Consider the following 922,746-nt stretch of genomic DNA (forward strand, 5'->3'; position numbering starts at 1 on the left):
ACGCTCTATGATTTCTGCCTGCAAAGTTTCGTTAATATCAACCAGGGAATCACGAGAGACAGTGGTCAGTTTGAGTTTTTCTGTCATGCCATCAAATGCGCGTGCCAAATCCCCTATCTCGTCCTGGCTGTCAAACCGCAGGGAAAAATCGAGATTGCCTGCGCCGACAATCGCTGTGCCTTCACGCAGTTTTTCCAGAGGCCGGCTGACACTGCGCAGCGTAATATAGATAGTGACAGTCACGACCAATACCACTATGCCACCAAACAGAATCACCGCATTAAAGGCCCGCTGCTGGGCGTTCAGGGCACCGATTCGGCTTTGTTCAGACAAACTCAAGGCATCAGAAATCATGGCCTGGGTTTTATTGGTGATTTGCCCCAATAAACGGGACTCCAATTCCTCCAGTATCTCGGCCTTATCTTTTTCCTTCATCAGCTCTCGATGATTGCCGACCAATAGAGTAAAGAGTTGCGCTATATTTTCGTTACCATCTCTCAATTCGGCTATTGCCTCTTTATCCGCTGACTCGGTAAATTCTTCAGAGCCAGCCAGGCGCTTTCTCAAAGAAGTACTGCGCAATTGCCATTGAGACTTAGTGCGCTCGTCATGGCGCAAGGCATACTCCAACGTCAGATAGCGCAAAGAAGTTACTGCCTGCAATAACTCGCCAGCCGCTTCATTTTTGGCAATTTCCCGCTTCATTTGCAAAGTCGTGGACAACAAAATCACAACAATCATTGCCACGATGGCTAAAGATATTAATTCCGCAAATTTCAGTCGGGTCGAAATTTTCACTTTGGAATCTCAATGAATGATGGTCACTGCCGACGGCTTGACTTTTTCCATACCGTCCAAATATATATAGTCAAGGTAATTTGGCACTTCAGTTTTATTGGTCAGCTTGTTCTTGATTGCCCACCGGGCCTGATCTTCCAGTGCCAGCAATAATCCCTGATCGAGACCAATTTCAAAGCGATAGGTAGCCCATGCTGTTCTTTGTTCTTTGGTATTGGTTTTTTTACCTGCCTCATGCAATATCCGGGCGGCATCAGGCATTTCGTTACAGTAATTACTCCCCTGATCAAGAGCACGCAATACTTTCTTGATCGTTTCAGGCTCAGCAGAAATGTAACTGCGCATGCCAACGACGTTGTACAGGCTTTCATACACATCTTTGCCATAAAAAATCACACCGTTGTCACCAAGTCGCGTCATCATGGTATTCAGGAACGGCTCCCACGTAGCGACAGCGTCGACTTCACCACGCTCTATCGCATCAGCAAATTCTTCCGGCTTGTAATTGATCATGGTCACGTCTTTGACCGACAGTTTCTGGCGGTTCAAAAAAGCGCTGAGGGTGAAATGGCTCGATGAGCTAAGCGTGACGCCAACTCGCTTGCCTTTGAGGTCCGCAGGCTGCAGTATGCCCCGGTCACGGCGTCCGACTATGCCATGGTCTTTGTCAGTTTTAAAAATCGTGGCTATCGCCGCAACCGGTCTTTGGTCCAGCCCGGCAAACATGACTGGAATATCGGCTACGGTCCCGAGGTGTGCCTGCCCCTGAACGACAGCCTCCATAGCGGCTTTGCCACTGGAATGTGACTGTATGAGTACAACGATACCTTCTTTGGCGAAGTAACCCTTCTCACGGGCTGCTGTGATGGAACAGGTGCCTACATATTCAGTATTGGTAGCAATGATGACTTGTTCCAGCGGCACTTTGGACACTGGTGCGCGGATGAGCCAGACATAAATCAAACTCAAGAAAAGAATTGCACCAAGCATACAGGCAAGCCAGATGAGAACTGTCTTGTGAAAAAATTGCCCGAGCTTTATGCCTGCCATGCCGCTTCCCTCTTTTCCGCATTCACTTTACCAACTCATATAGCAATATCCAAAATAAGCGTGAGAGCCGAGCTGAACATTGCAGAGTGATATGAGTATGTGTTTTTAATTGCAACTTGCATCACGTCATGCAATGATGAAACATTGTTTTTTATTCTAGTTCTTCAAGTAAATTTAAGCAAGCAATAGCGGTTTTATTGTCCAGATCCTCTTCTTCATGCCATGCGGAAACAGACACTGCGACCAGCTTGAATTGACGCAATACAGAAAAAAGAGCGCTCATCTGAGCATGCGAGGGGCCTTGCCTGACGTGATATTTAAGAGCAGGTAATTTAGTCCTGTCATCAATCACATCGGTATCAAAATGCAGATATATGTTTTCATGCGGTGACAGGTGCTTGCTTATCTGATCGATGTTGCAAGTGAGTATCTTTGAACTTTCCAGTGACTCTTTTTCACCGGAATCGAGATCGCGGGCATCAGACAGAATGATTTGCTCCTCTGGATAAGGCTTGATACCAACTTCTTTTAAAAAAGTGCCAATGGCATTGCGTTCATTCCTGCGTCTGTCGCGCCGTCCAACCAGCATGGCCAGAGGCATCCCCCCCAGGTATTTGGTAAGCGTGGTTTCCCAGGTGTGAAAATCTCCGTGTGCATCCAGCCACAATATACGGTCTGGTTGCCTGCCCGCTTTTTGAAGTCCCGTCACTACAGCCAAAGTAGAAAAACAGTCGCCAGCTATACAGACTGCCCTGTCGCCGTCTTCAGTGATTTGCTGAACCCTGGTAGCCAGATTTGCATAAATCTGTCCCATTCTGCGCAATTTTTCATTCGCGTCAGCAATGGCGGTTTCTTTGAACTCAGGGATATTCATTATTTCCCAGGGATGTGCGCTGACGTCATTGACGCGGCCAAGACCGTCCCTTCTTTGCCCGGTCAGAAAGGGAATGAGTAAGTGTTTATTCATAGCCAGGTTTCCGGATTCATGGAATAAGCCAAGCTATCCATCATCATTTGCACATCCTTTCTTTTTCCCATGCGTAGCAAATCGGTTTCACGCTTGTGCCAGCGTCGGATTTTGGGTGCCTCAGTCGCCATCGTCACTGGAAAAACAGGTAAACTTCGCATTTCTGGCAAGCCCAGATAAGAAGTAATTTTCTGTATGATTCCAGCGGGGTCTGATAAAAATTCTTCAAATGAGACAGACAAAGAAGTAACCCGGCTATCAATGATGGCCTGGTGTGCAGACAACCATTGATTCAAACAGACTTCTTCCAGATTGGTATTCAAATATTCTTGCCAGTTCGGTGGTAAATCAAATTTCCACCAGCGCTTGCCAAAACTCACGGTATCGGAATATCCCCTGATTGATAAATTGAGTCCTATGCGTTCCAGATCATGTGAAAAAAAAGCAACGGGTGATAACCAGCCATCCATCAAGCCATTCACTGATTGCGCATAACCCCTGGTCAGATGCAGATACCGGATTCTGGCATTTGGAAACAACTGTTCATACATGCCTATCCTGTAAACATCGGGCGGAGTCTTGAATAGCAAGATTTTTTGCTCAACATCGTCGGGCTCTAACTGCCTTCGATGCTGTCTGGGGACTACAAATGGCGGTTCTTCCAGTTTGAAAGGTTCATTGAAACTATGGCTGGCTGCAGGATTTTTTTTCCCGTCGTAATAATCCAGCCGCCAGATTTCGCTCTTGAAAACGCGCGACAATACCAAATCTTGCAGCATGGCTTCACTCTGAATTTTCTTTTCTCCGGCCAAACGAAAAACTGCATCCAGATCATGTATGAGCTGTTCATGAGCTCGATCTTCAGAGAATAAGGCAGGGAATTGCAATAGCAGGCGCTTCCTCCATCTGTCCTTGAGAAATAGATAGTCAGACTCGCCTCCTGCAGGCAAAGTCATGTCATCAAAAATATTATCCAGCAGTACGCCCTGATTATCGATGGACTTGAGCGCGTCGCTGCCTGCATTAAAGGAAAAACCATTTCTCGTCAAAGCAAGAAATGGCTCCATTTCACCATCAAGTGAGGCGATTTCGGGATGCGATGACAGCACGCTTTTAAGCAGGCTGGAGCCTGATCTGGGAGATGTGAGGATAACAGCAACATTCTTGACGCGCGCGGCCAGATCCGTATGCGTCACCCGGCGCAAATCATTGACAGCGTCTATGACGTCCATCATTCACCCGGCTGCTTTGCGCGCCTCATGACAAAGGCATAGAATTTTTTTGTCTCTGCCTTGTCTGCCGCTGCACTCGCCAGTGTTCTGACAGTCAAACCGGCAGCTTTTGCCAATGCCTTGATCTCATCAGTGGCACCAAAATTGGATTGAGAAAAATAAATACGCCCTTCCGGCTTGAGATACTTCCCAACCTCCGCAAAAAATTGTGTATTCGTCTTGAAATCAGTATCCCATTGCGAGCTGGCGACTACGTCATGTGCGGGCTTGTTGCGAAATGGCAGGTTAGCAGTAATGACGTCAAACTGCTCTCCTTCCAGTGCCTGAAACAGGTTGGATTTTTTGACTCTCATGAGTTTGTCAAAACCATGCAGCTTTGCATTGTGTTTGGCACTTTTAATAGCGGCAGGATTAATATCGACAGCTGTCACCTTGCTGGCGCCACCGTAGCAGGCAAAAATAGCAATCACCCCGGAGCCCGTACCTACATCAAGCACGCTTTCACCCGGTTTGATTTTAAAACTCTTCACCAACGGCTGACTATCTGTGAATGGCCAGAAGGTTTCAGGAAAAACCAGGAATTCTTTCCCCAGGTATTTCACCACTTTTCCTTCAGGAGAGATGGTCTTGAATGCCTTTTGTCTGTTCTTTTGCCACCTGTCTATGTGTGCAAGGTTATTTGTTGATGTCTGCTCCATGGCCATCCTTTCTGATGTAAAACACTAAGAAGTGTTCATCAGCATGACGATGCTGATGCTTTAAATCGGGGATTTATTTGCAACGAACTCCAGTGCCTTGTCCACAGCCAATCCAAACTCTTCAATGTTGATGGGTTTGGTAATGTAAGAAAAAAAACCAGCTGCTTTTCCATTTTCAAGATCCGCAGGCATTGCATTTGCTGTCACAGCAATGACCGGGATGTGCGCGGTCCTTGGGTCGCTCTGCAAAAACCGCATGGTTTCTATACCGTCTATACCTGGCAAGTTGATATCCATCAAAATAAGGTCTGGCAAATGCAGGCGTGCCTGCTCTATACCTAGCAAGCCGTCCGTAGCGGTCAATAAAATCAGGTCAGAGCGCAGGCGTATCAATTCGGCGACCAGCCTCAGATTGGTAGGATTATCTTCAACATATAACAGACATTTTTGTGTACTTGATTTTGGGCCCTGCGCAGACTCATAAAACATCATTTTAATATCTGGTTGCCGGTATTGGCTGTCGGCGGCAGAACCGGGGAATCTGACCCAAAATGTACTGCCTGAACCTACCTGGCTATTGATGCCTATGCGACCATTCATCTCCTCGACAAGGTGTTTGACCAGTGACAGACCTATGCCGGTTCCTTCTTCATTGAATACTTCGCGCCCAAGACGGTTAAAGGGCTGGAAAATGGTTTCCAGTTGAACGGTGCTAAGGCCAACGCCAGTGTCGATGACTTGAATACAGACATGCAGATCATCTTCCAGATGTGCTACAACACTGACTGTGCCATTTTGACGGTTATATTTGATGGCATTCGACAACAAATTAATCAATACTTGCTTCAGGCGAATCCGGTCAGCATTCACATGCAGGCACGTGTTTTCTGCAAAACTGACATTAATTCCGCGTTTCTGGGCCAGCGGTTCTATCATTGTTTTGCACTCTGCAAATACCTCATCAAGAGTGATGACTTCTGCAGTCAATTTCATCGCTCCTGACTCTACTTTTGCCAGATCAAGAATTTCATTAATCAGTGCTAACAAATGGCTGCCAGCTTCCTCTATGTGCTTGGCGAATTCTTTTTTCTCATCGAGACTGGTTTGCAGACTATCAGATGCCAGAATCTGTGCAAAACCAAGTATGGCATTCAGGGGTGTGCGCAATTCATGGCTCATGTTCGACAAAAATGTCGATTTTGCACGATTTGCAATTTCTGCCTGCATCCTGGCTTGCTCCAGGTCCTGATTCAAGATTACCAGTTCGGCAGTATGTTCGCGTAGTTGCTGCTCCAGTCTGGCATTCGCCATGCGCAGCTGACGCGTCTCCATGGCACGCACCAGCACGGGCAGGATTGCTGAAATTTTGAATGGTTTGATAATGTAGTCAAGTGCGCCGACCTTCATCGCCCTGACCGCAGAGGTGATACTACCTTCACCCGTCATGACTATACAGGCAAGATCAGCATCAATCTTGCGGGCAGACTCAACCATGGCAATGCCGTCAAGATCAGGCATCATTAAATCTGTCAGCAACAAGTCAAATGTATTGTTGCGAAGATATGCCAGCGCTTCGATGCCATTGGCAAAGCCTGTAGTTTCATAGTTATGGTCACGCAACAAATCACACAATGCCTGCATGTGTGCGGTTTCATCATCGACTATCAAAATGCGGGCTTGCATCTGGGATACTGTCATCTGAACTCCTGGCATTGGCTAAATGCTCATATTGGCGCTGTCCCAGCCGTAGCTATTTCTTGCCAAGAAATTATCTTGCTTGCAAAAACATCATGCCTACGTGCCAGATGGTCTTATTACATGACCTTGTAAGCATATTAGCATTTTTTAAAAAACAATAATGAGAAATAAGCAATACAAGATTCAATGACGAAAGAGATGGTATATCGCCCATGAAGATAGCTGGTCAGTTACCAGGGCATTTAAGGAAGATGCTTGAATTTTGCACTATCGATAAACCCGGATTGATGCAACATGATGATAGCTTCCTGCGTCCGTCCACCGAGAGCGTCTTGTAGTGTGTATTGGTCAAGCTTAGTGTAAAACACCAGCAATGCATCATCAAGTAAAGACTTAAGCTGGCAATTGCCACGCAATGCACATGGCGGGGCGGCGCAGTCTATCAAGGCATCCACACCTTCAAGTTCGCGGATAATGCTGCCTAGCCTATAAGACTTTATGTCTTGCGCCAAGGCCATGCCTCCGCCCTTTCCTCTGGTCGTAATGATCCAGCCCTTTTGCGCCAGAAAATGCACCACCTTGACGAGATGGTTACGGGAGATGGAGAATTTACTGGCAATCTCGCTGATTGTCACAGGCTCTTGTCTGTCTTTGTGACTCAGATACATGAGCACGCGTAGTCCCAGGTCAGTAAAATGGGTTAATTGCATAAATGATTTTCTGATATTTATAAAGCATGGTCATGTTAATACAATGAAGGGATTCTTTTACACATCAATGCGCCCGGCAAAAACAACTCGCTCGCGATAGATTTGTCGCATGCATTGATGTCTGACACTGGCATTTCAATGGATTTCAACATCCGCCTCCGCAATATTTGCCTGCAAGTCATCAAGGCACTTCAGTTGATATGTGTAAAGGGATATGCTGACAATCTCCCAGTTGAAAGCTGGTGGCAGTCAGTCTGCCACCATTAAAACATGCTTACGCTAATTTCCAGACAAACTGCACTTTCGTCCAAATTTGCGCATACTCGCCATTGATTTTGCCTGGTATCGCTTTTTCTTTACAGCTTCTCAACGCAGCTACCACGGCACTGTCCAGCATCCGGTAACCGGAGGAACGATCTACTTTAGTATTCAGTATGTCACCATCTGCCCCAACCAGAACTGACATATATACCGTTCCGGATTCTTTTTTCTCCATGGATTCTTTGGGATACATGGGACGACATTTGGCAAAATCAATGACGGGTCTTTTATCACCTTTCTTGTCATCATCCCGGTAAAGCATTTTTGCAGCACTGGTATCTTTCGCAGTGCCAGTTTCTTTTGCAGCATTTGAAGACGATATATTGGCATGAGCAAACAAGGTCAAGGAACTTGATACCAGGCCAAGAATAAGGAATGCGGCTTTCCAGTTCAGGGTTCTTACTTCAGGTTTGATGAGACGTTTGATACGGGACATAAGATTTCCTCCTTGGGCCGCCTGGGCCAGTTGAGGGGTTATGAATTGGAAATTAGCCAATTCAGAAAGTGCAAGAGCAAGACGCCGCGGTTCGCCTGTAACTCTTGCGGCTAGATCATCCGCAATTTCTTCTCTGTTATTACGAATCTGCCTCGATATCCACCAAACTGCCGGGTGGTAAAACAAGATGATTTCTATCAGCGATTGAATCAAATTCAACGAATAGTCATGCCGTTTGATGTGCGCCATCTCATGCGCCACCAGCATTTCCAGCAAATCAACTGGCATGCCCGTAAGCATTGCGCTGGGCAGGAGTATCATGGGACGGACTATACCGACAGTGACAGGGCCCTTGAGATCATCAACTACCCTGAATATCACCTTGCTGCGGATGAGAAATTTTTCGCTCATTTGATCAATGCGCCACTGCCATAGAGAATTTGATGTGCTGCGATGAGGGTGGGTATAGGCAGAAATCCAGAACAAGCCCATGCACAAGCGTATTGCCAGTGTCGCGACACAGATGAGCCATACGCCCACTATATCGCTCAAATGCATTTCTACCCATGGAAAAAACCCCATCCACGCTGACGAAGCATCAAATCCCAAGTAGGCAGGAACTTCACCCAGCACATTGATTCCTTTACTGACATGAGCCCCATCGATCCTCAGGAAAAACTCCCTGGCAGGAAGGCTAATGCAGGCAAGCAAGGCAATATAGGCAACTGCATAACGTGCTCTTACCTGGTTAGAACCAATAAGATACAAGGACACAGCCAGCAGCAATGCGATCAACAGACCTTGCCAGATAAAATGCAATAAGGCCCAGCCCAAGGCAGTGACAAGGTGTTGAAAAAATGGGCTCATTTTTCATCCTCATTCAGCAATTTCTGAATTTCTTCGCGCTCTTCTTTGCTGACATGGCCGCGCAGGGCTGCCATCACCAGGTCTTTGGCTGAGCCTGAAAAAGCCTTGTGGATCAAATCTTTCAAGAGATTTGTCTGTAGAGAATCTTGTGCCTGGGCCGCAGCATAGACATGGGAGCGCTGAGTTTCATCCCTGCTGAGCAAGCCCTTGGTATGCATGACCTGCATGAGCCGCAATATGGTTGCATAAGACAACTCCGGCCTGTCCTGCACCGCTGCCTGATGTACATCCTTGACAGTTGATGGTCCCAATTGCCACATCAGACGCAACAAATCCAGCTCTGCAGTCGTCGGTTTACGTGAAATGATTTTGCCCATGTCGCGCTCTTGTAGATAATTGATTAAGATGTAGATTATATGGTCTAGATCATTTTGTCTAGACTATTTTATCTACTTCTTTGCAAAATCAAAACAGATGCAAAAAAGATACAAATAAAGGGCTTAATGGAAAAGACAGGGACAGAACTTGACGGCAAACAAGTTAGTGCGCCTGATGCTGATAGCTGGCATAAGCAGTAGCTGCCATGATGATGAAAGCGCCGGTTAATTCCAGCACTCCCGGTGTTTCACGCAAAAATAGAAATGCCAGCAACATGCCATACACTGGTTCCAGAGAAGTCATGATACTGGCGAAACTGGTCGATAAATGACGCAGGCTGAACATGAACAAGCCGTGAGATAAAGCGGTAAACACCACTCCCAGCAATATCAACCCCGACCAGATTTGTGTACTATTGCCTGCAAGGTCACCAGCCAATAATACGAAAGGTAAAAGCAAAAAAGCGGCCACAGCATTTTGCAGAAAGGCCAATTTAAATGGCGGGATATGGCTACCCTGCCAGCGATTTACCATCGCCAGCAAAGCGAAACTGAAACCGGATATTATTCCCAGCCCCAAAGCAAGGAGTGCACCATTACCCCAAGAAGTGCCGCTAACCATCACCACCATGCCCAATACAACGAACAAGGCAGCCCACGCGTCCTGCGCCCTTCTTGGTTCTTTAAAAAACCACGGCTCCAGCAATGCCACAAATAGAGGAAAACTGGCAAAGCCCATCAAGCCAAAAGCAACAGGTGCAAAATTGAGTGAGGCAAAAAAAGTCAGCCAGTGCACCGCTAGTAGAAAACCGCAAAGGACGACGCTCCTTGAAACATCTCGAACATGCAATTGCCGCTGATATGCCAGCACAGGTATCAGGCATAAGGCGGCAAACAAGGTACGTCCAAATACCAGCATTAAAGAACTGACGGCCAGCGACTTGCCAAGCACACCTGCAGCACCGAATAAAAACACGGCAATATGCAGGGCAAATAAAGCAGGCAGTGCAGTTTTTTTCATATTATCTTTATGCTTGGCGAGCATTGAGTATAAAGCCGAAATATAAAGTCGTAGTGCAACATATCAGAGCTGTTGCAGCACTTTTATTTTGGATTAAAGCGCAAATGCATGAATCTATGCATAATGGATGCTTGCTGTTTTCATCAACCCATTGAAGAGGGAAGCAATGATAGACGTTTATTCCTGGCCGACACCAAACGGACACAAAGTACACATCATGCTGGAAGAATGCGGCTTGCCTTACCGCGCCATTCCAGTTGATATTGGCGCTGGCGATCAATTCAAAGCCGATTTCCTGGCAATTTCACCTAACAACAAGATTCCTGCCATCGTTGATGCAGATGGCCCTGACGGCAAACCTATCGCTTTGTTTGAATCTGGCGCGATACTGATTTACCTAGCAGGTAAAACGGGCTTATTCCTTGGGAAAACCGACAGGGAAAAATATGAAGCGCTGCAATGGCTGATGTTCCAGATGGGCAGTGTTGGCCCCATGCTGGGTCAAGCCCATCACTTCCGCATCTATGCGCCTGAAAAAATAGCCTATGCCGTTGACCGCTATACCAACGAAACAAAGCGCATCTACGGTGTTATCGATAAACAGCTGCAGAAAACCACTTATCTGGCAGGAGAGGAATATGGCATCGCTGATATAGCCACCTTCCCGTGGACACGTTCATTCGCGAATCAGGGTATAGACTGGGCAGAATTCCCGAATGCCAAGCGCTGGTTTGATGCCATCAGCCAACGCCCTGCAGTACAACGCGGTGTGCAAGTATTGGCTGACTTGCGCAAACCGCTGGAAAATAATGACAAGGCAAGGGAAGTTTTGTTTGGAAAAACACAGTACGCAAAGAAATAAACTCATTCACCGGGGGCGAGGCAAATTGCCGTTACAATGGGCTTAACCCCCTCTACTCTATTTCAGTATGCGTCGCCCTATAAAAAGAAATCGCCTCAAACTCGCCGCTGAAAGCCAGCGCGTCGCCAATCTTGCGCTCGCAGTTGCACAATCTGCCAGCCGTATTGAAGACCTGGACTGGCAGGCCAAACTGGATGCACTGGTGACCAAGAGCCTCAAGCAACACCATCAGGATATGCTGGAGGCAGCCACTGAACACTTGTTCCAAACTCATCCCAATGGCTATGAGGTCCTGACCGAAACGCTGGAATCTGTGAGCACCTGCGCGCAGTTTGAGAATGATGGACAGTCATATACCAGCTTGCTGATCGCTGCCCCCATATTGGCATGGACGCGTTTTGAAATTGCCTCGGGCAGCATTCCCACAGAAGCGCTGGGTATACTGCACACACAATTGCAGACGCATTTATTGGCTGAAGAAGCACAACTGCGCTTGCTGCCGGGATTGTATTCCATCGATCAATTACCGCGCAGCCACGTAGAAACCTATGCTTTGCTGGAGCGGCATAGTCTGGCCATGTTAAAACATCTGCCTGCACCGGCAGAAGCTGAACGTGCTCATACCATTCCATTTTTGGCAGATATACGGTATGTGCTTGGTGTGCTGCTTGTCAAAAAAGGCGCCCCACTCTTCCAGTGGCAAACTATTGACGCGCCCTATGATTGCGCACAAGCCAAAAGTGATGCTTTAATGGAATGGCAGCAACAAACCGATGCAACCATCAAGCGCCTGTTACCTGGATGCGGCATAGAGCTTTTACTGCCCGAAGCCTATTACACCGCCTGTCGTGAAGCAGATATCAGAATACGTCCGGCGACCATACGCTCTGCCATGTTCTATTTGACGCAAACTCTGAGTAAAGAGGCAGATCAGTTCACCGTCATCATTGCATCTTTTGGTGAGCAGGAAAATCCCGGGCAAATTGATGAATACCGCATCAGTTTTTGCCTGCGTGATGCTCCTGAAGTGATCTATGGCGTAGTCTGGCCGCTTTATCAGGCAGAAGACCAGATCATTGCTGTTAATCTGGATGAAAACGAGCAACTTGCTGGCGAAATCCCCGGCATTTTGCAAGAATGCGGTGTTACCGACATTATTCAGCTGGAAGAAATTTTCGCGATGGAATTCTGTGATGATTGCGGAACACCACTATTTGCAGACAGAGATAGCGATCTGGTTCATACCGAAATGCCGGATGACGCACCAACACCAGGTGCAACCCACTTCCACTAAACGTCGGAATTTGTCTAGTTTGGTGGAATAGATGGCGACAACAGGTAACCCTGCACATAAAAGTGAACAAACCATCTCTGGAATAGACTCTGATTTTCATTTCAGAGATGGTTTGACTACTGACGCACAAGCCATTAGCCAATTAATCTCCAAGTTTGCGCTGGATTTCTGCGTCAATCCGGATGGCAGCGGTGCGGATTTATTTTTACAGTCAGTATCAGAATCTGCCGAACTTTCTTATCTCTCTGATTCACGCTACCACTATATTCTTGCATTGCACGGTGAAACGCTGGCTGGCTTCATCGCCATGCGAGACCTGAGCCATCTGTTCCATCTGTTCGTTCATCCCTCATATCAGGGGCAAAAATTGGCAAGCAAGCTATGGCAGCGTGCCCGCCAATATGCAGTCACACAAGGACATACTGGCAATTTCACTGTCAATTCCTCCCTGAAGGCCGTTCCTATTTATGAGCGCTTTGGCTTCCTGGCTAAAGGCGAGATAGTAGAAATGCATGGCATTGCCTTCTTGCCCATGCAAATGCCTTAAGCCCACCTGTAACAAGTTTTTACTACTCAAATATTGGCTGCCAATTTTGCCTGGCACATTTGTGAAAATCCGTTGTACAATTAGTTTTGAACGGTCGTGCTTTTTTCTGCTTTCTTATTAATTGCTTGCTGCGGCCATCATAAAACAGGAGACAACATGGATTTGAACTATACGGCAGAAGACCTTGCCTTCCGGGATCAGGTGCGCACCTACCTGGAAGCCAATCTTCCACAAGACCTGCAGCAAAAAGTATTGAATCATAAACGTCTGTCCAGGGAAGACTTTGTTCGCTGGCACAAAATATTAGCCAAGCAGGGCTGGGTAGCAACAGGCTGGCCAGCAGAATACGGCGGCACAGGCTGGACAGCCACCCAACGCCATATCTTTGAAGAAGAATGCGCGCGTGCTGGCACGCCCGCCATCCTGCCCTTTGGCGTGAATATGGTAGCCCCTGTCATCATGGCCTTTGGCAACCAGGCACAAAAAGACTACTACCTGCCACGCATATTGAGCTGCGAAGACTGGTGGTGCCAGGGTTACTCAGAACCAGGCTCAGGTTCAGACCTTGCATCCCTGAAAACCCGCGCCGAACGCGATGGTGACCATTACATCGTCAATGGCCAGAAAACCTGGACCACCCTGGCCCAGCACGCCGATATGATCTTCTGCCTGGTGCGCACTGACACTGGTGTACGCAAACAGGAAGGCATCTCATTCCTGCTCATCGATATGAAAACGCCTGGCATTACCGTGCGCCCTATCATCATGCTCGACGAAGAGCATGAAGTAAATGAAGTTTTCTTCGATAATGTCAAAGTTCCGGTAGAGAACCTGATAGGCGAAGAAAACAAGGGCTGGACCTATGCCAAATACCTGCTCGGCCATGAACGCACGAATATCGCAGCCGTAGGCCGTGCCAAACGTGAATTGCAATTCCTCAAGCGCATCGCCGCCAAACATCAAAAGAACGGCCTGCCGCTGATTGATGATGCGGTGTATGCCAGCAAGGTTGCCAGCCTGGAGGTGGAATTGATGGCGCTGGAAATTACTGTGCTGCGTGTCATTTCCCAGGACAGTGGTCGTCCTGGCCCGGAAGCATCGCTGCTCAAGATCAAGGGTACAGAAATCCAGCAAAGACTGACAGAGTTAATGGTAGAAGCGGTTGGCCCTTATGGCCTGCCATTTGACCCGGCTTTCCTCGAAGGCGCGACTGAACATAGCATAGTCGGTGACGATGATGCTGCGCCTTTGGCGCCGTACTACTTCAATTTCCGCAAAACTTCCATTTATGGTGGTTCCAACGAAATTCAAAAAAATATCATCACCCAGATGATCCTGGGCCTGTGAGGAGAGCAAAATGGATTTCAACTTAACACAAGAACAAACACAGTTTGCTGATGCCTTGCGTCGCTGGGTAGAAAAAGACTATGGCTTTGAGCAGCGCAAACAGATTATAGAATCGGCTGAAGGTATATCCGATAAAGCGTGGGGTGGTCTGGCAGAGCTGGGCGCACTGGCCTTGCCTGTGCCAGAAGAGCAAGGCGGCTTCAATGGTTCTGCCATCGACATGCTGGTGATCATGCAGGAACTGGGGCGCGGCATTGTTATCGAGCCCTACTTTGCCACTGTCATGGGTGCAGAGTTTTTGAAAAAATCCGGCAAGCATGCAGATGTGCTGGAGCAAATCGCTGGTGGCGAAGTCAAGCTGGCGAATGCACTGGGTGAAAGACAGTCACGTCACGAACTGTTTGACATTGCCACCACGGCCAGCAAAAATGGTGATGGCTTTGTACTAAATGGCAGCAAGACCGTGGTGCTGCACGGCGCCCAGGCAGACAAACTGATTGTCTCTGCACGCAGCAGCGGAGCACAACGCGATACGAATGGCATCAGCCTGTTTATCGTTGATGCCAATGCAGTAGGCGTCAGCCGTCGCGATTACCGCACCATCGATGGTTATCGTGCTGCTGATATTAGCTTCAGCAACGTACAAGTCGGTGCAGATGCCTTGTTAAGCGCAGTGGATGGTGGTTGGGAATTACTGGATGCGGTGGCTGACTACGGCGTTACCCTGCTGTGCGCAGAGTCCATAGGCATCATGGAAGCAATTACCGCAGCCACGCTGGATTATTTGAAAACCCGTCAACAATTTGGCGTACCTATCGGCAAATTCCAGGTCTTGCAACATCGCATGGCTGAAATGTTCATGGAAATGGAACAGGCACGCTCGATGGCAACACTGGCTGCCGTCAAGATAGCCTCTGATGATGTGGAAGAACGCCGCCGCACGGTATCTGCCGCCAAGGTCAGGATAGGTCAGGCAGCCAAATACATAGGCCAGCAAGCCGTGCAATTGCATGGCGGCATGGGCGTCACCAATGAGCTGCCGGTTGCCCACATGTTCAAACGCCTGACCACGATAGAGCTGACATTGGGTGACACTGATCATCATCTGGCCAGATTTGTCGCACAACCCGGCTTTAAAAGCGCAGCCTGAATGCTGTAGAAAAATCCCGACTGCGTTCGGGATTTTTTTTTGCCTTTTAAGACAATAAGGAAACAACGAGGACACACTATGAGTATCAAAACAGATCGCTGGTATTTTGAAGATTTCATTCCCGGTACCGTCATAGAACTGGGGCAGCGTGTAGTGACAGAAGAAGAAATCATCACTTTCGCCAAACAATTTGATCCACAATCCTTTCATGTCGATAAAGAAGCCGCCAGCCATTCCATCTTTGGCGGCGTCATCGCCAGCGGCTGGCATACTTGCGGAATGATCATGCGCATGGTGGTCGATGGCTTTCTGGCCAATTCATCCAGCATGGGTTCGCCTGGCGTTAATGAGATACGCTGGATACTGCCAGTACGCCCTGGCGACACCCTGACTGTCACAGCAGAGACCACGGGCAGTAAACTCTCTACATCCAAGCCAGACCGCGGCGTCATCAATACTTTATGGAAAGCGCATAACCAGGAAGGCAAACTGGTTTGCACGATTACCGGTATGGGCATGTTTGGTCGCCGCCCAGAGTAAAAAATAAACAATAAGGAGACATGATGAGAGAATTTAATAGCCTTGCTGAATTAAAAGACTTGATAGGACAAGAAGTTGCTCAGTCAGAGTGGGTAGAAATCAGCCAGGAAAGAGTGAACACTTTTGCTGATGCGACTGGCGATCATCAGTGGATACATATCGATGTAGAAAGAGCCAAACTTGAGTCGCCATTTGGTGGGCCGATTGCGCATGGTTTTTTGACTTTGTCCTTGCTGCCCATGCTGGTTGCCAATGCCATCAAGCTCACTTACGTCAAAATGGGAGTCAATTATGGGCTCAATAAAGTACGCTTCCCCTCCCCTGTTCCTGTCGGCAGCAGGGTACGCGCGCGCTTAAAACTGCTGGAAATTGAGGACATCAAGGATGGTGCGCAACTCACATGGGAAGTAACAATAGAACGTGAGGGCCAGGATAAACCAGTGTGCGTGGCAGAATCAATTTCACGCGTCTATTAATCCCGCTAAACCCTATTTCTCAGGGAATGAGCTCATGCCCAGTCAAGACACATTAAAGCGCTTCATCGCCAAAGTTGAAGCGAACGAACATGCTGCAGCATGTGAAGAGTTTTATACCGAAAATTCCAGCATGCAGGAAAACCAGGCCAAGCCCAGAATAGGCCGTGCGGCGCATGTGAACGCTGAACATGCCGTTATGTCACGCGCCAGATCAGTAACATCTACCTGCGTGCATCCGGTATTGGTGAATGGCGATCATGTCGTCATCCGTTGGATTTTCAGATTCGAGTGGTTGGACGGCAGTGTTACACAAATGGAAGAACTTGCCTATCAGCGCTGGGAAGGTGAATGCATAGCGGAAGAAACTTTCTTCTATGATCCGGCACAGCGAATTCCACAAAGACCCAGCGCCTGAAATGCAATAAGGCCAAAGTATATACTCTGGCCTTATTGACTCATGTGGACCAGATTAATAAAATTTAACGGCGTAAATCGGTGGCAGATTAGCTGATATCTGGTACCAGTCATCCCCCTCATTCTCACTTGCCCATAAATTGCCGGTAGTCGAAGCCATCAACAGGTTTTTGCCATTTTCTGAAACAGCCAAGCCATGGCGATAAACCAGGTCATAGCAATCTTGTTGTGGCAAACCATTTCGCAAAGACTCAAAAGTCTTGCCACCATCGCGGGTACGCGTGACACTCATGGCACCATGCAGGGGTACACGCTTTTGATCTGCCACGGCAGGCACAAACCAGGCGACGTCGGGGTTGCGCGGGTGAGCCGCTACAGCAAAACCAAAGTCTGGAATACCTTCAGGTAAATGTAATTGTTGCCAGCTTGCTGCATCATCTTCACTGCGCCAGATACCATTGTGATGCTGGCACCACAAAACATGGCTGGCGAATTTGCTGCGTGTGATCAAGTGCGGGTCCTGGATATTTTGCTTGTCTGCCAAATCAGGTGGCATGTAGGCAGCATGCATACCGGACGCACATAATTTCCAATACTTACCGCCATCTTCAGTTTTCCAGGCGCCACCACAGGAGATACCCAACAAGATATGCTGAGGGTTGCGCGGATTGACGCATATCGAATGTATGCCTGGCGTGTCGTAGCCGCCACCCATCCACTCTTTGCGCTCTTCCTTATCCCATAGACTGCGCACCAATTCCCAACTATTGCCACGATCTGCTGAGCGGAACAAGCCACCCGGCAAGGTTCCGGCCCATAACACGCCAGGCTCGTCACCACCACCGGTTTCCATAGACCAGATGGCCTTGAGCTTCCATTCGACATCGTCTTCAGTCTTGGCATGCTCAGGGTAGGCTGGCACGGCGATCTCTGTCCAGTCATCACGCCCTTCATCGCGCCTGTGCAGCTTTACCCCAAAGTGCCCGAGGTTCAAGGCTGCATACACAGCACCATCGCGCTTGTCATGCAGGCACATGCTCAAAGGCTCGCCAAGAAAACTGATCTGATCCAGCTTCCACTTGCCGCCAATATGGATCAGTTCAAACAAACCCTTGCGGGTCGCTACCATTGCTTTCATCATTAGCCTCCTGAAAGAGCCTGCAAGACATAGACCTGGCTATTTGAACTTAAAGGGTCACGCAAGCCACTGCGCTGCATGACGCGTTTGCCGTCGATAAAAACCACCACATGAAAACGCAGATCGCCCTGTTCATCCAGGATATAGCCGCGTAAAGCAGGATTGACCTGAAATGCTGCTTCCAGCGCATCGCGCAAATTATCAGCCAGGGCTTCCACCTCAGGAACCTCAGTAAAACGACTGAGCTGCTGGGTAAAAATCAGCCTGGCCATGATTATGCCCAGTCCTTGTAGGGGTGCTTGAGCAAATTCGCATTTGCGTAACGCCGGTCGTGACTGACTTCGTCACCCAGCCATGCAGGACGCTCAAATTGCTGATGCTCGGACTCAAGCTCAACCTCAGCCACGATAAGACCATGATTATCACCGATGAACTCATCTACTTCCCAGATCAAATCGGTAAGAGGAATGCGGTAACGTGTTTTTTCTATGAGAGGTTGCTGACAGACTGTGTCCAGCAAAATTTGCGCATCAGCCAGCGGAATGGGGTATTCCCATTCGCCACAGCTAATGCCGGTCGATATACCCTTGATGGTCAGCATCGCACGTTCTGCTTCTATGCGTACCCGTACGATGCGACCCGGATCAGAACAAATATAACCCTGGCGCAGAAATGTGCCCTGCCCCTGTTGCTTGAAATCCTGATTCACAACAAGGAATTTGCGTTCAATCTCTACGCCCATTACTACTCCGATCAATAAATACCGGAATTATGCACTCAATGTCGCCAAAATCGGTTGCAACATTGCTTCACCGAGTTTGATACTGCGTGAACCGTCCCAACCCACTTCTGCGTCCGGCAAATTGGCATTGTCCTTGAATGGCAATTCCAGAGTCAGCGAAACGCATTTGAAGGTATGGCCAATATACTTGGATGCCAGCTTCAACACATCTTCATTGTATTTGGATGCTTCATAACCGTATTTGGTCTGGAAGTCAGGACTGGCATTGCAAAAACTATCGACAAAATGCTGCTGCTCCTGCGCCTGCTTTTCGCTAAAGCCTGCCAGCATTTCACTGCCAGCCACGAAGATATAAGGCAAGGCTTCATCCCCATGGATATCCAGGAACAGGTCGCAGCCAGTTTCATGGATTTTATTCTTGACGTAATACACTTCAGGGCTGGTTTCCAGCGATGGTGTCATCCATTCACGGTTCAGGTTGGCACCGGCTGCATTGGTGCGCAAGTTGCCGCGTACAGAACCATCCGGGTTCATGTTCGGGACGATATACACCACCGCTTTTTCCAGAATGCTGCGTGCGATTGGATTGGACGGGTCCAGCAAGGCATTCAAAGTGCCCTCCACCAGCCATTCAGCCATGGTTTCACCAGGATGCTGACGCGCAATGATCCAGACTTTCTTTTCAGCTGCGGGGTCACCGACAGCGATCACGTTCAGGTCACGGCCATCGACGGTATTGCCCAGGTCTTCAACACGGGCAATAGAAGAATTTTCTACTCCGCCCAGTAAAGCCAGGTGACGCTCCCAGGTGTAAGGCTCAAAATAAGCGTAATACACGCTGTCACGCTCAGGTGTATGGCGTATGGTCATGACCTTGCCATCAAACTCGGTATCCACACGGAACCAGTTGGCCCTGTCATAACTTGCTACCGCGCGATAGCCTTCCCAGCCCTTGGCATAGGTGGCATTACCGGCATTGAGGATGCGCATGACGGTCTCCTGACCGCGCGCACCCTGCAAGCGAAAGTGAAACCACTGCCAGATATCGGCATGTGAATCCTTGCGCAAATTTAAATCGATGGCCCCCGCCTGTTCCGCCTTGACGACTTCGATCGCTCCCGCGTCAAAGTTCTGACTGATTTTAATTGTCATCTTGTATTTATTCAGAAATGTTTTTAAGCACCGTAGCAATACGGCGACCTAGGACTGGTATTTTCACAGTTTTTCCCGAATTATGAAAATATTTCAGTCAAATAATGAATAAAATCGGACAAATATTTTCACCAAGGCAAGCATTTAAGAAGTTTCTGGCCAAACATAGCAAAATTCGCCACGATATACTATAATCTTTCGCTCAGTGTCGGGGCGTAGCGCAGCCTGGTAGCGTACGTGCATGGGGTGCACGGGGTCGGAGGTTCGAATCCTCTCGCCCCGACCAATGAATACAAAAAGGCTTGCAGATATCTTATCCGCAAGCCTTTTTTATTTGATGTGAGTTATTAAAGTTAACTCAATGCGTGCAGCAAGCTTTGCCCCACAATGATGCCATATGAATAATCATGATGGATAATTCATGCTATTTTCCTGGCAACTGTACGCTGCGGTAAGTATCGAGTTGAGCGGCATCAACGAATGGCCATAGTTCTGCGTCCCATTGCATGTCAAGAATTTTCAGTTTTTGCAGATATTTATCAGCGGTCTCGTACGCGTGTAATACCAGATAATCCCTGCCATTGAAATGATAGGCGCTATTGTGTCCCAGCGCCTTCCAGTGCTCAGTGCCATTTAAAAACAGAGAGCCACCACCTTCAAGCATTCCTTTCCCGCTTTTGTCCAGATACGGCCCAGTCAGACTTTTGGAACGTCCGACAACCAGATGATAGGTGCTTTTTTCTCCCTGACAGCATAGGCCCCAGGAAACGAAAAGGTAGTAGTAATCCCCTCTTTTAAAAATATAAGGTGCTTCAATTTCTGCGGGCCCAGCTGATTCATCGGGTGTAAAAGCCGGACGAGCACGCTTTGCAATCGCATGCCATTCCTGTGGCTGTGCCAAACCTGTCCATGCCTCGTTTAATTTCACCAGCTTGATACCAGACCAGAAGGACCCAAATGACATCCAGGCCTGACCTTCGCTATCGGTGACAATATTCGGGTCAATGGCATTCCACAAATCGCGTCCAGGGACAGACTGCAATATCATTCCCTGGTCTTCCCAGCGATAATCCGGCGAGTGAGGATTGAGCGTCTTGTTAACCGTGACACCAATTGCTGAAGTCAGCTTGCCAAATCCAGATATTGAATAATATAAATAGTATTTCCCACTGTGGAACTGTATGTCTGGCGCCCAGATGTGACCATTGAAGTCTGGCACAATATTGCGTGCCCAGACAGGTTCGCCAGCGAACACTCTGCCCTCTGGCTGCCAGTCTTTCATATTGGCGGAGCTATAGAACGTAATACCTGGCCCGGTGCTGAACAGGTAATATGTATCTCCCTCTTTTGCCATCACAGGGTCGTGCGCACTGACTTCTGCAGCGGCAAGTTGACATTGCGGTTGCAAATAAAAAATGCCAACAATTAAGTACAAACAGAGAAATTTCACGCAATTCGCCTTTAAACTGAACTATTTGCCTGATTACATTACGACAGAGGCTCTGCTTCCTACACCAACTTCATCATCGGCATGATTTCAGATAGCTGAACAACAGGTATCTGGCATTTATTCAAGCGCCACCACAACTATCGCCTTGGCTGGGACATTCAATGTCAACCTGCCTGCTTTTACACTGGAATTAAAATTGTCTGGCTGTACTGATTGTGGCCGGATAAAAGTGTTGTGTGCATCCATGGTCTTTGCAGTCAGTACGCGGCCTTTGGCAGCTTCTATTTTTTCGCCTGCAACATCAATATCTATCTCAACACTCTCATTAGGATTAGTGTTCACCAGCGACAAATATACTTTTCCATCAAGCGCACGAGCTGCAGAGGCACTTACTGCAGGGATACTGGTTTTGCCAAAACTGTATTCATGGTTATTGCTAATCGTGAGTGGCAAGCTTGTCGCATTTTGGAATGGCACATACATTTCAAATGCGTGATAAGTTGGCGTTAGTAAAATTTTGTCTTTATCAGTCAATATCATGGCCTGTAAGACATTAACCATCTGGGCAATATTGGTCATACGCACACGCGCTGCATGGGCATGAAAAATATTGAAATTCAAGGCAGCAACCAGAGCATCGCGCAAACTGTTTTGTTGATATAAAAATCCAGGATTCGTACCCGGTTCCACGTCATACCATGTTCCCCACTCATCCACATTGAAAGCAATTTTGCTCTTGGGGTCATTGACCTCCATCTTGGCAACGTTATTCCTGATCAGGCTATCCATGCGCAGTGTATTTTTTAGCGTGGATATCCATTGATCCTCCCCAAAACCAAGCGCCTTGCCTTTCTTTTCCCAAGTGCCGGTTGGTAGAGTGTAATAATGAAAGCTGACACCATCAAAACGCATATTCCATTGTTCGTGGATGTTCCTGGTCAAATACTCTGTCCAGCTGGTGTCATCATCATGACCACCACTGGCAATGATTTTTGGCATATAAGCCTTTGGAGCTTTCAAAAAACTGGCGTATTGATTGAACAGGCTGGTGTAGTGCTCAAGCTTCATATTGCCGCCACAACCCCAGGCCTCATTACCGATACCAAAGAAAGCGACTTTAAATGGCTTGTCGCGGCCATTTTTGCGGCGTAATTCTGCCAAAGTTGACTTGCCGTCACCCGTCATATACTCCAGCCATTCTGCCATTTCCTGCGGCGTGCCAGAACCAAGATTGCCATTCACATAGGCATCTGCACCGAGCAAATCAATCAAGTCAAAAAACTCATGGGTACCAACGGCATTGCGTTCTTCCACATTGCCCCAGTTGGTGTTCATCTTGACTGGACGGTTCTCACGTACGCCTATGCCGTCCCGCCAATGATATTCATCCGCAAAACAACCACCTGGCCAGCGTACCAGTGGAACATGTATCTTTTTTAGCGCAGCGACAACATCATTGCGCCATCCCTTTGTATTTGGAATAGTTGAATCTGGTCCTACCCACATACCTTCATAAACACCCCTGCCCAAATGTTCTGCAAACTGGCCGTAAACATTTTTATTAATGACAGAGCCAGGTTTTTTCGCATCAATGCTGATACTGACTTGATTGCCAGCAAAAACCGGAACGGCAATGGCTACAAATACAAGCACTGCCGAACAAAATATGCCTGCCTTTATGCTGGCTTTCAACACAAACATTTCTCCTCCTGAAATTAAATTACCTCCGGCAAAGCCGGAGGTTTATTGCTGGGGCGCCTCAAAGGCGCTGGTAACCCTTGAACCGCCTAAAGGCGGCTACAGTCCCAATTTCATTTGGTCGTAACGCTCATCTTCCTGCTCTTGATTTCGGATGTAAGCTCGAACCACTTCTTCATCTAGTCCCACCGTTGAGACAAAGTAACCTCTTGCCCAAAATACTTCTCCTGTGAAATTCCTTTGCCTCCCACCAAAGTGTCTGGCTATCGAAATTGCACTCTTGCCTTTCATGAATCCCACAACGTTTGCCACTGAATACTTTGGCGGAACGCTCAAACACATATGAACATGGTCAATCATTAAGTGACCTTCAACTACGCTGCATTCCCTTTGCTTGGCCAACTCCCGAAATATTTCCCCAAGATGCTTTCTCAATGCCCCATAGATCAACTTCTTTCGGCATTTCGGAATGAACACTATATGGTACTTACAATTCCACCTCGTATGACTCAAACTTTGATACTCTTTCATCTTGAAACTCCTTCTTTTGGTAGAGATAGAAGTTTCAAACCGACCGCCGTATAGGTCAAACCTTGAGGAGTCCCCCGGCAGAGCCGGGGGATTACCTTATTTATTTATGAGGCATTGTCGATACCAATTTATTCCAGGCTAGCCTCGAAGATCACTAAATCAAGGCTTATTCATGGTTTATTCATGGCCTCGCTAGTTTGACCTGCAATGAACTATCATTGATTTCAAAGGTATTGGTCTTCATCAGGTTGATGACCTCTGCACCGGCCAGCAATACTGGGCCGTAGCTATGCGCGGCAAATACATTCACCGGGCGATAGTAATAAAACGCCGGGTCAAAGCCCATACCAGTACCGACACAAGTACCTTCCACCTGGCCTTTTTGTGTCACTTTGCTGGCTACCGCATTCCATGCCAGCATGACTACTGGTGCGTAAGCACGTTTATCGATAAAGCCGCGATTGATGGCGTGTGCCATGGCATAGGTGTAGATGGCAGTGGCAGATGTTTCCAGGTAACTGTCATTGCGGTCCAGCAGTTGGTGCCAGAAGCCTGTGCCATGTTGATAGGACGCCAGACCTTTAACATGGGCCTGCAATTGCGCCAATACGTCGGCATATCCAGGATGATCTGGTGGCAGGACATCCAGCAATTCAACCATGGTCATGACGGCCCAGCCATTAGCCCTGGCCCAGTGGAATTGCGGATGCACACCCATATCCTGCACCCAGCCATGCATATACACGCCTTTTTCTTTGTTGAACATGCGGTCAGAGAACAGTTTGACCTGCTTCACAGCATCGTCATAATACTTGCTGTCGCCCGTTAATTTACCCATTTGTGCCAGGGCTGGTACGCTCATGAACAGATCATCCAGCCACAAGGTATTCGGTTGCGGACGGTTGCGGGCCAGGGTACCATCCGGCAGACGGAACTCTTTGGTGCTGACGTAGCTGCTGCAAATATCAATCAGGCTGGACAGTTTATTGGACACACCTTCCCTGGTAGCTTTGATCATGGCGGCACACATGGCACCTGCATCATCCAGTGCATGGGGCTGCAACAATGAACGGATAGGTGAAGGACTTTTCGGATTAGCCTTCAGACGGGCAATGTAATGCGGTGCCAGATCAGCCAGCAATCCAAGGCGTTCACTGGCGTAATTGCTGAAACGTTTATCACCCGTGGCACTGCCGGCCAGCAGCATGCCTGCGTAGGTGACACCCCATTCGTAGCTGGTCAGGCGATAATCGCCCGGGGCCAGTATCGTATCGTCATTGATCTGGGAAAAATCAGTAATCTGCTTTTTTGTTTTGCCATCAATAATTTTGGCAGGCGTAACATTGTCCAGATAGGCATGTACGCGGTACAGCACTTTCTTGACGTCTTCTGCTGTCGGTTGCCCATACGGCGTTGGGTAATCAGGTTGCATCAAATGCAGGGGCGCGGTGACGTCATTGACGGGCTTGGCTGCGTTGTTTGCGCTATTTATTTTACCGGCGGCAGCTACTGTGTTCATGCTGAATGGCAGCATGCAGCTGATGCCTGCGATGGCCAATAATTTGAATGTTGAACGTAGGCCGGATTGGTTTTTCTGTCTCATCTTTATCATCTTTTTTTGCTCTATAAATAAATCTTGTGGGTATTCATTCCAACTGGTAAACCTTGAAGTCACGTATTTGTTGCCGGGATTGTGTCGTGCGGAACCCAAAGTAGCCATCCTTCAGTGCATCTTTGTCCTTGTATGAAAAGAACACTTTGCCATCGACCACAACGCGCGTGCAGCCTTGGTACACCGCAGTTTCTATGAAGTAGTCCCGGTTTGCCTGCAATAAGGTATCGCGTTCATTCAACTCGGTCAGCAGGGTACGTTCACCATTGCCCTGGTATTTGCGAAACCTGGTCGTGGTATTGGTGTTGCCGCCTATGCCTGAGTAATACAGACGTAAATCATTGTATTGTTCAAAAACGCCCTTGCGGATAAAGATGTTTTGATCACGCGGGTCGGTCGCCATCCAGAATTGATTCAGGTCAGACAGCCGGTCATTGCGTCCCTGCTCCATGACGACCCTGCGCGTATACCTGATCAAAATATCGCCAGATAATTTTTGTTTGAACCACACCGTTGCACCTTTCGCTGCATCGATCAAAAGCTGGTGATTGGCAACACTGATATCGGAATTTTTTGTGTCGGCAGACTCTACCTGCCATTGCCTCAGATCGGTATCGAAATCATCCTGGTAAATTAATTTACCAGGCTTGCCCCACTGGCTGCAAGTAGCCTCTAGAGACTGTGCAGCTGCAGGTACAGCCAGGGTCATGACAAAGAGAGTTGAAATAGCCGTGCAAACCGGTCGCAGGTTTGTTCGAACATGAAGCATGAGTATCATTTTATAAATGACTATTTTGGTGATGCAGCAGGCAATTTAAGATCGACTGACTTATCATTCAAATAGTTTTTCAATTGGGCATACTGCAAAGTCTTGATACCCGCCACGACAACACGTGCATTGAATTCTGCACCAGCCAGATTGGTGTGTGTATGTTCATCTGGTGTCACTACAGGGAACATTTTCATCACCTCATCCTTGCCCATGGCATCGTAGGCAGCGGCAATGTTTTCATTCAGATCGATGAAATCCGCTTTTTCCTGTTTCGCCACCTGTTCAGCCCAACCACCATAACTGGCTTTGCTGCGATTGATTTTTCCATTTGCATCCCAGTTCTTGCGGGGTATGGGAGAGCATACGATGGCCTGCACGCCTTTAGCTCGGGCCTCGTCAATAAATTTGCGCAAATACCAGCCGTAGCTATGTACTGTTTCTGGCAATTTGGTCAGCAGATTATCGATACCCTCGACCTCTTCACCTATGCCTTTGATGGTTCCACGCGCACGGCTGGTGTCGTTAAGCGGTCCGTTGTCATTGTGACCGAATTGCATGATGACAAAGTCACCTGGCTTCATCAATGCAAGGCTTCTTTGCCAGTGCCCACCAGTCAGATAAGTACGGCTGCTTAGACCGCCGATGGCACGGTTAACGACATTGATTTTATCCGCCTGAAAATAGGCCTTAATAGGATTACCCCAGCCCCACTGCCCTTCTGCGCCTTTGTTTTGGCCATCATCCCGGCCATTGCGCACGGTTGAATCACCGATAAAAAATACTGAAGGCAATTGCGGATTCGCCGGTTCGGGTAACACAATACGCGCTGCCGCATTGGGGTCGGTATTCACCGCTGGCGGCGGCGTAGTTTGCGCCAGGGCGGAACAAGTCCAGCCCAGCACACTTACACAGATCAGGCGGCGTACCGCAGACATACTGGTATTCATAAATGGATGACAGGAATAATGGTTAAGTATCGTCGGGTAGCGAAAGACTGAAGGTCATCATACACGTGAGTGCATATGGGGAAATCAACAGCCTCGACACATGATTTCATTTTATTCGAGAGCTTGTAACTGACTGCAAGACTTGCTTAAAGAATCAAAAAAATGATCACTATTGATTGTGCAGTGCAAATTATGAAAAAACTGCCTGAAAACCAAGCACAATAGGCGGCACTGATGCCATTCCACTCAAGCGTATTGAGAAAATTCGCATCCGGGATTTAACCGATTACTCTCACACATATCAAAATTCCATGAAGCGCTTATCTGTTCGTATCTTGCCTGCTCGCATGCCCAGTCTTTTTCTGAATCTTTTCCTGTGCCTGTTCTGCCTTTTGTCCACATCAGCCTTTGCGCAAATAGGGCATCGTTTCCCCAGTGAACGCAAAGTGGTCAAAGACCCGGTTACTGGGATCATGCTGACCTTTCTGACCAGCCAGCCGCATGGTGATTCAAAAATCTATCCTACCCATCCACAATGGACTTTCGATGGGCAATGGGTGATCTTTCGCTCAGGTATCGCAAAAGGTGAAGCGATGGCCGTCAATGAACAAACCGGGGATATCGTACAGGTATCTGAAGGCGGCTATACCGGCATGCTGAATGTATCGACCCGTGCCATGAAACTGTATTTCATGCGTAGTAAGGATAAGTCTCCACGCGAAGGAAAATCTGTCCAACCACGCCAGGCTACATCACTTGAACTGGTGGAGGTTGATCTTGCTGCTGTATTTGCAGACAGCAAAGCTGGCAAGATGAAGCCAGCAGAAAGCTACCAGCGCATATGCGGCGTAGTACCTGCTGAAGTCGGACAAGCTGCCGACCTGGCGCTGGATGCTGCCGACGAATGGATATACTTCCGCGAGACACCGCAGGAAGCCGCGAAATACCTTGCTAAAAATACACGCATAGAAAAAAGCTTCGGCCCCAGAAACATGGGTGCCGGCCCTGGCGGCATTGCAAAAATGCATGTAAAGACGGGTGAAATACGCCACGTTGTTTCAGTACCCTTCCAGATCGGTCATATCCAGGCTAACCTGTGGAATCCGGGCGAAATCATTTTTTGCTGGGAGACTGGTGGCAAATCACCTCAGCGCACCTGGGTGGTAATGGCAGACGGCAGTGGCTTGCGCCCGTTGTATCCTGAAGCTGATTATGAATGGGTGACCCACGAAGCCGTCATTTCAAAAGATGAAGTGGCGATGGCGATCATGGGACATCGCAATATAGGCGGAACAAATAATAGTGCCAACAAGGGCACTGCCGTTGAAGGTGCCAATCCGGGGCAAGATACGGGTTGGGGCAATGCCGGCACACGCGAAAAACCCAGTGGCCTTGCCATTGTGAATTTGCGTACACGTGAAATACGTATCGCAGGACAAACACCATCAGGCAGCGGCTTATGGCATGTGCATGGATCAAGCGATGGCCGCTGGGCGGTCGGCGATGATTTCAGCCGCAGCATCTATCTGATAGACCGCTTAAACGGCAAGATGAGTCTGCTCAGCACCGGGCACAAGGATACAGCGGCAGACCACCCTCACCCTACCTTTAGCCCGGATGGGAAAAAGATAGAAATCCAGTCGGCCATGCTGTCTGCAGATAACCGGACACTGAATATCTGTATTATCCCTGTGCCTAATTGATTGATTATCAAGGTCATGTTACCCACATGGCTTGACTTGGTAGCATCAATCGAGTTTTTGAATGCGTACATTGCGCAATTCATACGCGGTGCCTTCAAGCTGAAAACCGATGTGACCAGAATCTGGGTTTGATTTGCTTATTTTGTTTTGCACTACGCCGTTGATCCTGACTTCAACCGCTCCGTCTTTGGCAAGAATGTCGCAGCTATTCCATTCGCCAACGGGTTTTTCGCTATCGGCCTGTTTTGCTTTGATTGGAGGATACGCCCCCTCGGCCGTTGTCAGGGATTCGGCAAAGCTGGCACCGGCCATGGGCAGCAGGTCGCCAACATTTTTGTACTTGGTCTGGATTTGCAGACTCAGTGGCCAGACTTTGTCTTTGGGACCAGAACTGATGTGTATCAACACGCCACCATTACCAGGTGCAGCGGTCCAGCGCCATTCGGCATGCAGCGCAAAATTTTTATAGCTTTCCGTCGTAGCGATGTAACCCGAAGGTTTGCCAGCAGAAGCAATCACACCATCCGCTGTGATACTGAAGGCTTCTTCAATCTTGCTTGCCGGTGTAGTTTGAATTTCCCAACCCTTGAAATCACGACCATTGAACAGTTCATCCGCATTGGCAACAGGAACGGCCATGACAGACAGAATGGATCCAACAGACAATACTGACAATTGGAAAGGCTTCAAAAAACGGGAAAGTTGACGCATGATGTTCTTTCTCAAATGGAATCGATATTTTTTGCATTGATTCAAAACCGCTTTACACAGGATAGCCGGATTTTTTTATAACATACTTCATTTACTGCCATGAAACGACTTTTTTTCACTTTGTTACTGGCCTTGTCGGCCATTTCTTCTCATGCACAATCCAGTGCCATCAGCTTGTGGCCAGAAGGCGTACCGGGCGCGAAAAACATAGGGCCAGAACAAGTGGCTGATGGCCGCACGTCGAATGTCAGCGAACCGAACCTGACTTTTTATCCCGCCGCTGTCGACAGAAAAAATGGCAGCGTCGTGATCATTTGCCCCGGCGGCGGCTATGTACGTCTGTCTACCCTGCGCGAAGGTGAGCAATATGCGCACTGGCTCAGTACCCTGGGTGTCAGCAGCTTTGTGCTGAAATCCCGCCTGGCAGAATTTGGCCATCCGGCTCCCCTGCAAGATGTCTTGCGCGCCATTCGCCTGGTACGTTCCGGCGCTGCGCAATATGGCATAGACCCCAAACGCATAGGTGTCATGGGCAGTTCTGCTGGCGGCCATCTGGCAGCCAGCGCTGGCACCCTGTTCGATCACCCTTTGGGCCGCACTGGTGCCGCACTTGACGGCGTCAATGGACGCCCTGACTTCATGATACTGATGTATCCCGTGATTACCATGCAAGACCCATCGGTACATGCAGGATCCCGCAAAGCCCTTTTGGGTGCATCACCCAGTGCAGAATCCATGCAACTGATGTCGTTGGAAAAACAGGTGAGCGGCACGACACCCCCTACTCTGTTGATCCATACCCAGAATGATAAAACCGTTCCGGTCGAAAACAGCATCCTGTTTTATCAGGCACTGACCAAAGCTGGCGTACCGGCGGAAATGCTCTTGTTTGAACGCGGTACACATGGCATGGCTATGCGGCTTGGTAACGGCAATGCATCCGATTGGCCTCATCGTGCCGAAGAATGGCTAAGGGACAGAAAAATACTGCAAGCCGACAGTCAGTCACAAGGGAAATAAGCAGTAAAATAAACTGAAAAACACATATCAAAATCGCCAGCCCATATCAGATTATGGGCTGGCGATTTTTTATTTACTCGAAATAAAACACAGGTTTCAATGCCAATTGTTTGGGACGGTTATCCGCCTCGACTTCCATCAGGTCTGCCATATAATCCCACCACCGTTGCATGACAGGATGTTTGGGCAAGTCATCGATCTGGTGATCAGGATGCAATTTGAGTACGCCAAACAGATGCAAAGTCTCTTCATCCAGAAAAATGGAATAATCATAGATACCGGCAGCGCGCAATGCATCTGCCAGATCTGACCACAAATTATCGTGGCGGCGGTGATATTCCTCTACATTGCCTGGTTTCAGTTTCATCCGGAAAGCACGCGTTATCATGAATGGCTCTCCTGCTGTTATTTCGCTGGTTTGACTGTGACCATCTTTTTCAATTCGGCAGCGGCCAGCATGAAGCCACCGACACCATAATCAAAGCTGGATGCGGGCCTGTAAAAGGCTGGTTCGGCACCGGTCTGCTGTATGCCGCCCAACCTTCCATCTGCATAGACATGCTTCAGGATACCCTTCCATGCCCTGGCGATTACTGGCTGGTATTCCTTGGGGTCGAGAATGCCGCGATTGATGCCATAAGCCATGCCATATACAAACAGGGCTGAGCCAGAGATTTCAGGCAAGGGGTACGTAGCGGGGTCCAGCAAACCGGCATGCCACAGGCCGTTTTCATCCTGCAACTGCGCTATGCGGGCTGACATTTCACGTAACTGCTGTATGTAGAATGGACGTTGTGGATCATCCTTGGGGATATAGTCCAGTGTCCTGGCTATACCACCCATGACCCAACCTTCGCCGCGTGACCAGAAAATTTTCTTGCCATTGGGTTCAGTCTTGTTGATATAGCTGACGTCACGGGCATACAGGTGCTCTTGTTTGTCGTACAGCAGATCGTAAGTGTTTTTCCATTGGGTATGGACATAATCCAGGTATTTACGCTCACCTGTTGCCACATACATTTTCGCCCATACCGGCGGTGCCATGAACAAGGCATCACACCACCACCATGGCAGACGATCGTCACCTGGTTTAAGAGTCTTCAGATCAATCAGGGTATCGAGGTCGCCTTTGGTTGGGGCGATGAATTCAGGCTGCTTGTTGATGAAATACAAATCCAGATAAGTCTGCGCCACACTCTGGTCATCCGCATTCGGCAAACGTTTCGCCAGTTGCCATTGATGTTGCTGGCTCATGGCCAGCATGGCGTCTTTGTATTTGCTGTCGTTTGTGGCTTCCGACGCTGCCATGAAGCCGGTGTACATCACGCTGGATGTCCAGATACGCCCGAAGTGTGCCTGTGAACGGGCCAACTGCCAATCCGCCACCTTGCGCAAGACTTTTTCTATCACCGCTGGTTCCAGCTCTGCAGACAGATCGGTTGCCAGAGGCCCGCCATCAGCAGGTGCATCACCAAAATGACGTGAAGTATCCTTGTCGATGATCGCTTGCATGGCTGGTGTAGGAAGCGGATAGTTCTGCGTCCAGGCCAGGGCTGGCAACATGCTGCCGACAAAACCCAGGCTGGCAAGCATCAGGTATTTTTTTTGAAATTTCAAAGTGCTCTCCTTCATTTTATTGTTGTTTACTTCATTCTTATTTTGCAGGTCCGAAGCCATTGACGGTCAGCCCGGATACCTCAGAATCTGCGGAAATATTTACCGGTTTGCCATCCTCAAAAACCAGTCTGGAATCCGACATTTCCCAGCGTTTTACGTAACGGATAAAACCACCGGTGTTTGCTTCAATATCGAGTTTACTGAGCTTAAAATCCTCAAGCGGAGCTTGCGCATATCCTTCAATTTCAAAGGCGGTTTTTGCGCCACGTGCCTTGATGCCGGAGATATTGACACGGCGCAGTCTGGATATACCGTCTTTTTCTGGTACCGGCGTGACCAGTACTTTCCAGTAAGCCGGTACATCCTTCACATCATCAGGAATCTTGGCATAGCTGTATTGCGGATTCCAGTTCATGATCACGCGCAATACCACTGGCACGTCATTGAGGACAAAGTCATGAATATTCAGGTCTTCGCCAAAACCACCACGTGTATGTGCCGACTTGAACAATATGCCTACTGGTACATCTTTCATGACCGTGAAGCGATATGCTTCAATACGGCGGAATCCACCTGAAGTCTCACTACCGAAACTTAATCCAGCTACTGCTTCACGCACAATGATGTCGCGTATGATCACATCTTCTGTTGGACGATTGACCCGCAAGCCGTCAGAGTCGCGCCCGGCTTTCAAGACGATTGCATCATCATTGACGGCAATATCTGCATGCTGTACCAGAATGTCTTTGGATGAATCGATGTCTATGCCGTCAGTGGATGGGCCATGTCCGCCTTCGTTATTACGGATGGTGAGATGATCTACAACCACTTTGCTCGAGTAACAGATATGCAAAGTCCAGAAACCTGAGCGACGCAATAGCAAGCCATCGCCCACACGCACGTCGGATGCCTTATAGACTTGCAACAATCGAGGGCGACCAGCATCATAGTCCGATGCCCATCTCAGGCCACGTGGTTCATAGGCCTTGCGCAGGTTCCAGTAACTTTCCCAGAATACCTTGCCGTCACCGTCAATCACACCTTCACCGGTAACGGCAACCTTGGTTTGTTCATACACATTGATCAGCGCTGCTGGCCAGCTCATCTCTATGCCAGCAACCCGGGTAGGCATGACAGGATAATCCCGTATGTTTTGTGAGCCCAGCAAGGTCACGCCCTTATCCAGACGCAGCGTCACACCTGTTTTAAGGAACAGGGCACCGGTCAGGTAGGTGCCCGCCGGAAAAGTCAACGTACCGCCCTCTTTGGCAGCAGCATCAATGGCGCTCTGTATGGCTTGGGTGTTGAGCGTCTTGCCATCACCTTTGGCACCATAGGTTTCGACACTGATCTCTTTCGCAACTGCAGTCAGTGACGACAACATCAACAAGAACATCAATACTGCGGCAACCAACAGATGTAAGAGCGTTGGCAAGACAAATACCATGCTTGTATCGCGCAACCAGCGCCGGGCCAAGGACTTCATTGCAGCTTCGCGCCTATCAATTTGACCGGTCCAAGAATGCCGGCAGGTTGAGCCTGTATCAGATGTGTATCTTGTGGGACGAATCGTTGTCCATACCTGGCAGACAGCAGGCGATAATCTGGCAAGGCATGGCCGGCCAGCGCATTCAATCCCAGGTTGGCGACCTGTATTTCAAGACGGTTATTACCCGCACGCAGCAATTTGCTGATATCCAGTTGATACGGTGGTTTCCATACCGAACCGGCACGCTGACCATTGACGAAAACGACCGCAGCTTCCCGTACCGGGCTGTCAAGCATGGCACGCATGCCGCTGGGCACTTTGGGTGTGACCTCAAGTGGCGTCCCCGGACCGAAATCCAGTGTCAGCCTGCTGTCCTTTAATTGTGCTGCGCTCAATTCCAGGTCTTTGGTATAGCTTGCGATACCAGAAAAATAGCGCGTTGCCTCATCTTCAGTCCATGAACGCAGACTGGACATGTTGACCACCTGTGATTTTTCGCTGAACTGCACTTTCCAGTCACGGCTTAAATCGACAACGGTGGTGGCATCTGCCAGTTTTGGTTCCGGCGCTGCATTCTGCGGTGTATCGGTCAGTACCAGCACCCGTGATTCATAAGGTGCCAGACGCAGAGTCGGCTTGACATCGGCATTGCTGATCTTGCCGTCATACGGATTCCACCAGTAAGCTGTTTTGTACTTGCTGCGGAAGGCGGCATTCGCGGTCACATCACGATTGCTGGTATTGGCGATGAAATAGACATCAGAATCAGTCAGTTGTCGACGGATGAAACCTATGTTTTCTTTTTCAGCACTCAACTCCATGTCTGCGGGAACTGCAGCCTTCAAAGCGGCACCCACGGCACTGTCGCCGCTGACCAGGCTGACCTTGTCCTGATTGGCAAACAGGGCATCTGATGCAGTCTGCACTTCTGCACTGATGCGCGCTGCATTCAGGTAGCCTGGTGCCAGTGATGGTTTGCTGCCAACCGCAATGATTTTGCCACCGGCTCGCACATAATCATTCAATTTGGCAATCACTGCCGGTGACAGCCGGTTCACATGCGGCAAAATCAAAACGGGATAATTGATGCCCAGCTCCATGACGGATTCAGCATCAACGTAATCAATGTTATGCCCGGCATCAAGTACCTGCGCGCTTAACTCCGGCGTCACATATTTGCCCATTTCTGCCGACACAGACACCTTGCCCAAAGGCAGGGTCGCGTAGACGTCATCCACAGGCAGGAATACGGCAACCTGATTTGCCGGTTTCCCCTGGCGCATCAGGTAACTCATTCTTTGCAGATAGCCGTTAATGTCCGGCATGACATTCCACCATGGCAGATGGGTATTGAATACCGCTGCTGCATAGAATGCATAGCCAGGTTCCAGCGTGCCTGGTGGAGTATACGGCCAGCCATGGCCAACGAACTGATTAACGCCTTGCAACAGCATGCGGTCAGCTTCGACTTTCATATCCAGCGGTGTCGCGCTGAATGCAGGTGAATGCAGCCAGGTCCAGGTTTCAGCAGAAATGACGGGACGGTCATACAGATGACCTGCCGAAGTTGCCCAGCGTGTAAATGAAAACTGGCGGAATTGATAGCCCTCGCCTTCAGGCAAATCGACCAGTTTATTACTGGACATGGTCACAGCCGGTTCACCATAGGTTTGGGAGCGGAAACGGGTGCCATGCGCTTTTGCCCATTGATTTACGGGCACCAGATAACGTTCGTTTGCCAGTTCGGTTTGGGTAAATGCCCAGTCACGCCGTATGGCGGCAGCATCTGCACCAATGCCAGATTCGATTTTTGGCAGGTGTGGTTTCAGGTCATAGCCACGACGACGCTGAAATTCGGCCAGGAAATCATCTGTCCAGTCGGTACCATAGGCTTCCAGGCTGTCAGAAAATACGGCGTAAGGCGGATTTTTTCCAAAAGCCTTCAACAGTGGTTCCGCCACGGTTTTCAGGTGATGATCAATGGCATTGCGACTCAGATGGTCAAGTACAAAACCTTCTGCCCCTAAAGCGGCACGTTTAACCTGCTGACCGGTACGGCTGGCGATATAGCACACCACTACGCGGTCAGCGGCTGCAGCCTTGACGCCCGCCCGGCCACTTTTACTTGCCAGTAGCTGTGGTTCAAATAATTGCAATTTGCTGCTATCCAACTGTTTGGGCGTACCATCGGCCACGAAGCTGGCCAATAATTTCTCACCATTCATGATGGCTGGCAAGGCAAAACTCTCATTACCGGCTGGCAGCTCAATCACGGCTACCCGCAAACGACCGGCAGCATCAGCTACAGTGACATGTGGGCCGCCGTATGGCCAGCCGCTGCCCAGCGTAATATCAACTCTGAGTTTGTTGGCACGTGCCTTGTCATTGGCAAAACTTACATGTTCAAGAAATTGCTTCGACAAATACGGATAATTGTATGTACCTTTGGCCGCGTCATCCAGTTCCATGGGGTAAACGGCCTGAATCTCAAAACCACCAAAACCACCTGCCTTCATGTCCAGTATTTCGCGTTCCAGTTGCTTCTTTTCCACGGATGGTCCAAACCACCACCAGCGCACCATGGGACGTGCGTCATCGGGCGGCGTGGCAAAGGCTTTGACGACTTCTTTCACAGATGGGGAATTCCCTGTTGCCCTGGTTTGTGCCATTGTTGGTGCAGCACATAGCATGGCAAGAGAAAGCAGGACACAGGTGCGCAATTTGTTAAGCGCAAATGCAGGCAAGGTAGACTTGGTCATAGAAAATGATAATCCAGACAAATAGAGAACAGGCGTCTATCCTGAATGGACATCAGCTTATTGCTAAGTCTATTCCATCCGGGGACATGGCTATGAAAAAATCCCCCTGAAGCAGATCACCATTACGCAAAAATGCGCAACAGAAAATATGCTTCAGAGGGAGTTGAATCAGACAATACCGCTACCGCTGGCGCCAGCCTTTGGTGGACGGAGTGTAGCCTGTTTTTCACGATAGCCAGTTGCACGATAGCAGGCAACCGGATCAATAGCCGCACCGGAACGGGCGCGTGCCATAGCCAGGATAGGACTGACATCAGTGCGGAACGCCTGTTTCAGTGTTTGTGCTGCCAGCAGCACATCATTGTTTTCCTGATATGCGCTCAATGCCTTGCGGTCTACCAGTGCAGACTGTACAAAAGAACGTTGTACCTCGATAGCACTGGACATCAGACTTTCTATAGGATCGGTCACATTGTGTGACTGATCCAGCATGTAAGATGGTTTGAAGGCGTCACCGTCACGCTGTGCTACATCGGCCAGTTCATTGAAGATCAGGAACAGCTGGAAAGGATTGATACTGCCGGAATCCAGATCGTCATCACCATATTTGCTGTCATTGAAATGGAAACCACCCAGTTTGCCGAATTGCGCGAGGCGGGCAACAATCATTTCTATGTTGGTATTTGGCGCATGGTGACCAAGATCAACCAGGCATTTTGCCTTGGGGCCCAATTCGGTAGCACAGGCGTAACTGGTACCCCAGTCAGCAATCGTGGTGGCATAGAATGCTGGCTCAAACAGTTTGTGCTCGATGTACATCAGCCAGTCTGCTGGCAGTGCCTTGTAGATGTCGCGCATGCTGTCCAGATAACGTTCGAGCGCACCACGCAAATTATGCTGGCCCGGGAAATTGGCGCCATCGCCCACCCATACGGTCAAACCTTTGGAACCCAGTGCACGACCCAATTTTATACATTCGATATTGTGTGCTACCGCTTGCTCGCGCACGGCTTTGGCATTGGCTGTCAGGCTGCCGAATTTATAGGTCTGTTCCTGATTGGCCTGATCCTGGAAAGTGTTTGAATTGACAGTGTCAAATCCCAGGCCATGTTTGCTGGCAAATTCACGCATGGCTGCCGGATCACTGCTTTTATCCCAAGGAAAATGCAGGGACACGGTAGGTGTAGCCTGTGTCAGTTGATGTATGACAGCACAGTCTTCCAGTTTTTCCATAACATCGCGTGGCTCGCCCTTGCCTGGGAAGCGTGCAAAGCGGGTACCACCGGTACCAACACCCCAGCTTGGCAAGGCTACGGCAAAGGTCTGGGCTTTGGCTGTCAGTTGTTCGATATCCTGTCCGCGTCTGGCCAGGATGCTGCCCAGGGCAGCATAGTCGGCATCCAGATTCTGTTGCAGTTTGGCGTTATGTTCTGCCACCTGGCCGTGGTCAATTACTTTATCCATCTTATGTCTCCGTCTCATTGCTGACCTGATCAGATATCTAATTCAGGTCAATCTAATTTTTATATTTTAGCGCGTGAATGCAGCGGCATTGCCCGCATCTACGTTGATGATGTTACCTGTACTCTTGGCAGATTTGTCACTGGCCAGGAAATACACTGCTTCTGCGATATCTTCCGGCAATACGCTGAGTTTTAACATACTGCGCTGACGATAAAATTCTTCGATATCATCTGCATCGATTTTATTCGAGACAGCACGCTCTTCTTTCCATTTGCCATCCCAGATACGGGAACCACGGATCACGGCATCTGGATTGACTACATTGACGCGTATGCCGTGTGCCGCACCTTCAAGGGCGATACAACGTGCCAGGTGGATTTCGGCCGCTTTTGCCGTGCAATACGCAGATGCACCAGCAGAAGCAACCAGGCCGTTCTTACTGGCCACAAACACCATGCTGCCACCGATTTGCTGCTGCTTCATGATACGGAATGCGCTGCGACTGACCAGGAAGTAACCCTTGACCAGGATGTCCTGATTACGCTCCCAGATTTCCAGTGTCGTTTCATCCAGCGGTGCTGAAGATGCAATTCCTGCATTCGAGATCAGCAAATCGATACCACCAAATCGCAGGGAAGTTTCGCTCAGTATGGCTTCGACATCGCTTTCACGGGTGATATTGGCACTGACGATGGCTACGTTGTCTTTACCTGCCACTTTGGACAAGACCTGATGTGCCTGGCTCAATGCCTCGCCATCGATGTCTGTCAACATGACACAAGCGCCCTCCTGCAACAACTGGCGTGCCACTGCCTGACCGATGCCACCAGCAGCACCAGTCACCAGTGCGATGCGACCAGCCAGGCTTTTTGGCTTTGGCATGCGTTGCAGTTTGGCTTCTTCCAGCAACCAGTATTCGATATCAAAGGCTTCCTGCTCTGGCAAACCTACATAGCTGTCAACACCATTCGCACCGCGCATGACATTGATGGCATTCACATAAAATTCGCCAGCGATCCTCGCAGTTGCCTTGTCTTTGGCAAACGACAGCATGCCTATGCCAGGGATCAGGTAAATAATCGGGTTGGCATCACGCACTGCCGGGCTATTTTCGTGCTTGCAACGCTCATAGTAAGCGACATAATCTGCGCGATATTGATTCAGGCCCTCATCCAGGCCGCTCAAAAGTTGATCAAAGTTAGGATTGGAAGGATCAAAGTCAATCACAAACGGGCGAATCTTAGTACGCAGGAAGTGATCAGGGCAAGATGTACCCAGCGCTGCCAATGCCTGCAAGTCTTTGCTGCAGACAAAATCCAGCACAGTTGTGCTGTCATCAAAATGACCAAGCTTGAATTCTGTTTTACTGATTTTACCGCGTAGCACCGGCATCAGGCGGGCAACCAGGCTGGCACGCTCTGCGGCTGGCAGCGCGCTGTATTTGGCACCGCCAAATGCTGGCTTACGGCTATTTTCTTCCAGCCATGATTCGGCACGCTGGATGATTGCCAGCGTGGTTTCATAGCAAGACTTGGCAGTATCACCCCAGGTGAACAGACCATGACCTTCAAGGATGATGCCTTTCAGATTCGGCTGCGCTTGGGAGACCGCTTCCAGTTTCAAGCCCAGATCATAGCCAGGGCGCTGCCATGGCAACCAGCCCAGCTCACCTTCGAATATTTTTTGCGTCAAATCCTTGCTATTGGCACAGGCCGCAATAGCGATGACTGAATCAGGATGCATGTGGTCAACATGCTTGCGATTGATATACGCATGCAGTGGAGTATCAATACTGGCAGCGCGTGGGTTCAGGTTGAAGGTGCAATGTGGCAAATAAGCCACCATTTCATCTTCCAGCGCCAGACCACGATAGCGGCCTTTCAGTGAGTGCAGTTTATCCATGTACAGCGTTGAGAAACCATCCATCTTGATGCTTCCCAGATCACCGCCAGAACCTTTAACCCACAGTACTTCTACCTGCTCGCCAGTCAGGTAATCCGGCATCATCACCTTGGCAGAGGTATTGCCACCACCAAAGTTGGTAATGCGCATATCAGAGCCGAGCAGATTTGAGCGATACAGCAATAATTCTGGCTCAGTCAGGCCAGCTGCGTATGCATCGTCCCAAAGTGAAGTAATAGGCTTCTTCTGCTCGGTTTGCATCGTTGAGGTCATACATTCTCCGTGATTAATTAGTGTTTTTATGACAAATTCTTTAGCCTGAAGCCTTGAGTGATCAAGAGCTGAGCGGATCAATCACATCACTTGCTCATGTGAAGCATTTTGTCCGTTTTGGCAGTGGCAGTCAGTAGAAAACAGCCAGCTTTGAGTGTCAATACAGAAGTAATCAAGAAGCTGATCGAAGTCACAATAGTCAGCATGATGATTGAAATTTTCATAGCCAGATTAATGCATAGGAAAATAATCAGCTATTTGATCAATTTATGATTGACGCGCGATTTTTAAGTGATTAGTCTCGCTATACGCCAGCAAATTACTACGAAATAATGACTGGTAGCATGCCGCAATAAAGATAATAGACGGCAACAGACGGAGACAAAAATGGTAAATCACAAACGCCGTAAGCGTTTGCTGAAGCTGCTCGCCGAGCATAATTCAGCAAGCGTTCAGCAACTGGTAACATGGCTCAGCGCATCCCCCGCTACTGTCAGGCGCGATATCAGTTGGCTTGCAGCCCGTAATCTGCTTACCCGTACGCGTGGTGGCGCAGAAAACCTGCAGCAGGTAAAACGATCAATTGCGCTCACCAGCGAGACCTTCCAGAACAATATCAAATGTTATGCCGACAGAAAACGGGCAATCGCACGCTATGCGGCAAACATGTGCAATGACGGTGAAACCATCATCATCAATGGCGGTACGACGACCTTCATGATGGCTGAGTTCCTGGTCGATAAGAAGCTCAAGATACTGACAAATTCTTTCATGATGGCAGAGCGCCTGCTGGTCTCCAGTGAAAATGAAATCATCGTTCCTGGCGGGCGCGTGTATCGCGAACAGAATGTCATCCTCAGCCCTTTTGACAACGACATCACTCAGCATCATTACGCTGGAAAAATGTTCATGAGTGTTTATGGTTTGTCATTGCTGGGTCTGATGGAAGTAGATCCGCTCTTGATACAGGCTGAAAAACGCTTGATCAGCCAGGCTGAAGAATTGATCGTTCTGGCAGACAGCTCCAAATTCGCCAAAAAAGCTGGTCTCATCCTATGTGGCTTGAATCGCGTATCTTGCCTCATCACTGATCATTACGCGTCTGACTCTGCCGTACAGTTGCTTGAGCAGTCTGGCGTCAAGGTCATTACCGTAGCACCGGAAGAATTGCCAGCAAAAGACATATTAAATAAATTTACAAATGCTTATGACACTGAGTCTGCAAGCATGTTCCAGACGGAGACAGTTTGATGAAAAGAAGAAAAGTGATACTGGCAGCAATTGCATTGAGCATGCTGGGTGCCATGCAGGGTTGCGAACAGAAATCAGACAAAATAAAAATTGCCATCGTGGTTAAAAATCTGGGCAATGGTTTTTTTGACGCTGCACACGAAGGTGCCAAAGAGGCGGCCAAGCAAATTGGTAATGTAGAAATCATTTATACAGGCCCAACCACCCCAAGTGCTGAAGGCCAGATAGAAATCATCAACTCGCTGATCAGTCAAAAGGTCAATGCCATCGCCATCTCAGCAAATGATGCCCATGCGCTGGTTCCTATCACCAAAAAAGCCATGCAACGCGGCATCAAGGTCATCTCTTTCGATAGCGGGATAGCACCAGAAGGCCGGTTGATGCAGCTCAATCCATCCAATGCTGAATTGATAGGGATCAAGCAGTTGGAAATGGCATCCAATGCGACTGGTGGCAAAGGTGAAATCGCCATCCTGTCTGCATCTGCCCAGGCGACCAACCAGAACATCTGGATTAATGTCATGAAAAAAGGCCTGGAAAAACCTGAGTTTGCCGGCCTTAAACTGGTGGCAACTGTGTATGGTGATGACCAGTCCGATAAAAGTTACCGCGAAGCGATAGGCCTGTTGCGCAGCAATCCAAATCTAAAAGTGATTATTTCCCCTTCCACTGTTGGCATCAACGCTGCCAGCAAGGCCGTGGTCGATGAAAAACTGGTCGGCAAGGTATTCGTTACCGGACTGGGCTTGCCATCAGAAATGGCGGGACACGTCAAAAGCGGTGCCGTTAAGGAATTCGCCATCTGGAATCCCATTGACCTTGGTTACGCTGCGACTTATATCGCCAATGAATTTATCAAAGGCAATCCAGATGCCAAGGCAGGTGGCAGCTTTACCATAGGCCGCATGGGTACGATCAAGATTGATGCCAACGGTGATGCAGCAATGGCCCCACCCTTCACTTACAACAAAGAGAACGTAGAACAATTCTCCAAGATATTTTAAGTAAAGACACTTGTTCAGTACCGGCCCGTGATGCACTTCAACGGGCTGTCTGGAAATAGAACCAGTTGCATGTGAAAATTTATGCCAGCAGCACATGCTTGTGCTTGCCAGTTTTTTACGCAGGCAACTGACTTCTTTTCTATTATTGCCTTGCCTTATATTAATGACCTTAATGACGAACGAGCACAACCCGTTTCCCATCGCCCCGGATGGTTCACCTGCGGCACCTATTCTGACATTGACCGGTATTTGCAAACGCTTTCAAGGCATCATTGCATTACACGAAGTTGCACTCAATGTGCGTGCAGGTGAGGTCATGGCGCTGATAGGTGAAAACGGCGCTGGCAAATCCACTTTGGTAAAAACACTGACTGGCATTTATCAGCCGGACAGCGGCAGTATACATATCGCGGGCAAGCAAGTTCGCTTCGCCAATCCACAAGATGCCATGCTGGCAGGTGTTACTGCTGTTCATCAGGAAACCGTCATGTTTGACGAATTGACGGTGGCAGAAAATATTTTCATAGGCCGCCAGCCCATGTGCGGCTTTCCGGCACGGGTAGATTGGGCATTGATGGAAGCTCAGTCTGAAAGACTGTTTGCAAGGCTGGAAGTGTCGCTGCCGGTACGAGCCAAGGTCAAGGACTTGAGTGTGGCACAGCGCCACTTTGTCGAAATTGCCCGCGCCCTGTCGCAAGATGCACGCGTGGTCATCATGGATGAGCCGACCGCATCGCTGTCACAACGGGAAATTCAAGAGCTGTACCGCATCATCAGGCAATTACGCGCTGCTGGTACCGCAGTGATTTTCATCTCACACAAGTTTGATGAAATCTATGCTGTTGCCGATCGATACACCGTCTTACGGGACGGTCATTTTGTTGCTGAAGGTGCACTGGCTGATATCTCTGAACCGGATCTGGTGTCTCTCATGGTAGGTCGCTCCATTCATCAAACCTTCCCCAAGCAAGCTGTGGTCATAGGCGACACCTTGCTTGAGGTAAAAGATTTTTGTCACCCTACCGAGTTTGACAAGGTCAATTTTTCTTTGCGCAAAGGTGAGATTCTGGGGTTTTATGGTCTGGTGGGTGCGGGCCGTTCAGAAGTCATGCAAGCCCTGTTTGGACTCAGCAGTGGCGTCACTGGCAGCGTAAGCCTGGAAGGCAAGGTATTGGCCATTAAATCAGCCAAAGATGCGATATCCCTTGGCATAGCTTATGTTCCGGAAGACCGGCAACATCAAGGTGGCCATCTGACCATGTCGGTGCAGCAAAATATCACCTTGCCTATCCTGGATCGCATAGGCTTCCTGCTCGGCAGGCGACGCAGCGAAGAAGCAGCAATTTCAAGACACTACAGCGAACAACTAGAACTCAAGGCTAGTCATTTGACGCAACTGATCGCCGAGCTATCTGGTGGCAACCAGCAAAAAGTCATCCTGGGCAAGTGGCTGGCAACCAAACCCAAAGTCATCATCCTGGACGAGCCAACCAAGGGTATCGATATCGGTTCCAAGGCTGCGGTGCACCGTTTCATCAGCGAACTGGTTTCAACGGGATTGTCAGTGATACTGGTGTCATCCGAATTACCGGAAGTACTGGGCATGTCTGACCGCGTTATCGTCATGCATCAGGGACATATCAAAAAAATATTTGACAGAGCACATGCCACGCCAGAGAGCGTAGTTGCTGCGGCGTCTGGCAGTGATGCATCAATAGTGGAGATAGCAAGGGAAATGGCAGAGGAAATAGCATGAACCGTTTGAAGTATTTGCAGCAGAGGGAAGTTCTGCTGGGATTGATGATCGCTTCTCTGATAGTCCTTGTTGGGCTACGTGCGCCTGTTTTTCTCAGTGTATCAAGTCTGTCCAACTTGATGACCGACAGCACGCTGTTGATCATGCTGGCGGTGACCCAGATGTTTGTCATCATTACACGTGGCATCGATTTATCAGTGGCATCCAATTTGGCGCTATCAGGCATGATGTCTGCCTTGCTGGCTTCGAAATTTCCTGATCTGCCTCTACTACTGATTATCTTGGTGGCAATCGTCATAGGCCTTGGCCTGGGATTGATCAATGGCTACCTGATCGGTTACTTGGGTCTGCCGCCTATCGTCGTAACGCTGGGCACCATGAGCGTCTATCGCGGCCTGGTGTTTGTATTGTCTGGTGGTGCCTGGGTATCGTCACACCAGATGCCTGCCGCCTTCATCGCCTTTCCACTCAGTCAGTTACTGGGAATTACGCACCTGGTCTGGATTGCCGTCATCGTTATTGCTGTGATGTGGTACCTCGCCCGCTATACGCATTTTGGCAGGGACTTGTATGCCATTGGCAATCAACCAAATGCTGCCAACTATATAGGCATCCCTACCCCGCGCCGCCTGTTCTGGACGTATGGCTTGTCAGGATTGATGGCTGGCTTATGTGGTTACCTGTGGGTGGCACGTTACGCAGTGGCCTATACGGAAATTGCCTATGGCTTTGAATTTACCGTGATTGCAGCCTGCGTCATTGGTGGTATCAATATCGCCGGTGGTGCGGGTACAGTATCTGGTGCAGTACTGGGCTCACTGTTCCTGGCAGTCATCAACAACGCCCTGCCCATCATGAAAATTTCGCCCTTCTGGCAAAGCGCACTGACCGGCGTTGTGATACTTACCGCCGTCATGATCAATGCCCGTAGCAATAAAAAAAGCAGCCGCCAGATTTTGCCTTTGCAACTGCTGCAAAAAAATGCAATCAGGAGCAGTACGTGAACACGACTACCATGACACCCTCAAATAACAGCTCACGCTACACCATACGCGACCGGGAAGATTTTCAGTTAAAAAAAATCTTCTCGCATTGGGAAACTCTGCTGGCCATACTGTTTGTCGCAGCCTTCATTGTCAACAGCCTGGTGTTGCCGAATTTTTTTGATTTGCACAATTTGGCTGATGGCACGTTCAACTTCAGTGAAAAAGCACTGATCGCCTTGCCCATGGCCTTGCTGATCATCTGCCGCGAGATCGATATTTCTGTGTCCGGGATATTGGCATTGTGTTCAGTTGCCATGGGTCTGGCGAATTCACATGGTTTCCCTGCTTACACTTTATTGTTCATCGCCATATTTACCGGTGCTGCCTGCGGCAGTTTGAATGGCTTGCTGGTGACGCGCTTTGCCCTGCCTTCCATCGTCGTGACGATAGGCAGTGTGTCACTGTTTCGCGGTCTGGCCAGCGTGGTTCTTGGCGACCAGGCATTTACTTCTTATCCGCAATTATTAATCGACTGGGGCCAGGGCTATTTCTTTGATCTTATTCCCCGACAATTCATCGTCCTGTTGTTCTTTGTTGTACTGTTCGCGATTCTGCTGCATGCAACCAGTTGGGGACGCCGCATCTATGCGATTGGCAACAACCCTGTTGCGGCCAGATTTTCTGGTGTGGCTGTCGATAAATACCGCTTCATGCTGTTTACACTGACCGGCGCCATGGCTGGCCTCGCAGCGTTTTTCCTGACGGGACGCATCGGCAGTACTCGCCCGAATATTGCTACAGGATGGGAGCTGGAAATCATTACCATGGTGATCTTGGGTGGTGTCAGCATCGCGGGTGGCGCAGGAACCATTATCGGCGTGTTCCTGGCTGTATTGACATTAGGTATCGTCAACTATGGCATGGCATTGGCAAACATCCCCGGCATTATCATGACCATCATCGTCGGCATCCTGCTGCTAGTCACGATTGCCCTGCCCCGTCTGATGAATCTTAAGAAACAAAGAAAATAAAAAGCAAATGAAGCAGAATGCCAGTATCGTCCTTGACATAGGCAAGACCAATGTAAAGCTCAGCCTGCTCGATGCGCAGGCAAATACTTTGGCCGAGCAACGCTGCGCCAATAACATCGTCCAGGACGGCGTCTATCCACATCATGATACCGAGAGGATATGGTCGTGGATGCTGCAGATATTCGGTGAATTTTCCCAGATTGCCAATGTGTCAGCAATCATCCCAGTGACCCATGGTGCGACTGCTGCGCTGGTGAATGACAAAGGTTTGGTGCTACCAGTTCTGGACTATGAGTCAGAATTGCCTGAGCAGGATAATCATCAATATCAGCCGCTACGGCCGCCATACCAGCAAAGCTATTCTCCTGATTTGCCAGCAGGCCTCAATCTGGGTCGTCAACTGGCCTGGCTGCAAAACAACTACCCACAGGAATTTGCCAAAGCCTCACATATACTGATGTATCCACAGTACTGGGCATGGCGCTTGTCCGGTGTTGCAGCAACTGAAGTCAGTTCACTAGGTTGTCATACAGACTTGTGGGACACCGGGCAGCAGAAATACTCTTCTTTGGTGGAGAAAAAGGGATGGGCTTCCCTTTTCCCTCGCATGCAAAAAGCCTGGACCAGGCTGGCAACGATACATCCCACATTAGCAAGGGAAACCGGTTTGCCAGCAGATTGCCAAATAATATGCGGTGTGCATGACAGCAATGCATCTCTGTTACGTCATCTGAAAGATGCGGGTAACAAGCACCGTACAGTTCTATCGACCGGCACCTGGACGATCGCTGCCGCCTTGGGCGCAGATCAGGAAAGGCTGGACGAACATGCGGATATGCTGGCCAATACCAATGTGCTTGGTGAAGCAGTTTCCTGCATGCGCTTTATGGGCGGGCGGGAATTTGCCATTCTGGCAGGCCAGGAGCCAGTGACTTGTACGCCATCCGATATCAGCAAACTAATCAGCCAAAATACCTTTGCCTTGCCCTGCTTTGCCGAATCAGGTGGCCCGTTTTCTGGACAATTGGCCAAAATATCAGGGCAGGCACCAGAAAACATGCAGGAAAGATATGCTCTCGCCACTCTGTATTGCGTACTCATGACAGATTATTGCCTGGAAAAACTGGGGTCAGAAGGCGATATCATTATTGAGGGAAGTTTCACCAACAATCCCTATCTGGCAGCATTGCTGGCTAGCTTACGGCAGCAGCAAAACATCGAGCTGTCAAATGACACCAGTGGTACCACTTACGGGGCCTGGATGTTGCATCACTGGGAAAAATTGCCTGACCTGGATTCACAAGCTGGTGCCGTGAGCAAACTGGAACTGCCCGGATTACTCACTTACAAGGCGAAGTGGCACGAATTGGTGACGTCCAGATAAGTCAGAATCGATCCAGAAATTCATCAATGGGAACCTGTTACCTGGTTCCCATTTTGCGTTCTTCAGCCGCTAATCATTTGATAAACGGACATAAGCAGGTGCATCACGGTCAACCTGCAATCCCTGCTCAGTCAGTAATAACTCAACGACCTGCAAGGAACTGCGTCGCTGTTCCTTGCCATCTTTTTTCTGGTCGGCACCACGTTTTCCAGGATGGGTGAAATAAAATAAAAATGCCCTGTCACCGTTGACGACAACATCGGGATGCCCGCCGATGACGCCATCATCTTCGCCATGCCCTGGTATTTCAAGCAGATTACCACCCACCTGGCGCTTCCAGCTCAGTAAGTCATCTGAACGATATACAGCCAGCCCACGCCACACATCAGTAATCATCCACCATTGCTCTTTCCAGCGAAAAACCTTGGGCCCTTCCCCACTTTGATCGCCAACGGCCTTGCCTTTGTCTATCCATTTTTCAAGATCAACACTGTCAGCATAGTAAATAGATTTTTTGTCCACTTCATTGTTGTACCACATGCGATATCCGCCTTCAGGCAAACGCAGTACCGTAGCATCAATCACCCTGTCAGAAGCAAGCTGCAATACCCTGGCATTGCGCCAGTGACGTAAATCCTGGCTACGCAGATGTACCATGTAGCGAGGATGTTTCCAGTCATTAAAGATACCGGGTACCACCGTCAGGAACATATGATAGCTGCCATCATCAGCCCGGATGATCTCGGGCGCCCAATGAGTAGACTCAAGCCCGCCCATGGATGGCGGCAACTCTATGTCGGCTTCGCCCAAGTAGTGCCAGTTGGCACCATTATCATCTGATTCAGCTATGCCTATACGTGTTCCATGCACCCATGCGACACCAGGGACATCATTAGCATTCGCCCGTCGGTTGGTGTAAAACATCCACCATTTACCCAATGCGGTATTGCGCACCAGCACAGGATCTGCAGCTCCATCCATGATGGGATCTCTGAACAAGGGCCTGGCAGCCAGTTTGCCCTGATTAATCATGGGTGCACCAGGTTGTCCAAAATCTGGTGTTCCGTCAGCGTTCCAGCTGAATGTCTGAGCACAGGTATGTCTGTTCGGGTCATTTAGTGCATTACCCTTGATGTCCCGATAATCACGGGCGTGATAAACCAGTACATCTGTTTTACCATCTGCCGTGGTCGTGAAGGAATTGTGTCCGGGACCATACTGATTACTTGCAGCATTGCTCTTGAATACCGGCTGAGAAGATTTGCTCCATACCTTTGCATCAAGCAAATTTGCGTTTGCCGGTGCCGTCAATAAACCCATACAATAGTTTTCATCGGTGGCGCTGGCTGAATAGGTGATGAATATACGCCCATCTCTGATCAATACTGCCGGCGCTTCATTGACTTCATATTTACGTTTCTCCCATTCATAATCGGGGCGCGACAATAAAGTCGCTGGCCCTGCAATAGACAAAGGCGTATCCATCTTCGCCAGATAGATATTGGTATTCTTTTTATCCGACGCAGGATCACGCTGCGTCCACACCAGGTAACGTTGGCCAGCATGAGAAAACGTGGTTGCGTCCAGTGAAAATGATTCCCAACCGGTCTTGATCTGTCCCCGCTCCAGCCACTCGCCGTCAACAGGATTGGCCGCACTGCTTTCCAGTACATACAGTCGTATATCCCAGATCGCGTCAGCCCTGCCAGCTGTGAAATACACATACCACTTCCCATCAATGAAATGTAATTCCGGAGCCCAGATGTGATGACTCATGGGGCCGCTAGCGTGTTTGCGCCAGATGACTTTGGCATCTGCCATGGCAAGTTCATTGATGCTGCGTGCACGCCTCAATTCGATGCGATCATATTCTGGTGCTGTGGCGGTAAAGTAATAATAGCCATCTGTATGCAAAAATATTTGTGGATCTGCCCGATTCTTGACTAATGGATTATTAAAAACAGGCTGGGCAAACGATAAACCAGGGACAGACATGAATACTGTCCATATCAGGCTAATGAAAACCATCCTGCACTTTGCATGTGAAGTCATGAGAAATAGTTTGAAAATACGAACCTGAAAAAAAACCAGCCATCTGCACTAGCATGGCTGGATCAAATACAGCGATTAACAAAAGTCTTACTGATTAATTCTTGATCGATACACCGATGAAGTAGCGACGGCCAGACCATACCAGTTCATTCGGGCGCGACAGATCACCTGCATCCGTGATATTTGCCTGATCAGTCAGGTTTTTGCCTTCAAAAGAGAAAGTGATAAACTGGTTATAACGATATTGAATTTTGGCGTCCAGATACCCAGTCTTTTCGTTATAAACCGGGTTTTTGGAAACGTCCTCAGTGCCAGTGTAGTAACGATCACGATAATGGTAGGCAAGACGAGCATTGAATCTGTCTTTGTCGTACCACAAGCCAAGGTTGTAGGCATTCTTAGACATCCCAGCATAAGGCAGAATCGAACCATCCAAGGGATTCAAACGCTCAGTACCAGGGGCATAAGTAAAGCCCATACGGGTATAGTTAGCGTCCACGCCAAATCCACTCAGGAAACCCGGCAAGAAAGTCAGTGCTGTTCTGCCTGCAATTTCCACCCCTCGCGTAACTGCACCAGGGAAATTGACGGGCATATTGACGTCCCACAAAGTCCCGTCCTTAAACAAATCCACACTCTTGACATTTGTTTTTACCGCGTTACCAACCGTGATGTTTTTACGGAACAAAGCAAGACTAAGCTGACTATCTGAATTTGGATAGTATTCCAAACTCAAATCTGTATTGGTGGCCTGGAACGGCTTCAGAGAAGGGTTACCTGCCGTGCAATCATCTGTTCCATCACCACCAAATTGCGCTGCACCGCTATTTTTGGTACAAGTAGCATTTGGGACAATATCAGTGATTCTTGGACGAGACATAACCTTGCCCCAACCAATGCGCACCAGAAATTGATTTGGTATCAACCATGCACCTGCGTTAAAGCTTGGCAATACATTCGAATAAGTATTGTCTATGCTGGTAATGGAGTTCGACAAAATGACTGTATTGAAAGTTGTCGAACCAGGTGTTTTCTCGACATTGATCTGTTGTTTGAACAGGCCCTGAGAGACATCGCGCGTTTGTGTATATCTGACACCGATGTTACCGAAGATGTCTTTGCCAAACAATTCAGTATCAAAATCTGCACGTAAATAAACGGATTTGACTTTTTCATCGACAACATAAGCAGGAATCTGCGCATACATTTTACCGTCACTGCCAGGCGCGTTATACAGGTAGTCATGGTTAAAGTGGGTCAGATCAAAATTGGAACCCACATTTGCAAATGAAGGAGCAACCCAGTTTGTGGGTACATTGCTGATACCACTATAGCCCTTGAAGAAGGTGCCAGGCGAAGTCGAGAATACAGATTGCGCCAGCGCAGCCATGGCAGAGCTGTTGACCGACCTGGTCCAAGCATTTGCGTCAGCTAGATTTGTCGGGCCTACTGTTGCACGCACCACATTGGTGGTATTCAATGGGTCGTAACTATAAGTCTGGTTGATGTTTGCTGTTTGCACATACACATCGTCAGCATTACTGTTCAAGTCATTGCCAGCGCTGGCAAGATAACCACCACCGTTATACTGACTGGACTTTGCCTGCTGCGACTGAACACCAAACCAGATGCGGGACAAAAAGTCAGTTTTCAGCTTATATTTGAAATCAAGCTTGAGCTGATCTTCTTTGTTGATCGTTTCTGAAGGGCGGTACTGCAATTGAGCAGAAATATAGGAATTAGGGTTCGAAGGACTATAGCCTGTTGGAAAAGTAAATCGCGGCAACCCTGAAGAATCAAGATTGACCTGCAAACCAGGGGCATTCTGCGTCAATATCAGATTATTCGAATCACTGCTGTACGTGGATTTAGCTGATGATGCCAGGCCTTCTACATCCAGACGTTCGCCCTTATAGGTAAAGCCGGCTGTCGTATATTTGGAATCAATTTTTAAACCAAAATCGCGCAAGGATGTGCTAAAGCCGGCCTGCCCGCCGTTTGGCGAAGCCGCACTACCCGGTACCAGGCAGTTACCCAACACATACTGGGTAACGATATGATTTTCAACGATCATGCCAGCCGGTGTCGTGGTTGTTGAAACCGGCGTGCATGAGCCGCCGGTTGGCACAGCAGTGGCCGCAGCATAGGTTGGCAAAGTACCTGTACTGGACAAGCGGGTGACCGCACTGAAGTCTGTACCGTAGTTGTAATCCCGGAGTTTTTGATTCTGGATATTGGTCTGGTAACTTACCCAGGCGTTCAAACGATCAGTAAATTTGTATTGCGCCGTCAGTTCAGCAGAAGTTCTTTCATGATCACGCTCCCAGATACCATAACGGGCAATCTGTGGTGAATAGTCATTCCATTGCGAGACACAGCTAGCCTGCAATGCGGCGGTAGCAGCAGCTGCCGTCTGCGTTGCATTGGCGGGGCTGCTCAGGTTGGAACAGTCAGCTTTGGAACTTACGCCTGCCAATACCGGATCAATACTGGGAACCGTTTTTTGCGGAGAAAAGTCCCAGTCACGGAAGTAACGCCATGAAGTATTTCGGGAAAAATCACCACGCGTCAAGACCTTGTCGTAGATAACATTCGCCATCAGCCCGAGGCGGTTATCAAAAAATTTGTCGGTGATAAAGAGATTGACACGTGGTTGCACGCCACCACGCTGTGGAGCCTGCTCACCGGCAACACTGCCAACAACAGTCATTTTTTTGAAATCGAGTGGCTTGCGTGTCGAAATTTGTACTGAGCCGCCAATACCCCCCTCAGTCATATTGGCTGTCACACCTTTGATGACATCTATCGAAGAAATCAATTCTGCGGGCAATTCACGCAAATCAGCGCCACGACCGGCGCCCCCGGTAGTGCTCAGTACTGAAACGCCATTGACTTCAATTCGATTCAAATCCGGTTCAACACCGCGAATGGAGACACTAGTGCCTTCGCCAAACGAACGTTCCAGCTGCACACCAGTAACACGCGAAAGTGCTTCGCCGACGTTTTTGTCCGGGAATTGACCGATATCTTCAGCAACAATGGAATCAGCTACTGTGTCCGCACGCAGTTTTCTGTCAATTGCGGAGGCTACTGATTTGCGGGTTCCAGACACAACGACAACATGATCAGCCTGCTCTTTGGTGTCTGCAGGTTTTTTTGCTTCTTGTGCCATGACTGAATTGGCAGCCATGACAGATAGTACAGCCAGGGCTGTACCTTTGAGTTTGGGATTAAAAAATTCTTTTTTACCGCGATTGTTCAACACAATTATCTCCTCCATTTATCGGCCATGTATAGCCTGTGTTATTAGCTGCATCCGACCATTTTGTTTGGTCTGTCATTCAATCCAGCTGATTCAATGAAAAAGATTTTAAGTGATGATGAAATCCAATTACGCACATAAAAAAAAGAATCAAGAAAGTGATTGGTTTTTAAGCAGAAATTTGATCATTTCAGACGAGAAGATGAAAAACTGATCGAAACTGATTATAGATTTTCAAGGCATTTTATGCGATGCAACATTCGACATCAGAGATAAAAACACATCAAAAAGATACTGAAAAAATTTGGATGGGAGTTTGTCATCGCCTCAAGAGCAAGGCCAGACAAGGCATTCGAAATCCCTCATTAAGAAATGCGGGAAATGCATAATTGAAATGTCTTGCTATTTACTTGTCCGTATCTTGCACTGCCAACTCGCGCAAAATATCAAGCATGGCTTGTGCTCCAGGCGACAAACGATGTTGCTTTCTGGTGACAATACCATAGGCATCCATACGCAATCCAAGATCAAATGGCAGCACGGATAGCAGCTCGGCATCGAGATAGGTACGAATCAGGTCTTCCGGCAAAGCAGCCACCATATCAGTGGCCATCAATAAGCTGGCAATCACCGGTAGCGACAAGGTTTCTACCGTTTCTACCGGTTGATCAAGGCCGTGTGACAAGAAAAGAGAGGTGAGGCGATCACGCAAAATACTGCCATTTGGTGGCAGTATCCAGGCCTCTTTCGCAAGATCATTCAGAGTCAGTTTTTTTCGCTGTGCAAGGGCATGCTTGCCGCGTGCAATCAGACTGTGAGGCTCGTCGGTCAAGGGCTCAAAATTCAGTTCTGCGGCAGATTCAGAATCGAGAATGCGGCCTATGACCATGTCCAGTTCTCCGGCACGCAAACGCTGTATCAGTATCTTGCTGGTATCAACCTGTATGGCAACATGCAAGCGCTTATGGCGGGATTTGAGCAGGCTTACTGCTTGCGGGATGAGATTCATCGATGGTGTCATGACTGAACCTATCGAGACAAAACCGCTTAAACCGGACAACAACTCCATGACTTCCTGATGGGCTGCATTCATTTCTGCCAGCGCTGCACCTGCTCTGCGTATCATGATCTCGCCATACCAGGTAGGTGATATGCCGCGTGGCAGGCGTTCAAACAACTGCACACCGAGGGCATACTCAAGTTCTGTCAGCAATTTGGAGGCTGCTGGCTGAGTCAGATGCGCAGCCTCAGCCGCATGAAAAATCGAACCATGGCGTCCCAACTCAACCAATAACACCAGATGGCGTGTTTTCAGGTGTGTGCGTACAAAGCGATCGGGCTTGCTATTGCTCATGCCGTCAGTAGTAAAGACAAAGATCAATCATGATACAACTGCGAGCGCCCTCCATCAATCAGGATATCAGTAGCATTAATGAAACGTGCTTCGTCGCTGGCCAGAAAAACTGCCGTGTAAGCGACTTCTTCTGGCATTCCTATGCGACGGCAAGGCAACAGCGCGGCCTGACGTTGTTGCTCGGCCGCCGGGTCAGGGCAACTGGCAAACCAGGATTGTATGGCTTCGGTCATTATCAGGCCGGGTGATATGGAATTAACCCGTATCCCTCTCGCTGCATATTCTATCCCCAGAGACCTGGTCAGGCCTATCAAAGCATGCTTGGCAACCGGATACGGAAAACATCCCGGTATGATTTTATGTCCATGTACAGAAGCGATATTGATGATACTGCCAGTTGCCTGTTCAAGCATGAACGGCAGCACTGCACGAGTAGTATTCCAGGCACCTTCGAGATCGACAGAAAAACAACGTTGCCATTCTTCATCTGTCATCTGCAAGGGATCTGCGAACACGTTCATGCCAGCATTGTTGACCAGAACATCCACTTTCCCAAATTTTGCTACCGTCTTATCGACCAGGGCCCGCATGGCACCAGCATCGGCAACATCTGCCTGGACAAAAAGACTATGCCCGGAGCCCAATTCAGACGAGATGCACTCAGCAGCAGCGTCGTGAATGTGACTATTGAGTACGACACGTGCGCCTTGCTGTACAAAGAGACGTGCTGTAGCAGCCCCTATGCCCAAGGTGGAGCCAGTGATGATGGCGACCTTACCACGCAATCTTTCGCACATCTGATTATTATTGACTGAGTATGAATCGTTCATGATTTCCTCGCAGACCGGTTTTTTAATTGATCCAACAATACCGCAGCCAGCAAAATAAAACCACGCATCAGGTACTGATAAAAAGCATCTACATCCAGCAAGTTCATGACATTCTCTACCGTCCCCATGATCAGAACACCGACCAGCACTCCGGTGATTCTGGCTTTTCCACCTTGCAGGGACACGCCACCCAGTACGCAGGCAGAGATGACATCCAGTTCAAAACCTTGCGCCGAATTTGGTTGCCCGCTGGTGATGCGGGAGGCGAGTATCAGTCCTGCCAGTGCTGTCACCAATCCTTGCAACAAAAATATCCAGATACGCAGGCGTTCGACGCGGATGCCCGCAAGACGTGCGGCATCTGGATTACCACCAATTGCCAAAGTATTTCTTCCAAACACAGTATGATTGAGCAAAATACCAAATATCAAAAAACAGGCTGCAACAACCAATACTGGAAATGGCAAGCCAAAAATACGACCGTCACCAAAACTGATGAAAGTCTCATTGGAAATCCCCACCGCCTGGCCTTTTGAAACAATGAATGCCAGGCCGCGCACCATCAGCATGGTCGCCAGAGTCGCAATCAGGGCATTTACCCGCAAATAGGCAATCAATACTCCATTACCTGCGCCTATCAGTGCGCCAGCCAGTAAACCACCGCCAACAGCGAGCGTGATGCTGCCGCTACGCTCGAGAATGATCGCACCCAGCACGCCAGTGAAGGCAATGGTCGATCCTATAGATAAATCAAAATCACGTGAAGCAAGACACATCATCATGGTGCAAGCGACCATGCCTATCTGTGCCACAGAGAGCATCAATCCGACAATATTGGTACCTGAGAAAAAATTTTCTACTGAAAAGGACAGCACAATAAAAAGTAAGGCATATGCCAATGGCATACTCTGCTCATGCAACCAGTGCCGGGTCGTCTTCATAATATTCTTACTGTTCATACTATTGTTTTGTCCCGGTTTTTTTTGCTGAACTGTTGATACATCGTCTGTCTGTGCAGGAGTAAGGGAAGACATGAAAGATTCCTGTAATAATTATGCTGCGTGCAAGTCAGGCAGCGCCAATTGCAGGACTGCGGCTTCATTCGCCTGACTGCGCTCAAGTTCACCGCTGATCTGCCCTTCACGCATGACGATGACGCGATCACAAATGCCCAATATTTCAGGTAATTCGCTGGACACCACGATCACACAGCAACCGCGCTCGGCGACTTCATGAATGATGCGATAAATTTCATTTTTTGCGCCCACATCTATGCCACGCGTCGGCTCATCCAGGATGAGTACTTTCATACCCGGTTCTGCCAGCCAGCGTGCCAGAATGACTTTTTGCTGATTGCCACCGGACAGCAAACGAATTTCCTGTTCGCGATTCGGTGTTTTTATTTTTAATCTTTGAATAAAACGATCAGCCAGTTCTGCTTCATGTTTATGTCTTAAAAATAGACCTGCCAGCAGACCATGGCGGCGACAACTGATATTGATGTTTTCTGCGACAGATGCCTCTGCCAGAATGCCTTGCTCTTTGCGATCTTCAGGGCACAAGACTATGCCTGCCTCTATGGCGGCAGCAGGTCCATGATCAGGCACACTAACGCCATCCAGCACGACACTGGAACCCGCAGCTTTTTTGTCCGCACCATATAACAGACGCATTAACTCAGTGCGGCCAGCACCAACCAGGCCAAAAAAGCCTAGCACTTCGCCGCCGCGTACACTGAAATCTTGAGCCACCGTAAGCGTCTCGCCTTTGATCTGTCTGACTACCAGTCTTTCAGCCAGGAGCTGGCGTGGTCGGTAATCGTAAATATCGCTGAGCTCACGTCCCACCATATCATTAATGAGTACATCGCGTGGCACATCGGCCATTACCGGATGGGTGACGATTTTTTGACCATCGCGAAAAATCGTGCAGGTATCGCATAGGGCGTATAACTCTTCCAGCCTGTGAGAAATATAGATGATGGTACGACCCGCAGTACGCAAATCACGTATCAGACGAAACAGAATTTCACTTTCGCGATAAGATAAACTGCTGGTCGGCTCGTCGAAAGCAATGACCTGTGCATCTTGCAGCAGGGCCTTGCATATTTCTGCCATTTGCCTTTGAGCTATCGATAAATCACAAAGCCGGGCACCAGGATCCAGATCAACACCCATTTGTTGCAGGCGCAGGCTTACCTGACGCCGCGCCTCAACCCGGTTCACAAAACCCAGTTTTTGCGGCAAACGCCCTAATAACAAATTTTCTGCGACAGTCAGTTCCGGAACATATTGCAATTCTTGGTGAATGACGGCGATGCCCGCTGCGATGGCATCACCGGCAGACGAGAAATAACACGCGCGTCCATTCAACAACAAGCGCCCGCCATCCGGTTTGTACTGACCACCCAGTATTTTCAATAGCGTTGATTTGCCTGCGCCATTTTCACCAAGCAAGCCATGCACCGTACCTGCATGGGCGTCAAAACTGACGCCATTGAGTGCTTTCACACCAGGGAAATATTTACACACATCTTCAAACTGAAGAGATGGGGGCTGAGATGATGACATGATCGGCTATGTCCTAAAGTCCGAATTCCGCACGTACATCACTCTGATTCCGGCGTGTCATCAAGACCCCTGTAGTCAGTATCAGCGGTGCAGGAGTCTTGTTTTCTGCTATCCATTTATACATGTTCACTGAAGTTTCATAGCCATGACGCTTGGGACTGATCAATACTGTGCCATAAAATCCAGTTGGGCTGGGTTTGGCAAATTCATTCAATGCAGTTTTACTGCCACCTATGCCTATGCCTATGACAGCGTCACTGCGCAAGCCCCTGCCCTCAGCTGCACGCACTGTACCAAGAACAGCTTCATCGTTCATGCCAAATACCAGCCATCGTTTGAATTTTGTTTGTTTGGTCAAAGCAATATTTGCGGCATTGAAGGCACTTTCCGTATCCGTTTTTGCCTGTGCTGCATCAACTATGTTCGCAACAGGAAAACCGCCGGCCTTTAAGGCATCCAGCGCCCCCTGAGTACGTTCACGTGCCGTAGGCAGTTGGTCAAAGGCCATACGCATGGCACCGACTTCAGCCATGTTCCAGCCACGTGACTTCATTTCTTCCATCAGACCCTGTCCAACCTGCTTGCCAATTTCATAGGCCGAGATACCCATGTGCGGGATAGATGCTATCGGTTTGCCACTGCCATCGACAAGCTGATCATCGACCGACATCACTTTCAGATTATTTCTTTTGGCGGCACGTTCAACTGCCATACCCAGTTTGACATCCGGCGCACAAATCACAAAGCCCTGGGCTTTCTGTGCAGCCAGGTTGTCTATGGCAGCCATCATCTTTTCACCATTAGCCACACCTATTTTCACCAGGGAAAATCCTTTTTCCTTAGCTGCCTGTTCTGCATAACGCCATTCATCCTGGAACCAGGGTTCTTCAGCCTGCTTGACCAAAAAACCTATTTTCACTGGATCGGCCGCCTGCGCTGCGGATACAGCTGCAAGACTGAAACAGCCAGCTACCAAAGTGAAGCCAGCGGCATTTAAGAACTGCAAGCATCTATCTCTTATTGTGTTTTTCATCATCATTGTCTCTTTATTGTTTTAGGGGGCAAGGGCAATACTGAGCCTGCATCACTGTCGTCGAACAAGGTATCGGCAACTGCGAGCGGCGCATCCATCTGCGTCACAAACAAACTACCGGCAGCTGGCATGCGGGATAATTCTTCGACACTCATTTCCTGTCGTGCGCTGCTAACCATGAGATAGTCACCATTGACACCGCCAAATGCAGGACAGGTAGGATTTTTTGTTGGTACCGATAATCGCTGCAGGCAACGCCCGTCAGGCGCGTACTGCGCCACGCTGCCAGCGCCCCACTCTGCGTTCCACAGGCATCCATTTCTGTCAATGACAGAGCCATCTGGATAGGCTTCATCGCCCTCCGGTATGGCGAACAAACGGATATTACTGACACTGGCAGTTTCAGCGTCATAATCACACTGCTGTATGCGACGGCTTAATGTGTCGGCAAAGTACATGGTCTTGCCGTCCAGGCTGAAGCAAATGCTGTTGGCAATCGCTACAGCTGGCAAAGCCAGCCTCCGTAAACCGTAAGGTATGGAAAACTGGTAAAAGCTGGCAATAGGACGTTTTTCCGGCGCTTCATTCATAGTGCCAAATACGAAGTAACCGCGCCTGTCGGTACGCCCATCATTCACACGTGTGCGCGGCTCTGCCGGATCAACAGCAACCAGCGACTGTACTGGCAACTGGACTGTCGTAGCCGGACTCGTCGTCAACTGCGCCAATGATGCAGGCACTGCTGCATTTTTTGGCAAGCTGGCAAAACACAGGCGCTTTGCCAATCCAAGCAAAATACGGCCTGAACGACAATGAACAAAAGAACCCAATCTATCTGGCAATCTGTAAGTGACTACAGCCTGACCAGGTTTCCAGTTTTGCAAACTCGCTGCCTCAATATCAGTCCACCACCAGCTTTCTGTATTATCTTGCCAGCTCAAACCCTCACCCAATGTAGCTGTATGCGCCAGAGCCTGTTGCAGATGATTCATTGCAAAACCTCATTTGATTTTTTTACCATACCTGCTCTGAGGGCTTTTATAAAATCAAGTGCCTTGGCTCTTATTTTTACAGCATCCATTCCTGGTTTATACAAAGCTGAGCCGAGACCAAATCCGCTGGCACCTGCACGAAGGTAGTCATCCATATTGTCAGGGGTAATCCCTCCCACTGGCAAGAGACGCAAGCTGACAGGCAAAACAGCCCTCATCGCCCGTACTATAGGCGGCGTGACCAATTCTGCAGGAAAGAGCTTGACTGCATCTGCACCTGCATACATCGCCGCAAATGCCTCTGTCAGTGAGCTTGCCCCTGGTACGCAATACAGGCCCTGTTTTTTTGCTTCCCTGATGACCATTACATCAGCGTGCGGCATGACGATCAAACGTCCACCCGCATCACGTACCTGGCGGACGGCATCCAGCGTCAACACAGTACCTGCACCTGTCAGCGCATCAGATGGCAGACAACGACTTAGCATGCCTATCGATTCGAGCGCAGATGGTGAATTCAGCGGGACTTCAATGATGCGAAAACCGGCTTCATATAAATTTGCAGCGATGGATTCCACTTCTTCAGGATGTATGCCGCGCAAGATGGCAATCAAGGGTAAATCAGCAAATGCCTGATCGAATGTGGCGGGAATGGTTTTCATGAAATTCCTTCGGGTGGTGTTAATGTCCATACTCAGGATCTCAGCATGCCTGCGGTGAACGCCAGATGCCACAAACCCGCCGGTGCGCTATTCAGCAATACAGCATCTGGCTTGAAGCCAAAACGTGACAGCGCCAGGGAATAACGCCCACAAAGAGACGCGTCCCCTATCAATATCAATGGCGCATGTGCCAGACCGTGCTCAGAGCGCCAATGCAAACCAGCCAGTAACTCATTGGCTATCAATAAACCAGATAAGTAATCCGCCAGTCCATCAGGTGGCATATCACCCATCAAGCCCAGGGTGCGCACACTGAACAATTGATGACTCAAGCCTTGCGCCATCATCTTGCGGGCAACATCCAGGCCGGCAACAAAACTGGCATCACTACTCTCCCCCTGCACGGCAGGCATCAAACGGCCAAGAACCGAATGCTGCTTGAGTACGGCGAACAATTCCCCCGTCATGTGTGTGGCAAAAGCCTGTACTTTTCCATCCACAATACTGGCCCATTTCGAATGTGTACCGGGCATGACTATGCATGACCGGCTGGCCCAGTCTGGCTGACCTTGCAGTGCACCTACGATCTGGGTTTCTTCGCCACGCATGACGTCAGGCGCATCGCCGCGATATAACAAGCCCGGCACAATACCCAGGCGTGAAGGCACCGAGCGTAAATTTCCGGCATCTATAGATAGAATATTGATGGCAATATCATGTGCGTCTGCCGGACTTTGCACATAGGGCACCTCTTGCCAGCCATGCTTGCTGCCAACCATGCCGCAAGCCAGCAAAGGAACATCAGGCCAGTTTGTCAGCCAGTCACCGGCCAGTTCCTGCAGTTCCCGCACATAAGCAGCTTGCCCGCCCTGCATGACAGAAATACCGGAAGCTGCTTCCCGGCTATCGATAAGTTGACCATTCTGTCCGATCAAGAAAATCCGCAAGCCTGTACTACCCCAGTCAATACCGATCAGGCTCACATTTTCTTTAGCATTCAAAGGCAAAACTGCTTTGCTTTGTGTGATATTCATTTCTACCATTCCGCAACGCTGCCATCTGGATGCCGCCACAAAGGATTACGCCAGTCAGGAGCGCGCAAGCTGGCCTCTTTCACGCGTTCTTCATCAATTTCCACACCCAGACCTGGTTTCGGCAAGGCAGCTATATAGCCATCCGTAATGCGTAAATCTTCGCGGTTGATGACGTAGTCAAGCAGCTCTGCATCCTTGTTGTAATGGATGCCCATGCTTTGTTCTTGCAAGACTGCATTGTGAGCGACAAAGTCGAGTTGCAAACATGCTGCAAGCGCAATCGGCCCCAAAGGACAATGCGGTGCCAGAGCAATGTCATAGGCTTCTGCCATTGCGGCAATTTTATGGCATTCAGAAATACCACCAGCATGGGACAGATCAGGCTGGACGATGGCAATGCCTCCTTCCTGAAACACCCGTTTGAATTCAAAACGGGAATACATGCGTTCGCCAGCGGCCAATGGTATAGCCGTGCTTTCTGCCAGGCGTGGATAATATTCAGCCTGTTCTGCCAATACAGGTTCTTCTACAAACAAAGGACGATATGGCTCCAGAGCACGCAACAAAACCTTGGCCATGGGCGCAGCCACGCGACCATGAAAATCAATGCCAAATTCGATCTGACTGCCAAACGCTTCACGAATCTCGGCAATACGGCCTACCGCGGCATCAACTGCCGCAGCGCTGTCAATGATGCCGAATTCTTCTGTGCCGTTCATCTTGAAGGTATCAAAGCCCGCTTCGCGCAGACGACGAATATCAGCAATCACGTCAGCAGGTCTATCACCGCCGACCCAGCTATAGGTTTTCATGCGGTCACGCACCAGGCCACCCAGCAATTGATACACCGGCACACCCAGGGCTTTGCCCTTGATATCCCACAGTGCTTGATCAATGCCTGCCATGGCGCTCATGAGTATGGCTCCACCGCGATAAAAACTACCGCGATACATGACTTGCCAGAGATCATTGATGCGGGCCGGGTCTTGCCCTATCAGATAAGGCGCAAATTCCTGCACTGCGGTTTCTACAGTTCGCGCCCGCCCTTCTATGACAGGCTCGCCCCAACCGACGATACCCTCATCGGTTTCTATCTTCAGCAACATCCACCTTGGAGGAACACGGTAAGTAGTCAGTTTTGTTATTTTCATGACGCAATGGCTAAGCAAATGAAGTCATGAGTGTAGATGGGCACACACGATAAGAAATATGAATTAACTGACCGGAAGTATATGAATTTGGCATAGCTGTTGACATGCACAATTCAAGAGACCCATCAATAGAAATGCCGCAGCACACAACTACAGGCTTTCGCGATCCACCTGTTTGCGCTGTATATCTGCCAGACCACTGCAATCTTTAACAGAGAAATCTTTTACGTCCTGCAGACTAAAACCCGGTGTACCAGGTTGAAGAGGAAAGTTCACGTGGTCAAAATAAGCACGGCTCACATCATGCAAAGCAAAGGCTGGCCTGTTGTCTGGCTGCGCACATTTGATATCAACATGATGCAACTCCAGATTATTGACATGACGTGCGAACACCGCATGTGCGGGGCTGAGGCCAAACATGCTGGGTTCGGGATAACTACCAGCATTTTCTGGTGGATTGGCAGCTACTTTGCCAAGCTCACCACCGCCATGATGTAGAACGTGCATATTACTGATACGCACATCTTCTACAGGATAGCCAGGCACGCCACTAATGATGGATGCATAACGTGAATCAGCTCCTGACACCGTGATATTACTGATATTAATGCGCCGGATAGCCCCGGTCACCGCACCTTCCGGTGCGCGCAAACGGCTACCCAGGCGGATGAATATAGGGGGATTGGTCAAATCGCGCATGGTCAGATTGCTGACACTGATGTCCTCAATAATGGCACCATCAACGCTTTCTATGGCCAGCCCGCGGCAACGCTCAAAAATACAATTTGAAATGGCGATATTGCGAAAACCACCATTAGATTCAGTACCCAGCTTGATGCGTCCAGTCACACCCTCCTTATCTGGCGCAAACTCTTGCTTGCGCTGGAAACTACCATCCAGAAAAGTACCAAGATCAAAGCCTGATACCTGGCAATTAGTGATGCTGACATTTTCAGTAAAGCGCTTATAACCCAGTGCAAATGAGCTTTTCAGGCAGATTGCATCGTCATTGGGAGAATTGATACTGCAATTGGATATGTGAACATTGCGGCAGCAATCTATATCAAAGCCATCCCTGTCGGTATCCACTTTCAAATTATCTATCGTCATATTGTCAGCAGCAGTTGCCAGCAAGGCAAAGTGTCCGCCGTTGAAAATACTGATATCACGCAAGATAATGTTTTTACAGTTTTTAAGAGCAATCGCCTTATTGGCTTTGCCCACCATATCAGCGCCGTAAGCCTTGTTACCACTGCGTTCACCGTGCGGATCGCTATTGCCAAGGCTGAGTGGCATATCACCAGGCTTGGCCACGCGACGCGGTCCAGGGCCAGCATGTGTCAGACCCTGGCCATAGATGAGTCCGCTACCCAGAATAGCGATATGTTCAAGATCTTCGCCCCAGATCAGGCTATTGTGCCAGTGGCTGTGCCCAAAATCCTGATAAGCATCCCATTCGTTAGGCTCTGCCTCGTCGTAGCTGCCACCATGCTTTGCCGGGTCTGCAGCAATCAGTGTGGCACCTGCATCCAGATACAGAGTGACATGGCTTTGCAGGCGAATCGAGAAACTCAGGTATTTGCCAGCAGGGAAATATACTGTCCCACCACCTGCCGCAGCAGCAGCTTTGATGGCGCGATTGATCGCATCAGTATCAAGCTTCTTACCATTGCCATTGGCACCAAAACCCCGGACATTAAAATTGCTTGCCGGATTGACTTTTCCAACAATTTTTCCTTGCGCCATTACCGGTAAAGCATGCAAAGGCAACACGGTAGCTACAGCTCCAGTACCAAATATACGCAAAAAGTTTCGTCGCAATGGCGATGATGTCTGCTTACTCAATTTTTTTGTCCCCTACTTATTTTTCTGGATATGTTTTCTTTTTATACATGGCGGTATCGATTGAGATTACCATTAAAAAACCAGGGAACGTCCAGTCAAAATGTTCAACTTGATGATTAATAATGAGCAGATCTCTGAGTATTCCAAAAAAAAGCATCAATTACCGTGAGCTGATTTGGTGAATAACATATAACAAACCGTAAATTGCCTGAAAAAAGCCGAAATAATCTGCTATTGCTCATGAGCGTGATTACATCACTCGCTGCAGTTGACAGGTTTTAACGCGAAATTGATACTCGAAACAATAAGCTGCATCTTTATTTATTAATGTGGCGATAAAAACAGAGGCATCTCACACCAAGCCCAGGCCAATCAAGTACCTGAGCCAGACAGACATAGCGCATCGCCCGGTGTGGGCATACATCTACTCATTCCCAATTCTTTGTTTGACCATGATCAGAAGGAAAATGATGAACTCAGTAGTACGGTCAGGATTGACGACCTTGGTATTGACCTGCAGCGTGTGCCTGGCACATGCGCAAATGCAGAATACTGCACCACCGCAAAATTCGTCTCAAAATCCACCAGTCACTGGTGATGCCCTGATGGATAGTTTCGGGCTGACCAGTACCAACAAGGTCCAGACCAATAGTACGGTTGCCCCACCGAATGCCAACCCCAAAGTGATTCCGCTGAAGGGTGACACCAGCTTCCTGATGTCGGCCTTTCCTTCTACATCACAAAACAAGCTCAGCCTGTTTACTTCTTATGATGGCACCAGCTTTGCACCACTTGCCTCAGAAGCGTATACACCACCACAAGGCCTGCTACGTGATCCATCGATTTTGCATGCAGATGATGGCTATTATTATGTGATTTACACGACCGGCTGGACTGGCGATACCTTTGGTGTCGCCAAAAGTCGCGACCTGCGCCACTGGCAGCATGTACGTGACGTGCGCCTGCAATTGCCGGACGCGAATACCAAAATCAGCAATGTCTGGGCACCCGAATGGTTCACCGACAGCGATGGCACGGTCCACATCGTCGTGTCCGTATCTACACAGGGAACCAAAGGTCCCTTTGGGGCCTATGTGCTGCATGCGCTGGACAAGACATACGCCAATTTCTCGCCAGCCCAGGCCATGGCAGGTCTGCAAAATAATTACATTGATACTTTCCCCGTCAAGGACGGGTCACGCTATGTGGTTTTCACTAAAAATGAAACCAGCAAATACATAGAAATGGCGACAGCCCCTGCCCTTGCTGGCCCTTGGAAAGTGGAAAAAACTGGCGACTGGGCAGGCTGGGGCAAGCCCTCGGAAGGTCAGGCTCTGGTCAAGCTGAAAAATGGCGGCTGGCGCATTTACTTTGACGACTATACGACCAAGCATTACTGGTATTCTGACAGCAAGGACAATTTCAAAACCTGGACAACCAAGCAGGAACTGGGGGGTGTATCGGGCGCGGTGCGCCACTTCACTGTCATCAGCGAACCTACCAAAGTCCTGGAACAGGCCACTGCCGCAAAATCGCCAGCGAGAAAGATCACCTGGGATAAACACTCGCTGATGATAGACGGCAAAAGGGAAATGATCTGGGCAGGTGAATTTCACCCTTTCCGCTTACCCAATCCCTCACTGTGGCGTGATGTCATACAAAAAATGAAAGCCACCGGCCTGAACACTGTAGCCATCTACTTTGACTGGGGTTATCACTCGTCACGCCCGAATCAATATGATTTTTCCAGCATACGCAATGTAGAACTGGCGATAGAAATGGCCGAACAGGAAGGCATGTATGTCATTGCCCGCCCGGGCCCCTATGTGAATGCGGAACTGACACTGGGCGGTTTCCCTGGCTATCTGGCCAGGCAAAAAGCGATTGCCCGTACTGATGCTGCCGAATACATGCAGTCTGCAGATGAATGGCTGACCCAGATTGACGCGATTATCGCGCGCCATCAAATCACCACTGGTGGCGGCACTGTCATTGCCTATCAGCTGGAAAACGAGTTATCAAATACCTCGGATACGCATAAGCGCTACATGCAACACCTGGCAGACAAAGCCAGGGCCGATGGCATCAGCGTACCGCTGTTCCACAATTCTGCAGGTCGTCTGCCGAACTGGACGCCACCCAATTCCAGCGCACCCTATGCGGTGCCAGGCCCCACCGATTTGTACAGTTTTGACGGCTACCCGGGTGGTGGCTGTACCAATACCAAAGAAATTGGCAAACCGAATGTCGTGCCCAACTGGGGCATGTATGGTGAAATTCCCGCCAATACCGGATCCGGGCCGGTCAAGATTGGTGCCCTCGCGTCTCCCAATACGCCAGGCTTTGCGGCAGAAATGGGCGGCGGCTGGTTTGATTTCTGGGGCAGCGTCGGCACCTATGATTGTACCGCGCAACGCACCGGATCGAATTATGTACGCACTTTCTACGGCGCTAATTTGATCAATGGCATTTCCATCCATTCCATTTATATGATGTATGGCGGCACATCATGGGGCTGGCTGCCAGCGCAGGTCGTGTATACTTCTTACGATTACGGTGCTGCCATCGACGAAGGCCGTGGCTTGCGCGAAAAAGCCTTGACACTGAAGCAGATGGGGCACTTTGTGGATGCCGCCAAATCCGTGTTAAGCGCCATGGATAAAGGCGAGGCAATCACTGCATCCAATCCTGCGGTCAAGCTTTATCACAATATCAGTCCTGTCAACGGCGCGCACCTGATTTTCGCCATTCATACCAAGACCGATTCAACCACAGAAGAACTGTTCAGCTTCAAGCTCACTACACGCGATGGCAGCTACCAGATCCCGCAAGCGGGTACTTTGCGTATCAAGGACCAGAACGTCAAACTGCTGTTATCAGACTATGCACTGGAGCGCCAGCATCTGGTCTACACCACATCCGATACCCAGACCCACCTGCGACAGGATGAGCGCGATATCGCCTTGCTGTATGGCCGCAAAGGCGAAGATGGCGAAACCGTATTGCGTTATCAATCACAGCCAAAGGTCGAAGTACTGGAAGGTGCAGCCAATGCAGTGTTTGATCCTAAAAACGGCGATCTGCGGTTGAATTATGTACACAAGGATTTGATACGCGTACGCATCAGTGGTGGTGGCAAAGCAGATTTACTGCTGTTGCTTGCAGACGATGAAACAGGTCGTAACTTCTGGCGTCAGGAAACCGCACACGGCCCTGTCCTTGAGCGTTCTCCAGCACTGGTGCGCCAGGCCAATGTGCAAGGCAACACCCTGCACCTGAGCGGCGATACCCACGAAAGTAGTAAGCTGGACATATGGGCACCAAAAGCCGTCACACAAATCACCTGGAATACTGCCTCCATCACCAGCAACAAAAATGCCGATGGTAGTTTGTCGACTGAGCCCCTGGCTGGCCCTGCTGACATTGTTTTACCAAAACTGATGCAACAGACATGGATGCGTCGCATGGATTCGCCAGAGGCAGCCAAAGTCTTTGACGACAGCAAATGGCGCAAGACTGACCTGACCACCACGGCTGCAACCGTGAAGACCACACCTCCTGCTGGTCAACCCATACTCAGCATGAGTGATTATGGCTTTCACCATGGCGATGTCTGGTACCGTGGCAATTTCAAAGTGCAGGCTGGCAAACCACTGCCTGAACAATTGGAAATAAGCTATGGCGGTGGTGGTGCAGGTTTCATGCAACTGTGGCTGGACGGTGTCTACATCGGTGAAAATGAAATGCCAACCGGAAAACCCAAGCCAGATAACTGGGGCACGGCCAGCTTCAAGCTGTCTGCCGAAGCATTGCATGTGGGCGAACACGTACTGTCGGTCATGGTCAGAAATAATTCCCACAACTGGGATCTGGCAGCGGATGACGAACATAAAGTTGCACGTGGCTTGATCAGTGCGTCACTGACGCATGACATCAAAGAGAAATTTGCCACACCAATTACCTGGAAAATCCAGGGCAATAAAGGCGGTGAAGAAATTGCTGACCTGGTACGTGGTCCCATGAATAACGGCGGCCTCTATGGTGAACGTGCAGGCTGGTATTTGCCGGTCAGCAGTAAGGCTGAGTCCAAACCAGACAACGGCGGCTGGGGAAAAGCCAGTCCAGATGCGGCGCCACCAGCGGCAGGTACTTATTGGTTACGTACCAATTTCACCCTGGATATGCCGACAGGTCATGATGTACAACTGGGTCTGGCCATAGGCGATACCAGCCAGCCACGTTCTGACCGCAGAAACCGTGTCCTGATTTTCGTCAATGGCTGGAATATGGGAAATTTCATTTCTCATATAGGCCCGCAGCGTCTCTTCATCCTGCCACCAGGCATATTGAATCCGAATGGTGAAAATACGCTTACCTTGGCAGTCAGTACAGATGGCAAGGCTGCCAATGCACTGGAGCCGCTGGAATTGGTCAAGATACGCGCCGCCCGTGGCGGCGTACCGCTGGAGCTGGTCCCAAGCCCTTCCAACCTGCAACGCTGATGACAAACGGGAAATCTGCACCTATGAAAATCCATCATGTATTGACCGGCACCCTGGTAGTCGCCAGCCTGGCTGGTGTTTGCAGCAGTCAGGTGCAGGCCGAAGCGACCACTGTCGCTGCTAAAGCGAAAACCATAAGCCCTGCCAGCGCATCGCTGCGTGGCAAGCAGATGGAAAAACTCGATCGCGGGGTTATCGCCATCAACACTGGCAAGGCCAATTTCATCAGTTGGCGCTTGTTGGGAACCGATCCAGAGAATATCAGTTTCAATATTTATCGCGGACAGGAGAAATTAAACCGAGTACCCCAGCAAGTAACCAATTACGCCGATGACACAGGTACACCTGCCAGCAGCTACACCATACGTCCAGTCATTGACGGTGCTGAATTACTCGCAGATGCGCCCAAAAGTACGTGGAGGAATTTGTATAAAACCATACCCGTACAAAAACCGGCCGATGGCATTACCCCTGATGGATCAAGTTACAGCTATGTACTGAATGATGGCTCTGCAGCAGATCTCGACGGTGACGGCGAGTATGAACTCATCGTTAAATGGCAACCCACCAACGCCAAGGATAATTCCCAGGCAGGCTACACCGGCAATACCTACGTGGATGCCTACAAGCTTGATGGAAAACTATTGTGGCGCATTGATCTGGGCAAGAATATACGCGCCGGCGCACATTACACCACCTTCCTGACGTATGACTTTGATGGTGATGGCAAGGCAGAAGTCATGATGAAAACTGCTGATGGCACCATAGATGGCAAGGGTAAAGTCATCGGCAATGCTGCTGTCGATTATCGTAATGATAAAGGCTATATTTTATCTGGACCAGAATACCTGACAGTCTTCAATGGCATGACCGGTGCTGCCATGGCCAGCACCAGCTATATCCCGGCACGCGGCGATGTTGCGGCCTGGGGTGATGTCTATGGCAACCGGGTAGATCGCTTTCTTGGCGCGGTGGCATTTCTGGATGGAGAACGTCCAAGCGCTGTCTTTTCGCGTGGCTACTACACCCGTGCAGTGATTGCGGCCTGGGACTGGCGCGATGGCAAACTCACCAGCCGCTGGACCTTTGACAGCGATATCGAAGGCGGCCCGGTCAATCACCAGGGTGCGCACTGGATGTCGGTGGCCGATGTCGATGGTGACGGCAAGGATGATCTCATCTATGGTGCTGCCACTATAGGCAGCAACGGCAAAATGTTATACAGCACTGGTCTGTGCCATGGTGATGCACTGCATGTAGGCAAGCTTGCCCCCAATCGCCCAGGACAGCAAATTTACATGGTACATGAAACGCCAAGCTGCTATGGCGCACACGGACTGGAAATGCATGATGCCGCTACCGGGAAAATACTCTGGAGCGTAGATGGCAAAGGTGCCGATGTCGGTCGTGGCGTATGTATGGACATAGATCCTGCTTATCCCGGTGAAGAATGCTGGGGATCAGTCGGTGGACTGATGAGCGCCGCAGGCGTGGAAATTTCACCCCAGCATCCACGGCGCGTCAACTTCGCAGTATGGTGGGATGGTGATCTCTTGCGTGAATCGCTGGATGGCACCCTGATAGAAAAATGGAATCCAAAAGCCTTCGTCTTCGAACGTTTACTGAATGGTGCGACTTATAATGCCGCATCCAATAATGGTACCAAAGCAACGCCTGTGCTGTCGGCTGACTTGTTTGGTGACTGGCGTGAAGAAGTCGTATGGAGAAATAATGACAGCACTGCCCTGCTGATATTCAGCACCACCATACCGACAACGCATCGTATCACCAGCCTGATGCACAATCCACAATACAGGATGCAGGTGGCAGGACAAAATGCCGGGTACAACCAACCTCCACACCCCAGTTTCTACCTCGGTGATGGCATGGTCGTGACCAAACCAGAGCTCATACATACACCCTGATTTTCCATGCGCGATCAAGCAACAGGCACAGCTATCTCCAGATTTATAAGTAACGGATAATGTATAAATTAACACGTCGCAGCTTCATCAAAACAACGGCAGCCACAGCGCTTGTCAGTCATTTGCCCACTCTGCAGGCGCAGAATCTGTCTGCGGGTAATACAGGCATGGAAGTAAAGGCAGATGAGTTTATACGCCTGAACTGGCTGGAAGGAAAACCACCGCAAGTATTGACAGGCGCAACAGTAGGCGTGCCATGGCCACGAGGCAAGATAGCCAAAAGCCAGCAGTTTCAATTGATTAATCAGGATGGCAAAGACTTGCCTACTCAAAGCTGGCCTCTGGCATATTGGCCTGATGGCACCTTGAAGTGGACTGCTCATGCCGTAGCCGCAGGTGTCAGCCTGGGTTCGGAATTGCAGGTCAAACCTGTAGCAAAAACTGCCCTATCCCCTGAAAAATTCGTCAGCGTCAGGCAAAGTAAAGATGGGTATCTGATAGATACCGGCGTGATGGTATGTGAAGTAGCCAGTCAGGGTGCACAGTTTATCCGCAGTGTGCAGCGTGATGGCAAAGAAATCATGCGCAATGGCCATCTGGTCGTCATCAGCGATGATCAGCCAAATGGAGAAAGCGGCACCACCCGCCAGCACAATTACATCAGCGATATCAGTCAGGTCAGTCTTGAACAAAATGGCCCGGTACGTGCGGTGCTGAAGGTGGAAGGCATGCACAAGGATGCCAAACGGGCCTGGCTACCTTTCGTGCTCAGGCTGTATTTCTATGCAGGCGCGGACACCATACGTGTCATGCACAGCTTTGTTTATAATGGCGATGAGCAACGCGATTTCTTGCGCGGCATAGGCTTGCGCTTCGACGTCCCCATGCGTGATGCGCTGTATGATAGGCATGTGCGGTTTGCCGGTGAAAATGCCGGCTTATGGGCAGAAGGTGTGCGTAATATGACCGGTCTGCGCCGTGACCCTGGCCCCGCAGTACGCAATGCCCAACTTGCAGGGCTTGCCTGCCCACCACTGACACAGTTCCCTGATGTTATACAGCGCCTGATCCATCTGGTACCGGCATGGGGTGATTACACCCTGTCACAACAATCAGCAGACGGCTTCAAGATACGCAAACGAACTAAATCCGGTTACGGCTGGGTAGAAGCCGCCTGGGGACACAGATCACCCGGCACCGGCTATATAGGTGGTATCAGTGGCGGCGTCGCTTTTGGCTTGCGCGATTTCTGGCAGCGTCACCCTACTCAACTGGATATCCGTCAAGCGCATACCGACACCGCCCAGGTCACCGTCTGGATGTGGTCGCCCGATGCACCGGCTATGGATCTGCGCTTTTATCATGATGGCATGGGTATGGAAACCCATGATCAGGAACGCGAAGGCCTGGAAATCACTTATGAAGATTATGAAAAAGGCTTTGGCAGCCCCATGGGTGTGGCACGCAGTAGCGAAATAACCCTATGGGTATGTGCGGCCACGCCTTCAAGAGAAAAGCTGGTACAATTTGCCGAAGCGGTACAAACACCACCGCAACTGGTGGCAAAGCCCAGCCATTTCCTGGCGACCGGCGTGTTTGGCGGATTGTGGAGTTTGCCTGATCGCTCGCATCCGGTAAAAGCCGCGATTGAAGACCAGCTCGATTTCCGCTTTAATTTCTATAAGGAACAGGTAGAACAACGTCACTGGTATGGCTTCTGGGATTTTGGTGATATCCGCCACAGCTATGATCTGGACCGGCATGAATGGCGTTATGACGTCGGTGGCTTTGCCTGGGATAATTCTGAACTATCCCCAGACCTTTGGCTTTGGTATTCCTTTCTGCGCACCGGACGGGCAGACATCTTCCGTTTTGCCGAAGCCATGGTCAGGCACACCAGCGAAGTCGATACCCATCACCTGGGGCAATTTGCCGGCCTGGGTTCTCGCCACAATGTACAGCACTGGGGCTGTAGCGCAAAGCAGTTGCGCATCAGTGCCGCCGTCTATCGCCGCTTTTATTACTACCTGACAGCAGATGAACGCATAGGCGACATCATGCATTCATTAATAGACGCCGACAAAAAACTGGAGAGCACAGACCCGGCGCGCAAACTAAAGCCCAGGGAAGACATCAGCAATATCAAGGCACATGCCGGTTTCGGTACAGACTGGGGTTCACTCGCTGGTAACTGGCTGACCGAATGGGAACGCAGCGGTGACATCAAATACCGCAACAAGATATTGACCGGCATGCGTGACATTGCCGGCATGCCCCACGGCTTTTTCAATGGTAACAGCTTTGCCTATGACGCTGACACCAGCCATCTGATCAATGTCTTTGGTAAGCGTGCATCGGCCAGCCATTTGAATGCTGTCTTTGGCGCAGTAGAAATTTTTGCCGAACTGGTGACCCTGACTGACGAACCCGGGTTTGTACAGGCATGGTTACAGTATTGTGAACTCTTCAATGCTGGTAAACAGGAGCAGATCAATGCACTGGGCATGCCACATGGTGCGGGCAATGCCTTGCGTAACGGCCATTCCAGACTCACCGCCTACGTCGCCTGGAAAAACAAAAATCCCGCACTGGCACAGCGTGCCTGGCGCGAGTTTTTTGGTAACCGTGGCGTGCCCGGCCCATTGCTGAAAACCACACGCGTTCAGGGTGTCAATAGCCTCAATCCCGTCGATGAAGTGCCATGGATTAGCACCAATGACACTGCCCAATGGGGCCTGGCTGCGATACAAAATCTGGCACTGATCGGTGTGCATATTCCCTCAGTGACGGACCTGAAAAAAATGACTGGTGCAGACCCGGATTGAACAAATGAAGCATCCGTATCTACTGACAACAAACTGATACAAAGCAAGTTGAACAAGGCAGACATTTTTACGTCATAGTGTTGGCAATTTCATCTAATGGCACTCTACTAGACCCAAATCATGACTACACGCCGTAAAAAAATTTGCCCAGAGACAGTAACGCAATTTGTCCGCCATGGTCGCAAGACAACGCGTAACCTGGTAGTGGGTGTGCTGATCACAGAAGCTTTTTGCATGAGTCCAATTGCTTATGCTCAAACCCCGGATAAGCCAGCTGTACCTGCCACACCGGCCAAAGCCGCAACACCAGTCAAGCCTGCAGAACCCAAACCAGAAGAAACAAATAGTAAAACTGGGCCGGTAAGCAAAACAGATAGCAAGCCAGTGACATCTGATGCGCCAGCCAGCAGTAGTGGCGAACCACAATCGGTGACCGTACAAGCAGAACGCCCCAGCAATCGCATTGATCGTCAGGTATATGATGTCAAATCAGATGTCGCCAGTACCAATGGTACAGCTGCTGATGCTCTTAACAATATCCCCTCTGTATCCGTAGATCCAGATGGCACAATCAGTCTGCGCGGCAGCACTAAAGTTCAAATCCTGATCGATGGAAAACCATCCGCCATGATGCAGGGCGACAATCGTGGCGCATCGCTAAATGCCATGCCCTCGCACGACATAGAGTCTATAGAAGTGATCAATAATCCTGGCGCGCAATTTGGCAACGAAGGTGGTGGTGGGCCCATTCTCAATCTGGTCATGCGACGCAATCGTCAGCCTGGCGGCTTCGGCGTCGTCAATGCCAATGCCGGATCAGCGGGTCGCTATAACAGCGCTGCATCTGGCAGTTATCATGAGGGCCTTTTTGGCATACAGGGTGGTGTCAACTTCCGCCACGATGGCAGAAATTCAGTGGGCGAGGCTGTCCGCGACCGGCTTGATCTCGGTCAGCACAGTACTCAGGAATCTGCTTCTGCTGGCTTGAATAATTCTTCCGGTGTCAATGCTGCGATTACGTACAACATCGGCACGAAGGATACCCTCGGGGCCAATTTCTCTTATGCCAGACGCAACAATGACCAAAAATCGACAGACCACTACCTGAACATCGGCCAAATCAATAGTGACTATGTGCGTTCTACCCAGCGCGGTGGCGAAAGCACCAATTACAGTTGGGGCGGTCGCTATGACCGCAAAGGCGACATCAACGGCGAAATAATGCGGCTGGACTTGCGTGTATCAGGTTCGGACAATACCAGCTCCAACGCGTATTCCAACGTATACTCCAACGTGGATGCGAGCAGTCCGATTATTTTTACCGATGTACACAGCAAGCAAAATAATGCCAACAATATCAAGATCGTCGATTTTACCGGTGACTATGAACGCCCCGATGAAAAGGGTCTTTTGAAAATGGGCTACAAGATAGCCAATAACAAAAGTGAATTTGATACCAGCTATTTTAATATTGATCCCATCAGTAACACCGCCATCCTGAATCCGTCACGAACCAATAGCTATAATCTGGATGAAGCCAATATTGCCCTGTACGGCTCGTATCAATTGCGCCTGAATGAAAAATGGGGTGTACTGGCAGGCCTGAGGACGGAGTATACGCATATCGATATCCAACAGCTGACTACACGCATAGAGGCGACCAATCACTACATTAACTATATTCCCAGCTTCTTTGCCAGTTACAAGGCCAGTGACGACACCACCCTGCGTTTCAGTTATGCACATCGCATACGTCGCGCCAATGCCAATGAGCTCAATCCTTTTGTTGTCTATCGTGACGAGTTGAATTACTCCAGCGGCAACCCAAAATTGAAGCCGGCGCAAACAGATTCCTTTGAATTGGCGTATGAAACCAGAGTCATCGGGCTGGATATGAATATCCGTGGCTACTATCGCACAGAAAGCGACAGTATTTTGTCTCGAAAAATCCCGATCAACGACACTGTAGTGCTGACCACACTGGAAAACGGTGGAGGCAATCACTCCAGCGGTGTTGAATTCACGCTCAGCGGCAAGCTAACGCCCAAGCTTTCCATCAATACCAGCGGCAACCTGTTATTCATCGAACAAAAAATCCTGAATACCGCCGGTCAGGAAATTCAGCGTTCAGCATCTTCATTAAGTTTGCGCGGACGCTTTAATTATCAACTCAGCGAGCAAGATCAGCTGCAAATCAGCCTAAATTCCCAGGGGAAAACGCTCTCGGGCGAAGGTTATCGGCAACCCAATTCCACTGCTAATTTCAGCCTGCGCCACACAATTACACCTAGCCTGAATCTGGTTCTGAACGTCACGGATATCTTTAACTCAAACAAAATTGAGACCATCGTCGATACAGACACACTCAAAGAACACAATATCCGGCGTTATGACGGTCGCTTGATATATGTCGGGCTGTCTTATCGCTTTGGCGGCAATACAGCCGGCGGCCAGGGCAATAATCGTCAGGAAATGCGCCGCCCGCCTCCACCTGGCCAATCCTGATGCGGTCTTACCGCAATCCGGCGATCAACGGCCTGTCGAATACTATCGACAGGCCGTTTTTCATCGAATGCCAATCACGACTCTGATTGTTTTTCTGAAAAACGGCCTTTGCCCCATAGCTACCCTAAAATGCATCAATAATTTCCACAGCTTTTATTACTGCAAGAATTTCCTGAGCTGATTCCGATGAAAAAAATACCGACTTTCAAGCTATTGATTTTTATTGGCAGCATCGCCTTTAGTAATATGCTCTACGCCCAAACATATTCATTTGATTTCAGTACAAAGCCTGCAGCGCAGTCCAAAGCGGTGAAAACAGATGCTATCTATTCCGCAGAGACCGGATTTGGCTTTGAGAATGGTGCTCAGATCAGCACTACCAGCAATGGCATCAGCAGCGCTAAACCCTTCCTGTTTTCCGTTGCCGTACCCGAGGGAAATTATCGCGTCAAACTCATGCTGGGTGATGATGACGGCGAATCTGAGACGACCGTCAAAGCAGAAACCCGCCGTCTGATGCTGGAAAAAATCAAAACCAGGAAAGGTGAACGCATAGAAAAAAGCTTCATCGTCAACGTACGCCGCCCTGGTATTGCTGGCGGTGGCGAAGTCAAATTGAAGCAGCGAGAAACAGGAGAAGAACAATTTACCTGGGACGACAAACTGACGCTGGAATTCAATGGCCCGCGCTCCAGCGTAGATGTCATCAGCATAGAGCGCGTAGAAAATGTGCCCACTCTTTATTTGCTGGGTGACTCTACTGTCACCGATCAACCAGGCGAACCTTACGCTAGTTGGGGGCAAATGCTGCCACGCTTTTTCTCAGCAGAGATCAGTGTCGCGAATTATGCGCAGTCAGGCGAATCCCTGGCATCTTCTAAAACGGCACGCAGGCTGGACAAAGTACTCAGCCTGGTCAAGCCTGACGACTATGTGCTGATCCAATTTGGGCACAATGACATGAAGGCGGTGGATGTCGCCACTTACAAAAATAATCTGAAGACCTATACCGCAGCACTGGCTGAGAAACATGTGCAGGTGGTATTGGTCACCCAGGTACAACGCCACACATTTGAAGGTATGACGATCACCAATTCTCACAAGGGCTATCCGGATGCGGTACGTGAAGTCGCCAAAGAAGAAAACCTGCCTCTGATTGATCTGCACGCCATGAGCAAGGTCTTTTATGAAGCACTGGGGCCAGAAAAGTCTTTGCTGGCATTTAAACCGGGGGATGGTACCCATCACAATGCCTACGGCGCTTATGAACTGGCCAGGTGCATTGTGGAAGGTGTGCGGCAAAGCAAATTACCTCTCAAAAAATTCATCCTGGCTCAGCCGGAAAGTTTTGATCCTGCAAAGCCGGACGTGCCAGAGTCATTTTTCATGCCGGCCAGTCCGGCTATCGTCAGTATAAAAAAGCCAGATGGCAGTTGAGTTGTCGTTGAGGCGCGCCTTATAATCAGTTGATTCAATGACTGCCATGACACCGTTTACAGGACTTTTCATGATTATACATAGCGCAATCCCTATCTCGTGGAATAAGGCCTTGCAGGCTTTAATCCTTCTGGCGGTAGTTAGTGTAGCCTCAGCACAGACTGTGAAAGAAGATGACAGACCAGTTGTGGAAGAAAGCAAACAGATCATCAATCAGGCGGCTGACCCTAAATTGCCCTCCTTCTTTATCGTTGGCGACTCCACAGCTCGTAGTGACGCACCCATGCGTGGCTGGGCAGATGAAATAGCACCCTATTTCGACTCAAAAAAAATCAACGTCATCAATCGTGCCATAGGCGGGCGTAGTAGTCGCACCTATATTCAGGAGGGTCGATGGGACAAGGTATTGGGCGAAATGAAAGCTGGTGATTTCTTGCTGGTACAGTTTGGGCATAATGATGTTGGTCCGGTTGATGCCAGAGGCAAATTCAGAGGCACATTGCGCAGCACTGGAGAAGATACCGAAATCATCAACAGACCAGATGGCAGCGTTGAAATCGTGCACAGCTACGGCTGGTATTTGAAAAAATACATACAAGATGCCAGGGCGAAGGGTATTTCCATCATTATCGCAACTCCAGTGCCACACAAGGACTGGACTAATGATTTTGCCGAGCATCGCAAGCTGGCAAGCATAGTCGCCAATGAAACCCAGGTAGCCTTGATTGATGTTACAGCCATAACTGGCAAAACTTACGACGTCCTGGGCAAGGAAAAAGTCGATACCTTGTTTAGCGACCAGCGCACCCATACCAACGTCACCGGCGCGAGGATTAATGCAGAATCCGTCATTGCGGGCATCAAAGGTCTCTCAGGCAATGGATTGAACAACTATCTTTCACTTAAAGCTGGCCTTATATCACCTCAGCCTGAGTGAAATTCTCTGATAACTCACAATCCTATATATTCACCTCATGAAACGCTTGATTTTATCTGCCCTTCTGTTTACTTCTATTTGTCATGCACAAGTAAGTTCGCTACCTGTCAAACAGCCTACTACGATTGCAAGTGATCAGAATTACAGTCCCAAATTGGCTTATCAAATCTACTTTAATGACTATATAACATTAAGGAAAAATCGCCCGTCTGATCTGATTTTCATTGGTGACTCGATTACAGAACAATGGCGATGGGGAGCGGGCTCTTCTGTTTGGAAAAAACACTTTGAAGAGCGCGCGATCGATTTTGGGTTGGGATCGGACAAAACCCAACATACTATCTGGCGCTTGGAAAATATCGACCTGTCAGCCTTTACTCCCCAGGTCGCTATCATCCTGATTGGCACAAACAATGTACAGGATACACCGGAAGAAATTGCAGACGGTGTGAAAGCCGTCATCGCCGCCACTCAAAAGAAATTCAATGGCATCAAGATTGTTTTGTTGAGTATTTTACCTAATGCGCGTGCGACAGAAAAAATGGCTGCAACCAATAAGCTGCTGGCGCCACTGGATGACCAAAGAAACATTTATTATCTCGATCTCGCGGCGCAACTCCCACCTGCCGGTGACAACTGGAAAGGCATCAGTAAAGACAAGTTGCATCTATCCGTTGAAGGATACGAAATTTGGGCAAGCGCCCTGGAGCCTCTGCTTTCTACAATAATGAATCAAAAATAAATTTGTCGTTTTTGGCAAATTCATTTTTTTTGCGGGCACAGCGCTGTGCAAACAAATACTCAGTATTTGTTTTAATTTTCCGCATTCACATCTACGTGGAAATTAAATATTGATCCTCAAATTGCAAGGAAAATAAATTCTTGCAGCAAATGTTTGGGGCAAATCCCTATTGTTGCAATTATTTTGCGCTAACATAATCCTTTCAAGGATTTTGGCCAGAACATCCTCAGTGTCAAAAAAATTTCTGGTTTTCTCTTTCAGTAACTGATAGATAACAGGAGTTATTCCATGAAGACTTTGATGACAAAGACGTACAGCACACCTTTTTTGAGGACAACACTCATTGTCTGCGGTTTATTGGCTACTCCACTGATCGCGACATCACAAACCAAACCAGCCGCCAGTGCACAAGGCAAAGTCGCTGCTACAAAATCTGGCACACAAGTGGTCAAGCCGCCGATTGCATTTGCGTATATCGATCTGGCGACCAATGCCAGTGATATGCCGGGTGGCATGATGGGCGGGGCTATGCAGGGTGCGCAATCTGGTGGCTTCTTTGGTGCCCTGGGTGGCATGGCTCGCGGTGGCACCGGTAACAATGACAGAGGTAATGTTTTCGGAAATACGCATTCCATGGGTTTTGCCAGTGGCAGATTCATGGATGTATCCGTATTCACAAACAAGAATACCTCGCTGACAGATGCCAACCAGATGATCCCTGCTGGCATGAACCTCGGTGATAGTTTGAAGCTGCTAGCGCCAGCCCCAGAAAAACCAGTGCAATACACACCTTCTGAAGAAACACCATCCGAGCCCAGCTATGAAAAACCCAAAGGCAAAATTTCGATTTATTGGGGTTGCGGCGAAACCATAAGGCCGGGGCAGCCGCGTACTCTCGATGCAGCCAAGGCATCGCCAGAAGATTATGCAAAATTCTTTACCATGCGCGGCAAAGTCACCAAGGGTGCGCGTTCACAACCTGGCAACCCGGCATGGCCAAACAAGAGCGATGACAGAAAAGTGCCTGACACTGCTTCACTGGTTGGCCAGCATCATTTTGTCGGTAATGGCATACCTGAGAGCTTCAAACTCAATCTGGCGTCAAACAATGATTTGATGGCAGCGATTGAACTGGTACAAACCAAGAAGGCTGGCGGGGTTGGACTGGAGTGGAAATCAGTGCCAAATGCGCGTGGCTATTTCATCAGTGTCATGGGTGGACAGTCGGGGAGTGGCGATAACCCGAAGTCATAGTCTGGACATCCAGTGAATTGCCAGACTTTGGCTTTGGCCTGGTGGATTATCAAGCCAATGCAGATGTCGATAAGTGGCTTAATGAAAAAGTCATCCTGCCCGCCAGTACGACCAAATGCGATGTTCCAAAAGGTATTTTTGGTGATCAGGGAGCGGGCATGCTGCGCATGATTGCCTACGGCTCAGATGCTTATTTTGCCTACCCTCCTCGTCCGAGCGATCCAAAAATTGCCTGGGAACCAGATTGGCAAACCAAGCTGCGTATGAAATCGACTTATAGCTCCATACTAGGTGGTATGGGCGACATGGGTGGACGCAGGTCCAATAATGCATCACAAGCAGAGCAACAGCAAAGGCCTGAACAAAAAGAAGAACCCAAGGTCAAGGCAACAGATGTCCTGAAAGGTTTGCTGGGTTTCTGATTCAAGCTTGCAGCTTAGAGCGGCGGCTGAGCCATGTTGATCAATGCTTTGATGAATGCATTGATCAATACCTTGGCCGATGAATCAATCAATGCCCTGCAATGGTATGAATGGAAAACGACAGGCATTCATATCATTAAAAGTTCTTCCTTCAATACCCTTTCACTCTATCTACCGTCACAGGCAACTCCCCCGTAGATCTATAACGCCGGATATTATTGGCCACAATCAAAGAAGCCGTTTCTCTGTCTGTGGGTGCGGAGCAATGCGGTAATACTGTCACAGACGGATGCTGCCAGTGCCATGCAATGGCGGGCAAAGGTTCTGTTTCAAATACGTCGAGAATTGCATGACCGATATGCCCGCTATCCAGGGCGATATGCAAATCATGATCATTGATGATAGCCCCTCGTGCGAAATTGATCAGGGATGCATCTCGCGGCAAGGCTTGCAGGATTTGGGCATTGATCAGTCCTTTGGTATCTGATGTCAGTGGTAACAGACAAACGAGGATATCGGTTTTTGCCAGCATGACTGGCAATTCATCTGTACCTGCAAAACATTCTACACCGGCAAATTCTTTACGATTGCGGCTCCAGCCTACGACATTAAAGCCTGCACGCAGCAGGCTGTTCGCCGCCGCCTCACCCAATGCACCGAGGCCCAACAAACCTATGGTTCTTTGTTGAGGGCGCAAATATTCAAGTGGTTGCCAGAGCTGCTGCTTTTGTTGTCGCGCATAAGCTGGCATATCTCTATGCAGGTACAGCGTCCAGGCCAGCACTGCTTCGGACATGGTGGTGGCCAGTTGTGGGTCTATCAAGCGGACGATTTTCAGCTCAGTGTCTGCCAAATCTGAAATCAGTCTTTCTACTCCCGCCCAGACACTATGCACCCATTGCAATTGCGGTAATTGCTTCAACTGCGCAGGATCAGGATTGGCAACGATGGCGACTTTACAAGTAGCTTTGTCCTCATCGCTCATGCTGTCAAAGGCGACAATCTGTTCGTCTGGCAGATTCTTTTGCAGCGCATCTACCCAAGCCTGGGTATGGGAATAAGCAGGCGCTGCCAGGAATGGAATTTTAGTTGAACTCATTTGTCGTAAATACTTTCCAGATTGTTGAAACCTTTGATTTCTATGGGATTTCCTGAGGGATCAAGAAAGAACATGGTCGCTTGCTCACCCGATTGGCCAGCAAAACGAATCGATGGTTCCAATACAAAGTCGAGATCATGACCACGCAGGCGATCGGCCAGCATCGTCCAGTCCTTCATCGCGAGTATTACACCCAGGTGCGGCATGGGCACCAGATGATCCCCTACCCTGCCTGTATTAGTCGTAGCGAACGGCGTGCCCAGATGCAAGGAAATTTGATGACCAAAAAAATCAAAATCTACCCAGGTGGCCGTACTGCGCCCCTCTTTGCAGCCCAATATGCCTGCATAAAATTGCCGTGCCTGATCAAGATCATGCACATGATAGGCAAGATGAAATAAAGCTTTCATGGATATAGTTCCGTATTGCATTATCGCTGCTCAGATGGTGATTCACAATATTGCATGCTAGCGTCATTTTTTCATAAGAGATAGCATATTATTTTTAATCCATTCGAAAGAATTTTTTATGGATAGCCGCTATCTACAAAGCCTGATTGCCACGATAGAACATGGGTCTATTGCCGAAGCCGCAAGAATTGAGAACCTGACCGCAGCAGCGATCAGCCAGAGAATTCAGGCTTTGGAGAGGGGGTTGGGTTTTCCCTTATTGTCGAGACAGACGCATGCGGCAAAACCGACCCAGGCTTGCCTTTATCTGCTGCCACGGGCACGAAATATCGTGCGCGAGATTAGCCTGTTGGCTGGTGACGCCGACCTTGATGGCTTGACAGGCACAATCAAGATAGGCGCCATTTCCACCGCGATGACAGGCATGCTGCCAACCGTCTTAAGGTATTTGACCAGACATGCACCAAAATTGAAGGCTGGCATCGTGCCTGGCACGTCCCGCTCCTTATATCAGTCTGTGCAGGATGAAGAGATAGATGCGGCAATACTGGTTGCTCCTCCATTTGATTTGCCTAAAAGCCTGATAGCGCACCACATAAAAACAGAGCACCTGGTCTTACTTTCCAGACAAGCACCACAAAACGATATCTTGTCCACGCTACAATCAAAGCCCTATTTGCGTTATGACCCGACAGCATGGGGTGGCCGGTATGCTGAGAAATTTCTTCAAGACCAGGGCTTGGCGCTGGAAGCCATGTGCGACCTCGATGCACTGGAAACCATCGCCATGCTGGTCGCAGATGATGTAGGCGTCAGTTTGGTACCGCACTGGTCAGGCTTGGTAAAATTGGCGAGACATTGCGTATTAACGCCCATCCCCAACCCTGCCTATGCACGTAACCTTGTTTTACTTAGCAAAACGCAACATCCGCGACCTGCAATGTTGGGCATGTTGCTGCGATCATTGAAAATCAAGTCTTAATCTGACCGCATCTGAGTAAGTGCATCAGCCAATTGATTTTTGTGCCTGGGCACCCAAGACACACGCAACTGCTCAAATGCAGAGGCCAGTTCCTGTGCTTGCTGACGATACTTCTGTATGCGCAACAAGCTACTCAACTTGATATGGTTAAAGTCATCAATGACCACCTGGCTATCGCCATGCACAAGCAAGTTCACTATCCCGTGTTGTACCGCTTGCTGTAATAGCAGTATCAAACCACTGTATTCAGCGTCACAGCTGTCGCCGTACTCCATGTGAGCTATGTGTTCGAAATTTTGCCCGTCGGGCGCTTTGAGTATGCAAGCAATCCGGCATTTCCCCGGGTTAGGCACAGCCGAGCCATCGAACCAGGCCAGCCAGGTATTTGCAGGCAGCAAAGTTAAATCTCGATCTTTTTTACTCTTTTGCTGTGCAACTTTCTTGACCAATCTTTGAGCAGCATCCGCCACCTTTATGGCTTCCCGCTGTTGTGCCAGCTCTGAGATATCCTGCAAACCTGAATTGTGCGCCGCTGCTTCCAGCAGCTTAAAAAGTGCTTCCACAGCTTGCAGCTTTTCCTGCTTTGTCAATTGACGACTAAGCACGCGCTCTTTGCGCGTAGCAATACTGACTAGTTGTTGATATGTAAAATTGAAATCCATAAAGCTTTGTGATTTAGATTTGGCAGATGTCCGGATATGACCGACTCTGGTCGCTATCTATGCTGGCATATACCATTCAAACTGATATTCTGCTTAATATTCACCCACAACAGAAAGAAAATGTATCATGCTTGAACTCAGACCGAATTGCGAGCGCTGTGACTGTGATTTACCACCGGATTCTGACAAGGCCCGCATTTGTACTTTTGAATGCACCTTTTGCGTTGACTGCGTGGAGGGTCCCTTACAAGGTATATGCCCGAATTGTGGTGGGAATTTCGTCTCAAGGCCAATCAGGCCGCAAAATAAGCTGCTGAATAACCCTGCATCGACCAAACGTGTACATGCAAAACAAATTAAGCCTTAGCCAAGCCATGTCCAAATCTGTCCTTAGCACACGTCACATCCTGATCGCTGCCATCGTCATTTTGTTGTGGGGAATGAATTTTGTGGTAATCAAAATAGGATTGAAAGGCATCCCTCCCTTCTTGATGGGCGCTTTGCGCTTTATGCTGGTGGCGTTTCCCGCTGTCTTGTTTTTGCCACGCCCAAAAGTGTCATTCAAACTGTTATTGGCGTATGCCATGTTCATCAGCCTTGGCCAATTTGCCTTTTTGTTTTCAGCAATGGCAGTCGGTATGCCAGCAGGTTTGGCATCACTGGTTTTGCAGGCACAGGCGTTCTTTACTGTGGGCTTATCTGCCATGGTCTTTGGCGACAAGTTAAGGCCTAGCAATTTATTAGGCATGCTGGTCGCCAGCGCAGGTCTCATATTGCTAGGCAGCGCAAGCATTGCCAGTTCGGCCAGTCAGGTAACGCTTGCTGGCTTTGCCCTCACCTTATGCGCTGCATTCTCATGGGCCAGCGGTAATGTCATTAATAAAAAGATAGGCGTGACCAACGTACTGAGTCTGGTGTCATGGAGTGCCCTGGTACCTATACTGCCGTTTATTTTGTTATCTTATCTGTTTGAAGGTGGCGATGTCATTTTGCACAGTTTAAGCAATATGAGCCTGTCATCTGGTCTGACCATCGTGTACCTGGCCGTCGCAGCTACCCTGATCGGCTATACCTTATGGGGAAAACTACTGGCCAGCTTGCCTACCCATCTCGTTGCGCCACTGACATTGATGGTGCCTGTGATTGGATTGACAGCCGCGTGGCTGATACTTGATGAGGCATTAAGCCATACCCAATTACTGGGGGCAGTTATCGTAATGGCAGGCCTGCTCATTAATGTATTCGGCACAAAACTGGTTCATAACTTGCGCAATATGTTCGCCTGATTCATCATGCCCCGTGTTCAACCAGTTTATTTTCTGTTATTGCAAGACACCTTATTGCTGGACATTGCCGGGCCAGCAGATGCCCTCTTGTTTGCCAATCGCCACCAGGATGAAGTGCGGTTTGAAATGCACTTTATCAGCCCGCAGCAAAGCGTGAATTCTTCCGTGGGCCTGCAACTAGGCCCGCTGCTGCCTTTGCCGGAACAACTGACTCCAGATGCCATCCTGATCTTGCCTGGTCTGATCGGTGGCAATGAAGTCTATGCTTTGCCAGATGCACAGATTGCCATCCGGTGGTTGTCAGAAAAAGTGCAGACAAGCCACAGGGTGGTATGCATTTGTTCTGGCGCGCTGATGGCGGCGCATGCTGGTTTACTGAGCGGGCACAAGGCGACGACACATCATAACCATTGCCACGAGCTGGCAGAAATAGACAGTTCAATCAAAATAGAAGAAAACCGCATTTTTGTTGAAGATGGACGCATCAGTACCAGTGCCGGCGTTACCGCAGGCATAGATCTCGCCTTGCATCTGGTCAGTGAACTTACCAGCCCCTTTGCTGCGAGTGCCGTTGCCCGCAATCTGGTGGTGTACACGCGTCGCTCTGGCAATGACCCACAATTGTCACCTTGGCTGAAATACCGTAATCATCTGCATCCCATTGTTCACAAAGTACAGGATGCCATGGTCAAGGATCCTGCTCACCCGTGGAATTTAACTGAATTATCCAATATCGCCTGCAGCAGTACGCGGCATATTACCCGGCTGTTCAAATTGCACGCTGAAGTGTCAATACAAGCCTATTTGACATCGCTGCGTTTATCGCTGGCGACAAAATTTCTGGCCAATACCGATTGGTCAATAGAACGAATTGCAGAGGCGTCTGGTTTTGGCTCGACAAGGCAATTCAGGCGCATTTGGAATAGTCACTTTTCAGCACCTCCTTCGGCTGAACAGTTTAGATGATTAATTTTCAAATCTCATCCTCGGTAAGCGTCCAGCCGCCCCACCTATAAAAAGAAGTTATAGCTGTGTAGAGTTCGGAAATGGCAGCAGCGAATCGATCTGGTTGTTAGGGCACGTCGGGAGACGTTCCAGGACGCTGGTCAGCCATTGCATCGGATCAAGGCCATTGAGCCTGGCGGTGCCCAGCAAGGTCTGGATGGCGGCAGCACGGCGGCCGGCGCGTTCTGAGCCGGCGAACAGCCAGTTCTTCTTGCCTATGGCAATCGGACGTATCGCGTTTTCGACCGCATTGTTATCAATCGGCAGCGTGCCCGAATCGATATAGCGCACCAGCGCCGGCCAGCGTTTGAGTGCGTGCTCAATGGCCTTGCCCGTGCCGCTGCCTGGTGCGACAGCTTGTTGCATCGTCTGCAGCCAGGCATGCAGTTCAACCAGTACCGGCCTGGCTTGCACTTGCCGTAGTTGCAGGCGCGCTTCGGCCGTCGCGCTCGCGGCCTGTTGCTCGATGGCGTACAGTGTTGCGATGCGGCGTAGTGCCTCGGCCGCCACCGGGCTGCCGTTGGCCGCATGTAGCTCGAAGAACCTGCGCCGCACGTGGGCCAGGCAAGCCAGTTCGGTCACGCCATCGGCGAACAGTGCCTTGTAGCCGGCATAGTCATCCACCATAAGATGGCCGCGCCATGTACCGAGGAAGGTGCGTGCGTGAGCACCGGCACGGCCGCTCTGGTAGTCAAACACGATAATGGGTGGCCCCTGGTCCAGATGGTTGGAGCGATAGGCCCACAAATAGGCGTGTTTGGTCTTGCCCTGGCCGGGATCAAGTTGGCGTACCGGGGTTTCGTCGGCATGCAGGCAAGGCCGCTGCAGCAGCAGCCCGGCTAGTCGCTCGCTTAAGGGTTGCAATACCACGCCGAGCTTACCTATCCAGCCTGCCAACGTAGAACGCGCCAGCGGCACACCCTGGCGGGCGGCGATCTGTTCCAGCCGGTACAGCGGCAAATGATCGGCAAACTTGCTGACCGCAACCCAGGCCAACAAGCCGGGAGCGGCGAGGCCACCATCGATCACCGCTGGCGGGATCGCCGCAGCGGTGACCGTGTCGCAGCCACGGCAGGCATATTGAGGACGAATATGGCGATGCACAAAGAAGCGTGCTGGTTCGACATCAAGTTGTTCGCTGACGTCTTCGCCGATCTTGACCAGGTCGCGCCCGCAGGCTGCACATTGGCAAGAGCTTGGTTCATGGCGGTACTCAATGCGCGGCAGTTCGCTGGGCAGCGGCTGGCGACCGGCACGGCTGCGCGGCTTGGCCGGACGCGGCGCTTGCAGCGCCTCCAGTTCGGCCTCCATCGCCGCCAGGTCGGCATCGCCGGCTTCGTTGAACATATCCAGTTGCTCGCCGCTGTAGGCTTCGCTGGCCTTGCCGAAACGGATGCGCCTGTGATGCGCCAGTTCCAGCGTCAGTGCCTTGATCTTGATGTCCTTGGCGTGCCCAGCGGCACTCAACGCATCCTGCTGTCTCTGCAGGACGTGTAGTTGGGCATCCTTCGCAGCGATCAACTCGTCCTTCTGGGCCAGCATGGCCTGCAACTGCGCAAGGAGCGCAGGGTCGGCGTTGGTATGGGCGAGTTGTTCGAGCAGATCCATGGCGCCATGTTAACAGATTCGCGTCGAAGTTAACAGGGACTTGCTACAGTGCCCAGGCTGCCGGAGCCGGTGCCGACAAGCGCTGCCAATCGACGCCGGCCACCAGCCACTGCCATTGCTCGGCGGTCAATTGCCAACTGAGCTCGCCAGGCTTGGGCCAGACGAATTGACCACGGTGCAGGCGGCGCACGCACATCCACACGCCGTTGCCATCCCAGCACACCACTTTGAGGCGTGTGTGGCGCCGGTTGCTGAAAACGTAGGCAGTACCGTCGCAAGGCATACGCCCCAGTGCTTGCTGGACGTAGGTTGACAGGCGGTCGATCCCGGCGCGGATGTCGACCGGCTGCACCGCCAGCCAGATGGCATCTGCCTGCCATTGCATCACAGGCCACGCAGCAGGTCGGACAGCCAGTCCGCCTTGACCTCGGGTGGCAGACGCAGTTCCCAGCCTTGCGGGCTGCGCAACATCAGCCCTGTGGGAGCAGAAGGAGCAGATGTTACTTGCACGGGTAATAGCGCAATGCCGGGATGCTGCGCTTGGGATGCTGACTTATTCTCAACAGACTGTTCGGCGATGAGTGCGCGCCGCCAATAGTCGAAGGTGGAGAACTTGAGGCCTGCATGCTCGCAAAAGGCGCGCTGACTCAGTGCACTCTGCTGCCACTGGGTGATGTGCTGTTGCCACTGCTGCCGCTTGGCTTGATCTCGTTTCATACTGCTCCTCTTTACTTGTGATGGGAGCGTGAGTCTGGATGAGGTCATCGTTCAATGCTAGATGGGGCGGCTGGACGCTTACGGTGGGGCGGCTGGACGCTTACCGATAATTAGCAAAAATAAAGCATAAAAAAACCCACCGCTGTACAGAGGTGGGTTTTTTATTTTTACACAGCAGGGAGAATCTTCCCTCCCTGCTGCATGGGTAGCAAGCTACCCATTTTCCTGCATAGCTTACTGAATTAAGCGATGAAGTCGCCAGCGACGATGGAACCTGCGCCAGTGATTTTAACGATAAAGTCAGTTGCATCAACTGCACCAGTAGTGCCACCGATGTTTTGGAAGGCGTATGTACCAGCTGCTGTACCTGCGGCTACAGTGATGATGTAAGCCTGAGTGTTCGCTGCCAGAGCCGCGCCAGCACCAGTTGCTGCTGTAGCGATTGCTGCTGCCAGAGTTGCTACGTCAGCGTTAGCGATGTTCAGTGCGTTCAATGTTGTTGCATTAACGCCTGTTTTGAACACGTCAGCGCCAGCAACTTTGAAGTTTGCCACTGTATCGATAGAACCGATGTTGGAACGTGTTCCAGCAGTAGTTGCATCGATAGTTTCAGCACCAGTTGCAGTTGCAGACAGGTTAATTGTATCAACGCCTGTGTTACCGACTACTGATACTGCTGTAGCAGCTGTGCCAGCCAAGTTCAGAGTTTGGCCGCCTGTACCCAGAGCGACTACGTCGGCTACTGCGCCTTTGTTGAAGTTCAGTGTTACACCAGCACCGTTTTCGTTAGTGAAAGTGTAGCCAGTTGCAGCAGAGCCAGTCACGTTCAGAGTTTCAACGCCTGTGACCAGAGCATTGATATTCAAGTTAGCACCGATAGCACCGATGTTCAGTGTATCTGCACCCAAGCCGCCGTCCAGTGTTGTTGCGCTGGCGATTTGTGTTGCTGTGTAGTTGAATGTATCGTTGCCTGTGCCACCAACAACGCTCACTGTGTTAGTACCAGCAGTGAATGTGTTAGTACCGTTAGCCAGTGTGAAGCGTTCCAGCGCTGCGTTAGCAACGATAGTACCAGCTGTAGTCAGAGCGATAGTTTCTGTGTTACCAGCAGAGAATGCACCTGTGAAGCCATTGTACTGAGCTGCTGTCATGGTGTACACGCCAGTTGCTGCCAATGTCAGGTTTTCAAAGCCAGTGATGTTGGAACCAGCAACGTTAGCGCCAGCTGCCAATACCAATGTATCTGTACCTGCACCTGCACTGAAAGTACCAGTGTAAGTGAATGCACCCAATGTCAGTTGGTTAGTACCTGTACCCAGGTTTACATTACCAGCTGCGAAGGATGTACCAGCACCTGTCAGGTCAACAGTATCATTGCCTGTGCCACCGTTCACTGTAGTGATACCAGTGGTAGTTGCACCGAAGTTGAAGCTGTTAGCTGCGTTAGCCAGGTTCAGAGTCTTGATGTTGGTGATAGTACCGCCTGTTGTAGTGTTGCCGATATTAACAGTCAGTGCATCACTCAAAGTGATGACATCTGTATCAGCAGCATTACCGTTGACAGTTGTGCCACTCAAAGTTGCAGACAAACCTGTGAAGTTGTCGTTCACATTCAATGTGCTATTGAATGTTTGACCAGCTACCAGCGCTGTTGGGTTCAATGCTGTACCGCCACCGTTGACTGGGTTAGTACCAACAACACCTGTTGTTACTGTTGCACCGCCAGACAATGTCACTGCATTGGATGTAGTGATGTTGTTGACGCTGCCACCAGTTGCATTGGAGGAAGATGTTGTGTCGATGACCAATGTGCCGCTAGTGACAGAGATCAGGGACAGATCGATGTTGTTCACGCCAGCGATGTCATCAACGATAGTCAGTTGATGTGGAACATTGCCTGTGAATGTGATGACTGGTGTGCTCAGGGACAGAGCAGCACGGGCAGCAACCAGAGCAGCGTATTGGGAAGCAGTGATCACAACAGCAGAGTTTGCTGTGATGTTTTCAATACCGGACAGAGTTGCACCAGCCAGGTTGATCGCACCGTAAGTGACCAGTGTATCGTTACCTGTACCCAGGTTGATCGTGTCTGTCACAACACGTGCCACGGCATTTGCTGTGGATTGTGCGTTCAGGTTCACACCGTTTTCTGTCGTGTTGTAAGTACCGGCAACATAGTTACCCAGCAAGACAACGCGGTCAGCACCAGCACCCAGGCTCAGGAAGTTGGCGCCACGGGCCAGAGTCACGTCCAGAGCAGATTGTGCTGTCAATGCGCCTGCATCGATCGATACACCAACAGTGGCGTTAGCAACGTTGACGTTGTCCAGTGCGCGGATAGTCAGACGTTCTACGTGTGTTGTTGTGTTAGCAGCCTGGTAGCCGTCAACCAGTGCATCAACGATCGTGTCGTTCAACTGGATTTGGGACACTTGGGTGACTGCTGTGTCGTTGGTCAGTTCGATGTTACCGATGTTGCTGATACCGTTGAAGTCACCGATCGCTGCGTTTGTTGCATTGCGCAGTTCGATGACGTCATCATTCTTCTGGCTGTTGTTGGTGGTGTTGTTGTCCACTGCACCGCCGTTGATGGCGTGTGTACCATTGAAGTTGGCATCTGTGAAGATGATACGGTCTGCTGTGCGGCTTGCACCTTCTTCGCCGTTGTAGCTGAAGCGGCTTGTGGCGCTCAGGCTACGGGCGTCGATGACGACTGCGCTTTCAACGGCTGTACCAGCTGTGTCTGCGGCGTTAGCTGCATCATTGGCTGTGTCGTTGTCGTTGACGATAGCCAGAACACCACCGTTGTTGTTGGCAGCGATCAGGGCATCTGTCAATGTCAGACGGTAGTTACCTGCACCGTCAACACCGGCGTTGTTGGAGGTACCAACCAGACGGATTGTTTCGAAACCGGAAACGTTAGTCCATTCAGACGCGCCCAGAGCGATGGTGTCGCCCAGTGCTGCACCTGTCAGGTCGCCGTCGATGACGAGTGTGTCTGTACCAGCACCACCTACGACTGTGTCGGAGATTGTCAGGCCAGCACGTGTGTCTTGCAGGTTATCGAAAGTGACTGTGTCGTTACCAGCACCCATCTTGATGTTTTGCGCGCCGTTAGCTGCACCGCTGGTGGAAACACGAACGATAACGCTGGCTGTTTCTGCGGATGCATCGATGTTAGCGGCGATCAGTTTGATCTGGCCAGCTGTTTTGGACAACTCTTGTACGCCAGCGATGTTGGCTGCGGCGCCGCCTGTTGTGTCGATACGGTACAAACCACCGTTACCAGCGACTGTGGTGTCGAGGTTGAGGAATGTTGTTGTGGAACCAGCACCTGCTGTTGTACCAATCGTGATGGTGCCTGTGTGGGCAGCAACGTTGGCGAGAGCAACTGTGTTGGATTCTGTATCAGCATCGACCAGAGTGATGTTTTCAACAGCGTTGGTGTTCAATACGAAGTTGAAACGTGGGTCAACGTTCAAGCCTTCAGCGATCGTGACAGCAACGGTATCGGATGCACCAGTCGCAGTCGCCAGGTTGGCGTTGATGGTGGATTGGCCGATGGCGTTGGAGCCTGTGTCGCTATGACGGATGGTGATGGCTGCAGCTTGACCAACACTCAGGTTGTTGAGTGTGAACACGTCTGTACCAGCGACTGGTGCGGAGTTCGCAGGAGCTGCGACGTTGGTGTTGGAGACGTTGCGAACCAGTACGCCTGTGACGTCTGGCAGTTTGGCGAAGTCAACTGTGGAAGCGGCGTTGTTCAACAACACTTGCACTGCTTCTACTTTGGTGATGATGGAGGAACCAGCTGCACCGGCTGTGACGTTACCGCCGTTGACGATGACCAGGGTATCTGTACCGTCGCCGCCTGTGATGCTGTCGCCTGTTTCTACTGTGTCTGCCAGGTAGAATGTGTCGTTACCAGAACCGCCAGTGATGGTGACGTTTTGAACGGAACCGGATGTGTCAGCTTTACCAGTGGTGAAGATGCCATTGCCGAGGTTCAGGGTCAGGTTGCCTTTGAATGCGGATGCATCAATGGCGGACAGACGGCCTGCTGCTTGGAGGATACCACCGGAGAAGTTGGTGGATTCAATGGTTGTTACACCATTAACAACATTGGATGTTTGGGCCAGTGTGAGGTCTTTGTCGCCAGTGATGATGACTTTGCCTGCTGTACCTGTGTCCATTGGCAGGTTCAACGTGCCGATGTTGTTGGTGTTGCCTGTGCTGTTGATGGTCAGTGTTTCGTAACCTTGGTTGCCTACGCCTGCGGCGGATGTGCCGGAGGTGTTTTGACCAATGTTGACGGTACCAACTTGGACGTCGGACAGGTTCAGTGTACCTGCATTGGCGCCGAGCAGTGTGCCGTTGCCGAAGGAGAATTCAACGACGCCAGCGTTGTTGGCGTTGGTGCTTGTCAGGGACAGTGTGTCGAGAACGGATTTGATGTTTTCGATACGGGCAACGTTTGTACCTGCTGTGGAGGCGATACGGTTGATACCAACATTCTTCAAGCCAGTGGCATCTTGCAAGTCAACGGCAACAACGGCGTTGTTGTTGACGTTTTGTGCATCAGCAGAGCCAGTGAACGTGAAGTTCGCTGTCTGGATGTTTTTGAGCGTTGGGGTGATGATTGGCGCGCCGTTGTCATTGGAGTTACCCAGTGTGGCTGTCAATTTGTTGTTGGCTGTGGCGGATGTGTTGGAGCCTGTCAGGACGTCTTCGTCTTGCAGGGCGTTGACACGGGAACCACCGTTTGGTGTGTAGACGAGGCCAGCTGTGAAGTTTTCTGCTGTAGCGATGTCTGTGTTGCTGGTCAGTGCGAAGTCTTTAACACCACCACCGTTGACGATGGATGTCAGGACTGCATCTTGAACTGCGATCTGGGATGCTTGTGTGGCGGAATCCAACACTTTGCTCAACCAGTCCTTGGCCAGGGCTGTGTTGGCTGGCAGGGAGTAGGCAACGATTTCTTCGTTGGTGTCGATGGCCGTTGTGAAGGATGTCGCAGCGGCAACTTTGGAGTCAACGGCAACTTTGTCTGCACCAGTAGCACCACCGAGGATGGCCAGAGCGGCTTGACCCAGTGTGACTTTGCCGTTCAACAGTTGACCTGTCCAGTAGTTGAGACCGGCTACGTCAGCTTTGTGGCCGAACAGGTTGTTGTAGATGGTGTTGACGGTGTCTTCTGTTGTTTTACCAGCGAATACGGTGGCGTATTCTGCTTGTTTGGAGAAGCTGTCGGCGATTTGGTTCAGTGTCAAACCTTGGGCCATCCAGTAGGCCAGACCATTTGGGTCTGCTGGGCGGTTAAAATAAGCGATGTAAAGCTTTTGGATGTCTGCTGCTGTGTTTGCCATGTCAAGTTTCCTGTTTATTTAATTATTAATACGAAAAATACAAAATTCTAAATTTCTTTAGAGCTGGACTTTTTTAGCGATTGCAGATTAGCATGTGAGTCTGTTTTTCAATGTGACGCAAGTCACATTAATTAAAAATGTGAAAAATATTTACAGAGTAATTGTACGGATTCGCCGAATTGTTCACTCTTCAACAACTACACTATCATTTCCTTTTTCATTCCCTTTTGGCACACGAATTGATTGCCATTTAAGTACTTGGTGATAATTGATGGTTTTCATTTGATGATTAAAAGCCCCGCCCTCCATCAATAATAAATTTAAACATTCCTTCACCAGAAAAGATACTTACCTTGGAGACTAGCATGTGCTTTAAATTTGCATTATTTGCCAGCATCCTGATAATGGCCAATAACAGTTTGGCGGCTAATACCATACAAGATCTGCAATGGCTGCAAGGCTGTTGGCAGGCAGCAGGTGCAGAAGCAGGCTCGGAAGAATACTGGCTGGCACCGGCAGGTGGCTCCATCCTGGGCATGGGCCGTACAGTGCGCAAATCAAAAACCGTCGCATGGGAATTCATGCGCATACAAGAAAATGCAGATAGCCTGGTTTTTACAGCCCTCCCCTCAGGTAAACCAGAGGCCAGTTTTCAATTGCTGTCGCTGGATAAGCAAAGAGTGGTTTTTGAAAATCCCAGATCTGAATTTCCACAGCGCATCATCTATCAATTGAATGCTGATGGCAGCTTGCTCGGACGCATAGAAGGCAAGATGAAAGATCAGGAAAAGGGAATCGATTTTCCCATGCAAAGGATTAGCTGCACTAAGCAATAATGAATTGTTTTTCCAGTCCCCCAATAAAAAAACCGCATCAAGCGGTTTTTTTATTGGGCATCACAGTCTGAAAAGGTTCATTACAGGCCAGTATTTTTTGCAATATAAGCTTTCATCGCATTCACATCGACAGCCATGACTTCAAATCGCTGTGGCAGCGCTTCTATATTTTCAAAGCCAGCCGGGCGCTCAGCATCACGCCCCAATGCCTCTTTGATGGTTTCATTGAACTTGGCCGGTAAGGCTGTTTCCAGCACAACCATAGGAACACCTTCTTGCAAGTGCTCAAACGCGACTTTAATGCCATCCGCAGTATGCGTATCAATGGTGATGTTAAATTCTTTCTCTACCTGGCGTATGGTTTGCAAGCGGTCTGCATGAACAGATTTGCCTGACGCAAAACCAAACTTGGCAATCTTATTGAACTCATCGCCATCACTGCCTGGTCTACCTGACAAATCAAAGCCACCTTCGGTTTCAACTTTCTTGAACAGAGCCGCAACACGGGTAGCATCCCTATCCAGCAAGTCATAGATAAAACGCTCAAAATTCGACGCCTTGGAGATATCCATCGATGGGCTGGTGGTATGCCAGGTTTCTGCTGATTTGCGCACGCGATAGACGCCGGTGCGGAAAAATTCATCCAACACATCATTTTCATTGGTCGCTACGACCAGCTTATCGATAGGCAAACCCATCATGCGGGCAATATGACCGGCGCAGATATTACCGAAATTACCAGATGGCACTGTGAATGAGACTTTTTGCTCATTGCTGGTCGTCGCACTCAGGTAACCGCGGAAGTAATACACTACCTGGGCAACCACACGTGCCCAGTTAATCGAATTGACCGTACCTATTTTTTGGCGATTTTTGAATTCCAGGTCATTTGACACCGCCTTGACCATGTCCTGGCAATCATCAAACACACCTTCGACAGCGATATTAAAAATATTCGGGTCTTGCAGACTGAACATCTGGGCAGTCTGGAAGGCACTCATTTTCTTATGCGGGGACAGCATGAAAACCCGTATGCCCTTCTTGCCGCGCATTGCATATTCAGCAGCGCTGCCAGTGTCACCAGAAGTGGCTCCAAAGATATTCAGCTCTGCATCATTCTTGGCCAGGGTATATTCAAACAAGTTACCCAGCAATTGCATGGCCATATCCTTGAATGCCAGGGTTGGGCCATTCGACAAGGCTTGCAAAACCAACTTGCGGCCATCCTTGTCCTGCAATATACGCAAGGGTGTAATTTGCGCAGCAGATTCATCACTGCGTGCGTTTTTATAGACATCTGACGTATAAGTTTTGTCTACTAGCGCCCTTAAATCGGCCTCTGGAATATCTGTGGCAAATTTTTTCAAGACTTCAAATGCCAGCCCGGCGTAAGACAGCTTGCGCCATGCGTCTAGCTCTACATCTGTTACCTGAGGGTAAGTTGTAGGCAGATAGAGGCCACCATCGGGAGCAAGGCCACCTAAGAGAATTTCCGAGAAATTTTGTGCTGCGGTATGCCCGCGTGTTGAAGCGTATTGCATAAGTCGACAGGATGAGGGAAATTGATTGGAAGGATAAAACGAATATTCTTCCTATTATAACTTTCTTACAGGCTTAAAACCTCTGTAAATTTGGTGAAAATCCAATTTCGTCCCTGCTTCATTCGGCCAGCAGTCTTTCAGGATGGGTATAGACCACGTAACCATGCTGTCTCACAAAGCCTATCAGGCAAATGCCCGCCTGCTCCGCAAGTTCGATGGCAAGTGCGGTCGGAGCCGATAACGCAGCCAATATGGCAATATTGGCTCGTGCCGCCTTTTGTACCAACTCATAACTAAGCCTGCTACTCATGAGAACGAAACCTTCGGCCGACGATTTAGGTTTTACTTTTGGAGTTGCCAAAGCACCAAGCAATTTATCCAGGGCATTATGCCGACCTACGTCTTCACGCAACACCAGGATTTCCCCTTGCATATCAACCCAGGCCGCAGCATGAACGGCACCGGTATGCAAATTAACGGCTTGCAAGGAACTCAGGCTACCCAGTGCTCTAAGCAAACTAGCGCGTGACAATTGCTGAACGGGCCCGGTCTTGATCGCTGGTAGATGCATTTGCAATGCCTGCAGACTATCTTTGCCACACAAGCCACAACCTGTATTGCCTGCAAGATGACGGCGACGCTCTTTCAATGCAGCAAACCTCGCTGTCGATATCTGCACATGAACTTCTATGCCCTGCACTTCTGGATTTTGCTGGCATTCCATGTCATAGATTTCACTAACATCATCGACTATGGCTTCAGACAAACTGAAACCAAGCGCAAAGTCTTCCATATCCAGGGGGGTTGCCAGCATGACTGCATGTGAAATGCCGTTATAGACCAGCGCAACCGGTACTTCCTGTGCAATCTGGTCCATCAAGTCCTCGGCGACATGATTGGAGAATGCATGCCTTTGCACCTTGCGACTTACAACGCCCGCCAGCGTCGCAGACTCACCATCAGACTTGCCCGTCGTCGCTTCGCAAACCCTTCGCCCCTCTTTAGTCAGACTGACCAAACTACGTTCACCGTCCTGCTGCAGATGAACCCACCCTGCCCCCTTATGCTGGCCGATAGATTCTTCACCAAGATAAGCAATGCAGCGCAGCAAGGTACTTTGCCGCACCCTTAGCCGCTTGCACAGACGTGGCAATGATAAAGCTTCTGTATGCTGAGCGAGTTCAGCCATCAGGGCATGACTGAGTTTATCCTGCGAATAATTAAGCGATTCCATTAAGACCTGCATTAAACCTGCACTTGATGCGCGTGGATGATCACAGGTATAGATTTGGATGTGGGCGTACGTGCATGATCAGCAAAACTTGATAAAGGTACCAGACCATTCGTCTCTGGGAAGTAGGCTGCCAGGCAACCCTGAGGAATATTATAGGCCACCAGCATGAAACGTTTTGCCTGACGCTTTACACCGTCGTCACAAAGGCTTTCCATATCTACCCAGTCACCTGCCTGCATGCCCAGAGCATTGATATCTTCCTGAGCTATGAACAGCACGCGACGTTCACCGAATACGCCACGGTAACGGTCATTCATGCCATAGATAGTCGTATTATATTGATCATGCGAACGCATGGTAGCCAGATTAAAAACAGGCGATTGCCTGTTCCTGCGCGCCTGATGTATAGGCAAATCAACAGGCACAGCATGGGTATTGAAATTAGCTTTATTAGTTGCTGTTAACCATAGTCTTTCAGCGGCGGTATTACGCAGATGGAAGCCGCCCGGCACTTTGACACGCGCATTGAAATCAGCAAAATCATCAAACACGGCCGCGATTTTGTCACGTATGCGACTATAGTCAGCCAGCAACCACGCCCACGGTGTTTTGCTACGGTCTTTCAGAGTAGCCTGCGCCAGACGCGCAACTATCGCCACTTCAGACAGCAAATTTGTAGAAGCTGGTGGATTGATACCAGATGACAGATGTACCATGCTCATGGAATCCTCCACGGTCACCGCCTGCGGCCCAGTTTCCTGGATATCTATTTCAGTACGTCCCAGGCAAGGCAAGATGATGGCTTCATGACCGCAAATCAAATGACTACGGTTGAGCTTGGTAGTCACATGCACGGTCAAAGCGCAATTTTTCAGGGCTTTGTGGGTAACTTCTGTATCTGGCGTTGCTGTGGCAAAATTCCCGCCCATGCCAAAAAACACTTTACCGCCTTCCTTCAACATCGCCTCAATAGCGCCCACGGTATCGTGACCATGTTTTTGGGGCGGCGTAAAATCAAAAACCTGCCCTAAGCGCTCAAGGAATGCCTGCTTTGGTTTTTCTATGATGCCCATGGTGCGGTCGCCTTGCACATTGCTATGGCCCCGCACAGGGCAAGGTCCCGCACCAGGGCGACCGATATTGCCACGCAAAAGCAAGAGATTGACAATCATCTGTATGGTAGCCACAGAATGCTTGTGCTGGGTGATGCCCATGCCCCAACAGGCGATGACCTTACCAGCGCCCATATAAGTATCTGCTGCGCGTTGTATCTGCGCCCGGTCCAGTCCAGATTCTCTGACAATGACATCCCATGATTCTGCCAGCGCCTCAGCAGCAAATTGTTCAAAATTGGCGGTATGTTCAGAGATAAACTCTACATCGATAATTCTGTGCCGCCCTTGGGCTTGCGCCAGTTGATCTGCCTCCAGCACACATTTGATCATGCCTTTGACGGTTGCCAGATCCCCGCCAATTTTCAACTGAAAATAATCAGATGAAATAGTCGAAAACTGGTCTGTCAGCATATCCAGCGCATTTTGCGGGTTCTGGAACTTTTCCAGACCGCGCTCACGCAAGGGATTGAAAGAGACAATGGCAGCGCCACGCTTGGCGGCAGAACGCAACTCCCCCAACATACGCGGGTGATTGGTACCAGGGTTTTGACCAAAAATCAAAATCGCATCGGCAATCTGAAAGTCAGACAACAATACTGTCCCCTTGCCTACACCTATGGCTTCACGCATGGCAAAGCCAGAAGGCTCATGGCACATGTTTGAACAATCAGGGAAATTATTGGTGCCAAATTCACGTACAAATAGCTGGTACAGGAAAGCAGCCTCATTACTGGTACGGCCTGAGGTATAGAAAATGGCATCATCAGGTGTTGGCAAGGCATTCAAGCGAGTTGCGATCAACTCAAAAGCCTGATCCCAACTAATGATTTTATACTTGTCACTGGCGCGATCATATTGCATGGGCTGGGTCAAACGCCCCTGCGCTTCCAACCAGTGATCAGATTTTTCTGCCAGTTCACTCACCGTCAAACTGGCGATCAGTTCTGGTGTGGCGCGGCGTGCTGTCGATTCAGCCGCCACTGCCTTGGCACCATTTTCACAAAATTCAAAAGTCGATGTGTGATCGGCATCTGGCCAGGCGCAACCCGGGCAATCAAAACCATCTGGCTGATTGGCAGACATCAGGGTCAATGCCCCTTTGCCAGGTATGCCTTGCTCTATGATTTGCTGAGCGACACTTTTTAATGCGCCCCAGCCACCTGCTGGCCTGTCATAGACTTTAATTGTTTCGTTCTTACTCATACTGCTTAATCTCCACACTACCAAGGCTTGATTCGACCAACATTATTGCAGCCAAATGGCAAAAATATTATGTGGCGAACAAGTTTTCAATCCAAATGTTACCAGAATCCATGCGTCGGCATAGCTGTTGAGCGTTATCGATGAATCACCACCAGCAAAGCTTTGGCCTCGGTCTTACCCAAATTGCGTATAGCATGATTCTTATCAGCGTTATAACGTGCGGTTGCACCCAGCTTCAACTTTTTACATACACCATCGACTTCCACCTCAACACTGCCATGCAGCAATGTCAGATGCTCGGATGCTCCGGGGTCATGAGAATTCGACACCAGTGCGCCGCCAGGTGCCAGCGTCAGCTCATACCATTCATATTTACCTGCCAGCTCCATAGGGCCAAGTATGCGCAAGATATAGCCTGCGTGTTCGCCCGGTAAGGTAGGCGTTTCATGCGATTCCAGTACTCGTATCGCGTCTGGCTTGGGTGATTCTGATGACAATAGCTCAGCGATACTGACGCCCAGGGCATTTGCCAATCGCCATGCAACGGCTATAGTGGGATTAGCCTTTTCTCTTTCTATTTGGGACAGCATGGACTTTGACACACCAGCGGTACGCGACAAATCCTCTAGGGTCAAACCACGTTCCAGACGCATTTTTTGCAAAGTCGCGCCCACTTCTGGCGGCGTATTGGATAAAACTTTTTTCATAGAGACTCTTGCATCAGTAAAAAAGCTAGCTTAATATTCGATATATCGAAATTTATTTCCATATATTGAATTATTTGATCATTTTAGAAATTTCTAACAATAGTGTAGCAGTGCGATTGATATGCAAGCATGAAATTGCCAGTGATTAAGCAATAATTATCTGAAAACAATCAATCCGCACAGCAACACAACAAACAGTAAACAATAATTAGGGGACGTCATGAGCCAGAACACTTCCAGGACAGACTTCATCAGCAATTTAGCTGGCAATCTGGACAATTTGCGCGAACAAGGTCTGTACAAGCCAGAACGTGTGATTGCCTCCCGTCAGGGTTCTGAGGTCACTTGCGATGATGGCCGCAAGCTCATCAATTTGTGCGCCAACAATTACCTGGGCCTGTCTGGTGACGAATCCATGGTGCAAGCATCCATCGCGGCGACTGAGCAATACGGGTACGGTCTATCCTCTGTACGCTTTATTTGTGGTACACAAACTGTACACAAGCAACTGGAAAAAGCATTGTCGAGTTTTCTTGGCACAGAAGATTGCATCCTGTATGCAGCCGCATTTGATGCCAATGGCGGTGTATTTGAGCCCTTGTTTGATGAAAATGACGCCATCATCTCTGATGCGCTGAATCATGCCTCCATCATTGATGGAATACGCCTGTGCAAGGCTGCACGTTTCCGCTATACCCATAACGACATGGCCGACCTGGAAAAACAATTGATTGCCGCTGCCGACAAGCGCCACCGCATCATCGTAACTGATGGCGTTTTCTCCATGGATGGCACGATCGCCCAGCTCGACAAGATTTGTGACCTGGCCGACAAATATGATGCACTGGTCATGATCGATGAATGTCATGCATCCGGCTTCATGGGCGCAACGGGTCGCGGCACCCATGAGCATCATAATGTACTGGGTCGCATTGATATCATTACAGGTACTTTGGGTAAGGCGCTGGGCGGTGCCATGGGTGGTTTCACGGCAGCACGCAAGGAGGTTATCGACACCCTGCGTCAAAAATCCCGGCCTTACCTGTTCTCGAATACTCTTGCGCCATCCATAGCCGGTGCCTCGCTGTCTGTTCTGGAACGCCTGTCCAGCTCCACCGAGCTGCGTGACCGCCTGCACGCAAATACGGCGCATTTCCGCCGTGAAATTGAAGCACTGGGCTTTACCATCAAGCCTGGCACCCATCCTGTCGTGCCCGCCATGCTGTTTGATGCGCCAGTTGCGCAGAAATTTGCTGCACGCCTGTATGAACTTGGAGTACTGGTAACCGGTTTCTTTTACCCAGTGGTGCCGATGGGACAAGCCCGTGTGCGCGTGCAACTGTCTGCTGCACATACGACTGAACAATTGAATACTGCCCTGGCTGCATTTGCCCAGGCTGGCCGCGAATTAAACATCATTAAGTAAGGGATATCCATGGAACGCATATTAGTGATCGGCGCCAACGGCCAGATAGGCAGTGAGTTGGTAGAAGCACTGGCAAACCAGCATGGCGCAGATAACGTCGTCGCCGCTGACATCAGGCCAGAGAGCCTGTACGGCGCAAAAATCTATGAAGTCATCGACGTATTAAATACAGAAAGACTGGCGCAAGTCGTCGCTCAATACGACATTACCCAGGTCTATCAATTGGCAGCCATGCTGTCGGCTACGGGTGAACAAGCACCATTGAAAGCCTGGACCTTGAACATGGATGGACTGCTCAATATCCTTGAACTGGCGCGTATTCGCAATGAAGCTGGCAATCCCCTGAAAGTATTCTGGCCTTCATCGATTGCTGCATTCGGCCCGAACACGCCCCCAGTCAATACGCCACAATATACCGTGATGGACCCAAGCACCATCTACGGCATCAGCAAACTGGCAGGCGAACGACTGTGCGAATATTACTTTCAGAAATATGGTGTTGATGTCCGCAGCATACGTTACCCGGGTATCATCAGCTACAAATCTCCTCCAGGCGGTGGCACCACGGACTATGCTATTGCCATCTTCCACTCAGCGCTGCGCGGCGAAACCTATGAATGCTTCCTGGAGTCAGAAACCAGTTTGCCCATGATCTACATGCCAGATGCCATACGCGCCACCATTTCATTGATGGATGCGCCAGCGGCCAAACTTTCTATACGTTCTTCTTACAATGTTGCAGGTTTAAGCTTTAATCCACGGGAATTAGCATTTGCAATCAAACAAAATTTGCCTGCATTTGACATACACTACGCGCCTGACAGCCGTCAGGCAATCGCCGCATCCTGGCCACAGAGTCTGGATGACTCAGTGGCGCGAGCAGACTGGGGCTGGCAAGCACAAGTAGGCCTGCAACAACTGGTGGAAGACATGCTAAAGAATATTCGTGTCGATCAAAAGGAGTTGAAGGGGTTGAAGGAGTTGAACCAGGCCGCATAAATAATTATCAGAGACTAGTAAAAAAGAGGTGAATTGATGGACATGCGTGTATTCGAATTATTTAAAATAGGCGTGGGTCCGTCCAGTTCCCATACGGTGGGGCCCATGCTTGCCGCACGCCGTTTTTTACTTGAATCCACCGATCTTTACAAAGCTGTCAAAATACAGGTTGCTTTATATGGTTCTCTTGCCCTGACAGGTCACGGCCACGCGACCGACAAAGCAACCTTGCTGGGTCTGATGGGTGAAACCCCGCAGGACGTGGTACCTGAAAGCGTAGATGAAAAACTCGCCAACCTGGCGACGTCAGGGAAATTGAATTTATTGGGTGAATACCCCGTCAAGTTCGATGTCGCCACCGATATCCTGTGGTTCAAGCAAGAAGTCTTGCCCGGTCATCCAAATGGCATGAAGTTCATACTGACCCGCAATGACGGCAGCAGTTTTGAAAGAGTTTATTACTCTACTGGTGGTGGCTTCATCTATTCAGCAGACGAACTGGCGAATACGAATAAAACTGAAAGCGCCGACAAAAAACCTCTTCCCTATCCTTTTGCGACCATGGCTGAACTATTGGCCCATGGCAAACGTACTGGCTTATCCATCACAGATATGCTGCGCGCCAATGAAAATGTGTATTGCACCGATGAAGAATTGGATGCCGGCCTGGATAAAATCTGGGCAGTCATGAAAGGTTGCATTTCACGCGGCTTGCAAATGTCTGGCGAATTACCAGGTGGTTTACATGTCAAACGCCGTGCCGCTAAACTGTGGCGTGCTGCCAATGAAACTGCCGACGTATTGCCACATGATGGTTTGCACCGTGTCAGCCTCTATGCCATGGCGGTCAATGAAGAAAATGCTGCTGGTGGCCGTGTTGTCACTGCCCCTACCAACGGCGCAGCTGGCATTATCCCGGCGGTGCTGCGCTATTACGCAGAAGACTGCAAACCCAGCCATCCGGAGCAAGGTATTCGCAATTTCATGCTGGCCGCTTCTGCCATAGGCATGCTATGCAAAACCAATGCTTCTATTTCGGGTGCTGAAATTGGTTGTCAGGGCGAAGTCGGCGTAGCATGCGCCATGGCTGCTGCTGGCCTGACCGCTGCATTAGGCGGCACCAATGAGCAAATCGAATCAGCCGCTGAAATTGGCATAGAACATCACCTGGGCATGACTTGCGACCCTATTGGTGGTCTGGTGCAAATCCCCTGCATAGAACGCAATGGCATGGGGGCAGTCAAAGCGATTACTGCCGCTTCGCTGTCATTGCGTAGTGATGGCACACATCATGTCAGCCTGGATGACGTGATAGAAACCATGCGCGCAACAGGCTTTGACATGCAAGCTAAATACAAGGAAACCTCATTAGGCGGCCTCGCAGTGCATGTGGTTACCGTCAATTACGCAGCCTGCTGATATCTCAAAGTTAAATGAAGCACTGCAATAGTGCTTCATTCCTTGGCCTTGGCTCCAAAACTGTAACGCACTCCCAGCCATATCATGCGTGGCGCACTGGGAGTGTAGAAAGTCGTCCCCTTGGTATCAGTATTACTGTAACCGCCATTGGCGGTGATCGCATAAGGGCCAAGCTGTCCAGCCGTGTAATAACGCTGATCAGACAGGTTGCTGATATTGACAGAGAATTTCCATTGCGGGTTTGGCCTGTAGCTCGCGGACAGGTTGACGACTGCATAACCCGGCATATTACCCGACCCAAAATTTGTCAGGCCATCAGGTGCATGGGCATTGTTTTCATTGCCCCGTACAAAACTCTTGCCCACTCCCAACACTTCAATGCTGGCCGAAGTTTGCGCATTGAATTCATAATTTGCATGGGCTTTAAAAATTTGCCGGGGAATCAGCGGTATCAAGTCACCTGGCTTAACGCTGATATTGGCACTGGCATTTGCCTGGCTGTTATTCTGCGAACCCAGGATATCTGCACTCTGGTAGCTTGCTTTCAACCAGGTATAGTTCAATCCATAGCTAAAATTATCCTGACTGTTTGCAATGCCAGCCTCAAAGCCCTGCCGGCTGGTTTGCCCAAAGTTCTTGAAATAACCAGTTGCAGCAGAATTGGCCACGAACAGGATGTCATCTTCGTTTACCCCCCTGAAAACACCTGCGTTCCATACCATCTTGCCAGGCAACTTACCACGCAGACCAGCTTCCCAGGTTTTGGAAATCACCTGCTTTAATGCCGGGTCACCCGCCATGGAATTTGGCAAGCGGCAGCCAAAGTCAGGATCAGCACAGCCCAGTTCTATGGAAGTTGGTGCTCTGCTGCTCTCGCTGTAAAATGCATAGATATTCAAGGCGGGATTTGCTACATAGCTGACACCAACTGCTGGATTAAACCGCCTGAAAACATGATCCCCATCCAGAGAACCACGCTGAGCACCCTTGGTAGTAGCGTTGTTATAGGGGTAGAGTCGGTCAGTATTTTTGAGGCTGGTGTTATTGTAACGGGCGGACAACGTCAAATGCCAGGCATCTGCCAACGTCAGGGTGTCACTGCCAAACAGGCTCCAGGTTCTTGTTTGCCCATCCAGATTGACACGCTGGTCAAAAGCATTTTCAGAATTCTGTGTACCATCTGCATAAGCATTGACGGCAGTGATGCTACGATCAGGGTTCAGGTAGCCAAACTGGCTGGCCTGATTAAAGCTGGTGCGACTGGCATCATAAGCAGCACCGAAGACCATCTGGTTACCATATCCAGGCGCTCTGATTAGTGAACTCAATTGCGCACTGAGGCCATAGTTTTGCTGGCGGGTGCTGGTATTGGTAATAATGCCCGTGCATTTTTCGTTGGGCTCAGTATTCGTACCAGCCTGGGCAATACAGCGCAAACTAGGAAAGGAGAAAGCAGAACTAGTCCGGCTGTTGCTGCTTTCAATCACCGGGTTATAGCCATGCGCCAGCAACCAGTTCTTGTCCGCCGTTTGTCCGGTGTAATACAGGGATTCACCCAGGGCTTCTTCATTCAGGTCACCGTTCGTGGTGGCAGTATGGGTATTGCGGTAGTAGGCATTTCCGAATAACTGAAAAGTGTCACCAAGATTGGTTCTGGCCTCAAGGTTGACAAAACTGGCCCGGTTTTTTGTCACATCAGGCAGCGTGAACACACTGGAATAGCGATTGTCCAGCAACTGCTGCTCCTGCGATCCATTACCTGTCATCTCACTGCTGGCCCATGCATAGCCAAGCTTGAGTTCGCTTTTGCTGTCATGCCAGCCCAGTTTGCCAAAGAATTGCCTGAGCCTGGATGGGGAGGCATCCCGCCAGCCGTCTTCCTGATAATTATTGGCTGTAAAGTACCAGTCCAGGCCTCGCTCATTTGCCCCACCATGCTTAATGCTGACATTGCGACGTGCATAAGAACCTGCGCCTAATTCCAGAGAAGTTCCAGCATCGTGCAGGCCGTCTTTGGTTTGCAGCGATAATGCACCGCCAAGTGTATTGAGGCCGAATAAAGGGTTTGATCCAGACATCAGCGTCACGGAAGAAATAGCAGATTTTGGAATCAAATCCCACATGACTACGTCGCCAAATGGCTGATTCAGGCGCACACCATCCAGATAAACAGATAATCCCTGCGGCGTACCCAATAATGGCGATGCAGTGTAACCACGGTAGTTCACATCATTCATGAAGGGATTGCCCTGCACATCATTGACATGCACGCTGCCCAGATAGCGGTTGAAGAAGTCAGAAATATTCAGCGCCCCACTCTTCTCCATGTCTTTGCTATTGGCAGTCTGCACAGCAGTCGGGATCTGCTCCTTGTTCAAACCTGTGCCAGGCAAGGCGGTGATGCCTATGATTTCTACCGGAGGACTGATGATAGTTTCAGTAGCAGCGCTAGCCTGATCAGCGAGGCTGGAAAGAGATAAGGCAAAAACACAAAACAAGGGTTTGGGGAAAGGCAAAGAATCCATAGCTTCACACATTTGCTATTTTCATAATTTAATTACATATAATACAATAAATGTGAAATATACAAAAAAATATCACCCCAAGTGTGGGCTCATGGTGACATTTGAGAAATATGGACAAACCATAAGTAGCAATTGATGCCAACTCTACATCAGGGCTGCAAGGAAAAGCCCTTTTGCCCTGCCTGCCAAAGCAGGAATGCCCAGTTATCTGCCTGCTCGGCCAAAGCGTCCGCCTTCCAGGCATTCGCGAAATCAGTACGAAATAAAACAGGCCTGGACTTGTTCACAGTTGCAGCCTGCAAGCGTGCGACGAATTTGCTGCTCATCCAAATCGGTGTATCGGCAACACCAAAACGTGCAGAGATCAGGGCAGCGGGATAAGGCTGCCCATCACGCAAGCCCAGGTAGGGGTTGCTACTTGCAAGCCGGGCCTTGTCTGCCGTAGTGAGTTTTTTGGATTTACCAGTGCCTGTTGGCTCAGACTGCAATGCCGTACTTTGTGCCGCAGCAAATAGCTCCGGACGCTGGCTAATGGCTTGCGCCAGCCAGCGCTTACCGGGGTTAGTCTGTTGTGTGACCAGCTTGGCTGAGCTGGTATAAGCCTCGCTCACAAGATAGTCGGCAGCAGCGAGAAATTCATCAAGCCCATCATTAGCGCTTCTTTGTTTGACATTCTCATTTGCAGGAACATAGACTATCGCCATCACGGCATCCTGCTCCAGCCAGGCCAGGCGCAAGGCATCGAACTTCGCCAATTTCGACAAACCCGTACCAGTTTCCATGGTCAGCAATAAAGGATGTTTGCCATCAAGTTCCATGCCTTGCGGATATAAGAGCGTCAGTGCAATTTGCTTGTTACTGCCCGGCTTGGTGATGCTCAGGTTTTTACTGGCAATGCGGTGAAAGCCAACTTGCGGCGAACGGAAAACTTCTACATTCCTGATTTGCCCGCCTGCCAAAGCGCGATAAGACAAGGGTGCGGCATTCGCCGCCTCCAATATAAACAAAGCACCGTCGGTGTCTATATCTGCATTCAATTCACTGATGCGGCCAAAATAAGGCAAAGTCAGCTCTTCTTTTTTGCTGCCATCTAATTCAGTCTTGATGAGCTTACTGTAGCCAGCCTCGGCAGTATGAATATATAGCGCATTTTTTGCGACTACCATATCGAGCAATTCATCGCTACTGGCCGGCACTATTTCCTTGGCTGCACTCAATTGCGGTGTTTTTAAATCCAGCTTCAGGATTGCTCCTGTACTTTTCTTTTTTGTTGAGAGCAGATAAAGCTGCTCACCTGCCAGCCATGCATTTTTGATTTTGTCTGTGGGCGAAACCAGTCTTTGCCAGGCAGTTGCAGCGCCCTTTAGCTGATCTTGCTTGATAAGGTACAAACTGCGATCCTGACTCTGTCCGTGTTGAACCTCGGCCAACAGGTAAGGAGAATTTTGACTACTTTTAATTACTACCGCATCAGTGGCGGTAAACCGCCGGCTTTTGCTGACACCGGAGCCTATGAGAGGCAAATCTGTTTCCAGCTTGCTTCCCAGTACATGTTGCCAGACTGCGCCACGGTCCGCGCCAATTTTGGTGGGTGCCTTGCGATAATAAATCGCAGTCGAGTCAGGTTTCCAGGCTACCTCCTTGCTGTCCGGGGCTATTGCATCCAGATTGTCCTTCAGCATGCTAGCGTCGCCGGTTTTGATAATACGCAGACTATGCCGCTGGCGTCCTGTGTTAACGATATCAACAGCCACATGACTGCCATCGAGAGATGGGGTAAAAAAGCCCAGACTCTGTCCGGGCTCGGTTAGTAATAACAGGCGTTCAGCATTGGTAGCCGCGTTGCGCATGTATAGTTGTTGTCGGTTATCAGCCGTTGTGCGGGCAAAAAACTGCATGCCACGTACCTCGATCAGCCTGCCAGTGCCAAACTCTGTAGCTTGCAAAACTTTGAGCCGCTTCAGCAATGCATCGCGCCCACTGATGCGAGCCAGCACGGTATTACTAAAGTCCGTCTGCTTTTTCATCCAGGAGCGAACTTGCGTGTCACTTAATGACTCGAGGAAACGATAAGGATCAGTCAGTGTTGAGGTTTGCTCTGTCACCACCTGCCTGGGTAGTGCGGGGTAATCACCCCAGGCCTGCAACTGGGCGTGCGCCAGCGCAGGCACAATGCCAAGTACTGCCAATAGTTGTTTCATGTTCTGTTTTGCTGGCATGCTGGTTCCAAATCCTTGTTTCCTGACAGGACTACAGTATCTCTCACACCTGCAGAAAATTGCAAAAATCACCTGATTTTTTTAATGCAGTCTTCACTGCTCATGTTTCAATTCTTGAATTTCATCCCTTACTTTCTGCATTTCATCGCAAACGCATGGCAGACAGGGAGCAGCTTGCTTAAAGTGCTCACATCGCAAGAACAAATGAAAACCAGGGAGAAAAAAATGAATATCATTAAGAAAAGCAATTTAACACTCTTAACCATTTGCGTATTTGCTGCTACCATAGTGCCAGTGGCTACATATATTAATAAACTTGCTGCAAAAACAAGTGTCCCCACAGTCACAATAACAGCGCAAAGACTGACAGAAGAACAAAAGATCGCTTTTGATATCGAACAGACTGGCAATACGATGCAAACCGTCTTCATTGCGGCTAAACGCCTCAGCGCAGAAGAAAAATTCGCTCTTGACCAGCTCGACAGACAGACTCAACAGGCAAAAGTGCGCGTCCACAAGAAACCGCAATTGCTTGTTTAAGCCCTGCTATCCAAAAGATGCACTTTTGCAAAAATTAACATAACGCTCATCAACCACATACTGCATATTCACTATGCTGTTTCGTTTTGTAGTGATGAGTGATATTTGTTTTGACATTCGCAGCACTTCTTAATTTGCAGGCAATCATGTTAAAAAAATCCATCTTCCTGTGTTTGCTGTCTTCCACTTTGCTGGCTGGCATTGCCTTTTCGCAGGATCTTATGTTTGCGCCCTCCATTCCCACTCAGCATGACGAGCAGGACAAGACGACAGAGATCATGCAGGAGGCACAGACACCGGCAGTACCAGCACCTTTGCAACTGGACCGTAGCGGGGTCGATCGCGCATCAGTGCACTTGCAAATACTGCAGCAATCAAACCAGCGTTTTTCTGACAATGCGCAAACAACTCCTGCGCACGCCAAGAAAACGGCTTCCGATGATAAAAAATCGCAAGCCAAGTCAGCAAGCAGTACTTAACCTTTCCTCACAACCCGTATTCCATGATGAAATCCGGGTTTGCCACCCTACATATTCCTAAAGAGCACCGCGATCTATCCTCTTACTCAGTATGATTGAGGTTGAAGTCTGTCTGACACCATCCAGCGCACCTATCTGATCCAGCAATTTATCCAGCGTTTCGGTATTACTACACCGCAAGGTCAGCATGTAGTCAATGGCACCACTAACTGCGCATAGCGTCTCAGTCTCTGGCAATTGTTGCAGATATTTGATCAGCCCCGCAGCATAGCGTGCCTCCACTGACAAGCCTACATACGCACGGACGGCAGGCTGTACCATTTTCTGATTCAACTTCAAACCATAACCGGCAATGACACCGCGCTTCTCCAACGCAGCAATGCGGGCAATCACGGTCGTTCGCGCTATGCCTACCGATTTGGCGATGCTGGTCACAGGCAAACGGGCGTTATCCATCAGCAATGCCAGGATTTTGTCATCTATCTCATCAAGATCAGGTTTCATGTCGTCATTATGTCCAATTATTTAGACATATTATCGCGCAAATACACAATATGACGATAACTTTGACGCTATTAACTGACAAAACTAAGGCCTAGACTTCAGTATCAATCTTATATTTTCAATTGCAACTCACTTACTACACAAACAGATACTGGAGACTGACATGGCAACTAAGTTAATTCTTTTGGGCGCAGGCAAAATTGGCGACGCAATTCTCAATTTGCTGTCCCATACTGGCGATTACGAAATCACAGTGGCTGACCGTGACCCGGAACGTTTGAAATATGTAGAACAAGCAGGTTTTCCCAATACCCGCATTGTCCAGGCTGACCTGGGTGATAAAGCGGCAGTCACCGAATTGATACGCGGCCATAAAGTCACGATGTCTGCCTGTCCTTACTTTTTGACACCCATCATCGCCGGCGCAGCACGCGAAGCCAATTCCCATTATTTTGATTTGACTGAAGACGTGGAAAGCACACGCATCGTCAAACAACTGGCTGAAGGTGCAGATTGTGCCTTCGTTCCACAATGCGGCCTGGCACCAGGCTTTATCTCCATCGTGGCCAATGATGTAGCAAAGCGTTTTGAAACCCTGCGTGATGTCAGCATGCGCGTTGGTGCCCTGCCTACCTTCCCTAACAATGCACTGAAATACAACCTGACCTGGAGCACGGACGGTCTGATCAATGAATATTGCAATCCTTGCGAAGCAATTGTAGATGGTGAATTGCGTGAAACCGCAGCCCTGGAAGAAATCGAGCATTTCTCCCTGGACGGCATCGACTACGAAGCTTTCAATACTTCCGGCGGTCTGGGTACTTTGTGCGAAAGCCTGGAAGGCAAAGTACAAAACCTGAACTACAAAACCGTGCGTTACCCTGGTCACCGCGATATCGTCAAAGTCTTGATACGCGACCTGCAACTGGGCAAGCTGGAACGCCGTCCAATTTTGAAAGAAGTCATGGAAACAGCGATACCCATGACCAAACAGGACGTAGTACTGGTGTTTGTCAGCGTCGTTGGCATGCGCGATGGCCGCCTGGAGCAAGAGTCCTACGCCAAGAAAATCTATGCGCAACAAGTCAATGGCCAATTGCTGTCTGCCATACAACTGACAACTGCATCCGGCATTTGTGCCATGGTTGATCTGGTGGTTACAGGTAAATTGCCACAGCATGGTCTGGTGCGTCAGGAGCAGGCAGTGCTGGCTGATTTCCTCGCAAATCGCTTTGGTCAATATTACGCCGCGTAATCAGAGGTAATGTAGCACTGGGCACAAGATCGCTGCCAGAGCTACAATACAGAGACTGGCATTAAACCCACCCAATAAACTTAAAGGCAGGCTTTCCAAAAGAAAGCCTGCCTTTATAAAACATACCGAGGCAAACAAGATGGAAAACACCACTTTGCAAGCAATCCTGAAAGAACTTGATATCAATTTAAGCGATTATCAGGGTAGCGACATACACAGCATTTCCCCTATTGATGGCAAAAACCTGGCCAGCCTGCGCGCTGATACCGCAGCAGAAGTCAAGCAGCGCGTAGATCGCGCCCATGCTGCATTTTTGCAATGGCGCAATGTACCAGCACCGCGCCGTGGTGAACTGGTGCGCCTGTTTGGTGAAGAGCTGCGCACGCACAAACTGGCACTGGGTCAACTGGTGACGTTGGAAGCAGGCAAAATCCTGCAAGAAGGCCTGGGCGAAGTGCAGGAAATGATCGATATCTGTGATTTCGCAGTTGGTCTGTCACGCCAGTTGTATGGCCTGACTATCGCCTCTGAGCGTCCTGGCCATCGCATGATGGAACAATGGCATCCGATCGGCGTCGTTGGCGTGATCTCCGCCTTCAATTTCCCGGTTGCCGTCTGGGCCTGGAATGCTGCGCTGGCATTCGTTTGCGGCAATAGCGTGACCTGGAAACCATCTGAAAAAACGCCGTTGACAGCCATCGCCACGCACGCCCTGTTCATGAAGGCAGTCGCCCGCTTTGGCAGCGATGCCCCTGCTGGTCTGGCAGAATTGATTATCGGTGGACGAGATACTGGCGCACAAATGGTAGAAGACAAGCGCATCGCCCTGGTCAGCGCCACTGGCAGCACCCGCATGGGCCGTCAGGTTGCTGAAGTCTGCGCCAAGCGTTTGACCCGCACCATCCTTGAGCTCGGCGGCAATAACGCCATGATAGTCGCACCTAGTGCCGACCTGGAAATGGCCGTTCGCGCCATCACTTTCTCTGCAGTTGGCACTGCCGGACAACGCTGCACCACCCTGCGCCGCCTGTTCGTGCATGACAGTATTTATGACACCCTGGTACCGCGCCTGAAGAAAATCTATGCAGGCCTGCCAGTCGGCAATCCTCTGGAAAAGACAACTTTGGTCGGCCCATTGGTCGATGCGGCTTCTTTTGATGCCATGCAAAGTGCTTTGGCAGTTGCCAAATCCGAGCAAGGCCAGGTATTTGGCGGTGAACGCAAAGTAATTACGGGCAATGAAGGCGGCTATTACGTCAGCCCGGCTCTGGTAGAAATGCCAAGCCAGACGGCGTCCATGCATCATGAAACCTTTGCGCCCATCATGTACATCGTGCGTTACAAGGATTTGCAACAAGCCATCAGCCTCAATAACGAAGTTCCGCAAGGCTTGTCGTCTTCTATCTTCACGACAGATATGCGCGAAGCTGAGACCTTTGTCTCTGCTGCTGGCAGTGACTGCGGTATTGCCAATGTCAATATCGGCCCTTCTGGCGCTGAAATTGGCGGCGCATTTGGCGGCGAGAAAGAAACAGGCGGTGGCCGCGAATCTGGTTCTGACGCGTGGAAAGCCTATATGCGTCGTACTACGAATACCTTTAACTACAGCAATTCCTTGCCATTAGCACAAGGCATCAGTTTTGATATTTGATCCAGATCAAATTGATTAGTTTTAAGAAGACCGCCTTTTGGCGGTCTTTGACTTTATAGGAACAGAAATTAGTTTTAATATTTCATCTTCAGCGACCCAAGCAGCCAGAAGAATAAAAAGACTTATGAAAAAAGCACTCACTTGCAAGGACATCAAACAGTTGGAGCAACTGCCAAATGTCGGCAAGGCAACGGTTGCTGACTTGCATCTGCTGGGGATTATCGAGCCAAAGCAACTCAAGGGACGCAATCCCTACCAGATGTATGATGAACTTTGCGCCATGACTAAAGTCAGGCATGACCCCTGCGTCTACGACGTTTTCATTTCCATAGTAAAATTCATGGACGGTGATCCGCCCCTTGCCTGGTGGCACTACACCGCAGAGCGTAAGGCCCATCTTGCATCACCCTCCTCACTCTAAGCCCATTCCTGATAAAATTACTCAAGTTTGTTATACTTGACCAAAATGCTCAACAACTCAGGGCATTCAGCTTTTTCTTGCGTGGAGTATCTCCGGAGTAACATATGCGACTGACCACCAAAGGACGTTTTGCCGTGACGGCCATGATAGACCTGGCTCTGCGTCAGGATAAGGGACCAGTGACCCTGGCGGGCATCAGCCAGCGTCAGGATATTTCCCTTTCCTATCTTGAACAATTGTTTGGAAAACTGCGTCGCCATGAAATTGTTGAATCCGTGCGTGGGCCCGGTGGCGGCTATAATCTTGCCCGCAAGGCACAAAATGTGACTGTTGCCGATATTATCATCGCCGTTGATGAGCCCCTTGATGCAACGCAATGCGGCGGCAAAGGCAATTGCCATGGCAGCGACCATGAAAATGGCCTGCACTGCATGACGCACGACCTGTGGGCGACGCTGAACGCCAAAATGGTCGATTACCTGGACTCTGTTTCACTCCAGGACCTGGTCAATCAGCAAAGACAGAAAGCATCAGAAAACCATGTAGTCGTCATGCACCATACGCATGTCAATCACATTGCCTCTTGAATATTTGGAGTTTTGAATGAACGCCCCTTTGGAAAAAAGCCTGCTCGACACTTTAAAGTCACCGCACTTCCCTATCTACATGGATTATTCGGCGACGACACCGGTCGATCCTCGTGTTGCTGACAAGATGATTCCCTTCCTGCGTGCGCAGTATGGCAATCCTGCGTCACGCAGCCACATGTACGGCTGGGATGCAGAAAAAGCCGTAGAAGATGCACGTGCGCAAGTGGCAGACCTGGTCAATGCGGACCCGCGTGAAATCATCTGGACTTCTGGTGCGACGGAAAGCAATAACCTCGCACTCAAGGGTGCGGCAAATTTTTACAAATCCAAAGGCAAGCACATCATCACAGTAAAGACAGAGCACAAGGCTGTGCTGGATACTGTCCGTGAACTGGAGCGTCAAGGCTTTGAAGCCACTTACCTGCAGCCAGGTGATGATGGCCTCATCACAGTCGAACAACTGAAGGCGGCTATTCGTCCCGACACCATCCTGGTATCCGTGATGTGGGTCAACAATGAAATTGGCGTCATCCAGCCTATCGCTGAAATTGGCGAGCTGTGCCGCGAGAAAGGCATCGTGTTCCATTCCGATGCAGCCCAAGCCACTGGCAAGGTGCATATCGACCTGGAAAATACCAAGGTTGACCTGGTGTCCTTCTCTGCCCATAAAACTTATGGCCCAAAAGGCATAGGTGCACTGTACATCCGCCGCAAACCACGTGTACGCCTGGAAGCGCAGATGCACGGCGGCGGTCATGAGCGCGGCTTTCGCTCCGGCACACTGGCAACACATCAGATTGCCGGCATGGGCGAAGCCTTCCGTATTGCCAAAGAAGAAATGGAAAGCGAACTGGCACATGTGCGCACCATGCGTGACCGTCTGGCCAAAGGCTTGCAAGAAATTGAAGAAACCTATGTCAATGGTGACATGGAACACCGTGTACCACACAACCTGAATGTCAGTTTCAATTATGTTGAAGGTGAATCCCTGATCATGGCGATCAAGGATATCGCGGTCTCCTCCGGCTCTGCCTGTACTTCTGCAAGTCTGGAACCATCTTATGTATTGCGCGCACTGGGTCGCAGTGACGAACTGGCGCACAGCTCTATACGCTTTACCATAGGCCGCTTTACAACTGAAGAAGACATCGACTTTACGATAGACCTGCTGAAAACCAAGGTTGCCAAGTTGCGTGAATTGTCGCCTCTCTGGGATATGTACAAGGACGGCATTGATATCTCCACGATCCAGTGGGCTGCGCATTAATTCAATTTGAATGCGTATTTGAAAAAAACGCATTTGAGAAACGCATGTAAGAAACACATGCAAGAAAAATAAGGAGCATCAAAATGGCTTACTCAGAAAAAGTGTTGGATCACTATGAAAATCCACGTAATGTCGGCGCTTTTGAAAAAGGCGATGACACAGTAGGTACCGGCATGGTCGGAGCACCAGCTTGCGGCGACGTCATGAAATTGCAAATCAAGGTAGGCGCTGATGGCGTTATTCAGGATGCGAAATTCAAGACTTATGGTTGCGGCTCTGCAATTGCCTCCTCTTCCCTGGTAACTGAATGGGTCAAGGGCAAGACTTTGGATCAGGCACTGGAAATCAAGAACACAGCCATTGCTGAAGAACTGGCACTGCCGCCAGTCAAGATTCACTGTTCCATCCTGGCGGAAGATGCAATCAAAGCTGCTGTGCTCGATTACAAAAACAAGCACGGCGCTGAACAAAGCGCCTGAAACTAGTTTCAAGATTCGCGTCAAGAAAACTGGCAACAAAAGTTTAGTAGCAAAAAACTGGAATAAATATGGCTATCACACTCACAGAAAAAGCGGCAAAACATGTGACCCGTTATATGGAACGTCGCGGCAAAGGCATAGGCCTGCGCTTTGGGGTACGTACTACCGGCTGCTCAGGCATGGCTTACAAGCTTGAGTATGTGGATGAAGTCGGTAACGACGACCAGATTTTTGAATCGCATGGTGTCAAGGTATTTGTTGACCCTAAAAGCCTGCCTTATATTGATGGCACAGAGCTTGATTTTGCCCGCGAAGGCTTGAACGAAGGCTTTAAATTCTACAACCCCAACGTCAAGAACGAATGTGGATGTGGCGAAAGTTTTAGGATTTAAGGCTGGCGCAGATGCAGAATCATTTTGAGCTGTTCCAGTTGCCACAGCAGTTTGCACTTGATCAGGGACAACTGGATGCAGCTTACCGTGAGGTGCAGAATCAGGTGCACCCGGATAAGTTTGTGCAGGCCAGCGAAGCTGAAAAACGCGTCGCCATGCAATGGGCAACCAGGGCCAACGAGGCTTATCAAACACTGAAAAAGCCTCTGCAACGCGCACGCTATCTATGTGAATTGCAGGGTGTGGATCTACAAACAGAATCCAATACCTCCATGCCTGGTGCATTTTTGATGCAACAGATGGAGTGGCGCGAATCCTTTGATGACGCACGCCAGGACAATAATGAAGCTGCCTTGCTACGCCTGGAGCGTGAACTGAACAGTGCCCTAAGAACGCAATTGCATGCGGTTGGCAACTCAATAGACCTGGGTAACTTTGAAGAAGCTGCGCTGCAAATCCGCACCTGCATGTTCCTGGAAAAATTCATTGCCGATATCGCTGCACTCGAAGAGTAATTTCGAATAACCCGGCAAATCTGTCATTGCTGATTTGCCTTTTTTGGATGCCAAGCCATCCCACCTCACCATGGCATTACTGCAGATTTCCGAGCCTGGCATGTCCACCGCCCCACACCAGCACAGGCTGGCAGTAGGCATAGACTTGGGCACTACCAACTCACTGGTTGCGACCGTACGCAATAGCATTCCTGAAGTGTTGAACGATGAAGAAGGTCGCCCGCTACTGCCCTCCATCGTCCGTTATTTGCCAAATGGCCATGCCCATATAGGGTTCAAGGCCCAGGCTGAGCAAAGCAATGACCCCAGAAATACCATCGCCTCAGTAAAGCGCTTCATGGGTCGCGGCTTGAAAGACATCGCCTATGCCGAAAATCTGCCGTATGATTTTCATGATGAACCTGGCATGGTACAGATCAAGACCGTGGCTGGCATCAAGAGTCCGGTTGAAGTGTCCGCACAAATTCTGGCCACTTTACGCCAGCAGGCGGAAGACGCACTGGGCGATGACCTGGTTGGTGCCGTCATTACCGTCCCCGCGTATTTTGATGATGCGCAAAGACAGGCAACCAAAGACGCCGCCAAACTGGCTGGACTGAATGTCTTGCGCCTGCTAAATGAGCCTACTGCAGCAGCAATTGCCTATGGTCTGGACAATGCATCTGAAGGCATTTATGCCGTCTATGATCTGGGTGGCGGCACCTTCGACATCTCCATCCTGAAAATGAGCAAGGGTGTCTTTGAAGTCCTGGCTACTGGTGGTGATTCTGCCCTCGGTGGCGATGATTTTGATCACCGCCTGTTTTGTTGGATTTTGCAAGAGTCCAAACTGGCACCACTGTCAGACGAAGACACCAGCGCCCTGATGGTCAAGGCACGCGAAGCCAAGGAAATCCTGTCAACAAAACCCAGCACCTATATCGACGCCAAACTCAATTCTGGTGAGTCTGTCCATTTACAAATCAGTGCAGCAGCATTTGCCGAAATGACGCAAAACCTGGTGGTAAAAACCACGACGCCTTGCCGCAAAGCTTTGCGCGATGCTGGCCTCACTGTAGATGATATCGATGGCGTGGTACTGGTAGGTGGCGCCACGCGCATGCCGCATGTACGCAAGGCTGTTGGTGAATTCTTCCAGACCACGCCACTGGCCAATATTGACCCCGACAAAGTGGTAGCTCTGGGTGCAGCGATACAGGCCAATCTGCTGGCGGGCAATCGCGCTCCTGGCGATGACTGGCTGCTGCTTGACGTCATCCCGCTGTCGCTGGGCGTGGAAACCATGGGTGCTCTGGCTGAAAAAGTCATCCCGCGCAATTCCACCATCCCTTGCGCACGTGCGCAAGAATTTACGACTTTCAAGGATGGACAAACTGCCATGGCGATTCATGTCGTGCAGGGCGAACGCGAGCTAGTGAGCGAATGCCGCTCGCTGGCACGCTTTGAATTGCGCGGCATCCCTCCCATGGCTGCCGGTGCTGCACGCATACGTATCACTTATCAGGTAGATGCCGATGGACTGTTGTCGGTATCTGCACGCGAACTGCGCTCTGGCGTAGAAGCGACTATCACGGTCAAACCATCTTATGGTCTGGCCGACGATGAAATAACGCGCATGCTGCAAGACTCATTCACCTCGGCAGATGCCGATATGCAGGAACGTGCCTTGCGCGAAGAAATCGTCGAAGCTGAACGCATTTTGCTGGCGACCCAGTCAGCCCTGAATGGTGACGCTCAATTACTGAATGATGCAGAGCAAGGACAGATCAGAGAATTGATGAATGAAGTCAGCAAGCTGAAGGATGGCAAAGATCATCAACTACTCCACGCTGCTATCAGTGCACTTGCCGATGGTACAGAAGAATTTGCTGCCCGCCGCATGGATCAAAGCGTGCGCAGTGCATTGGCTGGAAAAAAACTGGATGAGATTGCCTGAGTGATATTGCCTCTTACCGACCCAGACAACATTGATACATATTGAAATAGCCAGATTACGAGAACAACATGCCCCAAATTATTGTCCTGCCCCACCCCCAGCTTTGCCCCGAAGGAACTGTGATTGATGCACCCGAAGGCAAATCTTTATGCGAGGCACTGGTTGAAAGCGATGTAGAAATCGAACATGCTTGTGAAATGTCTTGCGCCTGCACCACTTGTCACGTGGTCATACGCGAAGGTTTTAATTCCCTGAATGAATCTACGGATGATGAAGAGGACTTGCTGGATGCCGCCTGGGGCCTGGAAGCAACTTCGCGCCTGTCCTGCCAGGTTAAACTGGGCAAACAGGATATCACCATAGAAATCCCAAAATACACCATCAACCACGCACGCGAAAATCATTAACACTGATTTTGCATCTGCATGGCATCTACACTAAGTGGAGCGCAACATGAAATGGATAGACACCTCCAGAATCGCCGAAGCACTTTGCGATAAATTTCCTGATATTGATCCCCTCACGGTGCGCTTCACTGACTTGCATAACTGGATTGTCGATCTGGAAGAATTTGACGACGATCATACACGCGGTGGCGAGAAGATACTTGAAGCCATACAAATGGCCTGGATAGACGAAACCAAGTGATCCTGAACATACCCCACTTGCAGACAAGTCAAGCGACTGCTTCAAACAACAATTTGCCCATTTTTGGACATTTGGACACACAGAGTGAGCACTCCAGAATCATAACTTGCTGAAACGCAAAAAACCTTTTAGTATTTTGACTTGTTTGTGCGATCATCAGACACGGATACCCATGTTTGATCTGTATATGAATGTCTGGTGGGAAATTGCATCCGGTTCCGCCTGACTATACCTTCCGGGAAGTGCTGCACAAGGACCTCGCAATGCAGTTTAGACATCTTTTATCTGCACTACGCAGCCGGATCACGCTGAGACTGGCGATTATTCTGGCTGTTGTATTCGGATTAACCGTCCCTGCTGCCATCCTCATCCCCTATCACCTGCACACAATAGAAACGGCGGCCCAGCTCAGAAATGCTGAGGATCATAATCGTCTGGTCGAAATCCTGTCCGTCATACTGAGTGAACCCTTGTGGCAAATCACGCCCGAGATTGCCAATATCTCCAGCGAAGTGGTGTATTCCGACCCCAGGGTAGCAACCATAGAAGTGATCACCCTGCCCGACCGCAAGGAATTCATCAAGAACGATACCAGGAAAAAAAACCAGCGAGGGCCATTCACCAGTATGGTCAGAGAGATCAAGCATGGAGGTCAGGTCATAGGTCAGGTAAGACTTACCCTTGCAGAAGACTTGCTGCAAGAAAGCCTGGCATCTGATTTCCGGCGTTATGTCACTACAGCTGTGCTTTCATTGATACTGGCTATCCTGTTTATTCTTGTGGTATTGCAATGGCGCCTGGTGCAGCCAGTCAGGATACTCATGGGAGAGTCTGACAGACTGGCAAATGGTGAACTGAATGACCCTATCGCCCTGAACCGCGAAGATGAACTGGGCCACCTGGCAACCAGTCTGGAAGCCACCCGCCAGGCTTTGCAAAGATCATTTGGCGAACTGGAGATCAAGAATCAACAATTGCTTGAATACTCAGGCACACTGGAATCCAAAGTCCGTCAGCGTACGCAAGAACTGGAAACCGTAAACCAGAACCTGGAAGCGGCCCTGAATAACGTCAATTCTGCTCAGGCAGAACTGGCAAGGGTAGAACGCATGGCGGCACTGGGCTCTATGGTCGCAGGCGTAGCGCATGAATTAAATACCCCACTTGGTAATTGCCTGCTGGTTGCCAGCACCCTGGAAGAAGAAACCCGCAACCTGGTCAGGATGGTCGAAGAAGGCAAGATGAAGCGCTCTGACCTGACACGTTATGCAACCACGGCAGTAGATTCCACCAAATTGCTATTACGCGGGCTGCAGCAATCTGCCCATCTGGTAGGTGACTTCAAGCAGGTGGCGGTTGATCAGTCAAGTGCCCAGCGCAGGCAATTTGCTCTGCTGGTCATGTTGCAGGAACTCACCGCCCTGCTGCATTCAAGCTTGCGCAAAACCCCATTTACCCTGGAACTCGACATTCCTGGTGAAATCCAGCTTGACAGCTACCCTGGTTTGTTGGGACAGGTCTTCACCAACCTGGTCAATAATGCAGTCGCTCACGGTCTCGAAGGACGTGAAGAAGGTCACATGCGCTGCACCGCCACACAACAGGGCGACCATGTCCTCATTATTTTTGAAGACAATGGCAAAGGTATTTCCGCAGAAATTATTAATAGGATATTCGAACCCTTCTTTACCACCAAGTTTGGCCAGGGCGGCAGCGGCTTGGGGCTGAGCATCACTTTCAACATCATTTCCAATGTACTTGGCGGCAGTATTCATGCGAGCAGTATAGTTGGCCAGGGAACCCGTTTTGAAATCAAATTGCCACTCGTGGCACCGGGCGAACCAGAATCCAGCAACCCCCTGCTGAGCAAACGCTGAGTCAGCGAGACTGAAGCAACAGTAGCTTGCTCTCAGCTGCAGTGGATGAGACTCATTACAATCTCCAAGAGTTTTATCTCTCCCTAAGGTATACTAGCGCCTGAACAAGATAGCAACTCAACATAGCAATTTATTAAGCCCATGCATCAATACCTTGACTTCATGCGCCATGTGAAAGAACACGGCACCCAAAAAACTGACAGAACCGGCACAGGTACAGTGTCAGTCTTTGGCTACCAGATGCGCTTTGACCTGAGCAAGGGCTTTCCATTGGTGACCACCAAAAAGCTGCACCTCAAATCCATCGTGCATGAACTGATCTGGTTCCTGGCAGGCTCGACCAATATCAAATACCTCACGGATAATGGTGTCTCTATCTGGAATGAATGGGCGGATGCCAATGGTGATCTTGGCCCGGTTTATGGTTCGCAATGGCGCAACTGGCCTACACCTTCCGGCGAACACATAGACCAGATTAAACAAGTGATCGAGCAGATACGCAATAACCCTGACTCACGCCGCCTCATCGTCTCTGCCTGGAATGTTGCAGATGTCCCGCAGATGAAGCTGCCACCCTGCCATATGATGTTCCAGTTTTACGTCGCTGACGGCAAATTGTCCTGCCAGTTGTATCAGCGCAGCGCAGATATATTTTTGGGTGTGCCTTTCAATATCGCATCCTATGCCTTGTTGACCCATATGGTGGCGCAACAAACCGATCTGGAAGTTGGTGATTTTATCTGGACGGGTGGTGACTGCCACTTGTATTCCAATCACATGGACCAAGTTAACGAACAATTATCACGTAGCACTTTGCCATTGGGTCAATTGATCATCAAGCGCAAACCTGAATCCATCTTTGATTATCAGTTTGATGATTTTGAGTTTGCAAATTATCAATTCCACCCCGCAATCAAAGCACCTGTTGCTGTTTAAACCCTGGATTCATGAGCATGTCATCTTTAAGTATTATTGTTGCAACCGACTCCAAGCTGGGCATAGGGATAGATAATAAGCTGCCTTGGCATTTGCCTGAGGATCTTGCCCACTTTAAGCGGACCACCACTGGACACGCCATCATCATGGGCAGGAAAACCTTTGAATCCATAGGTCGCCCCTTACCGAACAGGCGCAATATTGTCGTCACGCGGAATCATGAGTGGCAACATGCAGGGGTGGAAGCAGTGGCATCGCTGGATGCAGCGCGGGCGTTGCTGGACCAGAAATTGGCTTTCATCATAGGCGGAGCCGAGATTTACAGCCAAAGCATGGAATTGGCCAATGAACTGGTCGTGACCGAGATACAACAGGAGTTTGCATGTGACGCTTTTTTCCCAGTGATCAATCCGCTAATATGGAAAGAGACGGGAAGAGAAAAACATTTCTCCAAAGAAAAAAATTTACATTTTGCATTTGTCACTTACAAAAAGATTTAGGATTACTATGTCAGGACACGGGTTTCACGTACACGGACCGCATGATCATGAGTTGGAACATGCAGCCCACGGCAATGATGATTTTGCCAGCAAAATTGCAGTAATGACTGCGATCATGGCAACTGTCGGAGCCTTGTTTGGCTATGAAGGCGGCGCAACACAAAATGATGCAGCCATGTTCAAGAATGACTCGGCCATTAAAAAGACCGAAGCATCGAACCAATGGAATTATTACCAGTCGAAGTCGAGCAAGCAAAATCTCGCCGAATTGGCAATGGTGATACCAGGTGCTGATGTTGCAAAATACAAAGCAGACGTTGAACGCTACAAAGTAGAAAAAGAAGATATCAAGAAAAAAGCAGAAGCCCTGGAAAAAGAAAGCCTGGACCGGGAAGAAAAGTCCAAAGAGGCACTGCATCAGCATCATCGCTGGGCTCAGGCCATGACTGCTGTGCAAATTGCCATTTCCCTGGCAGCAATCACCTTGCTGACCAAGAAAAAATGGCTGCAGTATGCTTCTTATGGTGTAGCTGGGGTTGGTGTAGTACTGGCGGGACTTGCTGCCCTCCATATATGACAAAGACGAGAACATAATGAAAAAAATACTCGGTATCACATTATTAGCGATGGCCTGTTCCGCAGGAGCACAGACCTCGCAATTTGTGCAACTGGTTCCCACTACCTACCTGCCCAAGGACGTGAACTTTTCTCTGGGTGCTGTTGCACTCAGCATGCCTAAATACACAGGCTCTGATGAGCGTCGTCTGGCAGCTTATCCCATGTTTGATGCGCAATGGAAAAATGGTGCCTTCTTTAGCGCCGTTAATGGTCTTGGCTATAATTTCTCAAAGAACGCCAGTCTGCAGTACGGCCTGCGCATGTCGCTGGAAGCCGCACGTGATGAGTCGCGCTCCAGCAAATTGCGTGGCTTGGGTGACGTCAACATGGCAGTTGAACCCGGCGCTTTCCTCAACTACAACATAGACCAAAATTTTTCTCTGGCATCGTCTGTACGCTATGGATCAGGTCTGGATCATAACGGTGTACAAGTCAGCTTTGGCGTGCGTGCAACTACTTTACTGAGCCCACAACACAGGCTTTCTGCCAGCATAGGTGCAAACTGGGTTAATTCTGCTTACATGCAGTCATACTTCGGTGTAACTGCCGCACAATCTGCCTCCAGTGGCTACTCACAGTACACACCCTCTTCCGGCATCTCAGATATCAAGCTTGGTGCCAGCTGGCATTGGAATATTGACAACAACTGGTCTTTGACAACCGGTGCCTCAGTTAGTCGTTTGAATGGCGATGCTGGCAGGAGTCCATTTGTATTCCAGAAAACCCCTGTCACCATCTTTTCTGCTGCAAGCTATCGCTTCTGAAGACGCACTTTGCAATGCATGATCAGATAAAAGAGTGTTTGCAGAAACACTCTTTTTTTATTTATGCAGCAGGCTAGGCGAGAGCATAAAGGCGCTGATTTGTTAAATAAAATTTATCGCTACCGCCATTTGACGATGCAAGATATGGTACGACTCCTGATTTGATGACAATCAGATGAAATTTTGCATTTCATGGCTAAAAGCTGAGATTTTTTAACATCAGCACCCACATATCTGAGAGAATTCGCTTCTTTGAATTTTTCGGCGCGCAAGCGGTTGATTTAACTTGCCCAGGCGTCTCCCTTGTAACAAGCTTTTTTGGAGACCTCCATGAAATTCCGCTTCCCCATCGTCATCATCGACGAAGACTTTCGTTCTGAAAACACCTCCGGTCTTGGCATACGCGCACTTGCTGACGCGATAGAAACCGAAGGCATGGAAGTACTGGGTGTAACCAGCTATGGTGACTTGTCCCAGTTCGCCCAGCAACAATCGCGTGCGTCCGCCTTCATCCTCTCGATTGACGATGAAGAATTTGGTGACGGCACCGATGAAGAGACTGATTACGCGTTGAAGTCCTTGCGTGCCTTCGTTGAAGAGATTCGCTACAAGAATGCAGACATCCCGATTTACCTGTACGGTGAAACCCGCACTTCACGCCATATCCCGAATGACATCCTGCGCGAATTGCATGGTTTCATTCACATGTTTGAAGACACGCCAGAATTCGTGGCACGTCATATCATCCGTGAAGCCCGCTCTTACCTGGATGGCCTGGCACCACCGTTTTTCCGCGCCCTGGTACATTACGCCAATGATGGCTCCTACTCCTGGCATTGCCCGGGCCACTCAGGTGGCGTGGCCTTCCTGAAGTCGCCTATCGGCCAGATGTTCCACCAGTTCTTTGGTGAAAACATGCTGCGGGCCGACGTGTGTAATGCGGTAGAAGAACTGGGACAGTTGCTCGATCATACCGGTCCGGTCGCTGCGTCTGAACGCAACGCCGCACGCATTTTCAATGCGGATCACTGCTACTTTGTGACCAATGGCACCTCGACCTCCAACAAGATGGTCTGGCATTCCACTGTTGCACCTGGCGATATCGTCGTGGTAGATCGTAACTGCCATAAGTCCATCCTGCATTCCATCATCATGTGTGGTGCGATACCGGTTTTCCTGATGCCGACACGGAATCACCTTGGCATTATCGGCCCCATCCCGCTGGAAGAATTCAGCTTGGAAAGCATACAGAAGAAGATAGAAGCCAATCCTTTTGCACGCGAAGCCAAGAACAAGAAGCCCCGTATCCTCACCATCACGCAATCGACTTACGACGGCGTGTTGTACAACGTCGAAGTATTGAAGGATTTGCTGGATGGCGAAATCGACACCCTGCACTTTGACGAAGCCTGGTTGCCGCACGCGACCTTCCATGACTTTTATAAAGACATGCATGCCATCGGCAAGGACAGGCCACGCGCCAAGAAATCGATGATTTTCTCGACCCAGTCTACGCACAAACTGCTGGCGGGTATTTCTCAAGCGTCGCAAATCCTGGTGCGTGAATCAGAGTCGCGCAAACTCGACCGTGACAGCTTCAATGAAGCTTACCTGATGCATACCTCGACTTCGCCTCAATATTCGATCATCGCCTCTTGCGATATCGCAGCAGCGATGATGGAAGCGCCAGGCGGTACGGCATTGGTAGAAGAATCCATACTCGAAGCCCTGGACTTCCGCCGCGCCATGCGCAAGGTTGATCAGGAATGGGGCAAGGACTGGTGGTTCCAGGTCTGGGGACCGGAAGAATTTGCAGCAGATGGCATAGGTTCGCGCGATGACTGGATGATACGTGCGGAAGACGACTGGCATGGCTTTGGCAAACTGGCGCCTGGCTTCAACATGCTGGACCCGATCAAGGCCACTATTGTGACACCAGGCTTGTCACTGGAAGGTAAATTTGGCGAAACGGGTATCCCTGCGTCCATCGTCACCAAGTACTTGGCCGAGCACGGCGTTATTGTTGAAAAATGTGGCCTGTACTCATTCTTCATCATGTTCACCATCGGCATTACCAAGGGCCGCTGGAATACTTTGCTGACCGCCTTGCAACAGTTCAAGGATGACTACGACAAGAATCAGCCCATGTGGCGCATCTTGCCAGAGTTTGCAGCAGCCAACCCCCGTTATGAAGGCGTAGGGCTGAAAGACCTGTGCCAGGGTATACATGAAGCCTATAAAGGTCATGATGTGGCGCGCCTGACGACAGAAATGTATTTGTCCGACATGCAACCGGCGATGAAACCATCTGATGCCTTTGCCATGATGGCGCACCGTGAAACTGAGCGGGTATCGATCGATGAACTCGAAGGCCGCGTCACGGCCATCCTGTTGACCCCTTATCCCCCAGGCATCCCGCTGCTTATTCCTGGCGAGCGCTTCAACCAGACTATCGTTGATTACTTGCGCTTCGTGCGTGATTTCAATGAAAAATTCCCAGGCTTCGAAACCGATTGCCATGGTCTGGTCAAAGCAGAAGTCGATGGCAAACGTGGCTATTTTGTAGATTGCGTCAAATCCACAGCAGAAAGCGGTAAATAAGGCGTAGTCAAAAACCTTAGTCTTTCTGCCTGACAGAGCACTTATTGCCATTCCCCGGCAATAAGTGCTTTTTATTATACAAAGGCACAACAAGATGCTTAATTTGCTCCAATTTTCGATATACAATCAGATTGATAATCAAGACTATGGATACAGTAAATGGGTGGTGCAACAGGACTAATGCCGATCAAACATACGGAAATCAACGTAGGTCAGACTGCGCCATGGCCTATCTATGACGAGCAAGGCCATCTGTTGATGGCATCTGGTGTCAAAATTGAAAGTCAGCACCAACTCGACGGCCTGCTTGAACATGGTTACTGCAATCCAGATGCCATGTGGGACACTATCCCCTCAAAACTCACGCCCATTTCCAAAACAGTTTCATCTCAATCTTCAGCAACTGGTTCCAGCCCTGCTCCGCAAGACGCGCACAAAGATACGCTGATGGAGTTGGACAGCGTACGCTGGAACGTAGGCGAAATTCTGTATCTGCAAGTCCATGACCATACGGCTGTGCGTTATACAGTGAAGTTGATCGGATTTGTCAAAAATATGTCCATCATGGTGACCGCACCGTCTATCGATGGCAAAGCCGTCATTATTCGTGACGGACAAACCTTTATAGTCCGGGCGTTCCCAGGTAAAAAAGCGTATGCATTCACCGCATCAGCGATCAAATCCGTATATTCACCCCATCCCTACCTGCATATCTCTTATCCCAAGCAAGTTCGTTGTACCACCATACGCCAGGGCTCGCGTGCCAATGTCAAAATCATTGCGTCCGTCACCATAGGCGACCCAGAGCAAACTGCTGCGGCCACTCTCGGTGATTTGAGTATGGGTGGCGCCTCCGGCGTCATGAAAAAACCTGTTGGAAAAAAAGGTGATGCCGGGGTCATCAAATTCAGAGTCAGCGCTGCCGGGAATGACGAGTATCTGACTCTGAATGTCATCTTGCGCTCACAAGCACAAACTGAAAATGGCCTGGAATACCGGCATGGATTTGAGTTTGTCGATGTTTCAGCCCAATCCAAGTTAATTTTGTCAGCATTTGTGCATCAAACCCTGGCTGAAATGGACTAGCCTGGCAAAGCCAGTGCGCCTATTTTGATCTCATCAAATGCTGTCCAGCATTTGCAAATCCAGCACCAATAGCGGGTGCCGCATTACATTTACTTACCATTCATAGTGGTTTGTGTGGTGCCTAACCCTTTGTTACACTTTATGGTGAATGGCACTATATGCTTGCATTAGAATTGCCTACCAGAATGTAAAATCTGAGTGTGGACAATCAGGAGTCACCATGACCATCATCAAGCTACCCGCAATCAGGCAATGCTTGCTTGTTTTATCTGTTTTCGTATTGAGCTCATGCGGTGGCGACCAAAAGACCAGTCCCACATCGGCAGAACCTGCTGCCAACCCTCCAACGATATTGGAAAGATTGTTTGCGCCAGCACCGGTAGTCACCAGCACGACGATCAGTTTTGGCGGTAATCGCTCAAATTATTCGATTACCCAGACCAGTACAGGCTATTCAGTCAAGGACAATATAGGCACTGATGGCACGACCGATGTCAATTCCAGCATTCAGCAACTGATATTTAAAGATGTCTCGGTCAATCTGCAGATTGCCAGCCTGTCGACCAGCATTGCAGCCAATGACCTGAACAACATCATTGAGTTGTACATCTCTTATTTCAACCGTATTCCTGACGCGAATGGCCTGGCCTACTGGATCACCCAATTCAAAAATGGCATGTCCATAGAAAAAATTGGGGATTCGTTTTACATTGCAGCCATACAGGATGCGGCACTGACTGGTTATGCACCGGACGCCAACAATGTCGATTTCGTCACCAATGTTTACCGCAATGTATTGAGCCGCTCACCACCAGATAAGGCCGGGCTGGATTACTGGACGAGCAGCCTCGCCAATGGCACGGTAACACGTGGAATAGTCGTTCGCTCGATGCTGATTGCCGCCCATGGTTATGCAGGTGATGCAGCCAATGGCTGGGTAAGCACCCTGCTCGACAATAAAATCAATGTCGCCAAGAACTTTGCCATTCAGCAAGGTTTCACTTATATAAGCAAAGCAGACTCCATCACCAAGGGAATGGCGCTGGCCTCTACGGTCACACCAACAGACTCCAGTATTGCCAATGGAATGATACAAGCGCTGGTAGGCTTTCAGTCGAGCAATAATGCCAATGCGCCTACTCCAGCTCAGGCATCCCGCTTCCTGGCACAAGCCAGTTTTGGCGCGAACAATGCTGACATCAATAGTCTGACGAACAGCAGCTATAGTGCATGGATAGACAAGCAGTTGGCCATGCCGCAAAAATTGCACCGCAGTTATATGGATGCCCAGGCTGCTGGCTTCATCAATGGCTTGAGTGATTTAAGCCAGAATAACTTTTTTGAATCATTCTGGCAGCAGGCAATCAAAGGCGATGATCAATTAAGACAGCGCGTTACCTTTGCTCTGTCACAAATATTCGTGGTGTCCTTCCAGGACAGCAATGTTGCCAATTACCCGCGTGGTGTTGCTGGCTATTACGATACGCTGGGAGCCAATGCCTTTGGCAACTTCCGTAACTTGCTGGAATCAGTCAGCCTGCACCCCATGATGGGCACCTACCTGACTTCTTTACGCAATCAAAAAGAATCCGGCACCCAAGTTCCCGACGAGAATTATGCACGCGAAGTCATGCAACTCTTCACTATCGGCTTGTATCAGTTGAATCAGGACGGCACTTATGTCATGAACGGTGGCAAACCAGTAGAGACCTATTCCAGCACAGATATACAGGGTCTTGCCAAGGTATTCACAGGATGGAGCTGGGCAGGCCCGGACAAGAGTGACAACCGCTTCTTTGGTGGCAATGCAGACGCCAACCGTGACTGGTTGCCTATGCAAAGCTACCCAAAATACCATTCTGTCTCGGCCAAGACTTTCCTGGGTGTGACGATTCCGGCACAGTCACCAGCGAACCCTGAAGCGAGTTTGAAAACTGCATTGGATACCTTGTTCAATCATCCAAATGTCGGCCCCTTCATCGGCAAACAATTGATACAGCGCTTGGTCACCAGCAACCCTAGCCCGCAATATATTTCCAGGGTCGCGGCAGCTTTCAACAACAATGGTTCGGGTATCAGGGGTGATATGCGTGCCGTCATAAAAGCAATTTTGCTGGACAATGAAGCGCGCAATGACACTACCCTGGCCTTTGCCAACACTGGCAAACTCAGGGAGCCGGTATTGCGCCTGGCGAACTGGATGCGGGCATTCAATGTAAGTTCCACTTCTGGCCGATTCCTGATGACCAGCATGGATGACCCGCTCAGTGGTCTGTCAGAAACACCAATGCGTTCACCAACGGTATTCAATTTCTATCGCCCCGGTTATGTACCACCAAATTCAGGCATCGCCAGCGCAGGCCTGGTGTCGCCAGAAATGCAAATAACAGGTGAAACCTCAGTCGTTGGCTACCTGAACTTCATGCGCGATGTAATACCCAACGGTACCGGTTCATCGCGTGACGTCAAGGCGGATTACAGCAGCCTCATCAATTTGGCGGCAACGCCGGACCAATTGCTGGATCAACTGAACCTGACCCTGATGTCCAACCAGATGACCAGCAACTTGCGCAGCCAGATTTTGACAGCTGTTAATTCGGTCACGATACCAACCAACAATACAGCCAATGCGGATACAGCGAAGAAGAATCGCGTCTATTTGTCAATTTTCCTGACTATGGCCTCTCCTGAATATCTGGTCCAAAAATGAACGGGATCCAACATGACTAAATTGAACACTTCGCGCCGCGAGTTTTTGCGCTTCTCCACTGCACTTGGTGTTGCCGGTGCTGCAGGCAGCGCCAGTCTGCCCTTTGCCATCAATCTGGCAACCATGGGTTCCGCTGCTGCACAAACCTCTTCCGGCGGCTACAAGGCACTCGTATGCCTGTTCCTGTATGGTGCCAATGATCACGCCAATACCGTACTGGCAACTGACAGCACGTCCTGGAGTCAATACACGACAGTGCGTACCACCAACGAGGCAGGATCAATAGCCCTGCCCGCCGTCGGCAGCAATGGCGGCGTCTTGCCTATCAGCCCGACCACATTACAAGCTGGCCGCAGCTTCGCATTACATCCGCAGTTGGGCCCACTAAAAAGCCTGTTTGACAATGGCCGCGCAGCGATACTCAGCAATGTTGGTCCGTTGATCGTGCCGACCACTCTGGCACAATACAAGGCTGGCAGCGTACCGCTGCCACCGAAACTGTTTTCCCACAATGACCAGCAGTCCCTGTGGCAAGCGTATGCACCTGAAGGAGCAGCTTATGGCTGGGGCGGACGCATGGGTGATATGCTGGCCGCATCGAATGCCTACCCCGTATTTACGGCGATATCAACATCTGGCAACGCTGTTTTTCTTGCAGGGCGCAACATCAATCAATATCAGGTAAGCGCGTCAGGCGCAGTACCTATTGGCGGTCTGACGGGCACCCTGTTTGGCTCCAGTGCTGCTGGCAATCCTTTAAAGAACATCATCGCATCAGACTCTGCCAATCTGTTTCAGAAAGAGCATGCGGCGGTCACCAACCGCTCCATCAACGCACAAAGCTTGCTTAGCCCTGCAATGGCGCCTGCGGGCGCTACTGGCGTTCCCAACCCCACGCAATATACCAACCCCAACAATGGCAATCTGGCCAACAATGGTCTGGCCTCCCAATTGCAAACGATCGCCAGGATCATCGCCGGACGCAGCGCCCTGGGCGCACAAAGACAAGTGTTCTTTGTCAGCCTGGGTGGCTTCGATACGCATGACTTCCAGCGTACGGCGCATGCAGACCTGATGGCCAGGCTGGCTCATGCTATCAGTTATTTTGATGGCGTCATGGGTAACTTGCAGGGCACTGACATGCGCAAGCAGGTGACCCTGTTCACGGCCTCGGATTTTGGCAGGACCTTTACCAGCAATGGTGATGGTACCGATCATGGCTGGGGCTCGCACCACTTCATCGTTGGTGGCGCGGTCAAAGGTAATAATATTTATGGTGATTTCCCGGTAACGGGGCTCAAGCATAGCCTCGATGTGGGTTCCGGCAGCCTGCTGCCACAGATATCGGTTGATCAGTATGGTGCGACACTGGCAAACTGGTTTGGACTGAGCACAAGCCAGATCAATGATATTTTCCCGAATATCACTAATTTTTCAAACCGTAATCTGGGATTCCTGGCTTAGGTTAAGCACCACTGCAAATGCACAATGCTTGCAGTGGTGTCAGTGGTGTATATCGGAAATCAAAAAATGGATCTGGCTGTCAGCGTAGTGAAACGCTCCAGCGCATAAGTACCCGCCAGCGAATTGCCGGTGGCATCCAGCCCCGGCGACCAGACAGCCACTGCAAGTTCACCCGGCACCAGCGCCAGAATACCACCGCCGACACCACTCTTGGCGGGCAATCCCACGCGGTAGGCAAAATCACCAGCAGCATCATAGGTACCGCAGGTCAGCATCAACGCATTCAGGCGCTTGGATGAGCTGGCATCGAGAATTTGCTGCCCACTCCAGGGTATGCTGCCATGATTGGCCAGGAAGCTGCCCGCCTTGGCCAACTCAGCACAAGTCATGGTCAGCGAACATTGGCGGCAATAGCTATCGATGACGGTTTTGACGGGATTATGCAGATTGCCAAAATCTTTCATTAAATGGGCAATTGCATAATTGCGGTGCGCGGTCTGACGTTCAGACTGGGCAACCGCCATATCAAAATCGATGGTAGGTTCGCCAGAAATGGTACGGGCAAACTGCTGAACCGCAATATCAGATTGCACAAAGCGAGCCGACAAAATATCAGCAATGACCAGCGCGCCCGCATTAATGAAGGGATTACGCGGCTTGCCACGTTCGTATTCCAGCTGCACCAGGGAATTGAAAGGACTACCGGAAGGCTCGCGCCCTACCCGCTCCCAGATTGCATCGCCTTCGCGGGAAAATGCCAGCGCCAGCGCAAACAGCTTGGTGACGCTTTGTAAAGAAAATTTTTGCTGGCTATCACCTATGTTGTAAGTGCTGCCATCCAGGCAATACACAGCCATGCCAAAATGCTGGGCTGATACTTTGGATAACTCAGGAATATAGGAAGCCACTTTCCCCTGAGTCAATAAAGGCTGGACTTCAGCAAAAATGGTCTGAAGTATGGCTGCGTAATCAGGCAACATCTATACTAAAAGCTCAAGTCTTTGGAAGAGTAACACCGACCTGGCCCTGATACTTGCCGCCACGATCTTTGTAAGATGTTTCGCAGATTTCATCGCTCTCAAAGAACAGCACCTGGGCGCAACCCTCACCTGCATAAATTTTGGCTGGCAATGGTGTGGTATTTGAGAATTCCAGTGTCACATAACCTTCCCACTCAGGCTCAAACGGCGTGACATTGACAATGATGCCGCAACGCGCATAAGTGGATTTGCCGAGGCAGATGGTCAATACACTGCGCGGAATACGGAAATACTCCATCGTGCGCGCTAGCGCAAATGAATTTGGTGGAATGATACAGACATCGCCCTTGAAATCGACAAAGGATTTTTCATCGAAGTTTTTAGGATCCACAATTGTGCTGTTGATATTCGTGAAAATCTTGAATTCATCGGCACAACGTATATCGTAACCGTAAGAAGACGTGCCATAACTGACGATGCGGTTGCCATCACGCTCACGCACCTGACCTGGTTCAAACGGCTCTATCATGCCGTGTTGTTCTGCCATACGGCGTATCCATTTGTCTGATTTAATACTCATGCGCTTCTCCTGCCAAATTAATATTGGCGCGATTTTACGCGAAAACAGCTATATCTAATATGGAATTAGCAGCAAAAAGGCCAAACAAATTTATAAGGAATTTTGCGCAACTGTAAATATTGCAGGTACGCAGGAAGTTGAACCATTGCTGCGCCAGGAGCCTGATCGTGAATGAAATTAGCAATAAGACCACCTCAACTTCTTGCAAGCTTTTGATTTTTCAGAAGAATTTCCTTGTCGACACACAAAACAAGTAGCTTTCCGGTACAATTCGGCCCATGAACGCTCAGCCTAAAAATTTATTCTCTTTCCCACGTTTTCGTCCTGAAGTCGGCGGGAAAAATACTGCTCCATTCCTCCCCATGTCACGCGCCGAAATGGATGTACTGGGCTGGGATAGTTGTGATGTCATCCTCGTTACTGGCGATGCCTATATTGACCACCCCAGCTTCGGCATGGCCCTGATAGGCCGTCTGCTCGAACATCACGGCTTCCGTGTTGGCATCATCAGCCAGCCGGACTGGCAATCTGCCGATGCCTTCCGTGCGCTGGGTAAGCCAAATCTGTATTTTGGTGTCACGGCGGGCAATATGGATTCCATGGTGAACCGCTATACGGCTGACCGTAAAATACGCTCAGAAGATGCCTATACGCCCGATGGCGACCGCACAAAACGCCCCGACCGTGCCCTGGTGGTGTATGCTCAGCGTGCCCGTGAAGCTTACCCGGATGCCAATGTAGTTGTCGGCAGTATAGAAGCCAGTTTGCGCCGTATTGCGCATTATGATTACTGGTCTGACAAGGTAAGACGCTCGGTTTTGCCCGATTCAAAAGCCGACATCCTGTTGTTTGGCAATGCCGAACGCGCGCTCATAGACCTGACCCACCGCCTGGCAAGTGGCGAAGCCATCAAGGATATCCGCGACCTGCGCGGTACCGCCTTCATGACACCAAAAGGCTGGCTGCCAGATGAAGAATGGACAGAAATCAATTCTGTCAAAATTGATACGCCGGGCAAGATAGAAGCGCATACCGACCCGTATGCGATGGTGCCTGAGAAAGAGGCAAAATGTGCCACCGGCGATGCTCCTGCAGCCACATCCATAGAAGCCAGGCAAGAGGTCAAAACCGAAGCCAAGGCTGACGTCGTCCAATTGCAAGCCATACGTATCATGAGCCGCGAAGAGCGTCAGCTCATGCTGCGCAACAAGCAACACAAATCTGTCATACGCCTGCCTTCCTTTGACGAAGTCAAGGAAGACGCGATCCTGTATGCCCATGCATCACGCGTATTCCATCTCGAAGCCAACCCTGGCAATGCCAAGGCGCTGGTGCAAGGCCATGGCGACCGCGACGTATGGCTGAACCCTCCACCGCTGCCACTGACCATGGACGAAATGGATGGCGTGTATGACCGCGCCTACGCACGAGCGCCCCACCCTGCCTATGGCAAGGCGCGCATACCAGCCTGGGAAATGATACGTTTCTCGGTGAATATCATGCGTGGCTGCTTTGGTGGCTGTACTTTCTGCTCGATTACCGAGCATGAAGGCCGCATCATACAGAGCCGCTCTGAACCTTCAATTTTGCGCGAGATAGAAGAAATCCGCGACAAGGTCAAAGGTTTTACCGGCACCATTTCTGATCTTGGCGGCCCGACAGCCAACATGTATCGCCTGGCCTGCAAGGACAAGAAAATAGAAGAATCCTGCCGTCGCTTGTCTTGCGTCTATCCTGGCATCTGTTCAAACCTGGGCACCGACCACAGCAAGCTGATATCGATTTACCGCAAGGCGCGCGCGCTTCCCGGCATCAAGAAGATACTGGTCAGTTCCGGGTTGCGCTATGACCTGGCCGTGCGCTCGCCAGAGTATGTAAAAGAACTGGTCACCCATCACGTCGGCGGCCTGCTGAAGATTGCGCCTGAGCATACTGAAGCTGATACTTTGTCCAAGATGATGAAGCCCGGCATAGGCAGCTATGACGAGTTCAAGGCCATGTTCCAGAAGTATTCAAAAGAAGCTGGCAAGGAACAATACCTGATCCCTTACTTTATCGCTGCCCATCCCGGCTCTACCGATGAAGACATGGTGAACCTGGCTGTCTGGCTCAAGAAAAATGATTTCAAGCTGGATCAGGTGCAAACCTTCATGCCTACTCCTATGGCGCTGGCAACCACCATGTACCATACCCGCAAGAATCCGCTGAAGAAAGTCACTGCCGATTCTGAGCTGGTGGAGACAGCACGCTCAGGCAAGATCCGCAAATTGCACAAGGCGTTATTGCGTTATCATGCGCCAGAAAACTGGGAAATCATCCATGAAGCTCTGGTACGCATGGGCAGGCGTGATTTGATAGGTAGTGGGCCCAAGCACCTGATCCCGCTGCGCCAGCCGCATATACCGATTACCATCGATGAGAGTGGCGTTGCCAATGGCAAGCGGGTTGCCGCCCCGAGAATTGATACCTTTGGCAAAAAGTCTTATGCACGCGCAGCAGTAAATGCAAAAACAACACCAGGCAAACCTGCTCCGACCAGTTCTGTACGGCCTGCGCTTGCATACAAGTCAGCAAAATCCAAAGCAGCCACGAGCAAGACAGGCAGACGCTAGCAAATTAATAAGCAACAATGTTGTGCAGGAAATGAAAGCTGTGTTGGCCCGCACCGGGCAACACAGCTTTTTTTCAAGCTTGCCCTTTTCATGCTCTGCCACTGATGTAGAATCAAATCATCACTTACCATCAAATCCAGGTCATCAACAACATAGGGAGGAAGTATGAAACACATGAAAACAGTATTGATACTTGAGCATACTGAAGAGGTTTTCGACAAGCTCACCTGTGATGTCTGTGGGGCAGAGTCAAAGTGGGATGAAAACTGGGCAAGCAAAGAGCACGAAAAATCCATTACCACCCTGCAACTGGAAGAGGAAGAGTCTTTCCCTCATGGTGGCCAATCTACCCAGACGCAATACCATATTTGTCCATCCTGCTTCAAAACTCATCTGGCGAAGTGGATGGAAAGCCACAGGGAATCGAAACCCACAATCACTAACTCGGTCTGGTAACAGCACAAACCAGGCATTAAGCCAAATGCACTTTTGTGCAAATGCGCAAAAATGAGCGATAAACCCAGGCAAATCTGTCTGGGCTTAGTCTGAGTTTAATATCATTTAAACATATCAATGTGAGCAAATTACTTCAAGCGCCTTACAGCAAGGTATAATGCAAGGTTTGATTGCATTAGAAAAGTACACCTATCATGGAAGCAGAACGCCTCAATAGCCTGTCCGCCCTGCTCGCCGACCTGACAGTCCGCGAAGCCGAACTCCGGAGGTATCTTTGACTTCGATATCAAGTCAGAGAAACTCGAACAAGTCAACGCCGAACTGGAAGACCCCGCTGTCTGGAATGACCCCAAACGCGCCCAGGAACTAGGCAAAGAAAAAAAATCCCTGGAAGCCGTAGTCAACACCCTCATCAAGGCTGACAGTGGCCTGCGCGATGCCAATGATTTATTCACCATGGCCCGTGAAGAGAATGACGACGATACCCTGGAAGCCATAGAAGCTGATGCACAAGGCTTGCGCGAACTGGTCGAAGGCATGGAATTCCGTCGCATGTTCAACAACCCCATGGACCCGAACAATTGCTTTATCGACATCCAGGCCGGTGCTGGTGGTACGGAAGCACAGGACTGGGCATCGATGTTGCTGCGTCAATACCTGCGTTATTGTGAGCGCAAAGGCTTCAAGGTTGAAATTCTGGAGCAATCCGACGGTGATGTTGCCGGCATCAAGACTGCGACCCTCAAGGTAGAGGGCGAATACGCCTATGGCTTCTTGCGTACGGAAACCGGCGTACATCGCCTGGTACGCAAGTCCCCATTCGACTCCAACAATGGCCGCCACACATCCTTTTCCAGCCTGTTTGTCTATCCTGAGGTAGATGACTCGTTCGAGATTGACATCAATCCAGCAGATGTGCGCACCGATACTTACCGCGCTTCTGGTGCCGGTGGTCAGCATATCAATAAAACTGATTCCGCTGTTCGTTTGACGCATGGCCCTTCGGGCATCGTTGTCCAATGTCAGAATGACCGCAGCCAGCACAGGAACCGTGCTGAAGCATGGGAAATGTTGAAGGCCAAGCTCTTTGAACTTGAATTACGCAAGCGCATGAGTGAAAAGCAGAATCTGGAAGATTCCAAGACCGATGTCGGTTGGGGTCATCAGATCCGCTCTTATGTACTGGATCAATCCCGCATTAAGGATTTACGCACGAATTTTGAATCTGGCAACACCAAGGCAATTTTGGATGGTGATCTGGACGAATTCATTGCGGCATCCTTAAAGCAAGGCGTTTAATACATTGCTTACAGTGCGCAGGCGATCGCCTGCGCAGCCTTAAAGAATCAAAACCTGCAGGCCAGATGCCTGCCCTCCCTTAGGGAAAATTATGTCCAACATCAATAACACAACTCCAAATGGAGATACGCCAGTCGATGAAAGCTCCGTCATGGCAATTCGTCGTGCCAAATTGGACGCGATCCGCGCCAAAGGCATAGCCTTTCCAAATGATTTCCGCCCACTGCATAAAGCCGCTGATCTGCATGAGAAATACGGATCAAAAACTCGTGAAGAGCTGGAAGTAATGAATGTTGAAGTGACGATTGCTGGTCGTATGATGAAACAACGTGAAGCTGGCAAAAAAGCCGCCTTTGCTGAACTTCAAGACGCTTCTGGTATTAAGGCTAACGGTTGCATACAGTTGTATGTCACCACGGACAAAACCGGTGAAACCGAAATGGAAGCCTTCCGTCACTATGACCTGGGCGACATCCTGGGCATAGAAGGCGTACTGTTCAAAACAAAAACTGATGAATTGACAGTCAAGGTCACGACCTTGCGCATGCTGACCAAGTCCCTGCGCCCTTTGCCTGACAAATTCCATGGCCTGGCCAATCAGGAAACCAAATACCGCCAGCGTTATGTCGACCTCATTATGAGCGAAGACACACGCCGTACCTTCAAGGCACGCACGGCAGCCATGAACTCTATCCGCTCCTTCATGAACAGCAATGATTTCATGGAAGTGGAAACACCGATGCTGCACGTGATACCTGGCGGCGCAGCAGCCAAGCCTTTCATCACACACCACAATGCGCTGGACATGCAGATGTATTTGCGCATTGCACCTGAGTTGTATCTGAAACGTCTGGTGGTTGGTGGCTTTGACCGCGTGTTTGAAGTCAACCGCAACTTCCGCAATGAAGGTGTATCGCCACGCCACAATCCGGAATTCACGATGATGGAATTCTATGCTGCCTATGTCGATTACAAATGGCTCATGGACTTTACTGAACAAGTGATCCGCAAGGCGGCTGAAGATGCGCATGGCACAGCGGTATTGACCTATCAAGGTCGCGAACTGGATTTGAGCAAGCCTTTCCAGCGTCTGACCATCGTTGGAGCCATCAATAAATACGCACCAGGCTATACCGACGAACAATTGCATGATGCTGAATTCATCGAAAAAGAATTGCTGAAGTTTGGCGTCAAACCTTTCGCTACCGCTGGTCTGGGCGCATTGCAACTGGCTCTGTTTGAAGAAACGGCAGAAGCGCAATTGTGGGACCCGACTTATATCATCGACTACCCTGTCGAAGTCTCGCCACTGGCGCGTGCCTCTGACACAGTTGCAGGCATCACCGAACGTTTCGAGCTGTTCATGACGGGCCGCGAAATCGCCAACGGCTTCTCGGAATTGAATGACGCAGAAGACCAAGCAGCGCGCTTCCAGGCGCAGGTTGCAGCAAAAGATGCTGGCGATGAAGAAGCCATGTACTACGACGCTGACTACATCCGCGCCCTGGAATATGGCCTGCCACCGACTGGTGGCTGCGGCATAGGCATAGACCGTTTGATGATGTTGATCACTGATTCACCTAACATCCGTGACGTGATTTTGTTCCCGCACCTGCGCCGGGAAGAATAATAATTGACATAGTCAAACATAAATAAGGAAGGGACTGTAGAATTTGCAGTCCCTTTTGTTTTCTGCTCATCTTCTGCCAATTTCTGCCATTAAGTAAATCCTGCCATGCCACCAGTCCATCCACTTAAAAAACTCCTGAATTATGCCAAGGCCTATAGAACAGATTATCGGCTGGCGACCATTTATTCGATATTGAACAAATTCTTTGATGTCCTGCCAGAGGTCTTGATTGGTGTCGCCGTCGATATCGTCATCAATGGCGACAAGAGTTTTTTGGCAAAACGGGTGCTGGGTGGTTTCGGGATCACCGATACCTGGCATCAACTGATGTTCCTTGGCACGGTGAATGCCCTGATCTGGGCCGGTGAATCCTGGTTCGAATATCTGCTTTCGATCAAGTGGCGCAAGCTGGCGCAAAACCTGCAGCATGATTTGCGGCTTGATACCTACGACCATGTGCAAAAACTGGAGATGGCATATTTTGAAAACCAGCGCACTGGCAACCTGATGTCCATCTTGAATGAAGATATCAACCAGATGGAACGTTTCCTCAATGGCGGCGCAAACCAGATCATCCAGGTTATCTGCTCTTCCATCATGGTCAGTGCAGTGTTTTTCACTTTACAGCCGTCCCTCGCTGTCATCTCCTTGTTGCCAGTACCGCTGATATTGATAGGTGCATTCTGGTTTCAAAAACGCCTGGCACCGCGTTATTCTGAAGTACGCGAAGCAGCCGGTGATGTCAGCGCCCGCCTGAATAATAATTTGCTGGGTCTGGCCACCATCAAAGCCTTTGCGACTGAGAGCTTTGAAAAAAATCATATCGCCGAAGCCAGCAACACGTATCGCGAGGCCAACAGCAATGCCATTGCCATCAGCGCCGCCATCACACCGGTCATCCGCATGGCGATTCTGGCTGGTTTTACCGCAACCCTGGTCTACGGTGGCTGGCTGACTTTGCAGGGCGATCTGGCTGTCGGCGCTTATTCTGTATTGGTGTACCTGACGCAACGCCTGCTGTGGCCTATGACAGGCCTGGCTGAAGTCGCAGACATGTATCAGCGTTCAATGTCAGCCATAGACCGTGCCATGGGTTTGCTGGATACCAAAATCAATATTCCCTATGAAGGCAAGCATATTGCAGCTTCACAGATCAAGGGCGAGTTGCAATTTGATCAAGTCGATTTTGCTTATGGTGACCAAAAGACCTTGCAGCAGATCAGCTTAAATATACCTGCAGACAAAACCATTGCCTTTGTTGGCTCGACCGGTTCAGGCAAATCGACCCTGGTGAAATTGCTTTTGCGCTTCTATTCTGCACAAGCAGGAAAAATCAGACTGGATGGCATGGAGATCAATGACATCAACCTGCAAGACCTGCGCCGTTGCATAGGCTATGTTGCGCAAGACAGCTTCCTGACTGACGGTACGATAGCCGACAATATTGCCTATGGCATGCAGGATGCTGATGATGCGGCCATCCGGGATGCGGCGCAGGCAGCAGAAGCCATGGAATTTATTTCAAAATTGCCGCTGGGCTTTGCCACACGCATAGGTGAACGCGGGCAAAAACTCTCTGGCGGCCAGCGCCAGCGCCTGGCATTGGCCAGGGCCATTTTGAAAAACCCACCTATACTAATACTCGATGAAGCCACCAGTGCCGTCGATAATGAAACCGAAGCAGCAATTCAGCGTAGCCTGGATGTCGTCAGCCGCAACCGCACCACCATCGTCATCGCCCATCGTTTATCCACCGTACGCCAGGCAGATTGCATACACTTGCTGGAAGCTGGCAAGATCATAGAAAGTGGCACACATGACGAATTGCTGGCACTGGATGCCGGTTATGCGGCTCTGTGGCGCTTGCAGACCGGTGAACGCGCTCATGTATAATCTGAATCAATAAGTAAATTGCAAAAAGTTAAACAGTTTCATGTTTAACTTTGTTTTTCATACTGGATGGCAGTTTGGTGCTACTCTTACAACATGGGAGAGTATAAAGCATGAAAAAATCACTGACGATAGGCGTAGCTGCCGTTTTGCTGACCTTGCTGGGCGTCACGTCCTATCAGGCTATTGCCTATGTCACGCAGGCGCAGCCGGCAAGTGCTACGGCTGTTAATTTGCCAGTCAAACCTTTTGAGGTTGATCCGTCCTGGATCAAGGAAGGCAAGCCGAATTTTCGTGCGGCTGAATTTTTCAAATCCCATGATGGCGATACCAGTTCAGGCATTTTTGAGTGTGATGGCCCCTCTACTTTTGAATGGCATTACCAGCTTGATGAAAGTATCTATGTGCTGGAAGGCGGCGTGGATATTGAATATGAGGGGAAAAAGTTTTCCCTGAAACCGGGTGATACTGTGCTTTTCCGTGCAGGCACGAAAGCACTCTGGCATGTGCCTAAGGGAATACGCAAGAGCTGGACCCTGCATGATGCTGGCAAACCCGCACGCGGGCTTGCCAAGTTACTCAAATAAGCACAGCAACAAGCCGACAATCAGTCAGGAATTGCCTTTGCCAGTGCCAGCGCACTGAGGAAGGCATTTTCCACTTTGCCTGCCCCTTCAAGACCAGCAGCAAACCAGTCTCCGCAGACACCTATACCCTGCTTGCCATTCCACAAGAAATCAGAAGCCACTGGATTCACTGCCTCGGCATAACGCCAGCGGTGTACGACAGCATGGATGGGCTGTATCCATGAGCCAGTCGCTTCATGAAAGGCCTTGGTCAGTTTTTCTTTGACCCTTTCATCATCATCCTCCAGATGTTCAATACTCCAGGCCTGCGTGGCGTGACAGACCCAGCGTTCGCCAGCCCTGTGCAGGGGCTTGGCATCATCATGCGCTATCCAGCCAAGACGGGAATTATTGATCCAGGCACCGTCATATGGCAAATCCAGTGAAGTCTGGAAGCCCAGCATCAGCGTCCAGCATGGTGCCAGGTGAGCCTGCTTGGCCTGTTTGGCCAGTGCTGGCACCACACTCAACAAGGGTTCAGCCTGGTTAGCAGGAATAGCCAATATCACTGCATCAAACGGCCCCGCGGTTGCGGCAATTGGTACCGTGGCTGATCGGATGGACAACAGCCATTGCTTGCCGTGTGCTTCCAGAGCACTCACCTGCTGCTCTGCACGTACATCCAGGCCATGCGCCAGTTGCTTGCAAAGCGAACTCATGCCAGGCACAGCGATATAACGCGTACCACTGCGCCCTGCTGGCTTGCTACTGCCAGCTTCCAGCGTCGCCAGCTTGGCAGTCCATGGAACGACCCAGCCAAATTTTTTCCAGTCTGCAATTTCTTTTTTAAAGCGTTCGGAGCTGGCAGTGAAATATTGAGCGCCATGATCAAAACCACCCAGCTCCGTATGTCTGGTACTCATTCGGCCACTGACGCCCATGCTCTTTTCATACACGGTGACATGGTGGCCTTGCGTCTGTAATTGCCGCGCAACTGTCAACCCTGCTAATCCGGCTCCAACAACAGCGATATGCATATTATTTTCCTTATCTAGCGTCCAAACAGACAATAAAAAACGCCCGCTATACAAGCTTGCGGGCGTCAATTGGTTTAGTGCATATTGATATCTACTTTAGGAACAGCGTTCTCGCGACCATGCAGACTGGCGCGACGTGCTGTACAGTCAGGAACACTGCCCCTGACCAGGCGCAGCATCCTGGCAGCCCTGCTGTCAAGCACATCGAGCATGACTCTCGCAGAAGGTAGAGGTATCCCAGAGAAACCTGAACTTGCTGCGCCGCTGCTAAGTTTCATGCTAAGTTTCATTCGCGATCCTGAAATAGATATCGACACACCTTGATCTTTGCGCATTGATCTTTATTGATCAATGCGCAAACATTCGTGCTTACTGCTCGTTTTCTTCAACGGGCCAGTCACGGATATAGGCTTTCAACATCTTGTTTTCAAAACTTTGCGCTTCCAGCACGGCTCGGGCTACGTCATAGAATGAAATAACGCCCAGCAGAGTTTTGGCATCCATGACAGGCAGGTAGCGTGAATGCTTTTCCAGCATCATGCGACGCACTTCATTCACTTCGGTTTCTGGTGTCACAGTCAGTGGATGGTCATCCATATACTTGCGCACAGTGCCATTACCAAGGGAGCCCTGGTTTTTATGGATCGCGCGGATAACTTCACGGAAAGTCAGTATGCCAACCAGATCGCCGTATTCCATCACGACCAGAGAACCTATGTCTTTCTCTTCCATGACGCTGACGGCTTCAGTGATGGGGATATCAGGTGTGATCGTGAAAAGGATATTACCTTTCACTTGAAGTATCTCTGAAACTTTCATGATGTCCCTCCTCTTATACATTTTTGTGAGCCTTCATTGCAATGTATCGCAAGCCTTGCAAAAAATCCAGCATGTAAAATATTTTATTCATCATTTCACGCGCTTTGCTCTAAGTTTTTGTCCGCCTTTTGCACCTTAGGCATCAGCGATGGTAGCATTGCTGCCTCACAATATGGAGACTCTCACCAATGAGCGGCCCTAAATATCATGGCTTTGATACCCTATCCCTGCATGCTGGCGCTGCGCCTGATCCAGCCACAGGTGCACGTGCCACCCCTATTTACCTGACATCCTCTTTTGTGTTCAAGGATTCAGATCATGCAGCATCGCTCTTCAATATGGAAAGAGCAGGGCACGTCTATTCGCGCATTTCCAACCCTACCAATGCGGTACTGGAAGAAAGAATTGCTGCACTTGAAGGTGGCGTTGCAGGCATAGCCGTTGCCAGCGGGCAAGCTGCCATGCACTTGGGTCTGACAACCATAGCTGGCGCAGGTTCCCACGTTGTTGCTTCACGTGCCCTCTATGGCGGCTCGCAAAATTTGCTGGCTTACACCATGAAACGTTTTGGCATAGAAACCACCTTTGTTGATCCCCGCGACATGGATGCCTGGCGTACCGCGATACGCCCGAATACCAAGGTGCTGTTTGCTGAAACCCTGGGCAACCCGGGTCTTGATGTGCTGAACATCCCAACAGTGGCAGAAATTGCGCATGAGCATCATTTACCGCTGATGCTGGACTCGACCTTTACCACGCCTTATCTGCTGAAGCCATTTGATCATGGTGCCGACCTGGTGTTCCACTCAGCCACCAAGTTCTTGTGCGGCCATGGCACAGCCATAGGTGGTTTGCTTGTCGATGGAGGTACTTTTGACTGGCAGGCCGCCTACGAAAAAACCGGGCACTTTGCTGAGCTTTGTGAACCTTATGATGGCTTCCACGGTATGGTGTTCAATGAAGAATCGACAGTCGCCGCATTTTCACTCAGAGCCAGACGAGAAGGCTTGCGTGATTTTGGTGCCTGCATGAGCCCGCACAATGCATTCAGCATCCTGCAAGGCATAGAAACCCTGGGCCTGCGCATGGACAGGCATGTGGCAAATACTCGCAAAGTCGTCGAATTCCTGGTGGCTCATCCGGCGGTCGATTCCGTTTCGTATCCAGAACTGGAAAATCACCCTGACTATGAACTGGCAAAGACCTTGCTACCCAAAGGTTGCGGTGCAGTATTCTCATTCAACATCAAAGGTAACCGCGCTGCCGGACAGCGCTTCATTGAATCACTGAATATTTTCTCGCATCTGGCTAATGTCGGCGATGCCAAGTCCCTGGCCATCCATCCAGCTTCAACCACACACTTCCGCGTGCCGGCAGAACAGTTGCTGGCCTCTGGCATTACCGAAGGAACCATGCGTCTGTCGATAGGACTGGAAAATGTCGAAGACCTGATCGAAGACCTGTCCCGTGGCCTCAAAGCTGCACAGAAAGGAGCCTGAGATGTTATTTGAAGTCAATGGCCAGACAGCCTATTGCTATACCGGTGGCAAGGCTTACAACTCTGCCCTGCCCACGCTGGTGTTTATCCATGGCGCACAGAACGATCACTCGGTCTGGGGTTTGCAGACCCGTTACCTGGCACACCACGGTTTTAATGTGCTGGCAGTCGATTTACCCGGCCATGGCCGCAGCAAAGGCCAGGCACTGACCAGCGTAGAACAAATGGCAAACTGGCTGCTTGCTTTGCTGGATGTGGCAGGCATAGCGCAAGCCACGCTGATCGGACATAGCATGGGTTCCCTGATTGCGCTGGAGAGTTGCTTTAAAGCGAACTCACGTGTCAGTAAACTCATCATGGTTGGTACCGCTTATCCCATGAAAGTATCCGATACCTTGCTTAATGCCGCCCGTGATGAAGAGCAGACCGCAATTGATATAGTGAATATCTGGTCGCACACATCCATCGCACACAAGCCTTCCTGCCCCGGCCCTGGCTTTTATGTCATGGGTGTCAGCCAGCGTCTAATGCAGCGTATTTCTGCCATCAATCCTGACAAGGTTTTTTATACCGACTTTGCAGCCTGCAATGCTTATGCCAACGGTGAAGCAGCCGCACAATCAGTCACTTGCCCCAGCCTGTTCATACTCGGTAAAAAAGACATGATGACACCAGCAAAGGCCAGCCTGACCTTGAGCAAAGCCATCACAAATAGCCAACAAAAGATCATAGACAATTGTGGCCATTCATTGATGTCAGAACAGGCCGATCAGGTGCTGACGGCCATTCATGAATTTGTAAAGGCATAAGCAGCGATGGCAATGAATCTGGAAAGCTGGGCCTTGTTTACAGCCACGGAGGCAGCCTTGTCGCTGTCACCCGGCCCTGCAGTCATGATGGTGGTTGCCTATGGCATAGCCAGGGGCTGGCGCACATCCCTGTTTGTCACGCTGGGTATATTGACGGGCAATGCGATTTACTTTGCAGTATCGGCGACAGGCATAGGGTCGCTGATACTGGCATCACCCAAAGTATTCATGGCGATTAAGTACCTGGGTGCGGCTTATCTGGTCTATCTTGGCTTGTCGGCCATTTTTGGCAAGCCATCGCCATTGACCATATCCAAACTGGATGGCGTAGCACTCAGTGGCAGGAAGATATTCAGCAGCGCACTGATGCTGCAGTTGACCAATCCCAAAACCTTGTTGATGTTTGTGGCGATATTGCCGCAATTCATAGACCCCAGGGAACCAGTAGGTGTGCAGATGCTGATACTGGCGGCCTGCTCCATCATTCCTGAGTTTTTTATCCTGCTCGGATATGGAATGCTGGCCAGCAAAGCCAGTCACTGGGCAACCCAGGAAAGGTATGCAGTGATTACAGAAAGAATAGCCGGCACTCTGGTAACAGGTGCCGGCATCATGGTTGCACTGGTGTAGCCTTTAATTTTTATGCGTGTGCAGGCAGGCGCTGGTTCAGGCTTGCCAGGTAATCAGCCCTGAAGCGGCGTAAGACATAGTCTTTGTAATTGTCATGCTTGAGGCTATCCCAGGCTTCTACCCTGCCTTTGCTGGATTTGTCTTTCGCTGCAGCAAGCACTTCCGGGCTCAATTCCAGACTGGCATCGGTCATCATTTCATAGCCATACAATTTCATGAACTCTTTGGTCAGGCTTTCTATGACTTCAATTTCCTGCATGCTCAGTTGCTGCTTGAATTTATCCTTGTTGGCCATGACGGGCGGGAAGCGGTTGGTTGCCCACAATGCCGACATCTGAGATATCTGCTGCGCTTCGCTGGAATGGGTAACATCGAGCATTTCGGGCAAGAACTGTATACCAAAGAAATCGCAAATCGCCCGCAGGACAGTTTCCTGGTTACTCAGGAAATCTTCATAACGTATGGTCAGCACTCTATCGGGATGACGCTGGATAATATCGCGCGATAACTGGTGCGCTTCCAGCCAGGCAAGCGCATTCAGTGTCGAATCATAATCATGAATGATGGCCTTATTCATCGAAGCAACCTGCGCCCTCGGGTCCCTGACCACATTCAAGAACAGCATATTCGGAAACAGCTGCAATAGCTCTTCTGCATAGTGCACACTATCGAGTGACTTATCCATGACGATACTGGCATGGTGATGTTCGCCCGTACGCAACAACAATTCCCACAATATCCTGTGCACACTGCGCTGATCATTCTTGATGGATTCAAACACATCTACCGGATCAAACACCATGTTTTTCCATTTCACCATGCTGGCGGCTTGCAAGCCAACCACATCAACGACCAGCCTGAAATAAGACTCATCATCGCTCAAGTCACCATAGCGCGGCACCAGTGGCATGAAGTCAACGATATGCAGGGGATAAGGCGAATAGAACTCCTTGCTGTTATTCAGGCGCAGACGCAAGGCATGACTGCCACAGCGGCGCAAGGGTATCATCAGGACAGGAGTCGGTCGTTTATTGGAAGTAGTCGTTTTTTCTATACTGCTTGCACTATCTGATTCTGCCATGATGCTCTCCCCATGCTTGAAGGTAGGAATCTGGAAAACCGCTTATGTATCAGTCAGCTTAATTAAGCTCAAGTCAAACTGAGCTGAGGTATTTCCATTTTCTCAAAATAAGCTATAAAAGCTTGCACAAAAGTATTCGTTTCAGATGCCGGCAAATGATTGATGCCGCCCGCGCCGCGCCTGCCGCCACCTGTTGCAAACGCAGAACAAAATTGACCCGCAGGACAATGATCTGCATCGCCTGAACGTATGCTGACGACATAACTTCCATCCGGCTTTGCCGTCAGCACGGCAAATGATTTTCCAGGTTCTTCCTGTGTCAATTGATTTGCCAGAATGCCCGACACTCGCCTGGCCCAGGCCTGGGCAGGCAAGATATAGATGGATGTCAATTCACTTTCTCTGTCAGCACGCAGGCCTTGCATGAATGCTATATCACTGGCATAGGCATTACGCAGCACTGCAAATTGCGCCGCACTATTCAAAAAATCGAAAGGATTAATATAGTCATGCACCGCCTGATACAAAGCAGCAGGATGGAAATGCAAATCATCTACTGATTCGCCATAGGCGTTGTAGTTGAGCAAAGTACCCAGTTCCTGCAACTGCTCGCGTTGCGATTGATTCAGGCCCGCCTCGCCAGCCATCAGAGTTGCGACTGCTGGCAAGTTATCACCATAAGCCGCTACCACGGCCCACTTCCAATAAAGACCGTTTAAATAGCGGTTGACCAGAATGCTGCTGCATACATCGGCCGCCATGTCACAATACAAATGCAGATGCTCATGTTCAAAGGCCTGTGCTGCATTGTGATGATCGAAGTAAGTGACTTCTGCACCTGCCTTGAGATGCTGACGCAGTGCGGCAATATTGCTGTCCAATGAAATATCCAGCACCGTCAACCTATCACCTGATTTGCTGGAGAAACGATTCAGTAAATCAATATCCCGCTTGGCACCTGTAATCAATTCTGCCGTAAGGGGCTCAGCCAGCCTGAGCTGGTGCAATGCGCAGATGCCATCTGCGTCACCATTAAATACGTCATAGGCTGCTACTGATTTATTGATCTCTGTTGACATGGCAGACGTCATCCTCCTGCTATTTGATATAGCATAATCCTATCAGGTGTCTGTAGAGTTTCTCCGCCGCTTCTTCTATAGTGTGTTGCTCGGAATTGATTTCCAGGTCTGGATCAAGGGGAGCCTCGTAAGGCGCTGAAACCCCGGTAAATTCTGGTATTTCTCCCCTGCGCGCTTTGGCATACAGACCTTTGGGGTCCCGCCTCTCGCAAACTATGCCTGGTGTGTTGACATGTACTTCGACAAAGCGCTCCCGACCTATGATCTCTTTCGCCATCGCCCTGTCGTCCCGGAACGGTGAAATAAATGCAGTGATGGCAATCATGCCAGCTTCATTCATGAGGTGTGCAACCTCGGCCGCCCTGCGTATGTTTTCACGTCTGTCCTGCGCCGAAAAACCAAGGTCGCTATTCAAATGATGACGCAGGTTATCGCCATCAACAACGAAGCAGCAATGCCCTCGTTCCAATAATATTTTTTCCAGAGCATAGGCTAAAGTAGATTTTCCAGCGCCACTCAAACCAGTCAGCCACAAGGTAGCCGGACTTTGCCGCATCAGGCGTTCACGTGCATTGGAATTGACGACGCCATAATGCCATTTGATATCCACCCCACTAGTCTGTGGGCTTTGCACAAAACGGCCAAATTGTGTCCTGCGCTCTACCCTGACCGTAGTCTGCTCAACTTGAGGCTTGTCTTCAAGCATGCTCGTATTCGCTTGCATAGATTGCTCCCGGTTTTACCACTGATGCCCAACAATCAATTCAATTCATTAAAACTCTTCCCAATCAGTATTACCGGACTGAGGATTGCTATTCGCATTTGCCACGCGCTTGATCTGCTTTACAGGGGTATTATTTTGGGGCGCAGCTTTTTTAATCAAAGGAACGATTTTTTTGTTTTCCAAGACTGGCTCCTGCCATGCAGGCTGGGCATTTTTTTCTGCTGCCAACTGGAAGGTACTTACCAGTTCAGACAAGTCGTCTGCCTGGTTCTGCAAGGCGGTAGCGGCAGCAGCGGCTTCTTCTACCAGTGCAGCATTTTGTTGGGTGACGTCGTCCATCTGCACGATGGCTTCATTGATCTGTTCTATCCCCGCCGTCTGCTCCTGGCTGGCCAGCATGATTTCGCTCATGATGCCAGTGACACGTTTGATACTGACGACTATCTCATCCATGGTCACACCGGCCTGATCAACCAGTTTGGCACCGACTTCTACCTTCGTGACAGAATCGTCGATCAAATGCTTGATCTCGCGGGCAGCTTCGGCTGAACGTTGTGCCAGGTTCCTGACTTCTGTCGCAACCACGGCAAAGCCGCGGCCTTGCTCACCAGCACGGGCAGCCTCCACAGCAGCATTAAGCGCAAGTATATTGGTCTGAAAAGCAATGCCGTCAATGACACCGATAATATCGACAATTTTGCGGGATGAAGTATTGATCGAACCCATGGTATGCACAACCTCAGATACAACCGTGCCGCCTTTGACTGCGACATCAGAAGCAGATTGCGCAAGAATATTGGCCTGCCTGGCACTGTCGGCATTTTGTTTGACGGTAGAGGTAAGCTCTTCCATCGAGGACGCTGTTTCTTCCAGAGAGCCGGCTTGCGCCTCAGTGCGTGAAGACAAATCCATATTGCCAGAGGCAATTTGCCTGGAGGCAGTGGCGATCGTATCTGTACCAGAACGTACCATGCCTACAATGTCGGCCAGGCCTTTTTGCATTTCATACATGGCATGCATGAGACTGTGTTCATCCTTGTCGGCCAGTCTGATAGGCACGGATAAATCGCCTGCTGCGATCCTCTCGGCAATTTGCACGGCGTAACGAGGTTCGCCGCCCAATTGTTTCAACAAACTCCTGACAATCAGCCAGGCGGCCGCCATGCCCACGAACAGGGCTGCAGCGCCAAACAGATACATGAGTTTTTTTGCACTGTTATAGTCTTGCTCCGCCTGCACTATGGCCGCTGAGTTTTGTTTTTCTTCATCAGAAATAAAATCATTCAGCAAATCCCACCACTTCTTCTGCACAGGACGAAATTCGAAGCGGAGTAATTTATAAGCCTCTTCCCCCTTTTTTTGCACGCCGAGATCGGCGCCTTTGGCAATAAAAGACTCTGACAGCTTGGCCTGGTCCCTGATTTTACCCAACAGGGCAATTTGCTCTGGAGTGGCATTGGGATCGGCATTCAGCATCTGGGTGAGTTTGTCTTCGGCTTCAGTATATTTTTTTGTCTGTGCCGCTATCCTTTTTACTTCAATCTGGATTTCGGCTTCGTCTGACAACAAAATGAGATTTCGCAAAGCCAGTGCCCGCTCAGTCACAGTCAGATACATGGTAGAAGCCAGTTTGGACTGGACATTATTGACGTTGGCGATCTCATCAAGGCGCTGATGCATTTTCGCCATATAAGTTATTCCCAGGAGCAAAACAACCAGAAGCAAGCCCAACACCAGGCCAAAACCTGTGATCAGACGGGTTGAGACTTTCGAATTCTCAATATTCATGATTCCCCCAAAAACGTTGTCAGCGACAAAAATGTTTGACTTGGTCTGTACTATCAGGGCTTGCATAAGTTTGTTCAACAAACTCATATTGCCACACGGAATTTAATGCCACAAGGTAATTATTAAAAATTGTGTCTTTAAAATAAAGCTTTTAACTTCAATCACTTACATCATTAAATATAACTATCAAGGACTTATATCCAGTAGCATAAAACATATATGATTATGCTTAAAGTTTATATCAATGAATATTAGTAGATTTTTTTACAATGTCAATATTGCAATTCACCATTATTTTCGCGATTCAAGTGCGCAATGGAATAAATCATTTAAAGATTTTAAAAATTAAGTGACCGGCACGGCCCTATAACCTACTATGCTTGTAGCAATGCAATGCTGAGTCGAAAGACATGTCGCTAAAGAGGAGACAAAAATGGCAGAGAAATTTACTGATTTTTCGAAGTTTTATGCTTTTTACCTGACCGAGCACAGCAACAAAACTTGCAGGCAATTGCATTTCCTGGGAAGCAGCCTTGTTCTCCTGTGTGTCGCCACATTCATGATCACGGGTCAGACTGGTTATTTGCTGGCGGCACCAGTCTGTGGCTACGGCTTTGCCTGGTTAGGTCATTTTGTTTTTGAAAAGAATCATCCGGCCTCATTCAAACAGCCCTTGTTCTCTTTCATGGGGGATTGGGTCATGTATTGGCAATTACTGAGTGGGGAAATCAGCTTTTCCTCTCAGGAGGATGTGCGCAAAACATGACATAAAACATGGAATCAAGATGCAGCCCTGTCATATCAGGGCCGCTATTGAATTAATCAGGCAAAGTGGTAAATCATACTGACATGAGGAATGCCAGCTTCTTCAAAAATCTCGCCATCGCGGATATAGCCTTCTTTAAGATAGAAGTTCTCTGCTGATTGTTGCGCATTCAGGCGCACAGCTACCTCGCCTCTGGCCTTCGCCTCTTTCATCAGGGTACGCAAAATCTGTGCACCTACACCCAAACCACGCGCCGTTGCCAATACAGCCATGCGACCTATGTGTGCGTCAGGCAACAGGCGACCTGTTCCCACTGCCCGGCCATCCACATCATAAGCAACCGCATGCAGGCATTCTGTATCAGCCGCGTCCCATTCCAGCTCTGCCGGGATTTTTTGCTCTATGACAAACACTTCATAGCGTATGGCCTGCGCATCTTTTTGCAGCGTGGCCCAGTCAGCAATAACCAGGCGGAGGTTTTCAGTATTCATGTTCGGGTATCAGCGGGTGCATGCGTTTCAAAGGATGAAATTATCGCACGCCATGCATCTGTGACGGCAACTGCCTTGCGTTTTTCTGTATCGGCATACACATACACCAGCTCGCCTGATATCAAATGGTTTTCACCAATATAGATTTCGAGGACGAACTGCAGAGAAGACCTGCCTATGCCGGCACAACGCACACCAATATCGAGCTCATCATCAAACCTTGCTGGCGCCATGAATTCGATAGTAGATTTGCGGGCAAACAATTCCTTGCCCTCGGCTGCCTGGGTAATCACATTCGGCAAACCGGTAGCACGCCAGTATTCGGTAAAAGCCACGTCAAAATAATTGAGGTAATTGCCATTAAAGACAATGGCTTGCATATCTACCTCAGACCAGCGCACCCGCAAGCGATGAAAAAAAGCAAAATCAGCTTTGGCCATAATCCCTAACTCTGCAAAAATTGACGAATAAGGCGATTCACACGCTCCGGTTGTTCATGGATAACCCAGTGTGAACCCTCAGCAATACGCTGTATCTGGATATCATCGACAAAACTCTCAATACCATCGAGCAAGGTCTTGGGCAAGGCTTTGTCATTTTCACCCCAGATGACGCGGGTGGGCACCTTGACTTGAAAATCAGCCGGATTCAGATTTAACTGCAAAGGCCCGGGACTTTTTTCTGTCGGTGGGTGTAATGGTGACGCGCGGTAATAATTGACGCCACCAGTCAAACCACGCGCCCAGCAAGCATGGTAAGCCGCCTGGGTCTCTGCATCAAACCAGATAGCTTCACCCTGACCCATGCCATTGAAGAAGCCATCCATGAGAGCAAAATCATCTTTGGCAAGCGCTTCTTCAGACCCTGGATTGCGCAACCAGTTCATGTATTCACTGGAAGTCTTTTGCGCAGGATCAGTCGCCAACGCCTGCATGAACAGGTAAGGATGAGGTGAATTGATGATGATCAGTTTTTCAAACAAAGCTGGTAGGGCAATCGCCATATTCCAGCATACCGCCCCACCCCAGTCATGCGCAACGACCGTAGCTTGCTGATAACCGAGCTGTGCAATCAGCAAACGCAGGTCATCGACAATATGCCTGGCCTTGTAGGCAGCAACATCTGTAGGCATATCAGAAAGATTGAAGCCGCGCAAATCCGGTGCCACGGCAAAATAATCCTGTCCAAACTCAGCCAGTTGCGCCGACCATTCATACCAGAACTCTGGAAAGCCATGCACGAACAAGATCAATGGCCTGCCGCGCTCACCCGCACTGGCAAAATGCAGGCGGGTTCCATTGTCCAGTGTGGCAAACTGATTACTTAGTATCTCTGCTGTCATCTATGCTTCTCCATGATGCTTAAAAGTGATAATCAAGCCTTGAGCTTGGCTCTGAGCATGTCACGGATATGCGGCGCTGCCTTGTAAGGATCACCAGGGTTGCGTTGCAGGACGATGTCTTCCATGCGCTCCTGCACATTACCCAGGGCACCGGGATGAGAGAAGATGTAGAACTGTTCGTCAGCAATTGCCTTGAAGGTGTTTTCAGCCACTTCTTCGGCGGTTACCTTGCCAGAATTCACAGCCTTGTCTGACATGGCCTGTGCCGCTCTCTGGCTGGCGGTCGGTGCAGAACCTGGCACATCTTCAGGGCGGTTTCTATGGGATTGTGAAATGCCGGTAGGCACGAAATAAGGGCACAGTACAGAAGCGCCTATCGGTGCTTCTATCAGTTTCAAATCCTGATACAGGGACTCTGACAAAGACACAACGGCATGTTTGGAGACGTTATATACACCCATGGTCGGTGCATTGAGCAAGCCAGCCATGGATGCCGTGTTGACGATATGCCCTTCAAATTGTGGATCTTTCTTTGCGCATTCCAGCATCAAATTGGTGAAGATGCGCACACCATGAATCACACCCCAGAGATTGACGCCCAATACCCATTCCCAGTCTGCCTGGGTATTTTCCCAAACCAGACCGCCAGAACCGACACCGGCATTATTGAACACCAGATGCACGGCACCAAATTTCTCCATGGTGGCATCAGCCAGGGCCTGCACTTCTTCTGCATGGCGTACATCGCAACGCATGGCCAACACCTGTGCACCTTGCGCTTCCAGCTCTGCTCTGGCTTTATCCAGGGCATCTTGCTGCACATCAGCCAGTACCAGTTTCATACCCAGGCGTGCGCCGATAATCGCAAATTCACGGCCAAAACCGCTGGCACCACCGGTGATTACGGCTACTCTGTCTTTAAATACTTTCATGTTGTCTCCTGTATGTGATTTATTAAATTTATTTGTTTTGGATTAATTTATTTTGCGCGTTTCATCTGGAAGCCTACACGTGGGAAATGCACGACCACGGTTCCAGCCCGTTCATCTTGACGAAGCACGGCCAATTCATTTTCGCTGGCAATGAGCAGTTCCCCCACGACAGGATCCAGCGCATAGTCGGTCGGCATGATGGCAACTTGCTCACCCAACGCTATGCCATGGCTGTCAATAAAATCGCGCCCTGCTGTATCAAAGCCATGCGCATTTTTGGCGATCTCAAGTGCTTCTGCGCTGCTCAGAGCTTCAGACTGGTGATAACCGAAAGCAGCGATACGGTCCATCCACTCCAGAAGCTTTGGATAAGCGTCGAAAACAGGATTGATCGTTGGAGCCAGTCGTATCAGCCACAAAGCCTGATACACAGAGAAATCAGCAATGCTGGCTTGTGTACCCAGCAGAAACGGCGCATCTCCGCTGAGCATATTTTCCAGGCGACTTAAGTATTCTAAAAGCTGCCCTTTTGCTTCACCCATGCTGGTGCGCGGCATATTGCCACGCATGGTGGCACGGTCTGCACTGAAGGCCTGCAATTCTTCAGCGCTGATATTGCCGAATATGGATGGGATAGCCGCGGGCTGAAATGCATAGGGGATTGCTGTCCAGAACAGCGTAGTATCCGCCCATTGTGCCAGATTGCGCGCCAAACCATTGATAGCAGCCGGGTATAGAGCAGGTGCGGGCGATCGTTTTTCCAGCACCTCGGCAATCAAAGACGTATCGCAATAAATATCTCCACCGATTTGCAGTATCGGCGTGCGTCGGTAACCACCTGTCAATGCCGTCACATCCGGCTTGGGCATGATGATGGGTACCGTTACAGATTTCCACTTCAATTGTTTGAAACCGAAAATCAGGCGAATCTTTTCTGAAAATGGAGAAATCGCAAAATTATGGAAAATAAGGTCGGACATGATTGCTCTGTGCTCTTCAGGTTTATACGACTAACTCAAATAAGCTTCACCAATTGCTTGCCGAAGTTCTTACCTTTCAACAGACCAATAAATGCTTCTGGCGCAGCAGCAATGCCTTCTGCAACAGATTCTCGGAATTTCAGTTTGCCAGTCGCAACCAGGCCACCCAATTCTTTCAAACCTTGCGGCCACAAATCCATGTGCTCAGAGACGATGAAGCCACGCATAGTCAAACGCATCGTCAGGAACACGCGAGCATTCTTGATGCTTAATTGCTCGCCGTTGTAACCTGCAATCAAACCACACAGGGCGATACGGCCAAAGGCATTCATGCGCGCCAGGCTGGCATCAAAGATTCCACCACCGACGTTTTCAAAAACGGCATCAATACCATCTGGGGTTGCGGCGGCAAGATCGGTTTCCAGATTGCCTGCCTTGTAATCGATGCAGGCATCAAAGCCCAGTTCATTGACAACGTAAGCACATTTGTCTGCGCCACCGGCTATGCCAACCACGCGGCAACCCAGTTGCTTGCCCAACTGACCGACCACACTGCCCACTGCGCCGCTGGCAGCAGACACCACGATAGTTTCGCCAGCTTTAGGCTGCATGATCTGGGTCAGGCCGTACCAGGCTGTCAGGCCAGGCATGCCGACTGAGCCCAGGTAGGCAGATAAAGGAATATGCGTCGTATCAACTTTACGCAACAGCAAGCCATCAGACACACCCATTTCTGACCAACCCAGCATGCCTATGACTTTGTCACCAACATTGAATTTGGCATTTTTGCTGGCGACCACTTCACCTACCGTGCCGCCTATCATGGTTTCACCTATGACTTGTGGGGCAGCATAGCTTTTTGCATCTTCCATGCGGCCACGCATATAAGGGTCGAGTGACATGTAGTGATTACGCACCAGTAGCTCTCCATCCTTGAGTTCTGGCACAGGCAGGGATTCAAGGCGGAAATTTTCTGGCACAACCTGACCTTTAGGACGAGAGGCCAGCACGATACGTTGGTAAGAAAGTTGAGAATTAGTAGTCATGATTTGCTCATTTCATCAAGTGATTTGCCAAAGCCTGGAAGGCGCGGTAGGTGACAGGGTCAGTCGCACCATTGGCAGCAATGGGATGGGAAGAAAATTTAACGATGACCATTTCAGCCACCGGGTCGATGTAAATACGTTGTCCGTGTATGCCACGGGCTTCAAATGTCTGGTGGCTGTTATGCCCTATCCACCACATATTGCGGTAGGAGTAACCTGGCAAAGTGGCATAGCCCGCCTTGGCAAACTTGGCCGGGTCAGCACCCTTGCGTATATCTTCCACTGCAGCGGCAGGAATGATTTGCTGGCCATTGAATTTGCCATTCAGGCGCATCATTTCACCAAAGCGTGCCATGTCACGTAGCGTCAGATTCAAACCGCCTCCGCCCTGCTCGGTGCCTACGCTATCTACCGAAAAATAGGCATCATTCTCGGCACCAAGTTTTTGCCAGATACGTTCAGACAAGAGATCAGACAGATTTTGCCCGCTAGCGCGTTTGACTATCCAGGCCAGCACTTCAGCACTGACCGTCTTATAGGCAAATGCTTCGTCATGCTTGCCTTCTTTTTTCAATTTCACCAGGAAGTCATAAAAGGTTTTAGGCCCATCATAAGTTGGTGCTGTCGGCAGCAGTCCGCCTGATCTGGCATAATCCCAGACTTCAGCTTTGGGGTCTGCATAATTTTCAGAGTACTGTACACCGATGGTCATATCCATGACCTGGCGCACAGTCGCGTCACCATAGGCTGTGTCTTTGAGTTCAGGAATATATTGCGTAACAGGCGCACTCGGATCGAGCTTGCCTTCCGCAGCCAAAGTCGCTGCCAGCGTACCGACAAAGGACTTGGTGACCGACATCGCGATATGCGGCACATAGTTCTTGGTAATACCAAGGTAACGCTCGTAGACTATTTTTCCCTTGTGCAGTACCAGTATGCTGTCGGTATAAGTGCGGGCTTGCATATCCGCCCAACTTATATCGCTGCCCTTTTCATCGGCAAATCGCAATTTATCGAGATCACGCAAAGCTAACGGCAAAACTGAAACCGGGCCTGCGCCATGCCAGACATTGCTGGTCGGCCCCAGTTCACGCCCATGCGAAAACGACCAGCGGGTACGGGGAAACTGATAGTTGCTGCCATTGGCAAACTTGATGAGCTTGTCAGGCGCCGGAGGAAATCCTTGCATCCAGCCCATTTTTTGCGGATCGCTTGCCTCAGCATCAGGCAAGGCAGTTTGTGCCGTAGACATGCTCATGAAAGGTCCACAAATTAAAGCTGAAAAAAGTAATGCAAAGCGGGTCTGCTGCATGTTGGTCTCCATTTATTTTTATAAGACTTGCAGAAACGACGTCAATTTTTAATCAGTCACTACCATAGAGTTTTTTCATATTCTCGCCAGACTTCAAGCGTCGCAAGTATTTGAAAGTACCCATGGCTTTGGCAATGAGCTTGTCGCCATTCCAGACCTCTCCCTCGCAAAAGCACATGGTGGTGGATTGATGAAAAGCCTTGCCTCGCGCTTCCATGCGGCCACCCGGTACACCGCCTGGCTGCAGGAAGGTGGTTTTCATCTCTACAGTGACGACTCCCTTGAGGTCGCTACTCATGGACCGGCCAGCCATCGCCATCACCACATCAAGCATGGTCATAATCACACCGCCATGGGCAATTTGCCAGCTGTTCATATGTCGTTCGCTCAGGTCAAGCGCCAGTCGTGCATGACCATTTTCCATTTCCAGGAACTCAACGCCTAGGTCGTGCAAGAAAGGATTCAATACCGGCGTTGGTTGCGCAATGGGAAGCGCCGCAGCAGACTTGGCATCTGTCATACAGCAGATACTCCGCCATCCACTGCCAGGGTTTGGCCAGTAATGTGCTTACCAGCGTCACTGGCAAACAGCATGGCCACACCCTTCAAATCTTCATCATCACCTATGCGCTGTAAAGGCGCTTCTTTGGCGAGTTTTTCTTCGCCCAGGTTTTCCAGTATGCCTTTGGTCATCTTGGACGGGAAAAATCCAGGTGCAATTGCATTGACGGTAATGCCATGCACACCCCATTCACCAGCCAGAGTACGGGTGAAGTTGATCACGGCTGCCTTGGACGTGTTGTAGGCAATGGTCTGCATGGTACCTGGCGCATTGCCAGCCAGACCGGCGATAGAGGCGATATTGATGATGCGGCCATACTTGCGCGGTATCATCGAACGCTTACCAACTGCCTGCGAGATCAGGAATATGCTGCGGATATTCAGGTTCATGACTTTGTCCCAGGCATCAACCGGATAATCTTCTGCCGGTGCACCCCAGGTAGCGCCAGCGTTATTGATAAGAATATCGATATGGCCCAGACGGGCCAGTGCTTCATCTACCAATGGTTGTACCGCTGCTTCTTTCGACAAATCAGCAGCGATCGCACTGGCATCAATGCCACGGCTTTTCAGATGGGCAACGGCCTCATCCAGGTCAGATTGTTTGCGTGAAGATAGCACCACTTTGGCACCTTGCTCCCCAAGTGCCTCTGCCATTTGCAGCCCCAATCCACGGGAGCCGCCAGTAATCAGTGCTGTCTTGCCATGCAAGTCAAATAACTGTTGTACGGTGCGAATTGCTTTGTTCATTTTTTGTCTCCGGTATATGCGGCCACCACCTGTCTGCGCGCAGACAGGAAGGGCATCGTTTGTTATGTGTTTTTGATTATTCCAGGGCTATGGTTCAGAACCAGGCATCCTGCATATCGAAAGTCGTCATATCGATATTCGACAGCAAATCCAGTTGAGGATGAACGCGCGGCAATTCCCAGTGGAAGAAGTATTTACAAGCCTGCAGTTTGCCTGCATAGAAATCAGCATCATGGTGAGTTTCTTTATTCAGGCACAAAGTAGCTTGCTCCAGCCACATCCACGCAATCACGGCATGGCCAAATACTTCCAGATAAGCCGAGGCATTTGCCAGGGTTTTGTTGGTATCTCCCACGCCATGCAGTTGCTGGGTAACGCTGGCCAGTCTTTGCAGCACACGTGCCAGTGATTTGGTATAGGCCAGCAATTCAGGATGAGCCGCAGCTCTCGCCAGCGTCTTGTGCATGATTTCGCCCAAAGCCTCGAGCGCTGCACCATCTTGCATGACAACCTTGCGGCCCAATAAATCCAGCCCCTGTATTCCGTGCGTACCTTCATGGATGGGGTTGAGGCGGTTATCGCGGTAAAACTGTTCTACATTGTATTCACGGGTATAGCCATAGCCACCATGCACCTGTATCGCCAGATTATTCGCTTCCAGACACCATTGTGAAGGCCAGGATTTGGCAATCGGTGTCAGTATTTCCAACATCTGCGCAGCATGGGTACGCGCTTCTGGCGACGGCGCGGTGCGCTCTTCATCCACCAGACGGGCGCAGAATAAATTCAAAGCCAGGCCACCTTCGACATAGGCTTTTTGTGCCAGCAACATACGCTTGACATCGGTATGTTCAATGATAGGCACTTGTGGTGCAGCCGGGTCTTTGTTCAGCGGTGCACGTCCCTGTGGACGGTTACGGGCATAATCCAGTGCATGCAAATAACCGGTATAGCCCAACATGACAGCACCCAGGCCTACACCTATACGTGCCTCGTTCATCATGTGGAACATGTTTGCCATGCCACGGTGCAAGGTCCCAACCAGATAACCTATTGCACCAGCCTTGCCTTGCGGCTTGAATTTACCTTCACCAAAATTCAGCATGCAATTGGTGGTGCCGCGATAACCCATCTTGTGATTCAGGCCGGCGAGCACTACGTCATTGCGTTCACCCAGGCTGCCATCTTCGTTCACCAGTTTTTTAGGCACGATGAAAAGCGAAATGCCTTTGACGCCAGGTATCAACTTGCCGTTTGCATCCGGCACTTTGGCCAATACCAGGTGCACGATATTCTCTGCCAGCTCATGCTCCCCTGCCGATATCCACATCTTGTTGCCGGTCAACCGGTAAGTGCCGTCTTCTTGAGGCTCAGCCCTGGTGACAATATCTGACAAACTGGAGCCAGCCTGTGGTTCAGACAAACACATGGTGCCAAAGAAACGACCTTCCAGCATGGGCTTGACGAAGGTTTCTATCTGCTCAGGCGTGCCGCATTTGAGCAAGGTATTGGCATTGCCTATGGTGAGGAAGGGATAAGATGCCGTCCCTACATTCGCCCCTTTGAAATAAGCAAAACCAGCTTTTTCAACCACGCAGGGTAACTGCATGCCGCCGACATCAAAGTCTTGCCCTGCCGCCATCAGGCCAGCTTCGCAAAATGCTTTCAGGGCCGTCTTAACTTCAGGAATCATGTGCACTTCTTCACCATCGAAGTGCGGCTCCTGCTGGTCATTTTTTTTATTGTGGGTAGCGAACAGGTCTGTCGCTATTTGTTCGCAGGTATCAAGGGCGGCATTGAAAGTTTCGCGACTATGATCGGCGAAACGCGGCCTTTGATTCAGTGACTCTACATTCAGCCATTCATACAGCATGAATTCGAGATCACGGCGGGAAAGAATTTTAGATTGCATGGCTTTATCTGGACAAGAGAGATGAGGTACTCATTTTGCCCAAACCGCATGACAACATCATACAGCCTGGGCACCCGACATGCATCCAGCTTAGACTACTTCAAACAAACCTGCAGCGCCCTGGCCGCCGCCAATACACATGGTGACCACTACATATTTTGCGCCACGGCGTTTGCCTTCGATCAGTGCGTGGCCAGTCAGGCGTGCGCCGGAGACACCATAGGGATGGCCCACGGCAATCGCACCACCATTGACATTCAATTTATCCATAGGAATGCCAAGTTTGTCTGCGCAATACAAGACTTGCACGGCAAATGCCTCATTCAATTCCCACAAACCGATGTCCTCAACTTTGAGGCCGGCTTTTTTCAGCAATTTGGGAATCGCAAAGACCGGGCCTATACCCATTTCATCTGGCTCGCATCCTGCAATCGCAAAACCACGGAAAATACCCAATGGTTGCAAGCCCTTTGCTTCAGCCAGTTTGCTGCTCATCAGAATGGCAACAGAAGCACCGTCAGAAAACTGACTGGCGTTACCGGCAGTAATCACACCACCTGGCACTGCGGTACGGATTTTGGAGACGCCTTCGAGCGTGGTATCTGCACGTATGCCTTCATCGGCAGAAATGGTGACCTCTTTGGTGATCAGCATGCCGGTCGTTTTATCAGCGACGCCCATGGTGGTAGTCATAGGCACGATCTCGGCATCAAACAAACCTGCAGCCTGGGCTGCGGCTGCGCGCAACTGGCTTTGTACGCCGTATTCATCCTGGCGTTCGCGTGGAATACCATAACGCTTGGCGACGGTTTCTGCTGTTTGCAGCATAGGCCAGTAAACTTCTGGCTTGTGTTGCTTCAACCAGGTTTCAACGATCATGTGGCTATTGGCTTCGTTTTGTACGCAAGAGATAGACTCGACACCGCCTGCCGCATAGACATCGCCTTCACCGGCAATAATTCTTTGTGCTGCCAGGGCAATGGTCTGCAAGCCAGAAGAGCAAAAACGATTGACCGTCATGCCAGCAGTAGTTACCGGGCAACCTGCACGCAAAGCGATCTGACGAGCAATATTGCTGCCAGTTGCACCTTCTGGTGTGGCACAGCCCATGATGACATCTTCCACCTCACCTGATTCTATCTTTGCCCGGGTAATGGCTGCATTCAATACATGGCCACCCATGGTAGCACCATGCGTCATGTTGAAAGCACCCTTCCAGGATTTTGCAAGGCCAGTGCGGGCGGTGGATACGATAACTGCGTCAGACATGTAGATCTCCTGATTAATATAAGTATGTGTACAGGCTGGAACTGCTGATAACCATCATAAGTAATAATTTGCCCTTTGCAAACCAACATGCAGGAACAAACTTCCATAGCCCTGTTTTGCCTGAACCGAATTGCCTTAATTAAAAGCATATAGACCAAGCTCAAAACCTAGAATATCACATTTTAGTACGACCGTTCGTAAATTAATTTCATGCAATTACAGTGCTCAATATTGCTCTTCTTTACATATTCAGGATAGCGCTTTTGTAAGTTTCTGTAAGTTTCGAGCAAGCAAGCCGTAAGTTTCGACTTGCACACTTTGCTTGCAATAAAAATTATGTCGGAAATGTGATAGTGGGATTCCGGCCATTTTTTAGCATATTTAATATACATAAAACAGGAGACAAGCATGGCGACAGCACCTATCGCAACGTCAGGCGGCATGACAGCAGAAGAACGCAAGGTTATTTTTGCGTCTTCACTGGGAACCGTCTTTGAATGGTACGACTTTTATCTATATGGCTCACTTGCGGCCATCATTGCAAAACAGTTCTTCGCTGGCACTGACCCCAATACTGCGTTCATCTTTGCCTTGCTGGCATTTGCAGCGGGCTTTATCGTGCGCCCCTTCGGCGCATTGGTCTTTGGTCGCCTTGGTGACATGATAGGCCGCAAATATACCTTTCTCGTGACCATCCTGATCATGGGCGGCTCGACGTTCTGCGTTGGCTTACTGCCTAGCTATGCCAGCATAGGTATTGCAGCGCCAGTTATCCTGATCACTCTGCGCATCTTGCAGGGTCTGGCATTGGGTGGTGAATATGGCGGCGCTGCAACATATGTTGCAGAACATGCTCCTCATGGCAAGCGCGGCGCCTACACGGCCTGGATACAGACTACAGCTACATTGGGATTGTTCCTTTCGCTGATGGTGATCCTGGGCACCCGTATGGCCATAGGCGAAGAAGAATTTGGCAACTGGGGCTGGCGTGTTCCCTTCCTGGTATCGGTTTTCCTGCTGGCTATTTCAGTCTGGATACGCTTGTCCATGAATGAATCACCTGCTTTTGCCAAAATGAAAGCTGAAGGCAAAACTTCCAAAGCTCCACTGACAGAATCCTTCGGTCAATGGAAAAACCTGAAGATCGTTATCCTGGCTCTGCTGGGTTTGACAGCGGGTCAGGCTGTGGTCTGGTATACAGGTCAGTTCTATGCACTGTTCTTCCTACAACAAACACTCAAAGTCGATGGCCCGACTGCCAACGTTCTGATCGCTGCATCGTTGGTCATAGGCACGCCCTTCTTTATCGTGTTTGGTACCCTGTCGGACAAAATTGGCCGCAAACCGATTATCCTGGCAGGCTGCCTGATTGCAGCGGCCACCTATTTCCCAATTTTTGGCGCACTCACACATTATGCCAATCCTGCTCTGGAAGCCGCATTGAAAAATGCACCAGTCGTGGTAACGGCGGATCCAAATGACTGCCAATTCCAGTTCAACCCGACAGGCACGAAGAAATTTACCTCTTCATGCGATATCGTCAAGGCAAAATTAGCTGCCGCTTCAGTCAATTACTCAAACGAAATAGCTACACCAGGAACCATTGCATCCGTCAAAGTTGGCGATAAAGTCATTACTTCTTACAATGCAAATGGCTTGCCAAAAGATGAAGCCACCGCAAAAGACAAGGCCTTCTCAAAAGATCTGGGTGAAGCGATCAAAGCTGCAGGCTACCCAGCCAAAGCTGATCCTGCACAAGTCAACAAGCCTATGGTACTGGTCTTGCTGATCATCCTGGTCATCTATGTGACCATGGTGTATGGCCCTATCGCTGCCATGCTGGTGGAAATGTTCCCGACACGCATACGTTACACCTCGATGTCCTTGCCCTATCACATCGGCAATGGCTGGTTCGGTGGCCTGTTGCCAACTACAGCGTTTGCTCTGGTTGCGTTCAAGGGAGATATTTACTTCGGCTTGTGGTATCCGATCATCATTGCCTTGGCCACTTTCGTTATCGGTCTGTTATTTGTCAAAGAAACCAAAGACAATGACATCTATGCTGCCGATTGATCAGTAAGTAAGCAAACCGTCGATTGAAAAAAACGCCCGTCTGTTGACGGGCGTTTTTATTGTGAGCGGCTACAAGTTGTAGTTCATGACCAGGCTGGCCCGTCCAACTTCCACATCCAATTGCGCCTCGCTGCCAACCACGAGGCTGGCACGGGTTGAGATGTGGCCAAAAGGCAAACCGATAATGACAGGCACATCGATCACACTACGAATGTAAGCAAGCATGGCATTGAAGTCATAGCCATTGTCATGAACAGCCAGTTTGTAGGCAGAAAAATTCCCGAGTACGATCGCTTTTTGCTTACTCAACACTCCAGCGAAATGCAGTTGCAGCAGCATGCGCTCTATGCGGTAAGGATGCTCGCCTATGTCTTCCAGGAACAATATTCCGTCTTCAACTTCAGCCCAATACGGTGTACCGACGGCATGGGTCAGCATCGCCAGATTACCGCCCCATAGCTTACCCTCAACATGCAAATCTTGTTCGGTAGCAGTTTCAAATTCAACTGTATGCATGGTATTGCTGACACACACATGAAACTGCTGCAAGGTATATTCAACAGGCTGCTCACGTACGTAATCATCACAAAGCATGGGGCCTGCAATACTGGTGCGGCCACGCGCCAGCATTGCCAGATGCACGAGGGTAAAATCACTATAGCCAACAAAACACTTGCCACTATTTGCCAGCAAATCAAAATCAAGCAAAGGCATCAGCCGTGACATGCCATAACTGCCACGCAAGGCCATGATGATCTGCACATCTGGATTTTGCGCCGCCTCATGGATTTGCCTGGCACGTTCTGCATCCGTCGCTCCAAAGCGTTGAAATTTGGCATCAGCATCATAGTAGCTATGCACCTTAAAACCTTGTCCGGCCAATCGCTGCAAGCCACGCTCAATCAGGCTATCGTCGAGAGGTGCGCCACTGGGGGCAATGATGGCGATTCCGGTTTGCGTGCTTGATCCAGGCATAATGTATTTCAGTCTTGTATAGGAAATGTACTGACATCAGAACTCGCAGCAAGTTTCTTTTGTGCGGCCACGGCACGCCGGTGAGCAAAAAAGTCCTTGAGCATGCTACTGCATTCGTCTGCCAGCACGCCACCCGTCACTTGCGTATGATGATTCAATTGCCCGTGTTCAAACACATTCAGCAAAGAACCGGCCACGCCGGTCTTGGGGTCAGTGGCAGCGTAAATGACGCGTGCCAGACGAGCGTGCATCATTGCCCCCGCACACATCATGCAAGGTTCAAGGGTAACGTAGAGTTCACATCCTGGCAGGCGATAATTGCCAATGAACTCAGCGGCTGCGCGCAAGGCCATGATTTCTGCATGGGCGGTGGGGTCGTGTCTGCCTATAGGACGATTATAGCCTGTAGCAATGATCACACCATCCTTGACGACTACAGCACCTACTGGCACTTCGCCTTCATTTCTGGCTAGCAGGGCTTGCTGGTAGGCTGCTTGCATGAACTGTATATCATGCAGGCTCTGCTGGCTCCGCTCACTTTGCGGTGGCAGATTTTGCGCGTCGGCCATTATCCGTCAATCTCAGCCCAGCAATTTGGTGTTTCATACAGCGTGACTTTGGTCAACTCCAAAGCGCGGCCAAACCTGCCGTGATAAACCACCTTCAGAATATCGAAGGCAATCTTGGCCAGATTTTCTACGGTAGGCACGCGATCAATGACCACCGTCTTGTGTCCTGGCAGTTTCTCCAGGAAATTCTTGATGATGTAATCCTTCTCGTAAACGATGAAGGAATGATCCCACAAATTGACCAGATGCTCGTTAGCGAGCGCCTTGATATCACCAAAATCCATGATCATACCGTTGTCCGACTCGCCATCCTTCTGAACGACCTCACCGGTCAGGGTAATTTGAAGGGTATAGCGGTGACCGTGCAAATTGCGACACTGGCTGCCGTGATCGGGAATGCGATGACCCGCATCGAATTCCAACTTTCTGGTAATCGTTAACATGAAAACTCAAGGAATCTGTAATAGTTTATGGGTTTGCAAACTCAGCTTCCATTGCGGATGCTGTTTGCAGTATTCAATTGCAAGACGCAAATTATCGTCTTTTAAAGGGCCATCCATGGCTTGTACAAAGTAATGTTCAAAATCAAGATTTGCGTATGCAGCCATATCCTGACCAAACTGCGGGATCACCACTTTGAGCTCACTACCTTTTCTGACAACCAGTTCTGATCCCATTTTTGGACTGACGCAAATCCAGTCTACACCATCAGGAACAGGCAAGGTACCATTGGTTTCTATGGCGATCTCAAAACCCACTGCGTGCATTGCTTCAATCAAGGCCGCATCAAGTTGCAACAAGGGTTCTCCACCGGTAAACACCACATACTTGCTTGCAGTATAGGACACTGGCCACAAAGCATTGATCGTCGCAGCCAGCTCGGCGGCCAGCTTGAACTTGCCACCACCCTCGCCGTTTGTACCAACAAAATCAGTATCACAAAACTGACAAACCGCAGTTGACCTGTCTTCTTCGCGCCCCGACCACAAGTTGCAGCCAGAAAAACGACAAAACACTGCCGGGCGCCCGGCATGATTGCCCTCGCCCTGCAAAGTATAAAAAATTTCTTTGACGCTATAAGTCACGTCTTATTCCCGCAAGATGATCAGCAGCGACTTAAAGGCTGCACAGGCAAGGCTTTTTGACAAAGCCGCTCTCTTTTACACGGCATGAAAATGCAGTATATGAAATTCAGTGCGTTTTTGGAACGCAAAAAGGCGTCATGATACCACGGACTGGCATATTGGCCTTCTAACTTGCATGTAGTCCCAGCGTAAGCTAGTCGAGAATTTAATATCAACTATTAAATAAACATCACTATCGAGGCAAAATAAGACCCCAGCAATGACGCAGGCTTCCGGAGTGTTTCGTGCCTTAAGTTGCCTGAGTTGCCAGACCTGAAATCATTCCCACTACTTATTAATTGCTATTGAAACCGTAGCATTGACGTCTAATTCCAAATCATCCATATAGAGAATACCATGTTAACTACAACGATTAGGATCGTGCAGCAAAGACAACAATAGAATTGTTAAACCATATCACATAGACAAAAAAATTGGCCGCCCCATATCAAGGCTAACAACGTAAGCGCGTAGCCAAAATTTCCCGTTATGGACTTGAATGTTGTGACTTGATCAGTATGACGATCTACTTCAGTTGCAAGCTACCGATTAGCCGTGTCACGGCTAATCCGATTGACCAATCAGTTAGATCGGACTTCACGAACATATCGGAGCCCGAAAAATCCCCTGCCGCTCACCAACAAAGCATTTTCGCCAACCTTAAGATGTTTGTATCGTCGATTTTGATCAAGTAGGCTACGGGTTTCAAAAGGCGCCTGATTCATTACGAATGTAAATCTATGACTTCTTTTCCCAACATTTCCAACCAGTTTGATGTCCGACACATTAACGGCAATAACTTCTGGTTCCGAGAAATCCAGAATGTAATTTGCGTATAGGAATACTGGCAGCAGAATCAATCCTAATGAACCGACGGTTGCCATCGTTGCTGCAAATATTTGTAGAGAATAAAAACCATAAGGTAGCTTTGTAGCAAGGTATAAACCCAATGGACATCCAATCAAAAAGAGAACAAACATCCCAATGCCGAAGTTGTCTGCATTCTCGCTATCCCAAAGAACCACGTCAGAGGAAATAGTCCAAAACATGGACAACATTGACATGACCATCACTATTGAGCTAACAATGAGCATTCTTCGTTGGCGATTTTGAAATAAGACATCTGTCTCAACATGCCCCGTCGCACTCTTCGATTCTTTGCGCCATGACTCGTATGGCCGGGCAAACCATGGTTTTTCTTCTTTGGGCATTGGGATCTAACGTGGAAGTGAGGTACAGCCGGAGCGAAGCATGGGGAACCACAAACGAATGCGATAATTTAGCACAAATATGACAAAGTCAAGGAGTAACGTACAAATCCGAACACAAGGGATTAACCGCAAACAACGTCTTCAATAGTCTAGGCGTCAGCTCATGCACCTTGGTTGCAGGATGTTGCCCCACGGGCTGAAATACATTCACGAAGTAATTGTAGGTTTAACGTAGAAGTAATAGATACACGAGAGAGCGCAAAAAAAGTGAACAACCTACTAAAACAGATATTCGCTCACGCGCACATGCGCGGGGAACCTTGTTACCACTAACAACCCTATTATGCCCACGTGGCTATGCCGCCATTCCCGCACCGACCCAACGTGACAGTTCCCTGATAACCGTTGATCGTGTTGTTGTGCCAAAATGAAATAGAACCTGTAGGTGTGACAGCGACATACAACCTGTCACGGTCATTCACTTTATATTTTTTTCTTGCGACTTGAGATTGCGTAGTTTGGTATCGATGAGTATTAGAAAACGTCGTTTTTTGTTAGCAATACCACGATTAAAAACAGTCGGTCTATTTTCATAATTATCAATAAATTCAAAGACTTAGCAAATTAAAATAACATGTCCATCAAAAAAACCATGACATGGCATCAATCGACATCAAGAAAAAGTGTAGTGATAATACCATCAACTATGCCGTTAAAAATAATTGCTTGGCCGTACTTTTCTTTGCCAGACATTGCCAGACCAAAAATGCAAAAAGCCCGCAATGACGCGGGCTTTCGGGGTGTTTCTTGCTTTCAGTTGCCTAATATTGCCTGATCCAAATCATTCCCATTCTATGGTCGCAGGTGGCTTGCCTGAGATGTCATAGACTACGCGGTTGATGCCGCGCACTTCATTGATGATGCGATTCGACACTTTACCCAGCAGTTCATGCGGCAAGTGTGCCCAATGGGCAGTCATGAAGTCCTGAGTTTGTACGGCCCGTAACGCGACCACATATTCGTAAGTGCGGCCATCGCCCATGACGCCGACGGACTTGACCGGCAGGAATACGGCAAAAGCCTGACTTGTTGCGTCGTACCAGCTTTGCGGCTTTTCTGCATGCGGATCGACAAAGGTGCTGCGCAATTCTTCAATGAAGATGGCATCAGCACGGCGCAGCAAATCGGCAAATTCTTTTTTGACTTCACCGAGTATGCGTACACCCAGGCCAGGGCCAGGGAAAGGATGGCGATAGACCATGCTGTGTGGCAGACCCAGGGCTACGCCCAGCTTGCGCACCTCGTCCTTGAACAATTCACGCAGTGGTTCAAGCAATTTCAGGTTCAGGGTATCTGGCAAGCCACCAACATTGTGATGACTCTTGATAGTGTGCGAACCTTTTTTACCTTTACCGGCGCTTTCGATAACGTCTGGGTAAATCGTGCCCTGCGCCAGCCATTTGGCATTGATCAACTTGCCAGATTCAACCTGAAAGACTTCGACAAATTCACGACCTATGATCTTGCGTTTGGCTTCCGGATCTGTCACACCTGCAAGATGTCCCATGAATTGTGCAGTCGCATCAACATGAATGACTTTGACGCCGAGGTTCTTGGCAAACATTTCCATGACCATCTTGCCTTCATCAAGACGCAGCAAGCCGTGGTCTACGAATACACAAGTCAGTTTATCACCTATGGCGCGGTGTATCAGGGCTGCAGCAACACTGCTGTCCACACCGCCAGACAAACCGAGTATAACTTCATCTTCACCAACCTGGGCGCGAATCGCCGCAACAGCTTCGGAGATGTAGTCAGGCATATTCCAGTCAGATTGGCAGCCGCAGATTTCGTGCACAAAACGGCTGATGATGGCTTCACCCTTCAATGTATGCGTGACTTCGGGGTGGAATTGCACGGCATAAAAACGGCGCTCTTCATCCGCCATGGCAGCGATAGGGCAATTGTCGGTAGATGCCATCAGTTTAAAGCCTGGCGGCATTTCATTGACCTTGTCGCCATGACTCATCCATACCTTGAGCATGCCATGACCTTCTGGCGTGACGAAGTCATTGATGTCCTTGAGCAGGGCTGTATGGCCACGGGCACGGACCTCGGCATAACCAAATTCTCGGACCAGGCCATTTTCAACTTTGCCACCAAGTTGCTCAGCCATGGTTTGCATGCCGTAGCAAATGCCCAGCACTGGGACACCGGCTTCAAATACGGCCATAGGTGCACGAGGGGTGTCGCCTTCTGTCACACTGTTTGGGCCACCAGACAAAATAATGCCGGCTGCGCCATAGTTCTTTATGAACTCATCACTGACGTCATAAGGATGAACTTCAGAAAAAACACCAGCATCTCGAACGCGGCGAGCGATCAGTTGCGTGACCTGGGAACCAAAATCGAGGATAAGAATTTTTGAGTGCATAAATCAAATTATCATGTCAGGTTGTGCAGGCGTGGCCTGGACAACACAATTGTTTCCTGCATTTCTGGCGGAAAGCAGGGCTTTTTCTGCGTGGCTAATTAAAGTTTCTGGTTCGGCATCAGGAAAGATGTCAGTTGATGCGGTGCCAGCACTGATCGTCAAAGCTGTATCGACATCATTCATTTTTTCAGGATGCATGAGCACAGAAGCACGTATGCGCTCCCCTACTGCTGTGACCACCAGGTGGGATGCACCCGGCAATACCACCAGCAGCAAGTCAGTGCCAAAACGCCCCAGGGCGTCAAAAGGACGCACGCAAGAGCGAATACGGCTGACAGTCTTGACCAGTATCATGTCTGTGATGGCGATACCATGCAGATCACGCAAATGTTCCATCTGATCCACACTGGCTATCAGCAGGGCCAAAGGTTTCATGGCCTTGGCACAGCGCTCCATCTCCAGCTTCAATGAACGGATGATGGCAGATTTGTTCCAGGTGCCCAGCAAAGGGTCTATCAGTGAATCACGTTTGAGATTGCGGTTTTGTTTGATGACTTCGAGCTGCGTCTGGTAAAGGGCACTGAAAGCCATTTCACGCTCAACCATGGAGGCAAGATCGGCAAATGACTGTCTTTCCTCATCATCCAGGTCACGGGTTTGATAGTCGATCAGGATGACACTGCCAATTAACTGGTTGCCATGATCAAAAACGGGATGAGAAGCAAAGAAACGTATGGATGGCGGACCTGCCACCATAGGATGCTTACCCAGATGCTCATGCAGACGCAGGTCAGGTATGACCAGGATTTCATCAACAGGTGGAACAGAATCGCAAAACTCGGCTTCCATATTGGTAATGGAATGCACCAGATGGTCAAACCTTGGCACCAGCTTGCCAAAACTGACCAGACAGTTAGCCACCCCAAACAACTTGATGCCAAGTCGTTCAAAGCGGCCCAGGCGCAGCTCCATCCGTTCAGAAACCATGCGCTCAAAACCCGAACTGACCGGTGTCGTTGTCGATGGGCCGGAACGATCTAGGTTCGTTGACATTCCACTCTCCAGGCATCCTCAATTCGGGTCATGCTTCTCAAGCGCATTTCAAACATTAGTCAGCACGGTAATTTGGCGCTTCTTTGGTGATTTGCACGTCATGCACATGTGATTCACGCATGCCTGCCGAGGTGATTTCAACAAATTCAGATTTGGTATGCAAATCGTCTATCGTCGCGCAGCCACAATAACCCATGGAAGAACGCACGCCACCCACCAGTTGATACAGGATGGCCAGCACACTGCCTTTATAAGGAACACGCCCTTCGATACCTTCAGGCACCAGTTTGTCGGCATTATTGGCCGCGTCCTGGAAATAACGGTCAGCAGAGCCATCGGCCATCGCACCCAGGCTACCCATGCCGCGGTAAGACTTATAGCTACGGCCCTGGAACAGGATAACCTCACCTGGTGCCTCTTCAGTACCGGCAAACATGCTGCCCATCATGACAGTTGATGCGCCAGCAGCAAGAGCTTTGGAAACATCACCGGAAAAACGCACGCCGCCGTCAGCGATACAAGGTACACCAGTGCCCTTGAGCGCATTGGCTACATTGGCTATTGCAGTAATCTGCGGTACGCCAACACCGGCAACAATACGTGTCGTGCAAATAGAACCTGGGCCTATGCCAACCTTGACTGCATCCGCGCCATGTTCAACCAGTGCCAGGGCTGCTGCTGCAGTAGCGATATTGCCGCCTATGACTTCAATATGCGGATAATTGGTTTTCACCCAACGCACACGGTCCAGCACGCCTTTGGAATGACCATGGGCAGTATCGACAACGACAACATCGACACCGGCTTTTGCCAGCAAGTCTATGCGCTCTTCATTATCGGGACCTACCCCAACAGCTGCGCCTACGCGCAATTTACCTTGTTCATCTTTGGATGCAAAAGGATGCTCGGTTGATTTTTGGATATCTTTGACAGTAATCAGGCCACGTAGCTCAAATGCTTCGTTGACAACCAGCACACGCTCCAGGCGGTGCTTGTTCATCAGGCGCTTGGCTTCTGCCAGATCTGCCGTTTCATTGACACACACGAGTTTTTCACGTGGCGTCATTTTGGCGCGCGCTTCTGCGTCCAGTTCTTCTTCGAAACGCAAATCGCGGTTGGTAATAATACCAACAACCGTTTTGCCTTCTACGACCGGGAAACCGCTGATGCCGTGTTGTTGAGACAGGGCAATGACTTCGCGAATTTTCATGTTCGGCGGGATGGTGATAGGATCACGCAATACACCGGACTCAAAACGCTTGACCTTGGCAACTTCGCGGGCTTGTTCTTTTGCCGTCAGGTTTTTGTGAATAATACCGATGCCCCCCTCCTGAGCCATGGCAATTGCCAGGCGTGCTTCAGTGACCGTATCCATCGCAGCTGATACCAAAGGGATATTCAGATTGATGTTGCGAGTCAATTTGGTCGCAAGTGAGGTATCTTTAGGGAGTATGTTCGAGTATGCAGGGACGAGTAGCACGTCATCGAACGTGAGTGCTTTTTGGAGTAAACGCATAGTATTTCCTATAGGCGCAAAACCGAATTATACAGAAAACTTGCGAAGTCGTCTTGCTCCGTGTAAAACTCTTGCATAATCCCATGTTTTTCTTGAAAGCAAATTATGTCTATCTTACGAGTATCACGATCAGGCGCTGCACTTTTAATGTCGTTAGCATTCTGTGCAGTCGCACATGCGCAATATGTGTGGATTGATGACAAAGGCAATAAGCAGTTTTCGGACTTGCCACCTCCAAAATCCGTGCCCAAGGACAAAATCCTCAAAGCGCCAGGTGGTGCCAAGGCCGTCCAGGCACCAGCAGCAGATGACAAAGCAGCTTCTGCCAGTCAAGCTGCGCCCAAGCTGGAAAAACCCGTAACGTTGGCGACCAAGAACGAAGATTTCAATAAACGCCGTGCCGAGCAAGCTGAAAAAGACAAGAAGGCAGAGCAAGAAAAGGCAGCCGCTGATGATAAGGCAAAAAATTGCGAAAGAGCCCGTAATTATCAACAGTCGCTGAATTCCGGCGCACGCCTGAGCCGTACAGACAAAAATGGCGAACGTAGTTTTTTATCTGATGCTGAGCGTCAACAAGAGCTGGATACAGCAAAAAAAGCCCTGGCTGACTGCAAATAGCAGAAAATCAGGTACCTGCCTGTTTTTTAGCCCTGCGCCTGCGCGCCTCCATGGGGTCCGCGACCAGGGGACGGTAGATTTCTATCCTGTCCCCTGCGTGCAAACGGCTGTCGAGCGCCTTGAGTTTGCCAAAGACACCAACCTTGAGAACACTGACATCAATCTCAGGATGCGCTTGCACAATGCCACTTTGCTGTATCACCTGCAGAATCGTGGCATCCACAGGCGCCTGGACATCCAGTAAACTGGTCCTATCCAGTCCGGCATAACAGACCTGGACAATCATGTTGATTTGCTCAACCATATAATGTCTCGGCACGGGCGCAAAAGGAATCGACAAAACTATTGGCGATCTTGGAGAAAACAGGACCTATCAAATGTTCCAGCAATTTGCTGGAAAATTCATAGTTAAGTTCAAATTCAATTTTGCAGGCATCTGCGCGCAACTCAGTAAACTTCCAGCAACCCGATAATTGCTTGAATGGTCCCTCAACCAGACTCATCTCAATAGAATGCGGGCGTTTATTACTATTACGCGTCGTAAAATGCTGTTTTAAACCATGATAATTAATAGCAAGCGTGGCAACTAGCTCATGATCGGTACGCTCTGCCACCCTTACCTCGCCACACCATGGCAGAAATTGAGGATAATTTTCCACTTGATCAACCAGAGCAAACATCTGCTCAGTGCTGTAAGCTACGAAAACTGTTTTATGTACAACTGCCATCAAGAAGAACCATTTGGTAGAATCACAGGTTCGCATTTTAACCGAGTCATAAGCAGTACCAAAATGCATTCATGCATTTCCGCACTCTAATTTGACCAATTTTCATCCTACATGAGCATCGCTGATAACAAAAAAGCATTCCACGATTATTTTATCGAGGAACAATACGAAGCTGGCATCGTCCTGCAAGGCTGGGAAGTCAAAGCCATACGCGCGGGCCGTGCGCAGTTGAAAGAAGCCTATGTCATCGTCAAGAATGGCGAAATTTTCCTGTTTGGCGCGCATATTGGGGCCTTGCCGACGGCCTCTACCCATATTCACCCTGACTCTGTACGCACACGTAAATTATTGTTAAATGCGGCAGAAATCAGCAAACTGATAGGCAAAGTAGAGCGTTCTGGCTACACCATGGTGCCGCTGAACCTGCATTTCACCAAGGGGCGGATCAAATGTCAGGTCGGCCTCGCCAAGGGTAAAAAGCAGCACGACAAGCGCGATACTGAGAAAGAAAAAGACTGGCAGCGCGAGCAACAGAAAATAATGAAGCAAAACAGGCGCTGATATTTATTGAGAATTTGGGAAGATTTAGCGGGCAGGACGATATAGTTCGTGCCCGACATCCTGAATCTGGCGACGCAGGGCGCGCTTTTCTTCCGGCGTGAGACGACCAGCTTTTTTGCTATCCTCAGCACTGCCACAAGCGCGTTCGCCAATATGGCGAGCGTCATTACAGCGTTCAAGCAAGCTGTTTTTTTCAGCCTGTTTATTAAGTTGCCGCTCGCGCTGTTTTTCTTCTTTGCGCGCTGCATCATTTTTTTGCTGGGCATTGCCGTTATTAAATCGCCCCCATAGTGCCGAACCACCATTACCTTTATTATCCGCCATAGCCCCAGCAGTCACGATCAGCGACAAGAGCAGGACAGAAATTTTTTTGTACGGTATATTCATCGACTTGAAAACGAATGGCCTTGCAAGCAAAACCGGTGAGGCAAGCAAAAAGATATAAATGGATTGCAATTCTAAGTGCAAATGGCCGTGCCTTACCAGCATCAATTTGTATGAATTTAGTTTACGATAGCCACATGAATTGCGCAGTCCCATTCCGTAAAGTGTGTAACAGTTTGTAATCCAGAATATTAATTTTGTTTGCAAGCTCACTCTATGACAGTACTATTAAGCCCATGAACACGACGCCCCCTACCCCAGACTCCACAAATAACAATTCCAGCAACCCCAAGGCCAAGATTCTGGTGGTTGATGATGATCTGCGTTTGCGCGATTTGTTGCGCCGCTATCTGACAGAACAAGGTTTTCAAGTCGTCAGTGCAGAAAATGCCCAGGCCATGAACAAGCTCTGGATACGTGAACGCTACGACATGCTGGTGCTGGATCTCATGTTGCCTGGCGAGGATGGCCTGGCCATCTGCCGTCGGTTGCGCGGCGCCGGCGACAAAACCCCCATCATCATGCTGACCGCCAAAGGCGAAGAAGTCGATCGCATCATCGGCCTCGAAATGGGTGCAGACGATTACCTGCCAAAACCATTCAGCCCGCGCGAGCTGGTTGCCCGCATCAATGCCGTGTTGAGGCGTAAAGCTCCAGACGAATTGCCTGGTGCACCTTCCGACGGTCCACAGACTTTTGCCTTTGGTGACTTTGTCCTTGATCTCGGCACCCGTACGCTGAAAAAAAATGATGACAATATTTCACTGACCACAGGTGAATTTTCTGTATTGAAAGTCTTCGCCCGTCATGCCCGCCAACCACTTTCGAGGGAAAAACTCATGGAACTGGCAAGAGGTCGCGAGTATGAGGTATTTGACCGCAGCCTGGACGTACAAATTTCACGTCTGCGCAAACTGATAGAACCTGATCCCAGCAATCCACTTTACATACAAACAGTATGGGGGCTGGGCTATGTGTTTATTCCTGATGGTCAATCACATTGATATCCAGGCTATTTTTACATCAGATTGTTTTCTTTGCAAAACTTGAATGCGTGATTACCTCAACAGTCTGGACTGGCTAAAAAGCGGACTGTTCTGGCGTACCTTCCTCATGCTGGCCGTGCTTGTCACCGCCAGTATGCTGGCCTGGATGTCCAATTTTCGCACCCTGGAAACAGCACCGCGGGCTCAGCAGATGGCGGCGCAAATTGTCTCCATTGTCACTATCACGCGTGCGGCCCTGACCCACTCTGCCCCAGAGAAACGGCATGAACTCTTGCGCGACCTGGCCAACAAAGAAGGTGTGCAGATCTACCTGCTGGAAGATACTGATCGTGTAGAAGAGCCAGAAGCCACCCCCTTCTTTCTTGAATCCCGGCCCCTGATGTTGCGCGGACTGGGGAATAACACCCGCTTTGCCAGCAAGCTCAACGGTATCAGCGGCTTCTGGATCAGCTTTGATATTGAAGAAGATCATTACTGGTTGAGATTGGAGCAAGACCGCCTGGACCCTCCTATAGGGCAGCAATTATTCAGCTGGGCTATCCTGACTCTCTTTTTGACCTTGCTGGGTGCAGCCATCATCTCCAAGCTCATTAATGACCCATTATCACGTTTGAGCAATGCAGCACGCGCTGTCGCCAAAGGCAAACAACCACCACCTCTGCCACAAAAAGGCCCAAAAGAAATCCGCGAGACCAATGTCAGCTTCAATACCATGATGGAAGACCTGGTCAGGATAGAAACAGACCGCTCCATCATTCTGGCCGGCATTTCGCATGATTTGCGCACCCCTCTGGCACGCATGCAGCTTGAAGTTGAAATGGCCAGCCTCAGTGATGAGGCCCGGACCGGCATGCAATCCGATCTGCAGCAGATGGATGACATCATCAGCCAGTTCCTTGATTACGCCAAGCCCCTGGACAAAGTCGAATTCGAGCGCATCAACATCAGCGAAGTCATGCAGCAAATCATGGATGAGGCTTTTCGCTTTCAAAACCTGCGCCTGCGCACCGCGATCAAACCAAATATCTATGTCAATGGCAATCTGACTGAACTCAGGCGTCTGTTCAACAACATCGTGGAAAATGCCTGTCGCTACGGAAAAACCCCAGGCTCCCCCGTCATCACACTCGACGTGCAATGCTCACGCAAAAACAAGGACAGAAAGCTGGGCATACAAATCAGCTTCCGTGATCATGGGCTGGGTGTGGCAGAACAAGACCTGGTCCGATTGCTGCGACCCTTCACCCGTGGTGATGCTTCGCGCAGCCAGGCCAATGGCTCTGGTCTGGGCCTAGCCATTGTCGATCGCATCATCAAAAGCCATGGCGGCAAATTGCGCATCTACAATCATGCTGAAGGCGGTTTTGTCATCGTGATAGCACTACAGGAAGCAAAAGAAGCCTGATCCCCTACCGACTTCACGGATGGCTTTGATCCGACAACCAGACCGTAATACCGAAACAAATAGCCTGACGCACATCAATAAAACCCTCTGTTACAGAAAAGTTTAAATGTTACAATTGCCGCAATTTTTAGGGCTCTTAAAGACCAATAAACTCATGCGTAACCAAATTTCAGCCCTGCTCGTCACCTGCATTGCAATCAGCTCACCTTCCTTTGCAGAAACCTATCCTCCTTCAGCCTATAAAGACGGCGCTGTAAAGTGCATGCAAGTACGCAGCTATGATTGCGCAGAAAAAAACTGGAACCAATATATCAAAATGCGTCCTACCGACGCAAAAGCCATCGCCAGCCTGGCAATCACCTATCATTGGGCAGACAAACCGGAGGCGAGTATCGTCCAGGCTGAAAAAGCCATCAGTATGGGAGAAGGCGCCTACGACTTGTTCGCTGCTTATTCAGAAAGCCTTGGAAAAACCGGTCGTATAGAAGAAGCCATAGACTGGGGCTATAAAACACTGGCAATAGTTCCCAGTCTGGTGAACGTGCGTGGCGACGTTGCGAAATATCTCGTCATGCGCAAGCGCGAATTTGAAGCTCTGGCCCTGCTCGCCTCATTCGATTCGTCACTGGAAGCACAGGGGCACGGCCATTATTTTGACGGCCAGCGCATCGCCATTGAATCGTCATTGGAACGCCAAGGGCAAACTGCCACCACAACAGTGAAAAGCATGCGCCTGCCAAAGACCAAAGAGCATTTTTACGCTCCCGTAAAACTTGGCAACAACAAAATAGAAGCATTCATGGTCGACACCGGTGCCACCAAAACCACGCTCAGCGACGATATGCTTAACGACTCCAAAGTGTCCTACAAAGTGGTAAAACCTCTCGTTAATATGCAGACTGCGGATGGAAGGATCATACAAGCCCGCGTCGTCACGATCGACAATATCAAAGTTGGCCCATTTGAATTACGCAAAGTCACGGCCGCAGTTTGCAAAACCTGCCAGCCACTGCTGGGCCAGGGATCGCTGTCGCAATTCAATATGGCGTCTTCCAAGACGCAGGGAGTAGAATTTTTGACTTTGGAATTGCGTTAATTGCGTTAATTACCTTCGCACATTAATCGCCCACTACCATGTAATAGTTAAAAAGCCGCGCAAATTGCGCGGCTTTTTTGTCCATACTATACTTCTGATTAGCGACTACCCGCCAAAGCCAGTTGAGTGGTCGTGACCTTACTACCTTCGTCCGCCTTTGAGGGCGCCTGATCAGCAGGAGCAGCCAACTCATAAGTCATGTGCAAGCCACCATTCACTTTCTCGACTGGCGCAAGTTGTTCCAACACGGCCGTTTTTTGCGTCACTGCACGGGAAGCTGTCGCGCCGCTCAACGCAAAATTACTGAAACCGGCAAAACCTGCAATACCAGCACATAACAACAAACCGGCAATAACAGATGGGCGCAGACGGAAGCGTTTTTGTACTTCGTCTTGCTGAGCTGTTGCATCATAAGCCACAGTGATCGGTGCTGCCGCCAGCATTTGCTCAACCTGTTGGCGCCACTCTTCTGATGTTTGCCTGTTACTGAGCAGCTTGCTGATCAGGGCTTGCGCCAGTTGTTCTGCTTCCTGATGCTCAGCTTCCAGTGTTTGTTTTGCCATTTCTGCTTCGGCTTGCAACTCCTCTTTTTGTTGCTGGATCTGCAGTCTGTTTTGTTCCTGCCATTCCCTGGCGGATGCCAAAGCCTGTTCAATAAATTCCTGAGCAGCAGCTTGTTGCTCAGCACGTTGTTGCAACATGGCTTGCAGTTCTGCTTCGTCGGCAGCTTGTTTTTCCAGTTGCGCCTGCAAGGCTTTTTCATCGGCGATACGTTTTGCTGCCGCATCTGCTAATGCCTGTTGCTTTTGCTGAGTTTGAACTTCAACCGCAATCAATTGCTGCTGCAGCTCTTCTTGCAATGCCGCTTCCAATGACAATTGTTCTTCGAGTTTGGCTTGCAGCACACCTTGCTCTTCCATGCGTTTGGCGATAGCAGCATTAAGTGCCTGCTCTTTTTCCAGCCTTTGTGCTTCAGCCGCTTCCAGTTTGGATGCCAGCTCAGCCTGTAATACTGCCTCTACTGCCAGGGCTTGCTCAGCTTGCTTGAGCAAGTCACTCTCTTTCTCTGTACGTGCTGCAAAGCTTGCGGCCAAAGCCTGTTCTTTTTCCAGTCTCTGGGCTTCAGCAGTATGCAGTTTCGATGTGAATTCAGCTTTCAATTCTGCTTCCACAGCCAATGCCTGCTCAGCGTGGGCCAGCAATGTGTTTTCTTCTTCAACACGCGCGGCTATAGCTGCAGCCAGTGCTTGTTCTTTTTCCAGCCTTTGCGCCTCCAGTGTTTCAAGCTGGCTTTCTTCCAATAATTTGGCGCGCAGTTCTGGCAGTGCTTGTTCGTCGGCAGCGATTTGCAGGGCCGTGGCTTCTGCAATTTCACGCTCCAGTGCCAGTTTTTCTTGTTCCAGTGCGTTGGCGATCAACAGTTGTTCTGCGCGTTGCTTGCTTTGTTCTGCCAATTCTGACTCCAGACGTACGCGTTCTTCTGTCGCCGTAATGACCAGACGTTCAGCTTCCATTTTTTCTTCTATGAGGCGCAAGGCATCCTGCGTCATTTGCAGGCTATCCATCTCCATCTGTCTTTGCTGCTGTATGGTGATGATTTCGCGCTGTGCCAGCTCTGCACGTTGTTGTTCTGCTTGCTGCAAGATGAACAATTCTTCAGCACGGGTCTGCGCTGCTTCAGTGGCTTGTTGCTCGGATATTGCCAGTGCATTTGCCAGTTCAGTTGCTTCTTTTTCGCTTTGCAACCTTGCCTGGATGGCGACATTGGCATCTTGCTCTGCATTTGCGCGAATTTCGCACAGGCTCAGGTATTCTTGCTCTGCCAGTTTGCGTTGTTCTGCTTCTTGTGCTGCTTTTTGTTCAACCGCCAATTTTTGCTGCACCAAACTCAGTGCTTCAAGTTCAGTGGCAGCGCGCTGGTTTTCAGTCATGGTCAGGGCTTCAGCTTCGCGCAATCTGGTTTCTGTCGCTTCTGCTGCCAGACGCTGTGCCTCTGCGTGTTCAGCAGAGCGGGCCAGCAATGCTTGTTCAGCATTCGCCAGGCGCAATGTGGCTTCCAGAGCTTCTTGCTCCTTATAGGCACGTTCGCTTGCGGCTTCGGCAAATTCACGTTCTATCGCCAGTTTGGCTTGCAGGGTGATTTCTGCTGATTCTTCCTGTTCCAGTTTGGTTTTCAGCTCAGCACTGATTTGCTGTTCGACAGCGATTTTTTCCTGGCTGGCACGGCTCAATTCCAGCAACAAGGCTGTTTTTTCTTCGAGTACGACGGCTGCCTGGAGTTTGATCAATGCTTCCTGAGCCGCTTGTGCCAACCATTGTTTTTCAGTTTCATTGAATTTTTCTGCCAGTTCGCGTGCTTGGGCTTCAGCAGCCTGGCGCTCAGAGATCAATTTGTGTTGCGCTTGTTCTGCCACCAGACGCGCTTCTGCTTCTGCAGTAGCTGCCAGCTCCGCCTGTTGTTTGGCTGTCAGGCTGTCCAGTACCGCTTGTTCAGCAGCGATACGTTGTTGTTGTGCAGCCAACAATTCCTGCTCTTGTTGCAGACGTTGTGCGAGCAGCTCAGCCATGAGACTTTGTGCATCAGCATGAGCAGCCAGTTCCTGGAACAGGGCTTTTTCTGATGCCAGGGTTGCTTCGGTTGCGGCGCGGATGATTTTTTCTGCACGTGCGCGAGCTTCAGCAAACTGTTGTGCCTCAGCTTCGCTGGACAAACGACTTTGCACGTCTGCGTGCGCTTCTTGTTCTGCCTGCAGTCTGGCTGCTGTGGTGTCCAGCAAGGCCTGATCATCTGCCAGGCGTTGCTGCAAGACAGCGTCAAGTTCAGCAACTTTTTTATTCTTTTCAATGACCAGTTCGTGGGCTTTATGCTGGCTGGCAGCATACGCTTGCGCCTGGATTTGCAGGGCTTGTTCGGCTTGCAATTTGGCCGCTGTCAATTCATTGGCTTCTTGCTCTGCCCTGGCCCTGACTGCTGCAGCCTGTGCATGTTGCTGTTCTGCTTTTGCTCTGACAGCCGCTGCTTCTGCGGCAATTTTTTCTGCGGCCAGTTTTTCTGTTGCAGCTTTTGCTTCCAATTCTGCAGCATCAGCTTTTTGTTTTTCCAGCCTGGCTTGCTCCTCAAGAGCCATCGCTGCCTGCTGCTGCGATTTGGCTTTTTCCTGTTCAAGTTGCGTCAATTGAGTAGCAGCTTTCACCCTTGCTGCAGCGGCAGTTGCCGCTTGTTGTTCAGCCTTGGCTTGTTGATTGTTTTGCTCCAGCAGTTTTTTTTCTTCTGCGACCTTGCTTTCCATCGCAGCACGCAAAGCTTGCTCAGATTGCAGACGGGCCAGGTGCTGGTCACGTTGTTCCTGCTCTACTACTGCCTTGGCTTGCAATTCTGCTGTCAGGCGTTTTTCTGCTTCCAGTTTTTGCTGGACCAGGTTCAGGGCTTTTTGCTCGGACTCTGCACGCAAGCGCAAAGTCTTGCCGAGTTCTTCAGCTTCAACAGCCTTGGTTTGTGCCAGTACCGCAGATTGTTTTTGCAGATCTGCGTGTTCCTGCATTTTTTGCAGGCGTACTTGTTCTGCTGCGATCATGGCCTGACGTACTGCACGGGCTTCTGCCTCTTGTTGCTGGCGTGCGTTCAGGACATTGGCATGCTCACGATCAGCATGAGCGCGGGCAATGACTTGCTCGGCGGCTGTTTTTTCAGCTTCCAGTTTTTCCTTGGCTGCTCTTGCCGCCTGCTTTTCTGCTTCCAGATGCATTTGCTCTGCGCGTGCCATTTCTGTGGCTTGATGGCTAATCAGCAAAGCGACCTTGGCTGCCTTGCATTGAGCATCTTTTTGCAGTTCGGTTTGCTCAAGAGTAGTTTTTTCTGCATCAAGTGTGGCTTCCAGCGCCAGTCTTTCTTCGCGTTCAGCTTGTTCCCTGGCGGCGGCAATTGCCTTGGACTCCTCTTCTGCGCGCAGTCTGGCTTCAGCTTCTTGCTGGGCGGCTTGTTCAAGTTGCAGCTTTTCCTGTGTTGCCTTCAGCACTTGTTGCACTGCATTGGCACGGCGACGTTCTGCCTGTAGTTTTTCTTCCTGAAGTTCCATCGCTTTCACCTCATCATTAGTGCGTTGCTGTTGGACGCGCAGAAGTTCGCTGGCATCTTGATTTTTTCTGGCAGCGGCTGCGGCCATTTTTTGCTGCAATTCCACCTGCTCCATGGTTTTTTCCAGGCTCAGTTTTTCTGCCACACATTCTGATTCCTGAGCGATGCGGCGTGCATGTTCTGCCTGCTCTTGCATGCGCAAGAGTTCTGCGTGAGATTGCTCTGCCTTGGCCAGGGCTTCCGCTTCTTCTGTCATTTTGCGTTCGGCGGCCAATTTTTCCTGCAAGGCGGCTGCAGCTTTTTGTTCTGCTGCAGCGCGCATTTTTTCAGCCATCATCAATTCCTGGGCTTTTTTGGCTTTATCTGCGGCTGCCAGGTTGGCGCGTTTCAGCAATTCAGCCTGGAAGGCACTGGCACTCAGGGCTTGTTGTTCTGAATCGGCTTTTTCACGAGCATCTTGTACCGCCTGTTTTTCGATCTCCAGGCGCTCTTTGGCCAGCTTGGCAGCCCGTTGCTCTTCAGCGACACGCTGGCGGGCATTGTCTGCAGCTTCCTGCTCAGCCAGACGACGTTGGCGGGCTTCTTCTGCCAATGCGGCTTCAGCAGCTTGTCTTGCCCGCGCTTGCAGGTCAGCTTGCTGTTCGTTTTCTATGCGCGTCATGGCAGTTGATTGCAGTTCGCGCTCTGCGCGTATGCGTGACTCGGTCACCATGCGGATTTTGTCCTCTGCTTCACGACGGGCTTGGGCAGTCGCGGCAGCAATCTTTTCTGCCTGTTCGCGTTTGTTGGCAGCAATGCGCAAGTCTTCTTCCGACTGCATGCGCAACTGTATGGCTTCTGCTGCTTTTCTTTCAGACTCCATTCTGGCCTGGGCAATTGCCTCTTGACCTTGCTCCAAGGCAACGCGCGCCAATGCATCTTCACGGGCGCGCAATTCCACTGGGGCGCGGTTGATGGCATATTCCAGCGCCATGGCTTCTGCCTGGTCGCGTTCTTTGCTGATTTGCAGGGATTCGCTGCGGACTTTGGCCAGCATTTCTGCAGTTTCACGGGCTTCGCGGTCGCGTTTTTCACGTTCGCGTGCCAGTTCAGTAATACGGGCATCAGCGCGGGCGCGTTCTTCTGCCTGTTGGCGTGCAGATTGGGATGCGGCAAAGCGTTCTGCAGCCCAGTTGCGGGCATTGGCGGTTTGCGTTGCGAGTTTTTCTGCTTCTGCATGGGCTTGAGAAGCCAGTTCTGACTCAGCTTTGAACTGATGCTCGGCTTTTTCTATGGCTTGTTGTTCGAGTTTGGCACGCTGTTCTGATTGTTCACGGGCCCGTGACTCTATCAGTGCGCGTTCTTGCAGATTCCTGGTTTCTTCGGCGGTGGCAGCTATTCTGGCTTCACTGGCGGCGCGTGACTGGCGTTCTGCCATCAGTTTTGCCTGCGCGCCGGCGATAGCTTCTTGTTCCAATGCCAGTTTGCGCTGAGCCAGTTCGGCGGATTCTGCTTCTGCCTGCGCCCTGGTTTCTGCCAGCGCCCTGGCTTGGGATTCTGCTTTCAGCCTTGTTTCCGCTGCTACGGTGGCCCTGGCTTCTGCCTCTACCCGTGCGATGGCTTCACGAATACCTTTCACATCGATGCGGGTATTGGACTCAATTGCCTCTTCTGGTGGCAAATAATTGTCCTTGCGGTCGCCATGGCGATCGAGGGAGTAATCTCCCAGAGATAATTTATTTAACAACGCCTGATTGCTGTCCATTTCTGCACTCCTGATCTGATAGTCGTTCACCGTCATCGCGGGCCCTGCCATGCCGGAACTTCTTATACTGGATTATCAATCAAGAAAAATTTGACGATGGCTGGAGCAGAAGTGGAAAAACACCTCAATTCCTGATTTATCCGTTTCCCTTAATGCTGGCTGGGACGTAAAATAGCGGTCAACTCAACATTGCCGGAGAATTACCTTGAACGAACTCGTTACCGAAATCAGACACCCACTGGTGCAACACAAACTGACGCTGATGCGCAGCAAAGACACGCCGACGGATAATTTCCGCCGTCTGTTGCGTGAAATCAGCCAGATGCTGGCGTATGAAGTCACCCGTGACCTGCCTATTGAACTGGTCAAGATCGAAACGCCGATTACCACCATTGATGCACCAACCATCAGTGGCAAGAAGTTGTGCGTGATCTCAGTCTTGCGCGCTGGCAATGGTATTTTGGATGGCATGCTGGATTTGCTGCCAAATGCGCGCGTAGGCCATATCGGTCTGTACCGTGACCCAGAAACACTGGAACCGGTCGAGTATTACTTCAAAGTGCCAGAAGATATCGCAGACCGCCTGGTGATCGTGGTTGACCCCATGCTGGCAACTGGCAACTCAGCCGCTGCCGCCATTTCCCGCCTGAAACTGCGTGGCGCGACGACGATCAAGTTCGTGTGCCTGCTGGCTGCCCCGGAAGGTATCAAGGTCATGAATGCGGCCCATCCTGATGTACCTATCGTGACTGCTTCAATTGATGACCATCTCAATGAACATGGTTATATCGTGCCTGGCCTGGGCGATGCCGGGGACCGTTTGTTTGGTACAAAATAATCGTTTTATATCAATCGCTTATAGTTTTTGAAGAGTTTCACTGATGACGACTACTGCCCGCTTCGTACCTGAGTCTAAATTGCCCGAAGTGGGCACCACCATCTTTTCAGTGATGTCTGCCCTGGCAGCAGAGAAAAAAGCGGTCAATCTTGGTCAGGGCTTCCCTGACTTTAGCTGCGACCCTGCTCTGCCTGCCCTGGTAGCACAGGCCATGACGGATAATTACAATCAATATCCGCCCATGCCAGGCATGCCGCAGTTGCGCGAGCAAATAGCCACCAAGATCAAGAACATCTATGGTCATGCTTATGATGTGAATACTGAAATCACCGTCACTGCTGGCGCGACCCAGGGTATTTTGACGATCTTGCTGGCCTGCGTACATGCAGGTGATGAAGTCATTGTCATAGAACCTGCGTATGACAGCTATGTATCCAGTATCAAGCTAGCAGGCGGTGTGCCGGTGTTTGTCAGTATGGAATTGGGGACAAATGGCTATGCCATCCCCTGGGAAAAAGTAAAAGCCAGCATCACTGACAAGACCCGTTTGCTGATGCTGAATTCACCGCATAACCCTACCGGGTCGGTACTAAGTGTGGATGATATCGCCGCTTTGAGCGATATCGTGCGTGATACCAGGGTATTGATTGCATCCGACGAGGTATATGAGCACATGGTGTTTGATGGTCAGCGCCACGAATCGCTGTCGCGCTACCCTGAGCTGGCAGAGCGCAGCTTTATCATTTCCAGCTTTGGTAAGACGTATCATGTGACAGGCTGGAAAGTTGGCTATGTAACGGCACCGGCAGCACTGATGGCAGAGTTCCGCAAGGTCCATCAATACAATGTCTTTACCGTCAATACACCTATGCAGGTGGGATTGGCGCAGTATATGAGCAAGCCTGCCCCGTATCTGGAGCTATCGGACTTTTATCAAGAGAAACGTGACCTGTTCAGGGCTGGCCTGGCCAATTCACGCTTGCGCTTGCTGCCATGTGCTGGCACTTATTTCCAGTCTGTTGATTATTCAGCAGTTTCCGACATGACTGAACTGGAATTTGCCCGCTGGCTGACGACTGAGATTGGTGTGGCAGCCATCCCGGTTTCTGCTTTTTATCAGCAAGGCAAGGAATCTGGCATCGTGCGTTTTTGCTTTGCCAAGCAGGATACTACCCTGCAAGACGCCTTGCAGCGCCTGCAAAGCATTTAATACCTGAGCAAATACTCAGGTCTTTGCCTTATCTTCTGACATATTCTTCAGCAGGGACCATACCATCCCGCCCAATAATAATAAACCAACACCTAATGCCGCCCATAACCAGGGTTTGTGCTCTTTGGCGGGTGTCTTCTCAGCGACTGGTTTGACCACAGGCTGAGGTGCGACATAGTCGGCAATTTCCACACTGGCGATATCGGCCTGCACTGGCTTACTCAAATCCATTTTGGGAATGAGCGTTGTCAAAGGTATTGCAGCCCCCTCTTTGTTCTCCATTCCCCATTCGAGTTGGTAAGGCGGTTTGCCGCGCGCCAGAAAAACCAGCCTGCGCGGTAAGCTGGCGATCTGTATCTCAGGCAGGGTTTTGCGCAACTTGCTGAATGGGCTATCGGTTCGCAAGCGCAAAGTCTTATAACTGGCACCATCCAAGAGCAAATCAGGTGACTTCACTTCACCATTCTGCAGATTGATTTTATAAACCATGCTGTCATTCAACCAGACTTGTTGATCTACTACCTGCACTTCAGCATTACGCTTCTGATTCCTTAAGACATGCAGAGGATATAGCGGACTATGTCTGTGATGATAAGAGGACACCGGCGCAGTTGTCGTCGTCACCTGCGCCAGCACTGTGATATGTAACAGGGTGTTAGGCTCGCTCACCAGCAAACGCAGGCTGTCTATGGGCGTGTTGTCCGGGATGGAATAATCACAATAATTTGCACCACAAGCCCTCACCGGAATTGGCTTACTCCATTGCAAAATCGGTGGTGTATAGACTTCTTGCTGGCTGTCTATGATAACGCTGTCCAGCCAGGGTGCATCTGCAGGATTATTCCAGCGCAGGCGCAAATACTGCGCACTGACATGGTGTAGCCTGATGCCAAGATTCTGCAACATGGAACCCTGATGACGCAATTGCACCAATTGTTCGCTACCCAGCGATTGCCAGTTTTTCAGGTCATCACTGCTTTCCAGCGTGAAGCCAAACATGCCATCTACCTGTTCAGCTATACCGAACCTGGCTTGCAATAACTTGCCCTTGATCTTGCTGACATCAATAATCCAGGCAGGCACAGGATTTTGCCTGGTGATTTTCACTTGCGACAAGGCGCTTAGTGAGCCATCTGCATTTTGCCGGAAGCTGCTGAAGCTGCTGCTTTGTATGTCTTTCAAAGGAAAGGCGCTGACTGTTTTGCTCTCAAGCTTGGCACTCGCCGTTTCTACGTCTGCCCAGGCAAACGACAAGAGATCACCATCAGCATTGCGCACACGTACATCATGCAGATCGGGATGCAGGCTGCCAGGGTAAATACTGGTTGGTATATCCAGTTGAAAATACGGCCCCACTCCCGTGCTGGTGATGACAGCGTGCTTTAGCTGCGGAGTAATCGCCTGTGCTGCAACTACAGCTGAAGCTATCGCACAGGCAGCCAGCAATGACAATTTCATTTTCAGCTTGCTTATACTCATGACGCCTTCTCCTGGTCTTCTGGTGTCTCGTCATCCGTGGATGCTGCAGCTGCCTGCATTTCTTTTGGCTTGACAGGTACATGTGCAAAGTAGCCAACCACCAGCAGCAATATCCCAACGCCAATGAAAGAGACAATACGGTATAAGCCACCACGGTCTGCCAGTTCTATCAGGAACAGTTTCACTACCACGACGCCCAGCAAGGCAGCGCCGGCTATCCAGATGCTGCGTGACATGCGGCGGTTACCAAACAACATGACAGACACGCCGCAAATTGCCCAGGTAATGGAAACGGCAGCCTGACTCAGGCGCGAAGCAAACAAGGCATCTGCATCCCAAGGCACGCCGGCAAAATGGTGGCAACTACGCAAGACTATGCCCGTCAACAACGCCAGGGCTGTAGCGGCTACCAATGCTGTCGCGGCATGCTTGGTGTCTGTTTTGAGTGCCGCCATAGGTAAAGCGCGCCACCAGTGCAATAAGGACGCCAACACCAGCCATTGCCCCAATTCCAACGGATTCAGTAAAGGCAGATAAGGCAAGGGGCTGGCATCGCCCGCGCTGAAGGCATTGGTCAACCAGCACCACGCCAGCAAATACAGGGCAACGGGCGCACATGCCTGCTCTATATAGGCTTTACGGTAAGAATTAAGCGGCCACCTGACTGCCAGCGGTTTGGCACCAATGAACCAGAAGACCAACGCAGGCACCAGCACCCAACCCAGTAATGGCCAGCTTGACCAAGTATCAGCCAGTGGCGCAAGGCGTGCCTGACCTTCGCGGGCTGCCAATAACAGGAAGAACCAGAATCCGGCGATATGCGTCAGACTCAAGAGTGGCGAAGAAGCAGCCATCCAGTTTTGCTGCTTCTTCAGTAGCTGCAAATGCCAGGCCAGTGCGAGGGGCCAGGCCAGCCAGCCCAGGTTTGCAGATGGCAAATAAGACCCATCCGCGCCGACCACGCCTATCAAACCAGCAAAAATCAGCAAAGGCAAAGTAACGATGGTGGCAAAACCCATTTGAGGCCATTGACGCCAGCCTGCCAGTGCCGCCATCAGGGCTGAACTGACCAGACCTATCACGATAGCGACGGTCGAAGAATAATTGCGGTGATCTGTGCGCACCAGGGATTCCAGACTTTCAGGGAACCAGGCACTCAACCACCATGCCAGCCCCCAGACAACTGGCAAACCAAGCGCCAGCTTGCTGTTGCACCAGGGATTGAGCCAAACAGATGGCAATTTTTGCCCTGCAGCATTGATCTCATCCGGTTTTGCAGCATGACCAAATCCACTTAGTTCCAGCAGCACGGCACGCATTCTGGCAGTTTCAGCCCGGATCAGATCAGCACTGAGCCATGCTGACACAGCCAGCGACAAAGGCACCAAAAAGCCTAGATGCGCAAATGCCGTGCCCTGGTATTTGCCAGGCTCCACCAGACACAAACCAGCAGCAATGACTTGCAAAGCAGCAGAGAAACCTGCCAGCGCACCATGCGACATGCGCAAACCTACCCACAACAAGAGACAGGCCGTTAATGGCCAGATCAATGATGCCTGCGTCAGGTTGATGGCAAACAGCATGGCCAGATGCAACAGTGCACTACCACTGACGATGGCAACCTGGTTCCAGATTGACCAGGCTGGCGGCAAGGATTTCGCCTGTGCAGCCCGCTTGGCCGCCACCATGGAGCGCCCTGCACTGAACAATATGCTTCCAGCAATGATGAGAGCTGCCAAGCCACCTTTCCAGCCATCTTCCAGCGCAGCATTACCATTGACGGCAACATGCAGGGTCAACATGAAAGAAGCCAGCGCGGCAGCCTGCAAAGTGGCAGAGATATGTTCAAAAACCTTCAGCGCATAACGACGGGCAATGGCCGATACCAGCAAGGCCACGACTGCCATTGCCGCTGCTGCAAATTGCGGGGCAAGCAACATCCAGGGCAACAAGGCCAGTGAAGCAACGCCTAGCCACGGCAATGCGGCATTTGGCATGGCTTCCCAGCTTGCAATATTCTCTGGCTTAGCTTTTCTATGCAGATTCCAAACCACAAAGCAGCTAATTGCCAGCAATACCGGGCCCAGCAAACCACCCTGCAACAATGGCCCAGTTGCCTCGGGATTGATATAGATACCATGCAAGAGCTTGTACGCAGCTCCTACCATGACGACATAGGCAAAACCGCGCGCATAAGGACGCTGCTGGCGTATGCCCAGCCAGTACATGCCTGCGCCCTCAATGGCCCAGGCAGCACCTGTCCATGCGCCTTCCAATCCCAATGGTATCGCCAGCGTGGCAAAGATGGCAGCCACGATGACATAAGCCTCTGCCAGCAGAGCCAATCCCTGCCTGGCTCTGGAAAACACAAACCTGGCCAGCAACAGGTAAAAGAAGCCAACAGCCAATGCAGAAAAAGCAGCGCCAAACTCGGTATGTTTGACCAGCATGTATTGCATGCCAAAGGCGGTGATGGGATTGCCAAACACCAGCGCGCTATCAACCCGCCCTACCCGCTTCAGGGTATCCAAAGGACCTTCCTGCACTTCCGCTTCTTTCAGGGTGCGGCGGGCAAACAGCAAGCCTATCAGGGCAAACAGGACGAAGAAAAAAATCAGAAAAGGCTGGACTATGCCGTACTGGCTATCGGTATAACTCCGCTCAGCCCAGCCCAATGCCAGGGTAAAAGTACCAACAAAACCGATCAGGTTCAGCACACGCCACGCATTGAACCAGGCGACCACGAAGATACCTATATCCAGCACGGCCATGTATGTGAACAAACCGAGCGGACGGTTTTCACCGGTGGAAATCAAAACAGGGGTGGCAAAACCTTCAATTGCGGCAACAATGGCCAGCACAGGGGCATTTTGCAAGACCGCCAATATGGCACTGAGAACAGACACCAGAAACAGGAAGCCAAAGCCAACATCAGGAGAGATCAGCGCATGCAATTTCATTGCCGACAGTGCGGTCAGGTAAAACACCCCTATCGCCATGCCTTGCAATATCAAGGCATAGTCGCGGCGCTTGCTGCGCAAGAACCAGCCAAGTGCCAGCAAGACCACGCCAGACAGAGCCACACCTGCGTAACGCAGTTCCACTGGCACCGTGACCCGCTCTGCGGTATAGCGCAGCAAAAATGCCAGGCCCAGAAACAAGATCAGGACACCGACTTTGACCAGTGCATTGCCACCAAAAATCAGTTTCGCCAGCGGCGCAGGCAAGCTTTCTCTCAACGTTTTTGGAGGCGGTGGTGGTGGGCGTTTGGCAACCGGCGGTTTTACGATGGCGGGACTTACTATTGGCGATTCAATTGCTGCAGCTTCTACAGTTGCCAAGGGCTCTGTAACTTGAGCCACTGCCATTGGAGTGACTTGCTCTGTAACGACCGCCGGAATTTCTCTGGCAAGAATCGCTTCTTCCAAAGGCTGCATATCCAGGTCCAGCGCTGGTGGCTGCGCATTCTCTTGCGCGCCAGCAGTAACAGCGTCAGCCTGTGATCCAAATGCCGTTGTCAGCGGCACAGCTACGCTAGTGCTGGCGTCGGCTGCTTTTGCAGCAGCAAGAGCAACCTGGGGCTCTGCCATTGCTTTTTCTTCTGCAGCCGGCTGGCTTACCGGTTCTGATTGTGCTGCGGCATCCTTGATGATCAGGCCACCGGCTTTGAGCTCGGCCATTTCACGCTCCAGCGTTTGCAGCCGGTGTTCAAGCGTGAAAATTTTCTGGCGCATCTCTGCCATTGCATCGACAGGTTTGCTTTGCGCAGGCTGGTTTATTGGTTTATTCGCCACCGGCTTGGTATTGGTATTAGTCTTGCGCGAACTGGCGATCAGATATCCAACAAAGCCGCCGGTCAAAGCAAAAAAGAACATGGCAGAACCAGAACCGGTCGCCACGCCCAAAATAAAGCCTATGATTGCGCCCACAAACCACATATATCATTTCCTTGGATTACAGTATGCCAATGCGGCTAACGCCAGACTGTAAGGAAATTTTTAGAGACTTGCAATACTTATATCGCAGCGCGGGATGGGATTCCATATTCAAATCTTGCCGTGGGCAACAGACAGCTATCACTTGTGGGCATTGCGCCAGCAGTGCTATCCCGGTTTCAGTAACCAAAAACCCGGAGGCAGCCTTCAAATGGCGGCATTTGATAAGGAAAAAGACTTACAGCCAGTTACAAATCTCTCAGCGATCAGGGCTTGGCCTGGCGTTGCGCCAGCTCTCTGTCTAGTTGTTCTATACGGAGTTTACGCTGCAAGGCTTTGGCTTCCAGGGAAATTCTCTGCAAGGCAACGATGTATTGACGGCGCTTTTGTTTAACATCACTGAGACAATCATTGACAAAAAATGTATCGTGACAAGCTCGCTCAGACTGTTCGTACCAGCTTTGCAAACGCAGTTGCGCTGCATTACTTTCTTGCAGGGCAAGTTCGGCCTGCTCTGCGCTGCTGATAGTACCTGCAGCATATTTTTGATCCAGACTCGCAGACAGATTGGCAATCTGTGTAAGTTCAGTACTACCAGGAGTAGCCAGCGCATGTGCGGCAAACATTATTTGCGCAAACAATGCGAGGATTACAGGCAATAAACGTTTCATCAGGCAATATTCTCCGCAAGTTGGCGTTGGTCAGCATCCATATATTCTTTTGATTGCATTTCTATGATGCGTGACACTGTTCTGTGAAACTCATTAGACAAGGTACCATTGGTATAAAGTTCCTCGGGAGGCACTTCTGCCGACATAATCAGTTTCACTTTGTTGTCGTAAAACACGTCTATCAGCCAGGTGAAACGCCTGGCCTCGGAAGACATGGCAGCCGACATGCGTGGAATCGACGACAAAACAACAGTATGAAAGCGACTGGCGATTTCGAGATAATCATTTTGCGAGCGTGGTCCGCCACATAAAGTGGCAAAGTCAAACCAGATCACACTGCCAGCACGGCGCAGGGACTTGAGCTTGCGCCCCTCGATATCGACTTGCGGGTCTTCATCACTGGTTTCTGCAACCCGGGCAAAAATATCGCGCAAAGTCTTGTCCGTAGCTGCACTCAATGGTGTCAGGTACGCCTGCACCTGTTCCAGAGCACGCTTGCGATAATCATTGCCGGAATCTACATTCAGGATATCGAGTTTTTCCTTCAGCAAGGCAATCGTTGGCAGCATGCGGTCGCGATGCAAGCCATCTGGATACAAAGTATCAGGCTGGTAATTCGATGTCATGACGAAAGACACGCCATTTTCAAACAGGGCATTGAGCAAGTTATACAGTAACATCGCGTCTGCCACGTCGGACACATGAAATTCATCAAAGCAAATCAGACGATATTTCTTGGCGATCCTGCGTGCCACTTCATCAAGCGGATCTGCCACGCCTTTGAGTTCGTCCAGCTGCCGGTGTACGGCACGCATGAATTCGTGAAAGTGCAAGCGGGTTTTGCGCACCACTGGCACAACCGAATAAAAACTGTCCATCAAAAATGACTTGCCGCGCCCGACTCCGCCCCACATATAAACGCCACGCGGTACTTCAGGACGGGTGATCAGACGGGTAAATTTATTTGCACGCTTGCCCTTGTATTCCACCCATTCTTCATAGGCTGTCTGCAAGCGATCAACTGCGCGATTTTGTGCCTCATCGGCCTGAAAACCGCGCTGACTCAAGGCATCCTGATAATACTCTATGACATTCATGGGCGAGGGATACTATCTTTGCTAGCTTGCCTGCGCATGGCAAGCGGGTAAAAAGCGACGCACCCTACCCCAATCAAACTGAGGGCAGAGTGCGCTGCCAATGTGGGCGCGAGTTTAGGCCCAGATTTCAAACAAGCGACTTGAATCAGAAATTCAATGAACGCTTATCGACTGCCAATGCTGCTTCTTTAGTTGCCTCAGACAGAGATGGATGTGCATGACAAATACGGGCGATGTCTTCTGCGGACGCCTTGAATTCCATCGCCACTACGGCTTCGGAAATCAATTCAGATGCCATAGGACCAACGATGTGCACACCCAGGATTTCATCTGTCGTGGCATCTGCCAGGAACTTGACCATACCTGAAGTATCACCCAGCGCACGGGCACGGCCATTCGCCATGAATGGGAAAGTACCGGCTTTGTAAGCCACGCCATCAGCCTTCAATTGTTGCTCAGTGCGGCCTACCCATGCGATTTCCGGAGATGTGTAGATGACCCATGGGATGGTATTGAAGTTCACATGACCATGCTGACCGGCGATACGTTCAGCCACTGCAACACCCTCTTCTTCTGCCTTGTGTGCCAGCATAGGGCCACGTACCACGTCGCCTACAGCCCAAACATTCGCCAGATTGGTTTTGCAATCACCATCAACCGCGATGAAACCACGTTCATCGAGTTGCAGGCCAACAGCTTCTGCATTCAAACCATTGGTGTTAGGTGTACGGCCAATAGAGATGATCAGTTTGTCGAACACTGCCTTGTGCTCAGCGCCTTTGTCGTCAGTGTAGTTGACAGTCACATCGCTGCCACCATTGACGATTTCGCCTATCTTGACGCCCAGGTTGATGGACAGACCTTGTTTGACAAACAGCTTGTGTGCTTCTTTAGCGATTTGTTCATCCACTGCACCGAGGAAAGTCGGCAATGCTTCCAGTACTGTCACTTCAGCACCGAGACGACGCCAGACGCTGCCCATTTCCAAGCCGATCACACCAGCGCCAATGACGCCGAGTTTTTTCGGCACTTCAGCAATCTTCAATGCGCCGTCATTCGAGAGGATGGTTGTTTCATCAAATGCTGCGCCAGGCAATGCACGTGCATTCGAGCCAGTAGCCACGATGATGTGTTTGCCAGTAATGGTTTCTTCTGTTTTGCCAGCAACCTTGATTTCGTAACCGGCTGCATCGCCTTTCACAAACGAACCATGGCCATGGAAGAAAGTGACTTTGTTCTTTTTAAACAGGAACAGGATACCGTCGTTGTTTTGCTTGACGATAGTGTTCTTGCGACCCAGCATCTTGGATACATCCAGACCCAGGCCTTGTACGTTGATACCGTGATCAGCGAAAGCATGACCAGCATGCTCATAATGCTCGGAAGACTGCAACAGCGCTTTGGATGGGATGCAACCAACGTTGGTGCATGTACCACCTGGAGCCGGGCCACCTTTTTCATTGGTCCATGCATCGATACAGGCGGTAGAAAATCCCAGTTGGGCAGCGCGGATTGCGGCGATGTAGCCACCAGGGCCACCACCGATAACGACGACGTCAAATTGTTTGCTCATGAAAATGTCCTGATTTTGTGTATATGAATTTAGCGCCGAATCCAGTCGTGACGTCCACTCTTCGCCCTGTAGTTTTCAGCTCTCTTCGGGGATGAAAATCCAGGCCAGCAAATAAGCCACTACGCCAGCGCCAAAGTAAAGACTGAAGAAGACAAACATCAAACGCCATATCCAGGAATCCAGGCCAGTAAACTGTCCAAGACCACCACAGATACCACCCAGCCACTGGTCACGTTTTGACCGGCGGAACTGGTTCAAATGATTAAAGCCCTGGCTCTGTTGATTGCCGGATGCGGAAGTGTCACCAGTTGCCAGCAATCTGGCTTTGGCTTGTGCAAATTCTGCATCAGACAGGACTCCTGCCTGATGCAGTTCGTGCAGACGTTTGATTTCGTCAGCGATATTCACGGAATGATTCTCGCTTTGTGGGTTGAACCTGAATTACAGATCAAGCAACAGGCGGGCTGGATCTTCCAGCGCGTCTTTCATTGCCACCAGACCCAGAACTGCTTCACGACCGTCAATGATACGATGGTCATAAGACATAGCCAGGTAATTCATAGGACGGATCACGATCTGGCCATTTTCAACCACGGCACGGTCCTTGGTCGCATGCACGCCCAGAATTGCGGATTGTGGTGGGTTGATAATAGGTGTAGACAACATGGAGCCGAAAGTACCACCATTCGAGATGGAGAAAGTACCGCCAGACAGATCGTCCAGTGTCAGTTTGCCGTCTTTTGCCTTGGCACCGAATTCACCGATTTTCTTCTCGATCTCAGCAATCGTCATTTGATCCGCATTGCGCAGGATAGGTACTACCAGGCCGCGTGGAGAACCGACTGCGATACCGATGTCGAAGTAACCGTGGTAGACGATGTCGTTACCGTCAACAGAGGCGTTGATGATAGGGTATTTTTTCAATGCAGCAACGGCAGCCTTGACGAAGAAGGACATGAAACCCAGTTTCACGCCGTGTTCTTTTTCAAATTTGTCTTTGTACTTGTTACGCAAGTCCATGACAGGTGCCATGTTGACTTCGTTGAAAGTTGTCAAAATAGCGTTGGTCGATTGCGATTGCACCAGACGTTCAGCGATACGGGCACGCAAACGGCTCATCGGTACGCGCTCTTCAGGACGGTCACCCAGGCTGGCGATAGCTGGTGCAGCAACTTGTTGTAGTGCTGGCTTGCCAGCTGCAGGAGCAGCCAGAGGAGCAACTACTGGTGCCGCAGCAGGTTTAGCGGCTACGGCTGCCAGTGCATCACCTTTGGTAACACGGCCATCTTTGCCGGAGCCGTCAACTTGAGCTGCAATCAGATTATTTTCTGACAGGATTTTTGCTGCTGCAGGCATTGCCACGCCAGCAGAAGATTTTGCGTCAGAAGAAGCTGCCGCAACTGCGGCAGGCGCAGCAGCAACTGGTGCCGCTGCTGGAGTTGCAGCAGTACCAGCACTTGCGGCTGTATCCAGGATAGCGATAACTTCGCCAGCAACAACCGTGCTGCCATCACCCTTGATGATTTGTGTGATCACGCCAGCATCTGGGGCTGGCAGCTCCAGTACGACTTTGTCAGTTTCCACGTCGATCAGGTTTTCGTCACGGCCAACTGCTTCGCCAACTTTTTTATGCCAGGACAACAGGGTTGCTTCTGCGACGGACTCAGATAACTGAGGAACTTTTACTTCGATAATTGCCATTTTTTACTCTCCGATTCGGGTAGCCAAATGCGGTACCAGCTTCTGGTACCGCATCGCGTCATTATTTGGTCAGGACAAAGCCTTTGAGTTTGGAAAATGCCGTTTCCAGCAATGCTTTTTGTTGTGCATAGTGCTTGTCATAGTAACCGACAGCAGGCGATGCACTGGCTGGACGACCTGCATAAGCAAGTTTTTGACCTTCTTCCAGGCTTTCAAAAATATTGTGCTGGATCTGGAACCATGGTCCCTGATTTTGCGGCTCGTCTTGTGCCCAGACCAATTCCGCCATGTTCGGGAATTTTTTCAATTCTGCGGCAAAACTCTTATGCGGGAAAGGATACAGTTGTTCAACACGGATAATCGCTGTATCTGTCTGACCACGCTCTTTACGTGCATTGACCAGGTCGAAATACACTTTGCCAGAGCAAGCGACAACACGTTTGACTTTCTTCGCATCAATCTTTTCATCCACTTCACCGATAACGGTGTGGAAGCTACCCTTCGCCAGGTCAGACAAAGGTGAACCTGCATCCTTGTTACGCAACAGGGACTTAGGTGTCATGATAACCAGAGGTTTGCGGAACATGCGTATCATCTGACGACGCAACAGATGGAAAATCTGCGCTGCAGTCGTAGGCTGTACCACTTGCATATTATTGTCAGCACACAGTTGCAGGAAGCGCTCAGGGCGTGCAGATGAATGCTCTGGACCCTGGCCTTCATAACCGTGTGGCAACATCATGACCAGACCGGATGCGCGCCCCCATTTCACTTCACCAGAACTGATGAACTGATCGATAACAACCTGGGCACCATTGGCGAAATCACCGAATTGTGCTTCCCAGATAGTCAGGGTATTTGGCTCTGCTGTGGAGTAACCATATTCAAAGCCCAATACCGCTTCTTCAGACAACACGGAATCAATGACAGTGAATGGTGCCTGCTTGTCAGAAATGTTTTGCAGAGGGATATACGTACCCGCATCCCAGCGCTCACGGTTTTGATCATGCAAAACAGCGTGGCGGTGTACGAAAGTGCCGCGACCTGCATCCTGGCCGGTCAGACGGATGGCATAACCGGAAGAAACCAAGGATGCATAGGCCAGATGTTCGCCCATACCCCAGTCCAGGTTCATGTCACCACGGCCCATGGCTGCACGGTCACCCAATACTTTTTCTACCAGGCTATGCGGCTTGAAGCCTTCAGGTACGACAGTGATACGTTCAGCCAGCCGTTTCAATTCCGTGGATGGCACTGCTGTGTCAGCAGCATCTGTCCATTTACGGTTGAGGAAAGGAATCCAGTCAACAGCGTATTTGTTCTTGAAGTTGGAGATGACAGGATCATGCGTGTGCTTGCCTGCATCCATGGCATCGCGGTAAGCCTTGACCATCTGATCGCCGCCATCCGCAGGGATAGTACCTTGCGCAGACAATTTGTCTGCATACATACGGCGCGTGCCTGGATGCTGACCAATCTTCTTGTACATCAAAGGCTGAGTCAGTGCAGGTGTATCTTGCTCGTTGTGACCCAATTTGCGGTAGCAGATGATATCAACGACAACGTCTTTCTTGAATTCCATACGGTAGTCCAGAGCGATTTGAGTCGCCAGGACAACGGCTTCAGGATCATCTGCATTGACGTGCAATACCGGTGCTTCGATCATTTTGACAACGTCGGAACAATACAGCGTAGAACGTGAATCGCGTGGATCAGAAGTCGTGAAACCGATCTGGTTATTGATGACGATATGCACAGTACCACCTGTACCATAGCCGCGTGTTTGCGCCAGGTTCAGGGTTTCCATGACTACGCCCTGCCCTGCAAACGCGGCGTCACCGTGTACCAGGATAGGCAAGACTTGTGAGCCATCTTTGTCACCGCGACGATCCATACGTGCTTTGACAGAGCCTTCAACCACTGGATTAACGATTTCCAGGTGGGAAGGGTTGAACGCGAGGGACAAGTGAACCGGGCCGCCTGGAGTCGAGATATCAGAGGAGAAGCCTTGATGGTATTTAACGTCACCAGCTGGCAAGTCATCACCATGTTTACCCTCAAACTCAGCAAACAGATCCTGAGGCATTTTGCCCAGGGTATTGACCAGTACGTTCAGACGGCCACGGTGGGCCATGCCGATAACGATTTCTTCTACACCGCGCTCACCGGCGCGCTGGATAGTTTCATCCATGGAGGCGATAAAGCTTTCGCCGCCTTCCAGGGAGAAGCGCTTTTGACCAACGTATTTGGTATGCAGATAACGTTCCAGGCCTTCAGCCGCAGTCAGGCGATCGAGGATGTGCTTTTTCTTTTCAGGAGAGAAAGATGGTGTGGAGCGTATTGCTTCCAGCTTTTGTTGCAACCAACGTTTTTCTGTCGGGTCGCTGATGTACATGAACTCAGCGCCGATGGAGCGGCAATAAGTGTCACGCAGGGCATTCAAAAGGTCGCGCAATGATGCTGTTTCTGGCCCGAAATAGGTATTGCTGATATTGAACTGTATGTCCATATCGGCATCGGTAAAGCCATAGAAGCTTGGTTCCAGTTCTGGAATACTTGGACGTTCCTGGCGTTGCAGCGGGTCCAGATTGGCCCAGTGGCTGCCGAGGAAACGGTAAGCGGCGATCAGTTGCTGGGCAGCGACGCGTTTGCGTCCCATTTCAGCATCAGCAGTCGCATTGACTGTGCGTATCGGACCTTGTTTGGCACGTTCGGCAAACGATGCAATAACAGGTGCGTGGGCGACGTCTGGCTTGGCAGAGCCATCGACAGCAGGCACATTTTGCATGGCGTCGAAATACGCGCGCCAATTATCAGGAACAGAACCGGGATTATTCAGGTACGCCTCATACAGTTCTTCTACATACGGCGCATTGCCGCCGAACAAGTACGAGTTAGCGTTATATTGTTGCATCATCTTGCTCACCTTTCTTCGCGTTTCGCGAGATTAGCGGGTTAATCTAACCTTCCGCGACACGGCCTGACCGGTTAGCGGATTGCACATCAAGTTGTGGGGAAGGGCTTAATTCAATCTATCCTCGTGATTAAATCAAAAAGCATGTCATTTAAATATGTTTTTTGATTAAATCGCGAAAGTTATTCCTAAAAATCACTTTCGTGGCGAAGCATAGCATAATTACTGAAGAAAAAAAAAGCGAGTCGTAAAGACTCGCTTTTTACAACAACATAAAATGACTAAAGATTAACGTTAAATCAAGGTTTTGAATTAATGCTTCGAATTAACGCTTATCTATAGCTGGCACATCACGTTTGGCCGCGCCAACAAACAACTGACGTGGGCGACCGATTTTTTGCTCAGGATCAGAAATCATTTCTTTCCACTGAGCGATCCAGCCTACTGTACGCGCCAAGGCAAAGATACCGGTGAACAATGCAGTTGGGATGCCCAGTGCACGTTGTACGATACCAGAGTAGAAATCGACGTTAGGATACAGTTTGCGGCTGACGAAGTACTCGTCTTCCAGAGCGATTTTTTCCAGTGCCATGGCCAGCTTGAACAGTGGATCATCTTGCAGACCTAGTTCTTGCAGCACTTCATAGCAAGTTTCACGCATCAGTTTGGCACGTGGGTCATAGTTTTTGTAAACACGGTGACCAAAGCCCATCAGCTTGACACCAGAATTTTTGTCTTTGACCTGAGCGATGAACTCAGGAATATTATCGACGCTGCCGATTTCTTCCAGCATGCTCAATGCAGCTTCATTTGCACCGCCGTGGGCAGGGCCCCACAGGCAAGCGATACCAGCAGCGATACAGGCAAATGGATTGGCACCAGAAGAACCTGCCAGACGGACCGTCGATGTAGAAGCATTTTGCTCGTGATCTGCGTGCAGGATCAGGATACGATCCAGAGCGCGCACCAGCACTTCATTGGTTTTGTATGGCTCACATGGTGTAGAGAACATCATGTGCATGAAGTTCGCGCTATAAGACAAGTCATTGCGTGGATACACGAAAGGCTGGCCGATGGAATATTTGTACGCCATAGCAACCAGTGTAGGCATCTTGGCGATCAGGCGGATAGCTGACACTTCGCGGTGATGCGGGTCATTAATATCCAGCGAATCATGGTAGAAGGATGCCAATGCACCTACTGTACCAACCAATACCGACATAGGATGCGCATCACGGCGGAAGCCGCGGAAGAAGAATTGCATCTGCTCGTGCACCATGGTGTGATTGGTGACAGTCGCTACAAATTCTTTCTTCTGGTCTGCATTAGGCAATTCGCCATTCAGCAACAGGTAGCAGGTTTCCAGGAAGTCGCCACCATTGACTGCCAGTTGCTCGATAGGATAGCCGCGGTACAGCAGCTCGCCTTTGTCGCCATCGATGTAAGTAATGGAAGAATTACAGGCTGCCGTGGACATGAAACCTGGATCATAGGTGAACATGCCGGTAGAACCATACAATTTACGGATGTCGATGACATCGGGACCAATAGAGCCCTTGTAAATCGGCATTTCCAGGGCTGGTGAGCCATCGGAGAATGATAGGGTGGCTTTTGTTTCAGAATTTGTCATGGCTCTTCCTTCAGATAAGAGGTGAGTCGTTAATCAAAAAAACACAAGAAATCAAATTGACTTACGCCGTTTGCAGGCGCAGCAATAATGCATGTACATGAGGCAGATCGACTTCGGCTTCCGGTTTTGTCTTGGCCATGATCAGATCCATTAATGTATTGTCCGGCAACTCCATCAGGCGGCTGAAGGCATCCACTTCCTCATCTGTCAGGGATTCTTCATTGGCGTCAAGAAAACGTGTCAAGATCAGATCGTTTTCCAGCAAACCGCGCCTTGCCCGCCACCGCAGCCTTGCCCGCTTTACCGGGTCGCTTTGATGGGATATAGCTTGTGACTCAGACATAATTAATTCTCTTCCATACTGACTATTTCATGCGGCTCTCAGCTCGCCTGGAAAACCGCATGAAATAGCAGCGATACCCCTGAGGAGCATCGCTGACGAACAACAACTTAGACCGCGCGACGGACCATGAGTTCTTTAATCTTACCGATAGCACGGGTAGGATTCAGACCTTTAGGACAGACATCCACGCAATTCATGATCGTGTGGCAACGGAACAAGCGATAAGGATCTTCCAGATTATCAAGACGTTCGCCAGTTGCCTGATCACGTGAATCGGCAATAAAGCGATAAGCCTGCAGCAAACCTGCCGGACCGACGAATTTATCAGGATTCCACCAGAAAGATGGGCATGAAGTCGAGCAGCATGCGCACAGAATGCACTCATACAGACCATCAAGCTCTTCACGTTCGGCAGGAGACTGCAGGCGTTCTTTTTCCGGAGGAATGGAATCATTCATCAGGTAAGGCTTGATCGAATTGTATTGCTTGAAGAATTGCGTCATATCCACGATCAAGTCGCGAATAACAGGCAAGCCTGGCAAAGGGCGCAAGACGATGGGCTCAGTCAATTCATTCAGATTGGTGGTGCAAGCCAGACCATTTTTGCCATTGATGTTCATTGCATCAGAACCACACACACCTTCACGGCATGAGCGGCGCAGCGCAAGAGAATCATCAACATCAGACTTGATGCGTTGCAAGGCATCCAACAACATCTTGTCAGTGTCTTGCAACTCAACGGTCAAGTCCTGCATGTAAGGCTTGGCGTCCTTGTCCGGATCGTAGCGATAGATTTTAAATTTCAGTGTACGTGCCATATCGGTATCTCTTTAGAATGTACGGGCTTTAGGCTTGAAGGTTTCTACAGTCAGTGGTTTGGTCACGACTGGCTTGTAGTCGAGGCGATTGCCTTCGGAATACCACAAGGTATGCTTCATCCAGTTCACGTCGTCGCGCTGTTCGTAATCGCGGTGCGCATGTGCGCCTCGGGATTCTTTACGGGCGGCAGCGGATGTGATCGTTGCCTTGGCTGTTTCGATCAGATTATCCAGTTCCAGTGCTTCTACACGGGCAGTATTGAAGACCTTGGATTTATCCTTGAAAGAAACATGCTTGCGACGCTCATCAAGCTCCATAATTTTCTTGTAGCCGGTTTGCAGCAATTCATCAGTACGGAACACGCCGCAGTACTGCTGCATGGTGCCGCGAATCGCATTGGCAACATCTTGCACGCGCTCGGAACCCGTACTGGTTTCCAGCTTGGACAAACGTGACAGCGCCAGATCAGCTGCATCAGCAGGCAAATCTTTATTGCTGCGAGCCTTGAGGTTACTTGCAACCACATGATTACCCGCTGCACGGCCAAACACCAGCAAATCAAGCAGGGAGTTCGTACCCAGACGGTTTGCACCATGCACAGATACACAGGCACATTCACCAATTGCATACAGGCCATTGACGATTTCGCTGCCACCGTTTTTCGGAGCAACTACCTGACCATAGATATTGGTCGGGATACCGCCCATCTGATAGTGGATCGTAGGAACGACAGGAATCGGTTCCTTGGTTGCATCCACATTGGCAAACTTGTGCGCAATTTCCAGAATCGATGGCAAACGTTTTTGAATGGTGTCAGCACCGATATGACGCAGGTCCAGCATGACGTGATCTTTATTCGGACCACAGCCACGGCCTTCCTTAATTTCCTGATCCATGGAACGGGAAACAAAGTCGCGTGGGGCCAGATCTTTCAGTGTAGGCGCATAACGCTCCATGAAGCGCTCGCCCTGGCTATTCACCAAAATACCGCCCTCACCTCGCACACCCTCAGTAATCAGGACACCAGCACCGGCAACACCGGTCGGGTGGAATTGCCAGAACTCCATATCTTCGAGTGGCAAACCAGCGCGAGCAGCCATACCCATACCGTCACCGGTATTGATAAATGCATTAGTAGAAGCAGCCCAGATACGACCAGCGCCGCCAGTTGCAAATATCGTGGTTTTGGCTTCCAGCATCATGACTTCGCCAGTTTCCATCTCCAGCGCGACAACGCCCAACACATCACCTTCTGCATCACGGATCAGGTCGATTGCCATCCACTCAACAAAGAAATGGGTACGTGCGCGGACGTTACGTTGATATAAAGTATGCAGCAAGGCATGACCGGTACGGTCAGCTGCAGCACAGGCACGCTGCACTGGTTTTTCACCAAAATTGGCAGTGTGGCCACCAAAAGGACGCTGATAAATCGTGCCATCCGCATTACGGTCAAAAGGCATACCGAAATGTTCAAGCTCATACACGACCTTTGGTGCTTCACGGCACATGAATTCGATCGCATCCTGGTCACCCAGGTAATCAGAACCCTTGACCGTGTCAAACATATGCCAGTACCAGTTGTCTTCGGACATATTGCCCAGGGAAGCACCAATACCGCCCTGCGCAGCCACCGTATGAGAACGGGTAGGAAATACTTTAGACAGTACGGCAACATTCAGACCAGCTTCTGCCAATTGCAGCGAAGCGCGCATGCCGGAGCCACCGGCACCAACGATGACCGCATCAAAACGGCGGCTTGGGATTGTGGATTTAATTGCAGCCACTTTTATACTCTCCACAAAATCTGTGCAGCATAGCCAGCACAAGCAATCAGCCACAGAATAGTGGCAACTTGAAATACCAGACGAACAAATACGTTGTGCGTCACATAATCCATCCAGATATCACGCATACCAACCCAGGCGTGATACAGCAGGCAGATGACAACAGAGAAAGTCGCCAGCTTGAACCATTGCATGGCAAATATGCCAGCCCAGGCAGCCTGATTGAAGTTTTTGCCCGTCAAAAACAAACCCAGCAAAATGACGGTGTACGTTGCCATGACGATGGCAGTAACACGCTGCGCCAGCCAGTCACGCAAACCGTAACTTGCTCCCACGACCAGGCGCTTTGGTCCAATATTATTATTTGCCATTTTTAAAATACTCCGAACAGTTTCATGGCTACCAATGCTGCCAGCACAAGACTGATCGCCAACACACTCACCGCTGACTGACGTGCACTGTCCTTGTCGAGACCGTAGTGCAAATCCATCAGCAAGTGGCGGATACCAGCGCAGAAATGGTGCAGATAAGCCCACGACAAAGCCAGGATGATCAGCTTGACGAAAACACCAGATGCCAATGCCTGCAATTCGGCAAATGTTGCTTCTGATGTCAAACTCTTATCGAGCAGATACAAGATGAATGGCAACAACAAGAACATCAGCATTCCACTTGCCCGGTGCAAGATGGAAACAAAGCCTGCCAGCGGCAACCGGTAACCGGTTGCATCTATCAAGCGCATTACACCAAAGCGTGGCTTGGTTCTTACAACTTCAGACATAAATAATCTCCCCATTAACTAGTCTGTACATAAACCTTGCAATTTTCGCTCATTTTGGTGCATTGCACCAACAAAAATCATCACGATTAACAAAATATCGCTATCTTAAACCTAAAGCTGTGTACACGCAGAGCCAGCGAAATTGCAGATCACGAGACTTTTCACATCCAAAAACCACAGCAAATCAAATACCTGATTGATTTAGCTCAATTCATTTCTGTAGTGATGATTCATCGTCAGATATAAACCACGGCGCAACTCAACCGGCTTGTCGCCATAAGTAAAAGAAACACGCTCCACATTGAGCAAAGGCGTGCCAGCATCAACGTTCAGCAAACCGGCTATCGCTGCATCTGCGCAAACTGCCCGGATTTGCTCGGAAGCCCGTATCATGTGCGTGCCAAATTCAGTTTCAAATAAACCGTACATAGGCCCCTTGTATTCATTCAGACGCTCAGCCGTCAGACCTTTGAAGATGGAGCCGGGCAACCACAGGTCATCAAGAATAGTGGGGACACCAGAAAAAGATTGAACACGCCGAATAAAAACGACGGAATCACCAGATTTGATATCGAGCAAACGCGCCACTTCTGCCGGTGCACGCATACGCTTTACTTCAATGATGCGATTCTCCGGATAATGTGGCACACCCTCATCAGGCGCCAAACGCAAGAAGCGAAACTGGGAACGCGCCTCATGGTGGGTGGCGACAAAAGTACCCTTACCCTGCCGACGCACCACCAGGTTTTCAGCCGACAACTCATCAATCGCCTTGCGCACCGTACCCTGACTGACCTTGAAGCGACTGGCCAACTCCATCTCACTGGGGATCAACTCGCCCGGTTTCCATTCGCCAGATTGCAGGCTCTGGGTAATCAGTGCCTTGATCTGTTGATATAATGGACTAAAGGTGGGAGAAGCACTCAAAGACGATGCACCGACGCCAGCACCTGGAGTAACCGGGGTAGCAATCGGATTATTTGCGGTTGGTATGATAGCGTTCATAGACTGCAATTTCACCACAAAACTACCCAGCACGTCCAGAACAAAAACTAAGTGATATGTCTTATATAAGACATAAGATATTGATTGACACTTAGCCCCGCACGACCTACACTCCCGTACAAACAATAGTTGAAGTCTGCATCGGGCCGCCCTCAACTATTAATCTGTCACAAAGCAGTCACACCAAGCAATATAGTTCGAACGCTTTCAATGTAAAGGACGAAAACATGTTTGCAGCGGATTTTGGCTGACTGACAGCGCTTTCAACGGTATCATTAAGTGTTTTACATAGCGTCGGCTTATCAGTCGCTGCAATTGTTTGAACATCGTTTTCACACCACTTCGGAGATGCATCATGGCGAAATCCCCTATGCGCGTAGCTGTCACCGGCGCCGCAGGCCAAATTGGCTATTCCCTTCTGTTCCGTATCGCCAATGGCGACATGCTGGGCAAAGACCAGCCAGTGATTCTGCAATTATTGGAAATTCCTGACGAAAAAGCCCAGAAAGCGCTGAAAGGCGTAATGATGGAAATCGACGACTGCGCATTCCCACTGTTGGCTGGCATGACAGCTCACAGCGATCCAATGACAGCGTTCAAAGATATCGACGTCGCCCTGCTGGTTGGTGCGCGTCCTCGCGGCCCAGGCATGGAACGCAAAGATCTGCTGGAAGCCAACGCGCAGATTTTCACTGTACAAGGCAAGGCACTGGATGCAGTAGCATCCCGCAACGTTAAAGTTCTGGTCGTTGGTAACCCAGCCAATACCAATGCTTACATCGCGATGAAATCGGCACCTTCCCTGCCAGCGAAAAACTTCACAGCAATGCTGCGCCTGGATCACAACCGCGCCTTGTCTCAAGTGGCAGCCAAAGTTGGCAAGCCAGTGGCCGCAGTTGAAAAACTGTGCGTATGGGGCAATCACTCCCCAACCATGTACGCTGACTATCGCTTCGCGACAGTTGACGGCGCATCTGTCAAAGACCTGATCAATGATCAAGTCTGGAACAAGGATGTATTCCTGCCTACAGTTGGCAAACGCGGCGCAGCAATTATCGAAGCACGCGGCCTTTCTTCTGCAGCTTCTGCAGCGAACGCAGCAATCGACCACGTACGTGACTGGTTGCTGGGCACAAATGGTAAATGGACAACAATGGGTATCCCTTCCGATGGCTCTTATGACATCCCTGAAGGCACCATGTTCGGCTTCCCTGTGACAACAGAAAACGGCGAATACACTATCGTTCAAGGTCTGGAAATCGACGAGTTTTCCCGTGAACGCATCAACATCACACTCAAAGAATTGCAAGAAGAGCGTGATGGCGTCAAACACCTGGTAGGTTAATCAGGTAAGGGGGCAGGTTCCGGCACTCGCTGGAATCTGCCTTGATTCACGACGATATATTAAGTAATGCACCCATCTACAGTACTTTTTCAGGATCAAACTCTACCGGTTATATTACCGGTCTGCGACCATTACGCAGGATCTGAAAAATTGATGCGCAAATCGATTGCGCTACAACAGGAACTGGGTGGAGTTTTTGACATCACTCTCGATTGCGAAGACGGCGCGGCCGCTGGCAACGAGATCAACCACGCAAATCTGGTCACCAGTTTGGTGAACAGTACAGATAATCATTATCAGCGCCTGGGCGTGCGGGTGCATGATGTACATCACCCCGCATTTGAGCAAGACCTGGAAATCATCCTCCCTGCATGTGCAGACAAACTCGCTTATCTGGTTCTACCAAAAATCAACAATGTTGCCGAATTGCAGACTGCTCTTCAGCGCATTAATCATGTTGGCAAAAGAACTGATGGCCAACTGGTCCCTGTCCACGTCTTGATAGAAAGCCATGGCGCGCTGGCAGAAGTGCAGCAAATTGCCACCCTGCCCCAGGTAGAATGCCTGTCATTTGGTTTGATGGATTTTGTGTCCGCCCATTTTGGTGCCATACCTGCATCGGCGATGCGCTCACCTGGGCAGTTCAGCCACCCCCTGGTCTTGCGGGCCAAGCTTGAGATTGCTGCAGCCTGTCATCGCTACGGCAAGGTAGCCTCACACAATGTTACCACCGAGATCAAAGACGCCAGCGTCGTGGCGAATGACGCACATCGCGCAGCCAGTGAGTGCGGCTACACACGCATGTGGAGCATACATCCAGATCAGATACGCCCCATCATTGAGGCATTTACGCCTGATGAAAACGACATCCATGATGCCGTAGGCATCCTGAGTCAGGCAAAAAAACAGGACTGGGGGCCCATACAATGGCAAGGACAGTTACATGACAGAGCCAGTTACCGTTATTATTGGACAATTTTAAAACGTGCCCAGTCCGGGTCATTTGTTTTACCAGCAGCAACACAAGAGTTAATCTAGGAGACACCATGAAATTACTTTCTTTTATCAGCCTGGCATTTGCCGCATGCACCATCCTTGTGGCCAATGCCCATGCGGTGGAAGCGCCACGCAGCAAAACCAAATCCACGGCAAAGGCAGCAAAACCTGCAGCCACCCAGGCAACAAAAGAAGATGACGAGCCAGAACCAGACGTGGCATCGCACAAAAATTTCGACTACAAGTGCGAACTCGGCAACTCCCTGACCATGTACACCAATCCAGAAGATGCTGACCACGTGGCCATGCGCTGGAAAAAACGCCTGTACCGCCTGACTAAAGTCGATACCACTACAGGTGCCGTGCGCTTTGAAAACCGCAAGTCTGGATTTGTCTGGATAGGCATTCCCGCCAAAGGTTTATTACTGGATTCTCACAAGGGCCAGCAATTGGCCAATGAATGCAAGACAGAAGCAGCATCACTGGCAGAAGTGAATAGCAGCGCCACCGGTGCAGCGCCAGTCAAGTAAGTTCTAGTGCCATAACACGCAATATTTGCTCAGTATGACCGGATGGAGTTGAGTGGGTATTGAGTGGATATTGCAGTAATTTAATGTAATTATTTTTTGATCGTTGATTTTTGTAAATAAGAGGAAGAGCCATGAGCCAAAATGCGTACAAAGATGCATTCAAAACCCTGAAAGATTTTAAAATTTCAGACACCAAGAAAGGCAAGTTCTTTTCCCTGCCTGCACTGGAAAAAAATCTCGGCGTAAAAATCTCACGCCTGCCAGTCTCCATCCGTATCGTGCTGGAATCGGTACTGCGTAACTGCGACGGCAAAAAAGTCACCGAAGAGCACGTCAAGCAGCTTGCGAACTGGGGTGCAACTGCAGCCCGCACGGACGAAATCCCTTTCGTCGTATCCCGAGTTGTCCTGCAAGATTTTACCGGCGTCCCTTTGCTGGCTGACCTGGCTGCGATGCGCAACGTCGCTGCCAAGCAAGGCAAAAATCCAAAAAATATCGAGCCATTGGTTCCGGTTGATCTGGTCGTCGATCACTCCGTGCAGATCGATCATTTCCGCGAAAAGAAAGCGCTGGACCTGAACATGAAACTGGAATTCCAACGCAATAACGAGCGTTACCAGTTCATGAAATGGGGCATGCAGGCATTTGATACTTTTGGCGTGGTTCCTCCAGGCTTTGGTATCGTCCATCAGGTCAATCTGGAATACCTCGCACGCGGCGTACACAAAATCAAAGATGCCAAGAAAAATGAAGTCTTCTATCCAGACACACTGGTAGGTACGGACTCCCACACCACCATGATCAATGGTATTGGTGTCGTCGGCTGGGGCGTGGGCGGTATTGAAGCCGAAGCCGGCATGCTGGGTCAACCGGTCTATTTCCTGACACCTGACGTGGTTGGCGTGAACCTGACTGGCGCATTGCGCGAAGGTTGTACGGCAACGGATCTGGTACTGACAATTACCGAATTGCTGCGCAAAGCCAAGGTTGTTGGCAAGTTTGTTGAATTCTTTGGCGAAGGCACACGCTCCCTGTCCCTGACAGACCGCGCCACCATCGCCAACATGGCACCAGAATACGGCGCCACCATGGGCTTCTTCCCGGTTGATGAAGCGACTATCGACTACTTCAAAGGCACAGGCCGCACCAAGGCAGAAATAGACGCATTCGAAGGCTATTTCAAAGCCCAGAAAATGTTTGGCATCCCTGCTGCTGGCGACATCGACTACACGACAGAAATCAGCCTTGATCTGTCCACCGTTGCACCATCTCTGGCTGGCCCTAAACGCCCACAAGATCGTATTGAAATCGGTAACGTCAAATCGACTTTTGCAGACCTGTTCTCGAAACCAACTTCTGAAAATGGCTTCAACAAAAAGGCAGAAGATCTGGATGCGGTCTACACCAACACTGATGGCGTAAAAGTCAAAAACGGCGACGTATTGATCGCTGCGATTACATCCTGCACCAACACATCCAATCCTAGCGTCTTGCTGGCAGCTGGTTTGCTGGCCAAGAAAGCCGTTGAAGCCGGCTTGAAAGTGGCCCCACATATCAAAACTTCGCTGGCTCCTGGCTCGCGCGTTGTGACCAAATACCTGGAAGCAGCAGGTTTGTTGCCTTACCTGGAAAAACTCGGCTTCGGCGTCACAGCCTACGGTTGTACAACCTGTATCGGCAATGCCGGTGACCTGACACCTGCAATGAATGAAGCAATTGTTGCCAACGACGTCGTCGCATCTGCAGTTCTGTCCGGCAACCGTAACTTTGAAGCACGTATTCATCCGAATATCCGCTCCAACTTCCTGGCCTCCCCTCCTTTGGTGGTTGCTTACGCCATTGCTGGCAATATGACACGCGACCTGATGACAGAGCCAGTTGGCCGCGTTAAAGGCAAGGACATTTTCCTCGGCGACATCTGGCCTACCAGTGCAGAAATCAACAAGCTGATGAAATTTGCGATGAATTCCAAGACTTTCAAGGAAAACTACGCTGACGTCAAAGGCGCACCAGGCAAGCTGTGGGAAAACATCCAGGGTGTTGCAGAAGGTGAAGTCTATAACTGGCCTACTTCCACCTATATCGCTGAGCCACCATTCTTTGCTGACTTCACGATGGAACCAAAAGCCGCCGCGACAGGTATCACTGGTGCGCGTGCACTGGGCGTATTCGGCGACTCCATCACGACTGACCATATCTCCCCAGCTGGCTCCATCAAGGAATCCAGCCCTGCCGGTAAATGGCTGAAAGAAAACGGCGTCTTGAAAGCCGATTTCAACTCCTACGGCTCACGTCGTGGCAACCATGAAATCATGATGCGCGGCACGTTTGCCAACGTCCGCATCAAAAATCTCATGATCCCGGCAAAAGAAGACGGTTCCCGCGTTGAAGGCGGCGAAACCCTGTTCCAGCCAACCGGCGAACCGATGGCCATTTACGATGCCGCAATGAAGTATGTTGCTGAAGGCACGCCAACCATGATTTTCGGCGGCGAAGAATACGGTACGGGTTCTTCCCGTGACTGGGCTGCAAAAGGGACGCAATTGCTGGGCGTCAAAGCTGTCATCGGCCGTTCTTTTGAACGTATCCACCGCTCCAACCTGGTTGGCATGGGTGTATTGCCACTGCAATTCATCGGCACTGACAGTGTTGATACGTTGGGCATCACTGGCAATGAATCCTTTGATCTCAAAGGTATAGAAGATGAAATCAAGCCACAGCAAGAAGTGACTCTGGTCATCAACCGTGCCAACGGTGAGAAGAAGGAAGTCAAAGTCTTGCTGCGCATCGATACACCTATCGAAGTTGACTACTACAAACATGGCGGCATCTTGCCATTCGTCTTGCGCCAATTGCTGGCAGCCTAAGCTTAGAGCAAACCCATCCCTGCTTGCAGGGATGGATTGAAAAAGAGTGAATTTCCATGGAAATTCACTCTTTTTTATTTGGTTTTTCTTTCATTGCATGAACATGCAAGAATGATGTAAGCAAGCTCCTCTAAGCTTAGTCCATCTTATAAGCTCAACTCTGGAGACAATTATGTGGAAAATTCTCGTCGGCTTTATTATTTTTGCAGCCGCTGCCCTGTTCCTGATTTTTAAAGCGGGTGACAAAGTCGATATGCAAGGTGAAGCAGCCGGCCATAATCCAACCGAGGTTCATTCCGCTTCCGCCAGTGCCACCGCTCCTGCTCCGGCAAGCCTGCCAGTTGCCGCATCTGAAGCGAGCGCAAGTGCCGCGCCAGCATCTGAAGCAGCAGCAAGCAGTGCCAGTAAATAAGTCTTTATTTAGTAAAACGAAGGCTGCCTGAATAACAAACTGGCAGCCATTGTCTTTACTCCAGCGTCATCAAAGCCTGCTCTATATCGGCAATCAGGTCTTGCGTATCTTCCAGGCCTATATTGAAACGTACCAAAGTCCCTGACTCTGTCCAGTTGCTACGCATATACTGCATGCGATAAGGCACGCATAAACTATGCGCCCCACCCCAGCTATAACCCAACTTGAACAGTTTCAGGCTATCGACGAAGCGGTCGGTTTGCTCTTCAGTATACTTCGCATCCAATAGCACCGAAAACAAGCCGCCTGCCCCGGTAAAATCACGCTGCCAGATTTCATGCCCAGGACAATCTGGCAAGGCTGGATGCAAAACCTTGCTGATCTCTGGTCGCCGGGCTAACCACGCAGCAATTTTGCGTGCACTTTGATCGTGTGCATTAAAACGCAGTTGCAGCGTCGGCAAATTGCGCAGTACCAGATAGACGTCGTCCATGCCAATACCAAAGCCCAGACGCATGTGCGCCAGTTGCAACCGGGTATTCAGTGCCTTGTCACGGGTAATGACAGCTCCCATCAAGACATCCGAACCACCACTCTGGTATTTGGTCAGCGCCTGCATGATGATATCCACTCCATGCTCAAGAGCAGAGAACGCAAGCCCTGCCGACCAGGTATTGTCCATCGCCACCAATACCCCGCGCGCATGGGCAGCAATGCATATTGCGGGCACATCCGGTACTTCCATTGACACAGAACCCGGTGCCTCCACCCAGATCAGGCGGGTATTTTCTGCTATCAATGCTGCGATACCAGCACCAATCAAGGGGTCATAATACTGCACACTGATACCGAAACTGCGCGATAACCAATCTGCCAGGTCACGGTTGGGGCCGTAGGCATTGTCCGGTATCAGAACATGATCACCACTCTGCAGGAAAGCCATATCTACCAAGGTGATCGCTGCGAGGCCACTGGGTGCAAGCAGGCAGAAGTTGCCTTTCTCTATCTGCGCCAGCCTGGCTTCCAGGGTAAAACTGGTCGGTGTACCATGCAGACCATAAGTATACGCCGACTTATCCTGCCAGCTACGCTCGCGCATGGCGGCGACATTTTCAAACAAGACAGTAGATGCATGATGTATGCCGACAGGAAAGGCAGCAAAACCTTCTGGTGCAACATATTCATTGTGGATGATGCTGGTATTAAATCCCGGCTCAGGTCGAATATTTTCTGACATGCCAATCCCGTTTCGCTAATAGTTCGAATGTTTGCACATATTAGCGTACAAGCAGTACGCACTCCATCATGAAAAAAGGCGCATCACGCGCCTTTTAGAAGTCTGTCTTGTTAACTATTTTTTTGACAGCTCGTTGATCATTTCACCTTCTGTCAGGCTGATGTTGCTGGCAGACCCATCATCCAGCAGAATTTTTCTGGCGATCAGATCGTTACCAGGAGCCAGAATCGTAAAATGTGAAGCTCCTTTGATCGATAAGAATTTGATATAGGGATTGCGGGATTTACTGCGAAGCGACTCCAGAGATTGGATATTTCCATCCACCCCCTCAATAACAAATAAAGGGCTTGCGACAGATGGCAGCCAGTAATATGGTGCGCGAGCCAGCAAGTCCGCACTACTCATCTTGTCGTAATTAACCGGCATCATTTTCCCGTATTGACGCAACTCAGCGACCGGGCCAAATGAAAAAACTGCCCTGAAGCGTTTGCTAGCCTCAGCCACCATCAATACCAGAGTACCGCCAGTGCTATGGCCACCAAGATAAATACGCGATGGATCTACCCAGGGTTGCTGGGCCAGATAATCTGCCGCTGCCAGCACATCATCAATCTCACCAAAATGCGCCTCATGCTTACCTGGATTGTCATTACCACCGCGCAAAGTCGGGAACATCATCACGATACCCGCTTTGCGGTAAGCCGCAGCAGACTGGTCATTAGTTCTGGGACTAGCCTGGGATAAAGTTGTTCCATCAATCGAATTGCAATCGCCGCCTGTAATCCAGATGATGGCCGGGTGTTTTTTCCCATCCTTGGGGTCGGGAGTCAACATGGCAGCAAGCTGCCCTACTGCTGACTGATACTGCACAGATTTAAATACATTGTCTGGTGAATTACCTACAGGGCTACGATCATTCCCCTCATAAGCCACCTGAGTCTTGAACTGCTTGCGAAAGCTGGCAAAGGATGCAGGATTGGGTGCGTTATCAGCATGTACTGATGAAGAAATTGACACTAGCAACAATGCAAGTGCGCAAATTTTTTTTATTGAAAACATGATCGTCCAGGCCCGAGAAAAAGAGCCTGGATTGTACCATTTGAGATTTGGCTCAAATACACGCTATTTGGGATTACGGGGCAACAGCAAGAACTGCACATCGCATAAAAATATACGCCGGCATGAGCAGCCTTGGATGAAAAGCTCGATCGACTATTTTATTTAGTTAAGACAGCTTTGGTTTTTTTACTTTTTGGAAGTGGCAGCAATTCAAGTACAAATTCTTTACTGACTTTGCCATCATCTGATTGCCAGATACCGCGTATGACATTGTCCTTGAGTTCACCATCCCACTGCCCGGATACATCTATGCCGTCTTCGGATTCTTCCATGCTGAGCTTGTTGCCGCTGACTTCACCGGCCAACAAAATTTTTTTACCTTGATTACGCTTGCCACCTGCCACGACATAAGAACCTTCGACACTGTCCCTGTCTTCGGCCTTTGGTTGCAAATGCATACGTATCTTGTCATCACCGATTTTGCCCTGGAATTCAATTTCCCTCGCAAAAAAAGGGTTCTCCATGGGAGCAAAGCGTGTAGTCTGGATGGAAGCAGGCTCAGCCTTGACCTGAGCCTGGGCCGCAATCCCCGAGAACAGAGTCAGCGGCAATACAGCGAAATACAAAAATCTCATCAGACCGCTTCGCCCCACAAGTCATGGGCATCTGCTGCCGTAATTTTCACTTCGACGAATTCACCGACCTTGAGTTTGCGATGTGGCTCGAAAGGTGGCTTGACATAGACTACGCCATCAATCTCAGGCGCATCCGCAGAGCTACGGCCAACGCCACCACTACGATCCAGGGAATCGATCAAGACACGCATGGTTTTTCCTATCTTGGCCTGCAGGCGTTTCTTGGATATGCCTTCCTGCAATTCCATGACCCGGCGGCGGCGATCTTCACGGACCTCATCTTGCAACTGGTTCTCTATCTCGTTGGCTGTTGCGCCCTCGACCGGTGAATAGGCAAAACAACCGAGTCGATCAATTTCAGCCTCTTTAAGGAAGTCGAGCAGGTATTCAAACTCTTCTTCTGTCTCGCCAGGGAAACCGGCGATGAAGGTGGAACGTATCGTGATCTCCGGGCACATTTCACGCCAGGCCTTGATGCGTTCGATATTTTTCTCACCACTTGCCGGACGCTTCATGCGTTTCAACACGTCAGGGTGAGCATGTTGCAAAGGCACATCCAGATAAGGCAGGACATGACCATTATTCATGAAAGGAATGATCTGATCGACATGCGGATACGGATACACATAGTGCAGGCGCACCCAGGCATCATATTGTTTGGCCAACTCACCCAGCGCCTCCACCAACTGCGTCATATGCGTCTTGACTGGCTTGCCGTTCCAGAAGCCCATGCGGAACTTGATATCCACGCCATAGGCACTGGTGTCCTGAGAGATCACCAGCAATTCCTTGACCCCGGCTTTGAACAGGTTTTCTGCTTCCAGCATGACATCTGCAATCGGGCGTGACACCAGATCACCACGCATGGAGGGAATAATGCAGAAACTGCAGCGGTGGTTACAGCCTTCGGATATTTTGAGGTAAGCAAAATGCTTGGGCGTCAGTTTGACCCCTTGTGCTGGCACCAGATCCATGAAAGGCTCATGGGGTTTAGGCAAATGCTTGTGCACTGCCGCCATGACTTCGCCGACTGCATGTGGGCCAGTCACTTCCAGCACTTTAGGATGGATGGACTGTATCATGTCCTTGCCGTCAGCATCTTTTTTAGCACCCAGGCAACCAGTCACAATGACCTTGCCGTTTTCAGCCAGTGCCTCACCTATCGCATCCAGAGATTCCTGCACAGCGGCATCAATGAAGCCGCAGGTGTTAACGATGACCAGATCGGCACCGTCATAGGATTTGGCAGTGTCGTAACCTTCAGCGCGCAACTGGGTCAGGATTTGTTCGGAATCGACAAGCGCCTTTGGACAACCCAGGGACACAAATCCCACCTTGTGGGTAGCAGGCATTTCTTGACGACGAATTTCAGTGATAGACATAAGGACAATAAATAGCAAAAAGGGTACAAAAGCGAATCCGCTATTGTACCCTTTTTGTCAGCCCAACTTGCCGCATCTGTCATAATTTCCTGAAGAATCAGGGGCTTAAGTCAGAATACGTCCCCGTTCGACTTGAATATCATTTACTTTTTATTCACATCTTCTGGATTGAAGGGGAAGACATTGAACATGTTTTTTGCCTGGCTTTGCATTTGTTCTTGCATTTGCACAAACAAATTCTTGCTCTGCTCTATGTAGTTGCCCATCATGCCCTGCATCATCGGGCCCTGAACATTCATGAACTGAGTCCACATCTCAGGGCTGAAGGGCTTGCCTTCGTAGATACCCTTGGAATTCTCGGCCAGTTTGTTCTGTATATCAATAAAGGCCTGGACATTTTTTTCCAGGTAATTGCCCATCATGCCTTGCATGGCGTGACCATAGTAGCGAATGATTTGCGACAAGACCACACTGGAGAACATGGGCGTACCACCCGCCTCTTCTTCCAGAATGATTTGCAACAGTATGCTGCGCGTCAGGTCTTCGCCAGTTTTTGCATCGACTACGGCGAAATCATCGTTCTCCAATACAAACTGCTTGACATCAACCAGCGTGATATAGCTGCTGGTCTGGGTGTCATACAGACGACGGTTAGGATATTTCTTAATCAGATGCTGTGTTGATTTTTTTGCGCTATTCATTGAGATCTCAGTTAAACACTTCGATATCCTGCCACTTTACGAGGATCACTCGTCAAAGTAACACAGACTATTCACGCAAACATGATTCTTATTCTGGCCCGGCCAAAACAGCTTTCATGTTTGTCCCCTTTTTTTATATCTTGTATTTTGCAGCCTGCAAAAGATATGCCCATCGAAATCTTGCGACTCTGATGGGCATATTTTACCGCACTGCAGAAGAAAGACAGCAATCAGGGAGGCTAAAAAGCCAATTTAAAAAATATATTCTAATTCCTGGCAGTTTCTGATGGTTGGCGGCGATTAGCCCATATGCAAACCACCATTGATGGAGAAATCTGAACCAGTAGCATAACCACCTTCATCAGATGCAATCCAGGCAACAATAGAGGCAATCTCTTCAGGCTCAGCCAGACGTTTGACAGGGATGCCAGCCACAATTTTTTCCAGCACGTCTGGGCGTATGGCCTTGACCATGTCGGTACCGACATAACCTGGGGATACTGTATTGACCGTCACCCCCTTGGTTGCCACCTCCTGCGCCAGAGCCATGGAGAAGCCATGGATACCTGCTTTAGCCGTCGAGTAGTTAGTCTGACCAAACTGGCCTTTTTGACCATTCACAGAAGAAATATTGATGATACGGCCCCACCCACGATCCACCATGCCGTCGATAACTTGTTTCGTGACATTGAATAGTGAGTTCAGGTTGGTGTCCATCACCGCATCCCAATCTGCCTTGCTCATCTTGCGGAACTGACCATCACGGGTAATACCCGCATTATTGACCAGCACATCGACTTCGCCAATTTCTGCCTTGACCTTTTCAAAAGCTGCCTTGGTTGATTCCCAGTCCGAGACATTACCCTCAGAAGCATGAATGTCCAGGCCTTCTGCACGCATATCTGCCAGCCATTTATCCTTACGGGCTGAATTCGGGCCACAACCGGCAACGACTGTATAGCCATCTTTGCACAAACGTCTGCAAATTGGAGTTCCGATACCACCCATACCACCAGTAACATAAGCAACACGTTTTGACATACTTGTTCTCCTCATTGAATTTTAATTACTTAACAACAAACCTTCAATCTGCCCTTACCTTCACATACCGTCCGGGTGCGGCTTCAATTGCAGGAAATTCTGCGCTTCCAGGCTTAGCTGGCACTTTCACCATCTTGCCGCCATGCTCGCCTAAAAAAGCTGACCATTCTGGCCACCAGCTGCCCGGGTGTTCTGTGGCACCAGCAAACCAGCTTTCTGCATCCAGGCCAGCCTGCTCATTAGTCCAATAACTTCTTTTCTTCTTGGCCGGGGGATTCACCACCCCGGCGATATGGCCCGATGCACCCAGCACAAAGCGATTCCTGTCTTTATGGCGGGGATTAAGCAAGGCTGTAGAAGCAAATGCTGCCTGCCAGGGAACAATGTGATCTTCACGTGAGCCATAGACAAAGCAAGGTGCATCGATTTTGCCCAGATCGACCTCGCTGCCAGCGACTGTCAATGCGCCAGGCTGTTTGAGTTTGTTCTCCAGATAGGTATTGCGGAGGTACCAGCAAAACATCGGGCCAGGCAAGTTGGTACTATCGGCATTCCAGTACAAGAGATCGAATGGTGGTGGAGCCTCACCCTTGAGGTAATTAGACTGCACATAATTCCAGACCAGATCATTTGCCCTCAGGCTGGAGAATGTGCTGGCCAGGTCCTTGCCCGGCAAAATGCCACGACGGCCTATGGTCTGCTCACGCATCTTGACTTGCATTTCATCGACAAACACGTCGAGCACACCAGTCTGGGTAAAGTCCAGCAAAGTAGTCAGTAAAGTCAGGCTGCTGGCAGGATGCTCACGGCGCGCCGCCAGTACAGACAAGGCAGTCGAAATGATGGTGCCACCCACGCAAAAGCCAAAGGTGTTGATCTTGTCCTGCTTGCTGATTTTTTGCACGACCTTGATGGCCTGTATCGCGCCATCCTCGATATAGTCATTCCAGCTGACTTCGGCCATGCTTTCATCTGGATTCGCCCAGGACACCAGGAACACTGTATGCCCCTGATCAACGGCATAACGCACGACCGAGTTCTCAGGCTGCAAATCAAGGATATAAAATTTATTGATACAAGGCGGCACCATCAACAAGGGACGCTGATGAACTGTCTTGGTGGTAGGCTGATACTGAATAAGCTGGAACAGATGGTTTTCATACACCACGGTACCAGCTGATGTCGCGACATTTTTGCCGACTTCGAAGGCGGATTCATCTGTCTGGGAAATGCGGCCTTTTTGCATATCGGCCAGCATTTGAGTAATGCCCTTGGCCAGACTCTCGCCTTTACTCTCAATCAGTTTGCTTTGCGCTTCGGGATTAGTGACCAGAAAATTGGCCGGCGACATCGCATCTATCATTTGCTGCACTGCAAAACCGATTTTCTGTTTTGTCTTGATTGGAGCCTGCACAGATTCTGCCATGGCCATCAAAAAACGTGCATTCAACAAATAAGATGCCGCACTATATGAGTGCATGGCATGGTTATGCCAGTCTGGGGCTGAAAAACGCCTGTCTTTCAGATCAGGGATTTTGGATACAGCAAAGTCTTGCCATAGCTTGCCGAACTCTTGCATATACTCCGTTTGCAAGCGCGTCATGGTGGCAGGATCTATCTGCGCCCCCAAGTCCTTCAGCATATCTGCTGCTGGCATGGGGTTCATTGTTGCGGCAGGTTTCATCCACTCCTGCCATTTGTCTTGATTCACTAGCTGTGACATCCACTCGGAGTACATAGCTTGAGGATCGAAAGTCTTCATGCGTGCCTCCTGATTTTCGCGTATCGTTTCGAAATAATTTTAAGCTTTCTTTCCCTGATTAAATAAGCTGCAATACAGTTCCTACCATTGCTTGCCCACATCAAGCATTCACAATAATAAGTAGCAAGGTTTTTATGTATATCGTTGCAATCGCCTGGATTTATGTCGTATTGATGATGTCGATCACAGAACACTCCGTCACCGCAGGCATCATGACTTTCCTCTTGTATTGCGTTTTTCCTTTAACAATAGTTTTATACCTGATGCGTACACCACAGCGCAAGCGTGAACGACTGGAAAAACAAGCTGCACTGCAAAAACAATCTGAAACGCCAACACTTTCAGACGACGATCAACTGCATCAAGCACACCAATCAGTCGAAACGAAAGCGGATTAAATCAAACAGCTTTAATCCGGCGCAATCCAGATCAAGCTGACCATTCTTCCGCTGACACCGTCACGGCGGTATGAATAGAACTCTGTCACTTCGCTCACTGTACAATGGTCTCCGCCAAAAACCTGGTCAATACCGATGTCATTCAGCAATTTTCTTGCCAGCCCGTAAAGATCCGCCAGATATTTTTCTGCACCATCCTGCCGGGCTTGCACGTTGAAATACGCCTGCGCATCAGGAATCTGTGCAGCAAAAGCATCCAGTACATCACGCCCCACTTCAAATTCTTGCGGCCCGATAGCTGGACCAAGCCATGCAATAATTTCTTGCGCGCCCTTACCTCTCATCGCTAACACGGTATTTTGCAACACACCACCAGCCAGCCCACGCCAGCCAGCATGGGCTGCCGCAACGACCTTACCGGCGATATCGGCAAATAAAACCGGCAAACAATCCGCAGTCAGCACGGCGCAGACTTGCCCTGCTTGCGTACTGAGAACCGCATCACCGATATTGGACTTACCAATACCAAGGTCAGCCGTGTTCAGTATTATATTGCCATGCACTTGTGATAAGAATATGACATCCGAAGGCAATTGACGATTTAATTTATCCCGATTCTGTTTTACAGCAAGCGGATCATCATTGACATGGTCACCGAGATTGAAGCCACTGCTGCCGCTTGCGTCTCCATAGGGGCCAAGACTGACCCCGCCATGACGGGTAGTGGTGAACGCCCGCACGTTAGCGGGCGCGTGCTGCCAGTTGGGCAGCACTACCGGGAAAGGAGCAAGAGCAGCCAAGTTCTTGCTGCCTGGTTTCATACTGTCTGTATGCCAGCCTGCTGCAGCAATACTGCAAAATCATCAGCTAATGGGACCTCCCACTCCACATGCTCGCCTGTGGTCGGGTGCGTCAAACCCAGCTTACGTGCCTGCAGCGCCTGGCGATGAAAAAAGCGGGCCAGATGCTGCTTGCCATATAAAGGATCACCTACCAGGGGAAAACCCAGTGACAGCATGTGAACACGTATTTGATGGGTGCGGCCAGTTTCCAGTTGGCAGGCCACCAGGCTGACAGGAAATTTTTCCAGCATGCCAGCCGCCACCCGCTGGAAATGCGTGACAGCAGGCTTGGCAAGCATGCTTTGTGAAACCGCCATCTTGATGCGGTCACGCGGATGTCTGGCCATGGGTGCATCGACTGTGCCTGACAAATTAGGCGTACCCCATACCAGCGCATAATATTCACGCTTGACTGTTCTGTCCTGTAACTGACGCACCAGTTCAGTATGGGCTATCAGGGTTTTGGCGACCACCATCAGGCCAGAAGTATCTTTATCCAGCCTGTGCACGATGCCAGCCCGTGGCACGCCGAGCAAAGCAGGCCAGCGATATAGCAAGCCGTTGAGCAAAGTGCCTGACCAGTTACCCGCTGCCGGGTGCACCACCATATCAGCTGGTTTGTTGATGACCAGGATGTCATCGTCTTCATACACCACGTTCAAAGGGATGTCTTCGGGTGCATAAGCACCTTCGTCGGGCGCTGCCTGTGGCTCAATGATGATTTTTTCATCACCGAGCATGGTCATCTTGCCACGACCTGGCTTGCCATCAACGCTGACAAAACCGTCTTCTATCCACTGCTGGATGCGGCTTCTTGAATATTGTGGAACCAGTTTGGACAAAGTCTTGTCCAAACGCTCACCACAAGCATCCGAAGTAAGCTTTAATTCTATATTTTCTACTACAAGGGCAAAATCTTCGTCCACTTCGGTGGTATCGTTCAGCCCTTCCAATTCAGTGTCCAGGTCGGAATCTGACAAAATCACTGTAGTAGTTTGTTTCACATTTTTTGCCATCGGCTATAATCCGTAAATTGTTTTCATGCTCACGCACAAATTTATGCACATTAAATCTTTGAAATTGCTGGTTCTGGCTGTTGCCGCGTCCTTAAGTTTAAGCGGCTGCGGGGTCTTTGGTGAAAAAGGCGATGAGACCAAAACCTGGTCAGCATCAAAATTATACGCTGAAGCTAAAGACGAAATGTCCAGTGGGGGTTATGAAAAGGCAATTCAATACTTTGAAAAACTGGAATCACGCTTCCCTTTCGGTACTTACGCACAACAAGCGCAGATGGAAACTGCCTACGCTTATTACAAACAAGGTGACCAGGCCCAGGCGCTGGCCGCAGTGGAACGTTTTATCAAGCTGCACCCAAATCATAGCCATGTAGATTACATGTATTATTTGCGCGGCGTGATCAACTTCAACGACCAGGTCGGCTTGCTCAATTTCCTTGCAAACCAGGATATCACCGAACGCGACCCTAAAGCCTCCCGAGATTCTTTCGATGCCTTCAAGCAACTTGCAGTCCAGTTCCCAGACAGCAAGTATACGCCAGACGCGATCCTGCGCATGAAATATCTGGTAAATGCACTCGCGCAATATGACGTACACGTAGCACGCTATTACCTGCGTCGTGGCGCCTACCTGGCTTCAGCCAACCGCGCGCAGTCTGCCATCAAGGAATATCCGGATGCACCATCCATTGAAGAAGCGATGTTCATTTTGATACGATCCTACGATGCGATGGGCATGACAGAGCTGCGGGATGATGCAAACCGCGTCTTCTTGCAGAACTTCCCAAAAAGTGATTACCTGACAGGCAAAGCAGGTAAGCGCGATGCGTGGTGGAAATTCTGGTAAGAATGCAAGCAACCCTGATGTAAAGTCAGGGCGCAAGCATGTGCCCTGACTTCAAGTCAATCTTCTATTTTGCGCCGGAACACCCATTCAGTGCTGGTAGATTCCTCTTCGCAATAAGCATAAGCCTCTTCAGCAAAAGCTTTCAAGTCATTTACCTTGCGTATGCCATGCTGGGCACAGTATCTGGCCATCAAGCCTCTGGAGCGTTTCGCATAAAAAGATATGATTTTGTATTTGCCATTTTTCCAGTCCTGAAAGACGGGAGAAATGATTTTTGCACCCAAAACTGCTGGCCTTACTGCCTTGAAATATTCATCAGATGCCAAATTCACCAGAACTTGTGATTTATGTTGCTTAATAGCATCACTCAACAGCAAACTAATTTTATCTCCCCAGAAACTGTACAGATTTTTACCATGCTGATTGGCTAGCGCAGTTCCCATTTCCAGCCTGTATGCCTGCAAGACATCAAGCGGACGCAATAAACCGTATAAACCAGACAGAATACGCAGATGGTTTTGTAGATATTTCAGTTGCGAAGACGTCAGACTCGCGACATCGAGCCCCTCATACACATCTCCATTAAATGCAAATACTGCCTGTTTACTATGTTGTGCGTTCGGCTGCGGCAACCAGTCAGCAAAGCGTTGCACATTCAATTCAGCAAGCGCAGGAGAGATATCCATCAGCCTGCCCAGTTGATCAGCACTATAGGTTCTGGCTATTTCCACCAGTTGTTCTGCCTCGGCCAGAAAATGGGGCGCAGTTTTCGTCCTGGTTTTTACTGGTGTTTCAAAATCCAGACTTTTGGCTGGAGATAATACAATGAGCATAAATTGAACTTAATAGACAAAAATGACCGACATCATACCTAAGCGCGTAATTCTTGACACCAATGTGTGTCTGGATTTGTTTGTATTCAAAGATCCCAGATGGTCAATCCTGCTTGATGATCTCGGCAATGGCCAGTTAAAGGCCCTGACCCGCACAGATTGTCGGGATGAATGGCTGGCAGTACTCTCCTACCCTCACCTTGCAGAAAGACACGAAAGCGCCGAAGCGGTGACGGCCCTGTTTGATGCCCATATTGAGTGCCTCGCTCCCGCCGATACCGGCCATAGACTCCCTGTCTGCAGTGACAAGGATGATCAGAAATTTCTGGAGATTGCACGCGATGCCCATGCTGAAGTTTTGATCACCAAAGACAAGGCTTTGCTCAAGCTCGCCAGAAAAATGAAGCAGGCCGGCATGTTCAGAATAGAGACGCCAGAACATTTTTTGCGAACTTACGTAAAAGAATGTGACAAAACTGCATCGGGAGTAACAAAAGAATGACAAATTTTATTACTCTGGGTTATTCTTCGGTAATGTCCTGCTACTATGAACGTGAGTAAAAAGCAGTCTTGTTCATGGATAAAAATTACCCCCTGATTCAAGCAAAATAAATCAGGAAAAAAACGGAGTCCATGCAGAAACGTGGTATCTGAACGGCAGTAATACTCAGAACATGTCTGCATACTCCCGCTGACACCCCGTGACATTTGTGAAGCTATACACAATGATCAATGCGATTATGGAGAACCAAGGACTATGACCGATTCAGCAGATGATCTGGACGCATTGTTTGAAGAAATGGCCAATCAGCGCCTGGAAACCAATGTAGAGTCCCCCTCTTCCCCGCCTTCTGGCGGCGAGCCTGACCAGCTTGAGCCAGCACCCGCCAAGTTCAATTTTCACAGCGATGATGCGGATGCTGCAAAGCCTATGTTTGACCGTTTAGGTGGTCTTGTCAGAATGCTGCATGACTCCATGCGCGAGCTCGGCTATGACCGTTCGCTATCCGATGTCGCAGTACAGATTGCCGATGCCCAGGGGCGACTGGAGTACGTCGCCACGCTGACTGAACAGGCGGCCAACAAGGTATTGAACGCGACAGATCTGGGCATGCCTGAGCAAGATGAGCTGGCAAAAAAAGCCAAGTCCATGGATGCGCGCTGGACAGATTTGTTTGATGGAAAACTCAGCGTTGATGAATTCAAAACCCTGGCGACAGATTCCAAGACTTTCGCCAATAATGTGTTGACGGCGACCGATGCAGAAAAAGCGCGCCTGCTCGACATCATGATGGCGCAAGACTTCCAGGATCTGACTGGTCAGTTGATCAAGAAAGTCGTGGCCATCAACAAACGGGTGGAACACGAGCTGGCGCAAATCCTGCTGGATAATGCACCATCTGACTTGAGAGAGAAGGCAGTAGAATTGATGGAAGGCCCTTCCGTCCCGAACGCAGCACTGGAACAGGACGATGTAGATAACCTACTTGATAGTCTGGGTTTCTAATGGATGACATGCTCAAAGAATTTGTCGTCGAAGCGCTCGATCTGGCGACCAATGTAGAAGAACATCTGCTTTCGCTCGAGCGTAATCCCGGCGACATGAATACGCTGAATGCCGTATTCCGATCCTTCCATACCATCAAGGGTGGCGCTGGTTTCATGAACTTGAGCGCCATGGTATCGGCCTGCCATTTAACCGAAAACCTCTTCGACGCCCTGCGCACGGGACAAGTTCCTGTCACGCCAGAGGCGATAGAAGCAGCGCTTGAGGCCAGCGGCTTTGTCGCAGACCAGTTAACCGCGCTCAATAATGGCACTGAGCCAGACAAGCTCTCGACCATGCCCAAGTCGCTGGAAAAAATGCTGACAGACGCCATAGAAATGAAGGGCGTCAGCAAAAAACCGGCGGCGGCCAAAGCCAAACCGGCAGATACGCCCAAGCCCGTAGAAAAGGCTGCCCCACCTGTAGCAAAAAAAGAGAGCGACGGTGAACTTGACTGGGAAGCCTATTTCCGCGCCGTGACACCGCCGGGAACCTTACCCGAGGCCGAATCCGAAGCCGCCGAGGAAGAGGAAGTACATGCTGCAGCACCAACACAGCGGGAAGAAACCGAAGCTGTCAAATCTTCATTATCAGGCGCAGAAATCAAACAGAACGCGCCCGCAAAAGAAGAAAGCATACGCATAGATGCAGTCAAACTGAATGTCTTGCTTGAAGTTGCAGGTGAATCCGTGCAGGCAGCCAACCAGGCCGCCGTATTACTTGAAAAACTGTCGCAATTCAAGTTTGACGGCCAGGCGGCACCGCTGATGTCTGCCCTGACTGAAACCCTGACACGCGCCTCCCGCTATTCAACTGAATTGCAACGCGCTACTTTGGCAACGCGCATGCAGCCTGTTGGACGTTTGTTCCAGAAATTCCCAAGACTGATCAGGGAACTGGCGCGTGACCTTGGCAAAGAAGTCGATCTGAACATTGCCGGTGCCGAGACAGAAGTCGATCGCGTGGTCGTTGACAGCTTGTATGACCCTTTGGTCCACATGTTGCGCAACGCCCTCGATCACGGTATCGAAACTGCTGAGGAACGCATCAATGCCAATAAGGCACCTCGTGCCACGATTTCACTGAAAGCCTGGCAGGAAGCCAGCAGCGTCATGATAGAAGTGACAGATGATGGCAAGGGCATGGATGCACAAAGACTGCGCGATAAAGCCATCTCCAAAGGCTTGATCAATGCGCATGATGCCCGCACCGACGACGAGGCTTTCCAGCTGGTTTTCTTGCCAGGTTTCTCGACCAAAGAAGTTGCCTCCAGCGTATCTGGCCGCGGCGTTGGCATGGACGTGGTAAAAACTGCGGTGGAACGCCATCGTGGCGCTATACGAATCGCCTCTCAACTGGGAACAGGCACTACCTTCCTGATACGTTTGCCTATTGAGTTGTCCATCGTGCCAACCATGCTGGTCCGTACTGATGGTGCTTCGCTGGCATTGCCTATGGCAACCGTACAGCGTGTGGTTGAATTACCAGAAACCTTTGAAAGCGTCGGGGGCCAACCTGTTTTGCGTGATCTGGGCCGGCCTTTGCCAGTCAAGTCTCTGGGCAAGATATTGGGCTACACACCAGCGTCAGAAAGAGTTGGTATCGTCATTGCAGCTCCTAGTCCTTACATCTTGTCTGTTGATGCGGTTGATGGTACCGCCGATCTGGTCATTAAACCGTTGACTTGTATCAGCACACCAGGCATTACGGGAACTGCCCGCTCTGCTGAAGGTGAACTGGTACTGGTGATCAGCCTTTCCTTCCTGATTGATGGTTGCAAGACCAGGGAACGTATTACTGCCTGATCCCGCATCACGAGCAAGCAACTGATAAACGCATTTTGACCAAATCTGTCAAAATGCGTTTATTCTTTTTATCGCCACCTGGCACCTCATGACCACACCCCCACTCTCTCTGCAAGAATTCGTGCTGGAGAATAAGTTTGCAGAACTTCCACCGCATTTTTATACCCAGCTCTCAGCCAGTCCCATAGATAAACCCTATCTAGTCGCGGCCAGCGATGAAGTTGCCACACAATTGAACCTGGATCAGGCAAGTCTTAATTCTCCAGAATTTTTGAATTACTTTTCAGGCAACCAGGTTCTTCCTGGCAGCAAGCCGCTGGCAGCGGTATATTCCGGCCATCAGTTTGGTGTCTGGGCCGGTCAATTGGGTGATGGCCGCGCTTTGCTGCTTGGCGGTATATCGCATGCAGGTCAGCATCTGGAAATCCAGCTCAAAGGTGCAGGCATGACGCCATATTCGCGCATGGGTGATGGGCGTGCGGTATTACGCTCTTCCATACGTGAATTTTTATGCTCTGAAGCGATGGCGGCGTTGAACATACCCACTTCGCGTGCGCTGTGTGTCATCGGCTCAGACCAGATGGTTTTTCGCGAAACCCCAGAAACCAGCGCCGTCGTCGCCCGCGTAGCGCCCAGCTTTGTACGCTTTGGCTCGTTTGAGCATTGGTATTACAACGACATGATGGATGATCTGCGACAACTGGCTGATTATGTCATCCAGCATTCTTACCCTGAACTGCTGACAAAGAACAATCCTTACCAGTCGCTGCTGACCACCGTCACCACCCGCACTGCTGAACTGATGGCACACTGGCAGGCCGTGGGATTTATGCATGGCGTCATGAATACCGACAATATGTCCATCATAGGTCAGACGCTGGACTATGGTCCATTCGGCTTCATGGAAGCTTATGATGAAAAACATATCTGCAACCATACTGACCAGCAAGGCCGTTATTCGTATCGCATGCAACCTGCCATAGGCAACTGGAATTGCCAGGCCTTGGCGCAAGCTTTATCGCCACTCATAGGCAGTGTCGATGACACCAATGCGGCACTGAGCCATTATCCCGCAGTTTATCGACAAAAATGGGCAGAACTCATGCATCAAAAATTTGGCCTGAAAACAGATCAAGAAGGCGATCTCGATTTATTTGCCAGCTTTTTCACTTTATTACAAAGTAATCATGCCGACTTCACCCTGAGTTTCCGTCATTTGAGTAAGCTTTCGAATCAGAAATCGACCAATGACGAGCTGGTGCGTGATTTGTTTCTGGACAGGGATAGTCTGGACACATGGCTGCTGAATTACCGGGCGCGTCTGGCAATGGAACAAAGTGATGAACAGACGCGTCAACCCAGTATGCTTTCAGTCAATCCCAAATATATTTTAAGAAATTATCTTGCGCAGCAGGCTATAGAAAAAGCGCAACAGAAGGATTTTTCAGAAGTCAGGAAATTATTGAGCATCCTGGAAAACCCCTATGACGAACAAGAGGAACACGACGACTACGCAAGCTTGCCGCCAGACTGGGCAAAGCATCTGGAAGTCAGTTGTTCATCCTGATACAAGAAAGAAGTGAGGAGGAAATCATGAGTAAAATCGTTAAGTCAGATGCCGAATGGAAAGCACAGCTGAGCTCCATGGAGTATGAAGTCACAAGGCATGCAGCCACTGAACGCGCTTTTACAGGCAAATTCTGGGATCACCATGAGGCAGGCATCTATACCTGCGTCTGCTGCAACACACCTTTGTTTGCCTCCGATGCCAAATTTGATTCCGGTTGCGGCTGGCCAAGCTACTTCAGGGCATTAAACCCAGCCAATGTACGTGAAAAAGTTGATACATCTCATGGCATGACGCGCACTGAGATTTTGTGTAATATCTGCGACGCCCATCTGGGCCACGTATTTCCTGATGGACCACCACCGACAAGGTTGCGCTATTGCATCAATTCAGCGTCCTTGAAGTTTGATCCTGTAGTTTGATCCTTTAAAACCTGATTGTTTGTAAATGAAATTTCTTTTTGATATGTTCCCGGTGGTTTTGTTTTTTCTCACCCTCAAATGGGGTGAGAAAAATGCAACTGCTGCACAATCCATCGTATCCGACTATTTTTCCGGCGTAGTCTCTGGCGGAGTAACCACCGCTGAACTGGCTCCTATTTTGTTGGCTACAGCGATTACCTTGGTCGCGTCGATATTTCAGATAGGTTATCTGCTGATACGTCGCAAGAAAGTGGATGCCATGCTATGGATTTCATTCATCATTATCATGGTGTTCGGTGGTGCCACCCTGTATTTCCAAAACGAAGCCTTTATCAAGTGGAAGCCAACTGTACTTTACTGGTGCTACTGCGGTGCGTTTGCCTTGGCACAGTTTGTATTCAAGAGTAACTTGATTCAATTGGCGATGGGCGGGCAAATCAAGTTGCCAGAACATATCTGGACACGACTCAGCTATGTATGGATGGCGTATTTCTTGCTAATGGGGTTCATAAACCTCTATGTGGCGTTTAATTTCTCTACGGATACCTGGGCCAATTTCAAACTCCTGGCCGTTGTTGCCATCATGCCGGCATTTATCATTATCCAGAGCCTGTTTCTGGCTAAATACATGGAAGAACCTGCACAATGACGCGCACGGAGAAAATATTAGCCCGTCTGACTGAAACCTTGCAGCCAGTTGACTGTCAATTAACAGATGACTCCGAGGCTCATCAAGGCCATGCTGGCGCGGCTGGTGGTGCAGGTCATTACAGTGTAAGAATAGTTTGTCAGCAATTTGAAGGATTAAACCGCATTTCTCGCCATCGACTAGTGTATGATGCCGTTGGCGTTATGATGCAAACGGAAATTCATGCCCTCAATATTGTGGCATTAAGTCCGTCAGAGATACCGACCTAAGCAGTTTATTTATAATCCGTTTTATTTATTTTGTTATTTAGGAACAGACAATGACTTTTAAACCTGCTCATTTGCTGGTAGTACTTCTTGCAACTGCCCTGCCTGCAATGGCTCAGAACGTAGCTACAGTTAATGGCAAGGCTATCCCTGCCAGCCAACTTGAAGCATTAGTAAAACAAGCGGTAACGCAAGGCCAGCAGCAGGATACGCCTCAGCTGCGCGCGCAGATCAAGCAAGACCTGATCGTCAATGAAGTCTTGATACAAGAGGCTGAAAAGTCAGGCCTGGCAAAAAATGCCGATGTAAAACAAGCTATTGAACAAGCACGCCAAACCATTCTGGTTCGCGCAATGATGTTTGACTACCTGAAAAAGAACCCTGTCACTGACGCTGAAGTCCAGGCAGAATACGACAGGCAAAAAGCTCAGGCAGGCGACAAGGAATATCACCTGTTCAACATCGTTCTGGATACAGAAGATGAAGCAAAAGCCACAATTTCCAAATTGAAAGGCGGCGCCAAATTTGAAGAGCTGGCCAAACAAGTCTCCAAAGATCCTGGCAACGCCTCTAAAGGTGGTGATCTGGACTGGTCCATACCTAGCGGCTGGCCTCCAGCATTCGCCCCTGTGCTGAGCAAACTGCAAAAAGGTCAATTTACAGAAACACCTGTAAAAATGACTGATGCCCAAGGCAAAGACAAGTTCCATATCGTCAAGCTTGATGATACGCGTACAGCGAAATTCCCTACACTTGAAGAAGTGAAACGTGATTTTGTGAACGGCATTTCACAACAACACCTGCAGGCATTCCAGCAATCCCTGTATAAAAAAGCTAAAATCACCCAATAAAGTGGTGAAGTGTTAAGATAAAAGAGGCGCAATGCGCCTCTTTTGTTTTTTCCAGCACGTATTTATCAATATTTACTGGTATTTATTGATAATGTTGTTCAATTCCCTATTTTTCTGCAACTCCATCAGGCCTTTATCGAGCTGATCTATGATTTGTACAGCCTGGGGATGCTCCTTGCTGACACCAAAATGCAGGGGGTATTTTTCAGTCTGCGGCAAGCTCTGTATCTTGTATGTACTCATGTCCAGAGGCAAAAGACTCAGGCGGGCAAAGCCCCATAGCACTTCTTGCATATCCACCACAATATCACAATGCCCCCGCTCTATCTTGCGCATGAGGCTGGTATAGCTGGTTGCGCCACTTTCGATGGCAGAGGGTGGCAGACGAGTATAAAAAGTCGATGAGCCATGTAAAGAGCAGATTTTATATTTCTCCAGATCACTGAGCATTTGCAGTGGGGGCTGCGGGAACTTTTTTGCAGAATATAAATAAGATGGCGTAAGGCTATGGTAACTGCGGGAAAACACATACACCTTTTCACGCTCAGGGTTCCTGAACACCGACATCACAATATCGAAACCCTCACGTGCCTGAACCTCAAACAGGCAACGCGCCCAAGGCCTGAGTTCTATTTTTGGGTCGGGAAAGATGTTACGCAAGATATCCGCCGACAGTCCCTCAACAGGTGTTCCTGCAGACTTGATATAAGACATGGGCGGCCAGTTGCTATCCCCACCACAAGCACGTACGCGCTCCGCCGCACCAGCATGATGCAAGAAAAAGAGCATAGCAAAGAAGAGCAGATATCGCATTTATCTGGAGAAAGTTTCCCTGACGATTCATTATAAGGAAAGCTGTGCCACGTAAAGGTTTTATTCTGTACTGAGAATGTAAATCATCTTCATAAAGTGAGGGGCAAGTAAAAAAGGGGCAATCATTTTCATGATTGCACCCTTCCCTTTTAACTGATATCGCGACAGTCTAGCCCACGAATACCCGTGCATTGCGGAACATACGCATCCAAGGGGAATCTTCACCCCAACCTTCTGGATGCCATGAATGCAATACTGAGCGGAACACACGTTCCGCATGTGGCATCAACACAGTAAAGCGTCCATCTTCATTGGTGACTGAAGTAATGCCCTGTGGTGAACCATTTGGATTATATGGATAAGCTTCTGTTGCCAGGCCAGCATTATTGATAAAACGCATGGCAACCTGTGCTTTGGCAATGTCGCCAGTCGTTGAGAAGTCAGCAAAACCTTCACCATGAGCGATAGCGATAGGTGTTTGCGTACCAGCCATACCCTGGAAGAAGATAGAAGCAGACTCGGCCACCTCCACCATGACAAAACGGCCTTCGAATTGCTCAGACTTGTTCCTCGTAAATTTAGGCCATGCCTGCGCGCCAGGGATGATGGATTTCAAATTACTCATCATCTGGCAACCATTGCAAATGCCCAATCCAAAAGTGTCATCGCGATGGAAGAATTGCGAGAACTGATCAGACATCATGGCATTGAACAAAATCGTTTTAGCCCAGCCCTCGCCGGCCCCCAGCACATCACCATAAGAGAAACCACCAACAGCAATCAGGCCCTTGAAGTCAGCCAGCTTTGCACGACCGGCAATCAGGTCACTCATGTGCACATCGACTGCTTCAAAACCAGATTTGTGCATGACATAAGCAGTTTCTATATGCGAATTCACGCCCTGCTCACGCAAGATAGCAACCTTGGGGCGCACGCCAGTCGCAATGAATGGCGCTGCCACATCTTGCTGCGGGTCGAAACTCAGCTTGGGTTGCATGCCTGGATCATTAGCATCCACAATGCGTGCGTATTCAGCATCGGCACCGGCAGGGTTATCGCGCAGGCGGGCGATTTGCCAGCTGGTTTTGCTCCATAACTGGTGCAATGCAGTTCTTGGCTGATTATAAATTTGCTTGGCATCGCGGGTAAATTCGATGATGCCGCTATTGTTTGGTTTGCCTATGATGTGGCTGCAGGCACCAAGATTGAAGCTACGCAAGACATCCATGACTTCTGAACGCTGTTCAGTACGCACCTGTATCACGGCACCCAACTCTTCATTGAACAAGGCGCGCAAGGTCATGTCATTGCGACGTTCAGACACCTGGCTTGCCCAGTTCTTGGCATCCCCCTGATCTGCTGCATGCTCGCTATCCATGGTCAGGATATCGAGATTGACCGATAAACCAGCACGGCCAGCAAAGGCCATTTCACACAGACTGGCGTACAGGCCGCCGTCTGAGCGGTCATGGTAAGCCAGTAATTTGCCTTCACTATTCAACTGCTGGATAGCGGCAAAGAAGGCCTTCAGGTCTTCTGCGCTTTCGACGTCAGGCGCATCATTGCCGAGTTGCTGCATGACTTGCGCAAAGCAGGAAGCACCCAGGCGATTCTTGCCACGGCCCAGGTCGATCAGGATCAGACTGGTATCACCTTGGTCCAGGCGAATTTGCGGCGTCAGTGACTTGCGTACGTCATACACGGGCGAGAAGGCAGAAATAATCAGTGATACCGGTGAGGTCACGGCCTTGCTTTGCCCTTCATCCTTCCAGGTGGTTCGCATGGACAGGGAATCCTTACCCACCGGGATACTGATACCCAGCGCCGGGCACAATTCCATGCCAACTGCCTTTACCGTATCAAACAGGGCGGCGTCCTGCCCAGGCTGGCCACAGGCTGCCATCCAATTGGCCGACAGTTTGATATCAGAGATATCTTTGATCGGTGCAGCAGCGATATTGGTGATGGCTTCACCAACCGCCATACGGCCAGATGCAGCAGCATCAATCACGGCCAGAGGTGTACGCTCGCCCATGGACATGGCTTCACCCAGGTAGCCTTCCAGGCTCATGGTGGTCACGGCGCAATCAGCTACTGGTACCTGCCATGGGCCAACCATCTGATCACGCACGGATGTAGCACCCACTGTGCGGTCACCAATGGTGATCAGGAAGGATTTATCAGCAACCGTAGGCAGGCTCAATACGCGCTCAGCGGCAACTTGCAGATCGATGCCCGTCAAATCAATTTTAGGGAAGTCATTGCTGACGTGGGTAACATCCCTGTGCATTTTTGGCGGCTTGCCCAGCAAGACATTCATGGGCATATCGACTGGTGAAGTATCGTTCAGCGGATCGATGACGCGCAATTGACGTTCTTCAGTCGCAGTACCAACCACGGCAAACGGGCAACGCTCACGTTCGCAGAAATGGCGGAACAGTTCCAGGCTTTCTGGTGCTATACCCAGGACATAACGCTCCTGCGACTCATTACTCCAGATTTCTTTTGGTGCCATACCGCTTTCTTCCAACGGTACTTTACGCAAATCAAACAGCGCACCACGTTTGGCATCATTGGTGATTTCTGGGAAAGCATTCGACAAACCACCAGCACCAACGTCATGGATGGACAGGATGGGATTATTCTCCCCCAACTGCCAGCAGGAATTGATGACTTCTTGCGCACGGCGTTCCATTTCAGGATTACCACGCTGTACCGAGTCGAAATCCAGATCCGCAGTATTAGTACCAGTTGCCATCGAAGATGCAGCACTGCCACCCATGCCTATGCGCATGCCAGGACCACCCAGCTGTATCAGCAGGCTGCCTACAGGAAGATCATTCTTTTTGGTGAGTTTGTCCGAGATATTGCCTATACCGCCGGCAATCATGATGGGCTTGTGATAGCCATAGACCGTGCCGCCGACATTTTGCTCGAAGGTACGGAAATAACCACCCAGAACAGGACGGCCAAATTCATTATTGAAAGCAGCCCCCCCCAAAGGGCCTTCTATCATGATCTGCAATGGTGAAGCAATGCGGTCTGGCTTGCCGTAGGCATCCACAGTAACTTTTGTAGTCAGGCTGTCACCAGCGTTTTCCCATGCCTGGCGTGCGCCTGGCAACATCAGGTTGGATACGGTAAAGCCAGTCAGGCCCGCTTTTGGACGGGCACCGCGACCTGTGGCGCCTTCGTCACGAATTTCACCGCCAGCGCCAGTAGAAGCGCCTGGAAATGGAGAAATGGCTGTAGGGTGATTATGCGTTTCCACTTTCATCAGGGTATGCGTCAGTTCTTCTGTTACCTGATAGATTTGGTCTTTACCGGATGGGAAGAAACGTTTGACGACTGCACCTTCCATGATGGAAGAATTATCGCTGTAGGCAACGATCGTGCCCTTGGGTTGCAACTCATGCGTGTTCTTGATCATCTGGAACAGGGATTTATCCTGCTTCTGACCATCGATAGTCCAGTCTGCATTGAAAATCTTGTGACGGCAATGTTCGCTGTTCGCCTGCGCAAACATCATCAGTTCTACGTCTGTAGGATTGCGCTTTGCTATAGTGAAAGCATCAACCAAATAATCGATCTCGTCATCAGACAGAGCCAGGCCGAGTTCGCTATTTGCTTGTAACAGCGCCGTCTTGCCGCCTTGCAGTACATCAACATGCTCCAGATCTTTGGCAACCAGTTCAGAGAACAGTGCCTGCGCTTGCTGCGCATCGGCCAGCACCATTTCTGTCATGCGGTCATGCAAGAGTGCAGCCACCTGCTCACGGCTGCCATCGGCGAGTTTTTTAGCACCGCCCAGCAAACCAGTCTTGACTTGCACATAGTAGATAATGCCGCGCTCAAGACGATGGATATGTGTCATGCCGCAATTGTGGACGATGTCTGTGGCCTTGCTGGCCCATGGCGATATCGTGCCGAAACGTGGAATCACGACAAACACATCACCTTCACTGCTGGCGGTAAATGCATCGCCGTATACCAGCAAGGCATTCAGACGGTCAGCGTCTTCTTTGAGCAGTTCAGAGGCAACATCAACGAAATGGACATAGCGACCAGTAACGCCAACAATATTGGCATCAACAGCTTGCAAACGAGAGAGAAGACCGGAGGTACGAAAAGCAGACAGGGCGTTGGAGCCTGGCAATATCAACATGGTGAGCGAGGTAGTTGAGGCAATGTACACAAAACCTGCCGTGCACAAGTGCTGGTTGGATCAGAAAGCGTGATTATACCTTGATGCCCAAGCTGACTCCAGACGCCAGCAGGAAGAAATTGCCTTGACTACCAAACTCAGTTCATAAACAAGGTAGTTCGGCCGATTTTTTTAATTTTTTTGAATTTATACGCATATTTTTTACACATAAAGCACTCTGTCTGGCTGTCTGGTAGTTTTGGGTTTTTATCCAAATCCTCATCAAGAACAAGCAAAACGACGGATTGCTTATCTAACAAAGTATCAAAACTACTATCTGAAAGAACAATATTATTCTTATGAAGTTTATTTCCCCAAAACAAATCACTACTACGGCTATCAACTACTCTTACCGGCTGCTTCAAGTAAAATGGCAATGAAGATTGATGTTCAAACACCTTAAATAAAAATACTTCATGCTTAGCTTCAATTGTTGACAATTCAGCCAACAAGGGCTGAGTAGAAGTCCATTGTGCGGCGGCTTGTAAAAGCCCAATAAACGCCAGCAACATCAATGCTGGCAAAGCGATAAACGGGAAGATTCCAAAGCGCACTTTGCGCCAGACAAGACCCCCAATACCTGCGCTCAACAGACATGCAGCCAGCATGAATTCCCGTAAGAACTGCTTTCCATCCATGCCATACACCACTAGCGAAGACAGCTGATGATTCGTCTGTTTACCTATCCACCAGGCGGCGAGGCCAAATAATGCTGCCAAAAACACACCCACCAATGCCCGGCCCCATGCAGCACCAAAACCTCTATCTTCCAGCGCGATGGCCAGTTGCAATGCAGCCAGCGGCATGACAACGACAAGATAATAATTCGCCTTGGCACTGGATAAAGAAAAAAACAGGACTGGCATGATCCAGGCGCAAGCGAGGAAAAAATGCAGGGTTCTTGGTGTTTGCTGCTTTGCCTTCACAAATAAGAGCACAGGCAAAAAGAAGGACCAGGGGAAGAGGTAGAGCACCATCCTCGGCAGGTAATACCACCAGGCACCAGCATAATAATCATGCGGTTCGCGCTTGCCCAAAAACCGCAGCACATGCTCGTTGATGAAATAAAACCAGGCAAATATAGGCTCAGCCAGAATGGCAGCAATATGCCAGGGCAAGGCTATCAATAAGAAAATCCCTATCGCTTTTATATCAAACCAGGCGATGATTCTTTTTTGAAAATCTCTTAGCGAACTGGAAAACAATATGGTGTAAATAAAACTCACAGCGCCAAATAAAATAATGGCAACAAAGCCCTTGGCCAGCAAGGCAAATGCCAATAAACCCAAACACCAATTGAGCTTCTTCTTTTCTCCTGAGACGCTGTACAGGTAACCAAACATCAGCGCACCTGTCAAAAATACGGTCAGCAGCATATCAAACATCAGAGTGCGTGACATCGCCATGACACCCAAGCCACTGATGAACATCAAGGCAGCCAGACGCGAGGCAGCGATCCGTGCTATCTGCCTGCCAAACCACAAAATCAAAGCCACGCAAGACAGTGCAGACATCGCAGGCACCAGCCGGGCCGCCCATTCATTTTCGCCAAACACTGCAAAAGAAATCGCCGTCAGCCAGTACAGCAGAGGCGGTTTTTCCATATAGGCCAGACCATTCAGATGCGGAATGATCCAATGATGCCAGTTACCAGATGCCAGCATTTCCCTGGGGATTTCTGCGTACAGGCCCTCATTGTTGTCTAATATCGGGTAGCAACCAAGACCGTAAGCCAAAAAGAAGATAGCAAACAACCAGACCAGCCAGGCAGGTATGGCAGGTTGAGGCAGTTCATTTTTGGCTTGTACAACATTCATAGTTGGAACGACTTCTTTCCCACGAGAATGGGACTTGTCTCAATTTAATTTTCAAGTAGCGAACTTTATCTAGTCTTGCCAAATAAAGCAAAAAAAAGACAAGCAAAACTGCTTGTCTTTTTGGTTAAGGCAAAAGCTGATCAGGCTACAGAAGCGACATTTTTTGCCCAAACCAGCGCTGCCATGTGCGCAGCATTTAAATCTGGCGGGGTGATCTTCAGCGTCTCTGCCAGAGAGCCAACCAGCATGCTGTTCAACTCACACGCCTCAGCCAGGGCCAGGAAAGGTCCATAAGTACCGCCACGGGAGATCAAGGCCTCAGTGACTACTTCAGGCAACTGTATCGATGACAGCACCTCTTCCATGGGGATGCCCAACAACCTGTCCAGCAAAGAGAACATACCTGCCACAAACAGGTTTTCGGCCTCGCTCTTAGACATTTTGCTCTGCCCCAGAATTTCAGCCAAGCGGCCACGAACAATGGCAGTTTCCAGCAAGACTGGGGAATAACCGCTGGTACTCGCAGTTGCCAGCAATAGCGTCAGCCAGCGATACAAGGGACTGTAACCCAGCATTTGCACGGCATGCTTCAAGGATTGCACTTCAGTACGCAAACCAAAGCCAGCCGAGTTTATGTAACGCAAAAGTTTATAGGCCAGTGTTGCATCGCGTTTGACAACCGCTTCAAGCTGCTGGATGTCGGCATTTTTTCTAACCATTTCCATCAACTGCAAAATGGTCGTCTGGGATGTATTTAAAGTCTTGGGCGCAGTACTTGGCCTTGGCGTCAGATGCAATTTACCGACAAAGCTGTCAAGACCCAGGGCTGAGCAGGCATCAAAATCCTGCCAGGCATTGACATTGCGGGCGACCATGCGCACCGTCGATTGCTTCAATGTTGCATACACCTTTGCCTGTGAAGCAAAATTAGCCGCATTCAATTTGACTTCAAGATGGGTAATTTGCGCAAAATAAGCGCGCTCCAGCGTAGTCACCTCAGCACCACGCAGGCAGATACCATAACCCAGTTGGCGCAACTCAGTCACTGCTGCCAGCGTATCCGGGTCGGCAAAGTATTTTTTATGGAGTATCAGTACAGTATTTTTAGCAGGCAGTTGCTTTAAGCCTTCTGCATGCAATAACTCTGGAACGGCTTCAAGGAACAGCAGGCTATCGCCAAGCAGGAAGCCCTTGTCATCGTCATGCAATTGTACGGCAACGAATTCAAGCAAGGCGCTCAGGCTTTCTGTGCTTGCTTCTGCATTCTGATCCGGCTGCTGCCAGGAAATTTGAAAACCAATGACTCGCTGTTTAGGATCGAGTAGTGGCTCTCTTACGATGAAGCTTTCTTCTATCATCTTAGTATTATTTATGTTGGATTAATATGATTGAAAAATTCAGACCCCGGGCTGCAGTGAAAATCAACAAAGCCGACTCTGCCTTACAACACCCGGACATTAACTTGAACATAACTTGAAACGCTGTTCAAGACTGCAATCGCAAGCCACCGCCTTACTATCAACGACAACCTCATCATTCATATAATTGCCTGCAGCGCATTGCAGGTAAACACAGGTCAACTTTATTCTCTTTATCACCTTCCGGGCAAAAGCGAGCAAGCAATATGGCTTTTACAGATTTTTGCCTGTCAAATCAGAGCACTGTCGCAAAGTTTTGCCATGTTGCGGCAGCCTGCTCACTTGCACTGGCTTACTTGCACTGGCTTAATCAGGAGATTTAATGCCTGAGTGCCTGAGTTAAAGCACTTACGCAATGTCATCTCCTGGCAAACTGATTGCCCTGTTATTTCCCGAGTTTTTCGAAAATCTTTGTCAGTTTTTCATCTAAAGTAGCTGCAGTAAATGGTTTTACTACATAGCCATTTGCACCAGCCTGCGCAGCAGCAATGATGTTTTCTTTTTTGGCCTCGGCCGTGACCATAAGTACCGGCATTTTTGACAAAGCTGGATCAGCACGGATGTGCTGCAACATCGTCAGCCCATCCATGTTAGGCATGTTCCAGTCAGAAATGACGAAATCGAAATCACCATTCTTCAACTTTGCCAGTCCCATTGCTCCATCTTCGGCTTCATCGACATTGGAATATCCCAATTCTTTCAGCAAATTCCGCACTATGCGACGCATAGTAGAAAAATCGTCGACTACTAAAAATTTGAGATTTTGATCAGCCATGAATTACTCCACTATTTCTTTAAGGACAGTTATTAGCATTATCGGACAAATTGAGATAAAACGGTGGTGAAATTGCTGTAACACATTAAATTCTATCAAAACGTCACACCCTCAGGGCTCTGCTGCCATGCGTGGCAAGGTAATGCAGGACCTTGGTGGGCAATTCATTCAAAGGGCCAACCTCATGTGTCGCGCCAATTGCAATTGCTTCACGCGGCATACCAAATACTACACAACTTGCTTCGTCTTGGGCAAAATTGTATGCACCGGCATTTTTCATTTCCAGCATGCCAGCCGCCCCATCCTTGCCCATGCCAGTCAAGATCACGCCAACAGCATTTTTACCGGCATAAGTCGCAGCTGACCTGAATAGGACATCCACTGAGGGCCGGTGCCGGTTAACTGGCTCACCCTGATCCAGTTGAGTCACATAGTTGGCACCACTACGCCCCAACAACAGATGAGAATGACCGGGGGCAATGTAAGCATGACCTGGCAAGACGCGCTCACCACCGGCGGCCTCGGACACTGAAATCTTGCACAAGCCATCAAGACGTTTGGCAAAAGAACGGGTAAACCCTTCCGGCATGTGCTGGGTGATTAAAATCCCCGGGCAATCGGAAGGCATTTGCACCAGAAAATTCTTGATTGCCTCAGTACCACCAGTCGATGCCCCAATAATAATCAGTTTTTCACTACTGGTCAGAGGATTGCGAACTTGTGGCAATACACCAACATTTGCCTGTCCGGGAGTTGCTATGGGCGCAGTTCTGGGCCTGATCCTGGCTTTGGATGCGATCCGGATCTTGTCCGTGATCAGCTCAGTATATTCAAGCATGCCGCTTTGTATCGACAACTTGGGCTTAGTGACGAAATCAACCGCCCCCAGTTCCAATGCGCGCATGGTAATTTCAGAGCCTCGCTCCGTCAATGACGACACCATGATGACAGGCATGGGACGCAGGCGCATCAGGCGCTCAAGAAAATCCAGGCCATCCATCTTTGGCATTTCCACATCCAGCGTCAGCACGTCAGGATTGGTCTGCTTGATCAGTTCGCGTGCAACCAGAGGATCGGGAGCAACTCCGACCACCTCCATATCGGGCTGACTGCTGATAATCTCGCTCATGACGCTACGGATCAACGCAGAATCATCGACAATCAATACTTTAATCTTCATTCGTAAATACTCCGCGCTCAGTCTCAGCCACCGACTTCACACATACAAAATAACTAGAACAAATCGACTTCACCACCAACTGAAGTCGTCTTGAGCCTGCTGGCATAATCCTGCTCGCGCCTTCTCAAGGTATCGTTATGTTCCACTTTGAGTTTCTTGACCAGTACCTTGCCGGTTCTGGGAAAAAAATAGACTTTGCGCGGGTAAATATCATTGAGATCCTCAGCAATGACGCGCATCCTTTCAGCCCGCAAATAATCGAGTACAAATTTGGCGTTACGCTCCCCCACGTTGATCGCGGTAAAGCCACGTAATACATTGCCGCCGCCAAACACTTTAGCCTCCATGTTTTCTCGCTTGGCACCTGCCTTTAACAATTCATTGATCAGCACTTCCATCGCATAGGTGCCATAGCGCATGGATGCCGACACTGGATTATCTGCGTCCCCGCCACCATCCGGTAACATGAAATGGTTCATGCCACCAACACCGGAAACACGGTCACGAATGCATGCAGAAACACAGGAACCCAGCACCGTAACAATCAGCATGTCCTTGTTGGTAAAATAAAATTCACCTGGCAGTATTTTGGCGGCATCACAATCGAAAGTTCTGTCGTAATAGACATTCGTTGCAAAATGCTCTTCACTTAGCTGGCTCATGGATTACCCTTTTGCAAATTGCGCAATGTCGCTTTGTTGCCTGCCGTCTGGGATTTACCCAGCTCATAGACTGTTTTCCCTCTTAGCTTGAAATCATCTGAGACATACAGGAAATTTTCCGAATGACCGGCGAACAACAGACCGTCTGGCTTCATCAAGGGAACAAACTTCTTCAAGATTTTACCCTGCGTAGGCTTGTCAAAATAAATCATGACATTCCGGCAAAAAATTGCATCGAATTCGCCACTTAAAGGCCAGCCATCTTCCAATAAATTCAACTGTTTAAATGTAATCAGGTCCCGTAATTCCGGCCGGACTCTGACCAGGCCCTCCTGGGCACCCTTGCCTTTCAAGAAGAATTTTCGCGTTCTCTCAGCAGACAATTTTTCTATACGATCAAGGTTGTATACGCCACGGGATGCTGTCTCCAGTACATTGGTGTCTATATCCGTGGCAATGATGTGCGCGGGCGGACGTAGAGTTCCGAATGCTTCGCAAAGCGTAATGGCGATAGAATACGGCTCCTCACCGGTAGAGCTGGCAGAACACCAGATATTAACCGGTTCATGCTTCCTGGCAATGTGTTCAGCGAGTATGGGGAAGTGATGCTCTTCCCGGAAGAATGAAGTCAGGTTAGTCGTCAGGGCATTGGTAAATGCTTCCCATTCAGACTCAATCTGATTACTTTCAAGGCCATCCAGATATTCAGAAAACGAGCTGATACCAGTCGCCCGCAAACGACGTGCAAGCCGGCTATACACCATTTCCTGCTTGCTATCTGCCAAGGAAATGCCAGCACGTTTGTAAATCAGATCCCTGACACGGTCAAAATCCCTGGAGTTAAACGCAAACTCCTTTGAAGTGTCTGATCTGGCTTTATCGATGGATTTCGTCATTCAATGCTTTCCCAAACTTTCCCCATCCTGTTTCAGAGACGAAAGCTGATTTCAAATAAAAATCCAGATAATCAAGATTACGAAGACATTTTGCCAGACTGAAAGATATTTACTGTTAATTAAGTTAAATTACAAGTGTCTTTGATACGTTACGTGACACTTTTTATATGACTAGTGCTTTAAGCGGGACGCCTGCAAACGTGCAGGCATAACCACACTTTAAAATTCTTCCCAGTCGTCTTCAGCAGGTTTGCCCTGCTCTGCGGCTGGCTTGCCGGCCCGCGCACCTGCACCGGCTGATGCAGACGCAGCAGGAGTCGCCGCCCTTGGCAAAGCCTTCACCTGAGACCTGGTATTCGTGACTGGCTTATTTGCGACATTGCTTGCTGCCTTACTGACAACTGGTTTGACTTGCTGACTTAATTGGGCGGCATTTCCGTTGAGTTTGAATACACTGACTGCCTGGGCCAATGCCACTGCCTGTTCTTCCATACTCTCTGCCGCCGCTGCTGCCTGTTCAACCAAGGCCGCATTCTGTTGCGTCATTTCATCCATTTGCGTAATCGCCAGGTTCACCTGTTCTATACCTGAACTTTGCTCCTGGCTGGCCGCCGTGATCTCGCTCATGATGTCGGCCACATGCTGGACACTGGTGACAATCTCATCCATGGTCTTGCCTGCCTCATCGACGAGCTTGCTACCCTGATCAACCTTATCGACCGAGTCACTGATGAGGGATTTGATTTCCTTCGCAGCACTGGCACTGCGCTGTGCAAGATTGCGCACTTCTGCCGCAACCACCGCAAAACCGCGACCTTGCTCACCTGCCCTCGCCGCTTCTACCGCCGCGTTCAAGGCCAGGATATTGGTCTGAAAGGCGATGCCATCAATGACACCAATGATATCGACGATCTTGCGTGAACTCTCTTTGATCGAGCCCATGGTATTGACCACTTGCCCTACGACTTCACCACCCTTGACCGCGACGCTGGAAGCAGAAACCACGAGCTGGTTGGCCTGGCGGGCATTGTCGGCATTTTGCCTGACGGTGCTGGTCAGTTCTTCCATCGAGCTAGCGGTTTCTTCCAGCGAACTGGCCTGTGATTCTGTGCGGCTTGAGAGATCGGCATTACCTGAGGCTATTTCTTGCGAAGCTACGGTAATTGTTTCTGTACCTGTCCTGACCTGTCCGACTGTTGAAGCCAGATTGTCATTCATGTTTTTCAGTGCCTGGAACAATGATGTCACTTCATCATGACCCGATACACTCACCTGGCTGCGCAAATCCCCCTCAGCAACGGTCTCTGCCAGGCTAAGGGCTTCTTGCAAGGGTTGGGTAATACTGCGTGTGATAGTCCAGGCAAACAATGCACCCAAAGCGGCTGCAGATGAAAGTATGGCATACAGCCAGATAGTCAGTTTTGCACCAGCCGCTGCGAAATTTTCAAACACTTGCTTGGAGGCGACATCCTGCAGATCAACGAGCTTATTCATTTCCAAAATGGATTTGGAGCTAAGCGGATCAATCACAGAGGCAATAATTTTTGCGGCACCTTCGGCATTAAACGCCAGGGCCTGACCGACTGCATCTTTTAATGGTTTTTCTATTTCCTTATCGATTCTTGCGATATCACCGAGAATTTTCTTTTCTTCCTCGTTCAGGCCAAGGGACGCAATCTTTTCTTTAGCATCTTCATACTTTTTCCTTTGCGTCTTAACCTTGGTTTCTTCTTTTTGCATTTCACCTACATCGGACTGTATGCCGATATTGCGCATGGCTATGCCGCTTTCAAACAAGGCGCTTTTCATGTTGTTGGCCAGCACCTGCTTTTGTGCAGCCAGGTTCAAGCCTTCTATCATGGCCTTGCGATTGTTGCCACTCAATGCATTGACGAATAAGATAACGGCGATCAGACTCACCAAAATAAGTCCAAAGCCAACACCCAAACGGGTACCAATTTTAAAATTTCTCAGATTCATAGCGTCTCCTATTTATTTTTTAGTCAGTTCTATGTCTACATTTTTTTTCAGTAGCCACTCAGAGAGAAACTAGATCATCATGCTGCTGCATCAACAAGTCCCATTTCTGGACTCGACATCAATTTGTCTATATCAACAAGTATCAACATACGGTCATCCAGCGTACCCAGACCAATCAGGAAATCCGTACTGAAAGTCGTTCCCATTTCAGGAGCCGGCCTGACTTGTTCGGGCAGCAAAGTCGTTACATCGGAAACGCTATCGACCACCATGCCAACTATGCGCCCTTCTATATTGAGAATGATGACCACCGTGAACTGGTCATAAGTAGGCGTCCCCAGATTGAATTTGATACGCATATCGACCACAGGCACAATAATGCCGCGCAAGTTGATAACACCCTTCAAAAAATCAGGGGCATTAGCAATTCTCGTCACGGCCTCATAACCACGTATTTCTTGAACTTTGAGAATGTCGATACCATATTCTTCATTACCCAAAGTAAAAGCAAGGAATTCATGCCCGGCAATATCAGATTTAGCTCCATCGTTCGAGCCTTGATCACTACCCTGTGAAATTTGCGTCATTTCTTTTTCCTCGTCTTAAATTTCTGATTCAATCTTCATCGCGCAGTACGCAAAACGGCAGCGACATCCAAAATAAGTGCAACGCCGCCATCACCCAGGATAGTTGCGCCGGAGATCCCTGGGACTTTCTTGTAATTCGACTCTATGTTTTTCACTACTACCTGCTGCTGCCCGACCAGGTCATCAACAAACAAGGCCGCTTTTTTACCATCGACTTCAACGATAACGACTATGCCATCAGATGGATCGGTATACTTTGGTTCAATATCAAAGTACTCGTATAAAGGTACGAGCGGCAGATATTCGTCACGCACTTTCACCACCCTGCCCTTGCCACTGATTTCTTTGATATCTGCCTTGGCGGGCTGCAGCGACTCCATGACAAAGCCCAGGGGCAAAATATAAATTTCATTGCCGAATTTAATCGACATGCCGTCAAGTATCGCCAGTGTCAATGGCAAGGAAATCGTGATTGTCGTGCCATAACCCATGGCTGAGCGTATATCAACAACACCGCCCATGGCGGTAATATTACGCTTGACCACATCCATGCCCACACCACGGCCAGAAACGTCAGTTACCGTCTCCGCAGTAGAGAACCCAGGGGCAAAAATCAGCAACCAGACTTCACTGTCACTCATGGAATCCGAAACCGCCAGACCATTTTGCCTGGCCTTGGCAAGAATTTTCTCTCTGTGCAGGCCACCACCGTCATCACTGACTTCGATGACGATATTGCCGCCCTGATGCACGGCTGACAAGGACAATTTACCAGCCTCTCCTTTACCGGCCTGCAGCCTAGCGGCTGGCATCTCTATACCATGATCAATACTATTTCTGACCAGGTGCGTTAAGGGATCGACAATACGTTCTATCAAACCCTTATCAAGCTCGGTGGAAGCACCATAAGTCACAAATTCGACTTTCTTGCCCAGTTTGCTGGCCAGGTCCCTGACCATGCGCGGGAAACGCGAAAAAACATAATCCATAGGCATCATGCGTATGGACATCACTGCCTCTTGCAAATCGCGGGTATTTCTCGTCAAATGGGCGACACTACTGAGCAGACGTTCATTGGCAATCGGGTCAAGGTCCTGGGTACGTTGTTCCAACATCGCTTGAGTAATGACCAGTTCGCCAATGAGGTTGATCAACTGATCAACTTTTTCTATACCTACCCTGATGGTGGAAGACTCTTGAGAAGCAGCGGGTTTTTCCACTTTTTTCTCGGCATGCGGCGCTTGCTTCTCAGGCAGCACTATCTCTGGCGTTTTCTCGACAATGGCATCAGCCTTACCCTCTTCTGGCGGGAACATCGATTCCAGCGGCTCAAAAAAACCATAGCCAAGCTCGTCTTCCGTAGGTGCGGCCTTATTGACAGGCAGATTAGCTATCTGTTCTTCAGTAATTTTCAGCGTATCAGGATTAAGAATAAAAGAGCAGATAGATATGATGTCATCCTTGCTCTCATTGGTGCGCAATGCAAGAACCACATTCTTGCCATTATTATCCAGCCGTGAAATCGCCCCCAAAAGTCCAAGCTCGGACATGATCGCTGCAGCATCTGCCTCTGACACCTCAGGCATTTCGATTTTGTATGCCGTCTTGAATACGACATCTGCATGATCCATTTCTGAATGATGACTAATAAAACTGGCCGTTGGCGCAGCCACAGGAACCGCGTCCTGCGACAGAGATTGCAACAACATCCTGACATCTGCTACCGCATCCTGATCGACAGGTGTACCCAGCCTGTGCCCATCAAGCTGCATCTTTAAAATATCTTTGGCGATCAGAAAAGCATCTACATGCTCCCCTGTCAACGCCATTTCTCCCTTGCGTATTTTATCGAGCAGTGACTCCAGTATATGCGTCACCTCCGTCATATCTGTCAGGCCAAAGGTCGAAGCACCACCCTTGATGGAATGAGCTGCCCTGAATATGGCATTCAAATCCTCAGGATCAGGCGAAGAGATATCGACGCCAAGTAACAATTTTTCCTTCTCGGCAAGAAGCTCTTCCGCCTCGTCGAAAAACACTTGGAAAAACTGACTCATGTCAATCGTCATTATTAAACTCCGTGATTTACATTTGTTTGCCCAGACACCGGACCAATAATTCAGCCAATCACTTTTTTAACTACTTCAGTCAGCTTTTGTGGATCAAAGGGCTTCACCAGCCAGCCATTCGCACCGGCCGCACGTCCCTTCGCCTTCATGTCATCACTTGATTCTGTTGTCAGCATCAGGATAGGTACACGTGCATAAGACGGCAGGCCACGCAAGGACTTGATCAGGGTCAACCCATCCATGCGTGGCATATTCTGATCAGTCAGCACCAGATCCACCACCTGGTTACGCGCTTTTTCCAGACCATCCTGGCCATCTACCGCCTCGATTACCTGATATCCGGCTGCTTTTAAACTGAAAGCGACCATCTGCCTCAGAGAGCCAGAATCATCCACAGCTAAAATTGTCTTGGCCATATTTACTCCGTTATACGAATTGTAGGCAGCTTAAGCTTGCTGCCACTTGATTTAAAATAACTCTATGTCACCGCTATCCATATGCTTTTGATGCACTGCTTTACGTAACAAATTCTTCAGGTCGGCGCTTTGTTTTTCCAGGCGCACGGTAGTCTCACGCAACAAGGCTGTCAACTCGTCCGTTTCACCGTCATGCTGCATATCATTGCCGACCACACCCAAGGTTCCCAGCACTTCACGCAAACCTTCACACCTTTGCAAGGTGCGCGATATCAACTGGCTGGTCAAATCCTGGAATTGCAAACTGGTCACAGCCGAGCTGATATGTGTTGCGATATCGCCCTGAATTGCCTTGAGCCGCAACACGCTGTCATCTGCAACACTACCAGAACTGATGATCAGATTGATTTCTTCCTGTTCGCTTGATATTGCTGCATGCAGCGCCATGAAGCTGACACCCAGCTTTTCTATCGCCTCACCCAAGAGTATCGTTGTTTGCGCAAGGTCAGTCTCAACCTCCAGCAAATGTGCATTTCCATGATCAGACACACCTGATAAAAGTTGCTTAACCTGAGAACCCAACAGTTTCTTTTTGGACATCTTAAGCATCCTATCTATGCATATTGACTTAATGATGCTGCAGTCTTACTTGTAGCTTGCTTATATCAAGGTTTGACTGAAATTTCAGCGCTTGAGTCAGACTGATTTGCAACCTCAATAGAGCCGCCATCCTGCGAAGCAGATTCTTCTGCTTTTTTATTCATGACGATGATGCTGATTCTTCGGTTGATCGGATTCAGAGGGTCTGCCTTATCGAACAAAACAGAAGACGACAATCCGACGACTCTCAACACCTTGGTCTCATCCATGCCACCATAAATCAACTCCCGCCTGGAAGCGTTGGCGCGGTCGGCAGACAATTCCCAATTGCTATAACCGCGCTCACCACTACCATAAGGGGCAGAATCAGTATGACCAGAAAGGCTGATGCGATTAGGTACATCATTAAGTGCCTTGCCTATTTCATGCAGTATTTCCCTCGTATAGGGTTGCAGATCTGCCTTGGCTGAGGCAAACATGGGGCGGTTTTGTTCATCCACCATCTGTATGCGCAAACCGTCTGTGGTGATATCGAGTAAAAGCTGTTTCTTGTATTGTTTCAACGTAGGGTTGGATTCTATGGCCGCTTCAATCTTGGACTTCAGGCCCTTTAAGCGCTCAGCCTCAACCTTTGCCAGAGCAGCCTCGGCAGCTTGCAGGTTATAAGTTTTCTTTTGCGTGTCAATCTCACCTTTACGGCTTTGCCCTTCACGCGCACTCAAATCCTTGCCACCACCCTTGATCACACTGGAACTATCACCGCTACCGTCGCCCCCCGCCATTGCCACTTTTAAAGGAGTTTGAAAATACTCAGCGATACCATTCAAATTACCTTTCGCAGTAGAGCCCAGCAACCACATCAGCAAGAAAAACGCCATCATCGCCGTCACAAAGTCAGCATAGGCGATTTTCCACGCACCACCATGGTGACCACCGGCCACCTTCTTGATGCGCTTTACAATAATTGGTCGTAGTTCTTCGCTTGCCATCATCAATCCACTTTTTATTATTTAGATTTCGATTGCTTAATATGTTCTTCCAGCTCGCTGAAAGTTGGTCTTTCAGTGGAATACAACACCTTCCTGCCAAACTCTACAGCCAATGCCGGCGCATAACCATTCAGACTGGCCAGCAAAGTGACCTTGATACACTGAAAAGTCTTGGATGACTCATCCAACTGTTGCTCCATCAAACTCGACAAAGGACCGACAAATCCATATGCCAGCAAGATACCCAGAAAGGTACCGACCAAGGCCTTCGCGATCAGAATCCCCAATTCAGCAGGCGGAATCCCAACCGATTCCATCGTGTGCACAACGCCCATCACCGCAGCCACAATCCCAAAAGCAGGCAAGCCATCACCAAGCTTGGCGATGAAATGTGCAGGAACTGCACCTTCGTGATGATGCGTTTCCAACTCATTATCCATCAAGTTTTCGATCTGAAAAGCATCCATGTTCCCTGAGACCATCAGCCGCAAATAATCCGATATGAACTCCATCATATGATGATCATGAACAATTGCAGGATATTTACTGAACAGCGGGCTTTCTTCCGGACGCTCGATGTCACCTTCGATGGACATCAGACCCTCCTTACGCACTTTGGTTAGCACATCAAACAACATGGTCATCAACTCCATGTACAAAGCTTTATTGTATTTTGAGCCTTTCAAAACGCCAGGAAGTGCTTTCAATGAAGCCTTCAGAGTTTTTGCATTATTACCCACCAGTGAAGCACCTACTGCGGCGCCACCTATCATTAACAATTCCAGTGGCTGAAACAATACGGCAACGTGTCCACCGGACATGACGAAGCCACCGAACACTGAGCCCAACACGACGAGATAGCCGACGATAACTAACACGAGCTTTTACTCCTTAGAGGGAATTTTTATAATATCAACTACACTACCTCAGACCGGACGCATTCACCAGAAATGGAAGGTTAAATATTGCTTCAGGAATACATTTCACTATATGCATTATATGCGCCAGACATACAGAACGGGGTCATTCTCATTGCTTTTTATAGTTAAATCCGCCTCAACACCCGGCACTTTGAATTCATAACTCATGAATTGAGTACCCGGCCGCATCTCGGCACTGACCTTTTCCCACAAGTCTGGCATGGCCGCAGGCGACAGGTATGCAAAGACCACATCGAATTCAGCGAAATCCAGCTGCAAATAATCTTTTAAATAGAAACGAACCTTAGGGCCCGCCCATTTAGCCCTTAACCAGCTGACCAGCCAGGGGAAAGGGGCGACTTCTACCCCAAAAAAAGACTGCTGGGGCCGCAATCTGGCAAGACTAACTGAGACGCCACCAAAACCGCTGCCAATATCAATAAAAGACAAATCATCATGCACAGGTAGTTGCTCAAGAATACACGGCAACAAACTGGATTTGGAAGGAAAATATGGAACTTGAGTGCGGTAAGTTGACCAAAACAACAATACCATCAACACGAAAATCGCCAGGCTGATACCGGGATGCAGTTGAAAAACCAGCGAAGCGACGACCGCAAAGGGAAAGATGAACTGAATAAACCACCACCACCAGTTCATACGCAGCAGATAGCTGCACGCAGAAGCAAGGCTAGCGTGAATGAAGAGCAGTAAAAAGGGGGAAAGTTTGCCGCCGAGTTGCCACCGGTCGGCGACATACAATAGATAAGACAGGCCTAAAGCCAATAGCTGGATAAGAACTGCCAGGCAAACGGGCGAAGAAAGCACTCCGCCATCTGGTAGGAATTTGCCTTTACGGGTTTTTGATGACGCTACCTCCAAGGCTCCTCCTGAATTTTATGCCACCATTTCCAGTGTGGCCTCCGCATCTTTTGCTTTTTTTGTTTTACCTGCCCGTGACGGGACGTGACATAAACCACAAGCATAATCATCATGCAAATCCAGGCTATGCGCAACAAAATGCCCACCGCATTTGCAACATTTTGCAAAACTCAGCATTTTCCCCTCAAAGAAGCGCACCAGAGTCCAGGCACGTGTCAGGGATAAGACAGGCTCTTCACCAGCAGGAACAGGCACCTGCTCCAGATACAGGCGGTATGCCTTGATGACAGCATCTATACCATCAACACCAGCATGCTCACGCAAATACTTATGGATGTTCATGAACAGGGAAGAATGGATATTTGGCTGCCAGGTAATAAACCAGTCAGCAGAAAAAGGCAGCATGCCTTTTGGAGGGGATACCCCTTTCAACTCCTTGTATATCTTCAGCAGACGCTCACGCGACAAGGATGTCTCAGATTCCAGCAACTGCAACCTGGCACCCAGATTGACCAATTCAATTGCCAATTGAATTTCGTGAGCCTCGTTTACTACGCTTTTGCTTGCCATGATATTTCTCCGTCCGCTTCGATTCAATGCCTGACAAATTAATGGATTTCTTCAACTGGCTGACCAGCCATCAAAATCGCAGCATGGGAATGCGCAAGCGCACGCTCCTTGTTGTAATTTGTCAACATGCACAAAATGGAACTATCTTCGAAGCGGAAGCGCGCCAACATCATGTTGGAGCCAGCCAGCTTCAAGATCTGGGCATTATTCAAACCTTCGATCAGGTCTGCAATTTCTTTACCAATACCCAAACGGAAAATAGCGGTCGCTTTATCAGCGCGAATCATTTGTTGTGCCAACATCAAATAACTCAAATTGGCATCCCGAATCTCGGCCATCATATCGTTCTGCGTCATTTTCCCACCCTCCAGTTTTGTTATCAGCGGCATGTTTGCGTTGCCAGTGAGATACATTGTGCAGGCTGGCCAAAAGTGGCTGTATAAGCGGGATTCCGTATTTAAAGCAAGAATAAAACGACGACATGCCGTAGGAAAATATCCTACAGGCACATTTAGACATCTACAAAATTAAATTCCGTAGAAAACAGATTTTTATTTTTTCAAACCAGCAAAATCGAGCAATTCGAAAAAATTTAATAAAAACAAAGACTTACGCATAAATTTAGGTTTTATCGCATCGTCTTATAATCATTAACGGCAGCACTTTAGAAAACTTTAGGGAAAATTTAAAAATATTTTCGATTTATTTTCATGAGCTTGTAACGGCAACAAATTGTGAAATCTTTAGGGTTGCCCCCAAAAAAAATCAAAAAAAAATCACCTGTTTGCAACAGGTGATTAGTTTTGGGTCGATTACTTGGCTATTTAAGTTATTGCTTCCAGCATTTATTGTCTTTCATGCATATCAATAAGACCATGAACCTGGTTTATTTCCTACAAAGTCGCATGCCAGATGCATTTGTCTTTAATCTGCTTATCCAGCCCTGTCAGGAGTTTTTCGTGCTCACCCATCTCTTCTTCCGTGGCCATCAATACAGCAATCTCGCCAACCGGCATATCAAAAGCCACGACCTCCTGCACTTTTGGCGCATCGTCTTCTTCTACTTCAATCTCAAAGCTATTCTGTCCGCGTGACATTGCCAGAAAAACATCTGCCAATAATTCAGCATCCAGCAAAGCGCCGTGCAATTTGCGGTGAGAATTCGAAATTTCATAACGGGTACAGAGCGCATCCAGCGAATTACGCTTACCCGGATGCAATTCTTTTGCCTGAACCAATGTATCAATGACACTGGGGCAATATTCTGTCAATAAGGGCAAATCCAGACGCGCGAGCTCGGCATTCAAAAATCCGATGTCAAAAGGTGCGTTATGGATAATGACTTCGGCATCTTTGATATAAGCGCAAAACTCTTCGGCAATCTCGGCGAACTTGGGCTTGTCGCTCAAAAATTCGGTGGTCAGGCCGTGAACTGCCAAAGCACCTTCTTCGGAATCTCGCTCAGGATTGATGTAGCGATGGAAATTATTACCAGTCAGCTTGCGGTTTACTAATTCTACGCAACCAATTTCTATAATGCGGTCGCCATTGCGCGCATTCAAACCCGTGGTTTCGGTATCGAGGACCAACTGCCTACGCATGTTCAATATTCCTTTAAATTACAACACTTAATTTAATCAAAAACCCAGCGCAAGGAAATGCAGGCGGCCAAGCCATCCTGGCAAAACCGACTCTGCATACCAACTCCGGCGGCAAATAATAAATCGCGGCCAACAGAAACATAAGGCAGGCGCTCCCTTTGCCAGAAAGGTATCTGCAAGGACTGATAATGGCTCTTCATGTCGCGGGTAGGCCGGTTTTCGGCAAGTTTAAGGCGCTCTCCTCCCCTGCGCAAATGCATGGTCAGCGACTGCTGCTTTAACCAGGAGGCATCCAGCCCATACTCAGCCGCATCAAAATACAGGCGGCCAGCAAACGCTGGGAAATGAATATGATCCTGCCCTTCCCAGACAAACTCCCGCAACTGGTCTTGCTCTGACACTCTCGTATTTTGCGCAGACAAATAGACGATGCTTTTATAGCGATGTATGGCGACAGTATCATGGTGTACCGTAATACGCGCATCTTCACGCCCCTCAAATAGCTGGCTTTGCATTTCCTTCAGACGTGAAGTCGTAGGCATGCGTACGCCAGCCCTTGAAAACCAGTAACGGAACAAATTATCCCTGCGCGCAGGACTCAACGCACGCATGGCAGCAATGCCCAGTCCAGCATCAGTAGAGCAACTGGCGAAATCCTGCTGAGCGACTTCAAGCATCAAATCTTGCGCAGCCTGAAAATGCGTAGCCGAACGGGCTATCCGTTCCGAGTAACCCGGTGACAGGGTGTCAAGTACCGGCATGACGCTATGGCGTATGGCATTGCGCAGATAGCGCTGGTCAGTATTTGATTCATCTTCTATATAACGCAGGCCTCGCTGACTTGCATAGGCCTCCAGCGTTGCCCGCTTTTCAGACAACAATGGCCGCCCCAGCATGACCTGGTCATGACCAAACAGATTAGGCGCACGATGACAAGCATCCATGCCTGACATGCCGGCCACTCCGCTGCCACGCAGCAATTGCAACAACAGGGTTTCTGCCTGATCATCCTGATGATGGGCTGCCAGAATCAAGGGGATGCCTGTATCTTTCGCCATTCGCCCCAAAGCTTCATAGCGCCCCTTGCGAGCAGAAGCCTCGACACCATCACCGCTGTCGCGGGCAACCTGAATACGTTGAGCATGAAAGCCGACTTCACCTGAAACGCATATAGCCCGGCAATGATCTAGCCAGGCATCTGCATTCGGGCTCAAACCATGATGGATGTGAAAAGCATGCAGTGAGATTTTGGCACGACGGCAATAATTGATTGCCAGGTCAAGCAAGACCGTAGAATCCAGACCGCCGCTATAGCCTACAGCGAGGCCATTTTGCAGATTTCCTTCACAGCAATCAGCAATAATGGCATCGAGTTTCTTTGAGAATGTTTGCTCAAGACTGGAGCAATGTTGATCTGGCCTCATTCAGCAAGTTTCGTTTCCTTAAACTTGCCATAGCTCATTAATTTTTCATGACGTGCTGCCAGCAAGTCCTTGGTTTTGACGCCCTGGAACTGACGCAGGGTATCAGCCAAAGCACGTTTTACCAGTGCACACATTTGTTTTGGATCCCTGTGGGCTCCACCCAGAGGTTCATTGATGATCTTGTCTATCAGGCCCATGGCTTTGAGCCTGTGGGCAGTCAAGCCCAATGCTTCGGCAGCATCAGAGGCACGGTCAGATGTCTTCCACAGGATGGAGGCACAACCTTCAGGGGAAATGACGGAGTAAGTCGCATATTGCAACATCAAAACGGCATCGCCAACTGCCAGCGCCAGCGCACCACCAGAACCACCCTCACCAATAATCGTCGTAATCAGTGGCACTTTAAGCTCTGCCATAACATACAGGTTGTGGCCGATAGCCTCTGACTGGCCGCGCTCTTCTGCATCTATACCTGGCCAGGCACCTGTAGTATCTACAAACGTGAACACTGGGATATCAAATTTCTCAGCCAACTTCATCAGGCGCATGGCCTTGCGATAGCCTTCGGGCTTGGGCATACCAAAATTGCGCAGGGCGCGCTCTTTGGTGTCACGACCTTTTTGATGGCCCATAACCATACATGCCTGACCATTAAACCTGGCCAGACCGCCAACGATGGACTGGTCATCAGAAAAGCTGCGGTCGCCATGCAACTCGTGGAAGTCCGTAAACATCTGGTTGATGTAGTCCATGGTATATGGACGCTGGGGATGGCGGGAAATCTGCGACACTTGCCATGGGGTCAACTTGGCGTAAATATCCTTCGTCAACATCTGGCTTTTCTTCGACAGTCTGTCTATTTCTTCAGAAATATCGACTGCGGAATCATCCTGAACAAAACGCAGCTCTTCTATTTTTGTTTCCAGTTCTGCAATTGATTGTTCAAAATTTAAAAATGTCGTTTTAGTCATCGTGCCTCCTTAACATCACACGAGTTGATAAAAAAATCCAATTTCATTCTGGCGCGGGCGCAATGTTTAATTGAATAAAGTGTCGCTTTGCCAAGCGTACAAAAGAACCATTTAAATGATTTTTTGCAAAATTCATAAGCCTGCATATTGGACATATTGTCCTGACGGAGCAGATTAGATATCAAAACTGGTCTTGCTGTCCAGTGTTCAGCACTTTTTGTCCGGGCAAAGGCTGCCAAAAACCCTCTTAAAAAACGCCTGAATCAGTTAAATTCATTGGCAACATTCGCCCTGCAACAAGCAGAAAACCATAGAATCTGATGCATCCGGAAAATAAAGAGGGACCAAAGTGCTGCTTCCTTGTCAAAGTAATTGTCAAACACCCATAGCCAGCAACTTATTTGATAAGATGGCGCTTTGCTTAAAAGTCAGTATACCATTGCAGCTTACATGTTCTGCCAAACTCCTATAAATCCAAGACCGAACACCATGCGCCAGATTTTAAAGAATGTTCTTACCCTATCCAGCCTGTCATTGCTGTTGATGTCCGCGCATGTCAGGGCAGATGATGCTGCCGACGTTGGCAAATTACTCAGATCTGGTCAGGTAAGCGAGGCCTTGCAAAAAGTCGAGGCTGCCCTGGCGCAACGCCCCAAGGACGCGCAAATGCGTTTTCTGAAGGGATTGATACTGACAGAACAGAATAAATCCGCTGAAGCCATCACCGTTTTCTCAAAATTGACTGACGATTACCCGGAATTGCCCGAGCCTTACAACAACCTGGCCGTCCTGTATGCCTCGTCAGGTCAATATGACAAGGCCCGCGCGGCCCTTGAAATGGCCATCAGGACCAACCCGACTTATGGTACTGCCCACGAAAACCTAGGTGATGTGTACGCAAAACTGGCGAGCCAGGCCTATGACAAGGCCCTGCAACTTGATGCCGGCAATAATACTGCCAAGTTAAAACTGACCCTGGTCAAAAATCTGGTGGGCAATACTACCGGTGGCACCAATCCTAAAACTGCCATGGCATCCCAGGCTGCTGCCAGCACAGCCACCCAGGCCAAGACCAGCGCTGCCACAGTTGCGGCTGCAAAACCCGAAGCAGAAACAGCCAAACCAGAACCAAAATCCAAACCGGCACCTGCGACCACAGCTTCTGGCGACAAGTCAGAAGACGATGTGCTCAAAGCGGTAGAAAACTGGGCCAAGGCCTGGAGCAGCAAAGACACCAATGCCTATCTGGGGCATTATGCAAAAGACTTCCAGACACCCAAGGGCGAATCCTATAAAGCCTGGGCAGAAGAACGCCGCAACAGGATAGAAGGCAAAGGCCGTATCAATGTCAAAATTGAATCGACCAAGATCGATGTCGATGGCAATACCGCGACAGTCAAGTTCCGCCAGATATATACTTCTGACCAGTTGACTGCCAACAGCCGCAAAACCTTGCACATGGTGAAGCAGGATGGCAAGTGGCAGATCAAACAGGAGCGTGCGGGTAGCTAATGTTTTTCGCTGTCAATTCTGATGTTCCGGCCACATGCTCAGCCGGAAAATCACGCATTTTTGCTGTTCTTGCACTGACATGCCTGGCGTACATGGTTACGCCGCTGCAAGTCATGGCCAAGTCACGCCCCAATAAAGTTGCTCCGGCCGAGATTAATCCGAATGCCCCTGATCCAGACGCCCTGTTAATCGAGGTTTACAAAAACCTGGCGGCAAATAATCTGCAACAGGCGCAAACCAAGATTGATGCGCTGGTAGAAGCCTACCCACACTTCCAGCTGGCACACCTGATACAGGGCGACCTGCTGCTGATGCACACCCGCCCGGTACGCAGTTTTGGTGTCGGTGCCCTGACCCAGCCTGATAAACTGAAAGACTTGAGAGATGAGGCTGCGGCGCGCATACGCTCTTACCGCGAACGCCCCGCTCCCGACCTGATCCCCAGAGCCATCCTGCAACTGCGGGACGACCAGAAACAGGCCATCGTCGTCGATGCAAAAAAGTCCCGTTTATATGTATATGAGAATGCCGCAGGGCAGCCACGCCTGATCAATGACTTCTACATCAGCCAGGGGAAATTTGGCATCAACAAGCTCAAGGAAGGTGATCAAAAAACACCTATAGGCGTTTATTACATCACCAGCCGCCTGGCTGGCACCAAACTGCCGAGCTTTTATGGCCCCGGCGCTCTGCCCTTGAATTATCCAAATGAATGGGACAAATTCAATGGTCGCAATGGCTCCGGCATCTGGTTGCATGGCATGCCGCCTGAAAGCTTCAGCCGGCCTCCTCTGGCCTCTGATGGCTGTGTGGTGTTGACGAATCCGGATTTTTTAAAAATCTCGTCCATGGTCGATATAGGTAAAACACCCGTCATCATCAGTGAGCAAGTAGAATTTGTCAGCCGCAATAAATGGATATTGGACAGAAACTTTGCCGAAAAACTGCTGGATGACTGGCGCCTGGACATGCAAAGCCAGAATGCCAACCGCATTCTGACAAACTATTCACGCAATTTCAAAACCACTCAGGGCGATAATCTGAATACCTGGTTTCCCAAACAGCAGCAAAGCTGGGATAACTGGCATAATCCTGCTATTAAATTAAAAGACGTCACCCATTTCCGCTATCCCGGCAAAGATGAGCTGATAGTCAGCACCTTTACCCAGGAAACCAGCAATGGGAAAAGCAAAGCGGCTGTTCGTAAGCGTCAGTACTGGATGAAAGAAGCTGCCAGATGGCGCATAATTTACGAAACAACGGTGTGAGCCTTGTCGATTTGACCTATTTGCTACTATTTAATTCATCAACCTATAACGTATGCTGAATATGAAAATTTCAAAATCCGGATTGAGCAGTGTATTGCTGGGCACCTGCCTGATGATGGCGAGCGCTTTTAGTTTTGCCGAAGGGCAACCTAAAGTTTCCCTGAAAACCAATATGGGTGAAATCGTTATTGAGCTTTATCCGGAAGCTGCCCCGAAGACTGTAGATAACTTCTTGAAATATGTCAAAAGTGGTCATTACAAAGGGACGATTTTTCATCGCGTCATTGATAACTTCATGATACAGGGCGGCGGTTACGACAAGGACATGAAAGAGAAGCCGACAAATAAACCGGTACCGCTGGAAGCACGCGAAGCATTGGAACATGGCTTGAAAAATGATCTGGGTGTAGTTGCCATGGCCCGTACGCAAGACCCTAACTCTGCCAGTGCGCAGTTTTTTATCAATGTTAAAGATAATGACTTCCTGAATCACCAGGTGTTGCCAGAAGGTGATCCGGTCGAGTTCCAGTACCGTGGCAATACCGTCACTGAGAGACGCGCCCGCGCACTGGCAATGACTGCTGGCTATACGCCCTTTGGCAAAGTCATCAAGGGCATGGAAGTCGTAGAAAAAATCAAAGTGGTAGAAACTGGTGAAGCTAAAATGATGCAAAATGTACCAAACAAACCAGTTATCATCCAATCCGCTACCTTGTTAAAATAAGCAAATCATTAAACTTTTTAAAATGAAGGACTATCATGGCCGTTATTCTGACCACCAACTTCGGTGACATCAAGATTGAACTGAACGAAGAAAAAGCTCCAAAAACTGTTGCCAATTTCCTGGCCTATGTTGAATCTGGTCACTACAACGGCACGATTTTCCATCGCGTGATTGACGGTTTCATGATACAAGGCGGCGGTTTTGAGCCAGGCATGAACCAAAAATCCACCAATGCGCCTATCGAAAATGAAGCCAAGAATGGCTTGAAAAACGAGCGTTATGCATTGGCCATGGCACGTACTGGCGACCCGCACTCAGCTTCTGCACAGTTCTTCATCAACACGGCTAACAATAGCTTCCTTGATTATCCAGGTCAGGACGGCTGGGGTTACTGCGTATTTGGCAAAGTCGTCGAAGGCACAGATGTTGTTGATAAAATCAAAGGCGTTAAAACTACACGCACTGGCATGTTCCAGGACGTACCGGTAGAAAACGTCGTGATCGAAAAAACACAGATCGTTTAATCGCCTACGCTCTCACTACCCTATTTCATGATCGCAGACCACAACGCGAATCAGACAAAAGCGCAACCTGAACTGGTTGCGCTTTTTGTTTCTGACACACACTTAAATCCTGCCCTGCCCCTCACCACAGTGGCGTTCCTGAGTTTTCTTAAAAAACAGGCGGTGCAGGCCAAGGCCCTGTATTTGCTGGGTGACTTGTTTGAATACTGGGTGGGCGACGACAATATCGACGATCCCTATAATGCATCCATAGTCCATGCACTGCGCAAAGTCCATGATCAGGGCGTACAACTGTACTGGATAGCAGGTAACCGTGACTTTTTGATAGGTCACGATTTTTCTGCAGCGACAGGTGCAGTGCTATTGGAAGACCCCACTGTCATTGATTTGACTGGAAAAAAAGTAGTGATTGCTCATGGCGATGCACAATGCACAGATGACCACGCTTACATGAAATTTCGTGCGCAAGTGCGGCAAGCGGAGTGGCAAAAGACTTTCCTGGCCATGCCGCTTGATCAGCGCAAAAAAATCATTGAAGGCTTACGCACCGAAAGCAAGATGGAACAAAAACAGAAATCTGTCGCCATCATGGATGTCAATGCAGATGCGATCGCAGCATTGTTCCAGCAAACAGGTACCAGCACCATGATACATGGTCACACCCACAGGCCAGCCATACATAGTAGCGGCGAAAAAACCCGATATGTATTGCCAGATTGGGATTGTGAGGACCAAGACAAGCGAGGCGGCTGGCTCGCAGCTTACAGCGATGGCAGCATCAAGACTTATAGCTGGGATGGGACCCTGAAATAAATCTTTACATAAATGCTTAGATAAATCCTAAGCCATCAGGCGTTTAAAGTGTCCGAGCGCAAATGACCCGCACTGATGGTCAGGACTCTGCCGCATCTCGCTGCAATCGAAAGATCATGCGTGACCAGCACCAGGGTTGAGCCACGCTCACGATTCAACGTAAACATCAGGTTGATAATCGCTTCGCCAGTGGCAGCATCCAAACTGCCGGTAGGCTCATCAGCAAACAGTAAAGGTGGCTCGGTCACGAAAGCGCGCGCCAGTGCCACCCTTTGCTGTTCACCACCGGATAAAAACTTGGGATAATGCCTGAGACGGGAACCGAGTCCGACATGCTCCAGCATTTTTTCTGCCTTGGCACGTGCCTGCTTGTCACCACGCAATTCCAGTGGCAGCATGACATTTTCCAGCGCATTCAGGTGCATCAATAACTGAAAGGACTGGAATACAAAACCCAGGTTTTCCTTGCGAAATTGTGCCCTGCCATCCTCGGTCAAATCAAAAATATCCACGCCATCTAGCAAGACCTTGCCTTCTGTTGGCGTATCCAGACCAGCCAGGATGCCCAGCAGGGTCGATTTACCGGAACCAGAAGCGCCAACAATTGCAAGCGTCTGCCCGGCTTGCGCGGTAAAATCTATACCATTCAGGATACTGAGTTCGCCCATGGCGTCCGCTACGCGCTTGCTCAGGTGCTTTACTTCTATTGCCGCTTTGTTTGATTCCATAAGGTCTTTGCGTATGCTATTTTCTCAATTGTCAGGTCACGTCAGCAGGCTATCGAAACAAGTCCTGATGTTTGTGATGTTTGCCGTCTTTACTGTATTCACATTCACTACATTACCTGCTTATTCTGCATCAAAAACCATACTCGTGCTCGGCGACAGTTTATCAGCCGAATATGGCCTGGCACGCGGCAAAGGCTGGGTAACACTGCTGGAACAAGGATTGCAGCAAAAAAAAATACCTGCCACAGTCATCAACGCCAGCATCAGTGGTGACACCACCAGTGGCGGCAAAGCCAGGTTAGGCACTCTGCTGGAAAAGCATCATCCAGATGTCGTTATCATCGAGCTTGGTGGCAATGATGCCCTGCGTGGTCTATCACTTAAGGCCTCTGAAGATAATTTCAAGGCCATGATAGACATGGTAAAGGCGCAGCATAGTAAAGTTTTGTTGGCAGGAATGAGGATACCGCCCAATTATGGGCCAGATTATTCTGAACGCTTCTTTTTCATGTATGGAAAACTCGCGAAAGCCAACAAGATTGCCTTAGTCCCATTTCTGCTGGAAGGCATAGCAGAAAAAGAAAGCCTGTTCCAGCCTGACCGCATCCACCCGATTGCAGAAGCACACCCGGCCATACTCAATAATGTCTGGCCGCATTTGCTGCCATTGCTCGGCAAATGACACCATGAAATATCCCGAACTACTGGATTTTCCAGAGGTATTCCAGCAAAGGTCAAAGTTTGACACCATTATCGACGTCCGCAGCCCGGCTGAGTTTGCCGAAGACCATATTGCTGGCGCCATCAATTGTCCGGCACTCAACAATGAAGAGCGCATAGTTGTTGGCACCATGTACAAGCAAGTCGGCTCATTCGAAGCCAAGCGCCTGGGTGCGGCCCTGGTAGCCAAAAACATAGGTCATCACATAGAAAACCTGTTCCAGGACAAACCACGCGACTGGAAACCATTGATTTATTGCTGGCGCGGTGGCAACCGCAGTGGCTCCATGGCGCATATCTTTGCAAAAATCGGCTGGCCAGTGACACAACTAAATGGGGGTTACAAAGCCTACCGGCAGTTTGTAAATCAAAGCATCAGCACTATGCCCGCTCAATTCAACTGGCAAGTTTTATGCGGCCCAACCGGTAGCGGTAAAAGCCGCTGTCTGCACACCCTCACCAGGCTGGGTGCACAAGTACTGGATCTGGAACAACTGGCCAATCATCGCGGCTCAGTGTTGGGTGACATCCCTGGGCAAGCACAAGCTTCGCAAAAAAAATTCGAGAGCCTGATTTTTGAGCAGCTACAACGATTTGATCAGCAAAAAATGATTTTCGTTGAAGCAGAAAGCAAGAAAATTGGCAGACTCAGGGTGCCGGAGAGCCTCATGCATGCCATGCGCGCCTCGCCCTGCGTTCAACTTTGCCTGCCCATGGAAAAACGTGTAGGGCTATTGGTGGAAGAATATGCGCACTTCATACGCAATGCAGAAAGCCTGGGGCAACAACTGGACTTTCTGGCCCCTTTGCATGGCAAGGAAAAAATTTCCCGCTGGAGGCAAATGGCAGAATGCGGCAAACTCACTGAGTTGGTCAAAGAACTGCTGGAACAACATTATGACCCTGCCTATAGCAAGTCAATTGCAAGAAACTTTGCTGGATATGCTAACGCAAGACGCATTGTTCAAAACGATATAAACGAATCAGATTTTCTTGAATCTGCACACCAGATATTGCCTCTGGCAAACCCAGGCATGAATGGCGTTTAAGCATAGCCGCAGGTTCAGCCATCAACGTCATCGACAATTCTTTGCCCTTCATCTTCCAGGCCATCGAATTGGCGGTGATTGACTGCCCACCAGAATACCGCACCTATGGCGAACACCAGCACCAGACTCAATGGTATCAGCAAATAAAGTATATCCATAATTTCCTGTGTCAGTCTTTTTATCAGTCCTGCATCAGATACACGGGTTGCGGCAATAAATAAAGACGCAGCGCATTTAACACAACGATCAGCGAACTCAGCGACATACCCAGGGCTGCATGCCAGGGTTCAAGCCAGCCGCACATGGCCGCCGGTATGGCCAACAGATTATAAAACACAGCCCAGGCAAGATTTTCCCGTATCAGTCTATAAGACTTGGCAGCCACCGTCATGCCAAAATCCAGGTCCAGCAGACGATTCGACATCAGCAATACATCACTGCGTGATTGGGAAATAGGTGCGCCCTGTCCCATTGCCACCGACACGTCTGCCAGCGCCAGCACCGGGCCATCATTCATGCCATCGCCAACCATGACTACTGTAGCGCCATTGGTCTGGAGTTTTTGTACTATCTCATATTTGCCTGAAGGGCTCAGTCCTGAGTATGCATCCTGAATATCGCATTGCTTAGCAATTTTATTGACCACATCTTTCCTGTCGCCAGACAGGAGCATGATTTTCTTGCCCTTGCCTTTCAGGTTCCTGATCGCTTCTGCCGCATCTTCACGCAATATGTCGTCGAGTGCAAACCAGATGAGATTACCACGCCTGCTCGCCAGCACGCTCAGCGTGCGCCCGGTAAAGCGCTCAGGAACACAGATATCATGAGCATGTACGCCGCTGGCAAACTCCACACTACCGAGGCGATATACTTCATCTTCGAATTCAGCTTCTATGCCACCACCGGGGACTTCCCTGACGTTGACCAGGTCAACAATATCCTGAGGCACGGCATTTTGCGCAAGGTAGTCAGCTATCGCCCGGGCTACAGGATGCGCAGACTGGCAGGACAACGCCATCGCAATTGCGACGCTCCCGCCCTCTTCATCTGTATTTAGCATTTCCATGACCTGCAATTTGCCCATGGTCAATGTACCAGTTTTATCAAAGACGATATGGGTGGCATTCGCCATGGCTTGTATGGCTTTTGATTTCGCCATCAATACACCATTTTTTGCCAGAATACCGATGGCAGCAGACATGACACCCGGCGTTGCGAGAGACAAGGCGCAGGGGCAGGTCACGACGATGATGCTGATGGCTATCCACAAGGCACGGCCAGCATCTATCTGCCACCAGACTATGCCGCTGACAAACGCCAGCAAAAGAATGATGATCAAAAAGCGGCTGGCATGTTTGTCAGCCAGCAAAACCAGTGGCGGTTTTTCCAGCGATGCAGACTCCATCATGCCTATCAATGCCGACAATTGCGTCGCTCCACCCACTTCTTTTGCCTGCATCACCAGAGCACCGTGAATATTCACTGAGCCCGCCAGCACATGGCTGCCCTTGGTTTTAGTGACGGGCAAAGACTCACCCGTCATCAAAGCCTCATCACAACTGCTGTCACCGGCGATCACCACGCCATCTGCTGGAATATGTTCGCCAGCAGCGACCATCAAATAATCACCTGCCTGCAAGGCAGATACATCGACAGTCTCAAGAGCTTGCTGCGGATAGGCCAGAAATCGCTGCGCCATTGCAGGTGACAATTGCGTCAAAATCCGCAATGCAGCGGTAGTGCGTTTCTGCACTTTTGATTCAATCAGGCGTGCCCCCAACAAGAGAAAAACAAACATGATGGCCGAATCAAAATACACGGCGCCACCATGAAAAGTTGCCCAGATACTGGCAAAGAAAGTCAGAAGTATCCCCAGGGAAACTGGCACATCCATACCTATGTGGCGATTTTTCAAATCGCGCCAGGCAGAAGAAAAGAAAGGCAAAGCAGAGAATCCGATCACGGGTACCGCTATGATCATGCTGGCTAGCTTCAGCAGCTTATCGACATCTGGTGTCAAGTCACCATCGACCTGAGGCACGGGCACCATGTAGGCAGGAAAGGCATACATCATCACCTGCATCATGGCAAAACCGGCGATAAACAGGCGCCACAGGGCACGTTTGTTTTCTTTTTGCTCTAGTTCATCTGGAGACTGACTGGCAGGTAAGGCACCGTATCCAAGATCGCTGATGGCAGCGAGGATACGTTTTAGCGTCAGCAAATTGCTATCCCAGGAAATATCGGCACGATGGCTTGCAGGATTGATTTTAAAAGAAGCGACCCCTGACAGTTGCCTGATGCGAAATTCTATCAATTGCACGCAGGCGGCACAGCGCATGCCTGAGAGGTTTAATTTCTCACTGACAAGCTGCGGCTGTTGATCTGCAATGTCCTGGGGTGCCACTGCCTTACCTGAATTTGCCATAGACTTACCCGACACTGACCTGGCCGACCTTATTTTGCATATATTCATCCACCAGTTTGTTTTGCTCCACGGCACGTAAAACCGCAAGGCAACCATGGCAGCATACTGGCTGCACGCGGCCATCGAACTGAGTAGTCAATGCATTGCTTTTGCGCATTTTTTCGCCGCAATGAAAACAGTCAATCTTCTCACTTCCTTTTATGGTGAAAAGTATGGTCTCAAAAAGAGATGAAAATACAAATGCCATGATGACTGTTCAGAGGAGTATAAGGATGAAACTGCCTTGATATTACAGGAGGAAAAGCAATGATACTTGACTCAAATCAAGTATCCCAGAGGAAAATGCGCATAAAAAAACGGTAGCGTTGCACTACCGTTTTTTTTACTTCATGGATGCTGTGTGGCTACTATTATTGCTGCTAACTTAGCGAGGGTTCTTAGAAACCTCAGGTCCGTCGTTCAAACGGATGGGCACTTCACAAATTGTAGACTATCCACTTCATTAATAACCGGCACACAAGACACCGGAGCTCAAATTCATTCCGCCTTGGATACAAAAAATATTTTGTATATCGACCTCCTTCTTTTGAACCAGTTACGCCCCTAATATATGCCAACTCAATAACGAGTGGAAGAAAAAAATAACTATGCAAGCAGCCAACAGGATTAACAAAATCAACCAAACAAATTAGCTAATTAGCGCATGCTGGGAGTATTTCCCTTTAATAAGGTAGTTGCCGCACTGCTACCGATGGAAGCACCAAATTTCTTCAGGACACGCTCAGGCAAACCTTCTTTTTGGGTGTAATCAACAATGTTTTCTACCTTGATGATATCGCGCGCCACAGAATCCACAGAGCCAAAATCATCTGCCAATCCCATTTGTACCGCTTTGCTGCCTATCCAGAATAAGCCAGAAAACATTTCCGGCGTTTCTTTCAAACGCTGACCGCGGCCAGCACGTACGGTATCGATGAATTGCTGATGGATTTCATTGAGCATGGTTTGTGAAAACGCTTTTTGCTTTTCTGTCTGTGGTGAAAACGGGTCCATGAAACCCTTGTTTTCACCTGCTGTCATGAGACGGCGCTCAACACCCAACTTGTCCATCAGACCGGTAAAGCCAAAGCCATCCATGAGCACGCCTATAGAACCAACCACACTGGCTTTATTGACGAAAATCTTATCTGCAGCCACGGCAATGTAATAGCCGCCTGAGGCACAAATCTCATCTACCACGACATACAGTTTTTTCTCTGGATATTCTTTGCGCAACCTGCCCATTTCATCATTGATCATGCCAGCCTGCACGGGACTGCCGCCGGGGCTATTGATACGAATAACAACTGCCACCGAACCCGGATCAGCAAATGCCCGGTTCAGTGCCGGTATCACTGCGTGTGCGCTACCCGAGCCTTCAGACTCTATGGTGCCGTCTATTTCTATCAGCGCGGTGTGATGTCCGAGATTTTCCATTTCACCCGTTGCATAATCGCTGAAATAGTAAAATGCGAATATCACTACCGACAGAAATGCGAACCTGAAAAAGATACTCCAGCGTCGGCGCAGGCGCTGTTCACGTAAGGAATCTGTTGCCAGTTTTTCTAAAAGCTGTCGTTCCCAGCCAGCTTCTTTTTTATCGCTTTCGCTCACTGGCGAACTCGGAAATTGCTCATTCATAATTTTTCCAGAAATCAGGCAATGACAGCTTGTATATAATCATCGGGATGCCAGTAAATCTGCCCTTCTTCTTCACTGACATGAATTTTTCGCAGGCGACCACCGCGACAAGGGCCGCCAGTACAATAGCCAGTATCTGGCTGGTAAATCGCGCCATGGGTTGCGCACATGATATATAGGCCGCTGGACTCCAGGAATTCGCCCGGATTCCAGTCCAGCTCCACTGGCACATGGGCGCAGCGGTTCAAATAGCCATGTACTGCACCATCATAGCGAATCACAAAACCGACAGCATCGTCACTGCCCGCAGTGACAGGAAAGCGCACGCCCTTGCCGCCTTCTATCAGTTCATCTGACTTACATACAGAAATTGCCGTCATCTCTACCTCTAATCTGCCTTTTGTGTTTCAGGCATTTTCACGCAACCATTCATGCAACTGCGCCACATCTTTTGCCGAAAACAGAGGCTGCATGTTTTTCAGGGCCAATACGTCGTGAGCACCATATTCAACAGCGATCGCGGCAGCACCGGCATTGTTGGCCATCTGCAAGTCGTGGGTGGTGTCACCTATCATGACAGTGCGGCGCATATCCTGCCCCAGTTCGCGCGTCAATTCCTGCAACATGGCGGGATGCGGTTTGGAAAATGTCTCATCGGAACAACGGGTTGCATCAAATATTGAGGTCAGTTTGGCGGTGTGCAAAGCGCGGCTCAGGCCAACCCTGCTGGCACCGGTTGCCACCGCAAGGAAATAACCTTCCTGCGCTAATTCAGCCAGCATTTCCCTGACGCCTTTAAATAAAGGCAATTCGTGATCTCTGGTCAGAAAATGGTGACGGAACCGCTCTATCACTCTTGGATACAGTTTGGGATCTATGCCCGGCATGGCGACCTGTATTGCTTCAGGCAAGGCCAATCCAATGACATACGATGCAATATCTTCTTTTGGAACAGGCAAACCAAGGTCTTTCGCTGCGGACTGCATACACTTGACGATGGCAGCGGTGCTGTCCATCAAGGTTCCGTCCCAGTCAAATACAATTAAATCGAATTGCTTTTTTGCCATATATTCAATAAACGCGCATGCATCAGCATGCGCGACATGTTTCTCATCAATAACGGCATCATACCATTACTAAACCATTAAGACTTTTCCTGACAAGGCTACTAAGCCAGGCTTTTCAGAAAATCTTCACATTCTTTGGGCAAGCCTGCGTTCACCGTCACGGTCTTGCCGGTTTCGGGATGAACAAAGCTGATCTGATGGGCATGCAGGAACATGCGTTTCAGAGCACCACGCCCTTCACCAGTCTTTAGCAAAGCACGATTCAGTGCAAAGTCACCATATTTATCGTCGCCGGCAATAGCAAAACCACTGGCTGACAAATGAACGCGAATTTGATGGGTGCGCCCGGTTTTCAGTTCGGCTTCGAGCAAGGCAAAATCGCGATATTTTTTTTGCAAAGTAAATACCGTATGCGAAGCCATACCATCGGCCTGCACCCGCACGCGGCGCTCACCTTCGGCTGTTGTGTATTTATGCAAAGCCAGCTTGACATGCTGGCGGGCATTCTTCCAGTCACCATGCACCAGGGTCAGGTAACGCTTGTCAGTAACACCGTCACGCATTTGCTCATGCAAATTTGTTAATGCGCTGCGTTTTTTTGCCAGCAAGAGTATGCCCGAGGTTTCCCTGTCCAGTCTGTGCACCAGCTCAAGAAACTTAGCATCCGGCCTTGATGCGCGCAATTGTTCAATCACGCCATAACTGACACCAGAGCCACCGTGTACTGCCACTCCTGCCGGTTTATTAATAATCAATAAATAATTATCTTCAAAGAGGATAGGGAATTCGTGTTTGGGAACGACCTGCTCGCTGACCTCTGCCATACGGATTGGCGGCACCCGGACCACATCCCCCTCCACCAAACGGTATAACTGGTCTATGCGCCCCTTGTTGACACGCACTTCACCAGAGCGCAAAACCCGGTAAACGTGACTTTTTGGTACGCCTTTACAGATGCGCAGCAAGAAATTATCGATGCGCTGCCCAGCCTCTTCTTCCGAGATCGTGAGCATCTGAACTTTGGGTTGGGAGGCCGAAGGCTGCTGAGGGGAAGGCTTTTCCATCTGAATTTGATGTGCTCCCCTATTATTTGTCGCTAAGTCCTTCATTTTGAATATATAATCATTTTCGCTTCAGCATTTAACGCTGTAAGCAGTGTAAGAGGAATAAACGCCTATTTTACACAGGGGCATGTCCATAAGCCTCGCCTGTTTGCAAATTTGATGGAAAAGATGTGTATGCAGCGTCATTTACAGGTCAAGGTAACCGCCAATTGTTGTTATCGGGCTTAGATAAGTGAAGTTGGATCAGAGAGTTTGAATTGTAAGGATATTAGTCTGGCAAGAGGCGCTGGTTTACATATTAAATCAGTGAGCTTGCCAGTTGATGATTGAGGTAATAGGGTCGATTCCGCCAGACACAACACAATAAGATGGTCTGGCACCAAAGTTGCTCATCGCCTGGCGTTGCACTTGCTTGTTCACCAATAAGCAGGTCAGACAACGCGGGGGACATGTGCACTCGAACTTGATTTATCTTGATTATCCGCGCCCAACGCAAAACAGATGGCCATATTGCCATAACATCAGTTCTACTTGGCTTTTCATGGCCATATAGACTCCGCCCTGTTTTGTCTCAGGCATTTCCCTCCCCCTCAAACACTCCGCTCCCGCGTACATCCCGTATCAGTACAGTTGCCCCTTCAATGGATGGCAACACAAGATGACCACCAGGTCACGGAGTAAAAACATGAAACGTATGCTGTTCAATGCGACGCAGCAAGAAGAGTTGCGCGTTGCCATTGTCAATGGGCAAAAGCTCATTGACATAGATATCGAAACTGCCGGCCGCGAACTGCGCAAATCGAATATCTACAAAGGCGTGATCACTCGTATCGAGCCTTCCCTTGAAGCCTGTTTCGTCAACTACGGCGAAGAACGTCACGGTTTCCTCCCCTTCAAAGAAGTCGCCCGCACCTACTTTAAAGAAGGTGTAGACGTACGCAATGCTTCCATTAAAGAAGCACTGCGCGAAGGCCAGGAAATCATGGTCCAGGTCGAAAAAGAAGAACGTGGCAACAAGGGTGCAGCCCTGACCTCGTTCATTTCCCTGGCAGGCCGCTACCTGGTTTTGATGCCTAACAACCCGCGTGGTGGTGGTGTTTCCCGTCGCGTCGAAGGTGAAGACCGTCAGGAATTGCGCGAAACCATGGACAAACTGGACTTGCCTGGCGGCATGTCTGTGATTGCCCGCACTGCAGGCATAGGCCGCAATGTCGATGAATTGCAATGGGACTTGAATTACCTGATGCAACTCTGGCGTGCCATTGAAGGCGCTGGCAAATCTTCCCCGGGTGCGTTCCTGATTTATCAGGAATCTTCGCTGGTGATCCGCGCGATCCGCGACTATTTCCAGCCTGATATTGGTGAAATCCTCATCGATACCGATGAAATTTACGAACAGGCCCAGCAATTCATGAGTCACGTGATGCCCGACATGGTGCATCGCGTTAAACGTTACAGCGATGATGTGCCGCTGTTCTCACGTTTCCAGATCGAACACCAGATCGAAACTGCCTATTCCCGTACCGTACCACTGCCATCTGGCGGCGCGATCGTAATCGATCACACTGAAGCTTTGGTGTCGGTTGACGTTAACTCGGCACGATCCACCCGTGGTGGCGATATCGAAACGACGGCTTTCAATACCAACCTGGAAGCCGCTGAAGAAGTAGCCCGTCAATTGCGCCTGCGTGACCTGGGTGGTTTGATCGTGATCGATTTTATCGACATGGAAAACGCCAAGAACCAGCGCGAAGTTGAAACCCGCCTCAAAGATGCCCTGCGCTATGACCGCGCACGTGTGCAAATGGGCAAAATTTCCCGCTTTGGCCTGATGGAATTGTCACGCCAGCGCCTGCGCCCTTCCCTGTCCGAAGGCAGCCATGTGACTTGCCCACGTTGCAACGGCACTGGCCATATCCGCGACACCGAGTCTTCTGCCCTGCAAGTCCTGCGCATTATCCAGGAAGAGGCCATGAAGGAAAACTCAGCAGCAATCCATGTCCAGGTACCTGTCGATGTTGCTGCTTTCCTGCTAAATGAAAAACGTGGCGAGATCCTGAAGATAGAAACGCGCCACCGCGTTACGGTCATCCTGATCCCCAACAAGCATCTGGAAACCCCACATTACAAGCTGGATCGCCTGAAAACAGATGATCCACGCCTCGAAGACCACCACGCCAGCTACGCCATGGCTGAGCAGGCCGATACCGACATTGGCTACAGCAAACGTCAGAAAGAAGACGTCAAGCCACGTCAGGAAGCCGTCGTCAAGAGCATTACGCCTGAAACTGCACCTATCGTTGAACGCAAGGAAGTTGCCCCAGTGGTCGTTGCACCAGTTGCAGCCCCAGCAGAACCTGGCTTCTTCGGCAAGTTGTTTGGTTTCCTGTTTGGTAAATCTGAGCCAGCCAAGGTAGAAACACCAAAACCAGCAGAAGAAAAAACCGCCGAACGTGACCGCAATGGCCGCGGCCCGCGCAATGGAAATAGTAACAGCCAGCGTAACCGCAACCGCCGCAACCGTGACCGTGATGAGCGCGAAGACCGCCCGGCAAAGGCTGAGAAGCCAGAGCAGGAAGCAGTCAAACCGGTAGCAGCGGAAAATCCACGCCCACCAAAAGCACCTAAGCCACCGCGTGAAGAGCGGGAATCGCAGGAAACTCGCCGCGAACGTCAGCAACGTCAACGCGACGAGCGCAAGGAAAACCAGGCTCAGGAAAGCAAGGAAGAACCTATCCACAAGCATGTAGATCCAGCACCAGTTGATGTCATGCCAGCAGCTCCACAGCTGGAAGCACTGGAATCTGGCGCAGAAAACGACAATAGCGAGCAAGGCGAAGAGCGTCGTCGCCGTCGCCGTCGTGGTGGCCGCAACCGCAACCGCCGCGACCGCGATGGTAACGAGCAAGTCAATGAGCAAGGCGAATTGCCGATTGACGGCAGTGAAATAGTCGATGCCATTACAGGCAGCGATGTGGCTACAGTGAGCACAGTGGTCGCTCCCGAAGTTGCGACACCAGCAGCACCTGACAACGCGGCAAACCACGTTGCTGAAGTCAGCCAGCCTGCGACCTTTACTGAAGCAGTAAGCACAGCGGCACCTGCTGTCGCAGTAACCGTAGCTGCTGCGGCACCACAGGAAGCCATCAGCACACCAGCAGTTGTTGCGGCTCCTGAAGCTCCTGTAATGGCTGCTCCAGCAGAAGCAAGCCCGGTGGTGGCTCCTGCAGTTGAGACTGCAACAACAGTCAGCACAACTGAACCAGTTCCAGTTACTGAGGCAATCGTCTCTGCTCCGGCAGAAGTTATTCCTCAAGCTTCTGCAGTTGAAGTAGCACCAGTTCAGGTAGTTACAGCGCCGGCAATCAGCACGCCAGCAGCAAAACCACAGGATGCGACCATGCCTTTGGAATCCCTGCATAGCATGCTGAAAGACGCCGGATTGGTATTGGCCAGCACCGACCCAGTGAAACTGCAGGCCGCCAAAGCGGAAGCAGAAAAAATGGTGGCACCGGTACGCGTTCCCCGCGAGCGCAAACCATTGCCAGTTGTTGCTGATGAGCCATTGGTGATGGTGGAAACACGTCGCTCTTGATGTGAGCATATGCCCCCCCGGACAGTCTTCTGCACGGGCTCAAGAAAAAACCGGCTTTCTTTCTGATTGCCGGTTTTTTTGTGTGCATCAACATATAAACAGCGGTCCACTGGCAACATATTTATCAGTTAATCAGTGAAATATAGAAAGCATAAACTTTGCCTGCTCATGAAGTCGCCCTGAAAACTGCATTCCTGTACTGGCTCAAGCTGGGATTCATCAGTTTTGGCGGACCAGCGGGGCAAATTGCACTGATGCATGCAGAACTTGTGGAAAAGCGTCGCTGGATATCCGAAGCACGTTTTTTACATGCCTTGAATTACTGCATGCTCCTGCCTGGGCCTGAGGCGACGCAACTTGCCATCTACATAGGCTGGCTCATGCACAAGACCAAGGGTGGCATTATGGCTGGCCTGCTATTTGTCTTGCCCGGACTTCTGATATTAACCCTGCTGTCCTGGATATACATGGCTGCTGGTGACAATACTGCAGTTCAAGCAATCATGAGCGGCATCAAACCTGCGGTAGTCGCGATTGTTCTGGCTGCGGCCTGGCGCATCGCGCAACGCACCCTGAAGAGCAGCGTATTGGTTGCGGTCGCGATGGCCGCCTTTGCTGCAATCGCCTGGTTACATCTCCCCTTCCCTCTCGTGATCATAGCGGCTGCATGTACCGGCCTGATATTTCGCAAACACTGCAATCCCGTAAAATCAACCTCTGATCACACCACACATCCGCATCTGCCTGCCATCATTGATGACGACACACCTACACCCGTGCACGCACGCTTTTCCTGGTTAAAGCTGCTCATCACATTGAGCCTGGGGATATTGCTTACTGTCGCAGTATGGTTGTTGCTGGCATTCAGTTTTGGCCTGCCTCACCCCTTGACTGATATGGCCAGTTTTTTTACCAAGGCTGCCATGTTCAGTTTTGGCGGTGCCTATGCGGTACTACCGTACATGGTGCAGGCAGCAGTTGAGCAATATCATTGGTTGAACACAGCACAAATGATGGATGGCCTGGCCCTGGGTGAGACCACACCCGGCCCCTTGATCATGATCGTGGCTTTTGTCGGTTTTATTGGCGGCTGGAACCATGTTTTCCTGGAACCCGGGCATCAATTGCTGGCAGCCTGCCTGGGGGCCAGCATAGCCTGCTTTTTCACTTTTCTGCCTTCTTTTATTTTCATCCTGGCAGGCGGCCCATTGGTTGAATCCAGCAGGAATAATTTACACTTGAATGCGCCCCTGAATGCCATTTCAGCAGCAGTAGTTGGCGTCATAGCCAGCCTGGCCTGGTTATTTGCCAGCCATGTCTTTTTCAAAGATGCGGCAACCCTGAATATACAAGCCATCATACTCACTACCCTTGCCAGTATTGCAGTTTTCAAATTCAAGCTATCAACTGTCAAACTGCTGGCGGCCTGTTCCTGCGCGGGATATATCTTGTTTTTGTTGGCTTAAATTTAATAAAATTCCGCACGGTCACATGAGATTCCAAGTCGTGCTATTGTTCTTTATTAAGTACAAAATTTACCTGCGCCAGCCATGACGGAAAAATTTATTCCGCTATCAGAACTAACACGCTTCCGCCCTGCATTGTCTGTTCCAGAAGTATTAACAACACCCGATGGTCAATTGCAGGATGCCTTGTCACGCCCCTTGCATGATCTGCGTATTTCCGTTACAGACCGCTGCAATTTCCGCTGTGTTTACTGCATGCCCAAAGAGGTCTTTGATAAAGACTACCAATATCTGCCGCATAAATCCCTGCTGAGTTTTGAAGAAATTACCCGTGTCGCCAGCATATTTGCTGCACACGGCGTCAGGAAAATACGCCTGACCGGTGGCGAGCCCTTATTACGCAAACATCTGGAACGCCTCATAGAAATGCTGGCCAGGCTACGCACTGTCGATGGCAAGCCGCTTGATCTGACACTGACAACCAATGGCTCATTGCTGGCACGCAAGGCACAAAGCTTGAAAGATGCCGGTCTGACGCGGGTGACCGTGTCACTGGACGCATTGGACAATGCCATTTTCCAGCGCATGAACGATGTCGATTTTTCCGTCGATGAAGTACTGGAAGGCATAGCCGCAGCAGAAGCCGCTGGCCTGGGACCTGTGAAGGTCAATATGGTCGTCAAGGCAGGCTTGAATGACCATGAAATCGTGCCCATGGCCCGCTATTTCAGGGACACGCCACATATCCTCAGGTTCATAGAATATATGGACGTAGGAGCATCCAACGGCTGGAAACTCGATGAAGTCATCCCTTCCTCGCAAGTCGCGCAACGCATACAGGATGCCGGTATGCCCCTGCTTGCCCTGGATGCCAACTATACAGGTGAAACAGCCACACGCTGGCGTCATGCGAAAAGTCAGGATGGTCAGGGGGAACTGGGATTCATTTCCAGCGTAACCGGGGCTTTTTGCCGCGACTGCAGCAGGGCCAGGCTCTCAACTGAAGGCAAGCTTTACACCTGCCTGTTTGCCAGCCACGGACATGATTTGCGCACCCTGTTGCGCGATCCTCAGCAACTCCCGGACCTGGCAATTGCGAATGTCATCGCCCATATCTGGCAACAACGCACTGATCGCTACTCCGAATTGCGCAGCCAGAATACTGCTGGCCAACAACGAAAGAAGATAGAAATGTCTTACATAGGCGGCTGATAACAGTATCATAAGTACTTTAGATTTCAGTAAGTCGATTTTCGTGTCAAATTCTAGCCTCCCCCTGGACAGAAAACTCATCACCGGCCTGGTACTGGCAGGTGGCCGCGGCACGCGCATGGGTGAAATAGATAAAGGCTTGCAATGCCTGCACGACAAACCCATGGCCGCGCATGTCACTCAAAGACTGACCGCACAAACGGCAACGGTCATCATCAGTGCCAACCAGAATCCTGACACCTATAAGGAGTTTGGCTTTCCAGTCCATGCTGATCATATGCAAGGTTTTGCCGGCCCGCTGGCGGGAATACAGACTGGCCTGCTACATTGCACTACACCCTATTTGCTTTGCGTGCCCTGCGATTCGCCATTTTTGCCAACCGATCTGGCTGAACGCCTGTCGTCTGCATTGCTACAACACAATGCAGACCTCGCCGTAGCCACGACTTTGGAAAACCGCGACGGTATTCAGCAAAAACAAATTCATCCTGTTTTTGCACTCATGAAAACCACTGTACTGCCCAGATTGACAGCGTATCTTGAGAATGGCGGACGCAAAATGCAGGCCTGGCATGCCTGCCTGCAAATAAGCGAAGTCTTGTTTGAAGACAAGGCAGCATTCAAGAATATCAATACACTGGAAGAATTAAGGGAACTTGAAAACTGATATGAATACCGCCCCAGGCTCCGCCAGCACGCTGCAAGACACCACCGGATACATGTCTGATTACAACCCCAATGCCCTCACAGTCCAACAGGCGCAAGATATCATGCGCGCCTATGTCCAGCCCGTCTGCGGAATGGAAAAACTCACCATACGACAGGCCATGGGGCGTGTACTGGCTATTGACATCATTTCCCCCATTAACGTGCCAGCCCACGACAACTCAGCCATGGATGGCTATGCCTTACGGGGCGAAGATATAACAGACAGCAAAGAACTGAAACTGAAAGTCACAGCTACTGTCCTGGCAGGTGCAAGGTTTACCGGTACAGTCGGGCCCGGAGAATGTGTGCGTATCATGACAGGCGCACTCATGCCAGCGGCTTGCGATACGGTAGTCCCGCAGGAATTCACGACAAAAATCAGCGATGAGGAAATCAGAATAAGCGCAGGCAGTTTGCGCGCAGGCGACAATCGCCGCCTCAAAGGTGAAGACCTGGCCATGGGCACAATCGCCCTGCACAAAGGCAAGATACTGACACCAGCCGACCTTGGCCTGCTTGCCTCTCTGGGCATCCCCGAAGTCAGCGTACAGAGACGGCTGCGGGTCGCCATATTTTCTACCGGTGATGAATTGCGCTCTTTGGGCGAAACACTGGGAAGCGGTTGTGTGTATGACAGTAATCGCTACACCCTGTATGGCATGCTGGTACGCATGGGTTGTGAGGTGCTGGATATGGGCGTGGTTCAGGATAATCCCGAGGCACTTGAAGCAGCGATGCGCAGCGCCTGTGAAAATGCCGATGCCATCATCACTTCAGGAGGCGTCTCTGTTGGCGATGCTGACCATACCCGTCAGTTGATGGACAGGCTGGGCGAGGTCGCCTTCTGGAGCATAGCCATGCGACCTGGCCGTCCCATGGCCTTTGGCAAAATCGCATCAGCAGGCAAAACTGCCTACCTGCTTGGCCTGCCGGGTAACCCGGTTGCCGTCATGGTTTCTTTTTATTTTTTTGCGCGCCAGGCTTTACAGCAAATGAGCGGAGCAGAAATAACACCCTTACCCATATTCAGCGTCAAATCGAATGCAGATATACGCAAACGGCCCGGGCGCACAGAATACCAGCGCGGCATATTGTCCATACGCGAGGATGGCGAGCTCGGTGTCAGCATTACCGGCTCACAGGGCTCCGGCATTTTGCGCTCCATGTCAGAAGCCAATTGCATGATTATCCTGCATCATGAGCAAGGCAATATTGCTGCTGGCGAAAAGCTCAGCGTACTTCCATTTGCGGGCCTTATCTAAGAATACACAGTCACAATTGTATAGAAATCGTAACAGCTTACGGCTTGACGATAAAAATAGGGATAAGCAAAGTAAAATACTGCCATTTACTTACTTTTGGAGAACAGTTTGAAAGCGACATCATGGCTCTTGGGTGCCTGTGCATCTATCGTATTACTTAGCGGCTGCGGCGGGTCCAAGTCAGACACGGCTGCCGTTATTCCATCCGTGACAAAAGTCACAACGGATCAGGTCGTTTACCGCAAGGTGACCAATTTCACGATTACCGGCCAAAATCTGGACAAGGGCTATAACGCCAGCATCCCCGCCTGCCTGACTATTACAGAATTACCGGGTGGCACGGCTACCCAGCGTGTATTGTCCTGCAAACTGGTTGGCGTTGGTTCAACGACTTACTCCATTACAGCGGCAAATGGCACGACACTCTTCTCCGGTCTGGTCAATCTGACACTGGCTGCACAGCCACAAGTCACGATGACAACCAGCATGGGCACGATAGTCATCGAGCTCAATCCTGGCAGAGCACCTATTACTGTCGATAATTTCTTGAACTACGTGGAAAATGGCTTTTATGTAAATAAAATTTTCCATCGCGTCATCAAGAGCGCTATCGTCCAGGGTGGCGGTTTCACGTCTGATTTGCAACAGCCGACAACACTGCCAGCCATCAAGCTGGAAACACCAAATGGTTTGAGCAACCTGCGCGGCACCATCGCCATGGCACGTACCTCAGACCCTAACTCTGCTACAGCCCAGTTCTACCTGAATGCCGCTGACAATACCGGTTTTGATGGCCTGACTGCTGGTACTGGTTATGCCGTATTTGGCAAAATTGTGACTGGCCTGGAAATCATGGACAAGATCAATGTCGTGCCAACTACAACAGCTGGCGGCATGTCTGATGTACCTGTATCACCAGTCTTCATTAATTCGATGGTACAAACACAATAACATGCTATGCTGCACTCAGCAGCGCTCATGAACTTTGTAAAAAACAGGAGCCTAGTGCTCCTGTTTCACTTTTTGGGATGGAGTAAAGATGAAAAAACAATGGCGGGCAATCCTGTTGGCGACCGCGCTGACAACCATGGCTATCGGCAGCGTTTATGCTGCCGACGCATCCAAGAAAGCATCAGCTAGCGCTGCTGTTGCGGCAACGTCAGCATCTGCGGCGGCATCGGCTCCAGCATCGGCCAAAACCGAACCTCTGGATTTGAACAGCGCGTCAAAAAAAGAATTGGCGACCCTGCCTAAAATTGGCGATGTACGCTCAGATGCAATTATCAAGGGGCGTCCTTACAAAGGTAAGGATGAATTGCTTAGTAAAAAAATATTAACCGAAGATGTTTATAACGGTATAAAAGATATGGTGATCGCCAAACAAAAACCTGCTGAGAAAAAATAATCATGTAGTCCCATGCAGTGTCTGTAAAATCTGTTTACAGACATTGCATAAATTAGCACTCAATCGCACTGAATAGCTTGCCCTTGATCGTGTAGCACTTTGCCGTGATAGTGAGGTTCTATGTCAAGCAGGTTTTTACATCTTATTCCATGCATCAGCATGCTCACCCTGGCAACGCAGGTGCATGCTGCAGATGACAGCAAGCCATTTACCATCAGCGGTTTTGGCACACTGGGCGTCGTTCATAGTAACACCCGGAATGTTGATATCGTCCGTGACCTGACGCAGAATGACGGTGTTGGTTACACCAGACAAACTGATTTTGGCATGGACTCCAATTTTGGCCTTCAGCTCAACAAGAGCGTCAGTGACAATACCGACACAGCCCTGCAAGTTGTCAGCCGTAGATCTGCAAACAAATTCCAGCCTGAAGTCACCTGGGCATATGCCCGCTACGTACCCAACGATAATCTGCAATTGCGTGCAGGCCGCCTTGGATTTGATGTCTATCTGCTGGCAGATTCACGCAATGTCGGCTATACCTATCAATGGGTAAGACCTCCGATTGATTTCTTTGGCAGCCTGATCATTTCCTATTTCGATGGCGGTGACATGGTGCTTTCTACACCACTCAGCGGCGGCATATTGCGGGCCAAAGTCTTCGCGGGTGTAGCCAGGGAAAAAACTTCAACAGGCAGCCAGGACGATTTTTTGTCCCTGAACCGTTCGCGCCTGCTCGGCGGACATCTTGAATACCAGACTTCAAACTGGATATATCGCCTGGGCTACAGCCAGCTTACATTCAAAAATGAATTCCCGCCTTTGCAGTCATTGCTGGACAACCTGCGCTCACCTTACCTGAACGCCTTTATTCCCAGTGCTGCCGGTCTGGCGAATGATCTGTCACTGACTGACAAAAAATTCACTTATCTGTCGGCAGGTGTTGCCTATGACGACGGACCCTTGCAGGCTCAGCTCATGCTCAATCAACTGAGCTCGGCATCCCTGTTCTTCCCCACCAACAGGGCCGCCTACCTGACTGTGGGCTATCGCATCGATCAATGGACACCTTACTTTACTTACTCGGCATCAAGGCCCGTTAACAAGAGCACTGCCAGTCGCCTGCCGCTGGGCGTTAACCCCGATATCGATATGCTCGCGGTAGCCTTCAATGACGCGATCAGTAATCAATACAATCGCCAGACCACTTTTTCTCTCGGGGTGCGCTATGACCTGACGGAGAAAAGCAATGTGAAATTGCAAGTAGATAACATCAAGACCGATGACTATTTTTTGGTCAGGAATAATCAGCCCGGATGGAATGGCAAAGCCAGGCTGATCAGCATTGCCTACAATTTCATTTTTTAAGAGAAAATGATGAAAGTTCTTTACCATCTTCTCTTGTGTCTTGGTTTCTGGGGCTGTTGTCATGCAGCACAGGCTGATTTGGTGGTGATCGCCAATCCACAAAGCGGCATAGAAAAATTGAGCAAGGATGAAGTCATCAACCTGTATATGGGCAGAAACCGCAAGCTGGCATCTGGCATGAATGCCAAGCCGCTGGACATGACGGCTGCCAATACCGAAAAGGCAAAGTTTTATGCATTGCTGGTCAATAAAAACCTGCCTGAAATAAATTCTTATTGGGCGAGGTTGATGTTTTCTGGCCAGGGCTCGCCGCCCATGCAGGTAGAATCTGCGGATGAGGTAATGGATATCGTCAGCAGTAACAAGGCTGCCATAGGCTATATAGAACGCAAGAAGCTGGATAAACGGGTCAGAATGATTTATGACCCCGCACAATAAGTGATTCCTGCATGTTAAGACTACTACGTACCAGCATCGTTTATCGCAGCGCATTCATTGTGCTTGGTATTGCCCTGCTTGTAGGTATATTTTTCGCACTGCTCAGCTATCATTTTTCTGCCCAATCTGAACAGGAACAGGCCCGCCAGCGCATGCAGGCATCGTTAAGCACGGTTGAAAATACCGCCAGCATAGCCTGCTTCGTACTAGATCAAAATCTGGCAGCAGAGCTTGCACGCGGCTTGCTGAAAAATGGTGACATCAGCCGGGTACAAATCATTTCAGAAGGTAAAGTCCTCGCCCAGGCTGACAAGACACCGGTCAAAGGCAGCAATCAATCCGCGCTTGCCATACTGCCCGGCATCAGCCAGTCCAATCAACTGGTGCATGAAGTTTATTCTCCATTCAATCCCAAAGAAAAAGTCTGTGAAATTCATCTGGACCCTAATATAGATTTCATCAGGGAACAGAGTGCAGCCAAGGCCCGCTTCATCGTCTATCTCTTGTTATTACAGGCGCTGGCCATGGCTTCTGCAGCGGTGTATGTCGTACTGACGATGATTACCAGGCCGATTAAAAATATATCAGACCGCCTGCATACCCTGGCGCCAGAATCTGGTGACAAGCTGAGCCTGCCAGATGGCAATGAAAAAGACGAAATCGGTCAATTGGTACGCGACGTCAACACCCTGGTCGCCAGCCTTCTAAAGACACTCAATGAAGAACGGACCCTGCGCATGCAGCATGCAATAGGTGAGAAAAAATTCCAGACCATTTTTGAAAATGCAGAAACCGGCATCTTCCAGCTCAATTTTTCTGGTGAACTGCTCTCTTATAACCCTGCCTTCCTGCGCATGTTCAGTCTTGATGATCATGGCGGCAAAGACATTATTGCGAATGCCCTGACTTCATTGCTGGAAGGCCAGGAATTACGCCTGCACTTAATGATAGATGCGGCTATCAATGAAGCCAGGATCATGTCTGACGATTTTTACATACAACTGGCAAGTTCAAGTAGCAAGAAGTGGATCAACCTCGTCATCAGCCCGGCCGAAGACGGCATACTGCAAGGCCTGGTGAATGACATTACCGAACGCAAATCGCAGGAAGAAAGTGCCAATCAACTGGCGGTAACCGATCATTTAACCGGCATCAACAACCGCCTGGGCTTTGAAAAAGAAATCAGCCGCCTCTCCAGGGAATATGCCAATGGCAATGCACAAGGCTTTTTCCTGCTCATGATAGATCTGGACAAATTCAAGCAAGTCAATGACAGCCACGGCCATACGGTTGGTGACCAGGTACTCGTACATTTTTCACGCCTGGTCAGCAATACGGTCAGAAGATCAGATTTCATTGCCCGCCTCGGTGGAGATGAATTCATCATCCTGTTAAAAGACCTGGCATATCTGGAAAAAGCAGAAGAGATTGCTCAAAAAATCATTACCCTGGCCAGCCAGCCTATCGTCATCAATGAAACCCTGTGTGTGCAAATCGGTGCCAGCATAGGAATCAGCTATACCGGCCCAAATGAATTTGATGCCAGTGATTTACTCCGTCAAGCCGATGCCGCCATGTATGAAGTCAAGCGCAGTGGCAAAAATGCCTACCGCGTTGTCCATCTTGCCAGCAGCAAGCATCAACAGGCAAACGATACTATTTGATCTTCCAGCATTTCCATGACCACCATCTGGTAAAGCAGATTGGGCTGCAAGCTGATTTCCAGGGCGCAGGTATAAGTCAGCTTGATCACGTGGTCGTCATTGCTTTCTATCGCCCTCGCAAACAAATCCGACCAGGAGCAGAGTTGCCTGTGTTTTACGCGCATGCGGCTTTCATACACGGATTCCGGCACGAGCTTTGGTGCACCAACAGAGACGTAAGCTGCGCATAGCGCTACCCATAAATCTTGCAGCCTGCTGAACAGTGTTTTTTGATCGAGATAAAGCAGGACCTGTCTTGCCGCATCGACACCTGTGACTATGTGCAAGATCGTAAAGTCCCTGGTTTGTCCATAAGCTGAAATCGCCCAGAGCGCCAACTCATCCAAGAGATTTTCGGTGACAGGCATACCCGGTAAATTTTGCAAAAATTGCTCATCATTGACGACTGCACGCATTTTCTCTGCAATCATCCTGCCTGGATAGGTTTTGCCTCTCATGCCTTGCGATAACTGATAAAAACCAGAGGCAACCGAGCTGGCTACTTGTCGCTCTTTGATATCGATACTGATAGCAAAGTTCGCTGCAACCAGTGCAGCGAGACTGGCAGCTACTTCCCCATCATGCTCAGCTTGCAAACCATAAGCCAGTCTTATCAGTGCATGAAAGGCTGTTGTTGCGGGAGCGAATGGAACTATGCCCAATACTTCCCTGATGACCTCATCTTTTCCTCGCTGCGCAATACGAATGGCAAAGCAGGATTGCAGATCAGCAAAGTTTTCTCTCTTGCCAAGGTAAGCCTGAAAGTCTTCGTACCTGATGGTTACAGCGGGAGGCAAGGCTGGCAAGGCATAAGTATCGCGCCAATGCGCAAAAAAGTCCTGCAAACGTCTGTCACTCGCTCCCATACCAGCAAGTGCACACAAGGCCATGGGGCAGTGGTTGGTGGTTCCCTTGCCATTCAGGGCGAACTCCCTGTTCTTATCCAGCAAGTCCTTAAGAATCAAATTACTGCACATCGCTGTTGTTGAAGCCGTCATTTCCACTCTCCATCGATAGTTGATGTGTTGTAGTATGCAAGTTCAAGTTAACTTGAAGTCAAACACTTTTTTATGCTTTGAGGTGAAATGATGACTGATGCAAACAATACAAACCTGATCAGCATAGGTGAACTTGCCAAACGATCAGGCATCGCCGCCAGTGCTTTGCGCTTTTATGAAAGCCGTGGTTTGATTACCAGCGTGCGCAGTCCTGCGCAACGTCGCCAATTCCCGCGTGAGGTATTGCGTCGCGTTGCCTTTATCAAGGCGGCGCAAACAGCAGGGCTGACACTGGAAGAAATAGAAAATAGTCTTGCCACCCTGCCCGACCAGCGCACACCGACAAAACAGGATTGGGAAAAACTATCAAGATCATGGCATACCATGATAGAAGAACGCATCAAGGCACTGACATCTTTGCGTGACCAGTTAAGCTCCTGCATAGGCTGCGGCTGCCTGTCGCTCAAATCCTGCGCGCTATACAATCCGCAAGACATTGCCAATACCAGAGGTACTGGGCCGCGTTATTTGATGGGAGATAAATCTTCTGACCTGGTTTAATCAGGTCGAAGCATCTTTATTCAATATCTGCGTCACCAGCATCAATGCTGGTTCCCAGCAGGCTCTGCGCAGTATCAGCAGGCAAGGCTTCGACGCTTTTGAGTTTCCGCGTCATTTGCCGTGTTCTGACTTCTGCCTGATCGATATTTTTTGCCGCTTTTTCCAGCGCGACTTTGGTGGCGGTCAGTACATCGGCAAATTTGCCAAACTCTGTCTTGACCGCTCCGAGTACTTGCCAAACTTCTGATGAGCGCTGTTCCAGTACCAGGCTGCGGAAACCCATTTGCAAGCTGTTCAGCAAGGCTGACAAAGTAGATGGGCCAGAAATGGAGACACGGCAAGTGCGTTGCAATTCATCAGCCAGGCCAGGCCTGCGCATGACTTCTGCGTACAGACCCTCTGTCGGCAGGAATAGGATGGCGAAATCCGTCGTCAACGGTGGTGAAAGGTATTTCTCGGATATGGTTTTAGCCTCAAGGCGTATCGCCCTCTCCAGCTCTTTGCCAGCCTGCGCTACCCCTTCTGCATCGGCACGTTCTGCGGCATCGATCAGGCGCTCATATTGCTCTTTGGGGAATTTCGCGTCGATGGGCATCCATACAGGGGCTCTGTTTTCCTCCTTGCCTGGCAGCTTGATGGCGAATTCCACCCGCTCGCCTGAACCGGGTACGGTTTCTACATTTTTGGCATACTGGTCTGGCGTCAGCATTTGTTCCAGCACCATTTCCAGTTGCACTTCGCCCCAGGTGCCACGGGTTTTCACATTCGTCAGCACGCGCTTGAGATCGCCAACACCTATCGCAAGCTGCTGCATCTCGCCCAAGCCCTGATGTACTTTTTCGAGTCGGTCGGAGACCAGCTTGAATGATTCACCCAGGCGCTGTTCCAGCGTGGCATGCAGCTTTTCATCGACAGTCTTGCGCATTTCTTCGAGCTTGCCTGCATTGTCGGCCTGCAGTTGCTGTATTTTTTGTTCCAGCGTCGCGCGTATTTCATTCATGCGCTGCGCATTTGATTCTGTCAGTGCAAGCAGGGTTTGATTCAAACTGTCACCAAAGCGTTTCAGGCTTTGGCCTTGCTCGTCACGGGCAACCTGCCCTTGCAGGATAAAAGCCTGCCTGAACTGTTCCAGTTGCTGGGCATTGGTTTCATTGAGTTTCACCAGTTGCTGGGAGAATGCATCGATCTGGTTATTTTGCAGCGTCGCCACGCTGGTCAACTGCGCAGCCAGGTTTTGCTGTAACTGACCAAAGCTGCCAGCCAGTTCCTGGCGGCCAGTCTGGGCTGTCAATTGCACCTGCTCTCTCAATGCACGTTCACTGCGTTCCTGCGTCATTTGCGACTGCAATGATTGTTGTTGAGTCTGGCGCAGTTGCTCCTGTATGGCGAGTATGCCACTTGCGTCCTGCGTGCCAGACTTACTCAGTAAAAGCAAAATATTCAGGACAACGGCCAGCGCAGCCAGCAAAAGTATCAGTACCTCAAACAGGCTCATAGAAAAATATTCAGGTGAAAAGGAATTTCAAATTGCGAAGCCTGGAAACTCAGCCAGGGCGGTTACGCATCCAGTCAGCGGTCTGGTAAAACGATTGCATCAAATGCTGCTGCAAATCTTCGCTTACGCCAACATCCTGCATAGCCCAGGCCATGCAGCGCAACCATTGATCTCGTTCGCTACTGGCGATGGCATACGGCAGATGGCGTGCACGCAGGCGTGGATGACCAAACTGCTCTATATAAAGGTTAGGACCGCCCATCCAGCCAGACAAGAACCAGAACAACTTGTCGCGTGATCCATCCATGGGCGTCGGATGTAGTGCACGTATGCCAGCAAATTCTGGCTCCAGTTCCATCAAGTCATAAAAGCGATCAACCAACTCACGCAGTTTTTCTGCACCACCCAGCAACTCATACAAATTGACCTGGGCCTCTTCATTATTTTCAACTTCAGTATTCATGTCATCGCTAATTTAAAACAGCTCTTAAAACCATTCAGAGTGCTGGTCTTGCCTGATTCACCCATAATTGCACTGCAGGTCTTTGCCATTGCTGAGCTGCGAACCTCGCCAACTTTTCAGGTACATGGTCGCCATGCAGGGCAAGACGATTAATCATCAAGGCGAGATCAAGATCAGCGACAGACCAGTCGCCAAAGAGGTTTTCAGCACTATCTGGTATCAATGATTCACCCACCAGGAATAATTGCGCCGCTGCTGCTTTGGCAGCGTCAGACAGAGGCTCCAGCTTCTTGCCATAGAAGATGACCTGGGTATTGCGCTCTACCCGTATAGGCATTAGGGCGCTGCGTATCCAGGCTTGCACCTGCCTTGCCCTGGCACGGGCGTGCGTGTCTTTGGGATAAACTGCGTGCTGTGGAAATACTTCTTCCAGATATTCAGTGATCGCTGAGGATTCAGACAAGGCGAAACCATTGTGCATCAGGGTAGGCACACGCTGCGTCAGGGACGTGGCGGCATAATCTGGCGCATGCTGGGCATCTGCTTCCAGATCTACTGTCAACAACTCAAAGTCCAGGCCTTTTTCATGCAGGGCGACGAATACCGACATCGCATACGGACTGGTAAATTGTGAATCCACATACAGTTTGATGTCTTGTTTCTGCAAGATATATCCTTTTAAATTAATTTGTAGTGCGTTGCTATCAAGCTTCACGCAGGCTTTGCAGAGGCGGTTGATTCAGGACATTGCGCAAACCCAGCCAGCCGCCTACCACGGCGCAAGTAGCACCAACAACCAAGCCTGCCAACCAGACCAGCGGCGAGAAAGTCCATTCAAAATTAAAACTGAAGCGTGCCAGTGCCCAGCCTATGGCGGACGCACCAGAAGCTGCCAATACGCCAGACAAGCCACCTATCAGCAAGAATTCTATCCACTGTGCCTGCGAGAGTTGCTTGCGGGTTGCGCCCAGTGCACGCAATAGTGCTGCTTCTCGCATGCGTACATCCTGCGAGCCCGCCAGCGCTGCGTATAACACCAGCACACCAGAAGCAAGCGTGAACAGGAACAGGAATTCAACAGCCGTAATCACCTGATCCAGCACATCCTGCATTTGCTTGATCATGGCGCCAACATCCACCACGGTCAGGTTAGGGAAATCGCGCATGAAGCGATTGACGAAAGTTTTATCTGTTTCTGGCAAACGGAAAGCCGTGATCCAGGTTTGCGGCATATCCACCATGGCCTTGGGGTTGATGATGACAAAAAAGTTCACCCGCATCGAACCCCAGTCCAGCTTGCGCAGGCTGGTAATAGTCGAAGTCACTTGCTGGCCCGCGACATCAAAAGTCAACTTGTCACCCAGCTTGAGCTTCAGGGTTTTGGCTATACCCTCTTCCACTGAAGCCTCCGCCTCTGTGGCCTTGCTATCATCATACCAGCGGCCGGCAGTGATCTTGTTCAGAGCAGGCATATCTGTCATGGTCGATAAATTGAATTCGCGATCGACCATGCGCTTGGCCTGGTCTTCTGCATAAGTGTCGCCAGTGATCGGTTTATCATTCAAGGCGATCAGGCGACCACGTATCATGGGGTAAAGTTCAGGTTTGCCAAAAGCCTGCACTTGCCTGGCAATATCTGCCTTTTGATCTGGTTGTATATTGATGACAAACTGATTTGGTGCGTCTGCCGGGGTAGCTTTTTTCCATGCAGTGACGAGGTCACCACGCACCACAGTCAATAATAACAAGGCCATTAAACCCAAGGCCAGCGAGACGACTTGTACGATAGTCGCACCCGGCCGCCTTTGCAAAGCAGTAATGGCAAAACGCCAGGCAGAATGCGCAAACAGAGTACGCATACGCTTGAGAGCGAACATGCCCAACCATGCCACCAGTGCGAACACCAGCAAACCAAGCAGAAAACCTGCCGCCGTCATCAGGCCCAGCTTGATGTCAGCTGTTTGCCACAGCAACAAGGCCACGAACATGCCCAGGCCGCAGGCATACGTCACCAGTGTCATGGCCTTGGGCGCATCTTGCTCGCGGCGTATGACGCGGTTATGCGGCACATTACGCAATTGCAAAATCGGTGGCAAGGCAAAACCTACCAGCAGCAATAAACCTGTGGCAATGCCCTGCACGGCAGGCAAGAAATTCGCTTCAGGCAAATCCTTGGCGACCAGTTTGCCAAGCCATTCGAGCAAGACATAATGGCCTGCATAACCCAGCAACACACCAGCGATACTGCCCAGCAAACCCAGGATCAGGAATTCAATCAGATACATGGACATGACCTGGTTTTGTGTCAAACCCAGGCAACGCAACATGGCGCAGGCATCCAGATGACGCAGCATGAAACGGCGCGCTGCCATAGCGATGGCAACTGCGGCCAGCATGGCTGACAACAGACTCACCAGCGACAGGAACTGATCTGCCCTGTCCAGCGTAGCACGCATTTCTGGCCGGCCAGCCTCCAGCGATTCCAGGCGTACACCTTTGAGTTTTTCGCTATTGATTTTTTCTTGCAACTCTTTTTGATAGGCAGCGATCAACTTGGTGTCACCCGCCATGAGCAAACGATAAGTCACGCGCGAACCGTTTTGTATCAATTTACTCGCAGGAATATCCGTCAGCGATATCATGGCGCGTGGCGCAAAACTCATGAAACCTGCACCACGGTCGGGTTCCGTACCTATAGTCTGGGTCACCGTCAATTGCAGCTCACCCAGCTTGATTTTTTGGCCTACATTCAAATTCAGGGCTGACAGCAAGGCCGGATCTACCCACACTGTGCCTGATTGAGGGACGACATCGGTAGCAACTTCGGTTTCACCCTTGTTCAGCTTCAACTTGCCACGTAAAGGGTAATCTGCACTCACGGCTTTTAACGAGACCAGGCGAGATATCGCTTCATCACCCTCGCCTGCCAAAGCCATGCTGGGGAAGACCAGAGTTTCTGCCGTCCTGAAACCGCGCTTTTCCGCTTCTTGTCGCCACTCTGGCTTGATAGGCTGATCAGCCGCGACCAGCAAGTCAGCACCTAGTAACTGATGGGCATCGCGGTTGAGGCCGCTGCGCATTCTGTCGGTAAAAAAACCGACCGAGGCAAGGGAGGCTACCGCGATCATCAAGGCAATCAGTAAAAAGCGCAGCTCACCAGCACGCCAGTCACGCATCGTCATACTGAGAGAGAGTTTGAACATAATTACCTTGCCAATACAGAAATTAAAATCGAATACACGCCAAATGCAGCACTATCCGACGCCTCAGACAGAGGTGCTGCAAAAATGGCTTTAGTTCAAAGTTCGCCTAGCTTTTTTACTCAGCTACCAAGGCATTCGCAAAATCAGCCAGCAAATCCTGGGTATCTTCTATGCCGACAGAAACGCGTATCAAAGAGTCAGCTATCCCCATCTCAGCACGACGTTCTGCCCCCATCTCAAAGAAAATGGTGTGTGCAACCGGAATAACAAGGGTGCGGGTATCACCAAGATGAGTTGCATTAATCGCCAGCTTCAGGCGGTTCAGGTAATCAAAGCAATCTATCTCGGGTTTTAACTCAAAACTGAACAAGGCACCATAGGCTTCAAACAACTCAGTCGCCAGGGCATGCTGTGGATGGTCTGGCAGGCCAGGATAATGCACTGCCGCTACACGCGGGTCGGCAGCCAGCATTTTTGCCAGAGCCAGGGCGTTCGCACATTCCCTGTCCATGCGCAGAGCGATGGTTTCTGCACCTACGGCAACTTGATGTGCTGCTTCTGGCGACAGCGAGGCACCAAAATCACGCAAAGCCTTGGCCCTGATTTGTGCCAGACCCTGCATCTTTGCGGGCTGCTTACGGAAGTTGGCGGCAATATTTGGAAATGCGCTCCAGTCAAACAAACCGGTATCCGTCAAGGCACCACCCAGTACATTGCCATGTCCGGCGATAGACTTGGTCAACGAATTGATCACGAGACCTGCATGTACAGCCTTGGGCTGGAACAGATAAGGCGAAGTCATGGTGTTATCGACTACAAACAGGATGCCTTGTTCACGGCAGAGTTCACCTATTTTTTTCAAATCAGCGATTTGCGTACGTGGATTGGCGATGGTCTCGACAAACACCATGCGGGTTGCGGGCGTAAGTGCTGCTGCAACATGGTTTACATCAGTGGCATCCACCAAAGAAACATCAACGCCCTGACCAGCAACGGTTTGCCACAGGCTGTTGGTATTGCCAAACAAGAATGAGGATGACACGACATGGTCACCCTGGCGCAACAATGCCTGGAACACCGCACCTATGGCAGCCATGCCGGTGGCAAACGCAATAGTCGCCAGCCCGCCTTCCATCTTGCTGATTTTTTCTTCCAGCGCAGAGACCGTAGGATTGCCCTGGCGACCATAGCGGTAGCCAGATTGTTTATTCTGGAACACAGCTGCCAGATCACGCGCATCGCGGTAACCATACATGACTGAGGTATGGATGGGCTTATGAACAGAGCCGTGCTCTATTTCTTTTTGTCTGTCGCTGTGCAGAATGGTGGTGGTGAAACCGTATTTGGGTGATTGAGTTGTCGTGCTCATGGTGCCGGAAATATGAATAGAAAATAAAAAGCGAGTTCTGGGAGTTTAACCCAGAACTCGCTTTTTCATTCTTGTACAGAGGTAAGCTGAGCAGCTAAATCAATCTTTCAGCAAGAAAGCCTCTATCAATTCTGCCAATTTCTCTGGCTGATCATGATGCAGCATGTGCCCGGCATCGAAAATCATCTCTTTTTGTAGCTGCGGTATATGCTCCAGGCGCCTGTCTATTTCTACACGTGCTTCTTCTTTTGGCCCCATCCAGTGCCAGACATTGGTGTCATCTGCCTCCATCCACAATACTGGTGCAGTGATTTTTTGCCAGCAAGCCATGACCTCTTCCACTCTGTACAAGAGCGGGCTGGTTTGTTTGTGGGCAGGGTCACCCAAAATCTCCCAGCAGCCGGGACTGGTTTCCTTGGCCCAATGGGCAGAAAGAAATGCTGCCCTTACGTCCGACAGACGAGGGTTGGTTTTTTGCAAACGGGCGACGACTTCTGCCTGCGAAGCATAAGTGCGCAGGCCAGCCTGGTTTTCCAGCTCATCCAGCCATTTCCTGTAACGGCCCGGAGCCTGCTTGGGATGTGTCACTGGCATGCCAAAGCCTTCAAGATTAATAAACTTGCGCACGCGCTCTGGCCGCACACCTGCATACAGGCCAGCGACATTCGCGCCCATGCTATGGCCCAGCAGGTTCACGGGTTCATCCGGCGAGATATGCCTCAACAGTGCATCAAGGTCACCCAGATAATCCGGGAACCAGTACGTATCTACCTTCGGTGACTCAGTCAATCCAAAGCCGCGCCAGTCAGGTGCAATCACTTGCCAGTCTTGTTTCAGGCAATCGACGACAAACTGGAAAGACGCAGACACGTCCATCCAGCCATGCAACATGATGATCTTGGGCGCATCTTCCCGCCCCCAACTGCGCACATGGTATTGCAGACCACGGATATCAAGAAAGGACGTACGTGAAGGCTTGAATAGAGTATTCATAAGAATTTAATATTTTTCATCTGGAAATACGGGCAAACGCCAGCCTGTACAGCGCATTATCAAGTAGCATGATACTAATGCCCCAGGGCACTTACAGCATAAGCATACAATAGCACGACCGTTCGATTATTATAACGGAGGCAGGATGAAGCAGTTGAACAAACTCAAAGACAACACTAAAAACGATACAAAAGCTGATCAAGTTACCCATGTTGATCATTATGATCAGCTTTATCACGAATTCAGGTGGGATGTACCCAGTAATTTCAATATCGCAGAAGCCTGTTGTCACCGCTGGGCAGTAAAGCACAAGCATGCAAAGAAAACTGCCATCCTCTATGAAGACAGCGAAGGCAATAGCCGCCGCCTGACTTATCAGCAACTACACGAACAAGCCAACCAGCTTGCCAATCTGTTGTTGCAGGAAGGCATACAACGCGGTGATGTGATCGCCTGCATCTTGCCGCAAAGGCCAGAAACCGCCATCACCATCATGGCTTGCCTGCAAATTGGTGCCATCGTCATGCCCCTGTCTTTCCTGTTTGGGCCAGAGGCGCTGGAATACCGGCTGCAGCACAGCCAGTCCATCGCCATTGTCCTGGATAGCAGTGGGATAAAGGCATTTGAGGAAATACGCAGCCGCTGTCCCGACCTGAAAACCGTCATTACCGTAGATTGCGATACCAATGACGACATGCCACCCTGCATAGACTGGGAAACCCATGTACCCAACATGCCTGTCAATGCACACATTGCTGACACCCGTTCCAGCGATCCTGCCATCCTGATTTACACCAGCGGCACTACTGGTGCGCCCAAAGGTGCGCTGCTACCGCATTCTGCCATTATCGGTAATCTGACTGGCTTTGTGGCTTCGCAAAACTGGTTCCCGAAAGATGAAGATGTCTTCTGGTCACCGGCTGACTGGGCCTGGACTGGTGGCTTGATGGATGCATTATTGCCCACCCTGTATTTTGGCAAACCCATCGTTGGCTACCAGGGGCGTTTTACTGCAGAGACTGCTTATTATTTGCTGGAAAAATATCAGGTCACAAATACCTTCCTGTTCCCCACTGCCTTGAAGATGATGATGAAGGCAGAGCCCAAGCCCAGGAAGAAATACAAGCTCGTCCTGCGCGCCATCATGACTGCGGGTGAAGCCGTCGGTGACGCAGTCTTCAACTGGTGTGAAAGAGCGCTGCACATCACACCAAATGAAATGTTTGGCCAGACTGAAATGAACTACATCGTTGGCAATAGCCATCAATTGTGGCCAGCCAAACCTGGCAGTATGGGGCGACCTTACCCCGGACACAGGGTAGCTGTCATTGATGACGACGGCAATGAAGTGACGGACGGTGAAACAGGTGAAGTTGCCATGAGCCGCTATGATGCCTATGGCCATCTTGACCCTGTGTTCTTCATGGGTTACTGGAAAAACGACACGGCAACCCGCAATAAATTCACTGGTGACTGGTGCAGGACTGGCGACCTGGCTACGCGAGATGCCGATGGCTACCTGTGGTATCAGGGCCGCGCAGATGATATGTTCAAGGCGGCAGGTTATCGCATAGGCCCATCAGAAATCGAGAATTGCCTGGTCAAACACGCAGCAGTGGCAAATGTGGCTGTCGTGCCTAAGCCCGACAAAGAACGGGGTAACCTGGTCAAGGCTTATGTGGTGTTAAGCCAGGGTTTTCAGGGAGATGATGCACTGATCAAGGAATTGCAAGCCCATGTGCGCGGCAAACTCGCCCCCTACGAATATCCAAAGGAGATAGAATTTATCGACGCCTTGCCTATGACTACGACCGGTAAAATACAGCGACGCATATTACGGCTGCGTGAAGAAGAGCGTGCAGAAAAATAGGGTTGCCAAGAATCAGTGATCAGTGCTGCGCCATCACCGTGGCGCTGACCAGACTCGCAACCTGGTCCAGCATGTCGCTGATGGTCTTGCCATACAGGGTGCTATTGAAGGCTGCACCATCGAAGACATGCTCACGGCCTATACTCACATTACCCGCAACGGCATTTGAGAATTCCTGCTGAGCCAGCAGTTGGCCAGTACTTGCGTCATAGATGCGCACATCCAGTTCTATGGCACGGGTTCTTTTTTGCGTCAGACCAAACAGGTTGGTATCTATCTTGGTACCGGCATTGCGTATTTCACCTGATACGATGTAACGGCTGGCATAAGTGCGCCCCAGTTGCTGCAAAAGATTCACTGGCGGCACATCCTGCTGCCAGTCAAACGACAATAAATCAGGCGAGGTGCGTACCTGCACTTGTCGTTCACGCATGAGTCTGCGGGCAATCGCCTTGGGGAAACCCTGTGAAGCATCATCAATATCGAGTACCTGCACAGGCTTGTTAACCGCAAAGCCTGTCAATACCAGGGCCTTATTGGACGGCAAATTAGGCGGCAAACCGGGATCGGTCATTTGTGCGATGGAGTGCGCAGAAAAGAATACGCCGAGTAAAATTAACGCAATCCGGTTTACCATTGATCTGATTGATCTGATTGATCTTATGAGTGCTGTCATGACATTCTTCAATGCAAGTGGTTTATCTTGATTACGACAGTAACAGCAACAACTTTAAGCATCCATTACAATCCTTCATTCATCAACCAGCTTTGACATCATATCCATGAGTTCATCTCTGATCATTACACTCGTCAAATCCGACGATGCCGCTGCCGTACTCGCATTTGAACAGGAAAACCGCGACCATTTTGAAGAATGGATAGCCAGCCGTGGCAATGACTTTTATTGTCTGCCAGAAGTGCGCTCCAGCCTGGAACAAGCACAATACCTGGCCAGCGCCAATCGTGAATATCACTACCTGGCATGGATAGAGAATGAAGTCGTTGGCCGCATCACCCTGCGTGGCGTTGAGCAAGATCAATACCATAAGGCTTTCCTGGGATACCGCTTCAGCAAACGGCACGGAGGCCATGGCTATGCGACAGCCGCAGTCAATGCCGTCGTCAAGCAGGCATTTGAAGAACTCAAATTGAACCGGATTGAGGCCACCGTCATCATTGACAACCTGCCATCCCAGGCCATCATGCGCAAATGCGGCTTCAGAGAGTATGGTCACTCGCATGCTTCGGTCTTTCGCAATGGTGTATGGCTGGATATGCTGCACTATGAAAAGCTGAACACGGTGCGCCCAGCCTGAATGACGGCTCATCCCCAGAATTTTGCAGTTCATCGCAAAGCGTGGGCAGGCAAGGACAAAATTGGCAATACTAGCACCAATGCAACACACCTACATTGGAGAAAACCATGCGCCACATCTTGTTGATAGCTGCCCTGCTGCTGAGTTCTACTGCTTTTGCCGATGAGCAAACCCGTAACCTGCCAACCTTCAAGTCCATCAAGACCCGCAGTGCCTTCAGCCTGGTGGTGGAAGTTGGCAAATCCCAGTCTGTACAAGTCAAGGGCAATGAAAGGTTTGTCAATAACGTCATTACTGAAGTCATTGGTGACGAACTGGTCATTTCTTATAAAGAAAAAAATTCCATCAAGGTCAGCGACAACTCCCAGGTCATCATCAGCATCCCCGAACTGAGCCGTTTCAAGATGGAAGGTGCGGGTAAAACCGTATTGAACAATCTTTCCGGCCCCCACTTTGCCTTGCATTACGAAGGAGCAGGCATGCTGGTAGCGAATGGCAAGGTCAAATCATTTATCCTGCGGGCCGAAGGCGTGGGCCTGGTAGAAACCAAGGACCTGATTGCCGAACAAGTAGATGCGCATATAGAAGGCATAGGCTCGGTATCCGTCAATGCACGCGACAGCCTGAATGCATCCGTACAAGGCATAGGCAGCCTGATTTATTACGGCCGCCCACGTAATGTCAGCAAATCTGTGGAAGGTATAGGCTCGGTACGTGCCGGAGATTAAATATTTGCCGCTGCCTGCAGGGCACGAAGCTCATCCTCATCAAACCCTGCTGCCCTCCTGCCTTCCAGGTTAAAGGGCCCCCGCACTGGCGGGGCCTTGTATTTACGGGCCATCTCGGCATAAGTCGAAATAATATCCAGCCCTTGTTCAGCGCAGAGTTTCTTGTACCAGAAATTCCCTATGGCAACATGACCAATTTCATCGTGCAGGATAATGGCCAGTATATCGGCAGCAGCCTGGTCACCTGCCTGCGCAAGCTTGGCCATGACGGCTGGCGTTGCATCCAGGCCGCGTGCCTCCAGCGTACGTGGCACCAGGGCGAGACGGGCCAACAGGTCACTCTTGGTTTTCTCTGCCATTTCCCAGAGGCTGTTATGGGCAGTGAAATCGCCGTAGGCAAACCCCTGGGTATGTAAATGTCCATCCAGTAATTGGAAGTGATAAGCCTCCTCCTTCAGCACTTTCAACCAGTCCAGATAAAACTGCGTTGGCATACCGGCAAAACGCCAAATGATATCCGCAGCCAGGTTGACTGCATTCAGTTCTATGTGCGCCAGCGCATGGATGAGTACTGCCCTGCCCTCTACTGTATTCATGGCACGACGACCTACTTTACCTGGTGGCACCAGTTCGGGCTTGCTCAAGCGCCCGGGTATGCCCGTCGGTTCCACAAAAACCTTGGCAACATCCAGCAAAGGCTCCTTGAGAATTGCGTGGATAACCTCACATTTACGTTGAGGATCAGACTCAAGCAAAGCCGTCAGGGCATCACCCCTTAATTCATTAATAAGTTTATCGTTCATATCGATGCGAAGTCGGGCAAGCAAGCCCGCTGAGGTTTACAATACGGGCTTTAGCCAATATTGCGCCAACAATAAAGCGCCATTTTACGGAAAAATCATGCCCATTTACCAATTCGGTGACCTCAGCCCTGAAATTGATGCATCCGCCTATATTGCCGACAGTGCCAACATCATAGGCAAAGTCAAAATAGAAGCCAATGCCAGCATCTGGTTTGACGTCACCATCCGCGGCGACAATGAATTGATTACCATCAGCGAAAATAGCAATGTACAGGAAGGCAGCATTTTACATACTGATCCTGGCTATCCCATGGTGATAGGCAAAAATGTGACTGTCGGCCATCAGGCCATGCTACATGGCTGCACTGTTGGTGATGGCTCATTGATAGGCATACAGGCGGTAGTGCTGAATGGTGCAAAGATAGGCAAAAACTGTCTGATTGGTGCCGGTGCACTGGTCACGGAAGGCAAGGAATTCCCTGACAACTCCCTCATCATAGGCTCGCCCGCAAAAGTTGTCAGAACACTGGGCGAAGCCGATATTGCCAGTCTGCAGCGCAATGCCGACACTTACGTAAAACGTGGGCAAGCCTTTAAAACACAACTGAAACGCATAGACTGATTTAGCGATAACTATGACTGATACCTTACAAAAATTCATGTTCGAACATGCCGGTGTACGCGGCGAAATGGTCGAACTGACCCACTCCTGGCAACAAACCCTGGCACGCAAGACTTATCCGGCTGCGGTACAAACCATACTCGGTGAATTGATGGCGGCATCTGCCCTGCTTTCAGCCAACCTGAAGTTTGATGGCACCATGATCATGCAAATCCATGGCGATGGCCCGGTCAAATTGCTTGTGGTTGAATGCGATGGCGAACTGAAAATGCGTGCCACTGCCAAACTCGGTGAGCATGCCAATATCGCAGACGACGCCAGCCTGACTGACCTGATCCATTCCCATGGCAAAGGTCGTTTTGTGATTACGCTCGACCCGAACAATAAATTGCCAGGCCAGCAGGCTTACCAGGGCATCGTGCCGCTCGATGGTGACAGCATTGCAACTGTCATAGAAAACTATATGCAGCGTTCAGAACAGCTCGATACCAAGCTGTGGCTGGCGGCGGACGATCAGGTCGCACGTGGCATGCTGCTGCAAAAACTACCTAAAACCGGTGGTGCTGAAGCGCAGGTGGAAGACGAAACTGAAGCCTGGAACCACGCCGTCATGCTGGGTGACACTTTAAAACGCCCTGAATTGCTCAGCACAGGGATAGACATGCTCTTGCACCGCCTGTTCTGGGAAGAAACCATACGCGTATTCGATCCTCTGCATCCGCAGTTCCAGTGCAACTGCACCCGTGAAAAAGTCGGCGACATGCTCAGAATGCTGGGTGAAGAAGAAATCCAGTCTGCCATCGCTGATCTTGGCGCGCTGGATATCAATTGTGATTTCTGCGGCAAGCACTATGGTTTCGACAAAGTGGATTGCGCGCAGTTATTCGTTGCCAGCACGCTGACGGAAGGTACGCTGACCGCCCCTGAAATCAAGCATTAATTTCTATTGGTCTATTGATCCATTGGTCTGGTGACGGCGCGTCGCCAGACTATCTCCATCTCAAATCCAGCTTGAATTCATCACTCTGCATGAGTGTTTGATCACATAAGCCAATTTCCAATTTGATTATCTGCCATTGTCGATAGCTCATTACTCTGGAGACTTTCCATGATTCAACAATGGTATAAATTAAATCAAGCGAATCCAGCCAACCAGCACCGTGGTATGGATATTGTACGCATAGGTGTCGCACTGATTATTTTGATGCACCCACTGCATGGCTACACCCACCTGGCGAATATCCCCAAATTTGGCGAGTTCCTGGCTGAACTTGGCTATCCTTTTGGCACAGCCCTGGCATGGCTGGTCTTGCTGGTGCAAACTGCCAGCAGCCTGGCATTGCTGGCCAATCGGTTGGTCGTCCCTGCGTGCATCGGCCACATCATTGTTGTTTGCTTTGGATTGCTCCATGTTCACTCCCACTATGGCTGGTATGTTGTCGGCCCTGGTCAAGGTGGCATGGAATGGGGCTTTATCCTGCTGACCAGTTTGCTTGGCGTCATGTGGGCTTATTGGCCACAACAATACAAAAAAGACAAATAAATCGAGCAATAAAAATATTTTCAAAAAACCTTTGACCCTGACATTAGGTGAGGCTTTATAGTCTCCCTCATTGAAGGAGATCAGGTATGTTATTGAAAATCGGTGAACTGGCCAGCCGCACTGGCCTGACCATACGCACACTGCATCACTACGACAAAATTGGCTTGCTCAAGCCATCTGCGCGCTCAGAGGCAGGGTATCGCCTCTACGACAGATCAGATATTAAACGCCTGCATCACATACAAGCCCTGCGCCGCCTGGATTTATCGCTGGCAGAAGTGGGCGATGTCATCAACAGCGCTGGCAATGATTTGCACTTCGTCATAGACGAACAGATTTCTGGCCTGGATCAGCAAATAGCACAAAGCATGGAACTGCGTGACAGGCTGCAAGAATTGTCAGGCTTATTGAAAGCCGATGACGAACCCAATCTTGAATACTGGCTATCGACGCTGGAAATGATGAGCCTGATCGGCAAATATTTCAGCCGTGATGAGATTCTGGATATGCGCAAACTGGAATCACAAGCACAAAGCAAGATAGAAACGCATATGGCCCCTTACGTCAAGGCTGCCAGGCTTTTGCTGGATCAGAAAATATCGCCACTTGACCCAAAGGCCAAACAACTGGCCAAAGAATGGGTACTGGCCATGAGTCAAATCATGCCTGATCCCAGATTGCTCAGCAAATTCACGTTGATGCACCGGAAAGAGCCATCACTACAGTCTTTAAGCGGCGTCGATGATGAGATGATGGATTTCATCACCCGCGCATCAGTAGAATTCAGGTATGACATTTACAGAAAATACCTGAGCGAAGAAGAACTAAAGTATTTTCGCGCCTCATTTTTCAGAAATGCAGAATCGTGGACACGCATCTTTTCTGAAGTAAGGCAAAAAATGGCTCTAAACCTACCGCCTGACCATCCTGATGTGCAAGCCACTTTAATCAAATGGCGCGAGCTGTTCATGGATGCATGGGGCAATCATTTGCCCACGATGCTCAAAGTCAGAAGCATCCATGAAAAAGAACCGGAGCTAAGCATAGGCGGAGGGTTGACACTCAACATCATTGCCTACGCCCGTCAGGGGATGGCAATTTTGGAGAAAAACTCTCTTGAAAAGCAGCAAGGAAAAGTAAGGAAAACAACATGAACAATATAGATACGCATAAAACGGGCAACGCGCCTAAAGGCTTATTCAAGGACAGCAATTTCCTCTGGATGATAGGTGGTGGCGCCATCTCCATGCTGGGTGACCAGTTCACTTTGATTGCCCTGCCCTGGCTGGTGCTGAAGATGACTGGTGACACCCTGATACTCGGCATCGTGCTGGCACTGATCAGTGTGCCACGCGCATTATTGATATTACTAGGTGGAGCAGTGGTCGATCGCTACTCGCCCAAGACTGTGATGATGCAAACCAAATACATCAATACGCTGCTGCTGGGAATATTAAGTGCCCTGATTTTTTACGGCAAGCTGGAATTATGGATGGTCTATGCGCTGGCCCTGGGTTTGGGTATATCGACAGCCTTCAGCATACCTTCAGGTACATCGATGTTGCCGCGTGTCGTACAGCCATCGCAATTGCAGCCAGCAAATGGCATCATGCTGGGCATGCGTCAGTTGACCATGTTCATCGGCCCGGTACTGGCGGGCCTGTTGATCGCCCTGTTTGGTACGCAAGAAAGTGGCATGGTCCATGATGCGCAAGGCCTGGCAGCAGCATTTTTCTTTGACTGTTTTACCTATGCTTTTTCAGCCTGGACGTTGAGCAAGGTCAGGATGAATGAAGGCATGCCAAAATCACCTGGCGCAACACCTGCAGCACAAAAACCGGCACTGCTTAAGTCTCTCGCAGAAGGTTTGCGATATTGCTGGAATGAGAAACAACTGCGTAGCTGCTTTATCTATTGGGCGGCAATCGCTTTCTTTATCATGGGGCCGATACAGATTGCCCTACCGGTGATGGCAAACCAGCTCAGCAATAGTGCCAGCGCACTGGGCTTAATGGCAGGCTCACATGGTGCGGGCACCTTATTGGGAATGGCACTGGCAGGCATGAAGCCCAATCTGCGCTTTGGCAACCTTGGCCGCACTATCCTGCTGGTCGATTTTCTGGTCGGCATCCTGTTCGCACCCATGGGCCTGATCAGCGCAAGCTGGCAAGGGGCACTGATTTTGCTAAGCGTGGGCATACTCGGTGGTTTTCTGCATGTGGCAGTATTTACCTGGGTACAAAAACAGGTACCGCCATATATGATAGGTCGCGCCATGAGCATGTTCATGTTTATCTTCATGGGCATAGGGCCGGTCTCTGCTGCTTTTACAGGCTGGCTGCTGCGTGGCATCACGATTCCGCAATTGTTCATGGGCAGTGGCAGCTTGCTGATCCTGATCGTCATCACTGCAACACAGTTCAGCCCTATCGCCACCGTCACGGACAAAAGGGCTGCTGCATAGTACATCACCAACACCAGGCAGTCCGGCACTGGCGCGCATATCATCATGCGCGCCCGGCTGCTTCGCCGCTAGCAATATAGCAATCAAATCCCGCTCATGCATGACCCCTTATCCTGGTCTGCATGCACTTTCTGAAAAACAACGATTTCATTGTTAAATCGAGCTAATTTAAGCAACAATTAACTTTTATTTGACCTATGCTTGCCCGCTTTGACCCGATGATACAAAATCGGATACCAGTTATATCTCTTCAGATGCTGCCAGAACAGGGAGACCAGCATGAAAAGAATTTGCTACGCTTTGGTTTTGGGTTTACTTGTCAGCGTCCCACTTCAGGCGATAGCTGTAGAGAGAAGCACGGAAGCTGAAGCCCTGGCCCTGATACAAAAAGCCCAGGAATATATCAAGACTTACGGTGTAGAGAAGGCCGTTATCGAATTCAACCGGCTGGACAGCCCCTTCAACTCTGTCAGTGAAATCAATAAAAAAGGTGACCTTTACCTTTACACCCTGGACCAGAAGGGATATCAGTCTGTGCATGGCAAAAACCCCAAGATTGTTGGCAAAGTCATGCTCGACATGCGTGACCAGGATGGTGTTTTCCTGATCAGGGAAATGGTAGAGAAATGTTTCTCCAAAGGGAAAGGATGGGTGAATTATCGCTGGCCCAATCCTGTCACCAGGGATCTGGAAAAGAAAAAAGGCTATGTTGAAAGAGTTCCCGGACAGGATTTTTGCCTGGGGACAGGGGTATACTACTGAGGCACAAGACACCAATAGCTTGTCTGATGTTGCGGCGCCTGCGAAACAAACAAAGAATATTTATACAGAGACAAGGACAGATATGGCAGCACCGGCTGAACGACCCAGGTTTGCTGGTGTCATTTTCCTGTTGCTTGCAGGTTTGGCAATTGTTGCCATTATTTTGCAAACCTGGTGGGCCATCTCGCAAGACCGCAATGTCACATTCAAATCTGAATATGAAAATGGTCTGGTGACTGTCCGTTTGCTGGAAGAACATGCTACCCAGACCTTGCGCGAGGCAGATGGCAACCTGAGCACGGTCATCAGTGCCATACAATCCATGAGCCGCGAACAAGAGCTTAATGATGACATCATCCGCGAACTGATTACCAAGGCACAGCCCTTCAACAAGGTATTGAAAGCATTGCAGTACGTTAATCCTTCGGGCAAAGCTTTTGTCAGCACCATAGACTATCCAGCCTTTCAGGTTGACGCTGACGAGAGAACTTACATTCCCGTATTGCTGAAACATCCTGAAATCCGGCATGCCGTGATCGGCCATCCTTTTCAGCGTTTTTACGATACCGAACTTGTCGTTCCCATTGCCCGCAACCTGTTTGCAGACAATGGCAAGCATCTTGGCATTATCAGCACTGACATCAGTGTTTCCTATTTCAGCTCTGTGTATGCCAGGGTTGCCAAAGACAGCAAGGCGATGGTCTCTTTATTTACTGAAGATGGCACTGTCATTGTCCGCTTCCCGTTTGATAAAGAATATGTGGGTAAAGAAGTCCGGCAATCGCCACTGATCAAGGACATGCTCAGGCAGGCTGTTGAAGGTAATTTTATGGACAGCCAGTTTCTTGACGAAAAAAACCAAATAGAGCGCCTTTATACTTATCGCAAAATTGCTGGTTTCCCTATCGTTTCTGTGTTTGCACGTGACAGTGATTCCATTCTGGCTGCCTGGCGTGACCGCACCCGTGACCGCATCGTGTTTTCAGGGGCAACAATATTATTATTGAGCACGCTGACATTTTTACTATGGCTGCACATACGCCGCCTGCACCGCTCCGAAGATTCATTGAAAAAATCGGAGATGTCGCTGCGCATGAGCGAAAACAAATTCGTCAATTTATTCAAGTATTCCCCGGTCCCGCTCGCCCTGATCAGTCTCAGTAATGACAGGTTTGTAGAAATCAACGACAGCCTCGCCAGACAGGCTGGCTATAGCCTCAGCGAAATCCTCGGCAAAACGCCACAAGAATTGCAACTGTGGGAAGATATTTCCTTACGATCTACCTACCTGAAATTACTCAATGAACAGGGTTTTGTCGATCAATTTGAAATGCGCTTTCGCTACAAGGACGGCAGTGTAGCGACTTGTCTGTTGTCTTCACGCTTGCTGGAATCTGATGGCGACAGAATGGTCATTTTTACGCCCATTGATATCAGCCGCATGCGCGCCATGGAAAATGACATGCGCCAGTTGAATGCTGAACTTGAAGAACGCGTCAGGCAACGCACCTACAGCCTGGAAAAAACCAATGAAGAACTGGGAAATGCGCTCGACAGCCTGACTACCATGCAGGATGAGCTGATACGCTCTGAAAAAATGGCTGCCCTGGGCTCACTGGTGGCAGGCATAGCTCACGAGCTGAATACACCTATAGGCAATAGCGTTACCGTCGCCTCCACCATGCAAGACCATGCGGCCAGCATGGAGAGCGAATTATCCACCAGCCAGCCACGCCGCTCCATCCTCACACAATTGACGCAGGAAACCATCAAAGGTGCCAATATCCTGGTACGCAGTCTCGACCGTGCTGCACAGTTGATACTCAGCTTCAAGCAGGTTGCAGTAGATCAGTCCGGTAATCAAAGACGGCGTTTTGACCTGAGTATCACTCTGAGCGAAATCCTGACCACCCTGGAACCCATGTATAGCAGGAGCAAACATCAATTGCACATGGACCTGGCACCGGAAGTCACGATGGAAAGCTACCCAGGCGCACTGGCGCAAATTCTGACCAACTCTATCACGAACTCACTGACACACGCCTTTGAACACTGTGAGCATGGCAATATGTACCTGAAGACCCGCCTGGCCGGGGCCAATCAGGTAGAAATTATTTTCAGTGATGACGGTGCGGGTATTTCAGCAGAACATCTGGCGCGTGTATTTGATCCCTTCTTTACGACAAAACTCGGGAAAGGTGGCTCAGGCCTGGGTATGCACATCGTCTATAACCTGGTGACTGATGTGCTGGGAGGGAAAATCGAACTTCAAAGCGAGCCTGGCCAGGGAACAAGCTTGAACTTGTTGCTTCCATTGATTGCGCCTGTCAAGCAAACAGACCGATTTGCGGCATGAACAGCAAAAATCCATGAATGCAAAATTCATGGGGACGAAAATAAGATGGGGATATAAAACTGGAAGTTGGCGAGCCTGATCTGCGGCACTTGCGGGAAATGACTGTGGCTGCTTCGTTCCCGACCTGACCAGATTGGCCATGCCGCAATGCGCAGGGGCCCGCCAACTCATATTATATCGCATCAAGCGCAAACTTGCAGCACTCAGGTTCATTTTGACTTAAGCGGTCGAACCAGTGGGCAAACTCCCCTGCCCTGTTTCAATGATTAAATGATTCAAGCCGCAATTCTTCATTTCCATCCCCGGCTGGCCCCGTTTCATCGCATCCTTCCATTTGCCCATTCCATTTACATAAGATATCTGTGCCCGCGCCCGTTGCGCATGGATTAGTTCAATTACAACAAGGACAAAAGCATGGAACTTCGCATACAGCAGCTATCAAAACAATACAGTAATGGTGTCCAAGCACTTAATGATATCAACCTGACCATACCTGCTGGCATGTTTGGTTTACTAGGGCCAAACGGCGCAGGCAAATCAACCCTGATGCGCACATTGGCGACCTTGCAGGATGCCGATGCGGGTACTGCAATGCTGGACAATATCAATATACATGAACAAAAAGATCATATCCGCCGCCTGCTGGGTTACCTGCCGCAGGATTTCGGGCTTTACCCCAAGGTCAGCGCCTATGATTTGCTGGATCACTTCGCCGTCCTCAAGGGACTTGATCAGCGCAAGCAGCGTAAAGAGGCAGTCGAGGCCTTATTGCATCAAACCAATCTCTACAATGTCAGGAACAAGCACCTCGGCGGATTTTCTGGCGGCATGCGCCAGCGTTTTGGTATAGCCCAGGCCCTGCTTGGCGATCCTAAACTGATCATCGTCGATGAACCCACTGCAGGCCTGGATCCAGAAGAACGGGTACGTTTCCACAATTTGCTGGCTGACATAGGCACAGAAAAAATCGTCATCCTTTCTACCCACATCGTCGAAGACGTTGCAGACCTATGCAATAACATGGCTGTTATCAACAAGGGACGAGTCATACTGACCGGACAGCCACTTTCCCTGATAGCACAGATACAGGGAAAAATCTGGAAACGCTTTATAGAAAAAAGCGAACTCGCCGACTGCCAGAATAAATACCAACTGATCTCCAGCCGCCTGACCTCAGGCCGCACACTCATCCATGTGTATGCAGATGAAAAACCGGGCCATGAATTTGAAGCGGCTGCTGGCAACCTGGAAGATGTCTATTTCTCTGCGATGGCCGGTTTGCTGACGAGCCAAGCGACATCGCCAGTTCAACGCACAGCCTGAGGAGTCGTCATGTTAGCGATACTCATGTTCGAGCTGCGTCAGAAGTCGCGCAGTCTTTCTACTTATGTTTATTTTCTGGTTTTTTTCAGTCTGGCCCTGCTCTGGATGGCGGCTGCCGGCGGTGTATTTCCCGGTGTTTCCATAGGCTTTGGCGGCAAGGTCAATGTCAACGCACCGGTAGCAGTTTTTCAGAGCATCACCTTTCTTGGTTATCTGGGCATCAGCACAGTCGCGGCCTTGATGGGGCAGGCAACACATCAGGATATAGAACATCATACCTGGCATTTTTTCTATAGCGCCCCCATCAGTAAATTCCAATATCTTGCTGGCCGCTTTTCTGGTGCGCTACTGACTTCCATCATTATCTTTTCTGGTCTTGGCCTGGGCGCATGGCTGGGTTGCTATCTGCCGGGTCTGGAGGCCGTCAGGCTGGGGCCAGTGCAAGCCCTGTCTTATCTGATGCCTTATCTGTATGCGATATTGCCAAATTTTATTATTTTTGGTGGCATTTTCTTTACCCTGGGGGCACTGAGCCGCCGCATGATGCCGGTGTATGTATCCAGCGTGCTGTTGATTATTGGCTACCTGGTCGCCCGTTCATTGCGGGCTGATCTGGATAACAAGACCATGGCCGCCCTGCTTGATCCTTTTGGTTCCTCTGCCGTCAGCATGGTGACTGAATACTGGAGCATCGCCGACAAGAATACCCGCCAGATTACGCTGGATGGTGTATTCCTGATTAACCGTCTGATCTGGCTGGTTCTTGGCTTCGCCAGTCTGGCGCTATGCTACTGGCGCTTTCAATTCGCTACCGTCAATACGGCTGGCAAACAAAAGAAGGATCAGGCCACAGCTACCCTTGTCATTATCCAGCCGCAAAAAGTCACGCCGAATTTCGCCAACAGCCGCAACTGGAAACTGCTGTATGCCGAAAGCATGCTGAATTTGCGCGAGTCAGTCAAAAACGTGTATTTCATCGTCATGTTATTGGCGGGCGTCTTGTTCATGTTCGCAGTTTCCAGTTCCATCACCAAGATGTTTGGCACGCCCACTTATCCCGTGACTTATGCTGTGCTGGAAATCCTCAGTGGTAGCTTTGGAATATTCATGCTTGCCATTACCACTTTTTATGCTGGTGAACTGGTATGGCGCGAACGGGATGCACGTATTGCGCAATTGCTTGATGCACTGCCGATACCAAATTACCTGCCTTTCGCAGCAAAACTGATTGCACTGATCGTTTTGCAAGGCATTATGCTGTTTGTGCTGATGTTGTGCGGCATCCTGATACAGACGGTAAAGGGCTACACCAATTATGAGTTGACCCAGTATCTGCAACAATTGTTCCTGTTGCAGTGGCCGGACTATGCCTTACTGGCAGTACTTGCGATTTCCTTGCAAGCCATCGTCAATCACAAATACCTGGCTTACTTTTTGATCGTACTGTATTACGCAGCTACGATCGCCCTGCCTGCACTGGGTATCGAACATCCCATGTTCCGCTATGGAATCACTCCAGCCTTCACCTATTCTGACATGAATGGCTATGGTCATATGCTGGCCCTTTCACGCTGGTATCTGGCTTATTGGACAGGCGCCGCCCTGATACTAGTCAGCCTGTCACTAATGATGTGGGTACGCGGCACGACTACTGATTTCCGCCTGCGTTTGCGCTCTGCGAAACAGGCTTTAAAGGGCGGCAATGTGGTTTTGCTCGCGTCTGGCAGTTGCATCTTTGTGTTAACTGGCGCTGCGATCTTTTATTTCACTAACGTCCTCAATACTTACCAAAACCAGTTTGCACAACAGACTGACAATGCCCAGTATGAAAAACGCTATAAACAATATGCCAGCCAGGCACAGCCACGTATCAGTGACGTCAAACTGAACGTCGATCTTTATCCTCAAACCCGTAGCGCCCATATCAAAGGCAACTATCAATTGATCAACCGCAGCAAGCAGGCAATACAGGAAATATTTATCACGCAAAAAGAAGATATCAATATCATCAAGATGGGGTTTGATGTCGCCAGTGAAAAAAATATCGCCGATGGCAAGCTGGGGTTCCATAGCTACAAACTGAAAAAACCGCTGGCAGAGGGCGAGAAACTGACGCTCAATTTTGAACTCGACATCAAACCCAAAAACTTCCTGAGTATGAGCCAGGGCAGCTACCTTTATTACAATGGCAGCTTCTTCAACAGTACACTCGTGCCGCACATAGGCTATCAAGCTGCAATGGAGCTGAGGGAAGACAAAGCAAGGCGCGAGCAGGGCTTGCCTGAAAAAGAAAGAATGGCTGAAACCGATGATCCCAAGGCATTGGAAAACAGCTATATCGCCAATGACGCTGACTGGATCAACTTTGATGCGGTGGTTTCAACCTCGGCAGATCAGATGGCCGTTGCGCCTGGCACCTTAAAGCGCCAGTGGCAAGAACATGGGCGTAATTATTATCAATACGTGCCTGAACAGCCTATCTTGAATTTTTATGCTTTCCTGTCAGGTCGTTATGAAGTAAAAAAGGCGCAATGGCATGACATCCCTATAGAAATCGATTACCACAAAGGGCATGAATACAATCTGGACCGCATGGTAAAGGGCGTACAAAAATCGCTGGACTACTACACCCAGAATTTTGGCCCTTACCAGCATAAACTGGTCCGTATCATTGAGTTTCCCCGCTATGCGAGATTTGCCCAGGCTTTCCCTAACACCATACCGTTTTCAGAAAGCATAGGTTTCATTGCCCGAGTTGATGACAATAATCCCAAAGAAGTGGATTACCCCTTCTATGTGACCGCACATGAAGTCGCCCATCAATGGTGGGCACATCAGGTCATCTCGGGTAACAGCAAGGGTGGCACCGTGCTGGTAGAAACCCTGGCGCAGTATTCTGCATTGATGGTCATGAAGCATACCTATGGTGATGCAACCATGCGCCGCTTTCTGCAGTTTGAGCTGGACAGATATCTGCAGGGCCGCAGTCAGGAGAGGAAAAAAGAATTACCGCTGGCACGCAATGAAAATCAAGACTATATCCACTATGCCAAGGGCAGTCTGGCCATGTATTTGCTGCAAGACCAGATTGGTGAAGACAAAGTCAATCAGGCCCTGCGCCTGGTCATTGCACGCCATACCAACAACGGTGCGCCCTACCCTAGCAGCACGGCACTGACCACGGCATTGCGCGAGGTGACACCGGCTGAGCAGCAATATGTGATTGATGACCTGTTTGACTCTATCACCCTGTATGAAAACCGCGCCATTTCAGCCATTGCCCATACCTTGCCCGATGGTCAGTATGAAGTGACGCTCAAAGTCACCAGCAACAAACTCAAGGCAGATGAGCTGGGTGTGGAAAAAGAAGTTCCCTTGAAAGACTGGATGGATGTAGGCATAGATGATAAAGACGGCAAGCCTTTGCTGCGTCAGCGTCAGCTCATCAATCAAAAAGAAATGGTGTTCAAGCTCGTCGTCAAGGACTTGCCCGCCAAGGCAGGCATAGATCCGGATATTAAATATGTAGATCGCAAACCGGATGACAATCTGATCAAAGTAGAGTTAGTTAGCAAATAATTACCACGCATCTGCACGGGAAGGCGAGCCAGAGTTCGCCTTCCCGTGCGAGTGCGTGTGTATCACATGATTTCTTGCCGTCCGGAATAAAAGTAATAATTTAATAATTAAATATTGGATTTACGGTAAATATATTTTCAATTTTGCTTTTCAATTGTGAACTTTCAGACCAGAATATGGCCTCAAGTGCAGGGCTAATATGACCATACTGAAAAGCACTCATATTAAATAAATAATAAGCCACTACCCTGCTTGTTGCACATCCATTAATCCAAAAAAATCCACACTGGACCATTAACCATGCATAAACATCTTGTTCGCAACTTGTTCGCTGTTGCATTGACCTTACCCAGCTTTGCCTTTGCTGCCCACCCCAGTGAGACCGAAGCAGACCGCTGGAATTTAAATGATATGTATCAGAGCAAGGCAGACTGGGACAAGGATGCCGTCATGCTGGAAGTGCAGCTAAAACAGTTTCAAACCTGTAGTGGTCATCTGGCTGACAATATCGCCCGCTTCAAGACTTGCCTGGATTTGAACGCTGATTTATCCAAACGCTATGCAAAACTGGCCAGCTATGCTTTCCAGTTCCGCGATCAGGATACTGGTGACAATGCCGGCATGGATTTGGGGCAGCGCTCAGATATTCTGGGGAGCAAGGTCGAAGAAGCCACCTCTTTCCTGCGCCCGGAAATTCTGAGCATAGGGGCAAAAAAAATCCAGGCATTCCAGGCCAAAGAGAAAGGCTTGAAGATTTATGCCCACCAGCTTGATGACATCTTGCGCTCAGGAGCCCACACCCTGGACAAAAAGGGTGAAGAACTCATCGCCACTTTTGGCATGGCCACTAACACTGCCAGCGCTGTCTATTCGACTTTATCCAACGCAGAAATGCCCTGGCCCAAAGTCAAATTATCGACAGGTGAAGAAGTACGCATAGACCAGGCTGCCTATACCAAATACCGTGCTGCCCCCAACCGTGCTGACCGCCAATTGGTGTTCGATGCATTCTGGGGCAAATGGAAAGAGTTTGAGCGTAGCTATGGCGTGACCTTCTACGAACAGCTGAAACGTGACTCTGCCTACGCCAAGATACGCAGTTATCCGGATTCGCTGACACAGGCGCTGGATAACAATAAACTGCCACGTGAAGTGTATGACACACTGGTAACGCAGACTCGTGCCAACCTCCCTACCCTGCACCGCTATTTCAAACTGCGTGCGAAATTGCTCGGCGTAAAAGACCTGCGTTATTTCGACATTTATCCGCCGCTGGTGTCTGGCGATTTCAAATACCCTATCAAGGATGGTGTCAGGCTGATGCTGGAGTCAGTCAGACCGCTGGGTGATGACTACGCCAAGGCCATGGCAAAAGCCACGACCGAACGCTGGATGGATGTTTACCCTCGCCCACGCAAACGCTCGGGCGCTTATATGAATGGCGCTGCCTATGATGTCCATCCTTACCTGCTGTTGAACTACAACGATGATTATGAGTCTGTCTCGACCCTGGGCCATGAATGGGGTCATGCCATGCACTCTTATCTGGCCAATAAACATCAGCCATTCATCAGTGCGGACTACCCTACCTTCACGGCAGAAATTGCTTCGACCACCAATGAAGTATTCTTGCTTGACCATATGATGAAAATCGCCAAGAGCGATGACGAGCGCCTGCTCTACCTGGGCTCGGCACTGGAAAACCTGCGCGGCACTTTCTTCCGTCAGGCCATGTTTGCCGACTTTGAACGTGAAGTACATGCCAAGGTCGATAAAGGCGAATCCCTGACTGGCGAAGCACTGTCGAAAATCTATGGCGACATTCTGAAAAGCTATCATGGCGACAAAGAAGGCGTCATGAAGATAGACGACACCTATGCAGTGGAATGGGCATATATCCCGCATTTCTATAACCGCTTCTATGTATTTCAGTACGCTACATCCATCGCTGCAGGTTCGATGTTTGCCGACGAAATCCTCAAGGGCCAAACTGGCGCCAGGGACAAGTACCTGAACATATTGAAAGCGGGCGGCTCTGCCTATCCTTATGAACTGGTCAAGAGTGCGGGTGTGGATCTGGCCTCACCTGCCCCATATCAGGCGGTGTTTGCACGCATGAATAAAATCATGGATCAGATTGAAGCAATACAGGCAAAACGCTAATACAATAAGCAAATCTATCAGAAGCTGATTCAACAATGAATGAGTTTCTGAACATGAAAAAACCCTGCCTCCCGCCCCCCTGGCGAGAGGCAATTTATTTTCAAAGTAATGGAAAAAAGATGCAAAAGAAATTCTTGTTGCTGAGTCTGGCACTGCCTGCATTGTCGATGGCAGCAGAAGGCATGTGGACACTGGACAATTTACCCGGCACCAGGCTGCAAGCGGAATATGGCTTCAAGCCTACGGCAGAATGGGTCAGGAATACCATGCTGAGCTCAGTCAAACTGCCCGGCTGCTCTGGTTCTTTCGTCTCCAAAGATGGTCTGGTGATGACCAATCATCATTGTGCTTCAGGCTGCATAGAACAATTATCGACTGCCAAACAAAATTATGTAGAAAACGGCTTCCTGGCAAAAAAACGGGAAGAAGAACAAATATGCCCAGCGCTGGAATTAAACCGCCTGGAAGATATCAGTGACGTGACAGACGAGGTCAAAAAAGCTACCGCAGGTCTGGAAGGCACAGAATTCAAACAGGCACAAAATGCCATTCACGCCAAATTGACCTCAGCCTGCATGGGTGAAGATAAAGAAAAAACCCGTTGCGACATCGTCGATCTTTATCATGGTGGCCGCTACCATCTGTATAAATACCACCGCTATGCCGATACCCGCCTGGTATGGGCGCCAGAAAAATCCATCGCTTTTTTTGGTGGCGACCCAGACAATTTCAATTTCCCGCGCTATGACCTCGACATCTCGATGTTGCGGGTGTACGAGAATGGCAAACCGGTTGAAATCAAGAATTTTTTCCCCTTCAGTAAAACCGGGCCACAAGAAGGTGAAATGACCTTCATCACGGGCCACCCTGGCTCTACCCAGCGCCAGTTGACGATGGCGCAACTGAACAGCCTGCGTGACATAGGCTTGATCGACAGGCTGCAGCATCTGGCAGAATTGCGCGGTGTGCTCACGCAATACCGTAAAACCAGCCCGGAAGCAGCGCGCACGGCCGACCATCTGTTATTCGGTACAGAAAACAGCTACAAGGCTGGCGTGGGCAGGTTAAAAACTCTGCTGGACCCGGAATTCATCGCCCGCAAACAAGCTGAAGAAGACGCATTGCGTCAATTTGTCGATGCCAGGCCTGAGCTCAAGGCAAAAGTCGGTGGCGCCTGGGATGCCATCGCCAAGGCGCAGGAGAACTACCGTCAGTTACATAGAATCTCCAGCATGACAGAAGGTACCGAAGCATTCTCCAGTGATTATTTCCGCATAGCCCGCAATCTTGTGCGTGCGGCAGATGAGAAAATCAAAAACAATGCTGAGCGCCTGCCAGAATTTACCGACACCCGCTTGCCAGGTATCCAGCAGATGGTGTTTTCCAAAGCGCCAATTTACCCCGAATTTGAAAAAGTCAAACTGACACATTCCCTGACCAAAATGCGGGAAGACCTGGGTAGCAATCATGCCTTCGTCAAACAGGTACTGGGCAAACTCTCGCCTGAGCAACTGACAGAAAAACTGGTCAGCAAAACCCGTCTGGCTGATATTGAATACCGCAAGACTTTATGGAATGGCGGCAAGGAAGCCATCATCCAGTCTGATGACCCGTTCATCAAACTGGCGCTGGCCGTCGATGCGGATTCTCGTAGCGCACGCAAGCGCATGGAACAGGAAGTGCAATCCGTCGTGCAAAAAAATGCTGAACTGATTGCACAAGCACGCTTTTTGCAGACAGGCACCAGCGTTTACCCGGACGCCACAGGCACCCTGCGCCTGTCTTATGGCGAGGTCAAAGGCTGGCAAGCCGGTGAGCAGGCCATTAAACCCTTCACCAATTTTGCTGGTGCTTTCGAACACGAAACCGGAGCCTACCCTTTTGCCCTGCCAACATCCTGGCATGCAGCGAAAAACAAGTTGAACCTTCAACAGTCTTACAATTTCGTGACCAATAATGACATCATAGGCGGTAATTCAGGCAGCCCTGTCATTAACAAAAATGGCGAAATTGTCGGTCTGGTCTTTGATGGCAATATCCATTCCCTGGGCGGAGCATTCTGGTTTGATGAACGCAGCAACCGCAGTGTCGCCGTACATAGCGGTGGCATACTGGAAGCCATGGATAAAATTTACCACGCCCAGGACTTGCTGAAGGAGTTGAGCGGCAAATAAGGCAATCCTGGAAATCCCTGTAGCCACGCCAGCATCAGCTCGCGTGGCTTTTTTATTAATCAGCCTATCACTGCCCCTCACTTTTGATCTTGATCAACAGCTCACTACTCTTGTCAAAGTAAAGTAATAAAAAAGAACAGCAAGGAGGCCCACCATGTCAGTCAGAAATATTTACCCTGCTTCGCTGCGCATCATTCAGGATGAACACGAACACTTGTCTTCGGTCATACAAGGCATGCGCTATTTCGTCCGGCAAGTAGAAAATGGTGGCAATGCGCCTGATCTGAAAGTTTTCCGTGCCATGCTTTACTACATCATGGAGTATCCGGAGAAAGTCCATCACCCCAAGGAAGATCAATACCTGTTTGCCAAGATCAAGGAAAGAACACACCAGCTTGACAATGAACTGGATGCCTTAAGCGAACAACACGGCAAGGGTGAGCTGATGGTGCACAGGCTATTTCAAGTCTTGCTCGACTATGAGTTTGGAGGTAAAACTGCCTTCCCTGCGTTCCGCGATCTGGTGGAGCAATATGCACATTTTTATTTTTCCCACATGCGTACAGAAGAAGAACGCATCATGCCTATTGCCAGGCAAGTGCTGAATGACCAGGACTGGAAGCAAGTCGATGCGGCGTTTCTGGAAAATCGCAAAATGCTTGATGACGCTGGTGAACGCTACAAATACGAGCAGCTATTCTCACTGATTGTCAATATTGCACCAGCCCCGATAGGCGTTGCCGATCCGGTTTGAGAAAAAGAATCTAAGAGAAAGAACTAGCGTCTTGATGACAGGACAATGCCGCCAACGATACACGTGAAAGCCATCGCATGAAACAGGTGCGGCAATTCTCCCAGGAATGCGGATGACATCAAAGCAGCAAACAAGGGTGTCAGATTGCTGAAAAAAGCAGCAACATTCGGCCCAACTCTTTGTACACCCAGCCCCCAGCAGCGAAAGGCTATCACCGCAGGGCCAACCGCAACAAAGGCCAGGGCGGCACACAATGCAGGGCTCCAGTGTATCGTCGGCGTGGTGATGGCCCATTCAGCCGCAGAAAACAAGCCCGACCACAATACACCGAAGCTGACTTGCGCCAGCAGAAAATCAGCCCAATGGTTACGCAATTCACCATCATTCCCCCGCGTCAGCAACCAGCTATAGATTGACCAGGTAATGGTAGCGATGATCATGAAGATATCGCCTGTCACCAGACGCAAAGCCAGTAATTGCGCAAATTCGCCACGACTGAGGACTATCAGCACGCCAGCAATAGACAGTAGCGCACCTGCCAGCTGCCAAGGCGTAACTTTGGCTTGAAAAAACAAGCGACCCACAATCAGCATCCACACCGGCATGCTGGCTGCAACCAGAGTGACATTGATAGGAGTAGAACTTTGCAAGGCCAGGTATTGCAAGGCATTGTATAAGCCCACGCCCAGCAAACCCAATAAGGCATAGCGCCGCCAGTTGCGCCATAACACGCTGTCGCGGCGATAAATGTGGGCAGCCATGGGCAAGAGCATTAAAAAGGCAAGCACCCAGCGTATGAAATTCAGGGTAATCGGTGGCACCAGCTCATGTATCATGCGCCCCACGACAGCATTGCCAGCCCATAGCAAAGGCGGGATAACAAGCAAAAATATGGTTGCAGGGTTCAGTTTATGATTCATGGATTTTATTAAGCGATAAAAAAGCAGGCTTCAGCTTGATTAGCCTGAAGCCTGCCCTCAGCATACAACAAGCAAACAAGCTTTGCCTGCAGCCATGCCAATCCATCTCAAATGCGAACTATCGCTGCAAACTCTCCCACACTTTTTGCAAGCGCTTGACGGACACAGGCATGGGCGTACGCAACTCCTGGGCAAACAAAGATACCCTGAGTTCTTCCAGCAACCAACGGAATTCCAGCAGTTTTGGATCAGCGTCCGGCCCTGTCTTGCGTGGATGACGCTGCCAGGCCTGAGCCACGCTATTCCACTCTGCCAGCAACTTCTGGTCACGCGCGGGGTCTGCACGCAACTTGTCCATGCGTACTGTAATCGCTTTCAGGTAACGCGGGAAATGCGACAACTGGGTGAAATCATTTTCCGAAATAAAGTGCTTGGTCACCAGCATCTGCAATTGCGTCTGCATGTCGGCAGCAGCCTGTGCATGCGCCTTGATGCCTTGCAGCTTCTTGGGCAAGCCGTAGTATTCAGCCAGTATTTGCGCGGCAGTACGGGCAATTTCATTCGCCAGTAAATTCAATCTAGCTTTGCCTTCATCTCGTCGCTTATTGAATTCACCTGAATTGGCAGGCAAGGGATTTTGCAGGAAAGCACTCTCTATCGCGACCTGGATAATCTGATCCCGCAATTCTTCCTGCGAACCCAGCGCCATGAACTGCATGCCCATTTGCTGCAAGCCTGGGATATTTTTTTCCAGGAACTTGATCTGCTCTTTTAATTGCAAGGCAAACAGACGACGCAAGCCTATGCGATGTACGCGCGCGGCCTCATCCGGGTCATCAAACACTTCGATATGGCAATGCGTGAGTTTATCGACCAGTGCTGGATAGCCAATCAAAGTTTGCTTGCCTTGCTGGACTTCCAGCAATTCTGGCAGACTGTCAAAAGTCCATGCTGTCAGATTTTCCTGTTTGAATGCCGGTACCGGAGCACTGGTCAGGACATTCGCAGTTACAGGTTTTCCAGTACTACGGATCGACTTTTCTTCTGCGACAACAGCCGGTTTGGCGGCAACAGGATTGGTATCCAGCAGCGCCAGTTTCTCTGCACTGGCAATACGCTGGAAACTCTCGCGTGCCTGTCCACCAAACTCAGCGCGCAAGCTGGCCAGGTTACGTCCCATTTCCAGTTGACGGCCATGTTCATCAACGACTTTGAAATTCATCGTCAAATGCACGGGCACGGTCTCGAATTTGAAATCCGTGGTCTTGCACAGCAAGCCTTTTTGTTCGCGTATATCAGCAATCACGGCATCAAGGAAATTGCCCTTACCGAAATCATTGCGCTCGCAAAAGCCTGCTGCATATTCCGGGATAGGCACACAATGACGACGTATCTTTTGCGGCAAGGACTTGATCAGCAAATGTACTTTTTCCTTGAGCATACCTGGCACCAGCCATTCGCACCGGTCTGCCGACACCTGATTCAGAGAAAATAAAGGCACAGTCAGGGTCACACCGTCGCGCGGGCTGCCCGGCTCAAAGTGATAACTGAGCTGCAAAGCCACACCCGAGACCTGCATGGTTTTGGGGAACAAATCCGTGGTCACGCCTGCTGCTTCATGGCGCATCAGCTCGTCTTTGTTCAGGTACAAGAGTTTGGGATTGGCCTTGGTCGCTTCTTTGTGCCATTGCTCAAACAGTATGGCATTCCAGACATCTGCTGGCAAGTGTTGATCATAAAAAGCTACGATCAGCTCTTCATCGACCAGCACATCAAGGCGGCGTGATTTATGTTCAAGGTTTTCTATCTCGCGTACCAGTTTCTGGTTATACGCGAAGAAAGGCGCACGGGTATCAAACTCGCCTTCGACCAGGGCATCACGGATGAACATCTCGCGCGCCTCAACAGGGTGCGTCAAACCATACTGTGTACGACGCTGGCTATATACCACCAGACCATACAGGGTAGCGCGTTCAAAGGCAGATACCTGTCCGGCACGTTTTTCCCAACGCGGCTCGCCATAAGATTTTTTAAGCAGATGTTCGCCTATCTTCTCCAGCCATTCCGGATTGATCTGTGCAATGCAACGACCATACAGGCGTGTGGTATCCACCAGCTCAGCCGCCATGATCCAGCGCCCGGCTTTTTTAGCGAGAGTGGAACCCGGCCAGATATAAAATTTGATACCACGCGCACCCAGGTAATGTGCTTCTTCATCTGACTTATAGCCTATATTACCCAGCAAACCCGTCAGCAAGGAGAGATGCAATTGCTCGTAGGTGGCAGGTGCCTCATTCAAGCGCCAGCCCTGCTCTTTTACTATCGTCAGCAATTGCGAATGCACTTCACGCCATTCGCGCAAGCGCATCTGGCTCAGGAAATTGGAGCGGCAATTATCTTGCAACTGTCGATTGGTCTTTTTATGTTCGATGGCATCTTCAAACCAGTTCCAAATTTTCAGGTAAGACTGAAATTCAGATTTTTCATCGGCAAATTTCTTGTGCGCCATGTCGGCAGCGGCCTGCGCATCCATGGGGCGATCACGCGGATCTTGCACCGACAAGGCGGCAGCAATGATCAACACTTCCTGCAAGGCCTGGTTGTCACGCGCAGCCAAAATCATGCGGCCCACACGCGGGTCCAGCGGCAGTTTGGCGAGCTGTCGGCCTACTGGTGTCAATTGATTGACTTCGTCCATGGCCCCCAGTTCCTGCAAGAGCTGATAACCGTCAGCAATCGCCCTGCCAGGCGGCGGCTCTATGAATGGGAAAGTTTCTACATCGGTCAGGCGCAGAGATTTCATACGCAAGATGACAGCAGCCAGTGACGAGCGCAAAATCTCAGGCTCTGTAAATTTTGGCCTTTGCAGATAATCCTGCTCATCGTACAAACGTATGCAAACACCAGCCGCAACACGCCCGCAACGACCGGCACGCTGATTCGCAGCAGACTGGGCAACCGCTTCTATCTGCAATTGTTCGACTTTGTTACGGTAGCTGTAACGTTTGACACGCGCCAGGCCAGCATCGACGACATAACGTATGCCAGGTACGGTCAGCGAAGTTTCTGCCACGTTCGTGGCCAGCACGATGCGACGCGCATTTGAAGTCTTGAATACCCGCTCCTGTTCTTGTGCTGACAGGCGGGCAAACAGCGGCAAAATCTCTACATGCGGTGGATGATGCTTGCGCAGGGCTTCAGCAGCATCACGAATTTCACGCTCGCCTGGCAAGAATACGAGTACATCGCCAGAACCTACGCGGCATAATTCATCAACGGCGTCGGTAATCGCCGTCATCAAATCACGCTCTTTATCTTTTTCTGTATCTTGTATCGGACGATAGCGTACTTCTACAGGGTACAAGCGGCCTGACACTTCTATCACAGGAGCAGGCTTGGGTTCGCCACCACGAGCATCAGCAAAATGATTGGCAAAGCGCTGCGCATCTATCGTGGCTGAAGTAATGATGATCTTCAGGTCACGGCGCTTGGGCAGCAATTGTTTTAGGTAACCGAGCAGGAAGTCAATATTCAGGCTGCGCTCATGTGCCTCATCGATGATGATGGTGTCATATTGTTTGAGCAGTGGATCAGTCTGGGTTTCTGCCAGCAAGATGCCGTCGGTCATCAGCTTGACCGATGCGCCCTTGCTCAAAGTATCGGTGAAACGGACTTTAAAGCCGACATGCTCACCTAAAGGAGAATTCAATTCCTGTGCAATACGCTTGGCCGTTGATGACGCAGCAATACGGCGTGGCTGGGTGTGGCCTATCAACCCCTTTTGCCCACGTCCCAGTTCCAGGCAAATCTTTGGTAATTGCGTGGTCTTGCCTGAGCCGGTTTCACCACAGACAATTATAACCTGATGTTTTTGCAAAGCCTCGGCAATTTCTGCACGCTTGCCGGACACCGGTAATTCTTCGGGGAAGCTAATGGGTGGCAAGACATTGCGAAAAGGCAGAGCTGGCTCTTCCCTTACTGGCACGGCTGTTTTTTGTTTGTTATTGTTTTTGCCGTTTTCCCGGCCAGCCTCTGTGCCAGTCACACGCCCCGGCTGAGGCCTTGACTGCTGACTAGGTCCTTGCGCCCTTGCTTGCTGCGTTCTTACAGGGCGCACTTGTTCTGCGCCACCATCATTGAGATTGCGCGGTTTGTTTTCAGGCACTTCAGACTTCGCGGTAGTTTCACGCAACTGTTGTCGAAGCTCTCGCAATCCCGATAAACCATCTATCGCACCGGGCGTTGCTTTCTTAGGGGAGTTTTTAGGTGTTTGATTTGAAGACATAGCGCTGCGCATTATCCCAGATTTTTGTGCAGAGCAGGAAATGTTGCATTGCTTGCCATGGCATGCCTGCCAGACAACAGGCGAAATTCATATAAATCAAACCCATCTTTATTTATCCTATAATGAACCAGAGACTTGGCAAGCAGTCTAACGACAATGAAGCATGCGAGGTTCAAAACCTGGTTACACGGGGAGACAAAAAATGAAAACCTGGATCACATTGCTGTTCAGTATTTTGCTCACGGCCTGCGCCACCCAACCGAGCCAAAAAATCAGCCATCTGCAATTTCATGATGCAGGTTTTACGCCTCCTGCCAAAATCATCAGCGCTGAAGATGTCGTGGCGCTCAGCGATGAAATGCGTTCTTACATCAAGAATGATATCAACTCACAATTAAGACTCAAATCCCCGCAGAAGGCTCTGTTTGATGCACTCTCCAGCAAAGGCCAGATCAGGCTGGAATATGATGCCGAAATTACACGTAATGCAGCACAGGCATTCAAGGCACGTTCTGGCAATTGCCTGTCACTGGTCCTGATGACTGCGGCACTGGCAAAAGAACTGGGAATGGATGTGCAATATCAAAATGTCCTCGTCGATGAATCATGGAGCCGTAATAACGACATCTATTTTGCTGCCGGACATGTCAACATCGTACTGGGTCACAAATCTGCATTCAAGGGCTTTACCCAGGAGTATTCGCAATCCATGGTGATAGATTTTCTGCCTCCAAAAGATCTTCGTGGTCAGCGCTCCGAAATGATCAAGGAAGAAACTGTGATCGCCATGTATTTCAATAACCGCGCTGCCGAATCCCTGGCGCTGCAACAAGTCAATGATGCTTACTGGTTTGCCCGCTCGGCTCTGATGAGTGATCCCGACTTTACTGCGGCTTACAATACCCTGGGCGTGGTTTACAGGCAGCATGGTCACCTGGCGCTGGCTGAAAATGTGTTCAGGCAAATACTGGACAAAGAGGCAGAAAACATCATGGCACTCAGCAATCTGGTGGAAGTCTTGCGCAAGAGCGAGCGCCGGGCCGAAGCGCAAATTTACATGAGCCGTCTGGAAAGCTTGCAACCTTATCCACCTTTCCATTTCTTTAACCGCGGACTGGCTGCCATGGAACGTGGCGACTATGCCGAAGCAAAAAACCTGTTCAAACGCGAACTCAGGCGCGATCCGAATTATGATGAATTCCATTTGTGGCTGGCACTGGCACATTTAAAACTGGGCGAAACCCGGGATGCAGTCGAGGAACTGACGCTGGCCAAGGCCAATAGCACAACGCGCAAGGCGCAAAACCTCTACGCCAGCAAACTGGAGAAAATCAAGGCAACTTACTCGCATAATTAAGCTGTCGCACATTATTTGAAATCACTTGAGGCGATTTGAGGTGATTCAGGATATGTGACCAGAGCTAATCGCCCCTGTCTCCTGAGTGGAATGACAGTAATGTGGAAATTCGACCACGTTGTTACTCCATGCATTTTTGCGTCTCAGATTATAATTGGCGAATGGAAAATCCCTTTCAATTCGTTCAATGGCTGCGCTCAGTCGCGCCCTATATTCATGCCTTCCGTGGAAAGACCTTTGTGGTCGCCTTTCCCGGCGAACTGGTCATGGCAGGTGCCCTGCCAGTTCTGGCGCAAGATTTATCACTTTTGCATGCACTTGGCATTAAAGTTGTCATTGTCCATGGCTCGCGACCACAGGTAGCCGAGCAACTGGCCTTGCGTAATGTCGAAGGCAAATTTCATAATGGCATACGCATTACCGATACCGCTGCGCTGGAATGCTCGAAAGAAGCTGCCGGTGAATTACGCCTCGATATAGAAGCGGCATTCAGCCAGGGCTTGCCGAATACGCCGATGGCACATTCTGCGATACGCATCATCTCCGGCAACTTCGTGACGGCCAAACCTATCGGCATAGTCGGCGGGGTAGATTTCCAACTGACTGGTATCGCCCGCAAAGTCGCCTATGACACCATTCACCGCATTCTTGATGCTGGCAATCTGGTTTTGCTGGGTCCTCTGGGTTTCTCCCCAACTGGCGAAGCATTCAACCTGACTATGGAAGATGTGGCTGTCTCTGCCGCCACGGCCTTGCGTGCTGACAAACTGATTTTTATCTCTGAGACACCGATGATGGTGGATCAGGACAATGATGAAATACGTGAATTATCTTTCATGCAGGCAGAACAGGAATTAAAGGCGGCTTATCTGCCACCAGATTCTGCGTTTTACCTGGAGCACGCTGTCAAGGCTTCACGTGGAGGCGTGCCACGTATCCATATCGTCCCTTACAAGATGGATGGTTCTGCCTTGCTGGAATTGTTCACCCATGATGGTGTGGGTACCATGGTGTCTTCAGAAAACCTGGAAAGCCTGCGTGAAGCCACGATTGAAGACGTAGGCGGCATCATCAAGCTGATAGAACCACTGGAAGCTGATGGCACCCTGGTCAAGCGTGGTCGAGAGCTGATAGAAAGGGAAATCAATTACTTCTCAGTCATTGAACATGATGGTGTCATCTTCGGTTGCGCGGCCCTATACCCCTTCCCGTTCGAAAAAATGGCCGAGATGGCTTGCCTGACGGTCAACCCGGATGTACAAAGCCAGGGCGATGGCGAGCGCATACTCAAGCATATGGAAAAACGTGCGCGCCGAGCTGGTTTCCACAGCCTGTTTGTATTAACGACACGCACGGCACACTGGTTCCTGAAGCGTGGTTTTGTCAGTGCATCAGTCGATGATTTACCAAAAGACAGACAAAAAATGTATAACTGGCAACGCAAGTCTCTGGTTTTGATCAAGCAACTCTAGCGCATTGACCGTATAATTCACGCTGTTATCAAGATTGACCAAGATTCATATTAAGGAGCACCAACATGGCCCGCACGGTCCACTGCATTAAACTAGACAAAGAAGCTGAAGGCCTGGACCTTCCACCTTATCCAGGTGAATTAGGCAAGCGTATTTATGAAAGCGTGTCCAAAGAAGCCTGGGCCGCCTGGCTCAAGCACCAGACCATGCTGGTCAATGAGAACCGCCTGAACCTGGCCGATACCCGTGCCCGCAAATACCTGGCGACCCAGATGGAAAAGCATTTCTTTGGTGATGGTGCAGATGCCGCCAGCGGCTACGTCCCGCCAACAGAATAAAGCCTGTTACCATAGCAAAAAACTGTGGTCGCAAACAAGAAAGCCCGCATCAGCGGGCTTTTTTTCGACGTGGACTATCTCAATAAAACTCTATCTTGCCAGTTTCCACATCCAGCATGGCACCAATGATCTTGATCTGACCCTTGTCAGCCATTTCTTTCAGTACCACACTCTTTTCTGTAACTGCCTTAACCGTCATCTTGACATTCATCTCTGCCACGGCATCAACAAAATGATGATTTGCTGAAGTACGGTCGCTACCGTGAGTGTCTGGCGTAGCTTTGACGGCTGGCATGATCTTGGCCACCAGTTGCGTCAGATTTCCCAGATTGGCATTATCACAGGCCCCCTTGACGGCACCGCAATGCGAATGGCCAAGAATAACGATGGTTTTTGAACCTGCCACTTTGGCGGCATATTCCAGGCTGCCAAGTATGTCTTCATTGACGACATTTCCAGCCACACGGGCAGTAAACAAGTCACCTATACCTTGATCAAACACCAGCGCTGGCTCAGAGCGTGAATCTATGCAACTGACTATGCTGGCAAAGGGAAATTGCCCATCCCTGCCACTGGTTTTCACCTGGCCCGGCAAATCGCGCTTGAGCATATTGCCAGAGACAAAGCGCTGGTTACCTTCTTTTAACATTGCGATGGCAGCGTCAGGGCTGATCTTGCTTTGCATGGACTGTGTCATCGCAACGCTGATGGGAGGCTGGCTTGCAGTCGGAGACTGCGAAGCGCAAGCTGTCACCAGCAAGGCCGTCGTCAACGCAGCAAGAAAGCTCAGGGATGTGGATGCTTTTTTATAGGTATTCATGCTTGTATTCATTTGTCTCATCTCCTCATAAAATTAAACAACGGATAACTTCTCATTCATCTGCATCTGCACAGATTTACAGCAGACCGAAATCCTTCCTTACTACGGTCAGAATTGCAATGTCCTGACGCCTTCGCCAGTCCCCAGCAGACAAACATTTGCCCCCTGACGCGCGAACAAACCTACGGTCACCACACCCACGATATTGTTGATCTCTGCTTCCATGGCCACGGGGTCCTGGATTTGCAAACCATAGACATCCAAAATCATGTTGCCGTTATCCGTCAACAATGGCTCCCCATCCTTGATACGCAAACGCGCCTCACCACCCAGTGCATTGAGCTTGCGCGCAACCACCGCATGCGACATGGGAATCACCTCTACCGGCAAAGGAAACTTGCCCAGCACATCTACCAGCTTGGAACCATCAGCGATACAGATAAATTTTTCAGCAACGGATGCAACAATCTTTTCACGTGTCAATGCCGCACCACCACCTTTGATCATGGCCCCTTGCGGCGTGATTTCATCCGCGCCATCGATATACACTGGCATGGACGTCACTTCATTCAAATCCAGCACGGTAATGCCATGCGAACGCAGACGCGCTGCGGTTACCTCTGAAGACGCAACTGCGGCCTTGATTTTGTGCTTGATCTTGCCCAGCTCATCGATAAAAAAATTGGCCGTAGAACCCGTGCCTACGCCAACAATTTCACCTTCTACTACATAAGCAATTGCCGCCTGTGCGACAGCAAGCTTCAATTCATCTTGAGTCATGGTGCATTTCCATCATAGTTTAAAAATTGGCGGGATTTTACAGTATGGCCTGACTTATTCGTAATTTGATCAAGAACGAGACTAAAACAGTATTAAATTCGCCACAACGGTGCCTCATCCATCAGAGCAACCTGCTCGCGCAGTTCAAGTATGCGGTCTTGCCAGTAACGCTGGCTGTTAAACCATGGAAAGGCTGCCGGAAAAGCCGGGTCAGTCCAGCGTTGCGCCAGCCAGGCGGAATAATGGATCAGCCTCAGGGTTCGCAAGGCTTCTATCAAATACAGCTGGCGCGGCTCAAACTCAAAAAAATCTTCGTAACCTACCAGAATGTCGGTCAACTGGCTTTGCATATCGCTACGATCGCCAGATAGCAGCATCCATAAATCCTGTATGCCTGGCCCCATACGGCTGTCATCAAAATCAACGAAATGCGGACCAGCCTCAGGTCCCGACTCCAGCCACAAAACATTCCCGAGATGGCAATCACCATGCAGGCGCAGTTGCTGCACCTCACCTGCCCGGTCGTAGCAAGCCCGGATACCATCCAGAGCCTGCTGACTAACACTGTTATAGGCAGCTAGCAGGTCTGGGGGAATAAAATCATTTTCCAGCAACCAGGCACGCGGCAAGACGCCAAAGCTTTGCAGGTCCAGCGCTGGCCTGGCAGCATAGCTGGCGGTAGCACCGACTGCATGTATGCGCCCTATGAAACGTCCCAGCCATTCCAGCGTGGCGGGATCACCGGTTTCAGGCGCACGGCCACTCTGACGCTTGAACAGGGAAAATCGGAAGCCCTGATAATGTCGCAGGCTATTACCATCCTCAGTTTGCAAAGCGGCCAACACAGGAATCTCCTGCACCTGTAATTCACGCACGAAATCATGCTCTTCCTGTATGGCCTCATCTGACCAGCGCAAGGGCCGGTAAAACTTGGCAATCACCGGAGGTGCATCTTCTATGCCTATCTGGTAAACACGGTTTTCATAGCTGTTCAAGGCCAACATGCGGCCATCGCTGCGCAAGCCACTGCTTTCCACAGCATCGAGGACGAATTCGGGTGTCAGCCCGGCGAAGGAATCTGGGGGAGTAAAATCTGTCATCCCGCTATTGTACGTGGCTGTCAGCAGGTTCGACCATAAAACTCCTGCACAGCCAGCACACAAAGCGCTAAACTTCCGGTATTTTCATACTTATCTTTTTCAAGAGTCACACCATGCATCTCGACGAACCACTAAGCGACAAAGAATTCAATGAACTCGACAAATTCCTGATGTCGGACAAAGTCGGCGACGATGGCATGACCATGGATGCCCTGCACGGCTACCTGACCGCCATTGCCCTGGGACCAGAAATCATCCCCATGGCTGAATGGCTGCCACTGGTATGGGGCTTGCCCGACCAGGGCGAACCCAAGTTCAAGAACGAAAAGGAAATGCAGCGTGTGACCGGTCTGGTGGCCCGCTTCATGAATGAAATACAAATCACCTTTGAGGTCGCCCCACAAGAGTACGAACCCCTGTTTTGCGTCATGGAGCAAAATGGCAAGGAATTGATCGATGGCGAAACCTGGGCCTGGGGCTTTTGGGAAGGCATGCAATTGCGTGAAGAAGCCTGGGAAGCCGCCTGGGAATCGGAAGAAATCGGCCCCTTGCTGCAACCGATTTACTTGCTGGGCGCAGAAGAAATAGAAGAGGATGAACTGAAATTCGTCGATACACCAGAAAAATGCCATGAGCTGGCGCTGACGCTGGAAGCCTCCATCCCTGCCATACGCCGCTTCTGGGCACCTTTGCGCAAATCTGGCGTCACCACAGTCAAGCGTGAAACGCCCAAGGTAGGCAGAAATGATCCCTGCCCTTGTGGCAGCGGTAAAAAATACAAAGTCTGCTGTGGTGCTGAGCCTACCCTGCACTAATCACCTACAAAATTAATCATCTGCAAACCTGCAGCGCTGGAGGGAAACCTCTAGCGTAAAACTGCCCCGCCTGCATGTCTTCATGCTATTTTTGCGCTTCTCAACAACATGCTGGAGACTCCCATGAGCTTGCAAGAACAATTCACCCAGGCACAAGCCGATTCCAAAAACCTGTCCGAGCGTCCGGACAATATGACTTTGCTCAAGATTTATGCCCTGTTCAAGCAAGGCAGTGCTGGCGATGCCACCGGTGACCGTCCTGGTATGACCGACTTTGTCGGCCGCGCCAAGTTCGATGCCTGGGCTGGCCTGAAAGGCACTACCCAGGAAGCAGCGATGCAGCAATATGTAGATCTGATCACTTCGCTCAAGGATTAAGTTGCTATCATCAAGTCGCCATCTTAAGCTGGAGGGTTGAGCCAATCCCTGGGCTTGCCCTCAATCAGACCGGCAATCAGATTATCTGCCGCGCGGTTTGCCATCGCCCGCCGGGTTGCCTCTGAGGCACTGGCAATATGCGGCGTCAGTACGACATTGCTCAAGCTCAAAAAATCTGGATGGAATTTCGGCTCATTCTCGAATACATCCAGACCTGCCGCCGCAATCCGTTTTTCACGCAAGGCAACAATCAGCGCCTGGTCATCAACGATACCGCCACGGGCGAGATTAACCAGGGTTGCTCCTGGCTTCATCAACTGCAATTCTGCCGCGCCTATGGTGTGATGCGAAGCTGCTGAGTAAGGCAGCACCAGCACGACATGATCAGCTTGCTGCAATAATTCTTCCTTGCTGACGTATTGCGCGTTATTTGCATAGGCCTCCTGCTCAGCGCTGAGGCGCGAACGGTTGTGATAAACGACCTTCATATCAAAACCCATGGAACGCCGGGCAATAGCCTGACCTATCCTGCCCATGCCTATGATACCCAGGGTAGCACCATGCACATCTGCCCCCAGAAAAGAGTCGAAACGCCACTTGGTCCAGTGACCTGCACGCAGCCAGTGCTCAGATTCGGTTACCCTCCTGGCGGTGGCCATCAACAGGGCCCAGCCAAAATCAGCCGTGGTTTCATTCAAAACTTCTGGCGTATTGCTGGCCATGACACCATGTGCAGTACAAGCAGGCACATCAATATTGTCATAACCAACAGCCATGCTTGCAATCATTTTCAAATCTGGCAACTTTTGCAACAACTCTGTATTGATTTTGGCGCTGGCAGTGGCAAGAGTACCCGCCTTGCCCCTGAGTCTGGCGGCGAGCTCAGCCGGAGAAAAAATAATATCTTCCTGATTTGACTCAACTTCAAAATACTGCTTAAGTTTCGTCAACACTTCAGGAAAAATGGCACGTGTTACCAGGATTGCAGGCTTCATGTATGGCCTTGAATATAAAAATATTAAATAATGACCAGGATACTACCCGGCCTATGGCGGGCAGACCAGACGCTGCATCATACCGTTTACATGGCATTATTTCTTGCCAGACTATGGCAGTTCAACAACTTTCATCCTCACACAGATTCATGCAAGAAAATTCATGAAGGTGAGCTAAATCAAGACCAGCACCGGATTCCTGATCTAAAATTGATCATTGCAGACCCGCCTCATAAGCAAAGCACTTGATACGCCTGCATTTGCTTATGCGCAAACTATATAAGCCTGATTTGTGAGAACTGCTAAATTGCCTTAAAATACAAGGCTTTGCAGCCCTGAGCCTGTTTTTGCGCCTAGGCTGCGCCTAAATCCCGAATTTTTAGTTTAGATTGGACTGTTATGACCCACGTTGTGACCGAATCCTGCATCCGCTGCCGCTATACCGATTGCGTGGATGTGTGCCCGGTGGACTGCTTCCGTGCTGGCCCGAATTTCCTGATCATTGATCCAGACGAATGCATAGACTGCGCCGTGTGCGTTGCAGAGTGTCCGGCTAACGCTATTTTTGCCGAAGAAGATGTACCTGCAGATCAGCAGCAATTCATCAAGATCAATGCCGACCTGACCCGCAAATGGCCGTCGATTACCAAGACAGTTGCTCCTTTGCCAGATGCTGACGACTGGAAAGACGTCAAAGACAAATTGCAATATCTGGAAAAATAAGTATCTGGGGCAGCAATATGGGCTTTGCTTAATCGGCTCAAACAAATCCGCAATATCAGGAATCATCACGTCGTATGGAAAACAAACAAACTACTGCGGTTCAGGCCGCCATTGAAGCAGATGCCGTCATCATCGGTGCAGGCCCGGTTGGCCTGTTCCAGGTGTTCGAACTTGGCTTGCTCGAAATCAAGGCACACGTTATTGACTCCCTGCCAGTTGTCGGCGGCCAGTGCGTAGAGCTGTATCCGGACAAACCGATTTATGACATCCCTGCCGTGCCAGTCTGCACAGGCCAGGAATTGACAGACAATCTGTTGAAACAGATCGAACCTTTCGAACCAACGTTCCACCTCGGCCAGGAAGTAACCCTGGTTGAACGCCGTGAAGATGGCCGCTTCGACCTGGAAACCTCGACTGGCACCCGCTTCATCACCAAGACCATTTTCATCGCTGCCGGTGTTGGCTCCTTCCAGCCACGCACCTTGAAAGTCGAAGGCATAGAAGCATTCGAAGGCTCACAAGTGTTCTACCGCGTCAAAGACCCTAGCCAGTTCCATGGCAAAAACCTGGTGATCTGTGGTGGCGGTGATTCTGCGCTTGACTGGGCTTTGAACCTCGTAGGCAAGGCTGAATCTGTCGTACTGTTGCACCGTCGCGAAGATTTCCGCGCTGCGCCTGCCTCAGTCGCCAAGATGAAAGAGCTTTGCGACAACTATGAGATGCAACTCACTATCGGCCAGGTAACAGGTATAGAGACCAAAGATGATGTATTGTCTGAAATCAAGGTCACTGGTGCTGATGGTGTTACCCGCCGCATGCCGCTGGACACCCTGCTGGTCTTCTTTGGCCTTTCACCAAAACTCGGCCCTATCGCCGAATGGGGTCTGGACATAGAACGCAAGCAATTGAAAGTCGTTAATACTGAGAAGTTTGAGACGAATGTTCCCGGTATTTTTGCCGTAGGTGATATCAACACCTACCCTGGCAAGAAAAAACTCATCCTGTCCGGCTTCCATGAAGCTGCACTGGCTGCGTTTGGTGCGGCACCATATATTTTCCCTGAAAAGAAAATCCACATGCAGTACACCACGACGTCGCCAAAACTGCACAAAATCCTGGGCGTGGAAACGCCAGTTTTCGACTAATCGCGAAAACCAGGACAAAAAAAGCGCAAAGATTTCTTTGCGCTTTTTTTTTGCCTGAAATCAGACTGTCAATTTGCTGGCACGTGAGAGTCCGATTCTTTGAATTGATTGGCGATCTGCCTGAATTCATCGGTAATTTGCAGGAAAGCATCCAGTATATCCGGATCAAAATGCGTCTCACGCCCCTTACGCATGATGCTGATCGCTTCTTCATGCGAAAAGGCCGGTTTATAGACACGACGCGAGATCAGGGCATCATACACGTCAGCCACGGCCATCAGACGCGCAGACAGGGGGATGGCATCACCCACCAGATTTTCCGGATAACCTGAGCCATCCCACTTCTCTTGATGCGAATAGGTAATCTCACGGGCGAAGCGCAAGAATTCATTACTCTCACCCAGATATTTTTCTACTGACAGTATGGTTTCACGCCCGTAAACGGTATGCAGCTTCATGACTTCAAATTCTTCAGAAGTCAGCTTGTCAGGTTTGAGCAAAATATTATCAGGAATACCGACTTTGCCGATATCGTGCAAAGGAGCGGACTTATAGAGCAAATCGATGTTTTCGTCTGTCAGTTCATTACTGAAACGCGCATGGCTTTTGAGTTTGCGTGCCAGTGCAGCGACATAATTCTGGGTACGGCGAATGTGGTTACCTGTTTCATTATCACGGGTCTCGGCAAGCGATGCCATGGCCATGATGATGGCATCCTGCATCTTGCCCAGCTTGCGGGTTCTGTCCTGCACCAGGCTTTCCAGGTGTTTGTTCTGGTCTTGCAATAAATGGCGCGCCCTGACGAGATTTAATTGCGTAGCCACTCTTGCCAGCACGATAGGCGGGCTGATAGGTTTACTGATGTAATCTACCGCTCCCAGACGCAAGCCCATTTCTTCATCCTGCACCTGGCTTTTCGCGGTCAGAAAAATAATGGGAATATCCGCAGTGGCGGGATCGGCCTTGAGGCGGCGGCAGGTTTCATAACCATCCATCTCAGGCATCATGACATCGAGCAGTATCAGGTCCGGGCCAGGCAGGCTGGAAGCTATTTGCAAGGCTTTCAGGCCATTGGTGGCGATCTTGATCTTGTACTGGTCTTTCAGCAAACCCGACAAGAGCGAGATATTGTCAGGAGTATCATCAACGATCAGGACTACCTGCTTGGCATTTTGATCGAATACTTCATTCATACATCACCCCGATAAGAAGTAATTGCCCCGCATTCCCGTGAACGCCATACATCAAACTGGATACCATCGCATCAAAGTATTTCATAACCGAGGTTTTTCGCACTATTGCTTAATAAATTCAGGGCTACATCATAGTCAAATTGCCTGACCGCACGCATGATCTGTTTTTGCACATCAACGCCAAATGCATTGGCGATCATTTCCCCTGACTCTAACAGCAAGTCAACCGCTTCGCCATCGTAATCGCGCAACAAGTTACAGCATTTTACAAGTAAATTTTGCATGAGCTCGTGATCGACAGGCACCAGTTCGGCAATCTTCGTATCCGCTTTACCTGAGGATTTTTCCAGCGCCAATACCTGATCTATCGCGTTGATGGTGGCCAACATTGTTTGTGCGCATTCATCGAGTACCGGTGCCAACTCTGCCAGACTGGCATTGTCATGCAGTTTCAATTCCAGCTCTGAAGCATAGGGCTGTATGGTTTTAGCGCCTATGAGACCAGCCACTCCCTTGAGGGTATGGGCCAGCCGTTCTGCCAGCAGATTATCGCCTGCCTCCAGTGCCTTGCGGATATGCTCGACGACATGACGCTGATCGTCACAGAACCGCGATAACAGCTCCATATAAAATGAGCGATTACCAAGAGTACGGCTCAAACCCTCCTCGACATCAATGCCATCAATCAACAGACTGTTGCTGATATCCTGTATCGGCATTTGCACATTATCAAAATTGCTGCCAGTTACATGCTCCGGGCACCAGTGCGAAATAGCGTGATACAACTCTTTGGGATTGATAGGCTTGGCGAGGTGAGCATTCATGCCGGAGGCAAAGCAGAGCTCACGCTCTTCTACCATCGCATGCGCTGTCATGGCGACGATGGGCAGGTCGTCAAAGCGGGCATCTGCGCGGATCAGACGGGTTGCCTCGTGCCCATCCATTTCTGGCATCTGCACATCCATGAACACCACGCCGTAAAACCCTGGATCTGCCCTGCGCACCATATCAATCGCGATTTTTCCATTACCGGCAATATCAACGGCAACACCAGCAGCCTCCATCAGTTCACGGGCGATTTGCTGATTGATCTCATTGTCCTCGACCAGCAATACGCGCAAATCGGCATATTTGGGCACCAGCACACCATGGCTGACAGGAATAGCGTAATTGGTACTGGAAAACAGCTCAACCAGGCAATCGACCAGGGTAGAGGCATTGACTGGCTTGGTCAGGAAGCCGTCAGGCAAGGCAATATCTTCACGGTAGCTGACTTCTTCACGGCCATGTGCACTGACCAACACCATCAGAGGCGTGGGTTGCAATGAACCATCGCGCTTGAGGTAGGTGATGAGCTCCAGTCCATCCATTTCCGGCATGCGCAGGTCTGTGAATATCACACCGTAGGGATAACTCAGACTACTTTCCCTGACTGCTTGCAAAGCGGCGGCACCGCTGTTTACAACATCAATATCGACCGGTAATTCAGAGAGTATCTCCTGCAAAATCTCGGCAGCGGCAGGATTATCATCCACGATGAGCAAACGCATGCCATTGATGGCACCAGGTATCACTTGACGCTGCACTACAGGCTGGGCTATGCCAAACCAGCCAGTGAAATACACGCAAGTACCGCGCCCCTTTTCGCTGCTCAGGGCAATTTCACCGCCCATCAACTCTACCATGCCCTTGGAAATTGACAGGCCCAAGCCTGTGCCACCAAACTTGCGTGTCGTTGATTCATCGGCCTGGCTGAAGGGGCGGAATAATTTATCTGACTGCTCTTCCGACATGCCTATGCCGGTATCGCGCACTTCAAACTTGAGTTTGACCTTGCCACCTGCCATTTCCAGCGTCTGGCAAGTCACATAGATTTCACCCTTCTCGGTAAATTTAATGGCATTGTTAATGAGATTGATCAGAACCTGCCCCAATCTCAAGGGATCGCCATTGAGGTAACGCGGTATGTCTGGGGGCGCACGAAACAGGAATTCCAGCCCCTTTTCATCGGCCTTATCGGTCGTCACTGCAGAAATATTATTGAGCACATCATCAAGATTGAAATCGACTTGCTCGATATTGAGCTTGCCTGCTTCTATCTTGGAAAAATCCAGGATATCGTTGATGATGCCCAATAAGGAAATACCCGCCTTGTGAATTTTCTCTACATAATCTTTTTGCTTGGAATTGAGCTCAGTCCTTAGCGCCAGGTGAGCCATGCCTATGATGGCATTCATGGGCGTGCGGATTTCATGGCTCATATTCGCCAGGAACATGGATTTGGCTTCCGTCGTCTCTTCTGCATGACGGCGCGCCATTTCGGCTTCCTTCAATTCATTTTGCATTTGCAGGGTTTGCAGACGTATCTGTTCAGCCATGCTTTCCTTGAGCTGGGATTCGAGCAGCTTTCTCTGAGTGATATCCGAGACAAAAGACAGGGTGGCCGGGCGGCCTTCCCAATCTATCATGACAGCAGATAATTCCACCCAGATGATGGAACGGCTTTGATTATTTTCTATGCGAAAATGATAGTACTGCTCAACGTCTTCACCACGCAGGCGGCGCGTATGGTGGTCAATCACCATGGGCCTGTCGTCAGGATAAATGGCGGTGATAAAAGACATCTGCGCCAGCTCGTCAGCCTTGTACCCGGTCAGGCTCTGTACGCGCGGATTGGCAAAAACGATGCGCCCGTCCTGCACAACCAGTATGCCCTCAGTCACGTTATTGATAAGTTGCCGGTAATGCTGCTCGGACTTGCTCAAATCCTCTTCGAGCTGGCGACGGGCCGAGATATCCATCACCACCCAGACTGTGCCATGAGTCAGGTTGGTTTTATCCACCGCGCGGCCCGAAAAATGCACCCAGAACAGCGTGCCATCACTGCGCCGCATTTTCAATTCAGTCTCGTAAGCTTCGCCCTTGAGCACCGATGCATTAACCTGCGCACCTGATTCCAGATAGGCTTCACGCGAAGCGTAGAAAGGCTCGAGCGAAGCACCGAGAACATTGTCGCGGTCAACACCGAAAATCTGGCACAAAGGTGTGTTCACCCATTGTACCCGCCCCTGGTTATTCAGGAAAACCATGCCGACGATGGAGTTTTCCAGGATGGTTTCGCGCTCGGCCAGCATACGCTTGAGCTCATCTTCCAACTGGCGGCGTTCCACCATGGCACGTTCAGCCATGCGGCGTGCCAGCTCGGCTTCCTTGAGCTCATTCCTGATGTGGAGTGTCTGCACATGAACACGGGTTGCCAGTCCCTGCGCCTTGGCAAACAGGTCGAGATAACGTTTTTGCTCGTTGTAAGCCTCTTTCCAATCCCCCATTTCGGTAAATATTTCGGACAATTCCTTGATTGCCCGCAGAGGCATGTAGATATAGCCGTTACCGCCGACCTCATCTACCGCACGGCGCAAATCACGTATGGCTTCTGGGTAGCGTTTATGGCTGCGGTGCAGATGACCACTGACCCACCAGCTATAGGGTTTCAAGTGTTTGTCTTCAAAACTGTCCAACAGGTTCATCGCTGTTTCACTGAGCTTGTCGGCTTCTTCAACCTGGCCACGCATGGCCAGCGTATAAGCAGCTACTGACAGGCAAAATGCGCGGCTGGAATTGTCTGCATTCTCACCACTCTTGATGCCGCCTATGTACGAGGCGATGGCCTGGTAGGCCTCTTCGTATTTATCCAGCGATACTTTGCATAGTGCCAGCATGGTGGATACAAAAGGTGCCAGCCAGCGCTCGCTGGAATTAACAGCAATATCTCTTGCCTCCTGCAGCAAGACTTCGGCATCTTCGGCATTGCCGCTGACGTAAAAAATTTCACCGAGGTTGGCCGTCACTTGTGCGACACGGTTAGGTATCTGCAAGGCCCGCGCATCATTCAATGCCGTATAGAAATGGCGTATGGCTTCTTCGGTATAGCCCAGCTCCTGAGACAGGATGCCCAGGGTGTTATAGACCATCACAGAAATCCGGCTTACCTTCATACGCAAGGCTGGCACGATGCGTGAATGACATAAGGCATACGCATCCTGCACTTGCCCCCGGCGGCGCCATACTGCAACAGTGCCAAACAGGGCAAATGCCATGCCCTCATGCTCATCTACTGATTCAAACAGCATTGCTGCACGGTCAAATACGGGGGCTGCCTGCTCCATGTGATCATCAAAATAATCAGCAAAGGCGTCTATCAGGTCTGCCGCTATCATGGCGGCCGGATTGGATTTACCTGGCTCTTGCTGGCGCATGGCAGTTGCCATCTTGCGTCCATCCGCCGGATTGTCGCGCATCAGGTCCAGTGCATCGAGACAGAGCTCGCGCCAGTGGATTTCTGCTAGAGAACTATCTTTACTCATTCTACTCAGCTCTTCAGAAAGAAATGATGCAATGAAAAATCAAATTGAATCTTGGCATTCCGCCCTTGGCTTGCCACACGGCCCAAGAAACATATACATGTATTTTTGCCAGCAGCTTTAACACTGCAATATTAATGCGAGTGACCTGTCTATGGATGAACATCGCCAGAAACTGTGTCATTTAACTGAATAAACAGGCAAATCAAACGATTTCAGGCTTCAGGAAAACAAAGGAAACAGCGAATTCTTGAAAAATAACTTAAATTTCAACATTTCCACAAGAAATCATTGCATATAAATCAATAATTTAACATTAATTCACACCAACAAGTTCTGCAAGTCTTTTGCTCAACCAAAAATTTTTAAAACTGGTTTATGATGCATTGCAACAGTCCGCAACAGTTTGATTAAGTGTTTTTTCTAAGCTTGTTTCGCCCTGTCTCATTTGGCCTTGACTATCCCGTTTTTGACCAGGTGAATGCGTGGTCCCCTATTTGAAAGATTCACTATGCTTTATCAATTTCATGAGCTCAATCGCGCCTTTTTGAATCCCCTGACTCAATGGGCAGAAGCATCTTCAAAACTGTTCACCAATCCAGTTTCGCCCCTGGCGCACACGCCATATTCGCAACGCATCGCTGCAGGCTATGAACTGCTGTTCCGCCTGGGCAAAGATTACGAAAAACCGGAATTCGGCATTACTGCGACCACCATAGACAAGCAGGAAGTAGAAATTGCGCAAAGCACGGCGGTCATCAAGCCCTTCTGCAAATTGCTGCACTTCAAAAAAGTCTTGAGTGACAAAGAGTTGGCAAAACTGAACCAGCCCAAAGTACTGCTGGTCGCCCCCCTGTCTGGTCACCATGCAACCTTGCTGCGCGATACCGTACGCGGCTTGTTGCCCAAGCATGATGTGTATATCACCGACTGGACAGATGCCCGGATGGTACCCTTGTCTGCTGGCCCCTTCCATCTGCACGATTACATTTATTACGTCCAGGATTTCATCCATTTCCTGGGGACAGGCACACACGTGATTTCCGTGTGTCAGCCAACTGTGCCAGTACTGGCAGCGATTTCCCTGATGGCGACGGCCAAAGATCCTTTGCTGCCTAAAACCATGACACTCATGGGTGGTCCTATAGATCCACGCAAATCGCCAACACAAGTCAACAACCTGGCGACGGAAAAGAAATTCTCCTGGTTTGAAAACACGGTGATCTACAGCGTACCTGCGAATTATCCAGGCTATGGCCGCAAGGTCTATCCAGGCTTCTTGCAGCACACCGGCTTTGTCGCCATGAACCCTGACCGCCATGCGCAAAGCCACTGGGACTTTTACCAGCACCTGATACAGGGTGATGATGAGTCCGCAGAACAGCATCGCAAGTTCTATGATGAATACAATGCGGTACTGGACATGCCGGCTGAGTACTACCTCGAAACCATCAAGTCCGTGTTCCAGGAATTCCGCCTGCCAACCGGCACCTGGGAAGTTGAAGGCAAACTGGTCAGACCGCAAGATATCAAAAATGTAGCCCTGTTCACGGTAGAAGGTGAACTCGATGATATCTCTGGCCCTGGCCAGACTCAGGCAGCACATGACCTGTGCAGCGGCATCCCTGCCAATATGAAGCAGGATTATGTGGCACCGGGTGCAGGCCATTACGGCATATTCTCGGGCCGTCGCTGGCGCGACATCATTTGCCCGAAAATCGGCGAGTTCATCAAGCAACACTCCTGATCCATACAGATCAAATCAGTGCAAACAAAAGCCACGACGTTCATGACCTCGTGGCTTTTTTGTTTGTGGGTGCTGATGTTTAGGGGGATAATCACAGATCCCTATTGTATTTTGTGATCACCGTGTCAGATTCTCTTGCAGATCAGCTTGAAAACGCCTTGCCGCAAACCCAGTGCACCAAGTGCGGCTACCCCGCTTGCCGCCCTTATGCAGAAGCCATGGCCAATGGCGCAGCCAGCTACAATCAATGTCCGCCAGGTGGCCAGGAAGGTGTAGTGCGGCTTGCCAGGATACTCGGCAAACCGGTTATTCCACTGGATATCAGTCACGGACTTGAACGCGAAAGACCGGTTGCCAAGATAGAAGAAGCCTATTGCATAGGCTGTACACTGTGCATACAAGCCTGCCCGGTCGATGCCATTATCGGCGCACCCAAGCAAATGCACAGCATCATAAGCGAACTGTGCACCGGCTGTGACCTCTGCGTTACCCCCTGCCCTGTCGATTGCATTAGCATGTTGCCCGTTACAACAGGACACACTGGCTGGGACGCCTGGAGTCAGAGTCAGGCAGACAAATCACGCCAACTCTATACTTTGCGCAATCAGCGTCTGATACGCGAAAAACAGGAGAACGATGAGCGCCTTGCAGCTAAGGCGGCGGCCAAACTCGTCGCACTGGAAGCAGAGCCAGCACTCAGCGCAGAAGAAATTGCCAGCAAAGAGCGCAAGAAAGCCATCATTGCGGCCGCCATAGAAAGAGCGCGTATCAAGAAACTGCAAACACAGTCAGAAGACCCAGCAAAAGGTGACAAGCAATGAATGCAGCAAAACGTCAGGCCATTTTTGAACGCTTGCGACAACAAAATCCACATCCGACTACCGAGCTCGAATACACCACGCCTTTCGAATTACTGATAGCAGTGCTGCTATCGGCACAGGCCACGGATGTGTCAGTCAATAAAGCTACCCGCCTGCTTTATCCAGTAGCAAACACGCCCAAGAAAATCCATGCCCTGGGCATTGATGGTCTGATCCCCCACATACAAACCATAGGTCTGTTCCGCACCAAGGCAAAAAATGTGATCGAAACTTGCCGCATCTTGATGGCTGAGCATGGCGGTGAAGTACCACGTCAGCGCGAAGCACTGGAAGCATTACCCGGCGTAGGCAGGAAAACTGCCAATGTAGTCATGAATACTGCTTTTGGCGAACCGACCATCGCAGTGGATACGCATATCTTCAGGGTATCGAACCGCACAGGCATTGCACCTGGCAAGAATGTTGATATCGTAGAACACAAACTCATGAAATTCGTGCCAGCAGAGTTCAAGCAAGATGCGCATCACTGGCTGATATTGCATGGCCGTTACACCTGCATAGCCAGAAAACCCAAGTGCTGGAACTGCATGATTGCAGACTTGTGTGAATTCAAGCAAAAAACGCCCTTGCCTGATTCAGTTTAAAAAGCATTCACGCAAGAACAAAAGCCTGCATTTTTGCAGGCTTTTGTTTTTTAACAGAGCATCAAGAGATTCAGACTATCTTGCACGCTTCATCAAAACTCAGACGCGGAGAACGTGGGAACAATTGCTGTGCATCGCCATAACCAAGATTGCAGATGAAATTGACTTTAACCGTCGTGCCGGCAAAAAAGGCGGCATTGAGCTTGTCTGCATCAAAACCCGACATAGGACCGCAATCCAGACCCACAGCGCGTGCGGCGAGCATGAAGTAAGCCCCCTGCAGCGATGAGTTACGGAAAGCCGTTGCATCGATGTTAGCCTGGTTACCAACGAACCATGAACGGGCATCTGCATGCGGGAATAATTGCGGCAGTTTTTCAAAAAACTCCATGTCCATGCCTATGATGGCCGTCACTGGTGCCGCTTTGGTTTTTTCAAAATTGCCCTGGGAAACACAGCCCAGTAATTTTTGTTTTTCAGCATCCGACCTGACAAATACGATACGGGCTGGCGAACAATTGGCAGAAGTGGAACCCCACTTCATCAGATCATATATTTTTTGCAATTGTGCATCGGTCACCGGCTTGTCCAGCCAGGCATTATGAGTACGTGCATTGGTAAACAGAGTGTCGAGAGCTTCTTTGGATAACATGGGCGTCCTTTCAAATAATCGGAGGATAATAACCCAAGTCGCCAAAAGCTTCAGCGCAGTAAAATAAAATACCTTTTACAATAGGCGCACTTTTTCATTTGGACCAGTTCATGTTCACCCCTAGCCAGCACGATGTACGCCGTTTTTTTTGTGAAACCTTCAGGAAAACCCGTGAGAACCTGGTGTTAACGCCAATAGAAATCATTGCCTCTGACTGGATCAGACAGCATCCTGAATACGACAATGAACTTGCAGATATAGAACAAGCCCTTGAAGCCAATTACAGCGTGGATCAAGGCCAGACCAATCCATTTCTGCACTTGTCCATGCATTTGTCGATAGCAGAGCAAATCTCGGTTGATCAACCGCCTGGCATCAAACAGGCGTTTCAGATCCTGGCCAGAAAGCATCAGTCTGAACACGAAGCCCACCATGAAATCATGGAGTGCCTGGGCGAAATGATATGGAATTCACAAAGGACAGGTTTGCCACCGGATGGCCAGGCGTACATAGAATCACTGAAGATGCGTTGCAGTTAAGCTGTTTACCTACTGTGCGCAAATTCATTTACGGCTAATCGAGCGAACACCCTAAGCCGCCCACCGCGCCGCTCATATGCATTTTAGATTCTGTCTGCACAAAGTAAAAAAGCGAGGCTGAGCCTCGCTTTTTTACGTAACCAACGATTATTTCAGTTGATCGTTCAAGAGTTGCAGGATCTTGTCTGCTACTGGTGAAGATTCAACCTTGCCATCGCTGCCATGTACGGATACCTGGCTGGTTTCGCCTGTGGTCGTGTTCTTGACCAGGATGCGGTATTTCTGCGCATTCTTGGCAGCATCGCTGGATGAACCAAACGAGAACAGACGGGAGAAGAAGCCTTCGCTGGCGCCTTTGGTCTTGGCATCGATGTCCTGATCAACATAACGGACAAAGTACAGGCCCTGGGAGCGGTCACGGTCTTCCACTGTGAAACCTATGCGGTCCAACGCCAGACCTACCCTGCGCCATGAGCGGTCAAATGCCTCATCCACTTCAACAAAAGTCTTGCCATCGACCTTCAGCAATTGCGAATGCGGCTTGCCTGTTGCAGCAGGTGATGCCACAGCAGTTTTGGCTTTTTCACCATCAGAACCCAGACGTACCATCAGGCGTGACAGGAACTCGGCTTCGAGGCCGGGATCAGCAGCACGAGGTGTCCATACCGTACCATCTTTTTGCGCACCAACTAGGACTTCTTGTGCGCCACGATGGCTGATATAAATCTCTACTTCACCATTGGCACTACGCTCAATGCGGGTACGGAATTTATCACGCTCACCCGTGGAGTACAGGGAATCAAGCACCTTGCCCAGGGTATTACGGATAATGTCCTGAGGGATTTTGGCACGGTTCTCTGCCCAATCGGTTTCCATGACGCCTGCTTCCTGGTTTTCCACATTGATCAAGAAACCCAGCTCTTGCCAGAAGTCCTTTAATTGTGGCCACAGGGCTTCGGGAGTGTCTTTAACAACCAGCCAGCGGGCATTCCCATTGCGTTCTATACGCATGTTCTGCACTTGCTTGACCGCAACTACGCCAGAGTTAGTGGCGACTTTGTTTCCTTTTTCCAGGTTATAGCTGGATGCTGTAGCACTGCTTTTGTTTGCTTCAGGAATGGAAAAACGACTATCGCGTCGAATTTGCGTCAAATCTGGTGGCACCTCCAGGGATGCAGTCGTTGCCTTACTGGCACTTCTATAGTCGATCTTGTTAGGTTCGAGGATATTGCCGATCGAACTACAGCCAGTCAAACCTGCCAGCGCCAGCGCGCCTATGATGCCGTTTTTAGCAACAAAGCTTTTTGCCATGTGAAAGTCCCTACGTATTAGTATCGAGTATCAATTAAAACTGCGTGAAGCAAACGTGCAAGTTTCCAAGCCGTTCAGGGGAGTCATTGTAATACACCCGCCTCACGCATTGCTGCGCGAACGGTTTCATGATATTGCTCAGCCATAGTCACCAAAGGCAAACGAATACCAGTTGGTATCAAACCCATTTCTACCATCGCCCATTTGACAGGCAAAGGATTGGGTTCAATAAACAATTTATTATGCAAAGGAATCATGCGGTTATTGATGGCAACGGCTTCCTTCACGTCTCCACGCATGGCTGCCGCGCACAATTCATGCATGGCTTTGGGAGCAACGTTGGCAGTTACCGAGATATTACCCTTGCCACCGTACAACATCAGCGCTACTGCCGTAGCATCGTCACCTGAATATACAGCGAAAGTAGCTGGTGCCAGACGTATCAGGTCTGTACCTCTGGCGATATTGCCTGTTGCATCCTTGACTCCGATAATGCCAGGTATTTGTGCCAGACGCAGTATAGTCTCATTCGACATGTCTGCGACAGTACGGCCAGGTACGTTGTACAAGATAATAGGAATATCAACAGATTCAGCAATCTTTTTGAAATGCTGATACATGCCTTCCTGGGTAGGACGGTTGTAATAAGGCACAACTTGCAAAGAAGCATCAGCGCCAGCCTGTTTGGCGAACTTGGTGAGGTTGATTGCTTCTTCTGTTGAGTTACCGCCAGAACCGGCAATGATAGGGATGCGCTTGTTCGCATGCTCAACCGCCACACGTATCAATTCACAATGTTCCTCGACAGAAACAGTGGGAGACTCGCCTGTCGTACCAACGATGACGATGCCGTCTGTGCCTTCGGCGATATGCCAGTCTATCAATTTGCGCAAACAAGGCAAATCAAGACTGCCATCTGCATGCATGGGGGTTACGATCGCAACCAGACTACCCTGAATCTTTGTCATGTTAATGCAAGAAAAAAGTAAAACCCTGATTGTAGCGGATACGCTGCTAAACGGGGCGCAAATAGCTGGAATAAGGCTCTAAACTTGTGAGCATTTGCTTCAAAGCTTATCCAAAACACTGATTTTTCCAGTTTTTCTGGCGCAAATACGCTGCACCATGGCTGGCTTTGGCTGCTCGACATAGCCTTCTTCGTAAGCGATGATGGACATAGTCACTGCGGGATTAGACTGCATTTGCGTCAGAAGTTCGCCTGGACGTAACAAAAATGCAGGATTAGAGGGTTTACCAAAATTCTCATTACCAGCAGCAAAGGTTTCATAAATCAGTACACCGTCCGGTTTCAGGCTGGCGAGTATATGAGGGAATAATGGCCGGTGCAGATAATTACAAACGACAATGGCGGCAAATCTATGCTCGGCAAAGGGCCAGTCGTAACCAGACTCACCAGCTTCCAGATCGTGTACTTTAGTTTCTACCCCTTTAGCCTGCAAGCCAGCCAGACTCTGAACATCTTTATCCAGAGCCAGCAAAGTCAAACCAAGGGAGTGCAGGTAGAAGCTATTTCTACCTGCTCCACAAGCAAGATCAAGTATTTGCCCGGAGGCTGTGTGGAACAAATGATGGAAGCGCTGTAGCCAGGCTGAAGACAAAGTCAAAAGAAAACCTCCTAGTAACAAAAGGCGAACATCACCCTGCGCCAAATAAAACAGCGAATGGATACATGCACAGCGACAACACAAAATTCGCCGCCAGCATGACTGGTACCATCCAGAATTTCAATATGTTCATCATCGCCAGCCCCATGACGATAAAGAAACCATAAGGCTCGATCTGGGCAAACTTATAGGCCAGATTATGTGGCAGCAGACTAAAAAGTATGCGTCCGCCATCCAAAGGTGGCACAGGAAACAGATTGAAGGCAAACATCATCAGGTTAACGATCAAACCTGCATTTGCCATTTTCATGAAAAACTCAGACATGCTCAGAAACAGTTCGTCCTGCACCTGTAATCCCTGAATCAACGCAGCAAGTACCAGCCACCCAAATGCCATGATTAAATTAGCCAAGGGCCCTGCTAAAGCAACCCAGGCCATATCACGCTTAGGTTTTTTTAAATTGGAATAATTAACTGGCACCGGTTTTGCATAACCGAATAAAAATCCAGTTCCGGTAGAAATATAAATGACAGCCAGAACAACAGGGATCAGTATGGTACCTACTGGGTCTATATGCACCATGGGATTTAAGCTTACCCTCCCCTGGCTATATGCTGTTAAATCGCCAAAGTACTTGGCGGCATAGGCATGCGCTGCCTCGTGCAAAGTAATTGCAAAAATAACTGGTAGCGCATAAATGCTAATTGTTTGGATTATCAGGTCCATTGAGTATTTCTATTTAAATCTGTCGTTGAAGAGGAAATTGCCCTGCCATCACAATCCGAACAAAGCAGCGTCACCACGCCCCTGCCGCACCAGCTCCGGTATATCACCGGTCATGTCTATCACGGTAGTTGGCACCAGGCTGCAAGCGCCACCATCAATAACCAGGTCGACCAGTTTCTCCAGCCTGTCTCTGACCTGCTCAGGATCAGTCAAAGGTTCTTCTTCATCAGGCAAAATCAGTGTGGTGCCCAGCAAAGGCTGTTTCAACTCTTCCAGCAAGGCATGGGTAATAGTATTTTCTGGCACGCGCAAACCTATGGTTTTGCGTGAGGGGTGACTCAGGCGACGCGGCACTTCCTTGGTCGCTTCAAGAATGAAGGTATAAGGTCCTGGAGTGGCAGCCTTCAACATGCGGTACTGACGGTTATCCACCTTGGCATATTGCGCAATTTCAGACAAGTCACGGCACAGCAGGGTCAGATGATGTTTTTCATCGACCCCACGTATTTTGCGCAGGCGCATGACGGCATCTTTGTCATCCAGATGGCAAACCAGGGCATAGCAAGAATCCGTAGGCAAGGCGACGATACCACCGCCATCGATAATTTGCACTGCCTGCTTGATCAATCTCAGTTGCGGATTGTCGGGATGAATTTGAAAAAATTGGCTCATAAAAAGAATAAAGGCGGTAGCTCAGCTACCGCCACACATTATTTATTGAAAATTAACGCATGTTCTGTAATGCGGCAATACGTTGCTCTAATGGCGGATGGGAGGAGAATAAAGCGCTCCAGCCAGGTGCATCACTAATGCCCGATGCAGCCATAGACTTTGGTAACTCGCCCGGCTGCAAACCACCAAGTCTTGCCAGCGCATGCATCATCGGCTGACGATTACCCAGCAACTGCGCCGAACCGGCATCTGCGCGAAATTCACGCTGACGCGAAAACCAGTTAACGATCATGGATGCAACGATACCAAATAGTATCTCACATACAAATACCGTGATCATATAACCTATGCCGGGCCTGTCATCATCACTATTGCGAAATACCGCCTTATCCACTGCGTAGCCCACCACGCGTGCCAGGAATACCACAAAAGTATTCACCACACCCTGTATCAGCGCCATGGTCACCATATCACCATTGGCAATATGCGCCACTTCATGACCGAGTACTGCCTCCACCTCTTCCCGTGTCATGCCTTCCAGCAAACCGGTGGAAACAGCAACCAATGCAGAGTTCTTGAAAGCACCGGTGGCAAAGGCATTGGCTTCGCCATTATATATCGCCACCTCAGGCATACCGATGCCCGCCTTTTCAGACAGGGCCTTGACAGTATTGACCAGCCAGAGCTCGGTTGATGTAGATGGAGACTCAATGACCCTGGCACCCGTTGACCATTTCGCCATGGGCTTGCTGATCAACAACGAGAATATGGCTCCGGTAAAACCGACAACCAGGGAAAATGCCAGCAGGGTCGATAATTGCAGGCCATTTGCCGTCAAAAAACGGTTCACGCCCAACACGGACAGTACGACAGACATGACGGCAATCACCGCCAGGTTTGTCAGCAAAAACAGGACTATGCGTTTCATGAACACCTCCCAAAGGAACACACGATTCATGCTTTGTTAAATATGGCTTAAGCGCGCGTTTTCAAGGCAGCATCTTCAAGCCAGAGACCATTGCTCCCACACAGGCCTGGCCATTTTTGGTAAAGGGAGCAAACGCCCTATATCGACCTCGGCATCCTGAGGGGAGTGAAAATCAGAACCACGTGAGGACAAGAAACCATAATGAGCTGCAATCCTGGTGTACTCATCATATTGATCCAGCGTATGGCTACCTGTCACAGTTTCTATTGCCAGGCCGCCAAGATTCTTGAATTCAGTAAAAAAGGCATCGTAAGCCAGCGGACTAAGATCATAGCGCCCCGGGTGCGCCACCACGGCCACACCACCGGCACCACGTATCCAGCCCACTGCCTCTGCCAGTGTCGCCCAGCGATGAGGAACAAAACCCGGCTTGCCATCTGCAAGATAATGCCTGAATACATCTGACACTGTGGCACAGGCACCTATCTCCACCAGGTAACGGGCAAAATGCGAACGCGAAATCAGGTCAGGGTTGCCGACATATTTGAGCGCACCTTCATAGCTATTGGCTATACCTGCCTTGCTCAGCAGCTCTGCCGCCATGTCGCGTGCACGACGCTCACGGCCTGAGCGTGTTTGCGCCAGACCATTGACCAGGTCAGGATTGGTTTCATCAATATTGAGGCCAACAATGTGGATAGTCTTGCCAGCCCAGGTAATCGAGATTTCTACCCCGGGAATATATCCCATACCCAGGTCCAGGGCAGCAGCACGCGCCTCAGGGATGCCACGCACCTCATCATGATCAGTCAGCGCCCAGACATCCACCCCATTTAACTTGGCGCGCTCCGCCAGTTGCGACGGTGTCAACACACCATCAGAGACGACGGAGTGACTATGTAAATCGGCATTTAATTCTGGAGATAACATGATGAGTACGGTGGAAAATCAGGCCAGCGGTGTTAATCTTTTTCCAGACTGCCTGTTTTAGCCAGGAATTGCTTGTGTATGCATCTTTACATCGTGCACCGATACACCGCCCTACTGAAGTATTGTACTCTCCAAGACAGGATCGTGCTGCACTGCACGATCCCTTATTTTTATAGCATGACTTACAGCTTCATCTCTACACGCAATGTCCAGGTGGTATAGGTTTTGGATGTATTGTAGTCAATACGATTTAGCGTGTCCGAGTTCACTATACTGCCATTCTGATAATCATTGGCCCGCAGATTATTGGCGGACAGGCGCACTTGCAAGTTTGGATTGAATTTCCACAAACCGTACAGGTCTACTTGACGTTTGATACCAGTCTGGTTGATCTGGACGTTGCTGCTTTGTATTTCATAGGCTGGCGTCCAGTTGATATTTCCACCAACAGTCAGCGGGATACCTGCCGGACGATAATCAAGGCCAAAATTGGCAGTTTGTGTAGGTTGCTGGTCAAGGCGATTATTCGGCCCCTTGATATCATCCACAGTGGACCAGAAATGGCTATAGTTGCTGCGCACATCAATAGCCGGGCCATCGGGGAAGAATTCCTGCAACTGGAATTTAGCTTCCAATTCTATACCTTTGGTCGTTGCGTGACCGATATTCACAGGCTTGGAAATCTGGCGCGTCTTGTACAAACCATCTGCCAAATCCAAAACCTGAACCGGATCTGTGCTTCTGCGTATCAGATTATTGATATCGCGAACAAAAAAGTTAGCACTGATAATACCTGCGCGCGTCAAATAATGTTCAAAAGCGAGATCAATACCTTTGGATAACTCAGGCTTCAAGAACGGATTGCCGGTGCGGTCAGGGCGATAAAAACTGTTTTGATTGGAAATACTAGTCACAGCGATCAAATCATTCAATGCTGGCGCACGGTAACTTTGAGTCAAACTTGCTCTGATCTGATCCTTGCCAGCACCAGGAATACGCCAGACGCCATGCAAGACCGGGCTCCAGACGCTACTGGTATTTTCTATCGCATTACCACCCACCGTACTGCTGGTCCTGATGCCTTCCCAGCGCAAACCTGCGTAAGCAGAGAATTGTGGATTGATATCAAATTCGTCCTGAGCAAAAACAGCCAGGCGACGAGTATTGGCATCCAGGTTGTCACCGGATTCGGCAAACTGCGGCTTACCATTATCGAGAGAAATGCGGGTCTGGCTGCGCTTGCCCATTTCCAGGTCCCAACCTGCTGCCAGTGTATGTCCTTCGCCATAAGGCATGGTGAACTTACCGCCAGTGTTGATACTGCTGTCCCGGGTGTTATTGACATCGCTGATCATGTCGATCTGGTTACCATTTTTATCAAACTGATAGCGCAAGGAATTGCTATCCATCTTGCCCAGGCCGCCACCAAATTTGATATTAAGTTTGGAATTACCTTCAAACTTATGCTGCCAGTTACCAAAACCGCGCAAGAATGTTGTTTCAGCATGCGCAGATCCGGTTGCGACTGCAAAGTCCTCAACAGTTTTCGTACTGGGGTCCGGCAGAGGAAAGCGATAAATCTCGTTGACAGTACTTTGAGTACTGGAATCACTACGTGAATTCATCAAAAATGGTTGCACCATCAAAGTATCGCCATTTTCAAACTTATAATTAAAACGCGGCGTTAAATGGATACCTGTCGTTTTCCTATTGGTTTGATCATATTGATTCTGTATTAAAGTCTGAGAAGGACGGTCTGGACTATGATCATAAGAATTGGTAAAAGTACTGCCATCATCATGCTGACGATTCTGAAAAACAGAACCACTCAAGGCATACGACAAACTACCCATTTCACCAGGCACTGTCAGCGACACATTCGGTGCCAACCTGCCCTGTTCATAACCAAGGGATAATTTCAGGTCGATATCTTTTTGCTTGTAATCCTCCCGCAAGACAACATTAATGGTGCCAGCAATCGCCTGGGTGCTGTATTCAGCCACGGTACCGCGTATGATTTCTATGCGTTCTACCTGGTCAGGTGTCAGGCTATCCATGGAAAACCCACGTGGCGCACGTTCACCATTGAGCAGTATCTGGGTATAGCCATTGCCCATGCCACGCATGCGTATGTCTCCGCCACGACCTGGTCTGCCACCGACGGTGACGCCGGGCAGACGTTTCAATACATCACCGAGATTGCTGTCGCCATTTCTATCGAGTTCTTCACGGCCAAAGATAATCTTGGCGGCGGTCGATTGACGGCGCTCGTCCTGGTCAGTACGGCCACCACTGATGGTGACTTTTTGTATATTGTCCTTGCTGGCTGCTTCAGTTTTTTTGTCTCCCGTCCTGGCCTTGGCCTTCGCATCCTGAGAATTTTCTTCAGTGCTTTTTACGGTTTCTGGTGGAGTAGTTTGCGCATAAGCAAACGTGGTCACTGAGAAAACACTGGCAACCGCCAGTGTCAGGGTACGCAATCTAAATTTTGGATACATAGGCTTCAAACAAGAAAATACAAAACTGCATGAGCACAGGCATACCTGTACTCTCATGCCAAGATTGTATTTTTAAGCAAGCTTGAATACCAGCAAACACAGGTTCATATTTGTATAGAATTGAAACAGTGGGCCGGTGATCGTTACTTTGTGATACCAGACAAAAACTATGGCTTTCAGTTTTTACGAAAGCGCCATAGTGCAATTACCCCAAAAACAGCCGCAAAAGCCAGTTGCACACCTATGGCAGGCAAAGCTGCATCCAAACCAAGGCCACGCCAGGTCATGGCATCGAGACCATCGACAGCCCAGCGTGTAGGCACGATCAGGGTCAGACTTTGTAACCATTGAGGAAACATGAATGACGGCATCCAGGCACCGCTGAGCATGACCATGATCAGGGTCGCAAACACCGATATGCCACGCGCCGCCTCAGGGGTTTTGCCAAAAGCAGCAATCAACAATCCAAAGCTGGCTGTCATCAGGGAAAAAGAAATCACCACACCTATAAACCCGGGCAGACTTCCCGCTATATGCACATTGAAGACGAAGACGGCCACCAGGAAAATAAAACACATGAGACCACAGGCAATCAAGGCACATGACAGGGCCCTGGCGATCAGCACCGTGTTCAAGCCAACTGGCGCGGCCAGCAAGCGGTTCCACAAACCCAGCCGCCTCGCCAGCAGTATGCCTATGCCCGCATCTATCGCCATGAACAAAATAAACTGCACGCTCATGCCTGCAAATGAATGAGCATAGCCATTGTATTTATTGGTGACCGGGTCACCTGCGGTCATGGCTTGATCCTTGGTAACGAAGGGCATGCTCAAGCCAGTATTTACAGCCTTTGCTGCATCTGTTGATTTTGCAGCAGAAGCGCTTGCTGAATCAGCAGTTGCAGCAGTATCTGCGACTTCAGTTTTTTGCTGGCTAAGCTGGAATTTTTTCAGGCTACCAAGAAAATCATGCAGCTCACCTTTATTTTTATTGGCTTCATCCATCTTTTCCAGCTCTTGCAGGCTCTGGTCTATGAACTTGGTACCTGACTTGCCACCAAACATTTCAGCACTGACACTTTGCATGACTTGCTGCGTCAGCATGCCCTTGACCATGGCCAGCACTGCGGTTTGCGAAGGGTCGTAAAAAATAAGCAACTCCGGCTTTTCCCTGCCCCCAAACAAGGCCCCGCCAGCCTGGTCACCAAATTTCTCAGGTATCAGGACTGCCATATTGAGCTTGCCTTTCAGCACCAGAGCCTTGGCCTCTTCCAGGGGTAATTCCTTGACCGACAAAGTGGCCTCCTCCTTCAAGCCCTTTACTATTTTCTGGCTGATCACATGATCATCCTGACTGATCACGGCGATCTCTATCTTGGCCGCATCTTTAGCCTCTCTGCCACCAGTGACAAATCCAAAGAATGCCCCCAACAGGATAGGCATCACCAGATTAAGCAATAAAGCGCGGCGGTCAGCCAGGAACAAGATCAGGTCTTTTCGTATCAGTGCGATCAGGGCAGTCATTATGTTTCCTTAGTATTTCGCATTCTTATTGGAGAGACTTCAGGAATAAATCGGAAACAAAATCAGTCGCGCAGACTGCGCCCGGTCAGGGTCAGAAATACCGCTTCAAGATTGGTTTTTGCAGTCGCAAAGTGATTGGTCTTGTAGCCGTTTTTTGCCAGCCAACTCAGCAAACCAAAAGCTACCTCATGCTCAGTCAGCGTCACATCCAGATGCTTGCCCTGGTCTGACATGTGCACACTATCGACCCCTGGCAAGACACTCATGGCAGCAACATCTGCCTCAGTGATCTGCGTATTCAAATCCAGTTGCAATGCTGCCTTGGCAGGCAAACGGCGATATAAATCTGCCGGGGTTTCATTGGCGATGACTTTGCCATGATCGATGATGACGATATGGTCAGCCAGGCGCTCAACTTCCTCCATGTAATGACTGGTATAGATAAGCGTGCGGCCTTGTGCCTTGAGTACATCCAGGCTGTCAAAAATCGCATTGCGGCTTTGCGGGTCGACACCTACAGTCGGCTCATCCAGTATCAATAATTCCGGGTCATGCAAAAGTGCTGCGGCAATATTCAGGCGACGCTTCATACCGCCTGAAAACGTCAAGGGTTTATCGCCTGCCCTGTCTGCCAGATTGACCAGTTCCAGCACAGCATCACAGCGCTGTTGCAACTTGCTGCCAGACAGGCCATACAAGGCACCAAACAACTTGAGGTTTTCTCTTGCTGGCAATTCGTCATACAGCGCCAGGTCTTGCGGTACCAGCCCTATCTTGAATTTTACCGCATTATTACCAGCCCCCATGGTCTGCCCATCCAGCAATACCTTGCCCTGCTCAGGCTGTAACAAGCCGCAAATCATGCTGACTGTGGTTGATTTGCCCGCTCCGTTTGGCCCTAGCAAACCCAAGGTTTGCCCGCGTTCAATAGTAAATGAAACATCATCAACGACCTTGCGTGCGCCATATGATTTAGTCAAGTTCTGTACATCCAGCAGCGTGCTAACCATGGGATTTGCCTTAATGGAGAACAATTGAACACAATTTAAAGAACCAGTGTCAGCAATGGTAATTCAAACAATGCTTTTACAGCAAACAAGAATCCTGACTATGCGCGAGTTTGCAACAGATATGGCAATACCAAGCGCAAAGACATAAAAAAACCTGCTTATTTGAAGTAAGCAGGTTTTTAAGTTCAGCCCACCGTTTTCAGGCTGGCTTGGATCTTCATGATCAGTCGGCGCGGTCGGCCAGGTTCAGGTTCAACTGCGAACGCAGCAAGTCTTCAGTATCTGGACGCGGGCTATTACGCGCTGTTTCCAGCTTATCGAGATAACCAGACGTGACGTCACCCGTGATGTAAAAACCATCGAAGCAGGATGCTTCTATGTTTTTCAACAGCGGATTAACATCAGAAATCGAGCGCTTCATCGCCGCCACATCCTGATACACGAGGGCATCAGCAGTGATTTCACGGCAGACTTCTTCTTCACTACGGCCATAGGCGATCAATTCACTGCGGGTAGGCATATCGATACCGTAAACGTTAGGGAATTGCACCGGTGGCGCAGCAGAGGCAAAAATCACACGCCTTGCACCAGATTCGCGTGCCATTTGCACGATTTCACGGCTGGTCGTGCCACGCACGATGGAGTCATCGACCAGCAAAACACTCTTGCCCTTGAATTCAGAACCAATGGCGTTCAACTTTTGGCGTACAGACTTACGACGCACTGCCTGGCCCGGCATCATGAACGTACGGCCTATGTAGCGGTTCTTGATAAAGCCTTCGCGATAATCAAGATTCAATTTTTGCGCCAATTCCATTGCCGATGGACGGGAAGAATCTGGGATCGGCATGACGACATCAATTTCACCATCGCGGAATTGATTACGTACCTTGTCGGCCAGATACTCACCCATTTTCAGGCGGGTCAGATACACCGAGGCACCATCGATGATGGAATCAGGACGGGCCAGATACACATATTCAAATGCGCATGGGTTCAAGCTAGGATTATCAGCACATTGCTGGGTATGCAATTTGCCATCCATATCGACGAACAGAGCCTCACCCGGTTCTACGTCACGCAGGAACTTGAAGCCCAGGCCTTCGAGCGCAACTGATTCGCTGGCGATCATGTATTCAGTGCCGTTTTCGGTCTGTGAAACACCGACACACAAAGGACGGATACCAAAAGGGTCACGGAAAGCCAGCAAGCCATAGCCAGAGATTTGCGCAACAACGGCATACGAACCACGTACACGCCTGTGCAGCATGGCAACGGCGCGGAACAGGCCTTCAGGATCAAGTGAATAGCCGCTGGTGACTTCCTGTATCTGATGCGCCAGGATGTTGAGCAAGACTTCAGAGTCAGAGTCAGTATTCAAATGACGGCGGTCATTCTTGAACAGCTCTATCTTCAGCTCCACTGCATTGGTCAGGTTGCCGTTATGCGCCAGCACGATACCAAATGGTGCATTGACATAAAACGGTTGCGCTTCTTCTTCACTGGTGGAACCGGCGGTTGGATAACGTACCTGCCCGATACCTACATTACCAGGCAAAGAACGCATATTGCGGGTACGAAAAACGTCACGCACGAGTCCATTCGCTTTATGCATGGCGAATTTATTGCCATGGTTTGTTGCGATACCAGCTGCGTCCTGACCACGATGCTGCAACAATAGCAGCGCGTCATAAATCAGTTGATTGACAGGATTATTTGAGAATACGCCTACGATGCCACACATGGTGGACTCCTAAAAAAAACAATTAAAACTTTACATGCTCCGAAACCGAGACCGGCAGCAACGGGATCACCGTGCGCGCTGCAGTTTCCGCAAGAGGGCTAAGCCATGCCTGTGTCCAGAATGGCTGCTGCGGTATGGATGTCATACCGCACACCAGCACGGCTGCCAACACCAGTATGCAACCACGCGCCAGACCAAACAGACCACCCAGACCCCGGTCTGCCAATGTCAGGCCGCTGGCCTTGATCATGGCATCCACCGCCATCATGATCAGCGCCATCAACAGGCGCACACCGATAAACAGGGCAATAAAGGCAACGATCAGGCGCAACATCTGGCCAGGCACCATGGATGGCAACCACGTCGCCAATACATCACTATAGGCATTGGCAACCACAAATGCGACCACCCAGCTAACCAGTGACAAAATTTCTTTAATTAAACCGCGCAGCGTACTGATCACGATAGAACAAACCAGGATCAGCAGCACGAGATAATCAAACAATGTCACGCCAGATATTCCTTACTCATTAGTTAGGTGGCAGGCTGGCGCTCAGGCCCAGCTTGCTTAATTTGGCGCGCATTTTATCTGCCTCTTCTTTCGAAGCAAAGGGGCCTACCCTGATCCTTGTCACTTCACCATTCGTGGTGATGATCTTTTGCGTATATGAACGTATATTCGCCGCGTTCAGCTTGGCTTGCACTTCATCCACTTTGGATTGTGTGGAAAACGCGCCTGCCTGCACCGTGTAAGATGATTTTTCTGCAGGTTTGTCTGCGGCTTCTGGCTTGCTGACTACCGGCTTGGCAGCTGGTGGAGTTTTACCCTCGAGTATGGCCAGCGCACGGGCGGCCTCATCATCGGCATTACCTGGTTTGGCGACAACTGGTTTGACATCAGTTTTTTCGGGCTTGGCAGGCTTGGCTTCAGCTTTAGGTTCATTTTTTGCCGTAGCCACATCCTTCTCCACCGCTTTGACTGGAGCTGGAACTGGCTTTACCTCAACTTTTGGTTCAGGTTTGCTTTCTGCTTTTACTACAGGTTTGGTTTCTGTCTTTGTTTCTGGTTTTGCTTCTGTCTTTACTTCAGGCTTGACTGGCTTGGCTGTGGCTGGCGCAGTCTGGGCTAGCGTAGTAGCGCCCGCAGTGGTCATGGACTTGACCTGTCTGTCGGCGCCATCATTGGCAGCGACTTTGTTTTTTGGCGTCGCTGGTACTTCTATTATTTCTTCAGGCGGCTCATCTGGCAGCTGTTTTTTGGATTTTGGCGCGACAGCATCGGCAGCGATGTCCGGCGTTTTATCCTTGGAGGGAATGCGGATATTAATATCATCCGGCAAAGGCTTGGGATCAGAATCGAGGATCATAGGCAAGCCTATGATGGCAGCCAGTGCCAGTGCAACGGCACCTATCAGGCGGCGCCTGGCACGTTTTTTCTCTGGCAATATGGGATCATCGACCTTGGAGCGCCTTCTGGGCTCGGCCTTTTTTGTCCTGGAACGAGTTTCGATACTCTCTTCTTCAGCGCGGGAACGGAATTCACCGCTATCCTGAGTATCGGAAGTTTCTTGCTTCTGTGTAAAACGCGAGAGCAAACCCATGTGCAAATTTCTGGTTGGTTAGCAAGCGGGTCCGTCAGCAACAAACCGGCTTGCAAAAAACATCAATGGAGTGCAGAACGACGGGCGCGCATCACACCTGCCACCGTCAGAAAGGATCCAAAGACCACTATTCTATCATTTTCGCCCGCCTTGCTGATGGCGTCTGCATATGCCTGCTCTGGCGTATCAAAACTGGTGACGGTTTTTTCAGTATCTGCCAGCACGCCAGCGGCGACCAATTTGTCTTTCAATACCTCAACTGGGGCCGCTCGCGGCAAAGGCAAGGCCGTGACGCACCAGTGATCGACTTTTTCTTTCAATTGAGCAATCACGCCGTCAATATCCTTATCGAGCATGGAACCAAATACCGCGTAGGTATAGGCATGAAAACCCATATTGTCGAGATTTTGTGCCAGCGTAGCGGCGGCGTGCGGATTATGCGCTACATCCAGCACCACGGTAGGGCGACCTGGCATGACCTGGAAGCGACCCGGCAAATCCACCATCACCAGACCAGTACGCACTTCTTGCGCACCCACTGGCAGTTCGAGCTTCAGTGCTTCCAGCGCGGCCAGCACGGCAGACGCATTCAAGAGCTGGTTGGCACCGCGCAAACTGGGATAGCCAAGGGAATTACGGCGCTGGCTGCGGCCCGCAAAATTCCATTGCTGCTTATCACCGTTATAGTTGAAATCGCGGCCAAACAACCACAAGTCTGCACCTATGGCATTGGCATGGTCTATCAGGGACTGGGGTGGCAAAGGATCACCACAAATAGCTGCCTTGCCCGGACGGAAGATGCCGGCCTTTTCAAAGCCTATCTTTTCGCGGGTATCACCGAGGTAATCAATATGGTCGATATCAATGCTGGTAACAATGGAGACATCGGCATCAATGACATTCACCGCATCCAGGCGACCTCCGAGACCAACTTCGAGAATCACCACGTCAAGCTTGGCATCAGCCAGCAATTTGCAAATTGCCAACGTAGTAAATTCAAAGTAGGTCAGCGAAATATCGCCACGAGCCTCTTCAACCGCATTGAAAGTAGAGATAAAGACATCGTCCTTGACCATCTCGCCATTGATGCGGGCACGCTCATTGAAGTCAAGAAAATGTGGCTTGCTGTACAAGCCGACACGGTAACCGGCCTGCATCAACACTGCTTCCAGCATGGCGCAGGTAGAGCCTTTGCCATTGGTGCCAGCGACCATGATGACAGGGCAATCATAGTGGATCGCCAGCTTGTTCTTGACCGCAGCAACGCGGTCCAGGCCCATGTCGATTTCTTTAGAATGGCGGGTTTCAAGTACGGCCAGCCAGTCAGCCAGGGTGGCAGGTAAATTTGTCATAAGATAAAAAAAGCCCGAACAAAATGCTTCGGGCTTATTAGGTATACACTATAAATCAGGAGGATACTGCTTCAGCGGGCTGGTTTTGCAACAGCGCCAGCAAACGCGCGATTTCTTCACGCATCTTGCGACGGTCAACGATCATGTCGATCGCGCCTTTTTGCAGCAGGAATTCAGAGCGCTGGAAGCCTTCCGGCAATTTCTCACGCACGGTATTTTCAATCACGCGTGGGCCAGCAAAGCCGATCAAGGCTTTAGGCTCGGCAATCACTACATCGCCAAGGAAGGCGAAAGAAGCGGATACACCGCCCATGGTAGGATCAGTCAGTACAGAAATGAAAGGCAGTTTCTTTTCAGACAACTTGGTAAGCATGGACGTGGTTTTTGCCATCTGCATGAGGGACAACAAACCCTCTTGCATACGTGCACCACCGGTAGCGGTAAAGCAAATGAAAGGTACTTTTTGCTCCAGTGCCGCTTGCGCACCACGCACGAACCGCTCACCAACGACAGAACCCATGGAACCACCCATGAATTCAAACTCGAAACAAGCAGCAACTACAGGCACAGCCATGATGGAGCCACCCATGACTACCAGGGCATCAGTCTCACCGGTAGTTTCCAGCGCATCTTTGAGGCGATCAGGGTATTTTTTGCTGTCTTTGAATTTCAGTGTATCGATAGGCAAGACTTCCTGGCCGATTTCATAACGACCACCGGCATCAAGCAAGGCATCCAGACGTTCACGTGCGCCTATACGCAAATGATGGCTGCATTTTGGGCAAACATGGATATTGGCTTCCAGATCAGAACGATACAGCACCGCTTCGCAAGAGGGGCACTTGACCCACAAACCTTCAGGAATCGACTTACGATTTGCAGATTCCGAGCGTTGTATACGCGGCGGCAACAGTTTTTCTAACCAACTCATGTTTTCTCCTTATGGCCGCCAGGCTGTCTTTTTAACAACCCGGCATCAGGTTCATTCTGGTAAAAGAACCAGTCAGGCGCGTATTTTACTCGTCCAAAGCCTGTCTGACACCAGAAATAAAGCTTTTCACTGCAGCAACTGCGGCAATTACGTCTCCACGCGGGGTATTTTCCAGTTCCTGGATGATGCGCGAGCCTATCACCACCGCATCCGACACTGTGGAAATGGCTCTCGCCGTCGCCCCGTCACGTATGCCAAAGCCCACACCTACCGGTACTTTGACATGCTTTTTGATGCGCGGGATCATGGCGGCAACCGCATCCAGATCCAATGCACCAGAACCGGTAACACCCTTCAGCGACACATAATACACATAACCACTGGCAATTTTACCAACTTGCTCTATGCGCTCGTCAGTCGATGTCGGTGCCAGCAGGAATATTGTGTCCATCCCCTGTTGCTGCATTTTACTTGCAAATTCTTCACATTCTTCCGGCGGGTAATCCACTACCAGCACACCATCCACTCCAACTTCAGCAGCCTTGGCAATGAATGCATCCTGCCCCATGCGCTCTATGGGATTGGCATAACCCATGAGCACAACTGGTGTCTTTTGATTACTTTGCCGGAATTCGCGGACGAATTGTAATACATCCCGCAAGCCAACTCCAAATTGCAGCGCTCTTTCAGAGGCGCGCTGAATGACAGGGCCATCCGCCATGGGATCAGAAAACGGCACGCCCAGCTCGATAATATCGGCCCCGCCCTCGACCAGAGCATGCATTAAAGGTACAGTTAAATCAGGTGCGGGGTCACCCGCAGTGATGAAAGGGATTAAACCTCTTTTATTGTTAGCCGCCAAAGCAGCCATGGTATTTTGAATTCTTGACATCTTGTTGGTCCTTATTTGATGCGCTATGCGCTGTCCAGGACATCACTCCTGCGGTGGCATCAATCTCAATTCTTAATAGGGAAGGCATGCAGGCCACATCTCTATATGTATGCGCCCGCATGTTTACTCAAAGGCAAATCAGAATTTCAGCCCTGCCCGTTCAGCCACGGTATGCATATCCTTGTCACCACGGCCAGACAGGTTTGCCAGGACGATCTTATCCTTGGGTAAAGTCGCAGCGAGCTTGGCGGCATAGGCAAGAGCGTGACTGGATTCCAGCGCAGGAATAATGCCTTCAATGCGACAGCAATCATGAAAAGCCTCGAGCGCCTCATCATCTGTGATGGTCACATACTGCGCGCGACCACTTTCCTTCAACCAAGCATGTTCAGGACCCACACCCGGATAATCCAGGCCAGCTGAGACAGAATGGGTTTCTATGACCTGGCCATTCTCATCCTGCAACAAATAAGTACGGTTACCATGCAGCACACCGGGTGAGCCTGCCGTCAGCGAGGCAGAATGCTTGCCACTTTCCAGCCCCTCACCCGCTGCTTCGACACCGATGAGCCTGACTTGCTGATGATCGATATAAGGATAAAAAATACCCATGGCATTCGAGCCACCGCCTACGCAAGCCACCACATAGTCTGGCTGACGTCCGGTTTGCTCAGGCATCTGCCATAAGCACTCTTCACCGATAACGGACTGGAAGTCCCTGACCATCATGGGATAAGGATGTGGCCCTGCCACCGTGCCTATGATGTAAAAAGTATTATCGACATTCGCGACCCAGTCACGCATGGCTTCGTTCAGCGCATCTTTCAGGGTCTTGGAACCGGACTCTACCGGTACCACGGTCGCACCAAGCAACTTCATGCGATACACGTTTTGCGCCTGGCGCTTGACGTCTTCCGACCCCATATAGACCACGCATTCGAGTCCAAATCGGGCACAGATAGTGGCAGTAGCCACGCCATGCTGACCCGCACCGGTCTCAGCAATAACCCGTGGCTTACCCATGCGCTTGGCCAGTAGAGCCTGGCCGATCACATTATTAATCTTGTGGGCACCCGTATGATTCAGATCTTCACGCTTGAAATAGATTTGCGCCCCACCCATCAAATCTGACCAGCGTTTGGCGTGATACACAGGCGATGGGCGACCGACAAAGTACTTTAATTCATTGCGAAACTCCGCCAAAAATTCAGGATCATTTTGGTACTTGGCATACGCTTCTTTAAGTTCCGTCAATGCATGAGTCAGGGTTTCAGATACAAAAGTGCCACCAAACTGACCAAAATGACCACGTGAATCCGGTAAATGATATTGGGCTGACTGATAAATTGCCTGACCGGCGATAGACTGGCGCTCGAACTGAGCATCCAAAGACTGGAGTTCTTTCATTTTCTTTCCTTCAAACTGGCTTGAAAGCGATGCATTGGGGAGCTACCCCACGCCACATCACTATTCCTGATTATCTGCCAGACGCACCGCTTCGATAAACGCGCGCACGCTGGCCTCATCCTTTATACCCTTTGCTGCTTCCACACCACTGCTGATGTCGACCGCAAACGGGCGAACCTGACTAACTGCGCCAGTCGCGTTCTGTACGCTCAAGCCACCACTTAAAACGACCCGAGGCGCGAGCTCTTTTGGAATGAGAGACCAATCAAAAACCTTTCCACTACCGCCATACCCATCAACATGGGTATCTAGCAATAAACCACTGAATAAAGGACTAGCCTTACGATAAGACTGCTCACATTCTAGCAAATCCTCAGGCCTTGTGTCAGCTTTGACGCGATATGCACGAATAAAAGGACGATTCACACAAGCGGCCAGGCTGGCGCATTGTTCAGGTGTTTCATCGCCGTGGAATTGCAGCAATTGCACGGGAGCCTTATTAATGACCTCTTGCAAGCCTGCCTCGTCAATATTGACGAACAGGCCCACCGACATGACAAAGGGAGGAATTTCGCGCAGCAAAGCCCCGGCAGTGTCAGGTGTGACATAACGAGGGCTGGGTGGATAAAAGACGAAGCCCAAGGCATCAGCCCCAGATTCGACAACAAAGCAAACATCTTTTGCTCGGGTCAAGCCGCAAATTTTTATTCTGGTTCTGTGAAGCATGGCACTTCCTAATGTAAAAACTTTTCCAATTCAAACTAATACAAGTTTTTGTCGCGCTCCGTAATCGCCAGCATCAAACAGTGGCAGCTTACTTCGCTTCCGTATTATTCTTAAAAAATTGAGGCAGCATTAATTTTTGTCTGTACACAAATCCAATAAGAACAAACCCTATCAATGCCACCATAAAATATGTCAAACCTAAGCAGGCGTTGATAGCAGAACCAGCCAGCCAAGCATATAAAATATACCAAGCAGCGTTACTGCCCTGACGGGAACGATATGCTAGCCAAGCCGGAGGAAATAAAACTGCCAATACAATCAGGAAATTTAGAGCATTTATATCGTCGAACATGGTCAGACTTCTTTAGGTTGAAGGGCTAAAAATCATCACTAAGCATTAACTGAAAACCAACACCAAATACGATACTACGGTAGCGACAAACAGTATGAGCACATGACTCGTCTTATTTTTTGGGTTAATTACAACCGCATAAGTAGTAAATCCAAACGCCACACAGAATATCTTCAGGATTTGCGCTGCAACTGCAGACAAATGAGTTTCAGCACGAGGCTCAGCCAAGATGCTAATTACAAAACCAATAATTCCCAAACAGATAATTAGTTTTCTTTCCAAACTTAATCGCTGTTTGACCTGCATATTTTCCATAAGTCTCCTTTAGTGCCATCAACAAGCCAAGCGCAAGCGATTGACACTACAAAGTAGCACGTTACCCAACAATTATCACAATATCAGGATATTCTGGAAAGCGCTCACTTATAAAAAAACTGGGGAATGAAAATTGACACATGTAACCTTCCAGCGCTCGAGCATATATAGAGGCAAATACTTGATTGAAGCATGCGATAATCAATTACCATTTCATTCATAGACGCCATGAATTCACCTGCAACAAAACCACTCATTACCCGGCTATTCGGATTGGACATCTGCAATATGCGTTTTGCAGAGGCCAACCAGCATTTGCTGGAAGTTGCCAGCAGCCGTGACCATGCCAGCCGCGTGGTGGTGACGCCAAATGTGGATCACATGACCAAGCTCGAATATGAGCCTGAATTCAAGAACCTCTATGCCACTTCAGATTATATTTTTGCCGATGGCATGCCGATAATCTGGGCCAGCAAGATGTGCGCCCTGCCCTTGCCAGAACGTGTGACTGGTGCAGATTTGTTTGTATCGCTATGCCGTGGCTGCATAGAAAAAGAATTGTCGATTTTTGTTTTGGGTGGCATGCCAGGGCAAGAAAGCCTGTTACTGGAATCATTCGCCAAGACTTACCCTGGATTGAAAGTCGATATTTTTTGCCCGTCCATGCAGTTCACTGCAGATGGTGCAGAAAGTGATATGGCTATACAGCGCATACAGGCTGCGAAACCGAATATCCTTTTCATTTGCCTGGGCATGCCCAAACAGGAAAGACTGGCATTTCGCTACCGCGCGCAATTCATCACTGACAACGTGCCATTAATATTGTGTGTAGGTGCAGCCATGGAATTTGCATTGGGCCAGAAAAAACGTGCACCGCTGTGGATGCAAAAGACAGGCATGGAGTGGTTCTGGCGCCTGGCTAGCGAACCGCGCCGTTTGTGGCAACGTTATACGACGCAGGCCTGGCGCTTTGTCGGGCTCTTGCTGCGTGAGAGAAAGATACAAAAGCAAATGCGCTGAATCCAAAAAAATTCCAGCAAGCTGCACTCTAAGCTTAGGTAAAACAATAAAAAAACCGCACAGATAACAATCTGTGCGGTTTTTTCTTGGGAGCTTATCTACTGCTTATCCTTACAAACTTATGCCACTTTTTTTGCATCGAAGAATTGTTCATCTTCAGTAGAACCATGCAAAGCTGTTGTAGAAGACTTACCTTGCTGGATAGTTTGTGTCACTGCATCAAAGTAACCAGTACCAACTTCACGTTGATGCTTAACAGCTGTAAAGCCTTTTTCTGCCGCTGCGAATTCTGCTTCCTGCAATTCAACGAAGGCAGACATCTGGCGACGTGCGTAGCCATGTGCCAGGTTGAACATGCCGTAGTTCAATGCATGGAAGCCTGCCAATGTGATGAACTGGAATTTGTAGCCCATTGCGCCCAGTTCTTTCTGGAATTTGGCGATCGTTGCATCGTCCAGGTTTTTCTTCCAGTTGAAAGAGGGAGAGCAGTTATAGGACAGCAATTTACCTGGGAACTTGGCATGGATAGCGTCAGCAAATGCCTTGGCGAATTCCAGATCAGGTTTACCAGTTTCACACCAGATCAAGTCTGCATATTCTGCATAAGCCAAGCCACGGGAAATCGCTTGTTCCAGACCTGGTTTGGTTTTGTAGAAGCCTTCAACTGTGCGCTCACCTGTGCAGAAAGGCTGGTCGTTAGGATCAACGTCAGATGTCAGCAAATCAGCAGCTTCAGCATCGGTACGAGCCAAAATCACGGTGGATGTGCCCATGATGTCAGCAGCCAGACGTGCTGCGTTCAGTTTTTCAATCGCTTCACGGGTAGGAACCAGAACCTTGCCGCCCATGTGGCCGCATTTTTTAACAGAAGCCAGTTGATCTTCAAAGTGAACACCAGATGCGCCTGCTTCGATCATGGCTTTCATGAGTTCAAAGGCATTCAATACGCCACCGAAGCCGGCTTCGGCATCGGCCACGATAGGGGCGAAGAAGTCGATGTCGTCTTTGCCTTCAGACCATTGAATCTGGTCAGCGCGTGTCAGTGTGTTGTTGATGCGTTTAACAACCAGTGGTACAGAATTGGCTGGGTACAGGGATTGATCAGGATACATTTCACCGGCAACGTTGGCGTCACCCGCAACTTGCCAGCCAGACAGGTAGATGGCTTTCAAGCCAGCTTTAACCTGTTGCATGGCCTGGTTACCAGTCAGCGCGCCCAGGGCATTGATGAAAGGCTCGTTATTGACCAGATCCCACAATTTGATCGCGCCGTTTTTGGCGATAGTGTGCTCAACCTTCATGGAGCCACGCAGGCGAACTACGTCTTCTGCCGTGTAATTACGCTTGATACCGTTCCAGCGTGGATTGGTATCCCAGTCTTTTTGCAATTCTGCTACTTGTTGTGCGCGAGTTGTCATATTTCTCTCCTGTGGGCAAATCAAATGAAAAGGTGCATCCGTTGAGAGAAATAATAGAGTATTTTTTGCGGAGCAACAAGGTCTTATATAAGACATATGACAAATATTTAATCGTTTAAAATCAAATACTTAAAATTCATTTTTTGCGATATGAAATTATATTTCTTAGAATGAGAAAAATAATTTGTGCAGCGAGTCAGTATTTTTCACAATATGAAAAATTGATTTCACATCATAAAATTTGGCAATTCAGTTTTTTACACAAAGAAAATTAAGTTTCAAATTCCCAGAGGAAACTGGAAGTTTTTTGCGCAGAACTTATATGGATACATATATGGGTCCATATTGCTGTCATTGTTGACATCACCACCCACGACAGCCGCAGGCTTATTCGAGCACAATCTCATACCAGGGCGACGGAAAGTCAAAGTCAAGCTCAAAACCATCTGGCTTTTTCCTGATGGCAGAACTGGCCAGTGCTTTCATGCGTACACCATTTCCATCCAGCGGATACACCGTCATCTTTTTGCTTTTGCTGGCATGAAATAACTTGACCGGGATACGCTCCAGCCATACTGGCGCAAGGCCTTCCAGCGAACCGGAAGGTTTTCTGGCTGTTGCCAGGTCAGGCTCCAGCGTCCACCATCCAGATTGCCCCTCGTAATTCAACAATTGTTTAGGACGTTCAGGTTGGACGCCAGCTTGCGTAGTCGTCGTGGCACCACTCAATACCAGCAACAGGTGGCGACTATGCTTCAAAGGCAAAGCATCGCGGCTGCTCAGCATAATGACGCCATATTGCCGCCCTTTTTCTGAAAACACAGGCAGGTATTTATCTGCTTCCATAATGACAGAGCCCGGCGCTTTGCGTCCCGCGAACAGGCGCGTATAAGCAGTTTCTGCTGCCAGCCAAGGGCCAGATTCACCGTAACGTAATTGTCCCCCGGCTGCGGCCCAGGTCATATCATCTTCATGCCACAATCTGGCAGTGTGCTGCACCGGCCCAACCTGCCTTGTTTGCGTGCCATACATCATGGCTACACGGGTATAAAAAGCATGCCGGTAGTCAATGCCGTATTGCGCCTGTAGCCAGGCAGGCATTCCACCGCCACTGACACCATCACGCAAAGCGCCCAGCATTGTGCGCTCTTCAGGTGCCAGGTTGATATTCATCTGCGTTGGCAATGGCTGCACCTGGTATTGTCTGAACAGGGCCGCCGCCATGCCACTGACCACGAGTTGACCGCTGTGGCCACTAAGCCCAAAACTGTCCGGCACGGACCGCCATACATCACCATCAATGTAATGAAACAGAAACAGCCCATCCCAGTCCTGGGCGCTGGCAAACGCACTCATGACAGGCAGAATTTCTGCCGACTGCCGATTTGGAAAAGCCTGATTGAATTCACTGACCACAAAGGGCTTGCGCGCATCGCGCACATATGCACGCTGCAACAGCGATTGCCAACCCTCGCGCAAGACGGAATTATTGCGTATGCGCCAGTCATTCCTGTCCCACTCCTTATGCGGAAAATCATAGTGATCCACATAAAAGTGCTCATCAACATAATCCATCTGCTGCTGCGCGTCGGCCAGTGCTACTCCACCAAAATACATTTGCGTACCAGTCACAGGCAATAAATCCCCTGCTTCCTGCCTTACAGTCTTGCGGATCAGATTCAAATATTGCTGATCAAGATCAGACAAAAACCGTACATAGTCGAGCACCCTGCGGCCATTGCCCTTTTGATGTGGGCGGTATTGCTGTTGCAGGGATGCCGGCGTCTCCCAACCCAGCTTATTGATTGCGCGTCGCGAAAAACGCTGCACACCCGCGACCCAGCCTTCGCCGTATTCAAGTATATTGGCCTCGGACGACTTGACATTGATGACGCCTTTGCGCGGCATTGAACAGCTATCCCATAGCTTGCAGGCATTGTCGGCATGTCCATGCTGGCGCAGCACCCATTTTTGCCAGTGCTGCTGCAAGGCTCTTTCATATTCACCTGTCAGGCCGTCGAGTTGCTTTCTTTGCCAGGCGCCAAGCAAAGAAGATTCATTATTGATTTCAACCATCGCCAGGGCGGGATCATCCCTGAGCTCCAGCCTGCGCAATAGTTGCTGCACATACTCTGCCTGCAGACTGATCATGCGTGGCTCAAACAAATGCAGTGGATGGCTGGCAAAAGGCATTTGCTCACCTGCCATCAAAGGCGTGACCTGATCAACCGCCGGGCGAAATTGATAACCCACATGCAGGTTCAAATTGACGTACAGGCCTTCTGCCTTGAGCGCATCAATAAACACACGCAAACGCCGCAAGGCAGCTTCATTGAAGCTGGGATATGCTGCTGTAGTCAAAATACCACGCGGCTGATCCAGGCTATCGCTGAGTATGCTATCCAAATGGTGCAGGCGCACTGCATTAAAACCCAGCTTGCGCAAACGGCGGGCGATTTTTTGTGCGTCTTTTTCTTCAGGAAAGTTTGCCGCACTGGACAGGCTGATGCCAAAAAAACGTACGCGTGCATCGTCTTTTGTACCCGCCCTGCCATCTGGGCCCACCCGGTAAAAATGTCCCTGCTTAACGAATATCCGGTCACCCGCATCCAAAGGGTGATTCATACCACCAAAATCCACCATTGGCGACAATGCATCTTCATTAATCTCAAAGCGGTACCAGGCAATATCACCGGCAAGCACTAAAGATGAATGAAAACAAACAAGGCTCAGCAGCGTCAATCTGAAGACGAAAAAGGCCTGCAATCGAAAATACTTCATAGTTTGGGTCGCAACAGACAAGGTAGCCATTAGAATATCGCACAAACACATGACATTAGTATTGAGAAATGCAAAATTTGTCCGTACTGCCCGGCAATACCAGCCTGAACCTGCTGGAAACCAGAATCGTCAAACTGATGATCATTCTGTTCGTGGTTTTTTCTTTGATGCCTTATGGTATCTCCTGGGACTACACCGGTTCTTCCTCCCTGACAATGGAAGGGTCCATGACCACTAAATTGCAGTGGGGTAGCCTGTTCTTGCTGGCCGGTTTTGTACTTTACCGCCATCTGGCTGAGGCGACGCAAGATTTGAGGGCGATGAATCCTTTTCTCATCATCGTACTGATCTGGTGTCTGGCTTCATGCATTTGGTCGCCTTTGCCAGCCACGACAATCAAGCGAGCCATACAGCTTTATGGTTTGGTCATGATAGGTTTGAGCATACAACTCGCAGCAAGACCACTACAAATGGTGGTCAATCATATTTTGTATACCTTGATGTGCATGCTGATCCTGTCTTTTTTCATTGCCATTGCCATTCCCAGCATAGGTGTGGATTACGAGCTTGGCGGTGCATGGCGTGGCGCATTGTCCCAAAAAAATGAATTGGGCCAGATAGCGGCACTCAGCATACTTTTATGGCAAGTCAAGGCATGTACAGAAACTATGGGAATCAAACCACTGATGCTTGGTTTGCTATTCTCTTTTTTCATGCTGGTCATGAGTAAAAGCTCAACCAGCATGATTATTGCGTTGATGGCGACAGGCGTATTTCATCTATTGCGCAAACGTTATTTGTCGTCATCCTATGCGCTGACGCGCGCAGCGCTTGCATTTTTTTGTGTACTTATCGTCGTTGTTTACATATTTTTCATGCACGAATCCCGTCTGCCGACCTGGCAGGAAGCGGCATCCCCCATTGCCGGATTGTTTGGCAAGGGGACAGATCTGACCGGGAGGACGGATATCTGGGAACTGGTCTGGCTGGAAATCAACAAGCACTACCTTATTGGTCTGGGCTATGGTGCGTTCTGGCTTGGGCCAGACAGCTTATCCCAATTTATCATTGATGCCCTGCACTGGATACCACTGCAGTCACACAATGGCTATATGGATATACTCAATGAACAAGGCTTGATAGGTTTGATACTGGTAATACTGACACTGGCAACGCAAGTGAGGTTGCTGATTGTACTCTCCCGCCTTGACCGCCAGCAAGCAGCCTTCTGGAGCACAATATTAATTATTGTCGTTACGACAAATTTCACAGAAAGCAGCTTATTCCGTGGTTTCGTTTTTCAAAATGTCTTCTTCATGTTCAGCATGATTGCAGCCACTTCAACCACCAGGAGATTAAAACTTCATGCGGAAGAAGCAAATAAACCAAAACAAAAAGTGACGCGCTGAAGCCTCAGTTCCTCAAACGAGGAAGTGCGTGCGACAAAGATTGTTATAGTCTTTTTTGCTTTTCAAGTGCGCCATAGGCATGGCTGGCGCTACCCCAGAAATAACTGAGTTTGCCCAGTTGCGAAGCAGCCACCCTGAGCCAGGTGAAGCTGCGCAGGAATTTAAAAGGCAATAACAGCAAGGCGAATAACAAAGCCAGCACAAATTGCACGCAGGCCCGGGCGCTGAGCAACAGTGCAGAACTGATTTTTTTGCCACCTTCGAGCATCGCCAGTTCGGTGCGGATGAATAACTGCCCGGTGCGGTAGGACCTTTGCAATAGCCATTTTGCGGTAGCCCTGTCCGCCGGAATAAATTCGTCAGCAGGAGCTTCATCACACCAGACCATGACGGCCCCCAGTTTATCCAGACGGCGAAACAACATGGTATCTTCCCCACCCGTCGTACCAAAGGCAGGGTCGAACGGGCCTATGCCATCTTTCTGGGATGCAGCTATATCCTGCAATATTGAACGACGAACCAGCACGTTGCCACTACGGGCGTCCTTATGATCTATTTTTGTGCCGGTAGGCATGCGGCGGCGGTCAAAGTAGCCGCCCTCACGTATCCAGGCTGGTGTACTTTCTGAGTACTCAGGCAGCACCGGTGCAAATACCACATCGGCTTGCTCAGCCTTTTGCACTTTCAACAGTTGCTCCAGCCAGTCTGGCACCGGTACTTCGTCATCATCAATCATGACTATCCATTGTCCGCTGGCGGCGGCAATAGCTGCATTCCTGGCCAGTGAAATATTTGAATTTGCCAGATTCAGCGCCTTGAGGCTTCCGGCGAAGCCAGTTGCCATTTCAGCCAGCTCGGCCGCAGCAGACTTGTTGACGTCATTATCAACAACCACTACTTCAATAGCCACGTCCCGTAAAGTTTGCGTCAAGATAGCTTGCAACAAGCGCCGTAACAATTCCGGCCTTTTATAAGTGCAAATGCAGATACTCAGTTCAGGCATTATGAACTCAGCTTTTCCGCCGGAATAATCTGGACAGCAAACGCATTACCCAGGTGAATGGCGCAAAACGTACTGTCCCTGCAGGCTCATATTGATTGAAAATCGTTCCCAGCACCTCGACACCGGCTGCCTGCATGTCTGCCTTGGCCTGGCGCAGCTCATCGACATAGGTATGGTCTTTTCTGGCTACCAGCAATACACTCCCGGTCTGATGAGCAACCATCTGGGCATCCGATGCCAGTGTCGCTGTATGGGTATCAACCACGAAAGCATCGAACTGATCGGAACAGGAATCAAGCAATTCGCGCATGCGCGGGGCACGCAAAATCTCCAGCGGGTTAGGCGGTTGCGGCCCGGCTGGCAAGAAATGTAAATTCGGCATCAGCTGTATCAGGGCATCGGATGCTTTAATACGCCCCGCCAACACAGAAGACAAACCATCTGGCTTGCCGAGTGAGAAATATTCATGCAGCTTTCCGCTACGCAGGTCTGCATCTATCAGCAAAGTACGCTTGCCAACTTGCGACAAGGCGATAGCCAGGCTGGCTGCCATATAGGATTTACCATCGCGGCGTGCCGGGCTGACCAGGGTGATCTTGATTTTCTCCTGGCCGCTGAACTTCAACAGTAATTCACTGCGCAGGCGGCGGATTTCTTCTGCCTCTTTACTGAAGGGGAAATAAAAGAATTTGAGGGACTTGTCGGCACTGCCATTTATCAAGTCCTTGGTTGAGTAACCGAATTGCTCACCCAAAGCCTGATCAAGCTGCGTCTGGCTCAGGTAACCCAGCGCCAGTGCTGCATCACCAAACCTGAGTTTTTTTTCTTTTTGCAGTTGTGCGATCTGGTCGATCTGCTCAGGCGCGAGTAAACCTTTTTGCAGGAATAATTCGCCTAGCCGGCCTATTTTAGAGGCTGGCGGATTCATGGTTTCAGCTGTTTGCATGCAAACCACCCTCACCCTGTCCATTGCCGCTCAGTTTCTCATCAAATCCAATTTTTGCCATCACAGGTTCATCAAATTCACGTTCCAGATCTTCCAGGCAACGTACACGGCGGTTCATCAATTCGAGCAGGAAGGCCAGGCCAAAGCCAAACACGACGCCAGCCAGCAAGCCAAACACCAGGTTGTTGCGCAGCAGTGGCTTGGCATGCTTCTCCGGCAGCTCTGCCCATTGCATGACTGAGGCATTTGAGATGGCCACATTACTGGTCATCAGCAACTCATCAAATTTTTGTATGGCGGCATTGTAAATCTTTTGCACGCTATCAAGCTGACGCTGGTAAGAGCTGATGACGTCCCTGTGTTTCTTGTTTTCAAACGTCTTTTTCTGATAGCTGGCGATCTCTGTTTCTATAACTTTTTCCTGTTGGCTCAGGCGCGCTTCAGAGGCACCAAGCATTTCAAATGCAGTGGCAGACTCTCTTTTGAGTTTGTCCAGCAGCGCCTGCCTCTCGTCATTGATCGCCATGTATTTGGGGTGGCGCACACCCAGAGTAATCTTGGCATTGGCCAACTGTGCATCAAGCGAAATCAGGGCAGCTTTCAGGCCTGAGATATGGCCTATGCCAGCAATCTCAGGGATATCTGATTCTGGATTACCTTCGCGTACGAGTTTTTCCAGCGACTGGCGCTTGGCCTGGGCTTCCACTTTTTGAAGTTGCACATCAATCAGGCGCACACTCAAGGCATTCATTTGCTTGGATTCGATGTCAGCTCGCTCATCGACATCAACAATCTGATATTCCTGCTGGTAAGCCGTCAGTTTTTTTTGCAACTCATCAATCTGCCGACTCATGGACTCAAGCTGGGCGTTGTATTGGTCACGCCTGGCCCTGGCTGGTGCATTCATCATCTCCAGCGACAAATCTATATAGGCCTTGACGACAGCATTGGCAACTTCTTTGGCATGCTTGGGGTCACTCGATGAATACTGGATTTCTATGACGCGGCTATTCTTGTGCGGCGACACATCGGTATTCCTGACGATGGATTCAGCCAGTGCGCGCAAGCCGCGCTGCTCGCCATACCTTTGCACAAAGCGCTTGGCCTCTGGCGTGGTCTGCAAGCCCAATGCCTGTATCACGCGTTCAGCAACCTGTACGCTCTTGATAACATCGAACTGGGTCTGCAGATAACTTTCATCCTGCATGGGGTGGAATTGGCGGCCACCGATAGGGTCATTGACGCGGTAATCGATAAAAATATCTGCTACCGCCACATAAGTCTTGGGCAAAATCAAACTGGCAATGGCCGCACCAACAACAGCGACTATCATGACAAAGGCGATTAACAACTGGCGCGCCCGCAACATTGCCCCTATCTGGGCGAAGGACAAGACCAATTCACTTGGGGAGGTTTTTATCATACGCGTCAGAATATTCTTTCGTTGATAAATACCACATCGCCCGGCAATACCCGGTCGGCAATACCTGCCGAAATTTCGCGCAACTCGCCACTTTCTGTCTTGCGATGGATGATGATGCGCCTGACCGAACCCCGCTCTGTCACCCCGCCGCCTATGGATAACACCCGCATGACATTCAAATCATCTTCCATAGGATACATACCAGGACGGCGTACCTCACCATAGACATAAAAGTTCTTCAATTGGGGCACGAACAAGACATCATTCGGCTGGATTTTTTGTGCCAGCTCTGGCGCCAGCTTTGTTGCGTCCAGCTCCAGCTTGACGGATGCATATTCTTGCAATTCCGAAGCAGGTTTGCCGGGTTCACGGCGCAAGATACGCAAGCTTTTCTCGGCCTTCTGTGAGACACCACCAGCCAGGCTCAAGGCTTCCAGAATACTGATTTGCCCTGTCAGGGGATAGCGCCCCGGCCGCAATACTTCGCCCAGGACTGAAAAAGTCCTGCTCAGCTGTTGTATGACCTTGATGGAAACCCGGGGATTTTTAATGTATTGCCCCTGCTCCAGCTTCTTTGCAAAGGTGGCGGCAATTTCTGTCGCTGTGCGGCCTTTGACTTCTACCGTACCCACCAGCGGCAGGGTGATGACGCCACTCTCACCTATGGTGACGTCGGCAGTCAGGTCGGGCTGTCCGAATACATTGATCAGCAACTGATCGCCCTCGCCTATGACATCAGAGGCTGCATCGCCAGGCAAGTCATCTGTGGCATTCTTTACCGTGTTTGGTACTGGCACAGATGCTGTTGCCGGCGCTTTGTCTGCCTGAGGTATTTGCAACAACTGACTTTCCAGTTTCATACCATTTGCAGGGATAGCCTTGATCTCTTGCGCCTGCACCTGCCCGATAAATGCAAACGCCAGCACTGCAGGCAGTAGTTTGCGGGCAGTTATCTCAGTAACAGCAGAAAATTTGGACCAAATTGTCATCTGAATCAGGCATTTCTTATAAAGAACTTCATTTTATATTGCAATAGTAAGAATAGATGCAAATTTTTGTCAGGACAACAAAACCTTGTAGCAATAGGGTGGCAGCATTATTAGCATTGCTATTTAATTACAAAAATTAACCTTTATTGAATTGTGGGCAACTCAAAGCTCAGTTAACATGCAAATAAAAGTAAGAAAGACTAATTATGCAAAGCCCGAGCACACAGCCATCAGCAAGTCCTGCCAGAGTGGTACCTCTGGTCATCATTGCGCCGGTGCGTGACGAGGCCGACCTGATCAGGCTGACGCTGGACTCTATGGTAGCGCAAACCGTCAAACCGGTAGAGTGGATCATCGTCGATGATGGTTCACAAGATGGTACAGCTGACATCGTACGCGAATATTCTGCCCAATATCCATTCATCAGGCTGGTACAACGTCCCGACCGAGGTTTTCGTAAAGTAGGTGGCGGTGTTGTCGCAGCTTTTAAATATGGCATTACCCAGATTGAGCATCAGGAATATGAATACATCGCCAAACTTGATGGCGACATGTCATTTGGACCACGCTACCTGGAATGCATGTTTGAGCAATTTGCCCAGGAACCCAAGCTCGCCGCCGTATCCGGCAAGGTTTATCGCGAAGAAGAAGGCAAGAGGATAGAAGAAATCATCATTGATGAACATGTCGCGGGTCAGTTCAAGCTCTACCGCAGAACGGCATTTGAAGAAATTGGTGGTTTTATCGAAGAAGTCTTGTGGGACGGCATAGATGTCCACACTGCCCGCATGAAGGGCTGGACCACCAAAAGCTTCTTGCATCCTGATGCGATACTCATGCATCACCGCCTCATGGGTTCTTCCGACAAAAATGTCTATCGTGGCCGCCTGCGTTGGGGGCGTGGCATCTGGTTCATGGGTTATCACCCCCTGTACGCACTGGCCTCAGGTATTTTCCGCATGCGCGAGAAACCATTTGTCATCGGTGGTTTATTGATTATTGCTGGTTATCTCGGCGCTGCAATTAAACGCGCGCCCAGATATGAAAATCCTGAATTCAGGGAACATTTACATCGCTGGCAGCTTGGCCAGATCAAGAAACTCTTTTCAGGGCAAAAAAACTAAATATGCAGGCCGGGTAATTTGTTTTAAAAACCACTGCAGCATCCCCAGGAATATCAGCGAAAAACCTTACCACCATGCTCAATGCTTCACCCGCCTCCAACACCTCACAATCAGCGCAAATTCTGGCTGCGTTTACTGGTGTCGCGTTTGGCATAACGACATACCTGACGCTACTTGGCATCATCCTGTATTCAGACCATAGCGATATCGAAATTTTTGGCGTGCGCATGCTGATTGCAGGCCTCTCCAGCATCATCGTTTTCTCCAGCCAGCAACTACTGGGCACACTGCAAGAAAAGCATGTGCTGGCCGCCTTTCCCAGCATTACTGCTCGCTGGTTTGTGGTGTTCATGATCGTGCTGATGAGCGCCTATGTCGATAAGTCTGCTGAAAGACTGTCACGCGCCATCATGCTGATCTGGCTATTTACCACGCCATTCACGCTTTTGCTGACGGCGCTGATCATGCGCAAGCTGGCAGTGTTTTACTACTCAAATCCTGTAAGACGACGCAAAGCCGTACTGATCTGGTCTAATACAGCCTGTGCCGATCTGGTAGAGTCACTGCGCAACACCCCTCTGGCTGCGATTGATTTTGTCGGCTTTTTCGACAACCGCAATGAATCGCGCCCGCCCAGCAACCTCGAAAGACTGGGCGACCTGACTGAAGCAGCCAATTGGATCGTTGATGCCGAGACTGGCCATGTGAATGTCGATGTGGTTTTCATAGGCCTGAACACCAAGGAACCACCGGAACTGGCAGAGATTATCGCGATTCTGGAAGACAGCACTGCATCCACTTACTTTGTCCCCGAGTCGCTGATCTTTGGCATGCCAGGCATACAATTGCGTGAACTGGCAGGCCGCCCGGTGCTGGCATCGACAGAGACTCCTTTCATAGGTCTGGCCGCCCTGCCCAAACGCTTACTGGACTTGCTAGGTTCTTTCTTTGGTCTGATTGCTCTGTCGCCCATCATGCTACTCCTCGCAATAGGCGTTAAACTGAGCTCCCCCGGATCCGTGTTTTTCAAACAGGTCAGGTATGGCATTGCCGGGCGGCCTATCAATGTTTATAAATTTCGCAGTATGCGGCAGAGCAACCCAAATGAGCGGGTGGTCCAGGCTACCGTTGGTGATCCGCGGGTTACCAAATTTGGCCGCTTCCTGCGTCGTTCTTCACTGGATGAATTGCCACAACTCTTCAATGTCCTCAAGGGCGAAATGAGCCTGGTTGGCCCCCGTCCTCATGCGGTTGAACATAATGAGTTGTACCGTAAGCTGGTCAGCGGCTATATGTTCCGCCACAAGATCAAACCAGGCATTACTGGCTGGGCGCAGGTCAACGGTTTGCGTGGCGAAACCGAGACGCTGGAAAAAATGGAAGAACGTATTGAATACGATCTTTACTATATCCAGCATTGGTCAGTCTGGCTGGATATCGTGATTATCTGGCGCACCATCAAGGTTGTGCTTGGCGATAAAAACGCTTATTAATACAGATTTACTGATACAGACTTACCTGGCAGTCTGGCGCAATTTACGTAAGTGTTGCCCTAAACTGGAAGCTTTCAATTTTTGCTTAGCGTGATACAACCCTGCCTGTAAGCTGCTCAAAATAGCCGGCGAGCTGACAGCCCCTTCACACAATTGATTTGCGCCCGTAGCAAAACGCAGTTTGTATGGCTGGTCGCCCCGGCCCAAATCTATCATAGTGATACCTGTTTGCGCAGCATGTCTGGCACATTGCGTCAGCAAGATCAAACCTGGTGAATGCTCGGCAAAGTCTGTGTGATACCAGGGGAACCAGTAATGCATTACCTTGCCAGAACGCATACCAAAATGGGCCGCGATCAAAGTATCGCCCGCATATAGCGTCGATAACATGCCGGCAAAATCAGGTGCATTTGCTGCCCTGATTTCATCCATGACTTGCCTGACCCAATCCAGCCTGAAAATATCATGTTCAGCCCCGACAGTGCGCTGGAACTGGTCGCGTTTACCCGCGATCAATGCAGCAAAATCAGTGTCGCTGCTACTCTGCAACTCAAAACGCAGCTCACCAAACTTCTTGCTGAGCTTGCGCTCATTGGTGGCCACTTTTTTCAAAAGAGATGCGTCGCGCATTTCTGTCAGGCGCTGCGCATAAGCCTCAAATCCACCGGTCAAATCCAGGATATGCGACTGACTATTCGTCCACGCATACTGGCTGAACTTACCCAAACCGGATGGCATGTGATTAAAGGAAAAATAGCGGCACTGCATGGCGCTCAAGGCATCAGCGATGTGCAATTTCAGAGATGCATCGCACACCGGCCCCTGATAATCTGCCAGAAAATCACCTACGGAGACAGCGCGAAAACTACTCAAAGCATGAAAGGGCCAGATACCGACGACAACGCCAGCATCTTCCACTACCAGAATGCGGACATCATCCCTGGCATTGGCGATAATGGTGGTGAAAGCCGGAGAATAATACGGGCAATCATAAATAATGCTTTGACTGCGCAACTCCGCCCAGCGCGCCACTAAAGTCGCGTCGAGTTCTTTTGCACTGATCAAACGGAATTTCATTTAGCCTTGCCCCACCGGATAAAAATAAGTCTGCAGGCTTTGTTGTAAACCATTCTCTATACTTTGATCAACCAGACTCGATAATTGGCTCTCGCGCGTTGAATCAAACACAAACAGGCGATAAATATCTGACAAGCGCAAGCTCGCAGGGTTGACCAGCATGATCCATAATTCAGCCCCTGCTTCATTTTTGCGTAACCAAAAGCGGCTGCGTGAAGCCGTGGTTTCTACTTTTACCCTGGCAACCCAGCCAGCTTCTGCCATGCGCTCCAGCAAACCCTCAATTTCATCTATACCCAGTCTGGTCTCGGTACGTATGGTATTCACGCTCACGGCTGCAGTAGCATCTGCCAGACGGGCGTCAACCAACACTTGCAAGATACTGACCGCATCTTCAAAAGCACTGCCTGGTGTGGGCACATGCCACCAACGCTCGAATTTCACAACCGGCAAAGCAGCAGCGATGACCGCGCCAATCAGGATGATCAACCAGGACACATAAATCCAGACCAGAAACAAAGGTACAGCTGCCAGGGCACCGTACACGATAGTGTAGGTAGGAAACTGAATCACAAAGCTGGCGAATATGCGCTTGGCAATTTCAAATGCCAGCGCTGCAAACAGACCTCCCCAGACTGCATCGCGCCACTCAACCGCACGGTTAGGCACGATCAGATACAGCAAGGTAAATGCACCTGTCGTGAATGCAATTGAAGTCAGGGTATAAAATACCGCGCCCAAAAACGGCACTGCCCCCACTACCCCACTGGTGGCAGTAAACAGGTAAGACGTGCTGGAGATGGAAACACCCACCAGCAAAGGTCCCAGAGTAACAATCGCCCAATATACCAGCAGCCTTTGCAAAGCCGGGCGCGGGCGCTTGACTTGCCAGATCTGGTTGAATGACTTGTCTATCATGGCCATGGTGGTAATGGCGGTCACCATCAGGGCCACGCCACTGATGGCAGAAACGCGGGTCGCCTTGGTGGCAAACTGCGTCAGATAACCCAAAATTGTATTGGAAATCCCCTTGGGCATCAGACTTTGAATAAAATACGCCTCCAGCGAAGTGCGGAAGGTATTAAATAGCGGGAACGCTGTAAAAATGGCAAATGCTACAGTCAGGATAGGTACCAGTGCCAGTACCGTGGTAAAAGTCAGGCTACCGGCAACCTGTGGCAAACGACCTTCCTGCAGGCGCTGCAGGGCAAATTTGAAGAGATTGAGTATTTGTTTCCACGACAGACCACGCATAGTTTTTGCAGCTAGAGATATAAGTGCCTCGATTTTAACGAGAGACCAGGAAAAAAGACTTCTATAATACAAGCATGACTACACAAGAACTCACGATTTTAGTTTTATTTTACTCACGGCATGGCAATACCAGAAAAATGGCAGAATTTATTGCCCAGGGTATAGAAAGCGTGCCAGGCTGCAATGCCCGCATGCGTACTGTACCAGCCGTTTCCACGGTAGCAGAAGCAACCGCCTCTGATGTACCGTCGGAAGGCGCCCCCTATGTGGAATTGTCCGATCTGAAGGAATGCGCCGGACTAGCGATGGGTTCACCCACCCGCTTTGGCAATATGGCGGCAGCCTTGAAGTATTTTCTCGATGGCACTGCCGCCGACTGGCTCTCTGGCACACTGACTGGCAAACCGGCCTGCGTATTCACCTCCACCGGCAGCATGCACGGCGGCCAGGAATCAACTTTACTCAGCATGATGCTGCCACTGATGCATCACGGTATGCTGATGCTGGGCTTGCCCTATAGCAATGCTGAACTGATGACAACTTCAACCGGCGGCAGCCCCTATGGCGCAACTCATTGGGCAGGCCAGGATGGCGCACAAGCTATTTCAGAAGACAGCCGCAAACTGGCAATCGCCCTGGGCAAACGTCTGGCAGAAGTCAGTAAAAAATTGCAGGCTGCAGCATGAGCACGGTAACACCAGAGAAAAAATATTACCTGCTCGCTTCTGCCAGCCTGATTGCCTTGCTGCTGCTTTGCATTTGCTGGGAATGGTTTCTGGCACCTTTACGCCCGGGTGGGTCATGGATGGTGCTTAAAACCCTGCCCTTGCTCATACCGTTGCGCGGAGTACTCAAGCGCGATAACTACACCATGCAGTGGTCATCAATGTTGATCTGGCTGTACTTCACCGAGGGCATAGTCAGGGCCTACAGTGACCGCAGCTCCCTGTCCGTAGCACTGGCTTTGGCTGAAGTTGGCTTGTCCATCTTGTTCTTTATTGCGGTCATCCTGTATTTACGCCCCTTGAAAAAAGCCGCAAAGGCGCTGGCAAAAGTGAATGCAGCAAAGGCAGCAGAACAGTGAACCTGGCAAGCGAAGGCGATATCATGCGCGTTGATTTTCTTGCTGATTGCATCAAGATTCTGGGCCATGATTTCGTCATCACGAATGCGTCAGACCAATACCCATATTTGATAGACTGGCGCCAGCGCTATCTCGGCAAGGCAATGGCAGTGCTGCTACCAAAGTCTGCCGATGAAGTGGCAAGCCTGGTGCGGCTGTGCGCAACACATAAAATCGCCTGCGTACCACAGGGTGGCAATACCGGCCTGGTATTAGGCAGCATACCTGATCAGACAGGTCTGGCTGTAGTGATCTCCTTGAAACGCATGAATCGCATATTGGCGGTGGATGTCGCCAACAACACGATCACAGTCGAGGCTGGTTGCCTGCTGGCGCAGGTACAGACTGCAGCGAGCGAAGAGCAAAGATTATTCCCTCTGTCGCTGGCCTCGGAAGGCAGTTGTACCATAGGTGGCAATCTCTCGACCAATGCTGGTGGCACCGCAGTTCTACGCTATGGCAATACCAGGGAATTATGCCTGGGGCTGGAAGTCGTCACTGCTCAGGGTGACATCTGGGATGGCTTGCGTGGCCTGCGCAAGGATAATACGGGCTACGATTTACGCGACTTGTTTATAGGTGCTGAAGGTACGCTGGGCATTATCACAGCCGCCGTGTTGAAGTTATTCCCGCAACCTCGCGCCCAGATTACCGCATTCGCAGCGCTTGATAGTGCGGATGCTGCCCTGGACCTGCTCAAGCAATGTCAACATGCATTAGGGCCAACCCTGACTGCATTTGAATTGATCTCTGACTTCAGCCTGCAACTGGTACTCAAACATTTCCCGCAACTTCAGCATCCATTCAAGCGCAGCCATCCTCGCAGTTATCCTTATTATGCATTGCTGGAAATGTCTGACCACGAATCAGAAAGCCATGCAATTACCCTCATCGAGCAAGTGCTGGAGCAAGCGATCAATGATGGCCACGCTGCCGATGCGGTCTGCGCAAGCTCGGTCAACCAATCAAGAACCTTATGGAAGTTGCGCGAGCATATTTCTGAAGCGCAGGCCAGAGAAGGCAAGAATATCAAGCACGATATTTCCATCCCGGTGTCGCAGATCCCCCGCTTCATACGCATCACGGATGCAGAATTAACAGCTGCATTTCCGGGTTGCCAGATCGTCTGCTTTGGTCATATGGGGGACGGTAACCTGCACTACAATGTCTCAGCGCCTGCTGGCAGCAGCGATGCGGCATTCATCCTGCAACAGGCCGACATCAATCGCATAGTCCATGACCAGGTACATCAGTTCAAAGGATCGATTTCTGCCGAGCATGGACTGGGAATGTTGAAACGCGATGAGATCAGGCTGTATAAATCCGGCTTGGAATTAAGCATGATGCGCGCCATCAAAATGGCGCTGGACCCACAGAATATTATGAATCCAGGCAAGGTCTTGTAAACCGCCTCAATCCATTTGCTGTACCAACTGCATTGAGGCCGGAATAAATTTCAGTTCGCCATCAGTTCGTCAATTGTCTTGGCGTATAGCGGCGTGCTTGTGGGCCGGCCACTTCAGCCGCTTGCATATTGGATGGCAACTGAAACACGCTGACTGCGTGCGTCAATTCTACGGCCTGCTCTTCCATGCTCTCTGCCGCCGCTGCTGCCTGTTCAACCAAGGCCGCATTCTGTTGCGTCATTTCATCCATTTGCGTAATCGCCAGGTTCACCTGTTCTATACCTGAACTTTGCTCCTGGCTGGCCGCCGTGATCTCGCTCATGATGTCGGCCACATGCTGGACACTGGTGACAATCTCATCCATGGTCTTGCCTGCCTCATCGACGAGCTTGCTACCCTGATCAACCTTATCGACCGAGTCACTGATGAGGGATTTGATTTCCTTCGCAGCACTGGCACTGCGCTGTGCAAGATTGCGCACTTCTGCCGCAACCACCGCAAAACCACGCCCCTGCTCGCCTGCCCTCGCCGCTTCTACCGCAGCGTTCAAGGCCAGGATATTGGTCTGGAAGGCGATGCCATCAATGACACCAATGATATCGACGATCTTGCGCGAACTCTCTTTGATTGAGCCCATGGTATTGACCACTTGCCCTACGACTTCACCACCTTTGACCGCGACGCTGGAAGCAGAAACCACGAGTTGATTGGCCTGACGGGCATTGTCGGCATTTTGCCTGACCGTGCTGGTCAGTTCTTCCATCGAGCTAGCGGTTTCTTCCAGCGAACTGGCCTGTGATTCTGTGCGGCTTGAGAGATCGGCATTACCTGAGGCTATTTCTTGCGAAGCTACGGTAATTGTCTCTGTACCTGTCTTGATTTTGGAAATCGTAGTCAAGAGATTTTCCTGCATCATCTGCAGGGAATGCAGCAGATCACCTATTTCATCCGTGCCACTTGCTTCTACATGCTGAGTCAAATCGCCATTGGCAATCTGGTCAGCGATAATGGCAGAGCGTTTGATCGGGCCAGCAATGGTTCTCGCTATCAGCCATGCTGCAACAGAGCCTATGACTATCGTCAAAACACCAATGACCAGCATACCCAGCCGGGCATTTTTGTAGTTGGTCAGCGATTCATCATAAGCAGACTTCATCGCTTTGTGCTGCTGGCTCGCCAGCTCTGACAGCGCCTGCATCCATTTTTCGTTTGGCGCATTAAATTCCGTCTGCAATACAGATGCCGCATCGAAATAATTTCCTTCTGCGACCAGACTTTTGATCTTGTTGGCAATCGCCAGCACCTGCCGTTTTTGATCAAGCGAATTTTGCAGGGTAGCTTTACCCTCTTTATCGTCTATTAATTTCTTTGCTGAAGTTTCAGAGGCATCATAGCCTTCCAGTATCTTGGCCAGTCTTTTGGTTTCGCGCTCAGCCTCTGCCATGTCACTGGGCGCCGTCATTTTGCGCAGTACCAGCGCCAGCGCCCGCCCTTGCTCACGCATATCCGTGGCAGCATCAAGACTGGCGACCTTGGTATTAAAAATATAATCCGTGGAAGCCTGTAACTGGCTCAGTCGAAACAAGCCAAGGACAAGCAAACCGCAGGACAGCAAGATGACCAGACCAAAACCCAGAGCCAGGCGACCACTAATCTTCAAACGTGACAATTGATTCATACATTTTCCTGAGTATCCGCAACTAACGAAGGATGAATATCAGATTAACAAGAGAAGAGTTGAGAGTACCTCCCAATTTTTCCAGGCACTCTGATTATTATATTTTCAACACGCAAAACTTCAGAAAAAACCTGCTTCTACATGCACTCGTAATAGCAATTTGAATAGGCCTGCCAGTAAAGAATTAAGATCAAATTCCCTGAGCAATAAGTGGTACTACTTGCTCAGAGTATAGCCTGAAAAAAAGACCGTACACATGCGTCAATGATGACGAATTGCAACATCGACTCAAAATCACAACGCCTTTTTGCATACTCATTGCTCACTCAGGTATTTATGCACGCGGTAAAAACAATTCACAGCTTCAGATGAAAATTTATTTTCTATGGAGCAGGTGTAGGTGACTTGAATGACACCGTCTGCATGACCTGACCATCATCAAAACACAAGCTGCGTTCTGGCCATTGCAATGCAGCCAGCTTGCAATCCGACTCAGGAAAATCTTTATTTTTTCTCGCAGACCAGCGTCCACCCACAGAAAAATCGACACAAAACACATTGCCTGCTACACCATGCCACGCAAGCGGCGACGTATTCTCAAACAGGTCTTCGCCACCCTTGCCGATATGGGCGCGGTCAAACGCATTGAAGCGGCGCCAATAATGACCAACCACCACGGGCAGTTGCTCTGTGTATTCATTCCACCATTGCTCACGCCCCACAAAACGCCATTTGCCGCCAGAATAAAATGGCTCATGCCATTTACTCTCTACTCCCGATGTCAACACCCTCAAAGGATTATGCATTTGCATCAGCACATCGTATGCCGCATGAGCATGCATGAATGGTGGCAGATGATCCGGGTTTTCCAGACCGCGACTGTGGGCAGTCAGTTCAGCCTGCATTTGCGCAGAAAATTCCTGTGCCAACTGCCGCGTGTCGGCGTCCAGGCGGCGGTCATTTTCCATCACGCTTCCCAGAACAAGATGACGTATTCCTTCTATATGCTCCGCGATCCATGCTGCGTGTACTACCCGCAGATCTTCGCGCTCAAGCGCAACGGGCAGAGATGCTAAAAAATTTAGGGTATCTGCTTTCTTTGCGGTATCGAGCCTTTTGAAAGGCGCGTACTTGGGTTCATCCCTGACTGCTCGCTCTTCAAAAAACCAGCCAGCACCATCTTTGGCACTACCGCGCAAAAGATTCATTTCATGATTGCCCAATACCGCCACGGCCCTGCCCGCCTTGACCAGGCGCTCAAGCAATGCCAGCACAGCCGGGCTATCTGGTCCGCGATCGCAAAAGTCACCGACAAATACCAAGCTGCGCTCATCCAAGTGTTTGCCATCGGCATCATAACCAAGGTGATGCATCAGGTTGCAAAGGGCTTCATATTCGCCATGAATATCGCCGATAATATCCAGCGGGCCAGACGGCAGTTGTTGAATCAGACTCATCATTTTCCTTTTATTCTGTTACCACGCTACAGCTTTCCAGAAGCCATCAAAGTGACTGCATATCTTGCGGCAGCACAAAGTTGCAGTACCAGCAATGACCAACATCGAATCAATTTGATCTCATTTTAAACCCGTTTGAATAATAGCATCAAATTGATTCGATGTTAAAATATTCCATAAAATTGACCAACCGATCAGCATCATGCATCTGCACACTCTGCCCGCCGCCCAGCGCGAACGTCTCGCATTTATAGAGTTTCGCTTGTGGTTTCTCGGTACCGTCACACGAAAAGAAGTCATGGACCGTTTTGATATAGCCTCTGCGGCTGGCACACGCGACCTGGTTTTGTACCGTGAACTGGCACCTGGCAATGTGCTGTATGAAGGAAAAATGTATCACTATCAGGAGAGCTTCCAGCCCCTGTTTCAACATCAGCCAGACAGAGTATTATCAGCACTGTGCTCAGGATTTGGAGATGGCGAGCGTGGCACTGGCACATCCTTGTTGGCACACGACATCCCCAACCGCTTGAATCAACCAGCGTTGCAGGACCTGGCCAGAGTAACCCGCGCCATTCGTGGCGAATATCCGTTAAGGCTGACCTATCACTCCATGAAAACTGGCCCATCCAAGCGGGAAATTGTCCCATTGGCACTGGTGGATTCTGGCCTGCGCTGGCATGTTCGGGCCTATGACAGAAGCAAACAAGAATTCCGCGACCTGGTACTGACGCGCATGGATGACATCACAGATATTAAGCCAGGCGATAAAAGTCACGTGCTGCAAGCACACGAACAACTCGCTGCCGATGAACAATGGCAACGCATAGTCGATATCGAATTACAGCCCCATCCCTCGCACCCATATCCAGAATCCATCATGCGCGACTATGGGATGAAAAATGGCAAGCTCGAAGTCAAATTACGGGCTGCTATCGCTGGCTACGTCCTGCGTCAGTGGCAAGTCGATTGCTCACCAGAGGGCAAACTTGACGGCAGCAACTCCAGATTGAGGCTGGCTGATCTGATCGTGCTTGATGAGGTAAGTAATGCAGTACTGGCACCGGGGTATCAGAAAAGGGATATCTAGAAGATATGCGATCCCAACCCTTCTGCGATTTCATCACTACCATTCAATTTTAGAATTCAGGCAAAAGCAAAAAGCCCCTGAAGCAAGTTCAAGGGCTTTTATCGAATCTATTGGCCTGTCCAGCACGAATCGAACGTGCGACCCCGAGCTTAGAAGGCTCGTGCTCTATCCAACTGAGCTATGGACAGTCTTGTTGATGGCTAGCAAAACAGATGTTTGCGAGCCCAAAAACTGAAGGCTGAATAGTACATGGTATCGCTCTCACTTTCAAGAATGAAACCACTGCTGACTGCTAATTTACTTAGATTGCAGGTGGAATACAATCTGCCAGGCGGCGGGCGCTGGTGGAGGCGAGTTCGGCGTCTTCTGCTTCTACCATCACGCGCACCAAAGGCTCAGTGCCGGATGCGCGTATCAACACCCTGCCCCGGTCTGCGAGTTCAGCCTCGACCTTTTGCTTCTCTGCAACCAGCATTTCATTTTTTTGCCAGTCGAAACCGGCTGGCACTTTGATGTTCAATAAGGTTTGCGGGAACAGTTGCAGATCATCGAAGCAGGCATCGAGGCTCTTGCCGTTGCGCCTCAGAGCCGACAATACCTGCAGCGCCGAGACGATGCCGTCGCCGGTAGTATGTTTATCCAGGCACAGGAGATGACCAGAACCTTCACCGCCGAGCAGCCAGCCACGTTCCTGCATTTGCTCCAGCACGTAACGGTCGCCGACTTTGGCGCGGGCGAAGCCGACTCCGAGTTTTTTGAACGCCACTTCAACTGCCATATTCGTCATCAAGGTGCCAACCACGCCCTCAATCTTGCCGATAGCCATGCGGTCAAGCACCATCAAATAAAGGAGCTGGTCACCGTTATAAATCTTGCCGTGCTTATCCACCATCAAGAGGCGGTCAGCATCGCCATCGAGAGCAATACCCAGATCAGCGTGATTGGCGCGCACGGCCAGTGACAAGGCATCTGGTGCAGTTGCGCCGACCTTGTCATTGATATTCAGGCCATTCGGTTGATTACCTATGGCGATAACGTCTGCCCCCAGTTCATGGAAAACATGCGGGGCAATATCGTAAGCGGCACCATGAGCGCAATCGATAACGATCTTCAGGCCGCGTAAATCCAGCTCTGCCGGGAAGGTGCTTTTACAAAATTCTATATAGCGGCCATTCGCATCACTCAGACGACGGGCTTTACCAAGTTTCTCGGAGCTGACACATTGCATGGGTTGCTCAAGCTCAGCCTCGATAGCCAGCTCCACCTCATCTGCCAGTTTGTTGCCGTTGGCCGAGAAAAATTTGATGCCATTGTCATCAAATGGATTATGCGAAGCCGAGATCACGACACCTGCCGATAAACGCAATGCGCGCGTCAGGTAAGCCACTGCGGGCGTTGGTGCCGGGCCAGACAGCATGACATCGACACCGGCGGCGGCAAAGCCGGCCTCCAGCGAGGCTTCCAGCAAATAACCTGAGATACGGGTGTCTTTGCCGATCAGGACTGTGGGGCGGGCGTCGCCGGTGACATTGGCTTGCGCCAGCACTTTGCCTGCAGCATAGCCGAGGCGCATGACGAAATCAGGTGTGATAGGTGCAACACCCACTTTGCCACGTATGCCATCTGTACCAAAATATTTTCTGCTCATATTCTTCCTGCTCATCAAGGGGATAATGCATCCCAGATTTTGTATGCATCGACAGTTTCTGCCACGTCATGCACACGGATAATGTTTGCGCCCATCTGTTTTGCCAGCAGGGCCGCAGCAATACTGCCTGCCATGCGTTCTGGTGCCGCCCTGCCAGTCAAGCCACCTATCATGGATTTGCGCGACACGCCAACCAGCACAGGCAAGCCCAGCTCTTGCCGGAATTGCGGCAAGTGCTTGAACATGGCTGTATTATGTTCCAGGGTTTTGCCAAAGCCAAAACCAGGATCAAGACAGATGCGATTGACTTCTATGCCAGCATCTGTCAACGCTGTCAGCCTTTCGCGCAAAAATGTCTTCACGTCCTGATTGACGTCCATATATTCGGGACTGACTTGCATGTCTTCTGGCGTGTTTTGCATATGCATGACACATAAGGCAGCTTCTGCATTTTGCACGGCAGCGATGGATTCAGGTGAGCGGAAGCCCTGGATATCATTGATCATATCGACACCTGCAATCAGCGCTTCACGCATAACCTGGGGCTTGTAAGTGTCTATGGACAAGGGCTTGCCGCAGTCCCGCAAAGCATAGATGACAGGCATGACGCGGCTCAACTCTTCATCCAGCGGTAAAGGAGCAGAGCCAGGGCGGCTTGACTCACCGCCGATATCGATAATATCAACACCATCTTCTATCATCTGCTCAGCGCGGGCGATGGCGCTTTCGAGGTTCAGGTATTTGCCACCATCAGAAAAAGAGTCAGGTGTGATGTTGAGCACACCCATGACCAGGGTTCGGGACTGGGCCCCACTTAAGGGATAGCGGAAACGGCCACATTGGAAATATTTCATTTTTTAAAAAGACTAAGGGTGAGGAATGACCCCCACCCTTGTACAAGAAATTCAAGAATTAATTGTGTGTTTTTTGTACGTCAGTTCAAGCTGGTGCAGTTGCATTAGGCGACACACCACCGGAAGAACTACCCGAGGAAGGACGGTTGCTTGACTGGCTCTGCTTTGGCGGACGTGGGTCTATACCATTCATGATGTCATTAACCTGGTCAGCATCGATGGTTTCCCAATCCAGCAAAGCCTTGGTCATGGCCTCTACCTTGTCACGATTTTCTTCCAGAAGTTTACGCGACAAAGCATATTGAGTATCCAGAATACTGCGAATTTCTGCATCCACTTTTTGCTGGGTTGCCTCGGAAATCGTTTTCGATGGGCCACCAAAATAACCTTCACTCTGGCTATCTTCATAAACCATCACGCCCATGCTGTCGGACATACCAAAGCGCGTCACCATGGAACGTGCCAGTTTAGTAGCGCGAGAGAAATCATTGGACGCGCCAGTGGACATCTGGCCCACAAAAATTTCCTCTGCAATACGACCACCAAACAAAATGGATATTTCTTCCAGCATTTTGTCTTTATAGCCACTCAGATTATCATGCTCAGGTAATTGCCAGGTTACACCCAGGGCAAAACCACGCGGCATGATAGTCACTTTATGGACGGGATCAGCCTTTGGCAAAAGCTTGGCAACCACTGCGTGACCAGACTCGTGATACGCAGTATTCCTGCGTTCTTCTTCACGCATGACCATGGAGCGACGTTCAGGGCCCATGTAGATTTTGTCTTTGGCATCTTCAAAATCCATCATTTCAACCAGACGTTTATTGCGTCTCGCTGCAAACAATGCCGCCTCATTGACCAGATTGGCCAAATCAGCACCAGAGAAACCTGGTGTACCGCGTGCCAGTACATCTGCCTTGACGTCCGCAGAGATAGGCACTTTGCGCATGTGGACATTAAGAATTTGTTCACGGCCACGGATATCCGGCAAGCCAACGGAAACCTGACGGTCAAAACGGCCAGGGCGCAGCAAAGCTTTATCCAGTACGTCAGCACGGTTAGTAGCAGCAATCACGATGACACCGGAATTGGCCTCAAAACCATCCATCTCGACCAGCATCTGGTTCAATGTCTGTTCACGTTCATCATTACCACCACCCATGCCAGCACCACGATGGCGGCCAACAGCATCAATCTCATCAATAAAGATGATACAAGGTGAATGTTTTTTGGCATTTTCGAACATGTCGCGGACACGGGAGGCACCGACACCGACAAACATTTCGACGAAATCAGAACCGGAAATCGTGAAGAAAGGTACCTTTGCCTCACCTGCAATAGCGCGTGCCAGCAAAGTTTTACCAGTACCTGGAGGGCCGACCATCAACACGCCGCGCGGGATACGGCCACCAAGCTTCTGGAACTTGGTAGGATCACGCAGGAAATCAACGATTTCGCTGACTTCTTCTTTGGCTTCATCGCAACCGGCGACATCCGCAAAGGTCACATTATTGTTGGTGTCGTCCAGCATCCTGGCTTTGGACTTGCCAAAAGAGAATGCCCCACCCTTGCCACCACCCTGCATCTGGCGCATGAAGAATACCCAGACACCGATCAGCAACAGCATCGGGAACCAGGAAATGAAGACTTGCGACAGGAAAGACTGCTCTTCGGGCTGTTTGACATCAAACTTGACGCCACTATCCACCAGATCGCGTATCAGACCCTTGTCCAGCACAGTAATCTGGGATTTGACCTTTTTACCTTCAGAATTGGTCGCCACGATGGTGCGGTTAGCCTCATCAATGGTCGCTTCCTTGATGTGCTTGGACCTGACCTCATCGAGGAACTCGGAATACGCAACGGATGTGACACCTATACCGCTGCTTTTTCCATCAAACTGCTTAAAAAGTGTAAAAAGCACCAGGGCAACCACCACCCATATAGCAGCTTTTGAAAACATATTATTCACGAGAACTCCTTGAACGCAGGATGCGCCATTTGATACTGTAAACGTTCATTCTACCCCCATTGGGTAGAGCTTGCTAGCCAGCATATGTTGGCAATATTGATGATTATCAAGAGGTAAATTCAATTATTCGGGATTTTTCAAGCCTTTTCCGAGCAAAAAGATCTCGGAAGACTTGTCTTTGCTGGCTTTTGGCTTCTTGTTGAGTACAGTTTTGAACTCATCTTTAAATAATGTCACTATCGTGTTATAGCTGGGACCATGGAAGCATTTCACCAACAAAGCACCGCCCGGCTTAAGATGCGCCTTGGAAAAAGACACTGCCAGTTCGATAATATATTCGACACGCGCCGCATCAACTGTTGAGTTACCAGACAGATTTGGGGCCATATCGGACAATACCAAGTCCACTTTGCGCCCCAACAATTTGGATTCCAATTGATCCAGCACTTCATCTTCACGAAAGTCGCCCTGGATGAATTGCACATCAGCGATAGGCTCCATAGGCAAAAGATCAAGGGCAAAAATCTCACCCAGGATGCCACCACCTTCTTTACCTGCGAGCTTATTCCTTACATACTGAGACCAGCTGCCTGGGGTTGCCCCGAGATCGACCACAACCTGCCCCGGGCGTATCAATTTTTCTGATTCATCTATTTCTTTTAGCTTGTAAACGGCGCGTGCACGATAGCCTTCCTTTTGTGCAAGTTTCACATAAGGATCATTAATATGGTCGTGAACCCAATTTTGATTGAATTTATTCTTTGCCATTCGCGTAAAATACTGCTTTTAAAGGAATTACTATGTTAAAACTTACGCCCGCTGAAAGAAGCGAACTCCGCTCCGAAGCACATGCACTGAAACCTATCGTATTAATCGGCGAAGCTGGATTGACTCCTGCTGTGATCAAAGAAATTGATGCTGGCCTGAATGCCCATGGCCTGATCAAGGTACGCGTATTTGGCGATGATAGAGAAGCACGTATCGGTATGTACGATACCATCTGCGCCGAGCTGAATGCAGCCCCAGTACAACATATTGGAAAACTTTTGGTAGTTTACCGTCCAAAACTGGAAGGCACGAAAGAAACCAAACTGGTTAAAAAAGGCAAAGGCATGCGAGAAGTCACTATCGTCAAGCCTAGCCCAAGCGGCACCAAAAAACCTACCGTGTCCAAAGTCATGGTCAAAGGCAATGAGCGTGTCACCCAAGGTGGTAATATCAAGCGCGCAAAACCACGCCAAAGCAGTGCAAAAAAATCATCTCTGGCCAACAGCTAAGCTTCAATACTGCTGACATCTGATCAGTACAACCCGGCCTGACCCGGCCGGGTAATTACCTCTCCCTACGCTTAAACAGCTGTTGCATCAACTGCTGCAGAAATTCATATTCACAGACTGAATATGAATTGATTAAACGTACATCACATCCAGCACCTCATACTCGCGCACACCAGCAGGTGCCTGCACACCAACAACATCACCGGCATACTTGCCTATCAGGGCTCGTGCGATAGGAGAAGTGATGGAGACCTTGCTCAACTTCAAGTCTGCTTCATCTTCACCAACGATCTGATAGCTGACTTTCTGTGAAGTTTCGAGGTCTTCCAGGTGGACTGTGGAGCCAAATACGACGCGCCCCTCGGCATCGAGTTCGCTAGGATCGATAATCTGCGCAGAACCAAGCTTGCCTTCGAGCTCAGCGATACGGCCCTCAATGAAAGCCTGGCGTTCCTTGGCGGCATCATATTCGGCATTTTCAGACAAATCGCCTTGTGCGCGTGCCTCAGCAATCGCATTGATCACATCTGGGCGCTCTTTGGTTTTCAGTTTATGCAATTCTTGTTTTAGCAATTCTGCACCAAACTTGGTGATAGGTACTGTACTCATGACATTCACACTTTTAAAAGTAAAAATACAGAGGCCACATCAGACACCAGCATTACCGATGCCATTTGTGACCTCTGTATCGAAGTTCATGTGCCCCGACCAAGTCAGGGACACTGTTATTTCTATCAGTTTAAGGTTTTATGCAGACCTTGTAAATCATAAACATGCAATTCATTGAGATGACGCATGCCTTCGACCGCAGCCTCAGCACCCGCAATGGTCGTGAATGTTGTTGCACGGGCAATCAATGCAGAGGTACGGATAGCGCGTGAATCAGTAATGGCATTGCGCTTTTCTTCCACTGTATTGATGACCATGGCAATATCATTGTTCTTGATCATATCAACAACGTGTGGCCGGCCTTCAACAACCTTGTTCACCACTGACACAGGAATTCCCTCAGCAGCAATTGCCGTTGCAGTACCACGCGTGGCAACGATGGAGAAGCCCATCTCCACCAGATCACGTGCAACTTTGACGCCACGTGGTTTATCGCTGTTCTTGATACTCAGGAATACCTTGCCAGACGTTGGCAATTTCACGCCTGCGCCCAATTGCGATTTCACGAAAGCTTCACCAAAGGTTTTACCCACACCCATGACTTCACCCGTCGATTTCATCTCTGGGCCAAGAATGGTATCAACGCCCGGGAACTTCACGAACGGGAATACGGCTTCCTTGACGCTGAAATAAGGTGGCACGACTTCTGCACCTATGCCTTGTGAATCGAGAGACTGACCGACCATACAACGGGCAGCAATCTTGGCCAGTTGCAGGCCAGTAGCCTTGGATACATAAGGCACGGTACGCGATGCACGTGGATTCACTTCCAGCACGAACACGACATCTTTGCCATCTTGCTGCTGAATCGCAAACTGCACGTTCATCAGGCCAACGACATTCAAACCTTTTGCCATCAGCGCAGTCTGGCGCTTGAGTTCAGCAATGGTTTCTTGCGACAGGGAATAGGGTGGCAAGGAACATGCAGAGTCACCGGAGTGGACGCCAGCCTGTTCGATATGCTCCATGACGCCACCGATGAAGGTGCGCTCGCCATCAGACAGACAATCAACATCAACCTCAATCGCATCATTGAGGAAGCGGTCAAGCAAAACTGGCGAATCATGGGAGACCTTGACGGCTTCACGCATGTAACGCTCAAGATCACGTTGCTCATGCACGATTTCCATCGCGCGGCCACCCAGAACATAAGATGGACGTACCACCAGCGGATAACCAATCTCTTGTGCCAGTGCCAGCGCATCACTTTCAGTACGTGCAGTGCGGTTAGGCGGCTGACGCAAGCCCAGGTCTTGCAGCATTTTCTGGAAGCGTTCGCGATCTTCAGCAGCATCGATCATGTCTGGTGAAGTACCAACGATAGGCACGCCATTGGCTTCGAGATCCAGTGCCAGTTTCAAAGGTGTCTGACCACCGTATTGCACGATGACGCCAACTGGTTTTTCTTTATCGACGATTTCCAGTACATCTTCCAGCGTCAGCGGTTCAAAGTACAAGCGGTCGGATGTATCGTAGTCGGTAGAAACGGTTTCAGGATTGCAGTTAACCATGATGGTTTCATAACCATCTTCGCGCATCGCAAATGCCGCGTGTACGCAGCAATAATCAAACTCAATACCCTGGCCAATACGGTTAGGGCCACCGCCCAATACCATGATTTTTTTCTTGTCGGTCGGGTTCGATTCGCATTCTTCTTCATACGTCGAATACATGTAGGCTGTATTCGTGGCAAATTCACCAGCGCAAGTATCCACGCGTTTATAGACCGGGCGCACATTCAAAGCTTTACGTTTTTCACGGATCGCAGTATCAGTTGTTTTCAGCAGTTTTGCCAGACGACGATCAGAGAAACCTTTTTGCTTGAGTTGCAGCATGAGGGCTTTGTCAACGCTGTCGAGTGACTGCTCATCCAGCCACAATTCGATATCGACGATGTCCTTGATCTGCACCAAGAACCATGGATCGATATGCGTCAGTTGATGCACTTCTTCCAGCGTGAAGCCTTGAGCGAAAGCATCGCCAACATACCAGATACGGTCCGGGCCAGGCTCACCCAGTTCTTTTTCCAGGGTCTCACGGTCCTGGGTTTTTTCATTCATGCCATCGACGCCAACTTCGAGGCCGCGTAGGGCTTTCTGGAAAGATTCCTGGAAGGTGCGGCCTATCGCCATCACTTCACCAACAGATTTCATCTGCGTCGTCAGGCGGTTATCTGCCTGCGGGAATTTTTCAAATGCGAAACGCGGGATCTTGGTGACGACGTAATCGATGGAAGGCTCGAAAGAAGCTGGCGTAGCACCACCCGTAATTTCATTACGCAATTCATCGAGCGTGAAACCAACCGCCAGCTTGGCAGCGATCTTGGCGATAGGGAAACCCGTCGCTTTCGATGCCAGTGCAGATGAACGCGACACACGCGGATTCATCTCAATGACGATCATGCGGCCATCGGCAGGGTTGATGGAAAACTGGACGTTGGAGCCGCCTGTGTCCACACCAATTTCACGCAGCACTGCCAAAGAGGCATTACGCATAATCTGGTATTCTTTGTCGGTTAGTGTCTGCGCCGGTGCAACCGTAATAGAGTCACCGGTATGCACGCCCATAGGATCCAGGTTTTCGATGGAGCAGACGATGATGCAGTTGTCGGCCTTGTCGCGCACGACTTCCATCTCATACTCTTTCCAGCCTATCAGCGACTCTTCGATCAGCAATTCATTGGTAGGAGATGCTTCCAGGCCGCGCTTGCAAATCGTCTCGAATTCTTCCGGGTTGTAGGCAATACCGCCGCCTGTACCACCCATGGTGAACGATGGACGGATGATGACAGGGAAGCCAACATCCTTTTGCACTACCCATGCTTCATCCATGGAATGAGCAACGCCGGAACGTGCAGAACCCAGCCCAATCTTGGTCATGGCGTTCTTGAATTTCAGGCGGTCTTCAGCCTTATCGATGGCTTCTGGTGAAGCACCGATCAGTTCACAATTGTATTTGGTCAGCACGCCATTACGATGCAGATCAAGTGCACAGTTCAGTGCAGTCTGACCACCCATGGTCGGCAGAATTGCATCCGGTTTTTCCTTGGCTATGATGCGCTCAACAACTTGCCAGGTGATAGGCTCGATGTAAGTCACATCTGCCATTTCCGGGTCAGTCATGATGGTTGCCGGATTGCTGTTGACCAGAATCACGCGGTAACCTTCTTCACGCAAAGCCTTGCAAGCCTGCGCGCCAGAATAGTCGAATTCACAAGCCTGGCCAATGATGATGGGGCCAGCGCCGATAATCAAAATACTTTTTATGTCGTTACGTTTTGGCATTCTCTTATTCTCCTGTCTTTGCCTTGGCCATCATCGCGGTGAAGCGGTCAAACAGGTAGGCAATATCATGCGGACCTGGTGAGGCTTCAGGGTGACCCTGGAAGCAGAAAGCTGGTTTATCAGTACGCGCAAAACCTTGCAGCGAGCCATCAAACAAAGACACGTGGGTGACGCGGCAATTGGCTGGCAAAGTTGCAGCATCGACTGCGAAACCGTGGTTTTGGGAAGTGATCAATACCTGCTTGGTATCCAGATCCTGCACAGGATGGTTGGCGCCGTGGTGGCCGAATTTCATCTTGAGGGTTTTAGCACCGGATGCCAGCGCCATGATTTGATGACCAAGGCAGATACCAAAGGTAGGAATGCCCTTCTCTATCAATTCCTTGGCAGCAGCAATCGCATAATCGCAAGGCTCAGGGTCGCCAGGACCATTCGACAAAAACACGCCATCTGGATTCAATGCCAGCACATCGGCAGCACTGGATTGCGCAGGCAATACCGTAACCTTGCAACCACGCTCGGCCAGCATGCGCAGGATATTACGCTTAACGCCAAAGTCGAAAGCGACGACATGGAATCTCGGATTTTGCAACTGACCATAACCCTGGCCCAGCACCCACTCGGCCTCAGTCCATTCATAAGCCTGCTTGACGGATACGACCTTGGCCAGATCCATGCCAGACAGACCAGGGAAAGACTTGGCCAGTGCGATGGCTTTTTCAGCATCAGCACCTACCAGGATAGCACCGCCCTGCGCACCTTTTTCACGCAAAATACGTGTCAGCTTGCGGGTATCAATACCGGCAATAGCAACGATGTTTTGGGATTTGAGATAATCAGAGAGGGATTGTTCAGAGCGGAAATTCGATACCAGCAAAGGCAGGTCTTTAATAATCAAACCAGCTGCATGGATTTTGTCAGACTCTACGTCTTCGGCATTAACGCCCGTATTACCAATATGCGGATACGTCAGAGTAACGATCTGGGAACTATAACTGGGATCAGTCAAAATTTCCTGATAGCCAGTCATTGAGGTATTGAAGACAACTTCACCTATGGTCTGACCGGCAGCGCCAATCGAATATCCAGTGAAAATGCTTCCATCGGCGAGAGCAAGTATAGCGGTGTCCTGGCCGGAACGAAGAAGGGACTGCGGAATGGGCAGCAAGGGCAACTCCTGTATTGTTACCGCCGCTGCGACGCCCCAAGCTGTCGTTTCCCTGGCCGCGCATGAATTGCCGCGCAGCCTGGAAAGATGATGGAGCGATGTGAATTTGGGTAGGCGCTACGGCGAGATTTCGGATTAGTTAAACCCTCGAATTATAGCGCGAAACGGCCCATCAGGCAAATACGAAATGCCTGATGGGCCGTGAAATTGCTTGCAAACTCAATAGTGTACGAGCGTGCGTTAATTATTTTCCAGAAATTATCTCTGACACCATCCCGCAAAACAGAATGTGTTATTCAATTTAAATATTTGAATTACAGACCCAGAGCAGCAATACCGGCTTTGGCGATTTGCGCATCTTCCGCCGACTTGACGCCTGAAACACCAACCGCACCAACGCATTGACCATCGACAATAATTGGCACTCCGCCTTCAAGCATGCCTTCCAGAGGAGCACTCAGGAAAGAATAACGGCCATTATTGATAATATCTTCATAGATTTTTGACTCACGCTTGCCCAGTGCGGCAGTAGCAGCCTTGGCTGGGGCAATTTGCGAAGAAATCGGGGCGACGCCATCCAGACGCTGCAACCACATCAAATGACCACCATCGTCCACGATAGCGATCACGACAGGCCAGTTATTGGCCTTGGCTTCCGCCTCAGCAGCAGCAGCAATTTTTTTGACATCATCCAGAGTCATCACAGGTTTTGTTTGCATAAATACCTCTCCATTAAATTCTGCGGATTGTACGCCAAGCAATTGCGCTTAGGTATACAAACAGTTTTTACCAATTTAGCCAGCTTATTGAGTCCTTTTTAGCGCCAGGCCAGAAATCAGCCTGATACAAAACCCCTGAACATATTGCCATTATTTCAAGTAAATAGCGGAAACTTATTGTTACTCAGAAAGGTATCCCAAATAGTTTACATTTTTTCAGAGTTCGCTTACAGTTGACCGGTTTTTCCAACCAGGTGCAAAGATGCTAATAACCGTTTCCAGAATATCAAGGAAAGCCAAATTAGTGCTTATCTCAACTATGCTGCTAGCAGCAGCGGCCAATCCAGCCTGGAGCGCAGACAATCCCTTCCCCGAGTCCTCGACCGCCTACACCAAACTGCAGGAAATCAAGCAACGCGCATCCGACCTCACAGTCAAAGCCATGGATTTGATGGGCATACGTTATAAGCGCGGCGGCAACTCACCTGAAAATGGTCTCGATTGCAGCGGCTTTGTCAGATATGTATTCAAAGATGTGGTCAGCGCCAATTTGCCACGCACCTCAGCAGAAATCAGTAAAGTAGGCGAACACGTAGAACAAAAGGATTTGCAGCCCGGCGATCTGGTTTTTTATAACACGCTCAAACGCGGCTTTTCTCATGTAGGCATTTATCTGGGTGACAACAAATTCATCCATTCCCCTTCAGCAGGCGGCCAGGTCAGGGTGGAAAGCATGGACATCGCTTACTGGAAAAAACGCTTCAATGGCGCACGCCGCATCAATGATGATGAAGTCAAATAATTAGCATAAAATAAATTATTTAGTGCCAAGCAGTTTTAACTACAGATTTTCCCAGCCTCAAAAAACAAAGGCAGAGCAAATCATGCCCTGCCTTATCTTCCCTCCTTTACCTCATCTCCGTCAGATCAGCGCTCCTGCATCGCCTTAATCTTTTGCTTAATCTCTGGCATCATTGCCATTGCCGCTTTTTCACCTGCCAGGATAGCCAGATTGCGGCCATTAAAATCGTTACCCTTCATACCCGGCAATTCCGGGCGTATCACTATCTCGGCCTGCTTCAACTCAAACTGATTAATGCTCTGCCCCATGATGGCTACGGTTTGCAGTAACACATCAAGAGTCGCATTGGAAACCAGCGGCTCAGGCGGCGAAGAAATATTGACGGCAATCACCAGGTCTGCCCCCATTTCACGAGCAAAACGTACCGGCACTGGCGATACCAGACCACCATCGACATACAGGCGATCATTGATTTTCACAGGTTGAAATACGCCAGGCACAGCCGACGAAGCACGCACTGCCGCACCCGTATTCCCGCGCTGGAAAAGTACTGCATGGCCAGTTGCCAGGTCGGTCGCGACAGCACCAAATGGCTTGCGCAGTTTTTCTATCGGTGCTTGCACCACCAGACGGTTTACGTAGGCTTGCAGGGCATCACCCTTCAATACACCACTGGACTTGGAAAACAAAGGCAGCGACCAGTCAGAGATGGTCACTTCATCCATATCCAAAGCCATTTTTTGCAGGGCAAAGCCATTATTCCCAGCCGCGTACATGGCCCCGACTACACTGCCTGCACTGGTACCAACCACAACATCAGGATTGATGCCTTGCGACTCCAGCGCCTTGATGACACCTATATGGGCAAACCCACGCGCCGCACCACCGCCAAGCGCCAGTCCTATGCGTACGGGCTTGAGTGTCTTGACCACAGGGATGGCGGGCGTCACGGCAGGTGTTGCCTGTTGTGGCGAAGTATTGCAGGCAGACAGGCCAAATACCAGCATGACCGGCAAGGCGAGACGGGCAAGAACAGAGTTTTTACCAGCAGCCAAAGCTGATGGACGGGAAAATAGACGCGACATGTGATTTCTAGGTTTCAACAGTAAATGAGGTGCAAGTTCCGGCGAAAGGGATTTTTTGCAGGTGCGTGATTATATTTCTAAAATAGCCATAGCACCGGACATGCTGAAAAAAACTGCTGAACAGACCAAATCACCATAGGCAGACTACCGATTTGATGAATTCACCTTCAAGCCATATATCACAAAATCATGATATGCGGCATTCACATATTTATATGTCATGCCATAGAAATAATTAGTATTGATAATCCCGCACTTGTCGCGTAATTACCGACCCAATTATCCGGAAAGTCCCGCAACTTGCGGAGACACCATTCGTTAAACATTTGATGTCTGAAGCTACTCTTGAAAGATTTTATGAAAAAAATTTCCTGGTTACCGCCACTCACTCCCATCGCGGCACTGGTAGCTCTTGCACTGGCAGGCTGTGGCAGCAGCAACCCGACCACAACAACCAATGTAACGCCCGCCGTCGATCCCAACAGCATACCGGAAGGAACCGTCGTCAAACTGGCCTTGCTGGAAACCACGGACATCCATCAAAACATACTCAGCTACGATTATTACGGCCTGAAAGCCGATACCAGCCTGGGCCTGGAAAGAACCGCCGCCCTGATCAAGGATGCACGCGCAGAAAATCCCAATAATATCCTGCTCGACGACGGCGATGTCATACAAGGAACTTTGCTTGGCGATTATCAGGCACTGGCAGCACCCGTCACCTGCAACGGCACACTGGCCATCTATAAAGTCATGAATGCTTTGAAATATGATGGCGCAGGCTTGGGTAATCATGAATTCAATTATGGCCTGGGCTTTTTGAGCCAGATCACCAATACCGATTTTGGCTTGCCCGATGTCAGCAAAGCTGGCACTTGTGGCGCCCCCAACTTCCCGCTGGTTTTATCGAATGTAGTCGGTGCCAGCAGCCAAAAGCCCATCTTCAACCCTACATCCATCATCAATAAACAATTTGTCGCTACCAAGCCTGATGGCAGCAGCATGAATGTCAAACTCAATGTCGGCATCATGGGCTTTGTACCACCACAAATCATGGACTGGGATCAAAAATCCCTTGCTGGTAAAGTCGTCGTCAATGGCGTGCAAGAATCTGCCAACAAATATGTACCTGAGCTGCGTGCCAAAGGTGCTGATCTGGTCGTCGCCCTGTCCCACGGCGGCCTGGATGCATCGCCCTACAGCCCAAAAATGGAAAACGGCAGCCTGCACCTGAGCACGACTGGTATCGATGCATTGATGCTGGGTCACGCCCACTTGATTTTCCCGGCACCAAAAGAAGTTGGTGCCCCGGCCATCGATGCTTCGCTAGCTGCCCTGCCTGCTACGATTGTCGATACCAAAAAAGGTCTGGTCAATGGCGTGCCAGCAGTCATGGCTCAAAGCTGGGGCCGCCGCCTGGGCATCATACAAATGACACTCAAGTATCAAAGTGGTAAATGGGTAGTGCAAAAAGACCTGACCAATGTAGAAGCACGAGGCTTCAAGTATAAAGATGGCACCAACATCATTGATGCAGATGCCTCTATCGCGCCACTGGTTGACACCGAACACAAAGCCACCATCAACTACGCAACACAAGCTCTGGGCACAACGACAGACTTTGAAATGTCCGCCTACTTTTCCCTGGTCGGCGATGTCTCTGCCATACAAATCGTCAATCAGGCGCAAATCGACTATGTGAAAAACTTTATCGCAACTTCAAATGATGCGACGATAGCCAGCTACAAATCCATCCCCGTCATTTCATGCAGCGCGCCATTCAAGGCAGGCCGCAATGGACCAACAGACTTTACGGACGTTGCACCAGGCGCCAGCCCAGCATCGCCATTTGGTTTGCAAGTACGCAACCCAGGTGATCTTTACCTGTATGGAAATAACAATCTGCAAGCCGTCAAGATCAAGGGCTCTGACCTGAAGAACTGGCTGGAAACCGCAGCAAAACAATTCGGCCAGATAGACCCTGCACTGACGACTGAGCAAGACTTGGTGCCGTCTTATTCAACCATCTATAACTATGATGTGTTCTATGCAGACAATAATGCACTGATCTATCAGATCGATGTTACCCAGCCAGCAGGCAAGCGCATTGTCAATCTGACGTACGCGGGCAAGGCCATAGGCGACAATGATGACTTTATCGTTGCGACGAATGACTACCGTGCAGGTGGCGGCGGTAATTTCCCTGGCATTGATGGCAGCAAGACCATTATCAAATCGCCAGATGCCAATCAGGCTGTGGTCAGCAATTTCGTCAAAAAACAAGGCAAGATCACCAGTGTAGCGAATGGCACAGGCCAGAGCTGGAGTTTTGTTAAAGTAACGACCAAGGGACCTGTAATTTTGCGCTCTGCTCCAGGCAAAATATCAGTAGCACAAGCACTGGGATTGAGCCGCGTCAAATCCGAAGGCACCCTGGATGCCAGCGGCTTTGCCAAATATGCGATAGATTTAAGCAAGTAAACTCGCTGAAATTTGGCAAGAAAGTTTAGCAAGAAAGAACAAGCACGCACTTCAGTTTGAAGTGCGTGCCTACCCATGATGACGATATGCTTAACAACTTAAGAATCAGTGCAGGCGTGGTACTACTATGCAGCCTGTGCGCCTGCGCACCGGTTCCAACTACGGCAGAAATAGAATCTGCCGGCATACAGGCTTTGCATGCACAACTACCCTCTGCCATCGCAGCACTGCAAAAATGGGCATCTGCTGGCAATGCAGTAGCCCAGCGCGAACTGGGTCTGGCGTATGCAATACATTCTGAACAACAAGCCCAGGCTTTGCTGTGGCTGGAGCGTGCCGCAAAAAATCAGCATGGTGACGCAGAAGCGCAGTTTCAACTGGCAGAGGCCAACTATAAAGGCCGTCTTGGATTGACAAAAAATGAGTCGCAAGCCTGGAAATGGTATGAGCTTGCAGCCAATAATGCTTATGGCAAAGCCAGCTTCATGCTGGCTCGCATGGCAAAATATGGTCAGGGAGTACCGCAAGATCTGGCGTTGTCTGTCAAATGGCTGGAAAAAGCCAGTGAGCAAGGCAATGCACAGGCCATGTTCCTGCTATCGAACGCCTATGCCGCAGGAGAAGGCGTCAAACAGGATCAGGCACTGGCCAGAAAGTGGCTGGAAGAATCTGCGGAGCTTGAATACCCGGTCGCCATCCAGGCCCTGGCCATGGAATTGGAAAGCGGTAGCAAGCAAGTGGAAAAAGATCCACTAAAGGCCAGACACTTGATCAAGGAAGCCTCGGATGAACGTCTGATGCGCTGGAACCGCTATCAATAAAAAAACGTCGCCAGCATGGACATCACTGCAAGTGCCATCATACAGGTGGCCAGCCAGCCCAATATTTTCAGCCTGCGGGTAATCACAAATTTACCCATGATGTCGGCCCTTGTCGCCATCAACATCATGACCACCATGATAGGAACAGAAATCACGCCATTGATGACTGCACTCCAGTAAAGGGCCTTGATGGGGTCAATCGCCGTAAATCCCAGCGTAATACCTATCACTGTTGAAAGCGCGATGATGGCGTAGAACTGCCGGGCCTGCATCGGTGTATCTTCGAGACTGTTTTTCCATTTGAATGCGCCTGCCATGGCATACGCAGATGAACCGGCCAGCACAGGTATTGCCAGCAAACCCGTGCCTATGATACCCGCACTGAACAGCATGAAAGCCAGGTCACCGGCGATGGGCCGCAAGGCCATTGCCGCCTGCGCAGAAGTCTGGATATCGGTCACGCCATGCAAATTCAGCGTAACAGCGGTAGTCAATATGATGAAAAAAGCCACCAGATTGGAAAATGCCATACCTATGTAGGTGTCAAGCTTGATACGCTTGAGATTGGCTGGCGCCTGCTCAGGCGCCTGTATCAGTGGACGTGCCAGATGGTCAGCGCGCATCTCCTCCACTTCTTGCGAAGCTTGCCAGAAAAACAGGTAGGGGCTGATGGTCGTACCAAATACGGCCACCACTGTCGTGATGTATTCTTTTTTCCAGGATAGCTGAGGCATGACTGCCCTCTTAACAACGTCCATCCAGGGTGTATGGACAACGAACACCGTGGCAACATACGCCAGCAAGGCCAATGTCAGCCATTTCAAAAAACGCACATAGCGCTGATAAGGAATAAATACCTGCAACAGCAAAGACAATATGCCAAAACCTATTGCATACAGATGCGCCTTGCCACCCACGAGCAATTTCAAGGCCTCACCCATGGCAGAAATATCAGCCGCAATATTGATGGTATTGGCGATCAGCAGAAGTCCTACCACCGCATACAATAACCAGGCGGGATAATGACGACGTATATTGGTGGCAAGACCATGACCGCTGACCCTGCCTATACGGGCACTGACGATTTGTATGCCCACCATCAAGGGATAGGTAAACAATACCGTCCACAACATATTGAAACCGAATTGCGCACCTGCTTGCGAATAGGTTGCAATGCCACTGGGGTCATCATCGGCGGCTCCAGTAATCAGACCAGGCCCCAGTTTTTTCAACAGGGACGGTTCCCTGGTGTCTGCTGACGAACCTGTAGTCGGTTTATTCATAGCGCGGTTCTTGAATGCGAGTGATCGCTTTTGATCTTATGGCCTTATGGTCGCCGATGAGTGACATCCATACCTACGCCGCGGTATCCGGCAAAGCGGCTGGCCGAATCAAAAAAAGGTTCTCCACTGACTTGCAGGTATTGTATCGTGCCATCCGGTTTGCAACGCCGGTAAGTAAAATCCAGGAATGGCCGACGATTGGCGATATTGTCATCAAGTTTTTCACGCTCATCAACATCCCAGCCCTCCATGCCACCCTTTGGCGTTTTACCCAACATGTCTTCCACACGTATGCCCAGCATTTCAAATACAGGCCCGGATACACTGGTGAAATTGCCGAACTGATCCTGCTCCCAGTACCAGTCAGAAGAAAGGTGGGTAAAACTTCTAAAGCGCGCTTCGCTGACACGTAATTCAGCAGTACGCTCCAGCACGGTCTGCTCAAGACGTTTATTGTAGGTATCAAGCTGTTGATATAGCAAACGCACTTCCAGCATATTGTGTATGCGCGTCTGCACTTCCTGCAGATCAAAAGGTTTACTGACAAAATCCTTGGCACCTGCCTGCAAGGCACGTAGTTTGTGCCCCGGCTGAGCAGTGATCACCAGTACCGGCAAATAGGCATCAGCACTAATATTCTTTAATTCCTCCATCACCTCAAAACCATCCATACCCGGCATTTGCAGGTCCAGCAATATCAGGTCATAGTTGTGCTCTATATGCAGTGCGCAAACCGTACGCGCATCCATGGTCGTGGTGATATTGGAATATCCGATGTTACGCAGCATTTGCTCCAGCAACATCACATTAGCTTTTTGATCATCAACGATCAGGATGCTGGCCTTAAGAATTTCGACTGTTTCAAGCATTTCATTCTTTCAAAATCGTTACTGCTTCAACATTGCACTCCACTACATTTTCAGCTCAACTCAACTTCACTTTTTATTTGGCTGCACTCAATGTCACCTTTTTTACGTGCCAATCCGTGCTCTTTGGCATGATGTAGCGCCAGGTCAAGTGCATCCATGAATTCGTTAACCTTGATCGGTTTGGTCAGATAACGGAAAAAACCAGCATCCAGGCCCTTAGCGATATCACGTGGCATGGCGTTTGCAGATAAGGCCATCACAGGTATATGCGCAGTCAACGGGTCATTTGCCAGAATTTTGAGCGCACCAAAACCACTGAGGCCTGGCAGATTAATGTCCATCAAGATCACATCCGGCTTGCAAAGCTGTGCCGTACTGATACCAAGATGGGCATCAACGGCCGTCAAAAGTTTCAGATCGCTGCGACGCGCAATCAATTGTTCGACCAGCGCCAGATTGGCTGGATTATCTTCAACATAAAGCAAACTGCGTTGAGACGAAGCCTGAGCCACTTTTTGCCCTATGCCCGTTCCGATCAGAAACTCGCCAGCGCTTTCATCATGCAAAGCTGGAGCTAAGGCCAGGGCGAGCTCTATCCAGAACACACTGCCAATACCAACATTACTTTCTACACCAATCGATCCACCCATAAGCTCAACCAGTTGTTTGGTCACCACCAGGCCGATACCTGTTCCCTCTTCATTACCAGCGTCCTGCCCAAGGCGATTAAATGGTTGAAACAGCTGAGCCATCTGCTCAGGCGACAAACCCTTACCTGCATCCCTGACACTGATGCGCATCCGGTTATCACCATGCATGGCATATTCAACTGTGACCGTACCCTCGTGCTGGTTATATTTAATCGCATTTGACAGCAAATTCACCATGACTTGCTTGAGCCTGGTGCGGTCTGCAAATACATACAGAGGCATATCGATGACCGGGAAAATCATGACTATTCCACGCGTCTTTGCCTGCGGCTCTATCATGGACTGACAATCCAGCAAGACGTCGGCTAGCAAGATAGACTCTTTTGAAATGCTGACCTTGCCTGACTCTATCATCGCCAGATCCAGGATTTCATTAATCAGCCTCAACAGATACCAGCCTGCCTGCAATATCTGGTCTATCGATAACTTCTGGTTGTCAGAGGGTGGCGGATTGTCCGATGCCATCAATTGCGCAAAGCCGAGCACTGCATTGAGCGGGGTGCGCAATTCATGGCTCATGCTGGATAAAAACTCTGATTTGGCCAGATTCGCTTTTTCAGCAACTGCCTTGGCTAATTCAAGTTCTATATTGCTATTCTGTAGTCTTTGCTCAAATAATTTATATTCGGTGACATCGCGCGCAGACGCAAAAACACCCTGTAATCGACGCTCACGGTCATAGATGGTACTGGCATTGTAAGAGACCCCGGTTTCTTTGCCATTTTTCGCAACCGCTGTCAGTTCACAATTTGTGACCTTGCCGGTTTGCAGCGCACGCTTCATTGCCAGTTCTGCAGCAGCAGGTTCAGTAAAATAATTTTTGAATGGTGCGCCAATAAGTTCGTCACGCGTACACCCGGTGATGGCTTCCATCTGATGATTGACGTCACTGATCACACCATTCAGGTCTGTGGTAATCAGGGCATCAATATTGGCCTCAATTAATGAACGCGTATAAAACTGCTGATCACGAAAACGCTGGTCGAGCAAGGCCTGCTCAGCTTCTACCTGCTTGCGGGCGGTATTGTCTGTACCTATCAATAAACTGCCGATAACAACTCCCTCCGCATCCCGCAAGGCAGTGACTGAGACAATCGCCTGCAGGCGGCTGCCATCACGACGAATATACGTCAGCTCATGAATATCCTCCAGGCTACGCATCGCCTTGAAAATTAAAGCATCAAAACCCAAGGCAACCGGGGTATTAAATTCTGCACTCAGCGCGGCGGCCCTGCTATCCAGCTCGTTTGTATCGGAGATATCAGCGGGACTAATCAGATTGACGACATCGGCAGCGTCATAACCCAACATATGCTCTGCACCAACATTAAAAATCTGGATAAGACCTTGAGCATCGGTCGCAATAATGGAAAAGTTTGGGCTATTAAATATGGCATCCTGCAAGGCTCCCATCTTGAGCAAAACTTCACGTACCTTGAGTGAAGTTTGTTCACCAGCCCGGCGACCAAGAGTAGCGCGGCGGATCTGTAAAGCCCAGAGCAATAAAAATACCAGCAAAAAAGCGACACTGCCAACGACGAGCTTGATGCGAAATGCTGCTTTTAATTTACGTTCATCGAGCAGGACCTGCTCATCGACAACCGCTTCAGTCAAAATATTTTGCACTTTGGCCGATGTCAGCAGCCCAGTATGAAACAAAGCCCTGGCAGCAGCAAAACCATGCGCATCAAATTGCTTTTGACTTTCCCGCATGACGACAACTCTTTCGTCAACGGCCTTTTGCAACTGCTGTATGCGTGTCTGTTGCTGAACATTGTCGATTGTCAATCCACGCAGATGCTGAATAACAATCGCTATTTCGTCAAATTGACTATTGCGCTGTTTGATGAAAGCATCTTCCCTGGTCAGAAAATAAGCTTTTTGCCCGTTCTCCGCCTCTGACAGTTTGGCACTCAGTTCATTGAAATCATCGATGATCTTGCGGGTATGGTCTATGGACTTGACCGCATCAAAAGGGACAGCAATATTCCAGGCTATGCCCCCTATCATCAGCAAGGCCAGCAAGGTGATACCAAAGCCGATCAGGGTCAGGCGCTCTACCGAGATTGCCTTCATATATTTTCATTCACAGCAATCCTTCAGCAAATTGGAAATTCCGGCCAGTATTCAGAGACCTGCTCTGCTCTATATGCAGCCCTGTATATTGCTCTGTACGCTGTTCTGCGCATAGCCGGTTTTTCTGACAATGGGGGCAGATGCAACAGGTATGGCTTTTCCCTGACGCTGCAAGACATCTGACAGCAGGCGGGCAAATTCTTTTTTTACCACGCCATAACACTCACATACATGCTCTTCCAGCCCCACACGGTTGATGACATGAATATGTCCCCGCCGGTAACTGATAAAACCGTAATTCTGCAACCTGCCCGCAGCTTCAGTCACACCTTCGCGCCGCACACCCAGCATATTAGCAATCAACTCCTGGGTAATCGTCAGGTCATTGCCTGACATGCGGTCCAGCGTCAGCAAGAGCCAGCGGCATAGTTGCTGCTCGACGGAGTGATGGCGGTTACATACTGCAGTTTGGGACATTTGCGTGATCAGGGCCTGGGTATAACGCAGTAATAAGCGTAATACCGGGCCAGCACGGTTAAACTCTTCCAGCAAGATATGCGCTTTGAGGCGATATCCATGTCCGCCAGTTTGTACAATCGCACGACTGGGCGTGGTGTCGCCCCCCATAAACAGTGAAATTCCGACCAACCCCTCGTTACCGACACCGGCTATTTCCGAGGAGCCTCCGTTTTCCAGCAAATAATGAAGGGAAACAATTGCAGTTACCGGAAAATATACATATTGCAGCTTACCACCTGATTCGTACAAGACATCGCCGAGCAACATGGGCACCAACTCAAGATACGGTGCCAGGCGATCAAATTCGGTATCGAGTAATGCTGCCAGCAAATGATTTTGATTCGGGTCTATAGGACTGTCCATATCGAATTCCTGCATAAATTTATAAGGGAGCCCGAGGCGCGCAAACGAGCCAACAAAATCTGCTCAGCATACCCAGCAACCCGACTCTATGGCGCTTAGGCGCATAGTGTCTGTTCGATATCACACATATAGAAATAATAATGCAAAGAAAACTCAGTGGCTCTCAGCAACTTAGCTTATTTCACTTGCTTAAACGAGCGCCATTCCTGCCAAATAATGGAAGCTAGACTATGACAGTTTCACAAAAATAGTTACGTGCGCTAGCGTACATACAGCGGGAAATCCGCTATTCATCCGGAAGATTTGGCTGAAAATACTTTTTTAAAAAAATACTGTTATGTTCAATTGTCTTTCCTACCCGATCCTACTTGCCGAGACGCAGGACGAATCACCGCAGCACGACGGTCTGACTCACCCAAGACATGCAAAGGATCACCGCGAGGAATATCATCAATTAGACGATCGAATTCCAGCTTGACAACGGCGTAACATTCACAGACCACCTTCTCCAGACCGGGGCGATCTACTACATCAATACGCCCGCGACTGTACTGTATCAAACCCAGTCTTTGTATATTGCCCGCAGCAGCAGTTACCCCCTCACGCCTGACACCCAGCATATTGGCTATCAATTCCTGCGTCATGGAAACAGAATCTGAAGGCAGACGATCCAGACTCAATAGTAGCCAACGGCAAAGTTGCTGCTCTATGGAATGATGGCGATTGCATACAGCGGTTTGCGTCATTTGTGTGATCAGCGCCTGGGTATAGCGCAGCAAGAGCCGCAAAAACGGTCCGGCGCGGTTAAATTCGTCCTTCAGATACTGCGCCTTGAGGCGATAGCCATAGCCTGCACATTGCACCACTGCACGGCTGGGCGTGGTTTCGCCACCCATAAAGAGAGAAATGCCAAGTATACCCTCATTACCAACTATGGCTATTTCAGCAGAAGCACCGCTCTCAAGCACATACAGCAGCGACACGATGGACGTGGTCGGAAAATAGACGTAATTCAGGGTACCACCAGCTTCATACAAGGTCTGTCCCAGCGGCATTTCCACCAATTCCAAATGCAGGGAAAGGCGATCAAACTCTGCTTGCGGCAAAGCAGCGAGCAGGTGATTTTGCAAAGGATTATGCGGAATGGTCATGGGCAGGGCTCTGAGCAGCCAACTCAGTTGCGAGTGGCATGGGTTGTATAGACTGGATTGTCTATCCACAAAGTAGCAGGTATGAGGCTGGCGTATGTGCGCCATCGCGCATATAAGTTCGATTTATGTCAACTTATTGAAAAAATCGGCACTAGTCTTGCTATTACGCAGGATATATCAACCTTGGGCAAGCCGTTTGTCGCACGGCAGACTAAAACGAGTTCATTGTTGAAAAGGAATGGAAGTTAATAGTCGTGTAAATTCATTTTGTATGACGAAATAACATTCGCAAACCACTTTTTCCAGCCCTGCTCTGTCGAGTACAACAATAGCGCCACGGCTATAACAAATCAGACCGGCGCGCTGCAAATTACCTGCCGCCTCAGTGACACGTTCACGACGCACTCCCAGAGCATTGGCAATTCTCTGCTGGGTAATATTCACCGACTCTGAAGATAGCCTGTCCAGGCTCAGCAGCAGCCAGCGACATAGTTGCTGCTCTACTGTATGATGCAAATTGCAAATGGCCGTCTGCGTCATTTGCGTGATGAGTGCCTGCGTATAGCGCAACAAGACCCGCAACAAAGGACCCGCGCGGTCAAATTCCTGCTTTAGCAACTGCCCCTTGAGCCTATAGGCAAAACCAGCGCTTTGTACAACTGCACGGTTAGGTGTCGTGTCCCCTCCCATAAACAGGGATATGCCAACCACACCTTCATGGCCAACGGCAGCAATCTCGGCAGACACGCCATCCTCCAATACATAGAGCAATGAAACGATGGCTGACGTAGGGAAATAGACGAATTGCTGACGCACTCCTGCCTCATACAAAACATCACCAACAGCCATGGAAGTCAGTTCAAGCCCACCCGATAGTGACGCAAACTCCGCTACTGGCAGTGCAGCGAGCAGATGATTATGCATAGGACTGGGGGAAGTGTGCATTAACGTTTTTGGCCTCAAAATTCCACCAGAGATTTTGTCACACAGACAAAGCCGGGTAGCGGAGCGCAAGCCTATCACGCCATGCAAAAATTTTATGCGCGCTTGCGCACACATATCACCAGGAATAAGTGATTTATCGAAATATTATCTGAAACACCGCAAGAAACAGGTAATTCATCAAGAAAACCTAGATCATTTTTAGTTCAACTGAAGAGCAAAAGCGGTCATAGAACTGGCGCTCAAGCCTCACGGGATCTGTTCAATTTTCTTGAAATAGTATGGAATGACAACCCAATAAAGCGACGTCATCTGGATAAGAAACTGAGAAAGCAAAAAGCCCGGTAATTAACCGGGCTTTTTGAAGCTAAGCAATTGATTTTCTTAGCGAATTCTGGGGTGACCGATGGGGTTCGAACCCACGACAACAGGAATCACAATCCTGGACTCTACCAACTGAGCTACGGCCACCACTGTATCGAGCACAAATATTGCAGTGCAAGAGAGCTACGCATTATACGAGGAATTTGGCTTGCTGGCAATAGCATTCTTGGTAATCCCGTTCATTGCCACTCAAGCCATCAACTTCACAAGCCCTCTCGACACCACGTTACGGCCTGCTGAACACGATGGATTGATCAGAATTTGCCACCACTTCCAGCGCCCTCACGCTGGCGCCCCATACCGCCTTTGCGCTGTGGAGCCTCGCCGCTATCCGGGCGTTTGGCCTTGGGCGCGTCTGCGGTGGCGCGCAAGGAAGCATTGATAAACAATTGCAGGGTCTGACGCTGCTTGTCATCCAGCGCATCGTTCAGGGTCAGTACCAACTCGCGGATTTGCTTGTTTTCTTGCAATGTAGTTTGCTCTTCCTGCTCTATCTGCGGGTTCAGCTCACGCAATTCGATATTGCTTTGCTCCAGCCGCAACTCCAGCTCGGATTGCAGGCGATTACGACGGACATCGCGCTGATGTTGCATGGACGTCAGCTTGCTTTCCGTCTGCTGCCATAGCAATTGCTGATTGTCATTCAGGTTCAATTCCTTCTTCAACTCCCCTGCTTTGGCGAGTAAATTATCCAAGCGCACTTCCATGACTGGCGTTGCATGTGCGAAGGAGGCAAACAGGGTGAAACAAGCGAATAAAGCTATTTTGCGTAAGTTGATAGTGTGCATATCATTCCTGCCAATAAAAGTAGCGGGCATAAAAAAGCCCACGCAAATAAATGCGTAGGCGAAATCTCACTGAGGTAGTGAGTTGAAGGAGCGTGCAATGAAACATAATCAATATATTCCGACAAGAACCCAACTCCACCATGTATTACAAATTCTTACGAATACTCGGGTTTCATTTACAAATTAGCTCATGTATCAGACTTGAACTTTGACTCTCAAACACATTCAATCATGATCATGCAGCAGAGGCTTGCACTTCTTGCCCGCGGTCGAAGGTAGTTACACTTTTCATGGCTAACGCAGCCTCCAGCAGCAACTCTGGCTGACCAGATGCAAGTCTTTTACTGTCTGACAGTATCTGGCGAAAAACACGCGCACCGACCAGGCCCATCATCAGTCCCAGCATGTGGCGGATCACCGTATTCAGGCGCAGGCCTTTGCCGCCATTGCCATACAATTCCAGTTGTTGATAGATGTAGGGAATCATGTGCTGCAGAATTTCTTCCCTGCTTTTCACCGGCGTAGTATCACCATAATAGCGCTCGTCAAAACTCGCCATGAAATAGGGATTGTGATAAGCCTCACGCCCTATCATGACTCCATCTACATGTTGCAGGTGCAAATCCATGTCTTCGAGGGTTTTGATGCCGCCGTTCAAAATGATTTCCAGATCAGGAAATTCTTTTTTCAGGCGATACGCATAGTCATATTTGAGCGGCGGAATTTCACGGTTTTCTTTGGGCGACAAACCCTTGAGTATCGCATTGCGCGCATGAACAATAAAGGTCTTGCAGCCGGCATCAGCAACGGTGCCGACAAAATCACGCATGAATCCATAAGAATCGACTTCATTGATGCCGATGCGATGCTTGACTGTGACGTCGATAGAGACCACGTCTTTCATCGCCTTGACGCTGTCAGCAACCAATTGCGGCTCTGCCATCAGGCAGGCACCAAATGCCCCCTTTTGCACACGCTCAGACGGGCAACCGCAATTCAGATTGATTTCATCATAACCCCATTGCTCACCAAGCTTGGCGGCATGCGCGAGATCAGCAAGCTCACTGCCCCCTAGCTGCAGGGCAACCGGATGCTCACCAGGATTAAATTCAAGATGGCGTTGCACATCACCATACAGGAGTGAGCCGGTTGTCACCATTTCGGTGTACAACCAGGTATTGCGGGTGATATGGCGGTGGAACTGGCGGCAGTGCCTGTCAGTCCAATCCAGCATCGGGGCTACACTAACAGTTCTGGGGGCTTTACTGGGGTTTTCTCTATGGAGAACGTCATTTCTTACGGCTTCAATCTTATTTAAACTTAATCAATATTATGCTATTTTACGCGCTCATTACGGAGAAATTACGGATTACGGAGCGGGTATGGCATCAATACGGTTACGGAATGGATCATGGGTTGCGGATATTCGCCGCAAAGGTCATAAGTCTATCAGCAAATCGTTTGGGACAAAGGGTGCTGCGGAAAAGTGGGCCAGGGATATTGAGACCAGAATTGACAGCCTCCAGTTTAAAGATGCCCGTAGCCTGGCACACGTAACACTTGGGCAGCTAATAGATCGATACGTCGAGGAAATTGGCGCAATCAAGCCATTCAGAAGAAATAAGGCCGATGTATTGAGAGTCTGGAAACTTCGGTTCGGTGACAGGCCGCTCTCAGAATTAACCGGCGACATGCTGATTGAATGGACCAGGACAAGGGCGAGAACAGTAAAAGGTACGACCATCGCAGTCGAGCTTGCCTATCTTGGCGTCGTACTGACAACGGCAAAAGAGCTTTGGCGCATGCCCGTGGACACGGATGTTGTTCAGTCTGCACGCACCAGCCTCAGATATTTAGGTGTATCAACCAAAAGCAAAGAACGAGAGCGCCGACCAACCACCAAAGAGATTGACGATATTTGTCTTTATTTCACCACAAAGGTACGTCAGAAGGTACCAATGGAACCCCTGATACTTTTTGCCATTGAGACGGCCATGCGCCTGGGAGAAATTCTCAATCTGAAATGGGATGATTTAAACGAGGCAGACCGCACTATTATTATTAGGGACCGGAAACATCCGACAGAGAAACAGGGGAATGATCAAGAGGTGCCGCTACTGGGTGATGCATTTAAAATAATTAAATCGATGCCCAGGACAGATGATAGAATTTTTCCAATCGCTATCGGGACGCCCAGCAGCTTGTTTCCCCGTGCCTGCAAGGAATTAGGCATTGTTGACCTACGGTTCCACGATTTGCGACACGAAGGAGTAAGCAGACTGTTTGAAAAAGGCTACTCCATAGAGCAGGTAGCACTGGTATCAGGCCACCGCTCCTGGAAGATGTTAAGCAGGTACGTGCAGTTGCGAGCAAAAGATTTGCATCGCGCTTAATTACTCGATTGAATTTTGTATTTGCTTAACGTTGCGTTTAAGCCACTAAAACGACTGCAAACTATGATTAAATATTGATGTGCAGCAACAATTTAATATAGGGGGTTGGTATGTTGAAGATTGGAATGGCTGGTTTTTTGGGTGGTTGTGTTCTGCTATATCAAGTAACGGCATTCAGCACGATTGTATCCCTAGAGAAAAGCAAGGAGGATTGTGTAACAGCCTTCATTGATGCAGCCCACAAGGACGTATTCGCCCACCAATTAGGCACACAAAAAGCTTTTAATGAGGCCAAGGAAGACATGGCACAGGCAGAATTAAAGTGCAAGGCCATGGAAAATAAGGCCAAAACCATCGCAAAGGTAATGCAGCTACCTCAATGACACCGGCAGTCGTTTACCCATTTCGCTATGTCATCAGCTACTTTAAAGCCAGCGCCTCTGCACTGGCTTTAAACGCAAATTTTTCATTCTGATTGTCAGTGATAATTATCATCCAGGATTGTGTGTATTCGACGTGATAGTCACCTGATTGGATTCGCTCAAAGCCACTTAGCATGAACCTGTCTGCCCTGATCCATACTAACTCAGGCTCATACAGGTATTCGCTCCACTGTTGAATCGAGCCATGCTTAAAACATGCCAGGCGTAAAGTTCTAAATCTGACCTCATCTTTTGGTGCCTCACCCATTGATAGTAAGCCATATCTAAACTTACTTTCTATAGTATCCCTGTCCTGGGCCACGCCCATGCAGCGCATTTTTGATACTTTCACATTCATACAACCATCCTGCAATTACTGTACATACAATCAGTATCAACTAACTTTAGAAAGTTGTCCAAGACTTAGCCAACATGAGCTGCTGTGAGTTGTTACGCTGAGATGGTTAAATTTCTTTTCTTATTGATAATGTTTTGTGGCGGATGATATTGTTTGTCAATTGTTTAATTGAGAAAGGATTTCACAAATGACACAGGCAATGATGGACGACACTTCGGATAAAGTCCGCCGCAACCTTGTAGCTTTTTGCACCGCAATTTTGATTGCATTTTTCCTTGGCATCAAAATCGAAGAAGTTCAGCCCTTACTATTAAAAGCCAACATAGCCAATAAAGAACGGTTATGGCCTGTGCTGCTTGTAGTTTGGCTGTATTTGTTTTATCGATTCAAAGTGTCTAAATCCACACTGGAAACGTGGGAAGTATGGAAGGCAAAGAGACGCGAAATTTTCCATAATATAAAGAGACATGACTCCAGAATCATTATAGAAAAATATCTCTACGACCAAAAAACCTACTTGGGCTCTGTGATGTTCACACCATTTGTGAATAGCTCATGGAAACCGTTACCGGAAAAATTCAAAGTAAAAGCAGTTTCGTTCGATAGCGATTTTGATTCGCGGTTAAAAAAAGACTACATCGATAACATAATAGTAAATATAGAATTTGATGGAATTATAACCGTGGACGTCGAAGCGGAACTTGCATCGCATATCACATCGGCCTTTGAAACTTCGCTACACAATACCGGCGACTATAAATCGAGTAGGACACTATTTTTTCAAACAACTGCGCATGTAGTATTTTCAAAGTACACTTTTTATACTAAAACTTTCGCATCGTTTCTAAAGTCGATTTTTAATTGGGAATTCAGTGAGGTAGTTTTTGGCTATCTGATAGCCACAAGTGCCGTTGCAGTCATTGTCTATAAACTGCTTTAACCAAAAACCCGACCATAGATTAAAACGACTATGCCACCAGGTGCGCATCGAGCATAGTCGTCAATGTCTATGGGATCCGGCAGGCATAGCCATTGACGACTATGCTGCAGGAACTTTCCATTCTTAGCTTGCCTGCATAGTCATCGATAACTATACTGGCCGACATAGTCATTTATATCTATGGTGGGCCTGCATGGGGTATTTGGGATCAAAGGCGGCAAGCGGCGCGTATCAGGTAATCATTGCCAATATGCCGCCGCACGACACGTATATTGAAACGCATTTAGGAAGTGGCGCTGTCATGTCTCGCAAGCCAGGTGCAAACCGGTCTATCGGCATTGACATGGACCAGGCCGTCATTGATCTATACCGCAAAGACAATCCAGGCACTGAACTGCACCAGGGCGACGCCCTAACATACTTGAAGCAGTTTGACTTCACTTGCGCCGGTCGCGTGCTGATCTATGCAGACCCGCCCTACTTGCTGAGCACCAGAACGTCACGCCACCGCTACAAACATGAATACACTGATGACGACCATAGGGAACTGCTTGCCGTTCTGCGCGGGCTTTCTGAGGCCGGTGCGGCTGTGATGCTGTCGGGTTATCCGTCAGCGCTTTACGATACGATCTTAGAGGGATGGAGGTCAGTAGAATTTCAAGTGATGACGCGAGGTGGGCCGCGCACTGAGAAACTATGGATGAGTTTTGATGCGGGTGCTGCGCACTGGGCGACGTACGCGGGAGAGGGATTTGCTGAGCGCCAGAGAATTAAGCGGAAGGCGGCTCGATGGGCAGATAATTATAGGGCATTGCCACCAGGAGAGCGCCTGGCCATACTGGCAGCAATGCTTGAGGTGAGCGGCACATAGTTGATTTTGACTATGGTCGACGGCTGAATTCCCTTTTAAAAGAGTCCTACTGGATCACTTGCGCGATCCCATGAATAAATAATCACTTCCAACCTGTCCACGGCCTTACCGCCACCCCCGACGCTATACTTTATCGGCACAGTATCGATCTCAAAGTCCGCAAATATGCGACGGATATCCGGGTGATCGTTCAGGCTGATGATGGCCTTGCCTTTTAACGTCTTGAGCGTGTCGGCCATCAGTTCATATTGCTCGATCCCAAAATCCACACCGTAGCCTTCCGTTTCCCAGTATGGCGGGTCCAGGTAAAAGAACGTGTGTGGCCGGTCATAGCGCAGCATTAGCTTGTGCCAGTCCATGTTTTCGATATAAGCAGAAGCCAAGCGGAGGTGCGCTGCAGAGATGTTTTCTTCGATGCGCATAAAATTCAATGGAGGGGCCGTGGTGGCAGTCCCCCATGTCTGGCCGTCCACTTTGCCGCCAAAAGCATGCTGCTGCAGGTAAAAAAAGCGTGCTGCCCGCTGAATATCGGTAAGTGTCTGTGGCGGGGTTTCCTGTTGCCACTTAAACACATCCCGGCTCGATAGTGCGTACTTGTATTGGCGCACAAACTCTTCCATGTGATTCTTGACGACCCGGTACAGGTTGACCAGCTCGCCGTTGATGTCGTTAATGACTTCGACTTCAGCCGGTTGCCGCATGAAGTACAAAGCCGCCCCGCCCGCGAAAACTTCAACGTAGCAGCTATGGGGAGGGAAATTAGGGATCAGCTTGTCGGCCAAGCGACGCTTGCCGCCGATCCAGGGAATGATAGGCATTGCCATTGAGTAAACCTTATTGATTGTGCTAGACTTTGCCCGCCTCGCGAGGTGGCAGAGCCTTGCTCGGTTCACTGTGCATGCAGTGGATTGAGGCCGGTATAGGTTGTTCGCGCAACTTACTCCGGCGCTCTGTTCTTTTTTGCTTTGTGCAGACGTCTGCACTATTCCTGTGGGGTATTCGTTACCACCTGGAGCTTTTTATAAAAGTCTCGCAGCCCTAGCGCTTGCTCACGCCAGGCGATGCAACTGGTTGCATTGTGCGCAGTTGTTTCTGCAACGTCAGTGAGCGAAACTCCGGCGGGTTCTCGGTCAGCACTGGCGGGAGGTCCGGTATCGTTACCCGCCCAGGCGGCGTTGTAGTTGCGCACGAAGCCAGCATTGATAACGCAAGCAGCACTATCACTGGCCGTAACAAATGCAGGCGCATCTTGTTCATTTTTTTCCCCTTGTTCATACACTTCTATAAAACGGTCTTTATAAACCGTTTGCGTTTCGGTCACGACTTTGGTTTGTGCCTTGCCGATGGCAACAGTCTGGCTGGCCTGCTTGGAGATGTAATCGTTATGGAATTCACCGGCGACGCGCTCGCCATGCAATTGACCGAGCAGGAACATGGCACCGGCTATAACGGCTACAGCAACCAGGCGTAACCAGCCTGGCACTACATAAGAAAGCAGGCTCATAGTCGCCCCTCATATTTGGGCATCCGGGCAAACACTCTGGACGGATACCGGCTGTTGATCGTGCAAAAGTCTTCGCCGTAGCCCTGCACCTTTACACGTGACTGCGGACACTGTCGCTCAAGGTGACTGAACCACTTGCGCGAATCACAGCCAGGCGTGACATCACACAACTTTATGCGCTTGCTGATGCTGCCGGGGCCGCCGTTGTGTATGGCGGCAGCGCATGCCTTGACATCATCTGGGCCATCGAGCAGAACACTGCAGCGCTCATCACTCAGGTGTGTCTTGATGACCACTGCCCGCAGCTGGTACTTCACTGCATAGCAGTCCTTCCATGACCACCCAGCCAGTGATGGATGCAGCAACCGGGTCTCTGCCAGCGCATCAAAGCGTGTGGAGCCATCTGCATTGATTGCCCGCGTGAACTGGCCCAGGCCGCAGCCCAGCTCCCTCGATGTCTTGAGGGTAGCGCCAATCTTCCAGAGGCTTTCTTGTTCAATCAGCGCCGGGAGGAATGCACGGGGAGCCAGATCAGGCCAATACTGATCTATCTCAACCTTGAGCGATGGCAGCAGCTTCTCAGCATCGCCAGGCATTTTCTGCGCTATGGCTGGCACACACAAGGCCAGCCATAGCAAAAAAGCGCCCAAAGGCGCTATAAAGCGGTTCACAACACCCCCGCATACAGGTAGATGAATGCGCCAAGCCGTACCGCCCATTTGAACGAGTGCGCACAGTATAGGACTGCCAGGGAGAGCGGATGCGCCAGCTCATGCACGTCATGTACTGCATCTTGTTCATCCACCCTGGGTGACACTGCAATACGAAGCCACATGATGGATATTTCAGCCCAGGCCAGCACTGCGGCTGCCGTCATGCACTTCAGTACATCACTGTGGCCGGTTACATGTGTCAGGGGCCGCATGATGGCAAATGCGAGAATTGTCAGGGCAAAAAAAATCGCGGTCCTGGCCGCGAGTCGCTTAATGGTGTTCATGATTACCTTTCAAATTTAGTTTGTGATTTTGATACCTTTAACCGCACCAGCTGCTGCGAGGCCAACCAGGAAAATAATGATTGCTTTCCATACGACTGACCAGACGCCCTTGCCTAAATCGCTATAAAAGCGATCTACGATGCGGTTTTCCAGGGCGTCCACTACTGCCTTTACATCTGCATCTGTTAAAAGCCGGTCGTCATTGTCTGGAGGCATTCGCAGTCCTTTCTTTCATTAATCAGACCGGAAGTCAGCAGCGCATAGAAGGAATTTGGATCAAAGCGCCAGGGCTGATTAATACCAAGGGCAGCGCCTACTGCCTCATTGCAAAACCATTTCCCGTTGTCGTCACCTACCGCGCTGACCAGAAAATGAAAGTTCCCTTTCAGGTCATATTTGGCCCCCAGGTGTTCGCGGAACCAGCGCAGTGCGCCTGGTGCCAAGCTGTCTGGCACATTGACAAAGTCCCAGCGCTGGCTGTCGAACTCGATGTACTTCAGGCGCACGCCGCCATCCATGAAGGATGACGACGCGCACATGCAGTCATCAAAGACCAGCTCACAGTGCGAGTACGGCCCCTTGGTCCACCAGCGCACCAGCCGGTTATATATCCCGGAAAAGCCAGGGCGAGTACCCCTATAAAAAGCAACATGCATATATCACCTACGAAAAGTAGAGTTTGCAAAGCGCCAGATTTTCTGCTGCTGCCACTGGCGTGGTTAAGATACTTGTCTTAAGTGATGGCGTGACAGCCGCAACTTTTGACATGATGTAATCCAGGGAAGTACCTACCTCAGGATTTGTTAAATCAATCCATTTGCGCACTTGGGCATCCTTGATGATGGCTTGCACACCAACATCCCCGAAGTCAGCACCGCCATCTTGGCCGCACCAAATCGATCAAAGAATGGCCCAATATCGATCAGCTTTGATGTATCAGGCTGCGCTAATGGAATACCGCTATCGATTACAAACAGTTCAATTGACATGTCAAGACATCCTCATGTAAAGGGGTAATCCCTGATTTTGTGAATCAGCAAACAGGGCAATGTGGTACCCACGCCCGTAAGCCATCGTGTAAACATCCACCACAGCACCGGAGCCTTGCACGCCAATAACACGACCACCATTTGCAACACATGTGGCTATCGTTGAATGCGTCACGGCTGCGGTTTTTGGAGTCCATGTGATGCCATCTGGCGACGTATAGCAAGATGTGGTACCTGCCCTGGTAAGCAAAAACATACCGCCAGCAAAGGTGAGCGTTTTTGTTTCTGAGACCGAGACCCCCAGATTGCGCGGCGTCCAGGTGATGCAATCTGGCGATGTAAAAGTATTACTTGTCGAACCACCGCCGTTGTCACGGGCATTGACTACAAACAGACCCGCGCCATAGGCGCAGTTTTTGGCATATTGGTTATAGGACTGAGGCAAAGTGCGTGCAGTCCAGGTCTGACCATGATCAGCAGAAGATGCACATACATTCGAAACGTTCGCATTTGGAGTTGCGAGTATCAAGCCACCACCAAAACATAGGGATGCCCAGTTTTGTGAGGATGGCATTGTACTGGGCGACCAAGTAAAACCATCTACAGAATAAGTACCCACCGTGCTGGGGCCGCTGCTAACAGCCACAAAATTTGTGCCATCATGAATAACGGATTGCCAGGCCTGTGCAGCAATCGTGCGAGGTGCCCAGTTGACGCCATCAGGTGATGTCGCGCACACGCTGCTGCCTACCGCCACGAACAAACCAGCACCATAGGTAATCGCCAGGTAACTGGTTGAAGGCAATGTGATTGGTGCCCAGCTATTACCGTTGTCATACGATATCTGCCCTGTTGCACTGCCGTTCTGGATAGTGACTGCAATACCACCGCCTGCCGCAACGGCACCCCAGTTGCCGGACGGGATGATCTTTGTCGTGTCGCTGAAGCTATTTTGCAATGGCGCTGCCGGGTATGACCCCGCAGATGCCAGCACGCCAGTCTTCAGATAATCGCAGCCGTTCAAGGTAACCAAATTAGCAGTTTGACTTAATGGTATGACGCTACCAATCTGCACCGTATTTGCAACACTGGTAGGAGCCACCAGCGCCGATGCTCTTGCATCCTGTATTGAAGTAATGCCAGTCGCTCCAGTGACAATTTTAGCGATGGGATACGATCCTGAAGAAAACGCAACCGTATTTTTAGATACGACACCCGCAGACGAACATTCAATATAATTCGTTGCATTTGCCGATAACGTCAGCGTCCCACCGACTACTGACACGGTCAGATTGTCATTTCTGACAATACCACCGAAATACCCATAAACAAGACCTGTAGTCGTAGATAGGTTTTGCCCAAAATCTTTAACAGCGGGCGCGCCACCTACTGCGATGCTCCAATTATTTCTTGTACCTCCTCCTTTATAGGCATAAACATAAACATCCAATTGACCCGTAGTGCCGTTGTACGCACTGATCTGTGCGTCCATACTGTTATCAGTGGGTGAGGCTGTATCGCAAATTGAAAGCCACAGCCCCTTACAAAGCGACTTTCCTGTTTGAATGGAGAAAGTCATAGGGCCAAGCGCAAGAGTATTGGCAGTTGTGCTTGTGGCCGAAGTACCAGGAGCGCTGACCGCAGTAGCTGCTGCAGCAGTAGCAATACCGGCCTGCCCTGTTGCATTTGCCAATGCATCATCGACCAGACCCTGCTTGATAATGATGTCGCTATGTCTGTCAATGATGTTGGTGTGCCTGGCAACCACATTTGTCTCAAGCGCATTTGCTTCTGTAATGAACAGACTCAAAGCAGTCATAAACAAATTATTTACTCTTGCTTTGAAATCAGCCGCAAATCGATTTAATGGTTCTATAGGCGTCATGTAAGCCCTTCAATTTCAATAGATAAAAGATACTCAGTTGGATAACTGACCTCAATGGTGGCATCGGTGAAGTAACCGTACTGCACCATAGGCTCATAGCCGATTTCAGCAACGCCGATGTAAGCGCATGGGATGGATGTCAGCGACATCAGACGGCGGTAGATCTTTTGCCAGTCTGCTTTTTTGATAATGACTTTCAGGCTCTGACGCTTGCTGACATCACCCTCTTCGACGTCCCAGTTACCCCAATCATCACGCTTTTTCTTACCAAAAAACATGATGCCGACAGTCGAGCCGAATTTCGACTCGCCAATCTCTATTACCTCTCCTGGTTGCGTTACACCGCAGCTCACGCTGCCAGATGCGCTAGTAATGGTTATGGTCAATTCACCGGTAAAGAAGTGTTTACCCTTGAAGAAATCGCTTCAAAACCAAGTGCAGACGAAACAAGCATTGCCACACCTCGTACAGTCACTTCCGGCAATGGCACAGTACTCACTCAAAAAAATAACGATGCTTACCTGGAAAAACTCAGGAAAGAAGACGAACTCAAAGAACGCGCAACTAAAGAAACCCGCTACCGTGTGGAATTGTACAAACGTGTCCGCCAGCGCGGCTTCAATGGCTTCAGCCTGCAGTCTCTTCGCGCATTCGTAAAGCAAATGCTGACTGACGCCAACGACTACGAATTGAACGATGACGTCTTTAAAGAACTGCCCGGCATCTACCCGTTTATGGACAACTACACCCGTGAAAGTGCTTTTGAATTCATCGATAACGCGCCCCTTGATGTAGTCCAGCTCGTACTGGTGGACTTAGTCTTGTCAGATTCCCTGCTAGTTGATCAATGGGGTATTCAAACAATCGGTGACGGTGACGATAGCTTCATGACTGTTGAAGCAATAGCCAGGGCTGAAGGCATTGATCCAGCCCAGGTACGCGCAGAACTGGAGAAACCTGTCGAGCCTGAACAAGAGCCAGAGCCTGTACAAAAACCGGCAAAGCGCGTCAGGCCAGCGAAAGCAGCTACAGCCCAGGAACCCAACCAGGCCAGCAAGGTGCAAACAATCACAACGGTAGATGATGCACCCAAAACCACAAAAATCAGAGGGGCCAGGCCAAAGGCGAAACAACCTGAAGCAGTACAAAGCCCTGAATCCGATGCAGAGCCAGATAACCAGGATAAGGAACACCCAGTAATAAGCCCCAACACTTCCTGGCCTTTCCCGAAAGGAGCAAAATAATGAAGCAATGGATTCTACGTCACCTTAAGTGGTGGATTGCAGGTAAAGAACTGCATGAAAAAAATGCTCTAATTGCCCTGTTAAAGGAAGAGTTACACGATGCAAAAGAGTTCGCGTTTGAAAGCGGGCTTGATGCCGCAAGGAATGGACCTCACACGCTTTTTGTCCATGAAGACTCCGATCTTGATGGACTGGAAGGCGATGTACCACTTTGTCATTTTTATTTTTATTCAGATTCTGGCGATAGCTCTGTCGGCATTCCAGCCAGGCATTACTGGGCATTATCAGACGATCAGACCGGCACAGAACTGGAACGAATTTTAAAGCAACTGCATCAAAAAGAAGCCGACTTGAAGCAACAGAAATCAGCCATGCGCGATTTAGAGATACAGGTCAAGAATGCCAATGCTGATGCCGACATGTACGCAAATGCCTGGCAGCGAGAGCTTGCTGCCTTCGATGGCACTATCCGCAACAAGCGCCACCACATTGACGCAATGGTATGTACAACTCGTGAGTTAGTCTTGAAGTTGCGCACCGCTAAAGCAGAAATCAATGCAAACAGCTTTAACTTTGTACAGCATCTAAACCGCCAGAAAGCATTTTCTGAAAACACTTTTGGACCCGGCCTGCGCACCAGCATGGTGATTGACCACATCATCAAGGAACTGATTGAGATAGAGGCAGCGCCGAGAGATATCACCGAGTGGACAGACTTGATTCTGCTTGCCTTGGACGGTGCTTGGCGAACTGGAGCAACGCCCGAACAGATTGGAGAAGCATTGACGCAAAAGCTCAGCAGGAACGAGCAACGCACCTGGCCGAACTGGCGCTCGGCTGACCCAGACAAAGCAATTGAGCATACTAAGGAGGCAAATTAATGAATGCCGAGTTCATGTTACTGGCGATCTATAACAAGCCGGTTTTAAGTCTTGAAGAAGTCTGCCAGGTCGTTGGCGTCGGTACTAACACCGCTTATGTCCAACGATCAAACGGCACGTTCCCTGTCCCAATGTCAGGAAAACCACTACGGGCAGACATACGCGATGTTGCAAAATACCTCGATAAAGTACGCGAAACAGCAGCCTAAAACCACCAACCTTATCAATCAAAAAGCCGCAAATCGCGGCTTTTTTTTCGTCTCAAGCTAAAACTCATTACGGAGAAATTACGGATTACGGAGAGACTTTCATAGGAGAAAAGTACCTTATTCAGTCCAATCCAGCATCGGGGCCACGGATACGCGGCGTGAGGGTAGTGCTTTTGTATTCACAATAAAACAAGACAGCAATTTACGATACCGTATTGTACCTTGCCATTGGAAAATCGCCTTTAACTGGAGCTCAAACTCACGACAACAGGAATAGCTATCCTGGACTCTATCAATTAGCTCAGCAGCAAAGAAATCAGGCTATTATTCAAACTTCTATGAAACTTTCACCAAATTCTTATCACGCTTTAAGCGCACGCCTGTGCTGAGTCCCTTCGCCGCGTCATGAACAGCATGCGGCTGGGTGCAAAGATTTTTGCTGTATGCCAACGCCCCTTGGCCACCAGTACAGCCTCCCCTGCCTTCATGTGTATATGCTGAACCGCATCGTCGACCTCTATAAGAAAATCAGCGAGACCAGATAGTAAATAGACGAATTCGTCTGCCTGTGGATGCATTTCCCAGCTGGGCCAGTCTGAATCGCAACTGAACTCACTGATCAACCAGTGTTTTCCGAAAGCTTCAATATCCGACTCAGGCAAGCTCCAGAATGCCGGCCCTTCAGTCAAAACGGTGGCCAAGCCATCTGCAGCCAGTGCAACATAAGTTTTCTAGGACTCTATCTTCATGCTTAGCCTCCTTAAAGAATATGGTTCTTCCGCAAGAAACAGGCTATCCGCCTTCGAGAGAAGAAAATTCACATTACCAATTAGGCAATACTACATCAATAAATTCAATGAAGCTCATTACAAGAAAAAAAGTATGCAGAGTGCGAGGCAATTAACGATGACAGTCGCAACAAACGCCAACCTGAAAGAAGATTTGATGGTTTTGTGGTGAAATATTTTTTGCGCCAACATGGCACCCGGCCAGCCGCAAGCAAGGCCACATAATAATAAAGTGCGCTCAGAGATTCTTGAAGCACTCTTGCGTGCCGCCATTTTATCGAAGCCATACATGAAAAATACAATGAGACTCATGACGACATAAAGAACGCCAACACCAGCCCACAGTAGTTTATGAACGTCGTGCAACACAGAAAATGCTTCTGTCATTTGTTTGAAAAACCGCGCCAGGCAAGGAAAATGGAAGATGCCGGATTATTGCAGACCAAACATCGCCAGTCCATTCTTATAGGCGATGCGCTCTGCCACATCTGCTGGCAACTCACTGAGCATGCGGCGATAAAAGGCGATCAATTGCGGCACTTCATCCCAGCGTGATGTGACCCAGGTATCGGTGCCAAGCACGAACCTGTCGGGGTAGCGCAAAAACAGGCGTTTCCATTGCGGATTAAGACTAGCGTTTTGCTCAAGATCAGAACGGAAAGACAGCTCACCAACCAGATTGGGATATTGCGCAAACACGGCTTCGACTTTATCCGGTGAAGTACTCATGCCGATATGTGCCCAGATCAGCTTGACGCCGGGTGCGTGCTGCAAAATACGCTCTATTGCATCCTCATCGGAATGGGCATGCAACCACAAATCACGGGCCTTGGCCAGCCTGGCAATTTTTGCCATATAAGGTGCATCAGCATCCTTGCCGAAGATATGGAATTCACCTATGCCACGATAAATACCGCGCTGCAGTTCTTTTTCTACAAAGCGTTCTATATCGGGATTGGCAAACCAGTCATGCCTGTCAGGCTGTACTCTGTAAGGACGCAAGAAAGGGACGATCTTGATATCAGGTGCATTTTGCGCAATCAAATCCAGCGTGCCATCATTCGGGCGACTGGTTGCCAATACGGCCCGTATACCAAGCTGTCGCCACAAGGCGATGACGCGTTGTGGTGACCAGGTATTGCGCGCCTCGATGTTGTAATGCATGTGGGCATCAAATATGGGCAAAGGTTCTGCTGCTGATGCAATAGCCGAAATCATGACCAGGGAGCAGGTCAATAAGAAACCCTGTAGTAGTCTTTTCATAGCCATGCTCCCTTTGCCAAATTTGATACCTCTTTTGAAGCAAGAATACACGCTATGAAACAAGCGTCAACGCTCTGATTACAACATCCTGGCAATCAAGGCTTTTTCATGCCTGGCATCCAGCGGAATACGTACCTTATGCCCTGCCCCGCCTATGATGTTCAGTGGCTGATTATCGGTATTACGCATCTCGGCCAGCCTGATCATTTCATTGCCATTTGGTGAAATGATTTCTATCTCATCGCCAACAGCAAAGCGGTTTTTAACTTCGACTTCTGCCCAGCCATCTGTCACTTGCAAGACTTGCCCCACATACTGGCTGCGGTGCGCCTTCGACACGCCCTCCATGTAATTTTGGTGCTCTTGTGTATGATGGCGCTGATAAAAACCATCGGTATAGCCGCGATTGGCGAGTCCATTCAACTGACCCAGCAAGTCAGTGTTAAACGGACGACCAGCGACAGCATCATCTATCGCACGCCTGTAGGTTTGGGCGGTGCGGGCAACATAGTACAAGGACTTGGTGCGCCCTTCGACCTTCAATGAATCGATGCCAATTTTTGCCAGACGCTCTACATGCTCAACAGCGCGCAAGTCTTTTGAATTCATGATGTAGGTACCATGCTCATCTTCAAGTATGGGCATGAACTGACCTGGTTTACCACTCTCCTCTATCAGGTAAGGACGATCCGCCAATGGATGGCGTGGCATGTCGCCCATGGCAGAAAAAGATTGATTGGCTTCTTCCAGCGCCTGCTGGTAATTGAATTTGATACTTTCAACCGGGATGCGTGCCAGATCACCAGTTTCATTTTCTGCCGCATTTTCGACCTTATAGTCCCAGCGGCAGGAATTGGTACAGGTACCCTGGTTGGGGTCGCGATGATTGAAATAGCCAGACAACAGGCAACGCCCTGAGTAAGCTATGCACAGAGCGCCGTGCACGAAAACTTCCAGCTCCATATCCGGGCATTGCTGGCGTATTTCCTCTATTTCATCGAGCGACAATTCACGCGACAGGATCACGCGGGTCAGGCCCATCTTTTTCCAGAATTTGACATCGGCCCAGTTGACGGCATTGGCCTGTACTGACAGATGTACAGGCACTTCTGGCCATTTTTCACGCACCATCATGATCAGGCCGGGGTCGGCCATGATGAGTGCATCCGGCTTCATGTTGATGACTGGCTCCATGTCGCGCAGATAGGTTTTGAGTTTGCTATTGTGCGGGAAGATATTGCTGGCGACGAAAAACAATTTGCCACGCGCATGAGCACCATCTATGCCCTGCTGCAATACATCGAGGGTAGAGAATTCATTATTGCGGGCACGCAGGCTATAGCGTGGCTGGCCTGCATACACTGCATCGGCACCAAAGTCGAAAGCGGCATGCATTTTTTCCAGCGAACCGGCGGGCAGGAGAAGTTCCGGGGATTTTATTGCGTTTTTTACTGAGGCGACAGACATGGCAGGGGAATCCGAAAAGAAAAATGTCTGCGATGATAAGCCCCTGCCCTGTCAGCTCAAAATTTACTTTTACAGAATTTGATGCAGATCAATCCCGGCGCATGTCAGTCAATTCATTGAAAACCAGCGCAGTCAACACAATAGCCCCACCTATCATGCTCGATTGCGCGGGCACCTCACCTGCCCCCAGCCAGGCCCAGATCGGCGCCAGCAAAACTTCAAGCAAGGACAGTAAGGCGATCTCTGGCGCAGACAGGCTATTGGATGCCTTGACCATCAGCATACAAGGCAAACCTAACTGAAAAAATCCCAAAATCGCCAGAATGGCAATGTCGTGCATGGAGGTATGGAATGGCCAGGCCAATGGCAACATGATCAATGCCGACAAACTGCCGCCAACAAACACCGCAGGCACCAGATCTACGGCATGCCCGCCTTTTTTCAGGATGATGACGTTGATAGAAGATGCAAACGGGATACCCAGCGCGATCAGCATACCTGCCAGGCCGCGGCTATCCACCTCGGTCAAACTGCCAGCAAACATCCAGCACATACCCACACCTGCGGCGGCAATTGCCCACCAGGTACGCGCGGGTATATGCTGGCGCAATATCATCCATGCCAGGAAGGCAGTGAACAAGGGTGTCAGGCTTTCCATGATGGAGGTATTGGCGACCGTGGTCATGGTCAGGGCAATCATGAAGCAGCTATACATGGTGGCCCACATACAACCAGACAAAAAGCCTATCTTGCCCAATAATTTAAGGCGCGGTATGAAGGCCCATTTGTATTGTCTGAGCATGACGCCTGCAATAAAAACTGCGGCAAAAAAACTGCGCCAAAAAGTAACTTCAAAATTACGTGCCACTTCGAGGTGACGGGTAAATACACCGGCAATACTCCACAAAGTAGCAGCACAAATCATCAGCATCACCGCTTTGCGGTGAGACATTTTATTTTGCATATGGGTCCAAATAAAAAAACCCGTTTGACCCTGACCAGACTGGCTAGAGCAAAACGGGTTGATTTTCATGCGGCAGTACTAGAACACTAGCCGCCGCATTAGTCAGAGCAGATCACGTTATTCGCGTGATGCTTTTTTACGTTCGTGCTCTTTCAGGAAACGCTTGCGCAGACGAATGCTCTTTGGTGTAACTTCTACCAGTTCATCATCATCAATAAACTCAACCGCGTATTCCAGGCTCAACTGGATAGGTGGCACCAGGCGTACCGCTTCATCCGTACCGGAAGAGCGAACGTTGGTCAATTGCTTGCCCTTGATCGGGTTCACAACCAGGTCATTGTCACGGGAATGGATACCGATGATCATACCTTCATACACTGGGTCATTGTGGCTGACGAACATACGACCACGGTCTTGCAATTTCCAGATAGCGTAAGCAACTGCGGCACCATCATCTTGCGAGATCAGTACGCCATTGCGACGGCCACCGAGTTCACCTTTGGAATTGTCGACTGGTGCGTACTCATCAAACACGTGGCTCATCAAGCCTGTACCGCGTGTCAGTGTCATGAATTCGCCCTGGAAGCCGATCAGACCACGTGCAGGAATACGGTATTCCAGACGGACACGACCTTTGCCGTCCGGTTCCATGTTTTGCAGGTCACCACGACGACGACCGAGTTCTTCCATGACGCCACCCTGGTTGACTTCTTCTACGTCTACTGTCAGGTTTTCATAAGGTTCGTGGCGTTCGCCATCCACCATTTTAAAGACCACGCGTGGACGGGATACCGCCAGCTCAAAGCCTTCACGACGCATGTTTTCGATCAGGATAGTCAGATGCAACTCACCGCGACCAGAAACTTCGTACGTGGAATCATCGCCTTCAGCCTGCACAACGCGCAAAGCCATATTGGATTTCAATTCACGTTCCAGACGGTCACGGATTTGACGTGTCGTCACGAATTTACCTTCGCGACCAGCCAGTGGAGAGCTGTTAACCATGAAGTTCATGGTCAGAGTTGGTTCATCAATCTTCAACATCGGCAAGCCTTCTGGCGTGTCCGGTGCGCAGATGGTGGAGCCGATACCGATTTCTTCGATACCATTGATCAGGACGATGTCACCTGCCAGTGCCTCATCAACCAGAACGCGGTCCAGGCCTTTGAAAGTCAATACCTGATTGATACGTGCCTTGGTTGGCTTGTCATCAGGGCCATTCATCCAGACCACATCTTGCAAACCTTTTACACGACCACGCAGGATACGGCCAACGCCGATTTTACCGACGTAGGAAGAATATTCCAGGGAGGTGATCTGCAATTGCAGAGGACCATCTGGATCATCTTCACGCGCAGGAACGTGTTTCAGGATAGCGTCAAACAATGGTTCCATATTGCCATCGCGCACAGTGTCTTCCAGGCCAGCATAGCCCTTGAAGCCGGATGCATACACGATAGGGAAATCGAGTTGCTCGTCAGTTGCGCCGAGTTTGTCAAACAGTTCAAAAGTCGCATTAACTGCTTTTTGTGGATCAGCGTTTTCACGGTCGATCTTGTTAACGACAACGATAGGTTTCAAACCCAGAGCCAGCGCTTTACGCGTCACGAAACGTGTTTGCGGCATTGGGCCTTCTTGCGCATCAACCAGCAACAAAACGCTATCTACCATGGACAGAACACGTTCTACTTCACCACCAAAGTCAGCATGGCCCGGTGTATCGACGATGTTGATGTGTGTGCCTTTGTATTCAACAGCACAGTTCTTGGACAAAATAGTGATACCGCGCTCTTTTTCGATATCATTCGAATCCATAACACGGGCATCAACCTGCTGGTTGTCGCGGAAAGTACCGGACTGACGCAATAACTGGTCAACCAGAGTGGTTTTGCCGTGATCGACGTGAGCGATAATGGCGATGTTACGAATAGCGCGTTTTGAAGTAGACATGATAGCGTTCTTATTGGGTAATTCTATGAGGTAAATCGGATAACCTGCGATTATAACATGTTGCAGCGCAAAAGTAGAAAAACTCCTATTATTTCAAGGAGTTGCTACCGCGCGATGACACAATTAATGTTCAGTGGCAATCAGGCGCTCGGGCGCGAGTATGCCGTATTCCTGCAACTGGGCAGAACCCAGCAACTGCCCATCTGATTCACGATAGACGCGAACGCGGCCAGTTTCAATGGGCAGTGTGACTTCTTCTTTATTTAATGCCAGCCGCTGGCCGTGCAGGAAGCGGCGCGACAGTTCACCTGTGAGGTAAACAGGATCAAAGCTGGACAACAAGGCATCAACCGGGGCAAGCAATGCCAGACGCTCTGGTTCTGGCAAGCTTTCGAGATGCTCCAGAGTAATGGATTTCTCCAATACCAGATGCCCCACACCGATACGGCGCAATTCCTTCAGATGTGCGCCGCAACCCAGCATTGCACCGATGTCCTCACCCAGCACCCGCACATAAGTACCCTTACTGCATTTAACCTTGAGGCTCAAGAAAGGCGCTTCGTAAGCCAGCAACTCCAGTTCATGAATGGTGACACTGCGCGCTTCACGTTCCAGCGTGATACCAGCGCGTGCGTACTCATACAAAGGTTTGCCATCACGTTTGAGCGCTGAATACATGGGCGGCACTTGCTGTATCGGGCCAGTGAATTGCTGTAAAGCATGCAGGATTTGCTCAATGCTGACCGCTACCGGCTTTTCTTCCAGCACTTCACCTTCTGTGTCCCCGGTTATCGTCGTGACGCCAAGGTGTACCACCGTAGTGTAGGTCTTGTCCGCTTCGAGTAAATCCTGGGAAAACTTGGTAGCTTCACCAAAGCACAGAGGTAGCAAGCCGGTAGCAAACGGATCGAGCGTGCCGGTATGTCCCGCTTTGGCGGCATTCAAAAAACGCTTGGCCTTGATCAGGGCGTCATTACTGGAAAAACCAACCGGCTTATCCAATAGCAATACACCGTGCACAGGCACACGCTTTCTTTTAATCTGCGGAGTCGTCATGTTGTCAGCAGCCCGTTACCAGGCTGCGCAATGTATCGTTCAGGATTTATTCTTCGCCATCGTCTTTGGCGCGGATGGCATTGGCTTCATCTATCAGCTTCGACATGGCCATGCCGCGAATGGTGGATGTGTCGTGCACAAAATGCAGTTGCGGCAAAGTATGGATGCGCAGACGCAAACCCAGTTGATTGCGCAGGAAGCCAGCTGCCTTGACCAGGGCCTCAACAGTATTCTTGACGGCCACAGGATCATCTACCAGGGTAGTGAAATACACTTTTGCATGGGCGTAATCGGGAGTCAACTGTACTTCAGTCAGCGTGATCATACCTACACGCGGGTCTTTCAGTTCAGACCAGATGATTTCTGCCAGGTCTTTTTGAATCTGGTCTGCTACACGCAGGCCCCGACCAGGAATATTTTTGCTATGTTTTGCCATAATTTTCTTACATCTCCATAAACCACAACCCCGGAACTAGTCCGGGGTTATCTTGAGTTACAGAGTACGTGCTATCTCTTGTACTTCAAATATTTCAAGCTGATCGCCAACCTGAATCTCGTTGTAGCCTTTCAGTGAAAGACCGCATTCCAGACCGGCTTTGACTTCTTTGGCATCGTCCTTGTAACGCTTGAGCGAATCCAGCTCGCCTGTCCAGGTAACCACGTTGTTGCGCAGCAAACGAACAGAAGAGGTACGCTTGACCATGCCATCGGTAACCAGACAGCCGGCAATCGCGCCAACTTTGCTGACCACGAAAACCTGGCGAATCTCGACCATACCTATGATCTGTTCGCGCTTCTCTGGGGCCAACATGCCGGACAGGGCTGCTTTCACTTCATCTACTGCATCATAAATGATGTTGTAGTAGCGGATGTCAACGCCGTTGGACTCTGCCAATTTACGGGCAGACGCATCAGCACGGGTGTTGAAGCCAATGATGACCGCTTTGGAAGCGACCGCCAGATTGACGTCGGATTCGGAAATACCACCCACAGCTGCATGCACGACTTGTACACGCACTTCGCTGGTCGACAATTTGACCAGGGATTGCACCAGCGCTTCTTGCGAACCCTGCACGTCGGTCTTGACGATAATAGGCAGGTTCTTGACTTCGCCTTCGCCCATGTTTTCGAACATGTTTTCGAGCTTGGCCGCTTGCTGCTTCGCCAGTTTGACGTCACGGAACTTACCTTGACGGAACAAGGCGATTTCACGCGCTTTGCGCTCATCTGCCATGACCATGACTTCTTCACCAGCGGACGGCACTTCGGTCAGGCCTTGAATCTCTACCGGGATGGACGGACCAGCCTCTGAAATATTCGCACCATTTTCATCCAGCATCGCACGGACACGGCCATAAGAGGAACCAGCCAGTACCACGTCACCACGCTTCAAGGTACCGGACTGCACCAGGATAGTGGCAACAGTACCGCGACCTTTATCCAGACGCGCTTCCACGACCAGACCTTTGGCAGGTGCATCTATCGGCGCTTTCAGTTCCAGCACTTCAGCTTGCAACAAAACGTTTTCCAGCAGGGAATCTATACCCAGACCAGTTTTTGCCGACACTTGCACGAAAGGTGAATCGCCACCGTATTCTTCAGGCACGACGCTCTCAGCGATCAATTCCTGGGTCACGCGGTCTGCATTACCACCTGGTTTATCAATTTTATTGATAGCAACTACCAGAGGCACACCAGCTGCTTTAGCATGGGCAATCGCCTCTTTGGTTTGCGGCATGACGCCATCGTCTGCTGCCACGACCAGAATAACAATATCCGTCGCCTTGGCACCACGGGCACGCATCGCGGTAAACGCTTCATGGCCTGGCGTATCAAGGAAAGTGATCATGCCACGCGGTGTTTCTACGTGGTAGGCACCAATATGCTGGGTAATACCACCGGCCTCGCCAGATGCGACTTTGGCGCGACGGATGTAATCCAGCAAGGATGTCTTACCATGATCAACGTGACCCATGACAGTGACCACAGGTGCGCGCGGGAAGGATTCATATTCGCCGTGCTCTGTGGCATCCGTCAACATCGCTTCCGGATCATCCAGTTTGGCAGCAAAGGCTTTATGGCCCATTTCTTCGACCAGGATCATTGCCGTTTCCTGATCCAGCACCTGGTTGATCGTGCACATCTGACCCAGTTTCATCAAATGCTTGATGACTTCTGATGCCTTGACCGACATTTTATGCGCCAGCTCTGCAACCGTCAGGGTTTCTGGTACGAATACATCTTTGACGATGGCTTCAACCGGCGCCTGGAAGTTGGATTCACGGTCATCATGATGACTGTTGCGGCGACCTTTAGGACCGCCCTTCCAGCCATCACGGCCACCAGAAGTATCACCACGTGTTTTCAGACCGCCGCCACGTTTTTTGGCAGCGTCTTCTTGCCAGGTTGATGACACATTGGCAGATTTGATTGCCTTCTTGTCGCCAACAGCTGGTTTTTTCTCGTCTTTTTTCTCGACTGCTGCACCAGGTTTTTTCTCAGCCACTTTTTTATCAGCAGGCTTGTGCAAAGTACCTTCAGCAACCTTGGGAGCCGCTACAGGAGCAGGTTCCGCAGCTTTGGCAGGGCGACGTGCCGCGTTCATCATTTCTTTGATTTGCGCAACTTCATCAGCCACAGCTTTCCTGGCTTTTTCAGTAGCAGCAGCACGCTCAGTTGCTTCTTTCGCGTCAGCGGCGGCTTTTTTCTTCGCTTCTTCTGCTTCGAGACGTTTTTTATCTTCGTCAGCAGCAGCTTGAGCAGTTTGAGCGACCGGCACAGGTTTTACCTCGGCAGGCTTGGCATCTGCAGGCTTGGCGTTAGCACTCGCATTAAGCGCCTTGGCGGCAGCAGCAGCCTGCTCAGCCTTGACGCGTTCAGCTTCTGCCTTGGCAGCCTCAGCCAGCTCAGCTTCACGCATGGCTTGCGCCTGGGCTTCTTTTTCTGCTTCGAGCTTGGCCAGTCGTTCCTGCTTCTCCAGCAATTCAGCCTCCTGACGCGCGATCAGCTCAGCTTCGCGACGCGCCTCTTCGTCAAGGCGAGCCTGCTCAGCAGCATCTACTACAGGTGCAGTTGTCTGCGCTTCATCTGCGGGAGCATCGTCACGCTTGACGAAAGTACGTTTTTTACGAACTTCAACCTGAATGGTACGAGACTTCCCAGTCGCATCGGCTTGCTTGATCTCGGTCGTTTCCTTACGAGTCAAGGTGATTTTTTTCTTTTCGGTGTCCGCAGAAACGCCATGGGAACGACGCAGATGCTCCAGCAATTTATCTTTGTCTTCCTTTGTCAGCGAATCTGACGTCGAGCTCTTACTGACGCCCGCCGCACGCAATTGCGTGAGCAGCAAATCTGCTGACATCTTTAGCTCGGTGGCAAATTGGGCTACGTTGTTACTCGCCATTCAGTCCTCTTTTTCTATGTGCGCGTTATGAGATTGAAACCCGTGAATTACTTAGCTTCTACGAGTTTCCAGGCTTTGGCTAACAATGCCTTGGCCTGATCATCATATTTAGCGTCGATGAGTTTCATCTCATCATCGGTCACATCTTCAAATGCATCTTTAATTAATTGACGTGCACGGTCTGCAGATAATGCCAAAATCGCGCCAAATTCGTCATAAGCCAATCCAGCGAAAGCCGCCAGGGTCTTGATACCAGCCAAACCCAGCTTGCCTGCAGTTACGCGGGTCATACCTTCGAGGTTGATTAATTCATCTTCCATACCTTCGAGACCTTCTTCAGAAGCAATTGCCTCTGTCAACAAAGCGTCACGAGCGCGGTTACGCAACTCATTAACAGTGTCTTCATCGAAAGCTTCAATTTCCAGCATTTCGCTGATCGGTACGTAAGCGATTTCTTCCAGGCTGGAGAAACCTTCATCTACCAGGATGTCGGCGACTTCCTGATCTACATCAAGTTTTTCCATGAACAGGCTGCGGATACCGGCAGTCTCTTGCTCGGCCTTATTCGCAGACTCTTCTGCCGTCATGATGTTGATTTGCCAGCCGGTCAATTCAGCGGCCAGGCGAACGTTTTGGCCACTGCGGCCAATTGCGATTGCCAGGTTTTCTTCATCAACGACCACGTCCATGCCGTGCTTTTCTTCATCCACCATGATGGATGAAACATTGGCTGGTGCCAGTGCGCCAATCACGAATTGCGCCGGGTCTTCAGACCACAGCACGATATCAACACGCTCACCACCCAGTTCGCCAGTCACTGCCTGCACGCGTGAACCACGCATACCAACGCAAGTGCCGATAGGATCAATACGTTTGTCGGCGGTGTACACAGCAATTTTTGCACGCACACCAGGATCACGTGCAGCAGACTTGATCACCAAGGAACCTTGCTCGATTTCCGGCACTTCCAGCTCGAACAACTTCATGATGAATTCTGGCGCCGTACGCGACAAGATAACTTGCGGACCACGTGCATTACGGTCTATGCGCAAAATATAGGCACGAACACGATCACCAACACGCAGATTTTCTTTGGGGATCATCTGATCACGTGGCAGACGGGCTTCAATCTTGCCAGATTCAACCACGGCTTCGCCGCGCTCCATACGCTTGATGGTACCTGTTACCAGGGAATCACCACGCTCCAGGAAGTCAGCCAGGATCTGTTCACGCTCTGCATCACGGATACGTTGCAAGACGACTTGCTTGGTATCTTGTGCAAAACGACGGCCAAAATCGACCGATTCAATTTCTTCTTCGATGTAATCATCAACCTGAATTTCAGGATCGTCTTCCACTGCTTCAAAATGCAGGATTTCCTGATCTGGCAATTGCAGACCTGCCTCATCCGGCACCACGTGCCAGCGGCGGAAAGACCTGAATTCACCAGTATCGCGGTCGATTTCTACGCGAATATCGACTTCACCGGGAAAACGTTTTTTTGTCGCTTGCGCCAAAGCATGCTCCAGCGATCCGAAAACAACCTCTTCATCGACGTTCTTTTCACGCGCCAGCACATCCACCAATAACAACAAATCACGACTCATGCTTTGCGACTCCTAAAATCCACTTGCGGCACAAGGCGTGCCTTATCCACATCGGCGAGCGTAAACTCCAGCATGGCCGACCCATCTTTTACTTCAAATTCCAGCTTCAGATTTTCACCTTCAGGCTCATGCAAGATACCTTCAAAAGTCTTGCGATTTGGCGTGCCCGGCATGGGCATGCGCAATTTCACATTGGCTTTCTCACCAGCAAAACGCACGTAATCAGCGATTTTCTTGAGCGGCCTGTCGAGACCGGGAGAAGAAGTCTCCAGGCGACTGTAATTGACATTTTCCACCGTCAGCACATGCGATAACTGGTGACTGACTTTTTCGCAGTCTTCCACCGTGATATTGCCGCGCTCGAGGTCTTCCGGTAAAAAATCAATATAAACCCTGAACAAGCCGCGCTCGGCCTGCTCAAAATCCACCAGATCATATCCGGTACCGTTGACGGTTTTTTCTATCAAATCCAACAAAGCCAAACTTATTCTCCGAGAAACACACTGACAATTTGCAAACCGGGCGAAACCCGCTACAGGCCTGGCGATCCGGACTATTGAGCGTTGCACCGCAACTTACTCAACACGATATCAATCGCTAAAACCAAAAAAAAATGGGCAACTGCCCATCTTTTTTTGTAGCGCCCTGATTTAGGTTCAAATAAAGGCAAAATCTGCTAACTACAAGATTATAAACGATAAATTACCTCGTCGCAATGGAAAACGAGGTAATTTCAACACGTCGCACCACTGCAAAACGTGTAAAACAACCGAAAAACATTATGCGCCACGTGAGCGCCTGCGCGCTGCAATACCCTGACCGATGGCCTGACCGCTACCGCGGGCAGTCGGGCCGCGACGCTGCTGGCCTGCGTCAGGAAAACCCAATGCTGTCTGCAAGGGATCTGGCTGACGGCTACGTTTTTTACCATTGGCGTTGTTGGCATTATTGCCAGCATTGCCGGCGGCTTTATTGCCGTACCCGTTGCCATTGGCGTTACCGCCACGGCCCGCACCGTATTCAGCACGGTCGCCACGACCGCTGGACATGGGAAAACCAACTTGCTTCTGGGTAAAAGGACCATTACCAAAACCTGGAGCCTTGTTACCAAATGGCTTGCCGCCTTTGCCTGGCGTGGCAGGCTTGTCACTACCAGCCTTTTCCAGACCACTCAACTTCAACAGGGCACGGACCGCATCTTCTTCCAGCTCCTCCCAACGACCACGCTTGAGGTTGGCGGGCAAGGTCATGGCACCATAACGGGTACGGATCAGACGTGAAACCGTCAAACCTACCGCCTCAAACATACGACGCACTTCACGGTTACGGCCTTCACCAATGATGACGCGATACCATTTATTGACACCCTCACCACCACCGTCAGTGATTTTGGAGAATTGCGCCAGACCATCCTCGAGCTCAACACCAGCCAACAGGCGCTGACGCATACCCTCTTCCAGCTCACCGAGGGTACGCACGGCATATTCACGCTCAATACCATAACGTGGGTGCATCAGACGGTTGGCCAGATCACCGGATGTGGTGAACAGCAACAAACCTTCAGTGTTGTAATCGAGACGACCAACCGCCAGCCACTTTCCTACTTTCATGGTTGGCAAGCTCTCAAACACGGATGCACGCCCCTCAGGATCATTGGTACTGACGATCTCGCCAGCAGGCTTGTGATAAATCAGCACGCGCGGCGGCTTTTTACTGACTTTACGCATGATGGGCTTGCCATTGATACGCACCTGATCAGTAGGCAAAATTCTTTGACCAATATGAGCTGGCTCACCATTCACGGAGACACGGCCAGCAACGATCAGCTCTTCCATGTCGCGGCGCGAACCCAGGCCAGCCTCAGCCAATACTTTATGCAATTTAGGTGCATCATCATCTGCAGTCAGATCACGGCGCACTGGCTTGCCACGGCCCTTGCCTTTGACATCATCGGCAACACCAGAATCAAATGCCTCGGAAGTAACAAAAGAAAACACGTCATCGGCATTATTGCCTGCACCAGGGCGACCACCGCGAGCCTGCTGTTGCGGACGTTTGGATTTATTGGCACCTGCCTGTCCAGCATTTTGACGCGGACCACGATCACTGCGGTCACCGCGTTCATTACGCTCACTGCGTTCGCCACGATCTGAACGCTCGGACCTGTCGGTGCGCTCTCCGCGATCAGCGCGGACTGGACGTTCAGTTTTTTCGCCGTTTTCAGTTTTCTCACTGCGCACTGTCCGTTCTTCGCGATCTGTCCTTGGCGCACGCTCTGTGCGGGGCGGACGTTCGCTGCGTGGTGGACGTTCACTACGCTCGGCTATTTGCTCAGTACGCACATCCGGCTCGGCAACTACAGGAGCTTCAGGCGCGACTGCTGCATGCTCTTCGACAACTTCCGCAAGCTTGGCTTTGGCACGGCTGGCGCGTGGCGCTGCTCCAGGTTCTTTAGGAATACGCGGCGCGCGCGGGGCACGCGCTTTTTTAACTGGCGCTTCAGCGACATCATCGGCTGATGTTGTCACTACTACAGTTGCTATTGCCGCCTCTGCAGCCCCTGCTGATTGCTCTGCATTCGCTTGCTTAGGCTTGGATCGGCTTACACTAGTACGTGGAGTACGCACACCGCGCTTTGCCGGTTTTGCGTCATCACCAGCAGCCGGGCCATTGTCATTTGGGCCCGCACCATCAGCTTGGTCAGCATTTACATCTTCAGGATTCATTGGATTCATTCTTCAGTTCTATTGAAGGCAACTGACTCGCTGCAGCGCCCGATACACTATCCGGTGCCGCAGTATCGGCTACCTGATCACTCAATTGCGTGACAGGTTGAGAATCTCCCCCAACCTCACTTATTTCTTCGATTACTTGTTCGGCTATATCTTCAGTAATTTCTTTTACTATCTCTTCTGAAATTGCTACATTTTCTGCGTCGCTTGCAGCTTCAACGCGCTCTTCAGCGACAATTTCCACTGCCACATCAGTTGCAGGCAATGCATCTGAGGCGTGATCGATCGCCACACCTGACTCAACGCTAATCTCATCCTGCTCATGCGACTCTTGCTCGGATTCAACTTCTGCATTCTGTAAGGTTTCAATCTGCTGTTGCACATCAGGTGTCACCTGCACCAATGGCCCCGATTCTTCTGCAAGCACCTCTGCAGCATCAGCCGACTCCTGCACAGCATCAGAAGCATCTTCACCAGGCACATCCACATCCTCAGTTTGCTCTGCCAAAGGCACATCTTCAGCCACAGGCTCAACCTCTGCCGCATCTGCATCAACAGCGGCAAACATGCCGCCATCCAGCGCTGCCAACTCGGGCGCAGCCTCTTCTTCTGCATCCCTCTTTACTTGCTGCAAAGGCGGCAACTGATCCAATGAAGACAGGCCCAGGTCATCCAGGAACTGCTTGGTAGTGGCGAACAAGGATGGGCGACCTGGCACATCCCTGTGGCCTATAGTTTCTATCCAGCCACGGTCTTCCAGTGTCTTGATCATCTGCGAAGCCACGGTCACGCCACGTATTTCTTCTATATCACCACGCGTCACTGGCTGGCGATAAGCAATAATCGCCAGTGTTTCCAGCGTTGCTCTTGAATACTTTGGTGGCTTTTCCGGGTTCAGCCTGTCTATATAGGCGCGCATTTCCGGTTTACTTTGAAAGCGCCAGCCTGTCGATAAAGCCACCAGTTCTATGCCCTTGTCGGACCAGTCCTGACGCAAGCCTTCCAGCATCAATTTGATAGTATCTGCGCCGACCACATCACCTTGATCATCCGCATCCTGGAACAGCTTTTTCATCGTATTGACTGTCAGCGGCTCTGGCGCGCATAACAAGGCTGTTTCGAGGACTCGTTTTGCCTCAGCAGTATTCATGCAATATTAAAGTACACGGGTTTATTTAGTTGATGTCACGCAACACGGCAACTGATACTCAGTTACCATTTCGCTATTGTTCACATCAGTTTTGTATTAAATTTGTTGCCACCAACCTGGCAGCAACGCCCCTTATGCGGGCGGCTGGGACTGCATGGAGCGCGCAAAGAACTTAGCAGCGCACAATCCCTAAAATTAGTAGACACTGGATTGTAGTCCAGAAATTCACACACGATCAAAAAATATCGTCAACAAACAATAAAAAAGCCACGCTGATACGTGGCTTTACTCATTATTTCCGTCGGCAAGCGGGGAAATCAAGCGAATTTCCGCATAGATACCCACTTCTGCACCCAATCCGGAAAGCCAACCACAAGCCTTCCAACAACATCCTGCATACCATTGCAAGGGCGCGAGGTTAGCATGCATTTGGGAAGTTTGCACGGAAAAATCTGGACAGATTGCATGCGACTCAAGTAAAACAAAGATTAAATTATATTTATATCAACAACACCGAATAAGATTTTATGGAAAAATACCATGCGATCTTCAATCAAACTTATGACAAACTATGTGTTTCATGACCATCTTAAGCACCAGTTCCGACTACGACCTATCTCTTGCCAACAATGAGCTCATTCAATTCGTAAAAAAACTACCCGGCATTCCAGAAGAAAAATATCTACGCTTCGAGAATAAATGGTTCCTCGCCTCAAATGCCGGATGCAGTTGCAACTTCAGGCATTTATCTGGCGACAGCATAGAGCTAGGATTTGGCGAACCGGAAGAATGGTTTCAAGAAGATCACGACACTATTGAAGCAACACATCAAATTGCAGCAAGCATACGCATGCTGATACAGCAAGGCGCCAATGTGGATTGTCTTGATGCATGGGCACATGAACAAAATGATGCAGCAACACTAATCGATGACATCGAAGTCAATCTGGCCGAGGTCAGCGACGCCGCATTCCGTTTTTTTGAAGAATATCGCTTTTCTTTCACAATCAAAGCTTAATCTGACTGGCGCGCATAACTCACCATCAACATTTTCCATTGATGACCATCTGGCTGATTCCAGTAAATCATGCTGCCGCCATAATCAGTATTAATCTCCATATCCACAGGCCAGCGCACGGAGCTGCGATAGGTGATGCCTGCCAGCTTGATACACCCCAGTATTTCATCAAACTTTTGCGGGCTGACACGAAAACAAAAATGATAAACAGGGAAGTCTTCGTCAGTCTGGATAAAATCCAGTATCAAAACCTCACTCACAAATACTGGAGCAAACGGCCCCAGAGCCGTCGGTGTCCAGGGCACACCAAGCAGGTCAGCCAGCAACTTTGCCGAACCCAGCTTGTTGTGCGAAGGAACGATAGTGCGATCAAGTTCAATACTCATGGCATTTTTCCTTGCCAGGCCGGGCTCAGGTTTTGTGACAGCATCTTGTATTTTACTTATTTTTACAGAATTCAAAAAACATGCAAAATTTGGTTGAATTCACAATAAATTGCATTTTTTGCATAAAACATACACTTTGATTTTTCACGTGGACTTCAAGCAAAGACGATGCGTAAAATGCAATTCAATGCAAATAAAGCAAGCTCATTCACGCCTGGCAACTTAGGCAAGAAACCCGGATCCCCCGGAAACAATTGCCAGAAACTTGCAACATCTTTTTTTGCAGTACTGCCTTCAGGAACGACTCGCTTTAGCCGCCGCTCATTGTCAATCGCATCCGACCAGCAGCACAGCCTTTCAGGGGACAAAAAATGTTTATTGCAAATCTCAAAATCAGCCAGCGCCTGTATTCAGGTTTTGGCATAGTTATCTTGATGCTGATTGCTGTTGTACTTATAGGCACCTCACGTCTGACTTTGCTCAACAGCGAAATCAACCTGACCGTCAATGACCGCTATCAAAAAATATATGCACTCAACGACGCCATCAAAAACCTGAATCTGCAAGCCAGGAATTTGCGCAATATCTTGCTCATGAGTGATGAAGCTGAAATAAAAAAAGAAATCGACAGCGTACAAAAATCCTCTCAGACGATTACCGTCGAACTCGACAAGCTATCGACCACTATACGCAGCCCAAAAGCCAAGGAGTTGCTCAGGCTTACCATAGAACAGCGCACGCAATATATTCCCATCAGAGACAAAATGATACAGCTCGTGACAGACGGCAGCAAAGACGAGGCAAAAGATTTTCTATTCAAAGAAGTTCGCCCCAAACAACTCAGTTACCTGGAAGCCATGGAGTCACTGATCAAGTTTCAAGAGGGATTAATGGCCGAGTCAGCCATAGAAACCAGGACAACAGCAGAATCAGCCACTCAGCTAATGATAGTCACTGGCATACTTGCCGCCATCGTCAGTTGCCTTATCGCCTGGTCAATTACACGACGCATAGTCACCCCCATTAACAGTGCAGTAAAAATCGCCAAGACCGTTGCCAGCGGCGATTTGACCAGTGACATTGATGTCACCGGCAAAGATGAAATGGGCTCACTGCTGCGCGCGCTGGCTTTGATGAACAAGAACCTGATAGACATCGTCGAACAGATACGCAATGGCACAGACACTGTCGCTACCGCATCCACACAAATCGCATCAGGGAACCAGGACCTGTCCGCCCGCACTGAAAAACAGGCAAGTGCACTGGAAGAAACCGCGTCCTCCATGGAGGAGCTCACCAGCGCAGTCAAGCAAAACTCCGATAACGCCCTTGAAGCCAATCAGCTCGCACGAAATGCATCCGAAGTCGCCGTCAAAGGCGGTAATGTAGTCACGCGGGTGGTAGATACCATGTCTTCCATCAGTGAATCATCCAGGAAGATTGTTGACATCATCAGCGTCATAGACGGCATCGCCTTCCAGACCAACATCCTGGCACTGAATGCCGCCGTCGAAGCGGCGCGCGCCGGAGAGCAAGGCCGGGGATTTGCCGTGGTTGCTTCAGAAGTGCGCAATCTTGCCCAGCGCTCGGCAACAGCAGCAAAAGAGATCAAGCTCTTGATTGATACATCTGTAGAAAAAGTGAATGCAGGAAGCCAGCTTGTTGATGAAGCCGGCCTGACCATGGGGGAAGTCGTCAACAGCGTCAGGCATGTAACCCATATCATTGCGGAAATCAGCTCTGCCAGCGCAGAACAGACGGCAGGCATAGAACAGATCAACCGGGCCATTGTGGAACTGGATAACACCACCCAGCAAAACTCTGCTCTCGTCGAAGAAATAGCCGCAGCAGCCGAATCACTGCAGGATCAGGCAAGAAAACAAGCTGACGTTGTCAGCATATTTAAAACCAGCAACACCACGCCAACCACTGCCGCCAGGCTGCACAATATTTCCGAACATCCAAAAGCAGCGAGGCAAGCGTTTGCACCAACAGTCATTGCATTACCAATGTCTGCATCAGCAAGAGAAAAATAGACCACGAGTACCAGAAATATCACCAACAAAACTACGCCACAATTCCACGACTACGGCAAACAGGTTTCACATCACACAAGCAGCAGGTGCGTGACAAGCAAGAAAAGCAAAAGCCCTTGATCATTTCTGGTCAAGGGCTTGAATACTTGGTTGCGGGGGCAGGATTTGAACCTACGACCTTCGGGTTATGAGCCCGACGAGCTGCCAGACTGCTCCACCCCGCGTCTGAAGAATGAAACTATACATGATTTTGCTGCTCCGCGCAATTCTTTTATAGAATATGGACTTTTGCCGCGCTTTTACAGACAGATGTTACACTCTGCGGATTCGCCAATTTTGACTCTTTTTTACCCATGAAATTCTGCTCTGAATGCGCGTCCCCGGTGGTCTTGCAAATCCCTGTTGATGATACCCGCGAGCGTTTTGTCTGCCCAGCTTGCGGCACTATCCATTATCAAAACCCGAAGATGGTGGTGGGTGCTATTCCCGTTTGGGAAGAAGATGGTGTCACCAGGATATTATTATGCAAGCGAGCCATAGAACCGCGTCTGGGCTTTTGGACCCTGCCTGCCGGTTTCATGGAAAATAATGAGACCACGGCTCAAGCAGCGCAGCGTGAAACAGAAGAAGAAGCTGGTGCTAATATCAAATTGCATGAGCTGTTTTCTATCTTGAATGTACCGCATGTACATCAGGTCCACCTGTTTTATCGCGCCACTCTACTGGATCTGAATTACGCCGCTGGAGTCGAGAGCCTGGAAGTAGCACTCTTCTCTGAAGAGCAAATCCCCTGGGATGACATCGCCTTTCCCACCACAGGCCATACGCTGAAGTTTTTCTTTGAAGACCTCGCGAAGGTCAGGGACGGCGGGCGCTTTCACATGCACGAGCATGATATTTTCAAGCCCATGCGGGATGGCTGAAATACCATTGGCCAGGCTAATATCAAAAATGGGCAAATTTTAATTTGCCCATTTTTTTCGATATTACCAACTGGTTTCGCGTTCTGCAGTTGATGAGATTTTGTGGATAGCCAAATCCGCACCTTCAAATTCCTCTTCAGGATCAAGGCGTATGCCTATGAATTTTTTCAGACTGGCGTAGATGATATAGCCACCGATGAAGGCAATCGCAACACCCATGACGGTGCCCAGCAATTGCGACATCAAGCTGACGCCACCAAGACCACCCAGAGACTTTAAGCCAAAGATACCAGCGGCAATACCACCCCAGGCACCACACAGGCCATGCAGGGGCCAGACACCGAGTACATCATCGACTTTCCATTTGTTTTGCGTCCAGGTGAACATCCAGACAAAGATCGCACCTGCCATACCACCAGTGATCAGCGCTCCGAGAGGATGCATAAGGTCAGAACCCGCGCACACCGCCACCAGGCCAGCCAGGGGACCATTGTAGGCAAAGCCAGGATCATTCTTGCCGAGGATGAAGGCGACCAGGGTGCCACCCACCATGGCCATCAGTGAATTCATGGCAACCAGCCCATTCATTTTATCCAGGGTTTGTGCGCTCATGACATTGAAGCCAAACCAGCCCACCGTCAGTATCCAGGCGCCCAGCGCCAGGAAAGGGATGCTGGATGGCGGGTGAGCTGCGATTGCGCCATTCTTCATATAGCGGCCACGGCGTGCTCCCAGTAGCAGCACGGCAGGCAAGGCGACCCAGCCACCAAAGGCATGCACAACCACAGAACCGGCAAAGTCATGAAATTCCTCAGAGAACATTGCCTTCAGCCATGCCTGCATGCCAAAACGCTGGTTCCAGGCTATGCCTTCAAAGAAAGGATACAACACACCGACCAGCAAGGCAGTAGCAATCAACTGAGGGTGAAATTTTGCCCGCTCGGCAATGCCGCCTGAGATAATGGCGGGTATGGCAGCGGCAAAGGTCAGCAAGAAAAAGAACTTGACCATTTCAAAGCCGTTTTTGGCAACCAGCACCTCGGCACCTGAATAAAACTGCACGCCGTAAGCAATGGTGTAACCGACAAAAAAGTAGGCGATGGTCGATACGGCAAAATCAACCAGTATCTTGACGAGGGCATTGACCTGGTTTTTCTTGCGCACAGTACCCAATTCTAAAAACGCAAACCCCGCATGCATTGCTAAAATCATGATTGCGCCAAGCAAGATAAACAAGGCGTCAGCGCTGCTATTTTGTGCATTCATGCAAAATATCTCCCAATTAATGTGCAAATCCGAATTAAAGATGCACTGATAAAGCAAAATGCATTCCAATTTGGTGCAAACGATAAGTGATTGATTTAATGCGATTTTTAAAACCTGGTTATGCAATGCAGAAGTTTGATGCACTAAAATATGGCATCTTTTTGGTGCAAGCTATGTTGGGGGCTGCGTGATCCCCTGGCTGGAAACCGATAGTCCCTTTCCTCATCCCAGCACCGCACTGACTGAAAAAGACGGTGCCGCAGGCTTATTGGCAGCGGGTGCCGACCTGTCAGCGGGACGCTTGCTGTATGCTTATAAAAATGGCATCTTTCCCTGGTTTTCTGATGGGCAACCTATTTTGTGGTGGTCCACCGATCCGCGCATGGTCTTGCAGGTACAAGACTTCAAGCTGTCACTCAGTCTGAAAAAGCGCTTGCGCCAGGTCAGTAAAGACCCGCGCTGGGAAGTGCGCTTTGATACTGCCTTCGAAGACGTCATGCGAGCCTGCGCTGCGCCTCGTGGAGAAGAACACGGCACCTGGATTTCTGACGACATCGTCGCGGGTTATTGTGACTTGCACAAGCTCGGTTATGCCCATTCCATCGAAGTCTGGCTGGACGGGGAACTGGTAGGAGGCGCCTATGGCGTTTGCATAGGCCGCATGTTTTATGGCGAATCCATGTTTGCCAGGGTCACGGATGCATCCAAGATAGCGCTGGCACATCTGGTATTTTTCTTGCGTGAACATGGGGTGAAAATGTTAGACTGCCAGCAAGAGACGGCACATTTGGCATCTCTGGGCGCAAAAGCGATCAGCAGAACCGAGTTTTTGCGCTGGGTAGAACATGCCAGTGCCTTGCCAGCGATTAGCAATTGGACCATAGTCAACAAGATCAGCCCGTGACCCAGCTTAACGAACTCCCCTTCGCCAGCATACAGTTTTATGCGACGGCGCCCTACCCTTGCAGTTATCTGGAAGGCTTGCAGGCGCGTTCGCAAGTGGCCACGCCCGCGCATCTGATTAATGCGGATGCATACTCGGAGCTGGTAAAGAGTGGTTTTCGCCGTAGCGGCATTTTTATTTACCGGCCGCATTGTGATAACTGCCAGGCTTGCACACCTGTTCGTGTGCGCGTCAATGAATTTGAAACCAACCGCAGCCAGCGCCGTGCCTGGAAAAAACATGGCAATCTGCATGCGCGCGTCAGCAGCCTCAGTTATGTGCATGAACACTATGAGCTGTACCAGCGCTACCAGGGTGAGCGTCATTCTGGCGGCGGCATGGACAATGACAGTCGTGACCAGTATGCACAATTCCTGTTGCAAAGCCGGGTGAATACACGCCTGGTTGAATTCAGGGATGACAACAATATCCTGCGCATGGTCAGCATCATTGATGTACTCACAGATGGCTTGTCGTCGGTATATACCTTTTATGACCCGGATGATGCGACGGCATCGTATGGCACCTACAATGTTTTGTGGCAGATAGAGCAAACACGCTTATTAAAGCTGCCCTATGTCTATCTGGGTTACTGGATTGCAGCTAGCCCCAAGATGGCTTACAAAACCAATTTCCGCCCTCTGGATGCCTTGATGCAGGGGCGCTGGCAAACTTTGCGGGAGTTGTGAAAGGCTCCGTCCTGTTTGTCTCTCAAATTTTATTTTCAACTTTTTTTCCCATCCTATTTACATGCCTGCAAAACTTCTTTACTCCCTGATCCGCCCTGCCCTGTTTGCCATGGATCCGGAAAATGCCCATCACCTGACCTTACCTGCGCTGCAGCGTGCCAATCAACTTGGCCTGGGTGGTTTGCTGGGCAATAAGCCCGCAGAAGATGTGCGCACAGTCATGGGTGTGCGTTTTCCCAATCCGGTAGGTCTTGCTGCTGGCCTGGACAAGGACGGTGCGTATATTGATGGCCTGGCGGCAATCGGTTTTGGTTCCATAGAAATTGGCACGGTCACGCCTCGCGCGCAAGCAGGCAACCCCAAGCCACGCATGTTCCGCCTGCCACAGGCTGATGCGATTATCAATCGCATGGGATTCAACAATGGCGGCGTTGATGCCTTTGTCAAAAATGTGCAGGCTTCGCGTTTTTACCAGGACAAACAAGGCGTGCTTGGCCTCAACATAGGCAAGAATGCCGATACGCCAATAGAACGCGCTGCTGAAGACTACCTGCATTGCCTGACCAAGGTTTATCCGTATGCCAGTTATGTGACAGTGAATATATCTTCCCCCAACACCAAGAACCTGCGCCAGTTGCAAGGTGCAACCGAGCTTGATGCCTTGCTGTCACAACTCAAGGAGGCGCAGCAAAAACTGGCGGATGAACATAAACGTTATGTGCCAGTTGCCCTGAAGATCGCCCCTGATATCGACGCAGAACAGATCAAGACCATAGCTGAAGCCCTGCTGCGTCACAAGATAGATGGAGTGATTGCGACCAATACCACCATCACCCGCGATGCCGTACAAGGCTTGCCGCATGCAGAAGAAACGGGTGGACTGTCTGGCAAACCCGTCTTTGAATTATCGAATCGTGTCATCCGTGCCCTGAAGGCAGAACTGGGTAATGAGTTACCCATCATCGGTGTCGGCGGGATTTTTTCTGGTGACGATGCTGTGGCTAAAATGCAGGCGGGAGCAGCGCTGGTACAAGTGTATTCTGGCCTGATTTATCAAGGCCCGGCATTAGTCAAAGACTGCGCAGATGCCTTGCGCGGACATAAATAATTTATCCCTATCATCATGAAGAAAATTTTACTTGGCAATAGCCAACTGAATGTAACCACCATCTGCCTGGGCACCATGACCTTTGGCGAGCAAAACACAGAAGCAGAAGCGCACGAGCAGCTGGATTATGCGCTGGAGCGTGGCATTAACTTTATTGATACTGCAGAGATGTATCCGGTCATGCCGCGTGCAGCTACACAAGGCAAGACCGAGCAGTACATAGGTAGCTGGATCAAAAAATCTGGCAAGCGTAATGAGATCGTAATCGCGACTAAAGTGGCTGGCCCCTCACGCGGCATGGGCTGGATACGCAATGGCGAAAATGATTTGAATGAAAAGAATATTCGTGCCGCTATCGAGACCAGTTTGCAACGCCTGCAAACTGATTATATCGACTTGTACCAATTGCACTGGCCCAGCCGCAATGCCCCCATCTTTGGACAAAAACAATTTGATCCAGCACTGGAAAGACCCTGTACAGATATAGCTGAAACAGTGGCGGTATTGAATGCCCTCGTCAAGGAAGGCAAGATACGCGCTTTTGGCGTATCGAATGAAACATCCTGGGGTGTCAGTGAGTTTATCAAGCAGGCAGAACTGCAAGGCGCAGCGAACATCGCCAGCATACAAAATGCCTACAACCTGGTGAACCGTTCATTTGAACAGGGTCTGGATGAAACCTGCTTCCGCGAAAATGTAGGCTTGCTGGCGTATAGCCCGCTGGCGTTCGGACAGCTTACCGCCAAATATACTGACGATGCGAAGGCCCATGGCCGCCTGACAATATTCCCGCCGACCTGGAGCCCACGCTACATGCGCGCCAGCGTATTCGAAGCCAGCAAACGTTATGCGGCTCTAGCACGGGAACATGGCTTGACGCCAGCGCAACTGGCACTGGCCTGGTGTTATTCACGCAATTTTGTCGCCAGTACCATCATAGGAGCGACCAATCTGACGCAGTTGAAGGAGAATATTGATGCGCTGGATGTAAGGCTCAGTGACGAAATCATGGCTGGCATCAACCGTATTCACGAAGAGCTGAACAACCCAGGTCAGTAATATTATCGTGGTGGAACGTCGGCAAAATAACAACTCCGGCAAAAAGTTTTCAACTGGCATAAAATACAAGCGCAATTGCAACAAATGCCTATTGATCCTTTTACCGGAGAACCGAGATGTCCCAATTGCGTATTAATATTATCAAATCCCTCATCTGCTTTTTTGCCATCTCTGCGTTGCTGATTGTTTTTCTGCGCAGCCTGGTTCCAAATATTTCCCCATTACGTGTATTCCCTTATATTGCGCTGGGCATTTTTGTATTTGCCTTTGCCCTATACCTGACTATCATCATCAGGGGTGGTTTTAATCAGTGGAGTATCAATAAGGGAGCTATTGATCCCGCATGGCTGTGGTTTGCTGCAAACCCACCGGGACTGGATTCCATCACCAACAACAATACTCCAGCAGCAATGTCACAAGATGCCATTGATACCAGCTCAGCTACAAGTATCGCTTGCAGTATTGACATGGCAAGCTCTTGCCAGACATTAAGTATTGACAGCGGGAGCAATTAGTAAATTTCCGTTAGGGCAGATACGCGTAACACGGGAATAAGCGCCACGCGCCAATCTGCCCCCCATACTTATGGTTATTTTTGCGGCCTGACTGGCAGCGGCACATTACACAGGTCTATATACCCTGCTGGCACCTTATACCAGTCACCGCCGCGATTTCTTTGTGCATCGATAATTGATTTGAAAGTTGCAGTATCAGTGCGGATGATTTCCAGTTTGCTGCGTTCGGACTCGGGCACATCGGCAGCTATTTTCATGCTCTTGATGGGAGTGCGCTCTTCGGCTTTTTCATAAAACCCCAAAGGCCCTGTACCACGTGGCAAGGTCGTCAGTAATTCCATGCCTTGCACAACACGACCAACTACCGTGATATTTCTATCCAGCTGTCTTGGCGCATGCCCGGTCACCACATACAAAGATGTGCCGTTGCCGCTGTTCGCATCAGTACCACGGGCAACGCCTACACTGGCATAACAATGCGCTAACCAGGCCGTGCCGGTCTTGGGATCACGCCCCGCCGGAAAACTGTTTGCATGGCCCACTTGTGGTGCATAGCCGTCGATATCAGGCAACTGCGTAAACGGTAAATTGGTGGGGTATTTGACGGTGAATTCACCGTCAAGCTTGCGTTTGGCCGTTTTAACTTCACGCTTCTCATCCGGATCTGCCCATTGTGCGACATAGTTCTCTTGCGAACGTACGATAGCCAAACCATCAAAATAACCCTCGTGTACCAGTGCCTTGATATTTTGTGCATGATTGGGGGCAAATTTGGGGGCCAGCTCTATGATGACACGGCCTTTGTCCAGATTCAGGTACAGCGTATTTTCAGGATCAAGTGGCCTCCAGTCCGTGGCCTTGGAATCTTTAAGAATATCACCAAGATTCAGTTTGGATGCCTGCACTGCCTTGACTGGCGGGTTCTTGGCTTTAGCTGGTGCAGCTTGTACGGTAGCAGACAAGCACAGGCCTGCGACCAGGCAAGTTATCAAGGATTTTCCAGCGGGCACAGCAACAAAACGTAAAGACATTATTCGACTCCGGTAAAGTGCACAAAGAAACAGAGGACCATTGCCGCTCAGGCAAGAAGGGGTGACCTTACGCGAATGAATTAATTTTGTCCATATACCCCCAATATATCTAACTAGCTACTTGGCTTATTATTTGGGTCAAATATGCTATTTCCTGGCTCTTCTCATTGTAATATTGCAAAATTCCGGCGAATCCGGTAAAACCTGATTCAATCTTTTATTTCAAGGAGTCCTTGTTTGAAACCTCAACTTCACGCACCTACCGGTGCATTTGTGGGCGCATCATGGGCCGCATTGTTTATAGGTGCAGCCACTTATTTTGCTGGCGTCTGGAATGCAGAGATGCAATTGAATGAAAAAGGTTATTACTTTACCGTCTTGATGTATGGCCTGTTTGCTGCCGTTTCCCTGCAAAAATCAGTACGCGACAAACTCGAAGGGATACCTGTTACCGGCATCTACTTTGGCCTGTGCTGGCTGTCACTGGGTTTATCCATACTGTTACTGGCTGTAGGTTTGTTCAATGCAACACTGGGCTGGAGCGAAAAAGGCTTCTTTGCCATGGCATTCTTGCTGAGCCTGTTTGCTGCTGTTGCAGTACAAAAAAATGTGCGCGATATCAAGCTGCTCAAACCTGATCCAGATACCTTGCCCATGCACGATGGTCACGAAAACTGATTCCTGGTTAAAACTATAGAACGAAAAACTCATCGTGAATAATGATGTTCCCAAAAACGGTGACTTTGCCGCTTATCTGGAAAGTCTGGGCAAGCAAAGCGCAGCAGGGGCGCCACAACATCCTGAGCCAGACTATGGCTTGCCCGCTTTTCAAGCAAGTCAAGAATTGACTTTCGAGGAAAAATTGCACCTGCAAGAACTTGCTGAACTTCCACCTGTAGCAGACGATGATTTATTGACGCAAGCGCTAGCGACTGCTGGGGATGGACTTGAATATGGTCTGGATGGAGAGGCTGGTGACGATGCTGAAAATGAAGACTTGAATGCGCTGGCAAGTTCGCAAGAGAAGCCAGAAGATGAGCGGGATGCCCTAACATTTCTGGGCGAGCATGCCTTGAACCTGCCACATCAAGCCAGACCAGAAGAGCTGAATGAGCTGCCGCCAATCTCTGAAGAGGATTTGATACAACAGGCACTGGCTAGTCAGGCAGACGGGGAAGATAGCTCACCAGACTAAAACCGTCGTCACAAAGAAAAAGAGCCTGCATTTGAAAAAATGCAGGCTCATTACATTTTACTGGAATCAGCCGTAAGCCAGTGACAAATGCCCTGCACGGACACTTGCAGTGGATTTCACTTCCACCTGCATGGAGTTTTGCAGAGAAGCGATAGAACCACCAGCACGGTACTGGAAACTGACTTGCAACAGATCACCTTCTTTCACCGCAACTGGCTGGGCCAATGGCAAGGCCATATAGTGATTCAACCAGTCTATGGTGGATGAGGTTTCCATCAATACCGCCAGGATATTCTTGGTCACAAAACGCAAGGCACTGACCGTTCCCGATTTTTCTATGGTAAAACTGCCCTCCCATTTGACTTGCAAGTCATTGGGTTGACTGAAATCAATAATGCTGTACAAGGCCGGTTGCGCCAACTCTATCGTGTCGGCAGAAAAAACACCAGCCTGCTGAAACTGGATAATCGGGGCCTGATAGCCAGAAAAATCATAAGCCTGCTGCAAAGGCTGCACTGCCATGACGACGGCTTCTGGTATGAACAGGGGCAATGGACCGCCAAATTTTGCGGCATAGCGTTTTTTAAAATTCTCGATGACTTCCACCTGTTTTTCACGCAGCATCGCGACATGTATCATTTCGCAAATGACGATATCGACAGGTTCTGGTGGCAGGTATTCAAAGGCATCGGCATGGATGACTTCGACTTTTTCACCATCGCGGTTCATGGCCAGCAAGCGACGTGCTTCATCGACCATGTCGGGATTAAACTCGACACAATACACCTTGGACGCCGCCTGTGCAGCAAACCACGACAAAACGCCTGTCCCCCCACCCAACTCCAGCACCTTGGCTCCCTCAAATACCTGGCGGCGTATCGCCGCCTTGAAGTTGTCCATACGGTTCAGGTCCATCAACATATTGTGATGGTATTGCAGGGGGATAAACTGGCCCAGGTAGCAACTCTCAGCCTCGCGCTCTATCAACATGTTCACTCCTTCATTTCTATTTTCATCATGTGGCTGCCATCTGAAGAGTTCTGCAGGACAGTCAATTTTTCGCCAGCAACACACAACGCCAACTTCGCTGAGTGTATGGCTTCAAAGAATGATTATCCTTGGCTTATCAGGAAGTGATACACAGAGCTAAGCAGCGAAACTGTATCAATTCTTGCGTATGCGAAAGATGGCCGCATGCAAAGCATGTTTACCAATTAACTTTATGCAAAGAAACGGATACGCGCAATGGCAGTTTTGAAAAAACAAATAAAAGGATTTAAAGAACAGATGAACTGACGATCAGTTTGATTTTGGACGCTCGCAGCGACCATCCTGATACGCCTGGGGCAGTTGCTCCCAGCCCTCACCCGGCGAAGTCTGGGAACAGACCACATGGGCATTGAGTTTGCTGCGCCACTTATACCAGGCGGCTGGCGCAGCATGCGTCGGGGTGACGAGTAATACCATGCACAGTACAATTATCTTTCTGAACATGATCATACTTGCCCCCCGGTTTTGTGGTTAATAAAGGCTTAGCTTAGCGCTGTAGTTGATAATGCACGATAAGCTGCAAGTTCATCAATCGTCAAGATCACGATATCGTGAGTCACTGCATATTCTATGATTTGTGCGCCCTTGGCCATGCTGCCATCCGGGTTCATCAATTCACATAATACAGCTGCTGGAGACAACCCTGCCATGATAGCCAAGTCAACAGAACCTTCAGTATGCCCACGACGGCTGAGTACACCACCAGGTGCAGCCCGCAAAGGGAAGACATGGCCAGGCCGTGCCAAATCCTCAGCTTTAGCATCTGCGGCGATGGCAGTCAGGATAGTCGTGACGCGGTCAGCAGCAGAAACACCGGTAGTCACGCCTTGTTTGGCCTCTATAGACACCGTGAAAGCTGTGCCATAACGGCTTTCATTGTGGCTGACCATGGGGGCAGATCAAGTTGTTGCAACTTTTCGTCAGTCAGACACAGGCAAACAATACCACTGCAATCGCGGATCAGCCTGGCCATGGATTCAACGGTGATTTTTTCTGCTGCAACAATGAGATCGGCTTCGTTTTCGCGGTCAAAATCATCCATGAGCAACACGGGACGGCCATTGCGCAAGTCTGCCAACGCTCTGGACAGGCGCTGCTCAAAAGGACTGAGGGATAAAATTTCCGGCTGGGCGGAAACAGGGGATGGGACAGTAGTATTGGTATTACCAATAGTATTCAACATAATGAAACGCTCCGGCAAAAGTGAATGTGCAAAAGACGTTTCAGGGAGTAAAAAACGAATAGCCAAACACCAACGCCCATGGTTTTCACCACAGGAGTTTTGTATAAGGCGCATCTTCTCTCATCCGGACTATGACCGTCGGCCCTGGAATCTCACCAGATCTGCTGACCTTGCAAACTGCTGCAACTCACTGCAACCGTTTTTTACTGCAAGCGCTCGCGGGCTTGTTCACGCGCATTACCAAGGCAATGTGGTGAATTTACCGCCGGTGGGGAATTACACCCCGCCCTGAAGACGTACAACCTGCCGATATATTCGGCACAGGAATTATACGCAAAAATGACATTACTGTTTGAACAAGCATTAATCCGGCGCATCATTCACAGATATTCTATTTATAACTACAAGATATATAAGCCCCAATATCCCTTCATGCGAAAAACATATATTCACATGAGAATTGTTAAAAATATTGTCTGAATTGACTCGCATTTCCACATGGCAACATCTATTCTTATTTCAAAAGGCATTCCAGCCTTTTTCACAGCAGCAGCCTTACAAATCGCACCCGGACAAACTTCTGACGAGATGGCGGATTATATAAAGCATCAAAATTGCACACTTTTTGCATAAATTATTATTACTTAAATAATTTAAGCTGATTCTGCGGATTAAACTAAAGGCAATATCAGTCCAACGATTTTATATATGTCAAATACGTATATAAGCAAATGAATACTAAGTAGTTTGGAATAAAGCCTGAATTCATTACGATGCACCTACTTTGCGCGAGGCGATATGACGTTAACCTATATATTTTCGGGATTTGCAGTTGGCACCCTGGTCGGCCTGACCGGTGTAGGTGGCGGCTCACTGATGACTCCCCTGCTTACCTTGCTGTTTGGTGTCTCACCAACAGTGGCGGTAGGCACCGACCTCGCCTTTGCATCGATTACCAAAGCAGCGGGTACTTTTACCCACAGATTGCGTGGCACGGTTGAATGGCATGTGGTACGCCTGCTGTGCTACGGCGCGTTACCTGCCGCCGTCATTGCGACCCTGTTTCTCAAGCAATTTGGCGCACTCGACAAGGAAATAGGCCAGCTCATACGTTACTCCATCGCTGTTTCTGTGTTGCTAACGGTGGTTGCCTTGCTGTTTAAAGGCAAGATGCTGAACTGGCTCAACAAGCATCCTGAAAAACAACTGCATGGAAAAAACCTGGCTGCTGCCACGATCATTGCAGGCGCAGTATTAGGCACACTGGTGACGATATCCTCCATCGGTGCTGGTGCAATTGGCGCAACACTGCTAGTCATGCTGTACCCACGCATGTCTGCCGCGCATATCGCCGGTACCGATATCGCCTATGCTGTACCTTTGACAGCCATTGCCGCTTTTGGTCACTGGTGGCTGGGGTCCATAGATTGGGTTTTGCTGGGCAGCCTGCTGATTGGCTCTTTGCCAGGCATTACCCTGGGCTCGATGGCAGCGCGTGCAGTACCAGAAAAATTTTTACGTGGCCTGTTGGCAACCACTCTGACTTTGGTTGCTGCCAAGCTTGTCCTTTGACTCTGTTTGCAAACGCGTACTTACAGACGCATTTTATGGGTAATTAAAGATGTATCGTTACGACCAGCACGATCACCAAATCATCAAGGAACGTATTGCACAATTCCGTGACCAGGTTAGCCGCCGGCTCTCGAATGAATTGAGTGAAGATGAATTCCGTATTTTGCGTCTGCAAAACGGCCTGTACATGCAGCGTCACGCCTATATGCTGCGGGTGGCAGTGCCATACGGCATGCTGTCGTCGAACCAGGTACGCAAGTTTGCTCATATTGCCCGCAAATATGATCGTGGTTATGGTCATTTTACGACTCGTCAGAATATCCAGTACAACTGGATTAACCTGGAAGATACACCAGACATCCTGGAAGAACTGGCATCAGTAGAAATGCATGCCATCCAGACTTCTGGCAACTGCATGCGCAATATCACTTCAGATGAATTCGCTGGTGTTGCTGCTGATGAAGTGATAGATCCGCGCGCCTATGCAGAAATCCTGCGTCAATGGACTACCTTCCACCCTGAGTTTGCCTACTTGCCGCGCAAGTTCAAGATCGCCATCAATGGTGCAAAAGAAGACCGTGCCGCGATTGCAGTGCATGATATTGGACTGACTGTGGTACACAATGAAGCTGGCGAAGTCGGCTTCAAGGTCATGGTTGGCGGCGGCATGGGCCGTACGCCTATACTGGGTAGCGTGATACGCGAATTCCTGCCGTGGCAACATGTCATGACTTACCTCGAAGCGATATTGCGTATCTATAACCAGTACGGTCGTCGCGACAATATCTATAAAGCACGTATCAAGATACTGGTGAAAGCCATAGGTGCAGAGGATTTTGCCCGTCAGGTAGAAGAAGAATGGCAAGACATCAAGGATGGCCCAGCCACTTTGACAGAAGCAGAATTGAAACGCGTTGCCAGTTACTTCACAACGCCAGATTATGAAAATCTGCCTGCGCAAGATGCCGCTTATGAACAGCACTTGCAGGACAATAAATCCTTTGCCAACTGGGTCAAGCGTAATGTCAAACCACACAAGGTGGCTGGCTATGCAGCCGTGGTCTTGTCACTGAAGAAGCCAGGCGTGCCTCCGGGTGATGCCAGCTCTGAGCAAATGGATTTCATCGCCGATCTGGCCGATCAATACAGCTTTGGCGAACTCCGTGTCACGCATGAACAAAACCTGGTGCTGGCTGATGTCAAAGTCGCTGACTTGTTCACCGTCTGGCAAGAAGCCAAGGCCCACGGCCTGGCGACACCAAATATCGGTTTGCTGACCGACATGATCTGCTGCCCAGGCGGTGACTTCTGTGCGCTGGCAAATGCCAAGTCCATCCCTATCGCGCTGGATATCACCGATCGCTTCAACGACCTTGATTATCTGCATGATATTGGCGACATAGAACTCAATATGTCTGGCTGTATCAATGCCTGTGGTCATCACCATGTCGGCAATATCGGCATTCTGGGTGTGGATAAAGATGGCAGCGAGTTTTACCAGGTATCCATAGGTGGTGCGCAGGGTAATAGCGCCGCCATAGGCAAGATCATAGGCCCGTCTTTTGCTGCTGGACAAATGCCGGAGGTGATAGACCGCATCATCCAGGTGTATGTGCGCGACCGTCTCGAAAACGAACGCTTCATCGACACTGCACAACGTCTGGGGATCGCGCCATTCAAGGAATTTGTGTATGCAACACCGATACGTACCAATGAACATCATGGTGAAGACGCCGGTACTGCTGTCAGCTACTGAAATTAAGAAAGTGCATCATGCGAGAAATTATTAAAGACAAAGCCATCGTAGCCGACGACTGGACAGTATTGCGTCTCACCGAAAATGAAACACCGGATGCCGTCAGCGTACCTGCGGGCAAAGTCATCATCCCGCTGAAAGTATGGTTGCTGCAACGCGAAAGCCTGTTGAACCGTACTGATATTGCCGTCTGGTTCAGCAGCGATGAGCAGGCAAAAGAATTGAAAGAAGATATCGGCCGCTTTAAGCTGCTGGCAGTGGATTTCCCTAAATTTGCCGATGGCCGCGGTTACTCCATTGCCTATAACCTGCGTTCACGATTGAATTTCACTGGCGAATTGCGTGCCATCGGCGATGTCTTGCGCGACCAATTGTTTTACATGCAGCGCGTTGGTTTCAATGCCTTTGCCACACGGGAAGACAAGAATATCCAAGATGCAATCAAAGGTCTGACTGATTTTTCTGAAAAATACCAGACTTCCTGGGATGAGAAAAACCCCTTGTTCCGCCGCGCAGAGCGCACAGGGGCTGAAGCATGAGTGATTTTCTGGAGCGCCTTGCCGCAACTCAGGCTATATTGGAAAGAATCGCTGACGACTTTGAGCCAGCGGTATTTGCTTCCAGCCTGGCGGCAGAAGACATGGTGTTGACTGACCTGATTTTGCGCAAGAAATTGAATATCACGATTTTCTCGCTGGAAACTGGACGCCTGCATGCAGAAACCCTGGGCATGCTGGATAAAGTCAAGGAAACCTATGGCACAGAAATCAAGCTGTTCAAGCCGGATGCTGCTGCAGTAGAAAATTATGTCAGCCAGCATGGGCTGAATGCGTTTTATGACAGCGTGGAAATGCGCAAGGAATGCTGCCGCATACGCAAGGTGGAACCGCTGAAACGTGCACTGGCAGGCAACAAGGCCTGGGTCACAGGCCAGCGCCGCGCGCAGTCTGCAACACGTACTGAATTGGCGATACAGGAAGACGATACGACACATGGCCTGCAAAAGTTTAATCCTTTGGCAGATTGGTCAGAAGATGATGTCTGGCACTATCTCAGGAGCAACAATGTGCCTTACAATCCTTTGCATGACAAAGGATATCCATCAATAGGTTGTGAACCCTGCACCCGCGCCATACAACCAGGTGAAGATGTCAGGGCTGGACGATGGTGGTGGGAAAACCCCGATTCCAAGGAATGCGGTCTGCATGTGGTGGATGGCAAGCTGATCCGAATTAAACAAGCTGTCTGAAGAAGAAAAATCATGAATACTGTCGTGGAAAACCATTTTATTGATGCTGCGAGCAATCGCCACCTGGATTGGCTGGAATCCGAAGCCATCCATATCATGCGCGAAGTCGCGGCTGAATGCAGCAACCCTGCCCTGCTGTTTTCTGGCGGCAAAGACTCTATCGTCTTGCTGCGCCTGGCAGAAAAGGCTTTCCGCCCGGGTAAATTCCCTTTCCCGCTGGTGCATATTGATACTGGCCATAACTTCCCTGAAGTCATCGCCTTTCGCGACAAGCGGGTTGCCCAACTGGGTGAACGCCTCATCGTTGGTTCGGTAGAAGAATCGATACGCCGTGGCACAGTACGCCTGCGCAACCCGGCAACGGACTCACGCAATGCGGCACAAGCCGTGACCTTGCTGGAAACTATCGCAGAGCATAAGTTCGATGCCTGCATAGGCGGTGCCCGTCGCGATGAAGAAAAAGCCCGCGCCAAGGAGAGAATATTCTCTTTCCGTGATGAATTTGGTCAATGGAACCCGAAAGCACAGCGCCCTGAACTGTGGGACCTGTATAACACCCGCGTCCACGCTGGCGAAAACATGCGCGTCTTCCCTATCTCGAACTGGACCGAGCTCGACGTATGGCAATACATCGCCCGTGAAAAACTGGAATTGCCACAGATTTATTTTGCCCATGAACGCCAGGTCATACCACGCAATGGCTTGCTGGTGCCACTGACTGACCTGACGCCGCCACGTGATGGTGAAACGGTAGAGACGCAGGTTGTCCGCTTCCGTACCGTTGGTGATATCTCCTGCACCTGCCCGGTATCGTCTGACGCCGCAACAGTAGAAGCCATCATCGCTGAGACAGCGATTACCCAGATTACAGAACGTGGCGCCACACGCATGGATGACCAGACATCAGAAGCATCGATGGAAAAACGTAAAAAAGAAGGATATTTCTAATGAACGCCGTAGAACAATTGACTGCCGCCGTTGGTAGAGAACGTGGCCTGTTGCGCTTCATCACGGCGGGTTCAGTGGATGATGGCAAGAGCACTTTGATCGGTCGCCTGCTGTTTGACAGCAAGGGTATTTTTGCTGACCAGCTTGATGCCATTTCACGCGCCAAGCACAAGCGCACCGTTGGTGACACCATAGACTTGTCCCTGCTGACGGATGGACTGGAAGCAGAACGCGAACAAGGCATCACTATTGACGTGGCCTATCGCTACTTCGCGACACCAAAACGCAAGTTCATCATCGCCGATACACCTGGCCATGAACAATACACGCGCAATATGGTGACTGGTGCATCGACTGCCGATGCAGTCATCATTTTGATCGACGTGTCCAAGGTCAAACTCAATGATGATGGTAGTGTCGATTTGCTGACGCAAACCAAACGTCATTCCACCATTGCCCATTTGCTGCAGATTGAACATGTGATCGTCGCTGTCAACAAGATGGATCTGGTGAACTACGACCAGACGGTATATGAGCGCATCATTGGCGCCTACCAGGAGTTTGCTGATCAACTGGGCCTGAAAGACATACGCCCTATCCCGCTGTCAGCCCTGGCGGGTGACAATGTCGTCACAGCGAGCGAAAAACTGGCCTGGTACAAGGGCCCGACGCTGATAGAGTTACTGGAATCCTTAAACGTCTATGATGCCTGCCACGACGAACCTTTCCGCTTCCCGGTGCAACTGGTGGCACGCCACAATGGCCATGAAGCAAATGATTTCCGTGGTTACATGGGCCGTATTGAAGCTGGCAAGGTCAGCAAGGGCGATAAACTGCTAGTGCAACCTGGTGGCCAGACTGCCACCGTCAAAGACATTCTGACGCTGGATACTTCGCTTGACACTGCCGTCGTCGGCCAGTCAGTGACTATCTTGCTGGATGAATATGTAGATATTTCACGCGGCGACATGCTGGTGGGCGCAGACCGCCCTGCGACGCTGTTGAAAACCGTCAAGGCTGACTTGTGCTGGTTGTCAGAAGATGCGCTGGATATACGCCGCAAATACTGGCTCAAGCACACCACCAGGCAAGTCGCCGCCAGAGTCACTGGCATTGATACCCTGCTGGATATCAATACGCAGGAACGCCGCCCTGCTGACAGCCTGAAGCTCAATGACATCGCCACCGTCACCCTGAATGTGGCCCAGGCACTGGCAGCCGACGATTATCAGGACTTACGCTCTACTGGTGCGTTCATCCTCATTGATGAAGTGACACACCAGACCGTGGCAGCAGGCATGATAAGACTGGCCTGAGTCATGCAAGGTGCTCAGGGCAAGGTTTATCTGATAGGAGCAGGCCCCGGTGCTGCGGACCTGATTACGGTACGTGGTGCCCGTCTGCTGGCACTGGCAGACGTAGTGTTGTATGACGCCCTGGTCACGGCAGAGATGCTGGATCTGTGTCCACAGGCGGTCAAAATCTCGGTGGGCAAACGCAGCGGACAACGGTCTGCTGCGCAAGAGCACATCAATCAGCAAATGCTGGAATGCGCGGCGCAATATGCCCTCGTCGTTCGCCTCAAGGGCGGTGACCCCATGCTATTTGGCCGAGCTGATGAAGAACTGACTGCGCTGGAAGCTGCAGGCATAGACTACGAAATCGTACCCGGCATCACCACTGCACTTGCAGCGGCAGCCAGCGTCAGGCAACCGCTGACCAAGCGTGGCGTGGCACGCAGCGTTGCCTTGTTCACTTCCAGCACAGCCCCTGGCGAAAGGTCAGATACCCGCATTCCTGAATGCGACACCCTGGTGCAATACATGGGAGGCAGAGAAGCCACGCTGACAGCGCAACGCATGCTGGCGGCCAATTTCCCTGGCAATTTGCCTGTGGTCATCATAGAAAATTGCAGTCGCCCGAATGAATGCAGCCAGGCCTTGAGTCTGGATGAATTATCCAAAGGTCTGCCCATCAGCACAGGGCCGGTATTAGTGATGATGGGTGAAGCAATGCGGGCACGTACTGTCAAATCATCGTGACAATGACGCTCGAATAAGACTAAGGTGGCAACCTTACACCAAGTCTGCGTGCCATTAATTGTAATATCCCACCATCTCGCAGTTGTTCATACAATTCGTCGTAGCGCAGGCGTAATTGCTCACAATTGGCATTTTTACAGTAAGCCAGATAACCATCCTGCATATCCATGAAGGGTTCTATCATCAGCAATTCATTGCTGATGCCCATGGTTTTCATAGTCGCCTCGGTATTTCGCATATTACTGGCAAGATAATCGACCCGCTTTGCCAGCAACATATTGAGGCCATTGGTCAGGGTGTTGGCAACCACAGGCTTGATGATGGTACGCAGGTTCTCAAACTGGGGGCCATATACCCAGCCATTGATGACACCAAGTTTGAGACCGGGCATGCTGGCATAATTGCCATCCCAGTTCATGTCTGATCCTTTGCGTATATACAAGGCCATGATGTCGCGATAAAAAGCACGCCTGGCGAACCCATACTTGGCTTCTCTTTCTGCGGTTTTATACGGGCCTATGAGTATCTGCGCCTGCTCATGTTCGACCATCCATTGCGCCCTGGCCCAAGGGTAAATTTCGAATTTGACTTCATCGCCATTTTGCCTGGCAAGCGCACGTATGATGTCGGCACCCAGCCCAGTGAATTCGCCAGTGGGAGTACGTTCAAATACATTGGCGAATTCTGTTCCGACAGCCAATACCTGGCCAGCGTTAGCGGCAGTGACAGGCAGTGCGAAAACGAGTGCCAGCAAGGCAATTGAAAATACTGTTTTCAACTGAATCATACTTTTTCCTGCATTCGGGGTCAGCACAGAAACAGCATTATTGATGAACAATAACCTTGCACTCATTTACCAGGAATAGCAACAGCCTTTATAGCACATTGAGGCAATAATCACGTATCGCCTGCAGAACCGTTTCATCTTCGCCAACAGCATTTACTATCTTGAATTGCAAACCAGGATGGCTTGCACGTATTGTCTCAGCGAGTACTGGCAAATCCCGCAGGACATGACCACCCTGCCCCAAAAACACGGGGGCCAAAGTGATACTTGCACATCCGTCTGCGACCAGTTGCGCCGCCAGCTCTGGCAATGACGGCGTCATGAATTCGAGGAATGCCAGAGCTACGGTGACATCCGGCAAACTGGCTTGCGTCATCGTTTGCAGACGCTGGAAAGGCGCAGCCCAGCGCGGGTCGCGGGCGCCGTGGGCAAACAGGATCAGGGCTGATTTATTTGCCATCAGTTTCTTTCAACATAGCGTAGGCCCAATGAGGCAATAATAAGGAACAGGATACTCGGTACCACCGCAGTCACCAGCGCAGGCCAGGTATTGAGCAATCCCACATGCGAGAACAAGGCATTGATGAGGTAAAAAGTCATACCTATCATGATGCCGCTGAAAATCTTCAGACTGACACCACCGCTACGCACATGCAGGTAAGCAAACGGTAGCGCCAGCGCCATCATGACCAGCGCTGCAAATGGATAAGTGATTTTTTTCCAGAAGGCGATTTCATAGCGCTCACCATCCTGCTTATTATCTGCCAGATGCTTGGTGAACGCGGCCAGATCGGTTGCCGACATGCGGTCAGGATCAGCAAACAGTACTGACAAGATATCTGGTGTGACTTCTGATACGACGTCGCGGCTTGCCAGCTTCTCGCTCTTGACAGCGGCAATATCTTCACTGGTCAGGGTTTTGGGGAAAGAAGTTTCTATCACATCGGAAAGTCGCCAGATGTTCTTGCCCATGTATTCAGCATCCGTCGCTGTCATTTCACGCGACAGGTGGAAGTTTTTATCAAACTCGAATATCTTGACGCTCTTCAAATGGCGGTTGGGCAGGATTTCTTTGACATTCAAAAAACGGGAACCGATGATGTCGCCAGTCAAACCATTTTCCCGCACCAGGTCCTTCGTCCACAAGCCTGTGCGGAATTCCTGCTCCAGTGATTCACCGATAGCGCTGAGTTTCATTTTCTCGGCAAACTTGCTGGAAACCGGCGAAATGACTTCGCCAAACAAGAAGGTCAGCAAAACGAAGATCATGCCTATCTTGAGCAGGATACTACCCGCCATCATGGTGGACATGCTGGATGCACGCATGATGGTGAATTCAGAATTGGAAGCAAATTGCGCCAGTACATAAATCGTACCGATCAACACCGCAATAGGCATGAATTCATAGATACGGCCAGGCCAGCCTAGTAACACATAAATCACTGCATGCTTGAGCTGATAGCCGCCCCGGTTCACCGAAGACTGTAATTCGTTGACCAGGTCGAAGAAGGAAAACAAGGCCAGCAAAGCCAGCATGACGAACAGGACTGAGCGTAATATCTCAACGCCAAAATATCTTTGTAAAATTTTCATGCTGGGCACTTTTCCTTACCGCGCAAACCTGATTTAAAACGTACCCACAACATTAAAGGGTGCCAGCGGCTATTCACTTTTAAACGCCATAAAAACATGCAGAGAGTCAGGACAGCCACAAACAAGTGATGTGGCCACCAGGCCATGCCGAAACTGCTACGCTCCTGTACCACCAGCGCCTGCAGGATATTCGTGACTGACAGGTAGATCACTACCAGCAGCAGCGCAACGATCAGATTGGCAGAGCGCCCGACACGCGGATTAACATAGCCCAGAGGGATAGCCAGCAGCAACAGCACCGCGCACATCAAAGGCAAAGATATACGCCACAACAGCTCGCCGAACTTGGTACTGTCCAGATTTTCCACCAAAGCTGTCAAAGGCATGGATTTGGCAGATTTGTCTCCGGCGATACTGGCATTCTGGCTGGATATCAGCACGCCATATTTTTCGAACTGCATCATCTGGAAATCAGGCGCAGTTGGCAAGCCATCGTAGCGCCGCCCTTTGCTCATGACCAGGAACTTGTCGCCAGCTTTGTCGATTTCTACCATGCCCTCTTTGGCAACGACGATGCTGGAGCGGCCATCTTTATAGGTATTGATGAAAATGTTTTGTACTTTACTGAGATCGCCTGCCACTTCTTCGACAAAGAAAATGCGGTCGGATGATGCAGATTCCTGAAACTTGCCCGGTGCCACCTTGGCAATATCAGAGCGTTTTTCAAACCGCTCACGGAACTCCACATTTTGTTGATTGGCCCAGGGGGTGACAATAAAACTCAGCAAGCCAGTCAGAATGACCAGTGGGCCACCAAAGCGCAAAACCGGCTTTATCCATTGGGTCAGGCTCAGGCCAGAGGCAAACCAGACCACCATTTCAGAATCCTGGTAACTGCGGGTCACCACCAGCAAGACCGAGATAAAGCCCGTCAGCAGCAGCAAGATATGCATGTTCATCAATGCGGTAAACCCGATCAGGGCAACCACGTCAGCAGACGCAACCTTGCCTCCTGCGGCTTTTCCAAGGATGTTAATAAGCATCACGGATATCGTGATGGTGAACAGAGTTGTGAAGACTGCGCCGGCGGCACTGTTTAATTCACGTCGAAGCGCGCGCTGAAAAATCATGAGTAGGATTATAATGTCTGTTTTACGAGACTTACAAAGAGGAGTAATACGTGGACTTTAGCATAAAAACAATCGACGCAAAAAGTGCCTCGACTGCCCATAAAGCAATTAAGACAGGCTGTATCGTCGTTGGCGTCTATGAAAACAAGAAACTTTCTGCCGCTGCAGCAGGTCTGGACAAGTCCGGCGACATCGCCGCCGCCCTGAAATCTGGCGATATCACAGGCAAAGCGGGTACATCCCTGCTGTTGCGCAAACTGGCTGATGTCGCTGCAGAGCGCGTATTGCTGGTAGGTTTGGGTGAAGAAGCAGCGACTGTTGGCGAAAAAGCCTACAGCCAGGCGGTACAGGCTGCTGCCCGCACCCTCGCTGGTCTGGGTGCCAATGATGCAGTGATCGCCCTGCCTGCGGTCAAAGACCGTGACCTGGGCTGGTCTGTTCGCGCTACGGTACTGGCTTTCCGTGAAAGCATTTTCCGTGCTGATGGCCTGAAAAGCAAAAAAGACACCTCAACCGCTGGCGTCAAGAAGGTTGCCATCGCTGTTGATGCTGCAGACGCAACTGCTGCCAAAAATGCACTGGTACAGAGCGTAGCCCTGGCCAATGGCATGGATTTAACCAAAGAACTGGGCAACCTGCCACCAAATATCTGCACACCAACACACCTGGCCAATACCGCAAAGAAACTGGCTACCGACTACAAAATGGTCGCTGAAGTGCTGGACCGCAAACAGATACAAGCCCTCAAAATGGATAGTTTCCTGTCTGTCACCAATGGTACGGTAGAGCCACCGAAGTTCATCGTGCTCAAGCACAATGGCGGTAAAGTCAAGGATGCGCCTGTTGTTCTGGTCGGCAAAGGCATTACCTTTGACTCCGGCGGCATCTCGCTGAAAGCTGGTGCTGGCATGGATGAGATGAAATACGACATGGGCGGTGCAGCTTCTGTACTGGGCACCATGCGCGCCATCGGTGAAATGAAGCTGAAGCTGAACGTCATTGCCGTCATCCCTACTTGCGAAAACATGCCTTCTGGCAGCGCAACACGTCCTGGTGACATCGTCACGTCCATGTCTGGTCAGACTATCGAAATCCTGAATACGGATGCCGAAGGCCGCCTGATCCTTTGTGACGCCCTGACTTACGCAGAACGTTTCAAACCAGCAGCCGTGGTTGACGTCGCAACTTTGACAGGTGCTTGCGTGACTTCCCTGGGTCACCACAACTCTGGCCTGTTCACCCGTCACGATGAAGCGCATGACCAACTGGCAGCAGAATTGCTGGCAGCAGGCAAGCAAACTGGTGATACAGCATGGCGCATGCCTATCGAAGAAGCGTATAACGAGCAACTGAAATCCAATTTTGCTGACATGGCAAATATTGGCGGCCCGGCTGGCGGCAGTATTACGGCAGCCTGCTTCCTTGAGCGTTACACCAAGAAATACACCTGGGCTCATCTGGATATCGCCGGCACAGCCTGGAAATCTGGTGCAGCCAAGGGCTCTACTGGCCGTCCAGTGCCTTTGTTGACGACATTCCTGATCAATCGCGCAGGCTGATACCTGTCCGTGTTGAGATGAAATGAAAAAGCCGGGGTCTGATCTATTCAGACCCCGGCTTTATTTTTGCTGTCATCAGGGCTGGAACCAAAGCTCAGAGCGGCTGAGAGGCATGTTTGCAGGATTGAGAAAAGGGTTTTGCAATTCCAGCACCGTTCTTTGTTTCAGGGCGGCTCGTTGTATGGCGCCCTGGTGATATTTGAGAAAAATTTTCTCGAACTGACCATTACGCACCATATTTTCCAGCCCATTGTTCAGGTCTTCGGCAAACCGGCGCTTGCTGGGAGTGACAAAGAAGTAGTAGGCAGCAGGATAATGCAGGGCGATGTCCTGGCTGATGACAAGATTTTTACCGGCATGCAATTCCTGTTCTTTCCAGATTTCCATGATAGACCTGGGAAAGTAATCAAAGCGCCCGGCTTCCAGCATGCTGAACAAAGCTTCATAAGAATTAGCTGTATTCACCTTGAGGCCATTATGCTCCAGGATTTTGACGTCTGGCCAATCCTGTTCTTGCCCTGCGGAGTAATTCTCCATATCCCGCAAAGTTCTGATAGTCTTGAACATCTGACGGTTTTCACTGATGACAAAAGGTATGCGCCAACCCAGCAAACCTTTGTCTATCGGGATTTTAATGGCGATCAGCACTTTTTCTCTTTCATCCGTGGACATGCTCCACAAAAGATCAACTTCACCCGTACCATATTTCATCTCATGCACAGCACGCCCTTGTTGCATGGTCGCCTTGCTCGGCAATAGCTGGTATTTATTGGCGGATGAAGTCAGGGCCTCGGCCAGTAATTCGTGGATATATTCAAAATGACTATCTGTCTTGGCCGCCGGACCCGGGTAACGTATGACGGTGATATCTGCATAGACAGACTGGGAGCCAAAGATCAACGTGGCGATAAACAGGATTACTGAGCACTTGCGCATAGCGTGTCTAAAAGAAAGCTTGTTGCTGCATTTTAGTCTCTTTCCATGATGAAATAAGTTACGTGCCTGATTAAAAAGTCAAAAATTAAAAAGTCTTATCACCCTCTGGTAAGCTGGTTTGCATGGCAGCAAATATCCCGTGAATTCCAAACTCACAACATCGTATAAAATACTATACGTATAAACTCGTTCAATCCCTCAGATCCGCTTCCCGGCAAATTGAATGACACCTCAAACTAGAATAAGTAAAAGCCCCCATGAAATTAGTCACCTGGAACGTAAACTCCCTGAAAGTCAGGCTGCCACAAGTCTTGCAATGGCTGGAAACTAATCCTGTCGATGTGCTGTGTATACAGGAAACCAAGCTCACCGACGACAAGTTCCCTCAGGCAGAGATAGAAGCGGCAGGTTATCACGTCGCTTTTACTGGCCAGAAAACCTATAACGGCGTGGCGATTTTATCGAAACACGCTATGACGGATATACAAAAGAATAATCCGCAATTTGAAGATGAACAGCAACGCATCATTGCCGCCACCATAGAAGGCATACGCGTTATCTGTGCCTATGTGCCGAATGGCCAGTCACCCGAGTCAGACAAATTCCAGTACAAGTTGAAATGGTTTGCGGCACTGGAAAACTGGGTCAGGGAAGAAATGACACGCCATCCAAAACTTGCTGTCCTGGGAGATTACAACATCGCCCCTGAAGACCGGGATGTGCATGATCCGGCCGCCTGGGTGGGCATGAACCTGGTATCACCAGAAGAAAGGGCGGCGCTAACAAGCCTAATGAGCCTGGGGCTGAGTGACAGCTTCCGCCAGTTTGAGCAGGCAGAAAAATCCTTTAGCTGGTGGGATTATCGTGCTCTCGGTTTCCGTCTGAATAAAGGTGTACGCATAGACCACATCCTGCTATCCGCAGAATTGGCTAAGCAGTGCACCTCCTGCGTTATTGACCGCGTACCACGCAAGTGGGAGCAACCATCGGATCATGCACCGGTGATTGCTACCCTGGCTTGAGCTTTAGTCAACAAATTCAACAAATTTTTCGTCAACAAGTTTAATCGTCATATCCCAGACTGGGTGCAGAAGCCTTATTCTTCGCCCAGCTTGATTTAGCAGGTGCTATACGTGGGCCAGAAGCTGAATCTTCCATACGGAAGGCCGACATTGCAGTTTTCAGCAAGTTGGCCTGCTCTTCCAGTGATCCTGCCGCCGCAGCAGCTTCTTCTACCAAGGCAGCGTTTTGCTGGGTTGCTTCATCCATGTGCGCCAGCGCCACATTGACCTGCTGAATGCCATCGCTTTGCTCTACCGAGGCGGTGGTAATTTCATTGATGATGGCAGCAACCTGATCAACCGCAGAGACGATGCGGTTCATGGCTTCACCAGCTTTATCGACAAGCTCTGAGCCTTCGCTGACTTTATTGACCGAATCTTCAATCAGGTTCTTGATCTCTTGCGCCGCTGCAGCACTGCGTTGTGCCAGGGTGCGCACCTCACTGGCAACCACCGCAAAGCCACGTCCCTGCTCACCTGCCCTGGCCGCTTCCACCGCCGCATTTAAAGCGAGGATATTGGTCTGGAAGGCGATACCTTCGATGACGCTGATGATATCGACAATCTTGCGTGAGCTATCACTGATACCTTGCATGGTTGTGACCACCTTGCCTACCACTTCACCGCCCTGAGTTGCGACATCAGATGCGTTCACGGCCATCTTGTTGGCTTCGCGGGCATTGTCAGCATTATTGCGTACGGCCTCGGTCAGTTCTTCCATGCTTGCGGCGGTTTCTTCGAGGGATGAAGCCTGTTGCTCGGTCCTGCCAGACAAATCCATATTGCCAGTGGCAATTTCTGTCGCACCCACAGTAATGGAATCGGTCGCCTTGCGTACATCGACAACCATGACGCGCAATTGCTCCAGGAAGCGATTGAAGGCCGATGCAGTCTGGGCCACTTCATCATCGCCCTCGACATCTATCTTACGGCTCAGATCACCGCCACCAGCGGCGATGTCTGACATCGCATCGCGCACCCTTTGTAAGCCAGCCAGCATGCGGCCCACCAGCAAGGTGGTCAAAGGCATGATCACACCCAGCAAAACCAGCAGGACAACGGCGGAGAGTATCAGCAACTGATCCAAGGCTTCCAGCGCTTTTTTCTTGTCGATGACCAGCGCCAGGTAAATATCAGAACCGGTAATTTGCTGCAAGAGCATGAAATGCTGCTTGCCGCCTATCTCGGTGAGTATCGGGTCTTTTTGTTTGGACAGGTTCGCCAGATTATCGAGTGCCAGATCAGGGGTAATTTCCTTTGCCATTTTCATGACCCTGGCCTGATCTGCATGGGCCAGCACCTGACCGCTCTTGTCCAGCAAGAAGGCATAGCCGCCGCCAGCCAGTTTGATGGTCAAAATCTGATCGACGATCTTGGTCAGGAACACATCAGCACCCACCACACCGCCCTCACCGCCTTTGACAGGTGCAGCAAAAGTGATCATCAGGCCAGGTGGCGCAACGCCCATATAGGGAGAAGTGACGATGGGCTTTTTGGCTTCCATCGCAGCTTTATACCAGGGGCGCACAGTAGGGTCGAAACCTGCAGGTGGTGGGTCAGGCGGGATATTGGTGAATTGCTTGTCAGGCTGGCCTTGATAAACGCTGAGAAAACTGCCGCCACCCCGCATCATTGTCAGGCTGGCCTGCAGATCAGCGCCGTTACCCAGGCCTTGCGACAAACTGTCCATCATGGACAAATTGGTTTGTATCCAGTTACTCAATACCGCGTTATAACCTGCTGCAACACCACGCATTTCATTGTTCAGGTCATTCTCTATCTGCGACTTCATCCTCAGATAGCTGCCTATAGTCAGGACTATGGTACAAATTGCGAGCAATAATCCTATAACAACAATGAGTCTGGCCTTGAGTGATTTCATAGCTTCCCCTGAGTACGGATATAAATAAGTAACAAGACTTTGCTCAAGCAAATCCAGATGCGCGCGAGCACGCATATAGAAAAGCTTAATGCCTTACAACAATATTACGCCGCAGATTACGCAATATGAGAAAAATTTTTCCCTATTTACCACTTTGTAAAACAAGTTCACAAGTCTGTCGGTTTGCAACATCAATCCGGCTTAAATCAACTTGATTCAATTCTTGCTCACAGACAAGGAAATGCGACTAGGCTTTTTAAAGCTGCCGCTTTACACTGTGCATTTCCCTGGAGTCAACAATGACTATCATCATCACGACAGAAAGACTCAATCTGCGCACTATCACAACAGATGATGCCGCGTTTTATCTGACACTGGTGAATGATCCTGCCTTTATCACCAACATACGTGACAAGGGCATACGCACGCTGGAAGAAGCAAGGACAGATATCATCAATGGCCCGATGGCCAACCAGGACAAGATAGGTTTTAGCCTGTATGTGATGGAACGCAAGGAAGACGGGCAGGCAATCGGCCTTTGTGGCCTGGTCAAGCGGGAAACCTTGAAGAATGTGGATATAGGCTATGCCCTGTTACCGCAATTTACAGGACAAGGCTTTGCCAGGGAAGCCGCCAGGGCAACCCTGCATTACGCGCATACGCATCTGCGTATAAGCAAACTGGCCGGCATTACTTCACCTGACAATGGCCGCTCCAATCAATTATTGCAAGATTTGGGTTTTCAGTTGGAAGCTGTGGTGGTGTTGGCAGGTGAAAGCAGAGATACCAATTTATATGGCTATGAGTTTTAAATCGGATATATTGGCTTTTTTTAAATAGGACTTGCACAAAATTGTCCCAGCAATGCGCCAGCGACGAAGACAGTACTCTGGTACCGAATTTGCTAAACGCGGGAGCTGCAACGCAGCTGGGGCGGTTTTGTGCAAGTCCGCCTCACAAGAAGCGGTCAAGTATCTTGCGGCTGTGCTTGTCTATCTCATACATGTCACGTATCAGGAATTGTATGCCGTGATTATCGGTAATCAATAAAGATGTCTTGCCAATGCGGCGTATGTCTTCATCGCCCTTGAGCACGAAATCAGTTTCTCCCCTGTCGGTTGCGACCTTCCAGGTGCATGGCAGGGCAAAGCTGGTAACGCTGATGATGCTGCTGATCTCGGGCATGAATTCGCGCCCTTCGAGCTCTTCCAGTACCAGTTCACGCGCATCCGCTGGCAGATCATCGAGCTGGTCTATCCATGCCACTTCGCGCCCGTCTGTCAAGACCAGGGATATACCCGTCAATGGTGACTGGATAGGAAATGCCCGCACCGGGCTGACGCCTTCGAAGACTTCGCCATCGTCATTACTGAGTATCAGTTTGCCGAAAGAATTGCGGGTCAGGGTAAATTTTGTTGTTGTCATGTTTTACTCCTCGACCAATTCAGCATTACGGGCTTGCGCCTGATAGAGATTATAGTAAGCACCTTCTTTAGCCATCAGTTCATCATGGCTGCCCACTTCGACTACCTGTCCCCTGTCGAGGACAACCAGACGATCTGCCTTGTGCAAGGTAGACAATCTATGCGCAATCGCGATCGTGGTACGACCTTGCACCAGGTTATCAAGGGCTTTCTGGATTTCTTTTTCTGTTTGCGAATCGACAGAAGAAGTCGCTTCATCCATGATCAGGATACGAGGATCTATCAGCAAGGCGCGAGCAATCGAAATACGCTGGCGCTCACCGCCCGACAAGCCCTGACCTCGCTCACCGACCATGGAGTCATAACCCTGCGGCAGACGTAAGATGAACTCATGCGCATGGGCAGCACGGGCTGCGGCGATGATTTCATCCCTGGTGGCATCTGGTTTGCCATAGGCGATATTCTCGGCAATCGTGCCAAAAAACAGGAAAGGCTCCTGCAAGACCAGGCCGATATTGCTGCGGTAATCAGATACGGCGAAAGAGCGTATATCAACACCATCGAGCAAAATCGCCCCTTCAGACACGTCATAGAAGCGGCAAATCAGGTTCACCAGGGTGCTCTTGCCAGAACCGCTGTGGCCGACCAGACCTATCATTTCACCTGGCTTGATACTGAGATTGATACCGCGATTGACAGCGCGGTTACCATAACGGAAACCAACTTCACGCAATTCTATCTGGCCTTTGATTTCTTTTACTTTTACCGGATTTTGCGGATCAGGCACACTCGATACATGGTCAAGAATGTCAAAAATACGCTTGGCAGCCGAGGCAGACTTCTGCGTCACGGACACGATGCGGCTCATGGAATCAATACGGCCATAGAAATTACTGATGAAAGCCACAGCGGCAACCAGAGAGCCGACGGTGATATCGCCTTTTGAAATCTGCCAGATACCAAAGCCCCAGACCACCAGAATACCGAGATCTGTCAGGAATGATACCGTTGGTGAAAACAGAGACCAGACCTTGTTGAGCTTGTCGTTAACCGCCAGATTATGCTTGTTGGCTTCACGGAAGCGGGCAGCCTCACGCTTTTCCTGCGCAAAGGCTTTGACCACACGTATGCCTGGAATAGTATCAGCCAGGACATTGGTGACCTCACCCCATACCCTGTCTATCTTTTCAAAACCCGTACGCAATTTGTCACGCACCAGATGGATCATCCAGGCAATGAATGGCAATGGCAACAAGGTCACCAGGGCCAGCTTGGTATTGATCTGCAACAGGAAACCGGCTGTCATGATGAACATCAACACGTCCGTCGCAAAATCCAGCAAGTGCAGTGAAAGATAAACGCAAATACGGTCACTTTCGCTACCTATGCGTGACATCAGGTCACCGGTACGTTTGCCGCCAAAATATTCGAGAGACAATTTCAGCAAATGCTCATAGGTAGCAGTACGCAAATCTGCGCCTATGCGTTCTGACACCAGCGCCAGGATATACGTCTTGCCCCAGCTTAGCAGCCACGCAATCACGGCTGAGCCAAGCAGACCGCCGATATAAAACACCACCAGTTTGGGATCAACATGCGCACCGTTTTGATACGGAATCAAGACCTCATCCGTCAACGGCTTGGTCAGGTAACGCGGGATCATGTGCGCAGCCGTACCCAGCAACATCAGCGTGAAGCCTATGAACAGTTGCAGGCGGTAAGGATGGGCAAAGCGCCACAGCCGCAACAGCGTCCATGTCGATGGCGGTGTATAGATGACCTTGGTGCAGACAGGGCATTCTTCCTGGTCCGGTTCCAGTACAGCTTTACAGCTGGGGCAGATATTTTGCTCTGCCCGCACAACCGGCTTGCCAGTAATGTGACTTTGCAATTGCTCCTTGAACTGGTCCAGCAGGCGTATCGCATGCAGATTCTGACCGAGTGTAAAACGCCAGCTCCCTTGCAAGCCCTGTTCATCGACGAGTTCCAGGTGGCCAACACCGGCATGATCATGATGACTTAATTGCAAACCCTGGCAAAATTGCCATGCTTTCCAGTCTGTTTCGCCTGGGGACCTGACCAGCAAGCGCTGGTCTGTAACTACCAGCAAGCCCTTGCGGAAGCGAAGTTTGTTGTCGAGGTCAACCTCCAGGGCAGTTAAAACGTTCTCGCCTCTGGCGATCTGACTGTTCAGATCAGCCTGCCAGGATACTGGAATTGATGCAACTGGCTGCTCGGGACTGAATTGTGTTGTGGTCATCGTGAAACGAACTCCGGCTCAAGAGCTGGTCCCGAATCAAATCAGGACATTAATTTTAGTAAAAGAGATCACTTGCTTTCCGTTTCAGGCATAAGCCATGTCACGGAAGCAGCAATTTACGGTATTCTATCGGAAGAAAAATAATCAGATAAATCTGATCAAGAGGATGAACTGCTTTTGCGCTGGCGCGCAAGTATATCAGCAAGCGTGCCTTTACAAGCCGCTTTCAACAGGATATGCGAAGTAAAATTGCAGCTATAGCAAGATTTTCAAGACACCAGGAAATCTCACTTAGCCTAGCCAGCCCAGGACATGGTGCATTCAGGGAAAACGAAGAAACGCTCTAAAAATGACAAGACCTGGTCTGCATAAACCCGGCTTATAAAAGTTTACATACATGACAACAAACAAGAAAGACATCCGCATTCTCAGCGCAACGCACTTGCGTGGCCCGAATATCTGGACTTACCGCCCTGTCATTGAAGCAGTGCTGGATATCGGTGAGCTGGAAGAATTTCCATCGAATAAAATCCCCGGCCTGTATGAACGCCTGACGACCTGGTTGCCTGGCATCATAGAGCATCGCTGTGGTGTCGGTGAGCGTGGCGGATTTCTGGAGCGCCTGCGTGAGGGCACCTGGTCTGGTCATATCCTTGAACATGTTGTACTTGAACTGCAAAACCTGGCGGGCATGCGCACCGGCTTTGGCCAAACCCGCTCTACCAATGTAGTCGGCGTGTATAAAATGGCCTTCCGTACCCGTGAAGAGCAGGTAGGCCGGGCAGCGCTGCAAATTGGCCGTGATTTGTTGATGGCGGCGATTGAAGATCAGCCTTTTGACCTGCAAACCAGAGTGACAGAATTGCGCGAACTGGTGGATGACCGTTGCCTGGGCCCAAGTACGGCCAGCATCGTTGATGCAGCCACTGAACGCCGCATCCCATCAATACGCCTGACAGATGGCAATCTGGTGCAACTCGGCCATGGTGCTGCACAGCGCCGTATCTGGACAGCAGAAACTGACCGCACCAGTGCCATTGCCGAAAGTATCGCCAGCGACAAGGACCTGACCAAAACCCTGCTGCAATCCTGTGGCGTGCCTGTCCCAGAGGGTTCTCTCGTGCGCAGTGCTGAAGAAGCCTGGGAAGAAGCGCAGGACATCGGCCTACCCGTCGTCATCAAACCCTATGACGGCAACCATGGCCGCGGTGTTTCACTGAACCTGATGAGCAAGGAAGATGTGATTGCTGCTTATGAGCTGGCTGCACGCAAGGGTGATAGCAAGAGCGTCATCGTTGAGCGTTTTGTCACTGGTGACGAGCACCGTGTGCTGGTAGTTGGCAACGAGGTCGTTGCAGTCGGCAAAGGTGAGTCGCTGTGGGTCACGGGCAATGGCAAATCGAATATTACTGAACTGGTCGATGACCAGATCAATACTGACCCACGCCGTGGCACAACAGAAGACTGCCCGCTGAATGCGCTGGACCCGGCAGCAGGCGCAGAAATCATTCTCGAATTAAAACGTCAGGGTATGGATGCCAACTCCATCCCTCTCGCTGGACAAAAAGTATTGATACAGCCTAACGGTAACGTCGCTCTTGATGTCACCGATAAAATCCACCCCGATATTGCCTATGCAGCGACACTGGCCGCGCGCATTGTCGGCCTGGATATCGCCGGGGTCGATCTGGTGGCAGAAGATATTTCCCGCCCCATGGCGGAACAAGGTGCGGCAATTATTGAAGTCAATGCCAGCCCCGGCTTGCTGGCCCATATCAAACCCGCCAATGGTGAAGGCCGCCCTGTCGGCAAAGCCATCATCAATCATTTGTTTGCACCTGAAGAAAGTGGCCGCATCAGCATCGTCGGTGTTGCCGGCACCAAAGGTTGCAGCCTGATTGCCCGCCTGATCGGTGCACTGATCAATATCAGCGGCAAGGAAACCGGCGTCGCTTGCGCCCAGGGCCTGTTTCTGAACAAACGCCTGGTTACCGATGGCGATTGCGCCAACTGGGAAGCTGGCCAGAGATTGTTAATCAACCGCTCAGTGCAAGCTGCCGTATTTGAAACCAATGCCAAGGCCATGCTCAGCGACGGTCTGGCCTATGACAAATGCGCAGTTGGCGTCGTCACCGATCTGGATGGCTACGCCGGCCTGGGCGCCTATTACATAGATAGCCCGGACCAGATGCGCAAAGTCTTGCGTACTCAGGTTGATGTGATTTTGCCTGACGGCGTTGCAGTATTGAATGCTGCCGACCCAGACGTGGCAGACCTGGCCGAGCTCTGCGATGGCAAGGTGATTTTTTACGCCAAGGACCCGTCACTGGAAGCGATAGTCAATCATCGAGCTCTCGGTGAGCGGGTGGTATTTTTGCGTGATGACAATATCGTGCTGGCAGATGGCGAAACTGAAACCGCCCTGCTGCCCCTGAGCGCCTTGAAACCTGCAAAAGTCGCCCAGGCGGAAAGTGTACTGGCAGCAGTTGCAGCAGCATGGGCCTTGAACATCACCCCAGAACTGATAGGTGCTGGTCTCAGGACTTTTGACTCAAGCAAGAAAGCTCCTTACTGATTGCTTTAAGCATAGTGCGGATGTCAAATCTGGCATCCGTACAAATACAAGATATATTGTTTACTCTTAGAATTTGCTATTTATCTGATGGTGTGATTTCTGGTGCTTGCATGCTCAGGCTGTAAATATCGGCACACCCTCGTTTGACGCCCTTTTCAACAGGATTAAGTTTTATGGAAGTATCACGCATCCGTGCCCTGCGCGGTCCCAATCTCTGGAGCCACCATACGGCCGTAGAAGCGATTGTTGCCTGCACAAATGAAGAGATGTCAATTGCCAGCCTGAACGGATTTGAAGACCGTTTGCGCGCCCTTTTCCCGCAACTCAGCATTTTGCAACCCACCGGTCATGATGATGCCATCCCCATGGCCCATGTGTTTGAATTGCTGACCCTTGGCCTGCAGGCAGAAGCCGGTTGCCCAGTCACTTTCAGCCGCACTACGCAAACCCTGGAGGCAGGCATTTTCCAGGTCGTCGCTGAATATTCAGAAGAAGCCGTTGGCCGCCTGGCCATTGAACTGGCAGAGCAAATCATTAATGCAGCACTGAAAGACCAGGCCTTTGACCTGTCAGCTGCGCTTGAACAATTACGCGATCTGGATGAAGACGTGCGCCTCGGGCCATCTACAGGCTCTATCGTGAATGCGGCCGTAGCTCGCAATATCCCTTACCGGCGTTTGACAGATGGCAGTCTGGTTGCTTTTGGTTGGGGTAGCCGCCAGCGCAAGATACAGGCAGCAGAAATGGATGGCACCAGTGCCATTGCAGAAGCCATTGCACAAGACAAGGAACTGACCAAGAAACTCTTGCATGCCGCTGGCGTACCTGTGCCTTTGGGCCGTTCAGTATCCGACCCGGATGATGCCTGGGCAGCAGCTCTTGAAATCGGCTTGCCCGTGGTAGTCAAACCCAAGGATGGTAATCAGGGCAAAGGCGTGACTGTCAATGTCACCACGCGTGAACAACTGGATGCAGGTTTCCATGCCGCCAGCGAATTCCGAGATGACATTCTGGTCGAGCGCTTCTTGCCCGGCAATGACTTCCGCCTGCTGGTAGTTGGTAACAAGCTGGTTGCCGCTGCCCGCCGTGACCCGCCGCAAGTGGTGGGAGATGGCAAGCAAAGCGTGCGTGAACTGGTTGAACAAGTCAATAAAGACCCGCGCCGTGGCAGTGGACATTCCACTTCTTTGACCAAGATACGTTTTGACGATATCGCTCTGGCCAGCCTGGCCAAGCAGGGTTTTGTGGCTGACTCCATCCCACCAAAAGGGCAGCGCGTGGTATTGCGCAATAATGCCAATCTCTCTACCGGTGGCGCAGCGACCGATGTGACAGATGATGTTCATCCTGAAGTTGCCGCCCGCGCAGTAGCTGCAGCACAAATGGTGGGTCTCGATATTTGCGGTGTCGATCTGGTCTGTGACAGTGTCTTGAAACCGATAGAACAACAAAATGGCGGCATCGTTGAAGTCAATGCTGCGCCAGGTTTGCGTATGCACCTCTCCCCTTCTTTTGGCAAAGGCCGCCAGGTTGGTGAAGCGATTATCGCCTCGATGTTTGATGACAATGACGATGGCCGCATCCCTATCATTGCGGTTACAGGCACGAATGGCAAAACCACGACCGTACGCCTGATTGCCCATCTGTTGACAGCCAGCGGCCTGCGTACAGGCATGACCAATACGGATGGCGTGTATGTTGCAGGCCGCCAGATCGATAGCGGTGATTGCAGCGGCCCGCGCAGTGCCCGCAATGTCTTGTCCCACCCTGATGTTGATGCAGCCGTGTTTGAGACAGCACGCGGTGGTGTCTTGCGTGAAGGTCTGGCGTATGACCGTTGCCAGGTTGCAGTCGTCACCAATATCGGTTCTGGTGACCATCTTGGCTTGAATTACATCACCACGGTAGAAGATCTCGCCGTATTGAAACGCGTCATCGTACAAAACGTTGCTGATAACGGCTATGCAGTACTGAATGCGGCTGACCCTATCGTTGCGGCTATGGCCAGCAATTGCCCGTCTGCCGTCATCTTCTTCGCGGCTGATCACCAGCATCCTGTCATGGCAACACACAGGGCTCAGGGCAAGCGCGTGGTATATATAGAAAACGGCCATCTGATCGCTGCTGAAGGCAAGACACGCCATAGCGTACCGCTGGCTGATATCCCTATCACCCGCAATGGCAGCATAGGTTTCCAGGTCGAGAACGTCATGGCATCCGTCGCCGCAGCCTGGGCAATCAATATTGACTGGGACAGCATACGTGCAGGTTTGTTGTCTTTTGCCAATGAAGCCGACAATGCGCCTGGCCGCTTCAATGTCTTCAACTTCCGCGGTGCGACACTGATTGCTGATTATGGCCACAACCCGGATGCGATATTGGCACTGGTACGCGCAGTAGAAACCATGCCAGCCAAACGCCGCTCTGTCGTCATCAGCGGTGCCGGTGACCGCCGTGACCAGGACATACGCCAGCAGACTGAAATTCTTGGTGAATCCTTTGATGATGTGGTGCTGTACCAGGACCAATGCCAGCGTGGCCGTGCGGACGGCGAAGTTGTCGCCCTCTTGCGTGAAGGCCTGAAGCAGGCAACAAAAACCTCACGCATCGATGAAATCAATGGTGAATTCATTGCGATTGATCTCGCCATGGACAGACTGGAAGCAGGCGACCTGTGCCTGATCCTGATTGATCAGGTAGAAGAAGCACTGTCGCATATCGCCAAGCGTGTTGCAGCAGGCTAAAACTCGCTGAATGCATCAAAAAAGCCGGACCAGTTTACAACTGGCCCGGCTTTTTAACTAGAACTCATTTCATAAATAGGGTGAGATGCGTTTGCCTCATAACGTGGACTGGCAAGGCGGACGAGGCAGTCAATAGCTTTGCCTATTGACAACGAGTCCAACGCAGTCCAGCGCACGTTATAAGGCAAACCCACCGGGAACTGACGATTTGGGCGCATTGCAGCGTTGTGCCCCTCGCTAAGGCACCAGCCTTAGCTTCGCGTCACGCCTTGCACTGCATCCCAAATCGTCTTGTTCGCACTCATCCTATTTATGAAATGAGTTCTAATGACGACTTCAACTATTGGGACTTGCCTCTCATGCAGCACAGACCCACTTGCCCATCAAATCATGAAACCCTTGGTTTCAGGTTTAACATTGTGCAAGCCTGCCAGTGGCAGATGTTTGTCAGTGGTGATCTCGCCATCCAGCATCAGCGAGGTATAGCGCAAACAGCAAACCCGCAGGAAGGATGAGAAATTGTCGATTTGACCGCGGTAGGCAATCAACTCATCATACAGCTTGGTGATGAGTTGATTGGTATTCATGCTATCGCGCTGGGCAATCTCTTCCAGCACATTCCAGAATATATTTTCCAGTCTGATGGAAGTCACCACGCCATGCAGGCGCAGGGAACGCGCCCTGGATTCATACAGGCCAGGGTCGGCTTTGATAAAAATCTCGCACATTTTTCCTCCCGCATATCGTCAAGAAAAAGATTTCCTGACGATTATACGGCACTTGCCTGATTTGCAAGCCAAGCCACGACATGACTATAACTTGATTTCCGTTCCCAACAATTGCAGGAACTGCCCTATCCAGGCTGGATGTGCAGGCCATGCAGGTGCCGTGACAAAATTATTGTCCGTTACTGCATCGGTAACAGCAATATTTGCGTAATGGCCACCTGCTGCCTCAACTTCTGGCTGGCAAGCAGGGTAAGCTGAGCATTTGACGCCCTCAAGCACCTTGGCGGCTGCCAAAATCTGAGCACCATGGCAAACGGCTGCTATCGGCTTCTTTGTTTGCGCGAAATGTTGCACGATAGCAATCACTTGCGGGTTCAGACGCAGATATTCCGGTGCGCGGCCACCAGGTAACAACAAGGCATCATAATCCTGCGCCTTGATGCTGGCGAAGTCATGGGTGATGCTGAATCGGTGACCTGGTTTTTCGGTATAAGTCTGCTGGCCTTCAAAATCATGGATGGCGGTAGCCACATAGTCACCTGGCTTTTTGTCAGGACAAACTGCGTGTACTGCATGTCCAACAGCCAGCAGGCTTTGGAAAGGCACCATCGCCTCATAATCTTCTACAAAATCACCGACCAGCATAAGAATTTTTTTGGCTGCCATGATGTCTCCTGAATATTGGTTTGAAGGAGACCCATTGTTGAGCAAATTTCAGCATCGCAGGTAATGACTGGTTACTACATGGCTCAAGAAATTTCCGTCTGGAAATTAACTATATTTTGCGCATTCTTATTGATATTTTGCGACGTATTAATCAAACAGTAACAGGAACTCGTATAAAATCAAATCATGCTCTGGAATTCGATCATACGGGGCGGGTATCGTTTATAGCCTGGAGACAACATGGCAGAAGCAGGACCGCTGTATAAAAATCGGGTATTGCTGCTCACGCAAACCTTTTTCATCATCGATAACAAGAAAGAATTGTTGATCGGTGCCCATAAGTACGACTTCGATATCCTGTTTTTTGACCAGATGAGTGACTTTGTGAAGGCTGTACAGACTTCCGAAGGTCATGACCTGTTCGTGATAGACCTTGATGTGCTGTACAACATGCAGGATGACATGCAGCACACCCGCCGCCAGACCATGTTCCTTAGCGATTTGCTGCAGCGCCTGCCAGATGATCAAAACTATATCTACCTGCAGACCGTGCGCCAGGGTGAGCGCTTCTTGCTGCAACAAAAACTGGTCGATAGCAATTGCATGGCCTACGCAGAAAAACCCATCACCAATGAGGTGCTGGTCGACAAACTGTTCAATATCTTTGCCCGCCAAAAGCGCGGTGAGACTAATACCATCGTGCTTTGCGGCGAGCTATCTTCACTCGACACTGCCCTGCTGGCAGAAAACCATATAGAACTGCTGCACAATCCCGATGCACGTTCTTTGCATGTGCGCGTCAAGGAAGCTCAACCAGATATCGTGCTCATTGATGAGGCCCAGTATTTGCAGACAGAAGCCTTGGTACGCGTACTCAAAAAGAATATAGAATTTGACCCCAGCCGCGAAATCATCCTGCTGCAAAGCCGCCCTGACCCGGCCATGGCCAGGCGCGCACTTGATAGCGGTTTTGATGAAATCCTGACACCCAGCGACGCTGATGTACTGACACGCCAGCTACTGAACCGCGTCAATAAAATCCGCGCCAGCAAAGACCTGATCAGCCGCGACCGCGCCACTGGCTTGTTGAATAAGGTCGGTTTGCAGAAAAAGGCCCAGGAATGGATACGCCGCGCCAGTCGCGAAGACAAACCTCTGGCCTACGGCATCATCGACATCGACAAGTTCAAGAACATCAATGACACCTGGGGCCATTACTTTGGCGACATCGTCATCAAGCGCCTTTCCTTGGTATTGTCAGCACAACTCGGTGAACAGGATTTGCTGAGCCGTTTTGGTGGCGAAGAATTTGTCGTGGTTTTCTGGGATTGCACACCAGCACAAGGAAAACAAAAACTCGACGCCATGCGCGAAGCCTTTGGCAAAATCGTCTTCGAAGTCAAACCTGGTGAAAATAAAAACTTCAGCTTCAGCGGAGGCATCGCCGACTTCCCAACCTGGAATACCGAGAATGCCATGTTCTTGCAGGCGGATGCGATGCTGTATCAAGCCAAGCAAGGTGGGCGGAATCAGGTTTGTGTTATTGGGAAATAATACAACTCAAAGCCATCAAGCTTATTACCAGAGTCGTAGGTTGGATTAACCTCGTAGGTTGGGCTACGCTTCACCAGCCCAACACTGGGCCTCAACAAACGCATACCTTATTTAACCGCCGAGTGTTGGGCTGATAAAACGTAGCCCAACCTACAATATAAGCCCACGCATTCACGTTTCACAAAAAAGCAGGCAACGAGAGTAATTTTCCAGTCCCTGGCCACTCATTTCCACGTGGAAAATCTTTTTTAAAAACCAGCGCTCTTCCAGGTTCATACAGCAAAAACATACTGTCTCGCGAGACGCAATCGCCTCCTGCGCAACTGGTGCATTATTACTGGCTTTTCCCATCCCCAATGAGGAAAGGGTTTCTTTATTGTGTTCCTGTACTCAAGTATCAATACTCTTGTCAATTGGTGCTTTAATTCTATCCTGCCCATGCGCACGACTGGCTTTCTCCAAGGAAGTACAGGCCGGAATTCACGCTGTTTCAGCATAGGTAAATAGTATCAAAAGTCAGTTTACGAGTATTTTATGTACTCTTTTTTATAAGCATCAATGCAGCGCTGCCTGGATTGGTCAAGTGACTCACCTTTTTTTGCAAGCGGATAACCAATTGAACTTAAGAATTCATTGCAATCATTTATATCAAACAAAGACAGGTGATCCAAAGAATCTTCATATGTAAGCAGCCTGCCATCTTTACCATAGAACAGACATGGATCGGAAACACGCCTTGTGTAGTAATGATTTGGATGACTCTCGCCTTCTAAAACAATATCTGGCTTTTTCTTTTTTTTAAATAAATAGGCGAGAAACATAGTAATACAAACTAACCATGGCCCAAACAGCAAACACAGAAAAACACCCCTACCATCTTGAAAACTAGCACTGACCACATAAAATATAAATGAAATAATCAATAACGAGAAAAAAGCTTTGCCACCTCTTCCTTCTACAATCATTCGAATAAACAAAACGAGTGAAGTAATTACAGGAAACAAGATCCACCACATCAACTCTGAAAAACTAACACTCATGCCTGCGCCTCTATTTGATGCAACGATTTAAATTGGCTACAGCTACCTCTACGTTTCGCCATCCAGGCACTGGGTCTCGACAAACGTTTACGTTATTTAAACGCCAAGTGTTGGGCTGATAACCCGTAGCCCAACCTACGCGCTGTTCCACCATAGGCAAGCAGCATCAAAGCACAGAATCATGCCCACCCGCCCCAAACAACTGCTCCTTGACATGCGCTAACTGATCCCTGACCTGGGCCGCTTTTTCAAACTCAAGGTTCTTTGCATGATCCAGCATAAGTTTTTCCAGGCGCTTGATTTCACGGCTGATCTGTTTCTCGCTCATGACCTCATAACGCGCCTGCTCTTGCGCTACTGCCAGTTCCTCCCTCGCTTCTTGCGGATTATAGACGCCGTCGATGATGTCCTTGATCTGCTTGCGTATGCCTGTCGGCGTAATATTATTAGCCAGATTGAAGGCCAGTTGTTTGTTTCGACGGCGTTCGGTTTCCCCCATGGCGCGGCGCATGGAGTCTGTCACCTTGTCGGCATACAAGATAGCCTTGCCATGCAGGTTACGCGCGGCGCGGCCTATGGTCTGGATGAGGCTGCGTTCAGAGCGCAGGAAACCTTCTTTGTCTGCATCCAGGATAGCCACCAGTGACACCTCAGGGATATCCAGGCCTTCGCGCAGCAGGTTGATGCCGACCAGCACGTCAAAAGTGCCCAAGCGCAGATCGCGGATAATTTCCACCCGCTCTACCGTGTCGATATCACTGTGCAGGTAGCGCACCTTGATGCCATTTTCATTGAGAAATTCAGTCAACTGTTCTGACATGCGCTTGGTCAGGGTGGTGACCAGTACGCGCTCATGTTTTTTTACACGCTCGATAATCTGGTTCATCAAATCATCGACCTGCGTCAGCGCTGGGCGCACTTCAATTTCTGGATCGACCAGACCAGTAGGCCTGACCAGTTGCTCTACTGTCTGGTCAGAATGCTGGTCTTCGTAATCACCCGGTGTTGCTGAAACAAATACAGTCTGGCGCAGCTTGCTTTCGAATTCTGCAAACTTCAACGGGCGGTTATCCAGTGCCGACGGCAAGCGGAAGCCGTAGTCCACCAGATTGGTCTTGCGCGCCCTGTCGCCGTTGTACATGCCATTCAACTGGCCAGTCAGCACATGCGATTCATCCAGGAACATCAGCGCATCTGGCGGCAGATAATCGACCAGGGTCGGCGGCGGTTCGCCGGCCTTGGCACCACTCAGGTGACGCGAGTAATTTTCGATACCCTTGGTGAAACCAATCTCGGCCATCATTTCCAGATCGAAGCGGGTACGCTGTTCTATGCGTTGCTCTTCGATGAGTTTGTTTTCACGGCGGAAAAAATCGAGGCGCTCACGCAATTCTTCCTTGATGGTCTCGATGGCACGCAAGACTGTTTCGCGCGGGGTCACATAGTGAGAACTTGGATAGACAGTAAAGCGCGGTATCTTTTGCTTGATGCGCCCGGTCAGTGGATCAAACAATTGCAGGTTTTCGATTTCATCATCAAACATTTCAACACGTACGGCCATCTCGGCATGTTCTGCCGGGAAGATATCAATAGTATCGCCACGCACACGGAAAGTGCCGCGTCCAAAATCAACTTCATTGCGTTTGTACTGCATCTGTATCAGACGGGCAATGACATCACGCTGGCTGACCTTGTCCCTGGCGCGCAGCGTCAATATCATCTTGTGGTATTCGTTCGGGTTACCGATACCATAGATGGCAGAGACTGTTGCCACAATGATGACATCCCGTCTTTCCATCAGCGATTTGGTACAGGACAGACGCATCTGTTCTATATGTTCATTGATGGCAGAATCTTTCTCAATGAACAAGTCACGCTGCGGCACATACGCTTCTGGTTGATAGTAATCGTAATAACTGACAAAATACTCTACCGCATTGCGTGGAAAGAATTCCCTGAACTCACTGTACAACTGTGCTGCCAGGGTTTTATTAGGTGCAAAAATGATGGCCGGCCTACCTGTCCTGGCGATCACATTTGCCATCGTGTAAGTCTTACCCGACCCCGTCACTCCCAGCAGTGTCTGAAAAAACAAACCGTCACTGATACCCTCAACCAATTGTGCAATTGCCGCTGGCTGATCACCCGCTGGCTGGAACATTTGATACAACTGATAAGGTGAATCAGGGAAACTGATAAATTTTGATTCGTCCAGCTGTTCTGACAAAGCTGTTGAATTAACTGGTGCTACGGCCATGATGCGATTACCTTTGCTAAAATAGGTGGCTGTACTATGCAATCTGCCTCATTCCAACCATTACTGTCGGCAACGACAAATATTTCCATATTATCACGATGACTGCTTCCACATCTTCACCCCTGTTTTCCGCCATAGAAATGGCCCCCGCGACCCTATCCTGGGTATCACTGAAGCCTTTAATGCTGACCAGAACCCTGCCAAGGTCAATCTGGGTGTAGGCGTTTATTATGATGACAATGGCAAGGTGCCATTGCTGGAATGCGTCAAAAAAGCCGAAGCTATTTTGATGGAAAAATTCGCCCCACGCACTTACCTGCCTATCGAAGGCCTGGCTGCCTATGATAAAGCGGTACAGGAACTGGTGTTCGGTGCTGACAGCGATGTCGTCAAGGAAAAACGTGCCATTACTGCCCAGGCAATCGGCGGTACTGGCGCGCTGAAACTGGGTGCAGACTTCCTGCAACGCTTCACACCAAATTCTGAAGTATGGATCAGCGACCCAAGCTGGGAAAACCATCGCGCCCTGTTTGAATCGGCTGGTTTTAAAGTCAACGCTTACCCTTACTATGATGCGGCGACACGCGGCGTCAATTTTGCTGGCATGCTGGATGCATTGAAATCCATGCCTGAAGGCTCCATCGTATTGCTGCACGCCTGCTGCCACAATCCAACCGGTGCCGACCTGACAGACGAGCAATGGACAGACGTCATTGCCGTAGTTACCCAGCGCAACCTGATCCCCTTCCTCGACATGGCTTATCAGGGTTTTGGTGATGGTATAGAGGCAGATGGCAAAGTAGTACGTCGCTTTGCTGAAGCTGGCGGCGCCCTGTTTGTTTCCAACTCTTTCTCCAAATCTTTCTCCCTGTATGGTGAACGCGTCGGGGCACTGAGCATTGCTGCCTCCAGTGCAGAAGAAGCAGCGCGCATCATGTCGCAACTGAAACGCGTGATCCGCACCAATTACTCCAACCCACCTACCCACGGCGGCCAGGTAGTGGCAACCGTGCTGGCAACGCCAGAACTGCGCCAGTTGTGGGAAGAAGAACTGGCTGGCATGCGCGTACGTATACGCGAAATGCGTAATGCTTTTGTCAGCAAACTCAAGGAACAGGCTCCGGGCCATGACTTTGATTTTGTCGTTCAGCAGCGCGGCATGTTCTCGTACTCTGGCCTGACGAAAGAACAGGTCGGCAAATTGCGTGAGAACAATTCCATCTATGCGGTTGATACAGGCCGCATCTGCGTGGCTGCCCTGAATAACAAGAATATAAACAACGTTATTGAAGCAATTACCAAGGTTCTGTAATTCACCAAGACTTGCGTATTGACAAATCAGGGGCGAGCGAATATAATTTTTGTCTCTGTTCCCTGATAGCTCAGTCGGTAGAGCGACGGACTGTTAATCCGCAGGTCCCTGGTTCGAGTCCAGGTCGGGGAGCCACAGAATTCGAAGTAAGTAGTGAACTTATCAAAAAATCACTGCGAACGAAGCAATAAGTATTAGTTTATAAAGTTTAACGAAGATCATCAAATCTTCTATTCCCTGATAGCTCAGTCGGTAGAGCGACGGACTGTTAATCCGCAGGTCCCTGGTTCGAGTCCAGGTCGGGGAGCCAAATTTGTAAAAGCAGAGTTACTTGCTAATGCTCGTAACTCTTTTTTTTCCGCCAGATTTGTCTGGCAGAGCATGAAGAAGCGAAATCCTGCAACGGGTTTCGCAGCAAGAAATGAAGTGAGCAGTGAACTTGACAAAAATCACTGCCAAAAAGAATGTAGTAAAAGTTTTATGAAGATCATCATATCTTCTATTCCCTGATAGCTCAGTCGGTAGAGCGACGGACTGTTAATCCGCAGGTCCCTGGTTCGAGTCCAGGTCGGGGAGCCAAATTTAGAAAAGAGTTACTTGCCAGAGCCAGTAACTCTTTTTTTTCTGCTCTGCCCTTATCAGGCATGACAGACAAGTAATACAGAGTTCAGAGTTTCATGGGCCAGGCTTTATGTACGCGGCGTAAATAGCGGTTCGCAACAACTCAAGAATTCAGGTGAACAAATACCGGTTGACGTACTATCCCGGGCAAAGAAAATCGTACAAGTATTTCCCCATCCTTTCGCAGCAAACTCCCACGACGTTTTGAAAAAATCTTATAGACGATTTTGATAGTCAACTGTCAAACGGCATTCAATCGACATCATCAGGTTCCGGTGCTGCTTTTTTACCCGTCAGCATGGCCTTGACAAGGTTTTCGCGGTGTAGCCAGCCTGTATAGATGGCACCCAGCACATGCAGGGCAATCAAGCCGACCATGGTCCAGGCGATGGCGACATGCACGCGCACTGGCCATGCATAACCCCATAGCAAGTCCGTGCCCATGGCCCAGCCAGTCAAAACCAGCAAACCCACGCAGGATAAAAGTGCGAGCATCATCCAGCCACCCAGGGGATTGTGGCCTATATAACGCGGGGCTTTGGAGCGAATGACCAGACGCAGATACTGCAGCGTTGCCGGAACTGGCTTGAGGAATTGGCTGAAGCGTGCATAGCGGTTGCCGATGCCGCCCCAGAACAGGCGCATGAGTACCAGTACGCCAGCACTGTAGCCCACGTATTCATGGACAGAATTGGTCATGGCGCTGGTGATCCATGCGGCGATGATGGCAATAAGCTGCGCCCAGTGCATCAGGCGCACAGGCAAATCCCATACGGGCGTATCCCGTACGGACGGATTATTCTTCAACGCGTTCGAAGGTAACCGGGTTGAAGAAAGCTTCTACACGTTTGCCCTTAGGGTCTTTGGCATACACTTCGTAGCAGCTGGTGGTTTTTTCCATACGGCGGATTTGCCAACCCTCCTTGACCAGTTTTGCTTCCAGTTCTGTATGTGGGCGCCATTTTTCTTTTGGCTCGGTGGTGCATTTGACGTCGCCGTGCGCCCAGGCGCTAGCAGAAGACATGGTAAATACCACAGGGGCAATTGCAGCAAAAATAGCTTGTTTATTCAATCTCATGGATAACTCCTGACAATGTAAAGTAAATTAAGTAATTGCCCAGCGGCGCAACAAGTTATGGTAAACGCCCGTCAGCCTCAGTAGCGCAGAATTTTGTGCATCTACCAGAGGCGTCAATTTTTGTATGGACTGATCCAGATCGTACAGCATGCTGCGCTCAGCCTCATCACTGACCATGCTTTCTATCCAGAAAAAGGACGCCACTCTTGCGCCCTCTGTGACAGGCGCAACCCTGTGCAGGCTGGAAGAAGGATAGAGCACCATGTCGCCAGCTTCAAGCTTGACGGTCTGCGCGCCAAAGTCGGTTTCGATTTCGAGCTCCCCTCCTTCATATTCGTCGGGCTCGGCCAGGAACAGGGTTGCAGACATATCACTGCGCAGGTTTTGGCGGGTACCAGGCATCATCATGACGGCACTATCGACATGAAGGCCATAACCGCCGCCATCCTGATAGCGATTGAATTTTGGCGGATAAATTTTTTGTGGCAAGGCGGCAGAAATAAACACGGGATGCTCGCCGAGTTTGCGCAGGATATGATTGCCAAGCTGTATCGCCAGATCTGATTCATCATCTATCTGCAAATTGTTCTTGACCTGCAAGGCAAGCGTACCCGCCGTGCGCGCACCGTCCTGCCAGTCAGCCTGATCCAGGTAACTGCGGAACTGCCGTACTTCATCCTTGCTCAATACTCCTTCAATCACATTCAGCATAAATCCATCCTGTTTTTTATTGCATCATACATTGCGCAGCAAGGCGGCATTATTGATATCAGCCAGGGTCGCACATCCGGCTTGTGCCATGCATATCTCCAGCTCTTCCCGCAACAGCTTGATCATGTGTGCCACACCCAGCGCACCGGCAACACTGAGTGCATACATCTGCAGTCGCCCCATCAATACCGCATTGGCACCCAAAGCCAGGGCCTTGAAGATATCGGCACCTGAACGTATGCCGCCATCCAGCAACAAAGGAAAATCTTCGCCGACAGCAGCCCGTATTGCAGGCAATACAACGAGACTGGCAGGCGCACCATCAAGACTGCGGCCACCATGATTGGAAACAACAACACCCGCCACACCTGCCGCCTTCAGGGCCAGTGCATCATCGGGATGCAAGATGCCCTTCACCCATACAGGCAAGGATGTTTGAGCCAACAACCATTCCAGATCTGGCCAGCCTGGTGCAGCATGCATCGCCCCCTGGAAGATACGGCTGTCATCAGCGGCAAGTTGCACGGGCAAATCTACATCTGTCGATTGCAGGTTAAGCGCAACGCAGTCAGCTGGCATGCGGAATCCTGCCGCCATGGCGCGTGCACTTGCCACTTGTATTGATGCGTCCAGCGTCACGACAATTGCGCTATAGTCAGCCGCCTCTGCCCTTGCCAGCAAGTTGCGCGTTGCGTCGCGACTGGTTTGAAAATACAACTGAAACCATTTATGCGGGCCGGCAGCCTGCGCAACATCTTCCAGCAGGCTGGAGGACAAGGTGCTGCATACCATGCAGGTGTCAGTCGCACTGGCAGCGCGGGCGGTGTCGATTTCACCAGCCGGATGTGCCAGCTTTTGAAAAGCAACGGGTGCCAGCAAAATGGGATGAAGGAAACTTTGATTACCTAGGCTAAGCCGCGTATGCCCGGCGGTGACATCGCGCAAAACGCGGGGATAGACTGACCATTGCGAAAAAGCTGCCAGGTTGGCAGCAACAGTCAGGTCGCGCCCGCTGCCACCTGCTACATAGGCGTAGCTGGGTGCGGCCATGCTACGCTGTGCTGCAAACTCATAGTCCTGGGCACAGCGTATGTCTGGCGGGATAACAAGATTAGCAGGAGTAGCAGGGTTTTTCATTACTGAAAATTATGAATAAAGAACCCGTATTCTAGCTGAATCGCAAGAACCCACTGCTTTAGGTGACATGGGCCCTTGCTCTCCATCAAATGTTTACATTTCGTAGTTCAGAGTAAAGCGAACAGCGCGTGCGTCACCTTTGTACAGGAATGCGCCAGAACGATATACCGCTGTGTAGTAGTCTTTGTTAGTCGCATTCAGGACGTTGACACGAACGTCAAAACGGCGGGAGAAGCGATAAGCAGCAAACACGTCATACACGGTAAAGCCAGGTACTGGTTGTGAGCACAGGCCTGCAGTTGTGTAACCAGCTGCCGTATCTGGCTGACCACCGCAACGGTCACTCTCGTGACGGGCAACGCCGCCAAACGAGAATGCATTCGTCAACTGGTACTTGGCTTGTGCCGAGAAAGTCTTCTTGGCAAAGTTACTCAAAGGATTGCCGATATTGGCTGCTGTTGTCGATGCCAGCACTTTGGAGTCCATGAATGCCGCACCAAACTGTACAGACAAATCGTCAGTCAGGTTACCACTCAGGCCAAATTCCACACCTTGCACACGGTTTTTACCTGTATTGAAGGTACCGACTGTATCGTAGTTGGCACCTTCCATCACGTCCTTTTTCGTAGTTTGGAACAAGGCTGCTGTTGCCAGCAATTTGTCATCCAACAAGTTCCATTTCAGGCCCAGTTCATAGTTGACTGAGGTTTCTGGCTTGGCACCTGCGATCTGGTTTTGGTACAGCACCGCGCCACCGTAACCACTGCTGGTACCGGCATCGGCTTCACCGCCATTGATGTCTTGTGCGCTGGCGACAGAACCGTAGGCGATCAGTTTAGGTGTGATCTTGTAGCTCAGGCCAAAATGACCGTTCAGCAAAGTGTCTTTGTAGCCATAGTCACCAGTGATCACGCCAGTGGTGTTGTTACGACGTGTCAGACTCAGGTCAAACGAGTCTGCACGTACACCGCCGAATGCAGTGAATTTATCAGTCAGATCAACTGTATCCATCAAAGTCAGGGCCAGCGCCTTGATGTGCCAATCCTGGTTCCAGCTCAGTCGGGTGGAATTGCGGCCGGCCAGGTTGCTCAGGTTGGCAACAGGTGTGCCGTTGCTGTCTGTGAAGCAGAAGCCATTGTTAGCACCAATACCTGCTGTAGTTTTGCAATTGAATGTGCCTGTGTTGGTGATGCCATAAGTACCTGAGACAACTTTGTGGTCTGCATATTCAGCACCGAAGATGAATTCATGCTTCATGCCGCCGATTTGCTTGTCCCAGCGCAGGTTGGTCTGGTGAGCAAAGTAATCAATATCTTGCCAGCCAGTGTGGCCACCATCAAGAACGCCGGTTGTGTATGCCACACCCGTCGTGCCGTTGTAACGGGTTGCAGAAGATGCACCGGTAGTGACATAGCCGTTACTGGATTTGCCATAACGTGTCAGGCTGGTGATTTTCATGTCTGGAGCGATGGTCCAGTTGACACGTGCTGTGACAGTATCGACATCAGATTTCAGGAAATCATTCGCCTGGCCATAGACAGGCACATTGGTCGCAGGGAAGCGGCTAGGTACGGTACCGACCAGGTAGTAACCCAGGTCTGGTGATGTGTCTTTGGTGCGCAGGCCATAGTAGTCCAGTGTCACAGACAGGTCTTTGCTGACTTCATACAAGCCAGACAATGCAATACCTTTGCGTGAACGGTTGGCTGGTGAACGATTAGGTACATCTTCATCGCCATACAACAAGTTGGTGCGCAGTGCAAATTGCTCGCCAAAGCCCTTGTTGATGTCAGCAGAAATACGTTTTTGTGAATCACTGCCTATGCCTATGGAAACACGCTCAAAGTCATGGTCCAGTGTTGCTTGTTTGGTGATCGCATTGATCGCACCGCCAGCAGTACCACGGCCAGCAAAACTGGAATTTGGACCTTTGGAAATTTCCAGTTGTTCAACAGCGAAACTTTCGCGAGTGGACATGCCTGGGTCACGCAAGCCATCGACGAACACGTCGCTGCGCGCTTCCTGGCCGCGGATGATGTAACGGTCACCAAAGGCATTACCGTTTTCACCAGTACCCAGTGTGATACCTGGCTGTGCACCCAGCACTTGTTTCAAGTCTGTCAGGCCAGAATCATCCAGCGCAGCGCGGGTCAGCACAGAAATTGTCTGTGGTGTTTCTGCCAGCGGACGTGTGTGACGGGAATCAGCAGAAGTCCTGGCTTTGTATGGGGAACCAACTTCTGCATTTGGATTGGACTCTACGCGCTTACCCAGGATTTCTACTTCTGGCAATTTTTCTTTTTGTGTCTTGGCAGCAGGTGGCGTTGTATCTTGTGCCATCGCAACCATAGGCATCAGCATCGCGCTGGAAATACCCAAGGCCAAAGTAGTCTTCTTCATAGAACCAAATACCAGATCATCTGTATCACGTAGGCTTTTTGGTTTCTGCGCTTGCGAGTGCTTCATGTAAGTCCCTGATTTTTTAAGGAAATTATTGGAAAGATTTTTTTACTGCAGATGTATCACAAATTAATACGAATGATACAATTATTAACAATGAGAATCAATATCATTTACATTTGCAATTGTTAAATACCTTTTCCTAGCCCCCCCCCTCCTCCATGACAGCATCAATTCACATGGTCTATCAATAAAAAAGCCCCGCACTTGAGGTTGCGGGGCTTTTGTCCTGACTCGTTTTATCTGATTATTCCGATGAAACGGTCTCAAACTACAAGTTCAACTTGCTTCTGTTGCGATAGCAGCAGCAGACTTGCCAGATAATTTCCGCCTGATTTTCCCCAGTAAATGCTCAAAGTCATCAATGTAGGTGAACACTGCGGGCACCACCAACAAGCTCAACAGAGTTGAGGTAATCAAACCGCCGATCACTGCAATCGCCATCGGTGAGCGGAAGCTAGGGTCAGCACCCCAGCCCAGGGCCAGCGGCATCATGCCGGCCCCCATCGCGATAGTGGTCATGATGATGGGACGGCTACGCTTGTGGCAAGCATCAACCAGGGCATCAAAACGGCTCATGCCTGCTTCCCTTGCCAGCACCGCATAATCAACCAGCAGGATGGAGTTCTTGGTGACGATACCCATGAGCATGATCAGGCCTATCATCGATGGCATGGACAAGGCACGCCCCGTCACCAGCAAGGCCACGAAGGCACCACCTATACTCAAAGGCAAGGCTGCCAGGATAGTCACCGGCTGCAGGAAATCCTTGAACAGCAGAACCAATACGCCATAGATACACAGCACACCAATCAACATGGCGATACCAAAGCTGGCAAACAGAGCCTGCATTTCCTGCGCATCGCCCAGTTCAGCAATGCTGACGGATGGTGGCAGGTTTTTCATGCTGGGCAAGGCGCGTGCTTCTTCATTAACTTCACCCAACTGACGGCTGCCCAGCTCTACATCCAGCGTCACATTACGTTTGCGGTTCAACCTGTCTATCTGCGCGGGGCCAGATTCCATGGTGACAGTGGCAACGCTACCCAGCATGACAGGGCCATTTTTACCAGGCACGGTCAAACGCTCTATCTCAGCCAGGTTTGCCCTGAAGCTATCTGGCAACTTGACGCGGATAGGCACCTGGCGTTGTGACAGATTCAGCTTTGGCAAAGCCTGGTCATAATCACCTGCTGTCGCCACACGCACTGTTTCACCTATAGAAGAAGCTGTCACACCCAGGTCCGCTGCCCTGGCTGAATCGGGGCGCACGATAATCTCAGGGCGCACCAGTGAAGCACTGGAACTGACATTACCCACACCTTTGAGCGTACGCAATTCCCTCTCCACTTTTTGTGCTGCTTCAAGCAAAGCCAAGGGGTCTTCACTTTGCAAGACCAGTTGCATCTTGACGCCAGTATCCGGTGGGCCAACAGTGAACCTGGCACCAGAAATATCTGCTATGCCAGTACGGATTTTGGCGTCAATATCCGCGATCGAATCTTTGCGTTTATTTCTGTGCACTGCGGTCACCGTCAAGACGGCGCGTCGTGCTTCTGCTGCCGCGCCTGGCGCAAAAGCATCACCGCTGGAACCACCACCAATAGAGCTGAAGACATTGATAATCTCCTTGTTCTTCATGATGGCGATCCTGGCCTGCTCAGCGACTGCGCGGGTTTCTGCCAGCGTACTGCCTGGTGGCAGCTCGATATTGACCTGTGTTTGCGCGCGGTCTGCAGAGGGAACGAAACCGGTTGGCAAGAGGCCCACCAAGGCAATCGAGCAGACAAAAAATACCGTGGCAGCCGCCATCGTGATGAAGCGGTGACGCAGGCACCACTGCATGGTTTTCATATAGCGCGTCATGAGCCAGCCATCGGTCTGACCATGTTCACCAGACTTGCCGGGCTTGGGCGACTTCATGATGTAAGCCGCCATCATCGGCGTCAGCAAACGTGCCACTACCAGCGAAGCCAGGATTGCAATCACCGCCGTCCAGCCAAACTGCTTGAAGAACAGGCCTGGCACGCCACCCATGAAGGCCGTTGGCAAGAATACTGCTACCAGGGCAAAGGTGGTGGCAATTACCGCCATGCCGATTTCATCAGCCGCTTCGGTTGCCGCCTCCATTGGCGTTTTACCCATGTGCAAATGGCGGGCGATGTTTTCAATTTCCACAATCGCATCATCAACCAGCACACCCACCACCAAAGCGAGGGACAACAAGGTCACGGTGTTGAGGGTATAACCAAAATACTTGAGGCCGAGGAAAGTAGGTATCACGGACAAGGGCAAGGCAGCAGCAGCCACCAGCGTTGCACGCCAGTCACGCAAGAACCAGAATACCACCAGGATAGCCAGCAATGCACCTTCGTACAGCAAGTCCATCGAGCCATCGAAGTTTTCTTCTACCGGTTGGGCATTGTCTATGGCTTCATGAAACTTCATGTTCGGATGCGCAGCCTGCAATTCATCGACTGCGGCATGTGAACCCCTGGCGACATCAACTTCACTGGCACCCTTGGTACGGAACACTTCAAAGCCGACCACGGGTTTGCCATCGAGTGTTGCCACAGAGCGTGGCTCGCTGACGGTATCAAGTACGCGTGCCACCTGATCAAGGCGTATATGTCTGCCATCTGCCAAGGGAATATCCAGTACAGCCAGCTCAGCCGCTGTCTTGACGGTGGCAATGGTGCGCACGGATTGCTCGGCCCCACTGACATCACCACGACCACCCGGTGCCTCTTGCTGCACCAGCTTCAAACGACGGGATACATCAACAGCGGCAACATTGAGTGCTGCCATTTTGTCTGTATCAAGTTCAACCCGCACTTCACGGCTGACACCACCCATGCGCCTGACTGCACCGACACCGGGTACAGCGCGCAAGCGTTTTGCCACGGTGTTATCAACGAACCAGCTCAGCTCTTGTGCATCTGGCTTGCTGCTTTCGCCAGCCACGACTTTACTGTCCTTGCCATCTTCCGCCGCTTCTACGGTATAAGTCATGATGACGCGGCCAGCAGTAGATGCCTTGGTCACGGTAGGGTCACGCATTTCGCTGGGCAAGTCGGCGCGCACGGTTGCCACTGCATCACGCACTTCATTGACTGCGTCTGAAATCACTTTTTCCAACACGAATTCGACCGTGACTTCAACATCACCATCGAGCACTTTGGTGTAAACGTTTTTTACGCCTTGCAGTGAAGCGACTGCATCTTCTATCTTGCGGGCGACCTCAGTTTCCAGCTGCGCCGGTGCGGCACCAGACAAAGGTGCGCTGACGGTGACGATGGGTAATTCAATATCCGGAAAATCCTGGACTATGGTAGAGCGAAACGACAATATCCCTGCCAGCGTCAGCAAGATAAACAGCATGATCGCCGGTATGGGATTTTTAATGGAGAGGGCAGAAAAGTTCACAAGATCCCCTTAGTTTTTTACGGCAGCATTGGCTGGTTTGACTGCAGCCACGACTTTTACCGTATCACCATCATTGAGGAAGCCTGCGCCGCTGGAAACAATCGTGCTGTCTGCATTCAAGCCGGAAATCACTTCTACCAGATCACCCTGAGCATTGGATACACGACGCCCCGTCTGCAATTTGATTTGTGTGACGCGGTTATCCGCATTGAGACGGAAGGCATAGCTGAACCCATCCCTGACCACTACGGCCTGCTGCGGTATGGTCAGGGCTTGTGAGCTACCCATCACAAATTCACCCTTGGCATACATGCCAGGCTTGAATGCCAGAGAGGCCGTGGCTGCCTGTGGTTTGGCTGTACTGTTTGCGTCTGGCACCAGATCAACATACACCAGACCCATCCTGGTTTGTGCATCTACTGTCGGTGATACCACCCTGACCTTGCCTTTCCATTGAGTGCCGCCAGGTGCGGTAACGACGGCTTCTGTACCCGGCACTATTTTTGCCATTTCACTGGCTGTTACCTCAGCACGCCATTCCAGGCGGCCCTGACGTATCATGCGAAATAATTCTGCGCCATTACCGACGACAGAACCCAGGGTAGCTGCACGCGCCGTGATGATGCCGCTGTCGGGCGCAAGAACGCGGGTATGACGCATGCGCAATTGCTGTGCTTCTACGCTGGCCTTGGCAGATTCCACCCTGGCTTTGGCGGTTTGTTCTGCCGTCAGGTATTGGCCTACTTGTTGGGCACTGAGTGCGCCGCTGGTTTGCAAGGCGCGGGTACGCTCTGCATTGGCTGCGGCATCAGCAAGATTGGCCTGCGCTTCTGCCAGGCTGGCTTGTGCCAGTGCCAGATCAGCTTTGACGGTTTCGCTGGCAAAGCTGACCAGTAACTGGCCGCGCTGCACCACATCACCTATATTGGCATGCAACTCCTGTATGCGCAGGCCTGTTGCTTCTGAACCGATCAAGGCTTCCTGCCAGGCAGCGACACTGCCATTGGCGGCGAGTTTAATGACGAGATTGCCGCTGCTGGCTTTGGTCGTAGTCACAGTCAGGGCGGGCTTGACCTTGGCGGCAGGTGCAGAGGCACTGGCTGCCTTGGGCGGTTCATCAGCCGCATTGGATGTCGCTGACAGCCAGACGCCGCCGGCGCCAACAGCAATCATGCCAGCCAGGCTCAGGGATAATGGTTTGCGTGAAATGAATTTCATCATGTCTGATACGCTTTCTGTTTAATTTTTAAATTCAGGAATTTGTCTGTGGTTGGGTAGCAGCCTGCGCATTCAAGTCCCAGCCGCCGCCCAGCGCACGATATAGCGCGATCCAGGCACGATTTCTTTCCAGCTGCAGGGCGATCAGGGCAGACTGTGAAGCGAAGGCGCTGCGCCTTGTATCTTCGAGCTCCAACAGGCTGGCCATACCCTTGTTGTAACGCTGCGCCGTTGCCTGCAAAGCCTGCTCATAGCCCTTGGCTGAAATTTCAGAATCCAGGCGACGGGCATCTGTGCTGTTCAGATTAACCAGCGCTTCTTCGACCTCACGCACCGCCTGCCTCACCTTGCCGTGATAATTGCTGCTGGCATTCAGGTAGCGTGCCTTGGCAGCTTCAATATTGGCCGTGGTCTGGCCGCCATTGAATATCGGCAAGGTCAAAGCCAGAGGGCCGACTGACCAGGTATCCATCCTCGTCGTACTGCCCGCAACGTCATAGCGCATGGTACCGATGGAACCGCTGAGCGTCAGACGTGGATAGCGATGTGCTTCTGCAGCACCGACCTGGGCACTGGCGGTTGCCACTTCTTTCTCGGCCGCGTATACGTCCGGTCTTTGTGCCAACAATTGTGCAGGCAAGGTCGTGACAGCCAAAGGCAACAGGTTCTTAAAACTGGCCTGGGCAATTGTCAGCAATTGCCTGAGCTCAGGCTCTGGTTTGGCAGTCAGTGCGACCAGGGCCTTTACATCCAGGTCGCACAATGCGGCCTGTTGTATAGCACGACTATTACCTTCGGCAGCGCTGGCGCGTGCCAGTGCGGATGTCGCACTGGATGACATGCCTGCCTGGGCACTGAGTTCAGTCAGCCTGGCAGTTTCTGCGCGTGACTTGGCGTCTTGCCAGGTCAGATCTGCCGTTTGCTGGCAACTGATGACAGAGAAATACAGTTGCGCTACTTCAGCCGCTACCGATATCCGCGCATCATGCCAAAGCGCCTGCGTACCTTCCAATTCTGCCTGGGCAGCCTGATTGGTGGCGCGGTTGGCGCCAAACACATCGATTTCCCACGCTGTCTGCAAGCCAGCTTGCGACGTGGTGGCAACTGGCATACCTGGCTGGTTTTTTGCCCGAGTTGCATTGGCAACTGCGTCAAGCGAAGGTAACAGTGTAGCGCCACTGGCAACTCTTGCTGCCCTGGCTGTTTCTATGCGTGACCATGCCTGTGCAATGGTCGGGCTTACCTTCTGTGCCGACTCGATCAGCTCCAGCAAACTGGCATCACCATTGGCTTGCCACCAGTTGCGCAAATCAGTATTTTTTTCGGTAGCTGGCAATACCGCTTGCCATTGTGCAGGCACGCTGCCATTACTGGATGTAACCGGACTGGTGGTCGAACATGCTGTCAGCGCTACGGCAATGGCAGGTATTAAAATGGAACGTCGTATAGTCATATCGCTGTCGGAGAAGTTAATTTATCAGTGTCAGTTTTTGCTATCAAGCGGCGCCGCTTTTCATCTTCACACATGGCGATAGCGTAATCGACCAGGCGCGAAGCATAAGCATCAATTGCCTTGGGTTTGGCGATCAACGCCGGTCTGGTCGCCTGTATCACGTCACCGCTGATCAGCAGTGAAATCGCCAGGCCGGTAATTGAAATCGCCAGCCTGTGTACATCATCATCTGCCTTGGTGATGCCAAGATAGCGGCACAAAAGCCTGACAAAGCCCTGGTGCGAAGGCTTGATGACGGTGTCAACTTCTTCCACCCACAGGCCTGTGGGTTCCAGCATTTCGCGGAAATGCAGCTTCATGCAGGTTTCCATGATTTCGCCCTGCTTTAGCGAATCGGTAAAAGTGCAGATCAGTTTCAGCAAAACAGCACGCATGTCTGCGACGTCCGCTTCAAATATCGCAGGATCGACATTTGGATTGGTACGCGGGTCATTGAACACTGCATGGTACAAACCGGCTTTATCAGAAAAATAATAACTGATGGAAGAAATATTGACGTCGGCCGCCTTGGCAATTTCACGTATCGAGGTTTTGGCATAGCCTTTTTCGGCAAACAAGATCAGGGCCGCATCCAGCAGACGTGTACGCGCCTCCATGCCATCGACACGTAAAATCTTTCCATCAGGAGTAGAAACCTGGCTATCTGGCTGGGCCCGCTGAGCTTGTTGCGCTGCGTTTTTTTTCTGGCCGGGTATTTTCATGCGAAGCATACTAACATATAAATCAAACGTTTGATTTAACTATTCCATTCCAGAGTACTAGACCTTTACAAATTGCAATTCAAAAACTCTACATATGACGAACAGACAAATCCTTGTTATTCATAAGGACGTTGCCCGTTGTCACTGCATAGTCACATTGCAGGTTTAGGCTTCGGCCTAATGCTTTGACAAACTCATTTGGTATCTCAAAATGACCCTGCTTACCTCCCCCGCCATACACCTGCTACGCAATTTTAAAATTGCCCACAAGCTCAGTTTTGTCGCCCTTGCCTTTGCTGTGCCCTTGCTTGTAGTGCTGGCTCTGCTGTTTCAAAACCTGCGGGAAGATGTATTGCAAACGCAGGCAAAGCAAGTCGCGATTAAAAGCATCGCGGCAAAAAATGATCTGCGCCTGCTGATACAAAAACAGCGCGCCTTGCAGCACATGCGACTGCTGGGCAATAAACAGCTGGCAGCCAGCCTGACAGAAAATCAGGGCAAGATCGAGACATTGCTAAAGCAAACTGATCAGGCCAGCCCGGTCAAAAATCTGTGGCCTGCCTTGCTGGCAAGAGAAGCACAACTCAAGTCGGCAGAAAGTTTTACTGAATATGGCAAGCTGTTAAATTCGCTGGAACTTGAGATGGCAGAAATAGCCAATAGTTCAAAACTGGCCCTTGATAGCGACTTAAAAACCCATCAACTCGTCAATATCTATCTCAATACCCTGCCGCAAATAGAAGAGAGATTGTCTGTCATTGCCGGTCGTGGTGCGGCTTACATAGACACAGGTTTGTTTGAGGCTGGCGAAGATGTGATGCTCAATTCCCTGCACATGCTGGTAAAGCTGAACTTATCCGAGCTTGCCATGAGCATGCAGAATCTGGGTGGGTATGGGAAAGCCTATGCATCAACAAACACCAGCATGCAGGCCAGCATTGCTGATGCAAAGAAATTTCTGGAGCGCTCACAGGATGAAGTACTGGCCTCGGTCAATCAAAGTAGCGGCGACGCATTTTTGCAGGCAGGTACAGATAATCTGAACAAACTGGCCGCGACCAAAACAGCGATAGCTGGCCTTATCGCAAGCAATCTGGCGCAAAAAATTGACAAGGCCAATCAATATGCCTGGCAAATGTCCGCAGGCATTATCTTGCTCTTGCTGATCGCCAGTTATCTTCTGATGGCGATCTATCAGGCCTTAACGATGGACGTCAATACCTTGACAAAAGCAATCGCAGAAACTGCCGCCGGCAATTTACAGAACCGCGTCAGCAGCAACGGCAAAGATGAACTGGCGCAGTTAATCAATTCCGTCGGCAGGATGAATGTGGAGTTGAGTAACCTGGTCGCCAATATCCGCCACAGCGCACAAACGGTGGATATCATTGCGAGGGAAATTCACGATGAAAACACCGACCTGGCCAGCCGCACTGAGAGCCAGGCCAGCTCCCTGCAGCAGACAGCCTCGGCAATTGACGAACTGACCGCCACCATTACCGAGAATGCTGGCAACCTGGCGCAAGCAAACAGCCTTATGCATAGCTCGGCTGAACGCGTGCAACAAGGGCTGGAAGTCATGGAGAGCAGCATCTTGTCCATGCAAACCGTCAGTGCAAGCTCCAAAAAAATTACTGAAATCATCGGCGTCATGGATGGCATTGCCTTCCAGACCAATATCCTGGCACTGAATGCTGCCGTAGAAGCTGCCAGGGCTGGTCAGGAAGGCCGCGGCTTTGCCGTAGTGGCTGCAGAAGTACGCAACCTGGCACAACGCAGCGCGAATGCAGCAAAAGAGATAAAGGGCCTGATCGCTTCTTCAGGCCAGGCAGTGGAAGCTGGCAGCAAAATGATTAACACGGCAGGCCAGACCATGCGCAATATTGCCGACAATGTGGAAGTGGTGACCGAACTCATCAAACAAATCGCCAAAGCCAGCCAGGAACAAAGTACAGGAATTTCTGACGTGAACCAGGCGATAGGCGATATTGATCAAATCACGCAAGATAATACCCGGCTGGTGGAAATGGCGAGTGGATCTACTGCAAAGCTGGAAGAACAGGCTGCCTCCCTCGGTGCTGCAGTCAGCGCATTCAAAACTCTGGAGGTGGTCACCACAGAAGCGCAGCGACTACATCTGGCCAGCAGCACTGAGGACCGCTTGGCGCTGACAGTAGCTAAAGTACATGGGACAAGAGTAGAAGAGAAGAAAAAACTGGCAGCATAAGACAATGCCGCCGTCTGGGTGGCATTTGCATGTGCATGAAAAAAGCCACCGGGCAAATGCGCTGGTGGCTTTTTTTGTGAATGACAGTTTGTTTTGCAGGTTTATGTCGCTGCCGACCGTCTCAGACCTTCAGCAAACCCAGGATGGATTGCAATTCATCCCTGATCTGATGCAAATTCACCGGTTCTTCAACTGGCTCATTGGATGCCGACTCCGCATGACCGCCATTGACGTTGAGTTTATTTCTCGCGCCATTGATAGTAAAGCCCTGCTCATATAATAATTCGCGGATACGGCGTATCAGCAACACTTCATGATGCTGATAATAACGACGGTTGCCGCGACGCTTGACTGGCTTCAGTTGCGTAAATTCCTGCTCCCAATAGCGCAGGACATGCGGTTTGACGCCACACAATTCACCAACTTCGCCTATCGTAAAATACCGCTTGGCCGGGATAGGCGGCAGTACAAAAGACTCAATCTTGATTTCAGTCATGGAAAATATCAGGCAGCATGGGCAAGAGGTTGATTACCGACATCATCGACCATGCCTTTGAGTTTCTGGCTGGCATGGAAAGTGACGACACGACGTGCAGTAATAGGGATTTCTTCACCGGTTTTAGGATTGCGACCAGGACGTTGCGGCTTGTCACGCAACTGGAAATTGCCAAAGCCGGACAACTTGACGGCCTCGCCCCTTTCCAGTGCATCACGGATTTCATCAAAAAAAGTTTCTACCATGTCCTTGGCTTCGCGCTTGTTCAAACCTACATGTTCAAACAGGAGCTCGGCCAATTCTGCCTTGGTCAAGGTAGGCAATTCCTTTTCCGCCTGTGACCGCGCCCGGGCTTCCTGCATTGCGCGATTCAAATCAGCATCCAGCACCGACTGGAACTCGGCGGAAATTACATCATTCATTTCGAAACTCTTCTCAATTAATACTAACAATTACAGACAAGATCAACGCAGTTTGGCAGCAAATTGCTGACTCGCAGCTTGCACCAGGGCTTGCATTGCAGCCTCCACTTTATCGTCTTGCAGCGTACTTTGAGTATCTTGCAAGCTAAAGCGGAAAGCAAGACTTTTCTCATCTGCTTCCAGACCTTTTCCACGATATTCATCAAACAAAACAAAGCCTTGCACGATTTTACATGCTTCGTTCTGCTGCGCTTCCTGCTTGAAAACATCCAGCAGATTTTGCACTACAACTGTCTGTTTGACAACTAGCGCCAGATCGCGGGTGACTGCCTGAAACTTGGATATTTCCTGATATGAGGGCACTTGCACTTGTTGCAAGGCTGTCACATCAACTTCAAATACCACGGGTGCCAAAGGCAGGTCATATTTTTGCTGCAGGCGTGGATGCAACTCACCGATAAAGCCGATGACTTTACCTTCAAATTCTATGCTTGCACTGCGGCCCGGATGCAGGGCGACATGCTCATTCTTGACGAAGCGCAAAGAACCAGGTGCAAACAAGGCCTCCAGATCAGCCTTGATATCAAAGAAATCAACATTGCGGGTATCCTGGCCCCACTGCTCTTCTGCTACCGGGCCATAGGCCAATGCAGCCAGGCGTTTAGGCTGGTGATAGCCAGCCACTTCCAGCGGACCATCCTGCACGCCAGCATCTTGCAAATACACTGCGCCGATTTCAAAAATACGGACGCGATTCAGTTTACGGTTAAGGTTATAACGGGCATTCGCTACCAGGCTGCCTATCATGCTGGTACGCATGACACTCATCTGGCTGGCGATAGGATTAAGCAATTTAACTGGCGCATCATTGCCAGCAAAATCTTTTTCCCATGCTTCTTCAACGAAGCTGTAATTCACCACTTCCTGATAATCCTGGTCAGCCACGAGACGACGCACGGCAAACAGCGAACGCTGGTTTTCTGGTGCGATCAGCATGGCATTGGCAGCTACTGGCGGCAATGCAGGAATATTTTCAAAGCCATATACACGCGCCACTTCTTCGATCAGATCTTCTTCGATTTCTATATCGAAGCGATAAGATGGCGGCGTCACCAGGAACTCACCTGGCTGCTGGGTGAATTGCAAACCCAGGCGGGTGAAAATATCCGCAATCCTGGCATCATCCAGCGCCACACCGATGACTTTCACTGCACGTGCAGTACGCAGCTTGACTGGCAGACGTTGTGGCAGGTTGACGATCTGGTCATCCACCGGACCCAGCTTGACTTGTTCGGCACCACCACAAATCTCAACGATCAGGGCGCTGATGCGCTCTATGTGTTCAACGATAGAGGCAAAATCGACGCCGCGCTCAAAGCGGTGCGCTGCATCAGTGGAGAAATTAAAACGACGGGCACGGCCCTGTATCGCCTGTGGCCACCAGAAAGCGGCTTCCAGATAAATGTTTTGCGTATCCAGAGTCACGGATGTCGAGTCACCACCCATGATACCGGCCAGGGATTCAATTTCTTTATCATCTGAAATAACGCCAACCCAGTCATCCACCTCAACCGTATTGCCATTCAAGAGCTTCAGCGATTCACCAGCTTTACCCCAGCGCACTTCCAGGCCACCGTGGATCTTGTCCAGATCAAACACATGGGACGGACGGCCCAGTTCCAACATGACATAGTTGGAAATATCCACCAGTGCAGAGATAGGACGCTGACCACTGCGCTCCAGTCTTTGCTTCATCCATTCCGGCGTCGCGGCACGGGCATTGACGCCACGGATAACACGACCAGCAAAACGGCCGCACAGGTCAGGTGCGCTGACTTTAACAGGCAAAACTTCTTGCAAAGTGACTGGCAGCACGACTGCTTCCGGCAAGTGCATGGCTGTGCCAGTCAGGGCAGATACCTCACGCGCCACGCCGAGTACCGACAGGCAGTCCGCCTTGTTGGGTGTCAGCTTGATGGTGAATTTCAGGTCATTAAGTTGATAGTAATCGCGGAAGTTCTGACCGACTGGTGCATCGGACGGCAAGTCCATCAGGCCGCCGTGGTCTTCCGACAATTTCAATTCGCGGGCGGAGCACAGCATGCCGTAGGACTCAACGCCACGCAGCTTACCTATCTTGATTTCAAACGGTTTACCGTCTGCACCAGGTGGCAGGATGGCACCAACCATGGCGCATGGCACTTTCATGCCTACGCGCACATTCGGTGCGCCGCAAACGATATTCAAGAGACTGCCAGTACCTACGTCAACCTGACAGACATTGAGCTTGTCAGCATCGGGATGCTTGGCGATTTCGCGGATTTCCGCGACGACGACATTATTAAATGGGGGAGCAACCGGCTCCACCTCTTCGACTTCCAATCCCGACATGGTGAGCAGATGGGACAACTCATCCGAAGTCATCTTCGGATCGACCATGGTACGTAGCCAGTTTTCAGAAAATTGCATAATTCAGCCGTCTAATGTTGGATGCAGGGCGCGATGCGCCACTCAAAAATTCAGGGATGCGCTGTGTAATTCTTTTAGTTGAACTGCTTCAGGAAGCGCAAATCGCCTTCGTAGAACAGGCGCAAATCATTGACGCCATAGCGCAGCATGGTCAGCCGCTCGAGACCGGAGCCAAAGGCAAAGCCTATGTATTTTTCCGGGTCCAGACCCATGTTACGTACCACGCTAGGGTGTACCTGGCCAGAGCCGGACACTTCCAGCCAGCGGCCTTTCAACGGGCCACTACCAAAGGCGATGTCGATCTCGGCTGAAGGTTCCGTGAATGGGAAATACGATGGGCGGAAACGCACCTGCAAATCGTCAGTTTCAAAGAAGGCTTTGACGAAATTCAGGTACACGCCTTTGAGGTCAGCAAAGCTGATGTCTTCAGCAATCCACAAGCCCTCAACCTGATGGAACATCGGGGAGTGCGTGGCATCACTATCGACGCGATAAGTACGGCCAGGCGCGATGACTTTGATAGGTGGTTTGTTCATGCGTGCATAACGCACCTGCATGGGGCTGGTATGAGTACGCAGCAATAATTGTTTGCCCTGGCTATCTTTGCCATCGACATAAAAGGTGTCCTGCATCGAGCGTGCAGGATGGTTTTCAGGGCTGTTCAGTGCGGTAAAATTGGTCCAGTCCGTTTCGATTTCGGGGCCGTCTGCCACGTCAAAACCGATGGAACGGAAGATTTCTTCAACACGCTGCCAGGTACGCATGACAGGGTGGATACCACCAACGCCACGGCCACGGCCAGGCAGGCTGACATCGATCGCTTCTGCATTCAGGCGCGCCTGCATTTGTGCATTCGCCAGGGCATCGCGTCTTTCAGTCAGGGCTTCTTCTATCTGTACTTTGGCGGCATTGATCACTGCGCCCTGTACTTTTTTTTCCTCTGGTGGCAATTTACCCAGACTCTTCATCTGTTCTGTAATCTGACCACTCTTACCAAGGTAAAGCGCTTTCGCGTTCTCTAATGCTGCAGCATCATTTGCTGCCAGAAAATCAGCACGTGCCTGGCTGACGATTTGATCTAAAGGGTTCATGCCTTGTTCCCGCTTACTGTGAAGCTGAAATAATGATCTGAAAACAAAACGGGGCATAGGATTCAACCTCTGCCCCGCTTGATATTTGCAACTGGCTTGTGCCAGTCACTACGACTCACTGATTGCGATCACTAGAACCTAATTACGATCTTACTGCGCGTACGTGATCGGGGCTCATGTGCTGCTCAAAATGCTCATGTACTAAAGTACATTCCGCTTTTTGTGCTGCTCTTCACCCCGCTGACGCTCGCTCGCTACAGATCGTAAGCAGGTTCTAATATGATTAGGCAGCCAGGTTAGCTTTGACTTGATTAACAATCGCAGCGAATGCTGGTTTGTCAGTCACAGCCATATCAGCCAGTACTTTACGGTCGAGTTCAATCGCGGCTTTTTTCAGGCCGTTCATAAACACGCTGTAAGTCAGGCCATGCTGACGAGCCGCTGCATTGATACGTGTGATCCACAAAGCGCGGAATACACGTTTCTTGTTGCGGCGATCACGGTATGCATATTGACCAGCGCGCATAACTGCTTGCTTGGCAATACGGAATACCTTACTGCGACGACCACGGTAACCTTTAGCAAGGTTAAGAACTTTTTTATGACGGGCACGAGCTGTAACCCCACGTTTTACTCTAGGCATAATAACTCCTTAAATAATGAGTATGAGGTTAAGCTGTTGGCATCATGCGCATGACGGAGACCATGTTGGTGTCATGAACACCTACAGCACCGCGCAATTGACGTTTGTTCTTGGTAGTTTTCTTGGTCAGGATGTGACGTTTGAAAGCTTGACCGCGTTTAACGGTACCACCTGGACGGACGCGGAAGCGCTTCTTGGCGCTGCTTTTCGTCTTCATTTTTGGCATAGTACTATCTGTCTTTTAAGACAGCTCCACTTTTATATGATGGTAGGTGGCAGCAACAATCGCTACTCTTGGATGCCTACTTCTCACTTATTGTGACCCGCTGTTAAGGCGGGTCTGTCGTAATGCGCGCTGATGCGTGCCTCACAAACTCTAACCAGAAACAAGCAAAAACTTATTTCTCTTTATTTCTTTTTCTTAGGCGCCAGTATCATGATCATCTGACGACCTTCCATCTTTGGAAACTGCTCGACCTGGCCATACGGTTCCAGATCAGCCTTCAAACGCTCCAACATACGCATGCCGATTTCCTGATGCGCCATTTCACGACCACGGAAACGCAGTGTGATCTTGGTCTTGTCGCCATCATCCAGGAACTTGGTCAGATTACGCAATTTGATATTGTAATCGCCATCATCTGTACCCGGACGGAATTTGACTTCCTTGACCAGAATGACTTTTTGCTTCAGCTTGGCTTCGTGAGCTTTCTTTTGCTCCTGGTATTTGAACTTGCCGTAATCCATCAAACGGCAAACTGGCGGCTGCGCCGTCGGCGCTATTTCCACCAAATCAACATTGGCTTCTTCCGCCAAGCGGAAGGCTTCACCCAGTTTTACGATGCCCAGAGGCTCGTTCTCAACGCCGGATAAGCGCACTTCAGGCGCTGTAATTTCACCGTTGATGCGATGTGACTTGTCAGTAGCTATTGCAGTTTCCTTCGAAAATAATAATAAAAAGCTATGCAGCCCTGTTTAAAACAGGGTCGCTGCTAATCTGTTAAACCTTGGTTTCAACTTCGTTTTTCAAACGAGCTATAAAGGCGTCCAGAGGCATTACCCCCAGATCCAGATTGCCACGCGTACGCACAGCCACTGTATTGGCATCCCTCTCTTTGTCGCCTATAACGAGGATATATGGCAGTTTTTGAATGGAATGCTCGCGTATTTTAAAGGTAATTTTCTCATTACGCAAATCAGTTTTCACTCTAAACCCTTGTTTCTTCAGGATTTCTGCAACAGATTGTGAATACTCAGCCTGCGATTCCGAGATGTTCAGGACAGAAACCTGCACTGGCGCCAGCCACAAAGGCAAGGCAGCAGCATGATTTTCTATCAAGATACCGATGAAACGCTCCATAGAACCGACAATCGCGCGGTGCAACATGATAGGCACTTTGCGGCTGTTGTCATCTGCGACATATTCTGCACCCAGACGACCTGGCATAAAGAAATCGACCTGCATGGTACCAACCTGCCATGGGCGACCCAGGCTGTCTTTCAGGTGGTATTCAATTTTAGGACCATAGAAAGCCCCCTCACCCGGCAATTCTTCCCACTCAACACCACAAGAACTCAAGGCGGTACGCAGAGTAGCTTCTGCCTTATCCCAGATTTCATCGCTGCCGATGCGGTTTTCAGGGCGCAAGGCGAGCTTGATGAAAATCTTGTCAAAGCCGAAGTCTTCATACACTTTCATCGCCTGTGGATGGAAAGCCATGACTTCATCCTGAATTTGCTCTTCTGTACAGAAAATATGACCATCATCCTGAGTAAAGCCACGCACGCGCATGATGCCATGCAGTGCACCAGACGGCTCATTACGGTGGCATTGACCAAACTCACCGAAACGCAGCGGCAGGTCGCGATAACTCTTTATGCCAGAATTGAAAATCTGTACATGGCCCGGGCAGTTCATAGGCTTCAGGGCATATTCACGGTTCTCGGATTCAGTGACAAACATATTGTCTTTATAGTTTTCCCAGTGACCAGTCTTGCCCCACAGGCTTTTATCCAGAATCTGCGGGCCTTTGACTTCTTGATAGCCACAGTCCTGATAGACCTTGCGCATGTATTGCTCTACCTGCTGCCAGATAGTCCAGCCCTTGGCATGCCAGAACACCAGGCCAGGCGCCTCATCCTGAAAGTGAAACAAGTCCAGCGCCTTGCCGAGTTTGCGATGATCGCGCTTCTCCGCCTCTTCCAGCATATGCAGATAAGCTTCCTGATCTTCTTTCTTGGCGAAAGCAGTACCATAGACACGTTGCAGCATCTCGTTTTTGGAGTCGCCACGCCAGTAGGCACCAGCCAGTTTCATGAGCTTGAATACCTTCAGCTTGCCAGTCGATGGTACGTGCGGGCCACGGCACAAGTCAGTGAAATTGCCTTCTGTATATAGCGACACATCCTGATCAGCAGGAATTGACTCTATGATCTCGGCCTTATAGGCTTCGCCTATGGACTTGAAGTAAGCAACAGCCTCATCACGTGGCAAGACCTTGCGTATTACTGGCTCGTCTTTTTTTGCCAGTTCAGCCATTTTCTTTTCTATCGCCACCAGATCGTCTGGAGTAAATGGGCGCTTGTAGGAAAAGTCATAGTAAAAACCATTTTCGATGACCGGCCCAATAGTGACTTGCGCATCTGGATACAACTCCTTGACCGCATAAGCCAGCAAGTGAGCAGTCGAGTGACGTATCACTTCCAGGCCATCAGCATCCTTGTCCGTGACGATAGCCAGATCCGCATCAGCATCAATCAGATGCGAGGTATCGACCAGCTTGCCATTAACGCGACCAGCCAGAGCAGCTTTTGCCAGGCCAGCACCGATGCTGGCAGCAACTTGCGCCACCGTTACCGGCGCATCGAATTGTCGTTGCGAACCATCAGGAAGTTTTACTGAAACCATGTCACTCTCCAAAGCGGAAAAATACAAAAAGAATTGAGATAAAAGATGAGTCTAAAAACGCAGACGAAAAAAAAGCACGGCTAGCCGTGCTTTTTCAGTTTGTTTCAAACGAAAAGTATCCTCGACTAGAGTCGCTCCCAAACCAGTTTAGTGGTAGTTCGCGGTGTCATAACCAGGGATGCCTTTCTCGCTCTTAACTATAATGTTTTAATAATTTTAAATCCGTTGGTAGGCACGATTGGACTCGAACCAACGACCCCTACCATGTCAAGGTAGTGCTCTAACCAGCTGAGCTACGCGCCTAAGAAACAAGAGTATAGCAGAGCCTTTAGGAAAATTGCTAGCCCCCTCGGGCAAAATATTTCCACGCCCTGTATAAACCTGAATATCAAGACTGCCTATTTAGCTCTATCAACTGAAAAAACAGCATCCATAAAATTTCCATGTATATATATGACCCAGCCTTAGGCTACACTAATGCCATATTTAACACAGCACCATACTCTACATGACCTCCCCCTCTCATCATCAGAGCAGCGAACATTTGCATGACCACAGGCGCGGCGATGCCGAGCACAGACATTATTTTGAAAACCGCAGCCAGAAAATTCTCGCCTGGGCTCTGGGCCTGACCCTGAGTTTTGCTGGCGTCGAAGTCGCGTTTGGCTTCATCTCCAACTCCCTGGCATTAATCTCTGATGCCGGGCATATGGTGACTGACGCTGCCGCCCTGGGCCTGGCCCTGCTCGCGCAAATCATCGCCAAGCGCCCTCCCACGGCAAAAAATTCTTTTGGATTTGGCCGCGCCGAAGCACTCGCCGCCTTTGTCAATGGTCTGGTGATGCTGGGCGTCATCGTCTGGATATGCAAAGAAGCGATACAACGTTTCTCTGCCCCAGAAGCGGTGCAAGGCGGCACTGTCATGCTGGTAGCTGGCATAGGCCTGGCAATCAATATCGTAGTTGCCTGGGTACTTTCGCATGACAAGGACAGCGTGAACACCAAAGCTGCGCTGGTACATGTCATGGGCGACTTGCTGGGCTCTGTCGCAGCCATCATCTCCGGTGCGGTGATCTACAAAACGGGCTGGATGCAAATCGATCCGCTGCTGTCGATTTTCGTATCCCTGCTGATTTTGAAATCTACATTCTCGGTGCTAAAGGAGTCTTATCACTTCCTGATGGAAGGTGTGCCACATCACATAGACTATGTGCAAATCGGTGCCGACCTCGAAGACATTAATGGCATATTGTCAGTGCATGACTTGCATGTCTGGGAAATGTCACCCGGCTACCCTGCCCTGATCGGCCATCTCGAAATCGAAGACCTCAGCGCCTGGCCACGCATACTGGAAAGTGTCAAGGCCATGCTGCTCAGTAAGCACAAGATTGATCATATAACTTTGCAGGCAGAGGTAAGCGAAGAGGAAGAATGATACGGCTTCGCAGCCTTTATAGTTATGACTGTCGCACAAGATGCGCACTTAACACTGGATAGCGCCCAGCAAGGGCGACATCAAGCTTACGCAAATAACTGCTACCAAATTTACCGGCCTCAAGGCCATTTACCAGCGATGCTGGAATATCAACAACATATTCTGGCGTCAATGAAGCAAGCCCCATAGCGATCGCCGCAACACTGTCGACATCGCCACCAAAATTAACGCAATCGAGCAAGAGTGTTGACATGCAGCGATTAGCCTGCAAGGCTGTATTGACCGCATGCAAAGTTTGCAAGGCATCGCATTCAACTTCAGCAGCCCAATCGCCTCGCAATATGAAGCCTGTGATTTCCAATATAAAATCAGGCAACTCGACCAATTTTGCCTTGTCATATAAAAGTGCATGCGACATGAGTGCAACAACATGCGAAGACAAAGTACCTTCAGCCGTGTTGTGAGTCACCATGGCCTGCTCGCGTGCAGCTTGCGCCAACACATTATTATCTGCGATCAAACCCAATGGAACCGAACGCATTGCAGCACCATTGCGACGGCTTTCTGGTGAAATTCGCTGTCTGAGATCAGCGCCATTCACGCACAAATCCAGTAAACCCTGCAAGCCTTTGGCATACCCCTGTCGCTGGTCGCGTTTATAACATCTGACATAGGCATCGGCAAATGCGTCACTTGAATAATCGCTATTCGCCAGCAAGACTTCGGCAACCGCGATACTCATCTGCGTATCATCAGTATAGCAACCTGCTTGTATCCCCAGTTCATGTGGCACGTAACTTTCAAGTGTATTACTGCGCATGATTTTCTCGCGCCCGCAAAACTCAAAACCAGCACCATAGGCATCGCCTATCGCTATCTCCAGTAACAAATTACTTCTCCACTCGCTTCAATACTTGCAAGCTCATATGTTTGAAATTCAATTCCTGCGCACTTCCAGCACACCACTGACTTCATGCAACACATGCAGTGCCTTTTGGAGCTGTGTAGTACCACCTATTTCCACAGTAAATGACATGCGCGCTTGTGATTTTGCGCTTTGGGTATTGACGCCTATCACATTGATTTTTTCACGGGAAAATACCTCGGAAATATCACGCAGCAATCCCTGGCGGTCTTGCGCCAGCACAAAGATATCGACGGGATAAACTGTGTCCTTGCCATGATCGCCCCAGGTCGTCTGTATGACGCGCTCGGGTGCCTTATTACGCATCTCGGCAAAATTCTTGCAAGTCAGGCGGTGTATGGATACGCCCTTGCCACGGGTAACAAAACCGACGATATCATCTGGCGGTGCCGGTTTGCAGCAACGCGCCAGTTGTGTCATCAAGCCTTCAGTACCGACCACCAGCACGCCGGATTTGGCGCCTTGCGTGACGCTGGATGCACGGCTTTTATTGGTGAAGCTGAGTTCATCCGGCTCAACTTCCGCCACATTCTCACGCAAGACTGTTTCAATTTGCCTGAGACTGAATTCATCTTTACCAACGGACAGGAAGAGATCATTCACATCAGCAAAACCCAGCTTGCGTGCCAGTTCTTCAAGGTTGACTGCAGTCTTGCCTTCGCGCTGCAAAGTTTTTTCAACTAGGGCGCGGCCATTCGACAGGGTTTCTTCCTGATCGATGGCATTGAACCAGGCGCGGATTTTGGTACGTGTGCGGGTACTCGCAGAATAATCCGGCGAGAGCCAGTCACGCGACGGGCCAGCCTGGGAAGAACCGACTTTGAGAGTAATGATCTCCACTGTCTGACCATTTTGCAGGGGCGTATTCAGCGGCACCATGACATTATCAACCCGCGCGCCACGGCAGCGATGACCAACATCGGTATGCAGGTGATAGGCAAAATCCACGGGCGTGGAATTGCAGGGCAATTCTATGACGCGGGCCTGCGGGGTCAGCACATAAATTCTGTCATCCAGGCTGGCGGCCTTGAGTTTTTCTACCCATTCGCGTTGCAATTCTTCTTGCTCGACGACGACATCGGTGACGTCAGTTTTCCAGGCCAGCAATTGCCTGAGCCAGGCGATTTTTTCGTCGTATTCCTGAGCTGAAAAATTTGAGCCACCCGACTCTTTATAGCGCCAGTGCGCCGCTACGCCATACTCTGCAAACTGGTGCATTTCACGCGTACGTATCTGCACTTCCAGCGGCCTGCCGTCTTCTACCACCACGACCGTATGCAATGATTTATAGCCATTCGGTTTGGGGCGGGAAATATAGTCGTCGAACTCTTTGGGTATCGGTGTCCAGGCATTGTGAACCAAGCCTAAGACAGTATAGCAATCCTTGATATCATCAACGATAACGCGAAAAGCGCGCACGTCGTACAACTCATCAAAGTTGACTGACTTGCCCTTCATTTTTTTCCAGATACTGTAGATATGCTTGGGCCGTCCTGATACTTCGGCCTTGATGCCAGCTATCTGCAATTCCTTGTTCAGTCTTTCTATCGCATTGACGACAAAGCTCTCACGTTCCAGGCGCTTTTCCTCCAGCATCTTGGCAATGCGCTTGTATTGTTGCGGCTCGAGAAAACGGAAAGACAGGTCTTCCAGCTCCCATTTGAGTTGCCAGACACCGAGGCGGTTTGCCAGCGGCGCGTACAAGTCCATGGTTTCACTGGCATATTGCTGGGCCGCGCCATCTTCGCGCTTGCACTCAGCAAAGTAACGCAAGGTGGTTACCCTTGATGCCAGGCGCACCAGCACTACGCGCATGTCGGTGGCCATGGCCAGCACCATCTTGCGCAGGGTTTCCATCTGGCTGGCGGCTTTTTCAGCAGCATCTTTACCACGGCCTACATCATGCTGCGTCAAAGCGGCTTCGCGCAACTTCATCAGACGGCGTATACCGGTAACTAGATCGGCGATTTCCTTGCCAAAGCGGATTTCTATCTGCTCTGCCGCAATCGGGTTCAGTTCTGGCAATTCAAACAGGATGGCCGCAATACGGGTATCAACATCGGTACGCAACATGGCCAGCGTCGCCACCACGCCGTTCACAAATTGCAGGGCATTTTGCTCTGTGACGACACATTTGTTGGCATACAGAGGGGTGACGTATTCCAGCGCCGCGATGACGCGCTCTGCGTCGGCTTCAGACAAGCCTTCCAGCAAAGCTGCTTCAGTTGCTGTGGTCGAGATTGATACCATATGATTTATATCTGTGCTGCAGTGACGACAACTTCAATGAGCCAGGCAGGATTGGCCAGTTTAGCTTCTACCGTGGCACGCGGTGGTGTATTACCCAGGGCAACCCAGGCGTCCCATACCTGGTTCATACCACCGATCATGCTGATGTCAGACAAAAATATCTGGCAACTGAGTATGCGCGATTTGTCGCTGCCTGCTTCGGCCAGCAAACGGTCGATATGGGTCAGTACTTGCGCTGTTTGTCCTGCTATATCCTGGCTGGCATCATCAGGGATTTGCCCGGCCAGATAGACGACTTTGTTAAAAATGGCGGTTTCGGACAAACGCGGACCTACGTGAAATCTTTGGATACTCATTTTTTGACTCTATTTTTAAACTTATTCCTGGTTCAATAAAAAATCAACAGCTACCGCTATTTGATCAGGCTGCACAAACGTCGGTGCATGTCCCACGCCGGCAAACTCCACCAGCCGGGCGCGTGGGCCACGTTGAGTCATCGCCTGCGCTGATTCAGCCGTCAGCAAATCTGACTCTGCGCCACGTACCAGCAAGGTCGGGCAACTTATTGCATCATACGCTGCCCACAACATGGTCTGCGCAATTGCTGCCAATTCTGGCGTGCTGGCCTTGATAGGCTGCGCAAGACCTAAATCATAGTGTCGCACCCATTGCCCCTGCTCGTTTTGACGCAGGACATCGCGCGCCAGTTTTCCCCACTGAGCCTCACTGTGCGGGCCGAAGGAGATCGAGATCGCCTTGATATAGGCTTGCGCTTCCTCAAAACTGTCAAAGCGCACATCCTGGCCTATGTAGTCGCCTATTCTGGCAAGTGCATCAGGATTAAGCACGGGGCCAACATCATTCAGAATCAACTTTTTGATGGGATTGTCAGGCAGGCTCGCAAGACTCATGCCTATCAGGCCACCCATGGATGTACCAAACCAGTGCACGGTCTGTGCGTCCAGTCTGGCCAGCAAGCTGACCATGTCGCTGACATATTGCGGAATCTGATAATGCATGGGATTGCGCAAACGGCCTGAATAGCCACGCCCGACCACGTCAGGGCATACCACACGATACTCATTGCATAATGCCACGGCCAAGGAATCAAAGTCCTCAGCCACCCGCGTCACACCGTGGACACAGACCAGAACCTTGGGATTAAGCGGGTCACCCCACTCTTTGTATGACATGGCGTGCAAGCCGGTAGGCGAGATACATTGCACTGATTTGCGTCTTGCCTGCATGGATTTTCCTCGTGAACAGTATTTTTACTAGCGCTTATGACCGACATTTTACCGTTCGTTGCGCTTAAAATCATTGTTAACTGTTGGCATACATGTTTTTTTAACAAAACAACATGCGCTGACTGGCATTAAAACCAAACTTCCCTTGCAAAAAACGACATCTCAGGAGACAGCATGGCAGCATCTTTCCTCACCGGTAAAACCGCATTGGTAACAGGATCCACATCAGGCATAGGTCTGGGCATAGCCCGCTCACTGGCTGCCGAAGGCGCCAATATCATTTTCAATGGCTTTGGCGACAGACAGGAAATACAGACTTTGCAAACTGCCGTAGAAAACGAATTCGGCGTGAAAACGGCCTATCACAACGCCGACATGAGCAAAGCGACAGAAATCGAAGCAATGATGACCTACGCTGACAGTAACTTTGGCGGTGTCGATATCCTGGTCAATAACGCAGGCATACAGCATGTTGCCAATATTGAAGACTTCCCGGTAGAGAAATGGGATGCCATCATCGCCATCAACCTGACATCGAGCTTTCATACCACCCGCCTGGCCTTGCCGTACATGAAACAAAAAAACTGGGGCCGCATCATCAATCTAGCCTCTGTCCATGGCCTGGTTGCCTCGGCACAAAAATCTGCCTATGTCGCAGCCAAGCATGGCCTGGTCGGCTTTACCAAGACCACGGCCCTGGAAACCGCACAAACAGGCATTACCTGCAACGCGATCTGCCCGGGATGGGTATTGACGCCCCTGGTGCAGAAACAGGTCGATGCGCGTGCAGAAAAAGACGGGGTTGATAATGAAACGGCAAAAAAACGCCTGCTGGCTGAAAAACAGCCTTCAGGAGAGTTTGTGACGCCAGAACAACTCGGTGCACTTGCCGTATTTTTCTGCAGCGCAGCAGCCGATCAGATCCGTGGCGTAGCCTGGAATATGGATGGTGGCTGGGTAGCCCAATAAGCCACAAAACAGAGCTAAGGTACGTCAAAGTATTTTGTTTCACTGGTAGTGCCCCGAATTCAGATGTATAGTTTCATCACACATTTGAATAGGGAGCACCCATGCGAACTGCAATGCGCATCGTCCTGGTTTCTGCAATTTTACTGAATGCCGCCACCTGCGCTGCGGCTGACAAGATGAAGCCGGGTCTATGGGAAATGACGACCAAGTCAGATGCCATGAAGGCCATGCCCAAGATTCCACCTGAGCAGCTGGAAAAAATGAAGCAGATGGGCATTAAAATGCCTGACATGCAAAACGGTGCGATGGTGAGTAAGGTCTGTCTCACCAAGGAAATGGTAGATCAGGAAAAACCACCCACCGGTGGCCGTGAACAGCACTGCCAGAACAAGAGTTTCAACCGTTCTGGCAATACCTACACTGCCGAGATGGTATGCGACAGCCCGGACATGAAAGGCACAGGTATAGTCAAGGGCAGCATGACTCCTGATAGCGTGAACTCGGTCTATGATTTTAAAGGCGTCTCACACGGGAAGCCGATTGATCATCATATGGAAACCACAGGCAAATGGCTGGGTGGTGATTGTGGCACCACCAAACCCTTCACCATGCCGCCGAAAAAATAAATCTCTTTCATTGCTCAACAATAACAAAAAGGCCGGTGCATGACACCGGCCTTAGTTTTTAAGTCCCCCTGAATATCAGGCTACTGCACTGACGTCCAGTGTTGCCTCGGTCTTGGCGATGATTTCTTCCTTACTGACGCCGCTGGCCAATTCAACCAGTTTCAAGCCCGCCGGGGTCACATCAATGACACCGAGGTCAGTGATAATGCGGTTGACCACTCCCACGCCCGTCAATGGCAGGTTACAGGTTTTCAATATTTTGTGCGCATCGCCCTTGGCGACATGCTCCATCAGCACCACAACGCGACCTACACCTGCCACCAAATCCATTGCACCGCCCATCCCCTTGACCATTTTGCCAGGTATCATCCAGTTGGCCAGGTCGCCATGTTCGCTGACCTGCATCGCGCCAAGAATAGCCAGGTTGATCTTGCCGCCACGTATCATGGCGAAAGAGTCAGCTGAGCTGAATATGGAAGAACCCGGCAAGGTTGTTACTGTTTGCTTACCGGCGTTGATCATGTCGGGATCAACCTCCTCTTCAGTCGGGAATGGGCCTATGCCGAGCAAGCCATTTTCTGACTGCAGCCAGACTTCCATGCCTTGCGGCACGTGATTGGCGACCAGGGTAGGCAAGCCTATGCCCAGGTTGACGTAAAAACCGTCTTGCAATTCTTGTGCTGCACGCGCAGCCATTTCATCACGATTCCATGCCATGTCTTGTCTCCTGCTATCTTAATTCGATGGGCGTACGGTACGCTGTTCTATACGTTTTTCTGGATTGGCATTAACGACGATGCGCTGTACGAAAATACCTGGTGTGTGAACTTCATCCGGGTCCAGTTCGCCAGTTTCTACCAGTACCTCAACCTCGGCTACGGTGATCTTGCCAGCCATCGCCACATTGGGATTGAAGTTGCGTGCGGTCTTGCGATATACCAGATTACCGGCCTTGTCAGCCTTCCAGGCTTTGACCAGAGAGACGTCGGATACCAGTGAGCGTTCCATCACATATTTCTGGCCATCAAATTCACGAATTTCCTTGCCGTCGGCAACTATTGTACCCACGCCGGTCTTGGTAAAAAAGGCCGGGATACCGGCACCACCAGCACGCAGCTTTTCTGCCAGCGTGCCCTGTGGGGTGAATTCCAGTTCGAGTTCGCCAGCCAGGTACTGACGTTCGAATTCCTTGTTTTCACCGACATAGGATGAAATCATTTTCTTGATCTGGCGGGTCGTCAGTAACTGGCCCAGGCCAAAACCGTCTACACCGGCGTTATTTGAAATGGCGGTCAATTCCTTGACACCGGAATCGCGCAAGGCAGCGATCAGAGCCTCAGGTATGCCACACAGGCCAAAACCGCCTACAGCGATAGTCTGACCGTCCTTGATAATGCCAGCCAGGGCACTGGCTGCATCAGGATAAACTTTGTCCATATTGTCCCCTCTCCAGGTTGTAAATCGATATTTCTTTTGTCAAATGGCTGCTTGCAAATTACCGCAAACAGCCACACAAATCATTAGTCTTACAGGATATGATGCTGCGTTATACTGCGCAATACCGTAAAAATACGCCTTTACCAGTAACCTGTCAGTGGACCGCAGAAATGAACGCAGCACAGCCCATCGATTTTGAATCCATTTTTCAACACGCACCTGTCGGTATGTGCGTGTCGCAAAACCGTATTATCCAGGCTTGCAATGATGATCTGGCTAAAATGTTTGGCTATCAAAAAGATGAATTGCTGGGCAAGTCTTTTCTGGTACTTTACCCCAGTCCGGACGAATTTGAACGTACCGGAGCCAGGATCACGCCCATCATGAATGCCAAGGGCTATTATTCTGACGAGCGCATCATGAAACGTGCCAATCAGGAGCTGTTCTGGTGCCACGTCTCAGGCCGTGGCCTGAACAAGGACAACCCTCATGCTGCCGGTATCTGGACTTTTGAGGATCTCAGTGCAAAACGCTCCGTCACCGCCGAACTGACACCACGAGAGCGCGAAATTGCTGCCCTGCTGGTAGAAGGCAAGACCAGCAAGCTGATTGCCCGCCAGATAGACCTCAGCCCCAGGACAGTGGAAATGCACAGGGCTAAACTCATGCGCAAATTCAATTCAGCCACATCCAGCGAACTGGTGCACAAATTGCTGGGCATCATGCGCTGAGCGCTGCAATAAGCTCAAGTACAGAGGCGGGCCTGGCCCGCCCCTTTCATCACTTATTTACATCATACATAGCTCAAGGCAATTCAAATCTTCGCGGTCCTGGATGGACGTTTTGCGACCTTGATTTCACTGAGTTTTTGCTTGATGGCTTCAGGCAAGGCCTCGGATTTACCTGTCTCGGCAGATACCCACACCACTTTGGCCCCACCCTCCGCATACAGGGCGTAACCATCACCGACTGAACGCATTTCCTGTATGGTCTCAAAACTGCTGCGGCCTGCTGCGCCGATATAGGTGCACACTTCCACCTGCCCCGGATATTTCAAGGGCTTTTTGAAGGTGCAATAGGCATTGACGATCACCGGACCATTACCCTTGTCATCCGGCAGGCAACCCATCATGCTCAGCCACTCAATACGCGCCTGTTCCATATAACGGAAATACACGGTATTGTTGACATGGCCCATGGCATCCATATCGCCCCACCTGATAGGAATGGTGACGGTATAGACCAGCTTCTTTTCCGTGACCTTGTTCTCTATCATTGCACGCTCATACCGTCATCGGCAGTAACGATGGCACCATTCAGGAAGCGGGATTCTTCCGCCGCCAGCAAGAGCAACAAACCATCGAGATCTTCTGGTGTACCAACACGTTTTCTTGGCAGCATATCGACCAGTTTCTGACCTGCATCGGTAGAGAAATAGTCAGAATTGATTTCAGTTGAAATATAGCCTGGGCAAATCGCATTCACATTGATACCATACTTGCCCCACTCCACTGCCATGGCCTTGGTCATGTGCACTACGGCAGCTTTGCTCATGCAATAAATGCCAATTTGCGGCAAGACGCGCAGACCGGCTACTGAAGCGATATTGATAATGCGATGTTGTTTTTTTGGATCACCCTTGTGACGGGCGATCATGCGCTTGGCTGCTTCTTGCGCCACGAAAAACGCACCGCGCTGATTGGTATCCATGACATAGGCATAATCGTCCGGCGTCACATCGACCAGGCGTTGTGTGGTCGATACACCAGAATTATTGATCAGGATATCGATAGGGCCAGCCTCTGTCTCCGCATGGGCAATCGCTGATTTGATGCTGCCGTAATCCGTGACGTCCAGAGCAACCACATGGGCCGCACCACCTTCAGATTCGATCTCGGCACGCAATTCCTTGAGCCTGTCTATACGGCGCGAAGCCAGCACGACCTGTGCACCAGCCTGCGCTAGGATTTTGGCAAATCGCGCGCCTAGGCCGCTGGAAGCGCCAGTTACCAACGCAATCTTGCCTTCGAAATTGACTTCTATGCCCATCTGATTCTCCACTAATAATTTGAATAAGCTTACTACTCTATCTACCCGCTATGATGACATACTGATTATGCTTGTGTTGTATGGATTTGAATTAGTTGAGGATATTTACAGAAATTTTCCTGCCATTTCACATGATCTTGATGCACACCAAAGTTGGCTCTGCGATAATTCCGAGTGTTTTGTACATCCACAACAATAAAAATTCGAGCACACCCTCGCTTGCGCAATACATTCACAGCAGATAACATGCTGACAGCAAATAAGCACGCTCGTTCGAAAATCTTCAGAAAGTGAAAATAGCCATGACACAAAGCATACTTGAACAGTACGGCCCACGCGACGCGATGGAATATGACGTCGTCGTCGTCGGCGGCGGACCCGCTGGCCTGTCAGCAGCGATCAAGATCAAGCAACTGGCCGCAGAAAAAGGCACTGAGGTCTCAGTCTGCGTGCTCGAAAAAGGTGGCGAGCCTGGTGCCCACATCCTGTCTGGTGCCGTCATGGACCCCAAGGCCTTGACTGAACTCTTTCCCAACTGGAAGGAAATGGGTGCCCCCCTGAACACTGAAGTGACAGAAGACCGCGTTCTGATCCTGACAGAAACCAAGGCTTACCGCACACCTAACTGGATGCTGCCAGCCTGTTTCGAGAATCATGGCAACTACATCGTCTCGCTGGCCAATGTGACGCGCTGGCTAGGTCAGCAGGCCGAAGCGCTGGGCGTAGAGGTATTCCCAGGCTTTGCTGCGGCAGAAGTCTTGTATAACGAAGATGGTTCCGTCAAAGGTGTTGCAACTGGCAATATGGGCGTAGATCGCCACGGCCAGCCCTCCTCTTCTTTCCAGCTTGGCATGGAGCTGCATGCCAAGTACACGCTGTTTGCTGAGGGTGCCCGTGGTCACCTGGGCAAGCAAGTCATTGCCAAATACGATTTGAACAAGGGCAAAGACCCGCAGTCATACGGCATAGGCATCAAGGAATTGTGGGAAATCGATCCCAAACAACATCAGCCTGGCCTGGTCGTGCACACGACCGGCTGGCCCCTGATGGATCAGTACAGCGGCTCTTTCCTGTATCACCTGGAAGACAATCTGGTGGCAGTTGGCTATGTGGTTGGCCTTGCTTATGAAAATCCTTACCTGTCTCCTTACGAAGAATTCCAGCGCTTCAAGACCCATCCCGCTATCCGGACCTTCTTTGAAGGCGGCAAGCGCGTTTCTTATGGTGCGCGTGCCATTACTGCCGGTGGCCTGCAATCCTTGCCAAAACTGGTGTTCCCAGGTGGTGCACTGATAGGTTGCGATGCTGGCTTCCTCAATATGAGCCGCATCAAAGGTAGTCACGCAGCGATCAAGACCGGCATGCTGGCTGCCACTGCTGCATTTGAAGCAGTATCAGCCAACCGCCAGCATGATGAACTGAGTGCGTATTCAACGGCATTCGAGCAATCATGGTTGCATGAAGAGTTGTATACCGCACGCAATGTTAAACCCTTGCTCAAGCGCGGTACTTATGGCTCACCTCTGGTGTGGCTGGATCAGGTGGTCTTGCGCGGTAAGGCACCATGGACGCTGCATCACAGCAAGGCTGATCATGAATGCCTGCGCCCTGCTTCAGAATTCACGCCCATCGTTTATCCAAAACCCGATGGCAAGCTGACTTTTGACCGCCTGTCTTCGGTGTTTATTTCCAATACCAACCATGCGGAAGACCAGCCCATACATCTGACCTTGAAAAATGCCGATATCCCGGTCTCAGTCAACCTGGCAAAATTTGCCGGGCCCGAGTCACGCTACTGTCCGGCTGGGGTGTATGAATTCGTGAAAACCGAAGAAGGCGCTGACCGCCTGCAAATCAATGCGCAAAACTGCGTGCATTGCAAGACCTGCGACATCAAGGACCCAACACAGAATATCGTCTGGGTAACGCCTGAAGGTGGGGGAGGACCCAATTATCCAAACATGTAATCGAAGTCCTGATTAAGCTACCGCGCAGTGCGATTTTGAGCCAGCGATGCTCGTCGTACGTATGTACGACTGCGCTTCTTAACTCAAACTAGCCCTGCTCGCTACGCTTACTCAGGACTTCTTAACATACTACTGTCGAAATGGATGTTTAATTAAAAATGCCGCTGATCAGCGGCATTTTCGTTTCCCAGACTCTCGTGATCGCAATTTGCAATCACCACTTACCGGCAAGGATTTTTTCCAGCCAGAATGTGCCTATGACAGTTTTCACGTCGGTGATCTGGCCGGATTTGATCCAGTCCAGCATTTCTGGCAGTGTTGCGGTAAATACTTCGAGGAACTCTTCTTCATCAAGGGCGGCCTGCCCTGCTGTCAAACCCTTGGCCAGGTAGATATCCAGATGCTCGTCGGAGTAAGCGATGGCGTTGTGTATGGTGCAGACGAAAGACCAGTCACTGGCTGTATAGCCGGTTTCTTCGCGCAACTCTCGCTGGGCGCACAGCAAGGGGTCTTCACCCTCATCTATTTTGCCTGCCGGAAATTCTATGAAGACTTGATGCAAGGGATAGCGGAACTGTTTTTCCAGCAGGATGCGGCCATCGTCAAACAGAGGGATGATAACCACAGCACCAGGGTGACGTACGTATTCACGGGTGGCAGTCTGCCCATCCGGCAAGGACACGACATCTTTATCAACCTTCAGAAAACTGCCTTCATACACCAGTTCACTGCTGATCTTGTTTTCTTGCAGATCAAGTTTGCTCGTGACTTTCTCAACCATGATCGCGCTTCAGGTAACGGTACACAAAACCGGGGAAAGCCAATACCAGGAACAGGCAGGCATTGATGGCATAGAATTCCCATCCTTGCGGAAAGCGGTTACCTGCGGCAGACTCAAGAACAAAGGCGATTCCACCGACACAGAAATACAGGATGATAAGTTCAAGTAGGCGTAACCACAAGGACTTGACCTGAATCATATTTAATTGCGCCGATAGCTCGGGCTGTGCAGGCATGGCGCGCATGGGCGCGTCATTCGTGGTAATTGCTGCCGCATTTGCATCGTCGTCTGTAGTTTCTGCAACAATCAAATCGGCTGCAGATGAGGACGCGGATTTCCAAAAGAAAATAGATTTGAGAAATGCAAAGCGCTGCAAGCCTATGATAGCAAAGCAGCGCTCATTCAAAAAAGGCAGGTTGGCAGCTAAAACTGCCAACACGATGATCAACCAGCTTGATGCAGAATTACCCACTGCTGGCCGTATCAGTATTTAAGTGTATTGGAGATGGCGTTCACGCAGGCTGTCATCAACGAGCCTGGCAAGATACCCAGAACAACGACCATCAGACCATTCACGCTCAAGACCATACGCATGTCAGCGCTGGCAACGATAGGACTATTATCTACTGGATCATCAAAATACATGAGTTTGACGATACGCAGATAATAGAAAGTACCTATCAGCGAGAACAGTACGGCAACGATAGCCAGCCACAATTTACCAGTCGATAAGACCGCCTGCAAAACTGACAGCTTGGCATAGAAGCCCATCATAGGTGGAATACCTGCCAGCGAGAACATCAACAGCAGCATGACGAGGGCAAACCATGGATTGCGCTTGTTCAGGCCTTTCAGGTCTTCCAGGTTTTCTGCTTCAAAACCTGAACGTGCCAGCAACATGATGACGCCGAAAGTACCGAGCGTCGTCAATACATAGGTGATGCTGTAGAACATGGAAGAGCTGTAAGCATCGACTGCCAGGTCAGAATTACCATTTGCCACGCCAGACAACATGCCCAGCAACATGAAACCCATTTGCGAAATGGTGGAATAAGCCAGCATACGCTTCAAGTTGGTTTGCGCAATCGCGGTCAGATTACCTATCGCCATCGACAAGACCGCCAGCACTACCAGCATCTGTTGCCAATCAACTGCCAGTGGGAACAGGCCCTCGACCAGCAAGCGGAAGGTAATTGCAAACGCCGCCAGCTTGGGTGCACCACCCAGTAACAAAGTCACAGCAGTTGGCGCACCCTGATACACGTCAGGTACCCACATATGGAAAGGAACCACACCCAGTTTGAATGCCAGACCCGCAACCAGGAAAACGATACCGAAAACCAGGATAGTTTTGTTTGCCGTAGCTGTTGCAGTGACTTTAACGACTTCATTCAACTGCAAAGAGCCGGTAGCACCGTACAACATGGAAATACCATATAGCATGAAACCGGACGCCAGTGCACCGAGGATGAAATACTTCATCGCCGCTTCGGTAGAAACGGTATGGTCACGACGCAGGGCCACCAGGGCATACAGTGACAGGGACATCAATTCCAGGCCCAGATAGATCACCAGGAAATTATTACCAGAGATCATCACCATCTGGCCCAGCAAGGCAAACAGCGCCAGCACATAGTACTCACCGCCAAGGTGGGTATTGGTCATCGCACGGTCGCTGACATACTGACGGGAATAAATCAGGGTCACGCCTACTGCGATATAAGAAAACAGCTTCAGCAATACGGCCATGGGATCAGAAACGAACATATTATTACTGACGTATTCCGACTTCACCGGATCAGCGAATACCACTGTCAGGACACCACAGATCGTCAATGCCAGTATGCTGAGCGCATAAGTCACATTGCGTTTGCTGTCCGGCAAAAACATATCAGTCAGCAAGATGCCGCAAATCGCCAGCAGCAAAAAGATTTCAGGGTAAAGTGGTATCAGGTTCATATTATTCAATTTTTACTAGCATTGATCTGCTGCCACGACTATCTGATGCAGACTGCCGTGGCTTGCGTATCCAAATTCCCGGTCAAGGTATCAGCTTAGGCACTGCCACATGTCGCAACAGATCGGCTACCGACACCTGCATTGCATCTGTAAATGGTGCTGGATACAAACCCATCACCAATACCGCTATTGCCAACACACCCAGCATGAAGAATTCACGTTTATTCAGGTCGCTCAGGTGAGCTACATGCTCATTCGTGATATTGCCAAACACAACGCGCTTGACCATCCACAAAGAGTACGCTGCACCAAAAATCAGGGCTGTTGCTGCCAGCATGCCTATCCAGAAATTAAACTGCACCGCACCCAGGATAACCATGAACTCGCCGACGAAACCGGAAGTTGCCGGCAAGCCGCAGTTAGCCATGGAGAACAGCACGAACAAGGCAGCAAATTTAGGCATGGTATTAACCACACCACCGTAGTCAGCAATTTCACGGGAATGTACGCGATCATACAAAACACCGATACACAGGAACATCGCGCCAGAGATAAAGCCGTGGGAAATCATTTGCACGATAGCGCCCTGCACTGACATGTCGTTGAACATGAAAAAGCCCAGAGTCACAAAGCCCATGTGCGCAATCGAAGAATACGCCACCAGCTTTTTCATATCTTTTTGTACCAGTGCCACCAGGCCGATGTAAATAACAGCGATCAGCGACAGTGTGATCATGAAACCTGCCATGTAATGGCTGGCGTCAGGAGCGATAGGCAAAGAGAAACGCAGGAAGCCATAAGCACCCAGTTTCAACATGATGGCTGCCAACACGACAGAACCACCAGTCGGCGCTTCAACGTGGGCGTCTGGCAACCATGTATGTACTGGCCACATAGGAACCTTGACTGCAAACGCCATCAGGAAGGCGCAGAAAATCATGATCTGGGTCGTCAACGGCAAAGGCAGTTTATGCCATACCAGGATATCGAAGGAATGACCCGCTTTCAGGTACAGGTAGATGATGGCAACCAGCGTCAGCAAAGAGCCCATCAGGGTGTACAGGAAGAACTTGAATGCAGCATATACACGGTTCGGGCCACCCCAGACACCGACGATGATGTACATAGGGATCAGCGTGGCTTCAAAGAAGACATAGAACAACATGCCATCAGTTGCGCAAAACACACCTATCATCAGGCCAGACAAGATCAGGAAGGCACCCATATACTGAGCGACTTGCTTTTCTATGACTTCCCATGCAGCAATCACGACGATTACGGTGATGAAAGCTGTCAGAGGCACCAGCCACAAAGAGATACCGTCTATGCCCAGTGCATAGAACACATTGAAGCGTTCTATCCAGCTGTATTTTTCAACAAACTGCATGCCATGCGCAGCATTATCAAACAGCTTGATCAAAGGCAGCGTCACGATAAAGCTGCAGATAGATCCGATCAGTGCAACACCGCGCACAAGCGAGGGATTGTTATCGCGCCCGAATGCCAGTATGAAGATACCGAAAACTATCGGTAACCAGATCGAAAGGCTAAGTAGAGTAGAAGTTGACTGCATAGTAATTATCTTTTTATAGCCGTGGTCACTTATTTAGCAAAGGGAAACAGCACTGTATAAGCCAGGAATCCCATCACGCCGAGTATCATCACAAATGCATAGTGATAGATATAACCACTCTGCAAATGACGTATCAGTTTGGAGACCCAGCCAACCAGTTTTGCGCTGCCGTTAACTACCAGGCCATCGATGAGGCCTTTGTCACCAATATTCCACAAGCCACCACCGAGTACACGTGCGCCACCAGCAAACACGATCTCGTTGAAGCGATCCATGTAGTATTTGTTGTCCAGCAAAGTGTAGAGTGGCATGACAGCATTCTTGATCTTGGCTGGAATTTCAGGCTTGACCATGTAGAACACATAAGCAGTCACCACACCAAACAGTGCCAGCCAGAATGGTGGCGTCAGGAACGAGTGCAAGCCCATTGCACCAGCGCCGTGGAATTCATGACGCAGCTCTTCCATTGCGTGATGTGCTTCATTAACAAAGATCACGTCCTTGAAGAAGCCGCCAAACAGCATGGGTTCAATCGCAATCGCACCAATAAACAGCGAAGGAATTGCCAGCAAGACCAGTGGCAACCAGACAACCATAGGTGACTCGTGTGGTTTTTGCCCTGGAGCCAGGCCATGATGATGATCGTCATGGTGGTCGTCAGCAGCATGATGATCATCGTGATGATCGTGGGCATGCGCCTTGCCAAAGTTTTCCTTGCCGTGGAAGACCAGGAAATACATGCGGAAGGAATAGAATGCCGTGACAAACACACCTGCCAGCACCGCAAACTTGGCAAAACCTGCACCTGCCAGATGGCTGGCCTGCACTGCCTCAATAATGCTGTCCTTGGAATAGAAACCAGACAGGAAAGGTGTGCCTATCAACGCCAGCGAACCAGCCAGAGAAGTCAGCCATGTAATCGGCATGTACTTCCTCAAGCCACCCATGTTGCGAATATCCTGATCATGGTGCATACCGATAATCACGGAACCAGCACCAAGGAACAGCAGTGCTTTAAAGAAAGCATGCGTCATCAGATGAAATACCGCAACCGAGTAGGCAGAAGCACCCAGTGCCACTGTCATATAACCCAGTTGTGACAGTGTGGAATAAGCCACGACGCGCTTGATATCGTTCTGGATAATGCCCATGAAACCCATGAACAGCGCAGTAATCGCACCTATCACCAGGATGAAGGACAAGGCAGTGTCAGACAATTCAAACAATGGTGACATGCGTGACACCATGAAGATACCTGCGGTAACCATGGTCGCCGCGTGGATCAGAGCAGAAATCGGGGTCGGGCCTTCCATCGAGTCTGGCAACCAGACATGCAGAGGGAATTGTGCAGACTTACCCATAGCGCCGATGAACAGGCAGATACAGGCAACGGTGATCAGCATCCAGTCAGTGTGCGGCAACAACATCGCTGCCAGTTCATTTTTCTTGGCGAATACTTCAACATAGTTCATGGAACCAGTGTTAGCGACCAGCAAACCTATACCCAGGATGAAACCAAAGTCACCAACACGGTTGACCAGAAAGGCTTTCATGTTGGCATAGATTGCCGTTGGTTTGGTGTACCAGAAACCAATCAGCAAATAAGAAACCAGACCTACAGCCTCCCAGCCAAAGAATAATTGCAGGAAGTTGTTACTCATGACCAGCATCAGCATGGCAAAAGTGAACAGGGAGATATACGAGAAGAAGCGGTTATAGCCTTCGTCTTCTGCCATATAGCCTATGGTGTAGATATGCACCATCAGCGACACAAAGGTCACGACGCACATCATCATCGCTGTCAGGCTGTCAACCATGAAGCCAACTTCCAGCTTCATGTTACCGACCTTCATCCATTGGTACAGGGTCTCATTATATGTCGCGCCATCCATCACGGCAGACAAGGTCATGCAGGAGATGATCAGTGCAATCAGTACACCAAGTATGGTGACTGTATGTGATACCTTGCGGCCAACCACATTGCCGAAAAACTTCGTTCCTAGCAGACCTGCAATAGCAGACCCGGCCAGAGGCGCCAGTGGTACTGCCAATAATAATTGTGGGTTAAGTTGCCCCGCCATGATGACCCTTTGTTAGCTTTATTACTTTTCTAAATCGCCAGCGTATACCGGACTACCGGACTGCCGCAGCAGGCGACAATCCGCACCATTAACCTGATTAACCTTTTAATGCATCCAGATCTTCGACATTGATGGTATCCAGATTACGGAACAAGACCACCAGGATCGCCAGACCTATCGCTGACTCAGCAGCAGCAACGGTAAGTATGAAGAACACGAATACCTGCCCTGCCGCATCACCCAGATAATGGGAAAACGCGATGAAATTGATATTCACGGCCAGCAACATCAATTCAATCGCCATCAGCAAGACGATGATGTTTTTACGGTTGAGGAAAATACCGACGATGGAAATCGCAAACAGGATTGCGCCCAAAATCAGGTAATGCGTCAAACTCAAAGTCAAAGCCATTTAAGCCTCCGGATTCACAGTAGTTGCCGCAGCAGTGGCATTGTTCTCAGCGCGTTCGGATTCAGCTTTCATGCTGACGATACGGATACGGTCCTTGGCTTTTACTTTGACTGCCGCAGCAGGATCAAAATATTTACTGTCTTTGCGACGACGCAAAGTCAAAGCAACTGCAGCGATAATAGCCAGCAAGAGGATGGCTGCCGCAACCTCAAAAGCAAACTGGTAATGCGTGAAAATTTCCATACCAAGGTACTTGGTGTTACCTATCTTGTCAGCTGCTGCCGGCACATGATTGTCCGGACGCAAAAAGCCGCGCAGCAAGACTGCCGACATTTCTAGTACGATGATGACACCGACTGCAGCGGCCAATGGAAAGTGACTCCAGAAACCTTCCCTGAGTTTGTCGAGATTGATGTCCAGCATCATCACAACGAACAAGAACAGCACCATGACCGCACCTACATACACCAGTACCAGCACGATAGCCAGGAACTCAGCTTTTAACAGCAACCAGATACCTGCAGCATTGAAGAAGGTCAGCACCAAGAACAAGGCCGCATGCACGGGGTTACGTGCAGAAATGACCTGGATCGCGGCGACTATCATGATCGCTGCGAAAACATAAAATAAAACGGTAGTAAATTCCATATCGAACCAGGTCCAGTTAGCGGTATGTGGCATCAGCGGCACGCGCTGCTGCAATTTGTGGCTCGTAACGATCACCTACAGCCAGCAACATCTCTTTGGTGAAATACAGGTCACCGCGTTTTTCACCGTGATATTCCAGTACATGGGTTTCCACGATGGAATCGACCGGGCAGGATTCTTCACAGAAACCGCAGAAAATACATTTAGTCAGGTCGATGTCATAACGGGTAGTACGACGGCTGCCATCAGCACGCTGATCAGATTCAATCGTGATCGCCATGGCTGGGCACACTGCTTCACACAACTTACAGGCGATGCAGCGCTCTTCCCCATTCGGGTAACGACGCAGAGCATGCAAGCCACGAAAACGTGGAGACTGTGGTGTTTTTTCCTCAGGAAATTGCACCGTGATCTTGCGGGCGAACATATAGCGGCCTGTCAGGGCGAGGCCCTTGATCAGTTCGCGCAGCATCAGGCTGCCAAAAAAATCCTTGATTGCTTCCATTTTTTTAGCCTCTTACTTCCAAATATTCCATGGAGTTTGCATCCATGCTGCGACGATCACCAGATACACCAGGGTAAGCGGGATAAATACTTTCCAGCCCAAACGCATGATCTGGTCATAGCGATAACGCGGGAAGGAAGCACGTGCCCAGATGAACATGGAAACCACAACAAAAGTCTTGATACCAAGCCAGATCCAGCCAGGGATGAAATCCAGGAAGCTGAACGGTGCAGACCAGCCGCCGAGGAACATCAAAGATGCCATCGCGGAGATCAAGATCATGTTGGCGTATTCAGCCAGGAAGAACATGGCGAAAGACATACCTGAGTATTCGACCATGTGGCCGGCAACGATCTCGGATTCCCCCTCAACCACGTCAAACGGATGGCGGTTGGTTTCAGCAATACCGGAAATCACATACACCACGAACATAGGCAACAGCGGCAACCAGTTCCATGAGAACAGGTTGAAACCATGGCTGGCGGCAAAACCCTTGGTCTGTGCATTGACGATATCAGTCATGTTCAGGCTGCCAGACACCATCAACACAATGACCAGCACAAAGCCCATGGCGATTTCATACGACACCATCTGTGCAGACGCACGCATGGCACCGAGGAAAGCATACTTGGAGTTGGATGCCCAACCGGCGATGATGATGCCGTAAACTTCCATCGAGGTGATTGCCATGATCAGCAGCAAGCCTGCATTGACGTTTGCCAAGACAGTTTCAGGGCCGAAAGGAATCACCGACCAGGCTGCCAGCGCAGGCATGATGGTCATGATAGGTGCCAGCACAAACAAGACTTTATTTGCCTTGGCGGGGATGACGATTTCTTTGAGCAACAGCTTCAGCGCGTCAGCAATAGGTTGCAGCAAACCTGCAGGCCCCACGCGGTTAGGACCAAGACGGATGTGCATCCAGCCTATCATCTTGCGTTCCCACAAGGTCAGGTAGGCGACACAACCCATCACTGGCAAAGTGATGCAGACGATCTTGAGCAGTGTCCACAAAGGCATCCAAAAAGTGCCCAGGTAGTGCTGACCAAATTCATGAATAGAGAGCAGCAAATTCATTATGCACGCTCCAATTTGATGGCACCGAACATGCCGTCCAGATTACTTGTCAGGCTATGGCCTGCAGCAATCCTGACCACATTATCAGGCAAGGATTTATCTATTCCGACGGGGATCAGGGTAGAACCTGTTTTGCTCAGTCTGACCATGTCACCTTCGGCGATGCCGAGCTTGCTGGCGTCAGCAGAGCTGATCCATGCTTGCGGTGCACGTGCATCGGCTGTCAGTTGCAGGGATTCTGCACGGCGTACGATAGCGTCTGTGCTGTAAATACCAACGTCAGCAATACGTTCCATGCCAGCAGCTGCGTTAGCAGGAACTGATGGAGCCAGTTTGGATGAGTTGTTCAACTGTGTAGTCAGGTCAGCTTGCGTCAATACTGTTGCGCGCACTGCTTCTGCTGTTTCAAAATCAAAGTTGTCCAGACCCAGCAAATTGCCAAGTACGCGCAAGACTTTCCATGCAGGACGGGTATCACCCAAAGGTTTGACCACACCGTGGAAACTTTGTGCACGGCCTTCGCAGTTCACGAAAGTACCGGATGTCTCTGTGTAAGGAGAAACTGGCAGCAAGACGTCAGCATATTCAGCACCGTGCCTGAATGGCGACATGACGACGACCATTTCAGCATTGTCCAAAGCGGCTTTGGCTTGTACCGGATGTGCGCTGTCAAGCAAAGGCTCGGCGTGTAAAACGATGTAAGCTTTTTTGGCTTCAGTGAATACTGGCTTGGCATTGTTGGCAGGGATCGCATTTGCGAGGTAGCCGCCAACAGTGTTTGCCGCTTCTGTCAGATAACCAAATTCCGTAGCTGCGTTTTCTGCTATCCACTGTGCCAGTGCATGCAATTGCGATGCTTCTGGATGGTAAGACGCTGCATTGCCCAGGAATACACCAGCCTTGCCAGCCAGCAGGCTGGCCGCAATTGCTTCTGCTTTGGCAGATGCCTGTACTGCGTCGTAACCAGCTGGTTTGGCGATTTCTTTTTTGACTGCGATAGCAACGGCAACCTCAGCCAAAAACGCTGTCCACATTGATGGAGCTACGATTGCATTATTCGCCAGCTTGATGAGCAATTCATCATTGGCCGCGTGCAGGATGCTCAGCTCGGCGCCCATTTTTACTGACTGACGCAGACGCGCTGCCAGCAAAGGATGGTCTTTACGCAGGAAAGAACCGATAACGAAAACGTTTTTCAGCTGACCAAATCTGGCGATGCTGGTACCCAGCCAAGGCTTGACAGAAGAATTCAGTGCGAAGTCAGACTGGCGCAGGCGGAAATCAACATTGTCTGAACCCAGGCCACGGATAACGCGTTGCAACAATGTCAGTTCTTCCAGAGTGGAGCTAGGTGCAGCAACCGCGGCGATAGCATCAGCGCCATGCTCATGCTTGACATTACGCAAGCCATGCGCGACGTATTCCAATGCTGTCTGCCAGTCAGTTTCCTGCCACTGGCCACCCTGCTTGATCATGGGCTTGGTCAGGCGTTCTGCACTGTTCAGTGCCTCGTAAGAGAAACGGTCTTTGTCAGAAATCCAGCACTCATTGATGTCTTCGTTTTCCAGCGGGACCACACGCATGACCTTGTTATTCTTGACCTGAACTATCAGGTTGGAACCCAGGCCATCATGGGCACTGACCGATTTACGGCGTGACAATTCCCAGGTGCGGGCGGAATAGCGGAAAGGCTTGGATGTCAGTGCGCCGACTGGGCACAGATCGATCATATTGCCGGACAATTCGGAATCAACCGTTTTGCCGACGAAGGAAGTGATTTCAGAATGCTCGCCACGGTTGAGCATGCCCAGTTCCATGACGCCAGCGATTTCCTGGCCGAAACGTACGCAGCGTGTGCAGTGTATGCAGCGGCTCATTTCTTCCATGGATACCAGAGGGCCTACGTCCTTGTGGAATACCACACGTTTTTCTTCTTCGTAACGGGATGCCGTGCCACCGTATCCAACTGCCAGATCCTGCAGTTGACATTCGCCACCCTGATCGCAGATAGGACAATCCAGCGGGTGATTGATGAGCAGGAATTCCATCACTGCTTTTTGTGCTTTTACTGCCTTGTCGCTGGAAGAACGGACGATCATGCCCGGCGTGACCGGAGTCGCGCAGGCAGGCAAAGGTTTAGGTGCTTTTTCAACCTCAACCAGACACATGCGGCAGTTGGCCGCAATAGATAATTTTTTGTGATAGCAAAAATGCGGGATGTAAGTGCCAAGCTTATTGGCAGCATCCATCACCATACTGCCCTCTTGGACTTCGACTTTTTTGCCGTCTATTTCGATTTCAACCATGGTCTACTCTAAGTGTGCTAACCGAAGCTGGCTTACATGTAAGTGGGCACCAAGCAATGTTTATGCTCGATGTGATATTCAAATTCTTCGCGGAAATTCTTGATCATTGCGCGTACCGGCATCGCTGCTGCATCACCGAGGGCACAGATAGTCTTGCCTTGAATATTGTCAGCAATGGAGTTCAGCATATCCAGATCATCTGGACGGCCATGACCATGCTCTATCCTGTGCACCATGCGATACAACCAGCCGGTACCTTCACGGCAAGGTGTGCACTGACCACAGGATTCTTCAAAATAGAAATAAGACAGGCGCAACAGTGACTTGACCATGCAGCGTGTTTCATCCATGACGATGACAGCACCAGAACCCAGCATGGAACCAGCCTTGGCGATGGAGTCATAATCCATGTCAGTCGCCATCATCACATCACCAGTCAAGACCGGCATGGATGAACCACCAGGGATCACTGCCTTGATTTTTTTACCGTCACGCATGCCGCCAGCCAACTCCAGCAAAGTGGCAAACGGCGTACCCAAAGGTACTTCGTAATTACCAGGTTTTGCTACGTCGCCAGACATGGAGAAAATCTTGGTGCCGCCATTGTTAGGCTTGCCTAATGCAGCGTATTTCTCACCGCCCATGGCCAGCACGAAAGGGACTGCTGCAAAAGTTTCTGTGTTATTGATCGTGGTTGGCTTTCCATACAAACCAAAGCTGGCCGGGAAAGGCGGCTTAAAGCGTGGCTGCCCTTTTTTTCCTTCCAGCGATTCGAGCAAGGCTGTTTCTTCGCCGCAGATGTATGCGCCATATCCGTGGAAAGCATGCAACTGGAAATTAAAATCGGAACCGGCGATTTTGTCACCCAACATGCCCGCAGCGCGCGCCTCTTCGATCGCTTCTTCGAAACGGTCGTAGTCAGCAAAAATTTCACCATGGATATAGTTGTAACCTACCGTGATGCCCATGGCGTAAGCGCCTATGGCCATGCCTTCAATCAGCGCATGCGGGTTATAACGGATGATGTCGCGATCCTTGAATGTACCAGGTTCACCCTCATCTGTATTACAGACCAGATATTTTTGACCAGGGAACTGACGTGGCATGAAGCTCCACTTCAAACCAGTAGGAAAACCCGCACCACCGCGACCACGCAAGGAAGAAGCCTTCAACTCAGCAATGACTTGCTCAGGAGGGATTTTTTCATTCAGGATACGCTTCAGGGATTCATAGCCACCACGTGCTACGTAATCTTGCAGATGCCAGTTTTTGCCATCCAGGCCAGCCAATATCAAAGGTTTAATATGGCGATTATGCAGACTCGTCATTATTTAACCTCTTTCAATTCATTGACCAGACCGTCAATTTTTTCATTCGACATGAAGCTGCACATACGCTTGTTATTAACCAGCATCACAGGTGCGTCACCACAGGCACCCATGCATTCACCTTCAACCAGAGTGAACTGGCCGTCTGCCGTAGTTTCCCTGTAATCGATACCGAGTTTTTGCTTCAGGTGATGTGCTGCACGTTCACCACCAGACAAGGCACAAGGCAGATTGGTGCAGACCGAAATCTTGAACTTGCCCACCGGCTTGGTGTTGTACATATTGTAGAAAGTCGCGACCTCCTGCACTGCTACTGCGGGCATGCCGATGTAGTCAGCCAGAGTCTGCATAACTTCGGGGGAAACCCAGCCAGTTTCATCCTGCGCAATAGCCAATGCGGCCATCACAGCGGACTGTCGCTGGTCAGCCGGGAACTTTGCAAGTTCACGATCAATTTTTTTAAATGCCTGCTCTGATAACACCATAGCTAATGCCTCGATTCGACGTCCTCAGGACGCCGCTTTATCTGTCAATCTCACCAAACACAATATCCTGAGTACCGATGATCGTTACCGCATCAGCAATCATGTGACCTTTTGCCATTTCATCCAAACCCTGCAAATGCGCGAAACCTGGCGCACGGATTTTCAGACGATAAGGCTTGTTAGCACCATCGGACATCAAGTAAATACCAAACTCGCCTTTTGGATGCTCAACTGCGGCATAAGCTTCGCCAGCAGGAACATGGAAACCTTCGGTGAACAGTTTGAAGTGATGGATGAGTTCTTCCATATTCGACTTCATGTTCACGCGATGTGGTGGCGCAACCTTGTGGTTATCAGTAATTACCGGGCCCTGGTTATTTCTCAGCCACTCTACGCATTGTTTGATGATGCGGTTGGACTGGCGCATTTCTTCCACGCGCACCAGATAGCGGTCATAACTGTCACCATTGACACCAACTGGAATATCAAAATCCAGCAAGTCATAGACTTCATACGGTTGCTTCTTGCGTAAATCCCATTCGATACCGGAACCACGCAACATAGGACCACTAAAACCCATGGCCATGGCGCGCTCAGGCGACACTACGCCAATACCAACCAGACGCTGTTTCCAGATACGGTTATCGGTCAACAGTGTTTCGTATTCATCGACATATTTTGGGAAACGGTTAGTGAAGTCTTCAATGAAATCCAGCAGGGAACCCTGACGGTTTTCATTCAGCAACTTCATCGCTTTTTCATTCTTCAAGGCCGATACAGTGAATTGCGGCATTTGGTCCGGCAAATCACGATACACACCACCTGGGCGATAGTAAGCAGCATGCAAGCGTGCGCCTGAGACTGCTTCATAGCAATCCATCAGATCTTCACGTTCACGGAAGGCGTACAGGAAAACCGCCATCGCACCCACGTCCAGCGCATGCGCACCTATCCACAGCAAGTGGTTCAGCAGACGCGTGATTTCGTCAAACATGACGCGGATATACTGCGCACGCAAAGGCACTTCCAGACCCAGCATCTTTTCTATGGCCATGACATAGGCATGTTCATTGGCCATCATGGACACATAGTCCAGGCGATCCATGTAAGGCACGGATTGCAGGAAAGTTTTTTGCTCAGCCAGTTTTTCAGTCGCACGATGCAGGAGACCAATGTGCGGATCAGCACGCTGTATCACTTCACCGTCAAGCTCCAGTACCAGGCGCAACACACCGTGCGCAGCAGGATGCTGAGGACCAAAGTTCAGGGTGTAATTCTTAATCTCAGCCATTATTTCATCCCGTAATTTTCTTCACGAATCACACGCGGCACATTTTCGCGCGGCTCTATCGTGACAGGCTGGTAAACAACGCGCTTTTGATCTGCGTCATAGCGCATTTCAACATAGCCGGAAACTGGAAAATCTTTACGGAATGGATGACCGATGAAACCATAGTCGGTCAATATACGGCGCAAATCATTGTGACCATCAAACAGAATACCAAACAGGTCAAACGCTTCGCGTTCATACCAGTTAGCCGCATTCCAGATATCGATCAGCGAAGGCACGACCGGCATTTCATCATCCGCTGCAAACACGCGCACACGCAAACGCCAGTTATGTTTGATCGACAGCAAGTGTGAAACTACAGCATAACGTGCACCTTCCCACAAACCATCGCCATAAGCAGAATAATCGACACCACAAAGGTCGATCAATTCTTCAAAACTGGTTTCTGCATGGTCACGCAAAGTGCGCATCACATCCAGATAAGCAGTTGCAGAAACCACGATGGTGATTTCACCCAGCGCATTCTTCAAGTCCAGAATACGCTCACCCAAGACATTTTTTACTGCCGCCTCAAGGTTTTCCAGTTTGGTAGTCATAATTTATTATTGCCCCAGCGATCGCGCGATTAACGAGCAATGGTATTGGTACGTTTGATCTTGTTTTGCAACTGTATGATGCCGTACATCAGCGCCTCAGCGGTTGGCGGGCAACCTGGCACATAAATATCAACTGGCACAATGCGGTCACAACCGCGCACAACAGAATACGAATAATGGTAGTAACCACCACCATTGGCGCAAGACCCCATGGAAATCACCCAGCGTGGCTCGGCCATCTGGTCATATACCTTGCGCAGCGCAGGTGCCATCTTGTTACACAACGTACCAGCAACAATCATGACATCAGACTGACGCGGAGATGGGCGAAACACCACCCCAAAACGATCCAGATCATAGCGCGACGCACCAGCATGCATCATCTCTACCGCACAGCAAGCCAGACCAAAAGTCATCGGCCACATGGAGCCGGTGCGCGTCCAGTTGATCAGCTTGTCGGCTGTTGTGGTAACAAAGTTTTCGTTAAATACACCTTCAATTGCCATAATCCATCACTCCCAATCCAGAGCGCCTTTTTTCCAGATGTACCAAAATCCAACGCCAAACTCGAGCACGAAGCCAAGCATAATCAGAAAACCTGCCCAACCCAGGTCACGCATTGCCACACCCCAAGGGAAGAAGAATGCTGTTTCCAGATCAAACAAAATAAACAGAATCGCGACCAGGTAATAACGCACATCAAACTTCATGCGCGCATCCTCAAATGCCTCAAAACCGCATTCGTAAGCAGAATTTTTTTGTGAGTCTGGTTTGTATGGAGCAAGAACACGCCCCAGAATTTGCGGCACCACGCCAACGGCGATACCAACCAGAATAAAGAGAAGAACTGGGAAATAATTTTCGAGGTTCACGTTAGGCCACCTGTAATTGAATGCCAGATTGAAGCGAGATGTTTCTCAAGATCACACAACAAGAGACATCCACTTCCTCGACTGGGCCAATAAAGAAAACTGACCCTATTTTTTTGGTGCCGACGACGAGACTCGAACTCGTACAGCTTTCGCCACTACCCCCTCAAGATAGCGTGTCTACCAATTTCACCACGTCGGCTTAAGCCCAGCATTCTACTATGTATAGCCTCATTGTTCAACGCGCAATTGCAGCAATTCAAAGTTTTTTGCTGAGCAAAATCAATTTATTTTGGAATCTGACCAGACTGAGCCGCAGAAGAGGCAGGCACAGATGCCGCAGATGCTGCACTTGCAGCAGGAGCCGATGCTGGCGCACTGACCGCAGCGGCATTAGTTGCTGGCTGAGATACGGTAGTAACACCCTCCATCACACCACCGGAAGGCTTGCGTGCGCCAGTACTAAACACCGCCAGACCCAAAGTCGCCGCAAAAAATATCGCAGCAGCTATACCCGTTGCCTTGGACAAGAAATTCGAAGAACCCGTCGCACCAAACAAGCTACCAGAAGCGCCAGAGCCAAAAGAGGCACCCATATCAGCACCTTTACCGTGCTGCAATAAAACCAGACCAATAATTGTCAAAGCAGACAGAATCTGAATAACGATGACCAACGTGTGTAAAGTTTGCATTCAAAACATCCAAGTAAAAATTAAGTACTACAATAAATCAATTAACTGGCAGCGATGATCGCAAGAAAATCTTGCGACTTCAGTGCAGCCCCACCAATCAAACCACCATCAATATCGGGCATTGCCAATAACTCCCTGGCATTTTCCGGCTTCATGCTACCACCATACAAAATCTGTACTTTTTCTGCCGCACCCGCATCACGAACGGCCACTTGCTGACGCAGGAAATGATGCACTTCTTGCGCCATTTCAGGTGTTGCAGTTTTACCCGTACCTATAGCCCAGACGGGTTCATAGGCAATCACCAGGTCATTAAGGCTATTCAGCACATCCAGCACCGCATTCAACTGCGCCGCTACAACCGCATTCGTCTGACCACTTTCGCGCTGCTCCAGGGTTTCGCCCACGCAAACTATAGGCAAGACACCATGCTTCAATAATTGCTGAGCCTTGTGCGCTACCAGCTCATTTGTTTCAGCATGATAAGCACGGCGCTCAGAGTGCCCGACAATTGCATATTTACAAGCACAATCCTGCAACATGGAGGCGGAAATCTCACCTGTGTAAGCGCCATGCGCATGCACAGACACGTCTTGCGCACCCCAACTCACAGCAATACCACTCAATAATTCTGCACATTGTGCAAAATAAGGCGCAGGAACACAAACCAGCACATCACACTGCAAACTGGCAGGCAAACCCGCCTTGACTTCAGACAACAATGAACGGTTAGCAGCAAAACTACCATTCATTTTCCAGTTACCGGCTATTAAGGTGCGTCGCATAGTGAGCCAAAATATAAATAACCGTCTATTGTAGCCTTCGCCGCAGACAGGGTCAAACCAGCAAGACCAGTTTTTACATTCCGAAGTTACTATAAAGACATAATTACATCAAATTTATGACCAACATAGCAATTTTGCAAGCATCAGCACATCCAGACCAGGTTTAATCAAAAACAACAAGCGTCAAGCTAATCCAGCGTCAGCATGATTTTCCCTATATGCAAGCCCTCCTCCATCATTGCATGTGCCTGGGCAGCCTGCTCTAGAGGAAAAACCTGGTGTATTACGGGGACTATTTCTTTTGATACCAGCAGTGGCCAGACATGTTCTTGCAGCTCTGTCGATATTTTTGCCTTGAAGGCAACAGAGCGCGGGCGCAGTGTGGAACCCGTCACCGTCAAACGCCTGCGCAAGAGCTGACCCAGATCAAGCTCCGCCGAATTACCACCAAGCAGGGCAATAATCGCCAGCCTGCCATCATCGGCGAGGCAATTGATTTCTTTTGGCACATAGGAGCCTGCCACCATATCCAGAATGACATCGACCCCCTTACCTGCTGTTAATTCCTTGACGACTTCGACAAAATTTTCAGTCTTGTAATTGATGCCGCGCTCCGCGCCCAGCTTTTCAGTCGCCCTGCACTTTTCATCAGAACCAGCAGTAGCAAAAACCCTGTGCCCCAATGCCCGGGCAATCTGGATTGCTGCGACACCTATACCTGAAGTACCTCCCTGCACCAGAAAACTTTCGCCAGGCGACAGATGCGCGCGCTGGAATACATTACTCCAGACAGTAAAATAGGTTTCTGGCAGCGAGGCCGCCTCTATCATGGACATGCCCGCTAGTGTCTTCAGGCACTGCCCCGCAGGTGCCACGCAATACTCCGCATAACCACCGCCCTGCACCAATGCGCAAACCTGGTCACCCAACTCAAAACCACTGCCTTGCACATCACCACCGACTATTTCGCCGGCCACTTCCAGACCCGGCAAATCTGAAGCACCTGGCGGCACAGGGTAAAAACCAAGGCGCTGCAGGACATCAGGGCGATTCACGCCAGCTGCGGCAACCTTGATCAATAGCTCTCCCTTACCCGGCACTGGCACAGGCCTGCTGCAAATTTGCAAGACTTCAGGCTTGCCATATTGGGTAATTTCAATTGCGCGCATTTCAGTTTTCATCTTCAGCCTTTGTAGGGTTCCAGCGATACAGTGCGCAATTGTAAGCCAATAAAAAAACGCCCGTGCGAGACGGGCGTTTTCAACTCATTTGCAACTTATTTTTAATTCACTCAGCCCAAAGGCTGCGTGAATTTATTACTACTGCTGTTGTTGCTGCTGTTGCTGCTGTTGCTGTTGTTGCGGCTGAGCTTGCGCTTCAGATTCAGAAGCTGCTGCTTTCATCGACAACTTGAAGCGACCACGGTCATCAGTTTCCAGCACTTTTACACGTACTTGCTGACCTTCTTTGAGGTAGTCAGCAACTGCATTCACGCGCTCATTGGCGATTTGGCTGATGTGCAGCAAACCATCTTTACCTGGCATGATTTGCACGATCGCACCGAAGTCCAGCAATTTCAATACTGTACCTTCGTAGATTTTACCAACTTCAACTTCTGCAGTCAGCTCTTCGATACGGCGCTTGGCTTCCTGACCAGCGGCGGCATCAACAGAAGCGATAGTCACGACGCCCTCATCACTGATATCGATTTGGGTGCCAGTTTCTTCTGTCAGAGCACGGATCACTGCACCACCCTTACCGATAACATCACGGATTTTTTCAGGGTTGATCTTGATCGTGATCAGGCGCGGAGCAAAGTCAGACAATTCAGATTTGCCAACAGGTACGGCTTCCTGCATTTTACCCAGGATATGGATACGGCCCTCTTTAGCCTGAGCCAAAGCGACTTGCATGATTTCTTTGGTGATACCCTGGATTTTGATGTCCATTTGCAAGGCAGTAATGCCCTCTGCAGTACCGGCTACTTTAAAGTCCATGTCACCGAGATGATCTTCATCACCCAGGATATCTGTCAGAACGGCAAACTTGTTACCATCCTTGATCAGGCCCATGGCGATACCGGCAACGTGTGCTTTCATCGGCACGCCAGCATCCATCAAGGCCAGGCAGCCGCCACAGACAGAAGCCATGGAAGAAGAGCCATTGGATTCTGTAATTTCAGAAACCAGACGGACGGAGTAGCTGAAATCTTCTGGATCAGGCAAAGCTGCTTGCAATGCACGTTTAGCCAGACGGCCATGGCCGATTTCACGACGTTTAGGCGTGCCAACACGGCCTGTTTCGCCAGTAGCGAACGGAGGCATGTTGTAATGCAGCATGAAGCGGTCAGAGTATTCACCCATCAGCGCATCAATTTTTTGCTCATCACGAGCAGTACCCAGAGTAGCAATCACCAGAGCCTGCGTTTCACCGCGCGTGAACAGGGCTGTACCATGCGTACGTGGCAAAACGCCAGTGCGGATAGTGATAGGGCGCACAGTGCGTGTATCACGGCCATCGATACGTGGCTCGCCTTCCAGGATTTGGGAGCGAACGATTTTCGCTTCCAGATCAAACAGGATATTGCCGACTTCTGCTGAATCAGGAGCAGCTTCGCCTTTGGCAGCAGCTTGCTCAGCCAGTGCCGCAGCAACTGCAGACGTTGCCGCCTTCAATTGCTCGGTACGAGCCTGCTTTTCTTTGGTTTGATATGCAGTGCGCAACAGAGGTTCTGCAACCGCTGTAACAGCAGCGATCAGTGGCTCATTTTTCGCAGCAGGCGCCCACTGAACTTCAGGCTTGCCACCGTCACGGACCAGTTCATGGATCGCATCGATCACAGCTTTCATTTGCGTGTGACCGTAAACAACCGCGCCCAGCATGATTTCTTCAGACAATTGCTGCGCTTCAGACTCAACCATCAACACGGCTTGCTCAGTACCGGCAACAACCAGGTCCAGCTTGGATTGTTTCAGTTGCGTTGCAGTTGGATTCAATACATATTGACCATCGATATAACCAACACGTGCTGCACCAACCGGGCCACTGAATGGGATGCCAGCAACGGAAATCGCTGCAGAAGCACCGATCATGGCTGCGATATCAGGATCGATTTCTGGATTGACAGACAAAACATGCACAATGACCTGAACTTCGTTCAGATAGCCTTCTGGGAACAGAGGGCGAATTGGGCGATCGATCAAACGGGAAGTCAGTGTTTCTTTTTCTGATGGACGACCTTCACGCTTGAAGAAACCGCCAGGAATACGGCCGGCAGCGTAAGTTTTTTCCATGTAATCCACGGTCAGAGGAAAGAAATCCTGACCTGGTTTTGCATCTTTTTTTGCAACTACGGTTGCCAGTACAACAGTATCTTCTATGGATACCATGACCGCGCCGGAAGCCTGGCGGGCGATTTCGCCGGTTTCCAGTGTTACCTGGTGTTGGCCGTATTGGAAGGTTTTGGTAATTTTATTAAACACAATGTGTCCTTTCTATTTTGCCGACAGATTTTCAGGCGCTGTCGTTCACCTCACCACGAGCAATCCGCCTGGATTGCTTTTTGCCTGTTTTTTAATATTTACATCAAAAACCGGGCTAAAACTGGGAAAAACTAAAACTCTAGATGGACAAAAAGCCTGCGACAGTTAACTGACGCAGGCTTTTTGCTACAAATCTTTTGCTAAATTCAGCAAGAATTACTTACGCAAGCCGAGTTTTTCGATCAGTGAGCGATAGCGATTCAGGTCTTTACCTTTCAGGTAAGACAACAGACTCTTACGACGGTTAACCATCATAATCAAACCACGACGTGAGTGGTGATCTTTAGAGTGAGCTTTGAAGTGACCATTCAGATCATTGATACGTGCAGTCAACAGAGCAACTTGCACTTCAGGAGAGCCTGTGTCGTTTTGACCACGGGCATTGTCCGCTACGATAGCGGCTTTTGCGTTTTTTTCGATAGACATGATTTTCCTTAACATGCGATAACAATAGTCGCCGCTTTAAAAAACAGCTATAAAACCATCATTATCGTGACATAACAATTCCGCCGAAATGACGGAACGCGTGACTATAACACCGTTTTTAGCCAGAATCAAATTTGCTTTAAATCTGGGGGTTCAACTTCTCTGTCTTGGATTGCAATTTATTCAATGCCGACAAATAAGCTTTCGCTGAAGCAACAACAATATCAGGATCAGCCCCCACGCCATTGACAATGCGGCCAGCCTTGGACAGGCGCATGGTGACTTCACCCTGCGACTGGGTACCAGTAGTGATCGCATTCACAGAGAACAACAGCAGCTCTGCGCCACTCTGCACCTTGGAATCAATGGCATTGACGATAGCATCGACCGGGCCATTGCCATTACCTTCGCAAGTGACTTCCTTACCATCTGAAGTAAATACAACTTTGGCGTAAGGCAGCTCACCCGTTTCTGAGCGCTGTGACAAAGACACATAATGGAAGGCATCGTTGTTGTGCGCATGCTCTTCATCCGACACCAGGGCAAGAATATCTTCATCGAATATTTCCGACTTGCGGTCGGCGAGTTCCTTGAAGCGGGCAAAGGCAGCATTGACTTCAGTTTCCGACTCCAGCTCTATACCCAATTCTTCCAGGCGCTGCTTGAATGCATTACGACCAGATAATTTACCCAACACCAGTTTATTCGCACTCCAGCCCACGTCTTCGGCACGCATGATCTCGTAAGTATCACGCGCCTTCAGGATACCGTCCTGATGGATGCCAGATGCATGGGCAAAGGCATTCGCGCCTACCACAGCCTTGTTAGGCTGTACGGCAAAACCAGTGATTTGCGACACCAGCTTGGATGCGGGCACGATCTGACTAATGTCGATGCCCAGTTGCAAATCAAAGTAATCTTTGCGGGTACGCACTGCCATGACGATTTCTTCGAGTGCAGTATTGCCTGCACGCTCACCCAGGCCATTGATGGTGCATTCAATCTGGCGTGCGCCACCTATCATGACACCAGCCAGAGAATTGGCCACGGCCATGCCAAGGTCATTGTGGCAATGCACAGACCAGATCGCCTTGTCAGAATTGGGGATGCGTTCACGCAAAGATTTCAGCATATTGCCGTACAGTTCAGGCACGGCATAGCCGACCGTGTCTGCAAAGTTGATCGTGGTCGCACCTTCTTTGATAACCGCTTCCAGCACCCGGCACAAAAAATCCATATCTGAACGACTGCCATCTTCAGGACTGAACTCAACATCATCCGTAAAATTGCGGGCATAGCGCACGGCTTGTATGGCTTGCTCCAGTACCTGATCCGGCGTCATGCGCAACTTCTTTTCCATGTGCAGCGGAGACGTTGCGATGAAGGTATGAATACGCTTGCGTTGCGCCGCCTGCAAGGCTTCTGCTGCGCGGGCGATATCGCGGTCATTGGCGCGCGACAAAGAGCAGATCGTCGAGTCCTTGATGATGGAAGCAATCGCCTTGATGGATTCAAAATCGCCAGGAGATGCTGCCGCAAAACCGGCTTCAATCACATCGACTTTCATTCTCTCCAGTTGCTTGGCAATACGGATTTTTTCATCCTTGGTCATGGATGCACCAGGGGATTGTTCGCCATCACGCAAAGTTGTGTCGAATATGATGAGTTTGTCGGCCATGTTATTGCTCCTGATATGAATTTAAGTCTGAAATGTTGTAGATGAAAAACTGCAAACTGAGAATATTCTTTGACCTGCCCTTGCAAGACGCACATGGGTGGCGAGACTACTCGAATTGTGGGTATAGGGGGATTTAGCGCGTGAACGCTAGTAGAGATGCCAGCAATAGCGATAGCAGACCAGACAGGCCTGCCATAGTGTTTTTTGCTATTGATGTAGATGCGGAGTTCATGCCAAAGACTATAAGCTTAAAGGCAGAAAAGTGCAAGAATTTATAGCAGGAAAATCCTGTTTTTATGAGGCAGAAAAGCAAAAAAGCCGCGATACATTTCCTGTATTGCGACTTTTCTTGAAAAACACCGAATTTAATCTGGCAGCGCGAGTTTTGATACCGGCTTATTTATCGTCATGGTGATGATCATCAACACTGGTCTGCACTATGCTCACTGGCCTGCCCTTGCGCCAGCGCCACAGCAAGACGACATAACCAGACAAACCATACAGAACAAACAAACCAAACAAAACCTTGGGCGGGTCACTGACTACCGCAACATAGGCCAGCACGACGAGGAAAGGCGCGATGAATGGTACAGACTTACGCAGGTTCACGTCCTTGAAACTATAGAAAGGCACATTGGTCACCATCGTCAAACCGGCAAACAAGGTAATGCTCCAGGTACTCCAGCTCAAGTCACGCCCGAGGAAATGCAGATCTTCCATAAGCAATACAAAGCCCGCAACCAAAGCAGCGGCCGCAGGACTGGGCAAGCCCTGGAAATAACGCTTATCGACCACACCAATATTGGTATTGAAGCGAGCCAGGCGCAAAGCAGCACCGGCACAATATACGAAGGCAGCCAGCCAGCCCAGCTTGCCCATGCCCTTCAACGACCATTCATAAGCCACCAGTGCCGGAGCGGCACCAAAGGAAATCATGTCTGACAAACTATCGTATTGCGCCCCAAACTCACTCTGGGTATTCGTCATGCGGGCGACGCGACCGTCCAGACTATCCAGCACCATGGCCGCGAAAATCGCCAGGGCCGACCGGTCAAAACGTTGATCCATTGCCATGACAATCGCATAAAAACCGCAAAACAAGGCTGCAGTTGTAAATGCATTCGGCAAAAGATAGATGCCACGCCTGGGTTTGACTGGCACACGCACATCTTCATCCACATGAGCAGTCACAGGTGCATTCTTGCGCGCACCCTTGGGAAAGAGCTTAAAACTACCTTTTGGCTTTCGCTTTAGTATTGGTGCCATTCTTGCTATCGTAATCTGTAAAATATATCTCTTACCTGGGCAAGGGATGAAAAAGTGTGCGAAGTATAACCCCGATTATTAGCAATGAAAACAAATGCATCTTTCACGTTGCAGGCTCCAATATACATCTTCATTCACATTCAATTAAAAAATAGACGTGCCGTTTGGTAAGGCGATCATGGAAGATCAAAGTAAAAATCGCCCGGATGGGCGATTTTTACTTTGATCTGTCTCTGAAGACATTCACAACTTACTTCAAATTGAATGCAACGATAGTGTTATCCCTACTCTTAATATAAAGAATACCATTCCTGGATAGCGATAGTTCGCCCGCATGAGAATAAGTCCATACAGTTTGGTGTGTGTTCAAATCAACTGCATAGGTATTTTTATCGCCTGAAACAAAAAGAAGATTGTTTGTCACCAACATAGCCTGTGGAGTACTGTATACCTGCAACGTATCATCCAAAGCCGGCTTCCACTGCCATAGCACTTGCCCTGTATTGATATCCAATGCGCTTAAAGTCCCGGGCCAGGTAATGGCAAATACTGTGTTTTTTGAGCAAACAAGTGAACTATTTGTATAACTGGTTGATGAACTACCAGCAAATTTACCTGCGGCAAGATCAAAAATAACAATTGATGAATTGAAGCCCTCTGGCTTTTGAAAACTCAAAAACGCATTCCTGTCAGGGCAATATACAGAAATCGCATTCATATTGACGAATTGATAATCAGAAAAAAGTGTCACGGGTGCGCCATTACCAAATTTATTGAAAATGCTTAACCCAACACGTTCTGCTGCTTGACTATTCTTTTCTTTCTGCACCGTGGTTGAACGATACGCCATTACGGATTGATCATTAAATGTCAGCATGCTGGAATCAAACCGGAACTTGGCCACAGATTTGACTTTGTACGTATCCGGATCAATAACAAACGCTGATCTGAATAAACTGACGCCAAAATCTACAAAGCTTGAATTACCCGAACTATAGGATGCCTGTCCATAAACGCCGCTGACATCAGCAACCAGCTCACCAATGCCATTGACAGAGTATACTTGTCCAATATTGGTCTGCCCCAAAAACTGACCACTGCCCAGATCAAATACTTTTACTTCAGGCTGGGTCGAGGTTTGCGCATAAATCTTGTTTTGGTAGATTGCCGGTGTCGGTGATACAGGTGGAACATAGGTTGGTTTATAAACAGGGCCATTGCTGAGGTTAACCCGCCATTTTTCGCTTCCGTCATGTTCATTTAAAGCGTAAAGAATCTGGTTTTTAGTATCGTCCAGTTGCACAAAATAAAAACCACTATTCTGCGTAACAAGTCTTGACAATGCATTACCATAATCATCACTTGCCTGAATTTTTTTCTCGAAACGATATGAGAATTTATTCGGATCAAGGCTGACAGGCACATTTCCACTATGGCTGGAATTACCCTGAAAGGCCGACCAGTCATACGCACCGGGGAGTGCTGACAACTGCGACAAAACAGCGGCCTTGACTTCAAAACGATACGGCAATTTCCATGGCGAGCCCTGATGCGCTTGCTTGCATATAAGCGGATTATCTTTACACAGGCGTATTTCGATGACACCGGAATAAACACCAGGTGATAGATTAGACGCGACTTCCAGCGTGGCTTGATAGGTATAAGTATCAATAGCATTAACTTTCACATCAGGTTTAATCCCGCCGTTGATGTCAATAATGCCTATGTTGATGATGTCAGGGAAATTCCGGGTCGCACGGGCTTGAACAACGATTTGACGCTTTTCATTTGGCCATATAACCGCGTTCAATGCATTGGGAGCCAGTGCGAGTCCGGGATCATTGGAAACAGCTACTGCAACTCCGCCACCTGTTGTGGTTCCGGTAGTCGTACCTGTTGTAGTTCCAGTAGTCGTACCTGTTGTGGTTCCAGTAGTTGTACCTGTTGTGGTTCCGGTAGTCGTACCTGTTGTGGTTCCGGTAGTCGTACCTGTTGTGGTTCCGGTAGTCGTACCTGTTGTGGTTCCGGTAGTCGTACCTGTCGTGGTTCCGGTAGTGATACTGGACTGCGGATTTGAACCACCCCCACCGCCACAAGCCGCTAAAGACAATCCCACTATCAATACTGCAATAACGACTTTCATTCTCAACCCTTACAATTTGTTTGAACACCCAAAAACCCGCCACTTTACCAGAAGATATGCAATTTTAATAATTACCATACCATCTCTCCGTTACGCGTTATTTACTTGCAAACTGACGAGACTAAAAATTTGCTTAGAATTGATTTTGCGGAAAACACGGCAGTTACAAAATCTCGATAAAGTTAAAGAAAAAAATCGCCCTCACGGGCGATTTTTAGTCTTAGCACTGCGGGCACCTGCGAGTGCACGCTTGATGACGCCCGGCGATCTGAAGAATTAATTCTTCGATTGATCAACCAGTTTGTTTTTAACGATCCAAGTGCACTTGAAGGCGTAAAAAAGTCGTCCAAGCGGACGACTTTTAGCCTTCGAGCTGTGTGCGCCTACGAGCGCACACTGGATGATGTCAGGTAATCTTAAAAATTAGTTTTTGGATTGATCAACCAATTTGTTTTTAGCGATCCAAGCGCACTTGAAGGCGTAAAGAAAATCGCCCCTGCGGGCGATTTTTAGCCTTCGAGCTGTGTGCGCCTACGAGCGCACACTGGATGATGTCAGGTAATCTTAAAAATTAGTTTTTGGATTGATCAACCAATTTGTTTTTAGCGATCCAAGGCATCATGGCACGCAATTTCGCGCCCACTTCTTCGATCTGGTGCTCAGCAGTCAAACGACGGCGGGAGATCAAAGTCGGTGCGCCTGCCTTGTTTTCCAGGATGAAGCTCTTCGCGTATTCACCAGTCTGAATATCTCTCAGGCACTGGCGCATGGCATTCTTGGTGTCTTCTGTAACGACTTTAGGGCCAGTCACATATTCACCGTATTCTGCATTGTTGGAGATCGAGTAGTTCATGTTGGCGATACCGCCTTCATAGATCAGGTCAACGATCAGCTTCAATTCATGCAGACATTCGAAGTAAGCCATTTCTGGTGCATAGCCAGCTTCAACCAGGGTTTCGAAACCGGCCTTGATCAGCTCAACCGCACCGCCGCACAGAACTGCTTGTTCACCGAACAAATCAGTCTCTGTTTCTTCACGGAAGTTGGTTTCGATGATGCCAGCACGGCCACCACCGTTAGCCATCGCATAAGACAAGGCGATGTCACGGGCAGAACCGGATTTGTCCTGATATACAGCGATCAGGTGAGGCACACCACCACCCTGACTGTAAGTACCGCGCACAGTGTGGCCAGGTGCTTTAGGAGCGATCATGATGACGTCCAGATCAGCGCGTGGCACAACTTGACCATAGTGAACATTGAAGCCGTGGGCAAATGCCAGTACTGCGCCTTGTTTGGCGTGAGGCGCAACGTTTTCAGCGTAAACCTGGGCGATGTTTTCATCTGGCAGCAAAATCATGATGACGTCAGCTGCTTTAACTGCGTCATTGACTTCAGCCACGTTCAGGCCAGCATTTTTTGCCTTGTCCCATGAAGCGCCGCCCTTACGCAGGGCGACAGTGACTTTACAGCCGGAATCATTCAAGTTCTGTGCGTGTGCATGACCTTGAGAACCGTAGCCGATGATAGCAACGTTTTTGCCTTTGATCAGGGAGAGATCACAATCTTTGTCGTAGAAAACTTTCATTTTGTATCCTAATAATTAAGTATTTTTGTAGAGGATGGCGTATGCCCGAAACTATTTTTAAACCTTGAGGATGCGTTCGCCGCGCCCTATGCCTGAACCACCGGTACGTACCGTTTCCAGAATTGCCGTGCGGTCGATTGAATCGATGAAAGCATCCAATTTACCTTTATTACCGGTCAATTCTATGGTGTAGGTCTTTTCGGTGACGTCGATGATGCGGCCACGGAAAATATCTGCGGTGCGCTTCATTTCTTCGCGCTCCTTGCCGACCGCTCTTACCTTGATCAGCATCAGTTCGCGTTCTATGTGCGCGCCCTCGGTCAGATCAACCACCTTGACCACCTCAATCAGGCGGTTCAAATGCTTGGTGATCTGTTCGATGATGTCGTCAGAGCCGGAGGTCACGATGGTCATACGCGACAGGGTCGCATCTTCAGTCGGTGCAACGGTCAGGGTTTCAATATTGTAACCACGGGCAGAAAACAGACCTACCACGCGTGACAAGGCACCGGCTTCATTCTCAAGAAGGATGGAAATAATATGTCTCATTACAGATCCTCCGAACCCAGCAACATTTCAGTCAAGCCCTTGCCTGCCTTGACCATAGGCCAGACATTTTCGGTTTGATCAGTAATGAAATTCATGAATACCAGCCTGTCTTTCATGGCAAAGGCTTCACGCACGGCGCCATCGACGTCTGCCGGGTTTTCTATCTTCATGCCGACGTGACCATAGGCTTCCACCAGCTTGGTGAAATCAGGCAAAGAGTCCATATAAGACTCGGAATAACGTGAACCATAATCAATCTGCTGCCACTGCCTGACCATGCCAAGGAAACGGTTGTTCAACAAGATAATTTTTGGTGTCAGGTGATATTGCTTGCAGGTTGCCAGCTCTTGTATACACATCTGTATCGAGGCTTCGCCAGTGATACAGGCAACAGTCGCATCAGGGTTGGCCATCTGCACACCCATGGCATACGGCAAACCTACGCCCATGGTACCCAGACCACCGGAATTGATCCAGCGACGTGGTTTGTCGAAGCGATAGTATTGTGCTGCCCACATCTGATGCTGGCCTACGTCTGAGGTCACAAAGGCATCGCCCTTGGTGACTTCCCAAACTTTTTCAACCACGGACTGTGGCTTGATGACTTCATTCGAAGTCGGGTATTTCAGGCATTCACGACCACGCCATTCATTGACCTGCTTCCACCAGGCGGCCAGTGCCTTGGGATCAGGACGTGTCTCAACCGTACTCAGTTGCGACAGCATTTCCTGCAACACGTCTTTGACATTACCTACGATAGGAATATCAACCTTGACGCGCTTGGAAATCGACGATGGATCAATATCAATATGAATGATCTTGCGTGGATGCGAGGCAAAATGCTTGGGATTGCCAATCACGCGGTCATCAAAACGGGCGCCAATGGCGATCAGCACGTCACAGTGCTGCATGGCCATATTGGCTTCGTAAGTACCATGCATGCCTGGCATACCGACGAATTTTTCATCACTGGCACGATAAGCACCCAGACCCATCAGGGTATTGGTACATGGGAAGCCCAGCAAATCGACCAGCTTGTTCAATTCCGGCGCCGCATGCGCGAGTATCACGCCGCCACCGGTATAAATCATGGGACGCTCAGCCTGCAACAGCAATTGCACAGCCTTGCGAATTTGACCTGCATGCCCTTTGTCGACTGGCTTGTAAGAGCGCATTTCGACTTCTTTAGGGTAGCTATAGGTAGTTTTGTGCATGCTGATATCTTTAGGGATATCAACCAGCACAGGGCCAGGACGACCTGTCGTTGCTATATAGAATGCTTTTTTGACGGTCTCGGCCAGGTCCCTGACGTCTTTCACCAAAAAATTATGCTTGACGCAAGGACGGGTAATGCCAACGGTGTCACATTCCTGGAAAGCATCCTGGCCGATAACGGCACTGGGCACCTGACCTGAAATGATCACCATGGGAATCGAATCCATATAAGCAGTTGCCAGGCCGGTTACCGCATTGGTAACGCCAGGTCCGGAAGTGACCAAGGCCACGCCTACTTTATTGGAGGAACGGGAATAAGCATCAGCAGCATGTACTGCAGCCTGCTCGTGACGCACCAGGATGTGTTGAAACTTGTCCTGATTGAAAATCGCGTCATAGATATAGAGTACGGCACCGCCCGGATATCCGAATACGTGCTCAACACCCTCTTCGGCCAGACACTTGACAAGTATCTCTGCGCCTGTAAATTCTGAACTCATAAATTGTGTCCTTTCAAGGTCCATAGGAGATTGATCGGATGTTCTTTCCTGGCGAAATCGACATGTAAATACCGGAAAGCTGAAATCCCTTTACGTGCGGTCACATTCCCCTTTACACATCCGTTGGATGTGGTGCCAGGCAAGGCTTAGTGCACTCGTTCAATCAGTATTAAGGCTTTACAACGACAGACTTCTCACGCTTGTGGCATGGGTCAGAACAAACAGCTACTTAAAGCAAACTTGTCGACAACGGCATTGTGGGCTGTTACAGACAAGTATTTTGTGCCCCGAGATTTTGGAGCGGACTCACAAGGTACTGCGTCGCAGCAATTTGGTCAAGGAAAATTCTATAAGAAAAGAAACTTATTTACCGTTAAAATGTTATCAAATGACAATAAACCACAAAATTCAGGACATAAGCACGTATTTTTGCTAGCATGTGCGCAATTTTGCATAGCCAGCTTCTTTAGCTCAACGCCATTGATCAAAGCCAACGCGTAACGACAATGAGGAAGCCGCGCCTGCTTTAACAACGTAACTCAACGCAAAGCGAACGTAAAGCGCGTAACTGCCAACAATGGCCACAGACAAAGAATTATCCAGCTTTTTGGAAGGTGTCGAACGACGCGCTTTCAAACATGCTGTCTATACGGTAAGAAATGAAGAGTCTGCTCTGGACATTGTCCAGGAAGCAATGATCAAGCTCGCCGAAAAATACGGCGACAAACCGGCGGCAGAATTGCCCATGCTGTTCCAGCGCATACTGCAAAACACTATCCTGGATTTTTTTCGTCGGGAAAAGGTCAGAAACACCTGGGTCAGCTTGTTTTCCAGCATTACGCCGTCAAATAACCAGGACGACGATAGTTTTGACTTACTGGAAAGTTATGCTGAAGAAGGCTCGGAATCATCCGAGTCCAGTGCCGACAAGATAGAACGTGAGCAAGTTCTTAACATAATTGACGAAGAAATAAAAAAACTTCCAGCACGTCAACGGGAAGCATTCCTCATGCGTTACTGGGAAGACATGGATGTAGCGGAAACCGCCGCTGCAATGGGTTGCTCAGAAGGTAGCGTCAAAACACACTGCTCCAGGGCAACACACGCATTGGCCGTCACGCTCAAGGCGAAAGGAATACACCTATGAATTACTCAAAAGAAGCAAAAGACCTTGAGTTTGCCTACAAGGTAAGACGGGCTCTGAATGAGTCTGCAGAAAGCCTGCCTGCTCCTACTCTGGACAGGTTGGCGCAAGCACGCAAGGCGGCTTTGGCACGCAAAAAGCAGGAAGCGCCTGCGGCAGTACAGGTATTCAAGGGCGTATTCGCTGGCAACTCTGGCTTTTCTTTCCAGGGACCAGGTTCCTGGATGGGCAAACTGGGCCTGGCTCTGCCTTTGCTGGTGCTGGTTGTCGGCTTGCTGGGCATTTATGAATACGAGCAACAGCAAAACATTAATGAACTGGCAGATATTGATACTGCCGTCCTGGTGGATGAATTACCGCCAGCCGCCTATGTTGATACCGGGTTCAGTGCTTATTTGAACAAAACGGAGGAGTAGTAGTGACGTTTGCGTTAATACCGAATACTGTTTGTCTCATTATTCTGTCTCTTGCAATACCGCTGGCTTTTGCTGGCGGTATTTCTGTTCCTGCGTCCAATCCACAAAGCACAGCTAAAGCCAGCACTGGCCTGCTGGGTGGCAGCACTTTGAGCAAACCGCTGTGGACAGAACTCAGTGCCGCACAGAAACAGGCTTTGGCACCATTGAGTCCGGAATGGGACAAGATGTCAGAACTCGGTAAGAAAAAATGGCTGGGTATCGCCGATCGTTACGCAACGATGAAGCCGGACGAGCAAGCCAGGCTGCAAGAGCGCATGCGCGACTGGGTCAAACTGACCCCTGAGCAACGCATGGCTGCCCGCGAAAACTATGCAAAATCAACGCAACTCAAGCCTGAGCACAAGTCGGCCCAATGGCAACAATATCAACAGCTGAGTGAAGAAGAAAAAAAACGCCTCGCAGATGAAAACCAGAAAAAGAAAAGTGTGACCAATCTGCCATCGGAATCTGTCAAGAATCCGAAAATTCTGGCCCCAATCAAGGTAGGCCCGACGCCGTCCACCACATCAGCGCCAGCAGTTAAAGTAATTACACCGCCTGCAACAGTGATTGCAGCTCCAGTCGCTTCATCTGTCATTGCCACACCGGCATCTACCGCTACCGATAGCACTGCTGCCAGCGCACCTGCGTCCCAAAACAAGTAATCCCGTGAATTCTGATCTGACTGCCCCAGCCATACGCCGCCGCCTGATTTGCATGGTCTATGAAGCCATGCTGCTGTTTGGTATCGTTTTTGTCTCCGGCTTTATCTTTGATGTGATCACCCAGAGCAGGCATGCCCTGACTTTACGTCATGCCCGTCAGTTCTGGCTGTTTCTTGTCATTGGTGCATATTTCGTATTTTGCTGGAGCCGCAGCGGCCAAACTCTGGCCATGCAGACCTGGCGCATCAAGGTGGTTGATCTGGATGGCAGCAAACTCCCCGTAGTCAAGGCCATTGTGCGCTACTGCCTGGCATGGATGTGGTTTTTGCCCGCCATGGCACTGGACCATCAACTAGGCCTCAAAGAGTGGCAAATGGCTGGCGTGGTCATCGCTGGCATGCTGGCCTGGGCATACACCGCCCGTTTCGACAAGCAAGGCCAGTTCTTGCATGACCGTCTGGCCAAGACCAGATTGATCCATATTCCCTCAGAAATTGAGCTGAAAGCGCAGTCAGGGACCTGATACTCTTTTGATGTTGCGCTTTCAATGTTATTCTTATGAAATAAATTATCGAGAAGAATGACATGCAACACAAAGCTCCTCGTCGCACCAGGGAACGCATACTAGAGTTATCCCTGCGCCTTTTCAATGAATTCGGTGAACCCAATATCACCACGACCGTGATTGCTGAGGAAATGAATATTTCCCCGGGCAATCTGTATTATCATTTCCGCAACAAAGATGATATCGTCAATTCTATCTTTGTGCAGTTCGAGGCAGAGATCAACAAGAAGCTCGCGTTCCCTGAAGGGCGCAAAGCCAATATCCAGGATATCTGGACTTACCTGCACCTGACCTTTGAACTGGTCTGGCGCTATCGCTTTTTTTATCGCGACCTCAATGACTTGCTCTCCAGAAACCGCAAGCTCGAACTCAACTTCAAAGAAATACTGATGCACAAGATCAAGGTCGCGACCGAATTGTGCAATGGCTTGCGCGCCGATGGTGAGTTTGAAGCCAGCGACATCGATATCGATGCACTGGCCACCAATATGGTGGTTGTCGCAACTTACTGGCTGTCGTATGAATATGTGCGCAATCCGCGCAAATATACTGAACTGCAAACCATGTCAGAGTCGCTGGCACGTGGCTGCTACCAGGTGATTGTGCTGATCAGCCCTTACCTGCGTGGCGAAACCAAGAACGTCTTTGAGAAACTGTCGCAAGACTATTTGCGCAAGATCAATCCAGCATGAAGAATATTTGCGTCTATTGCGGCTCTTCGCCAGGCATTACGGCAGACTATGCCATTGCAGCACGCCAACTGGCTGCTGAACTGGTCAGGCAAAACCTTGGCCTGGTGTATGGCGGTGGCAATGTTGGCCTCATGGGTGTCATTGCCGATGAAGTCATGCGCCTGGGCGGCATAGTCACGGGTGTCATCCCTAAAGCGCTGATGGATAAAGAAGTTGGCCATACTGGCCTGAGCTCCCTGTATGTCGTTGCCAATATGCATGAACGCAAGGCCATGATGGCCGATTTGTCGGATGCCTTCATCGCCATGCCTGGCGGCATAGGCACACTCGAAGAATTATTTGAAATGCTGACTTGGTCTCAACTGGGTTTTCATGAAAAACCTGTTGGTTTATATAATATCAATGATTTTTACCAAAAACTGCATGATTTTCTCTTGCACACGGTAGAACAGGGCTTCTTGCGGCCTGGCCACCTGGACTTGCTTTATATGGAAACCGACCCAGCCCGGCTCTTGCAGAAGTTTGCCAACTATCGCCCAGTGCACGTGAAAAAATGGCTGGAAGTCAAAGACCTTTGATTTCTCTGCACGCCTGAAGCTTTACTCAAGGGCCAAAACCGCATGGCGAGGCCAAAAGCAGAGTAAAATGCGGCTTCATCCGACTTTTCGTGTTTATTTCAAATTATGAAATTCTCCAAGCAATTCTCTTTGTACGAATCCGAAGCAACCAACTTCATCAAAGACCTGAAAAAAGCCAATCCTGCGCTGGAACAAAGCCAGCGCGATGGCCGTGCCCTGCTGTGGGACAAGCAAGCGATAGATCTGGATACGCAAAAACGCAATCTGGAATCGCGCATTAACCAGCAAGCCTACGTGTATCAAAACAAAGGCTAAGGCTAATACAGCCTGCCTTGATACTCTGATCAATCCGGAAAGCTAGTGAGCGCCACAGCAGCGTTAACCCCAACCGATTTACCCTTGGTTGGCGCAACCGACAGCACGCCTGATGTTGTCGATGGTCTGGCATTTGCCAAGCTGTATGGTGAGCCGCTGTTCAAGCTGCCGACAGATCTGTACATCCCCCCGACGCGCTGGAAATATTCCTGGAGGCATTTGAAGGCCCGCTGGATTTGCTGCTGTACCTGATACGCAAGCAAAACTTCAATATCCTTGATATTCCAATGGCGCAAGTCACACTGCAGTATCTGCAGTACGTCGATCAGATACGCAAACACAATCTGGAACTGGCGGCCGAGTACCTGCTGATGGCGGCCATGCTCATCGAGATCAAATCCCGCATGCTGCTGCCCTCCAACAAGAGCACAGACAGCGAAGAAGCAGATGATCCGCGCGCCGAACTGGTACGCCGCCTGCTCGAATATGAACAGATGAAGCTGGCTGCTTACGATCTCAATGCCGTACCACAACTGGGCCGTGATTTTTTGCATGCCCAGGTGTTTGTCGAACAAAACACCGTGCTGCACTGGCCGCATGTCGATATCGCTGACCTGCAGTCTGCCTGGGCAGATGTATTGAAGCGCGCTACGCTTGTCGCCCACCATAAGATCAGCCGCGAAGAACTGTCTGTGCGCGAGCACATGACGGGTATCTTGCGCAAGCTGCAGTCATCCAAGTTTGTTGAATTTTCAGATTTGTTTGACGTCAGCCGTGGTGCGCCAGTGCTGGTCGTGAATTTTGTCGCCTTGCTTGAACTGGCCAAAGAAACCCTGATAGAAATCACCCAGGCTGAAGCCTTTGCGCCTATTTATGTGCGCCTGGCCTATTCGCCTGCCTGATGGCAAGAACAAAAACCATTCCTCACTAAAGAGCCGTAACATGAAAATCATTTCCTCCATTGAAGAATTGCGCGACCAGTTAAGTGGACAATTGCGTACTGCATTTGTACCCACCATGGGCAATTTGCATGAAGGGCATTTATCCCTGATGCGGCTGGCAAAAAAACATGGCGACCCTGTAGTCGCCTCGATTTTCGTGAACCGCCTGCAGTTTGGCCCGAATGAAGATTTCGACAAATACCCACGCACTTTCCAGGCTGACGTCGAGAAGCTGGAAAAAGAAGGCGTGTATGTCCTGTTTGCACCGACTGAAAAAGACTTGTATCCAGAACCGCAAGAATACCGCGTGCGCCCACCGGATGATCTGGGCAATATCCTCGAAGGTGAATTCCGCCCTGGATTTTTCACTGGTGTCACCACCGTTGTACTAAAGCTGTTCTCTTGCGTGCAGCCACGCGTTGCCGTCTTTGGTAAAAAAGATTATCAGCAGCTCATGATCGTGCGCAATATGAGCAAACAATTTGCCTTGCCGACAGAAATCATCGCCGCCGAAACTTTCAGGGCAGAAGATGGCCTGGCACTATCTTCGCGCAATATGTATCTGTCACCCGAAGAACGCGCCGAGGCACCTGCCTTGTATAAAGTCTTGAATGAAGTCGCAGCAGAAGTACGTGGCGGCCATCTGGATATGTTTGAACTCGAACGTCAGGCCATGGCAAAACTGGCGACACGCAACTGGAAACCGGATTACATCTCGATACGCAAACGCGCCGACTTGCAACCACCATCTGCTGGCGATCTCGCCCAGCAATCACCGCTGGTGGTAGTCGCTGCCGCCAAACTGGGTGGCACACGCCTGATCGACAATCTGGAAATCTGATGCGTCGTTTTCAATTGCTAACAGGCAGCCTTGCACTTGCAGCCTGCCTGACTGGGAGTCTTGCATCAACCAGTTCGTATGCTGCCATCACGGTACTGGATGATGCACAACGCCCAGTCACGCTAGAAAAACCTGCGCAACGCGTCGTCAGCCTGGCACCGCATATCACTGAGATGCTGTTCGAGGCAGGCGCGGCAAATAACATCATCGCAGTGACTGATTACAGTGACTATCCCGAGGCTGCGAAAAAACTGCCATCGATAGGTAATATTTTTGCACTGGACCTGGAGCGTCTGCTCTCCCTCAAGCCAGATCTGGTCATCGTCTGGGGTACGGGTAATGCAAAAATCCTGGCCAATAAATTGCGCAGCAACCACATTACAGTGTTTGAAAGTGAGCCCCATAATTTTGAAATGGTGGCAACTTCGATAGAAAGACTGGCGACACTGGCTGGCACTGAAAGTACTGGTAAAGCCAATGCCCAAAAATTCAGGCAGCGTCTCGACAATCTGCGCAAGACTTATCAATTGCCAGCAGGGGCAGCGCCGGTCAGCGTGTATTATCAAATGATACGCAGGCCTTTAATGACCATCAATGACACGCATATGGTGTCTGACTCCATACGTCTGTGCGGCGGCAAAAATGTGTTTGGCCAGCTCAAAGAGTTAAGCTCCACCATCACCAATGAAGCAGTGCTGGCGGCGAACCCTGATGTCATCTTCAGCAGCGGTGAAAATATCGACAGCATGGCAGACTGGAAGCAATACCCGATACTGACAGCCGTAAAGAAAAACAACTTCTACACAGTCAAAGGTGACTGGCTGAATCGCGCCGGGCCACGCATACTCGATGGTACAGAAGCACTATGCAAACACCTGGCCACAGCAAGAAGCAAATAGGCGCTGGCAGCAAACAATTTCTATTCAAGCGATAATGTTTGTCTCGCTTGCTGCCGCAAGCCTTACAGATTGATTGCTACTCATGCGCCAAGGTATTTTGTTTGCAGGCTCCGCGTATTTCCTCTGGGGCCTGTTCCCTATTTATTTCAAGACCCTGCACGACGTCCCTGCGCTGGAAATCCTGCTGAACCGCATGCTATGGTCATTGCTATTCCTGGTTGGTGTGCTGACCTGGCGCAAGCAATGGGCCTGGGTCAGCACAGCCGTCAGGCAACCAAAACTGATAGGCGGCTTTGCACTTAGCGCAGTACTTTTATCGGCCAACTGGTTTGTGTATATCTGGGCTGTCAATCATGGTCATATCGTTGATGCCAGCCTGGGTTATTTCATCACGCCTCTCGTCAATATCCTCATAGGCTCAGTCTTGCTGCGTGAGAAACTGCGTCCAGGTCAATGGCTGTCAGTAGCGCTAGCTGCTGTTGGCGTTGCCTGGCTGACCATACAGACAGGCCATCTGCCATGGATAGGCCTGGTGCTGGCAGCAACTTTTGGCACTTACGGCTTGCTGCGCAAGACTTCTGCCCTGGGCGCACTGGAAGGCTTGTCATTGGAAACCGCCCTGCTCTTCCCATTTGCCTTTGGCTGGCTATGCTGGATGACTTTGCAAGGACAAAACAGCTTCGTCGCCAGCAGCGTGGACATCAAAATGCTGCTGCTCATCAGTGGCCCTATCACTGCCATTCCCTTATTATTGTTTGCTGCTGGCGCCAGGCGCATACCGATGACGACACTGGGATTGCTGCAATACATCTCGCCGCTGGTGCAGTTATTGCTCGGCGTCTGGCTATATCATGAACCTTTCGACCACAATAAACTGGCGGGCTTTATCGCCATTTGGGCAGCACTGTTTGTCTATTCGGCAGAAGGTTTGTGGCGCAATTTCCGCACTGTCAAAATAGAAGCAAAACAAGGCAGCTAAGCGCCAATTGCCGCAAAAAGGCTATATAAATGGTTTCGTGTTAAACTGCGGCCTACGCTAGGGGTCCTGGAAATAACATTTCCGGGTGAGAGAGTCCCTTATACCTGATCTGGATAATGCCAGCGAAGGGAAGCGCAAAGTCCCGGCCCCTCCTGCTTCTTTGTTTGCTCCCGCGCTGTCATCCACAACGCATTAAAAAGCAAACCAAGAGCACATCATGTCTGATTTTACTGTACGCCCATACTTTTTACGCCCCACCGCCATTGCCTTCTCGATTGCCCAGGCTTGCCTGTTGCTGTCATCTGCGTATGCCCAGAGCAACGCAGGAAACGACAAATCCCTGCCTGAAGTGACCATCACTGGCAGCAAAGGCACAGAAAACAAGGTAGAGCGCAGCAAAGTCACCGGTTTTATTGATGCGGCACTGCTGGATACGCCTAACTCAGTCAATGCCTTTAGCACGGCACAGATGCAAGACCTGCGCATACGCCAGACTACCGATGCGATGAAATATGACGCCAGTGTCAATGATGCGTATAACGCCATTGGCTATGCCGAGCAATTCTCCATACGTGGTTTTGCCCTGGATAATTCCAGCAGCTACCGCAAAGACGGCTTTGCCATTCCCGGTGACGCTTCCATTCCATTGGAAAACAAGGAACGTGTAGAAATACTCAAGGGAATAGCTGGCTTCCAGGCTGGCTTTGGCACGCCAGGTGGCATCATCAATTATGTGACCAAGCGCCCTGCCAGCTATGCCGTTCGCTCTGCCACATTTGAAATCAGCGAGCGTGGCACTGTATATGGCGCAGCGGACATCAGTGACAATTCCAGCGACAAGCAATTTGGCTTCCGCATCAATGCAGCGGGCGAGCGCCTACGCTCTTATGTCAAAGGGGCTGACGGTAACCGCCAGTTCGTTTCTGCTGCATTTGACTGGCACATCACACCACAAGCCCTGTTGCAAATCGATGCTGACTACCAGCACAAATCGCAATTGTCGGTACCAGGTTTTCAATTATTTAATGGCACTGATTTACCACGTGGTGTCCCTGCTGACCTGATGCTCAATGCTCAGCCGTGGGCAAGACCGGTAGATACCCGCAACAGCAATCTGGGCATGCGTTTTGAGTATCAGATCAATGCTGACTGGCGCGCCAGTGTCTCTGCCAACAAACATGAATTCAAGCGAGATGACTATACCGCCTTCCCTTATGGTTGTGGCGCAGCCAATCTGTATCCAGGCTATTGCGCGAATGGCGGCTATGATGTGTATGATTACCAAAGCGTGAATGAATCCAAATCACTGTGGGGCACACAAGCCCTGTTGAATGGCAAACTCAATGTGGGTGGCATGCAGCACGAGCTGGCTGTTGGCCTCAGCAATTCACAGCGTAAAGATTATTTTGGTGATTATGTGTATGACTATGCGGGCAGCAGTAATTTGTTCCACCCTGTCAGCGTAATGCCATCTGCAAATAAAACCGGCCCGGTTTTGCTGCGTCGTACTGACAAGGAATGGTCCGCATTTGTACAGGACATTATCAGTCTGCAAGACAATCTGAAACTGCATCTGGGCCTGCGTCATCTGAATACCTCGCGCACCCAGCTTGATAATCCTGGCTATGACCAGAACAAATTCCTCTCGACGGCAGCACTGGTTTTCAAGCCAGCACAACAAATTTCTGTATATGGCAGCTTTGCCCAGGGGCTGGAACACGGCGGCATCGCGCCATTCGGCACCAGCAATGCCAGCCAGATGCTGAACCCCGGCAAATCCACACAAATTGAATTTGGTGTGAAGGCCGATGTGCAACGCGATCTGAGCCTGTCTGCAGCCATCTTCCGCATCAAGAAGCCACTGGAATATACCAATAGCAGCAATACCTATGTCAGCAATGGTGAGGCACTGCATACTGGTTTGGAGCTCTCTGCCCAGGGCAAGCTGACATCGCAACTGAATCTGGGTGCAAGCATCACTGCACTGGACGCCAAACAGCAAAACACCGGCATCAGCAGCCTCGATGACAAGCGTGTCATGAATGTGCCGCGCTTCAAATCGACAGTCTATGCAGATTATGCGATAGCTGAAGTCAAGGGTTTGAATGTGAATGCGAGCTGGCAATACGCCAGCAGCAAGGCCTTCAGTCCGGACAATAGCGTTACCGTGCCTGGCTATCACGTCGTCAATCTGGGCGCACGCTATGCGACGCAAATCGGCAATACCGCCGCCACCCTGCGTTTTAACATCGATAATGCACTGGACAAGTTTTACTGGCGCGATGTGACACAATCCCTGGGTGGTTATTTATTCCCTGGGGCGCCGCGCACTTATAAAGTGTCAGCGCAATTTGATTTCTGATACTGCCCGATCCATTCAAAAAGCGATGCCAGCTTATCTGGCATCGCTTTTTTATTGCCCGCAGTACTGCCATTTAATACTTTTCAGTCTATACGTGGCATTAGATAGAGAATATGTCATCCTTATAGCCCGCATTCAGGCAAACCTATGAGTAAGGACATGATGAATACCTTCAAGTATATTTTTGTGATCGCAGGCAGTCTGCTCGCCAGTCTTGCAAGCGCGGAAGAAGTATTGAAATGCCGCGCCAATTTTTCCGACTTTGGGAATGGCAAGCACCAGTTTGAAATACAGATAGACAAGCTGGCAGATGGCAAGCTGGCAGGGAAAATTGACGGCAAACCCGCCAATCAAGACATCAAGATGAAAGAATATCTGATATCACCTGCAATGGACTATGAGACAGATCCGTACTCAGCGGCCTTTGGCAAGCTCAATGAAGCAGAGACCGCCCTCATTCATATCCATAAATTGCAGCAGGACCCGTATGCCGGACAAAAGCCGCTCGTTTCATTCCCCCTAAAGGAAGTGAGCAAGGTGCATTATTACGATATGGTCGGTGGTGCAGGCAGTAAAGCCAACAAATTTGGTGGCACGATACTTTTCGAGGCCTATAACAAATCAGGCAAGCGCCTGGGTCGCGTGTTCAGGTCCATCATGGTGGCGGATTGCATTTGATTGCATTTGCTTACCCCAGCTTGCCAGATACAATTCGTGAGGCAAGGAGTGGTAAGCAGTACGCAGGAAAATTACACGTTCGCCCTGACCAGAAAATCTATGCCTATCTCACGCCAGGCTTCAATTTCTTTTTGCAGCCAGTAAGCGACTGTGGGGTGGACACTGACCCAGTCGCGTTTCATCTCAAGCTCAACCCTGCCCTTCATTTTCAGGCGCACATCTTCAAAATCAATTTCTGCGCGTGAATGCATGAGCATCACTGCCAGACGCAATGCCAGCACCGCCTTGGCAAAATCCTGGTCAGCCAGGCCATCACCAACCTTGCGCAGATTGCCTTTCTGACTGAGGATAAGCTTGCTCATCACCCGCTGCTCTCGCGTAGTAAAGCCTGCCATGTCGGCATTCTCTATCATGTAAGCGCCATGCTTATGATAACCGGTATGCGAGATCGCCATGCCGACTTCATGCAGGGTCGCACTCCATTGCAATAAGCGCACATAGGTGTCGCCAGCAGGTTTCAATTGCAGATACAAGGACTTCACCATGTCCGCCACCCGGTTCGCCCGCGACATATCGGTACGGAACAAATTGGCAAAAGACTGTACTGCAACTTCACGGCGGTCACGCTTGGTGGCGCGCAAATACAAATCCCACATCACACCCATGCGCAATCCGGCTTCTATGGGCAGCAGGACACTGATATTAAATTCTGTCATGAGGCCTATCAGTATGGCCAGCCCACCTACTACCATGGCAACACGTTCTGGTTTGATGCCACTTAACTCCAGTTGATCTATCTGCCCGCATTGCACACAATATTGTTTAAGTGCATTCAGGCTTTTCAAGGTCAAGGTGCCATCGCCGAGCCCACCTTTGCTGATCGCATCAGAAATCGCCCGCATGGTACCTGATGAGCCATAAGCCTTGCGCCAGTGTTGTGGCTGATAAGGTGGTGCGGCATCTTCAAACATCGAGCGGGCTGACAGGATGGCGGCATCAAATGCGGCATCCGTCAAACGCCCATCCGGGAAGAAGCTGGCGCTGTGCTTGACTGTCCCTATGCTGAAGGATTCCACTCTGAGTATCTCATGACCATGGCCAAGTATCACTTCAGTTGAACCACCACCGATATCCAGCACCAAACGACGCTCACCAGGTATCGCCACCGCATTTGATACGCCGATATAAATCAGACGCCCCTCTTCTTCACCTGAAATAACCTCGATAGGACAGCCTATGGCGGCCTCTGCCAGTGGCAATAATTGCGCCGCATTTTTTGCGATGCGTATGGTGTTGGTGGCGACTACCCGCAAGTTTTCTACCGGATAGGCATTCAGGATTTCACGAAAGCGCGCCAGGCAGTTAATCGCTTTTTGCATGGCCTCTGGCGTCAGATTGCCGTTTTTATCCAGGCCTGCTGCAAGACGTATCGGGTCGCGCGCGCTTTTGATGACTTTGATGACATCGCCTTCATGCCGGGCAATGTGCATGCGAAAACTGTTGGAACCCAGATCAACGGCGGCCAGCATGCTTTCTATCCTTTACTGAATGTGAATATGACAATCAAAAAAACGTACAGAAAAAACCAGATGAATTACAGAATAAGCATAAATGATATTAATCATTTTTTATGACCATACAGTGACCATGTCAAACTGCGGTGGTCAGTGCACCACAAATCTCAGGGCTGCACAAAAAATCTTCTCTGCATTGCTTCCAGTCCTGTGGTCTTCAGCACTTCGGCCAGACGTTCTGCAGGTCGTTTGGCTGGCAAGCCCTTGTATTCTGCCACGATGAGTTCGTTTTTCATCGAATGTTCCCATCCTACCAGTTCTGTGACCCTGACCTGATATCCATGCGCTTCCAGTTGCAAACAACGCAGCACATTGGTGATCTGGCTGCCAAATTCACGCGTATGGATAGGGTGGCGCCACATTTCTGACAAAGGGTTATTTTTTACCGCATCGCCCTTGGACTTACGCAACTCAGCTGCGACTTCTGCCTGGCAACAAGGTACCAGAACCATGAACTGGGCTTTTTTCTTGAGGGCAAACTGTATCGCATCATCTGTCGCTGTATCACAGGCATGCAAGGCAGTGACGATATCGATTTTTTCTGGCAAGGCAGATGAAGTAATCGAATCGGCAACAGATAAATTCAAAAAAGACATGCCAGGAAAATCCAGACGTTGCGCCAGCTCGGTGGAGCGCTGCACCAGTTCATCACGTGTCTCTATGCCATAAATCCTGGCCTTGCTTTGTGCTTGTTCTGACTTGAAGAACAGGTCGTACAGAATGAAGCCCAGATAAGACTTGCCCGCACCATGATCCACCAGGCTGATATCAGCATGGTCTTGCTGCAATTTCTGCAATAGCGGTTCTATGAACTGATACAGATGATAAACCTGCTTGAGCTTGCGGCGGCTATCCTGATTCATCTTGCCATCACGCGTGAGGATGTGCAGTTCCTTGAGCAACTCCAACGACTGGCCAGGGCGTATTTCATGCTTTTCCGACTTATCCGCAGGGGCGATACTGGCAGTTTTCTTTTTCATGGCTTTCATTCATCGTGCACTAACATAAGGTCCAGCATGATAAGGCATAAGCCCCTACCCGGCAAAAAAAACAGGCTCGCGTCATACACAGACGCTGTCAAATCGGGCTGCAATTTACCTTAGCAGTCTTTCAGAGAAATTTCCCCCTCAAAAGCATGAATGACACAGTCTGTGTCAATTACACAATCATTAAAGGGCAAGCATGCATCATGGCAAACAACTAGGGTAAATAATAAGGGCAAAGTATTAGGACAAATAATAGCCTATTAGTGATTTAAGCTTTACTCGTTGCCAGCAGTATGAATGACAGCAACACACTCCCCCTGATCAATAAGCAAGGACGCCCTATGAACACCATCGCCAAACACGAAAACGAACTGACAGACCCATCTGACCTGAAACGCCGCAGTTTGCTACAACTGGCTGCAGGGCTTGCCGCATCAACAACGGCAATACAAACAACAGCGGCCATATCATCTCCAGTTGCTCCTGCTGCAACAGGCAAACCCGGAGACTTCCACTTCTTGTCTGGTACCTGGAAAATCAAACACCGCCGCCTGAAAGACAAGGAATGGGATATCTTTGAAGGCGAAGCCAGCGTTATTGAAATACTTGGTGGCGTCGCCAGCATAGAAGAGCTGCGCATTCCGGCTCGCAATTTCAGCGGCATGGGCCTGAGGTTGCTCGATACAGAACGCAAGTTATGGGCTGACTACTGGGTCAATGGAAATAATGGCATATTGACCCCACCACCATCCCTGGGCAGCTTCGTCAATGGCATAGGCACCTGGGAATCCGAAGACAAGGACGGCGAACAAGCCATACTGGTACGTGGTGTCTGGGACCAGATCACCAGCAATTCCTGCCGCTGGTACCAGACCATCTCACGCGACCAGGGACAAAGCTGGCAGGAGAACTGGGTCATGCACTGGCAGCGCACCTGAGTCACACTGCATCACCCCACAGACCAGAGGCTGCGCCACTTAATGCGCGGCAGCCCTGGAAAATACATTCATGATAATCACACCAGCCATGATGAAGGCGATACCAATCAGGGCAGGCATATCAAGTTTTTGTCCAAATAAAAACCACCCGATGAGTGTGACCAGCACGATGCCAACACCAGACCAGACAGCGTAAGCCACGCCCACAGGAATAACTCTTAGGGTCAGCGATAGAAAGTAGAACGCCAGCCCGTACCCGAGCACCACCAATACAGATGGCCACAAGCGCGTAAAACCTTCGCTGGCCTTCAGTGACGAAGTAGCGATAGTTTCAGCAATGATGGCAATGCCTAGTAACAGCCATTTATTCATGATGCCAGCTCCTGGAGTTGTCATTACTGATAACTCACCCGATTGAAATACCAGCAACAATTTCATACTCAAAACTGAGTAAATACCGAAAGCAGAAAAGCAAAAAGCCAACCCCTTAAGATTGGCTTTTTGCTATATGTCTTGGTAGGCCGTGCGGGATTCGAACCTGCGACCAACGGATTAAAAGTCCGCTGCTCTACCAGCTGAGCTAACGACCCAAAACTGCTTACTGCTAAAAAATTTAAAGACTTAGTAATGTGACCTAAGTCTTTCATGTTCGTGGTAGGCCGTGCGGGATTCGAACCTGCGACCAACGGATTAAAAGTCCGCTGCTCTACCAGCTGAGCTAACGACCCCCGAAAGACCAAAATTATAGTATGTTCCAGATACTCTGTCAACGGCGTTACTGGAATAAGAAAGGATAGGCCTGTCAGGCAGGCCTGATTTTCCGGTCCTGCCATAGGAGGATAGTATGTCAGGCAGGAGATTCTGGCGTCGCCCTTACGCAACGCCATGATAAAGCCAGGCTTACTTCAATGCTGCCAAACGGTTCTTGGCCGCTTGTGCGGCTTCGGTGTCAGGGTATTTTGCCAGGACGCTTTCCAGTACTTTTTTAGCTGCAGGTTTTTCCTTGAGCTCTATGTGACAAGAAGCGATGTTCAGCAAGGCATCTGGTGCTTTGGGATGATCTGGATAACTCTTGACCACTTGCTGCATGTTTGCAATCGCATTGCGGAAATCGCGTTGCGCGAAATATGAGAAACCCAACCAGTATTGCGCAGATCCGGCAAAGGCAGATTGTGGGTAATTGGTGAGGAAGTTGGTATAAGCCGGTGCTGCCGCCTTGTAGTCACCTGCTTTGAACAGGGCCATGGCAGCATCGAAGGTGCGTTGCTCATTGACGTCAACTGTGGCCTCCTGTCCATCAACGGTCATGCGCTTTGGCTCGAGCTTGCGCACCCGGTTATCGAGATCAACGTAAAAATCCTGCTGGCGCTTCTGGGCATTGGTAAGGTCGTTTGTCAGCACTTCTATCTGACCACGGAGTTTTGAAATTTCTGCGCGCAATGCTTCATTTTCATTCGCCAGCTCCAGCGCAGTACCCTTGTCTGCCTTGGTCTCGAGCTTGGAATCAAGCCTGGCATTGACCGCATCCACTTTTGCACGCAGATCCAAGATGGCTTTGCGTGCCTCATCATCGTCAAAAATACCTGCAGAAGCCAGGCCAGGCAAGAATGTGCAAGACAGCGCGGCCGCGAGAATGGTAGTACGTAAGGAATTGAGTTTCATGGCGATCTGAAAAAATGAAAACGCGCAGCAGCTTCATGGCAAAGTTGCTGCGCCAAATGCAAAGAAAGCCTCAACAGAGGCTTTCAAATATGGGATTACTTGTACAGAATGTCTGCGCGGCGGTTTTCTGCCCAGGAGGCTTCATCGCTACCAGTTGCCTTTGGTTTTTCCTTACCCAAAGAAACCGCTTCGATTTGCGCATCGGACACACCCAGCAAAGTCAGGGACTTGCGCACGGCTTCTGCACGCTTTTGGCCCAGTGCCAGATTGTATTCACGGCCACCGCGTTCATCGGTATTACCCTGAATCAGGATATTACGGTTCTTGTTTGTCGCCAGGAATTTTGCGTGTGCATCAACGACTGGTTTGAACTCTTCTTTGACGGCATAGCTGTCATAGTCAAAATAAACACTACGCTTAGCCAATGCGCCTTGAGTCAGCGGATCAACAGTCGCAGTGACTTGTTTCACAGTGTTTGTATCTGCGCCGGCTGTTGCCATTGTGTTAGTGGATTTATCTTCGACTTTCTTTTCTTCCAGTGGTACTTTGGAAGCACAGGCTGTCATCAGAACAACGCTGGAAATCAAGATCGCCAGGGTTTTGGATTGGGATGTAATACGCATTTTCTCTCCTAATTAATCAAATAGTAAATACTGCTTATTTCATGAAAGGACCCCAGGTGGGCTCCCGAAAATCTCCGGCCTGGACCGGTAATTTATATTTCACCTTGCCATCAATGGACACTACTGACAGCTCGCCGCGACGCCCAGAATCGGTTGCGTACATAATGTAACGTCCATTTGGTGAGAAACTCGGTGACTCGTCCCTGGTGGTATCAGACACTCTTAATTCCTGGCCGCTAGCCAAGTCCAGTACATATAACTGGAACTTGCCATCACGACGTGAAATATAAGCCAAAGTCTTGCCGTCGGGGGATATTCTTGGGGTGATATTGTACGATCCAGTAAAGGTCACGCGTTTGGGGTCTCCACCGCTTGCACTCATTTTATAGATTTGCGGGCCGCCACTACGGTCACTGAGGAAATAAATAGATTGGCCATCGGCAGAAAATTGCGGCTCGGTGTCAATCGAAGAACTGGAGGTCAGTTTTTGCAAATTGCCACCACTGGCACTCACTGTAAAAATCTGCGTCTGTCCGTCACGCGACAAAGCCACAGCCAGTTTGCTGCCATCGGGCGACCACGCAGGGGCCGAATTATTCCCTTTGAAATTGGCAACTTCTGTCCTATCGCCCGTGATCAGGTTTTGCACGAGAATCACCGGTTTGCGCTTTTCAAAGGAAACATAAGCGACCTTGGTACCATCTGGCGACCAGGCTGGGGAAATAATAGGTTCAGAAGAACGCAAAGCTGGTATTGCACCCTGGCCGTCAGCATCAGCCACTTCGAGGCGGTATTCAGCGCCCGCCTTGGTCACGTAGGCAATGCGCGTAGAAAATATACCGCGCACGCCGGTCAATTTTTCGTAGATGTCGTCAGCAATTCTGTGTCCCGCCAGGCGTACCCTGCTGGGTGGTGTGGTCTGGGAGAAGCCGGACAGGGTACTGGATTTCACAGTATCAAGCAGTTTGTAGCGTACATCAAAGCGGCCATCGGCTAGACTTTGCACACTGCCGACAACCAAGGCGTAGGCCCCCTTGGCTTTCCAGTCACCAAAATTGATTGGGGAATTTTCGTTCAGGACCACGTTGGCATCGATGATTTTGAAGTAACCACTGCGACCAAGGTCATCCTTGATGATGCCGGTGACTTGTTGAGGAGTCAGTGCCTCGTCTGAAAAACCTGCAATGGCAATGGGAATCTGATTTGAGCCCACGCCTGCAACTTCAACCGTAATTTGCGCATAGGCAGAGCCAAGACCAAACCCGGATAAACTAGCAACGGTAACAATCACCGCGGCAACTGAAACTTTTTTAAAAATAGACATCATTGGTTTTTATTATTCCTTCATACGGTGAACCAGCTTCACGCTGGATGGAACTTGACCAGTCTTGTCGCGCGGAAATGGGGCTGATGCTTCTATGGCTGCCGCAACCGCGTCATCAAAAGCTGGAATCCCTGAGGATTTAACTTTGCGTATTGCACCACGGAGTGATCCATCTGGCAATAGGTTAATGGTGTATTCCACTGTAGGATTACCGATCGTGCTATCAATTCCGCCGTAACTTGTGTTCGACCTGACCTTGGCGGCAATTTTTGCGAGATAGCTTGGGTCACCTCGGTTATTACCCGTCGATTTTTCACTGCTACCATTACCACCACTGTCGCTGGTGATAACAGGTTTGGTACCTCTGGCCAACTCCTCCTTAAAGAGTTTGTCGCTCTTCTCTTTTTCTTTGGCAGCGAGTTTCTTTTTCTCGGCTTCCTGAGCCAGTTTTTCTTCTTTGCGTTTTTGCTCGGCAAGTTTTTCCTGCTGCTCTTCCTTGCGTTTTTTCTCTGCGAGTTCGCGCTGATGCTCTTCTTCTTTTTTCTTTTCGAGCAATTTACGCTTTTTTTCCTGTGCCAGGGCAATTTCAGGGTCTTCCTGGCGCACTTCTTCCTTGACCGGCACAGGCTCTTTCGGTTTTTCTTCTACGACGGGCTCAGGAACAGGGACGGGCTTGGGGGCAGCTTCACGGGTGGTCATATCCCAGACCTCCGCCTCTACTGCGCTGGTTTCCTTGTTTTGCCAGCGCACACCTATCCATAAGAAACTTAACAAAACGACATGCACAAGGGCGGCCAGCGCTACGGATCGCAATTGCCCCTTCTGATGTTGATGAAAATCCGGATGTACTTGCTTGGAAACCTGATTCATAGTCATTAAGACTTTATTTGCCCGACTTGGTTCCGGAAATGTTGACCATGTCAGTGACAAAAAATGCACATTAAAGTTGTAACAGCTGAAATTATAAACCGCAAAAGACTTTTTCCTCATAATTCGTACTGAACTACGATACCCACCGTCTTTGGCGTTTTTGTATACGCCTTTATATATTAACGCATAAGAAAAAACCAATCCGTGTAAAATTTGTAAGTGATTTGCGTATGTACTAAAACTCACTTCATCAACAGTGCCTGGGCAAGCTCCTGAGAAGCTGGCTGATCTATATTTCCGCCCTTATATTTATATAAAAACAACATAAAATCAAAAGAAACTTACTCACTTATCCGAGCCAAGGACATCATGTCACACTTACCTACCCCAGGTGCCGTTATCTATGCCAAGGACTTGAGCAAACTCAGCTGTTTTTACGAGCAAGTCCTGCTACCTACTGCCACCCATGCCAATGACGACTACACCATACTTGAGTTGCCGCATTTTCATCTGGTCGTCCACGCCATACCTGCACAGATTGCGAGCACTTTTGAAATCTCGGTTCCACCACGACTGAGGTCAGACACGGCTATCAAATTGATGCTGCCTGTTGCCAGTATCAGCAAAGCCAGGGGTGTCGCAGCCAGCCTTGGTGGCAAGGTAGATGCAGAGTACTACGAATGGGAATTCCAGCATTGCCGCATCTGCGATGGCTACGACCCGGAAGGCAATGTTATCCAACTCAGGGAACATCTATCCAGATAAACGGCATAAAAATCCTGAAAGTTTGTGAGCCAATTTGAAACTTTCAATGCCATCGCATGTCCATCCTGCTACTAACAAATAAATTTGAGGATGTGGCAATGGACAAAGCGGGTAAACTCAGCAAGATCACGATTTCTTTACACTGGATCACAGGCATCGTCATCATGGCTTTATGTGCCGTGGGCTTATATATGACGCGTGCCGAGGCCTGGGCTTTGTACCCGGTTCATAAATCCGTGGGTGTGCTGGTTTTATTTGTTGCCCTGTTGCGCGTTTTCTGGCGCATCAAAAATGGTTGGCCAGCAGCGGCGGCAGACTACACACAGCTTGAACAGCGCCTGGCAAAAATCATCAAATGGGTGTTGATCATTGCCACACTGGCTCTGCCCATGACAGGCATGCTGTTTTCTGGTGCCAGCGGCCATGGCTTTGGCATCTTTGGCCTGGTCATCGTACCAGCCCAGCATATGCCAGGCAACCCGGACCAGGTGTTAGCCTATAGCGAATTCTGGGCTGAAGCTGGTGAAGCCTTGCATCAAGCGACTGCCTACATCCTGATTGCAGCAATAATCCTGCATTTGGCTGGTGCATTCAAACATCACTTCATAGACAAAGACGCTACCTTAAAGCGCATGCTGGGCAAGTAATTTACACGTTGATGCATCATTCCATGTTCAAACTGAGGCAAGGCTCACACAGATGCATTGATGTGGCTCGCTTGCTGAGTCTGTCAAGAAAATATCATTGACCAAAAAATGAAATTTAAAGACCTCGCGACGACGGATATCAACACCTTGCTGGATATGCTCATGGACTTGGGGAAGAGCGATGGTGTAACCGAAATTCGCACAGATGCAGTAGCGCTTGAACTGGCCCTGTTTGGCGACCATCCAGCCATCTCTGCCAAATTTGTCATGATGGATGATGCTATCGCCGGGATTGTCATTTACTCCTGGAAATGGGGCACTTTTACTGGAGTGCGCGACATGTACATGCAAGCCATCTATGTCCGACCTGAATTCAGGCGTCAGGGACTTGGCCTGACCATCATGCAGCATCTCGCCAGTATTGCTGTCGATGAAGGATGCTCAAGGATAGAATGGCTGACCGTCAAGGATAAACAGATGAGCAAGGAATTTTATGATTCCATCGGCGCTGTGGAAGCCAGCCACATGATGGTACGCCGCGTACAAGGTGATGCTCTGCGCAAGCTGGCTGGCTTGTGAACGACATGGAATTTTCTGGCAATCCCTGAGGCAATCGAAAACCGGGCCTTACCTTGCTTTGCAACAGGGTAATGCCCGGGTAAGACTTGCATGCTCACATGCATAAAATCACGTCAGCCGCTTCAAGCGTCGCAAATACTGGCCTGGCGTACCTACATTCAGATAATCCTTGCCATCAAACACAAAGCTGCGTTTTTGCACTGTGCCGGTATAGGCACGCATGACATCGGCAAATACGTTCATGATGATCGTGCCGCCCAGATGCGGGTGATTGGTATCCATCTCTACTGTGTAGGTGCCGAAATACGCATACGGGCTGGCGGTGGCGAAGCTGTCTATCAGCAGGGAATGTGGTACCTCCCAGGGCTTTTGCGGTGTCAGCCAGGATGATTGTGGCTGGCCGCTGAAAGGGTCTGTTGGTATCGCCAGCGGCGGGTTTTGCGAGATCATCAAACTGAAGTGACCGCTCTTGTCATACACCCAGTAACCGGCTGACGGATTCCCCCAGGGATAAGTTTTCTTGGTCGGGTCGCTGGGGTCGTCACCTATGTCCCATGCTTCGACCATTTCCCAGCTACCGATGAGGGTTTGTGCGTTGAGGCTCATGTGAATTTCCTTCCACAATTTTGTGTGAACAAGCTATTTGGGAAAACCTTCATTGATCCAGGTCTGGAACATCGCAACCTGTTCTTTGGTAAAAGGCGGGTAAGGTGGTGGTGGCATGCCGCCCTGTAACTGGTTCAGCACCATGCTGGCGTTAAGCCTGACATCATCATATTTGGTCAGGTCCAGCCGCCACATCATGGATGCGCGAAACTGATTGAACAGCGGCGCAATATCTTTTTCAAATGAAACCTGGCTCATGATGTCAGCTCCATATTATTGACAGAAATTTTCCAGACACAGCCGCTAGCGGCGCGTGCGCGTATATCTTTTGTTGCGGTGAATTCAAAATCACCAAAATCGACCACATACATGAATGCACCATCTGGCGAAAAAGCAACATCAATCGGCCTATGCCATGGTACAGACGCCAAAGCTGGCAAGGCATGCTTGCTCCAGTCACTGGTATCTACACGGATAAGATTACGCCCCACTCTTGGCCCCGGCGGCCCGGTCATCGGACGTTCATCACCAAATTGCGCGACGATGAGATCACCGGCATGGCGCAGCCCGGCAGGTATCTGCGCCATCTTGACAGCGCAGGCATTGACATCGAAAGCCAGCAAGGGTGTTTCTGGCACTGGCAGTTCTGCATGATTAGCCAGCACAAAGGCCTGGCCTTCACCTTGCGGATTACGATAAACAGGTGCGTTAATAGGCAAGCCGCCGAGATAATCTGGCCAGCCATACCATGCTCCCGTTTTCACCTCAAACAGAAAGTCAGGGCAATTCCAGACTGGCCGCACCCCGCGTACATCAGTACCCTGCTCCGTCGCGATGAGTCTGCCATCCGGCAGGAACAGCAAGCCAAAAGCATTGCGTATGCCCCAGGCCACCAGTTCCAGGTCTGTGCCATCCAGATTACAACGCATGATGCTGGCAGTGCATGGAGTCTGGCCTTGCAAGCGGGTTCCACCTGCATGCACGTGTCCAAAACGGGCAAATGCGCTGGTGGATATCTGCTGACCTTCAGGGGCTGTGACTGTCGCTACATGGTCACTGAGCTCAATGTCATAGCCGGGTATATCTGGCGCGTGCCTGGTTTCACGCAGCCAGGCCAGGTCGTGCGAGTCCGTACCTATGATGCCGCTGTTGGTCATGGCACCCTGGCCGAAATACATTTTATTGTCTGGACCTACTGCCACCATATTGGTGTGGTAATTACCAAAGCCGGGCAAATCGTCGAGCAACACTGTCCAGTTACCGCTATGAATATCAAGGCGGCTGATGCGGCCTGGGTAACCGCCTTCAGAGATAATAAGGCTGTTGTCATGCCAGACCAGACCATTCACTGGTTGGCTCAAATTATTCAATAATTCCTGGACGCTGCCATCATCATTGACACTGAGTACCCGCCCGCCTTTGGCAGCACCATCAAATGGCAAACCCGTCTCTGCAATATATACCTGCCCCGCAGGAGAAACAGCCACACTGCTGGGAAAATTAAGATGGCGCAGATAGGCATGCATGGCCGTGCGCTCGCTTTGGTCTTTTGGCATACTCAAGCGCCCAATCGTCAGTCGTTATACATCATGCGTACTGCCAGAAAGCACATATAAGCACCTGCCAGCAATTCCACACGCTTGGGCAAAAAATTACGTATCCAGTTAGCGAAATACAGGCCAAAGCAAGCCATGCCTGCGCTGATGACACCGACGATAATGGCCGAATTCAACACGGGTGCACTGGAAAAGCTGACACCTGCGCCAGCGACGACATTGTCAAGACTCAGCGCCATTGGCAAGCCCAGCAAAAAGCCTGGGTGATTGACAAATTGCGGCAAGCCCCTGGCTTCACTTCTGTAAGCCAGCCACAAGATAATCACACCGCAAACCAGCATCGCAAATGGTGCAATTGTTGAGGCAAGCGGCCCCAGCATGCTGATCAGGCCATGCCCGAGCATCAGACCAAGGATGGCCGCACCCAGTTCACAGACACAAAACGCGATTGCCAGCATATGCATGCGTTTGCGCTGCATGGGTAACAGCCCCAGCGAAGTGCTGGCCTGCAAATTGTCGAGCCCGGCGACAATACCAAACAAGATAACTTCAAGCATGTTGATTCTCCTGGTCTTTCAAACCATAGATACGCAATACCCCGCCCTGCTTGCCGAATACCAGCGCACCGGCCACCATATAATTACCTGCCACTGCTGGCCCCAGGCAATAGCCATAGCCACCATTCATACCACCGGTCTGGTCACCCAGATTATCTTGCCAGAGCATCTTGCCGCTATAGACATCAAAGGCATACACAGCCACTTTGGAGGTGGAAAAGAACACCAGATCATTGACGACAACGGGTGAACTCAAACCGGATTCACCAGGCGTGCGATACATCGGTGGTTGTGACTCTATGTACAGACGCGGATCACTGTCATCCATGGCCCAAGCATCTTCCAGCGTTTCCCAATCCAGGGCACGCATGAAAGGGGTCGTGCGGTAATCAATCCCAGCTTCGACATTGTGATAATTATTGCCACCCACACCGATGAATAAACGACCCAGCGCAGTGTGCACTGCTGCCGTGCTGTAGGTGCCGGAATAATTTTCCTGGTCTTCTTCATCTGACTCTTGATTTGGCACATAGGGGTCCATGCGCTGGTCATTCGGAGACACATGCGGATCGACAGTGGGTATCTGGGTGCCATCGTTATAGAAAGGCAGTAATTGCCGCCAGTTCAGCAATTCCAGTGTCGCTGCATCAAACCTGAAGAAACCACCGTTCTTGCAACCAGCAGTGACGATGCGGCGGCCATTGATCGTCATCAATGTTGGTGAGCCACCAAAATCAACATCGACATCAGTAGCACGATAACTGCTTTCTGCCGGTGGCTGGCTAAAGCCACGGAATTGGCCGCTGGATGCATCCAGCGACAATATACCGTTGGAAAAACCTTTGCTGGGCAATGCACTGTCAGGCACAGGGTTGCCGGTTGCGCAGTACAGGCGATCAAGCCGCTCATCATAAGCAATAGACGACCATACCGAGGCGCCGCGTATGGCAGGATTATTTGGCCCGATGGAATACATGGCTGGCAAAGTGCCACTCACAGATTCTGGCGGCAAGACGTTCGGCAAATTGGGCACACCTTCTTCGTACTGGCAGGTGCAGTATATCCATTGCACTTGCCCGGTCTGGGCATCCATGGCATAGATGAAGCCAAAGCAGCCGGGGTTTTCGCCCTCTCCCATGCCAACAAAAACAAGGCCATTAGTGCCATCTGCAGCCGCTACGACCGGAGATGACCAGCCAGCTGCTGGCACACCTGCTGACACATCCCCAAGATTGGATGTGGGTTGATTGAAATCAGGATCAGCGTGACGCAAATCCACGACCCAGTTCAAACTCAGGTCTGTCGCATTCAGGCAATAGAACTTGCCATTGAAGGCGCTGAAATAGACTTTATTGTCCCAGATAGCAGGGGTACAACCCATGCCCATGAAGCCATGCGTATCACCCTCTGTCGGGTCTATCGGCCATTCATAATGCGCCACTGTCCTGCCACTGGATAATTCTATTTTCATGAACTTGCCGCCATTCGCACCAGGCAATTCATGATTATTGGCCAGGCCTACATACAGATAACCATCAACAATCGCAGGCACGGACAAGACCGGGCCAGGGATGGCGATATCGTGCAGTAATTTGAATTGATCAAGTGTGTCACGACTGATATCACTGCCCTGCACTTCACCCGTGTGCGCAGTATCGCCATGGAACATCCACCAGTTAGTTTGCGTCATTGCTGCTCTCCAGAATATCAGGCGGGAATATAATCAAATGTGGGGCCGGCAGTCTGACCAGGCACGACTTCCTGCGTCATCAGCAACTGTGCCTGCTCTCTGAGTGATTGCATGGACAGTAAGGCCAGTGCAAGATTGTCAGGCTGGCCGTTAAAGACATTGTGCAATTTGCGCAGCATGTCAGAGTAAGTGCTGTTGAAAGTCAGGTTCAGATCGGTAATGCGCGGCTTGCCAGCATAGCTTTGCCGGTTTGGATTACTGATGACGGGGTAGATACCGCCAGCATCAAACTCTATGCGGTGGCCTTCAAATACCCAGGCAGGCTGGCCCGGTTTTGGCGTGGGGTTGGCGATCAGTTTGCGGCCATGATAAATCTCTGCGTATTTGTAGTAATGCGCAAGTTCATGCTCAGGGTCCAGAGGGCTGATATCACTGCCTTCACCCTGCTCAACGATCATGTCTATCGCCGCCAGCGCCGTTGCCTCATCATAGACCCCCTTGTTTTGCAATTCCCTGAAGCCCGTCACCAATTGTTTTTCTGGTGGACCGGTAAAGATATTGCCCATCTTCGACAATTCACATATCTCTTTTTTTATGTGCGCATAAAACTCGCCTATGGTCATACCGTCTGCCGGAGGTGTTGTACCATCCACGGTTTTTTCTGGCTCTTCTATGACCATGAATACATCGAGCAGTAATTGCTTGGAAAGTGCAGCCAAGGGAACAATCAAACTTTCCTCCACTGAGCCGGGCAAGTTTCCGGGATAGTGGGGAATGAAACGCGGATGATCAATTTTTGGATGTCCGCCTATGGCATTGAGGACATTGCAATCCAGCGACATGTGCAACATCTCTTGCTTGACGATGGATTTGATGAGATGGGCGACTTCCAGATTCTGGTCTGTCTTGATCGAGTACAAGGCATACAGATACGGCGGTATGGTCGAATGCTCCAACTCTATGGCGGTCTGCAGGGAATGCTTGAGCAGCTTGAGCCTGTGATCAAAACTATTGTCACGGTGTTCTATTAACAGGTGCTTGAGGCGAATCATGAATTCTCCCGACGGGTAACAGTCCATTGACGCGAAATGCCAGTCTGAATATGGATGGCATATTTAACATTTTTACTAGCTTATTTAACATCATCTATCATGATTACAAATTGCGCAAGTGATTATCTAAAAAACAAATAAAATTTAACAATCCTGTCTCTTTCATGCGGGAACAAGTATTTGAGCTGTTTATCTGCACCACGCCTGAAAGCCTTTCTTTGCAACCCTTGCATAAGTCAACCTCATCAAAAGTACTGTATCGCGATACGTTTTGTGCATGCAGGCAGAGCCTGCGATTTTCCATTGGCATAGTTTTTTTATATTTGCGAGACTTCGCTCCGTGCTCTCCGCCGGGGAGTAGCAGCGCGGCGCAAATACTGCCAGGACTGTTTAGCTTTTATTGATTAAAGGATCACCATGAAACACATATTTACACTGACAGCTATTGCTTTCTCCAGCTTGATGGCCATGTCATTCTCTGCTCAAGCACAGGACAAAACGGCGCAAGAACCGGAATCAACTGCAGTGGTCGGTGCTGGTGTGTTCTACGCACCCGAGTACATCGGTGCAAAGAAAAATCGCTTTGGCCCTGCTATCTATGGTGAATACCAAAACAAGAACGGTTTCTTTGCCAGCACCATGCGTGGCGTCGGTTTTGGTACAAAAGTGGATGACTTTTCATTCAGCGCCGCACTGGGTTACCGTGCCGGCCGTGAAGATTCACGCGACTCCAAATCCCTGTTCAGCTCAGATGACTTGAAAGGCATGGGCAATATCTCTGGCTCAGCAACAGTCAACCTGCATGCAGGCACTACATTTGGTCCTGGCATCAAGGCAAGTGTAGATGCTAACCTGGCACTGTCGCACAGAGAGAATGGCAATGCCTACAAATTTGGTTTGGCAGCACCTGTATTCCAGACAGCAACAGACAGGGTAGAAATTGGTGGTAACCTGACTTACAGCGATGCTAAATATAACCAGACTTATTTTGGTGTAACGCCAACGCAAAGCACCAATTCCGGTTATAAAACCTTTGCGCCTAAAGCAGGTTTCTCACAGGCGATGGCAACAGTTGCATGGACCCATGTAATCGATAAAAACTGGTCCGTACGTAGTGCTGCCGGTGTATCGCAAGTGATGGGTGATGCGGCTGACAGCCCGCTGACGAAAAAGAAAACCAGCCCAATCTTGATGACTACCGTCAATTACGCTTTCTGATTTGCATGACGTGCATGACCTGACTCTTGCTTGAGCAAAAGTACCATGGCCCTGATGATAAAAACATGATCATCAGGGCCATCGTCATTAATGTGCAGGAGATGAAACCGAGGCTGTTACTGGCTTGGCGCGCAAGGCAGTCATCACGCCAATAATCAATAGAACGATACCCAGCAAAACCTTGGGTTCTGGCATGCGTTTATTGAGAATGAAGGCATAGGCCAGTGCGGCCAACGTCTCGAATACGATGAGCTGCCCGGCCAGGTTGGTGGGCAAGCGCTGGCTGGCCTGGTTCCAGCACATCGTACCCAGCCATGAGGCAAACAAACCGATGATGAGCATCAGGGTGATGAAGTATTGTGGCCGGGGGCCGAATGGCATGGAAAAATCCTGGCCAGTCACACCCATATATATCCATAATCCCATATAACCGAGCAAAGCCAGCGGCAAGGTTGCAACTCCCTGGGCACTGGCCCAGACCCTGGGGTTGCGGTCAGGATGATGACGTAGCCAGTCTGCATTTCTTAATGGGTACCAGGTCCAGCAGGCCACTGCAACCATGGCAAACAGGCCGCCGATGATATAGGTCTGGATATCTTTGTTTGAAGCTGCCTGCAATGCGGCTATTTCCACGCTATTGACACACGCGACGCCAGCAAAAATCATCAATAGTGATGGCAACATGCGTCGCCAGGCGATGCTGCCGTCGCGCTGTGCATTGCGGTAATTGGCGGTAATGGCGATGACGACTGGCAGCGTACCTATCAACATGGTAGGCAATGGTGCGCCTGAGCGCTGTATCGCGCTGGCCAGACAAAGGTAATACAGAATATTGCCGACCGCTGCCAGCTTCAGTGCCTCTATCCAGTCTGATTTGTTCAACAAACGCAATTGTCGCCTGTCCATCCAGGCTATAGGCAGAGTGATCAAACCAAATGCCAGGTAGCGGCCGAATGATTGCAAGGCAGCCGGGTATTCAGGCAAGAGCAAAGGGCCGATAAATACCAGCCCCCACATCAAACCTGCTGCCATCGCATATAAAACACCGATACCCATATTGTTCATCCCCTGAAAAGAATGAGCTTAAAACAATGCGGGAAAACAGTCTTGTACCAGATTGCGCTTGTGGACAGTTTTGAAGTGCGGGCTACGCGCGCATCTGCAACTGATAGCGGGCCGGTGTCACGCCATAGCGACGCACAAAAGCCTTGTTCAAATGAGACTGATCCGTCAGGCCAGTTGCTGCCGCCACCTGAGCTGGAGGCAAACCCTTGCCTAACAGACATTTGGCTTCATACAGGCGCAAGGCCATCAGCATCTGCTGCGGTGTCGCATGATATTGCGCCTTGAAGCTGCGCAAAAAATGAAAGGGACTAAGCCCGGCAACCAGCGCCAGTTGCTCAAGGCTGATGCGTTCTGCCATGCTGGCACGCATATAATCGAGCACCGTGGCAAAGCGTTGTTTCGCCAGGCCCTCTGGCGCCTGCGGCGCACTGGCAAAGCGTTTGAACTCAAACAGGATATCAAACAGGAGACTATCAAAACTCAGCCTGTCGGTTGCTTGCCAGATCTGCTCCAGCATGACACCCAGCTTGCGCGCACTGCTGGCATCATGAGCAACCGCATCCCTGAACCACCAGCCTTGCTCACCAGTGACTTCGGCCACGACATCAGGATCGATGTACATCATGCGATAACGCCAGCCGGTATCAGTCTCTGCCCTGCCAGTATGCAATTCATCCGGGTTCATCATCACTACTGAATTTTGCGGGGCCAGATGATCGCTACCAAGATAACGAAAACGCTCTACTCCGCTGGCGATAGAACCCAGACCAAATGCTTCATGCGTATGCGGTTCAAAAGCATGGGCGACAATATGGGCGCGGTATAGCTCTACACCTGGGCGATGCTGTGCCCTTTTGAATTCGGCACGGTCACTCACATGTTCAAAGCTTTCTGGCACACCGGGCATGGACAAAGCGCCCTGGTCGCCTTGTTCATGATCACCTTTTTGGATACCTGAGTGGATGTTCGCTATGTCCATGAGATATTTTGTGTGCTTTTACAATACCGATTCAACACCACGGTTAGCCAGTTGATCTGCTCTTTCATTACCAGGGTGGCCAGTGTGGCCACGCACCCAGCGCCAGTCAATTTCGTGGATGGTACGCGCAGCATCAAGCTGCTGCCAGAGATCGACGTTCTTCACTGGTGCTTTAGAAGCGGTTTTCCAGCCCTTGGTTTTCCAGCCTGTGATCCATTCGGTGATACCTTTTAATACATACTGACTATCGGTATGCAGGGTGATATGACAGGGGCGTTTCAATGCGCCCAGCGCCTGTATCACTGCCATCAATTCCATGCGGTTATTGGTGGTTTCTTTTTCACCGCCAAATAGTTCTTTTTCTTTATTGCCAGCGATCAGCAAAGCGCCCCAGCCGCCAACGCCAGGATTACCCTTGCAGGCGCCATCTGTGTAAATTTCTATATTATCCATTTGATTCTTTTGATTTGTTTGCAACTGGCAAGGCATGTGCGCTGGACACCCGCTTTTGTTTCCATGCCGGTCCTATCAAATGCATGCCTTTGACTCTTTTCACGGCCTGCAATATATACACTGCGCCAAAATAAGGCCACCAGCGTTGTCCTGCTTTTTCCATGAAACGATAACGTTGCAACCATTTTTCCGATTTAACAGGAGGGGCATAACAACCAAAATCGCTGCTACCCACTTCCATATTCAATAACTTCAGCCAATCCTTCAAACGCGGCGGGCTGATGAATTCCCCCTCTTTGGGCAGGAAATAATTTTTGCTCAAACGCCCGGTCGCCTGCCTGGCACCCCACAGGCTGGCGCGGTTAAAGCCGGTGATGATAACCCGGCCTTCTGGTATCAATACCCTCTCCACCTCACGCAATATCTGGTGTGGCTCTTCGGCAAATTCCAGCACATGCGGCAAGACGATCAAATCTATGCTGTGCGCATCAAAAGGCAGCTCAGCAAAGTCGTGCACGACCACGACAGGCCGCTTTTGCCCCGGCTGATTTTCATCTGGCATGCAGGAATTGGTCAGCCAGCGATGTGGCATGCGGCTGGCTGCCAGCGCATCAATTTGCGGCAAACCTATCTGCAATGCATTGAAACCAAAGATATCCACCGTCAATTTATCGAGCATGGCCTGCTCCCATTGACGGATATAGCTACCCGCCGGCAGCTCTAACCATGCTCCAAGGTCTATAATGTTTTTTTCCAAAGCATCCATGCCTGATATGAAGAATTCCCTGAGTATATTGACTGTCCCCGCCTTTGACGACAATTATCTATGGATTATCCATGACGGCCAGCATGCTGCCGTGGTTGATCCTGGCGATGCCATGCCAATTTTGCAAGCTCTGGCGCAGCATCAACTGACATTGTCCGCTATTTTACTCACTCATCACCATGTAGATCATATAGGCGGTGTGCCACGTCTGCTGGAACATGCGGCAGTGCCCGTATTTGGCCCCACCAATGACAAGATCGCCGTGGTCACGCAAAAACTGCAACAGGATGATGTAGTGACCGTGCCCGGCATCAACCTGGAGTTGAAAGTGCTGGACGTTCCCGGCCATACACTGGGTCATATTGCCTACTTCGCACCTGAACAGCATTGGCTGTTTTGTGGTGACACCCTGTTTGCCGGTGGCTGTGGCCGCCTGTTTGAGGGCACGCCTGCTCAGATGCTGCATTCACTAGACCAGCTCGCTGCGCTGCCCGATGATACGGCAGTATATTGCGCCCATGAATACACGCTATCCAATCTGCGTTTTGCCAAAGAGGTCGAGCCTGGTAACCAGGATTTGCTGGAGCGTATCAAACACGAACAAGCAAGGCGTGAGCAAGGCATACCTACCGTGCCTACCCAGATAGGCCTGGAAAAACAGACCAATCCATTCTTGCGCAGCCGCGAAAGCACAGTTATCGAACGACTTCTGGAACGCGGTAAAATCCCAGCCGCACAAAACGATGTCAGCCATTTCGCCGCTTTGCGTGAATGGAAAAACCGCTTTTAAGTACGCTTTCAGGTACGCTTTCAGGTACGCTTTTAAAAACACATTGCAATGCATTTAACAGAAATAAATACGACGCACGCAGCAAAAACGTTGGCCCTGTTTTGCAAGGTCGTCGATAACTTTGGTGATATAGGCATTTGCTGGCGCATGGCCAGGCAACTGCAGCAAGAACATGGAATAGCCGTGACGCTATGGGTAGATGATTTGCGCAGCTTCCAGCGCATCTGCCCGCCAGTGAATATTGATGCCGAAGTGCAGGAAATTGCGGGCGTCACCGTCAGGCACTGGAGTGATCAGCAGGGTACATTTACTGTGGCCGATATTGCCGACATCGTTATAGAGTTTTTTGCCTGCGATATCCCGCCAGGCTATATTCAGGCCATGGCAAAGTGCGAGCCGCGCCCGGTCTGGCTCAATCTTGAAGGCTTGACCGCAGAAGAATGGGTAGAAGGCTGCCATACCCTGCCCTCGCCCCATCCTTCCTTGTCATTGACCAAGCATTTCTTTTTTCCCGGCTTCAATAACAAAACCGGTGGCTTGTTGCGCGAAGCCAGCCTGGATCATGAAAGAGCCGCATTTCAAGCTGATACTCGGGCTGTCGCTGCCTTTCTGCAGCAATTGGGGTTGACTGACACTGAGATCAATAGCACAAAAGTATCGCTGTTTTGCTACCCACATGCGCCAGTAGCTGATTTGCTCAAGACATGGCAAAAGGCTGACCAGGCCATGACTTGCCTGGTGCCTGAAGGCGTCGCAAGTGAAGCAATCGAAGCATTTCTGGGGCAAGCATCCAGAGCAGGTGTCAGTGGCAGTCAAGGTGCATTAACAGTGCGCGTCCTGCCATTCATCCCCCAGGCAGATTACGACAAATTGCTGTGGGCCTGCGATATCAACTTTGTCCGTGGTGAAGACTCATTCGTGCGGGCGCAGTGGGCCAATAGACCTTTCATCTGGCATATCTATCCTCAGGATGAAAACCTGCATCATGTGAAATTGAATGCATTTTTAAAAACCACTGCATCTGTCTCGGCAAGCCTCGTAGCCTTATCACATGCCTGGAATGGCGTCAGCCACCCGCCACTGGACTGGGCAGAAATATGGCAGGCCTTTCAAGCCGACCGCCCTGAAATTGCACAGCTTTCTGGCAAGTGGCAGGAAAAAATGCGCGAAAATGGGGATATGACGGGCAATTTATTGAAGTTCGTCAATGCAGTTAGGGTGGCAAGCCAAAAAGATGCAGTATAATGTTGGGTTAATTTTTAACCTGTTTTAAATCTCAATCAAACGTGGGCTTGCGGTGATTTTTTGCCAGTAGGCAACAGATGATTTTTATGCAACCTACTTTTTACGTATACTCGCTATGAAATTTGCAAAAGAAATTCGTGTTGGCAACATCATTATGGTCGATAGCAAACCAATGATCGTATTGCGCTCTGATGTCAACGGCTCCAGCCGTACAGGTTTCACTTACAAGTGGAAAATGAAAAACCTGTTGACTAACAGCCCACAAGAAAACGTCTTCCGTGGCGACGACAAGTTTGACGTAGTTGTATTGGACAAAAAACCAGTTACTTATTCTTACTTCGCTGACCCACTGTTCGTATTCATGGATCAAGAATACAACCAGTATGAAATCGAAGCAGAAAACATGGGCGAATCCATCAACTACCTGAAAGATGGTATGGAATGCGAAGCCGTTTTCTACGACGGTAAAGCTATCTCTGTTGAATTGCCTACAACTATCGTTCGTCAGGTTATTTACTCTGAGCCAGCAGTTAAAGGCAACACTTCAGGCAACGTCCTGAAAGAAGCCAAGATCGAAAACGCGATCGAAGAATACTGCCATATCGTTCAAGTTCCACTGTTCGTCAGCCAGGACGACATGATCGAAATCGATACACGCACTAACGAATACAAAAAAGTCGTACGCAACTAAGACTGACAGACTTTGCGAAAAACGCCGCTGAATCAGCGGCGTTTTTTTTCGTCTGGCAATTTGCATGAGGACAGTTCTCTCCTGTCAAGCATAGGCTGACAGAGACAAGATTGCCTTTCCATCAAACGATCATGCGCGGAAGAGCAATGTCACAATTTAGTCATTTGACAATATTTAGCAACGCCACTAACATTCAAATTCTTTTTACTATCATTCTCTTAATCTATTGGCGAATATGGTATAAATAGCAAAGAATAAATTCCCATCCACCAGCGCCTGGAAGACGCTCACTAAAAATATCACCGTGAAAAAAATAAACACCTTGTTTGGCATTTTCTTTGCCTCCGGTTTTGCTGCACTGGCTTACCAGATCTATTTTGCAAAGAAGCTTGCCCTGGTCTTTGGTAGCCAGTCCAGCGCCACCTACACCGTGCTGGCGATATACATGGCTGGCATGGCAATCGGGGCTGCGATAGGTGCGGGCGTGGCAAAACGCACACGCTTCCCGGTGCGCATGTATGCCATGGCAGAACTGGCCATCGCCCTGTACTGCCTGTGTACGCCTTATATATTTTCGTTCGCGCACGATATCTATTTAACGATTGCAGTCGGCTACAGGCCCGATTCTGGCTCTCTCGTCATTTATCAGGTCTTGCTGGGCGCCCTGGTCCTGCTCTTCCCTACCATCCTGATGGGCCTGACTTTTCCCCTGCTGGTACGTGCCGTTGCGGATAGCAAATCCTGCATGGCTTCTATTTCATGGTTTTATTCAGCAAATACCTTTGGTGCGGCGTCTGGCGCCTTATTGTCGGGCTATCTGATCATTCCTGCCCTGGGCATGAATGGCACGCTGTGGCTGTCCTCAGCCATCGATATCATGGTGGCGCTGCTGGCATTCTTACTGGTCAGCGAAACAAAAACAGCGGACAGCTTGCCTGCACACGAGCAAGGCAAAACTGATGTGACGGCGCAAGGCTCTTACCGCTTTGGCCTGTTCGTCCTGCTCATCGTCGGCGCACTGACGATGATGATGGAAGTCTCGACCATACACTTGCTGGCCGTAGTCATAGGCAACAGCACTTATGCTTTTTCCCTGATGCTGACGTGCTTTCTGGCTGGCCTGGCCCTCGGTGGCAAATATGCAGGCAAGACAAGCAAGCGCTCCACCAATGAGCAATTAAATGACGCCTTGTTCTTGCTGACCTGCACGATCTTGTGCTCCACTTTTTTGTGGCATCTTTCTTCTTTGTATTTCTATGGCCTGGCAAAAAGCACGGTCCCCTACTCTTTCTGGTTCAGGGAATTCTTGCGCGCTATTCCTGCCGTCATCATTGCCCTGCCACCAGCATTTGCAATTGGCGCTCTCTATCCTGTCAGCATGACGATCGCTTCCAAAGGTCAGCATGACGGCATAGGCTTTCCTTCTGCCATCAATACCCTGGGAAATATCGCTGGCGTGTTACTGGCTGGATTTTTGCTCCTGCCAGTTATCGGTGGTTTCTATACCAGCTTGTTGTGCGGTGTGGTGGCCTTCACCCTGCTATTGATAGCGACCTGGAAGTCGCGCGACAAATCTGCGCCCGCCCTGCAACAATATGGCAGTGCTATTGCCGCCACAATCTTGCTCATTGCCTGTCCCAAACAACTGGACCTGAACGCAATCGCCACTGGCATCAACACTTATTTCAAGCCGACTTACTATGCGGGCTGGAAAATGATAGACCATGCGGAGAGTGCCGATGGTGGCCTGACTGCGGTCATGGCGCAAACCGAACAAGGCAAGGAATTTAAAACCCTGACCACGAATGGCAAATTCCAGGGCAATAATGTTATGGAAGCTGGTAGTGAAATGCTGGCGCAGGCAGGTTTTGGGTTGATACCCATGCTGCATTTGAATAACTACGACAATGCCCTGGTCATAGGATATGGCACTGGCGTCACGGCCATGGCTATCCATGAATCCGGCTTCAAGTCCATGGAAGTGGTCGATCTGAGCCGCGACCTGGTGAATATCGCCAACCGTCATTTTGCCGACGTCAATCAGAATCTCGCTACAAAACCTGGTGTGTCATTCCTGTATACCGATGGCAGGAATCACTTGTCGCTGACCGACAAAAAATACGACTTAATTGCGATACAACTGTCCTCTATCTGGTTTGCAGGTGCAGCCTCTCTGTATAACCAGGAGTTTTATGCATTGGCCAAATCCAGGCTGGCCGACAAAGGCATATTGAAACAATGGTTTCAACTGGCGCATATGTCCAAACAAAACTTGAGAGTCATGATTGCGAGCCTGTCCCACTCCTTCCGCTATGTCTGGATTTATAACGTGGGCAAGCAAGGTGCAATGATAGCCAGCAATAGCCTGGATGCTTTCCCCAATTCAGAAAAGGAAAAACATTTATTAGCGATGGCCAATAACCAGACCATGAAGACCTATATCGATCTTTACAAGAACGGCATCCAATCTGTTTCTGGCGCACAGGTGCTCAATCCTGAACAAGTCAAACAAATGCTGGCATTGAGTGAAACCACACTCTCCAATGACGACAATCTTTTGCTGGAATACAGCACGCCAAAAGGCAATGCCATGCGAGATGAAGAATTCAAGGACAATATCGATTATCTGAAAAGCTTTGCGCACAGCCCCTATGCGAATTTGAAGCAGGCAGCAACTGAACCGGCATCAACCAGCAGATAAAGCGTCATATAAAACAAAACACCCCGGCAAAAAAAATTCTGCCGGGGTGTTTCATTATCCGAAGAGCCGATTAAAAAGCAGGAACCACTGCGCCCTTGTATTTGTCTTCAATGAATTTCTTGACTTCAGGTGAATTCAAAGCTGCCACCAGTTTTTTGAAAGCCGGGCTATTTTTATTATCTTCACGCGCCACCAGCAAATTTGCATAAGGTGAATTTGCATCTTCAATAAACAAAGAATCTTTCACAGGATTGAGTTTTGCTTCTATCGCATAATTGGTATTGATCAAGGCCAGATCAACCTGGTTCAATACACGTGGCAGAGTCGCAGCTTCCAGTTCCTTGAATTTCAGTTTCTTTGGATTTTCAATAATATCTTTTTGTGTTGCAGAGATATTTTTTGGGTCCTTCAGTTTCAACAAACCCTGTTTTGCCAGCAACAGCAAGGCACGGCCAGAATTGGATGGATCATTCGGAATAGCGACAGTTGCACCATCGGGCAAGTCAGCCAGCTTTTTGTACTTGCTTGAATAAGCAGCAAAAGGTTCTACGTGCACTTTGGCGATAGGCACTTCGATATCATTCTTGTGGCTTTTCTTGAATTCGTTCAGGTAAGGCTGGTGCAAAAAGAAATTACCATCCAGATGTTTTTCATTGACCTGCACTGCTGGCTGTATGTAATCAGTGAACACTTTCACTTTCAAATCCACACCCTCTTTGGCGAGCTGCGGTTTGATAAATTCCAGTATCTCTGCATGCGGCACGGGGCTGGCAGCGATGTTCAAGGTTTCGATTGCAAATGCAGCTGGTGAAAACACGGCAGCGGCTGTCAGGCTACCTGCCAGTATCAGGGTAAAACGGCGTTTCAAATTTAAAGACATAGTGACTCCAATAAAAATAAAAACTCAGTTACTTAATTACTTACGTGTGAATTTCAACACCAGCTTGTCACCGACAAATTGCAGCAACTGCACCAGCACAATCAAAATAAATACCGTCACTACCATGACCTCAGTTTGAAAGCGCTGGTAACCATAACGCAGCGCCAGGTCACCCAGACCACCTCCACCGATCACGCCCGACATGGCTGCATACGACACCAGGGCAATCGTCGTTACTGTCGCGGCAGCCAGCAAACCCGGCAATGCCTCTGGCAACAATGCATGCCAGATAATCTGCCAGGTCCTGGCACCCATGGCCTGGCAGGCTTCAATAATTCCCTTATCCACTTCCCGCAAGACGTTTTCTACCAGGCGTGCAAAGAATGGCGTTGTTCCGATTACCAGCGGCGGTATGGTTCCCGGCACCCCCAGCGATGTCCCCATCAATAACAGCGTGAAAGGGATCAATACGATCAGCAAAATAATGAAAGGGATAGAGCGCAAAATATTCACGACTACCGACAACACTGCATACAGCAGGCCCTGCTCCAGCAATTGCTTTTTACCTGTCAAAAACAGCAGTACACCCAAGGGCAAACCCAGCACCACGGTGAACAGCAAAGAGGCACCTGTCATCGTCAGGGTATCGAGAGTCGCCAGTGCGATATCACTCCAGTCAATTTGAGAAAAATCCATCAGTGCACCCCTGCTGCTGCGCTGATTCTTGCCACCCTGACGCCAGCATTTTTCAATAAATCCTCGACAGTCGCGGACTGTTCCTGCGTACTGTGCAACTCCACCAGCAATTGCCCGTAAGGCGTATCCTTGATGCGCCCTATCACACCTTGCAGAATGGCGATATCGACACCAGCCTGCGACGCAATACGCGTAATGATGGGGTCATGCGTACTTGTGCCTACATAACTCAAACGCAGCAAATGGCGGTCAGCATCCTGGTCGCTGCGTTCCAGCACAGACAAATCCAACGCCTGATTTTCTGCCACCAGGCTTTGCGTCACCACATGCTGAGGATGCAGGAACACATCAACTACATCACCGAGCTCAACAATCTCTCCCGCATCTATGACTGCCACCTTGTCGCAGATCGTGCGTATCACCTGCATTTCATGTGTGATCAGGACGATGGTCAGGCCGAGCTTTTGATTAATATCGAGCAACAGGCGCAAGATCGCTTGCGTGGTCTCAGGGTCTAATGCCGAGGTCGCCTCATCGCATAACAATAGATGCGGATAATTTGCCAGTGCCCTGGCAATGCCCACCCTCTGCTTTTGTCCACCAGACAATTGCGATGGATATTTATGACCCTGGTCTTGCAAACCTACCAGCTCAAGTAATTCTTCTACCCTTACCAGGATTTCCTGCCTTGTGTATTTGCCACTCAGCTTGAGCGGAAAGGCAATATTGTCGATGACCGTTTTTGCATGCAGTAAATTGAAATGCTGGAACACCATGCCCACACGCTGGCGCAAGGCATGCAGTTGTTGAGTGTCCAAACTGGTGATGTCCTCATCATCAATCACTACTTTGCCCGCGCTGGGACGTTCCAGTAAATTCAAGGTGCGCAGCAAAGTGCTCTTACCCGCACCGGAACGGCCTATGATGCCAAGAACCTGACCCGCTTCTATGTTGAAATTAATATTATGCAAGGCCCTTACTTCGCGGCCCTGATGGCTATAAATTTTTGCTAACTGCTCTATACGTATCACTGAATATCTGACCGGCTGTTGTTGCTGTTGGACTCAACTTTATCGAAGGCAACAAGTTTTTTCCAATCATATATATGCATTTGTATATACAACTATTCGTATAAGCAAAGGTGAAAAATGAATACGCACTATCAATTGAGCGGGTTTGATTAAAGTTGACACGTGGCAATAAACTGCGATTTGTGTTTAAATCGCTTGTAATTTTGGTCCAGGCTCGCTATGTTGAAATGATCCTGGTTCTAGTCTTAGGAGTTAATATCATGGTCACGTCCGTTACATCTTCGAGCGCAGCGCAAGTTGCACAACAACAGCAACTCTTGCAGCAGGCTGCTGCCGGGCAACAGAAACAAAGTGCGGAAACCATAGGCGCGGCTGCAGACCGCGACTCCGGTACGGCTGATGCCATTGCAGATCAAAAAAGAATTACCGCCTCACAGGCTGAGCAACAGGCGCAACTGGCCAGCAAGCAGAATGTCAAGCAGCCAGAACCACCGCCGCCAGAACAACCAAAACCAGTGGTCAATACCAGCGGACAAGTGACTGGCACAACCATCAATACCACTGCCTGAACACCGTACCCATACAAAAAAGCCACTCCGATTAAATCCAGAGTGGCTTTTTTACTTACTATGATCAGCAATTAATCAGCAATCAGGCTTTATTCACAAATAAATTAAAGCTGGACCTGGCGTAAGCTTGTTCAGGAAAAACCTTGAGCAATTGATTGTCTGACAAACCCATATGACGCTCACAGATCTGCGTCAATACCGAACGAAAATCGGTAGTCACAGGCACATCACGTCCCTCATATAACTGATCATTGCCGAGGCCGCGCCAGTCGCCATATACCTTGCCGCCAGCGACTTTGCCACCAAGCACCCACATGACATTGCCATGCCCATGGTCGGTGCCGCCATTGCCATTCTGTTTGGCAGTACGGCCAAATTCTGACATCACGACTATCGTGGTGTCATCAAACATGGGGCCAAGGCGTCTGGCCAGATTCGCCAGGCCCAGACCCAGCGGTGACAAACGATTTGCCAACTGACCTTTGCCGGCTCCCTGGTTGGCATGGGTGTCCCAGCCGCCCAATGCCATGAACACCATCTGGATTTTAGGATCATTCTTGAGCAAGATGGCAACACGGGTACTGTCGTCAGGAAAACCATTAGGCAAGGGCGCGCCGCCATCGGCAGCCTGCAGTTCTTTTTCCATAGACGCGCCCATCATTTCCTGATGCGCTTCTTTGGCATCACTAAAGGCTTTCGCGTACTTATCGTTTTCCTTATACATCTGTTCAAAAGCTGCACCAACCTTGGGTCTGTCCAGTACATTCGCCTTGGTGCCCGCCGCACCGCTGGCGATATTGCTGGCGGCAACCGTGCCCGACAAGATACGGGGCATGACCGCACCGACACTGACGGCACGCGTTGGCGTCGTCGTACCCGGCAAGTTACCAAGCAAACGGTTCATCCAGCCATCTGTCGTGCCTTTACGCCCAGGCGTGCCAGACTCCAGATAATCCTGGGCGTCGAAATGCGAACGGGTAAAATCCGGTGAACCGCTGGCTTGCACGAAAGCCAGTTTCTTTTGCTGCCAAAGATCCTGCAAGTCTGCCAGTGCGGGATGCAGACCAAAATAGCCATCGAGATCAATTGCACCATCGGTCTGCCCCGGCCTTGCCAGTGCGATAGTCGGGCGCAAGCGCGCATAATTGCTGTCACCATAAGGTGCAACCACATTCAAGCCATCGACAGCGCCCCGCAACATGATGACGATAAGCTTGTTTTTTGTTGTTGCTTCGGTTGCTGCACCATTTGCCCTGGCAGCCCAGGCAGCCTGTCCCACCGGAATCAGCAAACCCGCTCCTGCGGCCATGGAATATAAGAAATTTCTGCGTTTCATTTTGCTCTCTTTATCTGTACGATCTGTGCGCTTGCCTGCTTCAATGCTGCATAAAATCCGGGCTACCCAATATCAGTGAGGCACGCAAGGCTTCGGGATTGCCATTCACAATTTCTATACTGCGCCCGGACAAGCCTGGCCCCAGTGTTTGCAACAAGGCCGTGGCGCTGACCGCAGGCATGACTGCGGGCCGGTCTGATTTTTCCTCAGCCTGTTTTGCCAACTGCTTCTTGCCCATTTTGTCTCCATCCTCTATCTCTTTATCAAATGGCAGGCGGCCAGTTGCGAGTGCGGTGGCAAAGTTGATGCGGCGGCTAATGGCATCCGGGTTCATCCATGCATCCTGCGTGTTTTTATAGCCATCGGGTGTCTGGCTGCCGTATAGAGGCATGCCGAGTTGTGCCAGTACGCCCAACACGGGCCTGACATTTTGCACCTTGACATCACTGGCGCGGATGGCGGACACCACATATTGATACGGGGTTTTATATTTCACGCCCGCATTTTGGGGATCACGAAATTCGGCACTGGCAAACAGCGTCTGCAATACGGCCCGTATGTCACCACGGGTATCGAGATAACGTTTGGCCAGCCTCTCGACCAAGGCTGGTGCAGGTTTGTCAGCGACAAAATATTGCGCCAGTTTGAAACTCAGGTGATGCGCAGTAGATGGGTGTGTTGCCAGCACATCGAGCGCGAATTCTGCTTCTGCCTGACCACGCACAGGTATGGATTTGCCCAGCCACAGCTTGCTGCCTTTATCGTGTCTGTCAGCATCAAAGTAAAAGTTTTGATTACTCCTGACCATGGCACGCGGATCAAAGGTCCAGCCGGTCAGCATGCGTGCCAGTTCGGTCACGTCTTTCTGGGTATAGCCACCATCCACACCCAGGGTATGCAACTCCATGACTTCACGCGCATAGTTTTCATTCAGGCCGCTGGACTTGGCCTTTTGTCCGCCGCCCTTGCCCTGTTTGCCATTCGCATGAAAATCTGCTGACGTGGATAACCAGTTATCCAGATAAAACAACATGGCAGGGTGCTTGGCAGTCGCACCCAGCAAATCACGGAAGTTGCCAAAGACATAGGGACGTATCGCATCGCGCTCATAGCTGGCGACAAGTGCACGGTCCAGGCCTTTGCCATTGAACACATTGAAATGATTGAACCAGAAATCGACCATCACTTCTTCCAGCTGATGCGAGCTTTCTATGGCACGGTATAGTCTGGATTCTGCGGTTTGCTCAATGATGCGGCCAACCAGTTCACGGCGTTTCTTTTGCGCAGCGTCGGATTCATCGCTGGTGTTTTTCAAGGCTTTTTGATAATCAAACAAGACCGAGCCTGCGCTCTGACTCATGACATCGAGTGATTTCAATTTCTCTTGCAAACCATCTGGCAAGGGCAGGAATTGCGGATTCAGCTGCTGCTCTATATAGGCATCCACACCCATTTTTTTGACCCGTTCTATATCACCAGGTCGCGGGCCATAGGCCAGGCGGTTCAGTACGTGCAAGGCTTCGGCCTCAGTCGAAGGACCTGCAGCATGCACAGGAAGAGCACAGATATTTACGGTAATCAACAACACCAGCAAGCCAGGAATTTTTGTCAGGTTTCTCATCTATTTTTTATACCCGTTATTGAAACTGTTGAAGTATTTATGCAGAAGAACAATGATTTGCTTATTCATTCGTACAATGTATTCAATATAGTTTCATGCGAATAGCTTTCACAAGTAACGACATGTAAATCAAAATAAGCAAAACTGCGGATTGTTACAGGAAAAATCCTTGTAGCCCCTCGCAAAACCTGCGCGACTACCTGATACATTTCGCTCTTGCAGAATGTACTTCGATTTGTAAATTTCAAATTCGAAATTTCTAAATTTGCAAGCTGGTTTTATCATCATGTCAGAACGCATTCCATCTCACTTCATCTCATTTCAAATATACAAATACATTCGCGGCCCTGATGAAAAACGCAGGCAATGGTAAGCTTGCAAGATTGAAACTTGAAAGTTGCTTATGCTTCTCACCACAAAAAAGCTCCTGCTCCCTGCCCTGCTTGCGGTCTCGCTGGGCATTTTCCAACCAGCACACAGTCTTGCAGCGAATCTCAAGATAGGCCTAGCCGCTGACGTCAATTCCATCGACCCGCACTATTTCAATAGCGGGCCAAACAACGCCATGGCCTCCCATTTGTTCGAGGCACTGGTCAGTGTTGATTCAGATGGCCGCGTTGCACCTGGCCTGGCGCTGTCATGGAAGGCGATTAACCCGACCACCTGGGAATTCAAATTACGGCCTGGCGTGAAGTTCCATGATGGCAGCGAGATGACGGCAGAAGATGTGGTGTTTTCCCTGGACAGGCCAGCACAGATAAAAAACAGCCCTGGCCCCTACACCAGCTTTACCAAACAAATCATTGGCAAACAGATCGTTGATGCCCATACCCTGCGCCTGAAAACGGCGACGGCATACGGCCCGCTGCCGCTGGACATGAGTTCAGTCTTCATCGTTTCAAAAAAAGCAGCATTGCAGGCAAGCACCGATGATTTCAACAGCGGCAAGGCAGCAATCGGCACCGGCCCCTATAAATTTGCCAGTTTCAAACGCGGTGATGCAGTTGAGCTGACAAAAAACGATGCTTACTGGGGTGAAAAATCGGCTTGGGACAAGGTTACCTTCCGCATCATCACCGCCGGTGCGCCACGTATGGCCGCACTCTTGTCTGGTGATGTCGATGCGATAGAGAGTATTCCTCCAGCAGATTTGAGCAAACTCAAAAGCAATGCCAAATTCAAGCTGGAACAAAAAATTTCCTGGCGTACCCTGTTCTGGCAACTGGATCACCTGGCCAGGGTCCCACCTTATATCACTGACAAGGCTGGCAAACCGTTGGCGACCAATCCCCTGAAAGACATACGCGTGCGCAAGGCGATTGCCAAGGCCATCAACCGTACGGCATTGACAGAGCGCATACTGGAGGGCCTTGCAGTGCCAGCATCCAATCTCGTCGCCCCTGGTGTGTTTGGCTATAACGATAGTCTGAAGGTCGAAGCCTACGACCCGGAAGGCGCTAAAAAATTGCTGGCTGAAGCCGGCTATCCAAATGGCTTTGCGATGACCCTGCATGGCCCCAATAATCGCTACATCAATGATGAACAGATAGTGCAGACTGTTGCGCAATTTCTCAGCAAGATAGGTATACAGGCCAAGGTGGAGACGCAACCACTGGCAGTGTATTTCCCCAAAGCGTCCAAGGGCGACTACAGCATGGCCTTGCTGGGCTGGGGTTCACTGGCTGGTGACTTCGCGTTACGTACCACTCTGGGTACTATTAATGCCGACAATGGCTGGGGCAGCTGGAACTGGGGCAAATACAGCAACCGTGCACTGGATGAGGCGATACAATCTTCGCTCGCATCTGTCGAAGCAGACAAGCGCGAAACATTTGCCAAAACGGCCATGGCGACCGCCTTGCTGGATTATGCGGCCATCCCCCTGCATCACCAGTACGCCAGTTGGGCCATGCGCAAGGGCTTGCATTACAAGGCCAGGACGGATGAATTTACCTTTGCCCACCAGTTCAAACCAGACTGAGTTGCATTGAAAATGCCAAAAAAAATCCCGCGATATGAAGTCGCGGGATTTTTGTTTTATGCAAAGACTGCTATCGGGAATCAGGATTTATGTATCAAGATTTATGTATCAAGATTTATGTATCAGGATTTATTAAGCACACCCTGGCAAACTGCTTTTTGCGGGTCATTCGCGGGCAGCTTGCCGCAGATGCCATCAAGCTGACTACGGGCTTTCTGGTAAGCGACCTGGTGCTTGCCTTCCTTATTCCAGTCTATGAGTTTTTTACCCATTTTTTCCAGATACGCGCGGTTGCGCTCATAGAAGGCATTATCTACTTTTGCAGCTTCACCAAAGACACTTTGCACGGCTTTTTCTATACGCGCATCATCATTTGGTGCCAGTTCTACCAGGCTGCTGACATAGTTGGAACCCCATTGCAAACGGGTGGCCGGGCCCTTAGCGGCGTTATAGGCTTGCTCATACCAGTTGGCTGCCGCCACTTTGTCACCACGCTTCTTGGCATTGGAACCCAGGGTGGACATGAAATAGTAAGGTGAATGTGAACGCTTGAGTTCAGCCTTTAGCAAGCTGTCAGAATCATCAAGCAAACCAGCATCACCCAGAGCATGGGCGGCAGCATTGACGACAGACTGCCGCTCATAGGCATCGGTAGTAGCCTGCTCTATCGCAGCTACACGCTTTTGCACATCCTTTTGCAAAGCCGCTTCTGGCTTGGCATTATCCAGACTGGCCAGAGCAACCTGGGCACCAACTGCACCCAACCTGTCGGTCTTGGAAATCGTGGCATCATCAGCCAGCTTGACTACGGCCGCATTCCAGGCACGTACCAGCTTGTTGCGTGGTTCAGATTTGGCGACAGTCAGAAACTCGGTGATTTCGCCGGCGGCATTGCTCAGCAAATCCATATTGTCGCGTGCTGTTTTGGGGTCATTGATGGCTTTCAAGACTTTATCTGTTGCCTGGGCCTTGTCTATGTTTGGCAATGTCTGGCCTGGCTTGGCTGTCGCTGCTGCGTAAATACCACGTAGGTACAAACGTGTGGCATGCAAACCAGCCGGGCTCAGTTCAGACAGCTTGAGCAAAGTCGCCACCAGCTCTTTGCCGGGCACCAGTTTTTGCTCAGGATCGTCCCATGAATAATCGGCCAGCAGGCTCCAATCCTCATCCTTGAGATTCTTATTACCCGCCAGTGCCAGCTTCATGGTGTCTTGCACAGACAGCGTGGTATTCAAAGCCTGGGTCAGCACTTGCAGATAACGTTCAGAATCAACTTCACCGGGCAAACGGGTGATCTCTGTGCCGTCAGGTTTAAACAAGATCATGGTCGGATAACCACGCACCTTGAATTGCGATGCAAATTTTTGTGCACCCGGGGTATCGCCATCCAGATATACCGGAATGAAATGACGTGATTTATCGATGAATTCCTGGCGATTGAAAATTGTCGCCTTTACCTGGTTACAAGGCGGGCACCAGATTGCACCCCAATATAAAAACAGGGGTTTGTTGCTGGTCTTGGCCTGGGCAAAAGCCGCATCCACATTATTGTCCTTGCGCCAGTCTATACCACCCTGCGCGGCATTGGCTGCATGTGCAGAGGCGCTGGCCGCCTTGCTATCCGCCGCCTGTGCGGGCAATGCAGTCATGACAGTCAGTGAAATTGAGGTGCTTGCAGCCAACAGGGCTGCCATCAGGGGAGTAGTCATTTTCATCGGTTTTGACCTGGATAAATATATCAAGAGACTCAGTGTAGCAAATTTAGTGTCTTTGCAGTACAGCGGACGCAAGCTGTTATCAGACTAATTTTGAGTATGCATATTTGTTTTTCTCCAGCAAGAAATACCTGGCCCGCTCATGCCATGTCGCTTATGCCTTATGCGTCTAAGCAAGTAAAAATATCATCGTTCACAAGTCTGGCATTTTTGCGCAAGATGGACGATCTGCAAACCGAGAGTAAAAAATGAGCAAAATCGCACATATAAAACAATTAATCAAAACCCGCCAACGTCAGCGCCGCACGTCTTTCGCCGCCGCATTGCTGATTGCCAGTGTCAGCCTGCTTGCTTTTTACAGCACGGCACAAGCTGCCACCGGCATACTGAATGCATCCTATGACGTGACCAGGGAGTTATTCAAGGACATCAATCCCGCCTTTGTCGCAGACTGGAAAAAGAAAACCGGCGAAAGCATCAGTGTTAACCAATCCCACGGTGGTTCCAGCAAACAGGCGCGCTCGGTGATTGATGGGCTGGAAGCCTCGGTCGTGACCATGAACCAGGCCAATGATATCGACATCCTCGCAGACAAGGGCCTGCTGCCACAAGACTGGGCCAAACAATTCCCAAATAATGCAGCACCGTTTTATTCAACCATGGTGTTCCTGACGCGCAAGGGCAATCCCAAGCACATCGCCAGTTGGGAAGACCTTGGCAAACCCGGCTTGAAAGTCATTATCCCCAATCCAAAAACCTCAGGTAATGGCCGTTACAGCTACCTGGCAGCCTGGGGCTCAATCATCAAGGCTGGTGGTACTGAAGCTCAGGCACGCCAACTGGTAGAAAACCTGTTCAAGAATGTACCGGTACTTGATGGCGGTGGACGCGGTGCCACCACCACCTTCACCCAGCGTGAAATTGGTGATGTACTGGTAACCTTTGAGAATGAAGTGCAACTCGTACGTCAGGAATTTGGTGACAACTTTGAAGTCGTCTATCCAAAAATCTCTATCCTGGCAGAGTCTCCAGTTGCGGTGGTAGATAAGGTAGTCGACAAACTGGGTACCCGCAAAATCGCCACAGCCTATTTGCAGTTCCTCTATACCGAAGCTGGCCAGGATCTGATCGCCAAACACTACCTGCGCCCACGCTCAGAAATCGCAGCAAAAAAATATGCAGCCTCTTTCAAACCCGTGAATTTGTTTACTGTCGATGATGTTTTCGGCGGCTGGAAGCAGGCGCAAAAAAAACACTTTGATGATGGCGGGGAGTTTGACCGCATCTATGTAAAAAAATAGGTTTGCATTAAACCCAAGATAGACGGCACGACAGAAATCATCCAGGTAAAACATCTATCTATGTTTTGCTCATATACCCAGCATGGTGAGATGTTTTCTGTCGTGATAAGTCAGAGACAATAGAATACAGTGCTTCACTTCATCAATTGGGATTTCATCATCCTGATGAAAAATAATGGCACGATTACCTTCAAACTTTAGCTTATCGCTGTAAAGCTCTTTGAATGTATCAAGCAGCCTGGTCTGACAATGAAAATACATGGCGTATTGTTCTGGCGCCGAACTCTTCCAATCTATTCTGACGGTGCTGCCAGTCTTCGTTAGATAACTCGGTTCACCCCACTTCAGGGTTTCTTCCAGCGTGTCAGAAATTTTATGTTCCGATGCGACATCCAATACCAACTGCCGCAGGAGCATCAGCTTTTGCCGTAGGTGCGACGGATAGTTGTTGAATACTTTTGCGACCTGGGGATTTTTTATTTTACCCATTTCCGCCCTCATCCTCGCTGACACATCATGTTGAATGCTTATTATCGAAATAATATAGTCAAAATACGTAGCTGAAATAAACTGAATAGAAAAGCATACCGCAAAAACAAAAAAAGCCTTGATTTCTCAAGGCTTTTTTCACTCTCTTAACGAGAACTTACTGGCGTCCCCAAGGGGATTCGAACCCCTGTACTCACCGTGAAAGGGTGATGTCCTAGGCCTCTAGACGATGGGGACAGATTCTGTCCGTGTTGCTGACCTAAATCGTAAATTACTTGCTGCCCACAATAAATAATAAAGTTTATTGGCGTCCCCAAGGGGATTCGAACCCCTGTACTCACCGTGAAAGGGTGATGTCCTAGGCCTCTAGACGATGGGGACAACAAGTAATGTTCTGCTCTGCCACTTTATTTGGTGGAGGTAAGCGGGATCGAACCGCTGACCTCTTGCATGCCATGCAAGCGCTCTCCCAGCTGAGCTATACCCCCGACGCTGCAGAACAGAAACAAGATTATAGGGGATACATCGTCAGATGTAAAGCCCCCAGACTTTCTAGCCTGCAATTACACTTAGGCGCTGCGTAACGACTTCACGGCCGAACAACTCGATGACGGCATCGATAGATGGCGTTTGCAATTGACCTGTCAGCAGCAGGCGTAAAGGCATGGCCAGTTGCGGCATCTTCAGTGAGAAGTCGGCCAAGGTTTGTTTCATGGCGGCAGACAGGGCTGCCTTGTTCCATTCCACGGTTTTGCAAAGCTCGGCGTATTGGCGCAGGGCTGGCAAGATTGCCTCAGTCACATGCTGGGTCAACAATGCCGGATCTGCTGCTGGCTGACGATAGAACAGCATGGCAGCCTGTCCCAGCTCTACTGTGGTATTTGTGCGTTCTTTCAACAGCGCGATTACGGCTTCCAGTGCGGGTGCATTATCAAACTGTGCACCGTCATCCAGCATTTGCTGTTTGATCAAACCTGCCAGGCGCACATTGTCAGCGGCCTTGATGTAGTGGTTATTGATCCAGGCCAGTTTTTCAGGATTGAACTGGGCAGCAGAACCAGATAAATGGCTTAAATCAAACCAGCTGCACATTTGCTCCATGGAGAATATCTCATCATCACCATGGCTCCAGCCCAGGCGCGCCAAATAATTCAGCATGGCTTCAGGCAGATAACCTTGCTTGGGATATTCCATCACACTGACAGCGCCATGACGCTTGGACAGTTTTTGGCCATCAGGGCCCAAGATCATAGGCAAATGACCATAATGCGGCAGAGTCGCGCCAAGTGCGTTCAGGATATTGATCTGGCGCGGTGTGTTATTGACATGATCATCACCACGGATAACGTGGGTGATTTGCATGTCCCAGTCATCGACTGCCACGCAGAAGTTATAGGTAGGTGTGCCATCGGGGCGGGCGATGACCAGGTCATCGAGCTCACGGTTGGCTATGGTGATTTGCCCCTTGACGACATCCAGCCAACTGACTTCGCCATCCAGCGGGTTTTTGAAACGTATTACCGGTTTGCGGTCCGCCGGAATCGCAGGCAAAGTCTTGCCAGCTTCGGGACGCCAGGTGCCGTCGTAACGCGGTTTTTCACCTGCTGCACGCTGACGTTCACGCATGGCTTCAACTTCTTCCTGCGAGGAGTAGCAGTAATAGGCAGTACCTTTTGCCAGCATGTCGGCCAGCACTTCGCTGTAGCGCTCCATGCGCTTCATTTGATAGTAAGGGCCCTCGTCATGATGCAAGCCCAGCCAGTTCATGCCATCAAGAATGGCTTGCACAGCTTCTGGCGTCGAGCGTTCAAGATCGGTATCTTCTATGCGCAGCACGAAAGTGCCACCAAAATGACGGGCAAATGCCCAGCTGAACAAAGCAGTGCGGGCACCGCCAACGTGGAGATAGCCGGTAGGGCTGGGGGCGAAACGGGTACGTACAGTCATGAGATCACTAGCCTGCGCCCTGCTGTCGATGCAGCTGACATACAAGAACGCGATAATGGTTAAAACCAGCATTTTACCGTTTTAACATCCAGGACGGATAGTTTCATGACGTAGGGCGCCCCACTGAACTCTGGAATGAAGCCTGCGTGATAGTATGGCGGCGAAAACAAACACCCGGATAAAGCAACAGATATGCAAGCCCAGCCTCCCCCGTCCCTGCCTTTGCCAGTACGCGACGGCATCGCGCCCAGCTATATCTGGATACCAGAAGGCCATTGGAACAATGTCTTCAGTTTTTTGCAAGCTCATTTCCCGGATGTGAGTGCAAGCATCTGGCAAGCACGCCTGGGAAGACAAGAGGTCGTTGATCAACACGGCAAAGTCCTGCTTGCAGATAGCGCTGTCAAACGCGGCATGTGTATTTACTACTACCGTGAAATCGAGAATGAAACACCTATCCCGTTTCATGAAGAAATCCTGTTCCAGGATGAGCATTTGCTGGCGGTCGATAAACCGCACTTCCTGCCAGTCATTCCATCTGGTCGATTTTTGCGGGAAACCCTGCTGGTCAGACTAAAGAAAAATACTGGCCTGATGGATCTGACCCCCATACACAGGCTGGACAGGGAAACCGCAGGCGTCATGCTGTTTTCACACAATCCAGCCACCCGCGGGCAGTATCAATCCCTGTTTCAGCGCAAAAGCATGGCAAAGACCTATCACGCCATTGCGAAGCATTTGCCAGAACTGGTTTTCCCGCTACGCCATCGCAGCCGCATGGAAGAAGCCGACAAGTTCTTTGTCATGCGTGAAGTGGCAGGCATGCCAAACTCAGAAACCCTGATCGACATCAAGGAAAGGCGTGGTGAATATAGCCTTTATCAATTGCAGCCTGTGACTGGTAGAAAGCATCAATTACGCCTGCACATGAGCAGCCTGGGTACGCCCATTCTTAACGATGCATTTTATCCAGTCGCCCTGCCCTGCAAGACAGATGATTTTTCGGCGCCCTTGCAGTTGCTGGCAAAATCCATTTGTTTCGATGATCCACTTACCGGCAAGCAACGCTATTTTGAAAGTAAAAAGTCATTATGAACGACTGCCATAGAGGGATGTACGGGCAAACGGGTTGACAGCAAGTCTCTAAAGCGGTAATATTGCGGTCTTCGGAGTGTAGCGCAGCCCGGTAGCGCATCTGCTTTGGGAGCAGAGGGTCCAAGGTTCGAATCCTTGTACTCCGACCAGATTGCAGGGATCGTCAGCGACGGTCCCTTTTATTTCGGTAGATTCATTTCTTGGAAGTTTTAAGTTGAATCGCCTAAAATAATAAATGACAGACCAGTTTTTCGGAGTGTAGCGCAGCCCGGTAGCGCACCTGCTTTGGGAGCAGGGGGTCCAAGGTTCGAATCCTTGTACTCCGACCAGTTAAAAAGGATCGTTGATAATTCAACGATCCTTTTTTCTTTTCTGCTTTACATTTTCCGGTTTCACATATTTTTGCTTCACATATAAATGATTTATTTCAAGCGAGCCAGTACCCGCAAATCATCACCCACTTGGCTGATTTCGTGAAATTGCAAAACACTCGCCTGATCCACATGTGTCAATTCAGGTAAATTAAATAAACCAGCTCCACTACCCAACAGCTTGGGCGCCAGGTACAGCAATAATTCATTGACACAGCCTTGCGCAATCAATGCACCGTTCAGAGTCGCGCCTGCTTCCACATGCAATTCATTGATTTGCCTGCGTCCCAGTTCTTGCATCAGGGCGGGCAAATCGACTTGCTGATTTGCACCTGGCAAGCAAATCACTTCTGCCCCGGCCTGTTCCAGTTGCACCTGTTTTTCAGCATCAGGCTCAGCACAGACAATCAAGGCCCCGCCTTGCAACACTTTGGCTTGTGGCGACATGCGCAGATGGGAGTCAACAATGATTTTTTGTGGCTGACGTGGCGTGTCTACGCCGCGGACATTCATCATGGGGTCATCTGCCAGCACGGTACCTATCCCAGTCAAAATCGCATCAGCACGCGCCCGCCATTGATGACCGTCCCGCCTGGCTGCTGACCCGGTAATCCACTGGCTTTGGCCATTGCTCAAGGCGGTGATGCCATCGAGGCTACCGGCAACTTTCATCCTGACCCAGGGCTTGCCGGTTTCCATGCGCTGGAAAAAACCTATGTTCAATTCGCGTGCCTGCAAGGCGAGATCAGGAAAAGTACCACACTCAACTTCAACACCAGCTTCCCGTAAGATACTTAAACCGCGCCCTGCTACTTGTGGATTGGCATCCTGCATGGCAGCGACCACACGCGCAATACCGGCATCACGCAAACCGTTTGCACAAGGTGGTGTACGGCCAAAATGGCTACATGGTTCCAGCGTGACATAGGCTGTAGCGCCACGCACATCATGGCCTTTTGCGGCGGCGTCACGCAAGGCCTGCACCTCAGCATGCGCCTGCCCTACTGGCTGCGTCCAGCCCTGCCCCAGCACCTGACCATCACGCACTATCACGCAACCCACTTTGGGGTTGGGTGAAGTTTCTATGGTCGCGCGTCTGGCCAGCTCCAGCGCTTGCTGCATGTAAGCATAATCAGCCTGCTTATCCATACTCGCCTGCACCTCAGGTATTTTGTATGGTGATGGTGGGGAATTTGCTGGTCATGTCCTTGGCCTTTTCCGCAACCTTGATGGCAACCTTGCGGGCGATGTCTTTATACAGACCGGCGATTTGCCCATCAGGTTCGGCAACCACGGTAGGTGTACCAGAATCAGCTTGCTGGCGTATGCTCATCGTCAAAGGCAGGCCACCGAGGAAATCGACGCCAAAATCGGCGCACATTTTCTGACCACCGCCCTCGCCAAAAATATGCTCGGCATGACCACAGTTGGAGCAGATATGGATGCTCATGTTTTCGACGATGCCCAGGATAGGGATACCGACTTTTTCAAACATCTTGAGTCCCTTGCGCGCATCCAGCAAGGCGATATCTTGTGGCGTTGTCACAATAATGGCGCCAGTCACCGGCACTTTTTGCGATAGAGTCAGTTGCACATCACCCGTACCTGGTGGCATATCAACGATGAGATAATCCAGGTCACGCCAATTGGTTTGCCCCAGCAATTGCTGCAGGGCCTGGGTAACAATGGGACCACGCCAGACCATGGGTTCATCCGGGTCTATCATAAAACCGATAGAGGATACCTGCAGACCATGGTTTTCCAATGGCTCCATGGTTTTACCGTCGACCGTTTCAGGGCGACCAGAAATACCCATCATCATGGGTTGCGAAGGGCCGTAGATGTCGGCATCCAGAATACCGACCGCCGCACCCTCTGCAGCCAGCGCCAGCGCCAGATTCACAGCGGTGGTCGATTTGCCGACCCCGCCCTTGCCAGAGGCAACTGCAATAATGTTCTTGACCTTGGGCATGAGCTTGATACCAGGCTGCACCGCATGCGCAATGATTTTTGAACTCACATTGACACTGACCTTGCTCACACCAGGCAGGGCAGCAATGGCTGCAACTACGGCAGCGCGCATCATTTCAAACTGGCTTTTGGCCGGGTAACCCAGTTCAACATCCAGGCTCACATCTGCGCCTTCTATCTTGATATTTTTTACTGATTTAGTCGTTATCAGGTCTTTATTCGTGTTTGGGTCTGTCACTTTTGCCAATGCGGCTTTAATGTCGTCAACTGTAATACTCATGCAATTCTCCATAGATATCCTGCAAGTCTAGCGCAATTTGTGCGTCTGGGCTGCAATACCCTTGCTGATAGGCTTGTTGTAAGGGTGCATCTTGAGAAGATACAAACTCCTTTGCCAAATAAAGTTCAAGCATAATAGCCCTGCGCTCATTTGTTTTTATAAGAAAATCAGGAGAAATTGATGCAAATCCAAGCAAAACTGCCGCCCCGCAAATTCCGCCTGCCATTATCTGTTTTGGGATTGCTCAGTTATTCACTAACTGCCCAGGCTGGCTTGCTGGTGGGGCATTTGACCGACAAGAACGGGCAAGCCATGGGCAATGCTGTTCTGTTCGCAACGCCGCTGGACACCCCATCTCCCGCCAAAAAACCGGGCGAAACCAGTGTGGTGGCACAAGAAAATTATGCCTTCAGCCCCTTCCTGACTGTCATACGCAGCGGCACACAGGTGCGTTTTCCCAACAAGGATAATCACGAGCATCACCTGAAATCATTTTCTCCTGCAAAGACCTTTGAATTGCGCGTGAACAGCAAGAAAGAAGAACCTGCGCCTATCCTGTTTGATAAAGCGGGTGAAGTAGCCCTGGTTTGCCACTTCCACGACTGGATGCGCGGTTATATTTATGTGGTTGATACACCATATTTTTCCAGGACTGATGCATCGGGCAGTGTCGCCCTTAACAATCTGCCAGCAGGTAAATATGAAGTCAAAGCCTGGGCACCGAATATGTTTGGCGAACCCTTGGCACAAACCGTGCAAGTGGCCAATGATGGGCCAACCAATGTCAAATTTCAGTTCAATTTCGTGCCCAAGGCACCGCCAGCACCCCGCAACTTGAGCAAGAGTGCGACATTTGGTTATGACTGATTGCCTGCAATTTGCAGATTGCCTGGCATTGCGCCAGGCAATCGTAATCAACTTAATGAGCGCTTAATCACGCCTTAGCTGGTCTGCATTTGCTGCTGAAAAGTCAGTACGATAAATTCTGCAGGATGCACGAGCGCGACCATGACCGTGACATTCATCACGCCGTCAAGTATGTCCTGGGCTGTCATGGCAGTTCCCAACCCTACACTGACACTATATGCATCCGCTGGTTTACTGCCAACCAGTGCACCGTACTTCCATTGCGCATTCAAGAAATTGCTGATGACGGCACTCACGCTGGTCCAGGTCAGATTATCGTTAGCCTGAAATACATAGGCCTGCAAGGCAGCTTTAACCGATTGCTCTATCATCATCGCCGTACGCCTGACACTGATATAGCGCCAGTCATCGCTATTCCCCGCCAGGGTACGGGCGCCCCAGACCAACAAGCCATAGTTGGGAAACATGCGTATCGCATTCACGGCCAGGCCATTCAAGGGTACATTCAAGCTGCCCTGCTCCTGGTCGCTAATCGTTACTACAGGAGAAATGGCATTGATGATGGTTGTATTGGCGGGCGACTGAAAAACGCCAAAAGTATGGTCTGTACGTGCATATACGCCAGCCATCGCTGCAGCTGGTGGTAACAGGTTAACGCTGGTAGCGATATTGTTCATGCAGGTTTGATACAGAGGTGATACTGCCATCAGGCTTTGATGGCGCTGACGCACTGCCACTGCATCACCTGCCTGAGTCAACGAGCTGACAATACTGAGATAAGACTGCAACCTGGGCGCTGGCGCATCCGTTGCAGAGGGTGGAAATAATTGGCGGGCGACTGAAAAACGCCAAAAGTATGGTCTGTACGTGCATATACGCCAGCCATCGCTGCAGCTGGTGGTAACAGGTTAACGCTGGTAGCGATATTGTTCATGCAGGTTTGATACAGAGGTGATACTGCCATCAGGCTTTGATGGCGCTGACGCACTGCCACTGCATCACCTGCCTGAGTCAACGAGCTGACAATACTGAGATAAGACTGCAACCTGGGCGCTGGCGCATCCGTTGCAGAGGGTGGAAATAAAGTGGGTGCTTCCGTCGTCAAATCTGCCACCAGTAGAGCCAAGGTGGTGGCTGAAATCCATCTGTAGTCGATATCACTCATGCTGACGATATTCGTGTTCAGCCAGGGATAATAACTGACACCATATTTATTGAACTCTTCGCCGAGCCCGGCAATCCTGTAAAAACCACCACTACCCGTACCACCTGTGATGGGATCTTGCGCAGTGCCATCCGCAGGCAAATAGCCATTGCGCACGTCCAGCACGCACATGAGATGTTGCGATTGCTCACAGCTTTGCAATGCCAGTTGCGACACGCTGGCCCAGTCATCGAGACTGAGATGCACAGCATCTGGCATGACCAGCAAATCGGCTTCTGTGCAGCCAGAAGCTATGGGCAGAGCGTTGGTATACGCGTCTTTGCCAAAGGCGCCAGCAGCAATCACCTCATCATACGTACCAAGAGAAAGTACATAGCAAATCCCGCCACCATTATTGAAAAACAATTCCAGGCCAAAGTACAGGCCAAAAGCCGGAGCAGCATTATTGGCCTGGTATGGCGGTGTTGCCTGGCTATTGCTGACGTAGTCATACTCTATCTGTGGAGCAGCACCAAAGATATCAATGTACTCGGCCAGGGACGAAATGCGTACCGGCAGAGTTGCATTGGCTGCCTTGGCGCCGTTTTTTTCTGTATAGCCAAGAAATACCGGAATACCGGTGGGCACTGCCACCACGGTACTGGAAAAACCATCCACTTCCGTGACATAAACACCTGGTGTTGCGCGTTGTTCTATCATGCCTGGATACTCCCTGGTAGTGTGCCTGATAATTCCGGCTTTAAAATGATGAGCCGGGTCCAGCTAAAAATGCCAGCTCATCCGCAGTAGATGTACGTCCGAGTATCGCATTCCTGTGCGGGAAACGACCAAAGCGTCCAATAATCGCACGGTGCTTTATCGCGAATTTATAAAAGCCATCAAAAGTCTCGCGCTGTGCTTCTGGCACCTCGCGCCGCAATGCGTCATACAAAGCAACCGATTTGTCCTGATCTGCCAGCGACTCTGAGTGTTCGAGTGGCAGATAAAAGAATACTCTTTGTATGGGGCGCAACTGACGGTCTGCCTGCAATTGCAGCCCTGCCTCACAGTAAAGCCTGGCCTGCGCATCATAGGCAAAAGATTCAGGCAGGTTCCTGTACATATTCCTGGGGAACTGATCACAAAGAATAATCAGCGCCAGTCTGCCCTCGGCGGTATTTTCCCAGCCCGACAATTCCCCCTGTATGGCTTGCTCGGTGAGGTTGGCAAAACCGTCCCTGATTGCAGCATCCAGGTCATCGCTCTTGGACCACCATAGCTTGGCCTGGGATTGCGCAGTCTTTGCATCGTCGACATCCAGGCCAAACCAGAAATTTAATACTGCATGTACATCATCCATCTATGCGCCCCTCAGATTTAAGCTTCATTGTGAGCAATTTTATCTTTTCATTAAGGAAATTAATAATTCTTTTATTTCTGTCTTGACTGAAATAAAGGAATTAACTACACTGTGCTCATGGAACTTACACCCGTCAAACAAAAATTTATCCTGCACTGGGGCGAAATGGGCACCTTATGGGGTGTTAACCGTACCGTAAGCCAGATACATGCTCTGCTGTATATCGTCGGTTGCCCCATGCAGGCAGAAGAAATTGCGGACACCTTGGGTGTAGCAAGATCGAATGTCTCCAATTCGCTCAAAGAGCTGCAAAACTGGAAGCTGGTAAAACTGGCGCATGTCATGGGTGACCGCAGGGCGCATTATGAAACTTCGCTGGATGTCTGGGAATTGTTCCGCACGGTAGTACGTGAACGCAAGGAAAGAGAATTCAATCCTACCATCGCTACCCTGCAGCAATGTCTGGATAGCCCGGAACTGGATCAGGAAGACAAGGCCACGCAGTTGCGTATAGCAGAAACCCTGGCGCTGATGAAGACTGTCACCACCTGGACCGATGAAATGCTGAGGCTGGAACCAAATACCCTGATGAAGCTCTTGAAGATGGGTGCGGCAGTACAAAAATTTGTGCGCGGGGATGACAAGCAATAAGCTTGCTGTAATAAGTTTGCCATCTGATTCGCACAAGAAAAAATGCTCAGGCATTTTTTTTGAAGATAAATTTCTGTTTAGACAGAAATATCAGAAATAAAAGTTAAAATTGAGAAAGACTAAAATGAGCGACTATCCACTGACCGTTTTGTATGACGCATCCTGCCCTGTCTGCAAGCTGGAGATGGACAATTTGCGTGAGCGCGATCAATTGAATAAATTAAATTTCATTGATGCTTCAGCGCCTGGTTTTGATGTCGCAAAATATGGCGTGAGTTTGACAGAAGTGATGCGCGTCATCCATGGCATCAAACCCGATGGCACAGTCGTGACTGGTGTAGAAGTCATACACCTCGCCTATCGCGCCGCTGGTCTGGGTTGGCTGACGGCATTCAGCAATTGGCCCATACTCAAACCCATCTGCAACTGGGGCTATGAGCATTTCGCCAAAAACCGTCACTGGGTTTCTGAAGTATTTGCCGATTCCATCTTGCGCATTGCTGCAAGACGCGCTGAAAAACGGAGCCGCGCATGTAAAGAAGGGCGCTGCAACATCAAATAGAATTTACGCAAAACCGGCACAGTTGCAGTGCAGCGCCTGGCCCGGACAATGTTGCGTAAGCCCTTACAAGAACAAGATCATGAAAATTCTTATCTGCGGCGCCCGAGGTTTTTTAGGCCGCCATATCAGCCATGTTTTGCAAGACGCCGGGCATGAAGTCTGGCATGGCGTACGCCAACCCAAACTGCCTGAACGCCTGACTGATCCTGAAGAAATAGCGATCAATTATGCGCAGGATACCGAGCCAGCCATCTGGGAAAAACGTCTGCGCAGCCTTGGGCAAATTGATGTCATCATCAATGCCGTCGGCATACTCAATGAAACACCAGAATTAAGTTTTGATGCCATCCATCGAGATGCACCTGCTGCCTTGTTTTATGCAGCAGACAGATGTGGCGTCAAAGCAGTCGTACAAATATCTGCCCTCGGTGGTACGAACGAGGCTGAACATCCTGAAACCATGACGGGCTATATGCGCAGCAAGCGCGCTGCTGACAAGGTACTCATGGATATCGGCCCTGGTGGCCTCAGCTACCTGATCCTGCGCCCTTCTTTGGTGGTTGGCATTGATGGTGGTAGTAGCCAGTTATTCCGGGGCATGACCAGCTTACCTGTGCTTGGCTTGCCGGGGCGTGGTGAGCAACAAGTACAACCCGTTCATGTAGATGACTTGTGCGCGGCAATCGCGCTCTGGCTTGCAGATGAAAACCGTCATAGCATGGTCTTGAATGCCGTTGGCCCGCAAGCCATGTCTTACCGGGGCATGCTGGAAATTTATCGATCAGCCATGGGCATGCCTGCACAATACATGTTTTCTATCCCCATGCCTGTGATGCGTTTCGCTGCCAGTGCGGCCACACTGTTGCCGCAAAATCTGCTGACACCAGATAGTTTACGCATGCTGGAACAAGACAATGTAGCCGATGCCACGAGCTTTGCAACACATCTGGGCAGGCCAGCAAAATCGCATAAAGACTGGTTCACGGGCATCCCTGACCATATGCTCGCCAGCAGCGCGATTGCAGGCTGGAGCCTGCCATTATTTCGCTATGCACTGGCCCTGGTCTGGTTTGTCACTGCGGCTGTATCGTTTGGTCTTTACCCGATCTCTGGCAGTCTGGCTTTATTGCAGCCTTTAGGACTCAGCGGGGCACCTGCGATGTTCATGCTGATGGCCGCATCGACCCTTGATTTGTGTCTGGGTCTGGCTACCCTGCTCTGGCCAAGACGCATTTTATGGCTGATGCAAATTGCCCTGATTGTCGGTTATAGCGGCATCATTGCGATTTACTCGCCTGAATATTATTTACATCCATTTGGCCCGGTTCTGAAAAACCTTCCTATCCTGGCTTTACTCGCTTATTTATTTGCTCATCAAACAGACACACGAAAAGACACAAAATGAACACCTATCTCTTGCTTAAAACCCTGCATGTCCTGTCTTCTGTCTTACTGGTTGGTACCGGTTTTGGCTCGGCGTTTTATATGTTTTTCACCAATCGCAGCAGGCAATTCAAGGCACAAGTCGTGGTTGCACGGCTGGTCGTACTGGCTGACTGGTGCTTTACCACACCTGCCGTAATCATCCAGCCACTGACCGGCTTTGCCATGGTGCACATGGCAGGCTGGCCCTTGAGCACACCCTGGATCATGTGGTCCTTTGTCTTGTACCTGTTTGCCGGTGCCTGCTGGTTGCCTGTGGTATGGCTGCAAATACGCATGAAAGCCATGCTCGAAGTTGCAGATGCCAACAACACGACTGTGCTGCCAGAGCTGTACTGGCGCTATGCAAAGATATGGGAATGGCTGGGCTACCCTGCATTCATCGCCATGATAGGTGTTTATTTCCTGATGGTGAACAAGCCCAGTTTTTAATAACTGGAGACATCCAAATATAGCCAGCCTGCTGACGGCAACAGACTGGCTGCCCTCACTATTTAATGCAGCGCCTCATAGAATTCTGCCTCAATAATCGACAGCGCTCCTTTGGCGACAACTTTGGCACCGGTATCCGTATTCTTTTGATTGGCGACCTCTTGCATGGCAAATGCCTTGTCGCTGTCACTTGCAATACCGGTCAATTCGACTTTGACGACACTGCCCTGTACCGCTTTCAAAGGCAGGCTGACATAGCCCAGGCTCTTGGGTGTCAAACCCTCGTAGACCAGCTTGCCATCAACGCTGATGCGTATGGGGTAGCTGCGCTCACGCCAGCCAGTGAATTTGAAAACGGCTTCGGTCAGTGTGGCAGGGCGAACCAGCTCATAGGCTATCCATGCTTCACCAGGCACACTGCTGCTATGCCAGGCGGTGGTTTCATCGTCATCAAAGGACCTGGTGGTAGTGTCGGCATTGCTACCCGCTGTGACCTTGGCAATATCCATCGCCAGGCGCGATGCCTTGAATGAAGGAGTAAGCGGTGTCGGGCCACGTCCCAGGTAGGAAGGCAATTGCGCGCTGGCCAGTTGTGTACCCAGACCGGCATCCACTCTGACCGGTTTTGTAGTCATTTCCAGACTAGCTGATCGCAAGCCTGCGGTGGTGGCGGTCAGACGTATTTTCCCTGCTTTGGTAGTACTGCGTAACAGCACGCGATTGACACCACCCTCGACCGGTAAACTGGAAGACAAGATGAAATTATTTTCACCTTGCGCAATACCGCCGCGCCATTCTGCCGGGCCATCCAGTTTGAAATCAACCAGATTCAATGCCACAGGATTGCGCTGGCCGTTTGCGTCTATGACTTCCACCTCAACCAACGCCAGGTCCGCGCCATCGGCACGCCAGCCAGTTGGCGCAGCTTTGACACTCAGGCGCAAAGCCACCGGTTCACCCGCTGTTTTCAATACGGTTTCACAAAGCTTGTTGCCATCTGCAGCATAGCCAACGGCGCGCAACTCACCGACCTGCCAGCTTACGTCCTTGAAGCTGAACAGGAAGCGTGAACTCTGCTCACCTCTGCCCAGGGATTTACCATTCAGGAACAGTTCCACTGCATCTGCACTGGACACCACTGTTATCGCCTTGGTGGTCGCTGGCGTGTAATTCCAGTGGCCTATGATATGTATGCGTGGCTGTTCTACATCCACCCAGCCATCCCAGATAACCTGATGCGCATAAAAGCCGTCTTTGGGGATGCGCATGGCATCAACTTCGCCACTACGTCGATAATTTTCAGCACCGCGATGATGGGTATTGGTGTCAGAGAAAACAATATTGACACCGCCGCTGCTGACACGCCTGCCGGTGCCCGGTCGTTCGCGCCAATAGTCATGCCAGCGCTGTACATTTTCTATGGCGTGTGAGTCCTGATTGCGGTTGTAGATGCTTGCATCCTGCCCTTTGTGCAGAGGACCATCACCATCCTTGTGATACGGTGCAGTATAGTTATCCCAGTATTTTCGCAAGCCTTCATCACGCGAATATTCCATGGCCCAGAATGGCAGTCTGGCGCTCTTGTTGATGTAGAGCATTTCACCACCATATTCTGCCACCTGGCTGTTCAGCATTTCCCGGCTGCCAGCGGCACGACCGCCATACGGATCATACTGGTCACGTATGGCCTTCATCTCGCGCATATGAGTTTCGCTGATGCCCTTGTTACCGGATTCATAGAACAGGATGCTGGGATTATTGCGGTTATAAATGACGGCATCCCGCATCAAAGCCACTCTCTGTTCCCAGCGGCGACCATCGACATCGGCTTCAGAGTCACCAGCCGGCATGGCTTGTATCAGCCCTACCCTGTCGGCAGATTCCACATCCTGCTTCCATGGTGTCACGTGCATCCAGCGCACCAGGTTGCCATTGCTTGCTACCATCAATTGATTGCTATAGTCGCTTAACCAGGGTGGCACCGACATGCCAACTGCTGGCCACTCATTCGAAGTACGTTGTGCATAGCCGTGCATTTGCAGTACACGGTCATTCAGTTTGATCATGCCATTCGCGAATTCAGTTTTGCGAAAACCGGTGCGGGTATGTACGGTATCCACAGCGCGGCCATTCACTTTCAGCGTTGTGCTGACATCGTAGAGATAGCCATAACCCCAGCTCCAGAAATTCAGCTTGCCTACGCGTGCTGCGGCTTTGACATTCGCAGTCTGTCCGGCGTCTATAGTTAGGGCCGGGCTGGCAAATGCAGCGACTTTTTTGCCATCCAGATCAGTGATGACAACTTCATAGACAAGCTTGCTGGCTACCCCCGTTTCATTCCTGACCTGGGACTCTGCAGTAATTGTGGCGGCCTTGCCAGCCACATCAAAATCCTGCGCATAGATGTAAGTGCCGGTAGTACCCAGATTGGAATATAAGGGCAAGGTCTGATACAGACGGCCACTCAGATGCAGGCGGATATTTTTGGGGATGCCACCGTAATTCGCATTGAAATTATTGTTCGACCATTGGTAGCGCTGGTTAGTCGCTTTTTCACGGTAATCCCAGGCATTGTCGGTGCGCACTGTAATGGTGTTTTCACCCGTAGTCACAGCCTCACTGATATCGACGCCAAAAGCCATGACGCCGTTTTCATGCAAGGCGACGGATTTGCCATTCACAAACACCTCTGCCGCCTGCCGCACGCCTTCAAACTCCAGGAAAACCTTGCCAGCAACAGCCCCCGCAGGCAAACGGAAACGCTTGCGATACCAGGCAATGCCAGTCGAAAGATCGGCGATGTCCTTTTTAAATGCTTCATCTTCGTTCCATGCATGTGGCAAAGTAATGGACTTCCAACTGGCATCATCGTATGCGGGGCTGATTGCGCCCGGTGCATCGCCGACAAATAGTTTCCAGCCAGGGTTAAAGTCATAGACGCTGCGCGTCGGCATAGCTGGACTAGTCTGTGCTGCTTGCAGCGCATGCGCAGACAAACTCATAAACAGGAAGAGGAAGCCATTCAGAACTGGCATGAATAATCGAGATGTTCGCATGGATATCTACCCATCAATGGTTGAAGTCAGCACAAATTGTCGGTGCAGAATATGAAACAGCGATGCGCATTAACGCAACATGCAAGGTCTTTTACGGTCAAACTTCCAGCCGGGTATCAGGTACTGCATTGCCACTGCATCGTCACGCGCACCCAGGCCCATGCTGCGATACAGGCGATGCGCACGCTCCACTTCGGCCATGTCCAGCTCTACACCCAGGCCTGGCGTTTGCGGTACCTGCACCATGCCATCAATGATTTGCAAAGGCTGCTTGCCCAGGCGCTGGCCATCTTGCCATATCCAGTGAGTATCAATTGGCGTGATGTCACCAGGTGCTGCAGCGGCCACATGCGTAAACATCGCGAGCGAAATATCGAAATGATTATTGGAATGCGAGCCCCAGGTCAGCCCCCATTGCTGGCATAACTGAGCAACCCTGACGGCCCCGCGCATAGTCCAGAAATGTGGATCAGCCAAAGGGATATCCACTGCCTGCAAACGCACTGCATGATCAAGTTCGCGCCAGTCAGTGGCGATCATATTGGTGGCAGTTGACAAACCTGTTGCCCGCTTGAATTCAGCCATGACTTCACGGCCAGAGAAACTGCCTTCTTCGCCACAAGGGTCTTCTGCATAAGCCAGTACATCTGCCTTGTCGCGACACAGGCGTATGGCATCTTGGAGTAACCAGCCGCCATTGGGGTCAATCGTAATGCGCGCTTGTGGAAATCGTTCGGCCAGCGCAGTAACGGCTTCCATTTCATCTTCACCACGCAAAACACCACCCTTGAGTTTGAAATCGTTAAAGCCATAACGTTTATAGGCAGCTTCGGCCAGCTTCACAATCGCTTGCGGGGTCATGGCTGCTTCATGGCGCAAGCGCAGCCAGTCATCGTCGGCATCGCGGTTGCTGATGTAGGGAAGTTCAGTGAGTCTGCGGTCACCGACAAAAAACAGGTAGCCCAGCATTTTTACAGCACTACGCTGTTGCCCTTCGCCGAGCAGCGCAGCGACTGGTACATCCAGGAACTTGCCCAGCAAATCCAGCAAGGCAGATTCAAGTGCTGTGACAGCATGCACGGCGATGCGCAAATCAAAAGTCTGCTTGCCGCGCCCGCCACTATCCCGGTGTGCAAAAGCATCCCGCACCCGGTTCAATATACCTTGATAATCACCGATACCTCTACCCATCAGCAAATCACGCGCATCAAGTATGGTCTGCCGTATCGCTTCGCCACCTGGCACCTCACCAACACCGGTATTACCCAGACTATCGCTGAGTATCACAATATTGCGGGTAAAAAATGGGCCGTGTGCACCACTGAGATTAAGCAACATGCTGTCATGCCCGGCAACCGGGATGACTTGTAAATTGACGAGGACAGGCGTACGTGATGGATTAGGCATGGTTCTTTTCATCAAAAAAGTGACAACTTAAGCTTAGCGTATTGATGAAAATGGTAGCGCTATCAAAACAAGAGGTCAAGACCAGATACCATCAACAGAATGGTGTGAAAAATGGGATTCTGTACGCATTCCTCCTATGAAAATGACAGATTCAGCAATTGATTTTTACATCAATCAAGCACATGATTATTTTTACAAGCATGGAAAAATTTTGAGAAAATTGCTTTTTCATCTGAGATTTAGACGAAAAATGGTAGCGCAATAAGCACCATCATTCAGCTAAAGGGAAGCGTCAATGGAAGAGTAAATTCATGCATACTGCCAGCAAGCATGAGCAAGTCCAGGAGGATGGTAAGATGGGAAGATACAGAAGCAGGCGGAATCATTACTCAGACCCGCCTTTGACCAGCAATGCTTGCAGAACAATAAACTAAATCCCTTTGACCTGACGTGCCGCCTGCACCAACTCGTGCACATCATTCGTCATTACCGCCAGAAAGCCCAGCAAGATCAGATAATAAGCCGCATAGGTGAAACGCACCTCACCAGACATATTGTAGTAAGCCTTGTTCTCTTCCGCCTGAGGATCATATTTCCAGGCACGCCACAATTGTGGCCAGGCCAATAAACCAATGATGATCAGCATGGGGCTGGGGCGATAATAGAACAAAGCCAGCAAGACGGGTACGCCGACAAACCAGATGCGCGGCGTCAGCACGGCAGTGATGCGGCCACCGTCAAAAGGCGACAGCGGTATCATATTGAACAGATTCAAAAAGAAGCCCGAATACGCTACCGCCATCAATAAGTCGCTATCGTAATTGCGGGCGAGAAAATAGCAAAGAATCGAAGCAACCGTGCCTGCCAAAGGGCCGCCCAAGCCTATATATGCTTCGGTCTCGGCGTCGTGAGGCTGATCCTTTATCTCAGTCCACGCTCCCAGAAAAGGGATAAAAGTAGGCAAACCCGCACGCAAGCCACGCTGACGAGCAGCAAAAAAATGCCCCAACTCATGCACAAACATGAGCAAGACAAACCCCACCGCATACCACCAGCCAAATATCCAGGCGTAAAGGGCGACAGAAACAATCATGGTGCCGCCAGTGGTCAGCAACTTGCCAAACTTGACGCCGGAAAACAGCAGAAACAGCAGCTTCATCATCTTTATTACATCCTATTTATTTTGGCCTGGACTTCTTCAAGCTCTATAACTTGAAGTTTTATAACTTCAAGCTTTATTGCGGCCGAACAGCTTGCCTATCAAGGCGCCCAAGCCTACCACGGCAACCAGCGCCAGTTTGGCAAACTTGGCAAAGAAAGCAAAGATGAGGGCAAACAGGCCCAGCTTTTTGGCAGCGACACCGGCAACCAGAGCTGCCAGGCCATACTCAGCTACTTTGTCGGTACTGATATTGAAATCGCTGTAACGCTTGCCGTCTGTAAATTCCAGACGCCCCAATAAATCTTTGGCGATGGATTTTTGTTGTGGCAAATCGTTCAATGCCGTCACCAGGTTCAGGCTGATATAGCCTTCACGGCCCAGCGCATAGGTATTGTAGTTCACGCCCTGCCTGTCGCTGCTGCTCTGCTTATCCTTGGTGATCGCGGACCATACCAGCCTGTGGGTTGCAGCTTCATAATTCGGTTTTTCTGCCCAGCCCACCAGTTGCATTTCAGGAATACCACGCTGTACACGTTCTTTATTTCCCTGTTCGGTACCTTCCTTTAAGCTTTTCAGCAAGTCGTCAGCATTCCAGTCTTTGGCATCATCATCCTTGATATAACCAGATTTTTGGTAGCGCGCGACAATCATCCAGTGTCCTTCTTCCGGGAAGATGGCACCAAGCAAACTGGGGTCAGATGAATTGCCCATGGCACGCATGATGCGGCCAGCCTCAGGCATGGGGATAAAAATCTGGCCGGCTGGCACTTTCAATACTGCCTGATCTATCATTTTGATTTCTGCCGGACCTGCCTGCATGACTTTTTTTGCTTCGTCGAATGCTGCTTTCACTTCTGCATCGGCAGCCGCATTTTGCGCGTAAGCAAAATGGCTAAAGACTGCAACAAATAAGGCTAATACCCACTTTAAAAACTGCTTGGCGATCATGTTCATTCCCTGTGAATTTATATTTTGATGAGCAATTTGGCATCCTGGCATTTGTCATCATTTATTGAGTGCGCTGAATTAAATACTGCAGATCAAGTACTGCAGATTCATGGATATTGTGCATTTACACACACTTAGTTTCCATAAAGATAAGCATAATGCCTTGAAAACTGGACTAAATCAAATCCAGGCCAGGCTCTTAGGAGCTAAAATAGCACCCTCAGCTAAAGCTCTCACCGTAAATAAACTGCCCGCATCTATTGATGCGGCAGGCGCAGGCAAAATCATGACCACCCCCATCGTTAATCCAGCTACAAACCCAGAAAAACCTTTGGAGATACTGCCTGCGGCAACAGTCGCCATAGCGACAAAGCATTTGCGCGACATCCTGCAACTGGCCTTTGAACATACTGATCAGCATCAGGCAGTAGTCGTATATGACCAGCGCAGCCCTCTCGCGGTGGCGCTGACCAGTGCCTACCGCGCCTGCCTGCCCAATGCACGCTTTATCAATTTCGATGCAGAGACACCAGAATTGATTTTATCGACCTTGAATGCCTTGCAGGCATCTGATCTCGCAGTGCTGGTGCAATCCACCAATTTTCGCCTGGAAGCCTACAGACTGCGGGTGGAGTTATTCAAGCGCGGCCTGAAAGTGATAGAACATCCCCATCTCGCACGCATGGAAGGTGACGAAAACCTGTATTACATAGAGTCGCTGGCCTATGATGCCAACTACTATCGCGGTACTGGCAATGCGCTCAAACAAAAAATCGATAGCGCCAGCCGTGGTGTCGTCGATAGTGGCGGCGCTGAACTGGTCTTCAGTGGCCGCTTTGAACCGGCCAAGCTCAATGTCGGTGACTATCGCCAGATGAATAATGTCGGCGGCCAGTTCCCTATCGGTGAAGTGTTCACCGAATCGGTGGCGCTGGAAGACGTTTATGGCAAAATTCGCATCTTTGCTTTTGGTGACACCAGCTTTACCGTCAATCGCCCGGCACAGCCTATTACCCTGATCGTTGAAAAAGGCCAGGTTGTTGACACCATCAATTCCACACCTGAATTTGATCAGGTGCTGGCCAACATCCGGGCAGATGACAGCATAGTCTGGGTGCGTGAACTGGGTTTTGGCATGAACAAGGCATTTTCCAAGGACAAGACCGTGCGTGACATAGGCACTTATGAGCGCATGTGCGGCGTCCATTTATCCCTGGGTGCCAAGCATGGCAGCTATGCCAAACCGCATATCAAGCGTGGTGAAGGCCGCCATCATGTCGATGTTTTCGCCGTTACCGAAGCGGTAAAACTGGATGATGAAGTGGTCTACAGGAATGGTGCCTGGGTAGTTTGAGCCGCATCCATTAGCAAAACAACACAAAAACCCAATTACTATCCCTCCGGATCAGGGCATAGCGGCTGCAATATGTGCATTCGCTGTTAGAATAATGCTCTTGTCCGTTCATAAAAAGTGCATCAACCATGACCCGTAAGCTGTTTGTTACCACTGCCCTGCCGTACGCTAATGCGCCCTTCCACCTTGGTCACATCATGGAATATATCCAGGCTGACATCTGGGTAAGGCATCAGCGAATGTCTGGTCACGAGGTACATTTCGTCGGCGCGGATGATGCACACGGTGCACCCATCATGATTGCAGCTGAAAAAGCCAATATCACTCCACAAGAATTTGTGGCGAAGATCGCTGCCGGACGCAAACAATACCTCGATGGCTTTCATATACAGTTTGACAACTGGCATTCAACTGATGGCGAAGAAAACCATCAGTTGTCGCAGGACATCTATCGCAAACTGAAATCTGCCGGTTTCATCACGAGCAAAACCATAGAACAGTTTTTTGACCCGGTCAAAAACATGTTCCTGCCTGACCGTTACATCAAGGGCGAATGCCCTAAATGTGGCGCCAAGGATCAATATGGCGATTCCTGCGAAGTCTGCAGTGCCGTGTATGCGCCGACAGAATTGAAGAATCCTTACTCTGTCCTGACCGGTGCCACACCGATCATGAAATCGTCAGAGCATTTCTTCTTCAAACTGTCGGATGAAAAATGCGTGGAATTCTTGCGTGGCTGGGCCTTGCAAGATAACCGCCTGCAGTCTGAAGTTGCGAACAAATGCAAGGAATGGCTAGAAGGCGAAGGCGGCCTCGGTGACTGGGACATCAGCCGGGATGCGCCTTATTTTGGGATCGAGATTCCTGATCAACCGGGCAAGTATTTCTATGTCTGGCTGGATGCGCCTGTGGGTTATCTGGCTTCGCTGAAAAATTACTTCGGCAAGACAGGTCGTGATTACGATGCTTTTATGGCTGACCCGACGACTGAGCAAATCCATTTCATCGGCAAGGACATCACTTATTTCCATACCTTGTTCTGGCCAGCGATGCTGAAGTTCTCTGGTTATAAGACACCGGACAATGTGTATGCCCATGGTTTTGTGACTGTCTCTGGCGAAAAAATGTCGAAGTCACGCGGTACGGGCATTTCACCACTGCGCTATCTGGAAATCGGCATGAACCCGGAATGGCTGCGTTATTACTTCGCCGCCAAACTGAATGCCAAGGTAGAAGACCTGGACATGAATCCGGAAGACTTCGTTGCGCGTGTCAATTCTGACCTGATCGGCAAATACATCAACATCGCCAGCCGCGCTGCCGGTTTTATCAGCAAGCGTTTTGATGGCGTAGTGGCGACTGACTGGGCGACGGCAGATGATGCCTTCCTCAATAATCTGCGCAATGTCGCGCCAGAAATCCAGGCCTTGTTTGAAGCACGTGAATACGGCAAAGCCCTACGTGCCGCGATGGAACAGGCAGATCTGGTGAATGCCTATGTCGACTCCAACAAACCGTGGGAACTGGCGAAAAAACCAGAGAACGACGCCAAGCTGCAGGAAGTATGCAGCCGCTTGCTGGAAGCTTTCCGCATTCTGACCATCTTCCTGAAACCCGTCTTGCCACAACTGGCAGCACAGGTAGAAGCACAATTGAATATCGCCCCTTTGCAATGGGCAGATGTTGCGATACCATTGCCGCATCATCACAAGATCAATCCTTATACGCACTTGATGCAAAGGGTGGATTTGAAGATATTTGACGACTTGTTTGATGTACCTGCACCGGCAGCTACTGTTGCTTCTGAAACGACATCAGTTGCTGCTTCAGATATCGAACCACTGGCAGAAGAAATCAAGATCGATGACTTTGCCAAAGTCGATCTGCGCATTGCCAAAATCGTCAATTGCGAACATGTAGAGGGTTCAGACAAACTCTTGCGCCTGACGCTGGATGTGGGCGAAGGACGTACCCGCAATGTATTCTCAGGCATCAAGTCTGCCTACCAGCCAGAACAGCTGATAGGCAAATTCACTGTCATGGTGGCTAACCTGGCACCACGCAAGATGAAATTTGGCATGTCAGAAGGCATGGTATTGGCTGCATCGGCCGCAGATGAAAAAGCCAATCCAGGTTTGTACATACTGGAAGCCTGGCCTGGTGCGCAACCTGGTATGCGTGTGCGTTAATACCTGTGTATGTAAATACTTGTGTTCGTTAATATCTTGTCAGCGTATGAATATTGTTGTCCGTGAAGCTGCCATAGAAGATGCGCAACTCATCGCGCATCTGACCCGCACATGCTGGACTGACAAGGTGGCTGCTACCTCCAGCGGCCATCATGAAAGCAGTGAGCGCGTCTGCAATGACTTGATGCAGGGTGGCGGTTTTGTATTATTGCTCGATGATGAACCGGTAGGCTCGGTGCGCTGGCTACCGCTGGATACAGAAAATAATTGCTGGGAAATGCTGCGCATGGGCATTTTGCCTGCTTTTCGGGGTGAAGCCCTGTCCCAGCATTTACTCGAAGCCGTCATTCATGCGGCACAGACATCTGGCATAGAAGAATTACGCCTCGGTGTACGCAGTGACCAGCCCCGTTTGCTGGACTTGTATGCCGCATTCGAGTTTGAACTCGCGCCCGAGCTTGAATATTCCCACGCCAATCCAAATGAGCCAGCTCCGCATGTCATGCGGCGATTCTTGAGAAATTAAAGAAATCGGCATACTTGCCCTCATCTAATATATTTTAGGTATACTATCCTCCGGCTTTGTTAATCCAGATGAGTGATGATGCTTAAGCAATGACTTAAGCAATATCGCCAAACTCCGTCTGCATTTACGCCGCCTTCGTATTAAACTTAGTCTCACTCCTGTCTATCTGCTTTGGAAATCCATCCATGAACAGCCCTGTTAGCCCGTCTGCCATTACCTCCCCCATCCCTGCCCGTCTGGTGCAATTGCGCGCCGCCATGCGGGAGCAAGGGCTGGATGCCTATATCGTGCCGTCCTCCGACCCGCATCTGTCAGAGTATTTGCCTGACCGCTGGCAAGGACGCAGCTATTTCTCTGGCTTTACCGGCTCGGTAGGTACGCTGATCGTTACGGCAGATTTTGCAGGTTTGTGGGTAGACAGCCGCTACTGGAGTTCAGCAGAAACAGAGCTGGCACCAACTGGTATCAAGATGATGAAGATTGCCTCAGCCGCAGCCACCCTGTATATAGACTGGCTGGCCAGCAACCTTCAGCCTGGGCAAACAGTGGGCGTCGATGGTGCGGTATTGGGGCTGGCGACTGCCAGGGCGCTGGAACATGCTTTGCAAAGCAAGGGCATTACATTCAATACCAGCCATGATCTTTTGAATAAAGTGTGGGACGAGCGCCCCAGCCTGCCACAGGCTGCGATCTATGAACATGTAGCACCATATGCGGTAGTCGCCCGCGCCGACAAGCTGGCGATGTTACGCGAACAGATGCGCAGCAAAAACGCTGACTGGCACTTCATTTCTACGGTTGATGACCTGGCCTGGATTTTCAATTTGCGTGGCGCTGATGTCAGTTATAACCCGGTCTTTGTTGGTCATGCGCTCATTAGCCAGACTGAGGCGAAATTGTTCGTCTCGGCAGGCAAAGTTCCGGCAGAATTGGCTGTGGTACTGGCCAAAGATGGCGTCAGTCTGGCAGACTACGGCGAAGCTGCCTCTGCACTGGCGGCTCTGCCAGCAGACAGCAGCATCATGATAGACCCGCGCAGGATCACTTATGGCTTCCGTCAGGGTATACCAGCAACTGTCAACGTTATCGAAGCCATCAACCCATCGGTATTTGCCAAATCCCGCAAGACTGCGGAAGAAGCGCAATTTGTGCGTGAAGCAATGGAACAGGATGGTGCGGCGCTGTGTGAATTCTTCACCTGGCTGGAAGGTGCATTAGGCAAGCAGCGCATCACTGAACTGACCATTGATGAAGAGATCTGCGCTGCCCGTGCACGCCAGCCTCATTTTATTTCACCCAGTTTTAATACCATCGCCGGCTTCAATGCCAACGGTGCCATGCCGCATTATCGCGCCACCAAGGAATCACATTCCGTCATCGAAGGTGATGGCCTGCTGCTCATCGACTCGGGTGGACAATACCTGAACGGCACGACAGACATCACCCGCGTCGTTCCTGTGGGCCAGGTATCAGAAGCGCAAAAGCGTGACTTCACCCTGGTCTTGAAGGGTATGATCAACCTCTCGCAAATGCGTTACCCGCGTGGCACCCTGTCACCCATGCTTGACACTGTAGCCCGCGCCCCTATCTGGGCTGACGGCGTCAACTACGGTCACGGCACTGGCCATGGCGTAGGTTATTTCCTGAATGTGCATGAAGGTCCGCAGAACATTTCTCCTGCGATAGCAGAGGCACATATGGCGATGGAACCTGGCATGATTACCTCCAATGAGCCTGGCATTTACCGCCCTGGCAAATGGGGTGTACGCATAGAAAACCTGCTATTGAACGTGCCAGCCATGCAAACCGAATTTGGTGAATACCTGGAATTTGAAACACTGACGCTCTGCCCCATAGATACACGCTGCATCACGGTAAGCTTATTGCGCGAAGACGAAATCAAATGGCTCAATGATTACCATGCGACAGTCTTGCAGCGCCTGTCACCACGCGTCAGCGGTGCAGCGCTGGAATGGTTGAAGGCAAGAACCCAGCCTTTGTTGCGCCCAGCCAGTTGATTGTTTGTTTACCCGTCTTGAGAAATACTGTTTGAGTTAAATGAGGCACAAGATAGAAGGTGGCGCATGCACTACCTTCTATACTCTAAAAGCCCCCTTAGTGCCATTTGCCAACACTTGCAAGCGCTGGATGGCATTCTGATTTTGCGGATTAAGCTCCAGGGATTTTTGGTAATTGCTCTTTGCAAGTTCATTCATGCCTGCTGTTTCATAGGCTTCTGCCAGGCTATCGTAAGTATTGGCACTTTTGGGATACAGGTAAACACCTAGTTTAAATAATTCCACAACCGATTGTGGCTTCCCGGTTTTCATTTTGGCGTAAGCCCATTCGTTCAAGACTTCTTCGCGCAAATAGAAGTCTGCATCTCTCGCTTTTAAATCCTGATAGACAGCAAACGCCTGGTCGTAACCCGCTTTCTCTATTGCTTGCACAAAACTGAGTGGCATTTTCAATTGCCGCAAACGGTACTCGCCATTGATAATCTTGCTACCTATGTCGTCTACATCTGTCGTAGCATTAGATAGCACAACTACGCCTTTGCCAGCTTTTCTGTCAAACCCGATATAGCTGCGGTAACCACCAGTAGCGCCAGCATGAGAAATAATTTCACTCCCATATTTATTACCGCCACCCCAGGCTAACCTGACTGGCTTGCCAAACGCTTGGAAATCTAAAGGCTCCTGCATTTTATCGACGATGGCTTGCACAGGACTCTCTTGTTTCCCCATATTTGCAGCGAGGAATTTGAGCATATCAGTCATGGATGAGCGCAAGCCACCTGCTCCGTTAAATATTCCCAGGTCCCAGTTGGAAGTAGCTGTCAATGTTGCTTCGCTCGCGCCCTCCTCAGTCACGATGTAGGGGGTAGCCAGGTGTTTCTTCATGTCGGCGGTAAGACTAATACCTGTGTCCTGCATTTTCAAAGGTAAGAGAATACGACTTTTTACCAGTGGCTCATAATCCACACCCGCTCTCAAGCTCAGCACATGGCCAAGCAAACCTATCCCAAGGTTTGAATACTCCATTTTTGAACCTATGTCGCGGGGCAACTGATAAGTGGACAAAAATTGGTATAACAAATCCTGGGTATAGTCGGGGTAAGGATTCGCGGGGTCTTTGGGGGCAAAATTACCTGGCATCCTGGGTAAGCCAGACACATGGGTAGAGAGGTCACGCAGGCTGATCTGCTTGCCAGCACGGCCAGGTACTGTCACTGATTTTGGCAGGTATTTTGCCACCGGATCATTCAAGCTAAGCTCGCCTTTTGTATTCATATCCATCAAGACCAGACTCGTAAATACTTTGGTAATCGAACCGATTTCAAACACAGTGTCGGCATTTGCCAATTTACGGTCTTCCAAGCTGGCATAGCCATGGCTGATGACACGGCTGCCATTATCATCGATGATGCCGATAACAATACTGGCGGCCATTTTTTCCTGATCGATACGTTGCTTGAGGATAGCCCGAATTTCCGTATCGCTCAGTGAGGCAGTTGCCTGCGCACTCATAGCGCAAAGTACGAGTGCCATCATACTGAATTTAAAAGCGCTGCTTAGGATGGGGTATTTCAATTTATCTCTCTCCATATAAATCTGCCGTCACAAATCAACAGGCACGGATCGCAAGACAAATGGACCATGCTGCCATACACAATCCCACAGCATGAAATATGCCATTATGTAAGCATTTGATTTTATAGAGAATATTTATGGACGCGCCTGTCCACTTGGAGCAGGCGGACAGGGGCGGACAATAAGCGGACAAGGAGCAGGCAGCAAAGAAGGAGATAGTGCCGGCAAATTTATCAATTCACCAGCTCTACTGGACTGCAAAAATTAAGCAGTGATTGCCGAACCCGGAAACTGCACGCAGAATTTACTACCTACGTCCGGCGTAGATTCAATCAACAAATTCGCCTTGTGCCTGAGCAGCACATGCTTGACAATCGCCAGGCCCAGACCAGTTCCCTGGGTTTCGCGGGAACGGCTTTTATCGACGCGGTAAAAACGTTCTGTCAGGCGCGAGATATGTTCTGCGCTGATACCTATGCCATCATCCTGCACTGCAAATTTGGGGCCATTTGGAGTATCTATCCAACTGATCTTGATGTTGCCATTCTCGGGTGTATAGCGGATTGCATTCGTTACCAGATTGGTCAGGGCACTACGGATTTCATCATTGCTGCCGCGGATATCCGGGCCTGTGCATTCCAGCGTGATTTTGTGCTTGCCAGCAGACAGAGCATGCGCTTCCTGCATGATTTGCTCCAGCAAGCCTTGCATGCTGATGCGTTCAGGGCGAGGTGGATAATCCACCGATTCCAGTCGCGTCAGTGTCAGCATGTCTTCTACCAAACGCTGCATGCGTTCGCCCTGCTCTGTCATCAGTTTCAGATGCATATTGCGGGTGTGGTTATCGAGGTCGTCCTGCATGGAAGCGATCTCCAGAAAACCATTAATGACCGTCAATGGAGTACGCAATTCATGCGAGGCATTGGCGATAAAGTCGCGCCGCATCATGTCTATGCGCTCTGATTCAGTCACATCATGGGTCACCAGGATCTGGCGACGGTTTTCAAACGGGATGATGTGGGCAATCAGCTTGCGGTCACGGAATGACAGCGTCAGCGGTGTTTCGTAGCGTCCGAGGATAATATAATCCATGAACTCAGGGCTGCGTACCAGGTTGGTAACCCGCATGCCCTTGTCCTGTGCGTGGCTCAGGCCCAGGTGGCTTTCTGCTGCTGGGTTGCACCATTCCAGAAACAGCACGTCATCCATGATGACCACGCCATCTGGCAGCAAGGTCATGGCCTGGCGAAAACGTGCCAGCCATTCTGCCAGTTCTGCCTGGTTCTTTTCATCATCACGGCGCAATTTATACAGGCGTGAAAAAATATCAGTCCAGGCACCCCAGCCATCCGGCAGGCGTGAACTATTCGGGTTATCCAGCCAGTCTGCCAGGCGCTGCAAATAAAATAGCTGTACGCAAAACAGGGTCACCATACCGATCAAGCCTAACACCAAACCTGTTACCGGACCCCATATATACATAGCGGATGCGGCTCCCATGAGAACCAGGGCGATGCGTACAAATGCAGAAATCCAGAAAATAAGGCGTGGAGACATAGTGGGTCCTGAGGGTTCTCAGTAATTGCTTGAAATGTAATGCACAGATGTAATGATATAGGTTTTACTGATATCAGTGAGCAATGTTTGCAAGCTATTCCAAAACAGGAATGGCGCTGCCACACTGCATATAGCTTATGCAGTGAGCGATGCCGTAAATAGCATGAGCTGATGCCAGTTTATTTTTCAGACAGCATGTAGCCAACGCTACGCACGGTCTTGATCAGTGACTCGGCATTCTTCAAGACTTTGCGCAGGCGCAGTACGTGGACATCTACCGTCCGCTCTTCGATGACGACATGGTCGCCCCAGACTTTGTCAAGCAACTGGCTGCGTGAAAATACGCGTTCCGGATGGGCCATGAAGAATTTCAGCAGCTTGTATTCAGCATGGCCAATATCGACCTTATTGTCTTCTATCTTGACCGTGCAGCTGACAGGGTCAAGTACTACAGAGCCTGCCGTCAGGGCGGTCTGTGCATGCTCAGGGCTCTTGCGACGCAACAGGGCCTTGATTCTGGCGGTCAGTTCACGCGGCGAGAAAGGCTTGGTCACATAATCGTCAGCACCATGGTCGAGACCAGCAATCTTGTCTTCTTCCATGCTTTTTGCGGTCAGCATGATGACAGGGATTTCATTGAACTGACGGTCTGAGCGTATCTTGGACAAGAGGCGCAAACCACTCTGATCAGGCAACATCCAGTCCAGCAAAATCAATTGCGGAGTACGGCGCTGCAAATACTCCCAGGCCTCAGCCGTCGTATTGACAGCAAAAGTGTTCCAGCCTGCCGCACGAAGGGAAAAACTGACCAGTTCTACGATTGCCGGTTCATCTTCTACGATGAGTATTGTTGTGTCTGTAGCCATCATCAATAATTAATTCTGTTGTTCCTGCTTGCTTGCCACATAGTCCGAATGACGGATATCCTTGCCTTCAACGATGTAAATCGTATGCTCGGCAATGTTCTTGGCATGGTCACCGATACGTTCTATCGCCTTGGCCACCCACAGGGCGTCCAGCGACGATGATATCGTACTTGGGTCTTCCATCATGAAAGTAATCAGATTACGCATGATGGAGCGGAAATCATTGTCGATCAGTGCATCCTGAGCAATCAATTGTACCGCCTTGCCACCATCAAGACGGGCAAAGGCATCGAGAGACTGATGCAACATGTCTGCCACACTGCTGGCCAGTACACGAACAGTATCATAGCCGCTGAACATAGGCACGCCACGTTTGCCAGCCGCTGCATCTCTGGAGATGCGGGCAATTTTTGTTGATTCATCACCGATGCGTTCAAGATCAGTAATGACCTTGCCGGTTGCCATGACAGTGCGCAAGTCATTTGCTGCTGGCTGGCGTTTGACGATGAGATGGCTGCACATGTCGTCAAGCGACACTTCGAGGCGGTTGACTTCGAGGTCAGACTGGATCACGGCTTCTGCCTGTTCTGCATTACCGGTGCGGAAGCAGGACATCGCATCGTGAAAATGGCTTTCCACCAAGCCGCCCATCAACAAGACCTTGGAGCGTATCGTCTCCAGATCCATATCGTATTGTTTTGAAGAGTGTTCGCCTGTCACAGGTTTCTCCTGAATTCGCAATTGCAAAATATAAACGCCAGCTCGCGCAAAATAATCTATCCGTGCTCCCACGGATAGATCTGCGCAAGCATGGTACGTCTGTTAGCCGAAACGGCCAGTAATATAGTCTTGAGTTTCTTTCTTCACCGGGTTCATGAAGATATGATCAGTTTCACCAAACTCGACCAGTTCACCCAGATACATATAGGCAGTGTAATCAGAACAACGGGCTGCCTGCTGCATATTATGAGTGACGATGGCGATGGTGTATTCCTCTTTCAGTTCATTGATCAGTTCTTCGATCTTGACTGTAGAGATAGGGTCCAGCGCTGAGGTCGGTTCATCCAGCAGCAACACTTCCGGCTTCACTGCAACACCACGGGCGATGCACAGACGCTGTTGCTGACCACCAGAGAGGCTCAGACCACTCTTGTTGAGCTTGTCTTTGACTTCAGTCCAGATCGCGGCTTTTTTCAAGGCCCATTCTACGCGCTCATCCATCTCGCCCTTGGACAGGTTTTCATACAGACGCACACCGAAAGCGATGTTGTCATATACCGACATAGGGAAAGGCGTAGGCTTCTGGAACACCATGCCGACGCGGGCGCGCAGCAAGTTGATGTCCTGATCCGCATCAAGGATATTTTTACCGTTATAAATGATGCTGCCCTCTGCACGCTGACCTGGGTACAGGTCATACATACGGTTCAGGGTACGCAATAAAGTTGACTTGCCACAGCCGGATGGGCCGATGAAGGCTGTGACTTTTTTGTCGTAGATATTCAGATTGATATCGCGCAGGCTGCGTGTCGCACCATAAAAGAAATTCAGCCCGCCGATTTCGATTGCTTTTTTCTGTTGGTTGTCTTGAGTAGTAGTCATATCGAGGCCAGTATTAATGCTGTGTTTTTTGGTTAAACAAAGTACGCGACAAAATATTCAAACCGAGAACGCTGAAGGTAATCAGCAGTGCACCGCCCCAGGCCAGCTCACGCCAGTTGTCGTAAGGGCTCATGGCGAACTGATAAATCACGACTGGCAAGTTTGCCATCGGTTGATTCATATTGCTGCTGAAGAACTGGTTATTCAGGGCTGTGAACAGCAAAGGTGCTGTTTCACCAGAGATACGCGCTACTGCCAGCAAGATGCCGGTCACCACACCTGCCTTGACTGCTCGCAAACGTATCATCAGGGCGACCTTCCAGCGTGGCGCACCCAGTGCAAATGCGGCTTCGCGCAAGCTGGCAGGTACCAGGCCCAACATATTGTCAGTAGTGCGGACAACCACGGGAATCGCGATAAGAGAAATCGCAATACTGCCTGCCCAACCAGAGAAGTGTTTGACGTTAGCGACATAAATCGCATAGACGAACAAGCCAACCACGATGGACGGAGCAGACAGCATGATGTCAGTCACGAAGCGCGTTACACCGCCAAACCAGCTCTTGTCGCCATACTCTGCCAGGTAAATACCTGCCAATATGCCTATCGGAGTAGAAATCAGCGTAGCGATACCGACCATCACAAAGCTGCCAAAGATGGCATTCATCAAACCGCCACCGTCGCTGCCAGGTGCAGGTGTCGATTCGGTGAACATGGCGATGTTGACTGCAGTAGCACCTTTGAGCAGCAAGGTGAACAGTATCCACATCAAAAAGAACACGCCCAGCACCATGGCGATCGAAGACAGGCTGATACCTATCTTGTGCATCAGCACGCGACGACGATATACCGGATTACTGGCAGATTGCATCGTAGAATTTTCCATTATTTTGCCCCTTCTTTACGTGACAGGCCCAGCAACATCAGCTTCGCTGCAGACAAGACAATGAAAGTAATGACGAACAATATCAAACCCAGCAAGAACAATGAAGAAGTATGCAGTGGTGATTCAGCTTCGGCAAATTCATTGGCCAGTGTAGAAGCGATACTGTTACCAGCAGCAAACAAAGACCAGGACAAGTGATGGGAATTACCAATCACAAAAGTAATTGCCATGGTCTCGCCCAAGGCACGGCCCAGGCCCAGCATGACGCCGCCGACCACACCAATTTTGGTGTAAGGCAAAACGATCTTGCGTACTACTTCCCACTTCGTGCAACCGAGGCCGTAAGCAGATTCTTTCAAGACTGGCGGCACAACTTCAAACACATCGCGCATGACAGACGAAATGAAAGGAATAATCATGATGGCCAGGATCACGCCAGCAGCCAAAATACCCATACCTATCATGGGGCCAGAAAACAGGATACCTATCACTGGCAGCTTACCCAGCGTAGCGGCCAAAGCTGGTTGCACATATTGCGAGAACAAGGGGGCGAATACGAACAAACCCCACATACCGTAAATAATACTGGGTACACCGGCCAGCAATTCAATTGCCGTACCCAGTGGGCGCTTGAGCCAGTTGGGGCAAATCTCTGTCAGGAACAGGGCAATGCCAAAACTGACCGGGAAAGCGATCAGCAAGGCAATGATCGAAGTCACCAGCGTGCCAACGATGGCGATCATGCCACCGAATTTATCATTGACCGGATCCCATTCTATGGTCCAGATGAATGGCAAACCAAATTCCTTCATGGCCGGAATGGCACGCAGGAATAAAGAAATAATGATACCAACCAGTACCACCAGCACGAGAGCGGCGAAAGTAAAGGTCAGTTTATGAAAAAAGAAATCTTGCCAACGCTGGCGACGCATTACTGCTGCCATTTTTGCCGGATCAATCTGATCGGCTTGATGTGGCAATGTGTTAGTCGCAGGTGGGATTGCAGTTGGTGCAGTCATGTTGACGGAGGACATTTGGGTAGTCATGGGTGTCTTTTCCACCGGAAGGTAATCCGGACAATTCCGGATTACCTCGATTTGTTTAGTTCAACGTCTGAACAGGTTGAAACTTTTTATTACCAGAGCGCTTTACCGGAAGCATCTTTGACTTTTGCTTTCCAGTTGTCTTCGATCAGTTTAACAACTGGTGCTGGCAAGGAAACATATTCCAGTTCAGCAGCCATTGCGCCACCGTTTTTGAATGCCCAGTCAAAGAATTTCAATACTTCTTTGCCTTTTTCAGCATCAGCCTGTGCTTTGTGCATCAGGATGAAAGAAGCACCAGTGATTGGCCAGGTGATTTTGCCAGGCTGGTTAGTCAATACCAGGTACATGCCTGGTGCTTTGCTCCAGTCAGCGCCCGCAGCAGCGGATTTGAAGTTTTCATCATCTGGTTCAGCGAATTGGCCATCGGCATTTTTCAACAAGGTGTAAGTCATCTTGTTTTTCTTCACATAAGCGTATTCAACATAGCCTATGGAATTTCTGATTTGCTTGACGCTGGAAGCAACGCCTTCGTTACCCTTGCCACCTACACCAACTGGCCATTTAACAGCGGTAGAAGAACCAACGGCTGTTTTGAAGTCCGGGCTGACTTTGCTCAGGTAATCTGTCCACAGGAAAGTCGTGCCGGAGCCATCAGAACGATGTACAACAGTGATATCTTCTGTCGGCAATTTCAGACCGGCATTGATGGCTGCGATTTCTGGTGCATTCCATTTAGTGATCTTGCCCATGTAGATGCCAGCCAGTACTTCACCTGTCATCTTCATTTTGCCAGGAGCGATACCGTCCAGGTTAACTACAGGAACCACACCGCCGATGATGGCCGGGAATTGCACCAGACCTTCAGCGTCGAGCTCTTCTGCCTTCAAAGGCATGTCAGACGCACCAAAATCGACAGTCTTTGCCTTGATTTGCTTGATACCGCCACCGGAACCGATGGATTGATAGTTCAGACCGTTGCCACTGGCTTTTTTATAAGCTTCTGCCCATTTTGCATAAATTGGATATGGGAAAGTCGCGCCAGCGCCTGTAATATCGGCAGCCTGGGCAGCGCCAAATGTGACAGCGACGCCAATTGCAGCGATGAGAGTTTTGACAACACGTTTGATTTGCATGTTCACCTCAGAGTTAAATAACAGTATTCAGTACTACGAGGCGCACTGTACAAGCCAAATATGACAAGATTATGACGTGAAGCAAAGCCTGTGAAATAATTGCACTTGTTATCACTTTTTTGTCATAAACTTGTCATTTAAGACGTCTAGAATGCTTGCGTATATATATGACGCCCTTTATGACATGCAAAAAACTATGCCAAATCAGGAAACACCCTCTTCAGCAACCGCGCCAGAAGACATGAAACAAGTTCCTGACACTGGAATCAAGGCACTTGCCAAGCAAGTCAAACCAGTGGCAGCACCAGAATTGTCACGTTCGGTGATTTTCCTGGACAGGGAGATGTCACAAATTGCCTTCAACTGGCGTGTGCTGGCCCAGGCTGAGGACCGCAGCATCCCCTTGCTCGAACGCTTGAAATATTTGTGCATCGTCGGCAGCAACCTCGATGAGTTCTTTGAAGTCAGGGTGGCCAGCCTGCTGGCACAGAACACGATCGATGGCGAACTGGTACAACACCCAACCTTCCAGGCCATGCTCAAACGCGTCAGCGATGAGTGCCATCAGTTAGCAAAAAGACAATATGAATTACTAAATCAGGAGATTTTGCCCCAGCTCTCCAAAAAAGGCATACATCTGTTGCGCCATTCCGAGCGCAATGAAGCCCAGCGTGCCTGGGTGAAATCCTATTTTGAACGTGAAGTCAGACCCCTGTTGACGCCAATCGGCCTGGACCCTGCTCACCCCTTCCCTCAAGTAGTCAACAAGAGTTTGAATTTCATTGTCTCGCTGGCAGGCAAGGATGCTTTTGGCCGTGGTACAGCCATTGCCATCGTCAAGGCGCCACGCGTTTTGCCGCGCATCATCCGTCTGCCAGATGAACTTTCCAACAATGGCATGGCTTTTTGCCTGCTGTCTTCTGTCATACACTCCCACATAGAAGACTTGTTCAATGGCCGTGAGGTGATCAATTATTCACAGTTCCGCGTGACGCGCGACAGCGACTTGTGGGTGGATGAAGAAGAAGTCAAGAATCTGCGCCAGGCACTGCAGGGTGAATTGCAAACCCGCCAGTTCGGTGCGGCAGTGCGCCTGGAAGTCGCAAAGAACTGCCCTGAGGATTTGTCACGCTTCCTGCTTGAACAATTCAATCTCGACAGTGACCGTCTGTATCCTGTGGATGGCCCGGTCAACATGGTCAGACTCGGTGAGCTGGTCGATCATGTCAAGCAGCCGAATCTGCGTTTTCCGCCGTTCTCGGCCAAGGCCATCGGTAAATACGCGCATGCCGATATTTTTACCCTGCTGCGCAAGCAAGACATACTCTTGCACCACCCTTTCCAGCCTTTCCAGACTGTTATTGACTTCATACGCTCGGCATCACAAGACCCCAGCGTGGTGGCGATCAAGCAGACTATCTATCGCACCGGCATGAATTCGGATTTGATGGAGTCGCTGATCACAGCGGCAAGGCTAGGCAAGGAAGTCACCGTCATCGTCGAGTTGATGGCACGCTTTGATGAAGAAGCGAATATCAACTGGGCCGACAAATTGCAACGCGCTGGTGCCCAGGTTGTGTATGGCGTGGTGGGTCTGAAAACCCATGCCAAACTGGCGCTGGTGATACGCCGTGAAGAAGGCGGTAATCTGCGTCACTATGCCCATCTGGGCACTGGCAATTACCACCCATCGACCACGCGTTTTTATACAGACTTTGGCTTGCTGACAGCCCACCCTGAAATGGCGGCAGAAGTCAATGAAGTGTTTATCCACCTGACTGGTTTGACCAAACCTAAAAAACTTGATTACCTGTGGCTGGCACCGTTTGCCCTGCAACCGCAAATCATTAAAGCCATACGCAATGAAGCACGCATAGCCCGCGAAGGCCGCCCTGCCCGCATCATCGCCAAGATGAATGCATTGCTGGATGAATCTGTCATCCGTGCGCTCTATGCGGCATCGGCAGATGGCGTAAAAATTGACCTTATCATACGCGGTGCCTGCGCCTTGCGCCCGGGCGTACCTGGCTTGTCTGAAAACATCAAGGTGCGCTCCATCATAGGCCGCTTCCTCGAACATAGCCGCATCTATTACTTCCGTAATGATCTGGCGCATGATGTGTATCTTGCCAGTGCCGACTGGATGAACCGCAATCTGTTCCGCCGTATAGAAGTGGCTTTCCCGGTACTCGAAAAATCCTTGAAAAAACGGGTTATTTCCGAAGGGCTGGAGCCCTATCTGAAAGACAATGTGAACGCATGGACACTGGACTCGGATGGCCGCTATGAGCGCAAGAAAGCCAGAGCCAAACAAGTGCGCTTTTGCGCCCAGCAACATTTGATGCAAACCCTGGGTTCCTTATCTGAGGCGGAAGAATCATAATGGATCTTATCCTCTGGCGTCATGCAGAAGCAGAACCGGCGACGGCTGAACTGACTGATGAATTCAGAAAATTGACAGGCAAGGGAAACAAACAGGCAAGCAAAATTGCTTACTGGCTCGATAGCACCTTGCCTGAAACCTGCAGGATACTGGCCAGCCCCACCATACGTACCAGGGACACGGCTGAAGCCCTGATCGCCTGCGGCAGGAAGTATAAGGTCGTTCCTGAACTGGGGCCAGCAGCCACGGTCAGTGACGTATTAACGGCGGCCAACTGGCCGCACAGCCGCGAACCTGTACTCATCATCGGCCACCAGCCTTACCTGGGCCAGGTCGCCGCTGAATTGCTGGGCCACCCTTTGCAAGAATATAGTGTGCGCAAAGGAAATGTCTGGTGGATCACGCAAAAGCAGCGAGAGAACGACATCGTGCAAACCTATCTGAAAGCCATCATGTCGCCCGACCTGGTGGTGAAATAGCACGCGCCTCCAGCAAACCCGCCATAGGTAAAAATACTGGCGCTCTGCAGCAAATCCTGCTTGCTGTTAGTATGTAGGGCCGTCTTTACCCATAAAGCACGATGAAACCCACGCACATCCTTGCCGCCCTGATTGCCGTCATCACCTGGGGCATCAATTTCGTAGTCATTAAAATCGGTTTGCAAGGTTTGCCGCCTGTGCTGTTCACCGCATCGCGCTTTATCTTTTCTGCCCTGCCCCTGGTATTTTTTGTGTCATTTCCGAAGACCTCGTGGAAATGGGTGGCTGCCTACGGCATGTTTCAGTTTGCCTTCCAGTTCACGCTTTTGTTTTGCGGTATCAAGCTCGGCTTCCCTGCCGGGCTGGCATCTCTGGTCATGCAATTGCAGGCCTTCATCACCATGGGTCTGGCCGTTGTCATCATGGGTGAAAAACCGCTATTCGTGCAGGTGCTGGGTGCCCTGATCGCCCTGTCCGGCATGGCGCTGGTTGCCATGCATCTGGAAGCACAGGCAACCATCATAGGATTCCTTCTCGTTGTCGCCGGTGCGGTATGCTGGAGTATCGCCAATATCGTCACCAAGAAGATAGGTGTAGTCAATCCGCTGGCGATGGTGGTGTGGGGCTCGGCCATTGCCAGCCCGCCCTTGCTGCTGGCGTCTTACATGATGGAAGGCATGGATGCCTGGCAAGTCGCCTATGCGCAACTGAACTGGACGTCTATAGGTGCCATTGCTTACCAGTCTTACCCGAATACCATCGTCGGTTTTGGCATCTGGTCATGGCTGATGCGCAAATACCCCGCCGCGACGATAGCACCGTTCACCTTGCTGGTGCCAGTAGTTGGCATGGTCACCGCATCTATCGTGTTGAACGAGACTTTGTTCTGGTGGAAAATCTGTGCAGGTTTGCTGGTACTTGGTGGCTTGGCTTGCAACCAGTTTGGCCTGCGTATCTGGTCGTGGTTCAAACCGGCTACAGCAACCTGAATTAGCCCGCAACGGTTTCCAGTTCTGCCTCTTCCGCATCGGTATCTGCCACAGCGTCCTCCACCGAATCTGTCACATATTCAGGGTGGCAGATGTCATGCCAGGTCACCAGTCTGAGTTCACCCTTGGCATCTTCCACCAAAGCTGACAGGCTTTCTACCCAGTCACCATCATTGCAATACAGAATGCCGCCTATATCGCGTATCTCTGGCTTGTGGATATGGCCGCAGATGATGCCATCAAGTCCCTTGCGGCGTGCTTCATCTGCCAGTGCATCTTCAAACTGCGTGATATAGCTGACCGCGTTCTTGACCTTTTGCTTCAGGTATTGTGACAACGACCAGTAAGGCATGCCAGCGCGGGCGCGCCAGTTATTGAAGATCTGGTTGAATTTCAGGATGACGGTATACAGGCTGTCACCCACATAGGCGAGCCATTTGGCACAGGCGATGACGCCATCAAACCTGTCACCATGCAAGACCAGCATGCGCTTGCCCGCTGCTGTGGTGTGCACCAGCTCGTCCCTGATCTTGATACCGCCAAAATCGAGGTCGATGAACTGACGTATCGATTCATCATGATTGCCAGGAACGAAGATGACATTCGTGCCTTTCTTGGCTTTTTTGAGGACAGTCTGCACCACATTATTATGGGTCTGGTCCCAATACCAGCGGCGCTTGAGTTGCCAGCCGTCGATGATGTCACCGACCAGGTACAGGGTATCTGAATCGGTGGCACGCAAAAACTCCAGCAACTTGGCCGCCTGGCAGCCGCTCGTTCCCAGATGCAAATCTGAAATCCAGATAGTGCGGAAACGCTGGGTTTCTTTCTTACCGGTTTTATACAATTTGCTATTCAGGAACTGATCGGCTGGTTTCATGTTTATTGCTCCCCTGTGCCGTAATGGCGTGCGTAACGGTCATCCAGATTCGCCAGTGGCAACATGACGAATAAATCAGCGCTATGGAAATCAGGGTCCCAGGCAGGATCACCACACACCCAGGCACCGGCACGCAGGTAGCCCTTCAACAATGGCGGAATACGTGCCTCAGTCGTGCTGCTATCGATTTCATCGAGCGGGAAAGGCGTGTGTGGCGTGACGCGGTATTCGAGCGGAGAGAAATCTGCCGCAGACAAACCGCGGTATATCGCCGCAGCATTCTGGCCACCATCAGTCAGGCTGATACTCGCGCAACCGACAAGGTGCGAGCAGCGCTCACGGCGCATATAGGCAGCCAGGCCAGCCCACAGCAGCATGATGACGGCACCGCTGCGGTAATCAGGGTGTATGCAGGCACGACCGGCTTCTGCCACACTATTGCGTATATGTTGCAGGCGCGACAGGTCAAATTCTGTTTCGGAATAATAGCGGCCCATCTGGCGGGCGGCATTTGGCCCCAGGATGCGGTAGGTACCTACCACTTTCAGGGTCTTGGAATCGCGCACGATCAGGTGATCGCAATACTCATCAAATTCATCCTTGTCCAGGCCATCCGGGTTGGACAAAGCAGACAGGCCCATGCTTTCTATAAAGACCTTATAGCGCAGGCGCTGTACTTCTTTGACTTCTTTTGCCGTGGTAGCAAGGCTCAGATTGAGTTTGGAAAAACTGGGATTAGCATCGGCGGGTATCGTGAGTAATCGCATTCATCGTCCTTGTCATGTTGTTCGTTTATCCGACGAACGAAGAATAATCAAGGATTACTTCAGCAAGATGACAGCAAGATGTCGGTTTTATGACAAGTCTGAAAAACAACAATCCCCGTTTTGGCTGATATTGAGCGGATGCCAGAACGGGGATAGTCTTGAAAAACTGTAGCTCAGCAGGGCAAAACCGCATGCCGGGTACGTTCCCGGCATCGTGCTCCTGCTATTCAGCGCATTCCTGCGGTTGAATTATTTTTCTTTCTTTGGCCTGCCCGCCTTCAGCGGCGCCAGACCAGCAATCAGTTTCTTGAGGGCTGGCACGTCAGTCTTGCTCAACAGGGCGACGCCTATACGCAGCAACTGACTCTTTTTGACTTCAACGCCAGCTTTCAGGCAGGCTTTTTTGACAGCACCAAGCGCCGCATATTCGCTTTCCGGCATGGTGAAACTGTCGCGCACCAGCTTGGCCTTTTTGACTTTTTCGACAACCACGTCGGCCACGGGTTTGGCTTCAGGCTGCCTGGCAGCCAGCTTGGCGCGCACAGGGGCTTTCACGGGCGCTTTTGCAGCGACTTTCACCTCGTCAGCAGGTTTGCTGACGACTTTCTTCCCGGCAGCCACAACAGCAGGCTTAACAGGCGTTTTTTTGAGGGCGACGACTTTTTTCTCTGCACCTGCGACTACAGTACTTACTTTTTTCGTTGCTGCGGTTACCATTCCAGCCTCCAGATTAGAAAACATGTAAACAATATAAACAATTTATTGTAGATATGCAAGGAAGAAGCATAGCCACTAGAAATGACAGGTTCATTACGGAAAATACCGCTTCAGGGAGAAATTTTCAGGCTCGTGAGATAATCCGCGCCAATTCGTTTCCAGCCCCCCCGCTTTTCAGCTTTATTTTTTATCATGAATACACGCAACTCCCTGCTTTTTCCCCTGGTTTTACTGCTTTCCCCTCTTGTCAGCCTTCCTGCCCATGCTGACATTCAGGGCTCAGGCTCGTCTGCAGCGGCTCCCCTGTACCAGAAATGGGCAGATGCTTATAGCAAAAACGCTGGGATTACCGTCACTTACCAGGCCAGCGGCTCGTCCGCCGGTATCAAGAAAATCAAGGAAAACAGTGTGGAATTTGGCGCCAGCGATGCGGCCCTTAGCCAGGCCGACCTGAAAAAAGACAAACTCATACAGTTTCCCTCTGCTATTTCAGGCGTGGTGCCCGTCATCAACTTGCCAGGCATCAAAACCGCCGAACTGCGCATGACTGGCGAAGTCCTTGCGGGCATATTTTCTGGCGAAATCATCAGCTGGAACGATACTGCGATCACGGCACTCAATCCCGGCTTGCGCTTGCCAAACAAGAATATCGAAGTCATCGTGCGCCAGGATGGTTCAGGCACGACCTATAATTTCTCTGATTATCTGGGCAAGGTCAGCAAGAATTGGCAAACCAGGTATGGCAGGAATTTCACCATTCCCTGGAACAGCCGTTTGATACAAGTCAAAAGCAGCAGCAATATTGCCAGCACGCTCAAGAAAACCCCGTATGCCATCAGTTACATCGACTTTAATTATGTAACGCAGGAAAAACTCGACTATGCGCTGCTGCAAAATCGCGATGGCAAATTCATCACCCCTTCTGCCGAAGCATTTTCTGCCGCCCTGTCAAACAGCAGCTGGAAAACCGATGCCAATTTTGAGGAAATGCTGACCGACAAACCGGGGCAAAAAACCTGGCCTATCAGCATGGGTACTTTTATCATCATGCAAAAGCGTGCCAGGGATGCGCAGCAAACCACCGCTACCATGAAGTTCTTTACCTGGGCCTTCATGCGCGGTGACCGCTTTGTCAACAGCGTCGATTTCGTGCGCCTGCCCGATAGCTTGCAAGCCAGGATATTCAAGGAAATGACGACCGTCACCGACAAGAACGGTAATATCCTGAACTGGAATCTGAGTACTGATCCTGGTTCAAAAAACTAAAACATAAAGCAAGGACTATTTTCAATCCTTGCGCAGCTTTTCTACCGCCTTCAATTCCGTTGCACGGTCAACTGTCTGATTGGTATTGGCAAACATGCTGTTGGCGGGCAGTTTGATTTCTATGTCTGATACCGCCCCAACCTTGATCGAGCCCTCGCTGAGGCTGAGTGCCAGCACATGGCCACCTGCCTTGCGGTCATCCGAAAGATAATGCCAGTGATAACCCGGCACATTAAAGCCCTTGGCAAAACCGGGGCTGCGGAATGCAACCAGGGTGCCCCTGGTATTGCTGAAGTTAAACAGTGTTTGTGTCTTGGTCACTTCTGCCAACGGTTTATAAGGCTTGTCCTGCGGCGAGATGGCACGTGTAGTCAACTGCTTGAATTCGCCATCTACCCTGATCAAAAAAAAAAGATTTTTATTGACCAGTCGTTCATCTAGCATGTCTTCCAGCTCCTTCATGCTGGTTTCTTTGCTGACTTCATAGCGATTGTCTGCCTTGAAGCTAGTCACCACGGCAAAGGGCGTCAATTGTCCGCCACTGGCTTTAACCACAGTCCCATCTGCCTTGAACTGGAACACGTCGCCATCAAGCACAATCATTTCACCATCAACGCGGTTGAAGGTGCCGATACCAAAATCGCCTTTCCGTTTAAGTTCATCAACCGTCAGCTCACCTTCATAGGCACCTGCGAGCAGTGCATCTATCGTGGCGTAATGAAATACTGTCGCCTGTTTTGGTACCTGAGCACAAGCCGACAGGGTAGCGACGAAAAACAGGACTGCCAGTTTTTGAATTTTCATGATTCTCTATGCATTTATGTTGATGAGGGGGATGTAGTAAAAGGCATATTGCCACTGATTACTTATCAATTGCTTACTCCGGTGCTTCTGGTCTTGCTCTGGCCCTGGCGATCAGTAAAGCGGCAATCGTCAGCAACATGGCAAAACAGGTCGTTGCACATAAGGCAAAGCGAAACAAAAATGCCTCTTTGGCTGCACTGGCGCTCTTAGCACCAGATATGGCAAACGCCATTGGCAATGCGAGCAATAACGCAGTCAGGGCAGTGCTGGCAATTAAAATATACCGCCACTGATCACTCTCCCTTGGCTCGAGTATGACGATGTGCGGAAGTTTTCTCAGCCATTGCCAGTAACAATAAGCCAGTCCACCTACACCAATCAAGGTACTCAGATGCTGTAACAGATGGAAGACACGGGTATGAAAACCGGCTATCTCTACTGGCTCACGCAAGACATCAAAATAGGCGACCGCAAAGCCACTGGCATGGGTAAATGCATCCCAGACTATGTGTGTCATGGCCCCCAGCAGCAAAGACAAGGATATCCAGATCATCTGCGAAACACTCAGTCCCAGAGATTCAGACAGATGCGCCTGCAACGCCTGTCTTTGTATCTGCGGCAGCAAATAAATAAAATGTGTTTGCATCAAGCGCAAGAAGATGAATATCACCCAACCCAAAGGCAGGCACACCAGCACCAAGCCCGGCCACTGGTGCGCCAGTGTCGCCAGGTCAAAGGCAAACACATAGTAGCCAAGATCAGGCGCAATACTGCCAATAACCAGAGCCATCAAATTGAAACGCTGTGGCACCAGGCAGCGCAAGGGCAATATGGCGAGTGGATGGGCAAAGGTCCAGGGCATGTTCAGGTAAAGTAAGTTCAGGTCATCCGTTAGTACGTTTTACAATTAAGCAGGATTCTTCTTGCAGGGCAAATCAAAATCAACATGATAATGCTCATCATGCCTGATCCAGGCTTTTCCCCTCATGAATTTCAGGTGTTTTTGCAGATAAGGCCCACGCTTTGTGGCAAACAATTTTGCCTGGTAGGGCGGGTCAATGATCACCAGGGCTAGCCCCCTGCTCTTGGCTTTTGCCGCCAGATCAAGCTGGTATAAATGCTCAGCCAGGGCGGCAAAGTCGATGCGGTAGTCACCAAAACGTCCTTGTGCATCGAAATCGATATCGTAGCCATAGTTATTACTCATATTCCGAGGTAAAGGCCGGGAAATACCTTGAGCATCTAGCACGGGCATCATGAAATCGACAGACAGACCATTTTTATGCGTGCGGTGAGGCCGCATGCGCCCACCTGTTTTCCAGCCGGTTTCACCATAGACAAAAACTTTGTCTATGGCAGTTTGCTCGAGTTCTTGATAGGCCAGGGAAATAATTTCTGCAACAGTGGAATGTACATACGTGCGCCCCAGACTGACGCCAAGGGCACTATACGCAGAAAAATTATTACCTTTTTCTGGCAAACTGATGCCAGCTTCCAGCCTGCCATTGGCGACTGTTCCATAGCAGGTACTTGCTTTGGCCTGCGCTTTTTCTTGTGCTTTTGCCAGCCCTGATGCAAGCCCTGCACAAGACCATGCCAGTACCAGGCCTAACAGCCGAAGACGGAGATGGGCGATGGATTCCACCTTGACGCAGATACTTATTTTGGCTCAGTCGTTTGCGCAGGTGGCGTAGTGCTCACTGCAGGGGCTGGAACATTCACTACCGGCATTGCATTTCTCCAGTTTTCTGGCGTGCACATTTCCCATTTTGCATTGGTCACATAAAACAATGCTGCCTGCTTGTGGGACAGAACATGGAAGGATGGCTGCTGTATCGCCTTCACCGTACCATCAGCAATAAAATACTCAATGGAAAACCGTGGATAAGCCATGACCAGGCCACCGACTGCAAATGAAACATCTTCAGGCTTGATGATCTCTGCTACTTTGCCTTCACTGGTGCCGGTGGTGACTTCCATCAGGCGCAGCCTGGTTTTTTCAAACAATTCACGCTCAGCCATGGATTCGCGCGCATTATTGAGTTTGCGCAAAATACCCAGTGGATTGGTACCGATATCCACCAGCGAGCCAATTTGTGACAGGGAAGGATTATTGACGACTTCAACAATACTGCGCCAGCTCGACTTGCCAGAGAATTGCAAAGTGATTGCGGAGGTCGGCTGGCTGGCGGCAAGCAAACCCTCTATCCAGGCATTGGCGTCTTTAGCCCAATGGTATTTGGTGGCGGAAGCATAGCCACGGCAGCTATAGAAAGCCAGTGCATCCTGTTTGGAAACCGCACCCGTGAGTTTGTTTTCAACAAACACCAGTCCACCGACATCACCATCTGTCATGGCAACATAGGCAATATTGCGCCCCTGGGCATCTTTCATCTCAAAGCGTTCCATGGCCGACTCTTGCGGCACCGTTGTAATCACATAGCGTGCATCGGATTTTTGATCCACCGCCAGGCTCTTGATAGGCCCCGCAGGTTTAGTGGGTTGATCTACATTATTGGCGGCAAGCGCAGGATAGGTGATGCCGAGAGCGAGTGCTGGCAGCAGGGTGACAATTCTGGATCGCATATGATGAAAAAGATTTATAAAGAAGCAATCTTAACTGAAATTGCTGATCTATAGCACTTTTCCTGGGCAGGTGGATGGGGTTATTGATGCATGTCGGCAGTATGGTAACGATTACAGTCAACGCCAAAAGGCTGCTGTCATGCTCCACTTCGTGGTGGTGTCACTTCCAGTGCGACAAGTGGTAGCAACAGGGGCGTCGGATAACACCATGTCTGCCATTACCGGGCCAGAAAAATTCCAGCCTTTTCACTGACCTCACTACATCAGCGTTCACACCAGTGCTCGAGACACCACCACACGCCGCCAACATAACTGAAAAAAACGGGGCGCCAGGCTGCTTGCAGATTTCAAGCTATCTGCGAATGATGTCCACTAAATGTCCATTAAATGTTCATTAACAATAAACACAAGTGTAAAAGCGGATGAAGTGCAAGAATGTTTAAAAATGTATGTGAATTGTCATCAAATTGTAATTTGCCACACTATTCCATCGCAGCAGTACGGTAGCGATTGACCTCTGCCGGGGTCACCGGCTCTGCCTTATTACCCCAGGCATTGCGCACATAGCTAAGTACCAGGGCGACTTCGCTATCGCTGAGGGTATGGGCAAAAGGCGGCATGCCATAAGGACGCGGATTATCTTTGGTCACAGGTGGGAAGCCGCCAGACAAGACCATGCGCACCGGATTCGACAAGGCATGGCTGAGCAAGCCGGGGTTAGACCTCAGTGCTGGATAAATATTGGTCACCCCTTCGCCCTGGGCACCGTGGCAATCCATGCAATGGGTTTTATAGAGCGCGCCGCCCTGCTTCATGACTGCATCCATGCGCTCCGCACTCAGCTCAGAACCTGCCATGAACTTGTCCAGCATATCCTTCTCAGCCACCTGCACGGTAGGAATGGCCTGCAGATAACTGACCATAGATTTGATATCGGTGTCTGACAGATACTGGGTGCTACCCGCCACCACTTCAGCCATGGGGCCAGAAACGGCAGTGTGCTGATTGACACCGGATTTCAACAAGGCGATCAATTCTTGCGGAGACCATTTGGCCAGATTGACTTCTTTACTATTGGTCAGTGCAGGCGCATACCAACTGCTCAATTCGCCACCGGACAAATCTTTGACACCAGCATTTGCCCCCAGGCTGTTGCGGCTGCTATGGCAGGCACTGCAATGCCCCAATCCATTGACCAGGTAAGCACCGCGGTTCCACTCAACAGACTTGCTCTTGTCTTCCTGATAGCTGGCTGGCCTGAAATACGCAGCACGCCAGAAGGCCAGCAAAGCACGTTGATCATAAGGGAAGCGCAGTTCATGTGCCTGATTCTGTTTTTCCACCTTGGGCAAGGACATCAGATAGGCATACATGGCATCAGCATCTGCGCGTGAAACCTGGGTGTAATTGGTATAGGGGAAGGATGGATATAACAGGCTGCCATTCCTGGATTTGCCATTGTGCAGGGCTTGCCAGAAATCGTTTGCGGTCCAGCTGCCTATGCCGGTCTTTACATCCGGCGTGATATTCGGTGTCCTGAAGTTGCCAAAATCAGTTTGCAACAAGCGTCCACCAGCAAAGGCGGCTTCACCACGTACCGTATGGCAGCCCATACAATTACCGGCTTTGACCAGATATTCACCTCTGAGCAGTTGATCTGCCGTATTTGTTATGTCAGCAGCCGTGTTTGCAGCACCTTTGTCATCGACCAGATAATAGCCAAAGCCCGCTACCGCAACAATGCAGACCAGCAAGAACAGCAGGACGGACATGAGAATTTTTTTCATGATTTTTATGGAGATCATTGAGACAGGCTGCCGCATTTCATCGACAATTGTCCGTATTCTGTCGGTTTCAGTATGGGAGCGATGCTATCGCCAGGCACAGTCTGTGCTGCCAGCCAGCTTGATACCGCTGCAATATCCTCAGGCTTGAGTTTGCTGGCCACTTGTTGCATGCAGTCTGGCGCAAGTGCCTTGCGACTACCGGTTTGCCATGCGCCCAGTTGTGCAATCAGATAATCACGCGGCAAGCCAACCAGGCCGGGCATAAAAGGTGCCAGACCTGTCATGCTCTTGCCATGGCAAGAAACACAGGCCGGTAAATTGCGGGCTTTGTCTCCCTGCATGACAAGCTGCCTGCCCTGCTCCAGCAGAACGGCATTTGCATCACTGGCCTGTGGTGCGGCATACGGCGGATGCTGGCTGGCAAAATAGTCAGCGATTTCTTTGAGGTAGGCGTCAGACATATGGGCCACCATATAGCGCATGGCGGGATAGGCACGCTTGCCTTCCCTGAAATTCAATAACTGGTTATACAGATAACCCGCTGGCTTGCCAGCGATACGCGGATAAAAGCCATCAGTAGCTGCCCTGCCCTCAGCACCATGACAGGAGGTACAAGCCTTCAGTCTCTGTTCAAGAGTGTCAGGCACCTTCAAAGTTGACTGGGCAGGCTGAGCAGTTTGTGCCGCAGCGATTAGCGGCAAGCCCAGCCACATGCATAACAGGCTGGCTTTCAGGCGAAAAGTAAAATGCATGGCGATAAAAACAAATCATGGCACAAAGACGCTAGCTTAACATTTTGTCCAACTTCTTTAAGAGCAAACGTAAGAACATATGATCTGCATCAAACATTGCCAAGCTATTCACTACTTGAACCCTCAAGCAAAAATGCCGTAAAAAGGTGCAAAGCCTGCAGATATCAGGCCATTGGACACTTGCCAGCTTACCGGCGCGGGCGAGGTATAAATTTTTCTGCAAAAGAAAGCAAAGTCTTGCTTGTCAAGAATGCCTAAGCCGAGGATAATTCTGCCCTTTCGTCTCTTTTGAGGCCCAGATTCAGCAAGATGACCTGGCCCGCTTTTACCAGCGGGCTTTTTTATCCGCGCCACGCCTGCCGTTGATCCCGTAGATGATGATCGCCAGCAGCTTTTTCGCCCTTGCTATTGCCTAACACCATTGACAAGCATTTGTTGTCGTATTCGAATTTGTTACATGAAAAACAGCTTAACTGACTCAAACACTTCTCCTACAACAAAAACAGGCTCAACGCTGACATTAGGTAAAAAACCGCAACTGCAACTGAACCGTCAGCCGCTGAGCGTAGCGCGCACGGCCACGGTACAGACTGTGCAAGTGGTGGTTCCCGTATCGAACCCTGCTGATTCGGTAGAGGAAACACCGACACTGGTATCGACACCGGTAACAGTAATTACCAAACGCCGCTCCAGATTACAGACCGCGATGGCTGACGGCAGTAGTGCGCCTGAAGAGACGGTCGGCATGTCCACAGAGACGCAAGCAGCGGCAGTTGAAGGCAGCGAGAACAGCAGCACGGAACTGTCGGCAGCGACAGTTGATACCCATATCGAGACCGCTTCCAGCGATATCGCTGAAAGCACCGGCAAGGCAGAGGGTGCCGGAAATACTGCTGGCAATGTGGCCGATGCTGAGGCGGCAAAGCCGCGTGTCGTCGTCATACGAAAAAGCGGCCCAAAACTGGCAAAGAAATTATTGCTGGCTGACCAGCCGGCAACACCCACTCCTGCCATCATCAAGCGTGAGGCACGCATAGGCTCGGGCAAGCTGGCACCACCCGCACCCGTTGTGACCATGAAGCCGGTGGCGGCGGCCTTGGCACCGGCCACTGCACCCACTGTGATGGCTACTGCCCCTGCGGCTGCAGCAAGCAGCGTTACCAGCATCAAGGATATAGATACTTCAGCTTATATCTTGCCAGCCATGCGCGAGCCAGCCAAGCGTGGCCGCAAGTCTTCTGAATTTCAATTCGAGAATGATGAAATCCTGGCATTGAACGCAGCAGAATCAGCAGAGATGAAGCGTGCCGCACGTGTCAAGGCAAAGAAACCTGGTGCGGGCAATGCCGCCAGTCAGGAAGCACAACTGGAACAATACCGCAAGCAACTGACCAAGTTGATCAACCTGGGCAAGGACCGCAGTTACCTGACCCATGCCGAGATCAATGATCACCTGCCTGACGACGTTGCCGATGCTGAAATGATACAAGGCGTTATCAGCACCCTCAACGACATGGGTATTGCCGTCTATGACGCCGCACCTGATGCTGCGATGATGCTGCTGACCGATAACGTCGCCAACAATGTCACTGAAGATGAAGCAGAAGCCGCAGCAGCTGCCGCACTGGCCACTGTGGATTCAGATTTTGGCCGCACCACTGACCCGGTACGCATGTATATGCGTGAAATGGGCGGCGTGGAATTGCTGACACGTTCAGGCGAAATCGAAATCGCCAAGCGCATAGAAGATGGCTTGAAAGACATGGTGCAGGCGATTTCTGCCTGCCCTGGCACGATACAGGAAATCCTGGCGATTGCCGACAAAATCTCCAACGATGAAATCCGCGTGGACGACATCATCGATGGCTTGCTGGACCCGGACGCATCTGACGCACCCGCCATAGAACTCAGCGACAACGATGATCTGGATGATCTGGATGATGACGATGACGCGGTGGCAGAAAACGCCAGCGGCATCAGCGACGAACAATTGCAGCAAATGAAGACTGTGGTACTGCAAAAATTTGCTGTAGTCGGCATGCGCTTTGAGCAAATGCAGGCGGCCCGCGCGACGGATGGTTATAAATCACCGGCTTACCAGCAGGCACAGCTTGCCATCACACGCGAGTTGCAAGGCATGCGCTTCAGTGTCAAGACCGCAGAAAAACTGTGCGATTCTTTGCGCAAGCAAATGAAGACTTTGCGCCAGACTGAAAAACAGATGCTGGAACTGATGGTCAATAAATGCGGCATGCCACGTGCTTATTTTGTTGAACATTTCCGCCAGAATGCGACCAATTCAGAATGGCTGAACAAGGAAATGAATGGCACATCCAGCTATGCTGCCATCCTCGGCCGCAATATTCATGCTGCGCGTGAATTGCAGCAAAAGCTGATCGACCTGGAACACAATGTCAGCCTGCCTTTGCATGACCTGCGTGAAATCAACAAGCAGATGGTCGCTGGTGAAAAACGTTCCAGCGAAGCCAAGGCCGCCATGACTGAGGCCAATTTGCGCCTGGTCATTTCCATCGCCAAGAAATATGTGAACCGTGGCCTGCAATTCCTGGACTTGATCCAGGAAGGCAATATCGGCTTGCTCAAGGCAGTGGATAAATTTGAATACCGTCGCGGCTACAAATTCTCTACCTATGCAACATGGTGGATCAGGCAGGCGATTGCCCGGGCGATTGCCGATCAGGCACGTACTATCCGTGTGCCAGTGCACATGATAGAAACCATCAACAAGATGAACCGCGTACGTCGCCAGCTCTTGCAAACTACGGGACTGGAACCAGAGCCGGTAGCAATTGCTGAAAAAATGGGTCTGCCAGAAGGCAAGGTCAGGGAAATCCTGAAGATCGCCAAAGAACCAGTCTCGCTCGACGTACCTATTGGTGATGATGGTGACTCACAACTTGGTGACTTCATTGAAGACAGCATGACCTTGTCGCCGATGGCAGCGGCGATGCAGGCATCCGTGCAAGAGAAACTGAAAGAAGCACTGGATTCTTTAAGCCCGCGTGAAGCCAAAGTCTTGCGCATGCGTTTTGGCCTGGAAACCAGTACTGAATTCACGTTGGAAGAAGTAGGTAAACAATTTGAAGTGACGCGCGAGCGCATACGTCAGATTGAATCCAAGGCCATGAAAAAACTGCGCCACCCTGCCCGCGCTGATCACCTGAAGAGCCTGATGGAAAGTAATTAAGCCTGGCCCGGGGGTTCAAACAAGCTCAAATAAAAAGCACTGCATCTTCAGGATTGCAGTGCTTTTTTTATTGAACTCAACTCAATAGAAAAGATAGAGCGAACTGTACTTGCTCAAGCCTGGACTGGGTATTTCCCTCGACCAGCAAGAACGGGATTTCCCTCTCATCCAGCACATCCAATACTTCCTGATGTACGCGGTCACGCACATAGGCGGATTCACGCTGCAAGCCATCTGGCTGCCAGGGAAAGTCTGGTGCAGTGACTATGCAAAAATCATATTGATGCGACAGTTCCAGCTCGGTCAGTTCTGCATCAGGATCACCAAAATAATGGCGGCTATAAATAGCTGTCATGATGGGGCCAGTATCGCAGAACAGCCATTGCTTAGCCTTAGGCAGCAATTCAGCCTCCCTTTGCACCTGTGTCCTGGCGATAAGGATTTGCTCTTCTGCCCTTGGAACACGCTGATGCTGCTCAACGAACTCACGCAAATACTCTGGCACCCACAGGGTCTGGTAATGCGCAGCCAAAGCCTCGGCCAGTATGGATTTACCTGAGGACTCGGCCCCCAATATGACGACACGATTTACTGAGGACATGTTTTACTCCAGGCACGCAGACCCATGATGGCCATGATAACGAAAATTGCATACAGCAGCGCCGTCAGCATCAGGCCTTTATAGACATACAGGCCAACATACAACACATCAACGATGATCCAGACATGCCAGTTTTCCAGTTTTTTACGGCTGAGCAAAATCTGCCCCAGCAAGCTGCCTGCTGTCAGGAAGCCATCAGCATAAGGCACATCAGTATCGGTATAGCTCTTGAGGAACCAGGCCAGCAAGACAAAGGCCAGCACAGTCATCCCTAGAGAATTCCACCTGCCCAGCGCATTCAAACGCGTAACTTGCAAGCGCTCATGACTATCATCGCCACGCAGCCAGTTGAACCAGCCCCAGACCGATACCAGGATAAAGACAAACTGCAAACCCATGTCTCCGTACAATCTGGTGTTGAAAAACACGGCCGCATACATGCCAGAGGACAGGATGGAAAACAGCCAGGCCCAGTGTATCTGCCGTATATTCAGAGCGACCGTGATGACAGACAAGGCAAAGGAAGCCAGCTCCAGCCAACTGGTACTGAAGCCGAACAGGGGATAGGATCATTCATGATGCAAAGGATAATTGGTTTGCCCGCATTATCAACGATAGGGCTACTTGTGTCATAGCTTATTGCACCAACAGGCGTCGCCAGACGCTACACAAGTACATTCTCTTGATATTTAGATTGTGATAAGCAAGGCTTATCCGCTATATTCCTAAAAACTCACATTCAACAAAAATCAGCTTTATGAAAAAACACTCAGGATTCACCTTACTGGAAATGATGATAGTCATCGGCGTCATTGCCATCCTGGCGGCCATGGCTGTTCCATCCTATATGTTCAAGGTCGTCAGGGAGCAGTTGGAAGTCGGCATACAGTTTGCCGATATCGCGAAAAAACCGGTCGCCGCTACCTGGCAAACTGAAAAGAAATTTCCGGCAGACAATATTGCAGCTGGCTTGCCGGTCGCCGACAAAATTGTCAGCAACCTCGTCAGCTCGGTGGCGGTGCAAGACGGCGTGGTCAATATCACTTTTGGCAATAATGCCCATGGTGCAATCAAAGGCAAGGTTCTGAGCTTGCGCCCGGCAGTGGTTGAAGATGCACCCATCGTACCAGTGGCATGGGTATGCGCCACAGGTACACCGCCAGAAAAAATGACAGTCAAAGGCATAGACAAGACCACAGTGCCGCCAGCCAACCTGCCTTCATACTGCAGACCAAAGCAAGAGAGCAAGAAATAAGGCACTTCGCTAGCTAGCGCGAACTTGTAGCCTTCCTGTACGTACAAAGGGCACTTCATCATGAAGTGCCCTTTGTTGTTTCTGACCGGATTTAATCTCTGATATTTCAGAACTTGTGTTCAAACATGACGCGGGCAGTCACCGTGGTAGGGGTGACCGAAGTCTGGATTGTTGAACCCAAATCACTGTAGGTTGAGATATTCACATTATCCTGATGCAAAAGATTACCCAGGGAAACACGTAAATTGGTTTTGGGGTCAAATTTCCACAAGGCATATACATCCAGTACGCGCTTAGGTACAGAATAAGAACTCTGTACCGCAGAAATATTTACCGGACCACCGGTCTGGAAGCTGGCATTGCCACCCAGAGTCAATGGTATTTTATCCAGTTTGTAATCCAAGCCCAGATTGGCGCTGATAGGCGTTTGTGAATCCAGACGATTATTCGGCCCAGGCACACTGCTGATGCTGGACCAATTGAAAGAGAGATTTGCTCTGAAGTCGATGGCTGGTGCACCCTCCATCATCGCACGCAAGGGGAATTTCGCTTCCAGCTCTATACCTCTAGTCGTTGCCTGACCATCATTGACTGGCATGGTGACATAAACTTTGCCTTGGTCAGTCACCTCCTCGGTCAACTTTGTGCGAGTAAAATCATTGATCCTGCGGAAAAATACACTAGCGCTGAGCATGCCACCGCCAGGCAGGTAGTGCTCATAAGCCATATCCAGACCCCAGGCCAGTTCTGGCTTGAGATTAGGATTGCCCATACTGTCCGGACTATTCGGGTTCTTGTTATCGCTTGAGATAAAGCGGCGCGGTATCAAACGACTGGTATCCGGTGCCTTGTAAGTGCGGGTAATACCCAGCCTGATCTGGTCGTTCTTACTATCCGGCAGTTTGTACAAAGTCTGCAGTATCGGGCTCCAGACACTGAATTTGTTATGAATACTGTAAAACGTATTGTCCTTGTCCAAGACCTTGCCTTTGAAGTCACCACTGCTGCTAGTATCAATGCCTTCCCAGCGTAAGCCACCGTATACAGACCACAGCTTGGTGACATTCCATTCATCCTGGGCAAACACTGCCAGACGGGTAACATCGGCATTGAAGTTTTCGTCAAGATTAATCGGTTTTAAAATACTTGGATTGCTAATATCAACTTGCGTACGTGTCTCACCACGCTTGCTATACGCACCGTCCCAACCAAATACAAATGAGTGATCCTGAACAAATGGCGCACTGTATTTGCCACTCATGGTCAAACCCTTGTCAGTAGCTTCAGAAACACTCTTGCGATCCAGTATTTGCGCGTGAGTATCGTCATATCCCGCAAATCCAACCTCAGAATTGCGCTTGTTATAGTTCACACCCATTTTGACATCCAGCTTGGCGCTATCGGCCAGCTTATGTATCCAGTTCAAATTGGTGCGCAGCATCGCGAAATCAGAGTTTATTTTTTGAAAATCGCTTGCGTAAGTTGGTTGCAAGAATTGTTTGTCTTTGTCTGTTACTGCGCCAAATACAGGTGACCTGACATCACTGGAATAGCCGTCAAAACGGCTAGCATTGACAAAGCTCTGGGTGGTAACAGTATCGCCATTTTCGAGATTCCAGTTTACCCTTGGCGAAAACCCCACGTTATTGAAAGTACCCCAACCAAGGTTGTAGGTATGCGTTTTGACCAATAAATTGCCATTCGCATCCGTGCGCACCTCATCGGAATATGAAGGCCTTTCATATTTTCCATGGTTCATGTTGCCTGAGATGGAATAGGACATGCGCCCAGCCTTGTCAGACACCTGGTAATTGATATTCTCACCAAACTTGCCGCCATCTTCAAACAGGCCTAGCTTCAGTTCTTTTTGTGCTGTCTGCACGGTCTTTCTCAAGACGATATTGATGGTACCCGCAATAGATGCCGTACTCAGATCAGCCGTCGCTGCACGTATGACTTCTATACGCTCTATGAGGTCAGGGGAAAGGGAGTCCAGCGAAAAACCTGGTGGGCTGGGTTCACCATTGAGCATGATCTGGGTATAACCTGCGCCGAGGCCACGCATGCGGATATCACCGCCACGGCCCTGTACACCACCAATAGTCACACCTGGCAAGCGTTTAAGTACTTCGCTGACAGTAGTGTCGCCATAGCGCAAGATTTCTTCCTGGGTCACGACGATCTTGGACGCTGTGTCCTGACGGCGTTCGTCATAGACGCGGTTACCCTGTACTTCTACTTTTTGTATTTTGGGTTCAACGGCCTTGGAATCTGCTTTTTCAGCAGTTTCGGCTTTGGCAGGCGTCGCCGGCGCAGTAGTTTGCGCATAGGAAGACTGGCTGAAGGCGGCCATGATAGCCAGGGACAAGATAGTTGGGCGTAAGGCTAAACTGTGGGTTTGCATATAGATATTATTGTGGCAATAGTCGTTAGAGAACAAACCTTAGACCATACCATACGGCGTCAAGTTCCGCGACGCAACAAATGTTTGCTCAAGTTATTGCTCATTGCAGTTTTCAAATAAGCAACACTCTTATCAATTCTTACAAATTATTTTTTGAAACATCAGCAACAGAGTCTTACACTTGAATTGTCAACGCAAACGCCCTGTCAAGCATTACAACTGGAGTACCAACAGGAGTACATCATGCGAAGAAACATTATTGGTCTGGCTGCCATACTCATAGGCGCCCTGGGTTTGTCTGGCTGTGTCGTAGCTCCGGCACAACCCTATGGGTATGGATATGGTTATGGGCCACGGGTGTATGTCAGTCCTCCCCCGTTATAATACAGAACCGCCCTTACTGGGGCGGTGGTGGCAGGCACTGGCGTCGCTGGTAGGCCTGAGCCTGTCTCATTCGAAGACTGGTGCAATTGCCACAGGTGGCTGTTGCGCCAGTAACTGTCCTTTTTCCGGCGCATCGGTAAAGCGCAGGGTCACTGTTTTATAAGACTTATTGTTTTCATCAGGGAAGGCACTATTCTCTTGCCATGCCAGTGCGTGCGCAGACATGTCTATGTTCCTGAGCTTGATACCTGCCTGCGCTGCGCTCTTCAAATAGGAAAATCTTACGCCCACACAGGATTTGGCAGCAGTTTTGGCATCGCCCATATTTTTCAGATAAGTCAGTGCCTGCTCGCATGCCTGGCGTAATTCGGCAACTTCATAAATTCCATCGGCCCTGGCAATTATCGATATCCTGCTTTGAAAATTGACCTGACCAGAAGGCTGGTTCAATACCAGCTCAGCATTTTCATCATAGGCAGACTTCAGCAAGGGAAAACTGGCGCGGCCAACTGCATCCAGTGGCAAATTCAAGCGCATGTTTTTGCTGACAAGATGCAATTGCAGATTGTCTGGCAAAGGATTACCATTTTTTGCGCTCACCTGGAAATGGCTTTGGATCAGGTTCTTGGGCTTGCCATACTTCTCAAACTGTATCATCAGGCGGTAAGCACTGCGATAGCTGATCCATTCAGTCTCGGCCTGGCTTTCTGCCACCTGTGCAGCCGCAGGCTTCGTAACAGGCGTTGCGCTATTCATTTGCGCAAAAGCCTGTACTGAAGCTAACTGCATCAGGACAAAAATGGAGGCGTACTTATTGAACATGCTTTAGTAAAATTAAAATCGAATTAAAATCGATATGCAAGGCCAGAATACACGGTGACGTAATTCTTCTTACCCAACCACAAACTGTCATTGTCGATATCAAACTGATGCACACCGGTCACATGCGAGGTGATTATCCAGGATGAACTCAACTCCCAGTTCCAATTCGCACCGAGATAAAAATTCCTGACATTGGCATTGGTATGCACCAAGTCCTTGCCCGACTTTGCGATCATTACATGACTGCCAGAACCGACAAAATTGTTTCCATCGCCGTTGACAAAGACAGGATAGCCATCTGCGAAATTAGGATCAAACCTTGAGTTGGCTGAATCATAATAACGTCTGCTCCAGGCCAGGCCAGAAGAGAAAGCCAGCCCATGATGGGATGCTATCTTGTAATAAGTGCGTGCTTCTACATTCAGGTACGTAGTCTTCTTGCCTGCGCCGGTGCCGAATAATAATTTGGACCCCAGACGCAAGTTGCTCATAGGACGGAAGTTAAAAAAACCACCGACTTGAAAACTGCCATCTACATCACCAAACCCGGCCAGCTTGCGCGCAGCTGAGGCACTGCAACCTCGCTGATAAGACAACAAAGGACCATACTCATAGCCACTGGAGCGGCTCAAATGCATGCCGAGATTGGTGTTACGCAAGAACACGCCATTACTCCATTGCATTTGTACATTAGGCATGATGCGGGTAGTCTGCTCACCACCCACTTCACAACTTGGTTCTGAAACCACCCCCAGGCCGACATACATATCCGAACTACCGTCTGGCAACATGCTCGCTGCCGGCGTCTGAGCACTAGCAAGATTGGCGATGCAAAAAAGGGAGGCAAATAGTATAGATTTCATGCTGATCAATTGTAGTCGTGTGTATACCCGGTTTATCGCCAATATCTTCAATATCATCAAAATAGCGAAGCTGCATTACGGGCATAAGGGCGGAAGAAATCCGCATCATAGACACCTCTTTCCAATTTCGCAACATCAACGCCCATGCTCAAGGTACTCTCGTATTTCCTGATATGACATCCACATACAGACGTACATAGTTTCTTGCCATCATTTCAGATGTGAATATGGTCTGATAACGTTTTTGTGCAAATTGCCCCATTTGCGCTGCCAGCGCGGGTTTATCCCACAAACGCACCATCGCTGCCCGCAGGGCCGGCACATCATCGGGAGGCACCACTACCCCGGTTTCATCTGCAACATTGACATAACTGGTCCCAGTTCCTATCTCGCTCGAAATCATGGGCTTGGCATACATCGCCCCCTCAAGCAGCGAAATACCAAAAGCTTCTGAGCGCAAATGCGAGGGAAACACCACGCCATAGCAAAGACTGAGCAAGGCTACTTTATCTTCTTCCGGCAAGGCTCCGAGGAAATGCACATTGTCCAAATTCAAATCCCTGGCTTGCTGCTTCAGCGCAGCCTCCTCAGGCCCGTTGCCAACGATCAGCACAGGCATACCTGTACCGGCCACTGCCTCCAGCAAGATATGCAAGCCCTTGTAATAGCGCAGCACACCGACGAACAGAAAGAAGCGGTCAGCAAAACGCTGCTGCCATTTGTTGATTAATTCTGGCGATGGCTGCGGATAGATATCCTTGTCCAGTCCATAAGTAATCACCTCAGTCTTGTCGCGGTAGCGGTTCAACACCGGGCTGCTGGACAGGTAATTGGGCGAAGTGGCAACGATCCTGTCCACATCATTCAAAAACCAGTGGCGCAAAGGTTGATACACTTTTTCCAGGAATTTTTGTCTCACAATATCTGAATGATAGGTCACGATAGTTGGCTTTCTGATTCCGCAAAACAGATGCATCAAATCCATAAAAGGCCAGGGGAAGTGATAGTGAATAATGTCCGCACTATTCGCCAGCTCCCTGAATCGCGAAAGCGCCCGCCAGGAAAACCCGGTGGAAGCAATTTCAAAACTCTGTATTACCCTGTGTACTTTATGCCCTTCCAGCTCCAGTTCCAGATCTCCACGCTTGCGTGTCAGAGTCAGCACCTCGGCATCCACACCAAGGCGGGCTGTTCCCACCGCCAGTTGTCGTATTACTTGCTCTATTCCCCCAAACGTATCGGGATGATAAGTGCGGTAAAAATGCAATACTTTCATGGCGGGCCTTGATCAGGGCAAAACAGAACGCAAACAACACGGCGACATTGAATAATGATAGAGAGCGGCAAGGTGCAAGTCTTCCCCAACTTGTCTGGCAAATGTCATCAATTTGTAAGCCCGGAATTTGATGGATTTACTGGTGACAGATGCTGCAAAACAGATAAGGAAATAGCAGGCAAGGAAATAACAAACCTGGCGCCACCATATTGCCCTTCTTGCACCACTATTTCACCGCCATGGGCAGCGATGGCTTTTTTTGCAATAGCCAAGCCCAGGCCAAAACCGCCAGTGCTGCGGTCACGGCTGCGGTCCAGCCTGAAAAAGGCGTCAAAAATGCGCTCCCTTTCCTCGGCAGGTATGCCGGGGCCATCATCTTCAAGCATGATTTCAAGGCTGCCATCCGCATTCCTGCTGGCATGCAGCCAGATGCATGCAGTGGCGTATTTGGCAGCATTACGCAAGAGATTGCTGATTGCCCGTTTCAACAAGCGCTGATCGCCGCAATAAGTCCCCAGATCGACGGAAAAATCTGTATTGACTACATGCACATCCAGCACATGCTGCAAGCTGGCGACACAACTGGAAAGACTATTGGCAATATCGAATTCACTCCTGTTCAGGCTGGCATCCTGGTCCAGTTTGCCCAGGTCCAGTAACTCACTGACCAGCGCATTGAGCTCACTGATATCGGCTTCCATGGCTTGCATCCGTGGTTCAAGCTGCGGATTTTTGGCGGCGTTTCTCAAGAGCTCCAGTGCAAATTCCAGCCTGGCGATGGGCGTGCGCAATTCATGCGAGACTGAATGCAAGAGATTTTTTTGCGCATCCAGCAGGCTCTCTATACGGGCCGCCATCTGGTTCATGCGCTGTGCCAGCGGGTGTATGCTGTCACGTTCTTTGGTCTGTGCCCGGACCTTCAAATGACCCGCACCAAATTCATCGGCCACTTTTTCCAGCGCCTGCAAACCCCGCCAGTGCGAGCTGGACCAGACCGCAATCGGGATCAGCAGGCAGAGTGCCACGATGATGTAGCGCAGCGCCTCGGTCTTGAGAACGGGCGCAACATCAATCGGTAAATTCTGCGCATGGATGACTTCTTCATCACTACCCACATAGCGCTCGCCTTTCAGATCAACGCGGCGGTAAAAGGATTTGCTGGCAACATCGATGACCACTTCACCACGCATCAGTTGCGCCCGCCTTGTCTGGTTCAACTTGGCCAGTACCGGCTGCATGGGTATCAAATCCATCCGCGCGCGAGTGATTTCCCTGATCTTGTTGAGGCGTGTCAGCCATTCATTCTGACCTGCCTGATCGACGTACTCCGTCAATAATAAAATCTGCCCTGATGCCTGCTGCTGTGCGACTTCTTCCAGAGGATCACCAAAGAAAACGGTGATGGACACATAGATGGCAATCGTAGCGACGCTGATGGACAGCATCACCAAAGCAAAAAAACGCAGGAACAGGCGATTCATCTGCTAGTCCCAGGCAGACGGGCTGAACAGATAGCCCTCTCCCCAGACTGTCTTGATCTTGTCGGCATGCGGATCATCAAACTTGCGCCGCAGACGGGAAATTTTATTATCGATACTGCGGTCCAGGCCATCAAACTCTATGCCACGCATCTGTATCAGTATATCGTTGCGTGACAAAACCTTGCCTGCAGCCTCGGCCAGCACCAGCAACAATTTATATTCTGCGCTATTGAGTGTGACAGTTTCGTCGCGCCAAAATACCGTGCGGTCACTCCGGCAGACACGAAAGGCACCAAAAACCAGGTCAGCGTTTTCATCTTCAGGCTCATCCTTGACGCGCCTCAGCAAGGCACGCAGGCGGGCCAGCAATATCCTTGGTTGCACAGGTTTGTTGACATAGTCGTCAGCCCCCTGCTCCAGACCCGAGACTTCATCAAAGGCATCTTCACGCGCTGTCAAAATCAGGATAGGCACGGCACTGATGGCACGCAACTGACGGCAAACTACCATGCCGTCGAGGCCAGGCAACATCAGGTCTAGCACCACAATATCCGGTGATGTTTGTTGAAAATGGCTGAGCGCAGCATCGCCACGGCTGACGATGTCTATTGTAAATTCGTATTCTCTGAGATACTCGGCAACCAGCGCTGCCAGCTTGGCGTCATCTTCCACCAGCATTACACGAAACATATACTTCTCTCCTTTTTGCATTGCCCTCATTTGCCGCATTTGCCGCATTGTAGAGCGGGCAGCGCGCGATTCTACGCAAATTGCTCATGCTTGCGACGCCACTTACAATTTTCAGACAATTTCAAGCCAGGCAAGATTTACAAATTAAAGACAATTATCTGACATTTTCAAGAACGACTTTATCCCTGCCGCCCGTTATTCTCTGTCGCCATACCATCCCCAACAGGCAAATCTTTTTTAATCTTGATTATGAAAACATTCACGCATTTTTTCGCAGCGACTGTCGTCACTACCCTGCTGGCTGCCTGTGGCGGCACTACCAATTATATTCCCAAGCCAGTACCAGTCCAGATCAACACTGATTTTGGCAGCGAGCCACCCGGCTGGGCCTTTGGCACTTCAGACTTCAGCAGCCAAACCAGACCAACTGACGTCGTCACCGAATACCGCACCCTGCCTCTGCCTTTCAGCGGCAAGGGCTTGTATACCTATGGCACCAACCGCAGTGATGACCTGTTCATCTACATCAAAAAGAAATATTCTGGCTTTGCCCCGAATACAGAATACGTACTAAGCTTTCAGGCCACCATCGTCAGCAATGTCGCCACTGGCTGCTTTGGCGTAGGCGGTTCTCCAGGTGACAGCGTCTGGTTTTTTGGCGGCGCATCACCAACTGAACCTTTGACAGTACAAAAGGGCGATGAGTTCGTCATGAACATAGACCGTGGCGGCCAATCGGGCTCAGGCAAATTTGCCCAGGTGCTGGGTACTATAGGCAATGCCAGTACCGATTGTGGCAAAGCGCCGTACATGGAGAAAAAATTGAGCAACATGACACCGTTGAACGTCAAGACAGAAGCCGATGGCAGCCTGTGGATCTTGTTCGGTCTTGATTCCGGCTTTGAATCGACCAGCCATATCTATTACAAGAGCATCATTGTGAATGCTACGCCAGTCGCAAAATAAACGGCAAACGTGCCGTTTGCCTGTACGCAGGGCAAACGGCACAGTAAAATCATCTCTCGTGAAAACCTCAGATGAATCAGCCATGTCACCATCGTCACCGTCATCCACCCCGGCAATATCCGCATCGTCCGGCATCGCCGCCCAGATACAGGCATGTGCCCAACGGGCTGGCATTGCCCAGCGCCTTGCCGACCTCGGGCTGGCAGGCGGGCCTGCTTTTTTAAAACCGCAAAAAATCACCGGCCATAAACTGATCATGCGTAATGCCACCGTGGCAGACGCCAGCTATATAGTCGCCTTACGTACGGATGAACAAAAATCACGCTTTATCTCCAGCACCTCAGCCGATATCAAACCGCAAGAGCAATGGCTGGAAAAATATGCGCTCGATGACAGGCAAATCTACTTCATCATACAAAACATGCAGGGTGAGAATATAGGTACGGTGCGCCTGTATGATCAGCAGGCAGATTCATTCTGCTGGGGTTCCTGGATCATACAGGCAGGCGCTGCCAGCAGCAGCTCGATAGAATCTGCCCTGATGGTATATCACTATGGACTGGCGCTGGGTTTCCAGAGTGCGCATTTTGATGTCAGAAAAGGCAATGAGTCAGTCTGGAAATTCCATGAACGCTTTGGTGCCATCAAGACAGGCGAAAGCACTGAGGATTTTTATTACCGCATTGCGGCCAGCGCTATCAGCAACTCCCTGAGCAGGTATGCCAAATTCCTGCCCACGGGAATACAGATAGCCTTCTGAAGCAAAAGTACTACTCTCAACCATCCTGATTGATACGGCTTATCAGGGTCGCCAATACCTGTTCAGCCTGTTCATTGGCTACCTGGCAGGTACCCGCATTTTCATGACCACCGCCACCAAATTCCAGCATCAATGGCCCTATATTGGTCTTGGAACTACGGTTCAGGATAGACTTGCCGGTGGCAAACACGGTATTCTGGTTTTTCAAACCCCAGAGCACATGGATGGAAATATTGGTCTCAGGGAACAAAGCATAGATCAGGAAGCGGTTACCGGCGAAGATGGTTTCCTCATTGCGCAAATCAAGTATCACCAGGTTCTTATGCACAGTCGCGCAACGCAGGATTTGCTCCTTGCATTTCTCTTCATGCTCGAAATACAGATCCACCCTTTCCTTCACATCCGGGTCTTGCATGATCTCTGCGATACTCTGCGTCTTACACAGGTCTATCAACTTCATCATCAGATTGTAGTTCGATATCCTGAAGTCGCGAAAACGCCCGAGGCCAGTACGGGCATCCATGAGGAAATTGAGCAAATCCCAGTCTTGCGGGTGCAAGACTTCCTGGCGATTGAATTGTGCCGAGTCACCCTTATCGACAGCTGCCATCATGCTGTCCCAGGATGCCGGGAATGCATTGAGGCCGCCATAATAATCATACACAACCCTGGCTGCGGAAGGTGCATCAGGTGCAATCACATGATTTTTTCTGCCGCCACCCTCCGCATTACGCAGGGTTTCGGACAAATGATGGTCGAAAGCCATATGTATGCCTTCGACATAGGGCAGATTGGTACTGATGTCAGCATCACTGACAGCGATCTTGCCGTCCTGCATGTCTTTGGGATGCACAAACAGGATGTCATCAATCAGATCAAGATGCTTGAGCAAGACAGCACAAACCAGGCCATCAAAGTCGCTGCGCGTAATCAAACGAAATTTTTTGCTATCTGCAGACATGAATACTCCCCATAAATGGTTTATAAGTGGTTTATTCCTGATACAACAAGCACGGCAAGCGGAAAAAGCCGCTTTTCTGAAAACTATTGCCATCAATTGTTTAATGTAATCACTTTCACTGCGCTTGTCCATGAAATGAGTTCTGGTTTTACTGTCTGGGACACTCCCCATGCACTACATAGCGCTGTGATAAGGTAGTCTGGCTATTTCGTGACTAAGCCTCGTTTACCTGCTTTTCAGTCCATCAACAAATCCAGGCAACGCCATGCTGCGCTTCCCCCCTTATTCTCCAGCAGTAGAAAAATACTTGCCAACGCAGTCAGGTAAAAAGTCACGCAGAATCCTCCTTGATTTATACAGTTAGACTGTATATAATTTTTTACCTCATGCCAAGTAACAGGAGAATTTATGACAGGCACAGCATCCGGCGGTGTACGCACTGTCCTTCGCCTTGAAAGCGTCTGCATACTTTTGAGCGGTCTGATTGCTTACTCAAAATTTGGTGCAGGCTGGGGCGTGTTTGCCCTGTTCTTTCTGGCGCCCGACTTATCGCTACTTGCTTACCTGGCTGGCCCCAGAGCAGGCGCACTGATGTACAACACTGCACATTCATACGCTGGCGCCACGTTGATGCTGGCGTCCGGGATTTTGTTTTCTGCGCACCTGGCAATCACTGCCGGCATGATATGGATAGCACACATAGGTTTTGACAGGGCCCTGGGTTACGGCCTGAAGTATTCGTCCGGTTTCCGCTTTACCCATCTGGGAATCATTGGACGAGACCCGGACAGCTCTCAGATAATGACAAAATGAAGATTACTGACAATAGCAAACGGCTTTTTGCCAGACGTATTTCATGCAAGAGTAAATAATGCAAAGACGTGCATTCATGGGGCACTTCACGACTTTTCTTGTTGTCCCGAATTGCTTAATGACGGGTAAGGCGGTCGCTGCCAGCAAGATATCACCTCCCAACACACAAAATATAAACATCAACTATTTACCATCAGATCACATGGATAATCATGCTCGCAAAGAAGTCGTAAAACGCTTCAACAAGGAAGTCATAGAAGAAGGAAACCGTGCGTCTTTCGAAGCGCTCATGGATACCCGTTTCATCAATCACTCAGCCCCACGCGGCACCGCAAATGACGCCGAGGGCATGTGGAACACCTTCCAGCACATACTCAGACCTGCACTGAGCGACTTGCAGGTGCAGATACATGATCAATTGTGCGAAGGTGAAAAAGTCACCACGAGAAAAAGCATTACTGGAAAACACACTGGAAGCCTGCTGGGTATTGCTGCCACTGGCAAATCCATTTCCATAGACGTCATCGACATCGTCCATGTCCAGAATGGCCGCTACCTTGAGCACTGGGGCATCAATACACTGAGCGCCGTACTTGCGCAATTACGCACAGACTAATCCACCCGACATGAGCAGCAATGATGCCGCTTGTCCTCACCCCATGAAACTTGGCGAAACCAGCAATATGCGCCATCATCGCACCGGGAGGAAACCAGCTTTGAAAAAACCAACCGTCACTGACAGCGGCCATGAGAATGATCAAGAAAGCGTGCAAACCCTGGCAGAAAATTTGCGAGACACCATAGGCAAATTCGTCCGTGCCGTCCGTAGCCAGGCGGGAACGCCGACTACTGCCCAGGGAGAAACACTGGCCTTCCTGGAGCGCAATGGGCCTGCCAGCATTGCCACCCTGGCAGAGAACCGGGGTGTCAAACATCAAAGCATGCGCCTGGTCATTGCCAAACTCGAAGAAAACAGCCTGATCACCCAGACTCCCGATCCCAAAGATGGCCGCAGCCAACTCATCACCCTGACCAGAAAGGGCCAGGCAGAAAATGCCACTGCCCGCAAGGCCCGTACACTCTGGCTAAGCGAGGTATTATCTACACGCATGAGTGCCCGTGAACGGGCGATTCTGGGCGAAGCAATACCCATACTGCAAAAGATCACCGGCCTCGATTAAGCTTTATTTCCATTGCCTGCGCCGGGGTGGTTTTGATGTTCAATCTTTACTGGTAATACCCAAACTTTCCATGCGCCTTGCAATCGGCATCAACAGGTTTTGTATGAATCAGTTGGGTCAGCGATTGCAAATATCGGCATACACTGATGCTTACCAGCGACGCAGCACTTTGAATATGCCATGCTCCACATCCACGGTGAGTAATTGCCCGCCACGGCTGCCGTAGTGTTGGCCAGAATGAAAACTTATTGTGCCAAATCCTGGCACAGTAAAATCTCTGAGCTGGTTCAGTTGTTGCAGCAGTTCTGCGCGGCCAAGCTGGCGGCCACTGCGTTTAAGTGTCTCTATCAATACCATACCTGCTGCGTAGGCGACGTCATTGTAGGCAGCAGGCAGGTCAAAGACCGGGCTGCTGGTACGCCATGGTAACAACAGACGCAGGCGGGCTGCTTGTGCGGGTGGTAGTTGCAGGCTGGCGGGACCTGTGTGAATGGCACTCGCATATACCAGGCCATCACCAGTGGCGGCAAGTACTTCACGCAAGTTGGCGGCGCTACCCAGATAAATCACTGCTTCGCCGGACTGGCTGACCTTGGCAGACCATATTTGTTCACGCAATGACTGGTGATTTGCCCGCGCCTGCTCGCGTAATTCCTTGAGCAATGCATGCAAGGCGGGATCATTGCTCTGATCATAGATCAGGGTCAGTTGTTGTGTCGCTCTATTGTTGCTAGCTACGCCATGAGCATCCAGCGCAGCCCGTACCAGCAAAGCGCTGGCTTGTTCACGTACTGGCGGCAAGAGGTGGAAGCTGTCTTGTGCAAGCGCGTCAGAAAAACTGTCAAGACCTGGTGCAGGTAAGGGGCCGATGACTGCCAGCTGGTTCACTTCAATCCTTGAACTGGTCGTGGCCTGCGCGCCGCTTTGCAAGCTAGCGACCTCGACAAATACCTGGTCAGGTGCTGGATTGACAAGCAGTTCCAGTTTGCGCCCATATACGCCATTGGCGACCTGATCAAAAGCCTTGTTCAAACCTGCCTGTATGGCGGCACCATAGACGTTGTCAGGCAAAGAGACGCCCACACGTAGTACGGTGTCAGTAAGGCCGGGAGTGTCCTTGCCGATGACACTCAGGTAAGCGAGCAAATCATCGAGGTCTGCGGCATCGATGTGATAACGGGGCATGAGTGGATGCAAGAACTGACCATTGCTGCCCACGCCGTCAAGCAAGGCGCGTTGCAGATGCTGACGGTCTGGTTTACCTGCCAAAGGCGGGGCTTGCAAGCCGCCCTCTTCTTTGCCCTGCCCCAGGCTGCCATGACAGCGCACGCAGGCTGCCTGGCCGTTCCAGCCTTTGTAGTACGTGGCCTGGCCGCGTTGCCATGCCTGACCGTCAGCCCTGGCAAGGTCTGTGCAGAACAGGCAGAGCAAAGCAGCAAGTGCAACCCAAAGCCTTGCCATCATCTTGCGGGCAATAGCTTTCCTACAGCCAGGGCAATATCTTCTGGCTTTGCTGTCGCATAGATTTTTTTCCAGTCGCCGGTCTGTACATTGCCTGCCAATAAAATACCGCTATGGGCATCTTTGTCTTCGCCACTGCCACCGAGTTTTTTAGCGACCGCGCTGATATTCTCTGCACTGCCTGTTAAAAACAGCCAGCCGGGGCGCACCTTGAACTTGCTGGCAAAGTCTTTCAATACCTGTGGGGTATCCGTGTCAGGATCGACTGTAATGCTGACCATTTGCACCCGTGGGTCCAGCAAGGGTTGTACCTTTGCCAGATTGGCGGTCATGGGTGAGCAGATGCCGGGGCAGGTCGTGAAGATGAAATTGATGAGGACGACTTTGTCTTTCATGACATCATCAAAAAAATGCACGGTCTTGCCATCTTGCGTTTGCAGAGGCAAATTGGGAAAGTAGCGGCTATTGGCTGACTGCATGGCAGGGTCAGGCCCGGCAACTTGCTCGATCGTACTCTGGATCAGTTTGGCCTCAGGCATGCTGGCGAGTTGTTGCCAGGCCTGTTTTTTTTCATTGATGACCAGTACCAGGCCGCTGTGATTGCTGATGTCGCCGACACCGGCATTGAGGGAGCGTAATAATTTATCGACGACGGATTTATTACCCGTCAAAAACTGCCAGCCCGGCCCAGCCTCAAATTGTTTGGCAAAGGCTTTGAGGCGTGGCGGCTGGTCGGTATTGGGGTCTATGCTGATGGAGATAAAAACCACGTCGCGCCCTACCCGCGCGCCCAGGTCACGCTGCACCTGGCGCAAGGTGGCGGTCTGGGTGGGGCAGATCATGGTGCAGGACGTGAAGATGAAATTGACGACCGCTGTCTTGCCTTGCACAAGGTCACGGTAGAAGGCGACGTTCTTGCCATCCTGGTTGACCAGTTGAGCTTCTGGTATAGAGCGCATGGCTGCCTGTGCAGATGGCATTGCTACGAACAAGACACTGCACACTATGAGTAGCATTTTGTTTATTACGCCTGTTATGTCATTCATCACTTGCCACATATTGATACACTCCAGTCAGTCTTTATTTCACCGTCAATACCAGTCGTGCCGATTGATTCCAGCTCATGCCCAGCGATGCTGACTGGAAGTAAACATAGTAATGCCCACTGACGGAAGGCGCAAAGTCGATGCCATAGTCGCCGTTTTTTTGTTCCTGTGCATCCAGTTGTAATTGTTGATTACCCGTTGCATTAAACAGCAAGACCTGCAAATCAGGAATGCCGGTCTTTGGCTGGCCACTGAGCGCATCGCGGATAGCGAATTGCAGTTTCTGGCTTTCACCTTTGCTCAATGCTGGCGCAGTTCCAGCCAGTGTCACCGCATAACGTGTTGCAGGTGGTTTGGCCGGATCAGCCTGCACTGTGATCGGAAAACAATGCAGCATCCTGGGTGAGTCGAGATAAAACACTACCTGGTAATTGCCAGCCTTGGGCAAGCGTGCACTGGCCTGGTATAGACCGGGCTGGCGTTCTTGCAGGCTATGGTCCAGCACCAGTACGGCACGCGGCTCGTGGCCGTAATTGCGGAAGCTGCCTGCGGGTGCGCTCATGCCTTCCTGGTAGTAATAGATGGTACGGTCAGCGGGGTTGGCCAGCAAGGCGGCGGCACCATTGGGCACCATCACGGTGGTGTCTGCCAGGCTGCTTGCGCTGTGGCCCTGGTCAAAGGCTTTTTGACCATTACTGACTGATGCCAGCGCCAGTGGCTGTCCTGCCTGTATGTTATGTGCTATTGCATCGAGCGGCACCAGTTGCACGATTTCACTGTGGCGTCGCCGGATATAGGCCATGCGATCAGAAAACGTGACCTGGTCTGGCCCATGTGCAATGTCTGCGCCTTGCACGATCTGGTTGGTAGCAGCATCGAGCAAATCGAGTTTGTTTTTTTGTGGATTGAGGATAACGCCGTAGCGGCCATCGGGTGTAAAGCGGATGGTGGATATGCCGGGCAGCGCCTTGATACTTGCCGCCTGTTTGCCAGCCACATCAAAGGCGATAATCTGGCCATCGCCTTCGTGCGCGACGTACAGCAGTTGCGCCTTGGATGACCAAGCCATGGCGACAGGCCTCGTGCCAGCTGTAAGATCAGCAGTTTTCTTGAGGCTGCCCGCGTCGATGAGGCTGATGCTGTTGTCTTTGGCATTGCTGACAAATGCGCTCTTGCCGTCATCACTGAAGGCGATCGTGTGGTGGCCCAGTCCCGTCTTGATTGCTGCCAGCACCTGGCCATTGGATGCTGACAATACTGTCACGCCATCGTCCGTCAATACCCATACTTGCTGTGCGCCAGGGCGCAAAGCCATTTTCCCCGGATGACCAGGTACGGGCACGTGGGTTTTGACTTGCCAGTTGCGGGTATCAACCAGCGCCACTTCATCCACCTGTGGCTGGCTGACCAACAGGTTTTGCTCGGGTGTCAGCAACCAGTCTTGCCCTGGCCCATGCAGTATCACCATGGTCAGCAGTTTAGAACCACCAAAACCGGTTTGCGGATTGATGACGGAGATGGAATTGTCTTCATTCAGTGCCAGCACGTAATAGGCATTCAGGCTGAGTGCAGGTGCATGCAGTAAATCACCTCCTATGAAGGTGGCGACCTTGCGGCGGCAAGCCTGCTCGCTGCTTTCTTCCCCCTGGGTTTGTCCGCCGTGCCCATCGACCCAGGCGATAGGCCGTACATTTCGGATAGGCCTGGTGCTGGCGGCATCGCGCAGGCTCAGGGTGAAGCGTGCTTCTGCCCCTTCTTGCATGGACTGCGACATCTCCAGTTGTAAGGAAACGCCATCCTTGATCACCTGATTTGGTGTGATGCTACTCTCTGGTACAGATGCTGCGCTGACCTTGCCAGCAAAAATAACTGACAGGGCAGTCGCCAGCACCAAGCCCGCCAGGGCTTGATGCTGGCGACTGCGTACATAGGCGAATTTGCTCAGATTGGCATACCCCATTAGCGTTTCCGACGTTCTATTTTTTGCAATGGCAACACTGGTGGTTCGGCCAACTTATCCACAGCCACTTTCGCGCTATTGGTCGCTGTCAGGATAGCCGCTGCAGGTTTGTGCTGCGCCAGTCCACCGAAAGAAGAGCGCACTTCGAGCATGCCGGGCGTTGCTACATTGGCCTTGAATTGCCAGCGCCCGGTCTGGTCAACTGCGACCTTGCCCAGCACTTTGCCGTCAGCCATGATGGTGACAGAGTCTGCCTGCTCCCATTGCACGCTGCCGGGGCGCACCGTGACGCTACCGGTGACTTCAAGAATGCCCTCAACCGACACCACATTGTCAATCACGACGATATCGGCAAATACTTCCTGCACTGTTGCTGTGACAGATCCGACAGTAATCTGTGGAGCAGGACTGACGCGGAATACGCCCCAGCCGCCGGTGCCATATTGGCCATTGGGCCAGCTGCGGTACAAATAGTCGCCTGGTACTGCGAATGTTCCACCTGCCTTATCCACTACCACATCAAAATGCGAGGTCGTGCCATAGCCGGACTGGGTACCCGTCGATAATGAGGCTGGGTTACTGGCTATCCTGGTGGAGTTACCGGCATAAGGTTCAAACTGCCAATGATGACCAGTCAGCTCAAATACATTCATGCTATCAGCCAGCCCTGGCGGGCCAAACAAGCGGAAGCGTACTGGCGTGCCTGCATTGGCACGGAAGACTGGTGTTTGCGGATCGCCATTGACCAGGGTATTTGATACCTCAGCCGTGGTGTCGATAGCCGGAAGATTCAGATTGACCTGGGTACCGTAGCGATAAAAGAAAGGTTCGGTACGGTAGTTCACCGCCATCATGGGCGCGCCCGCGCTGTACAGTGATTTGCCTTGATACTGCATGGCGATATCGGTTTGCATGAAGACCGCAAAATCACGGAAAGGCTTGCCTGCTGCAGGCGACACCGTGCTGGAGATATGCGTACCCGGATCGTCTTGCCATTTCGCACCGATAGGCTCGATGATCATGCCGCCAAACAAGCCATGGTAAGCCTGCATCAACGGGTCGGCCGGTGTCAGGTTGAGGGCACCAAATTCTACTGGCGTGGCCTTGGTGACGCCGTTTTCGTTTTGCAGGGTACCGGCATACCACGTGTAAGTAATGGATGGCAGAGTACCTGTGCAAGGTAGAGGATTGCAAGCAAGGACAGTCTGTACAGGATTGAGCCCAACGTTCATACCATCTGAATGACTGACATCCATCGCCAGCAATTGTGGATGCAGACCTGCCTGGGTAGACGGCAGCAGATTGATATTGGCGTAGGCGCCTGTAAATCCAGGATTAGGCCTTGCCGCTGACTCAGGTGTGGAAAATACAGACGCCATGGCATTGATGCGATTGGTCAGTTGCAGCTTGATGACATCGCCAGCAGCAGCACGCAAGGCAAGAGGTTCAATATTGAGCCCGGCTTTCAAGGTGCCGTTCGGGTTCAGGTCCTGGTCTTGCACATACACGATGGCATTGGGGTCGTTCAGGGTATCTTTCGAGAACTGGCCATTCGACAGTTTGGCACCGCGGCTGTTATACAGTAAGGGGCTATCGGAACCCAGCAGTTGTTGTATGGTCGTGGCCGATACCTTGAACTGACGCACACAAGGGCCGCGCGCAGTGCAATCAGTGGGCAGGTTGGGCATGGTGGTGGCAACCGGCCTGATGCTGGTATTGCCAGGCAAGGGCGAGAGCCATGACACCTGATTATTATGACTGCGCATCAGGCTCCAGGCACCACTGACATTGCCATCATAGGCATTGCTGGCGTTGACCAGATAATCCAGCGACTGCGCCTTACCGGTTTGCGGGATGGTGAACAGGGTTTCAAAATGCTCGGACAAGCCCATGGTCTGACTGCCGCGGTAGCCAGAGTTGGTATCGAAGGGTTCGAACAACCATTTGTTGCCATTGACAGTGACGGTATGGTTACCCACCAGTGCGCCATCGATGATGCGTAATTGCACAGGGTCGTTTTCATAGACATGCAAGATCGGCGTGAAAGGATCAGTGCCTCCCATCTGTGCACTGACTGGCTGTTTTGGGAAAGTAAAGCAATTATTCGTGGCAGTTTTTACGCAACCCGGATTGATGTTTGCACCAGCCGTTGGTTGCACATTCAGTTGTGCATCATTACGTAAAATGGAGCTGTAAGAGCCTGCCAGGTCCGTGCCTGAATTGACGGCACCATTGCTGGACGCCACCCGCAAGGCCAGGGATTCATTGCGGTAATTGAGTACCGACACACCGATACCAAAACCACCAATGATACTTGGCGTGGTGTTTGGCGGAATCGGTGGATTGACCGGATTGCTGACTGCAAATGGCAAACAGCCGACGCAGTTGATACCATTGAGCGGATCAGCCCAGCCAGTGTAACTACCATTTGCGCTGCGCTTGCAACCGCTGTATATCGGGTCCTGGCCGGGATAGCAATCAAAGCTGGTACGGCTGGCTGGCAAATAGGCAAATTGTGAGTCTGCAACAGCCAGCGCAAATTCACGGTAGGCCTTGCCCTGGCGTGGCAAGATGTTGGCTGCATAACTGGTGGGGCCACCATCGCTACGGCCACCCAGCCAGGTTTTACCATCGACCGAAGTCCAGCGTGAGTCTGTTGGCTCTACCACCAGCCCGGCATACAGGCCCACCATCTGGTGGGTAGACGGACCAAAATGGTCATGGGTAAATACGGTCAGCAGGGTGCGGTCGGCTTTTTGCTTGTCCATTACCGGATCAACCCACCAGCGCTGAACCGTCGCCTGTGCGCCCACCCACTGCTTGCTGCCGGGTGTAGGGCCATCGCCAAAGCTGGCTATGGGTTTGGCGGTCAGCTTGACTGATTTGCCATTCACGGCAATGCCACCAGCCTGATTGATGCCGGTGATACGGGCGCGCACCTCGTCGGGGCTGAAGGTGCCGTCTTCATAATTGAAACCATTGGCTGCACCATCGGATGCAAGCACATCAAACTTCACCAGGTGGATATGCTGACCGATGATGTCCGTCGGTGTGCGTACCTGGAAATCATCGAGCTCATAATAACTGGGAACGAGATTGGTGTGCCAGTACTCCACCACATCATTACTGTTGGCGCGGAAGAACAAGGGTTCTGGCGGTTTGTCACCGTTCAATATCGGTTTCACATCCTGCCACAAGGCCAGTATGCGTTGCTGCGGGAAGTGCCAGCCTTTTTTATTGAGCACAACGTCAGTCTGCATGGCAGCGCCCTTGTAGATGCGTACTGGTGGTGTGACGGTAGCACCTCTGGCTGGGTTGGCAAACGGTGCACCAGGTGCACGCTGCAAACCATTCATGGCAAACTGCGCGGGGCTGCCATCTGGCAACCTGGTAGCAACTGATTTTTGTTCATGCATGGCCATTGCCGCCTGTTCTGTGACGGTGCCCTGCTCTGGCAATTCTATGGCATTGATACTGCTCATTTCCTTGGTAAAGTCGGTCTGCGTGTATTGATCGACAGAAATTTTTCCGCCGGTGATCAGATGGCGTGGCAAGCCGCCATTCAGTGCGACGCCATTCTCGACGGCAAAATCATTGGGCGGATGCGGCGCACGGTGGCCGGCGATGCCCGGTACAAAGAAGGGATAACCAGGGTTGCCTGCACCAGTCACTTTGACCTGGCCTTTATCGATATGCACTGCCGCCGGCAATGGTGCCATGGCACGGGTTGGCAGGGGCACTAAGCCGGGGATGGGTGTGCCAGCCAATATCTCGGCGTCAGGCAGCGCCCGCGACATTGGCACTGGCCTGCCATCACTGCCCAGGGGCGTGCCCAGTTCCAGCACGTCATGCACGCGGAACAAGGCCCACATGCCGCTGGCAAAATGCGGATAGAAATGGCAATGGAAGATAGAATCACCCGGCGTCAGGTTGCGGTTACCGCTGCCTTCATAGACCAGGTCCATTGTATAGGAAGTGCCTGGGCCTATGGTCTGACTGTCGAGGTAACTGCTGGCATCACTGTCCGGTGAATATAGCCATTGGTGAGCATGATGATGATGCACATGAAATACCCCCTGCCCCGCATGCAGGACACGGAAACGGGCGCGGTCACCCTGGTAAGTGTGATACACATTCGATGGATCATCCGGGTAGAGCGCCACCGTCGCTTTGGGTGGGGTGCAAGGCTGGGGCGAGCATGTCAGATTGGCGGGATTATCAACCACCATGGCTGGATCACCACCCGCCCACGAGCTCAGGAAAAATTCTTCAAACTTGCATTCAGGGCAATCAGCAGTCGGCCCGACCTTGAGACGGTTAGCGAGAATTTCAGCAGAAATACCTGCTGAACCATAATTGATGGAAAAAGCATCATTGGCACCGCTGAGCACATTATTTTGATCCGCCAATTGGGGAAATGCCTGAACAAGTGAGAAGGAGTCATGGTACATCACCGTCACTTCACGGTATGGCGATTCCGGGTTGAGATAGGAGGGATTGCGTGCACCAGTCACCGTGAAAGGGCCATGATTTGGTCCGGTGATGATGGCAGTCAGATCGCTGTGGACAATATTATTTTTAGCATCCAGCATTTTCAATACCGGCTTGCTGCTGCCAGGCACCAGCGCACCGTAATTGATCACTGGGTAACCCGCAGTACCGGTAACCGAAGCCTGTTGCATTTCAGCCTGCGTGACCTGGCTGCGATACCATTCTGAGCCGCGTGGCTGCACATTCACAGAACCAAACAGGCCATAGGTCAATTGCTCCTGCCCGGCCAGGCTATACAGTAAAAAACTGCCCTCTTCTGCCGCGAACAGGCGATAAGTGATCGCTTTGCCAGGCTGGATAATACCGCTGGCATCTCCTGTCGCAGACACAGGATTATTACCTACAAAGGCGCCGTCATCGGTGATGGTTTGCACCAGCTCCATACCGGCCACATGCACCGATGCATTGCGCGTCGCAGGCGGGTTGGAATTGGAATGTGGCCGATTGAGCCAGTTCTGGAAATTGACCACCAGGCAGTCGCCCACATTCGCCCGCAAGACCATGGGCCGTGGGCGTTTGCCTGGCCGCAATTGTGCATTGCCTGGCCCTGGCGTGCTGCCTCTGACAGCGACCACATCGCCACGCAGCGCATACACCATGCCGCCCGGTTGCGAAGTGCCGAGGCGGTTAATCATCATGGCCTGGTCTATCGCCACCACGTCCGCCGTGACGATGCGTTCACAACGCGCAGCAGCCAGATTATCCGGCGCAGCCTGGGCGTGAGCCTGAGCGGCGAGCATGAGTAATATGGGGGCGAAACTACCGCCTATCATAGAAAGGAATTTCATCTCGGTTCCATTTCAAGAAAGTTGGGGTGCGATAAACCTGGGTGCAGTTTGGCAGAGCTGCCAGTTGTTTATATTTTTAATTGCTTTTTTTATAATTTCGACTTCACTATACTCCAATTTCTTAAGTTTTTAGCAATCAGTGGAAATATTTTAATTGCGGCTGGATTGTCGTTGTGTTTTTAATACAAACTTCAGCGCGAGATGTCAAACCAGCCGGAAAACTGGTCACGAATGTGTCGCCACGGAATACCGTCTGGCAAAACCACGTCAACGAGTTCTACCCTTATTCATCAGGCGACGCAGGATTGCGCACTAAACAGGAGTCGCCATGGATATAAATAATCTGGCATAGCGAAACAAACTTATGAACAAATCGATGATGTGTGTCCCATGGCAGGGAAAATACCCCGCGTGATTTCATTCCCTTTGAAGCCATTCGGATTCAAACGGGGAATACGCCTGCACTTTTCGTCCCTAAAAAGAAAAGCATCGAATGCAATAAACCAATCGAGGCCACATGGCATTTATTAAATAATTAACATTTTTTATAGTCTATTAGCCATATTAAAATGCTGACTTCTGCACAAATATGGTATTGTCAAAAAAGCACTTAAATTGACGAGGAATAAATGGACGACCAAGAAGAGATCAAACGCGATAAAAGAATAGTAGATGTACTGTTCATTATTTTTTTCCTTATAACAGGATTTTTCGCTTTCCTAATATATCTATATGCCAAAACATTTACAGATTTAGGTAAGTCTTCTTTATCTGAAGCCAGTCAAAAGGCTCTACTTGATAAAGCCGCTACCTGGGGTCAACTTGGCGATTTTTTTGGAGGGCTTGCAAATCCAGTCATTGGATGGATAACGATATTTCTACTGATTCTAAATCTTGTATATCAAAGGAGGCAATTGAGTAACGCAAAAAAAGAAGCCGAAAAGGCGCATGAAATTAATCTAGAACAAGCACGCCATGCGATAGTACAAAGTTTTGAACAAACTTTTTTCTCATGGCTCAACAATCTTAGAGATGCGATTGATTCTGTTACCTATACTCACATGGACGAAAACAATGACCGCTTAGATTGCAAAGGTGCGGAAGCATTGAAGTACATGATTAAAGACTCGCCATTATTTTCACTCAATCTCATTAAGTCTAATTCCTTTCAAGAAAATCCGGCAATTGATGCGCACAAAAAATGGACGTCGTTCTATCACGAATACGAGCATATTCTTAGTAGAAAGTTTAATACCTTAGAACCTGTTCGAGATCTTATTGTAAACAAAAGGAATATTGCGTAAACTCGGTTAGATGAGAAAAATCTACCCAAGCGACATAAGTCGAGAACAGTTTGCAAAGATAGAAGATATTCTGCTGAGCGCACGCAAGAAAACCAAGCCGCGCCAAGTGGATTTATATGATGTTTTTTGCGCGGTATTGTACGTGTTAAAAAGTGGCTGCCAGTGGGACATGATACCGAGCGACTTTCCTCCTAAAAGTACGGTGTACACGTACTTTAAGCAATGGAAAGAGAAGCCGTTGGGAAGTGAGTTAAGCCTGCTGGAGCAGGCTTTAAAAAAATCAGGTTGGCGCGGCCCGTACCAAACATGGTCGGAACGTACACAGCACCTTTTTGATTGTTGACGCCCAGAGTGTCAAAAACACGGATACGGCAAAACACAAAGGCTACGATGCAGGGAAGAAAATATCAGGAATCAAGCGCCATATTGCCGTTGACACAGAGGGGCTACCTCATGCCATTGCCGTGACAACAGCCGACATCACGGATAGAAAGGGAGCACTGGAAGCGTTTGAGCAGCACAAGCATTCCTTGGGCAAGGTTGCCAGCGTGCTCGTCGATGGTGGTTATACGGGACGCCCTTTTGCTGAGGGTGTCCATCAAATTCTGGGGGCGTCCGTACAAGTTGCCAAGCGCAATGAACTCCACACCTTTAGTGTCATGCCTCAGCGGTGGGTGGTGGAACGCTCTTTTGCCTGGCTTGAGAAATGCCATCGCCTTTGGAAAAACTGTGAGCGACAATTAAATACCAGCTTGCAATTCGTTAATTTGGCATTTCTCACTTTGCTCTTGCGGCGCGGGTGATCAAAAAAGATCTCGAACAGGTTCTTAGAACGATTTCTATATTGGATACATAAGAATCCGAATTTAGATATCTCTCAAAAAGATTTTTACTTTGGTATTTTGACTGACCAATTTTCAAAAACCGAATGGGACATACTTTTTTATTACTGCTCAACTTCACAAGGTCGTCGCATTAGAAAAATAATTGAAACTTATGCCCTTATGGAAAAATACCATTTGGATTCCGTCATGATGAAAATTTATCAAAATGGGCTTCTAGAAGGCGAGAAATTTGCGCCATCCGCATTTGATAGCGCGATAGCGTTTACTTGAGAATCCTGGTGCCAGGGCACAAAAAAACCCAGATACATTTTAGCGATCAGGGCTTTGTCTATTAAACCCGCGTCTATTCTCTCAATCATGGGATTTCAGACGGAAAGCGCGGGATACCGGCAGATAAGTTGTAAGACCAAATTGCGGTCTGTTTTTTTTAATTTATCAAGTACTCGTTGTAAACTTGTTTGCACGTGCAAAGATTAGACCGACATGCTTGACACGATGGATGCGCAATTTCTGCCTGATCTGCTCATTCATCTGACCAGTGCATCACATACTTCAACTGTAATGCCTGCTTATCCTCATGTCTACCTAACATCGTCCAAGCCGCCTCAATCAGCCAGTCATCCAATCGATCAGCCTAATTAAATGCTGCAATTCCAATCTCACCCAAGAGCGATTTACGGCTCACCATATGCCCTAGCAACATCAAGCCCGGCTTCGATATCCACTCTTCCATTCCCGCAATGTCTTTAAACAGCTTTGGCTTTTCGCTGACATCAATATAGGCGATGTGACGCCGCGCGCGGATTGAAGACAGTACCCTGATCAAATTACTCGCAGAATGCTCCAGATAAGCCAAGCCCATAGCCTAGTCCATAACCATCGTAACCCTGCCAGTCATGCCACCTACTTATCTTATTTTAAATAGATTATGCCAAAGTGCATAAACTGACTGTAAACGGTTAATTACAAAAGGAAAAAGGGGTTAAATCATACTTGATTTAACCCCTTCTTACGTGTTACTGGCGGAGATGGTGAGATTCGAACTCACGATTCAGGTTACCCCAAATGCTTCCTTAGCAGGGAAGTGCCTTCGGCCACTCGGCCACATCTCCACACTATTGCAGCCGCTAAAACTCAGCTGCAATTGAGACCGTGATAATAGCTGCTTGTATGACTTTGGTCAACAGTCAGGCCAGAAAATTTTTTAGGCGCTTTCCAGGCCAAATGCTTTGTGCAGGGAGCGGACTGCCAACTCCATGTATTTTTCATCAATCAGGACCGAAATCTTGATCTCGGAAGTGGAGATCATCTGGATATTGATGCCCTCTTCCGACAAGGTACGGAACATCTGGGAAGCGATACCAACATGGCTGCGCATGCCTACGCCAACCACGGAGACCTTGGATACCTTGGAGTCACCAACGATGCTGCCTGCGCCGATATGGGCCTTGACGCTGTTTTCAAGCACGTCCATGGCCTTGGTGTATTCACCGCGTGGTACCGTGAAGGTAAAGTCAGTCTTGCCTTCGACGGACTGGTTTTGGATGATCATATCGACTTCGATATTGGCATCAGCAACCGGGCCCAGGATTTGATAGGCGATGCCTGGCTTGTCTGGCACACCCAGGACGGTGATTTTTGCTTCATCACGGTTAAACGCGATGCCGGTGATGGTAGCTTGTTCCATGTGTCTATCTTCCTCAAACGAAATCAGGGTGCCGGAATTCGCTTCTTCTTCCAGCGGTATTAATGGGTCGGTCAGTGATGACAAAACGCGGGTAGGCATGCGGTAGTTACCGGCAAATTCGACGGAGCGGATTTGCAGAACTTTGGAACCCAGCGAAGCCATTTCCAGCATTTCTTCAAAGGTAACAGTATTCAGGCGGCGCGCATCAGATACCACGCGCGGATCGGTCGTGTAGACTCCGTCAACGTCAGTATAAATCAGGCATTCTTGTGCCTTGAGTGCGGCAGCAACAGCGACAGCCGAAGTGTCAGAACCACCACGACCCAAGGTCGTGATATTGCCCAGATCATCAACGCCCTGAAAGCCGGTAATGATGACGATCTTGCCTGCATCAAGGTCAGCCTTGACCTTGGCTTCATCAATCGAGGCGATCCTGGCCTTGGTGTGGGCAGAATCCGTCTTGATGGCAACTTGCCAGCCTGCATAGGACACGGCTTGCTTGCCTATCGCTTGCAGGGCAATGGCCAGCAAACCAACGGAGACCTGTTCGCCGGTAGAGGCGATCATGTCGAGTTCACGAGGATCTGGCTGTGCAGAAATTTCTTTTGCCAGGCCAATGATACGATTTGTTTCACCAGACATTGCTGAAGGCACCACGACTATCTGGTGACCGGCATCATGCCATTTGGCGACGCGCTTGGCGACGTTCTTGATGCGTTCTGTCGAACCCATCGAAGTACCGCCGTATTTGTGGACGATTAAAGCCATAGATATAGAAACTGAGATAGAAACTGAGATAGAAGACCAAAGGGTGAAAAATGCGGAAAATCAACCTCTTACTGTACATGCTGCCCTGCAAAATAACAAGGCACTTGCACGCAGAAAACCTGAAGAAATGCTGGCTCAAGGTTTAGCAAAAGCAAATTTTCTACAGAAGCATGGTTATTCAATCAAGGAATTTGCAAGAAAGCGGGCGTCTATGGAACTGCTGGAGAAAGAAAAATAATTGATGGCATTCAGGAATAATGCCTATCGCAACAGACAGAGTGTGAAATACCTCTATTTTTATGTTTTAAATCAAGGAGTTGATAAAACATACTCCAGACCAGTATATTGGATTGACGGCACCATCAATCATTTCATCAAGACCCGGAATCGCAAATTACTTATTTGCATATCAATATAAGAATTCAATTGATATGCAAATTTTGCGCGCACCTACCTAATTTACTTTTTAGCGTATTTGGAAAACAGGCGACGCCAGCCTTCGTGGCCCAGCTCGCGCATGGTTGCCATATTCTTTTCATAAATTTGCTCAGCCTCAGGGAAAGCCTCAACTGCCCTGTCTATGCTTTCTTCACGCAGCAGATGCAGAGTCGGATAGGGGGAGCGATTGGTGTAGTTTTCTATATCATCCGGCTCGGTACCGGCGAACTGGTAATCAGGATGGAAGCTGGCAATTTGCAAGATGCCGTCGAGCTCCATTTCCTCCAGCATGCCATCGGCGACATCGAGGAAATCATTGAAGTCCAGGAAATCATGCAAGGCCAAGGGATGGATCAGCAAAGTGGTTTCTATCTTCTCGGGATTGGCCTCTGCCAGCAATTCGAGTTCGCGCTCCAGGTCTTCCAATAAGCTGTCTGGCGTTTTTGCTTCGCTGACGACATAGCGTACCTGCTGCTTGACTTGCACAGCCTTGGCAAAGGGGCAGAGGTTCAGACCGATGACGGCCTTGTCCAGCCAGGCTGCGGTTGCGGAAATGACGTCGTCGGTGTTAATGAGATTGCTGGGCATGATGTACAAAAAAAGAGTGAAGGCCCGAGAATAACATGGCAAATTTGCTGATGCATGACATCCGACAATTTTGCATGATATCCACAGTATTTCAGAGCCTTCAACCCTTGCCCCCTGCCCTGCTGTTCAGTCTTTACTTCGCCTCACCAGCAATCGCCTTATAGCTGACCGCACCCAGCACAGCACCAACGACAGGTGCAAGCCAGAACAGCCACAATTGCTGCAGAGCCCAGCCGCCCACATAGATGGCCACACCCGTGCTACGGGCAGGATTGACCGAGGTATTGGTGACAGGAATGCTGATCAAGTGTATCAATGTCAGACCCAGGCCTATGGCGATAGGCGCAAAACCCTGTGGCGCGCGGCTATCGGTAGCACCAAGAATAATCACCAGAAACATCATCGTCATGACAACCTCAGTCACCAGTGCCGCCACCATGGAATAACCGCCAGGCGAATGCTCACCGTAACCATTCGAAGCAAAGCCGCCAGACACGTCAAAACCGGCCTTGCCGCTGGCAATCAGGTACAAGACACCACCGGCAACAATACCGCCCAATACCTGGGCGACGATGTAAGGCAGTAATTGGTTAGCAGGAAAACGGCCACCTGCCCATAAGCCTATAGAGACCGCGGGATTAAGATGACAGCCAGAGATATGGCCTATCGCAAAAGCCATGGTCAGCACAGTCAGGCCAAAAGCCAGTGACACGCCATGCAAGCCTATGCCCACACCAGGGAAAGCGGCCGCCAGCACTGCACTGCCGCAGCCGCCAAGTACCAGCCAGAATGTTCCCAAAAATTCAGCACCATATTGTTTCATTTTTTCGCTCACTTTCTAAGGTATCGGTTGCCCGGTTTTGCTGCCTGGCAGATTCCAGATCGCGCCAGTACAGTGAGCAACAATATAACAAACTTATATTGCCTTATTGTTAAAATGTGTGATGTATTGCTATTTTTCGCCTCGCCAAACGTGTGAATTAAACATGTTTTTCAAATAGCTGAGCAAGACTCATTGAAAGAAACAAGAAGCTAATAAAAAAGCGAACACAAGGTTCGCTTTTTTAACTGATTACAGCACTAATACTGTCAGAACATCAAATTTCTTCGTACAAAGGCAGGGTCAGGAATTCAGCAAAGTCTTCCGACGTTGACATCTCTTCAAAAATTTGTGCGGCACGGTCATAAGTAGGACCTGTACCAGCAACTTCTTTCACCTTGGCCAACTCTTCCGGGATCATGGCGCGGACCATGTCGGCGGTGACCTTGCGGCCATCTTCCAGGTTGCCCTTGGCAGAACGTATCCATTGCCAAACTTGTGAGCGGCTGATCTCTGCCGTTGCCGCATCTTCCATCAGGTTATGGATAGGTACGCAGCCATTGCCAGCCAGCCATGCACCGAGGTAATGAATGCCGACGTTGATGTTGTAACGCAGGCCCGCCTCAGTGATCGGTGTTTCTGGCTGGAAGTTCAGCAAATCCTTGGCGCTGACTTCGATATCAGGGCGTTGTTTGGAAATCTGGTTCGGTGCATCGCCCAATACTTTCTTGAACTCTGTCATCGCCAGTTCTACCAGGCCTGGATGAGCAACCCAGCCGCCATCGTAGCCATCAGTTGCATCGCGGGCTTTGTCATTGCGCACACCGCCCATGGCGATCTCGTTTTTCTCTGGATCGTTCTTGATAGGGATCAGTGCTGCCATGCCACCGATAGCTGGTGCATTACGCTTGTGGCAGGTTTTCAGCAACAGCAAAGCATAAGAACGCATGAAAGGCGCTGTCATGGTGACCTTGGCGCGGTCTGCCAGACAGAAATCTTTGTCGTTCTTGAACTTCTTGATGCAGGAGAAGATGTAATCCCAGCGACCTGCGTTCAGGCCTGAGCTATGCTCGCGCAGTTCATACAGAATCTCGTCCATCTCGAAAGCAGCAACGATGGTTTCGATCAGCACTGTGGCCTTGATCGTACCTTGTGCCAGACCAATTTCATTTTGTGCCATGACGAAGATGTCGTTCCACAGGCGCGCTTCCAGGTGGGATTCCATCTTGGGCAGATAGAAGTAAGGGCCAGCACCGCGTGCCAGTTGTTCTTTGGCGTTATGGAACAGGAACAGGGCGAAATCAAAAATGCCGCCAGAGATGCGCTTGCCATCGACCAGCACATGCTTTTCATCGAGGTGCCAGCCGCGTGGGCGTACGACCAGGGTGGCGATCTTGTCGTTCAGTTTGTAAGACTTGCCATTTTGCTCCAGGCTGATAGTGCGGCGCACGGCGTCGCGCATATTGATCTGGCCTGTGATCTGATTGTCCCAGTTAGGCGTATTGGAATCTTCAAAGTCTGTCATGTAACTGTCAGCCCCTGAGTTGAAGGCGTTGATGACCATCTTGCGTTCTACCGGGCCGGTGATTTCTACACGACGGCATTCCAGTGCTTTGGGGATAGGTGCGATCTTCCAGTCACCTTCGCGGATATGACGTGTTTCTGGCAGGAAGTCTGGCTGTTCACCGGCATCCAGGCGCTTCGCACGTTCTACGCGGGCAGCCAGCAATTCCTGACGGCGTGGCTCGAAAGCGCGGCTCAGTTTGGCAACCAGGGCCAGGGCATCTGGGGTCAAAATTTCGGCGAAGCCTGGCTTGATTTCGCCGCTGATTTGCATGCCTTCAGGTAAAGTCAGTTGTGTCATTGTAGTCTCCAAAAAATGAATTAAAACGAAATCAGTTGCGGTGTTTTGCGATAAAGGGAATCAGGTCTTTGAGCGTGTGCCCTACACCATGCGGCGTCACGCCCAGTTGTTCCAGAGGTGCGTTTTGCCGGTTGACCCAGAAGGTGGTGTAACCAAACCAGGTGGCACAACAGGCATCCCAGCAATTGCTGGATACAAACAAAATGTTTTTTGCTGGCACACCATATACATCGGGTGCCATTTGATAGGCTTCAGGTGCGGTCTTGAATTTCTTGACGACTTCGACGGACAGCAAATGGCTGAATATGCCCTGCATGCCTGCCGCATCCACCGCTGACTGTAGCATGTGCAGGTTACCGTTCGATAAAACAGACATTTTCATGTCTTGTGCCTGCAAGGCTTGCAGGACAGGCAGGTTTTCAGGAAAAGCTTTCAGTCGCGCATACTGACCCATCAGGCTGTTTTGTGCATCCAGCGTCAAATCCAGATTCAGTTTCTGGCAGCAAAATATCAATGCATCCTGGGTGACTTCCCAGAATGGTTTGTACATGCTGCACATGGTGCGCAGGCGGGTGTATTCAATCTGCTTGTCGCGCCACAGTTCTGCCAGTGCCCTGCCCTTGCCAGGGAACAGCTTGTCTGCCAGTTCGCTGATGGAATACACATCAAACAGAGTACCGTAGGCGTCAAAGGCGATGGCAGAGATGGTCATGGTTTTATTGATTGCGCTGAATGTGTGAGACTGGCCTGGATGTGAAAGATTAAATGGCAAACATCATGAAAGCAGTATATTCAATATAAAATACTATAATCATCGAATTTCATCACTACATCTTTTCATTTTAGTTGCAAATGGAGAGATAAGAAGCCAGGCTGCCATGGATCAATTCAAACAAATCTCTACCTTTGCTGAAGTAGCAACACGTGGCAGCCTGTCTGCAGCCGCCCGTGCTGAAGGCGTGGCCCCGGCCATGATAGGCCGCCGTCTGGATGCGCTGGAAGAAAGACTGGGGGTCAAACTCTTGCAACGAACCACCCGCAAGCTGGCGCTGACCAATGAGGGCGAAGCCTTTCTCGAAGATTGCCAGCGCATCCTCGCAGACCTGGAAGCAGCGGAAGGTGCGGTATCAGAACGCAGCGCCCGTGCCAGTGGCACCTTGACGATTTCAGCCCCCGCAGGTTTTGGCCGCCAGCATGTGGCCCCGCTGATGCCCTCTTTTTTAAGTGAGCACCGCGATGTGAAGCTGACGCTGAGCCTGAATGACCGGGTCGTTGATTTGATCGGCGAGGGTATAGACGTGGCGATACGCATTGCAGCTTTGACGGACTCCAACCTGATAGGCGTCAAGCTGGCAGACAACAAGCGTGTCGTGGTTGCCTCCCCTGTCTATATCAAACGCCATGGCACACCGCGCACCCTGGATGAGCTCAGCAGACACAATTGCCTGGCTTTCAGTGCTGATGGCAGCCAGCGTGGCTGGACCTTTCGCCAGAACGGCAAGAATGTTACGCTCAAGGTGGAAGGCAATATGGTCTGCAATGACGGCGAAGTGCTACACGACTGGGCATTGTCAGGCAAAGGCCTGGCCTGGCGCTCCATGTGGGAAGTGGGTGCAGAAATTGAATCAGGCAAGCTGGTCACGGTGCTAGATGAATTCAATGCACCGGGCAATGATATCTATGCGATCTTTGCCCAGCGCCGTCACCTGCCCTTGCGCATACGTGCCTTCATCGACTTTTTGCGTCATGCCTATAGCCAGCCGGATTACTGGCAAAAATCCTGAGCATGATTTTTGCCATTCAGGTTTGACTCCTGAGTGTGGCGAATTAAAACTCTTCCCAGTCATCCTGCGCTGCTGAAGCTGCCGGTTTGGCTGTCTTTTTCGGCGCAGCCGGAGTTGCCGCAGGCAGTGATTTGACTGCAGACCGCTTAGTCACAGGATTATCCCTGATGACAGCTTTTGCAGGTGAAACCACGGCAGGCTTGCTACTATTGTCACCCGCATCGTTTGCATCAATCTTGAAGATACTTACGGCATGGTTCAGGTTATTGGCCTGGTCACGCATGCTGCTGGCTGCTGCCGCTGCCTGCTCTACCAGCGCGGCATTTTGTTGGGTAGCCTCATCCATCTTGCCTATTGCAAGGCTGACCTGGTTGATACCATCTCTCTGTTCGGCGCTGGCAGAAGTGATTTCTGCCATGATATCGGCGACGTTCTTGATGGAGACCACGATTTCGTCCATGGTCTTGCCCGCATCATCGACCAGGCGGGAACCTACTTCGACCTTATCGACAGAATCACTGATGAGTTCCTTGATTTCTTTGGCGGCATTGGCCGAGCGCTGCGCGAGATTACGCACTTCAGTCGCGACCACGGCAAAGCCACGGCCCTGCTCACCCGCACGGGCAGCCTCAACGGCAGCATTCAAGGCCAGGATATTGGTCTGGAAGGCGATGCCGTCAATGACACCAATAATATCGACAATCTTTTTGGAACTTTCCTTGATTGATGACATGGTGTGCACCACATCACCCACCACCTGGCCACCTTTGCTAGCGACCTCAGACGCATTCGATGCCAGGGTATTGGCCTGGCGTGCATTATCGGCATTCTGCTGCACTGTCGATGTCAGCTCTTCCATGGACGAAGCGGTTTCTTCGAGGCTGGCAGCCTGTTGTTCGGTACGGCTGGACAAATCCATGTTGCCAGTCGCAATTTCTTCTGAAGATACGGCGATAGAACCGCTTGATTGCCGCACCATGGTGACAGTTTGCATGAGGCTCTGACGCATGTTTTCCAGTGCAGTAACAAGTTGCCCCATTTCGTCGCGGGATGTTGGTTTCAGTTGCTGGGTCAGGTCACCATTGCCTATCGCCTCAAATTGGCTAATCGCCAGCTTCAGTGGATGAGAAATGGCAGCCAGCAAAAAGTAGGCAAAGATAATCACTGCAACCAGACCACCGATCACACCCAATACGTCAACCCATAAAAACGTTGTAAAAGCCCGCTCACTATCTTTAAGGGAGTTGGCAGCGCCAGCAAATTGATAATCACTGAGCTTAGCCATCTGATCAGAATAGGCGCTGTAGGCTGGCGGCACTATCTTCATATTGATGTTGTCCGCTTCTTCCTTATTACCTGCCTTGATGGCATTGAGCATGGGAAGATGCGCACTGTTGATGTACTTATCGCGCAAGGCTGTGACTTCATCGGAAATCTTTTTCTCTTCGACGTCTTGCGGCAAAGCCAGGTATTTTTTCCAGTAATCTTCAGATTGCTTTAAGAATTCTTCTGAGCGCTTGATCGTTTCCGCAGTGTCCGGGAATTCTGGATGGGCGATGGCCCTGTCCAGAGAAGTACGGGCACGAAGGATAAAGACGCGGGATTGCCCAAGTGCTTCGACCGAAGGCAACTGATTAGTGAAAATTTCCTTGATGACGGCATTGCTGTTCCTGACGCCATATATCCCCATCAATCCGCCGATTACCAGCATGATTGCCATGAAAGCCATAGCACCTATCAGTCTTAATCTGATTGTCAGATTGAACATCTTCACTTCCCCTTTTTATGTTCCAAATTCGGAACAAGAATACAAAAATTCTTGTTGAGAGTATTGATCCGAGACAACTTTAGTGCGTCTGTGGGAAATTAAGTATAAATAAGTTTAGAAATATTAGGGAAAGAAAATTTTGTATTTTTGTAAAAAAAATCCCCGGAGAACCGGGGATTTTTTGAGCAAATCTGACATAACGCCAGACTAACAAATCAGCAATTAGATTGCTTGGATGTTAGAAGCTTGCTTGCCTTTAGGGCCTGTAGTTACTTCAAAAGAAACGCGTTGGTTTTCTTTCAAAGATTTGAAGCCGTTAGATTGGATAGCGGAGAAATGAGCAAACAGATCTTCACCGCCTTCATCTGGAGTGATGAAGCCGAAACCTTTTGAATCATTGAACCATTTAACAATACCTGTTGCCATTACAATTTCCTATTTCAGTTAATGTGGGCATATGCCCGATAGATCGTTTCAACCAAGTAAGAAATGACAGACTGATACTGCACTACCACTTTGAATCTCAACGACTGAACGATTATACGCAGAATTTCGGGAAAAAGTAAAATAAAACACCAGGTACTCGATTAATCTTGCATTTTCAGAGGGAAAACACGAGTTTCAAAGGAAAAAACGTCACGAAACTGTCACATTCCATCTAAACAGGAGCAATCAATACTGCTTAGAACCTGTTCGAGATCTTTTTTGATCACCCGCGCCGCAAGAGCAAAGTGAGAAATGCCAAATTAACGAATTGCAAGCTGGTATTTAATTGTCGCTCACAGTTTTTCCAAAGGCGATGGCATTTCTCAAGCCAGGCAAAAGAGCGTTCCACCACCCACCGCTGAGGCATGACACTAAAGGTGTGGAGTTCATTGCGCTTGGCAACTTGTACGGACGCCCCCAGAATTTGATGGACACCCTCAGCAAAAGGGCGTCCCGTATAACCACCATCGACGAGCACGCTGGCAACCTTGCCCAAGGAATGCTTGTGCTGCTCAAACGCTTCCAGTGCTCCCTTTCTATCCGTGATGTCGGCTGTTGTCACGGCAATGGCATGAGGTAGCCCCTCTGTGTCAACGGCAATATGGCGCTTGATTCCTGATATTTTCTTCCCTGCATCGTAGCCTTTGTGTTTTGCCGTATCCGTGTTTTTGACACTCTGGGCGTCAACAATCAAAAAGGTGCTGTGTACGTTCCGACCATGTTTGGTACGGGCCGCGCCAACCTGATTTTTTTAAAGCCTGCTCCAGCAGGCTTAACTCACTTCCCAACGGCTTCTCTTTCCATTGCTTAAAGTACGTGTACACCGTACTTTTAGGAGGAAAGTCGCTCGGTATCATGTCCCACTGGCAGCCACTTTTTAACACGTACAATACCGCGCAAAAAACATCATATAAATCCACTTGGCGCGGCTTGGTTTTCTTGCGTGCGCTCAGCAGAATATCTTCTATCTTTGCAAACTGTTCTCGACTTATGTCGCTTGGGTAGATTTTTCTCATCTAACCGAGTTTACGCAATATTCCTTTTGTTTACAATAAGATCTCGAACAGGTTCTTAGTTCAGCTTGCCGCCGAAGTGTGCGGTACGCTTGTCAAGAAAAGCCGAGACCCTTCAGCAAAGTCCGGGGTCATGGTGACTGAGGCAAAAGCCTCGATTTCATCACTAACCTGCTGCTCAAGCGAAGTCGCGTCAGACTGATATACGAGGCGTTTCATTCTGGCATAGGTTTCCTGCGGCCCGCGCAACAGGCGCATTGCTAGTTTTTCTGTGACATCTTTTAATTGCTCAGGTGGTACCACGAGGTTAATCAGGCCAAACGCCAGGGCTTCATCAGCATCAAAATTTTCTGAAAACAACAACCATTCCAGTGCCTTGCGGTTACCAACCAGACGCGGCAAAAACCAGGTGTTGCCCACATCAGGGCTGGCACCTATCTTCGCATACGCCATATTAAATCGTGTGCCCTTGGCCGCAATGACCAGGTCTGCCGCGTTCATGGTTCCCATGCTGCCACCAGCAACCGCACCATGCACAGAGGCAATCACGATCGCAGGCAATTTGTGCAGGCGCAATATTGCCTGATTCAGCTCGGCACCAATTTCACGTATGGCCTCGGGAGATGCCGGGTCGCCGGGCTTGAAGCTGGCAATATCCCCGCCCGCTCCAAACACTTTGCCTTCGGCACGGATAATGACCACGCGTATGCTGCGGTCTTCTGCCAGCAACTCGGTTAACTGGTTCAGGGCACGTATCTCTGCTGCACCCATAACGTTCATGCAGTTTGGATTATCAAAAATAATGGTAGCCAGTCCATTTGCTTTTTCCAGACGTATGCTCATGCTGCTCCCCCTTGTTGTCGCTTGTATCTACACGTTTGTATCTACATCCTAGTACAAGTGGGCAGAAAGGCAATCAGGCACGGCCATGCAACATAAAGGCGGCGGCTCCTGTCGCAATTCTGTCACCCTTCTCGTTACGCAAGTCCATCAAGACATTGGCGACACGCTTGCCCAGCCTCGTGACTTCGGCAGTAGCCACAAAGTGCTTGCCGCGCCCTGGTTGCAGATAATCGATACGCAAGTCTATGGTGCTCATCTTGCCAAATTCCTTGATCTGCGAGATCACATCGTCCTGTGGGTTGTGTTGCGCCATTTTCAGCAGGATGGCGAATCCCGCTACGCTATCGAGCACAGACGCGATGACGCCACCATGCAGCATGCCCTGGGCAAAGTTGCCGAGCAATTCGTCACGCATGCCTATGGACAGGCGTGGGGCATCCGGGTCAAAACTGTCGAGTTTCATGCCCAGCAAATGACAAAACGGGATTTTTTCCTCTATCACCATTTTAAGCATGCCCTGAAACTCTGGATTATTAATGATGTTTTGTGTCATTGCCTTTTTCCTACTATCCTGTGAGTAAAATGGTAACAAAATAATTAATCAAGCATTTGCTTTATTAATTGTATCATCATACACTTGAGCAGCAATAAAGCCATCTAGCCCTCATATACAGACCAGCAAAAAGGAGAATGAAATGACCGAAGCCTATCTTTTTGATGCGCCACGCACACCGCGTGGCAAAGGCAAGAAAGATGGTTCGCTGCATAGCGTCAAGCCCATCTCTTTATTGTCGGGCCTGATGCAGGATATGCAGCAACGCCTGTCGCTGGACACTGCACTGATTGACGATGTCGTGCTGGGTTGCGTTACCCCCATAGGCGACCAGGGAGCAGACATCGCCAAGACGGCGGCCCTGGCAGCAGGCTGGGACTGGCAGGTCGCTGGCGTGCAACTGAACCGCAAACCAGTATGCAAACCGACTTTTTACCGCAAGGCATAGGGGCAGACCTGATCGCTACTCTGGAAGGCTTCAGCCGCGAAGATGTCGATGCCTTTGCCCTGCGCTCACAAGAAAAAGCCACGGCGGCACGGGCGGCGGGCCGCTTCAAATCCCTGCGCCCTGTGCGCGATATGAATGGCCTGGTAATACTGGCTGAAGATGAATTCATCAAACCACAATCCAGCATGGCAGCACTGGCTTCTCTCAAGACTTCATTTGAGATGCCGGGCAAGATGGGTTTTGACAGTGTCGCCATACGCAAGTATCCGCACATAGCGAGTATCAACCATGTGCACACTGCTGGTAACTCGTCCGGCATTGTCGATGGTGCCGCCCTCGCCCTGATAGGTACAGAGGCCATGGGCAAGCGCCTGTGCCTGAACCCGCGTGCCCGCATCGTCGCCAGCGCAGTCACTGGAACAGACCCCACCATCATGCTGACCGGCCCTGGCCCTGCGACGCTGAAAGCCTTGAACAAAGCAGGCCTGAGTATTGAAGACATAGACCTGTTTGAAGTCAACGAAGCTTTTTCTGCTGTCGTCATGAAGTTCATGAAAGACCTCAAGGTACCGGAAGAAAAAGTCAATGTGAATGGCGGCTCAATTGCCCTCGGCCACCCGCTGGGGGCAACTGGCTGCATGTTGCTGGGCAATCTGATTGATGAACTGGAAGCGCGTCAGTTAAAACGAGGCCTGATCACCCTTTGTGTGGGTGGCGGTATGGGAATCGCCACCATCATAGAGCGCGTATAAACCAGAACATAAGAACGAGAAAAACATCATGATCAATTACAGCAAAGACGAACATCAAATAGTCACTCTCAACATCGACATGCCGGACTTGTCAGTGAATACCATGAACGCGGCATTTCGCGATGCACTGGCATCTGCCGCAGCCAGGCTGGAAGAGGAAAAAGAGCAAGTCAGCGGCGTCATTCTGACATCTGGCAAAGACAGTTTTTTCGCAGGAGGCGATTTGCGTGAACTCATCAGCATTCAAGATGCCAAAGCCTGCCTGGAGATGGTGGAGAAAAACAAGGCAGTATTGCGTCGCCTGGAAAAACTGGGCAAACCGGTAGTTGCCGCCATCAATGGCAGTGCTCTTGGTGGTGGCCTGGAGTTGGCGCTGGCCTGTCATTACCGCGTCGCCCTGGAAAATGCCAAAGCAAAAATTGGTTTCCCTGAAGTGACGCTGGGATTATTGCCAGGCGCTGGCGGTGTCGTGCGTACTGTACGCCTGCTGGGCTTGCAGGAGGCCATGCCTCATCTGCTGGAAGGCAAGCAAGTTTCTCCTGCAGCAGCCGTCAAGGCTGGCCTGGTACATGCCATCGCCAGCAGCCATGAAGATATGTTGCAGCAGGCTCGTGCCTGGATACTGGCAAACCCGCAGGCACAGCAGCCGTGGGATGATGCAGCCTATAAACTACCCGGTGGTGCAGCCAACTCTGCCAAGTTGCTGCCGATGATCATGGTAGCACCTGCCATGTTGCGCGAAAAAACCAGGGGCAATTATCCAGCGCCCGAAGCGATACTGGCAGCCATGGTAGAAGGTGCGCAAGTTGATTTTGATAACGCCCTGAAAATTGAAGGTCGTTACTTCACACATCTGGCAACTGGCCAGGTCGCCAAGAACATGATAGGTACCCTGTTCTTCCAGATGCAGGAAATCAGTTCTGGCAAAAGCCGCCCGTCGAACATCTCCAAATCCAAAGTAAACAAACTCGGCGTCATTGGTGCTGGCATGATGGGCGCTGGCATAGCCGCTGTCAGTGCAGCGCGCGGCATACATACAATATTAAAAGAACAGACACAGCAAAAAGCTGAGCAGGGCAAGACCGGCATTGCCAACAGCCTGCATAAAAAAGTCGGCCAGGGTCGCCTGTCTGCAGAAAACGCAGCGAATCAGCTGGAACTGATACAGCCTACTGCAAGCGCTACTGATTTTTCAGGATGCGACCTCATCATCGAAGCCGTGTTTGAAAACCGTGAGATCAAGGCCAGCGTCAGCAGCGAGGCGGAAAACATGCTGGCTACGGATGGCATCATGGCCAGTAATACCTCTACCCTGCCGATCAGCGGCCTGGCAAAAGCCGTCAAAAATCCTGAACGCTTCATAGGCATACACTTCTTTTCACCCGTCGAGAAAATGCAGTTGGTGGAAATCATCAAGGGCAAGCAAACCAGTGAGACCACACTGGCACGCGCTTATGACTATGTACTGCAAATAGGCAAGACACCCATCGTCGTCAATGACTCACGCGGCTTTTTTACCAGCCGGGTGTTTGCCAGTTTTGTCAACGAGGGCCTGAGTATGCTGGCAGAAGGCTTGCCGGCTGCACTGATAGAAAATGCAGCACTCTCGGTTGGTATGCCGGTGGGGCCTCTGGCAGTGCAGGATGAAGTATCACTGAGCCTGTCACGCCATGTCGCAGCGCAAACCAGGGCTGATCTGGAAGCCGAAGGCAAAAACTGGCAGGCACCCGCATCTGCGGCCATCATCAATGCCATGCTTGATGAACATCAACGCGCAGGCAAGGCTGCTGGTGCGGGGTTTTATGAATATCCTGCAGATGGTGGCAAGAAGTATCTGTGGCCCGAGCTAAGCGCATTATTTGGTAAAGCAGGACACAGCCTGCCCTACACCGATTTGCAAGACAGGTTCCTCTACATACAGGCTATAGAAACCTTGCGTTGCCTTGATGAAGGTGTGCTGGAGTCAACTCGCGATGCCAATATAGGTTCGATTTTTGGCATAGGTTTTCCGGCATGGACGGGGGGGTGCGTGCAATATGTGCATCATGTGGGCTCACAGGCATTTGCCAGGCGTGCAGCAGAATTGTGGTCACTCTATGGAGAACGCTTCTCTCTGCCGGAAAATTATCTGAGACTGATACAAACTGGTGCTCATGATTGAGTTAGCACAAACAAAGTAAAACTAAGGCTGACCTGGAGTTGGCAGGTCATTGACTTGAATATGCCTGTACGTGTTCAATAGTGTTTGTGTTCTTGGTACTTGCCTGGCAACAGAGCAGGCAAACACTATCCCTGACTGGAGGTGTATTTTGATCAAACTGCATTTCTTGGGTGCCGCTGGCACTGTGACTGGCTCACGTTATCTGCTGGTGTCGGACCGCAGCCACATCATGGTGGATTGCGGCTTGTTCCAGGGTTACAAACAACTGCGTTTGCGTAACTGGGAAGATCCCCCTTTTGATCCATCGAAAGTCGATGCGATTTTACTGACCCATGCCCATCTTGATCACTCTGGATATATCCCATTGATGGTCAAACTGGGGTTCAAAGGCAAGATTTACTGTAGCAAGGCCACATTCGCGCTCTGTAAATTATTATTGCGCGATTCTGCCCATCTGTTTGAAGAAGAAGCAGCCTACCTGAACCGTCACCACCTGTCCAAGCATGAGCAGGCCCTGCCTTTGTATGACAGTAATGACGTTGCCAAGGCACTCAAGCATTTCCATTACATTGACGAACATACCAGCATCAAGATAGCCGATGACGTTCAGGCAAAATGGATACCGAACGGGCACATCCTGGGCTCTTGCAGCATTTCTTTAAAAATGGAACAGACCAGCCTGTTATTTTCTGGCGATGTCGGGAGGCCGCGCGATTACATCATGAAGGCGCCAGAATTCCCGGAAAGAACTGACTACCTCATCGTAGAATCAACTTACGGTGATCGACTGCACAGTAACAGTGTTCCCGAAAACGATTTGCGCGATGTCATCAATAGCACCGTACAACGTGGTGGCTCGGTGCTGATACCCTCGTTTGCCGTTGGGCGTGCACAAACATTGCTGTATCTGTTATACCAGCTGCGCAAGAACAAGCAGATACATGACTTTCCGATTTATCTGGACAGTCCCATGTCTGAAAGTGCGACGAGCATCTATAGTCACTATGCCGACTCACTGAAGCTCTCGGCTGAAGATATCGCTGGCATAACAGCCATGACCACCTATGTCAGGACGCCAGAAGAATCCCAGCGCCTGAACAATGAACGCTGGCCAAAAGTCATCATCTCTGCCAGCGGCATGGCCACTGGTGGACGGGTGTTGCATCACATGAAATACATCGCGCCCGACGACAGGAACACCATCGTTTTTTGCGGCCATCAGGCTGGTGGCACAAGAGGCGAGAAATTGGTCAATGGAGCAAGCACGGTGCGTATTCACGGCCAGGATGTCAGGGTGCGCGCCAAGGTAGTGATGGTTGACGGTTTATCGGCCCATGCTGACTATGAAGAAGTGCTGGGATGGCTGAAACACCTGAAGCAAGCACCTTTGCGCAGTTTTATCACCCATGGCGAGCCAGCAGCGGCTGACCATCTGCGCCAGCAAATAGAGCGTGAACTGGGTTGGCGCTGCGAAGTTCCTGAACATTTATCCTGCTACAGGATAGAAGGCAAAACTCTGACTTCCCTGCGTCCACAAATACTGTGATAATCGCTGTTCGTATAAACGAACATCGGTGAATCTATGCAGGCACTTGCGGGAACCAGGAAGAGGTATCGTGTATCTTTACTAGCGGGCAGCGCTTTTTTAATGGCATGCCTCCTGAGTACAAACAGCCAGGCAAAGCCTTTGCTGCGTTGCTATGTCAGTTATGCTGGCAGCATGCAGACCATAGAGAGCCAGATCGTGCCTGACCCGTATGATGTGAAGACTACCGATATAGGCGAGCGTTTTACTTTCAAGGCAGTCATGGTCGGCAAGGCGCAGCAGATAGACTATATCAAGCTGTACGCTTATTTCCAGACTCGTCGCAGCGATATCCCCGTCCATCAGGCGACTTACCGCCCTCCCTTCAAAGTCAGCAGCAAAGAGAGCCCACTGACGCCGCAAAATTCAGTCTATGCGGGTGATGTAGAACGTGAACTGCAGTACCGCTGCACTTTGCAGGAGGTGCAGCAATGAAACTCAAGTCTTTAAGTCATCTTCTGGCAGCATTTATTCTGACTGGCACGCTCGCACAAACAGCCCAGGCTCAGGAACAAGACGACAGTGTCAGCATATTGTTTGCAGGCGATGTCGTCCTTGATGGCAAGCCAGGCAAAATGATCGCCGAGGGCAAAGACCCGTTTTTTGCCTTTGCCAAATTATTCAAAAGTGCAGACATTCGCGTGGTCAACCTCGAATGTGTAGTGGCCACGACGGGTGATGCTGCCGACAAGAACTTCACCTTCCGTGCCCATCCCCGTACCCTTGCTACGCTGAAGCAGCATGTTGATGCAGTGTCGATTGCCAATAATCATTCCGGTGATTTTGGCCGTGGGGCTTTCCAGGAAATGCTGACCTTACTCGATCAGCAGCAAATCAAACGCTTTGGCGGTGGCAATAATTTGCGTGAAGCGCATACACCACTGATCATAGAAAAGAAAGGCTTGCGCATTGCCCTGCTGGGTTACAACGAATACATGCCGCGCAGCTTTGAAGCGGAAGCGCAGGCAGCCGGTGTAGCCTGGAGTGAAGATGAACAGGTAGTACTTGACATACGTAAGGCACGTCAGCAATACCATGCCGATCTGGTCATACCCTTCATGCACTGGGGCTGGGAAAATGACAAAGTCGCCGTTGACAGGCAACGCCAACTGGCCAGGCTGATGTTAGATGCAGGTGCAGATGCCATCATCGGTGGCCATCCCCATGTGATACAGGATGTTGAGCATTACAAGGGCAAGCCCATCATTTACAGCCTCGGTAATTTCGTCATGGATGAGCTCGACAATGAACCGCAAACCCGTGGCTGGGTCATCCGCCTGCAACTAGACAAGAAAGGTGTCAAAGCCTGGGATACACGTTTGGCCAAGATAAATGATGATGGCGTGCCCCACCCTGTACCCGAAGCCAGCACGGCGTGCTGGAACCGCAAGGATGGGCAGCTCAGGCAATGCAGCAACGCTGAATGAATTTTCTGCCTCTACACTTTGACTGCTGCGGGCACATCCAGTACAACATCCGAGCAAGCCTGGGCGACACAGGGCAATATCCAGCCCTCCTGCTTTTCTTCCAGGCTCAGTCCCGGCCAGTCTATCTGGTAGCGTATCTCCCCGGCCCGCATCTGGCACATGCAGGTGCGGCAGGTACCGTTGCGGCATGAATTGGGAATGCGTATGCCTTCCAGCAAGGCAGCTTCCAGCAGGCTGAGTTCATCTATGGCTTGGCAAGTCCAGCCCTGGGGTTGTATGGTCACAGTCCATACCTTATTCCCTAACACATCCTGCTTACTCATTTTTTCTCGCAATCAACCTTGTCTTCATGCCTGAATTTTACTAGATTGAAAGCCTGCCCTCCTGTTGACTACCAGCAGTGGCAGAAGTCTTTCCAGGAGCTCAACATGATGACAGCCAGTGCACATCTACTTTCCCAACAGCAAGACACTTATTCAGAAAGGCGCAATGCCCGCGCACCAGACTTTATACTGATGCAGCTTGATCCCCGCGATGTCATAGAAGGAGTAATGTTAGAAGAAGGTTTTCAATCCGAGGATGCGCCCTCGGCAGGTTATATGCGTGAGCATTGCCCCCACTGCAGTGGAGTACAGTTACAGCTCATACTGCGCTATAAATTCGTCAAGCGCTCCCACCTTTTTTGCAGCAGTTGCACACGCTGCTATGATGCCTTATATCCAGACGGCACGTCGGCACTGGCATTGAGTGCCATGTCACTGGTTTGACAACAGCAATATCGGCAACGTCAGCAATATCGCAAGTCCAAAATAAAACGGCATTTCCTCGCTATCGCCAAGGAAATGCCGCTCTGTAAAGCTTGCCTGTAAGACTGGTTCTTACACCACAGTCTGCAAGCGCATGGCCACGCCCATGTCGCCGGACACTTTGAGTTTGCCCATCATGAAACCGTTCATAGGATTCAATTGACCCGTCAGCAAGGCTGCCAGGTTTTCCAAAGAAATTGTGATGGTGCAGCCTGCTTCCTTGTTTTCATTGCTGACCGTATTTGGTGTCACCAATGCATCAACAAATACCACGCCATCATCTCCGCAATCAAATTTCAGGGTAGCGTTCAAACCACTATCATCACCAACTTTAGCGCGTATCGCTTCTGTGCAAGCTTGCAGATCCATGAATTACTCCAGAAAAAATTTAAACGACTTGCAATGTATCACGGCAGGCTTTCGAGGGACAATACTAGAAGAGTATGGAACTCAATCCCTATACTTACTTCAATATGCAAGTCAGCATCCAGTAGTAAGTGTTCCTGAAAATGCGGATGTCGCGCACCGCAGGACCAAATTTTTTGCGCAGTGCACTATCAGTAGGGAAATTTTTGAGTATTTCTACCCTGCTGCCATCTTCCTGCTTGCGTAACTGAAAGGTATTGCCTTCCAGATCAGTGCGGGCAATCACTGTGCTGCTGCCTTCGACATAGTTATTGTCGATCAACACCAGTGTCGTGCCTTTACCCGTTACCTTGCTCAGATGACCCAGCAGGCTGGTCTGATCATCACGCATCACATGTGACCAGAAAAAACCGGCAAAACATGCAGAGTATTGACCTGCCGCCGCAGCAGGCAAGTCATGCAGGTCCGCCAGAGCAAATTGCACTTTGCCTTCAGGGTAAGCTTTGGCCTGGGCCACATCGAGCATGGACTGGTTATAATCAGTCGCCACGACGCTTGCTGCCACCGGGGCAAAACGCTCAGTCCAGTAGCCTGTGCCACAGGCCACTTCCAGCACGCGCTGATCTTTCAATACGTCCAGGACTTTGCCCTGGATTTCACGCAAGTCTTGCTGGCGCTCAGGTTTTTGGTAAACCTTTTCCAGCGTTTGTGCACGTTGCGCATAGTATTCGCGCATTTTATTTTCACTCATTTTTATCTTTCAACAGAAAATCTACCAGCTCTACAAATCCCGCGCCATATTCGGCATGACAGACATAGGCTGGATGGGCCTCAAACCTGTCAAGGTAATTGCGTATGTTTGCCACTCCGACCGAGAGCGGGTAATGGGCAAACATGCTGGCATCATTGGCAGAATCACCAATAAATACATAAGTCTTTTTTGCAGCTTCATCGCTGACGCCAAATACTTCATGCAACACCCGCTGGCTCATGCTTTGTTTGCTGAAGGGCGCAACCGAGGCATGGGCGTGGATGCTGCTGGTAGTCGCATGAAAACCATGTTCACGGATCAGGGCGACAACTTCATTCAATTGCGTCAGCGGTATCGCAGGAATATCTTCAGCAATATCAAATGCCAGGTCACCGATGCGTTGCGCAGCATCTGCAGCAGGCAATACATCCGGGAAATGCTGGCGCATGGTGTCAGCAAAATCCAGCAGGCGCTGCCTGTGTTGCAGACGGGTTTGTGCATCGGCATAATACATCGCCTGCTGCTTGCCATTTTTATCGAGCCAAAAAGCACTCGCGCCATTCTCGGCAATGACTGCATCAAAATCACATAGCCTTAATAGAGGCAAGGTCCAGTAAGTAGGTCGGCCAGTCACGGCTATGCGCCGCAAACCCGCATTTTTTGCACGGTCCAGCGCGGTCAGCGCAGCCACGGTCAGCTTGCCATGGCTGCTGAAGGTGTCATCAATGTCCGTCAGTATACCGCGCACCTGCCTGCGTTGTTCTGCAGGCCAGCTACTCAGTGCCTGCATGCTCATAAATCGTAAGTATCCTTATTGCCCTGCATGACATTGTCTATCATTTTACGGTTCAGGGTAGGATTCAGTAATTCTATAAAGGTATAAATATAGCTGCGCAGATAAGCACCCTGCTTGATCGCCACCCGCGAAATATTCATGCCAAACAATTGGCCGACTGGTATGGCGCGCAAATTCTTGTCGCGCTCGGCATCAAAGGCCATGCCTGCTATGATGCCTATGCCCATGCCCAGTTCTACATAGGTCTTGATGACGTCAGCATCAATGGCTTCGAGCAGGATATCCGGTTTCAGGTTACGTATCTGGAAGGCATGGTCTATCTTGCTACGGCCAGCAAAGGCAGCATCGTAGGTAATCAGGGAATAATTGGCGATTTCTTCCAGACTGACATTCTTCAATTTCAGCAAGGGATGTTCGGCTGGCACGACCACAACATGCTCCCATTGATAACATGGCAAGGAGATCAGTCCATCAAAACCGGCAATGGCCTCAGTTGCTATCGCAATATCTGCCTGGTCACGCATGACCATCTCGGCAATTTGCTTGGGGTTACCCTGCAATAAAGATAATCTTACCTTGGGGTATTTTTGCATGAAGGCCTGCACCACCTTGGGCAATGCATAGCGTGCCTGGGTGTGGGTGGTGGCGATGGTAAAACTGCCGCTGTCCTGCGCCGCAAACTCCTTGCCTATGCGTTTAAGCCCATCAATTTCCTGCATGATGAGCTCAACTGACTTCAACACTGCCCTGCCCGGCTCGGTCAGGCCGCGTATGCGCTTGCCATGACGGGTGAAAATATCAACGCCCAACTCCTCTTCAAGCTCAATAATTGCCTTGGAAACACCTGGTTGCGATGTAAATAAGGCCTTGGCAGCCTCAGTCAGATTAAAATTCTGTCTTACAGCTTCGCGTACAAAACGCAATTGATGTAGGTTCATGGGTAGTTTTTTTTGTAAAGGCGAGGATAATCTCGTAGAACCTATCTACGATCTTACTGCGCGAGTGTGATCGGGGCTCATGCGCTGCTCAAAATGCTCATGTACTAGAGTACATTCCGCTTTTTGCGCTGCGTTTTTGTTACCGTGACCCCGCTGACACTCGCTCGCTACAGATCGTAAATACGTTCTTATGCAATTAGACCTAGGTTAGCATCGTTTTATATGCATGCGCTAGTATATAGACCCTGAGCCAAGAATTCCATGTTTCCACCAATTACAACATGCACAAATCATTATTAGTAACAGTTTTGAGCCTTTTCGTTTATTTAACGACAGCACCTCTTGCCTTGGCAGAAAGTATTACCGTACCGGGGCCAGAACTTAAAAGACCGAAAATTTGCCTGGCCCTGTCTGGTGGTGGTGCGCGTGGCTTTGCTCATGTTGGCGTGCTGAAGGTACTGGAAGAATTGCATGTCCCCATCGATTGTATTGCCGGCACCAGCATGGGTGCAGTGGTCGGTGGCTTGTATGCGGCGGGTTTTTCTGCCAGCGAAATTGAAAAGCGTCTGGATGCCTTGAAGCTCAACGATATCGCGTTAGACAGGGTAGAAAGACGCTATCTGCCGCAAAGCGTCAGGGAAGAAGATGAGCAATACCCTCTTGGTGCCACTCTGGGCCTGAGCGCCAATGGCGTGCGCCTGCCTGCAGGCGTCGTGCAGGCCAGCCAGTTCCTGGAAATTTTGCAGAACTGGACTGCGCACCTGCAACCTGACATCGATTTTGACCGCCTGCCCATCCCCTTTCGCACCGTAGCGACCGATATGGAAACCGGCAAGATGGTGCTTTTTACGAAAGGCCCCTTGCATAAAGCCATACGTGCCAGCATGGCAGCACCTGGCGTATTTGCGCCAGTAGAAATAGATGGCAAATTATTGTCTGATGGCGGCCTGGTCAGGAACCTGCCCGTCGATATCGCCCGGCAAATGGGGGCAGATATAGTCATCGCGGTTAACATAGGCACACCGCTGATGCCACGCGACCAGTTACTCACCCTGTTCAATGTCAGCCAGCAGATGGTGAATATTCTGACTGAGCAAAATGTGGAAGCACAAAAAGCCATGCTGAATTCAAAAGATATTTTGATAGAACCAGGCCTGGGCAATATCACTTTTATGGATTTCGCCAGATCCAAGGAAGCGGTGAAGATAGGTGAAAAAGCCACACATGAACTGGATGCCCGCTTGCTGACTCTGAGCCTGCCGCCAGACATGTATACCGTCAAGCATGAGATACGCCTGAACCCGCAATTACCGCCGATCAAAATCCAGTTTGTCGATATCAGTACCAATGGTGCTGTGCCCGAGAGTGACATACGCCGCCAGTTGAATATCAGCCTGGGCACAGAATACAAGGCGGAAGAGATCAACCGCAAATTGGCCATACTGAATAATGCCCGCGAGTTTGACAGCGTCAGCCATGAGTTGCTTGAACGTGACGGTGAGTATGGCATACGGGTAAACGCCCATGGCCGCAACTGGGGCCCGCATTTCCTGCGTTTTGGTCTGGCTTTATCCAGCGGTTTTGAAGGTGCTGGCGGCTTCAAGCTGCAAGTCGGTCACCGTCGCCCCTGGCTGACCGATGGCGGGCTGGAATGGCGCAATGACCTGGAATTTGGTAACAGTATCAAATATCACACTGAAATGCGCCAGCCCCTGTTTGAACGTGAAGGCATGTACCTCGCACCATTTGCAGAGATAGGCCAGAACACCCGCAACCTGTATAGCGGCAATACCCGTATTGCCGAATACAATTTCCGCAGCGATAAACTGGGGCTGGACCTTGGTTTCCGCATAGGGGAACAAAGCACACTGGGTGAGGCCAAGCTGGGCCTTAATTTCAATCACTACCGCGTGCGCCCCAAGATAGGTGGTTTCCTGCTATTGAATGAAGATGGCAGCACGAAAGTCGAATCCCTGCCCAGCGCAGACTTGCAACAATTTGGTCTGAAGTCGGCAATCGTCATCGACCAGCTCAGCGATGCCAGCTTCCCGCGCTATGGCTACAAGGTAGATGCCAGCGCTTTTCTTGGCACCAGTGATACCCGGAAAAACTTCCAGGAAGTGGCGATCAATACGACCTGGGCCAATAGCATAGAAAATCACAGCATCAATCTGAAACTGAATGCGGCAGGCCTGTTCCAGAAAGGCACAGATGTGCGCGGTATAGGCTATACCCTGGGCGGTTTCCAGCAATTATCCGCCTACCAGCCTGACCAGTTCACGGGGGACTTCATGGTTTATGGCAGCGTGACTTATTTGCTGCGGGCGGTGAAGTTTGATCTGGCGGGACAAAGCCTGTTCCTAGGCACGTCACTGGAAGCAGGCAGTGTCTGGAACAGGGGTGAAGATATGTCATTCAAGTCATTACGCAAGAGTGCCAGCCTGTTCGCCGGCTTCAACAGTTTTATCGGCCCTATTTACCTGGGTTTTGCAGTGGGGCAAAGTGGCGCAAAAAATGTCTTCTTCCAGTTGGGCAGGCAATAATTTTTTTCAACCGCCGTAGGCATACACAAATTTACCGCCCTGAATTTTGCCCATGACGCGTGAACGCTGGTCCAGGCCCACATGGTCACCAGCATTCATATTGATGACGCCCTGGGGAACGATCAGATCCCTGGTGTTTTCCAGCGCAGTGCGCAAAGCTTGCCGGAAAGCCTTGCTGCCAGGCTGGCTGGTTTTCAGGGCAACCGGAATCGCATTTGCCAGCAACATATACGCTCCCCAGGCGTCACCAGCAAACTGGGTTGTCGTGCCTGCGCCATAAGCAGCTTCATACTTGCGCACAAACTCGGTAGTGACCTTTTTGACCGCATGCTTTTCCGGCAATTGCAATGCCACCACTGCCGGGCCGGTAGGGAATAAAGTGCCTTCCACATCCTTGCCGCCCAGCTTTAAAAATTCCTGGCTAGCGATACCATGGGTCTGGTAAATCTGCGCTTTATAGCCACGTTCTATCAGCGTCTTTTGTGGCAAGACTGCGGGTGTACCAGAACCGGCGATCAGTACTGCGTCTGGCTTGGCAGCCATCATTTTCAAGACCTGCCCTGTGACGCTGGTATCGGTGCGGGCAAAACGTTCATTCGCAACGATCTTGATATGGCGCAGCTCAGCCAGCTTGGAAAACTCACGCCACCAGCCTTCACCATACGCGTCAGCAAAGCCAATGAAGGCCACGGTCTTCACGCCGTGATCAGCCATGTGTTGTGTCAGTATGGTGGTCATGTGGGTATCATTCTGCGGCATCTTGAAAGCCCAGGCACGCCTGGCATCCATGGGTTCGACGATACTGGCAGATGCGGCCAGGGTGATCATCGGCGTTTCATTCTCTGCCACCGTTTCCAGCATTGCCAGCGCGCTCGGCGTGGTATTCGGGCCGACGATGACATCGACCTTTTCTTCGGTGATCAGTTTGCGCGCATTCTTGACGGCATTGCCGGGGTCGCTGGCATCATCAAGCAGGATGTACTCGATTTTCTTACCTGCGATTTCCTTGGGCCACAGCATGATGGCATTTTTGGATGAGGCACCGATGGCCGCTGCCGGCCCAGTGGTAGATAAATTGATACCCACCCTGATCTGCGCCTGCGCCACGACACTACCCAAGCTCAAAGCTGCGACGACTGCACCACGCAGGGAATAAGAAAAGATCAGGGACATGCGGTGACTCCAAAAAAATAGACGATGAAAGCAGCTAATAAAATCAGGTAGCAAAAGCTAGCAACAAAAACAGGTAAAAAATGGCAACTTAAAGATGAGACTCAACTACGCTTTGATCAATCGCCCCAAAAATGGATTTGCCGTTTTTATCCAGCATTTCTATCTTGATGCTGTCACCAAATTTCATATACGGTGTGACTGGTTCACCCAGCGCTATCATCTCCAGCGCGCGTTTCTCAGCGATGCAGCTATAACCCTTGCTGGCATCCTTGTTTGATACCGTGCCGGAGCCAATGATAGTGCCCGCCTTGGCATTTCTGGTTTTGCACAGATGCGTGATCAGTTGCGGGAAAGAGAACACCATATCGACACCCGCATTGGGCTGCCCTACCAGCATGCCGTTCATGCTGGAGCGCAGGGGCAGATGAACTTTGCCTTCCTTCCAGAATTCCCCGAGTTCATCCGGCGTGACCGCGACCGGTGAAAAACTCGATGCAGGTTTGGACTGGAAGAAACCAAAGCCTTTTGCCAGCTCAGCCGGGATCAGGTTACGCAGGGATACATCATTTACCAGCATGAGCAATAGTATGTGGTCGCGTGCGTGCTGCACCTTGACACCCATGGGTACATCGCCGGTCACAACGGCGATTTCACTTTCAAAGTCTATACCCCATTCTTCCGACGTCATGACGATATCATCGCAAGGGCCGATGAAGTCATCGCTGCCGCCCTGATACATCAAAGGGTCATGCCAAAAGCTGTCTGGCATCTCGGCGCTCCTGGCCTTGCGTACCAGTTCCACGTGATTGACATAGGATGAACCGTCCGCCCATTGAAATGCGCGTGGCAGAGGTGACATACAGTTTTTTGCTTCAAACTCAAAACTATAGGCTGCCCTGCCAGAATTCAGGCGGTTATACAGCTCTTCGAGCTGGGGCTGGATAAAATTCCAGTCATCCAGGGCACGCTGCAAGGTCGGGGCGATGCCGTCAGCAATGGCTGCTGTCTTCAAGTCACGGGAAACAACCAGTAATTGCCCGTCCCGGGAACCATCCTTCAGTGTTGCAAGCTTCATAATTCCTCTGTTTTTATCAAGTATTCTGCGATTTTACCCGAAGGGTTTGATGAAATTGTCAGGAAACTGACAGGTGCCGCGACTAATGACCAATTTACTTAGCAGAACAGCGCAATTTTAGGTATGCTAAAACCTCAAACTACCGTTGCCTGCCCCCCCCTCAAAACTGATCTGCACAGGAATAATTACCATGAACTTCAGTAATTTAAAAATCAGGGTACGTCTCAGCTTTGGCTTCGGCCTGACCTTGTTGACCATGCTGCTCATGGTCGTCATCAGCGTTGTGAGGCTTAATGAGATCGCGGACCGGAACAGGGAAATACTCGAAGATGATGCAGTCGGCGTCATCAGCGCCCTGGAAATTTCTGCCCTGATACAGGAAAACGGCAGCCGTACACTGGAGTTGTTCATTACATCAGACCAGAAAGCCCGCACGGCACAGTATGCTTCCATTGATGCAAACAAGAAAAAAATCAACGCCCTGCTTGAGATTTCCAAGAAACTGGCGATACCTCAGAAGGAAAAAGACGCTGTAGAAAAACTCATCGCCTCCAATGCTGCATTCGTCGCGGCTTTCAGCAAGACTGGCGACCTGATAGAGCTGGATCAAAAGGATGAAGCCACCGCCATGATGGGAAAATCCACCTTCCCTGCGCTGAAACAATCCCTGATTGATATACAGAATCTGAGCGCCATACAAAGAAATGATATGGAAACTAATGGTGAGGCGATCAAAAGCATCATCATGTTTTCGCGTAACCTCATGATAGTGCTGGGTATTATTGCCTTCGTCATCAGTGCTGCATTTGCAGCCTGGATCTCGCGTTCAATTACCATTCCACTGGATGAGGCCGTTCAGGTTGCCACCAAGGTCGCCAATGGCGACCTGACTGGTCGCATAGAAGTACGCTCAAGGGATGAAACCGGCCAATTGCTGAGTGCACTGGCAGATATGAACAACAGCCTGGTCATGACCATCAGCCAGGTGCACAACAGCACGGAGATGATCTCGACTGCATCCAGTGAAATCGCTTCTGGTAATGCCGACCTTTCAAGCAGGACGGAGTCGCAGGCCAGCTCCCTCGAAGAAACCGCGTCTTCCATGGAAGAACTGACATCTACCGTCAAGCAAAATGCTGATAATGCCCGCCAGGCCAATCAACTGGCAATCTCGGCGACTGAAGTTGCTACCAAGGGCGGCAATATCGTTGGTCAGGTTGTCAATACCATGGGCTCCATCAAGGACAGCTCGGGCAAGATCGTTGATATCATCGGCGTCATTGACGGTATTGCCTTTCAGACCAATATCCTGGCTTTGAATGCCGCAGTCGAAGCTGCCCGTGCTGGCGAACAAGGCCGGGGGTTTGCCGTGGTAGCCGCCGAAGTCAGGAACCTGGCGCAACGCAGCGCCAGCGCCGCCAAGGAAATCAAGACCCTGATTGATGACTCTGTAGAGAAAGTCAATCTCGGTAACAAGCTCGTCGATGAAGCTGGCCTGACCATGGATGAAATTGTCACTTCCATCAAGCATGTAGCTGACATCATGAGTGAGATCACTGCCGCCAGTCAGGAACAGAGTGCTGGCATAGAACAAGTCAATCTCGCCATCACGCAGATGGATGAAATGACGCAGCAAAACTCAGCCCTGGTCGAACAGGCAGCAGCGGCCGCCGAGAGCATGCAGGAACAGGCTGGTGCTTTAACACAGGCAGTCAGCGTTTTCAAACTGGATGCAGTAGTGAAAAAGCCAGCTGTTCCCGCAGCGAGCAAAGCTGTCAGTCCAGCCCCCAGAGCTGCGGCAGCACCGTTAAGAATCAGCAAGGCACCGGCAAAAGCAGCAACGAAACCAGCGATGAAAACATCCAGCATGGAAAAACCGACTGCTGTGACAAATAATGACTGGGAAGAGTTCTAAGTTTTAGATAAAAATAGATGAACTCACACAAAAACAGCTCCACAAAGGGAGCTGTTTTTGCAGGTGCTGACATCTGTGCTAACAGATAGACAGCTCAGGTCATCTATACCGACAAATCCACCTGCTGCAAACTATGTGCCTTGCCGTCTTCGCTTAACCATACGCCGGACGAGCGTATCTGTCCGTTAGACTGATTTTGCGCATTCTTCAAATCGAATTCAGTGCTGACATTGCCAAGATACAGTGCACCAACATTCGCCTGTTTCAAGGTTTGCAATTGATCATGACCTGCGCCATCCTTGGTCCATACTTTGAGTTTTTGGTATATCGCATCGTTTTCATCTATCCAGTGATTGCCATCACTGTCATAGGCTCCCAGTTCAGAAAAGCCATTACCTGTGCCCGGACCAAACAATTCACCGCCATTATTGATCTTGCCATCATTGTTCTTGTCGAGCGCCAGAAAACCCGCGCCCTGAACGAAAGAGATATTATCTTTCTTGCCATCGGCATCCAGATCAAAAGCAAATTTTTGCGATGTCAGTTGGGCAGAATTACCAGAGAAATTAATAACCAGAGGATCGACTTTTTTGGCATCGCCAAGGCGAACACTGCTGCTACTTTCTTCGTGGTAGCTGCGGTTTAATTCAAACGACAGATCAAAGCTGATTTCCTTATTATCAGCGGTCACTATTTTGCCAGTCGAATGGAAAGAAGTCTGTTCAGTCTCGGTATAGGATTGATGCGTGTCTATCTCAACACCCCAGCCTTTTTGCGCTGGCTGGGCATTTTGTGCTGCGTCAGCAGGCGCCTGGGATGCTGGTGCTGCCGGCGCACTGGTATCCGCCTGTATATCTGCACTGCTCAGGGTGTTGATCTGTTTGCCAGTCATGAGTTCTATAATGTACCTGATCAGGCGTATGCGCGGGTCATTGTCAGCCTCATCGCTGGCTTGCTGGACGGCGTCAGTCTGTGCAGCCGCATTGTCGGCTGGCACTGCTGGCGCAAGCTGGGCGGCCCTGGCAGCGTCTGAAATTTGCACATTGCTTGACGCGTTTCTCAAGTTCGCCGGGAGACTGGCATTCCTGCCTTCAAAATCAGGGCGTTCCTTGCCTATCCAGGCGCGCAGTTTTTCCTGCGTTTCCAGCGTTGTAGTGGCAGTATGTTGTGAAGAAAAGGAAATATCCGAGGAAGCAATTTTCATGATGTGCTCCAGCCATGAGCTGATGATGAAGTAAACCTGGAACACATACCGGGGGCTTATATTTTTACATACAACAGCTCCCCCTCGCCCTCCTGCGCTCAACACACAGGACACGACTACACGAAGCTTGTCAGCCCGATATACCTTCCGTCCGCACGCACTTCAGTATTGCTCATTCGTCAAATGGAATGTGCGTGATCTAACTGGATAACGGTCAAAGTTCAAAAAGCTTTATGACAAAGAGGCAGACAAGCCCATTTTTTTTCAGCCAGCTTTAGTGGCAGGGGAACTGCCAATATCAAACCAGGTCTTAGCAAGGTCTGAGCTGGGCTATGGCAAGGCCATAGCAAGTTCAGAACAAGCTCATAACAAGTCTGCGTACACACAGTGGTATGCTTGCAAACTATTTTTATCTTCTCCGGAAAATTACTATGCTCAAGTTGCGTTTACTATCCAGTGTCCTTATTTCTGTCGGTGTCCTAAGTTGCGTCAACGCGCTGGCTGCAAATGACAAAGGCAACGCAACTGGCAAGCAGGCGGCAGTCGCGCAAGCCGGGCAGCAGCAAGGGCAGCAACTGAACAAGCTGGCTGACGAATACTATGAAAAACAAACCGCTTTCGACCCCATAGGTGCCACTTATAATGGCGACACCCGCTATGACGACAGGCTGCCAATGACACTGTCAGCACCTGTCAGGGCGAGGCAGATTGCCGTATTGAAGGATGTTTCCAGCAGACTGGCGCGCATACAGCGCGAACAATTATCAGCAAGCGATGCCGTCACCTATGACTGCCTGGACTATGAACTCAAGGCCAGCCTGGAAATGTCCAAATTTGACGGGCATCTGCTACCGGTCAATCAGATGGACAGTCTGCCCGTGACCCTGGCCCACTTTGCCTCCGGCCAAAGCGCACAACCCCTGAAGACGGTCAAACAATACGAAATCTTCTTGCGTCGCCTGGCGCAATTGCCTGTGTGGATAAACCAGGCCACAGCTAATATGCGTGAAGGCATGAAACGCGGCATCGTACTGCCCAAAGCCCTCGTGAATTCTGCCCTGCCGCAGTTTGCACAACTGGTGACAGACAAAGTGGAAGATCATGCCTACTTTGCCTCTGTCAAAAACTTCCCCGAAGGTTTTAGTGAAGCAGACAAGCAACGCCTGAGCAAAGAATACAAGCAGGTATTAACCGCAAAAGTCTTGCCCGCCTTGCGTCAGTTTAATCAATTCCTGTCACAGGATTATCTGGCCGCCAGCCGCAGCAGCAGTGGTTTTGGCGCATTGCCAGGTGGTGACGCCTGGTACCGCGCCCTGGTACGCGACCAGACCACGACTACCCTGGACCCTGAAACCATACATGCGATAGGCTTGAAGGAAGTTGCGCGCATACAAAGCGAATTTGTCGCCTTAGGCCCAAAACTGAGTTATAGCGGCGACCCGGTGGGCCTGCCAGCCTGGATAGATACGCAAAACCAGTATCGCCCGTATAAAACAGAGGCCGAGGTGCTGGACGGCTATCGTCAGATAGAAAAAATGGTCAAGGCCAAACTGCCAGAACTGTTCAACAAAATGCCGAAGGCTGCGCTGGATATCCGGGCCGAACCTGAAATCAGCCGCCAGACCGCGTCTGACCATTACACCCAGCCAGCCTTTGATGGTTCACGCCCCGGTGTATTCTGGGCCGTCATCAACAACCCCGCGGACTACAGCACGACAGGCATGAAAACCCTGTACCTGCACGAAGGCCAGCCAGGACATCATTTCCATTTAGCAACATCACAGGAACTGGACATACCCAAGTTCCGTAAATTCGGCGGCAATAATGCTTATACCGAGGGCTGGGCCTTGTATGCCGAAACACTGGGCAAGGAAATGGGCTTGTTTGAAAATGACCCAAGTGCCTATCTCGGCCACCTGACAGATGAACTCTTGCGTGCAACCCGCCTGGTCGTCGATACCGGCCTGCACTCAAAAGGCTGGACACGTGAACAAGCCATCCAATACCAGCAAGCCACTCTAGGGTACAGTGAGGCTGCCTCACGCCAGGCAACAGAGCGCTATATGGCTTGGCCAGGTCAGGCTCTTGGCTATAAGATAGGTTCACTGAAAATTGTCGAGCTGAGGCAAAAAGCCAGCGCAGCTCTGGGCAAGCGCTTTGACCTGCGCCAGTTCCATGATGTGATACTCAGTGACGGCACCCTGCCATTGGCCTTATTGGAAGCAAAAGTCAACAAGTGGATAGACAGCCAAAAGACAAATTGAGCAAGTTTGGATTTATTTTCTATCGCTTGATTGACCTGTAACACTATCTGAAGCAGAATGAAACATAAGACTCATTCTGCAAACTCATTTTCAAACTTATTTTCCAGCATAAGCAATATATCGAATATAGCACCGGGCTTGTTGATCAATAAACAAGCCCGGTGCTGACCGGCCGGGTGTAGCTTGCACCTGTCATATGTTTGTTTAACTTGTGCAAAAGACATAGCGATGAATAAAATCGATGCGCTCAACAGCATAGCTGAACAAGCCAAACGGGGAGAGCTGGTTTTCCCCACGAATGTGGCGGCTTCCATTAAATTGCAGCAGACCCTGGATGACCCGGATTGCAGTATTGAAACGGCAACCAAACTGGTCTTGAACGAACCCTTCCTGGCGGCCCGCATGGTCGCCATTGCCAATTCTGCCGCCTACAACCGCGGCAATGATGTCACCAATGTCAAGGCGGCCATCAGCCGTCTGGGCTTCCGCACCCTGCGTGCGGTGGTTGCTTCGCTGGTGGTGCGACAACTCGCTGGCACCAGCAAGAACAAACAATTGCAGGCCATGACGAATAAGCTGTGGGAGCATACGGCCCAGGTAGCAGCGCTGTCACGCGTCATTGCCAGGCGTATCACCAAGCTGGACCCGGACACAGCGATGTTTGCCGGTATCGTGCATGAAGTGGGAAATTTTTACCTGCTGTCCCGTGTCGATGAGTACCCTTCTCTCATAGAAAGGGATGAACCTGCACCAGATTCCAGCGCAGATGATCTGCCCTCTTTCCTCGACACCATCATAGACCGCGAATCATCTGAATCACAAATCGGTGCCGCTGTGATCAAGAGCCTGATGCTGCCTAAGCAAGTGGTAGAAGCAGTAGAAGCCCTGTGGTTCGGGCTGCGTGCCATGCCGCCAGAAACCCTGGGGGATACGCTGTTACTGGCGAACGAACTGGCAACCACGCATTCACCCATGGATATCCATTCCTATGCCGAGGTGTCTGAACAGTATTCTTCAGAAATTGACTTTGTCGTCGGTGATGGTACTCTCAACAGCATACTGGAAGAATCAGAAGAAGAAGTCCAAACCCTGGCTGCGGCGTTGCAACTCTGAGTTTTTTTTAATTTCGCCTGCAACAAGACCAAGGGAGCTTATGCTCCCTTGTTTTTTTCAAAACACGGTTTTCAATGCGTGGTTCTCAACCGTTCAGGCCCTTTCAGGCCTTCAGGGCCGCCCGGATTTGCTGCAAGGAAGAAGGGTCTTCTATCGTAGTCAAGTCACCGGCTTCACGCCCTTCACAGATCGCCTGTATGGAGCGGCGCAGCAATTTACCAGAACGTGTCTTTGGCAACACGTTGACGAAATGCACGCGTGATGGCCTGGCAACAGCGCCCAGTTGCTTATCCACCACGGCCATGACCTCGGCTTCCAGGCTGCGTTTTTGCTCTGGAGTCCCGGCAAGAGCGGGGTTTTTAAGTATCGCAAAAGCAACCGCTACCTGCCCTTTGAGTTTGTCTTCAACACCTACCACCGCCACTTCAGAAATCTGAGCATGACTGGAAATACTTTCTTCTATTTCGCGTGTACCCAGACGATGTCCCGCTACGTTGATGACATCATCGGTACGGCCCAGGATGAAATAATAGCCGTCAGCATCCCTGATGCCCCAGTCGAAAGTGGAATATAACTGTTCATGCGAGAAATTGGACCAGTAAGTATTGACGAAGCGCTGGTCATCGCCATACACGGTTTGCATGCAGCCTGGTGGTAATGGGCCTTTGATGGCAACCACACCCTTTTCATTTGCCGCGCACTCAGCACCGGTGTTTTCATTGATGATGCGCACGTCATAGCCATACATGGCTACACCCGGACTACCAAGGCGAGTGGCAGTCTGCTCAACGCCACGGGCAACCGACAGGATGGGCCAGCCCGTCTCGGTTTGCCAGTAATTGTCGATAATAGGGACGCCAAGCTCGCTTGCTATCCAGCTTGACGTAGTTTCATCGAGCGGCTCACCCGCCAGGTAAAGGGCTTTGAGCGAGGACAAATCATATTTGCGCATCAGCTCGGACGGATGCTTTTTCAAGACACGTACGGCAGTCGGTGCCGAGAACATGCGCGTGACCTTGTATTTCTCGACTATGCTCCACCAGATGCCTGCGTCAGGACGTATAGGCGTGCCCTCATACATGATGGTGGCCATGCCAGCGATCAACGGGCCGTACACAATATAAGAGTGGCCGACCACCCAGCCTATGTCTGATGTCGCAAAATAAGTTTCACCTGGCTTGCCGCAGAAAATGTGCTTCATTGAGGACGCCAGTGCCACTGCGTAACCACCAACATCACGCTGCACGCCCTTGGGCTTGCCTGTCGTGCCTGAGGTGTACAAGACATAGGACATGGCATTGGATTCCAGCCAGGTCACAGGTATTTGCGCGTCCATCTGCTGCGCCCTTGCTGCCGCATAATCAACATCACGCCCAGCTACGACTTGCATCGCATCTAGGCCACGATCGACCAGCAAGACATGCGCTGGCTTGTACTCAGCCAGGGCTATCGCTTCATCCAGCAAGGGCTTATAGGGTACGGCCTTGCCACCACGCATACCGGCATCAGCCGACACTACCAGCACGGGCCTCGCATCATCAATACGTGTGCCCAGGCTCTTTGAAGCAAAGCCACCAAATACGACGGAATGCACCGCACCTATGCGGGCACAGGCCAGCATCGCGAACGCTGCTTCAGCGATCATGGGCATATAGATCAATACCCGGTCGCCCTGCTTTACACCCAAGCCCAGCATGATGGCCGCCATGCGCTGCACTTCTGCATGCAGCTCGGCAAAGTTATAAGTTTTTTCGGTATTGGTTTCGGTAGAAATGGCGATCAGCGCAGGCTGGTCTGCCTGGCTAGCCAACCAGCGATCGACTGCGTTATGACAGAGATTGGTTTCACCACCGACATACCATTTGGCAAATGGCGGCTTGCTATGGTCGAGTACCTGATCATAAGGCTTGTGCCAGTCTATCAACCTCGCTTCTTTGGCCCAGAACCCTTGCGGGTCTTGTATAGATTCCTGATAAAACGCTGCGTAGGTCATGCTGTCTCCTTCGATATCACAAAATGTTCTTAACATTCGCATCGGCCCTGAGCATTAATTATTATTGTTGGACAGTGGCGCTGGCACGTGGTGAGGCCTGCACTTTCACGTGCATAAAACTACTTCGTTTCAAATCCAAAATTTTGTCAGTCTGAGGGTACGCGTACCCAACCTTCCATCAGTACGCGCGCACTGCGACTCATGATGGCCTTGGTAACACTCCATTCGCCATTGACTTGCGTTGCCTCGGCACCTACCCGCAAAGTACCGGACGGGTGGCCAAAACGCACGGCAGTGCGTGCACCACCGCCAGCGGCAAGGTTCACCAGCGTGCCTGGTATCGCTGCCGCTGTACCGATGGCCACCGCTGCAGTACCCATCATCGCATGATGCAGCTTGCCCATGGACAGGGCGCGCACCAGCAAATCGATATCCGCTGCCTGGACTTGCTTGCCGCTGGATGAGGTGTAGTCAGCAGCCTTGGCAACAAAAGCTACCTTGGGGGTATGCTGACGTTGTGCAGCTTCAGAGATATCCTTGATCAGGCCCATGCGTAACGCGCCGTGGGCACGTATGGTCTCAAACATGGCCAGCGCCTTAACATCACTGTTGATGGCGTCCTGCAATTCTGTACCGGTATAGCCTATCGCTTCTGCATTGATGAAGATCGTGGGAATACCGGCATTGATCATGGTTGCCTTGAGCGCACCCACGCCAGGCACTTCCAGATCATCGACCAGATTACCTGTCGGGAACATGGAGCCACCTGCGCCCTCTTCATCGGCTGCCGGGTCCATGAATTCGAGCTGGACTTCTGCCGCCGGAAAGGTCACTCCATCGAGCTCAAAATCGCCAGTCTCCTGTACTGCACCATCAGTCATCGGTACGTGGGCAATAATAGTCTTGCTGATATTTGCCTGCCAGACACGGATGGTGGCGATACCATTTTGTGGAATACGTTCAGCATCAACCAGGCCAGCGCTGATGGCAAAGGCACCGACTGCAGCAGACAGGTTGCCGCAATTGCCGCTCCAATCGACAAAGGCCTTGTCTATCGCCACCTGACCAAACAGGTAATCAACATCATGATCAGGCTTGCTACTTTTTGAGAGGATAACAGTCTTGCTGGTACTGGAAGTTGCGCCACCCATGCCATCGATCTGTTTACCGTAAGGGTCGGGGCTACCTATTACGCGCAACAACAATGCATCGCGTGCTGCGCCTGGCTGCTGAGCAGCCTCAGGCAAATCCTGCAGGCGGAAAAACACGCCCTTGCTAGTGCCACCGCGCATATAGGTCGCCGGGATTTTGATTTGTGGGAGGTGGGCCATATACTTCTCTTTAAAATTTCTCTTTTTAATTCAACTCAAATCCAGCACTTTTCCATCAAGAAAAGCACTGGAAATATATCGCATGAAACTTACGCAGCCTTGACAGATTCCAGGAAGTCTTGCGCAAAACGCTGCAAGACACCACCGGCTTCGTAAATAGATACTTCTTCTGCAGTATCGAGGCGGCACAGCACAGGCACTGCCACTGATTCACCATTCTTGCGGTTGATGATCAGGGTCAGGGTTGCACGCGGCATGCGATCACCGATGACGTCAAAGGTCTCTGTGCCGTCTATGTTCAGCGTCAGGCGGTTCACGCCTGGCAAGAACTCCAGCGGCAAGACACCCATGCCCACCAGGTTGGTGCGGTGTATGCGCTCAAAGCCTTCAGCGACAATCACTTCTACACCCGCCAGGCGCACGCCCTTGGCGGCCCAGTCACGCGAAGAACCCTGGCCATAATCGGCACCGGCAATCACGATCAGCGGCTGCTTGCGTTCCATGTAAGTTTCGATCGCTTCCCACATGCGAGTGATCTGACCTTCTGGTTCTATACGTGCCAGTGAACCTGCCTTGACCTTGCCATCAACCACGACCATTTCATTTTTCAGAGTCGGGTTGGCGAAAGTCGCACGTTGCGCCGTCAAATGGTCGCCACGGTGAGTAGCATAAGAATTGAAATCCTCTTCTGGCAAGCCCATCTTGGCGAGGTATTCACCAGCGGCACTGTCGAGCATGATGGCGTTTGATGGTGACAGATGATCAGTCGTGATGTTGTCACCCAATACTGCCAGCGCACGCATGCCCTTCATGCTGCGCGCGCCTGCCAGCGCGCCTTCCCAATACGGTGGGCGACGGATATAGGTGGTCTGTGGACGCCAGTCATAAAGGGGGCTGACTTTCTCGCCATCATCTGCCTGTTTGGCAAACATGGGGATATACACTTTACGGAATTGCTCAGGCTTGACGCTGGCAGCCACCACGGCATCAATCTCTTCATCCGTAGGCCAGATATCTTTCAAGGTCACCGGCTTGCCTGCTGCATCCAGGCCCAGCACATCTCTCTCGATATCAAAACGGATAGTGCCAGCAATCGCATATGCGACTACCAGTGGTGGTGAAGCCAGGAAGGCCTGTTGCGCATACGGATGGATACGGCCATCAAAATTGCGGTTACCCGACAACACAGCCGTCGCATACAGATCACGGTCTATGATTTCTTTCTGGATGACAGGATCAAGCGCACCCGACATGCCATTGCAGGATGTGCAAGCGTAAGCGACCACGCCAAAGCCCAATTGTTCCAGCTCAGGCATGAGATTGGCTTCTTCGAGGTACAGGGTCACCGCCTTGGAACCAGGGGCCAGTGAACTCTTGACCCAGGGTTTGCGAGTCAGCCCCAGCTTGTTGGCATTGCGTGCCAGCAAACCGGCAGCCACCATATTGCGTGGATTATTGGTGTTGGTGCAGCTGGTAATCGCAGCGATGATGACGGCGCCGTCTGGCATCAAGCCAGGCTCATTTTCTACCGTACCACTGATGCCGCGCGCTGCCAGTTCAGACGTTGGCACGCGCTTATGAGGGTTGGATGGGCCAGCGATGTTGCGCACGACAGAAGACAGGTCAAACTTCAGTACGCGTTCATATTCTGCATTCTTCAGAGTATCTGCCCACAGGCCGGTTTCTTTGGCATAGGTTTCTACCAGCTTGACGAGTTCATCATCACGGCCTGTGAGTTTCAGGTACTTGATGGTTTGCTCATCGATGTAGAACATCGCCGCAGTGGAACCAAATTCAGGTGCCATGTTGGAAATAGTGGCGCGGTCACCCAGGGTCAGGTGAGATGCACCTTCGCCATAAAATTCCAGATAAGACGAGACGACTTTTTGATTGCGCAAGAATTCTGTCAATGCCAACACCGTGTCTGTAGCGGTGATACCTTCCTGCGGTTTGCCAGTAAGTTCCACACCAATAATGTCTGGCAGACGCATCCAGGATGCACGACCGAGCATGACACTTTCTGCTTCCAGGCCACCAACACCAATCGCGATCACACCAAGTGCATCCACCATAGGGGTATGGCTGTCTGTGCCCACCAGAGTATCCGGGTAAGCGACACCGTCTGTGACCTGCACCACCGGCGACATGCGTTCCAGATTGATCTGATGCAGAATGCCATTACCAGGCGGGATCACATCAACATTCTTGAATGCCTTCTTGGTCCAGTTGATGAAATCAAACCTGTCTTCATTGCGCCTGTCTTCAATCGCACGATTCTTGTCGAAAGCGTCGGGATCAAAACCACCGCATTCAACCGCCAGAGAATGATCGACCACCAGTTGGGTAGGTACGACAGGATTGACCAATGCAGGGTCACCGCCTTGCAAGGCTATCGCATCGCGCAAACCAGCCAGATCGACCAAGGCAGTCTGGCCGAGGATGTCATGGCAAACCACGCGCGCCGGGAACCATGGAAAATCCAGGTCGCGCTTGCGTTCTATGAACTGACGCAGGGAATCAGTCAGCGTAGCGGGATCACAGCGGCGCACAAGGTTTTCTGCCAGTACGCGTGAAGTGTATGGCAACTTGTCATACGCACCAGGCACGATAGCATCGACGGCAGCACGTGTATCGAAATAATCCAGGGTGGTACCGGGTAGTGGCTTGCGGAATTGAGTATTCATGGCTCGCTATTTCTTAGATATTAATATTGGGTAAAACAGCTCAGAGTTGCAATTTGAAGCCTTCATGGGACGCCGTGAAGCCCATGCTTCCGTAGAATCTGTGCGCCTGTATGCGCTTCTTGTCGCTAGTCAGTTGCACCAGCTGGCAACCCCGTTCGCGCGCCAGTTGTATTGCCTGCTCTATGAACCAGTGGCCTATGCCCTGGCCGCGCAGATAGCCATCAACCCGCACGCTTTCTATCATGGCGCGGGTAGCGCCTTTTCTGCTCAGGCCGGGGATGAAAGTGACCTGCTGCATCGCAATGATGCGACCATCCATCTCGGCCACCATCAGGAACTGGTTGTCGTCAGCTGTTATACGGTCAAAGGCTTCTGCATAACATGCCGCATCCGACCCGACGCCTTCACGATTTTTGCCCAGATCATCATCGGCGATGAGTTCCAGCAGGCGCGGCAGATCCTGCTTCACAGCGCGTCTGATGCTGAGCTTAGAAAGGTCTGCCTGCACTTTCATCTTGCAACCTCTGGCTTATTTATGCTCGTTGATTTATTTGCGTTTACTCAATGGAACAAATTTCAGGTCTTCAGGACCTACATAATTGGCACTAGGACGAATGATCTTGTTGTCGATACGCTGTTCTATAATGTGCGCCGCCCAGCCGGATGTGCGGGCGATCACGAACAAAGGTGTGAACATCGCAGTTGGCACACCCATCATGTGATAAGACACGGCAGAGAACCAGTCCAGGTTAGGGAACATCTTTTTGATATCCCACATCACGGTTTCCAGACGTTCAGCAATATCAAACATCTTCATCGCGCCGGCTTCTTTGGAGAGGTTGCGCGCCACTTCCTTGATGACCTTGTTACGTGGATCAGAGATGGTATACACAGGGTGACCGAAACCGATCACGACTTCCTTGTTTTCTACGCGCTTCTTGATATCGGCTTCTGCTTCGTCAGGATTGTCATAACGCTTCTGGATTTCAAACGCGACTTCATTCGCGCCGCCATGTTTAGGGCCGCGCAAAGCGCCGATCGCGCCAGTAATGGCGGAATACATGTCAGAACCTGTGCCAGCAATGACGCGGCCAGTAAAGGTGGATGCATTGAACTCATGCTCTGCATACAGTATCAATGAGGTATGCATGGCTTTTTCCCATGATGCGCTTGGTTTTTCGCCATGCAGCAGATGCAGGAAATGACCACCTATGGATTCATCATCAGTTTCTGTCTCTATGCGTTTGCCATTATGGCTGTAGTGGTACCAGTACAGCAGCATGGAGCCCAGCGATGCCATCAGGCGGTCAGCGATGTCGCGTGCGCCCGGGGTATTGTGATCATCTTTTTCTGGCAACACACAACCCAGTGCAGACACACCAGTGCGCATGACATCCATAGGGTGGGACGATGCAGGCAGCCATTCCAGTGCTGCCTTGACATTGGCTGGCAAGCCGCGCAAGGCTTTCAGCTTGGCTTTGTAGCCACGCAATTCTGCGACGGTAGGCAATTTGCCATGCACCAGCAAATGGGCAATTTCTTCAAACTCGCAGGTGTCAGCCACATCCAGGATGTCGTAGCCGCGGTAATGCAGGTCGTTACCGGTTTTGCCTACAGTACACAGGGCAGTATTACCAGCAGTAACGCCAGACAGGGCAACGGATTTCTTAGGTTTGAAAGGAACTGCTTCAGTCATGATTATTTCTCCAGAGGTTCATATTCAGGGCTGTTCCCACCCTCCAGCTTGATGCAGCGCAAGGACGGGACAGCTTATATCATTATTATTTGGCTTTTTGCTGAGCAAACAGAGCATCGAGCTTTTGTTCAAAGTCGTGGTAATTGATGCGTTCATACAATTCCATACGGGTCTGCATGGTATCGACGACATTCTTTTGCGTGCCATCACGGCGTATCGCGCCATAAACGTTTTCTGCAGCCTTGTTCATGGCACGGAAAGCGGACAATGGATACAAGACCAGGCCCACATCCACAGCGGCCAGTTCTTGGACCGAATATAAAGGAGTAGCACCAAATTCAGTGATGTTTGCCAGGATAGGTACTTTGACGGCATTGGCGAATTGCTTGTACATCGCCAGTTCAGTGATCGCTTCCGGGAAGATCATATCGGCGCCTGCTTCTACGCATGCCAGGGCGCGGTCTATCGCTGCGTCCAGACCTTCAACTGCCAGCGCGTCAGTACGCGCCATGATGACGAAGTTGTCGTCAGTACGCGCATCGACTGCAGCTTTTACGCGGTCCACCATTTCCTGTTTGCTGACAATTTCCTTGCCAGGACGATGGCCGCAGCGCTTGGCACCTACCTGGTCTTCGATATGGATCGCGGCAGCGCCAAACTTGATCATGGATTTGACAGTGCGCGCCACATTGAAGGCAGAGGAACCAAAACCGGTATCCACATCGACCAGCAAAGGCAGGTCGCAAACATCGGTAATGCGGCGTACATCGGTCAGGACATCGTCAAGATTGGAAATACCCAGGTCAGGCAAACCCAGGGAGCCGGCAGCGACACCGCCGCCAGAAAGGTAGATCGCCTTGAAACCAGCACGCTTAGCCAGCAAGGCATGGTTGGCATTGATTGCACCGACGACTTGCAGAGGGGATTCTTCCTGCATCGCCTTGCGGAAGGCGGCACCTGCGGAGTATGTACTCATGTGTATGCTTTCAGGTTAATGAACAGATTCTGGCATCCGTATTGCAATCAGTGTGCCAGCATGCGTGGGATCACTACTGTTTCAGTCTGATATGCATATAAATCAAACACTTATTCGTCAAGCCAGGATAATAAATCCTGTTCAGTAACGCAGTTATGTTTCATAATGATGTTTCATATTGAATTATGAAACATCAATTGAAACATATATGAAACAACCTCCCGCACTACGCGACACCCACGACAAACCTGTCATCTGGACAGTCTCCATCTCGCGCCTGTTCGATATGTTCCGTGACATCATGGTTGAGTATGACGTCAGCGCCGATATAGAACCCATACACATGGGTTTTGAAGAAGCGGCGCAATACCTGAAAGAACGCCTGCAAACCGAGAGATGTGATGCCGTCATCGCGGCAGGCTCGAATGGCGCTTACCTCAAAAACCGCCTGCCCGTCCCTGTCGTTATCGCCAAGGCCAGTGGCTTTGATGTCATGCAGGCACTGGCAAGAGCGCGCAAAGTGTCGCCAGCCATAGGCCTCATCAATTACCAGGAGACCATGCCTGAGCTGGCAGATTTCAAAACCACTTTCGGTTTTCCGCTGGAGCAGCGCACCTATGTTACTGAAGAAGATGCACGGGCCCAGATCAGTGAACTCAAGGCGGGCGGCACCAAGGTCATCGTCGGCGCGGGCCTGATTACTGACCTGGCGGAGGAAGCCGGGCTGACTGGCATTTTCATGTATTCTGCCACCTCAATACGCCAGGCTTTTGACGATGCACTGGAGATCGCCCGTCTGACGCGACTGGAATCAGCCAGAGGCAGACATCACCCTGCGGCAGAATCATTACGAGCCAAGCATGGCCTGAATGATTTGCGCGGCGAGTCTGCTATCATGCAGGCAACTCGCAAGTCCATTGCCTTGTTTGCCCGCTCCCCGGCAACGGTGTTGTTACAAGGTGAAACAGGCACAGGCAAGGAGTTGGCAGCCCAGGCCTTGCACAGGGAGAGCACACGTGCACGCCAGCCCTTTGTTGCCGTGAATTGCGGTGCGATTGCTGAAAGCCTGCTGGAATCTGAATTGTTTGGCTATGAAGAAGGGGCTTTCACCGGCTCAAAGCGTGGCGGTCATGCAGGTTTGTTTGAGATTGCCCACAGAGGCACGGTATTCCTCGATGAGATTGGCGAAATGCCACTGACTTTGCAAACCCGCCTGTTGAGGGTGCTGGAAGAGCGCGAAATCAACCGCGTAGGCAGCATGCGCCCAATTCCCGTAGATGTGCGCATCATCAGCGCTACCCATTGCGACCTCGAAAGCCGGGTAAAAGAAGGAAAGTTTCGTGCTGACCTGTATTTCCGCCTTGCTGTATTACGCCTGCATCTGCCCCCTTGCGTCAGCGTCCTGACGACCTGCTGCCCCTCGCAGTATGGTGCCTCAAGCATGCACTGGCTGCCATGGGTGCCAGACCACACGCCAACCTGCATGCAGAAATAGCCACTTGCGGCAGTCTGCTGCAAACCTACGACTGGCCAGGAAATGTAAGAGAATTACGCAATCTCATGGAGCGCCTGGCCCTGTTCCTGGCGGCAGAACCCCTACAAGCCCCGACACCTGCCTTTGTGGCAAAAATCCTGCCTGAACTACATAAACAACAGCCCGGTGCAGAGGTGTCGGGCAGTCCAGCCAGCACTGGCGATCTGGCAGCACCAGAGTCCCTGGAACTGGTCATGGAAAAATTCAAGCACAACCGGGAAGCGGCGGCAGACTACCTGGGTATCAGCAGGACGACTTTGTGGCGACGTCTCAAGCAAAAAACGTAATCATTTGAAACATTAATTGATCATCTGGAGGGCGAATTTTGTGTCGCTCTAAGGTAGAATGAATTTGCGCTGCCACTCACAATCTTTGGGTGCGTTTATCTTGCATAAAAAATATTATGAAAAAACTACTAATTGTTGACGATAGTAAAGTCTCCCGCATGGTGATTCGTGCACACGTCAAAGCAGTGCACCCAGACTGGGAGTTTTTTGAGGCGGGCACTGGTGAAGACGCCATCAAGTCAGCCGCAGAGAACAAACCAGACTTTTGCACCATGGACATCAATATGCCAGGCATGTTGGGTACTGATGCTGCAGAGCAAATTTTGCAGCAACACCCCGAAGTGCGCATCGCCATTTTTTCCGCGAATGTGCAGGACACCATGCAAAACAGGGCCACCTCCATAGGCACCATCTTTGTCGCCAAGCCGGTGACTGAAAAGTCCATCACTATCGTCCTCAATTATTTCGCGAGCGGCAAATGAATTCCCTCACCGAACTTCATCTCGATGCATTAAGCGAGGTCTTCAATGTCGGCGCTGGCAGGGCTGCTGCCAGCCTCAGCGATATTGTCGGTGAAGAAGTTCGCCTTTCTGTTCCCTCGGTCGAAATTCGCAAGTCCTCAGAAATAGATGTTTCTTCCATGGGTTTGCAGAGTGATCGCTTTGGTGCAGTACACCAAACTTTCAGCGGCTCTTTTGAAGCAGACGCCATCCTGCTGTTCACTGAGGAACATGCACTCAAAATCGTGCGCGACATGATGGGCTCGCAAATCAGCCTCGAAGACCTTGCCGAATTTGAACAGGAAGCGATGTGCGAACTGGGCAACATTATCCTCAATGCCTGCTTGTCAGCAATGGCGGATATGCTAAATATTCCTTTGAATTGTTCATTGCCAGATTACTCCGTTGCCAGTACTGAGGAAATTTTCCGTCGCGTCAGCAATGATGCTCAACAGCCCTATGTCCTGCTGCTGCATATTGACCTGGCGATAGAAAGCCGTCATTCCGAGGGACATTTGATTTTCTTGCTAAGTTCAACTTCACTGGCCGATTTGGTGACGCAGCTTGATCACTTTCTGGGAGCTGTTTAAATGGCGCAGTTGATGCCTGCTTCTGCCTACCGGGTAGATGAGATATTGAATACCATCAGCCTGGGGCTGATCGTGCTTGATGCGGACCAAACAGTACTCCTCTGGAATGGCTGGGTAGAGAGATATAGCGGCATCCCGGCCAGCCAGGCCTTGGGCAAACATGTATCTGAAGCCTTTGAAGAATTACCCAGCCGTGCCATATTAAGCGCAATTACCAATACCCTGAGCTATGGCTTGCCTGTCGTCTTGTCGAATGCCCTGCACCGCTCCCCTTTACCCCTGTTTCAGCGTGGCGAACAGGAAGTTGAGAAAAAACGGATAGACCAGTCTGTTACCATCACGCCGATCACGGCAGAGGACGGCGCACGCCAGTGCCTGATACAGATCAGTGATTCAACGACCTCGATCAAACGCGAAAAAATCCTGCGCACGCATTCTGAAGTATTAAAGCGTGAAGCCACGACCGATAGCCTGACCGGCATCTATAACCGCCGTTTCTTTGATGAACACTACAAGATGGCCATCGGCCATGCGGTTCGCCATCATGTTCCCCTGACAGTCTTCATGGTCGATATAGATTACTTCAAGGAATACAACGATAACTATGGCCATGTGGCCGGTGACAAAGCCTTGATACAGGTGGCCGCAGCCCTGCGCAAGCAATTACTCAGGGCGACTGATGTGCTGGCACGTTTCGGCGGTGAGGAATTCATCCTGATGCTTCCTAACATGGCACCGGACATAGCCATGCTGTTTGCAGAAAAACTGCGTACTGCAGTCTGGGATCTGAACATACCGCATTTCAAATCACACATCAGCCAGCGCATCAGCGTCAGCATAGGCTTTAGCAATTACCACAAGCATCCAGACGTTGATGCCAATGCCTTGCTCAAGTGCGCTGACGCAGCACTCTATGAAGCCAAAAAGGCTGGCCGCAATCAAAGCTATTTTCTGCCCCTGCAGCAATTCAATACCCAAACTACAGCACCCGCAGGCACCCTGCATAAATCTATCAGTCATTAACAAATGCCATTGAATACAGGCCACTAATGCGGGCCTGCCACTGATTGCCCCACGCGTTTTAGAGCATATAAGGACATATTATGACGAATTCTGTTTCATGTTTTTCCGTATCCCGTCGCTGCATGATCGTGGCCTTGGGTTTATTGACGTTCACGGGCCTGGCGCAAGCACAACAGGTCTTGCGTGTATCCGCCATACCTGACGAAGCACCAACTGAATTACAACGCAAGTTCAAACCACTGGGTACCATGCTGGAAAAGAAACTGGGCATGAAGGTAGAATTCATACCCGTCACTGATTATGCCGCGTCGGTAGAAGGACTGATCAACAAGAAACTGGACATGGTCTGGTTTGGTGGCTTCACTTTCGTGCAGGCCAAGGTACGCAGCAAAGACCAGGTCATACCGCTGGTGCAACGTGAAGAAGATGAAAAATTCAAATCGGTCTTCATTACTACCGATAAAAATATTACCAAGCTGGAAGACCTCAAGGGCAAAACCTTCACCTTTGGTTCTGAGTCATCCACTTCCGGCCATCTGATGCCAAGGTCTTATTTGCTGGCCGCGAAGATCAACCCTGATACAGACATGAAACGCATCGCTTTTTCCGGCGCCCATGATGCGACTGTCGCTGCCGTATCTGGTGGCAAGGTAGATGCTGGCGCCCTGAATATCTCAGTCTGGGAAAAACTGTTGGCGCAGGGCAAGGTCGATACCAAGCTGGTGCATGTGTTCTACACTACCCCTGGCTACTATGACTACAACTGGTCAGTACGTGCCGACATGCCTGCCGACTTGCGCAAGAAGATCAGCGATGCCTTCCTGAACCTTGATCCAGCCAACCCGCAAGACAAAGAAATACTTGAGCTACAACGTGCCACCCGTTTCATCCCCACCAGGGCTGACAACTACAAAGCCATAGAAGCGGCAGCCCATAATGCAGGCCTGCTGAAGTAATGCCGGCAGTAATGGCTACAGTACAGCTGCGCTTGCAGCAATTGAGTGTGGCTTTTCCCGGTGCGGCACACACTGCACCGGTGGCAGGGCAAGGGCAACAGCAATACCTACTTGAGAGCCTGAACCTGACAGTAGCCCAGGGTGAGCAAATTGCCATCATAGGCCCGTCTGGTGCCGGCAAAACCACGCTGCTACATACCCTGGCTGCGGCCCAGCAACCGGCCAGTGGACAATTCCAGTTCATGGAGCAGGATGTATGGGCCCTGTCGCACACGGCGCGCCATGCCTTGCGCCCTCACTTGTTTCTTGCACCACAAACACCGCCGTTACCTGCACGCCAGCGCGTCGTAACTGCGGTGCTGGCCGGACGCCTGCCGCACTGGACACTGGCGCAGGCGTTACGCAATCTGATCAAGCCCACCGACCCGCTGGCCGCCTGGCAAGCCTTGCAGCGATTTGATCTGCAACATAAGCTCTATGCCAGGGTCGATAAACTGTCTGGCGGTGAGCGGCAGCGCTGTGGGCTGGCACGCCTGCTCTTGTCCGACGCCAGTCTCTTGTTGGTTGATGAACCCTTGTCTGCACTCGACCCGGCGCTGGCGCTGCAAACCTTGAACACCCTTCAGCAGGAAGCAAAGCAACGCAATGCGACGCTGATCTGCAGCCTGCATCAGGTGGAGCTGGCGCGCCAGCACTTCCCGCGCATCATAGGCTTGCGCGCCGGTAAAATCCTGTTCGACAGCGACAAGGTCGATGACCAGATGATCGCCGACCTGTACCGGAACACGGGCAGTCCCCGGCAACAGTCATTGGATATGGCTGCGCCGGATCAGGCTGATTTCTCTGACGCTCCCCGCTGTTTTTAAGCACGATGACACAGCAGGAGAGTCATCCAGAGATACAACATGATCCCGCATGGCGCATGCGGGTGACAGTCAGCTTGGGCATGTTGGTGCTGCTCTGGCCCATGCTGCAAATCACTGAATTCAAACCCTGGCAACTGATCGATGCACAAAGCCTGGGCGCAGCATGGCGCTTCCTGTCCGGTTTTTTTCCACCAGCGCATTCCACGGAATTTTTACTCATCGTGCTGGAGGCAAGCTGGCAAACCATTGCCATTGCCACGGCAGGCCTGACGCTGGCGCTGCTGGGGGCCATTCCCATGACCCTGATCGTCAACGAGCATTTATCGATCTCACGCATAGGTAGCGGGCGCATGCATGGCATGGCCAGACTGTTGCGCCAGCTCGTGCGCTGGATGCTGGTCTTGCTACGCAGCGTGCCCGAGCTGGTCTGGGCCTTGCTGTTCGTGCGGCTGGTCGGGCTGGGGCCGACTGCGGGCGTATTTGCCATCGCCCTGACTTATGCAGGCATGCTGGGCAAGGTCTATGCCGAAATACTGGAAGCCAGTGATGCCCACGCCACCGACAGCCTGCTCAGGAATGGCAGCAGCCGCCTGACAGCATTTCTGTATGGTGCATTGCCAAATGCCGCACCAGAACTGATTTCCTACACCATCTATCGCTGGGAATGCGCGATACGCGGCTCTGTCGTCATGGGCTTTGTCGGTGCTGGTGGCCTGGGTCAGCGCATGGATGAATCCATGAAAATGCTGTCTGGCGCGGAAGTATCCACCATGCTGATCGTGTTCGTACTGCTGGTGGGTCTTGCAGACCTGGCCAGTAAATTATTCCGCAAGGCACTGGCATGAGTGCACTTGATAACAAGATGCCAGTTGCACCGGCACTATTCAGTCCGCTCAAGCTGGTATTAAGTGTGGGCATCATCTTGCTGGTCATCGCCAGCTTTGTCAGCCTGAATATCGAATGGCGCGCCCTGTTCAGCGACGATGCCACAGGCAAAACCTGGGAGTTTTTGCTAGGCTTTGCGCCTCCTGACGTCAGCCCTGCCCTGCTGACAAAAACCGCGCTGGCTTCTTTTGAAACCCTGGCCATGTCGGCACTGGGCACCCTGATTGCCGCCATTCTGGGTCTGTTACTGGCTCTGCCAGCCAGCGGGCGCTTTGGCAAAACTGCAAAAAGTAGTACGCGTTTATTTTTAAATGTGGCGCGTGCCATCCCCGAACTGGTGTGGGCGTCCATTATGCTCATCGCCGCTGGCCTGGGCCCATTTGCAGGTACTATTGCGCTGGCCGCCCATACTACCGGCGTACTTGGCCGCCTGTTTGCTGAAGTATTGGAAAACGCTGCGCCGCACGCAGAATCCACATTGCGCCTGAACGGTGCATCTGCCATCAATGCCTTCCTGTATGCGACACTGCCACAAAGCCTGCCGCAAATGCTGTCTTATACACTGTATCGCTGGGAAAACAATATCCGCGCCGCCGCCATCTTGGGCGTCGTCGGGGCCGGCGGTCTGGGGCAGATGTTGAAGTACCATCTGTCACTATTCCAGATGCAGACCGCCGCCACGGTTATCGTCGCCATGCTGATACTGGTTGCCTTGGTAGATGCATTGAGCTTCGCGGTGCGGCGCTGGTTGATGCACTAACACTACCCATTAGCACTACCAACTGATCACACAAGACAAAGCCAGCAAACCCAGGGCCAGGACAAAGTACAGCAACTGCAAGGGTATCATCCACTTCGCCCAGGTTGCCCAGGGTATGCGTGCCAGCGCCAGCACGCCAACGGTAATGCCGGATGTCGGTATCATCGGTGTCGTGAATTCACCAAACTGAAATGCCAGTATCGCCGTCTGTCTGCTCACACCAACCAGGTCAGCCAGAGGTGCCATGATGGGCATGGTCAGTGCCGCCTGCCCGCTGCCGGAATGGATAAAGAAATTGATGACAGACTGGATCACAAACATCTTGTGTGCAGCGAAGATGGGATGTGAGGACTGCACGAACGGCATGAGGAAGTTCAACATCGTGTCAATGATATTCGCGTCCCGCGCCAGTATCATGGTGCCGCGTGCCAGGGCTATCACCAGTGCAGTGGTCACCAGGTCTTTCGCGCCTTGCATAAAAGCTTCGACAAAACTGTCAGCGTTGAGCTTGCCGACTATGCCTACCAGGATGGCCATGACCAGGAACAGAGCAGCAATCTCTTCTATATACCAGCTGTATTTAACGACTCCCACGACCATGGTAATGAGAGTCAGCAGAAACATGCATAGCACCGCCTTGTGAGTAGCTGTCATCCCGGTAAAACTGGTGAATTCATCGATCCTGAGATTCTTGCGTTTTTCTTCATCAAGAACAAAGGTTGGGCTTAATTGTGGATTTTTCTTGATACGTGCTGCATACCAGCTGAGAAAAACAATAGTCACGACTGTCGCCAGCAACCACGCAACAAGCCGGAAACCTATGCCAGAAAACAGCGGTACACCCGCAATCCCCTGGGCAATACCAACATTAAAAGGATTCAGGAACGCCGCTGCAAACCCGACTTGCGAGCCAACGAAGGGTATTGATACGCCTATCACCGAGTCATAGCCAAGTGCCAGGGCCAGCGGGATAAAGATCATGACGAAAGGTATGGCTTCTTCTGCCATGCCAAAGGTCGCCCCGCCCAAAGAAAATAGCGTTACGAACAAGGGAATGATGCCTGCCCTGACAAGGGTTGAATGCGTGTGCGCACGAGCCACGGATTTGATCATGGCATCAATTGCTTCGGTCTTTTGCAAGACCGCGAAAGCACCACCAACGATGAGTACAAAGCCGATGATCAATGCCGCTTCAACAAAGCCCTTGATCGGCGCCATCATCAGGGCCACAGCACCTTGCGGATTGCTGGTGACATAATGAAAGCTGGCAGGATCTATCAGCGTCTTGCCATTCACCACATGGGTATCATATTTACCACCGGGTACCAGCCAGGTAGCCAGCGCGATCAGTGACAGCAAGGAAAACAGCAGAACAAAGGTATTCGGTAATCTGAGTTTTTTCAGCATGATGCATTCCTGGTCACAAGGACAGTAAATTACCGCTGCGATAGGCAACGGGGCCAGCGATTTTGGCAATGCGCATGCCGTGCGTGGCATAGCGTCTGGCGACACGGGCGAATAAAATGCCGGATACAGTTGCCAGTACTGGTGTCAGCTTCGCGCTGATCGGGTCAACGATGTCGGCCACTTTCTCACCTGCCTTGACGTGATCGCCTGTCTCTCTGGTAAACACCAGGATGCCTGCATGTGGGGCACGCAAAGGCTCAACACCTTCCAGCGGTGTAGGCTGGCATAAGGCCTGAGGTAAGGCCGATGCTTTTCCAGGCAGGTAACCCGCATGTCTGAGAAAATTGATGATGGCCGTGGCATCTGCCTGCGCCAGCTCGTGACTGACTTCAGTTTCTCCACGCAATTCCACCGTGATGGACAGGCAGGCATTTGGAACAGGCGTCGCCGTACCGAAATGTTGTGCCAGCTCCCACCAGTGGCGTGAGCAAGATTCATCAAAAGGATCATCACCCGACAATACCGAGACCAGCACTGCCTGCGCCCCGAGGTAGGCGGCCAGTGGCATGCAATCTTGCGCCAATGGAGTACCCGTATATAAGTGCATGACAGCCTGGTTATCGCAATGCAAATCCAGCACGATGTCAGCATCGACTGCCAGGGTTTGCAGGATTTTCTTTTGCTGTTCTGTTGCTGTTTCTGGCTGCCATGCCTGCAGCACTGCCAGTGCCTGCTGGCGTATCAGCTTTACATTTTCTTTTTCATCCGAACTCAGCTTGCCTTCCAGCAGAGGCAAAAGATGTGGTGTCAGGTAGCGATAGCCACGGTTGAAATTGACACCAGTCGCCAGATCAAAGCGGCCAAAAGCCGTGCCCTGTATATCCTGTGCCAGACCTATAGGGTTGGCCACCGGCACCAGTACGATTTCGGCCGCAATTGCAGAGATTTTTTCATACTGCTCCAGCATCTCTTGCAAATAATGATTTACCAGCATGCCGGGTATTTCATCTGCGTGCAAGGACGACTGTATATACACCTTCCGGCCCTGGTCTGGAGTGCCGTAATGAAAACTCCGCAACTCCCGCACTGTCCCGCTACTGATATCTGGCAAGGCATGGCTTTGTATTTGCATAAAAAACTCTTTTCTTTTGTTGGTGATGGTAAGACCAAAAAGTGACTCATACAGTATTTATCTTGTGGCACATATTGTTCATGCTTCCACAGCATTTTTTCAATAGCAGCTTTTGCAAGCAGAAAAATACAACACTGCTGAACCCGTCCTCACTGCGATTAATGAACGATTTTTTACATATTCTACATTTATGAAAATAAAACGACAAATAGTATTGAAAATATTTTTAAACAGGGCTACAGTTCATTCATCGAAAAAAGTTTTACTCAATGTTTTACTGAATGCTTTACCGAATACGGCACATGAAAAAATTAAATCCCCCTGTTGAATCTGCCTCGCCGGAAATGGTCTTTGCCAAATCCACGCTGGGTGAATCCCTGATGCTGGTCTTGCAGGAAGGCTCAGCATCCTATAAACGCATTGCCAATTTCCTCTTGCGTAATCAGGTCAAGGTGACGGCGCTCGGCATAGAAGACATGGCAGAACAATGTGATGTATCAACCGCCACCATCAGCCGCTTTGCGCGTGACATGGGCTTTAATAATTATGCGGGACTGCGTAACCAGATTGCAGAAGTGGTGCAGGCCGTGTTCCAGCCGGTAGAAAAACTGCGCAATACCATAGAAGCAAAAAAGAATGCGCCCTCGCCTGCCCATACCAGCATGCAGTTTGCTGCTGCCAATATTGATGCAGCAAACCAGGGCATGTCTGAATCAGACCTGAACGAGGTAGTCAGTCACATCGCCAAGGCTAAAACCGTGTATGTCATGGGCTTTGGTCTGAGTGCCCATCTGGCCGGCATGCTGGCCCTGCATTTGCAGCCATTCTGCTCACATGTAGTGGAAGTGGTGGGGTATGGCGGCACTGAAGTCGCGGCAGGTCATCTCGCGAATATTACTGACAAGGATGTACTCATCGTCATCTCTTTCCCACGCTATGCGCTGGACGTCATCAAGCTCACGCAGTTTGTACGCGACCATGATGCGTGCATAGTCACGATCACCGATTCCCCAGCCTCGCCGATCGCACAACTGGGTCATTATCTGCTGCTGGCACCAAGCACCCACGGCGTCTTGCCCAGCAGTGCCAGTGCTGCGATCGCCGTCATCGAAGCCCTGGTCAGCAGCATGATGGTGTCAAATAAAAAGAACGTGGAAAAAGCCATGCGCCTGACCGAAGCCATATCAGCCTATTTGCATAGCGCTGACAACAACGTCAAATACACACAGCCGGATAGCAATAAACCCAAGAAGTAAATAAACAAAATTAGCGAATCACAGTCACTCCCCGGAGTGCCTGAGGGGGATGCTTTTTTTAAATTTCTGTAAAACCTGAGGAGAAGAAGGCAATGGCAACGAAAAAACAAGCATGTCAGCCCATACCCAAGAAATTGGCTGTCGCAACCTGGTCTGCATTGAGTGTCATGGCGATGTTGGGCATGGCCCAGCAGACTGCATGGGCGCAAACTGAGAATGATCCCAACAAACCGCAGCGAGTAGAGATTACTGGCTCGTCAATCAAGCGCATTGATGCAGAAACTGCCCTGCCCGTGCAAATCATCAGCCGCGAATCGATAGAAAAGTCAGGCGTCACCACGGCGGCAGAATTATTGAGCAAAGTGTCGGCCAGCACAGCGGGCCTGACGGACGGTGCCAGCTTCAGCGACAACGGTGGTACGCAACGTGGCTTCAATGGTGCCAACCTGCGTGGCATCGGTGTGTCATCCACCCTGATCTTGCTGAATGGCCGCCGCCTTGCCAACTTCGCTTCACCTGGTACCTCGTCTGGTGTGGATTTGAATTCCATCCCTTCCGCCGCCATACAGCGCGTGGAAGTCTTGAAAGACGGTGCATCAGCGATCTATGGTGCAGATGCGATTGGTGGTGTCATCAACTTCATTACCCGCCCTGATTACCAGGGTGCAGAAATATCCGCTTACGCGGGCAATACCCAGCACGATGGTGCAGATAAAAAAATCATCAGCCTGTCTGGCGGGATAGGCAGCCTGACTCAGGACAGGTACAACCTCATGGGTGTGGCGAATTTCCAGAACACCGGTAGCCTGCGCTCTACCCAACGTTCATGGATAGGCTCTGCCTATCAGCCTGACATCAATCTGGATGTGGGCAGCTCCAACACTTTCCCGGCGAATGTACGCCGCACCACGGCCAGTGGCGGGGCAACCGGCTCACGCCTGAACCCCAGCGCCCCGACTTGCAACCCACCTGCCACGGTGTTTGCGGCAGACAGCTTTGTCGGCAGCAAAGCCTGCTTGTATGATTACATGCATGACACCGAGATTTTCCCTGAATCGCAGCGCGCATCGCTGCTGGGTCGTGCCCAGTTTGCTATCGATGCCGACAATACCCTGTTTGCTGAAGTACTCCACAGCGACACCAAAACCACTTACCGCATCAGCCCACTGACGGTCACCAACCTGAATTACCCGGTCACTGGAATTTATTATCCGAATGACCTGATCACGACCAACAAGACTCCTTTGCGCGTAGGCTTGCGTCTCAGTGCGGCGGGCCCGCGCACCAATGAAGTCAATGCAGTTGCGCAACGCCTGATAGTCGGTGCCAAAGGCACAATCGCAGGCTGGGATTATGATACTGCCCTGAATCATAGCGTCAGCAAGGTTGATGACAAATATGTCGATGGTTATGTCAGGACATCGGCTTTTGACAGCGCCTTTTTGACAGGCAAGATCAATCCCTTCGGCCCATCAGGAACTGAAGGTACGAGTCTGCTGAATGCAGCAAAGATCAGCGATGCTGCCCGTCAGTCAAGAGCGACTACCGATGCGTTTGACATCAAGGCTTCACGCGAATTATTTACCATGGCAGGCGGCAATGCAGGCCTGGCAATAGGGGCAGAATACCGTCGTGAGAAACTGGAGTTCACCCCGTCTGCCTTGCTGGCTGCAGGTGAGATACGCGGTGATGGTGCTGCAACAGCTTACGGTGGCAGCCGCACCGTCAAGGCCCTGTTTGCCGAATTGAATTTGCCCATACTCAGCAATCTCGAAGCCCAGGCTGCCGTGCGCCATGACAGCTATAACGATGTAGGTAGCACCACCAATCCAAAATTTGGTTTGCGCTGGACACCAGCCAAGGAAGTCGTGGTACGCGGCTCCTACAGTGCCGGTTTCCGCGCCCCCAGCCTGGCTGACATCAATGAACCAGCACGCACAGGACAGACCAGCGGTATCTATAATGACCCGCTTGGCTGTATCAAGACCGGCAATATCGACAATACCAAGAACCCGGATTATTGCGGCATACAGCCTGACCTGATCAAGGGCGGTACGGCCAATCTGAAGCCTGAGGCATCGAAGCAGTTTTCTGCCGGTATCGTCGTTGAACCCAGCCGCAGCCTGACTGCCTCCCTCGATTACTGGCGCATAGAAAAGTCTGACACCCTGCTGGCCAACGAAGGTGCTTACTTCAGCGCCCCCAAGTCCAACCCAGGCTACGCGATACGTGGTGCGGCTGATCCCAGCCTGCCAGGCATCCCGGGCCCTATCCTGTCAGTCGATGGTCGTGTGAAAAATATAGGCTCGTTGAAAACCTCAGGCGTCGATGTCAACGTCAACTGGAAGCTGCCAGAAAACAGTCTGGGCAAATTCAATATCAGCCTGAACGGTACTTATGTCATCGACTACAAGACTCGTAACACGGCTGCCAGCCCGGAAGTGAATGGCGTAGGTATCTACACCGACACCCAGGTAGTACAACGCTGGAGACATACCCTGACATTTGACTTTGACCGTGGCCCATGGGGCGCGACACTGCAGCAGACTTACTACCAGGGTTATCACGATCAGAATGCCCTGGCCGATGGCAGCACCCGTGACGTGCCCGCCTATGTCTTGTGGGATTTGAGTAGTAGCTATAAATTCAGCAAGGCATTCAGCTTGCGTGCAGGCATCAAGAACCTGCTGGATACGAATCCGCCACGTTCCAACCAGGTATATAGCTTCATCGCTGGTTATGACCCCAGCTATACCGACCCACGTGGCCGCTTCATCTACATATCTGGCAACTACTCTTTTAAATAAGCTATATCAATAATCACTTCCAAAGCAGCGCCTGCGTGAATATTAGGGACAACACTTGGTGTTGTCCCTTTTTTTAAACGCATACGCATAGCGATGAATTGAATCACTTACAATATCAAAAAATCAGGATGAAAATAATGACAATTTCTCTGAAAAATTCCAGTTGGCTATTGCGTAGTTTGCTAAGCTGGCTAACTCTTTTAATCTGGCAATTGCCCATGAATGCTCACGCAGAAGACAACACCCTTCAACAATCAAAAGGCTCACTCGTCATCATAGGCGGTGCCTTGCGCATGGATAATTCTGTGGTGTGGCAACGCATCGTACGGCAGGCCGGCGGCAGGGGCGCAAAGATTGCCGTCATCCCTGCAGCAGCTGGCAGCCCGGAAAAATCAGGGGCGTTTGCGGTGGAATCCCTGAACCAGAACGGCGCCCAGGCATTTTTGATACCCCTGTCGGTCAAGCATGCGCAATTCAAGCCAGACGAAATCGTCAGCAACACGACCTGGCTGGACAAACTGAAAGATGCCAGCGGCGTGTATTTCACCGGTGGTGACCAGGGTCGCATCATACAGGCGCTGGTCAAGCCAGATGGCAGCAAAACAGCGATGCTGGAAGCGATCTGGGCGTTATATCAGCGTGGCGGTGTCATCGCTGGCAGCAGTGCCGGTGCTGCCATTATGAGCACGACCATGTTTTATGATGCCAAGCCAGTACTGCCTACCTTGAAGCTCGGTGTCACTGATGGCAAGGAGATTGCGGCTGGTCTGGGCTTTATAGGCCCCGACGTTTTCATAGATCAGCACCTGATCATCCGTGGCCGTTTTGCCCGCATGCTGCCTGTCATGCTCAAAAAGAATTACAAACTGGGCTTGGGCGTAGATGAAAATACGGCGATGGTGGTCAGCAACCAGGGGGAAGTTGAAGTCATAGGTTATAAAGGCGCAATCCTGTTTGACCTGAACCAGGCAACCACCGATGGCACACAAAAGAATTTTAATATCAGCAATGCCCGCATCAGCTATCTGGACAGGGGCGACCGCTTTAATTTGCACACCAGGACACTGACGCCATCAGTTGACAAGCTGCAAAACAAGCTTAATCCTGCCCAGGCATACAATACTGAGCAGCGTTTTTATCCTGACATCCTCGCCAATACCGTAGTCACTGACCTGATGTTTCATTTGATTGACAGCAAGCTGCAACGTGCGACTGGCCTGGCTTTTGGTATGGATGCCCAGCCTGAACTGGGTTTTGAATTCAGCTTCAGTAAAGTGGCTGACAGCGAGGGCTATTATTCTGGAGCATCCGGGGCAGAAAGCTATACGGTACACAATCTGCGCCTGGACATACGGCCCGTCAGCATGAATCTGCCACTGTATAAATAAAACAAGCCTGACATCAGGCTACATCAAAGAGGATGGCATTAATGCCATCCTCTTGTCCTTCCTTCTGCGCAAGACCCGCGCCCTGATTTGTCGTTTGTTTGCAAATTCTTCCTCTAAGGCATCTTGGCTTCACTTACAATCCAGATAACGCTTACCCCCTGCACCTTGCGGGACACATTGCGTGATCGCCAATTAATAAACTATGCAGACCTGCCCCAAATGTAGGTGGATTAAATAGAGGGGATACCTGTTTTTATCTCTCACATCCGCACTGCATTGCAGCATACTGCAACAAACCAGTGAGACCACACCATGAAACTCAGCACCCGCATCATCTTGCTGTGCGCCATCACCCTGTTTGGCATCTCCGTTATTTCTGCCATTTCGCTATATTCCCTGCGCCAGACCATGACCAGGGAGCGCACTGAGCAAATTTCCAACATGGTGGAAATGGCCCATGCCGCCATAGCAAAGGCCTATGCACTGGAACAATCAGGCAAGCTCTCACGTGAAGATGCGCAAAAACAGGCCAAGCTGGCGATTTCCAGTTTTCATAAAGATGAAATGTATTTCTTCGTACGCGGCTACAACGATGATTTGTTGCTCGTGCACCCCAAGGCAGACCGCATAGGTGTACCGCAAAAGGATATGAAGGAATCTGGAAACCGCTACCGTGCCTCACTGGCTAAAAGCAGCATTGGTGTTGTACAGGCCATGGGTACAAGACCGGGTGTACAAGGCCAGGTTGAGAAAATCTATGCCGTCATGCGCTTCGCTCCGTGGGAATGGCTCGTGGGTACCGGTACTTATCTGGACGATATTAATGAAGCCTTCTGGCAGCAGGCTGGCATCCTGCTCGGCCTGGGCTCCCTCATGATGGCCATGGTCGGTGCCCTTGCCTGGCACATGACACGCACTATTCTCGGTCAACTGGGCGGCGAGCCCGCTTATGCGGCCGAGGTAGTAGGCCATATAGCAGAAGGCGACCTGACTGCGGATATACAAGTCAAGGATAATGACCAGTCCAGCCTGCTGTTTGCGATCAAGACCATGCGCGACAAGCTGGCCTCTGTCGTCAGTGAAGTGCGCACAGGCTCAGAATCCATCGCCACGGCATCTGGTGAAATTGCCTCAGGCAACCTGGATTTGTCTAACCGTACCGAGCAACAAGCAGGGGCACTGGAAGAAACTTCATCCACCATGGAAGAACTGACTTCTACGGTCAAACAAAATGCCGACAATGCCAGACAGGCAAATCAACTGGCGATCTCGGCATCTGAAGTTGCCACCCAGGGTGGCAGCGTGGTGGGCCAGGTGGTGGCGACCATGGGCTCCATCAATGAATCATCAAAAAAAATCGTCGATATCATCAGCGTGATTGATGGCATCGCCTTCCAGACCAATATCCTGGCATTGAATGCTGCAGTAGAAGCTGCACGTGCCGGTGAACAGGGTCGTGGCTTTGCCGTGGTTGCCAGTGAAGTGCGCAACCTGGCGCAACGCTCGGCCTCTGCCGCCAAAGAAATCAAAACATTGATAGACAGCTCTGCAGAAAAAGTAGAAGAAGGTGGCAAGCTGGTTGCCATCGCCGGTTCCACCATGGATGAGGTGGTGGCCAGCGTCAGGCGCGTGACTGATATCGTCGCCGAGATTGCCTCAGCCAGCCAGGAGCAAAGCTCGGGCATAGAACAGGTCAATCATGCGATTGTGGATATGGATAATATGACGCAGCAAAATGCCGCACTGGTAGAACAGGCATCTGCTGCTGCCCAGGCCATGAATGAACAGGCTGCTGCGCTGGCGCAGGTGGTCAATATTTTCAAGGTGCAGCAAGAAGCTGGCGCTAGGCCGCAGATCAGCCTTGCCAGCGTGCGTCCAGCGCCAACTGGCCAGGCGAATCAGCCACGCCGCTTGCGCTAGAGAGCTATCACTTAGAGAAAGATTTTCCCGCTCAATCCGGTAATGATGCGCTGGCGCTGCAAAGCCTGCTCAGTTGCCGTATTGTCGCGGGTCGCATTGGCTGAGAAGTCAATCACGGTTGTCTGTTTATCCGGCACAGTTGTGCTATCAATGAGCTTACCGAACTCATAACTGGAGATGCTCAGATTGCGGTCATGACTTTTTTCCAGCCGCGCACTATTCAATTGATTTTTTTCAAATCCTAATTCGAGCTTGCTGCTCTCATGATCATCTACTTTGAAGTAGCGATAATTCTGCGAGTTCTTGCTCTCGCCTAGCTCCGCTTTTTTGCCAGACTTCAATTCAAGGTGGAAAGCTGCGCTAAGGCTGGATTCCAGCTTCTGGCTGATTTTCCCACTCGACAACTGGCCTTCCTGCGTCGTCTTCTGGCTGGTCTGGAAATTGAAATAATCGCTCTCCTGCAAGCGCAAAGGATTTGGCGTAGTTGTTTCCCCCGTGATCTTTGCGTCAAAATCTGCCAGTCCAGTTAGCAGGGAGCCCGCGCCGGCATCCCAGAACGATGGGGCCTTGGCAGGTGCCAGCGCTGAAAGATTGCCAGTATCATCTGTGGTATTGATTTTTTGTACGGCAGAAAATGCTTCCTTGTACTGCGCTATCAAGCCTTCATCTGCATGACCACGCTTGGCAGCACTATCGATTTGCCCCAGGAATTGCTGGATAGCCTGCTCCCTTTGAGTCGCATTTCCCCTGAGACCTGCATTGTCGTGCTTGACATCAATATCGATCACGCCACTGGGTGAGGTCAGTTTGAGCTGATGATGTGACTGATCTATCCTGAAATCGACTTGCCTGTCACCTGACTTGATATTCAATTCCAGCGAACTGATGACGGCAGTATCAAAGCCAGACAAAGCATTGAGGTTGATCTTCTGCTCGCCAAAATAACTTTGCGCCGCAGCCTCCAGGCCAGCCGCCAGTTTATCGAGCGCCTTGCTGTCGGTCTCGCTCAACTCTGCATCACTGCTGGCCTCTACGCTGAGGCCATTGCCATTGCTCTTGATGGACAGGCTGACCTTCTGCCCGGAAGCGAGTTTGACGCTCAGCCCAAGGCTTTGGTCGGGACGGTCACGCAAGTCACTCAAACTGACCTGCCCTGCTTCAGCCACAGCCTTGCTGCCTGCATCTGCATCCACGGAGGTGGTGATATATGCCTGCTTGACGTTAGCACCTGTCACATGCAGGCGTTCTATAAGCCCGCTAGCAAGACCATTGAAACGCCCTGCTGTGGTCGTCGCTGAAACGGCATTTTGTTCAAGAAGATAACTGAAATGATCATCGCCCTTATTTTCCCACCATGCCGTAGGAGCCACAGTTGTGGATGCAGATGCAGATACAACAGCGGCCTGATTATAAGTCTGCCCTACCGTGCCACTAGCAGAGGAGCGTAGATTGACTTGATAAGAACTTGCAGGCGCGGATACTGATGTTGATGAAGGGGCTGATGAGGCAGGCGCAAGCTGAGGGTTCACATTCTGCGTCTGAATCTGTGCCTGACCAACGCCAGGGCTTACCACCGTATTCAAACTGGTAGAGATAGTTGACATGGCTTGCTTACGTCCTTGAAATAAATCCTTGCTTAATTTTCAATTGATTATCGACAATGTTCATTATTTCTTTAGCAAACATGTATGAAAAATCAGGAAAATTCATATTGCCTTGCACATAAAAAAAGAGATGCCAGGGCATCTCTCTTGTTTTACCAGATGATCAGCAAGCAGCATGCCTGATCAGGAAAGGCTCCAGACATATTCCAGCTTGGTCCAGGCTTGTTGTGGCTTGCCATCTTTAGCACCTGGTTTGAATTTGCAGGAAGAATAAATTTTCTGTGTTGCCTTGTCCAAAGCCTTGGAACCACTGGATTTCTCTACTTTGGAATCAACTACCGCGCCGTCAGGGCCAATCAGAACGGACAATACGACGGTGCCGGTTTCTTCATTCATCAGGGCCGATTTTGGATAAACTGGTTTTTCGCAAGTTTGCTTATCGACAGCAGGAGCAACTTCACTGGCAAATGCGGAGAAAGAAGAAACAAGGATGGCGGTAGCGAGAAGTAATTTTTTCATGGGAGTAAAGTGAGGAACAAGATTCAGGGAAAGTTTGATATTGCCACATGGAAACAGGTGCGTATTTTACTGCACATTTTTTCCGCAGTGCAATATTTTCCTGAGGAAATTCACAGCGAGAATGTTAAAGATTGTGCCTGCTTACTACCTGAAATTATTCCCTTTGCGCTATGGCAATACTCGTTAAGAATTGTCGCTTCCATACATAGCGACTTTGCTTTTACGCCATATCTCCACTAGTCTTAAATCAGACATCTAGCTGCCAAGAAAGCTGATGATAAAAATGGAAAGTTTTAAGGAGACAAGCCATGAAAATTCTCAAATTACTGGTGGCATTGCTACTGGCAGCTCAATGCCAATTTGTCATGGCCGACGACAATCCTGCCGATGCGATTGCCATGGTAGAAAAGGGCCTGGCCTATATGCAAAAGAATGGCAAGGATGCCCTGGTACAGGAAATCAATAATAAAACTCCCGACTTCATCAATGGCTCGATTTACCTGTATGTACGCGGTCTTGACGGCATCGTCATTGCCCACCCTATCAACCCCAAACTGATAGGCAAGAACATGCTGGATTTGCCAGATGCCGATGGTAAATACTATCGCAAGGAGATCATTGCACTAGCCAAGAGCAAGGGCAAAGGCTGGGTAGATTACCGCTACAATAATCCTGTCAGCAAGCAGATAGAAAACAAGACCACCTATATTTTCCGCAGTAATGATGTGATACTTGAAGCTGGTATATATAAAGGGAAGTAGCTTTTTAGGTCTTTGGGCCCACGACAGGGTATCGATGTTCTCGATACCTTTTTTTATAGGACTTACGCAAAATTGTCCCAACAAGGCGTAGCGACGAAGACAGTACTTCAGTACGGCTAGGAGCTGCAACGCAGTTGGGACGGTTTTGCGTAAGTCCTATTTTATTTTCTGTGGCTGGCAGAATACCTGCAATACGCTGAATTTATATCTTTTCAAACACTTTGTGCGACATCGCACAGACGCATAAATTTCTATCAAGTAGTTTCTGTCCAGACATCAAGACAGATAATTTTCTTGCATGCGCAAGAGATTTATAGCAAAACGGTCAGCAATTTTTTCCTTGGCTGTCTTCATTTTTTGAAAAGTTTATAAGGAGCCAGCTCATGGCCAAGCGAATTCTTATCGTCACAAATATTGTTACCGATGCCCTGGCACTTCAGGACGCGTTGCGCAAAGCCCACGACGGTCCATACGAAACCCAGTTCGCCAGCAGCTTGTCTAATGCACTCGAACAAATACAACAAAAGCGTGTAGACGCAATTCTGGCTGATCTGTCTTTACCGGATAGCGAAGGCATTGCGACTTTCGAGGCCTTGTTTGCAGTTGCCTCCAAAATCCCCATACTCACACTCTGCGATGTTGATGACAGCCTGGCAGTCGAAGCGGTAGGACTGGGCGCGCAAGGCTATCTGACCAAGGGTCACTTCTCCAGTTATCTCGTGCCCCAGTCCTTGCGCAACATCATCCAGCGCAAAGCGGTTGAAGAAGCTGCTTATTTAGAAAAAGCAAGAGCAGAAATCACACTCAACTCTATCAGTGATGCGGTCATCGGCACGGACATGGCAGGTAATGTCGATTACCTCAACGTCGCCGCCGAGCACATGACGCTGTGGAAACGTGAAGAAGCACAAGGCCAGTCCATCAATCTTGTCATGCCTCTCATTCATAGCGAAAATAAACAAGCCAAGGCCAATCCCGTCATGCAGGTATTGCGACAGGATAAAGCCACAACCTTAACCCCAGGAACGATATTACTCAGACGTGATGGCAGCGAAGTGGCAATTGAGGATTCGACGGCTCCCATCCACGATTCTGATGGCAATATCGCTGGTGCAGTCATGGTATTTCATGACATTACGGCGACCCAGGCCATGGCAGTCAAAATGGCACATCTGGCGCAGCATGACTTCCTGACCAACCTGCCCAACCGCGCACTGCTTAATGACCGCATTGCTCAGGCAATCGGTCTGGCAAAACGCCGAGAAACACATCTGGCCATACTTTTTCTGGATCTGGATAATTTCAAGCATATTAATGACTCCCTGGGCCACGCCATCGGTGACATGTTATTGAAATCGGTCACCGAGCGGTTATGTGCTTGTGTGCGCAGTTCAGACACTGTGAGCCGCCAGGGCGGCGACGAATTCGTGATCCTGGTGACAGATGACAAGTCTGCCGAAAATGCTGCCTTTACCGCCGAGAAGTTATTAAAATCGCTGGCGACGCCTCACAGCATCAACAAGCATGAGCTGTATGTCACTACCAGCATAGGCATCAGTTCTTACCCTGCTGATGGTACAGATGCAGAGACTCTCATCAAGAATGCGGATACGGCCATGTATCAGGCCAAAGAAAGGGGGCGCAATAACTTCCAGTTCTTTAAACCGGAAATGAATGTGCGCGCAGTGGAACGGCAAGTCATAGAAGCAAATTTGCGACTGGCTCTGATACGCAATGAGTTCTCGCTACACTATCAACCCAAGATCAATCTCGAAAGTGGCGTCATCACTGGTGCAGAAGCCTTGCTACGCTGGTCGCATCCACAATGGGGCATGGTACCGCCAATACGATTCATCGGTATAGCAGAAGACTGTGGCGTCATCATACCGATAGGCCGCTGGGTCTTGCGTGAAGCTTGTGCACAAACCAAACAATGGCAAGACGCGGGACTAACAATAGCGGCGATTTCAGTGAATATTTCTGCAGTTGAATTTCGTCGTCAGGATTTTGTGGAAGGCGTGCGGACGATACTTGAGGAGACTGGCTTGTCACCGAATTGCCTGCAACTGGAAATTACCGAAAGCGTCCTGATGCATAATGCCGAGACCAGTGTCGCCATCCTCCAGCAACTGAAAGACATGGGCATACAACTGGCCATTGATGATTTTGGCACGGGTTATTCCAGCCTGAGTTATCTGAATCAATTCCCGATTGATGTATTGAAAATTGACCAGTCATTTGTAAACGACATAGGGACTTCCAAAACCGATGGCGATGGCGATGGCGTCATCGTCAGTGCTGTCATTGCGATGGGGAATAGCCTGAATCAAAAAGTGATAGCAGAAGGCATAGAAAAGCACGGTCAACTTTCTTTTCTAAAAGCACAGCATTGTGAAGAAGGACAAGGTTATATTTTCAGCCGGCCACTGGCGGCAGAACAATTTGCAAAATTACTGCGCCTCGGTGTAACGCCACATGCGCCGATTCCCGTTCTGATGCCGGATTGAACTGCAAACAATATTCTCAGAATTATTTACTGAACCTATTGCCTGGCCTGATATAAAGTGAGGCATATAAAATTCGACAATAGCCTGGAGTATGTATTGAAAATTTATGGTTACAAGTGCACAGAACTGGCACCGGAGGAGATAGTTCCTGATGAATTGGCTGAAATCACCCTGCTCGCCTCTGCTCAAGAACTACGAAAGATAGCGAGATTCATGCTTTCGGCCGCAGATGACATGGAATGCAAAGACACGAAATGGGAACACAGACATCTATCAGACGTCGATAAGAGTTTTGACAACTCACCACACTTCGTCGTGTACAACTCAAATACCCTTGCTTGAGATGCATAAAAAAACGGACATGCTTGCATGTCCGTTTTCATTTATAGCACAGCAAGCAAGGCCTTATTCGTAATCGCTGACTGGGATGCAAGAGCAGAACAGATTGCGGTCACCGTAAACATTGTCCGCGCGGCCAACCGGCGCAAAGTATTTATTCTTGCGCAGGGAAGCCACAGGGTAAGCAGCCACTTCACGGCTGTAAGCATGTGACCAGTCATTGGCAATCAGTACTTCCGCTGTATGTGGTGCATGTTTCAGCGGATTGTCCTTGGCATCAAACTCACCACTGGCTACCTTGGCGATTTCTTCGCGTATGCTGATCATGGCATCGATGAAGCGATCAAGTTCAGCCTGGGATTCGCTTTCTGTCGGCTCTATCATCAAGGTACCAGGCACAGGGAAGCTCATGGTCGGTGCGTGGAAACCAAAGTCGATGAGGCGCTTGGCCACGTCTTCATTGGAAATGCCGGTGGCATCAGTCAATGGACGCAGATCCAGAATGCACTCATGCGCAACCAGGCCATCATGACCGCTGTACAGTACAGGGTAATGCGGGGCCAGGCGTTTGGCGATGTAGTTCGCAGCCAGGATCGCTGTTTCTGTTGCGGCCTTCAAGCCTTCTGCACCCATCATGGCGATGTACATCCATGAGATAGGCAAGATGCTGGCAGACCCAAATGGGGCAGCGCTGACGGCAGAGATACCGCTTTCACCACGAACATAGCCTGTCGATTTCTGGTTAGGCAAGAACTTCGCCAGATGCGCACCAACAGCAACCGGGCCTACGCCTGGGCCGCCACCGCCGTGAGGGATACAGAAAGTCTTGTGCAGGTTCAGATGGCTGACATCACCACCAAACTTGCCTGGTGCTGCTACACCGACCAGCGCATTCATGTTCGCGCCATCGACATACACCTGACCACCGTGGCTATGCACGATTTCACACAGTTGTTGTATGCCTTCTTCAAACACACCATGCGTGGATGGATAAGTCACCATCGCTGCTGCCAGGTTGGCGCTGTGTTTTTCTGCCTTGGCTTGCAGGTCAGCCAGATCAACGTTGCCCTTGTCATCGCAAGCAACCACAACCACGTCCATGCCTACCATGCTAGCGGATGCTGGATTGGTGCCGTGTGCAGAAGATGGGATCAGGCAGATATTGCGATGTGCTTCGCCACGGGATGCGTGGTAAGCCTGGATCACCAGCAAGCCTGCGTATTCACCTTGCGAGCCGGCATTCGGTTGCAGGGATACGGCGTCGTAGCCAGTTGCTGCGCACAACATGGCTTCGAGTTGAGAGATCATTTCGCGGTAACCGATGGTCTGGTCGTTTGGTGCGAAAGGATGGATGTTGGAAAACTCTGGCCAGGTCACAGGGATCATTTCGCTGGTGGCATTGAGCTTCATCGTGCATGAACCCAGCGGTATCATGGTGCGGTCCAGCGCCAGATCTTTGTCAGCGAGGCTGCGCAGGTAACGCAGCATTTCATGTTCTGCGTGATAGCGGTTGAAGGTTGGGTGCGTCAGATAAGTCGTGCCACGTGTCAGCGCCGCAGGATAGGCATCATTGACGCCTGCTTCTATCGCCGCAAAATCAGGCGCCGTAGTAACGCCGCTTGCCTTGGCAAAAATCGCCCACAGGGCCTCAACATCGGCACGTGTCACTGTTTCATCCAGAGAAACGCCGACCTGTGTTGCGCTGATCTGGCGCAGGTTGTAGCCAGCAGCTTCAGCAGCCTGATGGTATGCCGCCGCATTGGCGACATTGACTGTCAGAGTGTCAAAATAAGTGGTGTTCGCGATAGTCAGACCTTGTTGCTTGAGGCCGCCAGCCAGAACACCAGTCAGACGGTGTACGCGCAAGGCGATTTGACGCAAGCCTGCAGGGCCGTGATAAACAGCATACATGGAAGCAATCACTGCCAGCAACACCTGGGCGGTACAGATATTCGATGTGGCTTTTTCGCGGCGAATATGTTGTTCGCGTGTTTGCAGGGCCAGGCGATAAGCCTTGTTACCTTGCGCATCAATCGTCACGCCAACCAGACGACCTGGCATGCTGCGTTTGAATGCATCGCGTGTACCCATATAACCCGCGTGCGGGCCACCAAAGCCCAGCGGTACGCCAAAACGCTGGCTGTTACCAACAACAACGTCAGCACCCCACTCGCCTGGGGAAGCGATCAGTGTCAGTGCCAGCAAATCAGCAGCAGCGATAACCATAGCGCCCTTGGCATGCAAGGCAGCTGCGTATTCGCGGTAATCGACGATGGAACCGTCAACGCCTGGGTATTGCAACAAGACGCCGAAGCAATCATTGTCCAGCGCTTCATTGCCAGCACAGGTGCGTACTTCTATACCCAGCGGCTTGGCGCGGGTTTCGATGATTTCGCGTGTTTGTGGCAAGACATCGGCAGCGACATAAAACACATTCGATTTGGATTTGCCTACGCGCTGTATCAGCGTCATGGCTTCAGCCGCAGCCGTGCCTTCGTCGAGCATCGAGGCATTGGCGATGTCCATGCCAGTCAGGTCAGTGATGACTTGCTGGAAGTTCAAAATGGCTTCCAGACGGCCCTGGGAAATCTCTGGCTGGTATGGTGTGTAAGCCGTGTACCAGGCAGGGTTTTCGAAAATATTGCGCAGTATGACGCCCGGCGTATGCGTATTGTAATAACCCTGACCGATCAAAGACTTCAGTACACGGTTTTTTGACGCCAATGCCTTCAATGTGGCCAGTGCTTCCTGTTCAGACTTGGCTTCTGTGAATTGCGCCAGTGGCAGCACATCGTGACGGCGGATATTGGCCGGGACGATGGCATCAATCAGAGCTGTGCGGTCAGCATAGCCCAGGGTTTTCAACATGGCGGCTTGTTCTGCGTCAGAAGGGCCGATATGGCGAGCGATGAAAGCGTCGTGCGCTTCCAGTTGGATCAGTGAAGGACGGGTCATGGTATATGGGGTACAGAAGAGTAACGTGGAATATCAGGTGTAGCTATGCGGGGCAAACCGCATTCAGGCAAATCCATATTAAAAGAGGCAGCAACAAGGCCACCTCTTTTAATTACATCATCAAGCGATGTTCTTGGCGTAAGCTTCGGCAGTCAACAAAGCATCGACATCAGCAATATTTGCTGGTTTCAGTTTGAACAGCCATGCAGAAAAAGCATCAGCATTGATGGACTCAGGTGCATCTGCCAGTTCTTCATTGATGGCGACAACTTCACCAGTCACTGGTGCATAGATATCGCCCGCTGCCTTGACGGATTCAACCACTGCGCAATCCTTGCCAGCTTCAAGTGCTGTGCCAATTTTAGGCAAGTCAACGAAAACGATATCGCCCAAAGCATCTTGAGCGAACTCAGTAATGCCGACAGTGATCGTGCCGTCTGCTTCAGTGCGTACCCATTCGTGGGATGTCGTGTATTTCAGGTCTGCTGGTACGTTCATGATGGGCTCCAAATAAAGAAATTGTTTAAATACTAGTCTTTTTTAATCGGTTCAAACTGCGGGCAAAAATTACGCAGCCAGGATTTTGCCGTTACGGACGAAAGGCAGTTTGACCACAGACGCCGCCAATTGCTTGTCACGGATAACAACATGCACAGTATCGCCTACAGACACGCCCATAGGCAAACGTGCCAGCGCAATTGCCAGCTGCATGGTCGGGCTAAAAGTACCGCTGGTGATTTCGCCTTCACCTTGTGCGCATACTACTTTTTGATGGGCGCGCAGGATGCCGCCTTTTTCACGCAGGATCAATCCCAGGAACTGGGCATTCTGGCCTTGTGCTTGCAGCGCTTGCTTGCCCACGAAATCACGTTCACTGACCAGGTCGATGGTCCATGCCAGGCCAGCATCGAGCGGGTTGACTGTTTCATCCATGTCTTGACCATACAGATTCATGCCAGCTTCCAGGCGCAGGGTGTCACGCGCACCAAGGCCAGCAGGTTTGACGCCTGCTGCTGCAAGGGCATTCCACAAATCCGTGACGCGATCAGCGGAAACAGCAATTTCAAAACCGTCTTCACCGGTATAACCAGTGCGTGCCACCATGACTTCACCAAAGGAAGTGTCAGCAACGATGACTGCGTTAAAAGGTTTGATTTCTGCACTGGCAGCTTTGGTTTCTGGCAAGACTTCCCATGCCTTGGCGCGGGCGTTCGGACCCTGCACTGCTACCAGGGCAAAGGCATTAGCGCCATCGCGGCGCTGGGTAATGGTCAGGCCGCTATTGGTTTCTGCATTGCGGGCGTTCATCCAGGCAATGTCTTTTTCTGCCGTGCCAGCATTGACGACCAGGCGGAACCAGTTTTCGTTGAAGAAATAAATGATGAGGTCGTCGATGACCGTGCCTTCAGGCTTCAGCATGCAGGAATACAAGGCCTTGCCCGCGACCTGCAATTTATCGACATTATTGGCAACCAGGCCACGCAGGAAGCTGCGTACATTCTCGCCCTGCAAATCAACGACACACATATGGGATACATCAAACATGCCGCAATCTGTGCGCACTGCATGATGTTCTTCGATTTGGGAACCATAGTTGACGGGCATGTCCCAACCGCCAAAATCAACCATTTTTGCACCAGCCGCACGATGGGCTGCATTGAGGGGAGTTGCCTTGAGTGATGTCGCTGCTTGCGTCATGAGTGCCTCATTACCAGATTGCCAGATTGAAGGGACGAACAAACGCATGCCGACGAATAAACGCCGCATGCGCTGAAATCGCATACCCCTCTGTCCTGGTACCTGAGAGATTACGGGAGCCATGTATGTTTGCTGCCCGCGCGCACCTTCGGTGGGTAGTCCGGCGAATATTTATAACAATAAACGTATCTGCCGCTACCGCTCTCCAGAGTTGGGGCAACTTTTAACTACCCCGTTGATCGGTCCTTTTGCCTGAGAGTTTTTTGGGTATTAGCCCCTTCGGCGGCGACTATCGTCACGCTCTCCCGATCAAGTAGCGCGATTATATAAGGCTTGCAAGGGCTTGGATAGTTGAGCGTGGAAATATTTACATAAAAGCCTATCGCACAGTTAAAAAATGACCAAAACGACAAGTAACGACAAATATAGCAAGTTTGCGAGCAATAAAACCACTTATACAACCTACTTGAAACTTACGCGAAACTTACTACGACAGTCTGATAAACAAAACCGCAATCAACCAGACCACTATCTGTTTTGACGCTCATCTCTGTATTAATTTGTAACTATTGTTTGAAGAGGAAACAATCACGAGAATGATCAGCATCCCTTGTTACTCTAGGTTCGCATTTTATTTCTATAGTGCAAATATTCGCTTCACCAAATTGAAAGCCAGCCCAGATTTCTTGATTCAAAAGAGATCAGTTGTGCAGATGTTTTGGTAAGCGAATTTTTTTTAACTAACGAAACAAAAACCCGGAGGGAAAATGAATAACAAGAAATTGAAATTGATCGCCTTTGCCATTATTGCAGCGTCTGGCAGTGCAGCTAATGTTTTTGCAGCAGACTGGCCCTCGGGCTTTTCTAAATGCGCCGATGAAGGCGGCACCTGCAAAGTAGGCGACAAAGCACTGCAGGTATCATTTGGATTGAAGGATAAATGGGTCATCAAATCCCTGTCGGGCAATGTCAGTTGTACAGCCGCCACCTTTGGCGTGGCAGCAACCGCCGACACCAAAGAAAAATGTGCCGTTGGCCCAGCTGGCACGCCAGATACTGGCGGAGGCAGTGGCTCAAATGATGGCTCAGGTTCAGGCACTGGCACAGGAACCGCGCCAGCCGGACACAGTGGCGGCTTTGCCGGGCTGGTCACTGGTGGTGGTACAGTTGCCGCTGTAACAGTCACGACTGCGGCACAAATGCAGGCAGCAATTGATGCCTACAACGGCACTGGTGGCCTGGTGATACGCTATAACGGCACGTTTGATTTCCGCACTATTCCTGATGCATGCACACAATGGAAAAAAGCCAAAGGTGCGATAGTCGAAATCAAGAATAAGGGCAATATCACGATAGAAGGCAGCAATGGCTCGGCGGCTAATTTTGGAATCGCGGTCAAAGGTGGCGCGACCAATGTCATTATCCGCAACATGACCATAGGCTTACTGCCTGGCTCTATTGATGCCATAGGCATTGAAGGCCAGAGTGGCAAATTCCCAGGCTATGTCTGGATAGACCACAACACCCTGTTCAGCTCACTTGCCGAATGCCCGGGTGCGGGTGACCTGGAGTTTGATGGCCTGGTGGATAACAAGGCAGGTGCGCATCACATCACCTACTCTTATAACTACATCCATGATCATCACAAAGTAGGCCTGATCGGTTCCAGCGACAGCGATGCAAGTGACCGCTACATCACTTTCCATCATAATTATTATAAAAACGTAGGCTCACGCCTGCCACTGCAGCGCGGTGGTTATACCCATATCTATAATAATCTGTATAGCGATATCAAAACCTCGGGCATCAATGTGCGCATGCAGGGCTATTCCCTGATCGAAAGCAATTACTTCGAAAACTCACAAAACCCCGTCACCTCACGCGACAGTGATGTGCTTGGCTATTGGGAATTGCGCAACAATAATATCAAGACGCCTGCCGACTTCAACACTTATGGCATCAATTGGGTAGCGAGCGATTCCAAGCCCAGCCGTGATGCAACAGACTGGGTAACGACATCGCATTTACCAGTTGGCATACCTTATAGCTATACACCAGATGCACCTGCCTGTCTGAAGCAAAAACTGCCTGCGGTCGCGGGTGCTGGCACTTCTCTGGCAAAACTGAGTTGTAAATAAATCTGACTATATCTTGATTAAGTCTGATTAAGTCCGATTGAGTCGGCACCTACTGGGCGGCAATCATGCCGTCCAGTTTTTTGTCTAATCATTACGACGATGTTCCTGATTCAGTAAAGGAAGATAAAGCCTAGCCGCACCTCGCCCAGTATAAAATTCTTTCAACTGCCTCAGTTCTGAAAGATAGCGACTCCAGAATGAATTCCATTTCTTGATTTTCCTGGGGGAAGGCACACGCAGCTTCCAGTGCACACGAATGCTCTCCTTGCCACAATGCGGACAAAAAAAGGCCGGGATATTTTGATCCTTGCGCTGCAACTTCTTACAGTCAAGACAGGCAAAAGTACGATTACTCATTATTCTTAAAAACCGTCAAAAAAACATTTCAAATAGTATTGTTGAGGTTTTTGACTTCCTTAATTATTTCGCTCTTAATGTCAGCGTACCAGTAGCGTGAGCAGCAACATCCTTATCACTCAAATACTGCGGCACATAAGCGCCAGCCGCAAAGCCTTTGGCCTGATCATTGTAATGCGCATCAAACAACACCCCGCTCTGCCCTACCGGGTTGATACCTAAAGCTTTTGACGCATCGGCAAAATCGATCAGGCGCCTTGTCGATGGGCCATATACCACATCCCATGGTGCCGGGCCTATTGCTGCCGCCAGGTTATTAGGCACTTCACGCCCGCCAGCAACTTCAAACGGGCCGATGTTGAATATCTTGTCCAGCGGCTTTTGTTGGGAAAGCGGATGCTTGTGTGTCAGGGTGTGCGCCTTCGCCCAGGTCCATTGCTTGCTGTCGTTACCAAACGTCTTTTGCAGATGTGAGATGCTGTCGCGCCATGCCAGTGCCAGGATATCGTCGCGAGTTTCTAGCGATGCTGTTGAGCGATTATCCCACCACGGAGAATTCGCGTCTGCCAGCAGGCGTGGCAAAGCATCATCGAGGGCGCGGGTACGCAAGAGATTCTTGAACTGGATTTCACCCACCTCATCAGCCATTGCCGCATAGATGATCTGGTACAGCAATTGGCCGAAGATGGTGGGTGCTATGCTATTCGCCTGGTAGCTGCCATCCCATTTTTCCAGCTGCTCCAGCAGGCGTTTACCATCTGCATCAGTTATTTGCTTGCGCAAAATAGGCAATATGGATGGCAAAATCTGGGCGGCATAAGCTGTCTTGTTATCAAGCTGTAGCGCCTGGCTGTTTTTGGTATTCCACTTGACTCCTGGTTGCAAAAGCAAGGCTTCCAGTCTGCGTGCGCGTTCGTTCAAGTTGTAATAACCGGGGATGGCAAAATCAGCTGTTGGCAAAGGTTGCTGGTTAGCGGAGACAATAAAGCCACGGGCAGGATTTACTTCATGCGGATTATCGGCAAAATCAGTAAAGCCAGGCTTGTCAGCTTCTGCCTTGCTGCCATCAAGGATGAAAGCAGGATTCACATCAGCTGGCCGCTTGACCAGTTTCGCCGCCGCCCACCAGGCGATATCGCCTTGCGCATTTGCCCAGACCACATTCAAGCCAGGCGCATGGATATTGCTGGCAGCATGGGCAGCGATGTCTTTTGTGCCAGCACGGTTCAACTCATAAAACGCATCAAGCACGGGGTTTTCAGTTTCCAGAAATGCCCACCACATGGCGATGGGTTTGGCAGTCATATCGTCACCCCAGGCCTGACGAAAGGCGTCGCTGATGATGGGGCCATGAGGAGACGTCCGTAATAGCAATTTTATTGTGTCAGCTCCTTTGACCTTGATAATTTCTTCGCGGCTTTGCATATCCACCCATTGCCCTTTGACCCAGATTTGATTGGGATTTTGTGGATTGATTTTTTCTGCAATGAAGTCAACATCATCGTTCTGGAACATGGTCAGCGTCCAGCCAAAGTTCTGGTTATGGCCGAGTAAAGCAAAGGGATTGAGCGCCTGGTGGTGACCATATAATTCAAAGCCAGGCATTTTGAGATGGGCTTCATACCAGACTGCTGGTGCAGAGTAAGCAATGTGCGGGTCACCTGCAAGCAAGGGTTTGCCACTCGCAGTATTTTTGCCAGCGACTACCCAGGCATTACTGCCTTCGAACTGCGGCAGGCCAAACTCTTCCATGACTTGCTGACTCGTCGTTGCGATGCGGTTCATCCTGTCCCAGTCTGTCGCGCTCAATTGCAGGGGCTTGATGACGCCTTCGGGATGCCAGGAAAAATCGAATATACGCAAATAATCTGCACCCAGCTTGTCACGTATCTGTGTTAATACTGGTTCAGAACGGAAAGCCGCTGCAAAGCTGTAGGCCATGTAACCAGATACAGCAACTGTATCTTCAGCAGTGAATGGCCGCTTGGGTATGCCCAGCAATTCAAATTCCAGAGGTGCTGCGTGGGTAGCCTGATATTGGTTAATGCCATCGAGATAGGCATCCAGTGCTTTGACTGCGGGGGAGTTTTTGTCCAGTCTGGCCGCATAGTCAGCCGCATGCTTGCGCAGACCCAGGGTGCGGAACAAGCGGTCCGTATCCAGCAGTTTGGGGCCAAGAATTTCTGCCAGCTCACCTTTAGCGAGGCGGCGCACCATTTCCATTTGAAACAGCCTGTCCTGCGCATGCACATAACCCAGGGCACGATATAAATCTGCTTCGTTCTTCGCTTCAATATGTGGCACACCCCGCTCGTCATATTGCACCGTCACTTCGGCTTGCAAACCCGTGAGCACCTGATTTCCCGAGCGTTGCACGCGCTTGCCATACAGATGGACAGTGGCGGCGGTGATAATGATCAACAGCAGGCCAAGCAATACAAGCAGACTCCATTTCAGCAGGCGTTTCATTCGTTCGCTTTCCATGTGGCATAGTGATCAGATTCTACACTCAGTCGCGAGAATCACGCTGAGAGCGAGTTGCCGTCAATATTGTCAATAATTTATCACCAGAAAAAGACCCTCATAGACTATTGATTTTGGCTCACCTATCATCATCTATACGTTTTGCTATTTGCTTAGCCCACGCTTGCCCACTATTCTGGACTGCGCATGACCACTTCCCCACCAACAGCCACCTCCTCTGCTGATATTTCCCAGCGTAGCAGTTTCCAAACCCTTAAAGGCTTGCTACCTTTTCTAACACCATACAAGATGCAGTTTGTATTAGCCGGTATTGCCTTACTGGTGGCAGCCGGTGCTACATTGGCAATACCTTATGCTTTTCGCCAGATGATAGACCTGGGTTTTGGTGGCGGCGACCACAGTATCAAACATGTGGATCTGACCTTTATTGCCCTGTTTGGGGTGGCCTGTGTGCTGGGCATCGCGACGGCTGCCAGGTTTTACATGGTGTCGTGGCTGGGTGAAAGAGTGACGGCAGATATACGCAATGCGGTGTATTCGCATGTGGTAACGCAAAGCCCGGAGTTTTTTGAAACCACGCAAACCGGTGAAGTGCTGTCGCGCCTGACTACCGATACCACGCTGATACAAACCGTGGTGGGCACCAGTATCTCCATGGCTTTGCGTAACTTCCTGCTCTTCCTTGGCGGCCTGGTGATGCTGTTTATCACCAGCCCTAAATTGTCTTCCATCATCATTGTCATGCTGGCGGTAGTGGTCTTGCCCATTATCCTGTTTGGTCGTCGTGTACGCACGCTGTCGCGTGACTCCCAAGACCGGATTGCAGATGCATCAGCAATCGCTGGTGAAATCTTGAATGCAATGCCAACTGTGCAGGCATTCACCCATGAACATATAGAAGCCCAGCGTTTCTCTGGCACAGTGGAAGGCGCATTTAAAACTGCCATGCGCCGCATACGTGCCCGTTCACTGCTGACAGTCATGGCTATCCTGCTGATCTTTGGAGCTATCGTCTTTGTATTGTGGCTGGGTGCCCATGCCGTCATGCAAGGCCGCATGAGTGGTGGTGAGCTGGGTCAGTTTATTTTGTATGCATCCATCGTAGCGGGTGCTGTTGGTGCTTTGTCTGAAGTCATGGGCGATGCCCAGCGTGCAGCAGGCGCAACCGAGCGCCTGCTGGAATTGATCGAGGTCAAATCACCGATACAAAATCCAGTAAAAGCACTGAGCTTGCCTACCCGTGCCGAGCATGACCCCAGAGGGGCAGCGCTTTCATTGCAGGGACTGGAATTTCATTACCCTTCGCGCCCCAACACCGCAGCCCTGCTAAATCTGAACCTGGACATACAACCTGGCGAAACTGTCGCCATCGTTGGCTCTTCAGGCGCAGGCAAGACGACGCTGTTCCAGATGCTCTTACGTTTTTATGATCCGCAACAAGGCAGGATCACACTGGACGGCATCAATATCCGCGAACTGAATTTGCATGAACTGCGTGGCGCGATAGGTGTGGTGCCGCAGGATACCGTCATCTTCTCAGCCAATGCCATGGAAAACATACGCTACGGCCGCGCCGATGCCAGCGATGCAGAAGTGATAGCGGCAGCGAAAATGGCAGCCGCGCATGAGTTTATAGAAAGACTGCCAGAAGGCTATCAATCCTTCCTCGGCGAGCGTGGTGTGCGACTGTCTGGCGGACAAAAACAAAGGATAGCCATTGCCCGCGCCCTGCTGAAAAACCCGCCACTGCTATTGCTGGATGAAGCCACCAGCGCCCTCGATGCAGAATCAGAACGCCTGGTACAAGGTGCGCTGGAAGTAGCCATGCAGGGCCGCACTACCCTGATCATTGCACACAGGTTGGCCACCGTACAGCGTGCCAACCGTATTATCGTCATGGAGCATGGCCGCATTGTGGAAACCGGCACTCACTCCTCGCTGGTAGAGCAAGGCGGGGTTTATGCAAAACTGGCAGCACTACAATTTGATTTGCACAGAAGCGAAGAATAAAAACCTTGAGGCTGTTGCAAAGCATCTGACTTTGCAACAGCCTAAGCCTTAAATTACGCAGCAGTCTTTTCCAGACTAGTGGCAACTGCCTGCAAAATGCGCTGGGAAAATCTCTCATCTTCTGCGACACGCGCCAACACTACCGCGCCCACCATACTGGCCAAAGCCAGCATTGCCTTGGCCTCTCTTTTCTCTTTCGTTTCGCCAGGCAGCAAATCCGTCAGCACCGCCATCAAGTCCTGCGCGCCTTTATCGGCAACTTTGCGGACAGTGTCGTTTTGCCTGGCCATATCTGACCCGAGAGCTGCGAGGGCACAACCCCTGCCTGGCTTGTCCCTGTGCGCTGGAGACAGATAATCATTGGCGATGCGTGACAGGGCAGTATCCGGGGATTCTGCCTGCCAGCGTTTCCAGCGCTCTGCGGAGCGCCCCAGACTCAATGCGCAAGTTTGCGCAATCAGGTCTTCTTTGGAAGAAAAGTTTCCATAAAAGCCACCATGGGTCAAACCTGCACCCTTCATCAGATCGACCACGCTGACACCGTCATAGCCACGCTCGCGGAATAGCTGTGAAGCCACATCCAAAATGCGTTGGCGATTTTCATTTGCCTGTTCTCTGCTGACTTTCATGGCACTACTCCATCAATAAATTCTCTTGACATTATAGATTATAAACGTAATATATACAATCATGATGACCATCATTTAAATCAGATCCGCCCTTACATTCACGGAAAACAATATGGATACCAGGAACAATCTATTGCACAAATATCCAGCTATCTGGCTAGTGCTATTGGGTACTGCTGGCACTTTTGCCCTGACCATGGGGGCACGGCAAAGCATGGGCTTGTTTCTTAGCCCGATGAATACTGCCACTGGCCTGGGCGTAGGCAATATCAGCCTGGCTTTCGCCTTTGGGCAATTGTGGTGGGGTCTGACGCAGCCATTTGCGGGGGCCTTTGCTGACAAGATGGGTGCTGGCCGCGTCTTGTGCGCAGGTATCATTCTGGTGGCAGTGGGCACTTTCATCACGCCGCTGATGACGACAACGGCAGGCCTGATCTTTGCCATAGGCATGCTGGCGGCTGGCGGTGCTGGCATGGCCGGGCCAGCGGTGCTGATGGCAACTGCCACCCGCATGATCCCAGCAGAAAAACGTGGCATCGCTACCGGCATCGTCAATGCGGGCGGCTCTTTTGGTCAGTTTTTGATGGCACCAATCGCCATCACGCTGATGGGTTTGTATGGCTGGAATAATGCCATGCAGATCATGGGCTTGATAGTCTTGCTGGCCTTGCCCGCTGCCTATTTGTTACGTGGAAAACCTGTGCAAGCTGCCAGTACAGGGCAAGCACCGATCAGCACGTCCAAAGCAATCTCCATCGCCCTGAAAAATCCCAGCTACCTGATGCTGGCAGCAGGCTTTTTTGTGTGCGGCTTCCATGTGGCTTTTCTTGCCACCCATTTGCCGGGCGTAATCAGCCTGTGTGGTTTGCCTGCAGAGTTTGGCGGCTGGGCGCTGGCCATGCTGGGCCTGTTCAACATCATAGGCAGCATTTCCATGGGCTGGGCAGTTGGCAAGTGGCGCATGAAGTCACTGCTGTCCTTGCTGTATGCGACACGTGCACTGGCCGTCATCCTGTTTTTGCTGGCACCTAAAACTGGCGCCGTTGTACTGGTATTTGCCGCCGTCATGGGGTTGACTTTCTTATCGACGGTACCACCGACTGCCGGTCTGGTAGCGAAGTTGTTTGGCCCAGAAAATATGGCCAGCCTGTTTGGCATCGTCATGCTGACACATCAGATCGGTGGCTTCCTGGGTGTCTGGCTGGGTGGCAAGGTACTGGAGGCAAATGGCAACTTCAATTTGCTCTGGTATATCGATATCACGCTGGCAGTGGGCGCAGCCCTGATACATTTACCCATACGGGAAAAACAATTGCAACTGCAGGCAGCCTAGGCCGCGCTGCGTCAACATGACAGCAGGGTTTATTTAGTGGCTGAATAAACCTGCTTGCCAGCCACCCAGGTTTGCAAGACCTTGATCTTGTAAATATCGGTGGCGGGCATATTCAGCATATCCTGGTCCATAAGGATGAAGTCTGCCCACTTGCCTGCCTCCAGCGTGCCCAGAGTGTTTTCCTGGTGCGCTGCATAGGCCGCATCAACAGTGAAGCAGCGCAAGGCTTCCTGTACCGTCATGGCTTGCTCGGCATACCAGCCTTGCGCAGGCTTGCCCGTCATATCCTGACGGGTGACGGCTGCATGCACACCCCAGAATGGATTGGGGGACTCTATCGGGAAGTCCGAACCACAGGCTATGCGTGAACCCTGCTGCAAGAAACTGCGCCACGCATAAGCACCCTTGATGCGCTCAGCCCCTACTCTGTCCTCGGCCATATTCATGTCCGATGTCGCATGAGTAGGCTGCATGGAGGGCAAGATACCCAGTTGTTTGAAGCGTGGAATATCATCCAGCGCCACGACCTGGGCATGCTCTATACGGTGACGCAAGTTGGCAGATGCAGATGCTGGCAAGCGGGCAAAGCCATCCAGTATCTGGCGGTTGCCAGCATCGCCTATCGCATGCACATTCACCTGATAGCCCTTGTTTGCGGCTTTTTCTATCATCGTGTACATCTCACCGGCAGTCTTGAACAGCAGGCCATGTGTATGTGGCGCATCTGAATACGGTGCCATCATGGCCGCGCCACGGCTGCCGAGTGCGCCATCAGCAAACAGCTTTACCGCACGCAGCGAGTAAAAATCATGGCCATAAGTGAGCAAAGGACCTTGCTGCGAAACTTTGTCGAAAAAACCATCGGTACCACGCACCATGCCATAGATGCGCGTCGTCAATTTACCCTGGTCTGCATATTCTCGGAATAATTTGTCGGCAGATTCTGAAACACCGGCATCATGCACGCTGGTGACGCCGACCTTGGCCAGTTCCTGCAAGGCCAGGTCCAGGGCGGCCCTTTGCTCGGCATTCGACGCAGGCGGTACCACCTTATCGACCAGGCGCATGGCCGCATCGACGAGTATGCCAGTAGGCTTGCCCTGGGCATCTTTTTCTATCTTGCCGCCTGTAGGATCAGGGGTATTTTCTGTAATACCGGCTAGTTGCAAAGCCTTGCTATTGGCCCAACCGGCATGACCATCTACCCGCGACAACCAGACGGGGCGGTCTTTAACGACTGCATCTATCTCTTGCGCAGTGGGAAAGCGGCCCAGCTTCCAGTTTGCCTGATTCCACTCGCCACCTATGATCCACTGGTTCAAAGGAAAGCGGCTTGCATAATCAGCAATAGCCTTTTGCGCTTCTGCCAGATTGGCGGTAGCGCGCAAACTGAGTTGCATCTGACTTGCCCCCAGACTCAATACATGACCATGTGCATCTATCATGCCAGGCAACAAGGTTTTACCTCCACCATCGACATGTCTGGCCTTGGGCAATCTGGTGACCAGCTCTTTAGTCCTACCAATTCCAATTACTTTGCCTGCATCATCAAAAGCCAGCGACTCAAAGTGCTGCAGCTTTCCCTCTTGATTCAGAGTGTAGCCCCGGACGTTATCGATAATCGTGTCGGCAGTTGCCAGACCTGCGCTCATGGTGGCGATTGCCAATATCAAGGGTTTCAATGTGCTTTGCATGGGCCACGTCCAGACTGAATAGATACATCGATGAGGATGTGTATTGTATTTCAATATTCTTTGGCAACAAGTGTTTTAAAGCTGCTCTTATATTTCCTTGCCATATAAATTAAAACCGGGAATCAGCCCCAGAAAAATTACAACAAAAGATGAAATTAGGGATATTTAATTGCACGTAAAGCGATATTGGTCGGAATTTACAGATTTTTCACTGAGGAAAAAGTGAAATCTGAAGGCATCCCCATGTAACAGATGTAAAACTTGTCATTCAACTGACATTTTTCTTGACGCTGCAAACTGCACTTGCGTACACTCACACGATTCTGCAATCCACGTCGACTATGGTCGATTAGACAATTCATTGCCTATGAAACGATTCCGACTACACTCCCCAAGCATATTGACCGCCGCCTTGCTAGCTGGCCTGGCGCCACAAATATGTCTTGCAGACGCTCCGCCCCCAGTTTTCTCCCTGGTGTCAGCACCGGAAACCACCAACTCAGTACAACAAACCACGGCCAATCCAGCCATTCCGCAGGAATTACCTTCCGATGCGGTCATTCGTGTCGATGACAAGGCAGCGGATTTATGGGAGCGGGTACGCGCAGGTTACGCCATCCCCGACCTGGAAAACCAGTTGGTCGCCAACCAGCTAGCCTGGTATGGCACACGCACTGAATATATCTTGCGCACAGTGCAGCGCGGTTCCCGCTATCTCTATCATGTAGTGGAAGAGCTGGAAAAGCGCGGCATGCCAACCGAACTGGCATTACTACCCTTCATAGAATCTGCTTTTAATCCTCAAGCCATTTCCTCTGCCAAGGCAACCGGCATGTGGCAGTTCATGGCAGCGACAGGTCGCGACTTCAACCTCAAGCAAACCATGTTCAAGGATGACAGGCGCGGCGTCATCGACTCTACCGATGCCGCCCTGAATTACCTGGAAAAATTGTATGGCATGTTCGGTGACTGGCAACTGGCGCTGGCAGCTTATAACTGGGGCGAAGGCTCAGTGCAACGCGCCATCAAGAAACAACAGGCACTAGGCTTGCCGATAGACTTCCAGAGCCTGTCGGTGCACATGCCAAATGAGACCAAAAACTACCTGCCAAAACTGCAGGCAGTTAAAAACATCATAGGCCATCCAGAACAATTCAATCTGGCGCTGCCAAAGCTGGATAATCAGCCCTACTTTGTCTCGGTTGAAAAAACCCGTGATATCGACGTGCGCGTGGCCGCGCAACTGGCAGAACTGCCACTCGATGAATTTACCGCATTGAACCCGCAATTCAGCCGCCCTGTTATTACCGGCGGCACAGGCACAAAAATTTTGCTGCCCACGGATAATGCTGCCCTGTTCAAAGAAAACCTAAACAAATGGCAAGGTCCTTTATCCAGTTGGTCTGCCCACACCGTACAAAAAACCGAGCGAGTAGAAGCGCTGGCAAGCAAACTCGGGCTCAAGCCTGAGGTAGTGCGCGAAGTGAATTTCATTCCTGCAAAAATGATGGTCAAGGCGGGCTCCACCTTGCTGGTACCAAAGTCAGCCAAGGCACCAGACAATGATATCTCGCTTGAAATTGCTGAAAAAGCGCAACTGGTCATAGAAAAAACTTCTACCCGCCAGGTCAGTTACAAGGTCAGCAAACACGACAATCTGGCCGCAATCGCCAAACGCTTCCGTGTCAGCGTCGCAGAACTGAAGACCTGGAATCACCTGAAACGTGAAAATGTGGCCCACGGCCAGACCCTGCATATACAGACCCCTATCGTCACCCAGGTCAACCAGACCAATATGCTGGCAGCTGCTGGTAGCCGCCGTGCTGCACCAGCACCTAAAGTCACCCATCACACAGCAGCCCCTGCACGGCATGGCAAGACTCTGCTTGCCAACCTGAAGCTGGGCAAGAAAAAACATAGCTGATAGGTGTGCAAGCCGGGTCACCGTGACCAGGTCGCGCAGACAGCATCTTGCAGGCCACTTTGCGCAACTAAATCGCGCAGGCTTTAAGCGATGATGTTTAAGCCGACGCAGTAAATAAAAAAGGGTTCCAATTTACATTGGAACCCTTTTCTAGTTTTTGACGTTTCGCTTAGAAGCTATAACCCAGAGCTACACCGAATACAACTGGGCGGAAATCGATTGTTGTTTTGCGCTCGATACTACCTGTCGTTGCTGTCATGTCGGATTTGACTTTGGCAGCTGCAATAGAGGCACTGACAAACCAGCGGTCGTTGAAATGGTAATTGACACCTACCTGCCCCGCCAAACCAACGGAATCTTTCAAATCAATTTTTGTTGGCCCGCCAGTAGCGATATTACCAACAGCAGTTGATTTAGCATCAAAGAACTGTGTGTAATTCAAACCAAGGCCAACGAACGGACGGAATGCATCAGTCGGTGCGCCAAAATTGTAATTGAGAAAAAAAGTAGGTGCGCGTTGTTTGACCTTGGAAATCACACCATAAGGTGCCAACGTACCACGTCCTGTCACTTCATGCTCAGGCGGGATACCGGCAACGAAATCAAAATCCAGATGATCATTGATACGGCGGGTGTAACCAAATACGACCGTAGTTGCATTCTGGACGACCAGGCCTGCAGGCTGTGGTGTTAAGAATGCCGGGCCATTGCTGGTAAAGTCCGGTGATTCAGAATGAACCTGAACATTGAGAACACCTGCTCGCACAGAATTTTCATAAGCATGAGCAGAAGAAACGCAAGCCAGACCAAACAGTGCACTGACGGCGAAATGAATTTTTTTCATGGAGTCGTCCTTTCTTATTTAGCCAAAACTTGTTGGAAGAACGCGCGGGATGCAGCGTTACAGAACGGTGGCACCAGAGTACCGTGGTACTGGCTGGCAACCGCTGTCGTTGGATCTACCTTGGCAGCAATCGCAGCATTGATTGCTGCCTGCTTGCTTTGGGCAAAACCAACTTTAGCTGCAGCAAATGGATCAGCTGCGCTGGTTGGGGAAGAATCGACGTCCAATACTGTCAACGCTGCTGCTGGCAAGCCTTTAGCCTGGAAGAAGCCTGCTGTTGCCTGTGTACTTGCGAAGAACACGGTAGGATCGCCGTTACCACCGCACAGCATGACTGGTACGTTAGGTACATAGTTACGCAAGTCGTTTTTCACGCCAGCCTTACGGAAAGAATTGGCAGGAGTACAGTTCAAAGGATCTGCAGGATTGACGTTGCAAGGATTTTTCTGTGCATCAGCCAGATAGGTATTGCGATAGCTGGTTTTCACCAGGTTACCGTCACCAAAGAAGGCTGCAAATGCTGGAGATGATGGACCTGGCAGAGAGTCTTTGGCAAACATGGCGTACGCTGGCAATTTACCAGTCGTGAACAAGTCATTGAAAGTCAATGCGCCTGGCAACAGTGTTTCTATGCCAGTGGCGTATTTGTCTTCATAGACTTCGTTCGGGCTGGTGTACAAACCACCATAGGATTTTTGCCAGCTGGTTGTGATCAGCGGGATAAACACTGTGCCACCTGCATTCGGGCTACCAGCAAAAGTTGCGTCACCCAGCAAGGACATCGCGTATGGACCAGACATACCGGCCAACGCGCTTACCTTGAATTCGGATGCATAAGTCGTTTGCATGGCGCGTTGCGTTGCCATGGCAACGTGACCACCTTGTGAATAACCACTGATCACCAGCTTGCCAGAATCCTGCGCACCGATAGTAGCAAAAGCCTTGCGTGCAGCACGCAGGGAATCGACCATATCATTGGCTTGCTGTTCAGCATTCAGGTAAGGATGGTAAGTCAGTGCAGAAGTATCGTAGCCTGCGTAGTTAGGTGCAACCACGATGAAACCTTGCGCTGCATACATGGCGGCTATCAGGATGGCTTCTGAGTTGTCACGCAGGTTGGCCATGTTGAAGGATTTTTCCACTGTCGTGCCATGGGCATACAGGATGACCGGACGTGGGCCGGTACATGCCGGATCGCTGCCAGATGGAACCATGATGGCGCCAGTTGCGTCAGTCGCTTCATTAGCGCCGCCGACTGTGGTGTATTTCATGTAGTAAGTGCTGATTTCGCACTTGGGAGCGCCTGTGATCTGTGTCAAACCTGGTTTGGCAGCATCCAGGGAAGCTTTGAAAACGACCGGATCAAGCTTGGTCAATGCCGGGCCACTTGCCTGAGGAATAGGCACCAGTACAGGTGGATTGGCGACCAGAGTGCCGCGGGCAGGTGTGTTATCGATGACTGGACCAGCACTACCGCCGCCACCGCAAGCCGTTAAAACGGCAGCAGAAAGCAGACCCAGTGCTATGTGAGTTTGACGCATTGTTGTCTCCTGTTAAGTATTTTTTTGCAAGTCAGTAGATTTAACCAGTACCACATAAAATGGAACGAGCGTTCTAAAACTTAGCAAACAGTATGTCATTTACGCAATTTGGTGAATAGCGAAAATTTCACATCTAGAGTAAACACTCTTAAAAATTTAGCCTGAACTTGCCCCAAAGATTTTCCATACGGGGCAAATACAACACTCTTAAAAAATCAATCAAAAAGAGACCTCGCAGGCTTCTCTTTTTACGGGCGGCAAGTATACCTTTTTCGATACGCAAATACCTACTTCAAGATAGAATTTTTTCGCTTTAATCCTGCACCACGGGCACAACTGCGGTTACTGGTGATGGTTCACGCGCTGGTTCACGATAAGCAAAATAAGCTTTCGCCTTTTTGCCCAGATTATCCAGATAAGTATAGGCGATAGGCACGACCAGCAAAGTCAGCAGCGTCGATGTAATGATGCCGCCTATCACTGCCCGGCCCATTGGTGCCTGGGTTTCTGCACCATCGCTAATCCCCATGGCCATGGGCAGCATACCAAATATCATCGCCAGCGTTGTCATCATGATGGGGCGCAAGCGCACCTGTCCGGCAGCCAGCACTGCATCAAACTGGCTCATGCCCTGCTTTTGCGCCTGATTGATAAAATCAACCAGCAGGATTGCATTCTTGGTCACCAGACCCATGAGCATGATGAAACCGATGATGGAGAAAATATTCAGAGTGCTGCCAGTAATCAGCAAAGCCAGCAGTACACCGATCAATGAAAACGGCAAGGCCGTCATGATCGCCAATGGTTGCAGGAAGCTGCCGAATTGCGAAGCCAGAATCAGGTAAATAAAGATCACCGCTATGCCCAGCGCTGCCACGGCAGCCTGGAAGGACTCTTGCATTTCCCTGGTCTGCCCACCAATATCAAAGCGGTAGCCTGGTGGCAGTTCTATGGTCTTCACCAGTTTTTGTACTTCTGCCCCTACGTCACCGGCTGGGCGGCCTTCGACGTTGGCATAGATAGCTGCCCGGCGTTGCAAGTCCTGACGCTTGATAACGCGCGGGCTGGTGCTGGGAATAAATTGTACGACCTGACGCAAAGGCACCATCATGGGTTTGCCGTTTGCATCAATCTTGCTACTCGCAAGTGACAGGTCGCCCAGGTCAGAAATTTTTTGCCTGCCTGATTTGGGCAATTGCACATTGATTTCATAATTCTGACCATCCGGTGCCAGCCATTGGCCCAGGGTGTCACCCGCAACAAAGGGGCGCAGCGCAGCGCCTATCTGCTGCACTGACAAGCCCAGGTCGTTTGCCAGCTCATTATTGACCTTGACCAGGACAGTAGGGTTAGCGCCTGTCAGGCTGCTCTCCAGATCAGCGATACCTTTGATACCCGCCATTTTTTTCATGACACTATCGATAACGTCCTGCAACTTGTCAGCATCTGGGCCGAGTATCGCTACATAGATAGGCTTGTCGAAACCAACTGCCATTTCTATGCCGGGTATGCTTTTCAAGCGCTCACGTATTTGCATCTCCATCTGCTTTTGAGATTTGCGATGGCTGATGCGCTTTTCACTGAGCTTCATATTGATTTGTGCAGTATTTCTTTCATTCTCAATACCGACCGAGGTGTTGATGGTCTGGATGTCTTTCATCTCCTTCAGAACAGCCTCAACCTGGTGAGTTTTATCGTCGGTATATTGCAGGCTGGAACCTACCGGAGTTTTCAGGTTGATGGTGATCTGGCCTTCATCTGCTTCAGGTACGAATTCAGTACCTATCATGGGCACCAGGAAAAAACTGCCAGCAAATAAAGAAGTCGCCAGCAACAAGGTGGTTTTACGTTTGCGCAAAACCAGTTGCAGTAACTTGCCATAAATGACGTGCAGCTTTTCTATGCCATGTTCTATGGCATTCATGAATTTGGCCAGCCAGGGCAGACGTTTGAAGCGGTCTTGCTCAGGGTCACGCCATACCGATGACAACATGGGGTCTAGCGTAAAGCTGACGAACAGCGATACCAGCACGGCCACGGTCACGGTAATGCCGAACTGGAAAAAGAATTTACCTATCATGCCCTGCATGAAAGCCACGGGCACGAACACGGCGACGATGGCAAAGGTAGTCGCCATGACTGCCAGGCCAATTTCATTGGTGCCATCTTCTGCTGCCTGCTTGTGCCCCTTGCCCATGCCCAGGTGCCGGACTATATTTTCCCGCACAACGATGGCATCATCAATCAGCAAACCTATGCAGAGTGACAGCGCCATCATGGTCAAAAAATTCAGGGTAAAACCAAAAGCCTTGAGTGCAATGAAAGTCGCAATCACCGAAATAGGTAAAGTCAGGCCGGTGATGATGGTACTGCGCCAGGAATGCAGAAACAGGAAAACGATCAGCACTGTCAGGCCCGCACCTTCGAGTATGGTTTCTTTGACGCCGTCGAGGGAGTGCCTGACAAAGTCAGCATTGTTTTCACTGATGGTCATTTGCACGTCTTTGGGCAGGCGCGTTTTAAGATCAGCAATCGCTTCCATGATGCCGTCGCCTACCTCAACGATATTGGCATCCTGTATGCGGCTGATCGCGACCGCAACTGATCTTTGTCCATTCACACGTGAGATGGAATATTCTTCCTTCTCACCATCCTGCACTTCTGCAATCTGTTCCAGATAGACAGGCGCACCGGCACGGCGGGCGACGATGACTTTATTAAAACCACGGGTGTCCGCTATCTTGGCTTCCAGCCTGACCAGTTGATCTTGCGAACCACGGGTGATCAAACCTGCCGGCATGTTTTGATTGGTGCTCTGTATCGCAGCCAATACTTCATTGACGCCAATATGGTTAGCTGCCATGCGGTCAGGCAAAAGCTTGACCTGCACCTGGCGCACGACAGCGCCACGCACATCGACCCTGCCCACACCTGGCACGCTTTGCAATTTCTTGACGATGATCTGATCTGTCATATTCGACAGATCGCGCAAGCTACGCTCACCAGAACTGATCGCCATTTGTACGACCGGGCGGCCATTACCATCACCACCCTTGACGATGAACGGGTCTTTCACATCACGCGGAAAGCCCGGACGTATCTGCGCCACTTTGTCGCGCACTTCCTGCAAGACCTTGTCACCATTGACGGACAGCTGAAATTCTATCCAGATGCCAGCCCTGCCCTCATACGAACTGGCCATGATGCGCTTGACGCCACTGATGGTATTGACGACATTTTCTACCGGTTTGGTGATGTCATTCTCAACGATCTCTGGCGAAGCACCGGGATACAGCACTTCCATCCAGACACCGGGTGACTCGACATTGGGCATGTTTTCCAGGCCCAGGCCCCGGTATGAAAAAATGCCGAGCACCATCAGGCCTATCATGACCATGGTGGCAAACACCGGGTTTTGTATACTGACTTTGGTCATCCACATGGCTCAGACCTTTGATGCTGGAGTAGGCTTGGGCATCTTCACCTTGCTACCGGATTTGACGCCATCAAGACGGGAAGAAATCAGCACTGCACCGGCATCGAGCCCCTGCACAATTTGTACCTTGCCTTCGTCTTCACTGCGCAAACCCAGTTTGACGGTTTGCATTTTCACCTGATCATTAATGATTTGATAGACGACATCAGCACCATTCACCTGGCGCACGGCAGTCAGCGGCACGGTCGTGGCCGGTGCTGATTTTTCCAGCACCAGGCTACCCTTGGCGAACATGCCGCCCCGCAATGCTGCATCTGCATTATCGACGGCGATGTATACCATCATGGAACGTGAGCCTGTTTCTGTCGCCGGGTTGATGCGCGCTACCTTGCCGACGAATTCGCGCTTGCCAAAACCATCGACCTGGAACGCGACTTTTTGCCCTGTCCTGACCCGGGGGATTTCACTTGCGGGCACTTGCGCTTCCAGCGTCATGTGGCGGAGATTGACGATGCTGTACAGGGCAGTATCTGGTGATACTTTTTCACCTGCCTGCACATGGCGCTTGCTGATGTAACCATCCAGCGGCGAACGCACTTGCGTATCTGCCAGCGCCAGTTGTGCCACCTGTTTTTGCGACAATGCCGACTTCAGGCTGGCCTGTGCCAGCTCCAGGCCATTATGAGTAGTGTCGTAGGCATTTTGTGAAATATAGTTTTGTTTCAACAAAGTCTCGTTAGACAGGCGGTTTTTTTGCGCCAGCGCCAACCTGGCCTGGGCTTCATCAACCGCAGCTTCTTGCGTGGTCAGGCGCGCATGTAAGTCGGCAGCGGTAAAGCGGGCAATGATCTGGCCTTTTTGTACTGCCATGCCCTCTTGCAGGGAAGCATCGGCAACTTCAGCAATCACCTTGGCACGCACGGTGACCTGGCTATCAGGCACCAGCGAACCCGAGATGGGCAGTTGTGCTGACAATTCCTTGAGTTCTGCACTGGCAATATCTGCAGCAGCCAGTTCATAGACCACTTCCTTGTCGGCCTGTTTTTTTTCATTGGTACTGGCTTGCGCAGTCATTTTGCTGGAATAAAACATCCAGAGACCACTGCAAATTGCCAGTGCTGCAACAGTCACGACAGGCGTGCGCCATTGAATCTGCCCCTGGGAATTACGAAAGCGAAATTTGTTTTGCATGATGAAGATATTCCAGTGTGTGTGCGCTATATCCGCTCTGCCGCCAGGCAGGCCAGACTTTGTTTAGCGGTTTGACTAATCGGCACAGGATAAGTTCATCCAATAATAGTACAAAAAATAATGCAAAATTGACCAAAAAAAGCCCGGCTTAGCGGGCTCTGATTGGGCACTGATTTCGTGGAATGATTTGCAAACTTAACTTGCCGTATTCGCAGACTTGCCTTTATCCAGCCAGGTATCCAAAGACAACTTACCAGGGCCAAAACTGACCAGCACCAGCAACAGGATTCCCCAGTAAAAATGCGAATTGACTGCAGCGGGGCATTCCAGTTCAAACAACTGCGGATAAGAAATTACGGCCATGACATTCACAGCAAACAAGGCCAGTGCTGCCGGGCGGGAAAAAAAACCGAGTACAAGAAAAACCGGCACGATCAATTCGCCCCCCGCCCCCATCCAGGCTGCCAGCTCTGGCGGTATGACAGGTACCATATATTCTTCGCGGAACAAGGACAGGGTAGATTGCCAGTCAGCGATTTTTACCAGACCAGCTTTAAAAAACTGCCAGCTTACATATAGCCTGAGTGTCAGGCAAAGGGCTGAACCGCCCCAGACATTAAGTTTGTCATCAAAACGTGTGCTCAGGCGATGAAAGTATTGCAGGGTGTTATACATAGAAATTCTCCAATTAGTCTCCTGCAACTTAGTCTGTCTGCTGGTGAATTCCTTACAGCTGATTTTCAGGGAATTTGAAATTGGCAAATAATCCATTGGCAAACCAGGATTGCAATTGGGCATTGATATCAAATTCACCGTCTGTATCAAGTGCAATTTCCAACGCAGTGCCGAGGTTGCTGCCCTGCTGCAAAGCAGTCAACGCTAAAAAGCTGGCCTTGCTGATTCCCTGCAATTCAACCGACCAATGGGGTCTGCTGACAAGTCCATAACAAGCCTGCCTGATATTTTCCGGCCCCCCGCTTCGGCAGGTACCTGATGAGCAAACCAGATAGCCACACTATCCAGTTCAGCAGTAAATAGACTGACAGCAGGATGAAACAACAGCCGCACAGCCTGCACATCTTGCCCCGATGCAGCCACTGCCTGTAACAGGTTTGTCAGGCTGAGAGCTTCTGCATCAGCAGCATAATATGCAGCATGTATCTGCCACTCCAGCGCGGCGACATCAGAAAAATAAGGGTAATCTGCGGCATCAGGTGTGGTTTTCAGGAATGCAGCAAGCTTTGCGCCAAACTGATTCAGGTCACCCGATTCTGAAGGAAAGGCACGGCCAAACGCACGCACCAGCTGTTCAAAGTAATCATCACCCACCAATTGATACAGGACGGGAAAAGCGTTTTTCAATGCCGCCGTCCAGATGGCAGTCAGGTTGCCGCGGTACAAGGCCAGCCTGTCATCCTGATGGGGGTGAGCATTAAATAAGGCAGCGGTCTGCGTTGCAAAGGATGGTTGCAATAATGCCCGGGCAAATTGCGACTGAATCTCGGTAAGCGAAAGCGCGTCCATAGCGGCATCAATCTGCGTACGCATCAGGCTGCCGCTATCTCTTGCGATGGCGCCGGCGTTGACGTTGGCCTTGACGTTGTTGCCAGAATTTGCCTGGCTTTATGCGCCTCGCCCAGCAGCACAGGCAGATCAGGGATTGCTGTATCCCACTCTACTAATACGGGTATGCCAGCAGGCAGCATATCCACTGCCCGCCTGAACAACGCCCACACCGGATCTGCAACCTGGCTGCCATGATCATCAACGATGCAGATATCAGTTTGCAAGTGCCCTGCCAGATGGATTTCACCTATCGCACCAACTGGCATACCTGCCATGATGCGCAAGGCTTGCAGCGCGTCTTCACCATGATTGTGTTGATTCACATACAGATTATTGATGTCGAGCAAAATACCGCAGCCTGTGCGTTTAGCAAGGGTCGCCAGAAATTCTGCTTCTGACATATCGTCCTGGGCAAAGCGTAAATACGTCGAGACATTTTCTATCAAGACCTGTCTGCACAAACGCGCCTGCAATTCATCGACACGCTCGCATACCAGGTCAAGCGCGCTTTGCATCAGCGGCAAAGGCAAGAGGTCATTCAAATGCCTGCCAGCGATGGCTCCCCAGCAAAGGTGCTCAGAAACCAGTGCAGGTTCCGTGCGTTCTATCAAGCGCTGCAAGCGTGAGATATGCAGGTCAGAATAGCCTTGGGCTGACCCCAGCCCCATACCAACACCGTGCAGACTTAAGGGGTAATCCTGGCGCAAAGTTTGCAGTACATGCAAATCATAGCCACCATCACCAAAATAATTTTCTGAATGCACCTCCAGCCAGTCAGCAGTAACTGGGGCAGATGCATGCAGAAAATCACGGTAATGCTGAGTACGCAAACCCACGCCCACCCCTTGCAGGGTGAACGCGGGTAAGCAGTTTGCGCGAGCCGGGTCAGTCAAGGTAAATCAGTCAGGCGAATTCAGAATAACCCAGGCTCATCACGTCAGACATACTCAAGATTTAGGAGCTTCCAGCTTGCCACCCATTTTTTCGCAAGAACCGGCTGGCACTTTTTTCCACTCAGCTGGATCATTGTCTTTCTTGGACTGACCTGCACAAGAATGGGAACCAGATTTGGTGGCGCAATCATTTTGACCTGCCTTGGCAATGCCAAAGCATTTTTCTGTTTTGGCTGGCTCTGCTGCCATTGCCATGCTGGAACCCAACAAACCTGCCAGTGCGACTGCAACCATTGTTTTATTACTCATGTTCATCTCCTGTAAATTGATTCAAGAACTTAATTAAGCACAACATCCCACATGGGCAAATTTAAAACTACAGCCTATAGTCGGCGCAGATAAAGCAAACTTACACAATTTCGTAAAATATTTTCAGTCACGCTATCTGCACTATCTTCTACGCAGCACATTTTCATTTGGATTCAGGCAGCGATGAGATTATCCTACTAGCTTATGACTTTTTTTCAAGCTAAAAGTTTCTATATGCTCAACTTCATCCAAGAATTGCGACAAAGTATCGAAAATTTATCTCGTAATGAGATCAATATCAGTGGTTTTTGCAAAATCTGGCGTAGCCAGACTGATTTATTAGCCGCCCTGCCACCACAATTTGCCGAAGTCATGGAAAACCTGTTGAGCAGGCTGGAGTCTGGCAGCCTGTTTACAGAAGAAAGCTGTTCTTTCAGTCAGACAGACCTGATTGCCCAACTGAGAATGTGGCTGGAGAAAGCAGATGCACGCCTTGCGTCTGGCAAAATAGTGTAAGCTGCGTCCCTTTTATTGCAGGGTAAAGGAATTTATATGCAAAGCCTGAGTTTTAGCCTGGAAGGCGAATATGTGGAATTGAACCAGTTATTGAAACTGGTTGGTCTGTGCGAAAGCGGTGGCGCTGGCAAGGCTATCGTTGCCAGCGGCGATGTCAGCGTTGATGGTGAGCAGGAGTTACGCAAGACTGCCAAAATCCGTGCAGGCCAGGTGGTCAGTCTCGGCGATATAGAAATACGGGTTCAGGCAGGCTGAATCTGGGCAGCATCAGTCGCATCGGCCGCTGTATCAACAAGCCTTTCAGGATTGCTTGCCATGAAACGCGCCAGCATATTGTCCATGGTATCGACATGATGCTCGAACCATAAAGGCAATTCTTCTGCCAGGCGCGTAGCCAGATCGGTCTCGCCCAGCTCTACCCTGCGCCGCACCTCTTGCATCACTTCAAGTACTGCATCATGTTCTTGCCTGTGACAACCTGCAGGCGGGAATGCCGTTTCGGCCATCCACTGGTTCTCTTGCTCAAAATGCGCAATGGAATGCACGATCAGGGCATCGAGCCTGGCGACGAAAGTGGCCGGATTATCTTCAGATAAAGCCGCACAGAGTTCGACAAACTCCTTATGGGTATCATCCATAGGTTCATAACTGAGGCTGAGGCGGTCAGACCAGCCCCAAGAATTTTGTTCCATACCAGATCCAGATAGAAAGAGATGGCGAGATTATCGCTGATCAGCAAATAATGTGCTTGCGTCAGATCAGGCCACAGGTGACCAGGGGTGGTCACTAAGACAACCACCAGAAAACATTTCAGGAGTCACAAACAAAAAGCGCGCTATCAGCGCGCTTTTTGGACATCTGTTTGAATATCTATGAACAAAAACAGCAATCAAGCTGTCGTATTGATATTCCTGCCCAGATTAGGTGGCAGATTGGCAACAGATTTATTATCTGGAATAGCCTCTATAAGCGCAGTGGCGCTTTCAGCAGTAATATCCTGCGCTTTTTTCAAAACAGCAATACTCACCGCCTGGCTGGTACCTACATCCGCCAGTGTCGTTGCCACTCTGGCAATACCGGTTACGTCCATGACAATTCTCCTTATCTGTCTACTGTAAATAACGGCGGCTTGAGCAAAGTCTTTAGGGATATTTCAGATTTTTTTCAAGATATTATTTTGCATCGCAGCACGAACCCAGTCCTGCACCAGTTGCGGCTGATTTAAATCCAGCCATTGCACGCCAGGACGCAAGTCTGCCGGTGCGGCAACATCGGATGCTACCAGGGCCACATGTGCATCCTCAGTATAAATAGCTGGCTTAGCCAGGGATGGGCGATAAACTTCAATCTTGGGCATAGCCTCCCATTTATAGCCCTCCACCAATGTCAAGTCCGCTGGAGAAAGACGGCTCAGCAACTCGTTCAGCGATGGTTCAGCTTCCTGCCTTAGCTCATGGGCAATCACGTAACGATAAGGGGATGCCAGCAAGACATCCTGTGCCCCGGCCATGCGCAAGCGCGAACTATCCTTTTGCGGGGGCTCTATCGTGACATCATGATGACTATGCTTCACGACATTGATCTTATACCCTGCCGCCGTCAACTCCCTGACCAGATGTTCAAGCAAGCTGGTTTTACCGCTACCTGACCACCCTATTACGCCCAGTATTTGCCCTGCTTCAGCCACATCAATCACATCATTCTTTTCACCGCCAGCCACACTGCCTCCAGACTTTTTTCAAATTCATTATATGCAAATAACTTAGGAGTATGAGCTCTATACCCGCCTCGTCATTCCATAGTCATATTTGAATGTAACAATTGTTACATTGCAATATTTCACAGGTTATCAGTATGCGTTTTCCCTTCAGACTATGGTCCTTTTGCTTCACCCTGCTATGCTTCCTGTTCGCCATGAATGTACAGGCGCAAGGCAATGTCATCGTCGTTGGTCAGGCAATAGACTTGTCCGGACCGAATGGTAGCATTGGCCGCGACTATGTGGCAGGTATCACGACTTACTTTGACAGTATCAATGTCAGTGGTGGCATAGGTGGCAAACGCATCAAGTACCTGGTACGTGACGATCAGGGCAACCCTGCAGTGTCGGCACAGGCAGTCAGCGAATTGCTGGAAAAAGACAAGGCTGATTATCTGCTGGGTGGCATAGGCGCTGCCGTCACCGATGCAGTGCTGGCAAACGCCAGATTTTCACAAAGTGGCCAGACCCTGTTTGCTCCGCTGGTGGCATCAGTCAAGACTTACAACTCCCGCGTCCTGTTCTGGCGGCCCAGCCCTGAGCAAGAGATGCAATATATCTTCTCTTACTTCGATAAACTGGGCATCAAAAGTGTAGGTATCGCTTATCAGGAAAACGCCCTGAACCAGGACATGTACCAATATGTTGTTACCGAGTTGCGCAAACGCAATATGCTCATGAGCGGCCTGGTACGCATAGGTGCGTCTGCCGCGGACATGGAAAGAGAATCTGCTGTATTGGCACGCAGCAATCCTGGCATCGTGATTGCTATTGCCGATACGCTGGGCACGGGCATCTTCCTGAAAGAATTCAGGAAACAGGCTCCCCGCACCTTTGTTGCCGGCATGTCACTCATCAATCTTGATACCCTGGCAGAAGTGGCAGGCCCCAAGGCGCTGGAATGGACAGTATTTTCCCAGGTGGTACCCAATCCCTTGAGCAAAAAGTCGCTGATACAGATAGATCATAGCAATATGATGAAAAAATTCAGGGATGAAGATCTGTCTGCCCTGACATTTGAAGGCTTCATGGTCGCCAAGACCCTGGTTAAAGCAATACAGGCAGGAAAAGGCGGGCGTGATGGCCTGCAGACGCTGGCAACACAAAAAAACGTCATCGACCTCGGTGGTGTCACCCTGACCCCATCAGAGAGTACGCACCGCATGTCCAACTATGTTGATATGGCACTCTTCAGGAAAGGCGGGGGGCTGCTGTTTTAAGTAGCAGACACCTTCCATTGCCAATAGTGCATTCATACAAAAAACGACATGCATGAACAAAAACAAATAACGTTTTTTGACATTGTTGTGATTTTAGAATAGAGTGCTGCACCGCAACATGAGAATTTAAAATTTACTTATTCGGTAAATGCATGAATCAAGTTTGCGGCTATTCAAAAAAAATCAATCAGGTACATCATGTTTAATAAAAAAATTATCGCTGCAGCTCTGGCAGTTTCTGGCTTGTTCATCGGCACAACTGCAAATGCACAATTTTACGCTGGTGCCACTGTAGGTCAGGCTCGCTGGAATATGGATTGCGCAGGCACATCCAGCTGCAAAACCAATGACACGTCTTTCAACATCCTGGGCGGCTACAACATCACTCCAAACTGGGGCGTAGAAGGCAGCTATTACAACCTGGGCACAGTCAAGGCAAATGTCTATGGTATCGCAGCAGAAGCGAAAGCAACAGGCATAGACCTGGCTGGTACTTACCGTGCACAACTGGGCAACAACTGGGGCCTGTTCACAAAATTGGGTCTGGCATACTCCAAAGGCGAAGCAACTGCTGCATTCAATAACGTGCGCGGCTCTACCAGCAAAAACTCTACACAAGTGATGTTGGGCATAGGTGCAACTTATGCATTCACACCTAACATCGCTGCACGCGCTGAAATCGCCAGCCGTAAAGTCGATTTTGTTGGCGGCGACGGCAATATCACCAACTTCAACATTGGTGTTCAGGCATCGTTCTGATATTGCGCTTGATACCGCAATATCTGACAAAAGTTGTTAAGGCGCAGTATTGATTTAGTTATACAAGAACTCAGTTAATTTTGCGCCATATTGTCAGCAGCAAATTCATCGTTTGCTGCTGACAAAGCAAGTTCCCCCAAGCTCCAGACTTTCGCCTCTAGCAGGCATCCCCCCTCCTCCACCTTATCCCCACAGTTTTCAAATCCTGCCGAGCAAGTTTGCTTATGTCTCTTACGAAGTCCTTACGGTCAGTATTTACAATCAGCTATTTGCTTGCCCGATTGTCAGGATTGTCAGTCTCCCTGGTCGCTTCATGACGTGTATGAAGACCTTCATTGTCACTGCATCACTGCTGAGCCTGCATGCGCCCTCAATCCTGAAAATTGTTTGTTATGACTCTGTATGGCTCTGCTGCTTCACAAGAAGCAAAACAAGAAGCAAAATCTGTCAACAGTGAACTTCTGACCTCCCCAACCACTGGATCAGCACTGAATCTGCACCAGCCCTCTACACAGATACCGGGGCAAAAGGCCATGGTATTCATTGACAGCCGCCTGCCTGATTTCCAGCAGATCGTGGACGCAGTAAAACCTGGTATCACAGTAGTGGTGCTGGATAAAGACCTGGATGGCGTGCAGCAGGTTGCCGATGCACTCAAAAATTGCAGCAACCTGGATTCCATTTCCATCATCTCCCATGGTGATAATGGCGTAATGCTTCTGGGTAGCGCAGTCTTGCATGATGGTGATATGGCATCCTATCAAAGCCAGTTGCAAGCCATAGGCGCATCCCTGAAGCCCGGTGGCGATCTGATGTTATATGGCTGCAACATAGGCGCTGGCCCGGCAGGATCAAGGTTTATCAACGACCTGGCAAGTATGACAGGAGCAGATGTCGCGGCATCTACCAATGACACAGGCGCGGCAATACAAAACGGTGACTGGCAGCTGGAAATTTCGACTGGCAAAATCGAAACCAAGAGTGCACTTGACATCCAGAAATTGACGGACTGGAACCATCTCGCAGCTACGCTTTCAGCTTCTGATCTGGCCAGCCTGCAAGCAGCCATGGCAACGGCAAATTCCAATGGCAGAGACGACACCCTGACATTGACGGGTGACATTCTTTTCACTGCCAGCAACAACACCATCAGCATCGCGGCTGATTCCGGCCATTCACTGACCATCATAGGAAGCAAAAACAATGCAGGTGGCGTGGTCACCATCAGCGGCGGAAATTTAACTCGCGTCATTGATGTGGCAGCCGGAGCGACAGCAAGCCTGGAAAACCTGGTCATTACCAATGGACTGGCTGCTGGAAATGGTGGGGACAACACAGGTAATCTGGATGGGCCTGGCAGAGCTGGTCTTGATGGTGCTGGCGGCGGGATACGCAATGCTGGTACTTTAACCATCAGCAACAGTACGATCACTGCCAACAAAGCGTCAGGCGGTGGTGGCACAGGTGGCGGTTACCCCAAAGGTGGCGGCGGCGGTGGCGGAGGTGGCTACGGCGCTGGCTTGGGTGGCATTGGCGGAATGGACCGGATTGGCGAAGCACCCACAGCACCAAGTGCTGGTCATGGTGGTAACGGCTCTGGCACGTCTGGCGGGCAACGTGGCGGTTACGGCGGCAGTACCACGGGCGGTGCGGGCGGCGGCGCGCACGTACAGTTTCTCGGTTCATCCTATACATTGGGAGGTGCGGGAGCATCGGCCAGCAACGGCGCGATCTCTATTGGTGGTGGCGGTGGCGGAAGTGGCGGCATTTATGTTGGAGGTACCGGCGGCAATGCGGTTGGCGGTATCTTTAACAGCGGGACATTAAGGATAACAAGTAGCGTCATCACCAATAACCTTGCTGCCGGAGGTGGTGGCGGTGGCGGCGCAGCTTCCAACTATACAAATCACGGCAACGGTGGTGCTGGCGGAAACGGCATAGGTGGTATCTGGTCAACCGGCACCCTATTGATGGATACAGCATCAGTCGCCAGTTTAGGTACTGGAAACAAAGGTGCTGGAGGTTTTGGCGGCACCGCTTCTGGAACTGGCAATATTGCAGGCACCAACGGCAACAGCATTGATGCCAGTTTGGGCACGATTACCGCCTATAGTACCCCCGCGACCGTGAATATAGCTTTGTCCAAACCCACCTTGAAGGCTGGCGATACGCAAGATGTGACATTTACATTCTCCGAAGCCGTCTCTGACTTTGGAACGGCCGATATCTATATTGCCAACGGCATACTGTCAGGCTTGCAAACCGCCAACAACATCACTTTCACAGCGACTTTTACACCGAATACCAATTTTGAAAGCGCCAGCAATGTCATTTCAGTTAATTTGCCTGGTACCTATAATTCGACTCATACACCGGGTGTAGGCATTACCAGCAGCAGCAACTTCGTTGTCGACACCAAGGCGCCAACGCTTATCATCAGCAGCAACGTCAGCGCACTCAAAGCCGGCGAAACGGCGACGATTAGCTTCGCCTTCAGCGAAGTTCCAACTGGTTTTACTGCGGTTGACATTTCGGTTACAGGCGGTAGCTTAGGTAGTCTTAATGGTTCAGGTACGACACGTACTGCGACATTCACACCAGATCCGGCAACCAATGCCGGCTCAGCCAGTATCACCGTTGCGTCTGGCAGCTACACCGATGCGGCAGGCAACAGCGGTGGTGCTGGCAACAGCCCTGCACTGACTTTTGACACGGGAACACCTGCTGTCAGCACGGTCAGTGTCCCAGCAAATGCCACCTATGCGACAACACAAAATCTGAATTTCACCGTCAACTTTAATGAAGCAGTGATAGTAACTGGCACGCCCAGCCTTCCAGTTATGTTGGACACTGGTGGCAACGTTGCAGCTACTTATATCAGTGGCAGCGGCAGCAGCTCACTTCTATTTGGCTATACCATCGTTGATGGCAATCAGGACAGCAACGGTATTTCTGTCGGCGGCAGCGTCACCCTCAATGGCGGTACCATCAAAGATGGTGCAGGCAATAATGCCGCTCTTAACTTGAACGGAGTAGCCAGCACAGCCGCAGTCAATGTTGATGGCATTGCCCCTGCTGTCAGTACTGTCACGGTTCCCGCCAACGCCACTTATGTGCCAGGACAAGGCCTGAATTTTACGGTTAATTTCAATGAAGTCGTCAACGTTACAGGAACACCAACTATTCCAGTAACGCTCGATACCGGTGGTACCGTAGCAGCTACTTATGTGAGCGGAAGTGGCACTTCCGCACTTCTATTCCGTTATACGGTTGTCAGCGGCAACCTCGATACCAATGGCATCAGTCTGGGCAGCAGTATTACTTTGAACAGTGGCAGCATCAAAGACACAGTAGGAAATAATGCTGCTCTCAATCTGAATAGTGTTGGCAGTACGAATGCTGTCATGGTGGATGGCGTTGCGCCCACCATCACCAGCATCAACCGTGCGTCAGCCAGCCCCAGCAACAGCAGCTTTGTAGATTTCCAGGTCACTTTCTCGGAGAGCGTGGCAAATGGTGGATTGGATATTTCCGATTTTGCGCTGGTGACGACCGGCGCAGCCAGCGGAAACATTGCCTCACTATCAGGCCCCGTTGGCAACGTCTGGACCGTTCGGGTTAACACTATCAGTGGTGACGGCACCTTAGGACTGAATTTCAAGAACAGCGGCACTGGTGTCACCGACGTGGCCGGCAATGCCATCGTTGGCGGGCATACTGGCGACGAGCTATATACACTGGATAACAGTGGCCCTGCGGTAATGAATGTCAGCTCAAGCACAGCCAATGCCACCTATGCTGCGGGCACAGTCATACCGGTCACCATCACCTTCAATGAAACTGTCAATGTCACCGGAACACCACAACTGACACTGGAAACTGGCACCATAGATCGGGTAATTAATTATGTCAGCGGTTCGGGCACTAACACGATCACCTTTAATTACACCGTACAGGTAGGTGATGTCAGCGCAGATCTCGATTACCAGAGCAGTACTGCTTTGCGCTTGAATGGCGGTACTATCAAGGATTCGCTGGGCAATAATGCCACATTAACGCTGGCTGCGCCCGGTGCTGCCAGCTCGCTGGGCAGCAACAAAGCCATCGTCATCTATACTAATTCCCCTCCCGCCATAGGCGGTGCCCTCGCTGGCCAGACCGTCACAGAAACCACCACGGTTTCTCCCTTCACCGGCGTCACCATCAACGATCCTGATGTCGGTGCTTCCGAAACCATCATCATCAGTCTGGACCTGGCAGCCAAAGGAGCCTTTACTGCCGCCTCCCTGGCAGCGACTGGCTTCTCGACTGCCGATGGCGGCCTGACCTATACCCATGCCGCAGGAACACCGGCAGCCGTGCAGGCGGCCATCCGTGGCCTGGTGTTCCAGCCGGCGGCGGGCCGTGTGCCTGTGGGCAACACAGAAACCACGACCTTTACCATCAGCGCCAATGATGGGATTGCTTCTGCGGTATTGAACAATACGACGACAGTGATTGCGACCGGTATCAATGCGGCGCCGACCAATATCAGTCTCTCGAATGCGGCCATCCAGCAAGGCTCTACCGCCAACACCAGCGTCGGCACACTTCTTGTGACCGACCCCAATCCGGGGGATACCGCCAGCTTTACACTGGTGACAGGTAATGGGGCGAATGACAGGGATAATGCCAAATTCGTAATCTCGGGTAACAGTCTGGTGGCCAAGAACCCACTGAGTATGACGCCCGGCAATTACACTATCTTCGTTCGCGCGACAGATGGCAGCGGCGCTGCCTATGAAAAAAGCCTGGTCATTGCTGTCGGCGACAATGTTGCCCCCGTTGCGACAGGCATCACCCGTCTCCAGCCAGAAAACAACAATCTGACCAGCGTCGATTACAAAGTCAGCTTCAGCGAAGCAGTGACGGGCGTCAATGCGGCAGCCTTTACCCTGGCAACGACAGGCACAGTCGCGGGGACGATCAGCAATGTGACACAGCTGGACTCTTCTACCTATATTGTCAGGATCACGGGACTGACCGGTGACGGCACCCTGGGCCTGAATCTCAGGAATGCTGGTACCGGCATCGTTGATACCACCAGCCTGGCTCTGAGTGGCGGCTTTACTGAACAGTTGTATCAGGTCGATCACACAGCGCCGACCACCAACATCAGTTCCGTTCGTTTATCCAATGATGATGGGATCAGCGGTACTGACTTCGTGACGACAGCGCCTCAACAAACCATCAGTGGCAGTCTCAGCAATGGTCTGGTAGCAGGTGAAACAGTCCAGGTCTCTATCGATAATGGCGCCAACTGGCTCAATGCCACATCAGTGGCGGGAAGCACCAGCTGGTCATTACAGAACCAGACACTGGGCGGCAACAATACCTTGAAGGTCCGGGTCACTGACCTGGCAGGTAATGGCGGAGCTGTACTGCAACAGGCTTATTCCATCCTCACCTATGACAACAGTATGGGTACCAATCCTTCCGACAACACCATCCCAGCGACCGGTCCGGATGCCGATGGTGACGGCATCCTGCAAACCATAGAAGCAGGAGTACCAAACTGGATAGGTAGTGGCAAGGGCGACGGCAACGGCGATGGCAAAGCCGATCAGGCTCAGAAAGAAGTCGGCTCTTTGCCCTGGAATAATGGTGGTCTGGTCAATACCCACTATGCGACCCTGAGTAGCAATCAGGCTTTGGCGCTGTCTAACATCACGACTACGGCCAGCCCGGCTGATCTGTCCAAGGACTTGCAACTGCAATATGGCTTGATCAATGGCCAGATCAGCGGCGTGGGTGCCGGCAAGGATGTCAGTCTGTCTCTCTATACCGACAAGCTGGGGACGGTGAATGGATACTGGGTACAGGACAGGGCCGGTAACTGGACGAATATTGCCAGCGCGATCACTGAGGTGAATGGCAAACTGAAGGTGGATTTCAAGATTACCGATGGCGGCATGTTTGACGCCGACGGCAAGGCCGATGGCAAAATCAGCTTTAGTGGCGGCCTGGGTGTCAAAACCAGTTCACTGCCAGGCGACAAGGATGGTGACGGCATCCCCGATGCCATAGAAGTGAAGGTCGGCACCAACCAGAACCAGAAAGACAATGATGTGCTGCACAGGGCTGACCTATTTGTCATGCAGCTCTACCGGGATGTGCTGTTCCGTGAGGGAGATACTGCCGGTATCACTTACTGGCAGCAGCAAATCGACAGCGGGCATCTGAACCGTACCCAGGTGGCAGCGTCGATGCTGGCTTCGACCGAGTTCCAGAACAATGTCGGCAGCCTGACCCGCCTGTACTTTGGCGCCTTTGACCGCTTGCCTGACCGGGATGGCCTGGCTTACTGGATAGGGCAGGAGAAAGCCGGGGCCAGCCTCAGCGGCATCAGCGGCGCCTTTGTGGCCAGTGCCGAGTTCCAGAATGCCTATGGCAATCTGAACAATACTACTTTTGTAGACAGGGTGTACCATAATGTCCTGCACCGCACTGCTGATGCGGCAGGCCAGGCTTACTGGCTGGGGCAGTTGAACAATGGCCTCTCGCGTGGTGACATGCTGGCGGGCTTTACCGAGTCAGCGGAGTTCAAGGTGAATTCACAATCCAAAGTGTCTTTGACGCTGGATTACATCGGTCTGTTGGGTCATGCGCCGGATCAGGCGACCTTTGATACTTTACTCAGCCAATCGGGTACGGATGTGGTCACGCTGATCGGGCAGTTTATTAATTCGCCTGAGTATCTGGCGAGGTTTATAGGCTGATTTGAGCAACATTTATAGCAAATAAGGTCATGACATCCTTTAAATTGAATATTGACCTTTCCTCCGAAGACCTGCATTTACTTTCACAAGTCAATTACAAAATTATCGTAGCCAAGACTTTTTCCGGAGGCCAGCCAAATGTCGCATGGCAGGTATTTCGGCCAGCGCTCAGAAACACAATCAGTTGGGAAGAAGAGTACGGTATTTATGCATCTTCAACATTATTGCAAAATGGTGCGAAGCTGAGAAAAATATCGGAAACAGAAATTCCAGCCATAGCAGGTAAGCTCTATTCATTGCAGGAAAATGGGATCATTGAGAATTCCACAGGGGATGGCAATGCCCAAGTATTTACTTTGCTAAATCATTACCCCACACCGCCGGGAAGTATGGTCACGGGTCTATATCAAAATGCGCAAGTGAACGGGATTGAAATAGCTGGCAATGCTGTATCTGCAATGCCAGTACATTTCAAGAATAGTATTGAGATGCAACCCTGCCCTACTGTGCATCTCTGGATTTCCAGTTGGCCAGAAAGTAGCTGCCTGACACAGCCCGGAACGTCAACCGTGACCCAACTGTCATTTGAAGATAATATAAACGAAATCACATGCTATTTCGACATAAGGACCAGTAAGTTCCTTCTCCCTCGACGATGGAACTAAACAATAGCAAAGTCAACACGAAATCGCCATCTCATCACTATCAATAGCACAAAGTCAGCAACGTCTGTCTACGATGCCAGTTGTCAGAAAACGGCTTGCGGTCTCCGGCATTTTCCACCACCCACTTTATCCAGTTGCCGCCATTAGGAGGGAGGTCCTGGCTAAGTCGGCATCAGACATGGGCATTTAATTACGATTTCCAGATTTCGGCAATCAAAAATCACCGCCCTTCTTACGAATCTCTTACGGCAGTTTGATAGCATCGAGCAATTTTTTCATAGCCATTATTGCATGATGTTTTGAGCAACTTCTTAGCTTTCAAGATTCCTCCATCTTGCCCGCGAGCTCGACATGCGTACACCTTTTCTTTAAGTCAGAAGTCTACACAATGAATCTGCTCAATCAAACTGCCGCAACCGATATTCAGTCTGTCCACGAAGACGCACTTGCTAACTCAACCGTTGCGCATTTGATGGCTACCTTGTCCACGCCCGCCCCCTCCCTCTCCTTGGGTACTGCGGCAAATCCAAGCGCGGGCCAGCAGATTCTGATCATTGATGGTCGGGTACCAGATCAGGCCACGCTGATCAATGCAGCCAAAGAAGGGGTTAAAGTCATCGTTCTGGATACAGAGCATGATGGCGTGCAACAAATTGCCGATGCATTAAAGGATGTCCACAATGCTTCGTCTATCAGCATCATTTCGCATGGTGATGATGGTGTTCTCTTGCTAGGTAACTCACCTCTGCATAACGGTAATGTCGCCAACTATACTGAACAGTTAAAAGCCATCAGTGCATCTTTACAGACCGGTGGAGAAATCAGGCTGTATGGCTGCGATATTGGCAAAGACAGTGTTGGTCAGGATTTTATTCAAAGCATTGCCCAGGTAACCGGCGCCACGGTAGAAGCCTCAACCGATGCAACAGGAACAGCAAGCCGGGGGGCAACTGGGACCTGGAAATATCGACTGGCACCCTGCATAAGGATAGTGCTCTGGATACCAGCAAGCTTGGCAACTACGATCATTTATTGGTGACGACCGCGGTCAACAGCATCAATAGCCTTAAGTCTGCTATCGCCACCGGTAACAGCGATGGTGTCGACGATATCATTACATTTACCGGCAATATCATCTTTAGCAACGCCTCTGATAGCGTCCCTATCAATGTTACCGATGGCCACACGATGACCATCGTCGGGGGTGGTAACACCCTCAACGGCAATAATATGGCAAGGGTGATGACTGTCGGTACAAACGGCGCAGGATCTGCCGTCGTTATTCAAAACCTGACGATTACCAATGGCTTTGTCACCGGCAATGGCGGTAACGCTGGTGCCAACGGACCAGACCTCAACGATGTAGGAAAGCCGGGCGATGATGCCAAGGGAGCTGGCATATGGAATTCTGGTGTTTTAACAATTTCAAACAGCACCATCACAAATAACAAGGCTTCAGCAGGCGGCGGTGCTGGCGGCCTGACATCTGGCAATGGTGGCGGTGGTGGCGGTGGCGGCGGATACGGAAGCAGCAACGGCGGTAATGGCGGTTCCAGTTTAGCGTATTCGCACCCGGGAGCGCCAGGCACCGCTGGCGCCGGTGGCAATGGAGGGCCGCTCTCGGGACAATACTTTTTGCTGGGCGGGAAAGGCGGCACGACCACAGGAGGGAATGGTTCGGGTGGGTTTGCAACTTACTCCAGAGGCGGTAACGGTGGCACTGCCAATGCAGGTGGAGGGCTGAGTATTGGCGGTGGCGGCGGTGGTGGCGGTGCCGATGCAAAAGGCGGTGCTGGCGGGAACGCGGTTGGTGGTATCTACAACATCGGAACATTGACCATTAGCGGAAGTAGCATCACCAACAACATTGGTGCCGGCGGCGGCGGCGGCGGCGGCAGTAAATCGGATATAGGCAAAGACGGTGGTGCTGGGGGCAATGGAGTCGGCGGCATATGGAACAATGGTGGTACGGTCACTCTGGATAGCGCGACCAATAATTCACTCGCAACTGGTAATCGTGCTGGTGCGGGCGCTGGGGGGTATGCTGATTCAGGTAGTTCCCCAGGGGCCGACGGGATTGCTTACGATCAGAAACTTGGCACTTTCACGATACTCAACAATCCCACTATCACCAACGTCACATCCAGCAAGCTGAACGGCAGCTATCCGGTCGGTACAGTCATACAGATACAGATCACTTTCAGTGAAACAGTCACCGTTACTGGCACTCCACAGTTGCTGCTTGAAACAGGCGTGACGGACCGCATGATTCATTACGTCAGTGGCTCAACAAGCAGCACGCTGACTTTCACTTATACAGTCCAGGCTGGTGATACCAATGCTGATCTCGACTACAACAGTACCACCGCACTATCGCTTAATGGTGGCACCATCAAATCAACGTCATCGGGCTCCGATGCGACGCTGACACTATTTAGTCCAGGTGCTGCCAATTCGCTGGGCGCGAACAAGAACATCGTCATTGACACGACGGCACCTGCCGCCCCAAGTGCACCAGACATGACGGCGGGCACCGACAACGGTGTCTCCAATACAGACAATCTCACTTCCAGCACAACACCTATGTTCACGGGTACAGCAGAGGCTGGCAGTATTGTGACGCTCTACGATACCGACGGCACAACTGCACTAGGTACCGCTACAGCAACTGGTGGTAGCTACTCAATTACCTCTTCAACATTAAGTGCAGGTGGACATACACTGACAGCCAAAGCAACCGATGCGGCTGGAAATGTGAGTGTCGTATCAACCGGACTGGCGGTCACCATCGACACAACTGCCCCCACAGTCAACTCTGTCAGTGTGCCAGCCAATGCCACTTACATCGTCGGACAAAATCTCGACTTTACGCTGAACTTGAGCGAAAACGTGACTGTCACCGGTTCGCCCAAACTTGACCTGACTCTCGACACTGGCGGTACCGTTGCGGCCACTTATCTGAGTGGATCTGGCAGCAATGCCCTGGTATTCCGCTACACCGTCGTCAATGGCAATCTCGATACCAATGGTGTCAGTCTGGGTGCCAATATCGCCCTGAACGGTGGCAGCTTAAAAGATACTGCAGGTAACGACGCAACACTGACGCTCAACAGCGTTGGCGCATTAAGCAATGTGCTGGTTGATGGCGTGGTACCTACCGTTTCGTCCATCAATCGCACGGGTGCAGCCATTACCAATGCCACCAGTGTCAGCTACACGGTGACTTTCTCAGAAAGCGTCACAGGCGTTGATAGCAGTGATTTTGTGGTGACCCCAACAGGCGGCGTTACTGGCAACATTGCCAGCGTCACCGGCAGTGGTAACGCTTATACAGTCACCGTCAATGGGATTACCGGTGATGGAACTTTGAGACTGGACCTTAAAAACGCAGGCACAGGTATTGCTGACGCAGCAAGCAATGCCATTGCCACTGGTTATACCACTGGCCAGGTGTATACCCTCGATACCACAGCACCGACTGTGAGCTCGGTGGCGGCACCAGCCAATGCGAGTTACATTGCAGGACAACATCTCGACTTTACCGTTAATCTCAGTGAAAACGTCACTGTTACCGGTTCACCAAAGATAGACCTCACACTTGATACCGGCGGCACTGTTGCGGCAACTTATCTGAGTGGATCTGGTACCAATGCCTTGGTATTCCGCTACACGGTTGTGAGCGGCAATCTTGATACCAATGGTGTAAGTTTAGGTGGCAATATCGTGTTGAATGGCGGCACATTAAAAGATGGTGCAGGCAACAATGCCACACTCACATTGAACAGCGTGGGTGCATTGACTGGCGTGCTCGTCGATGGAGTTGCCCCCACAGTCAACTCGGTCAGTGTACCTGCCAATGCTACTTACAGCGTCGGACAAAACCTCGACTTCACGCTGAACTTGAGCGAAAACGTGACTGTTGCCGGTTCGCCCAAACTTGACCTGACCCTTGATACCGGCGGCACCGTCGCGGCGACTTACCTGAGTGGATCTGGCACCAATGCCCTGGTATTCCGCTACACAGTCGCAGGTGGCAATCTCGATACCAATGGTGTCAGTCTGGGTGCGAATATCGTCCTGAACGGTGGCAGCTTAAAAGATACCGCAGGTAACGACGCGACGCTGACACTCAACAGCGTCGGCGCATTAACCAACGTACTGGTCGACGGCGTCGTTCCTACCATTTCCTCCATCAATTGCACAGGGGCGATCATTACTAATGCCACCAGTGTCGGCTATACAGTCACCTTCTCAGAAAGCGTCACAGGCGTCGATACCAATGACTTTGTGATGACCGCAACAGGCGGTGTGACGGGCACCATTGCCAGCGTCACCGGCAGTGGCACTACTTATACCGTCACCGTCAATGGTATTACCGGTGATGGTACGTTACGACTGGATCTTAAAAACGCAGGCACAGGTATTGCCGACGCAGCAAGCAATTCGATTGCCACTGGTTATACCGCTGGCCAGGAGTATACCCTCGATACCACAGCACCGGCAGCACCATCTACACCAGACATGACGGCAGGCACCGATACGGGGGTCTCCAATACAGATAACATCACCTCCAACACGACACCCGCCTTTACTGGCACTGCAGAAGCCAACAGCACCGTCAAACTGTACGATACAGATGGCGTCACTTTGCTTGGTACAAGCACAGCGAATGGTGCTGGCAACTGGACCTTAACCAGTTCTGCACTGGCGGTCGGTTCACACACCGTAAAAGCCACAGCTACCGATGCTGCTGGCAATATCAGCGCCTTGAGCACTGGCCTGACAATTACCATTGCAACACCGACCATTACCAGCGTCAGTTACGATGCCGCGACAGGCATCCTGACGGTGACAGGTACTGGCATGGTGACCAATGACACCATCGACGTCAGTAAATTGACACTGTCAGGCGAAACCAGTGGTTCTTACACGCTGACAGCTGCCACGCCCAATCCAACTGCCGCTAGTGCCACGTCTTTCATCGTCACGCTGGGTGCCGCCGACAAACTGGCTATCAACGGCCTATTGAACAACAATGGAACCAGCGCTGTCAGCGGCACCACATTCAATCTGACTGGTGCACTGAACTGGGATAGCACGGCTGGTGCAGCAGCAGACGCCACCAATGCCGTCACCGTATCGAACGTCGCCGCCCCAACGATCACCTCAGCCACCTACGACGTCAACACCCACGTCCTGACCGTCACCGGCACCGGCCTCGTCAGTACCCTCGGCGCCACCAATGACATCACTGTCACTGCCCTGACCATCAAAGGCGAAGGCGGTATCGTCCGGACTTTGTCGACCACCGGCAATGTCGAAGTCACCTCCGCCACCAGCTTTGCTGTGACACTGGCCGGTGCTGACCAGACTACCGTTGAAGGCCTGTTCAACAAGAATGGCACCACCTCCACCGGTGGCACCACCTACAACCTGGCCGCAGCCGATGACTGGGACAGCGTCATTACCGGTGGTGACATTGCCGTCACCACGGCCCCGATTACCGTCTCCAATGTCGCAGTGCCGACCATCACCTCCTCGGTCTACAACGCCAGCACCGGTGTACTGACCGTCACAGGTACCGGCCTGACCGGCCTGACAGGGGCGAACAACGACATCGTTGCCAACAAATTCAGCCTGCAAGGCGAAGGTGGTGCCAGCTATACCCTCACCACCACCAGCAATGTCGAGATCACCTCCGCCACTTCCTTCACAATGACCTTGAGTGCGGCGGACAGGCTGGGTGCCAATCTCATCATGAACAAGAATGGCACCAGCTCCACCAGTGTCAACACGTACAACCTGATCGCCAACGAAGACTGGAATGCCGGGGCTGATGCCGCTGTCGTCATTGCTGATCTGACCGGCAATGGCGTGACCGTTACCAATGTGGTGGCACCTACCGTTGCCTCGGCGACATACAACGTCGGCACGGGCGTGCTGGTCGTTACAGGCAATAACTTCCTGTCCTTGGCAGGAGCCAATAACGACATTACCGCCAACCGTATCCGTTTCCTGGGCCAGGGTGCCATTAACTACACCCTGACCACTTCCCCGAATATAGACATCACCTCCAACACCAGCTTCACCATGACCATGAGTGTCGCCGACAAGACGCAACTGGCACTGAGGCTCAACAAGGATGGCAACTCTTCCACCGACGGCACCACCTACAACATCGGCATGCTGGAAGACTGGAATACCGGTGCCGCTACTGCTGTCGTCATCGCTGATCTGTTTGGCAATTTCATTACCGTCACCGGTAACAATGTCGCTCCCGTCATCGGCGGTGTCGTCGCTGGCCAGACCGTGACTGAAACCACCACGGTTTCTCCTTTTACCGGTGTCACCATCACCGATCCTGATGTCGGTGCTTCCGAAACCATCATCATCAGCCTCGATACCGCGGCCAAAGGCGCCTTTACTGCCGCTTCACTGGCAACCACAGGTTTCTCAACCGCCGATGGTGGTCTGACCTATACCCATGCAGCCGGTACCCCGGCTGCCGTTGAGGCAGCTATCCGTGGCCTGGTATTCCAGCCAGCGGCGGGCCGTGTCCCTGTGGGCGGCACAGAAACCACGACCTTCACCATCAGTGCCAATGATGGTATTGCTTCTGCGGTACTCAATAACACCACCACCGTGATTGCGACGGGTGTCAATGCGGCGCCGACCAATATCACGCTGTCAAATGCTGCTGTCCAGCAGGGTTCTGCTGACAATACCAGTGTTGGTACTTTGACAGCGATTGACCCGAATCCGGGTGATACCGCCAGTTTTACCCTGGTGAGTGGTAATGGGACGAATGACAAGGACAACAGTAAATTCACCATCTCGGGCAATACCCTGGTGGCGAAGAACCCTGTGGGCATGACACCGGGCAATTACAGTATCTTTGTGAGAGCCACGGATGCCATGGGTTCTGCCTATGAAAAGAACTTCATCATCGCCGTTGGTGACAATGTCGCCCCAACCGCGACCGGTATTACCCGCATCCAACCTGAAAACACCAGCCTGGGCACGATAGACTACAAGGTCACGTTCAGTGAAGCGGTGACGGGCGTGAATGCGGCAGCCTTTGCGCTGGCGACGACGGGGACAGTGGCAGGAACCATCAGCAATGTGACCCAGCTTGATCCTTCTACCTACAGCGTCAGGATCACGGGATTGACTGGTGATGGGACACTGGGCCTGAATCTGAAGAATGCCGGTACTGGCATTGTGGATACGTCCAGCCTGGCTCTGAATGGTGGCTTTACCGGGCAGTTGTATCAGGTCGATCATACGGCGCCGACGACCACCATTGCGAACCTGAAGTTCTCTAATGATGACGGCATCAGCGGCACCGACTTCGTGACGACAGCGACTCAACAGACCATCAGCGGTACACTCAGTGCCAGTTTGCTCGCCGGTGAAACCGTCCAGGTCTCGCTCGACAATGGCACGAACTGGATCAATGCGACAGCAACAGTAGGTAGTAATAGCTGGGCCCTGCAAAACCAGACTGTCAGTGGTAATAACACCCTGAAGGTCAGGGTAAGTGATCTGGCAGGTAATAGCGGAGCGGTACTGCAACAGGCTTATTCCATCCTTGCCTATGACAACAATACCGGGACCAATCCTTCTGACAATACCATTCCTGTCATTGATCCGGATGCCGATAGTGACGGCATCCTGCAAACCATAGAAGCAGAAGTGCCCAACTGGATCGGTAGTGGCAAGGGGGATGGTAACGGCGATGGCAAAGCTGATCAGGCGCAGAAAGAAGTCGGTTCCTTGCTATGGAATAATGGTGGCCTGGTCAATACGCACTACGCGACTTTGAGTATTGATTCTTCACTGGCCTTGTCTCATACGACGACATCAGCCAGCCCGCTCAATTTACCCAGTGACCTGCAATTACAGTATGGCTTGATCAACAGCCAAATTAATGGCGTGGGTACAGGTAAAGAAATCAATTTGTCGGTTTATACCGATAAGCTGGGTTCAGTAAATGGTTACTGGGTACAGGACAAGGCGGGTAACTGGACAAATATTGCCAGCGCGATCACTGAGGTGAATGGCAAACTGAAGGTGGACTTCAAGATCACCGATGGTGGCATATTTGATGCGGACGGCAAGGTGGATGGCAAGATCAGTTTCAGCGGTGGTCTGGGATACAGGAACAGTTCCCTGCCCGGCGACAAGGATGGTGATGGCATCCCGGATGCGATAGAAGCCAGAGTCGGTACCAAGCTTGATGTCAAGGACAATGATGTCTTGCACCGCTCTGACCTGTTTGCCATGCAGCTTTATCGTGACGTGCTGTTCCGTGAGGCAGATGCCGCAGGTGTGCAGTACTGGCAGCAGCAAATCGACAGTGGCAAGATGAGCCGGGCGCAGGTGGCGGCGTCGTTCATGGAGTCAGCTGAATTCCAGAGCGGCATAGGCGGCATCACGCGTCTGTACTTTGGGGCCTTTGACCGCTTGCCTGACCGTGAAGGTCTGGCTTACTGGATGCAGGCGCAAAAGGATGGCATGAATCTCTCCAAGGTCAGCGCTTCGTTTGTGTCGAGTGCTGAGTTCCAGAAGACTTATGGGGCGCTGGACAATACGGCCTTTGTGGACCGGGTCTATCAGAATGTCTTGCACCGTAGTTCAGATGCCGCAGGCAAGGCCTATTGGCTGGGGCAACTGGGCAATGGCCTCTCCAGGGGCGATATGCTGGCGGGCTTTACGGAATCGTCGGAGTTCAAGGCGAATTCGCAGTCCAAAGTGTCTTTGACGCTGGATTACATCGGTTTGCTGGGGCATGCGCCGGATCAGGCAACGTTTGACGCGCTGCTGGCGCAGTCGGGTACGGATGTGGTCACGCTGATCGGGCAGTTTATTAATTCGCCTGAGTATCTGGCGAGGTTTATGCCGGTTTGAGTTGTTGATGGGCTACTGCGGCAAAGCATGCTTTTGCTGCAGTAGCTGGCAATCTGCCATTGCCTGCCTGATTGCATCTAACAATCCCACAGCTCCTTGTGCTGTTGCCATTTGCAAGGCCTGCTCGAGTGTTTCACTGGCGAGACCGATATCACCCTCTTGCATGTGACACAAACTGCTCAAACGCAGCAAGTCTGCATGACAGTAATAGTCCTCGTATTTGTCAATTTCGCCAAGCGTCTTTATCAGCAAAGACTTTGCCTCGTCCCAGCATTGCAGTTTGATTAGGGTGCTGGCCAAAACCCAACTGGCCGTGGTTGTGCCAGCCCGGTAGGCGCTGTGCAAATTTTCTGCTGCCTCAAGTGCGGGCATGATGTCTTTGAGCTTGTTGCCATTGGCCTGGGCAGATAGATAAAACAGACTATTCATGCTTTGCCATAATGGAAATCCAAATTGTGTACCCAGTTGCACACCCTCTCCTGCGAGCTTGGCGGCTTCATCCCTTTGGCCTGCAGTCCAGCACATCGCCGTATTGAAGGTCAGCATAAAGCACAAAGCATGGCTTTTTTTGCGCTCCCTGGCCAGCAAAGTGCTTTCTATTGCCAATTCATGGGCATAGGCATCCCCCAAAAACCATAGGTTCCAGCACAGGAAGGCGCGTATCAGTATCTCAAGATCTTCGCCCCAGTAACGCTGGCGCTCTTCCAGACTAAGTGTCTTGGCGATGGACAAGCCCTCTTGTTGATAGCGCAGTGCCTCTACAAACAGGCCGCGCCAGAACAATGAATTGCCAAGCGCAAAGCAGGCCATCAGGCGCTTGGCAGGCGTATTTGCCAGCTCCTCCAGGCGTCGCGCTATACCCAGGCCATCGCTCTTGCCTTGTGAACTTCCCCCCATGTACAAACCACTCAAGGCACAGAACAAAGACTCTGTTTCTTCATGATCTGGTGCTGGTAAGTCATTCAAACTATCACAGACAGCTCGGAACTGCTGATGCCCCAACTGGGATCCATACCCCTGGCACAAGAGGGCGGCATTACCCATGGATAAACGCAGGGAAATTTGCAAATGCGCCAGCCCGGACTGTGGCTGCAAGGCGATATCCAGTGCCTTGCCAAAATCATGCAAGGCATCCATGGCGAATTCACTCGCCAATGCTTTCTGGCCGCTGATCGTCCACATGGAGGCTGCCTGTTGCAAATCATGTGCCTCTTCAAAATGCCGGGCAATTTCTGCACTCGCTATGCCAGGCTCATTGAGCAAATGCTCTGCGACACGCAGGTGTGCTGTCCGCCTCTGTTTTTCAGGAAAACTCTGGTACGCCGCGTCAGCAATCAAGGCATGTTGAAAGCGATAGTGCCCATGCTGCGCGCCTGCTTGTATCAGGCGATAGCTAATGGCCAGTTGCAGTGGACCAGCTACATCTTCGTCTGGCAACAAGCCACTGAGTATACGCGCATTAAAGTTGTTACCAATGACGGCTGCCATTTGCAAAATATTCTTGTATGGCCCGAGCTTATCCAACTCGCTCTGCAACAATTCCTTAACCGGTATCAGATGATGCTGTCCGTCTTCTGTACGGCTGCGGGTAAGCCTTTCAATAAACAGGGGAACACCACCACAATCATGCGCTATGCGCGTTTGCTCCTGTTCTGACAAAATATGGCGGTGGTCACAGGCAGCGACCATTTGCTCCGCAGCAGCAAAAGCAAGCGGGCTCAGTTCAATGATAACGGGCGAGGCACCCGCATGTTCCAGCGGAGCGTCTGGTCTTGTTGTTACCAATAGCAATAGCCGTTGTTGTTCCAGGCTGCCCGCATAACGGGCCAGAAATTCGCGGGTAGCGAAATCTGACCAGTGAAAATCATCAATCAATACTAGGCAAGTCTTTTGTCTGGACAATTGGTCGAACAAAGTGCCCAGCGCTGCAAATATCTGGTTCTTGCTATCCGCCTCCACTTGCATGCTCTGGTCAAACAGAGAAATAAGTGCATGGAGCATCGCTTCTTCTGGCTCATAAGCCGGTACCAGTTCCCGCAAACACGCCCTTATTCTGCGCGGATATTCATCCGCTTTCAAAGGCGATAAGGCAAACAATTCAGCCAGCGCTTGTCGCAAGGCTGCCAAGGATTGATGCTGGTATTCAAGCGTGCAATAAATACGAATGACAAGGTTTTCTGCAGTATCGAGCTGGCGGCTCACTTCGGTAGCCAGCCTGGTCTTGCCCATGCCAGCATTGCCGCACAATATCAGCCATTGTGGTTGCGCCTGCTTTGCCAACTGCCAGTGGCGCCATACAGCCTGTAACTCTTCACCGCGCCCAACCAGAGGAAATTCCTGTTGCCCTCCGGTACTCATGAGTTGCCTTGCTAGTCTGTACTTGATTACGTCATTTGCATAGCCGTCATGTGCCAACAATTCCATGGCATCGTTTGTCAGCTTACTACTGATTTGCTCTGCGACCATCCGGTCAAACACAATTTCACCCACCGCAGCAGACCAGCACATCTCTTGCACTTTTCTTGGCAAGGCTCCAAGAAAGCGCATTTCATCAACAGTACACTGGACATTGCCAGCGCAAATTCCAATGCGCAGATGCTGCCGCGCTCCATCTGCAAGCATGATTTCTTGCGCAGCGTAAATACTCCTGAGGGCAGCTTGCTCGGGCTCAGTGTGCATACCAAAACTCGCATGAAAACCCTGACCAAATACTTGCTTGCAAGTCCCGCCCCACAGGCTGATTTTATCTTGCGCTGCGCAAAGTATTTGCTCCATACGCAAAACCGCGTCTGCCTCATCAGCTCCCGGGAGCGGCGAAAGATCAAATTCCACATAGGCAATCGTGAGCCAGCGAATTTCGGTAATAGCCCGTATGATGGTCGAAACCTGTTTTTCTCCTTTAACTTTCTGATCAACGACAGTTGACATGGGATCCTGTTGCAATAATCTCCTGGTCGATGCAGACGCGTGCGTACCAAAGGCAGCAAGTAAATTCTGCTCCAGCGTAGTCAACACAAAATTGGCACGCTTGAAATCACCACAGGACAACAACAGGCGTATCAGCTTTGCAGCAGTATTTTCGTTCAAGCTGTCCTGCTCCCATAGCTGATTGGCTATTGCAACAGCAGAGGCGATACGTCCGGTCTTTTCTTGCTCCCGGCAAAGTCTTGCAGCGAGGTCACGCCAGCGTTCCCGCAATTGCTTGCGCACCTGGTGTATCCAGGCTTGCAGATCAGTACCAACATTGAGTTCCATGCGTTCAAGGAAATCATGATTGAGTTGGCTTAGCCGTGGTTCAAAGCTATCTGCCAGCCACGAGCAAAACAGATTTCCCGGGTCATCTGCCTGCCATTCATTAAGCAAGCTAGCAATATCCACATGTACTCGCGAATCTGAAAAATAAGCAATACTGTCGCGCCTGCTTTGTATGACCTCCGCCCCCATGGGCGTATTGATGGCCTTGCTGAGGTTGTTGAGTACCTGGCGCAGGTTCGTCAGCGCGGAGGCAGCGGGCAAGTCAGGCCACAGCAGTTCTGCCAAATGCTCCCTGGCTATCCAGCGGCCACTCGCTGTTGCCAGATAGGCCAACAGATAAATGGCTTTTCGATATTTAAGCTTGCCAGCGATGTCCTGACCGTCAAGCTTTAACTGAAAACTACCTAGCAAGGAAATATCAAGCTGAGAGACAGATGGATCTGGCGATGCTGAGGTGTGCATATTCTTTGAAAGTAGATACTTTTTGCTGGCGAACCTGATTGCAGACTGCAAGGGCATGAATAATAAAAACACACATACTTGTAGCCGGATAGCAATATTATAACCGGGTCACCTATTCCTCTCCTTGAATCAGCGCAAGCAAAAGCATAACTTGCTTTATTGCAAATAAAAAACCTTCCCTAATAAATAAAGGAAGGCTTTATAAGTGACAAAAAATAAAAGAATCAGCCGCTGTTACGCAAACCGGCAGCAATACCATTGATGGACAAATGTATCCCACGACGCACGCGCTCGTCTTCATCGCCCTTACGGTAGCGTTCCAGTAATTCCACCTGCACGTGATTCAATGGCGACAGATAGGGGAAACGGTTACGTATCGAACGCGCAAGCAAAGGATTTGCTGCCAGCAATTCATCCTGCCCAGAAATTGCCTTCAGTATATCTATCGTTGCTTCATGCTCAGCCTGTATGCGCGGGAAGATGCGGTTACGCAAGGATTCATCCTTGACCAGTTGCGCATAACGGCTGGCAATGCCGATATCGCTCTTGGCCAGTACCATCTCCATATTCGACAACACAGTACTGAAAAAAGACCAGTCCTTGAACATCGCCTGCAAAGTCTGCAAACCGGTATCAGGATGTGCCCTCAGATAAGCTTGTACAGCAGAGCCAAAACCAAACCAGCCCGGCAACATCAAACGGCATTGCGACCAGCTGAATACCCAGGGAATGGCACGCAAATCTTCTATCGCTGTAGATTTCTTGCGAGAAGCCGGGCGGCTGCCTATGTTCAGGCCAGCGATCTCGGAAATGACTGTCGATTCCCAGAAATACTGCTCGAAACCCTCGGTTTCATAGACCAGATTACGATAGGCCTTGAAAGCATGGTCGGACAATTCTTCCATCGCTGACAAAAACTCGGGGCGTGGTGCTGGCTCGGTATGTGCCAGCAAACTGGCTTCCATGGTGGCCGCAGCCAATACTTCAAGATTACGCCGCCCTACTTCAGGATTGCCGTATTTGGCAGTAATAACCTCGCCCTGCTCTGTCAGGCGAATCTGCCCCTGCACAGCACCCGCAGGCTGCGCCAATATCGCCTGATAGCTGGGGCCGCCGCCACGGCCAACCGAACCACCACGTCCATGGAACAGGCGCAGGCGCACCTGGTGTTTGCTGAATATGGCGATCAGGTCAAGCTCAGCCTTGTACAGCTCCCAGCCAGAAGTCAAAAAGCCGCCATCCTTGTTACTGTCAGAGTAACCAAGCATGACTTCCTGCGCATTGTTGCGGCTGGCCAGCAGGCGTGCATAAGCCGGTATGCCAAACAACCTGTCCATGACAGGCGCACTATTTTGCAGATCGCCTATGGTTTCAAACAGTGGGATGATATTGACGTCAACACGCCCTTCAGCCGGATGCAGCAGGCCAGACTCTTTCAGGAGCAAGGCCAGCTCCAGCATGTCGGACACGCCATCAGTCTTGGAAATGATGCAATTAGGCACTGTCCCCTTGCCATAGCGCTTTTGAGCGGTGCAGGCGGCACGGTAAATCGCCAGTTCAGACTGTGTCTCTTCTGAATACGTCAGGTAAGGCGAAGCCAGTGGACGGGCCGAGCTGATCTCTTTAATCAAGACTTCTATGCGCAGATCTTCATCCAAATCCAGGTACTTCAATTCAGGATTAGCCGCCTGCAATAACTCATGCACTACGCGCTCGTGCACATCTGAATTCTGGCGCAAATCCACAGGTGCCAGATAAAAACCAAACACCTTGACCGCTCGGCGCAAATGACGCAAACGGCCACGCGTGATCGCAGCAGAACCGTTGTCATACAAGGAATAGTGAACAATATCCAGATCCGCAGCCAGTTCTTCTGCTGTCGCATAAGGTTCGGCGATACCACTGGGGTGGATGACTGGTTCCAGGCCCAGTAATTGTTTGTAGGTCGCAGACAGGCGCGCATACACACCGCTGATGGCCAGGCGATAAGGCTCGTCAGAACGGTGTGGCGAATGATCAGGTGAGCGCTGCGCCAGGGCCAGCAAGTCGTCAGAGACTTTCACCAACAAATTCGCCATCGACAATTGCGAACCCAGGGTATGCAATTCATCAAGATAGAATTTAAAGGCGCGCGTGGCCTGCATGGCCAGGGTTTTTTCCAGCACAGTGGCCGTGACGAAAGGATTGCCATCACGGTCACCACCTATCCAGCTGCCCATCTTCATGAAGCTGGGCAGTTCATGCTGGGCCAGCGCTGCATCTTTGCTTGCCAGTAAATCTTCCAGGCCCGCATACAGATGTGGCAATTCACGCAGGAAAGTGTAGTCGTAAAAACTCAGACCATTTTCCACTTCATCGAGCACTGACAATTTGGAAGTACGCAGCATGCGTGTCTGCCATAGAGTCAGTACGGCACGTCCCAGGGCTTCATCATTCGCGGCTGATTCTTCCGGCGTCAACTGCATGCGATCGCGCTCATCCAGCAGGCGGGTAATCACCATCTGGCAATTCAAGATGCTCTTGCGTTGCACTTCTGTTGGATGAGCAGTCAATACCGGGAACACTTGTGCAGTCTCAAAAAAATCCAGCAATTGCTGGCTGCTGTGACCGGTGTTGTACAGTGCTTCTATGGTGTGCGCCAAACTTCCCTGACGCGGCGCTGATCCTGCAATCAAATGCGCACGGGTGCGACGTATGTGATGCTGGTCTTCCGCCAGATTCACCAGATGTGAAAAATAACTGAAAGCACGTATGACTTGCGTGGTCTGGTCATTGGTCAGGGTATCCAGTGTGGTTTCCAGTTCGGCACGTGCAGCTTCATCTGCGTCACGGCGAAAGCGTATGGAATTCTGGCGCACCTGTTCGATGAGGTCGAATACTTCATCGCCATGCTGGTTTCTTACCGTGTCGCCTAATATGCGGCCCAGCCTGCGTATGTCTTCACGCAGACTCTGGTCTTTGTCGTCGCTGATATCGTTCATTTTTAATTGCGGATGTAGGTGGGCATTCATGCTGACAAATTCTACGGTAAGGATAAAAACAGATCGATGAAAATTCTTGCGTGCCTGCAGTGGCAAATAAGTGGCAATATATTTGCGGCAGCCAGGGCTGCGACTCTACAGAGTAAGCAGCTGTCTTGACAGCATGCTTACACCATCATATAAATTTAATATATCAAATACAATGAGGCTCGCCTACAACACCACGGCGTCAGAAATGAAACGCTAAGCAGCTTTTTTCAATTTATGACTACGGCCAACTGCCATCAACAAACCCTTGGTCGAGCTGTCATAATCTTCCTTGACGGCACTCGGATCAAGACTGATCAATTGCTGCGCCAGCGATTTACCGAGCTCGACACCCCATTGATCAAAGGCATTGATATCCCAGATAACCGATTGCACAAACACCTTGTGTTCATACAGGGCAATCAATGCGCCCAAAGAGCGTGGCGTCAGAGAATCCAGCAAAACAGTTGAAGTCGGGCGATTACCTTCAAACACGCGTGGTGCCAATACCTTGTCAGGCAAGTCGCCAAGTTCAGCCCTTACTTCTGCCATGCTTTTGCCCCAGGCCATGGCCTTGGATTGCGCAAAGCAATTTGCCAGCAGTGCCTGATTATGACCAGGCAAACCTGCATCATCATCAGCAACTACGATAAAGTCGGTAGGGATAATCGTTGCGCCCTGATGTAATAACTGGAAGTAAGCATGCTGACCATTGGTGCCCGCTTCACCAAACAAAATAGGCGAAGTGGTGTAATCAACCCGCTGTCCTTCACGCGTGACAGACTTGCCATTGCTTTCCATTTCCAGTTGCTGCAAATAGGCAGGCAAGCGTGTCATGCGCTGGTGGTAAGGTGCAATCGACAGTGCTTGCAAGCCAAGGAAATTGATATTCCACACACCTATCAAGGCCATCAATACCGGCAGATTTTGTTCCAGCGGTGCCTGGGCGAAATGCAAATCCATTTCATGCGCACCAGCCAGCATTTCTTCAAAACGGTCTGCGCCTACATATAGCGCAATTGACAGACCAATGGCACTCCACATCGAATAACGGCCACCAGCCCAGTTCCAGAACGGGAAAACATTTTCAGGGGCGATACCAAAATCAGCAGCGGCTTTAACATTGGTACTGAGTGCAACAAAGTGCTGACATATCTGATCGACCGGGCAACCATGCGACAACATCCATTCACGCGCAGTGCGGGCATTGGTCAGGGTCTCCATAGTCGAGAAGGTCTTGGATGCGACCACGAACAAAGTTGTTTCAGGATCAGCATTGGCCAGCGCATCAGCCACATGACGGCCATCAACATTGGAGACAAAATGCAGGGACAGGTTTTTTTGCGACCACGGTGCCAAAGCAATGCAAGCCATTTGCGGGCCAAGGTCTGAACCACCGATACCGATATTAACGATAGTGCGTATGGCCTTGCCTGTATATCCCAGCCAGCGGCCTTCCCTGACCGCATCGCTAAATGTCCGCATTTGTGCCAGCACCTGGTGCACGTCGGCAGCAATGTTTTCACCATTCAGATAAAAAGACTCGCCCTTGGGCAAGCGCAATACCGTATGTAGCACTGCGCGGTTTTCCGTCTGGTTGATCGCTTCACCGCGCAACATCGCATCGCGGCGTGACTCTACATCCTGCTGCCTGGCCAGCGCCAGCAAATTCAGCTTTGCTGTCGTGTCTATGCGTTGCTTGGAGTAATCAAGCATGATGCCGCAAGCGGACGCTGAAAAATGCGCAAAGCGCTGAGGGTCAGCACGAAACAGATCTTTCAGGTTGGGCATGTTGGTGGCACGTTGCTGCAACAAACCCCAGATAGGAGTACGCGATACGGAAGTGACCATAATCTTGCTTATAGACGAAAAGTGATGAGTGAAAGTGCTAAAAAATATTATTCCAAACTGTATTTACTTCTTGCCAGCTGCAGCAGCGGCTGCCGCCAGCGCACCAATCGCCGCCCAGTCGCCTGCATTGATGAGGGAGGCTGGACACATCCACGAACCACCTACACACAGGATATTTGATTGTTGCAATAGCGCAGGCGTCGCCTCCACCGTAACACCACCCGTCAGGCAGAATTTCACATCAGGGAAAGGGCCGCCCAGGGCCTTCGCCATCTTGGTCGCACCGACGATATCAGAAGGGAAAAGTTTGACGACATTGAAGCCATGTTCCAGCGCCAGCATCAGGTCACTCGCACCGCCAACCCCAGGAAAATATGGCAGGCCAGAATCAGCAGCGGTTTTTGCCAGCAAAGGCGTGATGCCAGGGCTGATACCAAAGGCTGCGCCTGTCTCTCTGACTGCATCCAGTTGCGCTTGCGTCAGAATGGTACCTGCACCCACCGTCACTGTCGGGCAGGCCTTGACGACTTCGCGCAAGACTGTCATGGCATTTGGCGTACGCAAGGTGATTTCAACTGCTGGCAAACCATTTTCTGCCAGCGTAGTCACACAACGTATCGCCTGATCGACATCATCAGTAACCAGGATAGGCAATACACGGATTTGTTCCAGTTGGGCGATGATGTTTCGCTTGCTCATACTGATATTCAGGCTCATGATGGTTTCGCTTTTAGAAAATTAATCAATGAAAAGAGTGGATGCGCCATGCTCAGGCGCTGTCACGACACGACGCTGTGCGGCAAACAAGTCGCGGCCATAACCGAAAGTGACTTCCTTGCTGAGTTCACGCACGGCGCGTTGTGACCAGACATCAGCATCCACCAGGGCACGCAATTCACCCGTGTGGACATTGAGTTCAACAACATCGCCGTCACGCACTTTACCGAGCGGGCCGCCTTGTGCCACTTCCGGGCTGACATGCAGGGCCGCTGGCACTTTGCCGGATGCACCCGACATGCGGCCATCCGTCACCAGTGCAACCTTATACCCCGCCGACATCAGGCTACCCAGCACAGGGGTGAACTGATGCAACTCAGGCATACCGTTCGCTTGCGGGCCCTGGAAGATGACGACAGCGACGAAATCCATATTCAGCTCGCCTGCTTTATACGCTTTGACGAGTGCATCCTGCGATTCAAATACTTTTGCCGGTGCCTTGATGACCCAAGCATCTTCAGGCACGGCAGATGCCTTGACAATCGCGCGGCCCAGATTGCCATGCAATAAACGCAGGCCGCCAGTAGGTGCGAATGGATCAGTCACATTGCGTACCACTGTTGTGTCGGTCGATTCTGCAGGCAGCGCTTCCCATTTAACTTTGCCATCTTCAGTCAATACCGGGCGGCTCGTGTGTGAATTCAAACCATCATTGCCATACACTGTCATGACATCTGCATGCATGAGTCCGGCAGACAAAAGTTCACGTATAACAAAGACCGGGCCACCGGCATCTTCAAAGGCATTCACGTCTGCGGTACCGTTAGGATAAACACGCGTCAGCAGAGGGATGACGGATGACAGTTCATCAAAATCCTGCCAGTCGATGATGATGCCAGCGGCGCGTGCCACGGCAATCCAGTGGATAGTGTGGTTGGTAGAACCACCCGTCGCCAGCAGGGCAATGATGGCATTGACGATGGTTTTTTCATTGACCAGTTGACCTATGGGTCTGTAGTTGCCGCTTTGCTCGGTCAATTGCAGGACGCGCTCTACTGCTGCATCTGTGAGCACACTGCGCAATGGGTCTCCCGGATGGACAAAGGCGGCACCTGGCAAATGCAGGCCCATGGCTTCCAGCAGCATCTGGTTGCTGTTGGCTGTGCCATAGAAAGTACAGGTGCCTGCACTATGGTAGGCGGCGCTTTCTGCCGCCAGCAATTCTTCCTTGGTCGCTTTGCCTTGGGCATAGCGTTCACGCACTGCTGCTTTTTCTTTATTCGACAAACCAGAGCCCATGGGGCCAGCAGGGATGAAGATGGTTGGCAGATGACCAAAGGCCAGCGCACCTATCAGCAGGCCAGGTACGATCTTGTCGCAAATACCGAGGCAGAGCGTCGCATCAAAAGCATCATGGCTCAGCGCCACGGCAGTTGCCTGGGCTATCACATCACGTGAGAAGAGCGAGAGCTCCATGCCAGGGCGGCCCTGTGTCACGCCATCACACATGGCAGGCACAGCACCGGCCACCTGGGCAGTGCCACCAAAGCGCAGCGCTGTCTGGCGTATCTGCGCTGGATAGTGCTCATAAGGCTGATGTGCCGACAGCATATCGTTGTAGGCAGTGACTATGCCGATATTTGGTTTTTGCGCCTGGTTGAGCCAGATCTTGGTGCCATTGTCCATCGCTGCATTGGCATGCGCCTGATTAGCACAGGACAGGCTGGCGCGGCGCGGGCCACGGCCACGCATTTGCTCCAGATGGGAAAGATAAGTACTGCGCAAGGTTTTGCTGCGCTCGGTAATGCGCTGGGTAACCTTGTCGATAACAGGATGCAGCGCAATGGATGGGGATGTCGTCATATAACACCTGTGGCCCGTTCGGGCGAAAAATAAGAAAGCTGTAGCAATACTGAATCAATGCAGCAAAGATAGCATAAATCCCCACATTTCTGTAACAAACTTTCAGTATTTTGATATTTAGCTGTTTTTTTTGGCAAAAACATCAAATTTATCGTAATGAAACTACATTTTTGAATATTTTCTGGCATAATCGGGATAAATCACTATCATCAATGTAGTACATCTTTTGCAATGCATGACAAACTCAGGCAAGCAAAACAGCAGCATCTGGCAACAGACGGTAACTTACGGGAACATATACCTGCCGTCTGTGTTGCACCCAACATAACAACCGACACAACACGGAGTCAGCATGACCACATTTGTTTTATTTGGCGGCACCGGCGACCTTGCCAAGCGCAAGATCATCCCTGCTTTGTATAGCGCATTTGTGAATGGCAGGCTGGACCAGAACTTCAAGTTCATTGGTGCCGCCCGCGAAAAATTGACTGATGAAGAATTTCGGGTGCGTGTTGCGACTGCCATTGAATCCTATGCTGCCAACGTAGATGGTGCGACGGAAGAAAAACGATCTGCCTTTTTGGCGACCACGCATTATTCCAAAATAGATGCGCGCATCCCTGAAGACTTTGCTGCCCTCAAAGACAATCTGCATACCAGTGAAACCAATGCCACCCTGTTTTACCTGGCGACAGGCCCCGACATTTTCATCCCCGTTGTTGAGCAATTGTCCAAGCATGGCCTGGTAGAAGGTAATGCCCGTGTCGTGGTCGAGAAACCTCTGGGCCGCGATGCGCAATCTGCCAAAGAGATCAACCAGTCCCTGCGCACTTACCTGAACGAAAACCAGATTTACCGTATCGATCATTACCTCGGTAAAGAGATGGTGCAAAACCTGCTGGCACTGCGTTTTGCCAATTCTTTCCTGGAGCCATTATGGAACCGCAAATGGATACAGGATGTACAAATCTCCATCTCTGAACAGGTCGGCGTCGAATCACGCGGTGATTTCTATGACCATACTGGCGCGTTGCGCGACATGGTGCAAAACCATTTGCTGCAACTGGTGTCCATCGTCGCGATGGAACCACCAGTGAATGCCAACCCGGATGCGATACGCGATGAAAAAGTCAAGGTTTTGCGCGCCCTGCACAAGTTCACGCCTGACGAAGTCAGCAAGAAAACTGTGCGCGGCCAATATCGTGCCGGCGCCGTTGATGGCAAACCCGTCATTGCTTACCAGAATGAACCCGGCGTACCGCCTGCATCCCGCACTGAAACCTTTGTCGCCATCCGTGCCGAGATAGATAACTGGCGCTGGGCTGGTGTGCCTTTCTATCTGCGCACAGGTAAACGTATGGCCAGCCGCAGTGCGGAAATCACGATCAATTTCAAGCCTATCCCCTACTCCATCTTTGGCAAGTCACAAGGGCCTTTGCGTTCGAACCGCCTCGTCATTTCTTTGCAACCTGAAGAAAGCGTGCAATTGTATATGAAGGCCAAGGAACCGGGCGAAGGCATACGCCTGTCCGACGTTGCCCTGAACCTGGATTTTGCCGAAGTGTCGAATTCACGCCGCGTTGAATCTTATGAGCGTCTGTTGCTTGACGCCATGCACGGCGACCTGACCCTGTTCGTGCGCGATGATGAACTGAGTGCTGCCTGGGCCTGGATAGACCCCATCATGAGCGCCTGGCAAAACGATAGCGAAGGCCTGAAGTCATATATCTCCGGTAGTTGGGGTCCATCTGCTGCCAGTTACTTGCTGGCACAGCATGGGGCAGCCTGGGGTGAAGAATTCGTTGAAAGCTAAGCGATAAAATGACTATGAAATACCATACTTTTGAAAACTTCACGGCACTGACCGAAGCCCTGAGCCAGCAATGGCTGAATGTGATCAAGACCACACCGGATGGCAGCAGCTTTGCCCTGGCTGGAGGCTCCACACCTGCGCCTGTATATCAGCGCCTGGATCAGTTGCTATCGAATATCGATGCGCACAATCCCATCAAACTGGTAGCTACCGATGAACGCTGGGTACCGGATCAGGACGCGCAGAGCAATGAGGGTCTGTTCCGCCGCTGCCTGTCCGGTTCTGCCACGGGCAAGCGCTGGCAACTGGTGTCCCTGAAAAATGCTTCGAGCACGCCGGAAGTGGCGACAGAAGCCATCAATGTGCGTCTGAAGGAACAATTGCCGCAAGCCTTCAGTGCAGTCTTGCTGGGCATGGGCGCAGACGGGCATATTGCCTCCCTCTTCCCTGGCGCACCTACCCAGCATGATGACCTGGCTTGCCTGGCAGCGGTGCATCCGCAAACCCGCCAGAGCCGCATGTCATTGTCCTTGCCGCGTCTTTTGAATACCAAACGCATCTGGCTCGTCATCACCGGTGCAGAAAAACGACAGGTACTGGAACAGGCAGTAGAAAATAATCTGCCAGTTGCCTCCTTGCTGCGTGAAGCAGGCTGTACCATAGATGTTTTCTGGTGCCCGTAAAGCTCATGTATATGGCCAATCCGTTTTCTGACAATAAACCCAACAATCCTCCTGAAAAAGGTTTGCTGGCACGCATACGCACTGCCAGCACGGCTTTAAGCCGTGCCGAGCGCCAGGTAGCAGAATTTTTACTGCAAAAACCGCATGATGCACTGGAAATGTCGATACGGGTTCTGGCCCAGGCCTGCGACGTCAGCGAACCCACGGTCGCCCGCTTTGCCCAGAGCATGGGTTTTGATGGCTTCAAGACCTTCAAACTGGCGTTTGCCAAAAGCCTGGCCACCGGCATCCCGTTCCTGCATCTGGATGTGAACCAGGCTGATCATGTGCGTGATGTCTTGCCCAAGGTCTTTGACCGCACCATCGCCGCATTGATGGAAGCCCGCAATAATGCCAATACCGCGACCTTTGAAGCTGCAGTCAATCTGCTGGCACGCGCACGCCGCATAGAATGTTATGGCCTGGGTTATTCTGGCGCACTGGCGATTGATGCGCAGTTGAAGTTTTTCCGCTTTGGCATACCGACTACCGTATTTTGCGACGCCCACTTGCAGGCGCAATCCGCCACCTTGTTGAACAGCGATTGTGTGGTCGTGGCATTTTCCCGCACTGGACGCACACGTGACCTCATCAACAGCGTGCAACTGGCGAAACAGGCTGGTGCCAGAATACTGGTATTGTGCGCCAGTGGCGGCCCATTGGCAGAACTGGCTGATGTGCACATAGGTGTTGATGTGGAAGAAGACCCCGACATCTACACACCGATGACTTCACGCCTTGCGCATCTGACCTATATCGATGCACTGGCAGTGGCTGTCACCTTGCTGCGTGGCCCTGCGGCCATCGATATGCTGGAAAGAGCCAAGGCCAGTATCAGTGAGAAACGGCTTGTACCCAAGATAGGTTAAGGTCAATTAGGCCAACGTCAAACAGTTTGCATAGCGGCGTTGGCTACTACCCTGGCACGCCGCTTCCTCATCCAGATAATCACACCTGTGACGCTCAGCATGGCGACCACCAGGCCCAGCAGTGAAATCAGGATACGCCCGGTCAAGCCGAGTATGCGGCCTGAATGCAATGGGAATTGCGCCTGCAGGAAAATATCACCAGCAGAACCAGTACCGGGGATTTTACCTCCCAGCGCACTGCCGTCCTTGCCATCAAAATACAGCCAGGCATTACCCAGGCCGACATCGCCATGATCATTACCAGGCTCAAAAAATCCCACACCATACACACCAAATGCGGGTGAATAAAATATGCCGCCAGCAGGCAAGGTCCAGCCGCGTTTTTGCGCCTCCTGTTTTGCCAATTCCGTAACCTGTTCACGGCTGATCACGGGTATCAGAGGCTTGTCCGGTGCTTGCGGTATACGGCTGGCAAATACATCCGCACTCAGAGGTGAAAATAATGAAACGACTGGGCGTACCACTTGTGCATTAAGGTTCATCGATACTGAGGTAATCGCCAGCAGCAGCATGAACAACCATAGCCAGACACCACTGGAGCGGTGCAAATCAAAATTGAGTTTATGCCCTCCCTGACGCCAGCGAAAAGCAAATGACTTGCGCCAGCTACGCCAGTTGGGGAAAGACAGCCATAGCGCGATAAAACAATCGAGCGCCCACACTATGCCGACGATGCCCATGAACAGAACACCCAGCTCTATGCCCGATACTTCGGGTATATGCATGGTGTAATGCAGCTTGTATAAAAATGGCAGCAGGTTTTCACGGCTCAGGGATATCTCACCCCATTGCCGCTTGCCCTGTACATCGCCAGTGACAGGGTCGACTGCAATCTGGTTAAAGCCCAGGGGATAAGCCTTGCCAGTGGCAGGATCTATCCTGCCTTCTACCGACATCTGGCTGGTGTGTCCTGGCTCTGCCTCGCTCAGGACATAGGTCACCCAGATGCGCGGGTCACGTGCTTCTACCCTGTTGGCCAGTTCCAGTCCTGACATGGGTTTGCCAGCCTTGCCTTGCGACTGGCTGTGCGCCTGGAACAAATGCGGATTGAGCAAAGCATCCAGCTCATGATCCCAGGAGATGAAAGCACCCGTCAGGCCAGAGATAAACAGGAATACCGCCACCGCAAGCCCAAACCAGCGGTGCAGTAAAACAAAGACAGGACGCATCAACATAAACTTCCTGGCTTATCAATATTTCCAGTTGACCGCAACGCTGCCGTTTCTTGGCGCAGCGTAATAGCCCTGGCTCCAGTACAGGCTGGTCAGATATTTTTGATCACTGACATTGTTCAGGTTGGCCGATATGCTGAGATTCTGATTCACGTCATAGCGCGCCATCAGGTTCAGCGTTGCATAACTGCCCTGGCGTATGATGTTGCCTGAGCCTTCATCACGGAAAATAGCCGACTGCCAGTTCAGGCTACCACCCACTTTTGCCTTTGGCATGAAAGGCAGTTGATAAGCAGTCGACAGACGGAACAATTTGCGCGGCACATAAGTTTTGACATCCTGATCATTGCTACCCTTGAGACTCAACTGTGTATAGCCTGCGCTGAGGTTCCAGCCTTTTGCCAATTCACCACTGGCGTCAAGTTCAAAGCCTTGTGATTGCGCATCTATGCCACGGTAATAGCTCTTGGTGCCTATATAGCCTGCCTGCTCCGCTGCATTGTTTTGCTGTATCTTGAAAACAGCCGCAGACAGGTTCAGCTTGCGGTTGAACAGTTCGACCTTGAGACCCAATTCATCGCCTTTACCCTTAACAGGGTCAAGGGTTTTTCCACTCGCATCCACTTCGCTTTGGGGATTGAAGATTTCCGTGTGGCTGGCATACACAGAAGCATAAGGTGTCAGATCATAGACCAGGCCCAGATAAGGCGAGGTGTTGCTGGCATTCTTGCGGCTGCTGACGCCATAAGCATAACCGGTGCTCTCTGCCTTGGTATGGTTTGCTCCGGCGATGAATTTGAATTGATCCGCCAGGTTGAAACGGGATGCAATAAATACAGTCTTGCGCGTGTCTTCATACGCACTGCCATCGGTGTAGGCATTGAATGCGGGTTGCGGGTAATTGCCAGTCCAGTTGCTGATATCAGGCAGTGCCGTACCTATGCCCACGCCGTAATGGGAAATATCATCCATCTTCGATTTCGACCAGTTGATACCAAAACTGAGGTCGTGCTTACGTCCTGCCAAGGTGAACTTGCCACTGGCAGACAAGTCAAACAGGGTTTGAGTATTCACATCGTTATACAAGGACGGGTAGCTATATAAACCCAGGCCAGTTGTGCGGTCTGGCGTGCCATAGACATAAAACAATTTGGAGTCGGCCGTAGATCTGTTGCGGCTCAGTGTCGCCTTGATCTGCCAGTCATTGTTGAGCTGATGACTCAGATCAACAAAGCTGCGATCATCCTGGGTCAACCAGCGCGACCAGTCTGCAGCAGTACTGGTAGAAGTTCTGTAATTGGTTGGGCTGCCATCGGTGTAATACAGCGGCAAGGCACCCCACATGCCGCCTTTGGCATCGCTCTTCTGATGTGAATGCCCCAGTGTCAGCACTGTGGATTCGCCGAGGTTGGCTTCAATCACGCCATATACGACGGTTTTTTCAGGCGAATAGCGGTCAAGATAAGAATCACCGGCCTGCTTTGCCACTACGATACGGCCAGCAACTGTGCCAGCGCTGTTCAATGTACTGGATACATCTGCATCCAGCCTGCGTGTATTCCACGAGCCCAGTGTCAAACCTGCGGACGCCTGGAACTGATAGACCGGACGCTTGCGTATGAAGTTAACCGTCGCAGATGGATTGCCGGTCGCTGACATCAGGCCATTCGCGCCGCGCACGATATCCACCCTGTCGTAAATCGCAGTATCAATATCACCAGCCACGTTGCCAGAGGTGAATGGCAAACCGACGCCATCGTACTGGAAATTGGTAATATCAAAACCGCGTGCCATGTAATAAGTGCGGTCGGTCTCCACTTTTTCTACCGACACGCCAGTGGTATTAGACAGCACATCATTCACATTGACTTGCTTAAAGTCGTCCATCTTGGCACGGGTAACAACGGATACCGATTGCGGTGTTTCACGCAAAGAAAGATCAAGTCTGGTTGCTGAACTGCTTTTTCTTTTTGTATATGCGCCTGTTTTTTCTGTACTCGGTTCATTCCCGGAAACGCCAGTCACGAGCACCTCAGGCAATTCAGCCTGCCGAGCCTTGGCTGGCGCGGGCTCATCGGCGAAAGCCGGAGCCGCCAGCAGCATGGACAGCGCCAATGCAATTGGGCTCAAGGGATGGAGAGAATTTACAAGATGTACATTTTTTTGTAGCGATGCCTGTATCTTGCGAGGGAAAGCATGGGGAAAGGACGAACGATGTGAGCGCAAAGTCATAAATAAGCCTGGAAATTGACTAGCTGTACAGAGAGAGCCTCTGAGAGCGTCAGAATTAAAAATTTCGGCTTATTTTACTCACACATAAATGCAATTGCAAATCATTCTCATTTATATTTAAAAATCAAACACCTGCGCTTCCCAGCAGCAATCCCCTTGTATGGCGTGCTTATTACATTGACATGAACTTCCAGTGCCCTCGTACAGCATCAATCACAGCTACCAACTGCACTACAAGCCTGGTAAGTCTTCTGCTTTTTCTGCGAAGTGCACTTGCCATCTTTGGCATCGCAGCTAATCGTATAGGTGGTTTCCAGCACATCCACCCAACTGCCTATCTCGCATTGTTGCGCATCATTTGTATTGCCTTTGAAATCTGCTTCACTGCGTGTCAATAATTGTATGGTGCCGGTCTTGACCGGTTTCACCTCAAAGCCTTGCACCTGATCCTGGAATTTTTCATCGAGATAGGTTTTACCCTTTTGTTTCAGGTCAAAAATGGCAAAGCCTTCACCGGCACTATCACCCATGCAACTTTGCTGGTTGCCAATCGCAATGCGCATGCTGGTGCCCGGCATGGCCTGGCTCTTTGTCGGAATGTCTGTCAGCAAGCTCATATCGCTTTTATTGAAAAAGACGGAACGAAACTGATCTGTGCCACCATCAATGTCATCGCTATGTGCAGTCAGCACTTCGCGTATTTGCAACAACATATGCTCACCCAGGTCTTCGAATTCAATTTGTATGACACCTGCGGGCAAGGGCGGCAAATCCTCCCCTGCTTTTGCCACGCCGTGCAATGTCAATTGCCGGGCATTGAACGCGTCTATCCATTTGCGCAAAACCGCCTCGTCGTAAGACTTCATTTTAAGTTGCAGGCTGGCAATGAAGCTATCCACAGTATCCGCCAGGTCTGGTTTTGCTGCCAGGCTATTGGCAGTTGTGCTGGCAACGCTGGATACGGCAGCATTTTCTGATGCAGGTGAGTCTGGTTTACTATCCCCTTGCTGCTTGCTACAGGCACACATTGCCGCGCAAATCATTATTATGTAACCAAGTCTGGCTATTCCTGATGCGTGAAAATTAAACATTTTATTGAGCTGCTTTTTAGAACTCATTTCATAAATAGGGATGAGTGCGAACAAGGCGATTGTAGTGGTTTGGGATGCAGTGCAAGGCGTGGCCTGCAGCTAAGGCTCATGCCTTAGCAAAGGACGCAACGCAGCAATGCGCCCAAATCGTCAGTTCCCGAAGGGTTTGCCTCATAACACGTATCAGACAACATTGATTTATTGAAAATAGTGCCACAATTGACAACCACAAACGTGTTACCGATCCGTGTTATGAGGCGAACGCATCTCATTCATATTTATGAAATGAGTTCTAGCTACTTAAGGGGCAAAGGGGGCGATTCTAAATCCAGCATCGCAAAAACGCATAAAAATATGCGCGTGCCGTTGTTGCCAGTGTACGCTGATGATAAAAATCCAAGTCAGCCGCTGGTAATTCAGGCAAGCTAAGAGAAATATTCTTCATAGGAGCCAGGTTTATGAATACCATCTCTCTTACCCAGATTATTGACAGCGTCAAGGACTTACCGACTTTGCCTGCCATCGTGATGGAATTATTGAATAACATCGATAATGAAGAATTGAATATGCATGACCTCGCGCAAAAAGTCAGCCATGACATGGCGCTGACCGCCAAGACCCTGCGCTACGCAAACTCACCTTATTACTCGACCATGATCAAGGTCACGACTGTGCAACAGGCGATTTCACTGTTGGGCTTGAGTACAGTAAGACAGATCGTGATCACCGCGGCACTGACGGGCTGCTTCCCTGAAAATAACTGTAGAGGATTTAATCACAAGGATTTCTGGCGGCATTCCAATGCCGTTGCCATTGCGGCCCGCATACTGGCCCGCCGCCTCAAGCTCAACCCAGATGTAGCTTTCACTGCCGGTTTATTGCACGACATAGGCGCACTGGTATTGGCGACCTGCTATACCGGAGCCTATGAAAAGGTTTTGGAGCAAAGGCAGGAACTGCAAACAACGCAGTATGAAACTGAAAAGCAGCTATTGGGGATAGATCACGCCCTGGTTGGAGAGACCCTGGCAACACAGTGGAATTTTTCAGAAGTCATGATCAAAGCGATCGCTGGTCACCATCACCCAGAAAAGCCCGGTCTCGGTTTTCTGGCAACCATAGTCCATGTTGCAGATGGCATAGCCCACGCTCTTGGAGTGACCACCACACCTGATCTGGCACCGCCAGAAATCACCGGTCAGTCATGGGAGAGCCTGGGTCTGGACCAGACTCTGCTTGATGAAGTACTGGCCGAAGCCGCCGTAGAATTTGAAAAATTGCAGGAAGCGGTTGAAGTATAAGCTCACCTGTAAATTACAAGTCAGGTTGTATCAAATGCCCCAGCTTGGTCGCCTTGGTGCTCAGGTAGCGTTCATTATAGGGATTGCGCTTGACGATCAGAGGGACGTGCTCGTGTACCCTGACATTCATGCCTTCCATTGCTGAAATCTTGCGCGGGTTATTCGTCATCAGGCGTACCGACTCTATACCCAGATGTTTGAGCATGGGGTCGCACAGGCTATAGTCGCGCAGGTCGGCAGCAAAGCCTAGCTTTTGATTGGCTTCTACTGTATCGGCACCTTCGTCTTGCAGATGATAGGCACGTACCTTGTTGAGCAGGCCTATGCCACGCCCTTCCTGACGCAGATACAGCAAAGCGCCGCGCCCTTCCTGGGCGATTTTTTGCAAGGCCAGTTCCAGTTGCGGGCCACAGTCACAGCGCTTGCTGAATAAGGCATCACCGGTCAGGCACTCTGAATGTATGCGTGCAAGCACGGGCTGGCCATCAGCCACATCGCCAAGAGTCAGGGCGATATGCTCTTTGCCCGTTGCCGTTTCTACAAAGGCATGCATGCGGAAGGTTGCCCAGGTCGTGGGCAGGTTACAGGAATCGACATATTCCAAAGCCTGTTCATCTAATTTGACAGGCTGGTCATTGCTTAACATACAATTCTCGCGGATTCTTTTTATGGATTATTGCCTGGCTTAGCGCCATCAGTGGCGTTGATTACATCGGCCAAGGCTAGAGTATAAACGAGACAGGCATTTTCTACCTGCCGCTGCGAACGGGCGTTTTATTCTTAATCAAAGCTAACCAGATTTAACTAAAGCTATATAGGGTCTGCATCCAGAAAAGCAAGTAGTTGCCGGAGTAGAGCGTTTCCCCGAAAAAAAAGAGCACCTGCTTTTGCAAGGTGCTCTCTTCCTCATGGCTTCGCAAGCAGACCAGCTACCTACTCCAGATTCTTATCTACGCTGCAACTGTGTAATATCCCTGACTGCACCACGATCAGCCGATGTTGCCAAAGCAGCATAAGCCTGCAAGGCTTGCGAGACATAACGCTCACGGCCTACCGGCTGCCAGGCATCTGGCCCGCGAGCTTCCATGGCTGACCGGCGCTGTGCCAGGTCGGCGTCGCTGACTTTGAGATTAATCGTGCGGGCCGGAATATCGATCTCTATGATATCGCCCTCTTCCACCAAACCTATCGTTCCACCTTCAGCAGCTTCTGGCGAGGCATGGCCGATGACCAGGCCGGACGAACCGCCAGAGAAACGGCCATCAGTGAACAAGGCGCAGGCTTTGCCCAGGCCCTTGGATTTGATGTACGAAGTTGGATACAGCATTTCCTGCATGCCGGGGCCGCCTTTGGGGCCTTCATAACGGATGATGACGACATCACCTTCATGTACGGAGTCACCGAGGATGGCTTCTACTGCAGAGTCCTGGCTTTCAAACACACGAGCCTTGCCGGTGAATTTCAAGATGCTTTCATCGACGCCTGCGGTTTTGACGATACAGCCCTTTTCTGCCAGGTTGCCATACAAGACCGCCAGGCCACCATCCTGCGAATAAGCATGCGCCTTGTCGCGTATGCAACCAGTTTCACGGTCAGTATCGAGGCTGTCAAAACGTTTGTCTTGCGAGAAGGCCGTCTGGGTAGGCACACCACCCGGTGCAGCGCTGAACAGTTTGCGGATTGCCACATTGTCAGTCACCGCGATATCATTCTGCGCAATCGCATCTGCCATGGTCGGGCTATGTACGGTCGGGCGTGTGGTATCGAGCAAACCAGCGCGTGCCAGCTCACCGAGGATGGAGATAATGCCACCTGCGCGATGGACATCTTCGATATGGTATTTATCGGTCATCGGTGCTACCTTGCACAGACAAGGTACTTTTCGTGAGATGCGGTCAATATCGGCCATCTTGAAGTCCACGCCAGCCTCATGTGCAGCAGCCAGTAAATGCAAAACGGTATTGGTAGAACCGCCCATAGAAACGTCAAGCGCCATGGCGTTTTCAAAAGTGGCTTTATTGGCGATGGAACGTGGCAGGATGGAATAATCATCCTGCTCATAATGGCGTTTGGCCAGCTCCACCACCAGGCGGCCAGCGCGCAGGAACAATTCCTTGCGGTCAGCATGCGTCGCCAATATCGTGCCATTGCCTGGCAAGGACAATCCAAGCGCTTCGGTCAGGCAGTTCATCGAGTTTGCTGTGAACATACCAGAACAGGAACCGCAGGTCGGACAGGCAGAACGCTCTATACGGCCTATCTCTTCATCCGATACATTGCTGTCACCGGCCTTGATCATGGCATCAACCAGATCAATCTTCATGATCTTTTGTTCACCAGTCTGCTTGGGGTGCAAAGTCTCCAGCACCTTGCCCGCTTCCATAGGGCCACCGGAAACAAACACGACAGGAATATTCAAACGCATCGCAGCCATCAGCATGCCGGGCGTGATCTTGTCACAGTTGGAGATACAGACCATGGCATCAGCACAATGCGCATTGACCATGTACTCAACCGAATCAGCAATCAGTTCGCGTGAAGGTAGTGAATACAGCATGCCTCCATGGCCCATGGCGATGCCATCATCCACGGCTATCGTATTGAACTCTTTGGCCACGCCACCAGCCGCTTCAATCTCACGCGCCACCATCTGACCCAGATCTTTCAGATGCACATGGCCAGGCACGAACTGGGTAAAGGAATTGACGACAGCAACGATAGGCTTGTCGAAATCACCATCTTTCATGCCAGTCGCGCGCCACAGGGCGCGGGCACCGGCCATATTGCGGCCATGGGTGGTGGTACGGGAACGGTATGCGGGCATGTCTGACTCCAGGCTGGCGATAAAATGAAAATGTTATATGAGCATGCGCTTCGTATAATCATATGTCAAATATGGAATTTATTGAGAATTAGGTCGAATTGAGTATTAATTAAATTCAAGACCTAAAGACTCACCACAGAGGCACCGAGACACAGAGTAAACACCGAGAAAATCAAATTTTAAAAAGATGCTCAGGTTTTCTCTTGCCTTTCTCTGTGTCTCCGTGGTGTAGCAGGGAATTCGTGCGGGACGCGTAGTCTGGTATGCCACACGCCTGCGCAACGAAGACTTCTTGCAAGAAGTCTTTCCTTCCCCTGTGTTGAGAGGTCTTTACTCAAAACACGACAGGCACAAAAAAACGCGAAGCTCATACTTCGCGTTTTTAAGAATCATGACTCCATCATTCCTGATGGTATTGCGTCACTCTTTCCACTTCATTTTTTGAACCGAGGAACACCGCCACACGCTGGTGCAGTTTTTCTGGCTGTATGTCCAGCATACGGCGTTTGCCGTCTGTCGATGCGCCGCCAGCCTGTTCCACGATGAAGGACATGGGGTTGGCTTCGTACATCAGGCGCAGCTTACCTGCTTTGTCCGGTTCACGCATATCTGCCGGGTACATGAAGATGCCGCCGCGGTTCAGGATGCGGTGTACATCGGCGACCATGGAGGCGATCCAGCGCATATTGAATTCTTTGCCGCGCGGGCCAGTGCCGCCTGCCAGCATTTCGTCGACATAGCGCGTGACTGGTGGATACCAGTGACGGGTGTTGGAGGCGTTGATGGCAAATTCCTTGGTATCTGCCGGGATTTGCATATTGCGTTGTGTCAGCACCCATGAACCCATTTCACGGTCGAGGGTGAAGCAATTGACGCCATTACCCGTTGTCAGCACCAGCACTGTTTGCGGGCCATATACCGCATAACCAGCGGCGACCTGCTTGCTGCCGGGTTGCAAAAAGTCTTGCTCGGTTGGCTTGCCCATGCCATCCGGTGCTTTCAATACCGAGAAGATAGTACCGATGGAGACATTGACATCGATATTGCTGGAGCCATCGAGTGGATCGAACAGCAACATGTATTCGCCCTGCGGATAGCGATTCGGTATCGGATGGATACTTTCCATTTCTTCTGACGCCATCGCTGCCAGATGGCCGCCCCATTCATTGGCTTCAAGCAGGATTTCATTCGACAGGATGTCGAGTTTTTTCTGTACTTCACCCTGGATGTTTTCACTGCCCGCCGTACCAAGCACTTCACCCAGCGCGCCCTTGCCTACCGCATGGCTGATAGTCTTACAGGCGCGGGCGACAACCTCAATCAACAGACGCAATTCTGCCGGGATCGAGTTATTCAGTCGTTGTTCTTCGACCAGGTATTGGGTGAGGCTTACACGTTTCATGTTGTTCTTTCAGTTTCTATTTCAGTGACTTTTAAATTCTTTATGAAGCCAGGGCCTTGCTAACGACTTCGAGCACGTCTTTCGACAGTTTCTTGGTGTCAGCCACTTTTTGCAAAGCGGCTTTCATGTGCACTTGCAGGCTCTCAGGATATTTTTTCCAGCGGTCCATGCTGCGTGCCAGGCGGGCTGCGACTTGCGGGTTGAGTTTATTGAGAGCAATCACCAGTTCTGCCCACAAGGCATAACCACTGCCATCAGCGGCGTGGAAGCGGGATGGATTGGCATTGCAGAAAGCGAACGTCAAACTGCGCGCACGGTTAGGGTTGTTTAGTGTGAAAGCCGGATGCGTCATCAATTCACGCACCTTGGCAACATCAGTGGTGCGTGCAGTTGCCTGCAACATGAACCACTTGTCGATGACCAGGGCTTCTTTCTTGAAGTCTTTATAGAAAGCTTTCAAGGACTTGGCTGCCGATTTGGCTTGCTTGTCATTGCCACTGAAGTTAGTCAATGCAGTCAGCGCAGCCAGGCGGTCTGTCATGTTTTCTGCTTCATCAAACTGGGTTTTCGCCAGCTCAAAAGTAGATTCGTCCGACCATTCAAGCAGATAAGACAGGGCCAGGTTTTTCAATCCACGTTTTGCCATGGACTGTGCATCCGGGCTGTATTTGCCAGGTGTCAGGTGAGCTTCGTAAGCACTCAGCAAATCAGCACGCAGATGTTCTGTGATGGTGGCGCGGGCAAACTGGCGTGCGGTATGGATGGCCTGTGGATCTACTACCTTGAATTCTTCAGCGATCATGGCTTCGGATGGCAGTGTCAGCACCAGTTCACGGAAAGCCGGGTCGAGGCTGGCATCGTTCAGGGTAGCGCGCAGGGCTTCGATGAACATGCTGTCCAGGCTCAGCTCTTCGCCCTGCTGTACAGCAGTCGTCAGTTTGACGAGGCGGCGTGTAGCCAGACGCTGACCAGCTTCCCAACGGTTGAATGGGTCACTGTCATTGGCCAGCAAGAGGCCCAGTTCTTCATCGCTGTAGTCGATTTCCAGCACGACTGGAGCAGAGAAATTGCGCAACAATGATGGTACTGGTTTGCTGCTAACGCCCGTAAAGACAAAAGTCTGGCTGGCTTCTGTCAGTTCCAGCACCAGACTGGTCGCACCAGCCTTTGCTTCGTACGCTGCGCTATGCAAAGGAATATCTTTCCCATCTGCACCCAGCAAGCCCATGGCAACCGGGATGTGGAAAGGCAGTTTTTCTGTCTGGCCTGGCGTTGCAGGGCAAGACTGGCTCAGGGTGATGGAATAAATCTGTGCATCTGCATCATAAGTCGCCTCGACCTTCACGCGTGGCGTACCAGCCTGACTATACCAGCGCTCAAACTGGGTCAGGTCACGGCCACTGGAATCTGCCATCGCAGCGCGGAAGTCATCGCATTCAACGGCCTGACCATCATGGCGCTCAAAATACAGGTCCATACCTTTGCGGAAGCCATCATGACCCAACAAGGTGTAATACATGCGTACGACTTCTGAACCTTTTTCATAAATCGTGACGGTGTAGAAATTATTGATTTCTACAAAAGAATCAGGGCGTACAGGATGGGCCATAGGGCCTGCATCTTCAGAGAACTGTACCTGGCGCAGCAGACGTACATCTTCTATGCGTTTGACGGCACGGCCAGTGGCTGTGCCCACCAGGTCGGCAGAAAATTCCTGGTCACGGAAAACTGTCAGGCCTTCTTTCAGCGACAACTGGAACCAGTCGCGGCAAGTGACGCGGTTACCTGTCCAGTTATGGAAGTATTCATGACCTACGACGGATTCTATGCCGGCATAGTCAACGTCAGTAGCGATAGATGGATTCGCCAGCACGAACTTGGTATTGAAAATATTCAAGCCCTTGTTTTCCATCGCGCCCATATTGAAGTCGCCAGTGGCAACGATCATGAAGCGGTCAAGGTCCAGCTCCAGGCCAAAGCGTTCTTCATCCCAGCGTATGCTGTTCTTGAGAGAATCCATGGCGTGCTGGGTCTTATCCAGATTGCCATCTTCTACCCAGACTTGCAGCAAGGCTTTGCGGCCGGACTTGAGCTTGTAGTCTTCTTCCTGGCAAACCAGCTTGCCAGCCACCAGGGCGAACAGGTAAGAAGGCTTTTTGAACGGGTCTTCCCATTTGGCGAAATGACGGCCATCACCGAGGTCACCTTCTTCGATCAGATTGCCATTGCTGAGCAGCACAGGGAATTTTTTCTTGTCGGCACGCAGCATGACGGTATATTTCGCCATGACGTCAGGACGGTCCGGGAACCAGGTGATCTTGCGGAAACCTTCTGCCTCGCACTGGGTAATGAAGTTACCGTTGGATGCGTACAGGCCGGACAAGGAGGTATTCTTGAGCGGATTGATCAGGGTTTCAATTTCCAGCGTGACTTCGTCCGGGGCATTGGCTATGCGCAGGGTCTCGCCTTCTATCTTGTAGGCAGACTTTTTGAGGTTCACGCCATTCATGCGCAGTTGCAGCAATTTCAGGGATTCGCCAAACAAGACCAGGTCTTTCTCGCTGCTGTCATGATTGCGGCACATGGTCATACGGGTGGCTACATGGGTGGCACTCAGATCAAGGTCGAAACCCATTTCGACCGTATCTACCCAAAATCCCGGGGCTACATAGTCTTTACGGAAAATTGTCTCTGGTTTGCTGGCAATATCGTTACGCATGGATGGAATATCTCGCGAAAATAAGTTGAATGACAAAGTCTTTTGAACCCTGCAAAGACCGCCATTTTACCAAGCTGCGCACTTACAGGGATAAATTCACTTGAATAGACGCAAAATAAGGCAGAAAGTTTGGTAAAACCATCAAATTTTTACTGATCTGGCCTGACCAGCATGTAAATCAAGACCTGGTAACAAAGTCGATACAACCCGTTACAGTAAGAGCAACAAATTTTCTTAATCAGGCATACTATAGAACTAGAGTAAAAGTATGTTTGAAGGAGCGGTAAAAATGAAAAAGTTCACCTTATTCTTCGCCCTGGCCTGCAGTTTGCTGCTGGGCGGATGTGCGACAACATTCACGAGCCAGGTCAGCGTCTTCCACGAATGGCCAGGCGCCACACAAGACAAGTCTTACATCTTTGAACGTGCACCCGGGCAGGAAAACAATCCCGAGCACAAACTGTATGAAGATTTGCTCAAAACCCGTCTGCAAAATCTGGGCTTCAAGGAGGTGGAGACTGGCACAGCGCCTGTCCTGAAAGTTGAATTGCAGTATGCCAGTACTCTCAGGGAAATCCAGGCCTCGCCGTTCTGGCAACCTGGTATCTATGACCCCTATTGGGGCCTGCATTTCAGCCGTGGCATTTATCGCCGCCACTATATTTATTATCCGGGATACTGGGGCTGGCCCGGCTACCCCCGTGGATGGACGGATATCAGCGTGCGCTGCACCTATCTGCACCAGTTGCAAATTCGCATCACTGAATTGAACGGTAACAAGAAACTGGCTGACATCAAGGCTAGTACAGAGCAATTCAACCCTGAGATTTCGCTGTATATTCCTTATCTGATGGATAGCGCGCTCAAGGACTTCCCGGGCAAGAATGGCAGCACCAGCAAGGTGGAATTGACCGTCAAGGATTAACCGGCATAGTCACTCTGATGGAGTGACTACACTGCTTGTACTGGTTAAGTTGCCGGAGGGTCGCGCAATGCCTCGACCAGCGCGCGATCGACCACAGATTCAGCCACAATCTGTATCGCCCTGCCCTCGCGGAACTGGGTAATCAATTCTTCGCTGGAAACCGAGAAGGCATCATGCCCCTGGCGATTCGTGAAGATATAGCGGGTACGCTTGGGGCTGACCCAGGCCAGCTTGAAGCGCGTGGTAACACCATTCTGTCTCGTAAAATCAACCCAGATGCCGCGTTCCATGGTCTCAATAACGCGCGCCCATTCATCTACCGGTTGTTCTATCTGATCCTGCACATGACGGTTCAGGCGTTTTTCACTGGCGCGCTGGGCGATATTGACGGCAATTTCCAGCTGGCGACGTGGTGAGAATTCCAGCGGGGCGCGGGCAATTGCGGCATGGCGCTCAGCCAATTTGGAAAAGAAGATAACGCGTTCTGGCTCATCCCACTTGATCGCATTGAGCCAGGCATTCAGCAAAGACAGCATGGCTGGCAGTTTGCTGACCAGCTCCTTGCGTTCTTCTGCACTGTTCTTGGGTTTCAGGCTCCAGATCAGGTCATCCATCGTCCGCAGGGCATTTTCGAGGGCGTTGGGTTTTTCTTCCTTGACGTTATGCGATATCGTCAGAATCCTGATCCATTGTTCCTTGAGGAAGGTTTCGAGGAAACCCGCAACCTCACCAGTTTCTACCCGGATGGCAACATCATTTTCGGCAAACTCGCGCGCCAGGCGCATTTTTTCCTGCTTCAGCGCGACGGCTACCGGTTCACTGATGGCAACTTCGGTTTGCTGTTCTTCATCCTTGAGGAAGGCTTCGAGGTCAGCAACGACATCTGAAAACAGTTCTATCTGCTGGTCAAAATCCTGCTGCACCCTTTCAACTATGCCTTCTATCATCTGATAGAGCGGGTCTTCTGAAGTGGTGTCGCTATTGAGCAGGACGCTGGATTTTGCCAGTGTGTCTATCAATACCCGGGCAGGATGGCTTTCCTTGAAAAAGAAATCCTTGTCCAGCAAAGCCACTTTCAAAGTCGGTATCTGCAACTGGCTGATGAGGTTCTTGATATCGGCGGGTATGCTAGTGTCATTAAAGACATAGTCAAAGATACGCGCCAGCAACTCTATCGTGCTTTGGTCTATATGGGTCAGGCCACCAGCATTGGGCTGCTGCGACAATTGCCGCAGATGCGCCGTATCTGTGGGCATGGGATTGGCAGAAAAATCTCTTTGTACGCTCGTCAGGTAATCAAAAAACTGCCTGTCTATGGTGACCATGTCGGGCGCATTACCACTGCCACCACCACCGCTACCACCGCCATAGCCACCTCCACCGCCGCCGTTTCCACTGCCATTGCCACCGCCAGCATCTTGCCCACCAGTGTAAGGCATGCCTCCACCATCCATGGCAGGGCCGCCGCCCCCGTTACCACCGCCACCTCCGGTTACTGTATTACCAAAGGACCCGGCGGGCGCATTGCCTGAGAAAATATTGCGCAGCTTGTTTTCCAGATAAGGGTCACGGTTACTGATATCGTCTGAGCCAGACATCATGTTCTTTTTTTGCTTGTTACGATAACCATCATTCAGTTCTGGCAAAATACCGCGCTCTACCAGGGCCTGATTCAATTCGCGGTAAATGGCGCCAAGTTGCAGGAACAATTCTGGCCGCAGCAAGCGCAAGATCAGGTGATGGGTTTCGGGATTGGGTTCCAGCTCCATCCATGCCTGATGGACAGCCTTGACAAATAATTCCGGGCGAAAAGGGTTTTGCGAAACACTGATGGGTGTGCGGCGCAGGATATGGCCTATGCGCACATTCAGGGCAACCAGCAACTCTGCATTGGTGACTTCCAGCGACTGGCTCAGGTTACGGCTGAGCACCTTGCTCTCCATTTCTTCAAAACTGACCAGGGAAAAATCCTGCTTGCCTTCGTCCGTCCTGGCACGCTTGCGGGTATTGACGACACTGACTTCTTTGGCAAGCGCCGCATTGACCTGCCCTGCAACCAGGCGGTAGAAGGTGGTGCCATTGCGCTTTAATTGCTGGTAAGCAGCAAAACTCGTGGCAACCTCTTCCGGCCTGACAGTCTGGTCAGACAGCTTAAACAGGGACTCAGTCAGGCGCCCTGCAAATGCCTCAATTTGCGAGGAAACCAGATTGGTGGCGATAGGCACCAGACTTTGCAGTATCAGCAAGCGGCTAGAGCTGGAAAATTCGCTCGTCTTGGCATTATTCAGTGGAATGGTATCCATCGCTCTTTTTTATTATGCTCAGGTTATAAATCATACTCAGGCGCCTGCGTGTGCGCCCAAAAACTTGCATTCTGCCAAGCCACACAGGCTTGCGCAATGCCAGAATCCTACGGAATAGTGCAGTAAAACAACAAAGCTGCAAAATTGCACTGCCCGGTATTCAAGCCTCGCTAATTAGTATAGTAAGCCTCTGACCCCAGCGTAATAACTACTATGAGCATAACTGCAAAAATAAGTACCAGCAGCAGCCTTCCAAATTTTGGGCTGCCACTGTCTTTTTCTGCCTGTGTTTTTGATGGTGGTGTTACTTCTGTCATATTTTCTTACTTCAGGGAATCAATATGCTGGAACCTGTTGTTTTGCGGGCCTCCAGCTCACGGTGCGCATGCGCCACTTCACTTAAGGGATAGCGCTGGCGTATGTCTATTTTAACTTTGCCGCTCTCGACCATGGAAAATAAGTGAGCAGCCATTTGCTCCAGATCATCACGTTTGGCCGTATAACTCATCAAACTGGGGCGGGTAATGAACAGCGAGCCACGTGAGGCAAGCTCGCCAAGACTGAAAGCAGGTACAGGACCAGAGGCATTGCCAAAGCTGACCATCATGCCCAACGGCGAAAGACAATCAAGCGACGGGATGAAAGTATCCTTGCCTATGGAATCATAGACGACAGGCACGCCTTTTCCATCTGTAATTTCACGGACACGCTGAACAAAATTTTCCTTGTTATAGTTGATGACATGGGCACAACCATGCGCTTTGGCCAGCTCGCCCTTCTCATCCGAGCCCACCGTACCTATCATGGTGACACCGATGGCACGTGCCCACTGACAGGCAATCAGGCCTACGCCGCCAGCGGCTGCATGAAACAATATTGTTTCCCCGCCCTGCAAAGGGAAAGTACGATGAAACAGGTATTGCACCGTCAAGCCCTGCAGCATCATGGCGGCGGCAGTTTCAAAACTGATGCTGTCAGGCAGGCGCACGAGATTATCTGTCGGCATAATGCGAGCCTCGGCATAGGCGCCGGTTGGCCTTCCCGCGTAAGCCACCCTGTCGCCAACCTGCACATATTTCACGTCCGGCCCTATGGCCTCTACGACGCCAGCCCCCTCCATGCCCAGGCCACCCGGCAGCGCTTGCGGATATAAACCGGTGCGGAAATACACATCAATAAAATTCAGGCCGCAAGCCTTTTGGCTTACCAGCACCTCACCCGGGCCGGGCTTGCCCAGCTCTACGTCGACATATTCCATGACTTCCGGACCACCGGTTTGCTGTATGCGGATTGCCTTGACCATTTACCTCTCCTGAATAAGTTTTTCTGCGTTTAGGCTTTTTTTCTGGACAGCAAGTACATGCCGCCCATGACCAATACTGTCCCAGCCAGCTGCCAGCCAGTGATGGGTTCGCCAATAAAGTAAGCGCCCAGGAACAAGGTTGATACCGGGCCTATCATGCCAGCCTGCGAAGCTGTCGCTGCGCCTATGCGCTTTACCGCAATCATGGTCATAAACACTGGCAATACCGTACACATGATGGCATTCACGATAGATAATGAATATACAGCAAGCGGCTGCACCAGCATGCTGGCAGGACGCAAAATAAAAAACTGGCTTATGCAAGCAGCACTGGAAACACACATCGCATACGACACCAGACGCAGGGAACCCAGTCTTTGCACCAGTTGCCCCGACTGTATCAGATAGATGGCATAAGAAATTGCCGCCCCCAGCACCAGGGCAGAGCCTAGCAGCACATAATCGCCACCCAGCTTAAGATCATGAAAAAACACCAGGACGATGCCCAGGTAAGACACGACCAGGGCTGCCCACTCCAGTCTGCTGACAGCACGTTTCAAAAAGAAGGCAGATATCAGTAGGACAAAGGACGGCGTCAGGAACAGGATCAGACGCTCCAGACCAGCGCTGATATATTGCAAGCCGAGAAAATCCAGGAAAGATGACAGGTAATAACCAACCAGCCCCAAAGCCACCAGACGCCAGCGGTCTGCTTTGCTGAGGCTGCCGCCCTTGTGCATTTGCCAGATGGCAATTCCAGCAAAAATAGGCAAGGAAAACGCCATACGAAAACAGATCAGTGTCACCGCATCGACGTTGTAGCGATAAATCAGTTTGGCAACGATAGCCTTGGTAGAAAACAGGATGGCACCAATCAGGGCGATGGCAAGACCAGTCAGGTAATGGCGGCGGGCAAGTAATTTCGTTTGTTCTGTAAGCATAAATCTCTGAATGAGGGAAAAACTGTTACATGGTCTGAATCCGTAATTTCACACATAAATTACCAGGCAGAAAGTAAATAATTTCCACACAGAAAAGAACTGACAATGTTTCACACCGTATTTGACATTTAGTTGCCAAATTTGACTTTGTGTGACTATTAAATAATGCATTTTTCAATACACTGATTTTCGTGAACCACATTGCTGGAGAAAATCAAATGTACACGCCACGCTTACAATATGCCAATCAACCGGTGCTCCGTCCAAAACGTGCGATGACGACAGCTGCGCCGCAAAGACAGACGAAGGATGTATCGCCAAAGCAAAACGACAGCTCCCTGAACAGCATTTTCAGGCGTCTGGTCAAGAACAACCCTGATCAGGAATAATTTTCCTTGTCAGCAGAGCTTTTGGGCTCTGCTGCTAGATGTGCAATGCCGCGTGAAATACCAGCAAGCTCATTTCTTCAGGATGGAACCTAGCACACCGCGAATAATTTCACGCCCCACCTGAGAACCCATGGTCCTGACCGTCGATTTGATCATGGTCTCGACCACATTATCCTTGCGGCGCAAACCGCCGCCGCCGAGCAGGTTGCCAAACACGCTTTTCAGCGTATCACCTACACCACCGCCACTTTCCTGTGCAGGCGCAGGCTGTGCCGCACGGCCTGAATTGAATACGGGGCGACTTGGCGCTGCTGGTGCTGCCGGCGCAGACGAAGCCGAGGGCGCATTACCCCAGCCATTGGTATCTGCAACTGCAGGCTCTTCCCTGCTACCTGGTTGCAGATTCTCTTCTTTATCTGCGGTAGCGGCACGCGCTGCCACCCTGCCTGTCAGTTTTTCATAAGCAGATTCACGGTCTATGTGCTTCTCATACACACCTGCAACGATGGAAGCTTGCATGACTTGCTGGCGCTCATCCGCCGTTATCGCCCCTATCTGTGACGATGGCGGCACGATCAAGGCACGTTGCACGATGTTGGGCCTGCCTTTATCATCAAGAAAGGAAATCAGCGCCTCACCAACACCCAGCTCGGCAATCACCGCTGCAGTATCGAGCTTGGGATTGGGTCGGAAAGTTTCTGCCGCAGCCTGCACTGCTTTTTGATCCCTGGGCATATAGGCACGCAGGGCATGCTGAACACGGTTGCCGAGTTGCCCCAGCACAGTATCAGGAATATCCAGCGGGTTTTGTGTGACAAAATACACACCCACACCCTTGGAGCGTATCAGGCGCACCACCTGCTCTATCTTTTGCAGCAAGACCTTGGGTGCCTCATCAAACAGCAGATGGGCCTCATCAAAGAAAAACACCATCTTGGGCTGATCGACGTCACCAACCTCAGGCAAATGCTCATACAATTCAGACAGCATCCATAGCAAAAAGGTCGAATACAGACGTGGCGATTGCAACAACTGATCTGCCGCCAGGATGTTCACAAAACCCCGGCCATCGCCGTCAGTCTGCATCATGTCATCCAGATTCAACATGGGTTCGCCAAAGAATTGCTCGCCGCCCTGCTCCGAGATCGTCAACAATGAACGCTGGATAGCACCAACACTGGCGGCAGAGATATTGCCGTATTCTGTCTGGAATTCAGGCGCATTCTCGGCCAGGTATTGCAGCATGGCGCGCAAATCCTTGGTATCAAGCAGCAGCAAACCGTGGTCGTCGGCGATCTTGAAGGCCAGTTGCAAAACGCCCTCCTGAGTATCATTCAGATTCAGCATGCGGCCCAGCAGCAAGGGGCCGAGGTCAGATACCGTGGCACGCACCGGGTGGCCTTGCTTGCCAAACACGTCCCAGAATGTCACCGGGCAAGCCTGCCATTTGGGTTCATCAAGTTGCAGGGCTTGCAGTCTCTGCTGGATTTTGCCCGTTGCACTGCCTGCCTTGGCCATGCCGGACAGGTCACCTTTGACGTCCGCCATGAAGACTGGCACACCTATGGCAGAAAAAGCCTGGGCCAGCGTTTGCAGGGTAACCGTCTTGCCAGTCCCCGTAGCACCAGTGATACAACCATGGCGATTGGCCCAGTCTGACAATAAATTCAAGTCGAATTCGGTGTTTTTAGCGATCAACAGAGGTTTTGACATAGTTTTGGAGGGTGATTTGGGGAAGTCGGTCGGTGCCACTATGGTAAAATACTGGTCTTCATTATAAAACCAAGCCAGGCAAAATTGCCGCCCTCAGGGTGAGCTATTGTCAATTCAGGAAAGAGCGATCATGGCAGGACATAGTAAATGGGCCAATATCAAGCATAAAAAAGCAGCAACTGATGCCAAACGCGGCAAGATATGGACGCGTCTGATCAAGGAGATCACGGTTGCAGCACGCATGGGTGGTGAGGATGTCGATTCCAACCCGCGCCTGCGTCTGGCAGTAGACAAGGCGGCGGACGCCAATATGCCAAAAGAAAACGTCACGCGCGCTATACAACGCGGCGCGGGCACACTGGAAGGCGCAAATTACGAAGAAGTACGTTATGAAGGTTATGGCATAGGTGGTGCCGCCATTGTCGTCGATTGCATGACCGACAACCGCGTACGCACCGTGGCTGAAGTACGCCATGCCTTCAACAAATACGGTGGCAATATGGGTACTGAAGGCTCGGTTGCCTTTTTGTTCCAGCATTGCGGCCAGATGTTCTTTGCCCCAGGCACGAATGAAGACGCCCTGATGGAAGCCGCCCTGGAAGCCGGTGCTGACGATGTTATTACAGATGAAGAAGGCGGTATCGAAGTCATCTGCGCACCATTCAGCCTGTCTGACCTGCGTGCCAGCCTGGAAAAAGCCGGTTTCAAGGCAGAAGTCGCTGAAGTCGTCATGAAGCCAAATACTGAGACCGTATTTGCTGGTGATGAAGGTATCAAGATGCAAAAACTGCTGGACGCCCTCGAAAACCTCGACGATGTACAAGAAGTATTCACCAACGCCATCATAGAAGATTAAGATGAAATTACTCGTAGTCGGCTCTGGTGGCCGTGAACATGCCCTCGCCTGGAAACTCGCACAATCTGAACGCGTACAAACCATTTTTGTCGCCCCCGGCAATGGTGGTACCGCTGCTGACAGCCGCCTGAAAAACATCAACATCACAGACCCGGCAGCACTGGCAGACTTTGCTGAGCAAGAAAACATAGGTATTACCGTAGTAGGCCCTGAAGTGCCGCTGGCAGCCGGCATCGTCAATATTTTTCGCGACCGTGGCCTGAAAATCTTTGGCCCGAGCAAAGAAGCTGCACAGCTGGAAAGCTCCAAGGATTTCGCCAAGGCTTTCATGCACAGGCATGCTATCCCTACGGCTGAATACCAGACGTTCTCTGAGCTGGCTCCTGCGCACGACTATATCAATGCCAAGGGCGCACCTATCGTCATCAAGGCCGATGGCCTGGCGGCTGGTAAAGGCGTGGTGGTTGCCATGACCGCTGAAGAAGCGCATGCAGCCGTCGATATGATGTTGTCTGACAATAAGCTCGGTGATGCTGGCGCACGCGTCGTCATCGAAGAGTTTCTGGCAGGCGAAGAAGCCAGTTTCATCGTCATGGTTGATGGCAAGAATATTTTGCCACTGGCAACCAGCCAGGATCACAAGCGCTTGCTCGACAATGACGAAGGCCCGAATACTGGTGGCATGGGTGCCTACTCCCCTGCTCCTATCGTGACGCCACAACTGCACGCCCGTGTCATGCGCGAAATCATCGTGCCTACGGTACAAGGCATGGCCAAGGATGGCATCGTATTTACCGGCTTTTTGTATGCAGGCCTGATGATTGATGACCAGGGCAATCCAAAAACCCTGGAATTCAACTGCCGCATGGGCGACCCGGAAACCCAGCCCATCATGGCGCGCCTGAAAACAGATTTGCTGCATGTCGTTGAACACGCAGTCAATGGCACGCTCGATACGGTTGAGCTGGAATGGGACAGGCGAACCGCCATGGGTGTCGTCATGGCCGCCGCTGGCTACCCAGATGCGCCGCGCAAAGGTGACAAGATCACCGGCATCCCGGCAGAAACAGCAGACACGGTAACCTTCCATGCTGGTACATCGCTCAATGAAAAGACCTTGAACGTGACCGGTGGCCGTGTGTTATGCGTGGTTGGCCTGGGCGACACCGTCAAACTGGCGCAAAAACATGCGTATGACGTGGTCGAAAAAATCCATTTCGACGGCATGCAATATCGCCGTGACATAGGCTGGCGTGCGTTGAACCGCAAGCATTAATCCTTGCCAGGCGTACATGTTTCATGTGCGCCACCGGTCTTTTAAAGCGGGTTGAGAATAGTCCAAAGACTAGTCCAGCCCCTTGCGTTTTTTAGAGTAGATAGCAGAATGACAGATACACTTGCGGTTAAAAATTACTTCCTGGGCTTGCAGGCTGCTATAGTCGCGGCTCTTGAAGAAGTTGATGGCCATACTTTTATTACAGATAGCTGGGAACGCCCTGAAGGCGGTGGCGGTATCTCGCGCGTGATAGAAGAAGGCAAGGTATTTGAACGTGGCGGCGTCAATTTTTCCCATGTCATGGGTAAAAACCTGCCACCATCCGCCGCTGCTGCCCGCCCTGAGTTGGCTGGCCGTCAGTGGGAAGCCATGGGTGTCTCGCTGGTCCTGCATCCGCGTAACCCCTATGCGCCTACCGTGCATATGAATGTGCGCTTTTTCACCACCCGCGCCGAAGGACAGGAAGATGTCTGGTGGTTTGGCGGCGGCATGGACCTGACGCCGTATTACGGTTTTACAGAAGATGCGGTGCATTTCCACCAAACCTGTAAAATGGCGGTCCAGCCTTATGGTGCAGACTTGCATGCCCGCTTCAAGAAATGGTGTGACGAGTATTTTTACCTGAAACACCGTAAAGAAGCGCGTGGCGTAGGCGGCATCTTCTTTGATGATTTCAATGAGCAGGATTTTGCCAGCAGTTTTGCCATGATGCGTAGTGTGGGTGATGCCTTTATCCCGGCTTATCGCCCTATCCTGGAACGTCGCAAAGAGCAGGAGTATGGCGAACGTGAACGTGATTTCCAGGCTTATCGCCGTGGCCGCTATGTAGAATTCAACCTGGTATTTGACCGCGGCACGCATTTTGGCCTGCAGTCTGGCGGCAGGACAGAGTCCATACTGATGTCCATGCCCCCATCGTCAAATGGCGCTATGACTGGAAACCGGAGGCAGGTAGCCCGGAAGCAGCACTGGCTACAGACTTTTTGGTACACCGGGAATGGTTATAGAAACTGCGGAAACTGCGGAAACTGCGGAAACTACGGAAACTGCAGCACCACCTTGTATCCTGGTACTGGGTGGCAGCTTTGACCCTGTGCATCTGGGGCATGTCGCCCTTGCCCATAGCCTGGCGACGGCATTGCAGCCGGATGAATTGCGCATCATCCCTGTGGGCCAGCAATGGCAAAAGAATGAGTTGCAAGCTACAGCAACACAAAGACTGGCCATGCTGAAGTTGGCATTTGAAGACTGGCAACTCTGCCCTGTCAGCATAGATGAACAAGAAATCATCCGCGCAGAACAGGGTAAAAGTAATTACACCATCGATACCTTGCACCAGCTACGCAGAGAAGTTGGCGATGAGGCATCAATGGTATTTGCCATGGGTGCAGATCAGTTGCAAAATTTGCACACCTGGCGCAATTGGCAAGCCTTGCTTGAGGTAGCGCATTTGTGTGCTGCATCACGCCCGGGTTTCAGCCTCGATATCAGCAGCCCCGACATTGCTGACATCTGGAAGAAAAATGCCATCAGCGCCCTGGAAATGCGCACACGGCCAGCCGGTGGCACTTATCTGGAGAGAAATCTGGCGCAAGATGTATCTGCGACCCAACTACGTACTGAATTAAAACAGCATAACCCGACAACAAGATTGCTAGTCCCGCACAAGGTGCTAGACTACCTACAACAACAAACTATCTACCAATAAAAAATATGGATATTAAAAAACTGCAAACCCTGGTCGTTGACGCTCTGGAAGACGTCAAGGCACAAGACATACAATTGTTTGAAACCTCTCACCTGACCAGCCTGTTTGACCGTGTTTGTATCGCATCTGGTACATCCAACCGTCAAACCAAGGCTCTGGCCGCGTCCGTACGCGACAAAGTCAAGGAAAACGGCGGCACTATCGTCAGTATGGAAGGTGAAGCGACCGGCGAATGGGTACTGGTCGATCTGGGCGATATCGTCGTCCACATCATGCAGCCAGCCATCCGCGCTTACTACCGTCTCGAAGAGTTATGGGGCGACAAACCGGTAAAACTCGGTGCAGCCAAGCGCACATCCGGCAAAAAAACCGAAGCTGCTGATGCTGATGAAGCCAGCGACAAGCCTAAGCGCGTGCGTAAAGTGGCTGGCAAAGCTGCTCCGCTGGAAGTCACGCATGACATGATGGCTATCCAGACCACGCTGGAAGATGAAAAGAAACCAGCGCGCAAACCACGCGTCACCAAAACTACTGGCGATGCAGATGGCAAGCCAGCACGCAAACCGGCAGCCCGCAAAGCTGCTGATGGCACTACTGCTGCCAAACCTGCCAAGATACCAACCGGTGCCCGCGTTAAAGTAGCAGCGACTAAAACTGCAGTTGCCTCTGCCAAGCAAGCCGCAGAAAAACGCACTGCCAATGCTGCTGCAGCGCCAGCAAAACGCGCTCCGGCACGTAAGAAAGCAACAGAGGAATAATTCTCTGTTACAGTACTATTTCAAATGGCTGCCTCGTGCAGCCATTTGTTTAAGCAGACCAGGTTTCAATCTACTACTTGCAGCAAACAGACACAAACATGCAATTGATCATCGCCGCCGTCGGTCACAAAATGCCCTCCTGGATAGAAACAGGCTTTCAGGAGTATGCCAAACGCATGCCGCCAGAATGCCGTGTCATCCTCAAAGAAATCAAACCGGTAGAACGCTCGGGCAGCAAAACTGCTGAAACCGTCATGGCACTGGAACGCACCAAAATCGAAGCCGTGATACCCAAGAATGCGCGCATCGTCGCCCTGGATGAACGCGGCAAGGACTGGACCAGCGTCGCCCTGTCGCAAAACCTCACGCAATGGCAGCAGGATGGCCGCGATGTGGTCTTCATCATCGGTGGTGCTGATGGCCTCGATGCAGAATTCAAGGCCAGGGCCGATACCCTGATCCGCATCTCCAGCCTGACCCTGCCACATGGCATGGTACGAGTGCTGCTGGCTGAACAGCTATACCGCGCCTGGTCAATTACCCAGAACCACCCTTATCACCGGGTATAAGTCATACCAAGGAGACCGCCATGCTAAAAGAAAATAAAATCTACCTGGCATCCAAAAGCCCAAGACGCCGCGAACTGCTGCACCAGGCAGGCATAGAGTTTGACCTCTTGCTGCTGCGTGATGCCCCACCACGCGGGCCAGATGTAACCGAGATCGTCTTGCCCGGCGAAGCACCAGAAGCCTATGTCAGCCGTGTCACCCAGGAAAAAGCAGACAAGGCATGGGAAATCATGCATCTGCGCAAAATGCTGCCACGCCCCGTGCTTGCCGCCGACACCACTGTGGTACTCGGCAAGCAAATACTGGGCAAGCCTGCCGACAAGCAAGAAGCCATACAAATGCTGAGCATGCTGGCAGGCCAGACCCATCAAGTACTGACCAGCATTGCCGTGCATTCAGCACTGGGCCGCGCAGCAGTCACACAACGTTCAGAAGTCAGTTTTGCCAACCTCGATGAACAGCAGATACTGGCCTACTGCAATAGTAATGAACCCTATGACAAAGCCGGTGGCTATGGCATACAGGGTGCGGCTGCCCGTTTTATTTCACACATCAAAGGCAGTTATTCTGGCATCATGGGATTACCCTTATTTGAAACCTGCCAGCTACTTCGTCAGGCAGGTATCTTTATTCCCTAAATTGAAGTATCAGAGAAGCTTATGAGCGAAAACCTCCTCATCAATATCACCCCTCAAGAAACCCGTGTTGCCCTGATGTTCCAGGGTGCGGTACAAGAACTCCATATAGAACGTACATTGTCACGCGGTCTGGTCGGCAATATCTACCTGGGTAAAGTCGTGCGCGTCTTGCCTGGCATGCAGTCTGCTTTTATCGACATAGGCTTGGAACGCGCCGCCTTCCTCCATGTTGCCGACATCTGGGATGCCCGCCCTCAGGATGCCAATGGCAATACCAATGCGCCACTGACACCGATAGAAAAACTGCTGTTCGATGGCCAGTCAGTGACTGTGCAAGTCGTCAAAGACCCGATAGGCACCAAGGGCGCACGCCTCTCGACACAGATTTCCATCGCAGGCCGCATGCTGGTCTATCTGCCGCAAGACTCACATATCGGCATCTCGCAAAAAATAGAAAACGAAGCGGAACGCGAGGCTCTGCGCACCAAGGTACAAAACCTGCAGCAAGTAGATGAAAAAGGTGGTTTCATCGTCCGCACCATGGCAGAAGATGCCTCCGATGAAGACCTCAAAGCCGACGTTGATTACCTGCGCCGCACCTGGTCCACCATACTGCAACTCGCCAAGACCCATCCACCGACTACTCTGTTGTACCAGGATCTGAACCTGGCACAACGCGTACTGCGCGACTTCGTCAATGAAGAAACCGACAGCATACAAGTCGATTCGCGTGAAAATTACATCATGCTGCAAGAGTTTGCGACGCACTACATGCCATCCGTACTAGGCAAGCTGCAACACTACATAGGTGAGCGCCCGCTGTTTGATTTGCATGGCGTAGAAGAAGAAATCGAAAGAGCTTTGGGCCGCCGCGTCGATCTGAAATCTGGCGGTTACCTCATCGTCGACCAAACCGAGGCCATGACTACCATCGACGTCAACACCGGCAGCTTCGTCGCTGGCCGCAATTTCGATGACACCATCTTCAAGACCAACCTCGAAGCCGCCCACGCCATCGCCCGCCAACTAAGATTACGTAACCTCGGCGGCATCATCATTCTCGACATCATCGACATGGAGAATGAAGAACACAAGACCGCCGTGCTGGCCGAACTCAACAAAGCATTATCACGCGACCGCACCAAACTCTCCGTATCCGGCTTCTCTGCCCTCGGCCTGGTAGAAGTCACCCGCAAACGCACCCGTGAATCACTGGCCCACGTACTATGCGAGCCCTGCCCCGCCTGCAGCGGCAAAGGCCAGGTCAAAACCGCCCGCACCATCTGCTACGAAATCCTGCGCGAACTGCTGCGCGAAGCCAAGCAATTCAACCCCAGAGAATTCCGCATCATGGCTTCCCAAGTCGTGGTAGACATGTTTCTCGAAGAAGAATCCCAGCACCTGGCCATGCTCGGTGACTTCATCGGCAAACCTATCTCGCTGCAAGTGGAGAATGTGTTTCATCAGGAGCAGTACGATATTATTTTGATGTGATGCGCGATACAGAGTACTCAGAATAAGACCCGTGAATCTCTTCATGTCGGCCCTGCCAAGGCATGAAGGGATTCATGCGCCTGCACCAAACTTCACTTGTTCAAATCAAGCAATACATCCGTGTGATCCATGAGTACTCCACCACCCAGCCCAAGACTATTCGTTATTTTTGCCAAGGAAGCGCATGTAGCAGCAATCTTCGCACGAGGACCAACCAACTGGTTTCACGTCATTCGCTGGGATACCCGCAACGACGTCTTTGAATCTGGTGCATGGATGCGCGGCCGCTTATACCCTCAACGTTGCGACCTGTCGCCAGATGGCGAACTGTTACTCTATTTTGTGTTTCAGAAGCGACGCGGCTACACGAGCTATGAATCATCCTGGACAGCTGTCAGTCGCCTGCCCTGGCTACATGCGCTAGGACTCTGGCCACAGGGCCATACTTGGGGTGGTGGCGGTTATTTTATAACGAACCGCATAATTTCCCTCGAAAACGGTCGTTCGTGTAAAGCTCACCCTGAGCATATTCCTCTTGGACTGGAAGTTATTTCCAGCGGTGGAGAACGCAAATCATCCAGTAATGAAGTGGCAGGAGCAGAATGGTCAGGCCGCGACCAACGCAATCGCCTGATCTTTACAGCCAATGGAAAATTGCACTGGCAGCGAGATGATCAGACTGAGCAGGTGTTAGCTGACTTCAACGGCGATAAACCCGACCCGCGCGATGCGCCAGAATGGGCTAAGCGATCACTGGTGGACCAATCTCCTACATGCATCGGGCGATAAGTCTCTTAAATCGTATAGTCTCAGCATCCCTGGCTGATTTTGGTTTCCAATCAAGCAGGCCCAGCCTTTCCTAATGATGCAAGTTATTCCCAAACTAGAATCATGTTGCTGCGCTGCACAATGCAGCAAATGTTGATTGCACATTGTCATAAAAGATGATATTTTTTAGGCAACATCTATCGAAGCAATTCGTTCACCAGAGTAAAGTTGCAGAATTTGGATTCACCGCTTTTCAGAGTACCGAAACCGCGTTTCATTTTCCCCTGTCCGCAAGTTTTATCAAAACAAGGAGCTATCATGTATCCATGGCTTTGGGTGTGGTCACCACAGGTTCACTTTCCCTGGAGTGGCAGTGTTGCACAAAAGATTGAGCCTAGAACGACCTGGTTCACGTCCATGATTCCGCCTGTTTCTGGGGATGCTGCTATAGAAGAGCAAGTATTCAATGCTGCGTCATACGGTACACAGTTGGGCCTGATCACTGATGTACTTTTGGATATCGTCAAAGAGACTGAAACTTTGTCGCCCAGGGCATCCAAGTCGCTGGATGAGTTGAAGGCCTTGAAATCCAAGATCGAAGATATCAAAAAAATATCCGCAAAAAAGTAGCCCTGAATTAAGCCAGGGCCATGGAGGTGCTGGCGTGGGTTTCGTCGCCGACGGCAAACATCTCAAAGCATGGCTTGCAGCAGTTGTTGCGCATCCATGGCTGCGATGCGTCCTTCATCCGTGGGTACTACCCACACTTCAGTGCTGCTGTTGGGGGTATGAATGGGCGCAATGCCATCACCGCGGGCGGCATTGTTCTTTGCCGTGTCTATCTGCACGCCCAGATAAGCCAGACCTTCTGCTACCTGCTGCCTGAGTAGCGCATCGTGTTCCCCTATGCCGCCGGTAAACACCAATACATCAAGACCGTTCAGGCACGCGCTTAATGCACCACATTCGCGTATCACGCGATAGGTAAATAAATCGATGGCAAAACCAGCTCGCGGGTCGCTGCTGGCGCGCAGGGTACGCATGTCGGCGGAGATGCCTGACACACCGAGCAGGCCGGATTCTTTGTACAGTATGGTTTCTATTCTTTTCTCATCCCAGCCCTGCTGCATCAAATGTAGCAAGACGCCGGGGTCGAGTGCGCCGCAGCGGGTGCCCATCATCAAGCCGTCGAGTGCCGAGAAACCCATGGAACTGGCGATACTTTTGCCATTTTTCATGGCACAGGCGCTGGCACCATTACCGAGGTGCAGCATGATCACGCGCCCGGCAGCAGGATCAAATGCGCGTGCGGACTGCTGGGCCAGGTGGCTGGCGACATATCGATAAGACAGGCCGTGGAAACCGTAACGGCGTATACCAGTCGCACGCAGGGATTGTGGCAAGGCCAGTGTGGTTTCGCATACGGGCATGTCGGCATGGAAGCCTGTATCGAAGCAGGCTATCTGTGGTATGCCGGGATAGGCGCGGCGAAAAGCTACTACGCCTTCCAGGTTATGCGGCTGATGCAGTGGTGCGAGTGTATCCAGGGTATGCAGATAGACCAGGGCTGCGTCATCTATCACGATGGAAGATGAAAACCGCTCGCCGCCGTGCACGATGCGGTGGGCAACGGCGGCTATCTGCATGTCTGCGCTATGGCTCATCAACACACGATGCAGAGCTTGCAGCGCAGCCGCGAACTGGTCGCCACCTGCGGTGCTGATATCCGTTTGATCCAGCGTCAAGGTCTGTGTTCCATTACTTGTACGACATTGTATGACGGGCTTGCCCCCAGGTTGCAAACCCTCAATGACACCTGTCAGATTACTGCCTGTCACGCCCTCTTCAGTAAAAGGATACAGGGCAAACTTGATGCTGGATGAACCTGAATTCACCGATAGGATGACGGGCTGCTTCATGGTGCATTCTTCCGGTATTCATGCGCCAGTAATTTGACGAGTGCCGCCGAAGCAACCCGGGAAGATGGGCCATCGGCACGGCTGGTCAGGGCAATGGGTACTTTGGCACCGAGGACAACGCCACAGGTGGCTGCACCTGCCAGATATTCAAATTGCTTGCCGAGCATATTGCCGGATTCCAGGTCAGGCACCATGAGGATATCTACTTCGCCAGAAACGGCTGAGACTATGCCCTTGATTTGTGCGGCCCGGGCAGAAATGGCATTATCAAAAGCCAGCGGGCCATCAACGATAGCGCCGGTGATTTGCTTGCGCTCTGCCATCTTGCACAAGGCAGCGGCATCAATGGTGGAATTGATTTTTGGGGTGACCGTTTCGACTGCCGACAAGAGCGCAACCTTGGGTTCAGCGATGTTCAAGGCATGAGCCAGGTTGATGGCGTTTTGCAGTATGTCAGCTTTTTCCGGTAAGCTCGGATAAATATTCAGGGCTGCATCCGTCAATAGCAAGAGCTTGTGATACATGGGTACATCCAGGTGATAGACATGCGATAGACGCCGTTTGGTACGCAGGGCAGCACATTCAACGACGGCATGCATGAGTTCATCGGTATGCAGGCTGCCTTTCATCAGAGCTTCTACCTTGCCGCTGGCGGCCAGTTCTACGGCTTTTTCAGCAGCGGCATGGCTGTGTGGCACATCGATTTGCTCATAGCTGCCTATATCAATATTGGCAGCAGCAGCGACAGCGACCAGTTTCGCCAACGGGGCAATCAGGACGGGTATGATCAGACCATGTTTTGCAGCATCGACCGCGCCTTGCAGGGAATCAACATCGCAGGGATGGACGACCGCGCAAGGGATGGCCGCCAGGTCTTTGACACTATCAACCAGGTGCTGCTGGCGCTCGCCCAGGTTGAACATGGCCATGGTGGGCAGGTGGGCGCGTGGGCGGCTGACTTTTTCTGTGGGAGCAATGACCAGAGCATTGCCATATACGACCTTGTCACCTTTTTGGTTTCTGATTTCGCAATCGAGAGTCACGCGCTTTTTTGCATCATCCTTGGCAACCACTGTCGCTGACACAGTCAGGGTGTCACCTATGCGCACGGGTTTAACGAAATGCAGGTTTTGTTCGAGATAGATCGTGCCTGGCCCTGGCAAACGCGTACCCAGTATGGTGGAGATGAGCGCCCCACCCCACATGCCATGGGCGATCACGCCATGGAATAGCGTGTGCTCTGCATATTCAGCATCCAGGTGAGCGGGGTTGACGTCACCCGAGACAGTGGCAAAGGCCTGGATATCGGTGTTCGTCAGCGTACGTATCTGGCTCGCGGTCTGCCCTATCTGCAAGTCTTCATAAACGACGTTGGAGATCAAGTCTTGTTCATTCGTTGCTGTGCTGATGGTATTCATTTGTTTTGGACTCTCATTAATTTACGATGTGATAGCCGCCATCGACATATAGCGTCTGCCCCGTCATGCCTGACGAAGCATCACTGACCAGGAATGCAGCCAGCCGACCTATCTCATCGAGTGTCACCAGCCTGCCCAGAGGGGAGCGGGCAACCGCTTTCTGCATCAGACCATCAAAGTCTTGCAGGCCGGATGCTGCACGGGTAGGCACAGGGCCTGGGGATATCGCGTGCACCCGTATTCCTGCCGGGCCAAGTTCAGTCGCCAGATAGCGCACGGTTGATTCCAGTGCCGCCTTGACCGGCCCCATGATGCCATAGTGGGCAACGGCTTCGTCTGCCCCCAGATAGGTCATGGTCATGATGCTGGCGCTCTTGCTTAAATGCGGCTCGCATAGTCTGGTGAGACGGGCAAATGAATGGCAGGAGACATTCATGGCGCGCAAGAAACCTGCACTGGAACTGTCAATGACGCGGCCATGCAAATCATCCAAAGGTGCCCAGGCGATGGAGTGGATGACAAAATCCAGTTCTCCCAGTTCCTGCACTGCCGCGTCAACCAGTGCTTCCAGCGAACCTTCCTGTTCCACGTCACAAACGACCAGCGTGGATTCCAGCGCTGCTGCCAGCGGCGCAACAAACTGATGCGCCTTGGCATTCACGCAGGACAATACTGTCCTTGCACCCAGTTGCCTTACCATGGCCGCGCAGCCATAGGCAATACTGTGTTCATTGGCCAGACCTATGATCAGGCCGCGCTTGCCCTGTAATGAAAATGAAGAACTTGCTGCAGTCATCTTTTTTACCTATCTCGGTTGAACCTGATTGAACCTGAACCAGGTGTTTGCCTGCCCGACACATCAGGCAAACTGTTTTTTGAAACGCGCTATCGTCGTCAGGCTCACCAGTACGGCTATCAGCAATATGCCTGAAAACATGGGCCACAATACACTGAAACCAGCCCCCTTCATCAAAATACCGTAACTGGCATTGATGTAGTAATACAGCGGTGATACATACATGCCCAGTCGCATGATGGTGGGCATGGCTTCAGGGGGAGTCCATGCGCCCGACAAAAACATCATGGGGGCGATAATAAGTATCACCATCATGCCTGCCTGCGCCATATTACGCGTCATGGTGGCGATCAATATGCCTATGCCGGCCAGGGTGCTGACATATAAGGTAGTCAGTGCAAAGTACAATAACAAGCTTCCTGCTACCGGCACGGCAAAGACCGGAACCAGAATGCCGAATAGCCCAAGAGCGGTGCCGCCCAGGATCACCGCCACCATCGCCACTATCTTGGGTATCATGATCTGCAATGGTGACAGCGGTGATACCAGCAACTGCTCTATGGTGCCACGTTCTTTTTCCCTGACCATGGCAGCCGCGGGCAGTAACAGCGAAAATAGGGTAATCACATTCAATAATTCTGAAATGCCCATGAACCAGGCATCATTCTGATTAGGGTTAAACCAGACCCGGGTCTGGTTATTGATCAGTGGTGCATCCACAGCCCCTCCTGCCCCGCCAATTCCACCAATTCCGCCAATTCCGACACCATAACGCTGCGCGGTTTGCTCCAGGCCATAGCGGGCAACAATTTGGCTTGCATCCACGGCTGCCAGAAAGCCCTGCACAGAATTGGAGGCATCAATCTGCATCTGTACGGATGCCGTGTCGCCACGCGCCAACTTATCCGAAAAACCTGGCGGTATATCCAGCACCGCCATCGCTTTGCCATCATCCAGCAATTGTTGGCCCTGGCTGGCATGCGTGATGGCGCCTGCCCAGCGAAACTCAGGCGACATGAAGCGTCCAGCCAGTTCGCGTGATGCCGCACTGCGGTCCAGATCAAACAATACTAATGCCGCATTATTTAACTGGAATGACACACCAGAAGCAGCATTGTAAATATCTGCAGAAAATGCATACAGCACAAACACCAGCAAGACAGGGTCACGCATGAGTTGCAACAACTCTTTCCAGGTCATGGCCTGCAAGCGGCTCCACCAGATACGATCGAACAAACTGTTCATTTCATCATACTCCGCATCAATTTTTTGGCCGCTTGGAAAAACCAAGAAATCCTGCTGTAAACAAGGCTATGGCATACAAAGCCAGGATCAGCATGTCTTGCCACAACGCCGAAATGCCTACCCCCTTGAGAAAGCTACCCATGGCAATCTCTGCGTAATACATGCCGGGCAAGGCATGGGCAATGACTGAAGCAATGGCAGACAGCGAAGGGATAGGAATAATCATGCCTGAGTAAAGTACAGCGGGTACTACAGTCACTATGGCCGTGCCCACCATGGCTGCCACCTGGGTATTCACCATCACCGACACCAGCAAACCTATGCCGGTAGTACAAATTACATACAGTATGGTGGATAGCAAAAAGAATAGCGGATCACCCTTGAATGGCGCACCAAACAGCAGCAGGGCAAACGCAGTCAGTGCGCAGGCATTGACGATGGAAATCCCAACATAGGGCAACAACTTGCCAATCAGGTATTCACCCCGTGACAAGGTGGATGAATAGACGTTATAGATGGCACCGGACTCCTTCTCCCTGACTACGCCCAAAGCAGTCAGAAATGGTGGTGACAGCATGAGGATAACCATGATGAGTTTGGGCGCTATCGACCAGATGCTCTTGACCTCCTGGTTATACAGATACCTTGTCTCCAGCTTGACCGATTGCATGCTGTTACGCAAAGTTTCTTGTCCTATGCCTGTCAGCGCAGAGAAATGGGCCGACAAATTATCAAGATTCATGGCGGCATTGATGGCGGTCACATAGCCTTTTGCCGTCAGTGCACGGAAAGGGAAAGTACCGTCTATCCAGGTTTGCACCGTCGTTGCCTGGCCTGATTTCAAGCGTGTACCAAAATCGGGCGGGATAATGATGACAGCCCGCAAGCTGTTATCGACCAGGAGCTTTTCTACGTCCGACTCCCGCTGCGCATAGCCCTGGAAAGAAAAATAACGCGAGTCACTGAAGTGATGCGCATAGTCACGCGAACTGACAGACTGGTCATAATCCACAATCGCCAGGGGAATGTTTTCCACATCCAGTGACAGACCGTAGCCAAACAGCAGCATCAATAAGGATGGTACGACAAAAGCCAGGACAAAAAACAGGCGGTCGCGCACGATCTCGCGCCATTCCTTATACGCCACTACACTGATACGCCGCAGATTCATGCCTGCTCTCCCCTGGCTTTGGCGTCTTCTGCTTCAAGCCTGGTGACGATGTGGACAAAGACGTCTTCCATGCTCAAACGCTTTTGCTGGAACTGGATGTCAGGTGTCTGCAGAAGTGCATGGAGATTCGGCAGATCCTGTTCAGGTTCCGGCAACATCACGTGGATACGCGAACCGAACAAAGCAGCACTGGAAAAACCATTCTTGTGCAAAATTTCCAGTGTGGCTTGCGCCTGATTGGCATCCCCCGCTGTCTTCAATTCATACAATTTGCCAGCCTGCGCTTCCACGTCAGCTTTCAATTGATCTGGCGACGCATCTGCGACTATGCGTCCGGCATACATGAGGGCGATATGGTCGCAGTGCTCTGCCTCTGACATATAGTGGGTCGTGACCAGGATGGTGACGTTTTCTTCGCGTGCAAGTCTGAACAGGACTTCCCAAAAGGCGCGGCGTCCCAGGGGATCAACTCCAGAAGTAGGCTCGTCAAGGAACAGCACTTGCGGCCTGTGTATCAGTGCACAACCCAAAGCCAGACGCTGGCGCAAGCCCATGGGCAGGCTGGCTGCCAGTGCACTGCCGAAAGGACGCAAGCCAGCCATATCCAGTATCCAGTCCATGCGGGCTGCGGTTTGCTGCCTGGTCAGGCCATAGATACCTGCATACAGGCGTATGTTTTCCAGCACAGAAAGGTCAAGGTAGAGGGAAAACGCCTGCGACATATAGCCTATGCGTTCACGTATCTGCCGGCCAGCATCCCGCATGTCAGCCCCCGCTACCCTGCCCTTGCCGCTGCTGGGGCTGAGTATGCCAGTCAGCATCTTGATGACTGTGCTTTTACCTGCACCATTCGCGCCCAGCAAACCGAAAATCTCGCCTTGCGGTACGCGAAAGCTCAGATCATCCACTGCCTTGAAAGCACCAAAAATACGCGAGAGATTTTCTGCCTCTATCGCCAGGCCATGATCGGCATGACGTTGAGCAGGGAGATCAGTAGAGTCAGGATTTTTCTGAGTCGCTTTGCCGGCCAATAACTGTTTTTTCCGCAGGAGCGCGATAAAGACATCTTCCAGTTCTGGCTCCAGCACCTCGCTGTGACTGATAGTGACATCAGGAACACATAGCTGCACTTGTGCGCTGGCCTTGCCTGCATCGGTCTCATCGACAAATACACGTATGTCTTGCCCCAATACTTCCATCTGGGGGAATTGCTGGCCTAGCTGATGGACAGCAGCTATCTGCTGCTCCGCCTTGCTGCATACCATGCTGACCACAGAGCCTGCCGCCAGGGTCTTGATTTGTTCAGGCTCGCCTGATGCCAGTATCCTGCCTGCATGCATGAGCGACACGCGGTGAAAACGGCTGGCTTCATCCATATAGGCGGTGGACACCAGTGCTGTGATGCCTTTTTCCTTGAGCAGGCGCGCGAGGATGCTCCAGAATTCGCGACGGGATACCGGGTCAACGCCCGTGGTTGGCTCATCCAGTATCACCAGTTGTGGCTCGTGGATAAGGGTGCAAACCAGCCCCAGTTTTTGCTTCATGCCGCCGGACAGGTTTTTCATCGGACGGTCACGGAATCTTTCCAGCCTGGTGCTGCGCAGCAGGGTTTCCTTGCGCTCACTCAGTTCAGCCTTGCTTAGCAGCCGCAAGCCTCCGAAGTAATCGATGTTTTCTTCTACCGACAGATCACCATACAGATTCTGTCCCAGACCCTGAGGCATGAGACCTATCCTGTCCTTGATCAATTCACTGCTTTTTTCCGAATTGATCAGCGTGCCAAACACCTGCAAGTCGCCACCATCATGTGCCAGCACACCTGCCACCGATTTGAGCAAACTGCTCTTGCCCGCCCCGTCAGGACCAATCAGGCCATAGATCTCGCCCGCTTGGACCTGCAAGTTGATGCCATCCATGGCAATAGAGTTGCCGTAGGATTTCATCAGTGCACGTGCGAGAACGATTGGTCCGGGAATCGTCGCAACTGGCTGCATTTGTTTCGTCATCGCGGGCATTTATTTCCAGCGTGGCTTTTGCCAGGCCTGATCTTCTTTCCAACGTATGACGGCGTCTGCCGGTATGCCTGGGGTCAGCCTGTGGTCGGGATTCTTGTCTATACTGAGCTTGACTGCATACACCAGTTTGACTCTCTCATCGGTGGTCTGCACCTCCTTGGGTGTAAATTCTGCTCTCGTGGCGATATAGCTGACCTTCGCTTCATAGAACTGCTCGCCCTGCGAATCCACGTAAATACGTGCAGGCAAACCCAGGCGTAATTGCCCAATTTTGGATTCGGCCACATAGACCTTCAGGTACAAATGATCAAGATCGACCATCTCCAGGATGGACCCGCCAGGCATGACAACTTCACCTGGCTCACGCAGACGTGTCAGCACCACACCAGAACCTGGTGATTTGATGAGCAGATCGGCGAGTACGGAACTGGCTTCTGTCACTGCAGCATCTGCCCTGTCGTGCTGGGCTTTTAAAGCTGCGATATCCTGCTGCCTTGCCTTGACCTTGTCGTTACCCAGTTGCGCCTGCGAGAGCCCTTGCCTGGCACGATTAACCGCCTCTTGCGCAGCCTTGACATCTGACTGTGCTACCTGCCATGCAAGGTCAGCCTGCTCGTATCTGTGCTTTTCGATCACGCCACGCTCAAACAAGTCCTTGTGACGTTGTGCATCAAGCCTTGCTTGCTGTTCGACTGCCATGGCTTTGGCGTAAGCAGCCTGGGCCTGGCTGACTGTTGCATCTGCGAGGTTGATACCCAAGGGTACTTCTTTTTGAGCTACGTCGAGGGCACCCTGTGCGGCGCGGACTTGTGCCTCGGTTGCATTGGAAGCCTGTCTAGCCTGCTCGACCTTGGCCTGGACACTGTCATCTTCGAGTTGCGCAATAACGGCCCCTGCCTTGACACTATCGCCCTCCCTGGCAAACACCTTGCTGATGCGGCCAGGGTATTTGGCAGCGGCGACGATGCGGTCGCCCTCAATACGGCCATTGGCGACGATCAGACCTTCTGGCATCTTGCGTGACTGTGCCAGATAGTAAAAATAGCCACCAGCGATGAGCACGGCAGCAACACCGAGTAAGGCCGGGCCCAGCAATTTGGATTTATTTTCCATCATTTTTCCTGGATACTGATAGGTAATATGAAATGCGTCACTTACAATTTTCCCGCAGCATGCAGTAATTGCAGGCGGGCGAATTCATGGTCATAGAGTGCGTTATCGCGATTGGACAGTGCCTGCAAGCGGCGTGCCTCTGCATCAAGCACATCACTGTTCGGCGCCAGCCCTGAGCGGTAGCGCTCGCGTGCCAGAGACAGTGTTTCTTCGGCCTGTTCTACCGCCTTTTCCACCAATTGCATGCGCGCCCTGGTCTCTTGTTGTGTGAGCCAGGATTGCCGCACCTGCAAGGCGATGCGCTCACGGGTGTCAGCTTCCATTTCACTAATCGCCTGTGCTGTTGCAGAAAGCTGCGAAGCCTGATGTCGGACCAGCCCACCATCAAACAAATCCCATTTCATCACCACGCCTACATACCAGCCCTTGTCTTCAGCCAGGTAGCGGTTTTCCAGCTTGCTATAACCGGCAGTGACGCCTATCTGCGGCATGTGTCCAGCAGCGACGCTATTGGCCTGTTTTTTGTAGGCCAGGCTTTGGCTGGATAACTCTTGTAACTCCTTGCGGTCATTGTTTGCAGACTGCAAAAGAGCAGGCAAATCTGCCATGGCGGGCTCTTTGTTAAAACCGGCAATATCCTGTATCTCGACCGCTCTTTCATATTCACGCCCCAGCCAGCGATTCAATGCTGCGCGAGCCAGCTCCAGCGCATTGTTTGCCTGCAGCCCAAGTTGACGTGCATTTGCCATCGCCACCTGGGTAGCCAGTAAATCGTGTCTGGCAGCATAGCCCTTGTCAAAGAGTGCCTGTACATCATCTACATGCTTGCTGACTGCAGCGACATGGCTGTTACTGACATGCACCGCATGCTCGGCGCGCAATACGGCGATATAACTTTGTGCAATCGCCAGCTTGAGGTCACTGCGGGTAAGCTGGGTGCGTGCCAGGTTCGCTTCGGATTGCGCCTGGGCTGCCTCAACGCCAGACGAAATTTTGCCGCTGGTATATACAGGTGCAGAAATGCTGAGACTACCGAAATAGGCCGATTCCTGCGCAAACGGCAGCGTAGTGCCTTTCAGCATGGGAAGCGCAGGTATATTCACTTTGGCTGCCGGTTCGCTTTCGGTGCGCATGTAGCCACTTTCCAGGCTCAGTTTAGGCAGGTAATTGGCTTGCGCAGAAGCCAGTTGATGTTGCGCCGACTGTTCTTTTTGCTGCGAAGCAGCAAGCACATGATTACGCTGCAAAGCGATGTTCCATACTTGCTCAAGGTTCTCTGCGGCAAGTGCTGGTACGCCAGTCAGTAAAATATTGATGCAGATCAAACTTTGTGCGAAAGCCTTGATTTTATTTGGCTTTCCAGCTGTTTCCAACATGCCTGCACGAGTATCCATTTGCCTGCGCAGGGAAGGGTTTTGTGCGTCTCTACAGAGAGAAAGTGGTCTGAACAGTGTCATCTTGAATTCACCAAAAAAGAGTATCCTTAGTGTATTGCTGCATTTGCACAATGCAATTGATTCGAATCAATTCAATAGACTGACATGTTTGCCAGAATAGGCTTACATCAACGAGGATGCGCCAATGAAAACTGATTACAGCCCTGCCACCACCCCACAACAAGCCGGTCAAAAGAAAAACTATGCAAGCCCTGCCCGTCCGCTTTGCTATCTTGGTGACGATGAGGCCGAAGTGCATCCTCTCGATATGGCCTTGCAAAACCATATTGCCAAATTGACCGGCGGCATCTCACCCGCCAGCGTGGCTCTCGCCTGGATGGACTGGGGCATGCATATCGCCGTGTCACCGGGAAAACAGCTGGAACTAAGTAATCTGCTGCAAAAACAAATCGCCAGTTGGCCCCAATTTCTGGCACCCGCGCTGACCGGAAAACCTGCAGAAACTGCAATGAATGCGGCAGGCGACAGCCGCTTTGCCGATGCAGGCTGGGCCAACTGGCCCTTCAACGCCATGAGCCAATACTTCCTGCAAAGACAGGAGTTCTGGCAACATGCGACCAAGGGCGTGCGCGGCGTCACTGCGCATCATGAAAATGTCGTCAACTTCATGTCCAGGCAGTTACTGGACATGATGTCCCCGTCGAATTTTCCCTTGCTCAATCCCGAAGTCATCGCCACTACCCGGGCCACGGGCGCCAAGAACCTGATGACCGGCGCGGCGCACTGGATGCAGGATAATGGGCTGGAGTTTCAAGTGCCTGGGGTTGAAGCTGGCGAACATAAAACCGAGCAACTGGCATATCAACCAGGACGTGATGTTGCTGTCACTGAGGGCAAGGTGGTATTTCGCAATCACCTGATAGAACTCATACAATATGCCCCGCAGACCACAAAGGTGTATGCAGAGCCTGTCCTGATCGTACCTTCGTGGATCATGAAATATTACATCCTTGATCTGTCGCCACATAATTCCATGGTACGTTTCCTGGTCAGCCAGGGTCATACGGTATTCATGATTTCCTGGAAAAATCCTGGCAAAGAGGACCGTGACCTGGGCATGCAAGACTACCTCGACAGCGGCCTGTTTGCAGCACTGGGAGAAGTTGGCAAGTTGACTCAGCACAAAGCCGTGCACACGGTTGGTTACTGCCTAGGTGGCACCCTGCTAGGCATTGCCGCGGCGGCGCTGGCAAGCGATCACGCAAGGGAATACGCACACCATTTGCCGCCTGTGCAAACGGTCAATCTGCTGGCTGCACAAACTGATTTCAGCGAGCCTGGCGAACTTGGCCTGTTCATAGATGAAAGCCAGATTGCCATGCTGGACGCCCAAATGTGGGAGCAAGGTTACCTGACCGGTGAGCAGATGACGGGTTCATTTCAATTGCTGAATTCGCGCGACCTGATCTGGTCAAAAATCATGCGTGAATATCAGCTGGGTACACGCAATTCGCCAAATGATCTGATGTCCTGGAATGCGGATACCACCCGCATGCCTTATCGCATGCATAGTGAATATTTAAAACACCTGTTCCTGCACAATGACCTGGCAGAAGGCCGCTATGAAGTGCATGGCCATGCCGTAGCATTGAATAATATACACGCCCCCATGTACGTGGTTGGCACGGCACGCGACCATGTTTCACCGTGGCGTTCTGTGTATAAAATCCATGTGCTGACCGATGCGCCTATCGACTTTGTACTGGCGTCTGGCGGCCACAATGCTGGCATAGTTTCAGAACCGGGACATGCGCATCGCAGCTTTCAACATTTGCCATCTGATCAGCGCGGCCAGTCTTTCCAGCAGGCCGAAGACTGGGTCAAGGCGGCAACAACGGAGACAGGCTCATGGTGGATACATTGGCAAGCTTGGCTGGCACGGCATTCCAGCAGCACACAAGTGAAGGCAAGAGTTGTCAGCGATAAAGAACTGGGTGTTGCGCCAGGCAGTTATGTATTTGAAAAATAAGCTTAAATAGTCGCATTAGGAAGTTATAGCGTCACCATAAGGAGTAAAATATTTTTTGATATGGCGAATCTCAAGGCAGGAAAAGATCGCAGTGACGATATTAAAAAAAGCACATCAAAAAAGAAGATACTTCCTGGGCGCTCTTACCTCGCTGTATTTCACAGCGGGCTGGGCGGCAGAGCCGCGCAAACTCGTCCTGCTGATTGCAGAATCGAATGCCACCAATACCCCGCAGGTGCCGTATAACCCCATATTTCAGCAAGCCGTGGCTTATGTGGAAAAGGAGCTGCACCTGCAATTTGAGTACAGACGTTATCCCTGGAAACGTCTGTTGCAAAGCCTGAATGAGGGTGAAGGCTTGGCTTTTGGTTTGTCAAAAACCAGGGAACGGGCACAAACCCTGCATTTTTCCCTGCCCGCTTTTGCTACCCATGTCTGGCTGGTCGTCAGAAGTGATCAAGCTTTTGCGTTTTCCCGCCTCGCCGACCTGCAGGGCAAAACCGTGGGCATGGTAAGAGGCTCTACCTATGGCGATGAATTTGAAAAGGCAAAATCCGAGTTATTGCTGTTAGAAGAAGATCTGTATTCCCTGCCCTCCCGCCTGAAAAAATTATTGAACAGGCGCACGGATGTCATGCTGTTCAGTCACCATGATCCTGACCCGCGCAAGGTCGAAGCCATGCTCAACAAGGCCATGCCCGACATAGCACCAGATACGCCCATGCCACCTGGTGTTTCATTCAAGGTACTGGATAAGTTTTTATCCGTGGATTACATCCACTTTGCAATACTGGCATCCAAAGATGATGGCATCATTGAACAGATAGACAAGGTCATCAGGAAAGGCCAGCAAGAAGGCTCTTTACCCGCTATCCATCTGACAAAAAAATGATGTGTTGTCAGTGTTCTATTCAAGGATTTTTCACACCTCCAGACAATACAGTTTGACTTGATCCCGCCCACCCGCTTTGGCGGCATACATAGCGAGGTCAGCCTTCTTGGCCAATTCAATTTCGGTTGCCCCATGGTCGGGATAAATGGCGACACCTATGCTTGCCGACACTGTATGCTCATTGCCTGCAATGACAAACGGCTGCCCAAGTGCAGCACGTATTTTTTCTGCCAACAGACAGGCACTCTGCTCATCACTGACGTTCAAAGTCAGCGCAACGAATTCATCGCCACCTATGCGTCCTACCGTATCAGAATCGCGCAGACAATGCTTCATGCGTTCTGCCGCCTGCTGCAAAAGAATGTCACCTACTGCATGGCCATAGGTATCATTCACAGGTTTGAAGCGATCCAGATCTATGTACATGAGCGCCAGGCGGGTATTGTTTCTTTTCGCCAGTGCCAGCCCCTGCGCCAGCCGTTCAAAGAACAGGGTGCGGTTTGGCAAGTGCGTCAGACTGTCGTGATGCGCCAGATAGGCCAGCTTGTCATTGACTTCCTTGCGCACACTGACATCGACTTTGACGGCGACATAATGACGGGTCTTGCCTTTGCTGTCCTTGACAGGGGCAATGTGTGCCTCTTCCCAATATGCCTCGCCGTTTTTGCGGCGATTGATCAATTCACCCGTCCAGACTTCACCTCGCAAGAGCTGCGTCCACATGGCCTGATAGGTTTCGGCAGGTACCTGGCCAGATTGCAGGATACTCGGTTTTTTACCGATGACTTCTTCAGCAGAATAACCCGTTTCCAGAATGAAGTGCGGGTTCACGTATTCGATCACACTATTGACATCAGTGATGATCACCGAGGTCGGGCTGTGCTCTATGGCAGACGACAGGAGATTAAGTCTTAATGCATTTCTCTTTAATTCATCCAGACTGTTTGCCAGCTTTTGATTGACCTTGAAAATATACAATGCCACGCCACCGATTATACTGACAAAGACCAGGGCAAGTGCACCCCAGAAATACAACCAGCGCAAATTCACGTTGGGATTGGCGTCATACAAAAAATCATCCAGAGGATAACTGGCTGGCAGCATGCCCAGCTCTGCGTAAGTATCTGCTATATGACGCCAGCGCCCTGGATTCATATACCCTATCGCGATCAGTTCCCGGCTCAGCAAATAACTGGTTTGTGCTGCTTCATACTGAAAAAATTTCTTGTTGTGCTGCCCCACATCTGTACTCTTGTAGCGCTGCAATATCATGTCTATGATTTCATCCTGATGGCTCATCGCATATTCCCAGCCACGCAAACTGGCAGCGCGAAAGGCTTTTACACGTTCAGGATGGGTACGTATCTCGTTCTCGCTAGTGAACAGATTATCGCCATAAAAGTCGATACCGGCAGCGCGCGGCGTGTAGATAGTGTAGGCAACGCCCGCCTGCCCGAGGCGAAATGGCTCATTGGTCAGGTAAGCAGAAATGACATCGACTTTCCCTTGTATCAAATCATTAAGATTGAAGCTGTGTTCGATTTGCTGCAGTTGCTCGAAAGGCACATTTTCACGCCTGAGATAGGCAAGCAATTCCTGCGACTGCGGCTCCAGCATCATGCGCTTGCCCTTGAGCTCGTGCACAGTCTGTACATCGTTCTCTTTTCTGGATAGCAGTATCAATGGGGAATGCTGAAATATGACAGCCAGGGCAACCACGGGCTGACCTGCCTTGCGGGCAAGTATCAGGCTGCTGGTGCCAACACCATATTCTGCCTTGCCTGTAACGACCTGATTGATGACGTCCAAACCTGGCTGGGCTGGCAAAATATCAACGTCGAGGCCTGCTTCCCGGTAATAACCCAGCTCTTTTGCGGCGTAATATCCGGCAAACTGAAATGCATGAGTCCACTTGAGTTGCAGATGTATTTTGTCAACGGCCAAACTGGCAGGCGCGAGCAGGAATTGCATGCAAAAGCATGTCAGGCTCAGCCACAACTTTCCATGCTTGGTCATAGTTGCAATGTAAAATAATATTAATAAGCCTGGCATTTTTGCCATGCAGCCTGGTGCGTTTATGCAGCATTCACAGGCAGCAGTCACAAAGGTGTGGACTACCGGCAGAGCACCAACTTATTTCCATCTTACAATAACTGGCTATGTCAATTGCGGCTTTACACAATCATTTACAGTCGCAATCGCTTGCGAATTCGGCTCAATGCTTCAGGCGTCACACCGAGATAACGTGCAATATCGCGCAGTTGCAATTGCTCTGCCAATTCGGGATAGGTTGTTAAGAATGACAGGTATCTGTCTTCCGGCGTCATGGTCAGTAACTCACGTTCCCTCTGCTCTTTCCTGACTATGTGCTGCTCCAGCAACTGCCGTATGGCTTTTTGCCACGGAGGGTATTGATCGCACAATTGCCTGACAGGTGCGTAATCAACCTGTTCAAGCACGCATTCATCAATGGCAGCGGCGAAATAGTCCGTGGCTTGCCCGGATATCAAGACATTTGGGCATGCAAAGAAATCGCCAGGACCAATAAAGGATTTGATCCACTCTACGCCATCAATCCCCAGGTAGGTCAGCTTCACAATGCCACTGGTAACCACATAGACATAGGGTTGCCATTCACCAGCCGCGAACACCAGCTCGCCTTTGTGGAAGTGTAATTTTTTCGTGAAAGGGCGCAGGATATCCCATCCAGGCAAGGCCGCGCCTGCGGCCTGCTCCATCAAACGTCTGGTATGGGTCATGACAAAGCGGGTAATGGCAAACGTGTGGACGTCAATATAGCCTGCAGAGGTTGCCATACCAATTGGCTATCAAGCTTGTTCATGCAGTCATGATGACCCAGAGGACATTCCCTTTGCCTGCATGGCGCGCAGGACAGACGCAGCGACAGGGAGTGGGCGATATCAGAAAATGGCGGTGCATGATCAGGATCAGTCGGGCCGTAGATAGCAATCACAGGTCTGTTCAATGCCGAAGCAATATGCAACAAGCCAGAATCATTTGACACCATGGCGTCGCTTGCTGCTATCAGTGCCAGCGCCTGATCAAGCTTGGTCTTGCCAGCGAACTGATGAACTGCAGGACAAGCTGCCTGTATCTGTTGGCAAACTTCAACATCCTTGGGTGAGCCCAGCAAGACAATTTGTGCATCTGGATGTGCTCGCAGGATGGTCATTGCCAGTTCCGCAAAATGGCTGACAGGCCAGCGCTTGGCATTGCCAAATTCTGCACCAGGTGCAAAGCAGATCAAAGGCTGTTCTGCCGACAAGCCCATCTCCTGCAAGACGGCATTTATCTGTGCGGGGGCAATTTGCAAGCGCGGTTTTGGAAAGCTCTGCACCAGATCAGTTACTGGCGCATGCGCCAGCGCTGCATAAAATGCCACCATGGGTCGCGGTGCGGACTTGCTGTCTTGATGCATGACATTGATGAGGCCATAACGGCTCTCCCCCTTGTACCCCACCCGCTTTTTGATACCAGCCATCCAGGGCAGCAGTGCAAATTTCAGGGTATTAGGCAACACATAGGCGGCAGCATAGCCACGCTGGCGCAAGATTTTTGCATAGCGCCAACGTTCACGCAATTGCAGTGAGCCATGCTTGAAAGGTGTTTCCAGTACCGTATCCACTTCCACCATAGCGCGCAAAACCGGCGCTACCCAGGCGGGTGCCAGCACATCGATCGCAGCTTGCGGATGGTCGCGCTTCAGTAGTTGCAACAAAGGCTGGGCCATGACGGCATCGCCTATCCAGTTGGGGGCAATGACGAGAATGCGGCTGGCAGGACTGTGCACGACGACACTCATCTTGGCGTGCGCCCCATGAGAAAGAACTCATCATTTGGCCGCATGGAAATCACATTTGCCATGCGGTTCGACAAGCCAAAGAATGCGGTGATGGCTGCGATATCCCAGATATCTTCATCATCAAAGCCATGACTGTGCAACAAGGCGTAATCAGCATCATTGACGCTTTGCGAATCCAGGCAAACCTTGATCGCAAAATCCAGCATGGCGCTTTGGCGCGGCGTGATCTCTGCTTTTAAATGATTGACGGCGACCTGGTCAGCCACCAGAGTATTTTTGGCATAGATACGCAGAATCGCACCGTGAGCCACCACGCAATACAGGCAATTGTTTTTGGCGCTGGTGGCAGTAACTATCATTTCACGCTCGGCCTTGTTCAAGTTGCCTGAGGTTTTCAGCATCAGGGCATCGTGATAGGCAAAGAAGGCGCGGAATTCATCTGGCCTGTGGGCCAGTGTCAGGAATACGTTCGGTACGAAACCGGCTTTTTCCTGCACGGCCAATACCTTCTCGCGTATATCGTCAGGCAGGTCCTTTATTTCTGGAACAGGGAAACGGGAAATCGCAGTAGTCATGGCTTCTCCTTTTTCAATCAAGCGGCAAACTGCAGACGATGCAGGTTCGCATAAGTGCCGCCATTATCCAGCAATTCTGCATGCGTACCCATCTCTATGATCTTGCCATCGACCAGTACAGCAATGCGGCTGGCACGTTCTATGGTAGATAGGCGATGAGCAATGACCAGCGTGGTACGGCCCAGCATCAACTCGTCCAGTGCGGCCTGTACGGCACGTTCAGACTCGCTGTCAAGTGCAGAGGTAGCTTCATCCAGAATGAGGATAGGTGCATTTTTATAGATGGCGCGGGCAATAGCCAGGCGCTGTCTCTGACCACCGGACAGGCGCATGCCGTTGTCGCCTATCATGGTGTTCAAGCCGTCGGGCAAATCACGCACAACGTCAGTCAGGTGTGCGGCCTGCACTGCCGCTGCCACGCGTGCTGGGTCAGGGTTGGCATCACCATAGGCAATATTTGACACCAGAGTGTCATCAAACAAAACCACATTCTGGCTGACCATGGCGATTTGTTCGCGCAGGCTGGTCAAGGAAATGTCATGCAATGAAATGCCATCGAGCAGGATGTCGCCAGAATCCGGCGTGTAAAAACGCGGCACCAGATTCACCAGAGAAGTCTTGCCGCCGCCCGACATGCCAACCAGAGCGATGGTCTCGCCCGGTGCTATGCTGAGGTTGATATCTTTCAGCGCTTCCTGCTCCTGGCCTGGGTAAGAGAAGCTGGTATGGACAAATTCCAGTTTGCCTTGCGCACGGGCTGGCAGTGCTTTGCCGCTATCGGTTTCTGGCAGGGTATCGATGAGGGCAAATACCGACTCTGCCGCAGCCATGCCGCGCTGCATGGGGCCATTCAAGTCTGCCAGCCGTTTCAAAGGTGTCAGCAACAGCATCATGAGACTGACAAACTCAATAAAGCGGCCTGCTGTGGTGGCGTCTTGCGCTGCTTGCGACACCGCAAACATGATGACCACCGCTACCGCAATCGCAGCTGCGAGTTGTGTCAACGGTGTCGTTGATGCGACAGCGATGGTGGTGCGCATGGCATAGCCGCGCAACTTTTCATTCTTGGCTTCGAACCTTTCCTGCTCATATTTCTGCCCACCAAAAATACGTATGACCTGGCTGGCACGTGTGGCTTCTTCTATGACCTGGGTCAGTTCATTGCTGACATCGAGCTGGCTTTGATTGAGTTTGCGCAGGCGCTTGCTGACACCACGTACCAGAAAAGCCATGACCGGCATCATGACCAGAGCAATGATGGTCAACTGCCAGTTGCGCCACAACAAGGCAGCCAGCAAGACCATGACCGTCAATGAATCGCGGAACAGTGTGGTCATCGAGACCTTGAGCATCTCGACGATTTGCTGCGCCTCAAACATGATGGTGTTGATGATGCGGCCACTCGATTCACTTTGGTAAAAGCTGATGGGCACATTCAGGATGCGGTCAAATACCTTGGCGCGTAGTTGATTCAATAATCTGGTCGAAATCCAGGTCATCAGATAACTTGTAGTAAACGTGCAAATGCCACGAAACAGGAAAATCGCAATAATTGCCGTTGGCACCATCCACAGGGCAAGCTTTTTCGCATCGGCATTAAAACCGTGATCGAGAATGTAGCCCAGCACCTTGGGGAACATGACTTCCGTCGAAGCTGTGCCCAGCATGGTCAGCAAGGCCCACCACACCCGGGAGCGATAAGGCGCGATGGACTGCCACAAGCGGCGGAATACATCGATGGTTTCTTTATTGATCAAACTCATAGTATGAAATTCATATCCTGTCTTGGCACAAGCCGCTCAATCAATTAATCAATCAGGCTTGCGCATAAATAATCTATCTGCGGCGTGACTAATTTTTATTACGCATGCCAGCCAGCGGTATCGCCAGCAGGATCATGAAAGCCATGCCAAACACAGCATCGCGCAAAATCGCATTGAACATACCGCCCAGCATCATGGCGATGGTCAGCATCAGCAAGGGCATGGCCATTTCCCTGGTGTTGGGATTCTCATGCACAGCCATACTTGCCATACTTGCCATACGATAGGCCACCCAGTATTGGGTCGCCCAGATCGCCAGCAGGGCCAACAAGCCAAGGACACCCACTTCTGTCAGGTACAACAAATAATCATTGTGTGGTGTGGTCATGGTTGCACTGATGAGGCCCCTGGCTTTTTTCTGGTAAAGATACATCCAGGTAGCAATGCCATGACCTGCCAGGGGTTTCTCGGCAATGATCTCACCGGTGATCTTGTAAAGTTCCAGACGCATGCCATCATCATTGACTTTGCGGCCTTGGGAAAAATCATGCAGTTGATGCACAGTACACAGGCTGCGCAATTTAAAAATTTCCCACGGTCCAGCCTGTACCAACCGTACCTCACAAGTTGCCGGTGGTGGCAGACTCAAGGCATATTTCCAGCCGCCGCCAAGTGCTGCCAGCAAGATCAGAGGCAAAGCCACTACCCGCCATGACCAACCTATCTGGCGCAATATCAGCACACCGCACAGGATAAAAAACAGCAGACTGGCCGTCCTGGTTTTTGCCAGCAAGACCAGGGCTGCTGCCACATACACGATTGCCAGTACACGCCAGACCAGGTGGTCGCGGTGACTGCGCAAATCATGCAACATCCAGGCGGCAGCAATCGCCATCAATATGCCCAGCAAGATGGATTTATTACCCTCATAAATCACATAGCTGCGAAATACCGTATTGACCGGCAAGAGATGGAAAAAATTGGCAACAAACAGCGTTGCCGCCAGCACTGCACCAGCAAAGAAAACATACATCGCCCGCCTTTGCCACACGCCCGCAGTCACGGTCAGAAAAGGCAAGAGAAACAAATACGTCTGGTAATGCACAAACCCCGGCCAGAATTCTTTACTGATTTCTGGCGGGATATCCTGCATTGCCGCCAGCACGATACTCACCAGGCTAAGGCCAAGTACCGGCAGCAACATGGCGCTTTGCCTGATCCTGTGCATCTTCTTCAGGTAGCCACCGGACACCAGCAAACTGATATAAAACAGCAGCACACCGGCATACATGACACCAACCGGGAAAAACAGGGTCAGCGGCAAGCCTGTCAGTATCTGATGCGGCAAGGACTGGCGCCAGCCGGTTTGCGGCTCTGCCTGCGGCGAACCACCACGCGCTGGCAATACACTACTGGTATCCATGGAATCAGGCGTATTCAATTTTGACGTTTTTCATGGATAGCCATTCACCCAGGTTCTGACGCAAGACATCATCCGGGTTCACCCGCCACTGGTCAGACAGATACAGCTCAGCACTGGCATTGGCGTTCTGATAACGTATCAATACCGGGCAACCATCGGCGTTCAAATGTGGTTTCAGCATCTCTTGCAGTTTTTTCGTGTCTGCAGTCGATGTCAGCGTCAGACGCAAACCTTGCGAGAACTGCACGCGGGCACGGCCTATGTCCATGACTTTTTCAGCCGAGATACGCAAGCCGCCAGAGAACCTGTCTTCCGACACTTTGCCCAGAACAGCGAGGAATTCATCCTCCTTGAACAAGGATTTGAACTCTTCCATGAGTTCGCTATACACCGTCACCTCAACCACGGCAGTGCCATCATCAAGGCTGACGATGAGCAGCTTGCCGCGCTGTGTCATCTGGGTGCGCACACCGGTAATGATGCCGCAAATCAGGCGCAAGTCGCGTGAAGGTTCCAGCTTGGCAAGAGTGGTCTTGATGAACTGGCGCACTTCTGGCGCATAAGAATCAAACAGATGACCGGACAGGTAAAAGCCCAGCGCCAGTTTTTCTTCGGTCAGGCGCTTCTTGTCTGTCCACGGCGGTACATCCAGGTAATCTGGTGGCGCGATCAAATCATCGTCATCACCAAACAGGCTGACCTGGTTTGCTGCGGCTTCTGCCTGCATCGCTGCTTCCATTGCAAAATCGACGGTAGCCAGCAAGACGCCACGGTCTTTGCCCAGGCAATCCATGGCACCGGCACGTATCAGTGACTCTACCGTTCGACGGTTGACCTGCCGTTTATCGACGCGTTTACAGAAATCAAACAAATCCTTAAATGGTCCGCCTTCTTTTCTCGCAGTGATGATGCTTTCTATCGCATTCTGGCCCGAGCCTTTGACGGCGCCCATGCCATAGCGTATCTGGCTGGATTTTTTGCCAGGTTCGGCAACTGGCATGAAACGATAATCGGACAGATTGATATCTGGCGGCAGCATTTTGAGCTTGCAGATATCAATCGCATCTTCGACCAGGATTTTGACCTTGTCGGTATCATCCATGGCCAGCGACATATTGGCTGCCATGAAAGCAGCGGCATGATGCGCCTTCAGATAAGCGGTGTGATAAGACAGCAAGGCATACGCGGCAGCATGGGATTTATTAAAACCATAGCCCGCGAATTTTTCCATCAAATCGAAAATCTCGTCGGCTTTTTCTTGCGGCAAACCATCCTTGGCTGCACCGTCACGGAAAATCTGGCGATGCTCGGCCATCTCTTCTGCTTTTTTCTTACCCATGGCACGGCGCAGCAAATCGGCACCGCCGAGTGAGTAGCCACCGACCACCTGGGCCATCTGCATAACCTGCTCCTGATACACCATGATGCCGTAGGTTTCAGACAAAATGCCTTCGGTACGGGGATCAGGATAATCGAATTTCTCACCGTGCTTGCGTTTGCAGAAATCCGGGATCAGGTCCATAGGGCCAGGGCGGTACAAAGCCACCAGCGCGATAATGTCTTCAAAGCGGTCAGGACGCGCATCTTTCAGCATGCCTTGCATGCCGCGGCTTTCCAGCTGGAACACAGCCACGGTCTTGGCCTTGGTCAGCAAATCATAAGACGCCCTGTCATCCAGTGGCAATTTGGCCAGATCAAAGTCGGCCATGGCCGGGTCCATCATCTTGATATAGCGCACTGCCCTGTCGAGAATGGTCAAGGTGGTCAAGCCCAAAAAGTCGAACTTGACCAGGCCCACAGCCTCGACGTCGTCTTTATCGTATTGCGACACCACTCCAGAATCACCGCCCTGGGTATACAACGGGCAAAAATCTGTGAGCTTGCCTGGTGCAATCAATACACCACCGGCATGCATACCGATATTACGGGTGATGCCTTCTACCTGTTGCGCCAGGTCGAGCAGGGTTTTGACTTCTTCTTCGTTTTCCTGACGCTCAGCCAGCAAGGGTTCTTCTACAATCGCCTCGGCTATCGTGACTTGTTTGCCCGGTTTGAACGGGATCAGTTTGGAGACGCCATCGCAGAACATGTAGCCAAAGTCCAGCACGCGGCCGATGTCGCGTATCGCGCCCTTGGCAGCCATGGTACCGAAGGTGGCAATCTGCGACACCGCTTCTTTGCCATAACGGTCTTTCACGTACTGAATAACCTTGTCGCGGCCTTCCTGGCAAAAGTCAATATCAAAGTCGGGCATGGATACCCGCTCCGGGTTCAGGAAACGCTCGAACAGCAGGTTGTACTGCAAAGGATCAAGATCGGTGATCAGCAATGAATACGCAACCAGGGAACCGGCACCAGAACCACGGCCCGGCCCTACCGGCACGCCATTGTTCTTGGCCCACTGGATAAAGTCAGCAACGATGAGGAAGTAACCCGGGAAACCCATCTTGATAATGGTGTCGGTTTCAAACTTCAGGCGCGCCTCATAACGGGCACGCTCTTTCTCGCGCTTTTCTTCATTCGGGAAAATTTGATTGAGGCGAAACTCGAGACCACGCCGGGATTCATGCTCCAAAAAGTCATTGATGGTCATGCCCTCAGGCGTAGGAAAATCCGGCAGCTTCGGCTTACCCAGTTCCAGCATCAGGTTACAGCGCTTGGCGATTTCAACTGAATTGCGCAGTGCGGCTGGCAAGTCGGCAAACAATTCTGCCATCTCGGCCTGGGTCTTGAAGCATTGCTGTTCATTGAACCTGCGCACGCGGCGGCCATTGGCGAGCATATCGCCCTCGGCAATACAGACGCGTGCTTCATGGGCGGTGTAATCGTCTTTGCTGATGAATTGCACAGGATGGGTTGCCACCACCGGCAATTTGAGCCTGCCAGCCAGGGCCACGGCAGCACGCACATGATTGTCCATGTTCGCCTGGCCTGCTCTTTGTATTTCTATATAAAAATGATTGGGGAAAATACTGGACCAGCGCCTGGCGTTTTGTTCTGCCAAATCAAGATTGCCATTGTCGATAGCAACGCCGACATCACCAAAATGCGCGCCAGAGATGGCGATCAGGCCACCACCCTTACCTTCTTCAAAAATACTCTGCAACCATTCATAGCGGATTTCTGCACGCCCCTTGTGCTGGTTCGTCAGCCAGGCCTGTGCCAGCAATTCGCATAACTGCAAATACCCCAGCTTGTTCTTGACCAGCAACAGCAACCGGGATGGTTTGTCACGATCGACATCATTGCTGATCCACACATCGCAACCGGCGATAGGCTTCATGCCCTTGCCGCGTGCGGCTTTATAAAATTTCACCATGGCGAACAAATTCGCCAGGTCAGTAATTGCCATTGCAGGCTGTTTGTCTTTGACTGCTGCCTTGATAACATCATCAATACGCACCAGGCCATCGACTATCGAATATTCAGAGTGGATGCGCAGATGGACAAAGGCAGGCTCGTAGGGCTTGCTGACGACAACTTCGGTGGTCGCTTCAGGGGAGGTAATTAATTCTGTAGTCATACCGCTATTCTACCTGTTGCCCAAGCTGATCAGAAGCTTTGCCTTGCTAAAGTTTTCAAATATGCAATTTATATTAATTTAACTTTAATTTAATGAGCATTCGCACAAGCTAATTCATCATGCCGACAATAAATAAGGTTTTAATTTGCCTATTATGCAAATTCCAAATAAGGCCCCATGTCCAAAAAATCTGAGCCCTAAAAACAACAAATTCAGGAATGTAAATAGGTCTTGTGACTCTCGTCTTTGCATTTAAGCTACATTCGCCAGCCTCTGCTGTGTTACTCTAAATCAATGCATTTTCTGGCTCTGGGGCATAACTTGTTAGCAGAAGAAAAACTCCGCATCCATAGCAACTATTCTGGCAAGCGCTCTTACGGGCGTGCTGGCTGCGCTGCCCTGCTTTTTTCCCTAATGCATCAGGTAGTACTGGCCGGCGGCGGAGAAGAATCGATTTTTCTGGATGACGTACCTGTGGTGCTGTCCGCCTCGCGCCTGTCACAACCCATCAATGAAGCACCAGTCGCAGTCACCATCATAGACAGGCAGATGATCAAGGACTCTGGTGCCTGGGACTTGTCCGAGATTTTTCGCCTGGTACCAGGCATGTATGTGGCTTACCATGCCGATCCCTATTACTCAGCAGACAGCACGGTCGCCTATCATGGCATGGTCACCACCACGACCTCAGACCACATGCAGGTCCTGATCGATGGCCGCTCTGTGTATGCCAGTCTGTTTGGTGGTGTGAACTGGAGCGACTTGCCCATCGTCCTTGATGACATAGAACGCATAGAAGTCATACGCGGGCCAGACTCTGCCAGTTACGGTGCGAATTCATATTCCGGCGTCATCAATATCATTACCCGCCACCCGGCAGAGACCCAGGGTACCACTCTGTCCATGGCATTTGGCAATGGCCGCAAGGAGGGCATCTTGCGCTATGGCGGCAAGACTGGTGCATTAAGCTACCGCCTGACCGCCAGCATCAGGGATGACAAGGGCGAAGATGACACTATCAAGAAGCCGACTTCCGGCTTCACTTTCTGGAACCTGAACAAGTATGACAACAAGACCATACACAACCTGAACCTGCGCGCTGATTACCAGGTCAATTCTGCCGATACACTGGAATTCCAGTTCGGCTATAACGGTGGTCCGCGTGAAGTCGGTGAATACAATAATGTCTCCGCCATCAGCAGACGGGCAGAAAGTCATTTTCAGATGCTGCACTGGCGCCGCGCCCTCGAAGGTGGTGGCGAATTGTCCGTGCAAGCCTTTCACACTGTAGAAAGAGTGTATGCACGCCTGAAGGATTCTGACGGCGTCAGTGATGGCGATGCCATCTTGCGGCGCTATGACCTGGAAGTGCAGCACACCTTTTCACCATTCAAGAACGCCCGCCTGGTCTGGGGTGGCAGCATACGCTATGACCAGACGTATGCACCTTACTACCTAGGGGTAGGCGACAACCAGTATCTGTATGGCGATTTCCCTTATCACCTGCGCCGTTTTTTTGGCAATCTTGAATGGCACGCCCGCCCTGACCTGGTCTTCAATGTCGGTGGAATGATAGAAAACAATACCTATACCGGCACTGATACCACGCCCAGGGTTGCTGTCAACTGGCATGTGCAGCCCGGCCATACTCTGCGCCTAAGTCATTCACGCGCTACGCGCTCGCCTTCTGTGTATGAAAAAACTTATGACAATTACTGGCGCAGTGCAGACTTGTACCCAACTTTGCCGGAAATGCAGACTGAAAGAGTCAAATCAAGCGAAATAGGCTACATAGGTAAATACGGCAACCTCGATGTGGATTTTCGCCTGTTCTATGATGACTACAGCCAGTTGATTGATGTCAGGAACAGGCGCTCGGCTGCCAGCGGCAACCTTAATGCAGGCACAGCCATCATGCGTGGTTATGAATTGCAGCTAAAGGCGCAACTGACAGACAAGACGCGACTTATCTATGGCCTCTCTGGTGGTAGCGTAAAAAGTGATAATGTGAATGGCGTCGTGTATAGCGATTCGCTACCTAAATACAACCACAACATCATGCTCAGCCATAAATTCAATGAACAATGGAGTGGCAGCCTGGTAGCTTACCAGATGGCAAAAACCAAATTCAATGCCACCGACTACAACCCACGCGAAAACCGTGGCTATTTCATCGATGGTAACAAGCGCGTGGATGCCAGGCTAAATTACCAGTTCAAGCTCGGTGGCAAGTCTGCCGAGTGTTCGCTGATTGCCCAAAACCTGACCGATTCCCGGTATTTTGAGTACCGGCACGACAATGAATTGCCAGGCCGGACGCTGAGGCTGAACCTCAGACTGGACATGTGACCATGCATTGGCAGTCAACAAGGCTTTTGCGGTATGTAGTCAACTTGCTAGGCCTGACCCTGAGTTTGCTGTATGGGCAAACGGTTCTGGCACTGGACAACATCACCATCCTGCTGAGCGAAGAAGGCTCTGCTTATACTGAATTTTCCAGCCAGTTAAGCAGTCTGTTGGCGCAGGGACAAGGCAACGCAAAAAATACCATCAAGGTCTTGAGCCTGAACACCTACAAGGCAGAAGATGTGCCGCGCAATGCCAACAATCACCTGCTGATCGCGGTTGGCACACCGGCCATGACAGCCATGGCGCAAAAGCCGCCTGCCATGGCGGTATTGAGCGTGCTGGTGCCACGCAATACCTTTCAAAAAATAGCCAGGCAATATGGCCGCCACCAGGACCCGCATCATTTCTCGGCGATTTATTTTGACCAGCCGTGGTACCGGCAACTGGGTTTGATACGTACCAGTATGGCAGGGCGCAACCGCGTGGGATTATTACTCAGCAAAGACGGCAACGAGATGCTGGTCGGCTTATCAGCCATCGCCAAAGAAATGGAGCTGCAAATCAATGTTGAAACCGTCACCGATGATTCTGAATTACTGCCCGCCCTGCGCCGCTTGCTGAACAATAGCGACAGCCTGCTGGCCCTGCCCGATGCCGCCATTTACAACCGCAATAACATCCCCAGCATATTGCTGACCAGTTACCGGCAAAAAGTGCCGCTATTCGGTTTTTCTGCCGCCTACGTCAAGGCCGGCGCGCTGGCTGGCGTCTATAGCTCTGCCACCCAGATAGCCCAGCAGGTAGCAGAGATCATCGCGACGCTGCCCAATAATGGCTACCTGCCGCTGCCACAATATCCACGTCACTTCAGTGTCAATATCAATACCCAGGTCAGCCGCTCATTGAGCCTGGAAATGGAAGATGAAGTCAGCCTGACACGCAAGATCAAATCATTGCCGGAGCGTGTCCAATGAAAAACTGGCCACTCGCCCACCGCATATTATTCCTGGCACTGGCCCCGGTCTGGGTCATTTCTGCCCTGCTGGTACTGCTGGTTGTCATCGTTGGCATTACTGAAATTGATGGTGCCATCAAGGCACGCGGCACCGTCATCACCCGCCAGTTGGCACCAGCCAGTGAATATGGTGCATTCTCCGGCAACCGAGAAGTCTTGCAGGCACTGACACAGTCAGTCATGAAAGAAGATGACGCCAAAGCCGTGGTCATCACCGATGCCGACAATAAAGTACTGGCCGTCAGCGGCAAACCCAGCAAGCTGGGGCCGGAACATGCCAAAGCCGCCGACAATGGCAAGATCTTGCGCGGCGACCATGAGTCACTGATCTTTGCCGCCCCGATTTATCAGGGTAAATCTGAGGCCGATGCCTTTGACCTGTTTGACCGTATCCCGAATGACAAAGCTACCAAACAAAAGCTGCTGGGCCGCGTCTATCTGGAGCTGAGCACCCATGCCAGCCACCAGTCCAAGAATGTCTTTGTCGCCCTCAGCGTACTGATAGGCCTGGTCGGAACAGTCTGTGCATCCATACTCGCCATGCGCATGAGCCGTGACCTGACACGGCCATTATCACGCCTGCTCGATGGCGTGCACCGTATGGAAAAAGGCGAGCTTGATACCCGCATCACCGCAAATTCTGGCGGTGAATTGCAGGAGCTGGAAGCAGGCTTCAACCAGATGGCTGAGAAGCTCGAAGCCAGCCATAAATCCATGATGGAAGTCAACGCCAACCTGGAAAACCTGGTCGTTGCCCGCACCCGCGAACTGGAATTGCGCAACCGTGATCTTGAACTTCTGTCCAGCACCGACAGGCTCACCGGTCTGTATAACCGCCTCAAGCTCGAACAGATACTGGATGAAGAACACCAGCGCAGCCAGCGCTATGGAACCAGTTTTTCACTTGCGATTGTCGATATAGACCTGTTCAAGCAAGTCAACGACACCCATGGCCACCAGACCGGTGACCAGGTTCTCATCAATATCGCCCGCATCCTGCAAGACCACGTACGCAGCATGGACGCAGTGGGCCGCTGGGGTGGCGAAGAATTTTTAGTGATCTTCCGAGAAACGACTATCCACGCAGCAATAGCCACTGCAGAAAAACTGCGTTGCGCCATTGCCAACCATGAATTCGAGGTGGTCGGCAAAAAGACCGCCAGCTTTGGCGTCACCAGCTATTACCATCCAGACAATATCAACGAGATGATGAAGCGGGCTGATAATGCCCTCTACCATGCCAAGAATTGTGGGCGGAACCGCGTAGAATCCAGCGAAATGTAGATTTGGCATTGCCAGATAGTCCAGATTTTAGGGTACACTGGCTTTGATACCATCAAACGGGCAGGCATTCCTGCCCATGCAGGAACAAACTGCAAGCAAACCACGAGCAAACTTCGCGCCATCCATGCTGCGCTACGGTAAAATGCTTGTCATCTCCCTATTTATAAAGTGCCTTACAAGGTTCACAACAGTGATTAGCTATGAGCAAAGATATAAAAAATAACGATAATGCAACAACTGCACCAGTGTCCAACTTCCTGCGCGCCATCATCGACAATGACCAGGCTGCTGGCAAATACGCCCGTGACGGCCTGCCCACAGTCATCACCCGCTTCCCGCCTGAACCGAATGGTTACCTGCACATCGGTCATGCAAAATCGATTTGCCTGAACTTTGGCCTGGCACGCGATTACGCTGGCCGTTGCCACCTGCGCTTTGATGACACCAATCCTGAGAAAGAAGACCAGGAATATGTCGATACCATCATGGACAGCGTCAAATGGCTTGGCTTTGACTGGAACAACAAGGGTGAAGAACACCTGCACTATGCGAGCGATTATTTTGACCGTCTGTATGAAATCGCTGAATACCTGATCGGTGCTGGCCATGCCTATGTCGATAGCCAAAGCGCTGCCGACATGGTCACCAACCGTGGTGACTTTGGCCGCCCCGGTGTCAACTCACCTTTCCGTAATCGCTCTGTAGAAGAGTCACTGGACTTGCTGCGCCGCATGAAAGCGGGTGAATTCAAGGATGGCGAACACATCCTGCGCGCAAAAATCGACATGGCATCGCCGAACATGAATTTGCGCGACCCCGCCATCTACCGCATACGCCACGCCCATCATCACCGTACCGGTGACAAATGGTGCATCTACCCTATGTATGACTACACGCATCCGCTGTCTGATGCGATAGAAAACATCACGCATTCGATTTGCACGCTGGAATTCCAGGATCACCGCCCTTTCTATGACTGGATCATAGAACGCGCCGCCGAAGGTGGTTTCTTCAAAAAACCAGTGCCACAACAATATGAATTCGCCCGCCTGAACCTGACCTATGTCGTCACCAGCAAACGCAAACTGCGCCAACTGGTAGAACAAAACATCGTCACCGGCTGGGACGACCCGCGCATGCCTACCATCGTTGGCATACGCCGCCGTGGCTACACACCAGAATCCCTGCAACTGTTCTGCGAGCGCATAGGCGTAACCCGCTCTGACGGCTGGATAGACTACAGCACGCTGGAAGGCTGCCTGCGCGAAGACCTGGACCCAAAAGCACCACGCGCCACTGCCGTATTGCGCCCGCTAAAGCTCATTATCGACAACTTCCCGGAAGGCGAAAACATCGCCTGTACCGCACCTATCCACCCGCACCACCCAGAACTGGGCAACCGCGAATTCACGATAGGTAAAGAACTGTGGATAGAACAGGAAGACTTCATGGAAGAGCCAGTCAAAGGCTACTTCCGCCTCTTCCCCGGCAACAAGGTACGCCTGCGTTATGGCTATGTGGTCGAATGCACAGGCTGCGACAAGGATGAAAACGGCAATGTCATCGCCGTGCATTGCAACTACTTCGCCGACAGCAAATCCGGCACAGAAGGCAGCGCCAACTACAAAGTCAAAGGCAACCTGCACTGGGTCAATGCAGCAGATGCACTGGAAGCTGAAGTACGCCTGTACGACCGCTTATTCACGGATGCCAACCCTGATGCTGGTGGCAAAGACTTCATGGCCTTGCTGAACCCGGATGCGCTGGAAGTGGTACGCGCTTATGTAGAACCGGGCCTCGCGACAATCACGCCGGATACACGATTGCAGTTTGAACGCCATGGTTATTTTGTGGCGGACCGTGTGGACTCGGTTGTTGGGAAGCCGGTGTTTAATCGGGTGACGACTTTGAAGGATTCGTTCAAGTAACGACAAGAAAGTTGAAAATGAAAATTATTAGCGTACTCAAAGATGAACGAGTTGACTGTTTTTCAGTAATGACCGAAATGGCTGTTGCAGACTATTTGAATTTTGTGTCTCATGCATATAGCAATCGTGGAGGCATTGAAGGACAGCGAGATCAACTTACAGCATCGACCGCTATTCGTATTAGAAAGAGAATGTCAGAGGACTTCTTACAGGGTGCAGTATTACCTCCTGTAGTGATTGGGCTCATTGTACAAAGCAAAATTCTAAAAAAATTTGGTACCTCGACAAGACCTCAAATGAGAGATTTATTAAAGGATATCAAAGAAGACGACATTTCCATAATTGACGGTATGCAACGAACAACTGCTATTCAAGATTTAAATCTAGAAAAACCAGCTGAATTAAAAACGAGAACTATTCGAGTTGAATTTTGGATGTCAGCTCAAACAAACAGTTTGATTTATAGAATGTTAGTATTAAATTCCGGTCAGGTTCCTTGGAATCTTCGTCGTCAGATTGAAGTTGTTTTTAGCGGAGTGCTTTCAGAGATAAAGAAAAATGTTAAAGGCCTTGAAGTTAAAGAATTAAAGAATAAAGGCCGGAGAACAAAAGGAGGACAATTTCAATCAGACTCGTTGATTGAACTATTCCTCGTATTTGGCGCCAGAAAAGAAAAGGTAGACACAAAAGAACGATTAGCGGATGAATTCACGCGTCTTGATTTTATAGAGGCATCTTCGGATGATGGTTTCACTAAATTATTTTTTGACGCATTAAGTTTACTAGTCAACATTGACAAAGAGTTTGACCGACTAGATGAAATATCTCAAACCAGCACAACAAATGATATTGTTGACGGAAGATTTTCGATTGGAAAGGATATTTTTTCAAGTCAACCGGCTTGTGTAGGATTTATGACGGCAATAGCGATCTACGTCTTGGGGCGGCCAGGAAGTAAGCAAAAATCGCATTCACAGCAAGTGAAAGCAATTTTAGATATAAATACATGGGGAACTTCTTTTGTCACCAGATTAAAATCTTTAAGTCTTGAGGACATGCGAGCATTTTTAGATTTAGAAACATTAAATTCATTTTTGTCTTCACGAAAAAGTGGAAAGATCGGGGAATTTGAAAGAGAGTTTTTTCTTAAGGCATTCCAAGTTCTGATTGAGGATCAATTTAAAACTCAAAATATGGCAGAGTGCTGGAGAGCATTTTAAAGTGGCCAGATCAGCAATTGAATGTAACAAAGCGATTTTTGATCGCCTCAAAACGCATGCTGCAGAAAAAACAAATTCGCCAATTGGAGCCGAAATCTCCAAGACTAATTATTACATCCGCTCAAATGCTGATTCAAAAGAATGGATAATTAATGGCAATCTTGATGCTCCTATATACTTACCAAATAAAATAATTGCAACAAAAATTTCGCTTAACAGCCACCAACTCTTCGTCGTGGTTTCCGAAGATAAATTTGAATCTGTAAATCCCACTGATTTCGCGCATATTGATCAATGTTTTACAGACGACCAAATGAATTTTCCAGATTTTGAAGGTGGACTTTGGACTTTGATATTGGCAGAGTTAAAAATTGAACCCAGCATAGCAAGTGGTTACGAAATACTCCAAATTTTAATTACAGATGAAAAAGCTAATGCAATTGGGATAAGTGTTGACGCTTTAAAACTTTTTTTTCCAAAAATACAAATCTTCTATATTTCAGAAAATTCGATATATAGTTCATTCGATACCACTCAATTATTTTTAGCGCTCACTCTGCAAAATCCAAACAAGTTAACTTTGAATTGGAATAAAAACGCTATTGACTCTTTTGAGGACACACTTACAGTTCCTCATGACGAATACCCCTACTATTGCTTAATCAATTCACTATATTCTGCTAGGTGGGAATTAGCATTTCTGGAAATTTATAAACAACTTGAATTTCTTTATTCCATACCTCAAGCTGCCGAACTTAAAAGATTAATCCAATCACAAATAAGTGTTTTAGATATAGCGAAACACGTTGAAGACTCACTCAGTTGGAGAGCATCGGAAGAACCTTCTTTAGCCCACCTTTTTTCTTTGCTTCCTCAAGGCATCCATGACGACATCGTAAATGCCACTGCCAACCTAGCGCCATTTTCTGCAGTGAAACCTAATGCGGCAGCACGGATTTACAAAATACGAAATTCTGTGGTTCATTTACGTCCAGCTGTAAGGCCTATCGAAATCGACGAAGACTCTTGGAATTTATTGAACCAAGAACTTTGCAAAGCAAGTATCAATTTATATAGACAGTTACTTTAGATAAGTTGACTGAGACATTTTAAAGCTACAGCTCACATTCGCTGATTTTAATGCCGATTTAGCTCACACAGACTTAAACATTCGATAGCATCGCAACGTAAATGTTACCTTTTTAACCGTTTCCACAATTGTGTATCATTGAACTTCACAATCTAAATTTAAAGCGCAGATTACTCCATCATTTACCCCCACCACCGATAGCGTTAGAACGTTGTCCAGCAAACTGCCCTCTCCCAAATCCCGTCAAATTCCAGTGCCCAGAAACGCTACCTGTCTTAAGATTGATTTTGCCATCGAAACTCGCTGAGCCTGCCAGCCCCTTCCCTGTCATTTGCACGACACCATTTGTTGATACTTTACCGGTGATCGTAAAGCTGCTGTGGGCTGTGTCTGAATCGGCAGAGCCGAAGATGTTGCCCAACCGATCGACGTGGATATAAAACGTGCCTGCATCGGCACCGTTATAGCTGCCGTAATAATCTCCAAGAATACCGGTATAGCCAGATTCACTGCCCTCAGCTTGTGCCGATTCCCTGGCTATTGATGTTGCCTGCGAGCGAAGCTGGGCAAGACTGACTGCGGCTTTGGCGGGTGCTTCTGCTTCGGTGCCAGCTGTTATGTCGGCAAGTGATTTTGCTGTTGCCGTAGGTGTGGGCAATTTCTCGATGGGTGCCGGACTCACAGCCGTACTTGGTGTTTGCGCAGATTCTTTTTTGGCCGCAGGTGGCAGCTTTTGATCATCTGCTTTTTGATGTTCCAGGTATTGATGTCCTTCTTTTCGATGCTCATTTTTTGGCGGCAATGTATCTGTTTGCGGAGTAACAGGCGTCAGGAAAGTCACTGCTGTTCCAAACTCTGCCTTGTCTTTCTGCGGAGTGTAATTGCGTGATAAAGCGACGAAAAACAGGACGTGCATTATCAGGATGACGATCAAGGGTCGCATCCTGATATGGCTACTAAATTGCAATGTTTGCTGTAGCGATGTCATTCCATTTTTTAATGCGTTTTTTCGCTTAAGGCTGCAGACACTTCTGCCTGCAGCCTTTAGTTTACTGTGCCAGCGGAAAATCTGTATTGATAATCTTGTTGCCGATATCAGCCACGCTGACATCTGCATTCGATAATATCACGACGCCTTTGCCGGCTTTTTTATCGAAGGCGATGTAGCTGCTATAGCCGCCTGTCCGGCCTTCAAGACCCAGGATGGAACTGTTGAATTTATTGTTGTAGCCACCCCAGACCAGCAAGAGGCGGTTGCCTATTTCAAAGGGCATCTGCAATTTATGCATGGTACCGTTGAGCGGCGTCTTGGTCTGGTCCATATTGGCAGCGAGGAACTTGAGCATGTCATTGGCGGACGAGTGTAAACCACCCGCACCTTCGAAGGCGCTGAAGTTCCAGGTCGGTGCTACAGTGAATTGTGCCTTGCTGCTATAGCCTGTTGCCATGCGCTTTTGCAAGTCTGCATTGAGGTTCACGCTGGTGGCGGTCATGCCCAAGGGTGTAGTTACGCGATTCTTGATCAGGGTTTCATAATCGGTGCCGGCGCGCTGGCTAAGCACCTGACCCAGCAGGCCATTGCCCAAACTGGAGTACAGATAACGGCTGCCGACATCGTATCTCATCTGGTAACTGCCCAGAAATTCATAGGCTTTACTGGTGGTAAAACCTGCATAGGGATTGTCGGTACCTGTGCCTGGGGTGCCAGGTACGGCAGGCAGGCCGGAGCGATGCGAGGACAGGTCAGAGAGTGTGATTTTCCTGTCTTCATAGTAGGGTATCCTGACACCGTCAGGCAGGTAAGTCTCGATAGGTTCTTTCAGTCTGACTTCACTTTTCTCTGCCATGTCCATCATGGCCACGCCGGTAAATGCGCTGGTGATGGAACCAATTTCAAACAGGGTATCGCCATCGACAGGACGGCGCTCGGCAAGATTGGCATAGCCGTAGCTGATCACGCGGCTGCCTTTTTCATCGACGATGCCGACCACCAGGCCCACCGCTTTTTTGTCTGTATCAACACGCTGCTTGAGGATGTTCAAAATGTCTGCGTCGGACATGGATGTTGCTGCGTGTGCCTGAATGGCACCGAGTGCCAGCGTTGCCATCAGTAATTTCGCAGGGAGAAGGCGGGAAGTTTTTTTCATGTTCGTTGTGCTTTCTGATTCAGGATTAAGAAACCCAGACCCACTCATGGAGAGATCTGCAAACTGGTAATAACTGTGCGAAGGCAGGTTTATTGCTTCGCCGGTGCTGCTTGATTGCAAGCACATGGCGCAATATAGGCAATACCTGATTTTCAAGTAGGCAGATTGAGACAGAAGTGCAAATTAAGGGATTGAATGTGGAATTTTGAGGAACCAAATGCACGAACTGTTCGTGGATACCGCGCGCATCTGTACACAATTGATGCCGCAGTGGGCTGATAGTTTTAACGTGGCAGGGGCAATGTCAGGGGTAAGGTCAGGGTAACGACAGAGGTAACAACAATCCGCTTTGCTGCAATACTTCACGGGCCATGGTGACAAGGTTGCCATCCGCCAGCCCCTGCTCTTGCCGTAAATAGGAAACGTAATACATCAGTGGATTGAGCGGTGGTTTGACTGTCAGGGTGCGTATGATTCCACTCTTGATTTCTGCATCAACCACGGATCGTGGCAGCACGGCAATGGCGTGACCTGCTGCAACGAGCTTGATCATCATCGCCATGGAATTGCAGATGCTGAGGTTTTCTGGTTCATGGCCTGCCAGCCTGAACCATTCCATGACGACATTGCAAATCGTCGTTGGTGAAGGCATGGCAACCACAGGCAGTGCCGCCATGCCTGCGGGGTGCAAGGCTTGCTCATTGAGCACAGTTTGAGTAGATGCCACCCACGCAAGATCGACATGACCTATCGCCACATCAACAACATGCGGTGCCGAGACAGGGTCACTGAGAATGGCGATGTCAAGTTCACGGGCATTCAGTTTGCGGCTGAGGTTGGCCCCCACATCGATAGTCAGCTCTATGCGTACATCGGGGTACTGGGCTTTCAGCCGCCCCAATAGCTCAATCAAGCCAGACATGGCGGTTGATTCATTCGCCCCCAGGCGTAACAGGCCACGCATGGGGTTGCGCCGCTTGCTGATTTGTTCGAGGTCATCAGACAGGCGCAGCATTTTTTCTGCCTGCACCAGTACATCACGCCCTATCGGAGTAATGACGGCACGGTGGCCACCACGTTCAAACAGCTTGAGGCCAAGTATGTCTTCAAGCTCCTGGATTCTGGCGCTGATGGTCGGCTGGGTCAGGTGCAGGTGTTTGGCCGCCGCATGAAAACCACCCAGGCGGGCTATCCAGTAAAAGGTTTCCAGCTGTTGTAGTGAAGGTCGCATGATAGATAAATCTTATCAACTATTGGCAATAACTTCAATTATCTTCTATCAAGGCTACATTTTATACTGGCTGTATCAGTTCTGAGTTGTGCTGATTTTCATAATTCATTGACAAGTACTCACTCTTCCCATGCTATGGAGCCGCCCATGTCTTCCACATCCCTTATATCCCAGTCCCCTTCAGAATTACGCCTGGCCATACGCCAGGGTTTATGGCGTAAAGAAACTTCGGGTCTTGCGCCTGGCTATGTACAGGTTAATCTGGTGATACTGCCAGCCAAAGATGCCAGCGACTTTCATCGCTTTTGTCAAAAGAATCCCAAGCCCTGCCCCTTGATTGCCGTGTCAGAGGTGGGCGACCCGTTCGTGCCTTTCCTTGGAGCTGATCTTGATATCCGCAGCGACGTACCACGTTACCGCGTGTTCCGCCATGGTGAGCTTGTGGCGGAGCCTGATGATATCAGCGATGTCTGGCGTGACGACCTGGTTACCTTTGCCCTCGGCTGCTCTTTCACCTTTGAACATTCGCTCATAGAAAATGGCATAGGCATACGCCACATAGAGCAGGAGCGCAATGTGCCCATGTACCGCACCAATGTGCCAACCTCGCCTGCCGGTGCATTCCAGGGGCCGCTAGTGGTCACCATGCGCCCGATGAAGGCGGCAGATGCAATACGGGCGATACAGATTACTTCACGCTTCCCTGGCGTGCATGGTGCGCCTGTACATATAGGTGACCCGGCGCTGATAGGCATCAGGGACCTGGCCCAGCCTGAATATGGTGACGCAGTGACGATTAACGAGGGCGAGCTGCCGGTATTCTGGGCTTGTGGCGTCACACCGCAAGCAGCACTAATGCATGCAAAACCTGAGCTGTGTATCACTCATACGCCGGGTCACATGTTGCTGACAGATTTGCGTAATAACGATTACTCGGTACTTTGAAAGCCCCCTTACATAGAGGATGCAGGCGATGGAATTGATGGGTTTGGTTTATGGCCTGCTGGTCGCACTGATCTGGGGAGCACAGCCTGTGGTTGCCAGTTTTGGTTACCGCGCATCACTCGATATCTTCGACCTGACGGTATTGCGGTTTGCCGTCAGCGGGCTGATCATGCTGCCTTTTTTCATCAAGGCTGGGGCAAAGAATGCCGCAGGCACGGGCTGGCCCAGGGCGCTGGTCTTGCTGCTGCTTGCCGGGCCCTTGTATAACATGGTACTGGTCGGTGGCCTGCACTGGGCACCTGCGTCTCACAGCTCACTGATCTACCCTGCTTTTACGCCCTTGTTCACGTCCCTGCTGGCGAAACTGATGCTGGATAAGCGCGATGGCATCCCCATGCTGGGCCTGGGCTTGTTATTAGCCGGGGTGGTGGTGGTCAAGGCTGGCAGCATACTGCAAGCGCCATCAGCAGCTTATGCCCAGGCCTGGCGTGGTGACTTGCTGTTCATGCTGGCTGCGCTGATGTGGTCGTTTTACACGGTGCTGATGCGACGCTGGAATACCAATCCCCTGGCTGTGGTCAGCGTAGTACAGGTGGGTGGATTGTTGTATGTGCCTGTGTATTTTTATTTTGCCGGTACCAGCCTGTTCCAGCTTGATGCCGGTGCCATTGCAGTACAGGCGGTTTATCAGGGCTTGCTGGTCAGTGTGGTATCTGTCTTGCTATTCAACCTGGCGGTAAAGCAACTGGGGGCCAAAGCGTCGATGTTCACCGCGCTGATGCCTATCGTGGGGGTAAGCCTGGCCGTTCTCGTGCTGGGGGAGGCCATGACCATATCATTGCTGCTGGGTGCCATGCTGATATCAGGTGGCCTGTTTATTTCACTCAGACAAGGGGCCCGCCAGCAATAAAAAAGCAGCATGGTTTGCCATGCTGCTCAAGTCTCCTCCTGCAATGCTGGCTGCCTATTCTATTTTAAGTTTTTGCACTCCGCTGGCCGCACGCTTTTTAGGTAAGGTCAGATTCAATACACCATTGTCGTATTTAGCCGTGGCCTCGCTCGCTTCTATTTCTACCGGCAACTGGAAGCTGCGCGATACTTCGCCAAAATAGCGTTCACTGCGCAAGACTTTCTGGTCTGGACCTGTTTTGTCTTCCTGCTTGATTTCTGCCCGCAATGTAACCACATTGCCATCCAGTGTGACATGGATATCGTCTTTGGCAACGCCAGGTACCTCTGCATGCACGGTGTAGGCCTGATCAGTTTCCTTCAGGTCAAGCTTGATCTGTGCCGGACTAGGCAAAGGATCACCATGCAATGGTCTTACAAAGAAACCTGGATTGACGTCCCGAAAAAAATCATCGAAAAAATTACCACGATTGCTTAATGCTCCCATTTGTCTCTCCTTCAGAAAGATATGACACAAAATGAAAATCCATACTTGCTATGTGATCAAAATAGTATGCGACACAGCGCTTGACAAGTCAGGCAAGCAGGCGGTTTGACACATATCAAATAAGGACTGGAGCAGGTAGCTGAGCAGGTTACTGAGCTTGCAGCTGAGCATGCCCCTTTCCAGGCAAAACGAGTGAATTTAAAATTCTTGCCGGACATGTGTTAAGGTCAGTGCAGATTTTTCTTTTTCACATTGTTCAGTTGCCGGGCCTGTCGTCAAGACGGCCAATCTCAGAAGCACTTACATTTATGGAAATACAAGTTACAGACAGCTACGAACCCTGCCTCGATTGTGGAGCCTGCTGCGCCAGTTACCGGGTTTCATTTTACTGGGCCGAGGCAGAGGAAAATGGCATAGACGATTCCATGGTCGAAGCATTGACGCCGGTTTACTCTTGCCTGCGTGGCACCAACCAGTCCAGCCCGCACTGCCAGGCTCTGGCGGGGGAAGTAGGAAAGTTCGTCAAATGCACTATGTATGAGCAAAGACCCTCACCATGCCGCGAGGTGCAGGTCGGTGACGACAAGTGCCAGCAAGCCCGCGCCAGGCATGGTTTGGCCGCACTGCCATACAAAACTGAAAAGGTCTCAGACAAACTGAAAACTTGCGTGTAGCATGTGCAGCCTGAAAAAAATAAACTGGGAATTCCCTTGATGAACGACAACAATAGCGATTACACATCAGAAGATCAGGTACCTCAGGAAGAGGACAACAAGATCCACGAGCCACGCCTGTGGCGCGACAAGGGCTGGACAGCCCAGGTCATCAAGAATGACGACGATGAAGGCTGGGCAGTTGCCATGATCAAGGATGGTGAACCTGAACCTGCACTGGTTGGCCCATGGACCATGGGGCGCGATAAAAAAAATCCCAAACCACTGGATGCAAATGCCTTTGGCACGCTGGTGAAAACTGCATCCGAGGTAATACGCCGCCATGAGCAGCAATTGCATGCAACATTGCACAAGAGCCTGATGGTTGCAACAGATGAGGCAGACTTCAAGATCATGCTCGACATCGTGCCGGATGAGGATGATCCCTATGCCTGGCTCAGTGCGCAAGATGCAGGCAATACCGAGCTGGCGAGAGTCAGGGTTGCCCCCAACTATAAATTGAACCAACAAAATGCCAGGGCCTGGATAGCGGATGATTTTCGTCGTCCAGATTAAAATTCAATTTTCTTCCACAGCGAGACCATGGGCTCACAAGCAAGCTTTGTAGAATTTATTCTCGACCAGTTAAGCAGTTGTGAAGACGTGGTCGCGAAAAAAATGTTTGGTGAATACGCACTGTATATGTCGGGCAAGATGTTTGCGCTGATATGCGATGATCAACTCTTCATCAAGCCGACAACGGCGGGGCAGCAACGCCTAACACAATTGCAAACGGCAGTCACCGAAGCACAGCCCTACCCTCAGGCCAAGCCCTGGTATCTCATCGACAGTGATTTGCTGGAAGACCGGGATGGCCTGACCACCCTGGCGCGTGCCACTGCGAATGCTTTGCCAGTACCAGTCAAAAAGACCAGCAAAACCACTAAAAAGAACCAGGCCTGAGACTGAACTGAAACCCAGGCATGGCTCTTTTTTATCTTCAAATTCCGTGAGCGCTGATGGAATTTATTCATCAACGCCACCGGTAACAATCAATTAAAAATTGTATTGCAAACCAGCCGACAGATTGCTGCCGGAAGTGCCGCTATTCGAGAACGTCCGGGCATTGTATTTCTCGAATTCTGCACGAACGGCTACGTTAGGAGTTATCTTGTAAGACACGCCTACCCCAAGCAGTGCCTGGTTGCCCGTGTTGGAGGCTGAATAGGAAGGCAGGCCTGAAGTGTCGTAAGTCGTTTCTGCTTTTACACGCGCAATACCGAGCTTGGCAAAACCAGCAAAAGCCTCATTGAATTCATAGTTATACACGCCCGCCAGGCTGAAGCCGGTTTTCTTTTGTTCGCTATGGCCTAGCGGCACACCTGAATTGATTGAGGTCTTGCCACCAGAAAAATAACTGCTTTCTACTGCAAAATTCTTGTTGAAGTTGTAGCCGCCGAACAGCTTGTAGCTGGTGGCCTTGGAATCGCAAGTGGTGGCGTAGTTGCAGTAGTTGCTGTTATCGCTCTGGCCTACGGAAGCACCAAGATAAGTCTGGGCAGTAGCAAAAGAGCTGGCGAGCATACCCACCGCTGCACACGCGATGAGAGTAAGTTTTTTGATCAACATAAGTATCCTTTGTTCACTAGTTGGTATATCTGAACAGTCTCAGATAGCTGGCCTGAAGCATCAAAGCACATCGCCAAACAGGTATTTAGCTGTTTCGTTGCCCAGGAAGCAATTTAAGGGTATACAAAGGATTGCAAAATTTAAATCAAAAATGCCCAAGTACCGTTTTAATGTCTTATTGGTATCACCTGACTAAACTCTGACTATATGCATTGAACAAAGAGTTTTAGCCCCAATCAGGGTGCTGGTCTTGAAATTTCCAGCGGCAACATCAAATACTCTGGCACGAAGCTATTCACCGGAGAAAAGATGGCGTTTGACCCATTGAATCTGAAACAGGCATCATCTGCCTTTGAACAGAGTCTGAACCGTGTCATTGATGAACGGGTAGCACCATTGGTGGACAGGTCCATCCATCAGGTCAGTAATGAATTGTCTGAAGTTATACGTCAGGCTGGCGAGCAGGTGGACAGGAATATCGCCCTGCTGTCTGATGAAATCCATAGCCAGCGCAGCATGACCAAGGATGACATCAGGGAGCTGATTGATTATTCCACGGCGCAGATAGGTGCGGCGATAGACCAGCGCATACTGGCCATCAAACATGAAACCTCCACACTGATCAATGAGAAAGTTGATTTGCTCAAGTGTGAGCTAGAAGACGCTGCCGTCAACAGCCGCAAGACCATGTATGCGAATGTAGCCATCTCCATAGGTGCAGCCGTTTTGATGGCGCTGGTTGGTCTGGCGTATAAAAAAATATCGATGGGTGAACTGAATCTCCTGAATGTATTCAGGGTGACCTTGCTGTCCTGTGCGACGTTTACTTTTGTCCTGTCCATGCTGAAGTTCATACAACGCTGGCGCAGCATGAAGCGCGTCAAGAAAGGTGTGGCAACGGTAGCCATAGGCTATCTCGGTATCTTGCGGCCAAACGGGGCGACTGGTTTGCTAGTGCTCAGCGTGTGCCTGATGGCAGGCTGGGCCTGGTTGTATCTGGGAAAAATCTGGTTCTAGGGTTTGTCAGGGCTCACCTCGCTGGCCCGATTTATTCCCGATTCAGGCCGGGTTCGTCAAAACTTGCGAACCGGCAACAGGTTTTTTAAAATTAGGCGTACAATTTAAAGCTTATTTGATTTGCTTATATCGATGAACTTTTTCTGTTGTGCAGCATCACAACATGAAGTTCGGTCTTAACGATCTGCACTTCTTACCATTCCTGCTTTAAGTATCTTTAGCGCTGCCCAGGCGCTGACGCCCTGACCTATGCAAACCAAGAAATTCGATCCTGTCTTCAATTCCTATCTGATTTATGTCGGTGTCGCCATCGCATCTGGTGGCGTTGCTTTATATACACCTATCATTGTCTCTGAAACGGGCAAGGCTTTCTCAGGGTTTTGGGCAGCATCAATTTTGTTTGGCTTGAACCTGGGCCGGGTGCTGGGTTCTTATATGGGTAGCAGATTTTCCCGTATGGCGAACCACCCGCTGGCGATCTCAGGCAATATCCTGCTCGAAGGCATCGCCCTGTACTTCATGGCTTACCTGAATCAGGCCTGGGCGCTGGCGCTGTTTGCCTTGCTGGCGGGCCTTGGCAGCGGCTTGTCCTTCCCCGGTTTGAAAAATTATTTATTGAAGCTCAAGGGTCTGGATCAGACTTCCATCTTCAGCAAACTGGCTTTCGCGATACGCATGGGTCTGGTTGGCGGCTACCTGACTGCCAGTTTTGTACCGCATGATCAGTTGAAGCTGGTGTTCCTGATCGTACTGATCACCTTCATCGTGTATGGGTTGTTCATGCTGATTGCCATGCGTGCCATCAGCGAGCATGAGCAAGAGAGTCTGGCGCTGGAACAAAAAGCTCAGGCAGATGAAGCAGCCAGTACAACTGCAATAGCCGCTGCTGAATCAGAAAAACCGGTAGAACTGCCACTGATGTTTTATTTGTCGAATTCAGTATTCTGGTGTTTTGCCGTGCAACCCATGATAGGTTTCAGCCTGCATATTCCGAAGTTCACACCTGAGATACCGGTGTCCACGCCTTTCTGGCTGGCAGCGTTGGTGATCATTTTTTTCCAGATACCAATTTCCAAACGTGCAGTGCGCACGCTGGACCATTTCCGTTTCCTGAAGATAGGCTATGCCTGCCTGTTTGTCAGTTTTGCCATCATGGTGGTGTTTACCCATAGTGCTGCTGCCGTCATTGTTTCTGCGATCTTGCTGTCTTTTGGCCAGGTATTTTATGGGCCTTCGCTGGATGTGCTGGTCGCACGCTTTGCCAACAAATCGGCGGCGGATACTGGCAGGCTGATGTCGCAGCAGATGTTTTACCAAAGCATGGGCACCATGGTCGGCAGCCTGGCGGGTGGCGCCTTGTTTGATTTTGCCCAGTTCCTGAAAATGCCAGGGGTCAACTGGTTCATGCTGGCATTGGCCAGCCTTGCCATGATGATGCTCAGCCAGAAAAAAATTCCCGCGCTTTATTACGATGCTGGTCAAAGGGTTCCTGGTGCCAGCTAAGTCTGTCCTTTACCGAAAGCCTGCAACTGCAGGCTTTTTTTATCATGCCATCACTGCTGACAGAAACTGACACTGGCACATCCTAAGATGTCTTTGCCTTGAACAACATATCAATGCAAACAACATCACCTTTAGGAGCAGATACCATGATGACCCCAAGCTATGTCCTTTTATATGTCGATAGTCCAGAAGCCAGCGCAGGCTTTTACAGCAAGATACTGGGCCTGACACCAGTAGAAGCATCCCCTACTTTTTACCTGTTCATACTGGACTCAGGCCACAAACTGGGTTTGTGGTCAAAACACACAGTAGAACCGGGTGCTACCCAGGCTGGCGGCAGTGAGCTGGCTTTTGCAGTCGCTGACAATGCCACGGTCAATAGCACCCATGACAACTGGGCCACGCGCGGCACGACGATAATCCAAAACCCTTGCAGCATGGATTTTGGCTATACCTTCGTCGCGCAAGACCCTGACGGTCACCGCCTGCGCGTTTTCGCGCCAGCCTGATCATGGCTGCCCAACAGTGCCGTAACTGGATCGCTGTTGCCTCTGCCGACCACGTGCTGCGTGGTCAGGCAGATGGCTACATGCAAGTCTGCCATGGCAAGGCAGCACCTTTGCGACGCCTGCAAGCGGGCGACAGGGTCGCGTATTACTCACCAAGCCAGGTCTTTGGCAGCAAGATCAGATTGCAGACTTTCACTGCCATAGGCAGGGTCAGGCCGAGCGAAGCCTATCAGGCAGACATGGGAGATGATTTTCATCCATTCCGGCGTGAAGTAGTGTGGACACCATCACGGCACGCAAGCATCCTGCCCTTGCTTCAGACACTGGAATTTTCTGCAGGAGTGAAGAATTGGGGTTATCAATTCCGCTTTGGCCTGTTTGCCGTCAGCGAACATGATATGCAGGTGATTGCCTCAGCCATGGGTGTCGCCAAAGACTGGTTTGATACTGGTCATGAGGGAGCAGAACCATATCTACACGCAAATGCAGAAACAAATTTACAACTCAGCCTGGGCTTAAACTGATACTGTCTATGAAGTGGCACAAGTCAGGCGTTACAATGACGCCTGATCGTTTACCTGACATAGAGAACCAGTTTGCCTGCACAATTACAGTCCACTCCTCCTGATCTGCCAATACGCCCCTGGGCAGCAGCCATGCTGTTCTTGCTCGCGGCTGTCTGCATGTCGGGCTGTGACAGTAAGGATGGTGGTAAAGCCCTGCAACTGACAGACTGGCTTAGGGTCAGCAATCTGGCGGCAGAAATCCCGGCTGCTGGCGCACCACCAGCGCCAACACTGCGATATGCGATACGCAAACCTCAACGCATCTGGTTCATTGCCTATGATGACTGGCCAGACCTAGACTACGATCTGGTCAACCTTATCGATGACAAGAATATTCTCGTCGCCAGGAGCAGCAAATATGCAAAGACCCAGGCAGCAAAAGACGGCAAGCCTGCCGACACACAGGTCAGGCTTCTTAACGTCCATGGTGGCGCTGAAATCTCTCTCTGCCCATCAGCGGAAATGATCAACGCGCCAGCGAACAGTGATTTTGCAGATTGCGTAGAAATCAGCAAGGCCAACAAATTGATCGTCAAGCGCGTCGATTTTCACGGCAAACTGCTGCAAACCACCAGTATGGCTGCCAATGAATGGGATGACCTGATGACGCAAAAGAACGTGGCGTATTACGATGAGCAGCAGCAAGCCTATGTACTGGAAATTGGCAAAGACAATACCTATTGCCGCCTGATCGCACCAGGTAAGGAAAACAGCCTCAGCTTTACCTTGAATCTCATGGATACCAAAAGCAAGTGTGACGACTTGCCAACCTGGGCCGCCATCACCCGCAAAAAATTAAGCAAGGCACTGAGCTTTGGTGAACTCGGCAAGCATGCTGCCATCTGGAAAAAACTGGAAACTTCCCATCCCGGCTGGCTGCCTGCCAAAAACGTCATCCAGGATGCCAGCGAAAAGAAAGCGTCTGCGCCGCCAGCCAGTTGAGCTTGATGTTAAACTACCCCTGTCGTTTCCTTATACGCTTGTTGTTTGCCTATGATAGTCAGAACCTTAGTCGTCATTTGTGCCATCGTTTCGATTTATTTTGGCATAGACAATTTGCAAAAATATCGCACCATGCGGGTTCCTGTCAGCGAGCTTGAACAAGTCGATGGCAATCTTGTGCTGATGGTGCACGAGGTGGATAACAATCCTGGCTATGTGGTCAATGGCAGCTTTAACAAACAGCTCTTGAAACTGACCTATAGTTACAATTTCAATGGCATGGAAAGAAGCACTGACACCATCTCCCCCATCTGCACAGTGTGCGAAGCCAAGCACGTGCTGAGAATGACAGGTTTAAAACCGGCAGAACTGGTTCCCGGTGCACCGCTGAAGGTCTATGTATCTTCAACTGATCCCAATAAGGCCTACCTCGCCCTGCCCACCTCTGGCGAACTACAATCACAGATGTGGACCGTATTCTTGTGGCTGGTCTTTGCACCCGCCATGTGCCTGCTGTTCTACAAACTCGAGGGCAGTGGCAAAAAGCCGGACGAAGATACCGTCAAAGAAACCCAGGCATCATCCGGCGCGCCAGACAGGCTTCCTGAAGACTGACTTCAGGCTGAATTTTGGCAAAATTCCGACTTAACGCCAAATATATTCCGGCTGAATTTCAGACAGCATCCGTTTTTGGGGATTGCTCGTAGGCCGTATATTTCCTGGCATCGCCTTTGGCTTGCTCTACCGGGTACTTGATAGCATTGAGCACGATCTTTTCCATACTGGCCGCAAACAGATCAACTTCCAGCGCATCAGCCAACATGACCAGATAATTGAGTACGTCCGCCATCTCGTGGCGCACAGCAGTTTTTGCATGTTCGTCAAGCTCATCCGCCTTGCCAGTTGGCAGCCATTGAAAAATCTCCAGTAACTCTGCTGCCTCTACTGTCAGCGCACTGGCCAGGTTCTTGGGAGTATGGAATTGTGCCCAGTCACGTTCGGCAACGAACTGGCGCAAACGGTCACGGATATCTGTATATTGAACTTCAGGTACTGGCGTAGTCTGGGACATAATGAATTGAAAAAGAGGGTCTGCTTAAAATGAGCCTAAGTGGCCTAAGTGGCATAAGTGGCCTTCCACAACCGCGGACGGTATTGTACATGGCTAAAGCAGCCATATCCCTTTCGCCTTCTTTATAAGCAGACTACACTTCAATTCACAAAAATCAATTCTCCAGAAAACGTTGCGCATCCAGCGCTGCCATACAGCCAGTACCAGCACTGGTAATCGCCTGGCGATAGATATGATCCTGCACGTCGCCAGCAGCAAACACACCTGGTACATTGGTGGCTGTTGCCATGCCCTCGGTACCGGTACGGGTTTTGATATAGCCATTCTTCATGTCGAGCTGGCCATCAAAAATGCTGGTATTTGGTTTGTGACCAATCGCGATGAATACGCCATGTAAAGTAATTGGAGTAATGGTTCCATCCGCAGCCTTGACATTAATGCCTGTCACGCCAGAGTCATCACCAATGACTTCATCCAGCGTATGGTTCCATTTGACTGCTATCTTGCCTTCAGCAACCTTGGCCATCAGACGGTCAATCAAGATTGCCTCTGCACGGAATTTGTCGCGACGGTGGATGACGGTAACCTTGCTGGCGATATTCGACAGGTAGAGGGCTTCTTCCACCGCTGTATTACCACCACCAACGACAGCCACTTCCTTGCCGCGGTAAAAGAAACCATCGCAAGTGGCGCAGGCAGACACGCCTTTACCCATGAAGGCCTGTTCAGATGGCAGCCCCAGGTACTGGGCAGATGCACCAGTGGCGATGATCAAAGAATCACAGGTGTATTCTGCCTGGTCGCCGATCAGGCGTATCGGTTTTTCATCAAGCTTGGCGGTGTGGATGTAATCAAAAATGATTTCTGTATTAAAACGCTCTGCGTGTTGCAAGAAACGCTGCATCAGTTCTGGTCCTTGTACGCCCATAGGGTCGGCAGGCCAGTTCTCTACATCGGTGGTGGTCATCAACTGGCCGCCTTGTTCTACACCGGTGATCAGTACAGGTTTCAGATTGGCGCGGGCAGCATACACGGCGGCGGAATAACCTGCGGGGCCAGAGCCAAGAATTAATACGCGGGCATGTTTGGGTGTGGACATAGCAGTGATTAGAATAGTATGAATTACAAGGCAAAATGGCGTGACAGGTGAGCAATGAAACGCTCAGGTTCGAGGTAGCCTATGATGCGGCTATCTGGAACTTCCTTGCCGTTACGGTCAAACAGGATGATGCCTGGTGGGCCAAACAGGGAAAAACGTTTCATCAGCGCTTTTTGCGTATCGCTGTTGGCGGTCACATCCACCTGCAACAAGCGCAGTTGCTTGAGTTGTGCGCTGACCTTGGGTTCTGAAAAAGTAAACCTCTCCATCTCCTTGCAGGATACGCACCAGTCGGCATAAAAATCCAGCAACACTGGCGCGTCTGCCTTTGCCAGAGTGGCTTCAAGCTCAGCTACGCTTTGTATGCGGGTGAATTTATTGTCGCTATGGTTTTTTGCATCGCCTGCGGCAAGTTGCGCGCCGCTATTCTCTGTAACGCGCAAATGTGCCAAAGGTTGCAAGGCATCTTTGCCATTGCTGGCGGCACCGATCAATTCAAACATCCCCACCAGCATGAAGGTGATACCCAGGGCCTTGGCAAAATAGAGACGCAGCCTGGCACCTGCAGGGATAGGATCAAATACATGCAGGAAGACCGCGCACAGTATGGCAAAAGCACCCCAGGCAGCCATCATCACCGTAACAGGGAATACTGGCGACACCATCCAGATGGCAACTGCAATCAGCAACAGGCCAAACAATTTCTTGACATGATTCATCCAGGCACCAGCACGCGGCAACAGACTGCCAGCAGAAATGCCCGTCAACAGCAAAGGTACACTCATGCCCACTGCCATGGAGAACAAGGCCCAGGCACCTGTCATCACATTACGTGTCTGGCTGATGTAGAGCAAAGCACCCGCCAGTGGCCCGGCCACGCAGGGGCCGACGATCAATGCAGACAAAGCCCCCATGACAAACACGCCAAGGAATTTGCCACCACTGAAACTGCCACTGGTTTGACTCAAGCGGCTTTGCAAGCCACCAGGTAATTGCAATTGATAGACATCAAACATGGACAATGCCAGACCCACCAGCAAGGCACCAAATGTCAGTAAGACCCAGGGCTTTTGCAAGGCTCCGGCCAAGCCTTCGCCAGCCAGGCCTGCAGCCACACCCAACAGGGTATACACCATTGCCATTCCCAGGCAATATGATAGAGCCAGCATGAAGCCACGGCCACGCGATACATTGCCCTCACCCACGATGATGGATGACAGGATAGGTACCATGGGCAATACGCAGGGAGTAAAAGACAGCAGCAAACCAAATACCAGGAAGGCCAGGCCTATGCGCCACAGGCTGCCGCTTTGCAAGGTGCGCTGTGCCAGCGAACTGTCATCTTCCGGGGGCTTGACATCCTTGGAGGCAGTCACTGTTGGAGCAGGGGCACTGGCCGCTGCGACTTGCGCGATCTGCTCTGCGGGCACAAGGCTCAACTTGCCGGGTACAGAGGTATCAACCTTATAATGTTGTTCTGCGGGCGGATAACACAAGCCGGCATCGGCACAGCCCTGATAGCCTACCTTCAAAGTGAAGACCTTGTCCGCTTCGGCGACAGGCAATTCCACCACCAGTTTATCATTATAGGTTTCAACTTCCTTGTTGAAGGTGGTATCGAATTTGCGTATGCCGTCCGGCAAGCGCGGTTCAGCAAGAGTGATGCCCTGCTCTACTGCATTGAAACTCAGGCGCTCTTTATACAGATGATAATCCTTGGCAATGACCCACGACAGCACCAGGGTTTTCGCTCGACTGACATCGCGCAATTCAGCCTGCAACTGGAACGCGCGCTCTGGTTCCAGAAAATCATCGGCATGGGCAGGCGGATGCAATAGAGTTGCTATCAACAACACCGGCAATAGCGACAACAGCCGCAAGGCAGAAAATAATTTATAAAAATACTGTTTCATATGAACTCCTGTTTTTTAGCAGCAAGACTGCTACCACTGCTTGCTGATACCCAGTTGTATGCTTTGCGCCTTCAGCGCTGCAAGACCGGGGCTGCCCTTGTGGAATAGTCGCCAGTTACCGTGCTGCTCATAGTTTTCCAGCTTGATATCTACAGTCCAATCACTGGTCAATTGCTTGCTCACTTTGAAGCCAAAGGTCAATGCGCCAAAACCCGACAAGCGCTGGTCAGCAGAGCTGGGCTGGGTAGAAGCAAACTGATAGCCTGGCGGAAAAGGTGCTCCGAGTTGTGCATCATAGACAGGGTCAAAATAGAAACTGGCCGCACTTTGGCTATACACACGCAGCGACGGCGCGATTGTCCAGCCTTGCGAAAATGGCTGTACATACTCTGCTGTCAGGGTATGCGCCTTGACATCGTAAGTGTCGCTGTAGTAGCGATAGCTGAAGCGGCCTGTGCCACCCGTGCCCAGGAAGTGGTGATTCCAGCGGGCCAACAAGGTAGTCTGATTACGCTCTCTAGGCCTGCGATCCAGCGCCTTGTAAGGGTCAGAGAAATATCCCTCCCCTCTGCTATGACTGAGCGTCAATTGGGCGATGTCTTCTGCGGTCAATATCTGCGTGACACCTGCCATGATGCTGATCGTCTTTTTAGTCTCGTTTTTAACGATCAGGTTGGTAGGATTGATACGGTCATGGCTACCACCCAGGCCAACAGTCCAGGTGGTATTTTTATCTTCTGAAGAAAAATTCCCGGTTGCAGACAAGGCACGCGACTCGTAATCATGCTCAGTTGAATATGCGGTACCGACTGTCAGGCTGGCACGCGGGAAGTAACGGGTAAACGCCACATCACCGGCAGTGCGCTGGTCATTCATGCGCGATGCACCAGAGATCGCGGTATGGTAACGCGGCGATGCACCGGATACGTCGTCCGAAGTCAGAGTAGCATCCAGCGACCAGTCTGCACCCAGGGGAGTAATCAGTGAAAGCGAAGGCGAGTTTGCTGTAATACGTTTCAGGCCCGCCTGTTTTTCTTCATAGTTCAGATACTTGAGGCTGAGGCTGGCATGCTCAGGCGGCGTCTCGGCCTTGACAACACCAGGTAGTAACAAGGCGGCAGTCAGCAATGCTGCACCGATGGTTTGCATATCAGATGAAGCAGGCAAGGTTTCAGACTCGGTAGAGGCAATAAGGGGAACCGAAGTTTTTTCAATAATTTTAGTCATGTCGAAATTCTCTGATTAATTGCAACCACAACCACCGCCGCCCACACCGGCACCACCAGAAGCTGATTCGCGGCTGGTGTAGATGTGTTCGCCATAACGGGATTCCAGCCTGTCGTTTTCAAAGGTCATGGCTGTTTTCGCCAGATTGCCTTTTTCCCAGGGCTGTACGGGTTTGATCGTGCCGCAAGCAGACAACGCCAATGCAGCGCTGGCTATCAATAACATCGTCGTGGTTTTCTTTACGATGACCTTCATTTGATTGCTCCCAACGAGGATTTTATTTTTTCTTCCAGCGCCGCCCTGTCTGCTTCCTTGAAGCCTGCATGCTCAAAGATGATTTTTCCATCCGGACCTATCAGCACGCTACTCGGCATGCCTTTCACGCCATAGCTACGGGGAGTCGCGCCAGCAGGGTCAAACGCCACCAAAAAGCGGGCCGGTGTGGTCGTCAAGAATTGACGGGCATCTTCATTTTTTTGATCGAGATTGACGCCGATGATCTGCAAACCCTGCGCACCGTATTTCGATTGCAGCTCATTCATCCATGGGAAAGACTGGCGGCAGGGGCCGCACCATGAAGCCCAGAAATCCAGATACACCAACTTGCCCTGATACTTGGCCAGATTGATATTGCCTTCCACACCCTTGAGATCAAATGCCGGGGCGGTGCTACCTTTATCCAGCGCCATTGCTGAGGTTGCCATGAGCAGTGCAGCAATGCCCAGTGCAAAGCGTTTTTTGTATATATTCATAGAGAATTTCATATTCTTGGCCCTATCGTTTTCATATTCTTAAACCTGAAAGCCGGACCGCAGCCCGGCTTTACTGATTAATCCTGTACCCTGGCCTGACGTGTCTGCTTCCTGCGCCAGATGATGACTGCCACAGCGAGCATGACGAGAACCGGCAGCATGGGGTCATTGCCATCGCGGGCAACCGAGCAACCACCGCCACCTTCATTTCTTGGCGCATTGGCTGTCACAGTTGGTGTGGTCGCATTCACGGCTGTGCCTGAAAAGGCGATGTTCCAGGTCGTACTGGTGTCTGAAGAGCTGATGACGACGCTACCATTGTTAGTACCTGCATTTGTTGGGGCATAACTGACCACCAGTTCGCAAGAAGTATTTGCCTGCAGGCTGAATGGGAAGCGTGGGCAGGATGAGCCATCCACCACCGCTGCGTATGCACCACTGAACGCAGCATTTGTCAGCGCAATCGCAGCGCTGCCTGGGTTAGTCAGCGTGAAGCGTTTTACCAGGTTGGCACTGCCTATCGTGGCAGAACCAAAGTCAAAAGATTGCGGATTGATATTCAGCGTAACAGTCTTGACAGGGATCGCTACGCCAGTGCCCGCCAGCCCCAGACTGAGTTGCGCACCACCATCGGTCACCAGCAAGACATTTGCGGTTTTACTACCTGCGCTGCCCGGCTTGAAGCTGGTATCGATGGTGCAGCTTGCTGCCGGGCTCAGCGTGCCGTTTGTGCTGCAAGTACCGGCCAATATAAAGTCATTGAGCTGGCTGCCATTCAAGACCAGGCTGGTGATTTTCAGCGCTGCAGTGCCGGTATTACTCAGCGTGGTCGTATGCTTGGCAGAAGTGGTGCCAACCTGGGTGTCGCTGAACTGTACTGTGCCGGTATCTGACAAGACCGGTTTCGCAACTGCCTGTTTGGTCGCCGTACCAGTAATAGCTACCTGCAAAGGCGCAGCATTGGATGTCACAGCCAGGCTGGCGCTGACATCACCCTCGACCGTCGGTGTGAATACCACGGGTACATTGCAATTCGCACCAACTGCGAGGCTGCTGCCACAAGTACTACCTGCACCCAGCGTAATTGCTGATGCACCGCTGATTTTGATTGATGTGAAAGTCAGTGCGACATTGCCGGTATTGGATAAACTGATCTGTTGTGTCAATGGTGAAGCAGCTACCGTCTGGGCACCAAAGGCCAGCACGCTGGGTGTCGCGGTAATGGCCGGTGAAGCTGCCGCCGCACTGCCCGCGAGGCTGACGACGGCATTGCCGTTCGAGGCATTGCTGGCGATATTCAATGCTGCCGCAAAAGCACCTGCAGTGGCTGGTGTTGCCTGCAAGGTGATGGTGCATTGGCCACCTGCGGCAACTGCAGTCTGTGTACTGCAGGTGCCACCAACGGCAAAGATACCTGCATTGGCGCCACTCAAGGCAATGGAACTGAAATTCAGGGCTGCCTGGCCGCTATTGCTGATGTTAACAGTCTGCAGTGCAGACGCAGCATTCACCAGCAGCGTACCAAAGTTCAGGCTACTGGCTGACACTGTGAGGCCAGCCTGAGCAGCGGCATTTCCGGTGCCGCTCAGCGTAACCAGACTAACACCGCCAGTCGCATTGTGGCTGATACTGATATTGGCAGTACGACTGCCTTGTGCAGTTGGTTTGAATGTAGATAACACAGTGCAACTGGCACTTGGCGCCAGTGAACTGCCACCTGCGCAGCTACCGCCAGCAAGATTAAAGTCCGTAGCGGATCCACCTGTCAGCGCAATCGAAGTGATATTCAATGCGGCAGACCCGGTATTGCTAAGCGTGGCACTCAATGCCGTGCTGGTCTGGCCTACCGTGGTTCCGGTAAACACCAGGCTGGCAGATGAAACTGTGGCTATCGGCCCGGCTACGACGCTGGGGTTGCCGATGAATGCAGCAAGGTCAGCGATTTCATCTGCGGTGAATTTATTCCTGTATAAATTCCCCATGCCACCTTTATTCTGGGCAAAGGCATTGCTGATTTCTGTTGGATTATTCGCTCCACGCAAAATACCGTTGACGTTATTGGCAGGGGTAGCGCCATGGCAGGCGGTGCAACTGGTGCCGCCGCCTGTTGGGCCATTCAGATACAGGCTTTTGCCATTCAGGGCATCTGCTGCATGAGCTGCTGACATGCCAGCAAATAACACAGTCCCCAGCACACTGAGCTGCCGTAGCGTGCGCGTAAAACGAAAATGCAAGTTCATCATAGTTCCCTTCAATGATTAAATTTTTTACTGCATGCAAACACCAAGAGCCATTCCATTGAATACGGCATGGGTCAGCGCGCATAATCTCCAGTCACGTGTCGCCTGGTACAGCATCGCCAGCAGCAAGCCTGGTAAAAAAACAGCCGACACTACTGCCCAGCCAGATGCCAGATGCAAGCCGCTGAACGCCGTCGCAGACAACAACACCGGCATCAACCTTGTATGGCTACCCGGCTCATAAAACCGGTCTATCAGGTATTGCTGCAAACCAGCACGCACGACCAACTCTTCCAGAACCGGTGCCAGCAGCAATAGCCGCAACAGGGTTGCCATATCCACTGACCACAACTGATTTCCACACATCGCTTGCTGAACAAAAATAGGAGAGATAAGGTTCATCGATAAGCAATGCGGGTGGATTAAAAAAGAGGTTTTTCTTCACATGAAAAAATAGACCTCTTCGTTTGTTTCAAGCGGTTAATACGTGAATCATTGAAATTGGTTCAAAGAAAAATGAAATATTTTTTTGATGCGAGAAAAAACATCAGCAGTTTGCGAACTTGCCGGTTTTTTTGCGGTGGAAATTTGAAGAGAAAATATGGTGAGCGAAGATAAAAATTTCACCATGGCGATGCGCTACAATCATTTGCGAACGCTTGGACTGAGCAAGATATGGCAGATGACTGGTTGACCAGAAAGCATTATTATTTAAACAACAATCCCTCATCAGGCTAATGCCAGATATTTTTTACGCCGACATGAACCTTTTCCACCTGAGCAGGTATTAACAGCTAATCGAGGAGAGTGCAGGCATGTTTGAGAATTGGGGATGGCGAGGTAAAACTGACAAGAAACGTCCAGATACCCCGGAAGCGCAGGAAGTTGAATTGATCACTTTGATAGCAAACGCCGATCGCCAGGCGTTTGAGGCCTTGTATCGTCTGTACTTTGGCAGGCTGGCCAGGTTTCTGGACAAAATGACACGCGATACACATCTAATAGAAGAAATAGTCAACGATACAATGCTGGTCGTCTGGCAAAAAGCGCCCAGCTTTAACCATACTTCCCGCGTATCCACCTGGGTATTTGCGATAGCCTATCGCCAGGCCTTGAAAGCCATCAACAGTTTTGATGAAGCAGTCGAATCCGATTTTGAGCATCATGCAGCAGAGACCAGATACGAGCCAGAACAACAGATGTCAGCCCAGCAGCTTGATGCCGACCTGAGCCGCGCCCTGCGTGCCCTGCCAATGGAGCAACGCGTAGTCGTGAGCCTCACTTATTATCATGAGATGGGATACAAGGAAATCGCTGAAACCATGGAATGCCCGGTCAATACCGTCAAGACCCGGATGTTCCACGCCAGACAGCGTTTGAGATTCATGCTTTCCGACAGCATGGAGGAAATATTATGAACACGAAAACAAACCAGGTTCATCAATCTGATGAGTCTGACCATAGCCAGGTGCAGGACTTGTTGCCCTGGTATGCCAACAATACCCTGCAAGCTGATGAACAGCAGTTGGTACGAGCGCATTTGCAAACCTGCACTGCATGTCAGAATGACCTGCAATGGCAACAAAAGCTGAAGGCTGGTGAACCGGCGGCAAGTACAGTTCCCAATGTGGACAGAGCCCTCGCCCGTCTTTTACCAAAGCTGGATAGGCAAGTACAAGCAGCCAAAGTTAACAATACCAATAACTTCATGGCACGCTTGTGGACGCTGTTTACTGCGGATGGCAAGGCTCCTGCGCGTTGGGGAATGGCGGTCATGGCAGCACAAACTGCCGTCATTGTCGGACTGGTCGCGTTTATGGCACTGCCCAGGCAGGACGACAGCAGTTATCGCGTACTTGGCAGCGGTGAGCGTTCTTCCGGTAATATTGTGGTTGTATTCAAACCAGAAACCACAGTCAAAGATATACAACGCATCATGTCCATCAACGACGCCCGCATCATCGATGGCCCGACCGTCACCAATGCCTACCTGCTCAATGTCGATGATTCCAGGCTGGAGCAAAGCATCAGGGAACTGCGCTCTGAGGCGGGCATAGAGCTGGTTGAATCCCTGGGTTCGGGAGCTGCAAAATGAAAGCACGCTGGACTAATCGTCTGAGTCAATTCGGTCTTTGCCTTTTCCTCACATTGACAGCGCTATCCGGTGCCAGGCTGGCCAGTGCAGACACTGTCGTCGAACAGGAGCAGAACACAGCAAAGGAACCTGAAGCCAAGCGCCGGATACTGGTCATGCTGCACTTGCCTGCCCCGCATTTTCGCCCGGATGTTAGTTATAGCGGTGGTTACAGCAATGATGTCAGCCGCACCGCACGTCGTCGTATCGCTGAAGAACTGGCGCGCACCCATGGCCTGAAACTGCTGGAAGACTGGCCCATGCCAGTGCTGAATGTGGATTGCTTTGTCATGGAAGAAAGCGATGCCATCTCTGAAGAACAGACCATCGCCAGCCTGAGCAAGGATGCCCGTGTAGCCTGGGTGCAGACCATCAATACCTTTGATGCACAGGCAAAAAGCGACCCGCTGTTCCCGGTCCAGCCTGCGAACAAATACTGGCAGCTTGATGAAATACGCAAGATTGCGACTGGCCGCAATGTGGTCGTGGCGATCATCGACAGCGGGGTAGAAATCAAGCACCCTGATCTGGCCGGACAAATCTCGCTGAATCAAAACTTCATCGATGGTAATCCTTATATTGGTGAAAACCATGGTACAGGCGTGGCTGGCGTTATCGCCGCGCGTGCTGGCAATGGCGTCGGTATAGAGGGCATCGCGCCGAATACCCATGTCATGGCCCTCAGAGCGTGCTGGCAAGAGCCAGAAAATAAAACCAGGTGCAATAGCTTCACCCTCGGCAAGGCACTTAATTTCGCCCTGACGCAGGGTGTGCAAGTGATTAACATGAGTTTGTCTGGCCCGCCAGACCGCCTGTTGAGGCAATTGCTTGATGCTGCCATTTCCCGCAATATCAAGATAGTAGGTGCCATGGACCCCAACCGTGCCGATGGCGGCTTCCCGGCTTCACATCCTGGTGTGTTTGCGGTAGCAGACAGCAAAACGAAATTGCTGACGAATGACATACTAATAGCACCAGGGCGTGATATTCCTACGACTGCGCCAGGGGCTCGCTGGAGCTTTGTCTCTGGCTCATCATATTCGGCCGCGCATATCTCAGGCATGATGGCCTTGCTCAGCGAACTGAAGCCATCAGCCAGCCTCGCACAAATACGTGCTGACCTGGTGGTTAATCCGGTGAGCCAGGGTGACACTAATATCAGTGGGCAAGTCAACCTGTGCGCCACTCTCAGCAAACTGACGAGTAAATGCGCCTGTTCTTGCCATTTGACACCCTCTTCAGCAACGGCAGCACATCAACCCTAGTAGATATATGTTATATCCCATGTATCTTCATTAAGGAATGGTATTGCTTAAATTTTGTGTGATTCTGGTCTTTTCCATCTTTGCTGTTGCTGGCAAGGCATGCGCACAAGTCAGTGGCAGTATCACGCTTGCTTCCGATTATAGTTACCGCGGTATCTCGCTGAGTAATGAGCAGCCAGTAGTGCAATTAAACATGGTCTATGATGCGCCAGACGGCTGGTATGCCGGTGCTTTCGGTTCAAAAGTTAAACTGAATGGGGATAGCAGTGACGGCGAACAAATCTTGCTGTATTCGGGATTTTCTCGACGTCTGCGCAGCGGCTTGATCTGGGAGGCTGGCGCTACTGCGGCACTTTTCCCTAAATCTACCGACCTTAATTACGGCGAAGTGTTTACCGGACTGATGTTCGATAATCTCAATGCCAGAATTTATTACTCTCCCAATTACATAGGACTTAATAGCAAGACCCTGTATCTGGAAGCCAATGCAGACTACCAGTTGCGAGAGCGTCTGGATCTGTTTTCCCACATAGGCTGGCTGGTTTATCCAGATGGTAAAGTCGGGCAGGTAAACCGCAACCGCGTTGATGTGCGCATAGGGGTAGGCAGTAATTTTTCTTCCTGGAAGTTGCAACTGGCTTATGGCATCACCAGACCACAGTACAGTTACAGCACAGGAAAGTACCAGAGCAACTCCCGCAACAGCCTGGTATTCAGCGCCAGCTATTTATTCTGACGGATTTGCCGTTTTTGCTATTAAGTAAAGCAGGCTAGCCCAGACAATCAGCGCCCCTTGATTTTTCTTCAATACAGCAATATTTCACCAGCAGATATTGCGATGCAAAAATAATGCTTACAAATTAAGCAGGCTAGCGCTAAAATGCGTTATTAACAAATAATGCTGCATTGCGCCATTTTTTAAAGCCATTTAAAACAGAATATCGTTTTAAAGACTTTTAGTTATTGCCGCCTCATCCCACACTCTGGAGAGTTTCATGTCTTTGCTTACTGAACAATTATCATCTGCTGCCCAGAATCAATTGGCGAAACAAATTGCCGTTTTTCAGGCATGGTCACAACTGGCCTTTGGCGGCCTGGAAAAACTGATCACCCTGAATTTCAATACTGCCAAACAATCACTGGAAAATGCAAATAGCGTGACCCATGAACTGTTTGCGGTCAAACAAGCGCAAGAATTGCTGGACTTGAGCCGCTCGCAGGCTCAGCCACAACTGGAAAAAATCCTGTCCTATGGCCGCGAACTGGCCGCCATCAGCATTGATACCCGCACTGAATTGTGGCAAATCGTCAGCAAGCAAGGTAATGCTGAGATAGTCGCTACAGTTGCCATTGCTAAGCCAGCTCTTAAAGCCGCGCCTGCCGCAGTTACAAAACCAGTAGTGACAAAACCAGTCGTTGCAAAACCAGCAGTTACAAAACCAGCAGTTACAAAGCCAGTCGTTGCAAAACCAGCAGTTACAAAGCCAGCGGTCAAAAAACTCGCTGCCAAACCTATTGCAGCGACCAAGCAACTGACTTTGCTGGCTGAGCCAGAAGTCAAAACCGCAAAAACACCTGCCAAACCGAAAGCTGTTGCCAAGGTCGCAGAAAAGCCAGTAGCCAAAGTCGCAGCCAAACCTGCGGCCAAGGCCCCCGCGACAAAGACTGTGATCAAGCCAGTTCCAGCCAAAACTGAAGCAGTAAAAAAACCTGTGAAAACCACCGCAGCAGCAGCAGTTGAAGCTACACCGGCTGCGCCTGTTCCAGTCATTACCCCGGCAGAGCCTTTGCCAGCAGCAACGACTGCTGTAATAGAAAAAACTCTGGAAAAGAAAACCAGTCCGGCCAAAAAGCCAGCCGCAAAAACTGAGGCAGCAGACAGTGCAACTCCAGTTAAAACGGACAGCGCACCTGCAGCCAGTACTGAGAAAAAATCTGCTGTGAAATTTCCATTTCCAGCCACATCAAATTTGAAGAAGGCACCTGGCTTTCCAGCCAATAACGGCAAACCAGCCTACAAGGCAAAATCCAGCGCCGCCACAGGTGCCAAGAAGCCAGTTCGTCAGTAATAAAACAGGCAATAAAATAAGCCGCCGTGCTGATCAGCTTTGATCGGCATTGCGGCTTTATCACATCTGCTGACTGTCTCTAAACCCTATTCATCCTGACGGCTGCCCTTGCGATAATCAGTAGGACTGCTACCGGTCCAATGTTTGAATGCGCGGCAAAAACCAGTGGCATCGAAGAAGCCCAGATCGAAGGCCAGCGTTGCTATTGCCGTGTTCGAGTTTGTCAACCTATGGACGGCAATATCGCGTCGCAGCCCGTCTTTCACCGCCTGAAAATGCGTTCCTTCCTCTGCAAATCGGCGGTTCAGTGTGCGCACGGAAGTATGCAATACCTTTGCTAGATCCTGTATTGTCACTGGCTGGGCAATATGCGGTTCAAGGTATTCGCGCGTTTTGGCGACTAGCGAAGCGCGGTGAAATGCGCTGAAGGTCCAGTCCTCCGGTGCACGTTTCAGGAATGCCCATAGCTCGTGCTTTTCGCGTTTGAATAACTCTGCACAATCCTGGTATGAAAAGTAAATGCCCGTCATGCCAGCATCGAAGCTCACCTCACCGGGATACAGGAACGCATAGTCATCCGCGTGTCTGGGCCGGGTGAAGCTGAACTCGACACGGTGCAGGTTGATCTCCCTGCCCAGCAGCCAGGATGCGATGCCGTGTATCAGCTTCATCATCAACTCATGCCCGAGTGGCGTGACCTGCGTACCAGGTGTTCTTTCTGCTAGAGCCAGCCTTACCAGATTATTTTTTGTTGAAATCTGCAGCCGGTAATCGTCCAGGAGCAAATTCCAGAAGCGGACAAAACGATGCAAAGCGACCAGCACGGTTGGAGCATCCAGCAGGCTGAGCATCAGGTATTTCAGGGTGCCAGTGCGGACAGGCCGGGACCACAAGCCCAGCATTTCGTCATCCAGCGTCGCGGCGACTGTTCTGTATAGCGCGACGTATTGCTGACGCGTCAGCCGTGCATCAGGCTGATGGAGCAGAGACTGGGGATAGCAGCGCTCGCCAGTACCTGCGCCGTCACTTTTTCCCCATGCTGAGTGCGCACGAAGTGCAACATGCCATGCAGGAAATGGGCTGAAACAGTAAGAGTGCCTTGCCAGGATAGCGTCATAGTTCTTTCATTATGGCGCATTTTGCATATTCATTGGCGTGATGTGCCGATTTTTTATCTATCATCACCCTATACTTATTGATGATTTCAACCACGACCTTGGTGTGCGTTTAGCCGCTGCATGGCGTATTTTGCCTATCGTAATCTGCGCATTTTCATTGATCAAAACAGGAGCATGATGTGAATACAAGACGAATTGTCGTGACAGGCATGGGTATGGTGTCGCCGCTGGGCTGCGGTGTTGAGGCTGTGTGGCAACGCCTCTTGAATGGGCATTCAGGTTTGGCTTTACTGCCTGAAGAAGTCACTGAAGGGATAGCAGCCAAAGTTGCTGGCGTCGTACCCGAATTGTCGCCAGACCGCCCATGGGGATTCGACCCTGCCCTCTCCGTGGAACCCAAGGACCACAAGAAAATGGACAGGTTCAGCCTGTTTGCCCTGGCAGCAGCGCAGGAGGCCTTGAACCAGGCGCGCTGGCAGCCCGGTACAGACAGCGAACGTGAAAGGACGGCCACCATCGTCGGCTCAGGCGTGGGCGGGTTCGGCGCTATTGTTGATGCAGTGAGAACCACTGATGGTCGTGGGCCAAAACGGCTTTCGCCTTTTACCGTCCCGAGTTTTCTGGCCAATATGGCAGCTGGACACATCTCCATACGCCATGGCTTTCGTGGCCCATTAGGCGCACCTGTCACCGCCTGCGCGGCCAGCGCGCAGGCGATTGGCGACGCAGCACGCCTGATACGTGCTGGTGAAGCCGACATTGCCTTGTGTGGCGGGGCCGAAGCCTGCATTGACCGTGTCAGCTTTGGCGCATTCGCTGCCGCAAGAACCATGTCCACCAGCTTTAATGATCATCCCACGCAGGCATCGCGCCCCTTCGATATCGAGCGTGACGGCTTTGTCATGGGAGAAGGAGCAGGCATGCTGGTCATTGAAGAACTCGAACATGCCTTGCGCCGTGGTGCCACGCCGATTGCAGAACTGCTGGGCTATGGCACCAGCGCTGACGCGTATCACATGACGTCTCCCCCCGCTGACGGCGACGGTGGCCGACGCGCCATGGAACTGGCGATACGGCAAGCCGGGCTAGTGCCCGGACAGATAGGGCATTTGAACGCCCACGCAACATCAACACCAGTCGGCGACATCAGCGAACTGGCTGCCATCAAGGCGATATTCGGAACAGGTCGCGGCCCTGCCGTATCTGCCACCAAATCCTCAACAGGACATTTGCTCGGCGCAGCAGGTGGTGTGGAAGCGATCTTCACTGTGCTTGCCTTGCGTGATCAGATGGCACCTCCGACACTGAACCTTGCACAGCCAGATCCTGCCTCCGAGGGCATAGAGATAGTCACTGGTACGGCCCGCAAAATAGCTACGGACTATGCCATCTCCAATGGCTTCGGTTTTGGTGGTGTCAATGCCAGCCTGGTATTTCGTCGATTTTGATTTTTATGGAGGGCTGGAAGAAGAGTTGACATGCAGGCAACCATGAAAAATGTATCTCTAAAGCAAAAACTATACTTTTTCCTTATCATTTTGCTCTGAAATTGCCTTGCAGTGTCAGTTGATCGCTTAGAATGAATCAAACATCTGGCGATAATAAAATGAATCTTTACCAGTTAGCGGGCATGTTGTGCACGGCAGGCATATTTACAATCCGTCAAAGTGCGTATGCACAAGAACCTATCACAGTTGCCTGGCGTATCAAACCGCCGCATCAATACCTGGAAAATGGTGTGGAAAAAGGCGTATTGCTTGAGCGTGCCAAACAGGTCTTCAGCAATGCGCAAATCCCGCACCGTTTTGTCGAAGAACCGGCAAAACGTATCTGGAGTAATTTTTCCGGCGGCTCCAAGAATTATTGCTCATTCGGCTGGTACCGTATCCCGGAGAGAGAAACCCTGGTGCAGTTTTCAGAAGTATTTCATACTGACCCGCCGCATACCCTGCTGGTCAGCCCGGCTGCGGCCAAACAAGTGGCTGCGCACCGTTCACTGAAGTCCCTGATGTCCGACCCCAGTCTGACGCTGGGCATAGTCGATGCAGTGTCATATGGCCCTGAACTGGATACCATGTTCACGACCACTAAAAACAAGGTCGAACGCAGCACTACCCTGCCCATGATCATGGCCCGCATGGTAGCTGCCAACCGCGCATCCTATATGCTGATAGACAGGGAAGACTGGGAATACCTGAAGGACAAGGAAGAAAGCCTGAGCCAGACCACGCAAATGGATTTACAAGGCATGCCTGCAGGCTTGAACCGCTATATCGTGTGCAGCAAGGATGTCACGGCAGAGCAAATGCGCAAGATCAATACGGCTTTGCTCAAGATATATCCGGTGAGGAAATAACAAGTTGACTAAGCCAGCTTTTCCCACTCATCCCTGAGCAAGGCGTACATAGCGATATCGCGGTGTTTACCACGTGAGAATGTGGCACCCCGTGCTACCCCTTCTTTCTGGAAACCACAATTGATTGCCACTTTTTCTGAAGCGATATTGTCAATGTTCATGTGAATTTCGAGGCGGTTGATGAGCATGGTACTGAACAGATAATTCCTGAGCAATTTGACAGCCTCGGTCATGATGCCTTTGCCGTGCAGGTTTTTGACGAACATGCCATAACCGATTTCGCGGGAATTGAAATAAGGTACAGTCTTGAAATGGAAAACACGGCCTATGATCTTCTCATTTTCATCAATGATCAAAAACGTCTCGACCTGCTCTTTGGAACGTGATTCATCTTCAAATTTCTTCTCTGCCACACCTGGCAACATCAATTCCTGGGACAAAAAATCACCCTTGGCATCAGGGTGATTCATCAGGTCCAACAGGGTCATGACATCTTCTTTCCTGACGTGGCGCAGGTGAAAGCAACTTCCTTTGATCATGCATACACTCCTGTGTTGAGCAATAGTACTGGTCGTCAATATTCTGATATGGACAAAGGCTAGTGACAAGAGTTCCCGAAATCCTTGGGAATATGCAAGAACGCCTAGGTTTCCAGCAAACGCCTTTGCCGCTCTTTTTCTTCAAAGATGGCAGATTCAATTTCTTCCATGACAGCGCCCAGATCAACCGGACGGGTATCTTGTGCAACGATGCCGGTCAATACCGTTTCTGGTGTCAGCAAGCCTGCGGTATATAGTTTCCAGATTTCCTTGCCAAACTTTGTACCATTAAGCTCAGGTGCAAACTGGCCAAAATAGGTCGCCAGATTGTTCACATCGCGTTCCAGCATGACGCCTGCTTCGGTATTGCTGGCGGCATCAATTGCCTGCGGCAGATCGATAATCACCGGTCCGTCTTCATCGACGAGGATATTGAATTCAGACAAATCGCCATGAATGACACCGGCGCATAACATCAGCACAACCTGATGCAATAACTGGGCGTGGTATTGGCGTGCCAGCTCTGGCGTCAATTCCACATCGTTGAGGCGGGGCGCGGCATTGCCGTCGGCATCTGTCACCAGGTCCATCAACAATACGCCTTCATGGCAGATATACGGCCTGGGAACTTTGACACCGGCGGCAGCGAGACGATACAGGGCATCGACTTCGGCGTTTTGCCAGACTTCTTCCTGCATCTTGCGACCATAGCGCGTGCCTTTTTCCATGGCGCGGGCCTGGCGGCTATTCTTGACCTTGCGGCCTTCCTGGTAAGACGCAGCATTTTTAAAACTGCGCTGGCTGGCTTCTTTATAGACCTTGGCACAACGAATTTCTTCGCCACAGCGCACGACATATACTGTGGCTTCCTTGCCGCTCATGAGCTGGCGCATGACTTCGTCGATCAAACCTTCTTCCTGCAGGGGCTGCAGTCGTTTTGGTGTTTTCATCCGGTCAGCGTGCTCAGGCTTTGCGTGGCTTGCCGCCAGTTTTTACCAGTTTGACGGGCGCATGGCCGCGTGACTTGTTGCGCATGTCGTAGATAGTCTTGGCGTCCTGCTCGGCGCGTTCTTGCGTGCGCATTTCAGCAATATCGTCATGCAGGGTAAAGAAGTCGGCGGCCTGGGCGCGCATGACATGCTTGATGGCCTCGTCATCGCTGAGGTCAAATCTCTCTGTCATTAAAGTCGTGACTTCATCCAGATATTCTTCATAGGTCATCATGCTGGTTTTTCCTGTCTGTCATGAAGTGCGTTTGGAAACTGCGGCTGTGGACTTATTACATCCATGGCAATTTTTATAACGAATGTGGTCAATAAGGTAGGCTAACTTCATAGCGCTGATTATGCTCATCGCGCCTGAAAGATTACGCCGAAAGACCAGTATTGTACACGTGCTACCCGCTGACAACGGTGTTGCGCCTGTTCTCGGCTACAATGCCGCCTTCCCTGAAAAATTCCAGCCTGGATATTATTGTATGAGTATCATCATCCATGAGGCCTTGCGCGCCTATATAGACCCCCTGACCGAGCATGAATTTACTGCTCTGGAACGCAGCATCCTGACGGAAGGTTGCCGTGACGCCCTGGTATGCTGGGGTGAGATCCTGATAGACGGGCATAACCGCTATGCGATTTGCCAACGTCATAACCTGCCCTACAATATTGTTCAAAACGACAACTTCAGCAATATCGAAGACGTGCAATTGTGGATGATAGACAACCATCTGGGTCGCCGTAGTGTGACTGACTTCCAGCGCGGCATGCTGGCCTTGCGTAAAAAAGAAATCGTGCTGGCCCGCATGAAGGCGCAGGAGGAGCAGGCTCCATCAGCAAATGCTGAGAGCGAAGTCGCCGTCCCGGTTGTCAAACCTACCCAAAGCCGCCAGGAAATTGCCCGTCTGGCAGGCATCAGCAGCAATGCCGTGGTACAAATAGAAAAAATCCAGAAAGCCGCAGCACCTGAGTTGGTACAGGCCGTGCGCGATGGCACTATCTCCATCAGTGCAGCCGCAGCGATTGCCTCCCTGCCCAATGAAGATCAGGTTGCCGCTGTAGCAGGTGGCCGCAAGGAATTGCAACAAGCCGCCCGCCAGGTAAGGGAAAAAGTACGCGAGCAAAAAGCCCCGGCCAAGCCTGTTGCCGCCGAAGCCAGCGCACCGGCTGCGATGGAAGGCAGGCAAGACAGTACCAGCAGTAATGTCAACAATGCGGATGAGCTCAACAGCCTGCGCCAACAAGTCTTGCATCTGCAAACTGAAAACAGTGAATTGCTGAGCCAGATTGCAGCATTGAAAGCTCAACTGGCAGGCTAACCAAACTAAAGAGAGCGGATATGAAGAAACCCCGGCAAAGCCTGTCCAGCCTGTTCCTGAAGCAGGTGCCTGCGGCTGAGCGCGAGCATATCCGCCGTCTCGAAGAAATACAAAAAGTGCATGAGGGCCGCCCCTTTCATGTCGATGATGGCAATCTGCGTATCATGTATCTGAACCCCAAGTGCATGCAAAGCGCGATGAAGCTGGATGCGCCGGATGAACTGGTGTGCGCCTACTCACGCACGGTCATGGGCCTGCTCATGTTCCACCCGCAGCCTCGCCATATCCTTCTGATAGGTCTGGGCGGTGGCTCACTGGTCAAGTACTGCTATCGCCATCTGCCAGACTGCCGCATCACTGTACTGGAAATCAATGCCGACGTCATCGCCATGCGTGAGCTATTCATGCTGCCGCCAGATGATGAACGCCTGCAAGTCATTCATTGCGATGCAGTGACCCACTTGCAGGACAATACTTACGATGCCGATGTCTTGCTGCTGGACGCGTATGATGAAAATGGCCTGGTAGCAGACTTGAATACGGCAGAGTTTTATGCGATCTGCCATGCCAATCTGGTGGCAAATGGCATCATGGTTGCCAATGTCTGGGGCAAACCCAGTGCCCTGGCTGGCATGCTCAGCCGCTTGCGCCAGCAGTTTGCACGCCAGGTCAGCTGGACGCGCTCACCTGACAGCTATAACCTCATTGTGTATGCCATCAAGGGTGCATTGAATCAGGCCGATGAGCATGCGATAAAGACTTTGTCAGACCGGCATCCATCCTTACAATTTTCTGCATTGCAGGACAAGCTGCTCAGCCTGCCCTTGTCTGCCGATTACGCTGATCCAGAAGAGGAACTGGCAGCACTCAAACTAAGCCTGTCAACCATCATGGTGCCAGACGCCAATGTCCCGCAAAACTATGCAGACTGGAAAAAGCAGGCTGCCCAATAAAAAGCATGTAAGGAAACCCGACAAGCGACGACCAATGAATATCCACTCACTGAGGATGGTTCATGAAAGCCTTGCTCTTATTTGGCGTTTTTTCCTGCGCAGTCAGCAATATGCAAGCCGCAGAAATCTGTAGTAAATCCAGCCCTGCACACACCGTTGCCTTGCTTGAGTTGTATACCTCTGAGGGTTGCGACAGTTGCCCGCCCGCCGACAAAACCATCAGTCGTCTGTATCAAAGCACGGGTTTGAACAGTGAACAAGTCATTCCCGTTTCCCTGCATGTTGATTATTGGGATTACCTGGGCTGGAAAGATGTGTTTGCCAAAAAGACTTATACCGACAGACAAAGGGCTTTGGCTGATCTTGCGAATAGCCGCACTGTCTATACGCCAGAAATATTCATCGCTGGCAAAGAACTACGTAGCTGGCGCAATGGCATGGCAGATGACATCCGCCGTATCAATCAAAAACCTGCCGCGACATCATTGCGTCTGGGCATAGAAAAACTGGCAGATAACAAGCTGTTTTTCACTCTGCAAGGCAATAGCACGCAAGATGCAAAGCTGCATTTTGCCCTGCTTGAACAAGGCCTGGTGAGCAAGATACAGGCAGGCGAAAACTGGGGTGCCACTTTACAACATGACTTTGTCGCCAGGGAATGGGGTGATGCTTACCCACTCGCCGCTGGCAAGCCGGCAAGCTTTGCTGCCCGACTGAGTGTACCTGCCAATGCCAAACGCAAGAACCTGTCGCTACTGGCGTTTGCCCAGGACAAACAAGGCAATATCTTGCAGGCGCTTAGCATGCCGCTATGTGAGGCCCTGCAGCAATAACACTGCTCACGCCAGATTTTTGATAGCTTGCGACAAAATTCAACGGCCTGGTCTTATTTTTTAAGCAAGCAAGGCATAAATGGCTTAGACTTTCTGCACTTTCATGCCAGTCGCCAAAGGAGCCATCGCCGTGAATATACTCGTCGCTTTGCTGCATCATATCGCCGCCTTTACCCTGGTCAGCACGCTGCTGGCAGAACTTGTGCTGGTGCGTCAGCCGCTTACCGTGTCATCGGCTAAAAGCCTGCGCTTCATCGACAGCATTTATGGCCTGAGCGCCATGCTCATCATCGTGCTGGGTGTCTTGCGTGTGATGTACTTTGAAAAAGGCCAGGATTACTATCTGCATAGCCATGCCTTCATGCTCAAGATGACTGCCTTCATCGTTGTTGGGCTGTTATCCATCTACCCTACTGTGGTATTCCTGCGCTGGGGCAAGGCGGTAAAACAAAATCAGTTGCCGGTATTTCCTGATGCTCAGGCCAGTACCATACAGACCATATTGAAACTGGAACTGGCTGGGGTCATCTTCATTCTTGCTGGCGCGGTACTCATGGCCAAGGGTTACAGTATGTAAAACGGCATGGTTTTGATGAACAAAGGCGACAAGAAAAGTTGTGTAAATGCCTGATTTCTGGCAATCTTTCCACATCATATAGTGCTGCCATCGCGCTTGGCGGCACAATTATCCGGGACATTGCCATGTATGACGAAAACGACTTTACCGCCGTATCCAAATTCCTGAAGCTGGGCATTAAAATCACGTTCAAAAACCCCATGGGGCAAAACCCGTCCTTTCAATCGACCTTTCCCACGCCCAAGGGGGCCACTGTCACCCTGGATGAAAAAAGCCTCTATGATGTAGAGCGCAAACTGCGTGCCCTGATAGGCAGCGATGTACCGGTCAAGACCAAGCTGGCGCCGTTCGCCTATCTTGGGACGAATTTCCGTGGTTTACTGTACTGTACCAAGGGGTCCAACGAATACATCGTGCAGGAGACGCACGACCTGTTTGGCACGGAATCCAAGCGCATAGTACGTACTGCTGAACACTTCATACAACTCTTGAGCTGACGCCTGCCATACCATGATGGCGTTGACCAGGGCCGTTGATACCGCACTTTAGTCAATCCAGCGCTATTCTCACTGGTGTTTCGTCAATCACCGACGAAAGCCGTCATTCGCCGAAAGGGGCGCGACAAGCGCCTTTGCTTTGGGTATCTTGATCTCACAGAACAAAAACACAGAAGTTTTTGATGATAGAAAGGTCAAGATATGTCTGCAAATTCTGAAACCCAGCGCCACAGCAAAGGCAATTTGTTTTTCGGTCTTACCCTGATAGTTGCAGGTAGCGTCTTTTTGATGGACCGCCTGGACGTCATCCATGCGCTTGATTACTGGTTCTTGCTGCCAGCCATGATCGCCATAGGCGGCCTGGTGGATATCATCAGCCCTGGCAAGCCTGAGCATATTGCCAAAGGCTGCTTCAGCCTGGTTTTTGCCTTGTGGCTGTATGTATCGATAGAACAATTATGGGGATGGAACTTCCGCACCAGTTGGCCTTTGCTGTTGATTGCCTTTGGCATACAGCATCTGGTTGGTGGTTTGCTGGCGGCCAGGGACACGCAAAAATAAATATCTACATTATCTACAACGAATGCTCACCAATACCGGATCAATATCATGAAAAACAATAACCCTCAAGGCCGCATCCTGATCGGGGGCATGCTCCTGATTTTTGGCGCGCTGGCCCTGCTAGACAATCTGAATCTGTTCAACGTACGAGAAGTTTTTCACTTCTGGCCCATGGTCTTCATCTTCGTCGGTGCATTGAAGATTTCAAAAAGCGACACTACGGCAGGCTACATCATAGGCTGCGGCTTTGTTGGCCTGGGCGCTTTGTTGATACTGCATCACATGGGCATCATTTATTTCCGCATGCGTGACTGGTGGCCGGTATTCATGATTTTTGCCGGGCTGATGGTCATTTTCAAGGGCAAGATAGGCGATCAGGAAAAACTGATCAACAATGGCACGAACCAGGATGCGATCTGTAATATCGTTGCTGTCATGAGTGGCAACAAGCTGCAAAACAGCTCCCAGGAGTTTCGCGGTGGTGAAATCAATTGCATCATGGGTGGCGTGGAACTGGATTTGCGTGCTGCATCGATACAGTCAGAAGCAACCCTGAATGTCTTTGCCATGTGGGGTGGCATCGTCCTCAAGATACCAAATGACTGGACCGTGGTTTCGCATGGCTCGCCCATACTCGGTGGCTTTGATGACAAGACCGTACCGCCCATGCTGAATGCGAAGAAGCTTTACATCAAGGGTTATGCCGTCATGGGTGGCGTTGAAATCATCAACTGAAGCTAAAGATCCATGCACCCTATTCTGTCGGACCGCCGCCGTTTCCTGGTCTATCTCATTGCCTGGATGATGACAGGGGTGCTGATCGCCAGGCTGCTGGTGGCGGCTGATCTGGCAAACTGGTCATTTGCCCTGTTATTCTCTTTACCTTTGGCCCTGTTTGGCAGCTTCCTGACTTCTTCAGCCTATTTTGTCTGTCGTTCACTGCCGTTCAATCGCCGCAGCTTCAGCCTGGCTGCACTGGTGTTTGCCAGTGCAGCGCTGATTTCTGGCCTTAGCTGGCTGGGACTATGCTATGGCTGGAACCGGGTATTGGTATTGGCATCCGATGATGTGGAGGTGCTGCACTTGAGCAGCCATTTGCTGGTGCTGTTTTTTATCACAGGCTTTGCAGTTTACCTGCTGGCCCTGCTGGCATTTGATGTGTATATCGCCTTCGACAATATACGTGAGGCAGAAAGACGGGAAGCTGCCTCGCGGCTGTTGGCACGAGATGCTGAACTACAGGTCTTGCGCTCGCAAATTGACCCGCACTTCCTGTTTAACAGCCTCAATTCCATCAGTGCCCTGACAGCGATTGATGCTACTGCAGCACGGACGATGACGATAGCCCTTGCTGATTTTTTCCGGCAAACCCTGGCGATTGCAGAAAAAGAAAAAATCAGCCTCAAGGATGAATTGCGCCTGTGCGAAAACTTTCTGGCGGTAGAAAAAATCCGCTTTGGCAAAAAGCTGGGCACAGAGTTTGAGGTCACGGAAGAAGCAGAAAGCGCCCTGATCCCACCCATGATACTGCAGCCCTTGCTGGAAAATGCCATCAAGCATGGCATACGTAATTTGCCCAAGGGCGGCCTGATCAGGGTGACGATATTCCAGCGCGAAGGATGGCTGCATATTGCAGTAGAAAACCCCGTCAGCGCTGAGCCAGGCAATAGTACGGGCAATGGACTGGGCCTGGTCAATCTGCGCCAGCGTTTTTTTGCCCTTTATGGAGAACAGGCGCGTGTCAGTTGGCAGCGTGGAGATGAAAAGTTTACGCTGGAAATGGCTTTACCTTTTGAACCCAACAATCTTCTATAAGCATGAGCAAGTATGAATAAGCGCTTACAAGTCCTGATCGTCGATGACGAAGAACTGGCCCGCAGATTATCACTGGAATATTTGCGTGCTCATCCTGACCTGGACGTCATAGGTGAATGCGAAACCGGGCTGGAAGCTGTCGATGCCATCAACAAACTCAATCCCGACCTGGTCTTGCTGGACATACAGATGCCGCAATTATCAGGGCTGGAAGTGCTGGAACTGACACGCAGGCGCAGCGGCGTGATCTTCACGACGGCCTATGATCAATATGCGCTGAAAGCCTTTGACCTGCATGCGGTTGATTATTTATTGAAACCATACTCCCAGCAGCGTTTTGACGAAGCACTGGGCAAGGCCCGTAAGCTGCTGACGCATGAAACTTCCGCCAGCTCACTCACCTCGCCCACCTCATCAAGCACGCAAGCCCTGGAAACTCTGCTGGCCCAGCAAAGCGAAAAACTGCAACGCCTGCTGATACGTGACCGTGGCCAGGTGCATGTCGTGCCGCTGGATAGCATAGACTATGTTGAAGCCCAGGACGACTATATCCTTATCCATGCGGCGGGCAAATCGTATATGAAGACACAGAGCCTTTCCGAACTTGAGGCCCAGCTTGATGCCAGCAAATTTGTGCGGGTACACCGTTCTTTCCTGGTACAGATCAATGCTGTACAGTCAATTGAAAAAACCAGCAAGGACAGCCAGGTTGCCATCCTCAAAAGCGGCGCCCAGGTAGCTGTCAGCCGGGCTGGCAATGAACGTCTGCGTGCCCTGCTGAGTTAGGGCCTGGCGCTTAGTTGATTGCCTTCAATACCAGGGCCAGTTCCGTCCTGGTTTCCTGCATCAGGGCCTCAATATTGTCTTGATCAATATTCAGCAATTTGAAACTCGCTGGTACGGCATTCCAGTCCAGCGTGTCTATACTTTCATTGACGAAATGGGCGTCGAGAAAATCTGCCACTGTCACGACGTCGATCAAACCAACTTTGTGGGTAGGGCCGGGTCTGTGGTCACGGTGGTCCATGACAGCAACACGGATGTCTTCAGAAATTTCCCAGTCTTCCAGTATCGCGCTGCCTATGCTGGCATGCCAGTGGTCGATCAAATCCCATAGCACCTGCTCAGACTTGAACAATTCCTGGTAATGGTTGGCGCGGTTCAGGATATAGAATTTGCCTATATCATGCAGCAAACCGGCCAGCATGGCCTTGTCAGCGCTAAGGCGGGTATATGTCCTGGCTATCACCATGGCAAGAGCTGCCACTCGCAGGCTGCGCCGCCAGAGACCATCCATCTGGGCTGACAGGCTGCCATTGTATTTATTTTCGGCCAGTTGCTTCATGCCTATGGAGATGGCGAGATTGCGTACTGCAGAAAATCCCAGCAAATTTGTGGCGGCGCGCAAATCACTGATTTTTCTTCCCTGGGCATTAAAACTGGCTGAATTACTCAGGTGCAAAACCTTGGCAGACAAGACAGGCTCAGTACCTATGATGCGTGTCACCATATCAGTAGAGATATCAGTCTGGCTCAACGCTTTCCTGATCTTCATGGTTGCCCCCAAAGACGTGGGAAATACCAGCTTTTTGGCAGACAATTCCGCAGTAAAAGCTTCAAGGAAAGCGAATTCAGTGTTTTTTTGGTCTGTCATGATAGCAATAAGGATGCTGACGATTTTTTATTGTACCTTGCGAAACCTGTTTACGCAGGCTTGGCAAAGTCTGCTTACATGAATTATCAATTGCACTTACTGACCTCTATCCATTTCACAGGCTCTAGCCACCTTTTAATCCCATATTCACGCATTTCGTCGCAAAGCCGGTGCATGGCAGATGGTGAAGGCGTAATCTGTATTCATTGCAACAAGATATTGAAAAACAGAAAACAAAGGGAAATGACATGAAATCTGCTCAAACCGAACAATTATTCACACTGATGCGCCAGGCTGCCCATGAATTCTTTTATCTTTGTCGCAAAGCCTTTGTGGCGATGATGGCCCTGCCGCTGCCGCATTTGCTGGTGATCTGCATGGTGATCGCAGTCGCCCTGATGATATTGCCACTGGCCCTGAGCATCTTTATCGCTTTCATGATATTCAAACTCATCGTCATCTTGCTGGCGATTAACATCAACAAGAACCAGAAGCAGGCCAGGCAATTGAATCAGGAGCAGTAAAGCAGGGCTGTCCCCATGACAGGAAACGCTGCATAGGGGCGGGATTTACAAGGACGTTGCAGCCCTGGCTGCCTGCTCGTACAAACCTGACAATACCCGCAAGAAGCGTGCGAGCTCGCTCAGCTCAAAACTCTCGGTACCATCACCCGTCAGTGCAGATACCAATACCTGCTCACGGATTTCAGAATAACGACGGCAGATATCACGGCCTGCTTCATTGGTCGAATACAGGATTTCCTTACCGCGTTTCTCTGTCTGCACCAGTTTCAGCGCTTGCAGTTTTTTCAATGAATAATTGACGATATGGGTATCTTCGATATTCAGGATGAAGGCGATGTCGGCCAGTTTTTTCTCACGCGCCCGGTGATTGATATGATGCAGCACCAATACATCAGTGATAGTCATGTCTTTCATGCCCACCGCAGCCATGCACCTGACCGCCCAGCGGTTGAAGGCGTTGCTGGCGATAATCATTCCAAATTCAAATTCACTCAATTCTGCACTCCTGCCCTCAGCCAGATGGGAAGAGGAGACGATAGGCACCCTGGGCGCGGCAGTAGTGGCAGTAGATGCAGCCGGACTAGGGGTGGCTTTTTTGACAGGCTTGGTCGTGGACATAATGATTCTTTAAAGATAAATTGAATAAAAGACTGGCGTAATTCATAGCCTGATTTTATCTTCTTTGAGAAAAAAGTCAGTCTTTTCGCGTTGATTTATCAATAAAAAATCGATGTTTTATGTTTTTATCCACAGCCCTCATACTTCGTCTGCCATATTCACCTTAGCTACGCAGCACTTTGCTATTGCTGGACATGCGCAATGCCGGTCTGGCATGCACCGGTATATCCACCGGTGCCGGTGCAGCCTGCATTGCTTTTTCCAGCTTGAACACCGCCACCGTCTCCACCAGTAATTCAGCTTCATCCTGCATGCTCCGGGCTGCCGCAGCCGCCTGCTCGACCAGGGCCGCATTTTGCTGAGTCATCTGGTCCATCATGCTGATAGCCTGGTTGACCTGGACTATGCCGGTATTCTGTTCACGGCTGGCCGCACTGATTTCGCTGATGATCTCAGCCACATGCTGGACTGAGATGACAATATCGCGCATGGTCAGGCTGGCTTCGTTGACAAGCTTGCCACCAGTATCGACCTGCCCAACTGAGTCAGCAATCAGGGTCTTGATCTCTTTCGCCGCACTGGCTGATCTTTGCGACAGGTTGCGCACTTCGGCCGCCACCACCGCAAAACCGCGTCCGTTCTCCCCTGCCCGCGCCGCCTCCACCGCAGCATTCAGCGCCAGGATATTGGTTTGAAAAGCGATGCCGTCAATGACACCGATGATATCGACTATCTTGTTCGAGCTGGCCTTGATTGCACCCATGGTGAGTTCCACCTGATCGATGACCTTGCCGCCCTTGCCTGCATGCTGGTAAGCCTTGCCCGCCAGGTCATGTGCCTGGGCGGCGTTCTCTGCATTCTGGCCTACAGTCGCTGTCAGTTGTTCCATCGACGCCGCAGTTTCTTCCAGACCAGATGCCTGCTGCTCGGTACGGTTGGATAAATCCATATTGCCATTGGCGATTTCGCGTGAGGCAAGGCCGATATTTTCTGAACTCTTCCTGACCTGGCCTACGGTGTTAATCAGACTCTGGCTCATCTGGTTCAGCGATGTCAGCAATTGACCTGTTTCATCATTACTCCTGACTTCTATGTCAGCCCGCAAATCGCCTCCAGCCACAGACTCGGCAAGCAGGATAGCTGCCTTCAGGGAAGCCGTAATCGCCCTGGTCGTCAAGATGGCGATCAACACTGCCACCAGACCCGCGAAAGCCAGCAAGATGATCATCAACACTTGTGCCGCGCCGGATATGGACGCAGCATCGCTGCCGCTGCGTTCCATCTGGCTGGCTTGCAATGTCACCAGTTGATCAAGTGCGGCAAAATACTGGTCTTGTAAAGGGGCGATTTCAGGCAAGACCAGGTCCTTGGCCTGCTCCACCTCATTCTCCACCACCAGCTTGAGAAACTTGTCGAGCACAGGCTGATAACGCTGCTTTGCCGCCAGCACAGCTTGCAGTAATTTTTTCTCTTCAGCCGAGCTGGCCAGTTTGCCAAACTGAGCGAGATCAAGCTCTATCTGTTTGCCTGATTTATCGATGGCAGCCTGCTCAGGTTTTCTCTCATCGAGCGTCGATAGCAGCAAGAGATTGCGCATGCTGCGAGCGATGTGGTCGAGGTCAGCCTTGATGCGATTGACAGTCGCAGTCTTGGGATAGACTTCCTTGACGACCAGATTCACACCCTGGTTGACCCGCCCCAGTTGCGTATATCCCGTCACCGTCAGTGCCAGCATGAGCAAGATGACAAACGCAAAACCCAGACCCAGCTTGTGACCTATCTTCCAGTTCCTGATGTACTTGTTCAACATGGCTAACCCCTGATTCAAAACCTGCTAAATTCGCGGACGAGTCAGGCCAGCGGCAAGTGCAGGCACTTGCCGTCGATCTGCTTACTGCCATTTATCTGCTGTCAGACGCCCAGGTAGGCTTTCTTGACGTCTTCGTTGTTGAGCAGCTCTTGCCCCGTGCCCTGCATGACGATACGGCCTGTCTGTATGACATAACCGTTATGCGCAATTGCCAGCGCCTTGTGCAGGTTTTGCTCAACCAGCAGTATCGACATACCCTGTTCATTGATCAGTTGTATGGTGTCAAGCACCTTGGTGACGAACTTGGGAGCGATACCCCAGGATGGCTCGTCAAGCAAGAGCATCTTGGGCTTGGCCATCAGACCACGGGCTATTGCCAGCATCTGCTGCTCACCACCACTCATGGTGCCAGCGAGCTGGTAACGCCTTTCCTTGAGAATGGGAAAGAGCGTGTACATGGTGTCTATGGATTCAGCCACTTCGTCATCATCACGGCGGGTATAGGCACCCAGTTGCAGGTTTCTTTCTACCGTCAGCCGGGCGAAGATGCGCCGCCCTTCCGGCACCAATGACAGGCCCAGCCCCACCCTTTTGCTGGCCGGGATTTTTTCCAGTGGCTTGCCATCGAATACGATCTGCCCTGCATCTGCCGCATTCAAGCCGGCAATTGCCCGTAAGGTAGTGGATTTGCCATTGCCGTTACCACCCACCAGGGCGACGATCTTGCCCTTCTCAACATCAATATCAACTTTGGACAAGGCCAGCACGCCGTCATAACTGACTCTCAGATTTCTTACTTGCAGCATCATTCATCTCCCAGGTAGGCAGCGATCACTTTGGGATCGTTAGATACTTGTTCAGGACTGCCTTCGGCAATTTTCTTGCCATAATCAAGCACAACTATCGCATCGGCAATCGGCATGATGCCTTCCAGTACGTGTTCAACAATGAGGCAGGAAATACCTTCTTCGCGGATTTTCAAGACCACATCCACCGTCTCCCGGACTTCAGTCGGGTTAAGGCCGGCCATGACTTCATCCATGAGCAACAGGCGTGGCCGGACGGCCAGTGCACGTGCTACCGCCAGGCGGCGCTGCTCGCTGATGGTCATGCTTCCTGCGGGCTTGTCCCTGAACTGCCCAAGGTTGACGAAGTTCAGCAACTTGGTGGCACTCTGCCGCGCATCCCCCACATTCTTGTTGATCAGGAAGGCGCCAACCATGACGTTTTCCAGCGCTGTCATGCTGGTGAAGGTACGCGCCACCTGGAAGGTACGGCCTATGCCTGCACGTGCACATTGCTCGGGGCTCATGCCTGACACCTTGATGTCATTCATCCAGATTTCACCAGTCGTAGGTGGGGCATAACCGGCAATGCAATTGAACATGGTGGTCTTGCCTGCACCGTTTGGGCCTATCAGGCCAACGATCTTGCCAGCACCGACTTCAAAGGAGACATCCTGGTTGGCGGTAATGCCGCCAAAGCGTTTGCTGACGCTTTCTACTCTTAACAAACTCATGCTGCCTCCCTTTTTGCCTCTTGTACATCCTGCTCTTTTTGTGCCTTGACTGCTTTTCTGCGTGCAAAAAATTGCTTGACCCAGCCCATAACACCTGTCGGGTAATACACCGCGATGACCACGATCAAGGCCGCATAAATCACCAGGTCGGTACCACGGCCAGAGCCACCAAACAGGGCACGCGTACCTTCTTCAATGAAAGTCAGTACACCGGCACCTATGACAGGCCCCAGCAAAGTACCCACCCCACCAAGGATAGACACCAGTGCCATCTTGATCGACAGACCGGTATGCAGGACTGAACCGGGGTCTATATACAATTCCTTCTGCGCATACAGGCTGCCACCAATCGCCGTAAAAAAACTGCTGACGGCAAAAGCAATTTGCTTGTAACGGCTGAGGTTGATACCCAGGCTGCGCGCTGCATCTGGTTCATCCTTGATGGCCCGGAAGTAGTAACCGAGATAGCTGTGTTCTATCCAGTAATTCACCGCCAGCGTCACCAGCAAGAGACCGAGGGCGATGTAGTAATACGGTGCCTTGTCAGTAAATATCATGCTGCCCCAGCCTTGCTGGTCCATAGGTATGGTCAGGCCAACAGCAGCACCGGCATATTCCCAGTTCGTGAAAATGATCTGGATGATTTCAGCCACTGCGATAGTCGCCATGCCAAAGTAATGCCCGTTGAGGCGAAAGCATGACCAGCCTATGATGAGACTGATTGCTGCCGCCAGTACACCGCCGCAGATCATCGCCACCCAGGCATTCAGGCCAAACTGTGTCAGCAACAATGTTGAGGTGTATGCACCCAGCCCGTAAAAGGCGACATGCCCCAGCGAGACCTGGCCTGCATAACCACCGACGATATTCCAGGCCACACCCAATTGCGCTGCCATCAAAATCAATATCGCCAGATTCTGGTGCGAAGGATCTTTGACCACGACGGGCACCAGCAATGCAGCCAGTACGCACAAGGCCAGCAATATGTATTTCACCGAGGAATTACCATGTGAATCTGGCGCCAGCAACTCTTGCGCCGAGATCACGGTTTTGTCTTGTATGTTCATTTTTGTACCTTCTCTTCTACGCTATTGCTTGCCCATCAACCCTTGCGGACGGAACATCAGTACCGCCAGGAACAAGGCCAGTACCAGTGCCAGCTTGTATTGCGGCCCGATGAGAAAACCGCCCATGACTTCAATGACACCAACGATGATCCCGGCAAACAAGGCGCCGATAACACTGCCAAAACCACCGAGATTCACGACCACAAAAGCAATCAGGATGAAGTTCGCCCCCACTTCCGGGAAGATGGGAAAGAAAGTAGACAGCAATGCACCCGCCACACCAGCACAGGCAGCACCTATACCCCAGGCCATGGCAAACATTTTTTGCGAATCTATACCCATCAGTTGCGCTGCTTCCTTGTCAGCCGCAGTGGCTTCCAATGCCGCGCCAGCGCGGGTCTTGGTCAGGAACAGGTAAATACCCATGGTCACCAGGATTGCTCCAACACCGGCAGTCACCTGCGGCATGCCCACCTGTATGCCGAATATCTGTACCGCGCCAGAGACGACGGAATGGTCCACCGTCCTGAAATCCGGCTTCCAGAAAAACTGTGCCAGGCCACGGAACAGCATCATCAGGCCAAAGGTCGTAAAAATTTGCGACAGCATCGGCGCATTGGTGATCTTCTTGATGATGAGCTTGTACAACACTGTGCCAAGCGCAAACAGGAACAGTGCCGTTAAAGGCAGGGTAAACATGGGGTCCAAGGCGAACAGCGAGTACATCCAGAAACTGGAGTACATGCCGAACATCAAAAACTCACCATGAGAAAAATTGACGATATCCATGACGCCAAAGATCAGCGTCAAACCTATCGCCACCAGCGCATAGATCAGACCGATCAGTATCCCTGACGCCAGGGTTTGAATAATAATTTCAAGAGACATTTTCTCCTCGCACTTCCTCTTATGTATAGCTATGTAAAACCGACCTCATGTATCGTCAGGTATCGTCAGATAGCGCCCGGCATTTTTTACTTTCTGTTGCCCTTGCCCGGTAATAACCGGGCAAGTTTGCTTCATGTCTTGCTGAACATATTATTTACGTTGGTCCCACTTAGGCATAGGCCAGACCACATCTTTAGTTGCCAGGTCAAAAGGCCATACGGTGTTGTATTTGCCGTCAATAATCTGCACCAGGATGCCTGAACCCAAAACGTTTTGGCCATGTTCATCAAACTTCACGCCCTTCCACGGCATGATCAGTTTATTGGCAGGGATATTGGTTTCTGTCAGTGCTTTACGGATGGCTTCTGGCTCGGTAGAACCGGCGCGGTTGATGGCATCGACCAGTGTCATCAGACCAGTGAAGGTGCGGGAAGAATTGCCGGTAAAGTCAGCCTTGTATTTGCTGTTATACAAATCATTGACTTGCTTGATCAGCGGGTTATTTTTTGCCAGATCAGGTGACCAGACTTCGCGTGTGATGACGTAATCAGCGTCCTTGCCCAGGGTGCGGCGGAATTCTGTATCCGTAAAACCGGCATTGTTTGCCAAAATCATGTCAGGTGAAAAGCCCAGTTCTTTATAGGTTTTCATGGACATGATGGCGTCCCCCAGATAAGAAGACTGCATGACAACCTGCGGGCTGGCAGATTTCAATTGCTGTACTTCAGAAGTCAGCTGTGTACTTTTCGCTGGATAGACGATGGTCTTGACCAGGTTATAGCCCTTCTCGCCTGCGAGTTTGGTTTCCAGCTTGGTGGTTTCATTGCCCCACAAGGTATTTTCATTAAAGGTAGCCAGTTGCTTGACCTTGATACCCTTCTTGGCTTCGAGCTCCTTGAAGAAATCAAAGAAATTATGGACAAACAAATCATCATGGGCCGTGGTACGGAAGAACCATTTGAAACCACGCTGTGTCAAGGTAGAAGAAGATGATTCAGGGTTCACATAAGGAATCTTGTATTTTTCTGCGACCTGGCTGGAAGTAGCGGTCACATTACTGAAGTAAGCACCAACAACGGCGACTACTTTTTCCTGGGTGATCAGTCTCTCGGTTTCAGTGGCACCGATTTGCGGGTTGCCCTGATGGTCAGCAAACACCAGCTTGATTTTTGCGCCCTTCAAATTAGGTAAGCCACCGCCAGCAGAGAATGGCAGGTTGGGCACACTTTTGGCGCCGTTGTTGACGATGTCAGCAGCCAGTTCCAGCGCATTTTTCATTTCACTGCCAGACGATGCAGCCGCACCGGACAATGGATAGATAACGCCTATCTTGATTTCTTGCTGCGCATAGGCAGAGTAGCAAAAACTCAGACCCAGACTGGCCAGAAGACCGGCGCGGGCAATTTTTTTGATGGTATTTGTAAACATTATTAAACGCTCCAATTTAATTAAATGTAAGCCCTCTGCTAATACTTTGATGAGAGCCCTTTCCTATGCTGCTACTTCTGCCCTTGTCTGCACTTGCACAAACCTGCCCGAGCTTGCCAGCCAAAGATTTACTTCATCGACCTTTCAGTCGTGTATTTCAATAAAATCGATACTTCTTCACTGCTTGCGGTTTTCAACCACTCCCTGACAAACTGTTCTCCCAGCCTGTCGAGGTTATTTCTTAATAGTGCATCTACCCGGTCTACTTTGATCTTGTTATTGCGTAGCTGATTTTCATACCCTGCATCACTGTCGCGACTCATATTCCAGCCACGCTTTTCTGCGGCCTGAGCTGCCTCCATCATTTTCTTTTGCGTTTCAGCATCCAGTCTGGAAAATACTTTATGGCTGATGAAGACAATATTTTTTGGTATCCAGGCATTGGCCTGGTAGTAATACCCCATCTTGCTCCAGGCCTTGGTTTCCACCCCAGTCCAGCTCGAAGTGATCATCACATCCAGTTTATCGCTGGCGATTGCTTTTTCCAGGTCTATCACTTGCACTGGTACTGCCGTCGCCATCGCCAGCTCGGCAATACGTTCACTGGCCGGGTTGTAACTACGCATGCGCATGCCCTTGAAATCTGCCAGTGAACTCAATGGCTTTTTTGAATACAGATTCTGTGGCGGCCAGGGTACTGAATACAGTAACTTCAAACCTCGCTTGCTCAATGCTTTTTCTACTTCATGCTTTGAAGCCACCCACAGATTATGTGCATCTTCATAACCCCTGACGGTGAATGGCAAGGAATCAAGTCCAAACACCGGTATCTCTTTCGCCAGGCTGGACATGATGACTTCTCCAGCCTCAGCCTTTTCATTCACCACACCAGGAAATATATCCGCTGGCTTCAATAAACTACCTGCAGGGAACACCGTCATCTTCACCTGGCCATTGCTGGCAACTGCTACGTCCTTGGCGAACTGTTGCAAATTCATCGTCTGGAAATTATCTGCAGCATAAGCAGTAGCGATGCGTATATCCACTGTCTCAGCCTGCGCGCTGGCGGCCATGATCGCAGCCACCAACATATAAATACCAACAAATCCCTTACGAAAAAGAGCAGATAAGCAGGAAAAACTCAGCTTGTTGCGAATTGAATCTGCCATCATTTGCTCCCTCAATGTTTTATATCGTAAACGTTTTATCGATAAATCGTCAATAAAATATCTTACATTTAATCTCAATAACTACTACAATATCATCAAAGGAAAAATCTACAAGATGTTTATAAAATTTTTTTCCTTGCTGTTATTAAGATGAAAACCAGTATGAAAAGAACTGCACCACGCTGTGGCGGCGATGCACAAGAACAGTGAACTTTTTTGCTTTTTTAATATTGGATAGCCATTACTCCTGATATTTCCGGGCATGCAGCGCAAACAAATATTTGTCTGATTTTTGACACAAAGTTTGCAGGCACGGACAGGAATGACTCCAGACCGGGATAAGACTTTGCCGAAGAAACGGCAACATCTCTTTATGAAAGGTGGTTGCAAAATGAACGAACAGAAACAGGCACACAATGACTTCGTTGAAGATCAACGCTGGCAATTCTGGATAGATAGAGGTGGTACGTTTACTGATATCGTAGCGCGCCGCCCGGATGGCAAATTACTGACCCATAAACTGCTGTCAGAAAATCCTGAACAATATAAAGATGCTGCCGTTGCAGGCATACAAGGCCTGTTGGGTTTGAGCCCTGACCAGAATATCTCGCCTGAGCTGGTGTCTGCAGTCAAGATGGGAACCACCGTTGCCACCAATGCCCTGCTGGAACGCAAAGGCGACCCAACCGCACTTATTATTACCAAGGGATTTCGTGATGCTCTGCGCATCGCTTATCAAAACCGCCCTCGTCTGTTTGACCGCCATATCGTCTTGCCTGAACTCTTGTATGAAAAAGTCGTGGAAGTTGATGAACGCATAGATGCGCACGGCAATGTCTTGCAAGCCCTGGATGAGGCAGCAGTCAAAAAAGAGCTCGCTGCTTTATATAAAGACGGTTACCGCGCACTGGCCATCGTGCTCATGCATGGCTACAGACATACCCAGCATGAAGACATCATAGGCGAACTCGCTGCTAAAGCAGGCTTCACGCAAATTTCGATTTCGAACCAGGTCAGCCCGATGATGAAGCTGATCTCGCGCGGTGACACGACCGTAGTGGATGCCTATCTGTCCCCTATCCTGCGCCGCTATGTTGATCAGGTTGCCAGCAAGATGGATGGCGTGCGCCTGTTCTTCATGCAGAGTAATGGCGGCCTGACAGATGCGCTCCGCTTCCAGGGCAAGGACTCTATTTTGTCTGGCCCGGCAGGCGGCATCGTCGGGATGGTGCGCACCGCCCAGACTGCGGGCTTTGACAAGATCATTGGCTTTGACATGGGTGGTACCTCGACTGACGTGTCCCATTATGCTGGTGAGTTTGAACGCGAATTTGAAACCCAGGTTGCCGGTGTCAGGATGCGGGCGCCAATGATGAGCATACATACCGTTGCTGCCGGTGGTGGTTCCATCCTGCATTTTGATGGTACCCGCTATCGTGTAGGCCCGGACAGTGCAGGTGCCAACCCTGGCCCCACCAGTTACAGGCGCGGTGGGCAACTGGCGGTGACTGATTGCAATGTCATGCTGGGTAAAATCCAGCCAACTTATTTCCCTAAAGTGTTTGGCCCCAAAGCCGACATGTCACTGGACCGTGATGCTGTCGTCGAGAAATTCACAGCCATGGCGGCAGACATAGAAAAAGCCACAGGCATACGTAAATCCCCTGAAGAAGTGGCAGAAGGCTTTATTGAAATTGCCGTCGGCAATATGGCAAATGCCATCAAATTTATCTCTGTGCAGCGTGGCCATGATGTGACTGACTATACCCTGACCACCTTTGGTGGCGCAGGCGGCCAGCATGCATGCCTGGTGGCAGATGCATTGGGCATGACCAAGGTATTTGCTCACCCATTCTCAGGTGTCTTGTCTGCTTACGGCATGGGCCTGGCAGACCAGACTGCCATGCGCGAACTGGCGATGGAATTGCCACTCGCCCCCACCTCCATCCCCGCACTGGAAAAAGAGCTGGCACGCTTGTCCGATGCAGCCAGCAATGATTTGCTGAGTCAGGGTGTCGCACCAGAACACCTCAGCGTCAAGCAACGTGTGCACTTGCGCTATGAGGGAACGGACTCTGTCATCGTGGTGGCCATGCAGGATATTGCCAGCATGATTTATCAGTTTGAATCTGCCTACAAAAAACGTTATTCCTTCCTGATGTCCAACAAGCAGCTCGTCATAGAAGCGATTTCTGTTGAAGCCATAGGTAGCTCTGGTGAAGGCAATGAAAGCGTCGAATACTTGCCGCCGCGAGAAAATAATCAGGCCTTGCAACCAGTGGAAATCGTCAAATTGTTCTCTGGCGGACAATGGCATGACACAGGCTTGTATGGCCGCGATGACATGCGCCCAGGCGACAAGATCAAAGGCCCTGCCATCATCGCAGAAAAAAATGCGACGAACATCATAGAACCTGGCTGGGGCGCAGAAGTCACAGCATTGAACCATTTGGTATTCACCCGCCTGGAAGCACGCCCCAAGCGGCAGGCCATAGGCACCAAAGCTGACCCGGTCATGCTGGAAGTATTCAACAACCTGTTCATGAGCATCGCCGAGCAAATGGGCTTGCGCCTGCAAAATACGGCCTTCTCGGTCAACATCAAGGAGCGTCTGGATTTCTCTTGCGCCCTGTTTGATGCAGAAGGTAACCTGATTGCGAATGCGCCGCATATCCCTGTGCATCTGGGTTCCATGGGCGACAGTATCAAAACCATCATCCGCGCCAATGCTGGCAGCATGCAACCGGGCGATGTGTATATGCTCAATGACCCGTATAACGGCGGCACCCACTTGCCTGACGTTACTGTCATCACACCAGCCTTCAATGCAGAAGGCACCGAGGTCTTGTTCTATGTAGGTTCACGTGGCCACCATGCTGACATAGGTGGTATCACGCCCGGTTCCATGCCCGCAGACAGCACGGTAGTCGAAGAAGAAGGTGTGTTGATCAATAACTTCAAACTGGTCAGCGCTGGCAAGTTCCTGGAAAAAGAAACCATAGCCCTGCTCTCTTCCGGCAAATACCCTTGCCGCAATATCCATCAAAACCTGGCTGACTTCCAGGCGCAGATTGCCGCCAACCAGAAAGGCGTCGATGAATTGCTGAAGATGGTGCAGCACTATGGCCTGGATGTCGTGCAGGCCTATATGGGCCATGTACAGGACAATGCTGAAGAAGCGGTAAGGCGTGTCATCACTGCCCTGCAGGACAGCAGCTATGAATACAAGCTCGACAATGGCGCCATCATCAAGGTTGCCATCCGCGTAGATCATGCATCACGTTCTGCAGAAGTGGATTTCACCGGCACTTCACCGCAACTGAACAATAATTTCAATGCGCCGAGTGCGATTTGCATGGCAGCTGTTTTGTATGTATTCAGGACCTTGATTGACGATGATATTCCACTCAATGCCGGTTGTTTGAAACCGCTGAAAGTCATCATCCCTGAAGGTTCTATGCTGAATCCGCGCTACCCGGCGGCGGTAGTGTCCGGTAATGTGGAAACATCGAGTTGCATCACCAATGCACTGTATGGTGCGCTGGGTGTTGTCGCATCTTCACCTGGCACGATGAATAATTTCACCTTTGGTAATGATGATTACCAATACTATGAAACCATCTCTGGTGGCTCTGGTGCGGGTGAAGGTTTCAATGGTACGGACGTAGTGCAAACCCATATGACGAATTCACGCCTGACTGATCCTGAGATACTGGAATGGCGTTATCCCGTCAGGCTGGAGAGCTATGAAATCAAGCCAGATTCAGGCGGTGCAGGCCGCTGGCATGGCGGTAATGGCGGCGTGCGCAAGATACGCTTCCTGGAAAACATGACGGCTTCGATACTCTCGAATAACCGCGTGTATGCCCCCTTTGGTGCGGCTGGTGGCGCAGCAGGTGCCTGCGGCAAGAACTATGTGATCAGGAATGATGGCAGCACCGAAGAGCTGGGTTTTGTGGCCAGCACCGACATGCAGCCTGGCGACATTTTTGTCATTGAAACCCCTGGTGGTGGCGGTTATGGAAAGGCATAAAACTGTCTGCTACGACAGCTACATCATCCACAATAACCAAAACATGAATTGAAAATCTGGTCAGTGACTTCAATCACTGACCATTTTTTTGCCAAAAATCCAGAGCGTAAATATTACCCTCAGCGCAATTTCAACTTTTTAACAACGCAACATCCATTTTTTATCAACGTTTTATAAACAACTTATATGTAAACATTATATTTTTCATCGATAATAAATTACCGACTGCAATCACAGGAAATCCGGTTGGTAATCGCCCTTATCGCTTGCACCAGACAGCATGCTTGCTCACAGCAAAGGCGATTCTTTTGACAGCAACATCGTTTCCTTATCTATTTTTTGAGAGAACCACATGAAAAAGACTTTCCTTGCTTTGGCTGTATTTGGCGCTATTGGCGCCTTTGCCAATTCTGCTTCGGCACAATCTTCTGTCACCATTTACGGCATCGTCGATACCGGCATCGCATTAGAAAGAGGCGGCAGCGCTGGCTCTGTCAGCAAACTGACGAGCGGCATAGGTTCTGGTTCTCGCCTGGGTTTCAAAGGTACCGAAGACCTTGGTGGTGGGCTGTCTGCCTTCTTCCTGCTGGAAAGCGGTATCAATGTCGATACAGGTTCTCTGGGCCAGGGTGGCCTGATGTTTGGACGCCAGGCATACGTCGGCGTCAAAGGCGATTTTGGTACGCTGACAGCTGGTCGCCAATATACGCCAGAATATTTGACACTGGCTTTTGCCGATCCTTTCGTCACCGGTTTTGCAGGCGACGCGGCCAATATCATGCCTAATTCTGGTGCTGGTTCCAGCCGCATGGACAATACCCTGAAATACGTGACACCTTCTTTTGATGGCCTGACTGGTGAGTTAGCTTATGGCTTTGGTGAAACCGCTGGTGACACTTCTGCCGGTCGCCAGCTTGGTGCCGCGATTGCCTATACCTCTGGCCCCTTCGCTGTACGCCTTGGTTACCACAACCGCAATAACGACACAGCCACATTGAAGAATACCGATGATGGCAAAACCACTTTGCTGGCTGCGACTTATGATTTTGGCGTGGCAAAAGCGCATCTGGCATACGGCGTCAACAAGGGCCTTAACAGCTCACCGTTGCGTAATACTGCCAATCCATTTGGCAGCCTGATTGCACCAACTGCATCGACAGATTCCACAGACTTTTTGCTGGGCGTGACTGTGCCATTTGGTAATAACAAGATTTTGGCATCGTATATCCGCAAAGATGACAAGACAGTCAAGAACCAGGATGCCAGCCAGTTGGCGGTGGCCTATATCTATTCATTGTCCAAGCGAACGGATCTGTATGCAGCCTACGCAAAGATAGACAACAAGAATGGTGCTGGCTACACGGTAGGCAGCGCGATTGAAGCAGGCTCTGGTGACAGCGCCCTGCATGTGGGCATACGTCACAGTTTTTAATGCAGGTAACAACGCAGAATAAGCGCACATCATCAAGCGACACAATGAATTGACTTTGCTTCAGGCAATGAGTCTACTTCTTCCGAACAGACTCATTGCCATCTGAAATTTCAAAGCATCTTTTGATGAGTGTGGCATCTGAAAGAGGTAACAAGATGCGCACCATTTCCCACTCCCTGCTGGCAATCTTGCTGGCCCTTTCCTGCTCTATTTGTTTTGCCGCCACGTTCAAACTGGCGAGTCTGAGTTATCCCCCCTACGAGTATATAGAACAAGGTGAAGTCAAAGGCATAGCCGTCGATATCGTCAGGGAAGCTTTTCGCCTCATGGGCCATCAGGTCAGCATCAATATCTACCCCATGCGGCGCAGCCTGGAGATGATAAAGAATGGCGAAGCCGACGGTATCTTCACCGTCTTCAAGACTCCTGAACGTGAGAAATACATCATCTACAGCAATGAAGCAGTCTTGCAGCTCACTATCAGCCTGTGGGCCAGGAATGACAGTAATATCAATTTTGACGGAGAACTAGCGCGCCTCGCCCCTTACCGGTTTGGCGCAGTCAGAGGCATCAGCTATGGCAGCAGATTTGATGAATTCATCAAGAGTGGTGTTCTGAATGTGGAACTCGCCAGCGACCAGACCAGCGCTATCAGAATGGTGCTGGCGCAACGCTTCGACATCCTCATCAGCAACCATGCGGGGGCAATACATGAAATGAAGAAGATGGGGCTGCTGAATGATTTCAAGGTGCTTTACCCTGTCGTACAGGAACAGGAAACCTTTTTCGGCTTCGCCAAAAAGGCGCATCTTGAGCCATTAAGGGACGAGCTTGATCAGGTGCTGAAACAACTCAAACAGAATGGCTACTACGATTTGATATACAAAAAATACCGGGATGTCGTGACACCCCGGTAAAGCTTTTTATTGGCGATGCAGGTTGATTGCATCGCGCGTTTCCAGCGCTACACGGCGAACGGCATCAGCAGCACTTTCACCAACTGCTGGCTGGGCATACAAAATGGCGCGTGAAGAATTGATCATCATGCCTGTGCCAGTTGCTGTTTTACCTGCCTGCACAGTCGCTGCAATATCACCGCCCTGCGCACCTATGCCCGGCACCAGCAAAGGCATGTCATCGATGACAGAGCGCACCTGCGCGAGTTCTTTCGGGAAGGTAGCCCCCACCACCAGCGCACACTGGCCATTGGTATTCCATTTATCCGCCACCAGTTGTGCCACATGTTGATACAGCGGTTTGCCACCGACATCAAGAAATTGCAGATCAGAGCCGCCTGCATTGGAAGTGCGGCACAGCACGATGGCACCACGGTCTTTCCATTCCAGGTAAGGCGCAACTGAATCAAAACCCATGTAAGGATTGACTGTCACTGCGTCGGCGTCATAGCGCTCGAAAGCTTCACGTGCATATTGCTCTGCTGTTGCGCCGATGTCGCCACGCTTGGCATCAAGTATCACCGGAATATTTGGATAGGTAGTCTTGATATAACGGCAGATTT

Annotated in this window: 790 protein-coding genes, 17 tRNA genes, 1 other RNA gene, 10 pseudogenes and 4 riboswitches (2 of these 822 running past the window's edge); of the genes and pseudogenes, 332 read left to right on the plus strand and 486 right to left on the minus strand. The window is 50.4% G+C overall.

The window, feature by feature from the left end:
- From UNDKW_RS12755 to UNDKW_RS12800, 10 genes are all read right to left on the minus strand, one after another.
- Nucleotides 1–741: the 5' end (the start) of a response regulator gene (locus UNDKW_RS12755; RefSeq protein ID WP_232063420.1), read on the minus strand. The gene continues 1,725 nt to the left of window position 1, outside the view; the window shows 741 of its 2,466 coding nt (coding positions 1–741); the start codon lies at nt 739–741; its stop codon lies off the left edge, out of view.
- A gap of 66 nt (nt 742–807) precedes the next feature.
- Nucleotides 808–1,767, minus strand: a complete 960-nt coding sequence (locus tag UNDKW_RS12760) for an ABC transporter substrate-binding protein (RefSeq protein WP_232063364.1) — start codon at nt 1,765–1,767, stop codon at nt 808–810.
- 232 nt (nt 1,768–1,999) lie between these two features.
- Nucleotides 2,000–2,815, minus strand: coding sequence for an arginase family protein (locus tag UNDKW_RS12765; protein WP_162058991.1), 816 nt, complete (start codon nt 2,813–2,815; stop codon nt 2,000–2,002).
- Nucleotides 2,812–4,050 (minus strand): sulfotransferase, encoded by a 1,239-nt coding sequence (locus tag UNDKW_RS12770; protein WP_162058992.1) that lies wholly within the window; start codon nt 4,048–4,050, stop codon nt 2,812–2,814. The genes UNDKW_RS12765 and UNDKW_RS12770 overlap by 4 nt, the downstream gene beginning before the upstream one ends.
- Nucleotides 4,047–4,745, minus strand: a complete 699-nt coding sequence (locus UNDKW_RS12775; RefSeq protein ID WP_162058993.1) for a methyltransferase — start codon at nt 4,743–4,745, stop codon at nt 4,047–4,049. The genes UNDKW_RS12770 and UNDKW_RS12775 overlap by 4 nt, the downstream gene beginning before the upstream one ends.
- Before the next feature lie 60 nt (nt 4,746–4,805).
- Nucleotides 4,806–6,443 (minus strand): response regulator, encoded by a 1,638-nt coding sequence (locus UNDKW_RS12780; protein WP_232063365.1) that lies wholly within the window; start codon nt 6,441–6,443, stop codon nt 4,806–4,808.
- 242 nt (nt 6,444–6,685) lie between these two features.
- Nucleotides 6,686–7,153, minus strand: coding sequence for an Rrf2 family transcriptional regulator (locus UNDKW_RS12785; RefSeq protein ID WP_162058994.1), 468 nt, complete (start codon nt 7,151–7,153; stop codon nt 6,686–6,688).
- Between the two features lie 274 nt (nt 7,154–7,427).
- Nucleotides 7,428–8,705, minus strand: a complete 1,278-nt coding sequence (locus tag UNDKW_RS12790) for a M56 family metallopeptidase (protein WP_162058995.1) — start codon at nt 8,703–8,705, stop codon at nt 7,428–7,430.
- A 68-nt stretch (nt 8,706–8,773) separates the two neighbouring features.
- On the minus strand, nt 8,774–9,154 hold the full coding sequence (locus tag UNDKW_RS12795) for a BlaI/MecI/CopY family transcriptional regulator (RefSeq protein WP_162058996.1): 381 nt from the start codon (nt 9,152–9,154) through the stop codon (nt 8,774–8,776).
- A gap of 163 nt (nt 9,155–9,317) precedes the next feature.
- Entirely contained in the window at nt 9,318–10,175 is an 858-nt protein-coding gene (locus UNDKW_RS12800; protein WP_162058997.1) for a DMT family transporter, read from the minus strand.
- Between the two features lie 166 nt (nt 10,176–10,341).
- On the opposite strand from UNDKW_RS12800, the gene UNDKW_RS12805 reads away from it, so the two are divergent.
- From UNDKW_RS12805 to UNDKW_RS12840, 8 genes are all read left to right on the plus strand, one after another.
- Complete coding sequence (locus UNDKW_RS12805; RefSeq protein ID WP_162058998.1) at nt 10,342–11,037, plus strand: glutathione binding-like protein; 696 nt, start codon at nt 10,342–10,344, stop codon at nt 11,035–11,037.
- Nucleotides 11,038–11,104: 67 nt separating this feature from the next.
- Nucleotides 11,105–12,331, plus strand: coding sequence for a DUF2863 family protein (locus UNDKW_RS12810; protein WP_162058999.1), 1,227 nt, complete (start codon nt 11,105–11,107; stop codon nt 12,329–12,331).
- Nucleotides 12,332–12,362: 31 nt separating this feature from the next.
- Complete coding sequence (locus UNDKW_RS12815; RefSeq protein WP_162059000.1) at nt 12,363–12,878, plus strand: GNAT family N-acetyltransferase; 516 nt, start codon at nt 12,363–12,365, stop codon at nt 12,876–12,878.
- Nucleotides 12,879–13,034: 156 nt separating this feature from the next.
- Nucleotides 13,035–14,225, plus strand: a complete 1,191-nt coding sequence (locus tag UNDKW_RS12820; protein WP_162059001.1) for an acyl-CoA dehydrogenase family protein — start codon at nt 13,035–13,037, stop codon at nt 14,223–14,225.
- Between the two features lie 10 nt (nt 14,226–14,235).
- Complete coding sequence (locus tag UNDKW_RS12825; RefSeq protein WP_162059002.1) at nt 14,236–15,375, plus strand: acyl-CoA dehydrogenase family protein; 1,140 nt, start codon at nt 14,236–14,238, stop codon at nt 15,373–15,375.
- Nucleotides 15,376–15,453: 78 nt separating this feature from the next.
- Nucleotides 15,454–15,915 (plus strand): MaoC family dehydratase, encoded by a 462-nt coding sequence (locus tag UNDKW_RS12830; protein ID WP_162059003.1) that lies wholly within the window; start codon nt 15,454–15,456, stop codon nt 15,913–15,915.
- Nucleotides 15,916–15,938: 23 nt separating this feature from the next.
- Nucleotides 15,939–16,391, plus strand: coding sequence for a MaoC family dehydratase (locus tag UNDKW_RS12835; protein ID WP_162059004.1), 453 nt, complete (start codon nt 15,939–15,941; stop codon nt 16,389–16,391).
- Between the two features lie 34 nt (nt 16,392–16,425).
- Nucleotides 16,426–16,806, plus strand: coding sequence for a nuclear transport factor 2 family protein (locus UNDKW_RS12840; protein ID WP_162059005.1), 381 nt, complete (start codon nt 16,426–16,428; stop codon nt 16,804–16,806).
- 54 nt (nt 16,807–16,860) lie between these two features.
- Here UNDKW_RS12840 and UNDKW_RS12845 read toward each other — a convergent pair whose 3' ends face one another.
- From UNDKW_RS12845 to UNDKW_RS12860, 4 genes are read right to left on the minus strand one after another with little or no spacing between them, the layout of a single operon-like run.
- The gene (locus tag UNDKW_RS12845) at nt 16,861–17,943 is read right to left on the minus strand and encodes an exo-alpha-sialidase (protein ID WP_232063366.1); all 1,083 of its coding nucleotides are present in this window, start codon (nt 17,941–17,943) and stop codon (nt 16,861–16,863) included.
- A gap of 2 nt (nt 17,944–17,945) precedes the next feature.
- Entirely contained in the window at nt 17,946–18,215 is a 270-nt protein-coding gene (locus UNDKW_RS12850) for a MoaD/ThiS family protein (RefSeq protein WP_162059007.1), read from the minus strand.
- 2 nt (nt 18,216–18,217) lie between these two features.
- On the minus strand, nt 18,218–18,685 hold the full coding sequence (locus UNDKW_RS12855) for a CYTH domain-containing protein (RefSeq protein WP_162059008.1): 468 nt from the start codon (nt 18,683–18,685) through the stop codon (nt 18,218–18,220).
- Nucleotides 18,686–18,712: 27 nt separating this feature from the next.
- Nucleotides 18,713–19,837: a carboxypeptidase family protein gene (locus tag UNDKW_RS12860; protein ID WP_162059009.1), complete on the minus strand. Its 1,125-nt coding sequence runs from the start codon at nt 19,835–19,837 to the stop codon at nt 18,713–18,715.
- A gap of 209 nt (nt 19,838–20,046) precedes the next feature.
- On the opposite strand from UNDKW_RS12860, the gene UNDKW_RS12865 reads away from it, so the two are divergent.
- Nucleotides 20,047–20,123 (plus strand) — tRNA-Pro (locus tag UNDKW_RS12865).
- A 138-nt stretch (nt 20,124–20,261) separates the two neighbouring features.
- Here UNDKW_RS12865 and UNDKW_RS12870 read toward each other — a convergent pair.
- From UNDKW_RS12870 to UNDKW_RS12895, 6 genes are all read right to left on the minus strand, one after another.
- Nucleotides 20,262–21,272, minus strand: coding sequence for an arabinan endo-1,5-alpha-L-arabinosidase (locus UNDKW_RS12870; RefSeq protein ID WP_370529131.1), 1,011 nt, complete (start codon nt 21,270–21,272; stop codon nt 20,262–20,264).
- A 132-nt stretch (nt 21,273–21,404) separates the two neighbouring features.
- Entirely contained in the window at nt 21,405–22,988 is a 1,584-nt protein-coding gene (locus UNDKW_RS12875) for an alpha-N-arabinofuranosidase (protein WP_162059011.1), read from the minus strand.
- A 96-nt stretch (nt 22,989–23,084) separates the two neighbouring features.
- Nucleotides 23,085–23,516 carry an IS200/IS605 family transposase gene (gene tnpA, locus UNDKW_RS12880; RefSeq protein WP_162059012.1) on the minus strand — a complete coding sequence of 144 codons (432 nt, stop codon included), beginning with the start codon at nt 23,514–23,516 and terminating at the stop codon, nt 23,085–23,087.
- 181 nt (nt 23,517–23,697) lie between these two features.
- Nucleotides 23,698–25,035 (minus strand): glycoside hydrolase family 105 protein, encoded by a 1,338-nt coding sequence (locus tag UNDKW_RS12885; RefSeq protein ID WP_162059013.1) that lies wholly within the window; start codon nt 25,033–25,035, stop codon nt 23,698–23,700.
- Between the two features lie 127 nt (nt 25,036–25,162).
- Complete coding sequence (locus UNDKW_RS12890; protein ID WP_162059014.1) at nt 25,163–25,837, minus strand: DUF6250 domain-containing protein; 675 nt, start codon at nt 25,835–25,837, stop codon at nt 25,163–25,165.
- An 80-nt stretch (nt 25,838–25,917) separates the two neighbouring features.
- Nucleotides 25,918–26,835, minus strand: a complete 918-nt coding sequence (locus tag UNDKW_RS12895) for a rhamnogalacturonan acetylesterase (protein ID WP_232063367.1) — start codon at nt 26,833–26,835, stop codon at nt 25,918–25,920.
- Nucleotides 26,836–27,158: 323 nt separating this feature from the next.
- Here UNDKW_RS12895 and UNDKW_RS12900 point away from each other — a divergent pair, with 323 nt between their 5' ends.
- The gene (locus UNDKW_RS12900) at nt 27,159–28,550 is read left to right on the plus strand and encodes a hypothetical protein (RefSeq protein WP_232063368.1); all 1,392 of its coding nucleotides are present in this window, start codon (nt 27,159–27,161) and stop codon (nt 28,548–28,550) included.
- Nucleotides 28,551–28,595: 45 nt separating this feature from the next.
- On the opposite strand, the gene UNDKW_RS12905 is transcribed toward UNDKW_RS12900, so the two are convergent.
- Nucleotides 28,596–29,261 (minus strand): DUF1080 domain-containing protein, encoded by a 666-nt coding sequence (locus UNDKW_RS12905; protein WP_162059016.1) that lies wholly within the window; start codon nt 29,259–29,261, stop codon nt 28,596–28,598.
- 99 nt (nt 29,262–29,360) lie between these two features.
- Here UNDKW_RS12905 and UNDKW_RS12910 point away from each other — a divergent pair, with 99 nt between their 5' ends.
- Nucleotides 29,361–30,281 (plus strand): alpha/beta hydrolase, encoded by a 921-nt coding sequence (locus UNDKW_RS12910; protein ID WP_162059017.1) that lies wholly within the window; start codon nt 29,361–29,363, stop codon nt 30,279–30,281.
- Nucleotides 30,282–30,354: 73 nt separating this feature from the next.
- On the opposite strand, the gene UNDKW_RS12915 is transcribed toward UNDKW_RS12910, so the two are convergent.
- The 6 genes from UNDKW_RS12915 to UNDKW_RS12940 form a co-directional block, all read right to left on the minus strand.
- Nucleotides 30,355–30,669, minus strand: coding sequence for an L-rhamnose mutarotase (locus tag UNDKW_RS12915; protein ID WP_162059018.1), 315 nt, complete (start codon nt 30,667–30,669; stop codon nt 30,355–30,357).
- Between the two features lie 17 nt (nt 30,670–30,686).
- Entirely contained in the window at nt 30,687–31,898 is a 1,212-nt protein-coding gene (locus UNDKW_RS12920) for a glycoside hydrolase family 105 protein (protein ID WP_232063369.1), read from the minus strand.
- A gap of 37 nt (nt 31,899–31,935) precedes the next feature.
- Nucleotides 31,936–33,384, minus strand: coding sequence for a glycoside hydrolase family 28 protein (locus UNDKW_RS12925; RefSeq protein WP_232063370.1), 1,449 nt, complete (start codon nt 33,382–33,384; stop codon nt 31,936–31,938).
- Nucleotides 33,381–36,146 carry a glycosyl hydrolase gene (locus UNDKW_RS12930; protein ID WP_174247588.1) on the minus strand — a complete coding sequence of 922 codons (2,766 nt, stop codon included), beginning with the start codon at nt 36,144–36,146 and terminating at the stop codon, nt 33,381–33,383. Before UNDKW_RS12930 ends, UNDKW_RS12925 begins: the two co-directional genes overlap by 4 nt.
- A gap of 168 nt (nt 36,147–36,314) precedes the next feature.
- Nucleotides 36,315–37,610 (minus strand): L-rhamnose catabolism isomerase, encoded by a 1,296-nt coding sequence (gene rhaI, locus UNDKW_RS12935; RefSeq protein ID WP_162059019.1) that lies wholly within the window; start codon nt 37,608–37,610, stop codon nt 36,315–36,317.
- 66 nt (nt 37,611–37,676) lie between these two features.
- The gene (locus tag UNDKW_RS12940) at nt 37,677–39,785 is read right to left on the minus strand and encodes a bifunctional rhamnulose-1-phosphate aldolase/short-chain dehydrogenase (RefSeq protein WP_174247589.1); all 2,109 of its coding nucleotides are present in this window, start codon (nt 39,783–39,785) and stop codon (nt 37,677–37,679) included.
- Between the two features lie 387 nt (nt 39,786–40,172).
- Here UNDKW_RS12940 and UNDKW_RS12945 point away from each other — a divergent pair, with 387 nt between their 5' ends.
- From UNDKW_RS12945 to UNDKW_RS12970, 6 genes are all read left to right on the plus strand, one after another.
- Nucleotides 40,173–41,036, plus strand: a complete 864-nt coding sequence (locus UNDKW_RS12945) for a DeoR/GlpR family DNA-binding transcription regulator (RefSeq protein WP_162059020.1) — start codon at nt 40,173–40,175, stop codon at nt 41,034–41,036.
- Nucleotides 41,036–42,040, plus strand: a complete 1,005-nt coding sequence (gene rhaS / locus UNDKW_RS12950; protein ID WP_162059021.1) for a rhamnose ABC transporter substrate-binding protein — start codon at nt 41,036–41,038, stop codon at nt 42,038–42,040. Before UNDKW_RS12945 ends, rhaS begins: the two co-directional genes overlap by 1 nt.
- A gap of 172 nt (nt 42,041–42,212) precedes the next feature.
- Nucleotides 42,213–43,796: a sugar ABC transporter ATP-binding protein gene (locus UNDKW_RS12955; protein WP_162059022.1), complete on the plus strand. Its 1,584-nt coding sequence runs from the start codon at nt 42,213–42,215 to the stop codon at nt 43,794–43,796.
- Nucleotides 43,793–44,800: an ABC transporter permease gene (locus UNDKW_RS12960; protein WP_162059023.1), complete on the plus strand. Its 1,008-nt coding sequence runs from the start codon at nt 43,793–43,795 to the stop codon at nt 44,798–44,800. Before UNDKW_RS12955 ends, UNDKW_RS12960 begins: the two co-directional genes overlap by 4 nt.
- Complete coding sequence (locus UNDKW_RS12965; protein WP_232063371.1) at nt 44,797–45,813, plus strand: ABC transporter permease; 1,017 nt, start codon at nt 44,797–44,799, stop codon at nt 45,811–45,813. The genes UNDKW_RS12960 and UNDKW_RS12965 overlap by 4 nt, the downstream gene beginning before the upstream one ends.
- Before the next feature lie 7 nt (nt 45,814–45,820).
- A complete protein-coding gene (locus UNDKW_RS12970) occupies nt 45,821–47,197 on the plus strand; it encodes an FGGY-family carbohydrate kinase (RefSeq protein WP_162059024.1) in 1,377 nt (458 codons plus the stop codon).
- A 69-nt stretch (nt 47,198–47,266) separates the two neighbouring features.
- Here UNDKW_RS12970 and UNDKW_RS31155 read toward each other — a convergent pair whose 3' ends face one another.
- The 12 genes from UNDKW_RS31155 to UNDKW_RS13030 form a co-directional block, all read right to left on the minus strand.
- Entirely contained in the window at nt 47,267–49,192 is a 1,926-nt protein-coding gene (locus UNDKW_RS31155; RefSeq protein ID WP_197893146.1) for a family 43 glycosylhydrolase, read from the minus strand.
- Between the two features lie 151 nt (nt 49,193–49,343).
- A complete protein-coding gene (locus UNDKW_RS12980) occupies nt 49,344–52,514 on the minus strand; it encodes a TonB-dependent receptor (protein ID WP_232063372.1) in 3,171 nt (1,056 codons plus the stop codon).
- A 403-nt stretch (nt 52,515–52,917) separates the two neighbouring features.
- Entirely contained in the window at nt 52,918–53,865 is a 948-nt protein-coding gene (locus tag UNDKW_RS12985; RefSeq protein WP_162059027.1) for a LysR substrate-binding domain-containing protein, read from the minus strand.
- A gap of 23 nt (nt 53,866–53,888) precedes the next feature.
- A complete protein-coding gene (locus UNDKW_RS12990; protein WP_162061923.1) occupies nt 53,889–54,662 on the minus strand; it encodes an SDR family oxidoreductase in 774 nt (257 codons plus the stop codon).
- 29 nt (nt 54,663–54,691) lie between these two features.
- Entirely contained in the window at nt 54,692–55,729 is a 1,038-nt protein-coding gene (gene araH, locus UNDKW_RS12995) for an L-arabinose ABC transporter permease AraH (RefSeq protein ID WP_162059028.1), read from the minus strand.
- Between the two features lie 18 nt (nt 55,730–55,747).
- Entirely contained in the window at nt 55,748–57,265 is a 1,518-nt protein-coding gene (araG, locus tag UNDKW_RS13000) for an L-arabinose ABC transporter ATP-binding protein AraG (protein ID WP_162059029.1), read from the minus strand.
- Nucleotides 57,266–57,278: 13 nt separating this feature from the next.
- Nucleotides 57,279–58,298, minus strand: a complete 1,020-nt coding sequence (locus UNDKW_RS13005) for an arabinose ABC transporter substrate-binding protein (RefSeq protein WP_370529132.1) — start codon at nt 58,296–58,298, stop codon at nt 57,279–57,281.
- Nucleotides 58,299–58,300: 2 nt separating this feature from the next.
- Nucleotides 58,301–59,290 (minus strand): SMP-30/gluconolactonase/LRE family protein, encoded by a 990-nt coding sequence (locus UNDKW_RS13010; RefSeq protein WP_162059031.1) that lies wholly within the window; start codon nt 59,288–59,290, stop codon nt 58,301–58,303.
- Nucleotides 59,287–59,952 (minus strand): 2-dehydro-3-deoxy-6-phosphogalactonate aldolase, encoded by a 666-nt coding sequence (locus UNDKW_RS13015; protein WP_162059032.1) that lies wholly within the window; start codon nt 59,950–59,952, stop codon nt 59,287–59,289. Before UNDKW_RS13015 ends, UNDKW_RS13010 begins: the two co-directional genes overlap by 4 nt.
- 32 nt (nt 59,953–59,984) lie before the next feature.
- Complete coding sequence (locus UNDKW_RS13020; RefSeq protein WP_162059033.1) at nt 59,985–60,986, minus strand: 2-dehydro-3-deoxygalactonokinase; 1,002 nt, start codon at nt 60,984–60,986, stop codon at nt 59,985–59,987.
- 2 nt (nt 60,987–60,988) lie between these two features.
- Complete coding sequence (gene dgoD, locus UNDKW_RS13025) at nt 60,989–62,137, minus strand: galactonate dehydratase (RefSeq protein WP_162059034.1); 1,149 nt, start codon at nt 62,135–62,137, stop codon at nt 60,989–60,991.
- 150 nt (nt 62,138–62,287) lie between these two features.
- On the minus strand, nt 62,288–63,982 hold the full coding sequence (locus UNDKW_RS13030) for a glycoside hydrolase family 28 protein (protein ID WP_232063374.1): 1,695 nt from the start codon (nt 63,980–63,982) through the stop codon (nt 62,288–62,290).
- Nucleotides 63,983–64,452: 470 nt separating this feature from the next.
- Between UNDKW_RS13030 and UNDKW_RS13035 the strand changes: the two genes are divergently transcribed.
- From UNDKW_RS13035 to UNDKW_RS13075, 9 genes are all read left to right on the plus strand, one after another.
- Nucleotides 64,453–68,484, plus strand: coding sequence for a beta-galactosidase (locus tag UNDKW_RS13035; RefSeq protein ID WP_197893147.1), 4,032 nt, complete (start codon nt 64,453–64,455; stop codon nt 68,482–68,484).
- A gap of 23 nt (nt 68,485–68,507) precedes the next feature.
- The gene (locus UNDKW_RS13040) at nt 68,508–70,409 is read left to right on the plus strand and encodes a rhamnogalacturonan lyase (RefSeq protein ID WP_162059035.1); all 1,902 of its coding nucleotides are present in this window, start codon (nt 68,508–68,510) and stop codon (nt 70,407–70,409) included.
- Between the two features lie 59 nt (nt 70,410–70,468).
- Nucleotides 70,469–73,234: a Tat pathway signal sequence domain protein gene (locus tag UNDKW_RS13045; protein ID WP_162059036.1), complete on the plus strand. Its 2,766-nt coding sequence runs from the start codon at nt 70,469–70,471 to the stop codon at nt 73,232–73,234.
- 120 nt (nt 73,235–73,354) lie between these two features.
- The gene (locus UNDKW_RS13050) at nt 73,355–75,739 is read left to right on the plus strand and encodes a TonB-dependent receptor domain-containing protein (RefSeq protein ID WP_232063375.1); all 2,385 of its coding nucleotides are present in this window, start codon (nt 73,355–73,357) and stop codon (nt 75,737–75,739) included.
- A gap of 186 nt (nt 75,740–75,925) precedes the next feature.
- Entirely contained in the window at nt 75,926–77,176 is a 1,251-nt protein-coding gene (locus tag UNDKW_RS13055) for a rhamnogalacturonan acetylesterase (protein WP_162059037.1), read from the plus strand.
- Nucleotides 77,177–77,246: 70 nt separating this feature from the next.
- Nucleotides 77,247–78,113: a rhamnogalacturonan acetylesterase gene (locus tag UNDKW_RS13060; protein ID WP_162059038.1), complete on the plus strand. Its 867-nt coding sequence runs from the start codon at nt 77,247–77,249 to the stop codon at nt 78,111–78,113.
- Between the two features lie 37 nt (nt 78,114–78,150).
- Nucleotides 78,151–78,855 carry a GDSL-type esterase/lipase family protein gene (locus UNDKW_RS13065; protein ID WP_162059039.1) on the plus strand — a complete coding sequence of 235 codons (705 nt, stop codon included), beginning with the start codon at nt 78,151–78,153 and terminating at the stop codon, nt 78,853–78,855.
- 288 nt (nt 78,856–79,143) lie between these two features.
- Nucleotides 79,144–80,109 carry a hypothetical protein gene (locus UNDKW_RS13070; protein WP_162059040.1) on the plus strand — a complete coding sequence of 322 codons (966 nt, stop codon included), beginning with the start codon at nt 79,144–79,146 and terminating at the stop codon, nt 80,107–80,109.
- Between the two features lie 17 nt (nt 80,110–80,126).
- On the plus strand, nt 80,127–80,531 hold the full coding sequence (locus tag UNDKW_RS13075; RefSeq protein ID WP_162059041.1) for a hypothetical protein: 405 nt from the start codon (nt 80,127–80,129) through the stop codon (nt 80,529–80,531).
- A gap of 151 nt (nt 80,532–80,682) precedes the next feature.
- Here UNDKW_RS13075 and UNDKW_RS13080 read toward each other — a convergent pair whose 3' ends face one another.
- The gene (locus UNDKW_RS13080; protein WP_162059042.1) at nt 80,683–81,630 is read right to left on the minus strand and encodes a glyoxylate/hydroxypyruvate reductase A; all 948 of its coding nucleotides are present in this window, start codon (nt 81,628–81,630) and stop codon (nt 80,683–80,685) included.
- On the minus strand, nt 81,627–82,040 hold the full coding sequence (locus UNDKW_RS13085; protein WP_162059043.1) for a VOC family protein: 414 nt from the start codon (nt 82,038–82,040) through the stop codon (nt 81,627–81,629). Before UNDKW_RS13085 ends, UNDKW_RS13080 begins: the two co-directional genes overlap by 4 nt.
- A 118-nt stretch (nt 82,041–82,158) precedes the next feature.
- Here UNDKW_RS13085 and UNDKW_RS13090 point away from each other — a divergent pair, with 118 nt between their 5' ends.
- Nucleotides 82,159–83,022: a LysR family transcriptional regulator gene (locus UNDKW_RS13090; RefSeq protein ID WP_162059044.1), complete on the plus strand. Its 864-nt coding sequence runs from the start codon at nt 82,159–82,161 to the stop codon at nt 83,020–83,022.
- Here UNDKW_RS13090 and UNDKW_RS13095 read toward each other — a convergent pair.
- Nucleotides 83,019–83,684, minus strand: coding sequence for a ribonuclease HI family protein (locus UNDKW_RS13095; protein ID WP_162059045.1), 666 nt, complete (start codon nt 83,682–83,684; stop codon nt 83,019–83,021). The genes UNDKW_RS13090 and UNDKW_RS13095 overlap by 4 nt on opposite strands.
- A 127-nt stretch (nt 83,685–83,811) precedes the next feature.
- Here UNDKW_RS13095 and UNDKW_RS13100 point away from each other — a divergent pair, with 127 nt between their 5' ends.
- The 3 genes from UNDKW_RS13100 to UNDKW_RS13110 are packed head-to-tail and all read left to right on the plus strand — an operon-like array spanning nt 83,812 to nt 85,936.
- Nucleotides 83,812–84,051: a DUF1272 domain-containing protein gene (locus UNDKW_RS13100; RefSeq protein ID WP_162059046.1), complete on the plus strand. Its 240-nt coding sequence runs from the start codon at nt 83,812–83,814 to the stop codon at nt 84,049–84,051.
- 7 nt (nt 84,052–84,058) lie between these two features.
- Entirely contained in the window at nt 84,059–84,970 is a 912-nt protein-coding gene (locus tag UNDKW_RS13105; RefSeq protein WP_162059047.1) for an EamA family transporter, read from the plus strand.
- 6 nt (nt 84,971–84,976) lie between these two features.
- On the plus strand, nt 84,977–85,936 hold the full coding sequence (locus tag UNDKW_RS13110) for a GlxA family transcriptional regulator (RefSeq protein WP_162059048.1): 960 nt from the start codon (nt 84,977–84,979) through the stop codon (nt 85,934–85,936).
- 57 nt (nt 85,937–85,993) lie between these two features.
- Here the strand turns inward: UNDKW_RS13110 and UNDKW_RS13115 are convergent, their stop codons facing one another.
- From UNDKW_RS13115 to UNDKW_RS13130, 4 genes are all read right to left on the minus strand, one after another.
- Nucleotides 85,994–87,583, minus strand: a complete 1,590-nt coding sequence (locus UNDKW_RS13115) for an IS66 family transposase (protein ID WP_162059049.1) — start codon at nt 87,581–87,583, stop codon at nt 85,994–85,996.
- A 43-nt stretch (nt 87,584–87,626) separates the two neighbouring features.
- Nucleotides 87,627–87,968 (minus strand): IS66 family insertion sequence element accessory protein TnpB, encoded by a 342-nt coding sequence (gene tnpB, locus UNDKW_RS13120; protein ID WP_162059050.1) that lies wholly within the window; start codon nt 87,966–87,968, stop codon nt 87,627–87,629.
- Nucleotides 87,968–88,300, minus strand: coding sequence for a hypothetical protein (locus tag UNDKW_RS13125; RefSeq protein WP_162059051.1), 333 nt, complete (start codon nt 88,298–88,300; stop codon nt 87,968–87,970). Before UNDKW_RS13125 ends, tnpB begins: the two co-directional genes overlap by 1 nt.
- 242 nt (nt 88,301–88,542) lie before the next feature.
- Complete coding sequence (locus UNDKW_RS13130; protein WP_162059052.1) at nt 88,543–93,666, minus strand: DUF4214 domain-containing protein; 5,124 nt, start codon at nt 93,664–93,666, stop codon at nt 88,543–88,545.
- A 365-nt stretch (nt 93,667–94,031) separates the two neighbouring features.
- Between UNDKW_RS13130 and UNDKW_RS13135 the strand changes: the two genes are divergently transcribed.
- On the plus strand, nt 94,032–94,502 hold the full coding sequence (locus UNDKW_RS13135) for a DUF6265 family protein (protein WP_162059053.1): 471 nt from the start codon (nt 94,032–94,034) through the stop codon (nt 94,500–94,502).
- An 80-nt stretch (nt 94,503–94,582) separates the two neighbouring features.
- Here the strand turns inward: UNDKW_RS13135 and thrC are convergent, their stop codons facing one another.
- From thrC to UNDKW_RS13155, 4 genes are all read right to left on the minus strand, one after another.
- Entirely contained in the window at nt 94,583–96,043 is a 1,461-nt protein-coding gene (gene thrC / locus UNDKW_RS13140) for a threonine synthase (RefSeq protein WP_162059054.1), read from the minus strand.
- Nucleotides 96,044–96,161: 118 nt separating this feature from the next.
- Nucleotides 96,162–97,277 (minus strand): formate dehydrogenase accessory sulfurtransferase FdhD, encoded by a 1,116-nt coding sequence (fdhD, locus tag UNDKW_RS13145; RefSeq protein WP_174247590.1) that lies wholly within the window; start codon nt 97,275–97,277, stop codon nt 96,162–96,164.
- Nucleotides 97,278–97,288: 11 nt separating this feature from the next.
- Entirely contained in the window at nt 97,289–99,595 is a 2,307-nt protein-coding gene (locus tag UNDKW_RS13150) for an FdhF/YdeP family oxidoreductase (RefSeq protein WP_162059055.1), read from the minus strand.
- A 134-nt stretch (nt 99,596–99,729) separates the two neighbouring features.
- Nucleotides 99,730–100,302, minus strand: coding sequence for a helix-turn-helix domain-containing protein (locus UNDKW_RS13155; protein WP_162059056.1), 573 nt, complete (start codon nt 100,300–100,302; stop codon nt 99,730–99,732).
- A 220-nt stretch (nt 100,303–100,522) separates the two neighbouring features.
- Between UNDKW_RS13155 and kbl the strand changes: the two genes are divergently transcribed.
- Genes kbl through UNDKW_RS13170 form a run of 3 tightly spaced genes read left to right on the plus strand, consistent with a single transcriptional unit; the run spans nt 100,523 to nt 104,146 of the window.
- Nucleotides 100,523–101,728, plus strand: coding sequence for a glycine C-acetyltransferase (gene kbl, locus UNDKW_RS13160; RefSeq protein WP_162059057.1), 1,206 nt, complete (start codon nt 100,523–100,525; stop codon nt 101,726–101,728).
- 9 nt (nt 101,729–101,737) lie between these two features.
- On the plus strand, nt 101,738–102,727 hold the full coding sequence (locus UNDKW_RS13165) for an NAD-dependent epimerase/dehydratase family protein (RefSeq protein WP_162059058.1): 990 nt from the start codon (nt 101,738–101,740) through the stop codon (nt 102,725–102,727).
- 36 nt (nt 102,728–102,763) lie between these two features.
- Nucleotides 102,764–104,146 (plus strand): L-serine ammonia-lyase, encoded by a 1,383-nt coding sequence (locus tag UNDKW_RS13170; protein WP_162059059.1) that lies wholly within the window; start codon nt 102,764–102,766, stop codon nt 104,144–104,146.
- Nucleotides 104,147–104,181: 35 nt separating this feature from the next.
- On the opposite strand, the gene UNDKW_RS13175 is transcribed toward UNDKW_RS13170, so the two are convergent.
- On the minus strand, nt 104,182–106,683 hold the full coding sequence (locus UNDKW_RS13175; RefSeq protein ID WP_232063376.1) for a TonB-dependent receptor: 2,502 nt from the start codon (nt 106,681–106,683) through the stop codon (nt 104,182–104,184).
- A gap of 137 nt (nt 106,684–106,820) precedes the next feature.
- A complete protein-coding gene (locus UNDKW_RS13180; protein WP_162059060.1) occupies nt 106,821–108,872 on the minus strand; it encodes a hypothetical protein in 2,052 nt (683 codons plus the stop codon).
- Nucleotides 108,873–109,115: 243 nt separating this feature from the next.
- Here UNDKW_RS13180 and UNDKW_RS13185 point away from each other — a divergent pair, with 243 nt between their 5' ends.
- Complete coding sequence (locus tag UNDKW_RS13185; protein WP_162041498.1) at nt 109,116–109,430, plus strand: hypothetical protein; 315 nt, start codon at nt 109,116–109,118, stop codon at nt 109,428–109,430.
- 146 nt (nt 109,431–109,576) lie between these two features.
- Entirely contained in the window at nt 109,577–109,909 is a 333-nt protein-coding gene (locus tag UNDKW_RS13190; protein WP_162059061.1) for a hypothetical protein, read from the plus strand.
- A gap of 57 nt (nt 109,910–109,966) precedes the next feature.
- Here UNDKW_RS13190 and UNDKW_RS13195 read toward each other — a convergent pair whose 3' ends face one another.
- On the minus strand, nt 109,967–110,413 hold the full coding sequence (locus UNDKW_RS13195; protein WP_162041500.1) for an Lrp/AsnC family transcriptional regulator: 447 nt from the start codon (nt 110,411–110,413) through the stop codon (nt 109,967–109,969).
- A 163-nt stretch (nt 110,414–110,576) separates the two neighbouring features.
- On the opposite strand from UNDKW_RS13195, the gene UNDKW_RS13200 reads away from it, so the two are divergent.
- From UNDKW_RS13200 to UNDKW_RS13295, 20 genes are all read left to right on the plus strand, one after another.
- The gene (locus UNDKW_RS13200) at nt 110,577–111,668 is read left to right on the plus strand and encodes a saccharopine dehydrogenase family protein (protein ID WP_162059062.1); all 1,092 of its coding nucleotides are present in this window, start codon (nt 110,577–110,579) and stop codon (nt 111,666–111,668) included.
- Nucleotides 111,669–111,807: 139 nt separating this feature from the next.
- On the plus strand, nt 111,808–113,319 hold the full coding sequence (locus UNDKW_RS13205) for an aldehyde dehydrogenase family protein (protein ID WP_162059063.1): 1,512 nt from the start codon (nt 111,808–111,810) through the stop codon (nt 113,317–113,319).
- 124 nt (nt 113,320–113,443) lie between these two features.
- Nucleotides 113,444–113,740, plus strand: coding sequence for a helix-hairpin-helix domain-containing protein (locus UNDKW_RS13210; RefSeq protein WP_162059064.1), 297 nt, complete (start codon nt 113,444–113,446; stop codon nt 113,738–113,740).
- A gap of 104 nt (nt 113,741–113,844) precedes the next feature.
- The gene (gene iscR, locus UNDKW_RS13215; RefSeq protein ID WP_162041504.1) at nt 113,845–114,327 is read left to right on the plus strand and encodes a Fe-S cluster assembly transcriptional regulator IscR; all 483 of its coding nucleotides are present in this window, start codon (nt 113,845–113,847) and stop codon (nt 114,325–114,327) included.
- 16 nt (nt 114,328–114,343) lie between these two features.
- Complete coding sequence (locus UNDKW_RS13220) at nt 114,344–115,597, plus strand: IscS subfamily cysteine desulfurase (RefSeq protein ID WP_162041505.1); 1,254 nt, start codon at nt 114,344–114,346, stop codon at nt 115,595–115,597.
- Nucleotides 115,598–115,680: 83 nt separating this feature from the next.
- A complete protein-coding gene (gene iscU, locus UNDKW_RS13225; protein ID WP_162041506.1) occupies nt 115,681–116,076 on the plus strand; it encodes a Fe-S cluster assembly scaffold IscU in 396 nt (131 codons plus the stop codon).
- Nucleotides 116,077–116,144: 68 nt separating this feature from the next.
- A complete protein-coding gene (iscA, locus tag UNDKW_RS13230; protein WP_162059065.1) occupies nt 116,145–116,468 on the plus strand; it encodes an iron-sulfur cluster assembly protein IscA in 324 nt (107 codons plus the stop codon).
- A gap of 11 nt (nt 116,469–116,479) precedes the next feature.
- The gene (gene hscB, locus UNDKW_RS13235) at nt 116,480–116,983 is read left to right on the plus strand and encodes a Fe-S protein assembly co-chaperone HscB (protein ID WP_162059066.1); all 504 of its coding nucleotides are present in this window, start codon (nt 116,480–116,482) and stop codon (nt 116,981–116,983) included.
- 70 nt (nt 116,984–117,053) lie between these two features.
- Entirely contained in the window at nt 117,054–118,919 is a 1,866-nt protein-coding gene (hscA, locus tag UNDKW_RS13240; protein ID WP_162059067.1) for a Fe-S protein assembly chaperone HscA, read from the plus strand.
- A gap of 68 nt (nt 118,920–118,987) precedes the next feature.
- Nucleotides 118,988–119,326, plus strand: a complete 339-nt coding sequence (gene fdx, locus UNDKW_RS13245; protein WP_162041509.1) for an ISC system 2Fe-2S type ferredoxin — start codon at nt 118,988–118,990, stop codon at nt 119,324–119,326.
- Between the two features lie 46 nt (nt 119,327–119,372).
- Complete coding sequence (iscX, locus tag UNDKW_RS13250) at nt 119,373–119,567, plus strand: Fe-S cluster assembly protein IscX (RefSeq protein ID WP_162059068.1); 195 nt, start codon at nt 119,373–119,375, stop codon at nt 119,565–119,567.
- Between the two features lie 263 nt (nt 119,568–119,830).
- The gene (locus UNDKW_RS13255) at nt 119,831–121,444 is read left to right on the plus strand and encodes a sensor histidine kinase (protein ID WP_162059069.1); all 1,614 of its coding nucleotides are present in this window, start codon (nt 119,831–119,833) and stop codon (nt 121,442–121,444) included.
- 141 nt (nt 121,445–121,585) lie between these two features.
- A complete protein-coding gene (locus UNDKW_RS13260) occupies nt 121,586–122,380 on the plus strand; it encodes a thymidylate synthase (RefSeq protein ID WP_162059070.1) in 795 nt (264 codons plus the stop codon).
- A 17-nt stretch (nt 122,381–122,397) separates the two neighbouring features.
- A complete protein-coding gene (locus UNDKW_RS13265) occupies nt 122,398–122,880 on the plus strand; it encodes a dihydrofolate reductase (RefSeq protein ID WP_174247591.1) in 483 nt (160 codons plus the stop codon).
- A 7-nt stretch (nt 122,881–122,887) separates the two neighbouring features.
- The gene (locus UNDKW_RS13270; RefSeq protein WP_162059072.1) at nt 122,888–123,457 is read left to right on the plus strand and encodes a DUF4337 domain-containing protein; all 570 of its coding nucleotides are present in this window, start codon (nt 122,888–122,890) and stop codon (nt 123,455–123,457) included.
- A gap of 16 nt (nt 123,458–123,473) precedes the next feature.
- Entirely contained in the window at nt 123,474–124,262 is a 789-nt protein-coding gene (locus UNDKW_RS13275) for a MipA/OmpV family protein (RefSeq protein ID WP_162059073.1), read from the plus strand.
- A gap of 330 nt (nt 124,263–124,592) precedes the next feature.
- Nucleotides 124,593–126,863: an arginine/lysine/ornithine decarboxylase gene (locus tag UNDKW_RS13280; RefSeq protein ID WP_162059074.1), complete on the plus strand. Its 2,271-nt coding sequence runs from the start codon at nt 124,593–124,595 to the stop codon at nt 126,861–126,863.
- A 180-nt stretch (nt 126,864–127,043) separates the two neighbouring features.
- Nucleotides 127,044–127,949 carry a flagellar brake protein gene (locus UNDKW_RS13285; protein WP_162059075.1) on the plus strand — a complete coding sequence of 302 codons (906 nt, stop codon included), beginning with the start codon at nt 127,044–127,046 and terminating at the stop codon, nt 127,947–127,949.
- A gap of 220 nt (nt 127,950–128,169) precedes the next feature.
- On the plus strand, nt 128,170–130,659 hold the full coding sequence (locus UNDKW_RS13290) for a DUF1800 family protein (protein WP_162059076.1): 2,490 nt from the start codon (nt 128,170–128,172) through the stop codon (nt 130,657–130,659).
- Nucleotides 130,660–130,671: 12 nt separating this feature from the next.
- Nucleotides 130,672–132,123 carry a DUF1501 domain-containing protein gene (locus UNDKW_RS13295; protein WP_162059077.1) on the plus strand — a complete coding sequence of 484 codons (1,452 nt, stop codon included), beginning with the start codon at nt 130,672–130,674 and terminating at the stop codon, nt 132,121–132,123.
- 59 nt (nt 132,124–132,182) lie between these two features.
- Here UNDKW_RS13295 and UNDKW_RS13300 read toward each other — a convergent pair whose 3' ends face one another.
- Nucleotides 132,183–133,103, minus strand: coding sequence for a glutaminase (locus UNDKW_RS13300; RefSeq protein ID WP_162059078.1), 921 nt, complete (start codon nt 133,101–133,103; stop codon nt 132,183–132,185).
- Nucleotides 133,104–133,116: 13 nt separating this feature from the next.
- Complete coding sequence (gene dcd, locus UNDKW_RS13305; RefSeq protein ID WP_110253642.1) at nt 133,117–133,683, minus strand: dCTP deaminase; 567 nt, start codon at nt 133,681–133,683, stop codon at nt 133,117–133,119.
- Nucleotides 133,684–133,961: 278 nt separating this feature from the next.
- On the opposite strand from dcd, the gene UNDKW_RS13310 reads away from it, so the two are divergent.
- From UNDKW_RS13310 to UNDKW_RS13335, 6 genes are all read left to right on the plus strand, one after another.
- Nucleotides 133,962–136,295 carry a YgiQ family radical SAM protein gene (locus UNDKW_RS13310; RefSeq protein WP_162059079.1) on the plus strand — a complete coding sequence of 778 codons (2,334 nt, stop codon included), beginning with the start codon at nt 133,962–133,964 and terminating at the stop codon, nt 136,293–136,295.
- A gap of 165 nt (nt 136,296–136,460) precedes the next feature.
- Nucleotides 136,461–136,751, plus strand: coding sequence for a hypothetical protein (locus UNDKW_RS13315; protein ID WP_162041522.1), 291 nt, complete (start codon nt 136,461–136,463; stop codon nt 136,749–136,751).
- A 194-nt stretch (nt 136,752–136,945) separates the two neighbouring features.
- Nucleotides 136,946–138,050, plus strand: a protein-coding gene (gene prfB / locus UNDKW_RS13320; RefSeq protein WP_162059080.1) for a peptide chain release factor 2 whose coding sequence is annotated in 2 segments (ribosomal slippage) — nt 136,946–137,026 and nt 137,028–138,050 — 1,104 coding nt in all. Because the reading frame shifts where the segments join, the coding sequence is not laid out codon by codon here.
- 151 nt (nt 138,051–138,201) lie between these two features.
- Nucleotides 138,202–139,680 (plus strand): lysine--tRNA ligase, encoded by a 1,479-nt coding sequence (gene lysS, locus UNDKW_RS13325; protein WP_370529133.1) that lies wholly within the window; start codon nt 138,202–138,204, stop codon nt 139,678–139,680.
- A gap of 105 nt (nt 139,681–139,785) precedes the next feature.
- Nucleotides 139,786–141,573: an ABC transporter ATP-binding protein gene (locus UNDKW_RS13330; protein ID WP_162059082.1), complete on the plus strand. Its 1,788-nt coding sequence runs from the start codon at nt 139,786–139,788 to the stop codon at nt 141,571–141,573.
- 110 nt (nt 141,574–141,683) lie between these two features.
- On the plus strand, nt 141,684–142,157 hold the full coding sequence (locus UNDKW_RS13335; protein WP_162059083.1) for a cupin domain-containing protein: 474 nt from the start codon (nt 141,684–141,686) through the stop codon (nt 142,155–142,157).
- 20 nt (nt 142,158–142,177) lie between these two features.
- Here UNDKW_RS13335 and UNDKW_RS13340 read toward each other — a convergent pair whose 3' ends face one another.
- The 3 genes from UNDKW_RS13340 to UNDKW_RS13350 form a co-directional block, all read right to left on the minus strand.
- Nucleotides 142,178–143,173 (minus strand): NAD(P)/FAD-dependent oxidoreductase, encoded by a 996-nt coding sequence (locus UNDKW_RS13340; protein ID WP_162059084.1) that lies wholly within the window; start codon nt 143,171–143,173, stop codon nt 142,178–142,180.
- Between the two features lie 74 nt (nt 143,174–143,247).
- Nucleotides 143,248–143,451 (minus strand): hypothetical protein, encoded by a 204-nt coding sequence (locus UNDKW_RS13345; protein WP_162059085.1) that lies wholly within the window; start codon nt 143,449–143,451, stop codon nt 143,248–143,250.
- A gap of 91 nt (nt 143,452–143,542) precedes the next feature.
- Nucleotides 143,543–143,992 (minus strand): CBS domain-containing protein, encoded by a 450-nt coding sequence (locus UNDKW_RS13350; RefSeq protein WP_162041529.1) that lies wholly within the window; start codon nt 143,990–143,992, stop codon nt 143,543–143,545.
- A gap of 188 nt (nt 143,993–144,180) precedes the next feature.
- On the opposite strand from UNDKW_RS13350, the gene UNDKW_RS13355 reads away from it, so the two are divergent.
- The 3 genes from UNDKW_RS13355 to UNDKW_RS13365 are packed head-to-tail and all read left to right on the plus strand — an operon-like array spanning nt 144,181 to nt 146,929.
- The gene (locus UNDKW_RS13355; RefSeq protein ID WP_162059086.1) at nt 144,181–145,491 is read left to right on the plus strand and encodes an O-acetylhomoserine aminocarboxypropyltransferase; all 1,311 of its coding nucleotides are present in this window, start codon (nt 144,181–144,183) and stop codon (nt 145,489–145,491) included.
- A 1-nt stretch (nt 145,492) separates the two neighbouring features.
- Nucleotides 145,493–146,299 (plus strand): alpha/beta fold hydrolase, encoded by an 807-nt coding sequence (locus UNDKW_RS13360; RefSeq protein WP_162059087.1) that lies wholly within the window; start codon nt 145,493–145,495, stop codon nt 146,297–146,299.
- 12 nt (nt 146,300–146,311) lie between these two features.
- The gene (locus tag UNDKW_RS13365) at nt 146,312–146,929 is read left to right on the plus strand and encodes a LysE family translocator (protein ID WP_232063377.1); all 618 of its coding nucleotides are present in this window, start codon (nt 146,312–146,314) and stop codon (nt 146,927–146,929) included.
- A gap of 10 nt (nt 146,930–146,939) precedes the next feature.
- Here the strand turns inward: UNDKW_RS13365 and UNDKW_RS13370 are convergent, their stop codons facing one another.
- From UNDKW_RS13370 to UNDKW_RS13385, 4 genes are all read right to left on the minus strand, one after another.
- Nucleotides 146,940–148,010, minus strand: a complete 1,071-nt coding sequence (locus UNDKW_RS13370) for a sulfotransferase (protein ID WP_162059089.1) — start codon at nt 148,008–148,010, stop codon at nt 146,940–146,942.
- Nucleotides 148,011–148,078: 68 nt separating this feature from the next.
- Nucleotides 148,079–149,089, minus strand: coding sequence for a hypothetical protein (locus UNDKW_RS13375; RefSeq protein ID WP_162059090.1), 1,011 nt, complete (start codon nt 149,087–149,089; stop codon nt 148,079–148,081).
- A gap of 19 nt (nt 149,090–149,108) precedes the next feature.
- Entirely contained in the window at nt 149,109–149,813 is a 705-nt protein-coding gene (gene cysC / locus UNDKW_RS13380) for an adenylyl-sulfate kinase (RefSeq protein ID WP_232063378.1), read from the minus strand.
- Between the two features lie 48 nt (nt 149,814–149,861).
- A complete protein-coding gene (locus UNDKW_RS13385; RefSeq protein WP_162059091.1) occupies nt 149,862–151,601 on the minus strand; it encodes a methyl-accepting chemotaxis protein in 1,740 nt (579 codons plus the stop codon).
- Nucleotides 151,602–152,034: 433 nt separating this feature from the next.
- On the opposite strand from UNDKW_RS13385, the gene UNDKW_RS13390 reads away from it, so the two are divergent.
- Complete coding sequence (locus UNDKW_RS13390; protein WP_162059092.1) at nt 152,035–152,367, plus strand: DUF962 domain-containing protein; 333 nt, start codon at nt 152,035–152,037, stop codon at nt 152,365–152,367.
- A 56-nt stretch (nt 152,368–152,423) separates the two neighbouring features.
- Here the strand turns inward: UNDKW_RS13390 and UNDKW_RS13395 are convergent, their stop codons facing one another.
- The 11 genes from UNDKW_RS13395 to UNDKW_RS13445 form a co-directional block, all read right to left on the minus strand.
- Entirely contained in the window at nt 152,424–152,858 is a 435-nt protein-coding gene (locus UNDKW_RS13395) for a GNAT family N-acetyltransferase (RefSeq protein ID WP_162059093.1), read from the minus strand.
- Complete coding sequence (locus UNDKW_RS13400; protein WP_162059094.1) at nt 152,855–153,298, minus strand: thioesterase family protein; 444 nt, start codon at nt 153,296–153,298, stop codon at nt 152,855–152,857. The genes UNDKW_RS13395 and UNDKW_RS13400 overlap by 4 nt, the downstream gene beginning before the upstream one ends.
- Before the next feature lie 5 nt (nt 153,299–153,303).
- Nucleotides 153,304–154,200 (minus strand): alpha/beta fold hydrolase, encoded by an 897-nt coding sequence (locus UNDKW_RS13405; RefSeq protein WP_162059095.1) that lies wholly within the window; start codon nt 154,198–154,200, stop codon nt 153,304–153,306.
- A 32-nt stretch (nt 154,201–154,232) separates the two neighbouring features.
- Nucleotides 154,233–155,132 carry an SDR family oxidoreductase gene (locus UNDKW_RS13410; RefSeq protein ID WP_162059096.1) on the minus strand — a complete coding sequence of 300 codons (900 nt, stop codon included), beginning with the start codon at nt 155,130–155,132 and terminating at the stop codon, nt 154,233–154,235.
- A 47-nt stretch (nt 155,133–155,179) separates the two neighbouring features.
- Complete coding sequence (locus UNDKW_RS13415; protein WP_162059097.1) at nt 155,180–156,112, minus strand: glutathione S-transferase family protein; 933 nt, start codon at nt 156,110–156,112, stop codon at nt 155,180–155,182.
- A 35-nt stretch (nt 156,113–156,147) separates the two neighbouring features.
- The gene (locus UNDKW_RS13420) at nt 156,148–157,158 is read right to left on the minus strand and encodes an NADP-dependent oxidoreductase (RefSeq protein ID WP_162059098.1); all 1,011 of its coding nucleotides are present in this window, start codon (nt 157,156–157,158) and stop codon (nt 156,148–156,150) included.
- Nucleotides 157,159–157,165: 7 nt separating this feature from the next.
- The gene (locus UNDKW_RS13425) at nt 157,166–158,416 is read right to left on the minus strand and encodes a serine hydrolase (protein ID WP_232063379.1); all 1,251 of its coding nucleotides are present in this window, start codon (nt 158,414–158,416) and stop codon (nt 157,166–157,168) included.
- A 106-nt stretch (nt 158,417–158,522) separates the two neighbouring features.
- Entirely contained in the window at nt 158,523–158,990 is a 468-nt protein-coding gene (locus tag UNDKW_RS13430) for a PaaI family thioesterase (protein ID WP_162059100.1), read from the minus strand.
- Entirely contained in the window at nt 158,987–159,769 is a 783-nt protein-coding gene (locus tag UNDKW_RS13435) for an SDR family oxidoreductase (RefSeq protein WP_110254229.1), read from the minus strand. Before UNDKW_RS13435 ends, UNDKW_RS13430 begins: the two co-directional genes overlap by 4 nt.
- A gap of 106 nt (nt 159,770–159,875) precedes the next feature.
- On the minus strand, nt 159,876–161,693 hold the full coding sequence (locus tag UNDKW_RS13440) for an acyl-CoA dehydrogenase (RefSeq protein WP_162059101.1): 1,818 nt from the start codon (nt 161,691–161,693) through the stop codon (nt 159,876–159,878).
- Between the two features lie 90 nt (nt 161,694–161,783).
- A complete protein-coding gene (locus UNDKW_RS13445) occupies nt 161,784–162,962 on the minus strand; it encodes an acetyl-CoA C-acyltransferase (RefSeq protein ID WP_162059102.1) in 1,179 nt (392 codons plus the stop codon).
- A gap of 408 nt (nt 162,963–163,370) precedes the next feature.
- On the opposite strand from UNDKW_RS13445, the gene UNDKW_RS13450 reads away from it, so the two are divergent.
- On the plus strand, nt 163,371–165,035 hold the full coding sequence (locus UNDKW_RS13450; protein WP_162059103.1) for an MFS transporter: 1,665 nt from the start codon (nt 163,371–163,373) through the stop codon (nt 165,033–165,035).
- A 69-nt stretch (nt 165,036–165,104) separates the two neighbouring features.
- On the opposite strand, the gene UNDKW_RS13455 is transcribed toward UNDKW_RS13450, so the two are convergent.
- The 9 genes and pseudogenes from UNDKW_RS13455 to guaB all read right to left on the minus strand — a co-directional run bounded on the left by UNDKW_RS13455 (nt 165,105) and on the right by guaB (nt 173,917).
- Nucleotides 165,105–166,010: an LD-carboxypeptidase gene (locus UNDKW_RS13455; RefSeq protein ID WP_162059104.1), complete on the minus strand. Its 906-nt coding sequence runs from the start codon at nt 166,008–166,010 to the stop codon at nt 165,105–165,107.
- A gap of 8 nt (nt 166,011–166,018) precedes the next feature.
- Entirely contained in the window at nt 166,019–166,579 is a 561-nt protein-coding gene (gene tadA, locus UNDKW_RS13460; protein WP_162059105.1) for a tRNA adenosine(34) deaminase TadA, read from the minus strand.
- Entirely contained in the window at nt 166,579–167,022 is a 444-nt protein-coding gene (queD, locus tag UNDKW_RS13465) for a 6-carboxytetrahydropterin synthase QueD (protein ID WP_162059106.1), read from the minus strand. Before queD ends, tadA begins: the two co-directional genes overlap by 1 nt.
- Nucleotides 167,023–167,028: 6 nt before the next feature.
- A complete protein-coding gene (queE, locus tag UNDKW_RS13470) occupies nt 167,029–167,664 on the minus strand; it encodes a 7-carboxy-7-deazaguanine synthase (protein ID WP_162059107.1) in 636 nt (211 codons plus the stop codon).
- A gap of 620 nt (nt 167,665–168,284) precedes the next feature.
- Nucleotides 168,285–168,914, minus strand: a complete 630-nt coding sequence (locus UNDKW_RS13475) for a hypothetical protein (RefSeq protein ID WP_162059108.1) — start codon at nt 168,912–168,914, stop codon at nt 168,285–168,287.
- A gap of 356 nt (nt 168,915–169,270) precedes the next feature.
- Nucleotides 169,271–169,449: pseudogene (locus UNDKW_RS30435) on the minus strand (Arm DNA-binding domain-containing protein); the annotation flags it as partial.
- Nucleotides 169,450–169,755: 306 nt separating this feature from the next.
- A complete protein-coding gene (gene guaA, locus UNDKW_RS13480; protein ID WP_162059109.1) occupies nt 169,756–171,348 on the minus strand; it encodes a glutamine-hydrolyzing GMP synthase in 1,593 nt (530 codons plus the stop codon).
- Between the two features lie 3 nt (nt 171,349–171,351).
- On the minus strand, nt 171,352–172,401 hold the full coding sequence (locus UNDKW_RS13485; RefSeq protein ID WP_162059110.1) for a diguanylate cyclase domain-containing protein: 1,050 nt from the start codon (nt 172,399–172,401) through the stop codon (nt 171,352–171,354).
- Nucleotides 172,402–172,456: 55 nt separating this feature from the next.
- Nucleotides 172,457–173,917 carry an IMP dehydrogenase gene (gene guaB, locus UNDKW_RS13490; protein WP_162059111.1) on the minus strand — a complete coding sequence of 487 codons (1,461 nt, stop codon included), beginning with the start codon at nt 173,915–173,917 and terminating at the stop codon, nt 172,457–172,459.
- 147 nt (nt 173,918–174,064) lie between these two features.
- Between guaB and UNDKW_RS13495 the strand changes: the two genes are divergently transcribed.
- Nucleotides 174,065–174,535: a DUF4124 domain-containing protein gene (locus UNDKW_RS13495; RefSeq protein ID WP_232063380.1), complete on the plus strand. Its 471-nt coding sequence runs from the start codon at nt 174,065–174,067 to the stop codon at nt 174,533–174,535.
- Nucleotides 174,536–174,542: 7 nt separating this feature from the next.
- Here the strand turns inward: UNDKW_RS13495 and UNDKW_RS13500 are convergent, their stop codons facing one another.
- Together UNDKW_RS13500 and UNDKW_RS13505 are read right to left on the minus strand one after the other, a co-directional pair.
- Nucleotides 174,543–174,839 (minus strand): RnfH family protein, encoded by a 297-nt coding sequence (locus UNDKW_RS13500; protein ID WP_162059113.1) that lies wholly within the window; start codon nt 174,837–174,839, stop codon nt 174,543–174,545.
- On the minus strand, nt 174,832–175,263 hold the full coding sequence (locus UNDKW_RS13505) for a type II toxin-antitoxin system RatA family toxin (protein WP_162061930.1): 432 nt from the start codon (nt 175,261–175,263) through the stop codon (nt 174,832–174,834). The genes UNDKW_RS13500 and UNDKW_RS13505 overlap by 8 nt, the downstream gene beginning before the upstream one ends.
- Nucleotides 175,264–175,374: 111 nt before the next feature.
- Between UNDKW_RS13505 and smpB the strand changes: the two genes are divergently transcribed.
- Nucleotides 175,375–175,824: an SsrA-binding protein SmpB gene (gene smpB / locus UNDKW_RS13510; protein ID WP_162059114.1), complete on the plus strand. Its 450-nt coding sequence runs from the start codon at nt 175,375–175,377 to the stop codon at nt 175,822–175,824.
- 24 nt (nt 175,825–175,848) lie between these two features.
- Here smpB and UNDKW_RS13515 read toward each other — a convergent pair whose 3' ends face one another.
- Nucleotides 175,849–176,364, minus strand: a complete 516-nt coding sequence (locus UNDKW_RS13515) for a hypothetical protein (RefSeq protein WP_162059115.1) — start codon at nt 176,362–176,364, stop codon at nt 175,849–175,851.
- 80 nt (nt 176,365–176,444) lie between these two features.
- Here UNDKW_RS13515 and ompR point away from each other — a divergent pair, with 80 nt between their 5' ends.
- The 3 genes from ompR to UNDKW_RS13530 all read left to right on the plus strand — a co-directional run bounded on the left by ompR (nt 176,445) and on the right by UNDKW_RS13530 (nt 179,716).
- Nucleotides 176,445–177,212, plus strand: coding sequence for a two-component system response regulator OmpR (gene ompR / locus UNDKW_RS13520; RefSeq protein ID WP_162059116.1), 768 nt, complete (start codon nt 176,445–176,447; stop codon nt 177,210–177,212).
- 46 nt (nt 177,213–177,258) lie between these two features.
- Nucleotides 177,259–178,620 carry an ATP-binding protein gene (locus UNDKW_RS13525; protein ID WP_162059117.1) on the plus strand — a complete coding sequence of 454 codons (1,362 nt, stop codon included), beginning with the start codon at nt 177,259–177,261 and terminating at the stop codon, nt 178,618–178,620.
- A 154-nt stretch (nt 178,621–178,774) separates the two neighbouring features.
- Nucleotides 178,775–179,716 carry a retropepsin-like aspartic protease gene (locus UNDKW_RS13530; protein ID WP_162059118.1) on the plus strand — a complete coding sequence of 314 codons (942 nt, stop codon included), beginning with the start codon at nt 178,775–178,777 and terminating at the stop codon, nt 179,714–179,716.
- Nucleotides 179,717–179,814: 98 nt separating this feature from the next.
- On the opposite strand, the gene UNDKW_RS13535 is transcribed toward UNDKW_RS13530, so the two are convergent.
- On the minus strand, nt 179,815–185,535 hold the full coding sequence (locus UNDKW_RS13535) for a hypothetical protein (RefSeq protein WP_162059119.1): 5,721 nt from the start codon (nt 185,533–185,535) through the stop codon (nt 179,815–179,817).
- Nucleotides 185,536–185,740: 205 nt separating this feature from the next.
- On the opposite strand from UNDKW_RS13535, the gene upp reads away from it, so the two are divergent.
- Both upp and UNDKW_RS13545 read left to right on the plus strand, forming a co-directional pair.
- Nucleotides 185,741–186,373, plus strand: coding sequence for a uracil phosphoribosyltransferase (gene upp, locus UNDKW_RS13540; RefSeq protein WP_162059120.1), 633 nt, complete (start codon nt 185,741–185,743; stop codon nt 186,371–186,373).
- A gap of 43 nt (nt 186,374–186,416) precedes the next feature.
- Nucleotides 186,417–187,583, plus strand: coding sequence for a pyridoxal phosphate-dependent aminotransferase (locus tag UNDKW_RS13545; protein ID WP_162059121.1), 1,167 nt, complete (start codon nt 186,417–186,419; stop codon nt 187,581–187,583).
- A 15-nt stretch (nt 187,584–187,598) separates the two neighbouring features.
- Here the strand turns inward: UNDKW_RS13545 and UNDKW_RS13550 are convergent, their stop codons facing one another.
- The 15 genes from UNDKW_RS13550 to UNDKW_RS13620 form a co-directional block, all read right to left on the minus strand.
- A complete protein-coding gene (locus UNDKW_RS13550) occupies nt 187,599–189,062 on the minus strand; it encodes a DUF3999 family protein (protein ID WP_162059122.1) in 1,464 nt (487 codons plus the stop codon).
- On the minus strand, nt 189,059–193,000 hold the full coding sequence (locus tag UNDKW_RS13555) for a DUF2339 domain-containing protein (RefSeq protein ID WP_162059123.1): 3,942 nt from the start codon (nt 192,998–193,000) through the stop codon (nt 189,059–189,061). The genes UNDKW_RS13550 and UNDKW_RS13555 overlap by 4 nt, the downstream gene beginning before the upstream one ends.
- A 263-nt stretch (nt 193,001–193,263) precedes the next feature.
- Entirely contained in the window at nt 193,264–193,668 is a 405-nt protein-coding gene (locus UNDKW_RS13560; protein ID WP_162059124.1) for a hypothetical protein, read from the minus strand.
- The gene (zapE, locus tag UNDKW_RS13565) at nt 193,668–194,765 is read right to left on the minus strand and encodes a cell division protein ZapE (RefSeq protein ID WP_162059125.1); all 1,098 of its coding nucleotides are present in this window, start codon (nt 194,763–194,765) and stop codon (nt 193,668–193,670) included. The genes UNDKW_RS13560 and zapE overlap by 1 nt, the downstream gene beginning before the upstream one ends.
- Before the next feature lie 145 nt (nt 194,766–194,910).
- Complete coding sequence (lpdA, locus tag UNDKW_RS13570; protein WP_162059126.1) at nt 194,911–196,338, minus strand: dihydrolipoyl dehydrogenase; 1,428 nt, start codon at nt 196,336–196,338, stop codon at nt 194,911–194,913.
- A gap of 75 nt (nt 196,339–196,413) precedes the next feature.
- On the minus strand, nt 196,414–196,746 hold the full coding sequence (locus UNDKW_RS13575; RefSeq protein WP_162059127.1) for a PspC domain-containing protein: 333 nt from the start codon (nt 196,744–196,746) through the stop codon (nt 196,414–196,416).
- Between the two features lie 33 nt (nt 196,747–196,779).
- The gene (gene odhB / locus UNDKW_RS13580; protein WP_162059128.1) at nt 196,780–198,039 is read right to left on the minus strand and encodes a 2-oxoglutarate dehydrogenase complex dihydrolipoyllysine-residue succinyltransferase; all 1,260 of its coding nucleotides are present in this window, start codon (nt 198,037–198,039) and stop codon (nt 196,780–196,782) included.
- Between the two features lie 61 nt (nt 198,040–198,100).
- Nucleotides 198,101–200,956: a 2-oxoglutarate dehydrogenase E1 component gene (locus UNDKW_RS13585; protein ID WP_162059129.1), complete on the minus strand. Its 2,856-nt coding sequence runs from the start codon at nt 200,954–200,956 to the stop codon at nt 198,101–198,103.
- Between the two features lie 322 nt (nt 200,957–201,278).
- Nucleotides 201,279–202,583, minus strand: coding sequence for a citrate synthase (gene gltA, locus UNDKW_RS13590; protein WP_162041572.1), 1,305 nt, complete (start codon nt 202,581–202,583; stop codon nt 201,279–201,281).
- Nucleotides 202,584–202,644: 61 nt separating this feature from the next.
- On the minus strand, nt 202,645–202,926 hold the full coding sequence (locus UNDKW_RS13595; RefSeq protein WP_162041573.1) for a succinate dehydrogenase assembly factor 2: 282 nt from the start codon (nt 202,924–202,926) through the stop codon (nt 202,645–202,647).
- 107 nt (nt 202,927–203,033) lie between these two features.
- Entirely contained in the window at nt 203,034–203,744 is a 711-nt protein-coding gene (locus tag UNDKW_RS13600) for a succinate dehydrogenase iron-sulfur subunit (RefSeq protein ID WP_162059130.1), read from the minus strand.
- Between the two features lie 12 nt (nt 203,745–203,756).
- A complete protein-coding gene (sdhA, locus tag UNDKW_RS13605) occupies nt 203,757–205,532 on the minus strand; it encodes a succinate dehydrogenase flavoprotein subunit (RefSeq protein WP_162041575.1) in 1,776 nt (591 codons plus the stop codon).
- Between the two features lie 2 nt (nt 205,533–205,534).
- Nucleotides 205,535–205,903, minus strand: coding sequence for a succinate dehydrogenase, hydrophobic membrane anchor protein (gene sdhD, locus UNDKW_RS13610; RefSeq protein ID WP_162059131.1), 369 nt, complete (start codon nt 205,901–205,903; stop codon nt 205,535–205,537).
- A 2-nt stretch (nt 205,904–205,905) separates the two neighbouring features.
- The gene (gene sdhC / locus UNDKW_RS13615; RefSeq protein ID WP_162059132.1) at nt 205,906–206,313 is read right to left on the minus strand and encodes a succinate dehydrogenase, cytochrome b556 subunit; all 408 of its coding nucleotides are present in this window, start codon (nt 206,311–206,313) and stop codon (nt 205,906–205,908) included.
- Nucleotides 206,314–206,514: 201 nt separating this feature from the next.
- Nucleotides 206,515–207,318, minus strand: coding sequence for a GntR family transcriptional regulator (locus UNDKW_RS13620; RefSeq protein WP_162059133.1), 804 nt, complete (start codon nt 207,316–207,318; stop codon nt 206,515–206,517).
- Between the two features lie 355 nt (nt 207,319–207,673).
- Between UNDKW_RS13620 and UNDKW_RS13625 the strand changes: the two genes are divergently transcribed.
- The 5 genes from UNDKW_RS13625 (at nt 207,674) to UNDKW_RS13645 (ending at nt 213,468) form a co-directional block, all read left to right on the plus strand.
- Complete coding sequence (locus tag UNDKW_RS13625; RefSeq protein WP_162059134.1) at nt 207,674–208,663, plus strand: malate dehydrogenase; 990 nt, start codon at nt 207,674–207,676, stop codon at nt 208,661–208,663.
- 66 nt (nt 208,664–208,729) lie between these two features.
- Nucleotides 208,730–209,701: a CoA ester lyase gene (locus tag UNDKW_RS13630; RefSeq protein WP_162059135.1), complete on the plus strand. Its 972-nt coding sequence runs from the start codon at nt 208,730–208,732 to the stop codon at nt 209,699–209,701.
- Nucleotides 209,702–209,709: 8 nt separating this feature from the next.
- The gene (locus UNDKW_RS13635) at nt 209,710–210,189 is read left to right on the plus strand and encodes a hypothetical protein (protein ID WP_162041581.1); all 480 of its coding nucleotides are present in this window, start codon (nt 209,710–209,712) and stop codon (nt 210,187–210,189) included.
- 131 nt (nt 210,190–210,320) lie between these two features.
- A complete protein-coding gene (gene acnA, locus UNDKW_RS13640; RefSeq protein ID WP_162059136.1) occupies nt 210,321–213,056 on the plus strand; it encodes an aconitate hydratase AcnA in 2,736 nt (911 codons plus the stop codon).
- 172 nt (nt 213,057–213,228) lie between these two features.
- Nucleotides 213,229–213,468, plus strand: coding sequence for a hypothetical protein (locus tag UNDKW_RS13645; protein ID WP_162059137.1), 240 nt, complete (start codon nt 213,229–213,231; stop codon nt 213,466–213,468).
- A 55-nt stretch (nt 213,469–213,523) separates the two neighbouring features.
- On the opposite strand, the gene UNDKW_RS13650 is transcribed toward UNDKW_RS13645, so the two are convergent.
- The 7 genes from UNDKW_RS13650 to phaC form a co-directional block, all read right to left on the minus strand.
- Nucleotides 213,524–214,705 (minus strand): cystathionine beta-lyase, encoded by a 1,182-nt coding sequence (locus tag UNDKW_RS13650; protein ID WP_162059138.1) that lies wholly within the window; start codon nt 214,703–214,705, stop codon nt 213,524–213,526.
- A 114-nt stretch (nt 214,706–214,819) separates the two neighbouring features.
- The gene (locus tag UNDKW_RS13655; RefSeq protein ID WP_174247592.1) at nt 214,820–215,764 is read right to left on the minus strand and encodes a S9 family peptidase; all 945 of its coding nucleotides are present in this window, start codon (nt 215,762–215,764) and stop codon (nt 214,820–214,822) included.
- A 158-nt stretch (nt 215,765–215,922) separates the two neighbouring features.
- Nucleotides 215,923–216,399 (minus strand): hypothetical protein, encoded by a 477-nt coding sequence (locus UNDKW_RS13660; RefSeq protein ID WP_162059139.1) that lies wholly within the window; start codon nt 216,397–216,399, stop codon nt 215,923–215,925.
- Entirely contained in the window at nt 216,399–217,781 is a 1,383-nt protein-coding gene (gene rimO / locus UNDKW_RS13665; RefSeq protein WP_232063381.1) for a 30S ribosomal protein S12 methylthiotransferase RimO, read from the minus strand. The genes UNDKW_RS13660 and rimO overlap by 1 nt, the downstream gene beginning before the upstream one ends.
- A gap of 143 nt (nt 217,782–217,924) precedes the next feature.
- On the minus strand, nt 217,925–218,482 hold the full coding sequence (gene phaR / locus UNDKW_RS13670) for a polyhydroxyalkanoate synthesis repressor PhaR (RefSeq protein WP_162041586.1): 558 nt from the start codon (nt 218,480–218,482) through the stop codon (nt 217,925–217,927).
- Nucleotides 218,483–218,782: 300 nt separating this feature from the next.
- Nucleotides 218,783–219,523, minus strand: coding sequence for a 3-ketoacyl-ACP reductase (locus tag UNDKW_RS13675; RefSeq protein WP_162041587.1), 741 nt, complete (start codon nt 219,521–219,523; stop codon nt 218,783–218,785).
- 43 nt (nt 219,524–219,566) lie between these two features.
- A complete protein-coding gene (gene phaC / locus UNDKW_RS13680; protein WP_162059140.1) occupies nt 219,567–221,285 on the minus strand; it encodes a class I poly(R)-hydroxyalkanoic acid synthase in 1,719 nt (572 codons plus the stop codon).
- Between the two features lie 134 nt (nt 221,286–221,419).
- Between phaC and UNDKW_RS13685 the strand changes: the two genes are divergently transcribed.
- Nucleotides 221,420–221,683, plus strand: a complete 264-nt coding sequence (locus UNDKW_RS13685; RefSeq protein ID WP_162057052.1) for a hypothetical protein — start codon at nt 221,420–221,422, stop codon at nt 221,681–221,683.
- 11 nt (nt 221,684–221,694) lie between these two features.
- On the opposite strand, the gene pgeF is transcribed toward UNDKW_RS13685, so the two are convergent.
- Together pgeF and UNDKW_RS13695 are read right to left on the minus strand one after the other, a co-directional pair.
- A complete protein-coding gene (pgeF, locus tag UNDKW_RS13690; RefSeq protein ID WP_162059141.1) occupies nt 221,695–222,504 on the minus strand; it encodes a peptidoglycan editing factor PgeF in 810 nt (269 codons plus the stop codon).
- Complete coding sequence (locus tag UNDKW_RS13695; RefSeq protein ID WP_162059142.1) at nt 222,501–223,541, minus strand: RluA family pseudouridine synthase; 1,041 nt, start codon at nt 223,539–223,541, stop codon at nt 222,501–222,503. Before UNDKW_RS13695 ends, pgeF begins: the two co-directional genes overlap by 4 nt.
- Nucleotides 223,542–223,584: 43 nt before the next feature.
- Between UNDKW_RS13695 and UNDKW_RS13700 the strand changes: the two genes are divergently transcribed.
- Nucleotides 223,585–224,388: an outer membrane protein assembly factor BamD gene (locus tag UNDKW_RS13700; RefSeq protein ID WP_162041591.1), complete on the plus strand. Its 804-nt coding sequence runs from the start codon at nt 223,585–223,587 to the stop codon at nt 224,386–224,388.
- Between the two features lie 56 nt (nt 224,389–224,444).
- Here the strand turns inward: UNDKW_RS13700 and yaaA are convergent, their stop codons facing one another.
- Nucleotides 224,445–225,221, minus strand: a complete 777-nt coding sequence (gene yaaA, locus UNDKW_RS13705) for a peroxide stress protein YaaA (protein ID WP_162059143.1) — start codon at nt 225,219–225,221, stop codon at nt 224,445–224,447.
- A gap of 22 nt (nt 225,222–225,243) precedes the next feature.
- Between yaaA and UNDKW_RS13710 the strand changes: the two genes are divergently transcribed.
- The 8 genes from UNDKW_RS13710 (at nt 225,244) to UNDKW_RS13745 (ending at nt 232,327) form a co-directional block, all read left to right on the plus strand.
- Complete coding sequence (locus UNDKW_RS13710; protein ID WP_162059144.1) at nt 225,244–225,723, plus strand: putative toxin-antitoxin system toxin component, PIN family; 480 nt, start codon at nt 225,244–225,246, stop codon at nt 225,721–225,723.
- Between the two features lie 255 nt (nt 225,724–225,978).
- Nucleotides 225,979–226,728, plus strand: coding sequence for a protein phosphatase CheZ (locus UNDKW_RS13715; RefSeq protein ID WP_162059145.1), 750 nt, complete (start codon nt 225,979–225,981; stop codon nt 226,726–226,728).
- Nucleotides 226,728–228,572, plus strand: a complete 1,845-nt coding sequence (locus UNDKW_RS13720) for a chemotaxis protein CheA (RefSeq protein ID WP_162059146.1) — start codon at nt 226,728–226,730, stop codon at nt 228,570–228,572. Before UNDKW_RS13715 ends, UNDKW_RS13720 begins: the two co-directional genes overlap by 1 nt.
- An 88-nt stretch (nt 228,573–228,660) precedes the next feature.
- A complete protein-coding gene (locus UNDKW_RS13725; protein WP_162059147.1) occupies nt 228,661–230,139 on the plus strand; it encodes a YdiU family protein in 1,479 nt (492 codons plus the stop codon).
- A 26-nt stretch (nt 230,140–230,165) separates the two neighbouring features.
- The gene (gene msrB / locus UNDKW_RS13730) at nt 230,166–230,561 is read left to right on the plus strand and encodes a peptide-methionine (R)-S-oxide reductase MsrB (RefSeq protein ID WP_370529119.1); all 396 of its coding nucleotides are present in this window, start codon (nt 230,166–230,168) and stop codon (nt 230,559–230,561) included.
- Nucleotides 230,562–230,586: 25 nt separating this feature from the next.
- A complete protein-coding gene (locus UNDKW_RS13735; protein WP_162059148.1) occupies nt 230,587–231,210 on the plus strand; it encodes a septation protein A in 624 nt (207 codons plus the stop codon).
- On the plus strand, nt 231,207–231,479 hold the full coding sequence (locus UNDKW_RS13740) for a BolA family transcriptional regulator (protein WP_162059149.1): 273 nt from the start codon (nt 231,207–231,209) through the stop codon (nt 231,477–231,479). Before UNDKW_RS13735 ends, UNDKW_RS13740 begins: the two co-directional genes overlap by 4 nt.
- 50 nt (nt 231,480–231,529) lie before the next feature.
- Complete coding sequence (locus tag UNDKW_RS13745) at nt 231,530–232,327, plus strand: peptidyl-prolyl cis-trans isomerase (protein ID WP_162041599.1); 798 nt, start codon at nt 231,530–231,532, stop codon at nt 232,325–232,327.
- Nucleotides 232,328–232,399: 72 nt separating this feature from the next.
- Here the strand turns inward: UNDKW_RS13745 and UNDKW_RS13750 are convergent, their stop codons facing one another.
- From UNDKW_RS13750 to UNDKW_RS13850, 21 genes are all read right to left on the minus strand, one after another.
- A complete protein-coding gene (locus UNDKW_RS13750; RefSeq protein ID WP_232063382.1) occupies nt 232,400–233,116 on the minus strand; it encodes an ABC transporter substrate-binding protein in 717 nt (238 codons plus the stop codon).
- Between the two features lie 193 nt (nt 233,117–233,309).
- Nucleotides 233,310–237,305 carry a phosphoribosylformylglycinamidine synthase gene (gene purL, locus UNDKW_RS13755; RefSeq protein WP_162059151.1) on the minus strand — a complete coding sequence of 1,332 codons (3,996 nt, stop codon included), beginning with the start codon at nt 237,303–237,305 and terminating at the stop codon, nt 233,310–233,312.
- Nucleotides 237,306–237,442: 137 nt separating this feature from the next.
- The gene (locus tag UNDKW_RS13760) at nt 237,443–239,161 is read right to left on the minus strand and encodes a glycosyltransferase family 39 protein (RefSeq protein ID WP_162059152.1); all 1,719 of its coding nucleotides are present in this window, start codon (nt 239,159–239,161) and stop codon (nt 237,443–237,445) included.
- A gap of 140 nt (nt 239,162–239,301) precedes the next feature.
- The gene (locus UNDKW_RS13765) at nt 239,302–240,519 is read right to left on the minus strand and encodes an EAL and HDOD domain-containing protein (protein WP_162059153.1); all 1,218 of its coding nucleotides are present in this window, start codon (nt 240,517–240,519) and stop codon (nt 239,302–239,304) included.
- A gap of 445 nt (nt 240,520–240,964) precedes the next feature.
- Nucleotides 240,965–241,354, minus strand: a complete 390-nt coding sequence (gene cheY, locus UNDKW_RS13770; protein ID WP_110253727.1) for a chemotaxis response regulator CheY — start codon at nt 241,352–241,354, stop codon at nt 240,965–240,967.
- A gap of 103 nt (nt 241,355–241,457) precedes the next feature.
- Nucleotides 241,458–242,534 carry a chemotaxis response regulator protein-glutamate methylesterase gene (locus UNDKW_RS13775; RefSeq protein ID WP_162059154.1) on the minus strand — a complete coding sequence of 359 codons (1,077 nt, stop codon included), beginning with the start codon at nt 242,532–242,534 and terminating at the stop codon, nt 241,458–241,460.
- Between the two features lie 53 nt (nt 242,535–242,587).
- Nucleotides 242,588–243,196 (minus strand): chemoreceptor glutamine deamidase CheD, encoded by a 609-nt coding sequence (cheD, locus tag UNDKW_RS13780; RefSeq protein ID WP_110253729.1) that lies wholly within the window; start codon nt 243,194–243,196, stop codon nt 242,588–242,590.
- A complete protein-coding gene (locus UNDKW_RS13785; RefSeq protein WP_162059155.1) occupies nt 243,193–244,092 on the minus strand; it encodes a CheR family methyltransferase in 900 nt (299 codons plus the stop codon). Before UNDKW_RS13785 ends, cheD begins: the two co-directional genes overlap by 4 nt.
- Before the next feature lie 219 nt (nt 244,093–244,311).
- The gene (locus UNDKW_RS13790) at nt 244,312–246,072 is read right to left on the minus strand and encodes a methyl-accepting chemotaxis protein (protein WP_162059156.1); all 1,761 of its coding nucleotides are present in this window, start codon (nt 246,070–246,072) and stop codon (nt 244,312–244,314) included.
- Between the two features lie 77 nt (nt 246,073–246,149).
- Nucleotides 246,150–246,659, minus strand: a complete 510-nt coding sequence (locus UNDKW_RS13795) for a chemotaxis protein CheW (RefSeq protein ID WP_162059157.1) — start codon at nt 246,657–246,659, stop codon at nt 246,150–246,152.
- A 35-nt stretch (nt 246,660–246,694) separates the two neighbouring features.
- The gene (gene cheA / locus UNDKW_RS13800) at nt 246,695–248,728 is read right to left on the minus strand and encodes a chemotaxis protein CheA (protein WP_162059158.1); all 2,034 of its coding nucleotides are present in this window, start codon (nt 248,726–248,728) and stop codon (nt 246,695–246,697) included.
- Between the two features lie 50 nt (nt 248,729–248,778).
- The gene (locus tag UNDKW_RS13805; protein ID WP_110253733.1) at nt 248,779–249,144 is read right to left on the minus strand and encodes a response regulator; all 366 of its coding nucleotides are present in this window, start codon (nt 249,142–249,144) and stop codon (nt 248,779–248,781) included.
- 51 nt (nt 249,145–249,195) lie between these two features.
- Complete coding sequence (locus UNDKW_RS13810; protein ID WP_162059159.1) at nt 249,196–249,744, minus strand: chemotaxis protein; 549 nt, start codon at nt 249,742–249,744, stop codon at nt 249,196–249,198.
- A 65-nt stretch (nt 249,745–249,809) separates the two neighbouring features.
- Entirely contained in the window at nt 249,810–250,733 is a 924-nt protein-coding gene (motB, locus tag UNDKW_RS13815; RefSeq protein WP_162059160.1) for a flagellar motor protein MotB, read from the minus strand.
- A gap of 17 nt (nt 250,734–250,750) precedes the next feature.
- Nucleotides 250,751–251,611, minus strand: a complete 861-nt coding sequence (motA, locus tag UNDKW_RS13820; protein ID WP_162059161.1) for a flagellar motor stator protein MotA — start codon at nt 251,609–251,611, stop codon at nt 250,751–250,753.
- A gap of 117 nt (nt 251,612–251,728) precedes the next feature.
- Complete coding sequence (locus UNDKW_RS13825) at nt 251,729–252,535, minus strand: class I SAM-dependent methyltransferase (protein WP_162059162.1); 807 nt, start codon at nt 252,533–252,535, stop codon at nt 251,729–251,731.
- 15 nt (nt 252,536–252,550) lie between these two features.
- Nucleotides 252,551–253,105, minus strand: a complete 555-nt coding sequence (gene flhC, locus UNDKW_RS13830; RefSeq protein WP_162041613.1) for a flagellar transcriptional regulator FlhC — start codon at nt 253,103–253,105, stop codon at nt 252,551–252,553.
- A gap of 38 nt (nt 253,106–253,143) precedes the next feature.
- The gene (gene flhD / locus UNDKW_RS13835; RefSeq protein WP_110254236.1) at nt 253,144–253,461 is read right to left on the minus strand and encodes a flagellar transcriptional regulator FlhD; all 318 of its coding nucleotides are present in this window, start codon (nt 253,459–253,461) and stop codon (nt 253,144–253,146) included.
- Nucleotides 253,462–253,998: 537 nt separating this feature from the next.
- Nucleotides 253,999–254,706 carry a DNA polymerase III subunit epsilon gene (dnaQ, locus tag UNDKW_RS13840; protein ID WP_162059163.1) on the minus strand — a complete coding sequence of 236 codons (708 nt, stop codon included), beginning with the start codon at nt 254,704–254,706 and terminating at the stop codon, nt 253,999–254,001.
- 32 nt (nt 254,707–254,738) lie between these two features.
- Nucleotides 254,739–256,130: a tRNA lysidine(34) synthetase TilS gene (gene tilS, locus UNDKW_RS13845; RefSeq protein WP_162059164.1), complete on the minus strand. Its 1,392-nt coding sequence runs from the start codon at nt 256,128–256,130 to the stop codon at nt 254,739–254,741.
- Nucleotides 256,127–257,101 carry an acetyl-CoA carboxylase carboxyltransferase subunit alpha gene (locus UNDKW_RS13850; protein ID WP_162041616.1) on the minus strand — a complete coding sequence of 325 codons (975 nt, stop codon included), beginning with the start codon at nt 257,099–257,101 and terminating at the stop codon, nt 256,127–256,129. Before UNDKW_RS13850 ends, tilS begins: the two co-directional genes overlap by 4 nt.
- A gap of 489 nt (nt 257,102–257,590) precedes the next feature.
- Here UNDKW_RS13850 and UNDKW_RS13855 point away from each other — a divergent pair, with 489 nt between their 5' ends.
- The 5 genes from UNDKW_RS13855 to UNDKW_RS13875 all read left to right on the plus strand — a co-directional run bounded on the left by UNDKW_RS13855 (nt 257,591) and on the right by UNDKW_RS13875 (nt 261,942).
- Nucleotides 257,591–258,613, plus strand: coding sequence for a tetratricopeptide repeat protein (locus UNDKW_RS13855; RefSeq protein WP_162059165.1), 1,023 nt, complete (start codon nt 257,591–257,593; stop codon nt 258,611–258,613).
- A gap of 92 nt (nt 258,614–258,705) precedes the next feature.
- A complete protein-coding gene (locus tag UNDKW_RS13860; RefSeq protein ID WP_162059166.1) occupies nt 258,706–259,881 on the plus strand; it encodes a murein L,D-transpeptidase family protein in 1,176 nt (391 codons plus the stop codon).
- Between the two features lie 52 nt (nt 259,882–259,933).
- Complete coding sequence (locus tag UNDKW_RS13865) at nt 259,934–260,605, plus strand: peptidylprolyl isomerase (protein ID WP_162041619.1); 672 nt, start codon at nt 259,934–259,936, stop codon at nt 260,603–260,605.
- Between the two features lie 35 nt (nt 260,606–260,640).
- Nucleotides 260,641–261,129 carry a peptidylprolyl isomerase gene (locus UNDKW_RS13870; RefSeq protein WP_162041620.1) on the plus strand — a complete coding sequence of 163 codons (489 nt, stop codon included), beginning with the start codon at nt 260,641–260,643 and terminating at the stop codon, nt 261,127–261,129.
- Nucleotides 261,130–261,156: 27 nt separating this feature from the next.
- Nucleotides 261,157–261,942 (plus strand): UDP-2,3-diacylglucosamine diphosphatase, encoded by a 786-nt coding sequence (locus UNDKW_RS13875; RefSeq protein WP_162059167.1) that lies wholly within the window; start codon nt 261,157–261,159, stop codon nt 261,940–261,942.
- 35 nt (nt 261,943–261,977) lie between these two features.
- Here the strand turns inward: UNDKW_RS13875 and UNDKW_RS13880 are convergent, their stop codons facing one another.
- Complete coding sequence (locus UNDKW_RS13880; protein ID WP_162059168.1) at nt 261,978–262,670, minus strand: ABC transporter ATP-binding protein; 693 nt, start codon at nt 262,668–262,670, stop codon at nt 261,978–261,980.
- A 67-nt stretch (nt 262,671–262,737) separates the two neighbouring features.
- Here UNDKW_RS13880 and UNDKW_RS13885 point away from each other — a divergent pair, with 67 nt between their 5' ends.
- Nucleotides 262,738–263,352 carry an arylesterase gene (locus UNDKW_RS13885; RefSeq protein WP_162061934.1) on the plus strand — a complete coding sequence of 205 codons (615 nt, stop codon included), beginning with the start codon at nt 262,738–262,740 and terminating at the stop codon, nt 263,350–263,352.
- A gap of 4 nt (nt 263,353–263,356) precedes the next feature.
- Nucleotides 263,357–264,439, plus strand: coding sequence for a tRNA 2-selenouridine(34) synthase MnmH (mnmH, locus tag UNDKW_RS13890; RefSeq protein WP_162059169.1), 1,083 nt, complete (start codon nt 263,357–263,359; stop codon nt 264,437–264,439).
- 14 nt (nt 264,440–264,453) lie between these two features.
- Here the strand turns inward: mnmH and ccoS are convergent, their stop codons facing one another.
- The 7 genes from ccoS to UNDKW_RS13925 form a co-directional block, all read right to left on the minus strand.
- Nucleotides 264,454–264,597: a cbb3-type cytochrome oxidase assembly protein CcoS gene (ccoS, locus tag UNDKW_RS13895; RefSeq protein ID WP_162041624.1), complete on the minus strand. Its 144-nt coding sequence runs from the start codon at nt 264,595–264,597 to the stop codon at nt 264,454–264,456.
- Between the two features lie 23 nt (nt 264,598–264,620).
- The gene (locus tag UNDKW_RS13900) at nt 264,621–266,867 is read right to left on the minus strand and encodes a cation-translocating P-type ATPase (protein ID WP_162059170.1); all 2,247 of its coding nucleotides are present in this window, start codon (nt 266,865–266,867) and stop codon (nt 264,621–264,623) included.
- A gap of 4 nt (nt 266,868–266,871) precedes the next feature.
- Nucleotides 266,872–267,114 (minus strand): heavy metal translocating P-type ATPase metal-binding domain-containing protein, encoded by a 243-nt coding sequence (locus UNDKW_RS13905; protein WP_162059171.1) that lies wholly within the window; start codon nt 267,112–267,114, stop codon nt 266,872–266,874.
- A gap of 449 nt (nt 267,115–267,563) precedes the next feature.
- Entirely contained in the window at nt 267,564–268,562 is a 999-nt protein-coding gene (locus UNDKW_RS13910; protein ID WP_370529134.1) for a S49 family peptidase, read from the minus strand.
- Nucleotides 268,562–268,927: a Rieske (2Fe-2S) protein gene (locus UNDKW_RS13915; RefSeq protein ID WP_162041628.1), complete on the minus strand. Its 366-nt coding sequence runs from the start codon at nt 268,925–268,927 to the stop codon at nt 268,562–268,564. The genes UNDKW_RS13910 and UNDKW_RS13915 overlap by 1 nt, the downstream gene beginning before the upstream one ends.
- 27 nt (nt 268,928–268,954) lie before the next feature.
- Entirely contained in the window at nt 268,955–269,614 is a 660-nt protein-coding gene (locus UNDKW_RS13920; protein ID WP_162041629.1) for an HAD-IIIA family hydrolase, read from the minus strand.
- A gap of 101 nt (nt 269,615–269,715) precedes the next feature.
- Nucleotides 269,716–270,723 (minus strand): RluA family pseudouridine synthase, encoded by a 1,008-nt coding sequence (locus UNDKW_RS13925; RefSeq protein WP_162059173.1) that lies wholly within the window; start codon nt 270,721–270,723, stop codon nt 269,716–269,718.
- A gap of 640 nt (nt 270,724–271,363) precedes the next feature.
- Here UNDKW_RS13925 and UNDKW_RS13930 point away from each other — a divergent pair.
- From UNDKW_RS13930 to UNDKW_RS13975, 10 genes are all read left to right on the plus strand, one after another.
- Nucleotides 271,364–274,273: an Rne/Rng family ribonuclease gene (locus UNDKW_RS13930; protein ID WP_162059174.1), complete on the plus strand. Its 2,910-nt coding sequence runs from the start codon at nt 271,364–271,366 to the stop codon at nt 274,271–274,273.
- Between the two features lie 158 nt (nt 274,274–274,431).
- Nucleotides 274,432–275,739, plus strand: a complete 1,308-nt coding sequence (gene chrA, locus UNDKW_RS13935; RefSeq protein ID WP_162059175.1) for a chromate efflux transporter — start codon at nt 274,432–274,434, stop codon at nt 275,737–275,739.
- An 84-nt stretch (nt 275,740–275,823) separates the two neighbouring features.
- Entirely contained in the window at nt 275,824–276,951 is a 1,128-nt protein-coding gene (gene moaA / locus UNDKW_RS13940; RefSeq protein WP_162059176.1) for a GTP 3',8-cyclase MoaA, read from the plus strand.
- 118 nt (nt 276,952–277,069) lie between these two features.
- A complete protein-coding gene (mobA, locus tag UNDKW_RS13945; RefSeq protein ID WP_232063426.1) occupies nt 277,070–277,618 on the plus strand; it encodes a molybdenum cofactor guanylyltransferase MobA in 549 nt (182 codons plus the stop codon).
- A 1-nt stretch (nt 277,619) separates the two neighbouring features.
- Nucleotides 277,620–278,921: a gephyrin-like molybdotransferase Glp gene (gene glp / locus UNDKW_RS13950; protein WP_162059177.1), complete on the plus strand. Its 1,302-nt coding sequence runs from the start codon at nt 277,620–277,622 to the stop codon at nt 278,919–278,921.
- A 108-nt stretch (nt 278,922–279,029) separates the two neighbouring features.
- Nucleotides 279,030–279,872: a peptidylprolyl isomerase gene (locus UNDKW_RS30440; protein WP_232063384.1), complete on the plus strand. Its 843-nt coding sequence runs from the start codon at nt 279,030–279,032 to the stop codon at nt 279,870–279,872.
- 88 nt (nt 279,873–279,960) lie between these two features.
- Complete coding sequence (locus tag UNDKW_RS13960; RefSeq protein ID WP_162059178.1) at nt 279,961–280,326, plus strand: helix-hairpin-helix domain-containing protein; 366 nt, start codon at nt 279,961–279,963, stop codon at nt 280,324–280,326.
- A gap of 159 nt (nt 280,327–280,485) precedes the next feature.
- Nucleotides 280,486–281,694: a porin gene (locus UNDKW_RS13965; protein ID WP_162059179.1), complete on the plus strand. Its 1,209-nt coding sequence runs from the start codon at nt 280,486–280,488 to the stop codon at nt 281,692–281,694.
- 9 nt (nt 281,695–281,703) lie between these two features.
- Nucleotides 281,704–282,132, plus strand: a complete 429-nt coding sequence (locus tag UNDKW_RS13970; protein ID WP_162059180.1) for a hypothetical protein — start codon at nt 281,704–281,706, stop codon at nt 282,130–282,132.
- Nucleotides 282,133–282,143: 11 nt separating this feature from the next.
- Nucleotides 282,144–283,796: a sensor domain-containing diguanylate cyclase gene (locus tag UNDKW_RS13975; RefSeq protein WP_162059181.1), complete on the plus strand. Its 1,653-nt coding sequence runs from the start codon at nt 282,144–282,146 to the stop codon at nt 283,794–283,796.
- Here the strand turns inward: UNDKW_RS13975 and UNDKW_RS13980 are convergent.
- Nucleotides 283,772–284,833 (minus strand): questin oxidase family protein, encoded by a 1,062-nt coding sequence (locus tag UNDKW_RS13980; RefSeq protein ID WP_162059182.1) that lies wholly within the window; start codon nt 284,831–284,833, stop codon nt 283,772–283,774. The genes UNDKW_RS13975 and UNDKW_RS13980 overlap by 25 nt on opposite strands.
- 90 nt (nt 284,834–284,923) lie before the next feature.
- Between UNDKW_RS13980 and soxR the strand changes: the two genes are divergently transcribed.
- Nucleotides 284,924–285,394, plus strand: coding sequence for a redox-sensitive transcriptional activator SoxR (gene soxR / locus UNDKW_RS13985; protein WP_162059183.1), 471 nt, complete (start codon nt 284,924–284,926; stop codon nt 285,392–285,394).
- A 16-nt stretch (nt 285,395–285,410) separates the two neighbouring features.
- On the opposite strand, the gene UNDKW_RS13990 is transcribed toward soxR, so the two are convergent.
- The 6 genes from UNDKW_RS13990 to UNDKW_RS14015 form a co-directional block, all read right to left on the minus strand.
- Nucleotides 285,411–286,889 (minus strand): DNA recombination protein RmuC, encoded by a 1,479-nt coding sequence (locus tag UNDKW_RS13990; protein ID WP_162059184.1) that lies wholly within the window; start codon nt 286,887–286,889, stop codon nt 285,411–285,413.
- 49 nt (nt 286,890–286,938) lie between these two features.
- Nucleotides 286,939–287,352, minus strand: coding sequence for a group II truncated hemoglobin (locus UNDKW_RS13995; RefSeq protein WP_162059185.1), 414 nt, complete (start codon nt 287,350–287,352; stop codon nt 286,939–286,941).
- Between the two features lie 34 nt (nt 287,353–287,386).
- Nucleotides 287,387–288,019, minus strand: a complete 633-nt coding sequence (gene yfcF, locus UNDKW_RS14000) for a glutathione transferase (RefSeq protein ID WP_162059186.1) — start codon at nt 288,017–288,019, stop codon at nt 287,387–287,389.
- A 37-nt stretch (nt 288,020–288,056) separates the two neighbouring features.
- Nucleotides 288,057–290,555, minus strand: coding sequence for an ABC transporter permease (locus UNDKW_RS14005; RefSeq protein WP_162059187.1), 2,499 nt, complete (start codon nt 290,553–290,555; stop codon nt 288,057–288,059).
- A gap of 115 nt (nt 290,556–290,670) precedes the next feature.
- On the minus strand, nt 290,671–291,924 hold the full coding sequence (locus UNDKW_RS14010; RefSeq protein WP_162059188.1) for a cystathionine gamma-synthase family protein: 1,254 nt from the start codon (nt 291,922–291,924) through the stop codon (nt 290,671–290,673).
- Nucleotides 291,925–292,023: 99 nt separating this feature from the next.
- Nucleotides 292,024–292,917 (minus strand): alpha/beta fold hydrolase, encoded by an 894-nt coding sequence (locus UNDKW_RS14015; RefSeq protein WP_162059189.1) that lies wholly within the window; start codon nt 292,915–292,917, stop codon nt 292,024–292,026.
- A 145-nt stretch (nt 292,918–293,062) separates the two neighbouring features.
- On the opposite strand from UNDKW_RS14015, the gene UNDKW_RS14020 reads away from it, so the two are divergent.
- On the plus strand, nt 293,063–294,787 hold the full coding sequence (locus UNDKW_RS14020; RefSeq protein WP_162059190.1) for an acyl-CoA synthetase: 1,725 nt from the start codon (nt 293,063–293,065) through the stop codon (nt 294,785–294,787).
- Nucleotides 294,788–294,806: 19 nt separating this feature from the next.
- On the opposite strand, the gene UNDKW_RS14025 is transcribed toward UNDKW_RS14020, so the two are convergent.
- Nucleotides 294,807–295,361, minus strand: a complete 555-nt coding sequence (locus UNDKW_RS14025; protein WP_162059191.1) for a flagella assembly protein FlgT middle domain-containing protein — start codon at nt 295,359–295,361, stop codon at nt 294,807–294,809.
- A gap of 208 nt (nt 295,362–295,569) precedes the next feature.
- Between UNDKW_RS14025 and UNDKW_RS14030 the strand changes: the two genes are divergently transcribed.
- Both UNDKW_RS14030 and UNDKW_RS14035 read left to right on the plus strand, forming a co-directional pair.
- Nucleotides 295,570–296,103, plus strand: coding sequence for a GNAT family N-acetyltransferase (locus UNDKW_RS14030; RefSeq protein ID WP_162059192.1), 534 nt, complete (start codon nt 295,570–295,572; stop codon nt 296,101–296,103).
- A 107-nt stretch (nt 296,104–296,210) separates the two neighbouring features.
- A complete protein-coding gene (locus UNDKW_RS14035; RefSeq protein ID WP_162059193.1) occupies nt 296,211–296,831 on the plus strand; it encodes a GIN domain-containing protein in 621 nt (206 codons plus the stop codon).
- On the opposite strand, the gene UNDKW_RS14040 is transcribed toward UNDKW_RS14035, so the two are convergent.
- Nucleotides 296,828–297,634 (minus strand): ferritin-like domain-containing protein, encoded by an 807-nt coding sequence (locus UNDKW_RS14040; protein WP_162059194.1) that lies wholly within the window; start codon nt 297,632–297,634, stop codon nt 296,828–296,830. The two genes, UNDKW_RS14035 and UNDKW_RS14040, sit on opposite strands and share 4 nt — an antisense overlap.
- A 97-nt stretch (nt 297,635–297,731) precedes the next feature.
- On the opposite strand from UNDKW_RS14040, the gene UNDKW_RS14045 reads away from it, so the two are divergent.
- The 7 genes from UNDKW_RS14045 to UNDKW_RS14075 all read left to right on the plus strand — a co-directional run bounded on the left by UNDKW_RS14045 (nt 297,732) and on the right by UNDKW_RS14075 (nt 305,381).
- On the plus strand, nt 297,732–298,256 hold the full coding sequence (locus tag UNDKW_RS14045) for a gamma carbonic anhydrase family protein (protein ID WP_162059195.1): 525 nt from the start codon (nt 297,732–297,734) through the stop codon (nt 298,254–298,256).
- Nucleotides 298,257–298,269: 13 nt separating this feature from the next.
- Nucleotides 298,270–299,196 (plus strand): Hsp33 family molecular chaperone HslO, encoded by a 927-nt coding sequence (hslO, locus tag UNDKW_RS14050; protein WP_162059196.1) that lies wholly within the window; start codon nt 298,270–298,272, stop codon nt 299,194–299,196.
- 168 nt (nt 299,197–299,364) lie between these two features.
- Complete coding sequence (locus tag UNDKW_RS14055; protein WP_162059197.1) at nt 299,365–299,799, plus strand: DoxX family protein; 435 nt, start codon at nt 299,365–299,367, stop codon at nt 299,797–299,799.
- 86 nt (nt 299,800–299,885) lie between these two features.
- Entirely contained in the window at nt 299,886–300,953 is a 1,068-nt protein-coding gene (locus tag UNDKW_RS14060) for a MerR family transcriptional regulator (protein ID WP_162059198.1), read from the plus strand.
- On the plus strand, nt 300,950–302,263 hold the full coding sequence (locus UNDKW_RS14065; protein WP_162059199.1) for an MFS transporter: 1,314 nt from the start codon (nt 300,950–300,952) through the stop codon (nt 302,261–302,263). The genes UNDKW_RS14060 and UNDKW_RS14065 overlap by 4 nt, the downstream gene beginning before the upstream one ends.
- Before the next feature lie 279 nt (nt 302,264–302,542).
- Nucleotides 302,543–303,025 (plus strand): cache domain-containing protein, encoded by a 483-nt coding sequence (locus UNDKW_RS14070; protein WP_162059200.1) that lies wholly within the window; start codon nt 302,543–302,545, stop codon nt 303,023–303,025.
- 82 nt (nt 303,026–303,107) lie between these two features.
- Entirely contained in the window at nt 303,108–305,381 is a 2,274-nt protein-coding gene (locus UNDKW_RS14075) for an ATP-binding protein (RefSeq protein WP_162059201.1), read from the plus strand.
- A 65-nt stretch (nt 305,382–305,446) separates the two neighbouring features.
- Here UNDKW_RS14075 and ffs read toward each other — a convergent pair.
- An RNA gene (gene ffs, locus UNDKW_RS14080) (signal recognition particle sRNA small type) lies at nt 305,447–305,545 on the minus strand.
- Between the two features lie 250 nt (nt 305,546–305,795).
- Between ffs and UNDKW_RS14085 the strand changes: the two genes are divergently transcribed.
- The 5 genes from UNDKW_RS14085 to UNDKW_RS14105 all read left to right on the plus strand — a co-directional run bounded on the left by UNDKW_RS14085 (nt 305,796) and on the right by UNDKW_RS14105 (nt 315,374).
- On the plus strand, nt 305,796–306,704 hold the full coding sequence (locus tag UNDKW_RS14085; protein WP_162059202.1) for an ABC transporter ATP-binding protein: 909 nt from the start codon (nt 305,796–305,798) through the stop codon (nt 306,702–306,704).
- Nucleotides 306,705–306,713: 9 nt separating this feature from the next.
- The gene (locus UNDKW_RS14090) at nt 306,714–310,283 is read left to right on the plus strand and encodes a M1 family aminopeptidase (RefSeq protein ID WP_162059203.1); all 3,570 of its coding nucleotides are present in this window, start codon (nt 306,714–306,716) and stop codon (nt 310,281–310,283) included.
- 300 nt (nt 310,284–310,583) lie between these two features.
- A complete protein-coding gene (gene pepF / locus UNDKW_RS14095; protein ID WP_162059204.1) occupies nt 310,584–312,446 on the plus strand; it encodes an oligoendopeptidase F in 1,863 nt (620 codons plus the stop codon).
- Nucleotides 312,447–312,565: 119 nt separating this feature from the next.
- Entirely contained in the window at nt 312,566–314,620 is a 2,055-nt protein-coding gene (locus UNDKW_RS14100; protein WP_162059205.1) for a S46 family peptidase, read from the plus strand.
- Nucleotides 314,621–314,774: 154 nt separating this feature from the next.
- A complete protein-coding gene (locus tag UNDKW_RS14105) occupies nt 314,775–315,374 on the plus strand; it encodes a hemerythrin domain-containing protein (protein WP_162059206.1) in 600 nt (199 codons plus the stop codon).
- A 23-nt stretch (nt 315,375–315,397) separates the two neighbouring features.
- Here UNDKW_RS14105 and UNDKW_RS14110 read toward each other — a convergent pair whose 3' ends face one another.
- Nucleotides 315,398–316,294 carry a DMT family transporter gene (locus tag UNDKW_RS14110; protein ID WP_162059207.1) on the minus strand — a complete coding sequence of 299 codons (897 nt, stop codon included), beginning with the start codon at nt 316,292–316,294 and terminating at the stop codon, nt 315,398–315,400.
- Between the two features lie 118 nt (nt 316,295–316,412).
- Nucleotides 316,413–320,579, minus strand: a complete 4,167-nt coding sequence (hrpA, locus tag UNDKW_RS14115) for an ATP-dependent RNA helicase HrpA (protein WP_162059208.1) — start codon at nt 320,577–320,579, stop codon at nt 316,413–316,415.
- Between the two features lie 202 nt (nt 320,580–320,781).
- Between hrpA and UNDKW_RS14120 the strand changes: the two genes are divergently transcribed.
- The 3 genes from UNDKW_RS14120 to UNDKW_RS14130 all read left to right on the plus strand — a co-directional run bounded on the left by UNDKW_RS14120 (nt 320,782) and on the right by UNDKW_RS14130 (nt 323,746).
- Entirely contained in the window at nt 320,782–321,936 is a 1,155-nt protein-coding gene (locus UNDKW_RS14120; protein ID WP_162059209.1) for a tetratricopeptide repeat protein, read from the plus strand.
- A 161-nt stretch (nt 321,937–322,097) separates the two neighbouring features.
- A complete protein-coding gene (gene argA, locus UNDKW_RS14125) occupies nt 322,098–323,408 on the plus strand; it encodes an amino-acid N-acetyltransferase (RefSeq protein ID WP_162041665.1) in 1,311 nt (436 codons plus the stop codon).
- Nucleotides 323,409–323,473: 65 nt separating this feature from the next.
- Nucleotides 323,474–323,746, plus strand: a complete 273-nt coding sequence (locus tag UNDKW_RS14130) for an oxidative damage protection protein (protein WP_162059210.1) — start codon at nt 323,474–323,476, stop codon at nt 323,744–323,746.
- 79 nt (nt 323,747–323,825) lie between these two features.
- Here UNDKW_RS14130 and UNDKW_RS14135 read toward each other — a convergent pair whose 3' ends face one another.
- The 3 genes from UNDKW_RS14135 to UNDKW_RS14145 all read right to left on the minus strand — a co-directional run bounded on the left by UNDKW_RS14135 (nt 323,826) and on the right by UNDKW_RS14145 (nt 326,446).
- Nucleotides 323,826–324,578, minus strand: coding sequence for a carbonic anhydrase family protein (locus UNDKW_RS14135; protein WP_232063385.1), 753 nt, complete (start codon nt 324,576–324,578; stop codon nt 323,826–323,828).
- 96 nt (nt 324,579–324,674) lie between these two features.
- Nucleotides 324,675–325,346 carry a ribose-5-phosphate isomerase RpiA gene (gene rpiA / locus UNDKW_RS14140; RefSeq protein ID WP_162059211.1) on the minus strand — a complete coding sequence of 224 codons (672 nt, stop codon included), beginning with the start codon at nt 325,344–325,346 and terminating at the stop codon, nt 324,675–324,677.
- A gap of 92 nt (nt 325,347–325,438) precedes the next feature.
- Nucleotides 325,439–326,446: a serine/threonine protein kinase gene (locus UNDKW_RS14145; protein WP_162059212.1), complete on the minus strand. Its 1,008-nt coding sequence runs from the start codon at nt 326,444–326,446 to the stop codon at nt 325,439–325,441.
- A gap of 113 nt (nt 326,447–326,559) precedes the next feature.
- Between UNDKW_RS14145 and UNDKW_RS14150 the strand changes: the two genes are divergently transcribed.
- On the plus strand, nt 326,560–327,261 hold the full coding sequence (locus UNDKW_RS14150) for a UPF0149 family protein (RefSeq protein WP_162041668.1): 702 nt from the start codon (nt 326,560–326,562) through the stop codon (nt 327,259–327,261).
- A gap of 123 nt (nt 327,262–327,384) precedes the next feature.
- On the plus strand, nt 327,385–327,639 hold the full coding sequence (locus UNDKW_RS14155; RefSeq protein ID WP_162041669.1) for an acyl-CoA-binding protein: 255 nt from the start codon (nt 327,385–327,387) through the stop codon (nt 327,637–327,639).
- Nucleotides 327,640–327,662: 23 nt separating this feature from the next.
- Here the strand turns inward: UNDKW_RS14155 and UNDKW_RS14160 are convergent, their stop codons facing one another.
- Nucleotides 327,663–328,634 (minus strand): D-glycerate dehydrogenase, encoded by a 972-nt coding sequence (locus UNDKW_RS14160; RefSeq protein WP_162059213.1) that lies wholly within the window; start codon nt 328,632–328,634, stop codon nt 327,663–327,665.
- 399 nt (nt 328,635–329,033) lie between these two features.
- Between UNDKW_RS14160 and fdxA the strand changes: the two genes are divergently transcribed.
- Nucleotides 329,034–329,357: a ferredoxin FdxA gene (fdxA, locus tag UNDKW_RS14165; RefSeq protein WP_162041671.1), complete on the plus strand. Its 324-nt coding sequence runs from the start codon at nt 329,034–329,036 to the stop codon at nt 329,355–329,357.
- 74 nt (nt 329,358–329,431) lie between these two features.
- On the plus strand, nt 329,432–330,502 hold the full coding sequence (locus UNDKW_RS14170) for an NAD(P)/FAD-dependent oxidoreductase (RefSeq protein WP_162041672.1): 1,071 nt from the start codon (nt 329,432–329,434) through the stop codon (nt 330,500–330,502).
- 68 nt (nt 330,503–330,570) lie between these two features.
- Here UNDKW_RS14170 and UNDKW_RS14175 read toward each other — a convergent pair whose 3' ends face one another.
- Nucleotides 330,571–331,695, minus strand: coding sequence for a two-component system response regulator (locus UNDKW_RS14175; RefSeq protein WP_162059214.1), 1,125 nt, complete (start codon nt 331,693–331,695; stop codon nt 330,571–330,573).
- Between the two features lie 71 nt (nt 331,696–331,766).
- Entirely contained in the window at nt 331,767–336,059 is a 4,293-nt protein-coding gene (locus UNDKW_RS14180) for a response regulator (RefSeq protein WP_162059215.1), read from the minus strand.
- A 508-nt stretch (nt 336,060–336,567) separates the two neighbouring features.
- Here UNDKW_RS14180 and UNDKW_RS14185 point away from each other — a divergent pair.
- The 3 genes from UNDKW_RS14185 (at nt 336,568) to nth (ending at nt 339,268) form a co-directional block, all read left to right on the plus strand.
- The gene (locus UNDKW_RS14185) at nt 336,568–337,803 is read left to right on the plus strand and encodes a polyhydroxyalkanoate depolymerase (RefSeq protein WP_162059216.1); all 1,236 of its coding nucleotides are present in this window, start codon (nt 336,568–336,570) and stop codon (nt 337,801–337,803) included.
- Between the two features lie 113 nt (nt 337,804–337,916).
- Nucleotides 337,917–338,624 (plus strand): electron transport complex subunit RsxB, encoded by a 708-nt coding sequence (gene rsxB / locus UNDKW_RS14190; RefSeq protein WP_162059217.1) that lies wholly within the window; start codon nt 337,917–337,919, stop codon nt 338,622–338,624.
- Nucleotides 338,621–339,268: an endonuclease III gene (gene nth / locus UNDKW_RS14195; RefSeq protein WP_162059218.1), complete on the plus strand. Its 648-nt coding sequence runs from the start codon at nt 338,621–338,623 to the stop codon at nt 339,266–339,268. Before rsxB ends, nth begins: the two co-directional genes overlap by 4 nt.
- Nucleotides 339,269–339,338: 70 nt before the next feature.
- Here the strand turns inward: nth and UNDKW_RS14200 are convergent, their stop codons facing one another.
- Entirely contained in the window at nt 339,339–339,920 is a 582-nt protein-coding gene (locus UNDKW_RS14200; RefSeq protein WP_162059219.1) for a malonic semialdehyde reductase, read from the minus strand.
- A gap of 110 nt (nt 339,921–340,030) precedes the next feature.
- Between UNDKW_RS14200 and UNDKW_RS14205 the strand changes: the two genes are divergently transcribed.
- On the plus strand, nt 340,031–340,459 hold the full coding sequence (locus UNDKW_RS14205) for a DUF1841 family protein (protein ID WP_162059220.1): 429 nt from the start codon (nt 340,031–340,033) through the stop codon (nt 340,457–340,459).
- A 147-nt stretch (nt 340,460–340,606) separates the two neighbouring features.
- On the opposite strand, the gene bamC is transcribed toward UNDKW_RS14205, so the two are convergent.
- The 20 genes from bamC to UNDKW_RS14305 all read right to left on the minus strand — a co-directional run bounded on the left by bamC (nt 340,607) and on the right by UNDKW_RS14305 (nt 361,003).
- A complete protein-coding gene (gene bamC, locus UNDKW_RS14210) occupies nt 340,607–341,770 on the minus strand; it encodes an outer membrane protein assembly factor BamC (protein ID WP_162041680.1) in 1,164 nt (387 codons plus the stop codon).
- Nucleotides 341,771–341,853: 83 nt separating this feature from the next.
- Complete coding sequence (dapA, locus tag UNDKW_RS14215; protein ID WP_162059221.1) at nt 341,854–342,738, minus strand: 4-hydroxy-tetrahydrodipicolinate synthase; 885 nt, start codon at nt 342,736–342,738, stop codon at nt 341,854–341,856.
- A 99-nt stretch (nt 342,739–342,837) separates the two neighbouring features.
- Nucleotides 342,838–343,440 (minus strand): bifunctional 2-polyprenyl-6-hydroxyphenol methylase/3-demethylubiquinol 3-O-methyltransferase UbiG, encoded by a 603-nt coding sequence (locus UNDKW_RS14220; protein ID WP_232063386.1) that lies wholly within the window; start codon nt 343,438–343,440, stop codon nt 342,838–342,840.
- Entirely contained in the window at nt 343,427–344,122 is a 696-nt protein-coding gene (locus tag UNDKW_RS14225) for a site-2 protease family protein (protein ID WP_162059222.1), read from the minus strand. The genes UNDKW_RS14220 and UNDKW_RS14225 overlap by 14 nt, the downstream gene beginning before the upstream one ends.
- Before the next feature lie 48 nt (nt 344,123–344,170).
- Nucleotides 344,171–344,794: an L-threonylcarbamoyladenylate synthase gene (locus UNDKW_RS14230; protein ID WP_162059223.1), complete on the minus strand. Its 624-nt coding sequence runs from the start codon at nt 344,792–344,794 to the stop codon at nt 344,171–344,173.
- Between the two features lie 52 nt (nt 344,795–344,846).
- The gene (htpX, locus tag UNDKW_RS14235) at nt 344,847–345,722 is read right to left on the minus strand and encodes a protease HtpX (RefSeq protein ID WP_162041684.1); all 876 of its coding nucleotides are present in this window, start codon (nt 345,720–345,722) and stop codon (nt 344,847–344,849) included.
- 75 nt (nt 345,723–345,797) lie between these two features.
- Complete coding sequence (locus tag UNDKW_RS14240; protein WP_162059224.1) at nt 345,798–346,652, minus strand: 3',5'-nucleoside bisphosphate phosphatase; 855 nt, start codon at nt 346,650–346,652, stop codon at nt 345,798–345,800.
- 182 nt (nt 346,653–346,834) lie between these two features.
- Nucleotides 346,835–349,150 carry a TonB-dependent siderophore receptor gene (locus tag UNDKW_RS14245; RefSeq protein WP_162059225.1) on the minus strand — a complete coding sequence of 772 codons (2,316 nt, stop codon included), beginning with the start codon at nt 349,148–349,150 and terminating at the stop codon, nt 346,835–346,837.
- Between the two features lie 176 nt (nt 349,151–349,326).
- A complete protein-coding gene (locus UNDKW_RS14250; RefSeq protein WP_162059226.1) occupies nt 349,327–350,673 on the minus strand; it encodes an ABC transporter permease in 1,347 nt (448 codons plus the stop codon).
- Nucleotides 350,674–350,735: 62 nt separating this feature from the next.
- Nucleotides 350,736–351,683 carry an ABC transporter ATP-binding protein gene (locus UNDKW_RS14255; protein WP_162059227.1) on the minus strand — a complete coding sequence of 316 codons (948 nt, stop codon included), beginning with the start codon at nt 351,681–351,683 and terminating at the stop codon, nt 350,736–350,738.
- Nucleotides 351,684–351,906: 223 nt separating this feature from the next.
- Nucleotides 351,907–353,427, minus strand: a complete 1,521-nt coding sequence (gene purF, locus UNDKW_RS14260; protein ID WP_162041689.1) for an amidophosphoribosyltransferase — start codon at nt 353,425–353,427, stop codon at nt 351,907–351,909.
- 22 nt (nt 353,428–353,449) lie between these two features.
- Complete coding sequence (locus tag UNDKW_RS14265) at nt 353,450–353,938, minus strand: CvpA family protein (protein WP_162059228.1); 489 nt, start codon at nt 353,936–353,938, stop codon at nt 353,450–353,452.
- 19 nt (nt 353,939–353,957) lie between these two features.
- Complete coding sequence (locus tag UNDKW_RS14270) at nt 353,958–355,028, minus strand: SPOR domain-containing protein (RefSeq protein ID WP_162059229.1); 1,071 nt, start codon at nt 355,026–355,028, stop codon at nt 353,958–353,960.
- Between the two features lie 62 nt (nt 355,029–355,090).
- Entirely contained in the window at nt 355,091–356,380 is a 1,290-nt protein-coding gene (gene folC, locus UNDKW_RS14275) for a bifunctional tetrahydrofolate synthase/dihydrofolate synthase (RefSeq protein ID WP_162059230.1), read from the minus strand.
- Between the two features lie 55 nt (nt 356,381–356,435).
- Nucleotides 356,436–357,311, minus strand: coding sequence for an acetyl-CoA carboxylase, carboxyltransferase subunit beta (accD, locus tag UNDKW_RS14280; protein WP_162059231.1), 876 nt, complete (start codon nt 357,309–357,311; stop codon nt 356,436–356,438).
- An 85-nt stretch (nt 357,312–357,396) separates the two neighbouring features.
- Nucleotides 357,397–358,203 carry a tryptophan synthase subunit alpha gene (trpA, locus tag UNDKW_RS14285; RefSeq protein WP_162059232.1) on the minus strand — a complete coding sequence of 269 codons (807 nt, stop codon included), beginning with the start codon at nt 358,201–358,203 and terminating at the stop codon, nt 357,397–357,399.
- 138 nt (nt 358,204–358,341) lie between these two features.
- Complete coding sequence (trpB, locus tag UNDKW_RS14290; RefSeq protein ID WP_162059233.1) at nt 358,342–359,610, minus strand: tryptophan synthase subunit beta; 1,269 nt, start codon at nt 359,608–359,610, stop codon at nt 358,342–358,344.
- Between the two features lie 60 nt (nt 359,611–359,670).
- Nucleotides 359,671–360,336, minus strand: a complete 666-nt coding sequence (locus tag UNDKW_RS14295) for a phosphoribosylanthranilate isomerase (RefSeq protein ID WP_162059234.1) — start codon at nt 360,334–360,336, stop codon at nt 359,671–359,673.
- 88 nt (nt 360,337–360,424) lie between these two features.
- A complete protein-coding gene (locus tag UNDKW_RS14300) occupies nt 360,425–360,688 on the minus strand; it encodes a hypothetical protein (RefSeq protein ID WP_162059235.1) in 264 nt (87 codons plus the stop codon).
- Between the two features lie 45 nt (nt 360,689–360,733).
- Nucleotides 360,734–361,003, minus strand: a complete 270-nt coding sequence (locus tag UNDKW_RS14305) for a hypothetical protein (protein ID WP_162059236.1) — start codon at nt 361,001–361,003, stop codon at nt 360,734–360,736.
- A gap of 228 nt (nt 361,004–361,231) precedes the next feature.
- Here UNDKW_RS14305 and UNDKW_RS14310 point away from each other — a divergent pair, with 228 nt between their 5' ends.
- On the plus strand, nt 361,232–362,023 hold the full coding sequence (locus UNDKW_RS14310; RefSeq protein ID WP_232063387.1) for a WecB/TagA/CpsF family glycosyltransferase: 792 nt from the start codon (nt 361,232–361,234) through the stop codon (nt 362,021–362,023).
- Between the two features lie 119 nt (nt 362,024–362,142).
- On the opposite strand, the gene aceA is transcribed toward UNDKW_RS14310, so the two are convergent.
- Together aceA and UNDKW_RS14320 are read right to left on the minus strand one after the other, a co-directional pair.
- Nucleotides 362,143–363,441: an isocitrate lyase gene (aceA, locus tag UNDKW_RS14315; RefSeq protein ID WP_110253821.1), complete on the minus strand. Its 1,299-nt coding sequence runs from the start codon at nt 363,439–363,441 to the stop codon at nt 362,143–362,145.
- A 387-nt stretch (nt 363,442–363,828) separates the two neighbouring features.
- Nucleotides 363,829–366,066, minus strand: a complete 2,238-nt coding sequence (locus UNDKW_RS14320) for a cellulase family glycosylhydrolase (RefSeq protein ID WP_162059237.1) — start codon at nt 366,064–366,066, stop codon at nt 363,829–363,831.
- Nucleotides 366,067–366,290: 224 nt separating this feature from the next.
- Between UNDKW_RS14320 and UNDKW_RS14325 the strand changes: the two genes are divergently transcribed.
- On the plus strand, nt 366,291–367,631 hold the full coding sequence (locus UNDKW_RS14325; protein WP_162059238.1) for an O-antigen ligase: 1,341 nt from the start codon (nt 366,291–366,293) through the stop codon (nt 367,629–367,631).
- A 43-nt stretch (nt 367,632–367,674) separates the two neighbouring features.
- Here the strand turns inward: UNDKW_RS14325 and UNDKW_RS14330 are convergent, their stop codons facing one another.
- From UNDKW_RS14330 to UNDKW_RS14345, 4 genes are read right to left on the minus strand one after another with little or no spacing between them, the layout of a single operon-like run.
- Nucleotides 367,675–368,634: a glycosyltransferase family 2 protein gene (locus UNDKW_RS14330; protein ID WP_162059239.1), complete on the minus strand. Its 960-nt coding sequence runs from the start codon at nt 368,632–368,634 to the stop codon at nt 367,675–367,677.
- A gap of 7 nt (nt 368,635–368,641) precedes the next feature.
- Nucleotides 368,642–369,580 (minus strand): polysaccharide biosynthesis tyrosine autokinase, encoded by a 939-nt coding sequence (locus UNDKW_RS14335; RefSeq protein ID WP_162059240.1) that lies wholly within the window; start codon nt 369,578–369,580, stop codon nt 368,642–368,644.
- Nucleotides 369,567–371,003, minus strand: coding sequence for a Wzz/FepE/Etk N-terminal domain-containing protein (locus UNDKW_RS14340; protein ID WP_162059241.1), 1,437 nt, complete (start codon nt 371,001–371,003; stop codon nt 369,567–369,569). Before UNDKW_RS14340 ends, UNDKW_RS14335 begins: the two co-directional genes overlap by 14 nt.
- A gap of 5 nt (nt 371,004–371,008) precedes the next feature.
- The gene (locus tag UNDKW_RS14345; protein WP_162059242.1) at nt 371,009–371,992 is read right to left on the minus strand and encodes a polysaccharide biosynthesis/export family protein; all 984 of its coding nucleotides are present in this window, start codon (nt 371,990–371,992) and stop codon (nt 371,009–371,011) included.
- Between the two features lie 206 nt (nt 371,993–372,198).
- Between UNDKW_RS14345 and UNDKW_RS14350 the strand changes: the two genes are divergently transcribed.
- Together UNDKW_RS14350 and UNDKW_RS14355 are read left to right on the plus strand one after the other, a co-directional pair.
- Complete coding sequence (locus UNDKW_RS14350; protein ID WP_162059243.1) at nt 372,199–373,116, plus strand: glycosyltransferase family 2 protein; 918 nt, start codon at nt 372,199–372,201, stop codon at nt 373,114–373,116.
- A gap of 74 nt (nt 373,117–373,190) precedes the next feature.
- Nucleotides 373,191–374,609 (plus strand): undecaprenyl-phosphate glucose phosphotransferase, encoded by a 1,419-nt coding sequence (locus tag UNDKW_RS14355; RefSeq protein ID WP_162059244.1) that lies wholly within the window; start codon nt 373,191–373,193, stop codon nt 374,607–374,609.
- A gap of 21 nt (nt 374,610–374,630) precedes the next feature.
- On the opposite strand, the gene UNDKW_RS14360 is transcribed toward UNDKW_RS14355, so the two are convergent.
- Both UNDKW_RS14360 and UNDKW_RS14365 read right to left on the minus strand, forming a co-directional pair.
- Complete coding sequence (locus tag UNDKW_RS14360) at nt 374,631–375,686, minus strand: GNAT family N-acetyltransferase (protein WP_162059245.1); 1,056 nt, start codon at nt 375,684–375,686, stop codon at nt 374,631–374,633.
- The gene (locus tag UNDKW_RS14365) at nt 375,687–376,940 is read right to left on the minus strand and encodes a YihY family inner membrane protein (protein ID WP_162059246.1); all 1,254 of its coding nucleotides are present in this window, start codon (nt 376,938–376,940) and stop codon (nt 375,687–375,689) included.
- Nucleotides 376,941–377,014: 74 nt separating this feature from the next.
- Here UNDKW_RS14365 and wrbA point away from each other — a divergent pair, with 74 nt between their 5' ends.
- From wrbA to UNDKW_RS14380, 3 genes are read left to right on the plus strand one after another with little or no spacing between them, the layout of a single operon-like run.
- Nucleotides 377,015–377,626 (plus strand): NAD(P)H:quinone oxidoreductase, encoded by a 612-nt coding sequence (gene wrbA, locus UNDKW_RS14370; protein ID WP_162059247.1) that lies wholly within the window; start codon nt 377,015–377,017, stop codon nt 377,624–377,626.
- Entirely contained in the window at nt 377,623–378,024 is a 402-nt protein-coding gene (locus UNDKW_RS14375) for a DUF2069 domain-containing protein (protein WP_162059248.1), read from the plus strand. The genes wrbA and UNDKW_RS14375 overlap by 4 nt, the downstream gene beginning before the upstream one ends.
- Nucleotides 378,025–378,047: 23 nt before the next feature.
- A complete protein-coding gene (locus UNDKW_RS14380) occupies nt 378,048–379,469 on the plus strand; it encodes an FAD-binding oxidoreductase (protein WP_162061939.1) in 1,422 nt (473 codons plus the stop codon).
- Nucleotides 379,470–379,530: 61 nt separating this feature from the next.
- Here the strand turns inward: UNDKW_RS14380 and UNDKW_RS30960 are convergent, their stop codons facing one another.
- Nucleotides 379,531–381,147 (minus strand): methyl-accepting chemotaxis protein, encoded by a 1,617-nt coding sequence (locus UNDKW_RS30960; protein ID WP_162059249.1) that lies wholly within the window; start codon nt 381,145–381,147, stop codon nt 379,531–379,533.
- Between the two features lie 383 nt (nt 381,148–381,530).
- Nucleotides 381,531–382,604, minus strand: coding sequence for a metallophosphoesterase (locus UNDKW_RS14390; protein ID WP_162059250.1), 1,074 nt, complete (start codon nt 382,602–382,604; stop codon nt 381,531–381,533).
- Nucleotides 382,605–382,806: 202 nt separating this feature from the next.
- Between UNDKW_RS14390 and UNDKW_RS14395 the strand changes: the two genes are divergently transcribed.
- Nucleotides 382,807–383,694 (plus strand): WYL domain-containing protein, encoded by an 888-nt coding sequence (locus tag UNDKW_RS14395; protein ID WP_162059251.1) that lies wholly within the window; start codon nt 382,807–382,809, stop codon nt 383,692–383,694.
- A 111-nt stretch (nt 383,695–383,805) separates the two neighbouring features.
- Here the strand turns inward: UNDKW_RS14395 and UNDKW_RS14400 are convergent.
- The 5 genes from UNDKW_RS14400 to UNDKW_RS14420 form a co-directional block, all read right to left on the minus strand.
- Nucleotides 383,806–383,882 (minus strand) — tRNA-Arg (locus UNDKW_RS14400).
- A gap of 113 nt (nt 383,883–383,995) precedes the next feature.
- Nucleotides 383,996–385,342, minus strand: coding sequence for a phosphoglucosamine mutase (gene glmM, locus UNDKW_RS14405; RefSeq protein WP_162059252.1), 1,347 nt, complete (start codon nt 385,340–385,342; stop codon nt 383,996–383,998).
- A gap of 14 nt (nt 385,343–385,356) precedes the next feature.
- Nucleotides 385,357–386,196 (minus strand): dihydropteroate synthase, encoded by an 840-nt coding sequence (gene folP / locus UNDKW_RS14410; protein ID WP_162059253.1) that lies wholly within the window; start codon nt 386,194–386,196, stop codon nt 385,357–385,359.
- Nucleotides 386,197–386,281: 85 nt separating this feature from the next.
- The gene (ftsH, locus tag UNDKW_RS14415) at nt 386,282–388,171 is read right to left on the minus strand and encodes an ATP-dependent zinc metalloprotease FtsH (RefSeq protein WP_162041716.1); all 1,890 of its coding nucleotides are present in this window, start codon (nt 388,169–388,171) and stop codon (nt 386,282–386,284) included.
- A 123-nt stretch (nt 388,172–388,294) separates the two neighbouring features.
- Complete coding sequence (locus UNDKW_RS14420) at nt 388,295–388,939, minus strand: RlmE family RNA methyltransferase (protein WP_162041717.1); 645 nt, start codon at nt 388,937–388,939, stop codon at nt 388,295–388,297.
- A gap of 32 nt (nt 388,940–388,971) precedes the next feature.
- On the opposite strand from UNDKW_RS14420, the gene UNDKW_RS14425 reads away from it, so the two are divergent.
- Nucleotides 388,972–389,448: a YhbY family RNA-binding protein gene (locus UNDKW_RS14425; RefSeq protein ID WP_110253841.1), complete on the plus strand. Its 477-nt coding sequence runs from the start codon at nt 388,972–388,974 to the stop codon at nt 389,446–389,448.
- 132 nt (nt 389,449–389,580) lie between these two features.
- Here the strand turns inward: UNDKW_RS14425 and greA are convergent, their stop codons facing one another.
- From greA to UNDKW_RS14445, 4 genes are all read right to left on the minus strand, one after another.
- On the minus strand, nt 389,581–390,057 hold the full coding sequence (greA, locus tag UNDKW_RS14430) for a transcription elongation factor GreA (RefSeq protein ID WP_162041718.1): 477 nt from the start codon (nt 390,055–390,057) through the stop codon (nt 389,581–389,583).
- A gap of 125 nt (nt 390,058–390,182) precedes the next feature.
- Nucleotides 390,183–393,401, minus strand: a complete 3,219-nt coding sequence (gene carB, locus UNDKW_RS14435; protein WP_162059254.1) for a carbamoyl-phosphate synthase large subunit — start codon at nt 393,399–393,401, stop codon at nt 390,183–390,185.
- Nucleotides 393,402–393,405: 4 nt separating this feature from the next.
- Complete coding sequence (gene carA, locus UNDKW_RS14440; protein WP_162061940.1) at nt 393,406–394,560, minus strand: glutamine-hydrolyzing carbamoyl-phosphate synthase small subunit; 1,155 nt, start codon at nt 394,558–394,560, stop codon at nt 393,406–393,408.
- A gap of 323 nt (nt 394,561–394,883) precedes the next feature.
- Nucleotides 394,884–395,288 (minus strand): heme-binding protein, encoded by a 405-nt coding sequence (locus UNDKW_RS14445; protein WP_162041720.1) that lies wholly within the window; start codon nt 395,286–395,288, stop codon nt 394,884–394,886.
- A gap of 319 nt (nt 395,289–395,607) precedes the next feature.
- Here UNDKW_RS14445 and UNDKW_RS14450 point away from each other — a divergent pair, with 319 nt between their 5' ends.
- Nucleotides 395,608–396,090, plus strand: coding sequence for a C40 family peptidase (locus tag UNDKW_RS14450; RefSeq protein WP_232063388.1), 483 nt, complete (start codon nt 395,608–395,610; stop codon nt 396,088–396,090).
- A 125-nt stretch (nt 396,091–396,215) separates the two neighbouring features.
- On the opposite strand, the gene UNDKW_RS14455 is transcribed toward UNDKW_RS14450, so the two are convergent.
- Complete coding sequence (locus UNDKW_RS14455; RefSeq protein ID WP_162059256.1) at nt 396,216–397,175, minus strand: patatin-like phospholipase family protein; 960 nt, start codon at nt 397,173–397,175, stop codon at nt 396,216–396,218.
- A 357-nt stretch (nt 397,176–397,532) separates the two neighbouring features.
- Here UNDKW_RS14455 and UNDKW_RS14460 point away from each other — a divergent pair, with 357 nt between their 5' ends.
- The gene (locus UNDKW_RS14460; protein WP_162059257.1) at nt 397,533–399,656 is read left to right on the plus strand and encodes a bifunctional 2',3'-cyclic-nucleotide 2'-phosphodiesterase/3'-nucleotidase; all 2,124 of its coding nucleotides are present in this window, start codon (nt 397,533–397,535) and stop codon (nt 399,654–399,656) included.
- 86 nt (nt 399,657–399,742) lie between these two features.
- A complete protein-coding gene (locus UNDKW_RS14465) occupies nt 399,743–400,477 on the plus strand; it encodes a tetratricopeptide repeat protein (RefSeq protein WP_162059258.1) in 735 nt (244 codons plus the stop codon).
- On the opposite strand, the gene UNDKW_RS14470 is transcribed toward UNDKW_RS14465, so the two are convergent.
- From UNDKW_RS14470 to dusA, 10 genes and pseudogenes are all read right to left on the minus strand, one after another.
- Nucleotides 400,471–401,760: an NRAMP family divalent metal transporter gene (locus UNDKW_RS14470; RefSeq protein WP_162059259.1), complete on the minus strand. Its 1,290-nt coding sequence runs from the start codon at nt 401,758–401,760 to the stop codon at nt 400,471–400,473. The two genes, UNDKW_RS14465 and UNDKW_RS14470, sit on opposite strands and share 7 nt — an antisense overlap.
- Nucleotides 401,761–401,804: 44 nt before the next feature.
- Complete coding sequence (locus UNDKW_RS14475; protein ID WP_162059260.1) at nt 401,805–402,629, minus strand: response regulator; 825 nt, start codon at nt 402,627–402,629, stop codon at nt 401,805–401,807.
- A gap of 50 nt (nt 402,630–402,679) precedes the next feature.
- Nucleotides 402,680–404,752, minus strand: a complete 2,073-nt coding sequence (locus tag UNDKW_RS14480) for a PAS domain S-box protein (protein ID WP_370529135.1) — start codon at nt 404,750–404,752, stop codon at nt 402,680–402,682.
- A gap of 165 nt (nt 404,753–404,917) precedes the next feature.
- A pseudogene (locus UNDKW_RS31160) lies at nt 404,918–405,415 on the minus strand (CHASE3 domain-containing protein); the annotation flags it as partial.
- Nucleotides 405,416–405,484: 69 nt separating this feature from the next.
- The gene (locus UNDKW_RS14485) at nt 405,485–406,297 is read right to left on the minus strand and encodes a Crp/Fnr family transcriptional regulator (RefSeq protein ID WP_162059262.1); all 813 of its coding nucleotides are present in this window, start codon (nt 406,295–406,297) and stop codon (nt 405,485–405,487) included.
- A 341-nt stretch (nt 406,298–406,638) separates the two neighbouring features.
- Complete coding sequence (locus UNDKW_RS14490) at nt 406,639–407,448, minus strand: Crp/Fnr family transcriptional regulator (protein ID WP_162059263.1); 810 nt, start codon at nt 407,446–407,448, stop codon at nt 406,639–406,641.
- 222 nt (nt 407,449–407,670) lie between these two features.
- Nucleotides 407,671–408,393, minus strand: coding sequence for a Crp/Fnr family transcriptional regulator (locus UNDKW_RS14495; protein WP_162059264.1), 723 nt, complete (start codon nt 408,391–408,393; stop codon nt 407,671–407,673).
- A 392-nt stretch (nt 408,394–408,785) separates the two neighbouring features.
- A tRNA-His gene (locus UNDKW_RS14500) sits at nt 408,786–408,861 on the minus strand.
- A gap of 167 nt (nt 408,862–409,028) precedes the next feature.
- Nucleotides 409,029–409,562: a hypothetical protein gene (locus UNDKW_RS14505; RefSeq protein WP_162059265.1), complete on the minus strand. Its 534-nt coding sequence runs from the start codon at nt 409,560–409,562 to the stop codon at nt 409,029–409,031.
- 235 nt (nt 409,563–409,797) lie between these two features.
- The gene (gene dusA, locus UNDKW_RS14510) at nt 409,798–410,871 is read right to left on the minus strand and encodes a tRNA dihydrouridine(20/20a) synthase DusA (RefSeq protein ID WP_255431553.1); all 1,074 of its coding nucleotides are present in this window, start codon (nt 410,869–410,871) and stop codon (nt 409,798–409,800) included.
- A 73-nt stretch (nt 410,872–410,944) separates the two neighbouring features.
- Between dusA and UNDKW_RS14515 the strand changes: the two genes are divergently transcribed.
- Together UNDKW_RS14515 and UNDKW_RS14520 are read left to right on the plus strand one after the other, a co-directional pair.
- Nucleotides 410,945–411,955 carry a site-specific integrase gene (locus UNDKW_RS14515; protein WP_162059267.1) on the plus strand — a complete coding sequence of 337 codons (1,011 nt, stop codon included), beginning with the start codon at nt 410,945–410,947 and terminating at the stop codon, nt 411,953–411,955.
- 110 nt (nt 411,956–412,065) lie between these two features.
- Nucleotides 412,066–412,338: a hypothetical protein gene (locus UNDKW_RS14520; RefSeq protein WP_162059268.1), complete on the plus strand. Its 273-nt coding sequence runs from the start codon at nt 412,066–412,068 to the stop codon at nt 412,336–412,338.
- 37 nt (nt 412,339–412,375) lie between these two features.
- Here UNDKW_RS14520 and UNDKW_RS14525 read toward each other — a convergent pair whose 3' ends face one another.
- Nucleotides 412,376–412,735, minus strand: a complete 360-nt coding sequence (locus tag UNDKW_RS14525) for a hypothetical protein (RefSeq protein WP_162059269.1) — start codon at nt 412,733–412,735, stop codon at nt 412,376–412,378.
- A 187-nt stretch (nt 412,736–412,922) separates the two neighbouring features.
- On the opposite strand from UNDKW_RS14525, the gene UNDKW_RS14530 reads away from it, so the two are divergent.
- Both UNDKW_RS14530 and UNDKW_RS14535 read left to right on the plus strand, forming a co-directional pair.
- Nucleotides 412,923–413,675, plus strand: a complete 753-nt coding sequence (locus UNDKW_RS14530; protein WP_162059270.1) for a hypothetical protein — start codon at nt 412,923–412,925, stop codon at nt 413,673–413,675.
- A gap of 193 nt (nt 413,676–413,868) precedes the next feature.
- Entirely contained in the window at nt 413,869–414,546 is a 678-nt protein-coding gene (locus UNDKW_RS14535) for a DNA adenine methylase (RefSeq protein WP_162059271.1), read from the plus strand.
- Between the two features lie 35 nt (nt 414,547–414,581).
- Here UNDKW_RS14535 and UNDKW_RS14540 read toward each other — a convergent pair whose 3' ends face one another.
- From UNDKW_RS14540 to UNDKW_RS14580, 9 genes are all read right to left on the minus strand, one after another.
- Nucleotides 414,582–415,370 (minus strand): DNA adenine methylase, encoded by a 789-nt coding sequence (locus tag UNDKW_RS14540; RefSeq protein WP_162059272.1) that lies wholly within the window; start codon nt 415,368–415,370, stop codon nt 414,582–414,584.
- Nucleotides 415,371–415,528: 158 nt separating this feature from the next.
- Nucleotides 415,529–416,050, minus strand: a complete 522-nt coding sequence (locus UNDKW_RS14545) for a hypothetical protein (protein ID WP_162059273.1) — start codon at nt 416,048–416,050, stop codon at nt 415,529–415,531.
- Nucleotides 416,047–416,721: a hypothetical protein gene (locus tag UNDKW_RS14550; protein WP_162059274.1), complete on the minus strand. Its 675-nt coding sequence runs from the start codon at nt 416,719–416,721 to the stop codon at nt 416,047–416,049. The genes UNDKW_RS14545 and UNDKW_RS14550 overlap by 4 nt, the downstream gene beginning before the upstream one ends.
- Nucleotides 416,718–417,047, minus strand: coding sequence for a hypothetical protein (locus UNDKW_RS14555; RefSeq protein ID WP_162059275.1), 330 nt, complete (start codon nt 417,045–417,047; stop codon nt 416,718–416,720). Before UNDKW_RS14555 ends, UNDKW_RS14550 begins: the two co-directional genes overlap by 4 nt.
- A 15-nt stretch (nt 417,048–417,062) precedes the next feature.
- Nucleotides 417,063–417,263, minus strand: coding sequence for a hypothetical protein (locus tag UNDKW_RS14560; protein WP_162059276.1), 201 nt, complete (start codon nt 417,261–417,263; stop codon nt 417,063–417,065).
- Complete coding sequence (locus UNDKW_RS14565) at nt 417,233–417,703, minus strand: hypothetical protein (protein ID WP_162059277.1); 471 nt, start codon at nt 417,701–417,703, stop codon at nt 417,233–417,235. The genes UNDKW_RS14560 and UNDKW_RS14565 overlap by 31 nt, the downstream gene beginning before the upstream one ends.
- 7 nt (nt 417,704–417,710) lie before the next feature.
- Nucleotides 417,711–417,899 carry a hypothetical protein gene (locus tag UNDKW_RS14570; RefSeq protein WP_162059278.1) on the minus strand — a complete coding sequence of 63 codons (189 nt, stop codon included), beginning with the start codon at nt 417,897–417,899 and terminating at the stop codon, nt 417,711–417,713.
- A gap of 138 nt (nt 417,900–418,037) precedes the next feature.
- Nucleotides 418,038–419,921 carry a hypothetical protein gene (locus UNDKW_RS14575; protein ID WP_162059279.1) on the minus strand — a complete coding sequence of 628 codons (1,884 nt, stop codon included), beginning with the start codon at nt 419,919–419,921 and terminating at the stop codon, nt 418,038–418,040.
- Nucleotides 419,918–420,307 carry a hypothetical protein gene (locus UNDKW_RS14580; RefSeq protein ID WP_162059280.1) on the minus strand — a complete coding sequence of 130 codons (390 nt, stop codon included), beginning with the start codon at nt 420,305–420,307 and terminating at the stop codon, nt 419,918–419,920. The genes UNDKW_RS14575 and UNDKW_RS14580 overlap by 4 nt, the downstream gene beginning before the upstream one ends.
- A gap of 15 nt (nt 420,308–420,322) precedes the next feature.
- Here UNDKW_RS14580 and UNDKW_RS14585 point away from each other — a divergent pair, with 15 nt between their 5' ends.
- Genes UNDKW_RS14585 through UNDKW_RS14595 form a run of 3 tightly spaced genes read left to right on the plus strand, consistent with a single transcriptional unit; the run spans nt 420,323 to nt 422,255 of the window.
- Nucleotides 420,323–421,165: an Mtc1 family protein gene (locus tag UNDKW_RS14585; RefSeq protein WP_162059281.1), complete on the plus strand. Its 843-nt coding sequence runs from the start codon at nt 420,323–420,325 to the stop codon at nt 421,163–421,165.
- Complete coding sequence (locus tag UNDKW_RS30455; protein ID WP_232063389.1) at nt 421,165–422,046, plus strand: dATP/dGTP pyrophosphohydrolase domain-containing protein; 882 nt, start codon at nt 421,165–421,167, stop codon at nt 422,044–422,046. The genes UNDKW_RS14585 and UNDKW_RS30455 overlap by 1 nt, the downstream gene beginning before the upstream one ends.
- Nucleotides 422,046–422,255: a helix-turn-helix domain-containing protein gene (locus UNDKW_RS14595; RefSeq protein ID WP_162059282.1), complete on the plus strand. Its 210-nt coding sequence runs from the start codon at nt 422,046–422,048 to the stop codon at nt 422,253–422,255. The genes UNDKW_RS30455 and UNDKW_RS14595 overlap by 1 nt, the downstream gene beginning before the upstream one ends.
- Nucleotides 422,256–422,623: 368 nt before the next feature.
- On the opposite strand, the gene UNDKW_RS14600 is transcribed toward UNDKW_RS14595, so the two are convergent.
- The 13 genes from UNDKW_RS14600 to scpB all read right to left on the minus strand — a co-directional run bounded on the left by UNDKW_RS14600 (nt 422,624) and on the right by scpB (nt 438,635).
- Nucleotides 422,624–422,956, minus strand: coding sequence for a cupin domain-containing protein (locus tag UNDKW_RS14600; RefSeq protein ID WP_232063390.1), 333 nt, complete (start codon nt 422,954–422,956; stop codon nt 422,624–422,626).
- A 165-nt stretch (nt 422,957–423,121) separates the two neighbouring features.
- On the minus strand, nt 423,122–423,430 hold the full coding sequence (locus UNDKW_RS14605; protein WP_162059283.1) for a DUF1294 domain-containing protein: 309 nt from the start codon (nt 423,428–423,430) through the stop codon (nt 423,122–423,124).
- A 45-nt stretch (nt 423,431–423,475) separates the two neighbouring features.
- A complete protein-coding gene (locus tag UNDKW_RS14610; RefSeq protein ID WP_162059284.1) occupies nt 423,476–424,306 on the minus strand; it encodes an amidohydrolase family protein in 831 nt (276 codons plus the stop codon).
- Between the two features lie 78 nt (nt 424,307–424,384).
- Nucleotides 424,385–425,773 (minus strand): tRNA 5-hydroxyuridine modification protein YegQ, encoded by a 1,389-nt coding sequence (gene yegQ, locus UNDKW_RS14615; protein WP_174247593.1) that lies wholly within the window; start codon nt 425,771–425,773, stop codon nt 424,385–424,387.
- Nucleotides 425,774–425,861: 88 nt separating this feature from the next.
- The gene (locus UNDKW_RS14620) at nt 425,862–426,725 is read right to left on the minus strand and encodes a DMT family transporter (RefSeq protein WP_232063391.1); all 864 of its coding nucleotides are present in this window, start codon (nt 426,723–426,725) and stop codon (nt 425,862–425,864) included.
- Between the two features lie 129 nt (nt 426,726–426,854).
- Nucleotides 426,855–428,687: a translational GTPase TypA gene (typA, locus tag UNDKW_RS14625; RefSeq protein ID WP_162059286.1), complete on the minus strand. Its 1,833-nt coding sequence runs from the start codon at nt 428,685–428,687 to the stop codon at nt 426,855–426,857.
- 123 nt (nt 428,688–428,810) lie between these two features.
- On the minus strand, nt 428,811–429,743 hold the full coding sequence (gene truB, locus UNDKW_RS14630) for a tRNA pseudouridine(55) synthase TruB (protein ID WP_162059287.1): 933 nt from the start codon (nt 429,741–429,743) through the stop codon (nt 428,811–428,813).
- Between the two features lie 46 nt (nt 429,744–429,789).
- Nucleotides 429,790–430,179: a 30S ribosome-binding factor RbfA gene (gene rbfA / locus UNDKW_RS14635; RefSeq protein ID WP_162059288.1), complete on the minus strand. Its 390-nt coding sequence runs from the start codon at nt 430,177–430,179 to the stop codon at nt 429,790–429,792.
- Nucleotides 430,180–430,236: 57 nt separating this feature from the next.
- Nucleotides 430,237–433,146, minus strand: a complete 2,910-nt coding sequence (gene infB / locus UNDKW_RS14640) for a translation initiation factor IF-2 (RefSeq protein ID WP_162059289.1) — start codon at nt 433,144–433,146, stop codon at nt 430,237–430,239.
- A 47-nt stretch (nt 433,147–433,193) separates the two neighbouring features.
- Nucleotides 433,194–434,753: a transcription termination factor NusA gene (nusA, locus tag UNDKW_RS14645; protein ID WP_162041735.1), complete on the minus strand. Its 1,560-nt coding sequence runs from the start codon at nt 434,751–434,753 to the stop codon at nt 433,194–433,196.
- Nucleotides 434,750–435,235 (minus strand): ribosome maturation factor RimP, encoded by a 486-nt coding sequence (rimP, locus tag UNDKW_RS14650; protein WP_162041736.1) that lies wholly within the window; start codon nt 435,233–435,235, stop codon nt 434,750–434,752. Before rimP ends, nusA begins: the two co-directional genes overlap by 4 nt.
- A 297-nt stretch (nt 435,236–435,532) precedes the next feature.
- Nucleotides 435,533–437,479: a pseudouridine synthase gene (locus UNDKW_RS14655; protein WP_162059290.1), complete on the minus strand. Its 1,947-nt coding sequence runs from the start codon at nt 437,477–437,479 to the stop codon at nt 435,533–435,535.
- Nucleotides 437,469–438,635 carry an SMC-Scp complex subunit ScpB gene (gene scpB, locus UNDKW_RS14660; RefSeq protein ID WP_162059291.1) on the minus strand — a complete coding sequence of 389 codons (1,167 nt, stop codon included), beginning with the start codon at nt 438,633–438,635 and terminating at the stop codon, nt 437,469–437,471. Before scpB ends, UNDKW_RS14655 begins: the two co-directional genes overlap by 11 nt.
- Nucleotides 438,636–439,215: 580 nt before the next feature.
- Here scpB and UNDKW_RS14665 point away from each other — a divergent pair.
- Nucleotides 439,216–439,653: a hypothetical protein gene (locus UNDKW_RS14665; RefSeq protein WP_162059292.1), complete on the plus strand. Its 438-nt coding sequence runs from the start codon at nt 439,216–439,218 to the stop codon at nt 439,651–439,653.
- On the opposite strand, the gene UNDKW_RS14670 is transcribed toward UNDKW_RS14665, so the two are convergent.
- Nucleotides 439,650–440,039, minus strand: coding sequence for a VOC family protein (locus UNDKW_RS14670; RefSeq protein WP_162059293.1), 390 nt, complete (start codon nt 440,037–440,039; stop codon nt 439,650–439,652). The genes UNDKW_RS14665 and UNDKW_RS14670 overlap by 4 nt on opposite strands.
- Before the next feature lie 371 nt (nt 440,040–440,410).
- Here UNDKW_RS14670 and UNDKW_RS30965 point away from each other — a divergent pair, with 371 nt between their 5' ends.
- A complete protein-coding gene (locus UNDKW_RS30965) occupies nt 440,411–442,075 on the plus strand; it encodes a methyl-accepting chemotaxis protein (RefSeq protein ID WP_162059294.1) in 1,665 nt (554 codons plus the stop codon).
- Nucleotides 442,076–442,222: 147 nt separating this feature from the next.
- Here UNDKW_RS30965 and UNDKW_RS14680 read toward each other — a convergent pair.
- Nucleotides 442,223–442,299: transfer RNA gene (locus tag UNDKW_RS14680), tRNA-Met, on the minus strand.
- A 129-nt stretch (nt 442,300–442,428) separates the two neighbouring features.
- Here UNDKW_RS14680 and UNDKW_RS14685 point away from each other — a divergent pair.
- On the plus strand, nt 442,429–442,998 hold the full coding sequence (locus UNDKW_RS14685; protein ID WP_162059295.1) for an NUDIX hydrolase: 570 nt from the start codon (nt 442,429–442,431) through the stop codon (nt 442,996–442,998).
- Between the two features lie 63 nt (nt 442,999–443,061).
- Here the strand turns inward: UNDKW_RS14685 and UNDKW_RS14690 are convergent, their stop codons facing one another.
- On the minus strand, nt 443,062–444,264 hold the full coding sequence (locus UNDKW_RS14690) for an ammonium transporter (protein WP_162059296.1): 1,203 nt from the start codon (nt 444,262–444,264) through the stop codon (nt 443,062–443,064).
- A gap of 187 nt (nt 444,265–444,451) precedes the next feature.
- Between UNDKW_RS14690 and aat the strand changes: the two genes are divergently transcribed.
- The 5 genes from aat to UNDKW_RS14715 all read left to right on the plus strand — a co-directional run bounded on the left by aat (nt 444,452) and on the right by UNDKW_RS14715 (nt 448,578).
- The gene (aat, locus tag UNDKW_RS14695) at nt 444,452–445,168 is read left to right on the plus strand and encodes a leucyl/phenylalanyl-tRNA--protein transferase (protein WP_162059297.1); all 717 of its coding nucleotides are present in this window, start codon (nt 444,452–444,454) and stop codon (nt 445,166–445,168) included.
- Entirely contained in the window at nt 445,165–445,896 is a 732-nt protein-coding gene (locus UNDKW_RS14700; RefSeq protein WP_162059298.1) for an arginyltransferase, read from the plus strand. The genes aat and UNDKW_RS14700 overlap by 4 nt, the downstream gene beginning before the upstream one ends.
- Nucleotides 445,897–445,957: 61 nt before the next feature.
- Complete coding sequence (locus UNDKW_RS14705; RefSeq protein WP_162059299.1) at nt 445,958–447,004, plus strand: quinone-dependent dihydroorotate dehydrogenase; 1,047 nt, start codon at nt 445,958–445,960, stop codon at nt 447,002–447,004.
- Nucleotides 447,005–447,019: 15 nt separating this feature from the next.
- Nucleotides 447,020–448,063, plus strand: a complete 1,044-nt coding sequence (locus tag UNDKW_RS14710) for an aldo/keto reductase (protein WP_162059300.1) — start codon at nt 447,020–447,022, stop codon at nt 448,061–448,063.
- A gap of 116 nt (nt 448,064–448,179) precedes the next feature.
- Complete coding sequence (locus UNDKW_RS14715) at nt 448,180–448,578, plus strand: hypothetical protein (RefSeq protein WP_162059301.1); 399 nt, start codon at nt 448,180–448,182, stop codon at nt 448,576–448,578.
- Between the two features lie 74 nt (nt 448,579–448,652).
- On the opposite strand, the gene UNDKW_RS14720 is transcribed toward UNDKW_RS14715, so the two are convergent.
- The gene (locus UNDKW_RS14720; protein WP_162059302.1) at nt 448,653–449,609 is read right to left on the minus strand and encodes a peptidylprolyl isomerase; all 957 of its coding nucleotides are present in this window, start codon (nt 449,607–449,609) and stop codon (nt 448,653–448,655) included.
- Between the two features lie 237 nt (nt 449,610–449,846).
- Between UNDKW_RS14720 and yiaA the strand changes: the two genes are divergently transcribed.
- Nucleotides 449,847–450,287, plus strand: a complete 441-nt coding sequence (gene yiaA / locus UNDKW_RS14725) for an inner membrane protein YiaA (protein WP_162041750.1) — start codon at nt 449,847–449,849, stop codon at nt 450,285–450,287.
- A 34-nt stretch (nt 450,288–450,321) separates the two neighbouring features.
- The gene (locus UNDKW_RS14730) at nt 450,322–450,804 is read left to right on the plus strand and encodes a hypothetical protein (protein WP_162059303.1); all 483 of its coding nucleotides are present in this window, start codon (nt 450,322–450,324) and stop codon (nt 450,802–450,804) included.
- 66 nt (nt 450,805–450,870) lie between these two features.
- Here UNDKW_RS14730 and UNDKW_RS14735 read toward each other — a convergent pair whose 3' ends face one another.
- The 3 genes and pseudogenes from UNDKW_RS14735 to ribB form a co-directional block, all read right to left on the minus strand.
- Nucleotides 450,871–451,794: a methyltransferase domain-containing protein gene (locus tag UNDKW_RS14735; protein ID WP_162059304.1), complete on the minus strand. Its 924-nt coding sequence runs from the start codon at nt 451,792–451,794 to the stop codon at nt 450,871–450,873.
- A gap of 309 nt (nt 451,795–452,103) precedes the next feature.
- Nucleotides 452,104–452,298, minus strand: coding sequence for a hypothetical protein (locus tag UNDKW_RS14740; RefSeq protein ID WP_232063392.1), 195 nt, complete (start codon nt 452,296–452,298; stop codon nt 452,104–452,106).
- Nucleotides 452,299–452,336: 38 nt separating this feature from the next.
- Nucleotides 452,337–453,037: pseudogene (ribB, locus tag UNDKW_RS14745) on the minus strand (3,4-dihydroxy-2-butanone-4-phosphate synthase).
- Nucleotides 453,038–453,145: 108 nt separating this feature from the next.
- A riboswitch (FMN riboswitch) is annotated at nt 453,146–453,337 on the minus strand.
- A gap of 198 nt (nt 453,338–453,535) precedes the next feature.
- Between ribB and UNDKW_RS30845 the strand changes: the two are divergent.
- The 8 genes from UNDKW_RS30845 (at nt 453,536) to cobA (ending at nt 460,604) form a co-directional block, all read left to right on the plus strand.
- The gene (locus tag UNDKW_RS30845) at nt 453,536–453,670 is read left to right on the plus strand and encodes a hypothetical protein (RefSeq protein WP_255431541.1); all 135 of its coding nucleotides are present in this window, start codon (nt 453,536–453,538) and stop codon (nt 453,668–453,670) included.
- 165 nt (nt 453,671–453,835) lie between these two features.
- Nucleotides 453,836–454,609 carry a sulfite exporter TauE/SafE family protein gene (locus UNDKW_RS14750; RefSeq protein ID WP_162059306.1) on the plus strand — a complete coding sequence of 258 codons (774 nt, stop codon included), beginning with the start codon at nt 453,836–453,838 and terminating at the stop codon, nt 454,607–454,609.
- A 49-nt stretch (nt 454,610–454,658) separates the two neighbouring features.
- Nucleotides 454,659–456,365, plus strand: coding sequence for a nitrite/sulfite reductase (locus UNDKW_RS14755; RefSeq protein WP_162059307.1), 1,707 nt, complete (start codon nt 454,659–454,661; stop codon nt 456,363–456,365).
- A gap of 17 nt (nt 456,366–456,382) precedes the next feature.
- Nucleotides 456,383–456,904, plus strand: coding sequence for a DUF934 domain-containing protein (locus UNDKW_RS14760; RefSeq protein WP_162059308.1), 522 nt, complete (start codon nt 456,383–456,385; stop codon nt 456,902–456,904).
- Nucleotides 456,901–457,614: a phosphoadenylyl-sulfate reductase gene (locus UNDKW_RS14765; RefSeq protein WP_162059309.1), complete on the plus strand. Its 714-nt coding sequence runs from the start codon at nt 456,901–456,903 to the stop codon at nt 457,612–457,614. Before UNDKW_RS14760 ends, UNDKW_RS14765 begins: the two co-directional genes overlap by 4 nt.
- A gap of 12 nt (nt 457,615–457,626) precedes the next feature.
- Nucleotides 457,627–458,562: a sulfate adenylyltransferase subunit CysD gene (cysD, locus tag UNDKW_RS14770; RefSeq protein WP_162041759.1), complete on the plus strand. Its 936-nt coding sequence runs from the start codon at nt 457,627–457,629 to the stop codon at nt 458,560–458,562.
- Entirely contained in the window at nt 458,562–459,878 is a 1,317-nt protein-coding gene (locus UNDKW_RS14775) for a sulfate adenylyltransferase subunit 1 (protein WP_162041760.1), read from the plus strand. Before cysD ends, UNDKW_RS14775 begins: the two co-directional genes overlap by 1 nt.
- A gap of 3 nt (nt 459,879–459,881) precedes the next feature.
- The gene (gene cobA, locus UNDKW_RS14780) at nt 459,882–460,604 is read left to right on the plus strand and encodes a uroporphyrinogen-III C-methyltransferase (protein WP_162059310.1); all 723 of its coding nucleotides are present in this window, start codon (nt 459,882–459,884) and stop codon (nt 460,602–460,604) included.
- Nucleotides 460,605–460,623: 19 nt separating this feature from the next.
- On the opposite strand, the gene UNDKW_RS14785 is transcribed toward cobA, so the two are convergent.
- From UNDKW_RS14785 to lptF, 4 genes are all read right to left on the minus strand, one after another.
- Entirely contained in the window at nt 460,624–461,391 is a 768-nt protein-coding gene (locus tag UNDKW_RS14785) for an ABC transporter substrate-binding protein (RefSeq protein WP_162059311.1), read from the minus strand.
- An 88-nt stretch (nt 461,392–461,479) separates the two neighbouring features.
- Nucleotides 461,480–461,851, minus strand: coding sequence for a sirohydrochlorin chelatase (locus tag UNDKW_RS14790; RefSeq protein ID WP_162059312.1), 372 nt, complete (start codon nt 461,849–461,851; stop codon nt 461,480–461,482).
- Nucleotides 461,851–462,984 carry an LPS export ABC transporter permease LptG gene (gene lptG, locus UNDKW_RS14795; protein WP_162041764.1) on the minus strand — a complete coding sequence of 378 codons (1,134 nt, stop codon included), beginning with the start codon at nt 462,982–462,984 and terminating at the stop codon, nt 461,851–461,853. The genes UNDKW_RS14790 and lptG overlap by 1 nt, the downstream gene beginning before the upstream one ends.
- Nucleotides 462,981–464,114: an LPS export ABC transporter permease LptF gene (lptF, locus tag UNDKW_RS14800; protein WP_162041765.1), complete on the minus strand. Its 1,134-nt coding sequence runs from the start codon at nt 464,112–464,114 to the stop codon at nt 462,981–462,983. Before lptF ends, lptG begins: the two co-directional genes overlap by 4 nt.
- Nucleotides 464,115–464,164: 50 nt before the next feature.
- Between lptF and UNDKW_RS14805 the strand changes: the two genes are divergently transcribed.
- Entirely contained in the window at nt 464,165–465,673 is a 1,509-nt protein-coding gene (locus UNDKW_RS14805) for a leucyl aminopeptidase (RefSeq protein ID WP_162059313.1), read from the plus strand.
- Between the two features lie 75 nt (nt 465,674–465,748).
- On the opposite strand, the gene UNDKW_RS14810 is transcribed toward UNDKW_RS14805, so the two are convergent.
- Nucleotides 465,749–466,609 carry a transporter substrate-binding domain-containing protein gene (locus UNDKW_RS14810; protein ID WP_162059314.1) on the minus strand — a complete coding sequence of 287 codons (861 nt, stop codon included), beginning with the start codon at nt 466,607–466,609 and terminating at the stop codon, nt 465,749–465,751.
- Nucleotides 466,610–466,866: 257 nt separating this feature from the next.
- On the opposite strand from UNDKW_RS14810, the gene xth reads away from it, so the two are divergent.
- The gene (xth, locus tag UNDKW_RS14815; RefSeq protein ID WP_162059315.1) at nt 466,867–467,631 is read left to right on the plus strand and encodes an exodeoxyribonuclease III; all 765 of its coding nucleotides are present in this window, start codon (nt 466,867–466,869) and stop codon (nt 467,629–467,631) included.
- A 40-nt stretch (nt 467,632–467,671) separates the two neighbouring features.
- Here the strand turns inward: xth and UNDKW_RS30970 are convergent, their stop codons facing one another.
- Entirely contained in the window at nt 467,672–469,552 is a 1,881-nt protein-coding gene (locus UNDKW_RS30970; protein ID WP_162059316.1) for a methyl-accepting chemotaxis protein, read from the minus strand.
- Nucleotides 469,553–469,851: 299 nt separating this feature from the next.
- On the opposite strand from UNDKW_RS30970, the gene UNDKW_RS14825 reads away from it, so the two are divergent.
- Nucleotides 469,852–470,364 carry a GNAT family N-acetyltransferase gene (locus UNDKW_RS14825; protein WP_162059317.1) on the plus strand — a complete coding sequence of 171 codons (513 nt, stop codon included), beginning with the start codon at nt 469,852–469,854 and terminating at the stop codon, nt 470,362–470,364.
- Nucleotides 470,365–470,506: 142 nt separating this feature from the next.
- Here UNDKW_RS14825 and UNDKW_RS14830 read toward each other — a convergent pair whose 3' ends face one another.
- Nucleotides 470,507–470,977, minus strand: coding sequence for a DUF1854 domain-containing protein (locus tag UNDKW_RS14830; protein ID WP_162059318.1), 471 nt, complete (start codon nt 470,975–470,977; stop codon nt 470,507–470,509).
- 3 nt (nt 470,978–470,980) lie between these two features.
- Complete coding sequence (locus UNDKW_RS14835; RefSeq protein ID WP_162059319.1) at nt 470,981–473,236, minus strand: ABC transporter ATP-binding protein; 2,256 nt, start codon at nt 473,234–473,236, stop codon at nt 470,981–470,983.
- Between the two features lie 397 nt (nt 473,237–473,633).
- Between UNDKW_RS14835 and cphA (UNDKW_RS14840) the strand changes: the two genes are divergently transcribed.
- The gene (gene cphA / locus UNDKW_RS14840) at nt 473,634–475,811 is read left to right on the plus strand and encodes a cyanophycin synthetase (protein WP_162059320.1); all 2,178 of its coding nucleotides are present in this window, start codon (nt 473,634–473,636) and stop codon (nt 475,809–475,811) included.
- Nucleotides 475,812–475,984: 173 nt separating this feature from the next.
- Nucleotides 475,985–478,555: a cyanophycin synthetase gene (gene cphA, locus UNDKW_RS14845; protein WP_162059321.1), complete on the plus strand. Its 2,571-nt coding sequence runs from the start codon at nt 475,985–475,987 to the stop codon at nt 478,553–478,555.
- Nucleotides 478,556–478,938: 383 nt separating this feature from the next.
- Here cphA (UNDKW_RS14845) and UNDKW_RS14850 read toward each other — a convergent pair whose 3' ends face one another.
- Together UNDKW_RS14850 and UNDKW_RS14855 are read right to left on the minus strand one after the other, a co-directional pair.
- Entirely contained in the window at nt 478,939–479,283 is a 345-nt protein-coding gene (locus UNDKW_RS14850; RefSeq protein WP_162059322.1) for a ribbon-helix-helix domain-containing protein, read from the minus strand.
- 84 nt (nt 479,284–479,367) lie between these two features.
- Nucleotides 479,368–479,949 carry a DJ-1/PfpI family protein gene (locus UNDKW_RS14855; protein ID WP_162059323.1) on the minus strand — a complete coding sequence of 194 codons (582 nt, stop codon included), beginning with the start codon at nt 479,947–479,949 and terminating at the stop codon, nt 479,368–479,370.
- Nucleotides 479,950–480,189: 240 nt separating this feature from the next.
- Here UNDKW_RS14855 and UNDKW_RS14860 point away from each other — a divergent pair, with 240 nt between their 5' ends.
- Nucleotides 480,190–481,503 carry a diguanylate cyclase gene (locus UNDKW_RS14860; protein ID WP_162059324.1) on the plus strand — a complete coding sequence of 438 codons (1,314 nt, stop codon included), beginning with the start codon at nt 480,190–480,192 and terminating at the stop codon, nt 481,501–481,503.
- Nucleotides 481,504–482,024: 521 nt separating this feature from the next.
- Here the strand turns inward: UNDKW_RS14860 and UNDKW_RS14865 are convergent.
- Nucleotides 482,025–482,543 carry a hypothetical protein gene (locus UNDKW_RS14865; protein WP_162059325.1) on the minus strand — a complete coding sequence of 173 codons (519 nt, stop codon included), beginning with the start codon at nt 482,541–482,543 and terminating at the stop codon, nt 482,025–482,027.
- Nucleotides 482,544–482,709: 166 nt separating this feature from the next.
- Nucleotides 482,710–484,800 carry an excinuclease ABC subunit UvrB gene (uvrB, locus tag UNDKW_RS14870; RefSeq protein WP_162059326.1) on the minus strand — a complete coding sequence of 697 codons (2,091 nt, stop codon included), beginning with the start codon at nt 484,798–484,800 and terminating at the stop codon, nt 482,710–482,712.
- Nucleotides 484,801–484,898: 98 nt separating this feature from the next.
- On the opposite strand from uvrB, the pseudogene UNDKW_RS14875 reads away from it, so the two are divergent.
- The 4 genes and pseudogenes from UNDKW_RS14875 to UNDKW_RS14890 all read left to right on the plus strand — a co-directional run bounded on the left by UNDKW_RS14875 (nt 484,899) and on the right by UNDKW_RS14890 (nt 486,691).
- A pseudogene (locus UNDKW_RS14875) lies at nt 484,899–486,112 on the plus strand (aromatic amino acid transaminase).
- A 59-nt stretch (nt 486,113–486,171) separates the two neighbouring features.
- A tRNA-Asn gene (locus UNDKW_RS14880) sits at nt 486,172–486,247 on the plus strand.
- 99 nt (nt 486,248–486,346) lie between these two features.
- A tRNA-Asn gene (locus tag UNDKW_RS14885) sits at nt 486,347–486,422 on the plus strand.
- A gap of 193 nt (nt 486,423–486,615) precedes the next feature.
- Nucleotides 486,616–486,691 (plus strand) — tRNA-Asn (locus UNDKW_RS14890).
- Between the two features lie 294 nt (nt 486,692–486,985).
- On the opposite strand, the gene UNDKW_RS14895 is transcribed toward UNDKW_RS14890, so the two are convergent.
- From UNDKW_RS14895 to UNDKW_RS14935, 9 genes are all read right to left on the minus strand, one after another.
- Complete coding sequence (locus UNDKW_RS14895; protein WP_232062979.1) at nt 486,986–487,540, minus strand: cytochrome b/b6 domain-containing protein; 555 nt, start codon at nt 487,538–487,540, stop codon at nt 486,986–486,988.
- Entirely contained in the window at nt 487,530–487,811 is a 282-nt protein-coding gene (locus tag UNDKW_RS14900; RefSeq protein ID WP_162059327.1) for a PepSY domain-containing protein, read from the minus strand. The genes UNDKW_RS14895 and UNDKW_RS14900 overlap by 11 nt, the downstream gene beginning before the upstream one ends.
- 27 nt (nt 487,812–487,838) lie before the next feature.
- The gene (locus UNDKW_RS14905) at nt 487,839–488,522 is read right to left on the minus strand and encodes a Fe2+-dependent dioxygenase (protein WP_162059328.1); all 684 of its coding nucleotides are present in this window, start codon (nt 488,520–488,522) and stop codon (nt 487,839–487,841) included.
- Between the two features lie 24 nt (nt 488,523–488,546).
- Nucleotides 488,547–489,659 carry an alpha-hydroxy acid oxidase gene (locus tag UNDKW_RS14910; protein ID WP_162059329.1) on the minus strand — a complete coding sequence of 371 codons (1,113 nt, stop codon included), beginning with the start codon at nt 489,657–489,659 and terminating at the stop codon, nt 488,547–488,549.
- Between the two features lie 93 nt (nt 489,660–489,752).
- Nucleotides 489,753–492,125 carry a TonB-dependent siderophore receptor gene (locus UNDKW_RS14915; protein ID WP_162059330.1) on the minus strand — a complete coding sequence of 791 codons (2,373 nt, stop codon included), beginning with the start codon at nt 492,123–492,125 and terminating at the stop codon, nt 489,753–489,755.
- Between the two features lie 273 nt (nt 492,126–492,398).
- Complete coding sequence (locus UNDKW_RS14920) at nt 492,399–495,545, minus strand: efflux RND transporter permease subunit (protein ID WP_162059331.1); 3,147 nt, start codon at nt 495,543–495,545, stop codon at nt 492,399–492,401.
- A gap of 9 nt (nt 495,546–495,554) precedes the next feature.
- Nucleotides 495,555–496,766, minus strand: coding sequence for an efflux RND transporter periplasmic adaptor subunit (locus UNDKW_RS14925; protein WP_370529031.1), 1,212 nt, complete (start codon nt 496,764–496,766; stop codon nt 495,555–495,557).
- Between the two features lie 31 nt (nt 496,767–496,797).
- Nucleotides 496,798–498,216, minus strand: coding sequence for an efflux transporter outer membrane subunit (locus UNDKW_RS14930; protein WP_162059332.1), 1,419 nt, complete (start codon nt 498,214–498,216; stop codon nt 496,798–496,800).
- The gene (locus tag UNDKW_RS14935) at nt 498,213–498,986 is read right to left on the minus strand and encodes a CerR family C-terminal domain-containing protein (protein WP_232062980.1); all 774 of its coding nucleotides are present in this window, start codon (nt 498,984–498,986) and stop codon (nt 498,213–498,215) included. Before UNDKW_RS14935 ends, UNDKW_RS14930 begins: the two co-directional genes overlap by 4 nt.
- Before the next feature lie 202 nt (nt 498,987–499,188).
- Here UNDKW_RS14935 and UNDKW_RS14940 point away from each other — a divergent pair, with 202 nt between their 5' ends.
- A complete protein-coding gene (locus UNDKW_RS14940) occupies nt 499,189–501,204 on the plus strand; it encodes a methyl-accepting chemotaxis protein (RefSeq protein ID WP_162059333.1) in 2,016 nt (671 codons plus the stop codon).
- Between the two features lie 121 nt (nt 501,205–501,325).
- On the opposite strand, the gene UNDKW_RS14945 is transcribed toward UNDKW_RS14940, so the two are convergent.
- The 9 genes from UNDKW_RS14945 to UNDKW_RS14985 all read right to left on the minus strand — a co-directional run bounded on the left by UNDKW_RS14945 (nt 501,326) and on the right by UNDKW_RS14985 (nt 509,536).
- A complete protein-coding gene (locus UNDKW_RS14945) occupies nt 501,326–501,700 on the minus strand; it encodes a MerR family transcriptional regulator (RefSeq protein ID WP_162041789.1) in 375 nt (124 codons plus the stop codon).
- A gap of 8 nt (nt 501,701–501,708) precedes the next feature.
- Entirely contained in the window at nt 501,709–502,122 is a 414-nt protein-coding gene (locus UNDKW_RS14950) for an integration host factor subunit alpha (protein ID WP_110253938.1), read from the minus strand.
- Between the two features lie 42 nt (nt 502,123–502,164).
- A complete protein-coding gene (pheT, locus tag UNDKW_RS14955; protein ID WP_162059334.1) occupies nt 502,165–504,591 on the minus strand; it encodes a phenylalanine--tRNA ligase subunit beta in 2,427 nt (808 codons plus the stop codon).
- A gap of 74 nt (nt 504,592–504,665) precedes the next feature.
- The gene (gene pheS, locus UNDKW_RS14960; protein WP_110253940.1) at nt 504,666–505,682 is read right to left on the minus strand and encodes a phenylalanine--tRNA ligase subunit alpha; all 1,017 of its coding nucleotides are present in this window, start codon (nt 505,680–505,682) and stop codon (nt 504,666–504,668) included.
- Nucleotides 505,683–505,965: 283 nt separating this feature from the next.
- The gene (gene rplT / locus UNDKW_RS14965; protein ID WP_110253941.1) at nt 505,966–506,325 is read right to left on the minus strand and encodes a 50S ribosomal protein L20; all 360 of its coding nucleotides are present in this window, start codon (nt 506,323–506,325) and stop codon (nt 505,966–505,968) included.
- Nucleotides 506,326–506,353: 28 nt separating this feature from the next.
- A complete protein-coding gene (gene rpmI, locus UNDKW_RS14970; RefSeq protein WP_162020098.1) occupies nt 506,354–506,551 on the minus strand; it encodes a 50S ribosomal protein L35 in 198 nt (65 codons plus the stop codon).
- Nucleotides 506,552–506,733: 182 nt separating this feature from the next.
- On the minus strand, nt 506,734–507,255 hold the full coding sequence (gene infC / locus UNDKW_RS14975) for a translation initiation factor IF-3 (protein WP_110253943.1): 522 nt from the start codon (nt 507,253–507,255) through the stop codon (nt 506,734–506,736).
- A gap of 70 nt (nt 507,256–507,325) precedes the next feature.
- Nucleotides 507,326–509,233: a threonine--tRNA ligase gene (gene thrS / locus UNDKW_RS14980; RefSeq protein WP_162059335.1), complete on the minus strand. Its 1,908-nt coding sequence runs from the start codon at nt 509,231–509,233 to the stop codon at nt 507,326–507,328.
- A 226-nt stretch (nt 509,234–509,459) separates the two neighbouring features.
- Nucleotides 509,460–509,536 (minus strand) — tRNA-Val (locus UNDKW_RS14985).
- 205 nt (nt 509,537–509,741) lie between these two features.
- Here UNDKW_RS14985 and UNDKW_RS14990 point away from each other — a divergent pair.
- Nucleotides 509,742–510,668, plus strand: a complete 927-nt coding sequence (locus tag UNDKW_RS14990; RefSeq protein ID WP_162059336.1) for a cation diffusion facilitator family transporter — start codon at nt 509,742–509,744, stop codon at nt 510,666–510,668.
- A 22-nt stretch (nt 510,669–510,690) separates the two neighbouring features.
- Here the strand turns inward: UNDKW_RS14990 and UNDKW_RS14995 are convergent, their stop codons facing one another.
- Genes UNDKW_RS14995 through UNDKW_RS15010 form a run of 4 tightly spaced genes read right to left on the minus strand, consistent with a single transcriptional unit; the run spans nt 510,691 to nt 515,090 of the window.
- Nucleotides 510,691–511,557 (minus strand): ADP-ribosylglycohydrolase family protein, encoded by an 867-nt coding sequence (locus UNDKW_RS14995; RefSeq protein WP_162059337.1) that lies wholly within the window; start codon nt 511,555–511,557, stop codon nt 510,691–510,693.
- Nucleotides 511,558–511,605: 48 nt separating this feature from the next.
- The gene (locus UNDKW_RS15000) at nt 511,606–513,843 is read right to left on the minus strand and encodes a bifunctional (p)ppGpp synthetase/guanosine-3',5'-bis(diphosphate) 3'-pyrophosphohydrolase (protein WP_162059338.1); all 2,238 of its coding nucleotides are present in this window, start codon (nt 513,841–513,843) and stop codon (nt 511,606–511,608) included.
- 5 nt (nt 513,844–513,848) lie between these two features.
- Nucleotides 513,849–514,199, minus strand: a complete 351-nt coding sequence (locus tag UNDKW_RS15005) for a RidA family protein (protein WP_162059339.1) — start codon at nt 514,197–514,199, stop codon at nt 513,849–513,851.
- Nucleotides 514,200–514,220: 21 nt separating this feature from the next.
- Entirely contained in the window at nt 514,221–515,090 is an 870-nt protein-coding gene (locus UNDKW_RS15010; RefSeq protein ID WP_232062981.1) for an alpha/beta fold hydrolase, read from the minus strand.
- A gap of 174 nt (nt 515,091–515,264) precedes the next feature.
- On the opposite strand from UNDKW_RS15010, the gene UNDKW_RS15015 reads away from it, so the two are divergent.
- Nucleotides 515,265–516,059 (plus strand): 3-hydroxybutyrate dehydrogenase, encoded by a 795-nt coding sequence (locus UNDKW_RS15015; RefSeq protein WP_162059340.1) that lies wholly within the window; start codon nt 515,265–515,267, stop codon nt 516,057–516,059.
- Nucleotides 516,060–516,160: 101 nt separating this feature from the next.
- On the plus strand, nt 516,161–516,685 hold the full coding sequence (locus tag UNDKW_RS15020) for a DUF3617 domain-containing protein (RefSeq protein ID WP_162059341.1): 525 nt from the start codon (nt 516,161–516,163) through the stop codon (nt 516,683–516,685).
- Nucleotides 516,686–516,760: 75 nt separating this feature from the next.
- Here the strand turns inward: UNDKW_RS15020 and UNDKW_RS15025 are convergent, their stop codons facing one another.
- On the minus strand, nt 516,761–517,402 hold the full coding sequence (locus UNDKW_RS15025; RefSeq protein WP_162059342.1) for a CoA transferase subunit B: 642 nt from the start codon (nt 517,400–517,402) through the stop codon (nt 516,761–516,763).
- An 18-nt stretch (nt 517,403–517,420) separates the two neighbouring features.
- Complete coding sequence (locus tag UNDKW_RS15030) at nt 517,421–518,122, minus strand: CoA transferase subunit A (RefSeq protein ID WP_162059343.1); 702 nt, start codon at nt 518,120–518,122, stop codon at nt 517,421–517,423.
- A 170-nt stretch (nt 518,123–518,292) separates the two neighbouring features.
- On the opposite strand from UNDKW_RS15030, the gene UNDKW_RS15035 reads away from it, so the two are divergent.
- A complete protein-coding gene (locus UNDKW_RS15035; protein WP_162041800.1) occupies nt 518,293–518,853 on the plus strand; it encodes a LuxR C-terminal-related transcriptional regulator in 561 nt (186 codons plus the stop codon).
- A gap of 83 nt (nt 518,854–518,936) precedes the next feature.
- Here the strand turns inward: UNDKW_RS15035 and UNDKW_RS15040 are convergent, their stop codons facing one another.
- Together UNDKW_RS15040 and UNDKW_RS15045 are read right to left on the minus strand one after the other, a co-directional pair.
- Nucleotides 518,937–519,398: a thioesterase family protein gene (locus UNDKW_RS15040; protein WP_162059344.1), complete on the minus strand. Its 462-nt coding sequence runs from the start codon at nt 519,396–519,398 to the stop codon at nt 518,937–518,939.
- Nucleotides 519,395–520,171 carry an SDR family oxidoreductase gene (locus UNDKW_RS15045; protein WP_162041802.1) on the minus strand — a complete coding sequence of 259 codons (777 nt, stop codon included), beginning with the start codon at nt 520,169–520,171 and terminating at the stop codon, nt 519,395–519,397. The genes UNDKW_RS15040 and UNDKW_RS15045 overlap by 4 nt, the downstream gene beginning before the upstream one ends.
- A 344-nt stretch (nt 520,172–520,515) precedes the next feature.
- On the opposite strand from UNDKW_RS15045, the gene UNDKW_RS15050 reads away from it, so the two are divergent.
- The gene (locus tag UNDKW_RS15050) at nt 520,516–522,138 is read left to right on the plus strand and encodes an electron transfer flavoprotein-ubiquinone oxidoreductase (RefSeq protein ID WP_162061948.1); all 1,623 of its coding nucleotides are present in this window, start codon (nt 520,516–520,518) and stop codon (nt 522,136–522,138) included.
- Between the two features lie 214 nt (nt 522,139–522,352).
- On the opposite strand, the gene UNDKW_RS15055 is transcribed toward UNDKW_RS15050, so the two are convergent.
- From UNDKW_RS15055 to UNDKW_RS15200, 29 genes and pseudogenes are all read right to left on the minus strand, one after another.
- On the minus strand, nt 522,353–522,919 hold the full coding sequence (locus UNDKW_RS15055) for an NUDIX domain-containing protein (protein ID WP_162059345.1): 567 nt from the start codon (nt 522,917–522,919) through the stop codon (nt 522,353–522,355).
- Nucleotides 522,912–523,163, minus strand: coding sequence for a DUF2818 family protein (locus tag UNDKW_RS15060; RefSeq protein ID WP_162061949.1), 252 nt, complete (start codon nt 523,161–523,163; stop codon nt 522,912–522,914). The genes UNDKW_RS15055 and UNDKW_RS15060 overlap by 8 nt, the downstream gene beginning before the upstream one ends.
- A gap of 138 nt (nt 523,164–523,301) precedes the next feature.
- A pseudogene (locus UNDKW_RS30850) lies at nt 523,302–523,391 on the minus strand (DUF2818 family protein); the annotation flags it as partial.
- Nucleotides 523,392–523,402: 11 nt separating this feature from the next.
- Nucleotides 523,403–524,878 (minus strand): NADH-quinone oxidoreductase subunit NuoN, encoded by a 1,476-nt coding sequence (nuoN, locus tag UNDKW_RS15070; protein ID WP_232062983.1) that lies wholly within the window; start codon nt 524,876–524,878, stop codon nt 523,403–523,405.
- A gap of 82 nt (nt 524,879–524,960) precedes the next feature.
- On the minus strand, nt 524,961–526,451 hold the full coding sequence (locus tag UNDKW_RS15075; protein ID WP_162041805.1) for an NADH-quinone oxidoreductase subunit M: 1,491 nt from the start codon (nt 526,449–526,451) through the stop codon (nt 524,961–524,963).
- A 29-nt stretch (nt 526,452–526,480) separates the two neighbouring features.
- Entirely contained in the window at nt 526,481–528,532 is a 2,052-nt protein-coding gene (gene nuoL, locus UNDKW_RS15080) for an NADH-quinone oxidoreductase subunit L (protein ID WP_162059347.1), read from the minus strand.
- 97 nt (nt 528,533–528,629) lie between these two features.
- Entirely contained in the window at nt 528,630–528,944 is a 315-nt protein-coding gene (gene nuoK / locus UNDKW_RS15085) for an NADH-quinone oxidoreductase subunit NuoK (RefSeq protein WP_162041807.1), read from the minus strand.
- Nucleotides 528,945–529,592, minus strand: a complete 648-nt coding sequence (locus UNDKW_RS15090) for an NADH-quinone oxidoreductase subunit J (protein WP_162061950.1) — start codon at nt 529,590–529,592, stop codon at nt 528,945–528,947.
- Nucleotides 529,593–529,608: 16 nt separating this feature from the next.
- Nucleotides 529,609–530,097, minus strand: a complete 489-nt coding sequence (nuoI, locus tag UNDKW_RS15095) for an NADH-quinone oxidoreductase subunit NuoI (protein ID WP_162041809.1) — start codon at nt 530,095–530,097, stop codon at nt 529,609–529,611.
- Nucleotides 530,098–530,109: 12 nt separating this feature from the next.
- Nucleotides 530,110–531,174 carry an NADH-quinone oxidoreductase subunit NuoH gene (nuoH, locus tag UNDKW_RS15100; protein ID WP_174247594.1) on the minus strand — a complete coding sequence of 355 codons (1,065 nt, stop codon included), beginning with the start codon at nt 531,172–531,174 and terminating at the stop codon, nt 530,110–530,112.
- Entirely contained in the window at nt 531,174–533,480 is a 2,307-nt protein-coding gene (gene nuoG, locus UNDKW_RS15105; RefSeq protein WP_162059348.1) for an NADH-quinone oxidoreductase subunit NuoG, read from the minus strand. Before nuoG ends, nuoH begins: the two co-directional genes overlap by 1 nt.
- 32 nt (nt 533,481–533,512) lie before the next feature.
- Nucleotides 533,513–534,808 carry an NADH-quinone oxidoreductase subunit NuoF gene (nuoF, locus tag UNDKW_RS15110; protein WP_162041812.1) on the minus strand — a complete coding sequence of 432 codons (1,296 nt, stop codon included), beginning with the start codon at nt 534,806–534,808 and terminating at the stop codon, nt 533,513–533,515.
- Complete coding sequence (nuoE, locus tag UNDKW_RS15115) at nt 534,808–535,293, minus strand: NADH-quinone oxidoreductase subunit NuoE (RefSeq protein WP_162041813.1); 486 nt, start codon at nt 535,291–535,293, stop codon at nt 534,808–534,810. The genes nuoF and nuoE overlap by 1 nt, the downstream gene beginning before the upstream one ends.
- A gap of 37 nt (nt 535,294–535,330) precedes the next feature.
- On the minus strand, nt 535,331–536,584 hold the full coding sequence (locus UNDKW_RS15120) for an NADH-quinone oxidoreductase subunit D (protein WP_162059349.1): 1,254 nt from the start codon (nt 536,582–536,584) through the stop codon (nt 535,331–535,333).
- The gene (locus UNDKW_RS15125) at nt 536,584–537,180 is read right to left on the minus strand and encodes an NADH-quinone oxidoreductase subunit C (protein ID WP_162059350.1); all 597 of its coding nucleotides are present in this window, start codon (nt 537,178–537,180) and stop codon (nt 536,584–536,586) included. Before UNDKW_RS15125 ends, UNDKW_RS15120 begins: the two co-directional genes overlap by 1 nt.
- A gap of 29 nt (nt 537,181–537,209) precedes the next feature.
- Complete coding sequence (locus UNDKW_RS15130; protein ID WP_162059351.1) at nt 537,210–537,686, minus strand: NADH-quinone oxidoreductase subunit B family protein; 477 nt, start codon at nt 537,684–537,686, stop codon at nt 537,210–537,212.
- A gap of 6 nt (nt 537,687–537,692) precedes the next feature.
- On the minus strand, nt 537,693–538,052 hold the full coding sequence (locus tag UNDKW_RS15135) for an NADH-quinone oxidoreductase subunit A (protein WP_162059352.1): 360 nt from the start codon (nt 538,050–538,052) through the stop codon (nt 537,693–537,695).
- Between the two features lie 114 nt (nt 538,053–538,166).
- Nucleotides 538,167–538,251: transfer RNA gene (locus UNDKW_RS15140), tRNA-Leu, on the minus strand.
- An 85-nt stretch (nt 538,252–538,336) separates the two neighbouring features.
- On the minus strand, nt 538,337–538,741 hold the full coding sequence (gene secG, locus UNDKW_RS15145) for a preprotein translocase subunit SecG (protein ID WP_162059353.1): 405 nt from the start codon (nt 538,739–538,741) through the stop codon (nt 538,337–538,339).
- A gap of 41 nt (nt 538,742–538,782) precedes the next feature.
- Nucleotides 538,783–539,526, minus strand: coding sequence for a triose-phosphate isomerase (gene tpiA, locus UNDKW_RS15150; protein ID WP_162059354.1), 744 nt, complete (start codon nt 539,524–539,526; stop codon nt 538,783–538,785).
- Between the two features lie 188 nt (nt 539,527–539,714).
- Nucleotides 539,715–540,695: an NAD(P)H-quinone oxidoreductase gene (locus tag UNDKW_RS15155; RefSeq protein WP_162061952.1), complete on the minus strand. Its 981-nt coding sequence runs from the start codon at nt 540,693–540,695 to the stop codon at nt 539,715–539,717.
- Between the two features lie 150 nt (nt 540,696–540,845).
- Nucleotides 540,846–543,008 carry a polyribonucleotide nucleotidyltransferase gene (gene pnp, locus UNDKW_RS15160; RefSeq protein ID WP_162059355.1) on the minus strand — a complete coding sequence of 721 codons (2,163 nt, stop codon included), beginning with the start codon at nt 543,006–543,008 and terminating at the stop codon, nt 540,846–540,848.
- A gap of 216 nt (nt 543,009–543,224) precedes the next feature.
- Nucleotides 543,225–543,494, minus strand: coding sequence for a 30S ribosomal protein S15 (gene rpsO / locus UNDKW_RS15165; RefSeq protein ID WP_110253976.1), 270 nt, complete (start codon nt 543,492–543,494; stop codon nt 543,225–543,227).
- Between the two features lie 139 nt (nt 543,495–543,633).
- The gene (locus UNDKW_RS15170) at nt 543,634–545,172 is read right to left on the minus strand and encodes a 2-isopropylmalate synthase (protein WP_162059356.1); all 1,539 of its coding nucleotides are present in this window, start codon (nt 545,170–545,172) and stop codon (nt 543,634–543,636) included.
- A 396-nt stretch (nt 545,173–545,568) separates the two neighbouring features.
- Nucleotides 545,569–546,438, minus strand: coding sequence for a CDP-diacylglycerol--serine O-phosphatidyltransferase (gene pssA, locus UNDKW_RS15175; RefSeq protein ID WP_162059357.1), 870 nt, complete (start codon nt 546,436–546,438; stop codon nt 545,569–545,571).
- A 250-nt stretch (nt 546,439–546,688) separates the two neighbouring features.
- Nucleotides 546,689–548,581 (minus strand): PQQ-binding-like beta-propeller repeat protein, encoded by a 1,893-nt coding sequence (locus tag UNDKW_RS15180; RefSeq protein WP_232062984.1) that lies wholly within the window; start codon nt 548,579–548,581, stop codon nt 546,689–546,691.
- 571 nt (nt 548,582–549,152) lie between these two features.
- Nucleotides 549,153–550,169 carry a ketol-acid reductoisomerase gene (gene ilvC, locus UNDKW_RS15190; protein WP_162059360.1) on the minus strand — a complete coding sequence of 339 codons (1,017 nt, stop codon included), beginning with the start codon at nt 550,167–550,169 and terminating at the stop codon, nt 549,153–549,155.
- A 57-nt stretch (nt 550,170–550,226) separates the two neighbouring features.
- Nucleotides 550,227–550,718: an acetolactate synthase small subunit gene (gene ilvN / locus UNDKW_RS15195; RefSeq protein WP_162059361.1), complete on the minus strand. Its 492-nt coding sequence runs from the start codon at nt 550,716–550,718 to the stop codon at nt 550,227–550,229.
- Nucleotides 550,718–552,433: an acetolactate synthase 3 catalytic subunit gene (locus UNDKW_RS15200; protein ID WP_162041824.1), complete on the minus strand. Its 1,716-nt coding sequence runs from the start codon at nt 552,431–552,433 to the stop codon at nt 550,718–550,720. Before UNDKW_RS15200 ends, ilvN begins: the two co-directional genes overlap by 1 nt.
- A gap of 207 nt (nt 552,434–552,640) precedes the next feature.
- On the opposite strand from UNDKW_RS15200, the gene UNDKW_RS30480 reads away from it, so the two are divergent.
- From UNDKW_RS30480 to UNDKW_RS15265, 14 genes and pseudogenes are all read left to right on the plus strand, one after another.
- Nucleotides 552,641–552,934, plus strand: coding sequence for a hypothetical protein (locus UNDKW_RS30480; RefSeq protein ID WP_232062985.1), 294 nt, complete (start codon nt 552,641–552,643; stop codon nt 552,932–552,934).
- A 76-nt stretch (nt 552,935–553,010) separates the two neighbouring features.
- A complete protein-coding gene (locus tag UNDKW_RS15205; RefSeq protein ID WP_162059362.1) occupies nt 553,011–553,580 on the plus strand; it encodes an RNA polymerase sigma factor in 570 nt (189 codons plus the stop codon).
- Nucleotides 553,577–553,993 (plus strand): DUF3619 family protein, encoded by a 417-nt coding sequence (locus tag UNDKW_RS15210; RefSeq protein WP_162059363.1) that lies wholly within the window; start codon nt 553,577–553,579, stop codon nt 553,991–553,993. The genes UNDKW_RS15205 and UNDKW_RS15210 overlap by 4 nt, the downstream gene beginning before the upstream one ends.
- Before the next feature lie 2 nt (nt 553,994–553,995).
- Complete coding sequence (locus UNDKW_RS15215; RefSeq protein WP_162059364.1) at nt 553,996–554,700, plus strand: DUF3106 domain-containing protein; 705 nt, start codon at nt 553,996–553,998, stop codon at nt 554,698–554,700.
- Between the two features lie 4 nt (nt 554,701–554,704).
- Nucleotides 554,705–555,223 (plus strand): RDD family protein, encoded by a 519-nt coding sequence (locus UNDKW_RS15220; protein WP_232062986.1) that lies wholly within the window; start codon nt 554,705–554,707, stop codon nt 555,221–555,223.
- A 62-nt stretch (nt 555,224–555,285) separates the two neighbouring features.
- Nucleotides 555,286–555,957: a TetR/AcrR family transcriptional regulator gene (locus UNDKW_RS15225; protein WP_162059365.1), complete on the plus strand. Its 672-nt coding sequence runs from the start codon at nt 555,286–555,288 to the stop codon at nt 555,955–555,957.
- Entirely contained in the window at nt 555,954–556,535 is a 582-nt protein-coding gene (locus UNDKW_RS15230; RefSeq protein WP_162059366.1) for a TIGR00730 family Rossman fold protein, read from the plus strand. Before UNDKW_RS15225 ends, UNDKW_RS15230 begins: the two co-directional genes overlap by 4 nt.
- Before the next feature lie 105 nt (nt 556,536–556,640).
- Nucleotides 556,641–556,850, plus strand: a complete 210-nt coding sequence (locus UNDKW_RS15235) for a DUF3460 family protein (protein ID WP_162059367.1) — start codon at nt 556,641–556,643, stop codon at nt 556,848–556,850.
- A gap of 45 nt (nt 556,851–556,895) precedes the next feature.
- Nucleotides 556,896–557,752 (plus strand): annotated as a pseudogene (locus UNDKW_RS15240) (ScpA family protein).
- A gap of 40 nt (nt 557,753–557,792) precedes the next feature.
- Complete coding sequence (panC, locus tag UNDKW_RS15245) at nt 557,793–558,632, plus strand: pantoate--beta-alanine ligase (protein ID WP_162041832.1); 840 nt, start codon at nt 557,793–557,795, stop codon at nt 558,630–558,632.
- The gene (locus UNDKW_RS15250) at nt 558,632–559,531 is read left to right on the plus strand and encodes a cobalamin-binding protein (protein WP_162059368.1); all 900 of its coding nucleotides are present in this window, start codon (nt 558,632–558,634) and stop codon (nt 559,529–559,531) included. Before panC ends, UNDKW_RS15250 begins: the two co-directional genes overlap by 1 nt.
- Before the next feature lie 82 nt (nt 559,532–559,613).
- Nucleotides 559,614–560,510, plus strand: coding sequence for an EamA family transporter RarD (gene rarD / locus UNDKW_RS15255; RefSeq protein WP_162041834.1), 897 nt, complete (start codon nt 559,614–559,616; stop codon nt 560,508–560,510).
- A 49-nt stretch (nt 560,511–560,559) separates the two neighbouring features.
- Nucleotides 560,560–560,658, plus strand: a riboswitch (TPP riboswitch).
- 69 nt (nt 560,659–560,727) lie between these two features.
- The gene (locus UNDKW_RS15260) at nt 560,728–562,872 is read left to right on the plus strand and encodes a TonB-dependent siderophore receptor (protein ID WP_162059369.1); all 2,145 of its coding nucleotides are present in this window, start codon (nt 560,728–560,730) and stop codon (nt 562,870–562,872) included.
- A gap of 162 nt (nt 562,873–563,034) precedes the next feature.
- On the plus strand, nt 563,035–563,550 hold the full coding sequence (locus tag UNDKW_RS15265; protein ID WP_162059370.1) for a hypothetical protein: 516 nt from the start codon (nt 563,035–563,037) through the stop codon (nt 563,548–563,550).
- A 71-nt stretch (nt 563,551–563,621) separates the two neighbouring features.
- On the opposite strand, the gene UNDKW_RS15270 is transcribed toward UNDKW_RS15265, so the two are convergent.
- Complete coding sequence (locus UNDKW_RS15270; RefSeq protein WP_162059371.1) at nt 563,622–565,079, minus strand: Ppx/GppA phosphatase family protein; 1,458 nt, start codon at nt 565,077–565,079, stop codon at nt 563,622–563,624.
- Between the two features lie 152 nt (nt 565,080–565,231).
- Nucleotides 565,232–566,104 carry an SAM-dependent methyltransferase gene (locus UNDKW_RS15275; RefSeq protein ID WP_162059372.1) on the minus strand — a complete coding sequence of 291 codons (873 nt, stop codon included), beginning with the start codon at nt 566,102–566,104 and terminating at the stop codon, nt 565,232–565,234.
- A gap of 347 nt (nt 566,105–566,451) precedes the next feature.
- On the opposite strand from UNDKW_RS15275, the gene UNDKW_RS15280 reads away from it, so the two are divergent.
- Nucleotides 566,452–567,048 carry a hypothetical protein gene (locus UNDKW_RS15280; RefSeq protein ID WP_162059373.1) on the plus strand — a complete coding sequence of 199 codons (597 nt, stop codon included), beginning with the start codon at nt 566,452–566,454 and terminating at the stop codon, nt 567,046–567,048.
- A gap of 39 nt (nt 567,049–567,087) precedes the next feature.
- Here the strand turns inward: UNDKW_RS15280 and UNDKW_RS15285 are convergent, their stop codons facing one another.
- From UNDKW_RS15285 to UNDKW_RS15315, 7 genes are all read right to left on the minus strand, one after another.
- Nucleotides 567,088–567,420 carry an SMR family transporter gene (locus UNDKW_RS15285; protein WP_162059374.1) on the minus strand — a complete coding sequence of 111 codons (333 nt, stop codon included), beginning with the start codon at nt 567,418–567,420 and terminating at the stop codon, nt 567,088–567,090.
- 142 nt (nt 567,421–567,562) lie between these two features.
- Nucleotides 567,563–567,638 (minus strand) — tRNA-Lys (locus UNDKW_RS15290).
- A gap of 62 nt (nt 567,639–567,700) precedes the next feature.
- Nucleotides 567,701–567,776 (minus strand) — tRNA-Lys (locus tag UNDKW_RS15295).
- A 172-nt stretch (nt 567,777–567,948) separates the two neighbouring features.
- Nucleotides 567,949–568,710 carry a tol-pal system protein YbgF gene (gene ybgF / locus UNDKW_RS15300; protein WP_162059375.1) on the minus strand — a complete coding sequence of 254 codons (762 nt, stop codon included), beginning with the start codon at nt 568,708–568,710 and terminating at the stop codon, nt 567,949–567,951.
- Between the two features lie 95 nt (nt 568,711–568,805).
- Nucleotides 568,806–569,333 (minus strand): peptidoglycan-associated lipoprotein Pal, encoded by a 528-nt coding sequence (pal, locus tag UNDKW_RS15305; RefSeq protein WP_162041842.1) that lies wholly within the window; start codon nt 569,331–569,333, stop codon nt 568,806–568,808.
- Nucleotides 569,334–569,367: 34 nt separating this feature from the next.
- Nucleotides 569,368–570,657, minus strand: coding sequence for a Tol-Pal system beta propeller repeat protein TolB (gene tolB, locus UNDKW_RS15310; protein ID WP_370529033.1), 1,290 nt, complete (start codon nt 570,655–570,657; stop codon nt 569,368–569,370).
- A gap of 12 nt (nt 570,658–570,669) precedes the next feature.
- The gene (locus UNDKW_RS15315; protein WP_232062987.1) at nt 570,670–571,773 is read right to left on the minus strand and encodes a cell envelope integrity protein TolA; all 1,104 of its coding nucleotides are present in this window, start codon (nt 571,771–571,773) and stop codon (nt 570,670–570,672) included.
- 123 nt (nt 571,774–571,896) lie between these two features.
- Between UNDKW_RS15315 and UNDKW_RS15320 the strand changes: the two genes are divergently transcribed.
- The 3 genes from UNDKW_RS15320 (at nt 571,897) to UNDKW_RS15330 (ending at nt 573,518) form a co-directional block, all read left to right on the plus strand.
- Nucleotides 571,897–572,292 carry a hypothetical protein gene (locus tag UNDKW_RS15320; RefSeq protein WP_162059377.1) on the plus strand — a complete coding sequence of 132 codons (396 nt, stop codon included), beginning with the start codon at nt 571,897–571,899 and terminating at the stop codon, nt 572,290–572,292.
- A 98-nt stretch (nt 572,293–572,390) separates the two neighbouring features.
- Complete coding sequence (locus UNDKW_RS15325; RefSeq protein WP_162059378.1) at nt 572,391–572,939, plus strand: cytochrome b; 549 nt, start codon at nt 572,391–572,393, stop codon at nt 572,937–572,939.
- 108 nt (nt 572,940–573,047) lie between these two features.
- On the plus strand, nt 573,048–573,518 hold the full coding sequence (locus tag UNDKW_RS15330; protein WP_162059379.1) for a GNAT family N-acetyltransferase: 471 nt from the start codon (nt 573,048–573,050) through the stop codon (nt 573,516–573,518).
- Nucleotides 573,519–573,626: 108 nt separating this feature from the next.
- Here the strand turns inward: UNDKW_RS15330 and UNDKW_RS15335 are convergent, their stop codons facing one another.
- Genes UNDKW_RS15335 through UNDKW_RS15360 form a run of 6 tightly spaced genes read right to left on the minus strand, consistent with a single transcriptional unit; the run spans nt 573,627 to nt 578,979 of the window.
- Complete coding sequence (locus UNDKW_RS15335; protein ID WP_162041847.1) at nt 573,627–574,124, minus strand: lipocalin-like domain-containing protein; 498 nt, start codon at nt 574,122–574,124, stop codon at nt 573,627–573,629.
- A gap of 33 nt (nt 574,125–574,157) precedes the next feature.
- A complete protein-coding gene (locus UNDKW_RS15340) occupies nt 574,158–574,382 on the minus strand; it encodes a hypothetical protein (RefSeq protein ID WP_162041848.1) in 225 nt (74 codons plus the stop codon).
- Nucleotides 574,379–575,680 (minus strand): sorbosone dehydrogenase family protein, encoded by a 1,302-nt coding sequence (locus UNDKW_RS15345; RefSeq protein ID WP_197892892.1) that lies wholly within the window; start codon nt 575,678–575,680, stop codon nt 574,379–574,381. Before UNDKW_RS15345 ends, UNDKW_RS15340 begins: the two co-directional genes overlap by 4 nt.
- Before the next feature lie 17 nt (nt 575,681–575,697).
- On the minus strand, nt 575,698–576,237 hold the full coding sequence (locus UNDKW_RS15350) for a manganese efflux pump (protein WP_162059380.1): 540 nt from the start codon (nt 576,235–576,237) through the stop codon (nt 575,698–575,700).
- Nucleotides 576,230–577,927 (minus strand): PQQ-binding-like beta-propeller repeat protein, encoded by a 1,698-nt coding sequence (locus UNDKW_RS15355; protein WP_162059381.1) that lies wholly within the window; start codon nt 577,925–577,927, stop codon nt 576,230–576,232. The genes UNDKW_RS15350 and UNDKW_RS15355 overlap by 8 nt, the downstream gene beginning before the upstream one ends.
- A gap of 17 nt (nt 577,928–577,944) precedes the next feature.
- A complete protein-coding gene (locus UNDKW_RS15360) occupies nt 577,945–578,979 on the minus strand; it encodes a ferritin-like protein (RefSeq protein WP_162059382.1) in 1,035 nt (344 codons plus the stop codon).
- Nucleotides 578,980–579,396: 417 nt separating this feature from the next.
- Between UNDKW_RS15360 and UNDKW_RS15365 the strand changes: the two genes are divergently transcribed.
- Nucleotides 579,397–580,197, plus strand: a complete 801-nt coding sequence (locus tag UNDKW_RS15365; protein ID WP_162059383.1) for a MipA/OmpV family protein — start codon at nt 579,397–579,399, stop codon at nt 580,195–580,197.
- 87 nt (nt 580,198–580,284) lie between these two features.
- Here the strand turns inward: UNDKW_RS15365 and UNDKW_RS15370 are convergent, their stop codons facing one another.
- The 4 genes from UNDKW_RS15370 to UNDKW_RS15385 all read right to left on the minus strand — a co-directional run bounded on the left by UNDKW_RS15370 (nt 580,285) and on the right by UNDKW_RS15385 (nt 583,460).
- On the minus strand, nt 580,285–581,253 hold the full coding sequence (locus UNDKW_RS15370) for a DMT family transporter (protein ID WP_162059384.1): 969 nt from the start codon (nt 581,251–581,253) through the stop codon (nt 580,285–580,287).
- 91 nt (nt 581,254–581,344) lie between these two features.
- Nucleotides 581,345–582,169 (minus strand): AraC family transcriptional regulator, encoded by an 825-nt coding sequence (locus UNDKW_RS15375; protein ID WP_162061956.1) that lies wholly within the window; start codon nt 582,167–582,169, stop codon nt 581,345–581,347.
- Nucleotides 582,170–582,259: 90 nt separating this feature from the next.
- On the minus strand, nt 582,260–582,694 hold the full coding sequence (gene rnhA, locus UNDKW_RS15380) for a ribonuclease HI (protein WP_162059385.1): 435 nt from the start codon (nt 582,692–582,694) through the stop codon (nt 582,260–582,262).
- A complete protein-coding gene (locus UNDKW_RS15385) occupies nt 582,687–583,460 on the minus strand; it encodes a class I SAM-dependent methyltransferase (protein WP_162059386.1) in 774 nt (257 codons plus the stop codon). The genes rnhA and UNDKW_RS15385 overlap by 8 nt, the downstream gene beginning before the upstream one ends.
- Between UNDKW_RS15385 and gloB the strand changes: the two genes are divergently transcribed.
- From gloB to UNDKW_RS15405, 4 genes are all read left to right on the plus strand, one after another.
- The gene (gene gloB / locus UNDKW_RS15390; protein ID WP_370529034.1) at nt 583,459–584,250 is read left to right on the plus strand and encodes a hydroxyacylglutathione hydrolase; all 792 of its coding nucleotides are present in this window, start codon (nt 583,459–583,461) and stop codon (nt 584,248–584,250) included. The genes UNDKW_RS15385 and gloB overlap by 2 nt on opposite strands.
- A gap of 48 nt (nt 584,251–584,298) precedes the next feature.
- On the plus strand, nt 584,299–585,495 hold the full coding sequence (gene earP, locus UNDKW_RS15395; protein WP_162059387.1) for an elongation factor P maturation arginine rhamnosyltransferase EarP: 1,197 nt from the start codon (nt 584,299–584,301) through the stop codon (nt 585,493–585,495).
- 115 nt (nt 585,496–585,610) lie between these two features.
- Nucleotides 585,611–586,186 (plus strand): elongation factor P, encoded by a 576-nt coding sequence (locus tag UNDKW_RS15400; protein WP_110254008.1) that lies wholly within the window; start codon nt 585,611–585,613, stop codon nt 586,184–586,186.
- 304 nt (nt 586,187–586,490) lie between these two features.
- Nucleotides 586,491–588,887, plus strand: a complete 2,397-nt coding sequence (locus tag UNDKW_RS15405) for a fused MFS/spermidine synthase (RefSeq protein ID WP_162059388.1) — start codon at nt 586,491–586,493, stop codon at nt 588,885–588,887.
- A gap of 70 nt (nt 588,888–588,957) precedes the next feature.
- Here UNDKW_RS15405 and UNDKW_RS15410 read toward each other — a convergent pair whose 3' ends face one another.
- From UNDKW_RS15410 to UNDKW_RS15420, 3 genes are read right to left on the minus strand one after another with little or no spacing between them, the layout of a single operon-like run.
- Nucleotides 588,958–589,767, minus strand: a complete 810-nt coding sequence (locus tag UNDKW_RS15410) for a MetQ/NlpA family ABC transporter substrate-binding protein (RefSeq protein WP_162059389.1) — start codon at nt 589,765–589,767, stop codon at nt 588,958–588,960.
- A 36-nt stretch (nt 589,768–589,803) separates the two neighbouring features.
- Nucleotides 589,804–590,463, minus strand: a complete 660-nt coding sequence (locus UNDKW_RS15415) for a methionine ABC transporter permease (RefSeq protein ID WP_162041859.1) — start codon at nt 590,461–590,463, stop codon at nt 589,804–589,806.
- The gene (locus UNDKW_RS15420) at nt 590,463–591,494 is read right to left on the minus strand and encodes a methionine ABC transporter ATP-binding protein (RefSeq protein ID WP_162059390.1); all 1,032 of its coding nucleotides are present in this window, start codon (nt 591,492–591,494) and stop codon (nt 590,463–590,465) included. The genes UNDKW_RS15415 and UNDKW_RS15420 overlap by 1 nt, the downstream gene beginning before the upstream one ends.
- Nucleotides 591,495–591,754: 260 nt before the next feature.
- On the opposite strand from UNDKW_RS15420, the gene UNDKW_RS15425 reads away from it, so the two are divergent.
- Nucleotides 591,755–592,063: a hypothetical protein gene (locus tag UNDKW_RS15425; RefSeq protein WP_162059391.1), complete on the plus strand. Its 309-nt coding sequence runs from the start codon at nt 591,755–591,757 to the stop codon at nt 592,061–592,063.
- Nucleotides 592,064–592,145: 82 nt separating this feature from the next.
- Here UNDKW_RS15425 and UNDKW_RS15430 read toward each other — a convergent pair whose 3' ends face one another.
- Complete coding sequence (locus tag UNDKW_RS15430) at nt 592,146–593,399, minus strand: DUF1501 domain-containing protein (protein WP_162059392.1); 1,254 nt, start codon at nt 593,397–593,399, stop codon at nt 592,146–592,148.
- 40 nt (nt 593,400–593,439) lie between these two features.
- Nucleotides 593,440–595,020, minus strand: a complete 1,581-nt coding sequence (locus UNDKW_RS15435) for a DUF1800 domain-containing protein (protein WP_162059393.1) — start codon at nt 595,018–595,020, stop codon at nt 593,440–593,442.
- 403 nt (nt 595,021–595,423) lie between these two features.
- Here UNDKW_RS15435 and UNDKW_RS15440 point away from each other — a divergent pair, with 403 nt between their 5' ends.
- Nucleotides 595,424–597,001, plus strand: coding sequence for an ABC transporter substrate-binding protein (locus UNDKW_RS15440; RefSeq protein ID WP_162059394.1), 1,578 nt, complete (start codon nt 595,424–595,426; stop codon nt 596,999–597,001).
- Nucleotides 597,002–597,123: 122 nt separating this feature from the next.
- Here the strand turns inward: UNDKW_RS15440 and UNDKW_RS15445 are convergent, their stop codons facing one another.
- Complete coding sequence (locus UNDKW_RS15445; protein ID WP_232062988.1) at nt 597,124–598,716, minus strand: thioredoxin family protein; 1,593 nt, start codon at nt 598,714–598,716, stop codon at nt 597,124–597,126.
- A 248-nt stretch (nt 598,717–598,964) separates the two neighbouring features.
- Between UNDKW_RS15445 and UNDKW_RS15450 the strand changes: the two genes are divergently transcribed.
- Nucleotides 598,965–600,017, plus strand: a complete 1,053-nt coding sequence (locus UNDKW_RS15450) for a sulfate ABC transporter substrate-binding protein (protein WP_162059395.1) — start codon at nt 598,965–598,967, stop codon at nt 600,015–600,017.
- Nucleotides 600,018–600,086: 69 nt separating this feature from the next.
- Here the strand turns inward: UNDKW_RS15450 and UNDKW_RS15455 are convergent, their stop codons facing one another.
- The 5 genes from UNDKW_RS15455 to gltX form a co-directional block, all read right to left on the minus strand.
- On the minus strand, nt 600,087–600,506 hold the full coding sequence (locus tag UNDKW_RS15455; RefSeq protein WP_162059396.1) for a DUF1801 domain-containing protein: 420 nt from the start codon (nt 600,504–600,506) through the stop codon (nt 600,087–600,089).
- Nucleotides 600,507–600,667: 161 nt separating this feature from the next.
- A tRNA-Glu gene (locus tag UNDKW_RS15460) sits at nt 600,668–600,743 on the minus strand.
- Between the two features lie 68 nt (nt 600,744–600,811).
- Nucleotides 600,812–600,887: transfer RNA gene (locus UNDKW_RS15465), tRNA-Glu, on the minus strand.
- Between the two features lie 31 nt (nt 600,888–600,918).
- Nucleotides 600,919–600,994: transfer RNA gene (locus UNDKW_RS15470), tRNA-Ala, on the minus strand.
- A 64-nt stretch (nt 600,995–601,058) separates the two neighbouring features.
- Nucleotides 601,059–602,453: a glutamate--tRNA ligase gene (gene gltX / locus UNDKW_RS15475; RefSeq protein ID WP_162059397.1), complete on the minus strand. Its 1,395-nt coding sequence runs from the start codon at nt 602,451–602,453 to the stop codon at nt 601,059–601,061.
- Between the two features lie 192 nt (nt 602,454–602,645).
- Here gltX and UNDKW_RS15480 point away from each other — a divergent pair, with 192 nt between their 5' ends.
- The 3 genes from UNDKW_RS15480 to UNDKW_RS15490 all read left to right on the plus strand — a co-directional run bounded on the left by UNDKW_RS15480 (nt 602,646) and on the right by UNDKW_RS15490 (nt 603,877).
- Entirely contained in the window at nt 602,646–603,548 is a 903-nt protein-coding gene (locus tag UNDKW_RS15480; RefSeq protein WP_162059398.1) for a pseudouridine synthase, read from the plus strand.
- Between the two features lie 72 nt (nt 603,549–603,620).
- A tRNA-Pro gene (locus UNDKW_RS15485) sits at nt 603,621–603,697 on the plus strand.
- A 103-nt stretch (nt 603,698–603,800) separates the two neighbouring features.
- Nucleotides 603,801–603,877 (plus strand) — tRNA-Pro (locus tag UNDKW_RS15490).
- A gap of 93 nt (nt 603,878–603,970) precedes the next feature.
- On the opposite strand, the gene ribD is transcribed toward UNDKW_RS15490, so the two are convergent.
- Together ribD and apbC are read right to left on the minus strand one after the other, a co-directional pair.
- On the minus strand, nt 603,971–605,068 hold the full coding sequence (gene ribD / locus UNDKW_RS15495) for a bifunctional diaminohydroxyphosphoribosylaminopyrimidine deaminase/5-amino-6-(5-phosphoribosylamino)uracil reductase RibD (protein WP_162059399.1): 1,098 nt from the start codon (nt 605,066–605,068) through the stop codon (nt 603,971–603,973).
- A 13-nt stretch (nt 605,069–605,081) separates the two neighbouring features.
- Nucleotides 605,082–606,170 carry an iron-sulfur cluster carrier protein ApbC gene (gene apbC, locus UNDKW_RS15500; protein ID WP_162059400.1) on the minus strand — a complete coding sequence of 363 codons (1,089 nt, stop codon included), beginning with the start codon at nt 606,168–606,170 and terminating at the stop codon, nt 605,082–605,084.
- A 180-nt stretch (nt 606,171–606,350) separates the two neighbouring features.
- Between apbC and UNDKW_RS15505 the strand changes: the two genes are divergently transcribed.
- A complete protein-coding gene (locus tag UNDKW_RS15505; protein WP_162059401.1) occupies nt 606,351–607,037 on the plus strand; it encodes a carboxypeptidase regulatory-like domain-containing protein in 687 nt (228 codons plus the stop codon).
- Between the two features lie 74 nt (nt 607,038–607,111).
- Here the strand turns inward: UNDKW_RS15505 and UNDKW_RS15510 are convergent, their stop codons facing one another.
- From UNDKW_RS15510 to UNDKW_RS15520, 3 genes are read right to left on the minus strand one after another with little or no spacing between them, the layout of a single operon-like run.
- Nucleotides 607,112–607,774: a phage tail sheath family protein gene (locus tag UNDKW_RS15510; RefSeq protein WP_162059402.1), complete on the minus strand. Its 663-nt coding sequence runs from the start codon at nt 607,772–607,774 to the stop codon at nt 607,112–607,114.
- Nucleotides 607,775–607,791: 17 nt separating this feature from the next.
- Entirely contained in the window at nt 607,792–608,901 is a 1,110-nt protein-coding gene (locus tag UNDKW_RS15515) for a hypothetical protein (protein WP_162059403.1), read from the minus strand.
- Between the two features lie 40 nt (nt 608,902–608,941).
- Nucleotides 608,942–609,541: a DUF924 family protein gene (locus tag UNDKW_RS15520; RefSeq protein ID WP_162059404.1), complete on the minus strand. Its 600-nt coding sequence runs from the start codon at nt 609,539–609,541 to the stop codon at nt 608,942–608,944.
- 117 nt (nt 609,542–609,658) lie between these two features.
- On the opposite strand from UNDKW_RS15520, the gene UNDKW_RS15525 reads away from it, so the two are divergent.
- From UNDKW_RS15525 to UNDKW_RS15540, 4 genes are all read left to right on the plus strand, one after another.
- Nucleotides 609,659–610,192, plus strand: a complete 534-nt coding sequence (locus UNDKW_RS15525; protein WP_162041877.1) for a GbsR/MarR family transcriptional regulator — start codon at nt 609,659–609,661, stop codon at nt 610,190–610,192.
- A gap of 124 nt (nt 610,193–610,316) precedes the next feature.
- Nucleotides 610,317–610,754, plus strand: a complete 438-nt coding sequence (locus UNDKW_RS15530) for a thiol-disulfide oxidoreductase DCC family protein (RefSeq protein WP_162059405.1) — start codon at nt 610,317–610,319, stop codon at nt 610,752–610,754.
- A 79-nt stretch (nt 610,755–610,833) separates the two neighbouring features.
- Nucleotides 610,834–612,159, plus strand: coding sequence for an SDR family oxidoreductase (locus tag UNDKW_RS15535; protein WP_162059406.1), 1,326 nt, complete (start codon nt 610,834–610,836; stop codon nt 612,157–612,159).
- The gene (locus tag UNDKW_RS15540) at nt 612,156–612,629 is read left to right on the plus strand and encodes a DUF2269 domain-containing protein (RefSeq protein ID WP_162041880.1); all 474 of its coding nucleotides are present in this window, start codon (nt 612,156–612,158) and stop codon (nt 612,627–612,629) included. The genes UNDKW_RS15535 and UNDKW_RS15540 overlap by 4 nt, the downstream gene beginning before the upstream one ends.
- A gap of 62 nt (nt 612,630–612,691) precedes the next feature.
- Here the strand turns inward: UNDKW_RS15540 and UNDKW_RS15545 are convergent, their stop codons facing one another.
- From UNDKW_RS15545 to UNDKW_RS15560, 4 genes are all read right to left on the minus strand, one after another.
- Nucleotides 612,692–615,685, minus strand: a complete 2,994-nt coding sequence (locus UNDKW_RS15545; RefSeq protein WP_232062989.1) for a sugar-binding domain-containing protein — start codon at nt 615,683–615,685, stop codon at nt 612,692–612,694.
- Nucleotides 615,686–615,754: 69 nt separating this feature from the next.
- Nucleotides 615,755–617,092 (minus strand): glucarate dehydratase, encoded by a 1,338-nt coding sequence (gudD, locus tag UNDKW_RS15550; protein WP_232062990.1) that lies wholly within the window; start codon nt 617,090–617,092, stop codon nt 615,755–615,757.
- Between the two features lie 430 nt (nt 617,093–617,522).
- Nucleotides 617,523–618,254 carry a site-2 protease family protein gene (locus UNDKW_RS15555; RefSeq protein ID WP_162059408.1) on the minus strand — a complete coding sequence of 244 codons (732 nt, stop codon included), beginning with the start codon at nt 618,252–618,254 and terminating at the stop codon, nt 617,523–617,525.
- 66 nt (nt 618,255–618,320) lie between these two features.
- On the minus strand, nt 618,321–619,202 hold the full coding sequence (locus UNDKW_RS15560; RefSeq protein WP_232062991.1) for a DUF2167 domain-containing protein: 882 nt from the start codon (nt 619,200–619,202) through the stop codon (nt 618,321–618,323).
- A gap of 286 nt (nt 619,203–619,488) precedes the next feature.
- Between UNDKW_RS15560 and UNDKW_RS15565 the strand changes: the two genes are divergently transcribed.
- The 4 genes from UNDKW_RS15565 to UNDKW_RS15580 all read left to right on the plus strand — a co-directional run bounded on the left by UNDKW_RS15565 (nt 619,489) and on the right by UNDKW_RS15580 (nt 625,289).
- Nucleotides 619,489–620,556, plus strand: coding sequence for a hypothetical protein (locus UNDKW_RS15565; protein ID WP_162059410.1), 1,068 nt, complete (start codon nt 619,489–619,491; stop codon nt 620,554–620,556).
- Nucleotides 620,557–620,684: 128 nt separating this feature from the next.
- Nucleotides 620,685–622,745, plus strand: a complete 2,061-nt coding sequence (gene metG, locus UNDKW_RS15570; protein ID WP_162059411.1) for a methionine--tRNA ligase — start codon at nt 620,685–620,687, stop codon at nt 622,743–622,745.
- Nucleotides 622,746–622,791: 46 nt separating this feature from the next.
- Nucleotides 622,792–623,271 carry a GNAT family N-acetyltransferase gene (locus UNDKW_RS15575; RefSeq protein WP_162059412.1) on the plus strand — a complete coding sequence of 160 codons (480 nt, stop codon included), beginning with the start codon at nt 622,792–622,794 and terminating at the stop codon, nt 623,269–623,271.
- 185 nt (nt 623,272–623,456) lie between these two features.
- Nucleotides 623,457–625,289 carry an aminopeptidase P family protein gene (locus UNDKW_RS15580; RefSeq protein WP_162059413.1) on the plus strand — a complete coding sequence of 611 codons (1,833 nt, stop codon included), beginning with the start codon at nt 623,457–623,459 and terminating at the stop codon, nt 625,287–625,289.
- 78 nt (nt 625,290–625,367) lie between these two features.
- Here UNDKW_RS15580 and UNDKW_RS15585 read toward each other — a convergent pair whose 3' ends face one another.
- From UNDKW_RS15585 to pstS (UNDKW_RS15620), 8 genes are all read right to left on the minus strand, one after another.
- Complete coding sequence (locus UNDKW_RS15585; protein ID WP_162059414.1) at nt 625,368–626,825, minus strand: serine hydrolase domain-containing protein; 1,458 nt, start codon at nt 626,823–626,825, stop codon at nt 625,368–625,370.
- Between the two features lie 303 nt (nt 626,826–627,128).
- Entirely contained in the window at nt 627,129–628,421 is a 1,293-nt protein-coding gene (gene phoR / locus UNDKW_RS15590) for a phosphate regulon sensor histidine kinase PhoR (protein WP_162059415.1), read from the minus strand.
- Nucleotides 628,422–628,600: 179 nt separating this feature from the next.
- Nucleotides 628,601–629,287: a phosphate regulon transcriptional regulator PhoB gene (gene phoB, locus UNDKW_RS15595; protein ID WP_162041889.1), complete on the minus strand. Its 687-nt coding sequence runs from the start codon at nt 629,285–629,287 to the stop codon at nt 628,601–628,603.
- A 9-nt stretch (nt 629,288–629,296) separates the two neighbouring features.
- Complete coding sequence (gene phoU, locus UNDKW_RS15600) at nt 629,297–630,007, minus strand: phosphate signaling complex protein PhoU (RefSeq protein WP_162059416.1); 711 nt, start codon at nt 630,005–630,007, stop codon at nt 629,297–629,299.
- A 102-nt stretch (nt 630,008–630,109) separates the two neighbouring features.
- Complete coding sequence (pstB, locus tag UNDKW_RS15605) at nt 630,110–630,889, minus strand: phosphate ABC transporter ATP-binding protein PstB (protein ID WP_162041891.1); 780 nt, start codon at nt 630,887–630,889, stop codon at nt 630,110–630,112.
- A 13-nt stretch (nt 630,890–630,902) separates the two neighbouring features.
- Complete coding sequence (pstA, locus tag UNDKW_RS15610) at nt 630,903–631,775, minus strand: phosphate ABC transporter permease PstA (protein ID WP_162059417.1); 873 nt, start codon at nt 631,773–631,775, stop codon at nt 630,903–630,905.
- Nucleotides 631,775–632,719: a phosphate ABC transporter permease subunit PstC gene (gene pstC, locus UNDKW_RS15615; protein ID WP_232063429.1), complete on the minus strand. Its 945-nt coding sequence runs from the start codon at nt 632,717–632,719 to the stop codon at nt 631,775–631,777. Before pstC ends, pstA begins: the two co-directional genes overlap by 1 nt.
- A gap of 191 nt (nt 632,720–632,910) precedes the next feature.
- Complete coding sequence (pstS, locus tag UNDKW_RS15620; protein WP_162059418.1) at nt 632,911–633,954, minus strand: phosphate ABC transporter substrate-binding protein PstS; 1,044 nt, start codon at nt 633,952–633,954, stop codon at nt 632,911–632,913.
- 241 nt (nt 633,955–634,195) lie between these two features.
- On the opposite strand from pstS (UNDKW_RS15620), the gene ppk1 reads away from it, so the two are divergent.
- The 3 genes from ppk1 to UNDKW_RS15635 all read left to right on the plus strand — a co-directional run bounded on the left by ppk1 (nt 634,196) and on the right by UNDKW_RS15635 (nt 637,805).
- A complete protein-coding gene (gene ppk1, locus UNDKW_RS15625; RefSeq protein WP_162061961.1) occupies nt 634,196–636,337 on the plus strand; it encodes a polyphosphate kinase 1 in 2,142 nt (713 codons plus the stop codon).
- The gene (gene sixA, locus UNDKW_RS15630) at nt 636,337–636,816 is read left to right on the plus strand and encodes a phosphohistidine phosphatase SixA (RefSeq protein WP_162059419.1); all 480 of its coding nucleotides are present in this window, start codon (nt 636,337–636,339) and stop codon (nt 636,814–636,816) included. The genes ppk1 and sixA overlap by 1 nt, the downstream gene beginning before the upstream one ends.
- Nucleotides 636,817–636,917: 101 nt before the next feature.
- Nucleotides 636,918–637,805 (plus strand): EamA family transporter, encoded by an 888-nt coding sequence (locus tag UNDKW_RS15635; RefSeq protein ID WP_162059420.1) that lies wholly within the window; start codon nt 636,918–636,920, stop codon nt 637,803–637,805.
- A 1-nt stretch (nt 637,806) separates the two neighbouring features.
- Here UNDKW_RS15635 and UNDKW_RS15640 read toward each other — a convergent pair whose 3' ends face one another.
- The 3 genes from UNDKW_RS15640 to UNDKW_RS15650 form a co-directional block, all read right to left on the minus strand.
- Nucleotides 637,807–638,685, minus strand: a complete 879-nt coding sequence (locus UNDKW_RS15640; protein WP_162059421.1) for a UDP-2,3-diacylglucosamine diphosphatase — start codon at nt 638,683–638,685, stop codon at nt 637,807–637,809.
- 2 nt (nt 638,686–638,687) lie between these two features.
- Nucleotides 638,688–639,452, minus strand: a complete 765-nt coding sequence (locus UNDKW_RS15645) for a GNAT family N-acetyltransferase (RefSeq protein ID WP_162059422.1) — start codon at nt 639,450–639,452, stop codon at nt 638,688–638,690.
- A gap of 249 nt (nt 639,453–639,701) precedes the next feature.
- Nucleotides 639,702–640,169: a hypothetical protein gene (locus tag UNDKW_RS15650; protein ID WP_162059423.1), complete on the minus strand. Its 468-nt coding sequence runs from the start codon at nt 640,167–640,169 to the stop codon at nt 639,702–639,704.
- Nucleotides 640,170–640,361: 192 nt separating this feature from the next.
- Here UNDKW_RS15650 and pstS (UNDKW_RS15655) point away from each other — a divergent pair, with 192 nt between their 5' ends.
- Nucleotides 640,362–641,435 (plus strand): phosphate ABC transporter substrate-binding protein PstS, encoded by a 1,074-nt coding sequence (pstS, locus tag UNDKW_RS15655; protein WP_162059424.1) that lies wholly within the window; start codon nt 640,362–640,364, stop codon nt 641,433–641,435.
- A gap of 21 nt (nt 641,436–641,456) precedes the next feature.
- On the opposite strand, the gene budA is transcribed toward pstS (UNDKW_RS15655), so the two are convergent.
- The 6 genes from budA to UNDKW_RS15685 all read right to left on the minus strand — a co-directional run bounded on the left by budA (nt 641,457) and on the right by UNDKW_RS15685 (nt 647,364).
- Complete coding sequence (gene budA, locus UNDKW_RS15660; protein WP_162059425.1) at nt 641,457–642,239, minus strand: acetolactate decarboxylase; 783 nt, start codon at nt 642,237–642,239, stop codon at nt 641,457–641,459.
- 73 nt (nt 642,240–642,312) lie between these two features.
- Nucleotides 642,313–643,101 (minus strand): DUF4184 family protein, encoded by a 789-nt coding sequence (locus UNDKW_RS15665; RefSeq protein WP_162059426.1) that lies wholly within the window; start codon nt 643,099–643,101, stop codon nt 642,313–642,315.
- Nucleotides 643,102–643,146: 45 nt separating this feature from the next.
- Nucleotides 643,147–643,884, minus strand: a complete 738-nt coding sequence (locus UNDKW_RS15670) for a penicillin-insensitive murein endopeptidase (protein ID WP_232062992.1) — start codon at nt 643,882–643,884, stop codon at nt 643,147–643,149.
- A gap of 14 nt (nt 643,885–643,898) precedes the next feature.
- Nucleotides 643,899–644,825 (minus strand): hypothetical protein, encoded by a 927-nt coding sequence (locus tag UNDKW_RS15675; RefSeq protein ID WP_162059427.1) that lies wholly within the window; start codon nt 644,823–644,825, stop codon nt 643,899–643,901.
- A 482-nt stretch (nt 644,826–645,307) separates the two neighbouring features.
- The gene (locus tag UNDKW_RS15680) at nt 645,308–646,612 is read right to left on the minus strand and encodes a cytochrome c (RefSeq protein WP_162059428.1); all 1,305 of its coding nucleotides are present in this window, start codon (nt 646,610–646,612) and stop codon (nt 645,308–645,310) included.
- 14 nt (nt 646,613–646,626) lie between these two features.
- Nucleotides 646,627–647,364, minus strand: a complete 738-nt coding sequence (locus UNDKW_RS15685) for a c-type cytochrome (protein WP_232062993.1) — start codon at nt 647,362–647,364, stop codon at nt 646,627–646,629.
- 457 nt (nt 647,365–647,821) lie between these two features.
- Between UNDKW_RS15685 and rpoD the strand changes: the two genes are divergently transcribed.
- The gene (rpoD, locus tag UNDKW_RS15690; RefSeq protein WP_370529035.1) at nt 647,822–650,572 is read left to right on the plus strand and encodes an RNA polymerase sigma factor RpoD; all 2,751 of its coding nucleotides are present in this window, start codon (nt 647,822–647,824) and stop codon (nt 650,570–650,572) included.
- A 76-nt stretch (nt 650,573–650,648) separates the two neighbouring features.
- Here rpoD and UNDKW_RS15695 read toward each other — a convergent pair whose 3' ends face one another.
- Both UNDKW_RS15695 and pnuC read right to left on the minus strand, forming a co-directional pair.
- Nucleotides 650,649–651,173, minus strand: coding sequence for an AAA family ATPase (locus UNDKW_RS15695; protein ID WP_162059429.1), 525 nt, complete (start codon nt 651,171–651,173; stop codon nt 650,649–650,651).
- Nucleotides 651,161–651,688 (minus strand): nicotinamide riboside transporter PnuC, encoded by a 528-nt coding sequence (pnuC, locus tag UNDKW_RS15700; RefSeq protein WP_232062994.1) that lies wholly within the window; start codon nt 651,686–651,688, stop codon nt 651,161–651,163. Before pnuC ends, UNDKW_RS15695 begins: the two co-directional genes overlap by 13 nt.
- Nucleotides 651,689–651,930: 242 nt before the next feature.
- Here pnuC and UNDKW_RS15705 point away from each other — a divergent pair, with 242 nt between their 5' ends.
- Nucleotides 651,931–652,428: a pilin gene (locus UNDKW_RS15705; RefSeq protein WP_162059430.1), complete on the plus strand. Its 498-nt coding sequence runs from the start codon at nt 651,931–651,933 to the stop codon at nt 652,426–652,428.
- Nucleotides 652,429–652,534: 106 nt separating this feature from the next.
- Here the strand turns inward: UNDKW_RS15705 and UNDKW_RS15710 are convergent, their stop codons facing one another.
- Nucleotides 652,535–654,781: a TonB-dependent siderophore receptor gene (locus tag UNDKW_RS15710; protein WP_232062995.1), complete on the minus strand. Its 2,247-nt coding sequence runs from the start codon at nt 654,779–654,781 to the stop codon at nt 652,535–652,537.
- Nucleotides 654,782–655,075: 294 nt separating this feature from the next.
- Here UNDKW_RS15710 and UNDKW_RS30015 point away from each other — a divergent pair, with 294 nt between their 5' ends.
- Nucleotides 655,076–655,216 carry a hypothetical protein gene (locus tag UNDKW_RS30015; protein ID WP_174247596.1) on the plus strand — a complete coding sequence of 47 codons (141 nt, stop codon included), beginning with the start codon at nt 655,076–655,078 and terminating at the stop codon, nt 655,214–655,216.
- 66 nt (nt 655,217–655,282) lie between these two features.
- Here the strand turns inward: UNDKW_RS30015 and UNDKW_RS15715 are convergent, their stop codons facing one another.
- The 5 genes from UNDKW_RS15715 to UNDKW_RS15735 all read right to left on the minus strand — a co-directional run bounded on the left by UNDKW_RS15715 (nt 655,283) and on the right by UNDKW_RS15735 (nt 660,348).
- Nucleotides 655,283–656,038, minus strand: a complete 756-nt coding sequence (locus UNDKW_RS15715; RefSeq protein ID WP_162059432.1) for a hypothetical protein — start codon at nt 656,036–656,038, stop codon at nt 655,283–655,285.
- 23 nt (nt 656,039–656,061) lie between these two features.
- Nucleotides 656,062–656,901 (minus strand): MipA/OmpV family protein, encoded by an 840-nt coding sequence (locus tag UNDKW_RS15720; RefSeq protein ID WP_162059433.1) that lies wholly within the window; start codon nt 656,899–656,901, stop codon nt 656,062–656,064.
- 148 nt (nt 656,902–657,049) lie between these two features.
- Nucleotides 657,050–658,177, minus strand: coding sequence for a glycosyltransferase family 4 protein (locus tag UNDKW_RS15725; RefSeq protein ID WP_162059434.1), 1,128 nt, complete (start codon nt 658,175–658,177; stop codon nt 657,050–657,052).
- A gap of 107 nt (nt 658,178–658,284) precedes the next feature.
- Complete coding sequence (locus UNDKW_RS15730) at nt 658,285–659,658, minus strand: ATP-binding protein (RefSeq protein ID WP_162059435.1); 1,374 nt, start codon at nt 659,656–659,658, stop codon at nt 658,285–658,287.
- A gap of 3 nt (nt 659,659–659,661) precedes the next feature.
- Complete coding sequence (locus UNDKW_RS15735; protein WP_304941433.1) at nt 659,662–660,348, minus strand: response regulator transcription factor; 687 nt, start codon at nt 660,346–660,348, stop codon at nt 659,662–659,664.
- Between the two features lie 249 nt (nt 660,349–660,597).
- Here UNDKW_RS15735 and UNDKW_RS15740 point away from each other — a divergent pair, with 249 nt between their 5' ends.
- A complete protein-coding gene (locus tag UNDKW_RS15740; RefSeq protein ID WP_162059437.1) occupies nt 660,598–661,314 on the plus strand; it encodes a hypothetical protein in 717 nt (238 codons plus the stop codon).
- Between the two features lie 58 nt (nt 661,315–661,372).
- A complete protein-coding gene (locus tag UNDKW_RS15745; protein ID WP_162059438.1) occupies nt 661,373–662,074 on the plus strand; it encodes a GNAT family N-acetyltransferase in 702 nt (233 codons plus the stop codon).
- A 16-nt stretch (nt 662,075–662,090) separates the two neighbouring features.
- On the opposite strand, the gene UNDKW_RS15750 is transcribed toward UNDKW_RS15745, so the two are convergent.
- Nucleotides 662,091–663,035 (minus strand): exopolyphosphatase, encoded by a 945-nt coding sequence (locus UNDKW_RS15750; RefSeq protein ID WP_162059439.1) that lies wholly within the window; start codon nt 663,033–663,035, stop codon nt 662,091–662,093.
- Nucleotides 663,036–663,443: 408 nt separating this feature from the next.
- Here UNDKW_RS15750 and UNDKW_RS15755 point away from each other — a divergent pair, with 408 nt between their 5' ends.
- The 3 genes from UNDKW_RS15755 to UNDKW_RS15765 all read left to right on the plus strand — a co-directional run bounded on the left by UNDKW_RS15755 (nt 663,444) and on the right by UNDKW_RS15765 (nt 665,029).
- Complete coding sequence (locus UNDKW_RS15755) at nt 663,444–663,848, plus strand: DUF4260 domain-containing protein (RefSeq protein WP_162059440.1); 405 nt, start codon at nt 663,444–663,446, stop codon at nt 663,846–663,848.
- A gap of 202 nt (nt 663,849–664,050) precedes the next feature.
- On the plus strand, nt 664,051–664,464 hold the full coding sequence (locus UNDKW_RS15760; protein WP_162059441.1) for an ester cyclase: 414 nt from the start codon (nt 664,051–664,053) through the stop codon (nt 664,462–664,464).
- On the plus strand, nt 664,442–665,029 hold the full coding sequence (locus tag UNDKW_RS15765) for a MarR family winged helix-turn-helix transcriptional regulator (RefSeq protein WP_232062996.1): 588 nt from the start codon (nt 664,442–664,444) through the stop codon (nt 665,027–665,029). Before UNDKW_RS15760 ends, UNDKW_RS15765 begins: the two co-directional genes overlap by 23 nt.
- A gap of 150 nt (nt 665,030–665,179) precedes the next feature.
- On the opposite strand, the gene UNDKW_RS15770 is transcribed toward UNDKW_RS15765, so the two are convergent.
- From UNDKW_RS15770 to UNDKW_RS15785, 4 genes are all read right to left on the minus strand, one after another.
- Nucleotides 665,180–666,493: a c-type cytochrome gene (locus tag UNDKW_RS15770; RefSeq protein WP_232062997.1), complete on the minus strand. Its 1,314-nt coding sequence runs from the start codon at nt 666,491–666,493 to the stop codon at nt 665,180–665,182.
- Nucleotides 666,490–667,449 carry an SCO family protein gene (locus tag UNDKW_RS15775; RefSeq protein WP_232062998.1) on the minus strand — a complete coding sequence of 320 codons (960 nt, stop codon included), beginning with the start codon at nt 667,447–667,449 and terminating at the stop codon, nt 666,490–666,492. The genes UNDKW_RS15770 and UNDKW_RS15775 overlap by 4 nt, the downstream gene beginning before the upstream one ends.
- 121 nt (nt 667,450–667,570) lie before the next feature.
- The gene (locus tag UNDKW_RS15780; RefSeq protein WP_162059444.1) at nt 667,571–669,496 is read right to left on the minus strand and encodes a hypothetical protein; all 1,926 of its coding nucleotides are present in this window, start codon (nt 669,494–669,496) and stop codon (nt 667,571–667,573) included.
- Nucleotides 669,496–674,835, minus strand: a complete 5,340-nt coding sequence (locus UNDKW_RS15785; RefSeq protein WP_162059445.1) for a copper oxidase — start codon at nt 674,833–674,835, stop codon at nt 669,496–669,498. The genes UNDKW_RS15780 and UNDKW_RS15785 overlap by 1 nt, the downstream gene beginning before the upstream one ends.
- Nucleotides 674,836–675,464: 629 nt before the next feature.
- Here UNDKW_RS15785 and UNDKW_RS15790 point away from each other — a divergent pair.
- From UNDKW_RS15790 to UNDKW_RS31165, 3 genes are all read left to right on the plus strand, one after another.
- Nucleotides 675,465–676,139 (plus strand): hypothetical protein, encoded by a 675-nt coding sequence (locus UNDKW_RS15790; RefSeq protein ID WP_162059446.1) that lies wholly within the window; start codon nt 675,465–675,467, stop codon nt 676,137–676,139.
- Nucleotides 676,140–676,149: 10 nt separating this feature from the next.
- Nucleotides 676,150–676,942, plus strand: a protein-coding gene (locus tag UNDKW_RS15795) for an IS5 family transposase (protein ID WP_162059447.1) whose coding sequence is annotated in 2 segments (ribosomal slippage) — nt 676,150–676,415 and nt 676,414–676,942 — 795 coding nt in all. Because the reading frame shifts where the segments join, the coding sequence is not laid out codon by codon here.
- 9 nt (nt 676,943–676,951) lie between these two features.
- The gene (locus tag UNDKW_RS31165; RefSeq protein ID WP_162061967.1) at nt 676,952–677,254 is read left to right on the plus strand and encodes a putative phage abortive infection protein; all 303 of its coding nucleotides are present in this window, start codon (nt 676,952–676,954) and stop codon (nt 677,252–677,254) included.
- 364 nt (nt 677,255–677,618) lie between these two features.
- On the opposite strand, the gene UNDKW_RS15805 is transcribed toward UNDKW_RS31165, so the two are convergent.
- The 3 genes from UNDKW_RS15805 to UNDKW_RS15815 form a co-directional block, all read right to left on the minus strand.
- Nucleotides 677,619–677,846, minus strand: a complete 228-nt coding sequence (locus tag UNDKW_RS15805) for a hypothetical protein (protein WP_162059448.1) — start codon at nt 677,844–677,846, stop codon at nt 677,619–677,621.
- A 158-nt stretch (nt 677,847–678,004) separates the two neighbouring features.
- Nucleotides 678,005–678,096: transfer RNA gene (locus UNDKW_RS15810), tRNA-Ser, on the minus strand.
- A gap of 92 nt (nt 678,097–678,188) precedes the next feature.
- Entirely contained in the window at nt 678,189–679,439 is a 1,251-nt protein-coding gene (locus tag UNDKW_RS15815) for an aspartate kinase (RefSeq protein WP_162059449.1), read from the minus strand.
- Between UNDKW_RS15815 and UNDKW_RS15820 the strand changes: the two genes are divergently transcribed.
- Nucleotides 679,420–679,677: a hypothetical protein gene (locus tag UNDKW_RS15820; RefSeq protein ID WP_232062999.1), complete on the plus strand. Its 258-nt coding sequence runs from the start codon at nt 679,420–679,422 to the stop codon at nt 679,675–679,677. The two genes, UNDKW_RS15815 and UNDKW_RS15820, sit on opposite strands and share 20 nt — an antisense overlap.
- A gap of 221 nt (nt 679,678–679,898) precedes the next feature.
- Here UNDKW_RS15820 and UNDKW_RS15825 read toward each other — a convergent pair whose 3' ends face one another.
- The 4 genes from UNDKW_RS15825 to UNDKW_RS15840 form a co-directional block, all read right to left on the minus strand.
- Nucleotides 679,899–680,465 carry a DUF1415 domain-containing protein gene (locus UNDKW_RS15825; RefSeq protein ID WP_162041929.1) on the minus strand — a complete coding sequence of 189 codons (567 nt, stop codon included), beginning with the start codon at nt 680,463–680,465 and terminating at the stop codon, nt 679,899–679,901.
- Nucleotides 680,466–680,598: 133 nt separating this feature from the next.
- Complete coding sequence (gene aqpZ / locus UNDKW_RS15830) at nt 680,599–681,288, minus strand: aquaporin Z (RefSeq protein ID WP_162059450.1); 690 nt, start codon at nt 681,286–681,288, stop codon at nt 680,599–680,601.
- 274 nt (nt 681,289–681,562) lie between these two features.
- Nucleotides 681,563–683,149 (minus strand): malate synthase A, encoded by a 1,587-nt coding sequence (gene aceB, locus UNDKW_RS15835; protein WP_162059451.1) that lies wholly within the window; start codon nt 683,147–683,149, stop codon nt 681,563–681,565.
- A 31-nt stretch (nt 683,150–683,180) separates the two neighbouring features.
- The gene (locus tag UNDKW_RS15840; RefSeq protein WP_162059452.1) at nt 683,181–683,861 is read right to left on the minus strand and encodes a haloacid dehalogenase type II; all 681 of its coding nucleotides are present in this window, start codon (nt 683,859–683,861) and stop codon (nt 683,181–683,183) included.
- 166 nt (nt 683,862–684,027) lie between these two features.
- Here UNDKW_RS15840 and UNDKW_RS15845 point away from each other — a divergent pair, with 166 nt between their 5' ends.
- Nucleotides 684,028–684,933 (plus strand): LysR family transcriptional regulator, encoded by a 906-nt coding sequence (locus UNDKW_RS15845; protein ID WP_162059453.1) that lies wholly within the window; start codon nt 684,028–684,030, stop codon nt 684,931–684,933.
- A gap of 43 nt (nt 684,934–684,976) precedes the next feature.
- Here UNDKW_RS15845 and UNDKW_RS30855 read toward each other — a convergent pair whose 3' ends face one another.
- The 5 genes from UNDKW_RS30855 to UNDKW_RS15870 all read right to left on the minus strand — a co-directional run bounded on the left by UNDKW_RS30855 (nt 684,977) and on the right by UNDKW_RS15870 (nt 689,596).
- On the minus strand, nt 684,977–686,701 hold the full coding sequence (locus UNDKW_RS30855; protein ID WP_162059454.1) for a methyl-accepting chemotaxis protein: 1,725 nt from the start codon (nt 686,699–686,701) through the stop codon (nt 684,977–684,979).
- Between the two features lie 222 nt (nt 686,702–686,923).
- The gene (locus UNDKW_RS15855; RefSeq protein WP_007878889.1) at nt 686,924–687,127 is read right to left on the minus strand and encodes a cold-shock protein; all 204 of its coding nucleotides are present in this window, start codon (nt 687,125–687,127) and stop codon (nt 686,924–686,926) included.
- A gap of 283 nt (nt 687,128–687,410) precedes the next feature.
- A protein-coding gene (locus UNDKW_RS15860; protein WP_162059447.1) for an IS5 family transposase occupies nt 687,411–688,203 on the minus strand; the annotation gives its coding sequence in 2 pieces (ribosomal slippage) (nt 687,411–687,939 and nt 687,938–688,203; 795 coding nt in all).
- Between the two features lie 60 nt (nt 688,204–688,263).
- Nucleotides 688,264–689,043 carry an enoyl-CoA hydratase/isomerase family protein gene (locus UNDKW_RS15865; RefSeq protein ID WP_162059455.1) on the minus strand — a complete coding sequence of 260 codons (780 nt, stop codon included), beginning with the start codon at nt 689,041–689,043 and terminating at the stop codon, nt 688,264–688,266.
- Between the two features lie 73 nt (nt 689,044–689,116).
- Nucleotides 689,117–689,596, minus strand: coding sequence for a thioesterase family protein (locus UNDKW_RS15870; RefSeq protein ID WP_162059456.1), 480 nt, complete (start codon nt 689,594–689,596; stop codon nt 689,117–689,119).
- A gap of 142 nt (nt 689,597–689,738) precedes the next feature.
- Here UNDKW_RS15870 and UNDKW_RS15875 point away from each other — a divergent pair.
- From UNDKW_RS15875 to UNDKW_RS15895, 5 genes and pseudogenes are all read left to right on the plus strand, one after another.
- Nucleotides 689,739–690,796, plus strand: a pseudogene (locus UNDKW_RS15875) (acetyl-CoA C-acyltransferase).
- A 28-nt stretch (nt 690,797–690,824) separates the two neighbouring features.
- On the plus strand, nt 690,825–692,957 hold the full coding sequence (locus UNDKW_RS15880; RefSeq protein WP_162059457.1) for a 3-hydroxyacyl-CoA dehydrogenase NAD-binding domain-containing protein: 2,133 nt from the start codon (nt 690,825–690,827) through the stop codon (nt 692,955–692,957).
- A 151-nt stretch (nt 692,958–693,108) separates the two neighbouring features.
- A complete protein-coding gene (locus tag UNDKW_RS15885) occupies nt 693,109–694,503 on the plus strand; it encodes an MBL fold metallo-hydrolase RNA specificity domain-containing protein (RefSeq protein ID WP_162061968.1) in 1,395 nt (464 codons plus the stop codon).
- A 102-nt stretch (nt 694,504–694,605) separates the two neighbouring features.
- Nucleotides 694,606–694,977 (plus strand): hypothetical protein, encoded by a 372-nt coding sequence (locus UNDKW_RS15890; RefSeq protein WP_162059458.1) that lies wholly within the window; start codon nt 694,606–694,608, stop codon nt 694,975–694,977.
- Nucleotides 694,974–695,969, plus strand: a complete 996-nt coding sequence (locus UNDKW_RS15895) for a CapA family protein (protein ID WP_162059459.1) — start codon at nt 694,974–694,976, stop codon at nt 695,967–695,969. The genes UNDKW_RS15890 and UNDKW_RS15895 overlap by 4 nt, the downstream gene beginning before the upstream one ends.
- Before the next feature lie 11 nt (nt 695,970–695,980).
- Here UNDKW_RS15895 and UNDKW_RS15900 read toward each other — a convergent pair whose 3' ends face one another.
- Complete coding sequence (locus UNDKW_RS15900; protein WP_162059460.1) at nt 695,981–696,292, minus strand: 2Fe-2S iron-sulfur cluster-binding protein; 312 nt, start codon at nt 696,290–696,292, stop codon at nt 695,981–695,983.
- A gap of 105 nt (nt 696,293–696,397) precedes the next feature.
- Between UNDKW_RS15900 and UNDKW_RS15905 the strand changes: the two genes are divergently transcribed.
- Nucleotides 696,398–696,736 (plus strand): hypothetical protein, encoded by a 339-nt coding sequence (locus UNDKW_RS15905; protein WP_162059461.1) that lies wholly within the window; start codon nt 696,398–696,400, stop codon nt 696,734–696,736.
- A gap of 111 nt (nt 696,737–696,847) precedes the next feature.
- Here the strand turns inward: UNDKW_RS15905 and UNDKW_RS15910 are convergent, their stop codons facing one another.
- The 4 genes from UNDKW_RS15910 to UNDKW_RS15925 form a co-directional block, all read right to left on the minus strand.
- Nucleotides 696,848–697,144, minus strand: coding sequence for an SCP2 sterol-binding domain-containing protein (locus tag UNDKW_RS15910; protein ID WP_162059462.1), 297 nt, complete (start codon nt 697,142–697,144; stop codon nt 696,848–696,850).
- Between the two features lie 94 nt (nt 697,145–697,238).
- Complete coding sequence (locus UNDKW_RS15915; protein ID WP_162059463.1) at nt 697,239–697,892, minus strand: class I SAM-dependent methyltransferase; 654 nt, start codon at nt 697,890–697,892, stop codon at nt 697,239–697,241.
- Nucleotides 697,885–698,688, minus strand: coding sequence for an HAD family hydrolase (locus UNDKW_RS15920; protein ID WP_162059464.1), 804 nt, complete (start codon nt 698,686–698,688; stop codon nt 697,885–697,887). Before UNDKW_RS15920 ends, UNDKW_RS15915 begins: the two co-directional genes overlap by 8 nt.
- On the minus strand, nt 698,685–699,626 hold the full coding sequence (locus UNDKW_RS15925; RefSeq protein WP_162059465.1) for a CysB family HTH-type transcriptional regulator: 942 nt from the start codon (nt 699,624–699,626) through the stop codon (nt 698,685–698,687). Before UNDKW_RS15925 ends, UNDKW_RS15920 begins: the two co-directional genes overlap by 4 nt.
- Before the next feature lie 347 nt (nt 699,627–699,973).
- Between UNDKW_RS15925 and UNDKW_RS15930 the strand changes: the two genes are divergently transcribed.
- The gene (locus UNDKW_RS15930; RefSeq protein WP_162059466.1) at nt 699,974–702,169 is read left to right on the plus strand and encodes a patatin-like phospholipase family protein; all 2,196 of its coding nucleotides are present in this window, start codon (nt 699,974–699,976) and stop codon (nt 702,167–702,169) included.
- A 6-nt stretch (nt 702,170–702,175) separates the two neighbouring features.
- On the opposite strand, the gene UNDKW_RS15935 is transcribed toward UNDKW_RS15930, so the two are convergent.
- Both UNDKW_RS15935 and UNDKW_RS15940 read right to left on the minus strand, forming a co-directional pair.
- On the minus strand, nt 702,176–703,333 hold the full coding sequence (locus UNDKW_RS15935; RefSeq protein ID WP_370529136.1) for an ABC transporter substrate-binding protein: 1,158 nt from the start codon (nt 703,331–703,333) through the stop codon (nt 702,176–702,178).
- 97 nt (nt 703,334–703,430) lie between these two features.
- Nucleotides 703,431–704,417, minus strand: a complete 987-nt coding sequence (locus tag UNDKW_RS15940; RefSeq protein ID WP_162059468.1) for a fumarylacetoacetate hydrolase family protein — start codon at nt 704,415–704,417, stop codon at nt 703,431–703,433.
- A gap of 190 nt (nt 704,418–704,607) precedes the next feature.
- Between UNDKW_RS15940 and UNDKW_RS30975 the strand changes: the two genes are divergently transcribed.
- Nucleotides 704,608–706,332, plus strand: coding sequence for a methyl-accepting chemotaxis protein (locus tag UNDKW_RS30975; RefSeq protein ID WP_162059469.1), 1,725 nt, complete (start codon nt 704,608–704,610; stop codon nt 706,330–706,332).
- A gap of 103 nt (nt 706,333–706,435) precedes the next feature.
- On the opposite strand, the gene UNDKW_RS15950 is transcribed toward UNDKW_RS30975, so the two are convergent.
- Nucleotides 706,436–707,536: a VCBS repeat-containing protein gene (locus UNDKW_RS15950; RefSeq protein WP_162059470.1), complete on the minus strand. Its 1,101-nt coding sequence runs from the start codon at nt 707,534–707,536 to the stop codon at nt 706,436–706,438.
- A 431-nt stretch (nt 707,537–707,967) separates the two neighbouring features.
- On the opposite strand from UNDKW_RS15950, the gene UNDKW_RS15955 reads away from it, so the two are divergent.
- Both UNDKW_RS15955 and UNDKW_RS15960 read left to right on the plus strand, forming a co-directional pair.
- A complete protein-coding gene (locus UNDKW_RS15955) occupies nt 707,968–709,800 on the plus strand; it encodes a DUF885 family protein (protein WP_162059471.1) in 1,833 nt (610 codons plus the stop codon).
- 228 nt (nt 709,801–710,028) lie between these two features.
- Nucleotides 710,029–710,913: an HDOD domain-containing protein gene (locus tag UNDKW_RS15960; protein ID WP_162059472.1), complete on the plus strand. Its 885-nt coding sequence runs from the start codon at nt 710,029–710,031 to the stop codon at nt 710,911–710,913.
- Nucleotides 710,914–711,016: 103 nt separating this feature from the next.
- Here the strand turns inward: UNDKW_RS15960 and UNDKW_RS15965 are convergent, their stop codons facing one another.
- From UNDKW_RS15965 to prpB, 6 genes are all read right to left on the minus strand, one after another.
- Complete coding sequence (locus UNDKW_RS15965; protein ID WP_162059473.1) at nt 711,017–712,906, minus strand: propionate--CoA ligase; 1,890 nt, start codon at nt 712,904–712,906, stop codon at nt 711,017–711,019.
- A gap of 146 nt (nt 712,907–713,052) precedes the next feature.
- Nucleotides 713,053–714,237 (minus strand): 2-methylaconitate cis-trans isomerase PrpF, encoded by a 1,185-nt coding sequence (prpF, locus tag UNDKW_RS15970; protein WP_162059474.1) that lies wholly within the window; start codon nt 714,235–714,237, stop codon nt 713,053–713,055.
- Nucleotides 714,238–714,326: 89 nt separating this feature from the next.
- On the minus strand, nt 714,327–716,921 hold the full coding sequence (gene acnD / locus UNDKW_RS15975; RefSeq protein ID WP_162059475.1) for a Fe/S-dependent 2-methylisocitrate dehydratase AcnD: 2,595 nt from the start codon (nt 716,919–716,921) through the stop codon (nt 714,327–714,329).
- Nucleotides 716,922–716,961: 40 nt separating this feature from the next.
- The gene (locus UNDKW_RS15980; RefSeq protein ID WP_162041958.1) at nt 716,962–717,435 is read right to left on the minus strand and encodes a GNAT family N-acetyltransferase; all 474 of its coding nucleotides are present in this window, start codon (nt 717,433–717,435) and stop codon (nt 716,962–716,964) included.
- 33 nt (nt 717,436–717,468) lie between these two features.
- A complete protein-coding gene (prpC, locus tag UNDKW_RS15985) occupies nt 717,469–718,617 on the minus strand; it encodes a 2-methylcitrate synthase (RefSeq protein WP_162059476.1) in 1,149 nt (382 codons plus the stop codon).
- 85 nt (nt 718,618–718,702) lie between these two features.
- Nucleotides 718,703–719,593 (minus strand): methylisocitrate lyase, encoded by an 891-nt coding sequence (gene prpB / locus UNDKW_RS15990; RefSeq protein ID WP_162059477.1) that lies wholly within the window; start codon nt 719,591–719,593, stop codon nt 718,703–718,705.
- 208 nt (nt 719,594–719,801) lie between these two features.
- On the opposite strand from prpB, the pseudogene prpR reads away from it, so the two are divergent.
- The 8 genes and pseudogenes from prpR (at nt 719,802) to phnE (ending at nt 726,994) form a co-directional block, all read left to right on the plus strand.
- Nucleotides 719,802–721,414, plus strand: a pseudogene (gene prpR, locus UNDKW_RS15995) (propionate catabolism operon regulatory protein PrpR).
- 116 nt (nt 721,415–721,530) lie between these two features.
- Nucleotides 721,531–721,896 carry a response regulator transcription factor gene (locus tag UNDKW_RS16000; protein ID WP_162059478.1) on the plus strand — a complete coding sequence of 122 codons (366 nt, stop codon included), beginning with the start codon at nt 721,531–721,533 and terminating at the stop codon, nt 721,894–721,896.
- Nucleotides 721,893–722,504 carry a chemotaxis protein CheC gene (locus UNDKW_RS16005; RefSeq protein WP_162059479.1) on the plus strand — a complete coding sequence of 204 codons (612 nt, stop codon included), beginning with the start codon at nt 721,893–721,895 and terminating at the stop codon, nt 722,502–722,504. Before UNDKW_RS16000 ends, UNDKW_RS16005 begins: the two co-directional genes overlap by 4 nt.
- Entirely contained in the window at nt 722,505–723,527 is a 1,023-nt protein-coding gene (locus UNDKW_RS16010; RefSeq protein ID WP_162059480.1) for a GGDEF domain-containing protein, read from the plus strand.
- Nucleotides 723,528–723,649: 122 nt separating this feature from the next.
- Nucleotides 723,650–724,483: a putative selenate ABC transporter substrate-binding protein gene (locus tag UNDKW_RS16015; protein WP_162061969.1), complete on the plus strand. Its 834-nt coding sequence runs from the start codon at nt 723,650–723,652 to the stop codon at nt 724,481–724,483.
- 11 nt (nt 724,484–724,494) lie between these two features.
- Nucleotides 724,495–725,349, plus strand: a complete 855-nt coding sequence (locus tag UNDKW_RS16020; protein ID WP_162059481.1) for a phosphonate ABC transporter ATP-binding protein — start codon at nt 724,495–724,497, stop codon at nt 725,347–725,349.
- Between the two features lie 5 nt (nt 725,350–725,354).
- On the plus strand, nt 725,355–726,194 hold the full coding sequence (locus UNDKW_RS16025; RefSeq protein WP_162059482.1) for an ABC transporter permease: 840 nt from the start codon (nt 725,355–725,357) through the stop codon (nt 726,192–726,194).
- Nucleotides 726,191–726,994, plus strand: a complete 804-nt coding sequence (gene phnE, locus UNDKW_RS16030) for a phosphonate ABC transporter, permease protein PhnE (RefSeq protein ID WP_197892898.1) — start codon at nt 726,191–726,193, stop codon at nt 726,992–726,994. The genes UNDKW_RS16025 and phnE overlap by 4 nt, the downstream gene beginning before the upstream one ends.
- Before the next feature lie 15 nt (nt 726,995–727,009).
- On the opposite strand, the gene UNDKW_RS16035 is transcribed toward phnE, so the two are convergent.
- Both UNDKW_RS16035 and UNDKW_RS16040 read right to left on the minus strand, forming a co-directional pair.
- A complete protein-coding gene (locus tag UNDKW_RS16035) occupies nt 727,010–728,401 on the minus strand; it encodes a YfcC family protein (protein ID WP_162059483.1) in 1,392 nt (463 codons plus the stop codon).
- A gap of 13 nt (nt 728,402–728,414) precedes the next feature.
- Nucleotides 728,415–729,533, minus strand: a complete 1,119-nt coding sequence (locus tag UNDKW_RS16040; RefSeq protein WP_162059484.1) for a succinylglutamate desuccinylase/aspartoacylase family protein — start codon at nt 729,531–729,533, stop codon at nt 728,415–728,417.
- Nucleotides 729,534–729,835: 302 nt separating this feature from the next.
- On the opposite strand from UNDKW_RS16040, the gene UNDKW_RS16045 reads away from it, so the two are divergent.
- The 4 genes from UNDKW_RS16045 (at nt 729,836) to UNDKW_RS16060 (ending at nt 736,904) form a co-directional block, all read left to right on the plus strand.
- Nucleotides 729,836–730,789: a MurR/RpiR family transcriptional regulator gene (locus tag UNDKW_RS16045; RefSeq protein WP_232063000.1), complete on the plus strand. Its 954-nt coding sequence runs from the start codon at nt 729,836–729,838 to the stop codon at nt 730,787–730,789.
- A 92-nt stretch (nt 730,790–730,881) separates the two neighbouring features.
- Nucleotides 730,882–733,596 carry a TonB-dependent receptor gene (locus UNDKW_RS16050; RefSeq protein ID WP_162059485.1) on the plus strand — a complete coding sequence of 905 codons (2,715 nt, stop codon included), beginning with the start codon at nt 730,882–730,884 and terminating at the stop codon, nt 733,594–733,596.
- A 218-nt stretch (nt 733,597–733,814) separates the two neighbouring features.
- Nucleotides 733,815–734,984 carry a cyanophycinase gene (locus UNDKW_RS16055; protein WP_162059486.1) on the plus strand — a complete coding sequence of 390 codons (1,170 nt, stop codon included), beginning with the start codon at nt 733,815–733,817 and terminating at the stop codon, nt 734,982–734,984.
- A gap of 312 nt (nt 734,985–735,296) precedes the next feature.
- On the plus strand, nt 735,297–736,904 hold the full coding sequence (locus UNDKW_RS16060; RefSeq protein WP_162059487.1) for a methyl-accepting chemotaxis protein: 1,608 nt from the start codon (nt 735,297–735,299) through the stop codon (nt 736,902–736,904).
- 11 nt (nt 736,905–736,915) lie between these two features.
- On the opposite strand, the gene UNDKW_RS16065 is transcribed toward UNDKW_RS16060, so the two are convergent.
- Both UNDKW_RS16065 and UNDKW_RS16070 read right to left on the minus strand, forming a co-directional pair.
- Nucleotides 736,916–738,508 carry a hypothetical protein gene (locus UNDKW_RS16065; RefSeq protein ID WP_162059488.1) on the minus strand — a complete coding sequence of 531 codons (1,593 nt, stop codon included), beginning with the start codon at nt 738,506–738,508 and terminating at the stop codon, nt 736,916–736,918.
- A gap of 183 nt (nt 738,509–738,691) precedes the next feature.
- The gene (locus UNDKW_RS16070) at nt 738,692–739,027 is read right to left on the minus strand and encodes an energy transducer TonB (protein ID WP_162041974.1); all 336 of its coding nucleotides are present in this window, start codon (nt 739,025–739,027) and stop codon (nt 738,692–738,694) included.
- A 308-nt stretch (nt 739,028–739,335) separates the two neighbouring features.
- Here UNDKW_RS16070 and UNDKW_RS16075 point away from each other — a divergent pair, with 308 nt between their 5' ends.
- Together UNDKW_RS16075 and UNDKW_RS16080 are read left to right on the plus strand one after the other, a co-directional pair.
- Entirely contained in the window at nt 739,336–739,788 is a 453-nt protein-coding gene (locus UNDKW_RS16075) for a cache domain-containing protein (protein WP_162059489.1), read from the plus strand.
- 383 nt (nt 739,789–740,171) lie between these two features.
- Nucleotides 740,172–742,295 carry a bifunctional diguanylate cyclase/phosphodiesterase gene (locus UNDKW_RS16080; RefSeq protein WP_162059490.1) on the plus strand — a complete coding sequence of 708 codons (2,124 nt, stop codon included), beginning with the start codon at nt 740,172–740,174 and terminating at the stop codon, nt 742,293–742,295.
- Between the two features lie 405 nt (nt 742,296–742,700).
- Here UNDKW_RS16080 and gcvP read toward each other — a convergent pair whose 3' ends face one another.
- The 3 genes from gcvP to gcvT form a co-directional block, all read right to left on the minus strand.
- Entirely contained in the window at nt 742,701–745,589 is a 2,889-nt protein-coding gene (gene gcvP, locus UNDKW_RS16085; protein ID WP_162059491.1) for an aminomethyl-transferring glycine dehydrogenase, read from the minus strand.
- 120 nt (nt 745,590–745,709) lie between these two features.
- Nucleotides 745,710–746,087, minus strand: a complete 378-nt coding sequence (gcvH, locus tag UNDKW_RS16090) for a glycine cleavage system protein GcvH (RefSeq protein WP_162059492.1) — start codon at nt 746,085–746,087, stop codon at nt 745,710–745,712.
- Nucleotides 746,088–746,156: 69 nt separating this feature from the next.
- A complete protein-coding gene (gene gcvT, locus UNDKW_RS16095) occupies nt 746,157–747,287 on the minus strand; it encodes a glycine cleavage system aminomethyltransferase GcvT (protein WP_162061972.1) in 1,131 nt (376 codons plus the stop codon).
- An 80-nt stretch (nt 747,288–747,367) separates the two neighbouring features.
- Nucleotides 747,368–747,506, minus strand: a riboswitch (glycine riboswitch).
- Between the two features lie 11 nt (nt 747,507–747,517).
- Nucleotides 747,518–747,605: riboswitch (glycine riboswitch) on the minus strand.
- 449 nt (nt 747,606–748,054) lie between these two features.
- Between gcvT and UNDKW_RS16100 the strand changes: the two genes are divergently transcribed.
- Nucleotides 748,055–749,425: a polysaccharide lyase family 1 protein gene (locus UNDKW_RS16100; RefSeq protein WP_197892900.1), complete on the plus strand. Its 1,371-nt coding sequence runs from the start codon at nt 748,055–748,057 to the stop codon at nt 749,423–749,425.
- A gap of 84 nt (nt 749,426–749,509) precedes the next feature.
- On the opposite strand, the gene UNDKW_RS16105 is transcribed toward UNDKW_RS16100, so the two are convergent.
- Both UNDKW_RS16105 and UNDKW_RS16110 read right to left on the minus strand, forming a co-directional pair.
- Nucleotides 749,510–749,782, minus strand: coding sequence for a hypothetical protein (locus UNDKW_RS16105; RefSeq protein ID WP_162059493.1), 273 nt, complete (start codon nt 749,780–749,782; stop codon nt 749,510–749,512).
- Between the two features lie 63 nt (nt 749,783–749,845).
- Complete coding sequence (locus tag UNDKW_RS16110) at nt 749,846–752,251, minus strand: penicillin acylase family protein (protein ID WP_162059494.1); 2,406 nt, start codon at nt 752,249–752,251, stop codon at nt 749,846–749,848.
- A gap of 201 nt (nt 752,252–752,452) precedes the next feature.
- Between UNDKW_RS16110 and UNDKW_RS16115 the strand changes: the two genes are divergently transcribed.
- Nucleotides 752,453–754,276 (plus strand): ABC transporter transmembrane domain-containing protein, encoded by a 1,824-nt coding sequence (locus tag UNDKW_RS16115; RefSeq protein ID WP_162059495.1) that lies wholly within the window; start codon nt 752,453–752,455, stop codon nt 754,274–754,276.
- A gap of 53 nt (nt 754,277–754,329) precedes the next feature.
- Here UNDKW_RS16115 and UNDKW_RS16120 read toward each other — a convergent pair whose 3' ends face one another.
- Nucleotides 754,330–754,905, minus strand: coding sequence for a TetR/AcrR family transcriptional regulator (locus UNDKW_RS16120; RefSeq protein ID WP_162059496.1), 576 nt, complete (start codon nt 754,903–754,905; stop codon nt 754,330–754,332).
- A gap of 112 nt (nt 754,906–755,017) precedes the next feature.
- Here UNDKW_RS16120 and UNDKW_RS16125 point away from each other — a divergent pair, with 112 nt between their 5' ends.
- Entirely contained in the window at nt 755,018–756,238 is a 1,221-nt protein-coding gene (locus UNDKW_RS16125) for an MFS transporter (protein WP_162059497.1), read from the plus strand.
- Between the two features lie 29 nt (nt 756,239–756,267).
- Here the strand turns inward: UNDKW_RS16125 and UNDKW_RS16130 are convergent, their stop codons facing one another.
- Nucleotides 756,268–757,932 carry an amidohydrolase gene (locus UNDKW_RS16130; RefSeq protein ID WP_162059498.1) on the minus strand — a complete coding sequence of 555 codons (1,665 nt, stop codon included), beginning with the start codon at nt 757,930–757,932 and terminating at the stop codon, nt 756,268–756,270.
- A 367-nt stretch (nt 757,933–758,299) separates the two neighbouring features.
- Between UNDKW_RS16130 and UNDKW_RS16135 the strand changes: the two genes are divergently transcribed.
- Nucleotides 758,300–759,856, plus strand: coding sequence for a transglycosylase SLT domain-containing protein (locus UNDKW_RS16135; RefSeq protein ID WP_162059499.1), 1,557 nt, complete (start codon nt 758,300–758,302; stop codon nt 759,854–759,856).
- A 169-nt stretch (nt 759,857–760,025) separates the two neighbouring features.
- On the opposite strand, the gene UNDKW_RS16140 is transcribed toward UNDKW_RS16135, so the two are convergent.
- From UNDKW_RS16140 to UNDKW_RS16180, 9 genes are all read right to left on the minus strand, one after another.
- Complete coding sequence (locus UNDKW_RS16140) at nt 760,026–760,700, minus strand: OmpW family protein (protein WP_162059500.1); 675 nt, start codon at nt 760,698–760,700, stop codon at nt 760,026–760,028.
- Nucleotides 760,701–760,714: 14 nt separating this feature from the next.
- The gene (locus UNDKW_RS16145; protein ID WP_162059501.1) at nt 760,715–762,241 is read right to left on the minus strand and encodes a lipase family protein; all 1,527 of its coding nucleotides are present in this window, start codon (nt 762,239–762,241) and stop codon (nt 760,715–760,717) included.
- A gap of 313 nt (nt 762,242–762,554) precedes the next feature.
- Entirely contained in the window at nt 762,555–765,683 is a 3,129-nt protein-coding gene (locus UNDKW_RS16150) for an efflux RND transporter permease subunit (RefSeq protein ID WP_162059502.1), read from the minus strand.
- Nucleotides 765,684–765,686: 3 nt separating this feature from the next.
- Nucleotides 765,687–766,868 carry an efflux RND transporter periplasmic adaptor subunit gene (locus UNDKW_RS16155; protein WP_162059503.1) on the minus strand — a complete coding sequence of 394 codons (1,182 nt, stop codon included), beginning with the start codon at nt 766,866–766,868 and terminating at the stop codon, nt 765,687–765,689.
- Between the two features lie 195 nt (nt 766,869–767,063).
- Nucleotides 767,064–767,543 carry a DoxX family protein gene (locus UNDKW_RS16160; protein ID WP_162059504.1) on the minus strand — a complete coding sequence of 160 codons (480 nt, stop codon included), beginning with the start codon at nt 767,541–767,543 and terminating at the stop codon, nt 767,064–767,066.
- A 52-nt stretch (nt 767,544–767,595) separates the two neighbouring features.
- Nucleotides 767,596–767,745 (minus strand): hypothetical protein, encoded by a 150-nt coding sequence (locus tag UNDKW_RS16165; protein ID WP_162059505.1) that lies wholly within the window; start codon nt 767,743–767,745, stop codon nt 767,596–767,598.
- 2 nt (nt 767,746–767,747) lie between these two features.
- The gene (locus tag UNDKW_RS16170) at nt 767,748–768,416 is read right to left on the minus strand and encodes a DNA-binding domain-containing protein (protein ID WP_162059506.1); all 669 of its coding nucleotides are present in this window, start codon (nt 768,414–768,416) and stop codon (nt 767,748–767,750) included.
- Complete coding sequence (locus UNDKW_RS16175) at nt 768,416–769,270, minus strand: DUF692 domain-containing protein (protein WP_232063002.1); 855 nt, start codon at nt 769,268–769,270, stop codon at nt 768,416–768,418. The genes UNDKW_RS16170 and UNDKW_RS16175 overlap by 1 nt, the downstream gene beginning before the upstream one ends.
- A gap of 111 nt (nt 769,271–769,381) precedes the next feature.
- Nucleotides 769,382–769,636, minus strand: coding sequence for a DUF2282 domain-containing protein (locus tag UNDKW_RS16180; RefSeq protein WP_370529036.1), 255 nt, complete (start codon nt 769,634–769,636; stop codon nt 769,382–769,384).
- 234 nt (nt 769,637–769,870) lie between these two features.
- On the opposite strand from UNDKW_RS16180, the gene UNDKW_RS16185 reads away from it, so the two are divergent.
- Nucleotides 769,871–770,152 (plus strand): hypothetical protein, encoded by a 282-nt coding sequence (locus tag UNDKW_RS16185; protein ID WP_162059508.1) that lies wholly within the window; start codon nt 769,871–769,873, stop codon nt 770,150–770,152.
- Nucleotides 770,153–770,188: 36 nt separating this feature from the next.
- On the plus strand, nt 770,189–770,407 hold the full coding sequence (locus UNDKW_RS16190) for an RNA-binding S4 domain-containing protein (protein ID WP_162041999.1): 219 nt from the start codon (nt 770,189–770,191) through the stop codon (nt 770,405–770,407).
- Here the strand turns inward: UNDKW_RS16190 and UNDKW_RS16195 are convergent.
- From UNDKW_RS16195 to mobB, 3 genes are all read right to left on the minus strand, one after another.
- Nucleotides 770,395–770,844, minus strand: coding sequence for a hemerythrin domain-containing protein (locus UNDKW_RS16195; protein ID WP_162059509.1), 450 nt, complete (start codon nt 770,842–770,844; stop codon nt 770,395–770,397). The genes UNDKW_RS16190 and UNDKW_RS16195 overlap by 13 nt on opposite strands.
- A gap of 197 nt (nt 770,845–771,041) precedes the next feature.
- Nucleotides 771,042–771,242 carry a YjfB family protein gene (locus UNDKW_RS16200; RefSeq protein WP_162059510.1) on the minus strand — a complete coding sequence of 67 codons (201 nt, stop codon included), beginning with the start codon at nt 771,240–771,242 and terminating at the stop codon, nt 771,042–771,044.
- Between the two features lie 63 nt (nt 771,243–771,305).
- Complete coding sequence (gene mobB, locus UNDKW_RS16205; RefSeq protein ID WP_232063003.1) at nt 771,306–771,872, minus strand: molybdopterin-guanine dinucleotide biosynthesis protein B; 567 nt, start codon at nt 771,870–771,872, stop codon at nt 771,306–771,308.
- Between the two features lie 134 nt (nt 771,873–772,006).
- Here mobB and UNDKW_RS16210 point away from each other — a divergent pair, with 134 nt between their 5' ends.
- The 6 genes from UNDKW_RS16210 (at nt 772,007) to UNDKW_RS16235 (ending at nt 790,223) form a co-directional block, all read left to right on the plus strand.
- Entirely contained in the window at nt 772,007–773,131 is a 1,125-nt protein-coding gene (locus UNDKW_RS16210; protein ID WP_232063004.1) for an ABC transporter substrate-binding protein, read from the plus strand.
- Nucleotides 773,132–773,329: 198 nt separating this feature from the next.
- Entirely contained in the window at nt 773,330–773,890 is a 561-nt protein-coding gene (locus UNDKW_RS16215) for a porin family protein (protein ID WP_162059511.1), read from the plus strand.
- A 533-nt stretch (nt 773,891–774,423) separates the two neighbouring features.
- On the plus strand, nt 774,424–780,648 hold the full coding sequence (locus UNDKW_RS16220; RefSeq protein ID WP_162059512.1) for a DUF4347 domain-containing protein: 6,225 nt from the start codon (nt 774,424–774,426) through the stop codon (nt 780,646–780,648).
- Between the two features lie 29 nt (nt 780,649–780,677).
- Entirely contained in the window at nt 780,678–781,313 is a 636-nt protein-coding gene (locus UNDKW_RS16225) for a hypothetical protein (protein ID WP_162059513.1), read from the plus strand.
- A gap of 388 nt (nt 781,314–781,701) precedes the next feature.
- Nucleotides 781,702–782,352, plus strand: coding sequence for a DUF4347 domain-containing protein (locus UNDKW_RS16230; protein ID WP_162059514.1), 651 nt, complete (start codon nt 781,702–781,704; stop codon nt 782,350–782,352).
- Entirely contained in the window at nt 782,349–790,223 is a 7,875-nt protein-coding gene (locus UNDKW_RS16235) for an Ig-like domain-containing protein (protein WP_162059515.1), read from the plus strand. The genes UNDKW_RS16230 and UNDKW_RS16235 overlap by 4 nt, the downstream gene beginning before the upstream one ends.
- 12 nt (nt 790,224–790,235) lie before the next feature.
- Here the strand turns inward: UNDKW_RS16235 and UNDKW_RS16240 are convergent, their stop codons facing one another.
- The 5 genes from UNDKW_RS16240 to edd form a co-directional block, all read right to left on the minus strand.
- The gene (locus UNDKW_RS16240; protein ID WP_162059516.1) at nt 790,236–793,940 is read right to left on the minus strand and encodes an AAA family ATPase; all 3,705 of its coding nucleotides are present in this window, start codon (nt 793,938–793,940) and stop codon (nt 790,236–790,238) included.
- Between the two features lie 224 nt (nt 793,941–794,164).
- The gene (ppc, locus tag UNDKW_RS16245; protein WP_197892902.1) at nt 794,165–796,951 is read right to left on the minus strand and encodes a phosphoenolpyruvate carboxylase; all 2,787 of its coding nucleotides are present in this window, start codon (nt 796,949–796,951) and stop codon (nt 794,165–794,167) included.
- Between the two features lie 213 nt (nt 796,952–797,164).
- Nucleotides 797,165–798,799 carry a glucose-6-phosphate isomerase gene (gene pgi, locus UNDKW_RS16250; RefSeq protein ID WP_162059517.1) on the minus strand — a complete coding sequence of 545 codons (1,635 nt, stop codon included), beginning with the start codon at nt 798,797–798,799 and terminating at the stop codon, nt 797,165–797,167.
- Between the two features lie 63 nt (nt 798,800–798,862).
- The gene (eda, locus tag UNDKW_RS16255; RefSeq protein WP_162059518.1) at nt 798,863–799,516 is read right to left on the minus strand and encodes a bifunctional 4-hydroxy-2-oxoglutarate aldolase/2-dehydro-3-deoxy-phosphogluconate aldolase; all 654 of its coding nucleotides are present in this window, start codon (nt 799,514–799,516) and stop codon (nt 798,863–798,865) included.
- A gap of 21 nt (nt 799,517–799,537) precedes the next feature.
- Nucleotides 799,538–801,379: a phosphogluconate dehydratase gene (gene edd, locus UNDKW_RS16260; RefSeq protein WP_162059519.1), complete on the minus strand. Its 1,842-nt coding sequence runs from the start codon at nt 801,377–801,379 to the stop codon at nt 799,538–799,540.
- Between the two features lie 352 nt (nt 801,380–801,731).
- On the opposite strand from edd, the gene zwf reads away from it, so the two are divergent.
- From zwf to UNDKW_RS16275, 3 genes are read left to right on the plus strand one after another with little or no spacing between them, the layout of a single operon-like run.
- Nucleotides 801,732–803,192, plus strand: coding sequence for a glucose-6-phosphate dehydrogenase (gene zwf / locus UNDKW_RS16265; protein WP_162059520.1), 1,461 nt, complete (start codon nt 801,732–801,734; stop codon nt 803,190–803,192).
- 14 nt (nt 803,193–803,206) lie between these two features.
- Nucleotides 803,207–803,875, plus strand: coding sequence for a 6-phosphogluconolactonase (pgl, locus tag UNDKW_RS16270; protein WP_162059521.1), 669 nt, complete (start codon nt 803,207–803,209; stop codon nt 803,873–803,875).
- A gap of 5 nt (nt 803,876–803,880) precedes the next feature.
- Nucleotides 803,881–804,783, plus strand: a complete 903-nt coding sequence (locus UNDKW_RS16275; RefSeq protein WP_162042016.1) for an SIS domain-containing protein — start codon at nt 803,881–803,883, stop codon at nt 804,781–804,783.
- 17 nt (nt 804,784–804,800) lie between these two features.
- On the opposite strand, the gene UNDKW_RS16280 is transcribed toward UNDKW_RS16275, so the two are convergent.
- From UNDKW_RS16280 to UNDKW_RS16290, 3 genes are all read right to left on the minus strand, one after another.
- Nucleotides 804,801–806,012, minus strand: a complete 1,212-nt coding sequence (locus tag UNDKW_RS16280) for a PepSY domain-containing protein (RefSeq protein ID WP_162061978.1) — start codon at nt 806,010–806,012, stop codon at nt 804,801–804,803.
- A 21-nt stretch (nt 806,013–806,033) separates the two neighbouring features.
- The gene (locus UNDKW_RS16285; protein ID WP_232063005.1) at nt 806,034–808,145 is read right to left on the minus strand and encodes a TonB-dependent siderophore receptor; all 2,112 of its coding nucleotides are present in this window, start codon (nt 808,143–808,145) and stop codon (nt 806,034–806,036) included.
- Nucleotides 808,146–808,456: 311 nt separating this feature from the next.
- Entirely contained in the window at nt 808,457–809,290 is an 834-nt protein-coding gene (locus UNDKW_RS16290; protein ID WP_162059522.1) for a hypothetical protein, read from the minus strand.
- 506 nt (nt 809,291–809,796) lie between these two features.
- On the opposite strand from UNDKW_RS16290, the gene UNDKW_RS16295 reads away from it, so the two are divergent.
- Entirely contained in the window at nt 809,797–810,639 is an 843-nt protein-coding gene (locus UNDKW_RS16295; RefSeq protein ID WP_162059523.1) for an HDOD domain-containing protein, read from the plus strand.
- A gap of 13 nt (nt 810,640–810,652) precedes the next feature.
- Here UNDKW_RS16295 and ribA read toward each other — a convergent pair whose 3' ends face one another.
- From ribA to pepN, 4 genes are all read right to left on the minus strand, one after another.
- Nucleotides 810,653–811,285 (minus strand): GTP cyclohydrolase II, encoded by a 633-nt coding sequence (gene ribA / locus UNDKW_RS16300; protein WP_162042019.1) that lies wholly within the window; start codon nt 811,283–811,285, stop codon nt 810,653–810,655.
- Nucleotides 811,286–811,585: 300 nt separating this feature from the next.
- Nucleotides 811,586–813,463: a dihydroxy-acid dehydratase gene (ilvD, locus tag UNDKW_RS16305; RefSeq protein ID WP_162059524.1), complete on the minus strand. Its 1,878-nt coding sequence runs from the start codon at nt 813,461–813,463 to the stop codon at nt 811,586–811,588.
- Between the two features lie 400 nt (nt 813,464–813,863).
- Nucleotides 813,864–814,865 carry a class 1 fructose-bisphosphatase gene (locus UNDKW_RS16310; protein ID WP_162059525.1) on the minus strand — a complete coding sequence of 334 codons (1,002 nt, stop codon included), beginning with the start codon at nt 814,863–814,865 and terminating at the stop codon, nt 813,864–813,866.
- Between the two features lie 40 nt (nt 814,866–814,905).
- A complete protein-coding gene (gene pepN / locus UNDKW_RS16315) occupies nt 814,906–817,584 on the minus strand; it encodes an aminopeptidase N (RefSeq protein WP_162059526.1) in 2,679 nt (892 codons plus the stop codon).
- 289 nt (nt 817,585–817,873) lie between these two features.
- Between pepN and UNDKW_RS16320 the strand changes: the two genes are divergently transcribed.
- Nucleotides 817,874–818,509 carry a DUF4136 domain-containing protein gene (locus UNDKW_RS16320; protein WP_162059527.1) on the plus strand — a complete coding sequence of 212 codons (636 nt, stop codon included), beginning with the start codon at nt 817,874–817,876 and terminating at the stop codon, nt 818,507–818,509.
- A 44-nt stretch (nt 818,510–818,553) separates the two neighbouring features.
- On the opposite strand, the gene UNDKW_RS16325 is transcribed toward UNDKW_RS16320, so the two are convergent.
- The 4 genes from UNDKW_RS16325 to UNDKW_RS16335 all read right to left on the minus strand — a co-directional run bounded on the left by UNDKW_RS16325 (nt 818,554) and on the right by UNDKW_RS16335 (nt 823,056).
- Nucleotides 818,554–820,812 carry a DUF1631 family protein gene (locus UNDKW_RS16325; RefSeq protein WP_162059528.1) on the minus strand — a complete coding sequence of 753 codons (2,259 nt, stop codon included), beginning with the start codon at nt 820,810–820,812 and terminating at the stop codon, nt 818,554–818,556.
- Between the two features lie 170 nt (nt 820,813–820,982).
- The gene (locus UNDKW_RS30025; protein WP_174244949.1) at nt 820,983–821,129 is read right to left on the minus strand and encodes a hypothetical protein; all 147 of its coding nucleotides are present in this window, start codon (nt 821,127–821,129) and stop codon (nt 820,983–820,985) included.
- A gap of 11 nt (nt 821,130–821,140) precedes the next feature.
- A complete protein-coding gene (locus tag UNDKW_RS16330) occupies nt 821,141–822,115 on the minus strand; it encodes a quinone oxidoreductase (protein ID WP_162059529.1) in 975 nt (324 codons plus the stop codon).
- 29 nt (nt 822,116–822,144) lie between these two features.
- The gene (locus UNDKW_RS16335; RefSeq protein ID WP_162059530.1) at nt 822,145–823,056 is read right to left on the minus strand and encodes a DMT family transporter; all 912 of its coding nucleotides are present in this window, start codon (nt 823,054–823,056) and stop codon (nt 822,145–822,147) included.
- A gap of 218 nt (nt 823,057–823,274) precedes the next feature.
- Here UNDKW_RS16335 and UNDKW_RS16340 point away from each other — a divergent pair, with 218 nt between their 5' ends.
- Nucleotides 823,275–823,445, plus strand: a complete 171-nt coding sequence (locus tag UNDKW_RS16340) for a hypothetical protein (RefSeq protein ID WP_162059531.1) — start codon at nt 823,275–823,277, stop codon at nt 823,443–823,445.
- Between the two features lie 69 nt (nt 823,446–823,514).
- Here the strand turns inward: UNDKW_RS16340 and UNDKW_RS16345 are convergent, their stop codons facing one another.
- The gene (locus tag UNDKW_RS16345) at nt 823,515–825,158 is read right to left on the minus strand and encodes a helicase HerA-like C-terminal domain-containing protein (RefSeq protein ID WP_162059532.1); all 1,644 of its coding nucleotides are present in this window, start codon (nt 825,156–825,158) and stop codon (nt 823,515–823,517) included.
- Nucleotides 825,159–825,288: 130 nt separating this feature from the next.
- Between UNDKW_RS16345 and UNDKW_RS16350 the strand changes: the two genes are divergently transcribed.
- The 10 genes and pseudogenes from UNDKW_RS16350 (at nt 825,289) to UNDKW_RS16395 (ending at nt 833,855) form a co-directional block, all read left to right on the plus strand.
- On the plus strand, nt 825,289–826,014 hold the full coding sequence (locus UNDKW_RS16350) for a YebC/PmpR family DNA-binding transcriptional regulator (RefSeq protein WP_162042029.1): 726 nt from the start codon (nt 825,289–825,291) through the stop codon (nt 826,012–826,014).
- Between the two features lies 1 nt (nt 826,015).
- Complete coding sequence (gene purD / locus UNDKW_RS16355) at nt 826,016–827,290, plus strand: phosphoribosylamine--glycine ligase (RefSeq protein WP_162059533.1); 1,275 nt, start codon at nt 826,016–826,018, stop codon at nt 827,288–827,290.
- A 108-nt stretch (nt 827,291–827,398) separates the two neighbouring features.
- Nucleotides 827,399–828,297, plus strand: a pseudogene (gene hemF / locus UNDKW_RS16360) (oxygen-dependent coproporphyrinogen oxidase).
- On the plus strand, nt 828,288–828,998 hold the full coding sequence (gene nadD, locus UNDKW_RS16365; RefSeq protein WP_162059534.1) for a nicotinate (nicotinamide) nucleotide adenylyltransferase: 711 nt from the start codon (nt 828,288–828,290) through the stop codon (nt 828,996–828,998). Before hemF ends, nadD begins: the two are co-directional and overlap by 10 nt.
- 5 nt (nt 828,999–829,003) lie before the next feature.
- On the plus strand, nt 829,004–829,756 hold the full coding sequence (gene rsfS / locus UNDKW_RS16370; protein WP_162059535.1) for a ribosome silencing factor: 753 nt from the start codon (nt 829,004–829,006) through the stop codon (nt 829,754–829,756).
- A gap of 98 nt (nt 829,757–829,854) precedes the next feature.
- Nucleotides 829,855–830,325 carry a 23S rRNA (pseudouridine(1915)-N(3))-methyltransferase RlmH gene (gene rlmH / locus UNDKW_RS16375; RefSeq protein WP_162042034.1) on the plus strand — a complete coding sequence of 157 codons (471 nt, stop codon included), beginning with the start codon at nt 829,855–829,857 and terminating at the stop codon, nt 830,323–830,325.
- 20 nt (nt 830,326–830,345) lie between these two features.
- Nucleotides 830,346–830,963, plus strand: a complete 618-nt coding sequence (locus UNDKW_RS16380) for a nucleoside triphosphate pyrophosphatase (RefSeq protein WP_162059536.1) — start codon at nt 830,346–830,348, stop codon at nt 830,961–830,963.
- Between the two features lie 21 nt (nt 830,964–830,984).
- Complete coding sequence (rng, locus tag UNDKW_RS16385) at nt 830,985–832,457, plus strand: ribonuclease G (protein ID WP_162059537.1); 1,473 nt, start codon at nt 830,985–830,987, stop codon at nt 832,455–832,457.
- 129 nt (nt 832,458–832,586) lie between these two features.
- Nucleotides 832,587–833,246, plus strand: coding sequence for a hypothetical protein (locus tag UNDKW_RS16390; RefSeq protein WP_162059538.1), 660 nt, complete (start codon nt 832,587–832,589; stop codon nt 833,244–833,246).
- Nucleotides 833,247–833,543: 297 nt separating this feature from the next.
- Nucleotides 833,544–833,855 carry a hypothetical protein gene (locus UNDKW_RS16395; RefSeq protein ID WP_197892905.1) on the plus strand — a complete coding sequence of 104 codons (312 nt, stop codon included), beginning with the start codon at nt 833,544–833,546 and terminating at the stop codon, nt 833,853–833,855.
- Nucleotides 833,856–833,917: 62 nt separating this feature from the next.
- On the opposite strand, the gene UNDKW_RS16400 is transcribed toward UNDKW_RS16395, so the two are convergent.
- The 10 genes and pseudogenes from UNDKW_RS16400 to UNDKW_RS16435 form a co-directional block, all read right to left on the minus strand.
- Complete coding sequence (locus UNDKW_RS16400) at nt 833,918–835,144, minus strand: acetate/propionate family kinase (protein WP_162059539.1); 1,227 nt, start codon at nt 835,142–835,144, stop codon at nt 833,918–833,920.
- Entirely contained in the window at nt 835,141–836,562 is a 1,422-nt protein-coding gene (locus UNDKW_RS16405; RefSeq protein ID WP_162059540.1) for a bifunctional enoyl-CoA hydratase/phosphate acetyltransferase, read from the minus strand. The genes UNDKW_RS16400 and UNDKW_RS16405 overlap by 4 nt, the downstream gene beginning before the upstream one ends.
- 16 nt (nt 836,563–836,578) lie before the next feature.
- Nucleotides 836,579–837,358: an enoyl-ACP reductase FabI gene (fabI, locus tag UNDKW_RS16410; protein ID WP_162059541.1), complete on the minus strand. Its 780-nt coding sequence runs from the start codon at nt 837,356–837,358 to the stop codon at nt 836,579–836,581.
- 63 nt (nt 837,359–837,421) lie between these two features.
- Nucleotides 837,422–838,603: an ABC transporter permease gene (locus UNDKW_RS16415; protein WP_162059542.1), complete on the minus strand. Its 1,182-nt coding sequence runs from the start codon at nt 838,601–838,603 to the stop codon at nt 837,422–837,424.
- Nucleotides 838,604–838,619: 16 nt separating this feature from the next.
- On the minus strand, nt 838,620–839,774 hold the full coding sequence (locus UNDKW_RS16420) for an ABC transporter permease (protein WP_162059543.1): 1,155 nt from the start codon (nt 839,772–839,774) through the stop codon (nt 838,620–838,622).
- The gene (locus UNDKW_RS31170) at nt 839,771–840,682 is read right to left on the minus strand and encodes an ATP-binding cassette domain-containing protein (protein ID WP_370529137.1); all 912 of its coding nucleotides are present in this window, start codon (nt 840,680–840,682) and stop codon (nt 839,771–839,773) included. Before UNDKW_RS31170 ends, UNDKW_RS16420 begins: the two co-directional genes overlap by 4 nt.
- Before the next feature lie 41 nt (nt 840,683–840,723).
- On the minus strand, nt 840,724–840,936 hold the full coding sequence (locus UNDKW_RS31175) for a hypothetical protein (protein WP_370529138.1): 213 nt from the start codon (nt 840,934–840,936) through the stop codon (nt 840,724–840,726).
- A 232-nt stretch (nt 840,937–841,168) separates the two neighbouring features.
- Nucleotides 841,169–841,789: pseudogene (locus tag UNDKW_RS31180) on the minus strand (ABC transporter ATP-binding protein); the annotation flags it as partial.
- Nucleotides 841,790–842,902, minus strand: coding sequence for an HlyD family secretion protein (locus UNDKW_RS16430; protein ID WP_162059544.1), 1,113 nt, complete (start codon nt 842,900–842,902; stop codon nt 841,790–841,792). It abuts the pseudogene before it with no gap.
- A gap of 41 nt (nt 842,903–842,943) precedes the next feature.
- On the minus strand, nt 842,944–844,296 hold the full coding sequence (locus tag UNDKW_RS16435; RefSeq protein WP_162059545.1) for a TolC family protein: 1,353 nt from the start codon (nt 844,294–844,296) through the stop codon (nt 842,944–842,946).
- Nucleotides 844,297–844,483: 187 nt separating this feature from the next.
- On the opposite strand from UNDKW_RS16435, the gene UNDKW_RS16440 reads away from it, so the two are divergent.
- Both UNDKW_RS16440 and UNDKW_RS16445 read left to right on the plus strand, forming a co-directional pair.
- Nucleotides 844,484–846,328: an alpha/beta hydrolase gene (locus tag UNDKW_RS16440; RefSeq protein ID WP_232063006.1), complete on the plus strand. Its 1,845-nt coding sequence runs from the start codon at nt 844,484–844,486 to the stop codon at nt 846,326–846,328.
- A 91-nt stretch (nt 846,329–846,419) separates the two neighbouring features.
- On the plus strand, nt 846,420–847,220 hold the full coding sequence (locus tag UNDKW_RS16445; protein WP_162059546.1) for an ABC transporter substrate-binding protein: 801 nt from the start codon (nt 846,420–846,422) through the stop codon (nt 847,218–847,220).
- Nucleotides 847,221–847,250: 30 nt separating this feature from the next.
- Here the strand turns inward: UNDKW_RS16445 and UNDKW_RS16450 are convergent, their stop codons facing one another.
- The 7 genes from UNDKW_RS16450 to dnaE all read right to left on the minus strand — a co-directional run bounded on the left by UNDKW_RS16450 (nt 847,251) and on the right by dnaE (nt 858,327).
- Entirely contained in the window at nt 847,251–849,236 is a 1,986-nt protein-coding gene (locus UNDKW_RS16450) for a GGDEF domain-containing protein (RefSeq protein WP_232063007.1), read from the minus strand.
- A 170-nt stretch (nt 849,237–849,406) separates the two neighbouring features.
- Entirely contained in the window at nt 849,407–850,036 is a 630-nt protein-coding gene (locus UNDKW_RS16455; RefSeq protein ID WP_162059547.1) for a Crp/Fnr family transcriptional regulator, read from the minus strand.
- On the minus strand, nt 849,976–851,043 hold the full coding sequence (waaF, locus tag UNDKW_RS16460) for a lipopolysaccharide heptosyltransferase II (protein ID WP_162059548.1): 1,068 nt from the start codon (nt 851,041–851,043) through the stop codon (nt 849,976–849,978). Before waaF ends, UNDKW_RS16455 begins: the two co-directional genes overlap by 61 nt.
- A complete protein-coding gene (locus UNDKW_RS16465) occupies nt 851,040–851,618 on the minus strand; it encodes a peroxidase-related enzyme (RefSeq protein ID WP_162059549.1) in 579 nt (192 codons plus the stop codon). The genes waaF and UNDKW_RS16465 overlap by 4 nt, the downstream gene beginning before the upstream one ends.
- A gap of 17 nt (nt 851,619–851,635) precedes the next feature.
- Nucleotides 851,636–853,381: a lipid A export permease/ATP-binding protein MsbA gene (gene msbA / locus UNDKW_RS16470; RefSeq protein ID WP_162059550.1), complete on the minus strand. Its 1,746-nt coding sequence runs from the start codon at nt 853,379–853,381 to the stop codon at nt 851,636–851,638.
- Between the two features lie 88 nt (nt 853,382–853,469).
- Complete coding sequence (locus tag UNDKW_RS16475; protein ID WP_162059551.1) at nt 853,470–854,804, minus strand: O-antigen ligase; 1,335 nt, start codon at nt 854,802–854,804, stop codon at nt 853,470–853,472.
- A 4-nt stretch (nt 854,805–854,808) separates the two neighbouring features.
- Entirely contained in the window at nt 854,809–858,327 is a 3,519-nt protein-coding gene (gene dnaE, locus UNDKW_RS16480) for a DNA polymerase III subunit alpha (protein WP_162059552.1), read from the minus strand.
- 321 nt (nt 858,328–858,648) lie between these two features.
- Here dnaE and UNDKW_RS16485 point away from each other — a divergent pair, with 321 nt between their 5' ends.
- The 6 genes from UNDKW_RS16485 to UNDKW_RS16510 all read left to right on the plus strand — a co-directional run bounded on the left by UNDKW_RS16485 (nt 858,649) and on the right by UNDKW_RS16510 (nt 867,213).
- The gene (locus tag UNDKW_RS16485) at nt 858,649–860,676 is read left to right on the plus strand and encodes a TonB-dependent siderophore receptor (RefSeq protein ID WP_197892910.1); all 2,028 of its coding nucleotides are present in this window, start codon (nt 858,649–858,651) and stop codon (nt 860,674–860,676) included.
- 2 nt (nt 860,677–860,678) lie between these two features.
- Nucleotides 860,679–861,650 (plus strand): ABC transporter substrate-binding protein, encoded by a 972-nt coding sequence (locus tag UNDKW_RS16490; protein ID WP_162059554.1) that lies wholly within the window; start codon nt 860,679–860,681, stop codon nt 861,648–861,650.
- The gene (locus UNDKW_RS16495; RefSeq protein ID WP_162059555.1) at nt 861,647–862,975 is read left to right on the plus strand and encodes a GGDEF domain-containing protein; all 1,329 of its coding nucleotides are present in this window, start codon (nt 861,647–861,649) and stop codon (nt 862,973–862,975) included. Before UNDKW_RS16490 ends, UNDKW_RS16495 begins: the two co-directional genes overlap by 4 nt.
- 200 nt (nt 862,976–863,175) lie before the next feature.
- Nucleotides 863,176–864,903 (plus strand): glutamine--tRNA ligase/YqeY domain fusion protein, encoded by a 1,728-nt coding sequence (locus UNDKW_RS16500; RefSeq protein ID WP_162059556.1) that lies wholly within the window; start codon nt 863,176–863,178, stop codon nt 864,901–864,903.
- A 17-nt stretch (nt 864,904–864,920) separates the two neighbouring features.
- Nucleotides 864,921–866,123 carry a hypothetical protein gene (locus tag UNDKW_RS16505; RefSeq protein ID WP_162059557.1) on the plus strand — a complete coding sequence of 401 codons (1,203 nt, stop codon included), beginning with the start codon at nt 864,921–864,923 and terminating at the stop codon, nt 866,121–866,123.
- 1 nt (nt 866,124) lies between these two features.
- On the plus strand, nt 866,125–867,213 hold the full coding sequence (locus tag UNDKW_RS16510) for a hypothetical protein (RefSeq protein WP_162059558.1): 1,089 nt from the start codon (nt 866,125–866,127) through the stop codon (nt 867,211–867,213).
- A 178-nt stretch (nt 867,214–867,391) separates the two neighbouring features.
- Here UNDKW_RS16510 and UNDKW_RS16515 read toward each other — a convergent pair whose 3' ends face one another.
- The 3 genes from UNDKW_RS16515 to UNDKW_RS16525 all read right to left on the minus strand — a co-directional run bounded on the left by UNDKW_RS16515 (nt 867,392) and on the right by UNDKW_RS16525 (nt 870,591).
- Nucleotides 867,392–868,156, minus strand: coding sequence for a cell envelope integrity protein TolA (locus tag UNDKW_RS16515; RefSeq protein WP_232063008.1), 765 nt, complete (start codon nt 868,154–868,156; stop codon nt 867,392–867,394).
- A gap of 106 nt (nt 868,157–868,262) precedes the next feature.
- Nucleotides 868,263–869,360, minus strand: coding sequence for a serine hydrolase (locus UNDKW_RS16520; protein ID WP_162059560.1), 1,098 nt, complete (start codon nt 869,358–869,360; stop codon nt 868,263–868,265).
- Nucleotides 869,361–869,676: 316 nt separating this feature from the next.
- Nucleotides 869,677–870,591 carry a LysR family transcriptional regulator gene (locus tag UNDKW_RS16525; RefSeq protein ID WP_162059561.1) on the minus strand — a complete coding sequence of 305 codons (915 nt, stop codon included), beginning with the start codon at nt 870,589–870,591 and terminating at the stop codon, nt 869,677–869,679.
- Nucleotides 870,592–870,738: 147 nt separating this feature from the next.
- Here UNDKW_RS16525 and UNDKW_RS16530 point away from each other — a divergent pair, with 147 nt between their 5' ends.
- Both UNDKW_RS16530 and UNDKW_RS16535 read left to right on the plus strand, forming a co-directional pair.
- Entirely contained in the window at nt 870,739–871,536 is a 798-nt protein-coding gene (locus UNDKW_RS16530; protein WP_174247599.1) for a putative hydro-lyase, read from the plus strand.
- A gap of 28 nt (nt 871,537–871,564) precedes the next feature.
- Nucleotides 871,565–872,446, plus strand: coding sequence for a DMT family transporter (locus tag UNDKW_RS16535; protein WP_162059563.1), 882 nt, complete (start codon nt 871,565–871,567; stop codon nt 872,444–872,446).
- 54 nt (nt 872,447–872,500) lie between these two features.
- Here UNDKW_RS16535 and UNDKW_RS16540 read toward each other — a convergent pair whose 3' ends face one another.
- Nucleotides 872,501–872,932, minus strand: a complete 432-nt coding sequence (locus tag UNDKW_RS16540) for an Hsp20/alpha crystallin family protein (RefSeq protein ID WP_162042062.1) — start codon at nt 872,930–872,932, stop codon at nt 872,501–872,503.
- A gap of 308 nt (nt 872,933–873,240) precedes the next feature.
- On the opposite strand from UNDKW_RS16540, the gene UNDKW_RS16545 reads away from it, so the two are divergent.
- Genes UNDKW_RS16545 through UNDKW_RS16555 form a run of 3 tightly spaced genes read left to right on the plus strand, consistent with a single transcriptional unit; the run spans nt 873,241 to nt 874,548 of the window.
- The gene (locus tag UNDKW_RS16545) at nt 873,241–873,606 is read left to right on the plus strand and encodes a YkgJ family cysteine cluster protein (protein WP_162059564.1); all 366 of its coding nucleotides are present in this window, start codon (nt 873,241–873,243) and stop codon (nt 873,604–873,606) included.
- A 39-nt stretch (nt 873,607–873,645) separates the two neighbouring features.
- A complete protein-coding gene (locus UNDKW_RS16550; RefSeq protein WP_162059565.1) occupies nt 873,646–874,161 on the plus strand; it encodes a hypothetical protein in 516 nt (171 codons plus the stop codon).
- A 27-nt stretch (nt 874,162–874,188) separates the two neighbouring features.
- A complete protein-coding gene (locus UNDKW_RS16555) occupies nt 874,189–874,548 on the plus strand; it encodes a TfoX/Sxy family protein (protein WP_162059566.1) in 360 nt (119 codons plus the stop codon).
- A 93-nt stretch (nt 874,549–874,641) separates the two neighbouring features.
- On the opposite strand, the gene UNDKW_RS16560 is transcribed toward UNDKW_RS16555, so the two are convergent.
- Nucleotides 874,642–875,214, minus strand: coding sequence for an outer membrane beta-barrel protein (locus UNDKW_RS16560; RefSeq protein WP_162059567.1), 573 nt, complete (start codon nt 875,212–875,214; stop codon nt 874,642–874,644).
- A 309-nt stretch (nt 875,215–875,523) separates the two neighbouring features.
- On the opposite strand from UNDKW_RS16560, the gene UNDKW_RS16565 reads away from it, so the two are divergent.
- From UNDKW_RS16565 to UNDKW_RS16590, 6 genes are all read left to right on the plus strand, one after another.
- Nucleotides 875,524–876,231, plus strand: a complete 708-nt coding sequence (locus UNDKW_RS16565) for a hypothetical protein (RefSeq protein WP_162059568.1) — start codon at nt 875,524–875,526, stop codon at nt 876,229–876,231.
- A 249-nt stretch (nt 876,232–876,480) separates the two neighbouring features.
- On the plus strand, nt 876,481–877,734 hold the full coding sequence (locus UNDKW_RS16570) for an MFS transporter (protein ID WP_162059569.1): 1,254 nt from the start codon (nt 876,481–876,483) through the stop codon (nt 877,732–877,734).
- Nucleotides 877,735–877,880: 146 nt separating this feature from the next.
- On the plus strand, nt 877,881–878,243 hold the full coding sequence (locus UNDKW_RS16575) for a VOC family protein (protein ID WP_162059570.1): 363 nt from the start codon (nt 877,881–877,883) through the stop codon (nt 878,241–878,243).
- 2 nt (nt 878,244–878,245) lie between these two features.
- Complete coding sequence (locus UNDKW_RS16580) at nt 878,246–878,767, plus strand: EVE domain-containing protein (RefSeq protein ID WP_162059571.1); 522 nt, start codon at nt 878,246–878,248, stop codon at nt 878,765–878,767.
- Between the two features lie 72 nt (nt 878,768–878,839).
- Nucleotides 878,840–879,751, plus strand: a complete 912-nt coding sequence (locus UNDKW_RS16585; protein ID WP_162059572.1) for a hypothetical protein — start codon at nt 878,840–878,842, stop codon at nt 879,749–879,751.
- A gap of 51 nt (nt 879,752–879,802) precedes the next feature.
- Nucleotides 879,803–880,366 carry a hypothetical protein gene (locus tag UNDKW_RS16590; RefSeq protein ID WP_162059573.1) on the plus strand — a complete coding sequence of 188 codons (564 nt, stop codon included), beginning with the start codon at nt 879,803–879,805 and terminating at the stop codon, nt 880,364–880,366.
- A 58-nt stretch (nt 880,367–880,424) separates the two neighbouring features.
- On the opposite strand, the gene UNDKW_RS16595 is transcribed toward UNDKW_RS16590, so the two are convergent.
- The 8 genes from UNDKW_RS16595 to mrtJ all read right to left on the minus strand — a co-directional run bounded on the left by UNDKW_RS16595 (nt 880,425) and on the right by mrtJ (nt 888,390).
- Nucleotides 880,425–880,823 carry a nucleotide pyrophosphohydrolase gene (locus UNDKW_RS16595; protein ID WP_162059574.1) on the minus strand — a complete coding sequence of 133 codons (399 nt, stop codon included), beginning with the start codon at nt 880,821–880,823 and terminating at the stop codon, nt 880,425–880,427.
- Nucleotides 880,824–880,977: 154 nt separating this feature from the next.
- A complete protein-coding gene (gene trxB, locus UNDKW_RS16600) occupies nt 880,978–881,922 on the minus strand; it encodes a thioredoxin-disulfide reductase (protein ID WP_162059575.1) in 945 nt (314 codons plus the stop codon).
- Between the two features lie 23 nt (nt 881,923–881,945).
- Complete coding sequence (gene dsbD / locus UNDKW_RS16605) at nt 881,946–883,835, minus strand: protein-disulfide reductase DsbD (protein WP_162059576.1); 1,890 nt, start codon at nt 883,833–883,835, stop codon at nt 881,946–881,948.
- A 30-nt stretch (nt 883,836–883,865) separates the two neighbouring features.
- On the minus strand, nt 883,866–885,062 hold the full coding sequence (locus UNDKW_RS16610) for a DUF3570 domain-containing protein (RefSeq protein WP_232063009.1): 1,197 nt from the start codon (nt 885,060–885,062) through the stop codon (nt 883,866–883,868).
- Between the two features lie 15 nt (nt 885,063–885,077).
- Nucleotides 885,078–885,317, minus strand: coding sequence for a DUF4266 domain-containing protein (locus UNDKW_RS16615; RefSeq protein WP_162042075.1), 240 nt, complete (start codon nt 885,315–885,317; stop codon nt 885,078–885,080).
- A complete protein-coding gene (locus UNDKW_RS16620) occupies nt 885,314–885,814 on the minus strand; it encodes a TlpA disulfide reductase family protein (RefSeq protein ID WP_232063010.1) in 501 nt (166 codons plus the stop codon). The genes UNDKW_RS16615 and UNDKW_RS16620 overlap by 4 nt, the downstream gene beginning before the upstream one ends.
- A 77-nt stretch (nt 885,815–885,891) precedes the next feature.
- Nucleotides 885,892–888,054 (minus strand): choice-of-anchor D domain-containing protein, encoded by a 2,163-nt coding sequence (locus UNDKW_RS16625; RefSeq protein WP_232063011.1) that lies wholly within the window; start codon nt 888,052–888,054, stop codon nt 885,892–885,894.
- Between the two features lie 27 nt (nt 888,055–888,081).
- Entirely contained in the window at nt 888,082–888,390 is a 309-nt protein-coding gene (gene mrtJ, locus UNDKW_RS16630) for a JDVT-CTERM system glutamic-type intramembrane protease (RefSeq protein ID WP_232063012.1), read from the minus strand.
- A gap of 479 nt (nt 888,391–888,869) precedes the next feature.
- Between mrtJ and UNDKW_RS16635 the strand changes: the two genes are divergently transcribed.
- From UNDKW_RS16635 to phaP, 5 genes are all read left to right on the plus strand, one after another.
- Nucleotides 888,870–889,472 carry an RNA polymerase sigma factor gene (locus UNDKW_RS16635; RefSeq protein WP_162059579.1) on the plus strand — a complete coding sequence of 201 codons (603 nt, stop codon included), beginning with the start codon at nt 888,870–888,872 and terminating at the stop codon, nt 889,470–889,472.
- Nucleotides 889,469–890,149: a zf-HC2 domain-containing protein gene (locus tag UNDKW_RS16640; protein WP_162059580.1), complete on the plus strand. Its 681-nt coding sequence runs from the start codon at nt 889,469–889,471 to the stop codon at nt 890,147–890,149. Before UNDKW_RS16635 ends, UNDKW_RS16640 begins: the two co-directional genes overlap by 4 nt.
- Nucleotides 890,146–891,453 carry a S8 family serine peptidase gene (locus tag UNDKW_RS16645; RefSeq protein ID WP_162059581.1) on the plus strand — a complete coding sequence of 436 codons (1,308 nt, stop codon included), beginning with the start codon at nt 890,146–890,148 and terminating at the stop codon, nt 891,451–891,453. Before UNDKW_RS16640 ends, UNDKW_RS16645 begins: the two co-directional genes overlap by 4 nt.
- A gap of 43 nt (nt 891,454–891,496) precedes the next feature.
- Complete coding sequence (locus UNDKW_RS16650; protein WP_162059582.1) at nt 891,497–892,189, plus strand: TorF family putative porin; 693 nt, start codon at nt 891,497–891,499, stop codon at nt 892,187–892,189.
- A 259-nt stretch (nt 892,190–892,448) separates the two neighbouring features.
- Entirely contained in the window at nt 892,449–893,522 is a 1,074-nt protein-coding gene (gene phaP, locus UNDKW_RS30980) for a phasin family protein (protein WP_162059583.1), read from the plus strand.
- 86 nt (nt 893,523–893,608) lie between these two features.
- On the opposite strand, the gene UNDKW_RS16660 is transcribed toward phaP, so the two are convergent.
- Nucleotides 893,609–894,508, minus strand: coding sequence for an AraC family transcriptional regulator ligand-binding domain-containing protein (locus UNDKW_RS16660; RefSeq protein WP_370529139.1), 900 nt, complete (start codon nt 894,506–894,508; stop codon nt 893,609–893,611).
- Nucleotides 894,481–894,639, minus strand: a complete 159-nt coding sequence (locus UNDKW_RS30520; protein WP_232063013.1) for a hypothetical protein — start codon at nt 894,637–894,639, stop codon at nt 894,481–894,483. The genes UNDKW_RS16660 and UNDKW_RS30520 overlap by 28 nt, the downstream gene beginning before the upstream one ends.
- 180 nt (nt 894,640–894,819) lie before the next feature.
- Here UNDKW_RS30520 and fabF point away from each other — a divergent pair, with 180 nt between their 5' ends.
- Together fabF and UNDKW_RS16670 are read left to right on the plus strand one after the other, a co-directional pair.
- Entirely contained in the window at nt 894,820–896,088 is a 1,269-nt protein-coding gene (gene fabF, locus UNDKW_RS16665; protein ID WP_162059584.1) for a beta-ketoacyl-ACP synthase II, read from the plus strand.
- Between the two features lie 131 nt (nt 896,089–896,219).
- Entirely contained in the window at nt 896,220–896,996 is a 777-nt protein-coding gene (locus UNDKW_RS16670; RefSeq protein WP_162059585.1) for a transporter substrate-binding domain-containing protein, read from the plus strand.
- Between the two features lie 8 nt (nt 896,997–897,004).
- Here the strand turns inward: UNDKW_RS16670 and UNDKW_RS16675 are convergent, their stop codons facing one another.
- From UNDKW_RS16675 to UNDKW_RS16685, 3 genes are all read right to left on the minus strand, one after another.
- Nucleotides 897,005–897,535 (minus strand): GNAT family N-acetyltransferase, encoded by a 531-nt coding sequence (locus UNDKW_RS16675; protein WP_162059586.1) that lies wholly within the window; start codon nt 897,533–897,535, stop codon nt 897,005–897,007.
- 104 nt (nt 897,536–897,639) lie between these two features.
- Complete coding sequence (locus UNDKW_RS16680; protein WP_162059587.1) at nt 897,640–898,485, minus strand: PA4780 family RIO1-like protein kinase; 846 nt, start codon at nt 898,483–898,485, stop codon at nt 897,640–897,642.
- A gap of 13 nt (nt 898,486–898,498) precedes the next feature.
- Nucleotides 898,499–898,756 carry a hypothetical protein gene (locus UNDKW_RS16685; RefSeq protein WP_162044671.1) on the minus strand — a complete coding sequence of 86 codons (258 nt, stop codon included), beginning with the start codon at nt 898,754–898,756 and terminating at the stop codon, nt 898,499–898,501.
- A 256-nt stretch (nt 898,757–899,012) separates the two neighbouring features.
- Between UNDKW_RS16685 and UNDKW_RS16690 the strand changes: the two genes are divergently transcribed.
- The 9 genes from UNDKW_RS16690 (at nt 899,013) to UNDKW_RS16730 (ending at nt 905,871) form a co-directional block, all read left to right on the plus strand.
- Complete coding sequence (locus UNDKW_RS16690; RefSeq protein WP_162059588.1) at nt 899,013–899,849, plus strand: hypothetical protein; 837 nt, start codon at nt 899,013–899,015, stop codon at nt 899,847–899,849.
- A gap of 20 nt (nt 899,850–899,869) precedes the next feature.
- The gene (locus tag UNDKW_RS16695; protein WP_162059589.1) at nt 899,870–900,802 is read left to right on the plus strand and encodes a fused MFS/spermidine synthase; all 933 of its coding nucleotides are present in this window, start codon (nt 899,870–899,872) and stop codon (nt 900,800–900,802) included.
- A gap of 62 nt (nt 900,803–900,864) precedes the next feature.
- On the plus strand, nt 900,865–901,635 hold the full coding sequence (locus tag UNDKW_RS16700; RefSeq protein WP_162059590.1) for a thioredoxin family protein: 771 nt from the start codon (nt 900,865–900,867) through the stop codon (nt 901,633–901,635).
- Between the two features lie 130 nt (nt 901,636–901,765).
- Nucleotides 901,766–902,212 (plus strand): DUF2214 family protein, encoded by a 447-nt coding sequence (locus UNDKW_RS16705; protein WP_162059591.1) that lies wholly within the window; start codon nt 901,766–901,768, stop codon nt 902,210–902,212.
- A 125-nt stretch (nt 902,213–902,337) separates the two neighbouring features.
- A complete protein-coding gene (locus UNDKW_RS16710; RefSeq protein WP_162059592.1) occupies nt 902,338–902,709 on the plus strand; it encodes a hypothetical protein in 372 nt (123 codons plus the stop codon).
- Between the two features lie 201 nt (nt 902,710–902,910).
- Nucleotides 902,911–903,270 (plus strand): LiaI-LiaF-like domain-containing protein, encoded by a 360-nt coding sequence (locus tag UNDKW_RS16715; RefSeq protein WP_162042092.1) that lies wholly within the window; start codon nt 902,911–902,913, stop codon nt 903,268–903,270.
- Between the two features lie 48 nt (nt 903,271–903,318).
- Complete coding sequence (locus tag UNDKW_RS16720; RefSeq protein ID WP_162059593.1) at nt 903,319–904,005, plus strand: LiaI-LiaF-like domain-containing protein; 687 nt, start codon at nt 903,319–903,321, stop codon at nt 904,003–904,005.
- Nucleotides 904,006–904,017: 12 nt separating this feature from the next.
- On the plus strand, nt 904,018–905,085 hold the full coding sequence (locus UNDKW_RS16725; protein WP_162059594.1) for a sensor histidine kinase: 1,068 nt from the start codon (nt 904,018–904,020) through the stop codon (nt 905,083–905,085).
- A 12-nt stretch (nt 905,086–905,097) separates the two neighbouring features.
- A complete protein-coding gene (locus tag UNDKW_RS16730; protein WP_162059595.1) occupies nt 905,098–905,871 on the plus strand; it encodes a LytTR family DNA-binding domain-containing protein in 774 nt (257 codons plus the stop codon).
- 10 nt (nt 905,872–905,881) lie between these two features.
- Here the strand turns inward: UNDKW_RS16730 and UNDKW_RS16735 are convergent, their stop codons facing one another.
- On the minus strand, nt 905,882–906,739 hold the full coding sequence (locus UNDKW_RS16735) for an HDOD domain-containing protein (RefSeq protein WP_162059596.1): 858 nt from the start codon (nt 906,737–906,739) through the stop codon (nt 905,882–905,884).
- 248 nt (nt 906,740–906,987) lie between these two features.
- Between UNDKW_RS16735 and UNDKW_RS16740 the strand changes: the two genes are divergently transcribed.
- Nucleotides 906,988–907,263 carry a hypothetical protein gene (locus tag UNDKW_RS16740; RefSeq protein ID WP_162059597.1) on the plus strand — a complete coding sequence of 92 codons (276 nt, stop codon included), beginning with the start codon at nt 906,988–906,990 and terminating at the stop codon, nt 907,261–907,263.
- Nucleotides 907,264–907,308: 45 nt separating this feature from the next.
- On the opposite strand, the gene UNDKW_RS16745 is transcribed toward UNDKW_RS16740, so the two are convergent.
- The 8 genes from UNDKW_RS16745 to UNDKW_RS16780 form a co-directional block, all read right to left on the minus strand.
- Entirely contained in the window at nt 907,309–907,881 is a 573-nt protein-coding gene (locus UNDKW_RS16745; RefSeq protein WP_162059598.1) for a winged helix DNA-binding protein, read from the minus strand.
- Between the two features lie 163 nt (nt 907,882–908,044).
- A complete protein-coding gene (locus UNDKW_RS30985; protein WP_197892913.1) occupies nt 908,045–909,691 on the minus strand; it encodes a methyl-accepting chemotaxis protein in 1,647 nt (548 codons plus the stop codon).
- 101 nt (nt 909,692–909,792) lie between these two features.
- On the minus strand, nt 909,793–910,497 hold the full coding sequence (locus UNDKW_RS16755; protein WP_162042100.1) for an ABC transporter ATP-binding protein: 705 nt from the start codon (nt 910,495–910,497) through the stop codon (nt 909,793–909,795).
- Nucleotides 910,497–911,210, minus strand: coding sequence for an ABC transporter ATP-binding protein (locus UNDKW_RS16760; protein WP_162042101.1), 714 nt, complete (start codon nt 911,208–911,210; stop codon nt 910,497–910,499). Before UNDKW_RS16760 ends, UNDKW_RS16755 begins: the two co-directional genes overlap by 1 nt.
- Nucleotides 911,207–912,277, minus strand: a complete 1,071-nt coding sequence (locus tag UNDKW_RS16765; RefSeq protein WP_162059599.1) for a branched-chain amino acid ABC transporter permease — start codon at nt 912,275–912,277, stop codon at nt 911,207–911,209. Before UNDKW_RS16765 ends, UNDKW_RS16760 begins: the two co-directional genes overlap by 4 nt.
- Nucleotides 912,278–912,298: 21 nt before the next feature.
- On the minus strand, nt 912,299–913,165 hold the full coding sequence (locus UNDKW_RS16770) for a branched-chain amino acid ABC transporter permease (RefSeq protein WP_162059600.1): 867 nt from the start codon (nt 913,163–913,165) through the stop codon (nt 912,299–912,301).
- Between the two features lie 150 nt (nt 913,166–913,315).
- Entirely contained in the window at nt 913,316–914,593 is a 1,278-nt protein-coding gene (locus UNDKW_RS16775) for an ABC transporter substrate-binding protein (RefSeq protein WP_162059601.1), read from the minus strand.
- A 128-nt stretch (nt 914,594–914,721) separates the two neighbouring features.
- Nucleotides 914,722–915,762, minus strand: coding sequence for a TRAP transporter substrate-binding protein (locus UNDKW_RS16780; RefSeq protein ID WP_232063014.1), 1,041 nt, complete (start codon nt 915,760–915,762; stop codon nt 914,722–914,724).
- Nucleotides 915,763–916,153: 391 nt separating this feature from the next.
- Here UNDKW_RS16780 and UNDKW_RS16785 point away from each other — a divergent pair, with 391 nt between their 5' ends.
- From UNDKW_RS16785 to UNDKW_RS16795, 3 genes are all read left to right on the plus strand, one after another.
- Entirely contained in the window at nt 916,154–919,795 is a 3,642-nt protein-coding gene (locus UNDKW_RS16785; protein WP_162059602.1) for a hydantoinase B/oxoprolinase family protein, read from the plus strand.
- Nucleotides 919,796–920,147: 352 nt separating this feature from the next.
- Nucleotides 920,148–921,227, plus strand: a complete 1,080-nt coding sequence (locus UNDKW_RS16790) for a porin (protein WP_162059603.1) — start codon at nt 920,148–920,150, stop codon at nt 921,225–921,227.
- A 155-nt stretch (nt 921,228–921,382) separates the two neighbouring features.
- Nucleotides 921,383–922,144 (plus strand): ABC transporter substrate-binding protein, encoded by a 762-nt coding sequence (locus tag UNDKW_RS16795; RefSeq protein ID WP_162059604.1) that lies wholly within the window; start codon nt 921,383–921,385, stop codon nt 922,142–922,144.
- A 6-nt stretch (nt 922,145–922,150) separates the two neighbouring features.
- On the opposite strand, the gene pyrF is transcribed toward UNDKW_RS16795, so the two are convergent.
- A protein-coding gene (gene pyrF, locus UNDKW_RS16800; protein WP_162059605.1) for an orotidine-5'-phosphate decarboxylase crosses the window boundary here: on the minus strand, nt 922,151–922,746 show its 3' portion. Its footprint extends 226 nt past the window's final position; 596 of the gene's 822 nt are visible here — the last part of the coding sequence; its start codon lies beyond the right edge, outside the window; the stop codon is at nt 922,151–922,153.

Origin of the sequence: Undibacterium sp. KW1, from assembly GCF_009937955.1 — a bacterium.
Classification (GTDB): domain Bacteria; phylum Pseudomonadota; class Gammaproteobacteria; order Burkholderiales; family Burkholderiaceae_D; genus Undibacterium.

Bases quoted from the DNA above. Each gene is read 5' to 3' on its own strand.
- zwf (WP_162059520.1), top strand. From the start codon at position 801,732: ATGACCACATTTGTTTTATTTGGCGGCACCGGCGACCTTGCCAAGCGC.
- UNDKW_RS13700 (WP_162041591.1), top strand. From the start codon at position 223,585: ATGCACATTAAATCTTTGAAATTGCTGGTTCTGGCTGTTGCCGCGTCC.
- UNDKW_RS13450 (WP_162059103.1), top strand. From the start codon at position 163,371: ATGGCGACAGCACCTATCGCAACGTCAGGCGGCATGACAGCAGAAGAA.
- UNDKW_RS15750 (WP_162059439.1), bottom strand. From the start codon at position 663,035: ATGTCTGCAGATAGCAAAAAATTTCGTTTGATTACGCGCAGCGACTTT.
- UNDKW_RS15340 (WP_162041848.1), bottom strand. From the start codon at position 574,382: ATGAGCCAGGTTTCATTTGAAAAAGATATTGCGCCGCTGTTCAATCAG.
- UNDKW_RS15060 (WP_162061949.1), bottom strand. From the start codon at position 523,163: ATGCGCGCCATGCCTGCACAGCCCGAGCTATCGGCGCAATTAAATATG.
- UNDKW_RS16390 (WP_162059538.1), top strand. From the start codon at position 832,587: ATGAGTACTCCACCACCCAGCCCAAGACTATTCGTTATTTTTGCCAAG.
- UNDKW_RS15285 (WP_162059374.1), bottom strand. From the start codon at position 567,420: ATGAATAAATGGCTGTTACTAGGCATTGCCATCATTGCTGAAACTATC.
- queD (WP_162059106.1), bottom strand. From the start codon at position 167,022: ATGTTAACGATTACCAGAAAGTTGGAATTCGATGCGGGTCATCGCATT.
- UNDKW_RS13035 (WP_197893147.1), top strand. From the start codon at position 64,453: ATGAACTCAGTAGTACGGTCAGGATTGACGACCTTGGTATTGACCTGC.
- UNDKW_RS13405 (WP_162059095.1), bottom strand. From the start codon at position 154,200: ATGACAGCAGAGATACTAAGTAATCAGTTTGCCACACTGGACAATGGA.
- UNDKW_RS13165 (WP_162059058.1), top strand. From the start codon at position 101,738: ATGGAACGCATATTAGTGATCGGCGCCAACGGCCAGATAGGCAGTGAG.
- UNDKW_RS13090 (WP_162059044.1), top strand. From the start codon at position 82,159: ATGGATAGCCGCTATCTACAAAGCCTGATTGCCACGATAGAACATGGG.
- nadD (WP_162059534.1), top strand. From the start codon at position 828,288: ATGGTTATAGAAACTGCGGAAACTGCGGAAACTGCGGAAACTACGGAA.
- UNDKW_RS13050 (WP_232063375.1), top strand. From the start codon at position 73,355: ATGACTACACGCCGTAAAAAAATTTGCCCAGAGACAGTAACGCAATTT.
- UNDKW_RS12925 (WP_232063370.1), bottom strand. From the start codon at position 33,384: ATGAAGTCCTTGGCCCGGCGCTGGTTGCGCGATACAAGCATGGTATTT.
- UNDKW_RS13060 (WP_162059038.1), top strand. From the start codon at position 77,247: ATGATTATACATAGCGCAATCCCTATCTCGTGGAATAAGGCCTTGCAG.
- eda (WP_162059518.1), bottom strand. From the start codon at position 799,516: ATGAGCCTGAATATCAGTATGAGCAAGCGAAACATCATCGCCCAACTG.
- UNDKW_RS16000 (WP_162059478.1), top strand. From the start codon at position 721,531: ATGAAAAAACTACTAATTGTTGACGATAGTAAAGTCTCCCGCATGGTG.
- UNDKW_RS14420 (WP_162041717.1), bottom strand. From the start codon at position 388,939: ATGGCAAAGAATAAATTCAATCAAAATTGGGTTCACGACCATATTAAT.
- UNDKW_RS14390 (WP_162059250.1), bottom strand. From the start codon at position 382,604: ATGAGTCTGATTCAACAACTGCCGTCTGGCCCGCTGGATATTATCGGC.
- metG (WP_162059411.1), top strand. From the start codon at position 620,685: ATGACCCGTAAGCTGTTTGTTACCACTGCCCTGCCGTACGCTAATGCG.
- UNDKW_RS13260 (WP_162059070.1), top strand. From the start codon at position 121,586: ATGCATCAATACCTTGACTTCATGCGCCATGTGAAAGAACACGGCACC.
- UNDKW_RS13270 (WP_162059072.1), top strand. From the start codon at position 122,888: ATGTCAGGACACGGGTTTCACGTACACGGACCGCATGATCATGAGTTG.
- purD (WP_162059533.1), top strand. From the start codon at position 826,016: ATGAAATTACTCGTAGTCGGCTCTGGTGGCCGTGAACATGCCCTCGCC.
- UNDKW_RS13785 (WP_162059155.1), bottom strand. From the start codon at position 244,092: ATGACGAAATCCATCGATAAAGCCAGATCAGACACTTCAAAGGAGTTT.
- UNDKW_RS13110 (WP_162059048.1), top strand. From the start codon at position 84,977: ATGCCCCGTGTTCAACCAGTTTATTTTCTGTTATTGCAAGACACCTTA.
- UNDKW_RS14765 (WP_162059309.1), top strand. From the start codon at position 456,901: ATGAGTGATTTTCTGGAGCGCCTTGCCGCAACTCAGGCTATATTGGAA.
- UNDKW_RS13310 (WP_162059079.1), top strand. From the start codon at position 133,962: ATGAACGCTCAGCCTAAAAATTTATTCTCTTTCCCACGTTTTCGTCCT.
- UNDKW_RS16775 (WP_162059601.1), bottom strand. From the start codon at position 914,593: ATGTTTACAAATACCATCAAAAAAATTGCCCGCGCCGGTCTTCTGGCC.
- UNDKW_RS14990 (WP_162059336.1), top strand. From the start codon at position 509,742: ATGACCTCCCCCTCTCATCATCAGAGCAGCGAACATTTGCATGACCAC.
- flhD (WP_110254236.1), bottom strand. From the start codon at position 253,461: ATGACGCAGAACGATATGATGGCCGAGATTCGGGATGCCAATTTGAGT.
- UNDKW_RS13315 (WP_162041522.1), top strand. From the start codon at position 136,461: ATGAAACACATGAAAACAGTATTGATACTTGAGCATACTGAAGAGGTT.
- UNDKW_RS16505 (WP_162059557.1), top strand. From the start codon at position 864,921: ATGAAAATTATTAGCGTACTCAAAGATGAACGAGTTGACTGTTTTTCA.
- UNDKW_RS15900 (WP_162059460.1), bottom strand. From the start codon at position 696,292: ATGAGTAAGCAGGATGTGTTAGGGAATAAGGTATGGACTGTGACCATA.
- UNDKW_RS14105 (WP_162059206.1), top strand. From the start codon at position 314,775: ATGTCAGTCAGAAATATTTACCCTGCTTCGCTGCGCATCATTCAGGAT.
- UNDKW_RS16570 (WP_162059569.1), top strand. From the start codon at position 876,481: ATGCAAACCAAGAAATTCGATCCTGTCTTCAATTCCTATCTGATTTAT.
- UNDKW_RS15870 (WP_162059456.1), bottom strand. From the start codon at position 689,596: ATGACACAAAACATCATTAATAATCCAGAGTTTCAGGGCATGCTTAAA.
- UNDKW_RS14865 (WP_162059325.1), bottom strand. From the start codon at position 482,543: ATGAGTGTTAGTTTTTCAGAGTTGATGTGGTGGATCTTGTTTCCTGTA.
- UNDKW_RS14045 (WP_162059195.1), top strand. From the start codon at position 297,732: ATGCCCATTTACCAATTCGGTGACCTCAGCCCTGAAATTGATGCATCC.
- UNDKW_RS12815 (WP_162059000.1), top strand. From the start codon at position 12,363: ATGGCGACAACAGGTAACCCTGCACATAAAAGTGAACAAACCATCTCT.
- UNDKW_RS12885 (WP_162059013.1), bottom strand. From the start codon at position 25,035: ATGAACACAGTAGCTGCCGCCGGTAAAATAAATAGCGCAAACAACGCA.
- UNDKW_RS12830 (WP_162059003.1), top strand. From the start codon at position 15,454: ATGAGTATCAAAACAGATCGCTGGTATTTTGAAGATTTCATTCCCGGT.
- UNDKW_RS12835 (WP_162059004.1), top strand. From the start codon at position 15,939: ATGAGAGAATTTAATAGCCTTGCTGAATTAAAAGACTTGATAGGACAA.
- UNDKW_RS16110 (WP_162059494.1), bottom strand. From the start codon at position 752,251: ATGAAACGCCTGCTGAAATGGAGTCTGCTTGTATTGCTTGGCCTGCTG.
- typA (WP_162059286.1), bottom strand. From the start codon at position 428,687: ATGTCTACTTCAAAACGCGCTATTCGTAACATCGCCATTATCGCTCAC.
- UNDKW_RS16710 (WP_162059592.1), top strand. From the start codon at position 902,338: ATGTATGACGAAAACGACTTTACCGCCGTATCCAAATTCCTGAAGCTG.
- UNDKW_RS13285 (WP_162059075.1), top strand. From the start codon at position 127,044: ATGCCGATCAAACATACGGAAATCAACGTAGGTCAGACTGCGCCATGG.
- UNDKW_RS15740 (WP_162059437.1), top strand. From the start codon at position 660,598: ATGAAAACATTCACGCATTTTTTCGCAGCGACTGTCGTCACTACCCTG.
- ribA (WP_162042019.1), bottom strand. From the start codon at position 811,285: ATGTTAAGCAATGACCAGCCTGTCAAATTAGATGAACAGGCTTTGGAA.
- UNDKW_RS14750 (WP_162059306.1), top strand. From the start codon at position 453,836: ATGACGTTAACCTATATATTTTCGGGATTTGCAGTTGGCACCCTGGTC.
- UNDKW_RS15790 (WP_162059446.1), top strand. From the start codon at position 675,465: ATGGACGACCAAGAAGAGATCAAACGCGATAAAAGAATAGTAGATGTA.
- UNDKW_RS16635 (WP_162059579.1), top strand. From the start codon at position 888,870: ATGTTTGAGAATTGGGGATGGCGAGGTAAAACTGACAAGAAACGTCCA.
- prpB (WP_162059477.1), bottom strand. From the start codon at position 719,593: ATGAGTACATACTCCGCAGGTGCCGCCTTCCGCAAGGCGATGCAGGAA.
- UNDKW_RS12875 (WP_162059011.1), bottom strand. From the start codon at position 22,988: ATGTTTGTGTTGAAAGCCAGCATAAAGGCAGGCATATTTTGTTCGGCA.
- guaA (WP_162059109.1), bottom strand. From the start codon at position 171,348: ATGCACTCAAAAATTCTTATCCTCGATTTTGGTTCCCAGGTCACGCAA.
- UNDKW_RS15320 (WP_162059377.1), top strand. From the start codon at position 571,897: ATGTCACACTTACCTACCCCAGGTGCCGTTATCTATGCCAAGGACTTG.
- UNDKW_RS15425 (WP_162059391.1), top strand. From the start codon at position 591,755: ATGGTCACGTCCGTTACATCTTCGAGCGCAGCGCAAGTTGCACAACAA.
- gltA (WP_162041572.1), bottom strand. From the start codon at position 202,583: ATGACAAATTCTGAAACAAAAGCCACCCTATCATTCTCCGATGGCTCA.
- UNDKW_RS16280 (WP_162061978.1), bottom strand. From the start codon at position 806,012: ATGCGTCCTGTCTTTGTTTTACTGCACCGCTGGTTTGGGCTTGCGGTG.
- UNDKW_RS13915 (WP_162041628.1), bottom strand. From the start codon at position 268,927: ATGACGGCAATTTCTGTATGTAAGTCAGATGAACTGATAGAAGGCGGC.
- UNDKW_RS15895 (WP_162059459.1), top strand. From the start codon at position 694,974: ATGAAACTCAAGTCTTTAAGTCATCTTCTGGCAGCATTTATTCTGACT.
- UNDKW_RS16735 (WP_162059596.1), bottom strand. From the start codon at position 906,739: ATGACAGACCAAAAAAACACTGAATTCGCTTTCCTTGAAGCTTTTACT.
- UNDKW_RS13585 (WP_162059129.1), bottom strand. From the start codon at position 200,956: ATGATGCAACAATATAACGCTAACTCGTACTTGTTCGGCGGCAATGCG.
- UNDKW_RS14255 (WP_162059227.1), bottom strand. From the start codon at position 351,683: ATGGTTAGCACGCTGCTGGATGTACAGAACTTGACTAAATCATATGGC.
- UNDKW_RS12955 (WP_162059022.1), top strand. From the start codon at position 42,213: ATGACGAACGAGCACAACCCGTTTCCCATCGCCCCGGATGGTTCACCT.
- UNDKW_RS13455 (WP_162059104.1), bottom strand. From the start codon at position 166,010: ATGCCTGGATCAAGCACGCAAACCGGAATCGCCATCATTGCCCCCAGT.
- UNDKW_RS13495 (WP_232063380.1), top strand. From the start codon at position 174,065: ATGTCGTTAGCATTCTGTGCAGTCGCACATGCGCAATATGTGTGGATT.
- UNDKW_RS15565 (WP_162059410.1), top strand. From the start codon at position 619,489: ATGACCACCCCCATCGTTAATCCAGCTACAAACCCAGAAAAACCTTTG.
- flhC (WP_162041613.1), bottom strand. From the start codon at position 253,105: ATGGCAAGCAAAAGCGTAGTAAACGAGGCTCACGAAATTCAATTGGCA.
- UNDKW_RS15335 (WP_162041847.1), bottom strand. From the start codon at position 574,124: ATGAGCCTCAACGCACAAACCCTCATCGGTAGCTGGGAAATGGTCGAA.
- UNDKW_RS14665 (WP_162059292.1), top strand. From the start codon at position 439,216: ATGACCATCTTAAGCACCAGTTCCGACTACGACCTATCTCTTGCCAAC.
- UNDKW_RS15720 (WP_162059433.1), bottom strand. From the start codon at position 656,901: ATGAAATCTATACTATTTGCCTCCCTTTTTTGCATCGCCAATCTTGCT.
- UNDKW_RS16580 (WP_162059571.1), top strand. From the start codon at position 878,246: ATGGCTGCCCAACAGTGCCGTAACTGGATCGCTGTTGCCTCTGCCGAC.
- UNDKW_RS12930 (WP_174247588.1), bottom strand. From the start codon at position 36,146: ATGACCAAGTCTACCTTGCCTGCATTTGCGCTTAACAAATTGCGCACC.
- UNDKW_RS13475 (WP_162059108.1), bottom strand. From the start codon at position 168,914: ATGCCCAAAGAAGAAAAACCATGGTTTGCCCGGCCATACGAGTCATGG.
- UNDKW_RS15525 (WP_162041877.1), top strand. From the start codon at position 609,659: ATGGAACTTACACCCGTCAAACAAAAATTTATCCTGCACTGGGGCGAA.
- UNDKW_RS16310 (WP_162059525.1), bottom strand. From the start codon at position 814,865: ATGAAACGTGTAAGCCTCACCCAATACCTGGTCGAAGAACAACGACTG.
- pstB (WP_162041891.1), bottom strand. From the start codon at position 630,889: ATGACTACTACTCAAGACAACCAACAGAAAAAAGCAATCGAAATCGGC.
- UNDKW_RS15940 (WP_162059468.1), bottom strand. From the start codon at position 704,417: ATGAAGCTTGCAACACTGAAGGATGGTTCCCGGGACGGGCAATTACTG.
- UNDKW_RS13020 (WP_162059033.1), bottom strand. From the start codon at position 60,986: ATGAATATCACACAAAGCAAAGCAGTTTTGCCTTTGAATGCTAAAGAA.
- UNDKW_RS15645 (WP_162059422.1), bottom strand. From the start codon at position 639,452: ATGCGATTACTCACGATACCCGCCGATGCTAATCCCAGTTTTTCCAAA.
- dgoD (WP_162059034.1), bottom strand. From the start codon at position 62,137: ATGAAAATAACAAAACTGACTACTTACCGTGTTCCTCCAAGGTGGATG.
- UNDKW_RS12940 (WP_174247589.1), bottom strand. From the start codon at position 39,785: ATGACCTCAACGATGCAAACCGAGCAGAAGAAGCCTATTACTTCACTT.
- UNDKW_RS13375 (WP_162059090.1), bottom strand. From the start codon at position 149,089: ATGTCAACAGAGATCAATAAATCAGTAGCAGCCTATGACGTATTTAAT.
- nuoI (WP_162041809.1), bottom strand. From the start codon at position 530,097: ATGGAAGCAATCAAGGATTTTTTTGGCAGCCTGATGCTGCGCGAACTG.
- UNDKW_RS13425 (WP_232063379.1), bottom strand. From the start codon at position 158,416: ATGAGCATGTCTACGGCACAAACTGCCTTGCCTGATGCTGAGGCAAGC.
- UNDKW_RS13535 (WP_162059119.1), bottom strand. From the start codon at position 185,535: ATGGACAGCAATCAGGCGTTGTTAAATAAATTATCTCTGGGAGATTAC.
- UNDKW_RS14560 (WP_162059276.1), bottom strand. From the start codon at position 417,263: ATGCCTCCAGACAATGACGACCGGCTTTTAACAGATGCAGATGTAAAG.
- UNDKW_RS14380 (WP_162061939.1), top strand. From the start codon at position 378,048: ATGCGCGTTGATTTTCTTGCTGATTGCATCAAGATTCTGGGCCATGAT.
- acnD (WP_162059475.1), bottom strand. From the start codon at position 716,921: ATGAATACTCAATTCCGCAAGCCACTACCCGGTACCACCCTGGATTAT.
- UNDKW_RS12780 (WP_232063365.1), bottom strand. From the start codon at position 6,443: ATGACAGTATCCCAGATGCAAGCCCGCATTTTGATAGTCGATGATGAA.
- UNDKW_RS13725 (WP_162059147.1), top strand. From the start codon at position 228,661: ATGACCACACCCCCACTCTCTCTGCAAGAATTCGTGCTGGAGAATAAG.
- pstC (WP_232063429.1), bottom strand. From the start codon at position 632,719: ATGGCAGCAGTAATGCGTCGCCAGCGTTGGCAAGATTTCTTTTTTCAT.
- UNDKW_RS30015 (WP_174247596.1), top strand. From the start codon at position 655,076: ATGCGAAGAAACATTATTGGTCTGGCTGCCATACTCATAGGCGCCCTG.
- UNDKW_RS15325 (WP_162059378.1), top strand. From the start codon at position 572,391: ATGGACAAAGCGGGTAAACTCAGCAAGATCACGATTTCTTTACACTGG.
- UNDKW_RS14020 (WP_162059190.1), top strand. From the start codon at position 293,063: ATGAAGCAGTTGAACAAACTCAAAGACAACACTAAAAACGATACAAAA.
- UNDKW_RS12990 (WP_162061923.1), bottom strand. From the start codon at position 54,662: ATGTGCGAAAGATTGCGTGGTAAGGTCGCCATCATCACTGGCTCCACC.
- UNDKW_RS13525 (WP_162059117.1), top strand. From the start codon at position 177,259: ATGCGTGATTACCTCAACAGTCTGGACTGGCTAAAAAGCGGACTGTTC.
- UNDKW_RS15450 (WP_162059395.1), top strand. From the start codon at position 598,965: ATGAGCAAAATCGCACATATAAAACAATTAATCAAAACCCGCCAACGT.
- lptF (WP_162041765.1), bottom strand. From the start codon at position 464,114: ATGATTTTTCAGCGCGCGCTTCGACGTGAATTAAACAGTGCCGCCGGC.
- UNDKW_RS14180 (WP_162059215.1), bottom strand. From the start codon at position 336,059: ATGAGTAAAGATAGTTCTCTAGCAGAAATCCACTGGCGCGAGCTCTGT.
- UNDKW_RS15350 (WP_162059380.1), bottom strand. From the start codon at position 576,237: ATGCTTGAAGTTATCTTGTTTGGTATTGTCGCCGGGCTCGACAATTTG.
- UNDKW_RS13385 (WP_162059091.1), bottom strand. From the start codon at position 151,601: ATGAATATTGAGAATTCGAAAGTCTCAACCCGTCTGATCACAGGTTTT.
- UNDKW_RS31155 (WP_197893146.1), bottom strand. From the start codon at position 49,192: ATGTCTGTCCCTGGTTTATCGTTTGCCCAGCCTGTTTTTAATAATCCA.
- UNDKW_RS12895 (WP_232063367.1), bottom strand. From the start codon at position 26,835: ATGTCTGCGGTACGCCGCCTGATCTGTGTAAGTGTGCTGGGCTGGACT.
- UNDKW_RS13200 (WP_162059062.1), top strand. From the start codon at position 110,577: ATGGCAACTAAGTTAATTCTTTTGGGCGCAGGCAAAATTGGCGACGCA.
- UNDKW_RS16155 (WP_162059503.1), bottom strand. From the start codon at position 766,868: ATGCAAAACAAATTTCGCTTTCGTAATTCCCAGGGGCAGATTCAATGG.
- UNDKW_RS14200 (WP_162059219.1), bottom strand. From the start codon at position 339,920: ATGTTATCCAAAGAAGCTCTCGACACTCTGTTTACCAATGCACGTACT.
- UNDKW_RS14110 (WP_162059207.1), bottom strand. From the start codon at position 316,294: ATGAATCATAAACTGAACCCTGCAACCATATTTTTGCTTGTTATCCCG.
- pstA (WP_162059417.1), bottom strand. From the start codon at position 631,775: ATGGAAAATTCTACGATGCAATCTGCCAGTAATCCGGTATATCGTCGT.
- UNDKW_RS15735 (WP_304941433.1), bottom strand. From the start codon at position 660,348: ATGTTTCGTGTAATGCTGGTGGAAGATGACGCCAAGCTGGCAGCGCTG.
- xth (WP_162059315.1), top strand. From the start codon at position 466,867: ATGAAATTAGTCACCTGGAACGTAAACTCCCTGAAAGTCAGGCTGCCA.
- UNDKW_RS13500 (WP_162059113.1), bottom strand. From the start codon at position 174,839: ATGGTTGAGCAAATCAACATGATTGTCCAGGTCTGTTATGCCGGACTG.
- UNDKW_RS15530 (WP_162059405.1), top strand. From the start codon at position 610,317: ATGAGCGACTATCCACTGACCGTTTTGTATGACGCATCCTGCCCTGTC.
- UNDKW_RS13550 (WP_162059122.1), bottom strand. From the start codon at position 189,062: ATGAGTATAAGCAAGCTGAAAATGAAATTGTCATTGCTGGCTGCCTGT.
- UNDKW_RS15180 (WP_232062984.1), bottom strand. From the start codon at position 548,581: ATGAAAGTCGTTATTGCAGTATTGATAGTGGGATTGTCTTTAGCGGCT.
- UNDKW_RS12785 (WP_162058994.1), bottom strand. From the start codon at position 7,153: ATGCAATTAACCCATTTTACTGACCTGGGACTACGCGTGCTCATGTAT.
- UNDKW_RS12905 (WP_162059016.1), bottom strand. From the start codon at position 29,261: ATGCGTCAACTTTCCCGTTTTTTGAAGCCTTTCCAATTGTCAGTATTG.
- purF (WP_162041689.1), bottom strand. From the start codon at position 353,427: ATGTGTGGCATCGTAGGCGTATTCTCAAATAATCCTGTCAATCAACTG.
- UNDKW_RS13930 (WP_162059174.1), top strand. From the start codon at position 271,364: ATGAAACGTATGCTGTTCAATGCGACGCAGCAAGAAGAGTTGCGCGTT.
- UNDKW_RS16575 (WP_162059570.1), top strand. From the start codon at position 877,881: ATGATGACCCCAAGCTATGTCCTTTTATATGTCGATAGTCCAGAAGCC.
- UNDKW_RS16645 (WP_162059581.1), top strand. From the start codon at position 890,146: ATGAAAGCACGCTGGACTAATCGTCTGAGTCAATTCGGTCTTTGCCTT.
- UNDKW_RS13400 (WP_162059094.1), bottom strand. From the start codon at position 153,298: ATGGCCAAAGCTGATTTTGCTTTTTTTCATCGCTTGCGGGTGCGCTGG.
- UNDKW_RS14225 (WP_162059222.1), bottom strand. From the start codon at position 344,122: ATGGACCTGATAATCCAAACAATTAGCATTTATGCGCTACCAGTTATT.
- UNDKW_RS15400 (WP_110254008.1), top strand. From the start codon at position 585,611: ATGAAATTTGCAAAAGAAATTCGTGTTGGCAACATCATTATGGTCGAT.
- trpB (WP_162059233.1), bottom strand. From the start codon at position 359,610: ATGAAAGAACTCCAGTCTTTGGATGCTCAGTTCGAGCGCCAGTCTATC.
- UNDKW_RS13105 (WP_162059047.1), top strand. From the start codon at position 84,059: ATGTCCAAATCTGTCCTTAGCACACGTCACATCCTGATCGCTGCCATC.
- UNDKW_RS13070 (WP_162059040.1), top strand. From the start codon at position 79,144: ATGAAGACTTTGATGACAAAGACGTACAGCACACCTTTTTTGAGGACA.
- UNDKW_RS15960 (WP_162059472.1), top strand. From the start codon at position 710,029: ATGAATAAAATCGATGCGCTCAACAGCATAGCTGAACAAGCCAAACGG.
- UNDKW_RS13155 (WP_162059056.1), bottom strand. From the start codon at position 100,302: ATGAAAAAAGTTTTATCCAATACGCCGCCAGAAGTGGGCGCGACTTTG.
- UNDKW_RS15955 (WP_162059471.1), top strand. From the start codon at position 707,968: ATGCTCAAGTTGCGTTTACTATCCAGTGTCCTTATTTCTGTCGGTGTC.
- UNDKW_RS14520 (WP_162059268.1), top strand. From the start codon at position 412,066: ATGTTGAAGATTGGAATGGCTGGTTTTTTGGGTGGTTGTGTTCTGCTA.
- UNDKW_RS13010 (WP_162059031.1), bottom strand. From the start codon at position 59,290: ATGAATCATCTGCAACAGGCTCTGGCGCATACAGCTACATTGGGTGAG.
- kbl (WP_162059057.1), top strand. From the start codon at position 100,523: ATGAGCCAGAACACTTCCAGGACAGACTTCATCAGCAATTTAGCTGGC.
- UNDKW_RS14230 (WP_162059223.1), bottom strand. From the start codon at position 344,794: ATGAGCCAATTTTTTCAAATTCATCCCGACAATCCGCAACTGAGATTG.
- rlmH (WP_162042034.1), top strand. From the start codon at position 829,855: ATGCAATTGATCATCGCCGCCGTCGGTCACAAAATGCCCTCCTGGATA.
- lpdA (WP_162059126.1), bottom strand. From the start codon at position 196,338: ATGAGCAAACAATTTGACGTCGTCGTTATCGGTGGTGGCCCTGGTGGC.
- UNDKW_RS15865 (WP_162059455.1), bottom strand. From the start codon at position 689,043: ATGAGCATACGTCTGGAAAAAGCAAATGGACTGGCTACCATTATTTTT.
- UNDKW_RS16180 (WP_370529036.1), bottom strand. From the start codon at position 769,636: ATGAGTAATAAAACAATGGTTGCAGTCGCACTGGCAGGTTTGTTGGGT.
- UNDKW_RS16500 (WP_162059556.1), top strand. From the start codon at position 863,176: ATGAGCAAAGATATAAAAAATAACGATAATGCAACAACTGCACCAGTG.
- UNDKW_RS14490 (WP_162059263.1), bottom strand. From the start codon at position 407,448: ATGACCATTCCGCATAATCCTTTGCAAAATCACCTGCTCGCTGCTTTG.
- UNDKW_RS13355 (WP_162059086.1), top strand. From the start codon at position 144,181: ATGAGCGGCCCTAAATATCATGGCTTTGATACCCTATCCCTGCATGCT.
- rpiA (WP_162059211.1), bottom strand. From the start codon at position 325,346: ATGACTCAAGATGAATTGAAGCTTGCTGTCGCACAGGCGGCAATTGCT.
- nuoN (WP_232062983.1), bottom strand. From the start codon at position 524,878: ATGAACCTGATACCACTTTACCCTGAAATCTTTTTGCTGCTGGCGATT.
- UNDKW_RS14160 (WP_162059213.1), bottom strand. From the start codon at position 328,634: ATGAAGCCTGCAATCCTGGTAACACGTGCCATTTTTCCTGAAGTGTTG.
- UNDKW_RS14300 (WP_162059235.1), bottom strand. From the start codon at position 360,688: ATGTTCGACGATATAAATGCTCTAAATTTCCTGATTGTATTGGCAGTT.
- UNDKW_RS14495 (WP_162059264.1), bottom strand. From the start codon at position 408,393: ATGCACACTTCCCCCAGTCCTATGCATAATCATCTGCTCGCTGCACTG.
- UNDKW_RS30970 (WP_162059316.1), bottom strand. From the start codon at position 469,552: ATGAAATCACTCAAGGCCAGACTCATTGTTGTTATAGGATTATTGCTC.
- cheY (WP_110253727.1), bottom strand. From the start codon at position 241,354: ATGGCTGATCAAAATCTCAAATTTTTAGTAGTCGACGATTTTTCTACT.
- UNDKW_RS13850 (WP_162041616.1), bottom strand. From the start codon at position 257,101: ATGACTAAAACGACATTTTTAAATTTTGAACAATCAATTGCAGAACTG.
- UNDKW_RS14925 (WP_370529031.1), bottom strand. From the start codon at position 496,766: ATGATGAAATTCATTTCACGCAAACCATTATCCCTGAGCCTGGCTGGC.
- UNDKW_RS13395 (WP_162059093.1), bottom strand. From the start codon at position 152,858: ATGAATACTGAAAACCTCCGCCTGGTTATTGCTGACTGGGCCACGCTG.
- edd (WP_162059519.1), bottom strand. From the start codon at position 801,379: ATGACGACATCCCCATCCATTGCGCTGCATCCTGTTATCGACAAGGTT.
- rpmI (WP_162020098.1), bottom strand. From the start codon at position 506,551: ATGCCAAAAATGAAGACGAAAAGCAGCGCCAAGAAGCGCTTCCGCGTC.
- UNDKW_RS15880 (WP_162059457.1), top strand. From the start codon at position 690,825: ATGATCAATTACAGCAAAGACGAACATCAAATAGTCACTCTCAACATC.
- UNDKW_RS15200 (WP_162041824.1), bottom strand. From the start codon at position 552,433: ATGAGTTCAGAATTTACAGGCGCAGAGATACTTGTCAAGTGTCTGGCC.
- ccoS (WP_162041624.1), bottom strand. From the start codon at position 264,597: ATGGATATACTTTATTTGCTGATACCATTGAGTCTGGTGCTGGTGTTC.
- UNDKW_RS14545 (WP_162059273.1), bottom strand. From the start codon at position 416,050: ATGAGCCTGCTTTCTTATGTAGTGCCAGGCTGGTTACGCCTGGTTGCT.
- araG (WP_162059029.1), bottom strand. From the start codon at position 57,265: ATGTCATCATCTCAGCCCCCATCTCTTCAGTTTGAAGATGTGTGTAAA.
- motB (WP_162059160.1), bottom strand. From the start codon at position 250,733: ATGGCAAGCGAAGAACTACGACCAATTATTGTAAAGCGCATCAAGAAG.
- UNDKW_RS30965 (WP_162059294.1), top strand. From the start codon at position 440,411: ATGTTTATTGCAAATCTCAAAATCAGCCAGCGCCTGTATTCAGGTTTT.
- UNDKW_RS13300 (WP_162059078.1), bottom strand. From the start codon at position 133,103: ATGTTGCCTGATTACGCAGCCATACTTCAGACCATTTTTGCTGAAGTC.
- UNDKW_RS12915 (WP_162059018.1), bottom strand. From the start codon at position 30,669: ATGATAACGCGTGCTTTCCGGATGAAACTGAAACCAGGCAATGTAGAG.
- UNDKW_RS14945 (WP_162041789.1), bottom strand. From the start codon at position 501,700: ATGACTGAAATCAAGATTGAGTCTTTTGTACTGCCGCCTATCCCGGCC.
- gloB (WP_370529034.1), top strand. From the start codon at position 583,459: ATGCCTGATATGAAGAATTCCCTGAGTATATTGACTGTCCCCGCCTTT.
- UNDKW_RS14535 (WP_162059271.1), top strand. From the start codon at position 413,869: ATGGGGTATTTGGGATCAAAGGCGGCAAGCGGCGCGTATCAGGTAATC.
- UNDKW_RS15210 (WP_162059363.1), top strand. From the start codon at position 553,577: ATGAATTACTCAAAAGAAGCAAAAGACCTTGAGTTTGCCTACAAGGTA.
- UNDKW_RS14130 (WP_162059210.1), top strand. From the start codon at position 323,474: ATGGCCCGCACGGTCCACTGCATTAAACTAGACAAAGAAGCTGAAGGC.
- UNDKW_RS14305 (WP_162059236.1), bottom strand. From the start codon at position 361,003: ATGGAAAATATGCAGGTCAAACAGCGATTAAGTTTGGAAAGAAAACTA.
- gcvH (WP_162059492.1), bottom strand. From the start codon at position 746,087: ATGAACGTACCAGCAGACCTGAAATACACGACATCCCACGAATGGGTA.
- UNDKW_RS13660 (WP_162059139.1), bottom strand. From the start codon at position 216,399: ATGAGATTTTTGTATTTCGCTGTATTGCCGCTGACTCTGTTCTCGGGG.
- budA (WP_162059425.1), bottom strand. From the start codon at position 642,239: ATGAAAATTCAAAAACTGGCAGTCCTGTTTTTCGTCGCTACCCTGTCG.
- UNDKW_RS14025 (WP_162059191.1), bottom strand. From the start codon at position 295,361: ATGACCGATCCCGGTTTGCCGCCTAATTTGCCGTCCAATAAGGCCCTG.
- UNDKW_RS16395 (WP_197892905.1), top strand. From the start codon at position 833,544: ATGTATCCATGGCTTTGGGTGTGGTCACCACAGGTTCACTTTCCCTGG.
- pepF (WP_162059204.1), top strand. From the start codon at position 310,584: ATGCATAAACATCTTGTTCGCAACTTGTTCGCTGTTGCATTGACCTTA.
- UNDKW_RS16495 (WP_162059555.1), top strand. From the start codon at position 861,647: ATGAAAAACTGGCCACTCGCCCACCGCATATTATTCCTGGCACTGGCC.
- UNDKW_RS14930 (WP_162059332.1), bottom strand. From the start codon at position 498,216: ATGACTATACGACGTTCCATTTTAATACCTGCCATTGCCGTAGCGCTG.
- phnE (WP_197892898.1), top strand. From the start codon at position 726,191: ATGAGTGCACTTGATAACAAGATGCCAGTTGCACCGGCACTATTCAGT.
- UNDKW_RS13135 (WP_162059053.1), top strand. From the start codon at position 94,032: ATGTGCTTTAAATTTGCATTATTTGCCAGCATCCTGATAATGGCCAAT.
- nuoH (WP_174247594.1), bottom strand. From the start codon at position 531,174: ATGAATTTGCTGCTCTCTATTCATGAATTTGGTCAGCACTACCTGGGC.
- UNDKW_RS15650 (WP_162059423.1), bottom strand. From the start codon at position 640,169: ATGGTAACCGCAGCAACGAAAAAAGTAAGTACTGTAGTCGCAGGTGCA.
- rsfS (WP_162059535.1), top strand. From the start codon at position 829,004: ATGGATATTAAAAAACTGCAAACCCTGGTCGTTGACGCTCTGGAAGAC.
- wrbA (WP_162059247.1), top strand. From the start codon at position 377,015: ATGACTACACAAGAACTCACGATTTTAGTTTTATTTTACTCACGGCAT.
- ribD (WP_162059399.1), bottom strand. From the start codon at position 605,068: ATGGATAAGCAGGCTGATTATGCTTACATGCAGCAAGCGCTGGAGCTG.
- UNDKW_RS15455 (WP_162059396.1), bottom strand. From the start codon at position 600,506: ATGGGTAAAATAAAAAATCCCCAGGTCGCAAAAGTATTCAACAACTAT.
- hscB (WP_162059066.1), top strand. From the start codon at position 116,480: ATGCAGAATCATTTTGAGCTGTTCCAGTTGCCACAGCAGTTTGCACTT.
- UNDKW_RS14055 (WP_162059197.1), top strand. From the start codon at position 299,365: ATGATTCAACAATGGTATAAATTAAATCAAGCGAATCCAGCCAACCAG.
- tolB (WP_370529033.1), bottom strand. From the start codon at position 570,657: ATGTCTATTTTTAAAAAAGTTTCAGTTGCCGCGGTGATTGTTACCGTT.
- pstS (WP_162059418.1), bottom strand. From the start codon at position 633,954: ATGCAAATCAAACGTGTTGTCAAAACTCTCATCGCTGCAATTGGCGTC.
- msrB (WP_370529119.1), top strand. From the start codon at position 230,166: ATGAGTAAAATCGTTAAGTCAGATGCCGAATGGAAAGCACAGCTGAGC.
- panC (WP_162041832.1), top strand. From the start codon at position 557,793: ATGAAAATCATTTCCTCCATTGAAGAATTGCGCGACCAGTTAAGTGGA.
- ilvN (WP_162059361.1), bottom strand. From the start codon at position 550,718: ATGAGACATATTATTTCCATCCTTCTTGAGAATGAAGCCGGTGCCTTG.
- UNDKW_RS14425 (WP_110253841.1), top strand. From the start codon at position 388,972: ATGTTAAAACTTACGCCCGCTGAAAGAAGCGAACTCCGCTCCGAAGCA.
- UNDKW_RS13645 (WP_162059137.1), top strand. From the start codon at position 213,229: ATGTGGAAAATTCTCGTCGGCTTTATTATTTTTGCAGCCGCTGCCCTG.
- UNDKW_RS16340 (WP_162059531.1), top strand. From the start codon at position 823,275: ATGTACACGCCACGCTTACAATATGCCAATCAACCGGTGCTCCGTCCA.
- UNDKW_RS30520 (WP_232063013.1), bottom strand. From the start codon at position 894,639: ATGACGCTATCCTGGCAAGGCACTCTTACTGTTTCAGCCCATTTCCTG.
- UNDKW_RS16125 (WP_162059497.1), top strand. From the start codon at position 755,018: ATGGATACCAGGAACAATCTATTGCACAAATATCCAGCTATCTGGCTA.
- UNDKW_RS15695 (WP_162059429.1), bottom strand. From the start codon at position 651,173: ATGTCCTCAGTAAATCGTGTCGTCATATTGGGGGCCGAGTCCTCAGGT.
- UNDKW_RS16745 (WP_162059598.1), bottom strand. From the start codon at position 907,881: ATGTCCACGACCAAGCCTGTCAAAAAAGCCACCCCTAGTCCGGCTGCA.
- ppc (WP_197892902.1), bottom strand. From the start codon at position 796,951: ATGAATGCCCACCTACATCCGCAATTAAAAATGAACGATATCAGCGAC.
- UNDKW_RS13170 (WP_162059059.1), top strand. From the start codon at position 102,764: ATGGACATGCGTGTATTCGAATTATTTAAAATAGGCGTGGGTCCGTCC.
- UNDKW_RS16070 (WP_162041974.1), bottom strand. From the start codon at position 739,027: ATGAAAAAATTACTTCTCGCTACCGCCATCCTTGTTTCTTCTTTCTCC.
- UNDKW_RS15415 (WP_162041859.1), bottom strand. From the start codon at position 590,463: ATGGATTTTTCTCAAATTGACTGGAGTGATATCGCACTGGCGACTCTC.
- UNDKW_RS14830 (WP_162059318.1), bottom strand. From the start codon at position 470,977: ATGACAACAACAAAATTTACCCTGACCCGCAATTCTTTCGGCAAACTG.
- rnhA (WP_162059385.1), bottom strand. From the start codon at position 582,694: ATGGATAATATAGAAATTTACACAGATGGCGCCTGCAAGGGTAATCCT.
- UNDKW_RS14250 (WP_162059226.1), bottom strand. From the start codon at position 350,673: ATGACTGCCCTGATCGCACTGATACGAAAAGACCTGATCTTGTTCCTG.
- pepN (WP_162059526.1), bottom strand. From the start codon at position 817,584: ATGCGTAACGATATTGCCAGCAAACCAGAGACAATTTTCCGTAAAGAC.
- pstS (WP_162059424.1), top strand. From the start codon at position 640,362: ATGAATACACGCAACTCCCTGCTTTTTCCCCTGGTTTTACTGCTTTCC.
- UNDKW_RS14295 (WP_162059234.1), bottom strand. From the start codon at position 360,336: ATGCTTCACAGAACCAGAATAAAAATTTGCGGCTTGACCCGAGCAAAA.
- UNDKW_RS16200 (WP_162059510.1), bottom strand. From the start codon at position 771,242: ATGGACGTAACCGGTATTGCCAGAGTGGCAACGACACTGGCGGATGTA.
- UNDKW_RS13015 (WP_162059032.1), bottom strand. From the start codon at position 59,952: ATGAAAACCATTCCCGCCACATTCGATCAGGCATTTGCTGATTTACCC.
- UNDKW_RS15170 (WP_162059356.1), bottom strand. From the start codon at position 545,172: ATGGCCGACAAACTCATCATATTCGACACAACTTTGCGTGATGGCGAA.
- UNDKW_RS15020 (WP_162059341.1), top strand. From the start codon at position 516,161: ATGCGAACTGCAATGCGCATCGTCCTGGTTTCTGCAATTTTACTGAAT.
- UNDKW_RS14345 (WP_162059242.1), bottom strand. From the start codon at position 371,992: ATGACAATTTGGTCCAAATTTTCTGCTGTTACTGAGATAACTGCCCGC.
- UNDKW_RS16215 (WP_162059511.1), top strand. From the start codon at position 773,330: ATGTTTAATAAAAAAATTATCGCTGCAGCTCTGGCAGTTTCTGGCTTG.
- UNDKW_RS16740 (WP_162059597.1), top strand. From the start codon at position 906,988: ATGAAATCTGCTCAAACCGAACAATTATTCACACTGATGCGCCAGGCT.
- rarD (WP_162041834.1), top strand. From the start codon at position 559,614: ATGCGCCAAGGTATTTTGTTTGCAGGCTCCGCGTATTTCCTCTGGGGC.
- UNDKW_RS14935 (WP_232062980.1), bottom strand. From the start codon at position 498,986: ATGCTTCGCATGAAAATACCCGGCCAGAAAAAAAACGCAGCGCAACAA.
- UNDKW_RS14475 (WP_162059260.1), bottom strand. From the start codon at position 402,629: ATGCTTGAAACAGTCGAAATTCTTAAGGCCAGCATCCTGATCGTTGAT.
- UNDKW_RS15025 (WP_162059342.1), bottom strand. From the start codon at position 517,402: ATGGCATGGAATCGTGATGAAATGGCTGCGCGTGCAGCACAAGAATTG.
- UNDKW_RS16680 (WP_162059587.1), bottom strand. From the start codon at position 898,485: ATGAAAACACCAAAACGACTGCAGCCCCTGCAGGAAGAAGGTTTGATC.
- moaA (WP_162059176.1), top strand. From the start codon at position 275,824: ATGACGGAAAAATTTATTCCGCTATCAGAACTAACACGCTTCCGCCCT.
- UNDKW_RS14175 (WP_162059214.1), bottom strand. From the start codon at position 331,695: ATGAATGAAGTATTCGATCAAAATGCCAAGCAGGTAGTCCTGATCGTT.
- UNDKW_RS13115 (WP_162059049.1), bottom strand. From the start codon at position 87,583: ATGGATCTGCTCGAACAACTCGCCCATACCAACGCCGACCCTGCGCTC.
- pgl (WP_162059521.1), top strand. From the start codon at position 803,207: ATGAAATACCATACTTTTGAAAACTTCACGGCACTGACCGAAGCCCTG.
- UNDKW_RS16420 (WP_162059543.1), bottom strand. From the start codon at position 839,774: ATGAATCTGCGGCGTATCAGTGTAGTGGCGTATAAGGAATGGCGCGAG.
- UNDKW_RS16530 (WP_174247599.1), top strand. From the start codon at position 870,739: ATGTCTTCCACATCCCTTATATCCCAGTCCCCTTCAGAATTACGCCTG.
- UNDKW_RS12860 (WP_162059009.1), bottom strand. From the start codon at position 19,837: ATGACAATTAAAATCAGTCAGAACTTTGACGCGGGAGCGATCGAAGTC.
- UNDKW_RS13410 (WP_162059096.1), bottom strand. From the start codon at position 155,132: ATGAAAGTATTTAAAGACAGAGTAGCCGTAATCACCGGTGGTGCCAGC.
- soxR (WP_162059183.1), top strand. From the start codon at position 284,924: ATGACTGATGCAAACAATACAAACCTGATCAGCATAGGTGAACTTGCC.
- UNDKW_RS12770 (WP_162058992.1), bottom strand. From the start codon at position 4,050: ATGATGGACGTCATAGACGCTGTCAATGATTTGCGCCGGGTGACGCAT.
- UNDKW_RS16535 (WP_162059563.1), top strand. From the start codon at position 871,565: ATGGAATTGATGGGTTTGGTTTATGGCCTGCTGGTCGCACTGATCTGG.
- UNDKW_RS13805 (WP_110253733.1), bottom strand. From the start codon at position 249,144: ATGGCCAAGACAATTTTAGCTGTGGATGATTCTGGCTCTCTGAGGCAG.
- UNDKW_RS16190 (WP_162041999.1), top strand. From the start codon at position 770,189: ATGCAAAGCCTGAGTTTTAGCCTGGAAGGCGAATATGTGGAATTGAAC.
- UNDKW_RS14075 (WP_162059201.1), top strand. From the start codon at position 303,108: ATGGCAGCACCGGCTGAACGACCCAGGTTTGCTGGTGTCATTTTCCTG.
- cysD (WP_162041759.1), top strand. From the start codon at position 457,627: ATGAATACTGTCGTGGAAAACCATTTTATTGATGCTGCGAGCAATCGC.
- UNDKW_RS13505 (WP_162061930.1), bottom strand. From the start codon at position 175,263: ATGGCAGTTGTACATAAAACAGTTTTCGTAGCTTACAGCACTGAGCAG.
- UNDKW_RS12845 (WP_232063366.1), bottom strand. From the start codon at position 17,943: ATGAAAGCAATGGTAGCGACCCGCAAGGGTTTGTTTGAACTGATCCAT.
- argA (WP_162041665.1), top strand. From the start codon at position 322,098: ATGGAAAATCCCTTTCAATTCGTTCAATGGCTGCGCTCAGTCGCGCCC.
- UNDKW_RS13695 (WP_162059142.1), bottom strand. From the start codon at position 223,541: ATGGCAAAAAATGTGAAACAAACTACTACAGTGATTTTGTCAGATTCC.
- rpoD (WP_370529035.1), top strand. From the start codon at position 647,822: ATGAAAAACAGCTTAACTGACTCAAACACTTCTCCTACAACAAAAACA.
- UNDKW_RS30960 (WP_162059249.1), bottom strand. From the start codon at position 381,147: ATGAATCAATTGTCACGTTTGAAGATTAGTGGTCGCCTGGCTCTGGGT.
- UNDKW_RS16115 (WP_162059495.1), top strand. From the start codon at position 752,453: ATGACCACTTCCCCACCAACAGCCACCTCCTCTGCTGATATTTCCCAG.
- UNDKW_RS14855 (WP_162059323.1), bottom strand. From the start codon at position 479,949: ATGGCAGCCAAAAAAATTCTTATGCTGGTCGGTGATTTTGTAGAAGAT.
- UNDKW_RS15000 (WP_162059338.1), bottom strand. From the start codon at position 513,843: ATGGTATCAATCTCGACCACAGCAACTGAAGCAGCTTTGCTGGAAGGC.
- UNDKW_RS13720 (WP_162059146.1), top strand. From the start codon at position 226,728: ATGGATGACATGCTCAAAGAATTTGTCGTCGAAGCGCTCGATCTGGCG.
- UNDKW_RS15705 (WP_162059430.1), top strand. From the start codon at position 651,931: ATGAAAAAACACTCAGGATTCACCTTACTGGAAATGATGATAGTCATC.
- UNDKW_RS15365 (WP_162059383.1), top strand. From the start codon at position 579,397: ATGAAACACATATTTACACTGACAGCTATTGCTTTCTCCAGCTTGATG.
- UNDKW_RS16145 (WP_162059501.1), bottom strand. From the start codon at position 762,241: ATGCGTCAAACTCACATAGCACTGGGTCTGCTTTCTGCTGCCGTTTTA.
- UNDKW_RS15130 (WP_162059351.1), bottom strand. From the start codon at position 537,686: ATGGCAATTGAAGGTGTATTTAACGAAAACTTTGTTACCACAACAGCC.
- UNDKW_RS16225 (WP_162059513.1), top strand. From the start codon at position 780,678: ATGACATCCTTTAAATTGAATATTGACCTTTCCTCCGAAGACCTGCAT.
- gcvT (WP_162061972.1), bottom strand. From the start codon at position 747,287: ATGACGCAAGCAGCGACATCACTCAAGGCAACTCCCCTCAATGCAGCC.
- UNDKW_RS30455 (WP_232063389.1), top strand. From the start codon at position 421,165: ATGAAGCAATGGATTCTACGTCACCTTAAGTGGTGGATTGCAGGTAAA.
- UNDKW_RS16150 (WP_162059502.1), bottom strand. From the start codon at position 765,683: ATGTGGATGACCAAAGTCAGTATACAAAACCCGGTGTTTGCCACCATG.
- UNDKW_RS13995 (WP_162059185.1), bottom strand. From the start codon at position 287,352: ATGAATACTGAAGTTGAAAATAATGAAGAGGCCCAGGTCAATTTGTAT.
- UNDKW_RS13095 (WP_162059045.1), bottom strand. From the start codon at position 83,684: ATGGATTTCAATTTTACATATCAACAACTAGTCAGTATTGCTACGCGC.
- UNDKW_RS13745 (WP_162041599.1), top strand. From the start codon at position 231,530: ATGACTTTTAAACCTGCTCATTTGCTGGTAGTACTTCTTGCAACTGCC.
- UNDKW_RS13045 (WP_162059036.1), top strand. From the start codon at position 70,469: ATGTATAAATTAACACGTCGCAGCTTCATCAAAACAACGGCAGCCACA.
- earP (WP_162059387.1), top strand. From the start codon at position 584,299: ATGCATTTAACAGAAATAAATACGACGCACGCAGCAAAAACGTTGGCC.
- UNDKW_RS15435 (WP_162059393.1), bottom strand. From the start codon at position 595,020: ATGAGAAACCTGACAAAAATTCCTGGCTTGCTGGTGTTGTTGATTACC.
- UNDKW_RS13065 (WP_162059039.1), top strand. From the start codon at position 78,151: ATGAAACGCTTGATTTTATCTGCCCTTCTGTTTACTTCTATTTGTCAT.
- UNDKW_RS15780 (WP_162059444.1), bottom strand. From the start codon at position 669,496: ATGGGGTATGCCAATCTGAGCAAATTCGCCTATGTACGCAGTCGCCAG.
- odhB (WP_162059128.1), bottom strand. From the start codon at position 198,039: ATGGCAATTATCGAAGTAAAAGTTCCTCAGTTATCTGAGTCCGTCGCA.
- UNDKW_RS14755 (WP_162059307.1), top strand. From the start codon at position 454,659: ATGTATCGTTACGACCAGCACGATCACCAAATCATCAAGGAACGTATT.
- UNDKW_RS14340 (WP_162059241.1), bottom strand. From the start codon at position 371,003: ATGATAAAAACCTCCCCAAGTGAATTGGTCTTGTCCTTCGCCCAGATA.
- UNDKW_RS15205 (WP_162059362.1), top strand. From the start codon at position 553,011: ATGGCCACAGACAAAGAATTATCCAGCTTTTTGGAAGGTGTCGAACGA.
- UNDKW_RS15075 (WP_162041805.1), bottom strand. From the start codon at position 526,451: ATGCAGTCAACTTCTACTCTACTTAGCCTTTCGATCTGGTTACCGATA.
- UNDKW_RS15915 (WP_162059463.1), bottom strand. From the start codon at position 697,892: ATGAGTGAAAATAAAATGCGCGAATACTATGCGCAACGTGCACAAACG.
- UNDKW_RS12775 (WP_162058993.1), bottom strand. From the start codon at position 4,745: ATGGAGCAGACATCAACAAATAACCTTGCACACATAGACAGGTGGCAA.
- nuoF (WP_162041812.1), bottom strand. From the start codon at position 534,808: ATGACGAGTCTGCATAATCGCCATATTAAACCTTTGATATTGGCTGGC.
- phaC (WP_162059140.1), bottom strand. From the start codon at position 221,285: ATGAAGACTTTCGATCCTCAAGCTATGTACTCCGAGTGGATGTCACAG.
- UNDKW_RS14170 (WP_162041672.1), top strand. From the start codon at position 329,432: ATGGAAAACAAACAAACTACTGCGGTTCAGGCCGCCATTGAAGCAGAT.
- UNDKW_RS15280 (WP_162059373.1), top strand. From the start codon at position 566,452: ATGAACACCATCGCCAAACACGAAAACGAACTGACAGACCCATCTGAC.
- UNDKW_RS14395 (WP_162059251.1), top strand. From the start codon at position 382,807: ATGCATCTGCACACTCTGCCCGCCGCCCAGCGCGAACGTCTCGCATTT.
- UNDKW_RS14240 (WP_162059224.1), bottom strand. From the start codon at position 346,652: ATGTTATCTCCAGAATTAAATGCCGATTTACATAGTCACTCCGTCGTC.
- UNDKW_RS16230 (WP_162059514.1), top strand. From the start codon at position 781,702: ATGAATCTGCTCAATCAAACTGCCGCAACCGATATTCAGTCTGTCCAC.
- UNDKW_RS14620 (WP_232063391.1), bottom strand. From the start codon at position 426,725: ATGTCTCACCGCAAAGCGGTGATGCTGATGATTTGTGCTGCTACTTTG.
- UNDKW_RS13100 (WP_162059046.1), top strand. From the start codon at position 83,812: ATGCTTGAACTCAGACCGAATTGCGAGCGCTGTGACTGTGATTTACCA.
- UNDKW_RS14470 (WP_162059259.1), bottom strand. From the start codon at position 401,760: ATGAATAAACCGACTACAGGTTCGTCAGCAGACACCAGGGAACCGTCC.
- UNDKW_RS15035 (WP_162041800.1), top strand. From the start codon at position 518,293: ATGAACGCAGCACAGCCCATCGATTTTGAATCCATTTTTCAACACGCA.
- UNDKW_RS13875 (WP_162059167.1), top strand. From the start codon at position 261,157: ATGATCGCAGACCACAACGCGAATCAGACAAAAGCGCAACCTGAACTG.
- UNDKW_RS16560 (WP_162059567.1), bottom strand. From the start codon at position 875,214: ATGTTGATCAAAAAACTTACTCTCATCGCGTGTGCAGCGGTGGGTATG.
- UNDKW_RS16430 (WP_162059544.1), bottom strand. From the start codon at position 842,902: ATGGAAAATAAATCCAAATTGCTGGGCCCGGCCTTACTCGGTGTTGCT.
- trxB (WP_162059575.1), bottom strand. From the start codon at position 881,922: ATGTCCACACCCAAACATGCCCGCGTATTAATTCTTGGCTCTGGCCCC.
- UNDKW_RS14330 (WP_162059239.1), bottom strand. From the start codon at position 368,634: ATGCCTGAACTGAGTATCTGCATTTGCACTTATAAAAGGCCGGAATTG.
- nth (WP_162059218.1), top strand. From the start codon at position 338,621: ATGAATGCAGCAAAACGTCAGGCCATTTTTGAACGCTTGCGACAACAA.
- thrS (WP_162059335.1), bottom strand. From the start codon at position 509,233: ATGGTTTCAGTAAAACTTCCTGATGGTTCGCAACGACAATTCGATGCG.
- thrC (WP_162059054.1), bottom strand. From the start codon at position 96,043: ATGCAATACGCTTCAACACGCGGGCATACCGCAGCACAAAATTTCTCG.
- UNDKW_RS15090 (WP_162061950.1), bottom strand. From the start codon at position 529,592: ATGGAATTTACTACCGTTTTATTTTATGTTTTCGCAGCGATCATGATA.
- UNDKW_RS13865 (WP_162041619.1), top strand. From the start codon at position 259,934: ATGCTGAATATGAAAATTTCAAAATCCGGATTGAGCAGTGTATTGCTG.
- UNDKW_RS12825 (WP_162059002.1), top strand. From the start codon at position 14,236: ATGGATTTCAACTTAACACAAGAACAAACACAGTTTGCTGATGCCTTG.
- UNDKW_RS13810 (WP_162059159.1), bottom strand. From the start codon at position 249,744: ATGTCCAAAAAGAAACTGTTGGGTTCTCAGGTTAAGCAACTTTTATCA.
- UNDKW_RS16620 (WP_232063010.1), bottom strand. From the start codon at position 885,814: ATGAATATATACAAAAAACGCTTTGCACTGGGCATTGCTGCACTGCTC.
- UNDKW_RS13970 (WP_162059180.1), top strand. From the start codon at position 281,704: ATGAAAGTTCTTTACCATCTTCTCTTGTGTCTTGGTTTCTGGGGCTGT.
- UNDKW_RS14690 (WP_162059296.1), bottom strand. From the start codon at position 444,264: ATGAATGCACAAAATAGCAGCGCTGACGCCTTGTTTATCTTGCTTGGC.
- UNDKW_RS16790 (WP_162059603.1), top strand. From the start codon at position 920,148: ATGAAAAAGACTTTCCTTGCTTTGGCTGTATTTGGCGCTATTGGCGCC.
- UNDKW_RS13275 (WP_162059073.1), top strand. From the start codon at position 123,474: ATGAAAAAAATACTCGGTATCACATTATTAGCGATGGCCTGTTCCGCA.
- UNDKW_RS16130 (WP_162059498.1), bottom strand. From the start codon at position 757,932: ATGCAAAGCACATTGAAACCCTTGATATTGGCAATCGCCACCATGAGC.
- UNDKW_RS16405 (WP_162059540.1), bottom strand. From the start codon at position 836,562: ATGAATACCATCAGCACAGCAACGAATGAACAAGACTTGATCTCCAAC.
- UNDKW_RS13330 (WP_162059082.1), top strand. From the start codon at position 139,786: ATGCCACCAGTCCATCCACTTAAAAAACTCCTGAATTATGCCAAGGCC.
- UNDKW_RS15375 (WP_162061956.1), bottom strand. From the start codon at position 582,169: ATGCCCGGTGTGCCAGAAAGCTTTGAACATGTGAGTGACCGTGCCGAA.
- UNDKW_RS13990 (WP_162059184.1), bottom strand. From the start codon at position 286,889: ATGAGCCTGTTTGAGGTACTGATACTTTTGCTGGCTGCGCTGGCCGTT.
- phoB (WP_162041889.1), bottom strand. From the start codon at position 629,287: ATGGCTACAGACACAACAATACTCATCGTAGAAGATGAACCGGCAATC.
- mobA (WP_232063426.1), top strand. From the start codon at position 277,070: ATGGGTGAAATAGATAAAGGCTTGCAATGCCTGCACGACAAACCCATG.
- UNDKW_RS16105 (WP_162059493.1), bottom strand. From the start codon at position 749,782: ATGAGTAATCGTACTTTTGCCTGTCTTGACTGTAAGAAGTTGCAGCGC.
- UNDKW_RS14100 (WP_162059205.1), top strand. From the start codon at position 312,566: ATGCAAAAGAAATTCTTGTTGCTGAGTCTGGCACTGCCTGCATTGTCG.
- smpB (WP_162059114.1), top strand. From the start codon at position 175,375: ATGAGCATCGCTGATAACAAAAAAGCATTCCACGATTATTTTATCGAG.
- UNDKW_RS14010 (WP_162059188.1), bottom strand. From the start codon at position 291,924: ATGAGCACGACAACTCAATCACCCAAATACGGTTTCACCACCACCATT.
- UNDKW_RS15560 (WP_232062991.1), bottom strand. From the start codon at position 619,202: ATGATCGCCAAGCAGTTTTTAAAGTGGGTATTAGCCTTATTTGTTGCA.
- UNDKW_RS15730 (WP_162059435.1), bottom strand. From the start codon at position 659,658: ATGAATCGCCTGTTCCTGCGTTTTTTTGCTTTGGTGATGCTGTCCATC.
- UNDKW_RS15815 (WP_162059449.1), bottom strand. From the start codon at position 679,439: ATGGCTTTAATCGTCCACAAATACGGCGGTACTTCGATGGGTTCGACA.
- UNDKW_RS13620 (WP_162059133.1), bottom strand. From the start codon at position 207,318: ATGAACGCTATCATACCAACCGCAAATAATCCGATTGCTACCCCGGTT.
- UNDKW_RS15715 (WP_162059432.1), bottom strand. From the start codon at position 656,038: ATGTTCAATAAGTACGCCTCCATTTTTGTCCTGATGCAGTTAGCTTCA.
- UNDKW_RS14575 (WP_162059279.1), bottom strand. From the start codon at position 419,921: ATGACGCCTATAGAACCATTAAATCGATTTGCGGCTGATTTCAAAGCA.
- UNDKW_RS13340 (WP_162059084.1), bottom strand. From the start codon at position 143,173: ATGCATATCGCTGTTGTTGGAGCCGGATTAGCAGGGTTGACAGTTGCG.
- UNDKW_RS15480 (WP_162059398.1), top strand. From the start codon at position 602,646: ATGCAAGCCCAGCCTCCCCCGTCCCTGCCTTTGCCAGTACGCGACGGC.
- UNDKW_RS13420 (WP_162059098.1), bottom strand. From the start codon at position 157,158: ATGACTACTAATTCTCAACTTTCTTACCAACGTATCGTGCTGGCCTCT.
- rhaS (WP_162059021.1), top strand. From the start codon at position 41,036: ATGAAAAGAAGAAAAGTGATACTGGCAGCAATTGCATTGAGCATGCTG.
- UNDKW_RS16770 (WP_162059600.1), bottom strand. From the start codon at position 913,165: ATGTCTCTTGAAATTATTATTCAAACCCTGGCGTCAGGGATACTGATC.
- bamC (WP_162041680.1), bottom strand. From the start codon at position 341,770: ATGGCAAAAAGCTTTGTTGCTAAAAACGGCATCATAGGCGCGCTGGCG.
- nusA (WP_162041735.1), bottom strand. From the start codon at position 434,753: ATGAGTCGTGATTTGTTGTTATTGGTGGATGTGCTGGCGCGTGAAAAG.
- phaR (WP_162041586.1), bottom strand. From the start codon at position 218,482: ATGAATAGCGCAAAAAAATCAACACAGCATCTGATTAAGAAATATCCT.
- UNDKW_RS14835 (WP_162059319.1), bottom strand. From the start codon at position 473,236: ATGACCACAACACAATTCAGTCCCGAGCAGCCAGTTGCATCAATTCCA.
- UNDKW_RS13255 (WP_162059069.1), top strand. From the start codon at position 119,831: ATGCAGTTTAGACATCTTTTATCTGCACTACGCAGCCGGATCACGCTG.
- iscR (WP_162041504.1), top strand. From the start codon at position 113,845: ATGCGACTGACCACCAAAGGACGTTTTGCCGTGACGGCCATGATAGAC.
- greA (WP_162041718.1), bottom strand. From the start codon at position 390,057: ATGAGTACAGTACCTATCACCAAGTTTGGTGCAGAATTGCTAAAACAA.
- UNDKW_RS13055 (WP_162059037.1), top strand. From the start codon at position 75,926: ATGAAAAAAATACCGACTTTCAAGCTATTGATTTTTATTGGCAGCATC.
- UNDKW_RS12945 (WP_162059020.1), top strand. From the start codon at position 40,173: ATGGTAAATCACAAACGCCGTAAGCGTTTGCTGAAGCTGCTCGCCGAG.
- lysS (WP_370529133.1), top strand. From the start codon at position 138,202: ATGGCAATTCGTCGTGCCAAATTGGACGCGATCCGCGCCAAAGGCATA.
- UNDKW_RS14710 (WP_162059300.1), top strand. From the start codon at position 447,020: ATGAAGAAAATTTTACTTGGCAATAGCCAACTGAATGTAACCACCATC.
- UNDKW_RS13295 (WP_162059077.1), top strand. From the start codon at position 130,672: ATGACTAAATTGAACACTTCGCGCCGCGAGTTTTTGCGCTTCTCCACT.
- UNDKW_RS13350 (WP_162041529.1), bottom strand. From the start codon at position 143,992: ATGAAAGTTTCAGAGATACTTCAAGTGAAAGGTAATATCCTTTTCACG.
- UNDKW_RS13040 (WP_162059035.1), top strand. From the start codon at position 68,508: ATGAAAATCCATCATGTATTGACCGGCACCCTGGTAGTCGCCAGCCTG.
- UNDKW_RS13005 (WP_370529132.1), bottom strand. From the start codon at position 58,298: ATGAAAAACACAATAAGAGATAGATGCTTGCAGTTCTTAAATGCCGCT.
- UNDKW_RS13345 (WP_162059085.1), bottom strand. From the start codon at position 143,451: ATGAAACTTAGCAGCGGCGCAGCAAGTTCAGGTTTCTCTGGGATACCT.
- UNDKW_RS13655 (WP_174247592.1), bottom strand. From the start codon at position 215,764: ATGTTTTCAATAAAAAAAATTTGCGCACTTGCATTGTTGCTAGTGTCA.
- pheT (WP_162059334.1), bottom strand. From the start codon at position 504,591: ATGCAATTTTCTGAAAACTGGCTACGTACCATGGTCGATCCGAAGATG.
- UNDKW_RS16475 (WP_162059551.1), bottom strand. From the start codon at position 854,804: ATGGATACCAGTAGTGTATTGCCAGCGCGTGGTGGTTCGCCGCAGGCA.
- folC (WP_162059230.1), bottom strand. From the start codon at position 356,380: ATGACAAATTTACCTGCCACCCTGGCTGACTGGCTGGCCGTACTTGAA.
- UNDKW_RS16100 (WP_197892900.1), top strand. From the start codon at position 748,055: ATGAATAACAAGAAATTGAAATTGATCGCCTTTGCCATTATTGCAGCG.
- UNDKW_RS13265 (WP_174247591.1), top strand. From the start codon at position 122,398: ATGTCATCTTTAAGTATTATTGTTGCAACCGACTCCAAGCTGGGCATA.
- rbfA (WP_162059288.1), bottom strand. From the start codon at position 430,179: ATGGCAAAACATAGCAAAAATATTCCTGGTCGGGGCCTGCGTGTAGCA.
- nuoE (WP_162041813.1), bottom strand. From the start codon at position 535,293: ATGGTGTTATCAGAGCAGGCATTTAAAAAAATTGATCGTGAACTTGCA.
- UNDKW_RS14530 (WP_162059270.1), top strand. From the start codon at position 412,923: ATGACACAGGCAATGATGGACGACACTTCGGATAAAGTCCGCCGCAAC.
- ilvD (WP_162059524.1), bottom strand. From the start codon at position 813,463: ATGCCCGCATACCGTTCCCGTACCACCACCCATGGCCGCAATATGGCC.
- UNDKW_RS16525 (WP_162059561.1), bottom strand. From the start codon at position 870,591: ATGCGACCTTCACTACAACAGCTGGAAACCTTTTACTGGATAGCCCGC.
- UNDKW_RS14155 (WP_162041669.1), top strand. From the start codon at position 327,385: ATGAGCTTGCAAGAACAATTCACCCAGGCACAAGCCGATTCCAAAAAC.
- UNDKW_RS14245 (WP_162059225.1), bottom strand. From the start codon at position 349,150: ATGTATCCAAAATTTAGATTGCGTACCCTGACACTGGCGGTTGCCAGT.
- UNDKW_RS15950 (WP_162059470.1), bottom strand. From the start codon at position 707,536: ATGAAAATTGCTTCCTCGGATATTTCCTTTTCTTCACAACATACTGCC.
- UNDKW_RS13515 (WP_162059115.1), bottom strand. From the start codon at position 176,364: ATGGGACTGCGCAATTCATGTGGCTATCGTAAACTAAATTCATACAAA.
- UNDKW_RS13760 (WP_162059152.1), bottom strand. From the start codon at position 239,161: ATGAATGTTGTACAAGCCAAAAATGAACTGCCTCAACCTGCCATACCT.
- iscA (WP_162059065.1), top strand. From the start codon at position 116,145: ATGGCTATCACACTCACAGAAAAAGCGGCAAAACATGTGACCCGTTAT.
- UNDKW_RS16640 (WP_162059580.1), top strand. From the start codon at position 889,469: ATGAACACGAAAACAAACCAGGTTCATCAATCTGATGAGTCTGACCAT.
- pal (WP_162041842.1), bottom strand. From the start codon at position 569,333: ATGCGTATTACATCCCAATCCAAAACCCTGGCGATCTTGATTTCCAGC.
- UNDKW_RS15260 (WP_162059369.1), top strand. From the start codon at position 560,728: ATGTCTGATTTTACTGTACGCCCATACTTTTTACGCCCCACCGCCATT.
- UNDKW_RS15555 (WP_162059408.1), bottom strand. From the start codon at position 618,254: ATGATGAAGCTGCTGTTTCTGCTGTTTTCCGGCGTCAAGTTTGGCAAG.
- UNDKW_RS14325 (WP_162059238.1), top strand. From the start codon at position 366,291: ATGCAAAATTTGTCCGTACTGCCCGGCAATACCAGCCTGAACCTGCTG.
- UNDKW_RS14940 (WP_162059333.1), top strand. From the start codon at position 499,189: ATGACCCTGCTTACCTCCCCCGCCATACACCTGCTACGCAATTTTAAA.
- UNDKW_RS14555 (WP_162059275.1), bottom strand. From the start codon at position 417,047: ATGAACACCATTAAGCGACTCGCGGCCAGGACCGCGATTTTTTTTGCC.
- UNDKW_RS13210 (WP_162059064.1), top strand. From the start codon at position 113,444: ATGAAAAAAGCACTCACTTGCAAGGACATCAAACAGTTGGAGCAACTG.
- UNDKW_RS14135 (WP_232063385.1), bottom strand. From the start codon at position 324,578: ATGAATACAAGCATGAATACCTATAAAAAAGCATCCACATCCCTGAGC.
- UNDKW_RS16075 (WP_162059489.1), top strand. From the start codon at position 739,336: ATGAAAATTCTCAAATTACTGGTGGCATTGCTACTGGCAGCTCAATGC.
- UNDKW_RS16615 (WP_162042075.1), bottom strand. From the start codon at position 885,317: ATGAAGGTCATCGTAAAGAAAACCACGACGATGTTATTGATAGCCAGC.
- UNDKW_RS13150 (WP_162059055.1), bottom strand. From the start codon at position 99,595: ATGAGTAAGAACGAAACAATTAAAGTCTATGACAGGCCAGCAGGTGGC.
- UNDKW_RS13085 (WP_162059043.1), bottom strand. From the start codon at position 82,040: ATGAAAGCTTTATTTCATCTTGCCTATCATGTGCATGATCTTGATCAG.
- UNDKW_RS15440 (WP_162059394.1), top strand. From the start codon at position 595,424: ATGCTTCTCACCACAAAAAAGCTCCTGCTCCCTGCCCTGCTTGCGGTC.
- UNDKW_RS14040 (WP_162059194.1), bottom strand. From the start codon at position 297,634: ATGAACGATAAACTTATTAATGAATTAAGGGGTGATGCCCTGACGGCT.
- acnA (WP_162059136.1), top strand. From the start codon at position 210,321: ATGAGCCAAAATGCGTACAAAGATGCATTCAAAACCCTGAAAGATTTT.
- UNDKW_RS15345 (WP_197892892.1), bottom strand. From the start codon at position 575,680: ATGCCAAAAGACCAAAGCGAGCGCACGGCCATGCATGCCTATCTGCGC.
- aceA (WP_110253821.1), bottom strand. From the start codon at position 363,441: ATGACAACTCGCGCACAACAAGTAGCAGAATTGCAAAAAGACTGGGAT.
- UNDKW_RS15805 (WP_162059448.1), bottom strand. From the start codon at position 677,846: ATGGGCTTGGCTTATCTGGAGCATTCTGCGAGTAATTTGATCAGGGTA.
- fdx (WP_162041509.1), top strand. From the start codon at position 118,988: ATGCCCCAAATTATTGTCCTGCCCCACCCCCAGCTTTGCCCCGAAGGA.
- UNDKW_RS15045 (WP_162041802.1), bottom strand. From the start codon at position 520,171: ATGGGCATAGAAGTCAATTTCGAAGGCAAGATTGCGTTGGTAACTGGC.
- UNDKW_RS16540 (WP_162042062.1), bottom strand. From the start codon at position 872,932: ATGGGAGCATTAAGCAATCGTGGTAATTTTTTCGATGATTTTTTTCGG.
- UNDKW_RS15905 (WP_162059461.1), top strand. From the start codon at position 696,398: ATGATGACAGCCAGTGCACATCTACTTTCCCAACAGCAAGACACTTAT.
- UNDKW_RS14825 (WP_162059317.1), top strand. From the start codon at position 469,852: ATGACTATCATCATCACGACAGAAAGACTCAATCTGCGCACTATCACA.
- UNDKW_RS16290 (WP_162059522.1), bottom strand. From the start codon at position 809,290: ATGATTTGCGCGGCAATGTGTGCCTGTAGCAAGCAGCAAGGGGATAGT.
- UNDKW_RS16670 (WP_162059585.1), top strand. From the start codon at position 896,220: ATGAATCAAACATCTGGCGATAATAAAATGAATCTTTACCAGTTAGCG.
- accD (WP_162059231.1), bottom strand. From the start codon at position 357,311: ATGAGTTGGTTAGAAAAACTGTTGCCGCCGCGTATACAACGCTCGGAA.
- UNDKW_RS16465 (WP_162059549.1), bottom strand. From the start codon at position 851,618: ATGACTACTGCGATTTCCCGTTTCCCTGTTCCAGAAATAAAGGACCTG.
- UNDKW_RS15155 (WP_162061952.1), bottom strand. From the start codon at position 540,695: ATGCGCGCAATTGAAATTACCCAATATGGCAAGCCTGAAGTCTTGCAA.
- UNDKW_RS14335 (WP_162059240.1), bottom strand. From the start codon at position 369,580: ATGCAAACAGCTGAAACCATGAATCCGCCAGCCTCTAAAATAGGCCGG.
- UNDKW_RS14015 (WP_162059189.1), bottom strand. From the start codon at position 292,917: ATGAATACTCTATTCAAGCCTTCACGTACGTCCTTTCTTGATATCCGT.
- iscU (WP_162041506.1), top strand. From the start codon at position 115,681: ATGGCTTACTCAGAAAAAGTGTTGGATCACTATGAAAATCCACGTAAT.
- ppk1 (WP_162061961.1), top strand. From the start codon at position 634,196: ATGAAACAAGTTCCTGACACTGGAATCAAGGCACTTGCCAAGCAAGTC.
- UNDKW_RS14035 (WP_162059193.1), top strand. From the start codon at position 296,211: ATGCGCCACATCTTGTTGATAGCTGCCCTGCTGCTGAGTTCTACTGCT.
- mnmH (WP_162059169.1), top strand. From the start codon at position 263,357: ATGAAATATCCCGAACTACTGGATTTTCCAGAGGTATTCCAGCAAAGG.
- UNDKW_RS16055 (WP_162059486.1), top strand. From the start codon at position 733,815: ATGAATGCTCACGCAGAAGACAACACCCTTCAACAATCAAAAGGCTCA.
- tpiA (WP_162059354.1), bottom strand. From the start codon at position 539,526: ATGCGACGCACCTTAATAGCCGGTAACTGGAAAATGAATGGTAGTTTT.
- UNDKW_RS30845 (WP_255431541.1), top strand. From the start codon at position 453,536: ATGGCAACATCTATTCTTATTTCAAAAGGCATTCCAGCCTTTTTCACA.
- UNDKW_RS16610 (WP_232063009.1), bottom strand. From the start codon at position 885,062: ATGACTAAAATTATTGAAAAAACTTCGGTTCCCCTTATTGCCTCTACC.
- UNDKW_RS14480 (WP_370529135.1), bottom strand. From the start codon at position 404,752: ATGGGAGCCTTGCAGGATGCCATATTTAATAGCCCAAACTTTTCCATT.
- UNDKW_RS13485 (WP_162059110.1), bottom strand. From the start codon at position 172,401: ATGTCAACGAACCTAGATCGTTCCGGCCCATCGACAACGACACCGGTC.
- sdhC (WP_162059132.1), bottom strand. From the start codon at position 206,313: ATGTCTGAAGTTGTAAGAACCAAGCCACGCTTTGGTGTAATGCGCTTG.
- UNDKW_RS13685 (WP_162057052.1), top strand. From the start codon at position 221,420: ATGTATATCGTTGCAATCGCCTGGATTTATGTCGTATTGATGATGTCG.
- UNDKW_RS15030 (WP_162059343.1), bottom strand. From the start codon at position 518,122: ATGGACAAAGTTTATCCTGATGCAGCCAGTGCCCTGGCTGGCATTATC.
- UNDKW_RS12890 (WP_162059014.1), bottom strand. From the start codon at position 25,837: ATGACCCTGGCTGTACCTGCAGCTGCACAGTCTCTAGAGGCTACTTGC.
- UNDKW_RS16730 (WP_162059595.1), top strand. From the start codon at position 905,098: ATGAATAAGCGCTTACAAGTCCTGATCGTCGATGACGAAGAACTGGCC.
- UNDKW_RS14670 (WP_162059293.1), bottom strand. From the start codon at position 440,039: ATGAGTATTGAACTTGATCGCACTATCGTTCCTTCGCACAACAAGCTG.
- UNDKW_RS13855 (WP_162059165.1), top strand. From the start codon at position 257,591: ATGCGCCAGATTTTAAAGAATGTTCTTACCCTATCCAGCCTGTCATTG.
- UNDKW_RS16335 (WP_162059530.1), bottom strand. From the start codon at position 823,056: ATGCTTACAGAACAAACGAAATTACTTGCCCGCCGCCATTACCTGACT.
- sdhD (WP_162059131.1), bottom strand. From the start codon at position 205,903: ATGGCAAATAATAATATTGGACCAAAGCGCCTGGTCGTGGGAGCAAGT.
- UNDKW_RS14785 (WP_162059311.1), bottom strand. From the start codon at position 461,391: ATGATTCAGTTGAAAACAGTATTTTCAATTGCCTTGCTGGCACTCGTT.
- folP (WP_162059253.1), bottom strand. From the start codon at position 386,196: ATGAAATATTTCCAATGTGGCCGTTTCCGCTATCCCTTAAGTGGGGCC.
- UNDKW_RS14720 (WP_162059302.1), bottom strand. From the start codon at position 449,609: ATGTCTTTACGTTTTGTTGCTGTGCCCGCTGGAAAATCCTTGATAACT.
- UNDKW_RS13190 (WP_162059061.1), top strand. From the start codon at position 109,577: ATGTTAAAAAAATCCATCTTCCTGTGTTTGCTGTCTTCCACTTTGCTG.
- UNDKW_RS15410 (WP_162059389.1), bottom strand. From the start codon at position 589,767: ATGTCTTTAAATTTGAAACGCCGTTTTACCCTGATACTGGCAGGTAGC.
- UNDKW_RS13415 (WP_162059097.1), bottom strand. From the start codon at position 156,112: ATGTCCGACCTTATTTTCCATAATTTTGCGATTTCTCCATTTTCAGAA.
- UNDKW_RS15585 (WP_162059414.1), bottom strand. From the start codon at position 626,825: ATGATGGCACTCGTACTTTGCGCTATGAGTGCGCAGGCAACTGCCTCA.
- UNDKW_RS31175 (WP_370529138.1), bottom strand. From the start codon at position 840,936: ATGAGACCGATGCAGGCAAGGCCAGCGCACAAGTGCAGCTATGTGTTC.
- UNDKW_RS16170 (WP_162059506.1), bottom strand. From the start codon at position 768,416: ATGCGTACGCAGATTGATGCCGCTATGGACGCGCTTTCGCTTACCGAG.
- UNDKW_RS16690 (WP_162059588.1), top strand. From the start codon at position 899,013: ATGAGTATCATCATCCATGAGGCCTTGCGCGCCTATATAGACCCCCTG.
- lptG (WP_162041764.1), bottom strand. From the start codon at position 462,984: ATGAAAATTTTACAAAGATATTTTGGCGTTGAGATATTACGCTCAGTC.
- UNDKW_RS15760 (WP_162059441.1), top strand. From the start codon at position 664,051: ATGGATAATCATGCTCGCAAAGAAGTCGTAAAACGCTTCAACAAGGAA.
- UNDKW_RS13775 (WP_162059154.1), bottom strand. From the start codon at position 242,534: ATGAAGATTAAAGTATTGATTGTCGATGATTCTGCGTTGATCCGTAGC.
- truB (WP_162059287.1), bottom strand. From the start codon at position 429,743: ATGACGACTCCGCAGATTAAAAGAAAGCGTGTGCCTGTGCACGGTGTA.
- hslO (WP_162059196.1), top strand. From the start codon at position 298,270: ATGACTGATACCTTACAAAAATTCATGTTCGAACATGCCGGTGTACGC.
- gltX (WP_162059397.1), bottom strand. From the start codon at position 602,453: ATGACTGTACGTACCCGTTTCGCCCCCAGCCCTACCGGCTATCTCCAC.
- UNDKW_RS16755 (WP_162042100.1), bottom strand. From the start codon at position 910,497: ATGCTGCAAGTAAGAAATCTGAGAGTCAGTTATGACGGCGTGCTGGCC.
- gudD (WP_232062990.1), bottom strand. From the start codon at position 617,092: ATGCCTAATCCATCACGTACGCCTGTCCTCGTCAATTTACAAGTCATC.
- UNDKW_RS12855 (WP_162059008.1), bottom strand. From the start codon at position 18,685: ATGGGCGTAGAGATTGAACGCAAATTCCTTGTTGTGAATCAGGATTTC.
- tnpA (WP_162059012.1), bottom strand. From the start codon at position 23,516: ATGAAAGAGTATCAAAGTTTGAGTCATACGAGGTGGAATTGTAAGTAC.
- UNDKW_RS14150 (WP_162041668.1), top strand. From the start codon at position 326,560: ATGCATCTCGACGAACCACTAAGCGACAAAGAATTCAATGAACTCGAC.
- UNDKW_RS15680 (WP_162059428.1), bottom strand. From the start codon at position 646,612: ATGAAAAAAATTCTCATGTCCGTCCTGCTGTTCTTGCTGGTCTGCATT.
- UNDKW_RS15755 (WP_162059440.1), top strand. From the start codon at position 663,444: ATGACAGGCACAGCATCCGGCGGTGTACGCACTGTCCTTCGCCTTGAA.
- UNDKW_RS15275 (WP_162059372.1), bottom strand. From the start codon at position 566,104: ATGAAAAAGAAAACTGCCAGTATCGCCCCTGCGGATAAGTCGGAAAAG.
- UNDKW_RS15050 (WP_162061948.1), top strand. From the start codon at position 520,516: ATGGAATATGACGTCGTCGTCGTCGGCGGCGGACCCGCTGGCCTGTCA.
- UNDKW_RS14950 (WP_110253938.1), bottom strand. From the start codon at position 502,122: ATGAATGATGTAATTTCCGCCGAGTTCCAGTCGGTGCTGGATGCTGAT.
- araH (WP_162059028.1), bottom strand. From the start codon at position 55,729: ATGTCTTCCCTTACTCCTGCACAGACAGACGATGTATCAACAGTTCAG.
- UNDKW_RS16195 (WP_162059509.1), bottom strand. From the start codon at position 770,844: ATGGAACAAAATTCTTGGGGCTGGTCTGACCGCCTCAGCCTCAGTTAT.
- UNDKW_RS13220 (WP_162041505.1), top strand. From the start codon at position 114,344: ATGAACGCCCCTTTGGAAAAAAGCCTGCTCGACACTTTAAAGTCACCG.
- UNDKW_RS16060 (WP_162059487.1), top strand. From the start codon at position 735,297: ATGAAACTCAGCACCCGCATCATCTTGCTGTGCGCCATCACCCTGTTT.
- UNDKW_RS16455 (WP_162059547.1), bottom strand. From the start codon at position 850,036: ATGGCAACCTCTGCAGGCTATATTGACGTCCACACGTTTGCCATTACC.
- UNDKW_RS15355 (WP_162059381.1), bottom strand. From the start codon at position 577,927: ATGACGCAAACTAACTGGTGGATGTTCCATGGCGATACTGCGCACACG.
- UNDKW_RS30025 (WP_174244949.1), bottom strand. From the start codon at position 821,129: ATGACAGAAGTAACACCACCATCAAAAACACAGGCAGAAAAAGACAGT.
- UNDKW_RS12800 (WP_162058997.1), bottom strand. From the start codon at position 10,175: ATGAAAAAAACTGCACTGCCTGCTTTATTTGCCCTGCATATTGCCGTG.
- UNDKW_RS13650 (WP_162059138.1), bottom strand. From the start codon at position 214,705: ATGTCAGAAAATATTCGACCTGAGCCGGGATTTAATACCAGCATCATC.
- UNDKW_RS13715 (WP_162059145.1), top strand. From the start codon at position 225,979: ATGACCGATTCAGCAGATGATCTGGACGCATTGTTTGAAGAAATGGCC.
- UNDKW_RS16380 (WP_162059536.1), top strand. From the start codon at position 830,346: ATGCTAAAAGAAAATAAAATCTACCTGGCATCCAAAAGCCCAAGACGC.
- UNDKW_RS16400 (WP_162059539.1), bottom strand. From the start codon at position 835,144: ATGAAGCAGCCCGTCATCCTATCGGTGAATTCAGGTTCATCCAGCATC.
- UNDKW_RS15770 (WP_232062997.1), bottom strand. From the start codon at position 666,493: ATGATGGCAAGGCTTTGGGTTGCACTTGCTGCTTTGCTCTGCCTGTTC.
- purL (WP_162059151.1), bottom strand. From the start codon at position 237,305: ATGTTGATATTGCCAGGCTCCAACGCCCTGTCTGCTTTTCGTACCTCC.
- UNDKW_RS14775 (WP_162041760.1), top strand. From the start codon at position 458,562: ATGAACGCCGTAGAACAATTGACTGCCGCCGTTGGTAGAGAACGTGGC.
- UNDKW_RS15040 (WP_162059344.1), bottom strand. From the start codon at position 519,398: ATGATAGAGAACAAGGTCACGGAAAAGAAGCTGGTCTATACCGTCACC.
- infB (WP_162059289.1), bottom strand. From the start codon at position 433,146: ATGGCGAGTAACAACGTAGCCCAATTTGCCACCGAGCTAAAGATGTCA.
- scpB (WP_162059291.1), bottom strand. From the start codon at position 438,635: ATGAATACTGCTGAGGCAAAACGAGTCCTCGAAACAGCCTTGTTATGC.
- UNDKW_RS16345 (WP_162059532.1), bottom strand. From the start codon at position 825,158: ATGTCAAAACCTCTGTTGATCGCTAAAAACACCGAATTCGACTTGAAT.
- UNDKW_RS13880 (WP_162059168.1), bottom strand. From the start codon at position 262,670: ATGGAATCAAACAAAGCGGCAATAGAAGTAAAGCACCTGAGCAAGCGC.
- cobA (WP_162059310.1), top strand. From the start codon at position 459,882: ATGCAAGGTGCTCAGGGCAAGGTTTATCTGATAGGAGCAGGCCCCGGT.
- dsbD (WP_162059576.1), bottom strand. From the start codon at position 883,835: ATGAAACAGTATTTTTATAAATTATTTTCTGCCTTGCGGCTGTTGTCG.
- rimO (WP_232063381.1), bottom strand. From the start codon at position 217,781: ATGTCTATCACTGAAATTCGTCGTCAAGAAATGCCTGCTACCCACAAG.
- UNDKW_RS16590 (WP_162059573.1), top strand. From the start codon at position 879,803: ATGATAGTCAGAACCTTAGTCGTCATTTGTGCCATCGTTTCGATTTAT.
- nuoG (WP_162059348.1), bottom strand. From the start codon at position 533,480: ATGGTTGAAATCGAAATAGACGGCAAAAAAGTCGAAGTCCAAGAGGGC.
- UNDKW_RS13205 (WP_162059063.1), top strand. From the start codon at position 111,808: ATGGAAAACACCACTTTGCAAGCAATCCTGAAAGAACTTGATATCAAT.
- UNDKW_RS15005 (WP_162059339.1), bottom strand. From the start codon at position 514,199: ATGAGTATCCAAAGATTTCACGTAGGTCCGCGTTTGTCCGAAACCGCC.
- UNDKW_RS13195 (WP_162041500.1), bottom strand. From the start codon at position 110,413: ATGAAACCTGATCTTGATGAGATAGATGACAAAATCCTGGCATTGCTG.
- htpX (WP_162041684.1), bottom strand. From the start codon at position 345,722: ATGAAACGCATAGTCCTGTTTTTGCTGACAAACCTGGCGGTGATTGCC.
- UNDKW_RS15825 (WP_162041929.1), bottom strand. From the start codon at position 680,465: ATGCCCAGCAATCTCATTAACACCGACGACGTCATTTCCGCAACCGCA.
- UNDKW_RS14120 (WP_162059209.1), top strand. From the start codon at position 320,782: ATGAAAACCTGGATCACATTGCTGTTCAGTATTTTGCTCACGGCCTGC.
- phaP (WP_162059583.1), top strand. From the start codon at position 892,449: ATGTCTTTGCTTACTGAACAATTATCATCTGCTGCCCAGAATCAATTG.
- pgeF (WP_162059141.1), bottom strand. From the start codon at position 222,504: ATGAAACCAGGCAGCAAGAACTTGGCTGCTCTTGCTCCTTTCCCGGTA.
- UNDKW_RS16415 (WP_162059542.1), bottom strand. From the start codon at position 838,603: ATGAACAGTTTGTTCGATCGTATCTGGTGGAGCCGCTTGCAGGCCATG.
- UNDKW_RS16545 (WP_162059564.1), top strand. From the start codon at position 873,241: ATGGAAATACAAGTTACAGACAGCTACGAACCCTGCCTCGATTGTGGA.
- UNDKW_RS14685 (WP_162059295.1), top strand. From the start codon at position 442,429: ATGAAATTCTGCTCTGAATGCGCGTCCCCGGTGGTCTTGCAAATCCCT.
- UNDKW_RS15545 (WP_232062989.1), bottom strand. From the start codon at position 615,685: ATGCGAACATCTCGATTATTCATGCCAGTTCTGAATGGCTTCCTCTTC.
- UNDKW_RS14740 (WP_232063392.1), bottom strand. From the start codon at position 452,298: ATGTTCAGAAAGATAATTGTACTGTGCATGGTATTACTCGTCACCCCG.
- UNDKW_RS15845 (WP_162059453.1), top strand. From the start codon at position 684,028: ATGGATCAATTCAAACAAATCTCTACCTTTGCTGAAGTAGCAACACGT.
- UNDKW_RS14085 (WP_162059202.1), top strand. From the start codon at position 305,796: ATGGAACTTCGCATACAGCAGCTATCAAAACAATACAGTAATGGTGTC.
- UNDKW_RS16035 (WP_162059483.1), bottom strand. From the start codon at position 728,401: ATGCTGAAAAAACTCAGATTACCGAATACCTTTGTTCTGCTGTTTTCC.
- UNDKW_RS16050 (WP_162059485.1), top strand. From the start codon at position 730,882: ATGGCAACGAAAAAACAAGCATGTCAGCCCATACCCAAGAAATTGGCT.
- UNDKW_RS16020 (WP_162059481.1), top strand. From the start codon at position 724,495: ATGGCTACAGTACAGCTGCGCTTGCAGCAATTGAGTGTGGCTTTTCCC.
- UNDKW_RS16135 (WP_162059499.1), top strand. From the start codon at position 758,300: ATGAAACGATTCCGACTACACTCCCCAAGCATATTGACCGCCGCCTTG.
- UNDKW_RS16725 (WP_162059594.1), top strand. From the start codon at position 904,018: ATGCACCCTATTCTGTCGGACCGCCGCCGTTTCCTGGTCTATCTCATT.
- UNDKW_RS14145 (WP_162059212.1), bottom strand. From the start codon at position 326,446: ATGACAGATTTTACTCCCCCAGATTCCTTCGCCGGGCTGACACCCGAA.
- UNDKW_RS14090 (WP_162059203.1), top strand. From the start codon at position 306,714: ATGTTAGCGATACTCATGTTCGAGCTGCGTCAGAAGTCGCGCAGTCTT.
- yaaA (WP_162059143.1), bottom strand. From the start codon at position 225,221: ATGCTCATTGTATTATCTCCAGCCAAAAGTCTGGATTTTGAAACACCA.
- UNDKW_RS13965 (WP_162059179.1), top strand. From the start codon at position 280,486: ATGCTCACCCTGGCAACGCAGGTGCATGCTGCAGATGACAGCAAGCCA.
- UNDKW_RS15775 (WP_232062998.1), bottom strand. From the start codon at position 667,449: ATGCGCTCTATACCAGAAGCTCAACTGGTCAACCAGGATGGCAAGAAC.
- UNDKW_RS14485 (WP_162059262.1), bottom strand. From the start codon at position 406,297: ATGGACAGTCCTATAGACCCGAATCAAAATCATTTGCTGGCAGCATTA.
- UNDKW_RS13555 (WP_162059123.1), bottom strand. From the start codon at position 193,000: ATGTGGTTTGTGGGCGCAATCATAGGCTTTATTTTGGGCGTGGCGACC.
- UNDKW_RS14320 (WP_162059237.1), bottom strand. From the start codon at position 366,066: ATGAATCACCCTTTGGATGCGGGTGACCGGATATTCGTTAAGCAGGGA.
- UNDKW_RS16330 (WP_162059529.1), bottom strand. From the start codon at position 822,115: ATGGTCAAGGCAATCCGCATACAGCAAACCGGTGGTCCGGAAGTCATG.
- UNDKW_RS12970 (WP_162059024.1), top strand. From the start codon at position 45,821: ATGAAGCAGAATGCCAGTATCGTCCTTGACATAGGCAAGACCAATGTA.
- pssA (WP_162059357.1), bottom strand. From the start codon at position 546,438: ATGGCACCAATACTAAAGCGAAAGCCAAAAGGTAGTTTTAAGCTCTTT.
- UNDKW_RS16320 (WP_162059527.1), top strand. From the start codon at position 817,874: ATGAAAAAGTTCACCTTATTCTTCGCCCTGGCCTGCAGTTTGCTGCTG.
- fdxA (WP_162041671.1), top strand. From the start codon at position 329,034: ATGACCCACGTTGTGACCGAATCCTGCATCCGCTGCCGCTATACCGAT.
- glmM (WP_162059252.1), bottom strand. From the start codon at position 385,342: ATGAGCAGAAAATATTTTGGTACAGATGGCATACGTGGCAAAGTGGGT.
- UNDKW_RS14525 (WP_162059269.1), bottom strand. From the start codon at position 412,735: ATGAATGTGAAAGTATCAAAAATGCGCTGCATGGGCGTGGCCCAGGAC.
- UNDKW_RS16515 (WP_232063008.1), bottom strand. From the start codon at position 868,156: ATGCGACCCTTGATCGTCATCCTGATAATGCACGTCCTGTTTTTCGTC.
- UNDKW_RS13625 (WP_162059134.1), top strand. From the start codon at position 207,674: ATGGCGAAATCCCCTATGCGCGTAGCTGTCACCGGCGCCGCAGGCCAA.
- UNDKW_RS12805 (WP_162058998.1), top strand. From the start codon at position 10,342: ATGATAGACGTTTATTCCTGGCCGACACCAAACGGACACAAAGTACAC.
- UNDKW_RS15270 (WP_162059371.1), bottom strand. From the start codon at position 565,079: ATGCTGGCCGCCGTTGATCTGGGTTCCAACAGTTTTCGCATGCACATT.
- UNDKW_RS13925 (WP_162059173.1), bottom strand. From the start codon at position 270,723: ATGAAGGACTTAGCGACAAATAATAGGGGAGCACATCAAATTCAGATG.
- UNDKW_RS13860 (WP_162059166.1), top strand. From the start codon at position 258,706: ATGGTTACGCCGCTGCAAGTCATGGCCAAGTCACGCCCCAATAAAGTT.
- UNDKW_RS14565 (WP_162059277.1), bottom strand. From the start codon at position 417,703: ATGCATGTTGCTTTTTATAGGGGTACTCGCCCTGGCTTTTCCGGGATA.
- UNDKW_RS13080 (WP_162059042.1), bottom strand. From the start codon at position 81,630: ATGAGTTCAACTAAAATTCCATTCCTGGCAGCGCCTGCTTATTCCCAT.
- ybgF (WP_162059375.1), bottom strand. From the start codon at position 568,710: ATGAAACTCAATTCCTTACGTACTACCATTCTCGCGGCCGCGCTGTCT.
- dcd (WP_110253642.1), bottom strand. From the start codon at position 133,683: ATGAGTATTAAATCAGACAAATGGATACGCCGTATGGCAGAACAACAC.
- carB (WP_162059254.1), bottom strand. From the start codon at position 393,401: ATGCCAAAACGTAACGACATAAAAAGTATTTTGATTATCGGCGCTGGC.
- UNDKW_RS14365 (WP_162059246.1), bottom strand. From the start codon at position 376,940: ATGCGTGGTCTGTCGTGGAAACAAATACTCAATCTCTTCAAATTTGCC.
- sixA (WP_162059419.1), top strand. From the start codon at position 636,337: ATGGATCTTATCCTCTGGCGTCATGCAGAAGCAGAACCGGCGACGGCT.
- aceB (WP_162059451.1), bottom strand. From the start codon at position 683,149: ATGACACAACTGACTTTACCTGAAGGCATGCAAATCAGCGGCGAAATC.
- UNDKW_RS14540 (WP_162059272.1), bottom strand. From the start codon at position 415,370: ATGGCAATGCCTATCATTCCCTGGATCGGCGGCAAGCGTCGCTTGGCC.
- UNDKW_RS13175 (WP_232063376.1), bottom strand. From the start codon at position 106,683: ATGTGTGAAGCTATGGATTCTTTGCCTTTCCCCAAACCCTTGTTTTGT.
- UNDKW_RS16025 (WP_162059482.1), top strand. From the start codon at position 725,355: ATGACACAGCAGGAGAGTCATCCAGAGATACAACATGATCCCGCATGG.
- cheD (WP_110253729.1), bottom strand. From the start codon at position 243,196: ATGAGCCAGCTAAGTGAAGAGCATTTTGCAACGAATGTCTATTACGAC.
- UNDKW_RS13125 (WP_162059051.1), bottom strand. From the start codon at position 88,300: ATGAAACGAGATCAAGCCAAGCGGCAGCAGTGGCAACAGCACATCACC.
- UNDKW_RS14450 (WP_232063388.1), top strand. From the start codon at position 395,608: ATGCTGCTAGCAGCAGCGGCCAATCCAGCCTGGAGCGCAGACAATCCC.
- UNDKW_RS16005 (WP_162059479.1), top strand. From the start codon at position 721,893: ATGAATTCCCTCACCGAACTTCATCTCGATGCATTAAGCGAGGTCTTC.
- UNDKW_RS14505 (WP_162059265.1), bottom strand. From the start codon at position 409,562: ATGCACACTATCAACTTACGCAAAATAGCTTTATTCGCTTGTTTCACC.
- UNDKW_RS15910 (WP_162059462.1), bottom strand. From the start codon at position 697,144: ATGGATCTGCAAGCTTGCACAGAAGCGATACGCGCTAAAGTTGGTGAT.
- UNDKW_RS16045 (WP_232063000.1), top strand. From the start codon at position 729,836: ATGAAAAAATTAAATCCCCCTGTTGAATCTGCCTCGCCGGAAATGGTC.
- UNDKW_RS13710 (WP_162059144.1), top strand. From the start codon at position 225,244: ATGACCGACATCATACCTAAGCGCGTAATTCTTGACACCAATGTGTGT.
- UNDKW_RS13335 (WP_162059083.1), top strand. From the start codon at position 141,684: ATGAAAAAATCACTGACGATAGGCGTAGCTGCCGTTTTGCTGACCTTG.
- UNDKW_RS14905 (WP_162059328.1), bottom strand. From the start codon at position 488,522: ATGCTGAATGTGATTGAAGGAGTATTGAGCAAGGATGAAGTACGGCAG.
- UNDKW_RS15890 (WP_162059458.1), top strand. From the start codon at position 694,606: ATGGCATGCCTCCTGAGTACAAACAGCCAGGCAAAGCCTTTGCTGCGT.
- UNDKW_RS16440 (WP_232063006.1), top strand. From the start codon at position 844,484: ATGAAAACTGATTACAGCCCTGCCACCACCCCACAACAAGCCGGTCAA.
- UNDKW_RS15580 (WP_162059413.1), top strand. From the start codon at position 623,457: ATGAACAGCCCTGTTAGCCCGTCTGCCATTACCTCCCCCATCCCTGCC.
- UNDKW_RS13600 (WP_162059130.1), bottom strand. From the start codon at position 203,744: ATGGCACGTACACTGAAATTTAAAATCTATCGCTACGATCCGGACAAG.
- UNDKW_RS15330 (WP_162059379.1), top strand. From the start codon at position 573,048: ATGAAATTTAAAGACCTCGCGACGACGGATATCAACACCTTGCTGGAT.
- cysC (WP_232063378.1), bottom strand. From the start codon at position 149,813: ATGCAAGCGAATACGAGCATGCTTGAAGACAAGCCTCAAGTTGAGCAG.
- UNDKW_RS12850 (WP_162059007.1), bottom strand. From the start codon at position 18,215: ATGGCCAGGCTGATTTTTACCCAGCAGCTCAGTCGTTTTACTGAGGTT.
- UNDKW_RS14595 (WP_162059282.1), top strand. From the start codon at position 422,046: ATGAATGCCGAGTTCATGTTACTGGCGATCTATAACAAGCCGGTTTTA.
- UNDKW_RS14860 (WP_162059324.1), top strand. From the start codon at position 480,190: ATGGCAGAAGCAGGACCGCTGTATAAAAATCGGGTATTGCTGCTCACG.
- UNDKW_RS15370 (WP_162059384.1), bottom strand. From the start codon at position 581,253: ATGGGTATCGGTGTTTTATATGCGATGGCAGCAGGTTTGATGTGGGGG.
- UNDKW_RS14030 (WP_162059192.1), top strand. From the start codon at position 295,570: ATGAGTTCATCTCTGATCATTACACTCGTCAAATCCGACGATGCCGCT.
- nuoK (WP_162041807.1), bottom strand. From the start codon at position 528,944: ATGGCTTTGACTTTGAGTTTGACGCATTACCTGATTTTGGGCGCAATC.
- UNDKW_RS16240 (WP_162059516.1), bottom strand. From the start codon at position 793,940: ATGCACACCTCAGCATCGCCAGATCCATCTGTCTCTCAGCTTGATATT.
- UNDKW_RS16550 (WP_162059565.1), top strand. From the start codon at position 873,646: ATGAACGACAACAATAGCGATTACACATCAGAAGATCAGGTACCTCAG.
- UNDKW_RS16685 (WP_162044671.1), bottom strand. From the start codon at position 898,756: ATGACCTATGAAGAATATCTGGATGAAGTCACGACTTTAATGACAGAG.
- UNDKW_RS14515 (WP_162059267.1), top strand. From the start codon at position 410,945: ATGGCATCAATACGGTTACGGAATGGATCATGGGTTGCGGATATTCGC.
- UNDKW_RS14850 (WP_162059322.1), bottom strand. From the start codon at position 479,283: ATGTGCGAGATTTTTATCAAAGCCGACCCTGGCCTGTATGAATCCAGG.
- UNDKW_RS13360 (WP_162059087.1), top strand. From the start codon at position 145,493: ATGTTATTTGAAGTCAATGGCCAGACAGCCTATTGCTATACCGGTGGC.
- UNDKW_RS16080 (WP_162059490.1), top strand. From the start codon at position 740,172: ATGGCCAAGCGAATTCTTATCGTCACAAATATTGTTACCGATGCCCTG.
- UNDKW_RS15125 (WP_162059350.1), bottom strand. From the start codon at position 537,180: ATGACTACCAAACTGGAAAACCTTGAGGCGGCAGTAAAAAATGTCTTG.
- UNDKW_RS16555 (WP_162059566.1), top strand. From the start codon at position 874,189: ATGGGCTCACAAGCAAGCTTTGTAGAATTTATTCTCGACCAGTTAAGC.
- dapA (WP_162059221.1), bottom strand. From the start codon at position 342,738: ATGACAAAGATTCAGGGTAGTCTGGTTGCGATCGTAACCCCCATGCAT.
- UNDKW_RS13445 (WP_162059102.1), bottom strand. From the start codon at position 162,962: ATGTCTGACGCAGTTATCGTATCCACCGCCCGCACTGGCCTTGCAAAA.
- UNDKW_RS13735 (WP_162059148.1), top strand. From the start codon at position 230,587: ATGAAATTTCTTTTTGATATGTTCCCGGTGGTTTTGTTTTTTCTCACC.
- UNDKW_RS13920 (WP_162041629.1), bottom strand. From the start codon at position 269,614: ATGGCAAAAAAGCAATTCGATTTAATTGTATTTGACTGGGACGGAACC.
- UNDKW_RS15250 (WP_162059368.1), top strand. From the start codon at position 558,632: ATGCGTCGTTTTCAATTGCTAACAGGCAGCCTTGCACTTGCAGCCTGC.
- UNDKW_RS16760 (WP_162042101.1), bottom strand. From the start codon at position 911,210: ATGAGTTTGTTAAGAGTAGAAAGCGTCAGCAAACGCTTTGGCGGCATT.
- UNDKW_RS14375 (WP_162059248.1), top strand. From the start codon at position 377,623: ATGAGCACGGTAACACCAGAGAAAAAATATTACCTGCTCGCTTCTGCC.
- UNDKW_RS12820 (WP_162059001.1), top strand. From the start codon at position 13,035: ATGGATTTGAACTATACGGCAGAAGACCTTGCCTTCCGGGATCAGGTG.
- cheA (WP_162059158.1), bottom strand. From the start codon at position 248,728: ATGACGATTGACATGAGTCAGTTTTTCCAAGTGTTTTTCGACGAGGCG.
- UNDKW_RS15635 (WP_162059420.1), top strand. From the start codon at position 636,918: ATGAAACCCACGCACATCCTTGCCGCCCTGATTGCCGTCATCACCTGG.
- UNDKW_RS16715 (WP_162042092.1), top strand. From the start codon at position 902,911: ATGTCTGCAAATTCTGAAACCCAGCGCCACAGCAAAGGCAATTTGTTT.
- UNDKW_RS13280 (WP_162059074.1), top strand. From the start codon at position 124,593: ATGAAATTCCGCTTCCCCATCGTCATCATCGACGAAGACTTTCGTTCT.
- cphA (WP_162059321.1), top strand. From the start codon at position 475,985: ATGGAAGTATCACGCATCCGTGCCCTGCGCGGTCCCAATCTCTGGAGC.
- UNDKW_RS13630 (WP_162059135.1), top strand. From the start codon at position 208,730: ATGCACCCATCTACAGTACTTTTTCAGGATCAAACTCTACCGGTTATA.
- UNDKW_RS13290 (WP_162059076.1), top strand. From the start codon at position 128,170: ATGACCATCATCAAGCTACCCGCAATCAGGCAATGCTTGCTTGTTTTA.
- UNDKW_RS13675 (WP_162041587.1), bottom strand. From the start codon at position 219,523: ATGTCAAAACGTGTTGCTTATGTTACTGGTGGTATGGGTGGTATCGGA.
- secG (WP_162059353.1), bottom strand. From the start codon at position 538,741: ATGCAAACTTTACACACGTTGGTCATCGTTATTCAGATTCTGTCTGCT.
- UNDKW_RS13635 (WP_162041581.1), top strand. From the start codon at position 209,710: ATGAAATTACTTTCTTTTATCAGCCTGGCATTTGCCGCATGCACCATC.
- UNDKW_RS16490 (WP_162059554.1), top strand. From the start codon at position 860,679: ATGCATTGGCAGTCAACAAGGCTTTTGCGGTATGTAGTCAACTTGCTA.
- UNDKW_RS13560 (WP_162059124.1), bottom strand. From the start codon at position 193,668: ATGAAACGTTTATTGCCTGTAATCCTCGCATTGTTTGCGCAAATAATG.
- UNDKW_RS30985 (WP_197892913.1), bottom strand. From the start codon at position 909,691: ATGTTGAACAAGTACATCAGGAACTGGAAGATAGGTCACAAGCTGGGT.
- UNDKW_RS14360 (WP_162059245.1), bottom strand. From the start codon at position 375,686: ATGAAATTCCGTTTGATCAGTGCAAAAGAACTCGACGCGACTTTAGTG.
- UNDKW_RS13740 (WP_162059149.1), top strand. From the start codon at position 231,207: ATGACGCGCACGGAGAAAATATTAGCCCGTCTGACTGAAACCTTGCAG.
- UNDKW_RS14310 (WP_232063387.1), top strand. From the start codon at position 361,232: ATGAATTCACCTGCAACAAAACCACTCATTACCCGGCTATTCGGATTG.
- UNDKW_RS13370 (WP_162059089.1), bottom strand. From the start codon at position 148,010: ATGGCAGAATCAGATAGTGCAAGCAGTATAGAAAAAACGACTACTTCC.
- UNDKW_RS14910 (WP_162059329.1), bottom strand. From the start codon at position 489,659: ATGAAAAACCCTGCTACTCCTGCTAATCTTGTTATCCCGCCAGACATA.
- UNDKW_RS15665 (WP_162059426.1), bottom strand. From the start codon at position 643,101: ATGCCCTGGACCTTTGCCCATCCACTCGCCATATTGCCCTTGCGCTGC.
- UNDKW_RS15055 (WP_162059345.1), bottom strand. From the start codon at position 522,919: ATGGTTGAGAAAGTCACGAGCAAACTTGATCTGCAAGAAAACAAGATC.
- UNDKW_RS16595 (WP_162059574.1), bottom strand. From the start codon at position 880,823: ATGTCCCAGACTACGCCAGTACCTGAAGTTCAATATACAGATATCCGT.
- UNDKW_RS15575 (WP_162059412.1), top strand. From the start codon at position 622,792: ATGAATATTGTTGTCCGTGAAGCTGCCATAGAAGATGCGCAACTCATC.
- tnpB (WP_162059050.1), bottom strand. From the start codon at position 87,968: ATGCAATGGCAGGCAGATGCCATCTGGCTGGCGGTGCAGCCGGTCGAC.
- UNDKW_RS12765 (WP_162058991.1), bottom strand. From the start codon at position 2,815: ATGAATAAACACTTACTCATTCCCTTTCTGACCGGGCAAAGAAGGGAC.
- UNDKW_RS16720 (WP_162059593.1), top strand. From the start codon at position 903,319: ATGAAAAACAATAACCCTCAAGGCCGCATCCTGATCGGGGGCATGCTC.
- UNDKW_RS15925 (WP_162059465.1), bottom strand. From the start codon at position 699,626: ATGAACCTACATCAATTGCGTTTTGTACGCGAAGCTGTAAGACAGAAT.
- UNDKW_RS15505 (WP_162059401.1), top strand. From the start codon at position 606,351: ATGCAAATCCAAGCAAAACTGCCGCCCCGCAAATTCCGCCTGCCATTA.
- UNDKW_RS15920 (WP_162059464.1), bottom strand. From the start codon at position 698,688: ATGAGCATGCAGGCACTGAGTAGCTGGCCTGCAGAACAACGCAGGCAG.
- rplT (WP_110253941.1), bottom strand. From the start codon at position 506,325: ATGCCTAGAGTAAAACGTGGGGTTACAGCTCGTGCCCGTCATAAAAAA.
- UNDKW_RS15840 (WP_162059452.1), bottom strand. From the start codon at position 683,861: ATGACCATCTCTGCCATCGCCTTTGACGCCTACGGTACTCTGTTTGAT.
- guaB (WP_162059111.1), bottom strand. From the start codon at position 173,917: ATGCGTTTACTCCAAAAAGCACTCACGTTCGATGACGTGCTACTCGTC.
- UNDKW_RS13130 (WP_162059052.1), bottom strand. From the start codon at position 93,666: ATGGCAAACACAGCAGCAGACATCCAAAAGCTTTACATCGCTTATTTT.
- UNDKW_RS14460 (WP_162059257.1), top strand. From the start codon at position 397,533: ATGAAAAAAATTTCCTGGTTACCGCCACTCACTCCCATCGCGGCACTG.
- UNDKW_RS14705 (WP_162059299.1), top strand. From the start codon at position 445,958: ATGCCTGCAAAACTTCTTTACTCCCTGATCCGCCCTGCCCTGTTTGCC.
- UNDKW_RS30855 (WP_162059454.1), bottom strand. From the start codon at position 686,701: ATGTTCAATCTGACAATCAGATTAAGACTGATAGGTGCTATGGCTTTC.
- UNDKW_RS15015 (WP_162059340.1), top strand. From the start codon at position 515,265: ATGGCAGCATCTTTCCTCACCGGTAAAACCGCATTGGTAACAGGATCC.
- UNDKW_RS14465 (WP_162059258.1), top strand. From the start codon at position 399,743: ATGCTTAACAACTTAAGAATCAGTGCAGGCGTGGTACTACTATGCAGC.
- cphA (WP_162059320.1), top strand. From the start codon at position 473,634: ATGACAACAAACAAGAAAGACATCCGCATTCTCAGCGCAACGCACTTG.
- UNDKW_RS13885 (WP_162061934.1), top strand. From the start codon at position 262,738: ATGTTTGTGATGTTTGCCGTCTTTACTGTATTCACATTCACTACATTA.
- UNDKW_RS14065 (WP_162059199.1), top strand. From the start codon at position 300,950: ATGAACAATATAGATACGCATAAAACGGGCAACGCGCCTAAAGGCTTA.
- UNDKW_RS14900 (WP_162059327.1), bottom strand. From the start codon at position 487,811: ATGAGATTGAATAAACAAGCTATTTTTGCTGCAATTGCCCCTGTGGTA.
- UNDKW_RS15235 (WP_162059367.1), top strand. From the start codon at position 556,641: ATGAAATTCTCCAAGCAATTCTCTTTGTACGAATCCGAAGCAACCAAC.
- UNDKW_RS16675 (WP_162059586.1), bottom strand. From the start codon at position 897,535: ATGATCAAAGGAAGTTGCTTTCACCTGCGCCACGTCAGGAAAGAAGAT.
- dnaE (WP_162059552.1), bottom strand. From the start codon at position 858,327: ATGACTACAGAATTAATTACCTCCCCTGAAGCGACCACCGAAGTTGTC.
- mrtJ (WP_232063012.1), bottom strand. From the start codon at position 888,390: ATGGCAACCCTGTTGCGGCTATTGCTGCTGGCACCGGTTCTGGAAGAG.
- trpA (WP_162059232.1), bottom strand. From the start codon at position 358,203: ATGTCAAGAATTCAAAATACCATGGCTGCTTTGGCGGCTAACAATAAA.
- UNDKW_RS15710 (WP_232062995.1), bottom strand. From the start codon at position 654,781: ATGGCCGCCTTCAGCCAGTCTTCCTATGCGCAAACTACTGCGCCGGCG.
- iscX (WP_162059068.1), top strand. From the start codon at position 119,373: ATGAAATGGATAGACACCTCCAGAATCGCCGAAGCACTTTGCGATAAA.
- UNDKW_RS30975 (WP_162059469.1), top strand. From the start codon at position 704,608: ATGAACTTCAGTAATTTAAAAATCAGGGTACGTCTCAGCTTTGGCTTC.
- UNDKW_RS13905 (WP_162059171.1), bottom strand. From the start codon at position 267,114: ATGGCATTTGTATTTTCATCTCTTTTTGAGACCATACTTTTCACCATA.
- UNDKW_RS16275 (WP_162042016.1), top strand. From the start codon at position 803,881: ATGTATATGGCCAATCCGTTTTCTGACAATAAACCCAACAATCCTCCT.
- UNDKW_RS13390 (WP_162059092.1), top strand. From the start codon at position 152,035: ATGGCAGAGAAATTTACTGATTTTTCGAAGTTTTATGCTTTTTACCTG.
- apbC (WP_162059400.1), bottom strand. From the start codon at position 606,170: ATGAGTATTACAGTTGACGACATTAAAGCCGCATTGGCAAAAGTGACA.
- UNDKW_RS16700 (WP_162059590.1), top strand. From the start codon at position 900,865: ATGAAAGCCTTGCTCTTATTTGGCGTTTTTTCCTGCGCAGTCAGCAAT.
- UNDKW_RS14445 (WP_162041720.1), bottom strand. From the start codon at position 395,288: ATGCAAACAAAACCTGTGATGACTCTGGATGATGTCAAAAAAATTGCT.
- UNDKW_RS15360 (WP_162059382.1), bottom strand. From the start codon at position 578,979: ATGATTCGCCTCAAGCACCTGTTAATAGAACACCGTGACAATAGTTTT.
- UNDKW_RS14005 (WP_162059187.1), bottom strand. From the start codon at position 290,555: ATGTTCAAACTCTCTCTCAGTATGACGATGCGTGACTGGCGTGCTGGT.
- UNDKW_RS16295 (WP_162059523.1), top strand. From the start codon at position 809,797: ATGAATACCATCTCTCTTACCCAGATTATTGACAGCGTCAAGGACTTA.
- UNDKW_RS16140 (WP_162059500.1), bottom strand. From the start codon at position 760,700: ATGAAAAAAATTCATTTCGCCGTCAGTGCACTGTTTGGTCTGGCTTGC.
- UNDKW_RS13750 (WP_232063382.1), bottom strand. From the start codon at position 233,116: ATGCTCTTTTTCTTGCATCATGCTGGTGCGGCGGAGCGCGTACGTGCT.
- UNDKW_RS14605 (WP_162059283.1), bottom strand. From the start codon at position 423,430: ATGACAGAAGCATTTTCTGTGTTGCACGACGTTCATAAACTACTGTGG.
- pgi (WP_162059517.1), bottom strand. From the start codon at position 798,799: ATGGTCACTTCCGTATCGCGTACTCCTATCTGGGGTTTGTTGCAGCAA.
- tadA (WP_162059105.1), bottom strand. From the start codon at position 166,579: ATGGCCGACGCGCAAAATCTGCCACCGCAAAGTGAGCGGAGCCAGCAG.
- UNDKW_RS12810 (WP_162058999.1), top strand. From the start codon at position 11,105: ATGCGTCGCCCTATAAAAAGAAATCGCCTCAAACTCGCCGCTGAAAGC.
- UNDKW_RS16765 (WP_162059599.1), bottom strand. From the start codon at position 912,277: ATGAACATACAAGACAAAACCGTGATCTCGGCGCAAGAGTTGCTGGCG.
- prpF (WP_162059474.1), bottom strand. From the start codon at position 714,237: ATGGCCCACCTCCCACAAATCAAAATCCCGGCGACCTATATGCGCGGT.
- UNDKW_RS14810 (WP_162059314.1), bottom strand. From the start codon at position 466,609: ATGCGCAAGTGCTCAGTAATCCTGTTTATCGCCACGTTGATCTTTGGC.
- UNDKW_RS16065 (WP_162059488.1), bottom strand. From the start codon at position 738,508: ATGTCAACTATCTCTACCAGTTTGAATACGGTGGTAAGCCCTGGCGTT.
- UNDKW_RS16565 (WP_162059568.1), top strand. From the start codon at position 875,524: ATGGCGTTTGACCCATTGAATCTGAAACAGGCATCATCTGCCTTTGAA.
- UNDKW_RS15010 (WP_232062981.1), bottom strand. From the start codon at position 515,090: ATGCAGGCAAGACGCAAATCAGTGCAATGTATCTCGCCTACCGGCTTG.
- UNDKW_RS15685 (WP_232062993.1), bottom strand. From the start codon at position 647,364: ATGCATTTTACTTTTCGCCTGAAAGCCAGCCTGTTATGCATGTGGCTG.
- uvrB (WP_162059326.1), bottom strand. From the start codon at position 484,800: ATGGCCGTAGCACCAGTTAATTCAACAGCTTTGTCAGAACAGCTGGAC.
- UNDKW_RS15430 (WP_162059392.1), bottom strand. From the start codon at position 593,399: ATGAAACGCAGAAATTTCTTATATTCCATGGCCGCAGGAGCGGGTTTG.
- UNDKW_RS15520 (WP_162059404.1), bottom strand. From the start codon at position 609,541: ATGGATGATGTACATGCAGTATTAAATTTCTGGTTTGGCCTGGATGTC.
- UNDKW_RS13790 (WP_162059156.1), bottom strand. From the start codon at position 246,072: ATGAATCTGAGAAATTTTAAAATTGGTACCCGTTTGGGTGTTGGCTTT.
- UNDKW_RS16795 (WP_162059604.1), top strand. From the start codon at position 921,383: ATGCGCACCATTTCCCACTCCCTGCTGGCAATCTTGCTGGCCCTTTCC.
- UNDKW_RS13900 (WP_162059170.1), bottom strand. From the start codon at position 266,867: ATGGCAAATTCAGGTAAGGCAGTGGCACCCCAGGACATTGCAGATCAA.
- waaF (WP_162059548.1), bottom strand. From the start codon at position 851,043: ATGAGTGTCGTCGTGCACAGTCCTGCCAGCCGCATTCTCGTCATTGCC.
- UNDKW_RS15515 (WP_162059403.1), bottom strand. From the start codon at position 608,901: ATGATAGAACAACGCGCAACACCAGGTGTTTATGTCACGGAAGTGGAT.
- UNDKW_RS14205 (WP_162059220.1), top strand. From the start codon at position 340,031: ATGTTCACCCCTAGCCAGCACGATGTACGCCGTTTTTTTTGTGAAACC.
- UNDKW_RS16785 (WP_162059602.1), top strand. From the start codon at position 916,154: ATGAACGAACAGAAACAGGCACACAATGACTTCGTTGAAGATCAACGC.
- UNDKW_RS12910 (WP_162059017.1), top strand. From the start codon at position 29,361: ATGAAACGACTTTTTTTCACTTTGTTACTGGCCTTGTCGGCCATTTCT.
- UNDKW_RS16350 (WP_162042029.1), top strand. From the start codon at position 825,289: ATGGCAGGACATAGTAAATGGGCCAATATCAAGCATAAAAAAGCAGCA.
- UNDKW_RS16185 (WP_162059508.1), top strand. From the start codon at position 769,871: ATGCTCAACTTCATCCAAGAATTGCGACAAAGTATCGAAAATTTATCT.
- UNDKW_RS14715 (WP_162059301.1), top strand. From the start codon at position 448,180: ATGTCCCAATTGCGTATTAATATTATCAAATCCCTCATCTGCTTTTTT.
- nuoL (WP_162059347.1), bottom strand. From the start codon at position 528,532: ATGGCGGGGCAACTTAACCCACAATTATTATTGGCAGTACCACTGGCG.
- ompR (WP_162059116.1), top strand. From the start codon at position 176,445: ATGAACACGACGCCCCCTACCCCAGACTCCACAAATAACAATTCCAGC.
- UNDKW_RS16210 (WP_232063004.1), top strand. From the start codon at position 772,007: ATGCGTTTTCCCTTCAGACTATGGTCCTTTTGCTTCACCCTGCTATGC.
- UNDKW_RS14915 (WP_162059330.1), bottom strand. From the start codon at position 492,125: ATGAAGCACTCGCAAGCGCAGAAACCAAAAAGCCTACGTGATACAGAT.
- phoR (WP_162059415.1), bottom strand. From the start codon at position 628,421: ATGTCTCCACGCCTTATTTTCTGGATTTCTGCATTTGTACGCATCGCC.
- UNDKW_RS13980 (WP_162059182.1), bottom strand. From the start codon at position 284,833: ATGACGGCTTCAACAACAGCGATGTGCAGTAATTTGATTCTTAAGGAC.
- UNDKW_RS14270 (WP_162059229.1), bottom strand. From the start codon at position 355,028: ATGGGTTTGCTCTCGCGTTTTACACAGAAGCAAGAAACTTCCGATACT.
- UNDKW_RS12840 (WP_162059005.1), top strand. From the start codon at position 16,426: ATGCCCAGTCAAGACACATTAAAGCGCTTCATCGCCAAAGTTGAAGCG.
- UNDKW_RS15225 (WP_162059365.1), top strand. From the start codon at position 555,286: ATGCAACACAAAGCTCCTCGTCGCACCAGGGAACGCATACTAGAGTTA.
- UNDKW_RS15980 (WP_162041958.1), bottom strand. From the start codon at position 717,435: ATGAAAGTGCAGGCAGACCTTTCTAAGCTCAGCATCAGACGCGCTGTG.
- UNDKW_RS15535 (WP_162059406.1), top strand. From the start codon at position 610,834: ATGAAAATTCTTATCTGCGGCGCCCGAGGTTTTTTAGGCCGCCATATC.
- UNDKW_RS13975 (WP_162059181.1), top strand. From the start codon at position 282,144: ATGTTAAGACTACTACGTACCAGCATCGTTTATCGCAGCGCATTCATT.
- UNDKW_RS16220 (WP_162059512.1), top strand. From the start codon at position 774,424: ATGGTATTCATTGACAGCCGCCTGCCTGATTTCCAGCAGATCGTGGAC.
- UNDKW_RS14760 (WP_162059308.1), top strand. From the start codon at position 456,383: ATGCGAGAAATTATTAAAGACAAAGCCATCGTAGCCGACGACTGGACA.
- ilvC (WP_162059360.1), bottom strand. From the start codon at position 550,169: ATGAAAGTTTTCTACGACAAAGATTGTGATCTCTCCCTGATCAAAGGC.
- pheS (WP_110253940.1), bottom strand. From the start codon at position 505,682: ATGAACCCTTTAGATCAAATCGTCAGCCAGGCACGTGCTGATTTTCTG.
- UNDKW_RS16015 (WP_162061969.1), top strand. From the start codon at position 723,650: ATGATCGTGGCCTTGGGTTTATTGACGTTCACGGGCCTGGCGCAAGCA.
- UNDKW_RS14060 (WP_162059198.1), top strand. From the start codon at position 299,886: ATGTTATTGAAAATCGGTGAACTGGCCAGCCGCACTGGCCTGACCATA.
- UNDKW_RS13180 (WP_162059060.1), bottom strand. From the start codon at position 108,872: ATGAAACAACTATTGGCAGTACTTGGCATTGTGCCTGCGCTGGCGCAC.
- UNDKW_RS13870 (WP_162041620.1), top strand. From the start codon at position 260,641: ATGGCCGTTATTCTGACCACCAACTTCGGTGACATCAAGATTGAACTG.
- UNDKW_RS16160 (WP_162059504.1), bottom strand. From the start codon at position 767,543: ATGTATAACACCCTGCAATACTTTCATCGCCTGAGCACACGTTTTGAT.
- UNDKW_RS15725 (WP_162059434.1), bottom strand. From the start codon at position 658,177: ATGAAAGTATTGCATTTTTACCGCACTTATCATCCCGATACGTTTGGG.
- msbA (WP_162059550.1), bottom strand. From the start codon at position 853,381: ATGAGTTTGATCAATAAAGAAACCATCGATGTATTCCGCCGCTTGTGG.
- UNDKW_RS16520 (WP_162059560.1), bottom strand. From the start codon at position 869,360: ATGAAAAAAACTTCCCGCCTTCTCCCTGCGAAATTACTGATGGCAACG.
- rng (WP_162059537.1), top strand. From the start codon at position 830,985: ATGAGCGAAAACCTCCTCATCAATATCACCCCTCAAGAAACCCGTGTT.
- UNDKW_RS16120 (WP_162059496.1), bottom strand. From the start codon at position 754,905: ATGAAAGTCAGCAGAGAACAGGCAAATGAAAATCGCCAACGCATTTTG.
- UNDKW_RS15785 (WP_162059445.1), bottom strand. From the start codon at position 674,835: ATGAAATTCCTTTCTATGATAGGCGGTAGTTTCGCCCCCATATTACTC.
- hrpA (WP_162059208.1), bottom strand. From the start codon at position 320,579: ATGTCTTCAAATCAAACACCTAAAAACTCCCCTAAGAAAGCAACGCCC.
- UNDKW_RS30480 (WP_232062985.1), top strand. From the start codon at position 552,641: ATGGGTCAGAACAAACAGCTACTTAAAGCAAACTTGTCGACAACGGCA.
- UNDKW_RS15540 (WP_162041880.1), top strand. From the start codon at position 612,156: ATGAACACCTATCTCTTGCTTAAAACCCTGCATGTCCTGTCTTCTGTC.
- UNDKW_RS13960 (WP_162059178.1), top strand. From the start codon at position 279,961: ATGAAAAAACAATGGCGGGCAATCCTGTTGGCGACCGCGCTGACAACC.
- UNDKW_RS14070 (WP_162059200.1), top strand. From the start codon at position 302,543: ATGAAAAGAATTTGCTACGCTTTGGTTTTGGGTTTACTTGTCAGCGTC.
- UNDKW_RS15855 (WP_007878889.1), bottom strand. From the start codon at position 687,127: ATGGCAACAGGTATTGTTAAATGGTTCAATGATTCAAAAGGTTTCGGC.
- rhaI (WP_162059019.1), bottom strand. From the start codon at position 37,610: ATGGATAAAGTAATTGACCACGGCCAGGTGGCAGAACATAACGCCAAA.
- UNDKW_RS14455 (WP_162059256.1), bottom strand. From the start codon at position 397,175: ATGTCGCGTCTATTTTCCCGTCCATCAGCTTTGGCTGCTGGTAAAAAC.
- aqpZ (WP_162059450.1), bottom strand. From the start codon at position 681,288: ATGAAACAATATGGTGCTGAATTTTTGGGAACATTCTGGCTGGTACTT.
- UNDKW_RS14185 (WP_162059216.1), top strand. From the start codon at position 336,568: ATGCTTTATCAATTTCATGAGCTCAATCGCGCCTTTTTGAATCCCCTG.
- UNDKW_RS12960 (WP_162059023.1), top strand. From the start codon at position 43,793: ATGAACCGTTTGAAGTATTTGCAGCAGAGGGAAGTTCTGCTGGGATTG.
- zapE (WP_162059125.1), bottom strand. From the start codon at position 194,765: ATGAATGTCATAGAGTATTATCAGGATGCCTTGAGTCAGCGCGGTTTT.
- UNDKW_RS16780 (WP_232063014.1), bottom strand. From the start codon at position 915,762: ATGGCAGATTCAATTCGCAACAAGCTGAGTTTTTCCTGCTTATCTGCT.
- UNDKW_RS15385 (WP_162059386.1), bottom strand. From the start codon at position 583,460: ATGGATGCTTTGGAAAAAAACATTATAGACCTTGGAGCATGGTTAGAG.
- UNDKW_RS13530 (WP_162059118.1), top strand. From the start codon at position 178,775: ATGCGTAACCAAATTTCAGCCCTGCTCGTCACCTGCATTGCAATCAGC.
- UNDKW_RS15230 (WP_162059366.1), top strand. From the start codon at position 555,954: ATGAAGAATATTTGCGTCTATTGCGGCTCTTCGCCAGGCATTACGGCA.
- UNDKW_RS13365 (WP_232063377.1), top strand. From the start codon at position 146,312: ATGAATCTGGAAAGCTGGGCCTTGTTTACAGCCACGGAGGCAGCCTTG.
- UNDKW_RS12985 (WP_162059027.1), bottom strand. From the start codon at position 53,865: ATGAGCAATAGCAAGCCCGATCGCTTTGTACGCACACACCTGAAAACA.
- hscA (WP_162059067.1), top strand. From the start codon at position 117,054: ATGGCATTACTGCAGATTTCCGAGCCTGGCATGTCCACCGCCCCACAC.
- UNDKW_RS13595 (WP_162041573.1), bottom strand. From the start codon at position 202,926: ATGTCTGAGTCACAAGCTATATCCCATCAAAGCGACCCGGTAAAGCGG.
- UNDKW_RS14790 (WP_162059312.1), bottom strand. From the start codon at position 461,851: ATGGCAAATAAATCAGCCCTGATCCTGTTTGCCCACGGCGCCCGCGAC.
- glp (WP_162059177.1), top strand. From the start codon at position 277,620: ATGAATACCGCCCCAGGCTCCGCCAGCACGCTGCAAGACACCACCGGA.
- UNDKW_RS16325 (WP_162059528.1), bottom strand. From the start codon at position 820,812: ATGGATACCATTCCACTGAATAATGCCAAGACGAGCGAATTTTCCAGC.
- UNDKW_RS16450 (WP_232063007.1), bottom strand. From the start codon at position 849,236: ATGACCAAGCATGGAAAGTTGTGGCTGAGCCTGACATGCTTTTGCATG.
- UNDKW_RS16625 (WP_232063011.1), bottom strand. From the start codon at position 888,054: ATGAACTTGCATTTTCGTTTTACGCGCACGCTACGGCAGCTCAGTGTG.
- UNDKW_RS13765 (WP_162059153.1), bottom strand. From the start codon at position 240,519: ATGATAGAAGAAAGCTTCATCGTAAGAGAGCCACTACTCGATCCTAAA.
- fdhD (WP_174247590.1), bottom strand. From the start codon at position 97,277: ATGGAATCGCTTAATTATTCGCAGGATAAACTCAGTCATGCCCTGATG.
- UNDKW_RS16695 (WP_162059589.1), top strand. From the start codon at position 899,870: ATGAAGAAACCCCGGCAAAGCCTGTCCAGCCTGTTCCTGAAGCAGGTG.
- UNDKW_RS15640 (WP_162059421.1), bottom strand. From the start codon at position 638,685: ATGAAACCAGCCGATCAGTTCCTGAATAGCAAATTGTATAAAACCGGT.
- UNDKW_RS13545 (WP_162059121.1), top strand. From the start codon at position 186,417: ATGACGACTACTGCCCGCTTCGTACCTGAGTCTAAATTGCCCGAAGTG.
- tilS (WP_162059164.1), bottom strand. From the start codon at position 256,130: ATGAGGCCAGATCAACATTGCTCCAGTCTTGAGCAAACATTCTCAAAG.
- prpC (WP_162059476.1), bottom strand. From the start codon at position 718,617: ATGACTGAAGCAGTTCCTTTCAAACCTAAGAAATCCGTTGCCCTGTCT.
- UNDKW_RS14610 (WP_162059284.1), bottom strand. From the start codon at position 424,306: ATGAAAAGACTACTACAGGGTTTCTTATTGACCTGCTCCCTGGTCATG.
- UNDKW_RS14350 (WP_162059243.1), top strand. From the start codon at position 372,199: ATGCAAAGCCCGAGCACACAGCCATCAGCAAGTCCTGCCAGAGTGGTA.
- UNDKW_RS14735 (WP_162059304.1), bottom strand. From the start codon at position 451,794: ATGTTGATAGAGCGCGAGGCTGAGAGTTGCTACCTGGGCCAGTTTATC.
- rpsO (WP_110253976.1), bottom strand. From the start codon at position 543,494: ATGTCTATCGAAAAAAACGCAAAAGCCGCTATCGTAGCGGACAATGCC.
- UNDKW_RS14355 (WP_162059244.1), top strand. From the start codon at position 373,191: ATGCTCAATGCTTCACCCGCCTCCAACACCTCACAATCAGCGCAAATT.
- fabI (WP_162059541.1), bottom strand. From the start codon at position 837,358: ATGACTGCAGCAAGTTCTTCATTTTCATTACAGGGCAAGCGCGGCCTG.
- UNDKW_RS13440 (WP_162059101.1), bottom strand. From the start codon at position 161,693: ATGCAATCTAAAATTCTTTCCCGCCGTGATCTCGAATTCATGCTGTAT.
- dnaQ (WP_162059163.1), bottom strand. From the start codon at position 254,706: ATGCGTAGGCAGTTGGTCCTCGATACCGAAACCACGGGTTTGAATGCG.
- UNDKW_RS12795 (WP_162058996.1), bottom strand. From the start codon at position 9,154: ATGGGCAAAATCATTTCACGTAAACCGACGACTGCAGAGCTGGATTTG.
- UNDKW_RS15265 (WP_162059370.1), top strand. From the start codon at position 563,035: ATGAATACCTTCAAGTATATTTTTGTGATCGCAGGCAGTCTGCTCGCC.
- UNDKW_RS14655 (WP_162059290.1), bottom strand. From the start codon at position 437,479: ATGAATCCTGAAGATGTAAATGCTGACCAAGCTGATGGTGCGGGCCCA.
- UNDKW_RS13185 (WP_162041498.1), top strand. From the start codon at position 109,116: ATGAATATCATTAAGAAAAGCAATTTAACACTCTTAACCATTTGCGTA.
- UNDKW_RS16040 (WP_162059484.1), bottom strand. From the start codon at position 729,533: ATGCAAATACAAAGCCATGCCTTGCCAGATATCAGTAGCGGGACAGTG.
- UNDKW_RS16435 (WP_162059545.1), bottom strand. From the start codon at position 844,296: ATGGATACTCGTGCAGGCATGTTGGAAACAGCTGGAAAGCCAAATAAA.
- UNDKW_RS15965 (WP_162059473.1), bottom strand. From the start codon at position 712,906: ATGACCTACGCAGCGTTTTATCAGGAATCTATACAAGACCCGCAAGGG.
- UNDKW_RS15120 (WP_162059349.1), bottom strand. From the start codon at position 536,584: ATGGCTGAGATTAAGAATTACACCCTGAACTTTGGTCCTCAGCATCCT.
- UNDKW_RS13430 (WP_162059100.1), bottom strand. From the start codon at position 158,990: ATGACAGATGCCAAGTCTGCTGCGGCGCTTCCCATTGCGCAACCAACG.
- yegQ (WP_174247593.1), bottom strand. From the start codon at position 425,773: ATGTCTGTCGCCTCAGTAAAAAACGCAATAAAATCCCCGGAACTTCTC.
- UNDKW_RS12900 (WP_232063368.1), top strand. From the start codon at position 27,159: ATGAAGCGCTTATCTGTTCGTATCTTGCCTGCTCGCATGCCCAGTCTT.
- gcvP (WP_162059491.1), bottom strand. From the start codon at position 745,589: ATGACCCGTCCTTCACTGATCCAACTGGAAGCGCACGACGCTTTCATC.
- UNDKW_RS15675 (WP_162059427.1), bottom strand. From the start codon at position 644,825: ATGCGATCCAGAATTGTCACCCTGCTGCCAGCACTCGCTCTCGGCATC.
- UNDKW_RS16010 (WP_162059480.1), top strand. From the start codon at position 722,505: ATGGCGCAGTTGATGCCTGCTTCTGCCTACCGGGTAGATGAGATATTG.
- UNDKW_RS13795 (WP_162059157.1), bottom strand. From the start codon at position 246,659: ATGACGCAAATTTCACAGGGTAGTGATCAAGGCTCGAACGATGGAGCT.
- UNDKW_RS15445 (WP_232062988.1), bottom strand. From the start codon at position 598,716: ATGAAAATGACTACTCCCCTGATGGCAGCCCTGTTGGCTGCAAGCACC.